Source organism: Anaeromyxobacter paludicola, from assembly GCF_023169965.1.
Lineage (GTDB): Bacteria > Myxococcota > Myxococcia > Myxococcales > Anaeromyxobacteraceae > Anaeromyxobacter_B > Anaeromyxobacter_B paludicola.
Genome location: NZ_AP025592.1, coordinates 1,740,602 through 2,655,205, shown reverse-complemented (window position 1 = coordinate 2,655,205; position 914,604 = coordinate 1,740,602). Strand labels below are relative to the sequence as shown.

Annotated in this window: 765 protein-coding genes, 7 tRNA genes, 1 other RNA gene, 1 pseudogene and 2 riboswitches (2 of these 776 only partly in view); of the genes and pseudogenes, 430 read left to right on the top strand and 344 right to left on the bottom strand. The window is 73.6% G+C overall.

Annotated features, from left to right (window positions below; translation table 11 throughout):
- From AMPC_RS12065 to AMPC_RS12055, 3 genes are all read left to right on the top strand, one after another.
- Positions 1-5, top strand: partial view of a hypothetical protein gene (locus AMPC_RS12065; RefSeq protein ID WP_248341000.1) — the 3' end only. 505 nt of this gene lie to the left of the window's left edge; 5 of the gene's 510 nt are visible here — the last part of the coding sequence; the start codon falls outside the window, past its left edge; it ends in the stop codon at positions 3-5.
- Positions 2-985: a matrixin family metalloprotease gene (locus AMPC_RS12060; protein WP_248340998.1), complete on the top strand. Its 984-nt coding sequence runs from the start codon at positions 2-4 to the stop codon at positions 983-985. The genes AMPC_RS12065 and AMPC_RS12060 overlap by 4 nt, the downstream gene beginning before the upstream one ends.
- A 109-nt stretch (positions 986-1,094) precedes the next feature.
- Complete coding sequence (locus AMPC_RS12055) at positions 1,095-2,477, top strand: hypothetical protein (RefSeq protein WP_248340997.1); 1,383 nt, start codon at positions 1,095-1,097, stop codon at positions 2,475-2,477.
- Between the two features lie 70 nt (positions 2,478-2,547).
- Here the strand turns inward: AMPC_RS12055 and AMPC_RS12050 are convergent, their stop codons facing one another.
- From AMPC_RS12050 to AMPC_RS12030, 6 genes are all read right to left on the bottom strand, one after another.
- Entirely contained in the window at positions 2,548-2,856 is a 309-nt protein-coding gene (locus AMPC_RS12050; RefSeq protein ID WP_248340995.1) for a hypothetical protein, read from the bottom strand.
- The gene (locus tag AMPC_RS20610) at positions 2,837-3,109 is read right to left on the bottom strand and encodes a BrnT family toxin (RefSeq protein WP_404800617.1); all 273 of its coding nucleotides are present in this window, start codon (positions 3,107-3,109) and stop codon (positions 2,837-2,839) included. The genes AMPC_RS12050 and AMPC_RS20610 overlap by 20 nt, the downstream gene beginning before the upstream one ends.
- Before the next feature lie 61 nt (positions 3,110-3,170).
- On the bottom strand, positions 3,171-4,064 hold the full coding sequence (locus AMPC_RS12045) for a transposase (protein WP_248340993.1): 894 nt from the start codon (positions 4,062-4,064) through the stop codon (positions 3,171-3,173).
- Between the two features lie 128 nt (positions 4,065-4,192).
- Entirely contained in the window at positions 4,193-6,133 is a 1,941-nt protein-coding gene (locus AMPC_RS12040) for an ATP-binding protein (protein ID WP_248340991.1), read from the bottom strand.
- Positions 6,134-7,069: 936 nt separating this feature from the next.
- Positions 7,070-10,087 (bottom strand): multiheme c-type cytochrome, encoded by a 3,018-nt coding sequence (locus tag AMPC_RS12035; RefSeq protein ID WP_248340990.1) that lies wholly within the window; start codon positions 10,085-10,087, stop codon positions 7,070-7,072.
- A gap of 528 nt (positions 10,088-10,615) precedes the next feature.
- Positions 10,616-13,414 (bottom strand): hypothetical protein, encoded by a 2,799-nt coding sequence (locus AMPC_RS12030; protein WP_248340989.1) that lies wholly within the window; start codon positions 13,412-13,414, stop codon positions 10,616-10,618.
- Between the two features lie 859 nt (positions 13,415-14,273).
- Here AMPC_RS12030 and AMPC_RS12025 point away from each other — a divergent pair.
- The 11 genes from AMPC_RS12025 to AMPC_RS11975 all read left to right on the top strand — a co-directional run bounded on the left by AMPC_RS12025 (position 14,274) and on the right by AMPC_RS11975 (position 29,351).
- Positions 14,274-15,692, top strand: coding sequence for a cytochrome C (locus AMPC_RS12025; protein WP_248340988.1), 1,419 nt, complete (start codon positions 14,274-14,276; stop codon positions 15,690-15,692).
- Between the two features lie 74 nt (positions 15,693-15,766).
- Entirely contained in the window at positions 15,767-17,173 is a 1,407-nt protein-coding gene (locus AMPC_RS12020) for a YncE family protein (protein WP_248340987.1), read from the top strand.
- Positions 17,174-17,211: 38 nt separating this feature from the next.
- Positions 17,212-19,350 carry a hypothetical protein gene (locus AMPC_RS12015; RefSeq protein WP_248340986.1) on the top strand — a complete coding sequence of 713 codons (2,139 nt, stop codon included), beginning with the start codon at positions 17,212-17,214 and terminating at the stop codon, positions 19,348-19,350.
- Positions 19,351-19,378: 28 nt separating this feature from the next.
- Positions 19,379-19,951, top strand: a complete 573-nt coding sequence (locus AMPC_RS12010) for a GNA1162 family protein (protein ID WP_248340985.1) — start codon at positions 19,379-19,381, stop codon at positions 19,949-19,951.
- Positions 19,923-21,113: a hypothetical protein gene (locus AMPC_RS12005; protein ID WP_248340984.1), complete on the top strand. Its 1,191-nt coding sequence runs from the start codon at positions 19,923-19,925 to the stop codon at positions 21,111-21,113. The genes AMPC_RS12010 and AMPC_RS12005 overlap by 29 nt, the downstream gene beginning before the upstream one ends.
- 94 nt (positions 21,114-21,207) lie before the next feature.
- On the top strand, positions 21,208-22,983 hold the full coding sequence (locus AMPC_RS12000; protein ID WP_248340982.1) for a peptidyl-prolyl cis-trans isomerase: 1,776 nt from the start codon (positions 21,208-21,210) through the stop codon (positions 22,981-22,983).
- 30 nt (positions 22,984-23,013) lie between these two features.
- On the top strand, positions 23,014-24,969 hold the full coding sequence (locus AMPC_RS11995; RefSeq protein WP_248340980.1) for a cytochrome c3 family protein: 1,956 nt from the start codon (positions 23,014-23,016) through the stop codon (positions 24,967-24,969).
- A 9-nt stretch (positions 24,970-24,978) separates the two neighbouring features.
- Entirely contained in the window at positions 24,979-26,307 is a 1,329-nt protein-coding gene (locus tag AMPC_RS11990) for a cytochrome c3 family protein (RefSeq protein WP_248340978.1), read from the top strand.
- Between the two features lie 4 nt (positions 26,308-26,311).
- Complete coding sequence (locus AMPC_RS11985) at positions 26,312-27,214, top strand: NHL repeat-containing protein (RefSeq protein ID WP_248340976.1); 903 nt, start codon at positions 26,312-26,314, stop codon at positions 27,212-27,214.
- Positions 27,215-27,228: 14 nt separating this feature from the next.
- The gene (locus tag AMPC_RS11980) at positions 27,229-28,206 is read left to right on the top strand and encodes an NHL repeat-containing protein (RefSeq protein ID WP_248340974.1); all 978 of its coding nucleotides are present in this window, start codon (positions 27,229-27,231) and stop codon (positions 28,204-28,206) included.
- Positions 28,207-28,211: 5 nt separating this feature from the next.
- Complete coding sequence (locus AMPC_RS11975) at positions 28,212-29,351, top strand: hypothetical protein (RefSeq protein ID WP_248340972.1); 1,140 nt, start codon at positions 28,212-28,214, stop codon at positions 29,349-29,351.
- 25 nt (positions 29,352-29,376) lie between these two features.
- Here the strand turns inward: AMPC_RS11975 and glmU are convergent, their stop codons facing one another.
- Positions 29,377-30,810, bottom strand: coding sequence for a bifunctional UDP-N-acetylglucosamine diphosphorylase/glucosamine-1-phosphate N-acetyltransferase GlmU (glmU, locus tag AMPC_RS11970; protein ID WP_248340970.1), 1,434 nt, complete (start codon positions 30,808-30,810; stop codon positions 29,377-29,379).
- A 359-nt stretch (positions 30,811-31,169) separates the two neighbouring features.
- Here glmU and AMPC_RS11965 point away from each other — a divergent pair, with 359 nt between their 5' ends.
- The 3 genes from AMPC_RS11965 to AMPC_RS11955 all read left to right on the top strand — a co-directional run bounded on the left by AMPC_RS11965 (position 31,170) and on the right by AMPC_RS11955 (position 33,666).
- Positions 31,170-31,568 carry a cytochrome c3 family protein gene (locus tag AMPC_RS11965; protein ID WP_248340968.1) on the top strand — a complete coding sequence of 133 codons (399 nt, stop codon included), beginning with the start codon at positions 31,170-31,172 and terminating at the stop codon, positions 31,566-31,568.
- Between the two features lie 452 nt (positions 31,569-32,020).
- Positions 32,021-32,836, top strand: coding sequence for a c(7)-type cytochrome triheme domain-containing protein (locus AMPC_RS11960; protein WP_248340967.1), 816 nt, complete (start codon positions 32,021-32,023; stop codon positions 32,834-32,836).
- A 14-nt stretch (positions 32,837-32,850) separates the two neighbouring features.
- Positions 32,851-33,666: a TatD family hydrolase gene (locus AMPC_RS11955; protein WP_248340965.1), complete on the top strand. Its 816-nt coding sequence runs from the start codon at positions 32,851-32,853 to the stop codon at positions 33,664-33,666.
- An 8-nt stretch (positions 33,667-33,674) separates the two neighbouring features.
- On the opposite strand, the gene AMPC_RS11950 is transcribed toward AMPC_RS11955, so the two are convergent.
- The 4 genes from AMPC_RS11950 to AMPC_RS11935 form a co-directional block, all read right to left on the bottom strand.
- Complete coding sequence (locus AMPC_RS11950) at positions 33,675-34,319, bottom strand: HNH endonuclease (protein ID WP_248340963.1); 645 nt, start codon at positions 34,317-34,319, stop codon at positions 33,675-33,677.
- Between the two features lie 481 nt (positions 34,320-34,800).
- A complete protein-coding gene (moaC, locus tag AMPC_RS11945) occupies positions 34,801-35,253 on the bottom strand; it encodes a cyclic pyranopterin monophosphate synthase MoaC (protein ID WP_248340961.1) in 453 nt (150 codons plus the stop codon).
- A gap of 59 nt (positions 35,254-35,312) precedes the next feature.
- Positions 35,313-36,257: a thioredoxin-disulfide reductase gene (trxB, locus tag AMPC_RS11940; RefSeq protein WP_248340959.1), complete on the bottom strand. Its 945-nt coding sequence runs from the start codon at positions 36,255-36,257 to the stop codon at positions 35,313-35,315.
- A 90-nt stretch (positions 36,258-36,347) separates the two neighbouring features.
- Complete coding sequence (locus AMPC_RS11935; RefSeq protein WP_248340957.1) at positions 36,348-37,298, bottom strand: HDOD domain-containing protein; 951 nt, start codon at positions 37,296-37,298, stop codon at positions 36,348-36,350.
- A gap of 249 nt (positions 37,299-37,547) precedes the next feature.
- Between AMPC_RS11935 and AMPC_RS11930 the strand changes: the two genes are divergently transcribed.
- From AMPC_RS11930 to urtE, 9 genes are all read left to right on the top strand, one after another.
- Positions 37,548-38,615 carry a thioredoxin domain-containing protein gene (locus tag AMPC_RS11930; protein WP_248340955.1) on the top strand — a complete coding sequence of 356 codons (1,068 nt, stop codon included), beginning with the start codon at positions 37,548-37,550 and terminating at the stop codon, positions 38,613-38,615.
- 74 nt (positions 38,616-38,689) lie between these two features.
- On the top strand, positions 38,690-39,799 hold the full coding sequence (ispG, locus tag AMPC_RS11925; RefSeq protein WP_248340952.1) for a flavodoxin-dependent (E)-4-hydroxy-3-methylbut-2-enyl-diphosphate synthase: 1,110 nt from the start codon (positions 38,690-38,692) through the stop codon (positions 39,797-39,799).
- Positions 39,800-40,055: 256 nt separating this feature from the next.
- Positions 40,056-40,256, top strand: a complete 201-nt coding sequence (locus tag AMPC_RS11920) for a hypothetical protein (RefSeq protein WP_248340950.1) — start codon at positions 40,056-40,058, stop codon at positions 40,254-40,256.
- Between the two features lie 9 nt (positions 40,257-40,265).
- On the top strand, positions 40,266-41,759 hold the full coding sequence (locus AMPC_RS11915) for a hypothetical protein (protein WP_248340948.1): 1,494 nt from the start codon (positions 40,266-40,268) through the stop codon (positions 41,757-41,759).
- A gap of 249 nt (positions 41,760-42,008) precedes the next feature.
- Positions 42,009-43,262, top strand: a complete 1,254-nt coding sequence (gene urtA, locus AMPC_RS11910) for an urea ABC transporter substrate-binding protein (protein WP_248340946.1) — start codon at positions 42,009-42,011, stop codon at positions 43,260-43,262.
- 116 nt (positions 43,263-43,378) lie between these two features.
- Complete coding sequence (urtB, locus tag AMPC_RS11905; protein WP_248340944.1) at positions 43,379-44,965, top strand: urea ABC transporter permease subunit UrtB; 1,587 nt, start codon at positions 43,379-43,381, stop codon at positions 44,963-44,965.
- 1 nt (position 44,966) lies between these two features.
- Positions 44,967-46,085 carry an urea ABC transporter permease subunit UrtC gene (gene urtC / locus AMPC_RS11900; RefSeq protein ID WP_248340942.1) on the top strand — a complete coding sequence of 373 codons (1,119 nt, stop codon included), beginning with the start codon at positions 44,967-44,969 and terminating at the stop codon, positions 46,083-46,085.
- Positions 46,085-46,921, top strand: a complete 837-nt coding sequence (gene urtD, locus AMPC_RS11895) for an urea ABC transporter ATP-binding protein UrtD (RefSeq protein WP_248340940.1) — start codon at positions 46,085-46,087, stop codon at positions 46,919-46,921. Before urtC ends, urtD begins: the two co-directional genes overlap by 1 nt.
- Position 46,922: 1 nt before the next feature.
- The gene (urtE, locus tag AMPC_RS11890) at positions 46,923-47,615 is read left to right on the top strand and encodes an urea ABC transporter ATP-binding subunit UrtE (RefSeq protein WP_248340938.1); all 693 of its coding nucleotides are present in this window, start codon (positions 46,923-46,925) and stop codon (positions 47,613-47,615) included.
- 519 nt (positions 47,616-48,134) lie between these two features.
- Here the strand turns inward: urtE and AMPC_RS11885 are convergent.
- The 3 genes from AMPC_RS11885 to AMPC_RS11875 form a co-directional block, all read right to left on the bottom strand.
- A complete protein-coding gene (locus AMPC_RS11885) occupies positions 48,135-49,217 on the bottom strand; it encodes a Shedu immune nuclease family protein (RefSeq protein WP_248340937.1) in 1,083 nt (360 codons plus the stop codon).
- 470 nt (positions 49,218-49,687) lie between these two features.
- On the bottom strand, positions 49,688-50,800 hold the full coding sequence (locus AMPC_RS11880) for a hypothetical protein (protein WP_248340935.1): 1,113 nt from the start codon (positions 50,798-50,800) through the stop codon (positions 49,688-49,690).
- Between the two features lie 2 nt (positions 50,801-50,802).
- A complete protein-coding gene (locus tag AMPC_RS11875) occupies positions 50,803-52,371 on the bottom strand; it encodes a cytochrome ubiquinol oxidase subunit I (protein ID WP_248340933.1) in 1,569 nt (522 codons plus the stop codon).
- A 135-nt stretch (positions 52,372-52,506) separates the two neighbouring features.
- On the opposite strand from AMPC_RS11875, the gene AMPC_RS11870 reads away from it, so the two are divergent.
- From AMPC_RS11870 to AMPC_RS11860, 3 genes are read left to right on the top strand one after another with little or no spacing between them, the layout of a single operon-like run.
- Positions 52,507-54,228 (top strand): proline--tRNA ligase, encoded by a 1,722-nt coding sequence (locus AMPC_RS11870; RefSeq protein ID WP_248340931.1) that lies wholly within the window; start codon positions 52,507-52,509, stop codon positions 54,226-54,228.
- A gap of 22 nt (positions 54,229-54,250) precedes the next feature.
- Positions 54,251-54,940, top strand: coding sequence for an orotidine-5'-phosphate decarboxylase (gene pyrF / locus AMPC_RS11865; RefSeq protein WP_248340929.1), 690 nt, complete (start codon positions 54,251-54,253; stop codon positions 54,938-54,940).
- Positions 54,937-56,853: a hypothetical protein gene (locus tag AMPC_RS11860; RefSeq protein ID WP_248340927.1), complete on the top strand. Its 1,917-nt coding sequence runs from the start codon at positions 54,937-54,939 to the stop codon at positions 56,851-56,853. The genes pyrF and AMPC_RS11860 overlap by 4 nt, the downstream gene beginning before the upstream one ends.
- Here AMPC_RS11860 and AMPC_RS11855 read toward each other — a convergent pair.
- Complete coding sequence (locus AMPC_RS11855; RefSeq protein ID WP_248340925.1) at positions 56,830-57,483, bottom strand: Smr/MutS family protein; 654 nt, start codon at positions 57,481-57,483, stop codon at positions 56,830-56,832. The two genes, AMPC_RS11860 and AMPC_RS11855, sit on opposite strands and share 24 nt — an antisense overlap.
- A 25-nt stretch (positions 57,484-57,508) precedes the next feature.
- On the opposite strand from AMPC_RS11855, the gene AMPC_RS11850 reads away from it, so the two are divergent.
- The 6 genes from AMPC_RS11850 to AMPC_RS11825 are packed head-to-tail and all read left to right on the top strand — an operon-like array spanning position 57,509 to position 64,061.
- Positions 57,509-57,691 carry a CPXCG motif-containing cysteine-rich protein gene (locus AMPC_RS11850; protein WP_248340923.1) on the top strand — a complete coding sequence of 61 codons (183 nt, stop codon included), beginning with the start codon at positions 57,509-57,511 and terminating at the stop codon, positions 57,689-57,691.
- 15 nt (positions 57,692-57,706) lie between these two features.
- Positions 57,707-58,432, top strand: a complete 726-nt coding sequence (locus AMPC_RS11845; RefSeq protein WP_248340921.1) for an ABC transporter ATP-binding protein — start codon at positions 57,707-57,709, stop codon at positions 58,430-58,432.
- Positions 58,429-60,585 carry an FtsX-like permease family protein gene (locus AMPC_RS11840; RefSeq protein ID WP_248340918.1) on the top strand — a complete coding sequence of 719 codons (2,157 nt, stop codon included), beginning with the start codon at positions 58,429-58,431 and terminating at the stop codon, positions 60,583-60,585. The genes AMPC_RS11845 and AMPC_RS11840 overlap by 4 nt, the downstream gene beginning before the upstream one ends.
- A 2-nt stretch (positions 60,586-60,587) precedes the next feature.
- Complete coding sequence (locus AMPC_RS11835; RefSeq protein WP_248340916.1) at positions 60,588-61,892, top strand: ABC transporter permease; 1,305 nt, start codon at positions 60,588-60,590, stop codon at positions 61,890-61,892.
- A 4-nt stretch (positions 61,893-61,896) separates the two neighbouring features.
- Complete coding sequence (locus AMPC_RS11830) at positions 61,897-62,661, top strand: outer membrane lipoprotein-sorting protein (protein WP_248340914.1); 765 nt, start codon at positions 61,897-61,899, stop codon at positions 62,659-62,661.
- The gene (locus AMPC_RS11825) at positions 62,658-64,061 is read left to right on the top strand and encodes a hypothetical protein (protein WP_248340912.1); all 1,404 of its coding nucleotides are present in this window, start codon (positions 62,658-62,660) and stop codon (positions 64,059-64,061) included. Before AMPC_RS11830 ends, AMPC_RS11825 begins: the two co-directional genes overlap by 4 nt.
- Here the strand turns inward: AMPC_RS11825 and AMPC_RS11820 are convergent.
- On the bottom strand, positions 64,058-64,483 hold the full coding sequence (locus tag AMPC_RS11820) for a DUF6496 domain-containing protein (RefSeq protein WP_248340910.1): 426 nt from the start codon (positions 64,481-64,483) through the stop codon (positions 64,058-64,060). The two genes, AMPC_RS11825 and AMPC_RS11820, sit on opposite strands and share 4 nt — an antisense overlap.
- 119 nt (positions 64,484-64,602) lie before the next feature.
- Between AMPC_RS11820 and AMPC_RS11815 the strand changes: the two genes are divergently transcribed.
- Positions 64,603-64,992, top strand: a complete 390-nt coding sequence (locus AMPC_RS11815; RefSeq protein ID WP_248340908.1) for a DUF302 domain-containing protein — start codon at positions 64,603-64,605, stop codon at positions 64,990-64,992.
- A 13-nt stretch (positions 64,993-65,005) separates the two neighbouring features.
- On the opposite strand, the gene AMPC_RS20635 is transcribed toward AMPC_RS11815, so the two are convergent.
- From AMPC_RS20635 to AMPC_RS11795, 4 genes are all read right to left on the bottom strand, one after another.
- A complete protein-coding gene (locus tag AMPC_RS20635) occupies positions 65,006-67,306 on the bottom strand; it encodes an NADP-dependent malic enzyme (protein WP_248340906.1) in 2,301 nt (766 codons plus the stop codon).
- A gap of 509 nt (positions 67,307-67,815) precedes the next feature.
- Positions 67,816-68,502: a hypothetical protein gene (locus AMPC_RS11805; RefSeq protein WP_248340904.1), complete on the bottom strand. Its 687-nt coding sequence runs from the start codon at positions 68,500-68,502 to the stop codon at positions 67,816-67,818.
- A 181-nt stretch (positions 68,503-68,683) separates the two neighbouring features.
- Positions 68,684-69,844, bottom strand: a complete 1,161-nt coding sequence (locus AMPC_RS11800; RefSeq protein WP_248340902.1) for a hypothetical protein — start codon at positions 69,842-69,844, stop codon at positions 68,684-68,686.
- Between the two features lie 557 nt (positions 69,845-70,401).
- Positions 70,402-70,875 (bottom strand): C-GCAxxG-C-C family (seleno)protein, encoded by a 474-nt coding sequence (locus AMPC_RS11795; protein WP_248340900.1) that lies wholly within the window; start codon positions 70,873-70,875, stop codon positions 70,402-70,404.
- A gap of 60 nt (positions 70,876-70,935) precedes the next feature.
- Here AMPC_RS11795 and AMPC_RS11790 point away from each other — a divergent pair, with 60 nt between their 5' ends.
- Genes AMPC_RS11790 through AMPC_RS11780 form a run of 3 tightly spaced genes read left to right on the top strand, consistent with a single transcriptional unit; the run spans position 70,936 to position 73,390 of the window.
- A complete protein-coding gene (locus tag AMPC_RS11790; protein WP_248340898.1) occupies positions 70,936-71,181 on the top strand; it encodes a hypothetical protein in 246 nt (81 codons plus the stop codon).
- Positions 71,178-72,605: an amidase gene (locus AMPC_RS11785; RefSeq protein ID WP_248340896.1), complete on the top strand. Its 1,428-nt coding sequence runs from the start codon at positions 71,178-71,180 to the stop codon at positions 72,603-72,605. Before AMPC_RS11790 ends, AMPC_RS11785 begins: the two co-directional genes overlap by 4 nt.
- 14 nt (positions 72,606-72,619) lie before the next feature.
- Positions 72,620-73,390 carry a lysophospholipid acyltransferase family protein gene (locus AMPC_RS11780; RefSeq protein ID WP_248340894.1) on the top strand — a complete coding sequence of 257 codons (771 nt, stop codon included), beginning with the start codon at positions 72,620-72,622 and terminating at the stop codon, positions 73,388-73,390.
- Here AMPC_RS11780 and AMPC_RS11775 read toward each other — a convergent pair whose 3' ends face one another.
- Positions 73,391-74,713 (bottom strand): NAD(P)/FAD-dependent oxidoreductase, encoded by a 1,323-nt coding sequence (locus AMPC_RS11775; protein ID WP_248340892.1) that lies wholly within the window; start codon positions 74,711-74,713, stop codon positions 73,391-73,393. It lies immediately after the preceding gene.
- A gap of 62 nt (positions 74,714-74,775) precedes the next feature.
- Between AMPC_RS11775 and AMPC_RS11770 the strand changes: the two genes are divergently transcribed.
- Together AMPC_RS11770 and AMPC_RS11765 are read left to right on the top strand one after the other, a co-directional pair.
- Positions 74,776-75,948: a lactate racemase domain-containing protein gene (locus AMPC_RS11770; RefSeq protein WP_248340890.1), complete on the top strand. Its 1,173-nt coding sequence runs from the start codon at positions 74,776-74,778 to the stop codon at positions 75,946-75,948.
- A gap of 35 nt (positions 75,949-75,983) precedes the next feature.
- Positions 75,984-77,246, top strand: coding sequence for a pyridoxal phosphate-dependent aminotransferase (locus AMPC_RS11765; protein ID WP_248340888.1), 1,263 nt, complete (start codon positions 75,984-75,986; stop codon positions 77,244-77,246).
- Between the two features lie 46 nt (positions 77,247-77,292).
- On the opposite strand, the gene AMPC_RS11760 is transcribed toward AMPC_RS11765, so the two are convergent.
- The 14 genes from AMPC_RS11760 to AMPC_RS11690 form a co-directional block, all read right to left on the bottom strand.
- Complete coding sequence (locus AMPC_RS11760; protein ID WP_248340886.1) at positions 77,293-78,672, bottom strand: cytochrome C; 1,380 nt, start codon at positions 78,670-78,672, stop codon at positions 77,293-77,295.
- A 25-nt stretch (positions 78,673-78,697) separates the two neighbouring features.
- Positions 78,698-79,024 carry a hypothetical protein gene (locus tag AMPC_RS11755; protein WP_248340884.1) on the bottom strand — a complete coding sequence of 109 codons (327 nt, stop codon included), beginning with the start codon at positions 79,022-79,024 and terminating at the stop codon, positions 78,698-78,700.
- An 81-nt stretch (positions 79,025-79,105) separates the two neighbouring features.
- Positions 79,106-80,578, bottom strand: a complete 1,473-nt coding sequence (locus tag AMPC_RS11750) for a DUF3373 domain-containing protein (protein ID WP_248340883.1) — start codon at positions 80,576-80,578, stop codon at positions 79,106-79,108.
- Between the two features lie 786 nt (positions 80,579-81,364).
- Entirely contained in the window at positions 81,365-82,270 is a 906-nt protein-coding gene (gene hypB, locus AMPC_RS11740) for a hydrogenase nickel incorporation protein HypB (RefSeq protein WP_263009620.1), read from the bottom strand.
- Complete coding sequence (locus tag AMPC_RS11735) at positions 82,271-82,615, bottom strand: hydrogenase maturation nickel metallochaperone HypA/HybF (RefSeq protein ID WP_248340881.1); 345 nt, start codon at positions 82,613-82,615, stop codon at positions 82,271-82,273.
- Complete coding sequence (gene hypE, locus AMPC_RS11730; RefSeq protein WP_248340879.1) at positions 82,615-83,637, bottom strand: hydrogenase expression/formation protein HypE; 1,023 nt, start codon at positions 83,635-83,637, stop codon at positions 82,615-82,617. Before hypE ends, AMPC_RS11735 begins: the two co-directional genes overlap by 1 nt.
- Positions 83,638-84,780: a hydrogenase formation protein HypD gene (gene hypD / locus AMPC_RS11725; protein ID WP_248340877.1), complete on the bottom strand. Its 1,143-nt coding sequence runs from the start codon at positions 84,778-84,780 to the stop codon at positions 83,638-83,640. It abuts the gene before it with no gap.
- Positions 84,780-85,064, bottom strand: coding sequence for a HypC/HybG/HupF family hydrogenase formation chaperone (locus tag AMPC_RS11720; protein ID WP_248340875.1), 285 nt, complete (start codon positions 85,062-85,064; stop codon positions 84,780-84,782). The genes hypD and AMPC_RS11720 overlap by 1 nt, the downstream gene beginning before the upstream one ends.
- Positions 85,065-87,374 (bottom strand): carbamoyltransferase HypF, encoded by a 2,310-nt coding sequence (gene hypF, locus AMPC_RS11715; RefSeq protein WP_248340872.1) that lies wholly within the window; start codon positions 87,372-87,374, stop codon positions 85,065-85,067. It abuts the gene before it with no gap.
- A gap of 204 nt (positions 87,375-87,578) precedes the next feature.
- Positions 87,579-88,109: a HyaD/HybD family hydrogenase maturation endopeptidase gene (locus AMPC_RS11710; protein WP_248340870.1), complete on the bottom strand. Its 531-nt coding sequence runs from the start codon at positions 88,107-88,109 to the stop codon at positions 87,579-87,581.
- A 400-nt stretch (positions 88,110-88,509) separates the two neighbouring features.
- On the bottom strand, positions 88,510-90,213 hold the full coding sequence (locus tag AMPC_RS11705) for a nickel-dependent hydrogenase large subunit (protein ID WP_248340868.1): 1,704 nt from the start codon (positions 90,211-90,213) through the stop codon (positions 88,510-88,512).
- A gap of 10 nt (positions 90,214-90,223) precedes the next feature.
- On the bottom strand, positions 90,224-91,447 hold the full coding sequence (locus AMPC_RS11700; RefSeq protein WP_248340866.1) for a polysulfide reductase NrfD family protein: 1,224 nt from the start codon (positions 91,445-91,447) through the stop codon (positions 90,224-90,226).
- Positions 91,448-92,419 (bottom strand): hydrogenase 2 operon protein HybA, encoded by a 972-nt coding sequence (hybA, locus tag AMPC_RS11695; protein ID WP_248340864.1) that lies wholly within the window; start codon positions 92,417-92,419, stop codon positions 91,448-91,450.
- A gap of 4 nt (positions 92,420-92,423) precedes the next feature.
- On the bottom strand, positions 92,424-93,548 hold the full coding sequence (locus AMPC_RS11690; protein WP_248340862.1) for a hydrogenase small subunit: 1,125 nt from the start codon (positions 93,546-93,548) through the stop codon (positions 92,424-92,426).
- Between the two features lie 344 nt (positions 93,549-93,892).
- On the opposite strand from AMPC_RS11690, the gene AMPC_RS11685 reads away from it, so the two are divergent.
- A complete protein-coding gene (locus tag AMPC_RS11685) occupies positions 93,893-94,687 on the top strand; it encodes a C1 family peptidase (RefSeq protein ID WP_248340860.1) in 795 nt (264 codons plus the stop codon).
- A gap of 248 nt (positions 94,688-94,935) precedes the next feature.
- Here the strand turns inward: AMPC_RS11685 and AMPC_RS11680 are convergent, their stop codons facing one another.
- The 7 genes from AMPC_RS11680 to AMPC_RS11650 form a co-directional block, all read right to left on the bottom strand.
- Positions 94,936-95,670 carry an ABC transporter ATP-binding protein gene (locus AMPC_RS11680; protein ID WP_248340858.1) on the bottom strand — a complete coding sequence of 245 codons (735 nt, stop codon included), beginning with the start codon at positions 95,668-95,670 and terminating at the stop codon, positions 94,936-94,938.
- The gene (locus AMPC_RS11675; RefSeq protein WP_248340856.1) at positions 95,667-97,529 is read right to left on the bottom strand and encodes a branched-chain amino acid ABC transporter ATP-binding protein/permease; all 1,863 of its coding nucleotides are present in this window, start codon (positions 97,527-97,529) and stop codon (positions 95,667-95,669) included. The genes AMPC_RS11680 and AMPC_RS11675 overlap by 4 nt, the downstream gene beginning before the upstream one ends.
- Before the next feature lie 7 nt (positions 97,530-97,536).
- The gene (locus tag AMPC_RS11670) at positions 97,537-98,445 is read right to left on the bottom strand and encodes a branched-chain amino acid ABC transporter permease (protein WP_248340854.1); all 909 of its coding nucleotides are present in this window, start codon (positions 98,443-98,445) and stop codon (positions 97,537-97,539) included.
- A 9-nt stretch (positions 98,446-98,454) separates the two neighbouring features.
- Positions 98,455-99,600 (bottom strand): ABC transporter substrate-binding protein, encoded by a 1,146-nt coding sequence (locus AMPC_RS11665; RefSeq protein ID WP_248340852.1) that lies wholly within the window; start codon positions 99,598-99,600, stop codon positions 98,455-98,457.
- A 147-nt stretch (positions 99,601-99,747) separates the two neighbouring features.
- Complete coding sequence (locus tag AMPC_RS11660; protein WP_248340850.1) at positions 99,748-100,821, bottom strand: NAD(P)H-dependent flavin oxidoreductase; 1,074 nt, start codon at positions 100,819-100,821, stop codon at positions 99,748-99,750.
- A gap of 4 nt (positions 100,822-100,825) precedes the next feature.
- Positions 100,826-101,107 carry a hypothetical protein gene (locus AMPC_RS11655; protein ID WP_248340848.1) on the bottom strand — a complete coding sequence of 94 codons (282 nt, stop codon included), beginning with the start codon at positions 101,105-101,107 and terminating at the stop codon, positions 100,826-100,828.
- Between the two features lie 138 nt (positions 101,108-101,245).
- Positions 101,246-102,004 (bottom strand): sulfite exporter TauE/SafE family protein, encoded by a 759-nt coding sequence (locus AMPC_RS11650; protein ID WP_248340846.1) that lies wholly within the window; start codon positions 102,002-102,004, stop codon positions 101,246-101,248.
- Positions 102,005-102,242: 238 nt separating this feature from the next.
- On the opposite strand from AMPC_RS11650, the gene AMPC_RS11645 reads away from it, so the two are divergent.
- Positions 102,243-102,758: a hypothetical protein gene (locus AMPC_RS11645; protein ID WP_248340844.1), complete on the top strand. Its 516-nt coding sequence runs from the start codon at positions 102,243-102,245 to the stop codon at positions 102,756-102,758.
- 78 nt (positions 102,759-102,836) lie between these two features.
- Positions 102,837-104,135, top strand: coding sequence for a DUF190 domain-containing protein (locus tag AMPC_RS11640; RefSeq protein ID WP_248340842.1), 1,299 nt, complete (start codon positions 102,837-102,839; stop codon positions 104,133-104,135).
- A 63-nt stretch (positions 104,136-104,198) separates the two neighbouring features.
- Here AMPC_RS11640 and AMPC_RS11635 read toward each other — a convergent pair whose 3' ends face one another.
- Positions 104,199-105,173 (bottom strand): GGDEF domain-containing response regulator, encoded by a 975-nt coding sequence (locus tag AMPC_RS11635; protein WP_248340840.1) that lies wholly within the window; start codon positions 105,171-105,173, stop codon positions 104,199-104,201.
- 284 nt (positions 105,174-105,457) lie between these two features.
- Here AMPC_RS11635 and AMPC_RS11630 point away from each other — a divergent pair, with 284 nt between their 5' ends.
- Positions 105,458-105,751 carry a hypothetical protein gene (locus tag AMPC_RS11630; protein WP_248340838.1) on the top strand — a complete coding sequence of 98 codons (294 nt, stop codon included), beginning with the start codon at positions 105,458-105,460 and terminating at the stop codon, positions 105,749-105,751.
- Here the strand turns inward: AMPC_RS11630 and AMPC_RS11625 are convergent.
- The 3 genes from AMPC_RS11625 to AMPC_RS11615 form a co-directional block, all read right to left on the bottom strand.
- Positions 105,707-107,056, bottom strand: a complete 1,350-nt coding sequence (locus tag AMPC_RS11625) for a L,D-transpeptidase scaffold domain-containing protein (RefSeq protein WP_248340836.1) — start codon at positions 107,054-107,056, stop codon at positions 105,707-105,709. The two genes, AMPC_RS11630 and AMPC_RS11625, sit on opposite strands and share 45 nt — an antisense overlap.
- 78 nt (positions 107,057-107,134) lie before the next feature.
- Positions 107,135-107,692, bottom strand: coding sequence for a YcbK family protein (locus AMPC_RS11620; RefSeq protein WP_248340834.1), 558 nt, complete (start codon positions 107,690-107,692; stop codon positions 107,135-107,137).
- A gap of 92 nt (positions 107,693-107,784) precedes the next feature.
- Positions 107,785-109,161: a sigma-54 interaction domain-containing protein gene (locus AMPC_RS11615; RefSeq protein WP_248340832.1), complete on the bottom strand. Its 1,377-nt coding sequence runs from the start codon at positions 109,159-109,161 to the stop codon at positions 107,785-107,787.
- Positions 109,162-109,374: 213 nt separating this feature from the next.
- Between AMPC_RS11615 and AMPC_RS11610 the strand changes: the two genes are divergently transcribed.
- The 4 genes from AMPC_RS11610 to AMPC_RS11595 all read left to right on the top strand — a co-directional run bounded on the left by AMPC_RS11610 (position 109,375) and on the right by AMPC_RS11595 (position 114,216).
- On the top strand, positions 109,375-111,609 hold the full coding sequence (locus AMPC_RS11610) for a molybdopterin-containing oxidoreductase family protein (protein ID WP_248340830.1): 2,235 nt from the start codon (positions 109,375-109,377) through the stop codon (positions 111,607-111,609).
- 43 nt (positions 111,610-111,652) lie between these two features.
- On the top strand, positions 111,653-112,192 hold the full coding sequence (locus tag AMPC_RS11605) for a 4Fe-4S dicluster domain-containing protein (protein ID WP_248340828.1): 540 nt from the start codon (positions 111,653-111,655) through the stop codon (positions 112,190-112,192).
- Positions 112,193-112,231: 39 nt separating this feature from the next.
- On the top strand, positions 112,232-113,134 hold the full coding sequence (gene nrfD / locus AMPC_RS11600) for an NrfD/PsrC family molybdoenzyme membrane anchor subunit (RefSeq protein WP_248340826.1): 903 nt from the start codon (positions 112,232-112,234) through the stop codon (positions 113,132-113,134).
- Positions 113,135-113,241: 107 nt separating this feature from the next.
- On the top strand, positions 113,242-114,216 hold the full coding sequence (locus AMPC_RS11595) for a YeiH family protein (RefSeq protein WP_248340824.1): 975 nt from the start codon (positions 113,242-113,244) through the stop codon (positions 114,214-114,216).
- Between the two features lie 122 nt (positions 114,217-114,338).
- Here the strand turns inward: AMPC_RS11595 and AMPC_RS11590 are convergent, their stop codons facing one another.
- Positions 114,339-114,689 carry a rhodanese-like domain-containing protein gene (locus AMPC_RS11590; RefSeq protein WP_248340822.1) on the bottom strand — a complete coding sequence of 117 codons (351 nt, stop codon included), beginning with the start codon at positions 114,687-114,689 and terminating at the stop codon, positions 114,339-114,341.
- Positions 114,690-114,789: 100 nt separating this feature from the next.
- Positions 114,790-114,999 (bottom strand): DUF1059 domain-containing protein, encoded by a 210-nt coding sequence (locus AMPC_RS11585; protein WP_248340820.1) that lies wholly within the window; start codon positions 114,997-114,999, stop codon positions 114,790-114,792.
- A 166-nt stretch (positions 115,000-115,165) separates the two neighbouring features.
- Between AMPC_RS11585 and AMPC_RS11580 the strand changes: the two genes are divergently transcribed.
- Entirely contained in the window at positions 115,166-116,563 is a 1,398-nt protein-coding gene (locus AMPC_RS11580; protein ID WP_248340819.1) for an L-serine ammonia-lyase, read from the top strand.
- On the opposite strand, the gene pdxR is transcribed toward AMPC_RS11580, so the two are convergent.
- The gene (gene pdxR, locus AMPC_RS11575) at positions 116,517-118,067 is read right to left on the bottom strand and encodes a MocR-like pyridoxine biosynthesis transcription factor PdxR (RefSeq protein ID WP_248340817.1); all 1,551 of its coding nucleotides are present in this window, start codon (positions 118,065-118,067) and stop codon (positions 116,517-116,519) included. The genes AMPC_RS11580 and pdxR overlap by 47 nt on opposite strands.
- A 64-nt stretch (positions 118,068-118,131) precedes the next feature.
- Between pdxR and AMPC_RS11570 the strand changes: the two genes are divergently transcribed.
- Positions 118,132-118,737: a pyridoxamine 5'-phosphate oxidase family protein gene (locus AMPC_RS11570; RefSeq protein ID WP_248340815.1), complete on the top strand. Its 606-nt coding sequence runs from the start codon at positions 118,132-118,134 to the stop codon at positions 118,735-118,737.
- 89 nt (positions 118,738-118,826) lie between these two features.
- Here the strand turns inward: AMPC_RS11570 and AMPC_RS11565 are convergent, their stop codons facing one another.
- Complete coding sequence (locus AMPC_RS11565; RefSeq protein WP_248340813.1) at positions 118,827-120,137, bottom strand: hypothetical protein; 1,311 nt, start codon at positions 120,135-120,137, stop codon at positions 118,827-118,829.
- A 195-nt stretch (positions 120,138-120,332) separates the two neighbouring features.
- Positions 120,333-120,875, bottom strand: coding sequence for a hypothetical protein (locus tag AMPC_RS11560; RefSeq protein ID WP_248340811.1), 543 nt, complete (start codon positions 120,873-120,875; stop codon positions 120,333-120,335).
- 302 nt (positions 120,876-121,177) lie between these two features.
- Between AMPC_RS11560 and AMPC_RS11555 the strand changes: the two genes are divergently transcribed.
- Positions 121,178-123,652: an Ig-like domain-containing protein gene (locus tag AMPC_RS11555; protein ID WP_248340809.1), complete on the top strand. Its 2,475-nt coding sequence runs from the start codon at positions 121,178-121,180 to the stop codon at positions 123,650-123,652.
- An 84-nt stretch (positions 123,653-123,736) separates the two neighbouring features.
- Here AMPC_RS11555 and AMPC_RS11550 read toward each other — a convergent pair whose 3' ends face one another.
- The 3 genes from AMPC_RS11550 to AMPC_RS11540 form a co-directional block, all read right to left on the bottom strand.
- A complete protein-coding gene (locus tag AMPC_RS11550) occupies positions 123,737-124,459 on the bottom strand; it encodes a YebC/PmpR family DNA-binding transcriptional regulator (protein ID WP_248340807.1) in 723 nt (240 codons plus the stop codon).
- A 125-nt stretch (positions 124,460-124,584) separates the two neighbouring features.
- On the bottom strand, positions 124,585-125,187 hold the full coding sequence (locus AMPC_RS11545; protein ID WP_248340805.1) for a YceI family protein: 603 nt from the start codon (positions 125,185-125,187) through the stop codon (positions 124,585-124,587).
- A gap of 130 nt (positions 125,188-125,317) precedes the next feature.
- Positions 125,318-126,544 (bottom strand): MFS transporter, encoded by a 1,227-nt coding sequence (locus tag AMPC_RS11540; RefSeq protein ID WP_248340803.1) that lies wholly within the window; start codon positions 126,542-126,544, stop codon positions 125,318-125,320.
- A 232-nt stretch (positions 126,545-126,776) separates the two neighbouring features.
- On the opposite strand from AMPC_RS11540, the gene AMPC_RS11535 reads away from it, so the two are divergent.
- Entirely contained in the window at positions 126,777-127,961 is a 1,185-nt protein-coding gene (locus AMPC_RS11535; protein ID WP_248340802.1) for a 6-phosphofructokinase, read from the top strand.
- A gap of 422 nt (positions 127,962-128,383) precedes the next feature.
- Positions 128,384-129,772, top strand: a complete 1,389-nt coding sequence (locus AMPC_RS11530) for a hypothetical protein (protein ID WP_248340800.1) — start codon at positions 128,384-128,386, stop codon at positions 129,770-129,772.
- Positions 129,773-130,006: 234 nt separating this feature from the next.
- On the opposite strand, the gene msrB is transcribed toward AMPC_RS11530, so the two are convergent.
- Entirely contained in the window at positions 130,007-130,414 is a 408-nt protein-coding gene (msrB, locus tag AMPC_RS11525) for a peptide-methionine (R)-S-oxide reductase MsrB (protein WP_248340797.1), read from the bottom strand.
- Positions 130,415-130,601: 187 nt separating this feature from the next.
- Between msrB and AMPC_RS11520 the strand changes: the two genes are divergently transcribed.
- The gene (locus AMPC_RS11520) at positions 130,602-131,147 is read left to right on the top strand and encodes a YceI family protein (protein ID WP_248340795.1); all 546 of its coding nucleotides are present in this window, start codon (positions 130,602-130,604) and stop codon (positions 131,145-131,147) included.
- 51 nt (positions 131,148-131,198) lie between these two features.
- On the opposite strand, the gene AMPC_RS11515 is transcribed toward AMPC_RS11520, so the two are convergent.
- The 7 genes from AMPC_RS11515 to AMPC_RS11485 form a co-directional block, all read right to left on the bottom strand.
- Complete coding sequence (locus AMPC_RS11515; protein WP_248340793.1) at positions 131,199-132,827, bottom strand: peptide chain release factor 3; 1,629 nt, start codon at positions 132,825-132,827, stop codon at positions 131,199-131,201.
- Between the two features lie 117 nt (positions 132,828-132,944).
- Positions 132,945-134,309: a sodium-dependent transporter gene (locus AMPC_RS11510; RefSeq protein WP_248340791.1), complete on the bottom strand. Its 1,365-nt coding sequence runs from the start codon at positions 134,307-134,309 to the stop codon at positions 132,945-132,947.
- A gap of 95 nt (positions 134,310-134,404) precedes the next feature.
- Positions 134,405-137,989 (bottom strand): efflux RND transporter permease subunit, encoded by a 3,585-nt coding sequence (locus AMPC_RS11505; RefSeq protein ID WP_248340789.1) that lies wholly within the window; start codon positions 137,987-137,989, stop codon positions 134,405-134,407.
- An 8-nt stretch (positions 137,990-137,997) separates the two neighbouring features.
- Positions 137,998-139,116: an efflux RND transporter periplasmic adaptor subunit gene (locus AMPC_RS11500; RefSeq protein WP_248340787.1), complete on the bottom strand. Its 1,119-nt coding sequence runs from the start codon at positions 139,114-139,116 to the stop codon at positions 137,998-138,000.
- Positions 139,106-140,461: a TolC family protein gene (locus tag AMPC_RS11495; protein WP_248340785.1), complete on the bottom strand. Its 1,356-nt coding sequence runs from the start codon at positions 140,459-140,461 to the stop codon at positions 139,106-139,108. The genes AMPC_RS11500 and AMPC_RS11495 overlap by 11 nt, the downstream gene beginning before the upstream one ends.
- Positions 140,458-141,096, bottom strand: a complete 639-nt coding sequence (locus tag AMPC_RS11490; RefSeq protein WP_248340783.1) for a TetR/AcrR family transcriptional regulator — start codon at positions 141,094-141,096, stop codon at positions 140,458-140,460. The genes AMPC_RS11495 and AMPC_RS11490 overlap by 4 nt, the downstream gene beginning before the upstream one ends.
- Before the next feature lie 97 nt (positions 141,097-141,193).
- On the bottom strand, positions 141,194-143,428 hold the full coding sequence (locus AMPC_RS11485; RefSeq protein WP_248340781.1) for a cation:proton antiporter domain-containing protein: 2,235 nt from the start codon (positions 143,426-143,428) through the stop codon (positions 141,194-141,196).
- A gap of 156 nt (positions 143,429-143,584) precedes the next feature.
- Here AMPC_RS11485 and AMPC_RS11480 point away from each other — a divergent pair, with 156 nt between their 5' ends.
- From AMPC_RS11480 to AMPC_RS11425, 12 genes are all read left to right on the top strand, one after another.
- Complete coding sequence (locus AMPC_RS11480; RefSeq protein WP_248340779.1) at positions 143,585-144,331, top strand: DUF72 domain-containing protein; 747 nt, start codon at positions 143,585-143,587, stop codon at positions 144,329-144,331.
- A 417-nt stretch (positions 144,332-144,748) separates the two neighbouring features.
- Positions 144,749-145,126, top strand: a complete 378-nt coding sequence (locus tag AMPC_RS11475; protein WP_248340777.1) for a response regulator — start codon at positions 144,749-144,751, stop codon at positions 145,124-145,126.
- Positions 145,123-147,423 (top strand): DUF4388 domain-containing protein, encoded by a 2,301-nt coding sequence (locus tag AMPC_RS11470; protein ID WP_248340775.1) that lies wholly within the window; start codon positions 145,123-145,125, stop codon positions 147,421-147,423. The genes AMPC_RS11475 and AMPC_RS11470 overlap by 4 nt, the downstream gene beginning before the upstream one ends.
- Positions 147,420-149,363: a HEAT repeat domain-containing protein gene (locus AMPC_RS11465; protein ID WP_248340773.1), complete on the top strand. Its 1,944-nt coding sequence runs from the start codon at positions 147,420-147,422 to the stop codon at positions 149,361-149,363. The genes AMPC_RS11470 and AMPC_RS11465 overlap by 4 nt, the downstream gene beginning before the upstream one ends.
- The gene (locus tag AMPC_RS11460; RefSeq protein WP_248340771.1) at positions 149,360-149,728 is read left to right on the top strand and encodes a response regulator; all 369 of its coding nucleotides are present in this window, start codon (positions 149,360-149,362) and stop codon (positions 149,726-149,728) included. The genes AMPC_RS11465 and AMPC_RS11460 overlap by 4 nt, the downstream gene beginning before the upstream one ends.
- Positions 149,729-149,731: 3 nt before the next feature.
- Positions 149,732-150,397 carry a GAF domain-containing protein gene (locus AMPC_RS11455; protein ID WP_248340769.1) on the top strand — a complete coding sequence of 222 codons (666 nt, stop codon included), beginning with the start codon at positions 149,732-149,734 and terminating at the stop codon, positions 150,395-150,397.
- The gene (locus AMPC_RS11450; RefSeq protein ID WP_318654296.1) at positions 150,394-150,900 is read left to right on the top strand and encodes a chemotaxis protein CheD; all 507 of its coding nucleotides are present in this window, start codon (positions 150,394-150,396) and stop codon (positions 150,898-150,900) included. The genes AMPC_RS11455 and AMPC_RS11450 overlap by 4 nt, the downstream gene beginning before the upstream one ends.
- A gap of 11 nt (positions 150,901-150,911) precedes the next feature.
- Complete coding sequence (locus AMPC_RS11445) at positions 150,912-152,627, top strand: chemotaxis protein CheA (protein WP_248340767.1); 1,716 nt, start codon at positions 150,912-150,914, stop codon at positions 152,625-152,627.
- A complete protein-coding gene (locus tag AMPC_RS11440) occupies positions 152,624-154,264 on the top strand; it encodes a methyl-accepting chemotaxis protein (RefSeq protein ID WP_248340765.1) in 1,641 nt (546 codons plus the stop codon). The genes AMPC_RS11445 and AMPC_RS11440 overlap by 4 nt, the downstream gene beginning before the upstream one ends.
- Entirely contained in the window at positions 154,245-155,150 is a 906-nt protein-coding gene (locus tag AMPC_RS11435; RefSeq protein ID WP_248340763.1) for a CheR family methyltransferase, read from the top strand. Before AMPC_RS11440 ends, AMPC_RS11435 begins: the two co-directional genes overlap by 20 nt.
- Entirely contained in the window at positions 155,147-156,211 is a 1,065-nt protein-coding gene (locus AMPC_RS11430; RefSeq protein WP_248340761.1) for a protein-glutamate methylesterase/protein-glutamine glutaminase, read from the top strand. Before AMPC_RS11435 ends, AMPC_RS11430 begins: the two co-directional genes overlap by 4 nt.
- A gap of 8 nt (positions 156,212-156,219) precedes the next feature.
- Entirely contained in the window at positions 156,220-156,732 is a 513-nt protein-coding gene (locus AMPC_RS11425; protein WP_248340759.1) for a chemotaxis protein CheW, read from the top strand.
- Here AMPC_RS11425 and can read toward each other — a convergent pair.
- The 3 genes from can to AMPC_RS11410 all read right to left on the bottom strand — a co-directional run bounded on the left by can (position 156,729) and on the right by AMPC_RS11410 (position 158,341).
- Positions 156,729-157,358 carry a carbonate dehydratase gene (gene can, locus AMPC_RS11420; RefSeq protein WP_248340757.1) on the bottom strand — a complete coding sequence of 210 codons (630 nt, stop codon included), beginning with the start codon at positions 157,356-157,358 and terminating at the stop codon, positions 156,729-156,731. The two genes, AMPC_RS11425 and can, sit on opposite strands and share 4 nt — an antisense overlap.
- A 93-nt stretch (positions 157,359-157,451) precedes the next feature.
- Positions 157,452-157,985, bottom strand: coding sequence for a PilZ domain-containing protein (locus AMPC_RS11415; RefSeq protein ID WP_248340755.1), 534 nt, complete (start codon positions 157,983-157,985; stop codon positions 157,452-157,454).
- Between the two features lie 119 nt (positions 157,986-158,104).
- On the bottom strand, positions 158,105-158,341 hold the full coding sequence (locus AMPC_RS11410; RefSeq protein WP_248340753.1) for a hypothetical protein: 237 nt from the start codon (positions 158,339-158,341) through the stop codon (positions 158,105-158,107).
- A gap of 300 nt (positions 158,342-158,641) precedes the next feature.
- On the opposite strand from AMPC_RS11410, the gene AMPC_RS11405 reads away from it, so the two are divergent.
- Entirely contained in the window at positions 158,642-159,064 is a 423-nt protein-coding gene (locus tag AMPC_RS11405) for a universal stress protein (protein WP_248340750.1), read from the top strand.
- Positions 159,065-159,144: 80 nt separating this feature from the next.
- Positions 159,145-159,639 (top strand): hypothetical protein, encoded by a 495-nt coding sequence (locus AMPC_RS11400; protein WP_248340748.1) that lies wholly within the window; start codon positions 159,145-159,147, stop codon positions 159,637-159,639.
- Here the strand turns inward: AMPC_RS11400 and AMPC_RS11395 are convergent, their stop codons facing one another.
- Both AMPC_RS11395 and AMPC_RS11390 read right to left on the bottom strand, forming a co-directional pair.
- Positions 159,640-160,323, bottom strand: coding sequence for an anaerobic ribonucleoside-triphosphate reductase activating protein (locus AMPC_RS11395; protein WP_248340746.1), 684 nt, complete (start codon positions 160,321-160,323; stop codon positions 159,640-159,642).
- A complete protein-coding gene (locus AMPC_RS11390) occupies positions 160,320-162,428 on the bottom strand; it encodes a ribonucleoside triphosphate reductase (protein WP_248340745.1) in 2,109 nt (702 codons plus the stop codon). Before AMPC_RS11390 ends, AMPC_RS11395 begins: the two co-directional genes overlap by 4 nt.
- Positions 162,429-162,550: 122 nt before the next feature.
- Positions 162,551-162,758, bottom strand: a riboswitch (cobalamin riboswitch).
- Between the two features lie 176 nt (positions 162,759-162,934).
- Here AMPC_RS11390 and AMPC_RS11385 point away from each other — a divergent pair.
- Together AMPC_RS11385 and AMPC_RS11380 are read left to right on the top strand one after the other, a co-directional pair.
- The gene (locus AMPC_RS11385) at positions 162,935-163,366 is read left to right on the top strand and encodes a hypothetical protein (protein ID WP_248340743.1); all 432 of its coding nucleotides are present in this window, start codon (positions 162,935-162,937) and stop codon (positions 163,364-163,366) included.
- Between the two features lie 276 nt (positions 163,367-163,642).
- Complete coding sequence (locus AMPC_RS11380; protein WP_248340741.1) at positions 163,643-164,977, top strand: hypothetical protein; 1,335 nt, start codon at positions 163,643-163,645, stop codon at positions 164,975-164,977.
- Positions 164,978-165,037: 60 nt separating this feature from the next.
- Here AMPC_RS11380 and AMPC_RS11375 read toward each other — a convergent pair whose 3' ends face one another.
- The 5 genes from AMPC_RS11375 to AMPC_RS11355 are packed head-to-tail and all read right to left on the bottom strand — an operon-like array spanning position 165,038 to position 172,877.
- Positions 165,038-169,936, bottom strand: coding sequence for a pilus assembly protein (locus AMPC_RS11375; RefSeq protein ID WP_248340739.1), 4,899 nt, complete (start codon positions 169,934-169,936; stop codon positions 165,038-165,040).
- 12 nt (positions 169,937-169,948) lie between these two features.
- Positions 169,949-170,452 carry a pilus assembly PilX N-terminal domain-containing protein gene (locus tag AMPC_RS11370; protein ID WP_248340737.1) on the bottom strand — a complete coding sequence of 168 codons (504 nt, stop codon included), beginning with the start codon at positions 170,450-170,452 and terminating at the stop codon, positions 169,949-169,951.
- A gap of 9 nt (positions 170,453-170,461) precedes the next feature.
- Positions 170,462-171,679, bottom strand: coding sequence for a PilW family protein (locus AMPC_RS11365; protein WP_248340735.1), 1,218 nt, complete (start codon positions 171,677-171,679; stop codon positions 170,462-170,464).
- Positions 171,679-172,191 carry a type IV pilus modification PilV family protein gene (locus tag AMPC_RS11360; protein WP_248340734.1) on the bottom strand — a complete coding sequence of 171 codons (513 nt, stop codon included), beginning with the start codon at positions 172,189-172,191 and terminating at the stop codon, positions 171,679-171,681. The genes AMPC_RS11365 and AMPC_RS11360 overlap by 1 nt, the downstream gene beginning before the upstream one ends.
- 8 nt (positions 172,192-172,199) lie before the next feature.
- Positions 172,200-172,877, bottom strand: coding sequence for a pilus assembly FimT family protein (locus AMPC_RS11355; protein WP_248340733.1), 678 nt, complete (start codon positions 172,875-172,877; stop codon positions 172,200-172,202).
- 819 nt (positions 172,878-173,696) lie between these two features.
- On the opposite strand from AMPC_RS11355, the gene AMPC_RS11350 reads away from it, so the two are divergent.
- Complete coding sequence (locus tag AMPC_RS11350) at positions 173,697-175,499, top strand: hypothetical protein (RefSeq protein WP_248340732.1); 1,803 nt, start codon at positions 173,697-173,699, stop codon at positions 175,497-175,499.
- Positions 175,500-175,564: 65 nt separating this feature from the next.
- On the opposite strand, the gene AMPC_RS11345 is transcribed toward AMPC_RS11350, so the two are convergent.
- Both AMPC_RS11345 and AMPC_RS11340 read right to left on the bottom strand, forming a co-directional pair.
- Positions 175,565-175,641 (bottom strand) — tRNA-Asp (locus AMPC_RS11345).
- Positions 175,642-175,655: 14 nt separating this feature from the next.
- Positions 175,656-175,727, bottom strand: a tRNA-Val gene (locus tag AMPC_RS11340).
- 233 nt (positions 175,728-175,960) lie between these two features.
- Here AMPC_RS11340 and AMPC_RS11335 point away from each other — a divergent pair.
- Positions 175,961-178,618: a helicase-related protein gene (locus tag AMPC_RS11335; protein WP_248340731.1), complete on the top strand. Its 2,658-nt coding sequence runs from the start codon at positions 175,961-175,963 to the stop codon at positions 178,616-178,618.
- On the opposite strand, the gene AMPC_RS11330 is transcribed toward AMPC_RS11335, so the two are convergent.
- On the bottom strand, positions 178,578-180,860 hold the full coding sequence (locus AMPC_RS11330; protein WP_248340730.1) for a gluzincin family metallopeptidase: 2,283 nt from the start codon (positions 180,858-180,860) through the stop codon (positions 178,578-178,580). The genes AMPC_RS11335 and AMPC_RS11330 overlap by 41 nt on opposite strands.
- 60 nt (positions 180,861-180,920) lie before the next feature.
- Here AMPC_RS11330 and argE point away from each other — a divergent pair, with 60 nt between their 5' ends.
- From argE to AMPC_RS11300, 6 genes are all read left to right on the top strand, one after another.
- Positions 180,921-182,033, top strand: coding sequence for an acetylornithine deacetylase (gene argE, locus AMPC_RS11325; protein WP_248340729.1), 1,113 nt, complete (start codon positions 180,921-180,923; stop codon positions 182,031-182,033).
- A 78-nt stretch (positions 182,034-182,111) separates the two neighbouring features.
- The gene (locus AMPC_RS11320) at positions 182,112-182,822 is read left to right on the top strand and encodes a hypothetical protein (RefSeq protein WP_248340728.1); all 711 of its coding nucleotides are present in this window, start codon (positions 182,112-182,114) and stop codon (positions 182,820-182,822) included.
- 100 nt (positions 182,823-182,922) lie between these two features.
- Positions 182,923-183,714, top strand: a complete 792-nt coding sequence (gene dapF / locus AMPC_RS11315) for a diaminopimelate epimerase (protein WP_248340726.1) — start codon at positions 182,923-182,925, stop codon at positions 183,712-183,714.
- A 101-nt stretch (positions 183,715-183,815) separates the two neighbouring features.
- Positions 183,816-184,649, top strand: coding sequence for a hypothetical protein (locus tag AMPC_RS11310; protein ID WP_248340724.1), 834 nt, complete (start codon positions 183,816-183,818; stop codon positions 184,647-184,649).
- Positions 184,650-184,660: 11 nt separating this feature from the next.
- Complete coding sequence (locus AMPC_RS11305; protein ID WP_248340722.1) at positions 184,661-185,995, top strand: DUF4388 domain-containing protein; 1,335 nt, start codon at positions 184,661-184,663, stop codon at positions 185,993-185,995.
- Positions 185,992-186,780 carry a PhzF family phenazine biosynthesis protein gene (locus AMPC_RS11300; protein WP_248340720.1) on the top strand — a complete coding sequence of 263 codons (789 nt, stop codon included), beginning with the start codon at positions 185,992-185,994 and terminating at the stop codon, positions 186,778-186,780. Before AMPC_RS11305 ends, AMPC_RS11300 begins: the two co-directional genes overlap by 4 nt.
- Here the strand turns inward: AMPC_RS11300 and AMPC_RS11295 are convergent.
- From AMPC_RS11295 to AMPC_RS11280, 4 genes are all read right to left on the bottom strand, one after another.
- Positions 186,777-187,094 carry a hypothetical protein gene (locus tag AMPC_RS11295; RefSeq protein ID WP_248340718.1) on the bottom strand — a complete coding sequence of 106 codons (318 nt, stop codon included), beginning with the start codon at positions 187,092-187,094 and terminating at the stop codon, positions 186,777-186,779. The genes AMPC_RS11300 and AMPC_RS11295 overlap by 4 nt on opposite strands.
- A 42-nt stretch (positions 187,095-187,136) precedes the next feature.
- Positions 187,137-187,538 (bottom strand): bacteriohemerythrin, encoded by a 402-nt coding sequence (locus AMPC_RS11290; protein ID WP_248340716.1) that lies wholly within the window; start codon positions 187,536-187,538, stop codon positions 187,137-187,139.
- 129 nt (positions 187,539-187,667) lie between these two features.
- Entirely contained in the window at positions 187,668-189,032 is a 1,365-nt protein-coding gene (locus tag AMPC_RS11285) for a M16 family metallopeptidase (protein ID WP_248340714.1), read from the bottom strand.
- Positions 189,029-190,585, bottom strand: a complete 1,557-nt coding sequence (locus tag AMPC_RS11280; RefSeq protein WP_248340712.1) for a sensor histidine kinase — start codon at positions 190,583-190,585, stop codon at positions 189,029-189,031. The genes AMPC_RS11285 and AMPC_RS11280 overlap by 4 nt, the downstream gene beginning before the upstream one ends.
- A gap of 148 nt (positions 190,586-190,733) precedes the next feature.
- Here AMPC_RS11280 and AMPC_RS11275 point away from each other — a divergent pair, with 148 nt between their 5' ends.
- Complete coding sequence (locus tag AMPC_RS11275) at positions 190,734-191,717, top strand: coiled-coil domain-containing protein (protein WP_248340710.1); 984 nt, start codon at positions 190,734-190,736, stop codon at positions 191,715-191,717.
- A gap of 21 nt (positions 191,718-191,738) precedes the next feature.
- On the opposite strand, the gene AMPC_RS11270 is transcribed toward AMPC_RS11275, so the two are convergent.
- Entirely contained in the window at positions 191,739-192,371 is a 633-nt protein-coding gene (locus AMPC_RS11270) for a DUF1054 family protein (protein WP_248340708.1), read from the bottom strand.
- Positions 192,372-192,451: 80 nt separating this feature from the next.
- Here AMPC_RS11270 and AMPC_RS11265 point away from each other — a divergent pair, with 80 nt between their 5' ends.
- The 3 genes from AMPC_RS11265 to AMPC_RS11255 all read left to right on the top strand — a co-directional run bounded on the left by AMPC_RS11265 (position 192,452) and on the right by AMPC_RS11255 (position 194,921).
- Positions 192,452-193,459 (top strand): helix-turn-helix transcriptional regulator, encoded by a 1,008-nt coding sequence (locus tag AMPC_RS11265; protein WP_248340706.1) that lies wholly within the window; start codon positions 192,452-192,454, stop codon positions 193,457-193,459.
- The gene (locus tag AMPC_RS11260) at positions 193,456-194,424 is read left to right on the top strand and encodes a helix-turn-helix transcriptional regulator (protein WP_248340704.1); all 969 of its coding nucleotides are present in this window, start codon (positions 193,456-193,458) and stop codon (positions 194,422-194,424) included. Before AMPC_RS11265 ends, AMPC_RS11260 begins: the two co-directional genes overlap by 4 nt.
- Before the next feature lie 110 nt (positions 194,425-194,534).
- Entirely contained in the window at positions 194,535-194,921 is a 387-nt protein-coding gene (locus tag AMPC_RS11255) for a response regulator (protein ID WP_248340702.1), read from the top strand.
- On the opposite strand, the gene AMPC_RS11250 is transcribed toward AMPC_RS11255, so the two are convergent.
- Entirely contained in the window at positions 194,911-195,798 is an 888-nt protein-coding gene (locus AMPC_RS11250; RefSeq protein WP_248340700.1) for an NAD(P)-dependent oxidoreductase, read from the bottom strand. The two genes, AMPC_RS11255 and AMPC_RS11250, sit on opposite strands and share 11 nt — an antisense overlap.
- A gap of 164 nt (positions 195,799-195,962) precedes the next feature.
- Here AMPC_RS11250 and AMPC_RS11245 point away from each other — a divergent pair, with 164 nt between their 5' ends.
- Positions 195,963-197,165, top strand: a complete 1,203-nt coding sequence (locus AMPC_RS11245) for a protoporphyrinogen/coproporphyrinogen oxidase (RefSeq protein WP_248340698.1) — start codon at positions 195,963-195,965, stop codon at positions 197,163-197,165.
- A 528-nt stretch (positions 197,166-197,693) separates the two neighbouring features.
- A complete protein-coding gene (locus tag AMPC_RS11240; RefSeq protein WP_248340696.1) occupies positions 197,694-198,401 on the top strand; it encodes a hypothetical protein in 708 nt (235 codons plus the stop codon).
- 42 nt (positions 198,402-198,443) lie between these two features.
- Here the strand turns inward: AMPC_RS11240 and AMPC_RS11235 are convergent, their stop codons facing one another.
- From AMPC_RS11235 to AMPC_RS11205, 7 genes are all read right to left on the bottom strand, one after another.
- Positions 198,444-199,046 (bottom strand): DJ-1/PfpI family protein, encoded by a 603-nt coding sequence (locus tag AMPC_RS11235; RefSeq protein ID WP_248340694.1) that lies wholly within the window; start codon positions 199,044-199,046, stop codon positions 198,444-198,446.
- 67 nt (positions 199,047-199,113) lie between these two features.
- Entirely contained in the window at positions 199,114-200,244 is a 1,131-nt protein-coding gene (locus AMPC_RS11230; protein WP_248340692.1) for an ABC transporter substrate-binding protein, read from the bottom strand.
- Entirely contained in the window at positions 200,241-203,135 is a 2,895-nt protein-coding gene (locus tag AMPC_RS11225; RefSeq protein WP_248340690.1) for a methyl-accepting chemotaxis protein, read from the bottom strand. The genes AMPC_RS11230 and AMPC_RS11225 overlap by 4 nt, the downstream gene beginning before the upstream one ends.
- A 124-nt stretch (positions 203,136-203,259) precedes the next feature.
- Complete coding sequence (locus AMPC_RS11220; RefSeq protein ID WP_248340688.1) at positions 203,260-203,724, bottom strand: arginine repressor; 465 nt, start codon at positions 203,722-203,724, stop codon at positions 203,260-203,262.
- 5 nt (positions 203,725-203,729) lie between these two features.
- Entirely contained in the window at positions 203,730-205,829 is a 2,100-nt protein-coding gene (argJ, locus tag AMPC_RS11215; RefSeq protein WP_248340686.1) for a bifunctional glutamate N-acetyltransferase/amino-acid acetyltransferase ArgJ, read from the bottom strand.
- 1 nt (position 205,830) lies between these two features.
- Complete coding sequence (argC, locus tag AMPC_RS11210; protein ID WP_248340684.1) at positions 205,831-206,865, bottom strand: N-acetyl-gamma-glutamyl-phosphate reductase; 1,035 nt, start codon at positions 206,863-206,865, stop codon at positions 205,831-205,833.
- A gap of 128 nt (positions 206,866-206,993) precedes the next feature.
- Positions 206,994-207,077, bottom strand: a tRNA-Leu gene (locus AMPC_RS11205).
- A 129-nt stretch (positions 207,078-207,206) separates the two neighbouring features.
- On the opposite strand from AMPC_RS11205, the gene AMPC_RS11200 reads away from it, so the two are divergent.
- Positions 207,207-208,433, top strand: coding sequence for an HDOD domain-containing protein (locus AMPC_RS11200; RefSeq protein ID WP_248340682.1), 1,227 nt, complete (start codon positions 207,207-207,209; stop codon positions 208,431-208,433).
- Here the strand turns inward: AMPC_RS11200 and AMPC_RS11195 are convergent.
- Positions 208,430-208,573, bottom strand: a complete 144-nt coding sequence (locus AMPC_RS11195; RefSeq protein ID WP_248340680.1) for a hypothetical protein — start codon at positions 208,571-208,573, stop codon at positions 208,430-208,432. The two genes, AMPC_RS11200 and AMPC_RS11195, sit on opposite strands and share 4 nt — an antisense overlap.
- A 233-nt stretch (positions 208,574-208,806) precedes the next feature.
- Positions 208,807-210,135 carry a protein-disulfide reductase DsbD family protein gene (locus AMPC_RS11190; RefSeq protein WP_248340678.1) on the bottom strand — a complete coding sequence of 443 codons (1,329 nt, stop codon included), beginning with the start codon at positions 210,133-210,135 and terminating at the stop codon, positions 208,807-208,809.
- A 245-nt stretch (positions 210,136-210,380) separates the two neighbouring features.
- Between AMPC_RS11190 and AMPC_RS11185 the strand changes: the two genes are divergently transcribed.
- The 22 genes from AMPC_RS11185 (at position 210,381) to AMPC_RS11080 (ending at position 234,328) form a co-directional block, all read left to right on the top strand.
- Positions 210,381-211,595: an IscS subfamily cysteine desulfurase gene (locus AMPC_RS11185; protein ID WP_248340676.1), complete on the top strand. Its 1,215-nt coding sequence runs from the start codon at positions 210,381-210,383 to the stop codon at positions 211,593-211,595.
- Between the two features lie 19 nt (positions 211,596-211,614).
- Entirely contained in the window at positions 211,615-212,076 is a 462-nt protein-coding gene (iscU, locus tag AMPC_RS11180) for a Fe-S cluster assembly scaffold IscU (protein ID WP_318654294.1), read from the top strand.
- 9 nt (positions 212,077-212,085) lie between these two features.
- A complete protein-coding gene (locus AMPC_RS11175) occupies positions 212,086-212,418 on the top strand; it encodes a HesB/IscA family protein (RefSeq protein ID WP_248340674.1) in 333 nt (110 codons plus the stop codon).
- A gap of 40 nt (positions 212,419-212,458) precedes the next feature.
- The gene (hscB, locus tag AMPC_RS11170) at positions 212,459-213,046 is read left to right on the top strand and encodes a Fe-S protein assembly co-chaperone HscB (protein ID WP_248340672.1); all 588 of its coding nucleotides are present in this window, start codon (positions 212,459-212,461) and stop codon (positions 213,044-213,046) included.
- A gap of 14 nt (positions 213,047-213,060) precedes the next feature.
- Positions 213,061-214,923: a Fe-S protein assembly chaperone HscA gene (hscA, locus tag AMPC_RS11165; protein WP_248340670.1), complete on the top strand. Its 1,863-nt coding sequence runs from the start codon at positions 213,061-213,063 to the stop codon at positions 214,921-214,923.
- Positions 214,924-215,229, top strand: a complete 306-nt coding sequence (locus AMPC_RS11160; protein ID WP_248340668.1) for a 2Fe-2S iron-sulfur cluster-binding protein — start codon at positions 214,924-214,926, stop codon at positions 215,227-215,229.
- A 14-nt stretch (positions 215,230-215,243) separates the two neighbouring features.
- Positions 215,244-215,441 carry a Fe-S cluster assembly protein IscX gene (iscX, locus tag AMPC_RS11155; RefSeq protein ID WP_248340666.1) on the top strand — a complete coding sequence of 66 codons (198 nt, stop codon included), beginning with the start codon at positions 215,244-215,246 and terminating at the stop codon, positions 215,439-215,441.
- Positions 215,442-215,553: 112 nt separating this feature from the next.
- Positions 215,554-216,150, top strand: a complete 597-nt coding sequence (locus AMPC_RS11150; RefSeq protein ID WP_248340664.1) for a hypothetical protein — start codon at positions 215,554-215,556, stop codon at positions 216,148-216,150.
- 71 nt (positions 216,151-216,221) lie between these two features.
- Positions 216,222-216,968 (top strand): YebC/PmpR family DNA-binding transcriptional regulator, encoded by a 747-nt coding sequence (locus tag AMPC_RS11145; RefSeq protein WP_248340662.1) that lies wholly within the window; start codon positions 216,222-216,224, stop codon positions 216,966-216,968.
- 21 nt (positions 216,969-216,989) lie between these two features.
- Positions 216,990-218,300, top strand: a complete 1,311-nt coding sequence (locus tag AMPC_RS11140; protein WP_248340660.1) for a thymidine phosphorylase — start codon at positions 216,990-216,992, stop codon at positions 218,298-218,300.
- Complete coding sequence (locus tag AMPC_RS11135) at positions 218,297-219,139, top strand: purine-nucleoside phosphorylase (protein WP_248340658.1); 843 nt, start codon at positions 218,297-218,299, stop codon at positions 219,137-219,139. Before AMPC_RS11140 ends, AMPC_RS11135 begins: the two co-directional genes overlap by 4 nt.
- A gap of 86 nt (positions 219,140-219,225) precedes the next feature.
- Positions 219,226-219,579 carry a cytidine deaminase gene (gene cdd, locus AMPC_RS11130; protein WP_248346304.1) on the top strand — a complete coding sequence of 118 codons (354 nt, stop codon included), beginning with the start codon at positions 219,226-219,228 and terminating at the stop codon, positions 219,577-219,579.
- Between the two features lie 9 nt (positions 219,580-219,588).
- On the top strand, positions 219,589-220,518 hold the full coding sequence (ribF, locus tag AMPC_RS11125; protein WP_248340656.1) for a riboflavin biosynthesis protein RibF: 930 nt from the start codon (positions 219,589-219,591) through the stop codon (positions 220,516-220,518).
- 129 nt (positions 220,519-220,647) lie between these two features.
- Positions 220,648-222,354, top strand: coding sequence for a type IV-A pilus assembly ATPase PilB (pilB, locus tag AMPC_RS11120; RefSeq protein WP_248340654.1), 1,707 nt, complete (start codon positions 220,648-220,650; stop codon positions 222,352-222,354).
- Between the two features lie 10 nt (positions 222,355-222,364).
- Entirely contained in the window at positions 222,365-223,459 is a 1,095-nt protein-coding gene (locus AMPC_RS11115; RefSeq protein WP_248340652.1) for a type IV pilus twitching motility protein PilT, read from the top strand.
- A 77-nt stretch (positions 223,460-223,536) separates the two neighbouring features.
- Positions 223,537-224,796 carry a type II secretion system F family protein gene (locus AMPC_RS11110; RefSeq protein WP_248340650.1) on the top strand — a complete coding sequence of 420 codons (1,260 nt, stop codon included), beginning with the start codon at positions 223,537-223,539 and terminating at the stop codon, positions 224,794-224,796.
- A gap of 3 nt (positions 224,797-224,799) precedes the next feature.
- Complete coding sequence (locus tag AMPC_RS11105) at positions 224,800-226,410, top strand: two-component system sensor histidine kinase NtrB (protein ID WP_248340648.1); 1,611 nt, start codon at positions 224,800-224,802, stop codon at positions 226,408-226,410.
- A gap of 9 nt (positions 226,411-226,419) precedes the next feature.
- Positions 226,420-227,793, top strand: coding sequence for a sigma-54-dependent transcriptional regulator (locus AMPC_RS11100; protein WP_248340646.1), 1,374 nt, complete (start codon positions 226,420-226,422; stop codon positions 227,791-227,793).
- Positions 227,794-227,954: 161 nt separating this feature from the next.
- A complete protein-coding gene (locus AMPC_RS11095; RefSeq protein WP_248340644.1) occupies positions 227,955-231,977 on the top strand; it encodes a pilus assembly protein in 4,023 nt (1,340 codons plus the stop codon).
- Entirely contained in the window at positions 231,974-232,522 is a 549-nt protein-coding gene (locus AMPC_RS11090) for a type IV pilus modification PilV family protein (RefSeq protein WP_248340642.1), read from the top strand. Before AMPC_RS11095 ends, AMPC_RS11090 begins: the two co-directional genes overlap by 4 nt.
- A gap of 7 nt (positions 232,523-232,529) precedes the next feature.
- The gene (locus AMPC_RS11085; RefSeq protein WP_248340641.1) at positions 232,530-233,657 is read left to right on the top strand and encodes a hypothetical protein; all 1,128 of its coding nucleotides are present in this window, start codon (positions 232,530-232,532) and stop codon (positions 233,655-233,657) included.
- Entirely contained in the window at positions 233,657-234,328 is a 672-nt protein-coding gene (locus AMPC_RS11080; protein WP_248340639.1) for a hypothetical protein, read from the top strand. The genes AMPC_RS11085 and AMPC_RS11080 overlap by 1 nt, the downstream gene beginning before the upstream one ends.
- Before the next feature lie 85 nt (positions 234,329-234,413).
- Here AMPC_RS11080 and AMPC_RS11075 read toward each other — a convergent pair whose 3' ends face one another.
- From AMPC_RS11075 to AMPC_RS20550, 6 genes are all read right to left on the bottom strand, one after another.
- Positions 234,414-236,738 (bottom strand): YfhO family protein, encoded by a 2,325-nt coding sequence (locus AMPC_RS11075; RefSeq protein ID WP_248340637.1) that lies wholly within the window; start codon positions 236,736-236,738, stop codon positions 234,414-234,416.
- A 77-nt stretch (positions 236,739-236,815) separates the two neighbouring features.
- Positions 236,816-238,399, bottom strand: coding sequence for a tetratricopeptide repeat protein (locus tag AMPC_RS11070; protein ID WP_248340635.1), 1,584 nt, complete (start codon positions 238,397-238,399; stop codon positions 236,816-236,818).
- Complete coding sequence (locus AMPC_RS11065) at positions 238,396-240,321, bottom strand: hypothetical protein (RefSeq protein ID WP_248340633.1); 1,926 nt, start codon at positions 240,319-240,321, stop codon at positions 238,396-238,398. Before AMPC_RS11065 ends, AMPC_RS11070 begins: the two co-directional genes overlap by 4 nt.
- A complete protein-coding gene (locus tag AMPC_RS11060; RefSeq protein WP_248340631.1) occupies positions 240,318-241,094 on the bottom strand; it encodes an ABC transporter permease in 777 nt (258 codons plus the stop codon). The genes AMPC_RS11065 and AMPC_RS11060 overlap by 4 nt, the downstream gene beginning before the upstream one ends.
- Positions 241,091-241,999, bottom strand: a complete 909-nt coding sequence (locus tag AMPC_RS11055; protein WP_248340629.1) for a tetratricopeptide repeat protein — start codon at positions 241,997-241,999, stop codon at positions 241,091-241,093. Before AMPC_RS11055 ends, AMPC_RS11060 begins: the two co-directional genes overlap by 4 nt.
- A 133-nt stretch (positions 242,000-242,132) precedes the next feature.
- On the bottom strand, positions 242,133-242,777 hold the full coding sequence (locus AMPC_RS20550) for a type IV pilin protein (protein ID WP_318654293.1): 645 nt from the start codon (positions 242,775-242,777) through the stop codon (positions 242,133-242,135).
- A gap of 254 nt (positions 242,778-243,031) precedes the next feature.
- Here AMPC_RS20550 and AMPC_RS11045 point away from each other — a divergent pair, with 254 nt between their 5' ends.
- The 18 genes from AMPC_RS11045 (at position 243,032) to AMPC_RS10960 (ending at position 268,018) form a co-directional block, all read left to right on the top strand.
- Positions 243,032-243,988 carry an ABC transporter ATP-binding protein gene (locus AMPC_RS11045; protein ID WP_248340627.1) on the top strand — a complete coding sequence of 319 codons (957 nt, stop codon included), beginning with the start codon at positions 243,032-243,034 and terminating at the stop codon, positions 243,986-243,988.
- 12 nt (positions 243,989-244,000) lie between these two features.
- Positions 244,001-245,095, top strand: a complete 1,095-nt coding sequence (locus tag AMPC_RS11040; RefSeq protein WP_248340625.1) for a prepilin peptidase — start codon at positions 244,001-244,003, stop codon at positions 245,093-245,095.
- A gap of 2 nt (positions 245,096-245,097) precedes the next feature.
- Complete coding sequence (locus tag AMPC_RS11035; RefSeq protein WP_248340623.1) at positions 245,098-246,201, top strand: sensor histidine kinase; 1,104 nt, start codon at positions 245,098-245,100, stop codon at positions 246,199-246,201.
- A 12-nt stretch (positions 246,202-246,213) separates the two neighbouring features.
- Positions 246,214-247,593 (top strand): sigma-54-dependent transcriptional regulator, encoded by a 1,380-nt coding sequence (locus tag AMPC_RS11030; protein WP_248340621.1) that lies wholly within the window; start codon positions 246,214-246,216, stop codon positions 247,591-247,593.
- A 458-nt stretch (positions 247,594-248,051) separates the two neighbouring features.
- Positions 248,052-249,110: a type IV pilus assembly protein PilM gene (gene pilM / locus AMPC_RS11025; RefSeq protein ID WP_248340619.1), complete on the top strand. Its 1,059-nt coding sequence runs from the start codon at positions 248,052-248,054 to the stop codon at positions 249,108-249,110.
- A 2-nt stretch (positions 249,111-249,112) separates the two neighbouring features.
- Positions 249,113-249,724: a PilN domain-containing protein gene (locus tag AMPC_RS11020; protein ID WP_248340617.1), complete on the top strand. Its 612-nt coding sequence runs from the start codon at positions 249,113-249,115 to the stop codon at positions 249,722-249,724.
- A gap of 6 nt (positions 249,725-249,730) precedes the next feature.
- Positions 249,731-250,366 (top strand): type IV pilus inner membrane component PilO, encoded by a 636-nt coding sequence (gene pilO, locus AMPC_RS11015; RefSeq protein WP_248340615.1) that lies wholly within the window; start codon positions 249,731-249,733, stop codon positions 250,364-250,366.
- Positions 250,363-250,902 carry a pilus assembly protein PilP gene (locus AMPC_RS11010; protein WP_248340613.1) on the top strand — a complete coding sequence of 180 codons (540 nt, stop codon included), beginning with the start codon at positions 250,363-250,365 and terminating at the stop codon, positions 250,900-250,902. The genes pilO and AMPC_RS11010 overlap by 4 nt, the downstream gene beginning before the upstream one ends.
- The gene (gene pilQ / locus AMPC_RS11005) at positions 250,899-253,196 is read left to right on the top strand and encodes a type IV pilus secretin PilQ (protein WP_248340611.1); all 2,298 of its coding nucleotides are present in this window, start codon (positions 250,899-250,901) and stop codon (positions 253,194-253,196) included. Before AMPC_RS11010 ends, pilQ begins: the two co-directional genes overlap by 4 nt.
- 13 nt (positions 253,197-253,209) lie before the next feature.
- Positions 253,210-253,872, top strand: coding sequence for a hypothetical protein (locus AMPC_RS11000; protein WP_248340610.1), 663 nt, complete (start codon positions 253,210-253,212; stop codon positions 253,870-253,872).
- 129 nt (positions 253,873-254,001) lie between these two features.
- Positions 254,002-254,364: a roadblock/LC7 domain-containing protein gene (locus tag AMPC_RS10995; protein WP_248340608.1), complete on the top strand. Its 363-nt coding sequence runs from the start codon at positions 254,002-254,004 to the stop codon at positions 254,362-254,364.
- A gap of 80 nt (positions 254,365-254,444) precedes the next feature.
- Positions 254,445-255,017 (top strand): elongation factor P, encoded by a 573-nt coding sequence (efp, locus tag AMPC_RS10990; RefSeq protein ID WP_248340606.1) that lies wholly within the window; start codon positions 254,445-254,447, stop codon positions 255,015-255,017.
- Positions 255,018-255,039: 22 nt separating this feature from the next.
- Positions 255,040-255,600 (top strand): acetyl-CoA carboxylase biotin carboxyl carrier protein, encoded by a 561-nt coding sequence (gene accB / locus AMPC_RS10985; RefSeq protein ID WP_248340604.1) that lies wholly within the window; start codon positions 255,040-255,042, stop codon positions 255,598-255,600.
- 22 nt (positions 255,601-255,622) lie between these two features.
- Positions 255,623-257,005 carry an acetyl-CoA carboxylase biotin carboxylase subunit gene (gene accC / locus AMPC_RS10980; protein ID WP_248340602.1) on the top strand — a complete coding sequence of 461 codons (1,383 nt, stop codon included), beginning with the start codon at positions 255,623-255,625 and terminating at the stop codon, positions 257,003-257,005.
- A 101-nt stretch (positions 257,006-257,106) separates the two neighbouring features.
- Positions 257,107-260,028: a tetratricopeptide repeat protein gene (locus AMPC_RS10975; protein ID WP_248340600.1), complete on the top strand. Its 2,922-nt coding sequence runs from the start codon at positions 257,107-257,109 to the stop codon at positions 260,026-260,028.
- Between the two features lie 25 nt (positions 260,029-260,053).
- Positions 260,054-260,965 (top strand): ExeA family protein, encoded by a 912-nt coding sequence (locus AMPC_RS10970; protein ID WP_248340598.1) that lies wholly within the window; start codon positions 260,054-260,056, stop codon positions 260,963-260,965.
- Between the two features lie 49 nt (positions 260,966-261,014).
- A complete protein-coding gene (locus AMPC_RS10965) occupies positions 261,015-264,962 on the top strand; it encodes a translocation/assembly module TamB domain-containing protein (protein ID WP_248340596.1) in 3,948 nt (1,315 codons plus the stop codon).
- A complete protein-coding gene (locus tag AMPC_RS10960) occupies positions 264,959-268,018 on the top strand; it encodes a POTRA domain-containing protein (protein ID WP_248340594.1) in 3,060 nt (1,019 codons plus the stop codon). The genes AMPC_RS10965 and AMPC_RS10960 overlap by 4 nt, the downstream gene beginning before the upstream one ends.
- Before the next feature lie 216 nt (positions 268,019-268,234).
- Here AMPC_RS10960 and AMPC_RS10955 read toward each other — a convergent pair whose 3' ends face one another.
- From AMPC_RS10955 to tolQ, 7 genes are all read right to left on the bottom strand, one after another.
- A complete protein-coding gene (locus AMPC_RS10955) occupies positions 268,235-268,912 on the bottom strand; it encodes an MtnX-like HAD-IB family phosphatase (protein WP_248340592.1) in 678 nt (225 codons plus the stop codon).
- 30 nt (positions 268,913-268,942) lie between these two features.
- On the bottom strand, positions 268,943-269,467 hold the full coding sequence (locus AMPC_RS10950; RefSeq protein WP_248346302.1) for a class I SAM-dependent methyltransferase: 525 nt from the start codon (positions 269,465-269,467) through the stop codon (positions 268,943-268,945).
- A 136-nt stretch (positions 269,468-269,603) separates the two neighbouring features.
- A complete protein-coding gene (locus tag AMPC_RS10945; RefSeq protein ID WP_248340590.1) occupies positions 269,604-270,551 on the bottom strand; it encodes a Ppx/GppA phosphatase family protein in 948 nt (315 codons plus the stop codon).
- On the bottom strand, positions 270,548-271,843 hold the full coding sequence (tolB, locus tag AMPC_RS10940) for a Tol-Pal system beta propeller repeat protein TolB (RefSeq protein WP_248340588.1): 1,296 nt from the start codon (positions 271,841-271,843) through the stop codon (positions 270,548-270,550). Before tolB ends, AMPC_RS10945 begins: the two co-directional genes overlap by 4 nt.
- A 27-nt stretch (positions 271,844-271,870) precedes the next feature.
- Entirely contained in the window at positions 271,871-272,710 is an 840-nt protein-coding gene (locus AMPC_RS10935) for an energy transducer TonB (RefSeq protein WP_248340586.1), read from the bottom strand.
- Positions 272,711-273,166: an ExbD/TolR family protein gene (locus AMPC_RS10930; protein WP_248340584.1), complete on the bottom strand. Its 456-nt coding sequence runs from the start codon at positions 273,164-273,166 to the stop codon at positions 272,711-272,713.
- A 30-nt stretch (positions 273,167-273,196) separates the two neighbouring features.
- The gene (gene tolQ, locus AMPC_RS10925; protein ID WP_248340582.1) at positions 273,197-273,943 is read right to left on the bottom strand and encodes a protein TolQ; all 747 of its coding nucleotides are present in this window, start codon (positions 273,941-273,943) and stop codon (positions 273,197-273,199) included.
- A gap of 246 nt (positions 273,944-274,189) precedes the next feature.
- Between tolQ and AMPC_RS10920 the strand changes: the two genes are divergently transcribed.
- From AMPC_RS10920 to AMPC_RS10885, 8 genes are all read left to right on the top strand, one after another.
- Positions 274,190-274,936 (top strand): hypothetical protein, encoded by a 747-nt coding sequence (locus tag AMPC_RS10920; RefSeq protein ID WP_248340580.1) that lies wholly within the window; start codon positions 274,190-274,192, stop codon positions 274,934-274,936.
- Positions 274,937-274,992: 56 nt separating this feature from the next.
- On the top strand, positions 274,993-275,775 hold the full coding sequence (gene murI, locus AMPC_RS10915; RefSeq protein WP_248340578.1) for a glutamate racemase: 783 nt from the start codon (positions 274,993-274,995) through the stop codon (positions 275,773-275,775).
- Between the two features lie 80 nt (positions 275,776-275,855).
- Positions 275,856-276,752, top strand: a complete 897-nt coding sequence (locus tag AMPC_RS10910; protein ID WP_248340576.1) for a hypothetical protein — start codon at positions 275,856-275,858, stop codon at positions 276,750-276,752.
- Positions 276,753-276,755: 3 nt separating this feature from the next.
- On the top strand, positions 276,756-277,442 hold the full coding sequence (ftsE, locus tag AMPC_RS10905) for a cell division ATP-binding protein FtsE (protein WP_248340574.1): 687 nt from the start codon (positions 276,756-276,758) through the stop codon (positions 277,440-277,442).
- The gene (locus AMPC_RS10900; protein ID WP_248340573.1) at positions 277,442-278,326 is read left to right on the top strand and encodes a cell division protein FtsX; all 885 of its coding nucleotides are present in this window, start codon (positions 277,442-277,444) and stop codon (positions 278,324-278,326) included. The genes ftsE and AMPC_RS10900 overlap by 1 nt, the downstream gene beginning before the upstream one ends.
- Complete coding sequence (locus AMPC_RS10895) at positions 278,323-279,426, top strand: murein hydrolase activator EnvC family protein (protein ID WP_248340571.1); 1,104 nt, start codon at positions 278,323-278,325, stop codon at positions 279,424-279,426. The genes AMPC_RS10900 and AMPC_RS10895 overlap by 4 nt, the downstream gene beginning before the upstream one ends.
- Before the next feature lie 9 nt (positions 279,427-279,435).
- Complete coding sequence (locus AMPC_RS10890; protein WP_248340569.1) at positions 279,436-280,746, top strand: S41 family peptidase; 1,311 nt, start codon at positions 279,436-279,438, stop codon at positions 280,744-280,746.
- A gap of 288 nt (positions 280,747-281,034) precedes the next feature.
- A complete protein-coding gene (locus tag AMPC_RS10885; RefSeq protein WP_248340567.1) occupies positions 281,035-282,546 on the top strand; it encodes a cellulose synthase family protein in 1,512 nt (503 codons plus the stop codon).
- A 13-nt stretch (positions 282,547-282,559) separates the two neighbouring features.
- On the opposite strand, the gene AMPC_RS10880 is transcribed toward AMPC_RS10885, so the two are convergent.
- The 4 genes from AMPC_RS10880 to ftsY form a co-directional block, all read right to left on the bottom strand.
- Positions 282,560-283,090, bottom strand: a complete 531-nt coding sequence (locus AMPC_RS10880; protein WP_248340565.1) for a GNAT family N-acetyltransferase — start codon at positions 283,088-283,090, stop codon at positions 282,560-282,562.
- A gap of 102 nt (positions 283,091-283,192) precedes the next feature.
- On the bottom strand, positions 283,193-283,903 hold the full coding sequence (locus AMPC_RS10875; protein ID WP_248340563.1) for an HAD family hydrolase: 711 nt from the start codon (positions 283,901-283,903) through the stop codon (positions 283,193-283,195).
- Positions 283,900-285,537, bottom strand: coding sequence for a Na/Pi cotransporter family protein (locus AMPC_RS10870; protein ID WP_248340561.1), 1,638 nt, complete (start codon positions 285,535-285,537; stop codon positions 283,900-283,902). Before AMPC_RS10870 ends, AMPC_RS10875 begins: the two co-directional genes overlap by 4 nt.
- Positions 285,538-285,586: 49 nt before the next feature.
- A complete protein-coding gene (gene ftsY / locus AMPC_RS10865; protein ID WP_404800649.1) occupies positions 285,587-286,969 on the bottom strand; it encodes a signal recognition particle-docking protein FtsY in 1,383 nt (460 codons plus the stop codon).
- 117 nt (positions 286,970-287,086) lie between these two features.
- Between ftsY and AMPC_RS10860 the strand changes: the two genes are divergently transcribed.
- Both AMPC_RS10860 and AMPC_RS10855 read left to right on the top strand, forming a co-directional pair.
- Entirely contained in the window at positions 287,087-287,437 is a 351-nt protein-coding gene (locus AMPC_RS10860) for a nitrous oxide-stimulated promoter family protein (RefSeq protein WP_248340558.1), read from the top strand.
- A gap of 220 nt (positions 287,438-287,657) precedes the next feature.
- Positions 287,658-288,041 carry a hypothetical protein gene (locus AMPC_RS10855; protein WP_248340557.1) on the top strand — a complete coding sequence of 128 codons (384 nt, stop codon included), beginning with the start codon at positions 287,658-287,660 and terminating at the stop codon, positions 288,039-288,041.
- Positions 288,042-288,125: 84 nt separating this feature from the next.
- Here the strand turns inward: AMPC_RS10855 and AMPC_RS10850 are convergent, their stop codons facing one another.
- Both AMPC_RS10850 and smc read right to left on the bottom strand, forming a co-directional pair.
- Complete coding sequence (locus AMPC_RS10850; protein WP_248340555.1) at positions 288,126-288,812, bottom strand: hypothetical protein; 687 nt, start codon at positions 288,810-288,812, stop codon at positions 288,126-288,128.
- Between the two features lie 743 nt (positions 288,813-289,555).
- The gene (gene smc, locus AMPC_RS10845; protein WP_248340553.1) at positions 289,556-293,164 is read right to left on the bottom strand and encodes a chromosome segregation protein SMC; all 3,609 of its coding nucleotides are present in this window, start codon (positions 293,162-293,164) and stop codon (positions 289,556-289,558) included.
- A gap of 231 nt (positions 293,165-293,395) precedes the next feature.
- On the opposite strand from smc, the gene AMPC_RS10840 reads away from it, so the two are divergent.
- Positions 293,396-295,879, top strand: a complete 2,484-nt coding sequence (locus tag AMPC_RS10840) for a methyl-accepting chemotaxis protein (RefSeq protein ID WP_248340551.1) — start codon at positions 293,396-293,398, stop codon at positions 295,877-295,879.
- A 44-nt stretch (positions 295,880-295,923) separates the two neighbouring features.
- On the top strand, positions 295,924-296,790 hold the full coding sequence (locus tag AMPC_RS10835) for an alpha/beta fold hydrolase (protein WP_248340549.1): 867 nt from the start codon (positions 295,924-295,926) through the stop codon (positions 296,788-296,790).
- Between the two features lie 27 nt (positions 296,791-296,817).
- Here AMPC_RS10835 and gspN read toward each other — a convergent pair whose 3' ends face one another.
- The 16 genes from gspN to rho form a co-directional block, all read right to left on the bottom strand.
- A complete protein-coding gene (gspN, locus tag AMPC_RS10830; protein ID WP_248340547.1) occupies positions 296,818-297,732 on the bottom strand; it encodes a type II secretion system protein GspN in 915 nt (304 codons plus the stop codon).
- 4 nt (positions 297,733-297,736) lie between these two features.
- Positions 297,737-298,300 carry a type II secretion system protein GspM gene (gene gspM, locus AMPC_RS10825; protein WP_248340545.1) on the bottom strand — a complete coding sequence of 188 codons (564 nt, stop codon included), beginning with the start codon at positions 298,298-298,300 and terminating at the stop codon, positions 297,737-297,739.
- A 2-nt stretch (positions 298,301-298,302) separates the two neighbouring features.
- Positions 298,303-299,865 carry a type II secretion system protein GspL gene (locus tag AMPC_RS10820; protein WP_248340543.1) on the bottom strand — a complete coding sequence of 521 codons (1,563 nt, stop codon included), beginning with the start codon at positions 299,863-299,865 and terminating at the stop codon, positions 298,303-298,305.
- 3 nt (positions 299,866-299,868) lie between these two features.
- Positions 299,869-301,164, bottom strand: coding sequence for a type II secretion system protein GspK (locus tag AMPC_RS10815; RefSeq protein WP_248340541.1), 1,296 nt, complete (start codon positions 301,162-301,164; stop codon positions 299,869-299,871).
- Entirely contained in the window at positions 301,164-301,820 is a 657-nt protein-coding gene (locus AMPC_RS10810; protein WP_248340539.1) for a type II secretion system protein GspJ, read from the bottom strand. The genes AMPC_RS10815 and AMPC_RS10810 overlap by 1 nt, the downstream gene beginning before the upstream one ends.
- Positions 301,817-302,575, bottom strand: coding sequence for a type IV pilus modification PilV family protein (locus AMPC_RS10805; protein WP_248340538.1), 759 nt, complete (start codon positions 302,573-302,575; stop codon positions 301,817-301,819). The genes AMPC_RS10810 and AMPC_RS10805 overlap by 4 nt, the downstream gene beginning before the upstream one ends.
- Positions 302,572-303,159 carry a pilus assembly FimT family protein gene (locus tag AMPC_RS20545; protein WP_404800648.1) on the bottom strand — a complete coding sequence of 196 codons (588 nt, stop codon included), beginning with the start codon at positions 303,157-303,159 and terminating at the stop codon, positions 302,572-302,574. Before AMPC_RS20545 ends, AMPC_RS10805 begins: the two co-directional genes overlap by 4 nt.
- Before the next feature lie 68 nt (positions 303,160-303,227).
- Positions 303,228-303,623: a type II secretion system major pseudopilin GspG gene (gspG, locus tag AMPC_RS10795; protein WP_248340536.1), complete on the bottom strand. Its 396-nt coding sequence runs from the start codon at positions 303,621-303,623 to the stop codon at positions 303,228-303,230.
- A gap of 5 nt (positions 303,624-303,628) precedes the next feature.
- Positions 303,629-304,858 (bottom strand): type II secretion system inner membrane protein GspF, encoded by a 1,230-nt coding sequence (gspF, locus tag AMPC_RS10790; RefSeq protein WP_248340535.1) that lies wholly within the window; start codon positions 304,856-304,858, stop codon positions 303,629-303,631.
- Between the two features lie 38 nt (positions 304,859-304,896).
- Positions 304,897-306,663: a type II secretion system ATPase GspE gene (gene gspE / locus AMPC_RS10785; RefSeq protein ID WP_248340534.1), complete on the bottom strand. Its 1,767-nt coding sequence runs from the start codon at positions 306,661-306,663 to the stop codon at positions 304,897-304,899.
- Between the two features lie 39 nt (positions 306,664-306,702).
- Positions 306,703-309,414: a type II secretion system secretin GspD gene (gene gspD / locus AMPC_RS10780; protein WP_248340533.1), complete on the bottom strand. Its 2,712-nt coding sequence runs from the start codon at positions 309,412-309,414 to the stop codon at positions 306,703-306,705.
- A gap of 19 nt (positions 309,415-309,433) precedes the next feature.
- A complete protein-coding gene (gene gspC / locus AMPC_RS10775) occupies positions 309,434-310,447 on the bottom strand; it encodes a type II secretion system protein GspC (protein WP_248340532.1) in 1,014 nt (337 codons plus the stop codon).
- A gap of 145 nt (positions 310,448-310,592) precedes the next feature.
- Positions 310,593-311,987 (bottom strand): sigma-54-dependent transcriptional regulator, encoded by a 1,395-nt coding sequence (locus tag AMPC_RS10770; protein ID WP_248340531.1) that lies wholly within the window; start codon positions 311,985-311,987, stop codon positions 310,593-310,595.
- A gap of 47 nt (positions 311,988-312,034) precedes the next feature.
- Positions 312,035-312,361, bottom strand: a complete 327-nt coding sequence (locus AMPC_RS10765; RefSeq protein ID WP_248340530.1) for a hypothetical protein — start codon at positions 312,359-312,361, stop codon at positions 312,035-312,037.
- A gap of 84 nt (positions 312,362-312,445) precedes the next feature.
- Positions 312,446-312,826: a 50S ribosomal protein L31 gene (gene rpmE / locus AMPC_RS10760; protein WP_248340529.1), complete on the bottom strand. Its 381-nt coding sequence runs from the start codon at positions 312,824-312,826 to the stop codon at positions 312,446-312,448.
- A gap of 121 nt (positions 312,827-312,947) precedes the next feature.
- Positions 312,948-314,261 carry a transcription termination factor Rho gene (gene rho / locus AMPC_RS10755; protein WP_248340528.1) on the bottom strand — a complete coding sequence of 438 codons (1,314 nt, stop codon included), beginning with the start codon at positions 314,259-314,261 and terminating at the stop codon, positions 312,948-312,950.
- A 624-nt stretch (positions 314,262-314,885) separates the two neighbouring features.
- Between rho and AMPC_RS10750 the strand changes: the two genes are divergently transcribed.
- The 4 genes from AMPC_RS10750 to AMPC_RS10735 all read left to right on the top strand — a co-directional run bounded on the left by AMPC_RS10750 (position 314,886) and on the right by AMPC_RS10735 (position 318,460).
- Entirely contained in the window at positions 314,886-315,467 is a 582-nt protein-coding gene (locus AMPC_RS10750; RefSeq protein WP_248340526.1) for a hypothetical protein, read from the top strand.
- A complete protein-coding gene (locus AMPC_RS10745; protein ID WP_248340524.1) occupies positions 315,464-316,021 on the top strand; it encodes a type II secretion system protein in 558 nt (185 codons plus the stop codon). The genes AMPC_RS10750 and AMPC_RS10745 overlap by 4 nt, the downstream gene beginning before the upstream one ends.
- A 72-nt stretch (positions 316,022-316,093) precedes the next feature.
- Entirely contained in the window at positions 316,094-318,178 is a 2,085-nt protein-coding gene (gene ligA, locus AMPC_RS10740; RefSeq protein ID WP_248340522.1) for an NAD-dependent DNA ligase LigA, read from the top strand.
- 3 nt (positions 318,179-318,181) lie between these two features.
- Positions 318,182-318,460 carry an acylphosphatase gene (locus AMPC_RS10735; RefSeq protein WP_248340520.1) on the top strand — a complete coding sequence of 93 codons (279 nt, stop codon included), beginning with the start codon at positions 318,182-318,184 and terminating at the stop codon, positions 318,458-318,460.
- Between the two features lie 84 nt (positions 318,461-318,544).
- Here the strand turns inward: AMPC_RS10735 and AMPC_RS10730 are convergent, their stop codons facing one another.
- On the bottom strand, positions 318,545-320,110 hold the full coding sequence (locus tag AMPC_RS10730) for a hybrid sensor histidine kinase/response regulator (RefSeq protein WP_248340518.1): 1,566 nt from the start codon (positions 320,108-320,110) through the stop codon (positions 318,545-318,547).
- Between the two features lie 216 nt (positions 320,111-320,326).
- Here AMPC_RS10730 and hpnA point away from each other — a divergent pair, with 216 nt between their 5' ends.
- The 8 genes from hpnA to AMPC_RS10690 are packed head-to-tail and all read left to right on the top strand — an operon-like array spanning position 320,327 to position 329,540.
- Positions 320,327-321,349 carry a hopanoid-associated sugar epimerase gene (hpnA, locus tag AMPC_RS10725; RefSeq protein WP_248340516.1) on the top strand — a complete coding sequence of 341 codons (1,023 nt, stop codon included), beginning with the start codon at positions 320,327-320,329 and terminating at the stop codon, positions 321,347-321,349.
- On the top strand, positions 321,334-322,344 hold the full coding sequence (hpnH, locus tag AMPC_RS10720) for an adenosyl-hopene transferase HpnH (protein ID WP_248340514.1): 1,011 nt from the start codon (positions 321,334-321,336) through the stop codon (positions 322,342-322,344). The genes hpnA and hpnH overlap by 16 nt, the downstream gene beginning before the upstream one ends.
- Positions 322,344-323,384, top strand: coding sequence for a type 2 isopentenyl-diphosphate Delta-isomerase (fni, locus tag AMPC_RS10715; RefSeq protein ID WP_248340512.1), 1,041 nt, complete (start codon positions 322,344-322,346; stop codon positions 323,382-323,384). The genes hpnH and fni overlap by 1 nt, the downstream gene beginning before the upstream one ends.
- 4 nt (positions 323,385-323,388) lie before the next feature.
- Positions 323,389-325,095: a phytoene desaturase family protein gene (locus AMPC_RS10710; protein WP_248340510.1), complete on the top strand. Its 1,707-nt coding sequence runs from the start codon at positions 323,389-323,391 to the stop codon at positions 325,093-325,095.
- On the top strand, positions 325,092-326,030 hold the full coding sequence (locus tag AMPC_RS10705; RefSeq protein ID WP_248340509.1) for a phytoene/squalene synthase family protein: 939 nt from the start codon (positions 325,092-325,094) through the stop codon (positions 326,028-326,030). The genes AMPC_RS10710 and AMPC_RS10705 overlap by 4 nt, the downstream gene beginning before the upstream one ends.
- Positions 326,027-328,000 (top strand): squalene--hopene cyclase, encoded by a 1,974-nt coding sequence (shc, locus tag AMPC_RS10700; protein WP_248340507.1) that lies wholly within the window; start codon positions 326,027-326,029, stop codon positions 327,998-328,000. The genes AMPC_RS10705 and shc overlap by 4 nt, the downstream gene beginning before the upstream one ends.
- A 5-nt stretch (positions 328,001-328,005) precedes the next feature.
- Positions 328,006-328,848 carry a carotenoid biosynthesis protein gene (locus tag AMPC_RS10695; RefSeq protein ID WP_248340505.1) on the top strand — a complete coding sequence of 281 codons (843 nt, stop codon included), beginning with the start codon at positions 328,006-328,008 and terminating at the stop codon, positions 328,846-328,848.
- Positions 328,845-329,540, top strand: coding sequence for a phosphorylase family protein (locus AMPC_RS10690; protein ID WP_248340503.1), 696 nt, complete (start codon positions 328,845-328,847; stop codon positions 329,538-329,540). Before AMPC_RS10695 ends, AMPC_RS10690 begins: the two co-directional genes overlap by 4 nt.
- Positions 329,541-329,659: 119 nt before the next feature.
- On the opposite strand, the gene AMPC_RS10685 is transcribed toward AMPC_RS10690, so the two are convergent.
- Both AMPC_RS10685 and AMPC_RS10680 read right to left on the bottom strand, forming a co-directional pair.
- Positions 329,660-331,924 (bottom strand): efflux RND transporter permease subunit, encoded by a 2,265-nt coding sequence (locus AMPC_RS10685; RefSeq protein ID WP_248340501.1) that lies wholly within the window; start codon positions 331,922-331,924, stop codon positions 329,660-329,662.
- Positions 331,921-332,796, bottom strand: a complete 876-nt coding sequence (locus tag AMPC_RS10680) for a phosphatase PAP2 family protein (protein WP_248340499.1) — start codon at positions 332,794-332,796, stop codon at positions 331,921-331,923. The genes AMPC_RS10685 and AMPC_RS10680 overlap by 4 nt, the downstream gene beginning before the upstream one ends.
- Positions 332,797-332,890: 94 nt before the next feature.
- On the opposite strand from AMPC_RS10680, the gene AMPC_RS10675 reads away from it, so the two are divergent.
- Entirely contained in the window at positions 332,891-334,162 is a 1,272-nt protein-coding gene (locus tag AMPC_RS10675; protein WP_248340497.1) for an outer membrane protein assembly factor, read from the top strand.
- A gap of 6 nt (positions 334,163-334,168) precedes the next feature.
- Here AMPC_RS10675 and AMPC_RS10670 read toward each other — a convergent pair whose 3' ends face one another.
- The gene (locus AMPC_RS10670) at positions 334,169-335,050 is read right to left on the bottom strand and encodes a polyprenyl synthetase family protein (RefSeq protein ID WP_248340495.1); all 882 of its coding nucleotides are present in this window, start codon (positions 335,048-335,050) and stop codon (positions 334,169-334,171) included.
- A 106-nt stretch (positions 335,051-335,156) separates the two neighbouring features.
- On the opposite strand from AMPC_RS10670, the gene AMPC_RS10665 reads away from it, so the two are divergent.
- The 6 genes from AMPC_RS10665 (at position 335,157) to AMPC_RS10640 (ending at position 344,116) form a co-directional block, all read left to right on the top strand.
- Positions 335,157-335,990 (top strand): phosphate/phosphite/phosphonate ABC transporter substrate-binding protein, encoded by an 834-nt coding sequence (locus AMPC_RS10665; RefSeq protein WP_248340493.1) that lies wholly within the window; start codon positions 335,157-335,159, stop codon positions 335,988-335,990.
- A complete protein-coding gene (locus AMPC_RS10660; RefSeq protein ID WP_248340491.1) occupies positions 335,987-336,787 on the top strand; it encodes a hypothetical protein in 801 nt (266 codons plus the stop codon). The genes AMPC_RS10665 and AMPC_RS10660 overlap by 4 nt, the downstream gene beginning before the upstream one ends.
- 149 nt (positions 336,788-336,936) lie before the next feature.
- A complete protein-coding gene (locus AMPC_RS10655; RefSeq protein WP_248340489.1) occupies positions 336,937-339,603 on the top strand; it encodes a TIGR03960 family B12-binding radical SAM protein in 2,667 nt (888 codons plus the stop codon).
- 193 nt (positions 339,604-339,796) lie between these two features.
- Positions 339,797-342,304 (top strand): Rne/Rng family ribonuclease, encoded by a 2,508-nt coding sequence (locus AMPC_RS10650; protein ID WP_248340487.1) that lies wholly within the window; start codon positions 339,797-339,799, stop codon positions 342,302-342,304.
- A 6-nt stretch (positions 342,305-342,310) separates the two neighbouring features.
- On the top strand, positions 342,311-343,582 hold the full coding sequence (locus tag AMPC_RS10645; RefSeq protein ID WP_248340485.1) for a YhjD/YihY/BrkB family envelope integrity protein: 1,272 nt from the start codon (positions 342,311-342,313) through the stop codon (positions 343,580-343,582).
- Between the two features lie 150 nt (positions 343,583-343,732).
- Positions 343,733-344,116, top strand: a complete 384-nt coding sequence (locus AMPC_RS10640; protein ID WP_248340483.1) for an HU family DNA-binding protein — start codon at positions 343,733-343,735, stop codon at positions 344,114-344,116.
- A gap of 51 nt (positions 344,117-344,167) precedes the next feature.
- Here the strand turns inward: AMPC_RS10640 and AMPC_RS10635 are convergent, their stop codons facing one another.
- The 11 genes from AMPC_RS10635 to AMPC_RS10585 are packed head-to-tail and all read right to left on the bottom strand — an operon-like array spanning position 344,168 to position 352,359.
- The gene (locus tag AMPC_RS10635) at positions 344,168-346,177 is read right to left on the bottom strand and encodes an FHIPEP family type III secretion protein (RefSeq protein WP_248340480.1); all 2,010 of its coding nucleotides are present in this window, start codon (positions 346,175-346,177) and stop codon (positions 344,168-344,170) included.
- A 1-nt stretch (position 346,178) separates the two neighbouring features.
- A complete protein-coding gene (locus tag AMPC_RS10630) occupies positions 346,179-347,228 on the bottom strand; it encodes an EscU/YscU/HrcU family type III secretion system export apparatus switch protein (protein ID WP_248340478.1) in 1,050 nt (349 codons plus the stop codon).
- The gene (locus tag AMPC_RS10625; RefSeq protein ID WP_248340476.1) at positions 347,225-348,058 is read right to left on the bottom strand and encodes a flagellar biosynthetic protein FliR; all 834 of its coding nucleotides are present in this window, start codon (positions 348,056-348,058) and stop codon (positions 347,225-347,227) included. Before AMPC_RS10625 ends, AMPC_RS10630 begins: the two co-directional genes overlap by 4 nt.
- A complete protein-coding gene (locus tag AMPC_RS10620; protein WP_248340474.1) occupies positions 348,055-348,321 on the bottom strand; it encodes a flagellar biosynthetic protein FliQ in 267 nt (88 codons plus the stop codon). The genes AMPC_RS10625 and AMPC_RS10620 overlap by 4 nt, the downstream gene beginning before the upstream one ends.
- Before the next feature lie 32 nt (positions 348,322-348,353).
- Positions 348,354-349,055 (bottom strand): flagellar type III secretion system pore protein FliP, encoded by a 702-nt coding sequence (locus AMPC_RS10615; protein WP_248340472.1) that lies wholly within the window; start codon positions 349,053-349,055, stop codon positions 348,354-348,356.
- Entirely contained in the window at positions 349,052-349,414 is a 363-nt protein-coding gene (locus tag AMPC_RS10610) for a flagellar biosynthetic protein FliO (protein WP_248340470.1), read from the bottom strand. The genes AMPC_RS10615 and AMPC_RS10610 overlap by 4 nt, the downstream gene beginning before the upstream one ends.
- Entirely contained in the window at positions 349,411-350,400 is a 990-nt protein-coding gene (locus tag AMPC_RS10605; RefSeq protein WP_248340468.1) for a FliM/FliN family flagellar motor switch protein, read from the bottom strand. Before AMPC_RS10605 ends, AMPC_RS10610 begins: the two co-directional genes overlap by 4 nt.
- Entirely contained in the window at positions 350,397-350,756 is a 360-nt protein-coding gene (locus AMPC_RS10600; RefSeq protein ID WP_248340466.1) for a hypothetical protein, read from the bottom strand. Before AMPC_RS10600 ends, AMPC_RS10605 begins: the two co-directional genes overlap by 4 nt.
- The gene (locus tag AMPC_RS10595; protein ID WP_248340464.1) at positions 350,741-351,493 is read right to left on the bottom strand and encodes a secretion protein; all 753 of its coding nucleotides are present in this window, start codon (positions 351,491-351,493) and stop codon (positions 350,741-350,743) included. The genes AMPC_RS10600 and AMPC_RS10595 overlap by 16 nt, the downstream gene beginning before the upstream one ends.
- A complete protein-coding gene (locus tag AMPC_RS10590) occupies positions 351,490-351,861 on the bottom strand; it encodes a hypothetical protein (protein ID WP_248340462.1) in 372 nt (123 codons plus the stop codon). Before AMPC_RS10590 ends, AMPC_RS10595 begins: the two co-directional genes overlap by 4 nt.
- Before the next feature lie 9 nt (positions 351,862-351,870).
- Complete coding sequence (locus tag AMPC_RS10585; protein WP_248340460.1) at positions 351,871-352,359, bottom strand: hypothetical protein; 489 nt, start codon at positions 352,357-352,359, stop codon at positions 351,871-351,873.
- Positions 352,360-352,528: 169 nt separating this feature from the next.
- On the opposite strand from AMPC_RS10585, the gene AMPC_RS10580 reads away from it, so the two are divergent.
- Positions 352,529-353,773, top strand: coding sequence for a flavohemoglobin expression-modulating QEGLA motif protein (locus AMPC_RS10580; protein ID WP_248340458.1), 1,245 nt, complete (start codon positions 352,529-352,531; stop codon positions 353,771-353,773).
- 145 nt (positions 353,774-353,918) lie between these two features.
- On the opposite strand, the gene AMPC_RS10575 is transcribed toward AMPC_RS10580, so the two are convergent.
- The gene (locus AMPC_RS10575; RefSeq protein ID WP_248340456.1) at positions 353,919-355,034 is read right to left on the bottom strand and encodes a VIT1/CCC1 transporter family protein; all 1,116 of its coding nucleotides are present in this window, start codon (positions 355,032-355,034) and stop codon (positions 353,919-353,921) included.
- A gap of 74 nt (positions 355,035-355,108) precedes the next feature.
- Between AMPC_RS10575 and AMPC_RS10570 the strand changes: the two genes are divergently transcribed.
- From AMPC_RS10570 to AMPC_RS10495, 16 genes are all read left to right on the top strand, one after another.
- The gene (locus AMPC_RS10570; RefSeq protein WP_248340455.1) at positions 355,109-355,591 is read left to right on the top strand and encodes a hypothetical protein; all 483 of its coding nucleotides are present in this window, start codon (positions 355,109-355,111) and stop codon (positions 355,589-355,591) included.
- Positions 355,592-355,685: 94 nt separating this feature from the next.
- Complete coding sequence (hisD, locus tag AMPC_RS10565) at positions 355,686-357,194, top strand: histidinol dehydrogenase (RefSeq protein WP_248340453.1); 1,509 nt, start codon at positions 355,686-355,688, stop codon at positions 357,192-357,194.
- On the top strand, positions 357,191-358,267 hold the full coding sequence (locus tag AMPC_RS10560; protein WP_248340451.1) for a pyridoxal phosphate-dependent aminotransferase: 1,077 nt from the start codon (positions 357,191-357,193) through the stop codon (positions 358,265-358,267). Before hisD ends, AMPC_RS10560 begins: the two co-directional genes overlap by 4 nt.
- Positions 358,234-358,857, top strand: a complete 624-nt coding sequence (gene hisB, locus AMPC_RS10555; RefSeq protein WP_248340449.1) for an imidazoleglycerol-phosphate dehydratase HisB — start codon at positions 358,234-358,236, stop codon at positions 358,855-358,857. Before AMPC_RS10560 ends, hisB begins: the two co-directional genes overlap by 34 nt.
- Positions 358,854-359,456 (top strand): imidazole glycerol phosphate synthase subunit HisH, encoded by a 603-nt coding sequence (gene hisH / locus AMPC_RS10550; RefSeq protein WP_248340447.1) that lies wholly within the window; start codon positions 358,854-358,856, stop codon positions 359,454-359,456. Before hisB ends, hisH begins: the two co-directional genes overlap by 4 nt.
- Before the next feature lie 6 nt (positions 359,457-359,462).
- The gene (hisA, locus tag AMPC_RS10545; protein ID WP_248346261.1) at positions 359,463-360,182 is read left to right on the top strand and encodes a 1-(5-phosphoribosyl)-5-[(5-phosphoribosylamino)methylideneamino]imidazole-4-carboxamide isomerase; all 720 of its coding nucleotides are present in this window, start codon (positions 359,463-359,465) and stop codon (positions 360,180-360,182) included.
- On the top strand, positions 360,183-360,944 hold the full coding sequence (gene hisF, locus AMPC_RS10540; RefSeq protein WP_248346260.1) for an imidazole glycerol phosphate synthase subunit HisF: 762 nt from the start codon (positions 360,183-360,185) through the stop codon (positions 360,942-360,944).
- Positions 360,938-361,258, top strand: a complete 321-nt coding sequence (gene hisI, locus AMPC_RS10535; protein ID WP_248346257.1) for a phosphoribosyl-AMP cyclohydrolase — start codon at positions 360,938-360,940, stop codon at positions 361,256-361,258. Before hisF ends, hisI begins: the two co-directional genes overlap by 7 nt.
- A gap of 16 nt (positions 361,259-361,274) precedes the next feature.
- Positions 361,275-361,625, top strand: coding sequence for a phosphoribosyl-ATP diphosphatase (hisE, locus tag AMPC_RS10530; protein WP_248346256.1), 351 nt, complete (start codon positions 361,275-361,277; stop codon positions 361,623-361,625).
- Positions 361,626-361,739: 114 nt separating this feature from the next.
- Positions 361,740-361,934, top strand: coding sequence for a 30S ribosomal protein S21 (gene rpsU / locus AMPC_RS10525; RefSeq protein WP_248346255.1), 195 nt, complete (start codon positions 361,740-361,742; stop codon positions 361,932-361,934).
- Between the two features lie 17 nt (positions 361,935-361,951).
- Positions 361,952-362,410, top strand: coding sequence for a GatB/YqeY domain-containing protein (locus AMPC_RS10520; protein WP_248346254.1), 459 nt, complete (start codon positions 361,952-361,954; stop codon positions 362,408-362,410).
- A gap of 22 nt (positions 362,411-362,432) precedes the next feature.
- Positions 362,433-364,319 (top strand): DNA primase, encoded by a 1,887-nt coding sequence (gene dnaG / locus AMPC_RS10515; protein WP_248346252.1) that lies wholly within the window; start codon positions 362,433-362,435, stop codon positions 364,317-364,319.
- 98 nt (positions 364,320-364,417) lie between these two features.
- Positions 364,418-366,850, top strand: a complete 2,433-nt coding sequence (rpoD, locus tag AMPC_RS10510; protein ID WP_449658161.1) for an RNA polymerase sigma factor RpoD — start codon at positions 364,418-364,420, stop codon at positions 366,848-366,850.
- A gap of 42 nt (positions 366,851-366,892) precedes the next feature.
- Positions 366,893-366,964 (top strand) — tRNA-Ile (locus tag AMPC_RS10505).
- A gap of 41 nt (positions 366,965-367,005) precedes the next feature.
- On the top strand, positions 367,006-367,740 hold the full coding sequence (locus AMPC_RS10500) for a zinc ribbon domain-containing protein (protein WP_248346249.1): 735 nt from the start codon (positions 367,006-367,008) through the stop codon (positions 367,738-367,740).
- 2 nt (positions 367,741-367,742) lie between these two features.
- Complete coding sequence (locus AMPC_RS10495) at positions 367,743-368,501, top strand: ribonuclease HI family protein (protein WP_248346247.1); 759 nt, start codon at positions 367,743-367,745, stop codon at positions 368,499-368,501.
- Between the two features lie 129 nt (positions 368,502-368,630).
- Here the strand turns inward: AMPC_RS10495 and AMPC_RS10490 are convergent, their stop codons facing one another.
- From AMPC_RS10490 to AMPC_RS10475, 4 genes are all read right to left on the bottom strand, one after another.
- Positions 368,631-370,352, bottom strand: a complete 1,722-nt coding sequence (locus AMPC_RS10490) for a DUF6311 domain-containing protein (RefSeq protein ID WP_248346245.1) — start codon at positions 370,350-370,352, stop codon at positions 368,631-368,633.
- Positions 370,353-370,419: 67 nt separating this feature from the next.
- Positions 370,420-371,241 carry a cytochrome c biogenesis protein gene (locus AMPC_RS10485; protein ID WP_248346300.1) on the bottom strand — a complete coding sequence of 274 codons (822 nt, stop codon included), beginning with the start codon at positions 371,239-371,241 and terminating at the stop codon, positions 370,420-370,422.
- A gap of 2 nt (positions 371,242-371,243) precedes the next feature.
- Positions 371,244-372,563 carry a cytochrome c biogenesis protein ResB gene (locus tag AMPC_RS10480; RefSeq protein ID WP_248346244.1) on the bottom strand — a complete coding sequence of 440 codons (1,320 nt, stop codon included), beginning with the start codon at positions 372,561-372,563 and terminating at the stop codon, positions 371,244-371,246.
- Positions 372,556-379,845, bottom strand: coding sequence for a DUF1349 domain-containing protein (locus AMPC_RS10475; protein WP_248346242.1), 7,290 nt, complete (start codon positions 379,843-379,845; stop codon positions 372,556-372,558). Before AMPC_RS10475 ends, AMPC_RS10480 begins: the two co-directional genes overlap by 8 nt.
- A gap of 482 nt (positions 379,846-380,327) precedes the next feature.
- On the opposite strand from AMPC_RS10475, the gene rnpB reads away from it, so the two are divergent.
- Positions 380,328-380,740: RNase P RNA component class A (gene rnpB / locus AMPC_RS10470), an RNA gene on the top strand.
- A gap of 135 nt (positions 380,741-380,875) precedes the next feature.
- On the opposite strand, the gene AMPC_RS10465 is transcribed toward rnpB, so the two are convergent.
- Together AMPC_RS10465 and AMPC_RS10460 are read right to left on the bottom strand one after the other, a co-directional pair.
- Positions 380,876-381,616 (bottom strand): L,D-transpeptidase family protein, encoded by a 741-nt coding sequence (locus tag AMPC_RS10465; RefSeq protein WP_248346240.1) that lies wholly within the window; start codon positions 381,614-381,616, stop codon positions 380,876-380,878.
- 46 nt (positions 381,617-381,662) lie between these two features.
- The gene (locus AMPC_RS10460) at positions 381,663-382,382 is read right to left on the bottom strand and encodes a DUF5131 family protein (RefSeq protein ID WP_248346238.1); all 720 of its coding nucleotides are present in this window, start codon (positions 382,380-382,382) and stop codon (positions 381,663-381,665) included.
- A 117-nt stretch (positions 382,383-382,499) separates the two neighbouring features.
- Between AMPC_RS10460 and AMPC_RS10455 the strand changes: the two genes are divergently transcribed.
- From AMPC_RS10455 to AMPC_RS10430, 6 genes are all read left to right on the top strand, one after another.
- Entirely contained in the window at positions 382,500-383,414 is a 915-nt protein-coding gene (locus AMPC_RS10455) for a three-Cys-motif partner protein TcmP (RefSeq protein ID WP_248346236.1), read from the top strand.
- A 288-nt stretch (positions 383,415-383,702) separates the two neighbouring features.
- Positions 383,703-385,388 carry a sensor histidine kinase gene (locus tag AMPC_RS10450; RefSeq protein WP_248346234.1) on the top strand — a complete coding sequence of 562 codons (1,686 nt, stop codon included), beginning with the start codon at positions 383,703-383,705 and terminating at the stop codon, positions 385,386-385,388.
- On the top strand, positions 385,385-386,851 hold the full coding sequence (locus AMPC_RS10445; RefSeq protein ID WP_248346232.1) for a sigma-54-dependent transcriptional regulator: 1,467 nt from the start codon (positions 385,385-385,387) through the stop codon (positions 386,849-386,851). The genes AMPC_RS10450 and AMPC_RS10445 overlap by 4 nt, the downstream gene beginning before the upstream one ends.
- A gap of 103 nt (positions 386,852-386,954) precedes the next feature.
- On the top strand, positions 386,955-388,259 hold the full coding sequence (locus tag AMPC_RS10440) for a TolC family protein (protein WP_248346230.1): 1,305 nt from the start codon (positions 386,955-386,957) through the stop codon (positions 388,257-388,259).
- Positions 388,256-389,377 (top strand): efflux RND transporter periplasmic adaptor subunit, encoded by a 1,122-nt coding sequence (locus AMPC_RS10435; RefSeq protein ID WP_248346228.1) that lies wholly within the window; start codon positions 388,256-388,258, stop codon positions 389,375-389,377. The genes AMPC_RS10440 and AMPC_RS10435 overlap by 4 nt, the downstream gene beginning before the upstream one ends.
- Positions 389,367-392,477 (top strand): efflux RND transporter permease subunit, encoded by a 3,111-nt coding sequence (locus tag AMPC_RS10430; RefSeq protein WP_248346226.1) that lies wholly within the window; start codon positions 389,367-389,369, stop codon positions 392,475-392,477. The genes AMPC_RS10435 and AMPC_RS10430 overlap by 11 nt, the downstream gene beginning before the upstream one ends.
- 47 nt (positions 392,478-392,524) lie before the next feature.
- On the opposite strand, the gene AMPC_RS10425 is transcribed toward AMPC_RS10430, so the two are convergent.
- A complete protein-coding gene (locus tag AMPC_RS10425) occupies positions 392,525-393,325 on the bottom strand; it encodes a glycosyltransferase (RefSeq protein ID WP_248346224.1) in 801 nt (266 codons plus the stop codon).
- A 107-nt stretch (positions 393,326-393,432) separates the two neighbouring features.
- On the opposite strand from AMPC_RS10425, the gene AMPC_RS10420 reads away from it, so the two are divergent.
- Positions 393,433-393,822 carry a hypothetical protein gene (locus AMPC_RS10420; RefSeq protein ID WP_248346222.1) on the top strand — a complete coding sequence of 130 codons (390 nt, stop codon included), beginning with the start codon at positions 393,433-393,435 and terminating at the stop codon, positions 393,820-393,822.
- A 77-nt stretch (positions 393,823-393,899) separates the two neighbouring features.
- On the opposite strand, the gene groL is transcribed toward AMPC_RS10420, so the two are convergent.
- Positions 393,900-395,537 (bottom strand): chaperonin GroEL, encoded by a 1,638-nt coding sequence (gene groL, locus AMPC_RS10415; RefSeq protein WP_248346220.1) that lies wholly within the window; start codon positions 395,535-395,537, stop codon positions 393,900-393,902.
- A gap of 36 nt (positions 395,538-395,573) precedes the next feature.
- Positions 395,574-395,864 (bottom strand): co-chaperone GroES, encoded by a 291-nt coding sequence (groES, locus tag AMPC_RS10410; RefSeq protein WP_248346218.1) that lies wholly within the window; start codon positions 395,862-395,864, stop codon positions 395,574-395,576.
- 353 nt (positions 395,865-396,217) lie between these two features.
- On the opposite strand from groES, the gene AMPC_RS10405 reads away from it, so the two are divergent.
- Positions 396,218-396,835: a hypothetical protein gene (locus tag AMPC_RS10405; RefSeq protein ID WP_248346217.1), complete on the top strand. Its 618-nt coding sequence runs from the start codon at positions 396,218-396,220 to the stop codon at positions 396,833-396,835.
- 9 nt (positions 396,836-396,844) lie between these two features.
- Complete coding sequence (locus AMPC_RS10400; protein WP_248346216.1) at positions 396,845-397,519, top strand: hypothetical protein; 675 nt, start codon at positions 396,845-396,847, stop codon at positions 397,517-397,519.
- A 2-nt stretch (positions 397,520-397,521) separates the two neighbouring features.
- Here the strand turns inward: AMPC_RS10400 and AMPC_RS10395 are convergent, their stop codons facing one another.
- From AMPC_RS10395 to AMPC_RS10370, 6 genes are all read right to left on the bottom strand, one after another.
- Positions 397,522-398,154: a hypothetical protein gene (locus AMPC_RS10395; protein ID WP_248346215.1), complete on the bottom strand. Its 633-nt coding sequence runs from the start codon at positions 398,152-398,154 to the stop codon at positions 397,522-397,524.
- 89 nt (positions 398,155-398,243) lie between these two features.
- Positions 398,244-398,510: a DNA-directed RNA polymerase subunit omega gene (gene rpoZ / locus AMPC_RS10390; protein ID WP_248346213.1), complete on the bottom strand. Its 267-nt coding sequence runs from the start codon at positions 398,508-398,510 to the stop codon at positions 398,244-398,246.
- Between the two features lie 66 nt (positions 398,511-398,576).
- Positions 398,577-399,161 carry a DUF4340 domain-containing protein gene (locus AMPC_RS10385; RefSeq protein WP_248346211.1) on the bottom strand — a complete coding sequence of 195 codons (585 nt, stop codon included), beginning with the start codon at positions 399,159-399,161 and terminating at the stop codon, positions 398,577-398,579.
- Positions 399,162-400,712: a GldG family protein gene (locus tag AMPC_RS10380; RefSeq protein WP_248346209.1), complete on the bottom strand. Its 1,551-nt coding sequence runs from the start codon at positions 400,710-400,712 to the stop codon at positions 399,162-399,164.
- 13 nt (positions 400,713-400,725) lie between these two features.
- Positions 400,726-401,520, bottom strand: a complete 795-nt coding sequence (locus AMPC_RS10375) for an ABC transporter permease (RefSeq protein ID WP_248346207.1) — start codon at positions 401,518-401,520, stop codon at positions 400,726-400,728.
- A complete protein-coding gene (locus AMPC_RS10370) occupies positions 401,517-402,290 on the bottom strand; it encodes an ABC transporter ATP-binding protein (RefSeq protein WP_248346206.1) in 774 nt (257 codons plus the stop codon). Before AMPC_RS10370 ends, AMPC_RS10375 begins: the two co-directional genes overlap by 4 nt.
- Before the next feature lie 141 nt (positions 402,291-402,431).
- On the opposite strand from AMPC_RS10370, the gene AMPC_RS10365 reads away from it, so the two are divergent.
- Positions 402,432-403,598 (top strand): aspartate kinase, encoded by a 1,167-nt coding sequence (locus AMPC_RS10365; protein WP_248346204.1) that lies wholly within the window; start codon positions 402,432-402,434, stop codon positions 403,596-403,598.
- A gap of 19 nt (positions 403,599-403,617) precedes the next feature.
- Here the strand turns inward: AMPC_RS10365 and AMPC_RS10360 are convergent, their stop codons facing one another.
- Complete coding sequence (locus AMPC_RS10360; RefSeq protein WP_248346202.1) at positions 403,618-404,175, bottom strand: O-acetyl-ADP-ribose deacetylase; 558 nt, start codon at positions 404,173-404,175, stop codon at positions 403,618-403,620.
- A gap of 9 nt (positions 404,176-404,184) precedes the next feature.
- Positions 404,185-405,021 carry an alpha/beta fold hydrolase gene (locus AMPC_RS10355; protein ID WP_248346200.1) on the bottom strand — a complete coding sequence of 279 codons (837 nt, stop codon included), beginning with the start codon at positions 405,019-405,021 and terminating at the stop codon, positions 404,185-404,187.
- Between the two features lie 103 nt (positions 405,022-405,124).
- On the opposite strand from AMPC_RS10355, the gene AMPC_RS10350 reads away from it, so the two are divergent.
- Positions 405,125-406,774, top strand: a complete 1,650-nt coding sequence (locus AMPC_RS10350) for an acyl--CoA ligase family protein (RefSeq protein ID WP_248346198.1) — start codon at positions 405,125-405,127, stop codon at positions 406,772-406,774.
- 39 nt (positions 406,775-406,813) lie between these two features.
- Here AMPC_RS10350 and AMPC_RS10345 read toward each other — a convergent pair whose 3' ends face one another.
- From AMPC_RS10345 to AMPC_RS10330, 4 genes are all read right to left on the bottom strand, one after another.
- On the bottom strand, positions 406,814-407,323 hold the full coding sequence (locus AMPC_RS10345) for a DUF4442 domain-containing protein (RefSeq protein WP_248346196.1): 510 nt from the start codon (positions 407,321-407,323) through the stop codon (positions 406,814-406,816).
- A 73-nt stretch (positions 407,324-407,396) separates the two neighbouring features.
- Positions 407,397-408,281: an ATP-binding protein gene (locus AMPC_RS10340; protein ID WP_248346194.1), complete on the bottom strand. Its 885-nt coding sequence runs from the start codon at positions 408,279-408,281 to the stop codon at positions 407,397-407,399.
- A gap of 16 nt (positions 408,282-408,297) precedes the next feature.
- On the bottom strand, positions 408,298-409,020 hold the full coding sequence (locus AMPC_RS10335; protein WP_248346192.1) for a hypothetical protein: 723 nt from the start codon (positions 409,018-409,020) through the stop codon (positions 408,298-408,300).
- A gap of 42 nt (positions 409,021-409,062) precedes the next feature.
- Positions 409,063-410,187 carry a serine/threonine-protein kinase gene (locus AMPC_RS10330; RefSeq protein ID WP_248346190.1) on the bottom strand — a complete coding sequence of 375 codons (1,125 nt, stop codon included), beginning with the start codon at positions 410,185-410,187 and terminating at the stop codon, positions 409,063-409,065.
- A gap of 82 nt (positions 410,188-410,269) precedes the next feature.
- On the opposite strand from AMPC_RS10330, the gene uppS reads away from it, so the two are divergent.
- From uppS to AMPC_RS10270, 12 genes are all read left to right on the top strand, one after another.
- Complete coding sequence (gene uppS / locus AMPC_RS10325) at positions 410,270-411,043, top strand: polyprenyl diphosphate synthase (protein ID WP_404800642.1); 774 nt, start codon at positions 410,270-410,272, stop codon at positions 411,041-411,043.
- Positions 411,040-411,879: a phosphatidate cytidylyltransferase gene (locus tag AMPC_RS10320; protein ID WP_248346188.1), complete on the top strand. Its 840-nt coding sequence runs from the start codon at positions 411,040-411,042 to the stop codon at positions 411,877-411,879. Before uppS ends, AMPC_RS10320 begins: the two co-directional genes overlap by 4 nt.
- Before the next feature lie 11 nt (positions 411,880-411,890).
- Positions 411,891-413,039, top strand: a complete 1,149-nt coding sequence (locus AMPC_RS10315) for a 1-deoxy-D-xylulose-5-phosphate reductoisomerase (protein WP_248346187.1) — start codon at positions 411,891-411,893, stop codon at positions 413,037-413,039.
- Between the two features lie 135 nt (positions 413,040-413,174).
- On the top strand, positions 413,175-414,848 hold the full coding sequence (gene rseP / locus AMPC_RS10310; protein WP_248346186.1) for an RIP metalloprotease RseP: 1,674 nt from the start codon (positions 413,175-413,177) through the stop codon (positions 414,846-414,848).
- A gap of 11 nt (positions 414,849-414,859) precedes the next feature.
- Complete coding sequence (gene tsaB, locus AMPC_RS10305; protein WP_248346185.1) at positions 414,860-415,639, top strand: tRNA (adenosine(37)-N6)-threonylcarbamoyltransferase complex dimerization subunit type 1 TsaB; 780 nt, start codon at positions 414,860-414,862, stop codon at positions 415,637-415,639.
- On the top strand, positions 415,636-417,276 hold the full coding sequence (locus tag AMPC_RS10300; RefSeq protein WP_248346184.1) for a site-2 protease family protein: 1,641 nt from the start codon (positions 415,636-415,638) through the stop codon (positions 417,274-417,276). The genes tsaB and AMPC_RS10300 overlap by 4 nt, the downstream gene beginning before the upstream one ends.
- A 12-nt stretch (positions 417,277-417,288) precedes the next feature.
- Positions 417,289-418,206, top strand: coding sequence for a TIGR01777 family oxidoreductase (locus AMPC_RS10295; protein ID WP_248346182.1), 918 nt, complete (start codon positions 417,289-417,291; stop codon positions 418,204-418,206).
- 113 nt (positions 418,207-418,319) lie between these two features.
- Positions 418,320-418,742, top strand: coding sequence for a thioesterase family protein (locus AMPC_RS10290; protein ID WP_248346180.1), 423 nt, complete (start codon positions 418,320-418,322; stop codon positions 418,740-418,742).
- A gap of 208 nt (positions 418,743-418,950) precedes the next feature.
- Entirely contained in the window at positions 418,951-420,036 is a 1,086-nt protein-coding gene (asd, locus tag AMPC_RS10285; RefSeq protein ID WP_248346178.1) for an aspartate-semialdehyde dehydrogenase, read from the top strand.
- A 95-nt stretch (positions 420,037-420,131) separates the two neighbouring features.
- Entirely contained in the window at positions 420,132-421,157 is a 1,026-nt protein-coding gene (locus AMPC_RS10280) for an aspartate-semialdehyde dehydrogenase (protein ID WP_248346176.1), read from the top strand.
- Positions 421,158-421,346: 189 nt separating this feature from the next.
- Entirely contained in the window at positions 421,347-422,213 is an 867-nt protein-coding gene (locus AMPC_RS10275) for a fibronectin type III domain-containing protein (protein WP_248346174.1), read from the top strand.
- Complete coding sequence (locus AMPC_RS10270) at positions 422,210-422,926, top strand: MXAN_2562 family outer membrane beta-barrel protein (protein ID WP_248346172.1); 717 nt, start codon at positions 422,210-422,212, stop codon at positions 422,924-422,926. Before AMPC_RS10275 ends, AMPC_RS10270 begins: the two co-directional genes overlap by 4 nt.
- 43 nt (positions 422,927-422,969) lie before the next feature.
- Here the strand turns inward: AMPC_RS10270 and AMPC_RS10265 are convergent, their stop codons facing one another.
- On the bottom strand, positions 422,970-423,329 hold the full coding sequence (locus AMPC_RS10265) for a hypothetical protein (protein WP_248346171.1): 360 nt from the start codon (positions 423,327-423,329) through the stop codon (positions 422,970-422,972).
- 345 nt (positions 423,330-423,674) lie between these two features.
- Here AMPC_RS10265 and kdpF point away from each other — a divergent pair, with 345 nt between their 5' ends.
- The 7 genes from kdpF to AMPC_RS10230 all read left to right on the top strand — a co-directional run bounded on the left by kdpF (position 423,675) and on the right by AMPC_RS10230 (position 432,581).
- Positions 423,675-423,764 (top strand): K(+)-transporting ATPase subunit F, encoded by a 90-nt coding sequence (gene kdpF / locus AMPC_RS10260; protein ID WP_248346169.1) that lies wholly within the window; start codon positions 423,675-423,677, stop codon positions 423,762-423,764.
- Between the two features lie 10 nt (positions 423,765-423,774).
- The gene (gene kdpA / locus AMPC_RS10255; RefSeq protein ID WP_248346167.1) at positions 423,775-425,496 is read left to right on the top strand and encodes a potassium-transporting ATPase subunit KdpA; all 1,722 of its coding nucleotides are present in this window, start codon (positions 423,775-423,777) and stop codon (positions 425,494-425,496) included.
- A gap of 2 nt (positions 425,497-425,498) precedes the next feature.
- A complete protein-coding gene (gene kdpB / locus AMPC_RS10250; protein WP_248346165.1) occupies positions 425,499-427,556 on the top strand; it encodes a potassium-transporting ATPase subunit KdpB in 2,058 nt (685 codons plus the stop codon).
- A gap of 9 nt (positions 427,557-427,565) precedes the next feature.
- Complete coding sequence (gene kdpC, locus AMPC_RS10245; RefSeq protein ID WP_248346163.1) at positions 427,566-428,297, top strand: potassium-transporting ATPase subunit KdpC; 732 nt, start codon at positions 427,566-427,568, stop codon at positions 428,295-428,297.
- A 2-nt stretch (positions 428,298-428,299) separates the two neighbouring features.
- Entirely contained in the window at positions 428,300-429,478 is a 1,179-nt protein-coding gene (locus AMPC_RS10240) for a pyridoxal phosphate-dependent aminotransferase (protein WP_248346161.1), read from the top strand.
- Between the two features lie 122 nt (positions 429,479-429,600).
- Positions 429,601-430,752, top strand: a complete 1,152-nt coding sequence (locus tag AMPC_RS10235) for a sensor protein KdpD (protein WP_248346160.1) — start codon at positions 429,601-429,603, stop codon at positions 430,750-430,752.
- The gene (locus AMPC_RS10230; RefSeq protein WP_248346158.1) at positions 430,749-432,581 is read left to right on the top strand and encodes a HAMP domain-containing sensor histidine kinase; all 1,833 of its coding nucleotides are present in this window, start codon (positions 430,749-430,751) and stop codon (positions 432,579-432,581) included. Before AMPC_RS10235 ends, AMPC_RS10230 begins: the two co-directional genes overlap by 4 nt.
- A 25-nt stretch (positions 432,582-432,606) precedes the next feature.
- Here the strand turns inward: AMPC_RS10230 and AMPC_RS10225 are convergent, their stop codons facing one another.
- Positions 432,607-433,965, bottom strand: a complete 1,359-nt coding sequence (locus tag AMPC_RS10225; protein ID WP_248346156.1) for a sigma-54-dependent transcriptional regulator — start codon at positions 433,963-433,965, stop codon at positions 432,607-432,609.
- A 162-nt stretch (positions 433,966-434,127) separates the two neighbouring features.
- Here AMPC_RS10225 and AMPC_RS10220 point away from each other — a divergent pair, with 162 nt between their 5' ends.
- Positions 434,128-436,152 (top strand): APC family permease, encoded by a 2,025-nt coding sequence (locus tag AMPC_RS10220; protein WP_248346155.1) that lies wholly within the window; start codon positions 434,128-434,130, stop codon positions 436,150-436,152.
- On the opposite strand, the gene AMPC_RS10215 is transcribed toward AMPC_RS10220, so the two are convergent.
- The gene (locus AMPC_RS10215; protein ID WP_248346153.1) at positions 436,088-436,897 is read right to left on the bottom strand and encodes a carbon-nitrogen hydrolase family protein; all 810 of its coding nucleotides are present in this window, start codon (positions 436,895-436,897) and stop codon (positions 436,088-436,090) included. The two genes, AMPC_RS10220 and AMPC_RS10215, sit on opposite strands and share 65 nt — an antisense overlap.
- A gap of 93 nt (positions 436,898-436,990) precedes the next feature.
- Between AMPC_RS10215 and AMPC_RS10210 the strand changes: the two genes are divergently transcribed.
- From AMPC_RS10210 to AMPC_RS10185, 6 genes are read left to right on the top strand one after another with little or no spacing between them, the layout of a single operon-like run.
- The gene (locus AMPC_RS10210) at positions 436,991-437,602 is read left to right on the top strand and encodes a MerR family transcriptional regulator (protein ID WP_248346151.1); all 612 of its coding nucleotides are present in this window, start codon (positions 436,991-436,993) and stop codon (positions 437,600-437,602) included.
- Positions 437,603-437,612: 10 nt separating this feature from the next.
- Positions 437,613-439,598 carry a tetratricopeptide repeat protein gene (locus AMPC_RS10205; protein ID WP_248346149.1) on the top strand — a complete coding sequence of 662 codons (1,986 nt, stop codon included), beginning with the start codon at positions 437,613-437,615 and terminating at the stop codon, positions 439,596-439,598.
- Between the two features lie 10 nt (positions 439,599-439,608).
- The gene (locus AMPC_RS10200) at positions 439,609-440,493 is read left to right on the top strand and encodes an alpha/beta hydrolase (RefSeq protein ID WP_248346147.1); all 885 of its coding nucleotides are present in this window, start codon (positions 439,609-439,611) and stop codon (positions 440,491-440,493) included.
- Positions 440,493-441,083, top strand: a complete 591-nt coding sequence (locus AMPC_RS10195) for a ParB N-terminal domain-containing protein (protein WP_248346145.1) — start codon at positions 440,493-440,495, stop codon at positions 441,081-441,083. The genes AMPC_RS10200 and AMPC_RS10195 overlap by 1 nt, the downstream gene beginning before the upstream one ends.
- Positions 441,080-441,718 carry an orotate phosphoribosyltransferase gene (locus AMPC_RS10190; protein WP_248346143.1) on the top strand — a complete coding sequence of 213 codons (639 nt, stop codon included), beginning with the start codon at positions 441,080-441,082 and terminating at the stop codon, positions 441,716-441,718. The genes AMPC_RS10195 and AMPC_RS10190 overlap by 4 nt, the downstream gene beginning before the upstream one ends.
- The gene (locus tag AMPC_RS10185) at positions 441,715-442,317 is read left to right on the top strand and encodes a hypothetical protein (RefSeq protein WP_248346142.1); all 603 of its coding nucleotides are present in this window, start codon (positions 441,715-441,717) and stop codon (positions 442,315-442,317) included. The genes AMPC_RS10190 and AMPC_RS10185 overlap by 4 nt, the downstream gene beginning before the upstream one ends.
- A 21-nt stretch (positions 442,318-442,338) precedes the next feature.
- Here the strand turns inward: AMPC_RS10185 and nadB are convergent, their stop codons facing one another.
- On the bottom strand, positions 442,339-443,937 hold the full coding sequence (gene nadB, locus AMPC_RS10180; protein WP_248346140.1) for an L-aspartate oxidase: 1,599 nt from the start codon (positions 443,935-443,937) through the stop codon (positions 442,339-442,341).
- 73 nt (positions 443,938-444,010) lie between these two features.
- On the opposite strand from nadB, the gene AMPC_RS10175 reads away from it, so the two are divergent.
- From AMPC_RS10175 to pgsA, 3 genes are all read left to right on the top strand, one after another.
- Positions 444,011-444,661: a lytic transglycosylase domain-containing protein gene (locus AMPC_RS10175; protein WP_248346138.1), complete on the top strand. Its 651-nt coding sequence runs from the start codon at positions 444,011-444,013 to the stop codon at positions 444,659-444,661.
- A 38-nt stretch (positions 444,662-444,699) separates the two neighbouring features.
- Entirely contained in the window at positions 444,700-446,022 is a 1,323-nt protein-coding gene (locus tag AMPC_RS10170; protein ID WP_248346136.1) for a tetratricopeptide repeat protein, read from the top strand.
- 80 nt (positions 446,023-446,102) lie between these two features.
- The gene (gene pgsA, locus AMPC_RS10165; RefSeq protein ID WP_404800647.1) at positions 446,103-446,660 is read left to right on the top strand and encodes a CDP-diacylglycerol--glycerol-3-phosphate 3-phosphatidyltransferase; all 558 of its coding nucleotides are present in this window, start codon (positions 446,103-446,105) and stop codon (positions 446,658-446,660) included.
- On the opposite strand, the gene AMPC_RS10160 is transcribed toward pgsA, so the two are convergent.
- Positions 446,611-447,780: a glycosyltransferase family 9 protein gene (locus AMPC_RS10160; protein WP_248346133.1), complete on the bottom strand. Its 1,170-nt coding sequence runs from the start codon at positions 447,778-447,780 to the stop codon at positions 446,611-446,613. The two genes, pgsA and AMPC_RS10160, sit on opposite strands and share 50 nt — an antisense overlap.
- 92 nt (positions 447,781-447,872) lie before the next feature.
- Here AMPC_RS10160 and AMPC_RS10155 point away from each other — a divergent pair.
- A tRNA-Gly gene (locus AMPC_RS10155) sits at positions 447,873-447,947 on the top strand.
- A 101-nt stretch (positions 447,948-448,048) separates the two neighbouring features.
- Here AMPC_RS10155 and AMPC_RS10150 read toward each other — a convergent pair.
- The 3 genes from AMPC_RS10150 to AMPC_RS10140 all read right to left on the bottom strand — a co-directional run bounded on the left by AMPC_RS10150 (position 448,049) and on the right by AMPC_RS10140 (position 450,720).
- A complete protein-coding gene (locus AMPC_RS10150) occupies positions 448,049-448,756 on the bottom strand; it encodes a RibD family protein (RefSeq protein WP_248346132.1) in 708 nt (235 codons plus the stop codon).
- Positions 448,757-448,846: 90 nt separating this feature from the next.
- The gene (locus AMPC_RS10145; RefSeq protein WP_248346131.1) at positions 448,847-449,593 is read right to left on the bottom strand and encodes a carboxymuconolactone decarboxylase family protein; all 747 of its coding nucleotides are present in this window, start codon (positions 449,591-449,593) and stop codon (positions 448,847-448,849) included.
- A gap of 326 nt (positions 449,594-449,919) precedes the next feature.
- Positions 449,920-450,720: a hypothetical protein gene (locus AMPC_RS10140; protein WP_248346130.1), complete on the bottom strand. Its 801-nt coding sequence runs from the start codon at positions 450,718-450,720 to the stop codon at positions 449,920-449,922.
- Between the two features lie 78 nt (positions 450,721-450,798).
- On the opposite strand from AMPC_RS10140, the gene AMPC_RS10135 reads away from it, so the two are divergent.
- From AMPC_RS10135 to AMPC_RS10095, 8 genes are all read left to right on the top strand, one after another.
- Positions 450,799-451,266: a hypothetical protein gene (locus AMPC_RS10135; RefSeq protein ID WP_248346129.1), complete on the top strand. Its 468-nt coding sequence runs from the start codon at positions 450,799-450,801 to the stop codon at positions 451,264-451,266.
- 50 nt (positions 451,267-451,316) lie between these two features.
- A complete protein-coding gene (locus tag AMPC_RS10130) occupies positions 451,317-451,997 on the top strand; it encodes an ArsR/SmtB family transcription factor (RefSeq protein WP_248346127.1) in 681 nt (226 codons plus the stop codon).
- 231 nt (positions 451,998-452,228) lie between these two features.
- Positions 452,229-455,306 carry an NHL repeat-containing protein gene (locus tag AMPC_RS10125; protein WP_248346125.1) on the top strand — a complete coding sequence of 1,026 codons (3,078 nt, stop codon included), beginning with the start codon at positions 452,229-452,231 and terminating at the stop codon, positions 455,304-455,306.
- On the top strand, positions 455,303-456,451 hold the full coding sequence (locus AMPC_RS10120; RefSeq protein ID WP_248346123.1) for a cytochrome c3 family protein: 1,149 nt from the start codon (positions 455,303-455,305) through the stop codon (positions 456,449-456,451). The genes AMPC_RS10125 and AMPC_RS10120 overlap by 4 nt, the downstream gene beginning before the upstream one ends.
- A complete protein-coding gene (locus AMPC_RS10115; protein ID WP_248346121.1) occupies positions 456,448-457,662 on the top strand; it encodes a cytochrome c biogenesis protein ResB in 1,215 nt (404 codons plus the stop codon). The genes AMPC_RS10120 and AMPC_RS10115 overlap by 4 nt, the downstream gene beginning before the upstream one ends.
- 13 nt (positions 457,663-457,675) lie before the next feature.
- Positions 457,676-458,488: a cytochrome c biogenesis protein gene (locus AMPC_RS10110; RefSeq protein WP_248346119.1), complete on the top strand. Its 813-nt coding sequence runs from the start codon at positions 457,676-457,678 to the stop codon at positions 458,486-458,488.
- Between the two features lie 87 nt (positions 458,489-458,575).
- On the top strand, positions 458,576-466,882 hold the full coding sequence (locus AMPC_RS20500; RefSeq protein ID WP_263009643.1) for a cytochrome c3 family protein: 8,307 nt from the start codon (positions 458,576-458,578) through the stop codon (positions 466,880-466,882).
- Between the two features lie 80 nt (positions 466,883-466,962).
- Positions 466,963-467,517 (top strand): hypothetical protein, encoded by a 555-nt coding sequence (locus AMPC_RS10095; RefSeq protein WP_248346117.1) that lies wholly within the window; start codon positions 466,963-466,965, stop codon positions 467,515-467,517.
- Positions 467,518-467,583: 66 nt separating this feature from the next.
- On the opposite strand, the gene AMPC_RS10090 is transcribed toward AMPC_RS10095, so the two are convergent.
- The gene (locus AMPC_RS10090; RefSeq protein ID WP_248346115.1) at positions 467,584-468,375 is read right to left on the bottom strand and encodes a cytochrome c biogenesis protein; all 792 of its coding nucleotides are present in this window, start codon (positions 468,373-468,375) and stop codon (positions 467,584-467,586) included.
- The gene (locus tag AMPC_RS10085) at positions 468,372-469,718 is read right to left on the bottom strand and encodes a cytochrome c biogenesis protein ResB (RefSeq protein WP_248346113.1); all 1,347 of its coding nucleotides are present in this window, start codon (positions 469,716-469,718) and stop codon (positions 468,372-468,374) included. Before AMPC_RS10085 ends, AMPC_RS10090 begins: the two co-directional genes overlap by 4 nt.
- Positions 469,719-469,951: 233 nt before the next feature.
- Here AMPC_RS10085 and AMPC_RS10080 point away from each other — a divergent pair, with 233 nt between their 5' ends.
- Positions 469,952-470,983, top strand: coding sequence for a DUF362 domain-containing protein (locus AMPC_RS10080; protein ID WP_248346111.1), 1,032 nt, complete (start codon positions 469,952-469,954; stop codon positions 470,981-470,983).
- 109 nt (positions 470,984-471,092) lie between these two features.
- Here AMPC_RS10080 and AMPC_RS10075 read toward each other — a convergent pair whose 3' ends face one another.
- Both AMPC_RS10075 and AMPC_RS10070 read right to left on the bottom strand, forming a co-directional pair.
- Positions 471,093-472,148: an NAD(P)-dependent alcohol dehydrogenase gene (locus AMPC_RS10075; RefSeq protein ID WP_248346109.1), complete on the bottom strand. Its 1,056-nt coding sequence runs from the start codon at positions 472,146-472,148 to the stop codon at positions 471,093-471,095.
- 78 nt (positions 472,149-472,226) lie between these two features.
- Positions 472,227-474,191 carry an Ig-like domain-containing protein gene (locus AMPC_RS10070; RefSeq protein WP_248346107.1) on the bottom strand — a complete coding sequence of 655 codons (1,965 nt, stop codon included), beginning with the start codon at positions 474,189-474,191 and terminating at the stop codon, positions 472,227-472,229.
- A gap of 262 nt (positions 474,192-474,453) precedes the next feature.
- Between AMPC_RS10070 and AMPC_RS10065 the strand changes: the two genes are divergently transcribed.
- Positions 474,454-476,859: a hybrid sensor histidine kinase/response regulator gene (locus AMPC_RS10065; protein WP_248346105.1), complete on the top strand. Its 2,406-nt coding sequence runs from the start codon at positions 474,454-474,456 to the stop codon at positions 476,857-476,859.
- A 17-nt stretch (positions 476,860-476,876) separates the two neighbouring features.
- Here AMPC_RS10065 and AMPC_RS10060 read toward each other — a convergent pair whose 3' ends face one another.
- On the bottom strand, positions 476,877-479,306 hold the full coding sequence (locus AMPC_RS10060; protein ID WP_248346103.1) for a PAS domain-containing protein: 2,430 nt from the start codon (positions 479,304-479,306) through the stop codon (positions 476,877-476,879).
- Between the two features lie 252 nt (positions 479,307-479,558).
- Positions 479,559-481,001, bottom strand: coding sequence for an MEDS domain-containing protein (locus tag AMPC_RS10055; RefSeq protein WP_248346101.1), 1,443 nt, complete (start codon positions 480,999-481,001; stop codon positions 479,559-479,561).
- A 222-nt stretch (positions 481,002-481,223) separates the two neighbouring features.
- Here AMPC_RS10055 and AMPC_RS10050 point away from each other — a divergent pair, with 222 nt between their 5' ends.
- Positions 481,224-482,468, top strand: a complete 1,245-nt coding sequence (locus tag AMPC_RS10050; RefSeq protein ID WP_248346099.1) for a LuxE/PaaK family acyltransferase — start codon at positions 481,224-481,226, stop codon at positions 482,466-482,468.
- A 107-nt stretch (positions 482,469-482,575) separates the two neighbouring features.
- Entirely contained in the window at positions 482,576-482,770 is a 195-nt protein-coding gene (locus AMPC_RS10045) for a hypothetical protein (RefSeq protein WP_248346098.1), read from the top strand.
- Between the two features lie 49 nt (positions 482,771-482,819).
- Here the strand turns inward: AMPC_RS10045 and AMPC_RS10040 are convergent, their stop codons facing one another.
- A complete protein-coding gene (locus AMPC_RS10040) occupies positions 482,820-483,173 on the bottom strand; it encodes a hypothetical protein (RefSeq protein ID WP_248346096.1) in 354 nt (117 codons plus the stop codon).
- A gap of 124 nt (positions 483,174-483,297) precedes the next feature.
- Between AMPC_RS10040 and AMPC_RS10035 the strand changes: the two genes are divergently transcribed.
- The gene (locus tag AMPC_RS10035) at positions 483,298-484,575 is read left to right on the top strand and encodes a 4Fe-4S dicluster domain-containing protein (protein ID WP_248346094.1); all 1,278 of its coding nucleotides are present in this window, start codon (positions 483,298-483,300) and stop codon (positions 484,573-484,575) included.
- A gap of 57 nt (positions 484,576-484,632) precedes the next feature.
- Here AMPC_RS10035 and AMPC_RS10030 read toward each other — a convergent pair whose 3' ends face one another.
- The 3 genes from AMPC_RS10030 to AMPC_RS10020 form a co-directional block, all read right to left on the bottom strand.
- Positions 484,633-484,953, bottom strand: a complete 321-nt coding sequence (locus AMPC_RS10030) for an STAS domain-containing protein (RefSeq protein WP_248346092.1) — start codon at positions 484,951-484,953, stop codon at positions 484,633-484,635.
- A 93-nt stretch (positions 484,954-485,046) separates the two neighbouring features.
- Complete coding sequence (locus AMPC_RS10025) at positions 485,047-486,042, bottom strand: cation diffusion facilitator family transporter (protein WP_248346090.1); 996 nt, start codon at positions 486,040-486,042, stop codon at positions 485,047-485,049.
- Between the two features lie 64 nt (positions 486,043-486,106).
- Positions 486,107-488,404: an aldolase/citrate lyase/malate synthase family protein gene (locus AMPC_RS10020; RefSeq protein ID WP_248346088.1), complete on the bottom strand. Its 2,298-nt coding sequence runs from the start codon at positions 488,402-488,404 to the stop codon at positions 486,107-486,109.
- 176 nt (positions 488,405-488,580) lie between these two features.
- Between AMPC_RS10020 and AMPC_RS10015 the strand changes: the two genes are divergently transcribed.
- Positions 488,581-489,939, top strand: a complete 1,359-nt coding sequence (locus AMPC_RS10015; protein ID WP_248346086.1) for a carbohydrate porin — start codon at positions 488,581-488,583, stop codon at positions 489,937-489,939.
- Positions 489,940-489,953: 14 nt separating this feature from the next.
- Here the strand turns inward: AMPC_RS10015 and AMPC_RS10010 are convergent, their stop codons facing one another.
- Genes AMPC_RS10010 through AMPC_RS09995 form a run of 4 tightly spaced genes read right to left on the bottom strand, consistent with a single transcriptional unit; the run spans position 489,954 to position 494,309 of the window.
- Positions 489,954-492,035, bottom strand: coding sequence for a hybrid sensor histidine kinase/response regulator (locus tag AMPC_RS10010; protein WP_248346084.1), 2,082 nt, complete (start codon positions 492,033-492,035; stop codon positions 489,954-489,956).
- A complete protein-coding gene (locus AMPC_RS10005) occupies positions 492,032-492,628 on the bottom strand; it encodes a DUF1638 domain-containing protein (protein ID WP_248346082.1) in 597 nt (198 codons plus the stop codon). The genes AMPC_RS10010 and AMPC_RS10005 overlap by 4 nt, the downstream gene beginning before the upstream one ends.
- The gene (locus tag AMPC_RS10000) at positions 492,625-493,647 is read right to left on the bottom strand and encodes a uroporphyrinogen decarboxylase family protein (RefSeq protein ID WP_248346080.1); all 1,023 of its coding nucleotides are present in this window, start codon (positions 493,645-493,647) and stop codon (positions 492,625-492,627) included. The genes AMPC_RS10005 and AMPC_RS10000 overlap by 4 nt, the downstream gene beginning before the upstream one ends.
- Positions 493,644-494,309, bottom strand: coding sequence for a cobalamin B12-binding domain-containing protein (locus tag AMPC_RS09995; RefSeq protein WP_248346078.1), 666 nt, complete (start codon positions 494,307-494,309; stop codon positions 493,644-493,646). The genes AMPC_RS10000 and AMPC_RS09995 overlap by 4 nt, the downstream gene beginning before the upstream one ends.
- 158 nt (positions 494,310-494,467) lie before the next feature.
- Here AMPC_RS09995 and AMPC_RS09990 point away from each other — a divergent pair, with 158 nt between their 5' ends.
- Complete coding sequence (locus tag AMPC_RS09990; RefSeq protein ID WP_248346076.1) at positions 494,468-495,049, top strand: DUF4337 family protein; 582 nt, start codon at positions 494,468-494,470, stop codon at positions 495,047-495,049.
- Positions 495,050-495,071: 22 nt separating this feature from the next.
- Here the strand turns inward: AMPC_RS09990 and AMPC_RS09985 are convergent, their stop codons facing one another.
- Together AMPC_RS09985 and AMPC_RS09980 are read right to left on the bottom strand one after the other, a co-directional pair.
- Positions 495,072-495,473, bottom strand: a complete 402-nt coding sequence (locus AMPC_RS09985; RefSeq protein WP_248346075.1) for a response regulator transcription factor — start codon at positions 495,471-495,473, stop codon at positions 495,072-495,074.
- A gap of 92 nt (positions 495,474-495,565) precedes the next feature.
- Positions 495,566-496,183, bottom strand: a complete 618-nt coding sequence (locus tag AMPC_RS09980) for a putative metalloprotease CJM1_0395 family protein (protein ID WP_248346073.1) — start codon at positions 496,181-496,183, stop codon at positions 495,566-495,568.
- A gap of 149 nt (positions 496,184-496,332) precedes the next feature.
- Here AMPC_RS09980 and AMPC_RS09975 point away from each other — a divergent pair, with 149 nt between their 5' ends.
- Positions 496,333-496,782, top strand: coding sequence for a PAS domain-containing protein (locus AMPC_RS09975; protein ID WP_248346072.1), 450 nt, complete (start codon positions 496,333-496,335; stop codon positions 496,780-496,782).
- Positions 496,783-496,833: 51 nt separating this feature from the next.
- On the opposite strand, the gene AMPC_RS09970 is transcribed toward AMPC_RS09975, so the two are convergent.
- A complete protein-coding gene (locus AMPC_RS09970) occupies positions 496,834-497,400 on the bottom strand; it encodes a DUF1643 domain-containing protein (protein WP_248346071.1) in 567 nt (188 codons plus the stop codon).
- Between the two features lie 112 nt (positions 497,401-497,512).
- Positions 497,513-498,058 carry a hypothetical protein gene (locus AMPC_RS09965; protein ID WP_248346070.1) on the bottom strand — a complete coding sequence of 182 codons (546 nt, stop codon included), beginning with the start codon at positions 498,056-498,058 and terminating at the stop codon, positions 497,513-497,515.
- A 201-nt stretch (positions 498,059-498,259) separates the two neighbouring features.
- Between AMPC_RS09965 and AMPC_RS09960 the strand changes: the two genes are divergently transcribed.
- The 20 genes from AMPC_RS09960 (at position 498,260) to AMPC_RS09865 (ending at position 522,963) form a co-directional block, all read left to right on the top strand.
- Positions 498,260-499,363 (top strand): Re/Si-specific NAD(P)(+) transhydrogenase subunit alpha, encoded by a 1,104-nt coding sequence (locus AMPC_RS09960; protein WP_248346069.1) that lies wholly within the window; start codon positions 498,260-498,262, stop codon positions 499,361-499,363.
- The gene (locus tag AMPC_RS09955; protein WP_248346068.1) at positions 499,360-499,659 is read left to right on the top strand and encodes an NAD(P) transhydrogenase subunit alpha; all 300 of its coding nucleotides are present in this window, start codon (positions 499,360-499,362) and stop codon (positions 499,657-499,659) included. Before AMPC_RS09960 ends, AMPC_RS09955 begins: the two co-directional genes overlap by 4 nt.
- Positions 499,656-501,047: an NAD(P)(+) transhydrogenase (Re/Si-specific) subunit beta gene (locus tag AMPC_RS09950; RefSeq protein ID WP_248346067.1), complete on the top strand. Its 1,392-nt coding sequence runs from the start codon at positions 499,656-499,658 to the stop codon at positions 501,045-501,047. The genes AMPC_RS09955 and AMPC_RS09950 overlap by 4 nt, the downstream gene beginning before the upstream one ends.
- 94 nt (positions 501,048-501,141) lie before the next feature.
- Positions 501,142-502,338 (top strand): sensor histidine kinase, encoded by a 1,197-nt coding sequence (locus AMPC_RS09945; RefSeq protein ID WP_248346066.1) that lies wholly within the window; start codon positions 501,142-501,144, stop codon positions 502,336-502,338.
- Positions 502,339-502,362: 24 nt separating this feature from the next.
- Positions 502,363-503,958, top strand: a complete 1,596-nt coding sequence (locus tag AMPC_RS09940; protein WP_248346065.1) for a PilZ domain-containing protein — start codon at positions 502,363-502,365, stop codon at positions 503,956-503,958.
- Entirely contained in the window at positions 503,958-506,564 is a 2,607-nt protein-coding gene (locus tag AMPC_RS09935; protein ID WP_248346063.1) for an ATP-binding protein, read from the top strand. The genes AMPC_RS09940 and AMPC_RS09935 overlap by 1 nt, the downstream gene beginning before the upstream one ends.
- Before the next feature lie 122 nt (positions 506,565-506,686).
- Positions 506,687-507,370, top strand: a complete 684-nt coding sequence (locus tag AMPC_RS09930) for a cytochrome c3 family protein (protein ID WP_248346061.1) — start codon at positions 506,687-506,689, stop codon at positions 507,368-507,370.
- Positions 507,371-507,512: 142 nt separating this feature from the next.
- Positions 507,513-508,619 carry a two-component system sensor histidine kinase NtrB gene (locus tag AMPC_RS09925; RefSeq protein WP_248346059.1) on the top strand — a complete coding sequence of 369 codons (1,107 nt, stop codon included), beginning with the start codon at positions 507,513-507,515 and terminating at the stop codon, positions 508,617-508,619.
- Positions 508,616-509,107, top strand: a complete 492-nt coding sequence (gene hoxE / locus AMPC_RS09920; RefSeq protein ID WP_248346057.1) for a bidirectional hydrogenase complex protein HoxE — start codon at positions 508,616-508,618, stop codon at positions 509,105-509,107. Before AMPC_RS09925 ends, hoxE begins: the two co-directional genes overlap by 4 nt.
- Positions 509,104-510,780, top strand: a complete 1,677-nt coding sequence (locus AMPC_RS09915) for a NuoF family protein (RefSeq protein WP_318654325.1) — start codon at positions 509,104-509,106, stop codon at positions 510,778-510,780. The genes hoxE and AMPC_RS09915 overlap by 4 nt, the downstream gene beginning before the upstream one ends.
- Positions 510,777-511,496, top strand: coding sequence for a bidirectional hydrogenase complex protein HoxU (gene hoxU / locus AMPC_RS09910; RefSeq protein WP_248346055.1), 720 nt, complete (start codon positions 510,777-510,779; stop codon positions 511,494-511,496). Before AMPC_RS09915 ends, hoxU begins: the two co-directional genes overlap by 4 nt.
- On the top strand, positions 511,493-512,035 hold the full coding sequence (locus AMPC_RS09905) for an NADH-quinone oxidoreductase subunit B family protein (RefSeq protein WP_248346053.1): 543 nt from the start codon (positions 511,493-511,495) through the stop codon (positions 512,033-512,035). The genes hoxU and AMPC_RS09905 overlap by 4 nt, the downstream gene beginning before the upstream one ends.
- A 4-nt stretch (positions 512,036-512,039) precedes the next feature.
- Positions 512,040-513,482 carry a Ni/Fe hydrogenase subunit alpha gene (locus AMPC_RS09900; protein WP_248346051.1) on the top strand — a complete coding sequence of 481 codons (1,443 nt, stop codon included), beginning with the start codon at positions 512,040-512,042 and terminating at the stop codon, positions 513,480-513,482.
- A 74-nt stretch (positions 513,483-513,556) separates the two neighbouring features.
- A complete protein-coding gene (locus AMPC_RS09895) occupies positions 513,557-514,009 on the top strand; it encodes a chemotaxis protein CheW (protein WP_248346049.1) in 453 nt (150 codons plus the stop codon).
- Complete coding sequence (locus AMPC_RS09890; RefSeq protein ID WP_248346047.1) at positions 514,006-515,547, top strand: CheR family methyltransferase; 1,542 nt, start codon at positions 514,006-514,008, stop codon at positions 515,545-515,547. The genes AMPC_RS09895 and AMPC_RS09890 overlap by 4 nt, the downstream gene beginning before the upstream one ends.
- Positions 515,544-516,038, top strand: a complete 495-nt coding sequence (locus tag AMPC_RS09885; RefSeq protein WP_248346045.1) for a chemotaxis protein CheW — start codon at positions 515,544-515,546, stop codon at positions 516,036-516,038. Before AMPC_RS09890 ends, AMPC_RS09885 begins: the two co-directional genes overlap by 4 nt.
- 12 nt (positions 516,039-516,050) lie before the next feature.
- The gene (locus tag AMPC_RS09880; protein WP_248346043.1) at positions 516,051-517,523 is read left to right on the top strand and encodes a HAMP domain-containing methyl-accepting chemotaxis protein; all 1,473 of its coding nucleotides are present in this window, start codon (positions 516,051-516,053) and stop codon (positions 517,521-517,523) included.
- 30 nt (positions 517,524-517,553) lie between these two features.
- Positions 517,554-519,692: a hybrid sensor histidine kinase/response regulator gene (locus AMPC_RS09875; protein ID WP_248346041.1), complete on the top strand. Its 2,139-nt coding sequence runs from the start codon at positions 517,554-517,556 to the stop codon at positions 519,690-519,692.
- Positions 519,689-520,759, top strand: a complete 1,071-nt coding sequence (cheB, locus tag AMPC_RS09870) for a chemotaxis-specific protein-glutamate methyltransferase CheB (protein WP_248346039.1) — start codon at positions 519,689-519,691, stop codon at positions 520,757-520,759. The genes AMPC_RS09875 and cheB overlap by 4 nt, the downstream gene beginning before the upstream one ends.
- Positions 520,756-522,963, top strand: coding sequence for a response regulator (locus tag AMPC_RS09865; RefSeq protein WP_248346037.1), 2,208 nt, complete (start codon positions 520,756-520,758; stop codon positions 522,961-522,963). Before cheB ends, AMPC_RS09865 begins: the two co-directional genes overlap by 4 nt.
- 32 nt (positions 522,964-522,995) lie before the next feature.
- Here the strand turns inward: AMPC_RS09865 and AMPC_RS09860 are convergent, their stop codons facing one another.
- Positions 522,996-524,162, bottom strand: coding sequence for a DUF3187 family protein (locus AMPC_RS09860; protein WP_248346035.1), 1,167 nt, complete (start codon positions 524,160-524,162; stop codon positions 522,996-522,998).
- 102 nt (positions 524,163-524,264) lie between these two features.
- Complete coding sequence (gene mobA / locus AMPC_RS09855) at positions 524,265-524,870, bottom strand: molybdenum cofactor guanylyltransferase (RefSeq protein WP_248346033.1); 606 nt, start codon at positions 524,868-524,870, stop codon at positions 524,265-524,267.
- Positions 524,871-524,963: 93 nt separating this feature from the next.
- On the opposite strand from mobA, the gene AMPC_RS09850 reads away from it, so the two are divergent.
- Both AMPC_RS09850 and AMPC_RS09845 read left to right on the top strand, forming a co-directional pair.
- Positions 524,964-525,293: a hypothetical protein gene (locus AMPC_RS09850; protein ID WP_248346031.1), complete on the top strand. Its 330-nt coding sequence runs from the start codon at positions 524,964-524,966 to the stop codon at positions 525,291-525,293.
- Between the two features lie 12 nt (positions 525,294-525,305).
- Positions 525,306-526,082, top strand: a complete 777-nt coding sequence (locus tag AMPC_RS09845) for an enoyl-ACP reductase FabI (RefSeq protein ID WP_318654324.1) — start codon at positions 525,306-525,308, stop codon at positions 526,080-526,082.
- 55 nt (positions 526,083-526,137) lie between these two features.
- On the opposite strand, the gene AMPC_RS09840 is transcribed toward AMPC_RS09845, so the two are convergent.
- The 6 genes from AMPC_RS09840 to AMPC_RS09815 form a co-directional block, all read right to left on the bottom strand.
- On the bottom strand, positions 526,138-527,601 hold the full coding sequence (locus tag AMPC_RS09840) for an aldehyde dehydrogenase family protein (protein WP_248346027.1): 1,464 nt from the start codon (positions 527,599-527,601) through the stop codon (positions 526,138-526,140).
- A 65-nt stretch (positions 527,602-527,666) separates the two neighbouring features.
- On the bottom strand, positions 527,667-528,311 hold the full coding sequence (locus tag AMPC_RS09835; protein WP_248346025.1) for an MBL fold metallo-hydrolase: 645 nt from the start codon (positions 528,309-528,311) through the stop codon (positions 527,667-527,669).
- Between the two features lie 136 nt (positions 528,312-528,447).
- Positions 528,448-528,837 carry an iron-sulfur cluster insertion protein ErpA gene (gene erpA, locus AMPC_RS09830; RefSeq protein ID WP_248346024.1) on the bottom strand — a complete coding sequence of 130 codons (390 nt, stop codon included), beginning with the start codon at positions 528,835-528,837 and terminating at the stop codon, positions 528,448-528,450.
- Positions 528,838-528,950: 113 nt separating this feature from the next.
- Positions 528,951-529,655, bottom strand: a complete 705-nt coding sequence (locus tag AMPC_RS09825; RefSeq protein WP_248346022.1) for an SDR family oxidoreductase — start codon at positions 529,653-529,655, stop codon at positions 528,951-528,953.
- A 44-nt stretch (positions 529,656-529,699) separates the two neighbouring features.
- The gene (locus tag AMPC_RS09820; RefSeq protein WP_248346020.1) at positions 529,700-531,310 is read right to left on the bottom strand and encodes a S8 family serine peptidase; all 1,611 of its coding nucleotides are present in this window, start codon (positions 531,308-531,310) and stop codon (positions 529,700-529,702) included.
- 186 nt (positions 531,311-531,496) lie between these two features.
- Positions 531,497-532,063 (bottom strand): cob(I)yrinic acid a,c-diamide adenosyltransferase, encoded by a 567-nt coding sequence (locus AMPC_RS09815; RefSeq protein ID WP_248346019.1) that lies wholly within the window; start codon positions 532,061-532,063, stop codon positions 531,497-531,499.
- Positions 532,064-532,116: 53 nt separating this feature from the next.
- On the opposite strand from AMPC_RS09815, the gene AMPC_RS09810 reads away from it, so the two are divergent.
- The 4 genes from AMPC_RS09810 to AMPC_RS09795 all read left to right on the top strand — a co-directional run bounded on the left by AMPC_RS09810 (position 532,117) and on the right by AMPC_RS09795 (position 537,637).
- On the top strand, positions 532,117-533,415 hold the full coding sequence (locus AMPC_RS09810) for a hypothetical protein (RefSeq protein WP_248346017.1): 1,299 nt from the start codon (positions 532,117-532,119) through the stop codon (positions 533,413-533,415).
- Between the two features lie 19 nt (positions 533,416-533,434).
- Positions 533,435-534,418: a diguanylate cyclase gene (locus AMPC_RS09805; protein WP_248346015.1), complete on the top strand. Its 984-nt coding sequence runs from the start codon at positions 533,435-533,437 to the stop codon at positions 534,416-534,418.
- 199 nt (positions 534,419-534,617) lie between these two features.
- On the top strand, positions 534,618-536,150 hold the full coding sequence (locus tag AMPC_RS09800; RefSeq protein WP_248346013.1) for an ATP-binding protein: 1,533 nt from the start codon (positions 534,618-534,620) through the stop codon (positions 536,148-536,150).
- A gap of 11 nt (positions 536,151-536,161) precedes the next feature.
- Complete coding sequence (locus tag AMPC_RS09795) at positions 536,162-537,637, top strand: sigma-54-dependent transcriptional regulator (RefSeq protein WP_248346012.1); 1,476 nt, start codon at positions 536,162-536,164, stop codon at positions 537,635-537,637.
- A 532-nt stretch (positions 537,638-538,169) separates the two neighbouring features.
- Here AMPC_RS09795 and AMPC_RS09790 read toward each other — a convergent pair.
- Positions 538,170-539,021 carry a hypothetical protein gene (locus AMPC_RS09790; protein WP_248346010.1) on the bottom strand — a complete coding sequence of 284 codons (852 nt, stop codon included), beginning with the start codon at positions 539,019-539,021 and terminating at the stop codon, positions 538,170-538,172.
- 124 nt (positions 539,022-539,145) lie between these two features.
- Here AMPC_RS09790 and AMPC_RS09785 point away from each other — a divergent pair, with 124 nt between their 5' ends.
- Positions 539,146-539,565 carry a cytochrome c3 family protein gene (locus tag AMPC_RS09785; protein WP_248346009.1) on the top strand — a complete coding sequence of 140 codons (420 nt, stop codon included), beginning with the start codon at positions 539,146-539,148 and terminating at the stop codon, positions 539,563-539,565.
- A gap of 201 nt (positions 539,566-539,766) precedes the next feature.
- On the opposite strand, the gene AMPC_RS09780 is transcribed toward AMPC_RS09785, so the two are convergent.
- Genes AMPC_RS09780 through AMPC_RS09770 form a run of 3 tightly spaced genes read right to left on the bottom strand, consistent with a single transcriptional unit; the run spans position 539,767 to position 542,790 of the window.
- Entirely contained in the window at positions 539,767-540,150 is a 384-nt protein-coding gene (locus AMPC_RS09780) for an SET domain-containing protein (RefSeq protein WP_248346007.1), read from the bottom strand.
- A gap of 44 nt (positions 540,151-540,194) precedes the next feature.
- Positions 540,195-541,427 carry a hypothetical protein gene (locus AMPC_RS09775; protein ID WP_248346005.1) on the bottom strand — a complete coding sequence of 411 codons (1,233 nt, stop codon included), beginning with the start codon at positions 541,425-541,427 and terminating at the stop codon, positions 540,195-540,197.
- A gap of 49 nt (positions 541,428-541,476) precedes the next feature.
- Positions 541,477-542,790, bottom strand: coding sequence for a replication-associated recombination protein A (locus tag AMPC_RS09770; RefSeq protein ID WP_248346003.1), 1,314 nt, complete (start codon positions 542,788-542,790; stop codon positions 541,477-541,479).
- 42 nt (positions 542,791-542,832) lie between these two features.
- On the opposite strand from AMPC_RS09770, the gene AMPC_RS09765 reads away from it, so the two are divergent.
- Positions 542,833-543,678: an NAD(+)/NADH kinase gene (locus AMPC_RS09765; protein WP_248346001.1), complete on the top strand. Its 846-nt coding sequence runs from the start codon at positions 542,833-542,835 to the stop codon at positions 543,676-543,678.
- A gap of 18 nt (positions 543,679-543,696) precedes the next feature.
- Here AMPC_RS09765 and AMPC_RS09760 read toward each other — a convergent pair whose 3' ends face one another.
- Together AMPC_RS09760 and AMPC_RS09755 are read right to left on the bottom strand one after the other, a co-directional pair.
- Positions 543,697-544,032, bottom strand: a complete 336-nt coding sequence (locus tag AMPC_RS09760; RefSeq protein ID WP_248345999.1) for a hypothetical protein — start codon at positions 544,030-544,032, stop codon at positions 543,697-543,699.
- Between the two features lie 115 nt (positions 544,033-544,147).
- On the bottom strand, positions 544,148-545,377 hold the full coding sequence (locus AMPC_RS09755; protein ID WP_248345997.1) for a hybrid sensor histidine kinase/response regulator: 1,230 nt from the start codon (positions 545,375-545,377) through the stop codon (positions 544,148-544,150).
- Between the two features lie 192 nt (positions 545,378-545,569).
- On the opposite strand from AMPC_RS09755, the gene recN reads away from it, so the two are divergent.
- From recN to AMPC_RS09720, 7 genes are all read left to right on the top strand, one after another.
- Entirely contained in the window at positions 545,570-547,414 is a 1,845-nt protein-coding gene (gene recN / locus AMPC_RS09750) for a DNA repair protein RecN (protein WP_248345995.1), read from the top strand.
- 56 nt (positions 547,415-547,470) lie between these two features.
- Positions 547,471-548,229, top strand: a complete 759-nt coding sequence (locus AMPC_RS09745) for a Stp1/IreP family PP2C-type Ser/Thr phosphatase (protein WP_248345994.1) — start codon at positions 547,471-547,473, stop codon at positions 548,227-548,229.
- Between the two features lie 99 nt (positions 548,230-548,328).
- Positions 548,329-549,291 carry a M23 family metallopeptidase gene (locus tag AMPC_RS09740; protein ID WP_248345992.1) on the top strand — a complete coding sequence of 321 codons (963 nt, stop codon included), beginning with the start codon at positions 548,329-548,331 and terminating at the stop codon, positions 549,289-549,291.
- A 158-nt stretch (positions 549,292-549,449) separates the two neighbouring features.
- The gene (secA, locus tag AMPC_RS09735) at positions 549,450-552,287 is read left to right on the top strand and encodes a preprotein translocase subunit SecA (RefSeq protein WP_248345990.1); all 2,838 of its coding nucleotides are present in this window, start codon (positions 549,450-549,452) and stop codon (positions 552,285-552,287) included.
- 182 nt (positions 552,288-552,469) lie between these two features.
- Positions 552,470-553,402, top strand: coding sequence for a DNA-3-methyladenine glycosylase family protein (locus AMPC_RS09730; RefSeq protein WP_248345989.1), 933 nt, complete (start codon positions 552,470-552,472; stop codon positions 553,400-553,402).
- A 148-nt stretch (positions 553,403-553,550) separates the two neighbouring features.
- Positions 553,551-555,365, top strand: a complete 1,815-nt coding sequence (locus AMPC_RS09725) for an acyl-CoA dehydrogenase family protein (protein ID WP_248345987.1) — start codon at positions 553,551-553,553, stop codon at positions 555,363-555,365.
- A gap of 186 nt (positions 555,366-555,551) precedes the next feature.
- Entirely contained in the window at positions 555,552-555,800 is a 249-nt protein-coding gene (locus AMPC_RS09720) for an Lrp/AsnC family transcriptional regulator (RefSeq protein WP_248345985.1), read from the top strand.
- Between the two features lie 22 nt (positions 555,801-555,822).
- Here AMPC_RS09720 and AMPC_RS09715 read toward each other — a convergent pair whose 3' ends face one another.
- The 6 genes from AMPC_RS09715 to surE form a co-directional block, all read right to left on the bottom strand.
- Complete coding sequence (locus AMPC_RS09715) at positions 555,823-556,866, bottom strand: AI-2E family transporter (protein WP_248345983.1); 1,044 nt, start codon at positions 556,864-556,866, stop codon at positions 555,823-555,825.
- Between the two features lie 59 nt (positions 556,867-556,925).
- Positions 556,926-557,633 (bottom strand): ferredoxin reductase domain-containing protein, encoded by a 708-nt coding sequence (locus AMPC_RS09710; protein ID WP_248345981.1) that lies wholly within the window; start codon positions 557,631-557,633, stop codon positions 556,926-556,928.
- A gap of 11 nt (positions 557,634-557,644) precedes the next feature.
- A complete protein-coding gene (locus tag AMPC_RS09705) occupies positions 557,645-558,448 on the bottom strand; it encodes an MBL fold metallo-hydrolase (protein ID WP_248345980.1) in 804 nt (267 codons plus the stop codon).
- A gap of 53 nt (positions 558,449-558,501) precedes the next feature.
- Positions 558,502-559,017 carry an adenine phosphoribosyltransferase gene (locus AMPC_RS09700; RefSeq protein ID WP_248345978.1) on the bottom strand — a complete coding sequence of 172 codons (516 nt, stop codon included), beginning with the start codon at positions 559,015-559,017 and terminating at the stop codon, positions 558,502-558,504.
- Positions 559,018-559,171: 154 nt separating this feature from the next.
- Positions 559,172-559,864 carry a M23 family metallopeptidase gene (locus AMPC_RS09695; protein WP_248345976.1) on the bottom strand — a complete coding sequence of 231 codons (693 nt, stop codon included), beginning with the start codon at positions 559,862-559,864 and terminating at the stop codon, positions 559,172-559,174.
- Positions 559,861-560,622 carry a 5'/3'-nucleotidase SurE gene (gene surE / locus AMPC_RS09690; RefSeq protein WP_248345974.1) on the bottom strand — a complete coding sequence of 254 codons (762 nt, stop codon included), beginning with the start codon at positions 560,620-560,622 and terminating at the stop codon, positions 559,861-559,863. The genes AMPC_RS09695 and surE overlap by 4 nt, the downstream gene beginning before the upstream one ends.
- 194 nt (positions 560,623-560,816) lie before the next feature.
- Between surE and AMPC_RS09685 the strand changes: the two genes are divergently transcribed.
- Positions 560,817-562,457 (top strand): sensor histidine kinase, encoded by a 1,641-nt coding sequence (locus tag AMPC_RS09685; RefSeq protein WP_248345972.1) that lies wholly within the window; start codon positions 560,817-560,819, stop codon positions 562,455-562,457.
- Between the two features lie 32 nt (positions 562,458-562,489).
- Here the strand turns inward: AMPC_RS09685 and AMPC_RS09680 are convergent, their stop codons facing one another.
- Positions 562,490-563,272, bottom strand: coding sequence for a YwiC-like family protein (locus tag AMPC_RS09680; RefSeq protein WP_248345969.1), 783 nt, complete (start codon positions 563,270-563,272; stop codon positions 562,490-562,492).
- Positions 563,273-563,382: 110 nt separating this feature from the next.
- Between AMPC_RS09680 and AMPC_RS09675 the strand changes: the two genes are divergently transcribed.
- From AMPC_RS09675 to AMPC_RS09660, 4 genes are all read left to right on the top strand, one after another.
- Positions 563,383-563,901, top strand: a complete 519-nt coding sequence (locus AMPC_RS09675) for a type 1 glutamine amidotransferase domain-containing protein (RefSeq protein WP_248345967.1) — start codon at positions 563,383-563,385, stop codon at positions 563,899-563,901.
- An 81-nt stretch (positions 563,902-563,982) separates the two neighbouring features.
- Complete coding sequence (locus AMPC_RS09670; RefSeq protein ID WP_248345965.1) at positions 563,983-564,459, top strand: YbhB/YbcL family Raf kinase inhibitor-like protein; 477 nt, start codon at positions 563,983-563,985, stop codon at positions 564,457-564,459.
- 89 nt (positions 564,460-564,548) lie between these two features.
- Positions 564,549-565,850 (top strand): MFS transporter, encoded by a 1,302-nt coding sequence (locus tag AMPC_RS09665; RefSeq protein WP_248345963.1) that lies wholly within the window; start codon positions 564,549-564,551, stop codon positions 565,848-565,850.
- A gap of 30 nt (positions 565,851-565,880) precedes the next feature.
- Entirely contained in the window at positions 565,881-567,128 is a 1,248-nt protein-coding gene (locus AMPC_RS09660; RefSeq protein ID WP_248345961.1) for a POTRA domain-containing protein, read from the top strand.
- A 63-nt stretch (positions 567,129-567,191) separates the two neighbouring features.
- Here AMPC_RS09660 and AMPC_RS09655 read toward each other — a convergent pair whose 3' ends face one another.
- The 4 genes from AMPC_RS09655 to aceK form a co-directional block, all read right to left on the bottom strand.
- Entirely contained in the window at positions 567,192-568,379 is a 1,188-nt protein-coding gene (locus AMPC_RS09655; protein WP_248345959.1) for a pyridoxal-phosphate-dependent aminotransferase family protein, read from the bottom strand.
- Between the two features lie 83 nt (positions 568,380-568,462).
- Positions 568,463-568,870, bottom strand: coding sequence for a response regulator (locus tag AMPC_RS09650; RefSeq protein ID WP_248345957.1), 408 nt, complete (start codon positions 568,868-568,870; stop codon positions 568,463-568,465).
- Positions 568,867-570,795, bottom strand: coding sequence for a PAS domain-containing sensor histidine kinase (locus tag AMPC_RS09645; RefSeq protein WP_248345956.1), 1,929 nt, complete (start codon positions 570,793-570,795; stop codon positions 568,867-568,869). The genes AMPC_RS09650 and AMPC_RS09645 overlap by 4 nt, the downstream gene beginning before the upstream one ends.
- A 131-nt stretch (positions 570,796-570,926) precedes the next feature.
- Positions 570,927-572,669: a bifunctional isocitrate dehydrogenase kinase/phosphatase gene (gene aceK / locus AMPC_RS09640; RefSeq protein WP_248345955.1), complete on the bottom strand. Its 1,743-nt coding sequence runs from the start codon at positions 572,667-572,669 to the stop codon at positions 570,927-570,929.
- 98 nt (positions 572,670-572,767) lie between these two features.
- On the opposite strand from aceK, the gene AMPC_RS09635 reads away from it, so the two are divergent.
- The 3 genes from AMPC_RS09635 to AMPC_RS09620 all read left to right on the top strand — a co-directional run bounded on the left by AMPC_RS09635 (position 572,768) and on the right by AMPC_RS09620 (position 578,396).
- Positions 572,768-574,117: an ArnT family glycosyltransferase gene (locus AMPC_RS09635; protein WP_248345954.1), complete on the top strand. Its 1,350-nt coding sequence runs from the start codon at positions 572,768-572,770 to the stop codon at positions 574,115-574,117.
- 161 nt (positions 574,118-574,278) lie between these two features.
- The gene (locus tag AMPC_RS09625) at positions 574,279-575,682 is read left to right on the top strand and encodes a 3-deoxy-7-phosphoheptulonate synthase (protein ID WP_318654323.1); all 1,404 of its coding nucleotides are present in this window, start codon (positions 574,279-574,281) and stop codon (positions 575,680-575,682) included.
- A gap of 92 nt (positions 575,683-575,774) precedes the next feature.
- On the top strand, positions 575,775-578,396 hold the full coding sequence (locus tag AMPC_RS09620) for a DUF748 domain-containing protein (protein WP_248345953.1): 2,622 nt from the start codon (positions 575,775-575,777) through the stop codon (positions 578,394-578,396).
- A 4-nt stretch (positions 578,397-578,400) separates the two neighbouring features.
- On the opposite strand, the gene AMPC_RS09615 is transcribed toward AMPC_RS09620, so the two are convergent.
- Positions 578,401-579,057, bottom strand: a complete 657-nt coding sequence (locus AMPC_RS09615) for a trimeric intracellular cation channel family protein (RefSeq protein ID WP_248345952.1) — start codon at positions 579,055-579,057, stop codon at positions 578,401-578,403.
- 53 nt (positions 579,058-579,110) lie between these two features.
- On the opposite strand from AMPC_RS09615, the gene AMPC_RS09610 reads away from it, so the two are divergent.
- On the top strand, positions 579,111-579,704 hold the full coding sequence (locus AMPC_RS09610; RefSeq protein ID WP_248345951.1) for a DUF4142 domain-containing protein: 594 nt from the start codon (positions 579,111-579,113) through the stop codon (positions 579,702-579,704).
- 40 nt (positions 579,705-579,744) lie between these two features.
- On the opposite strand, the gene lysS is transcribed toward AMPC_RS09610, so the two are convergent.
- Together lysS and AMPC_RS09600 are read right to left on the bottom strand one after the other, a co-directional pair.
- A complete protein-coding gene (gene lysS / locus AMPC_RS09605) occupies positions 579,745-580,872 on the bottom strand; it encodes a homocitrate synthase (protein ID WP_248345950.1) in 1,128 nt (375 codons plus the stop codon).
- A gap of 17 nt (positions 580,873-580,889) precedes the next feature.
- Positions 580,890-585,548: a GNAT family N-acetyltransferase gene (locus AMPC_RS09600; protein ID WP_248345949.1), complete on the bottom strand. Its 4,659-nt coding sequence runs from the start codon at positions 585,546-585,548 to the stop codon at positions 580,890-580,892.
- Between the two features lie 124 nt (positions 585,549-585,672).
- Between AMPC_RS09600 and AMPC_RS09595 the strand changes: the two genes are divergently transcribed.
- Both AMPC_RS09595 and AMPC_RS09590 read left to right on the top strand, forming a co-directional pair.
- Entirely contained in the window at positions 585,673-586,458 is a 786-nt protein-coding gene (locus tag AMPC_RS09595; protein WP_248345948.1) for a hypothetical protein, read from the top strand.
- 69 nt (positions 586,459-586,527) lie between these two features.
- Positions 586,528-587,184: an HAD family hydrolase gene (locus tag AMPC_RS09590; protein WP_248345947.1), complete on the top strand. Its 657-nt coding sequence runs from the start codon at positions 586,528-586,530 to the stop codon at positions 587,182-587,184.
- A 95-nt stretch (positions 587,185-587,279) separates the two neighbouring features.
- Here AMPC_RS09590 and AMPC_RS09585 read toward each other — a convergent pair whose 3' ends face one another.
- Positions 587,280-588,173: a hypothetical protein gene (locus AMPC_RS09585; protein ID WP_248345946.1), complete on the bottom strand. Its 894-nt coding sequence runs from the start codon at positions 588,171-588,173 to the stop codon at positions 587,280-587,282.
- 140 nt (positions 588,174-588,313) lie between these two features.
- Here AMPC_RS09585 and AMPC_RS09580 point away from each other — a divergent pair, with 140 nt between their 5' ends.
- On the top strand, positions 588,314-589,012 hold the full coding sequence (locus tag AMPC_RS09580) for an RNA methyltransferase (RefSeq protein WP_248346294.1): 699 nt from the start codon (positions 588,314-588,316) through the stop codon (positions 589,010-589,012).
- A 15-nt stretch (positions 589,013-589,027) separates the two neighbouring features.
- On the opposite strand, the gene AMPC_RS09575 is transcribed toward AMPC_RS09580, so the two are convergent.
- Genes AMPC_RS09575 through AMPC_RS09560 form a run of 4 tightly spaced genes read right to left on the bottom strand, consistent with a single transcriptional unit; the run spans position 589,028 to position 592,765 of the window.
- Complete coding sequence (locus tag AMPC_RS09575; protein WP_248345945.1) at positions 589,028-591,049, bottom strand: hypothetical protein; 2,022 nt, start codon at positions 591,047-591,049, stop codon at positions 589,028-589,030.
- A gap of 38 nt (positions 591,050-591,087) precedes the next feature.
- Positions 591,088-591,714 (bottom strand): hypothetical protein, encoded by a 627-nt coding sequence (locus tag AMPC_RS09570; protein ID WP_248345944.1) that lies wholly within the window; start codon positions 591,712-591,714, stop codon positions 591,088-591,090.
- Entirely contained in the window at positions 591,711-592,034 is a 324-nt protein-coding gene (locus tag AMPC_RS09565; protein WP_248345943.1) for a hypothetical protein, read from the bottom strand. The genes AMPC_RS09570 and AMPC_RS09565 overlap by 4 nt, the downstream gene beginning before the upstream one ends.
- The gene (locus tag AMPC_RS09560) at positions 592,031-592,765 is read right to left on the bottom strand and encodes an RNA polymerase sigma factor (RefSeq protein ID WP_248345942.1); all 735 of its coding nucleotides are present in this window, start codon (positions 592,763-592,765) and stop codon (positions 592,031-592,033) included. Before AMPC_RS09560 ends, AMPC_RS09565 begins: the two co-directional genes overlap by 4 nt.
- Positions 592,766-593,010: 245 nt before the next feature.
- Between AMPC_RS09560 and AMPC_RS09555 the strand changes: the two genes are divergently transcribed.
- The 4 genes from AMPC_RS09555 (at position 593,011) to AMPC_RS09540 (ending at position 595,627) form a co-directional block, all read left to right on the top strand.
- Positions 593,011-593,580, top strand: coding sequence for an OmpA family protein (locus AMPC_RS09555; RefSeq protein WP_248345941.1), 570 nt, complete (start codon positions 593,011-593,013; stop codon positions 593,578-593,580).
- A 309-nt stretch (positions 593,581-593,889) separates the two neighbouring features.
- Positions 593,890-594,303, top strand: coding sequence for a bacteriohemerythrin (locus AMPC_RS09550; RefSeq protein WP_248345940.1), 414 nt, complete (start codon positions 593,890-593,892; stop codon positions 594,301-594,303).
- Between the two features lie 56 nt (positions 594,304-594,359).
- On the top strand, positions 594,360-594,770 hold the full coding sequence (locus tag AMPC_RS09545) for a hypothetical protein (RefSeq protein ID WP_248345939.1): 411 nt from the start codon (positions 594,360-594,362) through the stop codon (positions 594,768-594,770).
- Positions 594,771-594,832: 62 nt separating this feature from the next.
- Positions 594,833-595,627, top strand: coding sequence for an SDR family NAD(P)-dependent oxidoreductase (locus AMPC_RS09540; RefSeq protein WP_248345938.1), 795 nt, complete (start codon positions 594,833-594,835; stop codon positions 595,625-595,627).
- Positions 595,628-595,641: 14 nt separating this feature from the next.
- Here the strand turns inward: AMPC_RS09540 and AMPC_RS09535 are convergent, their stop codons facing one another.
- Positions 595,642-596,466: an SDR family NAD(P)-dependent oxidoreductase gene (locus tag AMPC_RS09535; RefSeq protein WP_248345937.1), complete on the bottom strand. Its 825-nt coding sequence runs from the start codon at positions 596,464-596,466 to the stop codon at positions 595,642-595,644.
- A gap of 106 nt (positions 596,467-596,572) precedes the next feature.
- On the opposite strand from AMPC_RS09535, the gene AMPC_RS09530 reads away from it, so the two are divergent.
- On the top strand, positions 596,573-597,250 hold the full coding sequence (locus AMPC_RS09530) for a haloacid dehalogenase type II (RefSeq protein WP_248345936.1): 678 nt from the start codon (positions 596,573-596,575) through the stop codon (positions 597,248-597,250).
- 48 nt (positions 597,251-597,298) lie between these two features.
- Here the strand turns inward: AMPC_RS09530 and AMPC_RS09525 are convergent, their stop codons facing one another.
- The 6 genes from AMPC_RS09525 to AMPC_RS09500 form a co-directional block, all read right to left on the bottom strand.
- On the bottom strand, positions 597,299-597,688 hold the full coding sequence (locus tag AMPC_RS09525) for a hypothetical protein (RefSeq protein WP_248345935.1): 390 nt from the start codon (positions 597,686-597,688) through the stop codon (positions 597,299-597,301).
- A 66-nt stretch (positions 597,689-597,754) separates the two neighbouring features.
- A complete protein-coding gene (locus AMPC_RS09520) occupies positions 597,755-599,455 on the bottom strand; it encodes an L-lactate permease (RefSeq protein WP_248345934.1) in 1,701 nt (566 codons plus the stop codon).
- 105 nt (positions 599,456-599,560) lie between these two features.
- Positions 599,561-600,901, bottom strand: a complete 1,341-nt coding sequence (locus AMPC_RS09515) for a (Fe-S)-binding protein (protein ID WP_248345933.1) — start codon at positions 600,899-600,901, stop codon at positions 599,561-599,563.
- A 1-nt stretch (position 600,902) separates the two neighbouring features.
- On the bottom strand, positions 600,903-602,132 hold the full coding sequence (locus AMPC_RS09510) for an FAD-binding oxidoreductase (RefSeq protein ID WP_248345932.1): 1,230 nt from the start codon (positions 602,130-602,132) through the stop codon (positions 600,903-600,905).
- Positions 602,133-602,141: 9 nt separating this feature from the next.
- Positions 602,142-603,608, bottom strand: a complete 1,467-nt coding sequence (locus AMPC_RS09505) for an FAD-linked oxidase C-terminal domain-containing protein (RefSeq protein ID WP_248345931.1) — start codon at positions 603,606-603,608, stop codon at positions 602,142-602,144.
- A gap of 63 nt (positions 603,609-603,671) precedes the next feature.
- Positions 603,672-604,982 (bottom strand): WSD1 family O-acyltransferase, encoded by a 1,311-nt coding sequence (locus AMPC_RS09500; RefSeq protein ID WP_248345930.1) that lies wholly within the window; start codon positions 604,980-604,982, stop codon positions 603,672-603,674.
- Between the two features lie 103 nt (positions 604,983-605,085).
- On the opposite strand from AMPC_RS09500, the gene AMPC_RS09495 reads away from it, so the two are divergent.
- The gene (locus AMPC_RS09495; protein WP_248345929.1) at positions 605,086-605,283 is read left to right on the top strand and encodes a hypothetical protein; all 198 of its coding nucleotides are present in this window, start codon (positions 605,086-605,088) and stop codon (positions 605,281-605,283) included.
- 40 nt (positions 605,284-605,323) lie between these two features.
- Here AMPC_RS09495 and AMPC_RS09490 read toward each other — a convergent pair whose 3' ends face one another.
- The 6 genes from AMPC_RS09490 to AMPC_RS09465 form a co-directional block, all read right to left on the bottom strand.
- Positions 605,324-605,512 carry a hypothetical protein gene (locus tag AMPC_RS09490; RefSeq protein WP_248345928.1) on the bottom strand — a complete coding sequence of 63 codons (189 nt, stop codon included), beginning with the start codon at positions 605,510-605,512 and terminating at the stop codon, positions 605,324-605,326.
- Positions 605,513-605,628: 116 nt separating this feature from the next.
- Positions 605,629-606,915 carry a DEAD/DEAH box helicase gene (locus tag AMPC_RS09485; protein WP_248345927.1) on the bottom strand — a complete coding sequence of 429 codons (1,287 nt, stop codon included), beginning with the start codon at positions 606,913-606,915 and terminating at the stop codon, positions 605,629-605,631.
- 34 nt (positions 606,916-606,949) lie between these two features.
- On the bottom strand, positions 606,950-607,633 hold the full coding sequence (locus AMPC_RS09480; RefSeq protein ID WP_248345926.1) for a hypothetical protein: 684 nt from the start codon (positions 607,631-607,633) through the stop codon (positions 606,950-606,952).
- 32 nt (positions 607,634-607,665) lie between these two features.
- Complete coding sequence (locus AMPC_RS09475; protein WP_248345925.1) at positions 607,666-607,815, bottom strand: hypothetical protein; 150 nt, start codon at positions 607,813-607,815, stop codon at positions 607,666-607,668.
- A gap of 118 nt (positions 607,816-607,933) precedes the next feature.
- Positions 607,934-610,387, bottom strand: coding sequence for a DUF3536 domain-containing protein (locus AMPC_RS09470; RefSeq protein WP_248345924.1), 2,454 nt, complete (start codon positions 610,385-610,387; stop codon positions 607,934-607,936).
- Positions 610,388-610,465: 78 nt separating this feature from the next.
- Positions 610,466-611,584: an MXAN_6577-like cysteine-rich protein gene (locus AMPC_RS09465; protein ID WP_248345923.1), complete on the bottom strand. Its 1,119-nt coding sequence runs from the start codon at positions 611,582-611,584 to the stop codon at positions 610,466-610,468.
- Between the two features lie 106 nt (positions 611,585-611,690).
- Here AMPC_RS09465 and AMPC_RS09460 point away from each other — a divergent pair, with 106 nt between their 5' ends.
- Both AMPC_RS09460 and AMPC_RS09455 read left to right on the top strand, forming a co-directional pair.
- Complete coding sequence (locus AMPC_RS09460; RefSeq protein WP_248345922.1) at positions 611,691-612,503, top strand: PIG-L deacetylase family protein; 813 nt, start codon at positions 611,691-611,693, stop codon at positions 612,501-612,503.
- Complete coding sequence (locus AMPC_RS09455) at positions 612,494-614,731, top strand: GNAT family N-acetyltransferase (protein ID WP_248345921.1); 2,238 nt, start codon at positions 612,494-612,496, stop codon at positions 614,729-614,731. The genes AMPC_RS09460 and AMPC_RS09455 overlap by 10 nt, the downstream gene beginning before the upstream one ends.
- On the opposite strand, the gene AMPC_RS09450 is transcribed toward AMPC_RS09455, so the two are convergent.
- Complete coding sequence (locus tag AMPC_RS09450) at positions 614,728-617,697, bottom strand: methyl-accepting chemotaxis protein (RefSeq protein WP_248345920.1); 2,970 nt, start codon at positions 617,695-617,697, stop codon at positions 614,728-614,730. The genes AMPC_RS09455 and AMPC_RS09450 overlap by 4 nt on opposite strands.
- A gap of 381 nt (positions 617,698-618,078) precedes the next feature.
- On the opposite strand from AMPC_RS09450, the gene AMPC_RS09445 reads away from it, so the two are divergent.
- Positions 618,079-621,522, top strand: coding sequence for a pyruvate carboxylase (locus tag AMPC_RS09445; RefSeq protein ID WP_248345919.1), 3,444 nt, complete (start codon positions 618,079-618,081; stop codon positions 621,520-621,522).
- A 15-nt stretch (positions 621,523-621,537) separates the two neighbouring features.
- Here the strand turns inward: AMPC_RS09445 and AMPC_RS09440 are convergent, their stop codons facing one another.
- The gene (locus AMPC_RS09440) at positions 621,538-622,668 is read right to left on the bottom strand and encodes a 4Fe-4S binding protein (protein ID WP_248345918.1); all 1,131 of its coding nucleotides are present in this window, start codon (positions 622,666-622,668) and stop codon (positions 621,538-621,540) included.
- 94 nt (positions 622,669-622,762) lie between these two features.
- Between AMPC_RS09440 and AMPC_RS09435 the strand changes: the two genes are divergently transcribed.
- The 5 genes from AMPC_RS09435 to AMPC_RS09415 all read left to right on the top strand — a co-directional run bounded on the left by AMPC_RS09435 (position 622,763) and on the right by AMPC_RS09415 (position 627,145).
- Positions 622,763-622,954 carry a hypothetical protein gene (locus AMPC_RS09435; protein WP_248345917.1) on the top strand — a complete coding sequence of 64 codons (192 nt, stop codon included), beginning with the start codon at positions 622,763-622,765 and terminating at the stop codon, positions 622,952-622,954.
- Positions 622,951-623,361, top strand: coding sequence for a hypothetical protein (locus tag AMPC_RS09430; protein ID WP_248345916.1), 411 nt, complete (start codon positions 622,951-622,953; stop codon positions 623,359-623,361). Before AMPC_RS09435 ends, AMPC_RS09430 begins: the two co-directional genes overlap by 4 nt.
- 106 nt (positions 623,362-623,467) lie before the next feature.
- Complete coding sequence (locus tag AMPC_RS09425; RefSeq protein WP_248345915.1) at positions 623,468-625,108, top strand: AMP-binding protein; 1,641 nt, start codon at positions 623,468-623,470, stop codon at positions 625,106-625,108.
- Between the two features lie 10 nt (positions 625,109-625,118).
- The gene (locus tag AMPC_RS09420; protein WP_248345914.1) at positions 625,119-626,321 is read left to right on the top strand and encodes an MFS transporter; all 1,203 of its coding nucleotides are present in this window, start codon (positions 625,119-625,121) and stop codon (positions 626,319-626,321) included.
- A gap of 41 nt (positions 626,322-626,362) precedes the next feature.
- Positions 626,363-627,145: an ATP-binding protein gene (locus AMPC_RS09415; protein ID WP_248345913.1), complete on the top strand. Its 783-nt coding sequence runs from the start codon at positions 626,363-626,365 to the stop codon at positions 627,143-627,145.
- On the opposite strand, the gene AMPC_RS09410 is transcribed toward AMPC_RS09415, so the two are convergent.
- The 3 genes from AMPC_RS09410 to AMPC_RS09400 form a co-directional block, all read right to left on the bottom strand.
- The gene (locus AMPC_RS09410; protein ID WP_248345912.1) at positions 627,142-627,660 is read right to left on the bottom strand and encodes a hypothetical protein; all 519 of its coding nucleotides are present in this window, start codon (positions 627,658-627,660) and stop codon (positions 627,142-627,144) included. The genes AMPC_RS09415 and AMPC_RS09410 overlap by 4 nt on opposite strands.
- Before the next feature lie 228 nt (positions 627,661-627,888).
- Entirely contained in the window at positions 627,889-629,160 is a 1,272-nt protein-coding gene (locus AMPC_RS09405) for a histidine kinase N-terminal 7TM domain-containing protein (protein ID WP_248345910.1), read from the bottom strand.
- 64 nt (positions 629,161-629,224) lie between these two features.
- The gene (locus tag AMPC_RS09400; protein ID WP_248345908.1) at positions 629,225-630,019 is read right to left on the bottom strand and encodes a glycerophosphodiester phosphodiesterase; all 795 of its coding nucleotides are present in this window, start codon (positions 630,017-630,019) and stop codon (positions 629,225-629,227) included.
- A gap of 62 nt (positions 630,020-630,081) precedes the next feature.
- Here AMPC_RS09400 and AMPC_RS09395 point away from each other — a divergent pair, with 62 nt between their 5' ends.
- Positions 630,082-632,562, top strand: coding sequence for a cation-translocating P-type ATPase (locus AMPC_RS09395; RefSeq protein WP_248345906.1), 2,481 nt, complete (start codon positions 630,082-630,084; stop codon positions 632,560-632,562).
- Positions 632,563-632,610: 48 nt separating this feature from the next.
- Entirely contained in the window at positions 632,611-633,786 is a 1,176-nt protein-coding gene (locus tag AMPC_RS09390) for a GNAT family N-acetyltransferase (protein ID WP_248345904.1), read from the top strand.
- Between the two features lie 2 nt (positions 633,787-633,788).
- Here AMPC_RS09390 and AMPC_RS09385 read toward each other — a convergent pair whose 3' ends face one another.
- From AMPC_RS09385 to AMPC_RS09375, 3 genes are all read right to left on the bottom strand, one after another.
- Positions 633,789-634,130: an ArsR/SmtB family transcription factor gene (locus tag AMPC_RS09385; RefSeq protein WP_248345902.1), complete on the bottom strand. Its 342-nt coding sequence runs from the start codon at positions 634,128-634,130 to the stop codon at positions 633,789-633,791.
- Positions 634,117-634,569, bottom strand: coding sequence for an SRPBCC family protein (locus AMPC_RS09380; RefSeq protein ID WP_248345901.1), 453 nt, complete (start codon positions 634,567-634,569; stop codon positions 634,117-634,119). Before AMPC_RS09380 ends, AMPC_RS09385 begins: the two co-directional genes overlap by 14 nt.
- A 139-nt stretch (positions 634,570-634,708) precedes the next feature.
- The gene (locus tag AMPC_RS09375; RefSeq protein ID WP_248345899.1) at positions 634,709-637,417 is read right to left on the bottom strand and encodes a penicillin-binding protein 1A; all 2,709 of its coding nucleotides are present in this window, start codon (positions 637,415-637,417) and stop codon (positions 634,709-634,711) included.
- Between the two features lie 243 nt (positions 637,418-637,660).
- On the opposite strand from AMPC_RS09375, the gene pal reads away from it, so the two are divergent.
- The gene (gene pal, locus AMPC_RS09370; protein WP_248345897.1) at positions 637,661-638,416 is read left to right on the top strand and encodes a peptidoglycan-associated lipoprotein Pal; all 756 of its coding nucleotides are present in this window, start codon (positions 637,661-637,663) and stop codon (positions 638,414-638,416) included.
- Positions 638,413-639,264 carry a tol-pal system YbgF family protein gene (locus tag AMPC_RS09365; protein ID WP_248345895.1) on the top strand — a complete coding sequence of 284 codons (852 nt, stop codon included), beginning with the start codon at positions 638,413-638,415 and terminating at the stop codon, positions 639,262-639,264. The genes pal and AMPC_RS09365 overlap by 4 nt, the downstream gene beginning before the upstream one ends.
- An 8-nt stretch (positions 639,265-639,272) precedes the next feature.
- On the opposite strand, the gene AMPC_RS09360 is transcribed toward AMPC_RS09365, so the two are convergent.
- Both AMPC_RS09360 and AMPC_RS09355 read right to left on the bottom strand, forming a co-directional pair.
- Positions 639,273-640,931 carry a sigma 54-interacting transcriptional regulator gene (locus AMPC_RS09360; RefSeq protein ID WP_248345893.1) on the bottom strand — a complete coding sequence of 553 codons (1,659 nt, stop codon included), beginning with the start codon at positions 640,929-640,931 and terminating at the stop codon, positions 639,273-639,275.
- Between the two features lie 64 nt (positions 640,932-640,995).
- Positions 640,996-641,820: a tetratricopeptide repeat protein gene (locus tag AMPC_RS09355; protein ID WP_248345891.1), complete on the bottom strand. Its 825-nt coding sequence runs from the start codon at positions 641,818-641,820 to the stop codon at positions 640,996-640,998.
- A 176-nt stretch (positions 641,821-641,996) separates the two neighbouring features.
- Between AMPC_RS09355 and AMPC_RS09350 the strand changes: the two genes are divergently transcribed.
- Positions 641,997-642,962, top strand: a complete 966-nt coding sequence (locus tag AMPC_RS09350; protein ID WP_248345890.1) for a homoserine kinase — start codon at positions 641,997-641,999, stop codon at positions 642,960-642,962.
- 11 nt (positions 642,963-642,973) lie between these two features.
- On the opposite strand, the gene AMPC_RS09345 is transcribed toward AMPC_RS09350, so the two are convergent.
- Positions 642,974-643,447 (bottom strand): nuclear transport factor 2 family protein, encoded by a 474-nt coding sequence (locus AMPC_RS09345; RefSeq protein ID WP_248345889.1) that lies wholly within the window; start codon positions 643,445-643,447, stop codon positions 642,974-642,976.
- 143 nt (positions 643,448-643,590) lie between these two features.
- On the opposite strand from AMPC_RS09345, the gene AMPC_RS09340 reads away from it, so the two are divergent.
- Complete coding sequence (locus AMPC_RS09340) at positions 643,591-644,127, top strand: peptidoglycan-binding domain-containing protein (RefSeq protein WP_248345887.1); 537 nt, start codon at positions 643,591-643,593, stop codon at positions 644,125-644,127.
- A 68-nt stretch (positions 644,128-644,195) separates the two neighbouring features.
- On the opposite strand, the gene AMPC_RS09335 is transcribed toward AMPC_RS09340, so the two are convergent.
- Entirely contained in the window at positions 644,196-644,810 is a 615-nt protein-coding gene (locus tag AMPC_RS09335; protein WP_248345885.1) for a S1 family peptidase, read from the bottom strand.
- 163 nt (positions 644,811-644,973) lie between these two features.
- On the opposite strand from AMPC_RS09335, the gene AMPC_RS09330 reads away from it, so the two are divergent.
- Positions 644,974-645,429, top strand: coding sequence for an AAA family ATPase (locus tag AMPC_RS09330; protein WP_248345884.1), 456 nt, complete (start codon positions 644,974-644,976; stop codon positions 645,427-645,429).
- Between the two features lie 7 nt (positions 645,430-645,436).
- Here the strand turns inward: AMPC_RS09330 and AMPC_RS09325 are convergent, their stop codons facing one another.
- Positions 645,437-645,616, bottom strand: a complete 180-nt coding sequence (locus AMPC_RS09325; protein WP_248345882.1) for a hypothetical protein — start codon at positions 645,614-645,616, stop codon at positions 645,437-645,439.
- 5 nt (positions 645,617-645,621) lie between these two features.
- Positions 645,622-647,868: a type VI secretion system protein gene (locus AMPC_RS09320; protein ID WP_248345881.1), complete on the bottom strand. Its 2,247-nt coding sequence runs from the start codon at positions 647,866-647,868 to the stop codon at positions 645,622-645,624.
- Between the two features lie 49 nt (positions 647,869-647,917).
- Here AMPC_RS09320 and AMPC_RS09315 point away from each other — a divergent pair, with 49 nt between their 5' ends.
- Positions 647,918-648,295: a TIGR02266 family protein gene (locus AMPC_RS09315; protein WP_248345879.1), complete on the top strand. Its 378-nt coding sequence runs from the start codon at positions 647,918-647,920 to the stop codon at positions 648,293-648,295.
- A 16-nt stretch (positions 648,296-648,311) separates the two neighbouring features.
- Here the strand turns inward: AMPC_RS09315 and cglC are convergent, their stop codons facing one another.
- Complete coding sequence (cglC, locus tag AMPC_RS09310; RefSeq protein ID WP_248345877.1) at positions 648,312-648,677, bottom strand: adventurous gliding motility lipoprotein CglC; 366 nt, start codon at positions 648,675-648,677, stop codon at positions 648,312-648,314.
- Between the two features lie 180 nt (positions 648,678-648,857).
- Here cglC and AMPC_RS09305 point away from each other — a divergent pair, with 180 nt between their 5' ends.
- The 11 genes from AMPC_RS09305 (at position 648,858) to AMPC_RS09250 (ending at position 668,181) form a co-directional block, all read left to right on the top strand.
- A complete protein-coding gene (locus tag AMPC_RS09305; RefSeq protein ID WP_248345876.1) occupies positions 648,858-649,694 on the top strand; it encodes an outer membrane beta-barrel domain-containing protein in 837 nt (278 codons plus the stop codon).
- Positions 649,691-650,416 carry an outer membrane beta-barrel domain-containing protein gene (locus AMPC_RS09300; RefSeq protein WP_248345875.1) on the top strand — a complete coding sequence of 242 codons (726 nt, stop codon included), beginning with the start codon at positions 649,691-649,693 and terminating at the stop codon, positions 650,414-650,416. Before AMPC_RS09305 ends, AMPC_RS09300 begins: the two co-directional genes overlap by 4 nt.
- A gap of 13 nt (positions 650,417-650,429) precedes the next feature.
- Positions 650,430-652,223: an adventurous gliding motility protein GltC gene (gene gltC / locus AMPC_RS09290; RefSeq protein ID WP_263009642.1), complete on the top strand. Its 1,794-nt coding sequence runs from the start codon at positions 650,430-650,432 to the stop codon at positions 652,221-652,223.
- Entirely contained in the window at positions 652,220-656,329 is a 4,110-nt protein-coding gene (locus AMPC_RS09285) for a tol-pal system YbgF family protein (protein ID WP_248345873.1), read from the top strand. The genes gltC and AMPC_RS09285 overlap by 4 nt, the downstream gene beginning before the upstream one ends.
- A 66-nt stretch (positions 656,330-656,395) precedes the next feature.
- Positions 656,396-656,695, top strand: a complete 300-nt coding sequence (cglF, locus tag AMPC_RS09280; protein ID WP_248345872.1) for an adventurous gliding motility protein CglF — start codon at positions 656,396-656,398, stop codon at positions 656,693-656,695.
- A 22-nt stretch (positions 656,696-656,717) separates the two neighbouring features.
- Positions 656,718-658,553 carry an AgmX/PglI C-terminal domain-containing protein gene (locus AMPC_RS09275; protein WP_248345871.1) on the top strand — a complete coding sequence of 612 codons (1,836 nt, stop codon included), beginning with the start codon at positions 656,718-656,720 and terminating at the stop codon, positions 658,551-658,553.
- A gap of 1 nt (position 658,554) precedes the next feature.
- Positions 658,555-659,181, top strand: coding sequence for an adventurous gliding motility protein CglE (gene cglE / locus AMPC_RS09270; protein ID WP_248345870.1), 627 nt, complete (start codon positions 658,555-658,557; stop codon positions 659,179-659,181).
- Between the two features lie 37 nt (positions 659,182-659,218).
- Entirely contained in the window at positions 659,219-664,960 is a 5,742-nt protein-coding gene (locus tag AMPC_RS09265; protein ID WP_248345869.1) for a tetratricopeptide repeat protein, read from the top strand.
- Entirely contained in the window at positions 664,953-666,731 is a 1,779-nt protein-coding gene (locus AMPC_RS09260; RefSeq protein WP_248345868.1) for an AgmX/PglI C-terminal domain-containing protein, read from the top strand. Before AMPC_RS09265 ends, AMPC_RS09260 begins: the two co-directional genes overlap by 8 nt.
- A gap of 125 nt (positions 666,732-666,856) precedes the next feature.
- Entirely contained in the window at positions 666,857-667,972 is a 1,116-nt protein-coding gene (locus AMPC_RS09255; protein WP_248345867.1) for a TIGR04552 family protein, read from the top strand.
- A 17-nt stretch (positions 667,973-667,989) separates the two neighbouring features.
- Entirely contained in the window at positions 667,990-668,181 is a 192-nt protein-coding gene (locus AMPC_RS09250) for a hypothetical protein (RefSeq protein WP_248345866.1), read from the top strand.
- A gap of 88 nt (positions 668,182-668,269) precedes the next feature.
- On the opposite strand, the gene amrB is transcribed toward AMPC_RS09250, so the two are convergent.
- Together amrB and ffh are read right to left on the bottom strand one after the other, a co-directional pair.
- On the bottom strand, positions 668,270-669,583 hold the full coding sequence (amrB, locus tag AMPC_RS09245) for an AmmeMemoRadiSam system protein B (RefSeq protein ID WP_248345865.1): 1,314 nt from the start codon (positions 669,581-669,583) through the stop codon (positions 668,270-668,272).
- Positions 669,584-669,606: 23 nt separating this feature from the next.
- Positions 669,607-671,268: a signal recognition particle protein gene (gene ffh, locus AMPC_RS09240; RefSeq protein WP_248345864.1), complete on the bottom strand. Its 1,662-nt coding sequence runs from the start codon at positions 671,266-671,268 to the stop codon at positions 669,607-669,609.
- A 66-nt stretch (positions 671,269-671,334) separates the two neighbouring features.
- On the opposite strand from ffh, the gene AMPC_RS09235 reads away from it, so the two are divergent.
- Together AMPC_RS09235 and AMPC_RS09230 are read left to right on the top strand one after the other, a co-directional pair.
- The gene (locus tag AMPC_RS09235) at positions 671,335-671,778 is read left to right on the top strand and encodes a DUF2203 domain-containing protein (protein WP_248345863.1); all 444 of its coding nucleotides are present in this window, start codon (positions 671,335-671,337) and stop codon (positions 671,776-671,778) included.
- Positions 671,779-671,912: 134 nt separating this feature from the next.
- Positions 671,913-672,629, top strand: coding sequence for a YsnF/AvaK domain-containing protein (locus AMPC_RS09230; RefSeq protein WP_248345862.1), 717 nt, complete (start codon positions 671,913-671,915; stop codon positions 672,627-672,629).
- Positions 672,630-672,712: 83 nt separating this feature from the next.
- On the opposite strand, the gene AMPC_RS09225 is transcribed toward AMPC_RS09230, so the two are convergent.
- The 5 genes from AMPC_RS09225 to AMPC_RS09205 all read right to left on the bottom strand — a co-directional run bounded on the left by AMPC_RS09225 (position 672,713) and on the right by AMPC_RS09205 (position 677,823).
- Positions 672,713-672,798, bottom strand: a tRNA-Leu gene (locus AMPC_RS09225).
- A gap of 85 nt (positions 672,799-672,883) precedes the next feature.
- On the bottom strand, positions 672,884-673,093 hold the full coding sequence (locus AMPC_RS09220; protein ID WP_248345861.1) for a hypothetical protein: 210 nt from the start codon (positions 673,091-673,093) through the stop codon (positions 672,884-672,886).
- A gap of 118 nt (positions 673,094-673,211) precedes the next feature.
- Positions 673,212-673,667 (bottom strand): DUF2721 domain-containing protein, encoded by a 456-nt coding sequence (locus AMPC_RS09215; RefSeq protein WP_248345859.1) that lies wholly within the window; start codon positions 673,665-673,667, stop codon positions 673,212-673,214.
- 40 nt (positions 673,668-673,707) lie between these two features.
- Positions 673,708-674,730 (bottom strand): L-erythro-3,5-diaminohexanoate dehydrogenase, encoded by a 1,023-nt coding sequence (gene kdd / locus AMPC_RS09210; RefSeq protein WP_248345858.1) that lies wholly within the window; start codon positions 674,728-674,730, stop codon positions 673,708-673,710.
- Positions 674,731-674,739: 9 nt separating this feature from the next.
- Positions 674,740-677,823 carry an ATP-binding protein gene (locus AMPC_RS09205; protein ID WP_248345857.1) on the bottom strand — a complete coding sequence of 1,028 codons (3,084 nt, stop codon included), beginning with the start codon at positions 677,821-677,823 and terminating at the stop codon, positions 674,740-674,742.
- 80 nt (positions 677,824-677,903) lie between these two features.
- Here AMPC_RS09205 and AMPC_RS09200 point away from each other — a divergent pair, with 80 nt between their 5' ends.
- Together AMPC_RS09200 and AMPC_RS09195 are read left to right on the top strand one after the other, a co-directional pair.
- Positions 677,904-679,664, top strand: coding sequence for a M61 family metallopeptidase (locus tag AMPC_RS09200; protein WP_248345855.1), 1,761 nt, complete (start codon positions 677,904-677,906; stop codon positions 679,662-679,664).
- 65 nt (positions 679,665-679,729) lie between these two features.
- On the top strand, positions 679,730-681,076 hold the full coding sequence (locus tag AMPC_RS09195; protein ID WP_248345854.1) for an aminopeptidase P N-terminal domain-containing protein: 1,347 nt from the start codon (positions 679,730-679,732) through the stop codon (positions 681,074-681,076).
- A gap of 1 nt (position 681,077) precedes the next feature.
- Here the strand turns inward: AMPC_RS09195 and AMPC_RS09190 are convergent, their stop codons facing one another.
- Positions 681,078-681,953 (bottom strand): LysR family transcriptional regulator, encoded by an 876-nt coding sequence (locus tag AMPC_RS09190; protein ID WP_248345853.1) that lies wholly within the window; start codon positions 681,951-681,953, stop codon positions 681,078-681,080.
- A gap of 104 nt (positions 681,954-682,057) precedes the next feature.
- Between AMPC_RS09190 and AMPC_RS09185 the strand changes: the two genes are divergently transcribed.
- The 3 genes from AMPC_RS09185 (at position 682,058) to AMPC_RS09175 (ending at position 684,233) form a co-directional block, all read left to right on the top strand.
- Positions 682,058-683,356: an MFS transporter gene (locus tag AMPC_RS09185; RefSeq protein WP_248345852.1), complete on the top strand. Its 1,299-nt coding sequence runs from the start codon at positions 682,058-682,060 to the stop codon at positions 683,354-683,356.
- Positions 683,357-683,513: 157 nt separating this feature from the next.
- Positions 683,514-683,990: a DUF2383 domain-containing protein gene (locus tag AMPC_RS09180; RefSeq protein WP_248345851.1), complete on the top strand. Its 477-nt coding sequence runs from the start codon at positions 683,514-683,516 to the stop codon at positions 683,988-683,990.
- A 169-nt stretch (positions 683,991-684,159) separates the two neighbouring features.
- Positions 684,160-684,233 (top strand) — tRNA-Pro (locus AMPC_RS09175).
- Between the two features lie 21 nt (positions 684,234-684,254).
- Here the strand turns inward: AMPC_RS09175 and AMPC_RS09170 are convergent.
- A complete protein-coding gene (locus tag AMPC_RS09170) occupies positions 684,255-685,391 on the bottom strand; it encodes a tyrosine-type recombinase/integrase (protein WP_248345850.1) in 1,137 nt (378 codons plus the stop codon).
- A gap of 56 nt (positions 685,392-685,447) precedes the next feature.
- Entirely contained in the window at positions 685,448-685,612 is a 165-nt protein-coding gene (locus tag AMPC_RS09165) for a helix-turn-helix domain-containing protein (RefSeq protein ID WP_248346290.1), read from the bottom strand.
- Positions 685,613-686,151: 539 nt separating this feature from the next.
- Here AMPC_RS09165 and AMPC_RS09160 point away from each other — a divergent pair.
- Positions 686,152-686,814 carry a hypothetical protein gene (locus AMPC_RS09160; RefSeq protein ID WP_248345849.1) on the top strand — a complete coding sequence of 221 codons (663 nt, stop codon included), beginning with the start codon at positions 686,152-686,154 and terminating at the stop codon, positions 686,812-686,814.
- Positions 686,815-687,034: 220 nt separating this feature from the next.
- On the opposite strand, the gene AMPC_RS09155 is transcribed toward AMPC_RS09160, so the two are convergent.
- From AMPC_RS09155 to AMPC_RS09135, 5 genes are all read right to left on the bottom strand, one after another.
- On the bottom strand, positions 687,035-690,538 hold the full coding sequence (locus AMPC_RS09155) for a DEAD/DEAH box helicase (RefSeq protein ID WP_248345847.1): 3,504 nt from the start codon (positions 690,536-690,538) through the stop codon (positions 687,035-687,037).
- The gene (locus AMPC_RS09150) at positions 690,525-691,307 is read right to left on the bottom strand and encodes a HamA C-terminal domain-containing protein (protein ID WP_248345846.1); all 783 of its coding nucleotides are present in this window, start codon (positions 691,305-691,307) and stop codon (positions 690,525-690,527) included. The genes AMPC_RS09155 and AMPC_RS09150 overlap by 14 nt, the downstream gene beginning before the upstream one ends.
- A gap of 325 nt (positions 691,308-691,632) precedes the next feature.
- Positions 691,633-694,437 (bottom strand): MobF family relaxase, encoded by a 2,805-nt coding sequence (gene mobF, locus AMPC_RS09145; protein WP_248345845.1) that lies wholly within the window; start codon positions 694,435-694,437, stop codon positions 691,633-691,635.
- A complete protein-coding gene (locus AMPC_RS09140; protein ID WP_248345844.1) occupies positions 694,431-695,921 on the bottom strand; it encodes a type IV secretion system DNA-binding domain-containing protein in 1,491 nt (496 codons plus the stop codon). Before AMPC_RS09140 ends, mobF begins: the two co-directional genes overlap by 7 nt.
- A 41-nt stretch (positions 695,922-695,962) precedes the next feature.
- Complete coding sequence (locus AMPC_RS09135) at positions 695,963-696,304, bottom strand: hypothetical protein (RefSeq protein ID WP_248345843.1); 342 nt, start codon at positions 696,302-696,304, stop codon at positions 695,963-695,965.
- 588 nt (positions 696,305-696,892) lie between these two features.
- Here AMPC_RS09135 and AMPC_RS09130 point away from each other — a divergent pair.
- The 3 genes from AMPC_RS09130 to AMPC_RS09120 all read left to right on the top strand — a co-directional run bounded on the left by AMPC_RS09130 (position 696,893) and on the right by AMPC_RS09120 (position 699,097).
- Positions 696,893-698,080, top strand: coding sequence for a ParB/RepB/Spo0J family partition protein (locus AMPC_RS09130; RefSeq protein WP_248345842.1), 1,188 nt, complete (start codon positions 696,893-696,895; stop codon positions 698,078-698,080).
- 103 nt (positions 698,081-698,183) lie between these two features.
- Entirely contained in the window at positions 698,184-698,762 is a 579-nt protein-coding gene (locus AMPC_RS09125; RefSeq protein ID WP_248345841.1) for an HD domain-containing protein, read from the top strand.
- On the top strand, positions 698,750-699,097 hold the full coding sequence (locus AMPC_RS09120; protein ID WP_248345840.1) for a hypothetical protein: 348 nt from the start codon (positions 698,750-698,752) through the stop codon (positions 699,095-699,097). The genes AMPC_RS09125 and AMPC_RS09120 overlap by 13 nt, the downstream gene beginning before the upstream one ends.
- Before the next feature lie 342 nt (positions 699,098-699,439).
- Here AMPC_RS09120 and AMPC_RS09115 read toward each other — a convergent pair whose 3' ends face one another.
- The 7 genes from AMPC_RS09115 to AMPC_RS09085 form a co-directional block, all read right to left on the bottom strand.
- A complete protein-coding gene (locus AMPC_RS09115; RefSeq protein ID WP_248345838.1) occupies positions 699,440-699,940 on the bottom strand; it encodes a hypothetical protein in 501 nt (166 codons plus the stop codon).
- A 2-nt stretch (positions 699,941-699,942) separates the two neighbouring features.
- Positions 699,943-700,116 (bottom strand): hypothetical protein, encoded by a 174-nt coding sequence (locus AMPC_RS09110; RefSeq protein ID WP_248345837.1) that lies wholly within the window; start codon positions 700,114-700,116, stop codon positions 699,943-699,945.
- Positions 700,117-700,359: 243 nt separating this feature from the next.
- Positions 700,360-701,646: a VWA domain-containing protein gene (locus tag AMPC_RS09105; RefSeq protein ID WP_248345836.1), complete on the bottom strand. Its 1,287-nt coding sequence runs from the start codon at positions 701,644-701,646 to the stop codon at positions 700,360-700,362.
- Between the two features lie 14 nt (positions 701,647-701,660).
- Positions 701,661-702,806 carry an AAA family ATPase gene (locus AMPC_RS09100; RefSeq protein ID WP_248345835.1) on the bottom strand — a complete coding sequence of 382 codons (1,146 nt, stop codon included), beginning with the start codon at positions 702,804-702,806 and terminating at the stop codon, positions 701,661-701,663.
- A gap of 63 nt (positions 702,807-702,869) precedes the next feature.
- Positions 702,870-703,745: a DUF6744 family protein gene (locus tag AMPC_RS09095; RefSeq protein WP_248345834.1), complete on the bottom strand. Its 876-nt coding sequence runs from the start codon at positions 703,743-703,745 to the stop codon at positions 702,870-702,872.
- Positions 703,746-703,835: 90 nt separating this feature from the next.
- Positions 703,836-704,501 (bottom strand): RadC family protein, encoded by a 666-nt coding sequence (gene radC / locus AMPC_RS09090; protein ID WP_248345833.1) that lies wholly within the window; start codon positions 704,499-704,501, stop codon positions 703,836-703,838.
- 220 nt (positions 704,502-704,721) lie between these two features.
- Entirely contained in the window at positions 704,722-706,248 is a 1,527-nt protein-coding gene (locus AMPC_RS09085; RefSeq protein WP_449658160.1) for a ParB/RepB/Spo0J family partition protein, read from the bottom strand.
- Between AMPC_RS09085 and AMPC_RS09080 the strand changes: the two genes are divergently transcribed.
- Positions 706,238-706,519 (top strand): hypothetical protein, encoded by a 282-nt coding sequence (locus AMPC_RS09080; RefSeq protein ID WP_248346428.1) that lies wholly within the window; start codon positions 706,238-706,240, stop codon positions 706,517-706,519. The two genes, AMPC_RS09085 and AMPC_RS09080, sit on opposite strands and share 11 nt — an antisense overlap.
- Here AMPC_RS09080 and AMPC_RS09075 read toward each other — a convergent pair.
- The 3 genes from AMPC_RS09075 to AMPC_RS09065 all read right to left on the bottom strand — a co-directional run bounded on the left by AMPC_RS09075 (position 706,516) and on the right by AMPC_RS09065 (position 707,968).
- The gene (locus AMPC_RS09075) at positions 706,516-707,136 is read right to left on the bottom strand and encodes an RES family NAD+ phosphorylase (RefSeq protein WP_248345832.1); all 621 of its coding nucleotides are present in this window, start codon (positions 707,134-707,136) and stop codon (positions 706,516-706,518) included. The two genes, AMPC_RS09080 and AMPC_RS09075, sit on opposite strands and share 4 nt — an antisense overlap.
- Positions 707,137-707,242: 106 nt before the next feature.
- A complete protein-coding gene (locus tag AMPC_RS09070) occupies positions 707,243-707,617 on the bottom strand; it encodes an MbcA/ParS/Xre antitoxin family protein (RefSeq protein ID WP_248345831.1) in 375 nt (124 codons plus the stop codon).
- 159 nt (positions 707,618-707,776) lie between these two features.
- The gene (locus AMPC_RS09065; protein WP_248345830.1) at positions 707,777-707,968 is read right to left on the bottom strand and encodes a hypothetical protein; all 192 of its coding nucleotides are present in this window, start codon (positions 707,966-707,968) and stop codon (positions 707,777-707,779) included.
- A 453-nt stretch (positions 707,969-708,421) separates the two neighbouring features.
- Here AMPC_RS09065 and AMPC_RS09060 point away from each other — a divergent pair, with 453 nt between their 5' ends.
- The 3 genes from AMPC_RS09060 to AMPC_RS09050 are packed head-to-tail and all read left to right on the top strand — an operon-like array spanning position 708,422 to position 711,743.
- Positions 708,422-709,336: a hypothetical protein gene (locus tag AMPC_RS09060; RefSeq protein WP_248345829.1), complete on the top strand. Its 915-nt coding sequence runs from the start codon at positions 708,422-708,424 to the stop codon at positions 709,334-709,336.
- Positions 709,337-709,340: 4 nt separating this feature from the next.
- Positions 709,341-711,227 (top strand): serine/threonine-protein kinase, encoded by a 1,887-nt coding sequence (locus tag AMPC_RS09055; protein ID WP_248345828.1) that lies wholly within the window; start codon positions 709,341-709,343, stop codon positions 711,225-711,227.
- A gap of 18 nt (positions 711,228-711,245) precedes the next feature.
- Complete coding sequence (locus AMPC_RS09050; RefSeq protein ID WP_248345827.1) at positions 711,246-711,743, top strand: hypothetical protein; 498 nt, start codon at positions 711,246-711,248, stop codon at positions 711,741-711,743.
- Between the two features lie 55 nt (positions 711,744-711,798).
- Here AMPC_RS09050 and AMPC_RS09045 read toward each other — a convergent pair whose 3' ends face one another.
- Positions 711,799-712,161, bottom strand: a complete 363-nt coding sequence (locus tag AMPC_RS09045) for a hypothetical protein (RefSeq protein ID WP_248345826.1) — start codon at positions 712,159-712,161, stop codon at positions 711,799-711,801.
- A gap of 241 nt (positions 712,162-712,402) precedes the next feature.
- Between AMPC_RS09045 and AMPC_RS09040 the strand changes: the two genes are divergently transcribed.
- The 12 genes from AMPC_RS09040 (at position 712,403) to virB11 (ending at position 723,447) form a co-directional block, all read left to right on the top strand.
- The gene (locus AMPC_RS09040; RefSeq protein WP_248345824.1) at positions 712,403-712,705 is read left to right on the top strand and encodes a nuclear transport factor 2 family protein; all 303 of its coding nucleotides are present in this window, start codon (positions 712,403-712,405) and stop codon (positions 712,703-712,705) included.
- A 288-nt stretch (positions 712,706-712,993) separates the two neighbouring features.
- Positions 712,994-713,587, top strand: a complete 594-nt coding sequence (locus AMPC_RS09035) for a lytic transglycosylase domain-containing protein (RefSeq protein WP_248345823.1) — start codon at positions 712,994-712,996, stop codon at positions 713,585-713,587.
- A gap of 43 nt (positions 713,588-713,630) precedes the next feature.
- Complete coding sequence (locus AMPC_RS09030) at positions 713,631-713,894, top strand: TrbC/VirB2 family protein (protein ID WP_248345822.1); 264 nt, start codon at positions 713,631-713,633, stop codon at positions 713,892-713,894.
- A gap of 7 nt (positions 713,895-713,901) precedes the next feature.
- Complete coding sequence (locus AMPC_RS09025; protein WP_248345821.1) at positions 713,902-714,252, top strand: type IV secretion system protein VirB3; 351 nt, start codon at positions 713,902-713,904, stop codon at positions 714,250-714,252.
- Positions 714,240-716,687 (top strand): VirB4 family type IV secretion/conjugal transfer ATPase, encoded by a 2,448-nt coding sequence (locus AMPC_RS09020; RefSeq protein WP_248345820.1) that lies wholly within the window; start codon positions 714,240-714,242, stop codon positions 716,685-716,687. The genes AMPC_RS09025 and AMPC_RS09020 overlap by 13 nt, the downstream gene beginning before the upstream one ends.
- Positions 716,684-718,024, top strand: a complete 1,341-nt coding sequence (gene dnaG, locus AMPC_RS09015) for a DNA primase (RefSeq protein ID WP_248345819.1) — start codon at positions 716,684-716,686, stop codon at positions 718,022-718,024. Before AMPC_RS09020 ends, dnaG (AMPC_RS09015) begins: the two co-directional genes overlap by 4 nt.
- Entirely contained in the window at positions 718,021-718,716 is a 696-nt protein-coding gene (gene virB5 / locus AMPC_RS09010) for a P-type DNA transfer protein VirB5 (RefSeq protein ID WP_248345817.1), read from the top strand. Before dnaG (AMPC_RS09015) ends, virB5 begins: the two co-directional genes overlap by 4 nt.
- 3 nt (positions 718,717-718,719) lie before the next feature.
- Positions 718,720-719,595 carry a type IV secretion system protein gene (locus AMPC_RS09005; RefSeq protein ID WP_248345815.1) on the top strand — a complete coding sequence of 292 codons (876 nt, stop codon included), beginning with the start codon at positions 718,720-718,722 and terminating at the stop codon, positions 719,593-719,595.
- A gap of 175 nt (positions 719,596-719,770) precedes the next feature.
- Entirely contained in the window at positions 719,771-720,448 is a 678-nt protein-coding gene (locus tag AMPC_RS09000; RefSeq protein ID WP_248345814.1) for a virB8 family protein, read from the top strand.
- An 11-nt stretch (positions 720,449-720,459) separates the two neighbouring features.
- Positions 720,460-721,224, top strand: coding sequence for a TrbG/VirB9 family P-type conjugative transfer protein (locus tag AMPC_RS08995; protein WP_248345813.1), 765 nt, complete (start codon positions 720,460-720,462; stop codon positions 721,222-721,224).
- An 8-nt stretch (positions 721,225-721,232) separates the two neighbouring features.
- The gene (gene virB10, locus AMPC_RS08990) at positions 721,233-722,414 is read left to right on the top strand and encodes a type IV secretion system protein VirB10 (RefSeq protein ID WP_248345812.1); all 1,182 of its coding nucleotides are present in this window, start codon (positions 721,233-721,235) and stop codon (positions 722,412-722,414) included.
- Positions 722,415-722,484: 70 nt separating this feature from the next.
- Positions 722,485-723,447 (top strand): P-type DNA transfer ATPase VirB11, encoded by a 963-nt coding sequence (virB11, locus tag AMPC_RS08985; protein ID WP_248345811.1) that lies wholly within the window; start codon positions 722,485-722,487, stop codon positions 723,445-723,447.
- 4 nt (positions 723,448-723,451) lie between these two features.
- On the opposite strand, the gene AMPC_RS08980 is transcribed toward virB11, so the two are convergent.
- The 3 genes from AMPC_RS08980 to AMPC_RS08970 all read right to left on the bottom strand — a co-directional run bounded on the left by AMPC_RS08980 (position 723,452) and on the right by AMPC_RS08970 (position 728,899).
- The gene (locus AMPC_RS08980) at positions 723,452-724,084 is read right to left on the bottom strand and encodes a hypothetical protein (RefSeq protein WP_248345810.1); all 633 of its coding nucleotides are present in this window, start codon (positions 724,082-724,084) and stop codon (positions 723,452-723,454) included.
- A 31-nt stretch (positions 724,085-724,115) separates the two neighbouring features.
- Complete coding sequence (locus AMPC_RS08975) at positions 724,116-724,418, bottom strand: hypothetical protein (RefSeq protein WP_248346427.1); 303 nt, start codon at positions 724,416-724,418, stop codon at positions 724,116-724,118.
- 260 nt (positions 724,419-724,678) lie between these two features.
- On the bottom strand, positions 724,679-728,899 hold the full coding sequence (locus tag AMPC_RS08970) for an Ig-like domain-containing protein (RefSeq protein WP_248345808.1): 4,221 nt from the start codon (positions 728,897-728,899) through the stop codon (positions 724,679-724,681).
- A 439-nt stretch (positions 728,900-729,338) separates the two neighbouring features.
- Here AMPC_RS08970 and AMPC_RS08965 point away from each other — a divergent pair, with 439 nt between their 5' ends.
- The gene (locus tag AMPC_RS08965; protein ID WP_248345807.1) at positions 729,339-729,716 is read left to right on the top strand and encodes a PH domain-containing protein; all 378 of its coding nucleotides are present in this window, start codon (positions 729,339-729,341) and stop codon (positions 729,714-729,716) included.
- 242 nt (positions 729,717-729,958) lie between these two features.
- On the opposite strand, the gene AMPC_RS08960 is transcribed toward AMPC_RS08965, so the two are convergent.
- Positions 729,959-730,240, bottom strand: a complete 282-nt coding sequence (locus AMPC_RS08960; RefSeq protein WP_248345806.1) for a helix-turn-helix domain-containing protein — start codon at positions 730,238-730,240, stop codon at positions 729,959-729,961.
- 331 nt (positions 730,241-730,571) lie between these two features.
- Here AMPC_RS08960 and queC point away from each other — a divergent pair, with 331 nt between their 5' ends.
- From queC to dbpB (AMPC_RS08920), 8 genes are all read left to right on the top strand, one after another.
- Positions 730,572-731,282, top strand: coding sequence for a 7-cyano-7-deazaguanine synthase QueC (queC, locus tag AMPC_RS08955; RefSeq protein WP_248345805.1), 711 nt, complete (start codon positions 730,572-730,574; stop codon positions 731,280-731,282).
- 6 nt (positions 731,283-731,288) lie between these two features.
- Positions 731,289-731,930 (top strand): 7-carboxy-7-deazaguanine synthase, encoded by a 642-nt coding sequence (gene queE, locus AMPC_RS08950; RefSeq protein ID WP_248345804.1) that lies wholly within the window; start codon positions 731,289-731,291, stop codon positions 731,928-731,930.
- A 7-nt stretch (positions 731,931-731,937) separates the two neighbouring features.
- Complete coding sequence (gene queD, locus AMPC_RS08945; RefSeq protein WP_248345803.1) at positions 731,938-732,300, top strand: 6-carboxytetrahydropterin synthase QueD; 363 nt, start codon at positions 731,938-731,940, stop codon at positions 732,298-732,300.
- Entirely contained in the window at positions 732,300-733,103 is an 804-nt protein-coding gene (gene folE2 / locus AMPC_RS08940) for a GTP cyclohydrolase FolE2 (RefSeq protein ID WP_248345801.1), read from the top strand. The genes queD and folE2 overlap by 1 nt, the downstream gene beginning before the upstream one ends.
- 509 nt (positions 733,104-733,612) lie before the next feature.
- On the top strand, positions 733,613-734,059 hold the full coding sequence (locus AMPC_RS08935; RefSeq protein ID WP_248345800.1) for a hypothetical protein: 447 nt from the start codon (positions 733,613-733,615) through the stop codon (positions 734,057-734,059).
- Positions 734,049-735,185 (top strand): DGQHR domain-containing protein DpdB, encoded by a 1,137-nt coding sequence (gene dbpB / locus AMPC_RS08930; protein ID WP_248345799.1) that lies wholly within the window; start codon positions 734,049-734,051, stop codon positions 735,183-735,185. Before AMPC_RS08935 ends, dbpB (AMPC_RS08930) begins: the two co-directional genes overlap by 11 nt.
- Positions 735,182-736,468: a tRNA-guanine transglycosylase DpdA gene (gene dpdA, locus AMPC_RS08925; RefSeq protein ID WP_248345798.1), complete on the top strand. Its 1,287-nt coding sequence runs from the start codon at positions 735,182-735,184 to the stop codon at positions 736,466-736,468. The genes dbpB (AMPC_RS08930) and dpdA overlap by 4 nt, the downstream gene beginning before the upstream one ends.
- 89 nt (positions 736,469-736,557) lie before the next feature.
- Positions 736,558-737,601 carry a DGQHR domain-containing protein DpdB gene (dbpB, locus tag AMPC_RS08920; RefSeq protein ID WP_248345796.1) on the top strand — a complete coding sequence of 348 codons (1,044 nt, stop codon included), beginning with the start codon at positions 736,558-736,560 and terminating at the stop codon, positions 737,599-737,601.
- A gap of 53 nt (positions 737,602-737,654) precedes the next feature.
- Here the strand turns inward: dbpB (AMPC_RS08920) and AMPC_RS08915 are convergent, their stop codons facing one another.
- The 18 genes from AMPC_RS08915 to AMPC_RS08830 all read right to left on the bottom strand — a co-directional run bounded on the left by AMPC_RS08915 (position 737,655) and on the right by AMPC_RS08830 (position 763,921).
- Entirely contained in the window at positions 737,655-738,221 is a 567-nt protein-coding gene (locus tag AMPC_RS08915; RefSeq protein WP_248345795.1) for a hypothetical protein, read from the bottom strand.
- Positions 738,222-738,233: 12 nt separating this feature from the next.
- On the bottom strand, positions 738,234-743,744 hold the full coding sequence (locus AMPC_RS08910) for a DEAD/DEAH box helicase family protein (protein ID WP_248345794.1): 5,511 nt from the start codon (positions 743,742-743,744) through the stop codon (positions 738,234-738,236).
- A gap of 21 nt (positions 743,745-743,765) precedes the next feature.
- Entirely contained in the window at positions 743,766-744,515 is a 750-nt protein-coding gene (locus AMPC_RS08905) for a hypothetical protein (RefSeq protein ID WP_248345793.1), read from the bottom strand.
- Positions 744,515-747,571: a protein DpdH gene (gene dpdH, locus AMPC_RS08900; protein ID WP_248345792.1), complete on the bottom strand. Its 3,057-nt coding sequence runs from the start codon at positions 747,569-747,571 to the stop codon at positions 744,515-744,517. The genes AMPC_RS08905 and dpdH overlap by 1 nt, the downstream gene beginning before the upstream one ends.
- A complete protein-coding gene (locus tag AMPC_RS08895; protein ID WP_248345791.1) occupies positions 747,568-748,320 on the bottom strand; it encodes a hypothetical protein in 753 nt (250 codons plus the stop codon). The genes dpdH and AMPC_RS08895 overlap by 4 nt, the downstream gene beginning before the upstream one ends.
- Before the next feature lie 149 nt (positions 748,321-748,469).
- Positions 748,470-750,968, bottom strand: coding sequence for a protein DpdF (gene dpdF / locus AMPC_RS08890; protein WP_263009641.1), 2,499 nt, complete (start codon positions 750,966-750,968; stop codon positions 748,470-748,472).
- Positions 750,965-754,069 (bottom strand): protein DpdE, encoded by a 3,105-nt coding sequence (gene dpdE / locus AMPC_RS08885; protein ID WP_248345789.1) that lies wholly within the window; start codon positions 754,067-754,069, stop codon positions 750,965-750,967. Before dpdE ends, dpdF begins: the two co-directional genes overlap by 4 nt.
- A gap of 460 nt (positions 754,070-754,529) precedes the next feature.
- Positions 754,530-755,165: a hypothetical protein gene (locus AMPC_RS08880; protein ID WP_248345788.1), complete on the bottom strand. Its 636-nt coding sequence runs from the start codon at positions 755,163-755,165 to the stop codon at positions 754,530-754,532.
- Between the two features lie 115 nt (positions 755,166-755,280).
- Complete coding sequence (locus AMPC_RS08875) at positions 755,281-756,261, bottom strand: helix-turn-helix transcriptional regulator (protein ID WP_248345787.1); 981 nt, start codon at positions 756,259-756,261, stop codon at positions 755,281-755,283.
- Positions 756,258-757,202 carry a helix-turn-helix transcriptional regulator gene (locus AMPC_RS08870; RefSeq protein WP_248345786.1) on the bottom strand — a complete coding sequence of 315 codons (945 nt, stop codon included), beginning with the start codon at positions 757,200-757,202 and terminating at the stop codon, positions 756,258-756,260. Before AMPC_RS08870 ends, AMPC_RS08875 begins: the two co-directional genes overlap by 4 nt.
- A 120-nt stretch (positions 757,203-757,322) precedes the next feature.
- Positions 757,323-757,925, bottom strand: a complete 603-nt coding sequence (locus tag AMPC_RS08865; protein WP_248345785.1) for a helix-turn-helix transcriptional regulator — start codon at positions 757,923-757,925, stop codon at positions 757,323-757,325.
- 114 nt (positions 757,926-758,039) lie between these two features.
- Complete coding sequence (locus tag AMPC_RS08860; RefSeq protein ID WP_248345784.1) at positions 758,040-758,558, bottom strand: hypothetical protein; 519 nt, start codon at positions 758,556-758,558, stop codon at positions 758,040-758,042.
- Positions 758,559-758,568: 10 nt separating this feature from the next.
- Complete coding sequence (gene metK / locus AMPC_RS08855; RefSeq protein WP_248345783.1) at positions 758,569-759,720, bottom strand: methionine adenosyltransferase; 1,152 nt, start codon at positions 759,718-759,720, stop codon at positions 758,569-758,571.
- Positions 759,717-759,908 carry a hypothetical protein gene (locus AMPC_RS08850; protein ID WP_248345782.1) on the bottom strand — a complete coding sequence of 64 codons (192 nt, stop codon included), beginning with the start codon at positions 759,906-759,908 and terminating at the stop codon, positions 759,717-759,719. The genes metK and AMPC_RS08850 overlap by 4 nt, the downstream gene beginning before the upstream one ends.
- 127 nt (positions 759,909-760,035) lie before the next feature.
- Entirely contained in the window at positions 760,036-760,656 is a 621-nt protein-coding gene (locus tag AMPC_RS08845) for a hypothetical protein (protein WP_248345781.1), read from the bottom strand.
- Positions 760,657-760,752: 96 nt separating this feature from the next.
- Positions 760,753-761,421: a hypothetical protein gene (locus AMPC_RS08840; RefSeq protein ID WP_248345780.1), complete on the bottom strand. Its 669-nt coding sequence runs from the start codon at positions 761,419-761,421 to the stop codon at positions 760,753-760,755.
- Positions 761,422-761,575: 154 nt separating this feature from the next.
- Positions 761,576-762,247: a pepsin/retropepsin-like aspartic protease family protein gene (locus AMPC_RS08835; RefSeq protein WP_248345779.1), complete on the bottom strand. Its 672-nt coding sequence runs from the start codon at positions 762,245-762,247 to the stop codon at positions 761,576-761,578.
- A gap of 42 nt (positions 762,248-762,289) precedes the next feature.
- Positions 762,290-763,921 carry a nuclease-related domain-containing DEAD/DEAH box helicase gene (locus AMPC_RS08830; RefSeq protein ID WP_248345778.1) on the bottom strand — a complete coding sequence of 544 codons (1,632 nt, stop codon included), beginning with the start codon at positions 763,919-763,921 and terminating at the stop codon, positions 762,290-762,292.
- A gap of 95 nt (positions 763,922-764,016) precedes the next feature.
- On the opposite strand from AMPC_RS08830, the gene AMPC_RS08825 reads away from it, so the two are divergent.
- On the top strand, positions 764,017-766,149 hold the full coding sequence (locus AMPC_RS08825) for an AAA family ATPase (protein ID WP_248345777.1): 2,133 nt from the start codon (positions 764,017-764,019) through the stop codon (positions 766,147-766,149).
- A 21-nt stretch (positions 766,150-766,170) separates the two neighbouring features.
- Here the strand turns inward: AMPC_RS08825 and AMPC_RS08820 are convergent, their stop codons facing one another.
- A complete protein-coding gene (locus tag AMPC_RS08820; RefSeq protein WP_248345776.1) occupies positions 766,171-767,217 on the bottom strand; it encodes an ADP-ribosylglycohydrolase family protein in 1,047 nt (348 codons plus the stop codon).
- 136 nt (positions 767,218-767,353) lie between these two features.
- Between AMPC_RS08820 and AMPC_RS08815 the strand changes: the two genes are divergently transcribed.
- The 3 genes from AMPC_RS08815 (at position 767,354) to AMPC_RS08805 (ending at position 770,113) form a co-directional block, all read left to right on the top strand.
- Positions 767,354-767,695: a hypothetical protein gene (locus AMPC_RS08815; RefSeq protein ID WP_248345775.1), complete on the top strand. Its 342-nt coding sequence runs from the start codon at positions 767,354-767,356 to the stop codon at positions 767,693-767,695.
- A 31-nt stretch (positions 767,696-767,726) separates the two neighbouring features.
- Positions 767,727-768,560: a zincin-like metallopeptidase domain-containing protein gene (locus tag AMPC_RS08810; RefSeq protein ID WP_248345774.1), complete on the top strand. Its 834-nt coding sequence runs from the start codon at positions 767,727-767,729 to the stop codon at positions 768,558-768,560.
- A 113-nt stretch (positions 768,561-768,673) separates the two neighbouring features.
- A complete protein-coding gene (locus AMPC_RS08805; protein WP_248345773.1) occupies positions 768,674-770,113 on the top strand; it encodes a vWA domain-containing protein in 1,440 nt (479 codons plus the stop codon).
- A gap of 161 nt (positions 770,114-770,274) precedes the next feature.
- Here AMPC_RS08805 and AMPC_RS08800 read toward each other — a convergent pair whose 3' ends face one another.
- The 4 genes from AMPC_RS08800 to AMPC_RS08785 are packed head-to-tail and all read right to left on the bottom strand — an operon-like array spanning position 770,275 to position 778,134.
- The gene (locus AMPC_RS08800) at positions 770,275-770,757 is read right to left on the bottom strand and encodes a hypothetical protein (protein WP_248345772.1); all 483 of its coding nucleotides are present in this window, start codon (positions 770,755-770,757) and stop codon (positions 770,275-770,277) included.
- Positions 770,754-771,572, bottom strand: coding sequence for a hypothetical protein (locus tag AMPC_RS08795; RefSeq protein WP_248345771.1), 819 nt, complete (start codon positions 771,570-771,572; stop codon positions 770,754-770,756). Before AMPC_RS08795 ends, AMPC_RS08800 begins: the two co-directional genes overlap by 4 nt.
- Positions 771,563-774,934 carry a UvrD-helicase domain-containing protein gene (locus AMPC_RS08790; RefSeq protein WP_248345770.1) on the bottom strand — a complete coding sequence of 1,124 codons (3,372 nt, stop codon included), beginning with the start codon at positions 774,932-774,934 and terminating at the stop codon, positions 771,563-771,565. The genes AMPC_RS08795 and AMPC_RS08790 overlap by 10 nt, the downstream gene beginning before the upstream one ends.
- Entirely contained in the window at positions 774,931-778,134 is a 3,204-nt protein-coding gene (locus AMPC_RS08785; RefSeq protein WP_248345769.1) for a PD-(D/E)XK nuclease family protein, read from the bottom strand. The genes AMPC_RS08790 and AMPC_RS08785 overlap by 4 nt, the downstream gene beginning before the upstream one ends.
- A gap of 180 nt (positions 778,135-778,314) precedes the next feature.
- Here AMPC_RS08785 and AMPC_RS20430 point away from each other — a divergent pair, with 180 nt between their 5' ends.
- Entirely contained in the window at positions 778,315-778,446 is a 132-nt protein-coding gene (locus tag AMPC_RS20430) for a hypothetical protein (RefSeq protein WP_256466147.1), read from the top strand.
- A 173-nt stretch (positions 778,447-778,619) separates the two neighbouring features.
- Entirely contained in the window at positions 778,620-779,972 is a 1,353-nt protein-coding gene (dnaB, locus tag AMPC_RS08780) for a replicative DNA helicase (protein ID WP_248345768.1), read from the top strand.
- Positions 779,973-779,997: 25 nt separating this feature from the next.
- On the opposite strand, the gene AMPC_RS08775 is transcribed toward dnaB, so the two are convergent.
- Positions 779,998-780,621: a metallophosphoesterase family protein gene (locus tag AMPC_RS08775; protein WP_248345767.1), complete on the bottom strand. Its 624-nt coding sequence runs from the start codon at positions 780,619-780,621 to the stop codon at positions 779,998-780,000.
- A gap of 1 nt (position 780,622) precedes the next feature.
- Positions 780,623-780,841: an HTH domain-containing protein gene (locus tag AMPC_RS08770; protein WP_248345766.1), complete on the bottom strand. Its 219-nt coding sequence runs from the start codon at positions 780,839-780,841 to the stop codon at positions 780,623-780,625.
- Between the two features lie 163 nt (positions 780,842-781,004).
- Here AMPC_RS08770 and AMPC_RS08765 point away from each other — a divergent pair, with 163 nt between their 5' ends.
- From AMPC_RS08765 to AMPC_RS08740, 6 genes are all read left to right on the top strand, one after another.
- Positions 781,005-781,979, top strand: a complete 975-nt coding sequence (locus AMPC_RS08765; RefSeq protein WP_248345765.1) for a helix-turn-helix transcriptional regulator — start codon at positions 781,005-781,007, stop codon at positions 781,977-781,979.
- 768 nt (positions 781,980-782,747) lie between these two features.
- Positions 782,748-783,221 (top strand): hypothetical protein, encoded by a 474-nt coding sequence (locus AMPC_RS08760; protein WP_248345764.1) that lies wholly within the window; start codon positions 782,748-782,750, stop codon positions 783,219-783,221.
- Positions 783,221-784,459, top strand: a complete 1,239-nt coding sequence (locus tag AMPC_RS08755) for an MBL fold metallo-hydrolase (RefSeq protein ID WP_248345763.1) — start codon at positions 783,221-783,223, stop codon at positions 784,457-784,459. The genes AMPC_RS08760 and AMPC_RS08755 overlap by 1 nt, the downstream gene beginning before the upstream one ends.
- A gap of 12 nt (positions 784,460-784,471) precedes the next feature.
- On the top strand, positions 784,472-785,461 hold the full coding sequence (locus AMPC_RS08750) for a hypothetical protein (RefSeq protein ID WP_248345762.1): 990 nt from the start codon (positions 784,472-784,474) through the stop codon (positions 785,459-785,461).
- Positions 785,462-785,579: 118 nt separating this feature from the next.
- Positions 785,580-786,407 carry an EcsC family protein gene (locus AMPC_RS08745; RefSeq protein ID WP_248345761.1) on the top strand — a complete coding sequence of 276 codons (828 nt, stop codon included), beginning with the start codon at positions 785,580-785,582 and terminating at the stop codon, positions 786,405-786,407.
- An 18-nt stretch (positions 786,408-786,425) separates the two neighbouring features.
- The gene (locus tag AMPC_RS08740; RefSeq protein ID WP_248345760.1) at positions 786,426-786,620 is read left to right on the top strand and encodes a hypothetical protein; all 195 of its coding nucleotides are present in this window, start codon (positions 786,426-786,428) and stop codon (positions 786,618-786,620) included.
- A 329-nt stretch (positions 786,621-786,949) separates the two neighbouring features.
- Here AMPC_RS08740 and AMPC_RS08735 read toward each other — a convergent pair whose 3' ends face one another.
- Positions 786,950-787,207 (bottom strand): hypothetical protein, encoded by a 258-nt coding sequence (locus AMPC_RS08735; RefSeq protein WP_248345759.1) that lies wholly within the window; start codon positions 787,205-787,207, stop codon positions 786,950-786,952.
- A 539-nt stretch (positions 787,208-787,746) separates the two neighbouring features.
- On the opposite strand from AMPC_RS08735, the gene AMPC_RS08730 reads away from it, so the two are divergent.
- Both AMPC_RS08730 and AMPC_RS08725 read left to right on the top strand, forming a co-directional pair.
- Positions 787,747-788,715 carry a HamA C-terminal domain-containing protein gene (locus tag AMPC_RS08730; RefSeq protein WP_248345758.1) on the top strand — a complete coding sequence of 323 codons (969 nt, stop codon included), beginning with the start codon at positions 787,747-787,749 and terminating at the stop codon, positions 788,713-788,715.
- On the top strand, positions 788,712-791,333 hold the full coding sequence (locus AMPC_RS08725) for a DEAD/DEAH box helicase (protein ID WP_248345757.1): 2,622 nt from the start codon (positions 788,712-788,714) through the stop codon (positions 791,331-791,333). Before AMPC_RS08730 ends, AMPC_RS08725 begins: the two co-directional genes overlap by 4 nt.
- A gap of 181 nt (positions 791,334-791,514) precedes the next feature.
- Here the strand turns inward: AMPC_RS08725 and AMPC_RS20595 are convergent, their stop codons facing one another.
- Complete coding sequence (locus AMPC_RS20595) at positions 791,515-791,661, bottom strand: helix-turn-helix domain-containing protein (RefSeq protein ID WP_404800638.1); 147 nt, start codon at positions 791,659-791,661, stop codon at positions 791,515-791,517.
- 268 nt (positions 791,662-791,929) lie between these two features.
- Positions 791,930-792,358, bottom strand: a complete 429-nt coding sequence (locus AMPC_RS08720; RefSeq protein WP_248345756.1) for a hypothetical protein — start codon at positions 792,356-792,358, stop codon at positions 791,930-791,932.
- Positions 792,359-792,567: 209 nt separating this feature from the next.
- On the opposite strand from AMPC_RS08720, the gene AMPC_RS08715 reads away from it, so the two are divergent.
- Complete coding sequence (locus AMPC_RS08715) at positions 792,568-792,858, top strand: hypothetical protein (protein WP_248345755.1); 291 nt, start codon at positions 792,568-792,570, stop codon at positions 792,856-792,858.
- A 694-nt stretch (positions 792,859-793,552) separates the two neighbouring features.
- Here the strand turns inward: AMPC_RS08715 and AMPC_RS08710 are convergent.
- The 6 genes and pseudogenes from AMPC_RS08710 to AMPC_RS08690 all read right to left on the bottom strand — a co-directional run bounded on the left by AMPC_RS08710 (position 793,553) and on the right by AMPC_RS08690 (position 799,365).
- Positions 793,553-795,289 carry a DEAD/DEAH box helicase gene (locus tag AMPC_RS08710; protein WP_248345754.1) on the bottom strand — a complete coding sequence of 579 codons (1,737 nt, stop codon included), beginning with the start codon at positions 795,287-795,289 and terminating at the stop codon, positions 793,553-793,555.
- A gap of 82 nt (positions 795,290-795,371) precedes the next feature.
- Positions 795,372-796,016 (bottom strand): annotated as a pseudogene (locus tag AMPC_RS20590) (TOTE conflict system archaeo-eukaryotic primase domain-containing protein); the annotation flags it as partial.
- 37 nt (positions 796,017-796,053) lie between these two features.
- A complete protein-coding gene (locus AMPC_RS08705; RefSeq protein WP_248345753.1) occupies positions 796,054-796,815 on the bottom strand; it encodes a hypothetical protein in 762 nt (253 codons plus the stop codon).
- Between the two features lie 25 nt (positions 796,816-796,840).
- A complete protein-coding gene (locus AMPC_RS08700) occupies positions 796,841-797,608 on the bottom strand; it encodes a hypothetical protein (protein WP_248345752.1) in 768 nt (255 codons plus the stop codon).
- A 711-nt stretch (positions 797,609-798,319) separates the two neighbouring features.
- A complete protein-coding gene (locus AMPC_RS08695; RefSeq protein ID WP_248345751.1) occupies positions 798,320-798,967 on the bottom strand; it encodes a hypothetical protein in 648 nt (215 codons plus the stop codon).
- Between the two features lie 65 nt (positions 798,968-799,032).
- Positions 799,033-799,365, bottom strand: a complete 333-nt coding sequence (locus tag AMPC_RS08690; protein WP_248345750.1) for a PAS domain-containing protein — start codon at positions 799,363-799,365, stop codon at positions 799,033-799,035.
- A gap of 1,130 nt (positions 799,366-800,495) precedes the next feature.
- On the opposite strand from AMPC_RS08690, the gene AMPC_RS08685 reads away from it, so the two are divergent.
- The 5 genes from AMPC_RS08685 (at position 800,496) to AMPC_RS08665 (ending at position 808,140) form a co-directional block, all read left to right on the top strand.
- Positions 800,496-800,669: an AtpZ/AtpI family protein gene (locus tag AMPC_RS08685; RefSeq protein ID WP_248345749.1), complete on the top strand. Its 174-nt coding sequence runs from the start codon at positions 800,496-800,498 to the stop codon at positions 800,667-800,669.
- Between the two features lie 34 nt (positions 800,670-800,703).
- Positions 800,704-800,991, top strand: a complete 288-nt coding sequence (locus tag AMPC_RS08680) for a hypothetical protein (protein WP_248345748.1) — start codon at positions 800,704-800,706, stop codon at positions 800,989-800,991.
- 770 nt (positions 800,992-801,761) lie between these two features.
- A complete protein-coding gene (locus AMPC_RS08675; RefSeq protein WP_248345747.1) occupies positions 801,762-802,910 on the top strand; it encodes a fatty acid desaturase family protein in 1,149 nt (382 codons plus the stop codon).
- Between the two features lie 277 nt (positions 802,911-803,187).
- A complete protein-coding gene (locus AMPC_RS08670; RefSeq protein ID WP_248345746.1) occupies positions 803,188-804,270 on the top strand; it encodes a fatty acid desaturase family protein in 1,083 nt (360 codons plus the stop codon).
- A 168-nt stretch (positions 804,271-804,438) separates the two neighbouring features.
- On the top strand, positions 804,439-808,140 hold the full coding sequence (locus tag AMPC_RS08665; protein ID WP_248345745.1) for a chemotaxis protein CheB: 3,702 nt from the start codon (positions 804,439-804,441) through the stop codon (positions 808,138-808,140).
- A 32-nt stretch (positions 808,141-808,172) separates the two neighbouring features.
- Here the strand turns inward: AMPC_RS08665 and AMPC_RS08660 are convergent, their stop codons facing one another.
- Complete coding sequence (locus tag AMPC_RS08660) at positions 808,173-808,376, bottom strand: hypothetical protein (RefSeq protein WP_248345744.1); 204 nt, start codon at positions 808,374-808,376, stop codon at positions 808,173-808,175.
- A 475-nt stretch (positions 808,377-808,851) separates the two neighbouring features.
- On the opposite strand from AMPC_RS08660, the gene AMPC_RS08655 reads away from it, so the two are divergent.
- The 4 genes from AMPC_RS08655 (at position 808,852) to AMPC_RS08640 (ending at position 811,754) form a co-directional block, all read left to right on the top strand.
- Positions 808,852-809,673 carry a type IV toxin-antitoxin system AbiEi family antitoxin domain-containing protein gene (locus tag AMPC_RS08655; RefSeq protein WP_248345743.1) on the top strand — a complete coding sequence of 274 codons (822 nt, stop codon included), beginning with the start codon at positions 808,852-808,854 and terminating at the stop codon, positions 809,671-809,673.
- Positions 809,670-810,359 carry a nucleotidyl transferase AbiEii/AbiGii toxin family protein gene (locus tag AMPC_RS08650; RefSeq protein ID WP_248345742.1) on the top strand — a complete coding sequence of 230 codons (690 nt, stop codon included), beginning with the start codon at positions 809,670-809,672 and terminating at the stop codon, positions 810,357-810,359. Before AMPC_RS08655 ends, AMPC_RS08650 begins: the two co-directional genes overlap by 4 nt.
- 192 nt (positions 810,360-810,551) lie before the next feature.
- Positions 810,552-810,854, top strand: coding sequence for an addiction module antidote protein (locus AMPC_RS08645; RefSeq protein WP_248345741.1), 303 nt, complete (start codon positions 810,552-810,554; stop codon positions 810,852-810,854).
- 210 nt (positions 810,855-811,064) lie between these two features.
- Entirely contained in the window at positions 811,065-811,754 is a 690-nt protein-coding gene (locus tag AMPC_RS08640) for a hypothetical protein (RefSeq protein WP_248345740.1), read from the top strand.
- Here AMPC_RS08640 and AMPC_RS08635 read toward each other — a convergent pair.
- The 6 genes from AMPC_RS08635 to AMPC_RS08610 form a co-directional block, all read right to left on the bottom strand.
- Positions 811,686-813,494, bottom strand: a complete 1,809-nt coding sequence (locus AMPC_RS08635; RefSeq protein WP_248346286.1) for an InlB B-repeat-containing protein — start codon at positions 813,492-813,494, stop codon at positions 811,686-811,688. The two genes, AMPC_RS08640 and AMPC_RS08635, sit on opposite strands and share 69 nt — an antisense overlap.
- A 162-nt stretch (positions 813,495-813,656) precedes the next feature.
- Positions 813,657-813,896 carry a S41 family peptidase gene (locus tag AMPC_RS08630; RefSeq protein ID WP_248345739.1) on the bottom strand — a complete coding sequence of 80 codons (240 nt, stop codon included), beginning with the start codon at positions 813,894-813,896 and terminating at the stop codon, positions 813,657-813,659.
- 218 nt (positions 813,897-814,114) lie between these two features.
- A complete protein-coding gene (locus AMPC_RS08625; protein WP_318654322.1) occupies positions 814,115-814,699 on the bottom strand; it encodes a dihydrofolate reductase family protein in 585 nt (194 codons plus the stop codon).
- A gap of 223 nt (positions 814,700-814,922) precedes the next feature.
- The gene (arsN2, locus tag AMPC_RS08620; protein ID WP_248345737.1) at positions 814,923-815,819 is read right to left on the bottom strand and encodes an arsenic resistance N-acetyltransferase ArsN2; all 897 of its coding nucleotides are present in this window, start codon (positions 815,817-815,819) and stop codon (positions 814,923-814,925) included.
- Entirely contained in the window at positions 815,816-816,961 is a 1,146-nt protein-coding gene (gene arsB / locus AMPC_RS08615) for an ACR3 family arsenite efflux transporter (RefSeq protein WP_248345736.1), read from the bottom strand. The genes arsN2 and arsB overlap by 4 nt, the downstream gene beginning before the upstream one ends.
- 8 nt (positions 816,962-816,969) lie before the next feature.
- Entirely contained in the window at positions 816,970-817,320 is a 351-nt protein-coding gene (locus tag AMPC_RS08610; RefSeq protein WP_248345735.1) for an ArsR/SmtB family transcription factor, read from the bottom strand.
- A 284-nt stretch (positions 817,321-817,604) separates the two neighbouring features.
- Between AMPC_RS08610 and AMPC_RS08605 the strand changes: the two genes are divergently transcribed.
- Together AMPC_RS08605 and AMPC_RS08600 are read left to right on the top strand one after the other, a co-directional pair.
- Complete coding sequence (locus AMPC_RS08605; RefSeq protein WP_248345734.1) at positions 817,605-818,594, top strand: permease; 990 nt, start codon at positions 817,605-817,607, stop codon at positions 818,592-818,594.
- Positions 818,595-818,744: 150 nt separating this feature from the next.
- The gene (locus AMPC_RS08600; protein ID WP_248345733.1) at positions 818,745-819,242 is read left to right on the top strand and encodes a hypothetical protein; all 498 of its coding nucleotides are present in this window, start codon (positions 818,745-818,747) and stop codon (positions 819,240-819,242) included.
- A gap of 39 nt (positions 819,243-819,281) precedes the next feature.
- On the opposite strand, the gene AMPC_RS08595 is transcribed toward AMPC_RS08600, so the two are convergent.
- Together AMPC_RS08595 and AMPC_RS08590 are read right to left on the bottom strand one after the other, a co-directional pair.
- Positions 819,282-820,034 carry a CDP-alcohol phosphatidyltransferase family protein gene (locus AMPC_RS08595; protein WP_248345732.1) on the bottom strand — a complete coding sequence of 251 codons (753 nt, stop codon included), beginning with the start codon at positions 820,032-820,034 and terminating at the stop codon, positions 819,282-819,284.
- 236 nt (positions 820,035-820,270) lie between these two features.
- Complete coding sequence (locus AMPC_RS08590) at positions 820,271-820,771, bottom strand: cupin domain-containing protein (protein ID WP_248345731.1); 501 nt, start codon at positions 820,769-820,771, stop codon at positions 820,271-820,273.
- A 60-nt stretch (positions 820,772-820,831) separates the two neighbouring features.
- On the opposite strand from AMPC_RS08590, the gene AMPC_RS08585 reads away from it, so the two are divergent.
- The gene (locus AMPC_RS08585) at positions 820,832-821,767 is read left to right on the top strand and encodes a LysR family transcriptional regulator (protein WP_248345730.1); all 936 of its coding nucleotides are present in this window, start codon (positions 820,832-820,834) and stop codon (positions 821,765-821,767) included.
- Between the two features lie 88 nt (positions 821,768-821,855).
- Positions 821,856-823,235 (top strand): APC family permease, encoded by a 1,380-nt coding sequence (locus tag AMPC_RS08580; protein WP_248345729.1) that lies wholly within the window; start codon positions 821,856-821,858, stop codon positions 823,233-823,235.
- Between the two features lie 10 nt (positions 823,236-823,245).
- Here the strand turns inward: AMPC_RS08580 and AMPC_RS08575 are convergent, their stop codons facing one another.
- A complete protein-coding gene (locus AMPC_RS08575; protein WP_248345728.1) occupies positions 823,246-823,611 on the bottom strand; it encodes a GFA family protein in 366 nt (121 codons plus the stop codon).
- 331 nt (positions 823,612-823,942) lie between these two features.
- Between AMPC_RS08575 and AMPC_RS08570 the strand changes: the two genes are divergently transcribed.
- A complete protein-coding gene (locus AMPC_RS08570) occupies positions 823,943-824,824 on the top strand; it encodes an alpha/beta fold hydrolase (protein WP_248345727.1) in 882 nt (293 codons plus the stop codon).
- Positions 824,821-826,671 carry an ATP-binding response regulator gene (locus AMPC_RS08565; protein WP_248345726.1) on the top strand — a complete coding sequence of 617 codons (1,851 nt, stop codon included), beginning with the start codon at positions 824,821-824,823 and terminating at the stop codon, positions 826,669-826,671. Before AMPC_RS08570 ends, AMPC_RS08565 begins: the two co-directional genes overlap by 4 nt.
- Before the next feature lie 6 nt (positions 826,672-826,677).
- Here the strand turns inward: AMPC_RS08565 and AMPC_RS08560 are convergent, their stop codons facing one another.
- On the bottom strand, positions 826,678-827,451 hold the full coding sequence (locus tag AMPC_RS08560; RefSeq protein WP_248345725.1) for a VOC family protein: 774 nt from the start codon (positions 827,449-827,451) through the stop codon (positions 826,678-826,680).
- A gap of 146 nt (positions 827,452-827,597) precedes the next feature.
- On the opposite strand from AMPC_RS08560, the gene AMPC_RS08555 reads away from it, so the two are divergent.
- The 4 genes from AMPC_RS08555 (at position 827,598) to AMPC_RS08540 (ending at position 831,712) form a co-directional block, all read left to right on the top strand.
- Entirely contained in the window at positions 827,598-829,358 is a 1,761-nt protein-coding gene (locus AMPC_RS08555) for a mechanosensitive ion channel domain-containing protein (protein WP_248345724.1), read from the top strand.
- 139 nt (positions 829,359-829,497) lie between these two features.
- Entirely contained in the window at positions 829,498-830,286 is a 789-nt protein-coding gene (locus AMPC_RS08550) for an amino acid ABC transporter substrate-binding protein (protein ID WP_248345723.1), read from the top strand.
- Between the two features lie 18 nt (positions 830,287-830,304).
- Complete coding sequence (locus AMPC_RS08545; protein ID WP_248345722.1) at positions 830,305-830,940, top strand: amino acid ABC transporter permease; 636 nt, start codon at positions 830,305-830,307, stop codon at positions 830,938-830,940.
- A 13-nt stretch (positions 830,941-830,953) separates the two neighbouring features.
- Positions 830,954-831,712, top strand: coding sequence for an amino acid ABC transporter ATP-binding protein (locus tag AMPC_RS08540; protein ID WP_248345721.1), 759 nt, complete (start codon positions 830,954-830,956; stop codon positions 831,710-831,712).
- A 243-nt stretch (positions 831,713-831,955) separates the two neighbouring features.
- Here AMPC_RS08540 and AMPC_RS08535 read toward each other — a convergent pair whose 3' ends face one another.
- The 8 genes from AMPC_RS08535 to AMPC_RS08500 all read right to left on the bottom strand — a co-directional run bounded on the left by AMPC_RS08535 (position 831,956) and on the right by AMPC_RS08500 (position 842,054).
- On the bottom strand, positions 831,956-834,763 hold the full coding sequence (locus AMPC_RS08535; RefSeq protein ID WP_256466143.1) for a cation-translocating P-type ATPase: 2,808 nt from the start codon (positions 834,761-834,763) through the stop codon (positions 831,956-831,958).
- A 57-nt stretch (positions 834,764-834,820) separates the two neighbouring features.
- Positions 834,821-835,846: a cytochrome d ubiquinol oxidase subunit II gene (gene cydB, locus AMPC_RS08530; protein ID WP_248345720.1), complete on the bottom strand. Its 1,026-nt coding sequence runs from the start codon at positions 835,844-835,846 to the stop codon at positions 834,821-834,823.
- A gap of 2 nt (positions 835,847-835,848) precedes the next feature.
- On the bottom strand, positions 835,849-837,189 hold the full coding sequence (locus AMPC_RS08525) for a cytochrome ubiquinol oxidase subunit I (protein ID WP_248345719.1): 1,341 nt from the start codon (positions 837,187-837,189) through the stop codon (positions 835,849-835,851).
- 102 nt (positions 837,190-837,291) lie between these two features.
- Positions 837,292-837,762: a type II TA system antitoxin MqsA family protein gene (locus AMPC_RS08520; protein ID WP_248345718.1), complete on the bottom strand. Its 471-nt coding sequence runs from the start codon at positions 837,760-837,762 to the stop codon at positions 837,292-837,294.
- A 25-nt stretch (positions 837,763-837,787) separates the two neighbouring features.
- The gene (locus tag AMPC_RS08515) at positions 837,788-838,528 is read right to left on the bottom strand and encodes a sigma-70 family RNA polymerase sigma factor (protein WP_248345717.1); all 741 of its coding nucleotides are present in this window, start codon (positions 838,526-838,528) and stop codon (positions 837,788-837,790) included.
- Between the two features lie 30 nt (positions 838,529-838,558).
- On the bottom strand, positions 838,559-839,470 hold the full coding sequence (locus tag AMPC_RS08510; protein WP_248345716.1) for a DMT family transporter: 912 nt from the start codon (positions 839,468-839,470) through the stop codon (positions 838,559-838,561).
- Positions 839,471-839,547: 77 nt separating this feature from the next.
- Positions 839,548-840,870, bottom strand: a complete 1,323-nt coding sequence (locus AMPC_RS08505; protein ID WP_248345715.1) for a multiheme c-type cytochrome — start codon at positions 840,868-840,870, stop codon at positions 839,548-839,550.
- Positions 840,867-842,054 (bottom strand): hypothetical protein, encoded by a 1,188-nt coding sequence (locus tag AMPC_RS08500; RefSeq protein WP_248345714.1) that lies wholly within the window; start codon positions 842,052-842,054, stop codon positions 840,867-840,869. Before AMPC_RS08500 ends, AMPC_RS08505 begins: the two co-directional genes overlap by 4 nt.
- A 127-nt stretch (positions 842,055-842,181) precedes the next feature.
- Here AMPC_RS08500 and AMPC_RS08495 point away from each other — a divergent pair, with 127 nt between their 5' ends.
- A complete protein-coding gene (locus AMPC_RS08495; RefSeq protein ID WP_248345713.1) occupies positions 842,182-843,078 on the top strand; it encodes an NmrA/HSCARG family protein in 897 nt (298 codons plus the stop codon).
- A gap of 12 nt (positions 843,079-843,090) precedes the next feature.
- On the opposite strand, the gene AMPC_RS08490 is transcribed toward AMPC_RS08495, so the two are convergent.
- Together AMPC_RS08490 and AMPC_RS08485 are read right to left on the bottom strand one after the other, a co-directional pair.
- Positions 843,091-844,110, bottom strand: a complete 1,020-nt coding sequence (locus AMPC_RS08490) for an aldo/keto reductase (RefSeq protein WP_248345712.1) — start codon at positions 844,108-844,110, stop codon at positions 843,091-843,093.
- Positions 844,111-844,222: 112 nt separating this feature from the next.
- A complete protein-coding gene (locus AMPC_RS08485; RefSeq protein WP_248345711.1) occupies positions 844,223-845,275 on the bottom strand; it encodes a hypothetical protein in 1,053 nt (350 codons plus the stop codon).
- Between the two features lie 74 nt (positions 845,276-845,349).
- On the opposite strand from AMPC_RS08485, the gene AMPC_RS08480 reads away from it, so the two are divergent.
- Positions 845,350-847,119 (top strand): hypothetical protein, encoded by a 1,770-nt coding sequence (locus AMPC_RS08480; protein ID WP_248345710.1) that lies wholly within the window; start codon positions 845,350-845,352, stop codon positions 847,117-847,119.
- A 10-nt stretch (positions 847,120-847,129) separates the two neighbouring features.
- On the opposite strand, the gene AMPC_RS08475 is transcribed toward AMPC_RS08480, so the two are convergent.
- Entirely contained in the window at positions 847,130-847,324 is a 195-nt protein-coding gene (locus AMPC_RS08475; protein WP_248345709.1) for a hypothetical protein, read from the bottom strand.
- A gap of 238 nt (positions 847,325-847,562) precedes the next feature.
- On the opposite strand from AMPC_RS08475, the gene AMPC_RS08470 reads away from it, so the two are divergent.
- From AMPC_RS08470 to AMPC_RS08445, 6 genes are all read left to right on the top strand, one after another.
- Positions 847,563-848,285 (top strand): sugar transferase, encoded by a 723-nt coding sequence (locus AMPC_RS08470; protein WP_318654321.1) that lies wholly within the window; start codon positions 847,563-847,565, stop codon positions 848,283-848,285.
- Positions 848,282-849,016 carry a hypothetical protein gene (locus tag AMPC_RS08465; protein WP_248345708.1) on the top strand — a complete coding sequence of 245 codons (735 nt, stop codon included), beginning with the start codon at positions 848,282-848,284 and terminating at the stop codon, positions 849,014-849,016. The genes AMPC_RS08470 and AMPC_RS08465 overlap by 4 nt, the downstream gene beginning before the upstream one ends.
- Positions 849,013-849,786: a GNAT family N-acetyltransferase gene (locus AMPC_RS08460; RefSeq protein ID WP_248345707.1), complete on the top strand. Its 774-nt coding sequence runs from the start codon at positions 849,013-849,015 to the stop codon at positions 849,784-849,786. Before AMPC_RS08465 ends, AMPC_RS08460 begins: the two co-directional genes overlap by 4 nt.
- A gap of 36 nt (positions 849,787-849,822) precedes the next feature.
- On the top strand, positions 849,823-850,887 hold the full coding sequence (locus AMPC_RS08455) for a GNAT family N-acetyltransferase (protein WP_248345706.1): 1,065 nt from the start codon (positions 849,823-849,825) through the stop codon (positions 850,885-850,887).
- A 72-nt stretch (positions 850,888-850,959) separates the two neighbouring features.
- Positions 850,960-851,916 carry an ATP-grasp domain-containing protein gene (locus AMPC_RS08450; protein WP_248345705.1) on the top strand — a complete coding sequence of 319 codons (957 nt, stop codon included), beginning with the start codon at positions 850,960-850,962 and terminating at the stop codon, positions 851,914-851,916.
- Positions 851,913-852,578 (top strand): HAD family hydrolase, encoded by a 666-nt coding sequence (locus AMPC_RS08445; protein ID WP_248345704.1) that lies wholly within the window; start codon positions 851,913-851,915, stop codon positions 852,576-852,578. The genes AMPC_RS08450 and AMPC_RS08445 overlap by 4 nt, the downstream gene beginning before the upstream one ends.
- A 4-nt stretch (positions 852,579-852,582) precedes the next feature.
- On the opposite strand, the gene AMPC_RS08440 is transcribed toward AMPC_RS08445, so the two are convergent.
- The 4 genes from AMPC_RS08440 to AMPC_RS08425 all read right to left on the bottom strand — a co-directional run bounded on the left by AMPC_RS08440 (position 852,583) and on the right by AMPC_RS08425 (position 859,573).
- Positions 852,583-854,865: a polysaccharide biosynthesis tyrosine autokinase gene (locus tag AMPC_RS08440; RefSeq protein WP_248345703.1), complete on the bottom strand. Its 2,283-nt coding sequence runs from the start codon at positions 854,863-854,865 to the stop codon at positions 852,583-852,585.
- A 10-nt stretch (positions 854,866-854,875) separates the two neighbouring features.
- Positions 854,876-856,915: a polysaccharide biosynthesis protein gene (locus AMPC_RS08435; RefSeq protein WP_248345702.1), complete on the bottom strand. Its 2,040-nt coding sequence runs from the start codon at positions 856,913-856,915 to the stop codon at positions 854,876-854,878.
- 178 nt (positions 856,916-857,093) lie between these two features.
- Positions 857,094-858,230, bottom strand: coding sequence for a DegT/DnrJ/EryC1/StrS family aminotransferase (locus AMPC_RS08430; protein WP_248345701.1), 1,137 nt, complete (start codon positions 858,228-858,230; stop codon positions 857,094-857,096).
- Positions 858,231-858,250: 20 nt separating this feature from the next.
- Positions 858,251-859,573 (bottom strand): nucleotide sugar dehydrogenase, encoded by a 1,323-nt coding sequence (locus tag AMPC_RS08425; protein WP_248345700.1) that lies wholly within the window; start codon positions 859,571-859,573, stop codon positions 858,251-858,253.
- A gap of 248 nt (positions 859,574-859,821) precedes the next feature.
- Here AMPC_RS08425 and AMPC_RS08420 point away from each other — a divergent pair, with 248 nt between their 5' ends.
- The 7 genes from AMPC_RS08420 to AMPC_RS08390 are packed head-to-tail and all read left to right on the top strand — an operon-like array spanning position 859,822 to position 868,618.
- Positions 859,822-861,102 carry a glycosyltransferase family 4 protein gene (locus AMPC_RS08420; RefSeq protein ID WP_248345699.1) on the top strand — a complete coding sequence of 427 codons (1,281 nt, stop codon included), beginning with the start codon at positions 859,822-859,824 and terminating at the stop codon, positions 861,100-861,102.
- A 5-nt stretch (positions 861,103-861,107) separates the two neighbouring features.
- On the top strand, positions 861,108-863,045 hold the full coding sequence (gene asnB, locus AMPC_RS08415) for an asparagine synthase (glutamine-hydrolyzing) (RefSeq protein ID WP_248345698.1): 1,938 nt from the start codon (positions 861,108-861,110) through the stop codon (positions 863,043-863,045).
- Positions 863,046-863,054: 9 nt separating this feature from the next.
- Positions 863,055-864,131 carry an SDR family oxidoreductase gene (locus tag AMPC_RS08410; RefSeq protein ID WP_248345697.1) on the top strand — a complete coding sequence of 359 codons (1,077 nt, stop codon included), beginning with the start codon at positions 863,055-863,057 and terminating at the stop codon, positions 864,129-864,131.
- Positions 864,131-865,474, top strand: a complete 1,344-nt coding sequence (gene wzy, locus AMPC_RS08405; protein WP_248345696.1) for an O-antigen polysaccharide polymerase Wzy — start codon at positions 864,131-864,133, stop codon at positions 865,472-865,474. The genes AMPC_RS08410 and wzy overlap by 1 nt, the downstream gene beginning before the upstream one ends.
- Positions 865,471-866,277, top strand: coding sequence for a polysaccharide deacetylase family protein (locus AMPC_RS08400; RefSeq protein WP_248345695.1), 807 nt, complete (start codon positions 865,471-865,473; stop codon positions 866,275-866,277). Before wzy ends, AMPC_RS08400 begins: the two co-directional genes overlap by 4 nt.
- The gene (locus AMPC_RS08395) at positions 866,274-867,314 is read left to right on the top strand and encodes a lipid II:glycine glycyltransferase FemX (RefSeq protein WP_248345694.1); all 1,041 of its coding nucleotides are present in this window, start codon (positions 866,274-866,276) and stop codon (positions 867,312-867,314) included. Before AMPC_RS08400 ends, AMPC_RS08395 begins: the two co-directional genes overlap by 4 nt.
- The gene (locus AMPC_RS08390) at positions 867,287-868,618 is read left to right on the top strand and encodes a lipopolysaccharide biosynthesis protein (RefSeq protein WP_248345693.1); all 1,332 of its coding nucleotides are present in this window, start codon (positions 867,287-867,289) and stop codon (positions 868,616-868,618) included. Before AMPC_RS08395 ends, AMPC_RS08390 begins: the two co-directional genes overlap by 28 nt.
- 1 nt (position 868,619) lies before the next feature.
- On the opposite strand, the gene AMPC_RS08385 is transcribed toward AMPC_RS08390, so the two are convergent.
- Positions 868,620-869,804 carry a glycosyltransferase gene (locus AMPC_RS08385; RefSeq protein WP_248345692.1) on the bottom strand — a complete coding sequence of 395 codons (1,185 nt, stop codon included), beginning with the start codon at positions 869,802-869,804 and terminating at the stop codon, positions 868,620-868,622.
- A 147-nt stretch (positions 869,805-869,951) separates the two neighbouring features.
- On the opposite strand from AMPC_RS08385, the gene AMPC_RS20495 reads away from it, so the two are divergent.
- Both AMPC_RS20495 and AMPC_RS08370 read left to right on the top strand, forming a co-directional pair.
- Positions 869,952-871,070 (top strand): glycosyltransferase, encoded by a 1,119-nt coding sequence (locus AMPC_RS20495; protein ID WP_263009640.1) that lies wholly within the window; start codon positions 869,952-869,954, stop codon positions 871,068-871,070.
- Positions 871,067-872,614, top strand: a complete 1,548-nt coding sequence (locus tag AMPC_RS08370; RefSeq protein WP_248345691.1) for a glycosyl hydrolase family 28-related protein — start codon at positions 871,067-871,069, stop codon at positions 872,612-872,614. Before AMPC_RS20495 ends, AMPC_RS08370 begins: the two co-directional genes overlap by 4 nt.
- A 66-nt stretch (positions 872,615-872,680) precedes the next feature.
- Here the strand turns inward: AMPC_RS08370 and AMPC_RS08365 are convergent, their stop codons facing one another.
- Complete coding sequence (locus AMPC_RS08365) at positions 872,681-875,161, bottom strand: discoidin domain-containing protein (RefSeq protein ID WP_248345690.1); 2,481 nt, start codon at positions 875,159-875,161, stop codon at positions 872,681-872,683.
- Between the two features lie 528 nt (positions 875,162-875,689).
- Between AMPC_RS08365 and AMPC_RS08360 the strand changes: the two genes are divergently transcribed.
- The 10 genes from AMPC_RS08360 (at position 875,690) to AMPC_RS08310 (ending at position 890,384) form a co-directional block, all read left to right on the top strand.
- A complete protein-coding gene (locus tag AMPC_RS08360; RefSeq protein WP_248345689.1) occupies positions 875,690-876,799 on the top strand; it encodes a polysaccharide biosynthesis/export family protein in 1,110 nt (369 codons plus the stop codon).
- A gap of 67 nt (positions 876,800-876,866) precedes the next feature.
- The gene (locus AMPC_RS08355; RefSeq protein WP_248345688.1) at positions 876,867-877,739 is read left to right on the top strand and encodes a J domain-containing protein; all 873 of its coding nucleotides are present in this window, start codon (positions 876,867-876,869) and stop codon (positions 877,737-877,739) included.
- Between the two features lie 95 nt (positions 877,740-877,834).
- Positions 877,835-877,983, top strand: a riboswitch (molybdenum cofactor riboswitch).
- Positions 877,972-878,955 carry a GTP 3',8-cyclase MoaA gene (gene moaA / locus AMPC_RS08350; protein ID WP_248345687.1) on the top strand — a complete coding sequence of 328 codons (984 nt, stop codon included), beginning with the start codon at positions 877,972-877,974 and terminating at the stop codon, positions 878,953-878,955. (Overlaps the previous riboswitch by 12 nt.)
- 258 nt (positions 878,956-879,213) lie before the next feature.
- Positions 879,214-882,234, top strand: coding sequence for a formate dehydrogenase-N subunit alpha (gene fdnG, locus AMPC_RS08340; RefSeq protein WP_256466138.1), 3,021 nt, complete (start codon positions 879,214-879,216; stop codon positions 882,232-882,234).
- 24 nt (positions 882,235-882,258) lie between these two features.
- Entirely contained in the window at positions 882,259-884,442 is a 2,184-nt protein-coding gene (locus AMPC_RS08335; protein ID WP_248345684.1) for a 4Fe-4S dicluster domain-containing protein, read from the top strand.
- Between the two features lie 101 nt (positions 884,443-884,543).
- Positions 884,544-885,380, top strand: a complete 837-nt coding sequence (locus AMPC_RS08330; RefSeq protein WP_248345683.1) for a formate dehydrogenase accessory protein FdhE — start codon at positions 884,544-884,546, stop codon at positions 885,378-885,380.
- 248 nt (positions 885,381-885,628) lie between these two features.
- Positions 885,629-886,996 (top strand): alpha/beta family hydrolase, encoded by a 1,368-nt coding sequence (locus AMPC_RS08325; protein ID WP_248345682.1) that lies wholly within the window; start codon positions 885,629-885,631, stop codon positions 886,994-886,996.
- 43 nt (positions 886,997-887,039) lie between these two features.
- Positions 887,040-888,323 carry an MFS transporter gene (locus AMPC_RS08320; RefSeq protein ID WP_248345681.1) on the top strand — a complete coding sequence of 428 codons (1,284 nt, stop codon included), beginning with the start codon at positions 887,040-887,042 and terminating at the stop codon, positions 888,321-888,323.
- Positions 888,324-888,375: 52 nt separating this feature from the next.
- Positions 888,376-889,611, top strand: coding sequence for an MFS transporter (locus tag AMPC_RS08315; protein WP_248345680.1), 1,236 nt, complete (start codon positions 888,376-888,378; stop codon positions 889,609-889,611).
- Positions 889,608-890,384: a TatD family hydrolase gene (locus AMPC_RS08310; RefSeq protein ID WP_248345679.1), complete on the top strand. Its 777-nt coding sequence runs from the start codon at positions 889,608-889,610 to the stop codon at positions 890,382-890,384. Before AMPC_RS08315 ends, AMPC_RS08310 begins: the two co-directional genes overlap by 4 nt.
- 35 nt (positions 890,385-890,419) lie before the next feature.
- On the opposite strand, the gene AMPC_RS08305 is transcribed toward AMPC_RS08310, so the two are convergent.
- Positions 890,420-891,946 (bottom strand): hypothetical protein, encoded by a 1,527-nt coding sequence (locus tag AMPC_RS08305; protein ID WP_248345678.1) that lies wholly within the window; start codon positions 891,944-891,946, stop codon positions 890,420-890,422.
- A gap of 95 nt (positions 891,947-892,041) precedes the next feature.
- Between AMPC_RS08305 and AMPC_RS08300 the strand changes: the two genes are divergently transcribed.
- The 18 genes from AMPC_RS08300 to AMPC_RS08215 all read left to right on the top strand — a co-directional run bounded on the left by AMPC_RS08300 (position 892,042) and on the right by AMPC_RS08215 (position 910,775).
- The gene (locus tag AMPC_RS08300) at positions 892,042-892,902 is read left to right on the top strand and encodes a tRNA threonylcarbamoyladenosine dehydratase (RefSeq protein WP_248345677.1); all 861 of its coding nucleotides are present in this window, start codon (positions 892,042-892,044) and stop codon (positions 892,900-892,902) included.
- Positions 892,903-892,984: 82 nt separating this feature from the next.
- On the top strand, positions 892,985-896,350 hold the full coding sequence (locus AMPC_RS08295; protein ID WP_248345676.1) for an efflux RND transporter permease subunit: 3,366 nt from the start codon (positions 892,985-892,987) through the stop codon (positions 896,348-896,350).
- Positions 896,351-896,353: 3 nt separating this feature from the next.
- Complete coding sequence (locus AMPC_RS08290; RefSeq protein WP_248345675.1) at positions 896,354-897,553, top strand: efflux RND transporter periplasmic adaptor subunit; 1,200 nt, start codon at positions 896,354-896,356, stop codon at positions 897,551-897,553.
- A 266-nt stretch (positions 897,554-897,819) separates the two neighbouring features.
- Positions 897,820-899,319 carry a hypothetical protein gene (locus AMPC_RS08285; protein ID WP_248345674.1) on the top strand — a complete coding sequence of 500 codons (1,500 nt, stop codon included), beginning with the start codon at positions 897,820-897,822 and terminating at the stop codon, positions 899,317-899,319.
- Between the two features lie 10 nt (positions 899,320-899,329).
- Positions 899,330-899,518, top strand: a complete 189-nt coding sequence (locus tag AMPC_RS08280; protein WP_248345673.1) for a Flp family type IVb pilin — start codon at positions 899,330-899,332, stop codon at positions 899,516-899,518.
- Between the two features lie 275 nt (positions 899,519-899,793).
- Positions 899,794-899,958: a Flp family type IVb pilin gene (locus tag AMPC_RS08275; RefSeq protein WP_248345672.1), complete on the top strand. Its 165-nt coding sequence runs from the start codon at positions 899,794-899,796 to the stop codon at positions 899,956-899,958.
- Positions 899,959-900,071: 113 nt separating this feature from the next.
- Positions 900,072-900,533, top strand: coding sequence for an A24 family peptidase (locus AMPC_RS08270; protein ID WP_248345671.1), 462 nt, complete (start codon positions 900,072-900,074; stop codon positions 900,531-900,533).
- A gap of 52 nt (positions 900,534-900,585) precedes the next feature.
- On the top strand, positions 900,586-900,948 hold the full coding sequence (locus tag AMPC_RS08265) for a TadE/TadG family type IV pilus assembly protein (protein ID WP_248345670.1): 363 nt from the start codon (positions 900,586-900,588) through the stop codon (positions 900,946-900,948).
- A 22-nt stretch (positions 900,949-900,970) separates the two neighbouring features.
- Positions 900,971-901,918: a Flp pilus assembly protein CpaB gene (gene cpaB / locus AMPC_RS08260; RefSeq protein WP_248345669.1), complete on the top strand. Its 948-nt coding sequence runs from the start codon at positions 900,971-900,973 to the stop codon at positions 901,916-901,918.
- The gene (locus AMPC_RS08255) at positions 901,915-903,390 is read left to right on the top strand and encodes a type II and III secretion system protein family protein (RefSeq protein WP_248345668.1); all 1,476 of its coding nucleotides are present in this window, start codon (positions 901,915-901,917) and stop codon (positions 903,388-903,390) included. The genes cpaB and AMPC_RS08255 overlap by 4 nt, the downstream gene beginning before the upstream one ends.
- Positions 903,391-903,399: 9 nt before the next feature.
- Positions 903,400-904,557, top strand: coding sequence for an AAA family ATPase (locus tag AMPC_RS08250; RefSeq protein ID WP_248345667.1), 1,158 nt, complete (start codon positions 903,400-903,402; stop codon positions 904,555-904,557).
- On the top strand, positions 904,544-905,875 hold the full coding sequence (locus tag AMPC_RS08245; protein WP_248345666.1) for a CpaF family protein: 1,332 nt from the start codon (positions 904,544-904,546) through the stop codon (positions 905,873-905,875). The genes AMPC_RS08250 and AMPC_RS08245 overlap by 14 nt, the downstream gene beginning before the upstream one ends.
- Positions 905,876-906,838, top strand: a complete 963-nt coding sequence (locus tag AMPC_RS08240; RefSeq protein ID WP_248345665.1) for a type II secretion system F family protein — start codon at positions 905,876-905,878, stop codon at positions 906,836-906,838.
- A gap of 7 nt (positions 906,839-906,845) precedes the next feature.
- Positions 906,846-907,781, top strand: a complete 936-nt coding sequence (locus tag AMPC_RS08235; protein WP_248345664.1) for a type II secretion system F family protein — start codon at positions 906,846-906,848, stop codon at positions 907,779-907,781.
- Positions 907,782-907,787: 6 nt separating this feature from the next.
- Entirely contained in the window at positions 907,788-908,540 is a 753-nt protein-coding gene (locus AMPC_RS08230; RefSeq protein ID WP_248345663.1) for a tetratricopeptide repeat protein, read from the top strand.
- A 7-nt stretch (positions 908,541-908,547) separates the two neighbouring features.
- The gene (locus AMPC_RS08225) at positions 908,548-908,874 is read left to right on the top strand and encodes a hypothetical protein (protein ID WP_248345662.1); all 327 of its coding nucleotides are present in this window, start codon (positions 908,548-908,550) and stop codon (positions 908,872-908,874) included.
- Between the two features lie 73 nt (positions 908,875-908,947).
- Positions 908,948-909,922 carry a pilus assembly protein TadG-related protein gene (locus AMPC_RS08220; protein ID WP_248345661.1) on the top strand — a complete coding sequence of 325 codons (975 nt, stop codon included), beginning with the start codon at positions 908,948-908,950 and terminating at the stop codon, positions 909,920-909,922.
- A gap of 178 nt (positions 909,923-910,100) precedes the next feature.
- Positions 910,101-910,775: a hypothetical protein gene (locus AMPC_RS08215; RefSeq protein WP_248345660.1), complete on the top strand. Its 675-nt coding sequence runs from the start codon at positions 910,101-910,103 to the stop codon at positions 910,773-910,775.
- 4 nt (positions 910,776-910,779) lie between these two features.
- Here AMPC_RS08215 and AMPC_RS08210 read toward each other — a convergent pair whose 3' ends face one another.
- The gene (locus AMPC_RS08210) at positions 910,780-912,300 is read right to left on the bottom strand and encodes a hypothetical protein (protein WP_248345659.1); all 1,521 of its coding nucleotides are present in this window, start codon (positions 912,298-912,300) and stop codon (positions 910,780-910,782) included.
- 156 nt (positions 912,301-912,456) lie between these two features.
- Positions 912,457-913,203, bottom strand: coding sequence for a response regulator (locus tag AMPC_RS08205; protein ID WP_248345658.1), 747 nt, complete (start codon positions 913,201-913,203; stop codon positions 912,457-912,459).
- Positions 913,204-913,393: 190 nt separating this feature from the next.
- On the opposite strand from AMPC_RS08205, the gene AMPC_RS08200 reads away from it, so the two are divergent.
- The 3 genes from AMPC_RS08200 to AMPC_RS08190 all read left to right on the top strand — a co-directional run.
- Positions 913,394-913,672, top strand: coding sequence for a hypothetical protein (locus tag AMPC_RS08200; protein WP_248345657.1), 279 nt, complete (start codon positions 913,394-913,396; stop codon positions 913,670-913,672).
- 9 nt (positions 913,673-913,681) lie between these two features.
- Positions 913,682-914,167, top strand: a complete 486-nt coding sequence (locus AMPC_RS08195; protein ID WP_248345656.1) for a GNAT family N-acetyltransferase — start codon at positions 913,682-913,684, stop codon at positions 914,165-914,167.
- A gap of 65 nt (positions 914,168-914,232) precedes the next feature.
- Positions 914,233-914,604 carry the 5' portion of an LPP20 family lipoprotein gene (locus AMPC_RS08190; protein ID WP_248345655.1) on the top strand. 222 nt of this gene lie beyond the right edge of the window, so 372 of the gene's 594 nt are visible here — the first part of the coding sequence; its start codon is at positions 914,233-914,235; the stop codon falls past the right edge of the window.

Below are 914,604 nucleotides of genomic sequence, written 5' to 3'. Positions count from 1 at the left end.
CATGAACCCGTTGCGCCTCGCCGCCGTCGCCGCGCTGCTCGCCGCCTCGACCCAGGCCCACGCCTACGTGCGGTCCACCACCGACGTGGGCAACCCGGGCGCGGGCACCTGCCTCTGGTGGGGACAGCGGACCGTCTCCTTCGCCGTGAACGCGACCAGCGCCGCCAACCCGCCGAACCGGGCGGCCTGCCCCGACTGCGCGCCCTGCCAGGACGCCAGCGCCGCGGCGTCGCTGGTCGCGGCCACGCTGCCGACCTGGAGCGGCGCCACGCGGGCCGGCGAGTCGCAGGCCTGCACCGACTTCGCGTTCCAGAGCGCCGGCACCACGGACAAGGTCGCCGTCGGCAACGACGGGGTGAACCTCATCGTCTTCCGCAGCGGGCAGTGCCAGGACACCTCGGTGGTGCCGCAGAACGACGCGTGCCGCAACACCGTGGGCGCCTGCGCGGCCAAGTACAATTGCTGGGAGCACGACGTCACGGGGACCATCGGGCTCACCACCGTCAGCTTCAACGGCAAGACCGGCCAGATCAGCGACGCCGACATCGAGCTGCACGGCTGGAACGGCCACAACCCGCCCAACGGCTCGTACTTCACCTGCGCGGAGTCGCCGTCGTGCGGCAGCGCCCCCTACGCCTCCTCGCCGCTGCCGACCGCGTGCGCCTACGTGGACGTGGCGAGCATCGCGCTGCACGAGGCCGGCCACGTGCTCGGGCTCGATCACACCTGCGAGTACGCCGCGCCGTACGACTCCTGCACCGCCGGGTCGGTGATGCAGCCCACCATCCCGACCGGGCAGACGCGGCGGGCGCTCGACGCGGACGACGTGGAGGGCGTGTGCACCATCTATCCCAGGGGCGCCGCCACGCTCACCTGCGCGCCGGTCGCGGGAAAGTCGAGCGGCGGCTGCGCGACGGGCGGCGGGGGAGGGCTCCTGGCGATCGCGGCGGCGCTCCTGGCGCGGCTGCGGCGGCGGCGGTCCTGATCGCCTGGCTTTGCGCAGTTTGACGGGCCAGGGCGGTCCGGTCCGGCGGGCGGGGAACTTGTGGAGGGCCCAATTCGGAGCTATTGCGCTCTGAACGGGGGGCCTCTCCTTGGCCGACAAACGCCAGGTCGCAAAACGGGTGCTGGTCTGGGCCATCCTGGTGGCCCTGCCGCTGACCTGGTGGGCGACGCACCTCGAGATCTCGTGGTGGCACCGGCAGAAGGTCGAGAAGGTCGAGCAGGCGCCGGCGGCGGGGCAGGGTGCGGCGTCGGCGGCGCCGGCTCCCGTGGTGCCCGCGGCGCCGGCTTCCGCGCAGCCCGCGGCTCCTGTGAAGGAACTGCCGAAGGCGAAGGCGGCGGCGAAGGTGTTGCCGAAGAAGCCGGTCGCGGTCGCGAAGGGGAGCAAGAAGGCGTTCACGAAGCAGGCTTCCGGCGCCAGGCACAAGGTGGAGAAGAAGGCCGCGAAGGCCGGCCAGAAGCCCCGGGTGGCCGCGGGGGCCAAGGCGGCACCGGCTGTCGCGTCCTCCAAGTACTCTCGGAAAGCCGAAAAGAAGACCGACAAGAAGAAGGCCGGGAAGGCCAGCCAGAAGTCCCGGGTCGCCCTGGCGGCAAAGCCGGCACCTGCTGCCGCAAAGTACTCTCGGAAGGCCGAGAAGAAGCCCGCCCCGAAGCCCCAGGTCGCCCTGACACCCAAGCCCGCAGCTCCCGCCGCCCCCGTCATCGTTCCGAGCGCGCCGGCCGTGGTCGTGCCGATCGTCCCTGTGCCCGCGCCAGCTCCAGTTACCCCGGAGCCCGCCCGGCCGGAGCCCGCGGTGGCTGCCGCACCGCCCGTACCGCACCCGGCGCCCGTTACCTCGAGCCCCAGCCCCGCGGTGCCGCCGATCCCGGCGCCGTCAGGTCCTGCCGCATCGGTGGCTCAGCCCGAGAAGGGACCCGCGACTTACGAGTACGCGAAGCGCCTGCCCCGGCCCCCGGAGGAGGCGCCGTCCAGCGCTACCGGCCTGCCGCAGCCGCCGCCGCCTCCCGAGCCCGAGCCGGCCGCGAGCCCCGAGCCGCCGCCCCAGGAGGTGAACGGGGGCTTCACTCGGGCGGCTTCTCTCGGTTCGTCGATGCTCTTCTCCCAGGGGAGGGAGACCGCCTTCGGGCCGATGTTCACCTTCAGCCTGCGCAAGGACTGGATGCTCATCTCGGAGAGCATCGAGTTCACCGACGGCCGTACCGTCGCGCTCGGCGGGTTCGGCACCTCGATGTCGGTGGCGCCGCGCACCCAGCTCTACTGGCTCGCCGTGGGCGGCTTCGACGTGCTGAGCAAGCCGGCCCGCTTCTCGCCGGCGCTGGGCCTGCGAGCCGGGATCGAGTGGTTCGTCTGGCGGCTCCGGCTCGGCCTGCTCGGAACGGGCTTCACCGACCTCGCCGGCGCGAAGGACGCGCTCGGGCAGGAGGTGGGGAAGTACTCCCTCTCGGTGGGGGCCACGGCGGGGCTGGCGTTCTAGCGGAGCTCCGCCACCAAGCGGCCGCCGCTGTTGGCGGCTCGGCTATCCGAGCTGCCCGAACCCGAGCGCTTCACGGTGTGCGCTTGGCCCATTGGAGGATGGCGTTGCGCAGCGCCGAGTGCAGGGTGAGCCCCTCGGCCTTCGCCTTCTCTTCGAGCAACGTCCAGAGCTTCGCGGGGAATCGTACGGAGCGCGGGACGGTGGGGCCGGTCTCCGTGCCCTTCTTCGGCCTCCCTCGTCCGAGGTGGACAACGCCTTCTGAGGCAACGCGGGCGGCGTACGGGTTTCGACGAACCCGTGCGTGATCGAAGTCGACGGGTGGAATGTCCCGGAGCGAGGCCGCCGAGGGCTCCTTGGGCTTACGGACCTTCTTCTTCATATCGCCTCCGCTCGTGCGAGGTGGCGCGCCGGGCACTGATGATCCGCACTGTCGACTCGTCCAATGCCGCGTGAACGACGAGGAGTAGCCGACCTCGGGTGGACAACCCAAGCAGGAGCGTCCGTTGGGGATCGACGAGGTCTTCGATATGGAGCGCAAGCACGTCAGCGAACACGGTCGCTGCCTCCTCGAAGGAAACGCCGTGCTTCCTCCGGTTCGAGACGGCCTTGCGAGCGTCCCAAGCGAAGTTCACCTGACCTCCATTATTGTATTACTGTTGGCTGCCGGTCCGCAACCAAATGCCCCCGCGTCCGTCACCCCGGCGCCGCGCAGGGTGCGCGGTGCTCGAGGCGGAGCTGGTAGGTGCCGGGAGGGAAGAGCACATTGCGCACGCCGGACCGCCAGGACGCCAGAGCCCGACGATAGCCATCGAGGAACGTGCGCCAGCGGCTGATGGCCTCGACCCGTTTCACCGGGTCGGCGGCGGCGAAGCGGGGGCTGAGCTTCCGCCGCGGCTCGCCGGTACCGGGCCGGCCGAAGGGGCTCTGGGCGAGCACTGCGGCCCGGCCCAGGAACCCGCGCACCTTTCCTTCGGTGCGCCGTCGCTCCGGGAGCTCGGTCATCGCTGACTCCACCCGGGCCCGCAGCTCCTCGGGGCAGGAGAAGCCGGGCGGAAGCGTGAGCTGCAGGGAGACCGACTCCGGCAGGGCGCCGCAGGGGTGAAAGAACACCTTTGGCCGGGCGGCCGTCAGGGTAGCGGTGCCGAGCTGCTCGGGGGACGACCAGAGGCCGGGCCAGTCGCGGCCGCTGCGCACCAGGCCGGCGGAGACGGGGTTGGCGAGGACGTAGGCGATCTTCCGGACGACGTCGTCGGAGTCGGCCTGGGAGACCGCGTTGTAGGACGCTTCCGCTGACCAGAAGCCCTCCCAGCGGCCGAGCGCGGCGTTGACCGCGCGGGCCACCAGGCCGTCCAGGTACTGCATGAAGGCGGGGAGGCGGGCGTGGGGGTCGGTGAGGACGAGGTGGTAGTGGTTCGAGAGGACGCAGAAGGCGTGGAGCCGGACGCCGTACAGCCTGGCCGCGACGGCGAGGACGTAGAGGAAGATGGCGTTGGTGAGCGGGGAAGGGCGCAGGAAGAAGCGGCGCTCGGAACAGCGGCGGGTGACGAGGTAGGTGGTGCCGGGGAGCACCTGGCGTGGCGCGGTCATGCGCGCCGGCAGGGCAGGAGTCGTGCCGCGGCGGACCGCAGTGCAGAGCGTGGTAGCGCGGCGGAAGGGGTCCGCAATCCGGTCGGGAGGTCCGCCAATCGGTTCTCTCGGTCGGGGCCGCCGGCGTTCTAGCGGCCCATGAGCATGGAGGCGATGAGCGCCCGCAGCTCCGACGGCACCACCGGCTTGTACATCCGCCTCCGGTCGCCCGCCAGGAACGCCTGGGCCCGCTCCGTGAACGCGCCGCCCGTGATGAAGACGATCCTGGGGACGAGGGCCGGGCACGAGGTGGCGAGCGCCGCCTCGAAGTCCACCCCATCCATCTGCGGCATCATCAGGTCACACAGGATCACGTCCCACGATTCGCCGGAGTGGATCCGCTTCAGCGCGTCGGCCGCGGAGCCCGCGACGGCGACCTCGTGGTCCTTGGCGAGGAGGCGGGCCATGCCGCGCGCCACCAGGGGCTCGTCGTCGATGATCAGGACCCGTCCCCGGGCGGAGGTCGGCGCCTCGACGGGGGCGGCCAGCTCCTGACCCTGGGCGGGCGCGACCGGCAGGCACACGCGAAACGTGCTGCCGTGACCGAGCTCCGTGGTGACCTCGATCGTGCCGCCCAGGGAGGTCACGATCCCGTGGCAGACCGAGAGCCCGAGGCCGGTCCCCGAACCGACCGGCTTGGTCGTGAAGAACGGGTCGAAGATCCGGGAGAGGTCGGCGTCCGGGATGCCGGTCCCGGTATCCCTCACCGTGAAGCAGACCCGCTCGCCGGCGACCGTGGCGCTCAACGACACCGTGCTCGAGCCGGCGTGACCCTCGGGGATGGCTTGCCCCGCGTTCATCAGCAAGTTGACGAGCACCTGCGAGATCTCGTGCTCCCCGGCCACGATCCTCGGGAGCTCCTCGGGGACGTCCACCCGGAGCTCGGCGCGCGCGGTCACCTCGTGGCGCGCCAGCGCGATCGCGGCGTCGACCTCGAGCCGCGGATCGACGAGGTGCCGCTCGGGAGAGCGGGGGGCTCTCACGAAGTGCCGAAGGCCCTTGACGATCTGCTTGACCCGCTCGGCGCCCGCCGCGGCTTCCCCGATGACCACGCGCAGCTCGCTCGCCGGGACCGCCGGGCCCTCGCCGGCCTCCGCTCGCGCGAGGGCGTCATCGACGAAGTCGAGGTTGGCCATCACGTAGGTGAGGGGGTTGTTGACCTCGTGGGCGACGCCCGCCGCGAGCGTTCCCACGCTCGCGAGTCGATCGGCGTGCCGCAGCTGGCTCTCGAGCTGCTTCGACTCCGTGATGTCGGTGATGGTGCCTGCGAGCATCACCGCGCCACCCGGCTCGTCCCTGAGGGCGCGCCCACACGTCAGCAACCAGCGCCAGGAGCCGTCCCTGGCCCGAGCACGATACTCCGCGCGGTACGAGGGACTCCGGCCCTCCAGGTGGGCCAGCTTGAGGGCCTTGCGTCGCTCCTCGTCGCCGGGGTAGCCGAGGGCCAGCCACGCGCGGCTGGTCGGCTCGATCTCGCCTGGCGCATAGCCGAGGAGCGTCCACGGCTGCCCCGCGACGAAGCGCCCCGAGGCGATGTCTTCCTCCCAGTAGTAGTGACCGGCGCATTCCAGGGCCACGTTGAGCCGCCTCTCGCGCCGGCGCAGCTCCAGGCCGGCCTCTCGCTCCGCGCTGATGTCGTCGAGCAAGACGACGGCCGCGTACGGCGCCGCCCCGGGCTCGGCCAGGGGAACGGCGTTGACGCGAACCCACCGGACGGCTGCCCCAGGCTGCGTGAAGCCCATGACGGCGTCGCGAGCGGGACGCCCGGTCCGGATGGCCTCGAACACCGGCCAGTCTTCGACGCGGTACGGGGTCCCATCCTCACGGATGGCGCCGATCCTGGGGTCGGCCGCCAGCTGGCCCGTCCCCGGGTCGCGGGTGATCCCCAGGATGCTCTCCGCGGCGGGGTTGCACTCCAGGATCGCGCCGGTCCGGTCCTTGAAGACGATGCCCGCGGTGACCGCGCTCACGACGGTGCGGAGCCGCCTCTCGCTCTCGACGAGAGCACTGCCATCGGACTCGAGCTTCACCGAGACGCCTCCAGCCAGACACGGATCGCGAGTGCCTTCGTCGGGACGTCCGGAGAGAGCAGCGAGGAGCCCTCGGGAGGTCGCCGGTGAATGGCGAGGCCTTGCACGCGGCGGACCACTCCCGTTACCTGGATTCACCAGCAATTCTGGCGAGGTCCACGCAACCCCTGGGCGATAGCGCGCACGGGTGCGGATGGTGCCCCATCCTGGGGAGGCGAACGCCGAGACTCGAGGCGCCGGCCTTGCCTCCTGCGGCGGTCAGCTCGCGCCAGGCGCAAGGGGAGGAGTCCGAAGTCCGGTCGAGAGGTCCGCGGATCGGTTCTCTCGGTCGGGGCGCGCCAGACTCGAGGCGCCGGCCTTGCCTCCCGCGGCGGTCAGCTCGCGCCAGGCGCGAGGGGAGGAGTCCGAAGTCCGGTCGAGAGGTCCGCGGATCGGTTCTCTCGGTCGGGGCGCCCCGCGCCAGCCGCGAGGGGAGGAGTCCGAAGTCCGGTCGAGAGGTCCGCGGATCGGTTCTCTCGGTCGGGGCGCCGCGGATCGGTTCTCTCGGTCGGGGCCGCCAAGTCCGGTCGAGAGGTCCGCGGATCGGTTCTCTCGGTCGGGGCGCCCCAACGCCGAGACTCGAGGCGCCGGCCTTGCCTCCTGCGGCGGTCAGCTCGCGCCAGGCGCGAGGGGAGGAGTCCGAAGTCCGGTCGAGAGGTCCGCGGATCGGTTCTCTCGGTCGGGGCGCCGGTTCCCTCGGTCGGGGCGTCCGAGAGGTCCGCGGATCGGTTCTCTCGGTCGGGACGCCCGAGAGGTCCGCGGATCGGTTCTCTCGGTCGGGACGCCCGCCCAGACCCGCCGAAACGCGGGGGCCCCGCGAGCAGCATCGCTCGCGGGGCCCCCGGTCACTGCTCCGAGCGAGGCAGGACGGAGCCCGCCGTCGCTCGGCTCAAACCACTACGGGAGCACCTTCATGACGATGTCGTTCCACTTGTCGGTGATGGTCTTCGGCGCCGCATCGGAGACCTGGCGGTAACCGAACGACGCGCCAGCGTGATCGTCGAACGCGTTGAGCGCGCCGGCCGCGTCCTCCTTGATGAGCTCGGCGCGGTGGCAGCCGCCGCAGGCCCTGGAGGCAGGGCCGGTGACGACGCTCGGCACGCCGTTGATCGCCCGGGTCTTGCCGGTGATCGAGGCGGAGGCCGACTGGATGCCGGGCATCGACTTCTTCTGGTCGGGCACGCCGTAGGAACCCGCGGTGTGGCACGACTCGCAGTTCAGCGTCGTGAACATCGGGTACGTGGCCGTGATGTGATCCTCATACTCGAGCGCCGCGACGGGATCCGCGAAGTTGACGTTCGCGATGTCGAACGCCTGGAACGAGTGGATCGAGTGGACGTACGAGTCGATCGAGCGCGACTGCATCTCGAGGTGCGACCCACCGGTGCCAACGAAGTGGCAGAGGCGGCAGCCGACCACGCCCGCAGAGCCGTAGCTCGGGCTGTGGAAGGTGGTGCCGAGCGCGTCGTGGCAGTTGTTGCACTTGGCCGCGTCGACGATGGCGTTGGCGCCCTTGCCGACGGTGTCCTGGACGACCGCGCCGGCGCCGAGGTCGTAGGTCACGGCCAGGCCGGAGATCGCGATCGAGGTCGAGACGGTGTTCGGAGCAACGCCAGTCACTAGCGTGGCGTCCGGCAGGAAGCCGACCTCGATACGCTTGACCGAGCCGTCCGAGAGCTTGGTAGCCCACGTCGACAGGTCGATGGTGACCGTCCAGTTGGAGTTGCCGGCCGCGGCGAGCGGGGTGACGTTGAGGCGCGCCGTGTTCGACGGCTTGCAGGGCACGCCGGTGGTCCCGCCGGTGCCGCGGAGGCAGGCGCCCTCGCTGAACTCGAGGTTCGGCGTCTTGTCCGAGAACTGGCTGCTGTGGCCGCTGACGACGAAGTCCTTCGTGTCGTAGCCGTAGAGGCTGGCCGTGACAGTCGGCTTGATCGTCACGTTGGACGGGACGTTGCTGACGCTGAACGCGAGCGTGAGCTTGTTGGACGCGAACGAGGTCGTGCCAACGGTCGTCTGCATGCTGGCCGAGTAGCGGCTCCCGTCGGCAGCGTAGATGGCCTTGTTCAGACCGGAGTGGATGTCCTTGAACAGCGGGACGTACGATCCGTACATGAACGGGCCCTTACCGTCGATCGCGCCGCTGGTTTGATCCACGGTGCAGTTGTAGTTGGCGTCACAGTTGACGTCCTTAGCGGAATCGCTGTGGCAGGCGGTGCAGGCCAGTTCGGTCTGATTCGGGGCGGTACCCTCGAGGACCGTGCCGTTCTGCCAGTTGAAGTTGTGGTACGCGAGCTTCTGACCCAGCTTGGCGCCGTCGGTCACGTTCGCGAAGCTCGGCGCCGCGGCATCGACCGGCGAGGTCGTCGGGTGGCAGCTCTTGCACACCTTCCCGTTGAAGTTCTGGTCCGCGGTAATGGTGGCGAGGTTACCCTCGTGGCAGACCACGCAGTTCGACATCTCCTGCGGGTACTTGATCTCGCCGGAGTGCGCCATGTGCGTGTCGTTCATCACGCTCGCGTTGTAGGCGTACTGCGCCTCGATCGCAGGGGTGTAGTTCTCCCCGTTGGCGGCGATCCAAGGGAAGTTGTCGTAGGTGAGCTGGAAGATGAAGTCCTCGCCCACGCGGGTGTCGGCGTGGCAGGCCTTGCAGGCCATGAAGTCGGGCAGGCCGGCCACGACGGCGGCGCGGTAACCGTGCTTCATGTACGGCGTCGGGTGGCACTTCTGGCAGCCCGCGACGTTGGCGGTGGAGGTGTAGGTCCACGGATCCGTCTGGCCGGTGGCCTTGAAGGTCATCGCGGCGCTCGTGACGTTCCCGTAGATCTTGTAGTTCTTGAGGTTCGGCCAGAGGGTCGGGTTCTCGGCGAAGTACGCGTAGACGAACGCGTCCGAAGCCTCGGGCGCGAAAGTCGCCAGGACCGGCGTGACGGGCGGGGTCGCCGGCGCCGGCGTCGCATTGTTCTTGGCCGTGAACGTGCCGGGCGTCGCGGTGGGCGCGAGCTTCGACAGCGAGAAGTACTCGACGACCTTGCCGGTGGCGCGGTCAAACCGGGCCGCGTACACGGTCTTCTGGCCGAGCTTGGTCACATCGCCCGTGTAAGGCTGACCGTTCTTGGTCAGGGTGAAGGTCACGGTCGCGACCTGCGACGTCGTGTTGGTGCTGACGCTGACGATGGACGCGTTCAGGGTGGCGTTCGTCGGGTGCGCGAACTTGTTGTAGAGCGCCTGGTGGTCCGCGCCGTTGTTGATGCCGGTGGTACCGGCAGCCGCGTGGCACTTGGCGCAGGACTCGAGACCGGCAGTCACGTTCGCGGCGTTGGCAGCCTGGTGGCACGGGCTGCAGGCCGGCGCGATGCCGGCGCCGAGCAGCGTCGGGCCGTGGCAGTTGGTGCACTTCGGGGCGGTCGCGTCGCCCTGGAGGAACTTCCCGAACGCGACACCGTGCTCCGCGGACGAGAAGACGGCCGCGTGGCCCGCCGAGCCTGCCTTCGCGAAGATCGCGATCGGGGCCGCGTCGGCCTTGCCGGTGAGCGTGCAGGTGGCGGCCGAGCCGGCGCAGTCACCCGCCCAGGTGATGAAGGTGAAGCCCGTGTCGGCGGTCGCGGTGAACGTCACGCTGGTGCCGTAGGGGTAGGTCGTCTGCTTCGGGCAGACGGCGTGGCCGGTGATGTATGTCGGGGTCGAGTGGAGGACGCCGTCAGCGTCCGCAACCGGGGTGCCCAGATCGGAGGCGCCGCAGTTGATCCGGCTGTCTGCCGAGGTGATCCAGCCGCCGACCGGCGCCTGGTAGATGTTGATGTTGAACGTATCGGTGTTCGCGCCCTTCTGGCCGGACGAGGCGGAGGAACCGCTCCTCCCGCATCCGGAAACGGCCACGGCACCGATGAGCGCCAGTGCCAACGAGATACGACGCATGTGCTGTCTCCCCAGTGGCACGCGCGACGAGGCGCGTGCCCTTACGTTCGCTGCGGTTTGCTGCCGAACCCCGGGTGCCCACCCGGTGTTCGCCTGTATCCCGTGGCCGTGCTGGTGAGTCGGGGAGCGGCTTAGCAACGAACGTGCCCCGCGCGGTGACGGCGCAAACGCGCGGGTTGCCACCGGAAACTCCGGAAGGGGGTGGCGTCGTGTCTTGGGGGATTTGCCGCATGGGCTGGGGCGCGCGGAGGGCGGTGGCTCGACAGTGACTCCGGGTGAACTTCGCAAGAACGGTCGGGAGTGGCTGGGGCGCAAACGCCACGATTCGGGCTCGGCACAGGGCGTTCCTGCCTGTCCCGTTCACTTCGGAACGAACCGAGCTCGGCTCGCGGGCCCGCGGGAGGCGTCGCGGACGAGGACTAGTCCATCGGAGGGACCGACCCTCGCGCGAAGGGGTCATTCACTCAGAATGAAAAGGCCCCCGCGGACGGATCCGCGGGGGCCGGACTACAGGTATGAGCTACGAGCTCACGGGCGGGTGATGAGCGTGCTCCCGCCGACCCCGCTGATGCAGAGCGAGTCGTGCGCGTCGCACGGCAGCACCGCGGCCGCATCGAGGTCCATGATGGAGTCGATCAGCGCCTGCGCGACGTAGTCGTAGTTGTGCGCGTAGGCGCCCGGCTCCTTCTGCGACCACTGGTAGTTGAAGACGGCCTTGGCGGTCTTGGCGTCCCACTTCGACCCGTAGCCGGTGGTCTCCGTCGCGTCGCACTGGCCGCCGGGGTGCACCGTGCCCACGTACCAGTACGGATAGGCGCCGCCGGCGTAGCAGACCGCGTTCTGGCCGCCGGCCACCTGGTAGGCGTTGATCTTCACGAGCAGCTCGGCGGCCAGGGCGGCCACGTTCGCCTTCACCGGCTCGAGGCGGTGGTCACCGTGCGAGCCGTTGGTGTGGCAGCCGTCGCACGCCAGCGTGTTGGGCACGCCGTAGTACGTCCCGCCGGGAACCGTCGTGGCGAGATCGATGCCGAAGCCGTGCTGCGTGCCCTGGGGGTTGTGGCAGCCGGTGCAGCCGCCGCCGTGCGGCGAGCCGTACGGGCCGGGAGCGGCGCCCGTCGTGCCGTAGAACACCGGCGTGGTGGCGTAGGTCTGGCCCGGGTACTCGTACAGCATGTGGGTCGTCGAGCCGAACATCACGCCGGCGGCGCCGAGGTAGTGGGGGTTCTTGAAGGAGACCGAGAACGTCCCAGGCGTCTTGGTGCCGATGGCGAGGTCGATGGTGGTCTTGTTCTCGCGGCCGGTGTGGCAGGAGGCGCAGACCCGGTCCTTCGCGTTCGGGAAGACCGTCGCGGCCAGCGTCGTCTGCTGGGTCGGGTCGGTCTTGGCCGGCGGGAAGTAGAGGGTCGTCACGTCGGTGCGCATGCCCTTGAAGTTCGCCGCGCTCGCGTTCACCGCCACGTGGCAGGTGGTGCACTGGAAGCCGGTGATCGACGGGGTGGTCAGCGCGGTGTTCTGGTTGGCGATGAAGTTGGTGAGGCCGGCCTGGGCGCCGTGGCACTGGGAGCAGGCCGCCGGGATGGTGCCGGTCGAGTTCCAGTCGGTGAACGCGTCGGAGCCCGCCGCCTTGACCTCGGAGCCGCCGAAGTGGCCCTGGAAGCTGCGGACGCCGTTGAACGGCACGGCGTTCACGCCGAGGGCGGCGTTGAGATCGGTGATGGCGTCGTAGAGGATCTCGATCGCATAGCGGGGGTTGTGCGCCCAGGCGCCGAACTCGGTCGAGGCGAACTTCAGGTTGTAGGCGGCGCGCATCAGGCGCGGCGTGAAGGCCTTGTACGCCGCGGCCGCGGTGAGCTCGGCGGAGGAGCAGGCGCCGGAAGCGCCGGTGTGCTTGAGGAAGTACGGGTAGGTGGCGTCGTCGAAGCAGATGCCCGGCTGGGCGGCCACGTTCACCGCGTAGGCCTGGATGGCGGCGAGGAGGGTCGCCTTGAGGCCGTTGATCTCGACGTCGAGACCCTCGACCTTGCCGTTGCCGTCGATGTCGCCCTCGAAGCCGTACTGCCGGTTGGCCTCGAGCTCGGCGAAGTTCGCGACCGGCGTCCCGTCGGCCTTGAAGTGGCACTTGCCGCAGGTGTTCGCGCTCACGACGCCGGCGACCTCGCCGGTGTGCACGTCGTGGCAGGTGTTGCAGCTGGCCACCCCGCCGTGGAGGTTCTGGCCGGTGTAGATCTTGCCGGCGTACTGCGCCCAGCCCTGGGCCACCGACCCGTAGATGGTGGCGGCGGCGCCGCGGTAGTGCGGGTTCTTGAAGCTGGTGCCAGCCGCGTTGATCTGCGCGTCCGCCGCCGTCGTCCCGACGAGGGTGTTCATGCTGACCGTGGACTCACGCGCCTCGTGGCACTGGCCGCAGAGGGCGGTGACCTTGTCGGTCGTGACCTGCACGCCGGAGGGGAAGGTGAGCTTCGTCACGCCGGCCGAGAGCGGGTCGGTGACGCTGTTGTGGCAGGTCTGGCACTGCAGCGAGCCGGTGGCGTAGGAGTTCGCGACGCCGGTGCCGGCCACGAGGGTGTTGGTGGAGAGGAACGTGGTGCCGAGGTAGTCGGCCGACGGGCTCGACTCGGTGGGCGCCGCGAGCGCGCCCATGTAGTCCTGGAAGCCCTGGCTGGTGTGGCAGCGCTGGCAGGCCTGGCTCCAGCCGGAGGGAGCGTGAATGCCCCACGCCGCCGCGGTCGTGTCGCCGTGGTTGCCGAACGGATTCGCCGTGGCGCTCTTCACGTCGTGGCAGGTGAAGCACGAGGGCGCGATGCCCATGCCGGTGAGCGCGGCGCCGTGGCAGTTGACGCACTGCGGAGCCGTCTTGTCGCCGGCGGCGAACGCGGCGTAGGCCGCCGAGTGGGTGGCAGGGTCGAGGAAGTTCGTGTGACCCTGCTGCCCGGCGACGGCGAAGATCGCGACGACCGACTTGTCGCTGCCCGCCGTGAGCGTGCAGGTGCCGTTGCCGGTGCAGTCGCCGCCCCAGCCCACGAACGCCTTGCCGGCGAGCGGCGTGGCGGTCAGCACCACCGTGGTCGCGGTGGTGTTGGTGGAGTCGGTGTACCAGCTGTAGCGGGTCTGCCCGTTGGTGCCGCAGGCGGTCTGCCCGCCGCCGCAGTTGATCTTGCCGTCGGCCGAGGTGATGGTGCCGGCCGTCGGCGCGGTGAAGATGTTGACGTAGAAGTACGCCCCTCCAACTCCCTTTGCCGTCCCGGCGCTCGAGGAGGACTTGCTCCCTCCGCAGCCAGTCACGGCGATGGCGCTCATGAGCGCCAGTGCCAGCGAGATACGACGCATTTGCCTTCTCCCCATGGTCACGCGCGACGTGCGCGTGCCGTGCGTTCACTGCTCGTGCTTTGGAGCGCCGGGGGCCCAACCCCAGCGCTCGCGGTATCCCGTGGCCGTGCTGGTGAGTCACGGGGTCGCCAAGCAGCTTTCGTGCCCCGTTGGAACTAGTCCTATTTTCGCGGGAATCAAAAGTTGAGCACTAAGCCGGGTGGGGTAGGGCTGGGGCGGGAGACGCAGCCTGTCCCAGGGGGGTGGGGGTTTTCGCGCAATTGGCGCAATGACCCACCGTCATTGCCTGGAAGCGTGCCTGGCCAGGGCCGTCGGCGTGCATCCGGAGCTGGCGGAGGGGTGGCCGGAACGCGCGGGGTTCACGGAGCGGAACGCCTCGGGGAGCGTGCGAAGCGTGGCGATCTGGAGAGCCGTCCACCGCGCGCAGGTCGGCACCCGCCCACCGGCGGATTGGAAATTGCGCTGGGATGGCGTCCGGATAATTGCGGCGCGACTCACGGGCGAGCCGACCGGCGGCGGGAACGGAATGGTCCCGGCGCGCCGACATTCAGGCGGGATCGAGGCGTGTGGGCGCGTGAGCGCGCAGGTGGGAGTTCTCGGACGGTCAATGGCGCGGTTTCCCCTGTGTCAATTCCCCAATCCTGCGTGAACTGACCCATTTCTGACGCGTCACTTTTGGTGTTTCGCCCGGAATTTCGCACCTTACCGCCCGGCACGGTCGTTGCTGAGCTGCCTGGCAACCGTGCCCTGCTGTTGAGCCGAATCCGCAGTTCGTTTGGGGAAGAAGCTCAGCGAAGTTCCTGCAATCACCCGACACCGATCGCTGGGGCGATCGGTGGCGTTGCTTGGGGAGTATCAAATGAGAATCAGGATGCAGTGGGCGGCGGCCATCATCGCCGCCTTCGCGTTCGGAGCGAATGCTCAGACCGCGGTCACGGGCAAGGACGTCACGGCAACGGGCTGGTTCAACGGAGTCGCCACCTCGAAGACGGGCACTTTCCACGCCGGCGGCGTCGCCGCCTGCGACGGCTGCCACGTGATGCACAACGCCTCCAACGGCGTGGCGCGCTCGACCAAGGTGAACCCCTGGAACGACGCGGTCCCGGCGTTCCTGCTGCAGGGGGCGGATCAGTCCTCCACCTGCCTCATCTGCCACGGCGATACGACGGCGGGCGGCAGCACCAGGCCCTATGTGATCGTCAACACCGGTCCGGCCACCGATTTCGCCAACATGAACTACTCGCCGGGCGGCGACTTCGGCTGGCTCCTGCGCGGCGGCAACGCCTCGGACGTCCAGAACCGTCACGGGCACAACATCGTCGCCGCGGACTTCGTGATCCCGGCCGACACGCTGCTGACCGCCCCGGGCGGCACGCTGTCGTTCGACGCCACCGGGCAGAAGGTCTTCTCCTGCTCGAGCTGCCACGATCCGCACGGCCGCACGCGCATGCAGACCGATGCGACCGGCACCACCTGGAACTGGGCCGGCCCGACCGCTCCGGGCAGCGACAACACCGCCATCACGGCCCCGATCTACTCCTCGGGCTCGTACGGCAACCTGCCGGCCGCTGGCCAGGCTATCGGCGCCTACCGCCTCCTCGGCGGCAAGGGCTACGCTCCGGCCTCCAACCCGGCCTCGCCCTTCACCTACAACCCGCCGGTGGCCGTCGCGCCGACGGACTACAACAAGGCCGAAACGGGCGCTGGTCTCGATCGGTCGAAGGAAGTGCGCGTCGCCTACGGCAACGGCATGGCGGAGTGGTGCCGCAACTGCCACACCAACATCCACATGGACAACTACCTGTCCGGCGCGCTCGGCGGCACCGGCCTGAAGCACCCGGCCGGCAACAACGCCTCCCTCAAGCCCGGCCAGTTCAACGTGTACAACACCTACGTCTCGAGCGGCGTCTTCACCGGGACGGGTGACCAGTACACCTCGCTGGTGCCCTTCGAGAGCGCGAAGATCATCTCGGTCACCGGCAACAGCGGCGCCGTGTCCGATCTGGGCAAGCTGGCGAACCCGGCGGCGAACAACATCTTCACCGCCACCGACAAGTCGAACGTGACCTGCCTCTCCTGCCACCGCGCCCACGCGTCTGGCTTCAGCAGCATGGTCCGCTGGAACAACGACGACACGTTCATCACGAACGCGAACGCGCTCGTCGACACGCAGGCCCGCGGCGCGACGGCGCTCCAGGCCGCGTACTACGGCCGCACGGCGACCGACTTCGGCGCCTTCCAGCGCTCGCTGTGCAACAAGTGCCACGGCAAGGACTAACCTCCTGCTGAGGGTCGTATGATGGGGGGAGCCGCGCGAGCGGCTCCCCCTTTTTACGCTGAGAGGACGGGACCATGCGCTGGAGCCTCCTCGCCTGCACGCTCGCGCTCGCCGGCTGCGCCCTGGCGGGAAGGCCGCCCGTGAGCGCGCCGCCGCTGGACGGCGAGGGTCAGCTCTACGTCTACCTCCTGCCGCTGGCCCACGAGGCGGGCCGGCTCTCCTTCCAGATCGACGGCGCCGCGGCGCTGCTCGAGAGCGGCGAGGCGATCCCGCTGACGGTCCTCGGCCCCGAGGTCGGCGGCGCCGAGCAGCCCGCGCCCGAGCGGCTCCTCGCGCAGGGACGGCTGCCCCGAGGCAAGTACGTGGGGCTCGCGCTCACGCTCTCCCGGCCGCGGCTCCAGTCTCCGGAGGGCCGCACCGACCTGCTCCTCGAGGCCAACCCGTCCCGCGCCGACGTGGGCTTCGAGCTTCGCTCCGGCCAGGCCCTCGCGCTCGAGGTCTCGCTCGACGTGGCGACCTCGCTGGAGGCGGGCTTCCGCTTCGATCCGCGCTTCCACGCCGCCGTCCCCGCGCTCACCCCGGTGGCGCTCGTCGGCGCCTGCGTCAACACGCGCAGCAACGACCTCACCCTGTTCGACCTCCGCACCAAGCGCATCGGCGGCTACGTCGCGCTCGGTCAATCGCCCTACGGGCTCGCGCTCGACGCCGCGTCGAGCCGGGCCTACGTGGCGCTCGGCGGGGAGGACCGGCTCGAGGTCCTCGACCTCACCCGGGCCGACCGGGTCGCGCAGATCGCGCTCCGCGCCGGGGACGAGCCGCGGGAGCTGGTGCTCCTCCCGGACCGGCGGACGCTGCTCGTCGTCAACTTCCGCTCGCGGACGGCGAGCTTCGTGGACGGCTTCTCGACCATGGAGCTGGGCCGGGCCGACGTGGGCGAGGCGCCCTGGTCGGTGCTCCTGCTGCGCTCGGGCAACCGCGCGGTGGTGGTGAACCGCCGCTCCAACTCGCTCAGCGTCATCGACCTCGCTAGCCGGACGGTGGTGGCCACCATCCCGACCGACCCGGAGCCGCTCTTCGCCCAGACCAGCCGCGACGGCACGCGCCTGTACGTCATTCACGCCGGCTCGCCGTACATGATCGAGTACGCGCTCCCCACCTTCGCCCTCACGCGCCGGATCCTGGTGGGGCTGGGCGCGACGGGCGTCGAGGTGGACTCCCGGACCGACCTCGTCTACGTGGCGCGGGGCGGGGACCCGCGGATCCAGGTGTTCGACCCCTTCTCGATGCTCCCGGTGGACACCTTCGAGTTGCCGGGCTGGGTGTCGCGCATGGCCATCGACGCCGTCCAGGATCAGCTCTTCGCGCTGATGCCGGGGAAGCGCGCGGTGGCGGTCCTCGACCTCACCAGCCGCCGGCTGCTCTCCACCATCGACGTCGCGGACGATCCTTACGAGGTGAAGCTCGCGACGGAGCGATACTAGGCGCCATGAGCTGGGGGGCTCGAGCCGCTTGCCGGTGGTTGCTGGCGCTCGCCTTGGCGGCGGGCGCCTTCGCGGCGCGCGCCGACATCCTCAGCCTGTACCTCGAGCCGACCTACAGCGTGACCAGCACCGACACGACCGACCAGGCCGGCCGGACCACGCACCTCGACTCGCGCTCCCTCCTGCAGAACTACCGGCTCACCCTCGACGAGCGGCTGAGCCCGGCGCTCTCGCTCACCGCGGGCGGGCTCTTCCGGGACCAGCGGACCTGGAGCGACGGGCCCACCGGCTCGAGCCTCGACGACGACCGGGCGCGAGGCGTCTACGGCCGCCTGACGCTCACGCTCCCGTACCTCACGAGCGGCCTCAGCTACGACCTGCGCGACGAGGCGACCTACGGCTCTCCCCGGGTGGTGAACGAGACCTGGTCCGGCGTGGTCGGGTGGCGCCCGCTGGAGCTGCCGCAGGTGACGCTCCAGGTGACCCGCGGGCACGTCTACGACGTGGAACGCGCGCGGATCGACACCACCACCACGGCGGCGCTCCTGTCCGCGCTCTACACGCCGGCGCCGTGGGACTTCAAGTACGTGCTGAGCTGGAACCGCCCCGACGACGCCATCGGCGGCACGGTCTCGAACTCGATCGACCAGACGGCGCAGGCCACCTACAGCGAGCGGCTCCTCGAGGACCGGACCACCGTCTACGCCTCGCTCACCCTCCACAACCAGAACGTCTCCACGAGCTACGTGGGCACCGGGACGATCACCCAGCAGCAGCGTCCGCTCTCCGGGCTGTCGCTCGTCGACGTCTTCCCGGCGGAGCCCGGGACGGACACCCTCTCGCCCAACCCGGCGCTGGTGGACGGGAGCCTCACCACCGGCGCCTCCCTCGACATCGGCTACGGCCCGTCGCTCGCCGGCGACCGCAACCTGCGCGAGATGGGCGTCCAGTTCGCGGACGCGGTGACCCCGGTCAACACCGTCCGGGTCTGGGTGGATCGCAAGGTCCGCGCGGAGGTGGTCGGGAGCTACACCTGGTCGGTCTACCGGAGCGACGACAACCTGAAGTGGACCGCGGTGCCGATCACCGGGCCGGTCACCTTCGACTCCTTCGAGAACCGCTTCGAGCTCCCGATCCAGAGCACGCAGGCGCGGTACCTCAAGGCGGTCACCGCCCCGCTCGTCGCCGGGAGCACCCTCGACACCACCCTCGCGAGCGTCCTCGTCACCGAGGTGCAGACCTTCCTCGTGCTGCCGGCGAGCGCCGTCCCGCGCGAGCGGACCACCTCGAGCGCCGCGCTCAACGCCAGCGCCACCACCCTGCTCTGGCGGCGCGCGAACCTCACCCACGACGTGACCGTCTTCCTCGCCCGCCAGGTCTCGCCGGACGTCACCACCTACGGCGTGTCGAACGGCCTCGGGGCGTCGCAGCGGCTCTCGGCCACGCTCCAGGCCACCGAGCGCGTCGTCCGGCTGGACTCCGACGCCGGCACCGGACACACCGGCCAGACCCAGTGGAACGCGGGGCTCATCTGGACCCCGCTCCCCACGCTCACGAGCTCACTCATCTACAGCGGCCAGTACGTCGAGTCGGCCGGCGCGCTCACCGACACGATCAGCGCCTTCGCGCGGGCCGACCTGTGGGAGGGGCTGAGCGCCCAGGCCAACGCGGCCGGCAGCGTGGTCAACGACGCCACCAAGGACACCTGGACCGGCACCTTCAACCTGACCGCCTCGGCCGTGCCGAACCGGTTCGTCTCCTTCACGCTCGGCTGGCTCTCCTCGGTGAGCCGGGTCTACTCGTCGGAGTCGGAGGAGCCGATCGACTCCGAGTCGGCCCGGGTGGACGCCAGCGTCGCCTTCCACCCGACCGACGCCCTTTCCGGGAGCGCGACGGTGTCCAGGACGCTGGTCGTGCCGAGCGGCAGCCCGAGCACGCTCGCGACGGTGCAGCTCAACTACTCGCCGTTCCGCGGCGATCTCCAGCTCTCGGCCGGTTACGCGAGGACGCTCGACACCGCGTCGGACACCACGACCGAGATCTTCACTCCCGCATTGCGCTGGATCATTCGACGCAATGTCACCTCCACGGCCAGCTACACCATCCTGCACACCACCTCACCCGTGCAGGAGACGCGATCGCGCACCCTGTCCGTGGGACTCAGCATCCTATGGTGATCAAATGGTGTATTCTCCACGCATCGTCATGTCGGTCGTGAGATCCAGGCTCGCGGTGCCATGGCTCCTGCTCGCGCTCCTCGCCGGCTGCGCGAAGCACCGCCCGTATCACGATCCGAACATGGACTTCTCCGGCGTGAAGACCGTCGCCGTGATGCCGTTCTGGAACCTGACCCAGAACCAGCAGTCGGCGGACCGCGTCCGCGAGGTCTTCTCCAACGCGCTCCTCTCCACGCGCGCCGTGTACGTGATGCCGAACGGCGAGGTCGCGCGCGCCATCTCGCGCGTCGGGCTCACCTCGTCCTCGTCCCCGACCGCGGAGGAGATGGCGAAGCTCTGCCCGATGCTCAAGGCCGACGCGGTGATCACCGGGGTGGTGAAGGAGTACGGCGAGGTCCGCGCCACCTCGGCCGTCTCCAACGTGGTCTCGGTCGGCGTCCAGATGCAGGAGTGCGCGACCGGCAAGGTGGTCTGGGCGGCCACCTCCACCAAGGGCGGCGTGACCTGGGCCGCGCGGCTCCTCGGAACCGGCGGCGGCGAGCCGCTCAACGACGTGACCGAGGACGCGGTCGATGACCTCCTCCGGAAGCTCTTCCAGTAAGGCCCTCGCGCTCGGGCTCTTCGCGGCGGCGGTGCTGGGAGGGTGTCGGGGGGCCAGGCCGGCCGCCGTCACCGCGCCCGCGCCGCTCCTCGTGCTCTACCCGGTGCTGAACCTCAACGGTGGCCCGGCGCCGTCGAAGGAGCTCACGGCGGCGCTGCGCGCGACCCTGGAGAAGCAGGGGCTCCCGCTCGTCCCCGACATCGCGGTGATGAAGGCGCTGGCGAGCCGGAGGCTGCGTTACACCGGCGCGGTCGATCGCGAGGCGGCGACGGTGCTGCGCGAGCAGACCGGCGCGACCGGGATCATCGTGCCGACGCTCGAGCTCTACTCGGCGCTGCCGCCGTACCGGTTCGCGCTGACGATGCGGCTCGTCACCACCGACCCCGAGCCGGAGATCCGCTGGCTCGACGCCTACGCCGGGACCGGGAAGGACCACCCCGGGCTCCTCGGCGCCGGGATCCTGGGCAGCATGGAGCGGGTGCGCGACCGCGCCTTCGAGCAGCTCGCGGCCTCGCTCGCGGCCTCGCTCCGGGCCCCCGTGCCCCGCGCGCCGTGCGGGGACGGCGGCGCCATCCGGCCGAGCCGCTCCTACAGCGCGCCGTTCCTCTCCGACGCGGCGCGCCGCACGGTCGCGGTGCTGCCCTTCGTGAACGACACGCAGCGGCGCGACGCCGGCGAGATCGCCGCGCTCCGCTTCCTCGGGCCGCTCATCGCCTCGGGGACCGTCCGCGTCCTCGAGCCCGGCGTGGTCCGGCAGGAGCTGCTCACCTACCGCTTCGGCGCCACCGGCGGCATCGGGCTCGACGACGCCCGGGCGCTCCTGGAGCTCCTGAGCGCCGACCTGGTCCTCTCGGGCACGGTCCGCACCTTCGCCGACGCGTCCGGCACGACCGGCGCGCCGAGCGTCGCGCTCGGCGTGTACGTCCTCGACCGGCAGACGGCGGAGCTCGCCTGGTCCTCCACCTCGAACGCCACCGGCGAGGACGGCGTCTACTTCTTCGGCGTCGGCCGGGTCAGCACCGCCAGCGCGCTCACCTGCCGGATGGCGCGCGGAGTGGTGGACGCGATGCTCGGTGACCGGCCCAAGCTCCCCGATTCAGGGCCTCTTCCCGCAAAGCCTGCACGGGGGACGATGGCCCGCGCGGCCAACGAGATTCCTTGATCGCCGCCAGGGAAGAAAGAGCAGGATTCAAGGTAGGTTGAGCAGCACGCGGGGTGTAGTTCCACCGGTATTTCACGGCTGGTCACCTGGGGGCATGATGCGTCTCACCTCGATCTTCAACGGCCTGCTGCTCGGGGCCCTCCCGCTGTTCGCCGCCGCGTCGCCCGGCACCGGTAAGGCGCCCGGCGCCGCCGCCATCCTCCAGACCGCCCCGTCCGGCGCGGCGGATTGCCAGGTCACGCCGGGTGAAGGGGGCGAGCTGCGCGCCCCGCTCTTCTCGCCGAAGACGGCCGGCTGTCCCATCGCGCGCGTCGCCGGCGAGGACGACCCGGTGCTGCTGGGGGAGCTCGCCGACGCGCTCGGCCAGGCCCACATGGCGGGCAAGTCCGGCGCGCGCCACGGCGCCAGGCCGAAGGACATGGACTACAAGCCGACCCTCGACCGGCTCGTGGACGTGCGGCTCCTCGCGCTCGAGGCGAAGACGATGGGGCTCATCGACCAGCCCGACGCCCGGTCGGCGCTGGAGGCGTTCAAGGCCACCACGCTGCGCGGCATGCTGCAGGGGCAGGTGACGGCCAAGGTGAAGCCGGATCCGGCCGAGGTGGACAAGAGCTTCAAGGCGGCCGTGAAGCAGTGGAAGATCCGCTCGGTGATGTTCAAGCAGGAGGCCGAGGCGAAGCGCTTCCGCGAGGACCTCGCCAAGGGCAAGGGCTTCCCCGAGCTCGCCAGGGCCGCGGTGGCGGCGAAGAAGGCCGAGGGCGGCGAGCCGGGCTACGTGTCGGGCAAGAAGCTCCTGCCCGAGCTGGCCCACGCGACCGCCAGGCTGAAGCAGGGCGAGGTGAGCGAGCCCGTGAAGACCACCGGCGGCTGGGTGGTCCTCCGGATCGAGGGCGAGCGCTACCCCAAGGACGCGAAGGCGCTCGCCGAGGCCCGCGCGGCGTCGCTCTCGTCCCAGCAGTTCAAGGCGATCCGGCGCTTCTACCAGGAGCTCGTGAAGAAGTACGCCACGGTGGACGAGCCGCTCCTCAAGCAGCTCGACTTCGAGGCCAGGGGCGAGGCCGGGTTCCAGGCGCTCGCGAAGGATCCGCGCCCGCTGGCCCTCATCCGCGGCGAGCGGCCGCTGACCATCGCCGACCTGACCGACGACCTCTCCAAGAAGTTCTTCCACGGCCTCGACGGGCCCATCAAGGAGCACCGGGTCAACCCGCTCAAGGTGGACACCTTCGAGACCCTGCTCGGCGCGCGGCTCTTCGCCCGCGAGGCGGCGGAGCGGAAGCTGGACCAGACCGCGGTGTTCCGCGCCAAGGTGCGGCAGTACGAGCGGGTGCTCGCGCTCAACGTCTTCGTCGAGAAGGTCATCGTGCCCGGCGTGAAGGTGACCGAGAACGAGGCCAAGGCGCGCTACGAGAAGCAGAAGGGCGAGCTCACCGTGCCGGCCATGTACCGGCTCGACGGGCTCGGGTTCAAGGACCGGCGGACCGCCGAGGGGGCCGTCCAGAAGCTCAAGGGCGGCACCGACCTCAACTGGATGCGCGCCAGCGCCGACGGCCAGCTCGACGCCGAGAAGCAGCAGCTCCGCTTCGACGGCAAGGTGGTGAGCGCCAACGGGCTGCCGGCCGGCCTCGCCAAGGTCCTCTCGGGCGCCAAGAACGGCGAGTACCGGCTCTTCTCGAGCGCCGACGGCGCCGAGCACTACGCGGTGCGCGTGGTGGAGCAGGTGCCGCCGAGCGTCCAGCCGTACGCCGACGCGCGCGAGAAGCTGGCCCGCGAGCTGGAGAGCGAGAAGATCGCGGCGGGGCTGCGGGACTACGCGGCCAGGCTGCGCAAGGTGCAGAAGGTGGACGTGCTCATCACCCGCATCGCGGGGTGAGCCGCTGCAACGGGAGTGGAGATGCACGTCATGCGTAAGCCCATGTCCTGGGGCGCCGGGCTGGCCGTGGCCCTCGCGGCCGCGGCGCTCTCGGGCGCGCCCGGCCGCGCCGCGGCGGAGCAGTTCAAGCAGAAGCAGTGCCTCGACTGCCACACCAAGGTCGCGGACAGGTACGCGAAGTACAAGTACGCGCACGCGGCGGTGAAGGAGAAGAAGTGCGAGGAGTGCCACCTGCGGCACGGCCTCGTGCCGAAGCTCCTGCTCAAGGAGAGCGGCAACGACTTCTGCTACCGCTGCCACAAGCGCGACGCCATCGGGATGGACAGGCCGAACGTCCACCCGGTGCTCAAGAACGGCTCCTGCCTCTCGTGCCACGACGCGCACGGCTCCGACTCCCCGCACATGCTCAAGGCGGCGGGGAGCGCGGCCTGCTTCGGCTGCCACGACAAGAAGCCCTTCCAGCGGAAGGTCGTCCACGCGGTGGTGGCCAGGGAGGGCTGCGGCGCCTGCCATCTCTCGCACGCGTCGGCGCAGCGCCGGCTGCTGAAGGCCGAGGAGGGGGCGCTCTGCGCCGGGTGCCACAAGCCCGACGCCGCGCCCTTCAAGAAGGCCCACGGCGGCTACCCGGCGCGCGCCTGCAGCCGCTGCCACGATCCGCACTCGGCGGAGGACAGGAAGCTGCTCAAGGCCTCGGTCCACTCGGTGGTGGCGAGCGGCTCCTGCGCCTCCTGCCACCTGGCGCCGACCACCCCCAAGCCGTTCCTGGTGCAGGGCGAGCTGAGCAAGCTCTGCGCCAGGTGCCACGAGCCCGCGAAGCTCGACAAGGGCGGGCCGGTGCAGCACGCGCCGGTGAAGCGGGGCGAGTGCCTCTCCTGCCACGACCCGCACGCCTCGGAGAACCCCAGGCTGGTGAGCGCGGCGGGCAACCAGGTCTGTCTCAACTGCCACCCGCAGCAGGGCCAGAGGTTCGCGGTGGCCCACAAGGTGGTGCAGGACGGCCGCGGCTGCCTCAACTGCCACGCGCCGCACGCGAGCAAGGAGAAGAAGCTCCTCACCGCCGCGCCGGCCGCGCAGTGCGCGAGCTGCCACTCCAAGTTCGAGAAGCGGATGCGCGGGCTCAAGGTGGTCCACGCCGCGCTCGACCGGGGCGACTGCACCCGATGCCACGATCCGCACGGCTCGAGCGTCACCGGCATGATGAACGCCCGGCAGGACAAGGTCTGCCTGGGCTGCCACGCCGACCTGGAGCAGAAGTTCGCCCGGACCTTCACCCACCGGCCGGTGGCCGAGGGGAAGTGCAGCGCCTGCCACGACGGGCACGCCTCCGACAACCGCAAGCTCCTCAAGGAGGAGGGGGCGCGGCTCTGCCTGCAGTGCCACGCCGCGCTGATGAAGGACGTGGGCGCGAACAACCACAAGCCGTACATCGAGGGGCGCTGCCTCGACTGCCACGAGGCGCACGCCTCCAGCCACCGCGGGCTGCTCAAGCAGGACCAGAAGGCGCTTTGCTTCAGGTGCCACGCCAGGCAGGCGCGCGAGGACAAGGAGTCGAAGACGGTCCACGCCGCCTTCGGCAAGGGCGACTGCACCAAGTGCCACAACCCGCACAAGGCCGGGCTGAAGAAGCTCCTCCTGGCGCAGACGCCCGACCTCTGCTTCGGCTGCCACAAGGACATGGCGGCCGGGCTGAAGGAGAAGACCAAGCACGCGCCGTTCTACGGCTGCGGCAACTGCCACCAGCCGCACGCGGCGGGCCAGCCGAAGCTGCTCAACCAGCCGGTCCACCAGCTCTGCGACGGCTGCCACGACACGAAGGACGACCACTTCAGGTCGGCGCACCTGTCGATCGAGCCGGCCCGGATGGCGTGCACGAGCTGCCACACCGCGCACGCCTCCAAGGACACCAAGATGTTCAAGTCGAACGTGCACCCGCCGTTCGCCGCGCGTCAGTGCGACGGCTGCCACGTCACCGAGAAGAGGAAGTAGGGGCGCACGATGCTCGTCCAAACCATCGTCCTCGTCGCGACCATCACCCTCGGGGCCGCGCCCGCGCCGGCAGCGAAGCGCGCGGTGGCGGCGGCCGGGAAGGCCAAGAAGGCCCGCTCCTCGGGCGTCCCGGCTTCGCCGGGCGGCGCCGGCTTCAAGCTCAAGCCGGGCGGCAGCGGCAAGGTCTGCCTCGAGTGCCACGCCGACTTCGAGCCCCGGCTCAAGAAGGCCTCGGTCCACACGCCGGTGAAGAACGGCGACTGCACCGGCTGCCACAACCCGCACGCCTCCGAGCACGCCAAGCTCCTCGACGGCACGCCGCAGGGCATCTGCCTCAACTGCCACGCGGGGGTCCTGCGCGCCGCGCCGAGGAGCACCCACAAGCCGGTGGCCGAGGGGAAGTGCACCGGCTGCCACGACCCGCACGCCTCCGCCTTCAAGGGCAACCTGGTGAAGGACGGCAACGAGCTCTGCGCCTCCTGCCACAAGGCGATCGCCGAGGCGGCCGCGACCGCGAAGCACAAGCACCACCCGGTCGAGAAGGGCTGCTCGGTCTGCCACGACCCGCACGGCTCGCAGGCGGCGCCCGCGCTGCTGCGCACCGACGTGCCGGGGCTCTGCCTCAACTGCCACAAGATCGAGTCGCCCGCGCTCGCGAAGAAGCACCTCAACTACCCGGTGAAGACCACCCGCTGCACGAGCTGCCACGATCCGCACGGCTCGAACGCCGAGGGCATGTTCCTCGCCAACGCGCACCCGCCGGTCGCCCGCGGGCAGTGCGCCATGTGCCACGAGCCGGCCACCTCCAGGACCCCCTTCAAGACGCGGCAGGCGGGGGCCGAGCTCTGCCGCGGCTGCCACGCGCAGAAGATGACGGCCATGCTCGAGCACAGCCGGGTCCACCAGCCGGTGGCCGAGGGCGCCTGCCTCTCCTGCCACGGGCCGCACGCCTCCAAGGACAAGGGGCTGCTCAAGGCCAACGCGGTCGCGGTCTGCGGCGCCTGCCACGCCGACACCATCCGGCGCCAGGAGGGCTCCAAGACCAAGCACCGGCCCATCGCCGCGGGCGACTGCTACAAGTGCCACGATCCGCACGCGGGCGAGCTGCCGCTGCTGTTCAAGAACGCGAACGGCATCGAGCTGTGCGGGAGCTGCCACGACTGGCAGAAGCACTCGTCGCACCCGATCGGCCCGAAGGTGAAGGACCCGCGCAACGCCAACCTGACGCTGGCGTGCCAGAGCTGCCACCGGGCCCACGGCTCCGAGTACAAGAACATGGTGCCCTTCGCGAACGCGACGGCCCTCTGCACCAACTGTCACGAGAACTTCAAGAGGTAGCACCGTGACGACGACCCGACTCCCGCTCCTGCTGCTCCTCTCGGCCGCGCTCCTCGCCCCCGCCGCCTCGCGGGCCGCCTCCCTCAAGCACGTCGGGTCGATCTACGCCGACGACAAGGAAGGCCCGCTCAAGTGGCCGGAGGGGGTGGCCTGCGACGACAAGGGGGCGCTGGTGGTGGCCGACACCGGCAACGCCCGCCTGCTCACCTACGCGTACCGCGACGGCAAGCTGACCGGCGGCGCGCCGGTGCAGCTCGCGCAGCTCACCTATCCCGTGCGCGTGCAGATCGACGGCAAGGGCAACGTCCTCGCCCTCGACCGGAAGACGAAGAAGATCGTGCGCGTGGACGGCTCGGGCGGGTTCGGCGGCGCCGTCGAGGTGAAGGGGGCCTCGGGCGGCGCGCCGGTGGTCCCGCTCTCCTTCAAGGTGGACCCGGCCGGACGGCTCTACGTGCTCGACGTGGCCTCGCGGCGGGTGCTGGTGCTCGAGCCCGACGGGAAGGTCGCGCGCGAGGTGGCCCTGCCGCGCGGCACGGAGGAGTTCACCGACGTCGCGGTCGATGCCTCCGGGAAGCTCTTCGCGCTCGACACCACGGCGGCGCGGCTCTGGGTGGCCGAGCCCTCGGCGGCGGCGTTCCAGGCGGTGGGCGAGAGCCTCAAGGACAAGATCAGCTTCCCGTCCTATCTCACCCCGGACGGGCACGGCCGGCTCTACGTGGTGGATCAGCACGGGAACTCGATCGTCGTGCTCGGGACGGACGGCAGCTACCAGTCCCGCGAGCTGGCGATGGGCTGGAAGGAAGCGGCGCTGTACTATCCGGTCCAGCTCTGCGTGAATGGGGAGGGGCTCGCGGTGGTGGCGGACCGGAACAACAACCGCGTGCAGGTGTTCTCGCTGGCGAAGTAGGGGGCTTCGCGAGGATGGCTCGACGGCTGGCAGGCCTGCTCGGCGCGCTCGCGCTCGCCGCGGCTTCGTCCGCGCGCGCGGCGCCGCGCGCTCCGCCGGCGGCGACGCCGCCCAGCTACGTCTTCGACCTCGCCACCGCGGGCGGGCTCAGCGAGTCCACCTGGGCCACCATCGCCTACGACCGCGGCCACGACGAGCTCTTCGCGACCTACGGCGGCCAGGTACACCTCTTCAACCGCGCCGGGATGGAGTACTACGCCTTCGGCGGCGACGGGGACGTCGGGTCGGTCGAGCGGGTGGCGCCGCTGGAGAGCGGGGACGTCCTGCTCCTCAGCCGGATGATGGACCAGCGGGTGCTGCTTCGCTGCGACTTCCGCGGCGAGAAGCTCGGGCCCTTCGAGCTGAAGAAGCTGCCCCCGGCCTTCTCCGGCTTCGCGCCGGACCTCGTCCAGGCGCTGGCCGGGAAGGTGTTCCTGGTCGAGACCACCGCCATGCGGGTGGTGGTCGCCGACGAGCAGGGCGAGGTGCTGCGGACCCTCGAGCTCGCGCCGCTGGTGACGAAGTACGACTCGGCCCTCAAGCTCGGGATGGGCGGCTTCTGGGCCGACGCGCAGGGGCGCTTCTTCTTCACGCTGCCGCTCTCCTTCACCGCCTTCGAGCTGTCGCCCGGCGGGGAGCTGCGGCAGTTCGGCGCCCGCGGGAGCTCGCCCGGCAAGTTCAACATCGTGGGCGCGATCGCCACCGACGAGCGCGGCACCGTCTTCGTGCTCGACCGGCTCCGCTCCGTGGTGCTGGTCTTCGACCGGAACCTCACCTTCCTGCTCGAGTTCGGGTACCGCGGCGACGGGCCGGAGAACCTCATCGCGCCGTACGGGCTGGCGGTGGGCAACGGCAAGCTCTTCGTCTCGCAGGCCCGCGAGCGCGGCGTGAAGGTGTTCCAGTACCCCTTGCCCCCGGCCCCGCCGCCCCCGGTCTCGGCGGTGACGATGTGAGCGCCATGCCCGTCCGCCCCTCGCTCCGCGCCTGCGCGCCCCTGCTGCTCCTGGCCGTCGCGGGCTGCACCCTCGGCTCCTCCACCGGCACGAGCTCCCAGCCGCGCGGGACCCCCGTGCCGACCGCCACCGCCGTCGGCACGCCGCTCGGGCTCGCCACGGCGATCCAGATCGGGCCGGAGGGGGGCGCGCTCGCCGCGGACGACGGGGCCTGGACGCTCACCGTGCCGGCGGGCGCGGTGGCCGCCGCGACTACCTTCTCGGCGACGCCGCTCACCAGCCACGCCCCCGGCGCGCTCACGCAGACCGTCCGGCTCGAGGCCGACCAGCCGCTGGCCGGCCCGGTGAAGGTCACCTTCAAGGGGCTCGGCAGCAGCTACCCTTCGGGCGTGGCGCTGAAGTCGCTCGCCATCCGCTACCAGGACGCGCGCGGCTTCTGGGTGGCGCCCGACGGCCTCTCCTACGACGCCGCCGCCGACACCGTGACCGCGACCACGCCGCACCTGAGCGACTGGGCGCTCGTGCTCGGGCAGACGCCGGACCTGCAGGGGACCTTCACGCTCACGCAGACCGTCGGCGTCCCGTTCACGGCCAGCGGGACCGGCGCGCTCTACGCCTGGACCAGCGCGACCGAGCCGACCTACTGGATGACCGGCACCGTCACGCTCGACGCGGACACGCTCACCGCGGGCAGCGCCACCTGCACGCCCGACGCGCGCGCGCACGACCTCGAGCTCTCGGTGGCCGAGGTGCACGGCGCCGACTTCCGCTGGGGGATGAACGCCCGCTGGGCGCTCACCTGCACCGACCCGAGCCTGTCGCAGGACCTCGCCACGCTCTTCGACACCCTGCAGATCAACCTCACGAGCTGCGGCGGGAGCTACGTGGGGACGCAGGTGAACGGCGACAGCTTCATCCAGGGCCAGTACACCAAGACCTGCGGCACGGGCGGCGTGGTCTCGGCCACCTGGGACTTCCGCGCCTGCTGGGACGGGCTCTCCTGCCAGCCCTCGGATCCCTGCCGCACCGGCACGACCACCTGCAACGGCGGGATCGGCACCTGCAACCCGACCGGGAACGCCGCCGACGGGACGCCCTGCGGCACCTCGGGCGCCTGCGTCGCCGGCGCGTGCGTCGGCGGGTGAGCCTCGCCGCCGGCGGAGCGAAGGGTCAGGCCCGCTTCCTGGTCCGCGCCTTCCGGGCGGCCTGGAGCCGCTCCACCCAGCCCTCCTTGTTCACCTGCCGCGCCCGCCCCAGCGCGAGCGCGCCGGCGGGGACGCTCTCGGTGAGCGTGGACCCGGCGGCCACGTAGGCCCCCTCGCCGATCTCGATGGGCGCCACCAGGATCGAGTCGCTCCCGACGAAGACCCCGTCGCCGATCACCGTCGGGTGCTTCTGCTCGCCGTCGTAGTTGCAGGTGACCGTGCCGCAGCCGACGTTGACGCCGTCGCCGATGGTGGCGTCGCCGAGGTAGGTGAGGTGGTTGGCCTTGGAGCCCTTGCCGAGCCGCGTCTTCTTGAGCTCGACGAAGTTGCCCACGTGCGCCCCCTCGCCCACGTCGGCGCCGGGCCGGAGCCGCGCGAAGGGGCCGACGATCGCGGCGGGCCGCACCTCGGCCTGCTCCATCACGCAGTAGGGCCTCACCGTGACGCCGTCGGCGAGCACGGTGTCGGTGAGGATCGAGCCCTGCCCGAGCGCGCAGCCCCGGCCCACGCGGGTGGCGCCGCGCAGCCGCACGCCGGTCTCGATCACGGTGTCCGGCCCGACCTCCACCCCCTCGTCGCAGAGGAAGCGCTCCGGGTCCTCCAGCGTGACGCCGCCCCGCATCAGCCGCTGGGCGATGCGGCGCGTGAGCGCGCGCCCGGCGAGCGAGAGCTCCTCCTGGTCGTTCACGCCGGCCGCCTCCACCGGCGACACGCGCGCCGAGACCGCGCCCGGCCCCTTCGCCGCCAGCGCCACCACGTCGGTCAGGTAGAACTCGCCCTGGGCGTTCTCCTTGCCCACCTTGGAGAGGGTCTTCCAGAGGAAGGCGGCGTCGGCGCAGTAGAGCCCGGCGTTCACCTCCTGGATCTTCCGCTCCTCGGGCGTGGCGTCCTTCTCCTCCACGATGAGGGCGAGCTTGCCGTCCTCGCTGTGGACGACGCGGCCGTAGCCGGTCGGGTTCTCGAGCGTCATGGTGGCGAAGGCGAGCCCCGCCTTGGCCTTGTCGCGCGCGTCCACCACCGAGGCGAGCGTCTCCTCGGTGAGGAGCGGCGTGTCACCGGAGCAGATGAGCACCGAGCCCTCGAAGCCGCGCAGCGCCTTCTTCGCCGAGAGGACGGCGTGGGCGGTGCCGAGCTGCTGCTCCTGCAGGGCGAAGCGCAGGGGCGCGTCGGGGAGGACCGCCCGGAGCGCCGCCTCCACCTGCGCGGCCTGGTGCCCGACGACCACCACCACCGGCGAGGCCCCGAGGTCGAGGGCGCGCTTCACGGGGTAGTACGCCAGCGGCCGGCCGCAGATCGGGTGCAGCACCTTGGCGCGCGACGACTTCATCCGTGTGCCCTTGCCGGCGGCGAGGACGATGGCGGCGAGCGGGGTGGTGCGCTTCCGAGCGGAGGGGGTCATGGGCGAGAGGCTAGGGTGACCAGGGGAGGGGATCAAGCGCCGCGGCGCGGGCCGGACGGGCCCCCTCGGGCAAAAAAAAGGCCGCGAGGCAGCCTCGAAGGCGCCTCACGGCCGGGCTCGCGGCAGCCCCCCCAGGCGATGACGCTTTGCCGCGGGCAACGAAGGGCGAAGTTGCATCGTCCGGGCCACGCCCAGGCATCGCAAAGGGCAGGAAAATCGGGACGCACGGCCCGGAGGGGTGCGTAAAACCACACATGAAGTGGGGCTGTTGACGCAGGTCGGGGGGGGGGACGCCCCACCGGAAAATTACCCTCGGTCAGCCCCTGATGCGACAATCACCGGACGGGGGGGAACGGCTCGTGAGCGCACGCGCGGTCGTGATCTGCTTCGCGCTCTCGGCGCCCTGGCTGGCGTTCGCCAAGAGCGCGCCGCCGGCGCCGCTCGATTGGGGCGCGAACGCCGCCTCCAAGCACGCGCCGTACGCCGCGGGCGACTGCGCGGCCTGCCACGAGAAGAAGGGCCCGCACCCCGGCGCGCCCGCGGGCTCGGTCGAGCAGCTCTGCCTGGCGGTCTGCCACAGCGACCTTCGCGCCGCCGATCATCGGGGCCACGCCTTCCGCCACTGCACCCGGTGCCACAACGCGCACGACTCGAAGCAGCTCCACCTGCTGCGGGCCGAGCCGGGCGCCTGCCCGGAGTGCCACCAGATGAACGCCGGCGCGGGGATCCGCCGGGCGCGGCTCGGTCGGGCGGGCTGAGCGCCCGGGCCGAGGCGCGCCGGCCTGGCCTCGAGGTGCGCGGGGCCGACCCGGGGGTCGGCCCCGACCCCGTCTCTTGGCGGGGCCCGAAACGAGAAAACGTCCGTCATTCCAGGAACCTTCGTCCCGGGAATGGACGCCCCTCTCCTTGCATTGAGTGGTTCAGGTGATTGCGGCGGCGGATCCCCAAGCCCGCTCGCCGGAACCGGCCCCCCCAAGCCGGTCAATCGCTTTGGCGCCCTGGGCGTCGGGAATCCCCCCTCCCGATGACTCGTGAGCCAGGCGGCCGTCGAGGTCTCCCCATCTCGGCGGCCGCCACTTTCCATTCACCGAAAGTCGCTCGGCCGCGCGTCCACCCGGCGCTCGCCGCGCAAAGGGCACGACCCCGAATGACGCGCGCCCGCTCGCGCGCCGAGGAGTGTCATGGGCCAGGGCCGAGGGGGGCTCCCGCCATGCGACGTCGCCGAATCGGGCTCCTGCCCGCGCTCCTCATCTTCTCCGCCTGCGCCTCCGCCGAGCTCGCCGCGCCGCCGCCGCCCGCCCGCCCGGCGCTCCGCCGGCTCGAGCCGGGCACCTTCCTCCTCGCCCGGACCGGCGACGGCTCCGCGCCGGCGGTGCTCTTCGAGCACTGGCGCCACCGCTCGCGCTACACGTGCCGGCTCTGCCACGTGGACATCGGCTTCGCCCTCGCGCGCGGCGCCACCGGCGTGAGCGCCGAGACCATCGCGAGCGGCCACCACTGCGGCGCCTGCCACAACGGCCGGCCGCGCGCCCGGGACCGGGTGGCCTTCGCCGCCTGCGACGAGGGGCCGGTCGAGGGGGACTGCCTGCGCTGCCACGCCGGCGAGGGGCTCGGGAGCGGCGACGGGCTCGAGCGGCACGCGCGCGACTACGACGCCTTCGCGCGCGGCCTCCCGCGCACGCCGAGCGGCCAGCCCGACTGGGCGCGCGCGGAGGCGGAGCGCCGGCTCTCGCTGCTCGACTTCGCCGAGGGCGCCGCGCCGGTGGGCGCCCGGCTGAAGATGGAGCGCGACGTCGCCTTCGAGCTCGACCGCGCCGGGGGCATCGTCTTCTCGCACGCGCGCCACGCGCGCTGGAGCGGGTGCGAGCTCTGCCACCCGCAGATCTTCACGACCCGCGCCAAGGCCACCCTCGGCTTCCGGATGCGGCGCATCATGGCCGGCGACCAGTGCGGCGCCTGTCACGGGAAGGTGGCCTTCGACCTCGGCGAGTGCGGTCTCTGCCACACGGAGCCGCGGGACGGCTAGATTCCCCAGGGTCCGTGCTCTTCGATCCCTACCTCCACCTCCGCGGCCTCTCGGCCCGCGACCTCGACGACCTCGCCTTCTTCGGCGTGACCGGCGCGCTCGGCCCGTGCGACGACGGCGTGGTCCCGGCCACCGCCGCCGCCCTGCGCCGCGACCTCGACGCGCAGGTGGGCCCTCGGCTGGCGGCGCTGCGCCGCGCCGGGCTGCGCGGCTTCGCGGCGGTGGGGCTCCACCCGCGCCGCATCCCGGCGCGCGGGCTCGAGGCGCTCCTGCACGACCTCCCCGACTGGCTCGGCCGGCGCAACGTCGCCGCCATCGGCGAGGTGGGGCTCGACGAGGTCACGCCGCGGGAGGAGCTGCTGCTGTCGCGCCAGCTCGAGCTCGCGGCGTCGCTGCGGCTCCCGGTGCTCCTCACCGCCTCCTGGCGCGCCCGGCTCAAGATCACGCGCCGGCTCATCGCCATGGTGCGCGAGGCGGAGCTGCCGCCGGAGCGGGTGCTCATCGCGCGCGCCGATCCGGGGGCGGTGCGGATGATCCGCGCCTGCGGCCACTGCGCGGCGCTCTCGCTCTCGGCGCGCGACGGCGCGGTGGACGAGGCGGTGCGGCTCGTGCGCGCGCTCGGGCCCGAGGGGATCGCGCTCGCCTCCGACGCGGGGGAGGGGGGCGGCGACCTGCTCGCGCTGCCGCGCGCGGCCGACCGGCTGCGGAAGGCGGGGCTCTCGCTCGCGGTGGTGAAGCGGGTCTGCCGCGAGAACGCGCTCGACTGGCTCGGCGTGGGCTCCGGGGCGGTCGCGAGCGCCGGCGCGAGGGGGCGCCGCCCGGCGGGCTAGCCGATCGCTCAGTGCTGCGACTCGTCGTCGGGCAGGTCGGTCCCGGGCTGCTCGCCGTCGACGGCCTCCTCGACGGCGGCCTCCTCGACGGCGGCTTCCCGCGCCTGCGGCGCGGACTCGTGCAGGATGGCCTGCACGGTCGAGAGGGCGATGCCGAGGGTGCGCGCGGCCTGGCGCTGGCTGCAGAGCCCCATGGTCACGGCCCAGCGCAGGTGCGCCCGGTCGTCCTTCGAGAGCCGGTGCGCGCGCCGCCGCTCGCCGGGCGCGAGGCGCAGCCCGTGCTCGTCGGCCCAGGCCTCCTGCTGCGTGCCCCACTGGAGGTTCTCGGCCCGGTTGTTGTCGAGGTCGCCGTCGAGGTGGCGCACCCGGCTCGCCTCGCTGGGCGGCGGGCCGTGGAAGGCGGTGCAGATGATGCGGGCGAGCGACAGGGAGATCTTCCGCCCGCCGTGGTCGATCACCACGGTGCGGTTGCGCTCGCGGCGGCCCGGGCCGACGGGGTGCCAGTCCACGTACTTCCAGCGGCCGAACCCCTTGTGGCGCAGGCGCGAGTAGATGCGACCGTCGGCGCCGGCCATGTAGTCGGGGCTGGGGCTCATGGGGATGGCCCGCAGCTCCACCCCCGCCGCCGTCCGGATGTCCACCTTCTCCGTCACCGCGCCCCACCCCGCTGGTCCGCCAAAATCGGCCGGAGCAATATGCCGGACCTGCAAATCGATTTCTACTTTCGGGACGGACTCGATCATCGCCAATTGAGCCTGTAGGTGGCGGACGCAGATCCGACGACGTCGTCCCACGGTGTCGGACCGGAGCCCCCCGCTCCGGGACCGCCCCGGGCCACCGCGCTCCCCGAAGAGCGCGGTCCCCCTCTCCGCCCGGGCGAAACGGGCATTTGCTAATGCAGTGCCAGCGCGGGGGATCGGTCGCGCCGGTCGGACCGGCGCGCATCCCGCGGCACGGAATGCCGCGTGCTGATTGTGCAATCGCGCGACGTCACGCGAGGCAGGGCGTTCGGTTTGCCTACCTTCGCGGACAAGGTCGCATTAGCCAATTGCCCCAGGACACCCGTTACTTGGCGCACCCCACCCGCGCCGGGCGGGACCGCCGGCTCGCTCGGGTAAGGTTCCTGCCGGGGCGCTAGCGCTTCCGGGCGGGCTTCCCGCGCGTCCAGTGGCCCGTGCGCCCGCCCTTCTTCTCGAGCAGCTCGACCGCCTCGATGCGCATCCCGCGCTCGTACCGCTTGAGCATGTCGTACACGGTGAGACAACCGGCGGAGACGGCGGCGAGCGCCTCCATCTCCACGCCGGTCCGGTCGCGGGTCCGGACGGTGGCCTCGATCTCCACCCCGCCGTCCCTCACCTCGGCGAGCACGTCCACGCCGGTGAGGGCGATGGGGTGGCAGAGCGGGACGAGGTCGGGCGTGCGCTTCGCGGCCATGATGCCGGCGAGCCGCGCGGCCGCGAGCACGTCCCCCTTCTCGGACTCGCCGCGGCGCACGATCCCCGCGGTGGCGTCGCTCATCGACACCTTGCCGCGGGCCACGGCCACGCGCTCCGTCTTCTTCTTCTCGCCGACGTCGATCATCTTCATGCGTGGGCTCCGGTGCGGAAGGATGGCGGGCGGGCGCTCGGGGTCGCCCTCAATCCCCATCAGTCCCAGATCTCGGTGGCGTGCTCGCCGAGCCAGCGCTCGGCGTCGATGGCCGCGACGCACCCGGAGCCGGCCGCGGAGATGGCCTGCCGGTAGCTCGGGTCGGCGACGTCGCCTGCGGCGAACACGCCGGCCACGCTGGTGTGGCTCGAGGGCGCCTGCACCTCGAGGTAGCCGACCTCGTTCATCTCGAGCTGCCCCCGGAAGATGGCGGTGTTCGGCTCGTGCCCGATGCCCATGAAGAGCCCGCCCACCGCGAGCTCGCGGGTGGAGCCGTCCACCGTGCTCTTGAGCCGCAGGCCGGTGACCCCCCGGCCGTCGCCGAGCACCTCGTCGACCACCGTGTTCCACTCGAACGCGATCTTGGGGTTGGCGCGGGCGCGGTCGGCCATGATCTTCGAGGCGCGCAGCGCGTCGCGCCGGTGGATGATGGTCACCTTGCTCGCGTACTTGGTGAGGAAGGTGGCCTCCTCCACGGCGGTGTCGCCGCCGCCGACCACGGCGATCTCCACGCCCTTGAAGAAGAAGCCGTCGCAGGTGGCGCAGGCCGAGACGCCCTTGCCCTGGTACTGCTTCTCCGACGGGATGCCGAGCCACTTGGCCGACGCGCCGGTGGCGACGATCACCGCCTCGGCCTCGTAGAGCTGGTCGTCCTGCCACACCTTGAACGGGCGGGCGCTGAGGTCCACCCGCGTCACCTCGCCGAGCACGAAGCGGGTGCCGAAGCGCTCCGCCTGGCCCTTCATCTTCTCCATCAGCTCGGGCCCGAGGATGCCCTCGGGGAAGCCGGGGTAGTTCTCGACGTCGCTCGTGATGGTGAGCTGGCCGCCGGGCTGGAGCCCCTCGAACAGGAGCGGCTTGAGGTTGGCGCGGGCGGCGTAGAGCGCGGCGGTGTAGCCGGCGGGGCCGCTGCCGATGATGACGAGCCTCTCGTGCTGTGCCATGGGGTGCTCCGGTGCGGAAAAGGGGTCGGTCCGAAGCCCGATCCTTTAGCGCGGGAGCGCGCCGGTGTCAGCGGGATTCCGGCCCGCGACCTAGCGCGCGACCGCGAGCCCCGGCGCGCCGCGCGGCGCGGGCAGCGGGACGCCGAGCTGCTCGAACAGCCCCACCGCCTCGCCGCAGACGGCGTTGAGGGCGGCGTCGTCGAGCCGGAGCAGCTCCTGCGCCTCGGCCACCACGTCGGGATCGCTCACGTCGAGCTGCACCGGGAGCGGCGCGGACGGCGGCGGGCCGAGCACGCGCGGCGGGCAGGGCACCACGCCGAGGCCGAGCTCGTAGGCGAGGTTCCCGGCCACCAGCACCGCGGCGACGACCGGGTGTGGCTTCCCGTCCACGCGCGGCCGGTGGTGGTTGGACACCACCTTCTGGATCTCGGCCGGGAGGTTCCAGAGCCGGGTCACGAGCCCGGAGGCCTCCTCGTGCACGCCGTGCAGCACCGGGGCGGCGACGTCGAAGGGGACGCGGGGGTTGTCGCGGTCCTCGGCGAGGGCGAGCAGCGCGGCGGCGATGCCGACGTCGTGCAGCAGGCCGCAGAGGAAGGCGTACTCGGCGGGGATGGCGGTGCGGCTGCAGATGGCGCGCGCCAGGTAGGCGGTGGCGGTGCTGTGGTGGGCGAGCCGCTGCATCGGCGCCTCGAACCCCGGCACCCGGAAGACGCGCATGTTGAGCGCGGCCTCGAGGACGAGATCGCGCAGGGTGCCCATCCCGAGCCGGACGACCGCCTGCTTGAGCGAGGTGATCGGGCTGCGGGAGGTGTAGAGCGCCGACTGCGAGATGGAGAGGACGCGGGCGGCGAGGAGCGGATCGCGCTCCAGGATCGCGACCACCTGGTCGAAGTTCACGCCAGGGGTCTGCGACAGCTGCATGATCTCGATCGCCACGCCCGGCAGCATGGGTGGGCGGTAGACGGGCGAGGTGAGCAGCCGCATGAGCCGCACCGTGAGCTGCACCGGGTCGAAGCCGGGCTCCCGCGCCGTGTCGTTCATCGCTCCTCTGGCCCCTCTGGAAAGGTTCGAGCCGCCCGGTTGCGTCGTCCGTGCCACGAGGGCGCCGCGGGCGCCGCCCTGTTTCCAGGTGGCTAGGCGACCCGGGGGGCGGGGCCGCCCGGCCCCCGGGTCGCGCACCAGGGTGGCGAGAAACCCCTGCTTCCGGGGAAGTCCTTTATGTCAACGGCTGTTTCTGGAAGAATCCCCCGCCCTGCCTACACGTCCCGAACCTCGGGAGAAACGAGACACATGCGCGCCCTCTTCGCAGTCCTCGCCCTCTCGGCGGCTTGCCAGTCACCTGCCAAGACGCCGGCGGCGACCGCCCCCGCCAAGACCGTCCAGAGCACCGGCCAGCCGGAGCTCGATCCGAAGGCGCCCGTGGCCAAGTGGAACGGCACCACCGTCACCGCCGGAGACCTCCAGGAGCTGGTGAAGCCGGAGGAGCGCCGGATGGAGGCCGAGCACCAGGAGCAGCTCTACAAGCTGCGCAAGGCCGGCCTCGACTCGATCGTGAACAAGAAGCTGGTCGAGGAGAAGGCCAAGGCGGCCGGGATGGCGCCCGAGGAGTTCCTGCGCAAGGAGCTCTCCTCGCAGCTCACGCCGCCCACCGAGGCCGAGCTCAAGAAGGTCTACGACCAGGCCAAGGCGGCCGGGCAGGCGCTGCCCGAGTTCGCGCAGGTCAAGCCGCAGATCGAGCAGTACCTCATGCAGCAGAAGCAGCAGGAGGTCCTGAAGCGCTACTACGACAAGCTCCGCGCCGACGCCAAGGTGGAGGTGCTGCTCCCGCCGTACAAGCCGGCGCGGGTGGAGGTGGCGGCGGTCGGCCCGAGCAAGGGCCCGCAGGGCGCGCCGATCACCATCGTCGAGTTCAGCGACTACCAGTGCCCCTACTGCAGCAAGGCCGAGGGCACGGTGAAGCAGGTGCTCGCCGAGTACGGCGACAAGGTGCGGCTCGTGTACCGCGACTACCCGCTGCCCTTCCACGACAAGGCCCAGAAGGCCGCCGAGGCCGCCAACTGCGCCGCCGACCAGGGCAAGTACTGGGAGATGCACGACAAGCTCTTCGGGCAGCAGGAGTCGCTCGACGTCGCCGCGCTCAAGAAGGCCGCGGGCGAGCTCAAGCTCGACCAGGGCAAGTTCGACAAGTGCCTCGACTCCGGCGAGAAGGCCAAGGAGGTCGCCGAGAGCAAGAAGGCGGGCGAGCAGGCCGGCGTGAGCGGCACCCCGGCGTTCTTCGTGAACGGCATGCTCCTCTCGGGGGCGCTCCCCTACGAGAGCTTCAAGACGATCATCGACTCGGAGCTGAAGGCGAAGTAGCCGTCCGGCTGGCGAGGAGGGGGACCGCGCGTTAGCTACGGGCGGTCCCCTCCCACAACAATCGAGGAATCCTCGTGGGCGCCTACGATCACCAGCAGCTTCCCGCCATCTCGCAGCGCCGCCAGACCCGCCAGGTGCGGGTCGGCTCGGTCCCGATCGGCGGCGGCGCGCCGGTGGCGGTGCAGTCGATGACCACCACCGAGACGGCCGACCCGGTCGCGACGCTGGCGCAGGTCCGCGCCCTCGCCGAGGCGGGCGCGGACGTGGTGCGGCTCGCGGTGCCCAACCAGGAGGCGGCGGCGGCGCTCGCGACGATCGTGAAGGGCTCGCCCATCCCGCTCGTGGCCGACATCCACTTCGACTACCGGCTCGCGCTCAAGGCGCTCGACGCCGGCATGCACTGCATCCGCCTCAACCCGGGCAACATCGGCTCGGCCGAGCGCGTGCGCGAGGTGGTGAAGGTGGCGGCGGAGCGGCAGGTCCCCATCCGCATCGGCGTGAACGCGGGCTCGCTCGAGGAGGACATCGTCGAGAAGCACGGCTGGCCCACCGCCGAGGGCATGGTGGAGAGCGCCGAGCGCCACATCCGCATCCTCGAGGACCTGGGCTACCGCGAGATCAAGGTCTCCCTGAAGGCGCACGACATCGCCATGACGGTGCAGGCGAACCGGCTCTTCGCCTCGCGCTTCGACTACCCCTTGCACCTCGGCATCACCGAGGCGGGCACGCTCATCGCCGGCACCGTGAAGAGCGCCGCCGGCATCGGCATCCTCCTCGCCGACGGCATCGGCGACACCATCCGCGTGTCGCTCGCGGCCGACCCGGTGGAGGAGGTGAAGGTCGCCCGCATCCTGCTCAAGGCCATGGGGCTCAAGTTCGGCGGCGCCACGCTCACCGCCTGCCCCACCTGCGGCCGCTGCTCGGTCGGGATGATCCCGATCGCCGAGCGCGTCGAGACCCGGCTCAGCCACCTCAAGGGCGAGGTGAACGTGGCCGTGATGGGGTGCGAGGTGAACGGCCCCGGCGAGGCGCGCGCCGCCGACGTGGGCATCGCCTTCGGCCACGGCGGCGTCGGCCTGCTGTTCAAGGGCGGCGCGGTGGTGAAGCGCATGAAGGCCGAGGAGCTCGAGGACGCGCTCGTGACCGAGGCCGAGGCGATCGCGGCGGCGCGGGAGAACAAGTAGGCCGGGCCCCCCTCCCTGTCCCTCCCCCGCTTCGCGGGAGAGGGGAAGAGGGGCGCAGGGGGAGCAGCCTCCGCGAGCGCCTCGCGGCACCCTCCCCCGCCTCGCGGGAGAGGGAAGAGGGGCGCGGGGGGGCAGTCCCCGCGAGCGCCTCATGGCACTCCCTCCCCACCGCGGTGGGGAGGGCAGGGGAGGGGCGGCCAGGCGCCCCATGCGGCCGCGCCCTGCGGCCCCGCGCTTCACCGATTATGAGCGGACCATGACGGACGGAACCGGAGAGGTCCGCAGCGAGCTCCTGCCGCGCGGCCAGGCGATGCGGAGCATGCTCCTCTGGCTGAGCGAGCGGCGCCGGGAGGACCCCGCGGCGCCGCGCCTCAAGCTGATCGGCGAGGCCTCGCTCCGGTTCGACCTCACCCCGGCCGAGACCGAGTTCCTCCTGCGCGCCTGGGACCCGGGGTAGGGAGCGGCCGTGCGCCGCCGCGCCGGCCGCGCGCTCCTCGCCTGCGCCGCCGCGCTCCAGGTGGCGGCCGCGGAGGCGCCCACCACCGCCGCCCTCGAGCATCATGGGGATCCCTCGCGCGCCGGCGTCTACGTGGATCCCGCGCTGACCCGCGCCGCCGCGAAGGGCTACCACCTCGATCCCGCGTTCGACGCCCGGCTCCCCGGGGCCGTCTACGCCCAGCCGCTCTACGCGCCGGGCGTGCGCGGCGGTCCGGACCTCGTCGTCGCCGCGAGCGAGCGGAACGAGGTGGCCGCCTTCGACGCGCGCAGCGGGGCGGCGATCTGGCGGCGCACGCTCGGGGCCCCGGTGGCGCGCGCCAGGCTCCCGTGCGGCAACATCGACCCGCTCGGCGTCACCGGCACGCCCGTCATCGACCCCGCGAGCCGCACCCTCTACCTCGACGCGCTGACGATGCCGGACGGCGGCGCGACCAAGGTGCACCAGGTGTTCGCGCTCGGCCTCGACGACGGCGCCGTCCGCCCGGGCTGGCCGCTCGACGTGGCCGGGTTGGCGCGCCGCCGCGGGCTCTCCTTCGACGCCGCGGTCCAGAACCAGCGCGGCGCGCTCGCGCTCGCGGCGGGGACGCTCTACGTCCCCTTCGGCGGACACTTCGGCGACTGCGGGGACTACCACGGCTTCGTCTTCGCCATCCCGCTGCGGGACCCCGCCGCCGCGACGGCGTACCGGACGCCGGCGCGCGGGGCCGGGATCTGGGCGCCGGGCGGCCTCTCGGCGGCCGACGGCCAGCTCTTCGCCGCGACCGGCAACAGCTTCGGCGCGACGACCTGGGGGGGCGGCGACGCGGTGCTGCGCTTCCAGGCCGGCGCGCCGCTCGCCGGGGCCGCGCCCGACCACTTCGCCCCGGCCAACTGGAAGGAGCTCGACGAGGGCGACGTGGACCTGGGCGGCACCGCGCCCCTGCCGGTGGATCTCCCCGGCGCCACGCCGTCGAAGCTGGTGGTGGCGCTCGGCAAGGACGGCAAGGCGTACCTGCTCGACCGCGCGCGGCTCGGCGGCGTCGGCGGCCAGCTCGCGGCGGTGCCGGTGGCCGACGACCTCATCATCAACGCGGCCGCCGCCTACGCCACCGCGAAGGGGACCTACGTCGCGTTCCGGGGCCAGGGGAAGGGCTGCCCCGAGGAGGCCGACCTCACCGCCATCCGGCTCGTGCCGGGCGCGCCGCCCACGGCGCGGGTGGCCTGGTGCGCGCGCCAGGGCGGCAAGGGCTCGCCCATGGTCACCACCACCGGCGGCGGCGGCGAGGCGATCGTCTGGAGCGTGGGCGCCGAGGGGGACGAGCGGCTGCACGGCTTCGACGGCGACACCGGCGCGGTGGTGTACGCGGGCGGCGGGCCGGGCGACGCGCTCGGGAAGGTGCGCCGGTTCCAGAGCCCCATCCTGGCGAAGGGGCGCATCTACGTCGGCGTGGACGGCGGCGTGAAGGCCTTCCGGCGCGACTGAGCCAGCGCCGTCTCCGCGAAGTGCCCGCTTCCCGCGCAGCGCGTTGCTGCGCCGCGAGGCAGCGCCGGAGCCCCGCGCGGAGCGGACCGCGGCGCGGGGGCTGCTCGAAAAACGCGCGCAGGGCGGGCCCGGAGGCGGTGCAGCCCGCGCGGGCCGCGTCGCGCGCGCCCTGGCACGCTTCTCGCTCTCCGTCCCGCCTGCGCCTTCGCGCACGCGAGTTCACTCACCGAACACATGGAGGAGATCGAGATGTCCCGAAGAAGTCTCGTCACGACGCTGGCCGGTTCCCTGCTCGTCCTCGCCGCCGCGGCCCTTCCGGGCGGCGCCCGCGCGGAGGAGACCATCAAGGTCGGCGTGCTCCATTCCCTCTCGGGCACGATGGCGATCTCCGAGACGGCGCTGAAGGACGTGGCGCTCATGACCATCGAGGAGATCAACGCCTCGGGCGGCGTCCTGGGCAAGAAGCTCGAGCCGGTGGTGGTGGACCCCGCGTCCAACTGGCCGCTCTTCGCCGAGAAGGCGCGCCAGCTGGTGGGCAACGACAAAGTCGCGGCGGTGTTCGGCTGCTGGACCTCGGTGTCGCGCAAGTCGGTGCTCCCGGTGTTCAAGGAGCTGAACGGGCTGCTCTTCTACCCGGTGCAGTACGAGGGCGAGGAACTCGAGAAGAACGTCTTTTACACCGGCGCGGCGCCGAACCAGCAGGCCATCCCGGCGGTCGAGTACCTCATGAGCAAGGAGGGCGGCGGCGCCAAGCGCTTCTTCCTGCTCGGCACCGACTACGTCTACCCGCGCACCACCAACAAGATCCTGCGCGCCTTCCTGCACGCGAAGGGCGTGGCCGACAAGGACATCGCCGAGGTCTACACGCCGTTCGGCCACGGCGACTACCAGACCATCGTCGCCGACATCAAGAAGTTCGCCCTGGGCGGCAAGACCGCGGTGATCTCGACCATCAACGGCGACTCCAACGTGCCCTTCTACAAGGAGCTCGGGAACGCCGGCCTCAAGGCGACCGACGTGCCGGTGGTGGCGTTCTCGGTGGGCGAGGAGGAGCTGCGCGGCATCGACACCAAGCCGCTCGTCGGCCACCTCGCCTCCTGGAACTACTTCATGTCGCTCAAGAACCCGACCAACGCCGCGTTCGTGAAGAAGTACCGCGCCTACGCGAAGAAGAAGGGGCTCCCGAACGCCGACAAGGTGGTGACCAACGACCCGATGGAGGCCACCTACGTCGGCATCCACATGTGGAAGCAGGCGGTGGAGAAGGCCCACAGCACCGACGTGAACAAGGTGATCGCGGCCATGAGCGGGCAGACCTTCAAGGCGCCCTCCGGCTTCACGCTCACCATGGACCCGACCAACCACCACCTGCACAAGCCGGTCCTCATCGGCGAGGTCCGGCCGGACGGGCAGTTCAACGTGGTCTGGAAGACCAAGGCGCCCATCCGCGCGCAGCCGTGGAGCCCGTACATCGCGGGGAACGAGTCGAAGCAGAACATGTGAAGCGAGCGGGGCGGGCGTCCCCTACCCGCCCACCCCGTCCCCCTCCTCTCCCCTCTCCCGCGACGCGGGGGAGGGGGAGGGGGGAACCCCCCGCGCCGCACCCGAAGCCACCCGCCATGCGCCCCCTCACCGCAGCCCTCTTCCTCTTGCTCCTCGCCCCCGCCGCCGCGCGCGCCGCGCTCGATCCGCAGGCCGTCGCGAAGCTCGGCGCGGAGGACTCGGAGGAGAAGCTCGCCGGCGTGGACGAGCTCGCCCGGTCGGCCGACCCGGCGGCCGCGCGCGTCCTCCAGGCCCTCGCCGAGGACAACCTGCAGGTCGCGAACGGCCGCGTGCTCCTGCTCGACGGCGAGCGCACCCTCGACGCGACCACGCTCGCCGAGGTGGACCCGGCGCCGGAGGGGGCCGAGCCCATCACCATCAACAACCGCATCCGGCGCCACGTCGGCACCGCCCTCGCGGCCCTGCGGCTCTCCGACCCCGACCGCCGGGCGCGCCTGGCCGCCGCGCAGGAGCTGGCCGACGGCGCCTCGCTCGAGCTCGCCCCGGCCCTGAAGGCGGCGCTCGACCGCGAGCAGGACCGCGAGGTGAAGCCGCTCCTCGCCCTCGCCTACGCCCAGGCCACGCTGCAGAGCCCCGAGCCCGCGGCGCGGCTCTCCGCGGTGAAGGCGCTGCGCGACAGCGGCAACCCGCGCGTGGAGCGGCTCCTGGGCGGACTGCTCGCCGACGGCGCCGAGACCGACCCCGACGTCCGCCGCGAGGCGCTCGCCTCGCTCGAGGCGGTGCGCCACCGGCTGGCGATGGGCGAGCTCGTGGGGCGCGTCTTCTCCGGCCTCTCGCTCGGCAGCATCCTCCTCCTCGCCGCGCTCGGGCTCGCCATCACCTACGGCCTCATGGGCGTCATCAACATGGCCCACGGCGAGCTGCTCATGATCGGCGCCTACGCCACCTACGCCATGCAGGGCGTCTTCGCCCGCCACTTCCCGCGCCACCACGACTGGTACGTGGTGGCCGCGGTCCCCGTCGCCTTCCTGGCGGCGGGGCTGGTGGGCGCGGTGCTGGAGCGGACCGTGATCCGGTTCCTCTACGGCCGCCCGCTCGAGACCCTCCTCGCCACCTGGGGCGCGAGCCTGGTGCTGAGCCAGGCGGCGCGCTCCACCTTCGGCGCGCAGAACGTGAGCGTCGCCAACCCCTCCTGGATGTCGGGCGGCGTGCCGCTCGTCGCGAACGCCGTGCTCCCCTGGAACCGGATCGTCATCGTCGCCTTCTCGCTCGCGGTGCTCGGCCTGGTCTGGCTCGCCATGAACCGGACCCGCTTCGGCCTGTTCCTGCGCGCGGTGACGCAGAACCGGGCGATGGCGGGCTGCGTGGGCGTGCCCACCGGCCGCCTCGACACGCTCGCCTTCGCCGCCGGCGCGGGCATCGCCGGCCTGGGCGGCGTGGCGCTCTCGCAGATCGCCAACGTCGGGCCGGACATGGGGCAGGCCTACATCGTGGACTCCTTCATGGTGGTGGTGCTGGGCGGGGTCGGGCAGCTCGCCGGCGCGGTCTGGGCGGCGCTCGGGCTCGGCGTCCTCTCCAAGTTCCTCGAGGGCTGGTCCGGCGCGGTGATCGCCAAGATCGCGGTGCTCGCCTTCATCATCGTCTTCATCCAGAAGCGCCCGCAGGGCCTCTTCGCCCTCAAGGGCCGGTTCGCGGAGGACTGACGTGGACGCCGTCGCCCGCCCGCCGCTCTCGCGCTGGACCGTCCCCATGCCGCCCGCCGGCTGGGCGGCGCTCGGCGCCTTCCTCGCGGGAGCGCTGCTGCTCGTCCCGGCGCTCCACCTCCTCACGCCCGCCGGGAGCGCGCTCCACGTCTCCGACTACGCCGTGACGCTCGGCGGGAAGGTGATGTGCTACGCCATCGTGGCCGTGGCCCTCGATCTGGTCTGGGGCTACGGCGGCATCCTCTCGCTCGGCCACGGGCTCTTCTTCGCGCTCGGCGGGTACGGCTTCGGCATGTACCTCATGCGCGCCATCGGCCGCGAGGGCGTCTACCAGTCCGACCTGCCCGACTTCATGGTCTTCCTCGACTGGAAGGCGCTGCCCTGGTACTGGCGCGGCACCGAGCACGCCGCCTGGGCGCTGGCGCTCGCGGTGCTCGTGCCGGGGCTGGTAGCCCTGGTCTTCGGCTTCTTCGCCTTCCGCTCGCGCATCAAGGGCGTCTACTTCTCGATCATCACGCAGGCGCTGACGCTCGCGGCGATGCTGCTCTTCTTCCGCAACGAGACCGGCTTCGGCGGGAACAACGGCTTCACCGACTTCAAGCGCGTGCTCGGCCACCCCATCGCCGCGCCCGCCACCCGCGTGGCCCTCTTCATGCTCACGGCGGCGGCGCTCGCGGGCACGCTCCTCCTCTGCCGCTGGCTGGTGGCCTCGAGGTACGGCCGGGTGCTCACCGCCATCCGCGACGGCGAGTCGCGGGCGCGGTTCCTCGGCTACCAGCCGCACCACTACAAGCTCTTCGCCTGGACGCTCTCGGCGGTGCTCTGCGGCGTGGCGGGCGCGCTCTACGTCCCGCAGGTCGGGATCATCAACCCCTCGGAGATGTCGCCCGCCAACTCGATCGAGATCGCCATCTGGGTGGCGGTGGGCGGGCGCGGCACGCTGGTGGGCGCGGTGGTCGGCGCGGCCCTGGTGAACCTGGCGAAGAGCTGGTTCACGGTGGCCTTCCCCGAGTTCTGGAACGTGTTCCTGGGGCTCCTCTTCATCGGCGTGACGCTCTTCCTGCCCGACGGGCTGGTGGGGCTGTTCCGGCGCCTCGCGGCGCGGAAGGCGAGGGCCTGATGGACCTGCGAACGGACCCGCAGCGCCCGCCGCTCCCCCCCGGCTTCGCGCCCTCCGCCTCGGTGCACCCGGTGCTCCCGGGCGTGCTCGACGCCTCGCACCGGGTGATCCTCTACCTCGAGGGCATCACCGTCACGTTCGACGGCTTCCGGGCGCTGAACGCGCTCACGCTCTACATCGACGCCGGCGAGCTCCGCTGCGTCATCGGCCCGAACGGCGCCGGAAAGACCACGCTCATGGACGTGATCACCGGGAAGACGCGCCCGGACACCGGCACCGCGTTCTTCGGCCAGAGCCTGGACCTCACCCGGATGTCGGAGCCGGAGATCGCCGACGCCGGCATCGGCCGCAAGTTCCAGAAGCCGACGGTGTTCGAGCGCCACACGGTGCTCGAGAACCTCGAGCTGGCCATGAAGGCCGACAAGCGGGTGCGCGGGACGCTGCGCGCCCGGCTCGACGGCGAGGCGCGCGACCGGATCGCGGAGACGCTCGCGGTGGTGCGGCTCGGGCAGGTGGCGCACCGGCCGGCGGGGACGCTCTCGCACGGCCAGAAGCAGTGGCTCGAGATCGGGATGCTCCTCATGCAGCAGCCGAAGCTCCTGCTCCTCGACGAGCCGGTGGCCGGCATGACCGACGAGGAGCGCGAGCGGACGGCGGAGCTCATCGTGGCGCTCTCCTCGGAGCGGTCGCTCATGGTGGTGGAGCACGACATGGACTTCGTCGCCCGCCTGGGCGGCAAGGTGACGGTGCTGCACGAGGGCGCGGTCCTGGCGGAGGGGCCGCTCGAGCAGGTGCAGCAGGATCCGCGCGTGATCGAGGTCTACCTGGGACGGTGAGATGCTCGCGGTCGAGAACCTGAACCAGTACTACGGCGGCAGCCACATCCTGCGCGGCGTCTCCTTCGAGGCGGCGCCGGGGCAGGTGACGGTGCTGCTCGGCCGCAACGGCGTGGGCAAGACCACGCTCCTGCGCTCGCTCATGGGGCTCGTCCCGGTCGCCTCGGGCCGCGTCGCCTTCGAGGGCAAGGACCTCACCCGCGCCCCCTCGCACGGCCGGGTGCGCGCGGGGATCGGCTACGTGCCGCAGGGCCGGGAGATCTTCCCGCGGCTCACGGTGCAGGAGAACCTCGAGATGGGGCTGGCCTCGCTGCCGCGGGGCGCGCGGGTGCCGGAGCGGGTGTTCGAGCTCTTCCCGGTGCTCCGGACGATGCTGGGGCGCCGCGGCGGCGACCTCTCGGGTGGGCAGCAGCAGCAGCTCGCCATCGGCCGAGCGCTGGCGATGCGCCCCCGGCTCCTCGTGCTCGACGAGCCGACGGAGGGGATCCAGCCCTCCATCATCAAGGACATCGAGCGCGTCATCCGCGCCCTCGCGGCCGAGGGCAGCATGGCCATCCTGCTGGTGGAGCAGTACTACGAGTTCGCCCGGGGCCTCGCGGACCGGTACCTCGTGATGCAGCGGGGGGAGATCGTGAAGCGGGGGAGCGGGGAGGGGATGGAGGCGGACGGGGTCAGGGGGCTGCTGGCGCTGTGAGCCGCTGGCCGCTGGGCGTCGCTTCGGGTAGGCCGCTGGTTCCTGTCCTGAGATCGATCGTCGCAGAGGGCCGGCGGGGGACGCCCGCTGCGCGCCTCGCTCCGGCGGCTCCGCGGGCCTGCGATGCCGGTGCGGTTCCGCGGGCGCTGACGCGCTCGGGCCCGCTGCGGTGCCGATCGTGCGACGGCGCTCGGCTCCGGCGACGGCGAGGGACGGGGGACCGGCGTCCTCATCGTGTCACGCGGTCCGATCCCGGTGCGCGGCCCGCCTGCGCTGCGGTGCTCGGGACATCCCCCGCCGGCTGGGGGCGACGGAGCCGAGAGGGCGGGCGGAGAGCGTCAACTGAGCGCCTGCGGTGTAGACGCGAAGGAGCCGAGGCAAGCAAAAGTGGATGCGGCGCCGGGAAAGGTGGGCCGTGAGCGGGCATACGGCCTGACCCGCTTCGCGCCGGCAGGGCCGGTCGCTTCCGAAGCCGGCGGTAACTCCGCAGGTCGCGCTGAAAACGCTCTGCCTCAAGAACTACGGTGTCGTTTGCCGAGTCGGGTCTGGCGGACTCTGCCTTCTTTTCAGGCCGAACAGGTTCGCCAGCACCTCAAGTTTCCTGAACAACTCGTCGTACGTGACGATTTCCACGTCCTTGCTGCAATTCGATCGGAACAACTCGAAAGATCGGCGCTTCGCGTCCGTGTCCAACTCTGCTGTTCCGGTGCCGGCCACCACGACGCACTTCGGTGCGAAGGCGGTTACCTTGGGGCCGCGATCTCCGAGAACAAACGTCAGCTCGCGCATGAGGTGGTTTCGATACGTCAGCGCCTGGACTACCGCTCCTGCGAGATCGGCGGAAGGCGGATGGACGCCGGTGCGGTACTCGGCTGCGAGAAGCCTCGTCATCGGCGTCTTGAGTTCGACAAGCACCGCCTCCCGGGAGAACTCTGCCGAGAACAGGTAATCGAGCAACTTCGCGTTCTTGCGATCAATGCTCATCCCGCCCACGTATGCGTTGTCTTGGATGAACACCAGCGGGACCGCGAACACCTGCGATAGTGCGTAGGTCTGCTCCTTGAACGTTGCTTGCCAGAACAACTCGTCTGCGTTCTGACGATTCACATCCCACGTGCTCAGCAGCTGGATGATGCGGGCGGCGGAATGCCCCATCCAGACCACTTCCTCGAGGTGCTCTTTGAAAATCACCATCGACCGGCACCTCTCTACACACGCCGTCGCCCAGGCTGCCTGCTCCGCGTCTCCCGCTCCGATGGCGTCACGGACTATCGACGCGAAGGTTCCAGAAAGAAAGTGCCACCACTCTGCTGAGTCGCGGTGAGCGGACAGAACATCGATGGCCTCTTTCGCATTCTCGTCCTTCGAGAGGTCGATGCCCTTCAGAAGTGCGGAAGCGTTTAGCGCCTGGTTACTGGCAGCCTCGATGTCGTCGAGAGAAGCGGACATCTTTTCCTTCCCGCCGATCAAATCGGTGACGAAGAGCTGTTCTGCAAACCAGCCGAGACCGTGTCGAAAAAAATGCCCCGTGCTCTTGAGCGGGTGGAACGCGAACCGAATCCAACCCTGTGGAATGACAAGTTGCGCACCCTCGGGCACCATGATCCCGATTCCGTGCGGACCCGGCGACGGGACGCGAAGTTCGCGGCCGCATCCTTCACAAGTGCGTACGACGTGAGGGACGTTAGGCGTCTCGACGATCGCTTCGCATTTTGCGCAGGGCATGGTTGCTAGGATCCCACAACGCGGCTCGGAAGCTCGGACCGATTCGCGCGACCCTGCGGAGCGAAGCGCCGGGGTGGGCGGAGGGCGCCTTGCGGAGCGCCGCCATGAGTACCTCGTGTGCCGGGCCGCGCCCGTCGTGCCTCGTGAGCGCGCCGAGGACTGCCCGACGACGACCGGCGCAGCCGGGCGGCGGAGTTCCGCAGGCGCGCACGTGATCAACCCCGACCGCGCGGGCCGGCCGTGTCGCACCGAGCCGGCGCGGAGCTCAGCGCCCGGAGCACACCCCGGCGCGGGAGCGCAGCCGGTCTCTGAACAGCAACCTGCTGAGCGCGCGCCTCAGCGGCCCGCTACCGCGCCCCCTCCGGCGCCGCCCGCCGCACCTGAAGCAGCATCCAGGCCACCGTGCCGAGCCCGGCCACCAGCAGCACGAGGAAGATCCCGATCACCCCCCACTGCGGCTCCGCCCTCATGGAAGAGAGCTCGAGCACGCCGCGCAGCGCCTCGGCGCGGATGGCGCCGCGCATGGCGATCATGAGCACGATCACGGCGAGCACGTGGCCGGCGGCGGAGATCACGGCGCGGAGCGGCTGCGCCTTGCCGGGCGCCCGGAAGGCGATGAGCACCACCGAGAAGGTGAGGAGCAGGCTGGCGACGAGGTAGCCCGTCGCGCGCCCGCTGCCGCCCATGAAGAGGACCTTCTGGTCCCGCGGCAAGGCCGCCAGGAACCAGAACCCGCTCACCACCTCGGCCAGCGTCGCGAGCGCGAACCCGCGCGCGCCGAAGGCGAGCACCTTGCGACCCGCGTCCTCCTCGCCGCGCTTCACCGCGAGCGCGCCGAGCGCGGCCACCCAGAGCCCGCCGATGGCGACGGCGCCGAGCACCATGTGGAGCCAGCGCGCGCCGAGCGTCGGGTCGGCGAGGTTGAGCCAGGTCCCGCCCGCGTCCGCGAGGTACATGCGGTAGTGGCGGGCCGGCGCGATCATGAGCGTCATCACGTTCGAGTAGAGGAACGAGACGGCGAGGAAGGCGGCGAACGCCACCGCGCCCACCGCGAACGCCGCCCGCGGGCTCTGCTCGTCGCGGTACGCGCGGAAGTAGTAGCCGTAGTAGCCGACGAGCACGAGCGCGACGACCGAGAGCCACGGCCACGCCATGAGCACGCTCGCCGCGTAGAACGCCGGGCCATAGAGCACCTGCAGGAAGAGCAGCGCGGCCACGCCGGTGGTGACCGCGGCGGCGGTCCAGTACGGCAGCCACTTGCCCATCCGGTGGGCGAGCGCGGCGAACGCGGGGTCGGCCCCCTTGGCGCGAGCGGCGAGCGCCCAGAAGCCGCCGCCCAGCGTCACGGTCATCGGCACGACGTGGAGCGTGAAGCAGAGGGTGAGGAAGACCTGGAGCAGCCAGACCGGCGCGGGCAGCGGGATCGCGTCCACGGCCGGGAAGACGAGCGGCTCGTTCATCTCTAGTTCTCCGTGGCCAGGGTGGCGAGGTAGCCGGCGAGCGTCTTGCGCTCGGCCTCGTCGGTGACGTCCATGCCCATCATCCCGGCGTTGAGCTGAGAGAGCTTGCCGAGCTTCTCGTAGGCCACCGCGGCGCTCCAACCCTTCACCTTGGGCCGGAGCGGGTTCGAGCCCTTGCCGTCGAGGTCGTGGCAGGCGAGGCACTTGTCCTGGAGCAGCGCCTTGGCGTCGGCCACCTTGGCGCCGCCGGGGGCCGGCTCCTGCGGCTCGAGCTCGCCGTCCAGGCCGCCGAGGTAGAGGGCGAGGTCGTGGGCCTCGTCGGCGGCGCCGGGGAAGGGCGGCATCCGGCCGCGCAGCTTGTCGAGCCGGCCGACCATCGTGGCGATGGCGGCGACCGGCTTGCCGTCCACGTACTTGCGGATGGGCCGGTAGCCCGCGAGCGAGTGGCAGCCGCGGCAGGCGACCCGGAACACCTCGGCCCCGCGCTCGGCGCCGGCGAGCGGCGCGCCGTCCTTGCCCTTCACCCAGCGGGCCTCGGCGAGGAGCCCGGACGCTTGCGCGCGGGCGGTGTCGGCCGGCGTGAGGCCGTTCACGTAGAGGTAGCCGGCCTGCGGGTTGCCGATGACGTAGGGCTTGCGGATCGACTCGCGCACGAACTCGGCGCCGGCGATCGAGCCGTATCCGAGGACGAGGAGCGCGACGCCGGTGGGGAGCGACACGATCCCGGGCCGGCGCCTCGCGAGGAGCGCCACCGCGGCGAGCAGGAGGCCGTAGAGCACGGCGCACCCGATCACCATCCGGAACGAGTGGGTCGCGCCGGGGATCGCCGTGCCGAACACCAGGTCCTTCGCCCCGGGGGCGGCCTGGAGGTAGAGCACCGCCGCGAGCGGGCCGGCGAGGGTGGCGGGGAGCGCCCAGAGGGCGGCGTAGCGGGCGAGCTTGGGGCGCTCGGCGAGCGGCGCGCGCCAGGCGGTGGCGAAGACGTAGAGGCCGGCGAAGGCCACCGCCGCGAGCGTGCGGACGAGGAGCTGCGGGAAGTAGGTGGGGTTGAAGAAGCCGGTCCAGAAGGAGCGCGTCGCCGGGTCGAGCCAGGCCCCCGGCGTGAACATGAACGCCAGGATGCCGTTGATGACCACGAGGCTCATGAAGGCGGCGACGAAGTAGATCCAGCCGACCGCGAGGTGGGTGCGCCGGTCGAGCCGGTCCCAGGTCGAGGCGTAGATCACCGCCGCCGCGATCTCGACGAAGAAGAAGACCCACTCGATGGCCCAGCCCCACACGAAGACGTGGATGAGCGCCGAGGTGGCGGCGGGGTGGACGAGGCCGATGGTGAACCAGATCCCGACGCCGGAGACCGCCCCGAACACGAGCGTGAGGAGGGCGAAGAACCGGGCGTGGCGCCGGAGCCAGTCGAGGAGCCCGGCGTCCTGGGTGCGGTAGGCCCGCCGCTCCGCCATCACCAGGAAGAGCCCGCCGCCCACGGCGAAGTGCGAGACGAAGACGTGGGTGACGGCGACGAGCGCGATGAGCAGCCCGCCTCCCATCTCGAGCTGCCAGACCGGGTAGTTCAAGGGGCCTCCAGCGGCCGGGGGCGACGGCCCCCGCGGACGTGTGCCGTGGGCCCGTTTGTACCCCGGAGCGGGGGGTCGGGGAAGCGCCGGACAGTGATGACCGGGGGCTTCCGGCTGGGCTATAACCCGGCTCCCATGCCCATCTCCCGCTACAGCCAGCTCTTCATCCCCACGCTCAAGGAGGCCCCGGCGGACGCCCAGGTCGCCTCCCACAAGCTGCTCGTCCGCGCCGGCTTCATCCGGCAGCTCGGCGCCGGGATCTACGACGTCCTGCCGCTGGCCAAGCGCACGCTCACCCGGATCGAGGCCATCATCCGCGAGGAGATGGCGGCCATCGGCGCGCAGGAGTTCTACCTGCCCGCCCTCCACCCGGCCGAGATCTGGAAGGAGAGCGGCCGCTGGGACGTCATGGGCGACAACATGTTCCGCCTGAAGGACCGCAAGGGCGGCGACTACTGCCTCGGCATGACGCACGAGGAGATCTTCACCGCCATCGCCCGCGACGAGCTGCGCAGCTACCGGCAGCTGCCGCAGGTCTGGTACCAGCTCCAGACCAAGTTCCGCGACGAGCCCCGGCCGAAGTCGGGCCTCCTGCGGGTGCGCCAGTTCACCATGAAGGACGCCTACTCCTTCGACGTCGACTACGCCGGCCTCGACCAGCGCTACGACGACGAGAAGGGGGCCTACGAGAAGATCTTCAGCCGCTGCGGCCTCGACTTCGTGGCGGTGCAGGCCCACTCGGGCGCGATGGGCGGCTCGGGCTCGCAGGAGTTCATGGTCAAGACCGACGCCGGCGAGGACCTCGTCGCCGCCTGCCCGAGGTGCCGCTACGCCGCCAACACCGAGACCGCCACCTCGCGCCTCCCGGCCGAGCAGGACCTGCCCTCGCTGCCGGTCCCGGAGAAGTTCGCCACGCCGGGCGTGGTGACCATCGAGGCCCTGCAGCGCCAGCCCTACGGCGTGGGCGCGAAGCGGCAGCTCAAGACCCTGGTCTACATGGCCGACGACCAGCCGGTGGTGGCGGTGGTCCGCGGCGACCACGACCTCAACGAGGCGAAGCTCCAGACCGCCACCGGCGCGAGCAACGTCCGCCCGGCGCACCCCGAGGAGATCCCGGGGCTCATGGGCGCGCACGCGGGCTCGCTCGGTGCGGTGAGCTTCACGAAGTGCCGCGTCTTCGTGGACCTGGCGCTCGAGGGGCGCACCGGCATGACCACCGGCGCCAACGAGGACGGCTTCCACCTGCGCGGCGTGGACGTGAAGCGCGATCTGCTCGCCCACGGCAGGCTCGCCGACCTGCGCACGGTGCAGGCCGGGGAGGGGTGCCCGAAGTGCGACGGCACGCTCGACGTCTTCAAGGCGCTCGAGGTGGGCCACATCTTCAAGCTCGGCACCAAGTACTCCGACTCGATGAAGGCGACCGTGCTCACCGCCGAGGGCAAGGAGGTCCCCATCGTGATGGGGAGCTACGGCATCGGCGTGGAGCGGATCATGGCCGCCGCCATCGAGCTGCACCACGACGAGGCGGGCATCGTCTGGCCGCTCTCGATCGCGCCGTTCCACGCCACCGTGCTCACGCTCGGCGCCGAGCCGGAGCTGGCGAAGGCGGCGCAGGAGGTCTGCGCCGCGCTCGAGCAGGCGGGGATGGACGTGCTCTACGACGACCGCGACGAGCGCGCCGGCGTGAAGTTCAAGGACGCCGACCTGCTCGGCATCCCGCTGCGGATCGCCGTCGGCAGGAAGGGGCTCGCCCAGGGCGCCGTCGAGTGGAAGCTCCGCTCGGGCAAGGACGTGGCGATGGTGCCGGTGGGCGAGGTGAAGGCCAAGGCCTCGGAGCTGCTGGCGACGGTGAAGTAGGGCGCTGCCCGGAGGAGAGACGATGACGGGTAGTGACCGAATCTGCGCCGCCCTGGACTTCCCGACCTGGTCCGCCGCCGAGCCGTTCGCGCGGGCGGTGGCGCCGGGGGTGGGGATGCTCAAGGTGGGGCTCGAGCTCTTCGTGGCGGAGGGGCCGCCGGCGGTCCGGGCCGCCGCGGCGCTCGGGCGCCCCGTGTTCCTCGACCTGAAGCTGCACGACATCCCGAACACGGTGGAGGGCGCGGCCCGCAGCGCGGCCCGGAGCGGCGCCGCGCTGCTCACCGTCCACGCCTCGGGCGGCAGCGACATGGTGGCCGCCGCGGTGCGCGGCGCCGGGCCGGAGGTGAAGGTGCTCGCCGTCACCGCCCTCACCAGCCTCGACGACGCCGACCTCGACGAGATCGGCCTCGCCGGGCCGGCCGAGTCGGCGGTGGTGCGGCTCGCCCGGCTCGCGGTGCGCGCCGGCGCGCGGGGCATCGTCTGCTCGCCGCAGGAGGTCCACGCCGTGCGCGCGGCGGTGGGCCCGGGCGTGCTCCTCGTCGTCCCCGGCGTCCGGCCGGCCGGCGCGGCGAAGGGAGATCAGTCGCGCATCGCCACGCCGTCGCAGGCCGTCCGGGCCGGCGCCGACGTCCTCGTCATCGGGCGCCCGCTGCGGGAGGGGAACGACCCCGCCGCCGCCGCGCGCGCCATCGCGGAGAGCATCCAGGAATGAGCACCCACCCGAACCGCAGCCTCGCGACGCTCGCCGCCGCCGTCGCGCTCCTCTCCGCCGCCCCGGCCCTCGCCGCCCCCGCCGCGGCCGCCCCCGCCACCGCGCAGGAGCGCTTCCCGGCGCTGGTCAAGGCGGCCGAGGACCTCCGCGGCCTCAAGTTCACCCACCCGGTGAAGGTGCGCGTCGAGAAGGCCGAGCAGATCAAGGCGATGGTGGACCGGAAGGTCCGCGAGGTCCCGAAGGCCCGCTGGGACCGCGAGCTCGCCGCCCTGAAGGCGCTCGAGCTCCTCCCGGCCGACGTCACCGACCTCGCCGCGACCACCGCCGCCATGCTCTCGGGCCAGGTGGTGGCCTACTACGACGAGGAGCAGGACGTCCTCGTGCTCGGCGAGGAGCCGCCGGTCCCGCCGCCGCCGGCGGGCGCGCCCAAGCCGGACGCCGCCGCCGAGGCCCGCGAGAAGTCCGACCGCGACGCGGCGCGGAACCTGGTGGTGGTCCACGAGCTGGTCCACGCGCTCCAGGCGCAGCACCTCGGCCTCGCGAAGCTGCTCGCCGCCTCGCGGGAGGAGCCCGCCCAGGGCGACGCCGACGAGGCCGTGCCGCTCCTCCTCGAGGGCGACGCCTCGCTCTCGATGCTCCGCGCCAACGCGCCGCAGCTCGATCTCGACGCCGTCCCGGCCCTGGTCCAGGCCATGCGCGCGGGCCGGCAGGCCGGCCTCGAGGACGTGCCGCCCTACCTCTCGGAGTCGCTCCTCGCCGCCTACGCCGACGGCATGCTGCTCTGCGCGGCGCTGCTCCGGAGCGGCGGCCCCGAGCTGCTCGACCGCGCCTTCTCGGCGCCGCCGGCCTCGACCGAGCAGGCCCTCCACCCGGAGAAGTACTTCGCCGGCGAGCTGCCGGCGCACGTGAAGCTCCCCGCGGACGACTCCGTCCTGCGCTCCCGCCACTTCGAGAAGAAGGCGGAGCGGAGCCTGGGCGAGCTCGGGATCCGGATCTGGGCGGGGCTCTGGGCGAGCCGCGAGACCGGCGCCGAGGCCGCCGCCGGCTGGAACGGGGACCGGTACGCGCTCTACGAGAAGGCCGGCGAGGCGCCGGCGCTCCTCTGGCTCACGTCGTGGGACACCGACGCCGACGCGGCCGAGTTCGAGAGCTCCGCCGCCGCCGTGCAGGCGCACCGCGGGCCGCAGCTGCGCTCCTCCGGCTGCCGCGTCTACCAGCGCGGGGCCCGCTCCGACGCGCTCTGCCGCAACGGCCGGCAGGTGGCGCTGGTGCGCGACGCGCCGGGCGACCTCGCCGCCTTCCTCTCCGAGCAGCTCGCCGCGGTGATCCCCGCCGCCGTGCCCCCGCGGCCGCCGCTCCCGGGCGCGGTCTACACGCCGGCCGCCCACGGCCAGGTCGAGACCAGCCGCGGCCGCGAGGAGGGGCGCCACTACGTCCACGAGCGGCTCGCCTTCGCGCTCACCCGCCCCGAGTCGCCCGCCCTCCGGTTCGAGGACGGCCCCACCTCCACCGGGCTCCAGTTCACGCCGGTGATCCTGGCGAGCCCGCGCGGCGACCTGCAGCTCCGGGTGACCGTGCTCCCTCAGCCGCTCCTGGTGAAGGACGTGGCCGAGCGGCTCGCCGGCGGCCTGGCCTCGAAGCTGCCGGCCGGCAAGGTCAGCAAGAGCAACGCCGAGAAGCGCGGCGACGGGCGGGAGGCCTGGGCGGTGCGCTACGCCGGCAAGGGCAGCGCCGGAAGGGTGCTCGCGGTGGCCGGGGAGGGGCGCACCTACGTGCTCTCCGCCGGCTGGAGCGACAAGGCGCCGGGGCAGGGCATCCAGGCCTTGATCCAGTCGCAGGACGGGCTCGACGTGCTCGGGGCGAAGACGGAGAAGGCGGCGGCGCCCGCCTCAGCGGCCGGCGCGGCGAAGTAGCACGTACACCGCCCCCGTCCCGCCGTCGGAGGGCCGCGCGCTCGCGAACGCGAGCACGTGGCGGGCGAAGCGGCCCTGCGCGAGCCAGGTCTTGAGGGCCTCCTTGAGGACCGGGACCTGGTCGTCGGAGTGGAGCCCGCGCCCGTGCACCACGAGGACGCAGCGCTTCCCGGCCGTCCGCGCGGCGCGCAGGAAGGCCTCCACCTCCGCCCGCGCCTCGGCCCGGGTGAGGCCGTGCAGGTCCACGTGCCCCTGCACCGCGAACTCGCCCTTGCGCAGGCGCCGCACGATCTGCGGGTCGAGCCCGTTCACCCGCCCCTCGATGAACTCGTCGGTGTCGGCGACGTCGAACGAGCCCGCGCCCGACACCAGCGCCTTGAGCTCGTCGAGCGCCTCGAGGTCCGGGTGGTAGAAGGCCGGCGCCCGCCCGTGCGGCAGGGACGGCTCGACCCGCTCCGGGCCGCGCGTCACCGGGTGGGCCCCCGCGGTCGCCTCCGCCCAGAGCTCCTCCTCGGTGGGCTCCCGCGCCGGCGGGGCGAGCGGCTCGGGCGCCGGGGGCGGCGGCTCCGGCGGCTCCGGCGGCGGGAGCTTCACCCGGGTGAAGGGGTTGTTGAAGGGCTTTTTCGCCACGAAGGAACTATAAGCCGGGCCGGCCATGGACCAAGAGATCCAGTGCCCCTACTGCGGGGAGTGGGTGACGATCTTCATCGACCCCGGTGGCGGGGACGTGCAGACTTACGAGGAGGACTGTCCGGTCTGCTGCCGCCCCTGGGTGATCCACGCCGTCGAGGAGGAGCCCGGGGGCTTCGCGGTCGGGATCGCGCGGCAGGACGACTGACGCACGGGGGTGCGCATGGGCGAGAGCATCGTCTCGGTCCGGAACGTGAGCAAGGTCTACCAGCTCGGCAAGACCGAGGTGCGGGCCCTGCAGGACGTCTCGCTCGAGGTGGCCGAGGGCGAGTTCCTCTCCATCGCCGGGCCGTCCGGCTCGGGCAAGACCACGCTCCTCAACCTCATCGGCTGCGTGGACACGCCCTCGTCCGGCACCGTCGCGCTCGCCGGCCTGGACACCGGCACGCTCTCGGAGCGGAGGCTCACCGACCTGCGGCTGCACCGGATCGGCTTCATCTTCCAGAGCTTCAACCTCGTCCCGGTGCTGTCGGTGGAGCAGAACGTGGAGTTCCCGCTGCTGCTCCAGGGCGGGCTCGCCGCCCGCGAGCGGCGGGCGCGGGTGGGGGAGCTGCTCGAGCGCGTCGGGCTCGCGAGCCACGCCCGCCACCGGCCGAGCGAGCTCTCCGGCGGGCAGCGGCAGCGCGTCGCGGTGGCCCGCGCCCTCGTCACCCGGCCGGCGCTGGTGCTCGCCGACGAGCCGACCGCCAACCTCGACTCCGCCACCGGCGGCGCGGTGGTGGACCTCATGAAGGAGATGAACCGGCGGGGCGGCACCACCTTCATCTTCTCCACCCATGACGCGCGGGTGATGAGCCACGCCTCGGCGGTGGTGCGGATCGCCGACGGCCGGATCGTCGCCGCGCGCGAGGCCCCTCCCCGGGAGGCGGCCGGCGGAGGCGCCCCGTGAGCGGCCGGATGGCGGCGCTGCGGATCCTCCTGCAGATCGCCTTCCGCGACCTCTTCGCGAGCCGCGCCAAGACCCTCATCGTCGGCGGCATCATCCTGTTCGGCGCGGTGCTGGTGGTGGTGGGGAGCTCGCTCGTGGACACGGTGGACGCGGGCATGCGCGCCTCGATCCAGGGGAGCCTCGCCGGCCACGTGCAGGTCTACGACGCCCGCTCGAAGGACCCGCTCGCGCTCTACGGCAGCATGATGGGCGACCCGGAGCTGACGCCGTTCGAGGACTTCGCCCGGGTGAAGTCGGCGATCTCGGCCGTCCCCGGCGTGAAGCAGGTGGTGCCGATGGGGCTCGGCACCGCGATGGTGTCGCCCGGGAACCTCTTCGACCAGGCGGTGGCGAAGCTCCGCGCCGACGTCCGGGCGCGGCTCGCCGGGCAGGGCGGTCCGGAGCTCGAGGCCCGCACCGAAGCGCACGCGGCCCACCTGCGCCGGATGGCCACGCTCCTGCGCGACGACCTCCGGCAGGCGACCGAGATCATCGAGATCGGCGGGAAGGAGGCGGCCGAGCGGGCGCGCAACGCCGAGGACCTCGCCCGCGCCACCTCCCCGGAGTTCTGGGACGAGGAGCTCCCGCGCGATCCGCTCGCCGCGCTCGAGTTCCTGGAGAACCGGATCGCGCCGCTCGCGCTCGAGGGGACGCTCATCTACATCCGCTACGTCGGCACCGACCTCGAGCAGTTCCGGCGCGCCTTCGACCGGCTCGAGATCGTGGAGGGCAGCCTGCCGCCGCCCGGCCAGCGCGGGCTCCTCATCGGGAAGCTCTACGCCGAGGACTACCTCAAGCTCCGTGCGGCGCGGCGGCTCGATCAGCTCCAGGAGGCGATCACGCTGCACCACCGGAAGATCGCCGGCGACGAGGAGCTCACCCGGTGGGTCAAGGAGGCGGGCGGGCAGACGCGCGAGATCCTGATGCAGCTCGACCCCATGCAGGCGGCCGAGGCGGCGCGGCGGCTCCGGACGGCGCTCGGCTCGGGCGAGCAGGACCTCGGGAAGCTCCTCGGGCAGCTCCTCGCCGTGGACGACCGGAACTTCGCCGAGCGCTACCGGATCTTCTACGGCGAGCTCGCGCCGATGCTGCAGCTCTACCCGTTCAAGGTGGGCGACGCGGTCACGGTCCAGGGCGCGGCGCGCTCCGGCTACACCAAGTCGGTGAACCTGAAGGTGTGGGGGCTCGTGCAGTTCAAGGGGCTCGAGAAGTCGGGGTTCGCCGGCGTGATGAGCGTGATGGACATCGACTCCTTCCGCGAGCTCTTCGGGTGGCTGACGCCGGAGGCCCGCGCCGAGATCCGCGGGCTCAAGGCGGCGGCGGGGGTGAAGGACCTCTCGCGCGAGGAGGCCGAGGCGTCGCTGTTCGGCTCCGCGCCGGCGGCGCCGCCGGTGGTGACGGGGCCGGTCGCGGCGGCGCCGCCGGGGCCGGCGGCACCGGAGCAGCCTCATCCCCTCTCCCGCGAAGCGGGGGAGGGCCAGGGAGGGGGCGCTGCCACGTCCCCGAGCGACCCGGACCAGGGCGTCGCCCTCAACGCCGCCGTCATCCTCGACGACCCGCGCCACATCCCCCAGGCCATGCGCGACATCGTCGCCGCCGGCGACCGGGCGGGGCTCCACCTCAAGGCGGTCACCTGGCAGGAGGCGGCCGGGATGGTGGGGCAGTTCGTCACCCTGGCGCGCCTCGTCCTCTACGTGGCCGTCCTCATCATCTTCGCGGTCGCCCTGGTCATCATCAACAACGCCATGGTGATGGCGACCCTGCAGCGGGTCACCGAGATCGGCACCCTGCGCGCCATCGGCGCCCAGCGCCGCTTCGTCTGGGCGATGGTCCTCGTCGAGTCGGTCTCGGTCGGCGTCGCCTTCGGGCTCGTCGGGAGCGCCATCGGCGCCGGCGTGGTCTGGCTCATCCGCGCCGCCGGCGGGATCCCGGCCACGAGCGACCGGATGTACTTCTTCTTCTCCGGGCCGAGCCTGCTGCCCCGGCTCGGCGCCGGCTCGCTCGCGGTCTCGCTCACCATCGTGCTCCTCGTGAGCGTGGTCTCGGGGCTCTACCCGGCCCTCATCGCCACCCGGGTCACGCCGCTCGAGGCGATGCAGTCGGGGGAGGACTAGCCATGCTGGCGACCGACCTCCTCATCTCCGGCCGCAACCTCGCCCGGCACACCCGCCGGAACCTGTTCCTCGGGAGCGCCATCGCCGCGGTGACCGCGCTGCTGGTGCTCCTCGGCGGGCTCACCGCCGGCATCCGCGAGGCGATGCTCGACTCGGCCACCACCATCATGACCGGCCACGTCAACGTGGGCGGCTTCTACAAGATCACGAGCGGCATGGCGGGCGCGCTCGTGACGCGGTACCCCGACATCCTCGCGAGCGTGCGCCGCCACGTGCCGGAGCTCGAGTACGCGGTGGTGCGCGGCCGCGGCTACGGGAAGGCGGTCTCCGAGCAGGGCTCGATGAACCTGGTGCTCGCCGGGATCGACGTGGTCACCGAGCCGCGCTTCCGCGAGGTGGTGCAGCTCCAGGCCGGCGACCTCGACGGGCTGAAGGAGCCCGGGACGGTGCTCCTCTTCGAGGACCAGGCGAAGCGGCTCGGGGTGGGCGTGGGCGACGCCTTCACGATCTCCGCCCCCACCGCCCGCGGCATGAACAACACCGCCGACCTGCGGGTGGTGGCGGTGGCGAAGAGCGTCGGGCTGCTCTCCTCCTTCCACGCCTTCGTCCCCATCGGCGAGATCCGCAAGCTCTACCAGCTCAAGGCCGACAACGCCGGCGCCATCCACCTCTTCCTCGCGGACCCGAAGCAGGCGGGGCGGGTGGCGGCGCGGCTCCGGGACGATCTCGCCCGCGACGGCTGGAAGGTGATGGACGCCGATCCGCAGCCCTACTGGCAGAAGTTCCAGCGCGTGAACTCGGAGGACTGGACCGGCCAGAAGCTCGACGTGACCACCTGGGAGGACGAGCTCTCGTTCCTCACCTGGATCCTCTCGGCGCTGCAGGGGCTCACCGGCATCCTCGCCACCGTGCTGATGGTGATCGTGGTGGTCGGGATCATGAACACCCTCTGGATCGCCATCCGGGAGCGGACGCGCGAGATCGGGACGCTCCGGGCCATCGGGATGCAGCGGCGAAAGGTGCTCTGGCTCTTCCTGCTCGAGGCGGCGCTCCTCGCCGTGCTGGGCACCGCCGCCGGCGCGCTCCTCGGCTGGGGGCTCGCCGCGGCCGTGAACCGGGCCCACGTGGCGGTCCCGACGGCGGTGCAGTTCTTCCTCATGCAGCGCAACCTCACGCTCTCGGTCCACGGCGCGACGGTGCTGCGCGACGCCGCCGGCATCGCCCTCGTCACCACCCTCGCCGCCCTCTACCCCGCCCGGCGCGCCGCCCGGCTCGAGCCGGTCACCGCCATGCACCACATCGGATGAGCCCATGACGCGGATCCTGCTCGCCCTCTTCCTCCTCGCCCCGCTCCCCGCGCGCGCCCTCACCCCCGACGAGGTGAAGCGGGTGGTCCAGACCGTGGACGAGCGCCAGCGCAACGCCGGCGACTGGCGCTCGCTCTGCTACATGGAGGCGAAGGAGAAGGACAAGACCGACGTGGTCTACGAGCTGACGGTCTTCCGCCGCTCCGCCGACCAGAAGTTCATGATCCTGTTCGACAAGCCCCGCTCCGAGCAGGGGAAGGGCTACCTCCGCATCGAGAAGAACCTCTGGTTCTACGACCCGGCGGTGGGACGCTGGGAGCGGCGGACCGAGCGCGAGCGGATCGGCGGGACCGACACCCGCCGCGGCGACCTCGACGAGTCGCGCCTCGCCGAGGAGTACGACGCGAAGTGGGAGGGCGACGCCAGGCTCGGCGCCTATCAGGTCCACCGGCTGCTCCTCACGGTGAAGCCGGGCGTGGACGTGGCCTTCCCGCAGATCCGGCTCTGGGTGGACGAGGCGACGCACAACGTGCTGAAGCGGCAGGAGCTGGCGCTCTCCGGCAAGCTCATGCGCACGAGCCTCTACCCGCGCTGGAAGAAGCTCCACTCGGAGTCGAAGAAGGGCGACGTCTGGTTCCCGGAGGAGATGCGCTTCTACGACGAGATCGAGAAGGCCAACCAGACGCTCATCCTCATCAAGTCGGTGGACCTGCGGCCGCTCGACCCGAACCTGTTCACGAAGGCCTGGCTCGAGGCGAAGAGCCGATGAGGGCCCTCGCGCTCGCGGCCGCGCTCGCCGCCGCCGCACCGCTCGCCGCCGCCCCGCAGGAGCGCCCCTCCGACGAGGAGATCTTCGGCGCGCCCGCGGCGCCGGAGCGGCCCGGCCCCGAGGCCACGCCCACGCCGGGCGCGCAGGGGCGCCCGCCGCCGCCCCAGACCCCCCAGGGCGCCGAGGCCGAGCAGCCGCCCGCGCCGGCCCGCCCCGATCCGCTCGCCATCGGCGGCCAGCTCTACCTGCGGTCCGTCCTCCTCGCGCAGGAGGGCGTGCCGCTCTCGGAGTGGGCGCTCTCCTCGCCGTCGATCATCGACGGCTACCTCGACGCGCGCCCCAACGACCGGGTGCGCGGCTTCGTCCTGGCCCGGACCTTCTTCGACCCGACCATCGACCCGAGCCAGCCCGGCCCCTTCGGCACCCCGGCGCGCGCGCAGACGCAGGTGGTGCTCGACCAGCTCTGGGTCAACTTCGACGTGAGCCACCGCGCCTTCGTGACCGCTGGGCGGCAGCACGTGAAGTGGGGGGTGGCCCGGTTCTGGAACCCGACCGACTACCTGCACGCCGTCCGCCGCGACCCGCTCGCGCTCTTCGACGCCCGCACCGGGACCAGCATGGTGAAGGTGCACGTCCCGTGGGAGGAGCGGGGCTGGAACTTCTACGGCGTGGCGCTGCTCGAGGGGGACGAGGCGGCCAACCAGGCCGGCAAGCTCGGCGCCGGCGGGCGGGCCGAGATCGTGCTCGGCAACGCCGAGCTCGGGCTCGACGCCCTCGTGCGCAAGGGCATGGACCCGCGCTTCGGGCTCGACCTGTCGGCCGGGGTGGGCGAGGTGGACGTGTACGGCGAGGCGGCGCTGCGCTGGGGCAGCGTGCGCCCGCTCTACCGGCTCGCGGTGCCGGGCGAGCTCACGAGCTACCAGGCCTGGCAGCCCGGCGGCTTCCGCCCCGCGGTGACGGCCGGCGCGAGCTGGTCCTACAAGTACTCCGACGAGGACACCTTCACGGTGGGCGGCGAGTACGCCTTCGACGACAACGGCTACGCCGGCCCCGACCTCTACCCGGTCCTCTTCGTCACCGGCGCGTTCACGCCCTTCTACCTGGGGCGCCACTACGCCGGCGCCTGGTTCCTGCTGCCCAAGCCGGGGCGCTGGAACGACACCACCATCACGCTCTCCACGCTCGCGAACCTCTCCGATCGCTCGTTCATCACGCGGCTCGACTGGCAGGTGCTCGTCCTGACGTACCTGCGCGTCGAGGCCTACGCGGCGGCGCACTACGGCGACAAGCGCGGCGAGTTCCGGCTCGGGGTGGACATCCCGGCGCAGGGGGCGGTGCCGCACGTCTCGGTCGCGGCGCAGGTCTTCGACGCCGGGCTGGCGCTGCGGGTGGCGCTCTAGCGCCGCCGCGCCGCCTTGCGGGGCGACGCCTTGCGCGACGCCGCCGCCCCCCGCGCGCCCGCCCTGCGCGCCGGCGCCTTGCGCGTCGCGCTCCTCGACGGGCGCCGCGCGGTCGAGGACTTCCGCGCCCCGCCGCCCGCCGACGACTTGCGCGCGCCGCCGCGCGCCGCGGTCTTCCGGGCCGCGCCCTTCCCCGCCGCGCCGCGGCCGCCGGCCCCTCTCTTCTTGCGCGGCACCTTCACTCCCGCGCGCCGCGCCTTCGAGAGCCCGATGGCGATGGCCTGCTTGCGCCCCTTCACCGGGTGCTTGCCCTCCTTGGCGTGCTCCATCTCCTCGCGCACGAACTCCCCCGCCTGCGTGGTGGCGGCCTTCCCCTCGCGCCTGTCGCGCCGCGCGCGGGCCAGCGTCCTCTTCTCCGGCATGCGGACCTCCTCACCGGCGAGATAGGGATCCCCCGCCCGAAGCGGAAGCCCCTCGGGGTCGTTGCCGCACCGCGCGCCCCCGGTATCGGCTCCCACGGCGAGACGGGGAGGGAGCTCACATGGCGACGTTCTCGATGAAGAAGACGGTGGGCCTCGGCTACGAGGAGGCGCTGGCGAAGCTGCCGGACCTCCTGAAGGCGGAGGGCTTCGGCGTGCTCACCCAGATCGACGTGAAGGACACCTTGAAGCAGAAGCTGGGGGTGGACTTCCGCCGTTACCGGATCCTGGGCGCCTGCAACCCGGCGCTGGCGCACCGGGCGCTCGCGAGCGAGCCGTCGGTCGGGGTGATGCTGCCCTGCAACGTGGTGGTGTTCGAGCGCGACGACGGGCGGACCGAGGTGGACGCCGTGGATCCCTCGGCCACGATGGCGGCGGCGCTCCCCTCGCTCGCGCCCATCGCGGCCGAGGTGCGGGAGCGGCTCGCGCGCGTGCTCGCCGGCCTGGAGTGAGCGGCCGGACCCGCTAGAACACGAACTCGCCGCCCACCGCCCGGGCCGCCGTGACCGCGGCCAGGTTGACGATCTGCTGCACGCCGGAGCCCATCTGCAGGATGTTGACCGGCTTGGCCATGTGCAGCAGCACCGGCCCGATCACCTCGGCCCCGCCGAGCCGCTCCAGGAGCTGGTAGGCGATGTTGGCCGAGTCGAGGTTCGGGAACACGAAGACGTTCGGCTCGTCCTGGAGCGTGCTGAAGGGGAACTCGGCGGCGCGCAGCTCCGGCGAGCAGGCGAGGTCCACCTGGATCTCGCCGTCCACCTGGATGTTGCCGGCGCGGGCGATCTCGGTCGCGCGGCGCACCTTGGCCGGGCTCGCGCCGCGGGCGCTGCCGAAGCTCGAGTAGGAGAGCATCGCCACCCGCGGCTCGACGCCGAAGAAGCGGGCCAGGCTCGCGGTGCTGATGGCGATCTCGGCCAGCTCCTCGGCGGTCGGGTCCACGTTCACCGTGCAGTCGGCGAAGAAGCGGACGTCGTTCTTCTGGACCAGGATGTTCACGCCGCCGGCGCGCCGGCCGCCGTGGGTGCGGATGATCTCGAGCGGCACCCGGATGGCCTCCGGGTAGGGCGTGGCGAGGCCGGTCACGAGGCCGTCGGCCTCGCCGAGGTGCACCATCATCGAGCCGAAGTAGGCGCGCTGGCGGAGCCGCTTGCGGGCGCTGTCGAGGGTCACGCCGTGGCGCTGCCGCTGCGTGTAGTAGGCGTTCACGTAGCGCTGGAACTCGGAGCTCTCGATGGGGTCGATGATGGTGACGCCGGCGAGGTCCTCGAGCCGCTGCTCCTCGATGGTCTTCTGGAGGAGCTTCGGCGGGCCGAGCAGGATGGGCTCGCAGATCCCCTCGTCGCGGAGGATGGCGGCGGCCTGCTGGATCTTGGGGAGGTGCCCCTCCGGGAAGACGATGCGCGCCCGCTTCGGGCCGCGGGTCTTCGCGAAGACCGAGCCCATCACCTGGTGGCTGCGGCTCTGGAGCTTCTTGAGCCGCTCCACGTACTCGGGCATCGAGAGCTGCACCCGGGCCACGCCGCTGTCGATGGCCGCCTTCGCCACCGCCGGGGCCACCCAGAGGAGCGCGCGGGGGTCGAGCGGCTTCGGGATGATGTAGTTGCGGCCGAAGGAGAACTTGTCCCCGCCGTAGGCGCGGGAGACCGACTCCGGCACCTCCTCGCGGGCCATGGCGGCGAGCGCCCGGGCCGCCGCCATCTTCATCTCCTCGTTGATCGCCTTGGCGCGCACGTCGAGGGCGCCGCGGAAGATGAACGGGAAGCCGAGGACGTTGTTCACCTGGTTCGGGTAGTCGCTCCGCCCGGTGGCCATGATGACGTCCTCGCGGGCGGCCACCGCGTCGGGGTAGCTGATCTCGGGATCGGGGTTGGCGAGGGCGAAGACGATCGGGTCCTTCGCCATCGACCGGACCATGTCCTGCGTGACGAGCCCCTTCACCGAGCAGCCGAGGAAGACGTCGGCCCCCTCCATGGCGTCGGCGAGCGTGCGGCAGCGGGTGTCGGCGGCGAACTCCGCCTTCCACTGGTTCATTCCCTCGGTGCGGCCCTTGTAGACCACGCCCTTGGTGTCCACGAGGAGCACGTTCTCGCGCCGCACGCCGAGCGACAGGTAGAACTTGGTGCAGGCGATGGCGGACGCGCCGGCGCCGGAGACCACCACCCGGACCTTGCCGATCTCCTTGCCGGTGATGGCGAGCGCGTTGAGGAGCGCCGCGCCGCTGATGATGGCCGTGCCGTGCTGGTCGTCGTGGAAGACGGGGATGTTCATCTCCCGCTTGAGCCGCTCCTCGATCATGAAGCACTCGGGGGCCTTGATGTCCTCGAGGTTGATGCCCCCGAAGGTCGGCTCGAGCGCCCGCACCACCTGGCAGACCTCGTCCACGGTCTTGGCGGAGATGTTGATGTCGAAGACGTCCACGTCCGCGAACTTCTTGAAGAGGACCCCCTTGCCCTCCATGACCGGCTTGCCTGCGGCCGGGCCGATGTCCCCCAGGCCGAGCACGGCGGTGCCGTTCGAGACCACCGCCACGAGGTTGCCGCGGGCGGTGTACTGGTACGAGAGCTCCTCGTCCTTCGCGATCTCGAGGCAGGGCTCGGCGACGCCGGGGCTGTAGGCGAGCGCGAGGTCGCGCGCCGTGGAGCAGGGCTTCGTCGGGACGACCTCGATCTTCCCCTTGCGGCCGCTCGAGTGGTAGGCGAGCGCGTCCTCGCGGCGCACCTTCTTGTTGCCGCCGTCGGGCTTCTTCTGGGTGAAGTCGGTGGCCATGGCTTTTCCTGACGCGAAGTAGTGGAGGGGGGAACAGTCAGACTCCAACCCCCGAACCTTGTCAAGACGCCACTTTTGCTGCGCGTGCGTGTGTTTCTACGCACCCGGAACGGGGCGTGCGATGGCGCGCCGCGCCAACGGGGCCCGCTGATCCGAGGGGCTCATGGCGGCGCTCCGCAAGGCGCCCTCCGCCCACCCAGGCGCTCCGCTCCGCAGCCGTGGCGGCGAACGGGGCTCTCGGCCGCGGGATGGAGGGTCCGCCGATTCAAGAGCGGGTGCCGGTTCGTGGAGAGGACGGTGCGCGCACGTCGATGGTCGCGACGGCGTCAGGGCGGTGACCGGTTGGAGCGGCGCCGGTAACGCGAGGCCTGTCCTGCCACTCGCCCTACACCGGCGCGCCGTCCGGGAGGGCGGTGACGGGGAGCGACGGCGGCCCCATCGCGCCGCGCAGGTCGGCAGCGCCAGCCCTTTCGATCTGGCGCTCTCCTGGGCCGGGCCGATGAGTCGCTTCAGGCCGCCGTTCGCAGCAACCACGTCCGCGGCGGCGCCACCAGCCGCTCGAGTCCGCCGAACCAGCGCGGTGGGCCCCAGGCCACTCGCGCCGCGTCCGCCTCGCCACGGCGCCGGAACGCCGCCGACGAGAACGGGTCCACCAACCCGCGCGGCAGTGGCTCGCCCCGGCGCCGCGCGTGCGAGGCGAAGTTGCCGAGGACGTAGGCGAGGGCGCGCTTCACCTCCGACGGCGTCCGGAGCACGTGGGCGTGGTAGCGGTCGTCGAAGACCTGGCCGCGGGTGCCCATGAGCCGGTTCAGGCCCATGGCGAGCCGGACCGCGAGCGAGCGCGCGCCCTCGGTGAGCGCCGACTTGCCCTGGACCTCCGCGAGGAGGTGCAGGTGATTTCCCTGGACCGAGAAGTGGACCACCCGGAAGTCGCGCCGTGCCGAGGCGAGCCCGAGCAGCGCGCGACCGATGACGCGGAAGGCCCGGCGGCTGCGCAGGTTCCAGACGCCGGCTCTCGGCCGGAGCGTCAGGTGGACGGGGTGGCGCGGGGAGAGCTCGGCGCGCACGGCGTGGGAGGCACCCGCCTTCACCCTGTTCTTCGGCTTGCGCCCGGCGCCGCGCCGCGCGCCGCCGTGGGAGCGAAAGGCGAGATCGGCCTGGCGGGAACGGCGGGTGCGGTGCGAGCGCGAGGGCATGAGTGCATCATGCCACGAGAACGGAACAGGCGTTCAGGTCCGCTTGGGTCGGTCCGTCGAACTTGCTCTTGAATTGGCGGACCCTTGTGCATCAGGCCGAAGGCATGCTCGCCGGAGGGTCGGGGCAACCGGAGCTGCCAGCTATCCCGCTAGAACGAGGCGTGCGGCGCACGCGTAGCTCTCAGGGCACGATGTCCAGGACGAAGACGTCGCTGTCGTTGGAAGTCGTGAGGCCACGTCCAAAGTCGAAGCTCCCGGTCCAGTTGCCCCCGACGAGCACGTCGTGATCGCGGATGGCGATGCCGTAGACCGTCGCGGGCACCGCTCTGGACCAATGAAAGGCGCCGGCGAGATCGTAGTACCTCACGCTCGAATCGTCGGAGATCACGGACCTGCCGTCGGAGAGCACCCGGAGCTTGCCGCTCAGGACCGCGGCGCGCCCAGGAGGATCGACCGCCAGGAGCCCTGCGGGAAGCTCGAGCTGCCTCGCCCATCGCTCCTGCCCGCCCTGTTCGTAGGTCACGAGGAAGCCGGCGTAGTCGCCCGTTCCAGCTACGCCATGGTCGAGACGGTCCGCTCCGAACTGCCCCGAGCCCCGGAAGAAGCCCGACGCGACGACCGTGCCGAGGGCGCTGGCACCGATCCCGGCGACGGAGCCGGTGACCGGCAGTCGCTGCTTCCAGATCACGCTTCCCGAAGGGTCCAGTTTGACCACGACGGGTTGCGCCACCGCTCCGTCCGCGGCGCGCCCCGACTGCCCGAGGGGAACGAATTTCCCGTTTGCCGTCGCGCCGCCGCAGACGATGTTCCCCTGGGGGTCGAAGGCGGCCGCCCAGCAGCCGGAGTCATAGAGCGGGGTGCTGGGATTCTTCGTGGAAAAGAGCGCCAATATGGTTCCGTCTGCCCGGACCAGATCGATGTCTGTCCCCCCTCCTCCAGACCAATCGAGCAGCTGTAGGATCGTATCGCCGTCAGCGCTCGCCGCGAGCAGGTACGCTGAGCATCCGTTGTCGGATTGCGTGCACGTGTCGAGTACGCTCCCAAAGCTTCCGTCCGCATTGAGGCGCACGACCACCGCCGAGACGGTATTGCCAGGGTTGCTTCCCAGCAGGAGCCCGGCCGAGCTGAACTCCGAAAGGTAGAGCCTGTCGTCCGCGCCGACGATGAGGTGGCCGCCAACCAGACTCCCGCTCAGCTGCCAGGATTGCGCGGTCGTCGTCCCGGAGTCCGCGACGCGAGACAGCGTCAGCGCAGTCCTGTCGCCTCCGTACCAGAGCGCAAATGCCTGGCCTTCTTTCGTGGCCCCAATCCCGAACAGCAGATCGTCGCCCGGCCTCGACAAGATCTGTACCCACCTCGCGTCCCCGGGATTCGGCACGGCACCGGAAGTTGGAGTGGGCGAAGGGGAGGGGGAGGGCGCCGGAGCGGGCGTGGGTGACGGAGCGGGAGCGGAAGTGGGCGCGGGGGTCGGCGTCGGAGCGGGCGTCAGCGTCGGAACCGGGGACGGCGTCTGGCTAGGCACCGGTGTCGGCGCAGGGGCGGAGGTCGGCTCGGGCCCGGGCGTTGGCGTCGTGGTAGGCGCCGCCGTCGGTGTAGCGGTCGGCGTCGGGGTCGCGCTCGTGCCGGTGACGCCGCCTCCTCCTCCACAAGCCAGGCCGAGCCACAGGAGCGCGCAGAGCGAGAACCGAAGGGCAGGAGACATTGGGATTCCTCCCGATTAGCCGCCGCCAGTACGCGCCCCCTCCGCCATTGATCGCAATAGGCGAGAGCTCCCTCGATACACACACGAGCAGCAGTCCTGACCCTGATTCTCGTATTCACTCTGCGGGCGTGCCGGACACGGTGCCAGCCGCGTCGCCGGAGCAGCGCGGGACGAGAGCGGCGCCCGGCTGCAGTTCGCTACGTCAGCGCCGCCGGCGGCGCGGGGAGCCGCCCGGCGCGCGCCAGCGCCTCGGCCAGCACCTCCGCCACCACGGTCACGAGCTCGGTGCAGAAGGCGTGGCGCGGCTCCGACTGGAACACCGGGAACCGTCCGGTCAGGTCGTTGCAGACGAGGGTGGCGGCCCCGCCCCGGTCGAGCCGCCGCTCCACCTCGGCGGCGTACCAGGCGACCGCCTCGCGGAGCGCCGGCGTCACCGGTCCGGCCGGCTCGGGGTCGCCGAGCAGCTCGCCGAGGACGAGGAGCCCGGCCTGCACGGCGCCGCAGCGCCCCTCGCCGGTGAGGCCGCCGCGCCGCAGGGCGCCGTAGGGGCGGGTCGGCACGCCGAAGGTCTCGGCGATCGCGATCCCGCAGCTCCGGTGCGGCACCGCCTTGCCCTCGTAGACCAGCCGCGCGCGCTCGCGCAGCGCCTCCACCAGCTCCCGATCGTTCATGGCCGGATCGTACCACGTGGGAAATGGCCTTCGCAGCCGGGCGGGAGTATGAGCCGGGGCATGGACGGCGCTCCGAAGCGGCTCTCCCGCCGGCTGGTGCTCGAGCTCCTCGCGGCGGCGCCGGTCGCCGCCGGCTGCGCCCTCGCCGGCCGGCAGCCGCCGGGCGAGGCGGAGCCGCGGCCGGGCCGCGCCGCGCCCGCCGCGCCGGCGCAGGACCCGCTCCGCGCCATCCGCGACCAGCCGCTCCCGGCCGACGCCGAGCCGGCCTTCGTCTTCCGGGCGGTGGCGCCCGCCGAGAGCCCATGAGCGACCCGGGGGAGGAGCTGCTCTACGCCGGCGTCGCCGAGCTCTCGCGCCGGCTGCGCTCGCGCGCGCTGTCGCCGGTGGAGCTGTGCGAGGCGGCGCTCGCGCGCGTCGAGGCCTACGCCCCGAAGCTCCGCTGCTTCGTGACGGTCACCGCCGAGCGGGCCCGCGAGGACGCGCGCCGCGCCGAGGCGGAGCTCGCGGCGGGGCGCTGGCGCGGGCCGCTCCACGGCGTCCCCTGCGGCGTGAAGGACCTCCTCGACACCGCCGGCATCCGCACCACCTGCGGCGCCCGGCCCTACGCCGACCGCGTGCCGCGCCGCGACGCCACGCTCGTCTCGCGGCTGCGTGAGGCCGGGGCGGTGCTCGTGGGCAAGCTCTCGCTCATCGAGCTCGCCGGCGGGCTCGGCTACCACCAGGCCGACGCCGCCCTGAACGGCGCCTGCCGCACGCCGTGGGACCCGGCGCGCTGGGCGGGCGGCTCGTCCTCCGGCTCCGCCGCGGCGGTCGCGGCCGGGCTCGTCCCCTTCGCGCTCGGCTCGGAGACCTGGGGCTCCATCACCTGCCCGGCGGCCTTCTGCGGCGTCACCGGGCTGCGCCCCACCTACGGCGTCCTCTCGCGCAAGGGGGCGATGGCGCTCTCGTACACGCTCGACAAGCTCGGCCCGCTGGCGCGCTCCGCCGAGGACTGCGCGCTCGTGCTCGGCGCGCTCGCGGGGGCGGACCCGGCCGATCCGACCAGCATCGCCGCGCCGCCCGGGCTCGCGGCGGTGCGGCCGGCGGCCGGCCGGGGGCTGCGCGCGGCGGTGGTGGAGCTCCCGGAGAAGCCGGTGGTGGCGCCGGCCACCGCCGCGGCCTGGGAGAAGGCGCTCCTCGCGCTCGAGCGCGCCGGCCTGAAGCTCGAGCCGGTCCGCTTCCCCGACTTCCCCTGGGAGGACCTGGCCACCCTCTTCATCGAGGCCGAGGCGGCGAGCGCCTTCGAGGACCTCATCCGCAGCGGCCGCACCCGGCAGCTCGCCGACCGCACCCACCAGGAGAAGAAGCCCGAGGACTACCAGCCGCTCGCGAACGCGGCCGACTACGTGCGGGCGATGCGGCTGCGCGGCGAGGGGCAGCGGATCCTGGCCCGCTTCCTCGAGGGGCGGGACCTCGTCCTCGCGCCCAACATGCCCTGGGTCGCGCCGCTCGTCTCGGAGAGCCTCGACCTGCTCTTCGAGGGGGTCCCGGATCCGGTCGGCGCGGCCGGGAACCTCTGCGGGCTGCCCGCGGCGGCGCTGCCGATGGGCTTCGCCGGGCCGGGGAAGCTGCCGGTCAGCCTGCAGCTCGTCGGCCGCCCGCTGGAGGAGGCGAAGGTGCTCTCGGCGGCGGCGCTCTTCCAATCGGTCACCGACCACCACCGGCAGCGGCCACCGCTCGCGCTCCTGTGATAGAGGGCTCTCCCATGCTGGTCCACGCCACGGCGCTCCTCGCCTACGTCCTCTCCATCCTGGCCATCGTCCTCTGGATGCCGGCGCTCCTCCTCGTGCTCGCGGTGACGCTGCCCTTCGACCGCAACCGGCGCGTGGCGGGCCGCTTCCTGCGCTTCCTGGCGGTGTTCATCGCCCACACCTTCCCGTACTGGAAGGTGCGCGTGGAGGGGCGGTGGCCGGCGGGGAAGGGGGCCTACGTGGTGGTCTCGAACCACCAGTCGATGCTCGACATCTTCCTCATCTCGCACCTGCCGCGCGAGATGAAGTGGATCGGCAAGGAGTCGCTCTTCAAGATCCCGTGGGCCGGCTGGATGCTGCGGCTCTCCGGCGACATCCCGGTGAAGCGCGGCGACGCCGCGAGCGGCAAGGAGGTCATGGCGAAGGCGCGCCGCTACCTCGACCGCGGCATGCACGTCATGATCTTCCCCGAGGGGACGCGCACCCGGACCGGCAAGCTCCTGCCGTTCAAGTCGGGCGCCTTCCGGCTCGCCATCGAGGCGGGGGTGCCGGTGCTGCCCATCGCGGTCTCCGGCACGGCGGAGGGGATGCCGGCCGACGGCCCCTGGGTGCGGCCGGCGAGCCCGACCGCGCGGATCCTCGCGCCGATCCCGACCGCGGGGATGGGGCCGGGCGACGTGGCCCGGCTGCGCGACCTCGCGCGCGCCCGCATCGCCGAGGCGCTCGGGGAGACGGTGACGGCGCAGGGGCCGGAGGGCGCGGGCGACTCCTCCCGGGCCGGGTAGCTAACCCTCGGTCCGCCGCCGCCGCGCGATGGCGGCCGCCTCCGCCTCCTCGGCCTCGAGCGCCTGCAGGCGGGCGTGGCTGGCGGTGTCGGTGATGAGCCGCGAGCCCCGCTCGAAGGTCACGTAGCTCCAGGCCCAGTGGGCGAGCACCGCGAAGCGGTTGCGGAAGCCGATGAGGAAGTAGATGTGGACGAGGAGCCAGGCGAGCCACGCCAGGATCCCGGAGAGCCGGATCCCGGCGAACTCGGCCACGGCGGCGGCGCGGCCGATGGTCGCGAGCGATCCCTTGTCCCAGTAGCGGAAGGGCTGGCGCGGCTTCCCCTCCAGGCCGGCGAGGACGTTCCGCGCCACGTGCCGGCCCATCTGGATCGCGGCGGGCGCCACGCCCGGCACCGGCCGCCCGTCGGGGCGCGAGATGGCGGCGAGATCGCCGGCCACGTAGAGCTCGGGGTAGCCCGGGACGGTGAGGTCGGGCATGACGCGCACCCGGCCGGCCCGGTCGAGCGCCACGCCGAGCGAGCGGGCGACCGGCGAGGCGGCCACGCCGGCGCCCCAGAGCACGGTCCGCGCCGCGAGGTGCTCCTCGCCGAGCGTGACGCCGCTCGCGTCGATGCGCGAGACCGGCGTGCCGGTGCGCACCTCCACGCCGATCTTCTCGAGCTGCCGGCGCGCCTTCTCCGAGAGCGGCTCCGGGAACGGCGGGAGCACCCGCGGCGCCCCCTCCACCAGCACCACCCGCGCGGCGCCCGGGTCGATGCGCCGGAAGTCGCCGCCCATGGAGAAGCGGGCGATCTCGGTGAGCGCCCCGGCGAGCTCGACGCCGGTCGGGCCGGCGCCCACCACCACGAAGGTGAGCCAGGCCCGCTGCCGCGCCGGATCGGGCTCCCGCTCCGCCATCTCGAAGGCGGTGAGGATGCGCCGGCGGATCTCGATGGCGTCCTCGAGCGTCTTGAGGCCCGGGGCGTAGCGGGCCCACTCCGGGTGGCCGAAGTAGGAGTGGGTGGTCCCGGCGGCGAGCAGGCAGTGGTCGTAGGCGAGGCTGCGGTCCCCGAGCAGCACCCGGCGCGCCACCGGGTCGATCGACTTCACGTCCCCGAGGAGCACCTCGACGTTCTTCTGCTTGCGGAAGACGTGGCGCACCGGCGCGGCGATGTCGCCGACCGAGAGCGTGGCGGTCGCGACCTGGTACAGGAGCGGCTGGAAGAGGTGGTGGTTCTGGCGGTCGAGGAGCGTGATGCGGACCGGGGCGCGCGAGAGGGCGCGGGCGCAGTAGAGGCCGGCGAAGCCGGCGCCGACGATCACCAGGTGCGGGCGCTCTGCCATGGGAGGGCCGGTTATAGCGCCGCGGGCCGGCCGGGGGCGGGTGGATTTGCTAGCATGGGGGCATGGCCATCGCGCTCGGCTACGGACGCGCGCCGCTCGTGCTCCCGGAGGGCTTCGGCTCGGAGGTGCTGGCGCTGCCGCCGCCGCCCGCCGTGGACGTGGAGCGGGCGCTCGAGGAGGCCCTCTCGCGGCCCGTGCGGAGCCCGCCGCTGCGGGAGCTCGCGGCGCAGGCGAGGCGCGCCCTCGTCATCGTCTCCGACGCCACCCGCGACGAGCCGCGGGCGGCCCTCTACGCCGCCGCGCGGCGGGAGCTCGCGGCGCTGCCCGACGAGCGGATCGCGCTCGCGATCGCGACCGGCACCCACGGGCCGGCGCCGCTCGAGGCGCTGGGGCTCGAGGAGGCGCTGCGGCGGCACCCGGTGGTGAACCACGACGGCCGCGACGCGGCGGCGGTGGTGGACGTCGGGCGCACCGCGCGCGGCACCCGCGTCCGCGTGAGCCGCGCCGCCCTCGAGGCCGACCTGGTCGTCGTCACCGGCCGCGTGAAGCCGCACTACTTCGCCGGCTGGGGCGGCGGGGCGAAGGGGCTCTTCCCCGGCCTGGGCTACGTGGACGACATCCGGCAGAACCACCTGCTCAAGGCCGACCCGGCCTCGTCGCTCGGCCGCGCCGACGGCAACCCCTGCCGCGAGGACGTGGAGGAGGCGGCGCGCCTCGTGAAGCGGCCCGCCTTCCTGCTCGACGTGGTGGAGCTCTCGGGCGCGGTGATGGGCGCGGTCTCGGGAGAGCTCGTGGCCGCGCACCGCGAGGCGGTGCGGCTCGCGCGCCCGTTCTGCGAGGCGCGGGCGAGGAAGGCCGACGTGGTGGTGATCTCGGCGCCGCTCCCGGTGACCGCGAGCCTCTACCAGGCCTCGAAGCTCCTCCCCCCGGCCGGCGCCTTCCTCGAGGACGGCGGGGTGGTGGTGCTCTGCGCCGAGTGCCCGGAGGGGATCGGGCCGGGCGGCCCGGAGGTGGTGAACCGGGCCATCTTCGAGCTGGGGGTGCGGCGCTACCTGCCGCCCCGCTGCGCCGTGCTGCTCGTCTCGGGGATGGCCCCGGAGGTGGTGGCGACGAGCTACGCCCACTACGCGCCCGGCCTCGAGGCGGCGCTCAGCGAGGCGCTCCACATCCGCGGCCGCGACGCCCGGGTGCTCGTCATCCCCGACGGGAGCGACCTCGTCCCGGCGGTGGGCTGACGCCGCCCGGTCGTGGTGGTACGCTCCCCGGTCCCGTGACCCAGAACGAGACCCACGCCTTCCGCTCCGTGCCGCGCACCGGTGTCATCTACGTGACCACCGAGGCGACCAAGCGCGGCTTCTCCTCCGCCAACCCCGACTGGTGCAACCTCGGGCAGGGCCAGCCAGAGACGGGCGACCTGCCGGGCGCTCCCCCGCGCGTCCACACGGTGAGCATCGACCTCGACGACCAGGAGTACGCCCCGGTCGCCGGCATCTGGGAGCTGCGCGAGGCCATCGCCGGGCTCTACAACCGGCTCTACCGGCGCGGGCTGCCGTCGCAGTACTCGGCCGAGAACGTGAGCGTCTCCGGCGGCGGGCGCGCCGCGCTCACGCGGGCCGCGGCGAGCCTCGGGCACGTGAACCTCGGGCACTTCCTCCCCGACTACACGGCCTACGAGGAGCTGCTCGACATCTTCAAGGCCTTCACCGCCATCCCCATCCTGCTCGAGGGGGACCGCGGCTACGCCTTCACGGCCGACGACCTGCGGCGCGAGGTCGAGGGGCGCGGCCTCTCCGCCATCCTCGCCTCCAACCCCTGCAACCCCACCGGCAAGCTGGTGCAGGGGGAGGAGCTGCGGCGCTGGGTGGAGGTGGCGCGCGAGCTCGACTGCTCCATCCTGCTCGACGAGTTCTACTCGCACTACGTCTGGACCGGCGAGCCGGGCCAGCTGCCGGTCGAGAGCGCCGCCCGGTTCGTGGAGGACGTGAACCAGGACCCGGTGATCCTCTTCGACGGGCTCACCAAGAACTGGCGCTACCCGGGCTGGCGCTGCACCTGGACCATCGGCCCGAGGAAGGTGATCGACGCCGTCGCGAGCGCCGGCTCCTTCCTCGACGGCGGCGGCTCGAAGCCGCTGCAGCGGGCCGCCATCCCGCTCCTCGCCGACGACCACGTGGCCGCCGAGACCCGCGCCATCCACCAGGCCTTCGGCGCCAAGCGGCTGCGGCTCCTCGCCGGGCTCGAGAAGCTCGGCGTGCGCATCGACCGCGCGCCGGACGGCACCTTCTACGTCTGGGGCAACGTGGAGGCGCTCCCGCCGCCGCTCAACGACGGCATGGGCTTCTTCCGGGCCGCGCTCGAGCACAAGGTCATCTGCGTGCCCGGCGAGTTCTTCGACGTGAACCCGGGCAAGCGGCGCGGCAAGCACAGCGCCCGCTACAAGAGCTACGTGCGCTTCTCGTTCGGGCCCGGGATGGCCACGCTCGAGCTGGCGCTCGGGCGGCTCGAGAAGATGATCCGCGCGGCGGGCGGGTAGGGGCCAGCACTCCCCCCTGCCCCGCACGCCGCGCGGGCGCTTCGCCTCACCACTCCGACTTCTGGGCCTCGATGAGCTGCTCGAACCAGAAGTCCGGGTTGGTGAGCTTCGTCACCTCGGCGTCGGAGTAGCCGAGGCTGCGGAAGTCGAGCACGCCGTTCGGGCCGTGGCAGTTGGAGCAGTTGAGCGCCTTGCCGCGGGTCACGAGGTGGTTGCTGCCGAAGTAGACGGTCTGCCAGCCCGGCACCGCCTCCTTGGCGACCCGCTCCGGCTCCTTCATCCCGAGGGTCCGGGCGGCCGACGCCACGCCGGCGCGGGTGTCGCCGGTGGCCATGGGCGGCGCGAAGTCCATCGAGAGCAGCTGGCCGGTGCCGCGGTCGTAGTAGGCCTTCCCCATGTAGATCTTGAACGGGTAGATCTTGCTCTTCCCGTCCTTGCGGCTGCCGTGGGGCCCGATGAACCGAGGCTCGTTGCGGACCGTCTTGTCGTACCAGGCGTAGACCGGGGTGGTCTCGTTGGCCTCACGCTTGAGCGTGGTCGGCTCGTAGAACTGGTCCGAGCCGCGCGTCCACTCGGTGAAGTCCTTGGCCACCGCCCCGCCGGTGCGGGGAATGTGGCAGGTCTGGCAGGCGATCCGGGCGACGTGCCGGTTGTAGTCGGCGCTCTTGTGCGGCTTCTCGCCGTGGCAGTCGGTGCAGGCCACCCGCACGCCGTCGTTGGCCCAGTTGTTCGGGTCGAAGCCGGTGGGGATGCGGTGGTCCTTCGACCCGTGGCAGTCCACGCAGACCATGCCCCTGGCGGCGTGGACGTCGTTCTCCTTGTTGAAGGCGAACCCGCGCTTCACCAGGACGCCGCCGCCGGCCGACTCGTGGCAGAACATGCAGTTCTTGACGGTGGGCTTGCCGACCGCGAGCGCCGCCTGCGTGCTCCGGTCCTGGCCCATCAGCACCCGGCCCTGCGGGTCCTTGTACGGCTTGCGCTGCCGCAGGTCGTAGGCGCTGGAGTGGCAGATGAGGCAGTCCACGGCCGCCTCGGCCGCGGGCCCGGTGCTGCCGACGCCCTCGAGGTGGTTGCCGGGGTGGCAGGTGTTGCAGCCGGTGAGCTTGGTCTTGCCGGCGGCGTTCTTCGGGATCTCCTTCAGATCGTTCACCACGTCGTTGCCGTTGCACATGGTGTAGATGCGATCCTTCATCCCGTGCTCGACCTTCGGGTCGAGGTGCTCCACGTTGTCCACCTTGGAGGCGTGCTTCCAGTGGACCGTGCCGAGGATCTCCTTGGCCTTGCCGGGGTGACAGGCCTCGCAGGTGGAAGGACCGCGGTAGCCGTCCTTCTCGATCTGCGCCCGGCCGGGGTGCTCTCCGGCCCGGGCGCCGCCTGCCCAGATCAGCGCGGCGAGCGCCGCGCCGAGTCGTGCCAGGTTGTTCATTGGTGCGTGCTCGTTCCCGGGACCGTCAGCAGCCGGCCGTCTTGCGGAAGTAGGTGCTGACGTTCTTGCCCTTCTTCACCTCGTACCGGCAGCGGATCTCGTCGCCCTCGTTGATGCGGTGATCCTTGAACTTGTCGAGGGTGAGGTCGTCGTGGACGGTGATCTCCACCGTCTTGTCGGTCTTGACGTCCCGAAGCGTGGCGGTGGCGACCTTGGCGTCCTGCCCGGCGATGTCGATCTTGGTGATGACGCCCACCATCTTGGTCTCGTCGGCGCGGGCGACGCCGCCCAGGGCGAGGACGACCAGCATGACGCGGACTGCGGCGAGGACGACTGCGGCTGCTCTCTTCATGACGTTGCTCCTCCTGACTGCGTGATGCGGAGACGGGAAGGGCGGGGAGGGGGCTCGCGCCCCCTCCCCGCCCGGGGACGACTAGAGCTTCACCTCGAACGTCGCGTAGATGTCGTGCGCCGACTTGAGGGGCGCGAACATCTGGGCGTTCATCGGGCTCGCCGCGAGGTCGGAGATCTTCACCGGCGCGCCGACCCAGTTGTTGCTGCCGGTGTAGGTGAAGTCGTAGTACTGGTAGCCGAGCCGCACGAAGGTCTTGGCGTTGAACGAGGAGATCGGCTGGAGCGGGAGCTCCTGGATCAGGTACGCCTCGTAGACGTTGCCGCGCGTGCCGAGCTTGCTCGTCCACATGTCGTCGGCGGCCGGGTCGAACGGCATCCAGAACTCGGAGCCGTGGTTGTACTCGGCGCCGATCTTGGTGCCGGTGGGCAGGTCGTAGCGGAGGCCGGCGTAGACCGACCAGCCGGTGTGGCCGCTGGTGTCGGGGCCGTTCACGAGGAGGCCGGCGCCGGAGTCGGGCGAGCCCGCGCCGGCGAGGAGCGCGTGGTTCCCGTTCGGGTGGGTCATGCTGAGGCCGCCGCTCGCGAACGAGGTCAGGTTGCCGGGGCCCACCTTCTTGAGCGTGCTGAGGAGGCCGACGCCGATCCAGTCCATGTCGCCGAGCTGGTTGCCGACGGCGTTCGGGTTGTCGAAGATGTTGAAGCCGCGGTTGTACTGGAAGTCGATGCGGAGCGGGTCGGTGTCCACGGGCACGAGCTGGAAGCCGAGCATCTCGGTGTCGTTGAGCGAGTTGCTCCCGCTGCCGTAGCCGGCCTCGAAGCCGCGGCCGTAGCAGATCTTGCCGAAGGCGCCGGGGAGGGCGTCGATCTCGGGGGCGACCCCGAGCGTCATGCCGTCGAAGGCGTAGTCCACGAGCAGGCCGGGCACGCCGCCGTTACCCGGGCGGTCGCCGTTCTGGCGGACGTGGGTGGGCGAGCCGCCGGTGGAGGGGCGACGACCGACCGAGAACCAGATCGGCTGGCCGCCGATGTTGTTCCAGGTCGCGTACACCTGGTCCACGCGCAGGGTGTTGTCGATCGGCACGTGACCGATGGTGCCGTCGAGCGTCTGCATCCGGTCGGCGAAGAAGCCGGCGTTCACGGGCGCCGACGTCTCCATGCCGAAGACCTTGTACATGAGCAGGCGGGCCGAGATGCTCACGTCCTGCGTCGCCTTGGCCTTGAGGTTCAGGCCGAAGCGGTTGGTCATCAGCGTGTCGTTCTTCGGGTCGAACCCGGGCGCGGCGACCGGCATCGAGGTCGGGCCGGTGTACTGGTAGTAGTTCGGCACCGAGCCGCCCAGCGAGTCGATCCGGAAGCGGTAGTCGCCGCCGATCGTCAGCCAGTGGCTGAGGGACTTGTCCTCGTCCTTCTTGACGCGCTGCTCGAGGGCTTCGACCTTCTTCGTGAGGTCGTCGATCTTCTGCTGCTGCGCGTCCTCGGCGCGAGCCAGCGGCGCGCCCGCGAGGCTCGTCAGCGCCGTCAGCGCGAGCAGTGCTGCGATCGGTCTAGGCATTCTCTTTCTCCCTGGGATCACTCGTTGAAGGGACCGCATGGGGCGTGAGGGTGCACGGGCTGTGCCCCGGGGAAAACGGCCTGATTCCAGGGGGATCGCGCCGGCGCGCCGGCAGGGACGCGACGAGAGGTTTCAGCGAGACGCGACGCGACGTTTCACGGCGCGACGCGACGTCCCAGGAAGGGCGCTTCTCGGGAGGAGCCACCGAGGCACTCCCTCCCCGCTCGGGCGGGGAGGGCGGGGGAGGGGCGGCCACGGTGCAGGGCGCCGGGCCGCCTGGGTCGCCGATGCTCGACCGGTGCCGCGGGGGCCGCCGGGAGCCCACCGCTGCGGTGCTCGCTGCGGCGGCTCCGCCGGGTCGCTGCCAGGCGAGCGGCGCCGCGGGCGCAGGGCGCTCGAGCCCGCTGCGGCTCCGATCTGGCTAGGGCGTGAGGCTCCGGCTACGGCGTGGCACGGGGGAGCGGCGCTGCCATCGTGTCACGCGGTCCGATGCCGGCGGGCGCCCGCCTGCGCTGCGCGCCTCGGGAGGGCTCCCGTCGGCCTGGGTTGCGGCGCTGACTGCGATGGGCGCGCCGGCCGGGTGCTCCGCCTCGCCCCCTCCCTGTCCCTCTCCCGCTCCGCGGGAGAGGGGAAGATGGGCTCGGGGTGGGCAGCTCGCGCGAGGGGCTCCGGCGCACTCCTTCCCCGCCGGGCGGGACCCCGAGGGACTGGCGCACTCCCTCCCCGCCGGGCGGGACCCGAGGGGCTCCGGCGCACTCCGGCGGCCAGGACGACCGCGCGGCGGGATCAGTGCCGGTGCTCGTGCTTCTCCGCCGGGTCGTGGGCGTGCCCGGCCTCGCGCTCGTGCTGGTGCTCCTCGGCCTTCGCCTCGCCGTGCTCGTGCGGGTGCTCGTGCACGTGCGCGTGCGGGTGGCTGTGCACCGTCCCGTCCGCGTGCGTGTGCTCGTGCGAGTGGGTGTGCTCGTGGGAATGGGCGTGCCCGTGCATGTGCGCTCCCTTCCCCTGGACGATAGGCCGGCGCTGCTCCTCGAGCCACGCGAACCACTCGGCCAGCCCCTCCCCGGTGCGGGCCGAGACGCGCAGCACCTTGGGGTTCGGCATGACGCGGGAGATGGCGTCGTCGATCCGGGCGAGGTCGATGTCGAGGTGCGGCACGAGGTCGCACTTGGTGACCAGCACGAGATCGGCCTTCTGGAACATCACCGGGTACTTGATGGGCTTGTCCTCGCCCTCGGTCACCGAGAGCGCCACCACGTTGGCCGCCTGGCCGAGGTCGTAGATGGCCGGGCAGACGAGGTTGCCCACGTTCTCGATGAAGAAGACGTCGGAGCGGTCCCAGGGGAAGCCGTCGAGGGCGTGGTGCACCATCGCCGCGTCGAGGTGGCAGGCCTGGAAGGTGGTGATGGCCTTCGACGGGATGCCGGCCTTCTCGAGGCGGCGGGCGTCGTTGTCGGTGGCGAGGTCGGCCGACACCGCCGAGAGCTTCAGCCGCCCCTCGGCGAAGCGGCTCGTGGCCTCCAGCACCGCCGTCTTGCCGGCGCCCGGCGAGCCCATGAGGTTCAGCGCCAGCACGCCGTGGCCGAGGAAGTGCTCCCGGTTGTGCGCCGCCTGCCGGTCGTTGCCGGCCAGGATCTTGTCGTGGAGCTCCACCGGGACGAGCTCGGTGTCACCGCAGCCGCAGGTCGTGCACATCTAGGGCACCTCCAGCTCGACTCGGTCGAGCGTCAATCCGTCGGAACCTTCGCCCATCTTCGCGGGCAGATCGCAGGCGGGGCAGCGCAGCACCGCCCCCTTCTCGATGGCCTTGCCGCAGGCCGGGCAGCTCCAGGTGGCCGGGACCACGCGCACCGTGAGCGCCGCCTTCTCGCAGACCGTCCCCTGGCGGAAGGTCTCGAAGGCGGTCCGGAAGAGCTCCGGGTCGACGCCGCCGAGCTCGCCCACGGAGACCGTGAGCGCGTGCACGGCGAGGGCCCGCTGCTTCTGGACCTCCTCCTCGATCCGCTCCACCACCGCCTGGACCAGCGAGTACTCGTGCATCAGCAGATCCGGGGGAGCGGCTCGCCCTCGATCTCGGCGAGGAGGCGCCGGCCGAAGCCGGTGTCCACGATCACCTGGCCGGGCCGCTCGGCGACCGCGGCGCCGATGATCGCCGCCTCGCGGCCGAGCGGGTGGGCGCGGAGCGCGGCCAGCACCTTCTCGGCCGAGCCGGCGCGGACGCCGATGACCGCCTTGCCCTCGTTGGCGACCACGAGCGGGTCGATGCCGAGCATCTCGCCGGCGGCCCGCACCTCGGCGTGCACCGGCAGGCTCTGCTCGTCCACCACCACGCCCACCTTGCCCTTCTCGGCGAACTCGTGGAGCACCGAGGCGACGCCGCCGCGGGTCGGGTCCTTCATCGCCACCACGTCGTCGCCGCCGGCGTCGAGCGCGGCCCGGACGAGCCGGTTGATGGGGGCGACGTCGCTCCGGAGGTCGCCCTCGATGTCGAGGCCGTGCCGGCGCGTCATCACCGCCATGCCGTGGTCGCCGATGGCGCCGGTGACGATGAGCTTGTCGCCGGCGCGCAGGCCGGCGTCGGTCACCACCCGGCGGGTCACCGCGAAGCCGGCGGTGTTGAGGACGATGCCGTCCACCTCGCCCTTGCCCATCACCTTGGTGTCGCCGGTGACGATGTTGGCGCCCGACTCCCGGCAGGCCTGCTGCATCGAGTCGCGGATCCGCTCCAGCTCCTCGCGCGGGAAGCCCTCCTCGATGATCACGGCGCAGGTGAGGCCGAGCGGCTCGGTCGCGCCCATCATGGCGAGGTCGTTGACGCAGCCCGAGATGCTGAGCCGGCCGATGTCGCCGCCGGGGAAGAAGCGGGGGTGGACCACGTGGCTGTCGGTGGTCATCACCACCCACTGGTCGCCGACGCGGATGGCCGCGCCGTCGTCCATGGCGGCGAGCCCGACCCCGTCCTCCACCGGTCCGCCGAGCCCGAGGAACACCTCCTCGATGAGCCGGCGCATCGCCCGCCCGCCCGCGCCGTGGCGCAGGCCCACCCGATCCGCTGCCGACATCTACCCCACCTCCTTCAGGTCCGGGACGCCGCCGTACTGGTGCCAGATCTTGCAGGTGCCCTCGGAGGAGACCATGCAGGCGCCCACCGGCGACTCGGGCAGGCACTCCTTGCCGAAGAGGGCGCAGTCCTTGGGCGACTTGAAGCCAGCCATGATCTCGCCGCAGATGCAGCGCTCGGCGAGCTTGGGCGGCGCGTAGTCCCAGAGCGACCTCACGTCGATGTCGAAGCGGCGGCGCGCGTCCACCGCGGCGAACTCGGCCTTGAGCCGCAGGTTGCCGTCGGGGATGACGGCGATGCCGCGCCACTGGCCGCCCACCGGCTCGAACACCTGCCACAGCATCTTCTGGGCCGGCAGGTTGCCCGGCCCGGTGACGCAGCGCGGGTAGCAGTTGGCGACGTCGTGCTCGCCGTGGCGGATCATCTCGACCGTCTTGAGGATGGCCGCGAGCACGTCGAGCGGCTCGAAGCCGGTGACCACGATCGGCATCCGGTACTTCTGCGCCATGGGGCGGAAGCAGTCGCACCCGGTGATGATGGCGGCGTGCCCGGCGGCGAGGAAGGCCTCGACCTTGGAGCCCGGCATGCCGGCCACGATCTCCATCGCCGGCGGCACGTACTTGTGGGCCGAGAGCACCGAGAGGTTCTTCGGCAGGCCGCGCAGGATGGCGGCGGCGGTGGCCACCGCGGTGGTCTCGAAGCCGGAGGAGAAGAAGACCACCTCCTCGTCGGGGTGGGCCCGCGCGATCTCGAGCGCCTGCTCGACGCCGTAGACGATGTCCACCTTGCCGCCGTCGGCCTGGGCGTCGCCGAGCGACTTCACCGTGCCCGGCACCTTGAGCATGTCGCCGTAGGTGAGGACGCGGCAGCCCTGCTTCGCGAGGGCCACGCCCTCGTCGATCTCCGGGGCGTCGGTGACGCAGACCGGGCAGCCCGGGCCCATGATGAGCGAGATCTGGCGCGGCAGGACGGCGCGGATGCCGAAGCGGGCGATCGACTGCTCGTGGCTGCCGCACACGTGCATGATGGTGATCTCGTCGCGGCCGATGGCGTCCACCTCGCGCTGCAGCGCGGCGGCGAGGGCGCGGGCCTTCTCGGGATCCCGGAACTTGAGCTGCTGCGCCAGCTCGGCGGGGGAGGCCATCAGGCCTTCTCCTTGCCGGCGGCCATCTCGCCGATCACGTCGGCGGCCATGAGGTCGTCCTGGGCCACGTCCTTCAGGATCTGGTCGAACATGGCGAGGGTCTCGCCCACCTCGTCGGGCGGGATGCGCCGGATGGCGAAGCCGACGTGGTTGAGCACGTAGTCGCCCACCGACACCGGCTCGTCCACCACGTCGAGCCGGAGCTCCTTCTTGACCCCGAAGAAGTCCACCGTGGCGTTCATGCCGTCGATGGCGAGGACCTTACCGGGAACGCCGAGACACATTCACGACCTCCTGCCGCCGGGGCGCTGCCCGGGGTCCTGCGTGGAAACGGCCTGCGCGACCACCGCCTGCCCGAGCGCGATCCCGCCGTCGCCCGGCGGGATGTGCCCGTGCAGGTATACCCGAAAATCGGGCGCGAGATTCCCCAGCAACCGCTCCGCGAGCCGGGCGTTCTGGAAGCAGCCGCCCGAGGCCACGACCGGCAGGCCGCCCCGCTCCCGCGCGGCCCGGCGCACCAGGGCGGCGGCGGCGGCGGCGAGGGTCTCGTGGAAGCGCGCGGCCACCGCGGGCGCGGGCGCGCCGGCGAGGAGGTCCTCCACCAGCGCGCGGACGGCGGGGCGCAGGTCGAGCTCCCAGGGCGCGCGCCCGTCGTCGATCCGGAACGGGTAGGCGCCGCGCTCGGCCGGGTCGGCGGCCCCCTCCAGCGCCATCGCCACCTGCCCCTCGTGGCGGGCGCGGGCGCGCCCGAGCACGAGCGCGCCCGCGGCGTCGAACCACCTCCCGGCGCCGTGGGCGAGGGGGCTGTTGAAGCCGCCGCGGATCATCCGCCGCACCAGCTCCACCTCGGCCGGCGGCAGCCCGCGGAAGAGCGGGAGCGCCTCCAGCGGCGGCGCGCCGTCGAAGGCGTCGTCGAGGGCCGCCAGGGCCACGCGCCAGGGCTGGCGCACGGCGGTGTCGGCGCCGGCGAGGGGCAGGGGGCGCAGGGTCGCGAGCCGCTCGTAGCCGGCGTAGCCCGCGAGGAGCAGCTCGCCGCCCCAGCTCGAGCCGTCGGGCCCGAAGCCGGTCCCGTCCCAGGCGAGGCCGAGGACCGGGCCCTCGAGCCCGTGCTCCGCCATGCCGGCGGCGACGTGGGCGTGGTGGTGCTGCACGCCGACGGCCGGGATCCCGAGCTCGGCCGCGCGCCGCAGCGCGTAGGCCGTGGAGAGGTACTGCGGGTGGAGGTCGTGGGCGAGGAGCGCGGGCCGGGTCTCGAGGAAGCGCTCCAGCCGCGCCACGGCCGACTCGAAGCTCTCGGTGGTCTCGAGGTTCTCGAGGTCGCCGATGTGCGGGCCGAGCCAGGCGGCGTCGCCGAGGCCGATGCAGAAGGTGTTCTTGAGGTGGGCGCCGCAGGCGAGCACCGGGCGCTCGAAGCGCGCCGGCGCCGGGACCGCCCGGGGCACGTAGCCGCGGGAGCGGCGCATCACCAGCGGCCGGCCGGCCACGACGCGGGCCACCGAGTCGTCGCAGCGGGTCTCGATCTCGCGGTCGTGGACCAGGAAGAGGTCGCAGATCCCGCCGAGCCGCTCGAGCGCCTCGGCGTTGCGGTAGGCGATCGGCTCCTCGGAGAGGTTCGCCGAGGTCATCACCAGCGGACGGCCCGCCTCGGCGAGCAGGAGGTGGTGGAGCGGCGCGTACGGCAAGAGCAGCCCGACGAGCGGGGTGGCGGGGGCGATGCCGGCGGCGAGCGGGGAGGGCTCGCGGCGCCGGGCGAGGACGATGGGGCGCTCCACCGAGGCGAGGAGCTCCCGGTCGGCGTCGGTGAGGTGCGCGAGCGCCTCGGCGGCGTCGAGGTCGGGGACCATCACCGCGAGCGGCTTCTCCTCGCGGTGCTTGCGGGCGCGCAGGGTCGCGACCGCCTCCGCGCTCGTGGCGTCGCAGGCGAGGTGGAACCCGCCCAGCCCCTTCACGGCCAGGATCTTGCCGTCCGCGAGGGCGCGGCCGGCCTGGCGGAGGGCGGCGTCGCGGTCCGCGAGCGGCGCGCCGCCGGGCGCGAGCAGGGTGAGGTGCGGGCCGCACACCGGGCAGGCGTTGGGCTCGGCGTGGAAGCGGCGGTCGGTGGGGGTCTCGTACTCGCGCCGGCAGTCGGGGCAGAGCGGGAACGCCGCCATGGTGGTGAGCGGCCGGTCGTAGGGGACGCCGCGGGCGATGGTGAAGCGCGGGCCGCAGTTGGTGCAGTTGGTGAACGGGTAGCGGTGGCGCTTGTTCGCCGGGTCGGCGAGCTCGCGCAGGCAGTCCGGGCAGGTGGCGAGGTCGGCGGGGATGGAGACGCGGAGCTCGGCCGAGGCGCCGGTGCCCTCGCTCTCCACGATGCGGAAGTCGGGCGCCGGCTCCGCCGGGATGGGGGCGACCTCGACCGCGTCGAAGCGGGCCGCGGGCGGCTTGTCGGCCTCGAGCCGGGCCAGGAAGGCGTCGAGGTCGGCCGGAGCGCCGAAGGCCTCGATGGTCACCCCGCGGGCGTCGTTGCGGACGCGGCCCCGGATCCGGCAGGCGCCGGCCACGCGGAAGACGAAGGGGCGCATGCCGACGCCCTGCACCGTCCCGCGGATCGCCACGCGCCGCCCCTCGACGGCGGGGGACGGCGGAGGTGGGGCGAGGGTGGAGGGCATCGGGGCGGTCGAGCGATGATCTAACCGCCCGTCGCTGCTAGGACTTCCGAGAGTACCAGCCGGGAGGGGAGCCTTCAACCCGGAAGGGGCCGCTCGCGGCGGTGAGGCCCCCCCGAGGCGCCCCGGCAGGCTGGACGCCAGGGCGCGGCGTCACATCCCGCGCGGCGTCTCCCACCAGAGGTCGGGCTTGGCCGGCGGATCGCGCGGCGTCGGGGCGGCGCCGTGGGCGGTGAGGTCGGCCACCACCTCGTCGATCACGCGGGGCAGCGCGGCGCGGACCGGCTCGGAGAGGCGGACGCCGAGGTCCACCACGTCGGGGATGACGCCGATGAGCTTCACCTCGGAAGGCGCCACGCCCATGAAGTCGGCGGTGAGGAGCGCCTCGCGCAGGCCCGGCTCGTGGGGGCTCATCGCCACCATGGGCGCCTTCTCCATGAGCTTCGCCCGGTCGTAGTAGCGGAACTCGCCCGGCTGGCCCTTGGCGCGCACCACGTCCACGACGAGCAGCGTCTCGTGCCCGGCCATGTAGGCGGTGAGGTCCACGCCGGGCGTGCCGGCGTCGATGAGGGTCACTTCCTCCGGGAAGGTGAAGCGGGCCTCCAGCTCCTTGATGACGTGCGAGCCGAGGGCGTCGTCGCCCATGAGGACGTTGCCGATGCCGAGAACCAGGATGCGGGCCATGGAGGTACCTCGTAGCAAGCCGGGGAGGGAGAGCACAAGCGCCGGCGCCACCCGGCGCCGTTCTTCGCGCGGGAGGGGCCCCCGCGCAGCGGGGGAGGGCAGCGCCCTCCAGGGCGGGCGAGCTTCGCCGGAGGCGAAGCGCAAGGGACCCGCCGAGCGGAGGGTGGGGCCCCGACGGCTTCGCCGGCGGGGCGGGACAGCATGTCCCGTGTAAATGTCCGAGCTTCGCCGGAGGCGAAGCGCAAGGGACCCGCCGAGCGGAGGGTGGGGCCCCGACGGCTCCGCCGGCGGGGCGGGACAGCATGTCCCGTGTGAAAGCCGGACAGCATGTCCCGTGAAACTGAAAAGGGCCGGAGCGACGTCGCTCCGGCCCCAGGTTCAGTCGAGCGCGGTCAGGTGCCTACAGCACCTTCACCGTGACCTCGTTGCCGTCCTCGTCCACCGTGTGGATCGCGCAGGCGAGGCACGGGTCGAACGAGTGGATCGTGCGGAGCGCCTCGAGCGGCTTCTTCGGGTCGGCGATGGGGTTGCCGACGAGGGAGGCCTCGTAGGGACCCATCACGCCCTTCTCGTCGCGGGGACCGGCGTTCCAGGTCGAGGGCACCACCGCCTGGTAGTTGGCGATCTTGCCGTCGGTGATGACGCACCAGTGCGAGAGGAGGCCGCGCGGCGCCTCGTGGAAGCCGACGCCCTCGATCGTGCCCTTCGGGAAGTGGGGCTCGTTGTAGGTGGCGGTGTCGCCCTTGCCGATGTTCTCGACGAGGAGCTTCCACTGGGCCTGGGCCTGCTCGGCCATGACCGCGGCGCGGATGCAGCGGGCGGCGTGGCGGCCGAGGGTGGACTCGAGGACCGCGGGGGTGAGCTTGGCGCCGGCGAGCTTGCCGGCCACCTCGAGGCACTTCACCGCCCAGCGGGTCATCGGCTCGTTGCCGGAGGCGACGGCGACCAGCACCGCGGCGGTCGGGCCGACCTGCATCGGCTTGCCGTCGAAGCGGGGCGCCTTCACCCAGCTGTACTTGCCCTCGGGATCCCACTTGCCGTTGAACGCCGGCTTGGTCTCGCCCTTCCACGGGTGGAGGGCGTTGGCCGAGTTGGCGTAGTAGGCGCGGGCGGTGTCCTCGACCACGTTCTTCTTGAAGTAGTCGTCACCGAACTTGGTGATGGGCTTGAGCGACTTGAGGTCGCTCGCCATGAGGGTGCCGCCGGGGAGCGCGAACTTGGTGCCCTTGCCGTCGAGCGGGATCTCGGGGGCGGCGAGGTAGTTGTTGACGCCCTTGCCGTAGCCGAGCCAGTCGGGGTAGTGCGCCGCGACCGCGCAGACGTCGGGGAAGTACACCTGCTGCACGAAGGTGGTGACCTCGTCGAGGAGGTCCTTCACCTGGTACAGCTTCTCCATGTTCAGCGTCGCCGGGTTGTCCAGGTTGATGGCGTTGGCGACGCCGCCGACGGCCAGGTTCTGGATGTTCGGCGTCTTGCCGCCCAGGATCGCGACGATCTGGTTGGCCTTCCGCTGGACGTCGAGCGCCTGGAGGTAGTGCGCCACGGCGAGGAGGTTGATCTCCGGCGGGAGCTTCATCGCCGGGTGGCCCCAGTAGCCGTTGGTGAAGATGCCGAGCTGGCCGGCCTTCACGAACGACTCGAGCTTGGCCTTGACGGCCGTGAGCTCCTGGACGCTGTTCAGGTGCCAGTCGCTGATGCTCTGGCCGATCTGAGCAGCCTTGGCCGGATCGGCCTTCAGCGCGCTGACCACGTCCACCCAGTCGAGCGCCGACAGGTGGTAGAAGTGCACGATGTGGTCGTGGAGCGAGTGCGCGCTCACGATCAGGTTGCGGATGTACTGGGCGTTGATCGGGATCTCGAGGTTGAGAGCGTTCTCGACCGAGCGCACGGAAGCCATCGCGTGCACGGTGGTGCACACGCCGCAGATGCGCTGGACGAAGACCCACGCCTCGCGCGGGTCGCGCCCCTTCACGATCTCCTCGATGCCGCGCCACATGGTCCCGGTGGACCACGCCTTCGCGACCTTGCCCCCCTCCACCTCGACGTCGATGCGGAGGTGCCCCTCGATTCGGGTGACTGGATCGATGGTGATTCGCTGGCTCATTTAAGCACCTCTACCGGCTGGCAGCCGACCGGACCTGGTCGGCGCCGACGTTGGAGTGACGGTGGGCGTCATCGACGACCACGACAGGGAACAACCTGGAGACGAAGATGAACACCGCGATGCCGATGGCCGCCATGCCGATGGTGACGATCGTCTCGCCCATCGACGGGAAGTACTCCCAACCCTCGCCCGCGTTGTAGCAGGTCAGGTAGGCGTCCACGCGCCAGAGCGCGCCGGCGGCGATGGCCATGAGGGCGGCCGCGAAGAGCCGGCCCCGGTTCTGCTGGACCTTCGGCGAGAAGAACATGAAGGCCGGGACCAGGAACAGCGCCATCTCCAGCACGAAGAAGAACAGGTGGTGGTCGAGGCGGCCGAGGTAGTGCAGCTTGCCCTGCACCACGATGTCGCCCAGGCGGATCGCGCTGAAGAGGAACAGCAGGCCGCCGTTCACCTTCGACATGTCCGCGAAGAGCGCCTGGTCGTACTTGGCCTTCCAGGTCATCCCCAGGATGTTGGTCAGCACCACCACGGTGCCGTAGCCCATCGAGAGGCAGGAGATGAGGGCGAGCAGCGGCAGCGCCCAGGTGTGCCACAGCGGGTCCACCTTGGTGGTCGCGATGAGCATCAGGCCGCCGAGGGAGCTCTGGTGCATGGTCGGCAGCACCACCGCGAGGGCGATGACGAACGGCATCGCCTTCGAGAGCCGCTGGCCCCACTTCGCGCCGAAGCGCGACCAGCCCGGCGACTTGCTCGACGCCGCGCCGTCCAGGACCGCCGGGAGCACCTCGACCCAGAGCACGAGCACGTACGAGATCACGCAGACGGCGACCTCGAGGAGCACCGAGTTCAGGTTCCAGATCGGCACCGCCGGGAGCCAGTACGCGTTCCAGTACCGGCCGAGGGCGATGACGATCGAGGAGCCGCCGAGCGAGTAGGCGATGGCGCCGACGAGCACGGCCGGGCGGACGTAGGGGTGGTACTTGCCCTTGTTGAGCAGGTAGCAGAGGAGGCCGACCGAGTAGGCGCCCGCACCGATGCCGGTGAAGACGACGACGTTGATCGGCTCCCAGATGCCCCAGGCGTAGCCGTCGGTCATGTTGCTGACCGGGCCGATGCCGGTGAAGAAGCGGTACACCATGACCACCGCGGCGATGCCGAAGAGGCCGAGGAGGATCTTCATCGTGGGATCGAGCAGCTTCCCGCCGATGGCCTTGGGATGTGCGTGGGCGCTCATCTACTTCCCCTCCTCGTGGTGCTCCGCCTCTTCTTCCTTCTTCTTGTTCCGGTGGATCAAGAAGGCGGCGGTGGCGTACAGCGCGATGGGCGTGACGCCGTGCAGGTACGGCGTGTGGGAGACGTGCTCCGAGAACGAGGCGGCCGAGTGCTCGGGCAGCTCGGGGAGGCCGAGCTCCTGGAAGCTCACGCTCGCCGGGGCGAGGTAGAGCACCTGCGTGCCGCCGCCTTCCTTCTCACCGTAGACCTTGGCGTTGTAGCGCTTGGGGTCGGCGGCGATGCGCTTCTTGGCGATGGCCAGCAGCTCCTCGCGCTTGCCGTAGATGACGGCCTCGCGGGGGCAGACCTCGCAGCACGCCGGGTTGGCGACGGCGAGGGGGCCGGTCTTGTTCTTGTCCGCGCGGTGCTTGCAGAGCTCGCACTTGACGATGCGCGGGAGCGGATCGAACCACTCGAACTTGGGCACGTTGAACGAGCAGGCGATCTGGCAGTAGCGGCAGCCGACGCAGGTGTACTTGTCGTACACCACGATGCCGGTGCCCTTGTTCTCGCCCTCGAACGAGCGGGTGCCCTCGCCCTCCTTGTGTAGCGCGCCCATCATGCAGACGGACACGCAGGAGGGCTCGACGCAGTGCATGCACTGCTGCTTCATGAAGGCGAAGCGCTCGCCGTCCTTGAACACCTTGATGATGTTCTTGGTCTGGCCGTTCAGGTCGCTCGGCGCGTCGTAGACGGCCTTCTCGGTGCCCTGCATGGCGGACTGGTCCACCGGAAGCTGGTTGGCTTCCTTGCACTTCGTCACGCAGGCGCGGCAGCCGACGCAGAGGGTCGAGTCGTAGAGCATGCCCACCGCGTCCGGGCGATGCTTGGACTCGTGCTCCGACGCCTCCGCCTTTCCAGCGAGGGCCGTGACGGCGCCGGCTGCCCCGGCTGCCGCGGCCCCCTTGAGGAGGGATCGACGGGAGATGCGCATGGGCCTACTCCCTTTCCTCGTGCTTCTCCGACTCGGCGGTGAGCTTCTTGCTCGCCACGACGCCCGCGCCGACGATGGCGCCGACGGCGAGGCCGCCGAGGCCGACCGCGGCCGGGCCCACGACGCTGTGGTCGGGGTGGATGGCCGGGTAGGTGCCGGGAGCCGTGGGGCGCTCCACGTCGATGGTGGTGTGGATCGGCACGCGGAAGGCGACCTGCTGCTCCGTGCAGCCGACGCACGGGTGGCCGATGCCGACCGGCCAGGCGCCCGGGACCTCACAGAAGGGCAGCAGCGAGCAGTTGGCGTGGGTCGCCGGGCCCTTGCAGCCGAGCTTGTAGAGGCAGTACCCGGCGCGGTGACCGTCGTCGCCGAACTTCTGGGCGAAGCGGCCGGCGTCGAAGTGCGGACGGCGCGGGCAGTCCTCGTGGATGGTGCGGGCGTACGCGAACTCGGGGCGGCCGAGCTTGTCGAGCTTCGGCAGCGTCTTGAACGTGGCGTACTGCAGGACCACGCCGAGCAGGTTGTACGGGTTGGCCGGGCAGCCCGGCAGGGTGACGACCGTCTTGCCCTTGAGGATCATCGGGGCGCCGGTGGCGTCGGTGGGGTTCGGCTCGGCCGCGGCCACGCCGCCGAAGCTGGCGCAGGAGCCGAGGGCGATGATGGCGCCGGCGTCGGCCGCCACGCGGTTCAGCGTGTCGATGGCGTTCTTGCCGCCGACCTGGCAGTAGATGCCGCCGTCCTTGCGGGGGATGGCGCCTTCGACCACGAGGACGTACTTGCCCTTGTTGGCCGCGATCGCCTGCTCCATCGCCTCCTCGATCTGGTGCCCGGCCGCCGCGAAGAGCGTCTCGTGGTAGTCGAGCGAGATGAGGTCGAGGATCACCTCGGCGACGCCGGGGTGAGAAGTGCGCAGGAGCGACTCCGTGCAGCCGGTGCACTCCTGGAAGTGCAGCCAGATGACGGACGGCTTGGCTCCCCCTGCCGCCTTCTCCGCCATCTGCTCGCCGGCCCAGGCCGGGAGGCCGACCGCGCCAGCGGCGATCGTGCAGACCTTCAGAAAGTCTCTACGAGAAACACCCTTCGCTTCCAGCCGGGCGAGAAGATTGTCCCCGGAGCTCGAATTGTCCATTAGCCCTACCTCCGTGGGCCGGCAGATTAGTCGGTGCAACATAAAAAGCAACCGCCGAGCCCCGACTCTGCGTGATCTCCATCAACGGTCCCGGATGGAGCCCACGAAAGCGAGAACGCCCCGTAAATCGAGGTGTTTCTTGATGTGCGCCCGAGTGGAGAAACGTCGGCGAATTGACGGAGAGCAAGAAAAAAAGAGGCCGACCGATTCTCGAGTCGACCGCCTTCGGATAATCGACTCGTCCGGGCAGGCATCGTGGACCAGCGCACACCATATTGCGCAGCCCCGCCCGTCGGCGTTTCCCGTTGACACTGTGGGTCACACCGTCGAGAAGCGGAAGGACCATGACCACCCCGCGTACTCGCAAGGTGCAGCGCTACGGCTGGATCCCCGATCTCCCCGACCACCGCGACCTCGCCTGGAGCGCGCCGCCCGAGGCGGTGGCGGCGCTGCCCGCGGCGGTGGACCTGCGGCCCGGGTTCGCGCCGCCGTACGACCAGGGAGACCTCGGCAGCTGCACCGCCAACGCGGTCGCCGCGGCGTTCCAGTTCGCGCGCCGCAAGGAGGGGCTCACCGACTTCATGCCGTCGCGGCTCTTCGTCTACTTCAACGAGCGCGTCATCGAGGGGACGGTGAGCGAGGACTCCGGCGCGATGCTGCGCGACGGGCTCAAGTGCGTGGTGCAGCAGGGCGTCTGCCCCGAGCGCAGCCGGCCGCCCCGGGACTGCGATTGGCCGTACGATCCGGCGCACTTCGCGACCCGGCCGCCGCAGCGCTGCTACGAGGTCGCGCTCGACTTCCAGGTGCTCCGCTACAAGCGCGTGGCGCGCTCCGTCCCGCAGCTCAAGGCCTGCCTCGCCGCCGGCTTCCCCTTCGTGTTCGGGTTCGCGGTGTACGAGAGCTTCGAGACCGCCGAGGTGGCCCGCACCGGCGTGGCGAGCCTGCCCGGCCCGAAGGAGCGGATGCTGGGGGGACACGCGGTGGTGGCGGTGGGGTACGACGACGCCGCGAGGCGGTTCCTGGTGCGGAACTCGTGGGGCGAGCGCTGGGGGCAGGCCGGGTACTTCACGCTGCCGTACGCGTACCTCGAGAGCGAGGGGCTCTCGGCCGACTTCTGGACCATCCGCCAGACCGAGTAGGCCGCGCCGGAGGCGGTGCGGGGCGATTGCGCTCAGAGTGATTGTCACGCGGAGTGCAAAAGACCTTTTGCCCTCCGGCATCGCAATCCGGACGATTGCGCCGCGCAATTCCGGCGGTCCTGCGGCCGAACCTCCCCGGCTCCGGGGATGCACTCGGAGTTCACCCGTACGGGTGGCGAACGGGTCCGAGTCGTGACCCGTACGGGGAGTGAGCCGGGTCGCGGCGGCGCGGCGGGTCGCGTCGCGGCTCAGGCGGCGGTGGAGCCGAGGTAGGCGCGCCGGACACCCTCGTCGCGGAGGAGGTCGCGGGCCGGCCCCGAGAGCCGGATCCGGCCCTGCTCGATCACGTAGCCGCGGTCGGCCACCTCGAGGGCGCGGTAGGCGAGCTGCTCCACGAGCAGGATCGTCACCTGGCGCGCCTGCTTCAGCCGCTCGACGAGCCGCATCACCTCGTCGATGACGACCGGCGCGAGCCCCATCGACGGCTCGTCGAGGAGCAGGAGCTTCGGCTCGGAGACGAGCGCGCGGGCGATGGCGAGCATCTGCTGCTCGCCGCCGGAGAGCGTCCCCGCGAGCTGATCCCGCCGCTCGGCGAGCCGCGGGAAGGTCTCGTACATCGACGCGATCGACGCGGCCACCGCCCGCTTCTCGCCGCGCCGCAGGCGCAGGTAGGCGCCGAGCTGGAGGTTGTCGGCGACGGTCTGCGTGGCGAACACCTTGCGACCCTCCGGGACGTGCGCGATGCCGAGCGCCGCGATGGCGTGCGGCGCCACGCCGGCGAGGCTGCGCCCCTCGAAGCGGACCTCGCCCGCCGCCGGGCGCAGGAGCCCGGAGATGGTCTTGAGCGTGGTGGTCTTGCCGGCGCCGTTCGACCCGATGACCGCCACCAGCTCGCCCGGGGCCACCTCGAGGTCGAGCCCCTTCAGCGCCAGGATCCGGCCGTAGGCGACCTCGAGCCCCGAGACCTGCAGGAGCGCCGTCATGCCCGCACCGTCCCCGCCTCGTCCGTGGGCGGCTCGAAGCGCCCGATGGCCGAGGCGTGCTTGCCGAGGTAGGCCTCCTGCACGGCCGGATCGTCCTGCACCGCGCGGGGCGCGCCCTCGGCGATCTTCTTCCCGAAGTCGAGCACCGTCACCTCGTCGGAGACGGCCATCACCATGTCCATGTGGTGCTCGATGAGGAGCACCGCGATGCCGGCGGCCTTGATGCGCCCCACCAGCGCGCTCATGGCCTCGATCTCGCCGCCGGTCAGCCCGGCCGCCGGCTCGTCGAGGAGGAGCAGCCGGGGCGCGAGGGCGAGGGCGCGCGCGATCTCGAGGAGCCGCGCCTGGCCGTAGGGGAGGTTCCGCGCCAGCTCGAACGCGCTCCGCTCGAGCCCCACGAACCGGAGCAGCGCGTACGCCCGCGCCCGGAGCGCCCGCTCCTCGCGCCGGGCCGCCGGGGTGCGGAGCGCCACCTGCCAGAGCTTGCAGTGGAAGGAGGCGTGCAGCCCGACGAGCACGTTCTCGAGCGCGGTGAGGTCGCCGAAGAGCTGCAGGTTCTGGAAGGTCCGGGCCATCCCGGCGCGGGCCCGCTCGTGCGGCGGGAGCCTGCCGAGGGCGCGGCCGCGGAAGGAGATCCCGCCCGAGGTGGGGACGTAGAGCCCGGTGAGGAGGTTCACGGTGGTGCTCTTGCCGGAGCCGTTCGGCCCGATGAGCCCGCGCACCTTCCCGGGCGCGACCTCGAAGCTGAGGCCGTTCACGGCGGTGAGGCCGCCGAAGCGCATGGTGACGCCGTCGAGCGCGAGCGAGGGGGCGGCGGCCGCGCCCGGCGGCGGCGGCTCGGGGAGCACCGCCAGGCCCCGCGACGCGTCCTCGAGCGCCGCCCGCTCCGCCTCGAGGTCCTTGCGCGTGAACGGGGCGAGGGCGCGCCGCACCAGGCCGGCGATGCCGGCGGGCAGGAAGAAGAGCACCACCAGCAGCAGCGCGCCGTAGACCATGAGCCGGTAGTCGGCGAAGGCGCTGAAGACGTCGGGCAGCACCACGAAGACCGACACGCCCACCAGGTTGCCCAGGATGGAGCGCACGCCGCCGAAGATGAGGGCGATGAGGAACTCCACCGAGAGGTTGTAGGAGAAGGTGTTGGGCGCGATGTACGCGTCGAGCTGGGCGAAGAGGCCGCCGGCGAGCCCGGCCACGGCCGCCGAGATCACGAACGCCCAGATCTTGTAGTAGGGGCGCGAGATGCCGCAGCAGCTCGCCGCCACGCTCGAGTGCTTGATGGCCTCGAAGGCGCGCCCCCAGAAGCTCCGCCCCAGGTTGTGGAGGCCATAGAGCACCAGCGCCAGGAACGGGTAGACCACCCAGACGAAGTGGTTCCCGGACAGGTCCACGCCGAAGGCGCGGAGCGGGAGCAGGGTCACGCCCTTCGTGCCGTTGGTGAACCGCTCCTGCTCGTTGATGAAGGTGTAGACGATGAGCCCGTAGGCGATGGTGATGACGGCGAGGTAGGGGCCCGACGATCGCAGGGCGGGGAAGGCGAGCACGAAGCCGGCGAGCGCGGCGAGGAGCACGCCGGCCGCGAGGGCGACCAGGAACGGCAGCTGCGGGAAGAAGGCCACCGAGCTGTCGGGGTTCACCTCGGGGGTGGCGGTGAGCATCGCCACCGTGTAGGCGCCGATGGCGAAGAAGCCGGCGTGGCCGATCGAGACGTCGCCGATGTAGCCGACCACCAGGTCGAGCGAGGCCACGAGCAGCGTGTAGATCATGATGCGGCAGGCAAGCCCGTGGACGTAGTAGGGGCTCTCCACCAGCACCGGCAGGAGGAGCGGCAGCGGGAGGAGCAGGGGCCAGAGCCGGCGCATCGCGGGGTCAGACCTTCCGGATCGCGGCCTTGCCGAACAGGCCGGACGGCTTGAAGAGGAGCAGGAGGATGAGGAAGGCGAAGCCCGGGATGTCCTTGTAGCCGGTGGAGACGAAGCGGGCGGTGAGCGCCTCGGAGAGGCCGATGACCAGGCCGCCCACCACCGCGCCGAGCCCCGACTCGAGGCCGCCGATGATCGAGGCCGAGTAGGCCTTCACGCCGAGCACCGTGCCCATGGTGGCGGAGACGAGCGTGATGGGCGCGACCAGGAGGCCGCCCACGGCGGCGATGGCCGCCGAGAGCGCGAACGAGCCCAGGATCACCTTCTTCTGGTCCACCCCCATGAGGCTCGCGGTCTCCTTGTCCTCCGAGACCGCCACCACCGCCTTGCCGAGGAGGGTGCGCCGCTTCAGGAACTCCACCCCGGCGACGATGGCGAGCGACACGGCGATGATGAGGATCTCCTGGGGGTAGATCCCGAGGCCGCCCTGGACCGAGCCGTCGGCGGCCCGGTGGCCGAGGAGCCGGAGCGGCGCGTCGCCGAGCGGGGAGCGCATCTTGAAGTCGTCGGTGGACCAGAAGACCTCGGCCGCGTTCTTGAGGATGATGCCGAACGCCAGCGTCGCCAGGATCCAGGCGTGCTGCGAGCGGGTCCGGAGCGAGGGCTCCACCGCCACCTTGTGCAGCACGAGGCCGGTGACCGCGCCCACCGCGATGACGCCCGCCACCGGGTAGAGGAACGGGTGGCCCTGCGTCATGTAGAGGACGTACCCCACCACGCCCCCCACCATGAGGATGTTGCCGAGCGAGAAGTTGAGCGTCCGCGAGGTGGAGAAGGTGATGTTGTAGCCGAAGGCCACCAGCGCGTAGATCATCCCCTGCGCCACGCCGCTCCAGAGGAGCTGCAGGGTCTGCACGGGGGCCCCCTACTTCTTCGCCGTGGCGCCGGGCGGCACCACCTTGCCGCCCTTGACCACGCCCATCACCACGTTGGCCTCCTTCACCGCCTCGTGGTCCTGCGGCGTGAAGGGCGGGGCGTAGTGGCCGGTGACGCCGTCGTAGGGCGCCTTGAGGTTCTCGAGGGCGGCCTTCACCTTCGGGCCGTCGGTCGAGCCGGCCTGCTCCATGGCGAGCTTCAGCAGGTAGAGCGAGTCGTAGCCCTGGGCGGCGGCCACGGCGACCGAGATCGGGCTCTCGTTGAACTTCTTGTGGTAGGCGTCCACGAACTGCTTCGCCTTGCCGCTGGTGGCCCCGGCCTCGATGAAGGTCTGGGGCATGGTCGCGCCGTTGCCGTTCTGGCCGGCGTTGTTGATGAAGGCCGCCATCGAGAGCGTCCAGCTGCCGATGAGGTCGGTCTTCCAGCCGATGCGCTCCATGGAGTTGGCGACCGCGGCGAGCTCGGGGCCGATGCCGTAGGCCAGGATCACGTCGGCCCCGGCGGCGCGCGCCTCCTGGAGCTGCGGCGTCATGTCGGTGTCCTTGATCTTGAACTTGCCGACGTACACCGGCTTCACCCCGCGCTTCTCGAGCGCCTTCTCCATCTTGGCGCGCCCGTTCTGGCCGTAGTTGGTGTCGTCGCAGAGGAGCGCCGGCTTCTTGAAGTGACGGGCGTCGAGCGCCTCCTTCACGATCATGTCCGACTGGACCACGTCGCCGGCGGCGAGGCGGAAGACGTAGTTGTCGGGGTACTGCGGGAAGAGCTCGTTCACCCGCGTGCCGGCCGACACGTTCACGATCATGGGGATCTTCGCCTGCTCGGCGTAGCGGGTGGAGGCGTCGCCCACGCCGGTGTTGGTGGGGCCGAGGATGGCGGCCACGTGCTCGCGGTTGATGAGCTCCTGCAGGATCTGGCCGCCCTTCTCGTTCTTGGCCTCGTCGTCGCGCTCCACCAGCACGACCTTCTTGCCGAGGATCCCGCCCTTGGCGTTGATCTCGTCGGCGGCGAGCCGGACGCCGTTGCGCATCGAGAGCCCCATCCCGGCGGAGCCGCCGGTGAAGGGGGAGAAGACGCCGATCTTGACCTCGCCGCCGGCCGCGGCGAGCAGGGCGAGGGTGAGTGCGAGCGGGTGCATGCGTGTCACCTTTTGGAGAAAAGGGAGGTTTGCGATTCGTTAACCGGCCGCGCGGCGGCTCGCAGGCTCGCAGCGCGCGGATCCCCCACTGAGACGCGGCGCGAGGCCGCCGGCGCGGCAGCGGGAATCAGCGAGGGCGGGCGCGCCTCAGCCCAGCCGGCGCAGCGCCGCCTCGGCCTCCTCGGCGAGCGCCGCGAGGAGCCGGCCCGCCGGCCCGCCGCGCGCGAGCGGCGCCCCCTGGCCCGCCCAGAAGCTCATGAGGTCGGACCGGCCCTGCCTGGCCGCTTCGCGGCGCAGCCCGGCGGTGAGCTGGTTCTGTGCCGGATAGGGGAGGACGTCGGCGCTCGCGGCCTGCTCGCGCATGAACCGGTTCACGAGCCCCCGCGCCGGCTTCCCCGAGAAGGCGCGCGTGAGCCCGGTCGCGTCATCGCCGGGGGCGGCGCGCAGGGCCGCCTTGTGCGCGGCGGCTGCCCCGCTCTCGTCGCAGGCCAGGAACGCCGTCCCGAGCGAGACGGCGCTCGCGCCGAGCGCGAGGCAGGCGGCGATGCCGCGCCCGTCCATGATCCCGCCCGCCGCCACCACCGGGACCTTCACCGCGTCGGCCACCCGCGGCACGAGAGCCATCGTCCCGATGAAGGAGCGCTCGCCCGGTGCGAGGAAGTTCGCGCGGTGTCCGCCCGCCTCCGCCCCCTGCGTCACGACCGCGTCCACGCCCGAGGCCTCGAGCACCTCTGCCTCGGCAGGCGTGGTCGCCGTCGCCATCACGAGGATCCCGGCGTCGTGCAGCGTCTTCACGCGGGCGGGCGGGAGGGCGCCAGAGGTGATCGACAGCGCCCGCGGCCGCAGCTCCAGCACCAGCTCGAGCTGCGCATCGAAGTCGGGTGGCGGCGGCAGGTCGCCCACCGGCCCGAGCCCGAGCTCGTCGCGGTAGGCCTGCAGCCGCGACGCCGCGCGGGCGAGCGGCTCGGCGGGCGGCGGCCAGTCGTGGGGCTCCGGGGCGAAGAGGTTCACCGCGAACGGCGCCTGCGTGCGCCGCCGCACCTCCTCCACCTCGGCCCGGATCTGCTCGGGCGCGGAGTATCCGCACCCGAGCGCGCCGAGCCCGCCTGCCTCCGAGACGGCCGCCGCGAGCGCCGGCGTGGAGGGGCCGCCGGCCATCGGCGCCAGGAAGATCGGGAGCCGGACGCCGAGCCGGTCGGCGAGGTCGCGTGGCCAGGTCATGGCGCTACTTCTTGGCCTTGGCCTTGCCAGCCTTGTCGCCCTTCACCTCGACCGTGGCGGCGGTCATGCGGTACTCGACCGTGACCTTGGCGCCGACCTTGAGGTCGCCCGTGACCTTGGTGTCGGCGGTGCGGGCGATCTCCCACTTCTCCTTCCCCTTCTGCACGACGACCATGTCGTCCGAGACCTCCAGCACCGGCCCCGTCACCTGGTAGGTGTTGGGCTGGCGCGCGGCGGCCGGCAGGGCGAGCGAGGCGAGGACGGCGGCGAGGGCGAGGCGCTTCATGGCGGCTCCTTGGGTGACCGTTGACGGAAGGTGACGTCGGACGGCTTGACTAACCGGCCCGCCTCGCCACGCACCGGCTCGGACGGGGCGCGCCCGCGCAGACCGGAGGGGGCGGGAGGCGAGGCCCGAGGAAGGCCGCTACGAGAGGAGGTCCCTCCCCAGCTTCACCACCAGCGCGAGCACCACCGCCAGCACCACCTTGCGCACGAACGCGTCCCCGCGCCGGACCGCGAGGTGCGCCCCCACCCAGCTGCCGCTCATCTGCGCCACGGCCATCGGGAGCGCCACCGGCCAGAGGACCGTGCCCCGCCAGGCGAAGAGGGCGAAGGCCGCCAGGTTGGAGGCGAGGTTGACCACCTTGGCCCCCGCCGACGCCTGCGCCAGCCCGTCGCCCAGGAGCGCCACGAAGGCCACGATGAGGAAGGTGCCGGTCCCGGGCCCGAAGAAGCCGTCGTAGCAGCCGATGACGAGGGCGATGGCCGCCGCCGTGGGCCCGGGCGGGAGCGGCCGCGCGCGCGGCTTCGGCGGGCCGGGGCGCCGGAAGGCGAGGAAGGCCGCCACCGCCACCAGGAGCCCCAGCACCACCGGCTTGAGCGCGGCGGGGGAGAGGAGGAGCACGAGCCCCGCGCCCAGGAGCGAGCCCGCGAACCCCGCCGGGAAGGCCACCTTGGCGCGGGCGGCGTCGATCATCCCGGCGCGGCGGAAGCGGAGGTAGGAGGCGAGCACCCCGAACACGGCCTGGCCCTTGTTGGTGCCGAGCGCGAGGTGCGGCGGCAGGCCCGCCGCGATGAGGGCCGGCACCGTGATGAGGCCGCCGCCGCCGGCGACGGCGTCCACGGCGCCCGCCGCGAAGGCCGAGAGGGCGAGCAGGGCGATGGTTCCCGGGGTCACCGGCACAGCCTAGTCGAGAACGGCCCGCCGCGCGGGTGCGGCCGCTCGTCCGCGCGAGCGGGAGCGGCGCCGCGCGCGCCCTGCCTCCGGTGAGGCACCCCCGAACGAAGAGCGGCGCGCCGAGCGCGGCTCGCGCCGGATGGGAGTAGACTCGCCGCCCATGCCCGTTTCCCTGGCGTTCCACTCTTCCCGCTTCGGCTGAGGTCCCGTCCCGGGGCTCGCCTGAGGGACCCTGATCGCGCCCGTGCTGGCGCGACTGGAAGCGATCGAAGGCGTCGCCGCCGCCGCCATGGAGGGCTCGGGGCGGTTCGCGCTCGTGGAGCTCGCGGTGGGCGCCGACGTGGAGCGCTGCTGCCACGCGGCGCTCGACCTGCTCGGGCACGGCGCGCGGCTCCTGAGCGTGGAGGAGGCGGAGGTGCAGCGCGCCGCCCGGCGCCGCGGCGAGCGCTGGTACCGCGCGGACGACGCGCTGGAGCTCTCCCTGCTCGAGGGGCGCATCATGTCGGCGCGGATCTCGGCCGCCGTCGCGTCCCCGCTGGGGCTCGACCGCGCCGACGCGGAGCGGCTCGCCGACGAGATCCGGGCGGTCGTCTGGGACTTCCTCGAGGCGGTGCACCGCGGCGAGCTGCCGGCGGGCAGGTTCTTCGAGGCCTGGCCGGGGCTCGCCGAGGTGGTGGCCCGGCGCTGCGCCGCGTTCGCGCCGGGCCGGCACGAGCCCCTCCGGGCGGCGTTGGTGGCGCAGTTCGCCAGGCGGAGCTGACGGGGCCACCGGGCGTGTGACCCCCTCACCGGGACGGCCCGCCCCTCGCCGGCGCGGTAGGATCGTCAGGGGGCTCCCATGGACGCCGTCACCGCGAAGCGGGTCCGCATCTACCTCGGCGAGGACGACCGGGTCGGGCGGGAGCCGGCCCACCTCGCGCTCGTCGAGTGGCTGCAGCGCGAGGGCGCCCGGGGGGCGAGCGCGTTCCGCGCCGTCGAGGGGTTCGGCGGCGGGGGCGAGCTGCACGTGAGCCACCTCGTGGACGTGGCGCGGCGGCTCCCGATCCTGGTGGAGTGGGTGGACGACCCGCGGGTGGTCGACCGGCTCCTCACCCGCGCCTGCGCCCTGGTGCCGCGGGCGCTCGTGACGGTGGAGACGGTGGAGGTGGCGCAGGGGCCGCTGCGGCTGCGGCCCCTGCCGCACCGGCTCACCGCCGCCGACGTCATGACGCGCGAGGTGGCGTCGGTGCCGCCCGGGGCGCCGCTCCGGGAGGTGGTGGAGCTCGCGCTCCGCGCGCCGTGGCGCGGCGTCCCGGTGGTGGAGGAGGGGCGGCCGGTCGGCATGATCACGGGCGGCGACCTGGTCACCCGCGGCGGGCTCCCGGTCCGGCTCGACCTCCTGCCCGCGCTCGACACGCCCGAGCTGTCGCGCCTGCTCGAGCGGCTCGGCGGGGAGGGGCGCACCGCCGCCGACGTGATGAGCCGGCCCGCGGTGGCGGTCGGCGCCGACATGCCGCTGCCCTGGGTGGCGGAGGTCATGGCGCACCGCAAGCTGAAGCGGGTGCCGGTGGTGGATCGCGAGGGGCGGCTGGCCGGCGTCGTGACCCGGCTCGACCTGCTCCGGAGCGTGGCCGGCGGCTTCTCGGCGGGCGAGGTCCCGGCCCGCGAGGCCTGGGTGGAGGCGGGCGCGCCGATCCGGGCGCTGGTGCGGCACGACGTGCCGGTGCTGCCCCCCGACGCGCCGCTGCCGGAGGTGCTCCGGGCGGTGCTCTCGACGCCGGTCGGCCGCGCCATCGTGGCCGGCGCCGGCGGGCGGGCGCTCGGGGTCGTGAGCGACGCCGCGCTGCTCGACCGCGTGACGCCCTCGTTCCGCGCGCTGGCGCTCCAGTCGCTCACCCGCCGGGCGCCGCCGGCGAGCCTCGAGCCCGCCGAGCTCGCGGGCGAGCAGCACGCGCTCGCCCGCACCGCGTCCGAGCTGATGGGAGACGCGGCGCAGGTGCGGGAGGACGGGACGCTCGCCGAGGCGGTGTCGCTGTCGCTCGAGGGCGGCCACGACCTCCTCTGCGTGACCGACGGGGAGGGGCGGCTGGTCGGCGCCCTCGACCGGGCCGATCTCCTGCGCGGGCTGGTCGGCGCGGGCCCGCGCGAGGGCCGGTGAGCCGCTCCGGTCCCACGCCCCCGCGGTGAGCCGGCGCGGCGCGCGCCCGGCGCGGTCGGGGGCTCAGGCCGCGCTGGCCGCGGCGGCGGGCCGGGCCAGCGCCGGGGCGAGGCAGGTGGCGTCGCGCCCCTGCTGCTTGGCGCGGTAGAGCGCGGCGTCGGCGGCGCGCACCAGCTCGTCGGCGCCCACCTGCGCCCCGCTCGCCATGAACGCCGCGCCGAGCGAGGCGGTCATCCGGACCTCCACCGGGCCGGCGGACGGCTCGCGCAGCGCCGGCGCGGTGAGCAGCGGCGCCGCGGCGATGCGCCGGCGGAGCCGCTCGGCCACGGTGAGCGCGCCGGACCAGTCGGTCGCCGGCATGAGCACCGCGAACTCCTCGCCGCCGAAGCGGGCGCAGACGTCGAGCGTCCGCAGGGTGGTGCGGAGGATCCCGGCGACCGCGCGGAGCGCCGCGTCGCCGGCCTGGTGCCCGTAGCCGTCGTTCACCCGCTTGAAGTGGTCGAGGTCCACGAGCAGGAGCGAGAGCGGACCGCCGTAACGCCGGGCGCGCGAGAGCTCCTGCGCGAGCCGCTCCTGGAGGTGGCGGCGGTTGTGGAGCCCGGTGAGCGGGTCGGTCGCCGAGAGCGCGGCGAGCGCGGTCGTCGCCTGGTGCAGCCGATCCTGCGACGCCTGGATGCGGAGCATGGCGGCGACCCGGGCCACCACCTCGAGCGCGTGGACGGGGCGCGAGAGGAAGTCGTCCGCGCCGGCGCGAAGGGCCGCCACGCGCTGGGCCACCTCCTCGTCGCGCGAGACCACCAGGACGGGCACGAAGCGGGGCAGCGTCCTCGCCTTGAGGGCCCGCAGCAGCTCGATCGCCTCCGCGTCGGCGCGCGCCACGTCGAGCAGCACGAGGTCGGGCGGGGCGTCGCTGAACGCCTGCCGGAGCGCCCCCGCCGCGCCCGTCGCGCGCTTCACCTCGCACGAGGAGCCGGAGAGCATGCTGGCGAGGTCGTCCGCCGGGGAGGAGAGCTGGGCGAGGAGGATGCGCGAGGACATGGCGGGGAGTGGCTTTGCACGGCGCGGACCAGCCGAGGAGGTCCGCGAGATCCTGGCGGATTCGGGCCGCGGGTCCCTCGATCGTGGCGTGTCAGGAAATTGGATCCGACGGGTAGGTCAAGGTCGGCACGCCAACCACCTGACGCGGCGCCCCGGGTCAGGCCCTCGGGTCAGACCCGCCGGCGCGGGTCGGCGCAGCCGCAGCCCGCCGAGGTCAAGTGGCCGGATTCACGGGCGGGGCCGGCTGGCCTGTCCCCTGCAATCCCGACGCTGCAGGAGGGCGCGTGGACCAGTGGGTCAACATCGACGGAAAGTGGACCGCCGCCCTGGCCGACGCCTTCGGCGAGCAGCGCCGGCCGCTCATCGAGGTGCGCGAGTTCGCGCCCGGGCGCTGGTCGCTCTCGGTGACGCTCTCGGACAGCAAGGTCGTGATGCGCTGCGCCGCCTACCAGGACCAGACCGCGGCGCAGCTCGCGGCGGTCGAGCTCGCGATGAAGTCGCTGCGCGACCAGCACCGGACCGAGCTGGAGCGCCTATGGCGGCGCACCCTGCGCGACCGCTCCCTGCGGACCGCCTGATCCGGCGGGGCGCCGGCCCCACCCCCGCCCCGCGGCCAGGGCCCGGTCCAGCGCCGCGTCGTGCCCGTAGACGTCTTCGAAGAAGCGCGCCGTCCCGTCCTCGCCCACCACCGCCGTCCCGTACACCAGGAGCACCGGGATGGCGCGCGTCAGCCGCACGCGCCGGGGCTCCGGCCCGGCCATCGCCGCGGCGATCCGCGCCCGCGGCCAGTCGGGCAGCCCGCGCAGCACCCACTCGGCGAGCGCCAGCGGATCCTCGACCCGGACGCAGCCGTGGCTCAGGTCGCGCCGCCCGCGGGCGAAGAGCGCCACGGCCGGGGTGCCGTGCAGGTAGATCCCGTGGGGGTTCGGGAAGACGAACTTCACCGCGCCGAGGGCGTTCTTCGGCCCGGGCCGCTGCCGCAGCCGGAGGGTGCCGGCGCGGAGCGCCTGGAGCCCGGCCGGATCGAGCGCGCGAGCCGCCACCCGGCCCTGCCGGTCCACGAGCTCGTAGCCCTCGCGCTCGAGGAGGCCCGGGTCGCGCGCGAGCCTCGGGACGAGCTCCTTGCGCTGGATGCTCGCCGGCACGTTCCAGGCCGGGCGGAAGACCACCTCGGTCAGCGACGCGGCGAGCGCCGGGGTCTGGAGCCCGTAGGCCTTGCCCACCACGACCTTCATCGCCACCCGCCGGCCGCTCCCCGGATCGCGGGCCGTGAGCTCGAAGGCCGGGATGTTGACGACCATCGGCGGGGCCTCGAAGCGGCGCGGCAGCCAGCGCCAGCGCTCGAGGGTGAGCTCGAGCTTGTGGACCTCGGCGACGCGGGCCGGATCGCCGCCGGCCGCGAGCCGCCGCCGCTCGGCGAGCGCGGCCAGGGTCCGCCGGTAGGCCGCGAAGGGCGGCTCGAGCTCCGCGAGCGCCGCCGCCGGGTCCGGCCCGGCCGCGAGCCGGTCGCGGACGAAGGCCAGCAGGTCGAGCGCCGGGGCGCCGGGGAAGGCGGCGCGGAGGTCGGGCCGGCCGGGCACCGGACGGCCGCGGGCGAGGTCGGACGCGTAGCGCAGCGCGGCCGCGGTGAGCGCCTCGTCGAAGCGCGCGCGGGGCTCCGGCGCCGCGGGGGACCGCGCCAGCTCGGAGAGCCGCTCCGCCCAGCGGGGGCCGTCGTAGTCGTCCGGGACGAGCCCCTTCTCCCCGGCCCGGCGGAGCGCGTCCACGACGGCCAGGGCCTGCGGCGTGGGGCCCGCGGGCGAGAGCCAGAGCTCCTCCGGCGACGCGAGCCCGGGCGCCGCGCCGAGCGCCAGGAGCAGCCAGCCCGCGCCGAGCCCTCGCATGCGCTCCCCCGGGCGCGATCGTACGCGAGCCGGCCGGCGCGGCGCGCCGGAGCGCTTGGGTCTGCTCCCGGCGGGGCCTCACCAGCGGCGGACGCGCCCGGTGTCCACGTGGACGAAGTCGGCGGCGGGGTAGTACCCGACGCCGCCGCGCCGGAGCCCGAGCGCGAGGGCGCGCAGGTCGCTCGTGGGGACGCCCGGCAGCCGGAGGTCGATCGCCTTGCCCTCGAGGTGCAGGCTGTGGACGGCGACCCCGGCGCTCCGCTCGTGGAGCATGGCGTTGGTCCAGGGCGAGCGGTAGCCGGAGACGATCTCGAACGTCCCGAGGGGGCGCCCCGCCGCGCGCGCCAGGGCCCAGAGCACGTCGAGCACCCTTGGGTCCATGGCGTGCACCTCGCCGGTCCGGAAGTCGCGCAGGAACCGATCGACCTCGGCGAGCGCCTTCGGCAGCACCTCGCCGCCCTCGGCGTAGGTGACGTCGAGCCGCTCCCCGGTGTGCGCGTGGAGCATGCGCAGCCGGCGCGCGGCCGGCACGAGCGCCAGCGCCGGGCGCGCGGCGAGGGCGAGCGCCGCGCCGACGCCGGCGCGGAGCAGGGCGCGCCGGCCCAGGGCGGCGCGGGCCGAGGGATCGTCGTTCATGGGATGGGATCCAGAGCCGGTGAGGATGCGGCGCGCGCCGCCGGGGTGCAATCGCCCCGACGGACGCCGCACCGTCGGGGGAACCCGCGGCGTCACTCGAGGCCGAGCGCCCGCATCCGCCGCCAGAGGGTGCTCCGGCTCATGCCCAGCGCCTGCGCGGTCTCGGCCCGGCTCCAGCGGTGGGCCGCCAGGGCGGCCTGGAGCGCGGCCCGCTCGTCCACCGCCCCCTCGCCGGCGGCCGGCGCGAGCGGGAACCTCGGCTCGGCCCGCGGCGGCTCGGGGTGGGGCGCGATCCCGAGCACCTCCGGCGGCAGGTCCTCCGGCTGGAGCGTCTGGCCGCGGCAGACGGTGGCGGCGTACTCGAGCGCGTTCTCCAGCTCGCGCACGTTGCCCGGCCAGTCGTGGGAGAGGAGCGCGCGGAGCGCGTCCGGCGAGAAGCGCAGCTCGCGCCCGGTGCGCGAGCCGGTGCGGGAGAGGAGCACGCGCGCGATGGGCTCGATGTCCTCGCGGCGGGCCCGCAGGGGCGGCAGCTCCACCGGGAAGACCCGGAGCCGGTAGTAGAGGTCCTCGCGGAAGGTCCCCGCCGCCACCGCTCGCCGGAGGTCGCGGTGGGTGGCGGCGATGATGCGCGCGTTGGTGCGGCGCGGCTCGTCGTCGCCGACCCGCTCGTAGGTGTGCTCCTGCAGGACGCGCAGCAGCTTCACCTGGAGGTGGAGCGGGACGTCGCCGACCTCGTCGAGGAAGAGCGTCCCGTCCTGCGCCGACTCGAAGCGGCCGGCCCGGTCGCGCACCGCCCCGGTGAAGGCGCCGCGGGCGTGGCCGAAGAGCTCGCTCTCGAGCAGCTCGTCCGGCAGCGCCGCCGCGTTCACCGCCACGAAGGGCCCGTTGCGCCTGGGCGAGTGGGAGTGGATCATCCGGGCCAGCACCTCCTTGCCGGTGCCGCTCTCGCCGCTGATGAGGACGGTCGCGTCGCCGTGCTGGAGCGTCTGCACGAGCCGGAACACGCGCGCCATGGCCTCCGAGCGGTAGGCGACGCCCGCCCCGGCGAGCGGCCCGACCGACTGCAGGGGGTCCTCCTCCGACGGGCGCAGCACCACGAGGTAGACCGCGTCGCCGTCGCAGACGCCGTGGGGATCGTGCTGCAGCGGGACCGCGGTCACCGAGAGCAGCCGGGACTCCTTGGAGGTGCGGAGGAGGGCGCGCCAGCCCTCGCGCCGCTCACCGGCGAGGAGCGCCTGCCGGAGCGGGCCGCCCTCGCCGAACAGGTCGGGGCCGAGCACCGATTCGATCGGCTCGCCGCGGAGGCGCGTCGCCGCCCCCGCCCCGAGGAGCGCGTCGAGCCGGTCGGAGGCGTGGCGGACCCGGAACTGCCGGTCGAGGGCGAGGCAGACCCGGCCCAGCGAGCCGAAGGCGGCGTTCACGGCGGCGAAGGCGATTTCGTGCGGGTCGGTGGGGCAGCTCGGGGCCATGCGGGTTCCCTCCGCTGCGTGGGAGCCAGCGTGCGACGAAGCGGTTCACGCCGAGACACGATGTTGCAAGCGGACTGAAACGGGGCGTCGCGACCGCGGCGGCGCCGCGGGCGCAAGTGGCCGCCGTTCCTCGGGGACCGGGCCCGGCACGCCGCGCGCAAAGGGAGCCGCCGTGGTCCCCCCGCGCATGCACTCCAGAGGAAGGAGCGTCCAGTGGCCCTGACGCGCCGGCAGTTCATCCAGATCGGCGGCGCCGCCGTGGGCGGAGGCGTCGTCGCCTCCGGCCTGGCGAGCCGCTGGTGGGGCCTCGACCGGAACCGGGTCGAGGATCCCGGCACCGACGGCGACCGCGTGGTCGCCTCGTACTGCGAGCTCTGCTTCTGGGGCTGCGGGGTGCTGGCGCACGTGAAGGACGGGCGCGTCACCAAGGTCACCGGCAACCCCGACCACCCGCTCTCGAAGGGCCGGCTCTGCCCGCGCGGCGCCGGCGCGACCGGGCTGCTCTACGATCCCGACCGCCTCAAGCGGCCGCTCGTCCGCACCCAGAAGCGCGGCGCGGACGTCTTCGAGGAGGTGAGCTGGGACGCCGCCCTCAACAAGGTGGGCGAGGGGCTGCTCGAGCTCAAGCGGCGCCACGGCCCGGAGGCGCTGGCGCTCTTCAGCCACGGCTCCGGCGGCACCTGGTTCAAGCACTTCATGAAGGCCTGGGGCTCGCCGAACGTCGGCGCGCCCTCCTACGCGCAGTGCCGCGGGCCGCGGGAGGCGGGCTACCTCCTCACCTACGGCACCCCGCTCGGCTCGCCGGAGCCGATCGACCTCGCCCACGCCCGGGTCATCACGCTCATCGGGAGCCACCTGGGCGAGAACATGCACAACACCCAGGTGCAGGACCTCGCCGACGCGATCGGCAGCGGCGCGCAGCTCGTGGTGGTGGACCCGCGCTTCTCGGTCGCCGCCTCCAAGGCCCGCTACTGGCTGCCCATCCGGCCGGGCACCGACATCGCGCTCCTCCTCGCCTGGATGAACGTGCTTGTGGAAGAGAAGCGCTGCGACGCCGAGTACCTGGCCCAGCACGCCAACGGCCTCGAGGAGCTGAAGGCGCACGTGGCCGGGAAGACGCCGGAGTGGGCCGCCGCCATCACCGGCGTGAAGGCCGAGCTCATCCGCGACTCGGCGAGGTTCATCGCCGCGGCGCGGCCGGCCTCCCTCATCCACCCCGGCCGCCACACCACCTGGTACGGCGACGACACCCAGCGGGCCCGCGCCATGGCCATCCTGGCGGCGCTGCTCGGGAGCTGGGGCCGGCGCGGCGGCTACCTCACCTTCAACAAGATGGGGCTCCCGCCGTACAAGGTCGGGAAGGAGATGCCCCACGGCGGCAAGGGGGCGGCCGACAAGCCCCGGAACGGCGGCTACCCGGTGGCCGGCGAGGTGATCGCCTCCGGCCTCTGCGACGCGGCCACCCCCGGCCACGCGCTCTACGATCTCAAGGGCTGGATGGTCTACGGCTGCAACCTCATCCAGGCCCTCCCGAGCCGCAAGCAGACCATCGAGGCCATCCAGAACCTCGACCTGCTGGTCTCGATCGACGTGCTGCCGGCCGAGATCTGCGGCTGGAGCGACGTGGTGCTGCCGGAGTGCAGCTACCTCGAGCGGGAGGACGACGTGCTCGCGCCGCCCTGGCGGGAGCCGTTCCTGGCGCTGCGCCAGGAGGCGGTGCCCCCGCTCCACGAGTCGAAGCCGGGCTGGTGGATCGCGAAGGAGCTGGCCGGCCGCGTCGGACTCGGCGACTACTTCCCGTGGAAGGACGCCCGCGAGTACGTGGACGCGCGGCTCACCCTCGGGCGGCACGACGTGGCCGAGGCCCGGCGCCGCGGCGTGGTGCTCGGCAAGGTGGGGCCGGTCTGCGAGGAGGAGGGGCTCGCCATCGAGCTCGGGACCGACTCGAAGAAGATCGAGCTCCACAGCGAGGAGCTGAAGCGGCTCGGCTTCGACCCCATCCCCAACTACGTCCCGCAGGAGGAGGGGCCCGCGGGCCACTTCCGCCTGCTCATGGGGCGCGCGCCGACCCACACCTTCGGCCGCACCGTCAACAACCGGCTGCTCGCCGAGCCCTACCCGGAGAACGAGGTCTGGGTGAACGCCGAGGCGGCGAAGGCGCTGCCCGGCTTCCCGGGCCCGCTGCGGAACGGCGAGCGGGTCTGGCTCGTGAACCAGGACGGCGCCCGCTCCGGGCCGGTGCGCGCCAAGGTCACGCAGCGCATCCGGGACGACTGCGTGTTCCTCGTCCACGGCTGGGGGCAGGGGGCGAAGCGGCTCCGCTACGCCCACGGGAAGGGCGCCTCCGACGCCGAGCTCGTCACCCGCTACAAGGTGGACCCGATCATGGGCGGCACCGGGATGAGCGTCAATTTCGTCCGGCTCGAGCCGGTGGGGAGGACCGCGTGAGCGAACGGGAACTCGAGCGACCGGCGCCGGAAGGGAGCATCGCGTGACCACCCGCTTCGCCATGGCGGTCGACACCGTGCGGTGCGTCGGCTGCAACGCCTGCGTCATCGCCTGCAAGACCGAGAACGCGGTCCCGGAGGGCGGCTTCCGCGACTGGATCGCGCAGGAGGTCCACGGGGCCTTCCCGGACCTCTCGATGCAGATCCGCTCCGAGCGGTGCAACCACTGCGCGGCCCCGTCCTGCGTGGACGCCTGCCCCACCGGCGCCTCGCACGTGGCCCAGGGCGGCGTCGTCGCGGTGGCCCGCAACAAGTGCACCGGCTGCAAGGCCTGCATCGCCGCCTGTCCCTACGGCGCGCGCTACGTCCACCCCGAGGGCTACGTGGACAAGTGCACCTTCTGCCTGCACCGGGTGACGCAGGGCAGGGCGCCCGCGTGCGTCGAGACCTGCCCCACCCGCTCGCTCACCTTCGGCGATCTCGCCGACCCGGACAGCCCGGTGTCGCGCCTCCTGCGGAGCCGCCGGTTCACGGTGCTGCGCGAGGAGAGCGGGAACCGGCCCCAGGTCTTCTTCCTGGCCTGAGCCGGGCAACGGAACGCGAACAGCGCCCACGGTGATCCCATGAACGAGCTCGACGTCGCCCGGTACAGCCACCTCATCGATCCCAAGCTCCACGTCTGGGGCTGGGAGATCCCGGTCTACCTCTTCCTCGGCGGCGTGGCCGCCGGCGCGATGGTGCTCTCCTCCTGGCTCGCGCTCGGCGGCGCGAAGCCCTCCAAGGTGGCGCGGCGGCTCGCCTTCGCCCCGGCGGTGCTGGTGGGGCTGGGGATGGGGGCGCTCTTCCTCGACCTCGCCTACAAGCTCCACGCCTGGCGCTTCTACCTCGCGTTCCGCTGGACCTCGCCCATGAGCTGGGGCGCCTGGATCCTGGTGGTGATGATGCCGGTCTCGCTCCTCGTCGCGCTCGGCGGCCTGGACGAGGCCGAGCTGCCGTGGCCGGCCCTCGCGCCGGCGCGCGCCCTCGCCCTGCGCCACCGGCCGGCGCTCTTGCGGGCCAACCTGGTGGTCGGCGCCGGCCTCGGCCTCTACACCGGGGTGCTGCTCTCCACCCTCGGCGCGCGCGCCCTCTGGAGCTCGGCCCTGCTCGGGCCGCTGTTCCTCGTCTCCGGGCTCTCCACCGGCGCCGCCTTCCTGCTCCTCTTCGGGCTCTCGGAGGAGGAGCGGCACCGGCTCCACCGCTTCGACCAGCTCGCCATCGTGGTCGAGGGGCTGGTGCTGTTCCTGTTCCTCGCCGGCCTCGCCACCTCCGGGGCCGCGGGGAAGGAGGCCGCGGCGATGCTGCTCGGCGGCGCCTGGGCCGCGCCGTTCTGGGTCCTCGTGGTGTTCGGCGGGCTCGCGCTGCCGCTCCTGCTCGAGGCGCTCGAGACCGGGTATCGCCTGCGCCCCACCGCCCTCGCGCCGGTGCTGGTCCTCGCGGGCGGCTTCCTCCTCCGCGTCATCTTCGTCGCCGCCGGGCAGGCCTGACAGGCGCCGCCCCGGCGAAGAAAGGGCGAGGCGGCGGCCGCCGGCGGGGAACCGGTGGCCGCCGCCGCGTCCGCTCCGCGCAGCGCCACGAAGTACAATCGGAACGCATGACCGAGTCCTCCGCGCGTCCCCACCCCGCCGCCCGCCGCCTCCTGCCGGCCTGCGCCGCCGCCGCCCTGCTGGTCCCGCAGGTCTCCTCGGGCGCGGCCCTCCTCGGCGGCGCGGCCCTCGCGCTCACGCTCGGGAACCCCTGGCCGGCCTCGACCCGGCGCGCGGTGAAGCGGCTGCTCCCGCTGGCGGTGGTGGGCCTCGGGGGCGGCATGGACCTGCGGGCGGTCCTGGCCACCGGCGCGCGCGGCTTCGGCTACACGCTCGTGAGCATCGCCGCGTGCCTCGCCGTGGGCCGGCTCCTCGCCCGGGCGCTGCGGGTGGAGAACAACACCGGGCTGCTCATCACCGTCGGCACCGCGATCTGCGGCGGCAGCGCCATCGCCGCCGCCGCGCCGGTGGTGCGGGCGGAGGAGCACGAGACCTCGGTGGCGCTCGCCACGGTCTTCGTGCTGAACGGGCTCGCGCTCCTGATCTTTCCGGCGATCGGCCACCGCGCCGGCCTCGAGCAGGGGCAGTTCGGCGTCTGGGCGGCGCTCGCCATCCACGACACGAGCTCGGTGGTGGGGGCGAGCCTGCAGTACGGGCAGCGGGCGCTGCAGGTGGCCACCTCGATCAAGCTGGCCCGGGCCCTCTGGATCGTGCCGGTCACGCTGGCGCTCGGCGTCGCGGTGGGCCGGCGGCGCCAGGACGGCGCGGCCGCCGCGCCCGGCGCGAGGCCCTGGTTCATCCTCGGCTTCGTCGTCCTCGCGGCGCTCGTGACCTTCGCCCCCGCGCTCCGTCCGGCGGGCCACCTCGCCTCGGAGGCCGCGAAGCGGGTGATGGTGCTCGTGCTCTTCCTCATCGGCGCGGGGCTGTCGCGGGACGCGCTCCGCGCGCTCGGGCTCCGCCCGGTCGCGCACGGCGTCCTCCTCTGGGTGGCGGTGGGGGTGGCCAGCCTGGGCGCCATCCAGGCCGGCCTCCTCTCGCCCTGACCGCCGCGACTACCTGCCGGCGCGGGGCGCGGAACGGTTCCGGACCCTTCGACGAGGGGACACCGGGGGCGGGCGAAGGTTGAGCGCGCCGAGGGCGCGACGCGAGGGGCGCCCCGAGGGCGTCAGCCGCGCGTCTCGGGGAGGCCGGCCGCGCGCCAGGCGATCATGCCGCCGGCGAGGTGGGACGCGTCGAAGCCGCGCTGGCGGAGGAGGCGCACGGCGGGGGCGCTGCGGTGGGCGGAGAGGCAGATGGCCACCACCGGGCGGGACGGATCGAGCCCCAGCTCGGGCAGGCGGGCGGCGAGGGTGCTCACCGGGACGTTGGCCGCGCCGGCGACGCGACCGCCGGCGAACTCGGCCGGGGTGCGCACGTCGAGGAGCTGCGGGCCCGGCGCGCGCTCGAGGGCCCGGGCGAGGTCATGGGGGGAGGTCTCGGGAACGGCTCCGAAGGGGAGCCACCAGGGCAGGGGCATGGGGCGTGAGTGCCGCGAGCCGGCGAAAGGGTGCGCGGCCGGGTGGGATCGCGAGGCCCGCCCCGCCTTCGCGGAGGGGCGGGCCCCCGATCGCGCCGGCCTACTTCCGCGACATCGAGCTGCGGTGCGCTTCGCTCGACTCGTCGTGGATCAGCCCCTCGACCCGGTGGGCCAGGTCGGGAGAGAGCTGCTGCATGCCGTGCTCCCGCTGGGCGTGCTGGCGGGCCTGCTCCATGATCTCCTGGTTCGAGTTGCCGCGCGCCACGAAGTCGCAGTCCATCCCGGCGTCCCGGCAGTGGAAGTCCTTCATCGTCTCGCCTCCTCTCTGGCACTGAGATGGGCGCGCCGGCCGCCGCGCGCCGCGGGGCATGCGGGGAGGCGTGGCGGCGGGCAGACCCCTGGCCGCCCCCGTCCTCGTCCCGGCCGCTCCGCGCCGCGTGCCCTCGCCCGGGTGGTGCGCTATGACCTTCCCGCTCATGCGCGTCGGCGTCTTCGACCTCTTCAAGATCGGGATCGGTCCCTCCTCCTCCCACACGGTCGGGCCCATGCGCGCGGCGAGGCTCTTCGCAGCCGGGCTGCGCGATGCCGGCCTCTTTCCGCGGGTGGCGGCGGTGCAGGTCACGCTCCACGGCTCCCTCGGCGCCACCGGGCGCGGGCACGGGACCGACCGCGCGGTCGTGCTCGGGCTGCTCGGCGAGTCGCCGGAGGAGGTGGACGTCGCGGCCGTCCCCGCCCGGCTCGCGGAGGTGGCGGAGCGCCGCTCGCTGTCGCTCCTCGGCGAGCGCCCGATCCCGTTCCGGGCCGCGGAGGATCTCGCCTTCGATCGCCGGCCGCTCCCGTTTCACCCGAACGCGATGCGCTTCACCGCGCTCGACGCCGCCGGCGCGGTGCTGCAGTCGCGGGTCTGGTACTCGGTCGGCGGCGGCTTCGTGGTGGGGGAGGGCGACGCCGAGGCCGGGCAGGGCGCGGGCCCGGCGGTGCCGTACCCGTTCCACTCCGGCGAGGAGCTGGTGCGGCGCTGCGTGGAGCAGCGCCTGCCGGTCTCCGGGCTGATGCGCGCGAACGAGCGGGCGCTCCGGCCCGACGGCGAGATCGAGGCGGGCCTGCAGCGGCTCTGGGCGGTGATGCAGGCCTGCGTCCGCCGCGGCTTCGAGGCGGACGGCGTCCTGCCGGGCGGCCTGCGGGTGCCGCGGCGGGCGCCGCTCCTCTACCGCAAGCTGCGCGACCGGCCCGAGCAGGCCGAGCAGGATCCGCTGGCGGCGCTCGACTGGGTGACCCTCTGGGCGCTGGCGGTGAACGAGGAGAACGCCGCCGGCGGCCGCGTGGTCACCGCCCCGACCAACGGCGCGGCCGGCATCGTGCCCGCGGTGATGCACTACTACCGGCACTTCGTCCGGGGCGCGACCGACGCCGACCTCTCCCGCTTCCTCCTCACCGCCGCCGCCATCGGCGCGCTCTACAAGGAGAACGCCTCGATCAGCGGCGCGGAGGTGGGCTGCCAGGGCGAGGTGGGCAGCGCCTGCTCCATGGCGGCCGGCGCGCTCTGCGAGCTGCTCGGCGGCACGCCGGCGCAGGTGGAGAACGCGGCCGAGATCGCGATGGAGCACCACCTCGGGCTCACCTGCGATCCGATCGGCGGGCTGGTGCAGATCCCGTGCATCGAGCGGAACGCGGCGGCGGCGGTGCAGGCCATCCACGCCGCCCGGCTGGCGCTGCAGGGCGACGGCCACCACTTCGTCTCGCTCGACCAGGTGATCCGGACGATGCGCGACACCGGGGCCGACATGAAGGCGAAGTACAAGGAGACCTCGCGCGGCGGGCTCGCGGTCACCGTGGAGGCGCCGGAGCTGTCGGTCGGCATCCCGGAGTGCTGACCGCTCGCGAGCGCCGCCCGGCGCGGGGGCGCTCGCCCGGCGCGCCGACCTGGCGGAGGGCGCGCGCGAGCCGCCGCACCGCCTCGGCGAGCTCCCGCTCGTCGTGGCGGCCGAAGCCGAGGCGCACGCAGGGGCGCGGGCGGCCGTCCAGCGCGAACTGGCGGCCGGGCTGGATGGCGACGCCGCGCGCGAGCGCCGCCCTCGCCCAGGCCTCCGGATCGACGCCACCCGCCACCTCGCACCAGAGGGCCATCCCCCCGGGCGGCCTCCGGAACCGCAGCCGCTCGCCGAACGCGGCCCCGAGCCGGTCCGCCAGCGCGTCGCGGCGCCCGAGCAGGATCCGCCGCGTCCGCCAGAGGTGCCGCTGCAGCTCGCCGTCCTCGAAGAGCTCCGCCACCGCCGCCTCCACCGCGTGATCGCCCTGGCGATCGAGGTAGGCGCGGTGGCGCGCGAGCCGCTCGATGGCGTCGGGCGGCGCCGCGACCCAGCCGACGCGGAGCCCGGGCGCGAGCACCTTCGAGAGCGTGCCGACGTACGCGACCACGCCGGCCGGGTCGGCGCTCGCGAGCGGCAGCACCGGCCGGCCCTCGTAGTGGAACTCGGCGTCGTAGTCGTCCTCGATCACCAGGAGGCGCTCGCGGCGCGCCAGGTCGAGCAGCGCCAGCCGGCGGCCCGGCGCGAGCGTGACCGTGGTCGGGTAGTGGTGGTGCGGGGTGAGGTAGACGGCGCGGACCCCCTCCGCGCGCGCCCGCGCCGAGAGCGCGCCCACGTCGAGCCCCTCGGCGTCCACCGGCACCGGCACGAGGCGCAGCCCCGCGAGCCGGAAGGTCTCCCAGGCCATGTGGTAGCCGAGCGCCTCGACCGCCACCGCGTCGCCCGGCCGCAGCAGCGCGCGGGCCACGAGCGCGAGCGCGCCCTGCGAGCCGCGCGTGACCACGAGCCCGTCGGCCCCCGCGGCGATCCCCCGCGTGGACGCGAGCATCGACGCGAGCGCCGCCCGGAGCCGCGGGTGGCCGCGGGGATCGCCGTAGGACAGGCCGTCGCGCCGGCGCAGGGCGCGGCGGTAGGCGCGCGCCAGCGCGGCCGACGGGACGAGCCGCGGGTCCGGGGTGCCCCCGAGGAGCAGGTAGCTGGCGCGGGAGACGGCCTCGTCCGCCGGGAGCGGGGCCGGGGCGGGGGGGAGCGGGAACCCCGCCGCGCGCGCCGGCCCGGCCGGCGGCGGCGCGAACCGGGCCGGCGGCCGCGCCGGGAGCGCGTCGGTCACGAAGGTGCCCCGCGCGGCGCGCGTCCGGAGCCAGCCCTCGGCGGCCAGCTCGGCGTACGCGGCCAGGACCGTGTTCCGGTGGACGCGGAGGGTCGCGGCGAGCGCGCGCGACGACGGCAGCGGCGCGCCCCCGGGCAGCGCGCCGGAGCGGATCCGGGCCGCGATGGCGCGGGCGATCTGCAGGAACACCGGGGTCGGGTCGTCCCGGTCGAGCGCGAGGGCGGTCTCGAAGCGGCGCACTGGTCCAACCAGTTTAGCGGAACTGGCACTTTTCGGCAGGCCAGCGCGGCGGCAAGCTCGGGGCATGCGACGAGAGATCTTCCGGATGCCGCTCGACCGCGCGCTGGCGCTGCTGCGCCGCGCGCCCCTGGTGCACCTCGCCTCGACCACGGCGGACGGCGCGCCGGTGCTCCGGGCGCTCGACGCCGCCGTGCTCGACGACGCCATCGCGTTCCACGGCTCGCCCGCCGGGGAGAAGACCGGCTGCGTCGGCCGCCCCGCGGTCGTCTCGGCGGAGGAGCTCGTCGCCCACCTCCCGAGCTACTTCAGCGATCCGGAGCGCGCCTGCCCCGCCACGACGCTCTACCGGAGCGTGCAGGTCCACGGGACGCTCCGGGCGGTCGAGGACCCGGCGCGGAAGGCCGCCGCCCTCGAGGCGCTCATGCGCCGCTGGCAGCCCGAGGGCGGCTACCGCCCCATCGACCCGACCACGCCGATGTACCGCCAGGCGGTCGCGGGGGTGCTGGTCCTCGAGGTGCGGTTCGAGGCGGTGGACGGGAAGGAGAAGCTCCTCCAGAACCGGCGACCCGAGGAGCTCCGGGCGATCGTGGCCCGGCTGCGGGAGCGCCAGGCGCCGGGCGACGCCGCCGCCGTCGCGGCCATCGTCGAGGCGAACCCGGCCGCGTTCTGAAGGGGCGGCGCGAGGGCGCCGCGAGCTGCGAGCTCCCGGAGCGTGGCGCCGCCCGGCGGACCGGGCGGCGCCACGAGAGGCCCCGGCAGTCAGTCCCCGCTCTTGCCGCGGGCGAAGCACGCCGGCCAGCCGCCCGCCCGGAGCTCACGCCGGTCGCACCAGATCGCCATGGGGTAGTAGTCGCCCATCACCGCGAGCGAGCACTGCCCGGCGGGCGTGATCTCCTCCTGCGTGAGCGGGGTCGGGAAGTTGAAGACGAGCCCGCAGCCCTTCTCCACGGCGTCCTGCGCGGCGTGACCGAAGCCGGGCGAGGCCAGCAGGTTGCGGAGGAAGATCAGCTTCGGGACCATCCCCTCGTCTCCCCAGGGGATCCAGGCGACCTGGGGCGGGAGCCAGTCGGGCCGGAGCACGTCGTTCGAGATCACCACGGTGTAGAAGCCGGAGGCGTCGAGCGGCGTGGTGGCGTCCACGGCGCAGCCCTCGATCGGGAGCGGCGACACCAGGCTGCCGAGGCACATCGACCAGTACCGGAGCTGGATGTCGTGGAACCCCGCCGCGGGCTTCCAGACCGGCCCGCCGTCGAAGGTGTCGGGGAAGGCCGGCATCTTGCCCCGGATGACGAGCACGCGGGCCGGGTCGTAGTCGGACATGAAGAACGAGACCAGGTACTTGTTGTCCGGGTTGGGCAGGAGGCGCGCCGGGGGCACCGAGATGGGCGCGAACCAGACGTGGTCCGGGACGGGCGGGGTGCGCGGCGGGTCCTCGAGCAACGCCGGGACGAACTGCGGCTGCAGGGTCGCGAGCTCCGACTGCCGGTTCACCCTGGCGCAGGCCGGCAGCGTGGTCGTCTGGCCGCTCGCGTCGGTGACGGCGATGCCGGGCAGCGGCACGCCGCCCGTCGTGCCCTCGCCGGCGTCCGACAGGTAGAGGCGGTAGAGCAGCCAGCCGGTGTCGGCGTGCAGCCGCAGCGCGTTGGGCGCCGTGCCTTCCGTGCGCGCCACCGTCATCGTGTACTGCTGCGGATGGTGGTTCGCGCGCCCGTGCGAGCGAGCGCCGTCGAACGGGTTGACGCTGCCCGGGTCCGGCGCGATCTGCGCGTCGAACAGGTGGTCGGCCAGCCCCGTGGACACCGGCGCCTCGTCGTAGACGGCGATGGAGAAGAAGCGCGCCCGGGGGTACGTGCCGGTGAGGGTCACGCTCCGCCATTGCGCGTCGATGGGCATGTACCACCAGCGGTTGCCGGTGTCGGCGAGGAGCCAGTTGCCAGGGCCGGACGGGGTCCACGAGAACTGCCAGGCGCAGGTCGGGGTGGGGAGTGATTGGGCGGCGGAGAGGGACGGAGGGACAGCCAAGGCCAGCAGGAGCACCGCGCGCGACAGGACCAGGTGCACGCTTCGCATCGCTCACCTCTTTCGGCAGCATCGGCGACGTGGGGAGCAGCCCGGGAATTGTCCCGCCGGTGCCCGGGCAGCCTCCGCGGACGATGGGGCGGTACGATCGGCGCACGGCCGACGCAGGATCCCGGCCGGCCGGAGGGCCACGATCCGACGCGGCCCCCTCGCCGGAGGCGGCCACCTCCGCTCCGGCTCAGGAAGTCAGGGCGCCGGCGCTTCCCGCGCCTTCCACCAGATCCGCCAGACCGAGAGCGCCTCGTCGCAGGCGGTCGCGCCGGGCGCCTCCTGCGCCTGGACGGCCCCGAGGAGATCCACCCAGAACGCCGGGCTCGACCAGCGCGGGTCGCGGTGATCCGGATCGTCCGGGATGGCCACGTGCCCCACCTCGTGGAGCAGCGCGGTGCCCTCGACGCACGGCGACGCGGCGTCCACCGCGAGCTCGATGGTGCGCTGGTCGTGCCGCGTGCAGCCGGAGGCCTGCCCGGCCTCGGCGGCGCCGCAGGCGTCGATCCGGCTCACGAAGCGGACCGTCCAGTCCCGCAGGTCGGCGCCGCCCCAGCGCTGCGCGGCGACCGACGCCGCCGAGAGGGTCCGCTCCGGGAGGTCGGGCTGCCGGAGCCAGTCCGGCCCGACGGCGGAGTCCACCTCCACCGTGAGTGGCTGCGACGCCCCAGAAGAGATCGCGGGCGCGGGCGCGCCGCCGCAGGCGGCGAGGAGCAGCAGGGCGGTCGGCCACGCGCGCATGACGAGGCGGGCGCTTGCACGCTCCGGACCCGCCACAGGAGGGCCGTGGCGCGACGAGATCGCCTGCAATCACGGCGAGATGCGGAAGCCCGCGCCGGGCCGGCCGGAGGGTCGCGCCTGCCGCCGGGTCCGCGCCGCCCCGCCGACCGCCGCCGACGCCCGCGTCCCGGGCGGCATCCCCCTAATGTGGTGGTAGGTAGGCGTCTCATCCCACGAACACACGGCTGCCCCGCTCTCCCCACGTGCTGTACCTGTGGACCTACACCGTCGGTAGGCACCGGCCCGAGCGAAGAGGTCTCTCCATGACAGTCGCGCGACGCCTCACCCTGGCAACCGTCTCCTCGTGGCTCGTCGCGCTGACGGCGCTCACCCTGGCAGGGTGCGGCAGCAAGTCGAGCCCCGGCCAGGCCTGCACCGGCGCCGGCTGCAGCGCCCCCACCGTCGCCTCGATCACGCTCTCGCCCGCGAGCGCCACGCAGCCGGCCGGCGTGGCGCAGGCCTACACCGCGCTCGCCCGCTTCAGCGACGGCAGCACCGCCGACGTCTCGAGCACCGCCACCTGGAGCTCCTCGGACGAGGGCGTCGCGTCCATCGTCACCGCCGGCAGCGCGCGCGGCATCAAGGCCGGCGCGGTGCGGGTGATCGCCACGCTGCAGGGCGTCTCCGGCCAGGCGCAGCTCGTGGTCGCCGAGCCGGTCGTGACCCAGCTCGCCGTCTCCTGCGCCCCGGCGCGCCTCGCCGCCGGGACCAGCTCGAGCTGCGGCGCGCTCGCCACCCTCAGCAACGGCTCCCGGGTGAACGTGACCAGCCTCTCGAGCTGGATCTCGAACGTGCCCAGCGTGGCCACGATCTCGGGCGGCACCCTCCGGGCGGTCGCGGCCGGCACCACCACCGTGCAGGCGAGCTATCGCGGCCGGACCAGCACCACCAACGTCACCGTGACCGACGCCGCGCTGACCGGGCTCTCGATCGCCCCGGTCGGCCCGCTCTCGATGCCGACGGGCTTCCAGCAGCCGCTGGTGCTGTCCGGCGCCTTCTCCGACGGCAGCGTCCAGGACGTCACCGGCGTCGCCGGGTGGAGCTCCACCGCGCCGGCGGTGGTGGGCGTGGACCAGGGCCTCCTCACCGCCGTCGCGCCGGGCGCGGCCACCGTCACCGCCGCCGTGGCCGGGAAGACCGCCGCCGTGGACGTGACCGTCACCGCCGCGGCCGCCACCCAGCTCTCGCTCTCCTGCCCGACGCAGCCCATCGCCAAGGGGACCACCGGCGCCTGCGCCGCCGTGCTCCTCTTCACCGACGGCTCGAAGCTCGACGTGACCACCTCGGCCGGCTGGAGCTCCTCCGATCCGGCGGTGGCGGCCGTCGCCGCCGGCGCGGTCACCGGCAAGTCGGTGGGCGCGGCCACCATCCACGTCGCCGCCGCCGGGCTCGAGGCCAGCGCGCCCGTGACCGTCAGCGAGGCGATCCTGGTGGCGGTCTCGGTCGAGCCGGAGCTGCAGACCGTCCCGGCCGGCGTGGACGTGGCCTACACGGCCACGGGCGTCTTCTCCGACCAGAGCAAGCAGGACCTCACCGCGCAGGCCACCTGGACCACCGGCGATCCCGACGTCGCCTCGATCTCGCCGGCGGGCCTCCTGACCGCCGTCGCCGCGGGCAGCACCAGCGTCACCGCCTCGGTCGGGACCGTCTCCGGGGCCACCTCCCTCACCGTGATCGCCGCCACGCTGCAGAGCCTCGACGTGTTCGCGAGCGAGGTCACCCTCGCGAAGGGCACGACGGTGACGCTGCAGGCCCAGGGCACCTTCTCCGACGGGAGCACGCAGGACGTGACGGCGCAGGTGGCCTGGTCCTCCGGCCCGGCGGTGACGGTGGCGGTGGTGAACGGCGTGGCCGTGGCGACCGGGGCGGCGGTGGGCAGCGCCGACGTGACCGCGTCGCTCGGCGGGGCGTCGGACTTCGTCACCCTCACGGTGACCTCGGCCTCCCTGGTCTCCATCGCGGTGACGCCGAGCCCGATCTCGATCCCGGTCGGCATCCAGCAGCCGCTCGTCGCGACCGGCACCTTCACCGACGGGAGCACGCAGGACCTCACGCAGCAGGCCGCCTGGAGCAGCTCCGACGCGGCGCTCGCCGCGGTGTCGAACGCGGCCGGCTCCGAGGGCGTGGTCACCGGCCTGGCGCAGGGGAGCGCCACCGTCACCGCGACGGCGCTGGGCCTCTCCGGCTCGGTCGCGGTCACCGTCTCCCCGGCGGTGATCCGGTCGCTCGCGATCTCGCCGGCCGCGGTGAGCGTGGCGGCGGGCTACCAGCTGCAGCTGCGCGCCACCGCCGGGTTCAGCGACGGCTCGACCCGCGACGTCACCACGCAGGCGGCCTGGTCGAGCTCCAACACGGCGGTGGCGGTGGTCGCCACCTCCGGCGCCTCGGCCGGGCTCCTCAGCGGCGTGGCCCCCGGGACCGCCACCGTGACCGCGTCGTACGGCGGCAAGGCCGCCACCGCCCCGGTGACCGTCGGCAGCGCCCGGCTGGTGAGCTACGCCGTGACCCCGAACCCGTTCTCGGTGGCGGTGAGGGGGAAGCTGCAGCTCCGGGCCGTCGGCACCTTCTCCGACGGGAGCACGGGCGACATCACGCGCCAGTGCGTCTGGTCGAGCTCGGCCAAGTCGATCGCCTGGGTCTCGAAGAGCGGCGTGGTGACCGGCGTGAAGGCGGGCAACGTGACCGTCACCGCCAAGAAGAGCGGCGCCCGCCAGCAGGCGTCCGGGACCGTCCGGTAGGGCTCCCGGGAACGCGAAGGCCCGCGCTCCCCCGGGGGCGCGGGCCTCGTCGTCTCCACGCCGCGCCGTCGGCGCCGCGCGGCGTCAGGCGAGGTTGTGGGAGACCTTCTGGACGTCCTCGTCCTGCTCGAGGGCGTCCACGAGCTCCAGCACCTCGGCCGCCTGATCGTCCGGGAGCTGCACCGGCGTCTGCGGCACGTACTCGGACTCCGCCGAGACGACCGGGAGCTTCCGCTCCTCGAGCGCCGCCTGGAGCTGGCCGAAGCTGGTGAAGGCGCAGCGGATGACGAGCTGCTTCTCGCCCTTCTCGCCGGTCCCCTCGCCCATCTCCTCGAGCCCGTGGTCGATGAGCTCGAGCTCGAGCGCCTCCTGGTCGATGCCCTCCGGCGCGAGCCGGAACACGCCCATGCGCTGGAACTGGAAGGCGACGCTGCCCGAGTTGCCGAGGTTGCCGCCGTGGTTCTTGAAGTGCATGCGGACGTTGGCGACGGTGCGGACCACGTTGTCGGTCGCGGTCTCGACCACCAGCGCGGCGCCGTGCGGGCCGTAGCCCTCGTAGAGCACCTGCTCGTACGCCTTCTGGTCCTGGCCGCTGGCGCGCTTGATGGCGCCCTCGACCTTGTCCTTCGGCATGTTGGCGCCGCGCGCGTTCTGGAGCGCGCGCCGCAGCGCCGGGTTGTTGTCCGGGTTGGGACCGCCCGCCTTCACGGCGATGGCGATCTCCTTGCTGATCCGGGTGAACGCCTTCGCCATCTTGTTCCACCTGGCGAACATGGTGGCCTTGCGTGTCTCGAAGATGCGTCCCATCGCCTGAGGTCCTCGAAGGAAAGTGGCGAGGAGTTATCGCATCCGTCGGCCCCCGCGCGCCAGCACCGCCTGCGGAGCGCGGAGGCTCCGGGCGGTCGGCCGGCTGGCGCGGGGCGGGGCGGGGGCTACCGGGCGGCCGTCTTGGGGACGTCCTTCACCGCCTCGACGTCGATGGAGATGTCCACCTGGTCGCCGATCACCGGGCCGGCCTCGATGGCCTTGTTCCAGGTGAGGCCGAAGTCCTTGCGCTCGATCCGGGCGGTGGCGGTATAGGCGCGGCGGGTCTCGCCGTACATCCCCTTCACCTCGGGGCTCGCGGTCACGTCGAGGGTCACCGGCCGGGTGACGCCGTGGAGGGTGAGCTCGCCGGTCACCGCCAGGTGGTCCTTCCCCTTCGCGGCGACCTTGGTGGACCGGAAGGTGATGCTCGGGTACTTCGCCACGTCGAGGAAGTCGGCCGACTTGAGGTGCTCGTCGCGCTTGGGCTCGCGGGTGTTCACGGTGGTGGCGTCGATGGTCGCCTCCACCTTGGAGCGGGCCGGGTCGGCCGGGTCGAGCGCGATGGTCCCGCTGGTCTTGCCGAACTCGCCGCGGACGCGGGAGACGACGAGGTGCTTCACGCTGAAGGAGGTGGTGCTGTGGGAGGCGTCGATGCTCCACGGCTCCGGGGCGGCGAGGGCGAGGAGGGGGGCGGCGAGGAGGGCCGCGGCGGCGAGGGTCTTCTTCATGGGAGGCTTTCCTTTCCTGCGAGCGGCGGGGCGCCGGCTCGTCGATGGCGGGAATGTAGCCGCCCGGCGGCGCCGGGCAAGCGGCGCAGGGGAACAACATCGTTTCCAGTGGAGAACGACGGCCCGCGGGCTACGGGGGGGCGATCCGGGTGAGCCGCCGCAGCGCCGGGGCGCGCCAGGCCACCGCCCCCACCGTCACGAGCGTCATCGCCCCGCCGAAGAGCACCGAGGGCACGGTGCCGAGCAGCTTCGCGGCGAGGCCGCTCTCGAAGGCGCCGAGCTCGTTCGACGAGCCGATGAAGAAGCTGTTCACGGCCGAGACGCGGCCCATCTTCTCCTGCGGCGTGAAGGTCTGGACGAGCGTGCTGCGGAGCACCACCGAGACGTTGTCGAGCGCGCCGGCGAGGGCGAGGAGGGCCAGCGAGAGCGCGTAGGAGCGGGAGGCCGCGAAGGCCATCCAGCAGAGGCCGAAGCAGGCCACGCTCCAGAGCAGGGTGCGGCCGGCGCGCCGGAGCTCGCCGAAGCGCACCAGCGCGAAGGACATCACCACCGAGCCCACGGCGGGGGCGGCGCGGAGCACGCCGAAGCCGACCTCGCCCACGCCGAGCACGTCGCGCGCGAACACCGGCAGCAGCGCCGCGGCGCCGCCGAAGAGCACGGCGAAGAGGTCGAGGCTCATCGCCCCGAGCAGGAGGGGCTGGTCGAAGACGAAGCGGACGCCGTCGGCGAGCTCGTCCGCGATCCGGCCCGGCGCCTCCGCCGGCGCCGGGCGCGGGCGCGGCGACACGAGCAGCAGCGTGCCGAGCCCGACGAGCGTGAGGACGCAGACCACGGCGTAGGCGACGCGCGGCCCGCCGAAGGCGATGAGCCCGCCGCCGGCGGCCGGGCCGAGCACCATGGCGACGTGGAACACCGAGGAGCGCCAGCTCGAGGCGTTGTGGTAGTGCTCGCGCGGCACGAGCTCGGTCCCGAGCGCGGCCGAGGCGGGGCGGAAGAAGGCGCGGCCGAGCCCCGCCAGCGCCTGGGCGCCGTAGAAGGGGAGGGCGGACCGGGGCGCGCCGAGCGAGAGCGCGAAGAGCCAGGCGCCGCTCCCGCCCACGGCGGCGAGGCTCGCGAGCGAGAGCGCGCGGCGATCGAAGCGATCCGCCGCCCAGCCGCCGACCAGCGTGAGGAGCAGGAACGGGAGCGCCTCGGCGAGCCCGACGAGCCCGAGCGCGAGCGGGTCGCCGGTGATCGCGTACACCTGCCAGCCCAGGACGGCGCTCTGGACCTGGGTGGCGACGAACACCGTCGCCATGGAGGCGAGGAAGGCGCGGTACTCGGGGAAGCGGAGCGAGGCGTAGGGATCGTGGGCCACGGGCGCGGGCATGCTCGGGCAGGGGGGCGCCGCGGTCAAGGGCACGGCGGAGGCGGGCGCCGCGGCGACCGGACCGCGTGGAACCGACCGTGAACGGCGGTGCCCATCCCCGCGAACCGGCAGCCTCGGCCGGGCGAGGTGAAAAAACGGCCGGGCGAGCGCGATCCACCGGGGCGGCGGAGCCCCTCGCACAAAACTGCACGGCGTCCGCGGGAGCGGTTAAGAAGGTGCCATGGCGAAAAAGCGCATCGGAATCCTGACGGGCGGCGGCGACGTTCCCGGCCTCAACTCCATCATCAAGAGCGTGGTCTACCGGGCCTGCGAGCACGACTGCGAGGTGACCGGCATCCGCCGGGGATGGGAGGGGCTCACCCACCTCGACCTCTCCGACCCGGCGAGCAAGGCCCGCTACGTCCTCCCGCTCAGCCGGGAGAACACCCGGACCATCGACCGGACCGGCGGCACCTTCCTCCACTCGAGCCGCACCAACCCCTCCAAGATGAAGCGGCTGCCGAAGCACCTCGAGGGGGAGGCGTTCCCGACCACCCAGGTGACCAAGGGCGGCGAGACCAACACCGTGCACGACGTCAGCCGCGCGGTGCTCTCGAACCTCGAGAAGCTCGGCATCGATCAGCTCATCGCCATCGGCGGCGACGACACCCTGAGCTACGCGGCGCGGCTGCACCAGCTCGGCGCCAAGGTGATCGCGATCCCGAAGACGATGGACAACGACGTCCGCAACACCGAGTACTGCATCGGCTTCTCGACCGCGATGACGCGCGCCATGGCGGCCATCGAGCGGCAGCGGACCACCATCGGCTCGCACGAGCGGATCGGCGTGTTCCGCGTCTTCGGCCGGGACGCCGGCTTCACGGCGCTCTACGCGGCCTGGGTGAGCTCGATCCGCTGCGTCATCCCGGAGCACAAGGTGAAGCTCGAGCACCTCATCGAGCTCCTGCAGGAGGACAAGCGCCGCAACCCGAGCAACTACGCCCTGGTGGTCCTGAGCGAGGGGGCGCAGTGGGAGGGCTACCACGTGCAGGAGTACGGCGAGCCCGACGCCTACGGCCACCGCAAGAAGGCGAGCGTGGCCGAGTCGCTCAGCGACGAGATCAAGAAGCGCACCGGCGAGGAGACCATCGTCTCCGACCTCACCTATGACCTGCGCTCCGGCGACCCCGACTTCATCGACAAGCTCATCGCCTCCATCTACGGCACGATGGCGCTCGACGCGGTGCTGGCGGGGCAGAGCGGGCTCATGTCGGCGCTCGTCGAGGGCAGGTACGACCTCGTGCCCATCCCCGACCCCAAGCTCGGGCCTCGCAAGGTGGACGTGGCGAGCATGTACGACGTGAACCGGCTGCGGCCGAACTACGCCAACAAGCGCGGGCTGCCGGTCTTCTTGAACCGCCTGTAGGGCCCCGGCTGCCGCATCCCTCCTTGGGGTCGCGCACCTTGTCGCACCTGAGTCATCCCAAACCTGGGTCGGAACCTCCCCTGTCCGACTCAGGTTTTTTTCTTGCCTACATGTCGTAGTGGGGAACTTTCGGTAGCTTGGGTGGCTGCTCTTGCGACCGAGCAAGCAGGCACCTGACGTCTTGTCTGTCGTGTTGTCCCTTGTTCCTGTGACACGCATTCACGGTACAGGCGGCCCGGGCAGCCGTTCGCTCGATGGGTCGCCTGTTCCACCCGAACAAGGGAGAACGAATGAAGCTCACTGCCCACACCCGCTCGATCACGAGGAGTCGCTCCGCCGCAGGCCTGGCGCTCGGCGCCCTGACCGCAGCGCTGGCGCTTGCCGGCTGCGGCTCCGATTCCCCTTCCGGTACCGCCTCCACCGTGAGCGGCGTCGCGTCGGCGCAGACCGCGCTCGCCTCCACCATCACCCTCAAGGACGCCGCAGCCCACCAGCGGACCGGCACCCTCGGCCAGGACGGGTCCTTCTCGATCGACGTGGCCGGCCTGACGCCGCCGTACCTGCTCCAGGCCCAGGCCACCGACGCGGCCGGCGGCACGACCAGCCTCTACGCCATCGCGCCCGACGCCGGCCACACCGCCGTGAACGAGCTCACCACCCTCGCGGCCACCACCGCGGAGAGCGACGACGGGCTCGAGCGCGAGCCGACCGCCTCACGCTCCACGGCGAACGGCTACCTGGCGTTCATCGCCAAGGTCCGGACGGTGCTCGCGCCCCTGTTCGACCTGTACCAGGTGCCCACCGATCCGCTCAGCGACGGCGGCGTCGCGCTCCGCAAGCTGCTCCGCGACGTGAGCTTCACCACCACCGGCGGCAAGCTCGTCGTGACGAATCGGGCCACCGGCGCGGTCATCTTCTCGGGTGCGCTCAACGATCTCGCCGACGGCACCTTCACCGCCGCCAACATGCCGGCCGGCCCCGGGGCGACGCCGACGCCCATCCCGACGCCGACGCCGACCCCCACGCCGACGCCCACCCCGACGCCGACGCCGACGCCGACGCCCACCCCGACGCCGACGCCGACTCCGACGCCCACCCCGACGCCGACTCCGACGCCCACCCCGACTCCCACGCCGACGCCGACTCCGACGCCCACCCCGACTCCCACGCCGACGCCCACTCCGGTGGCCTGTCAGTACACCTACTCGACCTGGTCGGCCTGCAGCTCGAGCAACACGCAGACCCGGACCGTGCTCGCCTCCTCGCCGACGGGCTGCACCGGTACGCCGGTGCTCTCGCAGGCCTGCACGTACGTGCCGCCGGCCTGCACGTACACCTACTCGGCCTGGGGCACCTGCCAGTCGAACAACACCCAGACCCGCACCGTGACCGCCTCCTCGCCGACCGGCTGCGCGGGCACGCCGGTGCTCACGCAGGCCTGCACCTACGTGCCGCCGGCCTGCACGTACACCTACTCGGCCTGGGGCGCCTGCCAGTCGAACAACACCCAGACCCGCACCGTGACCGCCTCCACGCCGACCGGCTGCGCGGGCACGCCGGTGCTCTCGCAGGCCTGCACCTACACGCCGCCGGCCGTCACCGTCACCGCGGCCATGGTGACCGCGTCCTGCACCAGCTGCCACGGGCTCACCTCGAACAACACCGTGTTCAAGTCGGGCGGCTACACCGTCAGCGGCCGCAGCGCGGCCAACTGGCTCACCACCGTCAACAACATGGTGAACATGGGCGCCTCCCTGGCGGCGGGCACCACCGCGCAGGACTACGCCAACTACCTCGCGAACGCGCCGTAGCCCTCCCTCCGGCTCCGTGTGTTCCCCCGGGCACCCCGTCCTCCGCGGCGGGGTGCCCGCTGCATTTGAACGGGGCATGCTGCCCCGCCCCGCCGGCGGAGCCGGCGGGGCCCCACCCTCCGCTCGGCGGGGCCCTTGCGCTTCGCCATTCGGCGAAGCTCTCCCGCCGCGGAGGGCTCCGCCCTCCCCAGCTTCGCTGGGACCCCTCCCGCCGCGGAGCGCGACCAGCGGCGCCTACTCCGGCACGTGCCGGAGCGCCGCGGAGTTCATGCAGTAGCGCTGGCCGGTGGGGGGCGGCCCGTCGGGGAAGACGTGGCCGAGGTGCCCGTCGCAGCGGGCGCAGAGCACCTCGGTGCGGATCATGCCGTGCGAGCGGTCCACCCGCTCCCGCACCGCGCCCTCCGCGACCGGCCGCGTGAACGACGGCCAGCCGGTGCCCGACTCGAACTTCTCGCCGGAGCGGAAGAGCGGGTTGGCGCAGCCGGCGCAGACGTAGGTCCCCGGCTCGTGCGTGCCGACGAAGCAGCCCGTGAAGGCCCGCTCGGTGCCGTGGCCACGCAGCACGGCGTACGCCTCCGGCGTGAGGCGGGCGCGCCACTCCTCGTCGCTCAGGACCAGCTTCTCGGTGGGCTCGGGGGTCATGCCCCGAGACCTAAGCCGCGGGGAGGGGCCGCGCCAGCGGCCCGGGCGCGGGGCGCGCAGTCGTGTCCCAAGGGAAACGAAGTTGTGCGCTTCCGTGGATTGCGGGCCCGCGCGTCCGGGCGCATCTTCTCGCCATCGAAGCGCGGCGCCGGAACGCAGCGCCGGCTCAACGAAAAGGAGACGCACCATGGCGAACGCTACCTGGGACATCGACGTCAGCCACTCGGCCATCCACTTCTGGGTCCGGCACATGATCATCTCGAAGGTGCACGGCCGGTTCGCGAAGTGGTCCGGCGCCGTGAGCCTCGACCCGCAGGACCCGACGAAGGGCTCGGTCGAGGTCCACATCGACGCCGCCTCCATCGACACGCAGGTGGCCGACCGCGACGCGCACCTGCGCTCGGCCGACTTCCTCGACGCGGCGAGCTTCCCGGAGCTCACCTTCCGCTCGAAGGCGGTCGCGCGGGACGGCGAGGCGCTCCGGATCGTGGGCGACCTCACCATCCGCGGCGTGACCCGCGAGGTGACCCTCCAGGCCGAGTTCGCCGGCACCGGCAAGGATCCCTGGGGCAACGAGCGGGCCGGCTTCTCCGCCAAGGCCTCGCTCGACCGGCGAGACTACGGCCTCACCTGGAACGCGGCGCTCGAGGCCGGCGGCGTGCTCGTCGGCGAGAAGGTGGAGATCAGCATCGAGCTCGAGGCGATCCGCAAGGCGGGCACGGTCGCGGCGTAGCGCTCCCCTCCTCGAAGCGGAAGGGGAGGGCGGGGGCGCGGGCCGGGCCGCTCAGGCGGCCCGCACCACCACACCGGTCGCCGTCTCGGCGAACCGGTACTCGGGGTGGAGCCGGTTGGCGGTCTGCAGCGCCCACTCGCGATCGAACAGCACCACCACCCGCCCGCGCACGTCGAGGACCACCATGCCCTCGACCGCGTCGTGGAGCCGGTCGAGGTCCACCGGGGCGCCGTCCTCGCGCGAGACCCAGCGGGCGAGCTGCCAGGGCGCCCCGCCGAGCCGCACCTGGACCCCGTACTCCGCCTCGAGGCGGAACTTCACCACCTCGAACTGGAGCCGGCCCAGGGCGCCGAGCACGAGGTCCCCGGCGCGCCCCTCGGGCGGCCGGTAGAGCTGGACGGTGCCCTCCTGGGCGAGCTGCTCCAGCCCGCGGGCGAACTGCTTGCGCTTCAGCGGATCGACCATCTCCAGCCGGGCGAAGTGCTCCGGCGCGAAGCTGGGGATGCCCTGGAACTCGAAGGTGGAGCCGCCGGTGAGGGTGTCGCCGATCTCGAACAGGCCGGGATCGTTCACGCCCACCACGTCGCCGGCGAAGGACTCCTCCACCAGGCTCCGCTCGCCGGCCAGGAACTGGGTCGGGTTGGCGAGCCGCAGGTCGCGGCCGGAGCGGACGTGGCGCACCTTCATCCCGCGCACCATCCGGCCCGAGCAGAGCCGGACGAAGGCGATCCGGTCGCGGTGGGCCTTGTCCATGTTCGCCTGGATCTTGAAGACGAACCCCGAGAACTCCTCCTGCGACGGGCTCACCGGGCCCTGGTCGGTGGCGCGCGGCCCCGGCGGCGGCATGAGCTCGCAGAAGGACTCGAGGAACGGCTCGAGCCCGAAGTTGTTCACCGCGCTGCCGAAGAACATCGGCGAGAGCTCGCCGGCGAGGAAGCGCTCCTTGTCGAAGCCGTCGCCGGCGAGCTCGAGCAGCTCCGTCTCCTGCTTGAGCCGGGCGTAGCCGCGCTCGCCGAGCGCCTCGGCCAGCGCCGGGTCCTCGAGCCCGGTCACCTCCACGGGCGGCCGCTCCGCGCCCACGCCCTTCCCCGCGTCGGGGTCGAGCGCCTCGAACAGGTACACGCGCCCGGCGAGCCGGTGGTAGACGCCGGCGAAGGTGCCGTCGCGGAACACCGGCCAGGTGATCGGGTAGACGCCGATCCCGAGCACGCTCTCCACCTCGCCGATGAGGTCGAAGGGGTCGCGCCCGGGCCGGTCGAGCTTGTTCACGAAGGTGAAGATCGGGATCGCCCGGTGCTTGCAGACCCGGAAGAGCTTGCGGGTCTGCGCCTCGACGCCCTTGGCGGAGTCGAGGAGCATGATCGCGCCGTCCACCGCGTGGAGCGTGCGGTAGGTGTCCTCGCTGAAGTCGGCGTGGCCCGGGGTGTCGAGCAGGTTGAGCTGCAGCCCGCGGTACGGGAACTGGAGCACGCTCGTGGTGATGGAGATGCCGCGCTCGCGCTCCATCTCCATCCAGTCGGAGACGGCGCTGCTCCGGCCGCGCTTGGCCTTCACCGCCCCGGCGAGCTGGATGACGCCGCCGTAGAGCAGGAGCTTCTCGGTGAGGGTGGTCTTGCCGGCGTCCGGGTGCGAGATGATGGCGAACGTCCGCCGCCGGCCGACCTCGTGCTGTGCGTTCATGTGCTCCCGGGGGTGTCGCCGCGGCGGGGGGCGCCGCGCGGGGGGTATGAAACACCCCGCGCGCGGGCCGTCAAGTCGGCCCGCGGCGGGGGAGCGAGGGAGCGGCCGGCCGCCCGCCTAGGCGAGCCGGATCACCCCGAGGCTGTTGAGGAGGATGAGCAGGATGAGGCCGGGCGCCAGGTAGCGGATGGAGGCGTAGATGGCGCGGTCGTACCAGGGCTCGGCGGCGTAGCCCTTGTCGAGCTCGCCGAGGAACTCGGCGCGCTTCATCAGCCAGCCGCCGACCACGGCGATGGCGAGGCCGCCGACCGGCAGGAGCACGTTCGAGGAGAGGAAGTCGAACAGGTCGAAGAAGCTCTTGCCAAACGGCTTCACGCCCTCGAGCACCGGGCTCTGCGAGAGGGTGGCGAGCGTGCCGAGGGCGAACATCGCGAGCCCGGTCGCCACCGCCGCCGCCGGGCGGGAGAGGTGGCCGCGCTCCACCAGGAAGGCCACCGGCACCTCGATGAGGCTCACCATGGCGCCGATGGTGGCGATGGCGGCGAGCACGAAGAAGACCACGGTGAAGAGGCTGCCGCCCGGCATCTTCGAGAAGACGAGCGGGATGGTGTTGAAGAGGAGGCCCGGGCCGCCGGCGGGCTGGCCCCCGAAGGCGAAGACGGCCGGGAAGATGGCGAGGCCGGCCAGGATCGAGACCAGCGTGTCGGCGAGCGCGACGCGGATGGCGTTGGGCGCGAGCTTCGTCTCGTCGGGGATGTACGAGCCGTAGGTGGTCATCGTCCCCATGCCGAGCGAGAGCTTGAAGAACGCGAGCCCGAGGGCCGACAGGAGCACCGTGCCCGTGATCTTGGTGAGGTCGGGCCGGAACAGGTAGGAGACGCCGGCCGAGGCGCCGGGCAGCGTGAGCGCGCGGACGTCGCAGACGAGGAGGAGCGCGAAGAGCAGGGGCATGAGGGTCTTCGTGACCTTCTCGATGCCCTTCGAGACGCCGGCGGCGATGATCCCGGTGGTCACCACCAGCACCACCACCTGCCAGAAGAGCGGCTCGAAGGTGCCGCTCGCGAGCCGCCCGAAGGTGTCGGGGGTGAGCGGGCTCCCGCCGGCCGCGGCCAGCGCGGACTTGAGGACGTAGGCGAACACCCAGCCGGCCACGTCGGTGTAGAAGGCCATGATGAGCACGGCCGCCAGGAGGCCGCCCCAGCCGATGAGCGACCAGAACGGCTGTCGCGGGACCACGCGCGCGTAGGCCTGCACCGCGTTGAGCCGCATGCGGCGCCCGATGGCGTGCTCCACCGCCATGACCGGCACTCCCACGAGCGCCACCGCGAGCAGGTAGGTGAGGACGAAGGCGGCGCCGCCGTTGGAGCCGGTGAGGAACGGGAACTTCCAGATGTTGCCGAGGCCGACGGCGGAGCCGACGGTGGCGGCGAAGGCGCCGAGGGTGGAGGCGAAGGCGTCGCGAGAGCTGGGCTGCTGGGGCATCCGGCGACGATACCCCATCCAGGGCGTCCGGCCGAACTCTCGCGCCCGCGGCACGCGGCCGCCGCGCCGTGGCCGGGGGATCCCCGGGGCCGCGCTCAGTCCCGCGGGGCGGCCGGCTCCGCCGGGGCCGGACCGGCGCGCGGCGCCTCCCACCGGATGAGCCTCAGGTCGCGCACGAACACCGAGTACAGGACCGGCACCAGGATCAGCGTCACCGCGGTCGCCACGGTGAGGCCGCCGATCTGCGCGTAGCAGAGCGGCTCCCAGAGCGGCCCGCCGTGCAGCGCCAGCGGCAGCAGGCCGAGCACCGTCGCCCCCACGGTGATGAGCACCGGCCGGAGCCGGACGATGCCCGCCTCGACGAGCGCGTCCTCCAGCGAGCGGCCGTGCTCGCGCGCCTCCTCGATGAAGTCGAAGAGCACGATGACGTGGCTCACGATGACGCCCACCAGGCTGGCCACCCCGAGGAAGGCCATGAACCCGAACGGCTGGCCCATGAGCGCCAGCATGCCGACCGCCCCCGCCATGCCGTAGGGGATGGCCGCGAACACCACGAGCGGCTTCACGGCGCTCTGGAACTGGAACACCAGGGCGAAGTAGATGAGCGCCACCGACGCCGCCATCACCAGGGCGAGCTCGAGGAAGCCCTTCTGCTGCTCCTCGTGCTCCCCCGCGATCTCGAGGCGGTAGCCCGGCGGCAGCCCCTTCGCGACCCGGTCGAGGCCGGGCCGGGCGGCGGCGAGCACCTCCGACGGGAGCACGCCCGGGACCGAGAAGCAGGAGACGGTGATGGTCCGGAACTGGTTGCGGCGGACGATCTTGGGCGGCTCGAGCTGGCGCGAGACGGTCGAGACCTGCCGCAGCGGCACCTTCCGGTCCGAGGCGGCCGAGAACACGTAGAGGTCGTCGAGCGCGCCGAGCTGGGCCCGATCCTCGAGCCGGAGCCGCGCCAGGATGGGGATGAGCTTGTCCCGCTCCCGCCAGGCGCCGACCGGGAGGCCGGAGAGCGCGGCGGCGGAGGAGGCGGCCACGTCGGAGCGGGTCACGCCGGCGAGGCCGGCCCGGTCGTCGTCCACCTCGAGCCGGACGAGGAGCGCCGGCGGCCCCCAGTCGTCGCGGACGCGGGCCGCGCCGGGGACGCCGCGGAGGACGCCCGCCACCTCCCCCGCGACGCGCCGCAGCGTAAGCAGGTCCTCGCCCGAGACGCGGATCGACACCGGCACGCCGACCGGCTTCCCGGTCTCGAGCTGGCGGACGTCGGCCCGGGCGCCCGGGACCCGCGCCAGCGCCGCCTGGAGCGGCGCCACGAGCTCGCGGGTGAAGCGCTTGTCGGTGACCTCGACGAGGAGCTGGGCGTAGTTGAGCTGCTGCTGCTCGGGCTGCACCGAGAACCAGAAGCGCGGGCCGCCGCCGCCGACGAAGGTGGTCAGGGTCCGGAGCACCCGCGGGACCCCGTGGGCGCGCCCGAAGGCCTCGGCCTGCTCCCGCACGACCCGCTCCGCCTCGGCCGCCGCGGCGTCGGTGGCCCCGAGCGGCGCGTCCTCCGGCAGCCGCACGTCCACGTACGAGAGGTAGGAGAGGTCGGTCGGGAAGAACTGGGTCTTGAGGCGCGAGAGCACGAGCCCGCCCGCCACCACCAGCACGAGCGAGGCGGCGAGCACGCGGTACCGGTGGCGGAGCGACGCCTCGGCCAGGCGGGCGTAGAAGCGCGCGAACCCCTTCCGGCGCCGCGCCTCCGTCGAGGGCGCGGGCCGGTCGGGCGGCTTCACGAGCCCGAGGGCCACGAGCGGGATGAAGGTCATCGAGACGACCAGCGCCGCGAAGAGCGTCACCGTCATCACCACCGGAAGGCTGTGCAGGAAGCGGCCGACGTCCCCGCTCAGGAGCAGGAAGGGCAGGTAGGCGACCACGTTGGTGAGGGTGGCGAAGAAGATGGCCTTGGCGAGCCGGGTGGGCCCGAGCCAGGCGGCCACCTCGCGCGGGGTCCCCGCGCCGAGCTCCCGCTCGATGGCGTCGCCCGCCACCACCGGCATGTCCACCAGCAGCCCGAGGGCGATGATGAGGGTGGCGATCGAGACCTGCTGGACGTCCACCCCGAGCGTCTTCATGGCGCCGAAGGTCATGGCCAGCGTGAGCGGGATGGAGGTGGCCATGAGGAGCGCCGAGCGCCAGCTCCAGAAGCCCACCAGCGCCACCAGGACCACGAGGGCGATGGCCTCGTAGAGGCTGCGCATGAAGAGCGAGACGTTCTCCTCCACCTGGCGGGGCTGGTCGCTCGTGCGGGCCACCACGAGATCCGGCGGCAGCCGCCGGCGCACGTCCTCGAGCGCGCGGGCGACCGCCTCGCCGAAGGCCCCGATCTGCTCGCCGGAGCGCATCTGCACGGCGAGGGTGACGGCGCGCCCGCGCTCGAACGCGCCGCCCTCGCCGCGGTGCACGAGGTAGTTGAGGAACCGCGGCGGGCTCTCGTAGCCGCGCGAGAGGGTGACGAGGTCGCGGAGGCGGGCCGGGGTCCCGGCGCTCGAGGCGCCCACGAAGAGCTCGCCGAGGTCGGTGAAGCGCCGGTCGTCCGCGGCCGGGTCCACCACGAGGTGCCGGTCGCCGGCGTCGAGCACGCCGCCGGGCAGCGCGGTGTTGCGCGCGGCGAGGAGCTGGGCGAGGCGCGCCGGCTGGAGCCCCGCCGCGGCCAGCCGCTCCTGGGCGTACTCGAGGTTGATCCGCTCGCCGAGCACGCCGCTGCGGGTCACCTTCGAGACCATCGGCAGGGCCTGGAGGGTGCGCTGGATCTCGTCGGTGAAGTCGTCGAGCTGCCGGTAGGTGTACCGGTCGCCGGCCACCTCGGCGAGCCGGTCCGCCGCCTCGGCGGGCGCGCGCACGAGCACCGGCCCCCAGGCGTCCGGGTGGACCTGGGCGGCGCCGAGCCGGTCGCGGACGAAGCCGGCGGCGTAGGCGCGCAGCTCCGCGTCGGTCCGGCCGGTGGCGAGGTCCACCCCGGCGCAGCCCGCCGCCGAGAGCGGCTGGACGTCCCGGGCCACCCCGTCCCGCTCCGCCTGCGCGGCGAAGAGGGCGAAGGGGCGCTCCACGAGCGCGAGCGGGACGTCCGGCGGGACGCAGTAGAAGGCGCTCACCCGCGGGCCGTCCCGACGCCCGGCCCGGGCCGCCGCGACGGCCCGCGCCAGGGCGCCGCCGCGGAGGTCGAGCTCGGCGCGGCCCACCTTGGGGCTCGCCACCGTGAGCATGAGCGCGGCGGTGTCGCCGAAGTCGCTCACCCAGGTGACCGGACCGGCCCCGGGCGGCAGGTCGGGGATGCGCGTGACGCGCTGGCCGATGTCGGCGAACTGCTCCACCGTGTCGTCCACGCTCTGCTGCAGGTAGACGAGCAGGACGGCCACCCCGTCGCGGGTGGTGGACTCGAGCTTGTCGATCTTGGCGTTCCCGGCGGCCGCCTGCTCGAGCTTGCGGGTGACGAGCTGCTCCACCCGCTCGGCCTTGATGCCCGGCCAGGGGCAGTAGGCGAGCGCCACCCGGACCGGGATCTCCGGATCCTTGCGCTTGGGCATGCGCAGGTAGCCCATGACGCCCCAGACCAGCGCGGCCACGAGGAGCGCCCACGCGACCTGCCGGTGGGTGACGAAGTAGTGGGCCAGGTTGCCCCGGCCGGAGGGGCGGGCGGTGTCCATGCGGGCTCCTACGGCACCACCTCGACGCGCTGCCCGTCCGCGAGGAGCGGGGCACCGGTCACCACCACCCGCTCGCCGGCGGCGAGCCCGGAGACCACCGCCACCTGGTTGCCGGTCACCTCGCCGAGCGTCACCGGGCGCAGCCGGGCGGTGGCCGCGGCGCCGTCCCCCTCGACCACCACCACGGCGAAGCGGCCCCGCTCGCCGGCCGCCTCGGTGAACGCGCTGAACGGGAGGAGCGGCGCCACCCGGGCCGGGGCGGCGGGGCCGGCGAGCTCGACCGCGGCCACCATGCCCGGCTTCCAGAGCCGGTCGGGGTTGGGGATCTCGACCTCGATCTCGAAGTTTCGCGTCACCGGGTCGGCCGCGGAGGGCACCCGGCTCACGCGCGCGTCGAGGCGGCGGCCCGGGAGCGCGTCGGAGGTGACCGTCACCGGCTGGCCGGGCGCGATGGTCCGGAGCACCACGTCGGGCACCCCGACCACCACCTTCACGGTGGACACCTGCGCCACCGCGAAGGCGAGCGTGCCGGGGCCGACGAGGGCGCCCGGCTCGACCGCCTTCCTGACCACGTCGCCGTCCAGGGGCGCGGCGAGCGCGGTGTCGCGCAGGGCGAGGCGGGCCTCCGAGAGCGCCCCCTCGGCGGCGTCCCGCTGGGCGCGGGTGGCGTCGCGCTGGGCCCGCGCCGCCTCGAGCTCGGGCCGGGTGACGCTGTGGGTGGCGCCGAGCCGCGTGGCGCGCTCGAAGTCGAGCCGCGCCTTCTCGGCCGCCGCGGCCGCCGCCGCGGCCTGGCCGGCCGCCTGGGCCACCTTGTCCCGGAACTCGGCGTCGCGCAGCCGGGCCAGCACCTCGCCCTTGCGGACCCGGTCCCCCTCGGCCACCGCGCGCCCGCGGCCTCCGGCGCGGACCTGGAGCAGCTCCGCCACGTAGCCCGGGACGCGGAAGGAGAGCGGCACGAGGCTCGAGGGCTGCACCACCCCCGACCAGCGGCCGCCCGCCCCGCCGCCGGTGGCCGGCGCGACCACCTGGACGCGGACCGCGGGCGGGGGCGCCGGGGGCGGGGCGTGCCGGCCGCAGCCGGCGAGGAGCAGCGCCACGAGCCCGATGGAAGTCGTCCTAGTCGTCATCGCCGAGGGCCCTCTCGAGGTCGGCGGCGGCGGCCCAGCGCCCGGCGATCGCGTCCACCTCGTCGTGGCGCGCGCCGGAGAGCCGGGCCTCCGCCTCGAGGACGTCGCGCAGCACCTTGGCGTCCTCGCGGTAGCGGTTCATCGTGGTGGCGAGGCTCTCGCGGGCGGCGGCCACCGAGAGCCGGGTGGCCTCGAGCAGCCCGGTCGCGTCGCGGAGGGCCCGCCAGCGGGCGCCGACCTCCAGGCCGACCTGCGACTCGGCCTCGGCGAGCGCGGCCTCGGCCTGGGCCTCGGCGCGGCCGGCCGCGGAGGCCTCCTTGCCGCGGCGGCCCCAGTCGAAGGGCTCCCAGGAGAGGAGCAGCCCGACGTCGGCCACGTGGTCGGGCAGGAAGTGGAAGTCCACCAGCCGGGCGTAGTGGGCGCTCAGGGTGACGTCGGGGATCCAGTCGGCGCGGGAGAGGCGCAGGCCGGTCTCGGCCTGGGCCCGCTGGAGCGCGGCGCGGCGCAGCTCCGGCCGGCGGGCCCGGGCCCGCGCGCGGGCCTCCTCGAGCCCGAGCTCGGCCGCGGGCGAGCGGAGCGCCGACGGATCCTCCACCCGGAAGCGCGCGCCCAGGTCGCGCCCGAGGAGCTGGTCGAGCCGCTCGCGCTGGGTGGCGAGGCCGCTCTCGGCCGAGGAGAGCCGCCAGCGCTCGCGCGCCAGCCGCGCCTTCACCTCGAGCGCGTCGCCCCGGAGCACCACCTCCTCGGCGAGGTAGCGCCCGGTCTGCTGGTCGAGCTCCTCGAGCGCGCGGACCAGGTCGGAGAGCGCCGCCACCGCCGCCTGCGTCGCGGAGAGCCGGTAGTAGGTGGCGCGCACCTCGGCCCGGATCCGCTGCCGCTCGCCGCGGAGCTGCTCGCGGGCGAGGTCGCGGCCGAGCTCGAGCGCGCGCAGGCCGAGGCCGATCCGGTACTGCTGCGTGAGCGGCTGGCTCGCGGTGACCAGCGCCACCGTGGTGAGCTGCGGCTCGGTCCGGACGCGCGACTCGAGCGGCGGGAAGGGCCCCACGCCCGGGAAGGTGCCGAAGGTGCCCGCGGGGAAGGTGAAGTCGAGCGGCTCGAGGAGGCGCGAGGCGAGGAGGTCGAGGCGGAGGGCGGGGAGCCGGCGGGTGCGGAGCGCGTCGGCCCGGTCCTCCTGCTTCTCGACCTCGAGCGCCGCGCCGGCGAGGAGGTGGTTGCGCGCGAGCGCCGCCGCCACGGCCTCGTCGAGGCCGAGGAGCGGCGGCTCGGGCGCGGCGGCGCGCGGCGCGCCGGGGAGGCCGGCCGCGAGGAGCGCGGCCGCGAGGAGCGCGGCGCGCCGAGGGCTCACCGGCGGCCTCCCGGCGCGGCGATGCCGTCGAAGAGGAGCCGGCAGGCGTGGTCCAGGAACCGGGCCGGATTCCAGGCCCGATCCTGCACCCGCCCGCGCGCCACCCCGCGCTGGAGGAAGTAGCCGATGGTCACCGAGGTCACCGCCGCCCGGAGCAGCTCGGGGTCGAGGTCCCGCCGGAAGGCGCCCGCGTCGATGCCGCGGCGCACCAGCCCCGCGAAGACGTCGAGCGCGGGGGTGGCGCTCTCGATGAGGATGTCGTGGCCGCGGGCGCCGCCCGACAGCATCTCCCAGGCGAGCAGGCGCGCGAAGGGAGGATCCCGCGCCAGCACCTCGAAGTACCAGCGCACGAGCGCCTCGAGCGCGGCGCGCGGCCCGCGCCCGGCGGCCACGCCGCGCGACACCTCGGCGGCGCCCCGGAAGCGGGAGGCGAGGACCTCCCGGTAGAGCCCCGCCTTGTCGCGGAAGTAGGCGTAGATCATCCGCTTGTTCACGCCGGCCCGCTCGGCGATGGCGTCCACCCGCGCCCCGGCGAAGCCCGCCTCGGCGAAGGTCTCGGTGGCGGCGCGCAGGAGGGCGGCGCGCGTCGCCTCGGCGTCGCGCGGGCGGGGGCCGGTCCGGGGGCGGGTGGGCATGGTCGGTAACTCACCAGTTAGTTACTTACGCCGGCAGGCTAGGAGCCCGGCGCGCTCCTGTCAACGCCTCGGGCGAGGCTCTTCGCGCGAGCCCCTCTCAGTGCAGCGTCGCCTGCCCCTCGCCGCCCGGCGCGGGGGCGGCCCCCGACCGCTCCCCCGGCCGCTCGGCCGGCTCGGGCCCGCCGGTGGTGGCCCGGAGCGCCTCCGGCCGCACCCCGCCGGCGTAGATGGCGACCGCGCACGGCGCGTGGGCGAGCAGCAGATCGGTGGTCGGCCCGAAGAACGCCCGCACCCCCACGTACCGCGGCGTGGCGCCGACCAGCACGAGGTCGGCGCGCTCCTCGGACGCGGCGTCGAGGATCGCCCGCGCCGGGTAGCGGGAGGACACGAGCCGCCCCCGGACCCGGACGTCCTCGCGCCGCCCGCGCTCCAGGAGCTCCTCGAGCATGCGGCCGCCCACCAGCCGGAGCTCGGCGAGGGCGCGCCGGTCCGGGGCGGAGGCCGGCTCGATCACGTGCAGGAGGTGGAGCTCGGCCCCCGTCTCCCGGGCGTAGAGGAACCCGAGCTCCGCCGCGGCGCGAGACGGGGCCGAGCCGGTGACGGGGAGCAGGACGCGCCGGAACCACCCGTCGGAGCGGCCCGTCCGCACCACCACCACGTCGGAGTGGCCGGACGCGAGCAGCGCCCGGAGGAGCCGGTGCGAGAGCGCGCGGGGCTGGTCGAGCCCGAGCACCACGAGGTCGTAGCCGCGCGCCACCTCCGCGGTGACCGCGGCGTCCACCGAGTCGGCCCGCACCACCGAGGGGTGGAAGTCGGGCAGGTCGAGCTCGCGCGCCACCGCCTCGGAGCTCGCCACCACCTCCTCCTCGGTCCGGCCGCCCCGCCCGACCCGTCGCCGCCCGCCGCTCGGCGGGGTGACCACCGAGAGCCCCACCAGCGTCGCGCCGGGGAGCCGGGCCAGCGGCGCGGCCAGCCGGAGCGCCTGGACCGCGTGCGGCTCGCCCGAGGTGGGCACCAGGATCTTGGTGCCCCGCCGCGGGATGATGGCGCGCTCCTCGGCCGCCTCCTCGGCGAGCCGCCGCGCCTCCTGCCCGCCCACCGGGAGCCCGCGCAGGCTGAGCCGCAGGAGCACCGGGGTGAGCAGGCTCGTGACCAGCGGCACGAGGATGATGAGCGCGTACATGGGCGCGGCGAGGACCCCGAGGTCCATGCCGATGCGGGCCACCACGAGCTCGGTCGAGCCGCGCGCCGAGAGGCCGATGCCGACCGCGAGCGCCTCCCGGGCGGCGAGCCCGCCGAGCCGCGCCCCGACGCCCGCGCCCACCACCTTGCCCACCACCGCGCCCCCCAGCACGAGGAGCGTGATGGGCCAGGCGGGCAGCGCCAGCGCCTCCACCTTCAGGCCCGAGTAGGCGAAGAAGACCGGCGCGAACACGCCCATCACCATGCTGTCGATCGACTCGAGCGTGGCCTCCTTGATGCGCGGGAGCTCGCCCACGAGGAGCCCGGCCACGAAGGCGCCGAAGATGGCGTGGATGCCGAGCGCCTGGGTGAGCGAGCCGCAGGCGAGCGTGAGCACCACCACCGCGCTCGTGGTGCCGTGCTCGAGCCGCCCCTCGCGCTCGAGCCAGCGGATGGCGCGGCTCGCCACCGGCCGCACGAGGAGCATGGCCGCGAGCGCGAAGCCGGCCGTGGCGGCGAGGGTGGTCGCCACGCTCTCGAGGCCGAAGCGGCCGGTGCGCGCCACCCGGATCACGATGGCCAGGATCACCCAGCCGATGGTGTCGTCGAGGATCGAGGCGCCCAGGATGACGAACCCGACGTCCCGGCGCATGAGGTTCAGGTCGAGCAGGATCTTGGCGATCACCTTGACCGCCGAGATCGACATCGCGGTGGCCATGAAGACCGCGAAGAGCGTCCGCCCGCCGCGCCCGACCAGCTCGGCCGGGGCGAGCGCGCCCATGGCGAGGCCGCTCGCGAAGGGCAGGGCGATGCCGCAGAGGCTGGCGAGGAGGGCCGGACCCTTGAGCGTGCGCCAGCGGGCCACGTCGGTGTCGATCCCGGTCCGCATCATGAGCAGGACCATCCCGATCCAGCTCAGGAGCTCGAGGAGCCCTCCTTGCCGCGCGTCCCGGGGGAAGACGAAGGCCTGGACCCCGGGGAGCAGGTGGCCGAGCACGGTGGGGCCGAGGAGCACCCCGGCGAGGACCTCGCCCATGACGCTCGGCTGTCCGAGCCGCCGGGCGAGCCCGCCGAGCAGCCGCGCCGCCCCGAGGAGCAGCGTGAACTGCAGCAGGAAGACGAGGAGCTCGTGCTCGCCGAGGCCGCGCATGCCGGGTCGCGCGGACCGGCCGCGCTCGGGGAGAAAGCTGGCCATCGGCCCGGCGGCGAGGACGGCCGGCCGGAGCGGGGGGGCGTGGCCGGGCGGCGGCCCCGCGCGCGGGCGAGCGAGCGCGGCGGGGCGTGGCCGGCGGCGCGCGCCGGCCGCATGCCTAGCCGCGTGCGCGTCCGCTGCGGCACGAGCGGCTTCTCCTATCTCGCCTGGCGCGGGAGCTTCTACCCGCCGAAGGCCCGACCCGCGGAGCTCCTCCCCCTCTACGCCGCCCGGCTCCCGGCGGTGGAGATCAACGCCACCTTCTACCGCTCGCCCAGCGCGCGCGTGCTCGCCGGCTGGCGGGCGCAGGTCCCGCCGGGCTTCGCCTTCGCGCTCAAGGGGCCGCAGCGGATCACGCACGCGAAGCGGCTCGCCGGCGTGGAGGAGGAGGCCTCGCGCTTCCACGCCGCCGCCGCCGCGCTCGGACCCGCGCTCGGCCCCGTGCTCTGGCAGCTCCCGCCGAGCTTCCGCAAGGACCTGGCGCGGCTCGAGGCGTTCCTGGCGCTGCTCCCCCCGGGCGCGCCCGCGGCCTTCGAGCTCCGTCACCCGAGCTGGCGCTCCGACGACGTCCTCGCGGCGCTGGCGCGCCACGGCGCGGCGCTCGCGACCTCCGACGACGGCGAGCGCGAGGCGCCGGTGCTCCCGACCGCGCCGTGGGGCTACCTGCGCCTGCGCGCGCCCGACTACGATGCGGCGGGGCTGCGGGCCTGGGCGACGCGCATCCTCTCGCAGCCCTGGGGCGAGGCCTGGGTGTTCTTCAAGCACGAGGACGCGGGGCGGGGGCCGGCGCTCGCGCTGGCGCTCGCGGCGGTGCTGGGGGAGGGGGCCGGGGCGGAGCGGACCCCCTGGACCGGACCCTGACGATCCCCGTGCGTCGCGGTCCGGGGTGCCGAAAGGTGCGACGAGGCGCCGACCGTCGTCGCCGCCGCTCCCGGGTGCGCCCGTGTCGCACTCCCTCCGGACGATCGAGCGCCCGGCGGCTCCCCGGGGCAGATCCTCGCCGCGAGCCCGCGCCGCGCCCGAGGCCGCCCCTCGGCGCCTTCTCCCAGCGATCTCGCGCCGATGAGCCGCCCCCGGGGGCGCGCGAGGGCGCGTCAGGACGTCCGCGCAGCCGCCAAGGAATTGACCCCTCGCCCGATCGGGTTCAGTCTCACTCTGCGTCCGGGACGATTCGAACTGGAGGGGGAACACCGGCGCTGCATCGGGACACGCCGTCTCGCGCGCGGAGGGCTCGAGCCTCGGACTGCGCCGCCCGGTCTTCCAGCGCCGTCCGCGCCTATGAGCCAGAAGAAAGTGCTGGTGGTGGACGACTCCAACCTGCTGCACCGCATGTTCGACATGATGCTGCGCCGCTACACGCTGGTGCACGCGTTCGACGGGCGGCAGGGGCTGGAGCGGCTGGCGGAGCACCGCGACGTCGATCTCGTCCTGCTCGACATCAACATGCCCCGGATGAACGGGCTCGAGTTCCTGGCCGCGGCGAAGGCCGACGCGGCGCTCGCGCGCATCCCGGTCGTCATCATCACCACCGAGGGGACCGAGGACGACACGCGCCGCGGCCTCGAGGCGGGAGCGGTCGCCTACGTGAAGAAGCCGTTCCGGAACGAGGAGGTGCTGGCGGTGGTCCAGCGGCTCACGGCGGGCGCGGCGGCATGACCTCGGCGTCGCTCGAGCTCCCGCGGCCGCCCGCGCGCCCCGGCGCGACGGAGCCGCTCCCGGCGCTGCTCGAGCGCGCCCGGGAGCTGGCGGCGCGGCTCGAGGAGCGCGCCGCCCGCGCGGAGGAGCTCGAGGCGCGGCTCGCGGATCTCGAGTCCGACCGGACGGAGCTCTCGGCGCAGCTCTCCGAGCACGAGCAGCAGGTCGGGCGGCTGATGAACCTGTACGTCGCGACCTACCAGCTCCACTCCACGCTCGATCCCGACGAGGTGCGGGCGACCGTCGCCGAGATCGCCATCAACCTCATCGGCGCGGAGCGCTTCGTCCTCCTCTTCTGGAGGCAGGACCGGGCCGAGGGCTGCGAGATCGCGCTCGGGCACGGCCTGGAGGAGGACCGGAGCGGCCGGTACGACCGCGGGGCCTACGCCGGCGGCGATCCGGCGGTGGACGCGACCCTCTCCGACGGGAACCTCCGCATCGCCCCGCTCGAGGGCTCCGACGCGGTGGCCTGCGTGCCGCTCAGCGTGCAGGGGACCACCGTGGGCGCGCTGGTCATCCTGAAGCTCTTCGACCACAAGCCCATGCTGCAGCCGGAGGACCGCGACCTGCTGGACCTCATCGCGGCCCACGTCGCCTCGGCGGTCTTCGCGGCCCGGGTCTACTCGAGCACCAGCCGCAAGCTCCGGACCATGGAGAGCCTGGTGAGCGAGGCGGTCGGCCTGGGGCGCCGCTCGCGCGCCGAGGCGACCAGCCTCTCGGGCAACCTCGAGGACGTGCCGGTCGCCGACGCGCTGCAGTTCATCCACCTCGGCGGCCGCACCGGCACCCTCACCGTCAGCTCCGGCGAGGCCGAGGCGGAGATCAGCCTGCACAAGGGCCGGATCGTGAACGCCTGGGGGCCGGGCTCGAAGAAGCTGGGCGAGCTCCTGCGCGACGCCGGGCTCGTGGACGAGGAGACCCTCGAGGCCGCCCTGTTCACGCAGGGCGCCGAGCAGCCGCGCCGCTCGCTGGGGCAGATCCTGATCGGGATGGAGGCCGTCGCGCCCGAGGACATGTACCGGGCGGTGGAGCGGCAGATCGAGCAGACGGTCCACCAGCTCGTGACCTGGACGCGCGGCACCTTCCGCTTCGACGTGAACGAGGTGAAGCCGATCGACGAGATCGCGATCGTGCCCGGCGCGATCGTCGGACACCTGAGCCTCGACACGCAGATGGTGCTGCTCGACGCGCTCCGGGTGTTCGACGAGCGCAACCGCGCGCCGGCCGCCGCGGCGGCGGAGCCGGCCTCGGAGGCCCCCGCCGCGCCCGGGCCGGAGCAGCCCCTGCCGGCCCCGGCCCCGCCGGACGCGCCGCCCGAGCCCGCGCCCCTGCCCGAGGCCGCGCCGGCGAGCGACGTCCCGCGCCTGCAGGTGGTCTCCCCCGACCGGCGGCTGGCCGAGGTGCTCGGGGAGAGGCTGCCGGAGGCCCGGGTCGCGCCGGTGAACCTGCGCGACGCCGGCACGGCGCCGCCGGGGGAGCTGCCTCCGCTCGTGGTGCTCGACCTGCGCCGGGGGGGCGTGACCGTCGAGGCGGTCACGGCGCTGCGCCGCGCCCGGCCCCGCGCCACCGTGCTCGCGGTGGTGGACGGCGGGGAGGGGGTGGGGCGCGCCTACCGGGCCGGCGCCATGGCGGCGGTCCCGGCCGATCCCGGGCTGCTGGCCGACGCGGCGCGCGCCCTGGCGCAGAACCGCCGCGACCTCCTCACCGGCGGCGCGCGGGCCGACCAGGCCGCGGCCACCTTCTCCAAGCTCCGCCGCATCGTGGGCGACCTGCGCGGCGGCCTCATCTCCACCACCATCTCCCTCAGCCTCATGAGCATCATCAGCGAGTCGGTGGAGCGGGCGGTGTTCTTCCTCGTCCGCCACGACGGGCTGGTGGCGCTCGGCGCCTTCGGGAGCAGCGCCAGCGGGGCGCCGCTCGCGCAGGTCACCCGGGGCGTGAAGCTGGCGGTCCCGGCGGAGAGCGCGCTCGGCGAGTGCCTCGCCGACGGCCGCGTCCGCGCCGTGGGCTTCGACTCGGTGCGGTTCCCGGAGAGCTTCGCGGCGCTCCTGGGCCGGCCGCGCACCCGCCAGTGCGCCGTCTTCCCCGTCATCGGCGGCCAGCGCGTCATCGCGCTCATCTACGCCGACAACGGCCGATCCAACCACGCCATCGACGAGCTCGAGGTGCTCGAGCTCGCGGCGGCCCAGGCCGGCCTGGCGTTCGAGAACGAGATGCTCCGCCGGCAGACCGCCCAGCCCATCAGGGGGAACCCGTGACCACCCCGGAGCTCGAGCGCGCCTTCTCCGCCGGCGACGACGCCCCCGAGGTCCTGGCCGCGCTCCAGGACCCGCGCCCCGAGGCGCGGGAGCAGGCGATCGCCCTCGCGGCCCGCCACCTCTCGCCGGAGCTCCTGGGCCGGCTCGTGGGCGACGACGAGAACGCCGTCCTGCGCAACGCCGCGCTCGCGGCGCTGGAGCGCCAGGGCCCCTACGCCGTGCCCCACCTCATGGCGCTCTCGCGCGGCGCCAACCTCGAGGTGGCGATGTTCGCGGTCCAGATCCTCTCCCGGATCCGGGACCCGGGCACGGTCGACGCGCTCCTGCCGCTGCTCGAGCACCCGGATCCGAACATCGCCCAGGCCGCGGTCGAGGCGCTCGGCGGGCTGCGCGCGCCGGAGGCGGTCCCGGGCATCGTCCGGCTGCTGGGGCGGGAGCTGTGGCTCCAGTTCGCCGCGGTGACGGCGCTCGGCGACATCGGCGATCCCCGGGCGGCGGCCCCGCTGCTCGAGCTGGTCGAGGACGAGCTGCTGGCGGAGCCGGCGGTGGAGGCGCTCGGGAAGCTCCGGGCGCCGGAGGCGCTGCCGCGCCTGCTCTCGCTGCTGGCCCGCCACGAGCGGCTGCCGCTCCGGGATCAGCTCCTCCTCGCGGTGGCCGAGATCCTGGAGGCGCGGCCGGCGCCGGCCCCGGCGGTCACCCGCTTCCGCCGCGAGCTCGACGAGGGGCAGCTCGAGGGCGGGCTCCGCGCCTACCTCGGCCCCCTCCTCGGCTCCGAGGAGGCGCCGCTGTCGCGCGCCGCGGCGTCGCTCGCGCTGGCGGCGCGGCTCGACCGGCTCTTCCCCGCCGTGGTGCGGCGGGCCCTGGCCGGCGACGCCGAGGAGGGGCGCTGGACCGCCGCCCTCTGCCGGCGCCACGAGCAGGTCCTCGGCGACCACCTGCCGGAGCTCCTGCGGGACCCGGATCCCGCGGTGCGGCAGGGCGCCCTGCGCTGCGCGCCGGCGAGCGCCGACGCCGTCCCGCTCGCGCTGGAGCGGATGTCGGATCCCGATCCCGCCGTCCGCGCGGCCGCCTGCCAGGCGCTGGGGCGCTGCCGCGACGTCGCCGCCATCCCCGTGCTGGTGGGGCTCTTCGACCGGGGCACGCCGCCGGAGGCGGGCGCCGCGGCCGAGGCGCTCGGGCGCATGCCGGGGCAGAGCCTGGTGGCGCTCGGACCGCTCCTGGAGCGCGCCGACAAGGTCCTCCCGGCCCTCGAGATCCTCGAGGCCGCGCACAGTCCGCTGTTCCAGGACCGCGTGGTCGAGCTGCTCGACGCCGAGCCGGCCCACGTGCGCCGGGCGGCGCTGCGGCTCCTCGTCCATCACGACCTCGACTTCGAGGCCCACCTCGTCCGCAAGCTCCGGGATCCCGACGAGTCGGTGCGCGCCGAGGCGGTGGAGCTCATCGTCCGCAACGGCTCGACCCGCGCGGTGCCGGCGCTGGTGGGGCTGCTGCCCGTCGCGGGCGAGCTCCGCTACCAGGCCATCCGCGCCCTGGGGCGGCTGCGGGCCGCGGCGGCGGCGCCGGAGCTGGAGCGGCTCTTCCCGGCCGCCGACGGCCACGAGCGGCTCGAGATCGTCTCCGCCCTGGTGCGCATCGGCGCGCCCGGGCTGCTGCCGTTCCTCCGGGCGCGGCTCGGCGACGGGGCGCCGGAGCTGCGCCGCGTCGCCGCCGACGGCGTGGCGCGCACCGCCACCGAGGCGGAGCTCGACCTCCTGGCCGAGCTGGCGCGGGACCGCGACTGGAGCGTCCGGAACGACGCCGGGTGGGGGCTCGGCCGGCTCGGGCTGGCCCGCTCCCGCGCCTTGCTGCTCGAGCTGGTCCGCGATCCGGAGCCGCTGGTGGCGCGCACGGCGCGGGCGGCGCTGGCGAAGCTCCCGAGCCGGGGCGAGGAGGCCGCGTGAGCCGCAAGACGGTGCTGGCGGTGGACGACTCGAGCACGGTCCTGCTCTCGGAGCAGCTCTTCCTCTCGCGGGCGTTCCAGGTGGTCTCGGCGCGCGACGGGCTCGAGGGGCTCGAGAAGGCCCGGGCGCTGCGGCCCGACCTCATCCTCCTCGACGTGGTGATGCCGCGCCTGGACGGGCTCGAGGCCTGCCGCCGGCTCCGGGAGGACGAGGCGACGAGCGGGATCCCGATCATCCTCGTGACCACCCGCGGCGAGCTCGACAGCCTCGAGGCCGGGTACGAGGCCGGCTGCAGCGACTACGTGACGAAGCCCTTCAACGGTCCGGAGCTGCTCGCCAAGGTGCGCAGCCTCCTGGGGGAGTAGCCGATGGGTCAGCCAGGGCCAGCCGCGACCGGGCTCGAGCCCGCCCTGCTCCGCGCGGAGCTGGCGCGGGCGCGCGAGGAGCTGCTCGCGCGGGAGGCGGAGGTGGAGCGGCTCCGGGAGGAGCTCGCGGCGGTGGAGGAGGAGCGGCGCCGCATCTGCGACGAGTACGTCGCCTCGCTCGACCGCGCCACCGAGGTCGGCAACCTCTACGTGACCCTGCGCCGGCTGCACGGGAGCCTGGACCGCGGCGAGGTCCTCGACGTGCTCGGCGAGGTGCTCGCGAACCTGGTCGGCACCGAGGAGTTCGCCGTGCTGGAGCGGCGGGGGGAGGGCGTGCGCGTCGTCCGGTCGATGGGGCTCGCCCCGGACCGGCTCGGGGCCCTGGTCACCCTCCAGGGCGCGCTCGGGCGGGTGGCCGCGGCGGGGCGGATCGCGATCGGGCCCGCCCTCGAGCCGGGGCCCGGCGGGCCCGAGGAGCTGACCGCGTGGATCCCGCTCAGGGCCGGCGAGCGCGAGGTGGGGGCGATCGCCGTGTTCCGGCTGCTCGGGCAGAAGCCGGGGCTCGGGGCCGGGGACCTCGAGCTGTTCGAGGTGCTCTCCGCCCACGCCGGCCTGGCGCTCCGGAGCGCGGAGCTCTCGGCGCGCCGCGCGGAGGAGCTCCCGGCGTGACGGCGACGACCCTCGCGCCCCCGCGCCCCCGCGCCGCCGCGCCGGATCCGGGCGGCCGCAGGCCGGTCTACCTCCAGGCGGGCCAGGTGGTGGCCTCGGGCGAGCCCGCGGCCATCAGCACCATCGTCGGCTCGTGCGTGGCGGTCTGCCTCTTCGATCCGGTCGCCGGGGTGGGCGGCATGAACCACTACCTCCTGCCGCTGCCGGTGCAGCGGGAGCGCTCGGCCCGCTTCGGGAACGTGGCCATCCCCGAGCTCGTCGCGGCGGTGATGGGGCGCGGCGCCCGCCGGGACCGGCTCGCCGCGAAGGTGTTCGGCGGGGCCTGCGTCATCGACGTGTTCCGCGGGAGCGGGCGGCACCTGGGGCAGGACAACGTGGAGCTCGCCCTGCGCACGCTCGAGGCCGAGGGCATCCCGGTCCTGGAGCGCGACGTCGGCGGGAGCCGCGGGCGCAAGGTGATCTTCCACTCGGACGACGGCGCGGCCTGGGTCCGGAGCCTCTGAAGGGGAGCGGGATGGAAGAGGAGGAGCAGATCGACTGGCGGGTGCTCGTGGACACCTTCCTCGAGGAGTCGGCGGAGATCCTCGCCGGGATGGAGACCACCCTCGTCGGGCTCGAGGCCGCTCCCGGCGACGAGGAGCTGGTCCACGCGCTCTTCCGCGCCGCCCACACCATCAAGGGCTCGGCCTCGCTGGTCTCGTTCGAGCAGGCGCGCGCCGTGGCGCACCAGGTCGAGTCGGTGCTGCAGCGGGTGCGGGCGCGGACCCTCGCGGCGAGCCCGGAGGTGATCTCGCTCCTGCTCGCGTCGGTGGACGTGCTCAAGGCGGCGGTCCGCCGCGACCAGCAGGGCGAGCAGGGGCCGTTCGACGCGGCGCGCAGGCTCGAGGCCCGGATCGCCGAGGCGCTCGCCGGCGCGCCCCCGCCGGCGCAGGCGGCCCCGCCCGGCGCGGCCCCGCCCGGCGCGGCCCCGCCCGATTTCGCCCCGGAGGCGGCCGGCCCCGCCCCCGCCGCGGCGCCCGCGCCCGAGGCGCCCCGCGCCCAGACCCTGCGCGTGGACGTCGCCAAGCTCGACCGCCTCCTCGACCTGGCGGGCGAGATCTCGGTCTCCCGCGGCCGCTTCGCGAGCCTGCTCGAGGCCGTGCCGCCCGCCTCCCCCGAGGAGCTGATCGAGGCCTACCACGAGACCGACCGGCTCTACCTCGACCTGCAGGAGCACATCATCTCGGCGCGCATGGTCCCGGTCGGCCCCGCCTTCCAGCAGCAGCGCCGGACCGTGCGCGACCTCGCCCGGGCCGAGGGCAAGCAGGTGGAGCTGGTGCTCGAGGGGGAGGAGACCGAGGTGGACACCGCGGTCGTGGAGCACATCCGCGACCCGCTCATGCACATGGTGCGCAACGCGCTCGACCACGGCATCGAGCGGCCCGAGGCGCGCCGCGAGCGGGGCAAGGCCCCCTGCGGCCGGCTCACCCTGCGGGCCTTCCACGAGGCGAGCAGCATCGTGGTGGAGGTGGCCGACGACGGCGGCGGCCTGCCCCGGCGCAAGATCGCCCAGCGGGCCCACCAGCTCGGCCTGGCGCCGGACCCCGAGTCGGTGACCGAGGCCGACGTGCGGCGCCTCATCTTCGAGCCCGGCTTCAGCACCACCGCCGAGGCGACCGAGGTCTCCGGGCGCGGCGTCGGCATGGACGTGGTGCGGCGGAACGTGGAGTCCCTGCGCGGCGCGGTGGACGTCCGGAGCGTGGAGGGGGAGGGGACCACCTTCTCGCTGCGCTTCCCGCTCACGCTCGCCGTGATCCGCGGCTTCCGGATGGCGGTGGGGCCGAGCACCTACATCGCCCCGCTCGACGCGGTGCTGGAGTGCGTGGACCTGCCGGCCGGGCAGGACCCGCGGGCGAGGACCGGGGTGCTCGAGCTCCGCGGCAAGCCCTTGCCCTACCTGCGGCTGCGCACCCTCTTCGGCCTGGGCGGCGCGCCCGCCGAGCGCGAGAGCGTGCTCGTGGTGCGCCACGGCGCCTCCCGGGCGGGCCTCGCCGTGGACGCGCTCCTGGGCGAGAGCCAGACGGTGATCAAGCCCCTCGGCGCCATCTTCCGCGGGCTGCCCGGCATCTGCGGCTCGGCCATCCTCGGCAACGGCCGGGTGGCCCTCATCCTCGACGTGCCCGCCCTGCTGCGCGCCGCGCTGGGACGGGGTGACGAAGGCTTCGGAACGGACAACGGGAGCAGAACATGACGATGGGTATCCGGGAGCGGCACTTCGCGTCGTTCGCGCTGATGGTCCTGCTGGTGTGCGGGCTGGGCTGGTCGGGCTGGCGCAGCAGCCGGGCCTTCTCGGCCGAGGCGAGCGACCTCTACGAGAACCAGCTCCGCGGCTCGGCCTACCTCTCCGACGCCGGGCAGGCGCTGTGGGAGCTGCGCATCGCGCTCCCGGTCTACCTCGCCGAGAACGCGGAGGGGCGGGGGCGCATCGCCGGCAGCACCGACCGCTGGCTGAAGCAGGTGGACGAGAGCCTCGCCGCCTTCCGGGGGCTGGCGCTCGGCCCGGAGGAGCGGGACCTGCTGCGCGAGTTCGACCAGTCCTACGCCGCCTACCTGGCGGCGCGCCCGCGCTTCTTCGCCCTGGTGGACGCGGGCGCGATCGAGGACGCGAAGGGGTGGCGCGCGCGGGAGACCAACCCCGCGGCCGGCCGGGCCGCCGCCGCCCTGGCCCGCCTGGTCCAGGTGCAGCAGCGGATCGGCGGGCAGAAGCAGGCCGCGCTGGCCGCCGAGGTGTCCTCCTCGACCCGCCTGCTCGGCGCGGTCACCGCGCTCGCCCTCGCCGTGAGCGCCCTCCTCAGCTGGCTCATCAGCCGGAGCGTGATCCGCCGCATCGGCTGCGAGCCGGAGGAGGCGGTCGAGATCACGCGGCGGGTCGCCGCCGGCGACCTCACCGTCGCCATCGCCACCCACCGGGGCGACGACGACAGCGTCCTCGCCGGGCTCCGGTCGATGGTCGATCGGCTGCAGCACGTGATCTCCGAGGTCCGCGGCGGCGCCGACGCCCTCGCCGAGGCGGCGGGCCAGGTCTCGGCGACCTCCCAGACCCTGTCGCAGGGCACCGGGGAGCAGGCCGCCTCGGTGGAGGAGACCACCTCCACGCTCGAGGAGATGAGCGCGTCGATCACGCAGAACGCGGACAACTCCCGCCAGACGGAGCGGATGGCGGTGCAGGGCGCCCGGAACGCGCAGGAGAGCGGGGGCGCCGGCAAGGAGACGGTCGAGGCGATGCGCTCGATCGCGGAGAAGACCGCCATCGTCGAGGAGATCGCGTACCAGACCAACCTGCTCGCGCTCAACGCCGCCATCGAGGCGGCGCGGGCGGGCGAGCACGGCAAGGGGTTCGCGGTGGTGGCGGGCGAGGTCCGCAAGCTGGCCGAGCGGAGCCAGAAGGCCGCCAAGGAGATCGCCGGCGTCGCCGCCGCCAGCGTGCAGGTGGCGGAGCGCTCCGGGCACCTCCTCGCCGAGCTGGTCCCCTCGATCCAGAAGACGGCCGAGCTGGTGCAGGAGGTGGCGGCCGCCTCGCGGGAGCAGTCGGCCGGCGTCGCCCAGATCAACACGGCCATGGCGCACGTGGACCAGGTGACGCAGCGCAACGCCTCCGCCGCCGAGGAGCTCGCCTCCACCGCCGAGGAGATGGCCTCCCAGGCCGAGTCGCTGCAGCACCTCATGGGCTTCTTCCACGTCCCCTCGGGCCCGGCCGACGGCGCCTTCCGGCCGGCGGCCCCGGCGCGGCCCCCGGCCCTGCCGCGCCCCGCGCTGAAGCGGCTCGACGACGAGGGCTCCGCCGCCAACCGCAACGCCGTCGCCGATCATGAGTACAAGAGCTTCTGAGCGCCCCGCGGCCGGCGCCGCCCGGCCGGCGGTGAGCGACGCCGTCTTCGCGCGCTACCAGGCCCTCGTCCACGGGGAGTCGGGCATCTGGCTCGCGCCGGGGAAGAAGGCGCTGCTCGAGGGCCGGCTCGCGAGCCGGCTGCGCGAGCTCGGCGTGGGCTCCTACGCCGAGTACCTCGACCGGGCGCGCGCCGACCCGGACGAGCTCGCGCGGCTGCTCGACCGGATCACCACCCACGAGACCCGCTTCTTCCGGGAGCCGCGCCACTTCGAGCTCCTCGAGCGGCAGCTCCTCCCGCGCTGGCGCGAGGCGGCGCGGGCGGGGAGCCGGCCGCCGCGGGTCCGCGTCTGGAGCGCCGGGTGCTCGAGCGGCGAGGAGCCGTACAGCCTCGCCATGTCGCTGCTCGCGGGGCTGCGCGAGCCGGGCTGGTCGCTGGAGGTGGTCGCGACCGACCTGTCCACGCCGGTCCTCGAGCGCGCCCGCGCCGGCGTCTACCGGATCGAGCAGGCGGCCGAGATCCCCCGCCCCCTGCTCCAGGCCTACATGCTGCAGGGCACCGGGAGCCAGGAGGGCCGGATGAAGGCCGGCCCGGAGCTCCGGCGGGTGGTGCGCTTCGCGCGGCTCAACCTGGCCGCGGAGGCGTGGCCCGGGCTCGGCACCTTCGACCTCGTCTTCTGCCGCAACGTGCTCATCTACTTCGACCCGCCGGGCAAGGAGCGGGTGGTGAGCCGGCTGCTGCGCCACCTCGCGCCGGAGGGGTACCTCTTCCTCGGCCACGCCGAGAGCCTCTCCGGGACGTCGCACCCGCTCCGGAGCGTCATCCCGACCGTGTACGCCCGCGAGGTCGCGGGCCCGCCCGCGCCCGGGCTCCGGAGCGCCTCGTGAGCGGGGCCCCGCCGCGCCGGGTGCTGGTGGTGGACGACTCGGCCGTGGTGCGCGAGGTGCTCTCCGCCGTGCTCCGCCGCGGCGGGCACCTCGTCGCGACCGCTCCCGACCCGGTCATCGCCCTCGAGAAGATCCGGCGAGACCCGCCCGACGCCATCCTGCTCGACGTGGAGCTGCCGCGGATGGACGGGCTGAGCTTCCTGCGGCTGCTCATGGCCGAGCGCCCCCTGCCGGTGGTGATCTGCTCCGGCCTGGCGGGGCCCGGGACCGAGGTGGCGCTCGACGCGCTCGAGGCGGGCGCGGTGGCGGTGATCGAGAAGCCGAGCCTCGGGCTGCGGGACTTCCTCGAGCGGTCGGCCGATCGCGTCCTCTCGGCGGTCTCCGAGGCGCTCGAGGCCCGGGTGCGCGCCCGGCCCCCGCCGGCGGCCGGTGCGCCCGAGCCCCGGGGCGCCCCGCTCCTGCGCGGGACGACGCAGAAGGTGGTCGCGGTGGCCGCCTCGACCGGCGGCACCGAGGCGGTGGCGGCGCTGCTCGAGGCGCTGCCGCCCGACGCGCCCGGCCTGGCGGTGGTCCAGCACATGCCCCCGGCGTTCACGGCGGCGTTCGCCCGCCGCCTGGCGGAGCGCTGCCGCGTCGAGGTGAAGGAGGCCGAGCCCGGCGACGCGCTCTCCCCGGGGAGGGCCCTCATCGCGCCGGGGAACCGGCACCTGCTCGTGCGCCGCGGCGGGGCGCGCTACTTCGTCGCGCTGTCGGACGGGGCGCCGGTGTCGCGCCACCGGCCCAGCGCGGACGTCCTCTTCCGGTCCACGGCCGAGGCGGCCGGCGCGAACGCCGTGGGCGTGATCCTCACCGGCATGGGCGACGACGGCGCCGAGGGGCTCCTGGCGCTCCGGGGCGCCGGCGCCCACACCATCGCGCAGGACGAGGCGACCTGCGTGGTCTTCGGGATGCCGCGCGCGGCCATCCGGCGGGGCGCGGCGGCGGAGATCCTGCCGCTCGGGCTGATCGCGCGGCACGTGCTCGCCCACGCCCGGGCCCCGGGCGCGGAGCAGCGGAGCTAGGAGGGAACATGGACGAGAACACGTCGGCGCGGCAGCAGTACCTGGCGTTCGGCCTCGCCGAGGCCCGGTACGGGGTCGAGCTCCTGAAGCTCCGCGAGATCCTGCAGCTCGAGCCGATCACCAAGGTGCCCGGCACCCCGCCCTCGGTGCGCGGCGTCATCAACCTGCGCGGCGCCGTGGTGCCGGTCGTGGACCTCGCGCTCAAGTTCGGGCTGCCGGAGACCGTGCCCACCCGCCGCACCTGCGTGCTCGTGGTCGAGTCGGCGCTCGGCGGCGAGCGCGCGGTGGTGGGGCTCCTGGCCGACAGCGTGGACGAGGTGGTGGAGCTCGGGCCCGGCGAGGTGGAGCCCGCGCCCGCCTTCGGGACCCGGGTCAGGCTCGAGCACCTCCGCGGCATGGGGAAGCTCGCCGCCGGGTTCCTGCTGCTCCTCGACATCGACCGGATCCTGTCGGACGAGGAGCGCGACGTGGCGGCGGCGGCCGAGGCGGGCCGGCTGGAGGCGCGCCCGCCGGCCTCCTAGCCCATCCGGTACGCGCTCGGGATCCGCTCCGCCGACTCGACCACCAGGCCGAGGTCGCGCACCAGCCCGTCGGCGAGGTCGTAGATCCAGCCGTGCACGGTGAGGGGCTGCCCGCGGCGCCAGGCGTCCTGCACGATGGTGGTGTGGCAGACGTTCGCCACCTGGGCGGCGACGTTGAGCTCGCAGAGCCGGTCGAGGCGCGGCTTCCCCTCGGGCAGCGCCTCGAGCTCGGCGCGGTGGGCCATGTACACGTCGCGCACGTGCCGCAGCCAGTTGTCGATGAGCCCGAGCGGCTCCGGGCTCGCCGCGGCGCCGACGCCCCCGCAGCCGTAGTGGCCGCAGACGATGACGTGCTTCACCTTCAGTACCTCGATGCCGTACTGCAGGACCGAGAGGCAGTTGAGGTCGGTGTGCACCACCACGTTCCCGACGTTGCGGTGGACGAAGATCTCGCCCGGGAGCCGGCCCACGATCTGATCGGGCGGGAGCCGGCTGTCGGCGCACCCGATCCAGAGCAGCTCCGGCGCCTGCGCGTGCAGGAGCCGCTCGAAGAAGGCCGGGTCGCGCTCGCGCATGCGGGCCGACCAGGCGCGGTTGGCGTCGAGGACCTGCTTGAGCGTGCTCACGGCGAACCTCCGAAGGTCCGCCCGGGGGCGGGCGGGCCGGCGATGTTACGACGTTCCCGGGCCGGCGGGGCGGCCGGCGCGCCCGCCCACCCCTCACTCCTCGAGCGAGAGGTGCTCGAGCACCTCCCGCGAGCTCGACAGCTCGGCCAGGACGGTGTCGAGCAGGAACCGCTCGAGGAGCTCGCGCCCGGGCCCCGCCAGGCCGTCGAAGGCGAAGGAGACGCGGGCGGCGGCTCGCCCCCGCTTCCGCACCGCCGTGACCCGCGCCTTGCCGTGGATGGACCGCGCCGGCCCGAGCGTGAGGGCGACGCTCGCCACAGTCCCGACCGGCGGGGGGAGGCCGACCAGGGTGGCGAACCCGCCGGCGCCGAGGTCGAAGGTGAGCGCCTGGGCCTTGCAGCCCGGCGCGTCGATCCGGACCGGGACCGCCCGCTGGACGCGCGGCTGCCGGCGCAGGCGCCGCTCGGGCTCCAGGGCGTCGTTCTGGGCGGCCAGCACGGCCGACAGCACCTGCGCGCGCATGCCGGAGTACCGGGCGTGCTCGGGGGAGGAGAGCGCCTCGTGCACCGCCCGCTCGTGCAGCCGGACGAGCTCCCCCAGCCAGTGGCGCTTCTGCAGGTGCGGCATGGCCCAGAGTTAATCCCGCCCGCCGCGTCGCGTCGGAGGCCACCCACTCGGAGGACCGCCCCGAGGAGCACGTGCGCGCCGCCGGCGGGCGCCGGCGCAGGGAAGGGGAGCGAACCGGCTCATGGGTGCAGCTGGTCGCGGAGCTCGAGGAGGAGCTGCTCGCCACGCCTCTCCCCGACGAGCGTGCGGAGCATGGGGCGGAACGCCTCGACCAGCAGGGCGGCCTCCTCGGGCGTGACCTCCTCCGGCGACTTCCGCAGCGCGCGGCGGGCGAAGACGCGCACCGCGTTCCTGGCCGTGTTCGGGCCGAGGTAGGGGGCGAGGCAGGCTTCGAGCTGCTCCGAGACCGAGGACATCCGCTGCTCCCGCCGCAGGCCGGCGCTCCGGCGCGGGCCACGGCATGAGGCCAATCTGGCCCTCGGAGGGCGGCCGGGCAAGTGCGCCCCCGGTTAAACGGTGGGTCCGGCCAAAGGGAGCCTGCGACGGCTGGTCACCTGCCCGCACGCCGGCGCACGATGTAGGCCGAAGAGGTCCGCCCCGAATGCGCCGGCCCCGCGCGCCCCCCGGCGGGCGCAGGATCGGGTCCGGAGCCGCCCTCGCGCGATCCGGCGCCCGGAGCGCGGCGCCGGGCGCCGGCGCGGCGGCGGGAGGTCCCCATGGAACGCATCCTCATCGGCGTGGACGGCTCGGAGCCTTCGCTGTCGGCGGCCCGGCTCGGGGCCGAGATCGCCGCCCGCTTCGGCGCGCGGCTCACCCTCGCGACCGTGATCACCGCGGCCTCGGAGCCCGTGTACCTCTACGGCGATACGCGCTCGGAGGTGGAGCGGGCGCAGGAGGAGCGGGCCAAGCAGGTGCTCTCGGCGGCGATCGAGAAGGTGAGCCGGCCCGGGCTCGAGGTCGAGACCCTCGTCCTGCACGGCGGCGCGGCCGAGGCGCTGGCCGACGCCGCGGCGGGGCGCGACGTCGGGCTGGTGGTGGTGGGCAGCCGCGGCATCGGCGCGGTGGCCCGCGTGCTCCTCGGCAGCGTCTCCGGGCGGCTCGTGCACGTCAGCCCGAAGCCGGTCCTGGTGGTCCCCTGAGTGAAAAGAGGGCCGGGCGCTCCTCGGGGCCTTCCGCCCGCCCGCGGAAGGCTTCGGGGCCAGGGGCTGTTCGGTCGGGCATGACGTCTCTTCCCGCGCTGCGACCCCACGCCCCCACGAGGGCTCGCCGTCGTCCGTCGGCCCGGCTGGCGCTGGCGCGGTGGGCCGCCCGCACGGTGGGCGTGCTGGCGCTCGTGGCCTGCCTCGTTATCTGCCGCGCCTCGCGGGCGCAGGTGACGACGTCGCAGCGGCTCGACTTCCGGGTGCGGCGCGATCCGCTGCGCCACCTGCTCTCCTACGGGCTCGTCGGCGGCCTGACCGGCGCCGCCATCGGCGGCGGGGTCCTCGGCCTCCTGGGCACCGCCGGCCCGGCGCAGCCGGACGTCCTCTCGGTGATCGCCACCAGCGCCGGGATCGGCTTCGCCGTCGGCATGATCTGGAGCATCGTCGAGTCCGAGCCGCACGCCCCCGCGCTCGCCCTGCGCCCCCCGCGCGACGGGCTCTCGTTCTCGGACCTGCACCCCGGCGAGCGGAGCGGCACGGTGCTGCTGCCGATCTTCGGGCAGCGCTTCTAGCTAGCGGACTCGCAGCGCGAGCCCGTGGGCCGCCGCCGCCTCGCGGGCCGCGGCGAGGAGGGCGTCGCCGGGCGGCGCGAGCCCGCTCCGGGGGTCGAGGTGGCCGCCGGGCCGGAAGCGCTGGATCGCCCAGAGCTGGGCGCCGCGGGCCCACCCGGCGAGCTCGTCGAGCGCCTCGGGCCGGTGGACCGGGGAGGCGAGCGTGGTCCGGACCTCGTGCGCCACGCCCCGCGCCAGGGCGAGCTCGAGGCAGCGGCGGGCGCCGCGCGGCTGCGCCTCCGAGCCGGTGAGCCACGTCGCGTCGTCCGGGGTCGCCTTCAGGTCCACGGCGAGGTGATCGACGAGCCCCGCCGCGAGCAGCGCCTCCACCACCTCGGGCCGGGTGCCGTTGGTGTCGAGCTTCACCGCGAAGCCGCGCTCCTTCACCCGCGCGAGGAAGCGCGGCAGCGCCGGCTGGAGCGTGGGCTCCCCGCCCGTCACCACCAGGCCGTCGAGCCGCCCGCGGCGGGCCTCGAGGAGCGAGAGCACCTCCTCCTCGGAGACCCGGCCGCCTCCCCGGAGCGGCACGAGGCCGGGGTTGTGGCAGTACCGGCAGGCGAGGTTGCAGCCCTGCGTGAACGCCACCGCCGCGATCCGGCCCGGCCAGTCCACGAACGAGCAGGGCCGGAGCGCGGCGAGGTTCACGGGGACACCGCCGGCGCGTCGGACGGGCGGAGCGAGCGGCGGCGCCCGAACTCGGCCTGCTTGCCCGGGTTCCACTGCTGCACCGGCCGCAGGTAGCCGACGATCCGCGAGTAGACCTCCGCCTGCGCCCCGCAGCGCGGGCAGGTGGGGTGCTCGCCGGCGACGTAGCCGTGCTCGCCGCAGACCGAGAAGGTCGGGGTGACGGTGAAGTACGGCAGCCGGTAGCGCTGGCAGACCGTCCGGACGAACCGCTTCACCGTCGCGGGGTCGTCGATCGCCTCCCCCACGAAGACGTGCTGGACGGTGCCGCCGGTGTAGCGCGCCTGGAACTCGTCCTGGTGATCGAGGACCGCGAAGACGTCGTCGCTCGCGTCCACCGGGAGCTGCGACGAGTTGGTGTAGTACGGGGCCGCGCCGGCGGCGGCCGCGTCCTCGTTGGCGCAGCGAATGGCGGGGTGGCGCGCCTTGTCGAGCCGCGCCAGCCGGTAGCTCGTGCCCTCCGCCGGCGTCGCCTCGAGGTTGAACGGGGTGCCGGTCTCGGCCTGGTACGCCTCGAGCCGGGCGCGCATGTGGTCGAGGACCCTGAGGCCGAAGGCGCGGCCCGGCGCGCTCGCGAAGCGCTCGCCGAGGAGGTTCTCGACCGCCTCCGCCAGCCCGACCAGCCCGATGGTGGAGAAGTGGTTCCGCCAGTAGCAGCCGCTGCGCTCGCGGATGTGGCGCAGGTAGTGGCGGACGTAGGGGTAGAGCCCCTGCTCCGTGTACCGCTCCAGCACCTTGCGCTTCAGCACCAGGCTGTCGCGGGCGAGGTCCATCACCCGGTCGAGCCGGGCGAGGAAGTCGGCCTCGTCGCGCGCCAGGTGGCCGAGGCGCGGCAGGTTGACCGTGACCACGCCGATGGAGCCGGTGAGCGGGCTCGCGCCGAAGAGCCCGCCGCCGCGCCGCTCCAGGCCGCGGGTGTCGAGGCGCAGCCGGCAGCACATGCTCCGCGCGTCCTCCGGCGAGAGGTCGGAGTTCACGAAGTTGGCGAAGTAGGGGAGGCCGTAGCGGGCGGTGACCTCCCAGAGCCGGTCGAGCCGGGGGTCGTCGTAGTCGAAGCCGGGCGTGATGTTGTAGGTCGGGATGGGGAAGGTGAAGACGCGCCCCTTGGCGTCGCCGCCCGCCATCACGTCGAGGAAGGCGCGGTTGAAGAGGTCCATCTCCGGCTGGAAGTCGCCGTAGGTCGCCTCCTGCCGCTCCCCGCCGATGATCACCGCCTCGTCCCGGAGCCGCGCCGGGCACTCGAGGTCGAGGGTGACGTTGGTGAACGGCGTCTGGAAGCCGACCCGCGTCGGCACGTTGAGGTTGAAGACGAACTCCTGCAGCGCCTGGCGCACCTCCTCCTCGCCGAGCCCGTCGCGCCGGATGAAGGGCGCGAGGTAGGTGTCGAGGCTCGAGAAGGCCTGGGCCCCCGCCGCCTCGCCCTGCAGCGTGTAGAAGAAGTTGGCGATCTGCCCGAGGGCGGTGCGGAAGTGGCGCGCCGGGGCGCTCTCCGCCTTGCCGGCCGCGCCGCGGAACCCCTCGGTGAGCAGGTCGCCGAGGTCCCAGCCCACGCAGTAGACGGCGAGCAGGTTGAGGTCGTGGAGGTGCAGGTCGCCCGAGCGGTGGGCGTCCCGCACCTCCGGCGGGTAGAGTCGCTCGAGCCAGTAGGTGGAGCTGACGTGGCTCGCCACGTAGTTGTTGAGCCCCTGGAGGCTGAAGGCCATGTTGGCGTTCTCGGCCACCTGCCAGTCGGCGCGGTCGAGGTAGGCGTCCACCAGGGCCACGCTGGCCGCGTCCGACACCTCGCGCAGCGCGCGGTGCTGCTCGCGGTAGACGGTGTAGGCGCGAGCGGTGCGCCGGTGAGGGCTCGCGAGGAGGACGTCCTCCACGAGGTCCTGGATCCGCTCCACGGTGGGGCGGCCGTCGAGGGTCGCGTCGGCGATGGCGAGGACGCGCTGGCAGAGCCGCCGCGCTTCATCGGGCCCGAGCTCGCCGGTGGCGGCGCCCGCCTGGGTGATGGCCTTCAGGATGCGGCTCGCGTCGAACGGGACGATCCGTCCGTCGCGCTTCTCGATGGTGTCGAACACGGTGCCTCCTCGCGGCGGCCTCGAGGGAGGCGCGGAGGGCCCCGGGCGCACGTGACCCCTGGGGCCGCCGCGCGAGGGACCTCCGCCCTCCCACGGGGCAGGTGGTCGTTCCGCCGCCGGAGCTCCGGCGGCGGGCGCTGGCAGGTCTTCGGGCTCGCGAGCGCTCCGGGACGTCCCGGACCCTACTGTCCGCCGCTTCCCAGCCGAACCGGCCAGTGCGTGTGGCGGAGGTCGTTCTCGCTTACCGCTGCGGGGCAGCCCCGGAGTCGAACCGGGTTCCCTATTCGCTCGAGGGTGGAACCCCCGAGCACCAGCGCGAAGCGCAACATATTGTGGTCTGCGCGAGAGGTCAATCGATATGTAGTGGCGTCGAGCTCGCTGCCAGCCAGGCGGGAGGAGCGAAAGCGAGCCCCCGGGGGCTTGCCGCTTGCGAGGGCCCCCGGCAATCTGTGGCTCGTCACCGAGGCGCCCGGGGGTGCGAATCGGAAACTCGTCGGGAGGTCGGCATGCGTCGGAAGCTCGGAGTCGCGGCGGCGGGGTTGCTCCTCTTTGGGATGGCGGGATGCGGCTCCGAGTCGAACCCGCCGGCGCCGTCCTCGACCGCGACGCCGACGCCGACGCCGACGCCGACGCCGACACCGACGCCGACGCCGACGCCGACTCCGACGCCCACGCCGACACCCACGCCCACTCCGACCGGCTGCACCCTCGCCACGGCGGTCCCCACCTGCTCCTCCTGCCACGGCAACCCGCCGCCCGGGCCGCACCAGCAGACCAACTTCGCGTGCGCCAACTGCCACGGGCCGGTGAACAACGGGACCGGGACGCCCTCCGTCGGGATGACGGCCACGCTCTCCGGTTCCACTTGCGTGCTCGGGTATCCGCTCAGCAGCGCCACCCACAACAACGGCACGGTCAACTACGGCGCGGCGCAGTGACGCGCCGGCGCCGGGCCCTGCTCGACGCGCTCACCGTCCGCACCCTGCGGCTCCACCGCGGCGAGGCTCGCCCGTACCGCCTCCGGGCGCCTGGAGGCGTGAGGCTCACGCGGCGCTTGACTTCCCGGCCCGGGTGGAAGGGAGTGTAGGGCGCTGTATCACATAAAGTGAACAGGGGGGTTCATGCGAGTCGGTTCGAGGTGGGTCGGGTGCGTCCGGCGGCTTCCGCTGGCCGCGATCGCGGGGGTCGCCGCGGCGGCGCTGGGGTGCTCGGGGATGGACGGCGTCGCGCCGTCGGTGCAGGTGCAGGACGAGGCGATCGGCGCGAACTGCGCGCAGGGAGGCCAGCGCCTCACCGTGACCGCGGGCGCGAGCGCTCCCACGGTGACGTACGTGTGCAACGGGGCGGCCGGCAGCTCCGGCGCGTCGGCCCAGGTGTCGGTGGCCACCGAGGCCGCCGGCGCGCACTGCGCCAGCGGCGGCACGGCCATCACCACCCGGGTCGGGACCGGCTCGGAGGTCACCTCCTACGTCTGCAACGGACAGTCGGGCGCCGACGGGCAGGGCGTCGTCACCACCGCCGAGCCGGCGGGCGCGAACTGCGCGGCGGGCGGCGTCCGGATCCAGGCCGGCACGCAGGCGCCCAGCTTCGTGTGCCACGGCGAGGCCGGAGAGAGCCCCGCCGTCACGGCCGAGCCCGCCGGGGCGCACTGCGCGGCGGGCGGCGTGGCGCTGCAGATCGGCGCCGGGGCTCCGCTGTACGTGTGCAACGGGGCGCAGGGCGGCGACGGCACGGCGGGCCAGGGCGTCACGATGACGACCGAGCCTCCGGGGGCGAACTGCGCCTACGGCGGGCAGAAGCTCCAGGTCGGCGCCGGCGAGCCGGCGTACGTCTGCGACGGCGCGCCGGGCGCGCAGGGCGCGACCGGGGCCACGGGCGACACGGGGCCGGCGGGAGCGACGGGCGCCACTGGCGCCACTGGCGCGACCGGGGCCACCGGCGCGGCGGGCGCGACCGGGGCGCCGGGCGAGAGCGTCACGATCACCACCGAGAGCCCCGGCGCCAACTGCTTCTTCGGCGGCGCGAAGCTGCAGGTGGGCGGCGCCGCGCCGACCTACGTGTGCAGCATCCCCGGGCCGGCCGGGCCGGCCGGGCAGGACGGAGGCATCCGCGCCGTCGACGCGAACGGCCAGACGCTCGGCCACGTGATGAGCCTCTCCGGGAACGGCGTCCAGGTGCTCACGCCGGCCGGTTACCAGGTGACGATCTCCTGGTCCGGCGGGTTCGTGAACTCGCAGATGTACTGGACCGGGGCGAGCTGCACCGGGACGGCCTTCGCGAACGCCGGCAGCGCCACGGTGAGGCCGGCGTGGGGGAGGCAGGTCTACTACGGCGCGCTGGCCGGCGTGCTGATGGTGCCGAAGACCGTGGACGCGAACGGGGTCTCCTGGAGCGCCGCCATGGGCACCGTGACCGCCATCGAGAACTCGGGCCCCACCTGCACCCCCTCCAGCTCGACCAACTTCGGGTGGGAGCTGAAGCCGGTGACGCCCCAGGACATCGGCCTGCCGGCGGTCATCACGCCGCCGCTGCAGATCACCGGGGCCTGAGCCGACGCCGTTCCCGCGCGGCGGGGGGCCAACCCCCCGCCCGCGCGGCGCCCGCCCCGCTCACTCGCACTGCGAGGCGTCGGCGTGCCGGCAGGCGTGCAGCTCGCGGGGGACCTCCAGCCAGTAGATGGTCTGACCGAGCTCGCTCGTCGTGCCGACCTGCTGCGACTGCGGCGGGCTCCCCGGCTCGATCTGCGCCGTCGAGTAGGTCACCTGCCGGTTGGCCCCCAGGGCCACCATCTGCGTCGGGTCGAGCGGCGGGGCGATGGTGGGGCGCGTGCTGGCGCGGGTGATGGCGCTCGCGCCCACCTGGCCGCAGGTGGTCGACGGGGCGCCGGTGAGGTAGTCGGAGAGGTAGGTGTAGTTCCGCGGGGTCCCGGCGTTGGTCTGGCACGGCGAGGTGCTGCTGATGGCCGAGCCCATCGGCCGGAAGGAGTTCCAGTTCACGCAGCCGGCGAGCACGGTCGCGCCGGAGCCGGTCTTCTCGTCGAGCCAGTCCTTGGTGTCGGCGCACCCGCCCTGGAGCTGGCAGGCCGCGACGCGCCCGTACTCGTACATCCAGCCGGCGTCGTACGAGCCGGCCGTGCAGCTGGCCGGGCCGGCGGCGCCGCACGTGACGGCGCCCGCGCTCGAGACCGAGGCGTAGGTGGCGTCCACGAGGCTGCACGTGCCCCCGGCGGTGCCGAGGCAGGTCCCCCCGTAGGCGACGTCGGTGAGCCGGTTGCGGTCGAAGGTGACGGCGCTGGTCCAGGCCGCCGTCGCGCCGGTCCCGCCGTCGAAGGAGCGGGCGCCCCCGTAGGACCAGATCCCGTAGAAGCGGCTGTGGGTGGTGCTGGCGGCGAGCTTCTTGGTCGGGACGTCGTTCCCCTTGCGCACCTTCACCACCGAGCCGCAGGCGCCGTGGGCGTCGCAGCTCATCGAGGCGCCCACGCCGCCACCCGAGGGCTTCCAGCCGTTGCACACGGTCTGCAGCTTCACCTTCACCGAGAGCTGGTCGCAGGAGACCGGCCCGGAGGTGGGGCAGGTGGACGATGAGCGGTCCTGCTTGATGACGCCGTTGTTGGAGTGGGCCTTCACCGAGACGGTGCAGGAGCCGTAGTCGTAGTCGGTGGACACGTCGGTGTTGCAGCCGCCCTGGAAGCAGCCGAACACGTCGTCCGGGCCGCAGCCGGCGCCCACCTGGAGCATGCGCTCCCGGTTCCCGGACCCGAGGTAGCTGTGGAGGAAGCCGGTGGCCGGGTCCACGGTGTTGGCGGGCATGTAGTAGAACTCGCTCCGCCCGGCGACGTTCTGGGCGTCGTTGCCCTGGCGCTGCTCCTCGAAGGCGCGCGCCGCGGTCCAGTTCCCGACGACCCCGTTCGAGAGGACGCCCGGGCTCTGGAAGCGGGCCACGTAGAGCTGCCCGCCCACGTCGCCCCAGGTGGCGGTGTCGAAGAAGCCGTCCGAGTCCACCCGGGCCTGGCTGGCGGCGCCGATGTCGAGGAGCGCCACGCCGCCCGGCACCGGCCACATCCCGCCGCTCGAGTTGACGTTGGCCTGCAGCTCGTCGTTGGTGAACTTCCAGACGAGCTGCCCGGTCCAGGCGTCGATCATCCAGACGCCGCGCCCCTTGGTGAGCGAGGGGTCGTAGCCGCCGTTCAGCATCACGATCCAGCGCTCCTCGAACCCGCGGCCGGTCGGGTCCTGCGGCCCCTTCTTCGCCACCGCCAGCTTCACCGGGCCGATGGGCGGCGGCCGGGGCGCGAAGCCCGACCACGACTGTCCCATCATGCTCACGTCGATGGTGCAGGGCTGGGGGTACATCCAGAGGAACCTCGGGCTGCGCGGGCTGGTGACGTCGAGGGCCACGTACTCGCTCCCGCCGGCGCGCTCCGAGAGCACCGCCAGCGTGTGGAACTCGCCCGGCTGCTTCCTGCCGTCCTTCGCGCCGCCGGAGGTCCCGTCCACCCAGACGTCGCGCACCATGGTGTTCCCGTCCACGAAGTAGTCGTGGGAGAGGAGCGCGTTCTTGAGCTTGGGGAGCAGGTCCGGCGGGACGAACGCCCAGAGCTCGGCCCCGCTGCCGTCGGTGTACGGGTAGTTGCCGAGCCAGTCCGGCGCCCGGCTCAGGTCGGGCGAGCCGCCGTCGAAGGCGTGGAGCATGCCGTCGTTCGCGCCCACCAGCACGAGCCGGACCCGCCGCGAGTTGTCACGCCGGTACTGCTCGAAGGCGTCCTCCCCCGGGTCGATCCTCCCGTTGCCGTTCACGTCCCAGTCGGCGGGGGTCTGGACCTCGGTCGTGAGCGACTTGGGGCTGTGGAGGGTCGCGAGGCACTGGTTGTCGAGCCCGAGGTCGCAGAGGAGCTCTGACGCGGGCGGGTTCACCACGGCCGGCGAGGAGTGGAACACGTCCCCCAGCTTCCAGAACTGCGGCGTGCTCCGGGCGTCGGCGGTCCGGTCGCGCTCGGCCCCGAGCTTGTGGCCGGCGTAGGCGCCGGTGCCCGGGGCGCTGGTGCTCGGGCAGGAGGTGTCGTTGCCGGGGAAGCCGGGGCCGCCGCAGTTGTCGCCGTCCTCGTCGAGGACGTCCCAGCCGCGGACGAAGTTGACGACCTGCTTCGCGCACTGGGTGAGGTCGGTCGCGCTCCAGCCCGGGAGCCCCAGGACCCCCATGCGCTTGTAGAGCGTGGTGCAGTAGCCCGCGTCGAGCGCCAGGAGCGGCAGGAGCGTCGCGACGTGATCCTCGTCGAGCTCGATCAGCTGATCGGCGGCGGTGAGGAGGCCGTCGCCGTCCGAGTCGGTCACGGTGTAGATCCGCCGCCGGTCGGCGCTGGACGCGCCCCAGCGCGCCGAGCGGTAGGGGGTGCCGCCGTCCGGATCCCTCGGCGCCGCGGCCGCGGCGACCGGGTCGGAGAGCATCCGCCCCGCGTCCCAGACCGGCCGGGCGGGGGTGGTCCCGGCGACGAGCTGGCTCCCCAGGAAGCTCGACTTCATGAACTCCCCGCTCGCGTCCTCGAGCACCGGATCGCAGTCGCCGTCGAGGATGAACACCGCGCCGCAGATCGCCTTGCCCCCGGCCTCGTCGCCGTTCAGGTTGGGGTTGAGCAGCTTCGTGCCCCCGCCGGCGGTGACGCAGGCGGCCGGGGTCTGCGCGGCGGTGGACTTGCCGGCGTCGCAGCCCTCGGCCACCTCGTTCCAGAGCCGGAACCGGTACAGGTGCCCCTCCCAGTCGGCGGCGGTGCTCGGGCGGAACCGCGCCAGGAAGAGCTGCGCGTTCTGGCTCGTCTGCAGCGGGGTGGTGTTCGAGACCGAGAAGCTCGTGGCCCGCGCGACGATGTCGCCGGCCGCGTCGGCCAGCGCCTGCTCCAGCTCCGCGTCGTTGGAGGTGTTCGAGAAGAAGCCGTGGCCGTGGGTGGCGTCGGCGGCGCTGGTCAGCAGGTCGATGGCCGGGCTGGTCGCCGGGGTGCCCGAGATGCCGAAGCTGATGGTGTAGGTGTCCACGTTCTGCTGCCCGGTCTGCGCGCCCACGGAGACGCCGTTCAGCGTCATGGCCTCGGCGTCCGACCGCAGATCGGTCTGGTACAGGAAGGCCGCCACCTTGTGCAGCAGGTTGGGCGCGCCGTTCGAGAGGTCGGTGCCGCAGTCGTGGTCGCAGCGGAGCGCCGTGTAGTCCCACTTGCGGAAGTCGCCCTTGCCGTTCACCGAGAAGGCGGAGTGGGCGCTCGAGGCCGAGCTCGAGGGCAGGTTGTCGTCGCCCATCGGCTCGCCGTCGGTGATGATCACCACCGAGCTCTGCTGGCACGACCAGCAGATCGAGTGCTGGTTCGTCCGCGAGCCGGTCCAGGTCGCGGCCGAGGCGCCGACGGTCCCGGAGGCGCTCTCGTCGAAGCTCGGGTTGACCCAGCTCGAGCCGAAGAGCGTCTGGTAGGGGCCGGTCGCGCCGGAGGTGCTGAAGTACTGGCCGACGTTGAAGAGCGCCTCGGCGAGCGGCGTCCCGATCCCGTTCGTGCCGGCGTTGTAGAACATGACCTTGGTCGGGTCGTTGATGGCGTTGATGAGGACCTGCCGCGGCGCCTGCATGTCGGCGTACTGCGCCGGGTAGGCGTCGCAGCTCGGCCCGAGCGGCACCACGAGCTGGCCGCCGTCGTAGCTGCCGAGGCTCGTGCCCACGGTCTTCGAGAGCGCGTTGTTCGGGTTGAAGATCGTGAGCCCGATCCGCAGCGTGTCGAGCTGGCTCGGGTTGTTGTCGTCGAACATCGCCAGGTTCTTCACCACCTTGCGCGCGATGACGAACTTGGGAGGGTAGGCGTTGACGAAGTCGCCGCGGAAGGCGGCGTCGTTCGAGCCGTAGGCGGCGTTCCAGTAGAGGTAGTAGCCGGCGCCGTCGAGGCAGGCGGCGCACTCGCCGGGGCTCTGGGCGTGGGCGCAGGCGGTGGACGCCTTCTTGTACTCGGTGGCCGTGCTCGTGTTCCACGCCTGCGCCGGGGTCCCGATGCCGTCCGAGCCGGAGAGGTAGCGGTAGTAGCTCGCGCCGTTGAAGAGGCAGGTGCCGGTCCCGCCGTCGGTCGAGGCCGCCTTGCAGTTGGCGAGCGACCAGGGCGGGTTGTCGGCGAGCGGGTAGTTGCCCGAGCCGTTCGTGGCGCCGTTGTCGTAGGGGGTCTGCGTGCGCAGCCCCGTGTACGCGTCGAGGGCGGTGCCGCTGCACACGCCCCTGGTCGAGGTGGGCCAGCTCGACGGGAACGGGAGCGGGTTCGGGAAGTCGAGCATCGACGAGGAGTTGTCGAGCAGGATCATCAGGTTCGCCGAGCCGCCCGGGACCGAGAAGAAGTCCTCGTCGCCGTTGCCGCCCTGGAAAATCGAGGTCCCGAAGCTGGCGGCCAGGTTGCAGCAGGCCACGTCGTTCACGGCGTCGCTCGCGAAGGGCGCGAGGCAGCAGGCGAGCAGGAAGGCGAGGTTGCGGAGTGGGCGGGACGAGATGCGCATGGCGGGTCCTCGCTACAGGCCGAACTTGACGCCGAACTCGATCTCGAGCTGGCGGCCGCTGGCCGGGTCGGCGGGATCGCCCCGGTCCTGGCAGTGCACCACGATCCGGTAGGGCGTCCCGCCGAGCGCGCCGGCGCCCGGGATGATGTTGGAGAGGTCGCGCACCGAGTTGGCGGAGGTGCCGAAGCTCCCGCCCGGCAGCACCTGCACCTGCTGCACCTGGACGTTGGCCCCGACGTGGCCGCCCAGCACCCGCGTCTGGCCGGCGGCGTCGAGCGCGACGTTCAGCGCCTGGAGCGAGGTGGGCGCGATGCCCACGGCCCGGAACTGGCTGAGGAGGAGCTGCCGCCCCGCCTCGGCGCACGCCACGAGGGCGTCGTTCTGCCGCCCGGCGGTGGCGCCGGCGAGCTCGCGCGAGGTGAAGCGGATGAGCGCCACGCCCACGGCGGTGAGGGCGAGCACGACGATCATGGCGAAGACGAGCGCGCTGCCGCGCGGGGGGGCGGGGTTCTTCATGGCGGGGGCCTAGCCGCCGCCGACGTTGAGGCCGTCGGCGCCGGCGTTGGTGGAGTAGCTGGGGTAGAAGGGCCCGCGCGAGTCGAGGTTGCGCACGCCCTCGGTGGTCTCGACGAGGAGCCGGCGGTAGCCGCCGTCCGCCCCGCTCGCGGGCCGGTTGGCGGCCGCCGGCAGGGTGGCCCCGCCGGCGCCCGCGAGCTGCGGGTCCCAGGTGGCGGTGCGGACCACGAGCGAGATCCGCACCGCGCGGACATTGGCGGGGTGGTTGGTGGCGCGGCTCGGCGCGTTGCTGAGATCGGCGTAGGTCGGCGGCGCCGCCGAGAGGTCCACCGCGGCGTCCGGGCTCGCGGCCGCGGTCGCGTTCACGAGCCGGTGGCCCGGGGCGTAGCCCACCCGCTGCACCGCGGAGCCCGGGAACAGGTACGAGACCTGGAGGTCCTCCACGTCCGGCGCGACCGGCTCGACGAGCGGGGCCCCGCCGTCCCAGAGGCCGCGGTCGAGCAGCAGGTAGGGCCGGTCGGCGCCGCTCCCGTCGGAGTAGCGCGCCACGTAGTAGTGGAAGCGCTCCACCTTGAGCACGAGCACGTCGCGCCAGCCCGCGCCGAAGCAGCCGGAGGCGAGCTGGTCCTGCTGGTAGGGGAACGGGCCCGAGCTGGCGGTGCCGAGCGCGACGGCGGTGTCGCCCGGGCCGGCCTTGGCGCCCACCGTGACGTAGGCCCACCGCGAGGCGCCGCCGCACATCACCTGCAGCACCTGCCCCTGGTAGAGCGGGTTCACGAGCGGGGTCGCGAGGGTCAGCCGGGTCGAGGTGGGGGCCGCCGCCAGCGCCCGGCTGAAGGCGGGATCGCGGGCGTAGAAGACGAGCTCGTCGGGGCCGGTGACGCTGTCGCGGCAGGAGACTGCGTCGGCGCCGGTGCAGGCGCTGGCGCTGGGCGGGAACGCCGAGGGGGCGCCGCTCGGGTAGGACTGGTTGGCGAACGCGCCGTTGGCCGGGCCGAAGTCGAGGGCCAGCCAGGGCTCCACGCCGTAGCCGGCGCGCCGCAGGCTCATCCCCAGCTCGCCGAGGGCGGTGCGCGCCGTCTCCTGCAGCCCGCGATCTCCGGCGCTGGCGGTGAAGGCGCGCTGCTGGGCGACGACCAGGCCGAGCGCCCCGGCGGCGATCACGGCCGAGGCCACCATCGCGACCAGGAGCTCGGTGAGGCTGAAGCCGCGGACGGGACCGCGCATCACCGCACCTCGGCAGGGTCGAGCTTGGTGGTGAACGCCACCACGCGGCGCCAGCCCGCGCCGTGCGGCCAGCGGACGATGACCGCGACCCGGACGGCGTCCGGCCGGCCGTTGCCGTCGGCGTCGTCGGGGTAGGCCACGTTCCAGTAGCGCTCCATGCCCGGGGGCAGCGCGCTCGCCGGGATGCCGTTCCAGCCCGTCCCGAGCGCGAGGTCGGCCTCGCCGTGGTCGGACGGCGGGCTGGCCTGCTCGAAGGCCTGGCGGGCGTCGCCCAGGTCGGCGTCGTTGGAGGGGTTGGCGTTGGCGAGCCGCGGGTCGGAGTAGCTCCAGAGCGCGATGTTCTCGACGAGGTCCCGGGCCACGGCGCTCGCCTCGGTGGCGCGGCGCGCGTCGGCGTTGAGGCGGAGCTGCACGACGTGCAGGCGGTAGGTGCCGAGCGCGCCCACGACCACCACCGACATCGCGACCATCGCCTCGAGGAGCGTCGTGCCGCGTGCGCGCCGCCGTGCCATGCCGGGCCTCATCCGTTGTTCAGCGCGCGGACGCTGCCCGTCGCGCCGGTGATGACGAGCAGCCGGTAGCCGCTCGCGTCCTGGAGGGTGGCGGCGCTGCCCGGGCCGGAGAGGGCGATGGTGCCCCCCTGGACCGCGAGCGGCGCGCCGTCGGCGGAGTGGAAGCCGGCCCGGCCCCGGGCGTCGAAGACCACCGCGCCCCGGCCGTCGTTCCCGCTGGCGCAGAAGGAGCACGCGGCGGCCAGGATGCCGGAGTAGGGCGGGGCGAGCGTGGGCGGGGCGGCGCCGCCGAGCCCGACGACGATCCCCGCCGGCAGGTCGAGGGAGCCGAGGAAGGTCCGCCCGGCCTCCGCCGGCGCGGCCGGGTCGAAGCCGTCGAAGTGCGGGGTGGCCGCGGCGCTGAAGAAGGAGAAGCTCGGGTCCTCGTACACCACCACGCGCCCGATGCCGCCGAGCGGGTTGGCGTACTGGGGGAAGACCATCACCGCGGTGGGCCGGCCGCTCGCCACCGCGTTCACGCGGGCGTTGCGGAGGAGCGCCTGCAGCTCGATGGCGCTGCCGGCGAGGTTGCCGCGCGCGCGCTGCCGGGCCAGGCTCGACCAGGCCACCGCCGCCAGGATGGCCGCGATCGAGATCGTCACCGCGAGCTCGACGAGGGTGAAGCCTCTGGACCGTGGTGGGCGCATGCGCTGTTCCGTTCGAGAGACGGGCCGCGGCCGGGCGGCGGTGGGGGCGCGGAGGCGGCCCCGCGCTCCCGGCGAGGCCAATCATCGCCGAGAGCGGGTCAATTGGCGAGCGCGCGTGTCGCGGAATCGCACGTGAAGAATTGCGCCCGTGTGTGCATTTTCACGCAATCGGTCGCCGGGGCGCCCCGTGCGCGCGAAAAGCCCTGGGACACAGGGACGTGGGAACGTGGGACAGACGCGGCACGCGCCGGGGGTCGCGCCGCCGGGTCCGGCGGGACCGGGATCGTGCGAATATCAGCGCAATTGCGTCAATGAACCCGTCTTCAAACACGAATGGTGAATCCGGAGGAGGCGCGCGGGCGTGCGTGGCACGCCGGATGAAGTGGCGTCCCGAGCCGACCTCCCGGAGCGGCGCGCGCCGCCGGCCGCGTGCCGTGAACCGGGGAGGCCGGCGGGGCCGCGAAGAGCCTCCTTCGAGAGCGGTGCCCAGGGGCTCACGCCGGCCGCGGCGACGGCCTGGCGTCACCCCGGTGCCCGCGGCGGGCGTACCAGGGCGTCGTGGCGTGGCTGGGATCGGCCTGCGAGGGCATCTGCCGATCCCGCAGCTCGCCGGTGAAGGCCCTCGCCGATGCGGCTATCCGATCCGTGAAATCGGGTGCCGACGGCAGCAGTGGCCTCTGGTAGCCTCGGTGAATCGCAGTCCGTGCCCCGGGGGGCCTCATGAACGAAGTCGCTCGCGCCGCGTGTGCCACCGCACTCCTCCTCGCCGCCTGCGGGCAGTCGCCGGCCTCCTCGACGTCGACCCCGCATGCCACCGGGGTGGCCGGCGCGTCCCTGGTGGCCTCGTGCACGGGCCAGCCTGCCGGCACCGCTTGCGCGGACGACGCCAACCCTTGCACCGCCGACGTCTGCGACGGTTCGGGGAACTGCACTCACCTGGTCGTCCCCAACGGCACCACCTGTGACGACGGCAACGCTTGCACCCAGGTCGACGTCTGCCAGAACGCCGTCTGTACGGGCACCAACCCCGTCACCTGCGCCGCTCTCGACCAGTGCCACCAGGCCGGCACCTGCGACCCCTCCACCGGCGCCTGCTCCAACCCTGCCAGGTCCGACGGCACCACCTGCGACGACGGCAACGCCTGCACCCAGACCGACGTCTGCCAGAGCGGCGTCTGCACGGGCACCAACCCCGTCACCTGTGCCGTGCCCGACCAGTGCCACCAGGCCGGTGTGTGCAACCCCGCCACTGGGGCCTGCTCCAACCCGGCCAAGCCCAACGGCGCCGCCTGCGACGACGGCGATGCCTGCACCCAGACCGACACCTGCCAGAACGGCGCCTGTACCGGCGGCAACCCCGTCACCTGCGCCGCGTCCGACCAGTGCCACCAGGCTGGCGTGTGCAACCCCGTCACCGGCACCTGCTCCAACCCGGCCAAGGCCGACGGCACCGCCTGCAACGACGGCAACGCCTGCACCCAGAACGACGCTTGCCTGGGCGGCGCCTGCACGGGCACCAACCCCGTGACCTGCGCTGCCCTCGATCAGTGTCACACCGCCGGCACCTGCAACCCCGCCACCGGCGCCTGCTCCAACCCTGCCAAGGCCAACGGTACCGCCTGCAACGACGGCAACGCCTGCACGCAGACCGACACTTGCCAGGCCGGCGCCTGCACGGGCACCAGCCCCGTCACCTGCGCCGTGCCCGACCAGTGCCACCAGGCCGGCACCTGCGACCCCAGGACCGGCACCTGCTCCAATCCGACCAAGCCCGACGGCACGGCCTGCAACGACGGCAACGCCTGCACCCAGGCCGATGCCTGCCTGGGCGGCGCCTGCATCGGCGGCGGCACCGTGGCCTGCGGCGCCCCGCCCCCGTGCCACGGCCCCGCCAACGCGTGCGATCCGGTGGCCGGCTGCGTCTACCCGGTGCTCTCCGACGGCTCCGCTTGCGACGATGGCGACCGGTGCACCCGGACCGACACCTGCCAGGCCGGCGCTTGCGTGGGGTCGAACCCGGTGACCTGCGCTGCCCTCGATCAGTGTCACACCGCCGGCACCTGCGACCCTGCCACCGGCGCCTGCTCGAGCCCGCTCGCCTCGGAGGGCACGCCCTGCGACGACGGGCGGAGCTGCACGAGCGGCGACGCCTGCCGGTCGGGGGCGTGCGTCCCTGCGACCAGCACCTGCGCCTGCGGTTCCGACGCCGATTGCCCGGCGCTCGACCCGTGCCACCGCACCCGTACCTGCGACCTCGTCACCGGCACCTGCACGGCCTCTCTGCCGGTGAATGACGGCACCGCCTGCGACGACGGCGACGCCTGCACGAGCGGCGAGACCTGCCAGGCTGGCGTGTGCGGCAGCCCCACCGGCCGTGTTGCCTGCGCCGCGGCCGACGCCTGCCATGTGGCCGGGACCTGCGACCCCGCCAAGGGCACCTGCAGCCGGCCCCTGGCGGCCGACGGCACGCCCTGCGTCGGAGGGGCCTGCGCGTCTGGGACCTGCGTGGCTTCGCCGCCGGCCCAGCATGGTGGCGGCTGCAGCAGTGGCCCGGCGGGCGCGGAGGCGCTGGGGGTGGTGGCGCTGCTCCTGGCAGCGCGCGTCGGGCGGCGGCGGGGGTGAGCCGGACTCGAAAAAGAGAGAGGCCGGAACCCTTCCCGATTCGGGAACGATTCCGGCCTCTTGTATGGCGGGGAGTACGGGACTCGAACCCGTGGCCTCCGGCGTGACAGGCCGGCGTTATGACCGACTTAACTAACTCCCCAAGTACAAAGGTCTTGGGCGGAGCAGGTCTCGAACCTGCGACCCTCGCCTTGTAAGGGCGACGCTCTACCGCTGAGCTATCCGCCCCCGAGGGCGACGGCAGGCGGGCGTTCTAGCGTGGCGGCCGGGGGCTGTCAACGTCCGCGCGCACGAATCGGATCGAGGGTCCCGCGACCCGGCGAGGAGGCTCCTCCGGCCCGTCCGGAGGACCCTCGCCGCCCCCGGCGCCGCCGCCGAGAAGGCCGGAGAGCGGGCCCGGTCCCCGGCAGCCCCAGCGGGTATTGCTGGATCACCCGCCGAACCGGATGCTAGAGGGCCGCATGAACTGGGAACCGGGCATGAAGGTCGTGCACCGCGCGCAGCGCGGCTGGGGCGTGGGCGTCGTCATCCAGGTGGCCGACGAGGGCCGCCGGCTGGCGGTCCGCTTCGCCGGCCGCGACGGTGTCACGGTGGTCTCGGGGCGCGACCCGATGCTCGCCGAGGTCCCGCAGGAGACGCCCATCGAGCAGCCGCGCGGCGGCGCCCTCGAGGCGCTCGCCTCCGGCCAGCCGGGCTCCTCCGCCGCCTTCAAGCTGCGCGGCCGCGTCCTCCGCTTCGAGGCGATGCGCCGCGCCGACAGCCTGGGCGCGCTCCTCTCGAGCCGCGTCCACGTGCTCCCGCACCAGGTGGGCGCCGCCGGCCGGATCCTCGCCGACCGCGCCCCCCGCTTCGTCCTCGCCGACGAGGTCGGCCTCGGCAAGACCATCGAGGCGGGCCTGGTCTTCGCCGGCATGCGCCAGCTCGGCATCGCCGAGCGCGTGCTCGTCATCGTCCCCGAGCACCTCGCCTTCCAGTGGCTCGCCGAGCTCTTCCACAAGTTCAACGCGCTCTTCTCGCTCCTCACCCCGGACCGCATCCAGGCCATGGGCGGCGCGGAGTCGGCGCTCGTCCGCTCGCCGCACGCCATCGTCTCGCTCGAGGCGCTGGCCGCCGACCCCGACCTCGCCGACGCGGCCGCCGACCTGCCGCTCGACCTCGTCATCGTGGACGAGGCCCACCACCTCGCCGAGGACGCGCTCTACGCCCCGGTCGCGCCCATCGCCCGGGCCTCCTTCGGGCTCCTCCTCCTCACCGCCACGCCGGTGCGGCTCGACCCGCGCGAGTACTTCCGCCTCCTCTCCCTCGTGGAGCCTGTCCCGACCACCACCCTCGAGTCCTTCCTCGACCGGCTCGCGAAGCACGAGGCGTACGCCGAGGTGGCCCGCCACCTCGTCGCCAGCGGCTCGGCGACGGAGGCCCGCGCCCGGCTGGTCGCCCTCTCGCCGGAGGACCCGGTGTTCCAGGACGAGGAGTCGGACCGCGACGCGCTCCTCGCCCACCTCGCCGATCGCTACAGCCTCTCGGCGCGGCTGGTCCGCAACCGCCGCGTCAAGGTGGGCGCGTTCACCCAGCGCCTGCTGCGCCGCCACGACGTCGAGGAGGGCAGGAAGCCGGCGGCGCTGGTCGAGCTCTGCGCCGGCCTCGCCCGCGCCGGCGAGAAGGTGCTCGCCTTCGGCGCGTCGGTCGAGCCCCTGCGCGAGCTGCAGGCCGGCCTCGCCCACGCCGGGCTCGAGGCGCTCCTCTACGACGACGCCGACACCATCGAGGCCCGCGACCGGCTGGTGGCCCGCTTCCGCGATCCGGAGGGGCCGATGGTCCTCCTCTCCGGCGAGGCGGGCGGCGAGGGGCGCAACTTCCAGTTCGCGCACCACCTCGTCTGCGTGGACCTGCCCGACTCCCCCCTCGCGCTCGAGCAGCGCATCGGCCGGCTCGACCGGCTCGGGCAGACCCGCCCGGTCGAGATCCACGTCATCGCCGAGCCGGGGGAGGAGGCCTTCCTCGCCGACCTCTACCAGCGCGAGATCGGCATCTTCGAGGAGCCGGTCGGCGGCCTCGACGCGGTGCTCGCCTCGCTCCCGCAGGAGCTCGCGACGCTGCGCGAGAAGCCGCTCCGCGCGCGCGCCGCGTTCCGCGAGAAGCTCGCGGCGCGGGTGGCCGACGCGCGCCGGGCCCAGCACGAGGGCGACCCGCTCCTCGACCTGCGCTCCGCCTCGCTCCCGGAGCTGCGGCGGCTCGTGAAGAACGGCTTCGACCGCCTCGGCGAGGAGCCGCCGAAGGGCGACGTGGAGCAGTCGCTCCTCACGCTGTCACGCTGGCTCGAGGAGGAGCTCGAGGACCTCTCCGTCGGCGTGGGCCGCCGGGTGGGGCTCGAGGTGGACACCGACCAGAACGTCCACCCGTTCGAGGTCGCCTTCACGCTCGGCTCGCAGCTCCGGATCGAGGCGCTCCCGGGCATGGAGATTCCCGACGAGCCGGTCACGCACCTCGGCAGCTTCTGGCGCGAGACGGCGGTGGCGCGCGACGAGCTCGAGTGGTTCGCCACCGGCCACCGGCTGGTCGAGGCGCTGGTGGGCCTGGTCCGCGACGGCGAGGTGGGGCGCGCGGCGGCCATGAAGGCGGAGTGGGCGCCGCGGCGGGGGGCGCTCTACGCGCGCTTCACCCTCGCCTGGCCGGCGCCGGCCGACCTCGAGCCGGGCGCGCGCGTCCCGGCGCGGCAGGCCTCGCGCTACGTCGAGGGCGCGCCCATCTCGGTCATGGTCGAGCTCGCCGAGGGGAACAAGCTCGTCCCCGGCGGCGCGCTCCGGCTCGAGCAGGAGGACGAGATCGAGGACGCGCGCGTCGGCGCCCCGCCGCCGGCGGTGCTGGAGGCGGCGCGGCTCGCGGCCGAGCGCGACGCCAAGCTGCAGCTCGAGCGCCGGCTGGAGGCGGCCCTCGAGGCGCTCGCCGATCACGTGGACGTGGAGGAGCTCCGGCTGGTCGAGTCGGCCTTCGAGGGCGGCGCGCCGCGCGAGGCGGTCGAGGACGCGCTGGCGCGCCTGCGGGCGCACCGGGCCGCGGTCCAGGGCGCGCTCGAGCAGGTCACGCTCGAGCTCGACGCCGCGGCGATCGTGGTCCCCTGACGGCGAGCCGCTTCCGGAGCGCCCAGAGCGCCACCGGGAGGAGCGACAGCGCCCCGGCCGGCCCGCTCTGGCAGCCGCCGCCCGACGACGCCGCGGGGGGCGGGCAGGTCCGGGGGACCGTCGCCTTCGGCCGGGCGGCGAGGCCGGACGCGGCGGTGAGCACGAAGACCTGCCCCTGGTCGGCCGCCGAGCCGGTCGCGGTGCCGCCCGTGCCGGCCACGAGCGCGTACCAGGTGCCCGCCGCGGGGAGGGTCACCGCGTCGGCGCCCCGGGCGCAGTCGGAGGCGATCGGCGCCGACAGGTCGAAGGTGGCCACCTTCGCGGTGGCGCTCGGGTCGCCCGGGTTCCCGGCGTCCACCTGCACCGGCGCGCCCTTTCGCAGGTAGACGGTCCCGGCCGCGCCCTGGCTGCCGCAGGCGTGCACGAGCGCCTCGCCCTGCGCGGCGAAGGTGGCCTGGAACGCCGCCAGCGCGGGCTCGCCCTGCACCGAGGGCTCGAGGTACGCCACCTTCTCCTCGCCCTGGTAGAGCGGCACGGTCCGAGCGTCGCAGGGGCTGGTGCGCGCGGCGCCGGGCGCGCCGGCCGGGTCGAGCAGCTGGTGCCGCTCGGCCACGCACTCGACGTAGGCGCCGACGTCCTTGCGCGACGGGAAGAGCTGCTGCGCGGCCGCCACCAGGCTCGCGGCGTACGAGCCGAAGGTGACCCCGTTCCGCGCGCCGGCGGAGAGCTCGAGCGCCTTGTACTGGAGCTGGGCCGCGGCGTTGCACTTCCCGCCGCAGGCCGGGACGCCGCCGAGCCCCTGGTAGAGCTCCCAGAAGTAGTCGCTCCAGATCTGCCCGTCGGCGTGGACCTCGCCCGAGAGCCCGTCCACGCCCAGCCCGAGGTCCGAGGGGCCGCCGTCGCCCTGGCAGGTGCGCAGCCCGCCCAGCTTGCGCAGGTAGGGCGCGCCGAAGGCGCCGGCGAGGTAGCGCGAGATCTCGGGGCTGCCGGTCTCGGCGGCCGCCATGGCGTCGGCGGTGGCCTCGTTGACCGAGCCCGGATCGGCGAGCACCCCGAGCGCGTCGTAGAACTCGTCGAGCCCGCCGAAGGCGTCCACCGCGCCGTGGGTGAGCTCGTGGTAGACGACCTCGGCGTCGTAGGTGGTGTCGCGGATCCCCTGGCCGAACACCATGCCGCCGAGGGTCGGGTCGAAGTAGGCGTTGTCGTACGGCTGCCCCCCGAGCGTCACGTTCACGAACGACGGCAGGAAGGAGAGCGCGTTCGGCGCCGCCGGGTCGAGCGCCTTCAGGAACGCGACGTGCCGGTCCACGTGCCAGTAGGCCATCACCTCGGCGAAGCGGTCGGTGTACGAGCCGTGCACCGGCTCCGTGCCGGTGGGCGCGTCGTCGGGAGCGAAGACGAAGCCGGTCTTCGGGTCGGCCGGGAGCTGCTGGCAGGCGGCGGTGCCGCCCCTCTGCGCCGGCGCGTCGCCGCCCAGGCAGTTCCAGACCGCGGTGTGGCTCCCCGAGAGCAGCGTCTCGCCCGCGAGGTTCGGCAGGTCCACCTGCGTGGGCTGCTGGCACTCGGCGTACACGCCGCTCGCGAGGGGGCAGTCCTTCGCGCCGCTCGCCACCGGGGAGTCGGCGAAGACGGCGCCCTTCACCCGCCGCCGACGGTCGAGCCCGTGGAGCGCGCGCCCGCTGGCGGCGTCCACGTAGACGCGGAAGCTCGCGGCCGGCGCGACGGGCAGGTCCACCCGCCAGGCGGCGCGCAGCGCGCCGAAGAAGGGGAGCCAGCCCCGCTCCGCGACGGCCGGGGCGCGCAGCCGGGCCGCCGGCCCGAGCGCCGCGAGCGCCGCCTCGACGGCCGCCGCCTCGCCGAGCGCGAAGGCGCCGGCCTGCGCCGGGGGCAGCGGCGCCGCGTTGACGAGGAAGACGCCGCCCTCCGGCGAGACCCCGACCGAGACGCCCCCGCCGAAGACCGGGAGCCCCTCGACGCTGCGCGTGAAGCGCACCGCCGCCACGCTCCCCGCCGCCCCGGCGCGGTCGAGCCGGAGCGCCTGCTCGCCGCCGATCCCGAGCGCCTCGCCGTGCCGGGAGAGGAAGGCGCGCGCCGCCGCCTCGGGGCCGCCCGCCACCGGCGCGGCGACGAAGCCGCTCGCGTGGATCACCTGGCCGCCGGGCGCGCGGACCACCCGCGCCGCCGGGGGCAGCTCGCCGGCCGGGGCCGCCGACAGGGCGGCGAGGAGGATGGCGGGGATCATGCGCACGCTTCCTAACTCGGGTCTGGCGGGAGCGCCGGCCGTCGGGTGATAAAGGTGGGCATGGATCTCGTCCCCCTGCTGCGCGCCCTCGTGGGCATCGACTCCACCTCCGCGCGGAGCAACCTGCCGGTGCTCGACCTGCTCGAGGGAGAGGTGCGCCGGCTCGGCTTCGAGACCCGGCGCGCCACCTGGAGGGACGCGGCCGGCGTGGAGAAGGGGAACCTCGTCTGCCGGCGCGGTCCGGACGGGGAGGGCGGGCTCGCCCTGGTGGGCCACACCGACTGCGTCCCCTTCGACCCCGAGTGGGCCGACGCGCTCGCCTGCGCCGAGCGGGACGGCGTGCTCTACGGGCGCGGCACCGCCGACACCAAGGGCTTCGTCGCCGCCGCCGTGGCGGCGAGCGCGCGCGCGTCGGCGCGGGCCCGGCCGCTCACGCTCCTCTTCACCGCCGACGAGGAGGTGGGCTGCCTCGGCGCGAAGCAGCTCCTCGCCGAGGGGCGGGTCCGCCCGGCCCAGGCCATCGTGGGCGAGCCGACCCGGCTCGTGCCGATGCGCGCGCACAAGGGCTACTGCGCGGTCGAGGTGCGGGTGAGCGGGCAGGAGGGGCACAGCGCCTACCCCGACGTCGGCGCCTCGGCCATCCACGCCGCGGGACGGCTCCTCGCCGAGGTGGAGGCGATCGGCGACGAGCTCGCGCGCGAGCGCGACCCGGCCTTCGCGCCCCCCTTCACCACCTGGAACGTGGGCGTGATCCGGGGCGGCAAGGCGCGCAACATCATCGCCGGCGACTGCGCCTTCACCTACGAGTGGCGGCCCTTGCCGGGCCAGGACCCGCGCCGCGCGCTCGCGCTGCTCGAGGCGGCGGCGCGCCGGGTCGAGGCGGAGCGGGCCGGGATCGCCATCGCCATCGAGCCGCTCCGGACCGACGCCGCCGCGGTCACCGCGCCCGACGCCGGGATCGTCCGCTTCCTCGAGGCCGAGAGCGGGCGGACGTCGGAGACCATCCCCTTCGGCACCGAGCTGCCGGAGCTCGCGGCCCTGGGCGCGGAGGGCTGCGTCTTCGGCCCCGGCGACATCCGGGTCGCGCACCGGACCGGCGAGTGCGTGGCGCGCGCGGAGCTGGAGCGGGCCGCGGCCATCCTCGAGCGGGCCATCGAGCGGTTCTGCGGCTGAGGGATCCCGCGCCGGCGCTCGACGCTTGACTGTGGGCTCATGTAGGGAGATGTTGGCGCGAGGGGGATTTCTCGCGTGTTGAACCGGTTCTCGGCCGCCTGGCCGCTCGTCTTCATTGGGGTCTTGGCCTGCGCTTCCGCCTTCGCGCGCCCGGACCGCCGGCCCGAGGAGGCGCTGGCGGCGATGAAGGCGGCCGGGCGGCAGGGCGCCGACGTCGCCCACGTGCGCTGGTCGAAGGTCCGCTCGCAGAAGCGGCACACGAGCTTCTTCTTCGCCGACTACGACCCCGGGCGCGGGCTGGGACAGCTCTGGGCCTTCGACGAGGCGAGCGGCAAGGCCTGGCTCGTCGCCGAGCGGGTCTCCTTCCACCTCACGCTCGCGAACGACGCGCGCCTGTTCTTCGTGGCGGCGGTGTCCGCCGACGGCGCGGGCGTGCTGTCCGTGGCGCAGCTGCCGCAGGGGCCGGCCCGCCCCGTGGACGCCGGCGTCCCCCGGTTCGGCCTCGAGCTCGACGAGGACGGCCGGACCGGCTTCTACCTCGCCCGCCTCTCGGACGGCGCGGGCGAGCTCCGCGCGCTGCCGCTCGACTCCCTGCAGCCGCGCACGGTGGCCCGCGGGGTGAGCGACTTCCGCCTCGATCCGCACGCCGACCGGCTGATCTTCGTGGAGGCGGTCCCGGGGCGCGGCAACGTCCTCCGCTCGGCGGCGCTGCCCCTCACGGCGGACGTGATCGACCTCGGGCCGGTGAAGGGCGCCCGCGTGCCGAGCCGCGCCCTGGCGTCGCGCTGAGCGCCGGGTCGGTCCCGAGGGTCCCTCGCCACCGTGAGCCGCCGCCGCCCGCCGGCGCGAGCGTGAGCGCCCCGGGCCCCGGTGCTATATTGCCGGGCCGATGGCGCTCTCCTTCCAGAAGTACCAGGGGCTCGGCAACGACTTCGTGGTGATCGAGGCGAAGAGCCTCATGGACCCCGACCGGGCGCGGCGGCTCTGCGATCGCCGCCGCGGCATCGGCGCCGACGGCGTGCTCACGCTCCTGCCGCCCAAGGCCCCGGGCGCGGTCGCCTTCATGCACGTCTACAACTCGGACGGCTCGGTCGCCGCGATGTGCGGCAACGGCGTGCGCTGCGTGGCCCGCCACCTCGCCGACGCGCGGGGGCTCGACGGCGAGATCGACGTCGAGACCGCGGCCGGCCTGCGCCGCTGCACCATCCACCGGGGGCGGCGCGGGGCCGTCGAGTCGATCTCGGTCGCCATGGGGCCGGCGCGCGACGAGGGCGAGCAGGCGTTCGCGGTCGGCAGCGAGCTCCTGCGCGCCCGCCGCATCTCGATGGGCAACCCGCACGCGGTCATCTTCGGCGACGCGAGCGTCGAGCGGGCCACCGCCATCGGCCCCACCATCGAGGCCGGGGTGCCGGGCGGGGTCAACGTGGGCTTCGCCGCCACCGGGCTCGACGGGCTCGACCTCGTCGTCTGGGAGCGCGGCGCGGGGCTCACCGAGGCGTGCGGCACCGGCGCCTGCGCCGCCGCCGCGGCCGCGGTGAAGCTCGGCCTGGTGGACCCGGTCCGCGAGGTGGAGGTCCGGCTCCCCGGCGGGCCGCTCCGCATCACCGTGGCGCGCGACCTCTCCTCGGTGCTCATGCGCGGTCCGGCCGAGCGGGTGTTCACCGGCGAGACCGAGCTCTGACCGCGCCTCGCGGCACACCCTCGCCGGCCGGCGCCCTGCGCGACCCGGAGACCGGCGCCTACCGCGCGGAGGTCTTCGACGACGCCGCCGCGCGCGAGCTGGTGCGCGCGCACCGCCACGGGCGGCCGCTCTCGGTCGCCGCCTTCGACGCCGCCCCCGGCCTCGCCCGTCCCCTCGCCGCCGCGCTCGCGCGCGCCGCGCGCGAGGACGACGTGGTGTCGCGCGCCGGCCCGGGCCGCTTTCGCGTGCTCCTCGCCGAGACCGACGCCTTCGGCGCGCTGGCGTTCCTGCGCCGCGCCGAGCGGGAGGCGCTGGCCGAGCCGGCGCTGCGCGCCTCCCCGGACGGCCCCGCGGCGGCCGCCGTCACCTTCCCCGCGGATGGGCCCGCGCTCTCCTCGCTGCTGGCCCGCTGCGAGGCGCGGCTCGTCGCCTGGCGCGCCTCCGCGGCCCGGGCGCTCCCTCCCGCGGCCGAGGGCTTCTGGCCGGCGCTCGACGCGCTGGTCGCGGCCGGCGCCTTCCTGCCGTGCCGGGTCGAGCCCGACGAGGTCGAGGCGGAGGTGGCGCGCGGCCTCGCGCGCGACCCGGCGGCGCGGGCGCTCCTCTACGCCGGGGGCGGGGCGCCGGGCCGGTTCGCGCCGCTCCTCGCCGGGCTGCCCGCCGCGGGCGGCCGCGCCGGCGACCGCGGCCCGCGGCTCGTCCTGCTCGGTCCGCGCGGCGCCGACGGCGAGGGCGCGCCGCGCCACCCGCTGGCCCGCCGCTGCTACGTCGAGGGCGATCGCCGGCTCTCGCGGGAGCGCTTCCTCCTCGCCCTCTTTGGCCGGGCCGCCTACGCGCTCGTCGAGCGGGACGGCCGCGCGCTGCACCTGGCCGACGCCCCGGCCGTCCAGGCGCTCGCCACCCGCCTCGCGGCGAGCTACGAGCTCGCGCCCGCCTAGGGAGAGACGACATGCCCGCCGCCTCCCGCGTCCTCCTCGCCTGGCCCGATCCCGAGCGGGCCCGCGCCCACGCCGCGGCGCTGCGCCGGCTCGGCTGCGAGGTGGAGCACGCCGGCGACGGGCAGCGCGCGCTGGAGCTCGCCGTGCTGCGCCCGCCCGACCTCGTGGTGGCCTCGCGCGAGCTGCCGCTCGTCGCCTCCGGCGACCTCGCCCGCATCCTCTCCGCCAACCCGCGCACCCGCGCCGTGCCGTTCCTGGCCATCCCGGGCCTGCCGGCCGAGGAGCTCGCCGCCGCGGCCGCGCGGCTCCTCCCCTCCGCGGCCCCGGCGAGCGGCGGCGACCTCGCCGGCAGCCTCGACGAGCTGCCGCTCCACGACCTCTTGCAGGGGCTCGCCCAGAACCGGCGCACCGGCCGGCTCACCCTCTCGGCTCGCGCCCCTGCCGGCGACCTCCTGCTCGCCCAGGGTCAGCTCGTCTCGGCCCAGTGCGGCGCCGCCCGGGGAGAGAAGGCGCTGCACCGGCTCCTCGCCGGCCGCGGCGGCCGGTTCGCCTTCCGGCCGGAGCCGGTGGCGTCCGCCGAGCCCCTCGGCCCCCTCGAGCTCCTCCTCCTCGAGGCGGCCCGGCGCGCCGACGAGGGCGCGCGCCTGCTCGCCGCGCTCGGCGGCCCCGGCGCCTGCCTCGCTCGCGGCGCGCCGGAGCTCCGCCCCGAGGCCGGCCCCGCGGCGCAGCTCTGGGCGGCCCTGGCGCGCCCGCGCCCGGTCCCGGCGCTCCTCGACGCCGCCGACGCGCCCGACCTCGAGCTCCTCGAGTCGCTCGTGGCCCTGCTCCGCTCCGGCGCGGTCGCCCCCGCCCCGAGCCCGTCCCCCGCCGCCGCCCCCGCGGCGCTCGCCCCGGCCGCGGCCCAGGCGCTCGCGCGGCGCGTCCGGCGCGAGAGCGCGAGCGGCCCGCGCGCGGTGGGCACGGTGGCGGTCCTGGCGCGCGATCCCGGCCGGGCGCGCGCGGCGCTCGCCGAGCTGCGCGCGCTGCCCGGCTTCGCCGCCGAGCCGGGCGCGCCCGGGCGCCTCGGCCTGCTCGGCCGGCTCGCGGTCCCGGGAGGTCCGCGGCTCGACCTCTGCCTCGTGCCCTGCGGCGACGAGGATCGGCCGCTCTGGCGGCTCCTCGGCGCCGGCGCCGTGGGCGCGCTCGCGCTCGAGCCCGGGCTCGCGGCCCCCTTCGCCGCGGAGCTCGACGCCCCGAACCTGCCGGTTGCGGAGAGCCTCGCGACAGGGCAGGAAGAGGGACCGCGCGGCGCGGCGGAGGCGCTCCTCCGGGTGCTCGCCGCGGCCGCCAGGGAGGAGTCGCCGTGAGGATCCCCATCTACCAGGTCGACGCGTTCACGAGCCGCCCGTTCGGCGGGAACCCCGCCGCGGTCTGTCTCCTGGAGCGCTGGCCCGCCGACGCGCTCCTGCGCGACGTCGCCGCGGAGAACAACCTCTCGGAGACGGCCTTCCTCGTGCCGGAGGGCGACGGGTACCACCTGCGCTGGTTCACGCCCACGGTCGAGGTGGACCTGTGCGGCCACGCCACCCTGGCGTCGGCGCACGTGGTGCTCACCCGGCTGCGGCCGGAGGCGGAGGCGGTCCGCTTCCGCACCGCCTCCGGCGTGCTCACGGTGAAGCGCGCCGGCGGCCGGCTCTCGATGACGTTGCCCCGCCGCGCGCCGGAGCGGATCGAGCCGCCGCCGGGGCTCGCCCGCGCCCTCGGCGTGGAGCCGCTCGAGGTCTGGCGCTCCCGCGACCTCATGGCGGTGCTGGCGAACGAGGAGCTGGTGCGCGAGCTCGCCCCCGACCTCGCCGCCGTGGCCGCGCTCGACGCCCCCGGGCTCATCGTCACCGCCCAGGGGCGGGCGGTGGACTTCGTGTCGCGCTACTTCGGGCCGCGGGTCGGCATCCCCGAGGACCCCGTCACCGGCTCCGCCCACTGCACGCTCGTGCCCTACTGGGCGGAGCGGCTCGGCAAGTCGCGCCTCCACGCCTTCCAGGTGAGCGCGCGCGGCGGCGAGCTCTTCTGCCAGAGCGGCGAGGACCTGGTGGTGGTGGCCGGCCACGCGGCCGACTACCTCGAGGGCGTGCTCCAGCTCCCCGAGGGCTAGACCGGGCCGGGGCCCGCGCCGAGCGCGGCCCGCACCGCCGGGCTCTCGCAGAGCAGCCGGAACTCGCTCCCGGAGAGCCAGGCGACGCGGCGCGCCCCCTTGGCCTCGAGCGTGAGCCGCACCCGCCGATCCACCTCGTCCACCCGCACCCGGAACCCGCGCGCGAGGTCGCGCTCGATCGAGCGCAGGTGGCGGTGGATGCGCAGGGCGCGCCGGCCCTCCGGGGAGGAGAGGGCGAGGAAGTGGCGGTTGCGGCTGAACGCGGCGTCCTGCCGCAGCCGCTGCACCACGCGCTCGACGAAGTCAGCCGCCATGCGAGCCCGGAGTTCTAGCGCCGCCGGGCGGCGGGCGCAGCCTCAACCGGCCTTCTGGATGAGGAACCGCCCGAGGAGCGTGTCGGTCCCGGCGATGTGGGTCTTGAGCCAGTCGCCCAGCCACTTGTTCACCTTGAGCGTCACGAGCGAGGTCGCGCCCTTGGTGTCGAACTCGGCCTTCATGGCGGTGTACTCGGCCACGAAGCGGTCGTGCGCCACCTTGTGCACGGCGTACTCGGGGTAGCCGTGGGCCTTCATGAGCCGCTCCTCCTCGCCGAAGTGCTCGATGGCGTAGCTCGCGAGGAACCCGAGCAGCCGGCCCACCTCGGCCCGGTCGCCCTTGGCCATCGCGGCGAGGAGGGCGTCGAGGCGCCGGAAGAGCTCCTGGTGCTGCTCGTCGATGATCTTCACGCCCACGGCGAGGGCGGGGGTCCACTGGGGCATGGCGTTCCTCTCGTTCAGGTCTTGTCGAGGGGGGGAGGAGAGCAGAACCAAGCCCCCATTTCCAGTCCCTCGGGAGGGGGATGCCCCGCCACCCGGAAACCTGGGGTCGAACCGGTGAAGCGCCCGGGATCAGAGCAGCGCCGAGCGCGCCACGCAGCGCTCGAGCTCGCGCCTTCGCCGCACGCCGCCCGGCCCGACCACCACCGCGAGCACCCGGTCCTTGCGGAAGGTCTCGCGCGCGGCCCGCTGCACGTCCGCCGGCGTGACGCGCTCCACGCGCCGGCAGCGCTCCTCGAACCCCTCCGGCGCCGAGAGCACCTCGCCCGAGCCGTACCAGCCGGCGAGCTCCGCGGCCGAGTCGAGCGAGAACGCGAGCGTCATCCGGTGGCGGCGCTGCACGCGCGCGAGCTCCTCCTCCGGCACCGGCTCCTCGGCGAGGCGGGTGAGCACCCGCGCCACCTCCTCGATCACCCGGCCCACCTTGGCCGGCGCGCAGGCGCCGTCCACCACCAGCATGCCCGCGTCGACGAAGGTGTCGATGCCGGCGTGGAGCGCATAGGCGAGGCCGCGCCGCTCGACCACCTCGAACGGCAGGCGGGACGAGAGCCCGTCGTCGAGGATGCGCCGCAGGCAGAGGTGGATGGGGTAGTCGGGGTCCTGCTCGGGCGGGCAGGGGAAGGCGAGGCTGAACTCGGCCTGCGCGTCGTCGTGCGAGACGTGCTCCACCACCGGCCCGCGCGGCCAGGCCGGCGGCGGGAGGTCGCGCGAGCGGCGGCCGCGGGGCAGCGCGCCGAAGTGCGACTCGGCGAGCCGCAGCACCTCGGGCTCGCGCACCGGGCCGGCCACGCAGAGCACCAGGTTCTCGCCGGTGTAGAAGCGGGCGTGGTGGCGGCGCACCGCCGCGAGGTCGATGGCGCGCACCGTCTCGCGCGTCCCCGCGATCTTGAAGCCGAGCGGGTGGTCGCCGAAGGCGAGCCGCTTCAGCAGGTTGTCCGAGTCGATGTCCTTCCCGGCGGCGTCCACCTCGTCGAGGATCTCCTCCAGGATCACCTCCCGCTCCACGTCCATCTCGCGGAAGAGCGGGCGGCGGATCATGTCGCCCAGCACCGCGAGCCCGGTGGCGAGCTCCTCGGGGTGGATGGGCGTGTAGTAGCAGCCGTGGTCGCGGGCGGTGATGCCGTTCAGGTTGCCGCCGGCGCTCTCCACGGCGGCGTTCATGGCCACCGTGTCGGGCCAGCCGGCCGAGCCGCGGAAGAAGAGGTGCTCGAGGAAGTGCGAGACGCCGTTGGCCGGCGCGGCCTCGTGGCGCGAGCCGGCGCGCACGTAGAGCGCGATCATGGCCGAGTGGAGGCCGGGCGCCGGGATGGTGAGCACCCGCAGCCCGTTCTCCAGCACCGCCTTCGAGGCCGAGCCCCAGTCGTCGAAGCGACGCGCCGCCGCGCCCGCCCGCACCCCCGCGCCTCGCACCGCCGCTCCCGTCCGTCCCCGCTTCATGCGCTGGCCGCCTCCGCCCGCCGTCGTTCCTGGCCGTCTTCCGCCGCGGCCGCGGGCAGCGTCACCCGGAAGGTGGCGCCGCGCCCGGGCGCGCTCTCGCACGCGATGGCGCCCCCGTGCTCCCGCACCACCTGGTGCGTGAAGGCGAGCCCGAGCCCGGTGCCCTTCTCCTTGGTGCTCCAGAACGGCTCGAAGAGGTGCGGCAGCGCCTCGGGGGCGAGGCCGGGGCCCGAGTCGGCCACCTCGGCCTCCACCCCGCCGCCGGGCAGCGCGCGGGTGCGGACCGAGACCGCGCCGCCGGCGGGCATCGCCTCGCGGCTGTTGCGCAGCAGGTTCAGGAACGCGGCGCGGAGCTGCCCCTCGTCGGCGCGCACCGGCGGCAGCCCGGGCGCGAGCTCGCGCCGCACCTCGACCCCGGCCGCCGCCATCTCCGGGCCGAGGAAGTCGAGGAGCCCGCCCAGGATCTCGTTCACGTCCTCGCGGGCCAGCGAGGGGCGGGGCAGCCGGGCGAAGCGGAGGTACTCCTCGGCCACGCCCTCCAGCCGGTCCACCTCGCGCGCGATGGCGCCCACGAGCTGGCGCGCCTCGGCCCCCTCCGGCAGGGCGGCGAGCTCCTCCGCGAGCAGCTCGGTGTTGAGGCCGATCGAGTTGAGCGGGTTGCGGATCTCGTGGGTGATCTGGGCCGAGATGCGCCCGACCGCGGCGAGCCGCTCGGCCGCCCGCAGCTCGGCGCGCTGGCGCGAGAGCGAGGCGGCCATGGCGTTGAACTCGTGCGCCAGGACCGCGAGCTCGTCGCCGCCGCGCACCTCCACCTCGCGCGAGAGGTCGCCCGCCGCGACCGCCTTCACCCCGGCGGTGAGGGTGCGGATGGGCGCGAGCAGGCGGTGCGCCAGCACGGTCGCCGCGCCCGCCACCGCGGCGGCGAGCAGGGCGTAGATCACCACCAGCGCCACCGACTTCGACTCCTCGCGCTCGGTGCCGTGGACCCGATCGGAGACGCGGGTCTCGAGCCGCACCGAGAGGAGCTTCACGTCCTGCGAGAGCCCGCGCTCGAGGGTCCGCAGCTCGGCGGCGCGCCGGTCCAGCTCCTCCGGCCCGGGCCCGCGCCCGGCCGGCGCCTCCAGCGCGTCGAAGAGCCGCCGCGCGGCCGCGTCGTAGGCGGCCCAGCGCCCCGAGAGGGCGGCCAGCCGCGCGTCCACGTCGGCGAGGAAGACCGCGTCGTCCGGGCCGGCGAGGGCCCGCGCCCGCGCCACCACCTCGCGCCCCTCGGCGAGCTTCTCCCGGACCACCGCCGGGAAGCGGGCGCGCGCCACCGGCAGCCAGGCCCGCCGGGCCGCCTCGTCGGCGCCCTTCGCCTCGATGGCCCGGGCGGTGGCCCAGTCCTTCACGTCGAGCTGGGCGACGATGCGGGTGAGCGGCAGGTACCCCTCGTTCAGCAGCCGCAGGTCGCGCCCGAGCAGGTGCAGGCCCCGCACCGCCACCGCGGCGACGAGCCCGAAGGCGAGGAGGGCCACCGCGAAGGTGGCGAAGATCCGGGTGGCGAGGCTGCGCATCGGGGGAGGCCGTGGATCTTAACGCAATTCCCGGCCGCGGCCCGCCCCTTCGCCCGGGCGCCTGCGGCGCTTGTCGGGACCCGCCCCCGTGGGCTATGCAGGATCGCTCTCCCACCTCCACCCCGCTCCCCACCCACCGGAGTCCGCCATGATCGGCCTCGCCCTCTTCGTCGCCTTGGTCGCGCTGCTCGCGGCCGTCGGGTTCTTCCTGTCCGCCCGCCAGAACAAGCAGGCGGCCCTGCAGAGCGCGCAGCAGGTCGCGGACGCCCGCTCCGAGGCCGAGCGGGCCCGGGCCGAGCTCGAGAAGCGGCAGGCCGAGGCGAAGGAGCGGCGCGAGGAGGCGGCCGGGCTGCGCGAGCAGCTCGCGCAGGCGAAGCGGAAGGCGCACGAGCAGGCCGAGGCCGCGAAGAAGGAGCGGACCCAGGGCGGGCTCAAGGACGAGGTCGAGAAGCTCCAGGCGCGCCTCGCCGAGGCCCGCGCCGAGGCGAGCCACCAGTCGGAGCGCGCGAAGGCGCTCGAGGCGCAGCTCCAGCGCGACGCCGCCGCCGCCGAGAAGGAGCGCAAGCGGCTCGCCGACGCGGCCGCCGCCGCCGCGGAGCGGGCCGCGCGCCCGGCCGCGCCGGCCCCGGTCCCCGCGCCGGTCGCCGCCGTGCCCGCGCCCGCCGCCGAGGGCGTCCCGCCGGCCCAGCTCGAGGCCGAGAAGCTGCGCGCCGACAAGGCCGAGCAGCGGCTCGCCGAGGCCAGGAAGAAGCTCGCCGAGGCCGAGAAGGAGGCCAAGGCGGCGCGCGGCCGGCTCGAGACCGAGAAGCGGGTCTACATGGTGCAGAAGGGCGAGCTCGACCTCGCCGGCGATCGCTACGCCGAGCTGCGCCGCCGCTACGACGCCCTCCGCAAGGAGCACGACGAGCTCATCGACGCGGTCCGGCAGGCGGCCAAGGCCGACCGCGAGGCCAAGGAGCGGCGGCGCCAGAAGCAGGAGCGCGGCGGCGCGGCGTCCGAGCCCGCGAGCGCGGCTCCGGCGGCGGGCGAGGCTCCGGCGGCCGCTCCGGCCCCGGCCGCTGGCGAGGCGCGGCCCGAGGGCGGCGAGGCCCCCGCGGGCGACGCCAAGCCGGCCGAGCCGACGGCCTCCTAGCCGCGCGGGAGCCGGGCGGCGTCAGGCCGCGTGGGCGAGGAGCTTGTACAGGGGCGCGAGGTCGCGGAAGGCGCCGAGCACGTCGCCCACGGAGAGGCTGCGCGCCTCCTCGACCGGCCAGACCACGCCCACGTCGATCCCGCCGTTCTGCGCGGCCGGCGCGAGCTCGTCGGCGAGCTCCTGCCAGAAGGCGGCGGAGTGGGCCGGCGCGAGCTCCGGGAGCTCCTCGTAGTCCCACCCCATGAACGGGCGGAGCTGCCGGAAGGGCTTTCCCTTCCGGGCGAGGTTGCCGGCCTCGCGGGTGAGCGCCTCGCGCATGGCGCCGCTCCGATCGGCGCCGGTCTTCACCACCACGCGGGCGTGCAGGAGCCCGCGGGTCACCAGCAGCGCGAGGTAGGGGTCGGTCCGGTAGCCCTTGTCGCTCCGGCAGAAGGCGACGAACGCCTCCTCGGGCGGGGCGCCGCGCCGGCGGACGGTCTTGCCGAGGTGGGCGAAGAGGTCGGCCCCGGCGACGCGCGACAGGCCGGACGCGAGGTGGGCGCCGATCAGCTGGAGCTTGGGGTGGAGCACGCGCTCGACGGCTTCCGCCCGCTCCTCGGGATCGTCGATCTCGAAGAGCGCGAAGTCGTCTGGACCGATGCCGAGCCCTGCCATGAAGGCCCTCCGCCAGCGTGTCGCCGGATGATACCACGCCGATTGACTCGCCCCAATCGGCGTGCCAAGGTCGCCGGCCCATGCAGAAGGCGCAGCGACTCCTCGACCTCGCCGCCCTGCTCCTGCGCGCCGCCGAGCCGGTGTCCTGGCGCGACATCCAGGAACAATTCCAGGAGGATTACGGCGGGTCCGAGGACGCGGCCATCCGCAAGTTCGAGCGGGACAAGGCCGACCTGCTCGAGCTCGGGATCCCGGTGCGGTGGCTGGCGGCCGACGAGGACCTGCCGGCCGGCTACCTCATCGACAAGGACGACTTCTACCTCCCCGATCTGAAGCTGCCCCCGGAGGATCTGGCCCTGCTCTACCTCTCGGGCTCGGCGGCGCTTGCCGGCGGCGAGTTCCCCTACGCCCGCGACCTCGCGCACGCCCTCGAGAAGCTCTCCTTCGCCGCCCGCAGCCCGGGCGCCTCCGAGGCCGCCGCGATGGCGGCCCGCAGCCTCTCGTCGGGCGAGGGGCAGGGGCGGGGGCAGGTGCCGGCGCTGCTCGAGGAGCTCTCCCGCGCCATCGCCGCGCAGAAGCGGGTGCACCTCACCTACGCCGGCGCCGAGCGGACCGAGACCACCGCCCGCGACGTGGACCCGTACGGCCTCTACCAGAGCGGCGGCTCCTGGTTCCTGGCCGGCCACTGCCACCTGCGGGGCGCGCTGCGCACCTTCCACCTCGCCCGCATCCAGGCCCTCGAGGTGAACCGGGCGCAGCCGCGCAGCCGGGACTTCCAGGTGCCGCGGGACTTCTCGCTCGCCGAGCTCGCCACCCGCGAGGCGTGGGAGTACGCGGTGCACGCGGCGGAGAAGGCGCGGGTGCGGCTCGACGGGCCGGTCTCTGCCGAGGACCGCGCCTCGTTCGGCCCGCGGGCCCGCTTCCTCGACGAGGCGGGCGGGGTGGTGGTGGAGCTCGAGGTCACGAACGCGGAGGCGCTCCTGCGCCACACGCTCGCGCTCGGCGAGCGGGCCGAGGTGCTCGCGCCGGCGCGGCTGCGGCGGCGCGCCCGGGCGGTGCTCCAGGGGCTCGCGCGGAGGCGGGCGTGAAGGCCGAGGCGGCGCGCAAGGACGATCCCCGCGAGCGGCTCCGCCGCGTGCTCTTCCTCGTGCCCTACGCGGTGCGCCACCCGGGCATCACCGTGCGCGAGCTGGCGGAGCGCTGCGGGACCAGCGAGGCGCAGCTCCTGGAGGACCTCGACTTCCTGCTCACCGTGGGCTGCCCGCCCTTCGCGCCCGACGACTTCCTCGACCTCTACGTGGAGCGCGACCGGGTCTACGTGGCGCTGCACCAGAGCTTCACGCGCCCCCCGCGCTTCACCGAGAGCGAGGCGGCGGCGCTCGCCGCGGCGGTGAAGGCGCTCGCCGGCGAGGGCAAGGAGCGGGTGCTCGAGGCGCTCCGCCAGGCGGTGCCGCGCGAGCGGCGCAAGGGCTACGACGAGCTCGCGAAGCGGATCTACGCCGGCTCGCCGCCGGCCCGGGAGTCGGTGATGGGGCGGCTCACCCGCGCCATCGCCGAGCGGCGCGCGGTGCGGATCGTCCACGTGACCGCCGGGCGGACGGAGGAGAAGGAGCGGGTGGTCCGCCCCTACACCCTGGCCCGCCGCTTCGGCCACTGGTACCTCTTCGGCCACGACCGCGACCGCGGGCGCGAGCTGCCGTTCCGCCTCGACCGGATCAAGGACTGCGCGGTCCTCGAGGAGACCTTCGAGCCGCCGCCCCCGGCGGCCCTGGCCCGCGCGCGCCTCTTCTCCGAGGCCCGCGGCGAGCCCATCCGGCTCCGGCTGTCGCGGGTCGCGGCCGCCTGGGCGCTCGCCCGGCCCGCGCGGCTGCGGGTGGTGGAGAGCGGGCCGAAGGGCGAGGTGGTGGTCGAGGTCGAGGGGGCCGACGCCGAGTGGGCCACCCGCTTTGTCCTCTCGTTCGGCGGCGAGGCGGAGGTGCTCTCGCCGCCGGAGGCCCGCCGCCACTTCGACGAGGCGGTCGATCGGGCCCTCGCGCGCTACCTGGGCGGATAGGGTCCCTGGGACGAGGCGACGCGGCCCCAGGGTACGCGGGACCCGAGGAAAAAGGCCGGAAATTCACCAGCTTCGGTCCGGCACGGTCCGCGCAAGAGCGTCTCCGGCGAATGGCCCGGATCCTCATCGTGGACGACACCGAGATCGTGCGAAAGGCCCTCGAGCTCGCCGTGCGACGCATGGGGCACGAGGCCGACAGCACCTCCTCTGCGCTCGACGCGCTGGAGCTGGCGCGGCGCAACCCGCCCGACCTGGCGCTCCTCGACTACCGGATGCCGCTCATGGACGGCGTCACCCTGTTCGAGGAGCTGCAGTTCGCCCTCGGTGACCGCTGTCCCCGGGTGCTGTTCGTGTCGGGGAGCCCGCCCGAGGAGGTGCGCGCCTGCGCCGAGCGGCCGGGGCTCCGCCCGGTGGGCTACGTGAAGAAGCCCTTCCACCTCGACGAGCTGATGAAGACCGTCGAGGCGGCGCTCTCCCCCGCGGTCGTCAGCGCTTGAGGCCGGAGCGCTCGAAGACCAGGTCGGCGACCGCGGCGAGGTCGAGCTCGCCCCGCCCGCCGGCGATGGCGTCGGCCATGAGCTGGCGCACCGTCTGGTTCACGGAGAGCTTCGCCCCCTGCTCGGCCGCCGCCTCCTGCGCCAGCCGCTGGTCCTTCTCGGCGAGCGCGAGCGCGAAGCGCGGCGCGAAGTCGCGCTGGGCGATCTGGTCGCCCTTCATGAGGTAGAGCGGCGAGTGGAAGCTCGAGGCCTGGATGGTCTCGATCACCTTCGACGTCTCGAGCCCGCCGGAGACGCCGAGCGCGAGCGCCTCGGCGAAGCCGGCCATCATGGCGCCGCCGAGCGAGTTGACGACCAGCTTCATGAGCGCGGCCTGCGCCGGCTCGTCGAGCTCGATGATCCGGGAGGAGACGGCGTGGAGGGCCGGCCGGGCGCGGTCGCGCGCGGCCACGGGCCCGCCGCAGACGACCACGAGCTGCGCCTGCTCGGCGGCGCCCTTCGAGCCGAGCAGGGGGGCGGCGAGGAAGCTCGCCCCGCGGCTGCGCACCCGCTCCTCGACCGAGCGCGCCGCGCGGGTGCCCGCGGTGGAGGTGTCGACGAAGACGTCCCCGTCCTTCAGCCCGGCCAGGATCCCGTCGGCGCCCTCCAGCACCGCCTCGAGCGCCTTCTCGTCCGCGACGCAGGTGAACACCAGCTCCTGGCCCGAGGCCGCGGCCCGGGGCGTGGGCGCGAGCCGCGCGCCCTTGCGGACCAGGGGTTCGGCCTTCTCGGCCGTGCGATTCCAGACGGTGATGGCGTGACCCGCGCGGCGGAGGTTGTTCGCGAGCGGGAGACCCATCGTGCCGAGGCCGACGAAGCCGATCTTCATGGGGGTCATGCGGCTGTTCTAGCGCCTCGGGATGGAACCGGGAAGCGCCTTCCCGGGAGGGCCGCGGGGCGGGGGGGCGGGGCGCGAAAACGGCTGGCGCGGGCGCGGCGGGCGTGCCACGCTGTCCGTCCCCGGCCGCGTCGAGGTCGCCCGGCCGGTGAACGGGAGGCGCGATGGAACGGTACGACGCGGTGGTGGTGGGGGGCGGGGTGAGCGGCGCGGCGTTCGCGTGGCAGTGCGCCCGCGCCGGCAAGAAGGTGCTCCTCCTCGAGCGGGAGCCGCGGCTCGGCGGCTGCCTCCACTCCCAGAGAACCTCGGCCGGGTACTGGTACGAGCTCGGCGCCCACACCTGCTACAACTCCTACGCCGGGTTCATCGAGCTCCTCGAGGGGGCCGGGCTGAAGGGCCGCCTGCTCCCCCGCGCCAAGGTCCCGTTCGCGCTGCTCAAGGACGGCCAGCTCCACCCGCTCACGCCGGGCGGGGTGCTGAAGCTGCTCGATCTCTGGGAGCTCGCCCGCTCGCTGCCCGCCGCCTTCACGGCCAAGAAGGACGGGCAGACGATGTACGGCTACTACTCGCGCCTCTTCGGGCGGCGGAACTACGATCGGGTCATGGGCCCGCTCTTCTCGGCGGTCCCGTCGCAGAGCGCCGACCCGATCCCGGCCGACATGCTCTTCAAGAAGCGCTCGCGCCGGAAGGACGTGCTCCGGAGCTTCACGCTCGACGGCGGCCTCCAGACGGTGGTGGACGCGGCGGCGCGGACGGCCGGCGTCGAGGTGGCGACGGGCGCGCCGGCGCGCACGGTGGAGAAGACCCCGGCGGGCTGGGCGGTGGTGACCGAGGACGGCCGCCGGTTCGAGGCCCCGGTCCTGGCGCTCGCGACGCCGCCCTCGGCCGCCGCGGCGCTGCTCCAGGCGGCGCAGCCGGAGCTGGCCGGGAAGCTCGCCTCCATCAAGATGTCGGGGATCGAGACGGTGGGGGTGGTGGTCGAGGCCGCCAGGCTGAAGGTCCCGCCGGTCGCGGGCATCGTGCCCATCGACGACGCCTTCTTCTCCGCCGTGTCGCGCGACACGGTGCCGGACCCGCGGCTGCGCGGGTTCGCCTTCCACTTCCGGCCGCAGGGGCTGCCCCTCGAGCAGAAGCTGGAGCGGATCGCGCGCGTCCTCGGGGTCGCCCGGGCGGACCTCTCCGAGGTGGTGGAGAAGCGGGGGCTCATGCCGTCCCCGGTGCTCGGTCACGAGCAGGTGGTCGCGGACATCGACCGGCTGCTCGCGGGCGGGACGCTCGCCATCACCGGCAACTACTTCGGCGGGCTCGCGATCGAGGACTGCGTGCAGCGGTCGAAGGAGGAGTTCGGGAGGGTGGGGAAGGCGTAGCCCCGGGGGCCAGGCAGCGCGGCCCTGCTCCCTCCCGGCCAGGCTGCCATTCTCCCTCCGCGCCAGGCGGCCCTTTTCCCTCCCCGCTCGGGCGGGGAGGGCCGGGGAGGGGCGGCCAGGAGTGCCCGCTGCCGTCATACGCCTTCCGCTTTCCGCTTTCCGACGCGACCGGCGCCGCGGGGCCGCCGGGAGCCCACCGCTGCGGTGCTCGCTCCGGCGGCTCCGCCCGGTGGCTGGTTATCGAGCGGCGCCGTGGGCGCAGAGCGCTCGACCCCGCTGCGGTGCCGATCTGGCTGAGGCGTGCGGCTCCGGCTGCGGAGCTGCACGGGGGAGCGGCGCTTCCATCGTGTCACGCGGTCCGACGCCGGCGGGCGGCCCGCCTGCGCTGCGCGCCTCGGGAGGGCTCCCGGCGGCTGGAGGGGAGCGGCGGGGTGCCGCGGCGGAGGTCCCCCGGGGATTGCCCGGCGCGCCAGCAACGTTCCCCTCTTCGTGAGATGATCCCAGCGCTCGAGCCAGGGGGGCAGCGAGATGCATTCTCGGCGACGGTGTTTCATCGGAGCGCTCGCGGTCTTCTTCCTGGCGTGCGGCGAGTCCGCTCCTGGCGCTCCGTCGAGGCCGCCTCTCCACCCGCGGTGGACCGCGGACGACTTCGCCGACGGGGCGCACGATTGGGTCGCCGGCTCGGCGGAGTACCCGGTCGCCCGGGAGGCGGAGATCCGGTTCGTGTCGGGCCCGGCGACGGTCCCCGCGCCGCTCGCGGGCACGGCCTTCAGGTTGTCGGGGGAGAACCTCAGCGACGACCTCTTCATGTTCCTGAAGAAGCGCGTCACCGGGCTCGCGCCGGGCGCGAGCTACCGGCTCTGGTTCCAGCTCAGCTTCGCGACCGCTGACACCGGCATCGGCGCGGGGGGATTCGTCACGGCGGGCGGATCGACGTGGGAGCCCGACCGGCTCGTCGTCGTGTCGCCGGGCCTGGGTTCGGAGCCCTACTACGTGATGAACGTGGACAAGGGGGGCGCCGTGCAGGGCGGGGCGAACGCGGCCGTGCTCGGCCCGAGCACCAAGCCCCACCCCGACGTGTTCGGGTGGGAGTGGCAGTCGCTGGAGGGGCCCTCGGTCGCGGTCACCGCCGACGGGACCGGCGCGCTCTGGCTCTTCGCCGGCGAGGACTCGACCTTCGAGTCGATCACCTCGATCTACTTCGCCTCCATCGCCTACGACCTCGAGCGGCTCTGAGCCGGGGCCGATCGCTGCCCACGACCGCTCCGCGAGCTCCCGCTACCCCTCCCGCTCCCACCGGTACTCCATGCGCTTGGCGGCGGCCTCGGCGGCGGTGGAGCCGATGAGGCGGGCGACGAGGTGCAGCGCCATGTCGGTCCCGGCGGACACGCCGGCGCTCGTGACCACCGGGCCCTGATCGACCCAGCGGGCGGTCCGGTTCCAGCGGATGTCGCCGGGGCAGGTGGAGACCACCCAGTCGAAGGCGCGGCGGTTGGTGGTCGCCTCGCGCTCGGAGAGCAGGCCGGCCACGCCGAGCAGGGCCGCGCCGGTGCAGATCGAGGCGACCACCTGCGCCTGGCGCGCCTGCCGCCGGATGAACTCGACGAGCGCGGCGTTCTTCACCTCGCGCCGCGTGCCGGGGCCGCCCGGGACGAGGAGGACGTCGAGCGCGGGCGCGGAGGCGAGGTCGTGATCGGGGACCACCCGCGGGCCCCCGCGCATGGCGACGGGCGCGATCGCCTCGGCGACGGTGAGGACGCGGAACGGCGGCGGGGCCCCCTCGCCGGCGTCGGGGATCTCGGCGATGGCGAAGGCCTCGACCGGGCCGAAGGCGTCGAGGGGCTCGAAGCCGGGGAAGAGGAGGACGCCGACGGTGCGCATGCGAGGAGTCTCTCGCAGGCGCCGCCCGCCGGCCACCTCCGGCGCGCGCCCCCGGAGGGGCCCGTGGCTACTGGGCCGGCACCACGTCGCCGCCCCGCACCACGCCCCAGCGCACGCTGGCCTTCTTGATGCCCTCGTGGTCGGTCGGGCTCCAGGGCTTCTCGTAGTGGCCGGTCGCCCCGTCGTACGGCGTCTTCAGGTTCTCGAGCGCGGTCTTGAAGCGCGGCCCCTCGGTGGTGCCCGCCTGCTGGATGGCGAGCGCGACGAGGTGGACCGCGTCGTAGGCCTGCGCGACGGCCGGCGCGATCGGCAGGTGCGGCACGTTGAAGGTCTTGCGGTAGCCGTCGAGGAACTTGCGCTGGGCCGGGGTGGTGGCGCTTCCCTCGGTGAAGGTCTGGATCATGAGCGCCCCCTCGCCGTAGGGGCCGGCCCCGTCGAGGAAGAGGCGGGCCCCGAGCTGCCACGAGCCGATGATGGGCACGCGCCAGCCCACCTTCTCGAGCGAGCGGGCCACCGCGGTCAGCTCCGGCGCGAGGGCGTAGAGGAGGAGCACGTCGGCCCCGGCGGCGCGCGCCTCCTGGCACTGGCGCGTCATGTCGGTCTCCTTCGGCTTGAAGGCCCCCACGTAGACCGGCTTGACGCCGCGCCGCTCCAGCGTCGCCTCGACGCGGGCCCGGCCGCCCTGTCCGTAGCCGGTGTCGTCGGCCAGCACCGCCACGCGCTTGTAGCCGCGCGCCAGCGCCTGCTGCGCCAGCAGCGGCGCCTGCATCTGGTCGCTGGCCGAGAGGCGGAAGAGGTAGTTCTCCGGGTAGGTCACGAACAGCTCGTTCACCTTGTTGCCGGTGGCGACGTCCACGATCTGCGGCACCTGGCGCTCGTTGGCGAGCTGGAGCGCGGCGTTGGCCACCGGCGTGTTGGCCGGGCCGATCAGCGCCACCACCTTCTCCTCGTCGAGCAGCTCCTTCGCCGCCCGCGCCCCCACCTCGGGGCTCGACTGGTCGTCGCGATCGACGAGCTCGAGCTTGCGGCCGAGCACCCCGCCCTGGGCGTTGATCTCGTCGGCCGCGAGCCGCGCGCCGTCGCGCTCCGAGGCGCCGAGGCTGGCGTTGTTGCCGGAGCGGGGGCCGAGCAGGCCGATCTTGATGGGCGGCGGGGCGGCCGCGAGCGCCGCGGCGAGGACGAGGGGGAGGGCGGTCACGAGCGGTTCTCCTGCAGGAGCGCGGCGCGGCGCGCGGCGGGGCGCGCGCCCTCGCCCGTGCCGAGCCGGAAGGTGGCCACCATGGCCGTGAGCTCCTCGGACTGGCTCGAGAGCTCGGCCGCGGCGGAGGAGGACTCCTCGGCGCTGGCGGCGTTCTGCTGGGTGACGCGGTCCATCTCGCCGACCGCCTTGTTCACCTGCTCGACGCCGGCGGCCTGCTCGCGGGAGCCGGCCGTGATCTCCTCCACGATCTCGGAGACCCGCACCACCGCGCCGACGATCCCGCCGAGCCGCTGCGAGACCCGCTGGGCGGTGGCCTCGCCCCCGGCCGCCTGCTCCACCGAGTCGTGGATCAGCGCCTCGGTCTTCTGCGCCGCCTCCTTGCTGCGCAGCGCGAGCGAGCGGACCTCCTCGGCGACCACCGCGAAGCCGCGCCCGGCCTCCCCGGCGCGGGCTGCCTCCACCGCCGCGTTGAGGGCGAGCAGGTTGGTCTGGAAGGCGATCTCGTTGATGTCGCGGATGATCTGGCTCGTGCCCTCGGCGGCGGCCCGGATCTTCCGCATGGCGTCCTGCATCTGCTCCACCGCGGCGGCGCCCTCCTCGGCGGCGCCGCGGGCCCCCTTGGCGAGCCCGCTCGCCTCGCGCCCGCTGTCGGCGGCGTGGCGGGCCATGGAGGCCACCGTCTCCAGGGAGGCGGCGGTCTCCTCGATGGCGCTCGCCTGCTCGGAGGCGCCGCTCGCCACCGACTGGCTGGAGCTCGCGATCTGGCTGGCGGCGGAGGAGACCTGCGAGACGGCCGAGGCCACCTGGGAGAGGGCCGACTCGAGGGCCTGCGCGGTGGCGTTGAGCGCGGTCTGCACGCGGGCGTGGTCGCCGCCGTACTGGCCGCTCATGCGGGCGGTGAGGTCGCGGCGGGCGAGCCGCTCCAGCACCGCGGTGGCCTCGCCGATGGGGGCGAGCACCGCGTCGAGGGTGGCGTTCACGCCCTCGAGCGCCTCGCGGAAGGCGCCCTCGTGCCGGGAGAGGTCGGCGCGCTCGGCGAGCCGGCCCTCCACGGCGGCGCGCGAGAGCGCCTTGCTGTCGTTCACGAGCCCGCTCACCGCGGTGATGCAGCGGTTCAGGCTCTGCTGCATGGCCACGATCTCGCCGTTCACCTGGCCGGTGCGGAGCGGCGGGATCTCGCCGTGCGAGATCCGCTCGCAGTAGTCGGCCATGGCGCGGAACGGGGTGACGAGCCCGTCGAGGGTCTCGTTGAGCCCCTGCACCAGCGCCGCCCAGTCGCCGCGGTAGCGGCTCGCGTCGGCGCGGTGCGAGAGCTCGCCGGCGAGCGCCGCCTTCGAGAGCGCCTGGAGCTCGCCGGAGAAGCGGGTGAGGTTGTCGCGCAGCAGCCCGAGCCGCTCGTTCACGACCGCCTGCTTGCCGGGCAGCGGCCGGAGCGTGGGCCGGAAGTCGCCCTGGGCGTAGGCCGAGAGCACCTCGAGGATCTCGAGCAGGGTGCGCACCAGCATGCCGACGTTGGCGTTCACGCCCTCGGCGAGCTCGCGGTAGACGCCCTGGAACCTGCCGGCCTCGATGGCCGCGTCGAGGTCGCCCTCGAGCTGGGCCCGGCTCATGGCGGTCATGCCCTGGGCCACGCCGCGCAGGCTCCCGAGGCAGGTGTTGAGGTTCCGCTTCAGGACGTCGAAGTCGCCGCGCCACTCCTCGGCGATGGGCTCGGGCAGGTCGCCGCGGGCGATCCGGTCCACGTAGTCGGCCGAGAGCCGCAGCGGCGCCACCAGGGCGTCGAGCATGCGGTTCACGCCCTCCATGAGCGCGCCGTTCTCCCCCTGGTACCGCGACAGGTCGGCGCGGGCGTCGAGCCGCCCTTCGAGCGCCGCGGCGATGAGGGCGCGCAGGTCGCGGTCGCGCTGCTCCACCACGGCGATGAGCGCGTTCAGGTTCTGCTTGGTCCGGTCGAAGTCGCCGCGGTACTCGGCGGTGATGGGCGGCGGCACGCGCCCCTGCGCGATCTCGTCCACGCAGTCGGAGGTGGCCTGGATGGGCGCCACGAACGCCTCCACGGTGGCGTTGAGCCCCTCGAGCACCGGGCGGAACTCGGCGCCGACGGCGGTCGGGTCGGCGCGCTGCGAGAGCCGCCCCGCGAGCACCGCCTCGCAGAGCCGGCGCGACTCGCCCACCATGCCCGCGATCTGGCGCGAGACGTCGCGCGCCGTGAACCAGCCGGTCAGGGCGAGCACCAGGGCGGCCAGCACCAGCGACAGCCCCGAGATCCAGCTCGCGAGCCGCGCGGTGCGCTCGGCCGACGCCCGGTCCTGCTCCATGCGCCCGCCGTTCGCGTCCACCTTCTCCTGGAGCGCCAGCGAGAGCTTGCGCTGCGACTCGCGCGCCGCCGTCACCGCCGTCCGCGTCTCCCGGTCGATCTCGGAGACGCGGGGGGACTGCCCGAGGCCGTCGGCGACGAGCGAGTCGCGCTCCCGCTGCATGCCGACGATCACCATGATGTCCCGCTTCCAGCCCTTCCAGAGCGGGTCCATCGCCTTCCACTCCTCGAGCCCCTTCTTCGTGTGCGGGAGCGCCTCCCAGGCCTCGCGGGCCTCGGCGATGAGCCGCGCCCCGTCGTCGAGGTCGGCGTAGTAGGCGGCCCGCTCCGACTCGCCGGCGTTCGGGTTGACGAGCCCGTTGAGCGCGCCCTGGATGGCGACCGTGCCGGCCTGGTAGCGGAGCAGGGCGATGCTGCTCGGCAGCCGCGCCGTCATGACGACGTCGGTGGTGGCGGCGAGGTCGCGCAGCCCGAGCCAGCCGGAGAGGCCGACCGCCAGGGTGAGGACGAGCGCGATCCCGGACGACAGGGCGAGCTTGGTGCCGATGCGGGCGTTGGCGAGGAGGGTCACGCGGCCCGTCCCAGCAACGATCGCGCCGGCACCGACCCACCGTGAAATCGCCGGCCTGCGGCCCGGCGGGGCGCGGTCGCGTCGCACCCGGGGGTCGCGAAGGCCCCGGCGGCCGGCGCGTCGATTACCCGGTCAACGCGGACGGCTCGACCGCGAACATCCCGGCGATCTGCTTCGCCAGCGCCCGGCACTGCTTCTCGCGGGCCGGGGCGACGAAGATGGTGTCGTCGCCGGCGATGGTCCCGAGGACCTCGGGCAGCCGGGCGAGGTCGATGGCCCGCGCGATGGCGGGCGCGCTGCCGGGGTGGGTGCGCACCACCACCAGGGCGCCGTTCGAGCTGACGCGGGCCACCAGCCCGCGGAGCGCCACCACCTCGGAGGGCGGCTCGTCGGGCACCTCGTAGTGGGCGCCGCCGTCGGGCGTCGAGACCCGGCGGGCGCCGAGGCGCGCGAGGTCGCGGGAGAGGGTGGCCTGGGTGGCCTGGATGCCGCTCCGCGCCAGCGCCAGGAGCAGCTCCTCCTGCGTGGAGATGCGCCCGGCCCGGATCAGGCGGGCCACGGCGTCGCGTCGGCGGGCGGGGGAGGGCATGGGGATCATCCGGCGGTGACGAGGGTGCCGACGCCGCGGTCCGTGAAGAGCTCGGCGATGACGGTGTGGGGCTGCCGGCCGTCGAGCACGTGCACCCGCTCGACCCCGCCGCGGAGGGCGGCGAGGATGGCCTGGACCTTGATCTTCATCCCGCCGGTGACCGAGCCGGCCTCGATGCGGCGGAGCAGGTCGGCCACCGTGGTCTGGCGCACCAGCGCGCCGTCGTCGGGCGAGTCGAGCACGCCCGGCTTGTCGGTGAGGTAGATGAGCTTCTTCGCGCCGAGCGCCGACGCCACCCGCGAGGCCACCTCGTCGGCGTTGATCGAGAGGCTGGCGCCGTCCTCGCCGAGGCCGATGGGGCTGATGACCGGCACGTAGCTCGAGGCGAGCAGGAGCTGCAGGAAGTCCTTGTTGACCTCGGTGACCTCGCCCACCTGGCCGAGGTCGCGCCCGCTCGCGTGGACCGTCTTGCGCCCGCGGATGAGCTGGCCGTCCTTGCCCGAGACCCCCACCGCCCCGGCGTCGCGGGCGTTGAGCAGCGCCACCAGCTCCTGGTTCACCTTGCCGGTGAGGACCATCTCCACCACCGGCAGGCTGGCGGCGTCGGTGACGCGGAAGCCGTCCACGAACTCGCTCCGCTCCCCCATCTGCTCGAGGGTGCGGTTGATCTCGAGCGCGCCGCCGTGGACCACCACCACCTTGAGCCCCACCCGCTTCAGCAGGGCGACGTCCTCGGCGAAGGCGACCTTGAGGCTCTCCTTCACCATCGCCGCCCCGCCGTACTTGATGACGGCGATCTGCCCCGCGAAGGCGGCGATGTACTTGAGCGCCTCCACGAGCAGGGTGCGCTTCAGCGCCGGCGTGTAGTTCGCGACGTGGTCGTCGCGGGCGAGGCCGCCGTCGGGCCGCTGCACGATGGTGGCGGCGTAGTCGGCGTTGATCTTCACGTAGTCGTAGGAGAGGTCGCAGCCCCAGGCGGTGGCGCGGGCCGCGCCCTCGGAGAGCCGCACCAGCACGTCCACCCGCGGCTCGCGCATGCGCACGCGGAGCGCCTCGGCGTCCACCTCGGCCGGGCCGGCCGGGCCGTACACCTCGACGCCCTGGATGGCCACCCGGGCGCGGTACGGATCGACGGCCCAGCCCTGCGAGCCGGCGCGGGCGCCGACGGTGGCGAGCACGCGCCCCCAGTTCGGATCGGCGCCGAAGAGGGCCGCCTTCACCAGCGGCGAGGCGGCGACGGCGCGGGCGGCGTCGCGCGCCACCTCGTCCGAGGGGGCGCCGTCCACCACCACCTCGAGGAAGCGGGTGGCCCCCTCGCCGTCGGCGGCGACCGCCCGGGCGAGCTCGCCGCAGAGGTCGTCGAGCGCCGCCTGGAGCACGTCGAGGTCGGGGCCGGGCCCCTCGATCCGCGGGTTCTCGGCGAGCCCGTTGGCGAGCGCGTAGACGCAGTCGTTGGTGGACATGTCGCCGTCCACCGTCAGCATGTGGAAGCTCCGGTCCACGGCGCGCGCCAGCGCCCGCTGCAGCACCTCCGGCGCCACCGCGGCGTCGGTGGCGACGAAGCAGAGGACCGTCGCGAGCTGCGGCGCCACCATCCCCGACCCCTTGCAGAGGCCGGTGAGGGTGGCGGGGCGGCCCCCGAGCACCACCTCGCGGCTCGAGAGCTTCGGCCGCGTGTCGGTGGTCATGATCGCCTCGGCGGCGTGCGCGGCGTGGTCGCCGAGCCCGGCCACCAGCGCCGGCATCGCCGCCTCCACCTTCGGCACCGGGAGCCGCTGGCCGATGACGCCCGTCGAGGCGGTGAGCACCGCCCGCTCCTCCACCCCGAGGGCGCGGGCGGCCGCGGTCCGGAGGGCGGCCACGTCCTCCAGGCCGGCCGGGCCGGTGAGGGCGTTGGCGTTGCCGGAGTTGGCGAGGATGGCCCGGAGGCCGGCGGCCGGGACGCGGCCGCGGCCGTCCTGCACCGGCGCCGCCGCCGCCCGGTTCACGGTGAAGAGCCCCGCGGCCGACGCCGGGACGTCCGACACCACGAGCGCCAGATCGCGCCGCTGCGGCTTGAGGCCGCAGGGGACGCCGGAGAAGCGGAAGCCCTTGGGGATCTTCACCTCACCCTCCCAGGAGGTCGAGCCCGAGCGCCTCGTCGAAGCCCATGGCCGCGTTGAACGCCTGGACCGCCTGGCCCGCCGCGCCCTTCACGAGGTTGTCGATGGCCGAGACCGCCACCGCGAGCCCGGCGCGCACGTCGGCGGTGGCGCCGAGGTGGCAGCGGTTGGTGCGGGCCACGTCGGCCACCTTCACCCTGTCGGCGGGGACCACCCGGACGAACGGCTCGCCGGCGTAGGCGCCCTCGAGGGCCCGGGCGAGCTCGCCGGGCGAGGCGCCGGGGGCGAGGCGGAGCGTGCAGGTGGCGAGGATGCCGCGGCGGATGGGGGCGAGCACCGGGGTGAAGGAGAGGGGGCCGCAGCGGCCGGCGTGGCGGGCCACCGTGCGCTCGATCTCGGGCACGTGCTGGTGCCGGCCGATCCGGTAGGCGCGCAGGTCCTCGCCCACCTCGCAGAAGCTGTAGTCCTCGGAGGCCTTGCGGCCCGCGCCGGAGACGCCGCTCATGGCGGTGACCGCGATGCCGTCGGGCAGGCAGAGCCCCGACTTGACGAGCGGCGCCACCGCGAGGGCGATGGCGGTGGCGTAGCAGCCCGGGTTCGAGACCAGCCTCGCGCCGGCGAGCTCGGCCCGGCAGAGCTCGGGCAGGCCGTAGGGCGCGGCGGCGAGGAGCTCGGGCTGGTCGTGCGCGAACCCGTACCACTGCGGGTAGAGGGCGGGGTCGCCGAGCCGGAAGGCGCCGGAGAGGTCCACCACCCGCACCCCGCGGGCGAGGAGCCGGGGCGCGAGCTCGAGCGACACCTCGGCCGGCGTGGCCAGGAAGGCCACCTCGGCCTCGACGTCGGCCGAGCCGGCCAGCGGGCGGTAGCGCAGCGCCGCCGCCGGGCCCTGCAGCGGCAGCCGCGCGCCGGCCTCGTCGTCGCTCCAGCGATCGGAGAAGAGGGCGGCGAGGCGCACCCGCGGGTGGCGCGAGAGGATCCGGGTCAGCTCCAGCCCGGCGTAGCCGGAGGCGCCGACCACCGCGGCGGTGCAGGTATGCATCCGACATGCATAAACATGCATCGGGCCCCCGCGTCAACGGGCCGGGCGGCGGGGGCCGCCCGGGGCCCCCCTCCCGCCCCCGGAAACGAAGAAGGCCGGCTCCGCGTTGGAGCCGGCCTTCTTTAGAGTGCCCAGGAGAGGACTCGAACCTCCACGGCCTTGCGACCGCCAGACCCTGAATCTGGTGCGTCTACCAATTCCGCCACCTGGGCGTGCGGGGCCTCCTAACTAGTCGGGGCCTCCGGGAGTGTCAAGGACGCGCTGTCGCGCCGGAGGCGGCTACCGGTGCGGCGCCGGCTTCCGGTACACTCGGACCCGCGGGGGGGAGGGAAGGTCGTCGCGTGCCGGAGGCGTCGAGCAGGATCGCGAGGGTCGGGCTGGAGCAACTGGACCTCGACGCGCGCATCGTGGACCTCATCTCCCGCGACGGGGTGCCGGTCCCGGCCTACCCGGCGGTCGCCTTCCAGGTGGAGCAGCTGGTCCGGTCGGGGGAGTTCGGCCTCGACGACCTCTCGCGCCTCGTCTCCGCCGACGCCGCGCTGGCCGCCGACACGCTCCGCTACGCCAACACCGCCTACTACTCGCGCGGCAACGGGATCACCTCGCTCCAGCAGGCGGTCCTCCGGATCGGGGCGGTGGAGCTGGCGCGGCTCGCCATCGCCTCCGGCCTCGCCGAGGGCACGCGCGCCCAGGGGCCGCTCCTCGCCCTGCGGCGCCGCGCCTGGGTGGACGCCCTCGGGGCCGCGCTCCTCGCCCACGAGCTGGCCGCGCGCCGCGGGCTGCGGCGCGACGAGGCCTTCATCTGCGGGCTCCTGCACGACTTCGGCAAGGTGATCGCCATCTCCGCCGTGGAGCACGTGGTCTCGCGCGAGAAGGCCGAGGCCATGCCGGCGACCTTCTGGTGGACCCTCGCCGAGCGCTACCACCTCGAGCTCGGGCTGGTCCTCGCGGCGCGCTGGAAGCTCCCCGAGCTGATCGCCCAGGCGATCGCGCGCCACCACGACGAGGACCTCTCGACCTCGCTCGACCCGGAGCTGTTGCGGGTGGTCGCCGTGGCCGACCAGGTGCTCGCGCTCATGTCCGGGAGCGGCCGGGTCGCGGCCCGGGCCATCGCCCGGATCCCCGGCGTGACCGAGGCGGAGGCGGGGGCGCTCTCGCGGGTGGTGGAGGCGGTCCCGGAGTTCGTCGCCTCGTTCGAGGGCAAGGGCGGGACGCCGCTCCCGGTGCTCGACTCGCTCGTCGCCGCGCCCGAGCCGCCCGGCGCCGCGCCGGCAGAGACGCCCTCCTGGCCGGTGCGCGCGCTGCTCGGGCCGGACGTGGTGACGCTCGCGTGCGGCGAGCTCGACGGCGACGTGCTCACGGTGCGCGGGCCGCGCGGGCTGCCGGAGGGCGCGCTCGTGGAGCTCGAGGTGGACGCCCCGCCGCGGACCTTCGAGGTCTGGGTGACGGTGAACTGCTGCTGGCAGGCGCCGGGCGGCGGGTGGACCGCGCTCGTGCAGCCGCTCGCGATGACCGCCGAGGCCGAGGCGCGGTGGCGGGCCCTCGGCGGGCCCGGACAGGCCGCCTAGCGGGCGCGGCGGCGCGGCCGGGCGGCGCGGGCGGGGACCGGCACCGGCGCGAGCCGGCCGGGCGACGCCGCCGCGGCGAGGGCGGCCGCCGCGGCGCGGAGCGCGTCGGCGAGGCGGCGGAGGAGCGCGGAGGGCGTCATCTCGGGGTCCTTGTCAGGCGAGCAGCGCCAGGACGACGGCGGCGGTGCCCACCAGGGCGGTCAGGAAGTGGGTCGGCCGGCGGCCGAGGCGGTCGGGGATTCTCAGGGGGCGCATGGCGCGGTCTCTCGAGAGCAACAGCGGTGCCTGCCCGCTCAATCCCCGAACGGTCGGAAATGCGCCGGCATCTCGCCGCCGGGCGCCGGGGTGGGGAGCGACCCCGAGTCCGCCGCGCTCACCAGCGCGCGACGCAGGCCAGGGGGCCAGCCGCCCGCCCGCACGCCTGGTCCACGCCGCGCAGCTTCGAGAGCATCTGCTCGGCGCCGATCGCGGCGGTGACCCGGTCGGGGAGCTCGCGCCCCTTCCCGTCGATGAGGACCACGGTCGGCATCCCCACCACCGCGTACTTCTTGTACGCCGCCTCGAACGCCGGATCGTCGGTGGAGCCGTCCACCTTCAGCGTGACGAACCGCTTCGCCTCCTCGCGCACCCGCGGATCGGCCCAGGCGAGGTGGTCGAGCTCCTGGCAGGCGGCGCACCAGTCGGCCCAGAAGTCGATGATCACCGGCCGCCCCTCGGCGCGGGCGCGGGCGAGCGCGGCCGGCTCGTCGTGCTCCCACGGGAACGGGGCCCGGGCCTCCGCCGCCGCCCGGCGCGCGTTGCCCGCCCCGGCGGCGTAGACCACGCCGAGGACCACGAGCGCGACGCCGAGCGCCTTCGTGAGCCGCTCGGCGGGGGGCGCGTGGAAGCTGCCCGACAGCGCGCCGAGCAGGACGCCCAGCCCGGCCGCCGCCGCGGCCGCGAGCGCCGCGCCGCGGGTGGCGAGGAAGAGCGGCTTCAGCGCCGGGAAGGCGTCCTTGAGGAAGATCCCGGCGGCGGCGAGGAGGGCCACGCCGAACGCGCTCTTCACCGCGTCCATCCAGGCGCCGCTCTTCGGGAGCGAGATGCTGGAGACGCCGAGGACGAAGAAGAGCAGGCCCACGCCGAGGGCGTAGGTGAACATGATGCCGAACCCGTAGAGCGCGGAGCCGCGGGTGGCGACGTAGGTGAGGGCCGCGGCGAGCACCGGGCCGGTGCAGGGGGCGGCGATCACGCCGGCCACGAGCCCCATGGCGAAGGCGCCCGCGTAGCCGGCGCCGCCCACCTGGGAGAGCCGGGCCTGCCAGGCGCCCGGGAGCTGGAGCTCGAAGGCGCCGAACATCGAGGCGGCCATGGCCGCGAAGACGAGCGCCACCGCCCCGAGCACCCACGGGCTCTGGGTGGCCGAGCCGAACGCCTTGCCGGTGAGCGCCGCGCCGACGCCGAGGGCCGAGTACATGGCGGCGATGCCGAGCACGTAGAGCGCCGAGAGCGCCACCGCCTGCCGGCGCCCCGCCGCCTTGCGCGCCCCGAACACCGAGACCGTGATCGGGATGAGCGGGTAGACGCAGGGGGTCAGGCTGGTGAGGACGCCGCCCGCGAAGGCGATGGCGAAGGCGAGCACCGACCCCTGCGCCAGGAGCCGCGCCAGCCCGAGGTCCGAGGAGGCGCCGGTGGCGCCCGAGCTCCCCAGCAGATCGGGCAACCACGCGACCGCCGCGAAGACCAGGGCCGCAACCAGGATTCGGGTGAAAGTTCGCATACCTGAGCGCAGAGTGTCAGAAGCCGGACAGGAGTATAGGGCAAGAACCTGACAAAAGCCGTGTGCCTTCGCTTGCTTGTCTCGGGAGGGCGCCGCTTGACCGAGTACCTGTCTGGGATATACTCGACCTCGGCTGTCCACGTATCATGGACTCCTGCTCTCCAGGAAGGTGAGAGGCGCGAGAGGCGATGAAGATTCCCATCTACATGGACTATCACGCGACCACGCCCGTGGACCCGCGCGTCCTCGATGCGATGCTCCCGTACTTCAAGGGGGAATTCGGCAACGCCGCCTCCAAGAGCCACGCCTTCGGGTGGCACGCCGAGGAGGCGGTCGAGGCGGCCCGCGAGCAGGTGGCGAAGCTCATCGGGGCGTCTCCCAAGGAGATCGTCTGGACGAGCGGCGCCACCGAGTCCGACAACCTGGCGATCAAGGGCGCGGCCCACTTCTACAAGGACAAGGGCAAGCACCTCGTCACCGCGAAGAACGAGCACAAGGCGGTCCTCGACTCCATGCACGCGCTCGAGCGCGAGGGGTTCGAGGTCACCTTCCTCGACGTCGAGCGGGACGGGCGGGTCGATCCGGCCAAGGTGAAGGCGGCGCTCCGCCCCGACACCATCCTCGTCTCGCTCATGCACGCCAACAACGAGGTGGGCGTGCTGAACCCGGTCGAGGAGATCGGCGCCATCACCCGCGCCGCCGGCGTGCTGTTCCACTGCGACGCGGTGCAGGCCATCGGCAAGGTCCCCTTCGACGTGGAGAAGGTGAACGCCGACCTCGTCTCCGTCTCGGCGCACAAGATGTACGGCCCGAAGGGCGTGGGCGCGCTCTACGTCCGCCGCAAGCCGCGCGTGCGGCTCATCGCCATCATCGACGGCGGCGGCCACGAGCGCGGCCACCGCTCCGGCACCCTCAACGTCCCGGGCATCGTCGGCATGGGGAAGGCCTGCGAGCTCGCCCGCCTGGAGATGGCCGAGGAGGCGGAGCGGGTCACGCGGCTGCGCGAGAAGCTGCGGGCCGGCCTCGAGCGGCACCTCGACCTCCTGACCGTCAACGGCTCGCTCGAGCACCGGCTGCCCGGCAACCTCAACGTGAGCTTCGCCTACGTCGAGGGCGAGGCGCTGATGATGGCCATCAAGGACGTGGCCGTCTCCTCGGGCTCGGCCTGCACCTCGGCGTCGCTCGAGCCCTCCTACGTGCTCAAGGCGATGGGCGTCACCGACGACCTCGCCCACAGCTCCATCCGCTTCGGGCTGGGCCGGTTCACCACCGAGGAGGAGGTCGACTACGTCGTCGATCTCGTCACCCGCAAGGTCCAGAAGCTCCGCGAGATGTCGCCGCTCTACGAGATGGTCAAGGCGGGCGTGGACATCCACCAGATCGAGTGGGCGAACCCCCACTAGCGAGTCCAGGGAGACCGTCATGGCGTACTCCGAGAAGGTCATCGACCACTACGAGAACCCGCGCAACGTCGGCTCGCTCGACGTGAAGGACGACTCGGTCGGCACCGGCCTCGTCGGCGCGCCCGCCTGCGGCGACGTGATGAAGCTGCAGATCAAGGTGAGCGCCGAGGGCGTCATCGAGGACGCCAAGTTCAAGACCTTCGGCTGCGGCTCGGCCATCGCCTCCTCCTCGCTCGTCACCGAGTGGGTGAAGGGGAAGACGGTGGACGAGGCGCTCGCCATCAAGAACACCGACGTGGCGCAGGAGCTCAACCTGCCGCCGGTGAAGATCCACTGCTCGGTGCTGGCGGAGGACGCCATCAAGGCGGCCATCGCCGACTACCAGAAGAAGCGGGGCCTCACCCCGACGGTGAAGGCGGACACGGTGAAGGGCGACCGCGACCAGCTCATCGCGCGCGGCGCCATCAAGGCCGGCATCTAGGGGGACGACATGGCGAGCACCATCGAGATCAGCGACAAGGCGGCGGCGCGCATCGCGAAGCTCTCCGCCGAGAAGGCGAAGCCCGAGGGCGGGCTCCGGCTCGGCGTGAAGGGGGGCGGCTGCTCCGGCCTCTCCTACTTCATCGACTGGGCGGACGGGCCGGCCCGGCTCGACCAGGTCTACGAGAAGGGCGGCGCGCGGGTCTTCGTCGATCCCAAGAGCGCCATCTTCCTCCAGGGCACGGTGCTCGACTGGCAGCAGACCCTCATGCAGAGCGGCTTCGTGTTCCGGAACCCGAACGTCAAGAGCGCCTGCGGCTGCGGCGAGTCGTTCAGCGTATGAGCCGGTGGGGGGCGCACGCGAGCGACGTCGAAGGGCGAGTGTGACCTGCTGGGCCTGCAAGTCCGACGTCCCCCCCGACGAGCCGAGCTGTCCCGCCTGCGGCAAGCTGCAGCCGGCGACGGGCCCGCTCGACCCGTTCGCCGCGCTGGGGCTCGAGCGCCGCTTCGACCTCGCGCCGGCCGACCTGGAGGCGCGCTTCCGCGAGCGGAGCCGCCGCTTCCACCCGGACCGCTTCGCCCGGGCCGACCCGCGCGAGCGGCGCATCGCCCTCGAGCGCTCGACGCGGCTCAACGACGCCTACCGCGCGCTGCGCGAGCCGAGGAAGCGGGCCGAGGCGCTGCTCCGGCTCGCCGGGCACGACCCGCTCGCCGAGGCCCGCACCCTGCACGACCCCGAGTTCCTCGAGGAGCAGCTCGAGCTGCGCGAGCGGCTGGCGCTGGCGCGGGCCGGGGGCGACGCCGCGGAGGTGGCCGCGATCGGCGCCGGCGCCCGCGAGCGGCTGGCCGGGCTCGAGGGCGAGCTCGCGGCGCTCTTCGCCGCCGGCGGCCCGCACGAGGAGGTCTCGCGCCGCCTCGCCCGCGCCCGCTACTACGACAGCATCCTCGCCGACGCCGCACCCCACCCCTGAGAGACGGAACCTCCATGGCCCGCGCCATCGGCATCGACCTCGGCACCACCAACTCGCTCGTCGCGGCGGTGGACGCGCGCAACCGCCCGCACGTCCTGCCCGCCGACGAGGGGCGCCCGCTCCTCCCGAGCGCGGTCCACTACGCCATGGACGGGGCCATCGAGGTGGGGCTCTCCGCCAAGCGGCGCGCGCCGGAGCGCCCGGTGGACACCATCCTCTCGGTGAAGCGCTTCATGGGGCGGGGCCCCGGCGACGTCCGGCCCGAGGACCGCGGCATCTACCACTTCGACGAGACCGGCTCGGTGGTGAAGCTGGCCGTGAACCACGGCAAGCGCGCCGTCTCGCCGGTCGAGGTGTCGGCGGAGATCCTGCGCGTGCTGAAGCGGCGCGCCGCCGAGGCGCTCGGGGGCGCGCCCGGCCCGTGCGTCATCACCGTGCCGGCGTACTTCGACGACGCCCAGCGCCAGGCGACCAAGGACGCCGGCCGGCTCGCCGGGCTCGACGTGGCGCGGCTCGTCAACGAGCCCACCGCGGCGGCGCTCGCCTACGGCCTCGACCAGCGGCGCGAGGGCGTGTTCGCCGTCTTCGACCTCGGCGGCGGGACCTTCGACGTCTCCGTCCTCAAGCTCGAGGGGGGCGTCTTCGAGGTGCTCTCCACCGGCGGCGACACCCACCTCGGCGGCGACGACTTCGATCGGGCGGTGGCGGCGACGCTGCTCGAGCGCGGGCTCACCCCGCCCGTGGAGCGGCTCACCCCGGCCCTGCTGCGCGGCGCGAGCGCGGCGGCGCAGAAGATCCGCGAGGCCCTCTCCACGGAGGAGCAGGTGGAGGCCGAGGTGGAGCTGCCGGGCGGCCACGTGCTCTCGGCCCGGCTCACCCGCGCGGAGCTCGAGGCGCTCATCCAGCCGGTCCTGGAGCGGACCACCGGCCCCTGCCGGCGCGCCCTCGAGGACGCCCGGCTCGGCGGCCGCCCGGTGGACGGGGTGGTGCTCGTCGGCGGCGCCACGCGCACGCCCCTGGTGCGCCGGCACGTGAAGGCGCTCTTCGGCCAGGAGCCGCTCACCGACCTCGACCCCGACACGGTGGTGGCGCTCGGCGCCGCGGTGCAGGCCGACGCGCTCGACAAGGGCGGGCGCGACGACGTGCTCCTCCTCGACGTCATCCCGCTCTCGCTCGGCGTCGAGATGATGGGCGGGGTGGTCGAGAAGATCGTGCTCCGCAACTCCACCATCCCCGCCTCCGCCACGCAGCAGTTCACCACCTACGCCGACGGGCAGACCGGCATGGTGGTGCACGTGCTGCAGGGCGAGCGCGAGCTGGCGCGCGACTGCCGCTCGCTGGCGCGCTTCACGCTGAAGGGCATCCCGCCGCTCCCGGCCGGCATCGCCCGCGTCGAGATCACCTACGCGGTGGACGCCGACGGCATCCTCTCGGTCTCGGCCCGCGAGCTCGAGACCGGCGTCGAGCAGCACGTGCAGGTGAAGGCCACCTACGGCCTCTCCGAGGAGGAGGTCGAGGCGATGCTGGTGGAGAGCATCGAGCACGCCGAGGAGGACGTGACCGAGCGCTTCCTGGTCGAGTGGCGGGTGGAGGGCGAGCGGATCATCTCCGCCCTCGAGACCGCCTTCCAGGTGGACGGCGAGCTGCTCACGCCCGAGGAGCGGGCCCCCATCGACGAGCGGATCGACGGGCTCCGCCGCGCCATGGAGGGCAAGGACTACCTCGCCGTCAAGGCCTGGATCGAGAGCCTCGACGGCGCGTCCAAGGAGTTCGCGGAGCGGCGCATGAACAAGCACATCGGCAAGGCCATGGCCGGCCACCGCATCGAGGAGTTCGCGGGCGCCGCCGCGCCGCTCAAGAAGGGCGGGGAGCTCTAGATGCCCAAGGTGACCTTCCTCCCCGCCGGCGTGACCGTGCAGGTGATGCGCGGCTCCTCCCTCCTGGAGGCGGCCGACGAGGCGCACGTGGACCTCCCGCACAACTGCGGCGGCGTCTGCGCCTGCACCACCTGCCACGTCTGGGTGGAGCAGGGGCTCGCCTCGCTCTCCGAGATCGAGGAGAACGAGGACGACCGGCTCGACGAGGCGATGGGGCTCCAGCCCAACTCGCGCCTCGGCTGCCAGGCCTGCGTCGGCGACGAGGACGTGGTGGTGCGCATCCCGGGGAACCGGATCGCTTCCTAGAGGAGAGGCCGCCCATGAAGTGGAGGGACACCCGCGACATCGCCATCGCGCTCGCGGAGAAGCTGCCCGGGCAGGATCCGTTGAAGGTCCGCTTCACCGACCTGCACCGGTGGGTGACGGAGCTGCCCGGCTTCGACGACGATCCGGAGGGCTCGAGCGAGAAGGTGCTCGAGGCGATCCAGATGACGTGGCTCGACGAGGTGGAGGACTAGCCGAGCGTCCGGTCCGCGGCCCCGCCGTCCGCCCCGCGCCCGGGCCGCGCTCGCGCGATCGCCGCCGGCCGCGCGCCCCGCGCTGGCCCGGCCGGTGCTACCCGCCGGCGGGATGACCCTCCTCCCGCTCCTCCTCGCCGCCGCGATGCCGGCGCGCCAGCCGCTCCCGCCGCCGCCCCCCGACCCCGACGCCCAGGCGGCCCAGGTCTCCGCCTGGCTGTTCGCCGGCGAGCCGCCCATCGACGTCTGCCAGCGGGCCGCGGCGCGCGGCCTCCCGGGCGACCCGGAGCTCGCCGAGTCCTGGCGCGTCCGCGCCCGCGCCGCCGCGCTCGTGCCGCAGCTCTCCGCCGAGTACCGGCACGACGAGCGCGGGCGCTGGTACGGCGTCGGCTCGGACGACCTCCTCCGCAGCGCCCCGGCCGACACCTTCTCGGTGCGCGCGACCTGGACCCTCGCCCACCTCGTCTTCACCCCGGAGGAGCCGCGCGCCGTCACCGCCGCGGCGGAGCTCTCCCGCCGCCGCCAGGAGCGGGTCGAGCGGGTCACCCGGCTCTACTTCCACCGGCGGAGGCTGCGCCTGTCGCTCGCCCTCTCCCCGCCCGACGAGCCCCGGGCGAGGGCCGAGCTGGCGGTGGAGATCGACGAGGTGACCGCCGAGCTCGACGCCCTCACCGGCGGCCTCTTCTCCGGGCGGGGCGAGGGATCTTGAACCTTTACGGTGCGCGTTCGGCCGTGCTACGTCCCCGTCATCCTTGTATCTTTGGGTGACGGGAGCGCCTCATGTCCGGCCACAATCGGTGGAGCAAGATCAAGCGGAAGAAGGAAGCGGCCGGCTCGGCGAAGGGCAAGCTCTTCTCCAAGGTGATCAAGGAGATCACCGTCGCCGCGCGCATGGGCGGCGGCGACCCCGCCGGCAACGCCCGCCTCCGGGCCGCGATGGACGCGGCCAAGGAGGCCAACATGCCGGCCGACAACATCACCCGCGCCGTCAAGAAGGGCACCGGCGAGCTCGAGGGCGTGAGCTACGAGGAGGCCATGTACGAGGGCTACGGCCCGGGCGGCGTGGCGCTGATGGTCGAGTGCCTCACCGACAACCGGAACCGCACCGCCGGCGACGTGCGCTCCAGCTTCGCCAAGGGCGGCGGCAACCTCGCCGCCGAGGGCGCCGTCGCCTGGATGTTCGAGAAGCGCGGCGTCATCGAGGTGAAGCCCGGCCCCAGCGAGGACCAGGTGATGGAGGCGGCCATCGAGGCCGGCGCCGAGGACGTGGTGAACCAGGGGGCGGAGGGGTTCGAGGTCCGCACCCAGCCCAACGACCTGCACCCGGTCGCCGCCGCGCTCGAGAAGGGCTTCAAGCTCGGCGCCCGCCGCGTGGCCTGGATCCCGAAGGATCCGGTCGCGGTGCAGGACCCCGACAAGGCGAGGGGCATCCTCAAGCTCATGGACATGCTCGAGGAGCTCGACGACGTGCAGAACGTCCACGCCAACTTCGAGATCGACGACAAGCTGCTCGAGCAGCTCGCCTGAGCGGCGCGAGGGGGGACACCGATGCGCGCGCAGGACCTCATCCAGCAGAAGCGTGACGGCGAGGAGCTCGAGCCGGAGCAGCTCGCCGCCCTGGTGGACGGCTACACGTGCGGCGAGGTGCCCGACTACCAGATGGCCGCCTTCTGCATGGCGGTCTTCTTCCGCGGCATGAGCGACGCCGAGACGGCGGCGCTCACCCGGGCCATGCTCTACTCGGGCGAGGTCCTCGACCTCTCGGACATCCCCGGCGTGAAGGTGGACAAGCACTCCACCGGCGGGGTGGGCGACAAGGTCTCCCTGGCGCTCGCGCCCATCGCCGCCGCCTGCGGCGTGAAGGTCCCGATGATCTCGGGCCGCGGGCTCGGCCACACCGGCGGCACGCTCGACAAGCTCGAGGCCATCCCCGGCTTCCAGGTGCGGCTGCCGGTGGAGCGCTTCCGGGAGATCCTGGCCTCGGTGGGCGCCTGCCTCATCGGCCAGACCGAGCGGATCGACCCGGCGGACCGCAAGCTCTACGCCCTGCGCGACGTCACCGCGACCGTGGAGTCGATCCCGCTCATCGCCGGCTCGATCATGTCGAAGAAGCTGGCGGAGGGGATCGACGCGCTGGTGCTCGACGTGAAGGTGGGCAAGGGCGCCTTCATGCGGAAGACCGAGGACGCCCGGAAGCTCGCGCACACGCTCGCCGGCATCGGCCGCGCCACCGGCAAGAAGGTGGTGGCGCTCCTCACCGCCATGGACGAGCCGCTCGGCCGGACCATCGGCAACGCCCTCGAGGTGGCCGAGGCGGTGGAGGTGCTGCGCGGCGGGGGGCCGGACGACCTGCGCGAGCTCACCGTGGCGCTGACGGCCGAGATGGTGCTCGCGGCCGGGCTCGCCGGCGGCCACCCCGAGGCGCGGCGCATGGTCCTCGGCGCCATCGCCGACGGGAGCGCGCTCGCCAAGCTCGAGGAGATCGTGGCCGCCCAGGGCGGCGATCCGGCCGCCATCCGCGACCCGGAGCGGCTGCCGCGCGCCGCCTCCACCCGCGTCGTGGCCGCCCCGCGCCCGGGGCTCGTGCAGGCGGTGGACGCGCGCGCGCTCGGGATCGCCGCGATGACGCTCGGCGCGGGGCGCAGCCGGGTCGAGGACCCGGTGGACCCGTCGGTCGGGATCGTGCTCCAGAAGAAGACCGGCGACTACGTCGAGGAGGGCGAGCCGCTCTGCGTGCTCCACTGCGGCAGCGCCGGCGCCGCCTCTCCCGACGAGGTGGCGGGCCGGGTCCGCGACGCCTTCCGGATCGGCACCGTGCCCGCCGAGCCGCGCCGCCTGGTGCTGGAGCGGATCGCGTGAAGGCCGACCTCTCGACGAAGCTCGCCTACGCCCTCGCCTGGACGCGCGGGAAGCTCGACGTGACGCCCGCCGTGGGGGTGGTGCTCGGCTCGGGGCTCGGCGCGCTCGCCGACCGGCTCGAGCGGCAGGTGGCGATCCCCTACGAGGAGATCCCCGGCATGCCGGTGTCGCGGGTGGCCGGCCACGCCGGGCGCCTCGTCGTCGGCGAGCTGCCCGGCCCCGCGGGCCCGGTGCCGGTCGCGGCCATGCAGGGCCGGGTCCACGCCTACGAGGGCTGGTCGCCGGGCGAGGTGGTCTTCGGCGTCCGCGTGCTCTGCGGGCTCGGCGCCCGCGCCCTGGTGCTCACCAACGCCGCCGGGGCGGTCGACCCGGCGCTCGCGCCCGGCGATCTCGTGCGGATCACCGACCACCTGAACCTCTCCGGCCACAACCCGCTCGTGGGGCCCAACGACGAGCGGATCGGCCCCCGCTTCCCCGACCTCTCGCAGGCCTACGATCCCGCGCTCGCGGCGAAGCTCGACGCCTGCGCCGCCCGCCTCGGCGCGGGGCTGAAGCAGGGCGTCTACGCCTGCCTCCTCGGCCCGAGCTACGAGACCCCCGCCGAGATCCGGATGCTGCGGACGCTCGGCGCCGACGTGGTGGGGATGTCCACCGTCCCCGAGGTGATCGCCGCGCGGCACATGGGCGTGCCGGTCTGCGCCGTGTCGCTCGTCTCGAACCTCGCCGCCGGCCTCGGCGCGCGCCCGCTCTCCCACGGCGAGGTGCAGGCGATCGCGAGCCGCGAGTCGGCCCGCTTCGTCGAGCTCCTCGCCGCCTTCCTCCCCGAGGCGGCGGCGTGAGGCCGGCGCGCGCTCCCCGCGCCGCGGCGCCCCCCGCCGGCCGCGAGGCCCCGGAGCGGGCCGCGCTCGAGCGGGCGGCCCGCGACGTGCGCCGGCGCGCCTATGCCCCCTACTCGCGCTTCCGCGTCGGGGCCGCGCTCCTCGCCGGGGGAGAGGTCTTCGCCGGCGCCAACGTCGAGAACGCGAGCTACGGCCTCACCGTCTGCGCCGAGCGCTCGGCGGTGGCGGCGATGGTGGCCGCGGGCGCGCGGCGGCTCGAGGCGGTGGTGGTGGCGAGCGGCACCGCGCCGCCCACCCCTCCCTGCGGCATGTGCCTGCAGACGCTGGCCGAGTTCGGGGGGCCGGCGCTGCCGGTGGTGCTCCTGGGCGCGCGGGGGACCCGGGTCGAGACCACGCTCGGCGCCCTCCTGCCCATGGCCTTCGGCAGGCGCTTCCTCTAGGATCCCGGCGTGGAGGTCTTCCGGTCCCTCGAGGAGGCGGGCGCGCTCGCCGGGTGCGCCGCCGCCATCGGCAACTTCGACGGCGTGCACGTCGGCCACGTCCGGCTGTTCGAGCTCGCCCGGGCGAGGGCGCGGGCCCGCGGCGCGCGCGCGGTCGCGCTCACCTTCGAGCCGCACCCGGCGCGCGTGCTGCGCCCCCAGCTCGCGCCGCCCCTGCTCACCCCGCTGCCCCGCAAGCTCGAGCTCCTCGCCCAGGCCGGGCTCGACGCGGCGGTGGTCCAGCCCTTCGACCTCGGCTACGCCCGCACCTCCTCCCGCGACTTCGCGGCCCGCGACCTCGCCGGCCGGCTGGGCGCCCGCGACGTGGTGGTCGGCTACGACTTCACCGCCGGCCACGACCGGGCCCGGGTGGAGGCGCTCGGGCCGCTCCTCGCCTCGCTCGGCGTGTCGCTCGAGGTGGTCGCCCCGGTGCAGAGCGACGGGCTCACGGTGAGCTCCACCAAGATCCGCGAGTTCCTGCTGGAGGGGAACGTGGAGGCGGCCGGCCTCCTGCTCGGGCGCGACCACGACGTGGACGGGGTGGTCGAGCGGGGCGCGGGGCGGGGGCGCGGGTTCGGCTTCGCGACGGCGAACCTCCGGCCGCAGGGCATGCTGCCCGCCCACGGCGTGTACGCCGTCCGGGTGCGGCTGGGCGCGGAGGCGCGCTGGTGGGACGGGGTGTGCAACGTGGGCGTGAAGCCCACCGTGCAGGACCAGGGCCCGCTCGCCGCCGAGACCCACCTCTTCGACTTCCCGGGCCAGGATCTCTACGGGGTTCCGCTCCGGCTGGCCTTCGTCGCCCGGCTGCGCGAGGAGCGCCGCTTCCCCTCGGTGGAGGCGCTCCGGGCGAGGATCGCCGAGGACGTGCGCACCGCGCGCGCGCTGCTCGCGGCGCGCTGAGTCACCCACATTGTCCCGCTTTACGCAGTATTTACGGTAGGATGCGTTCGCCCGCTTCCTTGACCCCCCCTCGAAGCCCCTGTAGAGTCCCTGCTCCGAGGTACTTCGACCCGGTCGGAAGGGCGTGTGATGAGCGGACGGCTCGGCGAGCTGCTGGTGCGGGAGAACCTCATCTCCTTGCAGCAGCTCCAGAAGGCGCAGGAAGAGTCGAAGAAGACCGGCACCCGCCTGGGCGCGCTGCTCGTGAAGAACGGCTCGATCGCCGAGCGCGACCTCACGAACTTCCTGTCGAAGCAGTACAAGGTCCCGGCGATCAGCCTCCGGGACTTCGACATCGACGAGGAGGTGATCAAGCTCATCCCGCGCGCCACCGCGGAGAAGCACCTCGTCATCCCGGTGAACCGCGCCGGCTCGTCGCTCATCATCGCGATGAGCGACCCGTCGAACATCTACGCCATCGACGACATCAAGTTCCTCACCGGCTACAACATCGAGGTCGTCGTCGCCTCCGACCAGGCGATCAAGGAGGCCATCGAGAAGTACTACGCGGAGAAGGGGCCGAGCTACGACGAGCTGATGCAGGGCTTCGACGACGAGGGGGTGACCGTCGTCGAGGACGCCCACGGCGACGAGGGGGCGGTCGACCTCGAGAAGAGCGCCGGCGAGGCGCCGGTCGTCAAGCTCGTGAACCTGATCCTGCTCGACGCCATCAAGAAGGGCGCGAGCGACATCCACATCGAGCCCTACGAGAAGGACTTCCGCGTCCGCTTCCGCATCGACGGCGTGCTGTACGAGGTGATGAAGCCGCCGATGAAGCTGAAGAACGCCATCATCTCCCGCCTCAAGATCATGAGCTCGCTCGACATCTCCGAGCGGCGCCTGCCGCAGGACGGCCGCATCAAGCTCAAGCTCGGCAAGGGCAAGGAGATGGACTTCCGCGTCTCGGTCTGCCCGACCCTCTTCGGCGAGAAGGTGGTGATGCGCCTCCTCGACAAGTCCAACCTGCAGCTCGACATGACGAAGCTCGGCTTCGACGAGGCGCAGCTCAAGGACTTCATGGAGGCCATCGACCGGCCCTACGGCATGGTGCTCGTCACCGGCCCCACCGGCTCGGGCAAGACCACCACGCTCTACTCGGCGCTCTCCAAGCTGAACGAGGTCTCCTGGAACATCAGCACCGCCGAGGACCCGGTCGAGTTCAACTTCTTCGGCATCAACCAGGTGCAGATGCACGAGGACATCGGCCTCAACTTCGCGGCCGCCCTCCGCAGCTTCCTGCGCCAGGACCCCGACATCATCATGGTCGGCGAGATCCGCGACTTCGAGACCGCCGAGATCGGCGTCAAGGCGGCCTTGACCGGCCACCTCGTGCTCTCCACGCTCCACACCAACGACGCCCCGGGCACCGTCTCCCGCCTCCTCAACATGGGCATCGAGCCGTTCCTCGTGACCGCCTCGCTCAACGCCATCGTGGCGCAGCGGCTCTGCCGCCGGCTCTGCCAGGAGTGCAAGAAGCCGGCGAAGGTGGACGACGCGGCGCTGCTCTCGGCCGGCTTCGCGCCGGAGGAGCTCGGCACCGTCCAGCCCTACGAGCCGGGCGGCTGCAAGGTCTGCAACGACCGCGGCTACAAGGGCCGCGTCGCCGTCTACGAGGTGATGCCGCTCTGGGACGGGCTGAAGGAGCTCGTCATCAACGGCGCCTCCGCCGCGGAGCTCAAGCAGGAGGCGATCCGGCTCGGCTTCCGCACCCTGCGCATGAGCGCGCTCAACAAGGTGAAGCTCGGCGTGACCACGCTCGCCGAGGCCGAGGGCAACACCGCCCCGGACAAGTTCTAGAGGACCCCCGATGGCGAACCTGCACCAGCTCCTCAAGGCCATGGTGGAGAAGGGGGCCTCCGACCTCCACATCACCACCGGCTCGCCGCCGCAGCTCCGCATCGACGGCAAGCTCGTCCCGCTCAAGACCCCGCCGCTCACCCCGGTGGAGACGAAGCAGCTCTGCTACTCGATCCTCACCGACTCGCAGAAGCACAAGTTCGAGGAGGAGAACGAGCTCGACCTCTCCTTCGGCGTGAAGGGGCTCTCGCGCTTCCGCGCCAACGTCTTCATGCAGCGCGGCGCGGTGTCCGGCGCCTTCCGCACCATCCCCTTCAAGATCCTCACCTTCCAGGAGCTGGGGCTGCCGCCCATCGCGGCCGAGCTGGCCCGGAAGCCGCGCGGGCTCGTGCTCGTGACCGGCCCCACCGGCTCCGGCAAGTCGACCACGCTCGCGTCGATCATCGACAAGATCAACACCGACCGGCACGAGCACATCATCACCATCGAGGATCCGATCGAGTACCTCCACCCGCACAAGAACTGCGTGGTGAACCAGCGCGAGGTCGGGGCCGACACCCAGAGCTTCAAGAAGGCGCTCAAGTACATCCTGCGCCAGGATCCGGACGTGGTGCTCATCGGCGAGATGCGCGACCTCGAGACCATCGAGGCGGCGCTCGTCATCTCCGAGACCGGCCACCTCGCCTTCGCCACCCTGCACACCAACAGCGCGGTGCAGACCATCAACCGCATCCTCGACGTCTTCCCGCCCTACCAGCAGCCGCAGGTCCGCGCGCAGCTCTCCTTCGTGCTCGAAGGGATCCTGACGCAGAACCTGCTCCCGCGCGCCACCGGCGCCGGGCGGGTGCTGGCGGCCGAGGTGCTGGTGCCGAACCCGGCCATCCGCAACCTCATCCGCGAGGACAAGGTGCACCAGGTCTACTCGCAGATGCAGGTGGGCCAGTCCAAGTTCGGGATGCAGACCTTCAACCAGGCGCTGGCGGCGCTCTACCTCAAGCGGCTCGTGACCGCCGAGGAGGCCCTGGCGCGCTCCTCCGATCCCGAGGAGCTCCGGAGCATGCTGGCGACCGGGAGCGGTGCGCGGATGGCCCCGCCGGTGCGATGATCGGCGCCGAGGTGCGCGGGCGCCGATTCGACCGCCCGGCCCGGTTCCACTAGACTCGCCCTTCGAGAGAGGTCCCCATGGCCCAGGCCGCAGCCCAGACACAGAAGCAGGCCACCACCCAGGCCCCGCGCCTCCCGGTCTGGACCTGGACCGCCACCACCAAGGCGGGCGAGGACCGCTCCGGGGAGATGGAGGCCTCGGACGAGCAGGGCGTACGCCAGCGGCTCGCGGCGATGGGGCTCGAGGTCGGCAAGGTCAAGCGCAAGCCGCGCGAGATCAACATCACCATCCCGGGGATGGGCGGCGTCGAGACCAAGGACATCCTCATCTTCACCCGGCAGTTCTCGGTGATGATCGACGCCGGCCTCCCGCTGGTGCAGGCCCTCGACATCATCGGCACCCAGGCCGACAACCCGGCCTTCCGCAAGGTGCTCATGGAGATCAAGGGCCGGGTCGAGGCCGGGTCCACCTTCGCCGACGCCCTCGCCGAGCACCCCAAGGTCTTCGACGAGCTCTTCGTGCAGCTGGTGCGCGCCGGCGAGATCGGCGGCATCCTCGACACCATCCTGCAGCGCCTCGGCGCCTACATCGAGAAGAACGAGAAGCTGAAGCGGCGCGTGAAGGGCGCCATGGTCTACCCCTCGGTGGTCCTCAGCGTCGCGGTCGGCGTCACGGTGGTGCTGCTCGCCTTCGTGACCCCGACGTTCGAGAAGATGTTCAAGGACTTCGGCGGCACCATGCCGGCGCCGACCCAGTTCATGATCGACCTCTCGCACGGGCTCCGGAACAACTGGTACCTCTTCGCCGGCATCCCCACCGCCATCTGGTTCGCCTTCAAGTTCTGGAAGCGCACCGAGGGCGGCCGCAAGGTCTGGGACGCCTTCGTCCTCAAGACCCCGCTCTTCGGCCCGCTGGTCCGCAAGGTGGCGGTGGCGCGCTTCACCCGCACCCTCGGCACGATGCTCTCCTCCGGCGTGCCCATCCTCGACGGCCTCGAGATCGTGGCCAAGTCGGCCGGCAACCGGAGCATCGAGGCCGGCATCATGTACGTCCGCGCCAAGATCTCGGAGGGCAAGAACATCGCCGGCCCGCTCGCCGAGACCGGCGTGTTCCCGCCCATGGTGGTGCAGATGATCGGCGTCGGCGAGGCCACCGGCGCCATGGACACCATGCTCAACAAGATCGCCGACTTCTACGACGACGAGGTGGACGTCGCGGTCGGCGCCCTCACGAGCGCCATCGAGCCGGTGATGATGGTCTTCCTCGGCGGCATGGTCGGCGGCTTCATGGTCGCCATGTACCTCCCGATCTTCAGCATCGCCGGGAACATCAAGTAGGCCGTGGGCGAGCCGGGGCGGACCTTCGACGACGGGCTCTTCCGGAAGCTCGCCTGGCTCACCCTCTTCCGGCTGGTGATCATCACCGTGCTCCTCGGGGGCACGGCGATCGTCACCTGGCGCACCGGGGACCAGGCCAACACCGGGCCGCTCTACTCGCTGGTCCTCTTCACCTACCTGGTCTCGCTGGGGCTCGCGACGGCGCTCCGGCTCCGCCGCCGCCTGACGCAGCTGGCGTACGTCCACATCGCCCTCGACGTGGCGCTCGCCACGACGGTGGTGGGGATCACCGGCTGGGCCGAGAGCGTCTTCGTCTTCCTCTACTCGCTCGGGATCGTGAACGGCAGCATCCTGCTCTACCGGCGGGGCGCCGTCGCCTCCGCGGTCCTCTCGGCCGCGGTCTACCTCGCGCTCGTGCTCGGCTTCGCGCCCTCGTCGCTCCAGCCCGGGCCGCTCACGCTCTTCGCGCACGTCTCCGCCTTCCTCGCCACCGCCGCCCTGTCCGGCTACCTCGCCGAGCAGCTCCGCGACACCGGGGCGCGGCTCGAGGCCCGCGAGGAGGACCTCGCCGCCATCACCGCGCTGCACGAGTCGATCGTGCAGTCGGTGGCGAGCGGGCTGCTCACCGTGGACGGGCAGGGGCGGGTCACCTTCCTGAACCGCGCCGGCGAGCAGATCACCGGGCTCGGGCTGGCCGAGGTGCGCGGGCGCCCGGCCGAGCGCTGGTTCGGCGCCTTCCAGGAGGCGCACGGGCGCGACGAGACCGACTTCGTGGCCGCCTCCGGCGAGGTGCTGCGGCTCGGCTACAGCATCTTCCCGCTCAAGGGGCGGGGCGACGAGGTGATCGGGCGCGCCGTCATCTTCCAGGACCTGACCCGGCTGCGCGCCATGGAGGCGCGGGTGCAGCGGAGCGAGCGGCTCGCCGACCTGGGAAAGGTGGCGGCCGGCCTCGCGCACGAGCTGCGCAACCCGCTCGCCTCGATGATGGGCTCCATCGAGCTGCTCGGCGCCTCCGCCGCCCCGGACAGCCAGGACGCCCGGCTGCTCTCGATCGTGCTGCGGGAGGCGGCCCGGCTCGACCAGCTCGTCTCGCGGTTCCTCGCCTTCAGCCGCCCGGCCCCGCCCCGCCGCGAGGAGTCGGACGTGGCGCGGATCGTGGACGAGGCGCTCGACGTCTTCGCCAACGACCCGGCGGCGGCGCGGGTGGAGCTCCGCCGCGACCTCGCCCCGGTCGCGGTCTCCTGCGATCCGGACCAGGTCCGGCAGGTGGTCTGGAACCTGCTGCTCAACGCGGCGCAGGCGGTGGCCGGGCAGGACGGGGCGCCGGCGGAGGGGCCGGCGGGCCGGGTGGAGGTCCGCTGCGCCGCCGACGCCGAGGGCGCCCGCCTGACGGTGGCCGACGACGGGCCCGGCATCCCGCCCGAGAACCTGGCGCGCCTCTTCACGCCCTTCTTCACCACCAAGCCGGCGGGGACCGGCCTGGGGCTCGCGACGGTGCACCGGATCGTGGACGCGCACGGCGGGGCCGTGAGCATCGAGCCCAGGCCCGGGGGCGGCACCGTCTTCACCGTCCGCCTGCCGCGCCGCGGGCCGGAGCCGCTCCTGCCGGGGTAGAGTAGGGTCATGGCCGCCATCCTGGTCGTGGACGACGAGCGCTCGATGCGCGAGTTCCTCGAGATCCTCCTGCAGAAGGAGGGGCACGAGGTCGCCACCGCCGCCGATCTCCCGACGGCGCGCGCGCGCGCCGGGCAGGGCGACCTCGACCTCGTCATCACCGACCTGCGGCTGGGGCGGGAGTCGGGGCTCGACGTGCTCCAGGCGGTGAAGTCGGCCTCGCCGGCCACCGAGGTGCTGGTGGTCACCGCCTTCGCCACCACCGACACCGCCGTCCAGGCGATGAAGCTCGGCGCCTACGACTACCTGCAGAAGCCGTTCAAGGTGGACGAGCTCAAGCTGGTGATCGGCAAGGCGCTCGAGCACCGCGCGCTCCTGGCCGAGAACCGGGTGCTGCGCCACCGGGTCGGCCAGCGGGGCGGGGACCCGGAGATCCTCGGCACCTCGGCCGCCATCACCGAGGTGCGCGAGCTGGTGGAGAAGGTGGCGCCCACCCGCACCACCGTGCTCGTCACCGGCGAGAGCGGCACCGGCAAGGAGGTGGTGGCGCGCGCCATCCACGCCCAGGGGCTCCGGGCGAGCGAGCCGTTCGTCGCCATCAACTGCGGCGCCATCCCCGAGGGGCTCATCGAGAGCGAGCTCTTCGGCCACCAGAAGGGCAGCTTCACCGGCGCGACCGAGCAGAAGCAGGGGCTCTTCGAGGTCGCCGGCTCGGGCACGCTCTTCCTCGACGAGGTGGGCGAGCTGCCGCCCGCCGTGCAGGTGAAGCTCCTGCGGGCGCTGCAGGAGCGGAAGGCCCGGCGCGTCGGCGGCGCCGCCGACTACGCCTTCGGGGCCCGGATCGTGGCCGCCACCAACCGCGAGCTCGAGGCCGAGGTGAGGGCCGGCCGGTTCCGCGAGGACCTCTTCTACCGGCTCAACGTCATCCAGCTGCGCATGCCGCCCCTGCGTGAGCGGCGCGAGGACGTGCCGATCTTCGTGGCGCACTTCCTCGCCCGCTTCGCCGCCGAGGTGGGCCGGCCGCGGGCGCGGCTCGCCCCGGAGGCGGAGCGGCTGCTGCTCGCCTACGCCTACCCGGGCAACGTCCGCGAGCTCGCCAACGTGATGGAGCGGATCGTGACCCTGGCCGACGGCGAGGTGATCGAGGCCGCGCTGCTCCCGCCCGCGGTCCGCGGCGCGCAGCCGCTCCCGCAGGCCGCCACCGCCGCGGCGGCCCTCCCCGAGGTGGGCATCGACCTCCAGGCCCACCTCGACGCGATCGAGCGGCGCATCCTGGAGCAGGCGCTGGAGCGGACGGGCGGCGTGAAGACCGAGGCGGCGCGGCTGCTCAGCCTCACCTTCCGCTCGCTGCGCTACCGGCTGGCGAAGTTCGGGATCGGGTAGGGCGTCCTCCCACCTGTGAAATGTTTGCAGGGGGCGCAACCCGGTGCACACCGGGCTCGCCCTCCGCGCGCGCGCCGGGCCAGAAACGTCCGTGATTCCGGGCCCGAGCCCCGGCTTCGCCGCGGTATGGGGCTTGCTCCACCCGCCGGCGAGGGACTCCCATGAACGATCGCCCGTGCCTCGACCCCCGCCCGCGCTCCCGCACCGTCGTCGCGCTCGCCGTGGCGGCCGCGCTCGCCCTGCCCACGGCGGCCTCGGCGACGCTGAAGCAGTTCAACTCGGGCTCGCTCATCATCCCGGACTCGATCGAGTACCAGAGCAACGACGGCATCGTCGGCAGCTACGGCCTGGTCTACCTGGTGCTCTACAAGAACGCGGCCCGGGTGGCGGCCGGCCAGAAGCCCATCACCATCTACTGGGTGGTCGAGCCGAACAAGCTGTCGCAGTACCGCTGCAACACGATGACCAACGACCTGCCGCAGTACACCCCCACGTACAACGACAACGACGGCTGCGACTTCGCCGTCCAGCGCGCGGCCAGCGCCGGCGGGCAGCCGGTGAAGCTCATCGCCCCGGACGGCACCGAGACCGCGCCGTTCAACGTGAGCAACGTGGGCTACACCTCCTCGACGGGCCCGTACCGCTGCGGCAACTCGTCGGTGGGCGCCGGCAACTCCAAGACCTGCAGCGCCGGCGGCCTGCACACGATCGGGAGCTCCACCACGGTGGTGAAGTACCTCGGCGGCGCCTGGGTGGTGGACTCCACCGACCGCGCGGCCTTCCTCGGCATGCTCGCGACCGTCCCCGAGCTCGCGCAGTACCACGCGAGCGGCAACAGCTCGAGCAACTACGTGAACATCCACAGCGCCCAGTCCACCTTCCAGGCGCCGGTGGTGAGCGTGCTCACCCAGAAGCCGCCCACCATCGCGCTCATCGGCTCGAGCCAGACCGCGTTCCTGGGCGACGTGCTCGTCAACGCCGGGCTCTGCTCCGGCAGCGGCCTCAGCAACTGCAAGGGCGTCTTCCAGAACGGCGCCTTCACGCAGGGGCCCGGCGTGGTCTACGACTACTACCCGACCACCGGCGACCTGCTCGACGCCTCGAGCACCTTCCCGAACGGGCGGCTCAACGCGGCCGTCCCCGGGCAGACCTACGGGTACGGCCTCTTCTGGGCCGGCGACGGCGCCAGCCCCACCTCGCCCGAGCTGACGCAGGTCGGCACCTTCCTCGACGCCGGCAACAACGGCTTCGTGGAGTACGACTCGATCGGCAACGTGGAGGCGGGGCTGTACCAGACGACGGCCGGGGTGAGCCGCTACACCTCCAACGTGTCCGTGTCGGAGGACTGCAACGACGACGCGCTCGCCACCGGCAGCTTCTTCAAGGGCGACGGCACGAGCGACGGCTGCCTGATCTACGCCGGCGCGAACCAGCCCTACGCCCAGACCGGCAACTTCCTCTTCGACGGCGGGCAGGGCAACTACAAGGCCTTCAGCCTGAACTCGGGCAGCACCTTCCGCTCCGGCGTGACCCAGGTGCTCCAGGTGAGCGGCGGCCCGACGGTGGCCTCGGCGCGCAAGAAGGACAACAACACGACGAAGGGGCTCATGCTCTACGTCGCCGGCCACAAGTTCGACAACACCAACAGCAACGGCCAGGGCTTCTGGGGCGAGCGCCTCATCATGAACAGCATCTTCGGGAAGCTCTACCCGCTGACGCCCCCCGAGCTCGCGCGCTCCGAGCCGGTCGGCTACAAGAGCCCGGTCGCGAACGCCACCGCCAAGGCGTACCAGGGCACCTACGTGCAGGAGTACCTGCCCGACTCGAATGACGTGATGACCTACAACCCGGCCCAGCCGCAGATCTGGCAGTACCCGTTCACGCCGGGCCACCTGTACCAGTACGACGTCTCGGGCCTCTCCACGGCCTCGCAGTCCTTCTCGGCCAACAAGGACTGGGACGCCGCGACGAGGATGCCGCTGCCCGGCAGCCGGAGCGTCTTCACCGTGGTGGGCGGCTCGGCCAACCTGGGCTGGAAGAAGATCTCCTTCGACTACACCCAGACCGCCGGCTCGACCTGCCTCAAGGATCCGGCCACCAACCTCTGCTACCTCTCCGAGCTGCTCGCCGCCACCAACTCGGCCGGCTACACCTCGGCGAACCTGACGGCGGAGGGCGCGAGCGCCAGCGGCCCCATCTCGCGGACCTTCGGCATGCTGGTGCAGCAGGCGCGCGGCTTCTGCGCCGCGCACGACGCCTACGGGGCGCCCAAGTACACGCCGGGCGACTCCGACTGCGACTGCGCCCAGGCGAACGCCACCTGCGGCACCCCCCAGACCAACCGGGCGGTGCTGGGCGGCATCGACCACGGCAGCCCGGCCGTGGTCGGGCCGAGCAAGTACGTCACCGACTCGCCCTGGAGCACGCGGCCGGTGGTGGCCTATGCGGCGGGGCACGACGGCATGCTCCACGCCTTCTACGTGGGCACGGGCGGGGCGACGAGCTGGAGCGCCGAGGGGCAGTCGCTCCCCTCCGGCGTGCAGGCCGGCCAGGAGCTCTGGGCCTTCCTGCCCCCGGGCCAGGTCGGCAACATCGCCACCAACTTCGCCCTGGTGGACGGCTCGATCAACGTGATCGACGCCTTCGGCGACTTCCCCTACGACCGGAACGACGACGGCGTCATCGACTGGAGCGCCTGCACCGACCTCAACGCCACGAGCTGCGAGCGCCCCAACCACGTCCGGCGCTGGCGCACGGTGCTCATCGCCTCGGCGGGCCCGGGCGGCGCCGAGCTCTTCGCGCTCGACGTCACGAACCCGCTCAAGCCGGTCCTGCTCTGGGACCTCCGCGGCGCCACCGACGACACCGGCAAGTTCGACCTGAACGGCGACGGCGCCTTCGGGACCAACGAGGTGTTCGACCAGACCGTGCAGTCGAGCTGGGCCCTCCGGTGGTTCGACTGGAACGACGGCGACTCGGGCACCACCTGGATCCCGAGCGACTACAACACCACCGACGCGACCGTCATCAGCCACCTCAAGACCGGCCGCTACGACTACCGGAACCTCGGCTACACCTACAGCACCTCGGTGGCCAAGGTCTGGGTGGGCGACGCCTACCAGTACCTGGCGTTCACCGCCACCGCCGCCGCCGACTGGACCAGCGGGACGCCGCTCGGGTACCGCGGCGTCGAGGTCTTCGCGGTGGACGTGATCACCGGCCAGAAGCTCTGGCAGTGGGAGCACCTCTACGCGAGCACCGACGCGAGCGGCATCGACAACAGCATCCCGCCCGGCGTGGCGCTCGGGGACATCGACGCCAACGGCTCCACCGACCGCATCTACGTCGGCGACATGGAGGGGCACCTCTGGGAGCTGTCGGCCCGGGACGGGCGAAACCTGAACTACCTGCCCGACACCGCCGGCGTGTATCACTCGTTCCCGCTCTTCGGGACGCCGGTCATGACCGGCCTCGGCCCGCCGGCCGCCGACGCGGCGACGAAGGCCCTCTACACCGTGTCGGGCGGCGGGCTGGCGCAGCAGCCGCTCACCACGCCGATCGGCGAGGGGCGCTTCACGCTGGTGCCGACCGGGACCTCCACCTTCAACCAGAGCATGCTCACGAACCGGCTCGCGCTGGTGGTGGGCACCATGGGCGTGGACTGGTCGATCGCCCCCTCCGAGCGCGGCCACCTCTACGTCCTGCCGTCCTACCCGGACATGGGGACCCGGCTCACCGCGCCCATCGATCTCGCCGCCGCGCGCAACCCGCTCCTCTACGGAGTGCTCCTCCCGCAGGCCGTCTGGGACATCCAGCTCGGCATCGGCGAGCGGGTCTACGGCATGCCGCGCGTCGCCAACAACAACGTGGTCTTCAACACCGCCTTCGGCTCCTTCACCGGCGACATCAGCTCCTCGCTGACCGACCCCGGCAACCTCTGGATCGTGAAGGGCAACGACCAGACGGTGGCGAGCAACGGCTCCAAGTCCTTCGGCGGCGCGCTCATGGTCGGCGACACGCTGGTGGTGACCACCGACACCAGCATCAAGAAGGTGGCCGAGGCCACGGGCACCCTCACCGGCGGCGGCGCCGCCCAGGCCACCTTCAACCGGCTCACCCCGGCCATCGTGAAGACCTGGGAACCGAGCCAGCAGGTGCCCACCGTCGCCCGGAGCACGCCGTGAGCCGCCCCCGTCGCGCCCGCGCCGCCCGCGGGTTCACCCTGCTCGAGGTGATGGTCGCGGGCGCGGTGCTCCTCATCGCCGTCCTGGGCTTCGTGGGGGTGGTCCGCTACGCGGCGACGGCCAACGCGGTGGCCAACCGGCGCACCAGCCTCACCTACTTCCGCGCCGCGCTGATGGACCGGCTCGCGGTGACCCCGCGCCTGTCGCTCACCGGCGGCGGCGTGCCCGCGAGCACCTGGGTGGTGGACAGCTGCTGGGACCAGAACGGCCAGCTCGTGGGCAGCAACCTGCCGAGCAGCAGCGGCTACTCGAGCTCGTACACCTGCCCCGGCACGGCCCTCTACCAGAGCTGGCTCTACGTGACCCCGGTGAGCGCGTCGAGCGTGAACGCCGGCAGCAACTGCGCGACCGCCGGGAGCTGCGTGCAGGTGAAGCTCTACGTCGAGCGGACCGACATGAGCTGCACCGACACCAGCGACGCCACCCGCGCCAAGCGGTACAGCTCGACCGGCTGCGTGGCGGCCGACCTGCTCTTCACCGACTGAGGACGCCATGAACCGCCCCGCAGCCCGCTCCGCCCGCGGCTTCACGGTCACCGAGGTCCTCGTGGCCGGGGCCATCGCCGCCATCATCGTGGCGCTCTCCACCCGGGCGATCGTCAAGACCGACCATGACCAGTTCCTGCGCAAGACGGTGACCGACGTGCAGGGGAGCACCCGCGTCGCGCTCGAGGTGGTCGCGCAGGACCTCCGGGCCGCCTCGCTCGGCGCCGGCACCGGCGTCGTCTGGACGGCCTCGGGGTCGAACCCGGCCGGCCGGCCGGCGGTGCAGATCTTCACCGCCGTCCCGGGCGGCGGGAAGCTCGACGTGAAGCCCGGCACCGATGCGCTGCTGGTGGTGGCCGCCCAGCCCGGCCCCACGGCCGCCCGCACCGCCACCGTGAACACGCTCACCGACTCCACGCAGGCGATCACGGTGACCGACTCCTCGGCGTTCTCGGCCGGGACGCCGGTCCTCCTGGGCGACTACGGCGACGCGAGCTGGGGCGTGGTCGCGACCGCCTCGCCGGGAGGGAGCACCCTGCAGCAGCTCACGCTCGCGAACAGCTCGGTCAACGTGTTTCCCTCGCAGCAGATGCGGCAGATGGGGCAGGGGGCCTCGGTGCGCGCGGCCCGGGCCCACCTCTACTACGTGGACGCGAACGACGAGCTGGTCCAGCTCACGCTGTCCGTGCCGCGGGCGCCGGCCGACTACAGCGAGGCCACCGCCCGCGTGGTGCTGGCGCGCGGCGTCGAGAACATGCAGCTCGACTGCCAGCTCGACAACGGCATGGGGGCCTTCCAGGGCTGCCCCGCGCCGCTGACCGCCGACCCGAGCCCGTTCGATCCGCTGCTGACCGAGTCCACCGCCGCCTTCGGGAGCTTCGGCTCCGGGCAGGGGCCGCGGATCACCACCGCCGTGACCTCGACGTCCCGCGTCGGCCTGCTCCGGAACGTGATCGTGAACGTCGCCGCCCGGAGCACGCACCCCGTCGATCCGGGCCAGGGGGATCCCAAGATCGCCCTCGGGAGCGGCCAGGTGGTCCTGCCGGTGGGCGGCGCCAGCGACTCGGCCGCCTACGTCCGGCGCGCGTACCAGCTCGTCGCCTCGCCCCGCAACACCGCCCTCGGAGCCTTCTGATGACGCGCTCGCCCCGCCTCCGCCGCCCGGCCGCCCGCCGCGCCACCGGCGCCGCCATCCTCTTCGTGATGGCGCTCGTGCTCGCGATCACCTTCCTCGGCATCGCCCTCGTGAAGATCGCCGGGAGCGACCGGATCGCCGCCGCGCAGATGGGCTTCAAGGACCGCGGCCTCGCCTGCGCCGAGGCCGGCATCCAGTACGGCCGGCGCTTCTACGGCTCCACCTACGAGGTGTCCCACAGCTGGAACGACTACCTCGTGGCGCCCACCACGAGCCAGCCCGGCTATCGCTACGACGATCCAAAGCCGAACATGAAGGACACCTGCAACCCGATGACCGTCTCCTGCCTCGTGCCCAAGCAGACGCTCGGGTACAGCGACGGCACGCACCTCGATCCCGGCTCGGACCTCGACGGTGACGGCGTGCCCGACTTCTGGGTCAGCGTCCACGACGACGACGACGAGCGGCCGCTCGGCATCTCCGACAACCCGGCCCGCGACAACAACGAGACCATCATTCTCCGCTCGGAGTGCATCAACCCGCGCTTCCAGGTGAACGGGCAGAACGTGGTGATCGAGAGCGTGCTCACCCACGTGCAGGGCAGCTCCGGGTACGGCGCCGCCACGCGCGCCAGCAACGCCTCCGACCTCGTGGGCGGGGCGGCGCAGTAGAGAGGGCGTCGCAGCAGGGAAGGAGAAGTGCTCCCTCCCCGCTCGCGCGGGGAGGGCCGGGGAGAGGCCGCCAGGAGGTCCCGAGCTACCCCGGCCGGCGCCGCGGGAACCCGAGCGCCACGGCGCCCAGGAGCAGCGCCGCGACGCCCACGACCGTGAGCGCCAGCCCGAGCCGCACGCTGCGCGGCCGGTACGAGAAGGCGACCCGGTGCGCGCCGGGGCCCACCGGCACCGCCCGGTGCGCCAGGTTGACCCGATAGATCGGCGCCGCCGCGCCGTCCACCGTCGCCTCCCAGCCCGGGTAGAAGGTGTCCGCGAGCAGCAGCAGGCCGCCCGTCGCGTCCGAGGTCTCGACGGCCACCTCCGTGGCGCGGTCCACGACGATCCGGGCGGCGCCGGGGGCCGCCGCGCCCGCGGGTGGATCCCGGGGCAGCGCGGCCAACGCGCGCGGCGCGTCCGGGCCGGTGAGGACCGCCTCGATCCTGGGATCGAGCTGCCCCGCGGCCGTCAGCCGGCGCAGCTCCTCCATCGACCCGACCACCCGCCCGCGGTGCACCACGCGGGCCCGGGGCAGGGCGCCCGGCAGCCGGTAGAGCTCGGCGGGCGGCGCGCTCGCCACGTGCTCGAGCCGGGGGTGGGCGCCCCGCCGCGGCAGGATGAGCCAGCGGACCGAGAGCGCCTCCAGCCAGTCGAAGAAGCCGGGCAGCACCCGGAAGTGCGCCCCGGTGAACTCGGTGAGCTCGTCCACCAGCCCGAGCCGGTTGTGGTCGCCGATGAGGTCCACCGTCCAGCGCGGGGAGAGGCCGAAGTAGCCGCCCAGGGCCGGGATCCCGTGGAGCAGGTTGGAGTCGGGCTGCAGGAGCTCGCGGTGGGCGTAGTACGGCTCGAGGTCGCCGCTCCAGCCCCGCGCGGCCGCGAAGGCGGCCCGGTGGAGCGCGATGGTGGCGGGGGTGTAGACCCGGCCCTCCTGGCCGCTCTCGCGGATCGCCTGGGCGGTGCGCGGCGGGGCGAGCCACCGGGCGGCGTCGGCGAACGGGTTCTGGCGCCGGTTCTGGTGGACGAGCTCGGCCGCGGTGAGGAGCGCGAGCCCGCCGGCGAGGGCCGCCTCGAGCCGGCGGCGCCGGGGGGCCGGCGCCCCGCGGGCGACCCGCTCCGAGAGCCAGGTCAGCCCGAGGCCGCCCAGCAGGCAGAGGCCGAGCTCCACCACGAAGAGGAACCGGGTGGGGAAGCGGAACCGGTCGAGCCCGGGCACGATCGCGAAGGCGAGCCGGTAGAGCGGCGTGGCGCGCCCGAGCACCAGCAGGTAGGCGATCATCGTCGCGACCGCCCAGAAGGCGGGCGCGAAGCGCCGCCGCCCCGACCAGGCCGCGCCGAGCGCGAGGAGCACGGTGGCGAGGCCGACGTAGCCGTAGTCCTCCCAGAAGATCCCCTTGCCCCGGTAGGTGACGTTCGAGATGTCGCCGTTCACGTAGGGGAAGAAGAAGGTGAGGACGTTGCTCGGCCAGTAGGCGAAGGCGGTGGCCCACTCGTACCCGGCCGCCCCGGCGCGATCCGAGACCCCGCCGAGCGCTCCGAGCGGCAGGAGGGAGACCATGCCCACCAGCGCGCCGAGAAGCACCGCGCCGGCCGCGCCGCCGGCGAGCGAGAGCGCCGGCGCGAGCCGCCGCGAGGCCGCGCCGGGGGGGGCGCCGCGCGCCAGCCAGACCGCGCGGGCCGCGACCAGCGCGCCGTAGAACAGCGCGCAGAAGTACGCGGTCTGGGGAAAGGACTGCAGGAGCTGCAGGCCGAAGGTCGCCGCGAACCCGAGCAGCCAGCCGGCGGCGCGCCGCGGAGCCGCGGCCGCGCCGGGCTCCGCGCCTCGCAGCGCGGCCGCCGCGCGCTCCAGGCAGTAGACCGCGAGCGGGAAGAGCGCCACCGTGCCGAGCTCGTTCAGGTGGCGAAGCTGGCTCACGAAGAAGCCCGACCAGGCGAAGGCGAACCCCGCGAGGAAGGCGCCGGCGCGCCCGGCGCCGAGGTGCCGCGCCAGCGCGTACGTGCCCAGCGCCGCGGTCACGAGGTAGCAGGCGACGAGCCAGCCGAGCGCCATCGCCGCCGGAAGCGCCGTGAAGAGCAGCAGCGCGGCCGGGTCGAAGGTCCAGAGCGGCGCGCCGGTGTAGACGCGGGGCGTCCAGATGGGCGGCTCGCCGGCCCGGAGGAGCCTCCCCGCCTCGACCCGCACCGCGAGCTCGCCGTCGGCGAGGTCGGAGACGAAGATGTCGTCGGGCACGGGCAGCTCCGCGCCGGTGAGCAGGCGCGGGTAGGGGGAGAGGACGGCGAGCGCGAGCAGGACCGCTGCAGCCGGCCCGGCCCACCGCGAGGCCGGCCCCAGTCCCGCCGCTCCCTGCCGCTCCGCGTTCCCGGGTCGATCCATGTGCCGAGACTAGACGACCGATCGCGCTTCGGGAACAGCCGAGAGCCGCGCCCCGGTGCGAGCCTGGCCCGGAGCAGCTACCGGGTCGTCTCCATCGCCGCGAGCGCGCGCCGCGCGGGGGCGTAGCCGGGGTGCTGCCGCGCCACCTCCTCGAGCTCGGCGCGGGCGCGCGCCGGGTCGCCGCTGGCGGCGAGGAGGAGGGCGCGGTTGAACCGCGGGCGCGGGTCGTCGGGGGCGGCGGCCACGGCGCGGTCGCAGTCCTCCCGGGCCCGCTCGAGCTGGCCCGCCTCGCGCCGCAGCGCGCAGAGGTTGGAGAAGAGGCCGGCCCGGCGACCGTGCAGCGCCTCGGCCCGCTCGAAGGCGGCGAGCGCTCCGGCGCGGTCGCCGGCCTGGTAGAGCGCCGCGCCGAGCAGGTGCTGGGCGTCGGGGTTCGCCGGATCGGCCGCGGCGGCCCCGCCGAAGAGCGCGATGGGGCTCGCCCAGTCGCGGGCGCGCGCGGCGTCGGCGGGCAGGCTCGCGAGCGCGAGGAGGCCCATCACGCCGGCGAGGAGCGGGGCGGGGTCGCGCCCTCGGCCGGCGAGCCTCCGCGCCAGCGCCTCTAGCCCCGCCCCGGCGGCGAGGCACGACGCGGCGAGCGGCAGGTAGAGGTAGCGCTCCGAGAGGTCGGCGTCGTAGAGCGCCACGAGCGGGAGCGGCCCGAGCGCGAGACAGGCGAGGGCGGCCGGGAGCCCCCGGCCGCGCCGGAGCGGGAGGAGCGCCGCCGCGCCGGCGAGGAGGAGCGCGCCGGCGGCGGGGAGGCCGGCCCGGCCGAGCGCGGGGAGCCGGCGGCAGGCGTCGAGCGGCAGCGGGAAGAGCAGCCCGGAGACGAGGCCGGCGGCGGCGCCGCCCAGCCGGCCGAGGAGCGGGCCGAGCCCGGCGAGCGACAGGGCGCCGGCGAGCGGCGCCTGGGGCACCCCCGCGGCGTGGCGCAGCCAGAGGTACGCGCCCGCCCCGCCGAGCGCGGCGAGGGTGGCGGGCCCGGCGCGGCGGCGGCCGGGCCGGGTCCAGACGACGGCGAGGACCGCGGGGATCGCCAGGAGCCCCGGCTCCTTGCCGAACGGGGCCGCGGCGGCGAGGACCGCGCCGAGCAGGGGGCGGCCGGCGAGGGCGGCCCAGAGCGCGCCCAGCGCGAGCGCCGCGGCGAGGAGGTCGGGCTGGGCCGAGATCCAGTCGGCCGGCTCCGCCGCGAGCGGGTGGAGCGCGAAGAGGAGCGCGGCCGCGAGCGCGAGCGAGCGCCGGACCCCGAGCGCCCGCAGGACCGCGCGCACCCCGAAGGCCGCCGCCGCGTGCAGGGCGAGGCTCACGGCGTGGTAGCCGGCCGGGCGCAGGCCGAACAGCTGGTGCTCGAGGAAGAGCGAGAGGGTGGCGAGGGGGCGCCACACGCCGCGCGCGTGCAGGCCGTAGCCCTGCCAGTCGTCCATCCCGAGGGCGCGCCAGAGGGCGCCCGGCCCGGCGAAGGCCGGGTTGCCCTGGACCGTGTGGACGTCGTCCCAGACGAAGCCGGCCGCGAGCGAGAGCCCGTGCGCAGCGAGCACGGCGAGGCAGAGCACGCCGAGGTCGAGGAGCGCCTCCCGCTGGCCGGTCGCGGGGGGCGCGCCGCCCGCGGCGGCGGCCTCCGTCATCGCGCCTCTCCGGCGCTCCCGTACTGCCCGCTTTCGCGGGCGGCGAGCGCGGCGTCGAGCCGGGCCAGGGCCTTGGGCGGAGCGCCCGCCGCCTGGAGGCGGGCCACGGCGCGCCGGGCGTCCTCGACGCTCCCCTGATCCACGAGGAAGGCGGCGGCGCGGAGGAGATCCTGGGGCTCGGCGTCCGGCGCCGCCGCGACCTCGGTGAAGTAGGGCCCGGCCCGGCGCGGCATCCCGAGCCGCATCCAGAGGGCGGCGCGCCTGGCGCGCACCGCGGTGGGCTCCCCGGGCCGCTCCGGAGGGAGCGCGTCCGCGAGCGCCCGCGCCTCGGCGACGTAGCGGCGGCCGCGGAGGGCGTCCTCGTAGCCCGGCAGGAGCTCGAGGGCGCGGCGGAGCTCGAGGTCGGCCTCGTCGAACCGGAGCCGCCGGGCCTCGAACAGGCTCAAGTTGTAGTGGTCGATGGGGCGCGGCGGAGCGATCGCCATGGCCTGACGCTGCTGGGCGCAGGCCTCGTCGAGCCGGCCCAGGTCCGCGAGGGCGCTCGCGTAGTTGCCGAGCGCCTCCCGCTGGAAGCGGCCGCTGGCGCGGGCGGCGGCGGCGCGATACGCCTCGGCGGCCTCCTCGATCCGGCCCCGCTGGTACAGCGCGTTGCCGAGCGAGACGTAGGGGAAGGGCAGGCCGGGATCCGCCGTCGCGACCGCGGTGCGCCAGAGCCGCAGCTCGTCGGTCCAGTCCTCCACCCGGATCAGCGTGCCACCGGCGAAGGCCAGCCCGGCGCAGGCCGCCGCGGCCAGCACCGGGCGCCTCAGCGAGGCGCGGAGGTCGGCGGCGGCGATCCCGGCGGCCAGCGCCAGGCCGGCCACCGGGAGATAGAGATAGCGATCGGCGGCGACGTTCGCGGTCGCGAGCGGCACCACCTGGAGGACGGCGGCGATGCTGGCCACGGCGAACGCCAGCGCTCCGGCGAGCTCGGGGCGGGGCGGCCGCCGCCAGGCCCTGATCGCCAGGGCGGCGCCGGCGGCGAGGGCCAGGGCGCCGAGCGCCGCGTATCCGGGCGCCGTGCGCCCGACCGCGCCGATCTGGAGCCTCGGGCGGAGCGGGTCGGCCAGCATGGCGACGTAGCGCCCGGTCGCCTGCAGCGCGAGCTCCAGGCGGTTGATGCCGGCCGGTTGCTCGACCGGGACCGCTCCCGCGGTCGCGACGAGCCGCAGCAGCACGTAGGCCGCGACGGCCACCGCGCCCGGGACGAGGTCGAGGAGGGCCCGCCGGCCGGCCAGCTCCTGCCGGCGCCACCTCGCCCACCCCTGCGCGGCGACGGCGACGAGGCCGGCCAGCGCCACCTCCTTGAACAGCAGCCCGGAGAAGAGGGCCGCCGCCGAGAGCCAGCGGGCGCGTCCCCTCTCCGGCCCCGGCCGGTGGAGCGCCAGCGCGGCGAGCGCGAAGAAGCCCGCGAACACGTCGGTGCGCCCGCTCACCCAGGCGACGCACTCGGTCAGCCGGGGATGGAGGCCGAACAGGGCGGCGGCGAGGGCTGCCGGGACGGGCCCCGACCGCCGGCGGACCAGCTCGAAGAGCAGCGCGGTGGTGGCGAGGTGCGCCGTGAGGTTGACGAGGTGGAAGAGCCACGGGCGGCCGCGGGAGAGCCACCACTCGAGGGAGAACGTGGCGATGACGCCGGGCCGGTAGTAGGCGGTCTCGGTGAGCTGCGCCCCCTTGTTCCAGAAGGGCTCGAGCAGCCACTGCGCCGGCCGGATCGCGTGGATCCGCGGATCGCTCTCGATGAGCAGGTGATCGTCCCAGACGAAGGGAGCCCGCACCACGCCCGAGTACGAGGTGAAGACGAGCGCGAGCACCGCGAAGAGCAGCAGCCCCGGCCGCGGTGGCCGGCGCCCTTCCGGCTGCGCTGGCGAGCCCGCCGTCATCGCAGGTCGCGCCGGGCGAACACCGCCGCGGAGAACGCCAGCACCGCCGCGGCGTAGAGCACGCCGTAGCCGAGCCCCATCACCGCCGCGTGCCCGGGGACGGCCTCGCGGTAGACGACGGCGTCCTTGAAGTCGAGGACGTCGAGGTTGGGGACGAGCACGTAGGTGAGGCGTCCGAGCCAGCGTCCCGCCTCGCCCTGCTTGCCCCAGTAGCGGACCAGGTCGGTGGCGAGGTGCCCGCCCGCGGTCACGCTCAGGCTGAAGATGGCCGCGAGGGTGGTGGTGGTGAAGCAGGAGAAGAAGGTGGCGACGGCGCCGATCATGGCGAACTGGACCGCCAGCGAGGCGATCACCGTGACGAGGGGCGCGTCGCGCAGGAAGTGGAACCCGCGGGTGTAGAGGGCGAGCACGCCCAGGAAGACCGCGGCCATCACGAGCAGGTTGAGCGTGGTGGTGGCGACGAGGCCCAGGTAGCGCCCGGCCACGTAGGCGCCGCGCGAGACCGGCTTCGCGATGATGGGGTAGAGCGTGCGCCGCTCGACGTCCCGCGAGACGAGCCCTGCCCCCAGGAACACCGCGATGAGGGTGCCGAAGATCTCCATCGAGGAGAGGGCGAGGTTGACGATGATCCGGTACTGCTCGCCGAAGGTGATGGTGGAGATGCCGATCGAGGCCGCCACCAGCGCGACGGCGAAGATGAGCAGGTTCACCGCCAGCTTCTGGCGCAGCGCCTCACGGAGCGTGACCTGGGCGATGGCAGCGATCTTCTTCAACGGTCGATCCTTTCCGCCGCCTTGTCGCTCGGGCGGTACTGGAAGCTCGGGGCCTGCGTCGGGGGCCGGACCTCGAACCGGAACGGGTTGGCGCTCGAGCGGACCTTGTGGTGGGTGAACACCCAGACGTACTCGCCGCCGAAGGGATCGGGCGGGATGGCCGGGACGAGCCCGGCCTGGACCAGCTCCTCCAGCCGTCGGAGGGGCTTCCCCTGCTCGCGCTCGTAGCGCTCGGCCGCCTTCTCCAGCCGCTGCGCGTCGCGCTCCAGGATGGCGAGCTTGAGCTGCTCGTCGAGCCGCTCCTGGGACACCTCGTCCTGCGCCCCGCGCCGCAGCTCCTCGATGACGGCGATGGCGTCCTCGGGAGAGCCGCTCTTCGCGGCGAGCGCGACCGCGAGGTGGCTCACGTTGCGGGAGGCGCCGGGCCGTTTCGCCGCGATCTCCGCCCAGTGGGCCGCGGCGGGGTAGTCCCCGCGGTAGAACCAGGCGTTGAAGGCGAGGTAGTAGGGGTAGGTCCACCAGAACGGCCCCTTCTCGATCCCCTTCCGCAGGATCTGGTCGCTCTCGTCGAGCCGCCCGGCCGCCGAGAGCACGAGCCCGGCGGTCTGGTAGACGTAGCCGTGCCGCGGATCGAGGTCGGTGACGAGCTCGGCCAGCGGAAGGAGCTGGCTCCAGCCGCGCTCCTGGGCCCTCGGCTCGCCCACGTACTGCACGAGCATCAGCCAGTAGAGGTCGGCGACGAGGCCGCGCTGGCCGAGTGATGCCGTTCGGGCCACCGCGCCGCGCGGCACGTGGGCCACGTCGTACGGCCGGTTCTGCGTCGTGGTCGCGAGCCGGAAGTCGAGGGCGGCCGAGGCGGCGAGGAGCAGGCAGCCGAGGAGGATGGTGCGGAGGGCGCCGGTCATGGGCGGAGGCGGGCGGAAGGATAGCGCGGATCCCGGCCGGGTAGAAGCCGGGCCGCGCGGTCACCAGCAGAAACGCAAAGGGCCGCCCGAGCTTCCTCGGGCGGCCCTCGACGTCACTTGAGACGAGCTGATCCTAGAAGACGTTGTCAGCGGAGCAGTTGGTGACCTGGCCGTTGCCGACCGTGCCGGGCTGCAGCTGACCGCTGCAGTTGTCGGTGTTGGAGCCCGAGGGGTACGGGGCCTTGGGGGCGGCGGTCGCCACGCTGCCGCTCGCGTTGAGCAGCGGCTGGAAGGCGGCCACGGCCGAGGTCACGCTGTCGCCGTCGATGTCCGACCAGGCGCCGATCGACATCGCGCCGCCGAGGTTGCCGAGCGAGCCGCTGCACTTGTTCTGCAGGCTGCCGGCGACGGCGGGCTGGGCGTCGGTAGCGACCTGGTAGGCGCCGTAGGTCGCGCCCTGGACCACCCAGTCGATCGAGTTGGCGGCCGCGATGTCGGTCGCCGCCCAGACCATCTTGGTCGGGCCGGGCGTGCCGCTCGGCACCTGGGTGAGGGCCACGTAGTAGCCGCTCATGGCGCTCGGGCAGGCCTGCCGCTCGGACTGACGCAGCGACTCCTCCGACTGGTAGATGGCCTGCACGTTGGACTTGAGCTCGCCGAACTTGGAGCGGAGCTGGTAGCGCAGGAAGTTGGGGATGGCGATGGCGGCGAGGATGCCGATGATGGCCACGACGATCATGAGCTCGATCAGCGTGAAGCCCTTGGCCTTCTTGAACATGTGAAACCTCCGGTAGTGGGGCCGCTCGGGCAGCTTCCTGCCGCGGCGACGTTCGGGGTCCGCGACGCGATCCCGGCGTCGGTGAGCGGTAAAGCACGTGCGATGCCAGCCAGGGCGAGAGGGTAAGCGGGCGAAAGGACGGCGTGAAGTTTTTGGGCGCACATGACGGTTCGCGGCAGCCGGGCGGTTCGCGTGACGTTATTTGTCACCAGTCCTCGTTTGACAGCCCGGAGCGCCCCGCCGATCATCCGGCCGTGATCTTGAAGACCGAGGGGCTGAGCAAGACGTTCGAGGTCGGCTTCTGGCGCCGCCGCGTCGAGGCCGTGAAGGACGTCACCTTCCAGGTGGAGGAGGGTGAGATCTTCGGCTTCGTCGGCCCGAACGGCGCCGGCAAGACCACCACCATCAAGATGCTGATGGGGCTCATCCACCCGACGCGCGGGCGCGCCTTCATCTTCGACGCGCCCATCCCCAGCCACTCCGCCAAGGCGCGCATCGGCTACCTGCCCGAGCACCCCACCTATTACGAGTTCCTCACCGGCGGCGAGGCCTTGCGGCTCTTCGCCACCCTGGCCGAGGTGCCGCGCGCGGAGCAGGGGCGGCGCTGCGAGGAGCTGCTCGAGCTCGTCGGGCTCACGCAGGCCGCCGACCGGCAGATCCGGAAGTACTCGAAGGGCATGCAGCAGCGGCTCGGCATCGCGCAGGCCCTGGTGGCCGATCCGGCCTTCGTGGTGCTCGACGAGCCCATGAGCGGGCTCGACCCGAACGGCCGCAAGGAGATGCGCGACGTCATCCTGGAGCTGAAGCGGCGCGGCAAGACGGTCTTCTTCTCGACCCACATCCTGCCCGACGTCGAGTCGCTCTGCGACCGCGTCGGGGTGATCGTGGGCGGCGTGCTGCGCGACGTGGGCCGCCTCGGGGAGCTGCTCTCGCCGCGCGTCGGCAGCGTGGAGCTCACCGCCGAAGCCACCGGCGCGGCGCGCGCGGCGCTCTCCCGAGCGCGCGTGCTGTCGGAGGAGGGGAGCCGGGTGACGGTGCGCTTCGAGGGCGAGTCCGCCTCGAAGGAGGCCGACGACGCCGTCCGCGCGCTCGGCGCGGCCGGCGGGCGGCTCGTCTCGCTCACCCCGCACCGCGAGACGCTCGAGGACTTCTTCATGCGCCGCATCGCCGAGAACGGGGCGGGCGCGGCGCCGATGCGGCGCGCCGGCTAGCCCCGCCCGCCCGTGCCCATCGAAGAAGGACAGATCGCCGAGCTCCTCGCCGCGCTGTGGGTCGTCGCCCTCGGCGCCGTGGTGGGCAGCTTCCTCAACGTGGTGATCGCCCGCGTGCCGGCCGGCGAGTCGATCGTCCGCCCCCGCTCCCGCTGCCCGCGCTGCGGCGCCGGCATCGCCTGGTACGACAACGTGCCGGTGCTGTCGTGGCTCCTCCTGCGGGCCCGCTGCCGCCGCTGCCGCGCGCCGATCTCGATCCGCTACCCGGTCGTGGAGGCGCTCGGGGCCGGCCTCGCCTGGCTCGCCTTCTACCGCCACGGGCTCTCGGCCGAGGCCGCCGCCGAGTTCGCCTACGCCGCGGTGCTCCTCTCGCTCGCCTTCATCGACCTCGACACCTGGCTCCTGCCGAACGCGCTCACCTGGCCGCTCATCCTCCTCGGGCTCGCCGCGGCGGGCCTGGGGCTCTCGGCGGCGCCGTCGTTCCGCTCGGCGGCGATGGGCGCGGCCGCCGGCTTCGTCGCCTTCGGGGCGGTGTCGGTGATCGGGGAGAAGGTGTTCCACAAGGAGGCGATGGGCTTCGGCGACGTCTGGCTGCTCGCGGGGCTCGGCGCGTGGCACGGGCTCGCCGCGCTCCTGCCCGTCGTGCTGCTCGCGTCGCTGCAGGGCTCGGTGGTCGGGCTCGCGCTCATCGCGCTCGGCAAGGGGCAGCCGGGGCCGAAGCCGCGCGAGGCGGCGGGCGGCGAGGGCGCGCTGGCGGCCCCTCCCCAGCCCTCCCCGCCCGGCGGGGAGGGGGAGCTTCACGGCCCGCCTGCCGGCGACGCCGTCGCGGCGTCCCCGCCCGGCTGTGAGAGGGAAGCTCCACTGACCAGCGAGGCTCCGCTGCCCGGCGGGGATGAGCCGCTCTTCCCCCCTCCCGCGGAGCGGGGGAGGGTCGGGGACGGGGCCGAGCCCGACGCCGAGCCCGACGCGGTCGACCCCGACGCCGACTGGGTGCCTCCCAAGAACGCGGTCCCCTTCGGCCCGTTCTTGGTGCTCGCCGCGTTCGAGTGGCTCTACCTCTCCCAGCCCCTGTCGCGGCTCGTCCCGGCGCTCGGCCTCTTCCGCTGACCATGCCGACCCGCGGCGCGCGCCCCCTGCTCGCCCTGCAGCTCGTGGCCCTCGCCGCGGTCGGGCCCACGGTGCTCCTCGCGGCCGGGCTCCCGCTCCTCTCGACCCGGGCGCTCGGTCCGGCCGCCTTCACCGCGCTCGCGCTCGGCGCCGGGATCGCCACGCTCGCCGCGGGCTCGCTCCTGCTCTCGCGCGCCGTGGCCCGCCCGGTGGACCGGCTCCTCGCCGCCGCCGAGCGGCTCGGCGATCTCCCCGGCGCCCCGGGGCTGCCGCTCCTGGGCGAGCCGGGCGGCCACGGCCTCTCGCGCGCCGCGGTGGCCTTCGAGCGGCTCGCCGCCGCGCTCGCCGAGGAGCGGGCGCAGCTCGCCGCCAAGGTGGCGGAGCTGACCGCCGCCAACCGCTCGCTCGAGGAGGCGCGCGAGTCGCTCCTCCGCTCGGAGCGGCTCGCCACCGTCGGCCGGCTCGCCGCCGGGCTGGCCCACGAGGTCGGGAACCCGCTCGGCGCGGTCACCGGCTACGTCGAGCTCGCCCGCACGCGGCTGCCGCCCGGCGCCGACCCGGAGCTCGCGGGCGCCCTCGACCGGATCGCCGCGGCGGCGGAGCGGATCGACCGGACCGTCCGCGAGCTCCTCGACTTCGCCCGGCCCTCGGCGCCGCTGCTCGTCCCGGTGCCGCTCGCGCCGGCGGTGGACTCGGCCCTGCGGCTCGCCCGCGTGCAGTCCCGCTTCAAGGAGGTCGAGGTGACCGTCGATCTCCCGCCCGGCCTGCCGCCGGTCCGCGCCGATCCGCACCAGCTCTCGCAGGTGCTCCTCAACCTCCTCCTCAACGCCGGCGACGCGATGCAGGGGCGCGGCGCGCTCCGGATCGAGGGGCGCCTCGGGCCGGACGGCACGGTCGCGCTCGCCCTCGCCGACGCCGGGCCGGGCATCCCGCCGCAGGACCTGGAGCGGATCTTCGACCCCTTCTTCACCACCAAGGAGCCGGGGCGGGGGACCGGGCTGGGGCTCGCCATCAGCCACCGCATCATGGAGGGCTTCGGCGGCGCCATCTCGGCCGGCAACGGGCCGGGCGGCGGGGCGCGCTTCGTGCTCCGCTTCGCGTGCTAGAGTCGGGCTCTCGTGGCCCTGCGCGACGTCCTCATCGCCGACGACGAAGAGTCGATGCGGCACCTCCTCTCGGTCTTCCTCACCGACCAGGGCTACCAGGTGCGCGCCGTGGCCAACGGCGAGGAGGCGCTGAAGGAGCTCGCCGCCCGCGACTACGACGTGGTCCTCTCCGACGTCCGCATGCCGCGCATGGACGGGCTGGCGCTGCTCGGGGAGGTGCAGCGGCTCCACCCGGAGCTGACGTTCATCGTCATGAGCGCCTACGGCTCGCACGACGCCGCCATCCAGGCCATGAAGGCCGGCGCCTACGACTACGTCTCGAAGCCCTTCCGGCCGGACGAGGTGCTGCTGGTCCTCAAGAAGGCCGAGGAGCGCGAGCGGCTCTGGCGCGAGAACCGGCGGCTCCGGAGCGAGCTCGCCCAGGGCTACCGGCTCGACCGGATCGTGGGCGGCTCGGAGGCCATGGCCGAGGTGCTGCGCCAGGTGCGCAAGGTGGCGCCGCTCAAGACGACGGTGCTCCTCACCGGCGAGTCGGGCACCGGCAAGGAGCTGGTGGCCCGGGCGCTCCACGAGCTCTCGCCGCGGGCGAGCCTGCCCTTCGTGGCGGTGAACTGCGGCGCCATCCCCGCCGAGCTGGTCGAGTCGGAGCTCTTCGGCCACGTGAAGGGCGCCTTCACCGACGCCTCCCGCAACAAGAAGGGGCTGGTGGCGGAGGCCGACGGCGGCACGCTCTTCCTCGACGAGATCGGCGAGCTGCCGCAGGGGCTCCAGGTGAAGCTCCTCCGGTTCCTCCAGGAGGGCGAGGTCCGGCGCGTCGGCGACGTCCGCTCCGAGCCGGTGGACGTCCGCGTGGTGGCGGCCACGGCGCGCGACCTCGGCCGCGCGGTGGAGCAGGGGCAGTTCCGCGAGGACCTCTTCTACCGGCTCAACGTGATCGGCGTGCGGCTGCCGCCGCTGCGCGAGCGCCCCGGGGACATCGACGAGCTGGCGCGCCACTTCCTCGCCCGCTACGCGCGGCTGCGCCCCGAGGCGCCGGTGGCCGGCTTCGCCCCCGAGGCCCTGGAGGCGATCCGCGCCTGGCGCTGGCCCGGCAACGTCCGCGAGCTCGAGCACGCCGTCGAGCGCGCGGTCGTGCTCTGCGAGGGCGGCCTGATCCGCGAGGAGGACCTGCCGGAGCGGCTGCGCGAGGCGCCCCGCTCCCCGGCCGCGCTCCCGCCGGCCGACGGGGCCGAGGAGCTCTCGGTCAAGAAGGCCACGCTCGCGCTCGAGGAGCGGCTGATCCGGCGGGCGCTCGAGCGCACCGGCGGCAACCGCACCCGCGCCGCCGAGCTGCTCGACCTCTCGTACCGGGCGCTCCTCTACAAGATCAAGGAGTACGGGATCGACGCCTGACGCCGCGCCGGGCGCTCGCGCCGCGGCCGCTCGCCGGCCTCGCCGGCGGGGTGGGGCGCGATATCGGATCGGGCGGGTTTCTTGCGCCCCGGCACCCACAGGGTAGCGTCAACGGCGGATGCTCGAACCGGGGGGAGCACGGCCGAGGGGACTGCGCCAGCGGGGCGATCCGCGGCAGCCGTCGCGCCGCGCGGCCCGTGTCGAGGGGGGGAGCCGGGCCCCTGCAGCAGGTAACCCCGCCGTACCTCGAATGTGGGACGTTTCGTGCGGGCCGGTGGCCCTGCGATTGCAGCCCCGGCGAGGGCTCGTCCGGCGATCGGCCGGGCGGAAGGTGGCGGAAGTGGCGGACTTTGTGGCGCGGGGTTGCTCGGCTATAGTGGGCCCCGCCGGGTTGCACGGGAAGTATTCGACGCAGTCGGGGTGCCTCTCGTGCCCCCGCACGCACTGAAGGGAGCGCGATGGGGAAGACCAAGCTGGCCGTGGGTCTCGACATCGGCTCCAGCAGCGTCAAGCTGGTGCAGCTGAAGCCGCGGAAGGGCGGGTACACGCTGACCGCCTTCGGCTCCGCGCCGCTGCCGCCCGAGGCCATCGTCGACGGCGCGCTGATGAACTCCTCGGCGATCGTCGAGGCCATCCAGCAGGTGATGAACGAGCAGCACGTCCGCGCCAAGAACGTCGCCATCGGCGTCCGCGGCCACTCGGTCATCATCAAGAAGATCTCCCTCCCGCGCATGTCGCAGGAGGAGGTGGACGAGTCCATCCAGTGGGAGGCGGAGCAGTACATCCCCTTCGACGTGAAGGACGTGAACATCGACACCCAGATCCTCTCGGATCAGGGCGACGCCGCCGGGCAGATGGACGTCCTCCTCGTCGCCGCCAAGAAGGACATGATCAACGACTACACCGCCGTCTGCGCCGAGGCCGGCCTCACGGTGTCGGTCGTGGACGTGGACGCCTTCGCGGTGCAGAACGCCTTCGAGGCCAACTACGAGCTGCCGCCGAAGGACACGGTGGTGCTCATCAACGTCGGCGCCTCGGTCACCAACATCAACATCCTCTCCGGCGGGACCACCACCTTCACCCGCGACGTCACCATGGGCGGCAACGCCTTCACGGAGGAGATCCAGAAGCAGCTCAACATCTCCTACGAGGAGGCCGAGGCGCTGAAGGTGGGCGGCCAGGGGGAGATGGACGCCGTGGTCCCGCAGGAGGTCGAGCGGGTCATCCAGGGCGTGGCCGACCAGCTCGGCAGCGAGATCCAGCGCTCCCTCGACTTCTTCGCCTCCACCGCGCCCGACAGCCGCATCGCCCGCGTCTACCTGTCCGGCGGGGCGGCCCGCATCGCCGCCCTCTTCAAGACCATCGAGCAGCGCGCCGCAGTGCCCGTCGAGATCCTGAACCCCTTCAAGAACATCGACATCGACAACCGCCAGTTCGACCCCAACGTGATGATGGGCGTCGCGCCGAGCGCTGCGGTGGCGGTGGGCCTGGCCCTGCGCGGCCCCGGGGACAAGTAGCCATGGTCCGGATCAACCTGCTCGCGGTTCGGGTCTCGAAGAAGAAGGAGGCCGGCAAGCAGCAGCTGGCCCTCGCGGCCGCGGTGCTGGTGGTGGCCCTCGCCGGCAACTACGCCTGGGACCACGCCCGCTCCGCCGATCTCGCCGCCCGCCAGTCGAAGCTCGCCCACACCAAGGCCGAGATCGCGCAGCTCGAGAAGATCATCGGCGAGGTGAAGAACATCAAGGCCGAGCAGGCGGCGCTCAAGGAGAAGCTCGACGTCCTCGACAAGCTGAAGCAGGGGCGCACCGGCCCGGTGAAGCTGCTCGACGAGCTCGCCACCCTCACGCCGAAGCGGCTCTGGTTCAAGAAGATCGAGGAGAAGGGCGGGGCGATGGTGTTCGACGGCAGCGCCGCCACCATCGACGACGTCTCGGCGCTCATGAGCGCCCTCAAGCAGTCCCGCTTCTTCACCAAGGTGGAGCTGAAGAAGACCACGGCCCGCACCGAGGGGCGCTACAAGCTCGTGGACTTCACGCTCGACACGGCCTGCACCTACACGCCCGCGGCGGCGCCCGGGGTCCCCGCCGCCTCCTCCGGTGCCGCGGCCGCCGCGGCCCCCGTCGCCCGGTAACCCGCCATGGCCATCGACACCAAGTTCCTGGAGCGCGTCGTCAAGGCCCCCCTGGCGGCCAAGCTGGGCGTGGCGGCCGGCGTGGCGGTGCTGCTCACCGCCGCCAACTACTTCGCCATCGGCGTGCCGGCCTTCGGCGACAGCATCACCGAGACCGAGGCCAAGATCCGGAAGGTGGAGGGCGAGCAGAAGAAGCTCGACGCCGACCTGATCGAGAAGACGGCGATCGCCAACAACCTGAACCAGTTCCGGCGCGAGAAGGAGCTGCTCGAGCAGAAGCTGGCCGAGGCGCTCGCCGAGCTCCCCGACCAGAAGAACCTCGACGAGCTCCTGCAGCTCTTCCAGGACCGCGCGGTCAAGGCCGGCCTCGAGATCGGCACCATCGAGCCGCAGGCCGAGCAGTCGAGCGGCTTCTACGCGCGCATCCCGGTGCCGATGACCGCCAGCGGCAACTACCACGAGATCGCCACCTTCTTCGACGCCCTGGGCCGGCTGCGCCGGATCGTGAACATCAGCGACATCGTGCTCGCCGATCCCAAGGTCGTGAACGGCAAGGTGACGGTCAACGCCAGGTTCCTGGTGACCACCTTCATGTTCACCGAGAAGAAGAGCGGCCCGGCGGTGGCGAGGAGCGGGAAATGAGGCCCCAGGCTCGGATGGCGCTCCTCTGCGCCGTGGCGCTCGTCGCCGGGTGCAAGGAGCAGAAGAAGGCCCCGGCGGCGAAGCCGGCCGCCCCGGCGCAGGCCGCCCCGGCGGCCGCGGCGGCGCAGGCCCCCGCCGCCGCGCAGCCCGCGGCGGCCCAGTGGTCCTACTCCGGCGCCGGCAAGCGCGACCCCTTCCGCAGCTTCCTCTCGGAGCTCGAGACCACGCACGCCGCCGGCTCGGCCCGCTGCACCACGCCGCTCGGCCGCTACGAGCTCGAGCAGCTCAAGCTCGTCGCGGTGGTCACCGGCCTCGCCGACCCCGTCGCCATGCTCGAGACCCCCGGCGGCGTCGGCTACAGCGTCCGGCCGGGCATGTGCATCGGCAAGAACGGCGGCACGGTGGCCGCGGTGCGCTCGGGCGAGCTGGTGGTCTCGGAGTGGACCGTCCGCGCCGACGGCACCCGCGACAAGTCCCAGACCGTCCTGCGGCTGCCCAAGGAAGCTTCGCTGAACCTCGAGGAGCAGGTGCCATGAAGACCACGACCATCCGCCTCGCGGGCCTGACGTTCCTGGCGCTCGCCGCGGGCAGCGCCCGCGCCGCAAGCGCCCCGAATGCCATCCGCGCGATCGACGTGGCCGAGCGGGGCGGCGCGGTGGAGATCGACATCCGCGGCACGCGGGCGCCGAGCTACACCGTGTTCAAGCTGCAGGACCCGCCGCGGCTCGTGCTCGACCTCGCCGGCGCCGACGTGTCGCAGCTCGCCTCGCCCATCCAGGTGGGCAAGGACGGCGTCCTCGCCATCAGCACCGCCCAGTACAAGGACGACAAGAGCAGCGTGGGCCGGGTGGTGGTCGCGCTCGAGCCGGGCGCCCGCTACGAGGTCGGCCCGCGGGGCGACGCGGTCGCGGTCAAGGTGACCCGCGGCGCCGCCCAGGCCGCCGCCCCGGCCCCCGCGCCCGCTCCGGTGGCGGTCGCCACCGCCCCGGCCGCGCCGGCCGACAACGTCGTCTCCCGCCGCGCCGACGAGGCGCCGGTCTCGCGCGCCGCCACCGCCGTCACCGGCGTGCGGGTGAGCCCCGACCGCGTCTCCCTCGCCGTGGACGGCGACGTGGGCCGGATCGAGGTGATCGAGCTCGCCAACCCGCCGCGCCTCGCGCTCGACCTCTTCGGCGTGAGCCGCGCCCCGCGCGCCGCCGTCCCGGGCGCCGGCCCGTTCCGCCAGGTCCGCTTCGGCCGCGACCAGGGCAAGGTGCGGGTGGTGCTCGACGCCGCCGCCGGCCTGCCGAGCTTCCAGCTGAAGCGGGTCCCGGGCGCGGTCGTCGTCGCGCTCGGCGAGGCCGCCCCGGCCGTGGCCCAGCCCGCCGCGCCCGCCCGCGCCGCTGCGCCGGCGCTGGTGGCCCGCGCCGCGCCCGAGCCGGCCGCGGCCCCCGCGCCGTCCGCCGCCGCGCCGGTCGCCCCGGTCTCGATGCGCGTCCACGCCGAGGCCGCCGCCGCGGCCGCCGAGCCGTCCGCCGCGCCGCACCGCAAGGACGACTACGCCGGCCGCCGCATCACCCTCGACTTCCACGACATCGACATCCGCAACCTGCTGCGGCTCATCGCCGACGTCTCGAAGAAGAACATCGTGGTGGCCGACGACGTGACCGGCAAGGTCACCGTCTCGCTGCGCAACGTGCCCTGGGACCAGGCCCTCGACCTCGTGCTCCGCACCAAGGGGCTCGACAAGGAGGAGCTCGGCAACGTCATCCGCGTCGCCAAGTACGAGCAGATCGCGAAGGAGCGCCAGGCGCGGCTCGACGCCATCAAGTCGCAGGCGCCGCTGCTCCCGCTCAAGGTCCGGCTCATCCCGGTCAACTTCACCCGCGCCAACGAGGTCTCGGCGCGCGTGAAGGACCTGCTCTCCGAGCGCGGCACCGTCTCCACCGACGACCGCACCAACGTCCTCATCGTGAAGGACGTGGCGGAGAACCTCGAGAAGGCCGAGAAGCTGGTGCGGAACCTCGACACCGAGATCCCGCAGGTGCTCATCGAGAGCCGCATCGTCGAGGCCTCCTCCAACTTCAGCCGCGCGGTGGGCGTGCAGTGGGGCGGCAACGCCAGCTTCAGCCCGGCCACCGGCAACTCCACCGGCCTCTCCTTCCCGAACACCGTCGGCGCGACCGGCGCCTCGGGCGGCGGCCCCACCACCGGTACCGCGAGCGCGCCGAACTACGCGGTGAACCTGCCGGCGGCCATCGGCCAGGGCTCGGGCGGCGGCATCGGCCTCGTGTTCGGCTCGGCCAGCGGCGCCTTCAACCTGAACCTCCGCCTCTCGGCCCTCGAGAGCACGGGCGTCGTGAAGACCATCTCGGCGCCGAAGATCGCCACCATCGACAACAAGGAGGCGACCATCGGGCAGGGGCTCAGCATCCCCTTCTCGCAGACCTCCGCGGCCGGCGTGAACACCACCTTCATCGAGGCCAAGCTCGAGCTGAAGGTCACGCCGCACGTCTCCGCCGACGGCTCGATCCTCCTCAAGATCAAGGCCACCAACAACTCGCCCAACTCGTCGCTGACCGGCGCCAACGGCCAGCCGTCGATCTCCAAGCGCGAGGCCGAGACCGAGGTGCTCGTCAAGGACGGCGACACCACCGTCATCGGCGGCATCTACACCCGGTCCACGGCCCGGCACGAGTCGGACGTGCCCTGGCTCAGCAAGATCCCGGTGCTCGGCTTCTTCTTCCGCGGCCGGTCCGAGTCGGACGATCACACCGAGCTCCTCATCTTCATCACGCCGCGCATCCTGAACCGGCAGCCGCTGGCGCAGAACGCCGTCGCCGGCGGGTAACCGGAGGCCTCCCATGAACGCCAAGCGGATCCTCGCGCTCCTCTGCCTCGCCGCCGCCGGCTGCGGCGCCAACGACGGCTCCTCCATCCAGGTGGTCGGGCGCGTCGCCACCCCGACCGCCAGCGCCAACACCGCGTGCACGTTCGCCACGGGCACCTACACGAGCGGCGGCATCCTCGACCTGCAGGGTGCGCTCACCTACCTGCTCCCGGTCGAGGTGGACAACAACATGGCGGACCCGGGGACCAACGGCACCGGCAGCCCCGCCGCGCTCACCTGGACCGCCGAGAAGGTGCGCACCCGCATCGTCTCCACCGGCTTCACGCCGCAGCTCCTCACGGTGCCGGCGGAGAGCATCATGCCGGCCGACACCACGAGCGTGAAGGAGGGCACGAAGCAGGTGCTCTTCGTCCCGCTCGTCCAGCCGGCCTTGGGCGCCCAGATCAAGGCCGCCGCCGGCTCGTTCTCGGGCTTCAAGACGGTGGAGATCGGGTACCAGCTCCTCGGCCGGACCGCCGACGACGGCACGCACGACACGGCCGAGAAGTTCTATTCGATCGAGATCTGCGACGGCTGCCTCCTCGCCCAGCCCACCTGCGCCACCGGCAAGACGCTCACGCGCGCGCCGAGCTGCTTCGACCCGGGCCAGGATCAGTCGCTCTACGTCTGCCAGTAGCGCGCCGCGTCAGGCCGGCGCGGTCGGGGCCGCGTCGGCTCCGTGCTTGACCCGCGGCTCCGGAGCGGGCTAATAGCGTCCATCCCCCGAGGCCCCGCCGCACGGCCGGAGGGCGGGGGAGGGACCACCATGAGCTTCCGCGAGCACCTGCAGGGCCTCTGCAAGAACGTCGACGGCGCGGTCGGTTGCGCCCTCATGGCCACCGACGGCATCGAGGTGGAGACCCACCTCGAGGAGGAGGGCGGGCAGCCCGACCTCCGCTCGCTGCTCATCGAGTACGCCACGCTGTTCCGGGGCGCCGCCGAGGCGTCGCGGACGCACGGGGCGGGCGAGGTCTCGGAGCTGTCCATCGCCACCGACCAGATGCTCACGGTGGCTCGGATGGTCTCCCCCGAGTACTTCATGGTCGTTGCCCTCCGCCCGGACGGGAACTTCGGCAAGGCGCGCTACCTGTTGAGGCTGCTCGCCCCCAAGCTGAGAACCGAGCTGTAGGGGGTCGCGGCCGGCGCGGCGGAGAGCCGCCTGGCAGCCGCGTCCCCATCGAAACCCTTTATTCACGAGGAGTGACACAGATGGCCGATACCCTGGACACCTCGGCGTTCCGCCGCGGGCTCAAGATCGAGATCGACGGCGAGCCCTGGGAGATCGTGGAGTTCCAGCACGTCAAGCCGGGCAAGGGCTCGGCCTTCGTGCGCACCCGCATCAAGAACCTGCTGACCGGCCGCACCATCGACAAGACGTTCAAGTCCGGCGACGTGGTGGGCAAGCCCGACGTGGAGGAGAAGGAGATGCAGTTCCTCTACAAGGAGGGCGACCACTACAACTTCATGGACAACAAGACGTTCGAGCAGACGTTCCTGTCCGTGGAGCAGATGGGCGACGCGGCCAAGTTCATCAAGGACAACACCACCACCCACATCATGTTCTTCAACGGGAAGGCCATCGGGGTGACGCTGCCCAACTCGATGGACCTCAAGGTGGTGAAGTGCGATCCGGGCGTCCGGGGCGACACCGTCTCCGGCGCCACCAAGCCCGCCACCCTCGAGACCGGCTACGTCGTCAACGTGCCGCTCTTCATCAACGAGGGCGAGATCCTGCGCATCGACACGCGCACCGGCGAGTACCTCACCCGCGTGGCCGGCTAGCCGCGCCCTCCAGGAGAGCCCCATGGCGAGACGAGTCGAGCGGGTGCAGCAGGCGGAGCAGGAGAAGCCGGTCGTGGAGGCGGGGCCGTTCACGCTCTCCGACGTGAAGCAGCTCGTCGAGGCCCTCGAGGGCACCGACGTGACGAGCTTCGTGTGGAGCCGGAGCGGCGACAAGGTGGTCATCCGCCGCGGCGAGAAGCCCGCGACCGTCGCCGTGGCCTACCCGTCGCCCGCGGCCGCCGTGGCGCCGCTCGCGCCGCTGCCGCCCGTGTCCGCGCCGGCGGCCGCGGCCGCCGCGCCGGCCGCCGCCCCCGCCCCGGCCCCCAAGGCCGAGAGCAAGCCGGGCGTCATCGTGACCTCGCCGTTCGTCGGGACCTTCTACCGGGCGCCCTCGCCCGAGTCGCCGCCGTTCGTGGACGTGGGCGCCGTGGTCAAGAAGGGCCAGGTGCTCTGCATCGTCGAGGCGATGAAGCTCATGAACGAGATCGAGGCCGAGGTCCCGGGCAAGATCGCCGAGATCCTGGTCGAGAACGCCACCCCGGTGGAGTTCGGCGAGCCGCTCTTCCGCATCGAGCCGGCGTAGCGCCAAAGCCTCAGGCGGCCACATGTTCAAGAAAGTCCTCATCGCCAACCGGGGCGAGATCGCCCTGCGCGTCATCCGTGCCTGCCGCGAGCTCGGCATGGAGACGGTGGCCGTCCACTCCACCGCCGACGCCGACTCGCTCCACGTGCGCTTCGCCGACGAGGCCGTCTGCATCGGCCCGCCGGCGTCGAAGGACAGCTACCTCAACGTCCGCGCGCTGCTCTCCGCCGCCGAGATGACCGGCGCGGACGCCATCCACCCCGGCTACGGCTTCCTCTCCGAGAACGCCGAGTTCGCCGAGATGTGCGAGAAGGTCGGCCTCAAGTTCATCGGGCCCCGGCCGGAGATGCTGCGGCTCATGGGCAACAAGGTGGCCGCCCGCGCGGCCATGGAGAAGGCCGGCCTGCCCCTGCTCCCCGGCGCCCGGGGCGTGCTCCAGGACTCCACCGAGGCCGAGAAGATCGCGAAGGAGATCGGCTACCCGGTGATCCTCAAGGCGGCCGCCGGCGGCGGCGGCCGCGGGATGAAGATCGTCCGCGAGGGCCAGGACGTCCGCAAGGCGTTCGAGACCGCCTCCAACGAGGCGCTGGCCGCCTTCGGCAACGGCGACATGTACCTCGAGCGGTACGTCGAGGAGCCCCGCCACATCGAGCTGCAGATCGTCGCCGACGAGCACGGCAACGTGATCCACCTCGGCGAGCGCGAGTGCTCGGTCCAGCGCCGGCACCAGAAGATCATCGAGGAGGCGCCGAGCCCCGCGGTGACGCCCGCGCTGCGCAAGGAGATGGGCGAGGTGGCGATCGCCGCCATGAAGAAGGTGGCCTACAACAACGTGGGGACCATCGAGTTCCTCATGGACGAGAAGGGCCGCTACTACTTCATGGAGATGAACACCCGCATCCAGGTGGAGCACCCGGTCACCGAGCAGGTGTACGGCCTCGACCTGCTGCGGCTGCAGCTCCGGCTCGCGGCGGGCGAGAAGCTCGACCGGACGCAGGACGAGGTGGTGCCGCGGTTCCACGCCATCGAGTGCCGCGTCAACGCCGAGGACCCGGTGAGCTTCGCCCCGTCCCCGGGGCTCATCACCGGCTACCACCAGCCGGGCGGCTACGGCGTCCGCGTGGACACCATGGCGTTCGAGCACTACAAGGTGCAGCCCTTCTACGACTCGCTCGTGGCCAAGCTCATCTGCTGGGGCGATTCGCGCGAGGTGGCCCTGTCGCGCATGCAGCGCGCGCTCGACGAGTACGTGGTCGAGGGCATCAAGACCAACATCCCCTTCCACAAGCGGATCCTGCAGCACGGCAGCTTCCGCGCCGGCAAGTACGACACCCGGCTGGTGGAGCAGGTCCTCGCCACCGCGCACGCCGAGAAGGCGCCTGCTCCCAAGGCAGGTCAGGGCTGACTCGACCGGGGGGCCGAAAGCGGAAATTCCTGCGTAGGTTCGCGGGATTCCGCCGGCCGTCCGCTTGACCCTGTCCTGGGGTTCCACTACGCTCGACAGGCTTGGCCCTCGACAAGAACAAGATCGTCGCAGAGGCGAGCAAGTACGCCCAGAAGGGGCAGTACGACAAGGCGATCAAGCTCTACGAGAAGATCCTCTCCGAGGATCCGAAGGACGTCCGCGTCCGGCTGAAGATCGGCGAGACCCAGCAGAAGAAGAACGACCTCTCCGGCGCCGCCGAGACTTTCCACCTCTGCGCGCAGGCGTACGGCGAGCAGGGCTTCGCGCTCAAGGCGGTCGCGGTCTACAAGCAGATCGCCCGGCTCACCCCCGACGACCCGCGCGTCCCGGAGAAGCTCGCCGCGCTCTACCAGCAGCTCGGCCTCCTCTCCGACGCGATGGGGCAGATGCACGCGCTGGCGCAGTCCTGGGAGCGGGCGGGGGACGAGGCCAAGGTGATGGACGCGCTCCGCCGCATGGCGGAGCTCGATCCCGACAACGTCGCCACCGCCGTGAAGCTCGGCGAGCTCTACGTGCGCGGCGGCCAGCCGGGGCCGGCCCTGGAGCAGTTCCGGCGCGCCGCCGCCGCGCTCAAGAAGACGGCGCGGGTGGACGAGTACCTCAAGGTCGCCGAGCGGGTCGCCTCGCTCGCGCCGCAGGACCTCCAGCTCACCCGCGAGCTCGCCAACGTCTACCTCGCGCGCGGCGACACCAAGCGCGCCCTCGCGAAGCTGCAGCTCTGCTTCAAGGCCGACCCGAAGGACGTGGAGACGCTCACGCTGCTGGCGCAGGCGTTCCGCGATCTCGGGCAGCTCTCGAAGACGCTCTCGGTCTACAAGGAGCTCGCCCACGTCTACGCGGAGCGGGGCCGCGCCGAGGACGCCCGCGCCACCTTCCGCAAGGTGCTCGAGCTCGCGCCCGACGACGCCGAGGCGCAGGAGGGGGCCGGCGTGCGCCGCGCGCCCGAGCCGGCCCGGGCCCCGGCCTGGCCGCCGGCGAGCGCGACCCCGGCGCCGGCCCCGGCCGCCGCCCCGCCGAGCGCCGCCCCCGCTCCGGCCTCGGCGGCGCAGCCCGGCCCCGCGGCGCCGGGCGTGGACGCCATCCCGCGGCTGCTCACCGAGCTCGACGTCTACCTGAAGTACGGCCTCACCGCCCGGGCGCTCGAGCACGTCAACAAGGTGCTCGCGCTCGACCCGGGCCACGCCGAGGCCCACGAGCGGGCGCGGGAGATCCACGTCCGCGCCGGCGACCCGGCCTCGGCGGCGCGCGAGGGGGCGCTCGCGGTGCGCGGTCACCTCGCGAAGGGCCGCCCGCTCGAGGCCGAGGCCGCCCTGGCGCGCCTGCGCGAGCTCGCGCCCGGGCACCCCGAGCTCCCGGAGCTCGAGGCCGCCTGCGGCCCGGCGACCCCGCCCGCAACGCCCGCGGGAGGCGAGGAGGTCGTCGCCTTCGAGGGTGGCGGCGAGGAGGTGGTCGCGTTCGAGGGCGGCGGCGAGACCGTCGCGTTCGAGGGCGGGGGCGAGGAGCGCGTCGCGTTCGACGACGGCGAGGCGCTGGTGGTCGGCGAGGAGGACATCGAGCCGGTGGACGAGGACGCCCTCGCGCTCTCGATGGCCGCCGAGGAGGGGCAGGAGGTCGTCCCGGACGACGAGCCGCCTTACGGCGCGGCGACGGCCGGGGCCGCGCCGGCGCGCGCCGGCGCGAGCGCCCCGTCCCGCGAGCCGGCCGCCGACGTGGCCGAGGTCACGGTGGACGTGCTCGCCGTCGCGGCCCCCGCGGCCGGGCCGGCCCCCTCCCCGACCCTCCCCCGCGGAGCGGGGGAGGGAGACGGCGCCGCCGCCGCTGCGCCCGGCCCCCGGGCGGGCGGCCCTGCCGCGCCCGGCCTCGCTGCGCCCATCTCCTCCGCGGCCGGCCCCGCTGCGCCCATCTCCTCCGCGCCCGGCCGCCTCGAAGCCGCTCCCTCCCCGCCGGGCGGGGAGGGCAGGGGAGGGGCCGCCACGAGCGCCCCGCTGGATGGCCAGGCCCCGGGAGCCTTCGCCGCCCCCGACCCCGAGGCCCTCGGCGAGCTCGACTTCTTCATCCAGCAAGGGCTCCTCGAGGAGGCCCGCGAGCTCCTCGAGCAGCTCGCGAGCGCGCACCCCGGCGACCCGGAGGTCGCCGCGCGGCTCGCCGCCCTCGCCGCGGCCGGCGCCGAGCAGCCGGAAGCGCCGGCCGCCCCGGAGGCGCCGCCCGCCGCCGCCCCGCCCTCCGAGCTCGCCCCGCACGCCGTCGCCCCGCTGGCGGTCTCGGGCGACGACACCTTCGACCTCGGCAAGGAGCTCGCCTCCGAGCTCGCCGAGGACCCTCCGGCACCGCCGTCCCCGGGCGACTTCCAGTACTCGGTGGACGACGTCTTCTCCCAGTTCAAGAAGGGCGTCGAGCAGACGGTCCGCCCCGAGGACGGCGCGACCCACTACGACCTCGGCATCGCCTACAAGGAGATGGGGCTCCTCGACGACGCCGTCCAGGAGTTCGAGGTCGCCCTCGCCGCCGGGGGCCACCCCGAGCTCGACTGCCTCAACATGATCGGCCTCTGCCGCATGGCGCAGGGCGCGCCCCTGCAGGCGGCGGACGCCTTCCGGCGCGCGCTCGGCTCCGACGGCGTCGGGGTGGAGCAGGCCAAGGCGCTCCACTACGAGCTCGGCCTCGCCTACGAGGGGGCCGGCGACCCGCAGGCGGCCCTCTTCTACCTGCAGAAGATCGTCCGGATCGACCCGCGCTATCGCGAGGTGGCGGGGGTGGTCGCCCGCCTCGGCGGCGGCCCCGGCCGCCCCCCGGCTCCGCTCGTCGGCGGCCCCGCCGCGCCGAGCGCCCCCCCGGCCCCCGCCGCGACCCGGCCCGCCCCCGCGGCGCCGCCTCCGCCGGAGCCGCCCGCCGAGCCGGAGCCCACCCCGGTGGCCGCGGCCGCCGGCCGGCCCGGACCTCGCAAGAAAATCGGATACGTGTAGGATTCGGCTCCAGAGGGCCCATCCCGTGAACTACCTCGAATTCTACGAGCTCGAGCAGGAGCCCTTCTCGAACGCTCCGGTCTCGCGCTTCTACTACGACTCCGAGCAGCACGCGCAGGCCCTGGCCCGGCTCGAGCACGCCGTGTCCAACATGAAGGGGCTCGCGCTGCTCGTCGGCGACATCGGCGCGGGCAAGACCACCCTGGCGCGCCGGCTCCTCGACTCGCTGCCCGAGGATCAGTACGAGGCGGCCCTCCTCGTCATCATCCACTCCGGCATCACCGCCGGCTGGCTCCTCAAGCGCATCGCCCTGCAGCTCGGCGTGGAGCAGCCGGCCGAGGACAAGCTCGCGCTCCTGTCGCAGCTCTACCAGCAGCTCGTGAAGATCTACGAGGAGGGGCGCAAGGCCGTCGTGCTCATCGACGAGGCCCAGATGCTCACCTCGCGCGAGATCATGGAGGAGTTCCGCGGGCTCCTGAACCTCGAGGTCCCGGAGCGGAAGCTCATCTCCTTCGTCTTCTTCGGCCTGCCGGAGCTCGAGGAGAACCTGCGGCTCGACCCGCCGCTCGCGCAGCGGGTGGCGATGCGCTACCGGCTGCAGCCGCTCTCGGAGGCCTCCACCGACGCCTACCTGCGCCACCGGCTCAAGCTGGCCGGCGCGCCGCGGGTGCCCTTCACCCCCGAGGCCGTCGCCCTCGTGCACGAGTTCAGCGGCGGCACGCCGCGGCTCGTGAACACGCTCTGCGACAACGCGCTGTTCGAGGGCTTCCTGGCCCGGGCCCGCGAGATCGACGCCGCCATCGTGGAGCGGACCGCGCACGACCTGGGGCTCGACGCCGAGCCGCCGCCGCCTCCTCCGGCCCTGCCGCGCCCCGCCGCCGGGGCCGGCGTGGACTTCGAGGCGATCGACCGCTACCTGGACGCGCTCGGCAAGTGAGCCGCGGTGGAGGTGCGGCCCCGCGCCGCGCCGGACGCCAGGGAGCCGCGTGAAGCGCAAGCTCGCCATCGCCTTCCTGACCGGGGTCCTCGGCGTGGCCGCGGCCGCCCTGCTCGCGCTCCGCTCGCCGCTCGTCGGCCGGCGGGTCTGCGCGCTCGCCGAGGCGCGCGCCGGCGCCGCGCTGGGCCTGCCCCTCGCGATCGACTCCTGCCAGCTCGACCCGCTCCGCCTGGAGGCGCGCCTCGACGGCGTGCGGCTCGGCGCGCCGGAGGCGCCGGTCTTCACCGCCGAGCGGCTCAGGATCCGGCTGGCCGCGCTCCAGCCCATCGGCGGCCGGCTGCACCTCGCCGAGGTGGAGGTGCTCGCGCCGCGGCTGCGCGCCACGGTGCCCGCGAGCTCCGGCGGCGGCGCCCCCGCGGCCTGCCCGCCGCCGGCCCTGTCCAAGGTGGACGTCCGGGCGCTCCGCATCGAGCGGGGCGCGCTGGAGCTGTCGCTCCCCGGCGGCGCCCGGATCTCGGCCGGCCGGATCGACCTCGCCACCGGCCGGGAGCGGCTCGCCGACGAGCTCCGCACGCTCGCCGGCCGCACGCCGCGCGCCCGGGTGCAGCTCGACGCCCGCGCGCTCGCCTACGAGGACGGGCCGCGGCAGGTCCGGCTCGACGCGGTGCGCGTCGCCTCGGAGCTGGCGCTCGATCTCTCCTCGGCGAGGATCCTCGACGCCCGCGCCGAGGGCCCGGGGCTCTCCGGGAGCGTCACCGGCTCGATCGAGGACCTCTGCCGCCCCCGCCTCGACCTCCAGGCGCAGCTCTCCGGCTCCCTGCCCACCCTGCTCGGCGCGGCCGGCGCGAGCCCGCCCGGCGCGGCCGGCCGGCTCGACCTCTCGGCCCGGGCGCGCGGCCCGCTCGCGCGGCTGGAGGCCCGGGGCGAGGTCGCGCTCGCCGGGGCGAGGCTCGACGGCTGGGAGCCGGGGGACGCCCGCGCCAGCTTCCGGCTCGCCGGCCGCGAGGTGAAGGTGGAGCGGCTCGAGATCCCGCTCGCCACCGGCGGGCGCGTGTCGGCGAGCGGCAAGGTGACGCTCGGGGCGCAGGTGGGGCTCGAGGCCGAGGCGGACCTCGACCGGGTGGAGCTCGCCGAGGTGCTGCAGCGGCTGCAGGTGCCCGGCGCCTGGGTGATGGCCCGCGTGGGCGGGAAGCTCCGGGTGCGCGGCACCGCGAGCCCGCTCGCCCTCACCGGCGACGGCGGGCTCGACGTGAGCGAGTTCCGGGTGCTCGACCACTCTTGGAGCCGCTACCGCCCGGGCGAGCCGACCGTGCTCGACCTCTCCCGCGCCCGCGTGGACGCGCCGCTCCGGATCGACCGCGACGGCGTCCACATCGACGGCGGGCGGCTCCGCTCGGGCCAGGCCGCGCTGGACGTGAGCGCGGTGCTCCACTTCGAGGACGCGCGGGGCTTCCGGATCGGGGTGGCCGGGCCGATCGACCTCGGCCTGCTGCGCCACGTGGCCTCGGTCCCGCTCGACGGCCACGGGCCGATCCAGGCCACGCTCGCCGCCGCCCCCTACGGCAACCCGCGGGTGAGCGGGCGGGCGCACCTCTCCCGCTTCCGGATCCTCGACCTCGCGCTCGGGGAGGTGGACGGGCGCGTCGAGTACCAGGGCTTCGTGCTCCGCGCCGAGGAGGTGTCGGGGCGCGTCGGCGAGACCCGCTACGGCGGCGGCCTGGCGCTCGACCTCGGCGCCACGCCGGTCGCCATCCGCGACGCCCGCTTCGCGGCCCACGGCCGCGTGCGCGACCTCCTCGAGGCCGCCGAGGGCTGGCAGCCCGGGGCGCGGCGGCTGGGCGAGCTGCTCGACGCCGAGCTGGAGGGGGAGGGGAGCTTCTCCGGCCCCGCCGCCGCGCTCGACGCCACCTTCTCCGCCCGCCTCGGGCGCGGCGCGCTCGCGGGCCGGCCCTTCGAGGGCGGCCTCCTCGCCGGGCGCGTGGAGCGGGCCGAGCGCGTGGTGCTCCAGCGGGCCGAGCTGCGGCAGGCCGGCGGCGGCGCCGTGCGCGGCGAGGCGACGCTCGGGCTCCTCGCCCCGTACCCGGTGGAGGTGGCGCTCTCCGCCGCCGGGCTCCGCCTCGACGACCTCGGCCTGCCGGACGCCTTCGCCGGCACCGTGCGCGGGGAGGGGACGCTGCGGGGACCGCGAGACGCCCTCCGCGGCCGGTTCGCGCTCGCGGGCGAGAGGGTCGCCATCGGCCCGGTGGCGGTCGGCGCGACGCAGCTCGAGGGCACGGTGGCGGGGCGCGACGTCGCCTTCTCGGCCAGCGCCGAGGGGGCCCGGCTCGCCGGGACCGCCCGCCTCGAGGGCGGCCTCCCCTACCAGGCTCGCGGCACGCTCGACCTGCCCGACGCGGCCCGCCGGGTGCCGGCGCTCGCGCAGAAGGGCGTGAAGGTGCGGCTCCAGGCCGAGGCCGAGGCGCGCGGCGAGCTCTCGGACCTCCCGGCGAGCCGGGCTTCGGTGCGCTTCGGCACGGTGGCGGTCTCGCTCGGCGAGCTGCGGCTCGAGAACGACGCGCCGGCCACCCTCACGCTCGAGCGCGGCGGGCTGGCGGTGGACGCGCTCTCGCTCAAGGGCCAGAGCACCCGGCTCGCGCTCTCCGGCTCGCTGGCGGCCTCCGGCGCCCTCTCGCTCGAGGGGCAGCTCGCGCTCGACCTGCGGCTGCTCGCCGGCGCCATCCCGGGCGTGGTGTCGCCGCGCGGCCAGCTCAGCGCCGAGGCGCGGGTGGGCGGCACCCTCGCCGAGCCGTCGCTGGTCGGCGCGGGCTCGCTGCGCGACGGCGGCTTCCAGCTCGAGCGGGTGCCCGTCGGGTTCGCCGGCCTGGCCGGCGAGCTCGCCTTCTCGCAGAACCGGATCCTGCTGCCCGCGGTGACCGGCACGGTGAACGGCGGCAAGGCCGCGCTCTCCGCGGAGGTCGAGCTGGCGCGGCTCTGGCCGTCGCGCCTGCGGGTCCACGGCGCGCTCGAGGACGTGCCGGTCCGGATCCCGGACTGGATCCCGTCGCAGGTCTCGGGCGACCTCGACCTGGAGGGGAGCTTCGAGGCGGTCACGCTCTCGGGCCGGCTGCACGTGCTGCGCGCCCGCTACACCGAGAACGTGGACCTCGAGAAGCGGGTGCTGGCGCTGCGCCGGCGCGCCGCCGAGGCCCCCCGCCCGTTCGACCGCTCCGGCGAGTGGCTCCACTTCGACGTGGGCCTCCTGCTCGACGGCGACGCGCGGGTCGAGAACGACCTCCTGCGCGGGCCGGTCACCGGGGCGCTCACGCTCACCGGCACCCCCTCCGCCTTCGGCCTCGTCGGCTCGCTGTCGATGGCCGAGGGCAGCCGCGCCACCTTCCGCGGCAACGAGTTCATCCTCTCCCACGCGGTGATGGACTTCTCCGACCGGAGCCGGCTCCGGGCCGGCCTCGACGCGCAGGGCGAGGCGCAGGTGAAGGAGTACCGGGTGTTCATGAGCGTGACCGGCCCCTACGAGTCGCCGCGCCTCCAGCTCACCAGCACGCCGGCGCTGACGCAGGAGGACCTCATCACCCTCCTGTCGCTCGGCTACACCGCGCGCGACGCGGCCGCCGCCGGCGGGGTGGGCGGCGTGGCGACCGCGGCCGCGGCGCAGGCCCTCATCAGCGCCTCGGGGCTCGACGCGCAGGTGCGGCGCTTCCTGCCGCGCGGCCGGGTGCTGTCCGACTTCGGCATGCGCGTCACCAGCGCCTACTCCGAGGCCACCGGCCAGGTGGAGCCGCGGGCGGAGCTCGAGTCGCGCGCGCTCGAGGACCGGCTCTGGCTGCGCTACCAGGCGCCGATGTCGGGCGGCCGCGGGCAGCGCGCCCAGGCCGAGGTCCGGCTGGGCGATCACACCTCGCTCCAGTACCAGTGGGACAACGAGACGCCCGACGTGGTGACCGAGTACGGCGGCGACCACGGCCTCGACCTCAAGTTGCGCTGGGAGTGGCAGGAGTGACGCGGGCCTCCCTGGCCGCCGGCGCGGCCCTGCTGCTCGCCCTCGCCGGACCGGCGGGCGCCCGCCCGGCGCCGCCGCAGGCCCGGGCCGCCGACGCGGTCGGTCCGGCGACGGCGCCGGCGCGGCCGCGGGTGTCGCGGGTGGACCTGATCGTCCCGCCCGGCGAGGACCCAGCGGCGCTCCGGCCGCTCCTGGCCGTAGCGGCGGGGGAGCCGCTCTCGCCGCGCGCGCTCCGCCGCACCGTCCAGGCGCTCTACGGCGTGGGCCGCTTCGGGAACGTGGTGGTCACGAGCGCGCCCGACCCGGCCGCGCCCGGCAGCGTGGCGCTCACCGTGCGCTGCCTGCCGCGCCGCGTGGTGGCGGCGGTGCGGTTCAGCGGCCAGGCCCCGCCGGGCTTCCCCGAGTCGCGCCTGCTCCGCGCCACCGATCTCGCCCCCGGCGCCGAGTTCGACCCGGCGCGGCTCGACCGCGGGCTGCGCCGGCTCGAGGCCGCCCTGGGCCGCGCCGGGTGGCGGCAGGCCCGCGCCCGCGCGCAGGTCGAGGGCGACGCCCGGGTGACGGTCTCGGTGGAGGTGCTCGCGCGCGCCCCCACCCTGGTGGCCGGCCTCGCGCTCGCCGGCGTGCCGCCCGAGGCGCAGCGCCCGCTCCTCGCCGGCCTGCGCACGCACCCCGGCGCGCCGCTCGACCTCGACGCGCTCGAGGAGGACGGTCGCGCGGTGCTCGCCCGGCTCCGGGCCGAGGGGCGGCTGCGCGCGCGGGTGGGCGCGGCCCGGCTCCACCTCACCGCCGACGAGGACGGGCCCCGCGCCGACGTGGAGCTCCCGGTCGAGCCCGGCCCGCGGCTCGCGTTCCGCTTCCCCGGCGCCGCGGCCTTCGGGCCGTCCGAGCTGCGCGAGCGGCTCGGGCTCGATCCCGACGAGCCGCTCGACGGGCCCGCCGCCGACGCCGCGGCGGCGCGGCTGCAGGCCTTCTACGTCTCGCAGGGCCACCTCTTCGCGCGGGTCACGGCGCGCGAGGAGGCCGAGGGCGCCGGGCGGGCGCTGGTCTTCCACGTGGACGAGGGGCGGCGCTACCGGGTCGGGCGGGTCCGCTTCCTGGGCGCCGCGCACCACGCCGAGCCCTGGCTCCGGGAGAGGCTGCGGGAGTGGCTCGACGAGCAGGCTCCGGAGGATCAGGACCCGGTCGCGGTGTCTCGCGAGCGGCTGGAGCGGGCCGCGGGGACGCCGGTGTCGCGGCCGGCCCGGGCCCCGGCCGCGCCGAGCGAGGTCTACGACGAGCCCTCGTGGGACCGCGCGCTCTCGCAACTCCTGGACCTCTACCACGGCGAGGGCTTCCTCGACGCCGCCGTCGAGGGCGCGCGGCTCGACGCCGACGCCCGCCAGGGCGTGGTGGACGTGGAGATCCGGCTCCTCGAGGGCGCCCGCACCGTGGTGGAGTCGATCGCCTTCGAGGGGAACCGCGCGGTGGGGCTCACCGAACTCGCCCGCACGGCCCGGCTCGCCCCCGGCGCCCCGCTCTCGGGCGAGGAGGTGGCGCAGACCCGCGACGCCATCCTCGGGCTCTACGCGCGGCAGGGCTACGTCTACGCGAAGGTGGAGTCGCAGGAGGAGCTGTCGGCCGACCGGCGCACCGCCCTGGTGCGGTTCCGGGTCAGCGAGGGGCCGCAGGTCCGGATCGCCAACGTGGTCGTCTCGGGCAACCGGCGCACGCGCGAGGACGTGGTGAAGGGCGCGCTCGCCCTCAAGCCGGGCGACGTCTACGACCCGGAGGCGGTGGCGCGGAGCCAGACCAGCCTCTTGCGGATGGGGGCGTTCCGCTCGGTGGGGCTGCGGCTCGGCGATCCGGACGTCCCGGAGGAGCACAAGGACCTCGCGGTGGAGCTCTCGGAGCGGCCCTGGGCCACGCTCGCGCCCGGCGTCGGCTTCTCGCTCGCCGACGGGCCGCGCGCCTTCCTCGAGTGGAACCAGCCCAACCTGCTCGGCCGCGCGCTCGACTTCACCGCCCGCGGCAAGGTGAACTACCCGCTCCCCGAGTTCCGCAAGAACCTCTCGAGCGACCCGGCGGAGCGGATCGAGGGGCGCGGCGACGTCGGGCTGCACTACCCCCGCGTGCACTTCCTGCCCTTCGCCGCCGCCGCCCGCTTCGACGCCATCGTGGAGCGGCTGCACCGGAGCGCCTACGACCTCGCCCGCGGCTCCTTCGTGCCGGGCCTCGACGTGCCGCTCTCCGACCGGATCACCCTCGCGCTCTCGTACGAGCTCGAGCTCGACCACATGGTGACCCGCAGCACCACCGAGACGCTCACCCGCGCCGACCTCGAGCGGCTGCGGCTGCCGGAGGGCATCACCACCCTGCAGTCCTTCCGGCCCACGCTCACCTTCGACTTCCGCGACAACGCCGTCCACCCGCGCCACGGCTTCCTGGCGACCGGCACCGCCGACCTCGCCCACTCGATCTCGACCGCGCTCCTCTTCGGCGCGGTGCCCGCCTCCGACGCCGCCAACTTCACGAGCATGCTGAAGCTCTCGGGAAGCCTGACCGGCTACCTGCCGGTCGGCGCCCAGAGCGTGTTCGCGCTGTCGGTGCGCGGCGGCCGGATCCTGTCGCTCGAGGCCAACTCGCGCACCATCGGCCCGAAGCGCTTCTTCCTCGGCGGCGCGGCCTCCATGCGCGGCTACGGCGAGGACGAGATGCTCCCCTCCGACTACCGCTCCCTCGTTGCCTCGCAGGTGGCGGCCTGCCGCGCCGGCGGGGGCACGAGCTGCGTGCCCGCCACGCCCACCTCGGAAGGCGGACAGGCCTTCGCGCTCGTGAAGGCGGAGCTGCGCGTGCCGCTCTCCCGGTCCACCGAGCTGGGCCTCTTCAGCGACCTCGGGAACCTCTGGCTCGACCCGGTCAACGCCGACTACCTCGACCTGCGGGTGAACGTCGGCGCCGGGCTCCGGTTCCTCACGCCCATCGGCCCGGCGGCGCTCGACGTCGGCTTCAACCTCTCGCCGGACCCGCTCGTGGGAGAGCGCGTGGTGGCGCCACACTTCTCGATCGGGTTGTTCTGATCTGACGGGACATGCTGTCCCGCCCCGCCGGCGGAGCCGTCGGGGCCCCACCCTCCGCTCGCCGGGTCCCTTGCGTTTCGCTTCGCGAAGCTCGCCCGGCCCGAGGGGCTGCGCCCCTCCCCCGCTTCGCGGGGCCCCCTCCTGCGATCACCGCGCCTGCTGCTGCGCTGCGCTCCCTCCCCGCTCGGGCGGGGAGGGCTGGGGAGGGGCGACCAGTCAGCCCGGCGGGAACCGCGCCAGCACCTCGTCGAACGTCTCGAAGGGGATGCAGGGGATCCTCTCCGCGCCGCAGTACCGCACCAGCTTCCCGCGCGCGAACACGAGGTCGGCGGCGGCCGCGGCGCAGCGATCGGCGGTGCCGTCGCCGCAGAGCACCACCCGGTAGCCCTCCGCCTGGAGCGCCCGCGCCACCGCGCCCTTGCAGAAGCCGCAGCGCCCGCACCCCTCGAAGCCGGCGTGGAAGGAGATCTTCATCCCCTCCGGCGAGCAGGTGGCGTGGTTGGAGCGGAGCTTCAGGTACTCCCGCAGCTCGGGGGCGAGCCGCTCCAGCACCGGGCCGATGTAGACGTCGAGCCCGGCCGAGCAGACGATGAAGGGCCGCCCGGCGTCGCGCGCCGCGGCGACGAAGCGCTCGAAGCCGGGCCGCAGCACGGCCACCTGGCGGGCGAAGGCGGCGATCTCCTCGGCGCTCGCGGTGATGGGCTCGAAGATCCGGCCGAGGAGCGCGGAGAAGCTGAACGCGCCGGCCAGGTAGGCGTCGCACTCGCGGCGCCAGAGGTCGTGGCCGGCGAAGCGGATGGCCACCCGGTCGCCGATGTCCTCCATGACGGCGGTGCCGTCGAAGTCGCAGAGGATGGCCCACCGGTCGGGGCGCGCGGGGGTGGGCTCGGTCATGCCCGTTTGTACGGGGCGCGTCCGGGCGGGTCAACCCGCGGGCGGCGCGGCGCCGGTCGCCACCACGCCGAAGCCGCGCAGCACCGGCCGCGCCGAGACCTCGACGAACCCGGCCTCGGCGAGCAGCCGCTCGAGCGCCGCCTCGGCGTAGCGCCCGTGGAGGCCGGACATGACGCGCCAGAGCGCCATCGACGCGCCGAACCGCAGCCCGTCGCGGCCGGCCGCGAGGAGGTCGCCGCGCGTCGCGCGCGGCTCGAGCAGCGCCAGCCGCCCGCCCGGGCGCAGCACCCGGCGCAGCTCGGCGAGCGCCCGCGCCGCGTCGGGGAGGAGGTAGAGCACGCTGTGGCCGGCGGCGCCGTCGAAGCTCGCCGCGCGGAAGGGGAGGGCGAGGGCGTCGGCGCGCAGGAGCGGCAGGACCACCCCGGCCCGCGCGGCGCGGCGCCGGGCGCGGGGGAGCATCTCGAAGGCCCGGTCGAGGCCGACGAAGCGCCGGCCGGGCGCGGCCCGGGCCATCTCCACCGCGGAGGTGCCGGGGCCGACGCCGAGGTCGAGGATCCGGCCCGGCGGCAGGAGCGCCGCCAGGGCGCGGCAGTCGGCGCGCCAGGGGGCGCTGTCGGTGAGGCGCTCGTAGATCGGCGCCGCCGGCCCGAAGGCGACGCGGCGGGCCAGGGCCCGCGCCGCGCCGAGCGCGCTAGCCGCGATCCGCCCGGTCGTAGAGCAGCCCCCAGCGCACGCCGCGATCCGAGACGGTGAGCCGGTCGAAGCCGAGCGCCCGCATCGACTCGGCCACCACCGCGCACCCGCCCACGATCACGTCGGCCCGCTTCGGCTCCATGCCCGGGAGCCGCGCCCGCTCGGCCACGGTGAGGCCGGCGAGGAGCGCGTAGAGCCGCTCCACCTCGGCGAGCGAGAGGGCCGCGCCGTGCACGCGCCCGGCGTCGTACTGGGCGATCCCCTGCGAGACCGCCGACAGCGTGGTGACCGTGCCGGCGACGCCGACGAGCCGCGCGCCGGGCGCCGCGCCCACGCCGCGCCAGGGCGCGAGCGGCCGCATCGCCTCCGCCGCGGCCTCCCGGAGCGCCCGAGCCTCCGCCGGCGGGAGCGGGTCGGCGCGCACGTGCCGCTCGGTGAGCCGGACCGCGCCCACCTGCAGGCTCTGGCGCCCGCGCGGGAGCGGGCCGTCGCCGAAGGTGACCTCGGTGGAGCCGCCGCCCACGTCCACCACCGCGAGCGGGCCGGGCGCGGCGCCCGGGAGGATCCCGAAGTCGCGCCAGGCGCTCGCGTAGACGAGCCGCGCCTCCTCGTCGCCGCTGATCACCTCCGGCACGAGGCCGGCCTGGTCGCGGGCGGCGTCGAAGAACTCGGCGCTGTTGGCGGCGTCGCGGGCCGCGCTGGTGGCCACGCAGGCGATGCGCGCGGCCCCGAGCGCGCGCGCCTCGGCGGCGTAGGCCGCGACCACCGTCACGGTGTCGCGGATGGCGGCCGGGTCGAGCCGGCCGGTCCGGTCCACGCCGCGCCCGAGCCGCGTGATCTCGGCCCGCTCCACCAGCGGCGCGAAGGTGCCGTCCTCCCGCCGCTCGGCGACGAGGAGCAGGACGGTGTTGGTCCCGACGTCGATGGCGGCGGCGCGGTCGCTCACGGCAGCGGGCCCCAGGCCGGCGTCTGCAGCTCGCCCGGATCGGCCGTGACCACCTTCTGGTGGTTCCCGTCGGCGGTGGAGATCACCAGCTGCGGCCGGCCGTTCCGGTCGCTGGTGAACGCGAGCATCCGCCCGCTGGGCGCCCAGGTCGGCTCCTCGTTGGTGAAGCCCTGGTCCTGGGTGACGCGGCGGATGTCGTTGCCGTCGTCGGGGTTCACCAGGAACACGTCGAAGACCTTGCGCTCGTCGCGGCCGGTGAAGGCGATGAGGTCGCCGCGCGGGCTCCAGCGCGGGGTCTGGTTGTAGGTGCCCTTGAAGGTGAGGCGGCGCTGGCCGGAGCCGTCGGCGTTCATCACGTACAGGTGCGGGTTTCCGGCGCGGGTGGAGACGAAGGCGATGCGGCGGCCGTCGGGCGACCAGGTGGGCGAGGTGTCGGTGGCGGGGTCGTGGGTGAGCCGGCGCGGGTTCGAGCCGTCGGCGTTCGCCACCCAGATGTCGGAGTTGCCGGCCTCGGACGCGGCGAAGGCGAGGAGGCGGCCGTCGGGGGAGAAGGCGCCCCCGGTGGCGAGCTCGCCCACCGAGGCGACGCGCTTCACCGCGCGGGTGGAGACGTCCACCGTCCAGAGCTCGGGCTTGCCGCCCCGGTAGCTCGTGAAGAGGAGGGCGCGCCCGTCGGGGCGCCAGGCGGGGAGCATCGCCAGCGAGGGATCGCGCAGCAGCACCTGCGGGTCCTTGCCGTCCACGTCGAAGAGGACCAGCTCCCGGGCGCCCTTCACCTTGCGGATGGCGGCGATGCGGGTGCCGAACACGCCCGGCTCGCCGGTGTAGTACCGCACGATCTCGTCGGCGAGCAGGTGGGCCAGGGCGCGCGGGCCCGGCGCGGTGCGCGTGACCGACAGCCCCTCGCGGCCGCCCCGGACCTCGAAGAGGTGGAGCTCGCCCGAGACCTGGCCGCCCGCGGCGCGCACGGCGCCCTTCACGAGGCCGTCGGCGCCGACGTCGATCCAGCGCTGGAACCGGATGCTCGGGGCGGTGAGCCCCTCCGACGGATCGGCGAGGAAGCTCCTCGGGTCGAGGAGCTCGAAGAGCCCGGTCAGGCCGAGGTCGCCGCGCAGCGTGGCGTTCACCTCGGTCGCGGCGGCGAGGGCGTCGGTGTCGGCCTTGAAGGGCGCCACCGCGAGCGGCAGCGGCTTGAAGTCGGGCCGGTCGATCTCGATGTGCGGCCGCTGCTGCGGGGGCTGCGCGAGGGCGACGGCGGGGAGGAGCGCCAGGAGGAGCGACAGTCGGGTCATGCGGGCTCTTTCGCGTGGGCGCGCGGGTCAGTGCGCGCGGAAGGTGACGGCGAGGCCGACGGTCTGGTACTCGCGCCGCTGCTCGACCGGCGGCGCGGGGAGGCGGGCGTTGCCGATGGCGCGCTGGAGCGCGTCGTCGAAGCTCGAGTTGCCGCTGCGCTGCTCGAAGGCGTAGCGCAGGATCCGCCCGTCGGGCTGGATGTAGAGGACCACGGTGGCGAAGAGGTGGAGCCGGTCGCGCTCCGAGATGGTGCTCGGCAGGTGGTAGACCTCCCGGAGCCGCTGCTCCACCAGCCCGGCGTAGAGGTCGCCCTCCTGGCCGGTGTCGGAGGTGCCCTCGTCGCTGCCGTTGGGGTTGCCCCAGGCCGGCTCGTCCCGCCGCTCGGCGATGAGGCCGCGCCGCATCCGGTCCATCACCCCGCCGATCCCGGCGGCGCCACCGCCGGCCGCCGGCGCGGTGCGCCCGGGCGCGGGGCGCGAGGGTTGGGCCTGCGCCACGCGCGGCGGCGGCTTCTGGCCGGGGACCGGCCGGGCCGGGGGCGGCGGCGCGGGGGCGGGCGGCGCCGGCTTGGCGTGGGCCTGCGCCGGCGGCGCGGCCGGGGCGGGCGCCGGGCTCGGCGGGGCGGGGGCGGGGGCGGGCGCGGCGGCCCGCGACTCGGTCGGCTTCGAGGGCAGCCAGTTCTTGGGGCGCTCCGGACCGCGGCGCACGAGCTTGGCGGCGATGACCTGCCGGCGCACGTCGAGCACCGGCGCGGGCCGGTGGTAGAGGGCCCAGGTGATGAGCCCGGCGTGCACGGCGAGCGAAAGGAGCAGGACGCCCCCGAGCTTCTCGCGCCGGACCAGCAGCGGTGTGGCCGCGTGCTCCATCTACGGCGCCGCCCCCGAGCCCCCGGCCTCCTCGCCCGGCGCGGGGCTCGTGATCATGCCGAGGTTCTGCACGCCGGCGCGCTGCACCGCCGCCATCACCTCGACCACGAAGCCGTACGGGAGCCCGCGATCGGCCATGAGGTAGAGCTCCTTCTCGCGCGCCACGCGGGAGTTGGCGGAGAGCTTCTCCTCGAGCGTGGGGAGCGTGAGCTGCACGGCGTCCTTCCCCTCGCCGAGCCAGATGCTCTTGTCGGACCGCACCGAGAGCACCAGCGCCGCCTCGTCGGCCTTGACCGGCGGGGCCTTCGCCTGCGGCAGCTTCACCTCGACGCCCTGCTGGATGAGCGGCGCGGTGACCATGAAGATGATGAGGAGCACCAGCATCACGTCCACGAGCGGCGTGACGTTGATCTCCGTGAGCGTCTGTCGGCCGGAGCCGCTGGTTCCGAGGGCCATGGCTGTTCGTGAAGGAGGGAGGCCCGGGCGCTACGCAAAGAAGGTGCGGCGAACGATGTTCAGGAAGTCGTTCGAGAAGTTGGTCATCTCGCTGTCGAGCACCCGGATCCGCGAGACGAAGTAGTTGTAGAAGACCACCGCCGGGATGGCCGCGAAGAGGCCGAAGGCGGTGGCGATGAGCGCCTCGGAGATCGGCTTCGCCACGGTGGCGAGGTTGGCGTTGCCCATCTGGTAGATGTCGTTGAAGGCCCGCATGATCCCCCAGACCGTGCCGAAGAGCCCGATGAACGGGGCGGCCGACGCGGTGGTGCCGAGGAAGGGGATGGTGGCCTCGAGCGCGGTCACCTCGGACATCGCCGCCCGCTTGAGCGCGCGCTCGACGTTCTCGATGCCGCCCATCTGATCGACGAGCGGGCTCTCGCCCTCGCCGCCCTTCTTGGCGGTCACCTTGGAGAGCTCGACGTAGCCGGCCCGGAAGACCTGGCTCACCGGGCTCGCCGAGAGGTTCTCGGCCTTCTGGTAGATCGAGTCGAGCCGCCGCGACTGCCAGAAGGCGTCCAGGAACTCGAGCGACTGCACCTGCGCCTGCCGCAGCCGGAGCCACTTCTTGAAGATGATGGCCCAGGAGACGACGGAGGCGGCCAGCAGGACGAGGAGCACGGCCATGACCACCGGCCCGGAGTTGCGGATGATCTCGACGTAGTCGAGGTCGCCCGCGCGGGCGGCGGCACCGAAGACAGGACGCAGTGCGGCGAAGGGGGGTCCGAAAGGGCTCATGTCACGCAAGGGGTTGAAGAAGTTGATTTTTTAGCACGCGACCCAGGGGGCGTCCATTTTGGTGCAGGCGGGCGAGCCCCCCACTCCTATTCGTCCGGCGAGGGCTTTTCTCTCGGATCGTGGGGCCGTGCGCGGGAGCCACGGCGTGGCGGGCGAGCGACATCCGGGCGCTCGCCGGGTTGAACAAATGCGAGGGCCGGCCGTCTTCCCCGCGTGGCACGGCCGTTGCTCACCAGTGAGGACGACATGAAGACCACCGCCCTGCTCGCCGCCTCCCTCGTCGTCCTCGCCGGGTGCTCCAGCAGCGCCAGTTACGGGGACGTCACCTTCTACTGGAACTTCCGCGACGCCTCCGGCACGCAGCACGGCGACTTCGGCCGGACCAACACCGGCTGCTCCGACGCGGTCGTGGACGAGGTGGACGTCACCTTCGCGGGTCACGTGTTCCAGGTGCAGGACGCGAGCGGGAACCCCTCCTGCGAGGCCGGGTCGCAGCGGGTGCCGGGCATCACGGTCTCGAACTTCCGCGCGGGGACCTACGACTTCACCATCCGCGGCTACCGGAGCGGCGCGCTGGTGTACGAGCAGACCGGGACCATCGGCGTCCACGGCGGGCCCGACAACTCGCGCGACGTGACCCTCGACGCGCTCTCGCCGCAGAGCATCCCGATCTACTACACGCTCGACGGCGTGCAGCGCTGCGTCGCCGCCGACGGCACCCCGATCACCGGCATCAACTACGCCATCTACGACGCCAACAACGTGCAGGTCGACGCGACGGCCGCGACCGGCGTCGCCTGCGACCCGAACAGCTTCGGCCTGCTCACGCGCGACCTGCCGCTCGGCAACTACACCCTCGGGCACCTGCAGGCGGTGACGCTCGTGGGCGGGGCGCCGCAGTCGGTCTATGAGGTCTGCGAGCAGCCGCTCTCGCACCTCGGGGTGGCCCTGGACTTCAACTTGCTGCCGTCGGCGAGCGGCTGCGTGCGCTGAGCCCGAACGGACGGCCGCACCGGTCCGTAGCCCTTGGAGTAGGATGCGCGACTCCCATGGCACGCATCGGCATCTTCGACTCCGGCGTGGGCGGCCTCACGGTCCACCGCGCCATCCTCGAGCGGCTCCCCGGGCTCGACACCGTCTACCTCGGCGACACGGCCCGGCTGCCGTACGGCACCAAGTCGGGCGACGTGGTGACGCACTACTCGCTCCGGAACGCCCGGTTCCTCGCGTCGCGCGGCATCGACCTGCTCGTGGTCGCCTGCAACACCGCCTCGGCGCTGGCGCTGCCGGCGCTGCGCGAGTCGCTGCACCTCCCCGTGCTCGGGGTGGTCGAGCCGGGCGCGCGGGCGGCGGCGCGGGCCACCCGCGGCGGCCGCATCGGCGTCATCGGGACGCAGAGCACCATCGCGAGCGGCGCCTACCAGCAGGCCATCGCCCAGGCGAGCCCCGGCTCGACCGTGACCGCGCGCGCCTGCCCGCTCTTCGTGCCGCTCGCCGAGGAGGGCTGGACCGACCCGGAGGACGAGGTGGTGCGGCTCGTGGCCCGTCGCTACCTCGCGCCGCTCGCGGAGGCCGGCGTGGACACGCTCGTGCTCGGCTGCACCCACTACCCGCTGCTCCGGGGAGCCATCGCCCGGGAGCTGCCCGGGGTGGCGCTCGTGGACAGCGCCGAGGCGATCGCCGCCGAGGTGGGGGCGCTCGTCGGCGCCACCGACCCGGCCCGCCCGGCCGACCACCAGTTCTTCGTCACCGACACCCCGGAGCGCTTCCTCGGGGTCGCCGGGCGCTTCCTCGGCCGGACGGTCAGCCGGGCCGAACACGTGGACGTCTAGGCGCTTTTCCGGCCGGCCGGCGTCTGGACGGCACCCCGGGCGGCCCGTTACTCTTCCCGTCTCGAGCGGGGCGAGGGCGGATGGTCACCGGCTTCAATCACACGGTGCAGCACCAGGGCAGGGCGTTCCACGTCCAGACGGAGGACTGTGGCGCGTCCAACCCGGTCGTGGTGACCCACCTGTTCCTCGGCGGCAACGTGGTCGCCAGCAAGCGGACCGGCTACGCCGACCTCGCGCCGGGCGACGACCTGGAGCAGCGGGTGCGCGCGCTCATGGAGGCGCAGCACAAGGAGCTCCTCCGCGGCCTCGTGAAGGGCGCCTACGACGCGCTGGTCGAGCGGATGACCCGGCAGGCCGTCGTGTTCCAGCCCGGCGAGCTCCATCCCGAGGCGGCTGACACCGCGCCGGCCGCCGAGCCGACCCCGGAAGCTCCAGCCCTGGCGGCGGCCGCCCGGCCAGCCCCGGAAGCCGCCCCTGCCGAGCCGGTCCACGAGGCGCCGCCCGCGCCGAAGCTCCCCGCCGCGAGCCCGGCCGCGTTCCCGACCGCCGCCGCGGCCGCGGCCGCCGTCGCGAGCGCCAGGCACCCCGCGGCGCCGCCCCGGGCGGCGGCCCCGCCTCCTCCCGCTGCGCGCCCCGCGCCCCCCGCTGCGCGCGCGCCGCCCCTCGCGCCCCGCGCCGCGCCGCCCACCCCGCCGGGCGGGCAGCCCCGGAACGTCGCGCGCCCCCCGCCGCGTCCCGCTCCCCCGGGCCGCCCCGCCCGCGCCGCCGCGCCGCCGCCGGTCGCGCCCCGCGTCGCCCCGCCGCCTCGACCCGCCCCGCGCCCGGCGCCGCCGCCCCCTCCGCGCGCGCCGGCCGCTCCGCCACCCCCCTCGCCGCCGCGCAGCACGAGCCTCTTCGGCGAGGACCTCATCAGCGAGAAGAGCCTCGACGAGGTGATCCTCTCGTACCTGGCCGAGGACCTGAAGAAGGCCCCCTGACCGATGATCCAGCTCTTCCACGTCTACAAGCAGTACGCCGGCGAGGCGCCGGCGCTGGCCGACGTGAGCCTCGACATCGACAAGGGCGAGTTCGTCTTCCTCACCGGCCCCTCCGGCGCGGGCAAGTCCACGCTCCTCAAGCTCGTGCTCTGCGCCGAGCAGATCACGAGCGGGCAGCTCCTCATCTTCGGCCGGAACGTGGCGCGCATCCGCGACACCTCCGTCCCGGTGATCCGGCGGAACATGGGGTTCGTGTTCCAGGACTTCAAGCTGCTCCCGCAGCGGACGGTGCTCGAGAACGTCGGGTTCCCGCTGGAGGTGCGCGCCTTCTCGCCGCGGGAGGTGCGGCGCCGCTCGCTCGCGGTGCTGGAGCAGGTGGGGCTCGCCGGGAAGGCCGACAAGTTCCCGCTCTCGCTCTCCGGCGGCGAGCAGCAGCGGGTCGCGGTGGCCCGCGCGCTCGTCGCCGATCCGCCCATGCTCCTCGCCGACGAGCCGACCGGCAACCTCGACCCCGACATGACGCTCGAGGTGATGGACCTGCTCTCGGGCGCCAACCGGCGCGGCACGACCGTGCTCGTCGCCACCCACGACCGGAGCCTGCTCGAGCGCTACCGGCACCGGGTGGTGGCCCTCGAGGCGGGCCGGGTGGCCTTCGACGGCGAGCTCGCGCCGAAGGCGGCGGCCCGCTGATGTACCCGCTCCTCTACTTCTTCCGGCGCGCGCTCGACGCCATGCGGCGGACGCCCTTCGTCACGCTGGTGGCCACCGCGACCATCTTCGTGGCCGTGTTCCTGACCGGCCTGTTCGCGGGCGCCCTGCAGAGCGCGGAGCGGCTCCTCACCGCCTGGGGCGGCGACGTGCAGGTGAGCGTGTACCTGCAGCCGGGGGCCGACCTCGACCAGGCGGCGGCCGCCGCCGGGCGGCTCGCGCCGGGCGCCCAGATCGAGGCGGTCACCTCGCGCGAGGCGCTGGAGCGGCTCGCGGGCTCGCTCGGCGACGAGCGCAAGCTCCTCGACGGCGTGGGCGAGGCGACGCTCCCGGCGTCCATCGAGGTGCGCGCGCCGGGCGCGAGCGTGGACCAGGCCGAGCAGCTCGCGGCGCGGCTCAAGGCGGTGCCCGGCGCGACCGACGTGGACTTCGGGAACGCCTGGCTCGACCGGCTCGAGAAGCTGCTCCGGCGGCTGCGCCAGGTGGGCGCGGTGCTCTTCGGCGTGCTCTCGGTGGCGGCGGCGGTGCTCGTCGCCAACACGCTGCGGCTCGGCGTGTACGCCCGGCGCGACGAGATCGAGATCATGAAGCTCGTGGGCGCCACCAACGCCTTCGTGGAGCTGCCCTTCCTCATCGAGGGGCTCTTGCAGGGGCTCATCGGCGCCGGGCTCGCCACGCTCTCGCTCCTCGCGCTCTACGCCGCGCTCGCGCCCCGGCTGCACGGCGCGGTCGCGCTCGCGGCGCACCTGCGCCGCGCCGACGTGCTGCCGCTGTCGCTGCTCGCCGGGCTCTGGCTCGGCGGCGCGCTCCTCGGGCTCGTGGCCAGCGCCGTGGCGGTGAGCCGCTTCCTCCGGCGGATGGAATGATCGCCGCGCTCCTCGCCCTCGCGCTCGCCGCCGGGCAGGGCGGCCCGAGCGACCTCGACGCCGCCCGCGCCCGCAAGGCGGCCGAGGAGGCCGCGGCGCGCCGGCTGCGGGGGGAGGAGCGGAGCGCGCGCGCCTCGCTCGCCGCCGCCGACGCGGCGCTGGAGCGGGCCGAGGCCGAGGCGGCCCGGCTGGAGGCGGCCCGCGCGGCGGCCGAGCCGGCGCTGGCGCGCGCCCGCGCCGAGCAGGCCGGGGCCGAGCGCGCCCTCTCCGCCCAGGTGGAGGGGCTCCGCCCCCGGCTCGCGGCCCGGGCGCGGATGGGCCGGATGGGCGAGCTGCGCGTGCTCGCCGCCGCCCCGTCGCTCGCGGAGCTGGTGAAGCGCCGCTACCTGTTCGAGCGGATCCTGGCCGGCGACCTCGCCCTGCTGCGCGCCTCGCACGACGCCGTGGCCGCGGCCGAGGCCTCGCGGCGGCGCAGCGAGGCGGAGTCCTCGCGGCTCGGGGCGCTCTCCGCGGAGGTGGCGGCCCGGCGCGCCGAGGCGGAGCGGCTCCGCGCCGAGCGGCAGACGCTGCTCGCCAGCCTCTCGCAGGAGCGCGCCCGGCACGAGCAGGCCGCCCGGGAGGCCGCCGAGCAGGAGGCCCGGCTGGCCCGCTTCATCGGCGCCCTGCCGGCGCGGGCCGGCGCCGGGGCCCGCGGGTTCCGCGCCCTCCGGGGGCGGCTCCCTCCGCCGGTGGACGGGACCCTGGCCCTCGGTTACGGCAAGGTGGTGGAGCCCACCTTCAACACCGTGACGCTGCACAAGGGCGTGGACCTGCGCGCGCCCGCCGGGGCTCCGGTGCGGGCGGTCGCCGCCGGCCGGGTGGCCTGGGCCGGCTGGTTCAAGGGCTACGGCAACCTCGTCATCGTCGATCACGGCGAGGGGTACCACACGCTCGTGGCCCACCTCGCCTCCATGAGCACCGCCACCGGCGAGGAGGTCGCCCAGGGGGCGCTCCTCGGCACGGTCGGCGACACCGAGTCCAACCAGGGCCCCTTCCTGTACTTCGAGGTCCGCGAGCGCGGCCGGCCGGTCGACCCGCGCGCCTGGATCTCCCTCCCGTAGAGAGCGCGCATGCACCGCACGACCGTCCGCACCCTCCTCACCGCCGCGCTGCTCGCGGTCGCCTTCGTCGCCGGGCTCGGCTTCGACCACGCCGCCCGCGCGGCTCGGAAGGACGGCTACCGGCCGCTCGACGTCTTCTCCGAGGCGCTCGCCTACATCGAGAACAACTACGTGGAGCCGGTGCCGGAGAAGGAGCTCGCCTACGCCGCCATCGACGGGATGATGGGGCGGCTCGATCCGCACTCGCAGTTCATGCGGCCCGAGGTGGTGAAGCTCATGAAGGACGAGACCACCGGCGAGTTCGACGGGCTCGGGATCGAGCTCACCATCCAGGGCGAGCAGCTCACCGTGATCGCCCCCATGTCCGACTCCCCCGGCGAGCGCGCCGGCATCAAGCCGGGCGACCGGATCGTCAAGATCGACGGCGCCCCCACCCGCGACCTGCAGCTGATGGAGGCGATCCGCCGCCTCAAGGGGCCGGCCGGCAGCAAGGTGACCCTCGACATCATGCGGGACGGCTTCCAGGCGCCCCAGAGCCTCACGCTCCTGCGCGACCACGTGCGCACCCAGAGCGTGGAGTGGAAGGTGATCGACGCGGCGCGCGGCGTGGTGCACGTGCGGGTGAAGCAGTTCCAGGACCGGACCGACCGCGCGCTCAAGAAGGCGCTCGACGACGCCCGGGCCGAGCTGAAGGGCGAGATCCGCGGCCTGGTGCTCGACCTGCGCAACGACCCGGGCGGCCTGCTCGACCAGGCGGTGAAGGTGGCCGACCGGTTCCTCGCCTCCGGCGTCATCGTGAGCACCGAGGGGCGCGACAAGCGCAGCGCCGAGGTGGAGCGGGCCCACGAGAAGGGGACCGAGCCGCCCTACCCGATGATCGTCCTCGTCAACAAGGGCTCGGCGAGCGCGAGCGAGGTGGTGGCCGGGGCGCTGCAGGACCACGGCCGGGCGGTCATCATGGGCACCCAGACCTTCGGGAAGGGCTCGGTGCAGACCATCATCGACCTCGAGGACGGCTCGGGCATCAAGCTCACCATCGCCCGCTACTTCACGCCCAAGCACCGCTCGATCCAGGAGCTCGGCATCACCCCCGACGTGGTGGTCCCGGAGACCGCCCCGGCGGCGCGCGCCGAGGAGCTCCCGGGCGAGCGCGACCTCAAGGGCCACTTCAAGAACGACGCCGCCGTGACGCCGCCGCCCGGGGCGGGCTCGCCCGAGCAGGACAACCAGCTGCGCACCGCGCTCGACTACCTGCGCGCGGTGGAGATCTTCAAGGCCGCGGCCCCGGCCCGGCAGCGCCCCGTCGCGGCGCGTCAGTAGCGGGCCGCGCGGGCCCGCCGCGCGATATCACCGACCGTCCCGACCCAGTTCACTCGAACTGGTCAGGTCGCGTCGATTGAGCCTTTTCTTCAATGATTCCGGCCTCCCAGGAGGGCTGTTTCCTCTCGCAGTGGGGGCGTTTTGCTTTGACTTCAACGTCGGAATGGCTATAGTCCGCCCGGCTCTTGGCCGGGGAGGGGGGTGAGCCCCCGGCCGTACGGGAGACGCGGAAAATTGGTGTCGGTGAGCGCCCATACGCGCTCCCGTCAGCCGGCGGACAACCCCACGATGGACCCACTCGAGATTGCTGTCGTCGTCGCCTATGTCGCGGTGCTGCTCGTGCTCTCACTGTACGGCTCGCACCGGTACGTCATGGCGTACCTGTACTACCGGCACAAGTACAAGCTGCCGACGCCCCAGGGACGGTTCCAGGCCCTTCCCCGGGTGACCATCCAGCTCCCCATCTTCAACGAGATGTACGTGGTGGAGCGGCTGGTCGAGGCGGTCTGCAAGATCGCCTATCCCCGCGACCTCCTCGAGATCCAGGTCCTCGACGACTCCATCGACGAGACCCGCGAGATCGCCCGCCGCTGCGTCGAGCGCTGGCGCGAGCAGGGCATCGACATCGCCTACATCCACCGGACCAACCGGCAGGGGTTCAAGGCGGGCGCCCTCGAGAACGGGCTGAAGCTCGCCAAGGGCGAGTTCGTGGCGGTCTTCGACGCCGACTTCGTGCCCGAGCCCGACTTCCTCGAGAAGACGGTCCACTTCTTCACCGACCCCGGCATCGGGATGGTGCAGGTCCGCTGGGAGCACCTGAACCGCTCCTACTCGGCCCTGACCCAGGCCCAGAGCATCTTCCTCGACGGCCACTTCGTCATCGAGCACACGGCGCGCAACCGCTCCGGCTGCTTCTTCAACTTCAACGGCACCGCCGGCGTCTGGCGGCGCGAGACCATCGCGAGCGCGGGCGGCTGGCAGCACGACACGCTCACCGAGGACCTCGACCTCTCCTACCGGGCGCAGCTCGCCGGCTGGCGCTTCGTGTTCCTGCCGCAGGTGGTGGCGCCGGCCGAGATCCCGGTCGAGATGAACGCCTTCAAGAGCCAGCAGCACCGCTGGGCCAAGGGCTCCATCCAGACCGCGCTCAAGCTCCTGCCGCGCATCTTCGCGAGCGACCTGCCGTTCCAGGTGAAGAAGGAGGCCTTCTTCCACCTGACCGCCAACTTCGCCTACCTGCTCATGATCCCCCTCGCGGTGCTGATGCCCATCTCGGTCATCGTCCGCGTGTCGCACGGCTGGTTCGAGGTGCTGCTCCTCGACATCCCGTTCTTCGCCGCCGCCACCCTGTCGGTCTGCTCGTTCTACGTGGCGAGCCAGCGCGAGATCGGCGCCTCCCGGTGGCAGCAGCTCAAGTACCTGCCGTTCCTCATGGCGCTCGGCATCGGCCTCTCGGTCAACAACGCCCGCGCCGTCGTGGAGGCGCTCCTCGGCCACCAGACCGGCTTCACCCGCACGCCCAAGCTCGGCGTGAGGAAGGCCGGCGAGCCGGTCGCGAAGAAGCGCTACAAGGCCGCCATCACCTGGCAGCCGGTGGTCGAGCTCTCGCTCGCCATCTACATGACCTACGGCATCCTGTTCGTGATCGACCGGGGCGTGTACTACTCGCTGCCCTTCCTGTTCCTGTTCCAGGCCGGGTACGGCTACGTCGGCCTGAAGAGCCTGCTCGAGGGCACCCGCGACCTCTGGGCGCGGCTCGGCCTCATGCAGGCGCAGCCGGACGTCGAGCCGGGGGCGTGAGCCGGAGCGGCTCCTAGTCGGCCTGGAGCCGCTTCTCGTAGACCGTCACGCCGCGGTCGAGGCGGCCCGCCTCGCCGAACCCGAGCCGCTCCCAGAACGCCTTCGCCTCCACGTTCTCGTCCACCACCGAGAGCCGGAGCGCGTCGAAGCCGGCCTCGGCCAGGGCCTGCTCCGCGGCGGCGACGGTCTCCTTGCCGTAGCCGAGCCCCTGGCAGGACTCGCGGAAGAGGAGCAGCCCGACGTGGGCCGTGCCGGGCTCGGGGTAGTGCAGGTGCAGGTCGAGCACGCCCACCGCCGGCCCGCCGACGCGCGGCACGAGCAGGTAGACGCGCCGGTTCGCGTCGGCCTCGGCGTCCTCGAGCAGGTGCTCCGCCGCGCCGCCGCCCGGGGGCTGGCCCTCGGTGAGCGAGAAGTAGTCGGGCGCGCCCTCGAAGCAGGCCTGGATCTGGCTCGCGTGCGATCGCCCGGCCGGCACGGCGTGCAGCCGGGGGCACTCGAGGGGCAGTCCGCCTTCCACCTGCTCCGCGCCTTCGCTCAGGTTCATGGTTTCTCCATTATGCCGCAGGAGCGCCGCGGGTTCAGCCCTCTGGCCGGGTCTGGCCGGGTCTGGCGGGGTCGGGCGGGGTCGGGCCGGGGCGCCGGGCCCTCAGTCGCAGAGCAGGATCCGGAGCGCCTCGGGCGCGTCGAGGCTCGCCACCGCGTGCGCCGCCCCCGCCTCGAGCAGCTCCGCCGCGGTGAACCGCCCGGTGGCCACCGCCAGCGTGGCGACGCCGCAGGCGCGCGCGGCGGTGACGTCGCGGGGCGTGTCGCCCACCACCAGCGCCTCCTCCGGGCGCACCGTCCGGCCGAGCCGCGCCGAGGCCCGCCGGAGCGCCGCCGCGACGATCTCCTCGCGCGCCTCGGCGTCCTCGGCGAACCCGTAGACGCCGGGCGGCTCGAAGCCGAAGTGGTGGTCGAGCGCGCCGCGGGCGAGCTTCACGCGCGCTCCCTCGGCCAGGTTCCCGGTGCAGAGCCCGACGAGCGCGCCGGCCGCCGCGAGCCGCGGCAGGAGCGCCGCGACGCCCGGGAGGACGCGGTAGCCGGGGCCCTGGATCTCCTCGCGCAGGTGGGCCACGTAGCCCGCGAGCACCCGGGCGCAGAGCGCCGCGTCGTACGCGAGCCCGAGCGCCAGGAGCGCCTCCCGGACGATGAGCCGGTCGGTCATGCCGTCGAGCCGCATCCCCGCGAGCCAGGTCTCGCCGGGCGCGAGCGCCCGCGCCGCCCCGAGGTGATCCCCGAGCGAGCGCTCCAGCGCGCGGCGGCCGGCGCCGGTCGAGACGAGCGTCCCGTCGATGTCGAAGAGCAGCACCCGCTTCACGGCGTCCCCTCCGCCGGCTGCTGCCGCCGCTCCACCACCGCCTGGGCCAGGTTCCCCACGAGCCCGTTGATGCGCCGCAGGAAGGAGAGCAGGTCGAGGTGCATGCTCGAGGTCTCGATGGACTCCCGGAGCCCCTGGGCGAGCCGGCCGATGTGCTGCTCCTTGAGCTGGGCCTCGATCTCCACGATCGCCAGCCGGTGGCGGAGGACCTTGCGCGCGAGCTCCTCGTCCCCGGCGGAGAAGGCCACCGTGGCGAGGTCGTAGTTCTCGCAGACCTTCTCGTGGAAGCCGCGGATCTCCGCCCAGCCGGGCTGGCTGAAGGCGAGCCCGTGGGCCGCCTTCCTGCGGGCCAGCGCGAGGATGTTCCGGTTCACCACGTCCCCCACGTTCTCGAGGTCGCTCGAGAGGCTGATGAGCTCGAGCTGGCGCTGCGTCTGCTCGGGGGTCATCGCCTCCTCGGCGCCGAGCTTCGCGAGGTAGAAGCGGATCTCGCGATCGAGGATGTCCACCTGGTCGTCGCGCGCCTCGATCTCGGCCGCGAGGTCGAGGTCGTTCTGCTCGAACGGCCGCAGGCAGTCCTTCACCATGTCGCCGACGAGGTCCGCCATGCGCAGGAACTCGCGCTGCGCGTTGCCGAAGGCGAGCGCCGGGCTCTCGAGGGCGCGCGGGTCGAGGTAGCGCGGCCGGAACGGCGCCCGCTCCTCCTCCGGGCGGTAGTAGCGGGTGATGAGCGCCGCGCCGGCCCCGACGAAGGGGAGGAAGAGCAGCGCGTTCACCACGTTGAAGAGCGTGTGGGCGTTCGCGATCTGGCGCGCCTCGGGGCCGCCCAGGAGCGCCACCAGCCGCTGCAGGGGCCCGAGGAAGGGGAGCCAGAGCGCCACGCCGACCACCTTGAACACGCCGTGCGCGAAGGCGACGCGCTTCCCCTCGGCGGGCGCGCCGGCGGCGGCGACGATGGGGGTGAGGGTGGTGCCGACGTTGGCCCCGAGCACCATCGGCAGGGCCGCGGTCACGTGCATGCTGCCCGCGCCGGCCATGGCGATGAGGAGCCCGATGGTGGGGGCGGAGCCCTGCATCATCACCGTGACCACCGCCGCCGCGGCGAGGCCGGCGAAGGGGCGCCCGGCGAGGTACTGGAGCGCCTCGGCGAAGGCGGGGGAGGCGCGCAGGGGCAGCGTGGCGTCGCCCATGAGCTTCATGCCGTAGAAGAGGAGCCCGAGCCCGAGCAGCGCCTGCCCCATGTAGCGGTTCCGCCGCTTCCGGGAGGTGAAGCGGATCCCGAAGCCGGCCGCCACGAGCGCGAGCGACCAGGTGGCGACGCGGAAGCTGAGGAGCTGCACGGTGAGGGTGGTGCCGACGTCGGCGCCGAGCACCACCGCCATCGCCTGGGGGAGGGTGAGGAGCGCGCTGCCGGCGAACCCCACCAGCATCGCGGTGGTCGCCGTGGACGACTGCACCACGGTGGTGACCATGGCGCCGGAGACGAGGCCGAGGAGCCGGTTGCGCGTGAGCGCGAAGAGCACCGTCCGCAGCTTCTCGCCGGCCATGATCTGCAGCCCCTCGCGGGTGAGCGCGAGGCCGTGGAGGAAGACGGCGAGGCCGCCCAGCAGGACGCTGACGTCGAGGAGGCTCACGCGCCTCCCTTCCGGGCCGGTCCGCCCGCGGCGGGCGGGGGGCGGGCCGTCACGCGAACAGCGCCTCCACGAACTCGCGGGGCGAGAACGGCCGCAGGTCGGCGACCTTCTCGCCGACGCCGACGTACCGGACCGGCAGCCCCAGCTCGTCGCAGATCCCGATCACCACGCCGCCCTTGGCGGTGCCGTCGAGCTTGGTGAGGACGATGCCGGTCACGCCGAGCGCCTCGTGGAACTGGCGGGCCTGGGCGATGGCGTTCTGCCCGTTGGTGGCGTCGAGCACGAGGAGCACCTCGTGCGGCGCGCCGGGCACCGCCTTGTCGATCACCCGCTTCACCTTCTTCAGCTCCTCCATGAGCGGCGCCTTGGTGTGGAGCCGGCCGGCGGTGTCGCAGATGACCACGTCCACGCCGCCCTCGGCCCCCTTCTTCGCCGCCTCGAAGCAGACGCTGGCCGGATCGGAGCCCTCCTTGCCGCGCACCACCGGGGCGCCCACGCGCTCGGCCCAGATCTCGAGCTGCTCGCCGGCCGCGGCGCGGAAGGTGTCGCCGGCCCCGAGCAGCACGGAGTGGCCGCGCGCCTGGACCTTGGCGGCGAGCTTGCCGATGGTGGTGGTCTTGCCGGCGCCGTTGACGCCGACCACCATCACCACGAACGGCCGCTGCGCCCCGATGGCGAGCTCCTCGCCCGCGTCGAGCCGGCCGTCGAGCGAGACGATGCGGGCGATCTCCTCGCGCAGGGCGGCCTTGAGCTTCGCCGGGTCGGAGAGCTCCTTCTTGCGCACCCGCTCGCGCGCCGTCTCGAGGAGCCGGGTGGCGGTCTTCACGCCGATGTCGGCGGTGAAGAGCACCTCCTCGAGGTCGGCGAGCACGCCGTCGTCCACCGGCCGCTCGCCGCCGAAGAGGGCGTTGAGGCGGGACATGAAGCCGCCGCGGGTCTTCTCGAGCCCGGCGGCGAGGGTCTTGCCGGCCTCGGCCTCGACGCGGCGCCGCTCCTCCTCGGCGGCGCGGGCCTTCGCCTCCTCCGCCTCGCGCAGGAGCCGCTGCCGCTCCTCCTCGGCGCGCCGGGCCTCCTCCTCGCGGGCGAGCCGCCGCCGCTCCTTCTCGGCCCGCTCCTCCTCCTTGCGCCGCCGGTACTCCTCCTTGCGCCGCGCCTCCTCGGCGGCGCGCTCCTCCGGCGAGAGCCGCTTGAGCTCGGGCCGGGCCTTCTCGGCCGGCCGGACCTTCTCGGCGGGGCGGGGAGGCGCGGGGACGGGCGGGGTGGTCCGGGGCGGCAGCTCGCCGCCGCGGGCGGCCGGCGGCGCCGCCTCGCGCTTCTTGCGCGCCAGCCGGATCGCGGCGAGGACGATGAGGGCGACCAGCGCGACGAGGACGGCGATGCCGGCCGCGTCGGCGGTGGTGAGGGCGAGGACGGGATGTGCGCGCAGGGGGATCACCCGGGAGAACCTCCGGAAAACGGCAGGATATAGGGTTTGGCGCGGGGAGGTGTCAACGAAGGAGGGCGCCGTCCCTTGCGCGGCGGGGGGCGTTTTGCGACCCTGCGCGGCCGCATGAAGAACTCCCTCGCCTCGCCCCGCCTCTCGCGCGAGCTCCGGACCATCGAGAAGATGTTCGAGCTCTGGTGCGCCGCGCACCACGCCCCCGGCGCCGGAGGGCCGTGCGGCGCGTGCCGCGAGCTCCTCGACTACGCCGCGGCCCGGCTCGGCAACTGCCCCTACGGCGACGAGAAGCCCGCCTGCGCCAAGTGCCCCATCCACTGCTACAAGCCCGAGACCCGCGAGAAGGTCCGCGAGGTGATGCGCTGGGCGGGGCCGCGGATGCTCACGCGCCACCCCTGGCTCGCGGTGCGTCACCTCCTCGACGGCCGCCGCGAGGCACCGGAGCGGAAGAAGAAGGGGTAGCCGCTCGCGGGCCCCGCGTCTCACCGCCTCCTCCGCTCCGAGGGAGAGGGGAACCCCGAGTCACCCGCTGCACTCCCTCCCCGCTCGGGCGGGGAGGGCGGGGGAGGGGCGGCCAGGAGCTCCCCGCGGCCTCCCGACTCTCCCGCTGGCGCTGCGGCCGCGCGCCGCACATGAGCAGGGGCGGGCGGCGACGCATGCCGCCGCGAGGGAGGGGGGCGCGATGCGCGGGCGAGCTCTGGGAACCCTGTTGCTGCTGGCCGCCTGCGGCCATGCCGGTGGCCCCGCGCCCGGGTCGGGTGACCAGCCCCCCTCGGCCGCGGTGCTGCCGCGGCCGATCGGCGGCTCGCCCGATCAGCCGCCGGTCGCTCCCGTGATCCCCGGCTCGACCTGGCGCGGCGAGCGGGCGCGTTGCCTCGACCTCGAGCTGGCGCGGCGCGGCCTCAACGAGTTCGGGGACCCGGTGGGCACGCCGTACGCCGGCGGCTCGCCCCTGTACGACGGGGTCACCGGGACCACGGCCGAGCGGTACGACTACGTGGCCCGGCGCCACCCCGACATCGGCACCCGCTGCAGCATGGCGCCGCTCGAGGGGCCGGTGCGGTGAGGCGGGCGGGGGGAGGCCGAACGTCGGCGGCGTTTCTCGAGAACGCTCGGCGGCGCTCTCATGGCGGCCGGGCCGCGGAGTGCCTCACGCCTGAGTTCGCAGCAACCACGTCCGCGGCGGCGCCACCAGCCGCTCGAGGCCGCCGAACCAGCGCGGTGGGCCCCAGGCCGCTCCCGCCGCGTCCTCCTCGCCACAGCACCGGAACGCCGCCGACGAGAACGGGTCCACGAACCCGGGCGGCAGCGGCTCGCCCCGGCGCCGCGCGTGCGAGGCGAAGTTGCCGAGGACGTAGGCGAGGGCGCGCTTCACCTCCGCCGGCGTCCGGAGCACGTGGGCGTGGTAGCGGTCGTCGAAGACCTGGCCGCGGGTGCCCATGAGCCGGTTCAGGCCCATGGCGAGCCGGACCGCGAGCGAGCGCGCGCCCTCGGTGAGCGCCGACTTGCCCTGGACCTCCGCGAGGAGGTGCAGGTGATTTCCCTGGACCGAGAAGTGGACCACCCGGAAGTCGCGCCGTGCCGAGGCGAGCCCGAGCAGCGCGCGACCGATGACGCGGAAGGCCCGGCGGCTGCGCAGGTTCCAGACGCCGGCTCTCGGCCGGAGCGTCAGGTGGACGGGGTGGCGCGGGGAGAGCTCGGCGCGCACGGCGTGGGAGGCACCCGCCTTCACCCCGTTCTTCGGCTTGCGCCCGGCGCCGCGCCGCGCGCCGCCGTGGGAGCGAAAGGCGAGCTCGGCCTGGCGGGAACGGCGGGTGCGGTGCGAGCGCGAGGGCATGAGTGCATCATGCCACAAACACGGAACAGACGTTCAGGTTCACTTGGGGCGGTCCGTCGAATCTTGCTCTTGAATTGGCGGACCCTCGCGCTGGAGGCGGCCAGCGGTTCCTGGTGCGGAACTCGTGGGGCGAGCGGGGGTCCTCGCGCGCACGGCTTCCTCCTACGAACGATCCAGGACCGCGTTCCCCCCGACTTGAAACGGCGGACCCTCACCTTTGGACTCTGCCGGTCCTCTCCTCGCGCGGATGGCCGCCCACGCTAGAACGTCGCCGGGACCGGCGGCCTCCGGGCCTTTGTCCGACCCGCGCCGCGCGCTCCACCGCCCTGGCCCGCAATCGACACCGGCGCTGCGGAACGCCCCCGTCGCCGCCCGCCGCCGCGGTCGAGCCCCGCCCGCCATCACGGCTGCGGAGCGAAGCGCCGGGGTGGGCGGAGGGCGCCTTGCGGAGCGCCGCCATGAGTCCCTCGTGTGCCGGGCCGCGCCAGTCGTGCCTCGTGAGCGCGCCGAGGACTGCCCGACGACGACCGGCGCAAGGCGCCGGGCGGCGGAGTTCCGCAGGCGCGCCCTCGCTCGACCCCAGCCTGCGCGGACCGGCCGTGTCGAGCCCAGCCGGCGCGGAGCCCAGCGCCCGGAGCACACCCCGGCGCGGGAGCGCAGCCGGTCGATGGTCAGCGACTCGCCGGCGGCGAGCGCAGCCGATCGTGCCACGCAGCCCCTCGGCGCCCGCGCCCGCCCCCCCGCTACGCCGCCGCGACCTCCTTCGCCTTCTGCGACAGCTTCACCGAGACGAGCTTCGACACGCCCGGCTCCTGCATGGTCACGCCGTAGAGCGTGTCCACCATCTCCATCGTCCGCTTGTTGTGGGTGATGAGGATGAACTGGGACGTCTTGCTCATCTCCTTCACCATCTCGTTGTAGCGGCCGACGTTGGCCTCGTCGAGCGGCGCGTCCACCTCGTCGAGGAGGCAGAACGGCGTCGGCTTGATGAGGAAGATGGCGAAGATCAGCGAGACGGCGGTGAGCGCCTTCTCGCCGCCGGAGAGCAGGTTCACGCTCTGCAGCTTCTTGCCGGGGGGCTGCGCGAAGATCTCGACGCCGGCGTCGAGCTCGCTGCCCGACTCGGGCTGGGTGAGGACCAGGCCGGCCCGGCCGCCGTTGAAGAGGCGCGGGAAGACCGCCTGGAACTTCTCGTTCACCCGGTCGAAGGTCTCGCGGAACCGCTCGCGGCTGGCCCGGTTGATCTTCACGATGGCGCTCTTGAGGTCGGCGAGCGACGCCTCGAGGTCGGCCTTCTGGGCGGCCATGAACTCGTGCCGCTTGGAGAGGTCGTCGTACTCCTCGATGGCGGTGAGGTTGATGGCGCCCATGCGCTCGGCCTGGGCCTTGAGCTCGTCGAGCCGCTCGCGGTCCGCGTCGGTCGGCGGCTTCTCGAGGTGGAAGCGGGCCACCTCCCACTTGAGCTCCGCCTGGCACCGCTCGCGGGTCTGCTCCTCGAGGTGGGTGAGGGCGAGCGCGTTCTCGCGGGCGGTCAGGGCCGACTCGTTGGCGTGCTGCGAGATGAGCTCGGCGCGCCGGCGCAGGTCGCGCACCTCCTGGTCGCGCGTGCGCACCTGCTCGGACGAGGCGTCGTGGGCCCCGCGGGCGCGGGCCAGCTCGTCGCGGACCTCCGCCAGCTCGGCGGTGACCCGGCCCATGTCCACCGTGGTCCCCTCGATGCGCCCCTTGAGCTCGGTGGCCCGGGCGTTCCCCTCGGAGAGGGCGGCGAAGAGCCGGCCGCGCCGCTCCTCCACCTCGCGGCGGGCCTCCTCGATCCGCTTCAGCGAGGCGCCGATCGACTCGCGCCGCTCGCCGTCGGCCGCCACCTTCACCTTCAGGTTCATGAGCTGCGCGGTGAGCGCGTCCGACTGCTGGCGGAGCTGCTCCAGCCGCTGCTGCGCCTCGCGGGCCCGCTCCTCGGCGCGGCTCTGCTCGGCCTCGGCGGTGGCGCCCGCCACCCGGTGCTCCTCCTCCTCCGACTCGAGGGCGCGCAGGGCGTCGTCGAGCTGCCCCTTCTCGGCCTCGAGCTGGCCGAGGCGGCCGGCGATCCGCTCCAGCTCCTCGCCGACGCGGACGAGGTCCTTCTCCTGCTCGAGGAGCGCCAGCTCCTTCTCGCGGCCGTCCTTGTCGAGGTTCTTGAGGGCCGCCTCGAGCTGCAGCAGGCGGGCCTGCAGCATGCGGTGGCGCTCCTGCGCCATCGAGAACTCGGCCTCGAACTGGCGGACCGTCTCCTCGAGCTCCGCCACCTCGCGCCGCCGCTGCAGGGCGCCGTGCCCCTCGCCCTCGAGGGGGCCGCCGGTGACGACGCCGTAGGGGTCGAGCACCTCGCCGTCGAGGGTGACGAGGGTCTTCTTCACCGCCGAGGACTGCCAGAGGTCGAGCGCGGCCGGGAGGTCGCGCACCACCACCGCGTCGCCGAGGAGGAAGCGGACCACCTTCTCGTACGAGGGCTCGTACTTGACCACGTCGAGGCAGGAGGCCACGAAGCCGGGGTGGCTCCGCTCGGCCTCGGCGCCGCCCGCGTCGTGCTCGCGCAGGCGGGCCACCGGGATGAGCGAGGCGCGCCCCTCGGCGGCGGTCTTGAGGTAGTCGATGGCCTCGACGCCCTGGCTGTGGCTCTCGACGATGACGTACTGCAGCCGCTCGCCGAGCACCGCCTCGACCGCGTTCTCGTACTCCGGCGGGGCGGAGACCACGTCGGCCACGAGGCCGAAGATGCCCTTGTCGCGGGCCGGCTGCTCGCCCTGGCCGGCGCGGGTCATGAGGCTGCGGACGCCCCGGCCGTACCCCTCGTAGTTCCGCAGCACCTCGGTGAGCGAGTTGAGGCGGGCGCGCTTGTCGCCGAGCTCCTCGCGCAGGGTGATGAGCTTGGCCTCGTTCTGGATGAACTCGGCCCGCGTGCGCTCGAGCAGCTCCTCCTGCGCCCCGCGCTGCTCCTCAAGGCGGAGCTTCATCTGCCGCGTCTTGCCGAGCTTCTCGGTGTGCGCCGAGCGGGAGCCGTCGAGCTCGGCCGCCTTCTTCGCGAGCTGCTCGTTCTCGCCGCGGTTGCGCGAGAGCCGCTCCTTGAGGTCGGCGCGGCGGCGCTCCACCTGGGCGAGCTCGCTCTTGTGGCCCGAGGCGCGCCCCAGGGCGGCCCCGGCCTCGCCGCGGGACACCTCGAGGGCCTGCGCCGCGCGCCCCTGCTCGATGCCGAGCTCGCGCAGCGTGACCTCGGCCTCGGAGAGCCGCTGCTCGTCGGTGCCGGTGAGGGTGGAGAGCTGGGAGCGCTGCTCCTCGAGCTGCTCGCGCTCGGCGGCGAGCGCCTCGGCCTGCGCCTTGAGCGCCTCGACCTCGGCCGCCTGGGCGCGGGTGCGCTCGGCGATCTGCTCCAGCTCGCGGGCGGCGGCCTCGGTGGAGACCTGCGACACCCGCTCCTGGCTCGCGAGCTCGTGCTCGCGCTCGGCGAGCCCCTGGAGCTGCTTCTCGCCCTCGGCGAGGCGGGCCCGGTCGGCCTCGATCGACTGCTCGAGCTCGGCGAGGCGGGCCGCCACCTCGGCCTCCTCGGCCTTCACCTCGAGGTGCCGCTGCTCGGCGGCGCGGCGGGTGGCGGTGAGCTCGAGGTAGCGGGCGGCGGCCTGCGCCAGCTCGAGCTCGCGGACCTGCGCCTTCACGGCCTTGTACTTCTCGGCCTTGCGCGCCTGGCGGTTGAGGCTCTCGAGCTGCTTTCCGAGCTCCTGCACGATGTCGGCGACGCGGAGCAGGTTCTGCTCGGTGGCCTCCATCTTCCGCTCGGCCGCCTCGCGCCGCTTCTTGTACTTGGTGATGCCGGCGGCCTCCTCGATGATGGAGCGCCGGTCCTCCGGGCGGGCGGAGACGATCTGGCCGATGCGGCCCTGCTCGATGATCGAGTAGGCGGTGCGCCCGACGCCCGACCCCATGAAGAGGTCGTTCACGTCCATGAGCCGCGCCTGGGCCTTGTTGATGTAGTACTCGGACTCGCCGGTCCGGAACAGGCGGCGCCCGACCGTGATCTCCGAGAAGCCCTGGAACTGCGCGGGCACCTCCGCCGGCCGGTCGTTCTCGAAGGTGATCATCACCTCCGCCATCGAGAGCGGCGCCTTCGACTCGGAGCCGTTGAAGATGATGTCCTCCATCGAGCGGCCGCGGAGCTGGCGGGCGGACTGCTCGCCGAGCACCCAGCGGATGGAGTCGGCCACGTTCGACTTGCCGCAGCCGTTGGGCCCGACCACGCCGGTGACGCCCTCGTCGAAGGCGACCACGGTGCGGTCCATGAAGGACTTGAAGCCGGTGATGTCGAGGCGCTTGATGCGCATGCGGTCTGGTAGCACACTCCCATGGGTCGTTTCAAGGCAAGTCCCGATAAGTCTTGACCTTTCCAGCCGTCGGGGCGAGGCCGTCCGGCCAGCCGGGCGGTCGGAAAGCGCCCGGAAATTGGCGCCTTACGTGGCGAGTCATGTATGGTCACCGTCACGGGTGGAGAAGGCCTCCCGCCTAGGCGGGAGGCAAACTGCCCCTCGCGCCCCTCCCGGGATAGACTGCCCCGGATGGCCTTCGCGCGCCGCCTCCTGCTCCAGCTCACCGTCCTGCTCGCCATCCCCGGGCTCGTCGCCTGGTACGTCCTCGCGAGCTTCTTCCCGCTGACGCCGGGCCAGCTCGACCTGCTGCGCGTGGCCGTCCCGCTCGCCCTGGCGGTCGCCGAGGGGCTCACCTTCTTCACGGTCTGGAGCTACCTCGCGCCGCTGCGGACGGCGGTGGCCGCCCGGCTCGGCGGCGGTGAGCTCGCCGCCCGCGACGCGCAGGGCGGGGCGCTCTGCGGCCACCGGCTCCCCGGCCGCGCGGCGGCGGTGATCGTGGTGCTGACGGGCGTGAGCGCGGCCGCGCTGCTCCTCGCCGCGAGCGGGCAGGGCTTCGCGCTCGACCTCGCGCTCAGCGCGGTCGCCGTCACCTCCTCCGCCGGCATCATGGCCGCCATGCTCGCCTACTCGGTCTGCGCGATCGAGGTGGCGCCGGCCCTCGAGGTCCTGGGCGCGGTCGAGCTGCGCGAGAAGGGGACCCTCCGCGGCAAGATCCTGTTCGTCTGCTACGGCCTGCTCAGCATCGTGACCCTGCTCGTCACCGCCACGAGCTACGTGCGCTTCCGGGTGGACGCCGACGAGAGCTACGTGGCGGCGGCGCGCCGGGCGCAGGAGAAGGCCGCCGGCTGGGCCGAGCTGCGCGGCCCGCAGGGCGCGGCCGAGGCGGTCTGGCTCACCGTGGGCGCGCCCACGGCGGTGCTCGGCGCGGGCGGCGAGGTGCTCGCCCGCTACGGCAACGCCGACGCGCCGCTGCTCTCCGGGCTGCCCGAGGGGGCCGGCGTGGAGAAGATCGCCGCGGGCTGGCGGGTGCACCGGCCCATCGCCGGCGGGGCGCGGCTCGTGACGCTCCTCCCCGAGGCGGAGCTCACCGAGCGGCGCGAGGGCTTCTGGAGCTCGGCGCTGCTGCTCGGGGTGGTGGTCTACGCCGCGGTGGCGCTGCTCGTCTGGATCGCCTCCCGCACCCTCACCGTGCCCATCAACGCCCTCGAGACCGCCGCGGTCCAGCTCGCCGCCGGCGACCTCACGGTGGCGCCGCCCAGCCTGTCGCGCGACGAGATGGGGCAGCTCGCCGCCACCTTCCGCCGCACCATCGGCGGCCTCACCAGCCTCGTCGGCGACGTCGCCGCCGCGAGCCGCAGCGTGGGCGAGGGCACGCACGAGATCGGCGAGATCGGCGAGCGCGTGAAGAGCGGCGCCCTCCAGGAGCACGAGCGGGTGGTCGCCGTGCAGGCCGCCGTGGAGGCCATGCACGGCTCGGTCACGCAGGTGGGCCGGGGCGTGGAGGGGCTCTCGGACTACGTCGCCTCGACCAGCGCCGCGGTGGGCGAGATGGCGGCGGCGCTCGAGGAGGTGCGGCGCCAGGGCGCGGAGATGGAGCGCGCCATGGAGACCGCCATGCACGACGTGGACGGCCTCTCCGACGCCGGCCGCCGGGCCCAGCAGGCCATCTCCACCCTCGACGCCCTCGCCGGGCAGGCCGCGACCAGCCTCGCCGGCGTGAACGCCTCGCTGTCCGGGCTCGAGGTCTCCGCCGAGGAGAGCCAGGTCACCGCGGTGCAGGTGGCCGAGATGGCCGAGCGCTCCGGCGGCGTGGTGGAGGAGGCGGTGCAGGGGATCGAGCGGCTGCGCGAGGCGGTGGGCGACGCCCAGCGCAAGGTGACCGCGCTGGGCCGCCGCTCCGACGACATCGACCAGATCGTCGACTTCATCGCCGAGGTGGCCGGCCGGACCAACCTCCTCTCGCTCAACGCCTCGATCATCGCCGCGCAGGCGGGCGAGCACGGCAAGGCCTTCGCCGTGGTCGCCGACCAGATCCGCGATCTCGCCTCGCAGATCGCCAGCTCCACCAAGTCGATCGGCGCCATCATCGGCGCCGTGCGCGACGACGTGCAGGGCACCGCCGCCCTGATCGAGCGCGGCGACCGGCTCGCTGGCGACGGCGTCGGGCTCGCGCGCAAGTCCCTCGACGCCCTCGAGGAGATCCGGGTCGCCACCGCCCGCGGCCGGGAGGTGGCCGAGACCATCGGGCAGGCGGTGAAGAGCCACGTGCAGTCGAGCCGCGACGTCTCGGCGCTGGTCGGCTCGGTCGCCGACGGCTCGAAGACCCTCTCCGAGGCCGTGCAGCTGGTGGGCCGCAGCGTGAGCGCGGTCGGCACCGTCAGCCGCGGCGTGGGCGACATGGCCGACCGGATCAGCCGGGCCCTCGAGGAGCAGACCGGCCTCGGCCGCCAGCAGCTCGAGAGCCTGGAGCGGATCAACGGCATGATCGGCGACATCACCCTGGCGGTGGAGAACCACGACCAGGCCACCCGCCGGGTGCGCGACTCGCTGCGGCACCTCACCCGGACCGCCGAGCTGCACGAGCAGGCGGTCGGTGAGCTCTCCGGGGTCGCCGAGCGGCTCGACGGGCGCTCCCGGGCCCTGGCGGAACGGGTCGGGAGGTTCAAGGTTTAGCCCAGCGAGGCGGGGCGCGGTCGGGTCCCCGCCTCGGTGGGACCATGCTCGAACTGCTCCAGAAGCTCCTCGCGCTCGGCTGGCGCCGCGACGGCGCGACCTTCCGCGAGCTCGACCTCGAGGGCGCGCGCGTCGGCTGGGCCGAGTTCGCGCCGCTCGACGAGGGAGCGGACCGCCCGACGCTCGTGCTCCTGCACGGCCTGGGCGCCTCCGGCCTGAGCTTCTATCCCCTCGCGCCGCTCCTGCGCCGCGGGTACCGGGTGGTGGTGCCCGATCTGCCCGGCTGCGGGGTCTCCACCTTGCCCGCCGGCCGGGAGTACCTGACGTTCGCCGAGCAGGTGCGGGCCGCCGAGTCCTTCGTGGACGCGGTGGCGCCGCGCGGGGCGTACGTCGCCGGCAACTCGATGGGCGGGTGGATGGCCGCCAAGCTCGCGGTCCGCCGGCCCGACCTGGTGCGGGGGCTCGCCCTCCTCAACCCGGGCGGCCCCGCCCTGCGCGCCGAGGACTGGGCCAGCTTCGTGGCCCTGGTCGCCGGCGAGCCGTCCGCGATGCGGCAGTACTTCTCGCGCGTGTTCCACCGGCCCCCGCTCGGCGCGCAGCTCCTCACCCGCGACTTCCGCCGCATCCTCACCGCTCCGCCCGTGGCGCAGATGCTGGCCCACCTCGAGGCCGAGGACTTCCTCAGCGCCGAGGAGGTGCAGCGGGTCCGCTGCCCGGTGGCGCTCATCTGGGGAGAGGCGGACGGCCTCATCCCGGAGGGCTGCCGCGCCTGGTTCCTGGAGCAGCTCCCGGGCGTGCGCTACGAGCCCGTGCCCGACTGCGGGCACTGCCCGCAGCTCGAGTGTCCGGGGCGCACCGCCGAGCTCCTGCTCGAGATGGCGGGCAGCGAGGGGCCGGCGCAGGCGGCGTAGCGGCGGCGGCCGCCGGGGCGGCGGCGCCTACTGCGCGCCCGGCCGCAGCTGCGGGTGGCCGACGGTCCCGTAGATCTGGAAGCCGTAAGCCCCGTCCTTGCGCTTCGCCTGCGCGAGCGCCAGCTCGAGCACGCTCTTGAAGCCCGACGAGCCGGGGCGCGAGAAGAAGGCGTCGCTCAGCTTCACGCGCGCCGTGCCGTAGAGCGGCGCGTACTCGAGGCGCGGCTGGACCACGAAGTAGAGGTTCTCGCTGGCGGCGTCGAGGTCCTCGCCCTTCACCTCCATCCGCTCGAAGACCCCCTTGCCGTCCTTGACGGTCATGCGGGCCGCGACCGTCCCCAGGCCGACGCGGGGCAGGGTGAGGCCACCGCCCATGCTCGGGAGCTGCAGCGTGCCGCCGTTCAGGACCGCCCGCTGCACGTCGAGGTCGGCGTGGCCGTTGCTCCGGGCGGCGTCCTTGGAGTCGATGGTGACGTCCACGTCGGCCGAGAGGGTGCCCGCGAGGTCGAGCCCCGAGACCTTCTTCACCGCCGCCGCCCGGGCGAGGTCGATGCCCGAGGCGGTGAGGGCGAGCCGGCTCGCGGTGCGCCCCTCCTCGGAGAGCCCCTTCACCCGGCCGTCGTACAGCTTCGCCTCGAAGGAGACCCCGCGCCGGCCGAGCAGGAGCGGCCAGAGCCGCAGCGTGGCGTCGAGCTCGTCCACGGGGATGCGCGTCCCCTCCGCCGACTCGAGCGTGACCCCCGTGGCGCGCACGCCGGGGAAGCCGCGCGGGCGGATGTCGTCCATCGAGAGCTGCCAGCCCTGCGCCGCCGCCGCCAGCACCAGCCGCTCCTTGACCGCGTCGGACGGGAAGGTGCGCTGGAGCGCGAAGAGGAAGGCGAGAACGGTGAAGGCGCCGTAGGCGAGCCGGCGCTGCCAGGGCTTGAGGGCGGGCAGTTCCACGGGGTTACCCCTTGAGCTGGTAGGTGGCGACGAGCAGGGTCACGTCCACCAGGTTGGGATCGTCGCTGCGGGTCGAGATGCGGAGCCGGCGGACCTTGACCACCCCGGGCCCCGCCTCCAGCGCGCGCAGGAGCTGCACCAGGCGCGGCGGGTCGATGCGGGCCAGGTTCACCTCGACGCTGTCCTCGAGCACCTGGTCGCTGCCGGTCCCGCTGGTGCTCTGCCCCGGGCGCAGGTCGTTGACCTCGATCCCGAGCCGCGAGCCCGCCTGCGAGACGTAGCTCATGAGCTGGATGGGCGGCCCCTTGAGCCGCGACTCCATCGCCTGGCGCTCGGCCTGCGCCGACCGGTAGCCCTGGGCCAGACGGCCGATCTCCGACAGGACCCGGGTCTTGTCGTCGATGCGCGACTCGCGGGCGCGGATCGAGCGCGAGACGGAGGTGGAGACCATGAGGAGGACGAAGAGCACCACCGCGGCGGCGGCGGCGGCCACCATCACCCGCTCGCGCGGGGAGAGGCGGGAGAGGGCGTTCTCGAGATCGCTGCGCAGCTTCCGGAGGTATTCCACGGCTAGCCCTTCCCGCCCTGGGCGGCGGCGGTGACGTCGCAGGTGAGGTCCGAGTCCACGCTGAACTCGAACTTGCCGTCGCTGGCGCGCTTGCGGGCGCCGCCCGAGCGCGCGTCGCCGAAGCAGCGCGAGCCGCGCAGGCTGGTCACGATCCGGTCCACGTTCTCGGCCGCCTCGGTGGTGCCCTGGAGGTGCAGCTTCTCGCGGGTGATCTCGATCCGCTCGAGCTTCATCGGGACGTCCGGGGCGCGCTGCTCGAGCTCGGCCAGCACGTCCACCGACGAGATCCGGGGGATGGCCGCCGACGGCGTGCCGCGCCCCTTGAGCACCGCCTCGGCGGTCTCGAAGTTGTCGAGGCAGCGCCCGACGACCTTCTTGGTGGTCTCGCAGAGCGCCCCGTCGAGGAGCGACTCCTGGTGCGAGAGCGCCACCACCCGCACCACCGCGCTCGTGAGGGCGAGCGCCAGCACCAGGGCCGCGTAGACGGCGAGCCGCGCCACCTTGCCGCGCAGGTGCTCGAAGTCGCGGGTGAAGGCGAGGTCGCGGCGCCGCAGGTTGAGCCGGCCGGCGCGGGCGCCCTGCTGGCCCCGGAGCGCCAGCGCCAGGGCGAGCGCGTAGTCCGGGCCGGCCCCGTCCGGCAGCCGCGACGCCGCCCAGGGCGCGAGCGCGAGCGGCGCGACCGGCCCCTCGAGCTCCGGCGCCAGCGCCTCCGGCAGCCCCGGGAGCCGGGCCGCCTCGCCCGCGAGGTGGAGCCGCGCCACCGGGTGGTGCCCCGGGCCGAGCCGGGCGCGCCAGGCGCGCAGCGTGGCGCGCAGCTCGCGGGAGAGCGCGCGGACCGGATCGCCGGCGCCGAGCCCGAAGGTGCGGCCCGCCTGCAGCTCGGTGCCGCGCACGAGCGCGAGGCTGGCCCGACCGGCGCGCAGATCGAGCACCCCCTCCACCGGCGCGCACGGCGCCGGAGCGGCCGGGGGCGAGGCCGGCTCGCCCGCGCCGGCTTCGGGAGCGGCGGCGTCGCTCGCGGCCGGCGCCGGGGCCGGGGCAGAGGTCGCCACCGCGCCCGCGAAGAGCGAGGCGTAGGCCACCGCCGGGGGCACCACCGCTCGCGGGTCGAGCCCCGCCCCGGCGAGCGCCGCCAGGAGCGCCGCGAGCTCCTCCTTGCGGGTGACCGCGACGAGCAGGTCGGTCCGGCCCTCGCGCTGCCCGAGCGGCTGCCAGTCCCAGGCCGCCTGGTCGAGGTCGAACGGGATCTGCCCCTCCACCTCGAAGCCGACGGTCTGCTCGATCCGGCGCAGGTCGGTGAAGGGGAGGGTGACCGCGAGGGCGGCCGCCGAGGCGCCCGGCAGCGCCACGATGGCCACGTCCCACGCCCACCCCTGGCCCGCGAGCAGCGCCTGCGCCGCCGCCGCCTGGCGCGAGAGCAGGTCCGGCGCCTCCTCGCCCTCGGCCGGCGGGGCGACCGGGGCGGAGGCCGCCGCCGTCACCTGCTGCCCGCGAAAGCTCCCCTCGAGGAGCACGCCCCTCACCTCGTCCGCGCCGAGGTCCAGCCCCAGGATCTGCTGCGCCATGCGCTACTCCTCGCTCCAGTGGAGGACGCGCCCGAGGTCCTGCGCCAGCGCGCCGGCCCGGGTGTCGAGCGTCACCACCGCGTCGATCGTCTTCTGCACGCCGCCGGCCCGGCCGGTGGCGTGGATGTGGAAGGTGCTCGAGTGGTCGGAGAAGACCGCCCGGTTGTCGCTGTTCTGCGCCTGGAGGTAGACCGCCTGGATCTTGACCCCGAGCGCCTGGGCCACGGTCGCGAACTGCTGCGGGCTCACCGAGAGGAACGGCAGGGGCTTGAGCTGCGCCAGCGCGGCCTGGAAGCGCTGCGGGAAGCCGGGGTCGAGCAGCGGCCCCTGCAGCACGCCCGGCGGGTCGGACATCACGAGCAGGTTGGTGAGGATCTGCATCGGGTCGTCGGTGTTCACGTTCACCTGCCCGTTCACGTCGGGGTAGACCGTGAGCCGGTCGGCGAAGGCGGCCATGAAGGCGTCGGAGATGCCGGCCACGAGGAACAGCTCCTCGAGCGAGTCGAAGCGCGCGTTCTTGGCCTTGTAGCGGTCGGGGAGCCGGTCGTACACGGCGTTCTCGTCGGAGAAGCCCTGCTCGAAGGGGGTGAGCGGGTTGCCGGTCACCGCCGACGAGACCTCGTCCTCGTCCACCCAGTCCTTGATGGCCGCGGCGGTGTCGTTCCGGTTGACCCGGATCCCGTTGGCGTCGTCCTGGTCGAAGAGGAAGTCGTACTTCGGATCCTTCACGAGCTGGAGGAAGCGCTGCAGCTGCGCCGCCGGGAGGGCCCCGAGGCCGTTGAACTGCGGCAGGTTGATCTTCCGGTCCTCGTCCTCGATCCGGGCGTGGAAGGAGCCCTCGAAGTCGCCGAAGCCGCGGGCCGTGCCGGCCGCCGCGGCCGCGCCCTCGCGCGGCGGGGCGGCGGCGCTCCGGGCGCCGCGAGAGAGGAAGAGCGAGGTCATCGAGGAGTCCACCGGCACGAGCTCCCAGAGCCGGATGGAGAGCGTGCCGCCTCCCGCGCCGCCCCCGAGGGTCCCCTGGAGCTGCTGCGCGAGCTGCGCCGGGAGCCCGCTGGCCTGCGCCACCTGCCCGAGCTGCCCGACCGCGGCCGACGCCTGCCCGAGCTGCTGCTGGAAGTGGAGCACGAGGCGCGAGAACCCGACCGCGCTCTTCGCGAGGTAGGTGGCGCGCAGCTCGTCGCGCGCGCCCGCCGCCGCCTCGATCGAGACCCGGGACTCGTAGGCGAGGTCCACCGAGATCGCCGTCAGGATGGCGATGGCGGTGATGACCAGCAGGAGGGCGGCGCCGCGCGATCTCATCAGAAGTCCAAGGGCCGGATGATCGCCACCCGGGCCTGCGTCTCGAAGTTCTCTTCCTTGCCGTCGGGCATCTCGAGGGTGAGCCGGACCTTCACGCGGGTGGGCAGGGTCCCCTGCCGCTCCACCGACGAGGAGACCCAGTCGTTCACCCACTCCTGCTTCTTCCAGTCCCAGAACTGCGCGTCGAAGCCGGCGACGTTCTGCAGGACCAGCTGCTTGTCGCCCCCGCGGTCCGGATCCTCGTCGAGGTGGACCTTCTCGCGCCGGAACAGCGCCAGCTTCCCCGGCCGCTCGGGATCGGAGTCCACGGTGTACTCGAGCAGCGCCTGGTCCGACTCCTTCGCGTCGCGGACCAGCCGCTGGTGCGAGAAGCTCGTGAAGAGCAGGGCGTCGCGCCGGCCGCCGTCCTTGCCGCGGAAGAGGGTGGGGCGCTCGCGGAAGCGCTTGTGGTCGTAGTGCTCCGACAGGTAGGCCATGGAGAGCTCGCGGGCCATGCGGGTGAGCGTGCGCCGCGCGCCGCCGAACCGCTCCTCCTGGGCCTGCGTGAGCTCGCGCGCGGCGTGGGCGCGCTGGAACGAGCCGAGCGCCATCACGCCGATCACGGCCGAGATGCCGATGGCGATCATCACCTCGATGAGCGTGAACCCGCGCCTCATCGGACCACCGTCGCGCCGGTGCGGGTGCCGCTCGTGCCGGTGCCGGTCGTCGTGCCGGTCCCGGTGGTCGCGCCGGTGCCCTGCCCCGTGGCGCCGGGGAGGCCGGCGGCGGGGGCGACGTTGGGCGGGACGTCCGGGCTGTCGCCGCGGGCGCCGCCGGGGGCGCGGGGGTTCAGCACCACGAGGTGGGAGGTGACCGTGAACTGGCGGTCCTTCTTGCCCTCCTTCCACGCCACGGTGAAGCGGAGCTCCCGCAGCGACTTCTTGAGCTGCTCGCCGAAGGTCTGCAGCTGGGTCTGCAGCATGCCGCCCATGGCCGCGCCCATCGGGCTCGCGCCCTGGGTGGGCCCGCTGCCCTGCTGGGACTGCTGGCCCTGCTTCCCCCCGAAGAGCTGGTCCATGAGCCCCTGCGTGGCGCCCGCCTCGCCGCCCATGCCGGTGAGGAGCCCCATGAGCTGGTCCGGCCCGAGGTCGCCGTCCGGCTTCACCACCTCGGCGCGCCAGCGGATCTCCGGGTGGCCCTGCCCGTCGAAGGTGCCCTCCTCGCGCTCGTCGAAGTCCTTGAAGCCGTCGTCGTCGTACTTCTCCTCGAGCTCGGCGAGCTTGCCGCGGGCGAGGAGCGTGGCGGTCGAGAGCTGGCGCGCGTAGAGGTGGTTCTCGAGCGCGCTGCCGCCGAGGTCGGCCATGGCCATGAGCGCGGTGGCGAGGATGGCGAGCGCCACCATCACCTCGAGCAGCGTGAACCCGCGCCTCACGACCGCGGCACCTCCGGCTTGCCCGTGACCACGCGGGCGCGGCCGGTGAAGGGCTGCAGCACCACCGAGTAAACGTTGGAGCCGTCGGCCACCGGGATCCGCGCCGCCTCGGTCCGGCCGCCCGGGTAGAAGTAGACGTAGCTCATGCCGCGCGACCAGGGCTCGCGCTGGTGCTCGGTCCAGACCTCGGTGAACGCGGCGGCGCCGGGCAGCGCGCGCTTGGCCGCGAGCCGGTCCTTGAACTCGCCGAACCGGGCGCGGGCGAGGAGCTTGCGCCGCTCCGCGTCGCGCTCGTCCGGGATCCGCTCGGCGAGCTGGTCGTCGTCCTCCTCGCGCGCCTGGTCCTGCTGGCTCCGCGCCTCGCGGGAGGCGAGGTAGCGACCCTCGGTGCACTCGGCCCACCAGCGCTGGTGGTCGAGGTCGAGCGCGAGCCGGCAGGTCTGGTGGCGCAGCATGGCGAGGTCGTAGAGGTAGCGGGCCGCCGCCGAGAGCTCCCCGGCGGCGCCGCGCGCGTTCGCGCCGGTCACCGAGTCGAGCGCCGGGATGGCGGCCGCCGACACCATCGCCACGATGGCGATGACGATCAGGAGCTCGATGAGGGTGAAGCCCTGCTCGGCTCGGGCTCGTGTGCCTTGCGCGAGAATAAGCTTCCTCAGCGGTTCACGATGTCGGCGTTCTCGCCTTCTCCGCCCGGCGCGCCGTCGGCGCCGTAGCTCTTGAGGTCGAAGCCGTCGGGGTGGACCTGGCCCGGGTAGAGGTAGACGTAGTCGTGGCTCCACGGGTCCTTGAGCTGGTTCTTGCACTTGCCGGCGGCCACCACCGCCTGCAGCCCCTCCTCCGTCGTCGGGTACCGGCCCTTGTCGATCTTGTAGAGGTCGAGGCAGTTCTCGAGGGTGTGGAGGTCGGCCTTGGCCTGCTTGATGCGGGCGTCGGAGAGGTTGCTCACCACGTTCACCGCCACCGCGGCGGCGATGAGGCCGAGGATGGTGATCACCACCATGATCTCGATGAGGGTCATGCCGCGCTCGCGGCGTCGCTGGGTCTGCATGGGGGCTAGGCTCCTCCGGCCAGGTTGTTGATCTGCAGGATCGGCATCAGGATCGAGAAGACGATCAGCGCCACCACCACGCCCATGCCGACGATCATCACCGGCTCGAGCAGCGAGGTGAGCGCGCCGATCTTGGTCTCCACCTGCGAGTCGTAGGCGTCGGCGACGTTCTTGAGCATCTCCTCGAGCTGCCCGGAGCGCTCGCCGATGGCGACCATGTGGTAGACGAGCGGCGGGAACTCGCCGGACCGCTTCAGCGGCGCGGCGATGCTCTCGCCCTCGCGGATGGCGGCCGCCGACTCCTCGATCACCGACTGGAGCCGGACGTTGCCGACGATGTTCTTCACGATGTCCATGGCGGTGAGGAGCGGGACGCCGCTCTTCAGCAGGGTGGACAGCGTGCGCGAGAAGCGGGCGATGGCGATCTGCCGGATGAGCCCGCCGAAGATGGGCACGGTGAGGGCGCGGCGGTCCCAGGCGGCGCGGCCGGACGGGGTCTCCTTCCAGCGCGCGACGAGCACGCCGGCCACGATGGTGAGGAGCCCGCCCGCCCACCACCAGTCGTGGACGAAGGTGGAGAAGCCGATGAGGGCGCGGGTGGTGAGCGGCAGCGTCACCCGCGTCTCGTCGAAGATGCGGGTGATCTTGGGGATCACCACCGTGAACAGGATGGCCATGATCACCGTGCCGATGACGAGCATCGCCGCCGGGTAGGTGAGGGTGCCCACGATCTTGGAGCGCAGGCGGGCCTGGTTCTCGGTGAAGTCGGCGAGCCGGACGAGCACGATCTCGAGCGCGCCCGAGGACTCGCCGGCGCGGATCATGTTCACGTAGAGGTTGGTGAAGACGCGCGGGTGCGAGGCCAGGGCGTCGGCGAGCGAGCTGCCCTCGTTCACGCGCTGGCGCACGTCGGAGACGATCCGCTTGAGCCGCTCGTGCTCCACCTGGTCCACGAGCGCGGTGAGCGCCTCCACGAGCGGGACGCCCGCCCCCACCAGCACCGCGAGCTGGCGGGTCATGATGGCGAGGTCGTCGGCCTTGATCCGGCCGGTGAGCCAGCGCTTGCGGACGTCGCGCGCGGCCGCCTCGGCGGCCTGCTTCTGCCCCACCACCTCGGTGAGGAAGAGGCCGTCGCGGCGCAGCACGGTGCGGAGCGTGCGCGGCGAGTCGGCCTCCTTGAGGCCACCGACCGCCTTGCCGCCGGCGTCGAGCGCCTTGTACTCGAAGACGGGCATGGGCTACGCCTCCCCCCCGCCGCTGGCGGGCCGGGCGGTCAATGCAGGTCCTCCGCCGTCACCGACAGCACCTCGGCGGCGGTGGTGATCCCCATCGCGACCTTGTAGGCGCCGTGCTCGAGCAGCGAGAGCATCCCGTGCTCGGCCGCCTTGCGCTTGATGGTGGAGGAGTCCACGTTCCGCAGGATGAGCTGCCGCAGATCGTCGTCCACGAGCATGAGCTCGTAGATGCCGGTCCGGCCCTGGTACCCGGTCTGCTGGCAGGCCGGGCAGCCCACCGCCTTGTAGAGGTGGCTGGGGTTGCCGGCGCTGGCCAGGATCTTGGGGGTGATGCTGGCCTGGGCGAGCTCCTCCGCCGTCGGCACGTAGGCCCGCTTGCACTCGGGGCAGAGCACGCGCACGAGCCGCTGCGCCAGCACGCCCACCAGCGACGAGGCCACGAGGAACGGCTGCACGCCCATGTCGGCGAGGCGGGTGATCGCGCCGGCGGCGTCGTTGGTGTGGATGGTCGAGAACACCAGGTGGCCGGTGAGGGAGGCCTGGATGGCGATCTCGGCGGTCTCGAGGTCGCGGATCTCGCCCACCATCACCACGTCGGGGTCCTGGCGGAGGAAGGCGCGCAGGCCGGAGGCGAAGGTGAGGTCGATCTTCGGGTTCACCTGCACCTGGCCGACGCCCTTGAGCGGGATCTCGACCGGGTCCTCGATGGTGAGGATGTTGAGGTCGGGCGAGTTGATCTTCGAGAGGGCGGCGTAGAGCGTGGTGGTCTTGCCGGAGCCGGTGGGGCCGGTCACGAGCACGATGCCGTGGGACCGCGTGATGAGCTGGTCCATGATCCGGAGCTGCCAGTCCTCGAAGCCGATCTCGCCCAGGTCGAGCAGCACGTTCGACTTGTCGAGGAGGCGCATCACGATGCGCTCGCCGTAGGCGGTGGGCACCGTCGAGAGGCGGATGTCCACGTCCTTGCCGGCGATCTTGATGCGGATGCGGCCGTCCTGCGGGAGCCGCTTCTCGGCGATGTTGAGGCCGCCCATGATCTTGATGCGGCTCGCCATGGAGGCCTGGATCCGCTTCGGAGGGCGGATCACCTCGCGCAGCACGCCGTCGATGCGGTACCGCACCGAGAGGTCGCGCTCCTCGGGGTTGATGTGGATGTCGCTCGCCCGCTCCTTCACGGCGCGGAAGAGGAGCGAGTTCACGAGCCGGATGATCGGGGCCTCGTCGTCGGCCTCGAGCAGGTCGGTCGGCTCCTCGAGCTCGTGCGCCACGCTCTCGAGGTCCTCGGTCTCGAGGTCCTCCATGAGCCGGGCGTTCTCGTCGGCGGCGCGGTCGTAGACCTGGTTGATGGCGTCCACGATGACCTGCGGCGGGACCACCTCCGGCAGCACCGGCAGGCCGAGCAGGAGCGCGACGCTCTCCTGGCTGGCGGTGTCGAGCGGGTCGGCCACCGCGAGCCGGACGGCGCCGTCGAGCCGGCCGAGCGGCACCACCCGGGCCTGCTTCGCGAAGTTGATGGGCACCTTCGCCACCAGCTCGGGCGGCACCGACTCCGGGTCGATGCGCTCCGCGAACGGGAGGTCGAGCTGGATCGAGAGCGCGCGCAGCACCTCGTCCTCGCTCACCGCCTTCATGCGGAGCAGCACCTCTCCCAGGCGGCTGCCCGCCTCCGGGCCGCGCTGGGCGGCGAGGGCCTCCTCGAGCTTCTCGGGGGAGAGACCGGCGGTGGCGACGAGGATCTCCCCGATCAGGCGACCGGAGAGGGAGGCCTGCGGGGCGGCGGGGGCGGGGCTGACGAGATCGGGCATGGTCGAACCATCGAGAACACGCGGCGAGGGCGTTCTCTTTCAGCGCCCGGGAGCCGGAGCCTGCGGGCCGGGCGACGGCGCCGCCTGCCCTGCGGGCGGGCTCGCCGGCGCCGGAGCGGGCGCCGGGGCCTGGGGCTGAGCGGGCGCCGGCGCCTGGGTCGGAGCGGGTGCCGGCGCCTGGGTCGCGGGCGGGGTCGCGGGGGCCGGCCGCGCGGGCGCGCCAGCGCCGCCCGGGGCGGGCGCGCCCGCGCCAGGGGTCGCGGACGGCGGCAGGTTCCGCTCGTCGAGCTCCTGGTCCTGCGCCGGCGGCCGGACGGTGCGCTCGCCGGGCGAGCCGGGTCCGCCGTTCTCGAGCTTGAGGAGCTCGACGTCCATGTCCTTGTGGATGCGGGTGTAGGCGCCCGCCTTCCGGGCGTAGTCCACCGGGACGTCGTAGCGGGCGGTCTTGCCGTAGAACTGCTCGGTGAACTCCTGCTGCTCCCGCCGCTTCCGCTCGAGGATGCGCTTGTAGTCCGACTCGTCGCGGATGATGTACGGCGTGAGGAACAGCAGCAGGTTGGTCTTGGTCTTGGTGGTGACCTGGTCGCGGAAGAGCCAGCCCAGGATCGGGATGTCGCCGAGGACCGGGATCTTGTGGACGCCCTGGACCGTACGCTCCTGGATGAGGCCGCCGATCACGATGGTGTTCTGATCCTTGGCGACGATCTTGGTCTTCACGCTCCGCTTGGCGGTGGTGGGGCCGAGGGTCGGATCCTTGGAGGCGATCTCCTCGGTCTGCTCCTCGAGGTCGAGCCGCACGTTGTCGCCCTCGTTGATCTGCGGCTTGATGCGGAGCTTCAGCTCCACGTTCTGCCGCTGGATCGGGGCGTAGAGGCTGTTGAGGCCGCCCGAGAGCAGGCCGAGGGTGCCGAGGGTGGAGCCGGCGGCGGTGGTCCCGGTGGTGCTCGAGAGGCCGCTCAGCGCCGAGTAGCCGGCCTGGAACGGGACGTTCTGGCCGACGGTGATCTCCGACTCCTCGTTGTCCGAGGCGAGCAGGTGCGGCGTCGAGAGCACGTTCACGTCGGAGGAGGTCTGCAGGGCCTGCACGAGCAGCGACACGCTCGGGACGCCCGGCAGCACGTCCTTGAGCTGGGCCGAGGTCGGGCCGGCGAGGCCGGTGAGGAAGCCGCCGAGGGAGATGAGGCTCGAGACGTTGAACGAGTTCACGCGGCCCGTCTCGGAGCCGAGCGGGATGTAGCCCGTGCCGTCCGAGGTCTTGTACGGGATGACCCCGTGCATCGAGACGCCGAACTGGTTCTCGTTGTTGAGGTTGACCTCCATGATGACCGCCTCGACGAACACCTGGCGGCGCGGCCGGTCGAGCTTGTCGATGAGCCGCGTCATCACGGCGAAGTCGGTGGCGCTCGCCATCACCACGAGGGCGTTCTGGGTCTTGTCGGCGGTGACCTTCACCTCGCCGCTGAAGAGGTCGGCGCTGGTGGCCGGGCCGTGGCCGCCGGCGAGGGCGGCCTGCGCGGCCTGCTGGCCGGGAGCCGCGGCCGGCGTGACCGGGAGGCCCGCCGGCGCCCCGGTGGCGCCCTGCTGCTTGCGGGCGGAGGCCTGGCCCTGCGCCAGCGCCTGCAGCGTCTGCGCGAGGTCCTCGGCGTTGGCGTTCTTGAGGAACACCACGTGGATGGTCCCCTCGCCGCTCGTGGGCAGGTCGAGCTGCTTCACGAGGTCGAGGATGCGCTGGAAGCTCTTGTCGTCGGCGATGACGATGAGCTTGTTGGTCCGCTCGTCGGCGAGGACCTTGGAGATGGAGATCTCGGACGGCTCGGTCCCGCCGGCGGCGGGGGCGGCGGCGGGCGCGCCGGGCGTCGAGGGGGCCACGCCGCCGATGAGCGTGCGCCGGCCGGCGCCGGGGCGGCCGGGGGTGGCGGGCGACTGCTGGAAGACCTGGTTGACCTTCTCGGCGAGGTCGCGGGCCGAGGCGTACTGCACCTGCACCACGCGGATGAGGTCGCCGCCGCCCGGCCGGTCCACCGCCTCGATGAGCTTCTCGACGCGCCGGACGTTGAGGCCGATGTCGGTGACGATGAGGAGGTCCGGCGCCACCACCTGGATGTCGGCGCCCTGCGGGGAGGTGAAGTTGCCGAGGATGCCGCGCAGCTGGTCGGGATCCGAGTAGCGCAGCCGGATGATCTTGGTGACCGGCTGCTCCGTGGCCGGCGCCTCGGCGCCGTCGGTGAGCGTGGGGATGGGCGTCTTCTTGGCGTCGGCGATGCGGATGAGCTTGTGGTACTTGCCCGACGGGTAGACGGCGATGTTGTTGGCGGAGAGGGCGGCCAGGAACGCCGCGTAGGCCTCCTCCGCCGAGACCGGCGTCTTCGAGACGAGGGTGATCTTCCCGCGCGCGATCTCGTCGGTGTAGGCGAAATTGCGGCAGGTCCAGCGGCTGGCCTGCTCGAGCACGTCCACGATCTCGGCCTTGTTGAAGGCGAGGAGGAAGTGCCCCTCCATCGGCTGGCACTTGCCCTCGGAGCGCGAGATCACGGCGTCGCCGCCGGCCCCGCCCGCGGCCGGGGCGGGCGCGCCGGACGGCGGCACCCCGGCGGCGCCGGGCGGCAGCGGCTGGCGCGGGGGCGCCGGCTGCGGCGTCCCGGCGGGCTCCTGCGGGAGGTAGCGCGGGGGCCGGCCGGCGCGCTGCGGCGGCAGCGACTGCGAGGTGGCGAGGACCGGGAGGAGGAGCGTGAGGAGGAGGAGCTTGCGCATGGCGGTGCCGTCGGGGGCGCTACGGGCCGGTGACGTTGTACTCCTTGCGGATCGGCTGGCCGTTGCGCTCGAGCTCGAGGCTGATGTGGCTCGCCTCCTTGAGCTTCTGGTAGACCTCGAGCGCCTTGTCGGGCGAGTTGATCTCGTAGCCGTTGATCTTGGTGACCACGTCGCCGTTCTCGATGCCGACCGACGCGTAGAGCGAGTTGGGCTGGATCGAGAACAGCTTGAAGCCGTTGGCCACGCCGTTCTTGAAGTTGGGGACCATCCTCGCCTGCGTGGCGAGGCTCGACATGTTGGAGAGGCTCTGGTCGAGGACCGACCGCTTCACGTCGTAGCGGTTCTCGGCCACCGTCTTCACCCCGTCCGGCGGCAGGGCGGCCGCGGCGGCGCCCGGGGTCGGGGCGGTGGCGGCCTGGAAGGCGGGCGCGGCGGCCTCGCCGGGCTCGAAGTCGATGAACTCCTTGCGGCCGTCGTGGCAGACGACCGCGACCATCTTGTAGCCCTGGCCGGTGATGTCGTGCGGCTCCTTCATCCGCCCGATGGCCAGGATCTTCGCGCCCTGGAAGGAGTCGCCGACGCCGTAGATGCGGGTCTCGCGGCTCGCGAGGTCGGTGATGGAGGCGATCGACCACTGCGGCTTCTCGGCGATCACGCCGGCCACGAGCTGGGCGCGGAGCGTGGCCTTCACCGGCGCGGCCTTCGCGTCGTCGCAGGTCCGGGGCGGCGGGGGCGCGGCCTCGGCGGACTCGGCCGGCGCGGGCGCGGGTGGCTTCTGGCCGATGAGCGCGTAGATCTTGTCCGGCTCGACCTGCGCGGGAGCGACCGGGCGCGCGGGCGTCGGGGGGGCCGCCCGCAGGTCGATCTGCGGCGTGGGCCGGATGGCCGCGCCGACCACCGTGTTCACCGTCTTCGCGGAGAGCCACGCCGCGGCGAACAGCAGCAGGGCGTTCACCACCCAGACGTACTTGCGGAAGAAGAGGTCGAGCATCGAGAGGGAACCCAGCGGCCGGAGGAGCAAGGGCCGTGCCACGCCAAGGCCCTTGAGTAGCACATAACGACCTGGATTTCGGACCAATTTCTGACCCGAGCCCGTCCGATACCTTTCCGTCCGATCCGGGGCTGCCAATTTGGCAAAACCGGCCGGGCCGAGGACGGCTCGCCGCCAATTTGGCAGGCTACTCCGCGCCCCCCTCCGAGCCCTCGTCCACCAGCTTCCCGGACGCGTCGCGGTCGAGCTTCCGGTAGATGGTCCGGGGCGCGATGCCGAGGAGCTGCGCGGCGAGGGTCTTGTCGCCGCGGGTGTGGCGCAGGGTCTCGCGGATGGCGAGCCGCTCGATCTCCTCCATCGGCGTGCCCACCGGGATGACGAGCGCGTCGGCCGCGGCGCCCCCGCTCGCGCCGGCTCGCAGCGGCTCGGGCAGGTCGGAGACCTCGATCTCCTCGCCGGCGCAGAGCACCACCGCCCGCTCGACGGCGTGCTCGAGCTCGCGCACGTTGCCCGGCCAGTCCCAGGCCTCGAGCGCCCGCAGCGCCGAGGGGGAGAAGGCGAGGACCCGCTTGCCGTGCTTCTCGGCCGCCCGCCGCAGGAAGGCCCCGGCGAGCAGCGGCACGTCCTCGCGCCGCTCCCGCAGCGGGGGCAGCCGCACCGCCACCACGTTGAGCCGGTAGAAGAGGTCCTCCCGGAAGCGGCCGGCCTTCACCTCGGCCGCGAGGTCCTTGTTGGTGGCGGCCACGAGCCGCAGGTCGATGCGGGAGGGCTGGGTGCCGCCGAGCCGCTCCACCACGCCGTCCTGCAGCACGCGCAGGAGCTTCACCTGCAGCCCCGGCGACATCTCCCCGACCTCGTCGAGGAACAGGGTGCCGCCGTGGGCGCGCTCGAGCCGGCCCTCCTTGCGCCCGGCGGCCCCGGTGAAGGCCCCCCGCTCGTAGCCGAAGAGCTCCGACTCGAGGATGGTCTCCGGGATGGCGGCGCAGTTGATGGGCACGAAGGGGCCGGCGGCGCGGGGGGAGCGCTCGTGGACGAGCCGGGCCGCGAGCTCCTTGCCGGTGCCGCTCTCGCCGGTGAGGAGCACGGTGGCGCTCGTCGGGGCGGCCTGCCGCAGCACCTCGAGGGCGGCGCGGAAGCGGGGCGCATCGCCGAGCAGCTCGCTCCCCTGCGTGAGGTCGGCGAGCCGGGCCTTGAGGGCGCGGTTCTCGGCGACCAGCGAGGCCCGCTCGAGCGCCTGGCGCACGGTCTTCACGATGGCGTGGCGCTTCACGGGCTTGGTGAGGAAGTCGTAGGCCCCCTCCTTCATGGCCGAGACCGCCGCCTCGACGGTGCCGTAGGCGGTCATGAGGACCACCTCCGACTCGGGCGCGACGGTGCGGGCGGCGCGCAGGAGCGACTCGCCGCTCATGCCCGGCATCATGAGATCGGTGACGACGACGCTCGGGCGCTCGCGGCGGAGGGCGTCGAGGGCCTCGGGGCCGGACGAGGCGGTGAGCACCCGCCAGCCCTCGCGCTCGAAGATCCGCTGCAGGGACTCGAGGTTCGAGCGCTCGTCGTCCACGATGAGGATGAGCGGGGGCACGCGGGCATCCTAGCGCGGCGGGGCGCGCGCGTCGCAACCCGGCGCCGCTACCGCGCGGCCGCGGGGGCCACGGCGCCGACCCCGGCGCCGCCGTCGAGCGGCGCGACCGGGCCGGGCGCGGCGGGCGGCGCGGTCACGCCGCCGTCGAGGGCGCGCACACGGGGCGGGCGCAGGGCCGGCAGCGGCAGGGAGGGGGCCGCGTAGGCCGACGGGACGCCGGCGTCCGGGGCCGGGACGTAGCCGGCGTCGGGGGAGGGGATGAGCACCGCCGCCGGGCGCGGGATCGAGCTGGGAGTGACGCCCGCCCGCTGCTCCGGGCAGCCGGCGACGAGGACGCAGAGCGCGGTGAGGGCGGCGGCGGCGAGGAGGCGCATGGCGGAGGGCGGACCCCTGAAAAGGAAGGAGCGGCGCAAGCCTGGGGCTCGGGCCGCTCCGGAGAGACGCGCTGCTCGGGACGGCTAGGCCGTCTCGCCCTCGGGCTTCGCCTCGGCGGCGGGAGCCTCGGCCTGGGGCGCCGGCTTCGGCTTGCCGGCGTTGGCCTTGGCGCGCTTGGCGGCCCGGTTCTCCTTGGGCGCGGCGGCCTTCTTCGGGGCCTCGGCGGGCGCGGCGGCCTTGGGGGCGGCCTTCTCGGCCTTCTCCGGGGTCGCGGCGTAGCGGGTCTTGAACTTCTCGATGCGGCCGGCGGTGTCCATCAGCTTCTGCTTGCCCGTGAAGAACGGGTGGCAGGCGTTGCAGATGTCCACGTGGAAGTCGCCGCGCGTGCTGCGGGTCTCGATGACGTTCCCGCAGGCGCAGAGGACCTTCGCGGCCTTGTAGTCGGGGTGGATGGCTTCCTTCACTTGACGCTCCTAACGGCCGCTTGCACCGCCGCCCGCGCTGCGCGGAGATGGTCCGGGCCTCCGATGAAGGGGGCGTTTCTAATCTCTTCGCTCCGGCCGGTCAAGGCGGCTGATCTTCCGCCTACTTCCCGCCCCCGACCATCATCTTGAAGAACTCCTGGTGCGTCGGCACCTGGCGGAACTTGTCGAGGATGAACTTCATCGCCTCGACGTTGTCGAGCCCGTTCAGGATGGTCTGGCGCAGGATGTAGATCTTCGACAGCCAGTCGGCCGGGAGGAGCAGCTCCTCCTTGCGGGTGCCGCTCTTGGCGATGTCCATGCAGGGGAAGATGCGCTTCTCCATCAGCTTGCGGTCGAGCACGATCTCCGAGTTGCCGGTCCCCTTGAACTCCTCGAAGATCACCTCGTCCATGCGGCTGCCGGTGTCCACCAGCGCCGTGCCGATGATGGTGAGCGAGCCGCCCTCCTCGATGTTGCGCGCCGCCCCGAAGAAGCGCTTCGGCTTGTGCAGGGCGTTCGCGTCCACGCCGCCCGAGAGGATCTTGCCCGAGGGCGGGACGGTCGAGTTGTAGGCGCGGGCGAGGCGGGTGATCGAGTCGAGCAGGATCACCACGTCCTTCTTGTGCTCGGCGAGCCGCCGGGCCTTCTCGATCACCATCTCCGCCACCTGGACGTGGCGGGAGGCCGGCTCGTCGAAGGTCGAGGAGACCACCTCGCCCTTCACCGTCCGCTCCATGTCGGTCACCTCCTCCGGCCGCTCGTCGATGAGCAGCACGATGAGGGTGACCTCGGGGTGGTTCTCGGTGATGGCGTGGGCGATGTTCTGGAGCAGCACCGTCTTGCCGGCGCGCGGCGGGGAGACGATGAGGCAGCGCTGGCCCTTGCCGACCGGGGCGAAGAGGTCCACCACGCGGGTGGTCATCTCCTCCGGGTCGTGCTCCAGGCTGAGCCGCTCGGTCGGGTAGAGCGGCGTGAGGTCGTCGAAGAGGACCTTGGCCTGGTTCTCCTCGGGCGAGGCGCCGTTGATGGTCTCGACCTCGAGCAGGGCGAAGTAGCGCTCGCCCTCGTTGGGCTGGCGCACGGTGCCGCGGACGGTGTCGCCGGTGCGGAGGTTGTAGCGGCGGATCTGCGAGGGCGAGACGTAGATGTCGTCCGGGCCGGGCAGGTAGCTGAAGTCGGGGCTGCGCAGGAAGCCGAAGCCGTCGGGGAGCACCTCCAGCGTCCCCTCTCCCGACACCTCCACCTCCTCCTGCTGCGCCTCGGCCGCCTTGGCCTGGGCCTGGAGGATCGCGAAGATGAGGTCCTGCTTCTTGAGCGAGCCGACTCCTTCGACCTGGAGCTCCTCGGCCATCTTGGCGAGCTCGGCGACCTTCTTCTGCTTGAGCTCGGTGAGGCTGCTGGCGGCAGGATGGGGCTCGGGCGCTGCGGCGGGCATGGAGGTCCTGGGGAGAGGGGCGCCGCGAGGGGGCGCGAGAGGCGTGAGGCCGTGCCGGGGACCCGGCGAGAGGCTCCTTTCCTAACTTCGGCGCACCGGGGCTGTCAACGGGTGGAGGTGCCGTGGCGGCGGCATCGCACAAGTGCCCACGTACTCTCGGTTTTCTTGGGCGCTGTGCCATGAATCAGGGGTGGCGCCCGATCGGGACTTCGCTCCACAATGCATCAGGGAGATTGCATGTCGAACGAGCAGACCTCGCGTTCGCCCGGCTCCGCTGTCGACGGAGCGGTCGAGCCGCACCTCGCGAGCCCCGCGCCGGGCGCCTCCGCCGCGCCAGTGCTGCAGCGCGCGCGGCCCGCGTCGGCCGCTCCTCCCGTGCTCTCTCGCGCGCCGGCCGGCCCGGCGCATCCGCCGGTGGTCGCGCCCGCGCCGGTCGCCCCGCATCCGGCTGCGGCGGCGCCCGCGCCCGTCGCGCCGCGTCCGCCGGTCGCTCCGCATCCCCCCGCGGCGGCGGCGCCCGCGCCCTCGGCCCTGCCCGAGCTTTCCCAGGCGGCCTCCCTGCGCGAGCGGCTCTCGGCCTGCGCGGAGGCCCTCGCCGCGGGGGGCGCCCATGATCAGCCGGCGGTGGACGCGCTGCTGGCCGAGGCGGACGGCTGCCTCGGGGCGCTCACCGCCCTCGCCGCGCGGCTGCCGCCCGAGGCCCGCGCCGAGGCGGCCGAGGCCCGCGCCGCGCTCCTCGACCAGGCCTTCGCGGTGACCAGCGCGGCCCAGCGGCTCGTCGCGCCGGAGGCGGCGCCCGTCGCGCCGGCGCCCAGGCCCGCCCCGGCGGCGCCGGCCGCCGGCAAGGTGATCGAGTACCAGCCGCACGCCGCGCCGGAGCGGCGCAAGGGGCGCGGGACCGCCGTCGCGTTCGCGCTCGCGCTGCTCGCCGCCGGCGGCTACCACGGCTACGGCTACTGGAGCGCGCGCCAGCGCCCGCCGATGGGCGCCGACCTGCCGGAGGGGTACCGCGCCTCGGCGCCGCCCGACAGCGACCTGCGCACCATCACCGCCGGCCCGGGCGCCGACCGGGCCCGCTTCGAGAAGTTCCGCGCCGACCAGGTGGCCCGCGGCAAGACGGTCCGGGAGATCGGCCCGGGCGTGTGGATGGTGATGTCGCCTTCCAACGGGCGCCGGGCCACGCCTCCCGGCGGAGGTGGGCCATGAGCGGTCGAATCCGCAGCGCACGCGGCTTCACGCTGGTCGAGTTGATGCTGGTGGTCGGGATCATCGGCCTCATGTCGTCGGTGGCGCTCCCGAGCTTCAACCGCTCGCTCCTGCGCACGCGCACGGCGGAGCGGCAGATGATCATGGAGAGCATCACCCGGTCGCTCTACGACTACGGCGCGCAGCACGGGTTCGGCCAGCCCGACTCGACCGGCGTCCCCGACCCGACCCAGGACGGGACCTGGACCAGCCCGCAGAACCCGCCGGGCGATCCCTCGCCGACCAAGCGGGTCTGGACGCAGGGGATGAGCGGCTTCAAGGAGCTGCCGCTGGTCGTGAACGGCGCCTGCTACTTCTCCTACTACTTCAGCGCGACGAAGAGCGGCACCACCTCCGACTTCTGGGTGGTGGCGAACGGCGATCTCGACGGCGACGGCGTCCAGACCGAGAAGCACATCCGGTACGTGAGCACCGGCGGCGCCTTCCAGAAGGATCGGGCCTCGGAGTACCCGCAGCCGGGCGCCGAGGACGACGTCACCTTCCACAGCTTCTAGCCGCGACGCGCCGGCGCCCGCGGGCTCCTCTCGGCGCTTGCCCCGCGGCCCCGGCCGCGCCATCCTCCCGCCGTGCCGACCCCTGGGAGCGCCGAGTCCCGCCGCGCCGCCGAGCTGAAGGAGCGCCTCCGCGCCGCGGACCACGCCTACTACGTCCTCGACCAGCCGGTCCTCTCGGACGCCGAGTACGATCGGCTCATGCGCGAGCTCGCCGCGCTCGAGGCGGAGCACCCGGAGCTGCGCGACCCCGACTCGCCCACGCAGCGCGTCTCCGGCGCGCCGTCCGCGAGGTTCGACCGGGTGGTGCACCGCGAGCCGATGCTCTCGCTCGGGAACGTGCAGACCGACGAGGAGCTCGACGAGCTCGACGCCCGCGTGCACCGGCTGCTCGAGCTGCCCGAGGGGGTGAAGGTCGCCTACGTCTGCGAGCCGAAGCTCGACGGGCTCTCGGCGGAGCTGGTCTACGAGGACGGGGTCTTCGTCTCCGGCTCCACCCGCGGCGACGGCGTGAACGGCGAGGACGTCACCCGCAACCTGCGCACCATCGGCGGCCTCGGCGCGAACCGGGGCGTGCCGCAGCGGCTCGAGGGGAGCCCGCCGCGCCGGCTCGAGGTGCGCGGCGAGGTGCTCCTCCAGAAGAAGCACTTCGAGGCGATGAACCAGCTCATCCTGCGGCAGGGGGGCGAGCCGTTCGCGAACCCGCGCAACGCCGCCGCGGGCTCGCTCCGGCAGCTCGACTGGCGCGTCACCGCCACCCGGCCGCTCTCCTTCATCGCCTACGAGGCGCTCACGCCGGAGACGGAGCCGGGCGGCTCCGCCGATCGGCGGGCGGAGGCGAAGCCGGAGCAGAAGATCGCGCCGTGGAGGACGCACTGGGACAAGCTCGCCGACCTGGCGCGCTTCGGCTTCGACACCAACCCCGAGAACGCGCGCTGCTCCGGGATCGAGGAGGTGAAGCGGTTCCGCGATCTCATGGAGCGGCGCCGCTTCGAGCTCCCCTACGACACCGACGGCGTGGTGGTGAAGGTGGACGACCTCGACTGGCGCCGGCGGCTCGGCGCGGCGAGCAAGTTCCCGCGCTGGGCGGCGGCCTTCAAGTACCCGCCGCAGGAGGAGGCCACGCGCGTCCGCACCATCTGGGCCTCGGTGGGGCGCACCGGCATCCTCACGCCGGTGGTGGAGGTGGACCCGGTGCAGCTCTCGGGCGCGACCGTCTCGCGCGCCACCCTCCACAACGAGGACGAGATGCGCCGCAAGGACATCCGCCAGGGCGACTGGGTGCTCATCCGGCGCGCCGGCGAGGTGATCCCGGAGGTGGTGAAGCCGCTCCCCGAGCGGCGCACCGGCGAGGAGACCTTCTTCGAGTTCCCGTCCCGCTGCCCGGTCTGCGGCGCGGCGGTGGTGCGCGAGGAGGGGGAGAAGGTGTACCGCTGCACCGGCGCCGCGTGCCCGGCGCAGCTCGTGGGCCGGCTGCGCCACTTCGCGCAGCGGCGCGCCATGGACGTGGACGGCCTCGGCGACAAGCTCTGCGCGCAGCTCGTGCAGTCGGGGCTGGTGAAGGACTTCGCCGACCTCTACGCCGTCACCCGCGAGCAGTGGCAGGGGCTCGAGCGGATGGCGGAGAAGAGCGCCCAGAACATCGTGGACGCGCTCGAGCGCTCGAAGCAGACCACGCTGCGCCGGCTGGTCTTCGGGCTCGGCATCCCGCAGGTCGGCGAGGCGACCGCGGCCACCCTGGCGCGCCACTTCGGCAGCCTCGAGCGGTTCCTGGCCGCCTCGGAGGAGGAGCTGCTCGGGGTCCGCGACATCGGCCCCGAGAGCGCGCGCGAGATCCGGGCCTGGACCGCCGAGCCCCAGAACGTGCGCGTCGTCGAGCGGCTCCTCGCCGCCGGCGTGGCGCCCGCGCCGGAGCAGGTGGACGCGCGCGGCCCGTTCGCCGGCAAGACGGTGGTGCTCACCGGCGGGCTCGCGAGCCTCTCGCGCGACGACGCCAAGGCGGAGATCGAGCGGCGCGGCGGCAAGGTGTCCGGCTCGGTCTCGAAGAAGACCCACCTGGTGGTGGCCGGCGAGGACGCGGGCTCGAAGCTCGAGAAGGCCCGTGGCCTCGGCGTGAAGGTGATCGGCGAGGAGGAGTTCCTCGCGCTCTTGAAGGAGTGACGGATGGCCCGCGCCCGCGTCCGCATGCTCGTCCGAGGCCTCGTGCAGGGGGTCTACTTCCGGCAGTCCACCGCCGACGAGGGGGAGCGGCTCGGACTGTCCGGCACCGCGCGCAACCTGCCCGGCGGCGAGGTCGAGGTGCAGGCCGAGGGAGAGCGCGAGGCGGTGGAGGCGCTGGTGCGCTGGTGCCACCGCGGCCCCCCGGCGGCCCGCGTCGAGGCGGTGGAGGTGGCCTGGGAGCCGCCCACCGGCGAGTCGGGCGGGTTCCGGGTGGCGCGGTAGGTTGCCGGACGCGGCTCCCGGGCAGGCTTCGGCAGGTCGTCGATTGTCAGCGACTCGCCCGAGACCGGGTGCGCAGCCGTTCACCTAGGTCCCGCCCGCCCCCGGCGGCGCCCCGAGCGCCTCGCTGATGGCGTCGGGCGGCGCCGGCTTGCCGAGGTGGGCGTCGAAGCCGGCCTCGAGCGCGCGCTCCCGATCCTCCGGCTGCGCGTAGCCGCTCAGCGCCACGAGCCGCATGCCGCGCAGGGCCGGATCGGCGCGCAGGGCGCGGGCGAGCTCGTAGCCGTCGAGGTCGGGCAGGCCGATGTCGCAGAGCACCACGTCCGGCCGCCAGGCCCGCGCCAGCGCGAGGCCGGCGCGGCCGTCGTGGGCCACCCGGACCGCGTGGCCGAGGAGCTCGAGGATCTGGAGCAGCGTCTCGGCCGAGTCCGGGTTGTCCTCCACGATGAGGACCTGGAGCGGGCGGGCCTCGACCGCCGCCGGCTCCGGCGGCCGCGCCGCCTCGGGCGGCCCCTCCGCGAGCGGCAAGGTCACCGTGAACTCCGCGCCCTGGCCCGGCCCCGGGCTCGCCGCCCGCACCGCGCCGCCGTGCTGCTCCGCGAGCCCCTTCACGAGCGCCAGGCCGAGGCCGAGCCCGCCCAGGGTCCGCGCCAGCCCGGTCTCGGCCTGCACGAAGGGCTCGAAGACGCGGGGGAGGAGATCGGGGGACAGCCCGACGCCGTCGTCCCGCACCCGGATCTCCGCCTCGCGGCGGCCGGCCGAGAGCGCCACCGCGATCCAGACGTGGCCGCGCTCGCCGGTGAACTTGGCCGCGTTCTGGAGCAGGTTCCCGACGATCTGCGCCAGGCGCGTCGCGTCGGCGTCCACCCAGACCGGCGCGGGCGGCAGCGACAGCTGGACCTCGATGCCGCGCTGCTCGAAGGCGGTCCGGTGATCCTCGCAGGTGCGCCGGACGAGGTCGCCGAGCTCCAGCCGCGCGCGGCGCAGCGCGATCTTCCCGCGCGAGATCCGGTTCACGTCGAGGAGGTCGTCCACGAGCCGGGTGAGGTGCTGTGTCTGGCGCTCGATGACCTCACGGGCGCGCACCGCCTGGTCGCTGCCCGGCGCGGCGTGCTGCAGGAGCCAGAGCGCGTTGCGGACGGGGGCGAGCGGGTTGCGCAGCTCGTGCGAGAGCGTGGCGAGGAACTCGCTCTTGCGCTGGTCGGACTCGCGCAGCGCCTCCTCGGCCCGCATCCGCTCGGTCACGTCCATCACGAAGCCGTGCCAGAGGATGCTCCCGTCCGGCTCGCGCCGCGGGACCGACCAGCCCTCGATCCAGCGCAGCCCCTTCTGCGGGTGCAGGTAGCGAAAGCAGTCGTGCCAGCGCGCGAAGTCCCGGGCCGCCTGGGCGAGGCGGTCGCCCACGCGCCCGGCATCGTCGGGGTGGATGCACGCGAGCACCACGCTGAAGTCGCGCGCCAGCTCCTCCCGCGAGAAGCCGTACAGCTCCTCGCCCGACCGGGCGGTGTAGGGCATCGTGACCCGCCCGTCCGCGTGGAGCTGGTACGAGCAGATGGTGCCCGGCACGCTCTCGGTGATCTTGGCGAGCTGATCCTGCAGGTCGAGGGGATCGCCGCCGGGCGGGTCGCTCGCGAAGTGCGCTGGGACGGTCATGGTGCCGTTCTCGATGGGGCCCGGTGGGCAGCGGTCGTCCGGCGCGTCCCCCCGGTTGCGCCGAAGGTGAAAGTGTCGCACGGATCGGGGACCGGGGCACGACCGGGATGTCACCCGCTCGGGTCCCCCCGCGGACGGCCTCCACCCGGCGTGCGGGTTCCCCTCCGGCCGGTCTCTCGGGTGGAGCGCGGCCGATCGTGTTACGTTTCCCGGCCCATGCACGTGCTCGTCACGGGAGCGACCGGCTTCATCGGGGCGAACGTCGCGCGGCTGCTGCTCGAGCGCGGCGACGACGTCCGGGTGCTGGCACGGCCCACCTCCGACCGGAGGAACCTGAAGGGCCTGCCGGTCGAGGTGGTCACGGGCGACCTGCGCGACGCCGGCTCGGTCCGCCGCGCGGTCCAGGGCTGCCGGCGCGTCTTCCACGTCGCGGCCGACTACCGGTTCTGGGCGCGCGACCCCGGCGAGCTCTACCGGAGCAACGTGGACGGCACGGTGAACGTGATGGAGGCCTGCCTGGCCGAGGGGGTGGAGCGGGTGGTCCACACCTCCACCGTCGGCACCATCGGCCTCTCGGCGCTCCCCGCGCCGTGCGACGAGCGCACGCCGCTCCTCGAGGGGCAGCTCACGAGCCACTACAAGCGCTCCAAGCTCGAGGCCGAGCGGGCGGCGCTCGCCTTCGTGGCGCGCGGGCTGCCGCTCGTGGTGGTGAACCCGAGCGCGCCCGTCGGCCCCTGGGACGCGAAGCCCACGCCCACCGGGCAGATCGTCGTGGACTTCGTCCGCCGCCGCCTGCCGGCGGTGGTGGACACCGGGCTCAACGTGGTGCACGTGCGGGACGTCGCCGAGGGGCACCTCGCCGCGGCGGAGCGCGGGCGGATCGGCGAGCGCTACATCCTCGGCCACCGCGACATGACGCTCGTCGAGATCCTGGGGGAGCTCTCGGCCCTCACCGGCATCCCGGCGCCGCGCCTGCGGCTCCCGTACGCGGTGGCCTGGGCCGCCGGCGCGGTGAGCACCGCGCTCTCCGACCTCGTCACCCACCGGCCCCCGGCCGTGGCGCTCGAGGCGGTGCGCATGGCGCGCCGGCGGATGTTCTTCGACCCGGGCAAGGCGATCCGCGAGCTCGGGCTGCCCCAAACGCCGGTGCGCGCCGCCTTCGAGGACGCCATCATCTGGTTCGAGCAGCACGGGTACATCCCGACGTCGAGGAGGAACGCCGCTTGGGCATCCCAATGAAGCAGGTCGTCGCGGTCGGCAGGTACATCGCCGGCCAGAAGCTCCGGCGCGTGAAGCGCTACCCGCTCGTGCTGATGCTCGAGCCGCTCTTCCGCTGCAACCTCGAGTGCATGGGGTGCGGCAAGATCCAGCACCCGGAGAGCGTGCTCGACCAGGCGCTCACGCCCGAGCAGTGCTGGGCCGCCGCGGAGGAGTGCGGCGCGCCCATGGTGAGCGTCTGCGGCGGGGAGCCGCTCATCCACAAGTCGATCGACCGCATCGTCGCGGGGCTGGTGGAGCGCGGGAAGTTCGTCTACCTGTGCACCAACGCCATCCTGCTCGAGCGCAAGCTCGACCTCTTCCGGCCCGACGACCACTTCAGCTTCAACATCCACCTCGACGGCGTCGCGGAGCGGCACGACGCCTCGGTCCAGCGCGAGGGCGTCTACCGCACCGCGGTGGCCGCCATCCGCGAGGCCAAGAAGCGCGGCTTCCGCGTCACCACCAACTCCACCATCTTCCTCGGCCACGACCCGGCCGACCTGCACCGCTTCTTCGACGAGATGACCGCGCTCGGCGTGGACGGGATGACCATCTCGCCCGGCTACGGCTACGAGAAGGCGCCGGTGCAGGACCAGTTCCTGCACAAGGAGCAGACGCGGGCCCTCTTCCGCGCCGTGCTCGGGCCGGCCGCCGGGCGGCCCTGGCACTTCAACCACTCGCCGCTCTACCTCGACTTCCTCAAGGGCGAGCGCGACTACCAGTGCACGCCCTGGGGGAGCCCGAACTTCAGCGTCCTCGGCTGGCAGCGCCCCTGCTACCTCTTCAGCGAGGGCGGCTACGCCCGGACCTTCCGCGAGCTGATGGAGACCACCGACTGGGACCGCTACGGGGCGGGCCGCCACCCCAAGTGCGAGGACTGCATGGTCCACAGCGGCTACGAGCCCTCGGCGGTGGAGGACTCGATGGCCAGCCTCGGCAACGTCGTCCGCTCCCTCCGGTCCACCTTCCGCTGATGGCCGAGCTCGATCGCAAGGACAGCCACCTCGCGCTGTGCCTCGAGGAGGAGGTCGAGTTCCCCGGGGCGAGCGGGTTCGCCGGGCTGCGCTTCGACCACGACGCGCTGCCGGAGCTCGATCGCGACGAGGTGGATACCGGGGTGGAGCTCTTCGGGAAGCGGCTCGCCGCCCCCATCGTCATCGCCTCGATGACCGGCGGGACGCCGCGGGCCGGCGAGCTGAACCGGCGCCTGGCGCTCGCGGCCGAGGCGTGCGGCGTGGGGATGGCCCTCGGCTCGCAGCGGAAGATGCTCGAGGATCCCTCCACCCGCGCCACCTTCGCGGTCCGCGACGCCGCCCCCGGGATCCCGCTCCTGTTCGGCAACGTGGGGGCGGTGCAGCTCAACTACGGGGTGGGCGCGCGCGAGGTGCGCGCGCTCGTGGAGGGGGCCGGCTGCGACGCCTTCTACTTCCACCTGAACCCGCTCCAGGAGGCGATCCAGCCGGGGGGCGACACGCGCTTCTCCGGGCTGCTGCCCAAGCTGCGCGAGGTGGTCCCGCAGGCCGGCGTGCCGGTGCTCCTGAAGGAGGTCGGCTCGGGGATCTCGCGCACCACCGCCGCCCGGATCCGCGACCTGCCGGTGGCCGGGGTCGAGACCTCGGGCGTGGGCGGCACCTCCTGGTCGAAGGTGGAGAGCCTGCGCACCGCCGACCCCGTGCAGCGCGGCACCGGCGAGCTCTTCGCGCGCTGGGGCGTCCCCACCGCGGAGAGCGTCGCCATCTGCCGCGAGGCGCTGCCGGACCGGGTGGTCATCGCCTCGGGCGGGATCCGCAACGGCATCGAGGCGGCGAAGGCCCTCGCGCTCGGCGCCGACGCGGTCTCCGTCGCGCTGCCGCTCCTGCGCGCCGCGGACCGCTCCGCGGAGGACGCGCTGCTCGCGCTCCGGCAGCTCGTGGAGGAGCTGCGCACGGCCATGTTCGTGACCGGGTGCCGGACGGTGGCGGAGCTCCGCCTCCGACCCCTCGCTCGCGCCCGCGACTACACGGCGGAGGGCTAGGGCGGTGGCGGGGATCGGGGGCCCGCCGGAGCCGCACCGGTACGACGCCGTCGTGGTCGGCGCCGGGATCGCGGGGCTCGTCGCCGCCACCGACCTCGAGCGGCGCGGCCACCGCGTCCTCGTCCTCGAGCACAACCACCAGGCCGGCGGGCTCCTCTCCGGCATCCGCCGGCAGGGGCTCTACTTCGACGCGGGCTGCCAGTCCTTCGAGGACATGGGCATCGTCTTCCCGCTCCTCGAGCAGTACGGGCTCGCCGACCTGGCGAGCTTCCGGCGGGCGCGCTACCGGCTGGTGATGCCGGGGCTCGACGCGGTGGTCGAGTCGCTCCCGCAGATCCGGCGCGCCTTCCAGGAGGCCTACCCGGAGCAGGCGGCGGGGCTGGGGCGCGTCTTCGACCAGCACGAGCGGACCTCGGCGCTCATCCGGCGGCTCTTCACGCCCGACCGCATCCCCTACGTGCGCGGCGAGCGCGCGCTCGCGCTGCCGCGCTGGGTGGCGCAGGCGCTCGCGGGGGCGGCGCTCGAATCGCCGCTCGGGCTCCCCCGGCTCATCGCCGAGCTCCGGCGGCTGCTGCTCGACGACTTCACCGCCTGGTACGAGCGCGAGCTCCCCGCCTCGGGCGTCCGCGACCTCCTCTCGCGCTGCGGCTACAGCCGGATGAACGTCTTCGTGGCCTCCGCGTTCTGGCACCTCTGGGCGCACGACTACTGGTACCCGGAGGGCGGGCTGCAGCCCTGGATCGACCGCTGGGTGGAGCGGCTGCGCGAGCGCGGGGTGCGCTTCCTCTTCAAGCGCACCGTCACCGCCCTCGACGCGGAGGGCGGCCGGGTGGCGGGCGTGGTCACCCACCGGGGCGAGCGGTTCGAGGCGCGCGAGGTGGTCTACTGCGGCGACTACCGGCAGCTCGTGCACCGGCTCGCCGGCCCGGCGCGCTACGGTCCCCGCGAGCTCTCGCGGCTCGACGCCGCGCGTCACTCCGACGCGCTCGTCTCGGCGTACGTCGGCCTCGACGTCCCGCCCGAGGAGCTCGGCCGCCAGCTCCGGGCCTCCCACGTCTTCTTCTTCCCCAGCCCCGGCTGCACCACCGACCTCGACCCGCGCGACCCCGGCGCGCACCGGCGCGCCTTCCTCGAGGTGACGGCGCACGGCGGCGAGGAGCCGGCGCTCCGGGGCGCCCCCCGCGCCGCGGTGGTGCTGCAGGCCTTCACGCGCCACGACTGGCTCGACGGCTGGGGGACGGGGCTCACCGGCGACACCGCCCGCGAGGGGCGCCCGCCGCCCCGCCCGCGGGCGTACCGGGAGCGGAAGCGCGCCGTGGGGGAGGAGCTCCTCGCCACCTTCGAGAAGCTCGCCCCGGGCGCGGCGTCGCTCGTCTCCTTCCTCGACGTGGGCGCGCCGCCCTCCACGGTCCGCTTCACCCGCAACGCCTTCGGCGGCAGCTGCGGGTTCGAGCTCAACTGGCGCAACTTCCCCTTCCTGAACCCGCTCGCGCACGTCGAGACGCCGCTCGCCAACCTCCACGCGGCGGGCCACTTCACCGTCTGGCCGGGCGCGGTCCCGACCGCGGCGCTGTCGGGCAAGATCGCGGCGCTGCGGGCCCACGAGGGGCTGCGGGCCCGGCGGCGCGCGCCGGCCGCCCCGGGATCTGGCAACATGAGGAGCGCTGCTGGCGCGGTGTCCGTCGCGCCGGGGAGGAGATGGCTCCGATGATCCTCGATCCCACGATGGGGCCGGCCGGGCGCCTGTCGAACGCCGAGGTGCTGCGCGGCTGGGCCGAGTGCTGGGACGTCCTGCGCGAGAACGGCAAGACGTTCCACCTCATGGCCCGCGCCCTCGGCCCCGAGCGCGGCAACGCCATCGCCGCCCTGTACCGCTTCGCCCGCGTCGCCGACGACCTGGTGGACGAGCCCGCCCCCGGCGACACGCCCGAGTCGATCCGCGCCAGGCTGCGCGAGATGCAGGCCGAGCTGCGCCGGGCCGTCGCCGGCGAGAGCCGCGATCCCCGCTTCGCCATCCTGGGCGAGACGGTGCTCCGCTACGACATCCCGCTCCAGCCCTTCGACGACCTCGTCGAGGGCGTGCTCATGGACCTCGAGCCGGTCCGCTACGAGACCTTCGCCGACCTCGAGCTCTACTGCTACCGGGTGGCCGGCACGGTGGGGCTCATGATCACGCCGGTGGCGGGGTACCGCGCCGGGAGCCGGGCCCTCGAGCACGCCAAGACGCTCGGGACGGCCATGCAGCTCACCAACATCCTGCGCGACGTCGGCGAGGACCTGGCGCGGGGGCGCCTCTACCTGCCCAAGGAGGACCTCGCCGCCTTCGGGCTCGTCGAGGCCGACCTGCTCGAGCACCGCGTGGACGCCCGCTTCCGCGCCCTGATGGAGTTCGAGATCGCCCGCGCCGAGCGGCTCTACGCCCAGGGGCTGGCGCTCATCCCGCTCCTCACCAGCAGCCGGGGACGGACCGCCTTCGAGTTCGCGGCGGAGGCCTACTCCGGGATCCTCGGGAAGATCCGCGACGCCGGCTACGACGTCTTCTCGCGCCGGGCCTACCTGTCGCTCCCGGAGAAGGTGGCGCTCCTGCCGTCGTCGCTCTGGCACGCCTGGACGGCGGCGCTCCTGCACGGAGGCGACCGCGAATGAGCCGCGCCGAGGTGCGGCCCCTCGAGGACGCGCTCCCCGCCCGCGCCCGCGCCGCCGCCGGCGCCGCCGGGGACTTCCTCTTCCGCGTCCAGCGCGGCGACCACTGGTGCGCCGAGCTCGAGTCGAACGCCACCATCACCGCGGAGTACGTGCTGCTCTGCCAGGCGCTCGGGATCGACCTCGGCGAGAGGCGGGGGGAGATCGCGCGCTGGCTCTCCTCGCGCCAGAAGCCGGACGGGAGCTGGGGGATCGCCTGGAACCTGCCGGGCGACGTCTCCACCACGGTCGAGACCTACCTCGCGCTCCTGCTGGTGGGCGTGCCGCGCGGGGACGCGCGGCTCTCGCGCGCGGAGCGGTTCATCCGGTCGGCGGGCGGGGTGGCGAAGGTGCGCGTCTTCACGCGCATCAACCTCGCCCTGTTCGGCCTCTTCCCGTGGGACGCGGTGCCGTGCGTGCCGCCGGAGGTGATCCTCCTCCCCGACGCGAGCCCCATCAACGTCTACCGGCTGTCGAGCTGGGCGCGCGGCACCATGGTCCCGCTCTTCATCGTGATGCACCACCGGCCGGTCTTCGCCCTCCCGGGCGCGGCGGCGGGCGAGAGCGGGCTGCTCGACCACCTCTGGCTCGACCCGGCCCGCAAGCACCTGCCGTACCGCGACTCGATCGTGGACACGCTGCGCGGCGACGGGCTCGGCTGGAAGAGCTTCTTCAACGCGAGCGACGCCCTCCTGCGCGCCTACGAGGGGGTGCGCGGCGCGCCGGTGGTCTCGCGGGTGCGCGAGCACGCGCTGCGCCGCTGCGAGCGCTGGGTGCTCGAGCACCAGGAGGAGAGCGGCGACTGGGCGGGCATCTTCCCGCCGATGCTCAACGGCGTGCTGGCGCTCCGCCTCGCCGGACACCCCCTCGACTCCGGCCCGGTGCGGCGCGGGCTCGAGGCGATCGAGCGGTTCGGCATCCAGGACGAGGAGGGCTTCCGGGTGGAGGCCTGCCAGTCGCCGGTCTGGGACTCGGCGCTCGCGCTCATCGGCCTCGCCGACGCCGGCCAGGACGGCGCCGATCCCCGCCTCGCGACGGTCCGGCGCTGGCTCGCGGGGAAGCAGATCCTCGACGACCACGGCGACTGGATGGTCTTCAACCGGCGCGGGCGGCCGGGCGGCTGGTCCTTCGAGCACGTCAACACCTGGTACCCCGACGTGGACGACACCGCCGCGGTGATCCTGGCCCTCCTCAAGACCGATCCCGCCTCGCGCGGCGGCGAGGTGGTGCGCCGGGGAGCGGCGTGGATGGTCTCGATGCAGAACCGGGACGGCGGCTGGGCCGCCTTCGACGTCGAGAACGACCGCGAGTTCCTGAACCGGATCCCGTTCTCCGACATGGACTCGCTCTGCGATCCCTCCACGCCGGACGTGGCGGGGCGCGTGCTCGAGGCGCTCGGCGCGCTCGGCGATCCGCGCCACCGGGCGGCGGCCGAGCGCGGGGTGGCGTACCTGCGCGGCTCGCAGGAGGAGGAGGGGAGCTGGTTCGGCCGCTGGGGCGTGAACTACGTCTACGGCACCTCCAACGTCCTGAACGGGCTGGCGCGCCAGGGCGTGACCGCTTCGGATCCCATGGTGGCCCGGGCGCTCCGCTGGCTCCTCTCGGTGCAGAACCCGGACGGCGGCTTCGGGGAGGGGCTCGAGTCCTACGCCGACCGGAGCGCGATGGGGCGCGGCCCGTCCACGGCGTCGCAGACGGCCTGGGGCGTGATGGGGCTGCTCGCGTACCTGCCGCCCTCCGACGAGGCGGTGCGGCGCGGCGTGGCCTGGCTCGTCGAGCGCCAGCTCGGGGAGGGCCGGGCGGTGGGCTCCTGGGCGGAGGAGGCGTTCACGGGGACCGGCTTCCCGCGCCACTTCTACCTGCGCTACCACCTCTACCGGCACTACTTCCCGCTCATGGCGCTGGGCCGGTACTGCGCCGCGGCCGGGGCCTGAGGCGGATGGCGCCGGGACTCCTCGCGGGGCTGGGCGCGCCACTCGCGGGCGCGCCGTCGCCGGCGGCCGGGCCGGGCTTCCTCGCGCTCCTCTGGGGCACGGTGGTCCACCGGCCCTACGTCTACGCCTTCTTCGCCTGCTTCCTCGCCTTCGCGGTGTACCAGCTCGGCGCCCGGCGCACCGCCACCTTCGCCGTCTCCACCTGGCTCGTCGCCTTCGCCGCCGAGTACAGCTCCACCCGGAACGGCTTCCCCTTCGGCCCCTACAGCTACTTCGACGAGACGCGGACCCGCGAGCTCTGGATCTCGAACGTGCCGTTCTGGGACTCGCTCTCCTTCGTCTTCCTCTCCTACTTCAGCCTGGTGCTGGCGGCGGCGCTGCTCTCCCCGCGCGAGGACCTCGCGCGCGGCCGCTGGCCGGGCCTGCGCCACCCGGCGGCGCCGCTCGTGGGCGGCGCGGTGATGATGCTGCTCGACGTGGTCATCGACCCGGTGGCGCTCCAGGGCGACAAGTGGTTCCTGGGGCGGATCTACGAGTACCCGTACCGCGGCTTCTGGTTCGGGGTCACCGCGGCCAACTTCCTGGGCTGGTTCGCGGTGGGGGCGGCGAGCCAGTGGCTGTTCCAGCTCGCGCTGCGGGTCCTGCCCTGGTGCCGGGGCGCGTGGCGCCCGGTGCACCCGCGGTTCGCCTGGGCGGTGTACGGGGTCTACGCGGGGGTGTTCGGCTTCAACCTGGCGATGACGCTCTTCATCCGGGACTGGGCGCTCGCGGCCGCGAGCGGCGCCGTGGTGGCGGTGACGCTCTCGTGGCTCGCCTGGCGGCTCCGGGCGCCGGGGCGGCTCGCGTGATCCTGGTCTGCGCGGCCACCGGCGCCGAGGCGGCGGCCTGCCGGGAGGGGCTCCTCGGCGCGGCCGGGTTCGAGGTCCTCGCGACGGGCGTCGGGCCGGCGCGCGCCGCGGCGGCGCTCCGGCGGCGGCTCCGGGAGGGCGCGCGGCCGGTCCGGGTGGTCTCCTCCGGCTTCTGCGGCGCCCTCTCGGCGGACCTGGCGCCGCTCGCGTGGGCGACGGCCACCTCGCTCCACCGGCTCGAGGCGGGGCGCGCGCGGCCGGTGGCGCTCCGGCCCGGCACGCTGGGCGCGCTCGACGGCGCCGTGCCCTGCGCCTTCCTCACGGCGGAGGCCGTGGTCGGCGGCGGGGACTTCGGGCTCCCGGCGCCCGCGGCGGTGGACATGGAGTCGGCGGCGCTGGCGGAGGCCGCCGAGGCGGCCGGGCTGCCCTTCGCCGTGCTGCGGCTCGTGACCGACGCGCCGGGGCGGCCCTTGCCGAGGCTGGCGGGGCTGCTCGGGGGCGCGCTCTCCGCCCGGGGCCTGGGCGAGCGCGCCGCCTTCGCCGCGCGGGCCGCCGTCGAGGCCGCGCGCGCGCCGGCGCGGGCCGCCGCCTTCCTGCGCGAGACCTCGGCCTGGCGGGAGCGGCTCCGGGAGGGCTGGCGGGAGCGGGCGGCGACCTGCTGTTCTCCCTCCCCGCTCGGGCGGGGAGGGTAGGGGAGGGGCGGTCGCGAGAGCCTCGCGTCTCACCCCCTCCCTTTCGCTCCCCCGCTCCGCGGGAGAGGGGAAGAGGAACTCGTGGTCGCATCACCGCGAGACCCCGCCCGCCCCGCCCGCTATTCCTTCGCTCCCCCCGGCCGCTCCCCCGAGGCGATCCAGAGCGCCGCCGGCAGCGCGGTGAAGTCGGCGACGAGCGCGAGCAGGAAGGCGGCGGAGGTCATGAGGCCGAACTGGCGCAGCGGCGGGAAGCTCGACACGGCGAGCCCCAGGAACCCGGCGGCGTTGATGAGCGTGGCGAAGACGATGGCGCCGCCGGAGACGCGCAGCGCGTGGCGCAGCCGCTCCTCCAGCGGCGCGCCGGCCCGCTCGTGCATGTGGTGGAAGAAGTGGATCTGGTCGTTCTCGGTCGTGCCGAGCACGGTGGTGGCGATGATGATCGTCGCGACGTTGAGCGAGCCGCCCAGGAGCCGCATCCCGAGGAAGGTGGCGAGGAGCGCGAAGAGCGACGGGATCATCGCCAGCAGCCGCTCGACGCCGCTGCGGAACAGGAAGAGGAAGACCGTGAAGATGAGGGCCACGGTGAGCAGGAAGCTCTCGGCCAGGGTGGGGACGAGGCTCGCGCCCACCTTGACCTGGAGGAGCGACTCGCCGACCACCCGCATCCGGGCCCCCTCGAGCGCGGGCGCGCCGGCGCGGGCGGCGTCCCAGGCCGCCTGCACGCGGCGGGAGAGGGCGGCGTAGCCCTGGGCGTCGCCGTTCCTGAAGAGCACGGTGAGCTGCAGGTCGGCGAGCCCCTTCACGTCGATGAAGCCGCGCAGGTCGGGCTCGGTGAGGAGGAGCTGCTCCACGTCGGCGGCGGCGCGGGCGAAGCCCTCCGGGTCGGTGGGCAGCCGCTCCCCCCTCCCGGCCAGGTAGCCGCGGATGCGCAGCGGCGTGGTGGGGCCGGTGACGCCGGTCACGTCGGTCGAGCCCTCGAGCGCGGTCTCGAACCGGTCCACGCCGCGCAGCACCTCGGGGTCGGCGGCGGCGGGCGCGGGCAGGTGGATCCAGATCCGCGCCACGTTGAGATCCATCACGTTCTCGCGGAACCAGCGCAGGTCGCGGTGGAGCGCGGTCGAGGGGTCGAGGTAGGCGAGCGTGTCCACGCCGACCGACATCCCCTTCGCGATCCCGGGCGCGCCGAAGAGCCCCACCAGCCCGGCGGCGCAGGCGGCGAGCGCCGCGCCCACGAGGGCGAAGCGGTGCCGGAAGGTGAACCCCGGGAGCACGCCGGCGAGCGCGTCGTAGAGCCCGCTCCGCACGCGGCGGCTGCGGCCGGTCGGGGTGCGGAGCACGGCCTGGAGGGCGGGGAAGAGCGTGTAGGCGACCACCCAGGCGATGACGAGGCCGGCGGCGGTCCAGATCCCCATCTCGCGGATGGGCCGGATGCGCGAGACCGCCAGCGCGGCGAACCCCATGGCGGCGGCGAGGGTGGAGGCGGTGACGGGGAGGAACTTGTTCCGCAGGGCGGCGAGGTGGTGCTCGGCGAGGGGCACGCCCTCGGGCTGGTCCACGAAGCGCGAGTGCAGGTAGACGAGCGTGGCGAGCGTGGTCACGAGGATCGTGAGCGGCACGAGCACCGAGACGATGGTGAAGGCGAAGCCGAGGAGCGCGCCGGCGGCCACCCCGAGCGCCACCGCGGCGCCGAGCGCGAGGACGAGGGCGAGGAGCGCCCGGAAGGAGCGGTAGAGGAAGAGGGCGATGCCGACGAGGAGCACCGCGAAGATGGGGAAGGAGCGGGCCGAGGCCTGCGAGGACTGGCGCTCCAGCCAGGAGCTGACGTAGGGCGCGCCCACGCGGCGCACCGGCCCCACCCCCGCCGCGTCGAGCGCGGCGTCCACGCCGGCGAGGGCGGCGTCGCGCTCCGCGGGGGTGCGGACGTCGAGGCTCGCCACCACGGCCAGGAAGCGATCGCCCACGAGGCCCTGGCCCCGGAAGAACGGCGTGCCGAGCGCGAGCCGGCGCAGCGCCTCGGGCGAGGCGCCCGGGCGGGCGCGGCGGAGCGCGTCGAGGAGCGAGAACGCGCCGGCGTGCGGCACGGCGCGCACCGCCGCCTCGGCGCGCGCCACCCGGTCGAGCGCCGCGGGCGACCAGGGATCGTCCGCCTCCACGAGGAGGAGCACCGTCTGCGCCTCGGGGAAGACGCGCTGGAAGGCGCGGGTGGTGACGTAGTCGGGGTCGCTCGGGACGATGAGCCGGTCGATCGCGCCCTCGTTCGGGATGCGGGCGGCGACGAGCGCCGCCCAGGGCACGAGGAGCGCGTAGGCGGCGAGGATGGGCCAGCGCAGGCGCAATACCGCCGCGAGCGCCCGCGCGATCCGGTCGCGGCCCGGCGCGCTCACGCCGCCGGCGCCGGCGCCGCGCGGCGCCGCTCCCAGGCGGTGACGGCCGCGAGCGCGAGCACCGCGTAGACCGCGCCCAGCACCGCGTCGATCACGTAGTGGTGCTGCAGGTAGACGGCGCTGAAGCACATGAGCGCGAAGAAGAGCACGGTAGGGATCCGGGCCCAGCGCAGCTCGGCGAGCCGGAAGGCGAGCAGGACCGCGATGAGCGGGTAGGCCACGTGCAGCGAGGGCAGGGCCCCGAACACGTCCACGCCGCGCGAGTACATCGAGTCGAAGAAGTGGGTCCCGAGGAGCGCGTCGAACCGGTGGGCCGCCGCGGCGGTGGGGTGCACGTCCATGCGGGCCGGGCCGAGCCCGTACTCCGAGACGTACCAGGGCGGCGCGGCCGGGTAGACGAAGTAGGTCACGTACCCCATCACGTTCACGAGCAGGAAGGCGCGCGCGAAGGTGCCGGCCCGGGCGAGCCGGCCGCGGAAGAAGAGGAAGAACGCGAGCGCCAGGTACTCGCCGACGTAGGCGAGGTAGGCGAAGCCGCACGCCAGGTCGGCGAGCGCCCAGTGGCGCTCCGCGAAGACCTCGTTGAGCGTGCGCCCGCCGACGCCGAACCAGGCCCGCTCGACGAGGTACGGCTCGGCCACGTGGACCCGGCCCGCGATGCCCTGCCAGTAGAAGTAGCGCATCGAGTCGAAGACCACGCCGGTGAGGATGAAGGGGAAGAACACCTTCAGGAACAGGCGCGACTTCTCGTTGTAGACGTCGAGGAACCCGAGGAGCCCGATGACGAGGTGGTCGCTCCGCAGCCCTCCGAGGAGCCCCACGGCCGCGATGTAGAGGAGCCCCACCGCCGGCGGCCAGAGCCGCCGGGTCATGGTGCGCGAGGGCAGGAGCCACTCGCGCGCGAGCCCGCGCGAAAACCCGAGCGCCCCCGCGACCGGCCCGGGTACACTTGGCTCAGAACTCGGCATGGTGCGCAGCAAGTTACGGCGATGGCTCCGCGAGTCAAGCGCTTCCGGGACGTCCGCACGCAGGCCCCGCCGCGGTCCTGCGCGGACCGCCGCGTGGATCCTCGGCGCGCTCGCGCTCGCCCTGGCCCGGCCGGCCCTGGCCGACTGCGCGCAGCCCCTCCGCACCGAGATCATCCCGCTCCCGGTCTGGGCCACCCTCCCGAACGAGGGCGACACCTGGGGCGCCATGCCCGTGTTCCTGCGGGTCTGCCCCGACGGCCAGCGGACCGAGTCGATCATCGCGCCGAGCGTCACCTGGAACTCGGTGATCCACTACACCGGCACCTTCCGCTGGTACTGGTACCCGACCGACGACGAGAGCCTCACCGTCATCGCCTCGGGCAGCACGCGCATCAACTACAACAACCTCGTGGTCTGGCAGCGGCTGCCCCAGGAGACGGGGCGCAGCACCGACGAGCTGACGCTCCGGCTGCAGCGCAGCGCCTTCTTCCGCTTCTTCGGGCTCGGCCCCGACACGCCGGCCTCCGCCGAGACGAGCTACACCGGCTTCCGCGCCCTGGCGCTGGCCCGCCGCGGCCTGAACCTCGCCCGGCACCTCAACGCCGGGCTCTCGCTCGGGATCGAGCGCGACGGGGTCGAGGACCAGGGCGTGCCCGGGCTGCCCCTCAGCCCCGAGGTGTTCCCGCGCGCCCCGGGCATGGGCGGCGCCACGCTCCTCTCGCAGGGCGCGAGCCTGCGGTACGACGATCGGCGCGGCGGCGACTACGCCGAGCGCGGCGTGCGCGCCGAGCTCGCGGGGGCGGTGGTGGAGGGGCTGGCCGGCTCGCCGACCTTCCTCCGCGGCAGCTTCCAGGCGAGCGCGGTCGTGCCCGAGCTCGAGTGGCTCTCCGGGGCGGCGCGCGCGGCCTGGACCGGCGTGAGCGCGGGCGGCGTGCCCTTCTACCAGCAGAGCCGGCTCGGCGGCGCCTTCCTCATGCGCGGCTTCACCGAGGACCGGTTCGTGGACCGGCAGGCGTGGGAGGTGGAGCTCGAGCAGCGCCTCCGCGTCTTCCAGACCCGGATCTTCGGCGTGGTCGCCGACTGGCGCGTGGACCCGTTCGTCGCCGCGGGGCAGGTGTTCGGGTCGTTCGACCAGGCGCTGTCGCGCCCGCAGCTCGCCGGCGGCCTCGGCCTGCGGGCCTTCGTCCACCCGAACGTGCTCGGGCGCATCGACCTCGCCACCGGCGGCGAGGGGCTCAAGGTGTACGTCGAGCTCGGCTACCCGTACTGACGGGCGTTACTTCTTGCGCGCCAGCACGAAGCGGGCGAGCGCGCGCAGCGGCTCGGCCGGCGCGCCGAGCGGCGCGAGCAGCGCCACCGCCTCGTCGCAGGCGGCCTGGGCGCGGCGCCGGGCCTCCTCGATGCCGACGATCGAGGGCAGGGTGGCCTTGCCCGCCGCCTGGTCCTTCCCCGCGCGCTTGCCGAGGGTGGCGGCGTCGCTCGTGAGGTCGAGCAGGTCGTCGGCGATCTGGAAGGCGAGCCCGAGCTTCTGCCCGACCCGGTCGAGCCCGCTCGGCGCGCCGGTCGCCGCGATGGCGCCGCCCGCGCAGGCGGCAGTGAGGAGCGCGCCGGTCTTCGCGGCCATGAGGGCCAGCACCTCGGCCTCGCCGAGCGCGCGGCCCTCCGCGCCGATGTCGAGCGCCTGGCCCTCCACCATCCGCCAGGCGCTCTCCGCGAGCAGCGCGGCGAGGGGCGCGGCGCGGGCGTCGCCGGTCGAGAGCAGGTGCCGGAAGGCGAGCGACTGCAGGCCGTCGCCGACCAGCATCGCCGTGGCCTCGTCGTAGGCCTTGTGGACCGTGGGCCGGCCGCGGCGCAGGTCGTCGTCGTCCATGCACGGCAGGTCGTCGTGCACGAGCGAGTAGGTGTGCACCATCTCGAGCGCGAGGGCGAACCGGAGCGCGAGCCCGTCGTCGCCCACGTCCCCGCCGAGGGCCTCGCAGGAGGCGAGCACGAGCGCGGGGCGGAGCCGCTTGCCCCCCGCGAGCAGCGCGTACTCGACCGCCTCGGTGAGGGGCTTGGGGCCGGTGCGCTTCCACTCGGCGGCGAGCAGCCGGAGCTGGTCGTTGACGCGCTCGGAGACGCCTCGGAGGTACTCCTCGATGTGGATGGGCGAGGGCACGACCGGGTCTTAGCACACTCGCCAACCGCGGGGGGTGACTCGACTGGGCGTCACCCTCCCTCGCCGCGGCCCCGCGACGCGAGGCGAACGCGCTAGATTTCCGGGGATGAAGCCCGCGCTCGCCGCCCTCCTCCTCGCCGCCGCGCCCGCCGCGCTCGCGGCGCCCCCCGCGAAGCACCTCCTGGTGGTCTGCTCGCCGGGCTCTCCGGGGACCACCGCCGAGGCGCAGCCGACCATGGACGCCTTCGCCGCCGCGCTGTCGGCCAGGGCCGGCGTCCCGGTCGCCGCGGTCTACGACGAGACCGAGGAGGCGGGCGTGTCCCGGCTGCGGGCGAAGGACGCCGACCTCGCCCTGGTGTCGCTGCCGTTCTTCCTGAAGCACGAGCGCGACCTCGCCCTTCACGCGCGGCTCCAGGCCGTCCAGAAGGGGCGTCCGGAGCTCGAGCGCTGGACCCTGGTCGCCAAGAAGGGGCGGGTGACCGGGCCGGCCGCGCTCGACGGCTACACGATCCCCTCCAACGCGGGATTCGCGCCCGCCTTCGTGCGCGGGCCGGCGCTGGGCGGCTTCGGGCCGCTCCCGGCGACGGCGCGCGTGACGTCCTCCACCGCGGTGCTCTCTTCCCTGCGGCGCGCGGCGGCGGGCGAGAAGGTGGCGGTGCTGCTCGACGGCGCCCAGGAGGCGGCGCTGCCGACCCTGCCGTTCGCGGCCGAGCTCGAGGCGGTGGCGCGGTCGGCGCCGCTCCCATCCGGCCTCGTGGTCACCGTCGGGAATCGGCTGCCGGCGAGGTCCTGGAGCGCGCTCGAGGGCGCCCTGCGCGGCCTGCCGTCCGATCCGTCCGGCGCGGCCGCGCTGGACGCCATCCAGACCACCCGCTTCGCCCCGCTCGACGAGAAGGCGCTCGCGGCGGCGCGCCGCGCCTTCGCGGAGGCGGCCCGGTGAGGCGGCGCTCCGCGCTCCTCGCGCTCGCGCTCCTCGGGGGCTGCGCCTCGGCGCTCCACGAGCCGCCGCCGGTCTCGGCGCTGGCGCCCGGCGCGGCGGGCGGGAGGAGCGCCGCGGAGCTCCTGCGCGAGGCCGACGCCGCCTGGGCGCGCCGCGCCGACCCCCGGGAGGCGACCGCGGCGCAGGCGCTCTACCTCGACGCGGCCGCCGCCGACGAGCGGAGCGCGGCCGGGCTGCTCGGGGCGATGCGCGCCATCACCTTCCGGCTCGAGCGGGAGCCGGACGCCGGCGCGCGCGGCCGGCTCGCCGCGGAGGGGGTCCAGCTCGGGCAGTGGTGCCAGCGGCGCGCGCCGCGGGAGGCGGCCTGCGACTACCGGCTCGCCATCGCGCTCGGCCAGCAGGCCCGGGAGCGGCCGTCCACCGGCAAGGACGCGCTCGGGATGATGGTGGAGCTGCTGAAGAAGACGATCGCCGCCGCCCCGTCGCTCGACGAGGGCGGCCCGCACCGCGTGCTCGCCATCGTCTACCTGCGCGCGCCGGGCTGGCCGCTCGGGCCGGGCGACCCGGAGGCCGCGCTGGAGGAGGCCCGGGCGGCCGCGGGGCTCTTCCCCGACGCCGCCGGGAACCAGGTGGCGCTCGGCGAGGCGCTCGGGAAGAACGGCGCCGCGGCCGAGTCGCGGGCCGCCTACGAGCGGGCGCTCGCCCTGGCGACCGCCGCGCAGTCCCGGGGCGACCCCGACGCGGGCCGCGCCCGCGAGGAGGCCGAGAAGGCGCTCGGCGAGTCGCCGGGCCGGTGAGCCCCGCGCGCGGCGGCAGGCCCGCCGCCCGGCTTGTGGCCCCGGCCCGGCTCTGTTAAATCCCTCGCCTTTTCCGGCGCCTCGCGCGCCCCCACGCCACTCGACATAGGACGGGCCACCGGCGGTTCGAACCCGCCGCCCGCATCCGCATGAACGCTCCCGAGACCCTGGACGAGCTCATCCTCCGGGCGCAGAAGCCCTCCCGCTACGTCGGCGAGGAGTTCGGCGCGGTGAAGAAGGACCTGTCCGCCGTCCGGCTCCGGTTCGGCCTCGCGTTCCCCGACACCTACGAGGTCGGGATGTCGAACCTCGGGTTCCGGCTCCTGTACCACACGCTCAACGACCGGCCGGAGATCGCCTGCGAGCGGCTCTTCCTGCCCTGGCCCGACCTCGAGGCGGCGCTCCGCGAGCGTGGCGAGCCGCTCTTCTCGCTCGAGTCCCGCCTCCCGGCGCGCGACTTCGACGTCCTCGGCATCACCCTGCAGTTCGAGCTCTGCTACACGAGCTGCCTCGCGCTGCTCGACCTCGCCGGCGTGCCGCTCCTCGCGAAGGACCGCGGCCCGGGCGACCCGCTCGTCGTCGGCGGCGGTCCGTGCGCCTACAACCCCGAGCCGGTGGCCGACTTCTTCGACTGCTTCGTGGTCGGCGAGGGCGAGGAGGCGGTGCACGAGCTCTCCCGGGCGGTGATGGACTGGAAGGGCTCCGGCGCCTCGCGCGGGGCGCTCCTCGAGGCGCTGGCGCGCATCCCGGGCGTCTACGTCCCGTCCTTCTTCCGGCCGCACTACCACCCGGAGACGAAGGTGCTCACCGGCCTGGAGCCGCTCCTGCCCGGGTACGAGAAGGTGGAGCGGCGGGTGATGCCCGACCTCGACGCGCTCTCCACCAGCGCCTACGAGCGGCCGGTGGTGCCGTTCATGCAGACCGTGCACGACCGGCTCCCCATCGAGCTGCAGCGCGGCTGCACCCGCGGCTGCCGCTTCTGCCAGGTCGGCATGATCACGCGCCCCACGCGCCAGCGCAGCCCGGGGGAGATCCTCCGGCTCGCGGAGCAGGGGCTCAAGGCCTCCGGCTACGAGGAGGTGGGGCTCCTCTCGCTCAGCTCCGGCGACTACGACTGCCTGAACCCGCTCCTCGACGACTTCCTGGCGCGCTGGGAGGGCGAGCGGATCTCGATGTCGCTCCCCTCGCTCCGCACCGAGACCATGAGCGAGTCGCTGGCGCAGAAGATCGGGCGGGTGCGCAAGACCGGCTTCACGCTCGCGCCCGAGGCGGCGACGGAGCGGATGCGGGCGGTCATCAACAAGGGCAACCGCGAGGAGGACCTGCTCCGCGCGGTGGAGTCGATCTTCAAGAACGGCTGGTCGCTCCTCAAGCTCTACTTCATGATCGGCCTCCCGGAGGAGCGGGACGAGGACGTGGTGGCGATCGCGCAGCTCGCGAAGAAGTGCCTCGCCGCCGCCCGCCGCGTGCTGCCGAAGGGGCAGGGCTCGGCCGCCATCAACCTCGGCGCCAGCACCTTCGTGCCGAAGCCGTTCACCCCCTTCCAGTGGGAGCCGATGATCCCGCCGGAGGAGACCCGCCGCCGCCAGGCGCTCGTCTCCGCCGAGCTGGGCGGCCGCCACGGCGCCATCTCCTTCAAGCCGCACGAGTCGCGCCAGTCGTCCATCGAGGGGGCGCTCGCGCTCGGCGACCGGCGCGCCGGCACCGCCGTGCTCCACGCCTTCAGGAAGGGGCAGCGGCTCGACGGCTGGACCGAGTGGTTCCGCGAGGACGCCTGGCTCGAGGCGTTCGCCGAGTGCGAGCGGGTGCACGGGGTGGGGATCGCCTTCTTCGCGCACCGGCGCCGCCGCTTCGACGAGGTCCTGCCCTGGGACCGGATCGACTGCGGCGTCACCAAGGCCTACCTCCAGAAGCAGCTCGCCGCGGCGCGGAACCTGGCCGAGGTGCCCGACTGCGTGCTCGCCCCGTGCACCGTCTGCGGGGCCTGCGACTACGAGGTGGTCAAGAACCGGGTCTACGAGGCGAAGGACTACGTGCCGGCCCCGCTGCCGCCCCCGCGCGCGCCGCTGCCCGAGGCGCGGAGCTTCGTGCGCGTCCGCTACGGCAAGCTCGGGCGGCTCGTGGCCCTCTCGCACCTCGAGATCATGCACGCCATCCTGCGCGCGGTCCGCCGGGCGGGGCTGCCGGTGGCCTGGTCACAGGGCTTCCACCCGAAGCCGCGGGTCTCCTTCGGCCCGGCCCTGCCGGTCGGGGTGGAGAGCCGCTGCGAGTACCTCGACCTCGAGCTGCACGGGGTCCACGAGCCCGCCGAGGTGGCGGGGAAGCTCGCACCCCAGCTCCCGCCGGGGCTGCCCCTCTACGAGGCCCGGGCCATCGACCCCCGCGAGCGCTCGATCAGCGACGCCCAGCTCGCCGTCCACTACCTGGCGTCGTTCCCGGAATCCTGGGACGTTACGGACCTTTCCGAGCGCGTCGCGACCTTCCAGGGCCAGGAGCGCTCGGTGGTGCACCGCGCCCCTCCGCCCCGGCCCCGCGGGAAAAGGAACGAGAAGATTGCGCGCGGGAAGCAAAGGGAGATAGACCTGAAGTGCATCGTGACCCACCTCTCCGTCGAAGTGGGAGGCCAGGTCACATTCAGCTTGAAGGCGGACCCGACCGGAAGCGCCAAGCCAGCGGAAGTGCTGGCGGCCATCTTCGGCGACGGCGCGCCGCCAAGGGGAGTGAAGGTCTTGAAGGAAGGCGTCAGCTTCGCGAGGGCAGAGGTCCCTCGGTCGCAGCCGGGGCAGCCCCGAACCCCGCGCTACTCCGACGCCTGAACCATTACGAACGTGCCCGGCATCGGGCCGCCTGCGCGGCGGCCGCCCGGCGCGGAGGATCGCGAATCTTGAGCGAAAGCTCGACATACGGCCCCGACGGTTGCGCTCCACCTGGAGCGCGGCCGCCGTGGCCGTGGCCCGAGGTGGGCCTCGCTGCCTCCGCATCCGGAGCGACGGGCGAGCGAGGTCCCAAATGGCAGGAAACAGCATCCTCGTGATCAACGCGGCCGGCGCCGAGACGCGCGTGGCCCTGGTCGAGAGCGGCACCATCCACGAGTTCTATCTCGAGCGGAAGCGCGAGAAGGGCATCGTCGGCAACATCTACAAGGGCCGGGTGGTCCGGGTCCTCCCGGGCATGCAGGCCGCCTTCGTGGACATCGGCCTCGAGAAGGCCGCCTTCCTCTACGTCGGCGACGTCTACGGCGACCCGGACTTCTCCGAGGAGTTCGAGCTCACCGAGGGCGAGCACGGCGCCGTGCTCGACCAGGTCCCGTCGGAGGAGGAGGCCGAGCAGCAGGAGGCGAAGGTCCGCGCCGACGCCGAGCGCGGGGCGGAGGAGCCCACCCCGGCGCCCGCCGCCGAGCCCGCGCCGGCCGAGGCCGAGGCCCAGGCCGAGGCGGCCCCGGCGCCGGAGGCCGTCCGCCGCGAGGCCGCGCAGCAGGAGTTCCCGGGCATCGCGAGCGCGCCGCCGGTCGCCGAGGGCGCGGCCGCCGAGCCGCAGCCGGCCGCCGAGGCGGCGCCGGTCGCGGCGGAGCCGGAGGCGCGGCCCGAGCCGGCCGCGGCGCCGGAGGCCGCGGCGGAGCAGCCCGCCCCCATCCCGCTCACGAACCCGGTCGAGGTGCCGCCCGCCGCGGAGGCCCCCGCGGCCGGCGCGCCCGAGCAGGCCACCGCGCCCGCGCCCGCCGAGGGCGCGCAGGCCGTCGCGGCCGAGCCGGCCGGCGCGCAGCACCTCCTGCCGGCCCAGACCGACACCACCCCCAAGGCCGGGCAGATCGCGGCCCGTCCGCAGGAGTCGGCGCGCGAGGCGCGCGAGGGGCGCGACCGCAACCGGCGCGACGAGCGCGGGCGGCGGGACGGCCGCGAGGGGCGCGACGGCCGCGACCGCGACCGCGGGCACGACCGGGGCCGCAACGGCGGGCGCCGCGACGAGGAGCGCCGGCCCAAGGAGTCGAAGAACATCCAGGACCTGCTCAAGGAAGGGCAGGAGGTGATCGTCCAGGTCGCCAAGGATCCGATCGGCACGAAGGGCGCCCGCATCACCAGCCACATCTCGCTCCCCGGCCGGCACCTCGTCTTCATGCCGACGGTGGATCACATCGGCATCAGCCGCCGCATCGAGAAGGAGGGCGAGCGGCGCCGCCTGCGCGAGATCGTGGACCGGATGCGCCCGGAGGGCACCGGCTTCATCGTCCGCACCGTGGCCGAGAACGTCGAGGCCGCCAAGCTCGAGGCCGACATCCGCTTCCTCATCCAGGTGTGGAACGAGATCATCCGCACCAAGGACAAGGTGGGCGCGCCGGCGCTGCTCCACCCCGACCTCGACCTCATCCTGCGCGCCACCCGCGACCTCTTCACCGCGGACGTGCAGAAGCTCGTCATCGACGACCGCGAGGAGTACGAGCGCATCCTCCGCTTCGTGCACGAGCAGGCGCCGCACCTCGAGAGCCAGATCGAGCTCTACCAGGGCGACGAGCCCATCTTCGACGCCTACGGCATCGAGCAGGAGCTGAAGCGGGCCAGCCAGCGCAAGGTCTGGCTGAAGAGCGGCGGCTACCTCATCATCGACCAGGCCGAGGCGCTCACCGCGGTGGACGTCAACTCGGGCCGCTACGTCGGCAAGAAGAACCTCGAGGAGACGATCACCAAGATCAACACCGAGGCGGCCAAGGAGATCGTCTACCAGCTCCGGCTCCGCAACATCGGCGGCATCATCATCATCGACTTCATCGACATGGACAAATCCCAGAACCGCGAGAAGGTCTTCAAGGCCTTGCAGGACGCGCTGGGACGGGACAAGGCCAAGACCAACGTCCTCAAGATCTCGGAGCTCGGCCTCGTCGAGATGACGCGCAAGCGGGTGCGTGAGTCGGTGACGCGGATGATGAACGAGCCCTGCGGCTACTGCGAGGGCAAGGGCCACCTGAAGTCGAAGATCACCGTGGCCTACGAGATCTTCCGCGAGATCCGGCGCGACGCGCCGAGCTTCCCCGAGCCGGTGATGGTGGTGAACTGCCACCCCGAGGTGGCCCGGGTGCTCCAGGGGCCGGAGCGGGACGAGCTCCGCTACCTCATGGATCGGTTCAACAAGACCATCCAGGTGAAGGTGCAGCAGAACTACCACCAGGAGCAGTTCGACATCTACGGCCGCCAGGAGCGCGATCGCGAGGAGGGCGGGCGCCCGGAGCAGGCCCGGCCGCGCGAGGAGCCCCGGCAGGAGGGGCGGCGCGAGGACGGCCGGCGCGACGAGGGCCGCGGCGGGCGCGACCGCGATCGGCGGGGCGGGCGCGGCGGGCGCGGCGGCCAGCAGGGCGACCGCGACCGGCAGCGGAACCAGCAGCAGGGCGAGCGCGGGCAGCAGGATCGCCAGGGCGAGCGCGAGCGCCAGGAGCGCCAGGGCGAGCGCGGCCAGCAGGGCGAGCGCGGCGGCGAGAAGGGCGGGGCGGAGCGGGCCCCGGCCGGCGCCGGCCCGGAGAAGCCTTAGCGCGGGATGCGCCCCGAGCTCATCAAGCTGCTCGCGGTCGCCGGCGCGCTGCGCGACCGCGAGCTGCGCGTGCGCGCCATGGCGCTCACGTACACCTCGCTCTTCGCGCTCGTCCCGGCGCTGGTGGTGGCCTTCTCGGTCGTCCAGGCCTTCACCGGGATGGAGCGGCTCTGGGTCCGGGTCCACGAGTTCCTGCTCGAGAACCTCGCCGTGGGCGCGCGCACGGCGGTGGCGCCTCACCTCGACGAGTTCGTGAGGAACGCCCACGCGACCAGCGCCGGGATCGTCGGCGGCGCGCTCCTCGTCTGGTCGGCGGTGAGCCTCTTCAGCCAGGTGGAGCGGGCGGTCAACGACCTCTGGGCGGTGCACAAGCGCCGGCCCCTGGTCTCGACCCTCCTCACCTACTGGGCGGGGCTGACGCTCGGGCCGCTGCTCCTCGCCGGCTCGCTGGCGCTCGGCCACGCGTTCCAGGCCCGCCTGGGCGCGTCGCCCGCCGGGCAGCTCGGCGCCGGGATCGCGTCGCTGGCGCTCACCTGCACCTTCTTCAGCGTCTTCTACCTCATCATCCCGGCCACCAAGGTCCGGCCCCGGCCCGCGGCCATCGGCGGGCTGACCGCCGGGCTCGCCTGGGAGATCGCCAAGGCGATCTACGCCTTCGCCGTGGCGCGGTTCTTCCACTACCACGCCGTCTACGGCTCGCTGGCGGCGGTCCCGATCTTCCTGCTCTGGATCTTCGTGAGCTGGACCATCTTCCTCTTCGGCGCGCGGGTGGCGTTCGTCGCGCAGCACGCGCGGGCGCTCGTCCACGCGCACCCGTCGGACCAGACCGCCGCCGGGCGGGAGCTGCTGGCCGCGAGGACCCTGCGGGAGATCGCGCTCGCCTACCGGGCCGGCGCGCCGCCGCCCGAGCCGGCCGAGCTCGCCGACCGGCTCTCCGCGCTGGCCGAGCCGGTCCGCGAGGCCCTCGGGGCGCTCCGGCAGGCGGGGCTGCTCGTGGAGGCGGCCGGCGGCGGCTTCGTGCCCGGCCGGCCGCTCGACCGGATCACCCTCGCGGAGGTCCGCCGGGCGATCTCCGGGCCGGCGCCGCAGGCCGATCCCGGATCGGTCCGGCTCGGCCAGGCCCTCCTCGAGTCGGAGCGCGCCTCGGCCGCGGCGCTCGGCGCGGTGACGATCGCGGAGCTCTGCGACGAGGCGGCGCCGCCCCTCGAGCCGGCGCCCGCGGATCAGAAGCCCCAGCAGGGCGGGCAGGCGCTCGCCGGCTCCTCGCGCGGCGCCTGACGTCCCCCTGTTCGGAGGGCCCTGGCCCTCGAAATCGAGGGGTGGTGGGCCATTCCCGTGGAACCCTTGCCGATTTTCCTGGGCTGGGCTAGGCTCTGCGCCATTCCCGTGGCCTTCCGAGGGTGGGGGCCCCCAGTGCCGGAGCGCTGCATGCTCAAGTCGGATCTCATCAACATTCTCGTCGTCAAGCGGGGAGTCACCCAGAAGCAGGCCGAGTCGACCATCGAGAACATCTTCGAGTCGATGAAGACGGCCCTCTGCCGTGGTGAGAACATCGAGATCCGCGGGCTTGGCGCCTTCCACGTGAAGAACTACGACGGCTACCAGGGCCGGAACCCCAAGACCGGCGAGGTCATCCCCGTGAAGCCCAAGCGGGGAATCCTGTTCCGCACCGGGAAGGAACTGCGCGACCGCGTGAACCGCGACGAGGCGCAGCCGGCCAAGTCCGGGGCCGCCGAGATCGCGGCGAAGACGCCGGGCGAGAACGACGGCGGCACCGGCACGCCGCCCGTCGCCGCCAACGGCTCCATCTGACGGGATCCTCCTCCCGCCGATCCGGGCCTGTGAGGGGATCCTCGGGATCCCTCAGGCCGGGAGCGACAGCTTGCCGACCGGGCGCACGACCAGCCCGGGCGGTAGCTCCTCGTAGCTGAGCACCGCGAGCCTCGGGTGGCGCAGCGCCACCACCTGTCGCAGCCCCCGCCGGACCTCGGGGCAGGCGAGGAGCACCTTGCGCCCGGGCTCCCGGGCCAGCTCCGCGTCGAGCGCGTCGAGCAGCCGCTCGAGCTCGGCGGCGCTCAGGGCGGGCGCGTCGCCCGCGAGCCCGTCCTTGAGGGAGAGCTCCGCCCCCGGATCGAGCAGGATCGCGGGCAGGGGGCGCCCCTCCGCCTGTTGCCAGGCGATCTGCCGCCGGAGCGCGCGCCGGCAGCGCTCGGCGAGGGCGTCGGGCCCCCGGGTCGGTCCGGCGTCGAGCAGCGCCTCCAGGATGGCGGGCAGCGGCCGGATCGAGACCTCCTCCTCCAGCAGCCGGCGCAGCACCTCGACGAGCAGGGACGGCGGGACCTGCCGCGAGGCCTCGCGGACCAGCGCCGGGTGCCCCGGCTCGAGCGCGTCGAGGAGCGCCTGGGCCTCCTGCAGGGAGAGGAGCTGCGGGGCGGCGCGGCGGAGCGCGGCGGCGAGCTCGAGCCCGAGCCAGGCGAGCGGGTCGAGCACCTGCGCGACCGCCGCGGCCCGGGCCGCGTCCGCCGCGGCGATGGCGGCCGCCGCGGCGCCGGTGAGCGGGTGCCGGCGCGCCGCGCACCCGATGCCCACGAGGGCGAGCTCGCCCGGCTCGGCCAGCGCGACCGCGCCGGCCGGGGCGGCGCCGGCGGCGCAGGGGACGTCGTCGGCGAGGAGCCGCCACCGCCCGGGCGGGAGCGGCGCGGTCCGGAGGAGCAGCGGCGGCAGCCGCACGCCCAGCGCCCGCCAGAGGTCCTCGCGCAGGGAGGGGAGCAGCTCGCGCGAGAACCGGCCGTCGCAGCCGCCGGCGAGCGCGGCGAGGTCCGGCGAGAGCTCGAGCGTGAGCGGGGGCGCGGGCGCCCACGGCCCCGGCGGGGCCGGCGCCGGGTGGTCGTCCGGCGCCGGAGCGGGGCGCCGCCAGGGGCGCGCGGAGACGGCGAGCGCCGCCGCCGCGAGCAGCGCGAAGGGCAGCGCCGGGAGGCCGGGGGCGAGCGCGAGGCCGCCGCACAGCGCCGCCACCGGCGCGAGGGCCCGCGGGTCCGAGAAGAGCTGCCGCGCGATCTCTCCGCCGAGGTCGCCGCCCTCCTCCTCCGCGGCCACGCGGGTCACCGCGACCCCCGCGGCGACGGCGAGGAGGAGCGCCGGCACCTGCGCCGCGAGGCCGTCGCCGATGGCGAGGAGCGCGTACCGCCGCGCCGCCTGGGCCGGGTCGAGGCCGCGCAGGAGCCCGGCGCAGAGCCCGCCGCCGAGGTTGACGAGCACGATCGCGACCGCCGCGATGGCGTCCCCCTTCACGAACTTGAGCGCGCCGTCCATGGCGCCGTAGAGCTGGCTCTCGCGCTCCAGCGCGCGCCGGCGGCTGCGCGCCTCGGCCTGGTCGATGGCGCCGGCGCGCAGGTCGGCGTCGATGGCCATCTGCTTCCCGGGGAGGGCGTCGAGGCTGAAGCGGGCCGCCACCTCCGCCACCCGCTCGGCCCCCTTCGCGACCACGAGCAGCTGGACCAGGGTGAGGATGGCGAAGACCACCACGCCCACCACGACGTCGCCCTGCACCACCACCGCCCCGAGCGCGTGGATGAGCCGCCCCGCGTCGCCGCGCGAGAGCACGAGGCGGGTGGAGGAGACCTCGAGCGCCAGCCGGAACAGGGTGGTGAAGAGGAGCAGGGTGGGGAAGCTCGCGAAGCGGAGCGCCTCCCGGGCGAGCAGCGTGACCACGAGCACCGTCGCCGAGAGGGCGAGGTTCAGGGCGAGCAGCCCGTCGAGGAGCGCCGGGGAGAGCGGCGCGAAGAGGAGCGCGACCACCGAGAGGGCGACGAGCGGGAGCGCCACGTCCCCCGCGCCCCGCACCGCCGCCGCCGCGCGCCAGCCGAGCGCCACCTCAGGCCTCCCCTTCGACCGCGCGGCCGGCGCCGGCGTAGAGGTGCGCCAGCACCGCGGCGGCGGCCTCGAACAGCTCCTCGGGGATCTCCTCGCCCACCTCGCAGAGCCGGTGGAGCGCCCGCGCCAGCGGGACGTCCTCCACGACCGGCACCCCGGCGCGCCGGGCCGCGCCCCGCAGCCGCGCCGCCGCCTCGCCGGCCCCCTTCGCGAGCACCCGCGGCGCCTCGTCCGAGCCCCGCTCGTGCCGGAGCGCGACCGCGAAGTGGACCGGGTTCACGACGAGGCAGGTGGCGCGCGACAGCGGGGGCGCGTCGGCGAGGGCGCGGTGCAGCCGCCGCCGCTCCGCCCGCCGCTGCGGGTCGCCCTCCTCCTCGCGCTGGTCCCGCCGGACCTCCTCGCGCGTCATCCGGAGCGCGGCCCGGTGGCGGCGGAGCGCGAGCCCGAGGTCGGCCGCCGCGAAGAGGGCGAGCGCCGGCAGGAGCGCCGCGACGGCGCGCGCCCCGAGCAGCCCCTCGCCGGCGAGCAGCGCCCGGGGCTCGAGCCTCGGGAGGCGGGAGAGGGCCGGGGCGGCCGCGCGGAGCGCGAGCCCGCCGGAGGCGACGAGGACGGCGGCCCGGAGGGCCTCGAGCGGCGCGCGGCCGAGCCGGGCGCCGGAGCAGAGCCGGGAGAGCCCGCGACGCGGCCCGAGCCGGTCGAGGCGGAAGGCGCAGGCCTCGAACGAGAAGACCGGCCCCGCGACGAGCCGGCCGGCGAGCCCCGCCGCCAGCGCCGCCCCCGCGAGCACCGGGGCCGCGGCGCGCGCGAAGGCGCCGAGCGCCGCCAGGAGCGCCGCCGCCGGGTCGGGCGCGAGGTCGAGGGAGCGCTCGAGGCCGGACCGGAGCAGGCGCGAGAGGGCCGAGAGGAGCCCCCGCCCGGTGGCGCAGATCGCGGCGAGCCCGCCGGCGAGCGCGGCGAGCGCGAGGAGCTCCGGGCTGCGCGCCACCTCGCCCCGGCGGCGGGCCTCGCGCTGCCGGCGCGGGGTGGGGCGCTCGGTCCGGGCGCCGCTCACGGCCGGGCCCCGCGGGCGAGCGGTGCGGCGGTCCCGGGGCCAGCGGCGATCGCGGCGGGCCGCGCCGCCGCGCGCGCGGCGCCGGCCGAGAAGGCGACCTCGGTCACCAGCCGGCCCGCGAGCGCGCCCGCCGAGAGGGCCACCGCGGCCATCCCGAGCGCCGCCCGGGCCGGCGCCGCGGCGGCCCCCGGCGCGAGCTGCGGCACCGCCCGGGCCGCGAGCGCGAGCGCGAGGTCGGCGGCGAGGACGGCGGCGAACGCGGGGGCGGCGAGGCAGGCCGCGCAGCCGACGAGCTCGCCGGCCACGAGGAGGCCGGAGTCGAGGAGCGCGCCCGCTGAGGCAGGCCCTCCCGCGGGGAGGGCCTCGAAGCTGCCGAGCAGCGCCGCCACCACGAGCCGCCCGCCGCCGGTCGCGCCGGCGAGGGCCACCGTCCACTGCGCGAGCAGGTCGCCGAGCGCCGACTCGCGCTGGCGGAGCGGGGCCACGTGCAGCTCGGCCAGCGTCGCCCCGCGGGCGGTGTCGGCGAGCCGCCCGCCGGCCCGGGCCGCCTCGACGGGGAGGGCCGCCGCGAGGCCGAGCGCCACGCCGACGGCGAGCTCGCGGGCGGCGGCGGCGAGGAGGTCGAGCCCGGCCGGGGGCGGCGGCCCTCCGCGCGCCGACCAGGCCACCGCGCCGAGCCCGAAGGCGAGCGAGAGCCGGGCCAGGGGTGGCGCCGCCGGGCCGCCCAGGAGCGGGGAGAGGAGCGCCGCCGGGAGGAGGCGCAGCCCGTGGAGCCCGGCGCCGGCGAGCCAGGGCGCGAGGGCGCGGGCGACGTCGAGGAGCGCCGTCATGTCCCGGTCCGGTGCGCGAGCTCGAGGCAGGCCACGGCGAAGCGGACCAGCCGGGCGCCGATCCAGGGGCCGGCGGCGGCGAGCGCGCCGAACGACGCGGCGAGCCGGGGCAGCGCCGAGAGCGACGGCTCCTGGATCTGGGTGGCCGCCTGGAGGACCCCGGCGGCGAGCCCGGCCAGGAGCGCCGCGACGAGCGGCGGCGCCGAGACGAGCAGGGCGAGGAGCAGGGCTTCGCGGGCGGCGGCGAGGAGGGCGAGGTCCACGGGCGGGCTCCGGCGCGTGAGGTGGGGGGACGTCAGGGCAGGTAGCCGGCGACGAGGCCGCGGGCGAGGACCCGCCAGCCGTCGGCGGCGACGAAGAGGAGGAGCTTGAAGGGGAGCGCGACGCTGGTCGGCGAGAGCTGGGTGAGCCCCAGCGAGAGCAGCACGCTCGCCACGAAGAGATCGACCACCAGGAACGGCAGGAAGACGAGGAAGCCCATGGTGAAGGCGCGGCGCAGCTCCGAGACCACGAACGCCGGGGCGAGCACGGCGAAGTCGTCCTCCGACGGCGGCCCGGGCGGCGCGAGCTCCGGCGCGGCTCCCGCCGGCCGGGCCCGGGCCGAGAGCTCCAGGAAGGCGCGCCGGTCGTCGGGCCGGGCGAACCGGCGCAGGAAGGCCCGGAGCGGCTCGGCGGCGCGGCCGGCCGAGACCAGCACCCCCTCCACCCCGGGCGGCGCAGGCTCCCGCGCCGCCCGCCAGCTCGCCTCGGCCACCGGCGCCATGGCGGTGAAGGTGAGCAGGAGCGCGAGGCCGGTCACCGCCGTCCCCGGCGGCACCTGCGGCGCGCCCAGCGCCGAGCGGGCCACGCCCAGGACCACGCTCATCTTCAGGAACGAGGTCAAGGTCACGAAGGCGGCCGGGAGGAGCGCCATCGCCCCGAGCAGCAGGAGCGCCTGCGCCGGGTGGTCGCCGGCCGGTCCCGCCCCCAGCAGCGGCGCCGGATCCACGCCGGTCACGGGGCGCCCTCCTCCGCGGCGGGCGGCAGCTCGGTGAGGAGCCGGACCCCGCCCGCGCCGTGTCCGACGAGCCAGCGCCGGCCGGCGCAGGAGACGAGGGCCACCCCGGCGTCCCGCCCCAGGCTGCGGGTCTCGAGCACCGCCAGGGCGGCCGGCGCGGCGCGGCGCGGCGGCCTCCCGAGGAGGAGCGCGGCGCAGCCGAGCGCGCCGACCACCGCCGACGCCCGCAGCCCGGCGCCGGCGAGGCCACCGGCCACGGAGCCGGCGGCGAGCGCCGCCGCCGAGAGGGCCGCGACGGCGCCGCCCAGTCCGCGGCGGCCTCCGAGGAGGACGAGCGACGGTGCCCGGGGCGCGGTCACGGCAGCTCCCCGTCGCCGAGCGAGAGCACGCGCACCCCGAGCGCGCCGTCCACCTCGCAGAGCTCTCCGCGCGCGACGGCCCGCTCGCCCGCGCGCAGCGTCACGAGCCCGCGGCGCCCGAGCGGCAGCTCGAGGGTGGCGCCGGGCTCGAGCCGGGCGAGCTCGCCCAGCGTCACGGGCACGCGCCCGAGCTCCACGGCGAGGGTGATGGGAAAGGCGGCGGTCCGTTCGTTCACTGCGAGCTCCTCCACGTGAAAGGCCTGCTCCTCCAGCCGGCCGCGCAGCTCCAGGCCGCCGGGGAAGGCGAGCACGGCGGCCGCCTCGGGCTCGGCGAGCACGACGTCTCCCGGCGCGAGCGCCTCGAGCTCCTCCGCCGTGAGCGGGGCGGTCGCCCGGCAGAGCCGCCCGTCGAGCGCGAGCCGCGCCGCGGGCGCCGACAGCTCGACCGCCGCCGAGAGGGCCCGCACCGCCGCCGGCGGGAGCAGGAGCCGCCCCCGGCCGTGCTCGGGACCGGCCTCGAGCGTCAGGGCCACCACGAGCGGACCTTCGGGCGTCCCGGCCTCGCGGGAGAGCCGCGGCGCGAGCAGCCGCTCCGGGAGCGAGTCCGGGCCGAGCGCCTCGAGCGCCACGAGCGCGAGGAGCTCGAGCGCGCTCGTCTCCACCGGCGTGAGCGCCAGGGCGGGCGGGAGCGTCCCGTCCCCTCCGGCAAAGCGGTCCACCACGCGGGAGACGAAGGCCGCCTCGAGCTCGAGGACCGCCTGGCCGGGGAGGGCCGGCAGGTCGAGGCCGAGCCGCACGGCGCCCGCGAGCGGCCGCGCCGGCCCGGGCAGCGCGCGGCCCTCGATCCGGACGGGGGCGCGCAGGAAGGCGCCGAGCCCGGCCGCCACGCGCTCGGCGGCGGCGATTCCGGCGGCGCGCGCGCCCGGCCCGAGGGCGCAGTGGGCGCGGGAGACGCTCGGCAGGTCGAAGGGGAGGGCGGCGCTCACGGGAGGCTCCGGTCGGAGGAGAGGTGGTCGCGGCAGAGCCGCGCGAGCGGGTGCGCCGCCGCGCCGGGCGCCGAGTGCGCGGCGCGCCCGAGCAGGGCCGCGAGCCCGCCGCGCTCGCGCCCGGCGGCCGCCTCGACGGTGGCCGCCGCGGGCGGCGCGGGCGGCGCGAAGGCGCGGCGGAGCGCGAGCAGCGTGTGGCCGCGGCCGGCCGAGGCGAGCCGCTCCGCCTCCTCGCGCACGGGCGAGGCGGCGGCCGGCGTGAGGCGGGACAGGGCGGCGCGGGGCGCCGGCAGGAACGCCGCCGCCAGCGCGGCGAGCCGGCGGTCGGGGTGAGGTCGGGTCAGCGCTTGAGCCATGGCCAGGACGGGACGGGCGGGAGGGAGAGGGCCCCGCGCAGCGCGAGGCCGGTGAGCGCCAGGGCGGCGAGGAGCGCCGCCGCCGCGGCGGCGATGGCCCAGCGCGGGCGGCCGCGCGCGGGCGACGGCGCCCGGGGCGACGCCATCGCCTCGGCGACCACCACCGACACCGCCGCCGGCTCGAGCCCGGCGACCGCTCCGGCCACGAGGGCCTGGATGCCGCCGGAGAGCGCGGCGAGCCGCTCCCGCGCCCCCGGGGACGACTTCACCAGGACCGCGGCGCGCGGCGGCGGCCCGGGCTCCGGCCGCAGCGGGCCGGGCTCCGGGAGCGCGAGGTGCACGCGCGCCTCGAGGACGCCGTCGATGGCCTCCACGCTGCGCGACAGCTCGCCGGCGAGCGCGTGCAGGTAGAGGGCGCGCTCCTCCGTCGCCGACGGGACGAGGCTGCCCTTCCCGAAGACCTCGCCGAAGCCGGGCGCGCGCGGCCGCGGCAGCTCCCGCTGGGCCAGCAGCTGCTGGGCGCGCCCGCCCGCGCCGGAGGGGACGAGCACCGTCCAGCCGCCGTCGGCGCCGTCGGGCCGGTCCTTGCGGCCGTGGATGCCGCCCTCCTCGAGGGCGACCAGCACCTGGTTGGCCTGCGGCTCGTCGAGCCCGTGGAGCACCTCCTCGCCGCCGCCGCAGCCGGTGGCGAGGAGCGCCGCCGCGAGCGCGCCGGCGGAGCGCCCTGCCGCCCTCACACCTGCGTCCCCACGGCCTGCTTCACCGTCTGGGCGCCCTGCTCCACCACCTTGGCGGCGAGCTCGACCCGCTGGGCGTAGCCGTACGCCTCGCGCTGCACGGCGAGGAGCTCGCGGGCGGTGCAGGTGCGCCCCGCCCGGCCGCCGTCGAGGAGCCGGTCGAGCCGCTCCCGGGCGCGCTCGAGGGAGGCGAGGGCGTCGCGGGCCGCGGCGAGCGCGCCGCCAGGGATGGAGCTCCCGGCCGGCGCGCCCGCCGCCGGCAGCCGCATGCTGCGGGCCTCGAGCACCGCGCCGAAGCCGCTGCCCGGGGCGGGGGTGGAGGGGGCGGCCGGGCCGGAAGCGGCCGCCGCGAGCGAGGTCGGGGTCATCGGGAGGGATCAGTGGATGTTGTTGATGGCCGCCTTGGCGGTGTCGTGCTTCACCTTCATCACGTTGCTGAGCGCCGTGTACTCCCGGCTCTCGGCCTGCATGCTCTCCTGGAGCTGCAGGTACTGGAGGTTCATGCTCTGCGACTCGATCTGCAGCGCGCGGGTCGCCTCGAGGACGTCGCCGCCGGTCGAGAGCCCGCCGGTGCCGGAGCCGCTCCCGGAGCCGGTCGAGCCGGAGCCGGGATCGCGCGGCGGCGCGGGCGCGCCCTTCCTGGCGCTGGAGCTCTTGACGGAGAGCGGCTCGCCCGGGCCGATGGCGCCGCGGACGGCGGCCGAGAGGACCGGGCCTCCGGGCAGGAACGGCGCCGCCACGTCGGCGGTGGCGAGGGCGCCGCGCGCCAGCTGCGCCTTCGCGCTCTCGACGGCGTTCTCGAAGCGGCTCCGGGCGGCGGTCCGCTCGGTGGTGGGGGCGACGTGGACGGATCCGATGGGGTCCATGGACGTTCTCCTTTCGTGGGCGGCCGAAGAGCAACGGGCGTGCCGCGGGCCCATCCCCGCCAGATCGGCGCGGGGCGACGCCGCGGGCGCGGCCGTCCGTCCGCGCGGCGGTCCCGGGGTGCGCCGCGCGGCCAGGGTGCGCCCGCACCGGCCGTGCTATCGTCGCCTCGTGAGCGCCGTCCCCGGCCCCGAGTACCTGCGCCGCCTCTCCGACGAGCTCGTCGCGGCCCAGCGTCCGGTCCGGATCCTGAAGGCCATCAACTGGGATCCCGCGGTCCACGAGCGCTTCTTCCGGCACGACGCGACCGAGCTGCCGCGCCCGGAGTACGCGCCGCTCGGCTACGACGCGGCCGCCAAGGTCCGCGAGCTGCAGCGGCTCCGGCGGCGCATCCGCGGCAAGAACCCGGTGGAGCACCTCCTGCGCGAGAAGTGCGACGAGTTCGCGCGCGTCGTCGAGATGCTCGCCGCCCGGGGCACGCGCCGCTTCTACGAGCTCTCGCGCCGCATCTTCGGCGACCCGCGCGACCGCTTCCCGGACAACAACGCCGACAACCTCGCCATCGCGCGGCTCTGGGCCGCCCGGCCGCGCGCCGCCGGCGAGGAGCAGACCGTGGGCAGCGCCGAGGCGGTGGAGCGGGTGCGCCGGCTCTGCGCGCCGGTGCTGGGCGACCGGGTGACGGTGCAGGAGCGGGTCCGGCTCACCGCCAACGCGGCTGCCGGCGCGACGCGGATCGCGGTGCGCAAGGGCGCCGTCTTCTCGGCCCGCCAGGTCCGGGCGCTGGCCCACCACGAGGGGCTCTGGCACGTCCTCACCTCGCTCAACGGCGCCGCCCAGCCGGTCCTCACGGTGCTCCGCGTGGGCCTGCCGCGCCACACCGAGTCGCAGGAGGGCGGCGGCATCGTCTCCGAGTACCTCTCCGGCAACATCACCGACGAGCGCTACATCGAGCTCGGCGAGCGGACCATCGCCATCGACATGGCGGCCCGCGGCGCCGACTACCTCGAGGTGTTCCGCTACCTCGCCAACCGGTTCCCGCCGCACCGCGCGGCGCTCATGAGCGAACGGGTCTTCCGCGGCGGCGTGGTCGAGGGGGGCGCGCCCTTCACCAAGGACGCCGCCTACCAGCGCGGCTACTGCCGCACCTTCAACTTCCTGCGGGCCGTGCTGGAGCAGCGCGACCTCGACCTCGCGCGGGCGTTCCTCGCCGGCAAGATGAGCGTGGACGACGCGGAGCTGGTCCGCGAGCTCATCGAGGAGGGGCTCTGCGCCGGCCCGGTGCACCTGCCGGAGTGGTTCACCGACCTCGACCGGTTGAACGCGCTCGTCACCCACTCGGTGACCATGAACCGGTTCAGCCTGCCGAAGGTGTCGCGCTACTACGCCGCGCGCCGCATGAAGCGCCGCGGGGGGTGAGCGCGGGCCGCGCGCCTGCCGCCGCCCCCTCCCCGGCCCTCCCCCGCTGCGCGGGAGAGGGTGGGAGCCGCCAGCTCGCTCCAGTCGAGCCGGGCCGAAGCGGCGAGCTCGCTCCAGTCGAGCCGGGCCGAGGCCGCCAGATCGCTCAGTCGAGCCGCGCGCCCACGAGCCGCCCCACCCCGTAGGTGACCGCGCCGGCGAGCGCCGCGAGCCCCACCGTGCGCGCCACCGAGCGGACCATGCTCGTGCCGGAGAGGAAGCCGACCAGGGCGCCGACGCTGGCGAGGACCAGGAAGGAGAGGCCGGCGCTGGCGAGCACCGCCGTGAGCCCCCGCGTGAAGAGGAAGGGGAGCACCGGCACGATGGCGCCGATGGCGAACATGGCGAAGCTCGAGACCGCCGCCTCCATGGGCGAGCCGAGGTCGTCGGGGTCGAGCCCCAGCTCCTCGCGCACCAGCGTGTCGAGCGCGTGGTCCGGGCTCTTGAAGATCTCGGCGGCGGTCCGGCTCGCCTGCTCGGTGGAGACCCCCTTCCCCTTGAGGATCAGGGCGAGCTCCGCCGCCTCCTCCTCCGGCGCCTCGGCGATCTCGCGCCGCTCGATCTCCACCTGCCGCATCAGGAGGTCGCGCTGGCTCGCCACCGAGGTGTACTCGCCGACCGCCATCGAGCAGGCGCCGGCGAGGAGCCCGGCGAACCCGGTGACGAGGAGCTGGCGCGGCTCCGCCCCGGCGCCCGCGACCCCGAGCACGAGGGACAGGTTCGACATGAGCCCGTCGTTCATGCCGAAGATGGCGGCCCGGATGGCGCCGGCGCGCCCGCCGCGGTGCCAGCGCTCGCGGGTGGCGATGAGGCCGCGCGGCTCGGACGGCTCGCCGCGGTTCATCCCGACGAGCACCTTCCGGTGCTCCTTCTCCTCCTCGGCGATGGCCAGCTCCGCCTCGCCGCCCTGCCGCTCGTACTTGTCGGCGTCGCCGCTCTCGTTCTCCACCACCATGGGCAGGACCGCCGCCGTGCCGAGCCGGCGCGCCAGCCAGATGAGGACGCGGATGCGGGAGGAGGGGAGCTCCGGCGGCAGCGGATGGCCGGCCCGCTCGAGCTTGCGCCGCCAGACCTCGCAGTGGCGCCGCTCTCCCTCGGCCAGCTCGCGGAAGCTCTTCGCCCGCTCGGGGTCGCGCTCCACCTTGGCGAGCCCCTCGTAGAGGGCGGCGCCGTCGCGCTCGTCGACGTAGTTCTGGAGCCACAGGTCGGTGCGGTCGGCCATGGATGCCCGAAGCTTAACGCGGAAAGGTGGTTCCGCACCCGGCCGATCGCTGCTACGGTCCCCGGCGCCTCTCGATGCTCCCCCTCCTCGCCATCGCCCACCTCCTGGCCGCCGCGCCCCACTCCGCGGGCGTGGAGATGAAGCGGCCCGAGCCGGTGCGCCGCGCCGCCCTCCGCTTCGCCGGCGCGGTGCGGCGGCGGGACGTCGCGGGGCTGCTCGACATGGCGAGCCCCGCCGGGATCACCTGCGGCGAGGAGCAGTACGCGCCCCGCGACCTGCCGGAGTACCTGGGCGAGCCCGGGAGCTGGCTCCACGCCTCGCTCTTCAGCACCCGGGAGATGGAGCAGCAGGCGAAGCGCCGGCCCGCGCCGTACTCCTTCGCCGAGTTCCTGAAGCGCGCCGGCAAGGGCGTCCGGATCGAGGTCCGCCAGCCGGACGAGCGGAACGACGGGTTCGCCTGCACCTACTTCCACGCGGCGGGCCTCGAGTACGTGCCGGAGGTCTGCTTCCAGAAGTCGGGCGGGCGCTGGCGCTGGTCGTTCGGCCCGGGCTGCTAGCGCCGCGGCCCGGCGGGTCCCGGCCGGGCGCGCCCACCTCCCCACACCCGCGGCTTTGGACTATAAGGATGGGCTCTTTTCGAGGAGCCCTCCGTTGCAGATCTTCCGCACCCGCGACCCCGACTTCCAGGAACGCTGGACCCGCCTCTGCGCCCGCGGCTCGGACGAGGACGAGGCCCCCGTCCGCGAGGCCGCCGCCCGCATCGTGGACGACGTCCGCAAGCGCGGCGACGCGGCCCTGCTCGAGTACACGGCCCGCTACGACGGCTTCGCGCCCTCGTCGGCCGCCGACCTCGCCCTCGGCCCCGCCGACTTCGCCCGCGCCTTCCACGGCCTCCCCGCCGCGGCCCGCAAGGCGCTGAAGCTCGCGGCCGACCGGGTGGCGGCCTTCCACCGCCGCGAGAGCGACGCCCTCGTGCCCTCCCGCCGCGACGCCATCGGCGCCACGCTCGGCCAGGAGTCGCGCCCGCTGGCGCGCGTCGGCCTCTACGTGCCGGGCGGCACCGCCCGCTACCCGTCCACCGTGCTCCACACCGCCGTGCCGGCCAAGGTCGCCGGCGTGGCCGAGGTCGTCGCCTGCTCGCCCGCCGCCAAGCCCGGCCCGGACGGCCAGGGCGGGCAGGTGGACGCCTGGACGCTCGCCGCCTGCCACGTCGCCGGCGTCTCGCGCCTCTTCCGGATGGGCGGCGCCCAGGCGGTCGCGGCGCTCGCCTACGGCACCGCCACCGTCCCCGCGGTGGACAAGATCTGCGGCCCGGGCAACGCCTACGTCGCGGCGGCGAAGCGGCTGGTCTACGGCAAGGTGGACATCGACATGATCGCCGGGCCGAGCGAGATCCTGGTGGTCGCCGACGGCGCGGCCGCGCCGCAGGAGGTCGCGGCCGACCTCCTCGCCCAGGCCGAGCACGACGTGCGCGCCGTGTCGGTGCTCGTCACCTCCTCCGAGCGGCTGGCCCGGCAGGCCCTGGCCGAGGTGGACCGGCAGCTCGCCGTGCTGCCGCGGCAGGAGATCGCGAGCCGCTCGATCCACGAACGCGGCGCGGTGGTGGTGGCGAGGAACGTCGCCGAGGCGGTCCGGCTCGCCGACGAGTTCGCCCCCGAGCACCTGGCGCTCCTCCTGCGCGACGCGCCGCGCTGGGTGAAGCGGCTCTCGCGCGCCGGCGCCGTCTTCTGCGGCACGAGCACCCCGGAGGCGGTGGGCGACTACCTCGCCGGACCCTCGCACGTGCTCCCCACCGCCGGCACCGCCCGCTTCGCGTCGCCGCTCTCGGTGGCCACCTTCCGCCGCCGCATGAGCGTGCTCGCCTTCACCCCGAAGGCCCTCGCCGAGGTGGCGCCCTCGCTCGACGCCCTCGCCATGGCCGAGGGGCTCGAGGGGCACGCCCGGGCGGTGCGGGTCCGCCTCGCCCTCGCGGCGGAGCGGGCCGGGGCGCCCCGGCCGCGGAAGACGCTCGCCCGCGAGGTGGCCGCCGCCGGCGCCGCGCCGCGCCGGGCGAGCCCCAAGGTCGCGGCGAAGGCGCCCGCGCGCCAGGCGACCTCCAGGGTCGCGGCGAAGGCCCCCGCGCGCAAGCCGGCCCGCAAGGCCGCCGGGAGCCGCCGATGAGCTGGCGCGACCACCTGCGCGAGGCCGTCTTCGGGCTCGAGCTCTACCGGCCCTTCGAGTACACCCCCGGCCTCGTCCGGCTCGACGCCAACGAGTGCTCCTTCCCGCTCGAGCGCGAGGACCGGGAGCTCATGGCGGCGGCGCTCGGCGACGTGCTGGTGCACCGCTACCCCGAGGTGAGCGGGCGGCCCCTGCGCGAGGCGCTGGCGTCCCGCTGGGGCGTCTCGCCCGACCAGATCATCCTCGGCAACGGCTCGGACGAGATCATCTCGATCCTCTACACCGCCTTCGGCGCCGGCCGGGACGGGCGGCCGGCGAAGGCGCTCTTCCCGACCCCCACCTTCGGCACCTTCGAGGCGGCGGCGCTGGCGCGCGGCATGGCCTGCGTGAAGGTCCCGCTCGACGGGCGGTTCCAGCTCGACGAGCCGGCCCTCGCCGAGGCGATGCGGCGCGAGGCGCCGGCCCTGGCGCTCTTCGCGACCCCGAACAACCCCACCGGCAACCGCTTCGATTCGGCCGTCCTGGGGCGGCTCGCCGAGGGCTTCGGCGGCGTGCTCGTGGCCGACGAGGCCTACGCCGACTTCTCCGGCCGGACCGAGCTCCCGCGGGTGCGCGAGGGCGCGAGCTTCTGCGTGATGAAGTCGCTCTCCAAGATCGGCTTCGCGGCGCTCCGGCTCGGCGCGCTCGTCGGCCCGCGCGACCTCATCGCGCAGCTCGACAAGGTGCGGCTGCCCTACAACGTGAACGCGGTCTCGATCGCGCTCGCGCGGGCGCTGCTCGCCAGCCCGGCGCGGCTCGACGCCCGCATCGCGCGGGTGAGGGCGGCGCGCGAGGACCTCGCCGCGAAGCTCGAAGCGGTCGGCGGGCTGGTGGTCTACCCGAGCGACGCCAACTTCGTCCTCGTCCGCACGCCGGTGGACGCCCGCGGGGTGTACGAGCGGATGCTCGCGAAGGGCGTGCTGGTGCGCAACCTGTCGCGGCCCGGGCCGCTCGAGAACTGCCTGCGGATCACCGCCGGCACCGAAGAGGAGAACGACCAGTGCCTCGAAGCGCTGCGCGCCGCGGTCCAGTGAAGCCCGCCGCCCGGAAGGGCGCGGTGAGCCGCCGCACCAAGGAGACCGCCGTCGAGGTGGCCCTCGCGCTCGCCCCCGGCGAGGCGTCGATCGCCACCGGCGTGCCGTTCTTCGACCACATGCTCGACCAGATCGCCCGCCACGGCGGCCTCACCCTGCGCGTCCGGGCCGAGGGCGACCTCGCCGTGGACGCCCACCACACCGTGGAGGACGTGGGCATCGCCCTCGGGGAGGCGCTCCGGGAGGCGACCGCCGACAAGACCGGGCTCGCCCGCTACGGCCACGCCGTCGTCCCGCTCGACGAGGCGCTGGTGGAGGCGGTGGTGGACCTCTCCGGCCGCCCGCACCTCACCTGGAACGCCGACCTGCCCGCCGGCAAGAAGTTCATCGGCAACTTCGACGTGGACCTCTCGCGCGACTTCTTCCAGGCGCTCGTGAACCACGCCCGGATCTGCGTGCACGTGAACGTCCGCTACGGCCGCAACCTGCACCACATCGTCGAGGCGATCTTCAAGGCGACGGCCCGGGCGCTCCGCGCCGCCACCGCGCCGCAGGCCGGCGGGCTCCCGTCCACCAAGGGGACGCTGTGAGCCCGATCGCCCTCGTCGACTACGGCGCCGGGAACCTGCGCTCGGTCGAGAACGCGCTGCGGGCGGTCGGGGCCGAGGTGGTGGTCACCCGCGACCCCGAGGTGGTGGGGAGCGCCGATCGCATCGTGGTGCCGGGCCAGGGCGCCATGCCGGCCTGCGCCGAGGCGATGCGGAACAGCGGCGTCGCCGGGGCGCTCCTCGCCTCGGTGGAGCGCGGGGCGAAGCTCCTCGGCATCTGCGTCGGGCTCCAGATCCTGTTCGAGCGCGGCGTCGAGGCCGGGGGCGCGAGCGGCCTCGGGCTCATCCCGGGCACCATCGACCGGCTCCCCGACACGGTGAAGCTGCCGCACATCGGCTGGAGCCCGGTGCGGGCCACGGCGGCCTGCCACCCGCTCTTCCGCCCGCTCGACGGGCAGTACGTCTACTTCGCCCACTCCTACGCGGCGCCCGCCGGGGCGGAGGGCACCGCGCTCCTCGCCACCCACGGCCGCGACTACTGCGCCGCCCTGGCGCGGGGCAACGTCTTCGCCGTCCAGTTCCACCCCGAGAAGAGCCAGAAGGTCGGGCTCGCGCTCCTCGAGCGCTTCGTGCGCCTGTAGGGATCCATGATCGTGCTCCCCGCCATCGACCTGATGGGCGGCCGCGTGGTGCGGCTCCAGAAGGGCGACTTCGACACCCAGACCGTCTACTCCGCCGATCCGGCCGAGGTGGCCGAAGGCTTCCGCAAGGCCGGCGCCCGGCGCATCCACGTGGTGGACCTCGACGGCGCCCGGGCCGGGCGGCCGGTCAACACCGCCGCCGTGAAGGCCATCGCCGCCGTGGAGGTCGAGGTGGAGGTGGGCGGCGGGCTGCGCAGCCTCGAGGCCATCGAGGCGGTGCTCGCCGCCGGGGCCCGGGCGGCCGTCGTCGGCACCGCGGCGGTGTCGCGGCTCGAGCTGGTGCAGCAGGCCTGCCGGGCCTTCCCGGGCCGCGTCTACGCCGCCATCGACGCCAAGGGGGGCGAGGTGGCGGTGCAGGGCTGGGAGTCGGGGAGCGGGCTCCAGGCGGTGGAGGTCGCGAAGCGGGTGCGCGACGCCGGGGTGTCGCTCGTCGAGTACACCGACGTCGCCCGCGACGGCATGTTCACCGGGGTGGACGCCGCCGGCGCGGCGGCGCTGCAGCGCGACGCCGGGGTGCCGGTGGTGGCGTCGGGCGGCGTGGCGAGCCTCGACGACGTGCGCGCCTGCGTGGAGGCCGGCCTCGCCGGCGTGATAATCGGGAAGGCGCTGTACGAGCGGCGGCTCGAGCTCGCCGACGCGCTGCGCCTCTCCGGGGAGACGACCTAGATGCCGGCCCGGCGGATCATCCCCTGCCTCGACGTGAAGGACGGGCGCGTGGTGAAGGGGATCCACTTCGAGAACCTGCGCGACGCCGGCGACCCGGTGGAGCAGGCCTCGCGCTACGACGCCCAGGGCGCCGACGAGATCTGCTACCTCGACATCGCCGCCACCCGCGAGGCTCGCGGCACGCTCATCGACCTCGTCGAGCGCACCGCGAAGTGCGTCTTCGCCCCGCTCACCGTGGGCGGCGGCGTGCGCAGCGAGGCCGACATGGTGGCGCTGCTCCGCGCCGGGGCCGACAAGGTGTCGGTCAACTCGGCGGCGGTGGCCGATCCCGGCCTCGTGGACCGGCTCTCGGCCGTGGCCGGGGCCCAGGCGCTGGTGGTGGCCATCGACGTGAAGCGCCGGCCGGGCCCCGCGCCCGAGTGGGAGGTCTACGTGGCCGGGGGCACGAAGCCGACCGGCCTCGAGGGCGTGGCCTGGGCGCGCGAGGTGGCGCGGCGCGGGGCCGGCGAGATCCTGCTCACCAGCATGGACCGCGACGGCACGCGCAAGGGCTACGACCTCGAGCTCCTGCGGGCGGTCACCGGCGCGGTGAGCATCCCGGTCATCGCCTCGGGCGGGGCCGGGTCGCTCGAGGACGTCGCGGCCGGGCTGGAGATCGCCGACGCCGCGCTCGCCGCCAGCATCTTCCACGACGGCGAGCGGACCGTGGGCGAGGTGAAGGCCTTCCTCGCCGCCCGCGGCATCGAGGTGCGGCCGTGCTGACGCTCGCCCCCGGCGTTCTCGACGGCCTCAAGTACGACGAGCGCGGCCTCGTCCCGGTGATCGCCCAGGAGGAGGACGGCACCGTCCTCATGCTCGCCTGGGCCAGCCGCGAGGCGCTCGACGCCACCGTCGCCACCGGTTATGCGCACTACTGGTCGCGCAGCCGCCGCGAGCTGTGGAAGAAGGGGGCCACGAGCGGCCACCTGCAGGAGGTCGTCGCGGTGAAGGTGGACTGCGACGCCGACGCCGTCCTCTACCTCGTGCGGCAGACCGGACCGGCCTGCCACACCGGCAGCCGCAGCTGCTTTTCCTGAACGGAGAGACCCCGACATGGCAGACGAACGATTCCTGGCGAAGCTCTGGGCCACCATCGAGTCGCGCAAGGCCGACGATGGCGCGGGGACGAGCTACACCCGGCAGCTGCTCGCCAACCCCGCCAAGATCCGGCGGAAGATCGCGGAGGAGGCCTACGAGGTCAACGAGGCCCACCAGGGGCTCGTCGACGGGAAGGACTCCAAGGACCACCTCGCCCACGAGGCCGCCGACCTGCTCTACCACCTGTTCGTGCTCCTCGCGTCGGCCGACGTGACGCCGTCCGAGGTCTACGCGATCCTGGAGCGGCGCCACGCCCCCGCCTCTCCGGGTGCGAGCGGCCCCTCTGCCGGGGGGAAGAACCCTTGACAGGGCGGGCCCTTGTCCGTTAAACGGGCGCGTCTGTCCACCCAACGAGAGCCGGGCGCTTCCCGCCCGGCTCCTTGCCTTTTGCAGCCCATCACCGCCGAGCGAGGAAACTGAATGACCGGAGTGCGAGTCAAGGATGGCGAGTCCTTCGAGAACGCCATGAAGCGTTTCAAGAAGCAGTGCGAGAAGGCCGGCATCCTCTCGGAGATCCGCAAGCGCGAGCACTACGAGAAGCCCAGCGTGAAGCGCAAGAAGAAGGCGCTCGCGGCGAAGAAGCGGGCGATGAAGAAGGCGCGCAAGTCCTACTAGCCGGAAGAGAGGGCGCCGTGGCGCTCAAGCAGCAGCTGGACGCGGATCTCAAGACGGCCATGCAGGCGAAGGACGAGCTCCGCAAGAGCGTCCTGCGCATGCTGAAGAGCGCCATCAAGTACCGCGAGATCGAGGTGGGCGGCGCCGGCGCGTCGCTCGACGACGCCGGCGTGCTGCAGGTGATCGCCTCCGAGATCAAGCGGCGCCGCGACTCGGTGGAGCAGTACCGGGCCGGCAACCGCGCCGACCTCGCCGACAAGGAGGACGCCGAGATCGTGATCCTCCAGGCCTACCTCCCCCAGCAGCTCACGCCGGAGGAGCTGGCCCAGAAGGTCGATGCCGCCATCGCCGCGACCGGCGCCAAGGGCCCGAAGGACATGGGCGCGGTCATGAAGGCGCTCCTCCCCGAGGTGCAGGGCCGGGCCGAGGGGAAGGCGGTGAGCGACCTCGTGAAGCAGAAGCTCGCCGGGAAGTAGCGGAGGTCACGCCCGAGCCCGGATGATCCCGGACGCCGTCATCGAGGAGATCCGCGCACGCGTGGACGCGGTGGCGGTGATCGGCCGCTCGGTCGAGCTGAAGAGGTCGGGAAGGACGTGGAAGGGGTGCTGTCCCTTCCACGGGGAGCGGACGCCGAGCTTCAACGTCTACCCGGAGGACAAGCACTTCAAGTGCTACGGGTGCGGGGAGGCGGGCGACGTCTTCAAGTTCCTGCAGAAGCTGCAGGGCAAGGAGTTCCCGGAGGTGGTGCGACAGCTCGCGGCGGAGGTGGGAGTCGAGATCCCCGACCGCGAGGAGGACGGGGCGGAGCAGCGGGAGCGGCGGCGGGAGCGCAAGGAGGCGCTGCTCGCCTGCGACGCGTCGGCGCGCTACTTCGCCGCCAGGCTCGCGAGCGAGCACGGCGCGGCGGCGCGGCGGTACCTCGAGGCGCGCGGCACGTCCGAGGAGATGGTCCGGGCCTTCCGGCTCGGCGTCGCCGCGGGCGGCTGGAACGATCTCACGCCGCGGATGGTTTCGAAGGGAGTGGGCGAGGGGGCGCTGAAGCTCGCCGGCCTGGTGGCCGAGCGGGACGGGGGGAGGACGTACGACCGGTTCCGGGGACGGCTCATGTTCCCCATCGCCGGCCTGGACGGAGAGGTGATCGGGTTCGGCGGCCGGGTGCTGCCGGGCCAGGACGGCGACCGGCTGGCGAAGTACATCAACTCGCCCGAGTCGCCGGTCTACAAGAAGAGCAGGGTCCTCTACGGGATCGACCTCGCGCGCGAGGCCATCCGCAAGACCCGGAGCGCCGTACTCGTGGAGGGCTACTTCGACGTGATCGGGCTGCACCAGGTGGGCGTCAAGAACGCCGTCGCCGTGTGCGGCACCGCGCTCACGCCCGAGCACCTCGAGCTGCTCGCCCGCTGCGACTGCCGCGAGGTGGTGGCGCTCTTCGACGGCGACGCCGCGGGCGCCGCCGCGCCGGCCAAGGCGGCCCAGGCCATCCTGCCCTCGGGCCTGTCGGGGAAGGTGGCCGTGCTCCCCGCCGAGCGCGGGAAGGTCGACCCCGACGAGTTCGCCCGCGCCAACGGCCGCCAGGGCGTGGAGGCGCTGCTGGCGCAGGCGACGCCCCTCACCGACTTCCTCATCGACCGCGCCGTGGCCGCCCACTGCGGCGGGGCCGGCGCCGACGCCGCGGTGGAGCAGAAGCTCGCCGCGGTCCGCGAGCTCCGCCCGTTCTTCGCCGCCATGCCGGCCGGCCTGGGGCGCTCGGTGTTCGAGGAGCGGGCCGCGAAGCGGCTCGCCATCGACCCCGGCCTCCTCGCCGCCGAGGTGGAGCGACCGGCCCAGTCCGGCCGCGGGCGGCCCGCCCCGGCCGCCGCCGCCGCCCCCGCGCCCCACGCGACGAGCGAGGCGCCGTCGCGCCCGGTCCTCCCTCCTCCGGAGCCGCCGCGCCGCCCCGGCGCCCGGGTGCTCACCACGCCGGCGGTGGACGCCCTCGGCCTCCTCGCCTCGTTCCCCGACCTCGCCGGCGTCGCCGACGAGGAGGCGCTCGCCGATCTGCTGCCGCCCGGGCCGGCCGAGGTGGTCCGGGCGCTCGTCCGCGGCGACCTGCGGGGCGAGCAGGCGCCGGCGCGGCTCGAGGGGCTGCTCTCGCCCTCCCAGCTCAACCGGGTGCGCCAGCTGCTCGGCCCGGCCCGCCCCGAGGCGGCGGCGGCCGAGCGCGAGCTCCGCCGGGCGGTGGTGAAGTCCAAGGTGGCGCAGCTCGAGCGACGCCTGCTCGAGGCCCAGGCCCAGGTGGCCCGCGCCGGCTCCCCCTCGCCGGCGGAGCTGGTCTCGGAAGGGCTCGAGCTCGCCGCCCGGCTCAAGGACATGAAGAAGCGCCTGTCCGCCCTGGAGCGAGGATGAAAGGCGCGTTCCGAAGCATTCTTGGGAAGTTGGGCGGGCTCACCCGCCGCGACCCCGTTACTACTGCCGTTCGCGAGAAGGCGGAGGACCCCAGCCACATGACGACGTCGAAGCCCCACGCCGCCAAGAAGAGCGCCACGAAGAAGGCGCCGGAGAAGCACGTCACGAAGGCCAAGGCCAAGCCCGAGAAGGTCGTCGCCCGGGGGCCCGCCATCCGCGCCCGCGGCGAGGGACAGCCGGGCAAGCACAAGGCCCACGACGGTCACAAGGCGGCCGACAAGGCGCACGCCCACAAGCCCGCCGCCCGGGCGCACGAGGCCAAGGGCCACGAGGCGAAGGCGCACGAGGCGAAGGCGCACGAGGCGAAGGGCCACGAGGCGAAGGCCAAGGCGCCCGCGAAGGCCAAGGCCGAGCCGAAGCACGTCGAGGCGAAGGCCGAGAAGCACGCCGCCGAGCCGAAGGCCCACGCCAAGGAGAAGGAGGCCGCCCGCCACCTCGACGGCGAGGAGAAGCGCCCCGCCGCGGCCCACGCCAAGTCGGCCGAGCCGAAGCTCCGCAAGGCCCCGGCGACCGCCGAGGTCGCCGACGAGGACGACGAGGACGAGTCGCTCGACGTCGTCGTGGACGACGACGAGGTGGAGGACGGCGGCGAGCTCTCCGAGCGGGCCGAGTTCAAGGCCCTCATGGACCGGGGCCGCGAGAAGGGCTTCATCACCTACGACGAGGTGAACGACGCGCTGCCCGACGTCGTCAGCTCCGAGCAGATCGACGACGTCATGTCGATGTTCGGCGAGCACGACATCGAGGTGGTGGACGACGCCAAGAAGATGAAGCTCCCGGACAAGCCGCCCGAGCCGGAGGCGAAGACCGAGGAGGAGGAGGAGGAGAAGAAGGAGGAGGAGGACCCCGGCTACGGGAAGTCCAACGACCCGGTGCGCATGTACCTGCGCAAGATGGGGTCGGTCTCCCTCCTGACCCGCGAGGGCGAGGTCGAGATCGCCAAGCGCATCGAGGAGGGCGAGAAGGAGGTCCTCGCCGCGGTGCTCGGCAGCTCCATCGCCATCCGCGAGATCCTCGACCTGGGCGAGCGGCTCCGGAAGGGCAAGATCCGCGTCCGCGAGATCATCAAGGACGCCGGCGACGAGAACGCCGCGGAGCAGGAGGAGGAGGCCGAGGTCGAGGAGGAGCTCGCGGAGGGCGAGCCCGCCGAGGGCGAGGCGCCGGCCGAGCCGGGGGCGGAGGCCGCCCCGCGCATCCCCCGCGAGGAGGAGCGGAAGGTCGAGCACGTCCTCAAGCACATCGACCGGATCAAGAAGCTCCGGGCCGACATCGAGAAGATCGAGGAGACCCTCCGCGGCCCGAAGAAGCTCTCCGACCCGAAGCGCAAGGAGCTGCGCGGCGACGTCAACGCCATCAAGGCGCAGATGTTCGAGCACCTCGAGGCGATCCAGCTCTCGAAGAAGCAGATCGACCGGATCGTCCTCAAGCTGAAGGCGCTCATCAAGCGCGTCGAGGAGAGCGAGCGCGAGCTGCTCGACAGCGAGCGGCGCAGCGGCATCCCGCTCAAGGAGCTCAAGAAGGCGCTGCGCGAGGCGCGCAACGACGACGCCGCCCGCCGCAAGCTCGCGAAGAAGCTCGGGCTCAAGCCGGAGGAGATGGAGGACATCGACCGGACCGTCCGCACCGCCCTGCGCAAGATCCTGCGCGTGGAGGAGGAGGCCCAGGTGCCCGGCTCGACCGCCACCGTGAAGGTGGAGGACCTGCGCCGCAGCTACATGGCCATCAGCGGCGGCGAGCAGAAGGCCGAGCGGGCCAAGACCGAGCTCGTGGAGGCCAACCTGCGCCTCGTGGTCTCGATCGCGAAGAAGTACACCAACCGCGGCCTGCAGTTCCTCGACCTGATCCAGGAGGGCAACATCGGCCTCATGAAGGCCGTGGACAAGTTCGAGTACAAGCGCGGCTACAAGTTCTCGACCTACGCCACCTGGTGGATCCGGCAGGCCATCACCCGCGCCATCGCCGACCAGGCCCGCACCATCCGCATCCCGGTGCACATGATCGAGACCATCAACAAGCTCATCCGCACCAGCCGCTACCTGGTGCAGGAGCTGGGCCGCGAGCCGACCCCGGAGGAGATCGCGGAGAAGATGGAGCTCCCGCTCGACAAGGTCCGCAAGGTCCTCAAGATCGCGAAGGAGCCGATCTCGCTCGAGACCCCCATCGGCGAGGAGGAGGACAGCCACCTCGGCGACTTCATCGAGGACAAGGCGATCGTCTCGCCCTCCGACGCGGTCATCAACATGAACCTGGCCGAGCAGACCAGGAAGGTGCTCGCCACCCTGACGCCGCGCGAGGAGAAGGTCCTCCGCATGCGCTTCGGCATCGGCGAGAAGTCCGACCACACCCTCGAGGAGGTCGGGCAGGACTTCGAGGTGACGCGCGAGCGCATCCGGCAGATCGAGGCCAAGGCGCTGCGCAAGCTGCGTCACCCGAGCCGCTCGAAGCGGCTCAAGAGCTTCGTGGAGAGCTAGCCGGCGGCCGGCCGTGTATGATGCGGGCTCTCCCGCCGAGGCGGGCCCATAGCTCAACGGCAGAGCCGTCGGCTCATAACCGATCCGATCCAGGTTCGAATCCTGGTGGGCCTACATTTCGTGGCGGGGATACCTAGGAGGAAGTCGCTTTGTCGTTGCGTGAGAAGCTGAAAGCGCTGGAAGAGCTGCAGCAGATCGATCTCGAGATGAACGCCGTCCGCGCCGAGGCGGAGGGCCTGCCGGCCCGCCGCGCCGAGCTGGAGGCCAAGGTGTCGGAGGCGCAGCGCGCCTACGAGGCCGAGAAGGGGCGCCTGGAGGACAACGAGCGGGAGCGCCGCCAGGTCGAGTCGCTGCTCGCCATGGAGCGCGACAAGGTGAAGAAGTGGGAGGGCCGGCTCGGCGAGATCAAGACGCCGCGCGAGTACGCCGCCCTCTCGCGCGAGATCGACATCGCCAAGAAGACCAACGAGACCCAGTCGGAGCAGCTGAAGACGCTCGCGGCGGCCGCGGGCACCCTCCGCGCCGCGGTGGACCAGCGCGCCGAGGAGCTCTCCGAGCGCGAGATGGCGACCCAGAGCGACCGGCAGGGGCTCGAGCAGGCGGAGGCCGAGATGACCCGCCGCCTGGGCGAGCTCGACGCCCGCCGCGCCGAGGCGGTGACCCGCGTGGACGCCTCGCTCCTCTCCCGCTACGAGAACATCCGGCGCCGCCGCGCCGGGATCGCGGTCTCGCCGGTGGTGGGCGCGACGTGCACCGGGTGCAACCGGAACATCCCGCCGCAGCTCTCCATCGTGCTGCAGCGGGCCGACTCGGTCGAGACCTGCCCGAGCTGCAACCGCATCATCTACTCGGCCGCCGCGGTCAACCCGCCGGCGCCCGACCCGGCCTAGCCGTGGCGAAGCAGGTCCTCGCCGAGCTGCTCCGGTTCATCGCGGCCAACGAGGAGCTCCCGCGCACCCTCGCCCGCTACAAGGGCTGGGACCGGGACACCCTCGGCAAGTTCCTCGCCGCCGCCGCCGACCGCATCGAGGAGGCCGAGGCCGCCCAGGCCCCGGCCTCCGGCGGGAAGTCCGGCGCGATGAAGGTCCGCAAGGCGAGCGAGGTCGAGAAGGCCGCGCGCGCCTCCGCCGAGGAGCTCGAGGCGGCGATGAACGAGTCGAAGGCGGAGCGCGAGCAGAAGAAGAAGGCCCGCGCCGCCGCCGCCGCCGAGGAGCGGGAGCGGGCCGCCACCGAGGCGGCCGCCCCGCCGCCGTGCACGCGCCTCTTCACCGACGGCGCGGCCCGCGGCAACCCCGGCCCTGCCGGCGCGGGCGCGGTCATCGTCAACCCGGCCGGCCACATCGTCGCCAAGGTGGGCAAGTTCCTCGGCGAGAGCACCAACAACGTCGCCGAGTACATGGGGCTCATCCTCGGGCTCAAGCGCGCCCGGGCCATGGGCATCAAGGAGCTCGAGGTCCTCGCCGACTCGGAGCTCCTCGTCCGCCAGCTCGACGGCACCTACGCCGTCAAGGCCGAGCACCTCGCCCCGCTCCACGCCGAGGCCAAGGCGCTCCTCGCCGCGTTCCCGCAGGTGAGCGTCCGCCACATCCCGCGCGAGCAGAACGCGGCGGCGGACGAGATGTCCAACCGCGCCATCGACGAGCGCCTCTAGGCGCGCGATCGCCGGCTGCGAACGGCGGACTCGTCGCTTTCGCTGCTCGGCGTACCAAGAAGTACGCCTGCGCTGCGCGCTCCTCGTGCGCCGTTCTCGCTCGGCGCTGGCGCGCCCTGTTGAGCCGCACTACCTCCCGTCCAGGCGCGACGGATCCGGGAAGGGCGTCCAGGCCGCCGCGAGCGTCGCCAGGGGGCCGGCGGTCCCCGGCGCCACGCAGACCGTGTGGCCCTCCACCTCGCCGCACCGGGCGCTGCCGGGCGGCAGGTGGCGGCGCATGCGCGGGTGGAGCACGTAGAGGGTGTCGGGGCGGAGCGCGCCGGCGAGCGCCTCGGCCAGGAGCGCGCGGCAGGCCGCCTCCGAGGCCCCGGCGTCGAGCCGCGCCGTCCAGCCGCTGTTGAAGGTGGCGCCGAGCCGGTAGGCGAGCTCGGAGAGCGGCACGTAGTCGTCCCAGGCGTAGTCGCCGTTGCAGGACGGCCCGCCGTTCTTGATCTCCGGCGGCAGCATCGCCACGTGGCGGACGCCGCGCGCCGCCTCCCACGCCGGCGACGCGAGCCGCCAGGCCCGCGCCGGGAAGAGGTCGCGGGCGGGGAGGGCCGAGAGGTCCGCCGCCTGGAGCGCCACCGCGCCCGCGAGCGCGGCGGTGGCGAGGCGGGGCCGATCCCGGAGCGCGGCGAGCAGCGCCGCGAGGGCGCCGGCGGTGAGGAGGAGCGACAGCGGCCAGACGAACCGGCCCGAGGCGCGGAAGGCGCCGGTGAGCGGCCCGAGCCGCGCGTAGATCGCGTCGAGGGAGAGGAGCGGCCGGCCGGCGAGCGTGATCGGGGTGGCGAGCGCGAAGGCGGCGCAGGCGAGGCTGACCCCGAGCAGCGGCGAGAGCGCCCGCAGCCGCCCGGGGGCGGGCCGGAGCCGGCGCTGGGCGGCGAGGAGCGCGAGCCCGGCCGCGCCCGCCGCGAGCGCGCCGAGGCCGGGGGCGCCCATCCCCTCGTACTGACCCGGCCCGGCGGGCAGGGCCGGGAGCAGGCGGGAGGCGCCGAAGCCGTTCAGGGGCCAGAGCAGGTCGGCCGAGAACTCGCCGAACCCGGCGGCGCCGGAGGGGGTGCCGCCGGCGTACCCGAGGAGCGCCAGGAGCGCCGCGGCGAGCGCGGCGACGGCCGCGCTCCAGGCGGCGGCGCGGGTCCAGGAGAGGGCGCCCTCGAGCGCGCTCCGGGCGAGCAGCGCCAGCGCGAGGCCGAGCGCCAGGGCGCAGAGCGTCGGGTGGATCGCGGCGGCGAGGAGCACGAGCCCGAGCGCGCCGAGGGCCCGCCGCGCCGGACCCGGCGCGGCGGCGGCCGGCGCGAGGGCGAGCGCGAGGAGCCCCACCAGGAGCCAGGTGGCGCAGAGGCTGGGGTGCCGGAAGAGCACCGCGCGGGCCGCGAGCGGCGGCGCGAGGGCGAAGAGGGCGCCGCCCAGGGCCCGGTGCAGCGGGCGATCCGAGAGGACGGCGGTGAGCCGGGCGCCGGCCCAGCCCTGCAGGGCGAAGCAGAGGGCGAGCCAGGCGCCGAAGTACTGGAAGGTGCCGGGCAGGAGCGGCGAGGCGAGCTTGAGCGGGATCGCCAGGAGCGGGATCGAGTCGGTGAAGCCGACGGTGGTGCCGACCGGGTAGAGCTCGCCGTCGATGCGCCCGAGCGGCAGCGCCCAGGCGGCGTTGCGGAAGTGGAGCCAGCCGAGGAGGTGCGAGGCCCAGTCGCCCGCGCCCATCCACGCCACGTTCCCGGGCCGGATCACCGCCCCGCCACCGAGGCAGAGGAAGAGGGCGAGTCCGGCGGCGGCCGCGGCGAGCTCCGGGGCGCGACGACCCCAGCGGGGAGGCATGTCTCCTTCTTCCGCGGCCCGCGCCGGGAAGTCAACCGCGGGCGCGGTCAGTCAACCGCGGGCGCGGTCACTGCAGGTAGGCCGAGTGGAGCGACGGCACGACGAAGGTGAGCACCAGGAAGGTGAGGATGAAGAGGGCGAAGCAGGCGATGGCGAGCCACGCCGCGGCTGCGCGCGCCATCCGGAAGAAGAGCCGCGCGTGGAGGTAGGCCGCGTAGACGAGCCAGCTCACGAGCGACCAGGTCTCGATGGGATCCCAGCCCCAGTACCGGCCCCAGGACTGGTTGGCCCAGATGGCCCCGGCGGCGATGGTGACGCTCCAGAACACGAACCCGAAGCCGACGAACCGGACCGTGTAGGCGTCGAGCGCGTCGGCCGGGGGGATGCGCGGGCTCGGCCGGCGCTCCTGGCGCAGCAGGCAGATCGCGGTGGCGAGGGAGAGGATGAAGGCCCCCGCCGACAGCTTCGCGAAGATGACGTGGAAGACGAGCCAGGCCGAGCGCAGCGTCGGCGGGAGGTCCCGCGCGGCGGGGTGGGCGAAGAGGCCGAGCCCGAGCAGCAGGATCGCGACCGGCATCACCACCACCGCGAGCGCGCTCCAGTCCGGCCGGCGCCACAGGAAGACGAGCAGCAGGGCGACGGCGGTGAAGGAGATCGAGGTGAGCACCTCGTACTTCATCATGTAGGGGCCGTGCCCCACCTCGAGCCAGCGCAGCGCGATCGCGACGCCGTGCGGCGCGAGCCCCAGCGCCGCGCACCACCGCGCCCAGCGCGCCCGCGCCGGGCGGGCGAAGAGCGCCGCGCTCGTGAAGAGGGCCGCGGCCGCGACGTCGCAGGCTACCGCGCCCCACTGCAGCACCACCTGCGTCCGGAACCCGTCCCACGCCATCGTCACCCCTCGCCCCCTCGCCCCGCCGCCTCGACCAGCCGCTCGAACCGCTCCCGCTGCAGGGGCGCGAAGCGCCGCGCCCGGAGCAGCACCGTCACCCGCTCCACCTCGGGCCGATCTCCCGGCTCCGGGACCACCGCCCACTCCACCTCGACGAGGAAGAAGAGCAGCGCCGCGCCGGCGACCACGAGCACGAACCCCAGGTAGGCGAGCGCGGTGAACGGGTCGCGCGCGCCGGCGAACCGGATCCAGCGGCGCACCTCGAGCAGCCGCACCTGCTCGCCCCCCGGCAGGTCGAGGGCCTCCCCGGGCGCGAGCGCCGCCGCGCCGGCCGGCGCCCCGCCCCGGAGCGCGGTGACCCACAGCGCCCGGCGGGCCCCAGCTCCGGTGCCGGCCGCGGCCGGGAGGGTCTCGACCCGCAGCGTCGTCCCGCCGGGGAAGCCGTGCTCCGAGAGGAGGCGCCTGCCGCCCGGACGCTCCTCGCGGAGGAACATCGCCGCCCGGACCGGCGCCGCGCCGGGCCGGGACAGGACCAGGAACGCCGCCGGCCCCATCGTCTGCGTGACGTAGAGCCGGTCGAAGCCCAGCTCCAGCGGGGCGTTGATGGCGACGCGCGCCGGCCGCTGCTCGGCGCCGAGCCGCACGTCCACGGAGAGCGCGCTGAGCGCGCCGCTCGGGTACCGCTCCAGGTGGAAGCGCTCGATCCGGAGCCGCTCCGGCAGTGCGAAGGGGCTCGCCAGGAGCCCACCGCGCTGCAGCCCGTAGGCCGACGGCGCGGGGTCGAGCGGCTGCCCCTCCACGAGGTCCACCAGGGCCTCGCGCGCCAGGGTGGCGCGGAGCAGGCCCGCCAGCACCACCAGCAAGAGCCCGAGGTGCAGCAGCGGCGAGCCGGCGAGCCCGAGCCGGTGCTCGCGGCGCACGACGGGCGGCGGCGGCCCGCCGGGCGTGGCGGGGCGCTCGAGCTCGCGGCGGTAGTGGGCTCCGCGCAGCCGGTAGAGGGACGGCGGCGCGCGCCAGGTGCGCAGGAGCTGCCGCCACTGATCCCAGACGATGACGAGGAGCGACGCCGCGGTGGCGAGGACGAGCCCCGCGAACCAGGGCGTGCGCAGCACCCGGTCGGCGCCGAGCAGCCGGAGCGGCGTCCCGAGCGGCCCCGCCTCGAGCTCCCCGCCCGCGCCGGCCTGGGGCACGGTCGCGAGCAGAGCGCCGGCGGCCGCGAGCCCGAGCACCTCCGCGAGGATGATGGCGGGCGTGCGCAGCGCGCGCTTCAGTCGGCCGAGCCGGCTCCGCCGGCCGACCGGTCCGGGCTCGCCGTCACTCACTGTGGCTTGGCCCGCCGCAGCCGCAGTTGCCCTGCTGCCAGGTGTTCCCCGCTCCCGGGTAGCCGGCGATGTACAGCCACTGGCTGGCGGCGTACGTCGGCGAGCCGTCGTAGTCGCCGGCCCACGTCGCCGCGCCGCTGCCCGCCCCCGCCACCAGCAGCCCGACCTGGGGCCCGCCGTGCGGCACCGCGGCGTGGCAGGTCTGGCAGGGCATCCCGCCGTGGTACTCGAAGCCGGTGTCGGTGTGCATCGGGTTGCGGGTGTAGGCGAAGCTCGGGTCGTGGCAGTTGAAGCAGAAGATGCCCTGGCTGCCGGTCTTGCCGTAGTTGCCCGCCCAGTTCACGCTGGCGTCCCAGGCGGTGTTGGGACCCTTGAGCAGGAAGCGCGAGCCGGCGCCGTGCGGGCCGGCGGGGTCGCTCGTCGAGTCGGAGGCGTGGCAGTCGGTGCAGGTCATCCGGTTGACGTTGGCCGTCTTGTTCCAGCTCCCGAGGAGGTTCCGCGGGTCGATGCGGCCGATGTTCTTCGAGCAGTCGGAGAGCACCGGGTGGAACGAGAGGTTGTTCGGGTTGAACTCGCGCGCCTGGTCGGTCGCCGCGGCGCCGAGGTCGGGCGAGGTGGGCGGCGTGCCGCTGCCCCAGTACCAGGCCGAGTGGCACTTGAAGCAGAGCGCCGCCTCGAGGTCGACGCCCGCCTGGAGGCGGCCGGCGGTCCAGTAGGACGGGCTCGCCGGCGGGTTCCAGCCCGGCGGGTAGGTGGACAGCGTCGCGCCGTAGGCGCCCTGCAGCGTGGGGCCGGCGAGGGGGCTGCCGGTGGTGTGCGCGCCCGACCGGGCCTGGTGGGCGTCGTGGCAGTCGGCGCAGCCGGCGTGGCGGGGAGCGCCCCCGAGCCGCGTCCCGTACGTCGCGGCCGACTCCACGGCGGTCGAGTGCTGCGAGACCGCGTCCACCGGGTGGCGCGCGCCGGCGGCCCCGCGGGCCACCGCCTGGGCCACGTTCTTGCCCGAGAAGTCCTTGCCGGCGCCGGTCCCGCCGCCGTGGCAGTTGTAGCAGACGTTCCGCGTCGGATCGCCCGCGGGCGCGAGGGCCCCCGCGAGCAGGGCCGGATTGTCGGACCAGTGCGGCCCCTGGACCGGCCCGTTGCCCTGCACGCTCCAGCTCGGCGTCTGCCCCTCGCTCTGGCGGCCGGCGTGGCACTTGGTGCAGTTGCGCTGCAGCCGCGAGCTCACGCTCGGCGTCGCCCCGGGGGCGTCGTCGTGCATCACGTACTCCCACGCCGTCCCGCCCGCCGAGGTGGTGTTGTGGGCCGAGAGATCGTAGCGGGTCGCGTCGATGTAGGGCCGGCTCGCGTCCACCGGGTTCTGGTGGCAGGCCATGCAGCCCTGGACCTGACCCGGCACGTGGTCGGCGCGCAGCACGCCGGCGCCGCTCGCCGCGGTGGCCTGCCCGTAGGTGGCGCTCGACGGAGTGGTGTCGCGGGTGAGCGCGCGCGAGGCCGCCGTCAGGGGCGACCGGTGGAGATTGCTCGCGTGGACGGCCGCCGGCCAGGCCGAGGGATCGTTGTGGACGTGGTCCGGGTGGCACATGTCCACGCAGGAGCGCGCGGCCGGCGCGTTGGCCGCGAGGGGATTACCCCAGGCGGTGGCGTTGTCCTGCGGCGCGTCGCTCGCGCCCGCCGCGCCGAGGGCGTGGGCCGAGGCGCGCGCCCCGGCCTGCATCCCCGCGAGCTTGGCGCCGTGGCACTTCGCGCAGGACTCGCCGCCCTGGGCCTCGCGCCCGCGGAAGCCGTTCTGGTGGGAGTGACAGCCGGTGCAGGCGGTGGTGTCGGTCCCGGCGTAGTGGGCCGGGTCCTGGTTGCCCGCACCGCGCCAGCGCGCCACGCCGGCCGGGCTCGCGGTGCGCGTGTGGCAGGCCTGGCACGGCCCGGTGGTCCGGGCCGCGACGAGGCTCGCGTTGCTCGTCACGAAGGAGACCGCGGTGGAGGTGGCGCCCGAGTCGCCGGTGATCCGGTCCTGGAACACCACGGTCTTGGCGGGCACGTAGCCGCCGTACGAGGGCGGCACGATGCTCTCGCGCAGGAGCTGGGCGTTGTGGGTGTTGTGCGGGGTGTGGCAGTCGCGGCAGGTGGTGGACCAGGAGCCGTACTTGGAGAGGCCGGTCGCCGGGTCGGCGGTGCTCTGGCTCGAGTGGGTCTTGACGTTGTGGCAATCCACGCAGAGCTGGCTCGAGTTGGCGCGGGCGAGGAGGTTGCCGTCCCCGGTCCGCTTCGCGTTCACCGTGATCACCGCCGGGGACGAGTAGCCGGTGTTGCCGCTCGCGCTCACCGCCTGGGCCTGCAGCACGTACGCGCCCGGCGTGAACGCGAGGTCCGCCTGGTACACGCCCGCCTTCGCGCCGGCCACCGACGCGTAGGCCGCGTTGGGGGCGAGCGTGTCGGTGAAGGTGCCGCTCGCGCCGGCGGCGCGCGAGAGCTTCACGCTCGAGACCCCGCTGCCGCTCGGGTCGTAGACCTGCACCTGCACCCGGATCCGGCTGCTCGCGTCCGTGCTCACGGTGGCGGCGTGCCCGGGGTTCAGGATCGAGACCATCGGGACGAGGCTCTGCGGGGTGGGGTCGCCCACCGCCGCGCCGGCGAGCGCCCCGGCGATCGTGACCGTGCCGCCGGTCACCGTCGCGGTGTTGAGGATGCGGGCGCCGGAGATGACGCTCACGTCCGCGGTGCCGAATGACGGCCGGAACTGCTCGCCGGCGGTGGGGTCGGCGCCGAGGGTCACCGCCACCGTGAGGACGTAGTCGTGGTTCCCCGCGGTCACGGCGAAGCCGGGCAGGACCCAGGCCATCCGGCCGGGGTCGTAGACGGCGGTGGCGACCTTGGCGTCGCCCGCGTCCCAGGCCCCCGGCGTCGTGCCCAGGTCCTCGTAGAGGCTCACCGACTGGAGCTCGCCCGGCGGGGCCGCCTTGGCGGCGGTGTTGGCGAGGGTGATGCCGGTCACCTGCACCGAGCCGTTGGCCACGTTCAGGCGGAACTTGCCGGCGGTGACGTTGACCGAGCCGGGCGGGGCCGCCGCCACGTCGGGGGTCGCCCCGAGGGGGATCACCGTGAGCGCGCCCGTGCCGTCGGCGCAGGCCGAGACGACGACCGGTCCGGTGAGGGCGGTGCTCTGGCCGTTCACGCCGTCGCCGTCGGTGAAGGTGACCTGGTAGTACCAGAGCCCTCCGGTGGTCGGGCTGTCGTCCACGCACGACCAGGTGGTGAGCCCACGCGACGGGGCCGAGGCGCAGGAGGCCGGGGTGAACGGCCCGAAGGGCGAGCTGCCGCGGGCGAAAGTGGCCGCGTTGTCGAGGTCGCCGTCGCCGCTGAAGGCGGCCGACAGGCTCACCTGGGAGCAGAAGCCGGGCGTGGCCGTGAGCGCCCCCACCGTCGTCGCGTAGGGCGGGACCACCGGCGTGGCCGGGCCGGCCGGCACGCCGGCGGAGTAGTTGCCGCAGGCGTCGCCGAAGAAGGCGAGGTAGCGGTAGGCGAGCCCGCCCTGCGCCTGGTCCGAGTAGGCCTGCGCCGCGCCGACGTAGGCGGCCGTGTCGGTGCCGAGCGTGCCGCCCATCACGTAGCTCGTCCCGTCGGTGAGGCGGGTGGTCTGCACGCTCGCGCCCCCGGCGCTGCGCAGGATCACCGCCCGGGTGAAGTCGGTCGCGGGGTTCTGCCAGGAGAGCGCGATCTGGTTCGGGGTGGCGGTCGCGGCGGCGCTCCACGACGCGGGGGGCGTCGGCGGCGCGCGGTCCACCGTCACCGTGGCGCCGCTGGCGTCGGCGCCGGCGACGTCGTTGTTCGACGTGAGCGTCGTCACCCGGGCGGTGAGCGGGTAGCTCTGCCCCGAGGCCAGGGCGGCGTAGGCGGCCGGCAGGATCTTGAGCCGGAACTGGCGCGGCGTGGTGGTCACCGGGATCGGCGTCGCGAGCGCCACGGTCGGCGTGAGGCTCGACGGGGTCACCTGGCCGTAGACGGTCGCGCCGTCGTCGCTCGTGACCAGGATGGACTGGGCGGCCGAGGGGGTGCCGGTGAGCGCCAGCGTGAGCGCGGTGACGCTGTCGGTGAAGACGGAGGTCGAGAGGGTGAAGGCGTCGGCGTCGTAGGTGGCGCCGCTGGCGCCGGGCGCGGGGCAGGCCTGCGGGACGTCGGGCGGCTCCGAGGCGAGGTGATCGCCGAGCGTGGTGGTCCCGACCGAGAAGTGGAACGCGCCCATCACCGGCGGGAGGGGGTTCCCGCAGTTGGTCGTGCCCTGGGCGAGGAGCCAGTAGGTGCCGCGCGGCCAGGCCGCCGTCGCGTAGGTGCCGGTGGACCAGTCGCTCGGGACGTAGGGCTGGGTCAGGAGGAAGCGCGAGAAGGAGGCGGTGTACGGGTAGACGAAGGACCCGGCGCCGACCGCCACGCCGACGTAGAAGGTGCCGGTGAGCGAGACGGCCTGCGAGCCGGCCTGGGTCCACGACACGCCGTCGCTCGAGTAGTAGCCGGTGAGCGTGCCGCCGGCGCGGCTGAGCCGGATCCACGCGGCCGGCGTGACCCCCGCGACGGTGGTCGAAGCGGTGGCGCCGCCGGTCGTGCTCCGGGCCTGGAACACCGCCCCTGCGCCCGGCGCCACGAACAGGGCCGCGTTGACGGCCGTCGCCGAGAGGTCCTGCCGGACCATGAGGCCGGCGCGCGGGCTGCTGGCCGAGCCGTCGATCTCGTCCACCCGGACGTCCACCGTGAAGTCGCCGCTCAGGGCGACGGGCTGCGAGACGAACCGGAAGTAGTCGGTGGTCCCGAAGGCGCCGGTGCCGTTCGGGCTCTGCACGCGCAGCTGCCCGCCGCTCGCGGTGAGCGCGGCGCCGGCCGTGACGCCCGAGCCGATGTTGGTGCTGGTCCACTTCGGATCGAGGGCGGCGAACCCGTCGCTCGGCGCGAGCCCCACCCGGAAGCGGAGCCCGCTCACCCCGGTCGCGGTGACGAGCGCGGCCGGATCGAGCGACACGCCGCCGGCGCCCTGGCCGGCCGGCATGGCGAGCGCGCTCGAGGGCGTGCAGGTCACGGCGTCGGAGATCGCGACGCCGCTCGACATCGCGGGGCTGCCGTAGACGAGCCCGTTGGAGCTGCAGTAGCTGTCGGCGGTGGAGGCCGAGTAGTTGAGCTGGAGGACGAGCCGGTGGCCCGGCGCGATGGTGTAGGGCGCGTTGGCGAAGGCGACCGGGACGAGCGCGGCGGTGCCGCCGGGGCTCGTGACGGTCCCCGAGCCGATGAGCGTCCCGTTCCCGGCCGGGCCGTCCGGATCGTGGTCGAGCAGGTCGGCCCGGAAGCTGTCGGCGGGGAAGGGGCCCCCGCACTCCGGGTCGGCAGGGGAGGGGTTCGAGCTGGTGAGCCAGAGCGACGCGGTGGCGTTGGCGGCGACGAGCCGCTGATCCGCGTAGGTGGGGCCGTAGAAGCGCGCCACCGGCACGAAGGGGCCGGCGGTGGCGGTCCACCCGCTCCACGCCCCCGCGCTCGTCGGCGCCGCCGCCTGGAGGAAGGTGGTGACGGTGCCGTCCACGCCCTCGTTCACCGCCGCCCCGCCGGCGAGGAAGTGGCTCGGCACCGTGGCCGTGATCGGGCCCGCGAGGACCGGCGCCGAGTACTTGGTGCCGGTCCCGGAGCAGGGGTTCACGCTGAAGACCGCGTACTGGTACGTGAGCCCGCCCGTCACCACGTCGTCGAGCGCGGTTCCCGTGCCGGTGTAGACGACGGTGTCGGCGCCGACCTGCGAGCCTGCGGCGTAGGTCGCGCCGTCGGCGAGCGCGGTGGTCTGGATCGCGGCGCCCGGCTGGCTCCGGAGCACCACCACCCCGCCGAAGTTGGGCGGGGGCAGGGTGCCCGAGGGGTTGGTCCAGGCGAGGTGGATCATCCTCGGGGCCGAGGCGGCGCCGGTCAGGCCGGACACCGCCGTCGGGGTGCTCCAGTCCACCGTGATCACGGCGCTCGGGTTGGAGTCGTTGACGAGGATCGGGATCGAGGTGGTGACGCCGATGACCTTGGCCGTGACCGGATACGCCTGGCCGCTCGTGAGCGAGGCGTAGGGCGCGGGCGCGATCTGCACGTTGTAGATGCCGAAGGTGCTGTTGGCCTGGATCGGCGGGCTCAGGGGGATGACGGCCGTGCTCCCCGGGTTGGCGAGCTGGCCGAGCACCGTGCCGCTCATGACGATGCGGACGCTCTGCACCGCCTGCGGGTTGGTGAGGGCGACCGTCACGGCGGTCACCGCGTAGCCGTTGGCGGTGTAGTTCGTGGCCCCCATCGTGAACATGTCGGCGCTGAGGGCCGCCGCGCCGGGGCAGACCCGGTTGTTGCCCGGCTCGAGGTTGTAGAACTCGCCGACGGTGACGTAGGCGGGAGTCAGGAGGGTCGCGTACTTGTAGTTGTTGCAGCGATCGGCGGTCGCGATGCCGTAGGTGTACTGTGCGTTGAGGGTGTCGGTGAAGGAGGTGAGCGTCCCGACGTAGAGGACGGTGTCGGTGCCGACCTGGGTCCCGGCGGTGTAGGTGGTGCCGCTCGTGAGCTGGTAGTTCTGGACGCTCTTCCCGGCCCCACTGCGGAGCACCACCACGTGGTCGAAGTCGGTGGTGGGGTTGGTCCAGGAGAAGCTCGCCTGCTGCCCAGAGGTCGTGAGCTGGGCCCCGGAGACGTAGTCGGGCGGCGCGCCGTCCACGACCACCGTGCCGCTGCCCGCGTCGGTGCCGCTGACCGCGTTGGTGGCGACGAGGCTGCTCACGCGGGCGGTGACGCTGTAGCTCGCGGTGATGCCGTAGCCCTTGGGCAGCACCTTCACCCGGTACTGGGTCGGCGTGATGGTGACCGGGATGGGCGTGGTGAGCGAGACCGTGGCCGAGGTCCCCGGCGACGCGAGCTGGCCGTAGGTGGTCAGGCCGTCGTCGCTGGTGACGTCCACGCGCTGGATCCCGCCCGTCCCGGTGAGCGTGAGCGTGACCGAGGTGACCGAGTCGGTCCCCAGCGAGGTCGCGAGGCTGAAGTGGTCCACGTCGGCGAGCGGGCTGGCCGGGCAGGCCTGGGCAACGCTGGTCGCCTCGGAGCCGAGGTAGTCGCCGAGGAGCGTGGTGTTCGCGGCGCGCCCGGCGACCGGAGCGGTGGCCAGCAGGAGCGCGAGCAGGACGCGCGGGGCCCGGCCCGCAGCGCCGCGGCGGGCGCGGCCCGGCCCCGGCGAGCGCCGCGCCTGCCGACCGTTCCGCTCCGATTCGCCTCGAGTCCGCTCGACCGTTTGCAATGCGTTCCCCCCAGGGGGAGGATGCCAAAGCAAGGTTCGTTCCGAGTGACTATTGGTCGAAATTGCGCGGGGCGCGGAGAGGGCGATTCAAGTCCCTGATTTTGCGTTGTGTCCGGGCATCCCACATGCGGCGCCGTTTGCCTACCGCAATCCGGCTAATGGGGTAGATGGCCCATCTTGGGCCATTTCCAGCACCTACATGGCCCCGCGTCCGCGAGCGATCGTCACGCGCTCCGGGGACGCGCCACTCGCGTTGCTGGCCGTGACGAGCGAGACGGGATCGAGCGAGACGCGGGAGGCGCTCTGGCCGCTCGCGACGGTGAGGCTGCTCGACGGCGTGCAGGGTGACGGTCTCGCCCGCGAGCCGAGCGTCACCCGGGTACGGGACGGCGGCGCGGCGGAGGGCGCCCCGCCGGGCCCGCTCGCCGGGTCGGGGCGGCCCATTGCGGCAGGCCGGCCCCCGTGCTATCTCGCACCACGCTGGAGCCGTCCGGGCGAACGCGTCGGCTGGCAGGGTTGCAGTCGCCGAGGAAAGTCCGGGCACCACAGGGCAGGGTGCCGGCCAACGGCCGGTCGGGGTGACCCGCAGGAAAGTGCAACAGAGAACAGACCGCCGAACGGCCCTCGCGAGAGGGCGCGTGGCAAGGGTGAAACGGTGCGGCAAGAGCGCACCGCGCTCCGGGTGACCGGAGCGGCACGGCAAACCCCACCTGGTGCAAGAGCAAATAGGGAGGCGTCACCGGGGCCGCGAGGTCCCGCGTGGAAAGGGCGGCCCGCCCGAAGCCTCCGGGTACGGCTCGCTGGAGGCGCGCGGCAACGCGCGTCCGAGAGGAATGTTCGCCGCCGCGTCCGAGAGGGCGCGGGACAGAACCCGGCTTACAGGACGGCTCCGGCATTTCATCTTCTGCATCAGCTACTTGCACCCAGGATGAAGCGGGCCTGCCCAAACCCTGCCTAAGCGGGGGGCCGGCGTTTCCACGGAAGGCGCGAACCCTAGCACCGGACTTGGCGGCTCCCCGATGCGCTCCCCTCAAGGCATCGGGAACTGAGTGAGCTCGGCCTTGAGCCTGCCGTACAACTCGGGCGCCCACGCAACGGCCACCCTCGGTGCCGGCTTGACCCGAAGATCCGTGGGCACGATCACCACCTGGAACGCGTCGCGGCCCACGGTTCCAGCGAGCCAGAACAGCTCTTCGATGGCGGGGTCCCCGATGGCCAGGCAGCCGATGCTCACGTCCTTGCCGTGAATGAAGATGTCGCCGCCCAGGCGAGTCCTACCGTCACGCGCGGCCCAGGATTTGTCGCTGGCGTTCGGGTAGCCCACCTTGAGTGAGAGGTGGTACGCGCTGTTCGGGTTGAGTCCTTCGATCTGGTAGATGCCCTCGGGTACTTGGCGGTCGCCCTCACGCAACTTCGGACCCTCGCCGCCGCTCTCTGCGAGCACGTGCCAGGTGGTCACGCGCACACGCTCGCCCGACGACTTCTCGGCCCATAACTCCAGGCGCCGTTCGTCCTTCACCGCGAGCAGCCATAACCGTTCGGGGCGGGGCGGGACGCCCGCCCGCGAGAGTGCCTCCCGCACGCGGACGCCCGCTGTTTCGTCGAGCGCGCGGACCACGCCCTCGACGGAGTGGGTTCCGGTGAACGGCCGCAGCCTTGCAACCCACACGCTCCGGCCGTGCTTGTAGAAGAGCCACCCGCCGGCAATCAGGACGGCCAGAGCGACCGGGACGAATAGTAGCCGCCCGGGCGGTCGCGAGTGATGGTTCAAATCTCCCCCCACTCCAAGAATGCGGCCGTTGCGGCACGCGGCCCAGCTACCCAGCCGCGGCGCGGGGCATCTCGTTCCACGTGCGCCCGTCGAGCTCGCGACCGTTCTTTTTCTTCTGGAACCCGCCCCACTGCTTGAAGAAGAACGGGACCCGACGGGACCGACAGCGATCACGTATCTCCCGCACCCACGCCGCGTTCATGGGGCGGCACTTGCCGCCGCTCTCTCCGCCTACGATCACCCAGTCGATCCCCCGGACGTCCAGATCGGGGATCGGCCCGAGCAGCGGCTCGATGGACAGGAAGCGGACGCGAGCCTGCGCGCGACGAAGGTGGTCTATCCGCCAAGTGTAGTCTGCGTTCTCGACGCTCACGCCAAGCCAGACGTTCGGTGACGGGGCGTGGCGCTGCGTGAACGATTCGAGTCGCTCCGCGCGTTTCGTCAGGACCTGGAACCGATGCTGCGCGGCCTGCCGCATCACCGCGAACACCTGTTCGATGTACGAGTCGGGCACCTTCTCGTGGAAGAGGTCGCTCATGGAGTTGACGAAAATGAGGCGGCTCTTCTTCCAGCGGAGCGGAAGATCGAGAGCCTCCGGCACGAGGCGGAGTTCGAAGCCCTGTTCGAACGGGTGACCCGGCACGCCACGGAACCGCTCGGCGAACGTCTCGGCATAGCAGTGGGCGCAGCCCGGCGAGATCTTGGTACAGCCGCGCATGGGGTTCCACGTCGCGTCCGTCCACTCGATGGTGCTGTGGTCGCTCATTCCCGGCTCCTGCCCGCCCAAGATCCTGAACGTCAGTATAGCGTCGTACACTGTTCCCCAGCACGTAAGCGAAACTTTCGCGACCCGTGCGAAGCGGACGAAGGGGGACATCCAGACATGACTCAGGACCTGCCCGAGGTTGGGCCGTGGGCGCGTGAGAAGCTGAACGGGCTCCGGGCGTACCTGTCCGCGTACATGACTATCCTGAGCAAGCACGCCCCGCTCAAGACCGTGTACGTCGATGCCTTTGCCGCAGCCGGTCGTGCGGTCGTCCGGAAGAAGGAGCACGACGACCCCACGATTCATCTCGACCTCGGTGACGAGGCGCGCGACGAGGACTCGCGCGAGGTCATCGACGGCTCGCCGCGCGTCGCGCTCGAGATCGACCCGCCGTTCGAGCACTACGTGTTCATCGAGACCGACGAACGCCGTCTCGCGGAGCTCAAGGAGCTAGAGGCGCAGTACGGGGCCACGCGGAAGATCGCCGTTCGCTCAGGGGACTGCAATACGTATCTCACGACGAAGCTTCTGACGGTCCTCGGGTCGGATTCGCGGTGGCGCGGGGTCGTGTTCCTCGACCCGTTCGGCATGCAGGTGCCGTGGACTACCATCAAGCGACTGGCCGACACGAAGCAGGTGGAGGTATTCATCAACTTCCCAGTCGGGATGGCGATCCAGCGGCTGCTGCCGCGGAGCGCGCAGTTCACCAAGAATGCCCGAGCGAAGCTCGATCTCTACTTCGGGGATCCGAGCTGGTACGACGAGGTCTACGTGTCGGAACCTGGGCTGTTCGAGCCTGGGGTCCGGAAACGAACCGACGCCGGGGACCGGCTGCTGAACTGGTATCGCGGGCGGCTCAAGACAGCTTTCGGGCACGTCTCAACGGCGCGCCTCATCACGAACTCGAAGGGCGGGCACCTCTATTATCTCGTGTTCGCGGGCCCGAACCCGACCGGAGCGAAGATCGCGAGCTACGTCCTCGGGCCGGCGCGGCCCAGGGCGAGTAGTGAAACGGGGCACGATCGGCGCTGACCGGGTGCCCCGCTCCGGAATGGTGGGCGCTTGGCCCCGGGTCCCCCGCGCAGCACCCCGCGAGGTCCTTCCTCCGGGCCCCGGGCGTCCACATGGTGACTGAGGGTGGATGTCTCCTTGGTCGCGAGGGCGCTTCCGGTCTGGTCACCGGGGGCGCCTTCGTCTTTCCGGCCCGCCCCGCCGGCTGCGCGCCGGGCACCCTGAGCGCCGGCGCGGGAGCCGGGGCGCCTTCGGGCGTATATTCACCCCACCTCGCGCACGCCCCCCCGCCGGGCGCGGGGCCACGCCATGACCGTCCCCCGCCCGCGCGCCGGCCTCGTCATCCTCGCCGTGACCCTCTTCGCGGCCGTGGCCGTCGGCGCCACCGGCGGGGTGCTCATCTCGCGCGCCCGCCGGGCCGCGCTCGACGCCTCGGCCGACCGCTCCGCGCTCCTCCTCGGCCAGCGGGCCCGCCTCCTCTCCGACGAGCTCTTCCGGCTCGGCGGCGAGATGACCCGGCTCTCCCAGCTCGCCGAGGTGGACCTCGCCGACGGCAACATGGAGCCGGAGAAGCGGGTGCTCCGGATCGCCCGGCGCGACTCGCTCCTCTTCGCGGTCTCGATCACCATCGTGGACGCGCGCGGCGTGCCGGTCTGGTCGGAGCCGCAGGGGGCGAGCGCCCGGGCGGTCGGCCAGCCGGAGGTGGAGGTGGCCCAGGGGCGGCGGCGGCCGGTGCTGGTCGCCATCCCGGGCGAGGTGGACCTCGTCGCGCCGGTGGCCGGGAGCGGGGCCATCGTGGGCACGGTGAGCGCCGAGCGCGGGCACGACCTCTTTGGCGAGGGGCTGCGGCGCGCCGTGCAGGGCGGGGGCGAGGTCGCCCTGCTGCAGCGGACGGAGAACCCGCCCGGCGCGGGCGCGGTCCCCGGCCCCGCCGAGCTCCCGCTCTTCAGCCGCGGCGAGGCGGTCGCGGGGCTGCGGCTCGGGAGCGACGGGCAGGGCTGGCGGTCCGACCCGGGGGGCCGGCGCTTCCTCGTGACCGAGGCCGGCGTGGACGGGACGCCCTTCACGCTGCGGCTCGTGCAGTCGGCGGGGGTGCTGGAGGCCGAGGCGCGCCGGCCGGTGCGGACGCTCGAGACCATCGTCGGCGGCGCGCTCGTGCTCGCGCTCGCCGGCGGCGCGCTCCTCGCCTACGCGGTGCGCCGCCTCGAGCGGGCGGAGCTCGAGGTGCAGCGCTCGCGCGAGCTCTCGGCCATGGGCAAGACCGCGGCCGCCATCGCCCACGAGGTGAAGAACTCGCTCAACGGGCTCTCGGTGGCGCTCGACCTGCTCGCCTCCGGCCGCGCCCCGGCTCCGGCGGCGCGGACGGTCCACGCCCAGGCCCGCAGCGAGATCGACCGGCTGCGCTCGGTGGCCGAGGATCTGACCCTCTTCGCCGCGCCGCCCAGGCTCGAGCCCGCGCCGGTGGACGTGGACGCGCTCTGCCGGCTCGCGGCGGCGAACGTCGCCGAGCTCGCCCGCGAGTGCCAGGTGGAGGTGGCGCTCCGGCTCGAGGCCGCCGTCGAGGTGCCGGGCGACGGCCACAAGCTCATGGCGGTGCTCTCCAACCTGCTCCGGAACGGGATCGAGGCCATGGGCCCGGGCGCCTGGGGCGAGCCGCTCGGCACCCGCCCGGCGCCGCGGCAGCGGACCCTCACGCTCGCCACCGCCCGCGCCGGGGACGAGGTGCGGATCGTCGTGGACGACACCGGCGCCGGGATCCCGGCGGAGGTCCGGGGGCGGGTCTTCGAGCCGTTCGTCACCACCAAGCGGACCGGCACCGGGCTCGGGCTCGCCATCTCGCGCCGCGTGGTCGAGGCGCACGGCGGCACGATCGAGGCGCAGGATCGCGCTGGCGGCGGCACGCGCATCGCGGTACGGCTCCCCGGGGCCGCGCCGCTGCGGGCCGCCTCGGCGCGGCCCGCCGGCGGCGACGGCTCCGCCTCGGAGGCTCCATGAACGGCAAGGTGCTGATCATCGACGACGAGCGGACGTTCCGGGTCGTCGCCGAGGCGGCGCTGGGCGGGGAGGGGTACGAGGCCCGCTCGGCGGCCTCGGCCGGCGAGGGGCTCGAGCTCGCGCGCAGCTTCCAGCCCGAGGTGGTGGTGCTCGACCGCAACCTCCCCGACGCCGACGGGCTCTCGGTCCTCGAGGCGCTCCGCGCCGAGGGGGGCGACGCGGCGCCGCTCGTGGTGATGGCGACCGCCTACGGCGAGGTGGAGAACGCGGTCACCGCCCTCAAGTCGGGCGCCTTCGACTACCTCACCAAGCCCATCCAGCTCGCCGAGCTCGTGAACACGGTGGGCAAGGCGGTGGAGGCGCGCCGCCTGCGGCGCCGCAACGCCGGCTTCTCCGACGCCGGCCGACGCAAGCTCGAGCAGGACCTGTGCGTCGGCGAGTCGGCGGCGATGCGGCGCGCGCTCGAGCTCGCCGAGAAGGTGGGCACCTCGCCCGACACCACCGTCCTCATCCAGGGGGAGAGCGGCACCGGCAAGGAGATCCTGGCGCACCTCGTCCACGTGCGCACGCCGGGGCGGAGCGAGGCGCCGTTCGTGGAGCTCAACTGCGCCGCCATCCCCGAGACGCTGCTCGAGAGCGAGCTCTTCGGGTACGAGAAGGGCGCCTTCACCGACGCCAAGCGCACCAAGCCCGGGCTGCTGGAGCAGGCCGAGGGCGGGACCCTCTTCCTCGACGAGATCGGCGACATGCCGCTCGCCACGCAGGCGAAGCTCCTGAAGGTGCTCGAGACCCAGACCTTCCGCCGCCTGGGCGGGACGCGCGACCTGCGCGCCGACGTCCGCTTCATCGCCGCCACCCACCGCGATCTCTCGGCGGCGGTGGCTTCGGGAGCCTTCCGCCTCGACCTGTACCACCGGCTCGACGTCTTCCACCTGCAGGTGCCGCCGCTCCGCGAGCGGCCCGACGACATCCTCCCGCTGGCGCGCTTCTTCCTGGCCCGGTACGCCGCGCGCGCGGGGCGCGCCCTCACCGGCTTCTCGCGGGCGGCCGAGGAGCGGCTGCTCGCCTACCCGTTCCCCGGGAACGTCCGCGAGCTCCGGAACGTGGTCGAGCGGGCGGTCATCCTGGCGAGCGGCCCCGTGCTGGGGCCGGGCGAGGTGATGCTCCACGCCGCGCCCGTCGCCAGCGCGCCGCCCGCGCCGGCGCCGCACCCGCCGGCGCCCGCCGCGGCGTCGCCGGGGATCGCCGGCCCGGCCGAGCCGCAGGGCGCCTGGCGGCCGCCCGGCCAGGAGGGGGCGGCGCCGCCCACGCTCGAGCAGGTGGAGCGCGCCTACCTCCTCGACCTGCTCGAGCGGGCCGGCGGCAACCGCAGCCAGGTCGCCCGCTGGATGGGGGTCTCGTATCCGACGGTGATGAAGAAGATCACCGACTACGGGATCGACCTGGGTCGCTGGAAGAGCTGAAAGGATCTTTCAGTCGGTTCGGGAGTGGGGGCGCGCGACCCCCGCGCTCGCCCGGAATTCGGCAGGTTCCGGTCGCGGCACGCGCGTTGCTACGCGCAGCTCCATGTCGCTCCGGATCCTCGCCCTGCTCGCGCTCCTCGCGACCGCTCCCCTCCCTGGTGGCCTAGCACGGGGCGACGAGCAGGGCGTTCCGGTCTGGGGTCTGGAGGACGCCCGCGCCGCCTTCCTCTCGTCGAGCCCCGAGTTGCGCGAGGCCGAAGAGCGGGAGGAGGCGGCGCGGGCGGATGTGCTCCAGGCCGGCCTGCGCCCCAACCCCGAGCTGAGCCTCTCGCTCGGCAACATTCCGCTCCGCGCCAACACCACCCCGGCCGGCAACGGCTCCGGGCTCGGCCGGAACGCCGTCTACGGGGCGGGCCTCTCGCAGACCTTCGAGCTCGGCGGGAAGCGCGGGAAGCGCGTGGACGCCGCCGAGGGCGCGCTCGCCGAGTCCCGCTCGGCCCGCTCGGACGCGCTGCGCCTGGCCCGCTTCGAGCTCGAGAAGGCCTTCTGGGCCGCCGTGTCGGCGGCCGAGCACCGCAAGCTCGCCGAGGAGGTCCGCGCCCGGCACGCCGAGACCATCCGCATCTCCCGCGCGCGCTTCGAGGCGGACGACATCGCGGCGAGCGACCTCGATCGCGTGGTGCTGGAGGGGGCGCGGCAGGAGAACGATCTCGCCGACGCGCGCGCCGCCGAGCACGCGGCGGTGGCCGAGCTGCTCCGGCTCGTCGGCGCGGGCGCGCCGGCCTGGGTGACGGTGAAGGGGACGCTCCCGGCGCCCCGGCTCGCGGTGGACGCGGCGGCGCTCGTGGCGCGCGCCGGGCGCGAGCGGCCCGACCTCGCCGAGGCGCGGGCCCGGGTGGAGTCGGCCCGGGCCGGCGTGGCGCTCGCGGAGGCGCAGGCCGTCCCCGACCTCACCGCCGGGCTGAGCTACGCCCACTCGCAGGCGGTCGCGGCCGGGGACAACCCCGACACGCTCGCCGCCACGCTGTCGCTCCCCCTCCCGCTCTTCCACCGCAACCAGGGGGAGGTGGCGAAGGCGCGCGTGGCGCTCGCCGGCGCGGAGCGCGCGCTCGCCGCGCTCAGCGCCCGCGCCGGGCGCGAGGTGCAGCAGGCGGTGGCGCGCCACGAGGCGGCGGTGGAGAAGGTGACCCGCTACGAGGGCGGCGCCCTGGAGCGGGCCGAGCGGTCCCTGCGCGCCGCCGAGAAGTCCTGGCGCGAGGGCGCCACCAGCCTCCTCACCTTCCTCGAGGCCGAGCGCACCTTCATCGCCGTGCGCGCCGACTACCTCGACACCCTGTACGAGCTGCGCGTGGCGCGGCTCGAGCTGGCGCGCGCGACCGGCGCCGCCGCCCTGGAGACCTCGTCATGACCCGCCAGAGCCTGCTCGCGCTCGCCGCGACCCTCTCCGCCTGCTCCCGTGCCGCCTCGGCGCCCGCGGGAGCGCCGCCGCCGCCGGGCCCCGGCGTGCTCGAGCTGCGCGCCGTGCCCGCCTACGTCCGCGTCGCGCCGGTGGAGGTCTCCCGCGACGGCGGCCTCGCCACCGCCACCGGCCGCGTCGGCTTCGACGAGGACCACACGAGCCGCGTCGGCTCGCCGCTGTCGGGCCGGGTGGTGGAGCTGCAGGCGCGCCCGGGCGACCGGGTGCGCCGCGGCCAGCCGCTCCTCGCCATCGCCTCGCCCGACGCCGAGAGCGCGGTGGCCGACCTCGTCGCCGCCGAGGCCGACCTGACCGCGGCCCGCAAGAACCTGGAGCGCAGCCGCCGCCTCTTCGCCGACCAGGCCGTGCCGTACAAGGACGTGCTCCAGGCCGAGACCGACGCCACCAAGGCGGAGGCGGCGCGGAGCCGCGCCCGCAGCCGGCTCGAGGTGCTCGGGATCGACCCGGCCGTGGGGGCGCACCGCTCGCGCTTCGTGCTCCGCGCGCCGCTCGACGGCGTGGTGGTGGAGCGGGCGGCGATGCCGGGGATGGAGGTGCGGGCCGACTCGGGCGCGCCGCTCGTCACCGTGGCCGACCTGCGCCGGCTCTGGGTGCAGGCCGACGTCTACGAGCGCGATCTCGGGCTCGCCTCGGTGGGGCAGCGCGCCGCGGTGACGGTGCCCGCCTTCCCGGGCGAGACCTTCGCCGGGACGGTGACCCACATCGGCGATCTGGTGGACCCGCAGACCCGGACCGTGAAGGTGCGGGTGGAGGTGGAGAACCCGAGCCAGCGGCTCAAGCCGGAGATGTTCGCGCGGGTGACCCTCATCGGCCGGCCCGGCGCGCCGGCGGGGCTCACCGTCCCGGCCGACGCCATCCTGTCGGACGGGCAGGCGAGCGCGGTGATCGTGGCCGTGTCCCCCGGGCGGTTCCAGAAGCGCCCGGTCGCGCTCGGGCCGGAGCAGGACGGCCGGATCCGCGTCCTCTCCGGGCTCTCGCCCGGCGACCAGGTGGTGGTGGACGGCGGCCTGTACCTCAAGGCGGAGCTGGAGGCCGGCGGTGCTCGGTAGGCTGGTGGACTGGTCGCTCGAGCACCGCGGCGCGGTGCTCCTGCTCACCCTCACCGCCGCGCTGGCGGGCTTCTGGGCGTTCCGGCAGCTCCCCATCGAGGCCTTCCCGGACGTCACCGACACGCAGGTGCAGGTGATCACGCTCTTCCCCGGTCACGCGCCGGAGGAGGTGGAGCGGCAGGTCACCCTGCCGGTCGAGAAGGAGCTGAACGGCGTCCCGCAGCTCTCGCGGATGCGCTCGGTCTCGATCTACGGCCTCTCGGTGGTGACGCTCACCTTCGAGGACGGGGTGGACAACTACTTCGCCCGCGCCCAGGTGAGCGAGCGGCTGCGGCAGGTGGAGGTGCCCGACGGCGTGACGCCCGCGCTCGGGCCGCTCTACACGCCCATCGGCGAGATCTACCGGTACGTCCTCGAGAGCGATCCCCGCAAGGGCGAGCCCCGGAGCCCGATGGCGCTCCGCGAGCTGCAGGACTGGGTCCTCGAGCGGCAGTTCCGGCAGGTGCCGGGCGTGGCCGACGTGGTCTCGTTCGGCGGCTCGCAGAAGCAGTTCCAGGTGGAGGTCGATCCGGCGCGGCTCAAGTCCTACGGCGTCACCCTGCGCCAGGTGTTCGAGGCGCTGCAGCGGTCGAACGCCAACGCCGGCGGCAACTACCTGCGGCGCGGGCCGGAGGAGCTGGTCATCCGCGGCCTCGGCACGCTCGCCTCGGCCGAGGACGTGAAGAACGTGGCGGTGGCGAGCAAGAGCGGGACGCCGCTCACCGTCGGGGACCTGGCCCGCGTCTCGGTGGGCGAGGTGCCCCGGCGCGGCGCGGTCTCGAAGGACCGGCAGGACGAGGTGGTGCAGGGGATCGTGCTCCTGCGCAAGGGCGAGAACCCGGCCCAGGTGCTCTCCGCCATCCACGAGAAGGTGGCGCAGCTGAACGGCGGGATCCTGCCCCCGGGCGTGCGGCTCGTGCCGTACTACGACCGGACCACGCTCGTGGACCGGACCCTCGCCACGGTGCTCCACAACCTCGCCGAGGGCGCGCTCCTCGTCACCGCCATCGTCTTCCTGTTCCTGCTCTCCTGGCGCGGGGCGCTGGTGGTGGCGAGCGTGATCCCGCTCTCGCTCCTCGGGAGCTTCCTCTACCTCAAGGCCCGCCACCTCTCGGCCAACCTGCTCAGCCTCGGCGCGGTGGACTTCGGCATCATCGTGGACGGCGCGGTGGTGATGGTGGAGAACGTCTTCCGGCACCGGCACGCCGCGCCCGGCGAGCGGCTCAAGGACGTGGTGCGCCGCGCCGTGCACGAGGTGGCGCGCCCCACGCTCTTCTCGCTCGGCATCATCATCGTCGCCTACGTGCCCATCTTCACGCTGGAGCGGGTGGAGGGGCGGATCTTCGCGCCCATGGCCAACACGGTGGCGAGCGCGCTCGTGGGCGCGCTCCTCGCCTCGCTCACGCTGGTGCCGGTGCTCTGCGCCCTCTCGCTGCGCAAGGAGAAGGAGCGCACCTCGCCCGTCGTGCGCTGGGCGGAGCGGCTCTACCGGCCCACGCTCCACCTCGCCCTCCGCCGCCGCTGGACGGTGCTCGGGCTCGGCGCGGCGTCGCTCGCGGTCGCGCTCGCCGTGCTCGGCACGGTCGGCTCGGAGTTCCTGCCCGAGCTGAACGAGGGCTCGCTCTGGGTGACCGCCACGCTGCCGGCGTCGATCTCGCTCGAGGAGGCGCAGCGGATGGCGCCGCGGATCCGGGGCGCGCTGCTCGAGTTCCCGGAGGTGAAGACGGTGGTGGCGCAGCTCGGCCGCCCGGAGGACGGCACCGACCCGGCGCCGGTGAACAACCTGCAGCTCTTCGTCGATCTGAAGCCGCGCGCCGAGTGGACCACCGCCCGCGACCCCGAGGCGCTGGTGGAACGGATGGAGGCGCGGCTCCGGCAGTACCCGGGCATCGACTACAACTTCTCGCAGCCCATCAAGGACAACGTCGAGGAGGGCATCAGCGGGCTCAAGGGGCAGGTGGCGCTGAAGCTCTTCGGCGACGATCTCGACGAGCTCGACAAGCTCGCGGCGTCGGCGCAGCAGGCGCTCGCCTCGGTGCCGGGCGTGGCCGACCTGGCGGTGATCCAGGCGGGGACGCTGCCGCAGGTGCAGATCGCCATCGACCGGGCGCGCATCGCGCGCTACGGGGTGGCGGTCGCCGACGTGGACGAGGCCATCGAGACCGCCCTCGGCGGCAAGGTCGCGACCGACCTCTGGCAGGGCGAGCGCCGCTTCGGCGTGGTGGTCCGGCTCCCGAGCGCCTACCGGCGCGAGCTCTCCGCCATCCGCGACGTGACCGTGCCCACGCCCGAGGGCGCCCGCATCCCGCTCTCGATGCTCGCCGACGTGCGGGTGGGGGAGGGGCGCGCGGCCGTGAACCGCGAGGCCAACCAGCGCTTCATCGGCATCAAGATGAACGTGCGCGGCCGCGACCTCGGCGGCTTCGTGCGGGACGCGCAGGCGGCGGTCGGGAAGGCGGTGCAGCTCCCGCCGGGCTACGTCGCCACCTGGGGCGGCGAGTTCGAGAACCAGCAGCGGGCCATGCGGCGGCTCGCCATCGTGATCCCGCTCTCCATCTTCCTCATCTTCCTGCTCCTGCTCGAGGCCTTCGGCCGGCTCCGCTCGGCGCTCCTCATCCTCGCCAACATCCCCTTCGCGCTCGTGGGCGGCGTCCTCGCGCTCAAGCTCACCGGGGTGAACCTCTCGGTCTCGGCCGCGGTCGGCTTCATCGCCCTCATCGGCCAGGCGGTGCTGAACGGGGTGCTCCTGCTCTCCGACGTGGACGCCCGGCGCGAGGCGGGGGCGAGCGTCGGCGAGGCGGTGGAGGGCGGGGCGGTGGCGCGGCTGCGCGCGGTGCTCATGACCGCGCTCCTCGCCGCGCTCGGCCTCATGCCGGCCGCGCTGTCGAAGGAGATCGGCGCCGAGACCCAGCGGCCGCTCGCCATCGTGGTGATCGGCGGGCTGGTGTCGGCGACCGTGCTCACGCTCTACGTGCTGCCGGTGCTCTACGATCTCGTGGAGCGCCGGGCCGAGCGGCGGAGAGGGGAGCGCGAGGCGGCGCGCGAGGCCGAGGCGGCCTGAGCGAGGTCGAGGGGAGGCCGGGCGAGCGGACGGCCGGAGCGCGCGGGCTACTCGCCCGAGCCGGTGCGGCGCACCTCGGCCGGGGGGAGCGGCGGCAGCCGCTCGAGGCGGCGCGCCAGCCGGCCCAGGCCGCGGAACATCCGCAGCGCGTCGAGCCCGAAGACCACCTTCGACTCGCCCTGGTCGGCCCAGTCGATGGGCACCTCGAGGCAGCGGGCGCCGTCGCGCTGGAGCACGGCGATGAGCTCCACGTCGAGCAGCCAGCGCTCCTCTCGCAGCTCGTCGAGCCGCGGGCGCAGCAGGTCGGCGCGAGCGAACTTCACGCCGCACTGGGTGTCGTAGAAGCCGAGCCCGAGCGCCCGCTCGGTGAGCGTCGCGAAGACCCGCCCCTGCAGGTGCCGGAACAGGCTCCGCTCGATGTGGCGGCCGGCCATGAGGACGCGGGCCCCGGCGAGCAGGTCGTGCTCGGCCTGCTCCAGCATCCCGGCCATGCGCCAGAGCTCCGAGGCGCCGACCGCCCCGTCGGCGTCCACGAACCCGAGCCAGGCCGAGCCCGCGTGGGCCTCGCGCCAGCCCAGCCGGATGGCGGCGCCCTTCCCCTGGTTGCGCGGCGCGGCGAGGTAGCGCAGCCGGTGCCGGCCCCCGTGCGCCAGCCGGGCGGCCGCCTGCTCGGCCGCGGCGCGCTGCAGCGCGGCGTGCTCGGGGGCGCTCCCGTCGTCCACCACCAGGAGCTCGGTCGGCGGCCGGCCTGGCAGCGCGGCGAACGCGGCGAGCTGCTCGAGGAACTGCGGCAGCCGCCGCCCCTCGTTGAAGGCCGGGATCACCAGGGTGAGGTAGGGAGGGGTCAAGTGGCCGCTTTCTACGCGCCTTCGGGGCCACGGGTCAACTCCGACCTCCTCCGACACCGGGGCTGCGGTACCATCCGCCCGTGTGGACGCTCGCGGACAGGGGCGCGTTGGCGCGGGGCCTCGCCTGGGCGGCCTACCTCGGCGCGGTGGCGCTCTTCGTGCTCCTCCAGGAGGTCGGCCTCCGGCTCCGCCGCGACGAGCAGCGGGCGTGGTGGGCTGGCACCGGGCGAGACGTGCTGAACGCCGCCGGGTTCGCGGCGCTCGCCGGGGCGCTCCGGCTCTACGGGTTCCCCTGGCCGGCGGCCGTCCTCGCCGGGGGCTCGCTCACCCTGCTGCTCTTCGGGGCCTACGTCTTCATGGCCACCCAGACGGACAGCCGGCGGCCGCGCGCCTGGGCGCTCGCCGCGGGGCTCTGCGCGGCCCTGCCGGTGCTCTGCTTCCCGGGCGCGCTGGTGGCCGCGCTGGGAGAGCTGGTCGGCGCGCTCTTCGCCCGCTGAAAAGAAGAGGGGCCGCCGGTCTCCCGGCGGCCCCAGGTGCTGCCAATCGCCCCTCGCGGTCGCGTGGGGGCGAAGGACTACATGCCCATGCCGCCCATGCCGCCCATGCCGCCGCCGGCCGGCATCGGGGCCTCTTCCTTCGGCTTCTCGGCGATCATCGCCATGGTGGTGAGCATGAGCGAGGCCACCGAGGCCGCGTTCTGGAGCGCGGTGCGGGAGACCTTGGTCGGGTCGATGACGCCGGCCTTCACGAGGTCCTCGTAGTCGCCGGAGGCGGCGTTGAAGCCGAAGTTCGGCTCCTTCGACTCCTTCACCTTGTTGACGACGATCGAGCCCTCGACGCCGCCGTTCTCCGAGATCTGGCGGAGCGGCTCCTCGAGCGCGCGGCGGACCATGTCGAGGCCGAACTTCTCGCCCTCCTCGACCTGGACCTTGTCGAGCGCCTTGAGGCAGCGCAGGTAGGCGACGCCGCCGCCGGGGACGATGCCCTCCTCCACGGCCGCGCGGGTCGCGTGCAGGGCGTCCTCGACGCGGGCCTTCTTCTCCTTCATCTCGGTCTCGGTCGCGGCGCCCACGTTGATGACGGCCACGCCGCCCACCAGCTTGGCGAGCCGCTCCTGGAGCTTCTCGCGGTCGTAGTCGCTGGTGGTCTCCTCGATCTGGGCCCGGATGACCTTCACGCGGGCCTCGATGTCGGCCTTCTTGCCGGCGCCGTCCACGATGGTGGTGTTGTCCTTGTCCACCGTGATGCGCTTGGCGCGGCCGAGCTCCTTCAGCGTCACCTGCTCGAGCTTGATGCCGAGCTCCTCGGCGATCATCTTGCCGCCGGTCAGGGTGGCGATGTCCTCGAGCATGGCCTTGCGGCGGTCGCCGAAGCCGGGGGCCTTCACGGCGCAGACGTGCAGCGTGCCGCGGAGCTTGTTGACGACCAGCGTCGCCAGCGCCTCACCCTCGACCTCCTCGGCCACGATGAGGAGCGGCTTCCCGGCGCGGGCCACCTGCTCGAGCACCGGCAGGAGGTCCTTCATGTTCGAGATCTTCTTCTCGTGGATGAGGATGTAGCCGTCCTCGAGGATGGCCTCCATCCGCTCCGGGTCGGTGACCATGTACGGCGAGAGGTAGCCGCGGTCGAACTGCATGCCCTCGACGACGTCGAGGGTGGTCTCGAGGCCCTTGGCCTCCTCGACCGTGATCACGCCCTCCTTGCCGACCTTCTCCATCGCCTCGGCGATGATGTTGCCGATGGTGGTGTCGCCGTTGGCCGAGATGATGCCGACCTGGGCGATCTCCTTGTGGTCCTTGGTGGGCTTGGAGAGGTTCTTGAGCTGGGCGACGACGGCCTCGACGGCCTTGTCGATGCCCCGCTTGATCTCCATCGGGTTGTGGCCGGCCGCGACGAGCTTCGAGCCCTCGCGGTAGATGGCCTGGGCGAGCACGGTGGCGGTGGTGGTGCCGTCGCCGGCGACGTCGGAGGTCTTGGAGGCGACCTCCTTCACCATCTGGGCGCCCATGTTCTCGAACTTGTTCTCGAGCTCGATCTCCTTGGCGACGGTGACGCCGTCCTTGGTGATCGTGGGGGAGCCGAAGCTCTTCTCGATGACGACGTTGCGGCCCTTGGGCCCGAGGGTGACCTTCACCGCGTCGGCGAGGGTGTTCACGCCCTTGAGGATCGCCTCCCGGGCGCGCTGATCGAAGATGATTTCCTTGGCAGCCATTTCTTCTCCGTGGTTCGGGGAAAGTGGGGGAGAGGGTTACTTCTCGATGACGCCGAGGATGTCCTCCTCGCGCATCATGAGGTGCTCCTCGCCGTCGATCTTGATCTCGGTGCCGGCGTACTTGGAGAAGAGGACGCGGTCGCCGGCCTTGATGTCGAGCGGGCGGACCTTGCCGTCCTCGAGCACCTTGCCGTTGCCGACGGCGATCACCTTGCCCTCGATCGGCTTCTCCTTGGCCGAGTCGGGGATGATGATCCCGCCCTTGGTCTTCTCCTCCTCCTCGACCCGCTTCACGATGACGCGGTCCTGCAGCGGCCGGATCTTCATACGGTTGCTCCTTGCGTTGGGTGCGCCCGCCGACGGTGGGGGCGCGGGGTTCAAGAACGCGGACGTCCCTGGCAGTCGCAGTGTAGGACTGCCAAGGACGCGCGGTATCGTAACCACCGACTCCACCCTGTCAAGCGAGCCTGTCGATTTTCTAGGGTCGCGAAATCAGGGCTGTTCTGGCTCGATACTGGCAGTGTGCCCGTTCGAGTGCTCGCCCGGGGCGCGGGCCCTCGGCTCTGCCCGAAAGCAGAGGCCGGGCGGCCGGTTGCTTCGCTTGATCTGGATCAGTACCTTGTGGGGGAGAGGCCGGGCCGCCCCGCGGGAGGAGGGGGCGGCGGCTCCGGAGGTCGCGCGTGAGCGGCTCGATCGTGGTGGGCAAGAGCGCCGAGGAGTACTTCCGCGAGCTGGTGGGCGACGCCCTCGCGAGCCGGCGGCTCAAGGTGCAGGAGGAGACCGAGTTCTACCTCGTGAACCTCCTCGCCCGGTTCCTGGAGCGGGAGCAGCTCTTCGTCGAGGCGCCGGGGGGCGGGGCCGAGGCCGAGCCGCTCGCGCTCATCCTCATGCGCGCCCTCGCCGCCGACCGCGCCCGCCGCTACCAGGGGCTGAAGCGGCTCGGCGACACCTCGCTCTTCGTCTCCGGCTTCTTCGGCGACTCGCTGGCCCGCGCGGCGGTGGACGTGAGCTACTACATCGCCATGGGCGGCCGGGCCTACGGCGCGCTCGGCGACGCGGCGATCGCGCCGGCCGGCATGACGGCGCTCTACGCCGAGCTCTCGGCGCGGTTCGAGCAGTTCGTGGACCTCTACGCCGAGATCGCCGAGCTCTCCGACCTCTCCTCGAACCGCGGCCTGGTCCGGCTCTACGAGCGCTTCCTCGTGACCGGCTCGCGCCGGGTGGCGCGCCGGCTCGAGGAGCGGGGCGTGGCCCTGTTCGCCGGGCCGCCGCGGCCGCGCCGCGGGGACGTGCACTAGGGGGCGAGGGTGCGCGCCGCCGCCCCGGCCGCCCTGGCCTGGTTCCAGGAGGAGCTCGAGGAGATCTACGGCGTCGCCGCGCCGCCGGTGGGCGACTACCTCGTGGATCGGGACGCGGCGCTGGCGGCCGTTGGCCGGCTCGACGCCCCGGAGCTGCTCCTGGTGCGCGAGGAGGAGGGCGGGGCCGCGCTGGGGCTCTTCCTCGACGAGCCGCTCCTCGCGGCGGCGCTGCGGGCGCGGCCGCACCTGCGGCGCTCGCGGCTCACGGCGCGCCGGCAGCTCGGGCAGCTCGCCTGCGTGGCCGAGGGCGTGAGCCACTTCGTCTACCTCTCGAGCCGCGCGCTCGCGGGCCGGCAGGTCTCGCTGCTCGAGCTCGAGGTGCAGGCGGAGGTGGACAAGTTCGCGCTCCTCGTCCTCCACCTCTGGCGCCGGGGGCGGCGCCGCGCCAGCCGGGCCCTGCGGCACCGGCTCTACGAGCGCGTCCGCTACCGGCCGCACCTCGACGGCCCGGAGCTCGAGCGGTACCGCACCGCCAACCGGCTGGCGGCCGGGTACGCGGGCTGGCTCGAGGCCCGGTTCGTGCGGCGCGGCGACGCCGAGGGGCTGCTGCGCGAGCTGCGCGCGAGCTACCGGCTCTCGGGGCCGGCCAAGCTGCGCCACCTGGCGGCGCGCGCGGCCGGGTAGCGCTACTCCGCGGCGGCGTCGCTCGCGCCCTGCGCCACCGGCCGGCAGACGCCGTCCTCGTGGTCGGTGCAGGCGAAGAGGGGCGGGCAGGGGCTCTCGTCGCTGCAGCCGCGGTAGCACCGGCGCTGGGCGCAGACGCGCCCCTCGGCGCACTGGTCGTCCTTCTCGCAGAGGTCGCCGTCGGCGCCGCGGCTGCCCGCGGTCTTCTCGCCGAGGATCTCCTTCAGCAGGAGCTCCTGGTCGCGCTCGAGCGACGCCATGCCGGCGACGTCGGTCTCGGCGGGCGGCGCGAACTGGCGGGTGACGCTGCTCCAGAGCTTGCGGGCGATGGAGACGCTCGCCTTGCCGTCGGGCCGGATCCGCATCTGGATCGACTGCCGCGCGAGGCAGGACTGCTCGCCGCGGCAGGGCACCTGCAGCTCCACCTCCTGCGTGCCGAGGATCCCGCGCGAGCGGTCCGAGATCTGGATGCTGTAGCCGCGGGCCTCGAGGGCGTCCAGGGCCCGCTGCCAGTTCTCCTCGTACGAGGCCTTGGGGAAGCCGCCCTCGGCGGGCCGGTAGGCGAGCCGCTTCGGGCCGCAGGCGAGGGCGAGGACGGCGACGAGGGGCAGGATGAGCGCGCGGGAGGTGGGCATGCCGCCGCCATCATCGCACGGCGTGGGCTCCGGAAAAGGAAAGGGGCGCCACCCGGGCGCCCCTCGATCCGGTGACGCGGCGCTCGCGGCTACTTCAGCGTGCGGGTCTGGCCGGCCCCGATGCTCACCTTCTCCTCGTCGAACTTGCCGGAGAGGGCGTCGCGGACGGAGCGGTCGAAGCGGACCTTGCCGGTCGCGATCTCGCGCAGCGAGAGGACCGAGGGCTTGTTCTTGGTCTGCGGCAGGAGGGGGCGCGCGCCGGCCATGAGCTGGCGGGTCCGCTTGGTGGCGAGCAGGACGAGCGCGAAGCGGTTGTCCACCAGCGGGAGGCAGTCTTCGACGGTGACGCGGGCCATGGCGATTCCTTCTCCTGGAGAGCGAGGGCGGGAAGATAGCGGCGGGGGGCGGGGAGATCAACCCCTCTATTGGTGGGAGGGGGGCGTCGGGGCCGGGACCGGCCGCTTCGCGGCCAGCTCCTCGGGGCTCCGGTCGAGGAGGTGCCGGTCGGAGGGCGCGATGAGCACCACCGGCCCCTTCGCGACGCGGGCGAAGTGGCTGCCGTCGAAGCCGTTCTCGCGGCCCACGGCCAGCGTCTCGGTGCGCCCGCCGCGCAGCCGGGCGGTGACGGTGAGGAAGGGGTGGTCCAGGCCGAAGCGGGCGGGGGCCGCGTCGGCCTCGGCGCCGGGCGCCACCTCGGCCTTGCGGCGGAGGGTGGCGAGCCGCTCCACCAGCAGGTCCACCGCGCCGTCGTCGGCGGGGCCGGGGACGGGTCGCAGCACCCTCCAGCCCTGGCCGGCGCGGGCCACCGCCACCTCGCCGCGCTCCGAGGCGAGCGCCACCTCCTCCACCTCCGCCGGCGCGAACGGGAAGAGCCGCTCGGCGGCGTCCTTGCGGGCCTGCTCGGCGCGGTCCTCCCGGCCGACGATCAGCACGGCGGCGGCGATCAGGGCCGCGGCGACCGCGGCGAGCGCCAGGGTGAGCGCGGCGGAGCGGGCGCGGGCCTTCATCTACTTCCCCCGGCGGACGAGCCAGACGGCGAGGCCGAGGCCGAGCAGGGAGACCGGCAGGACGTCGATGGTGAGGAACTTCAGCATCGTGACCTGCGCCTCGGTGAGGAAGAGGGTGGTCGCCTCGCGCCCCTTGGGCCGGATGGTGATCCGGTCCTCGCGCTCTGCGAGCCAGCTCGCGGCGTTGAGGAAGAAGTCGAGGTTGCCGAGGAGCTGCTGGTACTGGTTCGCGAAGAAGGCGGAGCTGCCGGCGACCACGAGGCGCGCCTCGGCGGAGCGCCGGCCGTCCTGCGCCTCGGGCGGCCTCGCGGCGGCCATGGCGACGGGGAGCGGCCCGCGCTTCTCCCCCTCGTCCTGCTCGGCGCCGGTGGAGAAGAGCCCCTTGAGATCGGTCTCGCCCCAGGACTCGCGGCCGGAGAGCGCGAGCGGCGTGGGCGCGGACCTCGCGCCGGTGAGCGCGACGAGCGACCGGGTGGTGGGGAAGGCGAGCGCGGTCTGGGCGATGTCGCGGGTGATGGGGTGGCGCTGCGTGGGCTGCACCATCGGCGTGAGGGCGGTGCCGCCGAAGAGCTGCGCCACCGGCGAGGGGTCGAGCACGATGTCGTCGTCGGCCTCCACGCCGAAGGAGGCGAGGAGCGGGCCGAGCCCGGCGTCCACGGCCGGCTCGAGGAAGACGCCCAGGTGGCCGCCCCGCGCCGCGTAGTCCTGGAGCGCCTTCAGCTCCGGGGCGAGCAGCGGCTTCTTCGCCCCGGCGACGATCACGGCGGCGGCGTCGGCGGGGACCTGCGCCCGCTCGAGGAGCACCAGGGTCCCGACCTCGATCCCCTCGCTCTCGAGGGAGCGGGTGGCGACGCCGTACCCCTTCTGCCCCTCGTCGCGCGGGTCGGGCTCGCCGTGCCCCTGCACGAAGTAGAGCTTCTTCTCGCCCCCGCGGGTGAGCTTCACCACGGCGTTGGTCAGCTCCTGCTCGGTGGGCTGGCGCACCCGCGCGTCGCCCTTGGCCCCCTGGGCGGTCACGACGAGGCGCGGGCCGGTGTCGGTGATGCCGTACTGCTTCACGAGCTCGGGGCTGCGGTACGGGTCGACGAGCCGCCAGGTGAAGCGCGGCGACAGGGCGGCGTACCGGCGCAGCAGGTCCTGGGCGGCGGGGTAGTCGGGCTCGTCCTGCCGGTAGAAGGCGAGCGCCGAGACCTCCACCGGCAGCCCGCGCAGGGTGCGGACGGTGTCCTCGGAGAGCGTGAAGAGCTGGTTCTTCGTGAGGTCCCAGGTGTGCGGGCGCCTGTAGGCGAGCCAGTTGGCGGTGCCGAGGAGGGCCACCACGCACAGCGCCGAGACGCCGGTGAAGAAGCCGAAGTGCGCCGCCCGGCCGGTGAAGAACCGGCGCGCGCCGCCCGACTCCGAGAGCGCCAGGCCGGCGGCGATGCCGGCGAGCCCGAGCAGCGCCTTCGCCGCCACGAGCTGGGTGTTGCCGAAGAGGAAGGTGACGAAGGTGCTGAGGAGCAGCATGAGCCCCAGCGCCGACAGCACCCGCGACCAGACGTTCTTCTTCACGGGAGCGCCTCCGCTAGGCCCAGCGCTGCGCCTCGACGGCGCGGTCGGTGAGGTAGAGCCCGAGCGCCACGAAGGACAGGTAGTAGGTGAGATCCTTGAGCTCGATCCGCCCCTGCAGGAAGGGCGTGAGGTGCTCGGAGGCGGAGAGGGCGAGGGTGAGCTCGCGGACCGGCCCCTCGGCGCCGACGCCGAAGAGGGTCACCACCCAGAGCGCCAGGAGCAGGAGGAGCGAGACCAGCGCCGCCACCACCACCGACTCGGTGAGCGACGAGACGAACATCCCGACGGCGAGGGCCATCGCCCCGAGCAGGAAGAGCCCGAGGAAGCCGGTGGCGACGGTGGCCCACTCGATCCCGGACCCGCCCTGGGCGCCCCGCGCGAAGAGCGCCAGCAGGCCGGGGAAGACGGCCACGATGGCGAGCGCGGCGGTGAGGACGCCGAGCGCGGCGAGGTACTTGCCGAGCACGATGGCGAAGGGGCGGACCGGCGCGGTGAGGAGCAGCTCGAAGGTGCGGGCCCGCTTCTCCTCGGCGATGAGCCGCATCGAGAGGAACGGGGCGGCCACCACCACGAAGACGCCGGTGGAGCCGAGCACGCGGGCGACGACCAGGTCGGTGACGTTCATCCGCTCGAGGACGCCCGGCTCCTGCGCCTCCATCGCCCGGAGCGAGAGGTAGCGCCAGGCGTCGAGCGAGCCGACGAAGAACTGGGCGGCGAAGAACGCCACCACCATGAACACCACCCAGGCGAGCGGGGTGGAGAAGTAGACGGCGAGCTCCTTCCTCGCCACCGCGAGCGCCCCCTTCACGGCCGCACCTCCCCGGCGGCGCCCGCCGGCGGGGCCTCCACCAGCTTCCCGTAGATCTCCTCGAGGAAGGCGATGTCGTCGAGCGTCACCTTCCGGCCGGGGAGGTGCTTCTCGATGAGGCCGCCGAGGGTGTCGTAGTCCACGAGCCGCCCCCGGTTCACCACCAGCACCTTCTCGCAGGTCATCGCCACCTCCGGGAGGATGTGCGTGGAGAGGATCACGGTGTGCTTCCCGGCCAGCGAGCGGATGAGGGTCCGCACCTCCCGGATCTGCAGGGGGTCGAGCCCCACGGTCGGCTCGTCGAGCACCAGCACCTCCGGGTCGCCCAGCAGCGCCTGCGCCAGCCCCACGCGCTGGCGGTAGCCCTTGGAGAGGTTGCCGATCACCCGGTCCATCACCCCGTCCACGCCGGTGCGGGCGGCCACCCGGTCCACCTCGCCCGGCACCCTCGCGCGCGGGAGCTGCTTCAGCTCGGCGCAGAAGCGCAGGTAGGCGCGGACGGTGAGGTCCACGTACACGGGCGGGCTCTCCGGCAGGTAGCCGATCCGCCGCTTCACCTCGAGCGGCTCCTCGAAGACGTCGAAGCCGGCGACGCGGGCGGTGCCGCTCGTGGCCGGCAGGAAGCCGGTGAGGATCCGCATGGTGGTGGACTTCCCGGCGCCGTTGGGGCCGAGGAAGCCGACCACCTCGCCCTTGCCGACGGTGAACGAGAGGCCGTCGACCGCGGTGAGGTCGCGGTAGCGCTTCGTCAGGTTCGAGACTTCGATCATGGGGATCCGGCTTCGCGGCGATGGGGACGGGACCGCGCGAAGATAAGCCGGGGCGCCGGGCAGTCAAGCGGGGCGGCGCCGCCGTCCGGCTTCCGGTGCGGCGCCGTTTGCGGCATCCTCCGGCCACTCGGGAGGTGCGGCATGCCCACGGTGGTGCAGAAGTACGGCGGCTCGTCGGTGGCGGACGTCGAGAAGATCCGGAAGGTGGCGGAGCGGGTGGCGGCGCGGGCGGCCGACGGGACGCGGGTCTGCGTGGTGGTCTCCGCCATGGGCGACACCACCGACGAGCTCCTCTCGCTGGCGAAGCAGGTGTCGGGCGCGCCGCCGCGGCGCGAGCTCGACATGCTCCTCACCGCCGGCGAGCGGATCTCGATGGCGCTCCTCTCCATGGCGCTCCAGGAGCGCGGGGTGCCGGCCATCAGCTTCACCGGGAGCCAGTCCGGGATCCTCACCACCGCCGACCACGCCAGCGCCCGGGTGCTCGAGGTGCGGCCGTTCCGGGTGGAGCAGGCGCTCGCGCAGGGCAAGGTGGTCATCGTGGCCGGCTTCCAGGGCGTGTCGCGCGAGACCAAGGAGGTGACCACCCTCGGGCGCGGCGGCTCGGACACCACCGCGGTGGCGCTCGCGGCGGCGCTCTCGGCCGACTGCGAGATCTACTCCGACGTGGCCGGCGTCTACTCGGCCGACCCGCGGGTGGTGCCCGAGGCGCGGCGGCTCGAGCGGCTCGGCTACGAGGAGATGCAGGAGCTCGCCGCGGCCGGCGCGAAGGTGCTGAACGCGCAGGCGGTGGAGTTCGCCAAGGAGAAGGGGATCGCCATCCACGCCCGCTCCACCTTCGGCGGGCCGGAGGAGACGGTGGTCGGCCCGGGCGCCTCGGCCGAGCGGATCGCCGGCGTCGCCTCCCAGGCCGACCTCGCCCTCGTGAGCCTCCCGCCGGCGCGGATGCCGCAGGCGCTGGCGCTGCTGGAGCGGCACGGCGCCGTCGCCGCCGAGGTGCACCTCCAGCGGGACCGGGCCCTCCTGGCGCTCTCGAAGGAGAACGTGCACGGGTTCCAGGCGCTCGCCGACGAGCTCGCGCGCGAGCTGCCCGAGGCGCGGCTCGACGCCGAGGGGCTCGGCGCGGTGTCGGTGGTCGGCACCGGGCTCGGCGGGAGCCACCGGGTGCTGCGGGAGGTGGCGAACGCGCTCGCCGAGCTCAAGGCCGCCCCCCGCGCGCTCGTCGCCACGCCCCTGCGCGTGACCGCCTGGTGCGACGCCGCGGCGCTGCCGGTGCTCGTGCGCGGGCTGCACGTGCGGCTCATCGGCTAGCGGCCGGGCGCGGGCGCGCTCACCGGAGGGCCAGCAGCGCCGCCGCCTCGCGCTCCTGCAGCGCCTGGTCGGCCTCGGAGAAGCAGCAGAGGATCACCCGGCGCAGGGGCTCGAGGCGCGAGAGCCCCTCCCGCACCTGGGCGAGCGCGATCCGGGCGGCGCGCGCCTTCGGGAACCCGTAGACGCCGGTCGAGATGGCGGGAAACGCGAGGCTCGCGAGCTCGCGCTCGGCCGCGAGCCGCAGGCTCTCGCCGTAGCAGCGGGCGAGGATCCGATCCTCCGGCGCCTCCTCGCCCGGCGCGGGCTCCTCCTCCCGCCGCCAGACCGGGCCGACGGCGTGGAAGACGAAGCGGGCCGGGAGCCGGTAGCCGCCCGTCACCTTCACCTCGCCCGGGCGCGCCCCGCCGAGCGTGCGGCACTCGGCCAGCAGCTCCGGGCCGGCGGCCCGGTGGATGGCGCCGTCCACGCCGCCGCCGCCGAGCAGCGTCGGGTTGGCGGCGTTCACGATGGCGTCCACCTCGAGGCGGGTGATGTCGGCGTGCAGGATCTCGAGGCGGCCGTCGAGGAAGCTGGGCATGGTCGCAATCTAGCGCGGGTCGGGAGCGGGGCTCCGTCCGGCCCCTCCGGAGGCCCTCGCGAGGAAGCCCGAGAGCGCGGCGATCGCCTCCACGCTCCCCCTGCGGCTGCAGTGCGGCGCGTGGCCCACGCCGGCGAGGAGCTTCACCTCGGCGGCGGGGAGGGCCGCCTGCGCCCGCGCGAGCTCGCCCGGCTCGGTGCGCGGGTCGGCGTCGCCGTGGAGGAGGAGCGCCGGCGCCCCCACCTCCGGGAGGCGCCCGCCGAAGAGGTCGGCGTCCCCGGCCCGGCCGCGCTCCAGGATCCGCAGCCAGGCCTCGGCCCCCGCGCGGACCACCTTGCGCCAGCGCGCCTCGCCGTGGTCGCGGGCCAGCGCGGCCTGCAAGGACTCCGGCAGCCCCTCCGGCTCGAGGCCGGCGCGGAAGAACTCGAGCGAGCCCGGCTTGTGGCCGGTGAAGTGGCCGGCCTCGAGGACCACCGCGCGCACCCGCTCCGGGCGGTCGATGGCGAGCCAGGCCGCGATCACCGCGCCGTCGCTGTGGCCCCAGACCGCCACCTCCGGCAGCTCCAGCGCGTCGAGCAGGAGCGCGGTCTCCCCGGCGGCGGCGCGGTGGAAGCCGTCCACCAGCCCCGGCGTGGGCGTCGAGCCGCCGAAGCCGGTCCGGTCGGGGACGATCACCCGGAACGACGGCGCGAGCGCCTCGAGGGCGCCGTCGAGCGGGTAGGCGCCGGCGCCCCAGCCCCCGTGCAGGAACAGCACCGGCGGCCCCTCGCCGACGCTCCGGTAGGCGATCCGCGCGGGCCGCGCCGCGGGCGCGTGGGGCGAGGCGGGCAGGGTGGCGATGGGCACCGCTCGTTCCTAGCCGGACCCGCGCCGCCATGCCGCGGCGCGGCACGGCTCCCGGAGGGGCACGGGCCTCGGGCGGCGCCCGAACCCTGCTAGAAGGGGGCGCATGGAACTGCCCCTCTTCCAGAAGCTCTGGGCCCGGCCGGAGCCGGCGGCCCAGCCCGTCCACCGCGCCCTCCTGACCCCGCTCTCCTTCCTCGAGCACAGCCTGCACGTCTTCCCGGACAAGCTCGCGGTGGTGGACGGCGCGCGCCGGTTCACCTACCGCGAGCTGGGCGAGCGCGTGTACCGGCTCGCCACCGCGCTGCAGCGGGCCGGCGTGCGCAAGGGCGATCGCGTGGCGGTGCTCTCGCCCAACGCGACCGAGGTGCTCGAGGCCCACTACGGCGTCCCGCAGCTCGGGGCGGTGCTCGTGGCCATCAACGTGCGGCTCTCGCCGTCCGAGGTGGTGGCGATCCTGCGCCACAGCGGCGCGCGCGTGCTCCTCGCCGACCCCGCGCTCGAGGAGCAGGTGGCGGCGGCGCGGCGCGAGGCCGACCTGTCGCTCCTGGTCTGGACCGGCGAGGGCGGCGCGCGCGACCCGGCGTGGGGCGAGATCGGCTACGAGCGGCTCCTCGCCACCGGCTCGCCCGAGCCGTTCACCCCGGCGGTGGACGACGAGGACCAGACGATCTCCATCAACTACACGAGCGGCACCACCGGGCAGCCGAAGGGCGTGATGTACACGCACCGCGGCGCCTACCTGAACGCGCTCGGCGAGATCGTCGAGGCCGGGCTCGAGCCGGAGAGCGTCTACCTCTGGACGCTGCCCATGTTCCACTGCAACGGCTGGTGCTTCACCTGGGCGGTCACCGCGGCCGGCGCGCGCCACGTGGTCGTCCCCAAGGTCGAGCCGGCGCGCGTGTTCGAGCTCGTGGCCGGAGAGGGCGTGACGCACCTCTGCGGCGCGCCGACCGTGCTCGTCATGATCCAGGCCGAGGCGCCGTCGCCCGACTACCGGTTCCCGCGCCCGCTCCGGGCGGTCACCGCCGGCGCCCCGCCGCCGCCGTCGGTGATCGCGCGCATGGAGTCGCTCGGGGCGGTGATCACCCACGTCTACGGCCTCACCGAGACCTACGGCCCCCACGCCGTCTGCAAGTGGAAGGCGGAGTGGAACGCCGAGGGGCTGGAGCAGCGGGCCGCGCTGAAGGCGCGCCAGGGCGTGGGCTACCTCACCTCGCCCGAGCTGCGGGTGGTGGACGAGGAGCTGCGCGACGTCCCCGCGGACGGCGAGACCCTGGGCGAGATCGTGATGCGCGGCAACAACGTGACCAAGGGCTACTTCCGCGATCCCGAGGGGACCGCCGTCGCCTTCCGCGGCGGCTGGTTCCACTCCGGCGACCTCGGGGTCATGCACCCCGACGGCTACGTCGAGCTGCGCGACCGGAAGAAGGACGTCATCATCAGCGGTGGCGAGAACATCTCCACGGTCGAGGTGGAGAAGGTCCTCTACTTCCACCCGGCGGTGCTCGAGGCGGCGGTGATCGGCATCCCCGACGAGAAGTGGGGCGAGGTGCCGAAGGCCTTCGTGACCCTGCGCTCCGGCCGCGAGGCGAGCGAGAAGGAGCTCATCGGCTACTGCCGCGAGCACCTCGCCCACTTCAAGTGCCCCAAGCGCGTGGAGTTCGGGCCGCTGCCCAAGACCTCCACCGGCAAGGTGCAGAAGTTCAAGCTCCGCGAGAAGGAGTGGGCGGGGCACCGGAAGCGGATCCACTGAGCCGGCTGTCGGTTCCCCGAGGCGTCCCCCTCTCCCGCGTCAGCGGGGGAGGGCGGGGGAGGGGGCGTCCGCCGTCGCCGCCGCCCGATCCCTGAGCCGCACGTAGAGCGTCTTCTCCACCCGGGCCACCGGCTGCCCCTCGAGGTCGCGCACCACCACCGTGAAGCGGGGCAGCACCTTGCGCCCCTCGTCGGCGCCGCGCCGGATCTCCTCCACCCGCTGCGCGGGGAGCTCGAAGACCGCGCGCACCGTGCCGCGCCCGGGCCGGACGAACTCCACCTCGGCCGCCTTGTCCCAGACCACGTAGCGCGGGCCGATGCGGCTCATCAGCATGATCATGAAGAACGGGTCGCACATCGAGTAGAGCGAGCCGCCGAAGTGGGTGCCGACGAAGTTCCGGTTCCAGCGGGTGAGCCGCATCTCCACCTCCACCCGCGAGAGGTCGGCCTCGGCCTGCAGCACGCGCACGCCGGCGCCGAGGTAGGGCGGGTAGAGGGAGAGGAGCTTCAGGAACCGCGGCGGGCCGAGGAGGTCGGCGAGCTTCTGCATCGGGGCCATCCTGCTCGGATAGCCGCCGCGCCGGGGCGGCGCCGCACCGGGCCGGGGCCGTCCCCGCGCCCGCTCACCAGAACTTCTTGTCGCCCGAGCCGCTGCCGAACCGGTCCTTGCGGAAGTCGGTGCCGGGGTCGAGCTTCACGAACGCGCACATCTCGTTGAGGCGCGAGTAGATGCGGTCGCCGACGCGCTCGGAGAGGGTGAGGCTCTCCTGCTCGCGCAGGAACTCGGGCGAGCGGGGGTCCACGCGCGTGCCCGGCGCGGGCTTCTGCGCCTTGCGCTCGATGAAGTAGTTGGTGGCGAAGAGGGTGGAGAGGCCGGAGTTGAAGCGGCGGCTGATGAGCTCGTCGAGCATCGACCGCTCCCAGTCGGTGCCGCGCTCCTTGCCGAGCTCGTCGATGACCAGCACCGGGACGCGGATGAGCGGCCCGAGGATCTCCATGTGGCTCCGGTTGGCCGAGAAGCCGGCCTTCATGTCGGAGAGGAGCAGCATGAACTCGACGTAGCGGCTCGCGATCCCCTTCTCGAGCGCGAGGTAGCGCAGGGTGGCGGCGAGGAGGTGGGTCTTGCCGGCGCCGGGGCGGCCGTAGAGGAGGAAGCCCTTGGTGGGCCGGTCCTGCCGGAACTTGCGGGCGAAGTCCTCGGCGACGGCGCGCGCGGCGGCGTGGTCCTGCGACCAGTTGCGGAAGCTCTCGAAGGAGGCGGTGGCGACCGCGGCCGGGATCCCGATCTGGTTGAAGATCGCGAGCCGGGCGTCGGTGTGGCGGCAGGCGCACTCCTGCGCGAGCGCGGTCTCGCCGGACGGGACGAGCGTGTAGCCGGTCCCCTTGCAGCGGGGGCAGACGCTCTGGCAGGTGCAGCGGCGGGCGCGGGCGGTCGAGCCCAGCACCTGGTCCACCACGTAGCCGGCGCCGTCGCAGAGGGGGCAGGAGCTCTTCGGCTGGTCGGGCATGGCGAGGGCGCGCAGTCTACACCGACCCGCGGAGCGGGACGAGGCCGGCCGCCCGGAGCTGGTCGGCGAGGTGGCTCGCGAGCGTGTCGCGCCAGGCGCGGCGCCGGACCGCGGGCGGCCGCGCCCCGGCCACGAGCGCGCAGCGGCGGCCCAGGGCGGCGCGCTCGGCGCGGGGGAGGGCGCGCAGGTAGGCGGACTGGAGCGCCGCGTCGGCCCGGGCGATGAGCGCCTCGGTGTCCGCGAGCCGGTCACCGGTGGCCGCGGGCTCCGTGAGGCATTCCCCCTCTCCCGCGCAGCGGGGGAGGGCCAGGGAGGGGGCGGCGAGCGCCGCGAGCGCCGCGGCGTACGCCTGGGCGAGGTGCGGCGCGGCGGCGCGGGTCCGCTCGGCGAGGAGCTCCCGGGCGGCCGCGAGCCGGCCCTGGGCGGCGGGCGCCTCCTCGCCGGGAGCCGGGGCGTCGCCGACCCGGGCCTCGCGGAAGGCCCGCCACTCGTCCTCCACCGCCTGCCGGCAGGCCCGGATCGAGCGGAGCGGTCCGGCGTGGCGGCGCCGCTCGAGCGAGGTCTCCGCGGCGCGCCGCAGCCCGCGGCAGACCACCGGCACCGGGACGCCGCGCGCCTCCCACTCGGCCACGAGCGAGAGGTCGAGCGGCGACACGAGGAGCCCCGTCCCGCGCAGCGCGAGGAAGAACTCGGTCACCACGGTGGCGTAGCCGAGGGCGCTGTCCGGGAGGTCCGACACCGCGCGCAGTCTACCGGAAGGGACCGACGCCCGGCGCCGCGGCTAGTGGTGCGTGTCCGGCCACGCCTCGCGCAGCGCCGCGAGGAGCGCGTCGGCCGACGGGAACCGCAGCGCCGGGTCCTTCTCGAGGAGCCGCTCGGCGATGGCCGCGAGCCGCGGATCGGCGCCGGGGTTGACCGCCAGCACCGGCGTCGGGCGCCGGGCCAGGATGTCGTGCCAGAGCTCGCCGGGGCGCTGGGCGGAGAAGGGCGGCCGGCCGCAGATCAGCTCGTAGAGGATGACGCCCAGGCTGTAGAGGTCGCTCCGCGCGTCCACCACGCCGCCGCGCGCCTGCTCCGGCGACATGTAGCGGTAGGTCCCCGCCACCTTGCCGCCGAGGTGGGCGGAGCCGCGCTCGTCCACCAGCGCCACGAGCCCGAAGTCCATGAGCCGGGCCCGGCGCTGGTCGTCCACCATGATGTTGCCCGGCTTGAGGTCCCGGTGGACGAGCCCGTGGGCGTGCACGTAGGAGAGCGCCGCGCAGACCTGCTCCATCGCCTCGCGGAGCCGGCGCACGCGCGTGGGCCGGTTGAGGGCGGCGGCGCCGCGGGCGTCGAGCGGCCGCGGCTCGGTCCGCGGCGCCTCGGGCCAGGGCGGGTCGCCGGTCGAGAAGGAGGGCAGGCCGCTGCGGGTGACGGTCTCGGTCTCCGGCTCGCCGATCACCGCGGCGAAGGCCCGGATGGCGTCCGGGCCGCGCTCGTAGCCGCCGGGCGGCTCGAGGCTCTCGGTGTCGGGCTCGCCCAGCAGGGAGCGGACGTCGAAGCCCTCCTCGGCGCATCCCGGGGTCGCGCCCGCGGCCGCCTTCTCCCCGGCGGGCTCGTCGATGGAGGTCGAGAGGTAGCTGCGGAGATCGAGCCCCTCCACCAGCTCCATGGCGACGAACGAGTAGCCCTCGGCCACGCCGGCGTCGAGCACGTGGACCACGTTCGGGTGGTCGAGGGTGAGGAGCACCTCGTACTCCCGCGCCAGCCGGCGGGCCGCCAGGGCGTCCACCGCGGGGGAGGGGCCGAGCAGCTTCACCGCCACCGCCTGCCCGGTGTCGTGCTTGCGGCCCAGGTAGACGGTGCCGATCCCCCCCCGGCCGATGACCGAGAAGATCTGGTAGGGGCCGACGCTGCGGGGGGGCACCCCGAGAGCATAAGAGTCGCGCGCTCCCGCGGTCAAACGACTCGGCGGGGACCGGTCGCTTCGACCGTGCTATAAGCCGCCCGTGTCGGAAAAGGCCCTCATCGACGAGCTCCGGGACAGGGTCCGCAGGAGCCCCCTCCCGCGGCACGTCGCGATCATCATGGACGGCAACGGCCGCTGGGCCGAGCTGCGCGGACTGCCCCGGCTGGAGGGCCACCGCGCCGGCTCGGAGGCGGTCCGCGCCGTTACCCGCGAGGCGCGCAGCCTGGGCGTCGAGGCGCTCACCCTCTACGCCTTCAGCGCCCAGAACTGGGCTCGCCCGGACGAGGAGGTGGGCGGGCTCATGCAGCTCCTCGCCGAGTACCTCGACTCCGAGCGGGCCGAGATCATGGACAACGCCATCCGGCTCGAGGCGGTTGGCGACCTCGACCGGCTCCCCTCCTTCGTGCGCGAGCGGCTCGAACGGCTCCGCGCCGACTCGCGGGGCAACGGCGGCATGGCCCTCACCCTCGCGCTCTCGTACGGCGGCCGCGAGGAGATCGTGCAGGCCGCCCAGCGGCTCGCGCGGCGCGGCGGCGGCCCCGAGGGCATCACCGAGGAGGCGCTCGAGCGCGAGCTCTGGACGAGCGACGCCCGGCTCCCCCCGCTCGACCTCCTCGTGCGCACCAGCGGCGAGCGGCGCATCTCGAACTTCCTGCTCTGGCAGTGCGCCTACGCCGAGCTCTCCTTCAGCGACATCCTCTGGCCGGACTTCCGCGAGCTGGCGCTCCTGCAGGCCGTGGGCGACTTCCAGACCCGCGAGCGCCGCTTCGGCCTCACCGGCGCGCAGCTCGCCGAGGGCGCGCGAGGGCCATGAACGAGAAGAACCGGAACCTCGCCCTGCGCGTCGTCTCGGCGCTCCTCCTGTTCCCGAGCGCGGTGGCGCTCACCGTGGTGGGCGGGCTCCCCTTCGCGCTCCTGGCCGCGGGGGCGGCCGGGCTCGCCGCCTGGGAGCTCGTCGGCATGCTCGCGCCGAGGGTGGGCGCCGCCGAGGCGTTCGGCGTGGCCGTCGCCGGCGCCATCCCCCTCGCCGCCTGGCGCGCCTGCGAGGCGGCGCAGGGCGGGCCGATGCTCTTCCCGGCCGGCGCCGGCATCGGGCTCGCCTTCGCCCTCGTGCTGGTGATGGCGCTCAACACCTTCCGGGACCGGCCGCTGGAGGAGGCGCCGCGCGCCATCTCGGCGGTGACGCTCGCCTGGCTCTACTGCGGCCTGCTCCTCGCCACGCTGGTGGCGCTCCGGCTCCGCTTCGGCTGGCCCTGGGTCATCCTCGCCTTCGTGGTGACCTGGGGGAACGACACCTTCGCCTACTTCGCCGGGCGCGCCTTCGGGAAGCACCCCATGTACCCGCGGGTGAGCCCCAAGAAGACCTGGGAGGGCTACGCCGGGGGCGTGGTGGGCAGCGTGCTCACGGCCTTCCTGGCGAAGCTCCCGTTCCTCGCGCCGGAGATCACGCCGCTCGGCTGCGTCGTGCTCGGGCTCGGCGGCGCCCTGCTGGGGCCGGCGGGGGATCTCGCCGAGTCGCTCCTCAAGCGGGCGGCCGGCATCAAGGACTCGGGGAAGCTCATCCCGGGCCACGGCGGGCTCCTCGATCGCATCGACGCCCTCCTGTTCGTGGCGCCCTGGATCTACGCCTTCGCCGCCTGGTTGCGGTAGGCTCCCGCGCCATGAAGCGCGTCTCCATCTGCGGCTCTACCGGCTCGATCGGCGTCCAGGCGCTGGACGTCGTCTCCCGCTTCCCGGAGCAGTTCGAGGTGGTGGGGCTCGCGGCCGGGCGGAACGTCGCCGTCCTCGCCGAGCAGGTGCGCCGGTTCCGTCCGCGGGTCGTGTCGGTGGCGAGCGACGAGGCGGCCCGGGGGCTGGCGGCCCTCGTCGGCGGCGCGGTCGAGATCCTGGTGGGCGACGCCGGCTCGGAGGCGGTGGCCTCGCTCCCCGAGGCCGACTTCGTGCTCGCGGCCATCTCCGGCGGCGCCGGGCTCCACTCCACCGCCGCGGCGGTGCGGGCGAGGAAGCCGGTCGGGCTCGCGAACAAGGAGTCGATGGTCCTCGCGGGCGAGCTGCTCATGGGCGAGGCGGCCCGCCACGGCGTGCCCATCCTGCCGGTGGACTCCGAGCACAGCGCCATCTTCCAGTCGCTCGCCGGCCACAACCGGCCGGAGGTGCGTCGGCTCATCCTCACCGCCTCCGGCGGGCCGCTCCGCGCGGTGCCGCAGGCCGAGCTGCCGGAGGTCACCCCGGCCCGCGCGCTCAAGCACCCCAACTGGTCGATGGGCGCCAAGATCACCGTGGACTCCGCCACGCTCATGAACAAGGGGCTCGAGGTGATCGAGGCCCGCTGGCTCTTCGACGTGGACCCGCGGCGCATCGACATCCTCGTCCATCCGCAGTCGATCGTGCACTCGATGGTCGAGTACATCGACGGCTCGGTGGTGGCGCAGCTCGGCGTCTCGGACATGCGCGGCCCGATCAGCTACGCGCTCGCCTGGCCCGACCGGCTCCCGCTCGACCTGCCCCCGCTCGATCTCACGCGGCTCGGCCAGCTCCAGTTCGAGACGCCCGACGCGGCCCGCTTCCCCGCCTTCACGCTCGCCTACCGCGCCCTCGAGCTCGGCGGCACCGCCCCGGCGGCGCTCTCCGGCGCCGACGAGGGAGCGGTGGCTGCCTTCCTCGCCGGCAAGTGCCGCTTCACCGACATCGCCGACCTCTGCGCCGACGTCCTCGACGCGCACGTTCCGGAGAAGGTGACCTCCATCGCCCAGGCCCTCGCGGCGAGCGACGCGGGCCGTCGCGCGGTCGAGCGCCGGGTCGGGCTCTAGCGTCGCTCCCGCCACCTCAGACCCGTTCGGGTCTATCGGCCCGCCGCCGAACCGGGCAGGCTGGCTGCGCGTCCGACGGGGCGGCGGTATAAGACCGAGCGCTCTGGTCCAGATTTTGCCCCGTACGAGGTACTGATGGCCTCCGACCTCCTCCTGAAGATCGGCTCGATCGTGCTCCTGCTCGGCGGGCTCATCTTCGTCCACGAGCTGGGACACTTCCTGGCGGCGAAGCTCCTCGGGGTGAAGGTCCTCCGCTTCTCCGTCGGCTTCGGGCCGAAGCTCTTCGGGCTCGTGCGCGGCGAGACCGAGTACCAGCTCGCGCTCCTGCCGCTCGGCGGGTACGTGAAGATGGCCGGCGACGATCCGCACGAGGAGGTCGCGCCGGAGGACGTGGGCCGCGGGTTCCTCGAGCAGAAGCCCTGGCGCCGCTTCATCATCGCCGCCGCCGGCCCGGGCATGAACCTGGTGTTCCCGTTCTTCCTCTACCTGGCCATGTCCCTCGGCCAGAACGGCAAGCTCGCGCCGGGCCCGATGGTGGGCACGGTCACGCCGGGCCTGCCGGCCCAGGCGGCGGGCCTCCGGCCCGGCGATCGCATCCTCAGCGTCACCGCCACCGGGCCCGAGGGGCCGCAGCCGGTCCGCTACTTCGCCGACCTGCGCGACCTCGTCTCCCCGCACGGCGGCGAGCCGCTCCGCTTCGAGGTGCAGCGCGGCGACCGCCGCTTCGACCTCACCATCACGCCCGACCGCGAGCAGGAGCAGAACCCGATCGAGGTGACCACGCGCGGCGTGATCGGCGTCTCGCCGGCCTACCCTCCGGCCGTGGTGGCGCCGGTGGTCCCCGGCGCCGCCGACGGCCTGCGCCCCTTCGACCTCGTCACCCGCGTGAACGGCGCCCCGGTGGCGCACGCCGGCGATCTCGAGGCCGCGCTCGCGTCGGCCGCCTGCCGCCCGGTGGACCTCCTCGTGCGCCGCGCGCCCGCGGACGATCCCGGCGCGCCGCTCGCGCGCCACGCCACGCTGCAGCTGGCCCAGGTGCCGAGCTGCGCCGGCGGCAAGCCGTCCTTCACCCTGGCGGACCCGTCGGTGGCGGCCTTCGTGGGCGGCGTGGCGGCGGGCGGCCCGGCCGCGCGGGCGGGGCTGCGCCGCGGCGACGCCATCGTGGCGGTGAACGGGAAGCCCATCCACTCCTACCGCGACCTCAACGCCCTCGCCGGCGAGTTCAAGGCGGGCGTTGCGGTGAAGGTGGACCTGGCCGGGGGCCGCAGCGTCACCCTCGAGCCCCAGGAGCAGAGCTACGTGGACGAGCTCACCCGCGAGCGGCAGAAGCGGGTCGTGCTCGGGTTCCAGCCGGAGCAGCTCCAGCTCCCCGACCCGAACGCGCTGCTGGCCGAGCAGGTCCGCATCCGGATCGGCCCGGGCGAGGCGGCCGGCAACGCCGCCTCGCACCTCGGCGAGGTGGTGCGGGTGACCGTGCTCGGGATCGCCCGCATCGTGCAAGGCCAGATCAGCTTCAAGACCGTGGGCGGGCCCATCATGCTCTTCTCCATCGCCGCGCAGGCGGCGCAGGAGGGGATCGAGAGCTTCCTCTTCAAGATGGCGCTCATCAGCGTGAACCTCGGGCTCATGAACCTCCTGCCGATCCCGGTGCTCGACGGCGGGCACATCATGACCTGCCTCGTGGAGGCGGTGACGCGCCGCCGGATCAGCGTGCGGGCCCGCGAGATCGCCAACCTGGTCGGGATCGTCCTGCTGGCCATGCTCATGATCGCCGTGTTCAAGAACGACATCATGCGGCTGATGGGGTAAGCACCGGGGCCATGCTGGTCGCCGCCGTAGACACCGCCACCCTCAACCTCTCGGTCGCCCTCGGGCTCGTGGAGCCGGACGGCGTCCGCGTGCTCGCGGAGCACGACGAGCGCGCCGCCCCCCGCTCCGGCGCCGGCGCCCCGGCGGGCGGCCACGGGGCGCGGCTCCCGGCGGCGCTGCTCGAGCTCCTGGCCCGCGCCGGGCGGAGGCTCGCCGAGGTGGAGGGGTACGCCGTCGGCATCGGCCCGGGCTCGTTCACCGGGCTGCGGATCGGGCTCGCCACGTGGAAGGGGCTCGCCTACGCGGCGCGCCGCCCCATCGCCGGCGCCTCCAGCCTCGCCGCGCTCGCGCTCGACGCCGCGCCGTTCGCGCCGCCGGGCGCGCTCCTCGTGCCGCTCTTCGACGCGAAGAAGGGCGAGGTGTACGCCGGGTTCTACCGGGCGACGGGGCCGGATCGGGTGGAGCCGATCGCGCCCGAGGCGGCGCTCCCGCCCGCCGCGCTCTGCGGCCGGGTGGCCGAGCTCGCGCCGTCGGGGGAGGCCTGCGGGGTGGGGGAGGGCTACGCCACCTACGACGCCGTCTTCTCGGCCGCCTTCCCGGCCCTGTCGCGCGTCCGGGCGGCGCCGTCGGCCCTGTCGGTGCTGCGGCTCGCGGCGGAGCGGCTCGCCGCGCGCCCCTTCGACCCGCAGGCGCTCTTCGCCCTCGAGCCGCACTACGTCCGGGCGAGCGAGGCCGAGGTGAAGTTCCCGCACGGGCTCGGCCCGGGCGCGGTGCCGCCGGGGGCGCGATGAGCCGCCAGGAGCCGGCGACGTTCCGCCCGCCCCTGACCGGCGTGGGACTTCCGCTCCTGCTCGGCGCGCTCGGCGGGGCGGCGGTGGGGCTCCTCGCGGGCGTCCCGGTCCTCGTCGCGGCGCTCTTCGGCGCGGCCGCCTCGGCCATCGCGGTCTCGCTGCGGCAGCTGTCGGGGCTGAAGGTCGTGGCCGGGGAGGAGGGGCTGGAGGTCTCGCGCCCGGAGGCGCCCTTCCGCGCCCCCTGGAGCGAGCTGCGGCTCGGCTTCGGGCTGGCCCAGCGGGAGGACGGGTCGGTGCAGCGGTACGCCGTGGTCGCCGACGCGCGGGGCCGCAGCTTCGCTTTCGCCGAGCCGGTGAGCGCCGCGCCGTGCCAGCAGGTGAGCGGCGCCGACGGGCGGCCGGTGCCGGTGGTGGAGCTGCGCGAGGCGGCGCTGCTCCTCGCGCTCCTGGTGCAGCGCGCCGGGCGCTGGGAGGTGCTCCCCGAGCCGCTGCGGGTGGCGCCGCTGGACCTCGCGGCCGGCTTCGCGGAGGCCGCCGCCCCCTCCCCGGCCCTCCCCCGCGTCGCGGGAGAGGGGGGAGCCGCGACGGGTCCCGCGAGTGATGCTGCACTTCCAGGCGATCCGCCGGTGAGCCCCGAAGCCTCTCCCTCCCCGCTCGTGCGGGGAGGGCAGGGGAGGGGCGGCCAGGAGCATTCCGGCCGCCGCCAGCGCTTCGGGCTCGTCGCCCTCCTCGCCAAGCTCGGCACCAAGCTCACCGCGTCGCTCGGGAAGGTGGGCGCCACCGCGCTCAAGGCGGCCAAGACCGCCAACGTCGGCTGGGCCGCCGCGTCGGTGGCCACCTGGTCGGTGCTCTTCAGCTGGAAGTTCGCGGTCGCGATCATGATCCAGCTCTTCGTGCACGAGTACGGCCACGTCCACGCCATGCGCCGCGCGGGCATGAAGGTGCGCGGCCTCTACTTCGTGCCGCTCCTCGGCGCCATGGCGGTCACCGAGGACGCCTTCCCCTCCCGCCGCGCCCAGGCCTACGTGGCCTTGAACGGCCCGCTCTGGGGCTCGCTCCTCGCGCTCGTCCCGGCCGGCCTGTACGCCTGGACGCACCAGCCCATCTTCGCCGCCGTCGCGTCCTGGTGGGCGCTGCTCAACCTCTTCAACCTGCTCCCCATCGCCCCGCTCGACGGCGGCCGGGTGATGCAGGCCTTCGCCTACTCCTACTCCTCGAGCCTCGGCCTCGCCGTCTCGGCGCTCGGGCTCGCCGGCGCGGTCGCCCTCGGCGCCTCGCTCGGCTTCTCGCTCATCTACCTCGTGGCGCTCCTCGGCCTGATGGAGCTCGTGGCCGAGTCGCAGGCGCGCGCCGGGGCCCGGGCGCTGCGGCTCCTGCCCGAGCCGGCCCGCTTCGGCCCGCGCCACTACCTCTACCTGCGCGCGGTGGCCGGCCCGGCGCCGGGCGGCTCCTCGGAGCCGCTCTTCCTCAAGGCGCTCGAGCGGCAGCAGCAGGCCGCGCGCGCCGCGCCGCTGCGCCCGCTCGAGCTGCTCGCCTGGGGGCTCGCCTACGCCGGGCTCGCCGCGGCGCTGATCCTGCTCGTCTACCTGCTGCGGAGCGCGCCCGGCGCCGAGGCCGCGTCGCGCCTCCTCGAGTAGAGGGAGGTCCCGATGCGCATCTTCGTCGCGGGCGCCACCGGGCTCATCGGCCGGCCGCTCTGCGCCGCGCTCCTCTCGGCCGGGCACGAGGTCGTGGCGCTCTCGCGCGCGCCTTCACCGCGCGGCCTGCCGGCCGGGGCGAGGGCGCTCCGGGGCGATCCGGCGGAGCGGGGCCCCTGGCAGGAGGAGCTGGCCCGCTGCGACGCCTGCGTGAACCTGGCCGGCGAGCCGGTCGCGGCGGGGCGCTGGACGCCCGAGCGCAAGGCGCGCATCCGCGACAGCCGCGTGCTCGCGACGCGGAACGTCGCCGAGGTGGTCGCGCGGGGCGGCCCCGCGGTGCTGGTGAACGGGAGCGCCGTCGGGTTCTACGGCCCGCGCGGCGACGAGCCGCTCGACGAGGGCGCGGCCGGCGGGACCGGGTTCCTCGCCGGCGTGGTGCACGACTGGGAGGAGGCGGCGAAGCCGGCCGCGGCCCGGGCCCGGGTGGTGCTCCTGCGCACCGGCATCGTGCTCGCGCCGCGCGGCGGGGCGCTCGAGCAGCTCATGCTGCCGTTCCGGTTCTTCGTGGGCGGGCCGGTCGGGGACGGGGCCTTCTGGCAGCCCTGGATCCACCTCGACGACGAGGTCGGGCTGGTCCGCTTCGCGCTCGAGGACGGCGCCGCCGAGGGACCGCTCAACGCGACCGCGCCGGCGCCGGTGACGAACCGCGACTTCGCCCGGACGCTCGGGCGGGTGATGCGGCGGCCGAGCGCGCTCCCCACCCCGGCCGGCGCGGTGAAGCTCGCGCTCGGAGAGATGGCGGAGATCGCGGTCACCGGCCAGCGGGTGGTGCCGGCGAAGGCGCTGGCGCTCGGGTACCGGTTCCGCTTCCCCGAGCTTGAGCCGGCGTTGCGCGACCTGCTGGCGGCGCGGGAGCGGCCGGCGGGTTAGGGAACCCCTGGCCGCCCCTCCCCAGCCCTCTGCGCCCGGCGGGGGAGGGAGCGCCCCTGGGCACGGCCCACGACGCCCAGCGGCATCCGACCCCCGGTCCCAGGAGATCCGACGTGAAAGACACGCTCCGCCCCGGCCTGCGCCACACCTTCAGCTACGTCGTGCCGCCCTCGAAGACGGTGCCGCACGTCTACCCGGAGAGCCCCGACTTCCTCGAGATGCCCGAGGTGTTCGCGACCGCCTTCCTGGTCGGGCTCATCGAGTGGACCTGCATGCAGGCGCTCGCGCCGCACCTCGAGCCGGGCGAGCAGTCGCTCGGCGTCCACGTGGACTTCAGCCACGACGCCGCGACCCCGCCGGGGCTGTCCGTCACCGTCAGCGTGGAGGTGGCGGCGGTCGAGGGGCGGCGGGTCACCTTCCGGACGGAGGCGCACGACGGCGTGGACACCATCAGCCGGGGGACGCACGTCCGGTTCGTGATCGACGGCGCCCGCTTCCGCAAGAAGGTGGCGGAGAAGGCGGCCGCGAAGGGGTAGGGGCGGGCACCCTGGCGGCCCCTCCCCAGCCCTCCCCGCCCGAGCGGGGAGGGAGTGCACCTCTTCCCCTCTCCCGCGGAGCAGGGGAGGGTCAGGGAGGGGGTGCGACATGGGGCGATCGAGCGGCGCCTGCCCGGGGCGGCGGGATGATTCCCGCCCCTCCTGTGTTAGCATTCCGTCCCTTTTCCCCCGCCCCTGGAGGAAGCCCGTGAAGAGAAAGCTGAAGGTCGGCGTGCTCGGCGGCACCGGCATGGTCGGCCAGCGCTTCGTCGCGCTGCTCGAGAACCACCCCTGGTACGAGGTCACGCTGGTGGCCGCGAGCGCCGGCTCGGCGGGCAAGCGCTACGCCGACGCCGTCCAGGGCCGCTGGGCGATGAAGACCCCCGTCCCCGCCGCCGTGGCCGGGCTCACCGTCCAGAACGCCTCCAGCGTCCCGCAGATCGCGGAGCAGGTGGACTTCGTCTTCTGCGCCGTGGACATGCCGAAGGACGACACCCGCAAGCTGGAGGACGACTACGCGCGCCGTGAGACGCCGGTGGTCTCCAACAACTCCGCCCACCGCGGCACGCCCGACGTGCCGATGATGATGCCGGAGGTGAACCCGGAGCACGCCGCCGCCATCGACGCGCAGAAGCGGCGGCTCGGCACGAAGCGCGGCTTCATCGCGGTGAAGCCCAACTGCTCCATCCAGAGCTACGTCCCGGCCATCCACCCGCTCCTCGACTTCGGCCCGGAGCGGATCTCGGTCTGCACCTACCAGGCGATCTCCGGCGCGGGGAAGACGTTCGAGACCTGGCCGGAGATGGTGGACAACCTCATCCCCTTCATCAAGGGCGAGGAGGAGAAGAGCGAGCAGGAGCCGCTCAAGATCTGGGGCAAGGTGGAGGACGGGCGCATCGTCCCCGCGACCTCTCCCGTGATCAGCGCCCAGTGCCTCCGGGTGCCGGTGAGCGACGGCCACATGGCGGCGCTCTCGGTCTCCTTCGCCAGGAAGCCCTCGAAGGACGAGATCCTGGCCCGCTGGCGCGCCTACGAGGGGCGCCCGCAGCAGCTCAAGCTCCCCTCGGCGCCCACGCCGTTCCTCACCTACTTCGAGGACGACGCCCGGCCCCAGACGCGCATCGACCGCGACGCCGGCAACGGCATGGGCGTCACCATCGGCCGCCTGCGGCCGGACAGCCTCTTCGACTGGCGCTTCGTCTGCCTCTCGCACAACACCGTGCGCGGCGCGGCCGGCGGCGCCGTGCTGACGGCGGAGCTCCTCACCGCCGACGGCCACATCCAGGCCAAGTAGCTTCGCGACGCGCGGCCGCTCCGGTCCGACCGGGCGCGCCGCGCGTCGCTTTTTTTCGCCCTCACCTCGTCCTCACGCCAGGAGCTCCGCACCCGATGGCCTCCCGTCCCCTCTCCCTCGCCATCCTCGGCGCCACCGGCGCCGTCGGCCGCACCGTCCTCCAGGTCCTCGAGGACCGCGACACGCCCGTGAAGAGCCTGAAGCTCCTCGCGAGCGAGCGCTCCCAGGGCACCGTCCTCGAGTTCAAGGGGGAGGAGCTCCCGGTCGAGCCCTTGAAGCCGGGCGTCTTCCAGGGCTGCGACGTCGCCATCTTCTCGGCCGGCTCGGCCGTGTCGCGCGAGTGGGCGCCGAAGGCCTGGGCCGAGGGCTGCGCGGTGGTGGACAACTCCTCCGCCTTCCGCGCCGACCCCGAGGTGCCGCTCGTGGTACCGGAGGTGAACCCGGAGGCGCTCGCCGGCTTCCGCGCCAAGGGCCTGGTCGCGAACCCGAACTGCGCGGTGACGCCGCTCCTCGTGGCGCTCCAGCCGCTGCACCGGGCCGCCGGCATCGAGCGGCTCGTGGTCTCCACCTACCAGTCGGTCTCGGGCGCCGGGCAGAAGGCGGTCGAGCAGCTCGAGGGCGAGGCGCACGCGCTCATGAACGGCGCCGAGCCCGACGCGCCGCACCAGATCCCGTACCGGATCGCCTTCAACCTCGTGCCGCAGATCGGCGCCTTCGTCGAGGGCGGCGAGACCGAGGAGGAGCGCTCCATCGCAGCCGAGAGCCGCCGGATCCTGGGCGCCCCCGGGCTCCGCGTGAGCGCCACCGCCGTGCGGGTGCCGATCTTCTACGGCCACTCCTGGAGCGTGAACCTGGCCACCGGCCGCAAGCTCTCCGCCGGGGAGGCGCGGGAGCTGCTGAAGCAGGCGCCCGGCGTGAAGCTGGTGGACGACCTGAAGGAGCGGATCTACCCGATGCCGCTCCTCGCGGTGAACGACGACGCGGTGCTGGTCGGACGGGTCCGCGAGGACGCCTCGCAGGAGCACGGGCTCGCCCTGTTCGTGGTCGCCGACAACCTGCGCAAGGGCGCGGCGACCAACGCGGTGCAGCTCGCGGAGCTGCTGGGCGAGAAGTACCTCTAGCGCGCCGCGCGTCGCGCCCCGCCAGGGCGCCCGCTGCCATTTTGGCACCGCGCCGCGCCCCTCCCGCCCCGCCTTGCCAATTTGGCGAGGCGGGGGCGGCGCCGGTCGCGCGCGGCCGTACAATCCGGAATAGTCCCGGGCCCTTCCTTGCTTGCATCCCTGGCGTCGGGCTTGCAGAATCGCGGCCGCATGGTCCCGCGCCTCGCCGCTCTGCTGCTCCTCCTCCCCTCCGTCGCGCTCGGCGCGGTGACGATCTCGGTCTCCGAGTCGGCCGACAGCGACGGGTACGTCAACATCGCCGAGTGCCAGGGGAGCACCGACAACCTCACCGCCGCCTGGTCGGGCGTCACCTCCACCTCGACCAACCTGAGCCTGTACGTCTCGGACACCTCGGGCTGCATCGACACCGGGAGCTCGTCCACCACGGTGCGTGGCACGGCCATCGACGCCTCGGCGAGCGCGAGCGGGCCCTCGACGAACCCGGTCACCACCGCCAGCAACGCCGCCAGCCTGGCCGGCCTCGGCGGCTGCAACACCTACCAGCCCATCTACTTCTGCCTCTTCGACGGCGCGCCCAGCAGCACGACGCTGGTCGCCCAGGGCAGCATCCAGCTCGACGGCCTCCGGCCGGCCGCCCCCGACATCCAGTCGGTGACGCCGGGGAACGCCGCGCTCACCGTCTACTGGACCGCCGGGACCGGCTCCGACGGCGGGACCACCGGCGCGGCCAAGAGCTACGAGGCCCACGCGGTGAACGCCTCGAACACGAGCGAAGATCACTCGCAGACGGTGACGAGCGGCACCTCGGTCCGCATCGGCGGCCTCCAGAACGACGTGACCTACAACGTCTACGTCTACGCGCTCAGCGCCGGCGGCAACTACAGCGCGGCCTCCGCGGCGGTCCAGGGCTCCCCCATCCCGGTGGACGACTTCTGGACCTCCTACAAGAACGCCGGCGGCCGCGACAGCGGCGGCTGCAGCAGCGGGGCCGCGGGCGCGGTCGCGCTCCTGCTCTCGCCGCTCCTCCTCCTCGCCCGCAAGCGGAGGCGCTCGTGAAGAGGCTCCTCGCCGCCGTCGCCGTCCTGGCGCTCGCCACCGCCGCCCGGGCCGAGGACTCCTCGCCCGAGGCGCCCTCCCTCGAGTCGCCTCGCTGGGGCAGCTTCGAGATCCGCCTCTCCGGCTACCACCCCAAGATCGACAGCGAGTTCGCCGGCTCGTTCACCCCGTACCAGAACTCGTTCGGCGACAAGCGCGGCTGGATGGGCAAGCTCGGCGTCTCGAAGGAGCTCTACCACGGCATCGGCACCCTCGAGGCGGGCGCCGCGGCGGGCTACTGGGAGATGTACGGGCACGGTCACCTCACGAAGGACCCGACCGTCGCCGCCGACAGCACCGCCCTCAAGGTGATCCCGCTCAGCCTGATGCTCACCTACCGCTTCGACTGGGTGGCGGAGCAGATCGGCGTGCCGCTCGCGCCGTACGGCCGCGTCTCGCTCGACCGGATGCAGTGGTGGGTCACCGACGGCTCCGGCGGCAGCTCCAAGTCGGGGGCGACGAACGGCTACAGCCTCACCGGCGGCGTCGCGCTCATGCTCGACTTCTTCGATCGCTCGCTGGCGCGCGAGATGGACCGCGACACCGGCATCAACCACACCTACGCGTTCGTGGACTTCACGAAGAGCTTCATCGACGACTTCGGCTCGAAGTCGAGCTGGGACATGTCCGACTCGGCCACGACGCTGACCGCCGGGCTGCTGTTCGTGTTCTAGGGCGGCCGCGCCGACGGCCGCCGGCCGAGGCCCGGGCCGGGCGTCACCGCGTCGGCCGGGGCGCGAGCTCGCGGCGCACCAGCTCCGCGCACGGGCCGCCGCACTCGTCGAAGCGCGAGGCGAAGGTCGCGAGCTCCCGGCAGTGATCCGCGAGGGCCTGGGGCCGGCCGTCGGCGCACGAGCGCCGGAGCTCGTCCACCGTGCGCGACAGCAGCGCCGCGCGCTCGCCCGCCGGGATGGCGCGCAGGGCTCCCGGCGGCGAGGCGGACGCCCAGAGGAGCGCGCCCAGGGCCACCCCGGCCAGCAGCCAGGCCGCGGGCCGGCGGTGGCGCGTGGCCCGGCCGGGCCCAGGCGCGGGCGTGGCGTCGGCGCGCACGAGGCGGAGGTTCGCGAACGGGCTCACGCCCCTTCCCTGGAGCATCCTGCGTGCCACTCGCGCTCGCGCGCAGCGCGCGAGGGATTCCGCGGCCTCGCCTTGCCGGGTGCCCGCTCGACCCTCGCCGGGCCTTGCATCGCGCAAGGTGGCCCGGGCCGCTCACCGGAGGCCTGACCGCGGAACCGCCGGGACGTGGCCGGCTCGCGGGGCCGGCACCCCCGATGCACTGGCTGCAGGGCGTCGCCGTCCCGCGCTCCGTGCGTGGAAGGAGTCGCCCTGTGCCGGATCTCGCCTTCGCCGCCGCTTCGATCGCCTTCTTCGGGCTGTCGTACGCCTACGTCCTGGCCTGCGACGTCCTGTGAGGGGGCCGCCATGAGCTTCGAGTACGCGGTCGGAATGATCCTCTCCGCCCTCCTCGGCGGCTACCTCCTGTACGCGCTGCTCCGCCCGGAGCGGTTCTAGGCGCCTCGCCGTGACCGCCAACGGCTGGCTGCAGATCGCCCTGTTCGCGCTCGTGATCCTGGCGCTCACGAAGCCGCTCGGGCTCTACCTGTTCCGGGTCTTCGAGGCCGAGGAGAAGCCGGCGCCGCGCCTCTTCGGCCCGCTCGAGCGCGGCCTGTTCCGGCTCTGCGGCGTCGATCCCCGGCGGGAGCAGGGCTGGGTGGGCTACGCGGCGTCGATGGTGCTGTTCAGCCTGCTCGGCGTGCTGGTCACCTACGTCATCCTGCGCGCGCAGCACCTCCTGCCGCTCAACCCGCAGCACCTCCCGGCGGTGCCGGCCGACCTGGCGTTCAACACGGCCGTGAGCTTCGCGACCAACACCGACTGGCAGTCCTACGCGGGCGAGACGACCGTGTCGTACCTCACCCAGATGGCCGGGCTCGCCTGGCACAACTTCACCTCCGCCGCGGTGGGCATCGGGGTGGCGCTCGCGGTCGCGCGCGGCCTCACCCGCCAGCCGGGGCCCGAAGGCGCGAAGACCCTCGGCAACTTCTGGGTCGATCTCGTCCGGGCCATCCTCTACGTCCTCCTGCCCATCAGCGCGGCGGTGGCGCTCTTCCTCGTCGCGACGGGCGTGCCACAGACGCTCGCCGCGTACCGCGAGGTCACCACGCTGGAGGGCGGGAAGCAGCTCGTCGCGCTCGGGCCGGTCGCCTCGCAGGAGGCGATCAAGATGCTCGGCACCAACGGCGGCGGCTTCTTCAACGCCAACGGCGCCCACCCCTTCGAGAACCCGACGCCGCTCTCGAACTTCGTGGAGATGGTGCTCATCTTCGCCATCTCCGCCGGGCTGACCTGGACCTACGGCCGCATGGCCCGGAGCCAGCGGCAGGGCTGGGCGCTGTTCGGCGCCATGGCCTTCCTCTTCGCGGTGGGGGTCGCGGTCCTCTACCGGGCCGAGTCCGGCCCGAACCCGGCGCTGCGCGGGCTGGCGGTGACGCAGACCGCCGGCAACCTGGAGGGCAAGGAGACCCGCTTCGGCATCGCCGACACCGCCCTCTTCGCCACCGCCACCACCGACGCCTCCTGCGGCGCGGTGAACGCCATGCACGACAGCTTCACCCCGCTCGGCGGCCTGGTGCCGCTCGTGAACATCCAGCTCGGCGAGGTGATCTTCGGCGGCGTCGGCGCCGGGCTCTACGGGATGCTGGTGATGGTGCTGCTCACGGTGTTCATCGCCGGCCTGATGGTCGGGCGGACGCCGGAGTACCTCGGGAAGAAGGTCGAGGCGCGGGAGATGAAGCTCGCCATGCTCTACGTCCTCGTCTTCCCCCTCGTCGTGCTCACCCTGACCGGCTGGTCGGTGGTGACGCCCCTCGGCACGGGCTCCTTCGCCAACGCGGGCCCCCACGGGCTCTCCGAGGCGCTCTACGCCTTCACCAGCGGCGCCGGGAACAACGGCTCCGCCTTCGCGGGCCTGAACGCCAACACCCGCTTCTGGAACGTCGCCCTCGGCGCCGACATGCTCGTCGGCCGCTTCCTGATGATGATCCCGGCGCTCGCCATCGCCGGCTCCATGGTGGGGAAGAAGGCGGTGCCGGCCAGCCTCGGCACCTTCCCCACCGACGGGTGGCTCTTCAGCGCGCTCCTGGTCTCGGTCATCGTCGTCGTCGGCGCGCTGACGTTCTTCCCGGCCCTCTCGCTCGGCCCGGTCCTGGAGCACTTCCTCGCGGCCGGCGGAAAGGTGCTCTAGCCATGGCCTCCCCCGACGCCCGCCGCCTGGCGCTGCTCGACCCGCACCTCCTGGGCGCCGCCGCCCTCGCCAGCCTGCGCAAGCTCTCGCCCCGCCACGTGGCCGCGAACCCGGTGATGTTCGTGGTGGAGGTGGGCAGCGTGCTCACCACGCTGCTCTGGCTGCGCGACCGGGTGCTGCACCCGGCCGGCGCCGCCCCGGGCTGGTTCACGCTCTCGGTCTCGCTCTGGCTCTGGTTCACCGTGATCTTCGCCAACTTCGCCGAGGCGGTGGCGGAGGGGCGGGGAAAGGCGCAGGCCGACACGCTCCGCAAGATGCGGCGCGAGACCGTGGCCCGCCGGCTGCCCAGGAGCGGCGGGGCCGAGGAGCGGGTGGACGCCTCGGCGCTGCGCAAGGGCGACCGGGTGGTGGCCGAGGCCGGCGACGTCATCCCCGGCGACGGCGAGATCGTGGAGGGCATCGCCTCGGTGGACGAGTCGGCCATCACCGGCGAGTCGGCCCCGGTGATCCGCGAGTCGGGCGGCGATCGCTCGGCCGTCACCGGCGGCACGCGGGTGCTCTCCGACCGGATCGTGGTCCGCATCACCGCCGATCCGGGCCAGTCCTTCCTCGACCGGATGATCGCCCTCGTCGAGGGCGCCAGCCGGCAGAAGACCCCCAACGAGATCGCGCTCGACATCCTGCTCGCCGGCCTCACCCTGGTGTTCCTCTTCGCCTGCGTCACCCTGGTGCCGCTGGGGCTCTACTCGCGCATCCAGCTCTCGACGACGGCCGTGGTGGCGCTGCTGGTCTGCCTCATCCCGACCACCATCGGCGGGCTCCTCTCCGCCATCGGCATCGCCGGGATGGACCGGCTGCTGCGCAAGAACGTGCTCGCCATGAGCGGCCGGGCGGTGGAGGCGGCGGGCGACGTGGACACGCTGCTCCTCGACAAGACCGGCACCATCACCCTCGGCAACCGCATGGCGACGGCGCTGCTCCCCATGCCCGGCGTGCGGGTGGAGGACCTGGCCGACGCCGCGCAGCTGGCGAGCCTGGCCGACGAGACGCCCGAGGGGCGCTCCATCGTGGTGCTGGCGAAGGAGCGGTACGGGCTCCGCGGCCGCCCGGTCCACGAGGCCGAGCACCAGTTCATCCCCTTCAGCGCGCAGACCCGGATGAGCGGCTGCGACCTGGGCGCCCGCGTGGTGCGCAAGGGGGCGGTGGACGCGGTCGCCCGCCACGTCGAGGCGCTGGGCGGGAGGGTCCCGGCCGAGCTGCGGGAGGCCGCCGACCGGATCGGCGACTCGGGCGGCACCCCCCTCGCCGTCTCCGACGGCGGCAAGGTGCTCGGGATCGTCCACCTGAAGGACGTGGTGAAGGGCGGGATCAAGGAGCGGTTCGACCGGTTCCGCGCCATGGGGATCCGCACGGTGATGATCACCGGCGACAACCCGCGCACCGCGGCCGCCATCGCCGCCGAGGCCGGCGTGGACGACTTCCTCGCCGAGGCCACCCCCGAGGCCAAGATGAAGCTCATCAAGGCCGAGCAGGCGAGGGGGAAGCTGGTGGCCATGACCGGCGACGGCACCAACGACGCGCCGGCGCTGGCCCAGGCCGACGTCGGGGTCGCCATGAACACCGGCACCCAGGCGGCCAAGGAGGCGGGGAACATGGTGGACCTCGACTCCAACCCCACGAAGCTCCTCGAGGTGGTCGAGGTGGGCAAGCAGCTCCTCATGACCCGCGGCACCCTCACCACCTTCTCGATCGCCAACGACGTGGCCAAGTACTTCGCCATCCTGCCGGCGCTCTTCGTGGCCACCTACCCGGAGCTGCGCGCGCTCGACGTCATGCACCTCGCCTCGCCGTTCAGCGCCATCCTCTCGGCGGTCATCTTCAACGCCATCATCATCGTGCTGCTCATCCCCCTGGCGCTGAAGGGAGTCCGCTACCGGCCGCTGGGGGCGGCCGCGGTGCTGCGGCGCTCGCTCCTGGTCTACGGCCTGGGCGGCGTGGTCGCGCCGTTCGCCGGCATCAAGCTCATCGACCTGGCGCTCGCGGCCGCGGGCGCCGTCTAGGAGGCCGCCATGGCGATCACCCGGGATGCGAGCGGGATGGGCCGCCTGGCCGGGCGCGCGCTGCGCGGCGAGGGCGGCGGCGCGGCCGGGGCGGGGGACGCGCCGGCCCCCGTGGCGACCGGTCCCGGCCCGCGGCGCTCCGCGCTCCGCGACGCGCTCGCGCCGGCCGTGCGCGCGACGATCGTCACCCTGGTGCTCACGGGGCTGGCCTACCCGCTGGCCGTGACCGTGATCGCGCGGGGGCTCTTCCCGGCCCGGTCCGCCGGCAGCTTCGCCGCCGACGCCAGCGGGAAGGTGGTCGGGTCGGAGCTCCTGGCGCAGCCGTTCGCGCAGCCCGGGTACTTCCACCCGCGCCCGTCGGCCGCCGGCGACCGGGGCTACGACGCCGCCAGCTCCGGCGGCTCGAACCTGGGCCCCACCTCGAAGAAGCTGCGGGAGCAGGCCGCGCAGCGGGCCGAGGCGCTCACGAAGGAGAACCCGGAGGCCGCCGGGCCGGTGCCGGTCGAGCTCGTCACCGCGTCCGGGAGCGGCCTCGATCCCCACCTCTCGCCCGAGGCGGCGCTCTGGCAGGCGCCCCGGGTGGCGGCGGCCCGGCGCGTCTCGGTGGAGCGGATCCGGGCGCTGGTGGCCGACCTGACCGAGGGGCGGGCGCTGGGCGTGCTCGGGGAGCCGCGCGTGAACGTGCTCCTCCTGAACCTGGAATTGGATCGGCGCCTGGGGCCCGGCGCCGCAGGGAGGTAGCCATGGCGCAGCACATCGAGGGAGACCTGGGCCACGGAGGGCCGCTCGCCGGCGCGCGCGATCCGCGTCGGGAGGAGCTCGACCGGGCGCTGGCGCGGGCCCGCGGGGGCGCTCGCCCGCTGCTGGACCTCGCCGACGACGATCCCGCCCGGTGCGGGCTCCGCTGGGACCCGGAGGAGCTGCGCGAGGTGCTCGACGCCGCCCGCGCCGAGCCGCGCTGGGAGGGGCTCCGCGAGGCCCAGGAGGCGGTCGCCGGCTACCTGGCGGGCCGCGGCGCCGCGGTGTCTCCGGACCGGGTGCGCTTCGCCGCCTCTCCGGCGGCGGCGCTGGCGCTCGCGGTCACCGCCGCCCGCCCCGATCCGGCGCGGGAGGAGGTGCTCTGCCCGGTGCCCGCCTTCGCGCTCGAGCTCCCGGAGCACGTCCGCCCCCGCCCGTACCCGCTCCGCTACGACGGCGCCTGGCGCATCGACCGGCGCGCGCTGGCGCGGGGGATCACCGGGCGCACCGGGGCGGTCGTGCTGGGCAGCCCGGCCGAGCCCACCGGCGCCGTGCCGGACCGGGAGGACCTGGCGCTGCTCGAGGACCTGTGCCGGCGCGCCGAGGCCGCGCTGGTCGCCGACGAGCGCCGCGCCGACGAGGCGCTCGCGCCGGGCCCGAGCGTCGCCGGGCTGCGGGGGTGCCTCGCGTTCCACCTCGGCTCGCTCGCCGGCGCGTGCGGGAACCCGGGCACGGACATCGCCTGGATCGCGGCGGCCGGACCGGAGGCGCTCGCGGAGGCGGCGCTGGCGCGCGCCGCCGCGGTCCCCGGTCCGGCCCCCGATCCGGTGGCGCGACGGGCCGTCCCCGCGCTCCTCGGCCGGCGGGAGCGCTTCGCGCTCGCGCTCCGGGAACGGCTCTCGCGCAACCGCGCCGCGCTCGCGACCGCCGCCTTGCGGGAGGCCCCGTGGACCCTGCTGCAGGGCGGGGGCGGCCGCTGGGCGGTGCTGCAGATCGGCGCCGCGCAGGACGAGCACGCCCTGTGCCTGGAGCTGCTCGACCGCGGGGTGAGGGTCCTGCCGGGGTACCTCTTCGGCTTCGCCGGCAACGGGTTCCTGGCGGTGTCGCTGCTGCTCGACCCGCAGCGGTTCCGCGCCGGCCTGGAGGTGCTGGAGGAGCAGCTCCGGGACGGGCTCCTGGGGTGAGCGCCCGCGAAGATCCCGGCGCCGACGCCCCCCGCGCGAGCGCTCCGGGCCGAGCGCCCGCTTGCCCGCTCGCGGGTCGGGGCGCAGACTGACGGGAGCGGCCGGGGCGCCCCGGCCACGCCATGAACCCGCCCCGCCGCAAGAGCCCGCAGGACTTCCTCGAGCTGGTCGAGCGCGGCCGGCGCGGGCGGCTGAAGCTGTACCTCGGCTTCGCCGCCGGCGTGGGCAAGACGTGGCGGATGCTGGAGGAGGCCCACGCGCTGCGCCGGAGGGGCGTGGACGTGGTGGGCGCCCTCGTCGAGACCCACGGCCGCGCCGAGACCGCCGAGCTCATCGGCGACCTCGAGGTGGTCCCCCGCCGCAAGCTCGAGTACCGCGGCGTGACCGTGGAGGAGCTCGATCTGGCGGCGGTGCTCGCCCGCCGGCCCCAGGTGGCGCTGGTGGACGAGATCCCGCACACCAACGCGCCGGGCGCCAAGAACCGCAAGCGCTGGCAGGACGTGCTCGACCTCCTCGAGGCGGGGATCAACGTGATCGGCGCGCTCAACGTCCAGCACCTCGACAGCCTGAACGACCTCATCGCGCGCAACACCGGCGTCACCGTGCGCGAGACGGTGCCGGACGCCTTCCTCGAGCAGGCGGACCAGGTGGTGAACCTCGACCTCGCGGTGGAGGACCTCCTCGAGCGGCTCAAGGCCGGCAAGATCTACCCGGCCGAGAAGGTGAGCTGGGCGCTCGAGCACTTCTTCCGCGAGGGGAACCTCGCCACCCTGCGGGAGCTCTCGCTGCGCGAGGTGGCCGAGAGCCTCGACCGGACCGCCGCCGCCTCGCGGGAGGCGCGCCAGCAGCCGCAGCGCCGCGCCGGCAAGGTGATGGTCTGCATGTCGAGCGACCCGCCGCGGGCGGCCACGCTGCTCCGGCGCGGCTCGCGCATGGCGGGGCGGCTCGCCACCGACTGGTACGTGGTCTACGTGGAGACGCCGCGCGAGGGGCCCACGCGCATCGACGCCGAGGTGCAGCGCCACCTGCTCGCCAACGTCGAGAAGGCGCGCGAGCTCGGGGCCGAGGTGGTGCGGCTCAAGGCGTCGGACCCGGTGACGGCGCTGCTCGACTTCGCCCGGGCGCACGGGGTCTCGGACCTCATCGCCGGCCGCTCGAGCGAGGCGCGCTGGCGCCAGCTCCTCGGGATCTCGGTGCTGGGCCGGCTGCTGGCCGGCTCGGCCGGGCTCGACCTGCACGTCATCTCCTTCGAGGACGAGGAGCCGCGGCCGTGACCCTGCGCTCCAAGCTCCTCCTGGCGCAGGCGCCGCTCGTGGTGGTGCTGCTCGCGCTCGGGCTCACGACGCTGCGGACGACGGCGCTGCTGGGCCAGAGCTCGCAGGGGATCCTCAAGGACAACTACCGCTCGGTGCTGGCCGCCGAGGAGATGGCGGCGGCCTCGACCGAGCTCGACCGGACGGCCCTCTCGACCGCCCTCGGCGGCGCGGGCGAGCCGACGGAGCGGCGGGCCGAGGCGGCGCGCCGCTGCGAGGCCGCGCTCCTCGTGCAGGAGGGGAACGTCACCGAGCCCGGCGAGGCCGAGGCGACGCGGGCGCTCCGCCGGCACTGGACGGAGCTGCGCGACGCCGAGGCCGCGCTGCGCGCCGCCCCGGCCCCGGAGCGGCCGGGGCTGTACCTGGCGCGGCTGCAGCCCGCCGCCACCGCCTTCGGCCGCGACGTCGCCGAGGTGCTCGCGATCAACCAGGAGGGCATGCTGCGCAAGAGCGAGCGCGCCCGCCGCGAGGCCGACCGGAACAACCAGCTCGTCCTCGGCGCCACCGTGGGGGCGCTGCTCCTCGGGATCTTCGCCACCGCCACCCTGACCGCCCGGCTGCTGCGCCCGCTCTCGCTGCTCACCCACTCGGTCCGGCGCATCGGCGAGGGGGACCTGCAGGTGCGGGCGCGGGTCGAGGGGAACGACGAGATCGCGCAGCTGGCGCGCGAGTTCAACACCATGGCCGACCGGCTCGGGCAGTACCGCTCGAGCTCGCTCGGCGAGCTCCTCCAGGCGCAGCAGGCCGCCCAGGCCGCCATCGACAGCCTGCCCGACCCGGTGCTGGTGCTCGGGACCGACGGCGCCCTGGTGAACCTCAACGAGGCGGCCTCGACGGTGCTGCGCCTCGCGCCGGCCGCGCCCGCGGGCAGCCCCCTCGCCGGGCTCCCCCCGCCGCTGCGGGCGGTGGTGGACGCGGTGCGCGCGCACGTCGCCGGCGGCAAGGGGCCCTACGTGCCGAGGGGCTACGAGGAGGCGGTGCGGGTGGAGTCGCCGGAGGGCGACCGCCTGCTCCTGCCGCGCGCCACGCCGCTCTACTCCGAGGAGGGCGCGGTGGCCGGCGCCACGCTGGTGCTCCAGGACGTCACCCGGCTGATGCGCTTCGACGAGCTCAAGAACGACCTCGTCGCCACCGTGGCCCACGAGTTCCGCACGCCCATCACCTCGCTCCGCATGGCGATCCACCTCTGCGTCGAGGAGGTGGTCGGCCCGCTCACCGAGAAGCAGGCCGACCTGCTCCACGCGGCCCGCGAGGACTGCGAGCGGCTGCAGACCATCGTGGACGACCTGCTGGACCTCTCCCGGATCCAGGCCGGCCGGGTGGAGCTGCACCGGCGCCCGGTGGGCGCGGCCGCCCTGCTCGACGAGGCCGCGCGCGCCATGCGCCAGGCGGCGCAGGCGGCCGGGCTCGGGCTGACGGTGGAGGCCCCCGAGCCGCCGCTGACGCTCTCCGCCGACCCCGAGCGCGTCCAGCTCATCCTCGGCAACCTGGTCTCGAACGCCATCCGCTACACGCCGCCGGGCGGGACCATCGCGCTCTCGGTCGCCCCCGAGGACGGGCTGGCGCGGCTCCAGGTCAAGGACACCGGCGCGGGCATCCCGCGGGAGCACCAGGAGCGCATCTTCGAGAAGTTCTTCCGCGTGCCGGGCGACCGCTCCGGCGGCGTGGGGCTCGGCCTCTACATCGCCCGCGAGATCGTGCAGGCCCACGGCGGCGAGATGGGCGTGGAGAGCGAGCCCGGCCAGGGCTCCGCCTTCTGGTTCACCCTGCCGCTCGCTCGAGAGGGTTGACCAGGCCCCCCGCCCCGTCGCCGGGCTACCGCCCCCACTTCTTCCGCTTGCGCCAGAGCGTGGAGGCGTCGAGCCCCAGGATGCGGGCCGCCTCCTCCTGCGACGGCGCGCGGGCCAGCACGCGCAGGACGTGCTCCCGCTCGACCTCCTCGGCGGTGAAGTCGCCGCCCAGCGCGGGCGCCGGCGCGGCGTGCCCGGCGATCCGCTCCGGGAAGCTCTCCGGCTCGAGCACCTGCCCCGGCGAGACGATGAGGGCGCGCTCGATGGCGTTGCGCAGCTCGCGCACGTTCCCGGGCCAGGCGTAGGCGGAGAGGGCCTTCTCGGCCGCCGGCGAGAGCTCGGGCGTGGGCCGCCCCTCGGCCCGCGCGAAGAAGGCCACGAAGCGGCGCGCCAGCGGCAGGAGGTCCTCCGGGCGCTCGCGCAGCGGCGGCACCACGAGCTCCACCACGTCGAGCCGGTAGAGCAGGTCCTCCCGGAAGCGGCCGGCCTTCACCTCGGCCTGGAGGTCTCGGTTGGTGGCGGCCACGATGCGGACGTCGGCCGCCCGGGTCCGGTTCTCGCCCACCCGCTCGAACCGCTTCTCCTGCAGGAACCGGAGCAGCTTCGCCTGGAGCGTGGGCGGGATCTCGGAGATCTCGTCGAGGAACACGGTGCCGCCCTCGGCCGCCTCCACGCGGCCGGGCTGGTCGCGCACCGCGCCGGTGAAGGCGCCGCGGGCGTGGCCGAAGAGCTCGCTCGCGAGCAGCTCCTCGGAGAGGGTGGGGCAGTTCACGGTGACGAAGGGCCGCTCCCGCCGCGGGGAGAGGGCGTGCAGCGCCCGGGCCAGGACGCCCTTCCCGGTGCCGTTCTCGCCGCGCAGCAGCACCGCCGCCTCCGAGGCCGCGGCGCGCGAGAGCAGGTCGAGCGCGGCGCGCATCTTCGGCGAGGCGGTCTCGAGGGTGGCCTCAGGGGCCGCCTCCGCGAGCCGCGCCTCGAGGTCGAGCAGGCGGCGCTCGAGCGCCCGCCGGTGCGAGACGCGCTGCACCACCTCGCGGATCTGCGCCGGGGTGAACGGCTTCGGCAGGTAGTCGCGGGCGCCGCGGCGCACCGCCTCGACCGCGGTGTCGAAGGTGGCGTAGGCGGTGATGATCACCACGTCGAGCCCGGGGCGCTCGGCGAGCAGCCGGGGCAGGAGGTCGAGGCCGCTCTCGGCGCCGAGCCGGAGGTCGAGGAAGGCGAGGTCGATCGGCTCCTGCCGCAGCGCCTCCAGGGCGGCGTCGCCGCTCGCGGCCTGGCGCACGGCGCAGCCGAGCCCCTCGAGGCAGATGGCGAGGGTGGCGCGGATGTTCCGCTCGTCGTCGGCCACGAGCACCCGGAGGGAGGTGGCCTGCTGGGGCTCGGTCATCGGTGCTCCATCGCTGCCGCATGCAGTACCGCGCCGGGGTGGATCCTGCAAAACGCAAGGTGGGGCGCTGCTCATGGCGTCTCCCTGGGCCCGAAACGAGGCCGCGGGCTCCTGCGGCACGCACCCTGCACCGGACGGGCCGCTCCCCGCTCCCGAGGCCGCATGCCCCCTCGCCTGAAGCACCTCCTGTTCGGCGCCCCCCGCGACGTCTCCGACCCGAAGACCTACCACCACATCTCGCTGGTGGCGTTCCTGGCCTGGGTGGGGCTGGGCGCCGACGGGCTGTCCTCCTCGTCGTACGGCCCCGACGAGTCGTTCCGCGCGCTCGGGCAGCACCACTACCTCGCGGTCGGGCTGGCGCTCGCCACCGCGTTCACCGTCTTCATCATCTCCTACGCCTACTCGCGCATCGTCGAGCACTTCCCGTTCGGCGGCGGCGGGTACGTGGTGGCGTCGAAGCTGCTCGGCCCGCGCTTCGGCGTGGTCTCGGGCTCGGCGCTGCTCGTGGACTACGTCCTCACCATCAGCACCTCGATCGCGGCCGCGGCCGACGCCACCTTCAGCTTCCTGCCGCCGCAGTGGCACTGGGCCAAGCTCCCCATCGAGTTCGGCGCCATCGCCCTCCTCATGCTGCTCAACCTGCGGGGCATCAAGGAGTCGGTCACCGCGCTCGCGCCGATCTTCGTGGTCTTCCTCGTGACCCACGTGCTGCTCATCGGCGGCGCGCTGTTCCTCCGCGCCGGTGAGCTGCCCGCCGTGGCCGGCGAGGTGCGCCACGGCTTCTCGAGCGGGCTCGCCACCCTGGGCCTCGGCGGGATGGCCGCCCTCTTCCTGCGCGCCTACTCCATGGGCGCCGGGACCTACACCGGCATCGAGGCGGTCTCGAACGGCCTCCAGATCATGCGCGAGCCGAAGGTGCAGACCGCGCAGCGGACCATGGTGCTCATGGCGCTCTCCCTGGCGCTCACCGCCGGCGGCATCACCCTGGGCTACCTCCTCGTCCACGCCTCCCCGGTGGAGGGCAAGACCATGAACGCCGTGCTGGTGGAGCGGCTGACCGGCGGGTGGGGCACGCCGGGCCAGGCGTTCGTGTGGCTCACGCTGGCGGCGGAGACGGCGCTCCTCTTCGTGGCGGCGCAGGCCGGCTTCATCGACGGCCCGCGCGTGATGGCCAACATGGCCAACGACCGCTGGCTGCCCCGGCGCTTCGCGCTCCTCTCCGACCGGCTCTCGATGCAGGACGGCATCGTCCTCATCTCGGCCTGCTCGGCCCTGACCCTGCTCTACACGCGCGGCGACACCTCGACGCTCGTGCTCATGTACTCCATCAACGTGTTCCTCACCTTCTCGCTCTCCGAGCTCGGGATGGTGCGCTACTGGATCCGCGAGCGGGCGCGGTACCCGGACTGGAAGCGGCACATCCTCATCCACCTCATCGGCCTGGTGCTCTGCCTCTCGATCCTGGTGGTGAGCATCCTCGAGAAGTTCGCGGTGGGCGGCTCGATCACGCTCGTGGTCACGAGCCTGCTCATCGGCCTCTGCCTGCTCATCCGGCGCCACTACGAGTCGGTGCAGCACAACCTGCGGCGGCTCGACGAGGTGATGGAGGCGCTGCCGGCCTTCCCCGCCCGCGAGGAGCAGCCGCTCGACCCGAGGCAGCCCACCGCGGTGCTGCTGGTGGGGGGCTACGGCGGCCTCGGCATCCACCAGCTCCTCTCGGTGCAGCGCGTCTTCCCGAACCAGTACCGGCAGGTGCTCTTCGTGTCGGTGGGCGTCATCGACTCCGCCAGCATGAAGGGGGTGGAGGAGGTCGAGGAGGTGCGCCGCCGCACCGAGGAGAGCCTGCAGCGCTACGCCGGGCTGGCCCGCCGGCTCGGGATGACCGCCGGCTGGCGGATGTCGGTGGGCGTCGAGGCGGTCGGCGAGGCGGAGTCGCTCTGCGTCGCCATCGCCGGCGAGTTCCACCGCGCCGTCTTCTTCGCCGGGAAGCTCATCTTCGAGCGCGAGCGCTGGTACCAGCGCCTCCTGCACAACGACACCGCCTACGAGCTGCAGCGGCGGCTGCAGTTCGCCGGGCTCAACGCGGTGGTGCTGCCGGTCCGGATCCTCCAGCAGGAGCCGGTCACAGCCGCCGGTGCTGGAGCGAGGGCAGCTCCGCCCGAACCCGCAGGAGCCGCTCGCGGCTGACCCGGGCGACGCACACCCCCTCGCCGTCGGGGCAGCGCGCCAGCACCACGCCCCACGGATCCACGATCATGGCGTTGCCGTAGGTGACGCGCGTGGGGGAGTGGCGCCCCACCTGCGCCGGCGCGAGCACGTAGGCGAGGTTCTCGATGGCCCGGGCGCGGAGCAGGGGCTCCCAGTGGTCCTTGCCGGTGAAGAGCGTGAACGCGGCCGGCACCGTGAGCACCTCGGCCCCCATCGCCGAGAGCGCCCGGTAGAGCTCGGGGAAGCGCAGGTCGTAGCAGACCGTGAGCCCGATCCGCCCCAGCGCGGTCTCGGCGAGCACCGGCCGGTCGCCCGGCACCACGGTCTCCGATTCCGCGTAGCGGGCGCCGTCGGGGATGTTCACGTCGAAGAGGTGGATCTTGCGGTAGACCGCCGCGACGGCGCCGTCGTCGGCGACGAGCACGCTGGTGTTGGCGGTCTTGCCGGGGGCGTCCACCCGCTCGGCGATCGAGCCCGCGAGCACGAAGACGCGGCGTCGCCGCGCCAGCTCCTGGAGCGCGGCGACGGTGGGGCCGTCCACCGGCTCGGCCCCGGCGATCCGCTCCTGCTCGGGACCCATGAAGGCGAAGTTCTCGGGCAGCGCCACGAGCCGCGCGCCGAGGTCGGCCGCCTCCCCCGCGAGCCGGAGCGCGGTGTCGAGGTTCCGGCGGCGGTCGGGGCCGGAGGTCATCTGGACGGCGGCGGCGAGCCAGGAGGAGGACATGCCCCGAATCTCACCTCAGTGGCGCGCGCCGTGCAACGTGCCGTGGACGACCCCCTCGGCGGGATCGGCCCCCGCGGAAGGACCGGTGCTAGGATGGAAGCCCTCCGGATGAACCAGTTCTACACGACACACGAGGCGGCCCGGGTCCTCGGAGTCTCGCTCCCGACCGTGGTCAACTGGATCAAGGCCCGGCGGCTCAAGGCCCACCGGACGCCCGGCGGCCACCGCCGGATCGCGCGCGAGGATCTGGCCGGCTTCATGCTCCGGCAGGGGATCCCGCTCCCTCCCGAGCTCTCGGGCGCCGTGGCCGATCGGCGCAAGGCGCTGGTCATCGGCGAGCTCGGGCCGGTCCGCGAGGGGCTCGCCCGGCAGCTCGCCGCGGCCGGCTGGGATGTCGAGCAGGCCTCGCCCGGTTTCGCGGCAGGCGCCGCCGCGGCCCGCTACCAGCCCGACGCCGTGGTGGTGAGCGCCGGGGAGGACGGCGCCGCCGACGTGGTGGCCGACGTGCGCGCCGACCGGGAGCTCGCCGAGGCCAGGCTCGTCGCCATCTGTCACGCCGGCCTGGCCGAGCAGCTCGCCACCGCCGGCTGCGACGCGGTGCTGGCGCGCCCCCTCGCGAGCGGCGCCCTCGCCGAGCGGCTGGCCGCCCTCTTTGGCCCGGCCCCGGCGAGCCCCGCGGCTGCGCGGCGGGCCCGGCGCCAGTAGGATCCGAGCCGTGCCGACCCACCTCGCCCTCGCGGCGGCGCTGCTGGTCGCCGCGTCCGCCGGACCCGCCCGGGCCGACGCCGCCGCGCCCCGCGACGAGTCGCCGGCCGCGGCGCCGCGCCCCGCGCCCCGGCTCCCCCTCGCCTCGGCCAAGGCGGTCTCGCACTACCTCGCGGCGAGGAAGGCGGAGCTGGCGGGCGATCGGCAGGCGGCGCGCCGGGAGCTCGAGCTCGCCGCCGCCTACGACCCGCAGGACGCCCACCTCCGCGCCGCGCTCGCCGAGGCGCTGGCGCGCATCGACCGGCTCGACCTCGCGGAGGGCGAGGCCCGGCGCGCGCTCGAGCTCGACCCCGGCGGACCGGGCGCCGCCGAGGGGCACCTCGTGCTCGGCAAGCTCGCCATGCTCCGCGAGCAGAAGGACCGCGCGCTCTCCGAGCTGCGGGCCGCGGTCCGGATCGAGGCCGCCCTCGCCGAGGCGGCGCGGGCCGAGGTGGAGGGCACCGGGGAGGCGCCGGAGCCGCCGCGGCCGGAGGCGTTCCGGCTGCTCGCGCAGGTGGAGCTCGCGGCGGGCGAGGAGGCCGCGGCCGCGGCCACCCTCGATCGGCTCGGCGTGCTCGACCCGTCGCAGCCGAGCGGCCCCGCCGAGCTCGGGCGCGCGCTGTTCGAGCGGAAGGACTTCGCCGGCGCCGAGCGCTGGCTCTCGCGGGCGGTGGCGGCCTGGCCGCGCGACGTGGACTCCTGGCGCCGGCTCGCGGCGGCGCAGGAGTCGCGCCGGGAGGACCGCCAGGCGCGGACCTCGTGGGAGAAGGTGCTCGGCCTCGAGCCCGACGACCTCTCCGCGCTCTCGGCGCTGGGTCGGCTCTCGCTCGCCGCCGGGGACGCCGCCGGGGCCCGGGCCTACCACCGCCAGCTCCTCGGGCTCGCCCCCGACGACCCGGCGGCGCGGGTGGAGATCGCCTTCTCCTGGGCCGAGGCCCACCGGCCCGCCGACGGGCTCGCGCTCCTCGACGAGGCGGGGGAGCCGCCGCGGTCCGACGACGGCCGGGTGCCGTTCGCGCGCGCCACGCTCCTGCAGGGCCTGCGGCGCTGGGCCGACGCCGCCGCCGAGTACGGCCGGATCGGCGAGAAGGACGAGCTCTTCCCCGCGGCGCGGGCCTCGCAGGCGCTCTGCCTCTCCCGCGCCGGTCGCGCCCGCGACGCGCTCGCGACGCTCGCCCCCGCCCTCGCCGCCCGCCCCCGCGACGTCCGGCTCGAGACCATGCGCGCCTACGTCCTCACCCGCGCCGGGCGCGGCCTGGAGGCGGCCGCGGAGCTGGAGCGGTCCATCGCCGGCCGGCGGCGCGACGGGAGCGGGGAGGGGCTGGCCGACCTCTACGAGGCGCTCGGCTCGAGCCTGTCGAAGGCCGGCCGCACCCAGGACGCCCTCGCCGCGGTGCGCCGGGGGCTCGCCGTGACGCCGAAGGACGAGACCCTGCTCTACGCGCTCGGCGCCCTCACCGAGGACGCGGGCGACCCCGAGGGCGCGGTGGCCCTCATGCGCCAGCTCCTCGAGGTGAGCCCCGAGCACGCCGACGCGCTCAACTTCATCGCCTACAGCGAGGCCGAGCGGGGCGTGAAGCTCGACGAGGCGGCGCGGCTGGTCCGCCGCGCGCTCGAGCTGCGGCCCGAGAGCGGCGCCTTCCTCGACACGCTCGGCCTGGTCGAGCTGAAGCAGGGCGACCTCGCCCGGGCGGTGCCGACGCTCGAGCGGGCCGAGGCCCTCGCCGGGCCCGACGCCACCATCCTCGACCACCTCGGCGACGCCTACCGCGAGGCGGGGCGCCCGGTGGAGGCGGCCGCGGCCTGGCGCCGCTCGCTCGCGAGCTTCGACGGCGACGAGCACGACGAGGTGAAGCGCCGGGCCGCGGTGCAGCACAAGCTCTCGGAGCTCCGGGGCGCCGCGGGGCGCCCCTCGGCGGGCGCGCAATCCGTTGCCTTGCCGCCCGGGAACCGTTAGCGTCCGCCGCATGGCCGTCCCCACCTTCCCCGAGCCGTCCGTCGCCCGGCACGAGGAGGGGTTCCTCAAGTCGCGCGACCACCTCCGGCTCTTCTGGCAGCGCTTCACGCCCCCCGCCCCGCGGGCGACGGTGGCGCTGCTGCACGGGTACTGCGACCACTCCGGTCGCTACGCGGGGATGACCCGCGCCCTCTGCGCGGCCGGGCTCGAGGTGGCGCTGGTGGACTTCCGGGGCCACGGCCAGTCCGACGGCCGGCGGTCCCACGTGGACGCCTTCGGGGACTACCTCGACGACCTCGACGCCTTCCTCGCCCACGTCCGGGCCGCCGCCGGGGGCCGCCGGCTCTTCCTCGCCGGCCACAGCCAGGGGGCGCTCGTGGCGGCGCTCTGGGCGGTGGTGCGCGGCCGCGGGGGGGAGGGGCTCGGCGGGCTCGTCCTCTCGTCGCCCTACTTCCGGCTCGCCCTGACGCCGCCCTGGTACAAGGTCGCGGCGGCGCGGCTCCTCGACCACGCCCTGCCGTGGCTCCCGATGCAGACCGGGCTGCGCTTCCAGGACCTGACGAGCGACCCCGAGATGCAGGCCTGGACCCAGGCCGACCGGCTCTACGGCCGGGTGGCGACGCCGCGCTGGTTCGGCGAGTTCCAGAAGGCGCAGGCCGAGGTGCTGCGCCGCGCCGGCGAGCTCCGGGCGCCGCTCCTCGTGCTCGCCGCCGGCGCCGACGCCATCGCCGACCCCCGCGTGGCCGAGGAGTTCGTGGCCCGGGCCGGCTCGGCCGACAAGCGCTTCGAGCGGCTCGAGGGGATGCAGCACGAGATCTGGAACGAGCGGGAGCGGGCCCGCCCCATCGCCGAGGCGGTGGCCTGGGTCCGCGCCCGGGCGGAGGCGGAGGGCTGATGGAGCACGTCCCCCTCGACGCCATCGATCCCGAGGAGCCGTTCCGGCTGCGGGAGCCGGGGGACGTCACCGCCCTCGCCACCTCCATCGGCCGGCTCGGCCAGCTCTCGCCGGTGGAGCTGCGCCGCCACCCCCGGGCCGCCCGGGGCGAGGCCCGCTACCAGCTCGTCGCCGGCCACCGCCGGCTCGCGGCGGTGCGGCTGCTCCAGCGCGACCGCGTGCTGGCGCGCGTCCACCCGGACCTGACCGACCCGGAGGCCTGGGGGCTCGTCTGCGCCGGGGCGCTGCTGCAGGAGCCGCTCGGCGCCGCCGAGCTGGCGCTGCTGCGCGAGAAGGTCGCCCGCGTCCAGGTGGACTGGGCGCGGCCGCTCGTCGAGGCGGCCCTGGCCCGGCTCGCCCGCGGGCCCGACGAGCGGGCCGTGGCGGGGGACGCCGCCCGCATGGCCCAGCAGCTCTACGAAGTGAACCGCGCGCTCCACGCCGGGCTCGCCGGCTGGCGGGAGCTCCCGCCCGACGCCCGCGCGCAGGTGCTCGCACAGCTCCGCTTCTCGGCGGAGCTCCTGCCGTTCCTCGAGGAGAAGAAGGCATGAGCCTGGAAGTGGATCGCGCGCGGCTGCTCGAGCTGCTGCGCACCCTGTCGTTCGAGCGGCGCAAGGTGGTGCTCGCCTCCGGCAAGGAGAGCGACTTCTACATCGACTGCAAGCGCACCGCCCTCACCGCCGAGGGGCACGTGCTCGTGGGCCGGCTGCTGCTCGACCGGGTGCGGCGCCTCTCGCCCACGGTCCGCGGCGTCGGCGGGCTCACGCTCGGCGCCGACCCCATCGCCTCGGCGATCGCGTACACCTCGTTCCTCGAGCTCGAGCAGTGGCGAGCGCAGGGGCAGCCGGATGAGGCTGCCCCGGAGCGAGCGGGGGGTGCGGGGGGGCTTCATCCCCCCGCTCCGATCGACAGTTTCATCGTGCGCAAGGAGCCGAAGGGGCACGGGACCGGGCAGTGGATCGAGGGGCGCAAGACCATCCCCGACGGCAGCCGCGTGGCGGTGCTCGAGGACGTGGTGACGAGCGGCGGCTCGGCCAGGAAGGCCATCGAGCGCTGCCGCGAGGAGGGGCTCGAGGTGGTGGGCTGCTTCGCGCTCGTGGACCGGATGGAGGGCGGGCGCGAGGCCATCGAGGCGCTCGGCGTGACGCTCGACGCCCTCTTCACGCGCCGGGACTTCCTGCCGTGAGGGCCCTCGCCGCCGCCGCGCTGGCCCTGGTCCTCGCCGGCTGCCACTGGCACATCCCCAACATCGAGCGGAAGAAGGACGAGGGGCCGTGGGGCGCCGTCCGCGACCGCTGGTCGCGCCACGACGAGCTCTACGACCGGTTCGACACCCGCGCCTTCGCCGACGCCCTCTTCCTCGCGCCCGAGGTGCGGAGCGCGCGGGCCGATCGGGTGGCGGCCTGGAAGTCGATGACCCAGGCCGAGCGGAGCGCGCTCGCGTCCGACGAGCACGTCGAGGCGGAGGCCTACGACGACTTCGTCGTCGCGCTCTTCACGCCCGACAAGGGCGAGAACGACCTCGGGGACAAGAGGAGCCCCTGGCGCATCGCGCTCGTGCTGCCCGACGGCGAGGTGCTGCCCGATCGCGTGGACGAGCTCGACCCGGGCGCCTCGCCGCGGGCGCTCTACCCCTTCCTCGGCGACTTCCAGGTCCTCTACCGGGTCCGGTTCGTGCGCTTCACCGGCCGCGCCGCCCTCGAGACCATGCCGTTCAGCCTCCGGATCGCCGGCCCGAGCGGCAAGCTCGAGTTCCGCTGGGGGCCGCACGGCGCGACGCTGTGACCCCCGGGCCGGCCCCGGGCCTCAGTCGAGCTCGCCGGGGCGGACGACCGTGTCGTGCAGCTCGCGGTCGTCCGGCTTCGGGTGGTCGAGCAGGAAGTGCAGCCCGCGCGACTCCTTGCGGCGGCGGGCGCAGGCGACGATGAGCGCCGCCACGTCGGCGAGGTTGCGCAGCTCCACGAGGTCGGGCGTCAGCTTGTACTGCCAGTAGTAGTCGCGGATCTCGCCGCGGAGCAGCTCGAGCCGCGTGTGGGCGCGGGCGAGCCGCTTCTCGGTGCGGACGATCCCGACGTAGTTCCACATGAGCCGCCGCACCTCGTCCCAGTTCTGCGTGACCACCACGCCCTCGTCGGGATCGAGCGCGTCGCCCGGGTTCCAGGCCGGGACCCGCGCGGCGTCGGCGCCCCGGTCCTCCGGCCGCGCCGAGAGCGCGGCCCGGTGGCCGAACACCAGCCCCTCGAGCAGCGAGTTGGAGGCGAGCCGGTTGGCGCCGTGGAGCCCGGTGCAGGAGACCTCGCCGATGGCGAGCAGGCCCGGCAGCGAGGTCTGCCCCGCGAGGTCGGTGACCACGCCGCCGCAGAGGTAGTGGGCGGCCGGGACCACCGGGATGGGCTGCACCGCCATGTCGATCCCGAACTCGCGGCAGGTCGCGTAGATGTTCGGGAAGTGCTCGAGCAGGAAGTGCTTCGGCAGGTGCGTCATGTCGAGGAAGGCGCTCTCGTCGCCGCGCCGCTTCATCTCGGCGTCGATGCTGCGGGCGACGATGTCGCGCGGCGCGAGCTCCTTGCGCGGGTCGTAGCGCGCCATGAACGCCTCGCCCGCGCCGTTGCGCAGGATGCCGCCCTCGCCGCGCAGCGCCTCGGAGATGAGGAAGCTCTTGGCGAGCGGGTGGTAGAGGCAGGTCGGGTGGAACTGGAAGAACTCCATGTTCGCGACGTCGGCGCCGGCGCGCCACGCCATCGCCACCCCGTCGCCGGTCGCGACGTCGGGGTTGGAGGTGTAGAGGTAGACCTTGCCGGCGCCGCCGGTGGCGAGCACCGTCTGCCCCGCGATCACCGTCGAGACCTCGCCCGAGGCGCGGTCGAGCACGTAGGCCCCGAGCACGCGGTTCGCGCCGGGCAGGCCCAGCTTGGCGCTCGAGACGAGGTCCACCGCCACCTGGTCCTCGACGATCCGCACCCCGCGGGCGTCGCAGGCGGCGAGCAGGGCCCGCTCCACCTCCCGCCCGGTGGTGTCCTTGGCGTGCGCCACGCGGCGGCGGGAGTGGCCGCCCTCGCGCGTGAGGTGGAGGGCGCCCCCCTCCCGGTCGAGCTCGACGCCGAGCGAGAGCAGCCAGCGGATCCGCTCCGGGCCCTCGCGCACCGTCACCTCGACCGCGTCGCGGTGGCAGAGCCCCGCGCCGGCCACGAGCGTGTCGTCCACGTGCTTCTGGAAGTCGTCGTCCGGGCCGAGCACCGAGGCGATGCCGCCCTGCGCGTACTGGGTGGAGCCCTCGCTGCGGTGCCGCTTCGTGAGGACCAGCACCGAGCCGCGCCCCGCCGCCTCGAGGGCGAACGAGAGGCCGGCCACGCCTCCGCCGAGGACGAGGAAGTCGATCGTTTCTCGCGGCGCGAGTGGGGGCATGTAGGCATCCTCCGGCTCCCGCCCGGGGAGCGCGATGTTGAGTGGCGGTCCGGCCCTTGATAGCTTCAATCGGATGGGTCGGATCCGCCCACTTCTGGCCCTCTTGGGGCTGCTCGGCGCGGCGCGCGCGCGGGCGGCGCAGCCGTACGACGGAGTCTACTCGTACAAGGACTCGGACGGCGTCTACCATTTCAGCAACGCGCCCTCCGAGACCCAGTACCGGCCGGTGATCCGCGAGTACCGGCGCAACGGCGTGACCTACGTGACCATCGGGCCCAGGTCGCGCGGCGGGGTCGAGAAGGCGCGGCTCGTGTTCTCGAGCGCCGCCGCGAAGATCTACGAGCCCCTCATCGCCGCGGCCGCCGACAAGTACCGGCTCGCCCCGGCGCTCATCAAGGCGGTGATGTCGGTGGAGTCGGCCGGCAACCGCTACGCGCAGTCGGACAAGGGCGCCATGGGGCTCATGCAGCTCATGCCCGGCACCGCGCGCGACATGGCGGTGCGCGACGCCTGGGACCCGGGGCAGAACATCGAGGGCGGGGCGCGCTACCTGCGGCAGATGCTCGATCTGCACGGACAGGACCTCGAGAAGGCGCTCGCGGCGTACAATGCCGGCCCGCAGGCGGTGCGCCGGTCCGGCGGGGCGGTGCCGGCCATCCGCGAGACGCAGGAGTACGTCCGGCGCGTCCGGGAGCACTACGACCACTTCATCGCCGAGAGGTAGCTCGCACCGTGGATCCGACACCGAGCAGGGGGGGAGAGGTGGACGGGCTCGACTCCGAGTTCCTGAATCACCTGCAGCAGGGCTCGACGCTGCTCGCGCGCGGTGAGCTCGACGCCGCCCACGCCGCGCTGGAGTGCGCCGCCGAGCTCCGGCCCGACGATCCGCAGGTGCTCGGCCTCCTCGGCCAGACCTGCTACCGCCAGGCCCGCTTCGACGAGGCGGCGGCGGCCTACGCCCGGCTGGTCGCGGTGACGCCGCGCGAGGTGGCGCCCCGGGTGAACCTCGGGCTCGCCAGCCTCAAGGCCAAGGCCTGGCGCGACGCCGTGCGCCACCTGCGGGCCGCGGTGGAGCTCGCGCCGGGGCACCAGCGGGCCATGGGCTACCTCGGGCTCGCGCACCTCGAGCTGGGAGAGGTGGAGGAGGCGCGCGGGTGGTTCGCGCGCGCCGGGAGCGAGCTCATGGTGGCGCGCTGCGACGCGCTCCTCGCCCCCGACGTCCCGGAGCGGGCCGAGCCGCCGCCCCCGAACGGCGCGCCGCCGGCCGAAGAGGCGGAGGCGGCGCCCGACCTCGCCTCGGCCTTCCAGCAGGCGCGGGCCGAGGCGCCCGCCGAGGCGCCCGCCGAGGCGCCCGACGCCGCGGCCGCCGCCGCCGACGCCGACGCCGACTTCGAGGTCTCGATCGAGGACGCCGGCCCGGAGCTCGCCCCCGCGCGGGCGCCGCAGGCCGACTGCGCCGCCGTGGCCCGCTTCGCCGCGGAGCGGCTGGTGACCGTCCCGGCCGGCGAGCCGTTCGGGCTCTCCGCCGAGGCGGTCGCGGTGCACGTGCGCGGCGAGGTGCTGGCCCGGGCCGACGGGCTCGCGGCCGTGCTCGGCGAGGTGACGCTCACCCCGGAGGTGAAGCGGTTCCGCGGCAAGCTCACCGATCGCTCCTTCGGCGAGGGCGGCCGCCGGGTCTTCCGCGCCAGGGGCGACGGCGCGATCCTGTTCCGCCCCGGGGCCCGGACCTTCACCGCGCTCGAGCTGGCCGGGGAGGGCGGCTACTTCCACGAGGAGGCGGTGTTCGCCTTCGAGGCGCAGGTGCTCTTCGAGAACGGCCGGCTCCAGTCGCGCTACGAGCCGGCGCTCCACCTCGTGCACCTGCGCGGCGAGGGGCGGTTCCTGCTCGCCACCGACGGCGCGCCGGCGGGGGTGGAGGTGACGCCGCGCGCGCCGCTGCGGGTCGCGCCCTCCGCGCTGGTGGGCTGGATCGGGAGCCTCACGCCGCGGGTGCTCCCGCTCGGCGGCGAGGGCGACGGCGAGCCGCTCGTCATCGAGCTCTCCGGCGAGGGGCGCGTGCTCCTCGCGGCCGGCGGCCGGGCGTGAGCCCGGGGGAGGGGAGGCCCGTGGCCCGCTCGCTCAAGGCGGAGTTCCTCAACGCGCCCAACGCCATCACCTTCGTGCGGATGGCTGCCATCCCGGTGATCCTCTGGTTCACCTGGTACGAGTCGCGCCTCAACTCGTTCATCGCGGCGCTGCTCTACGCGGTGGTGAGCGCGACCGACTTCCTCGACGGCTGGCTCGCCCGGCGGAAGAACCTCGTCACCGTCATCGGCAAGTTCCTCGACCCGCTCGCGGACAAGCTGGTGGTGATGGCGGCGCTCATCATGCTGGTCCACCTCGGGCGCGTCGCCGCCTGGGTGGTCATCGTCATCATGGCGCGCGAGTTCATCATCAACGGGCTGCGGACCATCGCGATGAGCGAGGGGATCGTGATCGCCGCCGGGCAGGAGGGGAAGTACAAGACCGCCATCCAGCTCGTCGGGATCGTGTTCCTGCTCCTGCACTACAAGTACCCGGTGGACTTCGTGGTGGCGACGGTGGACGTGGACGCCAACGCCGTCGGCACGGACCTCCTCTACCTGTCGCTGTTCTTCTCGGTCTGGTCGGCGTGGAAGTACTTCGCCGACTTCGTCAAGGCCGTGTACCGGCAGGACGGGGCGGCGCAGCCCCCGCCGCGCTGAGGAGCCGGTCGCAGGCCGCGAGCACCGCCGCCGCGCCGTTCCCCGGCAAAGGCTCCGCCGCCGCGAACGCCGGCAGCTCGTGACCCCAGCGCGCCGCGTCGCCGGAGAGGAAGACGCCCACCGTCGGCGTCCCCACCGCCACCGCGAGGTGCATCGGGCCGCTGTTGTTGGAGACGCAGAGGGCCGCCTCGCGCAGGAGGCCGGCGAGGAGCGTGAGGTCGGTCGCCGGGGCGAGCGCCGCGCCGGAGCCCTCCGCCACCCCGCGGGCGAGCGGCTCCTCGCCGGGGCCCCAGACCACCAGCACCGCGAGGCCACGGGCGAGGAGCCCGCGCGCCACCTCCGCGTGCGCCTCCGGCGGCCAGCGCCGGTCCGCCATCCGCGCGCCCGGGTTGAGCACCGCGAGCGGGCGGCCCGCGAGCCCCAGCCGCGCGAGCAGCGCCCGGGCCGGGGCGGCGTCGCGCCCGAGCTCCGTCTCAGGCTCGAGGCCGCGCGGCGTGAGACCGAAGGGGCGCAGCAGCTCCAGCTTGGCGCGGACCTCGCTCGCGTTGGCCGGGTCGTGGGCCACCGGGTGGGAGAGGAAGCGGGCCGATGCGCCGCGGTCGTGCCCCACCACCGGGCCGCCCGCCGAGGCGACGCGAGCGAGGAGCGACGCGGTCAGCGAGAACCCCGACCAGTGCGCCGCCTCGACCACCACGTCGTAGCGGGCGCGGCGGAGCGAGCGGAGGAGCGCGAGGAAGCGCCAGGGGCGGCGGAAGAGCGCCCGCTTCTCGAAGGGGATGACGCGGTCCACGTGACGCGTCGCGACCACCTGCGCCTGGCGCGCCGCCGCGAGGAGGTGGACCTCGGCGGCCGGGAGCCCGAGCTTGAGGGCCCGCAGGAGCGGGGTGGTGAGGAGCTGGTTCCCCACCCGCTCGTCGGCGCGGATGACGAGCACCCGGCGGACGTCGGCGAGGGGCGGGAGCGCCGCCTGCGGGGTCGGGAAGAGGAGGGTGGCGAGCCGGAGCACGAAGGCGCGCCCGAGCCCCCGGAGCCGCTCGCGCGCCGCGCCGCGGGGGCGCTGTCCCCCTACGGCGCGCGCGTGTTCCCGCGCCGCCGAGCCCGGTCCGGAGCCGTTTCGCACGCGCGGAAGATACCATCTTCAAACCCCTTGACACCCCTCCGCGCTCTCCCCTATAACCGCCCGCGTTCGCAAGGGAACTTGCGAGAGAGCTCGCGGGAATAGCTCAGTGGTAGAGCATCGCCTTGCCAAGGCGAGGGTCGAGGGTTCAAATCCCTTTTCCCGCTCCATCTAGCCCCGGTAACCGCCCAGGTTACCGGGGCTTTTCATTTGTCGTGAGCCGCTCCGCGAGCCGCGCCTTGCGGCACGCCGAGGGCGCCGCGCGAGCGCTTCACCGCCGTCGCCGCACGACCCGGTACCGCACCCACAGCAGGCCGCCGCGCCGCGGCTCCGCCGAGACCAGCTGCAGCCGCGTCGGAGCCCCGCCGGCCGTGTCGAAGAGGGCAGGGGCCCCCAGGGTGCCGTCGGCGACCGGCGCCACGAGGAGGCTCAGCTCGTCGATGCAGCCCGCGGCGAGGAAGGAGCCGTTGATCTTGCCGCCGCCCTCGAGGAGCAGCCGCCGGATGCCGAGGCGCTGGCGCAGCTTCCGCAAGACCGCCGGAACGTCGATCCGGTCCTTGCCGCCGAACAGGTAGGAGACGCCGCGGTCGCGGAGGAACGCGAGGTAGCGGTCGGGGACTCGCTCCGTCAACACGGTGACCGCGTGGTCGTCGTCGATGGAGCCCGACTCCCACCGGAGCTTGCCGCTCGGGTCGATGGCGATCGCGTAGGAGGGGGCCCCGGTCCGCGCGACGAAGTCGGTGCGCGGGATGCGCGCGCCGGAGCCGCGGGGCAGCGCCGCGCGCCCGGCGTACGGCTCCATCGAGATCCGACCGATGATCCAGCCGTCGGCGTCGAGCGTCGCGGCGGTGCGCTCGTACTCGGAATGGAGGCTTCCCGGGGCCGGCCACTCGCCGGTCACGATGCGGCCGTCCACCGACGGGACCATGTGGCAGATGACGTGGGGACGGCCGGCGGCGGTTCGGGATCGGGAGGGCATGTGGGTCGGACTCCTCGAGCGGCGTTCACGTCGATGATGACAGGGTGAGGCCCAGGCGTCTGCGCGACCTCCGTCCAGGCCGCGAGACCTTCACGTCCCTTCGTCGACGACGCGGAGCGCGTTCAGCGTCCGCGGGTAGCCGATGAACGGCAGGAGCTGCGTGAGGGTGGCGATCAGCACGCCGCGGTGGTTGCCCAGCGCGAGGTTCGCGGCGACGTGCGCCGCGAGCTGCGGCTCGCACCCGCCGAGCGCCGCCAGCATCGAGAGGGTCAGGAGCTCGCGGGTGTCCAGATCCAGCCCGCCCCGCGCGACGTGGTCGCCGAAGCAGTTCGCCGTCAGGAGCTCCTGGAGGTGGAGCTGGTCCTTCGCGGACTGCGCGTAGAGCTGATCGATCTTGTCCCCGAACATGCGCCGCTGGATCTCGAGCCCCTTCTCGCGGCGGGTCTCGCGCGTGGTCGTCGATTGCGGCGGCAGCGGCAGCGCGACCCCCTTCTCCCGGAGCGCGTCGTTCGTGGCGTGCAGGAAGTCGAGCACCTTCCCCATCCCGACGTACGGGACCGCCTGGTACACGATCTCCTTCACCTCGACCGGCGTGACGCCGAGGTCCAGGGCCGCCCCGAGCATCACGCGGAACTCCCCGAGCCCCTGGGCGGCGATGAGCGCGGCGAGCTGGACCATGAGGCGCGTCCGCGCGTCGAGCGCCCCGGCGCGCAGCACCTCGTCGAAGGCCCAATCGTCGAAGACCTCGACGAGCTCCGGATCGGTCGCGCGCAGCGTCGAGGCGTGATCGGGGAACGGGGCGTCGTGGTGGCGCTGCGCTTCCTTGCTGATGGGCATGGCCTCTCGCCTTCCTTCTGCTCCCGGGTGGTCACGACCAGGCCGGCCACGCGCTTCCTCGACACGGTGGCGTCGGCGTCCTCGAGCTCCTCGGGCGCTCCAACGGGCTCGGCGTCGTTCTTCGCGGCGAAGGTACTTGCGCGACGGCCCGCGCGAAACGGACAGAAAGCGCATGGGCCGTTCAGCGAATCTTCACGTTCGCAGAGGGTGCGAGCACAGCCCCCGCCCCCGGCCGCGACGGCGCGTCGGGACGTGCCGGGAAGTTGGACGAGCCGCGACCGGGTCCGCCGGGCAGGACGACGCCGACCAGCCACCTCGCCGCAGCCTCACCCACCACTGGCCGGAAACGCCGCCTGGAGCGCGGCGACCATCCCGGGGCTGAGCGGCTTGAACAGCTCCGGGTTGTAGGACGCGCAGTACGGCACGTCGGGCACCACCCCGTACCGGATGGACGGGTCGGGCGTGAGCCGCGCGTCGTAGGACACCAGCGAGGCGGCGCCCGAGGGCGCGATGGAGAGCGCGTAGACGACGTCGGGCCCGCGGTAGGCGGTCGGGAGCTGCAGGCCGTAGCCCTCCAGGCGATCGACGTTGGCCAGCAGCGCGCTGACGGTCTCCCAGGGTGCGGAGAGCACGTAATGGCCGGGAGCGCTCGCCGTCAGGATGCCCGTGACCAGCGCCTCGTTGTCGCCGCCGCGGTCGGCGAAGTCCAGCCCTCCGCAGGTGGGGCAGTACTGGGCGGGAACGGCCACTCCGCTCGGCACCGCCCCCGGAGCGTAGGAGGCGTCGATGGGGCTGTTCTGGCCCGCATAGGGATGTCCGCCGGCGAGGTCGCTCGACAGCGTGATGTGGTTGAGGACGGCGAACTGCTGGATGGTCTCGAGCGGCGCCAGGTCGGGGTACTGCTGCGCCGTCTGCAGGTGCGTCGTCGGTGCGAGCGCGTAGATGCGGCTCACGTCGGCTCCCCCCAGCACCTGCTCCCGCAGGAACGTGCCCAGGGAGAGGGACCGCTGGAGCCCTCGCGCGGTGAGGTTCGAGGTGGTGGGGTCGATGTCCGACCCGGGATACCTCCAGACCCCGCGGGCCGGGTACGCCCGGCTCGCTCCCGGCACCGCTGCGGCAGGGCCCACCAGCCCGTCATCGAGGCGTCGCGGTCCGCCACGAAAGAGGGGCTCTCCGGAGGGCCGGATGTTGCACACTGCGGGGTCATGTCCCCTCGCCTTCGCCCGGCGGTCGCGCCGGTCCTCTGCGCGCTCGCGCTCGCCTGCCAGCGCCCCAAGGAGAGCCCCGACGGCTACGCCGCGCGCGTCGCGGTCGAGCGGTACAACCAGCGGCTCCTGGAGGCGTTCCGCGTCCAGCGGGCCGACGTGCTCGAGGACGTCGCCGGTGCGGGGGAGGTGTCGCGGGTGGCGGCCATCCTCTCCGGCCTGGCGGCGCAGGGGCGCCACATGGACGCCCGGCAGCTCGAGCTCACGCCCGTCTCGGTGAGCTTCGCCGCCCGCGAGGGCGGCGGGCGCACCGCCACGGTCCGCACCCGCGAGCGCTGGGCCTACCGGCACCTCGGCGCCGGAGGCGAGTCGCTCAAGGACGGGGAGGCGCTCTACCGGATGACCTACACCGTCGTCGAGGACGAGAGCCGGTGGACCGTGGAGCGGGCGGCGGTCGATCCGGAGTGAGCCCTTTTCGACGGCGCGGCGCTCAAGTATCTTCTAGAGCAGGAACTCGCATGCTCAGCCCCGCTCGTCGCTTCAGGAACACCATCTACGCCCAGTTCGCTCGCGTCCCCAAGGCGCTCGCGAGCGCTCCCCGCCTCGAGATCCTCCAGGTGCTGTCGCAGGCGCCGCGCACGGTCGAGGCGCTCGCCCGGCTGGTCGAGATGAGCCTCGCCAACACCTCGCAGCACCTCCAGGTGCTGCGGAACGCCGGCCTGGTGGAGGCGGAGAAGCAGGGGCTCTTCGTCACCTATCGGGTCGTCGATCCGGCCGTGACCGGGCTGTTGCTCTTGATGCGGAACGTGGCCGAGGCTCGGCTGGGCGACGTCGCCAAGGTCACCCGCGAGTTCCTGTCCGAGAGCGGCCAGGACGAGCCGGTCGACGAGGTCGAGCTGCTCCGCAAGATAAAGGAGGGGGCGGTGACCCTGATCGACGTGCGCCCGCCGGAGGAGTTTGCGGCGGGACACCTGCCGGGGTCGATCTCCGTACCGCTTCCGGAGCTCGCGGCGCGGCTCGCCAGCCTCCCCAGGCGCCGCATGATCGTGGCCGTGTGCCGGGGGCGTTACTGCGTGCTCGGAATCGAGGCCGTGCGGCTGCTTCGCGCGGCGGGTCTCAAGGCGGTCCGCTTGCCAAAGGCCATCTCCGAGCTGGCGGCGGAGGGGCTGGCGATGGCGCAGGGCGGGGTCGCGCCCTAACGGGCGATGGCCGGGCGTCCTCCCGGCGCGCCCGGTCCCCGAGCTCGCCGGCGCCGCGCGTCCAGCCGCCGTCGCGAGGCGTGAGCGCACCGGCGCGCCGCGCCCTCGGCATTCTCTCGTCCACTATCGGAGCGATTCGTTCGTCCCCAGAACAAGGGACTGGCTGATGACCTCGTTGGTCTAGTACTCAAGTCATCGCTTGTGTACTAGAGCGAACGGGGAGGGATGCTCATGCGCCGCGACAGCCGCGCCGGCCTGGTCCTGGCGCTCTTCGGCCTCGCCGCCCCGGCGAGCGCCGCGGCCTGGGGCTGCTCCACCACCCAGCCGCCGGCGGTCACCGTGTCGGCCGACGCCTCGAGCGCCATCGCCGGGAGCACGGTCGTCGTCTCCACGTCCGCCACGAGCCAGACCGCGCTGAAGTGGTTCGCCGCGGTGGTGCCGGCCGGGCAGGGGACGCTGCTCGGCGGCGCCCCCGTCGGCGACGGGAGCATCGAGGTGGCGTTCGCGACAGGGGCCACCAGCGCCGCCGGGACGGCGAGCTGGGTGCTCCCCGCGACTCCCGGGACCTACGCGATCAAGATCACCGCCGTGAACTGCGCCGGCGCGGCGACGGCGAGCGCCCAGGTGAGCGCGGTGTCCGAGCAGACGGTCCTCCCGGTCATCGACGCGGTGGAGGCCGGCGCGAAGACCGTCCTCGCCGGCAAGTCGGTCGCGCTCACCGCCACGGCGCACGATCCGGCCGGCGGCGCCGTGACCTACGCCTGGTCCGCGAGCGCCGGAGCCTTCTCCTCCGACACGGCGAGCAGCACCACCTGGACGGCTCCGGGCGCCGGCGGCCGGAGCACCCTCACGCTGACCGTCTCGAACGGCCAGGCCACGGCGACCTCGTCGCTGTCCATCGCCGTGGAGCTGGGCGAGTTCCAGGGCAGCTTCGGCTCCGCCGGTCGCGCGCCGCGGCGCGTCGCCGTGAGCCCCTCGGGCGGCTTTCACGTCGTGGATGCCAAGACCGGCGACATCGTGTCGATGACCCCGAGCGGGAGCCCCGTCGGTTCCCTCAACGTCCCGCGGCGGATGCTGGCGATCACCTCGGGCGGCGCCCACCTCTATGCGACCTCGATCGACGGCGGCCTCTACGCCATCGATCCGCAGGGCGGTCCGCCGCGCGCCATCCCTCTCCGCGACGGCGCCCTCCGGATGCCCTCCGGCATCGCCTTCGACGCCGGCCGCGGCATCCTCTGGATCGCCGAAGGGGGCGCCGCCCAGCTCCGGGGAGTCCGGCTCGACGGCTCCACCGCCGCGACGATCGCGAGCGCCGGGGGGAGCGCGCTCGCGGGGCTGGACGACGTGGCCGTGGACGCCGCGGGGGGCGTGCTCTGGGCTTCCGTGAGCTCCAACCAGCTCGGGAACAACGTCTTCGCCTTCGATCTCTCCAGCGGCGCCTACCTCTACTCGGCCGTGCCGTTCGGCAGCGGAGACGGCCAGGTGACGCGGACGGGAGGGATCGCCGTCGACGGCTCGGGTCGCCTCTTCGTCTCCGACCTGTTCCAGGGGCGCGTCGCGGTCTATCGGCGCGACGGCGCCGCGCTCGGCACCCTCGGGCAGTTCGGGGCGGGTCCCCGCCGGCTCCAGCTGCCGGCCGGCCTGGCGGTGGCCCAGGACGGCGGGGTGCTGGTGGCGAGCATGGACCAGGGGCGAGTGAAGCGCTTCGGCACCGGGAACCCCGTTCCCGCCCCGACGTGCACCGTGAGCGGCTCGCTCGACTCGGACTGCGACGGGATGCCGGACTGGTGGGAGGTGAAGTACGGCCTCAACCCGCACTGGGCGGGCGATGCCCTGCTGGACGCCGACGGCGACGGCCTCACCAACCTGCAGGAGTTCGCGAACGGGACCGATCCGCGCGTCCCCGCTCGCTCGCCCGGCTCGACGCCGGTCGATCCGGCGCCGGCGTGGACGGTGTCGCCCTCGAAGCTCAGCGACCCGGGGCTGGTGCGGTTCAGCGCCAGCCTGGCTTCTCCGGTCCCCTGCGCGGTGAGCTGGAAGCAGCGCCTCGGGCCTCAGGTGCTCCTGCGCGGCGGCGACACCCTCACGCCCTCGTTCGTCGGCCGGATCGCCGGCCGGTATCAGTTCCAGGGCATCGCCACCTGCGGCGCCGCGAGCGCGGCCGCGGTCGTCGAGGCCGTGGTACGCAACGTGGCTCCGCGCGCCGACGCCGGCCGCCTGCTGGTGGTCCGTCCCGGCGCCGCGATCGTGCTCGACGGGCGGTTCACGAGCGACGGCAACGGCGACGCGCTCGAGCTCGCCTGGGACCAGACGATCGGCGAGCCGCTCACCGGACCCGCCCCTGGCCCGACGCTCGCGCTCCGCTTCCGCACCCCCGGATACTTCGCCTTCGGACTCGGCGCGACCGATGCCTCCCGCGCGAACGACACGGCTGAGGCGCCGGTGATGGTGGTGGGCGGCTCGGAGGAGACCCCGACGGTCGTCGTGACCAGCCCCCTGGCCGGGTCGGTCGGCTCGCCGGTGGTGCTCGACGCCGGGGCCAGCCTGGAGCCGGCCGGCACCGCGACGTACTCCTGGTCGCAGCTGGACGGGAGCCCGGTGTCGCTGACCGGCGCGAACGGTCCCACCGCGAGCTTCACTCCGGCGCTGGCGGGTCGATACGTCTTCCAGGTGACGCTCGCCTCGCAGTCCCGGCGCTCGCCACCGGCCCGCGTCGAGGTGTACGTCGGCCCGCGGGGAGCGCTTCCCGTCGCGGTGGCGAGCGGCGCCGCCGCCTCCTCCGTCGGCGAGCCGTTGCGGCTCGACGGCAGCGGGAGCGTCGCCGCGGGCGGGGGCGAGCTCCTGTACGCGTGGCGGCAGGTGTCCGGGCCGGCGGCGGGGCTCACCGACGCCGATCGAGCGCAGGCGACGGTGGTGCCGTTCGCGCCAGGCGCCTACGTGTTCGAGCTCGCGGTGAAGGAGAGCGGCGTCCCCGGGGTGCCGGCCAGGCTGGCGTTCGTCGCCACGTCGGCGGCGCCCGGGCAGGGGCTGCCGGTCGCGACCGCCACCGGGCCGGGGGCCGCCGTCACCGGGCGACCGCTCACGCTCGACGGCACCGCGAGCCGCGATCCGGACGGGCACGCGTTGCGCCACCGATGGACCCAGGTGGCCGGCCCGTGGGTCGCGCTCGACGACCCCTTCTCGGCCGCGCCTTCCTTCAGTCCCCGCCGGCCGGGCCGCTACGTCTTCGAGCTGGAGGTCGATGACGGGCGGATCCGGAGCGCGCCGGCCAGCGTCACCGTGATGGTTCTCCCGGGGGAGGCTCGATGAGCCGCCACGTCGTCGTCGCCTGTCTGGCCGCGCTGCTGGCCGCCCGCGCTGCCCGGGCCATGGATCCGCCGCACGACGGGGAGCCGGTCGCGGGGCTCGCCACCGCGGTGCAGTGCACGAGCTGCCACGTGATGCACAACGCGCTCGGGAGCTCCCTGACGTCGGACGAGTTCCAGGCGAACCTCTGCAACGGCTGTCACGCCACCGTGAAGACCGGCAGCTTCGGGTTCCCCTGGACCAGCAACTCGCAGGCGGTCCCGGGGGCGGGTGGTGACCACCACCGATGGGACGCCCCTGCGACGAGCCTCGATCACGGCGCGGTCCCTCCGGATCCGGTCGCCTATCCGGAGATGGCGAAGCGCGTCGATGCGAACGGGGGCAGGATCTCCTGCTCGGTCTGCCACGATCAGCACGACGGCGTCGTGACGAGCAGCTCGGGCCCCGACGGACAGGCGGGGGCCGGCACGCCGCACCTCTCCGCCGTGACGCTCGCCGGGGCCGGCGCGGGCGTGGTGACCCCCTCGCTCGTCGCCGCTGGCGGCGCGCCGCCCCAGCGGTCGTATTCCATCCGGATCGCGGCGGGGGGCGCGGCCGGGACCGCCACCTTCCAGGTTTCCTACGACAGGGGCCTCAGCTACCTGCCCGCCAGCGCGCCGTTCCCGGCGACGGCGGCGACGGCCCGGGCGCTGCCCGGAGATCCCAACGTCCAGGTGACGTTCAGCGGGCCCTTCAGCGCCGGGGCCGTCTACTCCTTCTACCTGTCGTACCCGATGCTCCGGTATCCCGGCCAGATCGCCGGGAACGGCAGCCAGCTCTGCCTGGCTTGCCACCCGGCCCGCTTCCAGAGCGCGACGCGGGCCCGCGGCGAGGACCCGTCGTACCTGCCGGATGGAGCCCGCTACTTCAGCCACCCGGTCGGCGAGCAGTTCGGCAACAACGTCTACCGGAGCGACGACCGCGGGGCGGGCTGCTCCGGGTCCGCCGCCTGCCAGGGAGCCATCCTCGATCCGGGCGGGGCCTCGCAGGGACCCGGAACGCCCGCGAGCCAGCTCATCGCCCTCGACGCCAACGGCAACGTCCACTGCATGAGCTGCCACCGTCCGCACAACTCGGAGTCCAGCTCGCTCTCGGTGAGCGCCCGGTGAGCGTGGCCGGCGCGCTGCGGTCGCCGCCCTTCGCGAGGGCGACGATCGTCTTCCTCGCCATCTACACCGGCCTCGGCGCGTGGTTGCCCTGGAGCCACCCTGGCGGCCCCGCGGCGCCGGGTTGGGCCCGCGCCGCTGGCCTCGACGCGCCGTTCTCCTCCCCGCTCTTCCTCGCCGGCTGCGCCGCGCTCTTCGCGAGCACCCTCGCCTGCACGTGGCGCATGGCCGGCCGGATCCGGAAGCTCCGGCGGGGGGAGGAGATGCCGGGCGCCGTCGCGCTCGCGCCGCGACCCGGGGTGAGCCTGGAGGCGTTCCTCGCCGCTCGGGGCTTCCGAGGGAGCAGCCCGCTCCGGACCCGTCTCCCCGCCGCCCTCTGGGGAGGCTTCGTGCTGCACGTCGGGATCCTCTCGCTGATGGCGGGGGTGCTGGTGCAGCGCGCCTGCTTCGACGGTGGCCAGTTCGAGGTGACCGCGGGCGGCGCGCTGCGCCTGGACGCGCCCGGAGCCTTGCGCGGCCGGCAGCGGGGCGTGCTCGCCCCGCCGGCGCCGCCGCCGATCGACGTCGCCCTGGAGCTCTTCGACCCCTCGCTGCACGAGGTCGGGTACGCGCCCGACCGGCGGAGCCGGGTCACCGCCCGGCTGCCGGGGACGCCCGACGTCACCGGGGTCCTCGATCGCGCCCGAGGGCTGGAGGTGGGCGGGTACCGCCTCTACCAGGCCACGCCCACCGGGCTCGCGCTCGGCCTGGCGATGCCCGGGGGAGAGCTGCGCTCGGTCCACCTCTCGGGCAGCGGGCGCGAGCAGGGGGCCACCTTCGTGGCGCCCGGCGGCGTCGAGGTGCGCTTCGCCGCGACCTCGGAGCGTCCTCCGGGCGACCCCGCGGGCACCGGCGCCGTCCAGCTGCGCGTCACCAGCGCCGCCGAATCGCGGGAGCTGCGCCCGGGCGACTCGTTCCGCGTGGGCGAGGGGAGGGCGCGGCTCGCGGAGCTGACGTGGTGGGCGGGGTTCACCTACGCCCGCTCGCCTGGCACGCCGGCGGTCCTGGCCGGCTTCGCGCTGCTCTTCCTGGGGAGCGCGCTGCTGGTCCTGCCCGCGGGCGTGGCGCGGCTGGGCGCGGACGGCGAGCCGAGCCTGGTCTTCGTCGCCCAGGGCGGCGCGGACGCGCTCCGCTCGGACTGGGACCGCTGGCCGGATCGCCCGGCGAGAGGCTGAGGGGGCGCGCGCCGTGGAGAGCTTCCTGTTCGGAGTGGCCCTCGCCCTCGACGCGGCCTCGGCGCTGCTCCAGGCCGCGGGCCTCCTGCCGGGGAGGAGCGGCGCGAGGCGCGCCGGGCGGGTCCTGATGGCCTCCGCGCTGCTGCCCCACGGCGCCGCCATCGCCCTGCGCTGGGCCGAGGTGGGCCACGGTCCCTGGAACACGCGCTACGAGGTGCTCTCGGGCCGCGCCTTCGTGCTGGTGGCGCTCTGGCTGGCGGCGTCGGCCGTCGCGCCGGGGCTTCGCGCGCTCGGCGCGCTGGTGGCCGCCGCGGCCTCCCTGCTCCTCGCCTGGGCCGCCACCGCCTTCCAGCTCCGGGTGGAGGCGCCCATCATCTTCAAGTCGGGCTGGTTCCCCTTCCACGTCCTCTTCACGAAGCTCTTCGCCGCCTCGGTGGTGCTGGCCGCGACCTGCGCGGCGGCCTACCTGTGGAAGGCGCGGCGCCCGGCGGCGCTCCCGGCGCTGCCCGACCCGGAGCGGCTCGACCTCTACGCCCACCGCTTCCTGCTGCTGTCGTTCTTCAGCCTCGGCGCGATGGTGATGGCGGGGGCCCTCTGGGCCAACGACTCCTGGGGCCGCTACTGGGCCTGGGATCCGATCGAGACCGCCTCGCTCTCCACCTGGCTCGCCTTCGGGGCCATCCTGCACTTCCGGGTCCTCCACCGCTGGACCGGGAGGGCCATGGCCTGGCTCACGCTGCTCGCGTTCGCCCTCGCGCTCGCGCTGTTCTACGCGGTGGCCCTGATGCTGCCCTCCGTTCACAACGCGTCCATGCTGAGCGGATGACCGTCACGGCCGTTCGGTTCCCCGCAAGGACCATTAGTCAAGTACTATAGGAACAAATTGATAGTAGCTCTGTCGGGAAGGGGAAACATGGTCCGCCGCCCGCCCATCCGGCCCGCCACCGGCCGCCGCGACGAACGCGCTCCGCTCACGCGCACCGCCCTCGCGGCGGCGCTCGCGCTGGCGCTGCTCCCCTCCCTCGCCCTGGGGGCCGCCTCGAACGGCACGATCGTCTACGGCCCCGGCAGCGCCGCCTCGGCGCCAGCGGCCAGGCCGTACACCGTCTCGAACAACCTCCTCGGCGCGGCGGTCACGCTCCCGTCCGGCGCCGCCGGGCAGACCTTCTTCGTGGAGAAGGCCTCGCCGATGAACATCGGAGAGCTCCTGGCCGGCTACGTGACCACCGCCGGGGAGCTCTACGTCCTGCGTTACGACGGCACGACCTGGACCAGCCAGTGGAGCGCCATCGTGGGCGGCGACGGCGTGAACGGCCGCCGCTTCGACATCGCCTACGAGCGGAGCAGCGGCCGGGGCCTGGTGGTCTACTCCGGGAACGCCTCGAACGCGGCCTTGCGGTACAGGGTGTGGGACCCGGCGGCGAAGACCTGGAGCGCGGAGCAGACCTTCTCCTCCGCCCGGCTCGCCGGCCAGGCCAACTGGGTCAAGCTCGCCTCCGGCCCCTCGAACCAGATCGCGGTGGGGGTGGTGGACGCCAGCTCGTACCCGACCGCGTTCGTCTGGAGCGGCTCGGGCTGGGGGAACGAGCCCGGTTACGCGCTCTCGTCGAACCCCGTCTACTACAAGACCACCATCGGCGACTGCGACGCCTTCGACCTCGCCTGGTCCACCAACTCCGGCGACCTGATGGTCGCCTGGGGCGCCGCCAACGTCCTGCGGTACAACCGGTTCTCGTCCGGGAGCTGGCTCGGGAGCACCGCCAGCATCACGCCCGCATCCGGCTTTGGGACGTACCTGGAAGGCCACCAGGTGGTCCTGGCCGCCGATCCGCGGAGCGACCGGCTCGGCCTCACCTACACCGGGGTCGGGCTGGCCGCGAACCTGGGAGCGCTGATCTGGAGCGGGACCGCCTGGTCGTCGCACGTGTTCTTCGGAAACTACAACACCTTCGCGAGCGACGGTCCGCACCTCCGCGAGTTCTCCCCGGTCTGGCTCACCTCCACCACCGGTTATCCCGCCCTCGTCGTGCCGTTCGCCGACGCGACGGCCACGACCGGCTCCATCTCGTACGGCGTCGCCTACCCGAACTCCACCGGGACCGACTGGACGAGCGCCTACGGCGCGGTCACCGTCACCTGGCCCTGGGCCACCGGCACCGCGCAGAAGGTCTGGTTCCAGGCCGTCCCCGACCTCGGCTACCCTTCGCAGGGCCTGGTGGCCTTCGCCGACAGCAAGGGCTCGCTCTGGGCGAAGAAGGTGAACGTCGCCGGCGGCGGCGCGGGCGCCAGGCCGACCGTGGACTTCAACAGCGCGGAAGGGGGCAGCGCGCTCACGACCACGCTCGCCAGCACCACCACCCAGAGCTTCGCCTTCGACTACGTCACGCCCCGGACCATCCTCGGGGACAACTCCGGCAGCGAGGCGACGACCAACGCCAGCGGCTGCCCGGGCAAGCCGGCCACGATCGACCTCTTCACCCTCTCCACCACCGGCGGGACCGACCAGGTGACCGGCATGTACGTCACCCTGACCTCGGGCCGGGAGGCGGTGCAGTCCTTGTCGGTGGGAGATTCCTACGGTGACTCCTGCGGGAGCGCGGTCGAGACGCCGGCGGGCTCGGGCGTCTACTACCTGACCTGTACGAACGCCTACCTCTACAGCTACTTCACCGTCACCAGCACGCCCACGCTGTTCGGCCTGTCGGTCACGCCCAAGAGCTCCGCGCAGCTGCCCGCCGGGCCCACGTCCTTCACCATTGCCGGGCGCGTCAGCAGGGTCGTCGCCGGCAACCCGATCGCCGGCGCCGACTCGGGCAACGGGAGCGTGGTCGTGCTGCACGCGACGCCGCCGGCGCCGGTCTGGGTCGGTACCTCCGCGCAACCGGGACAGGCGCTCCTCAACTGGAGCAACTCCGGCTCCGGCTACGCCAACACCGTCATCCTGCGGAGCACCTCGGCCTCCCCCATCACCACCGGCTCCCTCACCGACGGGACCGCCTACGCGGTGGGGTCCACCCTGGGCACCCCCGCCGACACGATCGTCTACAGCGGCAACGGGACCAGCTTCACCGACAACAGCGGGAACGCCGGCGGCACCTATTATTACCGGGCCTTCAACGCCGACGCCTGCAACGACTACTCGCCGGGCGCGACCACCGCCGCCGCCCTCTTGGTCCCGCAGGTCCCGAACCCGACCACGCCGGTGAGCCTCGTGGCGACCGCCAACTCCTGCCGCAGCGTGACCGTGACGGCCAGCTTCACCGGCGACGGCAACGGCAACGGCACCGCCAGCTTCTATCGCGACGGCAACCCCACGGCCGTCACCTGCCTGCCGGCCACGCGCACCCCGCCGGTCGGCAGCACCGTGGGCGGGAACAACGGCACCTGGACCTGCGTGGACGCGGTGCCCTCGGCCAGCGCGAGCTACGTCTACACGGCCAAGCTGCAGGACGCGGACAACGGCGCGGGCTGGACCGGCGGCCTCACCGCCGCTCCGGTCGTCGAGACCCCCTGCTCCGGCTCCTCGAACGGCCTCGTCGCCTTCAGCCCGGGAGCGACCAGCACCACCCCCAGCGGCGCACGCTACGCGGGCCAGGGCACGAGCAACGCCTTCGGCGCCCCCGCGCCGCTCCCCGCCGGCGCGGCGAACCAGACCTTCGTGGTCGTGAAGGCCTCGCCCACCAGCGGCGAGTACCTCGCCGGCTACGTGACCACCGCCGGGGTGCTCTACGTGCTCCGCTACGACGGCACCCGCTGGACGAGCGAGTGGAGCGCCGCGGTGGGAGGCGACGGGGTGAACGGCCGCCGCTTCGACATCGCCTACGAGAAGCTGAGCGGCCGCGCGGTGGTCGTCTACTCCGGCAACAGCGCTTCCTCGTACGCGCTGCGCTACCGGCTCTGGAACCCCACCACCGGCCACTGGGGCACCGAGCAGGCCTTCGGGACCGCGCAGCTCTACGGGACCATCCTGTGGGTCAAGGCCGCGTCCCGGGGCCAGAGCAACCAGGTCGCGGTGGGGGTCTCCGACACCAACGGCATGCTGACGGCGCTGCTCTGGGACGGCACCTCCTGGGGCAACGAGCCGAGCTACCTGCTCAACTACGCGGCGAAGGAGAACCGGACCCCGCCGCTGCTGTCCTCCGTGGTGACGGGCGACCTCGACGCCTTCGACCTCACCTTCACGGGACTCTCGGGCGATCTGATCCTCGCCTGGACGGGCACCGACCTGGCCGGCTACGGCAACCTCTACTCCAACCGGTTCCAGGCCGCCTCCCAGAGCTGGCTCCCGGGCACCGAGGACTGGTACGGAATGCGCTCCGGATACAACACTTCCTCCGGCGCCCTCTGGCAGGTGGTCGTTGCCGCCGATCCCACCAGCGACCGCGCCGCCGTGGCCGTGCACCGGCACGCGGGCACCGGCTGGAGCGGCTCCACGCTGGAGCTGCGCGTCTGGACCGGCAGCACCTGGCTCCCGTACTACCTGCAGAACGGCAACCCCATCCAGTGCACCTGGGCGCTCACCAGCAGCCTCGGCACCGTCTCCCCGCACCAGCGGCCGTTCACCGCCTTCTGGCTGAACGCCACCGGCGACTCCGAGGTGGTGGTGCCGTACTCGGCCTCGAGCGCGGTGGGGCAGGTCAACTACGCCCGCCTCCCTTACTCGGCGGTGACCTCGTTCACGCCCACGACGGCCTGCCCCACCGCCCCGGCGGTCTCTGCCGCCAGCGTGACCTGGCCGCAGGGCAGCTCCGACAGCAAGGTCTGGTTCCAGGGCGTGGTCGATCCCGGCAGCCCCGACCGCGCCCTGGTGCTCTTCAGCGACACCCAGAACGACCTGTGGGCGAAGCGGGTGGTCCTCTCTCCCGGCGTCACCCCGAGCTTCACCTGGTCCGACGCCGAGGGCACTCCCCCGCTCACCCGATCGCTGGCGAGCATCACCAGCCAGAACTTCGCCTTCGACTACGACCACCCGCCGGTGACGGTGCTGGGAGACAACAACGGGCTGGAGGCGGTCACCGGCGCGCCGGCCTGCGCCGGCACGGCGACCGGCTCGGCGCTCTACGACCTCGACCACTTCACCCTCGCCACCTCCGCGAACTCCTGGCCGAGCGGCACCGACAAGGTGACGAAGGTGACGGCCCGGGTCTCGACCGGCAACGCGGCCGTGGGGACGCTCTACGTGACGAGCGACACCGGCGCGGTGCTCGGCAGCCTCGGGTACCAGGCCTCGGGCGCCTACGCGATCCCGGTGAGCATCCCGGTCACTACCACGCCCGCCCAGTACCGGCTGCAGGTGAAGCCGGCGCTCGCGGCGGCGTTGCCGGCGGGCGCGACCTACCCCATCGCCGCGAGCGTGGTGAACATCGCCGCCGGCAACCCGTCGGGCGGGGCCGACCCGAGCAGCGGCAGCGTCCTCGTGGACCGCGTCCCGCCGGCGCCGCCGGCCTGGGGCACGGGCACCGCCTCCCCGGGCCAGGTCGCCCTGGCCTGGACCAACCCCACCACCGACTTCGCCAGCGCCGTGGTCCTCCGGAGCGCCTCCGGACGGCCGCTCGCCACGAGCGCCCTCGTCGACGGGAGCGGGTACGCCGCGGGCCAGGCGGTGGGGACGGACGCCGTGGCGTACGCGGGCAGCGGCACCGGCGCCACCGACCTCAGCGGCGCCGGGACCTTCCTCTATCGCGCCTTCGCCGCCGACGCCTGCAACAACTACTCGGCGGGCGCCACCCTCGCAGCGCCGGCGAGCCCGCCCGCCATCCCCGGCCCGACCGCGGTGGCGGGCCTCGTCGCCAGCGCCTCCTCGTGCACCGCGGTGACGCTGACGGCGAGCTTCACCGGCGACGGCGACGGGGACAACACGGCCAGCTTCACCCGGGACGGCGTCCCCGTCGCCTGCGCCTCGCTCACGCGCAAGGCGGTGGGCGCGAGCGGCACCTGGACCTGCACCGACTCGGTCCCGTCGGCCGACGCCACCTACGCCTACGCGGTCCAGCTCAGCGACCCCGACGGCTTCTCGGGCACCAACCCGGCCACCGCCACCCTGGTGCAGGCCGCCTGTCCGGCGAGCGGCGGGACCCTGGCGCTCGGGCTCCACCCGCAGGGCGCGTCGCCCGAGGTCATCGCCAACCCCGGCCAGACCAACGTGCTCGCCGGGCGCTTCTCGCTCACGGCCAGCGCGGCCGGCGCGGGCGGGTCGGTGTCGCTGGCGCAGCTCGCCATCGCCAGCGCCGGGACGGCGCTGCCGTCCGACGTGGCGGCGCTCGGCGTCTACGCCGACGTGGGCAGCACCGCCGGCGCCTGGGACGCGGGGGACCAGCTCGTCGGCACCGCCACGTTCAGCCGCTCGAGCAACACCTGGATCTGCTCGGGCTTCGACGTCCCCCTCGGCACCACGAGCTACCTCGTCACCGTCACTCCGGCGTACGGCGCCACCCCCGGGCACATCCTGGCGCTCTCGCTCTCCAGCGCCAGCCTCGTCGCGGCGCCCGGGATCTCGGTGGTCGGGAGTCAGGCCGTCACCGGCGGCACGGTGACCCTCGCCGGCGTGCCGGTGGGCCGGCGGCCCGGGGACGCCACCCCGGGCAGCCAGAAGCCGATGGTGCTCATCCTCAACCCGTCCAGCGGCGCCACGGTCAGCCTCGACGCCGGCACGCCGAGCCGGGGCGTGCGCTTCCAGGTCCAGGTCCACGACCCGAGCCGCACCGCCATCGGGAGCGTGCTCCTGTCGCACGATGGCGGGAGCACCTTCCCGGACGCGCTCGCGCTCAACCCCAGCTACGACGTGGTGACCAACCCGAGCGGCCCTCCGTATTACGCCCACGTCTACCAGGCCGATCTCACCACCATTCCCCCGGGCACCTGGACGCTTCAGGCGATGGCCACGACGACCGGCGGGGGGGCCGGGTACTCGGCGCCGGTCACCGTGACCATCGGTCCGAAGGGGACCGGTGACGGCAACCTCCTCGTCCGCAACGACTCGAGCCAGCTCTGCATCGACTGCCACGCCCTGCAGGGACACACGAGCCAGAGCGTCTCCGCGGCGTCCGGGGTGTCGAAGTACGGCTCCTGGGCCACGAGCTGCCGCGACTGCCACGCCCCGCACCAGACCCGGAACGCCCAGCTGCTGTCGGAGTCGGTGGTGCCGCCGGCGTACAGCACCTACCAGACCTCCCGGCCGGTCCGCTTCTGGGACCGCGCCACCGGCGACTCCGGGAGCGCGAACGCCATGTCGTTCGTCTCCAGCGCGCCGCCGGCGGGCGGGGCGCTCGGCCCGTGCCAGGCCTGCCACACCCGCACCGGCGGGGCCGTCGCCCGCTGGCGGAACAGCGGGAACGCGGACGCCCACTTCACCGGGGCGAGCACGCAGCCCTGCACGAGCTGCCACTCGCACGCGACCGGCTTCGGCGGGCTGGAGAGCCGGGGCGGCCAGGGGTGCGCCACCTGCCACACCTCGAAGTTCTGGAACATGCAGGCTCAGGGCGCGCCGGATCCCGCGACGCCGCACCTGACCCGGCACACCCTCGGCTCGATCGCGGGCACCAACGACAGCCCGGCCAACCCGAGCCTCGCCTGGACCAGCCCGCTCTCGGCCAACCCGCCGGCGAGCCGGAGCTGCGTGGGGATGTGTCACGGGGATCACGTGCACAACGACCCCGGCGCCTGGCCCGCCAGCTCGCACGCCGGGAACCTCTACGCGGACGGCACCACGCAGGCCTCGCGCGCCCTCACCCGCGACGGCTCGCTCGGCTCGACGACCTACGGCTTCGCGACCAGCGGGGCGGTGACCTCCACCGACTTCACCAGCGGCCAGTACGGGAAGGGCTGCCTCGCCTGCCACTCGAGCCCGGTGGACGGCGGGCACCCGGCGGTGAGCGGCGCGGCCTACGACGCCTCGGCGCACAACGTCACGGTCACCCCCGCCGGGCTCCCGTGGGAGTACGCGCTGCACGACGGGGCCCGGTTCACGCGCAACTGCACCAAGTGCCACGCCGGCACCCAGGCCGAGGGCCAGGTGACGAGCTACCGGGGCGCGGTGCAGGGGGTGCACTACTCCGACAACCCCTCGCTCCTCGCCGGCGCGGTCCGCCCGGCCGGGAACGCGGCCAGCAACGTCTGCTACAACTGCCACGGCAACGGCGTCGTCGGCGTGAACAACAGCAACCGGGACATCGCCTCGGAGCTCGCCAAGACCGGCTCCTCGCACCCGGTCAACGCCGATGCGGTGCACGACACGGCCGCCGAGGCGGCGCTCACCTGGGGGAACGCGCTGGGGTGGAACAGCGCCGCCTCGCGCCACGCCGGCTGCCTCGACTGCCACGACCCTCACGCGGCGAAGCAGACCCTGTCCGACACGCGGACCCTCGCCAGCCCGACGAACGGGAACGTCGCCGGCCCGGCCCTGGCCGGCGCCACCGGCGCCAGGCTGACGTACACGCAGTCCTGGACCGCGCCCACCGCCGCCAGCTTCGTCGCCGTGAGCAGCCTCACCCCGGGGGTGGACCTGGAGGCGACGCTCTGCTTCAAGTGCCACTCGTCCTTCTACTGGGGCAACGACCCCTCGAAGATCCCGGTCTCCCCCTCGGGCGGCTTCCCGGAGACCGACGTGGCCAAGGAGTTCAGCCCGGCCAACGCCTCCTTCCACCCGGTGCTGGCCAAGGCGCCCGATCCCACCAACAACATCCTCAAGCCCTGGACGACCACCAGCCTCATGCGCTGCACCGACTGCCACAACTCGGAGACCTCGACCGATCCGGACGGGCCGCACGGCTCGGGCGCCCGGTTCCTGCTCAAGGGACCGAACACCGACTGGAACTCGAACATCCTGATGGACGACGCGAGGAGCAACACCGGCAGGTACAAGATCTTCTGCGCCAACTGCCACGACGTGGTCACGTTCATCAACAGCAAGAGCTGGGCGCACGTGCAGGACCGGTGGGGCCACCAGAACGTGAAGTGCTTCACCTGCCACGCCGCGATCCCCCACGGCGGTTACCGCCCCGGCCTGCTGGTCGCCGCCGGCGGAAGCTCGAGCGGACCGGCCACCTCGTTCGACGCCGCTCCCTACTTCCAGGGCGGTGGCCTGTCGTGGACGCCGGCGGGGTCGGTGACCGGGCTCTACATCCAGTCCGTTCCTTCGGCCGGCTCGCCCTGGACCGACTGCAACTGCGAGTGCTACACGAGCGGGCAGTCCCTCTACATCCATCCCGTCACGTGTCCCTAGACGAACGCCGTGAGGGTGCGCGCCCCGCAGCTCCGGGCCGGGATCGCGGCTGGCCGGGGCGCGCTCCCGGGGGCCAGCCGGTGAGTCGCGGGCGCGCCGCCGCCGCGCTGGCGCTCTCGGCCGCGCTGCTCGCAGGCTGCGACCGGGAGCGGGCCCTCGCCGAGCGCCAGGTGCGGGCCTACGACGCCGCGCTGGTGGCGGCCTACGCGAGCGACGACTTCCACGGATTGGCCGAAGCCGCGGGCGAGGTCGAGCAGGGAAGGGTGCGCGCGCTGGTCGACCGTAAACGCCGCGCCGGGTACCGCCTCGAGGCGCGCCTCGAGGCGCTCGAGGTGGAGCAGGTGGCGCGCCCCGGCCCAGGCGCCCTGCAGGTGACGGCCCGCGAACGCTGGAGGTACCACGAGCGGCCGACGCGGCCGAACCTCGCGCCCAAGCCGGAGATCAAGGCCGTGATCGCCCTCGCCTACGAGCTCCGGCAGGAGGACGGCCGTTGGCGGGTGGAGGGGGGTCGAGCCACCTCGACCGTCTACGACGGCCAGCGGCCCACGCCGGCGCGCCTGGAGGACCACGCCGCGGGGATGTCCGAGGCGCCGACGCCGCCAGAGCGGGCGCCGTCTCCGGCTCCGAGGGAGTGAGCCCCACGGAGGCCGCTCGCGCCGGCCCCTCGCGGCAGCTCCCGCCGGCCAGCGCCGGCCCGCGCGTCACAGGGTCTGCACGTGCAGCCCGCCGCCCGCGCCGATCCCGTAGAACGTCGCGAGCAGCGCCAGCACCGAGAGCACGGCGGCCCAGGCCGAGCGCCGGCCGGCCCAGCCCAGCGTGTAGCGCAGGTGCAGGTAGACCCCGTAGACGAGCCAGCTCACGAGGGACCAGGTCTCGAGCGGATCCCAGCCCCAGTAGCGGCCCCAGAGGTCGTGGGCCCAGAGCGCGCCGGAGAGGAGCATCCCGGCGTGGCTCAGGAAGCCGAAGGCGACGAGCTTCCCCGAGAGCTCCTCGAGCACCAGCGCCGAGCCGGCGGCGCGCCGGGAGAGCCAGAGGTAGCAGGCCGCGAGCGCGGTGGCGACGAGGTAGGCGCCGAAGGCGACGCGGGCGAAGAGGACGTGGAACACGAGCCAGCTCGACCGGAACGGCGGGGCCAGCGGCCCCAGGTCCGGCGGCTCCCCGCGGACGGCGAGCACGGCGAGCGTGGCGCCGAGCACGAGGGGCAGGGCGCGCGCCGCCTCGCGGTGCCGCCAGATCGCGAGCCCCGCCAGGAGCGGCAGGAACCAGGCCGCCGTCAGCCCGCCCTCGAAGTGCCCCGTCACCGGCGCGTGGCCGCTCGCGATCCAGTGCGCCACCGTGGAGGCGCCGTGGGCGATCCAGGCGAGCAGCGCCGCCGCGAGCCCGGCCCGGCGCAGCCGCTCGCCGCCGCGGCAGCGCGCCAGCAGCAGGGCGGCGAGGCCGAGGGCGTACCCGGCCATCGCCGCGCGGAGCGCCTGGGTGGCGAGCGCGCTCACGCGCCCCTCCCGTCGAGCGCGGCGCGCTTGAGCCGCTCCAGCCTGGCCTGGAGCAGCGCCGGGTCGTGGCGGGCCGAGAGCGCCACCTCGACGCGGCTGCTGCCCGCCGCCGCGGGCTCGACGCGCACCCTCCAGGCCTGCGGGGGCCAGGCGAAGCGCAGCAGCAGGCCGGCGAGGCAGAGGACGCCGCCCGCGGCGAAGGCGTCGAGCCCGGGGTCGCGGACGAGCGACAGCCCCAGCCAGTAGCGCAGGTCGCGGAAGGCCACCCGCCGCCCGTTCACCACCGTGGCCCCGCCGCGCGGCACGAGCCCCGCGGCCACCTCGCGCCCGCCCTCGAGCCAGCGGAAGCCCAGCACCGGCCGCAGCGGGACGCGGGAGCGCGAGCCCGGGGCGCCCGCCCGCTCGACGTAGTCGGGGTACATGCGGAGCTGGAGCTCGCCGCTTCCGTCGAGCGCGACCTGGCTCTCGGCGCCCGGCGGCCGGGCCGGCACGCTGGCGACGCCGTCCAGCCGCTGCCGGCCGAGCTCGTCCCAGGCCTCCACCTCGGGCGCGAAGCCGTAGCGCTCGACCATGAGCTGGCAGCCGCCGACCCGGACCGGGACGTTCACGCTGAGGAACTCGCGGCGCCCTGGGGCGCCCGCCGGGAGGATCTCGAGCACGGCCGAGACGTCGGTGAGCCGCTGCAGCTCGGCGTAGCTCGCGGAGACGTCGCTCACCGCCAGCCGCACGCCGTCGAGCCCGCAGGCCGTCTCCGGTCGCGAGGCGGCGGCGAGGGCCGCAGGCCGGACCTCCACCGGGATCCGCTCGGCCAGCACCAGCTCGCCCCGGAAGCGCCCCAGGGCGCTGGCGCAGGTGCCGGCGAGGGCCACCAGGAGCCCGAGGTGGAAGAGCGTGGATCCCCAGAACCCGAGCCCGGCCCGGCTCCCCGAGGCCTCCGGCGCGCGGAGGGGGCGCAGCGCCACCCCGGCCATCCGCAGCCCGCGGCCGATCCGCCGGACGGCCTCGTCGGCGGGGACGGGGAGCTCCTCCGACCACCGCGCCACGTGCCGCTCGAGCGGCGGCGGACCGGCCCTGCGCCGGCGCAGGTGCGCCGCGAGCCGGGTCCAGAGCGAGGCGAGGAGCGAGAGCGCGAGCAGCGCGGGGAGCGCCAGGAACGCGGGGCTCGCCACGAGCCGGGGCGCCTCGAGCCGCGCCAGCGGTCCCTGCGCGGCGCCGGGAGCGAGCGTCACGAGGCGCTCCCAGCCGCCTCCCGCCGACGCGGCCGCGAGCGCGAGGAGCGCGGTCAGGATCGCCATCAGCGAGACGACGAGCCGCCGTGACAGCAGGAGCCGGACGAGGCGCACGGCGCCATCCTAGCAGGACCCTCGCGGGGCGCGGCCGCGAGCGCCGGTCCGCCAACGTACGCGCCCGGCAGGCGTGCGCGAAGGGCCCGGAAGGCGGATGGGCCATGTAGGAAACCTTCACCACGAGAAGCGCCGCCGACCGCGAGCCCGGGTGTACGCTCCCGCGCGTCAGTGGGCCCGGGCGCGGGAGGCTCCAGGCCGGAGGGGGACGCGCTCCCCCGGAGAGGGACACGATGAGCAACGAGCAGGGACGAGGATCACGCCGCGGCGGGCTCAGCCGTCGCGGCTTCATCACGGGGAGCGCCGCCGCGTTCGGCGGGGTCGTCCTCGGCGGCTGCGCGGGCGCGAGCGCGTCGCTCGCGTCGGCGGGGTCCTCGGGCGCCAGGGCCGAGCCCGGCCCGCCGGAGGTCTTCTTCACGCAGGAGCTCAGCCCCCAGGCGCTCGTCGCGATCTACTCCCGCGTCGGCCGGGCCATCGACGGCAGGGTCGCCATCAAGGTGCACACCGGCGAGCCGAACGGCCCCAACATCCTCCCGCGCGACATGGTCCAGGCGCTGCAACGGCGGATCCCGGGGAGCTGCCTCGTCGAGACCAACACCCTCTACAAGGGCAAGCGCGCGACGACCGCGGAGCACCGCGAGACGCTCGCGATCAACGGCTGGAACTTCTGCCGGGTGGACATCCTGGACGAGGACGGCGCCACGACGCTGCCCGTGAAGGGCGGCCGGCGGTTCACGCAGACGTCGGTCGGCAAGCACCTGCTCGACTACGACGCGCTGGTGGTGCTCACGCACTTCAAGGGGCACGCCATGGGCGGCTACGGCGGCTCCTTGAAGAACATCGCCATCGGGTGCGCCGACGGGCCGATCGGCAAGAAGGCGATCCACGCCGCCCCGGACGACGTGAACTACGCCGCCTGGCTCAAGGGTGAGCCGTTCCAGGAGAACATGGTCGAGGCGGCCAAGGCGGTGGTCGATCACTTCGCGCCGCGGATCGTGTTCGTGAACGTGCTCCGGAACATGTCGGTGGACTGCGACTGCGCCGGCACGTCGGCGGCGCCAGTGAAGGCGCGGAACCTGGGCATCCTGGCCTCGACCGACCTCCTCGCGGTGGAGCAGGCCTCCATCGACCTGGTCTACCGGCTCCCCGAGGCCGAGCTCCACGACCTGCGCGAGCGGATCGAGACGCGGCAGGGCCTGCACCAGCTGACGTACATGAAGGCCCTGGGGATGGGCAGCGGCCAGTACCGGCTGGTCACGCTCTGAGCGGCCGGGGCGGCTCCCGAGCCCGGCGGCGGACGCGACGGAGCCGGCCCCTCGCGAGGCCGGCTCCGGAAGATCCACCTGGGGTCGAGGCCGCGCCCGCCGAACGGCGCTACTCGTCCTTGAGGGAGGCCATGTCGATCGAGAAGCGGTACTTCACGTCCGACCTGAGCAGACGCTCGTAGGCCTCGTTCACCTTCTGGATCGGGATCACCTCGACGTCCGAGGTGATGCCGTGCTCGCCGCAGAAGTCGAGCATCTCCTGTGTCTGGCGGATCCCGCCGATGAGCGAGCCGGAGAGGCTCTTGTTCCCGAAGATGAGCCCGAACGCCGAGACCGCGTGCGGCTGGTCGGGGGCGCCGACGACCGTGAGGTTCCCCTCGCGCTTGAGCGCGTGCAGGTACGGGTGGAGGTCGTGCACCGCCGAGACGGTGTCGAGGATCATGTCGAACGTGCCGGCCTGCTTCGCCATCGCGTCCGCGTCCCTGGAGACGACCACCTCGTGCGCGCCGAGCCGGAGCGCGTCCTCGGTCTTGCCGGGGCTCGTGGTGAAGACGGCCACGTGCGCGCCGAGGGCGCGGGCGAGCTTCACGCCCATGTGGCCGAGGCCGCCCAGCCCGACGATGCCGACCTTCTTGCCCTTGGTGACGCCCTGGCGCCGCAGCGGCGACCAGGTGGTGATGCCCGCGCACAGGAGCGGCGCGGCGCCGGCGAGGTCGAGGTTCGCGGGGACGCGCAGCACGAACCGCTCGTCCACGACGACGCTGTCCGAGTAGCCGCCGTAGGTCACCTTCCCGGTGTGCCGGTCCGGCGAGTTGTAGGTGTAGACGGCGCTCGGGCAGAACTGCTCGTGCTGCTCCCGGCAGGACGGGCAGGTGCCGTCCGAGTCCACGAGGCAGCCCACGCCGACCACGTCGCCGGCGCGGAACCTCGTGACGGCCGCGCCGACCTTCGTGACGCGGCCGACGATCTCGTGGCCGGGCACGCACGGGTAGACGGTCGGCATCGCGCTCCACTCGTTGCGCGCCTGGTGGAGGTCGGAGTGGCAGATCCCGCAGAACAGGATCTCGATCTGGACGTCGGTCGGGGTCGGGTCCCGGCGCGGGATGGTGGTGCGGGTGAACGGCGAGGTCGGGCTGGCGACGGCGTAGGCCTTGGCGTTGGGCATGCGGCGGAACCTACGCGCCCCGCCAAGCGTCGGAAACGTCCGGTTCGTGCATGGGCCGTGAAGGAAAGCTGAACGACCTCACGGAGCCGACAGGATCACCCCGCTGGTGCCGCTGTTCCCGCCGACCGCGACGAACTGCGCGCCCTTGGCCGCCACCGCGTTCAGATCGAGGGACGTGCCGGAGGTGGCGCTCTCCCAGGCCAGGCCGTCGGCCGAGTAGACGATCACGCCGTTCATCCCGACCGCGACGCACTCGGCCGACGCGCAGGAGATCCCGTGGAACCAGGTGAAGGTGCCGGAGCTCCCGGTGGTCCAGCTCGTCCCGTCGGTCGAGGTCAGGACGGTCGCCGCGCCGCCCACCGCGATGAACCGCGAGCCGCTCCAGGCGACGCCGAAGAGCGGGATCGAGGTGCCGGAGCTGCGCGTGGTCCAGGTGGAGAGGTCGGACGAGGTCAGGATGCTCCCGCCGTCGCCGACCACCACCGTCGTCGTGGGGCTGGCGCCGAAGCCGGTGGGGACCCCCGCGGGCGACACGGCGTGGGAGGTCCAGGCGCTCCCGTCGGTCGAGGTGAGGAGCACGTCGCCGAGCGTCTGCGTGGGGGTGGCGGCGGAGTAGAGGTAGCCGCCGGCGACGAACTGGCTGCCGCTCCAGGCGATCCCGTTGAGCTGCATGGTGGGGGTCAGCGTCGCCGCGGTCCAGCTCACCCCGTCGGTCGAGCGGAGGGCCGTCGGGTTGCCGCTGCCGTCCTTGCCGACCGCGACGAACCGGCCGCCGCCGAAGGCGACCCCGAAGAGCGTGTAGGCGGCCCCCGCCGGCTGGCTCGTCCAGGTCACGCCGTCGCCCGAGGTCTCGATGACGCCGTCGCCGACGGCCACGTACTGCGAGGAGGAGGCGGCCACGCCGTAGAGCGGCTTCAGCCCCGCGCCCGAGGCGCGGACCGTCCAGGCCACCTGTGGCGGGGCGACCGCCAGCGTCGTGCCGCCGGAGACGGCGCCCATCGTGGCGGTGACGGTCGTGGTCCCCACCGCGACCGCGGTCGCGAGGCCGCCGGCCGCCACGCTGGCGACGCCGGCCGGGGACGACGTCCAGGTCACGAAGGCGCTGACGTCGCCGCTGGTGCCGTCGGAGTAGATGGCGGTGGCGGTGAGCTGCAGGGTCTGCCCCACCGGCAGGATCGGGTTGACCGGGCCGACCGTGATCGAGCGGAGCGTCTGGACCGAGACCGCGGCGCTCCCCGACAGCGCGCCCAGCGTCGCGGTGGCGGTCGCGCGCCCTACCGCGACCCCGGTCAGGAGCCCGCCCGCGCCGACGGTGCCGACGCCCGTGGCGCTCGAGGACCAGGTCACCGAGGCCGTGAGATCCTGCGTCGAGCCGTCGGAGTACTGCCCCGTCGCCGTGAGCTGCAGCCGGGCGCCGACCGGGAGCTTCGCGCTCGCCGGGGTGACGACGATCGCGCTCAGGGCGGCCGCGGTCACCGTCAGCGTGGCGCTGCCGGAGATCGTCCCGATGGTCGCGGTGACCGTCGTCGTGCCCACCGCGTCGCCGATGGCCTGGGCCCCCATCATGTGCGCCACCGCGCTCGAGGTGGACCAGGTGGCCGACCCGGTCACGTCCCCGGTGCTGCCGTCGGTGTACGTCCCGGTGGCGGTGAAGGACGTCGAGGCGCCCTTCGGGACGGAGGTCGTCGCCGGCGAGATCGCGATCGAGCGGAGGGTGCGCGGGGTGGCGCCTCCCGAGGGCGACTGGTCGCAGGACTGGGCCGCCGGAGGGATGTTCCAGAAGTGCTGGCCGAAGGTCATGAGCTCGTTGCAGCCGATCTGACCGCCGGAGATCGGGCCCGACGTGCCCGAGGCCTGGCCGGTCGGGTTGGTGGACAGGCACTCCGAGTCGCCGTTGCAGCTCCAGTGGTAGTACCAGTCGCTGCCGCCGCCGCTCCCGCCGCCGCCGCCGCCTCCGCCGCCGCAGGCCGGGAGGAGGAGCGCGACCGCGACGAACGCCGCGACGGCCGCTCCGAAGCGACGGGCATGGACGGCAGGGGTCATGAGGCTTCCTCTCGGGGGGCTGGAGCGGACGGTGACCGTCCCAGCACGCAGCGTGACATGCGCGACATGGGTGCGCAAGGTGCGCCCGGGTGCGCGAATGCAGGCGGATGCGCACATCGCGGCGGAACCTCCCGCGCCCGGCGGCTGCCCCGCGCCCGCGCCGCGCTCCGAGCCGACGCGGACGGCTGGCGGGAGCCTCGCTGGCCCGGCGGCCCCTATGATTCGAAGCTAGAATGGCTGGGAGCCACCGCGAGGCCCATCCTTGAACGTCACCACCGAGCCCGGCACCACCTCCTTCCTCGCGCTCCTGCTCGGCGAGCCCGGCGTCGCGCGCTGCGTCGTCGGGCCGGACGGCGCCGCCCGCGACGCGAACGCCGCCTGGCTGGCGTACGGCGAGACCGCGCCGGTCGAGCCGCCTCGCGCGGTGACCGGCCGCTTCCCCGGATTGCCCGAGGTCGAGGCGGCCTGGGCGCGGGCGCAGGCGGGCCGCCGGGCGGCGATCCCGCGCCATCCGCGCCGGGCCGGCGGTCACGAGAGCTGGTGGGAGGGGGCCGTCGATCCCATCCCGCTGCCGGACGGGACCGGCTGGCTCGTCACGCTCCGGGAGGTGGGCGGGCCCGCGCCTTCGAGCAGCGACCTCCGCGAGCGAGAGCTCTTCCTGGAGCAGCTCCGGGTCTCCGCCGCCCGCGACGGCTTCCGCCTGCTGCTCGCCGACACCCTGCGGCCGCTCGCCGATCCGGACGAGATCCAGGGGGAGGCGGCGCGGGTCCTCGGGCAGCACCTCGGCGCCACGCGCGTGCACTACGGCGAGGTGACGCCCGACGGCGCGTACGGGATCGTCCGCTCCGAGTACCGGGTGCCCGGCGCCGCGAGCACCGTCGGCCGCTACCACCTCGACAGCTACGGCCCGCTCGTCATGGGGGAGTTCCGCGCCGGCCGCACGCTCGTCATCCACGACGTCGGGAGCGACGCGCGGCTGCGCCCGGACGAGCGGGCGGCCACGGCGGCGCTCGGCATCGGCGCCTACGCCCTCCTGTCGCTGTTCAAGGAAGGCCGGCCCGTCGCGCTCCTCGTCGTCCACCAGGACGTGCCGCGCCGCTGGACGGCCGAGGACCTCGCCCTCCTCGAGGAGACCGCGGAGCGGACCTGGTCCTCGGTGGCGCGGGCCCGGGCGGAGCAGGCCCTCCGGGAGTCGGAGGCCAAGTACCGCTCCCTCTTCGACTCGATCGACGAGGGGTTCTGCATCATCGAGGTGCTCTTCGAGGGCGAGCGGCCCGCGGACTACCGCTTCCTCGAGGTGAACCGCTCCTTCGAGCGGCACACCGGCCTCTCCGGCGCGACCGGCCGCTGCATCCGCGAGCTGGTGCCGGCGCACGAGGAGCACTGGTTCCGGATCTACGGGGACGTCGCCCGCACCGGCGAGGCGGCCCGCTTCGAGCTCCCGGCGCAGGCGCTCGGCCGCTACTACGAGGTCTCGGCCTTCCGCATCGGCAGCCCCGAGCAGCGCCGGGTGGCGGTGCTGTTCGACGACATCACCGCGCGCAAGCGGGCGGAGGAGGAGCTCCGGGAGGCGGACCGGGTCAAGACCGGCTTCCTGGCGATGCTGTCGCACGAGCTGCGCAACCCCCTCGCGCCCATCCGGAACAGCATCTACCTCCTGGAGCGGGCCGCGGCCGGCTCGGAGCAGGCGGCGCGCGCCCAGGAGGTCATCCGGCGCCAGACCGAGCACCTCTCCCGGCTGGTGGACGACCTGCTCGACGTGACGCGGATCGCGCACGGCAAGGTGGCCCTCCAGCGCGCCCGGGTGGACCTCCGCGACGTGGTGCGGCGAACCGCCGACGACCTGCGGTCGATGTTCGAGCAGGGCGGCGTCGGGCTCTCGGTCGAGGAGGAGACGAACGGCCCGGCCTGGGTGGACGCCGACGCCACCCGGATCGGCCAGGTCCTCGGGAACCTCCTGCAGAACGCGCTCAAGTTCACCCCCGGCGGCGGCCGGGTGGTGGTCGCGCTCCGCGCCGACGGCCGGGAGGTGGAGCTGCGCGTCCGCGACACCGGCGTGGGGATGTCGCCCGCCACGCTGGCGCGCCTCTTCGAGCCGTTCGCCCAGGCCGAGCAGCCGCTGGCGCGGACCGCGGGCGGCCTCGGCCTCGGGCTCGCCCTGGTGAAGGGGCTGGTGGAGCTGCACGGCGGCTCGGTCGCGGCGCGCAGCGAGGGGCTCGGGCTCGGCTCGGAGCTCGCGTTCCGCCTGCCGCTCGCGCCCGCCGCGCCCGCCGCCGCGGCCGCCCCGGGCCCGGCCGTCGCGCCCCGGTCCCGCGACATCCTCCTCGTCGAGGACAACGTGGACGCCGGCCAGAGCCTCGCCGAGATCCTGGCGCTCGAGGGGCACCGGGTGCGCGTGGCGCGGGACGGCCGCTCCGCGCTCGAGCTCGCCCGCGCGCTGCGCCCGGACGTGGTGCTGTGCGACATCGGGCTGCCGGACATGGACGGCTACGAGGTCGCGCGCGCCCTCCGCGCCGACGAGGCGCTCGGGAGCGCGCGCCTCATCGCGCTGAGCGGCTACGCGCAACCCGAGGATCGCGCGCGGGCGCGCGAGGCCGGGTTCGAGGCGCACCTCCCCAAGCCGCCCGACATCGAGCTCCTGCTGGCGGCGCTCGACCGCGCGCGCTGAGCGGGCCACCCTTCGTCTCAGGCGGCCCGCGCCGCCTCCGCCCGCGTCACGATCCGGTCGATGAGCGCCAGCAGGGCCGGCGGGTCGATCGGCTTCGGCGCCACGGTGACCGCGTGCTCCCGGAGGAACCGGGTGGCGCGCTCGCCGAAGGCGCCGCCGCTCACGAACACCAGCCGCTCGAGCAGCGCGGCGTGCTCCCGCGACAGCGCCTCGTGGAAGCCGATCCCGTCGAGGCCGCTCATCATGAAGTCGCACAGGATGACGTCCGGGCGCTCCCCGGCCACGATCCGGGCGAGCGCCTCCTCGGCGGAGCCGAGCGACACCACGTCGTGGTGACGGCGCAGGATCCGCTCCAGCGAGCGGCGCACCATCGGCTCGTCGTCGATGAGCAGCACGCGCCGGCGCGCCCCGGCCGAGGCGGGGGCGGGGGGCGGGGCCGCCCCGGACGCGGCGGCCGGGGCGCCGGCGGCGGGCAGGCGGACGCGGAAGGTGGCGCCGCGGCCGGGCTCCGAGTCCACCTCGATGGCGCCGCCCGCCGAGACCACGATGCTGCGGGCGATCGAGAGCCCCAGCCCGGTCCCGACGCCGACGGGCTTGGTGGTGAAGAACGCCTCGAACATCCGCTCGCGGACCTCCGGCGGGATGCCGGGCCCGGTGTCCGACACCTCGACGACGATCCCGTCCCCGCTCCGGCGCGCCTCCACGGTCACGCGGTTCCGGTCGGCCTGCCCCTCCGGCAGCGCCTGCGCCGCGTTCACGAGCAGGTTGAGGAAGACGCGCCCGAGCTCGTTGGTCTTGGCGCTGGCCTTCGGCAGGTCGGGCGCGATCGACACCTCGAGCGCGGCGCGCTGGACGACCTGGTTGCGCGCCATCTGGAGGGCCGCCTGCAGCTCCGCCCCGACGTCGATCGCGCAGGCCTGCCCGGCCCGCTCCGGGCCGCCCAGGGCGCGCATGGCGGCGACCACCGAGGCGATCCGGCTCGCCCCCTGGCGCGCCTCCTCGGCCCGCTCGCGCAGCTCGCCGCGGCGCTCCTCCAGCGGCGCCGCCGCCGAGAGCTCGTCGAGGAGCACCGCCAGGTTGGCCGAGACGTAGGTGAGGGGGTTGTTGATCTCGTGGGCCACGCCCGCCGCCAGGGTGCCCACCGAGGCGAGCCGGGTGGCCGCGAGCAGCCGGCCCTGCAGCTCGTCCAGCTCCGTGACGTCGGTGCTGGTCCCGGTGACGCGGAGCGCGCGCCCGGCCTCGTCCCGCTTCACGGCGTGCCCGCGCGAGCGGATGGAGCGCCAGGCGCCGTCCCGGCCGCGCACGCGGTAGCTCGCCTCGTAGACCTCGGCCTTGCCGTCGATGCAGGCCTGCAGGGCGGCGCAGGCCGCGCCGCGGTCGTCCGGGTGCAGCACGCTCTTCCAGCCCGCCAGCGTCTCGTCGTGCGCCTCCGGGGGCGCTCCCAGGATCTCCCACCAGCGCGGCCCCCGGGTGATCCGCCCCTGCGCCGGGTCGAGGTCCCACTCGGCGTGATCGCCGGCCGCGAGCGCGAGGCGCAGCCGCTCCTCGCTCGCCTGGAGCGCCTCGGCGAGGCGGGCGTTGGCGAGCGAGGCGTCGCGCAGCCGCTCCTCCGCCTCGCAGCGCCAGGTCACGTCGGCGTTGGTCCCGGCGGCCCGGACCGCGATCCCCGTCCCCTTCCGCTCGACGACCCGCCCCCTGGAGTGGATCCAGCGCCAGCCGCCGTCGCGCGCCCGCATCCGGTACTGGAGATCGAACTCGGAGGTCAGCCCCTTGAGGTGCGCGACCACGTCCCGCCGGACCCGCTCGGCGTCCTCGGGGTGGACGAGCGCCCCCCACGCCTGGATCGTCGGCGCGATCTCGGCGCCGGTGTAGCCGAGGAGCCGGGGCCAGAGGTGCCCGTAGGCGACCTGGCCCGAGGGGATGTCCCACTGCCACGACCCGAGCCGCGACCCCTCCAGCGCCAGCGCGAGCTGCTCCTGGCTCTGCCGGAGCTCCCGCTCGCGCTGCTCCAGCGCGGCGGTGCGCTCCCTCACCCGTTGCTCCAGGGTCTGCTGCGCCGCCCGGAGCTGCGCCAGCGTCCCGTTGAAGGCCCGGGTGACGGTCTCGACCTCGTCCTGGTAGTCGGGATCGCACGGCAGCGCGCCCGCCGTCCCGTCGGCGATCCGGCGCGCCCCCTCGCTCAGGCGCGTGAGCCGGGCGGTGACGCGCAGCGCGGCGAACCGCGCCGCGACCGCGACCACGGCGAGCAGCAGCAGGCCCATGAGCGCGTGCGCCAGGCCGAGCCACCGCAGGCCGGCGAGCGCCGGCCGCTCCTGCCCGACCGCCGCCAGCCGCAGCCGGATGAGCTGGCGCACCGCGAAGTAGCTCACCGCCCCGAGCCCGAAGACCAGCGCGGCGGCGAGCCCCAGGGCGGCGAGGGTCACCCGGTTGGCGAGGCTGCGCGCCATCCAGCCCCGGAGCCCGGCCGCGGGGGGGCCGGGCGGCGCGCTCGCCACGTCGTCGGCCAGCGGGGCCGATCCAGGTCGATGAAGCAGGGGGTGGGGATGGTTCATGGTGCGAGGTGAGGCGCTGCGCCGCCCGCGGGCTCCTTCCGCGCGAGGCCGCTCCTTGGCTGGGAGGAGCACGAGAGCAACGGGCGTGCCGCGCGGCTTCGGCGCGCCGGCAGCGGGATCCGGGCAGTGCTCGGGCCGGGTGGGGCGCTACCCCGGGTCCTCGCCGGCCTCCGGCGCCGGCAGCCGGATCCGGAAGGTGCTCCCGCGCCCGGGCGCGCTCTCCACGGCGATGGTGCCGCCGGCCGCCTGGACGATCCGGTGGCAGATGGCGAGCCCGAGCCCCGCGCCGACGCCGGACCTCCGCGTGGTGAAGAACGGGTCGAAGATGCGCGGCAGGTCCTCGGGCGAGATCCCGTCGCCGGTGTCCTGGACCTCGAGCGCGAGGCCGCCCGCCTCGCGGCGCGCCTGGATCCGGACCTCGTGCGCCCCGGGGCTGCCGCCCCGGATCGCCTGCGCCGCGTTCGCCACCAGGTTCACGACCAGCTGGGCGAGCTCCGGAGGGGGCACCGGCACGACGGGGAGGTCCGGCGCGAGGTCGAGCGCGAGCCGCGCGCGCGACTCCACCTGGCGCCGGACGATGCCGAGCGCGGCCCGGATCTCGGCGGCGACGTCGCCCGTGGCGCGGGGACCGCCGGCCCGGGGCTCGGCGAGGCGGCGCAGGCCGAGCACGATGTCGCGCACGCGCACCGCCCCCTCGAGCGCCTCGGCGAGGGCGGCGCGGAGCTCGGACCGCGGGGTGCTCCCGTCTCGCTCGAGGCGCTCCAGCGCCCAGCGCAGGTTCGCGTCCACGTAGGTGAGCGGGTTGTTGATCTCGTGGGCCACGCCGGCCGCCAGGGTCCCCATGCTGGCGAGCCGGCTGGACAGCTCGGCGCGCCGCTCGCTCGCGCGCAGCGCCTCCTCGGACTGCTCGCGCTCGAGGACGTTCTCGAGCAGCCGGTCCACGTCGCGCGCCAGCCGGTCCGGCCCGATCAGCTCGCCCGGCGGCACGTAGTAGAAGTTGCGGCAGAGCCGGCCCTGCACCAGCGCGAGCGGGTGCGTCCGGATCACGTCGCGCAGGACCGCGGGGGGGAAGCGGCGGCGGTCGTACTGGCAGAGCGCGAGGCACGGGACGTCCGGCAGGAGCGCGTTCACGCGCGCCTCGTAGTCGAGGACCCGTTCCGTCTCGAGCGCGTCGCCGAGCGCCCAGGTGACCTCGCCCGCCACCCGGAGGGCGCGGAAGCCCGACCGCGTCGCCTGCTCGGAGAGGCGGGCGAGGGCGGCGCACATCGCCTCCGGATCGAACTCCCCCCCGGCGAGGTAGGTGGTCCGCTCGGTCGCGAGCTCGAGGGCCGCCCGGGACGCCGCGCCCTCCACGTCCACGCCGCCGCGCCGGAGCGCCGCCGCGAGGCCGGCCGCGTCGCCGCCGCCGCCGGCGACGCAGAGGCAGCGATCGCCGGCGGCGAGCCCGTGCCGGACGAAGGCGGCGTGCGTCCGGTGCTGCTCCTCCTCGGAGTCGAAGATGAGGCAGACGTGATCGTGCGGCCCGATCTCGGAGAGGCTCCGATCGAGCCGCAGCGCAGGATCCGGGGAATCATCGAGGGAGAGGCGCATGCGCGGTCCCAGGGGGCCCCCTCCGCGTGAATCTAGGTGTGGCGGGGCGGCGCGGCTCGACGCTGGGTACGGGCGACCCGCCCGGGCGCTCCGGGCCGTCCGCGTCCAGTCCGCGCCCGAGCGCCGTCGCGCCCCGCCCAGGCGCGAGGGGCTCCACGCGCGCCCCGTCCGGAACCTCTTCGGCTATGATCGCCGCGAGCCGAGAGCCTGGGGAGGACAGGGATGGCGCGAGCGGAGGAAAGCGCGGGGGCGGCCGAGTCGCGGCGGGCCGGCCTGGCTCAGGAGATACGAGCGGTCCTCCAGGCGGGGTGCGAGGGGGACCCGGCGCCGTTCGAGCGGCTCGCGCTGGCCGAGTTCGCCTACCAGTTCGAGCAGAACGGGCCCTACCGCCGCTTCTGCGAGGCGAAGGGCGCCACCCCGGATCGGGTCCGCGCCTGGGGCGAGATCCCGGCCTTCCCGACGGCCGCCTTCAAGTCGGAGATCGTCGCCTCCTTCCCGATGGAGCGCGCGGTGTTCGAGCTCCTGACGAGCGGCACCACCTCGCCGGAGGTGCGCGGCAAGGTCTTCCGCGACGAGCTCGGCCGCGAGCTGGTCTTCCGGGCCAACCGGATGGTCACGGCGGCGTGGCTCTTCCCGGACTTCGATCCAGGCCGCCGCTGCCGCCTCCTGCTCATGACCCCGAGCCCGAAGATGGCGCCGTCGATGGGCATGGCGGTGGCCATGGAGCGGACCCGCGTCGAGTTCGGCACCGAGGACAGCTGCTTCCTCATCGGCCCCACCGGGCTCGACGTGCGCGCCCTGGCGCGGGCGCTCACCGGGTCGGAGCGGAGCGGCGTGCCGGTGGCGCTCGTCGGCGCCACCTCCGCCTTCGTCTTCTTCTTCGAGGCCTGCCGCGGGAAGGGGGTCCGGTTCCGGCTCCCGCCGGGCAGCCGCGTCTGCGACGGCGGCGGGTACCGCGGCCGCTTCGGCGAGCTCACGCGGGAAGGCTACCTCTCGCGCTGCGAGGAGATCCTCGGCGTGCCGTCCACCCACTGCGTGAACGTGCTCGGCATGAGCGAGACCGGCACCAACTACGCGGACAACGTGCTGGGCGATCTCGTCGCCGGGCGGCCGCCCCGGCCGCGCCGCAAGGTGCCGCCGCCGTGGACGCGCGTGCAGGCGATGAGCCTCGAGGACCTCTCGCCCCTGCCGCCGGGAGAGGTCGGGCTCCTGCGCCACTACGACCTCGTGAACCTGCCCATGGTGCTCGGCGTGCAGACCGACAACCTCGGCTGGGTGGACGGGGAGGGCGGGTTCGAGATCGTCGGGCGGGCGGCGGTGCGGGACGGGAAGGTGACGCCGCTCCCGAGCGAGCGCGCGGTCGGGCCGATGGGGGACCGGCGCATCTTCCGGTTCCTCGAGGGCTACGTGAACTTCTCGATCCAGTTCAAGATGGGCCGCTTCCGGAGGAGGCCGGCCGGGCGCTGATCGCCGCTCCGTGACGGCGGGATCGGCGCGCGGCGAGGGCCGGAGCCGGCGCGGCGTCGCGGCCCTCGCGCGGCGTGGTAGGATCCGGCCCCGCAGGAGGGGAACCAATGTCGCAGGCCGACGAGAAGACCGGGATCTGCTCCACCGTCGTGGACGAGCTCCTCGCCGCGCAGGCGGCCGCGCGCGGCGGCTCGGTCTGCTCCACCGTGGTGGACGAGCTGCTCGCGGCGCAGGCCGAGGGGGCGGGGAGCGAGGACGTGGGCGAGGCGCTCGCGCGGGCGGTCGCCGAGTCCCGGCGCTGAAGCCCGGGCCGCGTCCGCGGCCTGCGGGAGCGCCGAGCGGGGCAGGGGCTCAGGTCCGCAGCAGCAGCACCTGGTAGAGGGTCCCGGCGAGGAAGGTCGCGCCGAGGAGCGCGTGCTTCAGCTTCAGCATGCGGATCCGGTCCCTCGCCACGTCCCCCGTCCAGCCGTAGGCCCGGAAGGTGAGGGCGCGCACGAGGCCGGTCGCCACCACCACCGCGAGGCTCGTCCAGGTGATCGCCATGAACTGGGCCTCGAGCTGGCGGACCAGCTCGCGCGGGACCCCCGCCCAGGGCGCGCCGCGCGTCTCCGCGTGGGCGAGCCGCATGAACAGCAGCGAGGAGATCCAGGTCCCCGTGGCCACGTCGTGGACGAAGCTGTTCAGGATCGTGAGCCGCTCGCGCATGGGCGGACGCCAGGGTAGCACGCGGCGCGCCGCCGCCGGCGGCGCGTGAGCCCCGGCCGGGCGCCCCCTGGCCCGCGCCGCGTCGAAGCGGTACGGTTCGCGCGACCTCGACCGGGAGCTCGCCATGGCCCACCACGCGTCCGTCCCAGCGTACCAGCGGCTCACCGAGCGGCTGAACCGCGCCGCCCAGGGCGCGCCGCCCTCGGAGAGCCTCCACGCGATCCTGGCGCTCCTGTTCAGCGAGCGCGAGGCCGGCCTCGTCTCGGTCCTCCCGCTCAAGCCCTTCTCGGCGGCCAAGGCGGCCGGGATCTGGAAGACGAGCGAGGCGGAGGCCCGCAAGACCCTCGACGCGCTCGCCTCGCGGGCGCTGCTCGTGGACCTCGAGACGCGGGAGGGCACCCGGTGGGTGCTGCCGCCGCCGATGGCCGGCTTCTTCGAGTTCTCGATGATGCGGGTGCGCTCCGACCTCGACCAGAAGGCGCTCGCCGAGCTCTTCCACCAGTACCTCAACGTGGAGGAGGACTTCGTCCGGGCGCTCTTCACGGGCGGGGAGACGCAGCTCGGCCGGACCTTCGTGCACGAGCCGGCCCTCTCGGACGAGAACGCGCTCCACGTCCTCGACTTCGAGCGCGCGAGCGAGGTGATCCGGACGGCGCGCCACCGCGGCGTGAGCCGCTGCTACTGCCGCCACAAGATGGAGCACCTGGGGCGCGCCTGCGACGCGCCGCAGGAGATCTGCATGACCTTCTCCGCGACCGCCGCCTCGCTGGTCCGGCACGGGCACGCCCGGGCCATCGACGCGGTGGAGGGGCTCGAGCTCCTCCACCAGGCGCACGAGCGCGGGCTGGTGCAGTTCGGCGAGAACGTGCGGGAGGGCGTGAACTTCATCTGCAACTGCTGCGGCTGCTGCTGCGAGGCGATGATCGCCTCCCGCCGCTTCGCCGCCGCCCACCCGGTCCACACCACCGCGTTCCTGCCGGCGGTGGACGCGGCGGCCTGCACGGGCTGCGAGCGCTGCGTCCGGGCCTGCCCGGTGGAGGCGATGAGCGCGGTGTCGGCCAACGACGCGCGCCGGCCCAAGCGGACGGTGGCGCGCGTGGACGAGGAGCGCTGCCTCGGCTGCGGCGTCTGCGTCCGGGCCTGCCGCGAGGCGGCGCTCTCGCTGCGCGAGCGGGGCGCGCGCCGGCTCACGCCGGTGAACGGGGCGCACCGGGCGGTGCTGATGGCGCTCGAGCGGGGCAAGCTGCAGGACCTCGTCTTCGACAACCGGCTGCTCTTCAGCCACCGGGCGCTGGCGGCGTTCCTCGGCGCCGTCCTGAAGCTCCCGCCCGCGCGCCGCCTGCTCGCCACCGAGCAGGTCCGGTCGCGCTACCTCGAGGCGCTGCTCCGCCGCGTCCCCTGACGGCCCGGCGCCGGAAGGCGGCGAGTCACCGGCCCGCTGCCCGGATGGCGGGCTGCGTCATGCCTGCGGCCCGCCCAGGCCGGCGGCGGCGCCGGGCGCCGGCTCGAGCCGTGAGGCCTCCACGCCGAAGTAGCGCAGCATCCGGACCTGGTGCTGGCGCAGCCCGACCACCGTCACCTCCGCCCGGCAGCGGGAGAGGGCCTGCGCGAGCACGGCGAGGCCGAAGTCGTGGAACTCCCGGACCTTCGAGAGGTCGATGCGCACCTGCGTCGCCGGCTGGAGCGCGGCGAGCCACGCCTCCAGGCGGCGCGCGGCGACGCCGTCGAAGAGATCGCTCAGCCGGAGGATGTGGAGGGGGGCCGGGGCGTCGTGGGGCATGGGGCGTTCTCCTGGAGCGAGCGGTCGTACTTGACCGTCGTCAATGGAAGAACCGTGCCGCGCCCCGCTCCCGTCCAGGTGCCCCGGGGTTCGCTACCGGCGATGACCGGCCGGTCCGGAAGGCGCGGAAGCGGCAGCACCCGTGACCGCCGCCTCGGGCTCGGCGTGCACCACCACGTCCACGCCCGGCACCCGGGCGCGGACGGCGGCCTCGACGGCGTGCGCCAGGGCATGGGCCTCGGCGAGGCTCAGCCCCGGCGACACCTGCACCGTGACGTCGGCGAAGGCGTAGGGGCCGGACTGGCGCACCCGCGCCTGCAGCACCGACCGCACGCCGTCCACGGCGGCGGCGTGGGCCACCCGCTCGAGGAGGCCGGTGGGCGCGGCGTCGAGGAGGTCGTCCACCGACTTCTTGCCGAGGCGGAGGCTCACCACGAGCGCCACCCCGGCCACGCCGACGGCGGCGACCGCGTCGGCGCGGGCGAGCCAGGCCACCCCGAAGCGCTGCCCGGCCCAGACCAGCGCCAGGCCGCCGATGACCACGCACGAGGACCAGACGTCGGTGGAGAAGTGGAGCGCGTCGGCCTCGAGGGCCTGGCTCCGGTGCTTCCGGGCCGCCCGCGCCAGGGCCCGCGAGCGGGAGACGTCCACGACGATCGAGATCCCCATCACGGCGAACGCCCACGGCGTCGCGGCCACGTGGGCCTCCTCGAAGAGGAGCCGCTTCGCCGCCTCGTAGACGATCCAGGCGCAGGTGGCGAGGAGCAGCCCGGTCTCGAAGAGCGCCGAGAAGTTCTCGATCTTCCCGTGTCCGTAGGGGTGGCGCCGATCGGCCGGCGCCGAGGAGGCGCGCACCGCCCAGAGCGTCACGGCGGCCGCGACGAGGTCGAGGCCGGAGTGGGCCGCCTCGGAGAGGATGCCGATCGAGCCGGTGGCGATCCCGACGGCGATCTTCATGCCGGTGAGCAGGACCGCCGCCGCGACCGAGCTCGAGGCGACCCGCCGCTTCTCCTGCTCGGCGAGGGCCTCCTGGTCCACGGCGGAGCCCCGCCCGGCCTCCGCGAGCTCCTCGCGCCCCAGCTCTCCCATGTGCGCTGCTCCCCTGTCCCTCCCCGACGGGGAGGGGCGGGCGGAGTCTAGCCGAATCGCCGCGCTACAGGCAGACGTCGTACACGTAGTCGCGCAGCTTCAGCAGCCGCTCCGTCCGCTCCCCCGCGCGGACCTTCGCGAGCAGCTCCTCGCGCCCGAGGTCGAACACCGCCTCGAGGATCGGCTCCCGCTCCGCCGCAGGCGCCTCGCCCACCACGAAGAGCACGCGGGCGCTGTGCTGGATGTAGCGCGGCGAGAGGAGCTGCCGCTTGAGGAGCTCCATGATCACCGGCGCCTTGGAGCGGTCGAACCGGCCGGCCGCGCCCTTGCGATCCTGCTCGGCGAAGAAGGCCGCCGTCCACTCGTCGTGGTAGGCGAAGACCTTGTCGAAGAGCGCCCGGGTGAAGCGGCTCCCGGCCTTCACCTCCTCGGCGGGCGCGGCCAGCACCACGCCGTCCTCGGTGAGCGCCTGCCGCAGCAGGTGGCCGTCCCTGGTGATCCGCGCCTCGTGCCGCACCAGCGTCCAGAGCCAGGACACGTTGATGCGGTAGGTGGCGAGGTCGTTCATGAAGCGGAGCTTGAGCTCGTAGTCGTCGATGGCCGCCGCGAAGTTGCCGTTCAGGATCTGGAAGCCGTAGTTGGCCGCCATGTAGAAGGCGTGCTGCACGTGGGCGATGGTCACGTCCCCCTTCGGCACCCGGTAGATGGCGCTCCAGAGCTCCGGCGTGAGGAACGCCTCGGGCGAGGCGAGCGCCTCGGGGCGGATCACCGCCGGGGTGATCCGGCCCTCCGCGTCGAGGAGCCCGCGCGACTGGAGCAGGCTGCGCTCCGCGTCGGAGAGCCCGCTCGCCACCGTGGGCACCGGCTTCCCCGCCACCTCCACCGTCTGGCGCGGGGCGTCGAGGAGCGCCTGCAGCTCGCCGATGGGCGCGCGCAGGGGCGCGTTGCCGGCCGCCACGTACTCCGGCTCCGGGCTCGCCACCCAGCTCTGGCGGTAGGCGTCGTGGAGCGTCCCCTTCGCCTCCCCGGCGAGGATCCCGGCGAGCGTGGGGGCGGCGCCGGGGAGCGGTCCCTCCGGCACGAGCTGCAGCCCGAGGATCCGCTCGCGCAGCTTGTCGATGGCCATGGCCCGGAGCGCGAGCGGGTTGTAGCGCGAGCGGCCGTAGGGATCGGACGGCTGGTAGATCATGACCGCGGCCATGCCGCCGATGGGCGCGCCGTTCGAGAGGGCGCCGTCCTTCATGCCGGCCATCAGCATGAGCTGCGCGTTGTAGCGCTGGTAGGCGATCATGTTGGGCGTCGCCATGCCGATCGACTGCGGATCGGGGAAGACGCCCTCGGGGTCGTCCTTCCACATCTCGATGAGGCTGCCGAGGTAGTCCCAGCGGCCCACGTTGGTGCCGAGCAGGCGCCGCCGCAGCGTCCAGACGATGGCCGGCAGGACGCGCCCGGCGTTCCCCTCCTCGTAGAGCATCTTCGCCTTGAGCGTGCCCGCGGGGACGCCGAGGGTCTCCTCGAGCCGCGAGAGGAGCCGCTCGACCACCAGCGCCTCGCGCGGGGACTGGAGCTTGGGGATGTAGAAGTAGACCCCGCTGCCGCTCCTCCGCAGGGCGTCGAAGTTGCCGAGCGCCCAGAGCGTCGCGACCACCACCAGGCCCGGCGCCGGCGCCCCGTCCACCTGCACGTGCTCGTACAGCACGTGGAGGCTCGGCGGGCGCGCCAGCCGCGTCGGCCACCGCGCGGGCGGCTTCGAGATCCGGTACTGGCGGGTCTTCCCCTTCTTCTCCACCTCGTAGGGCCGGTCGTTCCACTTGCCCTCGAAGATCTCCCGCGCGTTCCGGAGCGCGGCGAAGACGCCCACCGGCTCGCCGGCGGCGGCGCCCTCGGGCGTGAAGTGCGAGGGCGAGGCGTCCTCGAAGTCCGGCATGTTCATCGGCGCCGGGCTGTTGAGCGCGTTGAAGGCCATGTCGAGCGGGTGCCACGGGCCGGTCAGCTCGAGCCCGGGGTTGCGCGAGGGGTGGACGTGCTCCGGGATCGGCACCTCGTCGTTGAGCCGCCAGCGCCACGGGCTCTCGCGGCCGGCGGCGTTGTCGAGCATGCCCTGCACGATCTGGCGGAAGGTCCACGGCTTCCCGCCGGCGGGATCCTCGAACGTCTCGTCCCACCCGGCCCAGGCGTACTTGCGCGTCACCGGCACGTTCTCGGCGAGCAGCTCGCGGCGGGCGTTGAGCGCCTCGGCGATGGCCGGGCGCAGCTCGCGGGTGAGGGCGGCGATCGTCTCCTCGACGTTCACCTGCCGTCCGTTCACCTGCCGGGTCCCGAAGAGCTCGGGGAACTGCTGGAGGATGTCCGCTCGGACCATGGGTGTCTCCTGTGAGACGCCCATCATTTCCCGGAAGCGGCGCGTCAACGCGCACCGTTTGGGTGCGGGCGGGCCCGGACCCTCGGGGTCCCTCCGCGGCGGAGGGGACCCGGGAGACCTGGGGGCACCGCCCGGCTTGACCGGGCGCCTGGGAGCGGGTAGGCGTCCCGCCTCCCGTGCGCCGCCTCGTCCCCGTCCTCCCGGTCACCCTCGCGCTGGCGCTCGCCGCCGCGCCCGCGCGCGCCGCCTCGGAGGGGGACGACGCGCCGTGGCTCGTGGGCGGCCAGGCCACCCTCGTCGGGCTGCTCGTCCCGGGGCTCCGCTCGCCCTACGGCGACCCGGCGCTCAGCTTCGGCGGCGCGACGGGGCACGCGGGCTGGTCCTCCGTCGTGACCCTCTTCGGCGGCCTGCGGCTCTGGGAGGGCGCCACGGCGGTGGTCGAGCCCGAGTACGCCAACGGCAGCGGCGTCCCGAACGTGAGCGGGATCTCCGGCTACCCGGACGCCAACATGATCCGGGTGGTGAGGGTCGGCGCCTCGCCCTACGTGGCCCGCGCCTTCCTCCACCAGGACCTCGCGCTCGGGCCGCGCGAGGAGGGTCCGGCGCCGGCCGCCGACGCGCCCGAGTCGCGCTTCGCGCCCACCGGCCCGCTGGCGCTCCGCCGGGCGCGCCCCGCCTCGCGCGTCGAGGTCACGGTGGGCAAGTTCGCCCTGAACGACTTCTTCGACGCGGCGAGCGCCTCCGGCGATCCGCGCCACCGCTTCATGAACTGGGCGCTCATGACGAACGGCGCCTGGGACTTCGCCGCCGACACCCGCGGCTACACCTGGGGGGCGGCGGTCGGGCTCGAGCAGCCGCGGTTCGCGGTCCGCGCCGCCGTGGCGCTCATGCCGACCGTGCCGAACGGCCCCGAGCTCGACGGCGACCTCGCCCACGCGAGGAGCGAGGTGGTGGAGCTCGAGTGGCGCCACGACCTCCTCGGCCGGCCGGGGGCGGTGAAGCTGCTCGGGTTCCTGAACCACGCCCGGATGGGCAGCTACGCCGCCGCGCTCGCGGCCGGCGCCGGGGGCGTGCCCTCGCTCGACGGGACCCGCCGCCGGGGCGCGACCAAGTACGGGCTCGGGCTCCTCGTGGATCAGCAGGCCGGGCCGGCCTCCGTCTTCCTGCGGGCGAGCTTCGACGACGGCGCGAACGAGACCTTCGCCTTCACCGAGATCGACCGCGCCGTGAGCGGCGGGGCGGAGCTGCCGGGCGCGCTCTGGGGGCGCGCCGGCGACCGCGTCGGCCTGGCCGTCGCCGCGAGCGGCCTCTCGGCCGACCACGCCGCCTACCTCGCCCGCGGCGGCAAGGGCTTCCAGCTCGGCGACGGGCGGCTCTCCTACGCCTGGGAGGTGGTGGCCGAGGGCTACTACGCGCTCCGCGTCACGGAGCAGGCGGAGCTCTCGGCCGACGTGCAGGGCATCTGGAACCCCGGCATGAACGCCGACCGCGGCCCGGCCCTCGCCCTGGCCGGCCGCCTCCACCTGCACTTCTGAGGAGAGCGCGGCGGCTACCCGGAGCGCGCGCCGCCCTTCCGGATCACCTCAGCCACCGCCGCCCGGATCGCCTCGGCGTCGAACGGCTTCTCGAGGCAGCGGTTGCCCACGCTCGCGAGGAAGTCGCGGGCGGTGGCGGTGAAGGCGCCGCCGGTGATGAAGACCAGCCGCTCGCGGAGCTCCGGCGCGCACCGGCCGAGCCGCTCGTAGAGCTCCATCCCGCTCACGTCGGGCATCATGAGGTCGCAGAGCACCACGTCGAACCGCTCGCCACCCTCGACGCGCGCCAGCGCCTGCGTCCCGGAGTGGGCCACCGTCACCTCGTGGGCCGGCGAGAGCAGCCGGCTCGCCACCCGGGCCACGAGCGGCTCGTCGTCCACCACCAGCACGCGGGCGCGGGACGGCGGCGGGGGGGCCGGCTCGCGGGGCTCGGCGCCGGCGGCCGGCGGCGCCGGCGGGAGCACGACGTGGAAGGTGGAGCCCACGCCGACCGCGCTCTGCACCTCGATGGTGCCGCCCGCCGCCTGCACGATGCCGTGGCAGATGGCGAGCCCGAGGCCGGTGCCGACGCCCTGCGGCTTGGTGGTGAAGAACGGCTGGAAGATGCGGGGGAGGAGCGCCGCCGGGATCCCGACGCCGGTGTCGCGGATGGTCACCCGCGCCCGGCCGAGCGCGTCGGTCCCGGCCGACACCCGGATCTCGTTCTCGCCGGCGCGACCCTCCGGCATCGCCTGCGCGGCGTTCACGAGCAGGTTGAGGAAGGCCTGCCCGAGCTCGTGCTGGCCGCACTCCACCGGCGGCATGGGGCCGAGCTCGACGGTGAGCCGGGCCCGGTGCTTGATCTCGTTGCGGGCGAGCCGCAGGGCCGCCTGGAGCTCGCCCGCCACGTCCACCGGGGCGCGCCGCCCGGTCGCCGGGGCCGAGAAGGCCTTCAGGCTCCGCACCACCTCGCGGACGCGCGAGGACCCCTCGCGCGCCTCGTCGATCGCCGCGAGCACGTCGCTCGTCACGGCGGCGCCGGCGCGCAGCCGTCCGGCCACGAACTCGAGGTTGCCGGTGACGTAGGCGAGCGGGTTGTTGATCTCGTGCGCCACCCCGGCCGCGAGCGTGCCCAGGCTGGCCATGCGCTCGGTCCGCTCGAGCTGGGCCTGCTGCTCGCGCCGACGCGTGACGTCGGTGAAGACGCCGGTGGCCCGGAGCGCGCGCCCGTCCGGCGCCCGCCGGCTGGTCCGCCCGCGCACCAGGATCCAGCGCAGCTCGCCGTCGGGGAAGGTGCTGCGGAACTCGGCCTCCAGCTCCGGCACCTCACCCCGGGCGAGCGGCTCGATCCGGGCCAGGGTGTCGGGGAGGTCGTCCGGGTGCACGATCGCGGAGAGCAGCACCCGGGGCGCGCCGGCGAAGGCGTGCTCGGTCCCGCCGCGCGCCCGCACCCACTCCTCGGAGATGGTGAGCCGCCTGGCCTCGAGGTCCCAGTCCCAGACGAAGTGCGTCCCGGAGAGCGCCAGCTCGAAGCGGTCGCGGTGCTCGCGCAGGGCCTGGTTGGCCTCGGTGAGCGCCCGCGTCCGCTCGGCGATGACCTGCTCCTGGCGCTCGTAGAGGAAGCCGCTCCGGAGCACCAGGGCCACCACGGTGGAGAGCGTGCCCAGCAGCTCGAGCACCTGCTCCGCGTGCGCCTCGTCGGGGTCCCCGAGGACGAGGAGCGCGCCGACGCGGAACGGCCCCACCTGCAGCGGGACCACGAGCGACAGCGCGAAGCCGCTCCCGGCGAGGAGCCGCTCGGGCTCGCCGCCGGCCTCGGCCCGCCAGAGGCAGGGGCGCCGCACCTCGTGCGCGAGGCCGTAGATCCGGTGCGCCGCCGCCGACTCCGCCCACGCCCGCCGCCGCGCCGGGTTCACGTCGAGCAGCCGGTGCGGGGCGGCCTCGCCCGGCGCCGGGCACTGCAGGAGGATCACGCACTGCGCCCCGGTCAGCTCCCGGATCTCCTCCGCGAGGTAGCGCGACAGCTCGCCCGGGTTGTCCGCGCGGCCGAGGACGTTGCCGACCATGTCGAACGCCATCGCCGAGAAGGCCGGGTCGGGGCGCGGTCCGGCGCTCATGCCGCCTCCCCGGCGCCGAGCCGGCGCAGCGCGTCGTCGATCCGCCCGGCCAGGTGGTCGAGAGGGGTGGGGCGCACCTCGCACGGCAGGCCGGCGAAGGCGGCGCACGCGGCGAGGACCGCCTCCGGGACCGGCGCCAGCCCGGTGTCGAGGTAGACGAGCTTCCGGTGGAGGTCGGTCATGAGCTCGCGCGCCTGCGCGAGGTCGAGCCCGAGCTCCTGCTGGAAGACCTCGGGCCAGCGCTCGGCCCACTCGTGCAGGAGGAAGAAGGCCCCCTCGCGCGAGAGCTGGCGGTAGGCGTCCGCGCCGAGCAGGAGCTCGCAGCAGTTGAGGGCCCGCGTGCGCGCCACCCCGGGGCGGCCCTCGAGCGAGGCCATCGCGGGGCAGCAGTCGCCGTAGACGAGCACCACCCGGCTCCCGGCGCGCGCGTCGTCGAGGGCCGCCGCGAGGTGGCGCTCGAGCTTCTGCGGCCGCATGTGGAGCATCGAGCTCACGCGCCGGTGGACGGCCCAGGGCCAGCGGACCTGCCGGAGGGCCTCGACCTCGCGCTCGTAGACCGAGCAGGTGACGAGCATCGTCGCGGGCGCGCTCACGGGACGCCTCCGGACCGCGCCACCTCGGCCGACATGGCCGCGATCGCCGCCGGCTCGACGTCCCAGGGCACGTCGGCGCCGGTGGTGCAGGGCAGGAAGCGGGGATCGCCGCGGCGCGAGGCGAGCAGCGCCCGCACCTCGGCCGCGGCCTGCGCCGGCGCGAGGCCCGGGAGGCGGGTGGAGGCGGGACCGGTGAGGAGCACCGGGTCCGGGCCGATCGCCGCCCGGGCCCGCTCCGGCGAGTCGCGCTCGTCGATGGCGTACCCGGCCACCGCCGGCAGCCCGGTGAGGAGGTCGAGGTGGCCGAGCAGCGGCGCGCCGACGTGGTGCAGGATGGCCGGGCCGCGCAGGAGCGCCAGCGCCCGCGCCAGCGCCGGCCGCGAGAAGCCCTCGACGATCTCCCGCGTCACCACGTTCTGCGCGGTGAAGCCGCCCGGGAGCACGAGCAGGGCGGCGCCGTCGGCGAAGAGGGCGTTCGCGAGGCGGGCCAGGAACGGGATCACGTCCTCGAGGATCGCCTCGGCCCGCGGGCGGTCGAACAGCACCGCGTCCATCCAGGCCTCGAGCCCCATCGCGAGCGCCGGCAGGTCCGCGGGCGGCGGCAGCGCCACCGCAACCGGCACCTCGCGCCCGTGCTCGGCCGCCATGCGGCGCACCGCCTCGCGCAGGAAGAGGAGGGAGGGGTGGGCGTCGGGGTCGGGCAGCGCCCGCGGGTCCCAGGAATGGGCGTCGCGGAGCGCCGGGCGGCGCACGTTGGGGGGCTGCGCGTCGAAGAAGCGCAGCTCGCTCCCGAGCGCCTCGGCGAGCCCCGCGAACGAGAACGGGGCGAAGAGGACGTCGGGATCGAAGGCCTCCCGCACCGCCGCCTGCCCCCGGGCGTAGGCCGCCGCGTCGCGGTAGTGGACGGGGAGGGGCGTCCCCGCGAGCCGGGCGCCGTACAGGCTCAGCACCGGCGCGAAGGCGTGCCGGTCGCGCGGCTGGCCGGCGAGCGTGGCGAGGACCCGCTCGAGCCCCGTCACGCGCCCTCCGCCGCGAGCGACCGGGCCCAGAGCCGCTCGAACAGCTCCGCGGCGCCGAGCGCGTTGGAGGCGGTGCCGTCGCCGCCCACCTCCTCGACGAGGCCGGGCCGGACCAGGAACACCGCGCCGCCCACCGCGAGCTGCAGCCGGCCCCGGAGCCCCCGCCGGTCGATCTCCTCGCGGACGCGGGCGATGTTGCGCGCGGTGGTGAGCATCATGGCGGACACGCCGATCACCCGGGCCCCCGCCGCCAGCGCCTCGTCCACGAAGGTGCCGGCCGGGACGTCGTTCCCGAGGTCGCGCACCGACCAGCCCTCGGTGGAGAGGAACGTCCCGAGGAGGCGCCGGCCGAGCGAGTGGAAGTCCTCCTCGACGTTCCCGATGATCACCGCGCCCCGGGACGCCGGTGCGGCGCTGCGCGGCGCGCGCTCGGCGATCCGCTGCAGGGCGTCGCCGGCCACCTTGGCGGCCACGTAGACCTGCGCGACGGTGAAGGTGTCGGCGGTGCTCCACTCCTCGCCGATGGCGCGGAGCGTCGGCTCGAGCACCTCGCCCAGGAGCCGCGCGTGCCCGTGCTCCCGCTCCCACTCCTCGAGGAGCGCGTTGGCGCCAGCGCGGTCGGCGCGCCGGACGGCGTCCACGAGGGCCTGGCGGATGTCCATGGAGCGGCTCCTGTGCCTGCGAGGATACCACTCCACGCCGGTCGCACGGCCGGTGGGGAAAGGTGGGAGCGAGCGTGGGACGGCCGTCGGGGAGGGCGCGTCCGCGGGCCGCCGCGGCGCTTGCCCGGCCCCCGCCGGAGCGGCTACGGTCGCGCCCCATGCCGGACGAGCCCGAGATCGACACCGACGCCCTCCGCGAGAGGATCGACGAGGAGCTGGAGCGGGAGGGCGGCGGGCTCTTGCGCCGCATCGCCCTCACCACGGCGATCCTGGCGGCGCTCGCCGCCATCACCTCGCTGCGCGCCGGCGCCACGGTCAACGAGGCGCTCCGGCTGGAGACCGAGGCCACGCGGCTGCAGGCCGAGGCCTCCGACGGCTGGGCCCACTTCCAGGCCAAGGGCGTGAAGGGGGCGGTGCAGGACGCCGTCGCGGCCGCCTGGCTCGCCGCCGGCAAGACCCCGCCCCCCGCCGCCGCCGACGCCCGGATGCGCTACGCCGACGAGCAGGAGGAGCTGGCCGCGAAGGCCCGGGAGAAGGAGCGGGCCCGCGACGAGCGGACCGCCGAGGCGGGCCACCTCATGCACCTCCACCACCGGTTCGCCCTCGGGGTGGCGCTGTTCCAGGTCGCCATCGCGCTCGGCGCGGTGGCGGCGCTGGCGCGCAGCCGGCTGGTCTGGCGCGTCTCGCTGGCGCTCGGCCTGGGCGGGCTCGCCGCGGCGCTCGCGGGGCTCGCGGGCTAGCGAGGGGCGCGGCGTCCGGACGTCAGGCGGGCAGGGCGGGGAGGCCGAGCGACGCGTCGCGCCGCGGGGCGGCGAGGACCGCCCGGAGCGTCGCGAGCAGCGTGGCGAGCTCGTAGGGCTTCTCGAGCACCGGCGCCGTGGCGCGCGCGCCGGCGGGCACCGGGAAGGCGGTGGTGAGGAGCAGCGGCGCCTCGTGGACCCACTCGGTCTCGCGCAGCAGGCGCAGCGTGCCGAGCGCCCCGTCGAGCGGGAAGGCGACGTCGAGGATCACCGCCACCGGCGAGCAGCCGGCCTCGACCATCCTGCGGGCCTCCCCGTAGTCGGCGGCGGGGCAGACCGGGTACCCCTCGGCTTCGAGGCACTCGCGCAGCACCTCGCGGATCGCCGCGTCCGACTCGACGACCAGCACCCTGGGGCACCCCATGCCCGCAGCTTAGGCTCGGGCCGGCCGTGGTCCTAGAGCGGAGCGCCAGAGCTGCCCGCCGGGGGAGGCGGGCCCTGCGGCCCGCCCGCCCGTCAGGCAGCCGTGGCCACGCGCGCGTAGGCGTCGGTGGCGGCGCGGGCCTTGCCGCTCGCCCCCTGCGCGGCGTCGCTCCGCTCCTGCGCCTCGGCCTCCTGCTCCAGCTGGGACGCCGCCGAGGCGATCGAGAGGTCGGCGCCGGAGGGGTCGCTGGGGGCCAGCGCGGCGGCCCGGACCCGGCGCGCGTTGGCGATGGTCTCGCTCGGCGTGCGCCCGGCGGCGAGCCGGATGGGGACCTCGCCGCCGACGGCGTAGCTCCGGCCGTCCGGGCCGGTCTGGTAGCTGAAGGAGGCGCCGCCCGTCAGCCCGGCGCCCGCGGCCTGGTGCGCCGCCTCGTGCTGCCGCACGTGCGCGTCGCGCGCCGAGAGCTTGAGCACCTCCGCCTGCTGCTCCGGCGTGAGCGACCGCCCGTCGCCCTTCCCGAGGTCGCCGCCGCGCTGCGGGTTGGGGTCCTTCCGCGCCGCGGCCGCGCGGGCCTCGTCGGAGAGGGTGACGCGATCGGTGGGCGCGGCGAGCGTGGCCACGTCCGCCGCGGGCGCGGCGAGGCGCGGGTCGTCGCGCGTGGCGATCCCGTAGGCGGCCTGGAGGGCCGAGGTGGAGATGGCGCTCTCCAAGAGGTGTCCTCGAAGCCGAAGCTAGCACCATCCGGCGCCGCGCGCGCCGGGTCGCCCGGGAGGGTGCGGGCTGCCCCTTCGGCTTGCGGACGGGCTCCCGCCCGGCGAAGGAAGGGGTGCCGCCGACCCCCGGCGCGGAGGAGGCCGACATGGACCTCGATCGGATCTGTCGCGAGATCGTGGAGGGCTCTCCCGACGCGATCATCCTGGGCGACGCCCAGGGCGTCATCCGGCTCTGGAACGCCGGCGCCGAGGCGATCTTCGGCTACACCGCCGCCGAGGCGGTGGGCCAGTCGATGGACCTCATCATCCCGGAGCGGCTGCGGGCCCGGCACTGGGACGGCTACGACCGGGTGATGGCGACGGGCCAGTCGCGCTACGGCAAGGGCGAGCTCCTGGCGGTGCCGGCCCTCGCCAAGGACGGCCGGACCCTCTCCATCGAGTTCACCATCCAGATGCTGCGCGACGAGGCCGGCGCCATCCTCGGGCCGGCGGCGGTCATCCGCGACGTCACCCGGCGCTTCCAGCGCGAGAAGGAGCTCGGGAAGCGGCTCAAGGAGCTCGAGGCGCGCGCCGCCGGGCGCGAGCCAGCGGCCTAGCCGCGCGCCGGCGCCGGGGGAGCGGCCGCCGCGCGAGGTGGCCGGCCGGGGTCACTCGCCCGTGCCGCCGAGCCAGAGCTGGGGGGTGGCCGAGGCGGGCAGGTAGAGCGGGTGGCCCGGGCTGCCGTCGGCGGTGAAGCGGACCACGTGCACCGGCCCGGCCCGCGCCAGGAGCCGCGCCACCTCCTCGCCGCGGCCGGCGAGCCGGCCGTGCGCGCCCCAGGCGGCGACCACCAGGTCGGCCTCGCGAGCGAGCGCGAGCAGCGTGCGGTCGTTGCGCCCCTCCTCGCCGGGCGCGTCCACCGGCGGCTCCCGGTAGAGCGCGGCCGGGTCGCTCGAGCGCAGCGCGAAGAGGTTCGCCACCTCGAGCCCGCCGCAGCCCCACGACGCCGAGAAGGCGAAGCAGCGCCGGGTGGTGGGATCGAGCCGCTCGGCGTCGGCGGCGCTCGGGTTGAGCATCACCCAGAGGCAGCGCGGGCGCGCCCGGTCCCAGACCCGCGTGAGCCGGTAGCGGTAGCGGCCGCAGGGCGAGAGCTCCGCATCCTGCGCCAGCCAGCGCGGCTCGGGCGGGTCCTCGGCCTCTCTCAGGGCCACCAGCGGGTGGGCTCGCGCGTTCACGCGTCCGGCTCCGGGCGGACGCGATACCGTCCGCCATCGCCTGCAGGATAGCCGGGGACGCGCGAATGTCAGGTTTCTGGCGTCGCGCCGGCGACGCCGGGTCCCGGCCGGGTCAGCGACAGCGGATCGCGCAGGCGGCCGCCTCCAGCCCCAGCCCCTCGCACCGGGGGGCGTGAGGGCCGGCGGCGGCCCAGCAGCGGTCGCGGGGGGCGAGGCAGGCCGCGGCGCAGGCGACGGCCGGGGTTCCGGCGGCCTCGGCCCACGCGCCGGCGGCGCTGCGCCGGTCGAGGTCGGCGAGCGAGCGGTGGAGCAGGGCGAACTGCCGCTCCAGCTCGGGCCGGGCGGGAGGCTCCACGAGCGGCAGGAGCGCCGAGGTGGCGTGCGCGAGCGCCTGCCCCGCCGCGAGCGCCCGGATGGGCGCGCGGGGATCGCCGCCGGCGGCCGCCTCGACGGCGCGCCCCGCGCCCTCGGCCGCGCGGGCCAGCGCCTCGCGGCGCCCCTCGAGCGCGCGCCGGAGCGCGGCGCGGGCCTCGGGCGAGCGGTAGGCGCGGCCGGCGAAGAGCCGGCTCGGGTGGCGCGCCAGCACCGCGCCCACCACGCTCGCGCCGCCGCCGAGCGCGAGCACCAGGACGGCGAGGATGGCGCGCCGGAAGGTCACGGCGCCTCCGCCGCGTCCTCGCGCTGGTTCCGCGTGGGCCACATCTGGCGCGGGATCTAACCGGGTCGCGGACGCGGTGCCCGCCGGCCGGTCTTCACCGTGCGTCAATGCTGGCACCCATTTCGGACCCCCTCCGGGCCCGTCCCGGCATAACATCCCTGGGACGGCGCCCGCGAAGGGGCGCGGGAGGAGCGTCGGCCGATGCGCATCGCGGTGGTCCGGGAGACGGCGCCGGGGGAACGGCGTGTGGCGGTGGTGCCGGAGGTGGTGACCCGCCTCGCCCGGCTGAAGCTCGAGGTCGCGGTGGAGCGCGGGGCGGGGCTCTCCGCCGGCTTCCCCGACGAGGCCTACGCGGCGGCGGGGGCGATGCTGGCCGCCGGCCCGGCCGAGGCGCTCGCCGGCGCCGCGCTCTGGCTCAAGGTCCAGCCGCCCCGGCCGGAGGAGGCCGAGCCGCTCGCCGAGGGCGCCACGCTCGTCTCGTTCCTGCCCGCGGCGGCGCGGCCGGGGCTGCTGCCCGTCCTCTCGCGCCGTCGGGCCAGCGCCCTCGCCATGGAGCTCGTCCCCCGGATCACGCGGGCCCAGTCGATGGACGCGCTCTCCTCCCAGGCCACGCTCGCGGGCTACAAGGCGGTGCTCCTCGGCGCCTCCGCCATGGGCAAGATCCTGCCCATGCTCACCACCGCGGCCGGGACGCTCGCGCCGGCGAAGGCGTTCATCCTCGGCGCCGGGGTGGCCGGGCTCCAGGCCATCGCCACGGCGCGGCGGCTCGGCGCGGTGGTCTCGGCCTTCGACGTGCGCCCGGCGGTGAAGGAGCAGGTCCAGTCGCTCGGGGCCACCTTCGTCGCGGCGGCGCAGGTCCAGGCGGAGGGGCAGGGCGGCTACGCCAGGGAGCTCGCCGAGGAGCAGCAGCGGCTGGTGCTCGAGGCGGTGGGCAAGCACGTCGTCGACCAGGACCTCGTCATCACCACCGCCCAGGTCCCGGGCCGGCCGGCGCCGCGCCTCCTCACCCGCGACATGGTCCGGGCGATGCGGCCCGGCGCGGTGATCGTGGATCTCGCCGCGGAGAGCGGCGGCAACTGCGAGCTCACCCGGGCGGGCGAGACGGTGCAGGAGGCGGGGGTGACGGTGCTCGGGCCGCTCAACCTGCCCGCGACGCTGCCGCTCCACGCGAGCCAGATGTACGCCCGCAACCTGCTCGCGCTCGCGCAGCACCTCGTGAGGGACGGCGCGCTGGCCCTCGACGTCGCCGACGAGATCACCGGGGCCATGGCGGTGGTGCACCAGGGGGAGGTGAGGAAGCCGTGACCATTCTCTCGCTCTACGTCTTCGTGCTGGCCGGGTTCGTCGGCTACCAGGTCATCACCCGGGTGCCGACGCTGCTCCACACCCCGCTCATGAGCGCCACCAACGCCATCAGCGGCATCTCGCTCGTCGGCTCCATCGTCGCCGCCGGCGCGCGCGAGAGCACGGTCGCCACGGTCCTCGGCACCGTCGCCGTCACCTGCGCCACCATCAACGTGGTGGGCGGGTTCCTCATCACCGACCGCATGCTCAAGATGTTCCACACCCGCGAGAAGCCGAAGGCGGAGGAGCGGAAGTGACCACCCGCGAGCTCCTCATCCAGGCGACCTACCTCGTCGCCTCGGTCCTGTTCATCCTCGGCCTGCGCTCGCTCACCGCGCCCGCCACCGCCCGCCGCGGCATGCAGCAGGCGGCGGTGGGCATGCTGCTCGCCATCGTCGGCACGCTGCTCCACGAGCAGATCGTGGACTTCCGGTTCATCCTGCTCGGGCTCGCGCTCGGCTCGGCCATCGGCTACCCGCTCGGCATGTTCGTGCCGATGACCGCCATGCCGCAGCGGATCGCCATCAGCCACATGTTCGGCGCGCTCGCGGCGACGCTGGTCGGCATCTCGGAGTTCTACAACGCCGGGAACGGCGGCGCGGTCGGCCACGCCCGCATGGCCGCGCTCGGGTTCGAGGTGCTCTTCGGCGCGCTCACCGTGACCGGCAGCTTCATCGCCTTCGGCAAGCTGCAGGAGCTCCTCCCGGGCCGCCCGCTCACCTTCAAGGGCCAGAACGCGGCCAACGGGGTGCTGTTCCTCGTCACCGTGGCGCTCTTCGTCTGGCTGGTGGTCGAGCCGGCCACCCCGTGGGCCTTCTACCTCATGGCGGCGCTCGCCTTCGCGGTCGGCGTGTCGCTCGTCGTGCCCATCGGCGGCGCCGACATGCCGGTGGTGCTGTCGCTCCTCAACAGCTACGCCGGCCTCGCCTCGAGCGCGACCGGCTTCGCCATCGGCAACAACGTCCTCATCATCGCCGGCGCGCTCGACGGCGCCTCCGGCTTCATCCTCTCCATCGCCATGTCGAAGGCGATGAACCGCTCCTTCGGGAACGTGCTCTTCGGCGCCTTCGGCGCGCCGGTCGAGTCCGCGAAGAAGCTGGCCGAGGGGCTCACGGTGCACGCGGTCACCGCGGAGGACGCCGCCATCCAGCTCGCCTACGCCCGCAAGGTCATCGTCGTGCCGGGGTACGGGATGGCGGTGGCGCAGGCGCAGCACCAGGTCCGCGAGCTGGCCGACCTCGTCGAGAAGAACGGGGGCGAGGTGCTCTACGCCATCCACCCGGTGGCCGGCCGCATGCCGGGCCACATGAACGTGCTCCTCGCCGAGGCCGACGTCCCCTACGACAAGCTCAAGGACATGGAGGAGGTCAACCACGAGTTCCAGAACGCCGACGTGGCCCTGGTCATCGGCGCCAACGACGTGGTGAACCCGGCCGCCAAGCACGACAAGGGGAGCCCCATCTACGGGATGCCCATCCTCGCGGTGCAGGACGCGAAGAGCATCATCGTGATGAAGCGCTCGATGAGCCCGGGGTTCGCCGGCATCGAGAACGAGCTGTTCTACGACCCGAAGACCTCGATGCTCTTCGGCGACGCGAAGGCCTCGCTCGCCCGGCTCGTGACCGAGATCAAGCAGCAAGCCTGACCCTGGGTCGAAATTGACGCTTTCGGACCGGGTTTTTTACACCCGGGAGAGCGTTGCCTATACTCGACCACTCCCCCGGCGGAGGTGTGGGCGTGTGGACGAACGGAGCGTCGCGGTCCTCGTAGAGCGGTTCGGTGTGGGGACCTCGCGCTCCCGCGGGGTCCTGGTCGTGGACGACGAGCCGTTCAACGTCCAAGTCCTGAGGGTCCTGCTCGAGGACCGCTGGGTCGTGCACGCCGCCGCGTCCGGCGAGGAGGCGCTGCGGATCTCGGAGCGGGTCCCGCTCGACGTCGTGGTCACCGACCAGCGGATGCCCGGCATGACCGGGGTGGAGCTCCTCGAGCGGCTCCGCGAGCGCGGCCACGACGCCGCCGGCGTGGTCATCACCGGCTTCGCCGACATGCAGGCCCTCGAGCGCGCCATCAACCGCGCCCGGGCCTTCCGGTTCCTGCGCAAGCCCTGGGAGCCGGCCGACGTGCTCCAGGCGGTGGAGCAGGCCGCCGACCAGGTGGCGCAGCGGCGGACCATCTCCAAGCTGGTGGAGCTGCTGGCGCGGCGCAGCGACGAGCTGCAGGCCTCGCTCGACCGGCTCGGCGAGCAGCAGCGGATGCTGCTCGACCTGGAGCGGCTCGGCACCATCGGCCAGCTCACCGCCGGCGTCACCCACGACCTCAAGAACGTCATCGTGGGGCTGCGGGCGGCGGAGTGGGAGATGTCCCAGACCACCGTCTCCCCCGAGCTGCGCGAGACGCTCACCGCCTGCCTGGCCGGAGTGGACGACCTGTCGCGCACCCTCTCGTCGCTCCACGGCTACGCCCGCGGCGGGCTCGGCGTGCAGCTCGCCCCGCTCGACCCCGGCCAGGTGGTGAGCGACGCGCTCGCCATCGCCCGCATGGACCGGCTCTACCGGCTGCGCGACGTCGTGTCCGAGGTGGCGCCGGGGCTCCCGCCGGTGCGGGCCGACCGGCAGAAGCTGACGCAGGTGCTCGTGAACCTCGTCCGCAACGCCCTGCAGGCCACCCAGGGCCGGGCCCAGGTCCGCGTGCTCGCCCAGCGCCGCGACGGCGGGGTCGAGCTCGCGGTCGAGGACCAGGGGCCGGGGGTCGCGCCCGAGCTGCGGGAGCGGCTCTTCCAGCCCTTCGCCTCCAGCAAGGGGCAGGAGGGGCTCGGGCTCGGCCTCTACATGGCGCGGCTCATCGTCGAGTCGCACCAGGGCCGCATCGGCGTGTCCGAGCGGCCGGGCGGCGGGGCGCGCTTCGAGGTGTCGTTGCCGGTGGTGACCGAGGCCTGAGGGCCGAAGGGAGAGGGGACGATCATGGATCTCCAGGAGCGGAGCGAAGGCGTGGAGGGGCTGCCGCTCGGCGGCGGCCCGGAGGCGGAGGCGGCGCCGCTCGGCCCGGCCGCGAACGACTCGCCCTCGGCGGCGCCGCGGATCCGCACCTACGAGGAGCTCGACGGCGCCGAGGGGCGCGGCGTCTTCTTCCGCCCGCAGCGCTTCACCGCCGCCGACCTCGCCCCGCTGCGCGGGACGGTGACGCTCGCGCTCGGCGGCCGCCAGCGGGTCTGCCCCGTCCGCGACGTGTCGCAGAGCGGCGTGGCCTTCCCCTGGCCCGAGGGGGAGCCGGTCCACCCCGGCCAGCGGGTGCGGCTCTCGCTCCGCTTCGACGCGCACGAGGCCTTCCGCGGCGAGGGGCAGGTGGGCTCGGTCCGCGAGCAGGACGGCGCGCAGGTGGCCGGGGTCTCCTTCCAGAACTTCCTCCTCGACGTGGACGAGCTCCTCGAGCTGCGGGTGGTGCGGAGCTGGTCCGGCCGCGCCGCCGGCGGCCCCACGCCCGGGGCGCCGGCCTGGCGGCTCGCGGGCGGCGAGCGGTTCAAGTCGCTCGTCTCCGAGCTGCGCCTCCACCTCGAGGACGCCGAGGAGGAGCTCGGGCGGCTCGAGCGCGAGCTCCCCTGGCACGTGCTGCACGGCCCCGAGCACCCGGCCCGCGTGGCGCTGGTGTCGCGGCTGCGCGCCGGCTTCGCCGCCGAGGTGGTCCGGATGACCGAGGAGATCGACGCCGCGCTGCGCGAGCTGCCGGAGGGGCACGCCAGCCTGGCCGCCAAGGAGTGGTCGCTGCGGCAGGTGCACGGGTTCCTCATGCAGGCGCCCTGCTGCCACCGCGCCCGCCACAAGCCCTTCGGCTACCCGGGCGACTACGAGGTGATGAACTTCATCTACGAGAAGAACTTCGAGGGGGCGACGCTCTTCGCGCGCGCCGTCGGCCTCGCCTTCACGAGCAGCCGGGCCGCCCAGGCGGTGCGCTTCCGCAAGGACCTCGTGAAGCGGCAGCTCGCGGCGCTGCTCGCCAACCGCGGCCGGGCCTCCCCGCCGGTGCGCGTCCTCTCCATCGCCGCCGGGCCGGCGCAGGAGCTCTTCGAGCTCCTCGAGGAGACCCCGGAGCTGCCGGTGCCGCTCGAGGTGGTGCTCTTCGAGCAGGACAAGAACGCGCTCGCCCACGCCTGGCGCCGGCTGCAGGCGCGGGTGGAGGCCCGCGCGCCGGGCGAGGTGCGGCTCACCTTCCTGCACGACTCGATCAAGCGGCTCCTGCGCGACGGCGCGCTGTTCGAGCCGTTCGGGAAGTTCGACCTCGTCTACTCCTGCGGGCTCTACGACTACCTCGCCCCGCGCACCGCGGTGGTGCTGACGCGGCGCCTCGCCGAGTGCACCGCCGAGGGCGGGCAGCTCCTCGTCGCCAACATGGTGGACCACCCGACCCGCTGGCTCATGGAGCACCACCTCGACTGGCCGCTCATCTACCGCACCCGCGAGGAGCTGCTCGCGCTCGGGCGGCGCGCGGTGCCGGGGGCGCGAGTCCGGCTGCTCGAGGAGGAGAGCGGGGCCAACCCGTTCTTCGAGGTGGTGCGGGCCTAGTGTCGGCCCCGGGCACGGAGGGCGAGCGCCGCTGGGCGCGCTGGCTGGCGGCGCGGAACCGGCGCGGGCTCCGCATCGGGCTGCTCATCACCATCACCCTGTACCCGGCCTTCGGGCTGCTCGACGTGATGCTGGCGCCGCGGCCGGCGCTCCCGGCGCTCCTCGCCACCCGCGGGGTCATCGCCGCGCTCACGCTGGCGCTCTTCCGGCTCCTGCGCACCTCCTGGTTCGACCGGCACTGGCAGCTCGTCACCGCGGCGTTCGCCTGCCTCGTCGCCGCGGGGATCAGCATGATGACCCCGTACATGGGCGGGCTCGCCTCGCCCTACTACGCCGGGCTCACCCTCACCATCGTCGCGGCGGGGCTGCTCTTCGTCTGGCCGCCGGCGGTGGTGGTCGCCACGCACGCGGGGATCGCCGGCTCGTTCCTGGGCGCCAACGCGCTCGCCGGGACGCTCGGGCGCGGGACCGCGGCCCTCTCCAACCTGGCCTTCCTCTCGGCCACGGCGCTCGCCGCGGCGGTCGGCCAGATCCTCGCCTTCCGCACCCAGCGGGAGCAGCTCCTGCAGCGCGTCCAGCTCGAGCAGGCCACCGCCCGGCTCGAGCGCGCCCACGCCGAGCTGAAGAAGCTCGACCAGTTCAAGTCGCGGTTCTCGGCCAACATGACCCACGAGCTGCGCACCCCGCTCGCCATGGTGCTCGCGCCGCTCGAGCTCATGCTGCAGGGGGAGGTGGGCGAGTTCACCGAGGCGCAGCGCGGCGCCTTCCAGGCGATGTTCAGGAGCGCGCTCAAGCTCCTCAAGATCGTGAACGACCTGCTCGACCTGTCGCGCCTCGAGGAGAGCCGGCTCCGGCTCGAGGCGGCCGAGCACGACCTCGTCGAGCAGCTGCGGACCCTCACCGAGCAGTCGCAGGTGCTGGCGCGGCGCAAGTCGATCGCGCTCGCCCTGGCGCCCGGCCCGGCCGCGGCGCCGGTGGTCTACGACCTCGAGCGGATGGAGCGGGTCTTCGTGAACCTGCTCTCGAACGCCATCAAGTTCACCCCGCCGGGCGGGCACGTCACCGTGGCGGTGCGCGACCTCGAGGGCGCGGTGGAGGTGGAGGTGGCGGACGACGGGCCGGGCTTCCCGCCCGACCAGGCGACCCGGATCTTCGAGCGCTTCTACCAGGTGGACATGGCCGGCACCCGCCAGTTCGGCGGCGCCGGCATCGGGCTGGCGCTGGCCCGCGAGCTGGTGGCGCTGCACGGCGGCGCCATCCGGGCCGAGAGCGACGGCCGCAGCGGGGCGCGCTTCACCGTGACGCTGCGGAAGGGGCGCGATCACCTGCGGGCGGACGCGCTCGCGCCCGCGGCGGCGGGCGACGCCGGCCTCGACTGGGCGGTGCAGCTCTCCTCGCGCCGCGAGTTCCGGCTCCTCGACATCGAGGAGGCCTCGGAGCGCCGGGTGGTGGACCGCGACCTCGACGAGGGGGACCGGCCCTACAGCGCGGTGGTGGTGGAGGACAGCCCGCAGATCGTCCGCCTGGTGCACATGGCGCTGCGGCGGCAGTTCAAGGTGCTGGCGGCGCCGGACGGCCTCAAGGGGCTGGAGATGATCCGCCGCGAGCGGCCGAGCCTGGTGGTCACCGACCTCATGATGCCCGGCATCGACGGCCTCGAGCTCACGCGGCGGCTGCGCGAGGACCCGGCCACGCGCCAGATCCCGGTGCTCATGCTCACCGCCCGCGGCGAGGTGGACGACCGCGTCCGGGGGCTCGAGACCGGCGTGAGCGCCTACCTCACGAAGCCCTTCTCGCCGAAGGAGCTCGTCACCTGCGCCCGGCAGCTGGTGCAGGCGGAGGAGGAGACCGCCGACCTCGTGCTCAGCCAGCGCATGGAGTCGCTCGAGATCGTGGCCGCCGGCCTGGCGCACGAGATGAACAACCCGCTCAACTACGCCCGCAACGCCCTGGGCCGCGTGCGGCTCGACCTGGAGCAGGCGCTGGCGCTCGCCCGCGGCGGCGCGCTCGGGGAGGAGGCGCAGGGGCGGCTCGAGGCGCTCGCCGGCCGGCTCGGCGAGATGCTCGGCGTCGCCGAGTCGGGGCTGCGCCGCATCGGCGGCACCGTCGAGCTGATGGGCCGCTACGGCCGGGGCGGCTTCCGGCGCGAGGTGGTCCCGCTCGACGCCTGGGAGGCGGTGCGGACGGTGGTGGACGTGGTGCTGCCCGCCACCGGCCGCCGCGCCGAGGTCCGCTGCGACCTCCGCGGCGACGGCGTCGTCGAGTGCGTGGCCGAGGAGTTCAACCAGGTGCTCACCAACCTCGTGCAGAACGCCATCGAGGCGGCGCCGGAGGCGGGGGGGCGGGTGGTGGTCCGCGGCGACGGGGACCCGGCCTCGCTCAGGCTCTCGGTGAAGGACAACGGCCCCGGCGTCTCCGCGGAGGCGCGCGCGCGCCTGTTCACGCCGTTCTTCACCACCAAGGGCCCGGGGCGCGGGACCGGCCTCGGCCTCACCATCGCGCGCCGCGTGGTGCAGAGCCTGGGCGGCTCCCTCCAGCTCGTGAGCCCGCCGGGCGAGGGGGCCGAGTTCGTCGTCACGGTGCCGCGGCAGCGGCGCGCGGGGTGACCGCCGTCAAGGGAGGTGCGAACGCCGCGCACCGTGTCGTTGACGGTGCGGCGGGGTGCGTGCCATCGTCCGCTCGCCCGCCTTCCGGCCGGGCGACCAACTCGCTCCAGGGGAACTCGACCATGCGACTCGTCCGTCTCGCCGCCGTCCTCGCGGCCTGCACCGCTCCGCTCGCCGCCCTCGCCGCCGGCGGCCACGACGCCCTGAGCTGCTCGGGCTGCCACTCGATCCACGCCGCCAAGGGCGAGCTCATCTTCGCCGTCGAGGCGAACAAGTCGGCCACCACCCGCGCCAACCAGCCGGTGAGCGGCTCGTCGGCGCTCTGCCTCGCCTGCCACAAGGACGGCGGGATGGCGACCTCGATCTCGTCGCACATGAGCCACCCGTACGGCCTCGACCACGTGAACGCCAAGGTCGCGAAGGTGCCGGGCGAGCTGATGCGGGACGGGCGCTTCGAGTGCCTCGGCTGCCACGACCCGCACCCCTCGAACCCGTACCACAAGTACCTGCGCGTCGACACCGCCAAGGGCCAGAAGATGGAGCAGTTCTGCGCCGTCTGCCACCCGAACAAGGCGGACGACGCCACCGCCAGCGCCAAGGTCGCGCTCTTCACCTCCATGGACGAGACCGGCAACCGCGTGCTCGGCCCGGCGGACGGCGCCGCGCCGGCCCGCAAGGCGGTGAAGGCGCCCGCCAAGGCGTCGAAGCTGCCGGCCAAGAAGGCGAAGAAGGCCGCCAAGGCGGCGAAGGCCCCGGCGGCCGCCGCCGAGCCGGCCGCCGCCCCCGCCGCGCAGCCGGCCCAGTAGCCTCGGGTCCCTCGCCCGCTCCTCGAGAGGGCCCCCGGGAGGCCGGGGGCCCTCTCCGTTCGCGGCCACCTTTTCGGCCCGGCCCCGCGCCCGGCTGCGGCTACACTCCCCGGAGCCGCCGGGGGCGGCGGGGGAGCGAACGATGTCGGAAGGCGCAGCACCGCGCGCGGTCCGCGCACCCGAGAAGATCTTCCAGGCGCTCGTCGAGCAGAGCGGCGACGCGCTGCTCCTGCTCGGGGCGGGCGGAGAGATCCTCTACGCGAGCCCGTCGGTGGAGCGCGTGACCGGGTACCGGCCGGAGCTGCTGCTGGGCCGGGAGCTGCGCGCGCTGGCGCACCCCGAGGACGAGAAGGTGCTCGCCGGCGCCTGGCGCCGCTGCCTGGAGCGCCCCGGCGAGCCGGTGCCGGCGAGCTTCCGGTACCGCCACTACGACGGGAGCTGGCGCCACGCCGAGACGGTCTCGGTGGACCACCTCGCCGACCCGGAGCTCGCGGCCGTGGTGACCAGCGTCCGCGACGTGACCGAGCGCCGGCTGATGGAGTCGCGCCTCGCCTTCACCGATCGGATCGCCTCGGTCGGCTCGCTCGCGGCCGGGGTGGCCCACGAGATCAACAACCCGCTCTCCTACGTGATCTCGAACCTCTCCTACCTGGCGGAGGCGCTCGCGGGGCAGCCCGGCCTGCCCGACGAGGTCCACTCGGCCCTGCGCGAGGCGGCGGAGGGGGCGGAGCGGGTCCGGCGCATCGTGCGCGACATCCGCGCCTTCTCGCGCCCGGACGACGAGCGGCACGGCCCGGTGGACCTGAAGCGCGTGGTCGAGGGGGCGATCAGCCTCGCCTCCAACGAGCTCCGGCACCGCGCGAAGCTGGTCCGCGACCTCGGCGAGGGCGTCCTCGCCTGGGGCAACGAGGCGCGCGTCGGCCAGGTGGCGCTCAACCTGCTCGTGAACGCCGCGCAGGCCATCGCCCGCGGCAGCGCCGCCGAGAACGAGATCCGGGTCTCCACGCGCCGCGTGCCGGAGGGCGTGGAGCTCACCGTGCGCGACACCGGGAGCGGCATGCCGCCCGAGGTGCAGGCCCGCATCTTCGACCCGTTCTTCACCACCAAGCCGGTGGGGGTGGGCACCGGGCTCGGCCTCTTCATCTGCCAGCGGATCGTGGCTGAGCTGCGCGGCAGCATCTCGGTGGAGAGCGAGCCCGGCCGCGGCACCACCTTCCGCGTCGTCTTCCCCGAGGCCCCCGCCCCATGATGCCCGTCGCGTCCCCCCCGCACCCGAGCGGCGACAAGCGCTTCAAGATGCTCGACGCCGCCATGAAGCGGCACCGCTTCCAGCCCGACGCGCTGCTCGAGATCCTGCACCAGGCGCAGGAGCTCTTCGGCTTCCTCGCCGACGACGTGCTCCTCTACGTGGCGCGCTGCCTCAAGCTCCCGCCGAGCCGGGTCTACGGGGTCGCCACCTTCTACAACTTCTTCAGCCTCGAGCCGAAGGGCGAGCACACCTGCACCGTCTGCACCGGCACCGCCTGCTACGTGAAGGGGGCCGGCGGCATCCTCGCCGCGGTCGAGCGCGAGGCGGGGGTGAAGGCCGGCGACACCACCGCCGACGGGAAGCTCTCGGTGGTGGAGGCGCGCTGCGTGGGCGCCTGCGGCATCGCGCCCGCGGTGGTCTTCGACGGCGAGGTGGCGGGCGGCCAGACGGCGGTCACGGTGCTGGAGCGCGTGCGGAGGTGGCGATGAACCGGGAAGAGCTCGAGGCGCTGGCGGCGCGCCGCCGCGCGGCGGACGGGGAGCGCTGGCACCGCGTGAGCGTCTGCTGCGGCTCCGGGTGCCACTCCATGGGCGCCGAGCAGGTGCTCGCGACCCTGAAGGGCGAGGTGGGCGCCGCCGGGCTCACCCGCGAGGTGCAGGTGCACGCCAGCGGCTGCCGCGGGCTCTGCGCGGCCGGGACGCTGGTGGAGGTCGAGTCGGGGCCGGCCGACGGCGCCGAGCGCCACCTCTACGTGGGCGTGGATCCGGAGGTGGCGGTCCGCATCGCGCGCGAGCACCTCGTGGACGGGCGGCCCCTCTCGGAGCACCACGCCGACCCGTCCGACCCGTTCTTCGCGCGGCAGCAGCGGATCGTGCTCGAGAGCGCCGGCCGGATCGACCCGGAGGACCTCGAGAGCTGCCTCGCCGCCGGCGCCTACGCCGCGCTCGAGAAGGCGGTCTCCGAGATGACGCCGGCCGAGGTGCTCGCCGAGGTGACGGCGAGCGGGCTGCGCGGCCGCGGCGGCGCCGGCTACCCGACCGGCCTCAAGTGGAGCACCGTCGCCAAGGCCGCCGGCGACCGCAAGTACGTCATCTGCAACGGCGACGAGGGCGACCCCGGCGCCTTCATGGACCGCAGCGTGCTCGACGGCGACCCGCACCGGGTGCTCGAGGGGATGGCGCTCGCGGGGTACGCGGTCGGCGCCGAGCAGGGGTACGTCTACGTGCGCGCCGAGTACCCGCTCGCGGTCAAGCGGCTCAAGATCGCCATCAAGCAGGCGGAGCGGCTGCAGCTCCTCGGCAACCGGATCTTCGACTCCGGCTTCAACTTCCGGGTGGACATCCGCATCGGCGCCGGCGCCTTCGTCTGCGGCGAGGAGACCGCGCTGATGGCCTCGGTGGAGGGCAAGCGGGGCTCGCCGCGCCCGCGGCCGCCCTGGCCCGCGCAGCGCGGCCTCTTCGGCCAGCCCACCCTCATCAACAACGTGGAGACCCTCGCGAACGTGCCGGCCATCGTCCGCCGTGGCGGGGCCTGGTTCGCCGGCATCGGGACCGCGAAGAGCAAGGGGACGAAGGTCTTCGCGCTCGCCGGCAAGGTGCGGCACACCGGGCTCATCGAGGTGCCGATGGGCACCACGCTGCGCGAGATCATCTTCGAGGTCGGCGGGGGGATCCCCGGCGGCCGGGCCTTCAAGGCCGCCCAGACCGGCGGCCCGTCCGGCGGCTGCATCCCGGCGTCCCACCTCGACCTGCCGGTGGACTACGAGTCGCTCGCCGCGGTCGGCTCGATCATGGGCTCGGGCGGCCTCATCGTGATGGACGAGACCTCCTGCATGGTGGACGTGGCCCGGTACTTCATGGGCTTCTGCCGCGAGGAGTCCTGCGGCAAGTGCATCCCGTGCCGCGCCGGCACCGTGCAGATGCACGAGCTGCTCGGGAAGATCGCGGCCGGGCGGGGCGAGCTCGACGACCTCGGCCGGCTCGAGGAGCTCGCCGACCTGCTCGGCGCGGCCAGCCTCTGCGGCCTGGGCCAGACCGCCCCCAACCCGGTGCTCTCGACCCTGCGCCACTTCAAGGACGAGTACCTGGCCCACATCGAGGAGCGGCGCTGCCCCGCCGGCGTCTGCGGCGCCGGGGCGCGGGCGGAGGAGGTCCGGGCATGAGCGTCGTCACCCTCACCCTCGACGGCCGGCCCGTGAGCGCGCGCGAGGGCGCCACCCTGCTCGAGGTCTGCCAGGAGAGCGGCGTGGCGCTCCCGACGCTCTGCCACCTCGACGGCCTCTCCGACGTCGGCGCCTGCCGCCTCTGCCTGGTGGAGGTGGCCGGGCAGCGGAAGCTCGCCGCCGCCTGCGTGACCCAGGCGCAGGAGGGGATGGAGATCACCACCGGCTCCGAGCGGCTCGTGCGCTACCGGCGGCAGATCGTGGAGCTGCTCTTCGCCGAGCGGAACCACGTCTGCGCGGTCTGCGTCGCCAACGGCCACTGCGACCTGCAGCGGCTCGCGGCCTCGCTCGGGATCGACCACGTCCGCTACGCCTACCAGCACCCGGCGCTGCGGCTCGACGCCTCCCACCCCCGCTTCGTGGCGGACCACGACCGGTGCGTGCTCTGCACCCGCTGCGTCCGGGTCTGCGACGAGATCGAGGGGGCGCACACCTGGGACGTGGCCGGCCGCGCCGCCGGGTGCCAGGTGGTGACCGACCTCGCCGCGCCCTGGGGCGAGTCGGCCTCGTGCACCGGCTGCGGCAAGTGCGTGCAGGTCTGCCCCACCGGCGCGCTCTTCGAGAAGGAGCAGGCGGCGGGCGGCATGCTCTCGAAGCACCGCGACTTCCTCACCTACCTCAAGAACGCGCGCGAGAAGAAGGAGTGGCTGCGATGAGCCGCAAGCGGTTCGCGACGGTCTGGCTCGGGGGCTGCTCGGGCTGCCACATGTCGTTCCTCGACCAGGACGAGCGGCTGCTCGAGCTCGTGGCCGCGGCCGACCTCGTCCACTCGCCGGTGATGGACGTGAAGCGCTACCCGGAGGGCGTGGACGTGTGCCTGGTGGAGGGCGCGGTGGCGAACGAGGAGCACCTCGAGACGCTGCGCGCCGTCCGCGCCCGGACGCGGATCCTCGTGGCCTTCGGCGACTGCGCGGTGACCGGCAACGTCACCGCCCTGCGCAACTGCCTCGGCGGCGCCCGGGAGGTGCTCGACCGGGCCTACCTCGAGCTCGCCGACGTCACCCCGCGCATCCCCTGCGAGCCCGGGCTCGTGCCGCCGCTCCTCGACCGCGTGGCGCCGCTCCACGCGCACGTGCCGGTCGATCGCTTCCTGCCCGGCTGCCCGCCCTCGGCCGACGCCATCCACGCCGTCCTCCTCGAGCTCCTCGAGCTCCCCGCCGGAACGCCGCCGGCCGCCGCCCCTCGCTTCGGATGAGCCCATGAGCCAGCGCATCGTCATCGACCCCGTGACCCGCATCGAGGGGCACGCCAAGATCTCGATCCACCTCGACGACGCGGGGAGGGTGGAGGACGCCCGGCTCCACATCGCCGAGTTCCGCGGCTTCGAGCGCTTCTGCGAGGGCCGGAGCTTCCGCGAGCTGCCGGTGATCACCTCGCGCATCTGCGGCATCTGCCCGGTGTCGCACATGCTCGCCTCGGTGAAGGCCGGCGACGCGCTCCTCGCCGTCGAGGTGCCGGCCACCGCCAAGGACCTCCGGCGCATCGTCAACCTGGGGCAGCTCGTGCAGTCGCACGCGCTCTCCTTCTTCCACCTCTCCGCGCCCGACTGGATCGTGGGCTACGACGCGCCGCCGGAGGAGCGGAGCGTGGTGGGGCTCTTCCGGCGCGAGCCCGAGCTCGCGCGCGACGGCATCCGGCTGCGCGCCTTCGGCCAGCAGGTGATCGCGGCCGTCACCGGCAAGCGGATCCACCCGGCCTGGGCGGTGCCGGGCGGCGTGGCGGCCCCGCTCGCCCCCGAGGCGCGCGAGGCGCTCCTCGCCGCGCTGCCCGAGGCCCTCGCCATCGCCGAGCGGACGCTGGCGCGCTTCAAGCGGGCGCTGCCGGAGCGGGCCGAGGAGGCCGCCACCTTCGGCGACTTCGAGACCCTGCACATGGGCATGGTCGATCCGGACGGCACGCTCGAGCACTACGACGGCCGGCTCCGGCTCGTCTCGGCGAGCGGCGAGGTGCTCGCGGACCAGGTGGACCCGGCGCGCTTCGAGGAGCTCATCGGCGAGGCGGTCGAGCCCTGGAGCTACCTCAAGTTCCCGTACTACCGGCCCTGGGGCTACCCGGCCGGCATCTACCGCGTCGGCCCCCTCTCGCGCCTCAACGCCGCCGCGCGCTGCGGCACGCCGCGGGCGGACCAGGAGCTGCTCTTCTTCCGCGACCTGGCGCGGGGCCCGGTCCACGCCTCGTTCCACTACCACCTGGCCCGCCTCGTCGAGATCCTGCACGCGCTCGAGAAGGTCCAGCGGCTCCTCGACGACCCCGCCATCCTCTCCCGCGACGTGCTGGCGGTGGCGCGGCGGAACCGGCTCGAGGGGGTCGGCGCCTGCGAGGCGCCGCGGGGCACGCTCTTCCACCACTACCGCGTGCTCAAGGGCGGCATCGTGACCGAGGTGAACCTGGTGATCGCCACCGGGCAGAACAACCTCGCCATGAACCGCACCATCACCCAGATCGCCCGGCACTTCCTCGACGGGCGGAAGATCACCGACGGGCTCCTCAACCGGGTCGAGGCCGGCGTGCGCGCCTACGACCCGTGCCTGAGCTGCTCCACGCACGCCGTCGGGCAGCTGCCGCTGCGGGTGGAGCTGCGGGGGCCGGGCGGCGAGCTGATCGACGCCGCGGTGCGCGGGGAAGGCCCCACCGGGGGATGAACCCGCAGTCAACGGGATCCTTGCGCGGACCCGGCCTCCTCCCCTATGGGAGGGAGTCGTCGCAGGAGGGATCGGTGACGGAGGAGCGCCAGGTGCTGCTGGTCCGGGCGGGAGGGCGCGTCTGCGCGCTCCCGGTCGGCGACGTGGTCGAGACGTCGCGCCCCGCCGCCGTCTCGCCGCTCGCCGGCACGCCGGACTGCGTGGCCGGGACGGCGCTGCTCCGCGGCGCGGCCGCGCCGGTGATCTCCCTCGGCCACCTCCTCACGGGCGAGCCGCCCCCGCCGCCGGCGCGCTGGGTCTCGCTCCGCTGCGGAGGGGCCCTGGCCGCGCTCGCCGTGGAGGAGGTGCTGGGGGTCGCCGCCCTGCCGGCCGACGCGCTGGCGCGGCCGGCCCTCGAGCAGGCGGCGGGCGGCGCGCTCGAGGGTACCGGCCAGGTGGGCCGGGAGCTGGTCTTCTCTCTGCGGGCGGCCCGGCTCGTGCCGGAGGAGGTCTGGCGCGCGCTCTCCGGGGCCGGGAGGGCACGGTGACCCCGCTCCGCGAGCGGCTCCGCGAGGCCGCCCGGCAGACCCTCGGGCTCCAGCTCGACGCCTCCCGGCTCGCCGACCTGGAGGACCTCGCCGAGGAGCGCCGCACCGCGCTCGGGCTCGCCGACGTCGAGGCGTGGCTGGCGCGGCTCGAGGCGGGCGAGCCCGAGGAGGAGGGGGCGGTGGCGCGCCGGCTCACGGTCGGCGAGACCTACTTCTTCCGCAACGAGAACGACCTCAAGGCCTTCGTGGGCGAGGTGGTCCCGGAGCGGGTGCGCGCGCGCGGCGCCGACCGCCGGCTCCGCTTCCTCTCGGCCGGCTGCGCCAGCGGCGAGGAGCCCTACACGCTCGCCATGCTGCTGCGCGGCATGCCCTTCCTCGGCGGGTGGGAGCTCTCGGTCCGGGGGGTGGACGTGAACCCGGCGGCGGTGGCGCGGGGGCGCTCGGCGCGGTACGGGGAGTGGTCGCTGCGCCAGACCCCGGCCGACCTGCGGGCGCGGTTCTTCCGCCAGGAGGGGCGCGAGTACCGGGTGAACGACGACGTGCGCGCGCTCGTCGCGCTCGACGTGCGCAACCTCTCGCGCGACGACGGCGAGCTCTTCGCGCCGGGGTCCTGGGACGCCGTCTTCTGCCGCAACGTGCTCATGTACCTGGCGCCGGAGGTGACGCGCCGGATCGTGGACCGGCTCGCCACCGCGCTCGCCCCCGGCGGCTTCCTCTTCCTCGGCCACGCCGAGAACCTGCGCGGCGTCTCGAGCCGGTTCCACCTGCGGCAGGCCCGCGGGACCTTCTTCTACCAGCGGCGCGAGGACGACGGGCCCGGGGACGAGGCGGCGCCCGCCGCGGCGGCCCCGCCGCGCCCGCCGCGCCCGCCGCGCCCGGCGCCGGTCCCCGCGCCGGAGGCGGGCGGGGACCTCGAGCCCGCGCCCGTCGAGGGGAGCTGGGTGGACGCCATCGCCCAGGCGAGCGCGCGGGTCGCGGCGCTCACCGGCAAGCCGCTCGCGCCCCCGGCGCGCCCCCGCGGGGCCGCGCCCGACGCGGCCCAGGTGACGCGCGCCTTCGACTTCCTGCGCCGGGAGCGGTTCGCCGACGCGCTCTCCGAGCTCGGGAGCCCGCCGCTCGAGTCGGAGCGCGACCCCGACGTGCTCCTGCTCCGGGCCGTGCTCCTCGCGAGCGGCGGCCGGCACGCCGAGGCGGAGGCGGTCTGCGCGCGGCTGCTCGCCGTGGACGAGCTCTCCGCCGAGGCCCACTACGTGAAGGCGCTCTGCCGGGAGCACGCCGGCGATCCCGGCGGCGCCGCCGACGAGGATCGCTACGCCGCCTACCTCGACCCGACCTTCGCCATGCCGCGGCTCCACCTCGGCCTCATGCACCGCCGGGCCGGGGAGCTCGACCCGGCCCGGCGCGAGCTGGCGCGCGCCCGGGTGCTGCTCGCCGCCGAGGAGGCGTCGCGCGTCCTGCTGCTGGGCGGCGGCTTCAGCCGCGAGGCGCTCTCCGAGCTCTGCCGGGCCGAGCTGCGCGCCGCCGGAGGTGAGCCGTGAGCGTCCCCGCGCCGGAACAGGAGGCCGCCGCGCGGCTCCGGGCCGAGTTCGACGCCTCCTTCGCCGTCCCGCCGCCCGAGCCCTCGCGGGATCTGGTCCCGCTGCTCCTGCTGCGCGCCGGCGGGCAGCGGCTCGCCGCCCGGCTCCAGGCCGTGCGCGGGCTGGTGCGGCTCGGCGCGGTCACGCCCGTCCCGAGCCGCCGCCCCGAGTTCCTCGGCATCGCCGGGCTGCGCGGCGAGATCCTGCCGGTCTTCCAGCTGGGCCGCCTGCTCGGGCTCGCCGCCGGCGGCGCGCCCCGCTGGATGGTGCTGGCCGGCGCCGAGCGGGTGGGGCTCGCCTTCGACGACTTCGACGGCTACGTCCAGGTCGCCCCATCCGACCTCCAGCCGGCGGCCGGCGGCGGCCCGCTGCCCGAGGTCGCCCGCCTCCCGGACCGGCCCGCCCCGGTGCTCGACCTCGCCCACCTCCTCCAGGCCCTCGGGGGCCGCTGAATCGGAGCGCACATGGCTCGAAGCCTCACGTTCTCGCAGAAGCTCGCCGGAGGGTTCGGCCTCCTCGCCGCCATCTCGGTGCTGGTGGCGGCGGTGGCCTGGCTGGCGCTCCGGGACGTCGTCGCCCTGAAGGACCAGGTGCTCGACGTCGCCGCCCAGCGGCTCGTGGACACCGAGCGGCTGCACGTGGCGAGCGCCCAGAAGGCGGCCGACGCCCGGGCCTACCTCATGACCGGCGAGCCGCGGTACCTCGAGGCCCTGCGCGCCAGCCGCGAGCAGTTCCACACCTCCCTCGAGCTCGTCGGCAAGGAGGTGCAGACCGCCGAGGGGTCGGAGCTCGTCCGGGAGGTGAGGCAGCTCGAGGAGGAGCACAACCGGGTCATGGACGGCATCCTGGCGCAGCGCACGCCCGGCGCGTCCTTCGAGGCGCTCGCCAACCGCGTCGAGCGCGAGGTGCGCCCCATCCGCGTGAAGCTCGACGGCACGGTGGACGCGCTGGTGGCCCGGGAGGACCGGCTGCTCCAGGAGGGCCGGCGCGCCTCCACCGAGGTGGCGAACCGGGCCGCGCGGCAGGTGGCCGGGCTCGCCGGGCTCGCCGTGGCGCTGGCCGCGGCGGTGTCGGTGCTCCTCGGGCGCGCGCTGTCGCGCCAGGTGTCGAGCGCGGTCCGCCACGTCCAGAGCTCGTCGGCCGAGCTGCAGGCGGCCGCGGGGCAGCAGGCCACCGGCGCCAAGCAGCAGGCGACCGCCATGGCCGAGATCACCACCACCATCACCGAGCTGCTCGCCACCTCCCGCCAGATCGCCGAGAGCGCCCAGCGGGTGGCGGCCATCGCCGCCGAGACCGCGGGGGCGGCCCGCGCCGGCGACCAGACCGTGCAGCGCAGCCAGGAGTCGGTGGGCGCCATCCGCCGGCAGGTGGAGCTGATCGTCGGCCACATGCTCGACCTCGGCCGCAAGTCGCAGCAGATCGGGAGCATCCTCGAGATCATCAACGAGCTGGCCGAGCAGACCAACATCCTCGCCATCAACGCCAGCATCGAGGCGGCCGGCGCGGGCGAGTCGGGGCGGCGCTTCGCCGTGGTCGCGGAGGAGATCCGCAAGCTCGCCGACCGGGTGGGCGGCTCCACCAAGGACATCCGGGTCCTCATCGACGAGGTGCGGGCCGCGGTGAACACCACGGTGATGGCGACCGAGAGCGGCTCGAAGGCGGTGGAGACCGGGGCGCGCCAGTTCTCCGAGGTGGCGTCGGCCTTCGGGCAGATCGCCCGGCTGGTGGGCACCACCACCGACGCGGCGCGCGAGATCGAGCTCTCCACCAAGCAGCAGACCACCGCCGTGGAGCAGGTGAACCTCGCCATCGCCAACGTGGCCCAGGCCACCCGCGAGGCGGAGGCGAGCTCCGGCCAGACGCTCCAGACCGCCTCCCAGCTCGCCGGCATGTCCACGGCGCTCGCGCGGCTGGTGCAGAGCCGCGAGGCGGCCTGACCCGCGGCGCCACCGACCGGCCGGCATTCCATGTCCCGCGACCCCTACCGCTACTTCCGGATCGAGGCCCGCGAGCTCGTCGAGGGGCTCTCGCGCGGGCTCCTCGCGCTCGAGCGCGCCCCGGCGGACCGGGCGCTGGTCTCGACCCTCCTGCGGCAGGCCCACACGCTCAAGGGCGCGGCCCGGGTGGTGAAGCAGCAGGAGCTGGGGGAGCTCGCGCACGGCCTCGAGGAGGCGCTCGCGCCCCACCGCGAGGAGGGGGCGCCGCCGGTGCCGCGCGAGCGGGTGGACGCGGCGCTGGCGCTCCTCGACCGGATCTCGTCCGGCGTGGCGGCGCTCGCGCCGGCGCCGCCCGCCCCCGCCGCCGTTCCCGCGGCGCCGTCGGCCTCGCCCTCGCCGCCGCCCTCCCCGGCGCCCGGCGCGGGGGAGGAGGCCGCCGCGCCCGCCGCCGAGGCCGGGGCCCCCGCGGCCGAGCCGGTCCGGCCCGACGAGGCGTTCCAGAGCCTGCGCGTGGACGTCCAGGAGCTCGACGCGCTCCTCGCCTCGGTGCTCGAGGCCGGCGTCCAGGCCACCGGCCTGCGGCGGCAGCTCGGCCGGCTCGACCACGCCGGCGAGGTCGCGCGCGCCCTGCAGGATCAGCTCTCCGGGCCGCGCGGGGAGGGCCCGGTGGCCGCCCGCCGGCTGGCGCCGCTCGTGGACGAGCTCCGGCGCGCCCTCGGCGAGGCGCAGCGCGCGCTGACCGCCCGCGCCGAGCAGGTGGAGCGCGAGGTGCGCACCGTCCGCGTCGCCGCCGACCGGCTGCGGCTGCTCCCGGCGCGGGCGCTCTTCGGACCGCTCACGCGCGCGGCGCGGGACGCCGCCCGCACCCTCGGGCGCGAGGTGGACCTCGAGGCGAGCGGGGGCGAGGTCCGGGTGGACGCGAACGTGCTCGCGGCGGCGCGCGACGCGCTCCTGCACGTGGTCCGCAACGCCGTTGCCCACGGGATCGAGCCCGGGCCCGCGCGCCTGGCCGCCGGGAAGCCCTCGCGCGGGCGGATCACGCTCGAGGTGGAGCGCCGGGGCGGGCGGGTCCTCTTCCGCTGCCGCGACGACGGGCGCGGGCTCGACCTCCCCGGCGTGCGCGCCGCCGCCGAGGCGAAGGGGCTCCTCGGCCCGGGCGCGCCCCCGCTCGACGAGCCCGCCGCGGTGGAGCTGCTGCTCCGGGGCGGCCTCTCCACCAGCCCCGGCGTGAACGCGGTGGCCGGGCGCGGGCTGGGGCTCGACGTGGTGCGCGACGTGGCGGCCCGGCTCAAGGCCGAGCTCGGGGTGCGGAGCGCGCCGGGGGCGGGGCTGACGGTCGAGCTGCTGGTGCCGGTCTCGATCACCGCCATGGTGGCGCTGCGGCTCCAGGCCGGCGGCGCCGACGCGTCGCTCCCCCTCGACGCGGTCGAGGAGACCCTCTGGCTCCCCGCGGACCGGGTGGTGCGTCGCGGCGAGGGGCGCGGCATCTCGCACCGCGGCCAGGTGATCCCGTTCCTGCCCCTCGCCGACGTGCTCCGCCGGCCCGAGCCCGCCTCGCGCCGGCGCGCCTGGTCGGCGGTCGTGGTCCGGGTGGGCGGGGCCCGGCTCGCGCTCGGCGCCGAGCGACTCGCCGGGACGGCGGAGGTGGTGGTGCGCCCCCTGCCGGCCTGCGTCGGCGCCGAGCCGGCCGTGGCGGGAGCCGCGCTCGACGCGGAGGGCACGCCCGTCCTGGCGCTCGACCCCGCCGGGCTCCTGGTGGCGGCCGGGGAGCGGCCGGCCGCGGAGCCGGCCCCGGCGCCGGCCCCGCTGCCCATCCTCGTGGTGGACGACTCGCTCACCACCCGCATGCTGGAGCAGAGCATCCTCGAGTCGGCCGGCTACGAGGTGGAGCTGGCGGTCTCGGCCGAGGAGGGGCTCGAGAAGGCGCGGGCGCGCCGCTACGGGCTGTTCCTCGTGGACGTGGAGATGCCGGGCATGGACGGGTTCGAGTTCGTCCGGGTCACGCGCGCCGATCCGCGCACCGCGGCCACCCCGGCCATCCTCGTGACCTCGCGGTCGGCGCCGGAGGACCGCCGGCGCGGGATGGACGCCGGCGCCGCCGGGTACGTGGTGAAGGGCGACTTCGACCAGGGCCGGCTGCTCGCCGCGATCCAGGAGCTGGTGGGGTGAACGTGCCGATTCGCGTGCTCGTCGTCGAGGACTCCCTCACCATCCGCAAGCGCCTCGTCGAGGTGCTGGGCGAGGACCCCGAGCTGCAGGTGGTCGGCGAGGCGGAGGACGGGCAGCGCGGCGTGGACCTGTGCCGGGCGCTGCGCCCCGACGTGGTCACGCTCGACATGATGATGCCGGTGATGACCGGGGTGGAGGCGGCCGAGCAGATCATGGCCTACTGCCCGACCCCGATCCTGGTGGTCTCGGCCTCCACCAACCGCGGCGAGCTCTTCCGGACCTACGACGCGCTCGCCGCGGGCGCGCTCGACGTGCTCGAGAAGCCGGGCGGGCACGAGCTCGCCGACGGGTGGGAGGGGCGGCTCCGCGCGGCGGTGAAGCTGGTCTCCCGGATCAAGGTCATCACCCACCTGCGCGGCCGGCTGGCGGTCGCCCGGCCCTCCGCGCCGCTCGAGGTCGCGCCGGTCCCGCCGCCGGCGCCCGCGCGCGCCGGCCGCCTGCGGGCCGTGGCCGTCGGCGGCTCCACCGGATCGCCCGGCGCGGTGCTCGAGATCCTGCAGGCCCTGCCGCGCCGGTTCGCCGCCCCGGTGCTCCTCGTCGTCCACATCAACGAGCCCTTCGGCCGCGCCTTCGCCGACTGGCTCGACACCCAGTCGCCGCTGCGGGTGCGCTACGCCCGCGACCGCGAGCCGCTCGAGGCCGCCTCGGGGGTGCTGATGGCGCCGCCGGGGCAGCACCTGTTCCTGGAGCGGGGGCTGCTGCGGCTCGACCTGGGGCCGGAGCGGCACAGCTGCCGGCCGTCGGTGGACGTGCTCTTCGAGTCGGTGGCGCGGGAGCTCGGGCCCGACGGCCTCGCCTGCCTGCTCACGGGCATGGGCCGGGACGGCGCCGCCGGGATGCTCGCGGTGCGGCGCGCCGGGGGGCGCACCATCGCGCAGGACGAGGCCACCTCGGTGGTCTTCGGGATGCCGCGCGAGGCGATCCTCCTCGGCGCGGCGGAGCGGGTGCTGCCGCTCGGGGAGATCGGCGACGCCCTCGCCGCCGCCGAGGCCGGAGGGCTGCCGTGATCCGGGTCCTCGTGGTGGACGACAGCCTCACGGTCCGGATGGACCTGCAGGAGGCGCTCGAGGGGGCCGGGTTCGGCACCGAGCTCTGCGCCGACCTCGCGTGCGCGCGCGAGGCGCTGCGGCGCGGGCCGACGGACCTCGTCGTGCTCGACGTGCTCCTGCCCGACGGCGACGGGGTCGACCTGCTCGCCGAGCTGCGGCGCTCGCCCGAGCACGCCGCCACGCCGGTGATGCTCCTCTCCTCCGAGGCGGCGGTGGCGCAGCGCGTCCGCGGGCTGCGCACCGGCGCCGACGAGTACGTCGGGAAGCCCTACGCCGTCGAGCAGCTGGTGGCGCGGGCGCGCGAGCTGGTCCGCCGGGCCCGGCCGGACGAGGCGCCCGAGGGCGCCGCGCCGGTGCTGGTGGTCGACGACAGCCTGACCGCGCGGGAGCAGCTCCGCGAGCTCATCGAGGGGGCCGGGCTCGACGTGGTCACCGCCGGCTCCGGCGAGGAGGGGCTCCGGGTGGCGGCGGGGCGCCGCCCCCGCGCCGTGGTGGTGGACGGCGTGATGCCGGGCATGGACGGCGCCTCCTTCGTGCGGCAGCTCCGGGCCGATCCGGCCCTGCGCGCCACGCCCTGCATCCTCCTCACCGCCTCCGGCGCCATCGGGGAGCTGGGGGCGCTCGACGCCGGCGCCGACGCCTACGTGCGCAAGGACGAGGAGGGGAGGGCGGTGGTGCTGGCCCGCCTCCTCGCGCTCCTCCGCGGCGGGGCGACCGGCGCGGCGCGCGGGCCGGCCTTCCTCTCGCCGCGGCGCGTCCTCCTGGTCGGGCCGGGGCGGGCGCCCCCCGAGCCGGTGGCGGAGCTGCTGCGCCAGGAGGGGCACGACGTGGCCGCCGCCTCCTCCGCGGCGGAGGCCCTCGCGCTCCTGGCCGTGGACCGGGTGGACGCGGTCCTGGTGGACGGGACCGGCGGGCTCGGGCGGGCCATGGAGGCCTGCCGCGCCCTCCGCGACGGCCCCGAGCGGCGGCAGGTGCCGCTGCTGGTGTTCGGGGAGGCGCCCGAGGGCGAGCGGCTGGCCGCGGCGGTGGACGCCGGCGCCGACGACTACGTCTCGACCGCCGCCGGGCTCGAGCTCCTGCGCGCCCGGGTGCGCGCCCAGCTCCGCCGCAAGCAGCTCGAGGACGAGGACCGCAGCCGGGAGGCGTTCGCCCGGAACGCCGCGGTGCTCGAGAGCATCACCGACGCCTTCTTCGCCGTGGACCGCGCCTGGCGCTTCGTCTACGTGAACCACGCGCTCGAGGAGCTGCTCGGGGCGCGGCGCGCCGACCTGCTCGGCCAGGAGCTCTGGTCGGCGCTCCCGTGGCTCGCGGCCGACGAGGCGGCGGCGGAGCTGCGGCGGGTCGCCGCCGGCCGGGAGCCGGCCACCTTCGAGCTGCGCTGGCCGGACGAGCGCTGGTTCGAGGTGCGGGCCTTCTCGCACGAGGGCGGCCTCACGGCCCACCTGCGCGACGTCACCGACCGGCGGCGCGCGCAGGAGGTGCAGGCGCACCTCATCGGCATCGTGGGCCACGACCTGCGCACCCCGCTCACCGTGGTGGCCGCCTCGGCCGGCCTCCTCCTGCGCGACCCGGCGCTCTCCGGCGACCACCGCCGGGTGCTGGAGCGGATCTCGAGCGCGGGGGCCCGCATGCGAAGGCTCATCACCGACCTGCTCGACTACTCGCAGGCGCGGCTCGGCCAGGGCATCCCGGTCTTCCCCTCCACCGCCGATCTCGACGACCTCTGCCGCGAGGTGATCCAGGAGATCAAGGCGGCGCACCCGGGCCGGGAGATCCGCTTCGTCCCGGTGGGCGACGGCCGCGGCGAGTGGGACGCCGGCCGGATCCAGCAGGTGCTCGCCAACCTGCTCGGGAACGCGCTGCGCTACAGCCCGGAGGGCACCCCGGCGACGGTGACGCGGGCCGGCGACGCGGAGCGCGTCACCCTCTCGGTGCACAACGAGGGGCCGCCGATCGAGCCCTGGCTGAAGGAGCAGATCTTCGCCCCCTTCCGGCGCGGCGACGCGCAGGGGAACCCGCGCGGCGGGGTGGGGCTCGGGCTCTACATCGTCCGCGAGATCGTCCGCGGCCACGGGGGCGAGGTCTCGCTCGAGTCGGAGGAGGGGCGGGGGACCACCTTCACCGTCGCGCTCCCGCGGCGCGAGGGCGCCGGCCGGCCCTGACGAGCGCGCGGCGCGGCGCCGTCGCGTGCGGGCTACAGCGGCTGCGAGTAGCCGAGCCCGATCTCCACGTCGGGCGCGTTCGAGTCGTAGAACCACTTGTAGACGCCGGTGGGGTTCGAGCCGGGCGTCCAGTCCTCGGCGAACCAGACGGTGAACCGGCCCCAGCGCAGCCCGCCGGTGATGCCGTTCTGGGCGCGGAAGGTGGCGGCCCAGGCCGACGCGGCGAGGCTCGGCGGGGACTGGCCCGGCGCGAGCGGCAGCGGGTTCACCCGCGTCCAGCCGCCGTCGTCGAACATGGCGGAGACCACGCGGTCCTCGACCACCAGCGCCACCGGTCCGAGGAGGAGCGCCAGCGAGACCTCGGCGGTCCAGTGGAAGTTCAGCGGCTGCAGGGGCTGCTCGCCGGCGAAGCCCGACCACCACTGGCCGCTCGCCATGGCGTGGGCCACCAGGAACGAGGTGAGCTCGTAGGTGCCGAGGAGGCCCACCCCGGCGTCGAAGCCGCCCGAGCCGCCCAGGTTCGAGAGCCGGCCCACCGGCGCCTTCAGGTCGAGCCGCGCCGAGAGGCCCCAGCGCGTCGCGTCCGGCCCCTGCCCCGGCACGAGCGGCGCGCCGCCGTCGGCGAGCAGGTACTGCGTGCGGACGGCGAGGTCGCCGAAGGAGACCTGCGCCGAGCGCAGGTCGAGGGTCTGCTTGCCTCCGACCTCGCCCAGGGTGACGTGCACCGCGTTCCGCGGGTACTGGTTCCGCTCGAAGTTGTAGAAGCCGGCGAACCCGTGCCACCACTCGATGGTCCCGTCGCTCCAGCCGCCCCAGTGCTGGGTGACGCGCCAGTCGAGCGTGGTGGAGAGCCGGTCGAAGAGCGGCCGGCCCGAGACCACCGGACCGGGCCCGAGCAGGCGGGACCAGGGCGCCCGGAGCGACAAGGTGAGCGAGTCCGACTGCTCGTCGGTCTGGATCTCGACGAGCTTCGCGCCGGAGGCCGCGTAGGTGGGCGCGCTCCAGTCGTTGGCCATCGACCAGCGCACGTCGAGCCCGGCGCGGGGCGCCCGGGCGTCGGCGATGGGCATGTCGAGGAAGAGCTCGCGGATGGTGCCGTCGGTGCCGAGGCCGAGGGGGGCCGCGAGGTCGCGCCGGTCGCCGGCCGCGGCGGGGAGGGCCAGCGCGAGGAGGAGCAGGAGGGCGAGGAGGCGGGGCATGGAGGGTCGCATCATCGCCTGGAATCGCCCGGCCCTGAAGCCCCGCCGCGCCGGCGCCGTCCCGCGCGCCGCGGGGCCGGTGGGCGAAACCCGCGCCTCCGCTCAGGGGCGCTCGAGCCCGAGCCGGACGAGGTCGTCCGGGGTGTTGGCGTTCTCGAAGGCGCGGCCGAGCGGATCCACCGCCCGCCACGCCTCCTCCTCCACGACGGCCGCCCCGCAGGCGACGGCGAGCCGCTGCAGCCCGGGCACCTCGTCGCGCGCGAGCTCCGCCTCGAGCACGGGGAGGCAGGCCTTCGACCAGAAGGCGTGGAGCGGCTCGAGCCGCCCGCCGAACCGGACCACCACCGCCGGGGCGCCGGCCCGGCGCGCGGCCAGGAGCCGGATGCCGGCCTCCGAGACGAAGGGCATGTCGCAGGCGGCGACGAACACCCACTCCGCGCTCGCGGCGCGCAGCGCGGCGTGGACGCCGCCCGGCGCGCCCTTCCCGGCGACGACGTCCGGGATCACCGGCGCGCCGAAGGGCAGGTAGGGGGCGGGGTCGTTGGCGACGACCAGCGCCTCGTCGAAGAGCCGGCGCAGCAGCGCCAGGCTGCGGGCCACGATGGGCTGGCCGTCGATCCGGAGCAGTCCCTTGGCCGCGCCGCCCAGCCGGGTGCCGCGCCCGCCGGCGACGAGCGCGCCGCTCGCGCCCTCGATGAGCCCCGTCATGCGCCCCGGTCTACCACGCCGCGGCGCGTCTCGCCCGGGCGGGAGCGGCGCTCGGCGCTTTGACGGCGCGCCGCGATGTATTAGAAGACGCGGGTGACTCCCGAGCAGCGCCTCGCCCAGCTCCAGAGGTTCCTGGAGCAGAAGCCCGACGACCCGTTCGCGCGCTACGCGTTCGCGATGGGCCTGCGGTCCCTGGGCCGGGCGGACGACGCCGCGCGGGAGCTCGAGGAGCTGGTGCGCCGCGCGCCCGAGTACGTCCCGAGCTACCTCATGCTCGGCCAGGTGCTCGAGTCGCTCTCGCGGCGCGAGGAAGCCGCGCGGACGTACGAGGCGGGAGTCGCCGCCGCCGCCCGCGCTCACGACGAACACGCGCGCAGCGAGCTGTCCCAGGCGCTCGACGCGCTGCGAACGGAAGGGAAGTAGCCGATGGGTCTCATGAGCGGTAAGCGCGCCCTCGTCACGGGGGTCGCCAACGATCGCAGCATCGCCTGGGCCATCGCCCAGGCCTTCCAGGCGGAGGGGGCGGAGCTCGCCTTCACCTACCCGGGCGAGGGAATGGAGAAGCGGGTGCGCCCGCTCGCCGAGGGCATCGGCGCGGCCGCCATCCTCGACTGCGACGTCTCCAAGGACGAGGACATCGACCGCACCTTCGCCCAGCTGAAGCAGGTCTGGCCGGAGGGCTTCGACGTCCTCGTGCACTCGATCGGCTTCGCGCCGCGCGAGGCGCTCGAGGGGCGGTTCACCGAGGTGACGAGCCGCGACGTGTTCCGCATCGCGCTCGACGTCTCGGCCTACTCGCTCATCGGGCTCACCCGGGCGGCCCGGCCCATGCTGCGCGAGGGCGCCAACGTCCTCACGCTCTCGTACTACGGCGCCGAGAAGGTGGTCTCGAACTACAACGTCATGGGCGTCGCCAAGGCCGCGCTCGAGGCGTCGGTCCGCTACCTCGCCTTCGACCTCGGGCAGGACGGCATCCGCGTGAACGCCATCAGCGCCGGCCCGCTCAAGACGCTGGCCGCCGCCGGCATCAAGGGGATGCGCACCATGCTGGCCGAGAACGCCAGCCGCACCCCGCTCCGCCGCAACATCGACCAGTCGGACTGCGGCAAGGCGGCGCTCTACCTCTGCTCGGACCTCGCCTCGAGCGTGACCGGCGAGGTGCTCCACGTGGACGCCGGGCAGAACATCGTGGGCGTCGTCGCGATGGAGTAGCGCCTCTCGGCGCGCGATCCCGGCCGATCTCGGGCGGGCTCCTGCGCCTTGTCCTTTACCCGAGGTCCACCCAGACGCTCTTCGTCTCGGTGTAGGCCTCGAGCCCCGCCTCCCCGAGCTCCCGGCCGAAGCCGGACTGCTTCACGCCGCCGAAGGGGAGGGCGGGGTCGTAGAGGTTGTAGGTGTTCACCCAGACGGTGCCGGCGCGCAGGGCCCTCGCGACGCGGTGGGCCCGCTTCACGTCGGCGGTCCAGACGCCCGCGGCGAGGCCGTACGCGGTCTCGTTCGCGAGCCGGATCGCGTCCGCCTCGTCGTCGAACGGGACGACGGCCAGCACCGGGCCGAACACCTCCTCGCGCGCGAGGCGGGAGTCGTTCCGCACGGGCCCGAGCACGGTGGGCTGCACGTAGAACCCCTTGCCCTCCACGCTCGCCGCCCCGCCGCCGCAGAGGATGGGGGCGCCCTCCTCGTGCCCCGCCTTCACGTACGAGAGCACCTTCTCGCGCTGCGCCGCCGAGACGAGCGGCCCGAGCCGGGTCTCCTTCCTCCGCGGATCGCCGAGGACGAGCTTCTTCGCCCCCTCGACCACCAGCCCCGCCACCTCGTCGAAGGCGGAGCGCTCCACGAGGAGCCGGGACCCGGCCGCGCAGACCTCTCCCTTGTTGTAGAAGATGCCGCCCAGCGCCCCCTTGGCCGCCGCGCGCAGGTGGGCGTCGGCGAAGACGAGGTTGGGGCTCTTCCCGCCGAGCTCCAGCGTGACCCGCTTCACGCCGCCCGCGGCGGCGCGCATCACCTCCTGCCCCACCTCCGTCGAGCCGGTGAAGGCGATCTTGTCCACGCCCGGGTGGCGCACCAGCGCCAGGCCGGCCGCGCCGCCGGGCCCCGGCACCACGTTCAGCACCCCCGGCGGCAGCCCCGCCTCCTCGGCCACGCGCGCGAGGAGCAGCGCCGTGAGCGGCGTCTGGGACGAGGGCTTCAGCACCACCGTGCAGCCGGCCGCGAGCGCGGGGGCGAGCTTCCAGCAGGCGAGCAGGAGCGGGAAGTTCCACGGCACCACGAGCCCCGCCACGCCCACCGGCTGGCGCAGCGTGTAGGCGAAGGCGTTCCCGCGGACCGGGATGGTGGCCCCCTCGAGCTTGGTGGCCCAGCCCGCGTAGTACTGGAGGATGTCGCCGGCGAGCGGGATCTCGACCCGCCCCGAGTCGAAGAGGGTCTTGCCGGTGTCGGCCGTCTCCGCCTCGGAGAGCGGCTCGAGCCAGCGCCCCTTCACGAGCTCGCCCATGCGCCAGAGGAGCTCGCCCCGCTCCTTGCCGCCCAGCTTCGGCCAGTCGCCCGACTCGAAGGCGGCGCGGGCCGCCCGGACCGCCTCGTCCACGTCGTCCGCCCCGCCCTCGGCGATCTCGGCCACCACCTCCTCGGTGGCGGGGTTCACGGTGGCGAACCGCCGGCCCGACCGCGCCGCGCGGAACTCGCCACCGACGAAGAGCTGCGTCTCGAGCTGGAGCTTCAGTGCCGGCATGGCGCTCCTCCCGCGAGAGGGGGTAAGGAGGCCGGCGGGGCGCGGCAAGGCCCGGGAGAGCGCCGCTACAGCTGTCGCCCCTGGCCGACGAAGGGGTTGTTGCGCCGCTCGTCGCCGAGCAGCCCGGCCGCGCCGTGCCCCGGGTAGAAGCGGACGTCGTCGCCGAGCGGGAAGACCTTCTCGCGCAGCGACCGCGCCAGCACCCGGAAGTCGCCGCCGGGCAGGTCGGTCCGGCCGACCGAGCCCACGAAGAGCGCGTCCCCGGTGAAGAGCACGCGCGCCGCCTCGAAGAAGAGCGAGCAGCCGCCCCGGGTGTGCCCCGGCGTGTGGATCACCCGGAGCTGCTCGTCGCCCACCTGGAGCCGGTCGCCGCCGGCGAGGTGGCGGGCGATGGGGGGCGCCCGCACCCCGGTGAAGCCGAACATCTCGCCGTGGTCCTCGATGGCGTCGAACCAGTCGAGGTCGGCCGGGTGGATCTCGACCGGCGCGCCGGTGGCCTCGGCCGCCTCGGCGGCGCCCGCCACGTGGTCGATGTGGCCGTGCGTGAGCAGGATGCGCTTCACCGAGAAGCCGCCCGGCTCGCGGAGCGCGAGCACCCGCGGCAGCTCCCCGCCCGGGTCGATCAGGATCGCCTCGCCCGTGCGGTCGCACCCGGCGAGGAAGGTGTTCTCGGCGAACGGGCCGACGGCGACGGAGCGGACCACGAGCATGGCGCGATGATACGGGCCCGCTTCCGCTCGGGGTGAAGAAAAGCAGGTCCGAAAAAGAGCGAGCCGGAGGCGGTGCTCGCCCCCGGCTCCCTGCGGCGTCTCGCGGCCCTGCCCCCGTGCGGTGAGGGGGCGTCTCTCAGTACGAGAACGACTGGCCGCAGCCGCAGGTGTTGCGGGCGTTGGGGTTGTTGAACTTGAACCCAGCGCCCTGCAGCCCCGTCACGTAGTCCACGGTCACGCCCTGCAGGTACATCGCGCTCATCGGGTCGACGAAGACCGTGATCCCGTCCTGCGTGAGCGCCACGTCGCCGTCCTTCTGCTCCTTCTCGAAGTCCATCGAGTACTGGAAGCCCGAGCAGCCGCCGCCGACGACGCCGACGCGGATGCCGTAGCCGTCGAGGCTCTCCTGGGCCATGGCGGCCTTCACCATCTCGACGGCCTTGTCGGTGAGGACGATGAAGTTGGCCTCGGCGGGCGGCGCCACGGGCGGGGTGGTGGTCTGGGGGGTGGTGGTGGTCGCGTCCATCGGGTCTCCGTCTCCTGGTTCGCGGGTCGGTAAGTTGATCTCGGCCAAGGAGTGTAACAGCGGGCCCGGGCGCCTTCAATCCGTCGTGCACCGGGGCCCTGGCGGGCGCCCCGTCAGCCGCGGCCGAAGAGGCGGCGCCCGCCGTCCACGGGCAGGATCGCCCCGGTGACGTACGGCGCCTCGGCCAGGTAGCGGACGGCCTGGGCCACGTCCTCCGGCCGGCCGGCCCGGCGCAGGGGGATGCGGCGGGTGAGCTCGCGCCGCAGGGACGCCGGGTACTCCTCCGGCCAGAGCACGGTGCCGGGGGCGACCCCGTTCACCCGGATCCGGGGCGCCAGCTCGAGCGCCAGGCACTCGGTCGCGCGCGCCAGGGCCGCCTTCGAGCTCACGTAGGCGGCGAAGCCCTTCCAGGGGACGAAGGCGCCGCCCACGTCGAGCACGTTCACGATCGAGCCGCGGGCCCGCCCGAGGAGGGGGAGGAGCGCCCGGGCGAGGAGGAGCGGCGCGCGGGCGTTCAGGTCCATCTGCGCGTCGAACCCCTCGGCGTCGAGCCGGGCGAGGGGCGCCGGCTCGAACCCGGCGGCGCTGTTGACGAGGAGGTCGAGGCGGGAGAAGCGGGCGCGGAAGGCGCGGGCCAGCGCCGCCGGCCCCTCCGGCGTGGAGAGGTCGGCGGCGAAGGCCGCGAGCCCGCGCGGCGGGCGGTGGCGGTGGTAGTGGGCCGCCACCGTGTACCCGGCGCGCGAGAGCTCCTGCGCGATGACGCGCCCGACGCGGACCCCGGCCCCGGTGACGAGCGCGACGCGCTCTCTCTTCGGCATGGCGCCGAGGTTACGGGGGCGGGGCCCGCGAGGGAAGCGGCTCGTCAGGGCGCGGTGGCCGCCGCGAGGCAATCGACGAGGCCGAAGCCGAACTCGGGGTCGCGGCCCGGCTTGCCGAGATCCTGCGCCGTGGCGCGGAGGAGGTCGCGGAGGTCGCTGTTGGCGTACCCGGGGTGGGCCGCCCAGGCCACCGCGGCGCAGCCGGCGACGTGGGGCGTGGCCATCGAGGTGCCCTGGAGGAAGCCGTAATCGGCGGTGGTGATGGCGACGGTGCCCTCCGCCGGGAGGAGCGCCTTCGCAGCGACGCCGGAGTTGTGGGAGATGGACGCGACCGGCGGCCAGGTCGCGCTCGCGGCGCCGAGCGTGAAGCTGCCCGCGGAGTCGGGCGGGTCGCGCAGGCTGTTGGCGATGATCACCGCCGTGGCGCCGGCCGCCTGGGCGTTCTGCACCTTCTCGGCGAAGGTGATGGTCCCGCGGTCGCACAGGGCGACGAACGGGGCCGCCTGGGCGCCGCAGGCGGTGCTCGCGTCGCAGATGCCGCAGGGCACCACCGGCCCGGTGACCGAGCCGACGGCGGTGAAGGTCACCGGCTCGGCCGCGAAGGTCGAGGCGCCCACCGTCACCGCGGCGAGCCGGCCGACACCGCGCGGCAGCGCCGAGAGCACGTCCACGCCCGGTCCGGCGAGCTCCACCTGCCGGTTGTACTGGGAGAACGAGGCGCGCTGCAGGTTCGCGTCCACCGCCGCGACCGAGACGACGTTCGGATAGGAGGCCGGGTAGTGGAGCGCCGAGGTGCCGGCGTTGCCGGCGGCGGCGAAGGTGAGCACCCCCTTCGCCCAGGCGTACTGGAAGGCCTTCTGCTCCACCTGCGACGGCTCGTCGGAGCCGAGCGAGAGGTTCGCCACCCGGCGCGCGAACGGCAGGTCGGCGCAGGAGAGGATGCCGTTGATGACCGCCTCGGTGGTGCCGTAGCCGTCGAGCCCGAGCACCCGGTACTCGTGGACCACCACCCCCGGCGCCACGCCGGCCATGTTGAGCCGCGCCGGGCTCGCGGCGCTCGCGGCGCCGAGCTGGGCCGCGATGGTGCCGGTCACGTGCGTGCCGTGCCCCTCGCCCCAGGCGCAGGCGCCCGCGACGTTGCAGCCGGCGTCGATCGGGAAGGCGTCCGCGTCCACGAAGTCGTAGCCGGCGCCGAACACGGTGCCGGCGCCGCGGGCGAACTCGGGGTGGCCGTCGTCGATGCCGGTGTCGATGACGCAGACGTGGACCGCGTCGCCGGTGAAGCCCTGCGCCCGCGCCTGCACCGCGCGCACGGCGAGGTTGCCCCAGGGGTCCTCGCCCGCGCCCTGGATGGCCGCGTCGGCCGAGACGGCCCGGTCGCTCTCGACGAAGGCCACCGAGGGATCGGCCGCGAGCTTCGCCACCGCGCTCGAGGGCACCTCGGCGCTCACCGCGTCGAGGGCGTCCCAGCGGCTGCGGATGCTGCCGCCGCGCTGCAGCACCGCCGCCGTGTTCATGCCCGACTTGAAGCCGACGAGCACGCGCCGGGTCGCGGTGGAGGAGGAGACCGCCTGGGTGGTGGTGCCGGTGCCGTTCGAGCCAGTGCCGCCGCAGGCCACCAAGCCCGCCGCCGCCAGGAGAAGCAATCGCCGCATGGAGACCCTCCGGAGTGGGCGGGCGAAGGTGTGCCCGCAGGAGGGTGGATGTGGGCACGTCACGCACCAGCAGGCAATCGCCTGCCAGGGTGCCCCCCTTCATAGGGTTGCCCTGGAAGCCCGGGGCCGAGCCAGGCGAGCGAGGCCACGCGCACCGTTGGCCGGCGAACGGGACGGGTGTCCTGGTCAACCCTCCCCGGCGGGCGGCTTCCAGGGCACGTCCGGCGTCCCGGCGCGGTGGTTGGCGGCCCGGGCGGCGACGAAGAGCCAATCGGAGAGCCGGTTCAGGTAGGCGAGGACGGCGGGGGCCACCTCCACCTCGCCCGCCACGGTCACCGCCCGGCGCTCCGCCCGGCGGCAGACGCAGCGCGCCAGGTGGAGGGCGGCCGCGAGCGGCGCCCCGCCGGGGAGGACGAACTGCCGGAGCGGGGGCAGCTCCAGCTCGAGCGCGTCGATCGAGGCCTCCAGCTCGGCGGCCCAGGACGGGGACACCGGCGGGAGGGCGCCGTGCGCCCGGCTCTCGCGCGGGGTGGCGAGCTCCGCCCCGAGGCTGAAGAGCCGGTGCTGCGCCCCCTCGAGGAGGGCGTCGAGCTCCGGCCAGGCGCCCGCCGCGGCGGCGCGGGCGACCCCCAGCGCGGCGTTGAGCTCGTCCACCGCGCCGTACGCCTCGACCCGCGGATCGTCCTTCTTGACCCGCGGCCCGCCGAAGAGTCCAGTGTCGCCGGCGTCGCCCGTCTTCGTGTAGATCTTCATCCCTCCGGATTGCTTTCATGAGCGAGCCCTTCCCGCAAGAGGAACTCTCCCGCGTGGCCCTCGAGGCCGCGCGCGCCGCCTGGGCCGGGGGCATGACCGTGCGCCGGCCCGACGGCAGCACCGTGCCCATCCCGCTGGTCGCCGAGCCCGAGGTCGTGCCCGACGCCGTGCTCCAGGCCGCCGCGCGCGAGGCGCGCCTCGTCCTCTCCGGCGCCGTGAAGCTCGCGCGGGCGCTCCTCGCCGAGGGCGACGCCCGCGATCGCGAGGCGCTGCTCGGGCCCTTCGAGGGGCTCGAGCGGGAGGCGATGCAGGAGCTCTTCGCGGCGCCGTGCCCGGCCGTCTTCGCCCGGGTGGACTGGCTCCTGCCGGCCGGCGGCGGCCCGCCGCGCGCGCTCGAGCTCAACGCCACCATCCCCGCCATGCCGGGCTACGCCGACCTCGCCGCGCACGCCTGGCTGCGCGCCGCCGCCCGCGCCCGCGGCCGCTCGCCGCGGGAGGCGGCCGCGCTCGTCGCGGCCTGCGGCAGCCACATGGAGAACCTGCGCCGCGCCCTCGTCGGCTTCTACCGGACGCGGGGCGGCGCCGCCGCGCGCCCGTCGATCGCCCTCGTGGCCCGCCCCGGCGACGCGCAGGTGGGGGAGCTGCAGCGGCTCGCCGAGCACTTCCGGCAGATGGGCCACCGCGCCGACGTGCTCACGCCGGCCGAGTGCGTGCCCGAGGCCTGGGAGGTGCTCTACCGGCACGTCTGGGCCCACAACACCGACCCCGCCGCCCCCTTCGCCCGCGCGCTCCGCGAGCCGGGGCGCCACGTGCTCGCGAACCCGGTGAACGGGCTGCTCGAGGCGAAGGCGCTCTTCGCGCGGCTCTCCGAGTGCGCCGAGGAGCCCCGCCTCGCGCGCGCCGCCGGGCTGGACGCCGAGGAGCGGGCCGCGGCGGGCCGGCTCCCGTTCACCCGGCGGCTCGACGCCCGGCTCGCGGCCCAGGTGATCGCCGAGCGCGAGCGGTGGGTCCTGAAGCGGAGCTGGGACTACGGCGGCAAGAGCGTCCACCTCGGCGCCGAGACCGCCCCCGCGGCCTGGGGCGAGGTGGTCCGCGCGGCGGCCGAGGACCAGCGCGGCGGCGGCTTCGTGGCCCAGGAGCGGATCTTCGCCGCCCGGCGCCCCGCCACCCGGATCGCGCCCGGGGTGGTGGCGCGGGGGGAGCTCTACCGCGACCTCTCGACCTACACCGGCCTCCTCGAGGACGCGCCGGGGGGCAGCGTCGTGCGGGCGGCCGCCTCCCCGGTGGTCAACATCCTGGGAGGCGGCGGCCTCGCGCCGCTCATCCCCGAATCCGTGTACCACCGGCTCTGATCTGCTAATCTCGCGGTCGGTGGCGCGCCCCCGGATACTGGTGGTCGAGGACTCGAAGACCCAGCAAGACTGGCTGGTCCAGGTCCTCGCGCGCGAGGACTACCAGATCGACACCGCGAGCGACGGCCGCGAGGCGATCCGCAAGGCCCGCACCACCACGCCCGACCTCGTGCTGCTCGACATGGTCCTCCCCGACATGGAGGGGCTCGAGGTGCTGCGCATGATCAAGGCGCGGCCCGACGAGCACTTCGTGCCGGTGATCCTGCTCTCGGTGAAGAGCGACCTCGACTCGCGCGTCACCGGGCTCCGCATCGGCGCCGACGACTTCCTCGCGAAGCCCTTCGCCGACTCCGAGCTGCTCGCCCGCACCAACGCCATGCTGCGCATCAAGGCGCTGCAGGACACGGTGCGCGCGCAGAAGGCGGAGCTCGAGCGGCTCAGCGTCACCGACGGTCTCACCGGGCTCTTCAACCGGCGCTTCTTCCAGGAGCGGCTCGACGAGGAGTTCCGGCGCGCCCAGCGCTACTCGGACCCGGTGTCGCTCATCATGATCGACATCGACCACTTCAAGCGGGTCAACGACCAGTACGGTCACCAGACCGGCGACGTGGTGCTGCGGGGCACCGCCGACCTCCTGCGCGAGACCATCCGCGACCCGGACATCAGCGCCCGGTTCGGCGGCGAGGAGTTCGCGGTCATCCTGCCGAAGACCCACCTCTCCGGCGCGCTCACGGTGGCCGAGCGCATCTGGCGCGGGATGGGGCAGAAGGTCTACTCGGTGTCCGGCACCATCCACGGGCAGCCGGGAGAGGGGGCCGGCGAGCTGCGCGTCACCGCCTCGCTCGGCATCTCCTTCTACCCGTCGAAGGACGTCACCAGCTCGGAGCTCCTCGTGCGCTACGCCGACGAGGCGCTCTACAAGGCCAAGCACGAGGGGCGGAACACCATCTGCCTCTACCAGGCGCAGGCCTACCGCTACGAGGTCGACAAGAAGGTCCCGTAGCCTCTCCGGGCTCGCGCCGGTTTCGTCAGTCCGCGCGGCCGGATCCCCCGCTCAGGGCGGTTTCCCAAACACCCGCTGGGGTGTCTTACGACCCCTGGGTATGATAAGACCCTTGGGGTTGGGTGCTAACCACTTGATTAGAGGAGACCCGTGGGGGGTTTCCGGTGGACCGGCACGTGCAAAGGACCCGAGCAGCCCCATGCCGGACCCCGAGCTCAACCGCCCGCGCCCCTCCCTCGCCGACGCCGGCATCCTGATCGTCGACGACGACGAGCACGTGCGGCGCGCGCTCCGGCGCGTGCTCAAGCGGGCCACGACGCGCCTCCTGGAGGCCGCCGACGCCGCCGCCGGCATCGCCGTGCTCGAGCGCGAGCCGGTCCAGGTGGTGGTCTCCGACTTCCGCATGCCGGGCATGTCCGGCGTCGAGTTCCTGCGGGTGGTGAAGGAGCGCTGGCCGCTCGTGCAGCGCGTGCTCCTCACCGGCCAGGCCGACACCACCGCGATCGAGGAGGCGGTCAACCGCTCCGAGATCTTCCGCTTCATCTGGAAGCCCTGGGACGACAACCACCTCCTCCTCACCGTCCAGAGCGCGGTGGACCAGCACCGGCTCGTGGAGGAGAACGGGCGGCTCCAGGCGCTGCTCGAGCGGCGCAACGCCGAGCTCGAGCGGATGAACCGCGAGCTCGACGAGAAGCTCGCCGCCCGCTCGGCCGCGCTGGTGCGGGCCGCCGACGAGTGGCGCACCTGCTTCGACGCCATCGGCGACCCGCTCGCCATCCTGCGGGACGGCTGCGAGGTGGTCCGGGCCAACCAGGCCTTCGCGCGCCACGCCGGCGTCTCGGTGTCGGCGCTGCCGGGGCTCCGCTGCGTCGCCCACGCCTTCGGCGACCTGCCGTGCCCGGGCGCGAGCCACCCCTCGGGCGAGGCGGGCGAGAGCGAGGCCCGGCTCGGCGAGCGCAACTGGCTGCTGCGCTCCTTCCCCTTCGACGACGCCACGCGGGTGGTGGTCTTCAAGGACGTGACCCACGAGCGCGAGGTGACGCGCCGGCTCATCCAGGCCGAGAAGATGGGCGCGGTGGGCCAGCTCGCGGGCGGCGTGGCGCACGAGATCAACAACCCGCTCGGCGGCATCCTCGCCTTCGCGCAGCTCATGAGCCGCGAGGAGCGCCCGGCGAGCGACCTCGAGAGCCTGAACCTCATCGCCGACGCCGCCATGCGCGCCAAGCGCATCGTGGAGTCGCTGCTCCGCTTCTCCCGGCGCCCGCGCGAGGACGAGCGGGGCGACGTGGACCTCGCGAAGGTGCTCGAGGACTCCCTCTTCCTGCTCCAGTCGAAGATGAAGGGCGGCAAGGTCGAGGTGGTCCGGCAGCTCCAGCCCGCCGTCTGCGTGGGGAACGCCAACCTGCTCTCGCAGGTGGCGGTGAACCTCGTCGTGAACGCGCTGCAGGCCATGGGCGACCGGGGCCGGCTCACCGTGCGCTGCGGGCCGGGCGAGCCCGGCCGGGTCGAGCTGGCCGTCGCCGACACCGGCCCGGGCGTGCCGCCCGAGCTCGCGAACCGGATCTTCGAGCCGTTCTTCACCACCAAGCCCGAGGGCCAGGGGACCGGCCTCGGGCTCTCCATCTGCTACCAGATCGCCGAAGAGCTCGGCGGGTCGATCCACCTCGACCCGCCGACGGAGGGCGGCGCCTGCTTCGTCGTCGAGCTGCCGGCGGCGAGCGCGGCCGCCTGAGAGGGAACACCATGGAAAGCCCCGAGAAGAAGCCCACGAGAGTCCTGGTCGTCGACGACGAGCCCGCGCTGCTCCGCGCCCTCGAGGCGCTCCTGCGCCGGAAGGAGTACGACGTCATCGCCGTGGACTCCCCCATCGTCGCCACGCAGAAGCTGGCGCAGGAGGACTTCGACGTCGCCCTCCTCGACGTGAAGATGCCGGACCTCTCCGGGCTCGAGCTCCTCACCGCGGTGAAGCACCGCCGGCCGGAGGTGGAGGTCATCATGATGACCGGCCACGCCACGGTGGAGACCGCGCTCGCGGCGGTGAAGGCCGGCGCCTACGACTACCTCACGAAGCCGTTCGAGGACGTGGAGCTCGTCGCCCGGGCGGTCGCGAAGGCCGCCGAGCGCAAGCAGCTCTTCGACCGCAACAAGCAGCTCGAGACGCAGCTCAAGGAGAAGGAGGGCACCTCCGGCGACGGGCTCGTCGGCACCTCCGGCCCCATGCGCGAGGTGGTGCGCATGATCGACGCGGTGGCCTACAGCGCCGCCACCGTGCTCGTGAACGGCGAGAGCGGCACCGGCAAGGAGCTCGTGGCCCGCTCGCTCCACGCCAAGAGCCCGCGCCGCGGCCACCCCTTCGTGGCCCTCAACTGCGGCGCGCTCACCGAGACCCTCCTCGAGAGCGAGCTCTTCGGCCACGTGAAGGGGGCCTTCACCGGCGCGCAGCGCGATCAGCGCGGCCTGTTCGACACCGCCGACGGCGGCACCATCTTCCTCGACGAGATCGGCGACATCCCGCCGGCCACCCAGGTCCGCCTGCTCCGCGTGCTGCAGGAGGGCGAGATCAAGCGGGTGGGCTCGGCCGAGTCGATCCACGTGGACGTGCGGGTCATCGCCGCCACCCACCGCGATCTCCCCAAGCTGGTGAAGGCGGGCAAGTTCCGCGAGGACCTCTTCTACCGGCTCAACGTCATCGCCATCCCGCTGCCGCCGCTGCGCGATCGCATCGAGGACGTGCCGCTGCTCGCGCACCACTTCCTGCGCCGCTACGCCGAGCGGCTCGGGAAGAAGGTCCGCACCGTCGCGCCGGAGGCCGTCGAGCTGCTCTGCAGCTACCGCTGGCCCGGCAACGTCCGCGAGCTCGAGAACGCCATCGAGCGCGCCCTCGTGCTCTGCCGCGGCGAGTCGATCACCCCGGCCGACCTGCCGCCGGCGGTCTCCGGCCGGACCGCGCCGCTCATCCGCGAGCTGCCGGCCTCGGGCGAGGACCAGGCCTGGCTCACCCAGAGCTACGCCGCCGCCAAGGAGCACGCGCTCCGCCGGTTCGAGAAGAGCTACGTCGAGGCGCTGATGCGCGCCTGCGACAACAACATCTCGGCGGCGGCCCGCAAGGCCGGGATGGACCGGTCCAACTTCAAGCGCGTGCTGCGCAAGTACCGCGGCGACCTCGAGACCGAGGGCGGCGACGAGGGGGCCGAGGGGCCTCAGAGCGCGAGCGCGTAGCGGGGGAGAGGGCGGAGCTCGAGGTGGGCTTCGGGGTTTCTCTCCCGCGCGGCGGGGGAGGGCCGGGGAGGGGGCGCTGCGGGGGCCCTGCGCTGGCGAGTCGCTGATCCTGCGCCGGCTGCGCTCCTGCGCCGGGGCGCAACGCCGGCGCCGATGCCCGGCCTGGGCGCCGAGCGCTCGGCGCGGTCGGACGAGGCAGCCCGGAGGTCGCCGGTCCCGGCGACGTTCGGACGAGGGCGGGCCGGTCGGGAGGAGAACGCCGGCCAGGGCCCGCCCCCTGACGCCGTCGCGACCATCGACGTGCCCGCACCGTCCTCTCCACGAACCGGCACCCGCTCTTGAATCGGCGGACCTCCATCCCGCGGCCGAGAGCCCCGTTCGCCGCCACGGATGCGGAGCGGAACGCCGGGGTGGGCGGAGGGCGCCTTGCGGAGCGGTCGTGATCTGGAACGATCGTGAAGCGTACGTCCGCGTGATCGGCGCGACAGCGGAGCCGCCCGTCGATCGGAACCCCGAGGACGCGCAAGCCCCGCTACCGCGCCTCCCGGAGTCGCGAGAGCGACGTCGCGGCGGATCGGGCCGGTCGGGCGATGCGCTCGCCGGCGGGCAGGGGCGCGGCGAGCGGCTTCACCGAGAGGCCGGCGAAGTGCGCCCCGGCGCCCGCCGCGGCGGCCCGTCCGTCGGCGAGCCGGCAGCCGGCGGCAGCGAGCGCCTTGCCCGCGGGGCCCGAGGCCGGCACGTATCGGAGCACGGGCGGGAGCGCCGGCGCGAGCCGGAGCCGCTCCGGGTGCGGCGTGCGCAGCCCCTGCGGCCACGTCTCGCCTTGCGCCACCTGGTACCAGGTCTCGGGGGCGCCGCCGAGGCAGAGCAGCACGGGATCGCCGGCCCGCGGCGCGAAGAGGTCCACGTCGAGCGCCGGCGCGCTCCCCGCGGCGCCGCCGCGCAGCAGCGATCGCGGGAGCAGCCCGAGCTCGTCCGCGAGCGCCCGGATCGCGCCCGCGTCGGCCGGGGCCCACCAGGCCCACTCCACGGGGGCGTCGCAGAGCTCGCGCAAGGTGGCGCCTCTCCCGCCGAGCTCCTCGAGCGATCGCGCGACGTGCCCCTCGAGCGCCGCCGCCTCCGCCTCGCTGGCCCCGCTGGCCCGGGCCAGCGCGGCGAGCGCCGCAGGGGCGCGGCCGCGCGGCACCTCGGCGAGGAGCCGCAGCGCCGCGGCGGCCGGGCCGGCGGGCTCCCCCGCGGCGAGCGCTCGCGGGTCGGCGCCGAGCGCGGCGGCGAGGTCGACCTGCGAGAGGTCGAGGATCGCCCGCAGCCGCGCGGCGAGCGCGAGGATCCCGCCGCGCGCGCGGAGCTCCTCGTCGCTGGGGGGCTGTCCGCCGTGCGTCACCCGCGAAGCCTACCGCAAGCCCGCCGGGCGGACGAAAAAGCGGCGCGGCGGGCGCGGGCCGCGCCGGCGGGCGGACGGGCGCCCACCTCCGCGCGCGCCGCCGCGGGTGCGCAGCTTTCCAGCGATGCGGAGGGCGCGGGCGGCGGCGGGGGCGGGCTTTGCGGCGGCGTGGCTGCTCGTGGGCTGGGCCGCGCCGGCGGCCTCGCCGCGCGGCGCCGGGACCTGCACGCTCTCGTGGTCGTCGCGCGCCGCCGGCTCGCGGACCTGCCTCTCCTGCCACGACGGCTCGCTCGCCCACGCCGCCCTGCCGGCGCGGGCCGCGGCGGGCGAGCCGCTCTCGAACCACCCGGTCGCGATCGACTACGAGGCGGCCCGGGAGCGCGACCCGCGGCTCCGGCCCGCGGCGCAGCTCCCGCCGGAGATCCGGCTCGTCGAGGGGCGGCTCGAGTGCACCACCTGCCACGATCCGCGCTCGACGCTGCCCGCGAGCACGGCGCTCCCGATGCGGGGCAGCCAGCTCTGCTTCGCCTGCCACGACCTGTGAAGCGCGCGCCGACGCGTCGACGGCGACGGCGAGGAGAGAGCGAGACGCGAGGAGCCGCTGGCCGCCCCTCCCCGTCCCTCCCCCGCCCGAGCGGCGAGGGGGTGCGGCGGGAGGACTCGCGGGAGCGTCGGAGGCGCGGCATCGAACACCGCACGCCCCCGGGGATCCCCTCTCCCGCGCCAGCGGGGGAGGGTGCGCGGCTCACCGGCGGTACGGCACGTGCTCCGCGTCGAAGGCGGCGTAGTCGCTCGTGAGCTCCTCGCCCTCGCGGATGTCTCGCGCCGCCACCGTCGAGCCGCCGTCCTCGTCGGGATAGTCGAGGCAGTTGGGCGCGTCCGAGTGGTTGAAGAAGCGCGCGTCGTCGCCGCAGAGGATGTACTCGCCGAGCACGAGGTCCTTGTAGCTGTACTTGCGGATCTGCTCGGCGCCGGGCCCCTCGAGCGACTCGAGCTGCGCGCGGGTGAGCCGGAGGTCCACCGCGGGATCGAGCCGCCAGACCACCGTCCCCTCCGGGACGTCCTCTGCCGCGAACAGCCCCGTGCCGTGGATGCTGCTCGGGCCGAGGCGCGTCTTCACTCGGAGCATGGCGCTCTAGCTTGCCGGGAACCGGCGCCGCGCGCAGCAGGAGTTCATCGCCCCTCGTCGCCCGCCTCGGCGGGCTCCGGCCGCTCGCTCGCCGCGGCCGGGGCGGCGCTCGGCGGCGGCCCGCGCCGCCACAGCACGCGGGACCTCGCCGGGTCCTCCGGCTGCTCCTGCCAGGCCGCGACGAGGTTGCCGTCGCCGGTCACGCCGAGCGCCGGGCTCACCCCGCCCTCCACGTCGAGCCGCGCCTCCGGCGCGCCCCAGCCGTCGCCGCCCCAGCGGGCGAGGAGCAGCGCCGGGGACGGCCCGCCGCGGGGGACGACCACCGCCGGGATGCCCCAGCGGTCGATCCCGATCGCCGGGCGGGTGACGGCCGGGGACGTCCGGCCCGCCGGGAGCGGCTCTCCGACGTCGCCCCAGCCCCGCCCGTCCCAGCGCAGCACCGGCACGGTGCGCTCGTCGCCCCGCTCCAGCACGAAGGCGGCGAGCACGTGGCCGGCCGGGTCGAGGGCCAGGGTGGGCGCGCGGCCGGTCGCGCCGCGCTCGTGGAGCGGCCCGAGGTCCCGCCACTCGTCGCCGTCGTGGCGGGCCACGCGCACCGCGAGCTCGCCCGCCTCCTGCCACGCCACCACCGGCCGCCCGCGCGGCTCGATCACGATCGCCGGGGCGCCGCTGCCGGCCGGGCTGGGCGAGCCGTTGACGGCGTGGCCCACCTGCCGCCACGCGGTCCCGTCGTGGCGGGCCACCAGCACCAGCACCGCGTCGCCCCGCGACTCCTGCCAGGCGGCCCAGAGCGCGCCGTCGGGGCCGAGGGCCAGCGCCGGCGCCTCCGCCCGCTCCTGCGGCTCCTGGTTCAGCTCGGCGCCGAGCGGCTGCCAGGCGCGGCCGTCCCAGCGCAGCACGCGGACCCGGGCGCCGCCCGCGGCGTCCTGCTCCTCGACGGCCACCACCGGCGCGCCGGACTGATCGAGCCGGAGCGCGGCGCCGGCGCAGCTCCCGGCGCCCGAAAGCGGCGCGCCGAGGGGCGCGAGGGCGCTCCCGTCCCAGAGCCGGACGGCGAGGTCGCGCCGGGGAGCGCCGGCGCAGAGCGCGAGGTACGCCTTCGGCCCGCGGCGCTCGACCGCGAGGGCCGGGGCGCCGGCCGGGGCAGCCCCGACCTCGGCGGCGGGCGAGAGCGACGGGCCGCCGAGCGGGGCGCGCGAGGCGCCGGCGGTGGCGCAGCCGGCGAGGGCGGCGGCGCAGGCGAGGACGGTGCGTCGGAACGGCCGGTGCGCGTGCATGGAAGGGACCTCCCCGCGCCGCCCCTGCGGCGCCGGAAACGCCCCGAGCTTAGCCCTTTCCCCCCCGGCGTGTGGACTCCCATCTTTCGCCGAGCGCCTTCTCCAGGCCGCTATCGCTCAATTTCACGATGGGCTGACCCCGGAGGGCGTCGGGCAGGTACTCCTCGGCCACGTAATGCCCCTCGAAGTTGTGGGGGTAGCGATATCCACCCCCGTAACCGAGGGACTCCATGAGCTTGGTGGGGGCGTTGCGCAGCTTGAGCGGGACCGGCACCGGGCCGCGCTCCTTCACCAGCCGGCGCGCCGCGCCGTAGGCGGCGATGGCGGTGTTCGACTTGGGGGCGAGCGCGAGGTAGATGGCCGCCTGCGTCATGGGGAGGACGCCCTCCGGGAGCCCCACCAGCTCCACCGCCTGCAGCGCGCTCACCGCCACCTGGAGCGCCTGGGGGTCGGCGTTGCCCACGTCCTCGCTCGCGAAGATGACCATGCGCCGGAGGACGAAGCGCGGGTCCTCGCCCGCCTCGAGCATCCGGACCATGTAGTAGACCGCGGCGTCCGGGTCGGAGCCGCGCATCGACTTGATGAACGCGGAGACCACGTTGTAGTGCTCCTCGCCCGCCTTGTCGTAGAGGAGCGCCTTGTGCTGCATCGCCTCCTCGACGTCGGCGGGGGCGACCACGGTCCGGCCGGCGAGCCGCACCGCCGCGGCCGCCACCTCGAGCGCGTTGAGGGCGCGGCGCGCGTCGCCGTAGGCGAACCGCCCGAGCAGCTCGCGCGCCTCGGGGGCCACCGCCACCGCGCCGGCGAGCCCCTCCTTCGCGGCGACGGCCCGGTCCACGAGCGACCCCACCTCCTCCTCGGTGAGCGCGCGCAGGGTCACCACCCGGCAGCGCGACAGGAGCGCGGCGTTGATCTCGAACGACGGGTTCTCGGTGGTGGCGCCGACGAGCGTGAGGACGCCCGCCTCCACGTGCGGCAGGAACGCGTCCTGCTGCGCGCGCGTGAACCGGTGGATCTCGTCCACGAAGAGGATGGTGCGCTGCCGGTGCATGCGGCGCCGGTCCTTCGCCTGCTGGACGATCTCGCGGATCTCCTTCACCCCACCCAGGACCGCGCTGAAGGGGACGAAGGTGGAGCCGGTCCGCTCGGCGATGATCCGGGCGAGGGTGGTCTTGCCGGTGCCGGGCGGCCCCCAGAGCAGGAGCGACGGGATCTGGTCGGCCTCGATGGCGCGGCGCAGCGCCGAGCCCGGGCCGAGCACGTGCTCCTGCCCGACGTAGTCCTCGAGCCGCCGCGGCCGCAGGCGCTCCGCGAGGGGCTTGTCGGCCGGGTCCTTCTCGGCGGCGTGGTCGAACAGGTCCATGAAAGCGTTATAGCGCCCCGCGGCCCGGTCTATATTGGCCGGATGGACGGCTTCCCCTGCCCGATCCCGCAGCGGATCGGCATCGTTCACAAGGTGAGTTCGGCCGAGGCCGCCGAGACCGCGGTCTACGTGGCCCAGTTCCTGCGCGCCAAGGGCGTGGAGGTGATCACCGACGAGGCCGAGACCGCCCGCTCCGCGGACCTGGTGGTGGTGCTCGGCGGGGACGGCACCCTCATCCACGCCGCCTCGCTGGTGAACGGGCGGCAGGTCCCGATCCTCGGGATCAACATGGGGAGCCTCGGGTTCATGACCGAGGTCCCGCAGAGCGAGATGTACCCCATGCTCGACGCGGTCCTCGCCGGGCAGGCGCAGGTCTCCGAGCGGATGAAGCTGCGCGTCCACCTGCACCGCGGCGGCGCGGGCAACGCCCGCGAGCTCGACACCGAGGTGATGAACGACGTGGTCATCGCCAAGGGGGCGCTCGCCCGGATGGTGGAGTTCGACACCTCCTACGGCGCCCACTACGTCACCACCTACAAGGCCGACGGGATCATCGTCGCCACCCCGACCGGCTCCACCGCCTACGCGCTCGCCGCGAACGGCCCGCTCGTCTACCCGTCGATGCAGGGGGTGGTGATCGCGCCGATCTGCCCGCACACCCTGACGCAGCGGCCGCTGGTGGTGCCCGACGACGAGAGCATCAACATCGTGCTCGTGAGCGACTCGGGCGAGGTCTACCTCACGCTCGACGGCCAGCGGGGCGTGCCGCTCGAGCGCGGCGATCGGGTGCAGGTGAAGTCGTCGAGCCACCGGGTGCGGCTCGTGCGGAACCCGAACATCGACTACTTCGGCATCCTCCGCGCCAAGCTGCGCTGGGGGGAGCGCTAGCGGGTCGGGTGCGCCGGGTCAGTCCCCCAGCAGCTTCGCCGCCACCTCGGGGGAGAGCTGGTGCAGCCCCGAGATCGCCTGCGGCTCCGCGGCGAGCAGCGCCTTCACCCGCTCCGCCTGCGGCGCCGCCTGGTCGCCTCCCCAGAGGACCCGCACCGCCTGCTGCGCCGCGGGCTCGTCGCGCCGGAGGATCGGGAGCTGCGCCACGGTGTCCACCGGCGCGTCGCCCGGCGCGGGCCGCCGCTTGCGGCCTTCGCCCTGGATGAGCGTCATCTGCGCGCGTCGCGCCTCGGCGGAGGCGGACGACGTCTCCCCGTTCACTCCCGGCATGGGCGGGCGGATGGTGTAGCCCATCGCATGGCTCCCTCGGCCGCGGCGGCGCGCGTCCGCGCCGTCGAGGTTGATGCGATGCTACCGCGAACCGCGCCCCGGAGGACTCCCGCGTTCACGCGGCGTCAGCGCCGCGGCGTCAGGCCTCCGGCGCCCGCGCGATCACCTCGCGCAGCTGCGACAGCTCGGGCGGCTTCGCGAGGTGCAGGTCGAAGCCGGCGTCCCGGGCGCGGTCGCGGTCCTCGGGGCTGGCGTAGCCGGTGAGGGCCACGAGGTAGAGCTGCTTCAGCGCCGCGTCGTGCCGCAGCCGCGCCGCCACCGCGTAGCCGTCGAGGTCGCCCGGCATGCCGATGTCGCAGAAGGTGACGTCGGGGTGGAACCGGTGCGCCGCCTCGAGCCCGGCCTGCCCGTCGTAGGCCACCTCCACCTCGTGCCCCTCGAGCCGGAGGAGCTCGGCCAGCGTCTCGACGCCGTCCACGTTGTCGTCCACGAGCAGCACGCGCCGCTGCCGCGGCACGGCCGCGACCGCCGGGCCGGCCTGGCGCGGGAGCCGCTCGGCGCGCGCCCGGCAGGGGAGGGTGACGCGCACGGCGGTCCCGAGCCCCGGCCCGTCGGAGCGGGCCTTCACGGTGCCGCCGTGCAGCTCGACGAGCCCCTTCACGAGCGCGAGCCCGAGGCCGAGCCCGCCGCGGCTCCGGGCGAGGCTCACGTCGGCCTGCGCGAAGGGCTCGAACATCCGCTCCTCGGTGCCGGGCTCCATGCCGATGCCGCTGTCGGAGACCGAGAGCACCGCCTGCCCCCCGGAGGCGGTGAGCGAGAGCTGCACGTAGCCGCCCGCGTCGGTGAACTTGACCGCGTTCTCGACGAGGCTCCCCACCACCTGCGCCAGCCGCGCGCCGTCGGCGTCGGCGAGCACGGGGCCGTCGGGCAGCTCGAGCCGCAGCGAGAGCCCCGCCTCGTGCACCAGCGCCCGGTGGTCCTCGGCGGCCCCGCGCACCACGCCGCAGAGGTCGAGCCGCTCCCGCCGGAGCGCGATCTTGCCGCGCGTGATCCGCGAGGCGTCGAGGAGGTCGTCCACGAGCTGCGTGAGGTGCCCGAGCTGCCGCTCCATGATGGCGGTGGCGCGCCCGAGCTTCTCGGGATCGTGGTGGGCCCGCAGGAGCAGCTGCACGCAGTTGCGGAGCGGCGCGAGCGGGTTGCGCAGCTCGTGGCCGAGCAGCGCCATCCACTCGGCCCGCTGCCGCCGGGCGTCGCGCAGCCCGGCCTCCGCCTGGGACAGCGCCTCCTGGGTCGCGACCAGCGCCTCCCGGAGGGCGGCGGGGGACTCCGAGAGGAGGCCCCCCTCGTGCTCGCCCTGCCGCCATCGCATCCGGTCGCCCAGTTTCGCCCCCGCACCCAAGCCTCGCAGCAGGTCACCGACGTTTACGCCCACCGCGATATCGCTCGCCAGCTACCGGCCGGGTCCAGCCCCTGACTGGTCGCCTAGTAGGAGGGGGACCGGGCCCGGCGCCAGACTACTGAAAATTTGCGCAGTGTCAGGGCCGGGTGGCAGACTCCCCGCATGCTCACGACGCTCCGAATCTCCGGCCTCGCCGTGGTGGACGCCGCCGAGGTGCGCTTCGGCCCGGGACTGAACGTGCTCACCGGCGAGACCGGCGCCGGCAAGTCGATCCTCGTGAACGCCCTCCACCTCGTGCTCGGGGGGCGCATGGGCGCCGACGTGCTGCGCGACGGCGCCGACGAGGCGGTGGTCGAGGCCCTCTTCGAGCTCCCGCCCGACCACCCCGTCCTCGCGCGCCTGGCCGCGGCGGGGATCCCGGCGCCCGAGCCGGCGGAGGGGGGCGGCGCGGAGCTCCTCGTGCGGCGCGTGGCCAGCCGCGGCGGCCGGGGGCGGGCCTTCGTGAACGGCGCGCTCTGCACCGTCGGCATGCTCGAGTCGGCGCTCCGCGGGGCGCTCGACATCTGCGGCCAGCACGAGCACGTGGCGCTGCTCCGCGCCGAGTCGCACACCGGCCTGCTCGACGCCTTCGCCGGGGCGCAGGGGGCGCTCGCGCGCTACCGCGAGCGGTTCGACGCGCTCGCCGCGGCGGTCCGGGAGCGCGAGGCGCTGGCGCGCGGGGAGAGCGAGCGGGCCGCCCGCGCCGACTACCTCGCCTTCCAGCTCCGCGAGATCGACGCGCTCGCGCCCGAGGCCGGCGAGGACCAGCGGCTCGAGCAGGAGCGGGTGGTCCTCGCCCAGGCCGCCCGGCTGCGCGACGCGGCCGCTCGCGCCGAGGCCTGCGCCTACGGCGAGGAGGGGAGCGCGGCCGAGCGGCTGGGGCTCGCGCTCCGGGCGCTCGAGCCGGCGGCCCACGTCGATCCGCGGCTCGAGCCGGTCGTCGCGCTCCTGCGCTCCGCCGCCGCCGAGGTGGACGAGGCGGGGCGGGCGCTGGCGCGCTACGGCGCCGCCCTCGGCGGAGACCCCGAGCGGCTCTCGGAGCTCGACGAGCGGCTCGGTGCGCTGCGCGCCCTCGCCCGCAAGCACGGCGGGAGCCTCGCGCGCGCGCTCGAGCGGGCCGGGGAGATGCGGGCGGAGCTGGCCGCCGCCGCGGGCGGGGCCGGGCGGCTCGAGGAGCTCGCCGCCGCCGAGCCGGCGCTCGCGGCCCGGGCCGCGGCCGGCGCCGCCGAGCTCACGCGCGCCCGGGCCTCGGCGGCGCGCGCCTTCTGCGCGGAGGTGCAGGCGGAGCTCGGCGCCCTGGCCATGGGGCGCTGCCGGATCGAGGTGGCCTTCCGGCCGCCGGAGGGGGGCGTGGAGGTGGCCGGCCGGCGGCTCGCGCCGGGCGGCGCCGAGGAGGCGGAGCTGCTCATCGCCCCGAACCCCGGGGAGGCGCCGCGCCCGCTCGCCCGCATCGCCTCGGGCGGCGAGCTCTCCCGCGTGCTGCTCGCGGTGAAGCGCGCCCTCTCGCGCACCGACCCGATGCGCACCTACGTCTTCGACGAGGTGGACTCCGGGATCGGCGGCGCCGTCGCCGAGGCGGTGGGGCGCCGGCTGCTCGAGGTCTCCCGGGGCCGGCAGGTGATCTGCGTCACCCACCTGCCGCAGGTGGCGGCCTTCGCCGACCGGCACCACCGGGTGGAGAAGCGGGTGTCCGGCGGCCGGACGTTCACGGCGGTCCGGCTCCTCGAGGGCGACGCGGCGCGGCGCGAGGAGGTGGCGAGGATGCTCGCCGGCGCCACCCTCGGGCCGTCCGCGCTCGAGCACGCGGCGGCGCTGCTCGAGGCGGCGCGGGCGGGGGCAGCGGAGGGGGCGGGCGGCGGGGCCGCGGCCGAGCCTGCGCCGCGACAAGGCCGGCGCGCCGCTCCGGTGCGGACGGCGGCGCGGGTCGCGGCGAAGAAGAGGAGCGCCGGCGCGGGCGGATCGCGTTGACCCCCGCGGCGCGGCAGGGGTACGATCCCGCTCCGCGCTCACGGGCGCGCCCCGCCATGACCATCGCCGCCCGCGGCCTCTCCGACGTCGGCCAGAGACGTGACCACAACGAGGACTCGTTCCTCGTGGACGAGCCGCTCGGGCTCTTCGTGGTGGCGGACGGGATGGGCGGCCACGCGGGCGGGGGGACGGCCTCGCGGATGGCGGTCGAGACCATCCAGGGCCGCGTCCGGCGCGCCCGCGAGGCCGCTCCGGCGCTGTTCGAGAGCTCGCGCCCGCTCGGCGAGCACCCGCTGCGCAACGTCCTCCGGGAGGCGGTCGAGGACGCCTGCGCCGCCATCTACCGCGCCGCCCAGGGCGACCCGGCGCTCGCCGGCATGGGCACCACCGTCACGGCGCTGCTGGTGCTCCGCGGCGTGGGCGCGTTCGTGGCCCACGTCGGCGACAGCCGCTGTTACCTGGTGCGCGGCGGGAGCATCTACCAGGTCTCCGAGGACCACTCGCTCGTGAACGAGCAGCTCAAGGCCGGCGCGATCACCGCCGAGGAGGCCCGCACCAGCCGCTTCAAGAACATCATCACCCGCTCGGTGGGGTTCGAGGAGCAGGTGCTCGTGGACCTCATCGGGCTCGAGGTGGAGCCCGGCGACCGGCTGCTCGTCTGCTCCGACGGCCTCACCAACATGGTGGGCGACGAGCGGCTCCTCGAGGTGGTCGCCGGCGCGCCGGTCGAGGAGGCGCCGCGGCGCCTCGTGGACCTCGCCAACGCCGCCGGTGGCGACGACAACGTCACCGTGGTGGTGGTCCGCATCGACTGATCCCCGGCGGTCGCTCGCGCCCCCGCCGAGACGGCCGCCCCTCGTGCCCCGGCGCGGCGAGCTTCCCGGCCAGCCGGGCCGCCCCTAGGTTTGGCCGCGATGAGACCCCGGGGAAGAGGTCCGGGCGACCCGGTCACCGTGCTGGTGGTCGGCACCCACGGAGAGGCGGTCCGGCGCTACCAGGTGAAGCGCGGGCTGCCGCGGCGGCTCGCCTTCGCCGCCGCGCTGGCGCTCGCCGCGCTCGGCGGCACCGGCGTCCACTACGCGTCGCTCCTGGGCGTGGCCGCGGCCAACCGCGCGCTCCGGGACGAGAACGCCGCGCTGAGGCTCCGCCTCTCCGACGTGGAGCAGCAGGTGGCCCACGTCTCCGCCACGCTCGACGACGTGGAGCGGCTCGACGCCAGCCTCCGGGCCTCGAGCGGCCGGCTCGAGCCGGCCCGCGCCGCCCCGCGCCCCCGCCCGCAGGACGAGGCGGCGCCGGCGTCCGCGCCCGACGGCCGCAGCGGCCCGGCGCCCGCGCCGCCCCTGGCCCCCCCCGCCGCCGCGCCGGAGGGGCGCCCCGCCTCCCGGGCCGGCGCCGCCCTCGGCGAGCTGAGGGACCGCGCCGAGCGCGGGGCGGGAGAGCTCCGCGGCGCCCTCGCCTACTTCGACGCGCAGCGCTCGCTCCTCGACCGGATCCCGGCGGTCTGGCCGGCCCGCGGCTACGTGACGAGCGACTACGGCACCCGGCTCGACCCCTACACGGCCGAGCGGGCGATCCACCGCGGGCTCGACATCGCCGCCCGCCCCGGCGACCCGGTCCTGGCGCCCTCCGACGCGGTGGTGGAGTTCGCCGGCGTGGAGCACGGGTACGGGAACGTGGTGGTCCTCGATCACGGCGGCGGGCTGAAGACCCGCTTCGGGCATCTCTCGCGCATCCTGGTGCGCCGGGGAGAGCGGGTGACGAAGGGCACGCAGGTGGGCGCCGTGGGGTCCACCGGCAAGTCCACCGGCCCCCACCTGCACTACGAGGTGCGGGTGGACGGAACAGCCGAGAACCCCCGGAAGTTCCTCATGGAATGACCGGCCCCAGGGCTCGCCTCCACCGCGGGCCGGCCCCATTTGATTTCGGCTGGCGCGGTGTTACCTAAGCAGGTAGTTTCGCAGCGCTTGCCGCCGCGCGACGGACCCACCCGGCGTGGCCGCAGGCGCTTTTGCTTTCTGGGAGCACAGAGGACTCGATGTTCGACTACGCCCTGAAGAAGATCCTCGGCACGAAGAACGAGCGCGAGCTCAAGAAGCTCCGGCCGCTCGTGGCCCGGGTCAACGAGCTCGAGCCGCGCATGAAGGCGCTCAAGGACGAGGACTTCCCCCGGCTCACCGCCGAGTGGAAGCAGCAGGTCCAGGAGAAGGGCCGGTCGCTCGACGAGCTCCTCCCCGAGGTCTTCGCCGCCGTCCGCGAGGCGGGCGTGCGCGCCCTCGGGATGCGTCACTTCGACGTGCAGCTCATCGGCGGGATGGTGCTGCACCACGGCAAGATCGCCGAGATGAAGACCGGCGAGGGCAAGACCCTCGTCGCCACCCTGCCGTGCGCCCTCAACGCGCTCGCCGGCCGGGGCGTGCACGTCGTCACCGTGAACGACTACCTCGCCCGCCGCGACGCCGAGTGGATGGGCCGGCTGCACCGGTTCCTCGGCCTCTCGACCGGCGTGGTGCTCCACGGGCTCTCCGACCGCGAGCGGCAGGAGAACTACGGCTGCGACATCACCTACGGCCAGAACAACGAGTTCGGCTTCGACTACCTGCGCGACAACATGAAGTTCCGGCTGCAGGACTACGTGCAGCGGGAGCTCCACTACGCCATCGTGGACGAGGTGGACTCGATCCTCATCGACGAGGCCCGCACGCCGCTCATCATCAGCGGTCCCTCCGACGAGACCACCGACAAGTACTACACGGTGAACCAGGTCATCCCCTCGATGATCCGGGACGTGGACTTCACCGTGGACGAGAAGACCCGCACGGTGGTGATGAGCGACGCCGGCGTCGAGAAGATGGAGAAGAAGCTCAACGTCGGGAACCTCTACGATCCCGACGAGATCGAGACCCTCCACCACGTCGAGCAGGCGCTCCGGGCGCACCACCTCTACCGGAACGAGGTGGACTACGTCGTGAAGGAGGGCGAGGTCGTCATCGTCGACGAGTTCACCGGCCGCCTCATGCCGGGCCGCCGCTGGTCCGACGGCCTGCACCAGGCCGTGGAGGCGAAGGAGGGGGTCAAGATCGAGAACGAGAACCAGACCCTCGCCACCATCTCGTTCCAGAACTACTTCCGCATGTACTCGAAGCTGTCCGGCATGACCGGCACGGCCGACACCGAGGCGGAGGAGTTCGCCAAGATCTACAACCTCGACGTGATGGTCATCCCGACCAACCGGAAGAACATCCGGAAGGACTCGGAGGACGTCGTCTACAAGACGGAGCGGGAGAAGTTCACCGCCCTCTGCGACGAGATCGAGCAGCGCCACCAGAAGGGGCAGCCGGTGCTGGTGGGCACCGTCTCGGTCGCGAAGAGCGAGGTGGTCTCGTCGCTGCTGAAGAAGCGCGGCGTGCCGCACAACGTGCTCAACGCCAAGAACCACGGGCGCGAGGCCGAGATCGTGGCGCAGGCCGGCCGCAAGGGCTCGGTCACCATCTCCACCAACATGGCCGGCCGCGGCACCGACATCCTCCTCGGCGGCAACCCGGAGATGATGGCGAAGCACGAGGTGGGGCCGGAGCCCGACGCGCCGATGGAGGGCGAGGAGGTCGAGGCGTTCGAGGCCCGCCGCGTCGAGTGGCAGAAGCGGCTCGAGGCCGCCGTCGGCCGGCTCAAGGACCAGACCGCGGCGGAGCACGAGGAGGTGGTGGCCCTCGGCGGTCTCCACATCCTCGGCACCGAGCGCCACGAGTCGCGCCGCATCGACAACCAGCTGCGCGGCCGCGGCGGCCGCCAGGGCGATCCCGGCTCGTCGATCTTCTACCTGTCGCTCGAAGACGAGCTGATGCGGATCTTCGGCTCCGAGCGCATCTCCGGGATGATGGAGCGCCTGGGGATGAAGGAGGGCGAGCAGATCGAGCACCGCTGGCTCTCCAAGGCCATCGAGAACGCCCAGCGCAAGGTCGAGGCCCACAACTTCGACATCCGCAAGAACCTGCTCGAGTACGACGACGTGATGAACCAGCAGCGCAAGTCGGTCTACCGGCTGCGCCGCATGGTCCTCGGCTTCGGGGCCGGCATCCCGGTGGTCGAGTTCGACGAGGACCCGAAGACCCGGGTCAAGACGCGCCGCGAGAAGACCTACGGCTGGCAGGACGCCCGCGAGCACTTCCTCGACGTGGTCGAGGACCTCGTCATCGACATGGTGGCGAACGCCTGCCCCGAGCGGCAGAGCCCGGCCAACTGGGACTTCGACGCCCTGCGCGCGCTGGTGCGCGACCAGTTCGGCGTGGACATCCAGTTCGGCGCCCCGCCCTCCGGCAAGGAGGCCCGCGCCGCCGTCGAGGAGCAGGTCTTCAACGTCGTCGAGAAGGTCTGGACGGCGAAGGAGCAGGAGATGGGCGTGGACGCCGAGGGCGTCCCGGTGCTCCGCCGCTGGGAGCAGTACCTGTACCTGCAGTCGATCGACCAGCTCTGGAAGGATCACCTGCTGGCGATGGACCACCTGCGCCAGGGCATCGGGCTCCGCGGCTACGGCCAGAAGGACCCGAAGCAGGAGTACAAGAAGGAAGGCTACGAGATGTTCGTCCAGATGACCTGGCGCGTGAAGAGCGCGGTCATCGGGAACGTGCTGCGCCTCCAGGTGGTCCGGCAGGAGACGGCCGAGGAGATCGAGCGCAAGCGCCTGGCGCTCGCGCGCAAGCAGCGGGTGATCGAGAGCCACGGCGCCGAGGCCGGCGGCGACGGCGAGGCGGCGGCGGCGCCGAAGCAGGAGACGGTGGTCCGCACCCAGCCCAAGGTCGGCCGCAACGACCCGTGCCCCTGCGGCAGCGGCAAGAAGTACAAGAAGTGCCACGGGGCGACTGAAGCGCTGGCGTGACCCGCGGGGAGGGACGCCGGCGGGGAGGGGCCCCAGCGCAGCTGGGGAGGGGCGCAGCCCCTCCCAGCCGGGCGAGCCTCCGCGACCCGCGAAGGCGGGCGCGGGGGCGCAAGGGCCCCGGCGAGCAGGGGTGGGGCCCCGACGGCTCTGCCGGCGGGGCGGGGACGCAGTCCCCGTGAGATATGAACACCCCCGTCCCCTTCGACCTCGACCTCACCGTCCGGTCCCACGGCTTCTACGACCTCGCGCCCTGGACCTGGGACGCCGAGCGGCGCGTGCTGGCGCGCCCGCTGCTCCTGCGCCCCGGCCGCGCGGTGCACGCCGAGGTGGCGGAGCGGGGCGGGCCGGGCGGCGGCCTCGCGGTGCGGCTCACCGCCGAGGGCCGGCTCTCCGCCGCCGAGGCGGCCGAGGCGCGCCGCCAGCTCTCGGCCGCGCTCGCGCTCGACGAGGACCTCGAGCCCTTCTACGCGCTGGTGCGGAGCTTCGCGGCGCAGCAGGCACCACGGCGCCCCGCGCTGCCCGACCTCCGCTGGGCCGCCGAGCGCGGCGCGGGCCGCATGCTCCGCTCCCCCACCGTGTTCGAGGACGCGGTGAAGACCCTCTGCACCACCAACTGCTCCTGGGCGCTCACCCGGGCCATGACCGCCAAGCTCGTCACCGAGATGGGCGAGCCCGCGCCCCGGGGCGGCCGGACCTTCCCGACCCCGGCGGCGATGGCGTCGAAGGGGGAGCGGTTCTACCGGGAGGTGGTCCGGGCCGGCTACCGGGCCCCGTTCCTCCACACCCTCGCCCGCGACGTCGCGAGCGGCGCGCTCGACGTGGAGGCCTGGCGCGACTCGCCGCTCGACACGGCGGCGCTGGGGGCGCAGATCGCGAAGCTCGCCGGCTTCGGCCCGTACGCCACCGAGCACCTGCTCCGGCTCCTCGGCCGCCACGACCACCTGGCGCTCGACTCGTGGACGCGCGCCAAGGTGGCCCGGCTCCGCCGGCGGAAGACGCAGCCGACCGACCGGGCGATCCGACGGATGTACGCCCCGTTCGGACGCTGGGCCGGCCTCGCCATGTGGCTCGAGGTCACGGCCGACTGGCACGGCGCCGAGCCCTCCTGGCCGTGAGCGCCGGCCGGCCGGCCGCACGGCCGATCCCCTCGACCGAGATCGCCACCTCGCCGCACCCAAAGGCCCTCGGCAGGCCGGGTTGACGCGACACGTCACGGACAACATGTTCTGGGCGTTGACCCGAGAATCAGCCCAGGAGCACCGCATGGCGACCCGTCCCGAGCTCGTGACCGACCCCCCGCTGCCCCCCGGCGGCGGCTTCCTCCTCGTCCCGGCCGGCTCCGAGCGGATCCGCACCCCCGAGGACCTGACCGAGGAGCAGCGCGAGTTCTACAAGGTCGCCGACAAGTTCTCCCGCGAGCGGGTCATCGCCAGCGCCGACCGGATCGAGCACAAGGACTACGAGCTGCTCCGGGCGCTGCTCCGCGAGGCGGGCGACCTCGGCCTGCTCTCGCTCGACGTGCCGGAGGCCTACGGCGGCCTCGCCCAGGACGAGACCACGAGCATGCTCGTCACCGAGGCGATGGCGCGCAACGGCTCCTGGTCCGTCACCTTCGGCGCGCAGGTCGGCATCGGCACCCTGCCCATCGTCTACTTCGGCACCGAGGCGCAGAAGCGGCGCTACCTCCCGCGGCTCGCCACCGGCGAGCTCGTCAGCGCCTACGCGCTCTCGGAGCCGTCGAGCGCCTCCGACGCGCTCGGGGCGCGCACGCGCGCGGTGCGCTCGCCGGACGGCAAGAAGTGGATCCTGAACGGCGCCAAGCAGTGGATCACCAACGCCGGCTTCGCCGACGTCTTCATCGTCTTCGCCAAGGTGGACGGCGAGCAGTTCAGCGCCTTCATCGTCGAGCGGGGCTCCCCGGGGTTCACCGTCGGCCCCGAGGAGCACAAGATGGGCATCCGCGGCAGCTCGACCTGCCCGCTCGTCTTCGAGGACGCCGAGATCCCGTACGAGAACCTGCTCGGCGAGGTCGGCAAGGGGCACAAGATCGCCTTCAACATCCTCAACATCGGCCGGCTCAAGCTGGGGGTCGGCTCGGTGGCCGGCGCGCGCAACCTCATCGCGCTCGCGGCGCAGTACGCGAAGGAGCGGCGCGCCTTCGGCAAGACCATCGCCGAGTTCGGGCTCATCCGCGAGAAGCTCGCCCGCATGGTGGCGCTGGTCTACGCCGGCGAGGCGATGACCTACCGGACCACCGGGCTCATCGACGCCCGCATCGCCGCCTCCCCGGCCGCGAAGGGCACGCCCGCCTTCGACCGCGACCTCATCGCCGCGGTCGAGGAGTACAACGTCGAGGCCTCGATCCTGAAGGTCTGGGGCAGCGAGGCGCTCGGCTACGCCGCCGACGAGGCGGTGCAGATCCACGGCGGCTACGGCTTCGTCGAGGAGTACGCGGTGGAGCGCGTCTACCGCGACAACCGGGTGAACCGGATCTTCGAGGGCACCAACGAGATCAACCGGCTGCTCATCCCGGGCACCATGCTGAAGCGGGCCATGAAGGGCGGGCTGCCGCTGCTCGACCTCGCCGGCACGGTGGACGCGTCGCTGCGGAGCGGCGAGCTCCCGGCCCTGAGCAAGGGGCCGCTGGCGCGGGAGCGGCGGCTGGCCGAGCTCGACAAGTGGCTCATGATCCACGCCACCCGCGTGGCGGTCGAGTCCTTCGGGCCGGAGCTCTCGGAGCACCAGGAGGTGCTCGGGGCGCTGGCCGACGTGGCCATGGAGACCTACGCCGCCGACAGCGCGGTGACGCGGGCGCTCCAGTCGGCCCAGGGCGGCCGGGTCGATCCGGTGGTGGAGGCGGCGGTCCGGCTCCACGCGGTCGAGGCCCACGAGCGGGCCTGCGACCGGGCGAGGCGCGCCATCCGCTGCGCCGTCCCGGAGCCGGCGGCGGCCGCCGAGCAGCTCGCGCTGCTCCGGAAGCTCTACTCGGAGGAGCCGGTGGACCTCGTCGGCCTGCGAGAGGTGGTGGTCTCGGCGACGCTCGAGGCCGGGCGCTACCCGCTGGGCTGGGCCTTCTAGCCGCCCAAGCGAAGGGCGGCCGCCGTGTCCGGCGACCGCCCTCGACCCCTCCCTTGTCGTCCACCGACCCCACCCACCACTCTGCACGATGGGGAGTGAGCGCCCGCGCCGCAAGGGACGGGACGGCGGGCGGGTCCTGAGGTAGCGTGCGAGCGGGCCCGAGCGGCCCCCACCCGGGAGGAAACGATGAAGGCCGCCTTCGTGCTCATTCGCTGCGAGCTGGGCCGGATCGACGAGGTCGCGAACAAGGTGATGGAGATCGACGGGGTCTCGGAGGTCCACTCGATCACCGGCCCGTTCGACCTGCTCGTGAAGCTGTACGCCCCGACGACCGAGGCCTTCGGCGACCTCATCCCCGGCCGGCTGCAGCGGGTCCCCGGGATCCGCGAGACCGAGACGCTGCTCGCGTTCCGCGCCTTCAAGCCGGAGGGCTAGCGGGCGCGGCCGCGCGGTCGCGCTAGTTCTCGCCGAAGTCGCGCCCGAACATGCGCACCGCGGCGATGAAGAAGGCCACGATGAGCGGCCCGGCCGCGAGCCCGACCGGCCCGAACACCGCGAGGCCGCCGAGCAGCGCGAAGAAGATCACCGCGCCGTGGATGGCGAGCCGGCCGCGCATCAGCAGCGGCTTCACCACGTTGTCGATCATCCCGACCACGAGCAGGCCGTAGAGCGCGAGCGCCACGCCGGCGACGTGGTGGCCGGTCACGAACTGCAGGAGCGCCATGGCGAGGACCACCACGGTCGCGCCGACCGCCGGGACGAGCCCGAGGACGAAGGTGACGAAGGCGAAGAAGAGCGCGTTGGGCACCCCGGCCACGACGTAGCCGATCACCGCGAGCACCGTCTGCACGCCGGCGGTGGCGATGGTGGAGAGGAGCACCGAGACGGTCACGTTGCGGAAGTCGCCGAGGAGCTCGGCGAGCTGCCCGCGCTTGAGCGGCAGCACCGCGCTCCCCCACGCCACGAGCCTCGGCCCGTCCACGAGGAAGAAGAAGAAGGCGATGAGGAACATCGCCGTCTTGAAGAGGAAGCTCCCGGCGGTCCCGAGGATCCCGCCCAGGGCGACCGCCGCCCGCCCGCCCTCCCTGGCCGCCAGCGACTGCAGCTCCTCGAGGCCGTGCGGCAGGCCGTCCAGGGCGCGCTGCACCAGCGGCCGCGCCCAGCCGGGCAGCTCGGAGACGAGCCCCGCGGTCCCCTCGCTCTGGAGCGCCTCGCGCAGCCAGCCCACCGCGCCGATCACCTGCCGCACCAGCTCGGTGCCGAGCCAGCCGAGCGGGACGAGCACCACCACGACCAGCGCGAGCAGCAGCACCGTCCCGGCGAGCTGGCGGCGCCCGCCGAGGCGGCGGGAGAGCGACTCCATCCAGGGGTGGACCGCGCCGGCCAGCACCGCGGCGATGAAGAACGGGCTCGCGAACGGCGACAGCAGGACCCCGAGGAGCCCCGCCGCCAGGACCACGAGCAGGATGAGCGCGACGCGGGCGGTGGTGGCGGTCGCCATGGGGGCGAGTGTAGCGGACGCCGCCCCGCGCGCGGCGCCGAAACTGCGAGGCGCCGGCGTCAGAAGTTGAGGTGCACCCGGCCCGGCGGGACGCCCGCCTCGGCCAGGGTGGCGCGCACGTCGTCCACCATCGAGGTCATCCCCGAGACGAACGCCACCGACTCGCCGGGCGCGCTGCCGCCGAAGGCGAGCGTGCGCGCCACCTCCTGCACCCGGCCGCGCAGCCCGGGCCAGGCGTCGTCCTCGCCGGAGGGGCAGAGCACCACCCGCACCCCGGCGCGCTCCCAGTCGAGGTGCTCCCGGACGTAGGCGAACTCCGAGCCGTGGCGCTGGCCGTAGAAGAGCGTCACGCGCCGCACCTCGGCGCGCCGCGAGACGAGGTGCTGCACCACCGCGCGGATCGGCGCGATGCCCGACCCGGCGGCGAAGAGGAGCACGTCGCGGCCGCGCGCCTCCTCGACCGGGAAGCCCTTGCCGATGGGCGGGCTCACGTCCAGGAGCGCGCCCGGCGCGGCCGCCGCCACCACGGCGTCGGCGACCCGCCCGCCGCGCTTCACGAGGAGGTCGACCCGCCCGTCGGCGCGCGGCGCGCTGGCGAGCGCGAAGTAGCTCTCCCCCGACGGCGCGCGCAGCTTCACCACCTGTCCGGGGCGCTCGTGGGACCGCGCCAGCGCCGGCGGCAGCTGGAGCGAGACGGCCCGGAGGGCGGCGGTCTCGTCGTGCGCCGCGACGACGGCGGCCGGCGCGAAGGGGATCTCGACGTGCATCCGGCGGGGTCCTAACCCGGCGCGCCCGGCGCGTCGAGCGCCTCCGGGGTGAGCGGCAGGATCATCCCGTCCTCCGCCGCCACGACCGGCACGCCGGTCCGCTCCGAGATGGCGAGGGCGAACCGCGCCGGCGGGCCGGCCAGGAGCTGCTTGCCGAAGTGGGTCAGGACGGCGAGCCGGGGCCGCACCGCCGCCACCAGCCGCTCGGCGTCGTCGGCGCCGAGGTGCAGGATGCGCCGGTCGCGGCCGGAGCGGCGGGTGGTGTTGACGACGAGGAGGTCGGCCCCGGCGTACGCCTCCGGCAGCGCGTCCATCCAGAAGGTGTCCACCACGTGGCAGGCGGTGAGCCCGCCGAACGCGAGCCGGTAGCCGTAGGTCTCGACGCCGTGGTCGTGGGCGAGCGGCGTCTCCAGGGTGAGCCCCGGCGCGAGCCGGTAGGAGCCGCCGGCCCGGAGCCGCACCACCGCCCGCGGGAAGCGCTGCGCGTACCGGAAGACCACCGGCTCCTCGTCGAGCGCGTCGGCCGGCGCGTAGAGCGCGCCGCGGGCGTGGAAGCCGCCGCCGGTCATCGCCTCGACGGCGGCGGTGGCGTCGCCGGCGTGGTCGAGGTGGCGGTGGGTGAGGACGAGCGCGGTGACCGCCGCCGGGTCGAGGGGCGGCGCGGCCGAGAGGGCGCGGACGAGCGCGCCCGGCCCGGGGTCGACCCAGACCGTGGCGCCGGCCACCCGCCAGACCAGCCCGCCCGAGTGGCGGGACTGGGCGGCGACGACGTGCCGGGCGCCGGCGGTGCCGAGGAACTGGAGCGAGGCCTCCACGAGGGGAAGATAGCCGGCGCGGCGAAGGGCGACCCGGCGCGCGCCCGCGCGGCTCAGAACGTGACGAGGCTGCTGACCTGCTCGGAGCCGAGCCGCCGCCGCCCGTTCAGGAAGGCGAGCTCGACCACGAAGGAGTACCCGCAGAGCTGCGCCCCCTGGCGCGCCACCAGCCGGCCCACCGCCTCGGCGGTGCCGCCGGTCGCGAGCAGGTCGTCCACCACCACCACCCGGTCGCCCGGGCCGATGGCGTCGATGTGCAGCTCGAGCGCGTCCTGGCCGTACTCGAGGGCGTACGCCTCCGAGATCCGCTCCCACGGGAGCTTGCCCGGCTTGCGGACGATGGTCAGCCCCGCGCCGAGCGCGTAGGCGAGGGGGGCCGCGAAGATGAAGCCGCGCGACTCGATCCCCACCACCTTCGCGATCCGCTCGCCGCGCCAGCGGTCCGCGAGCGCGTCCACCGTCAGCTTGAACGTCGCGGCGTCCTGCAGGACCGGGGTGATGTCCTTGAAGACGATCCCCTTCTTCGGGAAGTCGGGAACGTCGCGGATGCGGGCTCGAATGGCGTCCATGGCGGGCATCTTAGCGGAGCCGGCGAGAGGGCAAAAAAAGACCGCCTGGCCGATGGGGGGGGTATCGGCCGAGGCGGTCCGAAAGACCTCGAGGGTCTCTCTGGGCAATCTTGTCTCACAAGCCGGGATCGGGCTCCACGGACGGAGCGTAGAATCACTGCAGGTACAGCATGGGGTTCCGGGGCCGCGCACCTTCTCGCACCTCGAAGTGCAGGTGGGGGCCGGTGGTCCGGCCCGACTGCCCCACCTTCGCGATGGGCGCGCCGGCGTCCACCTCCTCGCCCTCCCGGACGAGGAGCGCGCTGGCGTGCGCGTAGAGGGTCACGAGGCCGCTGGCGTGCTTGAGGATCACGATCGAGCCGTAGCCCGACTGCTCGCCCGCGTAGACCACCTTGCCGGGCGCGGCGGCCCCGATGACGGTGCCCTCCGGCGCCGCGATGTCGATGCCGTCGTGGCGCTGCCCCTGGCGCTGGCCGTAGCGGCTGTAGAGCAGCCCGCGGATCGGCCAGCGGAGCGCGTGCTCCCCGGCGGGCTCGTCGGCCTCCGCCTCCGGCCGGCCCGCGGCGAGCGCCGGGACCTCCACCTCGCGCGAGGCCCCGGGGACGAAGAGCGAGGTGCCGGGCTCGAGCTTGCGCGGATCGCTGAGCCCGTTCGCCTCCATCAGCTCCGAGAGCGGCAGGCCGTAGGCGCGCGCGATCCGGTAGAGCGTCTCGCCCCGCTTCACCTCGTGCAGCACGCCGGCGAGGTCGGGCTCGGGGTGGAGCGAGGGGGCGATCGCCTCGCCGCGGTGCAGCCCGCAGCCGGCGGCGAGGAGGAGGAAGGCGCAGGCGAGCGCGCGGCGGCTCACCGGGCCGGCTCCTTGCGGAACCCCTCGAGCGTCCAGCTGCGCAGCTCGGACAGGAGCGCGTCGTGCGTCACGTCGAGGTGGATGGGCGTGACCGAGACGAGCCCCTCGTCGAGCACCGCGTTGCAGTCCGAGCCGGGGAGGTCCTCGTGCGGCGCCGCCTCGCCGCCGATCCAGTAGTACTTGCGGTTGCGCGGATCGACGCTCTCCACCACGGCGTTGCCGTAGTTCCGGCGGCCGAGGCGCGCGAAGCGGAAGCCCTTCACCGGCCCGGGCGGCACGTTGACGTTGAGGAGCACCGGCGCCGGCGGCCGCGCCGCCACCACCCGCCGGGCGAGCGCCACCGCGAACCGGGCCGCGTCGGAGAACTCGTGAGGCGGCGGGGAGGCGAGCGAGACCGCGATGGCGTGGCAGCCGAGCAGCGCCCCCTCCATCGCGGCGGCGACCGTCCCCGAGTAGAGGACGTCGTTGCCCAGGTTGGGACCGTGGTTCACGCCCGAGACCACCACATCGGGGCGCAGGCCCTGCAGGATGTGGTTCATCGCCAGGTAGACGGCGTCGGTCGGCGTGCCGTCCACGGCGTAGCGGCGGGGCCCGACCTCGGAGATCCGGAGCGGCCGGTGGAGCGAGATGGCGTGGCTCTGCGCCGACTGCTCCCGGTCCGGGGCCACCACCCAGACCTCGTCTCCCTCGAAGGCGGTGGCGAGGGCGTCGAGGCCGGCGGCCTGGACGCCGTCATCGTTGGAGAGCAGGACTCGCACGAGGGAGGAATTGTACCAACGTCCTACCCCCGCGGCCAGAATACGGCTTGGATTCGCGGAGTTGGCGAGGGGCTCCCGACAGGGGATTGACCCGGTTTTCGACGGCGAGCGAAGATGCTCCCCGCGCGGGGGCGCTTCTGACAGAACGGACGACCACACTGCCTCGCAGGCTGCTGCCACCGGCCGTCTCGCCGTTGGGCGGGGCCGCGGACGCGGCGGCCTTCCTGGCGGAGGCGGCCCGCTCGCTCGGCGGCTGCGCCTCGGAGCAGGAGCTCGCGACGGCGCTGGCGGCGCTGGCCGTCCCGGCGCTCGCCGATTCGGCCGGCGTGGAGCTCTTCGACGAGGGCGAGGGGAGCCGCACGGCGCACCGCGCCACCGTCGGCCTCTCCGGCGCGCCGGTGCACGTTCCGGCGGACCTCCCCATCACCGCCGCGAGCGCGCTCCTCGGCCGGCTCGACCTCCGCTGGGCCGATCCCGGCGAATCCGGTCGGGCGGTGCACGTGGCCGTGGCCGAGTCCCTCTGCCGGATGGCGGGCTTGGCGCTCCTCGCCACGAGGGAGCGCGACCGGGCCGCCCGGGCCGCGCGGCGCGCCGACCGGGAGGAGGGGCGGGCGGCCGAGGCCTGGCGCCGGCTCGAGCTCCTCGACCGCGTCGCGGCGCTGGTGGGCAGCTCGCTCGAGCAGGACGAGCTGCTCGAGGGGCTCGGACGGGTGGTGGTCCCGGCGCTGGGCGACTGGATCGGCTTCTGGCTCGCCGGGGCGAGCGGCGGCTGGCGGTCCGCCCAGGGCAGCACCGAGGCGCTGCACCAGCAGCTCCGCGCGCTCTTCGGGTTCGAGCCGATGGCGCGGGTGCGCCACGTCGTGGACACCGGCGAGCCGGCCCTCTGCCAGGCGCCGCCCCGGGCCGAGGGCGACTGCGGGCTGCGGGCCGAGTCGGCGCTGGTGGTCCGGCTCGCCGCGCGCGGGCGGGTGTCGGGCGCGATGGTGCTGCTCTCGTACGACGGGGCCCGCCGCTACGGCGCGCCCGAGCTCGCGGCCGCCGAGGATCTGGCCGGGCGCGTGGCCCTGGCGCTCGACAACGCGCGGCTCTACCGCGACTCGCAGGACGCCGTCCGCATCCGGGACGAGTTCCTCTCGGTGGCGTCGCACGAGCTCAAGACCCCGCTCTCCGCGCTGCGGCTCAACGTGCAGAGCCTGGCGCGCGGGGTCGCGCGCGGCGTCGTGGACCGGACCGTCCTGCTCGATCGGGTGAAGAGCGCGGAGCGGCAGACCGACCGGCTGGCGCGGCTCATCGAGAAGCTGCTCGACATCTCCCGCATCACCGCCGGCAAGCTGGTGCTCCAACTCGAGGAGCTCGACCTCGCCGCGGTGACCGGCGAGGTGGTGGCGCGGGCGCTCGAGGAGACCCGCGGCGAGGTCCCCATCCACTGCGCGCTCGAGGGGGATCTCGTCGCCACCTGCGACCGGCTGCGGCTCGACCAGGTGGTCACGAACCTCGTCTCCAACGCGCTCAAGTACGGCGGCGGCAAGCCGGTGGACGTGCGGCTCCGCCGCGAGGGCGAGCGGGCCCGGCTCACCGTCCGCGACCACGGGATCGGCATCGCGCCCTCCGACCAGGAGCGGATCTTCGGCCGGTTCGAGCGGGCCGTGACCGGCCACCACTACGGCGGGCTCGGGCTGGGGCTCTGGATCGTGCGGCAGATCGTGGACGCGCTCGACGGGAAGATCGCCGTCGAGAGCACGCCCGGCGGCGGATCCACCTTCACGGTGCTCCTGCCGCTCGCGCCGCGGGTCGGATGCGCCGAGCGCCCCGAGCCCGGCGCCCCCGCGCCCTGAGAGCCGGTGCCGGGTTCCCCTTCGAGGATCCCCTAGCGGAACCCGGCGAGCAACACCGCCAGGGTCACGAGCGACGTCCCGACCATCGCCCACCCGAGCTCCTTGAGCCGCTTGGGCGGCACCCGGGCCAGGCAGACCACGATCGACGCGAGCGCCATGGGGGCGAGCGCCGCCGGCACCACCCAGGGCAGCGCGCCCCCCGCGGCGAGCGCGGCGGCGGCCCCGGCGAGCGCGGCGGCGAGCGCGGCGTGGAGCGGGCCGGGATCGCGCCCGCCCTTCGTCCGCGCGCGCACCAGGATGACCTGCACGGCCAGCGTCGCCGCCGCGAACCCGAGGATCCAGGTGATCCAGCAGGCGAGCGCGACGCGGACCGTCGCTCCGCCGGCGAGCGCCACCGGGAGCCCGCAGGACGAGAGCGCCGCCGCCACCACCACCTCGCCCGCGAGCGTCTTCTCCCGCCGCGAGGCGACGAGCAGCACCACGCCGCCGCCGAGCACGACCGGGGCGGCGAGCGCGACCCGGGCCTCGGGGGGCGCGAGCGCCACGCCCGCGAGCCCGAGCGCGGCGGTCAGGCCGGCGAGGCGGGCGAGGAGCACCCGCGCCCGGGGCCGGTCCTCCTCGGCGGGGCGGCGGCCGCGCAGGCCGGCGAGCACGAGCAGCGGCTCGTGGGCCCCGAAGGCGGTGAGCGCCGCGAGCGCGAGGAGCGCCGCCGCGACGGTGGGCCGCCCCACCGCGAGGCCGGCGACGAGCGGGAGCAGCACCTGTCCATAGGCGCCGTGCTCCCGGGGGAAGAGCGAGCGGGGACGGTCCGGCATGCGCGCCATTCCTAAGCGGCGCGCGCCGGCGCCGCACGCTGGCCCGCGCCGGCGCGCGTGCCCACGTTTCCGCATGTCGAGCGGCGGGACCGCCGCGGAGAGGAGCGACGATGGCGCAGCGGGCGAGGGTGGCGTGCGTGCTGGGCGACGGCTTCGAGGACTCGGAGTTCCGCGTCCCGTACGATCGGATGCGGGCGCAGGGGTACGAGGTCCAGGTGATCGGCGAGCACGCCGGCCAGGAGATCGCGGGCAAGCAGGGCAAGGAGCGGGTGAAGGCGGACAAGGGGATCGCCGACGCGCGCCCGGGCGACTACCAGGCGCTCTTCATCCCGGGCGGCTACTCCCCCGACCACCTGCGGATCGACCGCAGGTTCGTGGAGTTCGTGAAGGCCTTCGACCGCGACGACAAGCTCATCGCCGCGGTCTGTCACGGGCCGCAGCTCCTCATGACGGCGGGGCTGGTGAAGGGGCGGACGCTCACGGCCTGGGCGACGGTGCAGGACGACCTGCGGCAGGTGGGCGCGCAGGTGAAGGACGACCCGGTGGTGCGCGATCGGAACTGGATCACGAGCCGCAAGCCGGACGACCTGGGGAAGTTCAGCGACGCGATCGTCGAGGCGCTGCACTGAGCGCCCCCGCGGCCCCGGATCGGCGGCGCGCCCCCGGATGACCGCCGCCGGCCCGGCGGGCGCGGGGTACAGTCCACGGCCATGCCGCTCACGCTCAGCTCACCTGCCTTCGCCGCCGGCGCGGAGATCCCGGCGGTGCACACCTGCGAGGGGAAGCACCACTCGCCGCCGCTCGCCTGGAGCGGCGCGCCCAGGGGGACGCAGAGCTTCGCCCTGGTCGCCGACGACCCCGACGCCCCCGATCCGGCGGCGCCTCAGCGCGTGTTCGTCCACTGGGTGCTCTACAACCTGCCGGCGACCGCGTCGGCGCTGGCCGAGGGCGCGCCGCAGCCGCCGCTGCCCGAGGGCGCGCGCCAGGGGAAGAACGACGCGCTGCGGCCGGGCTACACCGGCCCGTGCCCGCCCATCGGCCGGCACCGCTACTTCTTCAAGCTCTACGCGCTCGACGCGGTCCTGCCCGACCTCGGCGCGCCGACCAAGGCGGAGCTGCTCGCCGCCCTGGCCGGCCACGTGCTCGCGCAGGCCGAGCTGATGGGCACCTACCGCAAGCACCGGTAGCCGTTCGCCCGCTCGCCCGGCCGTCCTTGAGGCCCCGGTGGGGCCGTGGGACAGTGCCGCCGCGCCGTCGTCCCGGCGCGCGAGCCGCCGTGCCCACGATCGAGCGCCGAACCGACCACGCCCTCCGCCGCGCGCTGTCGCTCTCCACCGCCGAGGGGATGGCGGCCGAGGTGGTGGGCGCCTGCTCGGTCGGCAGCGGCTTCGCCGCCGGCGCGGTGCTCGCCGGGTGGGCGCTGCACCTCGGCTGCGGACCGCTCTGGCTCGGGCTGCTCGGCGCGCTCCCGTTCTTCGCCCACCTGGCGCAGCTCCCGGCGGCGCTGGTGACGAGCGCCTTCGGCCGGCGCCGGGTGGCGATCGCCGCCGTCGCGGCGTCGCGGCAGGTCTTCTGGCCGCTCGTCGTCCTGCCCTGGCTCCCGCTCTCGCAGGGCGGGGCCCGCGCGCTCCTGCTCGCCGTCGCCGCCGCCTCGAGCCTCCTCGCGGTGGTCGGCAACAACGCCTGGACCGCCTGGATGGGCGACCTCGTGCCGGCCCGCGTCCGCGGCCGCTACTTCGGCGCGCGCACCTCCCTCTGCACGCTCGCGGGCACCGCGGCGGCGCTCGCCGCCGGCCTGGCGCTCGACGCGGCCGGGCCGGCCACCGGCCGCGTCCTCTCCGCGCTCGCGCTCGTCGCCTGCGTCGCCGGGGCGGCGACCACCTGGCTCATGGCGCTGCAGGCCCGCAGCACCGCGCGGCCGGCGGAGCCGCGGCTCGCGCTCGGCGCCGCGCTCCAGCCCCTGCGCGACCCGCGCGCCAGGCGCGTCCTCCTGTTCCTCGTGGCCTGGAACGGCGCGGTCGGGCTCTCCGGCAGCTTCTTCCAGGTGCACCTGCTCCAGAACCTCAGGCTCGGTTACGCCCGGGTGGCGCTCCACGCGACGGCCGCGGCGGTGGCGCGGATGGCCGCGGCGCCGCTCTTCGGCAGGGCGGTGGACCGGGCCGGCGCGCGACCCGTGCTCGCCGCCTGCTCCTTCGGGCTCGCCGCGACGCCGCTCCTCTGGATCGGCGCCAGCGCCGAGCTCCCCTGGCCCATCGCGCTCGACGCCCTCGTGTCGGGCGCGCTCCTCGGCGGCCACGCCCTCGCGAGCTTCGCCCTGCCGCTCGAGACGGCGCCGCGCGAGGGGCGGCCCTTCTACCTGGCGGCGTTCGCGACGGCCGGCGGCCTCGCCTACGCGCTCGCCTCGTCGGCGGGCGGCGCGCTCCTCCTCGCGCTGCCCCGCGCGCTGGAGCCGCTCTCGCGCCCGGGCGGGAACCTCCACCTGCTCTTCGGCCTGGGGGCGCTGGGCCGCCTCGGCGCGGCCGCGCTCGCGGTGAAGCTGCAGGAGGCGCCGGTCGGCGCCGTCCAACCGACCTCTTGAACGGCGCCGGCGCGCGGGGTAGGCAAGGGCGTGCCCCCGCCGCCCGCCCGCTTGCTGGCCCTCCTCGCGACGACGCTGGTCGCGGCCGGCGCCCCCGGCCCCGCCGCGGCGGCCGCCGAGCGGGTCCGGGCCGTCGAGGTGGACGGCAACGAGCGCACCAGCCGCCACGTCATCGAGCGCGCGCTGGGCGTGTCGCCGGGCGACGCGGTGGACCCCGACGACCTCTCGGCCCTCGAGCAGCAGGTCTACAACCTCCGCATCTTCCGCTCGGTCCGGGTCCGGGCCGAGCGCGAGCCGCAGGGCGGGGTGGTGCTCCGGGTCGCGGTGGAGGAGCGGCGCACCTTCCTCCTCCTCCCGCTCATGGGCGCCTCGCGCGGCGCCTTCCGCGTGGGCGGCGCGCTCATGGACACCAACCTGCTCGGCCTGCGCAAGGAGCTGGTCCTCATCGGCTCCTGGTCCACCCGCGGCAGCCAGGCCATCGCGCTCTACCGCGATCCGGGCGTGGCGCAGAGCCGGGTGGTGGTCGCCGCCGAGGCGGCGCTCGAGGACGTCGTCCGCGAGCGCACCGAGGGCGGCGAGGGCGCCTACTCCTTCCGCGACAAGCGGGCCGACGTCTCGGTGCGCGCGGGGTGGCTCCTCACGCCGCGGCTGGCGCTCCGGGCCGGCTGGTTCGGGGTGAGCGAGGTGAGCGAGCCGGAGCCGGGCTTCGCGGCGCCGCCGCGGGCGCGCCCGGCGCACGGGCCGTCGGCCGACCTCGAGTACCAGGGGCAGGACTACCGCGACTGGCTCAACGTCGGGCCGGCGCTGCGGGCGCGCTGGCGGGAGGGGGTCCCGGCGCTCGGGAGCGACCGCTTCCTCCGCGCCGCGCTCGTGCAGGGCACCTGGGCCTTCCGCGTCTTCGACGGGCACGCGGCGTCGCTCTCCACCGCGCTGCACCTCGGCCAGGGGGACGCGGTGCTCGACGCGGTCCGGCTCGGAGGACGGCCGGGGACCCGCGGCTTCGACGACGCGGGGCTCTGGGCGGAGCGGGCGGCCACCTTCACGGCGGACTATCAGATCCCGATCTGGCGCCCCGCCTTCGGGACGCTCACGGCCCTCGGCTTCGTGGACGCGGGGGTGCTCGGGTACGAGGGGCGGCGGGTCTCCTGGGCGTCCCCCGGCGTCGGGGTCCGCCTCTACCTGCGCAACGTCGCGCTGCCGGCCATCGGCCTGGACGTGGCGCAGAGCACGACGGGGCGGGGGCCGGCCGGGAGCTTCTTCCTCGGGTTCGGCGGGTAGGGCGGGCCGCTCCCCGGTCCCGCGACGCGGGAGGGGAGGGGGCGGCCCCGCGCGCCGGTCGCGTCAGCCCTCGTACACCCGCAGCGCGGCCTCGAGGGCGACGCCGGGGCGAGAGACCTTTCCCTGCCGGGCCAGGACCTGCTCGAGCGCCGACAGGACGGCCACCACGCTGCCCTGGCGGGCGCCGTCGCCCATCAGGCCGATGCGCCAGACCTTGCCGGCGAGCGGGCCGAGGCCGCCGCCGATCTCGATGTCGAACTCCTCGAGGACCGCCTTGCGCACCGGCGCCTCCGCCACGCCATCGGGGGCGAAGATGCAGTTCAGCGAGGGGAGCCGGCGCCCCTCCGCGGCCACCGGACGGCAGCCGAGGGCGGCGAGGCCGGCGAGGAGCGCGGCGCTGTGGCGGGCGTGGCGGGCGAACCGGGCGTCGAGCCCCTCCTCGAGCACGAGCCGCAGGGCCTCGCGGAGCGCGTAGACCATGTTGATGGGCGCGGTGTGGTGGTAGGCCCGCTTGCCCTCGGTCCAGTAGTCCGCGATCATGCTCATGTCGAGGTACCAGCTCTGCACCTTCTGCTTGCGCGACTTCAGCACCTCGACGGCGCGCGGGCTGAAGGTCAGGGGAGCCAGGCCCGGCGGGCAGGAGAGGCACTTCTGCGTCCCCGAGTAGCAGGCGTCCACGCCCCACGCGTCCACCTCCACCGGGAGGCCGCCGAGGGAGGTGACGGTGTCGAGGACGAGGAGCGCGCCGTGCCGGCGGCAGAGGTCGCCCATCCCCTCCATGGGCTGCCGGGCGCCGGTCGAGGTCTCGGCGTGGACGAGGGCGACCAGCTTCACGTTCCCCTCGCGCGCCAGCGCCTCCTCCACCTCGGCGGGCGTGAAGACCTCGCCCCAGGGGGCCTCGAGCTTCACGACCTTCGCGCCGCAGCGGCCGGCGATGTCGGCGAGCCGCGCCCCGAAGACGCCGTTCACGCCGACGACGGCGGTGTCGCCCGGCTCGAGCAGGTTCACGAGCGCGGCCTCCATGCCGGCCGAGCCGGTGCCGGAGACGGCGATGGTGAAGGGGTTCCGGGTGCGGAACACCTCGCGCAGGGCCGCCTGCAGCTCGTTCATGATGACGAGGAAGGCGGGGTCGAGGTGGCCGAGCGGCGGCGTCCCGAGCGCGCGCAGCACGCGGGGCGACACGGGGCTCGGGCCGGGGCCGAGCAGGAGGCGCGTGGGCGGGGCGAGCTCTGACAGGGACGCGGCGGTCATGTACTCCTCCAGTGCGCGGGGGGCGCGAGCATAACCCCTCCGCCCGGGCGGCGCTCGTCCTCCAACGGGGGCGGCGGTCCGGCTCAGCCGCTCGCGGCGGAGCGCTCCAGGATCCGCAGGAGCACCCGGCAGAGCTGGCCGAAGTCCACCGGCTTCTGCAGGAGGGCCTCGGCGGCGGGGCGGGTGGCGGGCGGCGTGCCGGTGACGACCACCACCGGGATCCCGGCGAGCCGCGAGGACGCGCGCATCCGCTCCAGCAGCTCGAGGCCGCCCATGCGCGGCATGACCAGGTCGAGGACCAGCGCGTGCGGGAGCGGATCGGCCTGGAGCCGCTCGAGCGCGTCGAGCCCGTCGCGCGCCGCGTCGGTCTCGAAGCCCTCCATCCCGAGGCACTCGGCGGTGATCTCGCGGAGGTCGTCGTCGTCCTCCACGAGCAGCACCCGGAGGCGCTCCGCCTGTGGCGCGCCGCCGCCGACCCCGGGGTCGCTCATGGCGCCGGCACCGCCGCCAGGGGGAGCACGAGCGTGAAGACGCTGCCCTGGCCCGGGCCGCCGCTCTCGGCGCGGATGGTCCCGCCGTGCGCCTCGGCGAGCGAGCGCGCCACGTAGAGCCCGAGCCCGATCCCCTCGGTCTCGCCGACGTCGCCGGCCCGGAAGAACCGGTCGAAGATCCGCGGCAGGTCCTCGGCGGAGATGCCGCGCCCCTGGTCCGCGACCGCGAGCTCGAGGTTCGGGCCGGTCGCCCGGGCGCCGACCCGCACCGGCCCCTCGGAGTACTTGAGCGCGTTCCCGAGCAGGTTCACCAGGATCCGCTCCAGCCGGCCGGGGTCGGCGGCGACGCGCGGCAGGCCCGGCGGCAGCTCCGCGGTGACGCGCTCCACGGGGAGCGTCCCCCGGAGCCGGTCGAGCAGCTCGGCGAGGAAGGCCTGGAGATCCACCGGCGCCTGCTGCGCCGCCGCGCGGCCGAGCTGGATCCGCGCCATCTCGACGAGGTCGTCGATCATCGCGGTGATGCGGCGCGTGCTGGTCGCGATCGACGCGAGCCGCCGCGGCAGCCCCTCCAGCGAGGGCTTCATCCGGAGCAGCTCCGCCTGGTTCACGATCACGTTGAGCGGGGTCCGCACGTCGTGCGAGAGGGTGCGGATGAGGTCCGCCCGCTGCTCCTGCAGCTCGCGGATGGCGGAGACGTCGGTGAGGCTCACCACCGCGCCCTGCACCTCGCCGGTGGGGCCGCGGATGGGCGCGGCGCTCACCGAGTGCCAGATGCGCTGCCCGTCGGGGCGGCGCATCCCGACCACCCGGCCCCGGCTCGTCTCGCCGCGCAGCGCGCGCCAGGCCGGCGTCTCCTCGATCGGGATCGGCCGCCCGGCGTCGTCCACCAGGTCGCCGGCGCGCAGGCGCGCCGCGAGCGGCCGCTCGAGCAGCTCGTCGCCGAACCCGGTGGTGTCGCGGCCGGCGGGGTTGATGTGGAGCACCTCGCCGGACGGGCCGTAGATGATGAGCCCGTCGGCGATGGCGGCGAGCACCGCCTCGAGCTGCGCCGCCTGCCGCTGCACCCGCTCGAAGAGCTGGCGGCGATCGCGCTCGGCCTGGTGCAGCGCGGTCACGTCGCGGATCGTGAGCACGTTCACGAAGGGGCGCCCGCCCTCGCCGGCGACCGGCCGGCCGCCGTACGAGAGGATGCGCCGCCAGCCCTGCTCCGGCCGCTCCAGCTCGAACTCGAGGTCGTCGAACGACTCCCCGCGGACGATCCGGCCGAGCGGCCAGTCCTCCGGCGCGAGCTCCCGCCCGGCGAGGTCGCGCACGCGGAACAGGGACGACAGCTCGCGCAGGCCGAGCTGGTAGTCCTCGCCGGTGCCGAAGCCGTGCAGGGCCGCGGCGGCGTAGTTGAGGACCAGCAGGTTGCCGGCCGGGTCGGCGATCATCACGCCGACCGAGAGCGCGTCCACCACCGCCTGCAGGTCGCGCAGGGCCTTGGCGCTGTGGGAGGCGCTCTCCTCGGCGACGCGGCGCGCGTGCACCGTGGCGGTGGTCTCGGTGGCGAGGATCAGGAGCCGGTCCGGCCCGCCGCGCGGGTCGGTGAGGCGGTCCACGCTGAAGTCGAACCAGGCGGTGCTCAGCCCGCGGCCGCGGCGGACCGGCAGCGGCTGGTCGTGGCCCCCGAACCGGCGTCCGGTCCGGAGCACCTCGCGCAGGGCGGGGCGGAGCCGATCGCCCATCTCCACCCAGGCGCTCCCGAACGGCCGCCCGACCAGCGACGCGCCGGCCACCATCGCCTGGTAGGCCGGGTTCACGTACTCGTAGACGAGCTCCTCGCCCCGCAGCAGCGCGACGCCGGCCGGCATCAGCTCGAAGATGGCCGTCGCCAGCGGTTCGCCCGGACCCGAGGCCGGCGGGATGTCGTCGTCTGCGACCAACGGAGCGCCCTCTCGGGCCCCGTTCTAGCCGACCTTCACCCGTCGAGACACGCATCCGGACGGGTCGGTCGGGGATCTACGGCCGCGGCCGGGGCACGCGCTCCGCCGGCCGGCCCGGGAGCAGGCTGGCGTCAGCCGGAGTGACCGAGCCGCTGGCTCTGCCGGTAGGGGAAGATGTCGATGACCTCGCCGGCGCGGAGCCGCTCCTGGCAGCGGCGCCAGAAGCCGGCGGTCAGGAGCTCGGCGTGGGCCGAGAGGAACGCCTCCCGCAGCGGGCCGGGCAGGCCGAGGAAGCGCAGGAACTCCTCCGGGAACACGTCCTCGTCGGCCACGTAGAACCAGGGCTCGGCGGCCGTCTCCTCGCCGTCGTCGCGCGGCGCCGGCAGGTCGCGGAAGCGGCACTCGGTCACCGGGCAGAGCTCGTCGTAGTCGTAGAAGATGACCCGGCCGTGCCGGGTGACCCCGAAGTTCTTGAGGAGCAGGTCGCCGGGGAAGGTGTTGGTGGCGGCGAGGTCGCGGATGCACTGCCCGTAGTCGAGCACCGCGTCGCGCGCGCCCGGCTCGTCGTGGTCCCGCACGTACAGGTCGAGGGGCACGAGCCGCCGCTCGGCGTAGAGGTGCCGGACCACCACCCGGTCGCCCTCGAGCCGGACCGACTCGCCGCAGTCGCGGAGCAGCGCCTCGAGCAGCGCCGGCTCGAAGCGGGCCCGCTCGAAGGCGAGGTGCTCGAACTCCTGCGCGTCCACGAGCCGCCCGGCGCGGTCGTGCCGGAACACCAGGGCGTACTTCCTCATCACCTCGGCGCGGGTGGTGCTCTTCGGCGCCGGGAAGCGGTCCTTGATGACCTTGAAGACGAGGTCGAGCGAGGGGAGGGTGAAGACCGCCATCACCATCCCGGGCACCCCCGCCGCGACCCGGAAGCGGTCGTGGCCGTGGGCGAGGTGCTCCTGCAGCTCGCGGTAGAGCTCGGTCTTGCCGTGCTTGTTGTAGCCGAGCCCGATGTAGATCTCGGACACCCGCTTGGTGGGCAGGAGCGACTTCACGAACCAGACGAGGTCGTGCGGCCGGTCGATCTCGACGTGGAAGTAGGAGCGGGTGAAGCTGAAGACGATGCTGGCGTCGCGCTCGGTGAGGAGCACCGCGTCGAGCGCGATCCCGCCCTCGCCGTTCAGGAGGGGCAGGAGCAGCGGGGAGAGCGCGTCGCCGCGCCGGAGCCGCCCCACGAGGTAGGCGCCCTTGTTGCGGAAGAAGACCGGCCGCGCGAGCTCGACCGCGTCGAGCGGGCGGCCGTCGAGGGTGGACGCGAGGAAGGCGTCGAGCTCCGCCGCCGCGAGCCGCGCGTCGCCGGCGAGGTCGCGCCACGGCACGCGGAAGGCGCGGTCCCCGAGCAGCCGCCGGAAGAGCGCCTCGGTGCCGCCCTCCGGCCGGTAGGTGGCGTAGACCGGCTCGGCGGAGGGCGCGGCGAGGAGCTCCCAGTCCGAGGCGACGAACTCCTGGTCCGGCTGCACCCCCACCGTCCCGAGCACGCGGCGCGTCGCCGAGTTGAAGAAGGTCTCCGCCAGCTCCACGTCGTGCCGCCCGGCCATCCGGGCGGCGTAGAGCCGCTTCATCCCGGCGAAGAGGGCGTGGCGCTCGGCCGCCCCGGCGCAGCGGGCCTCGAGGGCCTGCACCAGCTCCTGCACCGAGCGGGGGCGCAGGTCGAGCCGCTCCACCGCGTCCTGCTGGATGCCGCGCCAGTCGCGCGCCTCGAACCGGGCGCGGGCGCGGCCGGTGATCCGGTTGAACTCCTCGCGGAAGAGCTCGTACGACCGCAGGATGGCGTCGGCCCCCCACTCCGCCAGGTCGAGCTCGCTCTCGGGTCGGGCCGCGCGCATGCTGCGGGTGCTCATGCGGGCGCCGGCGCGGCGGCGCAACCCGTTCGCCGCGCCGGGGATGACCGGGGACCCCGTTCCGGGCTAGGGTCGCCCCCGCCTTGTCCCGCGACCGCCTCCCCCTCGCCGGCGCCCTGCTGCTGCTCGCCGGGCTCACCTTCTCGCTCCTCGTGGTGCACGTGGACGAGAACGACGGCGCCGTGTACGCGGTCATCGCCCGCCACCTCGCGCAGGACCGCACGCCGTTCCACCTGCGCTACCTCGCGGAGGCGCTGCCGGCCTTCCACGAGCACCCGCCGCTCTGGATCTGGGCGCAGGCCGGCGCGCTCGCGCTCCTGCCCGGGCTCCACCTCGGGCTCCTCGGCGCGCTCTGCGCGCTCGGCACCCTCGCCGCCACCTTCGCCATCGGACGCGACCTGCTCGGGCCGCGGGCGGCGTTCCTGGGCGCGCTCCTCCTCGCCACCAACGACTCCTTCTTCCGCTGGAGCCCGACCGCCAAGCTCGACCCGCCGCTCGTGCTCCTGTTCACGCTCTGCGTGGCGGTGCTGCTCCGGGCCGGGACGAGCGGGCGGCGGCTCTTCCTCGGCGGGCTCCTCGCCGGCCTGGGCGCGCTCGTGAAGGGCGCGCCGGCGCTCGGGGCGCCGGTGGCGGCGGCGCTGGTGCTCCTCTGCGCCGGGCGGCGCGAGGCGCTGCGCTCGGGGCGCGCCTGGGCCCTCGTGCTCGCGGGCGTCCTCCTGCCCATCGCCGCCTTCGCCGCCGCCGACCGCGTCGCGACCGGCGGCGCCTATCTCCAGGGCTACCTCCACGACCAGCTCCTCGCCTCGATCACCGGGCGCCGGACCGACGGGCGCGGCCACCTGCAGCTCCTCTCGGACCTCCTCGGCCGCGGCCTGCCGATCGTGGCCCTCGCGCCGCTGGCGCTCCTCCGCGAGCGGCGGGGCCGGCTCGGGCTGCTCCTCTGGGCGGCGCTCGTGCTCGGCGCCTTCAGCGCCGCGGCCCGCTCGTTCTGGTGGTACTTCCTGCCGGCCCTCCCGCCGCTGGCGCTGCTCGCCGGCGCGGCGCTCGACGACCTCCTCGTGAAGCTCGGCCGCGCGCCGCTGGCGGAGGCGCTCCTGCCCCGGCTGGCGGCGCTCGCCGGGATCGCGCTCCTGGCGGCGCTCCCGCTCCGGCTCGCCGCCCCCACGGTCCGCCCCTGCCGCTTCGGCGCCCTGGCGGCGCGGGCCGGCGCGCTCCCGCCCCCGGGCGCGAGCCTGGGGCTCGTGCCGGTCGATTACCCGAACCAGGCGCTCCTCGCCGAGCACACCGGGCGCGACGTGCGGCTCCGGCCGACGCTCGCGGCCCTCCCTCCCGAGATCGGCGTGGCCCTGACCATCGGGCTCGCGGCGCCGGAGCCGGGCTGGCGGGAGCGGGCGCGCGACGGGCGGGTGGCGCTCGTGGAGCGATCGCGCTGAGACGCTCCCGCCTTCGTCGAGCGCGCGCGAGCCCGGGTGACCGGGACGCGCCCGGCCCGGTCCCCGGCTCCTCGGGGCACCCCGCGTGAAGCGCGCGGCGCCGGCCGGGCCGGGCCCCCTGGTGCGCGCGCCCTGGGGGCCGTGGTAGCGTGATCGGTCCCATGGCCACGCCCCCCAAGGAAGCCGGCTCCGCCACGATCGCTCCCTGCCAGACCCTCCAGGAGGTCCGCGAGCGGATCGACGCCCTCGACCAGGACCTCGTCGCGCTGCTCGCCCGCCGCCGCGCCTACGCGCTCGCCGCCGGCCGGTTCAAGCGGACCGCCGACGGCGTGAAGGACCCGGCCCGCGAGGAGCAGGTCATCGCGCACGTGCGCGGCCTCGCCCAGCGAGAGGACATCGAGCCCGACCTCGTCGAGGCGCTCTACCGCGACATGATCGCGGGGTTCGTCCGGGTGGAGCTGGCCGCCGGCGGGCACCCGCTCGAGCGCACCGAGAACCTGAACGTGGGCAGCTTCGAGGCGATGCCGCCCCCGGACCAGCTGAAGCAGCGGCTCCCGGTCTCCGAGAAGGCGGCGGTCACCGTGGTCGAGGGGCGGCGGACGGTGGAGGCGATCCTCGACCGGAGCGACCCGCGCCTCCTCGTGGTGGTCGGCCCGTGCTCGATCCACGACCCGGTCGCCGGGCTCGAGTACGCGCGCCGCCTCCGCGCCCTCGCCGACGAGCTCGCCGACACGCTCTTCCTGGTGATGCGCGTCTACTACGAGAAGCCGCGCACCACCACCGGCTGGGAGGGGTTCACCAACGACCCCGACCTCGACGGCTCGTTCCACATCCGCCAGGGCATGGAGCGCGCCCGCAAGTTCCTGCTCGACGTGAACGAGCTCGGGCTCCCGGCCGGCACCGAGGCGCTCGACCCCATCGCGCCCCACTACCGCGGCGACCTCATCGCCTGGACCGCCATCGGCGCCCGCACCTCCGAGTCGCAGACCCACCGGAACCTCGCCTCCGGCCTCTCCACGCCGGTCGGGTTCAAGAACGGCACCGAGGGCGAGATCGACGGCGCGGTCAACGCCATCCTCTCGGCGGCCCGGCCGCACGCCTTCCTGGGCATCAACGACCAGGGGCGCTCGGCGGTGATCCGGACCCGCGGCAACCGCCACGGCCACCTCGTGCTGCGCGGCGGCGGCGGCCGGCCCAACTTCGACAGCGTCTCCATCGCCATGGCCGAGGAGGCGCTCGCCAAGGCCGGCCTGCCGGGGAACATCGTGGTGGACTGCTCGCACGCCAACTCCTGGAAGAAGCCGGAGCTCCAGCCCAAGGTGGTGAACGACGTGGTGGACCAGATCCGCCGCGGCAACCGCTCCGTGGTGGGGCTCATGATCGAGAGCTTCCTCGAGGCGGGGAACCAGCCCATCCCGGCGGACCTCTCGAAGCTCACCTTCGGCCGCTCGGTGACCGACCCCTGCCTCTCCTGGGACGACACCGCCGCGGTGCTCCGCGAGGCCCGCGAGGTGCTGAAGCCCGTGCTGGCGGGGCGGATCGAGGGCGAGCCGAAGGCCGGCTAGGGGCCTGCGAGGGCCCTGGGCGGCGGCCCCCCCGTGGACCGGCACCCGGGCCGTGCGCAGGTTACGAACAGGGCTCGAGAGGCCCCGTTCCCATGCCCACTCCCTCGAAGAAGCGGCGCTGGCCGCTCGTCCTCGGCGCCGTCGTCGCGGTGCTGGTCGCCGCTCTGGTCGCGGGCTCGCTGGTGCTCGACGGCGTCCTCACGCGGAAGGCCCAGGCGGCCGCCGCGGAGCTGTCGCAGAAGCTCGGCCGGCCGGTGGAGATCTCCAAGGTGTCCACCCGGATCCTCACCGGGCTCGGCGCCCGCGTCGAGGGCGTCCGGATCGGGCCCGGTCCCGGCGAGGACGCCCCGCTGCTCGAGCTCCCCTCCGCCTCGGTGCGGATCGCGGCGCTCCGGGCGCTCTTCTCGTTCGGCAAGGACGTGGAGGTGCGCTCGATCGAGGTCGAGGGGCTCCGCGCCAACGTGGTCCGGCTCCCGGACGGCACCACCAACGTCGAGCGGCTGCAGGCGAAGCTCGCGGAGGAGCAGCCCAAGGCGGAGCAGCCGGAGGCGCAGCAGCCTCCCGCCGATCGCTCCTGGCTCCGCGTCGGGCACGCGGCGGTGAAGGACGCCCGCGTCGCCCTCCTCGACCACGCCACCCCCGGCGCGAAGGAGCTGGCGGTGGAGCACCTCGACGTCACCGTGGACGGCCTCCGGGCCGGCCAGCCGCTCGAGGTGGTGGTGCGCGCGGCGGTGCTCGCCTCCCAGCAAAATCTCGAGCTGCGGCTCGGCGCCGCCCCGCTGCCCCCCTCGCTCGTGCCGACGCCGGAGCACGTGGTCCTGAAGGTCCAGCCCATCGACCTCGCGCCGCTCGGCCCGTTCACGCCGAGGAGCGTGGGGCTGCGCGGCGGGCGCTTCCAGGCCGATCTCGACGCCGCGCTGGGCGCGGCGGTGCCGGGCGGGAAGGGGCCGCTCCAGGTGAAGGGCACGCTGCGCGGCACGGGGCTGCGGTTCGCCGCGCAGGAGGGCGGGAAGGCGCTGGACGTGGCGCTCGACGCCGATCTCGACGGCGACGCCGACAAGGGCGATCTCCGCATCGGGACGCTGCGGCTCGACGCCGGGCCGGCCTCGCTGCGGGGCCAGGGGAAGGTGTCGGGGCTCAAGACCCCCTCGCCGCGGGTGGAGGGGCTCGAGATCGTGGCCCACGACCTCGACCTCTCGAAGCTGGCCGCGCTCTACCCGCCCATCCGGAAGCTGGGCGAGGAGCTGGTGGGCCCCATCGGCCTGACCGTGAAGGGCTCCGGCGGCCAGGCGGACCAGGCGGTGCAGCTCCTGGTGGACCTCACGCCGGTCCGGATGCGCCTCCCCGACCAGCTCGAGAAGGCGGCCGGGGCCAGGGCCACCCTGCAGGCCACGCTCCGCGGCGGCGAGCAGGGGCAGTCGAACGCCTTCCGCTTCGAGGTGGCGAGCGACCTCGCCGGCGTGGACCTCCGCCCGGGCCAGGCCCTCGACAAGCGCCCCGGCGACCGGCTCACGCTCGCCGCGGCCGGCACGGTGCGGAGCGCCGGGAGCGCGCGCGACGTGGACCTCACCCGCCTCGAGGTGGGGATCGAGGGGGACGCGATCACCGGGAGCGGCAAGGTGGCGATGCAGGGGCAGGGGAAGGGCGCCCAGACCCGCTTCGACCTGCAGGCGAGGAGCCAGCAGCTCGACCTCGACCGGATCCTCTACGCCGGCCCGAAGCGCGAGCAGCCCCCCTCGAAGCCGCTCGATCCGGCCACCTTCGCCGGCCTCTCCGGCAAGGCGACCGTCGACGTGGCCGCGCTCCGCTTCAAGAAGATGGACTTCCGCGACGCGGTGGTCCAGCTCACGATGCAGGGCGACGAGGTCACGCTCGACCAGGCGCGGCTCGTCGCCTTCGGCGGCAAGATCTCCGCGGCCGGCACCCGCGTCGCGCTCGCCCACCCCGCGCAGCCGTTCCACCTCGCCGCCGACCTCTCCGGCCTCGAGCTCGGCCAGGCCATCCGGCTCTTCGCCGATCACCCGGTGGCCACCGGCAAGCTCCAGGGCAAGCTCGCCCTCGACGGGGGCGGCCGCACCGGGAAGGAGATCGCGAAGTCGCTGGCCGGCGCGCTCGCGGGCAACCTGCAGGGCGGCGTGCTCCAGTCGAAGGACCTCGTGGGCGGGGTGGTGGGGCCGCTCGCGAAGGCGCTGCCGGCCGGCCTCGCGGCCAAGGTCCCGCAGGGCGGCGCCACGCCGCTCGGCAAGGACCTGCCGTTCTCGCTCCACTTCGACCGCGGCACGGCGAAGCTCGACAAGCCGCTCGCGGTGAAGCTGCCGCAGGGGGACCTGGACGTCACCGGCGCCTTCGGGCTCGACGGCAACCTCGACATGCCGGCCACCATCCAGCTCGCCCCCGCCACCGTGGCGAGCCTCACCGGGGGCAAGGTGACGCCGGCGGCCCCGCTGCCGGTCACCTTCCGGCTCGCCGGACCGGCCTGGAGCCCGAGCCTCGCCGATCTGCAGCTCCGGCCCGCCGTGGAGGCGATCGCGAAGCAGGCCGGCTCGGCGCTGGTGGGCCGCGTGCTGGGGCGCGCGCCGGGGCTCGGGGGCGCGAAGAGCGTGGACGAGGCGAAGCAGAAGGCGTCGCAGCAGGCCCAGCAGCAGGCGGACGAGGCGCGCAAGAAGCTCGAGGACCAGGCGAAGAGCCGGCTGCAGGGGCTCTTCGGCAAGTAGCCGATCAGGCGCGCGGGCGCTCGTCGGGCTCGACGTGCGGCGGCGCCTCGGTGCGCCAGCCGAGCCGGATCGAGAGCAGGCGGGCGGCGAAGGTGGCGGCGATGGACCAGACCGCCGCCTGCGCCGGCTCCATCCGCAGGGCGATGACGAGCGGGAGCAGCACCGCCTGCCCGATGATCGCGGCGAGCGCGTAGAACTCGCCCGGCTGGAACATGAGCGGCTCCTCGCGCGTCAGCAGATCGCGCAGCAGGCCGCCGCCCACGGCGTTCACCACCCCCACGAAACCGGCGCTCAGCGCGGGGAGCCCGGCGTCGAGCGACTTCTGGGCGCCGACCACCCCGTAGATCCCGAGCGCGAGCGCGTCGAGCACGAGGATGGGCAGCCGGAGCCGCTGCAGGTGCCGGCCGAACCAGGTCCCGACCGAGCCGCCCAGCAGCACCGCCACGAGGTAGCGGCCGTCGGTGAGGGAGGCGGGCGGGCCCCCCTGGAGGAAGATGCCGTCGCGGAGGAAGCCGCCGCCGAGCCCGGCGACGAGCGCGAGCGACAGGGTGCCGACGAGGTCGTACCGCTTGCGCACGCCCGCCAGCGCGCCGGTGGCGGCGAGGAGCGTCACCGCCGCCAGATCGAAGTGGATGGGGAGCTGGAACTCGCCGCGAAGCATGGGGCGCCGCATCCTTTCATGGCGGTGCACGAGTGCAAAGGGGGACGGACACGATGACGACGACGAGGATCCTGGGGGCGGCCGGACTGGCGCTGGCGCTCCTGGCAGGCGGAACCGCGCTGGCGACCGGCAACCAGGCCCAGACGGGAGACATGGACAACGCGCAACTGCGCGACTGGCTCGGCAAGCTGCACGCCGGCAACCAGCACGAGATCCAGGGGGCGCGGCTCGCGAGCCAGAAGTCCACGGACCCGCAGGTGAAGCAGCTCGCGCAGCACATGCTGTCCGAGCACACCCAGATGGACCAGCAGGTGCTGGCGCTCGCGAAGCAGCGGGGCATCGACCTCTCGTCGAAGCCCGCGGCGAGCTGGGCGGACGCGAAGCAGCAGGCGGCCATGGAGAAGCTGAAGGCGGAGTCGGGCGCCGACTTCGACCGCGGCTACGCCGAGATGATGGTGAGCGATCACCAGGACGACGTGAAGGACGTCACCCGGATGCGCGACCAGGCGCCGGACCGCGACCCGACGGTGAAGAAGCTGCTGGCGGACACCAAGGACCGGATGCAGCACCACCTCGACATGGCGTTCTCGACGCGGAGCGCGCTGAACGAGCAGCAGTCGCCCACGCGCCAGGGGCGCCGGCCGTAGGGCCCGGCCGGGCTGCGGGGCGTCGTCGCCGGGGGGGAGCTCAGGCGATGACCCAGCCCCGCAGCACCTGGTCGATCTGCTCCTCGGAGAGCTCGCCCTTGTCGGCGAGCTCCTTGATGCGGCGGGTGACCGCCTTGAGCTCGCCCTCGCCGAAGGTCATGCCCATCTCGCGGGCGCGGTAGGCGATGGCGTGCCGGCCGGTGAGGCGGCTCCCGATGATGAGCTTGCGGGTGAGCCCGAAGGCCTCCGGCGGGATGATCTCGTAGGAGCCGGGGTTCTCCATCATCGCCTTGAGGTGCATGCCGGCCTTGTGCGAGTAGGCGGTCTCGCCGGTGACCGGGGTGTTGAACGGGATCTCGACCCCGCAGACCCGCGCCACCAGCCGCTCCAGCTCGCGGAGCTGGCCGAGCCGGTAGCGCTCGGCGACCGCCTGCGGCTCGAGGCTGTACATGCGGGCGATGAAGGCGCCGAGCGGCGTGATGCCCACCCGCTCGCCCACGCCGAGGACCGAGACGTCCACGTGCGTGGCGCCCGCCGAGATCGCCTCGTAGGCGTTGCCCACCGCGCAGAAGGTGTCGTTGTGGCCGTGGAAGCCGATGTCGCAGGTGACCGTGCGCCGGATCTCGCGGACCAGCGCGTAGACCTGGCGCGGCGTGGCGATGCCGACCGTGTCGGCGAGGCCGACCCGGTGCACCCCGAGCCGCTGCGCGGCGGCGTACACGGCGAGGAGGTCCTGCTCGCCGGTGCGGAAGGTGTCCTCCGCCGAGAAGCGCACCTCGAGTCCGGCCCGGAGCGCGAGCTCGATGGGCGGCCCCATGGCGTCCACGATCTGCTGGATGCTCTTCCCGTGCGAGGACTCGCGCAGGATCCGGCTGGTGGCGAAGAGCAGGCCGATGCCGCGCACGCCGGAGTCGATGCCGGCCTGCACGTCGTCCACCACGCAGCGGGCGTGGGTGATGACCCGCGCGCCGAGCCCCAGCTTCGCGACCTGCGCGGCGTCGCGCTGGGACTGCGGCGACGCCGCCGGGGAGGTCACCTCGACGTAGTCGGCGCCGAAGGCGTCGAGCGCGCGGGCGATCTCCAGCTTGTCCTCGGTGCGGAAGGCCGCCTTGGCGAACTGCTCGCCCTCCCGCAACGTCGTGTCGATGATGCGCCAGGTGGGCTTCATGGGTTCTCCGCGGGCGCTCACCACTGGAAGGTGGCCTCCGCGTCCAGATCCGCCACGAGGCCGCCCGACCCGGGGTCGGTGCGGAAGCCGTAGCGCCGGAAGTACTTGGGCTGGAAGTAGCCGGTCTCGAGGTGGCGCACGCCGCGCCCCTTGAGCCGGCGCATGAACTCCCGCATCAGGCCGTCGGACACGCCCTTGCCCCGCTGCTTGCGCGAGACCACGAGCTTCTCCATGTGGACGCGGTCGGGAGAGACGGCCCGGTAGAAGAGCCCCCCGATGACCGTCTCCTTGGCGTCGAGCGCCAGCAGGAACTCGTGCTCGGCCGAGAAGGTGACGGCCAGGGTGGCCTCGTCGAAGAGGTGGATGAGCCGCGCCACCTCGCGCGGCGTGGCCGGCGCGCGCACCGAGAAGCGGCGCCCCTCGGCGTCGGTGAGCCCGACCACCACCTCGGTCACGAACCCGCCGCCCGACGGCAGCATGATGAGCGCCGCGTCGTCGGTGGGCTTGAGGTAGCGGTAGGTCATGCGGGCGAGGAAGTAGTCCTCCTCCGCCGTCGGCCGGACCGTGCCGCGGATGCTCGCCACCTGCTCCTCGAGGTCGAGGCCGCCCGCCGGCAGCTGCCGGGCCCGCGCCATGAGCCGATCGAGCGCCAGCCCCAGCTCCGGCCGGGCGCCGGCGAAGATGGTCTGGCGGAAGAAGCGCACCCGCGTGTCCGGCCAGGTCTCCTCGAGCTCGCCGAGCCGGTAGGTGCTCCAGAGCTCCACCAGGATGGCGCTCTGGGCCTCCAGGGTGGCGGCCGGGTTCACCGCGATCCAGCGCTCGTACCGGCGGGCCGCGAAGTGGACCCGCTTCGGCGTGTAGCCCTGCTCGGCCACGGTGGCGAGGAACGCCGCAGCCCCCTCGCCGCGCCGGCCGGAGCGCGCCTGCTCCACGAGCTCGCGCGCCCGGGGCAGCCCGAGCGCCTCGACCACCGCCGAGAAGAGGAGCCGGTCGTCCACCATGCCCCGGAGCGAGCCGTGGGCCGCCTCGATCCACTCGACGAAGTGCTGCACGAACCGCTCGAGCACCTCGTCGAAGCTCTCGCAGGGCGAGCGGTCGGAGATCGACACCAGCCGCGCGCCCATCTGGTAGTCGTGCGACGGGATGATGAACCCGCCCGGCGACGGCACCTTGAGCGCCAGCGTCCGCCCGGTCCGGTCCCAGAGGTCCACGTGGGCGGAGAGGGCGGTCCAGGCGAGGAAGGGCCAGAGCGACTCGAGCCGGCGGGTCTCGCCCTGCTTCTCGAGCCGCGCCACCGCCCGGCCGACGTCCTCGCCGGGGATGAACTCCTCGGTGAAGATGCCGTACTCGGGGTAGTAGCCGCCGAACGCCTCGACGAGCGGCGGCGGCGCGCCGGCCGCGAGCAGCCACGAGACCTCCTCGCGCAGCTCCGACGCGGGCATCGCCTCGGCCACGTTGATGGCGATGTCGAAGGTCTCGCGGGCGCGGGTGGCGAGCGAGAGCCGGTAGACGCTCTTGCCGTGCTGGGCGCCGAGGAAGGTGATGATGGCGCCGCCGGGCGGGACGTCGGCGAGGCTGATGAGCGCGCCGCGCCCGAAGAGGAACACCGAGGCGCGCATGAGGGTGGTGTCGGCGAGCGCGCGCAGGAGCAGGTCGCGGGCGGTGAAGCCGATCCCGGGCCCGAAGACCACCACCTCCTTCCAGCCGTACTCCTCGCCGGTGTCGGGGTCGAGGGCGCGGCGGAGGTTCGGGCCGATCCAGTTGGAGAAGCCGCGTCGCAGCCGGTCGTGCTCCTCGCTGGCGCGCGCCGCCACCTCCTCGGCCGGGTGATGGGAGAGGCGCGCCAGCGGCACGCGGAGGCGCTGGTACCAGGCCGGGTGGGTGATGGCGCAGGCGGTGAGGAGCCGCATGGCGGCGACGAGCAGCCGCCGGTCGGAGGGGGAGGGCTCGGGCGCGAGGGCCCGCTCCGAGGCGAGGAACCCGAGCAGCACCTCCACCTGCGGCTCGGAGAGCCCCTTCTCGCCCATGGAGACGAGGTCCTCGTCGCGGGAGGCGACGGGCGCCATCCGGTCGAGGAAGGTGCGGAGCGTCTCGATGGTGCGCTCCGGCTCCTCGTGCGGCACGAGGACCCGGAAGGCCCGGCGCCGCACCGCCTCGTCGGGCGCGTCGGCGGCGCGCCGCAGCAGCGAGCGGCAGAGCGTGGCGTGGTCGCGGCTGCCGTCCTTCAGCCCCTCGTGGAGGTGGACGATGGCGCGGGTCGCCTCGGGCCGCTCGGCGCGGAGCAGCTCGCCGGCGGCGTGGATGGTGTGGAAGCTCACCGCGCCCTTCTCCACGGTGGCGAGGAGCGCCTGCAGCCGGTGCGCCGGCGGGGGCTCCCAGGCGCGCGGGTCGAGCCGGAGCTCGGCGCCGGCCTTGCGGCGGCGGGCCACGAGCGAGACGAAGGCCTCCTCGCCCAGGAACGCGCGGAGCCCCTCGTTGCCGAGCCAGAGCGCCGGGCGCGCCAGCAGGCTGCCGAGGTCGACCGGCCGGCCGCCGGCGTCGTAGGCGAGGTCGCCCACCCGCATGGCGCCGGGGGCGCCCTCGAAGCGGCCCACCACCAGGCTGCGGCCGCCGGCCTGCACCTCGCCGGCGCGGAGCACCACCTCCTGCTGCAGCACGCCCATCTCGCGCAGCAGCCAGTTCGGGATGCGCAGCTCCATCCCCTCCACGCCGAGCGAGAGGTGCTTCTGCTCGTACATGGTCTCGACGAGCGTCTTCCAGCTCGCCTCGACCTGCTCGCGCTTGTAGGTGAGCTTCTTGGTGAGCTCGCCGTGCTCCTCGTCGAGCGCGCGCGGCAGCACGCGGAAGGCCACCACCCGCTCGAAGGGGGCGAGGAACCGGTTGGCGCTCGCCACGAGCGAGCTCAGGAGCTCGTGCAGCTCCTCCGGCGTCTTCTCGCGGAGCTGCGGCTGCCCCTCGAAGTTGGGCCAGATGAGCAGGGTGTTGTACTCGCGGTGGTCGCCCACCAGGAACGCCTGCGCCACCGCGTCGAAGTCGCGGAAGAGGTTCTCCACCCGCTGCGGCGCGATGGTCTGGCCGCTGCGGTTCTTGTAGATCTCCTTCTTGCGGCCGGTGATGCGGAAGTGGCCCTCGGGGTCGAGCGAGACGAGGTCGCCGGTGCCGAAGAAGCCCTCGGCGTTCCAGCTGTGGTCGTCCTCCTCCGGCTCGAAGTAGCCCGGGCTCACGTAGGGGCCGCGGATGAGGAGCTCGCCGTCGGGGGCCCGCACCGCCTCGACGCCGGGCAGGGGCCGGCCGATGGAGCCGTCCACGTACGCGCCGGGCTGCGTCATGGTGATGCCGCCCGTCGCCTCGGTCATGCCGTAGCCGGAGCAGAGCTCGATGCCGGCCCGCTGGAAGGCGCGGAAGAGGGCCGGGTCGAGGTAGCCGGCGGCGGAGAGGCCGTAGCGGAGCCGCCCGCCGGTGATCGCCCGCAGGTGCGGCGTGACCTCGTCCGGATCGTCCGAGGCGGCGGCGCGCACCGCCGCCTCGTGGACCTCCATCCACTTCTTCGGGACGCTGATGAAGACGGTCGGGCGCTGCGAGCGGAAGTCCTCGAGCAGGGACGCCTGCTGGGGCGAGCGCGCGAAGACGTAGGTGGCGCCCCACCAGATCGAGCCCATGAGCTCGAGCCAGCGTCCGAACGTGTGGTACAGCGGCAGGTAGCAGAGGAACACGTCGCCCTGGCCGACCGAGGGCAGCGCGAACCCGCGGCAGAGCCGCTTCGTGACCAGGTTCTGGTGCGTGAACTGGATCCCCTTGGGGCGGCCGGTGGTGCCCGAGGTGTACATCACCGTCGCGAGGTCGCGGCTCCTCACCCGGGCCGCCCGCGCCGCGCGCGCCTCGTCGTCGAAGGCGCCGCCCTGGCCCACCATCTGCTCGAGCGACAGGAGCCCGTGCCGCTCGGCGCAGGGGCGCGAGAACACCACGATGTCGCGCAGGTCGGGGAGCCGCCCCAGCGCCGGCAGCACCTTCCCCACCTGCTCCTCGTCGGAGCAGAGCAGGAGCTGCGCCTTCGAGTGGCGGAGCATGTAGACCACCTGCTCGGCCACCGCGTTCGCCGGGAGCGGGAAGTCCACGATGCCGTTCGTGAGGCAGGCGAGGTCGCAGAGCGCCGCCTCGAGGCCGTTCTCGGAGAGGATGGCCACCCGCGCGTTCGGGTCGTCGCGCAGCACCGCGAGCAGCCCGCGGGCGATGGTGCGGGTGCGGCGCGCGAGCTCCGAGACCGTCAGCTCGCCGCCGTCCGGCCCGAGCACCCGGAGCGCCACGGTGCGCGGGTCGGTCTCGGCGCGCGACCGGAGCAGCTCGCCCACGGTGTAGTCGGCCCGGTCCACCACCGGGAGCAGGAGGTCGAGCCAGGGCGCGATCCGCTCCGGCGTCATCGCCTCGGTGAAGAGGCGCCGCCGCACGGTGTCGAGCAGGGCGAAGAGCGCCTGGCGCGCGGGCTGCCGGTGCCCCGGCGCCTCGAGCCGGCCGAGGAGGAGCTCCACCAGCGGCCGGAGCTCCTCGAGCAGGTCGGGGCGCGCGCCCGTGAAGGCGTCCCGGGTGGCCTCCACCAGCTCGCGATCCGGGGGCTCGTCGGCGCGGCTCCAGCGGGCGGCGAGCTGGGCGTAGACCGGTTCGGGCTGGGCCTGGAGCATGAGGAGAGGAAAGCACGAAGGGCGGTGGGTGTCGATGCGTCAGCGCTCGCCCGGTCGCCCCAAGCGGGAAGGGTTCGCCGGGCCCCGCCGCGGTATCGGACCAGCGCCTTTCCGGGAGGATGAAATGGACCTGCGCCCCGCCGTCGCCGCCGCCCTGCTCCTCGCCGCGCCCGCCGCCCGCGCCGGCCTCGTCATCGGCACCCGGAACACCCAGGGCACGAACGCCGGGCAGGAAGGGACCGTGTACATCGAGGGGAACAAGCTCGCCTCCGACTCGGCCGGCGACCAGGCCCACTTCTTCATCTGGGACGGCGACGCCAACAAGGTGGTGCTCGGCGACCGCGCCCAGAAGACGTACCAGGAGATGACCCCGTCCGACGTGACCGGGATGAAGGCCCGGATGTCGAAGCAGCTGGAGGAGGCCAAGGCGAGGATGTCGCCCGAGCAGCGCAAGGCGCTCGAGGAGATGCTCGGCAAGCAGGGCGCCGCGGCGGCCCCCGCGGCGAAGCCGCCGGAGACCGAGTACGTGCCGGCGTCCGGGGGCGACCGGGTGCTCGGGCACGCCTGCAAGAACTACCGCGAGGTGCGCGAGGGCCGGACGGTGGCGGAGACCTGCTTCATCCCCTGGAGCGACGGGGTGGTGACCCGCGCCGACCTCGCGCCGCTCGAGAAGATGGAGCAGTTCTGGCGGCCGCTCAGCGAGCAGCAGCCGGGTGCGCGCCGGCGCCAGGCGATGAGCGAGGAGCTCGCCCGGGCGCCGGGCGTGCCGGCGATCCGCAAGACCCTCGGGGCGGACGGCAAGCCGGAGAGCGAGGAGCGGCTCACCAAGCTCGACCGCACCCGCGTCCCCGCCGAGCGGTTCCAGGTGCCCGCCGGCTACACGCGCTCGAAGCGGCAGCTGGGCGAGTAGGGCGGCGGGAGGGGCCCGGCGCCGGGGCTTCCGCCCCGGGCGCCCGTTGGGTACTCTTCCGCCCCCGCCATGCCCGCACGCCCCATCGCCGTCCTCTTCGACCTCGACGGCACGCTCGTCGACACCATCGGCTTCATCCTCGCCTCCGTCCGCCACACCTTCGAGGGCTACGGCGGGCGCGCCCCCACCGACGCCGAGTGGATCGCGGGGATCGGCACGCCGCTGCGGGCGCAGCTCGCGTCCTTCGCGGAGCGGCCGGACCACGTCGAGCCCCTGCTCGAGCGGTACCGGGCCCACCAGCGCCTCCACTTCGAGCGCATGACGCGGCCGTTCGAGGGGGCGGTGGAGGTGGTGCGGGAACTCGCGGCGCGCGGCCACCCGGTCGGCGTGGTGACGGCGAAGCTGCACGAGCCGGCCGAGCGCGCGGTGCGGCTCATCGGGCTCGAGGGCTGCGTGGAGGTGATCGTGAGCGCCGACTCCTGCCCGCGCTGCAAGCCGCACCCGGACCCGGTGCTGCTGGCGCTGCGGCAGGTCGGCCGCGAGCCGGCGGAGGCGCTCTTCGTGGGCGACTCGCCGCACGACATCGCGGCGGGCAACGCGGCGGGCGCGGTGAGCGCGGCGGCGCTCTGGGGCGCCTGCACGCGCGAGGTGCTCGAGGCGGCGGGCCCGGGGCACCTCCTCGCCGACGTGCGCGAGGTGCCGGCGCTCGTGGAGCGGCTCGGGTAGGCGCGGGCGCCGAGCGCCGCTCGGCCGATCCAGAAGAAGAGACCGGCGCCGGGTCTCCCCGGCGCCGGTCTGGCGCTGCGAAGCTGCGGCGAGGCCTAGAGGCGGACCTTCGCGAAGACGGTGCCGAGGCGGTCGTCGGTCGCGTCCACGCCCGCGGCGTGCTTGCCGAGGAGGTTGCCGAACTCGAACTTCGCGCCGAAATCGACGTTGTGGTTCACGGCGTACTCGAAGCCGGCGCCCACCGGGATGGTGATGAGATCGGAGAAGTTGCTGAAGTTCGACCCCATGGCGGCGCGCACGAAGACGGCGAGCTCCTTGGTGACGTTCAGGGTCGGCTCGGCGTCGACGAACAGCGTGTCGTCGGTCAGGCCGGGGGCGAGGTCGCGGTTGTTGAGGCCGATGTGCACGCCGAGCTTCACCGGGAGGGCGAAGTTGCCCATGGCCCACTTCTCGGACAGGCCGAAGCGCGCGCGGGCGATGGTCGGGTCGGCGATGGTCAGGAACTCGACGCCCGCGAAGGCGGCGAGCTGGTAGTCGTCCTTGCGGAGCAGGCTGACGACGCCCTCGCCGGCGATGGTGTTGAGCACCGGGGCGAGGAAGCCGCCCTTGCCGACGCCCTGGAACGGGTAGCAGCCCTTCGACTCGCCGGTGAGGCAGAGGCCGGCGAACATCGGGGTGGCCGGCTCGACCTCCGTGTAGAGGCCGACCATGATGTCGTCGGTGATGCCGAAGTACACGGACGGGTTGATGCGGACCGGCTTGAACGGACCGAACTCGGTCACGCCCGCGATCGTCTCGTCCTTGGACAGGTTGACGTTCACGGGGACGTAGATCTCGGCCATCCCGGCGGGGAGCGTCAGCGGACGCTTGGCGAGCTCCTCGGGATACTTGTCCTTCGAGTAGACCGTCCCGGGGCCCTCTTCGGCGCGCGAGGCGATCGGCGCGAGCACGAGAAGCGCGGCCAGGAGGCCGATGAGACGCTTGGACATTGGGTGCAACCCCCTTCGCGCGGAATTGCGCGGCCGAAGTGTGCCACAATCGGGGCCTCTGGCAAGAAGGATCGTTCACTCTTGGACAATCCCGAAGACCTTGATTTTCGGGCAGGAATTGATGCAGCGTGAGCCAGATCATGTCCGTCCGCCTCGTCTTCTTGCGCCCGCGCAACCCGGAGAACCTCGGCGCCGTCGCGCGGGCGATGAAGAACTTCGGCCTCTCCGATTGGGCCATCGTGGACCCGCGCACGCTCGACTTCGCCACGGCGCGCCGGGTAGCCGTCCACTCCGAGGAGCTGCTCGACCGGCCCCGGGTGGTGGCCACCCTCGACGAGGCGGTCGCCGACTGCGCCTGGGTGGTGGGGACGAGCTCCCGGAAGGTCCGCGGCAAGCGGCGGCTCCTCCCGGAGGAGGTGGCCCGGGAGGCGGCCGAGCGCGCCCCGGCGGGGCTCACCGCCATCGTCTTCGGCGACGAGCGGAGCGGGCTCACCAACGAGGAGATCGATCGCTGCCACGACCTGTCGGCGATCCCGTCGCTCGGCGAGCAGCCCTCGCTCAACCTGGCCCAGGCGGCGCTGGTCTACTGCTACGAGGTCCGGGCGCGCGCGACCTCGGGCCGGCCGCCGGCGCCGCTCCCGGTCGCCGCCACCGACGGGGAGCTCGAGCGGCTCACGGCGTCGCTCCGCGACCTCCTGCGCGACGGCGGCTTCCTCGCCGGCCCGGAGCGGCACGCGGTGAAGGACCTCGTGGCCCCGCTCCGGCGCGCCCGGCTGAGCGGCAAGGAGGCGCGGCTCTGGATCGCCGCGCTGAAGAAGGTGGGCCGAAGGCCGGCGTGAGGAGGAGCCGCCGCCCTACGGCGCCGCCGTGAGCGGCCCGGGCCCGGTGAAGCCGGCGGCGCGGGCGGCGCGGAGCGACTCCTCGGCGGAGCCGGGGCCGCCGAGCGTGCAGTAGGGCGCGGGGGCGAGCCCCATGGCGCCGCGCAGGAGCGGGTCCTGCCCGAAGAGCTCGTTGATGCGCGCGAGCTGGCTCGGGTGCTCGTCGTCCACCAGCGGGCCGATGAAGCCGGTCGCGAGGAAGGGGCCCTCGGCGTCGAGCAGCCGGCACTCGAGCGCGAGCGCCGCGTCCACCTGGCGCGCCCGCGCGGCGGGCGGGGCGGCGGCGACGCGGGCGGCGGCGAGCCGGCTCGCGATCCAGTCGGCCAGCACCTCGGCGGCGCGCTCGTCGGAGGCGATCGGGATCCGCTGCCGCTGGCACTCGAGGAGCGGCTCGAAGGCCGGCCCCAGGTCGGGGCCGGGCCCGCGCCCGGTGCGGGGCGCGAGCTGGTGGCCCACCTCGTGGGCGAGCACCGTCCGCAGCTCCTCCACCTCGTCGCCCCGGGCGAGGAGCAGGATCGGCTGCAGGTAGACGCCGGCCGGCTCGCCGTGGGCGGCGGGCCGGAAGTGCGCGTCGAGCGCGCGCAGGCCGGGGAGGGCGGCGTCGGCGAACGGGTCCTCCTCCGGGCGCGACTCCTGGCGCGACGCCCGGGTCCGGAGCGGCAGCGGGAAGCCGGGGTCGAGGGCGAAGTCGGACGCGAACAGCGGCCGGGCCCGCAGGAGCTGCAGCGAGGAGATGCCCTCGAGCACGCCGCGGGCCTCCTCGGGCGAGAGGCGGAGCCGGGGCAGGATCTCGCGCTCGGCGAGGGCGCGCACCGCCGCCTTCACCTCGCCGAACACCCGCTCCGCGCCGGCGTAGCGCTCCTCGCCGAGCGTCCGCTCCTCGACGTAGGTCACGAACGGCTCGGACGCGGCGAGCTTCGTCCCGAGCGCCTGCAGGCGGGCGGTCACGAGGGACCGCTCGGTCCGCTCCGCGCCGTCGCAGAGCCGGGCGAGGTGCTGGCGCCCGCGGCCGTCCCACTCCTGGAGCAGCTCGGTCCCGAGCCGCTGCACCTCCGAGACGTCGTCGCCCGCGCCGGGCCCGCTCGCGGCGGCCGGCAGGAGCAAGAGGAGCCGCCGCGCCTCGTCCGCGTCGAAGGCGGCGAGGGCGAGCGCGCGCGTCACGTCGCGGGCGCGGGCCTCCTGGAAGGCGTCGGCGCGGGCCGCCAGCGCGGGCGGGCGGCCGTCGAGCAGCGCGGCCTCGGCGGCGAGCCCCTTGAGGCCGTTCTTCTGGCAGAAGGGGACGGCGTCGAGGGCGGCGAGCCTCGCCCGCACCGACTGGAGCGCGGTGAGCTGGAGCGGCGCCGCGAGCGCGCCGCGGTCGTGCAGCGCCTCCCAGGCGGACTGGGCGGCGCGGGCGTCGCGGGCGGCCCGCTCGCGCCCCGCCCGGACCTCGTCGCAGACGCCGCGCAGCCGCGCCACGAGCTGGGCCGGCGACTCCTGGGCCAGGAGCTCGCGGAGCCGCTGCTCGGCGAGCGCCACCCGCGCCGCGGTGGCGGCGAGGCGGGCCGGGGCCTCCGCCGGCTCGGCCTCGGGCGCGGCGCAGCCGGGGAAGGCGTCGGGGCCGAACCGGACGAAGTCCTCGAGCGGCCCCTCGCGCCGGAGCCGGAACCAGCTCGCCGCGAGCGCGGTCTCGAACCGGCCGCGGTCGTCGGGCCGCACGAGGTCGCGGGCGAACGGGCCGAGCCAGTCGAAGGCGAGGTCGGTGAGGTCGTCGGCGGGCCAGGCGTCCACGGCCTCGTCGAGCCCGCGCCGGACGATCGACTCGGCGCGCACCCGGAGCTGGGTGAAGGTGCGGCCGGCCGAGTCGCGCCGGCACCAGTCCACCGGGTCGAGGAGCGACGGGGGGCCGGCCGGGTCCGTCGCGGCGCCCCTGCCATCCTCGACGCCCCCCTCGCCGGCGGCCCGCACGCTCCCTGCGCACACCGCGAGCGCCAGGGCGGCCAGCGCCGCCCGCCCCACCGCCCCGCCTCGCGCTCGCCCGTGCCTCGCCGCTCCGCTCACTGACGCGAGCGTATCACGCAGCGGCCGTCGGCCCCGAACGCGCCCGGCGGCCCGGAAGGACCGGCGGGGCAGGCGGTGCGGCTCGGCGCGCCGGCCGGCGACGGCCGCTCGAGCACGAGCCCCGGGCCGCCGGCCCCACCGCGGCCCGGCTCGCCGCCCGAGACGTCGCAGCGGACCCGGCCCCGGATCTCCTCGGCCTGGATCTCCACGCTGGCGCCCGGCTTCCCGGCGCCGCCCTGGCCGCCCTGGCCGCCGACGCCCGACTCCTGGCACTGCTGCAGCGCCGCGGCGAAGGCGCTGGCGCTCCGGACGCGCTGCACCGGGGCCTGGCAGCCCGGGCAGGGGGCGCCGGCCTTGCCAGGCTCGCCCGCCTCGCCCTTGCCGTCGATGTCGATGACCGCGCCGTCCTCCGCCGAGATGCGGTGGGCCTTGAGCGTGAGCCGGGCGCCGTTCGCGACCCGGATGCGGCCTCCGGGCCGGAAGACGATCTCCCCGGCCTCGAGCGTGGCGTCCTTCGCGAAGACCAGCTCGGAGCCGACCACGAGCGGTCCCTGGGCCCCGGCGTCGGGCCTGGCCTGCCCCGGGCCGGCGGCGAGGAGGGCGGCGAGGAGGAGCGCGCTCACGGCGACCTCCGCCGGACCTCGGCGTGCGGGACCGTGCGCCGCTCGAGCAGCCCGCGGTGCACCTGGATGGCCGGGGTGCGCCCCTGGTACTCGATCTCGACCTTCCCGGAGGAGACGATCTCGACGTAGGGCCGCTCGGTCCGGTCGCGGGTGGCGAGCAGGACGAGCGGCGCGCAGGCCAGGAGCGCGGCGGCCCCGGCGAGCCCGCGCTTGCGGCGGCGGCGCACCTCGCGCTGGTGCTCCAGCTCGGCGACGCGGGCGCGCACCAGCGCGACCCGCTCGGCGGCGCGCGCGCGCCGGTCCTCGGGCTTCGGGGTCATGCCAGCACCTCCTCCGGATGCGTCTCTTCCCAGTGCAGCCGGGCGCAGAGCTGCTTCAGCTCCTTGCGCGCCACGCCCAGCCGCGAGTTGGTGGCCTCGGGGGTCTCGTCGAGCAGGGCCGCCATCTGCCGGATCGGGAGCGGCAGCGTGAGCTCGTCGGCCCGCAGGTCGAGCTTCGCGAGCACCACCGCCGGCGGCAGCCGCATCACCTCGGCCACCCGCTCCAGCGTGGTCGCGTAGTACTTGAGCTCGATGACCTGCCGGTGGTGCGGCGCGAGCCGCCCCATGGCCATCTCGACCATCCGCCGGTGGTCCTCCTCGTCCATCCCCCGGTCCGGGTCGGGGTAGACGAGGGCGATCCGCTCGAGCGCCTCGAGCAGCTGGTGCCGCCGCAGCTCCTGCGAGATCCGGTTGAAGGTGCAGTGGCGCGCCACGCTGCGGAGCCAGGTGCGGAGGTTCGCCTTGCTTGGGTCGAAGCGCGACAGCTTGAGCTCGGGGCGCCCCTTCGCGACCGGCGCGGAGATCCGGGCGAGCACGTCCACGGTGGCGTCGCGCACCGGGTCGTCGTCCCGCCGGAGCCGCTGGCCGAGCACGCGGAAGCGCGTCCGGACCACCTCGCCGGCGATCACGTCCCAGCAGTCGTCGATGAGCAGCGCGAACGCCGCCTCGTCGCCGCGGGCCGCGGCGCGCACGAGGTCGAGGTCGTCGCTCGGCCGGAGGTCCTCCTGCATCTCAACCTCTATTCTCCCCGCCGGGCGCCATCTCTCGCGCGGGACGCGGAACTTTGCAAGTGGCTGAAACCATTGGGCGGGGTCCCGTCCGCCCCAGCCGCCTGACCGCGCTCCGCGAAAAAAAAGAGGAGGGCGAGAGAGAGATCTGCGGCCGACCGAGGAACAGAGGGAGTGGACCCCCCTCCTGCAGGGAGGGTCGTCACCCTGCGCCGACATTCCGCGGCGCCACTGGAGGCAGGACCATCATGAAGCGCGTTTCCCTGATGCTGCTCCTCACCGCCGTCTCTTCCGGCGCGCTCGCCGGCTGCGCCGGCGCGAACAAGTCCCAGCGCGAGCTGACCGAGAAGGACGCCAAGCCCGCCGCCACCGCGCCGGTCGGGAAGTCCGACGCCGCCGCCAAGGCCGAGGCCTCGGCGCCGGCCCCGGCGCCGGTCGCCAAGGTGGACGCCTGCACCCTCTCGAAGGTGAGCTTCTCCTACGACGACGCCACGCTGAACGACGACGCCCGCCACGCCCTCCAGGGCGTCGCCGACTGCATCCGCGCGCGCAAGCTGCCGGTGGTCGAGGTCGAGGGCCACTGCGACGAGCGCGGCACGCAGGAGTACAACCTCGCCCTCGGCGAGCGGCGCGCCCAGTCGGTGAAGCGCTACCTCACCGCCCTCGGCGTCCCCGCCGCGGTCCAGACCATCTCGTTCGGCGAGGAGTACCCGGCCGTCGACGGGCACGACGAGGCCGCCTGGAAGCAGAACCGCCGGGCCGAGCTGCGCGGCCCTGGCGAGAAGCTCGCCAACGGCACCCCCGTCGCGACCCGCTAGTCTCCTGAGGCAGCACCCGCCGGCCGCGGTCTCCCCGAGCGGGAGGCCGCGGCCGGTTCCTTTTCTGCCTGGCCCCGACGCCGCCAGACGCCGCCGCCCGGTGAGGCGAGACCCGGGGTCGGGTGAGCCCCGTTTCCGGAGGGTCGCGAGGGACGCGCGTGGACCGCCCGAGCGCGCATTTTCCTCCGAGATTCCGAGCCGGGTGGCACCCGGTCCCCATCGCCTGGCACCCGGTGTCACGCTTGCATGCCTGCCTGACCGAGACCCCTGCCGGACGACCCTGGCCGGGAACCTTGGGAAGGGACCCACATGCCGACCTGGAATCCGACGCTCGCCGTCGGGGTGAACGCGATCGACGCGCAGCACAAGGAGCTCTTCGGGCGCGCCGACGCGCTGCTCGAGGCCATGAAGCAGGGCCGCTCCGGCGACGAGGTGCTGAAGCTCCTCGCGTTCCTCGACGACTACTGCTCGCGTCACTTCGCCTGCGAGGAGAAGGTCATGCGGGAGCAGCGGTACGCGGGCTACGACGAGCACGTCGCGCAGCACGCGATCTTCGTGAAGCAGTTCCAGGACCTGGTGGCCCAGTTCCGGGCCCGCGGGCAGTCGCCGGTGCTCACCATCGGGCTGCAGAAGCTCATCTGCGGCTGGCTCGTCCAGCACATCGGCGCCGTGGACAAGAAGCTCGCCGGCGCGCTGGCCGGCAAGGAAGTGCGCTTCGTTTAGGTCCACCCCTGGCGCGGCCGCCGGGCGTGCGTAGCCTGAAGCCCCGGAGGTGCGACATGGCGAGGCGACGTGCGCTCGGCCGGCTGCTCGCGCTGGCCCTGGCGATCCCGGGGGCGGCCTGGGGCCAGACCGGCGGCTCGAGCGCGGGGAGCACGGGATCCTTCGGCTCCGGGGCCTGGGCCGGCGGCAGCGGCGCCGGGTCCCGGACCGGCAAGAGCGGCGCGACCGGGACCGAGTACGGGACGCCGCAGGGCGTTCCCATGGCCGCCGCGGAGCCGCGCGCGTCCGGCGATCCGGCCCTGGGCCCCGGCTACAACGGCGTGCCCTCGGCGTCGGTGGACGCCATCCACGCGGCGCGGACCGGCGACCAGGAGAACCCGGGCAAGCGCGAGCCGGCCGACGTGCAGGCGGAGCAGGCCGCCAGCGGCGGCGAGCGCTCCGACGCGCCGGCGGGCAGGAACCGCTGAGCGCGGGAGCGCCCCCGCTCCGCCGTCGCGCCGGCGACCTGCCGCGCTTACATTCGCCGCCCATGGACCTCGGACTGGGCGGCAAGCGGGCGGTGGTGACCGGATCGACGGCGGGCATCGGCCTCGCCATCGCGGAGGCGCTCCTGCGCGAGGGGGCGCGGGTGGTCGTGAACGGGCGGACCGCGGCGCGGGTGCGGGAGGCGGAGCGGGCGCTGCGCGCGCGGGTCCCGGGCGGCGAGGTCGCGGGGGTCGCGGCCGACCTCGGCACCGCCGAAGGCTGCGACGCGCTGATCGCGGCGGCGCCCGACTGCGACGTGCTCGTGAACAACGTCGGCATCTTCGCGGCCCGGCCCTTCGCCGAGATCGGGGACGGCGAGTGGGCCCGGATGCTCGAGGTGAACCTGCTCTCGGGCGTGCGGCTCTCGCGGCACCACCTCCCGCGGATGCTGTCGCGGAACGAGGGGCGGATCCTCTTCATCTCGAGCGAGAGCGCGCTGCAGATCCCGGCCGAGATGATCCACTACGGCGTGAGCAAGACGTCCCAGCTCGGGCTCTCGCGCGGGCTCGCCGAGCTGACCCGCGGCACCGCGGTGACGGTGAACGCCATCTTGGCCGGGCCGACCCGGAGCGAGGGGGTGGGCGACTTCGTGGAGGGGCTGGCGCGCCAGCAGGGCAAGCCGGCCGCCGAGGTGGAGCGCGACTTCTTCCGCGAGGCGCGCCCGAGCTCGCTCCTGCAGCGGTTCGCCACGCCGGAGGAGGTGGCGGCGCTCGTCGCCTTCGTGGCGAGCCCGCGGGCGGCGGCGGTGAACGGGGCGGCGCTGCGCGTGGACGGCGGGGTGGTGCGCGCCATCGTGTGAGCGGCGGCCGCCGGTCAGTGCGGCGCGCCCGCCTCGCCCGCGGTCGTCTCGGAGAGCCCCGTGAGCGCGTCGGCGACGTGCCAGAGCCGCTCGGCGAGGTGGTCGTCGCGCGCCTGCGGCGAGGGCCGGCGGTCGTCGGTGACGTCGAAGTAGCGGCCGGTGGTCTTGGAGAGCTGGGGCGCGGTGGCGAGCCGGAGCACCGCCTCGACCGCCACCTCGACCGGCGCGCCGCCCGCGCCGAACCCCCGGTGCAGGAGCTTGGTGGAGATGACGCCGGGGTGGAAGGCGTTCACCGTCACGCCGGTGCCGCGCAGCCGCCGCGCCAGCGCGCGGGCGAAGAGGATGAGCTCGAGCTTGCTCTCGGCGTAGGCCATGTAGGGATCCCAGCGGCGCTCCGAGTCGAGGTCGTCGAGGTGCAGCCGCGCCTGGCCGTGGGCGGTGGAGCTCGTGAGCAGGATCCGCGCGGGGGCGGAGCGCAGGAGGAGCGGCACGAGGAGCCGCGTCAGCAGGAACGGCGCGAGGAAGTTCACCTGGAAGGTGGTCTCGTGCCCGTCGGGCGTGACCGTGCGGGCGCTCGCGTACACGCCGGCGTTCGCGAGCAGCACGTGCAGCGCCGGCGCCCGCCGCGCCACCTCCGCCGCGAGCGCTCGCACCTCGTCGAGCCGGCAGAGGTCGGCGACGACCCCCTGCCCGCGCCCGCCCGCCGCCTCGACCTCCGCCACCGTCTCGCGCACCTTGCCCGGGTCGCGCCCGTGCACCAGCACCTCGAGCCCCTTGCGCGCGAGCGCGATCGCCGACGCCCGGCCGATGCCGTCCGTCGCCCCGGTGATGAGCGCCACCTTCCCCAAGGGCCACCTCCCTCGGCCAGAAGGATGCGCCGGGCCGGGCCGCCGCGCCACCCGTCCTGGCCAGGCGGCGGGGCGCCTCGCGGCGCAAATGGGTCGGATGCCCTCCCGGCCGGCCGCGGTCGCGTTCGACGTCGTCGAGACCCTCTTCCCGCTCGAGCCGCTCCGGCCGAGGCTCGTGGCCCTCGGCCTCCCGCCGCACGCGCTCGAGCTCTGGTTCACGCGCCTGCTGCGCGACGCCATGGCGCTCGACGCCGCCGGCCGGTTCGCCAGCTTCCGCGAGGTGGGCGCGGGCGCCCTCGAGGTGGTCTGCGGCCAGCACGGCGTCTCCTGCGGCGAGGCGGAGGCGGCCGCCGTGCTCGACGGGCTGGCGGAGCTGCCGGCGCACCCGGACGCGGCGCCGGCCTTCCGGCGCCTCGCCGAGGCCGGGGTCGCGGTGGCGACGGTGAGCAACGGCGGGGTCGGCCCCACGCGCGCCCTCCTGGAGCGGGCCGGGCTCCTGCCGCTCGTGGCCCGGGTGGCCGGGGTGGACGAGGTGCGCCGCTGGAAGCCGAACGCCGCGGTCTACCGGCACGTCTGCGACGCCCTGGCGCTCCCGCCCGAGCGCGTGGCGCTGGTCGCCGTGCACGCCTGGGACGTGCAGGGCGCGAGGGCGGCCGGGCTCCTCACCGGCTGGGCGAGCCGGCTCGAGCGGCGCTGGCAGCCGGCGATGCCGCCGCCCGACGTGCGCGGCGTGGATCTGGTGGAGGTGGCGGAGGCGCTGCTCGCCCTCGGGTGAGCGCGGCGGCGCCCCGCGGGAGCGCCGCGCCGGAGCGGCGGCGACGGGTCAGCGGGCCACGCCGATGACCAGCGTCCGGTCCCCCGGCTCCGGCTTGCCGTCGGGGCCGATGGCCGGGCGCCAGAGGCAGCCCTCCATGGCGCGCCGCAGCTCGACCCGCTGCGACGGCGTGAGGTCGGGGGCGAGGAACTGCACCAGGGTGACGCGGCCGGCGGCGTCCACCGCCACCTTGGCCGTGACCTGCTCCACGCCGGAGAGGCGCATGGGGCCCTGGACGCGGTTGCGGCAGGAGGGATCCGGCTCCGGGAGGGCGCGCTCGGCGGGCGCGACCGGGACCGGCCTGCCGCCCGCGCCGGGCGCTGCGCAGTCGAGCGCGGCGGCGCCGGCGAGGGCGGCCAGGGCGACGATGCGGTGCTTCCCCGTGCTCCCGTGCTTCACGGCGCGATGGTACCGCCGCGCGCCCGCCCCGGCGCGCGGCCGGGTGGGGCGCGGCGGCCCGCGCGGCTAATGCGGCACGATCCCGGGGAAGAAGAGCGACTGCACGAGGACGAGCACCCCGACCAGGCACGCCAGGACGAGGCTGTGCCAGAACACGTACCGGAGGATGGGCCCCTCGTGCCCCTGCTGGCCGGTGGCGACGCCGGCCACCACGATGCTCTGCGCGTCGATCATCTTGCCCATGACGCCGCCGGAGCTGTTGGCGGCGGCGGCGAGGATCGGGTTCATCCCGATCTGCTGCGCGCTCACCACCTGCAGGTTCCCGAAGAGCACGTTGGACGAGGTGTCCGACCCGGTGAGCGCGACGCCGAGCCAGCCGAGCATCGGCGAGAAGAACGGGAAGAGCGCGCCGGTGGAGGCGAAGGCGAGCCCCATGGTCGTGTCCGACCCCGAGTAGCGGGTGGTGAACCCGAGCGCGAGCATGGCCGCGATGGTGAGGAGCGAGAAGCGGACGCGCTTCAGCGCGTGCAGGTAGATGCGCGCCAGCCGGCCCGGCGAGACCTTCAGGAAGATGCCGGAGACGATGCCCGAGAGGAGCAGCGCGGTGCCGGTGGCCTGCAGGACGTTGAGGCTGTAGATGGCCCCCTCCGCGGTCGGCTTCTTCACCACCGGGGGCACGCGCATCACGAGGTTGTGCAGGCCGGGGATCTCGAAGGCCGGCTTGGGCGCGAGGTGGAGCTTGTACATCGAGGTGTGCAGGTTCCCGAGCCACGCCTTGACGTCGGGGAGGCCCCACACGAACACGCAGACCGAGAGGACGATCCAGGGCATCCAGGCGAGCCAGCCGTCCTTGGTCGAGACCGCCGGCTGCGCCGACGCGGCGCCCACCGAGCGCGGCACCGCCCCGGCGCCGAGCCGGGCGTCCTCCCGCTCGTCCGGGAAGCGCCAGATGCTGGGCGGCTGCCAGAACCGGAGCAGGACGTAGGTGGCGCCGATCGAGACCGCCGCCGCCACGATGTCCACGAGCGACGGGCCGAAGTGGTTCGAGACGAGGTACTGCGGGATGGCGAAGCTCACGCCGGCGACGAGGCAGGCCGGCCAGACCTCCTTCATCCCCTTGAACCCGGCCATGGCCCAGACCAGCCAGAACGGCACGATCACCGAGAAGAACGGGAGCTGCCGGCCGACCATGGCCGAGAGCAGGTTCACGTCGAGCCCGGTGACCTTGGCGAGCGTGATGACCGGCGTGCCGAGCGCGCCGTAGGCGACCGGCGCGGTGTTGCCGATGAGCGCCAGGCCGGCCGCCGGGAGCGGGCGGAAGCCGAGGCCGATGAGCATCGCGGCGGAGATGGCCACCGGCGTGCCGAAGCCGGCCGCGCCCTCGATGAAGGCGCCGAAGGCGAAGCCGATGAGCAGCACCTGGATGCGCCGGTCGCTCGCGAGCCCGGCGATGGTGTGCTTCGCCACCTCGAACTTCCCGGTCTCGACCGTGAGGTCGTAGACGAAGATGGCGTTGAGGATGATCCAGCCGATGGGCAAGAGCCCGAAGGCCGCGCCGTAGAGCGCGGTCACCCCGGCCATCTTCGCCGGCATGCCGTACACGCCGATGGCGATGGCGAGGGCGCAGAGCAGGCCCAGCAGCGCGGCGAGGTGGGCCTTCACGTGGAAGAAGGCGAGGGCCCCGAGCAGCACGACGACCGGGATCGCCGCCACGACGGCCGAGAGGTACAAATTTCCGAGCGGCGTGTAGACCTGCGACCAGTTCACGGGTGCCTCCCTGCGCGGCGCTCGGCCGCGGTGCGCTCGACTGCCCGAGCACAAGGCGTGCCCATGCTCGCGCCGAACGTCAAGGAAATCGCAGGGGGGCGGCGGTCAACGATCGTTCACGGAGCGTGTCTGGCCCGGCGCCGGGGCCGGCGGCGGCGTCCGGCGCGCGCCCCGGATGGAGACGTCGAGCAGCTCGATCGGGTGCAGCGCCGGGAGCGCCGCGCCGCGCCCGCGAAGGTGCCCGCCGAGCTGCAGGAGGCAGCCCGGGTTGGCGCTCGCGAGGACATCCGGCCGGACCGCGAGGATCGCCTCGGCCTTGCGCGCGCCGATCTCGGCGGCGCTCGCCGGCTCGAGCAGGTTGTAGACCCCGGCCGACCCGCAGCACTGGTCGCCCACCTCCACCAGCTCCACCCCCGGGATGGCGCGCAGCAAGGCCTGCGGCTCCGAGCGGAGCCCCTGCGCGTGGAAGAGGTGGCAGGACGGCTGGTAGGCGACGCGAGCCTGGACGGGGTGACGGACGGCGCGGGCGGGCAGCGCGGTGAGCACCTCGCTCACGTCGCGCACCCGGGCCGAGAAGTCGCGGGCCCGCTCCGCCCACGCCGGGTCGCCGGCGAGGAGCCGGCCCAGGTCCTTGAGGTGCGAGCCGCAGCCGGCGGCGTTCACCGCGTAGACGTCGGCGCGGGTCGCCTCGAGCCGGGTCACGAGCGCCCGGGCGAGCGCGAGCGACTCGGCCTCGCGCCCGGCGTGCATCGAGAGCGCGCCGCAGCAGCCCTGCGGCGGCGCGAGCACGTCGCAGCCCTCGGCCGAGAGCACCCGGGCGGTCGCGCCGTTCACGCCGGGGAAGAAGACCTGCTGCACGCAGCCGGTGACGAGCGCCACCCGGAGCCGGCGCTCGCCGCGCGCCGCCGTGCGCGCCGGGAGCCGCCCGCGCAGCTCCCGCAGCCGGAGCCGCGGCAGGAGCCCCTCGAGCGCGCGGAGCCGCGCCGGCAGGAGCCGGACGAGGCCGGTCGCCCGCAATAGCCGCTGCAGCCCGCTCGCCTGGTAGGCCCAGAGCAGCGGGAGCAGGACCCGGAGCCGGGCGGGGTAGGGGAAGAGCGCGAAGAGGAGCCCGCGGAAGAGCCGGTCCGGGAGCGGCCGCGGCCGGGCCGCCTCGACCTGCGCCCGGGTCCGCTCGATGAGCTCGCCGTAGCGCACGCCGGAGGGGCAGGCGGTGACGCAGCCGAGGCAGCCGAGGCAGCGGTCGAAGTGGCTCGCCACCTCGCCGGTGAGCGCGAGGCGCCCGTCGCGCAGCCCGCGCATGAGCTCGATGCGCCCGCGCGGCGAGTCCATCTCCTCGCCCCAGGAGACGTAGGTCGGGCAGTGCGGCAGGCAGAAGCCGCAGTGGACGCAGTCGTCGAGGGGGTCCTTGCGGAGCGGCGGCGGCGCCGACAGGTGCGCGGCGGTCATCTCAGATGCCTCCCACGAAGCGGCCGGGGGCGAGCCGCCGGTCGGGGTCGAACCGCTCCTTCAGCCGGCGCATGACGCCGAGCGCCGCGGGCGGCGGGCCCCAGGGGTCCGCCGCCTCGCGCAGCGACGCCGGGCAGGCCTGGACGACGAGGCTGCCGCGCCAGCCGACGAGCTCCGCCCGGGCGCGGGCGACGGCGGCGGGCGCCTCGGCCGACGGTTCCCCGCCCGCGAAGCCGAGCCCGAGGAGCGGGTACCAGACGGCGGCGCCGCCCTCCATCGCCGCGAGGAGCCCGGCGAGCGGCCCTGCGGCGACCCGGGGCAGGTCGGAGGGGAGCGCGGCCAGCTTCGCCCGGAGGGCGCCGCGCCGGCGGAGCGCGTCGTGCCGCCGCCAGAACGCCGCCGCCTCGCCGGGGGCGAGGAGGGCGGCGCCGCGCCGGCCGGCGAGGGCGAGCGCGCGGCGGGCCTGCGCCGACACCGCCGCCTCGAACCCCTCGAAGCGGACGCCGAGGTCCCAAAGGCCTCCCTCGCAGAGGGCCGCCACCGCGGCCGGCTCGAGCTGCGCCTCGCGCAGCGCCCTGGCGAGCTCCCAGGCCGCGTCCGCGCCGAGGCCGGGGAGCGCCAGGGTGGCGGAGGTCTCCGGGAGCGGGTGGAGCCGGAAGCTCACCTCGGCGACGAGCCCGAGCGTGCCGCGCGCGCCGGAGAACAGGCGGGGCAGGTCGAAGCCGGCCACGTTCTTCACCACCTTGCCGCCGCCGCGCACGAGCGTCCCGCCGGCGGTCACCACCGCGATGCCGATGACGAGGTCGCGCGGCCCGCCGTAGCGGGTGCGCAGCGGCCCGAAGGCGTTGGCGGAGAGCAGGCCGCCCAGCGTGGCGCGCTCCGGGAGCGGCGGGTCGAGGGCGAGCCTTTGCCGCTCGCGCCCGAGCACCGCCTGCAGCGCGGCGAGGGTGAGCCCCGCCTCCGCCACCACCACCTGGTCCGAGGGGGCGTACTCGACGACGCGGGCGAGCCGGCCGGTCTCGAGGACGGCGCAGGCGCCCGGCTCGTCCGGGCCGAGGTCGGTGCCGCCTCCCTCGAAGAGGAGCGGCTCGCGCCGGGCCGCCCCCTGGCGCAGGAGCTCGGCGGCCTCGGCGACGGTGGCGGGCGCGTACCGCGCCGGGCCCTCCGGGGCGGCGGGGCGCGGCGCCGGCCGGGCCGCCGGGGCCGCGTCGGGGCTGGGGGTCGGGATCACGGCGCGCTCCTAGACCCGCTCCGCGAGCCCCGCGAGCTCGGCCGGGTGGGGGTGGTACGGCCCGGGCCGGTCGCCGCAGAGGCGCGGCGTGGGGAAGACCTTGCCGGGGTTGAAGCGGCAGAGCGGGTCGAAGGCGCAGCGGACCTGCGCCATGGCGGCGAGGTCCTCCTCCCGGAACTGGACCGCCATGTAGGCCGCCTTCTCGGCCCCGACGCCGTGCTCGCCGGTGATGGAGCCCCCGGCGCGCACGCAGAGCGCGAGGATCTCGCCGCCGAGCCGCTCGGCGCGCGCCAGCTCCCCGGGGACGCGGGCGTCGTAGAGCACGAGCGGGTGGAGGTTGCCGTCGCCGGCGTGGAACACGTTCGCGACCCGCAGCCCGTGCCCCGCCGCGAGGGCCGCGATCTCGCGGAGCACGCGGGCGATCTCGGAGCGCGGGATGACGCCGTCCTCGACCACGTAGTCGGGGCTGATGCGGCCGACCGCGGCGAAGGCGCTCTTGCGCCCCTTCCACATGAGCAGCCGCTCGGCGTCGTCGCGCGGCCGGCGGACCTCGAGGGCGCCGGCCGCCTCGGCGATGGCGACGGCGCGGGCGGCGGTGTGCTCCGCCTCCTCCGCCGGGCCGTCCACGTCCATGAGCAGCAGGGCGCCCTGGTCCGGCCAGTCGAGCCCGGTCGCCGCCTTGGCGGCGGCGATGGCGAGCCGGTCCATCATCTCGATGGCGGCCGGGAGGATGCCCGCGGCGATGATGCCCGAGACCGCCGCGCCCGCCTCGTCGGTGGAGGGGAAGATGGCGAGGAAGGTGCGCGTCGCCTCCGGCTTGCGCAGCAGGCGGAGCCAGACCTCGGTGACCACGCCGCACATCCCCTCGCTCCCCACCAGCGCCGAGAGGAGGTCGTAGCCCGGGGCGTCGAGCACCGGCCCGCCGAGGGTCACCACCTCGCCGCCGTCGAGCACCACCGTCGCCCCGAGCACGTGGTGGGTGGTGAACCCGTACTTGAGGCAGTGCGCGCCGCCCGAGTTCTCGGCCACGTTGCCGCCGATGGTGCACACGCTCTGGGACGAGGGATCGGGCGCGTAGTACCAGCCGGCGGCGCCGACCCGGCTCGAGACCTCGAGGTTGATGACGCCGGGCTGCACTCGCATCCGCCCGTTCTCGAGATCGACCTCGAGGATGCGGCGCATCCGGGAGAGCCCGAGGACGAGGCAGCCCGGCACGGGCCGGGCGCCCCCCGAGAGGCCGGTCCCGGAGCCGCGCGGCACGATCGGCACCCCCGCCGCGGAGGCGAGCCGGACCACCTCCGCCACCTCCTCGGTGGTGCCCGGGAGGGCCACCAGCGCCGGCGCGACGCGGGCGTTGGTGAGCCCGTCGCAGGCGTAGGTGGCGAGATCCGCCGGGTCGCGGATGCAGTTCCGCGCGCCCACCACGCGGGCCACGAGCTCGCCGAGGCCGGCCTGCGCGCGCGCCGGGGTTCCCATGCTCCTGCGATAAGCGCGCGCCGGGGCGGGCGCTCCGCCCTCGACGGAGCGGTGACGCGCCCCTCACGCCGAGGCGCGCGCCCCGCCGGCGAGGAAGCCCGCGAGCTCCTGCTCGACCGCCCGCACCAGCGCGAGCGGGTGCTCGAGCGCCGCCGCGTCGGCGCGGACGGCGAGCCGGACCTCTCCGGCGTAGCGCAGGAGGCTCACCCCGAGCCCGAGCGTGGCCGGGTGGGGCACGCAGAACATGGCGCCGTCGATCCGCCTCCCCGCGAGGTGGAGCCGCACCGGCGGCCCAGGCACGCTGCTCAGCACGAGCGAGGCGCGCCGGGCGAAGAAGTCGGCGGCGACGTGCTCGAGCGCCGGCGGGCAGCGGCCCAGGCCGGAGAGCACGCCCGCCGTGACCACCGGGTCGAGGCTCGCCTTGAGCTCCGCCATGCGCGCCTGGACCGCCCGGAGCCGCGCGAGCGGCGCCCGCTCCCCGACGGGCAGCTCGAGGAACACGAGCCCGAAGCGGTTCCCGAGCGGCGCCTCGCCGGCGGTGCCGGGGAAGTGGCGCCGGAGGTTCACCGGGACGAGGGCGCGCAGCGAGAGCCGGTCCACGCCGGCCACCTCGCGGGCGAGCACCCGGCGCAGCCCGCCGGCGACCGCGGCGACCAGCAGGTCGTTGAGCCCCGCGCCGGCGTGCCGGGCCGCGGCGCGCAGCGGCGCCACCGGCAGGCCGCGCGTCCAGGCCACCCGCCGCACCCCGGACGTCGGGCGGGTGAGGGGGGTCGCGGGGTCCGGCGCCAGCCCGGCGAGCCGCGCCAGCGCGGCGGCGGAGCGGGCCGCGAGCTCGGGCGGCGCGAGCCGAGCGGCGGCGGCCACCGCGGCGGGCGGCGCCGGGACCGCCGGGGACGGGCCCGCCGAGAGGGCCTCGTCGCAGAGCGAGAGGAGCACGCCCACGAGCGCGAAGCCGTCGCCCATCGCGTGCTGCAGCTTGAGCACCAGCGAGGAGCGCCCGCCGGTGGAGGCGAGGTGGACGACCCACGGAGAGCCGCCGTGCGGCAGCGGCTCGGAGGCGACGCTGCCCACCAGCTTGCGGAGCGCCGCGCCGCCGTCCGGGAGCCGGTGGAGGATCACGTGGCGCGAGAGGGCGAACGCCGGATCGTCCTCCCAGGCGCCGGGCCCGAGGAGCTCCGGGTGCACGCGCTGGCGGAAGCGGCGGTGCACGAGGAGCCGCTCCTCCAGGAGCCGCAGGAGGGCCGAGACGGTGAGGGGCCCCGACAGCGCGAGCAGCCCGACCACGTCGGCCGTGTTCCCGGGGCGATCCATGTGCAGCCAGGCTGCGTCGAGCGCGGTCAGCGGCTCGCGAGCGTGCGTCGCGGCGGCGGTCATGGGGGCCTCCCCGGCCGCGGCGGGAGGCGGCCGCGGCGGCGATCCCATGATGAAGCGGCCCGCCGGCGCGCCGGCGGGCCAAGCTGGGTGCTATCCTGCGGAGGTGATCTGGCACCTGCTCGTGGACGGAGCGCCCGCCTGCGCGGCGGACTGGCTTCCGGCGGAGGAGCGGCTCGAGTTCCCGCTCTGCGGGAGCCGCGACCGGCAGCGGCTGGAGGACTGGGCCGCCTTCCTGCGCGCCCGCCACGCGGGCCAATCCTTCGAGGTTCGGCCGGGCGGCTGCGACGTGCGGGGCGAGTGAGCGGCGCCGGGGCCGGGGAGACCTCGCGGCGCCGGGGACGTCAGTCCTCGAGCGGCGGCTGCGGGCCGGGCTTGATGCCGGCGAGGTCCGGATCCTCCCCGGGCGGGAGGTTCTTCCGGCGCTCCTCGGCCTCGCGGCGGCGCTGCTCCTTCCGCTCCGCCTTGTCCTTCTGGTGCTCGCGGCGCCCCGCTTCCTTGATGCGCTTCAGCTGTCCCGGATTCTGAGCCATTCCTTCTTCTCCTTGCCAGAAAGCAAAGCCCGGCCGCGAGGCCGGGCCGAGCAGTTCCTCGCCCGAGATGCCGCGCCGGGCCCCCGAGGGGGCGAGGACGAACGCGACACCTTAGTCTAGCGCCCCCGACCCGTCGAGTGCCCACTGCGAGCGCCGCGCGACCGCCCGCGGCCCGGCCGCGCGGCGGGGCGGCCGTGGTGCTGGCCTTGCGCGCCGGCCGCGGCGCGGCCCGCCGGGCCGGACGCGGCCCGGGCCGTCTGGGCGCGGGCGAGCTCGTCCCGGAAGGCGCTCGCCTCACGCGGGACGGCGGCCCGCCGCAGCTCCCGGCGGGTGAGCTTCTCGATCCCCCGCAGGAGCGGCAGCTCCTCCGGGGAGGCGAAGCTCGAGGCGCGGCCGCTCGCGGCGGCGCGCGCGGTCCGGCCGACGCGGTGGACGTAGTCCTCGGCCACGTGCGGCAGGTCGAAGTTCACGACGTGCCCGATCTCGGCGACGTCGATGCCGCGGGCGGCGATGTCGGTGGCCACGAGCACGCGGAAGGTGCCGTCCTTGAACCCGTCGAGCGCCGCGCGCCGCTGCCCCTGCGAGCGGTTGGCGTGGATGCGCGAGACCTTGTGCCCGGCCCGCTCGAGCAGGCGCGCCACCTTGTCGGCGCGGTGCTTCGTGCGGGTGAAGACGAGGGTGCTCTCGTCGTCCACCTCGAGCAGCGCGAGCAGGAGCGGCACCTTCTCGTCCTGGCTCGCGAGGTACACCTGCTGCTCGGCGCGCTCGGCGGTGGTCCCGCTCCGGGTCACCTCCACCCGCACCGGCTCGCGCAGGTGGCGCCGCGCGAACTCGGCCACCTCCCCGCCGGTGGTGGCCGAGAAGAGCAGCGTCTGCCGGTCCCGGGGCAGCTTCGCCAGGATCCGATCGAGCTGGGGCTTGAAGCCCATGTCGAGCATCCGGTCGGCCTCGTCGAGGACCAGCACCTCGACGTCCGCGAGCCGCGCGGTGCCCTGCGCCAGGTGGTCCACGAGGCGCCCCGGGGTGGCCACGATCACCTCGCGCCCCTCGCGGAACGCCGCGGCCTGGTTGCCCATGCCGACGCCGCCGATCACCACCGCCCCGCGCACGTGGCGGCCGTGGCCGAAGCGCTCCAGCTCCTCGCCGATCTGGATGGCGAGCTCGCGCGTGGGGGCGAGCACGAGGGCGCGGGTGGCGCGCGGCCCGGCGGAGAGCCGCTCGAGGATGGGGAGGAGGAAGGCGGCCGTCTTGCCGGTGCCGGTGGCGGCGGTGCCGATCACGTCGTGGCCGGCGAGCGCGGGCGGGATCGCCTGCGCCTGGATCGGGGTGGGGTGCTCGAAGCCGGCGCGGCGGAGGGCTTGCTGGGTCTTCTCGGAGAGGTTCAGCTCGGCGAATGACTTCAAATGGTCTCCTATGGGACCGCACCGTATAGCGCTTTCAGGGCCGGCGCGCCACGAGGGTCCCGGGAGCCTCGGGGGCGGGCGGGGAGGCGGGCGCCGAGGACGGGGCCGGGGACGCGCCCTCCGCCGGCCGGGGGTGGAAGCGCGGATCGACGCGGGGCCGGCCAGGGTCGCGCACGCACTGCGAGAGCTCGCGGGCCCGGATCTGCAGCTCGAAGTTCCACGCCAGCGCGCGCACCGGATCGACCGGCACGAGCCCCCACTCCGGGAAGCGGAGCGACGGCACGTCGCCCGCGTTCTCGCCGGTGAAGGCGGCCACCAGCGCGAGCGGATCCTCCACGTCCACGCCGGCGATCCGGAAGAGCTCCTTCAGGAAGGCGGCCCGCTCCGGCTCGCAGAGCCCCATGCCGCGCGGCCGGCGCGGCAGGGCGCTCGGGGCGGGCGGCGGCTGCGTCCGTCCCTCCGCCTCGCCCACGCCGGGCTGCGGGGCGGCGGGCGGTCGCGCCGGCTCGGCGGCCGGGACGATCGACAGGGTCCCGCCGGGCCCGGGCTCCTCCGGCTCCTCGACGCGGAGGAAGCCCTCCGGAGTCCGGATGGTGCGCCCGGTCGCCGGGCCGCTGGCCGAGCGCCCGGCCGGCGCCTCGGCGGGCGCTGGCCCGGCGAGCGCAAGGGACGGGAGGACGGCGACGGCGGCGGCGAGGCAGAGAGGAGGCGCGCGCATGCCGTGAAGGTGTGGCGCGCGCCTCCGCTCGACTACTTCCCGCCCTTGGGCTGGTTCGGCTCGGTGCGGGGCGCCTGGGGCTGCTCCTTGGGCTTCGCGGTCTGCTGCTTCTGGTCCTCCTCCTCGATCTGGTGGATGCGCTGCTCGAGCGCGTGGAACCCGCGTTTCTTCTGCTCGGCCATGTGTGCGTCTCCTTCCAGGCAAGCGTCGTGGCGCCGCAAGCTCACATCCTGCGCCTCGCGCCCGGCGGTGCGGAGCCCCGGAGGTGGCGCCCCTGGTTTCCGGGAATTCAGGGGCCGCTCAGGCGATCGCCTCGGGGGCGAGCGGCGCGTAACCGGCCCGCGCGAGGAGCGTCTCCTCGTCGAACCAGAGCTCGCGCCCCAGCGCGGCCAGGCTGTCCCGGTCGAGGGCCGCCCCGTTCGCGCCGGCCCAGTCCCAGAGCCGGTTCTGCGCCGCCCAGAGGTCGAGCGTGAGGCCGAGCCGGCTCGCGAGCGAGAGCACCTCGACGAGCTCGGCCGCCCGCGCCGCCGCGCCCCGGCCGGCGGCGACGTCGGCCATGCGCGCCTCGACCACCTCGAGCACCTGGCGGCGCACCGGGTCGAGGTGCAGCCCCACCCCGAGCCGGCGCGCGAGCTCGACGGTGCCGCGCAGCTCCGGCTCGCCGTCGCGGAGCGCCACCTCGCCCGCGCCGATCCGGCGGGTGAGGGACGAGAGGCGGCGGCTCAGCGAGACGTCGGCGGCGGCGCGCAGCGGCCCGGGCACGGGCGAGTCGAGCTCGCGCAGGAACTCCATGAGCCGCCGGTTGTCCTCGAAGATCCGGGTGAAGTCGTACTCGTAGCGCCGCATCGAGTCGGCGAGGAGGATCTCGGCGACGCGCCGCCGCTCGTCGAGGAAGAGATCGCGCAGCGTGTAGTCGCGGCCGCCGAAGGCGCGGTCCACCGCGCGCAGGAGCTCCGGGAGCGAGGCCGCCTCGCCGCGCGCGAAGAGCGCCTCCTCGACGGCGGCCTGCGCCGCCTCGCCGGGCCAGGGCTCCACGCCGCAGCGGAAGTCGGCGGCGCCGAAGTGCATCACGCAGACGAGCGCGTCGAGCCGCTCGCCGGTGGCGAGGCTCTCGAGCTCGAGGCGGCCGAGGGCCAGGGTGGCCGCCCCGGCGCGGCCGACCCGGCGCCCACGGACGCGGTAGCGGTAGCAGAAGAGCCGGCCGGAGTCGGGGAGCGGCTGCACCAGTCCGGCGATGGCGAGGTGCGCGGCGACCCGCTCGAGCGAGGCGACGCTGGGCCGGACCAGCTGCTCGTAGACGCGCCGCCCGTCGCGGAGCGCCGGCACGTTGGACGGCGCCCGCCCGAGCGCCTCGGCGAACTCCGGCTCGAGGTCCTCGCCGGCCGCCTCGCGGGCGAGCTGGATGGCGCGCGCCGCGTACTTGAGCACCTGCACGGTCTCGAGCCCCGAGAGCTCCGAGAAGAACCAGCCGCAGCTCGTGTACATGCGGAGCGCCTGGCGCTCCATCTCGAGGAGGCGCAGCGCGCGGACCCGCTCCTCGCGCGCGAGCGGCCGGGCCGCCTCGACCCGGAAGAAGCGCTCCACGTCGCGCCGCTCGGGGTCGAGCACGAGCTCGACGTAGCGGTCGCGGGCGCGCCAGGGGTCGGCGAGCAGCCCCGCGGAGGCCCGCTCGTACAGCGCGGCGCACCGGTCGCGCAGGCCGTCGAGGGCGCTCCGCAGGGGCGCGCGCCAGGCCTGGTTCCACGCGGGCTCGCCGCCGGCGTTGCAGCCGCAGTCGCTCCGCCAGCGCTCGAGCCCGTGCGCGCAGCTCCAGGAGGAGCCCTCGGCGATCTCGGCCTCCCAGCGCACCGGCACGAGCTCGAGCGCCTGGCCCAGGTTGACGATGCGCGGCTCGCCCTTCGCGGCGAGCCGCCGCAGGGCGGCCGCCAGCACCTCGTCGGCCCCCTTCTTGTGGTGGCCGAGGGTCTCCCCGTCGATGGCGACGGTCAGGATCTCGTCGTGGCCGCGGGTGTCGTCGTAGCCGTCCTCGAGCCGGGAGAGCAGGGCCTCGGGGGTGGAGAGGGCCTGTCCGAAGGCGAGGTCGCGCGCGATGTGGCCGTCGTAGAAGAAGACCGCCAGCTCGCGGTCGCCGGCGCGGACGCGGTACGGCCGGCTCGGATCGAAGCGGGCCTCGGTCGCGTCGCGCCAGTCGCCCTCGTCGAGCCGGATGCGCCGGACCTGGTAGGGCGAGAGCAGGGTGAAGCGGATCCCCTCGGCCGCGAGCGCCGCGAGCGTGGGCGAGTCGGCGGCGGTCTCGGGGAGCCAGAAGCCCTCGGGCGCGCGGTGGAAGCGCCGCTGGAAGTCGGCCAGCCCCCACCGGATCTCGGTGCGCCGGTCGCGGGGGGAGCAGAGGGGCAGGATGGCGTGGTGGTAGGCCTGGGCGAGCGCGTTGCCGTGCCCGGTCCGCTCCAGGCTCCAGGCGTCGGCCTCCAGCACGCGCCCGTAGACGTCGGGGCGGTGGCGCTCCAGCCAGGCGAGCAGCGTCGGGCCGAAGTTGAAGCTCAGGTGCCGGTAGCCGGAGACGATGTCCACGATGCGGCCGGCGCCGTCCTTGATGCGGGCCGCCGCGTTGGGGCCGTAGCACTCGGTCGCGATCCGCTCGTTCCAGTCGTGGAACGGGTCGGCGCTGTCCTGCACCTCGATCTCGTCGATCCAGGGGTTCTCGCGCGGGGGCTGGTAGAAGTGCCCGTGCAGGCAGAGGAGGCGCCGCGGCATCGCGGCCCTTCATGCCGCGCCGGGACGCCCTTGGCGAGGGCCGGTCTGGGGGGCTCCGGGCGGGGGCCCTCCCGCGCGTCAGTGCCAGGCGGACTGCGGTCCGTTGAAGCAGACGCAGGTGAAGTTGAAGCTCTGGAACACCGCGCCCGCGAGCGTCCCGCCGTAGCACCAGATCCCGCACGTCCCGTCGGAGCGCTGCCACCCGAAGCAGGTGGACCCGGCGCCGCCGCCGGAGCAGCCGGTCGTCACCTGCTCGCTCCCGCTCGCGCTCCAGGCCTTTGCGGCCTCCTTCGCGGTGGTGAGGGTGAAGGTGTCGGGCGGCGCGCAGTCCAGGAACTGCTGCCCGAGCCCGTTGTCGTGCGCCGGGCAGCTCGCGCAGGCGCCGCTCGAGCAGGCCGCGCCGGCGCCGCAGGCGTTGCCGCAGGCCCCGCAGTTCGCCGGGTCGGTCTTGAGGTTGGTGCAGGTCGAGGCGCCGCCGCTCGCGCAGACCGTGCTCCCCGACGGGCAGGCGCAGGCGCCGGCGCTGCAGAGCGTGCCGCTCGGGCAGACCCGGCCGCAGGCGCCGCAGTTGTTCAGGTCGGAGGTGGTGTCGAGGCAGCTCGCCCCGCAGACCTGCTTGCCGGGGCCGGAGCAGGTGCACGCGCCGGCGCCGCAGGAGAACCCGGTGCCGCAGGCGTGGCCGCAGGCGCCGCAGTTGAGCGGGTCGGTGGCGAGCACGCTGCACGCCGCCCCGCACTGCGTGGTGCTCGGGGGGCAGGCGCAGGCGCCCTGGAGGCAGGCGAAGGTCGCCGGGCAGGCCGTGCCGCACGCGCCGCAGTGGCCGGGGTCCCGCGTCAGGTCGGCGCAGACGCCCGCGTGTCCGCCGCAGTCGGTCGCGCCGGGGCTGCAGGCGCACGCGCCGACCTGGCAGGTGCCGAGGCCGCAGCTCGTGCCGCAGGTGCCGCAGTGCTGCGCGTCGGTCTGCAGGTCGGCGCAGAGGCTGCCGCAGGAGGTCTGGGTCCCCGGGCAGACGCACGCGCCGGCGGTGCAGGTGGCGGTGGCGGGACAGACGTTCCCGCACGCCCCGCACTGCAGGGGATCCGTGGAGAGGTCCACGCACTGTCCGCCGCAGCGGGCCTGGCCGGCGGGGCACTTCGGCGACGTGCCGCCGCAGGCGGCGAGCAGGGCGACGGCGAGGCACGCGAGCAGGGTGCGCATTCACTCATTGTAGGCTGGCGCTCGCCGGGCGGCGCGTGCTTCTCCCAGCCGGGTAGGCACGAGCACCCTGCCCGGTGCTACCGTTGGGAGGCGAATGCCCTTTCAGGTGAAGCAAGCGCGCCCCGGCCCGGCGCCGCTCGACCTCGACGCGCTGGCCGAGCAGGGCTGGGTGCTGGTCGCGGCCCATCCGGACGACGAGACCATCGGGGCCGGGGGGCTGCTCATCGAGCACCCCGGCGCGGGCGTGGTCCACCTGACCGATGGCGCGCCGGCCGACCCGGCGCTCTGGTCGCCGCGCGCCCCGGCTTCGCGGGAGGGTTACGCGGCGCTGCGGCGGCGCGAGGCGCTGGAGGCGCTCGCGGTGGCGGGCGTGCCGGCGTCCGCCGTCCGCTGCCTCGGCGTTCGCGACCAGGAGGCCACCCGGCAGCTCTCCCGGCTGGTGCGGGAGCTCGCGCGGCTGCTCGACGAGCGCCGGCCCGCCCTGGTGGTCACCCACGCCTTCGAGGGCGGCCACCCCGACCACGACGCCACGGCGCTCGCGGTCCGGGCGGCGGCGGCGCGCCTGCGGGGGGCGGCGCCGGTCCTCGTGGAGATGACCGCCTACCAGCGGGGAGCGGGGCCGCTCACGTTGCAGCGCTTCCACGGGGGAGGGGAGGAGCAGGTCCGCCCGCTCGGCCCGGAGGCGCGGCGCCGCAAGGAGGCGATGCTCGGCCTCTACGAGAGCCAGCGGGAGGTGCTCGCGCCCTTCGCCGCCGGCGAGGAGCGGTTCCGGCGCGCCGAGCCGGTGGACTTCTCGCGCCGGCCGCACCCGGGGCCGCTCCACTACGAGTGGCTCGGGTGGCGCACCTTCGACAGCTGGTGGCGCGAGGCGAGCCAGGGGCTGCGCGCGCTGTCCCTGCCCAACGCGCCATGGCCCTGACCGTCCTGCAGGTGGCCTGGCCCCTCGCGCCGGTGGGGCCGGGCGCCGCGGGCGGGGCGGAGCAGGTGCTCTGGCAGCTCGACCGCGCGCTCGCCGCGGCCGGGCACCGCTCCCTGGTGGTGGCGCAGGAGGGCTCACGGATCGCGGGGACGCTCCTCGCCGTCCCTGCGGCGCGCGGCCCGCTCGACGAGGGGGCGCTCGCGCGCGCCGAGGCGGCGGTGCGCGCGGTGGTCGCGCGGGCGCTCCGGGAGGAGCGGGTGGACGTGGTCCACCTGCACGGGCTCGACTTCGCGGCGTGCCTGCCGCCGCCCGGGCCGCCGGCCCTCGTCACCCTCCACCTGCCGCCCGCGCTCTACCCGCCGGGCGCGCTCGCCGCGAGCCGCCCCCGGACGGCGCTCGTCTGCGTCTCGGAGGCGCAGCGCGCGCGGCTCCCGGCCGGCGTCGCCGCCGCGGCCTGCGTGCCGAACGGCGTCCCCCTCGACCTGCTCCGGCCGCGGCGTGGCGGGGCGGCCGCGCCCGGCTTCGCGCTCTGCCTGGGCCGGATCTGCGCCGAGAAGGGCTACCACCTCGCGCTCGACGCGGCCCGCGCGGCCGGGCTCCCGCTGCTCGTCGCCGGCGAGGTCTTCCCGTACGCGGCCCACCAGCGCCACTTCGACGCGGAGCTCCGGCCGAGGCTCGACGCCGCGCGCCGCTACGTCGGGCCGGTGGGGCTCCGGCGCAAGCGCCGCCTCCTCGCCGCGGCGCGCTGCCTCGTGGTGCCGAGCCTGGTGGAGGAGACGAGCTCGCTGGCGGCGATGGAGGCGCTCGCCTGCGGGACGCCGGTGGTGGCGTTCCGCCGCGGCGCCTTGCCGGAGGTGGTCGAGGACGGCGTGACCGGGCTCCTCGTGGACGGGCCGGAGGACCTGCCGCGGGCCCTGCGCGAGGTGGCGTGGCTCGATCGCGCCGCGTGCCGGCGCGCGGCGGAGGCGCGGTTCGACGGGCGGGAGATGGCGGCGCGCTACGTGGCGCTGTACCGGGAGCTCGGCGGCGGCCTCGCTTCGCGGTCCCCCCCTCCCTCGCCCTCCCCCTTGCAGGGAGAGGGGAAGAGGGCCTCTGCGCCGGGACCCGCGAGGACACCCTCCCCGCCGGGCGGGGAGGGCCGGGGAGGGGCGGCCAGGAGGAGCCCCGCGGTCCTTCGCCCCGCGCTCCTGACCTCCTGGTCGGAACTGGAGGCGCTGCGGGACGCCTGGGCCGACCTCTTCCGGCGCGCACCGGCGGCCACGCCGTTCCAGTCGCCCGGGTGGCTCCTCGCCTGGGGTCGCCAGCTCGCGCCGCCGGCGCCGCCCCTCGCGGCGGCGCTCTTCCGCGGGCGCGAGCTCGCGGCCCTGCTGCCGTCGTTCGTCTACCGCCGCGGCGGCCGCCGGGTGCTCGGGCTCCTCGGCGGCGGCGTCTCCGACTACCAGGACCTGCTGCTCGATCCGTCGCTCGCCCCGGAGGGCGCGGCGACCCTCCTCGCGCGGCTCGCGGGCACGGGGGCCTTCGACGCGCTCGACCTCGAGGCGCTCCCGCCCGGCTCGCCGCTCCTCGCGCCGGGGGCGCTGCCGCCGTCGCTCGCGGGCGGCGCCGCGCCCCAGGCGGCCTGTCCCGGGCTCGACCTCCCCGGCGATCCCGCCGCGTGGCGCGCGCGGCTCTCGGCGAAGGCCCGCGACAACCTGCGGCAGGGGCGGCGCCGGCTGGAGCGGCTCGGGCCGGTGGAGGTGCGGCTGGCGGGTGCGGGGATCGAGGTGACCGCGGCGCTCGCCGAGTCCTTCCGCCTGCACCGCGCGCGCTGGGCGGGGCGGGGCGAGGCGGGCGTGCTCGGCGCCTCCTTGCTCTGGCGCTTCCACGCCGAGGCGGCGCGGGCCGCCGCGCGCGAGGGCACCCTGCGGCTGCGGCTGCTCCTCGCCGGCGGCCGGGTGGTGGCCTCGCTGCACGGGTTCCTCTGGCGAGGCCGCGGCTACGCCTACCTCTCCGGACTCGACCCCGCCGCCGCGCGCGCCAGCCCGGGGCTCCTGCTCCACGCCGAGGCGATCGAGGGCGCGATCCGCGAGGGCGCCCGCGGCTACGACCTGCTCCGCGGCCGCGAGCCCTACAAGTACGGCCTCGGCGCGGAGGATCGGTTCACGCTGCGGCTCCAGGCCGAGGTGCGCGCGGGGGGCGCCGCGACGGGGGCCCTGGAGCGGCTCCCCGGCGCGGCGCCGGCGCTCTAGGCCCTCGCGAAGTCCGGCGGGTCGAGCTCGGCCAGCCTCGGGTCCGCCGCGGCGCGGCCGGCCAGCGCGGGCCTCGGCTGGCGCGGGCCCCGCGCCGGCGCGGCGGGGGCGGCCGCCCGCCGCTCCAGCTTGAACGCGCCCACCATGGCCGCGAGCTCCTCCGACTGGCCGGAGAGCTCGGTGGCCGCCGAGGAGGACTCCTCGGAGCTGGCGGCATTCTGCTGCGTCACCTTGTTCATCTCGTCCACCGCCCGGTTGACCTGGGCGATGCCGCCCGCCTGCTCCTTCGAGGCGGCGGCGATCTCGGCCACGATCCCGGTCACCTTCTGCACCGACCCGGCGATCTCGGCCAGCCGCGTCGCCACCTCGCGCGAGGTGCTCTCGCCCGCGGCGGCCTGCTTCACCGACTCGCGGATGAGGGCCTCGGTCTTCTGCGCCGCGTCCTTGGAGCGGAGCGCCAGCGACCGGACCTCCTCGGCCACCACCGCGAACCCGCGCCCGGCCTCGCCGGCCCGGGCCGCCTCCACGGCGGCGTTGAGCGCGAGCAGGTTGGTCTGGAAGGCGATCTCGTTGATGTCCTTGATGATGGCGCTGGTGCCCTCGGCGGCCGCGCGGATCTTGACCATGGCCCCGGTCATCTGCGCCACCGCCGCCTCGCCCGACTCGGCGCTGCTCTTCGCGCCCTGGGCCAGCTGATCCGCCTCGCGGGCGTTGTCGGAGCTCTGCCGCGCCATGCCGGCCACCGTCTCCAGGCTGGCGCTGGTCTCCTCGATGGCGCTCGCCTGCTGCGAGGCGCCGCTCGCCACCGCCTGGCTGCTGGCGGCGATCTGGTTGGCCGCCGACGAGACCTGCGCCACCGCCTCCGCCACCTGGGCCAGCGCCTCGTGGAGCGACTCCGCGGTGCGGTTGACCGCGTCCTTCAGGCGGGCGTGATCGCCGGGGTAGCTGCCCGCCATGCGCGCCGTCAGGTCGCGCTCCGAGAGCCGCTCCAGCACCTGGCGGGCCTCCTCGCCCGGGGCGAGCAGCGCCGCCAGGGTGGCGTTGAGCCGCTCCGCCATCTCGCGGGCCTCGGCCTGGTAGCGGGAGGCGTCGGTGCGGGCCGAGAGGTGCCCCTCGGCCAGCTCGCCGAGCACCGCGGCGATCTCCTTCACCGGCGCGTTGACCCACTCGAGCGTCTGGTTGAAGCCCTCCACGATGCGGCGGTAGTCGCCGCCGTGCCGGGAGGCGTCGGCCCGGGCCGAGAGCCGGCCGGCGCGCGCCGCCTCCGCGAGGTGGTCGGCGTCGGCGATCACCGCCTTCAGGTTGGCGCGGACCTGCTCGACGGTCTCGTTGATGAAGGCCTTCTTGCCGGGGAACCGCTCCAGGGGCGCCTCGAAGTTGCCGCGGCCGAACTCGGCCACGCAGGCCATGGCCTTCTTCTTCACCGCGATGTGGCCGGCGACCATGGCGTTCACGCCCTCGGCCATCCGCCGGTAGTCGCCGTGGAACCGCTCGGCCGGGATCACCACGTCGATGTCGCCCCGGTCGTGCTCGGCGCTCATCCGGTTCATCTCGGCGATGAAGCCCTTCAGGTTGCCGCGGACCTCCTCGACGATGTCGTTGATGAAGGCCTTCTTGCCGGGGAACCGCTCCAGCGGGGCGTCGAAGTTGCCCTTCCCGAACTCGGCCACGCAGGCCATCGCCTTCTTCTTCACCGCGATGTGGCCGGCGACCATGGCGTTCACGCCCTCGGCCATCCGGCGCCAGCCGCCCTGGAACCGGTCCACCTCGATCCGGACGTCGATCTCGCCCTGGTCGTGCTGCTCGCTCATCCGCTGCATCTCGGCGAGGAAGGACATCAAGTTCCCGCGCACCTGCTCCACGGTCTCGTTGATGGAGGCCTTCTGGCCGGGGAACCGCTCCAGGGGGGCGCCGAAGTCGCCCTTCCCGAACTCGGCCACGCAGGCCATCGCCTTCCGGTTCACCGCGAGGTGGCCGGCCACCATGGCGTTCACGGCCTCCGCCACCTTGCGGTAGTCGCCCTGGAACCGGGCGGCGTCGAGGACCACGTCGAGCTCGCCCCGATCGTGCGCGGCGCTCATCCGCCCGAGCTCGGCCAGCAGCCCCTCCACCGTGCCGATCACGGTGTTGAGGCTGTCGCGGACCGCGTTGTAGTCGGCGCCGGCGGCGTCGCGGAGGCGCTCCGGGACGTCGCCGCGCGCGATCCGGTCGAGGGTGGCCCCGAGCTGCTCGAGCATCGTGCCTCCCCGCCGCGAGACCACCACTCCGAGGGCCAGGACGGCGGCGGCGCCGGCGAGCACCGCGAGCCAGGTGAGCGCGTTCCCGGTGACGACCGCCTGACGCCCGCGCACCGCCACCGCGCTCGCCGCCGCGGCGTGGTGCGCCTCCAGGGTCTCGAAGGCCTTGGCGAGCGGGCCGAAGCTGGCGCGCGGGGCGCGGCAGGTCTCCCAGACCGAGTCCTCCAGGGCCGCCGCCTCCGCGGCGCGGCCGCCCGAGAGCAGCCGCTCCCGCGCCTTGCCGGCGTCGAGGCAGGCCCGCGCGCCGCGCTGCCAGGTGCCGAGCGGCTCGAGGGTGGCCTGCCAGAGCCGCTCGGCGTCGGGGTCGTGGGGGAGCTTCTCGTAGGCCGCCCGGCCCTGCTCGAGCCGCGCCAGCGCCGCCTCGGCGTCGGCGATGAGCCGGGCCCGGTAGTCGCCGTCGGCCTTGGGGATGAGCACCGCCAGGTACCCGCGCGCCGCGGCCGACTTGGCCTCGTTCATGGTGGCGATGGCCGAGACGCTCGGGAGCTGCAGCTCGGCGGCGTCCTGCAGCTCCCGGCCGACGCGCGCCTCGCAGTACCAGGAGAGCGCGCCGACGAGGACGCTCACGCCGATGGCGATCCAGAACCCGGCCAGGATCCGGGCCCGCAGGGTCAAGTTGGCGAACCAGCCGGTGGCGGGCGCGGGGGTGCTCTCGGTTGGGCGATCCATGTCGTTCCTCGCTCGGGTGCGGTGACTCTCTCGGGGGAGGCGCGTCTTCATGGAGCGTGCCGGCCCGGCGGCAGCAACCGAATGGTTTCGCGGAGATGGCGGGGCAGCGCTATGTAAGTTGCCTCGATTCATCGACGAATCGTTCGTTGACGACGATCAGTTCCGTGCCGAGAGCCGGCCTGGACGGGACGGCGGCTTGTCCCTTGATCGGGGTCAGTTGGCCTGGAGGTGGGGCGACCCACTCCCGGGTTCGGACCCAGGCCCTGCCGGTGCCAGCGCTCGGAGTCCGATGACCCAGCAGGGCTCACCCGGACGGCTCGCCTTTCGGCCCTCGGGTGTGGTGTCTGGAAGGCTCGTCCCGCGCAGCCCCCCGGAGCCCGCATGACCGCCCGCTTCCGCAAGGTCCTCGCCGCCAACCGCGGCGAGATCGCCACCCGCATCTTCCGCGCCTGCACCGAGCTCGGCATCGGCACGGTGGCCATCTACTCCGAGGAGGACCGGCTCGCGCTGCACCGGTACAAGGCCGACGAGGCCTGGCTCGTGGGCAAGGGCAAGAAGCCCATCGACGCCTACCTGGGCATCGAGGAGATCGTCGCCCTCGCGAAGGAGAAGGAGGTGGACGCGATCCACCCCGGCTACGGCTTCCTCTCCGAGAACCCCGACTTCGCCGACGCCTGCGAGGTGGCCGGCATCGCTTTCATCGGCCCCACCGGCGAGATGCAGCGCCGGCTCGGCGACAAGGTGGCGGGGCGCAAGGCGGCGACCGCGGCCGGCGTGCCGGTGGTCCCGGGCACGCCCGAGCCGATCACCCGCGAGGAGGAGGCGCTCCGCTTCGCCGCCCAGCACGGCTACCCGATCATCGTGAAGGCGGCCGCCGGCGGCGGCGGGCGCGGCATGCGCGTGGCCCGGGACGCCCGCGAGCTCGCCGAGGGGCTCGAGGCCGCGCGGCGCGAGGCGGCGGCCGCGTTCGGCAACCCGGCGGTGTTCCTGGAGCGCTACCTCGACCGGCCCAAGCACATCGAGGTGCAGGTCCTGGGCGACCACCACGGCAACCTGGTCCACCTGTTCGAGCGCGACTGCTCGGTGCAGCGCCGGCACCAGAAGGTGGTGGAGTTCGCCCCCTCGCTGGCGCTCGACGAGCCGACGCGCCCCGCGCTCTGCGAGGCGGCGCTGCGCATCGCCCGCTCGGTGGGCTACCGCAGCGCCGGCACGGTCGAGTTCCTGCTCGACGGGCAGGGGCGCTGGTACTTCATCGAGATGAACCCGCGCATCCAGGTGGAGCACACGGTGACCGAGATGATCACCGGCCGGAACCTGGTGCAGGCGCAGATCCTGATCGCCGAGGGGAAGCGGCTCTCCGACCCGGAGATCGACATCCCGGACCAGGCGGCGGTGCAGCGGCGCGGCTACGCCATCCAGTGCCGCATCACCACCGAGGACCCGCAGAACGGCTTCGCGCCCGACCTCGGCACGCTCAAGGCCTACCGCAGCCCGGGCGGCTGCGGGGTGCGGCTCGACGCCGGCAGCGCCTATACCGGCGCGCAGATCACGCCGCACTACGACTCCCTGCTGGTGAAGCTCAGCACCTGGGGGCTCACCTTCCCGGCGGCGGCGGCGGTGATGCACCGCTCGCTCATCGAGTTCCGGGTGCGCGGGGTGAAGACCAACATCCCGTTCCTCGAGAACACCGTCACCCACCCGGACTTCCTGGCCGGGCGCTGCGACACCTCCTTCATCGACCAGCACCCGGAGCTCCTGACGGTGAAGGGGCGGCAGGACCGCGGCAGCAAGCTCCTCGCCTTCCTCGGCGACGTCACCGTGAACGGCTCGCCGGGCGTGGCCCGCAAGCTCGAGAGCGCGGCCCTGCGCGAGCCGCCGCTCCCGAAGGTGGACCTGACCCGGCCGCCGCCCCAGGGGACGCGCGACGTGCTGCGCGCCGAGGGGCCGGAGGGGCTGGCGCGATGGGTGAAGGCGCAGGGGCGCCTGCTCCTCACCGACACCACGATGCGCGACGCGCACCAGTCGCTGCTCGCCACGCGCATGCGCAGCTACGACCTGCTCCGCGCGGCGCCGGCCACCGCCCGCCTCGAGGCGGGGCTCTTCTCGCTCGAGCTCTGGGGCGGGGCCACCTTCGACGTGGCGATGCGCTTCCTGCGCGAGGACCCGTGGGACCGGCTGCGCCGGCTGCGGGCCGCCATCCCCCACGTGCTCTTCCAGATGCTGCTCCGCGGCTCGAACGCGGTGGGCTACACCAACTACCCCGACAACGTGGTGCGCCGGTTCGTGGAGCAGGCGGCGGCCTCGGGCGTGGACGTGTTCCGGGTCTTCGACTCGCTCAACTGGACCCGCGGCATGACGGTGGCCGCCGAGGCGGTGCGCCGGAGCGGGGCGGTGCTGGAGGCCGCCGTCTGCTACACCGGCGACCTCACCGACCCGAAGCGGGACAAGTACCCGCTCGGCTACTACGTGGGGCTGGCGAAGGAGCTGGAGCGGATGGGCGCCCACCTCCTCGCCATCAAGGACATGGCGGGGCTCCTCAAGCCGCTCGCGGCCCGCAAGCTCGTCCGCGCCCTGCGCGAGGAGGTGGGGCTCCCCATCCACCTCCACACCCACGACACCTCCGGGAACGGCGGGGCGACGCTGCTCGAGGCGGCGGCGGCCGGGGTGCACGTGGTGGACGCGGCGCTCTCGCCGCTCTCCGGCGTGACCTCGCAGCCCTCCCTGGAGGCGCTGGTCGCGGCGCTGGCCGGCAGCGAGCGCGACCCCGGCCTCGACCTGCGCGGGCTGGAGTCGCTCGCCGCCTACTGGGAGGCGGTCCGCGAGCACTACGCGCCCTTCGAGTCGGGGCTCAAGAGCGGCACCACCGAGGTCTACCGGCACGAGATCCCGGGCGGCCAGTACTCCAACTTCCGGCCGCAGGTGGCGGGGCTGGGGCTGCTCGACCGCTGGGAGGAGTGCAAGGAGATGTACCGGAAGGTGAACCTGCTCTTCGGCGACATCGTCAAGGTCACGCCCAGCTCCAAGGTGGTGGGCGACATGGCCATGTTCCTGGTGAAGAACGACCTCGACGTGAGCGACGTGGTGCCGCGGGCCGCCGAGCTCACCTTCCCCGAGTCGGTGGTGGGGATGATGAAGGGGATGCTGGGGCAGCCGCACGGCGGCTTCCCGCCCGAGGTGCAGCAGGCGATCCTCAAGGGGCAGGAGCCGATCACCTGCCGCCCCGGCGAGCTGCTTCCGCCGGCCGACCTGGAGGCGGCGCGGGCCGAGGGCGAGGCCAGGGTGGGGGAGAAGCTCGACGACGAGCAGCTCCTCTCGTACCTGCTCTACCCGCAGGTCCACCCCGAGCTGGTGCGGCACCGGCAGGCCTTCTCCGACACCTCGGTGGTCCCGACGCCGATCTTCTTCTACGGGCTCGCGCCGGGGCAGGAGACCTCGATCGAGATCGAGCCGGGCAAGACGCTCATCGTGAAGCTCACCAACGTGGGCCCGCTCCAGAAGGACGGCACCCGCGAGCTCTACTTCGAGCTCAACGGCGAGCAGCGGGCGGTCACCGTCCCGGACGCCTCGGCGGCGGTGAAGGGCGAGGCCCGGGTGAAGGCGGCCAGGGGAGATCCGCGGCAGGTCGGCGCGCCCATGCCGGGCAAGGTGGTGAAGCTCGCGGTCAAGCCGGGCGACGCGGTGAAGGCCGGCGATCTGCTCCTCGTCACCGAGGCCATGAAGATGGAGACCAGCGTGAAGGCGCGGGCCGACGGCAAGGTGGCCGAGGTCCGGGTGAAGGAGGGCGGGCGGGTGGAGAAGGAGGACCTGCTCGTCACCTTCGCCTGAGCGGGCGGGGCGCGCCTACGGGTGCGCCGCCCCCGCGCTCGTCCGCACGAGATCCCACCAGGCCTCGGCCGGCAGCGCGCCGTCCCAGTGGCCGGTGAGCTTCGCGACGCCGACGAAGGCGAGGAAGAGGCCGGCCACGCCGGCCGCCACGACCCAGGCCGGCACGCGCCGGCGGACCGGGGCGGCGAGGTCGAGCGCGCCCTGCACCGGGCAGGCGCTGACGCACTCGAGGCAGCCGGTGCACTCGGGGCTCAGCACGTTCAGCTTCACGTCCACCGGCAGCCGCGACGGGCAGACCTTGGCGCACTTGCCGCAGTCGATGCACGGGTCGGGATCGCGCCGGATGCGGAGCGGCGAGAGCCAGCCGGCGAGCCCCATGAACGCGCCGTAGGGGCAGGCGTAGCGGCACCAGAAGTTGGGGACCAGCAGCGAGGCGACGGCGAGCGCGCCCACCACCGCCGCCGCGGTCCCGCCCATGTGCCGGAAGAAGTCGAGCATCCTCAGGTCGAGCGTGAGGCCGTAGGGGTTCTGGAAGAACGCCTGCACCGCGAAGAGCGGCATGTCCACGAAGACGGTCTTCAGGAAGAAGGCGAGCAGGAGGTACTTGAGGCCGCGCAGCGGCAGGTCGAGCCAGCGCGGCAGGAGGAAGCTGCGGCCGAGCAGGCGCCGGCCCGCCTTCCAGAGCGCCTCGGAGAGCGTGCCGACGGGGCAGAGCCAGCTGCAGAAGGCCTTCCGGAAGACGATCGAGATGGCGAGGAAGGCGAGGAAGAGCACCAGGCCGGCCGGGTAGAGCTCCGGCATGGAGCCGGTGAGCAGCAGGGCCTTCAGGTTCATGAGCCCGGCGATGGGCAGCCAGCCCTCCACGCCCGCCGGCCGCGTCGCCCAGGTGGACGCCCCGCCCGTCTCGAAGAAGCGGACGAACAGGTAGAACTGGACGCCGATCCAGACGTTGAGCGCCAGGAAGGCGAGCTGCACCGCGCGGCGCAACACCTGCGCTCGATCGCCCTTCCGGCGCACCGGCTTCTTCTTCGCGGGCGGCGGCGCGACGGCGGCGGAGGCGGTATCGGCCTGGGGATGGGCGCTGTCGGGCTCGGTGGCGGCGGCGGTCGGGTTGACGTCGGTCATGTCGGGCGGCGGAGTTTGCATCCAACGTGCCCCTCCGGGCAAGGGGGACGCCGGCCGCTCGCCCTGGCGCTGCCGGTGGCGTCGCGCGCCGCCATGGTTGGGGAGAGGAGGCCACATGGCGACGAGCCGGGACGCGAACGACCCGCGCGACCTCATGAAGGGCATGCGGCGCGAGGCCGAGCGCGAGTTCGAGGGCAGCGAGGCCGGCGACAGCGGTGGCGTGGAGCACCGCGGTCCCGAGGAGCAGGACGGGCGGCCGGGCGAGCGCCCGCCGCAGCCGCGGGTGCGGGAGGGGGAGGAGCCGTGAGCGCGCGCGCGGCGGACTGGGGGCTCCTGCCGATCGCGGTGGGCGGCGCGCTGGGGGCCGCGCTCGGGCGCGGGATCTTCCGGCTCGCCGGGCTCTGGGCGGCCGGCTGGGCGCTCTGGCGGCTCTGGCTGCGGGCGCCGGAGGTGGCGGGCGCGCGCCGCTCGGCGCGGCTCGATCAGGCGCAGGGGCGGGCGCTCCTCGCCGGGGAGCCGGGGACGGGCGCCGGGCCGGGGGCGGTCGAAGCCTCGCAGGCGATCGCGCCCGAGCCGGAGGACGCGGGCGCGGCTCGGGGCGCGCGCGATCCCCGGGAAGAGGAGTTCGAGGCGCAGCGCGAGGCGGCGCGCGAGGAGAACCGGGCGGTGGAGGTGCGGCAGCACGCGCCGCGCGGCCCGGAGGGAATCCCGTAGCAGCCCGGGGGTGTTCGGCCCGCCTCGCCGGGGGAAATGGACGCGACGAGCGAGCCTTCGCTAGGATGGCGCCTTTTTCGCTTTCCGCTTTCCCCTGGAGGCCCCCATGAGCGTCCCGTCCTACCTCAACGGCGCGAGCACCCTGCCGCTGCTCGGCGAGACCATCGGCGAGAACCTGCGCCGCACCGCCGAGCGGGTCCCCGAGGCCGAGGCGCTGGTGGTCCCCTTCCAGCAGCGCCGCTTCACCTACCGGCAGCTCTGGGAGGAGACCGGCCTCATCGCGCGGGCCCTCATGTACCGCGGCGTCAAGAAGGGCGACCGGGTCGGCATCTGGGCCCAGAACCGGTTCGAGTGGGTGGTGGTGCAGTACGCGAGCGCCCGCATCGGCGCCGTCCTCGTGAACGTGAACCCGGCCTACCGCGAGCACGAGCTCGAGTACGTGGTGAAGCAGTCGGAGCTCTCGACGCTCCTCTGCTCCCGCAGCTTCCGCAACGCCGACTACCTCGCCATGGTCCGCGCGGTGCGGCTCAAGGTGGACACCCTGCGCCAGGTGATCGTCATCGACGACGAGTGGGGCTCGCTGCGCGCCGACGCCCTCCGGCTCTCGGAGGAGGAGCTCGCCCGGCGCGAGAAGGAGCTCCAGTTCGACGACCCCATCAACATCCAGTACACGAGCGGCACCACCGGGTTCCCCAAGGGCGCCACGCTCTCGCACCACAACATCCTCAACAACGGCTTCTTCATCGGCGAGACGCTGCGCTACACCGAGCGGGACCGGGTCTGCATCCCGGTGCCCTTCTACCACTGCTTCGGCATGGTCCTCGCCAACATGGCCTGCACCACCCACGGGGCCGCGATGGTCCTGCCCGGTGAGAGCTTCGACCCGGCGACGGTCATGCGCACCGTGCAGCAGGAGCGCTGCACCGCGCTCTACGGCGTGCCGACCATGTTCATCGCGGAGCTCGACCACCCCGAGTTCCGGTCCTTCGACTTCTCCTCCCTCCGCACCGGCATCATGGCCGGCTCGCCCTGCCCGGTGGAGGTGATGAAGCGCGTCCAGAAGGACATGAACATGCGCGAGGTCACCATCTGCTACGGGATGACCGAGACCTCGCCGGTGTCCACCCAGAGCCGCCCCGACGACCCGCTCGAGAAGCGGGTCTCGACGGTGGGGACCATCCACCCGCACACGGAGATCAAGATCGTGGACCCGGCCACCGGCAAGATCGTGCCGCGCGGCGTCCCCGGCGAGCTCTGCACCCGCGGCTACTCGGTGATGCTCGGCTACTGGAACAACCCCGGCGCCACCCGCGAGGCGATCGACCAGGCCCGCTGGATGCACACCGGCGACCTCGCCACCATCGACGAGGACGGCTACGTGAAGATCGTCGGCCGCATCAAGGACATGGTGCTGCGCGGCGGCGAGAACATCTTCCCGCGCGAGGTGGAGGAGTTCCTCTACACGCTCCCAGCGGTCGCCGACGTGCAGGTGATCGGCGTCCCCGACGCGAAGTACGGTGAGGAGCTCATGGCGTGGGTGAAGCTCCGGCCCGGCTACCAGGCGACCGGCGAGGAGCTGCGCGCCTTCTGCAAGGGCAAGATCGCGACCTACAAGATCCCGAGGTACTGGAAGTTCTGTGACGGCTTCCCGATGACGGTCACCGGCAAGATCCAGAAGTACAAGATGCGGGAGCTGGCCATCGAGGAGCTCGGGCTGCAGCAGGCGGCGAGCATCGAGACCGCCTAGGCGACCGGCCGTGTACCAGGGACGGCCGAGCTCCGCGCCCCCGGGCGCCGCCCTCCGCGGGACCGAGGAGCGCCGGCGCTGGGTCTGGGCCCTCTACCTCGTCACGGTGGCGGTCTACTCGGACATGTACGTGACCCAGCCCGTGCTCCCGCTCCTCTCGACGGAGTACGGGCTCACCCCGGCGCAGGCCGGGGAGAGCGTGTCGGCGGTGGTGCTCGCCATCGCGCTCGGGTCGCTCGTCTACGGCCCGCTCTCGGACGCGCTCGGCCGTCGCCGGGTGATGGTCGGGACGGCGCTCCTCCTCGCCGTGCCCACCTTCGGCTGCGCCCTCACCCGCACCTTCCCGCAGCTCCTCGCGCTCCGGGCGGCGCAGGGGCTGCTCATCCCGGGGGTCACCGCCGTCTCGGTGGCGCTCTGCGGGGACGAGCTGCCGCCCGCCGAGCTCGCGCCGGTGGTGGGGGGCGTCATCGCCGCGAGCGTGGCCGGCGGCCTCCTCGGGCGGGTGGGCAGCGGGATGGTCGCGGCGGCGGCCGGCTGGCGCGCCGCCTTCGTGCTCTTCGGCGCGGTGACGCTGGCGGGCGCGCTCGGGCTCGCCCGCGAGCTGCCGAGGAAGGAGCACCGGGGTGGTCCGGGCTGGCTCGCCGCCCTCCGCGGGATGGCGCGCCACCTCGCCGACCCGCCGCTCCTGGGCGGCTTCCTGGTCGCGTTCGCGCTCTTCTTCGCCTTCATCGGCGTCTTCACCTACCTGCCGTACCGGCTCACCGCGGCGCCGTACCACCTCTCGACCGCGCTGGTCTCGAGCGTCTACGTGGTCTACCTGGCCGGCGTGCTGGTCTCGCCGGTGGCGGGGAGGCTCGCGGCCCGGGTCCCCTCGCGCGCCCTCATCGCCGCCGGGTTCGTGGTCGCCGGAGCCGGCGTGGCGCTGACGCTCGCCCGGCCGCTCGCCCTGGTGGTGCTCGGCCTCGTGGTGCTCTGCCTCGGCATGTTCACCGCGCAGGCGGTGGCGCCGGCCTTCGTGAACCGGACCGCGCGGGAGGCCAAGGGGGGCGCCAGCGCGCTCTACCTCACGTTCTACTACCTCGGCGGGACGCTCGGCTCGGTGCTGCCGGGCCACGCCTGGCAGCGGGCGGGCTGGCCCGGCGTGGCGGCGAGCTGCGGCGGCGCGCTCGGGGCGGGGCTCCTGGCGGACTTGCTCCTCTGCCGCAGAAAATGAGAAAAGGACGCCCCGCCGGGGGGGCCGGGCGAGGAGAGCCGATGATCCGGAAGATCGTGCAGATCGACGAAGCGAAGTGCGACGGCTGCGGGCAGTGCATCCCGTCCTGCGCCGAGGGCGCCATCCAGCTCGTGGACGGGAAGGCCCGCCTCTCCGCGGATCAGCTCTGCGACGGCCTCGGCGCCTGCCTCGGCGAGTGCCCGCAGGGCGCCATCACCGTCATCGAGCGCGAGGCGGAGGCGTTCGACGAGGAGGCCGTGGAGGCGCACCTCGCCGCCAAGGAGCCGCCCCCGGCGCCGGTCGCGAAGCCCCGCGCGTCGCTGCGGCTCGTGCCGACCGAGCCCGCCCCCGCGGGCGGCGGCTGCCCGGGCGCGCGCACCATGACCTTCGTCGCCCCGGCGAGCGCCGGCGGCAACGCGGCGATGCTGCCGCCGCCCCCCGGGCCGGGCGCCGCGCTGTCGCAGCTCGGCCAGTGGCCGGTGCAGCTCCACCTCGTGCCGACCAGGGCGCCGTACTTCGCCGGGGCCGACCTGCTGGTCGCCGCCGACTGCGTCCCCTTCGCCTACGCCCGCTTCCACGAGGACTTCCTCGCCGGGAAGCGGCTCGTGGTCGGCTGCCCCAAGCTCGACGACCTGCAGGCCTACGTCGCCAAGCTCACCCAGATCTTCGCCGGAAACTCGATCCGGAGCGTCACCGTGCTGCGGATGGAGGTGCCGTGCTGCGGCGGGATCAGCATGGCCGCGCGCCAGGCGCTCGCCCAGGCCGGCAAGGTGATCCCGTTCCAGGACGTCGTCATCGGCGTCCAGGGCGACGTGAAGAGCTAGGGGCTCGTCCCGCTGGCGCCGGTCTGGCCGGCGCCGAAGGTACCCGCGTCGCCGGTGCCGGTACCGAGGCCGGTCGAGCTCCCGGTGCCGCCGAGCGTGCCGGTGCCGGTCGAGGGCGAGCTGGGCGCGGTGCCGGTGCCGAAGTTGCCGGTGCCGGTGCCCGGAGCGGTGCTCCCGGTCCCGCTGCCCAGGGTGCCGCTCGCGCCGCTCGAGCCGGTGCCGTAGTTGCCCGGCGCGGTGCCGCTGGTGCCCGGGCTGCCCTGGACTCCCGTCCCGGTCCCGCCGCCGACGCCCGCGCCGGTGCCGAGCCCGGTCGAGCCGCTGGTCCCCAGGCCGGTCTCCGTCCCGCCGCCGACTCCCACTCCCGCGCCGGCGCCCGAACCCGGTCCCGTGCCCGCGGCGCCGGCGGTCCCCGCCGTCCCCGCGCCGCCGCCTGCCGCCTGGGCTTGGGCGCGCCCGCCGGCGAGCGCGCAGGCGGCGCAGAGCGCCAGGATCCTCGAGGTCCGCTTGGTCATGCCCGTGCCTCCCGTTCTCCACGAAGGGTAGGGCGCGCCGGCCGGGTGGGGCAGCGGGGGCAGCCGGCCGCAGGGAGCCCCTGGCCGCCCCTCCCCAGCCCTCCCCGCGCGGCGGGGAGGGAGTGCCTCGGGGCGCGACGCGAGATTGAGGTGCGTGCCGGTCGCGAGCCCTGAAGCCTCCCCTCTCCCGCGAAGCGGGGGAGGGCCAGGGAGGGGGCCGGCGGGCCCTCAGGCCTCGCCCGTATCCTCGGGCGGCGGCTTCACCCCGGGGTAGAGCCGCGCCAGGCAGGCCGGGCAGACGCCATGCGTGAACTGCACCGCCGTGCGCTGCTGGAAGTAGGCCTCGATCTTCCGCCAGTAGCCCTGGTCGTCGCGGACCTGGTGGCAGCAGGAGCAGATCGGGAGCAGCGCCTGGAGCCGGCGCACCTCGCCGACCGCGTCCTCGAGCTCGCGGATGAGCCGCTCGCGCTCCTCGCGCGCGCGGCGCCGCCCGGTCACGTCGCGCACGAGGTAGAGCCGCCCCGCCTCCTCGCCGAAGGCGGTCCGGACCGGGCTCGCCGCCACCTCCAGCCAGCGGCGCCCGTCGCCCTCGCCGAGGGCGAGCTCCTCCTGCCAGCGCTCGCCCGGCGCGCGCTCCCGCTCCCAGCTCCGGGCCAGCGCCGCGACCTCGCCGGAGGTCGCCTCCGGCCCGAGGCCCAGCGCGCCCTGGGCGGCCGGGTTCCGCAGGAGGAGCCGCCCGCCGCGGTCCACGAGCAGCACCCCGTCGCCGAGGCTCTCCACCACCGCCTCCTGCGCGATGGGCACGAGGTCGAGCAGCCCCTGCCGCAGCACCGCCCAGGCGAGCAGCGCGCCCATGGCGGCGACCCCGAGCGCCGTCCAGTCGATCCCGGGCCAGGGGCCGAGCTTGGCGATGTACACCGCGCTCCCGGCCCAGGGCAGGACCGCCGAGACCGCCACCACCGCGAGCGGACCGCGCAGGCCCGGCACGGCGCGGCCGGCGGCGCGCAGGAGGGCGGCCGTGCCGATCGCCATGTGCGCGTAGTTGCCGGCGATGAAGAGCCAGAACCAGGGCCCGTAGTAGTAGAGCGCGATCCCGCCGCCCGCCGGGGCGGGGACCACGCGCGCCCAGAGCAGGTGGTGGAGCGGGTTCGTGAACGCGACCGCGACCGTCAGGAGCGGGACGACCCAGCCGGCCGCCCGCAGCCGCGGCGCGAGCCAGCGCTCCTCGCGGGTGAGCTCGAGGGCGGTGCGCGAGAAGAGCGGGGCCGCCGGCGCGACGCCGAGGTAGAGGAGCTGAGCGCAGAGGAGGTTCAGCCGCGGGCCCGTCGCGAGCACGCCGAGCGCGTCGAAGAGCGCCCACCATCCAGCGGCGGCGAGGAGCAGCGCGAGGGAGCGGGCCCCGCGGGTCTCCCGGCGGCGCCAGGCCGCCATCCCGGCGCCGGCGCAGAGCGCCGCGGCGGAGAGGTAGAGCGCGGTGGCGGCGAGGGCGAAGCCTGGCATGCGCGGGATCCGGGTCCCGCGAGCAGAGCACGGCCCGGACCGGCTGTCGAACTCGCGGCCGGGGCTACCGGCCGAGGACCCGGGCCAGCAGGTCGGGCCGGTCGGTCATGACGCCGTCGGCCCCGGCCGCCAGCACCGCGCGCATGTCGGCCTCCTCGTCCACGGTCCAGACGAAGACCGCGAGCCCGCGCGCGTGGAACCAGGCGACGGTGGTCGCGTCGGCCACCTCGATCCCCGACTCGGTCCGCAGCGGGAGGTCGGCCACGTCCCAGCCGGCGGGGCAGCTCGCCGGGTCGGCGCCGCAGCGCGACGCGAGCACGTGCGCCGTGCCGGCCTGCTCCGGGATGAAGTGGCAGGCCTGGGGCAGGAGCGCCCGGATCCGCTCCCCCTGCGCGTCGTCGAAGGAGCCGAGGCAGACCCGCTCGACGGCGCCCGCCTCCCGCACCACGCGCACCAGCGCCTCGGCCGCCTCCGGCTCCACGTCCTTCACCTCCACGTTCACGCGGGTGGCGGGGTGCGCGTCGAGGACCTCGCGGAGGGTGGGCACGGCGACGCCGCGCCCCCGGAACGGGAAGGTGCGGCCACCGTCGGGCGTGAAGGCGAACCCGGCGTCGAGCGCCTTCAGCGCGGCGAGCGAGCGATCGCGCACCCGGCCCGGCGCGCCGGTCACGCGCCGGGTGTCCTCGTCGTGGAAGACCACCAGGGCTCCCTCGCGGGTGAGCCGGACGTCGAGCTCGAAGGCGTCGGCGCCGAGCCGGGCCGCGACGTCGAACGCGGCGAGCGTGTTCTCCGGCGCGAGGCGGGAGCCGCCCCGGTGGGCGACGAGCCAGGGGCCCGGCAGGTCGAGGTAGGGCTTCATGGGCCCCAAACCATAGCCGCCGGGCTCGCGCCGGAGGCGTAGCATCTCGGGTCGGGGGACCCATGGAGCCGGCACGGGTCGAGGAGGCGCAGCTGCGCGGGCTCTCGCCGGAGGAGGCGCGCGCCCGGCTCGCGGCGGTGGGTCCCAACCGGCTCGTCGCCGTCGAGCGCTGGGCGTGGCTCAAGGAGGTGCTCTCGGTCGTCGCCGACCCGATGGCGCTCATGCTCGCCTTCGCGTCCGTCGTCTACCTGCTGCTCGGGAAGACGAAGGACGCGGTGATCCTGGCGGCGGCGCTGGTGCCGGTGATGGGCGTGGACGTGCTGCTCGAGGCCCGCTCCCGGAGCGCCCTGCGCAAGCTCGCCGGCGCGGTGCGCCCGCGGGCGCGGGTGATCCGCGGCGGCGAGGAGCGCGAGGTGCCCACCGAGGAGCTCGTCCCCGGCGATCTCGTGGTCCTCGCCGAGGGGGACGTGCTCCACGCCGACGGGGCCGTGCGGCGGGCGCGGAACCTGACGGTGGACGAGTCGCAGCTCACGGGCGAGTCGGAGCCGCAGGCCAAGTCGGCGACCGCGGGAGAGCCGGGCGACGAGCCGGAGCGGTTCTACGCCGGATCCCTGGTGCTCGCCGGGTCCGGGCTGGGCGAGGTGACGCGCACCGGTCCGCGCACCCGCTTCGGCGCCATCGCCCGGCTGGTGGCCGAGTCGGCCCCGGATCCCACCCCCATGCAGCGCCGCACCGGCCGCCTGGTCCGGCAGCTCGGGGCGGTGGCGCTGGCGGTCGCGGCGGCCCTCTTCGCGCTCGAGCTCCGCCGCGGCGTCTCGCTGGGGCAGTCGCTCCTCGCCGCCGTCAGCCTCGCCATGGCGGCGATGCCCGAGGAGTTCCCTCTGGTCTTCACGCTGTTCCTCTCGCTCGGGGCCTGGCGGCTCTCGCGGCGCGGGGTGCTGGTGCGGAGGCTCGCCAGCATCGAGACCCTCGGCTCCACGACCGTCATCTGCACCGACAAGACCGGCACCGTCACCACCGGGCAGTTCACGCTCGCCGAGCAGGCGCCGCTCGGCGAGGGGGTCGGCGAGGACGCGCTGCTCGAGGCGGCGCTGCTCGCCTGCGAGCCGGAGCCGGTGGACCCGATGGAGCGGGCCATCGCGGCGCGGGCGGGGGAGCGGCGGCGGGAGGCGGTGGGCGCGCGCGGCGGCTGGCGGCTCGTGCGCGATCACGACTTCGATCCGGTCGGGAAGCACATGAGCCACGTCTGGCGCGTCCCCGGGGGCGCGCGCGAGCGGGTCGCGGCCAAGGGCGCGCTGGAGGGCATCCTGCAGCACTGCCGGCTCGGGCCCGGGGAGCGGGAGCGGGCCGAGGCCCGGAACGCCGAGCTGGCGAGGCGGGGGATGCGGGTGCTGGCGGTGGCGGGGCGCGAGGGCCCGCCCGGCGGCGGCGCGCGGGAGGAGGACGAGGCGGGGCTGCGGCTCCTCGGGCTGCTCGGCTTCCGCGATCCGCTCCGGCCGGAGGTGCCGGCCGCGGTCGCCGAGTGCGCCACCGCCGGCATCCAGGTGAAGCTCGTCACCGGCGACCACGCGCTCACCGCCCACGCCATCGCCGAGGCGGCCGGGATCCCGGGCGCCGGCGGGCCGGGGCTGACCGGCGAGGACCTCGACCGGCTGGCGCCGGGAGCGCTGGCGTCCGCGCTGCGCCGCGCGGCGGTGCTGGCCCGCATCCGGCCGGAGCAGAAGCACGCCATCGTGGAGGCGCTGGCGCGCGACGGCGAGGTGGTGGCCATGACCGGGGACGGCATCAACGACGCCCCGGCGCTGCGCCGCGCCGACATCGGCATCTCGCTCGGGCGGCGGGGCACCGAGGTGGCCCGGGCGGCGGCCGACCTCGTGCTCCTGGACGACGACTTCACCTCCCTCGTGGCCACCGTCCGCGAGGGCCGGGCCATCTACCAGAACATCCAGCGGGCGTTCCTCTACCTCATCGCCTTCCACATCCCGGTGATCGGCGTGGCGCTGGCGGCCCCGCTGCTCGGGCTGCCGCTCCTGTTCCAGCCGGTGCACATGGTCTGGCTGGAGCTCATCGTGCACCCGGTCTCGGCGCTGGTGTTCGAGGCCGAGCCGCCGCCGCCGGACCTCATGATCCGGCCCCCGCGCCGGCGGGGGGCGTCGCTGCTCGCCGGGGCCCTCACGCTCAAGTCGATCCTGTCGGGCGCGATCCTCACGGTGGGCGCGATCTGGATCTACCGGGACCACCTCGGGATGGGGGTGGCCTACGCGCGGAGCCTGGGGCTCACCGTGGTCATCGCGGGGTCGATGCTGCTCGTCTGGGCGGAGCGGGGCGTCGGCGGGTCGTGGCTGGGCGCGCTCCTCCCGCGCGGCTGGCGGTTCTGGCTGGTCTGGGGCCCGGTGGCGCTCACCCTGCCGGCCTTCATGTACTTCCGGCCGGCGGCGGAGGTGTTCGAGATCGTCCCGCTCACCGGGAGCGACTGGCTGCTGGCCCTGGCGCTCGCGGCCTCGGGCGTGTTCTGGCGGATCGGGGGCGGCCGGCGAGGGTAGAGGTCGGCGACCCTCGCGCCGTCCGTCCCCCGTGGTTATCTCCCCCCGGTGTCCTTCGACCTGCGCATCCTGGAGGCGATCTCCGACGTCCCGGCCGCTTCCTGGGACGCGCTCCTCGCGCACGAGCCGGACCGCGCGACGCCGTTCCTGCGCCACGCCTTCCTCTCCGCCTGCGAGCTGTCCGGCTGCGCGGCCGGGGCGGGCTTCGCGCCGCGCCACCTCACCCTCTGGCGCGGGCGGCGGCTCGTGGCGGCGGCGCCGGCGTACGTGAAGGACGGCTCGGAGGGCGACTTCTCGCGCGACTGGGAGTGGGCGGCGGCGGCGCGGCAGGCGCGGGTCCGCTTCTACCCGAAGCTCGTGCTGACCGTCCCCTTCACCCCGGCGACGGGGCGCCGCTTCCTGGTGGCGCGCGGGGTGGACCGGGCGGCGGCGGTGGCGGCGCTCGTCGCGGGGGCGCGGGCGCTCGCGGAGGAGGAGCGGCTCGGCGCCGTGCAGGTGCTCTTCCCGCTCGAGGAGGAGGCCGGCGCCCTGGCGCCGCTCGGCCTCGCCGCGCGGCTCGACTTCCAGTACCACTGGGCGAACCGGGGCTACCGCGCCTACGACGACTTCCTGGCCCGCTTCTCGTCCAAGCGGCGCAACCAGCTCCGGCGCGAGCGGGCCGCCCCGGGCCGGGAGGGGATCGAGATCGCCACGCTGCGCGGCCCGCGGCTCGCCGAGGACGCGGCGGCGCTGGCGCGCGACGTCGAGGACCTGCACCGCGCCACCGTGGACCAGATGGCCTGGGGGATGCGGTGGGTGGACCGCGACTTCTTCGAGCGGCTGCTCACCGGCATGCCGGACGCGATCGAGATCGTGGAGGCCCGGCGCGGCGGGCGGCGGATCGCGGCGGCCTTCAACGTCGCCTCGCGCACCCACCTCTACGGCCGCTACTGGGGCTGCCGGGAGGAGCACCCGTTCCTGCACTTCAACGTCTGCCTGTACCACTCGGTGGAGGAGTGCATCCGGCGGGGCGTGCAGGTGTTCGAGGGCGGCGCCGGGGGCGAGCACAAGCTCGCGCGCGGCTTCGAGCCGGCCGAGACCTGGTCCTCGCACCTGTACCTCGACGCGCGGCTCGACGGCGCCGTCCGCCGCCACCTGGAGCAGGAGGTGCCGGCGCGCCGCGAGGCGCTCCTGCGCTGGCAGGCGGACGCGCCGGTGCTGCGCCACGCGGGCGCGGCCGACTGACCTCACTCCTCGACGAGGGCCCTGAGCCGCAGGAGCGCCTCGTCCCACCGGCGCGAGAGCTCGTCCATCGTCCGGCGGGCCTCCGCGAGCCGGCCGGGCGCGAGCTCCCAGCGCCGCTCGCGCCCGCGCCGGACGTCGTGGACCAGCCCGGCGCCGGCCAGCACGTCGAGGTGCTTGGTGACCGCCTGCCGGCTGATGTCGGTGCCGCCGGTGAGCTGCGCGGTCGAGAGCGCGCCGCCCTCGCAGAGCCGGGAGAGCAGGGCGAGCCGCGTCTCGTCGCCGAGGGCGGCGAAGACGGGGGCGGAGCGGGCGAGCCCGGCCGGGCGCTGGCTAGCTCGCGACATGCCGCGCGATGTTCTCGAGCTGCGCCGCCCAGCCGCCCTCGTTCATGCGGAACGCCTCGTCGCGGCGGGCCGGCAGGACCTGGTCGAAGCCCGACTCGACGACCGAGAGCTCCGTGCCGCCCGGCGCCTCGCTGAGGCGGAGCTCGACGAGCGTCATCGGCTCGCCGGAGAGGTCGGCCCCCGGCTTCGGGTAGGGGTGCCAGCGGTAGGAGAAGAGGGTCTCCGGCTCCACGCGCTCGATCACGATCTGGAAGCGCCAGTGCTCGTAGCCGGGGTGGGTGATGCCCGCGTCGATCCGGGCCGCCGGCTGGAACACGGTCCCGGCGTCGAAGCGGGCCCCGAACCAGCGCCCGAACTCCTCCGGGACGGTGAGGGCCCGCCACACCCGCGCGCGCGGGGCGCGAAGGAAGATGCGCTTCTCGATCCGATCGCTGCTCATGAGCAACCTCCTGGTTGCACATGTGGCCACGCGGGAGCGAAAGCGCAACCGATCGGCTGCGCGTCCCGCAGGGGGCGGCGGCGGCACGGTCCCGGCTCCTCCCGCGGGGGCCGCGACCGCTCGCCGCGCCGCGGCCCGCCTACTCCATGAAGAAGTTCTGCGGCGCCGAGCCGGCCGGGGGCAGCTCGCCCGCGACCTGGGCCGGCACGGTGCCGGCCACGAACGGCACCACCGCGGTGGTCTCCGGGGCGGCCCCCTCGCGCGCGAGGAGCCCGCTCTTCTTGTCCACGCGGGCGAAGGTGACGCCGGTGGGCACCGGGAACTCCCCGGCCTTCACGGCTCCCTGGCGCATGAAGCCGAGCCACGCCGGGAGCGCGGCGCCGGCGCCGGTCTCCCTGGGGCCGAGCGGGTCGTGGGAGTCGAAGCCCACCCAGACGCCGGCCACGAGGTCGCTCGTGAAGCCGACGAACCAGGCGTCGCGGTGCTCCTGGGCGGTGCCGGTCTTGGCGGCCACCGGGCGGCCGAGGGCCTTGGCGGCGGCGCCGGTGCCGTACTCCACCACGTCGCGCATCATCGAGGCGAGCACGTAGGCCACCTGCGGCTCCATCCCCGACTCCGGGATCTGGGCCGGGGGCGCGGGCTGCGCGGCGACGGTCCCGCCGTCCGGGGTCCCGGCGTCGGCGCCGTCGGCGAAGGGGGCCGAGGGCGGCGCGCCCGGGGCGGCGACCGGCGCGTTCGGGACCGGCACCGCGGCGGCGGCGCCGGCCGGGGCCGAGACCACCTGCAGGCTGCCGGCCTCGCGCGCCGGCGGCGCGTTCGGCGCGTGCTCCTCGAGCACCTGCCCCTTGCGGTCGCGGACCTGCAGGACGAGGAGCGGCTCGGCGCGGTAGCCGCCGGTGGCGATGGTCGCGTAGGCGTTCACGAGCTCCATCGGCGTGACCTCGCCCGTGCCGAGCGCGAGCGTCAGGTTCTTCGGCAGGTCGGAGGAGACGCCGGCGCGCTTCGCGAAGGCGCTGACCGCGTCCACGCCGAGCTCGTCCACCAGCTTCGCCGCCACCGTGTTCTTGGAGTGGGCGAGGGCCGCCTTGAGCAGGAGCGGGCCGTCGTACTCGTCGCGCTCGAAGTTCTGCGGCTTCCACTCCTTGCCGGTCCACTTGTCGCGGTAGACGTCGGGGGTGTCGTAGACCAGGCTCGCCGGCGAGTACTTGCGGCTCTCGATGGCGGTGCCCCAGACGAAGGGCTTGAAGGCCGAGCCGGGCTGCCGCTTCGCCTGGATGGCGCGGTTGAACTGCGAGAGGGCGAAGTCGTAGCCGCCCACCAGCGCGCGCACGCCGCGGGTGGCGGGGTCGATGGCCACGAGCGCGCCCTGCACGCGCGGCGCCTGCTCGAGCGCGAGCGGGAGCGGCTTGCCCTGGCGGGCCAGGTCGGCCGGGGCCGGGCCCTTGCCGGCGAGCACGCGCACGAGGACGAGATCGCCCACCTTGAGGACGTCGCCCATCTTCTTCGGGGCGGCGGTGCCGGAGGCCGGGTTGTACTTGCGCGCCCAGCCCACGTCGGGGAGGGCGAGGGTGCCGGCGGCGTTGCCGAGGTCGATGGTGGCCTGCTTGTCGGTGACCGCCGAGACGAGGGCGGTGTAGAGGCCGTCCGGCTGGAGCGGGCGCACCCGCGCGGCGCGGCGCAGGTCGAGCTTCTTCACCTCCGCGCCCGGCTCGAGGTCGTCGGGCGAGGCCTTGGCGAGGTCCCAGACCAGCACCTCGCCCGGCCGCGGCACCACCGCCTTGAGCCGCTCGCGCCAGCCCTTCTCGGCCTGGGCGAGCTGCTTCGGGTCGAGGTGGATGGGCGCGCCGCGCCAGCCCTGGCGCTTGTCCACCGCGCGGAGCTGCGCCTCGAGGGCGTCCTCGGCCGCCTTCTGCATCCGCGGATCCATGGCGACCCGCACCTCGAGGCCGTCGGTCTCGACGCGCTCGGCGCCGTACTTCTGGTCGAGGTACTTGCGGACCGCGTCGGCGTACCAGGCGCCCGGCGGATCCTCGCCGTGCGAGACCACCTTGATCGGCTTCGCAGCCTCGGCGGCGGCGAGCTGCGCCGAGATGAAGCGCTCCTCCTCCATGCGGCGCAGGACGTACTTCTGGCGCTCCTTCGCGGCGGTGGGGTGCTTCACCGGGCTGAGCCGCTCCGGGGACTGCACGAGCCCGGCGATCATCGCCGCCTCGCCCACCGAGAGCTCGCCCACGCCCTTGCCGAAGTAGAAGCGGGCCGCCTCCTCGACGCCGTAGCGCCGGTGCCCGAAGTAGATCTGGTTCAGGTACAGGTAGAGGATCTCGTCCTTCTTGAGGTTCTGCTCGAGCCGCCGCGCGAGGACGATCTCCTTCACCTTGCGGGAGATGCGCCGCTCGGAGGAGAGGAGGAAGGTCTTCACCACCTGCTGCGTGATGGTGGAGCCGCCGCAGGCGCGCCCGCCGAGGGCGCCCTTGAGGGCGCAGCGGGCGATGGCCCAGTAGTTCACGCCCTGGTGCTCGTAGAAGTGGGCGTCCTCGCTCGCGAGCACCGCCTTCTTCATCACCTCGGGGATCTGGTCGAAGGGGAGGACGGTGCGCCGCTCGCGGGCGAACTCGAACACCTCGCTGCCGTCGCTGCCGTAGACGCGGGTGGCGACGAGCGGGTGGTAGTCCTTGAGCGTGTCGAAGGCGGGGAGGTCGTGGGTCCAGCCGAGGAAGAGCGCGCCGCCGCCGGCGCCGCCGAGGAGGGTGACGGCGAGGAGGGCGAGCACGACGCGGCCGGCGGTGCGCGCGCGGCCGCGGCGCCGCTGGGCGGGCGCGGAGTCTTCGGAGGAGGAACGCTTGGTCATTGGATGGTGAACCCGTGGGGCCGGGGGGAGGCCCGCAGAGGCGCGGGTCTAGCCCGAACCGCCAGCGCCGGCAAGGGGCCGGCAACCCCGCCGGGCCGGGCGCGGGCGCCGGGGCGAGGAGTCTCGGCTGGAACACCCGGCGAGGTTGCCCCTATTCCGGGCCCCATTTTCCTTTGACTCACCCCCGCAACGGAGCGAGATCATCCGCGTCCAAGCCCGCTCTGCCCGTCACTGGAGGTCACGATGCGCCGCGTCCTGATGCTCTTCGCCCTCGTCTCACTCGCCGCCCTCGCCGGCTGCCGCGCCAAGCCCACCGGCCGCTGCACCTCCAGCAAGGACTGCGCGGACCAGGAGGGGTTCGGGCGCGTGTGCGTGGACGGCACTTGCCAGGAGTGCGGCCAGGACGCGGACTGCAAGGAGGGCTTCCTCTGCGAGGCCAACAAGTGCGCCCCGGTCCAGTGCAAGCAGCCCGCCGACTGCGGCACCGGCAAGGACTGCCAGCGCGGCCGCTGCGTGACCCCGGCCGCCCCGCCGCCGGTCACCGAGGCCCCCAAGGCCGAGTGCGACGACCAGCACCCCTGCGCCGGCGGGCGCGAGTGCCAGGCGGGCAAGTGCGTCGAGTCCCCCGCCGCCGCGGCCTGCTTCGCGGGCGAGGCGGAGGGCGGCGGGCGGCGGCTCCAGCCGGTCCACTTCGACTTCAACGGCGCCACGCTCGACGCCGAGGACACCGCCACGCTGCAGAAGGACTTCCAGTGCATGCAGCAGCTCAAGGTGAAGAAGGTCACCATCGAGGGGCACTGCGACGAGCGCGGCACCACCGAGTACAACCTGCACCTGGGCGAGCGGCGGGCCGAGTCGGTGCGCCGCTACCTGTCGCAGCTCGGCGCCGACGCGCGGCAGCTCAAGGCCATCAGCTACGGCAAGGAGCGCCCGGCCGACCCGGGCCACGACGAGAGCGCCTGGAAGAAGAACCGCCGGGCGGAGCTGGTCGTCCAGTGAGCGCCCGCCGCCCCCTCGCGCTCCTGGGACTCGCCCTCACCGCCCTCGCGGGCTGCGCCACCAGCTCGCGGGTGGACCGGCTCGAGGCCCGGCTGCGGGACGTCGAGGACCAGGCCGACGCGCAGCAGAAGTCGCTCGAGCAGCAGCGGGCCGCCATCCAGGACGGCATCGGCAAACTCGACCAGAAGCTCGGCGAGCTCAACGCCGCCGCCCGCCGCACCGGCGCCGACCTCGCCGTCCGGCAGGATCGGCTCGAGGAGGGCTCCACCTCCCTCAAGGGGCAGCTCGAGGAGCAGCAGCAGCGGGTGGCGCAGCTCGAGGGCACGGTGAAGTCGCTGCAGGCCGACAACGCCACCGCCATCTCGGTGCTCAAGGGGACGGGGGCCTGGGAGACGTACCAGTCGAAGCGGCGGGCGGAGGAGCTCACCCGGCCCACCGAGCCCGCCCCGTTCCTCGCCCTGGCGCAGCGGGAGGAGGCCTCCGGCGACCGCGCCGTGGCCCGGCAGCTCTACGACGAGTTCCTCCGCAAGTGGCCCAAGGACCCGCGCGCGGCCGAGGCCCTCTACCGCACCGGCGACCTCCAGGCGGGCGACAAGCGGTACCGGGAGGCGGTCCTCTCCTTCGGGAAGGTGGTGCAGGAGTTCCCGAAGTCGGACCGCGCGCCCGACGCCCTCTACCGGATGGCCGAGACGCTCCAGCAGCTCGAGCTCAAGGACGACGCGCGCGCCGCGCTGCAGGACCTCGTGCAGAAGTACCCGTCGAGCGCGGCCGCGAAGAAGGCGAAGGCGAGGCTGGCCGAGCTCGCCCCGCCGAAGGCGCCGGTGAAGAAGCCGAAGAAGCGGCAGTAGCGCCTCCGCTACTCCTCGTCGTCCCCCTCGGCCACCACCCCGGCGCCGCGCCCCTCGGCGTGGAGCCCCCACTGGCCGATGCGCTTCATGACCGTGCTCTTGGCGATGGCGAGCTCCTTCGCCACCGCCATGCGCCGGCCGCGGTTGCGCCGCAGCGAGAGCCGGATGGCCTCGCGCTCGATCTCCTCCATCGTCAGCCCCTTCACCCGGAGCACCTCGTCGGCGCCGCCGCGCTCGGGCGAGCCCTCGCCGCGGGTGTCGTCGAAGGTGACGGCCGACGCCGGGATGACGCGCCCCTCGCCGCGGAAGAGCAGCGCCCGCTGGACGGTGTTCTTGAGCTGCCGGACGTTGCCCGGCCAGTCGTAGGCCTCGAGCTTCTCGAGCGCCTCCTCCGACCAGGCGAGGGAGAGGCCGCGCGGCGCGGCGCGGGCGAGGAACTCCTCCGCCAGCGGCCGCACGTCGCGGGGCCGGGCGCGCAGGGGCGGCACGTTCACCGGGACCACGCAGAGCCGGTAGTAGAGGTCCTCGCGGAAGCGGCCCGCCCGCACCTGCGCCCGCAGGTCGCGGTGGGTGGCGGCCACGATCCGCGCCCGCACCTGGATGGGCCGGGAGGCGCCGACGCGCTTCACCTCGCCGAGCTCGAGCGCGCGCAGGAGCTTGGGCTGCAGGTCGAGCGGGAGCTCGCCGATCTCGTCGAGGAAGATGGTCCCGCCGTCCGCCTCCTCGAAGGCGCCGCGCCGGAGCCGGTCGGCGCCGGAGAAGGCCCCCTTCTCGTGCCCGAAGAGCTCGCTCTCGATGAGGGTCTCGGCGATCGCCGAGCAGTTCACCGGGATGAAGGGGGCGTCGGCCCGCCCGGAGCGGGCGTGGAGCGCGCGGGCCACGAGCTCCTTGCCGGTGCCGGTCTCGCCGAAGATGGTCACCGCGGCCTCGGTCGGCGCGACCCGCTGCACGAGGTCGAAGACCTGCGCCATGGCGAGGTCGCGCGAGGACATGCCCTCGAACGCGGGCGCGAGCCGCTCCTCGCGGACCGGCTCGAGCCAGAGCTCGGCGTCGCCCGCTGCGACCACCGCCCCGGGGAGGAGCTCGGCCCGGCTCACCGCGATCCCGCCGAGCCGGGTGCCGTTGGTGGAGCCGAGGTCGCGGACCCACCAGCGCCCGCCCTCGGGCTCGATCCGCAGGTGGCGGCTCGAGGCGAAGGGGCAGGAGAGCACCACGTCGTTGTCGGCGTCCTTGCCGACGGCGGCCCCGCCGGGCGGCAGGGAGTGGCTGCGCTCGAGCCCCCCCTCGCGCACCTTGAGCCGCACCGGGGGCGCGCGGCCCCCGTCCGGCGCCGGCGGCCGCGCCACCGTCGCCTCGGCGAGCCGGGTGTCGTCGGCCTGCTCCTCCGGCCCGAGCCGGAAGAGCGCCCGCCACCCGCCCAGGTGGAGCTCGGCCCCGTCCTCCAGCGGCGACTCGGCGACGGCGCCGCGGCCGAGCCGCGTGCCCCGGCCGGACCGGTCCACGAGGTGGTACCCCTCCGCGCGCCGCTCCACGACCGCCTGCACCCGGGACAGGGCAGGGTCGGGCAGCGTCACGTCGCACTCGGGCGCGCGCCCGATGGCGATCCTCTCCCCCAGCGCCACGCGGAGGAGCTCCTCCCCGTGGCGAAAGAACGCCAGCTCAGCCATGCGCCGAGCTTACCCAAAAGTGAAATGCTGTGAAGGGGGATGTGCGACGGCGACGGCGAAAATCCTACCCGTGCGCCAGCTCGTCGTACTCGGCGTTGCCCTTGAGGGCGTCGAACATCGGATCGCTCGCGAGCCAGCCCTTCACCTTCGCCGCGTCGGTCGCGAGGGCGCGCTTGAGCGCCTCGAGCGCCTCGGCCGGCTTGCCCCAGAGCGCGTAGAGCGCCCCGAGGTTGTAGTTGAGGAGGAGGTCCTCGGGCTGGAGCGCCCGGGCCCGGTCGTAGGCCCGCTCCGCCTCGGCGTAGAAGCCCTTCTGCGCGTAGCTGATGCCGAGGTCGAGGTGGGCCTCGAAGTTCTCCGGCTCGAGCCGCACCACCTCCTTGAGGTGGGTGATGGCGGCCCGGTAGTCCCCCTCGTCCATCTGCAGGGCGGCCAGCTCGTGGCGCGGGAAGGGATCCTTCGGGTCGAGCGCGATGGCGGTCTCGAGCTCCTTCACCGCCTCCTCGGTCTTGCCCTGGTCGGCGAGGGTGAGGCCCAGGTTGAGGTGGGCGTCGGGGTACTCGGGGTCGAGCTGGATCGCCTCCTGGTACTCGGCGATGGCCATCTCCGGGCCGTGGGTGGCGAGGAAGCAGGCGAGGTTGTAGTGGGCCGTCGCGCTGTCGGGCTCGAGCTGGATGGCGGTGAGGTACTCGCCCATCGCCTCCCGGTAGAGCTTCTTCTCGGAGTAGACGGTGGCGAGGTTGTCGTGCGCGTGAGCCGAGGTGGGGTCGAGCTCGATGGCCTTCTTGAACTCTCGGATCGCCTCGTCGAGCCAGCCGCGGTCGGCCAGCTCGATGCCGCGGGAGTTGTGCTCGTCGGAGAGCGCGATGTGGTCCTTGTCCCGGCTGCTCACGTTCTTGTGCCCCGATTCCTTGTTCTTGGCGTGGAGGGGGCGCCCTTCTACCAGAAAAAGCGGGCGCCGGCGGGGAGCGGGCGCCCGCCCGGTCCCGCCCGGGGACCGGCAGGGCGGGTTACCGGTTGACCCCGCTGCGTCGAACCGTGCATTCTGACCGGCCAATTCAGGCGCGCATGGCCCTCTACACCCCACTCAGCCCCGAGCAGCTCTCCCAGGTCGCGGGTCGGTACGGACTCTCCCTCGACAGGTCGGTCCCCGAGCCCAAGGGGAGCATCAACACCAACTACCACCTGTGGGCGGGCGGCGAGCGCTACTTCCTGCGGCTGAACGAGGGGAAGACCGACGCCGAGGTGGCCTTCGAGGCGAGCGTGCTCCGCTACCTCGAGGAGGCGCGCTTCCCCGCCGTCCGGCTGGTGCGCTCGACCGAGGGCGCCTCGCACGTGGAGGTGGCGGGGCGCCAGGCGATGCTGTTCGCCTACGCGCCCGGCGAGGAGCTCCGGCGCGAGGACGTCGGCGAGGCCGAGTGCCGGCGGATGGGCGAGCAGTTCGGCCGCCTCCACGAGCTCGCGAGCGGGTTCGAGGCCGACCGCCCCAACCCCTACGCGCTCGCCCGGGTGGCGGGCTGGCTCGCCGAGCTCGGGACCGACGGCGACGGGGACCCGGAGGTGGCGGCCGCGCTGCCGATGCTGCGCGACGAGCTCTCCCGGGCCGCGGCCCTCCCGTCCGCGCCGCGCGGCCTCGTGCACGGCGACCTCTTCCTCGACAACGTGCACTGGATCGGCGGGCGCGTCTCCGCGGTGCTCGACTGGGAGATGAGCTGCGTGGACGCCTTCGCCTACGACCTCGGCGTGGCGGTCAACGCCTGGTGCTACGACGCGCGCTTCCGGCCGGAGCTCTGCCGGGCGCTGCTCCAGGGCTACCGGGCGAAGCGGCCGCTCGACGACGCCACGCGCGACGCGCTCTACCCCTTCGCGCGCTACGCGGCGCTCCGGTACACGGCCTCCCGCATCCACGCCTTCCACCGCGCCGGGCTCGGGGCGGACCGGCTCGCGTGGAAGGACTGGCGGCGCTACCGCGACCGGCTGGCCGCGCTCCGCGACATGGGCGAGGCGGGCTTCCGCGACTTCGCGGGGCTGTAGGCGGGCGGCGGCTAGAGGCCGCTCACGAACTTCCAGCCGCTCTTCTCGTGGTGGAAGCGCATCCGCTGCACGTCGGCCTCGGCCTTCGCCACCTCGCCGCGCGGGGTCACGATCCGGAACTTGCCGTCGTAGAACACCTCGGCGGTGGCCTTGTCGCCCTCCACGGTGACCTGCTTCACGCCGATCTCGAGGCGCACCGAGGCGAGCTTGTCGAAGTCCTGCGGGAGCGCGCGCTCGAGCTGCGCGTAGTCCATGTCGTCCCCGGGATCGGCGGTGCCGGCGTCGTCGTAGTAGAGCGGCGACACGAGCGCCATCACGGCGCGGGCGTCCTTCGCCTCGACCGCCTTCCGGTAGGTGTCGATCACCGCGACGATCTCGCGGGTGTCGGCGGTGTCGCGGATCTCGGTGCCGGGGATGCGCTTGGGCGAGCAGCCGCCGAGGGCCAGGAGGACGAGCAGGGAGGCGAGGGGTCGGCGGTCGAGCATGCCGCATTCAAACCGCGCCCGGCGGGCAGCGTCAACCCTGGCGAACGGGGCGCGGCGCCCGGGCGGCGCAGCCGGGGGCTCGCCCGACGACCCGGCGATGCCAAGGTTCCAAGCCTGAATCCCCCAACCGGAAGGAGATCCCGATGAAGAGAATGCTTCAGGTGCTCGCGCTCGCGGCCCCGCTGGTGGCCTGCAGCAGCCGCGAGAAGAGCTACTCCGACACGTCGATGCAGAGCGCCAGCGCCGCCGAGCCGAGGTCCGAGGTGGCGCGCCCGTCCGATCTCAGCGCCGAGCAGGTGCGGCTCGTCCAGCGCGCGCTCTCCGACAAGGGCTTCGCGACCGACCTCAACGGCTCCTGGGACGATCGCACCAAGAGCGCGCTCATGAGCTTCCAGCGCTCCGTGAACCTGGCGCCGACCGGGAACGTCAACGCCCAGACCGCCGAGGCGCTCGGCCTCGACCCGCAGCAGGTGATGCCGGTGCGCGGCCAGGGGACGCAGAGCGACGACACGGGCTCGATGCACGATCCGCAGAAGAACGACTCGAACACGCGCCCCGGCACCGAGGGCAGCGTGGGCGGGACGCCGCAGCCGCCCGGCTCGATGGCCCCGCCGTCCACGAGCCCCAGCACGCCCGACACGACGACGCCGGGCAGCAGCGGCGAGTACCACGAGAAGTAGGGGCGCGGAGGGGGAGGGAGGGGCCTCGCGCCCCTCCCGCTCCAGCTCCAGCCGCCGCGGCAGGCCCGTCAGCGGCCGGCGGCGAGCGCGACCGGCGCGCCGAAGCGGCGCTCCGCGAGGACGATGGGCACGGCCAGGGCCACGCCGCCCGGCGTGAGCAGGGCGAGGTCCACCACGCCGACCACCGCCCCGTCGCCGTCGAGCACGGGGCCGCCGCTCGCGCCCGGCTCCACCGCGGCGGCGATGCGCAGGTAGTCGCCCCCGGCGAAGCGCCAGCTCGGCGAGAGGACCGCGCCGAGCACCTCTCCCCCGCAGCGCTGGCGCGGGCAGCCGTGGAGGTGCACGAGGGTGCCCGCGGGCGGGGGGCCCTTGGCGCGCGGTGCCGCGGCGAGCGCCGCCGGCGAGCCCTCGAGCCGCACCAGGGCGAGGTCGAGCGCCGGCTCCCGATCGACCACCCGGGCGGCGAGCGTGCGGCCGTCGGCCAGCACCGCCTCCACCGCCGGCATGTCCTCGACCACGTGCAGCGCCGTCAGCACCAGGCCGGCCGGGCCGTCCCAGACCAGCCCGGCGCCGTAGTACCCTCCGCCGCGCAGCTCCACCGTGGTGGGAGCGGGCAGGCGCCCGGCGGGCGCGGGATCGCGAGGCGCGCCGAGCGAGAGCGCGAGGAGCAGGGAGACCAGCACGGGGAGGCAGGCTAGCAGCCTCGGCCGGGGGGTGGTCAACGCGCGGGCGGGGCGGGGCTCGCCCGGCAGGTCGCCGTCGCGCGCCGGCCCGCCTCGCGCCGAAGCGCGCGCTTGCCAGCCCGTCCGGCGGCTCCTACATTGCCGGGCCACGCGGAGGGTCGAGATGCCGGGAGAGAGCTTCGAGGCGCTGAAGAGGTTCTTCGAGACGCAGCCCGCGGCGCGCAAGGCGACGCAGCCGCTCCACGCCGGCGCGGAGGTGGGGCTCGCGCTCGACTCCGGCCCGGCCCACTTCACCCTGCGCGGCGGCGCGCCGACCGTGGAGGAGGGCCCGGCCGCCGCCCCGGACTTCACGCTCACCCTGCCCGACGGAGCGGTCCGGCGGATCACCTCGATGACGACCGACGACGTGGGCGAGTTCGGCATCGCCTTCTTCAAGCTGGTCCTCGAGAAGGACCCCGCGCTCAAGGCCCGCGTCCACATCGACGCGCCGACGACGCAGCTCATCCAGCACGGCTACCTGGGCGTGCTGGCGGTCGGCGGGATGAAGGTGGCCTTCTGGCTCCTCAAGAACGGGGTGAAGAACCCCAAGGCCGCCATCGACCGGCTCCGGGGGAAGTAGCGGGCGCTCACTCCCCGATCCGCGGCGCCGGGTCCTTCACCGGGGCCTGCGTCGCCGGCCCGCGCGGCGGCTCGCGGATCTCGGGCGCGCTCGACGGGCCGCGGGGCTCGGGCTCCCGGGCGGGCGCGCGCGGCGCGGGGGCGCGCTCGGGGGCCGGTGGTCCGCGCCGCTCCTTCTCGCTCGACATGCGGCTCACTTAACCGGGTCGGTCCGGGGCGGCCAGTCGCCGGGCGAGGGGGGCGGGACGCCGAACTCGGTCCGCTCGAAGTCGCAGCGGCGGGCCTCGTCCTCGGCCGACTCGCGCTCGGCCGGCCGGGCCGAGCCGCTCGCCAGCACGGCGTAGCCGGCGGCCGCGTCGTCGTAGCGCCCGAGCTCGCACCAGGCGCGGGCGAGGAGCCGGGCCGCCTCGCGGGCGAAGCCGGCGTCGCCCAGGCCGGGGCCGGCGCGGGAGAGCTCGGCGGCGGCGAGCGCCGGGGCGCCGCGGGCGAGGGCGGCGCGGCCGTAGAGGTAGCGCGCGAGCGGCGCGTCGGAGCCGGCGAGCCGCCCGAGCGCCAGGGCCGGCTCCCCCGTCCCGAGGAGCCACGGGGCCACGGCGCGCGCCAGGACGGGGTCCACGGTCGCCGAGAGCTTCGCCTCGAGCAGCCGCCGCTCGGCCGGCTCCGGGGCGAGGGCGAGCGCCGCCCGGTAGCGCGCGGCGGCGCCGGCCGCGTCGCCGGCCTCGAGCCGCAGATCGCCGAGCTCCGCCTCGAGGGCGCCGCGCAGGCCGGGCTCGGCGCCTTCGGCGAGCAGCCGGAGGGCGGCGGCGAACGCCGCCTCGGCGCGCGCGCTCGCCCCGGCGGCCGCGAACGCCTCGCCCTCGGCGCGCAGGTAGGCCGGGTCACCGCCGGAGAGGGCGGCGGCGCGCCGGTAGAGCGGGGCCGCGTCCTCCGGCCGCCGCGCCCGGGCGAGGTCGGCGGCGCGCGCCTCGAGCGAGGCCACCTCGCGCGCGCAGGTCCGGGTGAAGAGGCTGCCCCGCCGGAAGCGGAGCTGCGCCGCGGCCCGCAGCTCGGGCGGGACCGCCACCCCGTCGAGGAACCGGCCCCACTCCGCGGCGAGCGCCGGGAGCGGCGCCCCGAAGGCCCGCGCGAAGTCGCCGTGCGCGTAGAGGGCGCGGACCGGGGCCGCGCCGCGGGTGTCGAGCAGCCAGCGCAGGAAGCTCCCCGCGGCGGTGTAGGCCCGCGCCGGCGCCGCCCCGAGGAAGCCCGCCGGGCCCACCAGCGCCTCCACCGGCGGCATCACGCCGGCGTCGCGCATGGCCCGGGTCCACTCGTGGAGCGTGAACGGGCCGTGCGGCGCGTCGGCCGCCTCGGCGAGCCCCTCCACCAGGCCGGCGTAGACGAGCACCCCGGCGCGGGCCGGGACGCGCAGTGGGCCGGGCGCGATCGCGGAGGCGAGGGCGTGCACCAGCTCGTGACGCAGCACCGGGTGCGGGGTGGGGCCGTCGTTGAGGTGGATCTCGGCCAGCCAGGGCTTCGTGAAGTTGGTGCGCCCGGCGCCGGTGAGCCGCCCCTTCTCCGCCGCGTCCCGGTAGACGTAGACCCGCGCCCGCGGCGGAGCGAGGAGCCCGAGCCGCCGCGCCACCTCGGCCGCGTCGTACTCGCAGTCGCGCAGGAGCCGGTCGGCCTCGGCCGGCGGCTTCTCGCGCGGGAAGTGGAGCTCGCAGCGGGCGCCGTCGAGCCGGCCTCCGAGGACGCGGTCGAGCTCGGAGCGGCGGGTGAGGCCGCCCCCGGCGCGCGAGGCGACGAAGGCGCCGAGGAGCCCGGCCAGCGCGAGGGCGACCGCGGCCCGCCCGCGCGCCGGGCGCTCCTCCGCGCCGAGCCACCCGCCGCCCCGCGACCCCCGGGCGGCGGAGGCGAGGGCGCAGGCCGCGAGCCAGAGCCCGAGCGTCCCGGCGCGGAAGAGGACCAGGTGGCGGTCCACCGCGATCGCCTCGTCGTAGAGCGGCCCGGGCCAGACGCCGAGGAAGTGGTCCTGCGCGGTCGCCGTCGGCCCGCGCCAGGCCGCGACGGCGGTCCAGGCGAGGGAGCCGGCGACGACGGCGACGTAGAGGGGCAGGCCGACGCGGCGGCGGCCGCGGGCGACTAGCCCGCACAGCACCCCCACCGCGGGGGCGAGGAGGGCCGAGGGGAGCGCCAGGATGGGGAAGAGCGCCGCCGAGGCGAGCGGGGCGCAGGGGGTGGCGAGCCGGGCGTGGAGCGCGCTCGCGCCGAAGAGGAGCGCCTCGAGCGCGAGCAGGGGGAGGGTGGCCGAGGCGAGGGCTCCCCCGGGGGAGGGGGCGCCGCGCGCGAGCTGCCGGCGGGCCGCGGCGACGCCGAGCGGCCCGCCCGCGAGGGCGGCCAGGAGCGCGCCCGCGAGGCCGAGCTCGAAGCCGGGGACGCCGAGGAGCCGGAGGGGGTCCATTCCGCCAGGAACTATGCCCGAGGCGAGGCCGCAGGGTAACATCCGGTTGATGGCAGAGAATCGCGTGCACCCGCGGGCTCCGATCGAGCTCAAGGTCGAGTACAAGCGGCTCAACCGCTTCTTCGCGGACTACACGCGCAACATCTCGAAGGGCGGCACCTTCATCGCCACCGCCCACCCGCTCCCGCTCGGCACCCGCTTCGTGTTCCGGCTCGCCCTCCCGGCGCAGGCGGAGCCGCTCGAGCTGCTCGGGGAGGTGGTCCGGGCCAGCGTGGGCGAGGCGAGCGACCCGACCGGCATGGGCATCCGCTTCATCTTCGACGACGATCGGGCGCGGTCGGCCTTCGCCGCCAAGGTGGAGGGGATCATGGCCGCGAGCCTGGGCGAGGAGCTGGCGCGAAAGCTGGTGGCGCAGGAGCGGAACTGATCGCGGGCGCCCCCGCTCACTTCTGCGGGATGGCGCACCAGCTCGTGGTCTTGAGGTCGCCCAGGTACTTCTGCGGGATCGAGGCGATGAACGCCGGGTCGAGCACCACCTGGCGGCAGACGAGCCCGGTCGCCGAGGTGTCGCAGTCGGCGTCCGAGACGCAGGGCTTCGAGCAGTAGCCCGGGTTGCAGGTGATGCGCCGGTCGCCGTTGGCGGGCGAGACGATGCAGACCAGGTTCTCGCAGGCGGTGACGCCCGTCTCGAGGTAGTCGCCCTGGACGTTGGCGCAGCTCGTCGCCACGCCGTTCTGCGCCGGCAGGTGCACCGGGCAGGGCTGGCCCACGTCGGGGGGCTGGCACGCGAGGACGACCCCCGCGAGCACGATCCAGGCTGGCGGCCACGACCGAGCACCCATCGGCGCTGAAGGTCAGCACGCCGGCGAGCGGACGGTCGGGAAACGAGGGGCTCTCCCCTCAGGGAGCGCGCGGTCGCGGCGGGGCCGCTCCGTTGCCCGCCTCGCGAGCGGACCCTACCGTCCATCCGAAGCAGAACGGGGGTCGCGTTGCCTCGAGCGGGTCCAGCCACTCTCCTCCTCCTCGCGCTCCCGCTCCTCGCGCGCGCGCAGGAGGTCCCCGGCCTCGACCTCTCCGAGCCGGAGCCGGAGCGCCCGCCGGCGAGCGCCGCGCCCCCGCCCGAGGCCGGCGCCGACGAGCCGCCCGCCCCGGCGCGCGCGCCCGCCGCCGCGGACGCGGCCGAGGCCCGCTCGCCCATCGGCGACACCGGCGAGCGCGACGCGGCGCTCGAGGACCGCGTGAAGGCGGTGCAGCGCAAGGGCTTCCTCAAGCGCGGCCGCTTCGAGCTCGGGCTCGCCGCGCCGGGCTCGCTCAACGACGCCTTCTTCCAGAAGGTCGGGGTGGCGGGGCACCTCGGGTACAACCTGGCCGAGAGCTTCGCCCTCAAGCTCGACGGCGGGTACTTCTGGTCGGTGCGCACCGGCAACGTGCGCCAGGGGAAGCTCGCCTTCGAGAGCCAGCTCCTCGAGAGCCAGCTGCGGGCCAAGGCGATGCTCGACGGCGTCTGGTCGCCCATCTACGGCAAGGGGGCCTGGCTCGGCAGCCGCATCGTCCACTTCGACCTGTACCTCGCGGCCGGCGTGGGCGCGGTCTGGAGCGCCACCAGCGGCTCGCCCCGGAACGAGGGGCCGCACCCGGCCGGCGACCTGGGCGCCGGGTTCCGCTTCTACCCGAGCTCCTGGCTCTCGCTCGACCTCGGCGTGGACGCGACGCTCTACCCGGACCAGCCGTCCCTGACCGTGCCGAGCACCCTCCAGAAGCTCGTCACCGCGCAGCTCGGGGTCACCTTCTTCCTGCCCACCCGCTTCGACTACGGAACCCCGTGACCGCGCGCCTCCGCCCCATCGCCCTCCTCGCCGCCGCGCTGGCCCTCGCCCCGGCCGCCGCGCGCGCGAGCGCCGCCGACGCCTTCGAGAACCGGATCCCCCCGGTGGCGGGGCAGCTCTACGGCAAGGCCGGGCGGTTCGAGCTGTCGCCCATCGCGCAGGTCTCGCTCAACGACGCCTTCTTCTCGAAGTACCTCTTCGGCCTGCGGGGCGGGTACCACTTCTCCGAGCTGCTCGGGCTCTCGGCCAGCTTCGCCACCGGCCCCTCGGTCGCCACCGGCTCCACCAACGTCTGCCGCTCCAACGCCGGCTGCCGGAGCGCCACCGACGCCGAGCTGTTCCAGGTGCCCGGCCACGTGAACTGGCTCGCCGGGCTGGAGCTCGAGGTGAGCCCCATCTACGGGAAGCTCAACCTCTTCGCCGAGCAGGTGATCCACTTCGACTTCTCGCTCCTCGCCGGCGGCGACGTCGTCGCCTACCGGCGCGTGCTCGACGCCACCGCCGCCGGGACCGCGGCCGCCGCCGGGGCCACCCCGCCCACCGACTCGGCGATGGGCGGTCACCTCGGGCTCGGCGCCCGCGTCTTCCTCGGCCGCTCGGTGGCGCTCAGGCTCGAGCTCAAGGACTACCTGTACCGGATCCCGCTCGCGGGGCGCACCGACACGCAGTCGCAGCTCCTCACCGAGCTCGGGCTGTCCTTCTTCTTCGGCGGCGGGCGCTAGGGGAGGGCGCGAGATGACCCGCCCGAGGACCGCTCCGCTCGCCGTCGCGCTCGCCGCCGCGCTCGCGCCGGGCCTGGCCCTGCCGCAGGGGCTCGGTCTCGACCTCTCCGAGCCGGCCGCGCCGCCGCCCTCCGAGGCCCGCCCGCCGAAGGCCGCCCCCGCGAAGCCCGGGCCGCGCGCCGGAGCGCCCGACGCCCCCCCGCCGAAGGCGGTCCCGGTCCCGCCCGCGCGCGCCGCGGCGCCGCCGAGCCGGCTCGCGCCCCTCCCACCCTACGCCCCCGATCCGCGGCTCGCCGAGGCGCGGAAGCTCGTGGACCGGCGCCGGTACGAGGAGGGGGCGCAGGCCGCCTTCGCGGTGGCGCGCGACCCGGCCGGCGCCGGCGCGCGGCTCGAGGCGACGGTGGTGCTCGCGCAGGCGCTCGCCGGGCTCGGGCTCGACCAGGTCGCGGTGGCCGAGCTCGCGGCGGCCCTCGCCGATCCCGCCCCGGGCTCCGCCGCCGGGCTCGCGGTGCAGGAGCTGGTCGCGCTCGGCGAGCGCGACCACGCGAACGAGCACGGCGTGGCGCTGGCGCTCGCCGGGGCGGCGGCGGTCGAGCTCCCGCCCGCGGCGGAGGGGCGGCTCGAGGTGGCCCAGGCGCGCTGGGCCTACGAGCGGGGGCGCGCGCTCGAGGAGGCGGGGCGCGGGGCGGAGGCGAGGCAGAGCTACGCCGACGCGCTCCGGCTCGCCGGCCGGCCCGGAATGGCGCCGGTGGCGGCGGCCGAGGCCCGCTTCGTCGAGGGGCTCGTCCGCTACGCCGAGGACGATCAGCCGGCGGCGCTCGAGTCGTTCAAGGAGGTGGTGCGGATCACCAACCCGCGGCGCGGGGAGGCCTCCGACCCGCGGCTGCGCTCGCTCGCGTTCCTGCAGCTCGCGCGCATCCACTACGAGCACCGGCAGAACCGCTACGCGATCTTCTACTACGACCGGCTGCCGTGGGGCGGCGAGGAGTGGCTCGAGGCGCTCTGGGAGTCCTCCTACGCCCACTACCGGATCGGCGACTACGAGAAGGCGCTCGGGAACCTGCTCACGCTCCAGTCCTCGTACTTCAAGGACGAGTACTTCCCCGAGTCCTACGTGCTCAAGGCGATCATCTACTACGAGAACTGCCGGTTCCCGGAGGCGCGCCGGATCCTGGAGGACTTCGCGAAGGACTTCGGGCCGCTCCAGGCGGAGCTGGGGCGGCTCGCCGCCCGGAGCGGGCCGCCCGAGGCGCTCTTCGGCGCCTTCGCGCGGGCCGAGCGCGAGGGCGGGGCGGAGCTGTCGCCGCGGGTGGTGAAGGCGGCGCTCACCGACCGCAGCCTGCGCCGGCTCGACCTCGCCGCGCGCGCCGCCGACCGCCAGGCCGGCGAGGGGCTGGCGCGCCTCTCCCCGGGGTTCCGCGACTCGGAGCTGGGGCGCAAGGTGGCCGCCGCGCTCGCGGGCGTGCGCGCCGGGCTCGCCGCCGAGGGCGGCGCGCGGCTGCGCCAGCAGCTCGAGGCCGAGCGCGACGGGCTGCGGGACCTCCTGCAGCAGGCGCTCCGGATCCGGATCGAGGTGACCCGGCGCGAGCGCGAGGCGCTCGAGGCCTCGCTCACCACCGGCAAGCGGCCCGACGCGCTGCGCGCCTACCGCTACTCGACCGCGGTCTCGGACGAGCAGCTCTACTGGCCCTACGACGGCGAGTTCTGGCGCGACGAGCTCGGCACCTACACCTACACGCTCACGCGCGGCTGCCGCGCGCCGGTCGAGTCAGGGGGCGCCGCGCCGGAGCAGGGGAGCGGCCGTTGAGCGCCGCCCTCCTCGCGCTGCTCCTCGCCGCCGGGGACGCCGCGGCGCCCGCCGGCGGCGCGCCCGAGGCGGAGCCGGCCCGCGCGGCGGAGCCCGCGCCGGTCGCCGCCCCCGCGCCCGGAGGCGCCCGCCGCGGCGCCGACCCGGCGGCGAGCCCGCTCGAGCTGCTCGGCCGGAAGCGGAGCGCCGCCCCCGACCCGTCGCTCGCCGGCAGCATCGAGGCGAAGGGGCGCGCGCCGGGGGCGGGGCGTCCGGCCCTCGCCTTCGACGCCTTCCGCCACCAGGTCGAGGTGGAGGTGGCGGGCAAGCGGCGCGAGGAGATGGCCGGACTCGAGGAGCTCATCCGGCTGGGCGGCGCCGACGCCGAGCTCCCGGGCTGGCTCTTCCGGCTCGGCGAGCTGCACTGGGAGGAGGCGCAGCACCTCTTCTTCGAGGCCAACCGGAAGGACGACGAGGCGCTCCGCCCCGGGACCGGCGCCGACCGGGCGCGCGCGCTCGCCGCCGAGAAGCGCGCCCTCGAGGCCCGCTCCCGCGACGAGCAGGAGGCCGCGGTCGGCCGCTACCTCGAGATCGTTCGGCGCTACCCCGCCTGGCCGCGCATGGACGAGGTGCTCTTCTTCCTCGGCGAGAACCTCTCGCGCCAGCACCGGCCGAAGCAGGCCGCCGCCGCCTACAAGCGGCTCCTCACGCGCTTCCCGCGGTCGCGCTTCGTGCCCGACGCCTGGGTGGCCCTCGGCGAGCAGTGGTTCGACGAGGCGGAGAAGTCGGACCGGGAGCGCCGGCTGCTCGCGGCGCGCGAGGCCTACCGGCGCGCCGCCGCCGCCGAGAGCACGGTGCGGGGCTACGCGCTCTACAAGGAGGCCTGGGTGGACTACAACCTCGGCGAGCTCCGCGCCGCGCTCGAGCTGTTCGAGCGGGTGATCGCGCTCGGCGAGCAGCCCACCGCCGGCGTCCCGGCCGAGAAGCGGCTCGCCCTCGGCCGCGAGGCGCGCCGCGACTACGTCCGCACCTACGGCCACGTCGGCCAGCCGCAGACGGCCGAGCAGGAGTTCGTGCGGGTGGGCGGCGGCGACGGGCGCGAGATGCTGAAGCAGCTCGCGCAGCTCTACTTCGACGACGGCAAGGACCGCGAGTCGATCCTGGTGCACCACCGGCTGGTGCAGCGCTGGCCCGGCGCCCCGGACGCCGCGCTCTTCCAGTCGCGCATCGTGACCGCCGCCGGCCGGCTCGGGAAGAAGGAGCTCGCGGTGCAGCAGGCCGGGAAGTTCGTGGACCTGGTGCGCGCCGCGGAGCGGGGCGGGGCGGCCGGGGACGCGCGGCAGGCCGAGGTGCTCGCCGCGGCGCGGCGGGAGGCGGAGAACACGCTCCGCACGCTCGCGGTCCAGTACCACAACGAGTGGCGCAAGACCCGGGAGCCGGCCACCGCGCAGCTCGCCGCCGACCTCTACCGCGACCACCTCGCGCTCTTCCCCGAGGGGCCGCGCGCCTACGAGATGGGCTTCTTCCACGCCGAGCTGCTCTTCGCGCTGGGCCGGTTCCAGGAGGCGGGCGACGCCTACGCCCGGGTCGCGGCGCTCGACCCGTCGGCGCGCGGCGGCGCCCCCGGGCGCTGGCTCGGCGACGCGCTCGAGGGGGCCATCTTCTCCTACGACGCGGTGCTCCGGGCGACGCCGGGCGGCGCCGGACCCGCGCCGGGCCAGCCCGAGGCGCACGCCGCGCGCCCCTGGACGAAGGAGGAGCGGCAGCTCCTCGACGCCTGCCTGCGCTACACGGCGCGCCTCCCCAAAGGCGACAAGGCGGTGGAGGCGACCTACCAGGCGGCCCGCCTCCGCTACCGGCACGACGAGCCGAAGGAGGCCGCGGCGCTCTTCGCCGCCATCGCCCTCGAGCACCCGCGCCACCCGGTCGCGGGCTACGCGGCCAACCTCCTGCTCGACGCCGAGAACCTGCTCGGCGACGTGCGCGCCACCGGCGAGTGGGCGCGAAGGCTCTACGGCCGGCGCGAGCTGCTCGAGGCCCACCCCGAGCTCGCCGCCGACCTGGTGCGCGTGGTCGAGCAGAGCGCCTTCAAGCTCGTGGAGCAGGAGGAGAAGGCGGGGCGCTACGGCGAGGCCGCCAGGGCCTACCTCGCCTTCGCGACCGACTGGCCCGGCTCGGGGCTCGCCCCGACCGCCCTCTTCGACGCGGCGGTGGACTTCGGGAAGGCGGGCGACCTGCCCCGCGCCACGGCGGCGCGGCGGGCGCTCTGGGACCGGCACCCCGCGCACCCGCTCGCGGCGCGCGCGCTCCTCGCGAGCGGCGCCGACGCCGCGGCGCTCGCCGACTTCGCCGGCGCGGCCGACGCCTACGAGCGCTACTTCGCGGGCTGGAAGGCCGAGCGCGACCGGGCCGCCCGGCCGCGGCGCGGGGCGCGGCGGGGCGGGGACGCGCCCCCGGCGCCGCAGCCCCGGTTCGAGGCGAAGGCGGCGCAGGACGCCCTGCACGACGCCGGCGTCTACCGCGAGGGGCTGGGCCAGCTCGCGCGCGCCGAGGCGGACCGGCTCGCCTTCGTGGCCGCGTTCCCCGAGGCGAGCGAGACGCCGCAGGTGTTCCGCTCGCTCGCGGGCGTGTACGAGCGGCAGCAGGCCTACGGGCGCGCGGCGCGGCAGCTCGAGGCGTTCCAGCGGCGCTGGGCGCCCGCGGGCCGGCCCTGGTTCGAGGCGCAGCAGTGGATCGCCCGGCTGCGCGAGGAGGCCGGCGACGCGGCGGGGGCCCGGCGCGATCGCGCCGTCGCGCTGCGCCGCTGGCGGCAGGAGCGCGCCCAGGCCGGCGAGGCCGGGGTGGCGCTCGCCGCCGGCGCGCTGGTGGACGAGCTCGATCGGCCCTTCGCGGAGTACGAGCGGATCGGCCTCGCGGTGCCGGCCCGGCGGCTGGCGGCGCGCGTGGCCGAGAAGGGGCGGCGGCTCGTCGACCTGCAGCGTCGCTACACCGAGGTGGTGAAGCTCGAGGCGGCGGCGCCGGCGGTCTGCGCGCTGTACCGGATCGGCGCCGGCTACCAGCACTTCGCGGCCGCGCTGGTCCAGGCGCCGGTCCCGGCGGAGCTCCGGCGCGATCCGGAGCTCGCGAAGGAGTACCGGGCGCAGCTCGCGGCCCAGGCGGCGGCCCCGCGCAAGAAGGCGGTGGAGGGGCTCGCCCTCGCGGTCACGCAGGCCCGGGCGCACGGCGTGGCGAGCGGGTGCGCCCGGGGGGCCGCGGCGGCGCTCCGGGAGCTCGACCCGGACGCGGCGGCCCCGGCGCCGGAGCGGGTGCCCTGGCCCTCCTTTGACGCGCCGCCTTCGCCGGCCGAGCGGGTCCTGGCGGAAGCGCGGGCGGGGCAGGTGGTCGGCGACGCCCCGGCCGACCGCGTGCGGCGCGGGCTGGCGCGGCTCGTCGCCGGCGACGCGGCGGGCGCGGCGCAGCTCGGGCGGGAGGCGGTGGCGCGCGATCCGCGCGTGAAGGGGGCGCACGCGCTCCTGGCGCGCGCGGCCCTGGCCCAGGGCCAGCTCGACCTCGCCGGGCTCCTCGCGCTCGAGGCGGCCAAGGTCGATCCGGCCGATCCGTGGATCCCGCTCGTCCAGGGGCGGGTGCTGGAGCGCCGGGGGGACGCGAACGCCGCCGCCGCGACCTGGCGCCGCGCCGCGAGCGGCCCGGGCGCGCCCGTCCTGTCGCGCGAGCTGGTGCGGCTCTCGCTCGCGCGCGAGGCCTGGGGCGAGGTGGGCCGGGGCGCCGAGGCCCTCGCGGCGGACGACCCGCGCGACGCCCCGGCGCGGCTGGCGCTCGGGGTCGCGCGGCGACACCAGGGCAAGCCGGAGGAGGCGCTCGCGGCCTACGCGGAGGCCGGGCGGCTCGCCGGGGACGCGCTGCCGGAGGTCCACCTCGCCCGCGCCGTGCTGCTCGCCCAGGACCGCCACGCGTGCGAGCCCGCGCGCGCCGAGCTCGAGCGGTACGCCGCGCTGGCCGGTCCGGCGACGGCGGCCGACCGGCGCCGGCTCCTCGCGGGGTGCGAGGAGCGGCGCGTGGCGAGCAGCGGGCAGCCGGGCGGGCCCCGGCAGGACGAGCGCCCTGCCGCCGCCGGCAAGGCCCCTTGAGCGGCCGTGCCGGACAGGCCCGGCAGTGCGCTTACTTTCGGGCGGATCACGCGGAGCGGGGACGTCATGGCGAGGCTCGGGACGAGGGCGGCGGTGCTGGCGGCGGTGGTGGGGCTCGGCGTTCCGGCGGCGGCCGGCGCGGCGCCCGGGGCGGAGCCGCAGGCGGCGGGGACGGCGAGGCCGGCCCCCCGCGTCGAGTACGAGAAGAAGACCGTCATCAACTTCGACGACGACACCATCCAGGGCGACCTCACCCGGCCCGACGGCGAGTACGTGGAGTCCCGCAAGAAGGTGGACCACTCGAGCCTCATCCGGATCAGGGAGAGCTGGCGGGAGAAGGTGAAGCAGGCCGGGTCGGAGCTGTGACGTGGGCGCCCGGTGCGCAGCCATGGCGAGCCCCATCACGCTCGAGGTCTACCGCGGAGACGAGCTCGTCCGGACCGAGCGGTTCGACCGGCAGGTGATCAAGATCGGCCGGCTCGCCACCGCCCACCTCCGGCTCGAGGACGAGCGGGTGGCGCGGCTCCACTCGGTCATCGAGGTGGGCGGGGACGGCGCCCTGTCGATCGTGGACATGGGCAGCGCCGCCGGGACCATCGTGAACGGGCGCCGGGTGAGCCGCGGCCCGCTCCGGCCGGGCGACCAGATCACGCTCGGCGCGCTGCGGATCGTCCTCGCCGCCAACACCGCCATGAACCTCGCGGAGCCGGCGGAGACGCCGCGCCCGCCCATCCAGCCGGCCCCCGAGGACCCGCCGCGGCCGGCGCCGCCGCCCGAGCCGGAGCCGGTGGTGCCGGAGCAGGCCGCCCCCGCGCGCGCCGGGGACGCGGCGGCGGCCGCGGAGGGCGGGGCCGGGGTCGAGCTCCGGCTCTTCTGGGGCGACGCGCTCCTCGCCTGCGGGACCTTCGCCCGCCCCGCCCAGCCGGTGCGCATCGGCGACGGGCCCCGCTGCGCCATCGAGGTGCCGGCCGAGCTCCTCCCGGAGCCGGAGTTCCCGGTCCTGCGCTTCGAGGGGGGCGAGCACCGGCTCTCCTTCGGCGCGGCGATGACCGGCGCGCGGCTGGAGGACGGCCGGGCGCGCCCGCTCGCCGAGCTCTGCGAGCGCGGCGAGGCGCTGCCCGAGGCGGCCGAGGGCGTGCGCTCGGTGACGGTGCCGGCGCGCGGCTTCGTGCGCGTCGAGCTCGGGTCGGGGCTCACGCTCGAGGCCTGGCCGCGCACGCCGCCCCGGGCCGCGGTCTCGCCGCTCTGGAGGCAGCTCGAGCTCAAGTTCGCCCGGCTCTTCCTGCTGCTCCTCGCCGGCGAGGCGGCGCTGGTGGCGCTCGCGGTGAGCGACGCCAAGGGGGACGCGCGCGGCTACGAGCGCCCCGCGCCGCAGCGGCTGGCGCGCTGGGTCATGCCGGCCGAGCCGCCGCGGCGCGACCCGTACGTCGAGAAGCTGAAGCGCGCCGCGGAGCGCGCCGGCGATCCGGGCGAGCGGGCCGCCCGCCACCGCGGGGTCGAGGGGCAGATGGGGCGCAAGGACGCGCCGCGCACCGAGGGGCGGAGCGCCCCGCGCGCCGTGGACCCGCGCTCGCGCGAGCAGGTGCGCAACCTCGGCCTCCTCGCGGCGGTGCGCGGGCGCAACGGCCAGGCCGGCCTCTCGACCATCTTCGGGCAGGGCGGCCTCGGCGGCGACCTCCAGGGCGCCGTCGGGAACCTCTTCGGCCCGGTGGTGGCCGACAGCCGCGGGGCCGGCGGGCTCGGGCTCAAGGGCGCCGGCCCGGGCGGCGGCGGCGCGGGCGACACCATCGGCATCGGCGCGGTCGGCACGCGCGGCCGCGGCGGCGGGCTCGCCGGCTACGGCGACGGCGTGGGCGGGCTCGGCAAGAAGGGCGATCGCGCGGTGGCCATCGCCACCGACGACGCCCGCGTCCTCGGGGCGGTGGACGCGGAGCTGGTCCGCAAGGTGATCCGCGACCACGCCTCCCAGATCCGCTACTGCTACGAGCAGCAGCTCGCGGTGGACCCGCGCCTCGCCGGGAAGGTCTCGGTGCGCTGGCAGATCGGCCCCGACGGGCGCGCCAGCCGCCTCTCGGTGGAGGGGGCCGAGACCACGCTCAAGAACGGCGCGGTGCACGACTGCATGCTGTCGCGCATCGCCACCTGGGACTTCCCGAAGCCGAAGGGCGGGGGGATCGCGCTCATCAAGTACCCCTGGATCCTGCGCTCCTCCGGAGGAGGCTGACATGACCCCGACCCGCGCCGCGCTCGGGCTCGCCGTGCTGCTCGCCGCGGCCGCCGCCCGGGCCGCCGAGCCGGCCCCGCCGCTCGAGGAGGACCCGCGCGCGCCGCGCTTCCACGAGGTGGAGCACGGCGCCTTCACCACGCTCGAGACCGGCTGGTTCACGCTCTTCAAGACCCGGGTCGCCGACCGCGCGCGCTACCCCTACGCCGGCGCCGGGGGCGGCGCCGCCAGCGGCTGGCTCGCCGGGGCGCGGCTCGGGACCGAGCTCGGCGACCGCTTCGCGCTCGCGGGGGTGGTGCTGGTCGGCAACGCGAGCGCGAGCCCCTCGTACGGAGCCTTCGACCTCCTGATGATCGGGGGCGACCTGCGCGCCGCCGTCTGGCGCGGCGCCGACCGGCAGGGGGTGGACCGGCTCCTGCTGTACCTGCACGGGCGGGCCGGCTGGCTCGCCACCCGCCCCGACGGGCTGTTCGGGTCGAGCGACCTGCTCCTCGGGGGCGGTCCCGGGCTGGAGTACTACACGCACCTGCGCCACTTCTCGATCGGGCTGGCGCTGGACGGGATCTACGCCGTCTCGGCGGGGGCTCCGGGGCTCGCCGTCACGCCGACCGTGACCTACACCTTCTAGCGGAGCAGGCCCTTCCCCTGCCGCCCAGAAGGCATCCGTGAGCGTCCACCGCTCCCCACCGCCGCTCACCGTGCTGCGCCCCGTCGCCGGCGAGGCGGCGCCGGCCTCGCCGCGGGACCGGCTGCGGCGGCTCGAGGAGGAGCGCGGGCGCGCGGCGAGCGCGGAGGAGCGGGTCCGGATCGACCGGCAGCTGGCGCGGATCTGGGAGGAGGAGCTCCAGCAGGCCGCGCCGGCCTTCGTGGCCCTCGCCCGCGCCGTCCGCGCGGCGCCCCGGGACCCCGGGCTGCGGAGCGCCCTGCGCGCCGCCGCCGAGCGCTGCGGCGCGCGCCTCGCCTGGGCGCGGGTGGTGGCCGAGGCGGCGCTGGCGCTGCCCGCGGCGGACGCCCGGCCGCTCCGCGCCGAGCTGGCCGCCGCCGCCGAGGGCTCGCCGGACCTCGACGCGCTCGCCTGGCCCGCGCTCCTCGCCCACCACGGCGAGCGGCTCGCGGACGGCGCGGCCGCCGGCGAGGCGGCGGCGTCGCTCCAGGCCGTCGAGCGGCTGCTCTCGCTCGCGCCGGCGCGCGCGGGGGCCGCGCGGCTCCTCGAGGACGCGGCGCGGGAGAGCGGCGATCCGCGGCGGCTCGCGCAGGTGCTGACGATCCGGCTCGAGGCGGCCGATCCGGCCGAGGAGGGGCCGCTGCAGGCCGAGCTGGGCGCCCTCTGCGAGCGGCTCGGGGAGCTCGACGGCGCGGCCCGGGCGCTCTCGCGGGCCTGCGCGCTCGCGCACGGCGAGGGCCGGGCGACGCTGCTCCTGCGGGTGGGCCGGCTCCACGCCGCGCGCGGCGCGCTCGACCTGGCGGAGGCCTGGCTCGCCCGCGCCGCGGAGGGGGGCGCGCCGGAGCCGCTCGCCGAGCTGGCGCGGGTGCGGGCCCGGCGCGGCGACCGGGCCGGCGCGCTCGCGGCGCTGCAGGGGCAGGCGGCGCGCGAGCCCGACCCCGGCCGGCGGCGCGAGCTCTTGCTGGAGGTGGCGGACATGCGGGCCGAGCAGGGTGACGTGGCGGGCGCGGTGGACGCCTGCCGGCAGCTCCTCGCCGTTTCCCCCGACGACCCGCAGGCGGCCGCGCTGCTGGCGCGGCTGCTCGGCACCTCGGAGCGCTGGAGCGAGCTCGACGAGGCGCTCGGGCGCGAGGCGCGCGCGGCCGATCGCCGCGGGGATCCCGCGGCGGCCGCGGATCTCGAGGTGCGCCGGGCGGAGCTGCGGCGGGGCCGGCTCGACGACGAGCCCGGGGCGCTCGCGGCCCTCAGGGAGGCGCTCCGGCGCGCCCCGCGCCACCCCGGCGCGCTCGCCGCGGTGGAGGCGCTCGCGGCGGGCGGCGGCCCGGCGGCGGAGCCGGCCTGCGAGCTGCTCGACCCGATCTTCGCGGCGGAGCGGCGGCCGGACCGGCGCGCCGCGGCGCTGGGCTGGCGGCTCGCCCGCGCGACCGACCCCGCGCGGCGGGCGGCGCTCCTGCTCGAGCTCTCCCGGCTCCGGGCCGGGCCGCTCTCCGATGCTCCCGGCGCGCTCGAGGCCGCCGCGGCGGCGCTGCGCGAGGACCCCGACGCCGCGGGCGCGCTCGAGCAGGTGGAGGCGCTCGCGGCCGCCGCCGGCCAGCCGGCCTCGCTGCGGGCGCTCTTCGGGGAGTGCGCGGCCCGGGCGCGCGCGCCGGAGCGGCAGGTGGCGCTGCGGCGCGCGGCGGCGCGGCTCCTCGCGGCGGCGGCGCCGGAGGACGCGGCCGACGCCTGGCGACGGCTCCTGCGCGACCTGCCGCAGGACCTCGAGGCGTGGCGCTGGCTCGCCGCCTGGCACCGGGCGCGCGCGGAGGCGGAGCCGCTCGCCGAGGCGCTGCGGGCCCTCGAGGTGGCCGAGCCGGAGGAGGCCGCCCGGGCGGCGGCGCTCGACGAGCTGGCCGCCGTGCTCGAGGGACAGGGGGACGCCGCCGGCGCCGCCGCCTGCCTGCGGCGGCTCGCCGCCCTGCGGCCCGAGGACCGGGCCGCGCTCTCGCGCCTCGACGCCCTCTGCGCCGCCGCCGGCCGCGAGGCCGAGCTCGCCGAGGTGCTCGCGCGGGAGCTCGCGCTCGCCGATCGCGACGGCGACCGCGCCGCCGCCCGGGCGCTGCGGCTCAGGCTCGCGGCCCTGCGGGCGGGCCCCCTCCTCGACCGCGAGGGCGCGGTGGCGCTCGCGGCGCAGGTGCTCGACGAGGACCCGGGCGCGGCCGAGGCGCGGGCGCTGCTCGAGGCGGCGGCCGCCGCCGAGCCGGGCCACCCGGTGGCGACGGCGGCGCTCGAGCGGGCCTGCGAGCGGACCGGCGACCTCGCGGGGCTCGCCGCGGCGCGGGAGCGGCGAGCCGCGTCCGCCGCCGCGCCGTCCGAGCGCAAGGCGCTCCACCTCGCGGTGGCGGCGCTGCGCGAGCGGCTCGGCGACCCGGCCGGTCGCTTCGAGGCGCTGGCCGGCGCGTTTCGCGAGGACCCCGGCGACGGCGCGCTGCGCGAGCGGCTCGCCGCCCTGGCCGAGGAGACCGGCCGGCTCGGCGCGCTCGCCGACCTCTACGCCGCGGCGCTGGCGCTCCTCCCGCCATCCCCGCGGGCGGAGCTGGCGCTCGCCCTCGGCGCGCTGGCGGAGCGCCTGGACGATCCGGAGCGGGCCTGCGGCGCCTACGCCGAGGCGCGCGCGCTCGACGCGGGCGCGGCGGCCCGGGCGCTCCCGGCGCTGGAGCGGCTCCACGCGGCGGCGAGCCGCCACGAGCCGCTCGCCGAGGTGCTCGAGGCCCAGGCGCGCGGGACGTCGGGCGCGGCCCGGGCGGCGCTCTTGATGCGGCTCGCCCGCCTCCACGAGGAACGGCTCGGGCGGCCCGAGGACGCGCTGCGCGCCTGGGAGGCGGCGCGGGCGGCGGACCCGGACGCGCTCGAGGCGCTGCGGGCGCTGGCGCGGCTCGACGAGGCGGCCGGGCGGCGGGCCTCGCTCTGCGAGCGGCTCGCGGCGCTCCGGGCGCACGCGTCGGACCCGGCGGACCGGGCGGGGCTCGCGGCGCGCGAGGCGGAGCTGCTCGAGGCGCTGGGGGATCCGGCCGGCGCGGCGGAGCGGTGGCGCGCCGGGCTCGAGGAGCCCGCGAGCGGCTGGCCCGCCGCGACGCGGGCCGAGCGCTGGTCCCACCTCGGCGAGCTCGAGGCCGGGCTCGGCGAAGCGGCGAGGGCCGCCGCGGCCTGGCGGGAGGCGCTCCTCGCCGAGCCGCAGTACCTGCCGGCGCTCCGGGCGCTGCGGCAGGTGCACGCCGCGGCGGGCGAGCCCGGCGCGCTCCAGGGCGTGCTGCGGCGGCTCGCGGCCCTCGAGGACGGCGAGGCCGAGGGCGAGGCGCGGCTCGCGCTCGCCGAGGCGCTTCTCTCCTCGGGCGAGCGGCGCGAGGCGGCGGAGCAGGGGCGGCGGGCGCTGGCGGCGCTCTCCGGCGAGGCGGAGCTGGCCCGGCTGGCGCGCGTCTTCGACGAGGCCGGCTCGGCCGAGGGCGCGGCGCGGGTGGCCGAGGCCCGGGCCGAGCGGGCCGCGACCGCCGCGGCCTGGGCCGACGCGGCGGCGCGCTGGGCGGCGGCGGGCGGGGCGGGGGCCCGCGAGGCGGCGGCGCTCTCCCGGGCGCTCGAGCTCGACCCGGCGCACCGGCCGGCCTGGGAGCGGCTGCGGGCGCTCCGCGCGGCCGAGGGCGACTGGCGGGCGCGGGCGGCGCTCGACGAGGCCTTCCTGCCGTCGCTGCCGGCTGGCGAGCGGCGCGCGCTGCGGCGCGAGCTGGCGCGGGCGCAGGAGGAGCGGCTCCGGGAGCCGGCGCTCGCCTTCCTCGGCTGGTGCCGCGCGCTCCAGGAGTGGCCGGAGGACGCCGAGGCGCTGGCCGAGGCGCGGCGGCTCGGGACCGAGACCGGGCAGCTGGAGGAGCTCGCCGGCGTGGTCGAGGACCTGGCCGAGGCTGCGGCGGGGCCGCAGCGGGCGCGCCTCCTCCTCTCGCTCGGCGAGCTGCGGCGGTCGGGGCTCGGCGACGACGCGGGCGCGCTCGCGGCCTGGGAGGCGGCGGCCGAGGCCGCGCCGGGCGAGCCGGCGCCGCTCGAGGCGATCGCGGCGCTGCAGGAGGCGCGGGGCGACGCGGCCGGCCTGGTCGCGGCGCTGGAGCGGCAGGCCGAGGCGGCCGCCGAGCCGGCGCGGAAGGCGGCCCTCCTGCGGCGGGCGGCGGCGCTCCAGGAGGAGCGGCTCTCGGACGGCGCCGGCGCGGAGGGCTCGCTGCGGCGCGCCTGGGAGCTCGATCCGGGGGAGGGCGCCCTCGAGCCGCTCGCCGGGCTGCTGGCGCGCCAGCGCCGCTTCGGCGACCTCGCCGACCTGCTCGCGCGGGCCGCGCAGGCGGCGGCGCCGGGCGAGCCGCGGCGCGCGCTCCTGGCCCGGCTGGCCGAGCTGCGGCAGCGGGAGCTGCGCGACGACGCCGGCGCGGTGGCGGCCTGGCGCGACGCGGCGGCGGTCGATCCCGCCGATCCGGGCCCGTGGCGCGCCCTCTCCGCGCTCCACGCGGCGGCCGGGCGGCAGGCCGAGGCCTGCGAGGCGCTGGAGCGGCTCGCGGCGCTCTCGCCGGAGCCGGGGGAGCGCGCCGAGGCGCTCGGGCGCGCGGCGGCGCTCGCCGAGGAGGCGCTCCACGACGCGCCGCGGGCCGTCGCGGCGTCGGAGGCGCTGCTGCGGCTCCGGCCCGGCGAGCCGGCCGCGGTGGCCCGCCTCGGGCGGCTCTACCGGGCCCTGCGCCGCCTCGAGCCGCTCGACGCGCTCCTCGCGGCGCGGATCCGCGAGGCGGAGGGCGAGGAGGCGCTGGCGCTGCGGCTCGAGCGCGCCGCCCTCCTCGAGCGCGACCTCGGCGACCGCGCCGGCGCCGCCGCGGTGCTGCGCGAGGCGCTCGCCGAGGCGCCCCGCTCCGCGGAGGCGCTCCTCGCGCTCTGCGCGCTCGACGAGGCCGCCGGCCGCCTCGGCGAGGCGGCGGAGCTCCTGGCGCGCCTCGCGGCCCTCGCGCCGGACGGCGCCGCGCGGGCGGCGGCGCTCACCCGCCTCGGCGAGCTGCACGCGTCGAGGCGCGGGGACGCGGCGGCCGCGGAGGCGGTGCTCCGGCAGGCGCTGGAGGCGGATCCGGGCCACCTGCCGGCGCTGCGGGCCGCCCGCGCGCTCGCGGAGTCGGGCGGCGACCGGGAGCGGGCCGAGCAGCTCCTGGAGGCGGAGGCGCGCCACGCCGGGTCGCCCGCCGAGGCGGCGGCGCTCTACCTCGGGCTCGCGGCGCGCCGGCTCGACCGCGAGGACGGGGCCGCCGCGGCGCGGGCCTGCGCGGCGGCGCTGGAGCGGGCGCCGGGGGATCTCGACGCGCTCCGGCTCGCGGCCGAGCTGGCGCTCTCGCTCGGCGAGCTCAGCCGGGCGCACCTCCTGCTCGCGGCGCGGGTGCAGGGGCTCGGGGCGGCCGGCGAGGTCGCCGCGCCGGAGCTGCCGCCGGCCCTGGCCCGGCTCGGCTGGGTCTCCGAGCGGCTCGGGCGCGCCGAGGAGGCGCGGGGGGCGTTCCGGCGGGCGCTCGAGCTCGACCCGGGGCAGCGGCTCGCGCTGGCGGGGCTGGCGCGGCTCGCGGCCGCGGGCGGCAGCGCCGAGGAGGCCCTGCGGGCCGGCGAGGCCTGGCGCGCGGCGGATCCGGACGCCGCGCCGGAGGTGGAGGCCGTCTTCCGGGCCGCGGCGGCGCGGCTCGGCGGCGGGAGGGTGAGCCATGCGTGACGACAAGCTGCCCGAGGGGAAGCAGGGCGCCGCGCGGGCCCGCGGCGCCGGCCGGGTGCGCGCCGCGGCGCGCGGGACGAAGGGTGCCATGCAATTCAGCTGCGAGGCGTGCGAAGCGCGGTACCTCATCCCCGAGGAGCGGCTCGGCCGCGCCGGGGTGCGGGTGCGCTGCAAGAAGTGCGGGCACGTGGTCCGGGTGCGGCCGCCCAGCGCGGCGGAGCTCGAGCTGGTCGAGGGGGCCGCGGGCGAGCGGAACGTGGCGGTGCTCCCGCCGGCGCCGCCTCGCGCGCCGGGCGCCGGGGTCGAGTGGTTCGTGGCCGGGGAGGGGAGCGCGCGGGGACCGCTCGAGGTCGGCGCGGTCCGCCGCCAGCTCGCGGCGGGCGAGCTGCCGGCCGCGGCGCTCGTCTGGCGCGAGGGGCTCGTGGGCTGGACGCCGGCCTCGGCCATCCCGGAGCTGGCGGGGCCGGCCCCGGCCGTGGCCTCGGCGGTGCCGAGGGCGCCGCCTCCGCTGCCGGTCGCCGCGCCGCCGCCGCAGCTCGAGAGCGCCGCGGCGGCGGTGCTGGCCGAGCTCGCGCGGCGGGACGTCGGGGCGCCCCGCGGCCCGACCCCGCGCGGCACCCCGTCCCAGGGGGCCCGGCCCGCGGGGCCGCCCGCCGCCGGGCCGAGCCCGGAGCGGCGCGTGCTCTACGCCTCGCTCGCCCTGGCGGTCGTCGGGGCGGCGTCGCTCGGCGCCGGCGCCGCCTGGCTCGCCTCCCGCCCGTCTCCGGAGCGCGCTCCCGCCGCGCCGCGCGCCGCCGCCGGCCCGGGCGCCGAGCCCGGAGCGCTCGCCCGCGCTCCCTCGGCGCCGCCCCCGGCCAGCGCCGGGGCGCCGGTCGCCGCCGCGCCGCCCGGTCCGGCCGCGGCGCCGCGGCCGGAGCCTGCCCCGGCCGCGCACGGCGCGCCGGCGCCCGGAGAGCGCCCGGTGATCGCGAAGCGGGCGAGCCCCGCCGCCGAGCGAGCGCCGGCGGTGCGCGCGCGCTCGAAGCGGGCGGAGGCCGGCGCGCGGGCGCCGGAGCCGCGGACGGCGGCGCTGCCGCGGAAGTCCGCCGCGCCCGAGGTGGATGCGCGGCGGGCCGGCAGCGGGAAGGTCGAGCCGGCCGCGACCGCGAGCTCCGCGACGGCCGGGGCCTCGGCCGCCGCCGCGCCGCGCCCCGCGCTCCCGGCGCTCCCGCCCCCCTCGCGACCCCCGCGGAGCGAGGACGAGCTGCTCGCCGAGCTCGGCGCGAGCCCGAAGCCGGCGCCGAAGCCGGCCGCCGCCGCGCCGGCCCCGCAGCCCGCGCCCCGCGCCCGGCCGCCCGACCCGCTCCTCGACTCGGTGAGCGACGACGAGCTCACCCGCGAGCTCGGCAGCGCGCCACCGCCCGCCCAGAAGCGGAGCGTCTACGTCCCGCCGGCGGCGCCGAGGGCGACGGCGAGCGCCGCGCCCGCGGCCGCCGCGCCCGCGCTGCCGGAGCGGCTCACGCCCGAGCAGGTGAACCGGGCCGTGGCGGCGCGGACGAGCGACCTCAAGCGCTGCATCGCCGACCAGCGCGCCGCGGAGCCGGGGCTCAAGGGCACGCTCAAGGTCCGGCTCGTCATCGGCGGCGATGGCGCGGTGCGCGAGGCCGCGCCGGTGACCGAGGAGCTCGCGGGGAAGCCCATCGCGCGCTGCATCGCCGGCGTGGTGAAGGACACCCGCTTCCCGCCGTCGCGCGCGGGCGGGCAGGAGGTGATCTTCCCGTTCAAGTTCTAGGGAGCGGGCGCCGCCGACCCGCCCCCGATGGCCCCGCGCCGCGGCCGCCCGGCCCCCTTGACCCGGCCGGGCCCGGCTGGCATGAGTACGCCGCACTTCGGGCGGGAGCGGCCGTGGACGCGACGATGAAGCGACTGGACCCGGCGGAGTACCGGCCGGTCGATCGGATGAGCCTCGGTGACCTCGAGGCGCTGCGGCTCATCCTGCGCGGCGGCTCGGTCATCGACTGGCGGCGGCTCCACTTCGAGACGCCGGAGGAGGTGGACGGCTTTCTCGGCCAGAACCTCTTCTCGCTCGACGACCCGCGCGACGAGGCCCGGCTGCGGGCGATCCTCGGCCAGGCGGTCGAGTACCTGCGCGGCGCCTTCGGTTACCGGGTCGCGGCCCAGGTGGCCGACCCCGCCGACGTCCGGGACCTGTTCCTGTTCGCCTCCGGCGCGAAGGAGCCGCGCCACCGGCGCATCGCCTGCGTGGTGCTCAAGTGCATGCACGTGGTCCACCACCTCGAGGCGCGCGAGCTCCTCTTCCGCACCCCCATCCGCGAGGCCGACCTCTCCGAGATGGTGGATCGGCGGGTGATGGCCGAGGCGAAGCGGATGGCCCACCTCGGCTTCCCGGTGGTCGAGTTCAGCGGGAACGTGAAGACCCGGGCCTCGCTCATCACCAAGCTCATCTCGAAGCGCGAGAGCGTGGCGGCCCAGGTCTTCGACCGGGTCCGCTACCGGATCGTCACCCCCCGCCCCGACCAGGTGGCGCCGGTGGTGCGCCACCTCGCCTCCACGCTCTTCCCGTTCAACTACGTGGTGCCCGGGCAGACGCAGAACAGCCTGCTCAGGTTCCGCCAGATCGTGGGGCTCCACCCCAGGGCCGACGACCTCGTCCAGCAGCTCCAGGCGCCGCTCGAGCTGGAGGCGGGCGAGACGGCACCGTTCAACGAGTTCAGCGCCGAGGGCTACAAGGTCCTCAACTTCGTCGTGGATCTGCCGGTCCGGATCGACGCGTTCGTGAAGCCGCCCGCCTCCCCCGCCGAGGACCTCGGCCGGGTGGTCTTCTCGCTGGTGGAGTTCCAGGTGGTGGACGCCGCCACCGCGCGCGCCAACGAGGTGGGCGAGGCGAGCCACGAGCGTTACAAGAAGCGGCAGGTGATGAAGGTCCTGCGCCGGCTCTCCCGCGGCCTGGTGGTGCCCAAGAAGGCGCCGGGCGCGCGGAAGAAGAAGCGGCGGGGCCGGCCGCAGCGGTAGCCGCAGCAGGGGGAGCCATGCGCGAACCGACGAAGGACAGCCCGGCCGATCGCGGCGAGGTGATGCTGCGGGGTCAGTGCCAGGTGTGCGGCGCCGAGGGACCGATCGTCGCCGTGCCGTTGGCCGATCCGCCCAACCAGTTCTGCCCCCGCTGTGCCATCGAGTACGGCGAGTCGGCGGGCGGCATCGAGGAGGAGCTGAGGCCGTAGGCCGCCGGGCGTGGCGGGCCGCCCCTCCCTGGCCCTCCCCACCACGGTGGGGAGGGGAGCAGGGCTGCGCCCATGGCGGGGGAGTGGGTTACCCCGCCGCGGCGGCGAAGCTCACCGAGTCGGTCCCGTCGCTCCACTGGCCGTAGTGGATGAGCCGCGCCCCGGCGCCGGCCGCGCGCATGGCGGCGTAGATGGGCGCGACCCCGCAGAGCCGCCGGCGCGCGTCGTCGAGGGTGGCGTCGCGGTGGAAGCCGCCCGGGTCGCCGCGCTCCAGGAACGCGAGGGTGCGCCGGTCCTCGGCCGCGAGGCCGGCCAGCGCCTCGGGCGTCGGCGCCGCCTCGTCGCCGTACATCGGCCCGACGTGCGCCAGGTCGGCGCCCGCCACGTAGCAGACCCTGCGCCCCCGGACCGCCCGGGCGAGGGCGTCGAGGAAGGCGCGGGTCTCCCCGTCCGGATCGTCGAGGTGCGAGATGGAGGAGCAGAGCACCGGCAGCGCGCGGATGGGCCGGTCGGGGAAGAGGTGGCGCAGCCAGAGCAGCTGGAACTCGCAGGAGTGCTCCTGCCGGTGGCAGAGCTCGTCGGCGAAGAGCTCCTCCTCGCCGAGCTCCTCCGCGAGGGCGCCGGCCAGCTCGCGGTCGGTCGGGACCGGACCGAGCGGCGTGTCGTAGTCGAGCCGGGTGAGCGTGAAGAGGTGCGGCGGCGTGGCGTGCGCCGTGCCGAAGACCACGAACAGCTCGGCGTCGCTCGCGGCGAGGGCGCGGTAGGCGTGCCCGTAGGCGGCGCCGCCGCGGTGGAGGTCGATGTGGGGGGCGACGAGGAGGCGGACGTCGCCGTTCGCCGGCCCGCCCCCTCCCCGGCCCTCCCCCGCGTCGCGGGAGAGGGTGGACCGCGGGGCTCGCTGCGAGATCGATTCTGGCGGGGCCTCGGGGGCACTCCCTCCCCGCCGGGCGGGGAGGGCGGGGGAGGGGCGGCCGGGAGGGTCCGCGGCCTCCGAGAGGAACCCGTCGAGGAACGCGCGCAGCGCCTCCGGCTCTTCCGGATAGGCGCCGCCGGCGCAGCTCGCCGGCCGGGCGGGGAGGGCGCGGAAGGCCTCGAGGGCGCGCCGCCGCAGCGCCTCGTGCGCCGGGCCGTGGACGAGCCCGGACTCCTCGAGCCGCCGCACCAGCGTCACGATGTCCGGGAGCGGCACCGGCCGGCCCTGGAGCGCCAGCGCCCGCTCCACCTCGGGCAGCGTGCGCGTGCCGTCGAGGTGGGCCAGGACGAGGTAGGCGCCCGGGCTCACCAGCGCGGACTGCGTGAGGACGCCGGTGGGGTCGCGCAGGACGACGCCCTGCGTGCCGTCCTCGAGCTGGACGAGCCGGGGCTCGAGGGGGACGAGGCGGGGGCGCGGGTCGAGATCCATGCCGGATCCCTAGCGCGCCCGGCTCACTTGCGCTTGTTGCGCTTGCGCGCGTCCTTGCGCGCCTTGCGCTCCGCCTTGTGCTTCTTCTTGCGCTTCTCGCGGTCGGCCCGGGTCTCGCCGCCGGCGATCGGCTCGGGCGCGTAGCCCATGAGTCGGGCCCGGGCCATGGCGCCGGCCGGCATGCGCGGCTGGAAGCCCTTGGGCATCCCGGCCATCTGCCCGGCGAGGCGCGACGGGTCCACGCCCATGCCGCCGCCGAGGAGCTGGTCCACGCCGGCCGCGTCGCCGCCGAGCACGTCCTCCATGCCCTTGCCCTGCAGCTTGCGGAGCTGCGCGAGCTGCTTCACGCCGGGCAGCCGCGAGAGCAGCCCCGGCGCGTCGCCGATCTGCCGCATCACCGCCCGCATCGCGTTGTACTGCTTGAGCAGGTCGCGGACGTCCTTCTCGTCGCGCCCCGAGCCCTTCGCCACCCGGCGGATGCGGGCGTCGTTGAGGGTGTCGGGCCGCTGCCGCTCGGTGCGGGTCATCGAGTCGACGATCGCCACGATGCGGGTGAGCTGCTTGTCGTCGAACTGGAACCCCTCCGGCAGCTCGCCGAAGAGGGGGAACTTCTCCATCAGCTCGCCGAGCGGCCCCATCTTCCGGACCAGCCGGATCTGGTTCACGAAGTCGTCGAGCGAGAAGTCGCCGGAGAGGATCTTCTCGGCGTCCTTCTTCGCCTGATCCTCGTCGACGTGCTGCTCGAAGTCCTTCATCAGGCCGACGATGTCGCCGAACCCGAGGATGCGGCTCGCGAGCCCCTCCGGCCGGAACTCCTCGAGCCGGTCGAGCGACTCGCCCATGCCGAGGAACTTGATGGGCTTGCCGGTGATCTCCTTGATGGAGAGCGCCGCGCCGCCGCGGGCGTCGCCGTCGAGCTTCGTGAGGATGAAGCCGTCGATGGCGAGCCGCCGGTCGAACTCGGACGCGGTCTTCACCGCGTCCTGGCCGATCATGGCGTCGCAGACGAGCAGGATGTTGTCCGGCGCGACCGCCGCCTTGATCTGCTCGAGCTCCTCCATGAGCGGCTCGTCGATGGCGAGCCGGCCGGCGGTGTCGTAGAGGATGACGTTGGCCTTCTCGCGGAAGGCGACGTCCTGGGCCTTCTTGCAGAGCTCCGGCGGCTTCAGCCCCTCCTCGGAGTAGACCGGCACCCCGAGCTGGGCGCCGAGGACCTTGAGCTGCTCGACGGCGGCGGGGCGGTAGATGTCGGCGGCCACCAGGAGCGGCTTCTTGCCCTCCTTGAGGAAGCGGCTGGCGAGCTTGCCGGTGGTGGTGGTCTTGCCCGAGCCCTGGAGGCCGACCATCATCACGCCGGTCGGACGCTTGCTGTTGGTCTTGAGCGAGGTGTCCACCGGGCCCATGAGGGCCTCGAGCTCGTCGTGGCAGATCTTGATGAAGTGGTCCTGGGGGGTGACCTTGAGGGTCCCCTTCTCGGTCTTCACCTTGGTCTCGACCACCTCGCCCACGGCCTTCTCGCGGACGCGGGCCACGAAGCGCTTCACCACGTCGAAGGCGACGTCGGCCTCGAGGAGGGCCACGCGGATGTCGCGCAGCGCGTCGTCCACCGCGTCGGCGGTGATCTCGGTGCGGCCCTTCAGCTTGTTGCGGGCGGCCTTGAACCCTTTGGCAACCGTCTCGAGCATGCGTTCACCTGGTCCGCCGGCGGGCGGAGCCCGCGCTTATAACACGCCCATGCTACGGTGGCCGCCATGAGCGAAGCGCACCGCCTCTTCAGCGTCGAGGACGCGAACGAGCTCCTCCCCGTGCTGGAGCTGGAGCTCGGGCGCGTCGCCCGGCTCCGCTCCGACCTGGCCTCGGCGATCGCCTCGCTCGGGGGGGCCGACACGGCGCTAGGGATCCTGCACCAGGGCCAGGAGCCGCCCGCCGGCCTGGAGCGCGAGGCGGCGACCTTGAAGGAGATCGCCGGCCAGATCGCGGGCGCGGTGGAGCGCATCACGCGGCTCGGCTGCGTCATCAAGGACCTCGAGGCCGGGCTCATCGACTTCTACAGCCTGAGGGGGACCGAGCCGGTCTTCCTGTGCTGGCAGTTCGGCGAGCCGGCCGTCTCCCACTGGCACGCGCTCGACGGCGGCTTCGCCGGGCGGCAGGAGATCGAGGGCGTCGAGGTCGAGCCGCCGGAGTTCCCCAACTAGGCGGTCGGGGCTCGCCTCCCCTCGGTGTCCAGCGGGCCGCTGCGCCGGCCTCGCCTCCCCAGGCCGTCCCCGATGAGGGCGGCTCCTGAATGGGCCGGGCGCCCCCCAAGGTTCATGGAGGAGGAGCGCCCAAAATGCTGACCGACAGAAGCCAGATCAGAGAGGGGATGACCGTCTACAGCTCGGACGGCGAGAAGCTGGGGAAGGTGCTGGCCTGCAGCACCGCGACGTTCACCATCGAGAAGGGGTTCTTCTTCCCGAAGGACTACGTCGCGCGCTACGAGGAGATCGTGGACGCGAGCGGCGACGAGATCCGGCTCGCCCTGACCAAGGACGCGTTCGAGCGGCTGAGGGAGAGCGGCGACTACGGCGCCATCGCCTCCGGCGCCGCCGAGACCACCTCCAGCGGCATCGGGACCGCCTCCCGGACGACCGGAGAGGACGTCCGGGTACCCGTGGCGGAGGAGCAGGTGGACGTGCTGAAGCGCGAGCGCGACGCGGGCGAGGTCCGCCTGCGCAAGGACGTGGTCACCGAGACCAAGCACATCGACGTGCCGGTCACGCGCGAGGAGGTCCGCGTCGAGCGCGTCCCGGTCACCGAGCCGCGCGACGCCCGGCCCGGCGAGGCGACGTTCGAGAAGGAGAGCGTCTCGATGCCGGTCCGCGAGGAGGAGGTCGAGATCCGCAAGCGGCCAGTCGTGAAGGAGGAGGTCCGGCTGCGCAAGGAGCGGGTGACCGAGCAGCGCGCGGCCGAGGCGGACGTCCGCAAGGAGCGGGTGGACGTCGAGGACGAGAGCGGCCGCATCCGCGACCCGGGCACCGGCCTGCCGAGGCGGGACGAGGACATCTGACGGGCAGGCGAGGCGCGCCGGAGCCCTGGGCCACCTTCGCCCCGGTCCCCGCGCGCGCCGCGGCGCGCAGGCGGGCGCGGGAGTAGGGCCGCCCGGACTCGAACCGGGAGTTCCGCTCGCGCGGAGGAGGATTTTAAGTCCCCTGCGTCTACCGTTCCGCCACGGCCCCGCGCGGCATTCTGCCAGATCGGCAGGGGCGGCGGGCGCGGGTCCTGGCGCGCGCGAGCGGAGCGCCCGGGCAGCCCGGCGCCGGCTCAGCGGTGCAGGGTGAAGAGCAGCTTCCAGGCGATGAGGAGCATCCCCCCGGCGGAGAACGCGCGGGTGAGGAGCACCTTGCTCGCGTCGCAGCGGCGGGCCGCCTCGGCCTCCTCGGCGCGCACCACCGCCGGGCGGAGGCTCACGGACGCGAGCGGCTCGGCGACGGCCAGGGCGTCGCGCCGGCGGGTCTGGATTCGAGCGAGCACGGTGGTTCCTTCTCTCCCCATCGACCGACACCGATATCAGGCGAGCGCCACCCCGGCGAGTCCCCCGAGCCCGGGATGCGCGCTCGTCGTCCGAGGTGGGCGCAGGTGGGTGACGCGGCTACTCCTCGCGCGACGCGTCCGGCGCGATCTTCACGCTCGCCACCGCCAGCAGGATCTCGCGCAGGAACAGCAGGAGCGCGCCGACGAAGGCGATCATGGCGAGCACGAACAGCGCCGCCACGCCGCGGGTCCAGTCGGCCTGGGTCATCGAGCCCGCGAAGGCGAGCGCGATGAGCAGGCAGACGAACAGGGCGGTGGTGACGCCGCAGGTGATGGCGAGGTTGATGAGGTGGCGCCGGCGCACGAGCAGCCAGAGCTCGTCGCGGATGGCGGCCCGGCGCTCCGGCGGCGCGGCCTCGAGCCGGTCCACCAGCACCCGGGCCCGGTCCACGATCCGGCCGAGCCGGGTGGAGAGCACCGACAGGAACGCCGCCACCGAGGTGAGCAGGAACACCGGCGCGATCGAGAGCTGGATGGCGTGGGTGACGGCGGCGACGGGCGAGTCGGGCGACATGCGGGGCTCCCTCGGGCGGCGAGGGGCCATCCTAGCCGGACTACCGGGCGTAGCGGCGCTCGAAGAGCGCGCGGAGCCCGGGGTGGCGCCGGAGCAGGTCGAGCGTGAGGTCGGCGTGCCCGGGCACGTACCCGTTCCCGACCACCAGGGTGGCGTCCTTGCCGACCCCCTCGGCCCCCAGCGCCGCCGCCGTGAAGCTCGTCGCCATCGAGAAGAAGATCACCGTGCCGCCGTCGCGGACCGCGAGGATGGCGGCCATCTCGGTGCCGGGCACGCTGGCGCAGCTCACCACGAGGTCGAAGGGGCCGCCGGCCGCGCGCACCCGCGCGAGCGCGCCCACCGCGTCGCAGGCGTCGAGCGGGAGCGTCCGGTCGCAGACCCCGGCCTCGGTCACCGCCTCGAGCGCGGCGGCGCTCGGGTCGGCGGCCACCACCTCGCCGTCCCGGCCGAGCCGCTCGCGGGCCGCGGCGCAGACGAGCGCGCCCGACTTGCCGGCGCCGACGACGAGCACCCGCATCCCCGGCCGCGCGTGGCGCGCCACCAGCGCCGGCGCCCCGCAGACGTCGAGCGCCGCCAGGGCGAGCCGCTCCGGAAGGTCCGCCGGCAGGCGGGCCCAGAGGCCGGTCGCGAAGAGGACGGCGCGCCCCCGGCACTCGACGCGGTCGATCTCCGGCCGCACCGCGGTGATCTCCTCGAGCGAGAGGGGCGTGAGCGTGAGCGAGACCAGGGTGGCGATCCGGTCGCCGGGGCGGAGCGCGCCCGCCGCCGGGTGGCGCGGCCCGACCTCCGCGACCGCGCCGATGAGCATCCCGCCCGAGCCGGTGACCGGGTTGTGGAGCTTGCCGCGGGCGCGGACGATGCGCGCGATCTCGGCGGCGATCCGGGCGGGGTCGCGCCCCACCGCCCCCTCGATCTGCCGGAAGCTGGCGGCGTCCACGTTGAGCGCCTCGACCGCCACCGCCAGCTCGTCCTCCCCGAGCGGGAGCGCCGGGTCGAGCACCTCGGCCCGCTGCGGGAGCACGCCCTCCGGCGACACCACCCGGCGCAGGCCGTAGGGATCCATGGCGGAGTCCTAATCCTCGAGCCGCGGCACGCCCATGCCGGCGAGGGTGTCGTGCGCGGCCGCCTCGAGCCGCGCGGCCTCCTCGTCGGGGGTGCCGGCGGCGCGCGCGGCGCGGACGGCGAGCGCGGCGGCGCGGGCCGACTCGTACAGGGCGCCGACCGCCTTGTACCCGCTCGCCGCCGCGCCGAAGGCGTCGCGGGCCAGGGCGCCCTCGCCGCGGGCGAGGAGCACGCGCGCGCGGGCCGCGGCGGCGATGGGGCCGAGCACGCGGCCGCGGCGGCGCTCGGCGATGAAGGCGAGCTGGGCCGCCTCGTCCTCGGCCGCGCCGAGCTGGGCCCGGGCGATGGCGAGCCGCACCGCCTCCGGCCGGAGCACCGCGTCGCAGATGGAGCAGGCGCCGTGGCGGGCGGCGCACTCGGAGGCCTCCCGGAGGGCGTCCTCGGCGGCGTAGAAGGCGCCGGCCGCGATCCGGTTGCGCGCCAGCGAGGCGTGGAGCCGGGTCATGGCGTGGAGCCTGAGCGAGGAGCGCTCCGCCGCGAGCACGCCATCGGTGAGCACGCCCATGCCCTCCTCGATCCGGCCGCGCGCGGTGAGGAGCACGCCGAGCCGCTCGAGCGACCAGGCCTCGCCGAGCGAGGAGCCGGCGGCGTGGTGCAGGGCGACCGCGTCGCGCAGGGCCGGCTCGGCGAGGTCGAACCGGCCGCTCTCGAGCGCGAGCGCCCCCTCCATGGAGCGGGCCAGGGCGAGCGCGTCGTGCGCGTCGCGCCCCACCGCCGCGTCGTGCAGGCGCGCCACCGAGGCCTCGATCGCGTCGTGCGGCGCGCCGTCGAGCAGCTCCGCCTCCCAGCGGGCCAGGTACAGGTCCACCGGCAGGTCGGGGTCGAGGTCGAGCCGCTGGGCCGCGCCCCAGGCGTCGCCGGCGCAGGCGAGCGTGAGCGCCTCCCAGCGGCGCGCGCGGGCGGCGAGGTCGGCGGAGGGGACGCCCGGCCACGCGCCCACCTCGGCGAGGGTGCGGGAGAGGCCGGGGAGGTCGGCCATGGCCCGCTGCACCTCGCCCAGCTCGACGTTCACGAGGAGCCGCTGGGCCTCGGTGGCGCCCGCCGGCTGGAGGAGGTCGCGCGCGTCCGAGAGGCAGGCCAGCGCCTCGCGCAGCCCGGCGCGGGCGAAGGCCCGGCGCCCGGCGGCGACGAGGTGCGGCAGCGCCCGCTCCGGCTGGTCGCCGGCGCGGCGGTGGAAGGCGATGACCTCCGCCGCCTCCTCGAGGCCGCCCGGGACGGCCGCGGCGCGGGCCTCGACGGCGTCGGCGACGGCGCGGTGCAGCTCCACCCGCCGCGGGAGCGGCAGGGAGGCGTAGAGCGCCTCGCGCACCAGCGAGTGGTGGAAGTGGTAGCCCTCGCCGTCCTCCTGCAGGAGGCGCGCGTCGGCGCACGCGTCGAGCACGGCGATGGCGTCGTGCGCCGAGAGCTTCGCGACCGGGCGGAGCACCTCGAAGTCGAACCGCTGCCCCACCACCGCCGCGGCGGCGAGGAGCTGCTCCGCCCGCGCGCCGAGGCGGGCCACCCGGGCGCGGACGGCGGCGGCCGGGTCGGCGGGCGTGGAGAGCTGGCCCGACTCGCGGAAGGCGAGCGCCACCTCCTCGGCGTAGAACGGGCTCCCGTCGGTGATCCGGTAGATCTGCGAGGCGAGCCCCTCGGCCGGCGGCGCCCCGAGCACGTCGGCCACCAGCGCCGCGGTGGCGGCCCGGTCGAGCCGCTGCACCCGGATGCCGCGCGCCAGCCGCTCGCAGTCGAGGTGGGCGAGGAGCATCTGCACCGGCGCGCCGGAGTGGACCGCGTCCTCGCGGCAGGTGGCCACGATCATGAGGCGCGAGGTGCGCGCCACCCGGGCGAGGACGTGGAGCAGGTTGAGGCTCGACTCGTCGGCCTGGTGGACGTCCTCGAGCAGCAGGTAGACCGGGCGGCCGGCGCCGATGGTCGCGAGCGAGCGCTGCACCGACTCGATGAGCCGGAGCTTCTCGCGCTCGGGGCTGGCGTCGGGGGCGTGGCGCGCGAAGGGGCCGCCGCCGGGGAGCGGGGTGGCGCGGTGGTAGTCGGCCCAGGCGTCCGCGAAGGGGGCGAAGGGCTGCGCGCGGGCCGGGTCGCAGACGCCGGCCAGCACCACCGCCCCGCGCTCCTGCGCGATCCGGGCGCCCTCCACGGCGAGCCGGGTCTTGCCCACGCCGCGCTCGCCGAGGAGCACGAGCGTGCCCTGCCCCTGCTCCACGAGCGACTGGAAGAGGAGCAGCGTCGAGCTGCGGCCGCGCAGGGGCGGCGGCTCCGCCGCGCCGAGCAGCCGCCGCGCCGCGCGCCGGAAGCCGTCGTAGGGGAGGTGGCTGCGCCGCGGCCCCACCTCGCCCGACTGGATGCCCTGCCGGAGCGCCTGGATCTCCGGGCCGGGGCCGGCGCGGTGGGCCTCGCGCAGGGCCTGCTCGCAGGCCTCGTACTGCCGCAGCGCGTCGGCGCGCCGGCCGCTCTCGGCGTGGATGCGCATGAGCGCGAGGTGCGCCGCCTCGTCGTCGGGGGCCACCTCGAGCACGCGCCGCAGGAGCGGCACCGCGCCCGGCAGATCCCCGCGCTCGGCGAGGGCGCGCGCCAGCGGCAGCGCCGCCTCGGCGAAGCGGCGCCGCAGCCGCTCGCGGTAGGGCACGAGCCAGCCCGACTCCGGATCCTCGGGGGAGAGGTCGCCGCGGTAGAGGGAGACCGCCGACTCGAGCGTGCCGGGGGCGCCGCCGGCCGCCGACTCCTCGAAGGCGTCCACGTCCACCCAGGCCTGCGGGTCGAGCCGGATGACGCCGCGCTCGATGTCCACGTGGCGGCCGCCCAGGATCTGGCGGAGGTCGTAGAGCGCGCGGTGCAGGTTGTTGGCGCCCGAGGCCGGGTCCTTGTCCGGCCAGAGGAGCCGGACCGCCTCGCCGCGGGGCAGCGCCCGGTTGGGCGAGAGCGCGATGAGCTTGAGGAGGTCGGCCGGCCGGCGGCGGCGCCAGGCGTCGGAAGGGATGGGCGCGTCCCCGCGCAGCACCTCGAACCGCCCCAGCAGGAAAATCCGCAAGTCCATCCGTTGACGACCCCCGATGCGAGCGCTCGTACCCTAGCAGAAACGCTGCCGGTCCGGGGTGCGCGGGATAGAGTTCGCGCATGGATTACCGAGTCTCGATGGACGAGCCGCACCGGCACCTCTTCGACGTGGAGGCGCGGCTCGAGCGGCCCGGGGACGTGGCGGTGCTGGCCCTGCCGGTCTGGACGCCGGGCAGCTACCTCGTCCGGGAGTTCGCGAGGAACGTGGAGGGCGTGCGGGCCGAGGACGAGCGCGGCCGGCCTCTCCGGATCGAGCGGCTCGACAAGCAGCGGTTCCGGCTCGTCGCCGGCGGCGCCGCCCGCGCGGTGATCCGCTACCGCGTCTACGCCAACGACCTCACCGTCCGCACGAGCCACCTCGACGGGACGCACGGCTACTGGAACGGCGCCTCGCTCTTCCTCTACGCCGAGGGGCGCGAGGGCGAGCCCTGCGCGCTCGAGGTGGTCGCGCCGGAGGGGTGGCGGGTCTCGACCGCGCTCGGGGGCGGGCCCTCGCGCTTCACCGCCCCCGACTACCATGCGCTGGTGGACGCGCCGGTGGAGGTGGGGCGCCACCGGATCGCCCGCTTCACCGCCCTCGGCAAGGAGCACGAGCTCGCGGTCTGGGGCGAGGGGACGCTCGACCTCGAGCGCTTCGCCGCCGACGTGCGCCGGATCGTGGAGCACCTGGGCGGGCTCATGGGCGGGCTCCCCTACGAGCGCTACCTGTTCCTCGTCCACCTCTCGGAGAAGCGGAAGGGCGGGCTCGAGCACGGGTCGAGCACCACCCTGCACGTGGCCCGGACCGGCTTCCACCCGCCCGACGCCTACGCCGAGACGCTGTCGCTCGTGGCGCACGAGTTCTTCCACGCCTGGAACGTGAAGCGGCTCAAGCCGCGCGCGCTCCTGCCCTACGACTACGCCCGCGAGCAGTACACGCGCCTGCTCTGGTGGTTCGAGGGGGTCACGAGCTACTACGACCACCTCGCGCTCGCCCGCGCCGGGTTCATCGACGGCCAGAAGCTGCTGCAGCACCTGGGCGAGGAGCTGACCGCGCTCGCGCGCACGCCGGGGGCGCGCAAGATGAGCCCCGAGGAGGCGAGCTTCCTCGCCTGGGTGAAGCTCTACCGGCCCGACGAGAACAGCGTGAACAGCGGGGTCTCGTACTACCTCGCCGGCGAGTGCGTCGCCTTCGCGCTCGACCTCCTCCTGCGCCGGGCGGGGCGCTCGCTCGACGAGCTCCTGCTCCGGCTCTACCGCCGCTACGGAGCGGAGGGGGTGCCGGAGGACGGCGTCGAGCGCGAGGTGGCCGAGCTCCTCGGGGAAGACGCGGCGCGGGCCTTCTTCGACGCCCACGTGCGCGGGACGGTGCCGCCCACCGAGGCGCTGGCGCTCGAGCACCTCGGCCTCGCGCTGCACCGGCGCAAGGCGGAGGGGCCGGAGGACAAGGGCGGCACGCCGGCCAGGCCTGGCCAGAAGAACGGGCCCGGCGGGTGGCTCGGGGTGGACCTCGGCGGCAACGCGAAGCTCACCGTGAGCGCGGTGCGGGCCGGGAGCCCGGCGGAGCGGGCGGGGCTCTACGCCGAGGACGAGATCATCGCCGAGGGCGGGTTCAAGGTGGACAAGGCCCAGCTCCTCGAGCGGCTCAAGGAGCGGGGGCCGTCGGGGGAGCTGCGGCTGCACGTGTTCCGGCGCGAGGCGCTCCTGGAGGTGCGGGTGCCGCTCGCCGAGCCGCCGGAAGACACGCTCTGGCTCGCGCCCCGCGAGGGCGCGTCGGAGGGGGAGCGGGAGGCCTTCCAGCGCTGGTGCGGCGCGCCCTGGCCGGCGAAGCGGGAGGGCTGAGGGGCCAGGGCGGCGCGGGCGGGGGCGTCCTGGGAAAGCCCCGGAGCCGGTGATATGGAACCGGCATGGACCGCGACCTCGAGATCTTCCGCCGCCGCCGCGCCGCCATCCTCCACCGCATGCGCGCCCTCGGGGGCGGCGTGCTGCTCCTCCCGGCGGCCGACGAGAAGTCGCGCAACGCCGACGCGGAGTACCCGTTCCGGCAGGACAGCGACTTCCACTACGCCACCGGCTTCGACGAGCCGCAGGGCTGCGCGCTGCTCTTCGCCGGGCGGTGCGGTCCCGAGGCCGACGGCGAGCCCGACCGGCCCGAGCTGGTGATGTTCGTGCGGCCGCGCGACAAGGAGAAGGAGATCTGGAACGGCCGGCGCGCCGGCGTGGAGGGGGCCTGCGAGCTCTACGGCGCCGACCAGGCCTTCCCGGTGGCCGAGCTCGAGCTCCGGCTCCCGGCGCTCCTCGACAAGGCCGGGCCGCTCTGGTTCCGCCTCGGCAACGACGCGACCTGGGACGCGCGGGTGGCGCGGGCGCTCGCGGACCTGAGGTCGCGGGCGCGGGCCGGCGCCGAGGCGCCGCGCGAGGTGAAGGACGTGGGGCCGGTGATGCACGAGCTGCGGCTCGTGAAGTCGCCGGAGGAGGTGGCGCGGCTGCGCCGGGCCGCCGAGATCACCGCCGAGGCGCACATGGGGGCGATGCGCGACGGCATGCCCGGCCGGAAGGAGAGCCAGGTCCAGGCCGAGATCGAGTACGCCTTCCGGCGGCGCGGCGGGAGCGGCCCCGGCTACGGCACCATCGTCGCCACCGGCGAGAACGCCTGCGTGCTCCACTACCGCGCCGGCGAGACCGTGCTCAAGGACGGGGAGCTCTGCCTCGTGGACGCCGGCGGCGAGTACGAGCTCTACACCGCCGACGTGACCCGCACCTTCCCGGTGAGCGGTGCGTTCACGAAGCCGCAGCGGGCGCTCTACGAGGTGGTGCTCCAGGCGCAGCTCGAGGCCATGGCGGCTGTACGCCCCGGCGTCGCGCTCGAGAGCGTGCACGACCTCTGCGTCCGGCGCCTCACCGAGGGGATGATCCGGCTCGGGCTCCTGCAGGGCACGGTGGAGGAGCGGCTCGAGGACAAGGGGTACCGGCGCTACTACATGCACCGCACCAGCCACTGGCTCGGGCTCGACGTGCACGACGTCGGCGCCTACTTCGTGGACGGCAAGCCGCGCGTGCTCGCGCCCGGGATGGTGCTGACCATCGAGCCCGGGCTCTACGTCGCGCCCGACGACGCCGAGGCGCCGGCCGAGTACCGCGGCATGGGCATCCGCATCGAGGACGACGTGCTGGTGACGCCGGAGGGGATGGAGAACCTCACCGACGCGGTGCCGAAGACCGTGGAGGAGATCGAGGCGGTGTGCGTGAGGTAGTTCACCTCCACGGCCGCAGCAGCTCCGCCGCGAAGCGGGCCACCGCGCGCACCCGGGCCACGTCCTTGAGGGCGCGGTGGAACACCAGCCAGACCTCGCGGCGCATCACCGGCTCCGCCGTGAGCGGCACGAGCCCCGGGTCGTCGCCCAGGTAGTCCGGGAGGAGCCCGATCCCCGCGCCCGCGAGGAGCGCCGCCTTCATCGGCACCGAGCTGCGCACGCGCACCCGCACCCGCCCCGGCGCGCCGTGCCTGCGCAGCCAGACCGACTGCGGCGCCCCCGCCATCGCCTCCGGGAAGGCCACCAGGTCGTCGCCCGGCAGCACCGGCGGCCCGCCCCGCTCGCGCGGGCGGCTCGCGAGGTAGCGCGGCGAGGCGTAGGGCCGGAACGGGATGGAGCCCACCCGCCGCATCACCAGCTCGCGCTGCCGCGGGCGCACGAAGCGGAGCGCCAGGTCGGCCTCGCTCCGCGACAGGTTCACGATCTCCGCCTCGGCGTGCAGGAGGAGGTCGATGCCCGGGTGCTCGCGCCGGAAGTCGTCGAGGGCCGGGGCCACCAGCGCGAGGCCGAGCCCGTCGGGGACCGAGAGCCGGACCGAGCCGTGCGGCTGCGCGTCGAGCCGGTCCACCGCGCGCGAGACCGCCAGGACCTCGCGGTCGATCCGCTCGGCCCGGGCGAGGACGCTCGCCCCCGCGCCCGTGAGCACGTAGCGGCTCCCGTCGCGCCGGAGGAGGGCCGTGCCGAAGCGCTCCGCCAGGGCCGCGATGCGGCGCGACACCGTCGGCTGGCTCACGCCGAGGGTCGTCGCCGCCGCGCTGAGCGTGCCCGCCCGCGCCACCGCCAGGAAGAAGCGCAGGTGGTCCCAGTCGTCGGTCATTCAGGGATGAATAGCACGTATGCAGCGCTGGCGCGGGCGCCCGGCCGGAGCTCCGCCTAGGGTGAGGTCTTCCGGCGCCCGGGGCGGCGCCCCAGGAGCGACGGATGACGCGACGGATGACGAAGCGGGTTCATTACGGCTGGTGGGTGGTGGGGACGACGTTCGTGGTGCTGCTCGTGTCGGCGGCGATCCGGGCCACCCCCGGGGTGCTCATCGTCCCGCTGGAGCGCGAGCTCGGCTGGTCGCGCGCCACCATCTCCGGCGCCATCTCGGTGAACCTGCTGCTCTACGGCCTCATGGGGCCGTTCTGCGCCGCCATCGCGGAGCGGATCGGGATCCGCCGGACCATGGCGCTCGCGATGGGGCTCCTCTCCGCCGCGCTCCTCGCCGCCACCTGGATGCGGTCGCCGTGGCAGCTCGTGCTCCTGTGGGGGCTCTGCGTCGGCGTCGGGACCGGCATGGCCGCCATGGTGCTCGGCACCGCCGTCGTGACGCGGTGGTTCTCGGCGCGGCGCGGGGTCGTGCTCGGCGCGCTCACCGCCAGCACCGCCACCGGTCAGCTGCTCTTCCTGCCGCTGCTCGCGCGGGTGGCGGAGGGGGAGGGGTGGCGCGCCGCGCTCCGCATCGTGTCGCTCGGGGCGCTCGCCACCGTGCCGCTGGCGCTCCTCCTGGTGCGCGAGTCGCCCGCCGCCGTGGGGCTCCTGCCGTACGGGGCGAAGGAGGGCGACGCCGTCCACGCGCCCAGGCGCGGGAACCCCGCCGCGCTCGCCGTGCGGACCCTCGCGCGCGCGTCGCGGTCGCGGGACTTCTGGCTGCTCGCCGGGACGTTCTTCGTGTGCGGGATGAGCACCAACGGGCTCATCGGCACCCACCTCATCCCCGCGTGCATGGACCACGGCATGCCCGAGGTGCGGGCCGCCGGTTTGCTCGCGACCATGGGGATCTTCGACCTCTTCGGGACCACGCTCTCCGGCTGGCTCACCGACCGCTGGGACAGCCGGCGGCTGCTCTTCGCGTACTACTTCCTGCGCGGGCTCTCGCTCGTGTTCCTGCCCCACGCGCTCCTGGAGGCCGGGACCGGGCTGTCGATCTTCACCGTGTTCTACGGGCTCGACTGGATCGCGACCGTGCCGCCCACCGTGCGGCTCGCGACCGACGCGTTCGGGAAGGAGGACGCGCCCATCGTGTTCGGCTGGGTGTTCGCCGCGCACCAGGTCGGCGCCGCCGTGGCCGCGCTCGGGGCCGGCGTCATCCGGACCCGGCTCGGCGACTACCACCACGCCTTCGTGGCGGCGGGGACCATCTGCATGGTGGCCGGGTTCTTCTGTCTCATGGTCGGGCGCGGGACCCGGCGCGCGCTGGCGCCCGCCGGCGTGACGGCCGCCGCCACCGCCGAGCTCTAGCCCGACGGCTCTTCACGGAGGCCCTCGCCTCGCCGCCGCCTCGCCGCGCCCGCGCCCCCCTGCCTCCCGACACCCCGGGGGCGCTGCGTCCCGGGCGCGCGGTCCGCATTTTCGGCTCGAACCAGACGAGCGGCTTCGGCCGCCAAGGGGACGAGCCGTGATCGGTGACAAGATGACGAACGAGCAGATGTGCAAGGAGCTGAAGGACCTCATCCAGCTCGACATCGACGCGATCCGCGCGTACCAGCACGCGATCGACAACATCAAGGACTACAGCATCAAGTCGCGGTTGACCGAGTTCCAGCAGGACCACCGGCGGCACGTGACCGACCTGTCGCCCATCGTCACCCGGTACGGCGACCAGCCGCCGCGCGACCGGCCCGACGTGAAGGGGTTCCTCATCGAGGGGATGACCGCGCTGCGGTCGAACATGGGGACCGAGCAGGCGTTGAAGGCGATGCAGAGCAACGAGCGGCTCACCAACAAGAACTACGGCCAGGCCGTGTCGATGCCGTGGCCGCAGGACGTGGAGACCGTCATCCAGCGCTGCGCCGCCGACGAGCGGCGGCACCTCGAGTACATCGACCAGTGCCTGCAGACGCGGCCGTGGGAGAGCAGCGGGGCGCACGCGTAGGGTCGCTGCTGGGCCTCCCGGGCGGGGCCGCGCGGGGGCTCCGTCGAGCGCCTCGGATTCTCCGCGAGGCAGCGCTTGACACCCCCGCCGGTGTCCAGTACATACGCCGCCTTACGCGAGTCGCGGATCCCGAGCCGCGGCGGAAGTTCGCGTAGTAGCAGCGTTGCACCGGGGAGTGGCTCAGCCTGGTAGAGCACTTGGTTCGGGACCAAGGGGTCGCAGGTTCAAATCCTGTCTCCCCGACTCACTTCGCCCTGTGATTCCCTAGGAATCACGGGGCGTTGTCTTTTGGGCCCCTCCTTCCAACCCCGTCTGCTCCACGCCTGCTCCACGGCCAGCATCAAGATCGGCCGGGGCGGCGCCCTCCGCCTTCAGGTCCTCTCCCCGGTCGAGCAGCGCGATGGCCTCGGACTTCGCGGCCGGTGAGAGGTGCATGTACTGCTGGGTGGTGCTGATCTGCTGGTGCCCGGCGAGCTCCTGGATGGCCTTCGTGGACGCGCCGGCCATCGCCAGCCGCGAGCAGAAGGTGTGGCGGAGGATGTGGATGCCGCCGGTGACCTTGAGGCCGGCGCGCCGCTGGGCGCGGCTCATCCACTTCGCCAGGAGCACCTGCGTCACCTTCTCGTGCCCGTCGTCGCGCCAGAGGACCCGGTCGCCGCGGAGGTGGCGGTTCCTTGTGAGGGCGACCTTGAGGCGGGCGGTCAGCGTGACCTTCCGCTCCCGGCCGCTCTTCGGGACGGTCAGGTGGCCCTCCCACTCGGAGCGCCGGACCACCAGGTAGCCGCGTCGGAGCTCCACGTCGGATTGCTCGAGGGCGATGATCTCGCCGCAGCGCAGGCCAGCGTCGCCACCGAGCAGCACGAAGAGCTCGATGCGGGGATCGAGCTCACGCGCCACCTCGACGAGCCGCTCGTACTGGTGCGGCTCGTAGAACTTCGGCTCCAGGGTTCGGGGCACCTTGAGCAGCTTGATGGTGCACGGCATCCGGTCGATGACGTGCCACTCGACGGCGGACTTGAGCATCGTGTTGAGGCACACGAGGGCGTTGTTCGTCGTCTTCGGGCTCAGGTCCCGGAGGTCCGCCTTTAGCTTCTGGACGTCCGAGTCGGTGACCTGGTCGAGCTTCTTCGATCCCACCCGGTGCTTCAGGTAGTAGTCGATGATCAGCTTCTTCTGGATGATGGTGCTCGGCTTCTGCCGGTTCGCCTCGCAGTACTCCGTGATGTAGCGGGGGCCGAACTCGAGCACCGTCGGCACGACGCGGCGCTGCGGGCGCCCGTTCAGCGCGAGCTGGTGCTCGCGCGCCTCGGCCCAACGTCGGGCCGCGGTCTTGGAAGACACGGGGGCGTCGGTGCGCTCCCGCATCCTCTTCCCGTCTGGTGTGCGGACGAGGATGTCCACTTCCCAGCCCTTCCCGTTCCTGCTTCTTCGTACTCTCACGCTCATCGCCGATCTCCTTACGGCGAAGGCGCTCCACTCTTCTCCGACAGCCACTCTACCAGGGTCTCCCGACGGAACAGGAGCCGCCGCCCCAGGCGGACCACCCCGGGAAGTTGGGCGCGCTCGGCGAGCGTGTAGACGGCCTTGCGCGTGGTACGGAGGAGGACCGCGACCTCGTCCACGGTGAGGAGAGTCGGAGCGGGCGGGGCGAGGGCCCTGGCTGCTGCTTCGGAGGACCGGGCGCTCAAGAAAGAGCCCTCGCGTGCCACGAGGCCTCGGGGCAGTGGATGGCTGGGGTCAGGGGAAGAGGGTCAGCGCCGGACATCAGCCTCTCCTTGTCGTGCAGGGGACTTCCCGGGCGCCGGGCTCGGGCACGGCTAGCCAGGGTCTTCGAGCGCGAGCCGATCGGAATCGCAGTGCTGTGGGGCATGGTGAGCCATGCCTGCCTTCCGCGTCAAGGTCTCGGGAGTAGGACGCCACATCTGAGGGCCTATCTGCTCTGGCCCGAGCGGTCCAGGTCGAGCGCCGCCTGCTTCTCGAGCCCCCGCGTCACCGCTGCTGGGAGACGCGCGAGGTCTTCCGTGTAGATTCGCGCCTCCTCCGTCCCCCGCTGATCGCCACGTAATAGACCTCCTGCGACGTCGTCCTGCTTCTCGTCGGTCTTGGCGCGCTCCCCCTCCGGCCGGGGGTCAACACGGCCGTGTCCGGACGGATACCGACGATGATCAAGGCAATCAGCCCGTTCTTGTGGTCTAATGCGACTTCTAATTACGGGGGAACGCCCACAATGAATATTCGGCGGGGAGGCGTGCTGGTGCTGGTGCTGGTGCTGGGTGCGACGGTTGCGGCCTGCGGCGGGTCCGCGACGGCACCAGGTAATAGCCTCCCGCCGGACGCTGGCGTCACCCAAAGTCCTTCAACTGACAGCACTTGTCCAGCGGGGTCGGCGTGCGTCGTCGATGCGCAGCAGAGGGAGCTCGGGACACTCAGCTACTCTTACGGCAGCCCGATCCTGTACTCACTGCGCGCTGGGTGTTTCGTGACTCTGGCTGGTAGCGGTACTGTTACCGACCCTCTTGCATACACGCAAGGCGGAGTGGTTGTGCAGTACGGATCCGCCGACTGCTCGGGCACGCCATACCTCGTATTTCTCTCGGCTGCCTCGTCAGCATGGTCGATGCAGTGCTACCCTGTTGGCAACGCGCTCTACATGGCGACCAGCGGTGTCGGTGTTCAGCAGATGGTGGGGCACTCCCATTATGAGGGGTCCCAATGCATCTCCGGTTGGTATTCGACGAGCAACAACATCGTATGGCTATCGGGCAAGCAGGTTGTGGACCCGCTGTTCCCGTATGCGACGCCCCTTTCCATCGTTCAGAAATGACCTGCGGACATAGTCGAGCAGAGTAGCTGCCAGCGGATTCGGCAATTCCACCAGCCCGCTTTCGATTGCCGGCCTTGTGCCGCCTGTGGGGCGTGTTCTCGACCGGCATGACGGCGGTGAGCAAGCCGCCGCAGTCGCGCCAAGTCGTGCGCTCTCCCTTTTGCAATGGGCGCGCGCTTCTGGTCGCCGACCAGGAATAGAGCGTGGCTACCGCTTACCCTTACGCATCGGCCTGCGGCCAGCGCAGTTTCCCGCGGCCGACACGCAACGCCTCCACCAGCCGGGTGTTGCCGAGCAACCTACCCGAGAAGAGGCTGGGCTTAGGATCGACAGCCGGCTTCTTGAACGCGGCGACCCGCTGGTAGTCGGGCGTCGCCAGCCAGGTCCGCCCGTCCCCCTCGTCGGTGACGATCCGATAGAGGCCGGCAGGCGGGGCGCCCGCGATGTCGAGCAGGCGCTTATAGCGTTCGACCGACCACTTCTGGATGCCGCCGCTGAGGGCTTCGGTGCGGAAGCGAGCCCATAGGGCGGCGGTATTGGGTGTGGGCCAGTCGCCGGCGTCGGTGTAGGCCGTGATCTCGTCGGATAGTAGCCAAGCCCGCATCTCGGCGGGCGTGACGAAGACAGGCTTCGCATCCTCGATCGCCGCCATCGCCGCCCGCCGTGACGGAAGGCCCGCGCGGATCAGCATCGACATCATGAATTGCGGGACGCCGGTCTCGACCGCCGCTGCGGCGCCGCCCGCCACCGTCTGCGGCGACCAGCCGAGGGACATGCGGCGGGTGCGGACAGCTTCCAGCGCCCAGACCAGACGATAGGTGAAAGCCTCTTCGATAGCCCGCATGTTCTGCGGTCCGATCTTCGAAACCTCCTCGCCGGATACCCAGCTACGCAGGATAGCTTTCCAGTCTGCCGGCAGCGCATTCGCCTTGTCGGGGATAAAGGGCCGCATAAACAGCAGGCGCTCGCCGAGGCCGCCAAGCGCATCGACAAGTTCCTCTACATCGCCGCTCAGCGCCGCTTCGTCAGCCCGGTCGAGGAGTTTGGCCAGCTCGTCGGCCATGGCGTCGATGACGAGCCCAGCTTCAAGGCCGACGCCCATCGCGAAATGTCCGCGCCGCGCCTGCGCCGTGGTGCTCTTCCAAATGAGATCGGCGCGCACCTCGAACACCTTCTTGTGCAACGGGGCGACGTCCTCGTCCTCGCGGGCAATCTGGCGGGCCCAGAGCGATCCCTTAAGCGCTTCGTCTAGGAGCTTCGGCAGGTCGGCGCGGTCCGAATCGAGTGCTTCGATCAGGCCGAACACGGTCGCATCGAGGCGCTCGACGATTTGCGAAAGCGGCTCCTCATCGATGGCTTCTTCCTCGTCATCGCCGCCGCCTTCATCGTCGTCGCCATCGGCGTGGTCATCCACGCCGGCGGCCAGCCGCTCGGCGACTGCGGCTTCTTCCTCGGGCGATCTCCAGGCTTCGCGAGCATTGGCGAGATATTCCCACGCGTCATCGCGATCCAGAATACCCTCGCGCGACAGGCGCTCAAGGATCTCGGCGACGATCTGGATGAGGCCGCTTTTCAGCGTGCGCGCCTTGGCGGAGGCGACCAGGTTCCTCCATTCCTTCATTCGCCAGTCGACCTTGTCGAACATGACGTGGACAATCAGTCCCTCGACATCGACGAAGGCGCGCCCCGCACGGCCCGCAACATTCGCGAACTCCTCGCCTTTGATCTTCTCAGAGGCGCGATATAGGGCGGGCACCAAGAGCACGGCGGCGTTGAGGTTCAGGCCCTGCGAGAGCGTCGGCGATGCGACGATGACCTTCAGCACCCCATCGGACAAAAGGGCTTCCAGCTCACGCAAAAACGGGCTCGGCAGCCGGCCGTGGTGGATGGCGACTCCCTGCTTCAGGCAGGCGACAGCGGGATGGTCTTCGCCCAGCCACTCCTTGCCAACTTCCAAGGCCCGGGCGATCGACGCATCATCCTCCAGCAGCGAACCCAGATAGCCGCGCTCGCAGAGGTCCACGACCTGTTTGCCGTAGCTCTCGACCCAATTCGCCTGAGTGGAAAAGATCAGGGTCCGCTTGCCCTGCATGCCGAACTCCCACGCCGCGAACAGAGCGAGATGGGAGTTCGTGCGCGGATATGGCTTCTTCTCTTTCCCGAGCGCCGGCTTCTCCACGACGAATTTGTCGAGGAACGGACCGTCGTCGTCGAGGTCGAGCCGGAGCAATGCGTCCTTGCCCCGCCAGGTGAGCGCGCCGAACCTTTGCCGTGTCGGACGCCAGTCGGAACGCACCGGCTCACCCGGTTCGTCGGAGCGGATCCAGGCGGTGAGATCATCCAACTCGTCGCCGCTCGGCAGGATGGCGGAGAGACACACGATCCGGCGTTCTGCCGCATCCGCGCGCCGAAGCAGGCGCTGTACCAGTGTCTCGTAGCGGATTTCACGCTCGCTCGGGCCAATCATGTGACCCTCATCGAGGACAATCAGGCCGACATCGTCTATCAGTGACGGGTCACTTCTCAGCGCGAAGTCGAGTTTCTCGGGTGTCGCGATGATAATCTCGCGGGTGCGAAGGGCGTCTTCATCACCGGCCGAAAGGCCGCTAGCGCCGTAAAGCGAGGAGACGCTGAAGCCGAGGGGCGCGAAGGTCTTTCTGAAAGAGCGCTCCGTCTGGGCCGACAAGGCGCGCAATGGCGTGACGATCAGCACCCGGCGCGCCGACGATAAGGTCATCAGCGCGGCGATCTCGGCCACCCGCGTCTTGCCGGCGCTGGTCGGCAAGGCGACGACCAGGTCGTCGGTGACGTCCGTGGAACGCTGAGCCGCTTCGCGCTGCGAAGGCCACAGCTCCACCTCAGACGTCTTTCGGGCGTAGAGCGAGGAGATAAATAGCCGGCGCAGGTCCGGGTATATGCCCTCCGTCCCCTTAGGCGGCTCGGTCGGCAGGTTCTGGTGCAGCGAGTGCTGCCAGAGGTCGTCGATTAGGTGCCGACAGAGATGGGAGATCCACCATAGCGGAACATTCTCAGCATTGTCCGCCAGGCTGACCGCGGTGCCGAGCAGGGCCCGTGCGCTTTCGAGCGGCTCGGGCGCGCCCGTCTCGAGCGCGAAATCAAAATGCGCCAGGGCCCGACAGATCGTTGTGTTCAGGATAGTCGACAGCACCGCATCGACGTCGGGCTCTTCGCTTCTTAGCGCCGAGCCGATCTGCTCATCGCCGTGAGCCTCGTCATCCAACCACTCGCGGACGAAGCCGCGCAACTGCCCGAGATCGCGCAGGATCAAGTGTCGAACCGCCGTTTCGCCCGGCGAGGCATTGAGGTCGTCCGCCGTCTCGTTGAAGAGCGAATAGGCGACGGCCGAAAAGCCGGCCAGATGGTAGGCTGCGGCGGCGATGGTGCGGCGGAAGCCCCGTTCGGGCGCCTGCGGGTCGCCGTTGCGCACCAGAGCTTCGAAGGCGTTGGCGGCGCGCTCGAACGCCTTGTTGGTCAGGTCCGACGCACCGGCCCGAGCACGCAGGGCCATCGCTCCCCTAAGCAGGGCGAAGCCGTGTTCGGCAAGATCGGTTTCGATCGTCGCGCCGAGGGGCGGTGCATTCGCGGGCAACACGCCTTGCTCACGCATCAGCGACCAGGCGGCGCCACGATAGAGCAAGCGCCCAAGGATGCCGTCGACGGTCGCGGTCGTCAGGAACGCGGTCAGTTCGTCAATTGTCTCCAAGGTCTTCAGCCTCCTGGTACATGGCCGCGATGAAGTCCTGGTGATCTTCGACGTGGATGTTCACGACGTAGTGGTCCCGGTTGCCCCCTGCGGCGTCGAGATCTTCCTTCAGGGAGGCGTGGGGGCCGTTGCCCGACACGGTGAAGAGCATGTGGTCGATGCGATCGGCGCGAAGGGACTTTAGGCCCACCTCGTCACGGAGGCTGCGGCCCAGCGCGTTGTCGTCCGGGTCGTTGCTCTCCAGCAGGCGGTTGGCGACGAACAACAGGGAATCGGGCGTGCAACGGCCGTTGTCGCGGTTGAGCACCTTACGCGCGCTCGTGACCGTGGTCTTGCCGAGCACCTTGTTGCTCTTGGCTTCGCCTTTCAGGAGCCAGAGTTTCTCGCCAGCCCCATCGTAGCCGGCGCCGATGAAGTCGTCGCCGCGCATGGCCATGTTGCGGCCGTCCTTGTAGCGAAGGCGGCGCACAGGGACGCGCAGGCCGATTTCTTCCTCGACCAGCTCGGTCGCGAGAATCTCGCCGAGATCGCCGGAGCGGCCTTTGGGCGTCTGGGGCATCGCCTCGCGGAGGATCCTGGCGGCGACGTTGTATCCGAGCCGCTCCACGTCCTCGGCGATGCGTTCGAGCCGGTCGTAGTGCGAGCGGATCGTCTCGGCGAGATCATCGCGAATTGCGTCACGGCCGCCGTCCTTTTCGACATACGTCCAGTAGCGCTTCCGCTTGTCCTTCTCTTTCGTGCAGTCGCACCACTTCTTATAGAGTCCCACGTGGTGCTCCCGAGCCTACTATGTTCGTTGATCCTTCTCTATCCCAGACGCTCCTCGACAACGGCGCCGCCATCAGCCCATGGCCGAAGGGTACGGCGTCTGTACTGCATGCGTGATTGGTTAGCATGCCCATCCCGCTTCAAGTGATCCGGTGTAGGTCGAGAGGTCGGTCGCTCACGAGCCGACAGCGTGATCTTCTCGATCCCGAAGTTCAAAAAACGTGCCCCTGCAAGATGAAGGGATCGCTCAGCTCTTGGCTTGGTCGAGATCAATTACTGTTTCTGAGGTGCGGCCCAAGGGGGGCAGCATCACCGCGGCTGGATACTTAGTCGCGCCGTATCCTCGCGGACCTTTCATGCGCTCGTGGGCCTCTTAAGTCTAGCGCCGCGTGTTTCGCGTGCTCCCGCGCGACGGCAGCGGGGAGCCGGGCGAGGTCGTCGGTGTAGACGCGCGCCTCCTGCCGCGCCCTGCTGATCGCGACGTAGTACACCTCCTGCGACGTCGTCCTACTTCTCGTCGTCGCGTCGACGAGGACGCGCTCGGCGGTCGTCCCCTGGCTGGCGTGGACGGTGGTGGCGTAGGCGTGGTCGAGGTGGAGCGGCCGGTCTGCAGGGAGCACGACATGGCGCTGTCCGTCGGTGAGCGTGACCGCGGCCGGGGTCACGGCGGCGACGGTGAAGCGGTCCCCGTTGGCGAGGTCGCGCGCCGCGTCGTTCCGGGTGACTCGGACGCGATCACCGGCGGCGAGTTCCGAGCGCTCCGGCTCGTAGACGGACAGGCGTCGGCAGGTCATGGGGCTGAACTCGACCACCTCGCCCTTCTCGCCCCGCACGGTGAGGCGGTTTCCGGGGCCGTTCTCCATCACCTCGTACAGGGCTCCCCTCGCGAGCCCCGCCTTCGGGTAGTCGCGCTGGGGCTGGAGGATGTCGCCGACTGCGTAGTTCTTTGCGAAGGCGCGCTCGGCCTGGGTGGTGTCGCGGCGAACGAGGGTGGCGAACTCGCGCCCCCGGCCGGCGAGGCCCAGGTCCTCGCGGACGGCGCGGTTGATCTCGCGCCGGGCGTCGTTCGTGCCTGCGACGACGATGGTCTTGGCGCGCTCCGTCTCCGGCAGGTGCGCGTAGTCGGCTGCGATCGCCCGCCGGCGCTCGTGGTCGTCGCGAACTTCGCGGACGGCGGAAAGCCGCGCGAGCGACGACGCGCTCTCGCCCCGGGCGGCGAGGGATACGGCCTCGCGCAGCGCGGGGGCCTTCTGCCGCTCGATCTCGGCCATGACCGCGGTTCGCATGCCGGCCTCCTGGAGTTGCTGGAACGGGCGTCCGGCCTCGATGGCCTTGGTCTGCGCCGTATCGCCGAGGAGCACCACGCGCGCGCCGGCCTTCTCCGCGAGCTTGAGCGCCTGCTCCATCTGCCGCGTCGGCACGGTGCCAGCCTCGTCGATGACAAGGACGGTCTTCTCGTCGAGACCTTTCTCCCGAGCGGCCAGGAACGAGGCGAGCGTCTTCGACTCGACCCCCAGCTCGCGCAGGGCCCGGACGTGCGCCGCATAGGGGGCGACTGCGACCACGCGGTGGCCCCGCTCCTCGGCGATGCTCCGGGCCTCTTCGAGCATGTGGCTCTTCCCGGTGCCGGCGTACCCCTGCACCCCCACCACCCGGTCCGGGCTCGTGGCGATGAGTTCCACTGCGGCGCGCTGTCCGGCATTGAGGTCGCTCGAGGCAAGCCGGTGGCGCAGGCTCTCCGCCGCCCCGATCGGCTGCAGGGCGCCGCGTCCTTCCCGCTCGATCCGGAGGATGCGCTTCTCGCGTGCGAGCGCGGTCTGCGTGGTGAACCTTCGCTCCACCGGGATGAGCCGGCCGGTCGCGATGGCCGCCTCCACGGCCGAGCGAGCCTCCGACCGTTCCACGCCCCGCGCGACCTCCGTCAAGATCCAGGCGCCCTTCGCGAGGGCGGGCGCGTTCGCCGGTCCGTCCGCGGGCCGGTACAGGGGGGTCTCGGGGACGAGGTACCCCGTGGAGCAGAGCCGCGCGACCTCGCGCCGGATGTCGGGCAGGGTTGCCCGGCCCATCGCGTGTTTGAGCGAGACGTCGAGCAGCTCCCGCTCCTCGACGATGGCCTGGCGTTCGGTTAGGTGGGCGATTGCGAACCGGACGCTGCGCTTGGCGGCTTCGTCGGAGCTCCGGGCGCCCGCACCGGGGGCACGGGGGCCGGCGCCCGTGTCCCGTCGTGCCCCCGACTCCAGGGGCGTCGGCCGGGTCAGGTCCATCCCGAGGTCACGCGCGCGGGCTTGCCACTCGGCAAAGAGTGCCTGACGAGCGACAGGCACCTTCCTGGGCCGTGTCGCGAGCTTCACGCGCTGCTTCTGCTCGGCCGTGGCGTGCTCGGGCGTGAGCCCTTCCTGGGCCATCCTCCGCTCGATCTGCTCCGCCCTCCGGCTGAATCCTGCGAGCTGCGCCCGCTCCATCTGGGCGAGCTCGAACATTCCCTCCCGCCCGTGCCGGAGCGCGTAGCCCAGTTCCTGGAGTTCGGCCGCGAGCTCGGCTCGGTAGACGGCGCCGAGGTACTTCGTCGCCTTGACGATCTCGTCGTTGCGGAGCGCCCGCCATGCGCTGTCGGAGCGGCGGGTGAGGTTCAGCACGAGCGCGTGGGTGTGGAGCTGGGGGTCCTGCTCGCGGCTCGTCTCGTGCCGGAACTTCGCCACGACGAGGTTGCGGGTGTCCTCGACCCGGCTCTCGCCCTTCACCTTCTTGCGGGCCTGGGCGCGCTCCTCGGCGACCGCGAGGGCCCGCGCGACCGCCCGGTCGTGCGCCTCGACGATGCGCTCGTCCCCGCCGATCAGGGCCTGCAGCGACACGCTCTTCGGGGCCGAAAAGGTCAGGTCGATGCCGATCCGGTCCTTCGAGTCCGAGCGGGTGCCGGACCTCACGCTGGGCTCGCCCGGGACGACCTGCGCGGCGAGGAGCTCCCGGAACCGGGCGCCGCCGACGGGCCCCTCGAGCCCGAGCGCTTCGGCCCCCTTCCCCTGCCAGGCGGACGCCTCGCCCTCGCCGGCGTAGTAGTCGTCCGCGCCGTCCTCGTAGTAGCTTGCGGCGCGGCCCACGTCCTGCCGCGTCAGTACCTTGTGACTCAGCATGCGAGCCGCTCCTCGAAGGCAGGGACGCGGTTCCGGAAGTGGACCACGTCGAGCTTCACCTTCGCGATGGGATGGTCCCCGGCGAACGCCAGATAGCCGGTCACATCGGGGAGGCTCGCGATCTCGGAGGGAAGGACGACGCGCTCTCGCGCGCGCTGGATCTGGCTGCTCGTCGAGTCGCCTCTTAGGCCCGTCGTCCGGCTGTAGGTCTCGCGCTCGACCTCGTGCTCGCCCAGGCTCTGGCTCATGTCCTCGCAGGTCCGGGGATCGGTCTTGGCTCCGCCCAGGACGACCAGGGACCGAAAGCAGCTCCGCAGGGTCTGCGCCTCCTCGCGCCCGTAGATGCGCTCGAGCTGGGCGGTGGACTGGAGGCCGGCCACGATCCGCAGCCCAGCCTTGCGCCCCTTGGTGGCGGCGTCCTCGAGGCTCGGGAGCTTCTCCAGACTCGCGAGCTCGTCGAGGAACATCCAGATGCGCCGGTCCTTGTCTTCGCCGAGGGAGAGGATGGAGGTACAGAGGACGTCCACCCAGGCCGAGATGAGGGGCTTGAGGGCCTCGGCCATGTCCTCGCGCCAGGTGATGAAGAGGTTGCCGGCGGCCGGATCGGCGAGCCAGGACCGCAGCGAGAAATCGCCTGCGGGCATGGAGAGGTGTTCGGGGAGCTTCGCCGAAAGAACGAACCGGGCGCTCGCGAGGGCCTTGTCGGCGCCGACGAAGAGCGACTCGGCCGCGGTCTGGGAGAGGAAGGCCTGGAGGTCGGCCGGCTTGGCGATGGTGGTCCAGCGGAAGAGCTCCGCGACGGAGGGCTGGCCTACGAGAGTGAGCTTTCGGGCGGTCTCGCGGAGGAGGAGCCGCGCGTAGGCGCACCACTCCTCCTCTTCCTTTGTCTGCCCCCGCGGGACGAGCGACAGGGCGAAGCGCTTGAAGTCGTACTCGGCCCGTATCTCGTTGAAGAAGGTCCAGCCGAGGCCGCGCGAGTCGTAGGGGTTCAAGATGACATCGCCTGGCCGGTAGAACTTCGCGAGCATGTCGCCGTTCGGGTCGGCAACCACGATGCGATCGCCGCGGAGGAGGGCGGAGTAGGCCATCTCCCGGATGAGCACCGACTTGCCGGAGCCGGTGGAACCTCCGACGAGGAGGTGCAGGGTCTCGACCCACGTCGGCATGGGAACTCCGGCGACCGTGATCTGCCGCTGGCCTCGCTCGCGGGTGGACCAGGCGAGGCGCTTCGGGCTCACCACCTTCGTCCCGCGGAGGTGGACCCGGAAGGCGGCGCCACCGAAACCTGCCGCGGCCAGCTTGCGGGCGAGGACAAGGGCCCCCACCGCTGCGACGAGGCCGGCGGCGAAGGCGGTGAGGAGGAGAGGCCGAGCGCCCGTCGCGGTCAGCCGCGCGAGGTGGAGCAGGGCGGCGTGCCCGCGGTGGTCGAGCGCGCCGGTCGCTCTCGCGACCCAGAGCCAGCTCGCGAGCGGCACTCCCGCCACGAGAAGGGCGCCCGCCTTAGCGCGATCGTCGGGATGCATGGCTACCTCCAGGACGAGAGGCCGCGCCGCTCGACTTCCTTCTGGGCGACGGCGGACCGCTGCGGACCGGCGAGCTGGCGGAGCACCAGCAGCAACTCGGCAAGCGCGCCTTCCAGGAAAGGGGGAAGAGCGACCGCGGCCGGAACGTTCGGGGCGGATTGCTCGTGGGCCGCGGCGCTCTGCTCGGCCGCGGCATGGATCGCGAGTTCAGCTACGAGCCGGTCCTGCTCCTCGAGCCGCTGGCGCAGGTGCGTACCGAGGGCGATGCCGCGCGTCTGCGCCTCCGCCGAGTAACGGCGCCAGGCCTCGCTGCTCAATCTCACGTGCACGTTGGTGGAGCTCATGGGGCTCATCTCCGTGGATGGTTGACGAGTCAGGCGATAGTTGCGTAACGTGCCTGGCATGGTGAAGCATGCCGTAGAATGCAACGCCTCCGACGGGAAGATCAACTTCCAGCGGCGGTTCGACCCGATTGGCAGCGAACTCGGGCGTGTGGGGCGCGGCGACAGGCTGGCGACAGCCACGGTGAGTCAAAACAGGAGGTTCGCCGCCGTTTGTCACCCTGTTGGCGACAGGGGTCGACGGGTTCGTTCGGAAATGCGCCGTGATTGCGCGCGCCTAGCGGCACGCGGCGGGTGCGTATGGTCTGTGACCGTTAAGGACCCGAGAGGGCTCCCGAGCGAGCGGCGCCGCAGGCCGGCGGCGACCTCGAGAAGGGCGTCCAAAAGCCGAACGGGCGACAGCCCGTTCGTGACGCTTCGATGCCGAAAATTCCGGCCCGTTTCACGGGGGCCGCGAAGGCGCAGAGCGCCTGCCGCTCCAGTACGGCGGACCCGCCGCGCGGCGACCGGGTCGACGTGCAAACAGGAAAGCGCGAAGCGAAGCGTCAAGGAGCGACCAACGGCGAGAGCCGCCACGGACAGGAGGAAGTCATGACGGATCGGATGAACGGAAAGAAGAGCGACAACCCGGCAGCACACGAAGCGTTGAGGGTGGCTGCGCCGCCCTCAACGCGAGCCGGCTTGGCGACCGCCGCGGCCGAGGCGGTCGCCGTCCTGCGCGAGATCCCGCTCGACGCGATCGAGCCGGACCCGGCGCAGCCGCGCCGCGCGTTCGACGAGGAGTCGCTCCAGCGGCTCGCGGTAAGCATCACCAGGTACGGCCTCCTGCAGGAGCCGGGAGTGACGCCCGTTGACGGTGCTGGGGCGGGAGAGTCGAGCCGGTACAGGTTGCTCTGGGGCGAGCGGCGCTGGCGCGCCTCCCGCCTCGCCGGCCTCGCCACGATCCGCTGCAAGGTGCTCCCGCCGCTCCAGGGTGGGGTAACCGACGAGCTTCGCGCGAGGGAGAAGCAGTGGGCGGAGAACATGGAGCGCGAGGGGCTTTCGCCGATCGAGGAAGCGATCGCCCTCCAGGACGCGGCGGACCGCGAACGGCAGCTCTCGCCGGACAGGCCGATGGGCGAGCTTATCGAGAAGGTGGGAGCGGAGCGTGGCCTGAACGGCATCGTCGCGCGGAACCTGGTTGGCCTGCTGAAGGCGCCCCGTTGTCTACAGGCGGCTCTCCTGCGCCGGGCGGTCCGCCGCGAGATGGGGTTTGAGCTGGCGCGACACTGGAACAAGCTCCTAGCGGAGAACGAGCTGCGCGGCGCAGCGAAGCGCGAGATCCAGTACCGGAACCTCGTCGAGGCTTGGGCGCGAGCACGCGAGCTCGAGCTCGACGCCTCGGCGATGGCGCGTTACGCGGCCGAGACGTACCAGGACCCGAAGGTAGTGAGGGCAACCTGCCGGAAGGCGGAGGAGGCGCAGAAGGCCCTCATTGAGCATTTCGAGGAAGTGGTGACGCGGGCGGAGAAGGAGGGCTGGTCCGTCGCGAGAGCGAGGGCGGCGCTGGCGGACCGGCGCCGCAAGCACACGGACGGGAAGGGCGGGGGAGGGACCCCCTGTTTCGAGCGAACGGGGAGAGAGAAGACCCGGCTCGTCGTCCACCTCGACCGCGTGCGCGACCCGGCAGTGGCGACGCCGGAGGCCGTCGCCGAGTTGCTCACGGTGCTGCGCGGCGTGGTACGCGAGATCGAGGCAACACAACTGGGGGCCGCAGCCGCCCCGGAACGCGCCGGGTAGGCGTATCGCCGCGGCGGAGCGGAGCCGTTGGCATGTGCCCGTTCGCCAACGCATCATGTCTGCCTGGCGCGTAAGCTGAAGGCGTCAAGGGAGGAAAAAGCCAATGGCGCTCAGTCACAGATTCGAGGGCGCGGTCGCGCTTGCGCTCAGCCTCCACGCGGAGCAGAAGCGCAAGGGCACCGACATCCCGCACGCGACACACCTCCTCTCGACGGCGTCGCTCGTGCTGCAGTTCGGAGGCGACGAGGAGCAAGCGATCGCCGGCCTCCTTCACGACGCCGCCGAGGACGCGGGCGGCCGTTCCACGCTCGATCTCCTGAGGGAGCAATTTGGCGAGGGGGTGGCGCGCATCGTGGAGGGGTGCACCGACGCATTCGAGGTCCCGAAGCCGCCGTGGCGAGAGCGGAAGAAGCGTTATCTCGCGGGCCTCCCGCACAAGGATGCGCGCACGCTCCTCGTCTGTGCCTGCGACAAACTCGACAACGCCCGCGCCATCGTCGTCGACTTGCGCCGCGAAGGCCCTGCGACGCTCCAGCGCTTCGCCGGCGGTCTGGACACCCTCTGGTACTATGCAGAGATCACGAAAGCCCTCGGCCGCGCGGGGGAGCGATCGAACGTGGCGCACGTGGTCAGCGAACTCGAGGTGACCGTGCGCGAGATGGAGGCGCTATGTCGCTCGTGAACGAGGGCACCGGCATCGTGACACTGATGGACGTGCGCGAACCAGGAATCCACATCCACCTCGACGCTCGCCTGGCGGGGAACGGCGACCTCTGCCTCGAAGGTCAGGACCTCGGACCGAAGGTAAGGGAGCTCACCGGCGACGATGAATACGAGTACTTCCTGACCGTGAGGGCCGAGCACGTCGGAGCGGTCGCCGCCGCCTTGGCGTGCCAACGCGCGAACCTGCTTGCCGCGCTGCGGGACGCCTACGCGAACGAGACCTTCACCGGCACGGCGGATCTCAAGGCGCTCCTCGATCAGCACGGGATCCCGTGCGAAACACATGTGTGCTGAAGAGTGCTTCGGCTCCCCTGGGGCCGGACAGGGAGAACGGGCGCGGCCAATAAGGTTGGCCAGCATGAGCACGAGTCGCCCGGAAGCATCCGGGCGCGCTCATCGATAACCGCGCAGGCCCGCGCCGAGCTGTTCGACCTCCTCCGCGGTGTCGTCCAGCAGTTCGAGAGCGCCGAGCCCGAGGAGGCCATGCCCGGCGCGGAGGCATGACCCGGCACAGGCCGCGAACAGGCCTCCGCGCGCTGGCTTGGTTCCGGTTTCACTCAAGCAACGCAACGCCACACGTTACGTTGCACGAGTGATTCCGGATGCAGCAGCTCCTAGATGGAGGCGGGGCGCTGCTCAGTCCCGTCGCCTGCGAATCAGCGGCCCCAGAGCCGCCGGAGCCCGCAGCGCGGTCGGAAGGACGATGCCCGCCGGCACCCGTGGTGTCTCCTCGCCCGACCACCAGACCCGGAACCGCGGATCCCAGCGCCAGCCGCTGCTCTTGAGCTGGTTCCGGATGTCCAGGGGTGGCACGCGGTCGAACTCGATCGCGGTGCGCTTCCCGTGCACCCGGAGCTGGGCGGTGACCGGCTTCTGCTCGGGCTTCGGTCCGGAGCGGGTCGCGAGTAGCTCGTACAGCGCGCGGTCACAGTACTCGCAGACCTCCTCGCGTACCGCAGCGTCCCGCGCGTAGAGCGGGGCCACCGGGCGCCCGCAGGTGTCGGTCCGCCCGGGCGAGAGCCCGGCAGCCGTCCGGAGGCACTCGGGGCACCAGACTGCGTCCTCGGCGCTGTACCCGAGGACGGTGAAGGGCTTGCGGGAGAGGATGCGTCCGACAACTTCGTCGGTGCCGGCCATGGCTACGCCTCCTCCGGGTCGGCGGGGTCGTAGGGGGTGAACGGGGTGAGGTGGATGTCGGGCGGGTGATAGTCCCCGCAGAGTTCGCAGGCGATCATCTCGAGCTTCATGCCCTCGAACGTCTCCTCGATCGCGTCTTGCAGGTCGGTGTACCGCGCTGCCTTGTCGTAGAGCATCTGTCCGTCTCCCTGTTTGGGCGGTATCTCGCCGCTCTCGAACGAAGTGGAGCGGCGAGATGGCGCCCTCGAGCGCGCGGAGGCGGTGCCGATGCCGGGCCCCGCCGCAGTGAGGCGGCGACCGTGACAGCGAGGCCGTTGAGAGCTGGCGCGGTCGTCGCGCGGGGCACGGCGGTCTCTCGGCGCCGCCGGAGCGAGCGGACGGAGACGGACCGATGCTCGGCGGCAGCGCTCGGCGCGCCATCACGCGAACAGGGCGCTCGCGACTGCAGGCTCCAGGGTCGCGAGATCGGTGACGCCGTGCGCCTCGTCACACCAGGGCGAGAGCGCCGCGCCGGGCATCCCGATGGCGAGCCCGAAGATGCTCGCGCCCATAGCGGCCGCGCGCGCGCGAAGCTCCGACGCGGGGCCGGGATCGTCCTCTCCGTCGGAGACGAGGACGAGATCGGCACGCCTGAGCTCGCCGCGTGCCTCGGCGACGAGGTCGAGTCCCCGGGTGAGCGCTGCGGAGATGGACGTCCCTCCGCCGCAGCGGGTGAAGAGTGCCTCCTCGGGGAGTGCGTCGCCAGGGCGCACCACCTCGACGTGGAAGGGTGCCGCGTTGTAGGCGATGAGCGCGAAGGTCCGGCGCTCGGCGCGCGCCTGCTCGAAGAGCGCCAGCGCGAGCGCGGTCGCCCAGATGTCCCTGGCGCCGCCGTCGCTGTCCATGGACGAGCTCTTGTCGAGGAGGACGACGAGCGGACCGCGGCCGAGCGGTTCCTTCCCGGTGAGCTGGTACTCGAGCACCTGTCGTTCGAGGAGGCTCCGCAGGAAGTCGAGCCGGCGCCTCGGGTGTGTGAGGCGGGCGAGCTCGACCGGCAGCGCCCGGTCGAGCTCGCCGCCCTGAATCACGTCGCTCACCTCGTCGGCGCCGTGCCGGACCCGCCCGCGCCGCTTCGACGCGGCGATGCGCTTCATCCGGCCAGCGAGGAGCGCGATGCGCCGGAGGCGCTCGTCGCTCCGGAGCCTGGCCGCGAGGCTCCGGGCGGCCCGGCCGTCGCCGGGCCCGCCCCGCTCGGTGGAGGAGCCGGGAGCGACCCCGGCAAGCCCCTCGGTCGCCTCCCGCAGCTCCTCGGCGGCGCGCGAAGCCGCCGCGCAAGCGGCGACGAGCGGCCGGCGGAGAGGGTCCTTGGCCGAGCCCGCCGCCGTTCGCGGCGCGGGCGCCTCAGGCGGCGGGAGCTCGCCGAGGGCGTCGAGGAGGCTCTCGACCGCGGCGGCGGCAGCAGCCGCGTCGCCGCGGCACTCGTCGGCGAGCCGGCTGAACTGGGGCAGGGCCTCGCAGCTTGCGTGGACCCGCTCGGACCAGGCCCGCAGGGCCGGGACCGCGTCCGCCTCCGGGATCGGCTCACAAGCGCCGGCGTAGAGCCGTTCGAAGAGCTCGTCCTCGAGCCTGCGCCGGGGGGAGTCGTTGCCGGCGGGGAGCGGCAGCCCCCGCGCGTCGCGGTGCTGGATGAGGTGCCACTTGGGAACGTCGAAGGCGTTGCGTCGCATGGGCGTTCTCTCTTTCAGCGCGCGCCGGCGAGCCCGAGGCCGTGCGTGACGGACCTGGCGAGATCGGAGTGGAGCTGGGCGATCTCCTGGCCGGCGTCGGCGAGCGTGGCCTTGGCGCGCGGCCCGGCGCCGCGCGCCAAGTCGGCGAGGCGCGCCTGCTGCGCCTTGAAGTCGTCGAGCGCCTGCGCGGCGCTCGCGATGTAGGCCTTGCGGTCGGAGGAGCGGAGCCCGGCGACCTTGGCGGCCGTCTCGCGGGCCGCATCGAGGATCTCGGCCGCCTTCGCGCTCACAGGGTCGGCGAGCTCGCCGACGAGCCGCGCCACCTTGGCGCGCTCCTTGGGCTCGCGCCAGAGCGCGTCGACGAGGACGAGGAGGTCCTCGGGGGTGGTCGCGCTCTCTCCCGCCAGGAAGGCGTGGGCTTGGACCACGCGGAGGCTCTTCTTCCAGCGGCGGTCGGAGGCGACGATGCCCTCGGCGGTGCAGGCGTCTCGGATGGCGAGGAGGGCGTCTACGGTCGCGTCGGTGACTATGACGGCCGCAGCGGCGGCCTGGGCGTCCTGAAGCGCCTGGAACGGGAAGGCGAGGGAGGCGGTGGGCTCGGACCCGGTGACGACGGCGCGGAAGCTCGACGGCCGGCGCAAATACTGGACGTCGAAGCGGAGGAGGAAGCGATCGAAGAGCGCCTCGAGCTCCTTCCCGTCGGGCAGCTCGTTCGATGCCCCGAAGAGGCTCACGAGCGGCATCTGCACCGGCGCCCCATCGTTGTGGAAGAGCCGCTCGTTCATGGCGGTGAGGAGGCTGTTCAGGATGGCGGAGTTCGCCTTGAACACCTCGTCCACGAACGCGAACTGTGCCTCCGGCAGCTTCCCCGCGACGACGCGGGCGTAGCGGTCCTGCTCGAGGGCCTTGAGGCTCACCGGTCCGAAGAGCTCTTCGGGGGTCGAGAACCGGGTGAGGAGTCGCTCGAAGTAGCTGCCCTCGAACGCCTGCGCGATTGCCCGGACGAGCGCGCTCTTGGCGGTGCCGGGCGGGCCGAGCAAGAGGAGGTGCTCGCCGGCGAGGACGGCGCAGAGGGCGCCGTCGATGACCTCGCGCCTCTCGGGGAAGCGGGCGTTGAGATCCTGGGAAAGCTGCTGGATCGGTTGGAGTGCTGACGTCATCGGATGGCTCCCTGTGAGGAGCGGCAAGCGCGCCGCTCGTGAGAGCGGCGGCGCGCGCGTCGCTCAGGATGCCTTTGCCTGGAGGAGCCCCTCGACGTGGCGTGTGAGGTCGTCGAGCCGGGCGTCCAGGTCCGCAACCTGGACCTCGAGAACGGAGTGGTAGAGGTGGGCCTTCGCGCGCAGCTCGTCGAAGGTGGCGAGGCGGCGGGTGAGGGTGGAGGCGCGTTCCGGCGGCTCTTGCAGGAAGGTCTCGATCTCGGCGGTGAGGACGGCGAGGTCGTCTTCCAGCGCTGAGCGGGCGGCGGCGCCGAGCGCCTGCGAGGCCTCGGGGGAGGCGTGCACCGGGATGACGTCGAGCCGGCTCCCGCCGATCCCGGCCACGGCCACCTGGAGCCGCCGGAGCGTCTCCGCGAACGGCGCCGGCACCCAGTACACGCCGCCGTGATCGCGCAACGTGACCGCGGCGCAGGAGGCGAGCGTCTTCACGAGTGCGCGGCGGACGTCGTCGGCGGTGTGGGTGGTGAGGAGGGCCTCATAGCGCTGGCGCACCGCGCGGACGAGCTCGTGGTCGGGTGCGTCACTTCCGAGGAAGGGCGTGACGAGGCGGCGGAGGACGATCCGGGCCTCCTGCCGGTAGCTCACGTTGCCGGCGCCGTCGCGCTGCTCCTGCACGACGGCGAAGACGAGCTCGTCGTCGTCCTCCTTGCCGAGCCGGATGAGGTGGCCCTGCTGGCCGACCTGCGCCTCGCGGACAGCGGTGCGCAGGGCCTTCTCGGGCGTGGGCGGCTCCGGCAGGAGCGCCGCAGGGAGGCCGGCGGAGGTCCAGACCTCCTCGAGGCGGGCTCGGCCGATGCGTGCGTCCTCGAGCGTCCACCAGAGCATGTCTCCGACGTGCTGACCGGCGGTCTGCAGATGACTGCGGATGAGCGAGAGGCTCATTTGATGATCTCCCCGTGCGTGTGCCGCGGCACCGCGCCGCGCGCCTCGGAGAGGCGGCGCGGGGCCGCGCGCCCGCACGGGCGGGTGGGTTCACCTCCTCCAGCGCCCGGCCTCCACGAACGAGTAATAGCCACCGGTCGCCACGATGACGTGGTCGCGGGCCAGCACTCCGACGAGCTCGGACGCGGCGCGGAGCCGGTCGGTGAGGTCGGCGTCTTCGGCGCTCGGGGCCGGGTCGCCGCTGGGGTGATTGTGGACGAACACCACCCCGTGCGCGCCGATCCGGACCGGTTCGCGCAGGGCGTCGCGCGGCGAGACGGGGCACTGGGAGATCGAGCCCTCCGCGACCTTCACGCTCTTGAGGAGGCGTCCGCGGACGTCGAGCAGGATGACGTGGAACTCCTCCCGTTCGGCGTAGGCCAGCGGCCGCAAGAGTTCGTACACGCGGCTCGGATCGAGGATGCGCTCGCCGCGCTTCGGCGCGGACCAGGCGCCGCGCCGGCCAAGCTCAAAGGCCGCGACGAGCGCGGCCGCCCGAGCCGGGCCGATGCCCTGTACCTGCCGGAGCTCGTCGGCGGAGGCCCAGGCGATCTCGGAGAGGGGACGCTCGTCGAGGAGATGTAGCGCTGCGTCGCGTACGCTGTTGGAGCCGCTGAAAGGTCCGAGCAGGACCGCCACCAGCTCGGCGTCGGACAGCGCCCGCGCGCCCAGCTGATCGAGCCGCTCGTGCGCAGTGGTTGGAGCCTCGTTCTTCACGCGTCACCTCCCCATTCCGAGGCGGCGACGTGCCGCCTTCGACGCCGCAGGCGGCACGTCGCCGGCGGGAGGAGCGGGTGGGGCGAAACGAAGCGCCCCCGGGGCACGATGCCCCGGGGGCGTGCTCGGCGGGCCGTGACAGGGAGGACATGGCCAGCTCCGCGAACTGCGTCCGGCGGGGTGTGAGGCGCCGGAAGCTCAGCGAAAGAGGCTTCCGGCTCTACGCGTGCGTCGCGACGGTCTTGCCTGCGCGAGCCGCCCGCTTTGCGCCGAGCTCGTCTGCGACCGCCCTCTCGAGCCCTTCTGCGTCGATCGCATAGACCTCGAGCGCGCGGGCGAGGTCGCGCGGGTACTTGTCCCCGGAGAGGATGAAGTACGCTCCCCGAGAGAGGCAGAGCTCGAGCACGAGCGCGCGGAGCGCAGGGCCGGAGAGCCCCTCCGCGATCCGGGCGAGCGCGACCTCGGGCTGCTCGCCCTTCGGGACCTTGCCGGCGCGACGCTTCACGGTGTCCACGAGCGCGTTGTGGTAGCCGCCGTGCAGGATGGTCTCGTACACGAGGTTCGCGAAGCGGTCGTCGTCCGGAGCGGCGCCTTCCGCTGCGGCCACGACTGCTGCGAGGAGCCGCTGCCGGGTGGCGCGCGCGACCTCGGCGGTGAAGCGAGTCTCGGCCGCGTCGCTGGGCGGCGCTGGCCGGCTGGAGAACTCCGCGCTCGAGCCGCCGGCTTCGGTCGCGGGCTCGCCCGGAGGGCGGCGCGCGGAGAGGTCGATCCCGTTCTTCTGGAGAGCCCCCAGGGCCTCGGCGCGCCGGGCGAGCCGCATGGGCCGTCCCTGGGAAGTGAACGCCAGCGTCGGCGCCGGGCAGAGGTCGCCGAGCAGCTCGCGCCAGCGCAGGCGCTCGGGGTGCTCGTGACAGGGGCCGTCGAGGTCGATCCAGGGGCTGTTCCAGGGGAGCGCCGCGCCGCCGTTGAAGACGCGCCGCGACTCCTCCTCGAGGAGCACGGTCCCGCCCACCGCGAACACTTCGCGCCGCTCACGCTCAATGAACGCGGCCACCTTGCCGCGCCAGCAGGCGACGTCGGTGCAAACGTCCTCGCGGTCGGGCTCCGGGAAGAGCGCCGGCTGATTCACACTGCGCTTCGGGCAGGCGGCACAGGCTCCAGCGGCGGGGACGAGGCTCGCGTCCCCGACCGGGAACGGTGCCCCGTCGATCCGGCGGGCGTAATCGCGGTCGATGATGTCCTCGATGGCCGAGACGGTGAGGTGGCCTTCGTCGTCGAGCTCGTCCTCGAAGGCGTCGGCCTCGGCGTAGCGCTTCATCCGCGCCCAGGCCTCGGCCTGGAGCTCGGTCGGGATGCCGCGAGCGACGAGGAACGCGCCGGTCGCCGAGAGCTCGCCGGCGTAGAACGCCTTCCGCAGCTCGGGAGCGAGCGCGGTGAGCTTCAGGCGGTGGTAGACGTGGGCCGGCGAGCGCCCGGCGACCTCGGCGACCGACTCGACGGTGTGGACCGCCTTGCCCTTCCGGTCGCGCATGGCGAGGAGTCGCTCGTAGGCCTCGGCTTCCTCGAGCGCGTGAGGATCCTGGCGCTGGGTGTTCTCGAGGATGCGTCGCGCCTGGGCCTCCTCGTCGGAGAGGTCCTCGACCGTCGCCGGAATGGCGTCGAGCCCGGCCTCCTTGGCGGCGCGCCAGCGCCGCTCGCCGTAGATGATCTCGAACCGCTCTCCCTTGGGCCGGAGCTTGATCGGCATCTGGATTCCGAAGCGCCGGATCGACTCGATCAGCGGAACAAGGTCGCGTCCGGCGTCGCGATTCAGCGGCGACGGATCGATGAGGCCGATGTCGATGAGGGCGACCGGAATCGACTTCGGTGCCTGTCGGGACTTGGCTGGCTTCGCCCCTGTCTTCTTCGCTGTGGCTGGCATGACAGCTCCCTGGTTCGTGTCGGGCGGCACCGCGCCGCCGCGCTGGAACTGGGGCGGCGAGGTGCCGGCCTGGGCAGTCGAGCGTCAGGAATCCTAGAGTGCTGGAGCGGGCAGCGCGCCCCTCACCAGGAATCTCTTGCGTGGAAAGTCGACCTTCTGGACGCCCGCGACGGCCTCGTACCGGAACTCCACGTCGCGCGTGGGCGTCACCGTGCAGTACCAAGTCTGCGGCGCACCGACGGGCGTCTTCGCCGCGAAAGCCGGGGTGAACAGGGCGAGGTTGAGGCCCTGCCCCGGATGGCGCGCAGAGGGGTAGCGCACCACCTCGATCCCGTCCGCCCTCATCTCGGAGCCGAGCGCCTGGCTCTGGGCGTAGCTCGTCTTCGAGCAGAGGCTGGCGAGGTACGGCTTGAACACCGGGTCGGTGAGGTCGACCCCCGCGCTGGTTCTGATCCGCGCCTGGAAAGCGGAAACGGTGATCGTGTCCGGCGCGAGTTGCGCCGCCGTGCCCTCGAAGAAGAGGAGCCGGTAGTAGGCCACCTCCGCGAGGGCGGTGGCGAGCTCCTCCGCGCCGTACCAGAGCGCGCGCTCGTGCCTGCGGCCGAACCGGGAACCGTGGCGCAGGGGTGGGTAACGGAATGGCGTGTAGAGGAGGTAGTGGAGACCGGCGAACGCGGGCTCCGGCGGCAGGGCCGGCTTGCTCGCGTCGATCATCTCCTCGAGGAGGTCGTGTTCGGCGTCAGAGTCGACGAGGGATCGCGTCGAAATGATCCGCTGCCCCTCCACGACGCGCCAGGGAGCGCATCGCAGTTCGCGGGCGCTAGACCTTCCCCCGCATCGCGTCCAGATACTGGGTGGCATCGACGAGGCCCTCTACGCGTCGGACGAGCTCCGCCGGCACGCCGCCGAGGTGATGGTTCTGGGAGTGGAACCAGCTCCGGCACTTCGCCGGGTCCGCAAGGAGAGCGGCGAGGCTCCGGTACAGGCGAAGGAACGTGAGCGCGAGCTCGCCTTCCTTCGTCCCGGGGGCGATGGTGCGCGCAGACGAACGGAGCCTCGAAACGGACGCTGCGCTGACGCCGATGATCTTGGCGAGCTCTGCGTTCGAGACGTCGAGCGAAGAGGCCGCGCGAAGCGTCGCCTTCGTGAGGACGGCGCTCGGCTCGGGGGTGTTCGCAGGTGCGTGCGCTCGCATGATGCCCTCTGTTGCTCGTCGTTCAGAAGAAACAATATGTGGACAGTCTTTCACTTGCAAGCAGAAGCCCTGGCGGCCGCGCGTCCCGCGCGGGCCTCATCCGGGGCTGTGCTCAAGCCAGACCGGCGGGGGCGCTGCGGCCCCCGCCGCCCGGTCTGACTACTTGGCGGCGCCGTCGCCGCCCTGCTCGCGCGGCTCCTGGACGAAGACGGCGTACTCGCCGTCGAGGAAGTGGAGGAAGAGGACGCCGTTCTTGGCGCCCTCGCGGATGAGGAGCTTCCCCACCTCCTGGTAGAACGTCTTCTCGCCCTGCTTCTTCGCCTTCTTCACCGTGTAGGTCGTGTTGGCCATCTTCCGGCTCCCTGTGGTGGGCGCGGCTTCATGCCGCCCTCACCCCAGGCTGGGGCGGCTGAAGCAGCGACCATGAGCGCGGAGAGCCGGCCGATCGCGCGTCCGAGGCTTCTCGGCGCCGCGGCGGAGCCCTCCGGAGGAGCCGTGCCACCGAGGCTGCTTGCGAGGTGGCGCGGGCGGGCGCGGAGGACGCGCAGGCTTTCGGCTGGCTCGGAGCGCGGCCACTCGGGGAGCGGGAGCGGGTCGACGGGCCCTGCAGGACAGAGGGTGAACGGCGAGAGTTCGGCGCCTCTGGGAGGCCCACGCGCATAGAGGGCAGGTCGGCCCCTGGGCCTCCTCCTCCGGTGACCAGTTGGGGCGCTCCGCGCAGATCCCGCTGGACCCCCGGCGGGAAATGGCATGATTGGGCATGCCACCGCGCGCAGTCGGCGCGCGGCTGGGAGGGGTCCCGCCATGCTTACCGCTTCGACGCTCGCGATGACGACGGTCTCCCTCGCGCTCCTGGCGGCCGCCCCGCCCGGTGGAGTGAAGGATGCGGCCTCGGCCGCACCCGCGCCGGTGCAGGGAGTCCGGGAGGTCGTCCTGGACGAGAAGTCGGCCGGGAAGGCGATCGCGATCCGGACCAGTCGCAACCTCCTCACCACGGTCGAGTTTCCGGAGGACATGCTCGGCGCGCCCACGTGCGGCGACTGCACCGACCTGCGGAACCCCGACAGCGACGCGCTCTTCCGGGTCGAGACCGTGGCCCAGGGCAGGTTCCTCGCCATCACCCCCAACGGCGAGGCGGTGCGGCAGTCGAAGTCGGGGCAGGAGGCGGTTACCACCGTGCTCGTCCGGCTCGAGCACACGACGCTCATGCTCTACCTGGAACGCGTCGAGCGGAAGGCGGCGGACACGCGGGTGGTGCTCGTCTACCCGAACCGGGCCGGCGAGAGCGAGTACGTCCGGGTGGAGAAGGCGAAGCTCGAGGCAGAGAGCGCCGCGCGCATCGACGCAGAGGTGAGCGGCCGGTTCCTCCGCGCCTTCAGCGAGCCGCACCACTGCTCGAAGAAGGGCTCGCGCGCGCGGAACGATGACATGGTGCTCGAGGTGACCGAGCTCTGCTACTTCGGCCGGGAGGTGATCCTGACCTTCACGCTCGAGAACCGCGGTCGCATCCCGATCGAGGTCGGCTCGGTGGTGGTGAACAAGGGCGCGAACAAGCGCGAGTACCTGTCGGAGAGGACGATCGAGTTCCAGAGGGTGAGCAGCGGCGTGGTCTCGCTGCGCCTCCCCGAGGGTGACAGCGGCGGCGGACCCTTCGAGCTCACCGTCTACGAGGGGGCCGGGAAGCGGCGCGCCGTCACCCTCGGCGGCCTCGACTTCTGACCGGATGGCGACGAGGGGCGAGAACACGGCAGCGCCGACGTCGCGCTTCGATCTGGGGGATGCCGATCTAACCCAGCCCGAAGCGCCATTCGGCTGGGCGAGCCCGCTCCGGGCGGGCGAGAACCTCGTCCTCGGTGGCGAAGGAGCGCGTTACGAGGTCGTGCGCTCTCTCGGGCGGGGCGGAATGGCCGAGGTGTTCCTCGCCCGCCGCCTTGGGCCGGCGGGCTTCACCCGCGACGTCGCGCTGAAGTGCATGCTCGCGGGCCTCGACCTGGACGAGCGGACCCGGCGGGCGTTCGTGTACGAGGCCCGGCTCGCGGCCCGACTGCGCCATCCGAACATCGCTGAAGCGCACGACCTCGCCGTGCTGGATGGGCGGTACTACCTCGTCCTCGAGTACGTCGATGGCGTGACCGCGAAGGCGGCCTCGGAGGCCGCGCGCAGCGCCGGCCGGAGGCTCAGCGAGGCGCTCTGCTGCCACGTGGCGGCGAGCGTCGCCGAGGCGCTGCACCACGCCCACGCGCTCACCGGTGACGACGGGCACGCGCTCGGGATCGTCCACCGCGACGTCAAGGCTTCGAACGTGATGATCGCGCGCAGCGGGGCGGTAAAGCTGCTCGACTTCGGGGTTGCCTACGCTCGGCTCGAGGGGCGCGATCGGACGCGGACCGGGCAGCAGCGAGGGACGTACTCTTACTTCAGCCCCGAGCAAGCCTCGGAGGAGGTGCTCGACGGGCGCTCCGACCTCTTCAGCTTGGGAATCGTGCTCGTCGAGCTCCTCACCGGGAACCGCGTCTTCGACACAGGCAGCGAGGTCGGCACGCTGCAGAAGATCGCCGAGTGCGATCCCACGGACGTGGCGGCGGCGACGGAGGATCTCCCCAGCGGGCTCGCGGCGATCTGCGCCAGGGCGCTCGCGAAGGAGCGCGGCGAGCGGTTCCAGGACGGAACCGAGTTTTCGCGGGCGTTGCGGGACTACCTCGCGTCGCTGGGGAAGGCGTACTGGCCGAGCGACTGCGCGGCGGAGCTGCGCGAGTTCGGGCTCCTCGATGCCCCCGGGCGACCCGCGCCGCGAGGTTCCTCGGGAGACGGGAGCGAGGGGTGGACAGCGCGAGGCGCAGTCGCCGAGAACGAGGTCGCGGCGAGGTCGCCCCCGACCCGTTCTGCAGGAAGGCAAATTTCGGCACGGCGCTGGGCGACAGCGGCCCTTGCCGCAGGCACCCTGGCAGCCACGCTCTGGGGGGCGGCGAGGTTTGTCGAGGCCCGGCGACGCAGCACGCTGGCCGCGATGCCGGCGCCGTCTTCGGAGCCGGTCCAGACGAGAACGCCAGTGGACATACTGAAGGGTCCTGTGCCGCCGCCGTTGGCGCAGCCTCCTGCTTTGGAGGCCAAAGTCGACGCTTTGGTCGAGCCGGTCGTCCGACCGAAGCGCACCGCGAAAGCCGGCGGCCGAAGCGCCACGCAAGAGCGCGAGCCTCCTCCGCCTGAGCGCACGCCGCAGCGGTCTCGCCCGGCGGAGTTCGCCGACCGGCCCAGCGTCGGGAGCGCTAGAGCGACCCTGCCGCGAGGCACGCTGGTACCGGCGCGGCTCGTCTCTTCGCTCGACGCCACGCACCCCGGCCAGGCCTCCGCGGAGGTGGCGGAAGAGGTGGTCGCTGAAGGTATGCCGGCGGTGCCGAAGGGGAGTACGCTCGCATGCACTGCGCGGCTGCCGAGAGATGGCCGCGTCCCGCTGACGTGTGATCGGATCACGGCGGGCGACCGGGAGCTCACCTTCAGCGGCGTGGCGGTGGGGGAGGGCCAGCGCGTCGGCCTGCGCGCGGTGGACAACGAGGTCGCCGCCGGCACGTCGTTCGTCGTATACGTGAACGCGCCGGCTGCGGTGCGGTGAGCGGGGAGGAGGGCGAGGATGTCGAGAGGCGAGGCCATCGTGGAACGCGGCAAGTCCTTCCGGACCAAGACGCTGCGGATGCACGCGCTCGAGAACCTGATCTTCGACCAGGCGTGCGCGGCGCTGAACGGCATGGAGCGCACGCAGCTTATGCAGGAGGCGGTGATCAACGAGGCGGCGCGCCTCGGGGTCCGCTGGTCGGTCGAGCCGGTCGAGCCGCTCGCGACCTCCTGGCCCTATCTTCCGGAGCGCGGCGACGAGCCGACCGAGGTGCGGGTGTCGATCACCGTGAGCCTCTCGGTCGCCGAGCTCATCACGCGCGCGGCCGAGCACGTGCACGCGAGCGAGCCGATGTTCATCATCGGCGCCACGCTCGCCCACATCGGGCGGCTCAAGGCCTGCTTCAAGGTGATCCACGCGGAGACGCCCGAGGAGGCCCGCGCCATCCGTGCCGACCTCGAGAAGATCAAGCTGCCGCCGCAGTACCAGTATCCGCGGCGGGCGAAGCGGGGCTGAGCCGCTCCACTCGGTGGCACGCGAGGCACTGGCGCCCTCTGCGTCCGACGGCGAGCTACGCGGCCTTGGCCTTCGGGAGGGCCTTGCCCTTCTCGAAGGCCGCGTTGTCGCCGTACTTCGCCACGATGGCCTTCTTGGTCTTGCAGCCAGTGGCTTCGATCACGAAGTTCGGCACCCGGCGGGCGCGCTTGTCGGCCACCCACCTCGTGACCTCGACCCGGGGCCTCGCCCGAGAGCCGGCACGAACCGCGCGTCGTGCGGCCTTCGGAGTGGTGTCCAGGGCGAGGTTCTTCTCGAGCTCTTCGGCGGCGATTTGGGCGACCGCTTTGGCGATGGCTACGGAAGCGCTCGCGGCCACCTGCTGAACGGTGGCGCGGATCACCTCATCGAGCGTATGGACGGCGGGGGGACGGGCCATGGTCTTCCTCGGTGACTAAAGGGGCGTGAACTGAGGGCGGTTCTTACGGCAACGAGAGCGCGTTGGCCACGCGAATAGCACTCGCATGAGTTGTTCCGACCCTGATTGCGCCACACCTCGGGAGCCGAGGTTCAGCACCAAACCATGACCTTCACGCCGCGGCGAGCCGAGCTTGATCATGGGAGGTGCACGCGGGGCTCTCGGCGGCATAGACTGCAAGGCCAACAGGTCGGAGAGGGCGATGGTGGCGGACTCTAATCGCGAACTCGTCGAGCGCTTCTGGCGAGCGATGAACTCGAACGACTGGCAGGCGGCCGGGCGGCTCCTGCACGATGGCTACGTGCTGGAGTGGCCGCAGTCGGGCGAGCGCGTTCGCGGGCGCGAGAACTTCGCGGCGATCAACGCCAACTATCCCGCCGCCGCTGCTTGGCGGTTCACAGTGAACGGCCTCATGTGTATCGCGGCGGCCATGACAGCGCCCGCTGCGCTTGGGGGATCAAGGGGCGGCTGGCCATCAGCTCACGGCGATGCGGGCTCCACGTAAGCGGAGCGCCAGGCCGCGGCTGGGAAGGGATCTGGCCAGAACTCCGTCACGCGCCAGATCCGCTCGTCGCGCATCTCGAAGAAGCTCAGCGCTCGGGCGGTGATATTGCCGTCCGTGACGGTCACGTCGGAAGCCGCCCCGCGCTCATCGGCCGTCTTCGGTGGCGAGGGCTTCGAGTACCCTTGTAGGGCGGGCGTCTTGACGAAACGCGCGGGCACGTTGCACCATGCCAAACATGGTGAACGGAGCCGGCGAGACGGGGCCCTGTCGCGGGCAGGGTGAAGGCAAATGGCGAGCGTAGTCGCGCTCGCCATGTCCTGCGGCCTCGCCGCGGACCTCGACCTCCTCGCAGCGATAGTGCGGGTGGAGTCCGGCGGGGATCCCCTCGCGCTCGCGGTCAACGGCGGGGTGGAGTTGGTCCGGCAGCCGCGCGACCGCGGCGAGGCGTCCGCCATGGCGCGCTGGCTCGCGGAGCGCGGCTACAGCTTCGACGCCGGGCTCGGTCAGGTGAACAGCGCGAACTTCGCCCGGCTCGGGCTCGACGCGAAGAGTGTCTTCGAGCCCTGCACGAACCTGCGCGCCGCGAGCGCGGTGCTCGAGGAGTGTCGCGGGCGGGCCGAGCGCCGGTACGGCCCCGGCGAGCGCGCCAGGGCGGCGGCGCTCTCCTGCTACAACACCGGCCACTTCACACGCGGCCTCGCAAACGGCTACGTCGCGTCGGTGCGTGCTGCGCTGGCGCAGAAAGCGCTGCCACCGGCCGTGCGCAGCGCTCGGCGCGAGCGCGCGCGGCCGCTGCCCGCCGCCCCGAAGTCTGATCCATCCCACGACGCGTTCCAGTTCGCCCTCGCCGACGCCTTCGGCGAGGCGAAGCCCCGCCGCTGACGCCCCACCCGCAGTCACCAGGGAGAGACCGATGAAGCCAAGCGTGAAGCAGCTCTCGTTCGTAGTCGCGATGACGTCCCTCGCCGGCACGGTCCGGGCCGAGGGGCTCTCGCGTGCCCGCTCCACCCTGCAGAACTTCCAGGGCGAGCTGATGCTCTTCATCCCCATCGTCGCGGTGGTCTCGCTCATCATCCTCGCGGTCCTGTGGGGGCTCCGGGTGATCCACTTCCGGACGCTCGCGCAATGGGGCGGCGGCGTCCTCATGGTCGGCTGCGCGAGCCAACTCGTCAGCATGCTCCTCTCGTGAGGCGGCGATGACTGCGCGCTTTCCGCTCTTCAAGGGCGCCACCCGCGTGCCGACCGTCGCCGGGGTGCCGCTCGTCCCGGCGGTGATCCTGGTCGTCACGGTGGCGAGCGCCACCGTGCTCCTCGGGGTGGGCTGGCTCGCCCTGCTTATCCCCGGGTGGCTCCTCATGGCGCAGGTCACGCGCACCGACGACCGCGCCTTCCGGATCCTCTGGCTCTGTGCGCTCACGAAGCTCAGGAACCGGCTCCGCCTGCTTATGGGCGCCGGCCTCCGGGATCCGTGGGGTGCCTCCACCTACGCCCTGACCGAGGGCGGGCTGCGCAGCTGGCAGGGGAAGGAGAGTCGATGGGCGGGCTAGCCACTGACCGCGTGCGCGGGGCGGAGCGGCCGGTCTTCGACTTCCTGCCGTACTCGCACCACGTCACGCCGACCATCCTCGCGACGCGCGGCGGCGAGTACCTCTCCACCTGGGCGCTCGCGGGGCGGGCGCATGAAGCCGCCTCGGCCGAGGAGCGCGCCTCCTGGGTGGCGGATCTCAACAACGCCTGGCGCGGGCTCGCGGAGCCGGGCGTCGCCTTCTGGTCGCACCTCGTCCGCCGGCGGGCGGACGACTACGAGCCGAGCGCCTTCGACAACTCGTTCTGCCGGAACCTCGACCGGGCCTACGCGGCGAGCCTGCGCGGCTCGAAGTTCATGCTGAACGAGCTTTACCTCACGCCCGTGCTTCGGACCGTGGGGGACGAGGTGCTCGAAGCCCTCGGGCGGCGCGAGAAGGAGAGCGTCGAGGCGAAGCTCCGGCGCCAGCAGGACGGCATCGCCCGGCTCGACGACGTGAACCGCGCCCTCGGCGTCACCCTGCGCCGCTATGGCGCCGAGCTCCTCGGCACCTACGAGGGCGCGGAAGGAAAGGTCTTCTCGGCGCCGCTCGAGTTCCTCGCCCGGCTCGTGAACGGGGAGCGGCTCCCGATGCCGGTCTGCCGAGGGCGCTTCGGGGACTACATGGTCGTGAACCGGCCGCTCTTCGGCTGGCACGGGGAGGTGGGCGAGCTCCGGCTCCCAGACCGCGTACGCCGGTTCGGGATGCTGGAGGTGTTCGAGTACGACGGCCGGGGCACCCTCGCCGGTGACCTCGACTGCCTGCTCCGTGCCGACTTCGAGCTGGTGCTCTCCCAGAGCTTCACCGCGCTCTCGAAGCAGGCTGCGAAGGGATTCCTGGAGCGTCACAAGCAGCGACTCCTCGACGCGAAGGACGTCGCCAAGAGCCAGATCGCCGAGATCGACCGCGCCCTCGACCAGCTCATGTCGGGCGAGTTCGTCCTCGGCGAGCACCACGCCACGCTCCTCGCCTTCGGGGAGAGCGTGGAGGAGGTGCGCGGGCACCTCGCCTGGGCACGGTCCGAGTTCCTGGACCGGGGAATCGTGGCGAAGCCGCTGGACCTCGCGCTCGAGGCGGGCTTCTGGGCGCAGCTCCCGGGGAACTTCCGCTGGCGGCCCAGGCCGATGGCGGTGACCTCCGAGAACTTCCTCTGCTTCTCGCCCTTCCACAACTTCATGAGCGGGAAGGCGAAAGGGAACCCGTGGGGGCCGGCGGTCACGGTGCTCCGCACCGCGAGCGGGACGCCGCTCCATTTCAACTTCCACGCTTCGCCGCCGGGCGAGGACTCCGAGGGCAAGCGGCTCCTCGGGAACACGCTCATCCTCGGCCAGTCCAGTGCCGGGAAGACCGTGCTCCTCAGCTTCCTCCTCGCCCAGGTCCAGAAGTTCCGGCCCACGGTGGTCGCCTTCGACAAGGACCGGGGGCTCGAGATCGCGGTGCGCGCCATGGGCGGCCGCTACCTCCCGCTCCGGAGCGGCGAGCCGACAGGGTGGAATCCGTTCCAGCTCGAGCCCACGAGCGCGAACCTCCTCTTCCTGAAGGAGCTCGTGAAGGCGCTCGCGCGCGCGGGAGGAGCCGAGCTCACGCACCGGGACGAGGAGGAGATCGACAGCGCGGTCAACACCACCATGACGCTCATCGACCGGCGCGACCGCCGCCTCTCGGTCCTCCTGCAGTCGCTCCCGGACCCGGCCAGCGGAGAGGGGGCGCACCCGAGCGTCGCCTCGCGGCTCCGGCGCTGGTGTGCGGGTGGCGAGTACGGCTGGGTCTTCGACAACGAGGAGGACCTGCTCGACCTCTCCTCTCACCGGGTCTACGGCTTCGACATCACCGAGCTCCTCGACGCCGCCGACGCGCGCGGGCCGATGATGAAGTACCTCCTCTACCGCACCGAGGCGATGCTCGACGGGCGGCGCTTCATCTACGTCTTCGACGAGTGGTGGCGGGCGCTCTCGGCGGAGGACTTCGCCGAGCTCACGAAGAACAAGGGGAAGACCATCCGCAAGCAGGACGGCTTCCTCATCCTCTGCACCCAGGAGCCCGACGACGCGCTCCAGAGCCCGGTCGGCAAGTCGGTGCTCCAGCAGTGCGCGACCCTGCTCCTCCTTCGAAACCCGAGCGCGACGCGCGAGGACTACGTCGAGGGGCTAAAGCTCACGCCGGCCGAGTACGAGCTCGTGCGGACGCTTCCGGAGGCGAGCCGCCGGTTCCTGGTGAAGCAGGGCGAGAGCTCCGCCGTCGCCGAGCTCGATCTCTCGGGTATGGAGGGCGCGCTGGCGGTGCTCTCGGGCACGCCCGACCGGGCCCGGCTTGCGGCCGAGCTCACCCGGGAGGTTGGAGACGTGCCCGAGAAGTGGCTCCCCCGGTTCTGGGAGCGGGTCGGCGTCGCTGCCGAGCCGCTCGAGGAGGCTTCATGATCGCACCCGAGTTGATCGAAGAGGTCCGCAGGCGCGCCAACCCGGTCGAGCTCGTCGGAACCCGGGTGAGGCTCGAGCGCCGGGGAAGGTTCTACGCCGGCGCCTGCCCGTTCCACGAGGACCGGAACGCGAGCTTCCGGCTCTATCCCGCCGGTAAGCGCTACATCTGCTTCGGCTGCGGCGCGGGCGGGGACCTGTTCGAGTTCCTGCAGCGTGCGGATGGAAAGCCGTTCCCGGTTGTCGTGCGCGAGGTCGCGACCTCCCTCGGGATCGCCCTCCCGCGAGAGCCGCTCTCGGAGGACGAGGAGCGCGCCCGGGCGAAGCGGGTCGCGCTCCTCGCGGCCTGCGAGGCGGCGGCGACCCACTGGCAGCGCCAGCTCTGGGGGAAGGACGGCGAACGGGCGCGCGAGTACCTCGCCCGGCGTGGCATCTCCGAGGAGGCCGCGCGAGCGTTCCGGCTCGGCTATGCCCTCGACGCCTGGAACGGAGCGCAGGGGGCGCTTGAGGCGGCGGGGATCGCTCCGGCCGTGCAGCGCGAGGCCGGGGTCCTGGCGGCACGCGAGGGGGTGGGGGCCCGCTACCACGATCGGTTCCGGGACCGGATCGTTTTCCCGACGCTCGACCGATACGGCCGGGTGATCGGGTTCGCCGGGCGGGCGCTCCGGGATGACGCCGAGCCGACCTACCTCTCAAGCCCGGAGACGCCCCTCTACAAGAAGTCGCACACGATCTTCGGCCTCTTTCAGGCGCGAGAGGCCATCCGCCACGGCAGGAAGGCCATTCTCGTCGAGGGCTACTTCGACGTCCTCGCGCTCCACCAGGCGGGATTCGTCTCGACAGTGGGAACGGGAGGCCCGGCGCTCTCCTCGGAGCAACTGAACCTCCTCGCGGCGACCGGCTGCGAGGAGGTGGTGCTCCTCTTCGACGGCGACGAGGAGGGGGCGATGGCGACCCAGCGGGCGGCGCGGGTGCTCCTCGGCTCGACGCTCACCGCCTCGGTGGCGCGGCTCCCGCCCGCGCTCGAGGGGCAGAGCGACCCGGACGCGTTCCTCGGCCGCTTCGGGCGCCGCGGGATGGAGGCGATCGTCGATCAGAGCCGGCCGCTCACCGACTTCCTCATCGACGACGCCATCCGCAGGCGGGCGGGAGGGCTTGGGACGCAGGCGCCGGTCGAGCACAAGCTCGCGGTCCTCCGGGCGGTGGCCCCGCTCGTGCTCGCGGCGTCCGAGGGGCTGCCACGGGCGACCTTCGAGCGGGTGCTGGCGCGCCGCCTCGACCTCGACATAGGCCCCCTGCGCCAGGAGCTTCAGCGCGCGTCGAACCGAGGGCGGCCGTGAGCGCTCGCGGAAGCTGGGCCGTCGTCGCGCTGGCCGGCGCGCTCGCCGCTGGCCGGGCTGGCGCCGCGGGAATGCCGGTCTTCGACGCCTCGACCTTCGGGCAGATGACGTTGTCGGTGCAGACGCTGGGGGACCAGCTCAACCAGCTCCAGGCGGCCTACGCCGCCGTGAGCGGAACCCGGAACCTCGGCGAGATCCTCTACGACCCGGCGCTCCGGGAGGCGCTCCCTTCTGACTGGGCGCACGTCTACGACGGCGCGATGGCAGGCGGGTACGCGGGCATCTCGGGTTCGCTCCGGAGCATCCAGGCCGCGGAGCGGCTCCCGGACTCGACCACGGCGGCGCAGGCGGGCATCGCCGCACGCAGCCGGTCGGCGGCGGCGACGGACAAGGCGGTGGGGCTGCGCGCCTACGACGGCGCCCGGGCCCGGCTCTCCCAGATCGAGCAGCTCATGCGCCGCATCAACACGACGAAGGACCCGAAGGGCATTCAGGAGCTCCACGCGCGCCTCGCCGTCGAGCAGGCGGCGGTGCAGAACGAGGCGACGAAGCTGCAGCTCGTCGCCATGCTGCAGCGGGCCGAGGAGAAGCTCGTGGAGCAGCAGAAGAGCGACCTCGCGCAGCGGATCCTGGGCGCGTCGAACCGCGGCATGCCGGCCTGCTGCAGCGCCAGCCTGACACCAGGGAGGTGACCCGTGTTCCGCCTCTTCACGCCACTCTTCGCCGAGCTCGACCGCGTCAGCACCGCCTTCTCGAGGGACGTCTCCTCTCGCGTCATCGTCGCCATCACGCCGGTGCTCAGCGCCGGGCTCACCGTCTGGTTCATCCTCTGGGGCATCCTCGTCATGCGGGGGGCTGTCGCCCAGCCGGTGCAGGAGTTCCTCGGGAAGGTGGTCCGGACGGCGCTCATCGTCTCGATCGCGCTCGGGGCCGGCCTCTACCAGGGCGAGATCGCCGAAGTCATTCGGACGACGCCCGACGAGCTCGCCGCCGTGGTCGCGGGCGGCGAGGGGCGGCTCTCGTTCAGCGCCGACCCGCTCGACACCGGCGGCGGCCAGGCGGCGCTCATCGACCGGGCCGCGGGCCAGGGGCTCGCGAAGGCGGAGGACGCCTTCGAGAAGGGCGGACTCATGACGCAGCAAGGGATCGCCTTCTACACCTTCGGCGTGCTCCTCCTCCTCGCGACGGTGATCATGGTCGGGGTCGGCGGAGCGCTCATCCTCGTCGCCAAGGTGATGCTGGCGCTCCTCGTCGGGCTCGGACCCATCTTCATCGCGGCGCTCCTCTTCGAGGGGACGAAGCGCTTCTTCGAGCGCTGGGTGGCGATGATCGCGACCTACGGGCTCGTGGTGGTGACGTTCGCGGCGGTATTCACCTTCCTGCTCGCCATCTTCACGAACTACATGGGCGGGGTGGCGCTCGACGGAGACATGAACGTTTCCTACGGCATCGGCGGCGCGCTCCTCCTCACCATCGTCTCGGTCGCGATCCTGAAGGAGCTGCACCACCTCGCAGTCGGGCTGGGCGGCGGGTACGCGCACCGGATCCTGCTCATGGAGAGACCGCGATGAGGGGGCTCGCCCTGCTCTTCTTCGTCGCGACGGCCTGCGCCTCGGCGCCAGGCCCGAAGCCTCCCGACGAGTCGCGGCGGGTGCCGGTGAACCGGACGGCGCCGCCGGAGCTCGGGTCCGCAGGCAATCGGCCGCAGTCGAGGGAACGCCAGCGCGAAGGGGAGGTGGAGTGGCGATGAAGGCGACCGATCTCGAGAGGTACCTCGAGGAGAGCCGGGGGCTCGAGCGCGACTACCTCGACGAGCTGGTGCGCTCCAGGCGGGCGGCGTGGCGGGTCGCCGCTGGCGCCTCCGTCCTCGTGCTCGCGGCGGTCGGTGCTCTCGTGGCGCTTCTCCCCCTGAAGCGCGTCGAGGCCTTCGTCTTGCGGGTGGACAACGCCACCGGCGCAGTCGACCTGGTGACGACGCTCCGCGATGGGAAAGCGAGCTACGGAGAGGTGGTCGACCGCTACTTCCTCAACAAGTACGTTCTCGCCCGCGAGAGCTACGACTACCCGACGCTCCAGACCGCCTACGATACGACCGCACTCCTCTCGAATTCGGACGTTCAGCGCGAGTACGCGGCGCTCTTCGACGGCCCCAAGGCGCGCGACAAGGTGCTCTCGAACCGGGTCCGTATCTTCCCGCAGGTTCGCTCCATCACGCCGGGGACGACGACCGACACCGCCGTGGTGAGGTTCGTCGCGCGGACGACGCGGAGCGACGGCGCACCTCCTGCCGAGGAGAGCCTCGTCGCCACGGTCGGCTTCCGGTACGCGGCGGGGCCGATGCGCGAGCAGGACCGGCTCGTGAACCCCCTCGGCTTCCAGGTGACGAGCTACCGGGTCGATCCCGAGATCCCGGGCGGCGGGTAGAGGAGCTCTCGATGCGCTCGATGATCTGCGTGGCCGCCATCCTCGCCATTGGTGCCGGCCCTGCCGCCGACCGGCGCATCCGCTACGTCACCTATGCCCCCGACGAGGTGGTCCAGATCGACGCGGTCGCAGGGGTGGTGACCCATGTCGCGCTCGAGCCGGGCGAGAGCTACGTGACGCATGCCTTTGGCGACGGCAAGGCGTGGGACTTCGCCGTGAAGGGTAACCACTGCTTCCTGAAGGCCGTCGCGACCAACGCCGACTCGAACCTGACCGTCGTGACCGACCGGCGAAGCTACCACTTTGGCCTGAGGCTCCTCGCCGCGCCGGCGGCAGCTCCGACCTTCGAGGTGGTCTTCCGCTACCCGGACACGGCGGCCCGCAAGCGGCGCGAGAGCTTGAGGCAGAGCGCCGTCGAGGAGGGCTTCGCCCGGAACGGCGAGAAGCCGAACCTCGCCTACAGCATGAGCGGCGACCTCGACCTCGCCCCGGTGAACACCTGGGACGACCGGGAGTTCACCTACTTCAAGTTCCCGGGGCAGCGGGACCTCCCGGCCATCTACCTCGTGGACGAGAGCGGGGCCGAGTCGATCGTGAACCGGCACAGCACCGGATCGGCGGTCGACGTGGTGGTGGTCCACAAGGTCGCAGCCCGCTGGGTGCTCCGGCTTGGCTCCCGAGCGCTCGCGGTCTGGAACGACGCCTACGACCCCGACGGTCGTAGGAACGCGAGCAGGACGGCCTCGCCCGACGTGAACCGCGTGCTCTGGAGGTAGCGATGAACGTGACCGAGATCGACGCCGGCGCTGTCCTCGACGAGCGCGACCGCGAGCGGGAGGCCGTGGAGGCTAGGGAACAGGTCGAGGGCGCCCGTGGGAAGGCGCAACTCGGAGGAGCCCGGCGGCCCTGGCCGGTGGGCGCCCGGACGTTCCTCGTGCTCGGGAGCCTCGTCGCGCTCGCGTTCGCCTCGGCGCTCCTCCTCAAGGCGCGCTCGGCCCGCCGGGAGAGCGAGGCGCGCCGGGAGGACAAGGCGAGCGAGCGGGTCGAGAAGCGGGTGCCCGCGCTCAAGCTCGCCGCGCCCGCGGAGGCGCCTGCGCCCGTAGTCCCCACCGGAATCGTCGCGCCGCCGATCCCTCTCACCGGGGTCGAAACGGCGGGACCGGCCGCGCCCGCCGAGACGGACCCCCTGCAGCGGCGGCTCTCGCGTGGCTTCGGACCTACGGAGGGAGAAAGCTCCGCGCCCACACCTCCGCCGGGGCGGGGGCCTTTGCCACAGCTCGAGGCCCCCGCGGCCGGCGCCCATCGCGCGAACGGCCTGGAAGAGAAGCTCGAGCCGGTCGAGCTCAAGGGTGCTGCGGCGGGAAGGTTGCCCGACCGCGACTACCTGGTCACCCAGGGGGCGATGCTCGACTGCGTCCTCGAGACGAAGGTGGTCTCGACGGTGGCGGGGATGACCTCCTGCTATCTCACCCGAGACGTCTACTCGACGAACGGACGGGTCGTCCTCCTCGACCGTGGCTCCCGGGTGGTGGGGCGCTACCAGGGCGGAGTGCGGCAGGGCGAGGCGCGCATCTTCATCCTCTGGACGCGGGTGGAGACGCCGTCCGGTGTGGTGGTCGACCTGCAGTCGCCGGGGACGGGGGCGCTCGGCGAGGCCGGCGTGGGCGGGGCGGTCGACACCCACTTCTGGGACCGCTTCGGCGCGGCCATCCTCCTGAGCGTCATCGAGGACGGCGCCGATGCTGCCGCCGCGCGTGCCGGGGGGGCGCAGCAGGGCACGAACATCACGGTCGCGAACACCGCCAACGCCGGCAAGGAAGTGGTGGCGCGTTCGCTCGAGCCGACCGTGAACATCCCCCCGACCCTCTATGTGAACCAGGGCGAGCGGGTGGGGATCCTGGTCGCGCGGGACCTCGACTTCCGGGGTGTCTATGGGCTCGAACAAACCGAGAAGCGAGATCGATAGCCGGCCGGGGCGCGACACCGCGCTCCGGCAGCTCCTCCGCCCACTGGAGCCCTACCTCGCTCGCGGCGAGGTGACCGAGCTCGCGGTGAACCGCCCCGGGGAGCTCTGGCTCCGCACGTTCGCGGGCTGGGCGCGGGAGGAGGCGCCGGCGCTCACGGCCGCCCACCTCGACGCGCTCACGACCGGGATGGCGGTCTACAGCGGCCTCGCTCTGCGGAGCCTCGCCTCGGTCGTTCTGCCAGGCGGGGAGCGGGGCCAGATCGTTCGCGAGCCGGCCTGCGTGAGAGGCTTCACGCCGCTCACCATCCGCAAGCACCTCCAGGCGGTGCGTACTCTCGAGGAGCTCGAGGGGGAGGGAGCTTTCGAAGGGGCGCGGGACGTGAGCTTCCACCGGCCCTCGAAGGAGGAAGCACGCGCCGCGGCGGACCGCCAGGACGCCGGCCGGATCGAGCCCGTGGACGTGGAACTCCTCGCGCTCAAGCGGGAGGGGAAGCTTGCTGCGTTCCTCCAGCGCGCGGTGCTGGCGCGAAGGAACGTCGTCATCGCCGGCAAGACCGGCTCGGGCAAGACCACCCTCGCGCGCTCGCTCGTCGCCGAGGTGCCGGCCCACGAGCGGATCGTCACCATCGAGGACGTCCACGAGCTCGCGCTCCCATGCCATCCGAACCGCGTCCACCTCATGTACGGCGAGGGCCCGGGCCGCGTGACGGCCGAGGCGTGCCTCGCGGCCTGCATGCGCCTCTCGCCCGACCGGATCTTCCTCGCCGAGCTGCGCGGGAGCGAGGCCTGGGAGTACGTCCAGGGGCTCAACACCGGCCACCCGGGCTCGGTCACGACGACGCACGCGAACGGTGCCGTGCAGGCCTTCGATCGCATCGCGGGGCTGGTCAAGAGCAGCGAGGTCGGGCGAGGGCTCGAGGTCGCCGAGATCCGGCGCGTTCTCCACGCCACCCTCGACGTCGTACTCTTCATGTCCGAGCGGCGGGTGACCGAGGTCTACTTCGACCCGATCTTCGCCCGGCGCGAGGGGTGAAGGGCTACCAGATCATCCCGACCATGATCGGGAAGGTGCATTGCCAGGGCGCAGACTGTAGCCCGGTTCGCATGACCGCCACGCCGGCGATGGAGACCCAGCGGTTTGCGAAGCGCCACTCGACGAGCGCGGAGACGCGCGCGAAGGGAGCGGAATCGGTTCTGGACGAGAGAGGGATGCCGTAGCTCGTGCCCTGGGGAACAAGAGCGACGTCGTGGAGGCTCTGAGTGGTGTACCCGACCTCCCCGGCGAGGACGGGCGCGAGGTGGTAGCCGCTGTCGAACCGGTAAAGAGCCAGGGCCGAAGCGGAGAAGGCCTGGTCGGTCGCGACGAGGGTTCCGGGATAGGTGGGACCGCCGGGAAGGCCCGCAGCGGAGGGCGAGAAGGAGAGGCCGGAACTGGTGGCGTACCGGACGGCCGCGCCGACGTGGAGCGCGTTGGTGAGGCCGTAGTAGCCGACGAGCCCGAGTTCGCTGCGGAACTGGGTGGAGCTTGCCCTCCCCAACGAAGGGTCGCTGAAGCCGGCCACCCCGGGCTCGACCGAGAGGAGGGCGTAGGTCTCGCCCCTGTCGGCATGCGCCGGTACGGGGCGCAACATGGCGAGCACTGCGAGGAGGAAGAGCCGCGCTGGTCTCATGGCGAGTCTCCAGGCGCCGAGGTCCCTCGGCTCACGGGTGCTTGATGCAGCAGATGTGGGCCTGCGAGGTGGTCAAGGTGTTCACGGCGGTCCCGGTGTTGTCGGTCCAGATGCAGGTGATGGCTGCCGGGAAGATGGAGTTTCCCGGCCAGCCGTTGTTGGTGGGATCGGACGCGAGGTGGAGCAGTTGCGTCTCGTGCTCGGTGCAGAAGCCGGTGAGCGGGAGGTCGGCGGCGGCATCGCAAGACACGCCGGTGATGCCGCTCGTCGTCCCCACGGCCGAGTGCCGGCAGTAGATGTCGGCGCGCGAGGTGTAGAGCCCGCCGCCGGTCAAGCCCTGGGGGCCCGCAGGACCTTGAGATCCCGTGGGCCCCGTGGGCCCCGTGGGGCCCTGCGGCCCAGTAGGTCCCTGCGGCCCCGCCGGCCCCTGGGGGCCGATGGCCCCCTGAGCAGCTGCGGCTCCGGGGATTCCCTGGGGGCCCGCCGGCCCCTGCGGCCCCGCCGGTCCCTGCGGGCCGGTGGCGCCGTTACAGGCAAGGGAGCAAAGGACGAGGAGGGCGGCGAGGTGGCGGCGCGATGGCATGGTTGTTCCTGTCAGTGGGAGAGGGTGCGGGCGAAGGAGACGCCGCTCTTGAGGGTCTGGGGCTCACCGAACGGCTGCAGGTTCGGGAGGAGCCCCTGGCTCACGAGGCCTAACGACCCCGAGAGCTGCTCTACGGACTGCGCGAGGTAGTTCACGAAACGGTAGCTCTGCCAGTTGCGGTAGATGCTGCCGACGTTCGTGGACCAGGTGTACACGGCCGGGCTGGCGATGCCGGACCAGCCGGGCAGGTCGGGCATGTAGCAGACGCACGCGTATCCGCGAGCGTTCCACCAGCTGTCCTGGTTGAAGCGGCAGCCGCTGCCGCGCACGTCGGATGTCGGGACGACCGCGGAGGGGTCGGCGCCGAAGGCGAGACAGGCCGCCTGGCTCTGGTTGATGTCGGCGCTCTGCGTCACCACGTGCGTGCAGGCTCGGTCGACGCCGTCATTGAGCCAGGCGTCGTCCCTCCAGATCTCGAAGCGGGGCGGAGTCGAGCTGGTGGGGTTCACCTTGGTGAAGTTAAGCGGGAGCTGCGCCCGGCTGGTCGCGGCCGGGCGCGTGACGTAGATGGCGATCTCCCCGGGGACCGTGCCCTGCGCCGCCGGGACCACGTACTCGCCCGCGACCACCTGAGCAGCGCTTCCCTCGTGGTCAGACGCCACTACGTAGGCGAGCGTGCCCGGCGCAGCGGTCTCCGCCTGGTAGATGGTCGCGGCCGAGTTCGCTCGGTCCCAGGGCTGTCCGGAGTAGTTTTCGACCGAGTACTGCTGGCCCATCCCGCTGCTATGGGAGAGATAGGTCCAGGACTGTGGCGCGCTGCCGGCGGTCTCGCCGGGATACTGCGGGATGGCGTCGCATTGGTCGCCCCAGGAGACTGTTCCCTGGAAGAGGAAGCCGTCGGCGGCGTAGTTGCCGCTCATGGAAGCGTTGTCGGTTGACCAGGTCTCGTTGACGGCGACGGAACCGGATACCGGGGCGGTCACTGCCACCGGGGTCGAGGCGGGATTGCTCACCAGGTAGCGGACGAGCCGCACCTGCTGCTCCGGCAGGAACGCCGGGGAATAGGTGAAGAGCGAGGCGTAGGCGGCGGCGGTGACGGTGTAGCTCGTCGCTGCCTTGGGATCCCCCGCAGTCGGGTAGCTCGTGTCCTCGACGATCGCGACCACCGGGCCGATGACGTGGAAGGTGTAAGTGAACGGCCCAACGGAGGCGGTGTTGCCGGCAGCATCAGCGAGGGAGAGGGTCACCGATACCGTCGCTGCGCCGGCCACGCTCGCGAGCGGCGGGACGATGTCGCTCGAGAGTGGGAGGTCGAAGTAGAGGTTGCTCGGGTCGGTCCTGGTGCTCGGAAAGAGGGCGCCGCTGGCAGCGATTGGGGTGGAGCCGCCCGAGGAGACGAGCGCGGTGAAGTTCGCGTTCACGATGGCCGAGTCGGTCGCCGCCGAATACGGCACAACGAAGCGCAAGGTGGGGGTGTTGTTCGCGTTGGTGCTCTCGATCTCGGCGATGTTGGGGGTGCCGCCCGAGCCAAGTCGAGTCGCCGTCTTGTAGATGGAGCTTCCGGACGGGATCACCACCAGGGGGCCCTTGCTGTACTGCGCAGGGATCTGGGCGCGGCCCGAGCCGTCGACGAGGATCGTCATGCCCCGCTCGTCGTAGTAGGAGGCGAAGGCGCCGTCGGAGGTGGCGGTGGGCGGGGTGTTGTCGATGAGGATGTCGGCGGTGAGCTGGTAGGGGGCGAGAGCGTTCACTCCACTGTTCGCGACCGGGAGGGCAAGGTCGTCGGCCCAGACTGCGATGCTGTTGTGCTGGGAGGAGGCAAGCTGGACCGTGACCAACCACGAGCCGTCCGGCTGGAGCGTCCCGTCCACGGGGAAGCTGGTGCCGACGCGCGCGTGTACCGCCTTGACGCCCGCCCCTGGGCTGTCAAAGGCCTTCAAGAGCAGGGAGTAGTGCCCGAGGTTGTCGCTCGCGTGCTGGATGGCGGCCGGGGGCGTCACTGCCCAGGAGAGCGCGGGCGGAGTCCGGTCGAGATGGATGCTGATCTGGAGGTTCGTAGAGTTGCCGACCAGATCGGTCGCGGTGAAGGTCGTAGCGACGGAGGTCGCGCCGGCCGCGACCGCGCTCGTGTCCCAGGTCCCGACGAGGTGGGCCGGGTTCGAGTCGGCGGAGAGGAAGCCGGCGAGCCCGAGCTGCGTCAGCGACGCGACCCCGCTCGGAGCAGCCCCGGCGTCGGTCGCCGTGACATCGAGATCGATTGCCGTCGAATAGAAGGCGCTCGGGAGCGGCTTCGCGACCGAGATCGAGGGCGGGGTGTTGTCGGCGACAAGCGTAAAGGTCGTCGTGCCGGCGTTGCTCATCGTATCGATCGCAGTGACCACGAAGGAGACGGGGCCGTCGGCGGCCTTGGTCGTGTCCCAGGTGCCGACGAAGTGGCTCGCCGTCGAGCGCTGTAGGTCACGCGAGACGGCCGAGCCGCTCACGGTGACCGCGATGGAGGCGACGCCCGATACGTCGGCGGCGTCAACGGTGACGGTCACGATCCCGCCGACGAGGTTCTTGTTCGCACCCACCGGGGCGGCGTTCTGCGGGCCGTTCGCGACCGAGTAGGTGAAGGTCGCCACCACCGAGGGCGGAGTGGTGTCGAACCCGAGGCTAGGCGGGTCGCCGAAGAGGTCGGTCGCGTCCGCCGTGATGGCGTCGTAGACGCCGGCGTTGGTGAGGTCGGTACGCGAGATGCCGGACCTGTTGAGGCTCGAGCGGATCCACTCGTCGAGGGCGGTGGCGAGCGGGACTCGCAGGAACTGCGAGTCGAGCGTCACCGGGGTCGTCCCCAGCGTCCGGAGCAGCGTGCCCTGCGGCCCCTTGCCGTTGAACTGGGCGTCGGCGTCGAGGTCCTGCTCGAGGAGCTGCGCGAGGGAGATGGCGTTGATGGCCGAGGAGTCCGAGCCGTAGCCGGCCTTGAGGGCGGTGTCGCGGGCAAGCTGGTTCAGGGCCACGTCGAAGAGCCCGGCGTAGGACGCGTCGAGGAGGGTCTGCGACCCCGCGGTGAGCATGACCGGGACGGTCCAGCGCAGCGCGGCCGGTGACCAGGCGGTAGCGCTCGCGGTGATGTGCTTCACGAAGAGCTGGTCGCGGAGCGTGAGCGCGCTGCTGAGGCTGCTCTTGCCGGGATGGGCCGGGTGGAGCCCCTTCGCGTAGGCGAGCGCCTCGTGGTCGGCGAGCGTCGTCCAGAGGGAGAGGGGTGTCGTGACGCCGGTGCCGCTCGCGTAACTCGCGAGGTAGGACGTGAAGGTGAAGCCGGCCGGGATCTGGATGTTGGTCGGGGTGGCGGCGCTCGGATCCGAGTAGCTGAGGGCCGTGCCCGAGGCGATCACCTGGACCGGGCCCACGTAGTTCTCTGTGGTGAGGACGACGGTGGCCTTCCCGTTCGCGTCCGTCGGCCCTCCGACCCCGAGGAGCCCGCTCTGGCCGATGGCGGTGTTCACCGCGCCCGTCGAATCGTCGATGGCCATGACCGCCACGGTGGCGCCCTGGATCGGCGCGCCCGCCGAGACCCGGACATCGAAGCTGCCGGGCGGAACGTTGTCGACCACGACCGTGAGGGTCTTATCGGAGACCGTCCCGGCGTTGTCGGTCGCCCGGAAGTGCAGGCTCGCCGCGCCCTCGAGCGCCTTGGTGGTGTCCCAGGTCGCCGAGAAAGAGCCCGGGTCCGACGCCGCGTTCATGCCCATGCCCGGGGGAGCATCCACCATCACGAAGCTCACGACGTTGCCGCCGCTGTCGGGAGTAGCCTGCGCAGTCACCGAGACCGTCCCCTTCACCGTCGCCTGTTCGCTCGGGCTCGCGACGGTGATGCTGGCTCCCCGGGATTGGACCGTGACCTGGAGGTCTTGGGTGGTCCGGTGGCCGAGCTCGTCTTCGGCAGCAGCTGTGATCGTGACCGGCCCGTCCGCGAGCCCGCTGGCGTCGAGGACGGCCAGCAGCGTGGCGCTGGTCTTGTAGCTGTCAACGAAGCTCGGCTGGGCCGAGACGAGGCTCGCCGGCGCCGTGAACGCCACCGAGGACAGCGGGGCGACGCCCTTCACCTGGACCTGCACCGGGACCTTGCCGTGCACGGCTCCGTTCGGCGAAGGGGCGAGGAAGGTGATCTGCGGGGCCGGAGCCGAGTCGAGCGCCGGCTGGCCGGAGCAGCCGGGCAGACAGAGCAGGCTTCCGCCGAGCGAAAGCAAGAGGACGCTAGAGCAAGCGCGAGGCCAGTTCATGAGTTCCCCCTTGAGACTGCGCGAACCTGGTGGATTCGGGCGATCCCGAGAACAGGCTTCCCTCATGGCCGGCGTCACTGCCGGTCGAGAGGTCACTTGCTCACGAGCTGCGGTCATGCTGTGCCATGCCTGAACTGTGTGTCAATGGCCCGCCCCATCAAGGAAGCCGGAACGTGACCGAAATCAAGCGGGCTTCGCTTTGCGTTGACTGTTGGTGTTGCGTGGGGCCCGAACAGGTGCGGTGCATTGCCGGGCTTCGCGCGCGGAGGCGCGGGACAGACCCGAGCTTGCTATCCGCCTCGGGCGCCAGGGTCGAAGCTGCGGCTCCGCGTCACGCTGTGTCGGAGCGGCGTGGACAATCGCGAGAGCGGGCCTGCGGACGGCCCGGATGAAGCAAGGAGGACCGATGCGATACGTCGATTCGATCGTGGCGCCGGAGGAGGAGATCCTGCATCGCGGTCGCCTGCACTGGACGATCTTCCTCTACCCCTCTGCGTTCCTGACGCTGTTCCTCCTCCCGCTCGCGCGCTGGCTGACCTGCGAGGCGGTCGTGACGAGCCGACGCATCGTCATCGCGAGCGGGTTCCTGCGCCGGAGCACCTTCGAGCTTTCGCTGAGCCGCTTCGAGTCGATCCGCGTCGAGCAGAGCCTTCTCGCCAGGCTCTTGGGCTTCGGGTCAGTGCTCGTCGTAGGGGTGGGCGGCGGGCGACAGGCTTTCCTGCCCATGGCGCGTCCGATGGCCTTCCGGAAGGCGATGGTGGAGGCAGCTCGCGAAGTCGACTAGATGGTCAAATGCGGGACGTCTGGCGCAACATCGCCGCAAAGCTTGGCTAGGTCGAGGTTGTGGAAAGCAACCGCGCCAGCATCAGCACCGGGGGTTGCGTAACGCCAATTGGATCGAGCAGGCCATTGTAGCACAGGTGCAGGGTTTCGATCTTGGTCTAAGAGTCGGGGCGGGCGGCAGGCGTTTTCAGTCGTCACACTCCGAATCTAAGGCACGGGTCGAGGTTCCCTTGGCTGCACTCGTCAGGAGTGGGAGGATGCCTTGAGTTGACGAACTGTTTCCAGCAAGTTGCGGATCTGCTCCTCCCGCAAGCCAACGGTCTCCTTGAACAACTCCTCTCGAGGAGATTCTCCGGCCACCAGGTCCGCCATGGTGACCTCTAAGACGGCTGCGACCTTCGCAAGGACGGTCACGCTGGGGACAACGAACCCGCGTTCAAGCTCTGAGACGTAACCCCTTCCGACCTCGCACTCCTCGACAAACGCGTCGAAGTTGATGCCGCGCGTGGTGCGAAGCGACTTCACGCGGGCGCCGACGCGCTGCGCAAGCGCGTCCGGCACACGCCGGTGAAGGGTGCTCCTGCGTCCGGATTTCGGCACAGGTTGACGGTAGCCCGAGAGATGGCTATCGTGGGTTCGAAATTTCGAACTCTAGAACCGATGTAAAACTGGGGCCTCACGGCAACGGAGCAGGTTGGGGATCCCGTGCGGCCCTGACGTCAGGCCTGCATGGTAGATCTCGGCACCGGGCACCGTTCGAAATCTGTAGGAGTCGCCGATCTGAAGTGATACGAAACTGTGCGGTTCCAGGTCCGACCGACGGACGCAGTTTCCGTCATCCGCGCCGCAGGTGAATATGGTGAAGACGATGTCTGATCGATCGAAAGCCGTCGTGCTTCTGAGTGGTGGCCTGGACTCGACGACCGCTCTCGCCATCGCGAATTCAGAGGGCTACGAGTCGTACGCCCTCAGCTTCAGGTACGGACAAAGGCATGTTGCGGAACTCGCAGCAGCGCAGCGGGTCGCCTCCCGCTACGGCGTGAGGCAGCACGTCATTGCCGACATCAACCTGCGGGTGTTCGGCGGGTCGGCGCTGACGGCCGACATCGCGGTTCCGAAAGATAGGCCCCTGGACCACATGGGTGAGGGCATCCCGGTAACGTACGTCCCTGCACGCAATACCATCTTCTTGTCGTTCGCCCTCGCGTGGGCTGAGGTGCTCGAGGCAGGCGACATCTTCCTCGGCGTTAACGCACTCGACTACAGCGGCTACCCGGACTGCCGGCCCGAGTACATCGAAGCGTATGAGCGGATGGCGAATCTCGCCACGAAGGCGGGAGTCGAGGGGCGTCAGCGGTTGCGGATTCACACGCCGCTGCTTCGGCTCACCAAGGCAGGGATCATCCGCAAGGGACTCGACCTCGGTGTCGATTATTCCTTGACGAGTTCCTGCTATGACCCATCACCGAGTGGCGCAGCCTGTCGCCATTGCGACTCGTGCCTTCTAAGGAACAAGGGCTTTGAGGAGCTTGGGATGACCGACCCGGTATACGGACGAGCCCCGTAGAGCCCGATGGCATACGTCGTCAAAGAGATCTTCTACACGGTTCAGGGCGAGGGTGGCCACGCCGGGCGCCCCGCCGTGTTCTGTCGGTTTTCGGGTTGCAATTTGTGGTCTGGGCGGGAAGTCGACCGCGCTTCAGCCGTGTGTCGCTTCTGCGATACGGACTTCTCCGGGACCGACGGACCCGGCGGAGGGCGATTTGCCTCGCCGGATGATCTCGCCGATGCGGTTCGCAACGCGTGGCCTGGCTCGACTGCGCCGAACCGGCGGCCTTTCGTGGTTTGCACTGGCGGGGAGCCGGGTCTCCAACTCGACCCTTTACTCGTGAGAGCTCTGCATGTGAGGGGGTTTGAAATCGCCGTCGAAACGAACGGGACCGTTCCGCTGGTCAGCGGAATCGATTGGGTGTGTGTCAGCCCAAAAGCGGGAACGGAACTCGCTGTGCGCACGGGCAACGAGCTCAAGCTCATCTTCCCGCAGTTTGGTGCGGAGCCGAAGAGATACGCCTCGCTACCGTTCGCAGAGTTCTTCCTGCAGCCGATGGACGGGCCGCGCCGCGTTGAGAACACGCAGCGCGTCCTCGAGTACTGCCTCGCGAATCCACCATGGCGGGTAAGTCTCCAGGCACACAAGTGGCTCGGAATCCGGTGAGAGGACCGTGGAACTCTTCAAGCAGTTCACGTTCGAGGCGGCGCACCGGTTGCCTAACGTCCCGCCTGGGCACAAGTGCTCCAGGCTTCATGGCCATTCGTTCATGGTCGAGTTGCACGCCCGGGGTCCGGTGGGTTCGGAGTCCGGTTGGGTGATGGACTTCGGCGATATCAAGAAGGCGTTCCAGCCTCTGCTGGACAGGCTCGACCACTACTATCTCAACGAGGTTGACGGCCTCGAGAACCCCACGAGCGAGGTGCTGGCGCGCTGGATCTGGCGTCGTTTGAAGCCCGGACTTCCGCTTCTGTCCGAGATCGTCGTTCGTGAGACATGCACTTCGGGCTGCATCTACCGCGGGGAGGAGGAGTGATGATGGTCGACCTCCAGGGTTCGCCCGACGACCGGAAGATCGCGATCGATCAGGTCGGGGTGACCGACCTGAAATACCCGATCGTCATTCTCGACCGGTTGCACGAGAAGCAGCAGACAGTGGCTAGTCTGACGATGTCCGTGAACCTTCCGCATCATTTCAAGGGCACGCACATGAGCCGCTTCATCGAGGTGCTTTCCGAGCACCGCGGTGAGGTGACGATGCGGACGCTGCCGACGGTCCTCAAGCAACTCAAGGCGGTTCTCGAGGCGGAGAGTGCGCGCATCGAGGTCCGTTTTCCGTATTTCCTCGAGCGCGTTGCGCCGGTGAGTGGCGCCACCGCGCCGATGGACTATGACTGCTGGTTCATCGGAGAGGTCAACGGCGGCTCTGATGACTTCCTGCTGGGGGTTCGCGTTCCGGTCACCAGCCTGTGTCCATGCTCTAAGGCCATCAGCGACTACGGCGCGCACAACCAACGAGGCCTTGTCACCATCGAGGTTCGTGGGGAACGCGAGGCGGAAGGTCATCCCGCGCTCATCTGGATCGAAGAACTGGTTGCGGTGGCCGAGACCTCGGGCTCCGCTCCCGTGTACCCCCTGCTGAAGCGTGCGGACGAGCGGCATGTCACCATGCAGGCATACGACAACCCGGTGTTCGTCGAGGATATGGTCCGTAACGTCGCGTCCAAGCTTCAATCGGACGACCGCATTGCCTGGTTCAGAGTGGAAGCAGTGAACCAGGAGAGCATCCACAACCACAGCGCCTTCGCGCGAATCGAGTGGAAGCGTCCTTCCGTCTAGCGATGGCAACCCGTCTTCACATCGTCGCGAACTGCGCCGACCGAAAGCGCCTGGCAGTGCCGGGCGAGCGTCGGCTCGGGTCGCACCACGCGCACGGGTCGATGTCCCGCCTCTCGAGTTTCGTGAAAGCGCTGAGTTCAGCTCGCGGTAACTCCGTGGAAGCGAAGGACCTGTACGTTGGTCCTTACTGGGCGGTAGTTAGGGAGTTGCCACTCGTGGCCGAAGCTTCCCGGATCGCTGCATCGCTGTGGGTCGCGTCGGCCGGGTATGGCCTCGTGCCTTCCAACGCCAAGTTGCACGGGTACTCGGCCACGTTCAGGGTGGGCGAAGCGGACTCCGTTGCGTGCACTGCCGAGCCCTATTCGGTAGCTGAGCAGGTCTCCGCGTGGTGGGCCGAACTTGCTCGATGGAACGGACCGACCCGTCAGCCGCGACGGGTCACGGATCTCGCGTCGGCTGAACCGCACGCACACGTGATGGTGGTTGCGTCCCCGCGATACGTCCAGGCCATGGCCGACGATCTCCGGGGCGCAGCAGAGGTCCTCGGGAGTCGACTGATCGTCGTCACGTCGCAAGAATTCGGGGGAGGCGACCAGCTGAGCCGCAATGTCGTCGTGTCACAGGAGCGTCTCCTTGCCGAGGTGCAGGGAGCTCGCCCGGCTCTGCACGCGCGGATTGCGCGCCACATCCTCGCTGGCGCGCGAACCCATGGTCTCGATTCGGAAACGCTTCGCGCCCGTTACCAGCAACTCGCTGAGTCGGCTGACTTTCGCCCCGCCCCTGAGCGCCAGCCGATGACCGACCACGAAGTAAGGCGGTTCATCAAGCAAGAACTTCGCACTGCACCGGACCTCAGTTGCACGCGCGCGTTGCGGATGCTGCGCGATGCCGGCAGGGCATGTGAGCAGAAGCGCTTCAAGAACCTCTTCCGTGAGGTCGCCAGCCGTGTCCACTGAAACCGTGATACGCCGCCGCGCGCTGAGAATTGTTCAGGACCCGAAGCATCCTCTGTACTTGTTTACGCTCACTGCAGCGGAGTTGCTACAGGTAGCCGACGTTTCGCGTGTGTCGCGGACAGAGGTCGGCAAGTTGATCGGCTACCAGCGCCCCGAGGTAAAGAAGCACGTTCGTGGCATCATCGAATACCTCGATAGCGGTCCGGTGCTCTTCCCGAACTCCGTGATCTTGGCCCTTTCGTCTAGCGTGGTGTTCAAGGAGATGAGGGGGCCCAAGATCGACGAGGCGCTCGCGGACGCTGGGACGATCGAGATCGTTCTCTCCGCTGATGGTCAGCCGCGTCCCGCGTGGATCGTTGATGGTCAGCAGCGGGCCCTTGCGCTTTCGCGGTGCCAACGCCGGGACTTGCTCGTTCCGGTTAATGCGTTCATCGCCGATGACCTGGAGTCCCAGAAGGAGCAGTTTCTTCGGATCAACAACACCAAGCCGCTGCCTCGCGGTCTGGTGAACGAACTTCTTCCGGACGTGGATACCGTCCTTCCGACGCATCTCGCCGCTCGACACGCGCCAGCGAAGTTGACGGAGTTGCTCAACCGCGATCCCGAGTCACCTTTTTTGGGTCTCATTCATCGGACCTCGATGAAAGGCGCGGGCAAGGGCAAGGCGGTGGTGAGCGACACGGCCGTGCTCCAGATGATCCACGAAAGCCTGACTACCCCGTCCGGATGCCTGTTCCCTTACCGCAACATTGCTACCGGCGAGACGGACTTCGCGGGCGTCAGACTCGTCCTCCTGCTGTACTGGAACGGCGTGAAGTCGGTATTCCCCGAGGCCTGGGGACTCCCTCCCTCACGAAGCCGTCTCATGCACGGCGCCGGCATTCGCGCGATGGGGCGCCTAATGGACCGAGTCATGGGTGTCGTGCGACTCGGCGACAAGAGGGCAGAGAAACTCGTCAGGCGGGAACTCCTGCGCGTCAAGGACGAGTGCCACTGGACCGAGGGCGAGTGGACGGAACTCGGCGGCCTTCGATGGAACGAGGTTCAAAACGTTCCCACGCACGTTAAGGTCCTCTCCAATTTCCTGGTCCGTGCGTACCTGCAGCGCAGCCGGAGTGCGGCATGAAGTTCTTCTTTCCAGATAGTCAAGACCTCGTGGACCCTGGGTTTGACTTCGAGAAGGAGCGTTGGTCGGAGGCGCGCATCCGCCAGCGGGACGACCGGTACGCCCACGAGATCTTTCGCAAGCGCGCGTTCGATGGGCTCCTCGTTTCGAAGGGGATCGTCGACGGGTTCGGTGGTGTCGGGAGTCGGTACTCCCTCGGTCAGCGGAACCGACTCCTCCGAAACGGTGTCCGTGAGTTCTTCCGACTCGATAACGCACCGTACGATCTTCCGGTCATGGGGGACTGCGGAGCGTTCACTTATGTGAAGGAAAGGGTGCCGCCGTACACGGTTGACCAGGTTATCCAGTTCTACTCCGACTGTCAGTTTGACTTCGGGCTTTCGGTTGACCATGTCATCTTTGAGTTCAAGTCGACCTGGGATGCGGACGAAGCGGCCGTTCCGCCGGAGATCCGTGAACGTCAGGCGATCACGCTTCAGCTTGCACGGGAGTTTTTGGACCGTCATCGGAAGTCGAAGCCGATGTTCTCCGCTGTTGGAGTAGCGCAAGGGTGGAGTCCAAATTCGTATGCGAACGCAGTGAAGGCCCTGCAGTCCATGGGCTATCGCTACATCGCAATGGGCGGCATGGTGCCACTCAAGACTCCGGAGATCCTCGCGTCACTTGCTGCCGTTGCCGGCGTTCGAAAGCCTTCGACGAAGTTGCACTTGCTCGGCGTGACCCGCACAGAGGCGATCCCCCGCTTCGCTTCCTACGGCGTCGCGAGTTTCGACAGCACGTCGCCGCTGCGCCAGGCGTTCAAGGACGATCGCGACAACTACTACACACTCGACGGGGCGTTCACGGCCATCCGGATCCCGCAAGTGGAAGGGAACGCGACGTTGCAGAAGTTGGTGTTGTCCGGCGCGGTCGACCAGGCAATAGCGCGACGCCTTGAAAGAGCGTGCCTCGCCGTGATGCGCGACTACGAGGCAGGGAAGGCTGGGGTAAAGGACGTCGTCCGCGTTCTCATGGAGTACGAGCACCTCGCTCGGCCACATCGCTCGGACTCCCCTGTAAGCAAGCGCAGACGCTCGAGTACGGACAACGAGAGCGCGTATCGGGAAGTCCTCGAGGTCGCTCCATGGCGCAACTGCGCCTGCGAGGTGTGCCGTCAACTCGGTCACCACGTGATCCTGTTCCGTGGAGCCGAACGTAACCGGCGTCGCGGCTTCCATAATTTGTACGTCTTCTATCGGCGTCTCCAGCGCGAACTCGGCCGTTCGGCCGAAGCGGCCGCATGAGTAGCGGAGTTAACGAAATGTCTCGAACCAAGAATGAACTTCGCCTTCCGGCACTCGAAGTGCAGCAGGGGCCTCGGCGAAGGCTCTATGTGTTCGCCGTCGACGGTAAGGTTGTTCCCAAGTTCGCGGCGGTCTCGCGCATTCGACGCGCTGGTCATGACGTCGCCGGATACCAACGGCCGGAGGTGCTCGCGCACATCGATGAGATCAGGTCGTACGTCGAAAGCGACAACCCCATGATCCCTAACGCCGTGGTGCTCGCGTTCGACAAGCGTGTGAGGTTCGAGTCCGCGTTGGGTCCTACGGGGACATACACACGGCCTGGCGAGATCATCATCCCGATGGAGAATGGCTGGGAGGAGGAAGACAAGCCCGGGTTTATCGTCGATGGACAGCAGAGGCTAGCAGCCGTTCGCGAAGCAGAGGTGGAGGCTTTCCCGTTGTGCGTCACGGCGTTCATTACGGATGACCTGAAGCAGCAGACGGAGCAGTTCATCCTCGTGAACTCGACGAAGCCGCTTCCCAAGGGGCTCATCTACGAGTTGCTGCCGAACACCGTGGCGAGGCTTTCGTCGGCTCTGAACAAGCGGCGGTTCCCGGCTGAGTTGCTGACGCTTCTCAACCGCGATGAGAACTCCCCGATGAAGGGCCTTATCCAGACGCCGACTAACCCTCAGGGAGTCATTAAGGATAACTCCATCCTACGGATGCTTGAAGCGAGCCTCAGCGAGGGAGTTCTCTACCGGCACAAGACCAAGGAGGGGGCAGATGTAGAGGCGATGTTCTCGTTGCTCTGCGCTTACTGGGGTGCGGTTAGGATCGTATTCGAGGATGCCTGGGGAAAGCCCCCAAAGAAGTCCCGCCTTATGCATGGAGCGGGGATTCTTTCAATGGGTCACGTGATGGACTGGGTTGGAGACCGCCACCGGGGGAAGCGACTTCCAACCGTGGACATATTTGCACGCGATCTCGGACCTCTCCGCGATGTATGCCGTTGGACCGACGGCGTGTGGGACTTCGGGCCCGGGCAACAACGGAAGTGGAACGAATTGCAGAACACCTCGAAGGACATCCAGTTGCTCGCGAACCACCTGCTCGTCCAATACAAGACGAGGGTGGGAAGCGCTGCGTAGTCCCTCGTCAGGCTCGATATTATGGCGTGACCCACAGGGAAGCTCGCTGGAGTTCAGTCGAGGTTCGCGATCGCGGGAAAGCCCTGGTAACGCGCAAGCAGCTGGATCCGGTTCCCCTCGTAGTCAGGGTGGGCGCTAGAGAAGTAGTTCGCGTTTTGAGATTGGGCGAACATGCCGCTGCTGGTGATGTTCGTAGACCCGGTGATGATGCCGAGCGGGGTCACGACCCCCTTCGCGTGGAGGTCGGTTACGAGGTGGACCTGAGCGCCAAGGCGAATGAGCTTCCGAAGGAACCGCCGCTCAGACCCGTACTGATCGGGGTCCTTCGTGATTCCGCACGGGTTTGGTCCGTAGGCGAGAACCGCGACGTGAACCTCCCACTTGCGCGCGCAGAAGGTCGAGAGCACAACATGCAGTGTCGACATCCCGACCGCATCGCCTGTCGTGAGTTGCTGATGCCACGGTCCCGGCCGTAGGAAGATTTCAACGTCTGACAGCCAAGGGGAGATGACCGCGATTTGGCGGTTCCCGGGAAGCGACATCTCGTTCTCATCGGCCATCAGGTTGATACCGAGGATATCGACCAGGACCTGTGGTTCCTGCCAAGTGACGTTGGGCATCGCCTCTCCCGGCTAGAGCGGCATCCGCGGGCGAACTCGGTCAGTCGGAGCCGGCGCGGGATCCCAAGTCGGACGGAATACGCGCGCCCAGGGGCCGACGCTTGTCGCTCGGACTACTGTCAGGGGAACGGATTTCGATCCGACCTTCAGATCGATCGTGAACGGGGGGAACTGAGAGGGACTGCGCCCGAGGTTCTCCGCAACGCGAATCGCGAGTGAGTTGTGGAGTTCAGTGCGAGCGACCTGGGCTCCCGGGTAGAAGAGTTTGGTGAATTCATCTCCGCGCTCGCACACTTGGGTTCGATAGAGCGCATCGAGCAGGATCTTGCTGACCGAGTCCTTCGCGGAAAGCGGGCCGTGCAGGTTCTGTTCAGGCGCAACCACACAAGACACGCAGCCGTCCACGCAGAATCCCATCGCGGCTTCGAGCGACTGGAAATTGGGATAGAGCGGCGACGGGACCAAGGGAGCGCTGTGACAAGGATAGGCGCTCACGTGTGCGAGAAACTCCGGGCACGCCTGAAGCAGAAGAGTGTAATCGAAGGAGGGGGCTCCGAGGCCGTTGCAAATGAAGTCGAAGACAGGCCCGGCAATCTGCCGTTCGCCCTTCCGGGCCGACTCGAGCCCTTCAAGCGCCTTTGCGCTGGCGACAGTTCCGTGAAAGGCCAGGTGCGCGGCCTGGCTCGTGTCGCACTCCTGGAGCGCGTCCTCGAGCGCGTCCATGAAGTCGATTGTGGGAAGTGGATCCGCCTGCCCGCCAAGAGCGCGTAGTCTGGCGGTGAGAAGGCGCTCTACCGGCGACACATAGAAGTTCCGAGCGACAAGATCGATGGTGCCATTCCCGGTCTCGTCTGAATCGAAGAGGAAGATGGACGCATCCGTGTCGTTCGCGACCTTGTAGAAGTAGGAAAGATCGCGATCCTCTGCCCCCGTCACGCGTAGTGCAGTTGACTGAAGCGTGATCCCCAGTCCGTTCAAAAGGAGGTCGCGGGCGGTGCGCCGCAAGAGCGAGTGATCCAGACCGGCGCGATTCTCTACAGCGGACTGGAAGTTCTCACGGTAACCTAGCAAAGTGTCCAATCGATCGTCCGCCGCCGTGAGGTTCTGGATGCCCGCGACCCAACGGCAAACGCGTTCGAAACGTGCATCGTCGATGTAGCGAGAGTGACCAGGCGTAAAGCACCCGACGACATCGTCGAGCGAAAAGTTGGGCGGTGTCGTCGGACGGCTATTCGTGTTCGGTGCGGGGTGCCAATTCTCCAGGAGGTGGAACCAGATGATCGTCTTCAGAGTGCGCACGGTAAACGTAGAGGGCCGGCTTCTCTGGACCCACCATCCAGTGCCCTGCGTTGGCGCGTTCGTCGCAGACTCCGCCAGGAACTCGTGCAGTGCGTGAGCAAGAAGCGCTTGGAAGGCGGGTGAGGATTCGCGCGAAAGCACCTCATCGATGAACCCACCCAAACGGGAGCCGGAACCGAAGTCGATGTCGAACTTCATGCCGACGGTTTCGAAGTGGTGGCCGAGTGCGACCCGGCGAGAGTTCTGGGGGTCGGCGTCGCGGTAGATCAACCGTGCCGCTTCGACCTGACGGGTCATGAAGTGGCGATCGAGACCCCAGACAAACTCGGTAACCGCCATCTGGCGGTCGATCGTAATGGAGCGGAACAACTGACTCACAGGCGGCAGCGCGAGCGGCGGAAGCGCCGTTCCGCCGGGCGAACGGAAGCGCTCCGCAACTCGGCAGGCAATCGAGGAGGCGCCCGAATCGGAAGACGTGATCCGGTACCAGCGAAGCGCAAAACAGCGGGGCGGCGTCGGAAGCGAAAAGATGCCCTGGTCCCCGGTCGCAGCGCGCTCGTCGCCATCTGCGAGGAGGCCCTCAGACGTGATGAGCGGTTCGCTCGACGCAGGAGTGAGCCCGATCTGTCGCTGCCTTACGACCGGAACCGGCGTGCCTTCAGAGCCGAACTCGACCGGAAGATCAGCATCGGTCAGGTCGGGGCAGTTCGCAGGTTCGAAGAACTCTGCGTTGGTCGTGTCGAGACGCACGCCCGCAAGTTGCGGGACTTCTACGTTGACCCCCACGGCCCCACAGCGGTTCACCGGCACCTTCTGTGGCACTTCCTTGTATCGGTACGAGACCGTCCCGGGAGGAAGCAGAGACAGGGCCAACCCGTACGTCTCGTAGGCCAGATCCTTCTGCCAGTTCGGACCCTGATCGAAGATCCGGATGTACTCTTTTCCTACCGCCTCGAAGAAGTTCGGAGTCCAGAGGTACGGCTGATTTCCTGGCAGTCCCTTCGCGAGCGGGATCCCGCGCCGGAACAGCGGTTGCGTCAGCAATTGGAACAGATACGAGCGCTTCTGAAGAGGTTCGTCCTGCGGGAGTGCGCGCAAGAAGTCGCTGTGCCGCGGCAGGCCCGGCACATCCTTGAACGGCGGGCTGAATCTCGTTGCGCAGAGTTCAGCGAGGGTGACCGCCTTGCCCTTGAACGGTAGCGGCGTCAGCAAGAACTTGGGGCCGAACTCATGCCGAAGAACATCGAGGGCGCCCGCCTCGCGCGACAGAGGGGCGTCCGCGGGAGCGAGACTCGCGTCATGACCGGCACATTCGATGTCACCGGGCCTGGCACCGAGGAGTTCGAGGTAGCGACTTGCGCATGCGCGGTGGCCTGCCGAACTCGGATCAGCGCTGAACAGGAACCTGTACACTGCCTGGACCTTCCTGTCCCAACCGCTGAAGGAGTCCTTGTTCTTGTGATCGTTGATGAGGGCGATTCGGTCTCCGTCATCGGCAATACGATCGGCGGCGGGGTCCGCTCCCATAAGGACCAGGAAGTCGAAGAGGCCCATGAAGAAGTGATTCCGAGCAACGATCAGGTTGCCTTCATGGAGCGGGATCGGCTGGAGATAGTCGGGGTCCAGCGCGATGCGCGGATTCCGAGCGTAGAAATGATCGCGCGTGTTCTCGGTAACGACATGGACAAGAACGCTGTCTGACTGCCGTTCGCGGCCGACGCGTCCGACCTTCTGTTGGAGGCTTGCCGGGTCCCGCATTGCACGGAACGTGATGCCGTCGGAAACCCGCGCGAGGTCGACCCCGACCTCGATGCGCGGTGATCCGATAACGAACGAACAGTTCTCGCCCAGCGTGTCGGCGAACCCACGATCCCGGAAGAGACGGACCGGCGACGCCCGGAAGATGTCGTTGATCGAGTTGCCGGCCTCGAACTCCGACTTGGATGTGAACGCGCGAGTCCGAATGGCGTTTAGCGGCATGTACTTCCCGGCCGCATTCTGCTGAGGCTTCTTGAACCCGGAGACCGGTTGCGCGCCCGTTGCCGGTTCGGGGTGATTATTCCCGAGGTGGTCCCGCGACCACCACCAACACAGCCCCGTGCTGAAAAACCCGCAACGGTCAAGATTAGCGACCTGCGGGGTCTGGGCCATCGCGCGAATCGGCTCGAAAAGCGGGTTATCGAAACGCTCCGAAGCGATCCCGAGTCGATTGAGATAGCATTCCCCATTCTCGGGGTTGATGTCCCAAAGGCGCTGGATGGCGTCGCGCTGCGCCTGCGTAAGGCCGGCTGGAACTCTGGCCGTCTCGCGGCGGACGCCACGTTTACAGTCCCGGCACAGCGATCCGTACTCCGCGAAGAGCCGCTTCTGCCAAACGGGCGTCTTGTCACCAAAGGTCAGGTGGTGAACGGTGCGCCAGAGCGGCTCTTGAAAGCGAACAAAATACGGCAGTCCCGAAGTCGCAGGATTGGGACTGCTGTTCATCGCCATCGACTTCGAGCGTTCATTGTCAAGGACGAGGTCAGCCCATCGATTGACTCCGTCGAGCGAGTCGCTGAACCCAAGGGTCTTGTGAATCAGCGGGGTCGGACGAGCAACCACGCTACCGGGCTGAACCGGGTTGGGGAGGCGATCCAGAGACGCAAGGCCACCGTCGCCGTCGGCGTAGTACTCGTGATGCAGGCCGTCGCGTCGATTGTGAATGAGGCAACTCACCGCGTTCGTGGCCGCGGTCATGCTGCTCGCCTCGGGGCGCTGGCGCAGGAACAGATGGTGAACCCATCCGGTCTCTTCGGGGCTGTCTACGTCGACGTGGAGGAAGCGTGATGGTTCGCGAGAGGCGAGTCGAGCGAAATGCTGGCAGGGCTCAGCGATCGTCGCGCTGGCGCCAATCAGGTAAGCTGGAGTAACGGCATGTAAATGTCCAAGAAGCGCAGAGAATGGATCCGCTGGCCGTTTGCGGCGCTCAGTCCATGCCGCCCGGAGCAGTGCCAGGCGGCGCAAGAGCATGCGCGCGTGAGCTCCATACAGCCCGCTCAGAAGGTGGACCTCGTCGAACACGATCAGGTCCAGGTCTTTGCACAACCCCTCGGATGCCTCAGGATGAACGAGCCGATTTGCAAGGGTGTCTAGATTCGAGATCAGAATCTGGTTACTTCCCTGGTAGGCATCCTTGATCGCGTTGAACAACTTCCCCTTGACCGGGCCGGAGTCGCCACCGGTGAGTTCGGCCAGTTGCCCGCCAGCATCGAGAATGGGTTGACCGATCGGCGCACCGAGTCGTTGTTCGACGCGATGGAGAAGGAACTCGAGGTCCTGGAACTGGTTCGCCGCCAGAACGACGCGCGGGTACAGAAGCAGAACGCGAACCCGGCGCAGACCTCGTAGCGCATGATACGCCACGTGGATGAGGGCGCCGATCTGGAACGCAAAGGACTTACCGGAACCAACGCCCGCCGTGACGACCTGCCCGTCAAACTGCGTGCGGAACCCAGGCGAGTAGAGACCACAGAGGGTCGCGACGATCGACCGCTCCTGGAATGGGGCGAGGCATGGAGGTTGTCCGCGGGAAACAAACATCTCCGCGAGCGCAAGCAGGACAGCTTCCGTCGCCTTCGTGAGAAGTGGCCGATCGACGTTCGCGGCGAGTTTGTGCGCAGTATCATCGGGCTCAAGTGACAGAGTACCGGCCTTGATCTCCGCCGATAGCCGCTTGGCGAGTTCGCCGAGGTCTACGACGTACTCCGGGCGCTTCTGAGGCCGCCGCTCATACCGCAGCATTCCGGTGCTCGGAAGCATTTTGAAGCGCTGGTAGTTGCGCCCAAGGAGTCGCGCCACTTCGGCAACACGAGACCGGTACTGCGTGCCAACGGAAGTAGCGTATATAGCAACGCGCTCGAACGGGTGGGGGTCGTCGCCTCGGCAGTCATTCTGCTCAACCGGAAGGCGCGATTCGCCGGTTCCGAAAGAGTCGCGGTCTCGCAAGACCACGTCTTGGAGGGCGTAGTTCCCAGTCCCGATCGGAACCTGCAAAACTCTGCGATCCGTCCACAGCCGCTCAAGCACCGACCGCACCCAAGTTGCATCGAACCGGCGAGTATTGCCTTCCGGAAGGGCGTCAGCAATGGACTGGGGAGTCGACCAGACGTCGAACTGGCCCATTTCCAGGAAGGGTCGCTCGGCGTCGTAGAGTGCTTGGAGGACGGCCTGTTCGTCGGTAGTCATGGGGATGATGTCCGGGAATTCCTAGCGGCTGCGCACAACGAACTGGTTCGCGAGGTCGTTGTCCTGGATCCAAGAGAGGATCCGCTTGTTGGACAGCACCTTGTCGAGGGACACGCCAGTAAACGAGGAGCGAAGAAAGTCGAGCGTGTCGGTGTCGATGCCGCCTTCTTCGACATTAGCCATAGCTTCTGCCAGCTTCTTTCGCGCCGTCTCACAGGCCGCGATGCTCGCGGTGGAGCGCGGAAGGACTTCTGCCTCTTTGTTGAGCGCGGCGCGCGCGGCCGATACGGTCTTCGCCGCCCCGCGCAACTTCGGGAACTTCTCTAGGACTACCTCGACGCCAGACTGCTCTTCCGCACCGGCATACGCCAACCAAGCTGTTAGCAGCGCTGCCTCGATGTCCTCGAAGTCGCTGACCCGGAGACCTTCGAGCGCCTTGGCTTGAGTGATCGACGCCGTGTCCGCACGGCAACGCTGGACGAGCTTCTCGGCAGCCCGCCGATGCGGGGTGAGCCGCTGCACGGCGCTGGAAACCGCCGGTTTCAGGCTTTTTACGGTGCGCAAAGCCTGAATGGCGGCGGAAAGTCTAGCGAGCGCACTCTTATACTGCTGAAGAGCCTCGCGACGCTCAAGTAACTTCTTCGCGTCACCCTCGCGCTTCTTCCAGGTCTCGGCCTCGGAGGAGGCCTTCGTTAGACGGGCTGAGTACTCAAGGAGGGCCCCGGGAGAGGGAGCATCAGCTTCCGTCTTCTTTCGGCGCACTAAGGCCATTAGGATCCCTCCGCAAGCGACTCCAAGTCAGCCCCGATCGACTCGACGAGGGCCAACACCTCGGCCTCCAAGGTCTCTGGGTCCGTGCCCTGGCCGATCTCCTTCATCCGCCCCTCAGCGTACTGAAGGCTTGCCTTGCATACCGTGGTGGCCGTATCGAGAAAACGCGAAAGGTCTTCGAAGTACGGCCGGTCTAGTCGCGCGAGTGCGTACAACACGGAAGGCGGTGAGGAGCCGGACACGTTTTCAACTTCGCGGATCCGAGGCGCCCCGCTCTGCGCGGTCCAACGTTCGAGGTCCTCGTTCTTTACGTTCGGCGCGCCACCGCTACGGAGGATGTCAGCTGCGAGGGCAGCGTGAACTGCCTGCTGGACCTGGACCGCGACGGTCTTTACGTCCGAACTTCCGAGCGATGCGGACAACTCAGCACGAAGGCCTTCTGCGTAAGCGCGCTCCGATGCAACCGCACTCGCGAAAGTATTCGAAACAGAGGTGGCGAGTTCCCTGATGTCTTTCCAGTAGGACCAGGCCGAGGCCTCAGGAGGGGCAGAAAGCGGTACCCCCGTCTGAAACGCGGCCGCGATGGCGTCCTGGATCCGAGAAGAGTCGATGAAAGAGCCGGCCCTTCGCCCCTTCGTGCATGCGATCGCCTGTGTCACCAGTTCAAGAACCGCCTCGTGATGGTTCGAAAATGCATCCCACAAAGCCATCCATGCCGAGGATCGCTTGCTCGGTCGATCCTTTTCTTCGGGCCAGGGGGTCAGGGCAGCTGCAATGTGGTCTTCGGGTTTCGAGTCCGGGCGGACAAGTCCGCGAACGAGCGCCCCGAGAGCCAGTGTGTGCGCCGCCAGTTGGAGCGGGGACGGAGTTCCAGAGTGGGAGATCAACCGGCGTATCTGATCGGTGACCACTGTTGCCCAGGTTTCAACGGAGCGCCGCACCAACACCAACTGCTTCTCGGCCTTGGCAGGGTCACGATCGAGGCCATTGACAAGCGCTCTCAACGTGAGCGCAGTCTCCGGCGAACGCCCAATCTCAAGTGGGACGTCGGTCCGACCCCGTTGTGTGAACTGACCCTCGAAGTAGATCCCCACATTCTTAAATCGGGAGTACGCGTGCGCGATACCGTCTCCATCCCAATCGATCCAGCCACAGACCGCCGAATGGACAGCCGATCGCCACCGGTTGAGGTCGGCATCCGGCAGTGCTTCCCCCTGCCGCCACCGATCGAAGAGGTCGAGGGAAGGCGTAGCGGTCTGCTTCTCGGTCTCTCGTCCACGCGTTCCCTCTTGCGACCCCGACCCGGTCTTGCCGGAAGACGTCGGAGAGGGCCCTGAAGGTCCCTTGGGAGGCGCTGAAGCTTTCCAGGAGAGGACCGGAAGACCGAGGGCAGCGCTGATCCCGCTTGAAAAAAAGGGTTGAGGTGACGAGGGATCGGGCGAGTAGAGTTCGATCGCCCGCCTCAACCGCGAGGCCTCCTCGCCGAACGACTGGAGTTCGAGTTCAACGTCCGAACGGACGTTGTGAAGGCCGAAAGAGTCCAAGAGCGTGCCGCGAGGATAGGTGCCGGAGCGAAGCGACTGTTCTGCCTCCTCCATCACACCGTTCAAGACTCTGCCTACCAGAATGCGCGGATTGAACGCTCGATCCGCGCGGGAGCGCGATGACGCAACCTGGTCATACAGGCGGGACACCGAGGCGGCAGTGAACGGGAAAAGTCCCCTTCCGTCGACCTCGCCAAAGTTCTTGTGGCAGTGAATGCGAGCCGAGCATTCATCGCATGCGGAAGGGAGTTCGCCTCCGCTTGCGGAGGCGCTCCACGACTCGAGTTCTGCCTTCGCGTAACGCGAGGCATTGAGGTACCGCGAAGCGAATGCGTCCAAATCGCGGCGCGTAACGCCGCGGCCCTCGTTGCCCCCAACCGGCATATTGAAGAACACCGTGCGATGCGTGCGCCCCTCAGCGATGTTCTCCCGCATGCGCGCGTAGTCGTCGTTCGTGACTCCGACGATGCTTCGCAGGCGGCACAACGTGGTCCCGCTATCGATCGTGCGAATCTGCAATGCCTCAACGAGTTCGGCGTCGAGTCCCTCTGTGATGGAGAGATCCTCGATGAGGAGAACTAGTTCCTTCCCACGGACTAGAAGTTCCTGTCGAATCTCGGTCAGGGCCGCCTTCATGTCTCCCGACTTGAAGCGAAGGAGCTGTCGGAGAGCCTGAGGCTGGCTTCGGTTGACCAGAGTCGCGGCAATACCCCGGAGGCGCTCGTCGTCCCGGAGCAGATAACTGAGTTCGCGGGCGTCTCCCCCGGAGCGCTCAGCTTGCGCTGCGGTGAACAAGAAGTCGTCGGGCTTCCAGCGGAGTTCATCGTCATCGCCGGCCCGTTCGCGCTGCCCAAGAACGTGACGAGCGACGCGGGTCACGACGCCGTCGTCTCGAGAAATCAGGACCGCTCGGAGTGCCTGATCGCGTACGAGCGCGGGTAGGCCGGTTCGGACCAGGCTCTCCTCTTCGCTCTCGAGCCCGTCGCCGGGTCTAGGAGTCTCTGGAAGTTCCAGGACATAGGCGAGTTCGTCGATGACGCGGTTCTTGGCCTGTCCAAGATCGAGTTTGTGGTGCTTCTTCAGTTCCTCCGAAAGACGTGTGACTATCTCACCGTGGAATCCCGCAAGTACACGGGCCACAACGTCTGCCAAGTTGGAACTCGAGCGAGGGACGAGAACGAGCCAGTAGGGCGCCTGTTCGTCACGAATCCGCTTCTGTATTTCGAGGTAGAGCCACTTGATGAAGTGAGACTTCCCGGTCCCGTTGTCGCCAACCGCAATATCAAACACATGGTTGTGCTTGGCATCGAGGAAGTCGGAAAGGAACGTTGCTTCGCTCAGAGAGACAAAAGCTCCAGCACGCGCCCCCTGCTGCTGGATGAAACTCGGCGAATGGGTCGCTCGGAATACGGGGTCCGGAACATTCAACGCAATTGTATCCATCACCTCCGAACGACTTGAGGGGTCCCAGCAGATCGCCGAGGGGGTGACCGAGTCCTTGAGCGGGCTCACGGCGTGGCGCTCCCGCGTGAGACAAAGGAGATCTTCTCGTTTCCGGTCATGAGTAAGAACTTTCGCTGGTCGTCCGGGCACCCGTAGTCGAGCGCTCCCGCTTGCTTGAGAGTACGCAGGGCGAGACAGACCGATGGCGAAAGGCGCGTTTCGTGGTCGTCGCCGATCACTTGTCTCGAAGCCATCACCGAAGCGATGCGAGTACTGCTCGCCCCGCCATCCAGCGCGGAGCAGGCTTCTCCCAGGCGGGTTCGAAATTCATGTACCTGCAGGGTGGAGTTCGAAGCGAAGATGACGTTCGTCGCTTCGCGCAGGAAGGTTGTGGCGTCTGCTACAACTCCGGCGCACGCTTCGCGCGTTCTCTGCCACAAGAGTCCGGTGAATCTTCCCCAGTAGATCACGTTGTCCCAACGCTGATCGTTTCCGAGACCGTACGCGTCCAAATCGAGGCCACTCGCCGCCAGGCGCAGTTTGAAGGCAGCGTGGTCCTCAGGCATGGAACAGGCGGGGAGCCAGGACATCCAAGCCATCACATCGACGAACTGGTTCGGAAGACCCCCAACTGTCGGCCTCAACACGGCGCGCTTGATCGCTGCACGCGCGGCGGAGTCGAACCCGTCGTCGGGAACGGCGAGGAGTGAATCCGCCAGAACCAGACCGACGCGTCCACGCTTGTCCGCTCGTTCGTCGATGAGTGCATGACCGTCTGACGAGAGTTCCTTAAGGGCAGCCAACGTCTTCGTACTCATCGTGTCTGCGTCGTTGTCCCTTCGCAAAGGGAGCGGCTGAAGCAGACGCGTAATGGATTCGTCCGGGACTCCCTGAGTTCCCGCGGAGCGGAGAAGGCGAAGTACTCCGAGAACGCGGCTCGGGACGGCCTCGAAATGTGTGTAGATCTTCATACCAGGTACTGTTCCCTCCACTCCGCGATCGAGAGATGCGGAATCCGTAGAGCGGTCTCAACGAGAAGCCGCCTGGGATCAGTTGGATCGCGCGAGTCATGAGGCAGCGCGAAGATCGTCACGGAGTTGAGCGCAAGAGCGGCCGCCCACTCGCTCGACCACTCTCGATGAAAGGTCCCCGTTGCGAGGACGAGCGTTGCCTGTGCCTGCTCGACCCCTCGCGGAATAGTATCGGAAACGAAGAGCGGCCTTCTCCCGAGTGGACGTAGGACGGCGGTCCACGTTTCGCGGTACTCGTTGCGGACGATGATGTTCCGGATTCCTTGAGCGCAGGCCCACTCCACGACAGGCGCGAGAGTCGGCACGAGGTCGTGCGCGTCCCGCGGGTCAAAGAAGATGAACCCGGTGGATGACTTCGAGAGCCACCCCCTGAGCTCCGCACCGACCGGTGCGGACGGCCATGGCTTGGGGTCTTCCGTACGGGCGAACAGGTGACCGCAGTGCGGTGCCGTTCCCTGTGCCCGGCATTGCGGGCACCCTCCGCAGGCTTCCACGACGTTCACGTCGTACGCATCGACCGAATACGCTTGCTTGAACGATTTCGCGAAGCATGTCTTCGCTTCGAGTAGTTCCTGAAGGCCATCCCAGGCCTTGCGATTCGACTCCAGCAGGTCTGTGCGGAGCGGTTCGACCTTTGTTTCCCACTGTTTGGGTTCCAGAAGGCCTTCGGCCTCGATCCCAACGGTGACCCAGCGGCGGCTCTGGGTGATTCTCGTCCCGTGGACGTCGATCATTCCCGCCCGACTCATCAGCAGAAGCGTTCTCAGGTTCCAGCGTTCGTTCTCGTCGTTCTCCATGTCGATGTCAGGCGAGACATCAAGAGGGACATCGAAATGGAACCCGTCGAGAGCGGAGCGCTCCTTGGACGCGAACATGGCGTCCCACCGTTCTCGTCCTCGTTCGATGCCGATGAACGTCGGAATCGCGAGACTGCGAGCTGTCTTCACGTCTGCATCGGTCCAGACCATCAGCGAAATCGATGAATGTCCGTCCCGTCCGGTCCGCCCGACGTCTTGATAGAAGCGATCGATGTCCTCCGGGCATGTCGCGTGAATGACCGAGCGAACGTCTGGCTTGTCGACGCCAAGGCCGAAGGCCGAGGTGGCGACCATGATGTCGAGCGCGTCTGAGTCCCAGTCTCGAAGCAGGCGAGCGCGGGTATCGTCGTCAGTGTCACCGTGCATCATGCCGACCCGACGGTATCCGAGTTCGACCAGCCGGTCTCGCCAAGCGACGGCATGGGCTCTCCGCGTCACGTAGAGAATGAGAGGCCGAGGCAGATGGTGAACGGCTTCGCAAACGAAGCCTCGACGCTCATCCTCGTTGCGGGCCTTGCGAAGCCAATAAGCGGGCTCCGGTCGTAGCCGCACCGCGTGAACTTGTTTGACCGGTCCCGGGTGGCGGAACAGGTCGAAGAGCGCACGAAGGCTGTAGCCGGTGAGGGTGGCCGACATCAGGAGAGTAATGAAAGGGATCTTACTAGCGCGGAGTAGTTCGTTTCGGAGCGCGGCGATGTGCTGGAACGCCGGACGGAAATCGTCCCCCCAGGCAGTGATCATGTGGGCTTCATCGACCACGAAGTACTTGAGAAAACCCGACCGCGCGGCATCCATGAAAGGCAGCTGCAGTGCGCCCGTGAGGGACTCCGGTGCTACGAACACGGGCCCTTGGATACCTGCTCGAATGCGCGCGGCAATGTTGTCGGCTTCCGGAGAACCGGGCCGGTAGGCGGTTGCGTGTTCGACGCGGGAGCGGACCCGCTTCTCGAGGTCTAGTGCGAGCGCTACGGTCGGTACAACGATCGGAGTTACGCCCCTCAGCCCGCTTTCGTCGGGAAGGGGCATCAGGGACGGCAGAAGGAAACACAAGCTCTTCCCGCTCCCCGTCGGGAAGTTGACGATAACCGTGCTTCCCGGAGGAGCGGAGAGAACGGTGCGAACCGAACTCCGCTGAGCGCGTGAGTGGTAACTCCCCCAACCGAACGTCAGCAGCGGGGGATCAGGCGGCTCTCGGGGATCGTTGCGCCGCGCTTGCCCGTCGTACAGCCCTGCCTCGGGGCCGACCCCGTCACCCGAGATGAGCCATGGTGGTCTCCACTCCCGCGCCCCGACCCACGCGTAGGCCCCCTCGCGGCGGAGGACGGTCAGAGCGGCATCGTTCAGGAAGGCCGGATCGATGCTTTCTACGACGTCGATCGGCACGCGGGTTCCGTATCCCGGGCCGTTACGCGACTGTTCCCATAGTGCCACCGCTCGGACGAGCGAAGCCAGATCGCGTCCGTTCAGTGGCGAATCTCCCCGCCGGTGCTGCACGCGGGCCGCGATGAGACGACGATGTGGCGCGGGGCCCTGTTGAGAAGGCTCAGACTCAATCGCCCCCCCAGCATCGCGCCAAGCGCGGTCGAGCCAGTCCAACAATGAAGACGAATCGTTCATCGCTGACAGACCGGTTCTCGAGACAGGACGTACACTCCGATCGTGTCCACTTCATGTGACGGATGCTCGAGAACGCCGAACACGAGTTCACGGAGCGTCTGTTGGTTCTGGAGTTCTGGACCCGGTTCAGTTGTTCCGCTTCGGACGGCCCGCGCGCGAAGCCGGGAAAGAACCATCTCGAAATGCTCGGCGGCGAGGCGGCGCCCCTCCATCAGTTGCTGCTGGTAGCGTCCACTCTGGTGAACCGCATCACGAGCCAGTTGGGCCATTTCGCGGCAGAGCGTGCCCCACGCTGCTTCGCCGGTGAGTTTCGTGAGGGTGGGCGCGCGCTTCCCGCCCAGGTTGATGTCAGAGGTGTTCCGGTAGGGAAGCGAGCAGAGGTGAGCGACATCTTCAGTTGCGCCGGTTCCGTCCGAGTTCAAGAGCACCTCAGTCTCCTGAGTGGGAACCCAACTGAGCAGAAGGCGGTATAGGGACTCACGCGAGATCGGGTCCCAGTTCATCTTCTCTAGCCGCTCCTCAACCGCCTGAAGACGCACCTGCGAGCGGACGGTGACGCGAAAAACAAGTCGGGGTTCCTGGAAGGCAGGTGCTTTGCGCCACATCGCGAATGCCTGACCGCGTTCATCCCACTCCGCGATCTTCCGGACCTCATCTACGAGCACTTGGCCCGGGCGAAACAGTTCAAGATCGATACGCTTCGCTGCGAGCGAGCGATTCGCCGTCCCCGGTGTTGTAGCGGCCATCCCAAGGGCCGTCAGCATCTCCGCAGGAATCAGGGGATCCTGTTCGTTCTTGTGACGCTGGAACTGAATAGCGACACCGGCCCGTGCACCACCATCCTTCTTCCATGCCTTGAGACGCAGGCAGTCCTCACAGTAATCCACGAGCGCGTTGCCGAATTCGACCTCATCCTGGTCAGCCTCTTCGATCGATTCCCACACAGCAGACTTCCGAAGGTCACCTACGTAGAGACCATCAAGGATGTCCTGCTCGGCCGCCGCCTCTCGCTCCGCATCGAGTCGAGCGGCGATCGCAGCTGATTCTGCGACGAGTGCCTGAGGTCCTCCATCAAAAGCGAGGCGAGACAGTCGAGTGACTTCCTTCTCGACGAGGAACTGAAGGTCCGCAACCGACGCGCGGAAGACGCCCAGGCCCTTGCTAAGCACCTCGTACCAAGCTGCATCAAAGGCTACGGCCGAGTCCGTGGTCGACAAGAACGAGAAGCATCGGATCAGTTTCACTCGGTCGAGGCGGTCGAGGCGGCCGAGGCGCTGTTCGACGCGCATCGGCGCGAACGGTAGGTCCAACTGGAAGACGCCATCCGCTGACTGAAGATTGAGCCCTTCCTCGGCCGTATGATCCGCCAAGAGAAGAGCACGACTGGACGAGAGGAACGCATCGAGCGTTTCCGCGCACTCCTCCGGGTCGTGATCGGCCGTGAGTGTGAAGATCTTCCCTCCCCAAAGCTTCGCGAGTGACTGGGCGGTCTCTGCAACGGCTTTCGTGTCCGTGAGGAACCCCACCCAACGCCCTGTGTCGAGTTTACGCAGAACTTCGCTCAGAGAGCGCAGTCGGGTGTCCTTCGGGATCCGGCGCGCATGGACGGCCAATTGCTCAAGAGCGATCGCTTCTGCTGGGAACCTGGGCTGCCTACGCTTCACCGCATCGGGTAGCGCACCGGGGCGGGCTGCAACGAGCGCGGCGAGTTCCAGATACTCCCGGACGAGACGTTTGTGAGTTTCGGGACCCTTCTCGTGCGCGAACGCCGATGCCTGGCTGCGCCATTCGTCGAGTGCAAGCCACAGGTCACGAAACGCCGTTCCCGCGGAATCGGCGACCGGCGGTTGCTCGACGCGACGTTGCTGCAGGTCGCCTTCTTCGAGAAGCACAGCGCGACGCGTGCGCAACAGACGTCGATGAAGGCGATAGCTCTCTGTCAGGTGGATGCGAAGAGACGACGACAGAGATGAGACGCGATCTGTGTCCTTCGGTGCCGCTGCGCATTCAGCGGCGATTCGCGTGACAACAGGGTCATCAGGCAGAAGTTCGGCGCACCGGCGCACGTGCCGAAGAATGAATGCGGGCTGAGAGGTCCTCGAAAGGGCCAGGAGGGTGCGACCGAGGTCCTTCCTTCCTTCAAGTTGGCGGCAAAATGAGTCCAGGTCCTCCAGGCGGAACTGGTCGGGGTCGAGCAGTTCAAGCAGCGCGAGGAGTTGCTTCTCGTGGTGTAGGACCGGAGTTGCAGAAAGAAGGAGGAGGTGCTTTGTCTGCTTGGGATGGGTACGGGCGCGAACTGCTCGATAGAATTCGTCGTCGACGATCCGATGTGCTTCGTCGATAACGATGACCCCAGCCGAGGTCGCGGGCTGGATCTTCAGTTCTTCGTGCTCGTGAACTTCCGCTTCGAGGATGCCGAATCGGTCCTCGAGCTCTTTCGTCCACTGTTGGACTAGTGGGCGCGGCACAAACACTTCAATCTTCAGGTCGGGGGCGTCGAGACTCAGTTGCCGAAGAATCGCCCCTGCTTCGATGGTCTTTCCGAGTCCGACCTCGTCAGCCAGAAGAAAGCGGACCGTCGGATCGCTCAGAACGCGCCGAACGACCTCGACCTGATGCGGGAACAGTTCAATCTTCGATGATACGAGTCCGATGAGTCCTCGAGTGGCAGATTCCTGCTTGAAGTACTCCCGGAGCCACCTGTTTCGTCGGTCGAACAGGTACGGCGACTCGTGAGCAAGGGCAGCGAGCGTGTCGACAGGATCCGAACCGCTCAGGTGGGATCGGACGTGGAACTCCGTCTCCTTAAGAACGCGCTCGGTTCCGTTCGGGAAATGGACCGCGTAGGCTCTCTCCGCCGCGCCGTCCGCGACCCCAAGGACGCGACCGAGGTGAGTAGCACTCGAGTTCGCGAAGTAGCAGCGCGTCTGGGCCGGAATAAGTGCGGGGACAAGGACCTGCTTCGGGAATCGGCGGGAGACTTTGTTGACGGGGCCGACATAGAAGTCGACCTGTACGAACTGCTTTGCGTCGGGAGAAGACGCGATCTCTCCCAACCCCAGTTCCACTGCGCTGCGTGCAACAACCTTCCGACCGATCACGGAATCCCCCACGCCCGAGGGCCGAACGACACCTTAACGTCGCTTTCGATCATACCGTACGCGCCGGGCGGACAGGCGAATAAAGAGCCAACGGGGAGCGGGCAAGGGCGGGAGGGCGGGGTCGTGCTGCGAGTTTCCCCTGTCGTATGACACTGCGCGAGCAAACCCCTGGTGACAGGGGTCAAGCGGGCGGACGCGCAGTGGGAAAATGACGGTCGGTACGTTGTCGCTGACGTGGTCGTCGGTGCAACACCGGCGCGCTCGCGAGCCTCCGGTAGTGTGTATAGCGCCGATTAGGTTCCGAAGCCGAGCGCCTGTACCGCCCCGTTCGCGTGGTGCCGGGTCGGAAGAAGCACGAACTTCCCGTTCATCGTTCCGGCCTTCTCTATCCCTGCCGCTCCTTCTCTCTGCGATCCGCGACGCGGGTCGCGAAGCGTTGTCGCGAATTACGGGCGATGCTCTATAGGATTCCTCGAACCTGAAAAAAATAGAGGCTCGTCCATCTCACCCGCGGCACGCCTTCTGCGTCCCGACCAAGCGGGAACCCCACAGCCGCGTGGTGTGCCATCCTACGGTGCTTCATTTCGAAGCCGTTCAGTGCGTCTAGCCACGATCTTGGAAGGCGCTCGTCGATGGTTCCGTCGTGCGTCACAATCTGACATGCAATGGCGACCTCGTCATCGCTCCAGGCCTGCGTCTCCAGTTTCTCAAAGTCTGAAAGAAGGCCTTTGTTCGCAGGACCGAACGCTTTAGCAGGCCCCCCCCACCACGTCCCCCGTTCTTTCAACTCGACCCAAACGCGCGGGTACTCGTCGCGCCGTATCGAGCCTTCTTTCGAGTTCCATGGCGCGACGAGAATGTCGGCGGCCTGGTCCGTCCTCAGGCCAAAGTCCGAGAAGCGCGCCTCAGGCAGGACGCCAAATCCGGAGTCGTCGGCTCGCCAGCACCACGATTCAAGGGCCGTGGCGAATTCGACCTTCCACCAAGCCTCGTAGCCTCTCTGGTGAGCGACCGCCGTGGCCCATCGCTGGCGCTGGTGCACGAGCACCTGCGACATGATCGACTGAACCTCGGTTGCGAGCTTCGCGGCAGTCATGGGCATCGCGTCTCCGTTGGGGCCCGTCGAGGAATGCAATCCTGTCAACTGGAAGTGATCCGATGTCGCAGACAGCGTGACTGCGCGCTGCCCTGTCACGGCGCCGGTGCCGGCGTCAGCCAGCCTGACTCGTGGAGTAGACCCCCCGCAACTCCGCGACTCTCTTCGCAAGCGCCTCCCGCGGCGCCGCTGGGCCCATGACCTCCGCCTCCCCCCCGTAGCCCAGGACCCAGGACGCGATGTAGTTCAGCCCGGCGAGGTAGACGCGGACGCTGACCGAGCCGTCGTCGCTCTTCACTGCCGACTCGCCCCAGGTCTGGAGCGCCAACGGGGCGGCGCCGCCGGTGAAGCGCACCGCGACGTCCCGCTCTGCGCCGGAGGGGATGTAGAGGTGCTCGAGCCCGTCGTAGCGCTCGATGGGCGGTCCCTTGTGCTCGCCGAAGCAGCGCGTACCCACGCGCACGGCGCTCATGCGGTCGAGCCGGTACAGGTGCTCGGCGCTCTTCTCGGGGTTCCAGGCGGAGAGGTACCAGCGCCCCCCGTTCAGCAGCACCGCGTGCGGCTCGAGCCGCTTGTGCGCGGCCTCGCCCTCGGCGAGCGCGAAGTAGTCCACCTCGACCACGAGCCGCTTCTCGACGGCCTCCAGCAGCAGCTCGCGGAAGCCGGGGGGAGGGGGCACCTCGATGGCGGTGGTCCGGTGCAAGAGGCGAAGCTCGAGCTCGTCCTCTTGGAGCGCGGGCATCGCGGCCGAGAGCTTCTGCGCGGCCGACTCGACAGGGCCGATTCCGGCTCCGGCGAGCGGCTTCAGCGCCGCCAGCAGCGCGGCGCCCTCCACGGCGGTGAAGCGTGGGGGGTCGGTGAGCCCCTGGGGCAGGACGACCCGGATCCGGTCGTTCTCGACGTAGACCTCGACGAACTCGTCGGGGCTGCCGTCGGGGGTGCCGACGCCGCAGAGGAGCTCGATGTCCTCGTAGAGCTGCTCCGCGCTCTCGAGCTCCAGCGCGGCGAGGGCCTCGGCCACTGGGATGCCGGCCTCGCCGTGGCGGCGGGCCAGCGGGATGAGGAGCAGCAGGCGCCGCAGACGTTCGAGCTTCACGCGAGCCTCCCCTCACTGCCGAGCCGGGCCGCGAGGCCGTCGAGCATCTCTCTCGCGCGCTGCCGGCCCGCCTCCGGCGACACGAGCTCGGCGTCGGGCCCGAGCGACAGGACGTAACGCACGAGCGCCTCCAGGTTGCGGACCTTGAGCCGGGCCAGCGACTCGGACCCGGACGCTGTGACGGCGGCGCCGAGGAGGAGCTGGGCGGCGAGGGGCGCGAGCGGCCCCCGCAGCCGGACCTCCGCCTCGAGCGGCGCGTGCACGAGGTAGTCCCAGGTCTGCTGGCTCGAGTAGGTGGTGATGTCGAAGTCGCCCGGGATCTCGTAGTCGTGCTCCGCGGGCCGCTTCGCGTTCACGGTGAGCTCTCGCACGTGATCCACGTAGAACACGCGCCGCTCCTTGCGGAGGTGGCAGAAGCCGGCGAAGAGCCAGGTGCCGCGCCGCAGCGCGAAGCCGTAGAGGTCCACGTCGCGGCGGGTGACCTCGTTCCGGGCGGCGGTGAAGTAGTCCAGGGTGAGCCGCTTGCGGCCCTTGAGCGCCGCGCCGAGCCTGGCGAGCACCTGGCGCGACCGCTCGCGCGGCGTCGTGGCGTGCCGGATGGGCAGGCCGCTCGACGACGGCGGCAGCGCGCGGCAGGCGACGCGCAGCTTGTCGAGGGCGGTGGCCACCTGGTCGCGCCACGGGTTGCCGTCGATGAGGGCGGCCCGCCCGGCGGTCCAGAGCGTGGTCGCCTCGTCGGAGGTGAGCCGCAGATCGCGCAGCCGGAAGGCGTCGGGCCGGATGAGGTAGCCGTCCTTCAGCTCGCCGTCCCCCTTGATGCACTCGACCGGGATGCCGACCTCCCGGAGCGCGTCCTTGTCGCGGGACCACTTGCGCTCGGCCGCGTCGTCGCTCCCGCCGTACTCCTCGGAGAACTCCTCTCGGATGCGCTCCCAGCTCACCGGCTCCTCCTGTCTCAGCAGGAACGTCGCGATCGACAGCAGGCGTTGCTCGGGAGGAGGAGGCATGCGGACGGAGGGTATCACCGAGAAGGGCGCTGAGGCATGATCTGGCTCATCGCGTCACGCTTCGGGCACCTCGCGCTCGCGCTGGCGGGCCAGGGCGGCGGAGAAGCCCTCCACGATCGACCGGAGCTCGGGCGGTGAGGTGGCCTGGGCGAATCGTCCCAACGACAGGACGAGGCCGGCGATCCCTTCCAGCGAGGTGGTGCGCAGGTGGCATAGCTGCCCGCCATCGGCGAGCTGCTCCGCGAGTGCCGTGGGCAGGAGGGCGCCAGCGACCTGGGCGATGGGCAGCGTGAGCCGTATGGCGACGCGGCGGGTAGGGGCGTTGGGTGGCTCGACCAGCTCCGCACTGGCGAAGGCGCGGGCGTCGAAGTGGCCGGGAGTGGCGGGCGCCGGCCGCCGCGTCACCGTGGCCGACAGCACGCGGTCCGCGCGGAAGAGCCGGAAGCTCCCGCGTAGCTGGCAGAAGGCCGCGAAGAGCCAGCCGTCGTGCCGCCAGCCCAGCCCGAGCACCGCCACCTCCCGCTCGGTCACCTCGCCGTCGGCTGCTCGGTAGCGGATGCGGGCTAATCGACCACTCAGACAGGCGCGGGCCAGCGGTTGCAGCGAGGCCTGTTCGGCCCACCCGTCGGGCGGGTATCGCGTCCGCGACGTCCTCATGACGGTAGCCTACGGCAGGAGTACGACAGGGCTTGGCGCGGTATCGGGGCAGCGGTCGACCAATCGGCGCGGCTGCACGTTCCCTCGTTCGACGATCTCTGCATCGCGGGTGCGCTATGGGATCCGCTTGAACCCGTCCCGTCGCGCCGCCAACCTGCTGCGCAGCTCCTGTACCGTCTCACGCTCCGGCCCGCGGTAGGCGTCCATCTCGGCGATGAGCTCGTCGGCGCGCGAGAGGACGCTCGGGATCATCATGTAGGTCATGGGATACCAACGGGTACGGAGCAGCCAGGGCTCGATGTTCGCGAAGAGCTCGCCGAACTCGGTGGGGCCGCGCTCGCCGGGGATACCGACCGACACGCGGGACCACCTGAGCTCGCGGCGCCCCACCGCCACCTTTCGCTTCTCGTGGTCCTCGCGGTAGCCGCCGTCCGGCTGGCGGAGGGCGCGGCAGGTGAAGGCGGTCGGGTCGGCCAGGAAGCGGCCCTGCCCCGGCGCTTCCTCCACCACCGCGTCGCGCTGGAGCCAGATGGCGCGCCCCTCGAAGGCGACCCTGACTACTGTGGCCGGGTAGGAATGGCCGTTGTCGTGAATGGTCGCGCCGTCGCCGACCTCGGGGATCTCGTCCCGCATGCGTCACCTCCTAGGCGAGGTTCTGGAGAAGGGGGTCGATGAGGTCGATCTTCTCCCAGCTGAAGGTCCCCCAGAACACTGGACGCCGCCCGAAGTGGCCGTAGGCGGCGGTCGGCGCGTACCTGGGGAAGTCGAGGCCGAGTCGCTCGCGGATGGCGCGCGGGGTGAGGTCCACGCACCGCTCGATGGCGCGGGCGATGGTCCAGTCGGCCTCGGGTCCGCTCCCGAAGGTTTCCACCCGGACGGCGACCGGCTTGGCCACCCCGATGGCATAGGCGAGCTGGATGAGGCAGCGGTCGGCGAGGCCGGAGGCGACCACGTTCTTGGCGAGCCAGCGCGCGGCGTAGGCGGCCGATCGGTCCACCTTGCTCGGATCCTTGCCGGAGAAGGCGCCGCCGCCGTGGGGCGCCGCCCCGCCGTAGGTGTCCACGATGATCTTGCGCCCGGTAAGTCCCGTGTCGACCGCCGGCCCGCCCTGGACGAATGAGCCGGAGGGGTTCACGAGCAGGCGCGTGTTGGCGTCGAACCAACCCGGGGGCAGCACCATCCGGACCACCTCGCGCACCAGCGCCTCGAGCGGCGCCCCCTTGAAGTCGGGCGCGTGCTGGTGCGAGACCACGACCGTGTGGGCGCGCTGCGGAACGCCGTCCACGTATTCGACGGTGACCTGGCACTTCGCGTCCGGCTTGAGCCGCGGCTCACCTGCTTTGCGCAACGAAGCGAGCCGCTCGACGATGCGGTGGGCGAAGTGGATGGGCGCCGGCATCAGCTCCGGCGTCTCCTTGCAGGCGTAGCCGAACATGATGCCCTGGTCGCCCGCGCCCTCCTCGCCATCGGAGCCCGCGACCGCGGCGGCGATCTCCGGCGACTGCTCGTGGACCAAGGTCTCCACGAAGACCTCGTCGGCGGAGAAGTCGCCTTCCAGGTAGCCGATTTCCCGGATCGCGCCCCGGGCTAAGGCCGCGTAGTCGAGCGGTTTCGAGAGGCCGCCGACCTCGCCGGCCAGAACGACTCGTCCGCGCGTGACCAGCGCCTCCACCGCCACGCGCGCCTGCCGGTTGTCTCGGAGCGCGGCGTCGAGGATGGTATCGGAGATGAGGTCGGCCACCTTGTCCGGGTGGCCCTCGGAGACCGATTCGCTGGTGCGGAGGTCGTAGCTCATTCTTTCTCCCTCAGCGGCGTAGTCGGGGCGAGATCGCAGATGCGAGCTCCGCAGTACTGGATCATGGCGGCGACGAGGCAGGAGTGCGGGCTCACGCCGTCGAGGAGCTTCAGAGGCAGGGTGACCCGCCCGGCGAGCGTCTCCAGCGCGCCGAGGTAGCCGAGGTAGTACGAGAGGTCGAGTCGCACGCGCGGATCATCGACGAGATGGGCGATGGCTTTGCGGACGATGGGATCCTGAGCGTGCCAACTGTCACGCAGGCCACTCATGGACGGGTCGTACGCCGGGTTGGCGAGAAGAGCCGATGGAGCGTCGCTACCCACGCGCCACCCCCGGCACCGCGAACGGGACCGGGTCGCCCTCCAGCAGCGCCGCCTCGGCGGTGCAGCGGGCGGCAGTTTCGGCGTCGCCCCGGGCGCTCGCCAATTCGGCGGCGCAGATCCAGGCCTCCCGCGCCGCCGGGAATAGGAGGGTGACTGCCTGCACCAGCTCGGTGGCCTTCCCCGTGTCGCCGGTGGCGGCGTGGAAGCGCACCAGGGCGAGGTGGGTGGCGACGTCCGCCTCTCCGGCGCGGGTCAAGAGCTCGCAGAGCCGCGGCGTGGAGGCGTCGTCGGCGGGACGGGCGGGGTCGGCGAGCGCGGCGCGGAGCCGATTCGAGATCACCTCGAACGAGTTGCGGAAGGGGGGCGTGAGCGGGTCTGTTTCGACCGCTTGCACGACGTAGGTGAAGGCCATCTCTAGATCTCCCGAGTAGTCGGCCGCGACCGCGACGGACCAGAGCAGGTAGGCCGACTCGAGGGTCAGCCCCTGCGCCTGCTTGAGCACCTCGCGATAGAGCTTGAGCCCCTCCTCCGGCTGATGCTCCTGCGTGAGTTCGTAGGCTCGGCGCATGTCGGCGAGCATCCGCTCGATGCGCGGGTCGGACAGGCGATTCATTGGCTCTCCTCTCGTTGGGGACAGAGCCGTTATACGGAGCGGACGGACATGGGCGGGCCTGGAAGGCCGTGATGCACAACCCGCGTTACGAGTTGGTCACGGCCGACCGTCGAGCGCCGCCCGCACCAGCTCGCGACCCCTCCCGGCGCACCAGTCTGCGTGCGTCTTCCGCCACCCGCCCTTCTTCGTCCGCATCAGCACGCCCGGGTGAGCGCAGTGCACGACGGCCAGAGGCGCAGGTCCGAACGCAGTCGACGCGAACGGCTCCTGGTACAGCTGTTCCTGACCCCGCCTCGCAGCTCCATCGCCCCGGAAGCCGCGCGCGAACGCGGCCGCTTCCGCGCCCAGTGTGAGCATGAGCCTGGGCTGGCAGCGCGAGAACCAGTAGGCGAGCCGGGCTTCGTTCCCCTCGAGCTCCCGGCACCAGTCGATCATCTCGTCCGGTGCCGGCCGGCAGCGGAGGTCGAGGCAGCTCTTCTTCTCCTCCTGCCACGTCATCACGTTGTCCCACATGCTCCGGCCCCGCTCACCGGTCGCTGCCGCGTTGGCGAGGTAGTACGGGTAGAGGTCGATGAGGAAGGCGCGGTCTCCCGCGATTCCGAGCGGCGTGAAGTACTGCTCCTTGAGCTCCCTCGCCGACGCGGAGCCCTCGAAGCTCTGGCGCTCCACCTCCACCGGAAGCTTTCGCACGCCGTCGGCCCGCTCCCAGTTCGCCATGCGCGTGAGTGCGGGGTAAAGGCCGACGATGGCGATCGGCGCGGGCACGGGGCCGCGGGGATCGGTCCGGACGAGCCGGCCGCCCAGGGGGAGCGGGCCCTTGTCGGCGGGGAGGAGTGCCTCCCAGTTCTGAGTAGCGGCCTCAGGCATGCGGCTGACCCTAGCACGCGCCTCGGGGCGGTCGGGTCCGGCTCAGAGCGGCCTAGAAGATCTCCATCGTCAGCCTGGGCACGTGCGACATCAGGTCGTTCCCGACGAGCACCGACGCCCCCATCGTCCTGATGAGTTCGGCGAGGCGGGGCGGTGCCACCCCGAGGTCCAGCGTTTGCTCTTGTCCGAGGAAGACCGTTCGGGTCCGCACCAGCTCCGGCCGCAACACGCCCAGGATCGGATTGTAGTCCTCGAAGGCGCCGGTCCGGGGCACTTCCTCGGCCAGCTCTGGCACGAGGTACGAACGCCACGCGCCGGTATCGAGCGCAGCAGTGACGGTCTTGCCGTTCACCTCGATGGTGCCCATCGGCAGGTGGGGAACGGCGCTCCCGTTCGAGTGCTGGCTGGAGGCCGTCACCCGTAGCTCCTTGGCAGACCAGTTGAACTCCAACGTCGTCCCTCTGAGTACGTCGAGACCGACGAGGGCATCGAAGACGGCGCTCCTCGGTAGCGGGGTGTGACTCTGCAGCCCGCTTCGCAGCGAAGCGATCGTCGCTTGCCCGAGCAGGTCCGGCTGGATCGGGTGGTCCCGGCCGAGCAGCCGGAGCGAAGGTACGTCTCCGAAGCTGAACTGAGAACCGGTGTCGAGGAACGTGCGAACCCCGCCGAGGTTCAGCAGAACGTGCCCGCCCTCGAACTCGAGTGGAATCGTTTCAGTGGTCATGTGATGGCTCCTACATCCCGGACGGACACGCGCCTCGCGGCCTCAGGCTTCGAGGAAGCGGCGCAGCACCGGGTCGAGCGCCAGCCTCTCCCGCGGTGCCACCACCCGCACCGCCACCAGCGCCCGCGTCAGCGCCACGTAGGTGCGCACGCCGCGCTGTGCGAGCTCGCCGTCGGGGAGGTCGGCCACGATCACCGCCGGCCGCTCCAGCCCCTTCCAGCGCAGGAAGCTGTCGGCGACGAGCCGCTCGGCCGCGTCGGGCGCGTCGGCCCGGGCGACCGAATGCCGGCCCACCTGTCCCGACTCGTAGATGGTTCCTGCCGCGGTCTGCCCGCGCAGGGAGACGATGGCGATGTCGCTCGGGGCGAGCCCCGCCCCGAGCAGGCGATCGACCTCGTCCCCCACCTTGTCCTGCACCGACGAGGCGCTCGGCGCCTGGAGGAGCTTGAGCGTGCCCTCGGCCTGGGCCTTGCGGATGGCCCCCTCGTCGTAGGCGGCGCCGGCGTAGACATTGGCGAGATCCTGGATCCCGGGCGGGCAGCGCTGTCCGCGGGTGAGCAGGAAGGGGCGCCCGAAGAGCTCCGCCGGCGGCTTGCGGTTCTGCCAGAAGGTCTGCGCCGGGTCGTGGAACCCCCAGAGCCGCTTCCCGCGCGCCAGCCCCTCCACCAGGTACCAGGCCTCGTCTTGCAGATCCTGCGCCTCGTCGACCACCACCGTGTCCCAGCGCTGCTCGCAGACCTCGCTGGCGCGGAGCAGGGCGGCGTTCCAGCAATTCGAATCGAACGGGTCCTCGAACCGCACCGCGCCGTCGGCGGCGTCCACGAGCTGCTTCGCGAACCCGCTGACGGTGTGCACCTCCACGCCGGTCCCCTCGAGCCGGGCCGCGAGGAAGCGCTGGAGCGGCGCGGTGAAGCAGAGGAGCAGCACCTTCTCGCCGCGCTCCGCGGCCCGCCTGGCGGCCTCGGCGGCGAGGAGCGTCTTGCCCGAGCCGGCGCCGCCCTGCACGAGGAGCCGGTCGCTCGCGAGCAGGTTGTCGAGGGCCAGGAGCTGCAGCGGGTCGAGCTCGAAGCGCTGCTCGTTGACCGCGCTCACCCGTGTGCCGAGCGAGAGCGCCGAGACGGTCGACTCGCCCCAGTAGCGGTGGATCCGGTCGATCCAGGCGCCCACGGCCTGGCCCGGCGCGGGGAGCGCGCGCGCCGCCACCGGCGGCAGCGCCTCGGAGAACCACTGCAGCTCGCGACCGGTGATCACCACCCCGGCGAGGTCGTCCTGCGTCGGTGGGCGGTCGAAGTCGATGTCGGGGAAGCAGACCGCGGCGCCGAAGGCCGGGGCCTGGCAGCCGTCGTCGGAGAGCCGCTTCGTGAGCTTCCTCAGGAAGCCGTGCGCCTGGTCGAGCGGCGACTGCTCCATGAGCACGCCGTTCTGCCGCCAGACGCCGTCGCGCTGCTCGATGCGCCCGCCCTTCACCTCGAGGGCCAGGAGCCCGTGCTCCGGGTGCGCCAGCACGAAGTCGCCCTCGCCCAGGTAGCCGTCCTTGGTGCGGATGCGGAGCGAGTGCCAGGCGGTCCAGCCCGGCGGCAGCCCCCTCTTCATGGCGGCGTGGACCGCTCGCTCGGCCTGCGACAGGCTCGGGCGGAGCGTATCGGCGGGGTGGACGCGGACCGTGGGTGGCATGGGTCCACGGTACGGGAAAGCGGGAAGCCCGCCATGATCCGGCGCATTCAGCCCGCCGCTCCGGGCGTGTCCGTCGCAGGCTTAGTCTCGAGCGCATGGCGGGCCACAACCCCTTCGACATGATCCGGCGGCGCACTGGCCGCAACCGCAGGCGGGGCGGCGACGACCAGGAGCTCTTCGCCAGCGCGCTCGTCGCCTACGCCAGGAACCTGCTCCTGGCCGGCAACCTGCTCGCGCGGCTGGAGCGGAACTCCGGCCGCAGCCCCGAGGAGTACCCCTTGCTGGCGCAGGCGCTGAAGGGCGGCCGCGAGCGCACCGCCCCCCGGGACGCCAAGGAGTTCCGGGAGCGGCTCAAGGCGTTCCGGCGCCGTCGCGAGGGAGCGGAGATCCCACCGCCCGCCGAGCCGGCGGCCGCGAACCTGGCGCTCCTCGCCGACACCGTCGGGCTCACCGACCCGGAGCGGGCGGTGCTCCAGTTCGTGGCCGCGCAGCGGCTCTCGCCAGACCTGGAGGACGTCACCGACGCCTACCCGGCGCTGTCGCGCCTCGGCTGCATCGAGCTCGTCTCGGTGGCCACCGGCCTCACCCGTGCGGAGGTGGCGGAGTCGCTCTCGCCTGCCGGGCGGCTCCTCACCTCGGGGATCGTCAGGATCGACGACGAGTTCGGCCATCTCGAGCACAAGCTCGTCGTGGACGCACGGGTGCTCGAGCTGGTGGTCACTCCCGCGCTCGACCGGGACCGGCTCCTCGCTACCTTCCTGCCGCTGGCGCCGCCGCCCACGCTCGCGCCGGACGACTTCGCGCACCTCGGGGCCGAGGTGGAAGTGGCGCGCCGCCTCCTCAAGGCGGCCCTGGCGCAGCGCCGGCCGGGCGTGAACCTCCTCTTCCACGGCCCGACCGGTACCGGGAAGACCGAGCTGGCCCGACTCCTCGCCCGGGCGGTAGGCGCGCAGGTGCACGTGGCCGGGCTCCAGGACGGCGCCGGCCAGTCGCCGTCCTCCCAGGAGCGGCTCGCCTCGCTCCTGCTCGGCAACCGGGTCCTCGCCGCCACCGACGCCGTGCTCCTTTTCGACGAGCTGGAGGACCTTCTCGAGCCCGCGTCCTTCTTCAGCACCGAGCGGACGATGCGAGCCTCGAAGCAGTGGATGACTCGCCTGCTGGAGCAGAACCCGGTGCCGTGCATCTGGGCCACCAACGACGCCAGCTTCGATCCGGCCTTCCGGCGCCGCTTCACCTACGCCATCGAGTTCCGGCCGCTGGGCGCGCTCCAGCGGGAGCGGGTCTGGAGGCGCCACCTCGGCGCAGGCGCGCTGCCCGAGCCCGAGGTGAGCCGGCTCGCCGCCCGCTTCGCGGTGAGCCCGGCCGAGATCGGGAGCGCGGTGGCCGCCGCCCGGCTGGTGGCGGAAGGCGGAGCGCCGGAGCGCGCCATGATCGAGGCGGTGCTCTCGCCGATGGTGGGGCTGCTGGGCGGCCGCGGCGGGGAGGAGTGGGCCTTCGATCCGGCTGCGTACCGGGTTGAGGCGGCGTGCTCTTCGGTCGATCTCGCCGCGCTCGCCGACCGGCTGGCCGGGTGGCGCGCCGGAGGGGGGCCCGGGCTCTCGCTCTGCCTCTACGGCCCGTCGGGCACCGGCAAGTCGGAGTACGTGCACCATCTGGCGCATCGGATGGGCCAGCGGGTGGTGGCGCGGCGGGTGTCGGACATCGAGAGCAAGTGGCTGGGCGAGTCGGAGCAGAATTTGGCCCAGGCCTTCCGCGAGGCGGCGGCCAGCGACGCCGTGCTCCTCTTCGACGAGGCGGACTCCTTCCTGCGCGACCGGCGGGGGGCGGTGCGCCACTGGGAGACGACCCTGGTGAACGAGTTCCTGCAACAGCTGGAGCGGCACCCGGGCTTCGTGGCCTGCACCACCAACCTCTACCGCGACCTCGACGAGGCGGCGCTGCGCCGCTTCGCCTTCAAGGTGGAGTTCGGATGGCTCACCCCGGATAAGGCGCTGCTGCTCTTCCGCACGCGGCTCGCTCCGCTGCTGGCGCGGCCGCTCGCGCCGGAGGACCAGGTCCGCGTCGCGTACGAGCTGCGCCACTTCCCGAACCTGGCTCCCGGCGACTTTGCCGCCGTGGCGCGCCGGGTGCGGGTGCTGGGGGGGAGCTACGAGCCGGAGGCGCTCCTCGCCGAGCTCGCCGCGGAGGTGGCGGCGAAGCGGGCGTCTCCGCGTGCCATCGGGTTCTAGCGGGCGCCGCGCCCCGGCCGCTCAACCGTCTACCAGCTCCAGCAGTCGCCGCGGATGGTAGAGGTCGCGCAGCGGCCCCGGCCGATCCTCGAGGGCGCCCAGCACCCGCTCCGTCCAGCGGCGCGGGATGGCGGCCGCTCCGAAGAATGCGCCGAGGAGCGCGCCCGCGATGGCGCCGTTGGTGTCGGCGTCGCCGCCGCGGTTCACGACGTCCACGAGCCCCGAGCGGAAATCGGGCGCGTGCAGAAGCTCCCAGAAGGCGAGCCGGAAGGCGACGCGCACGAAGCCTTGGTGCGTGTGCAGGTGGAGGTCCGGTCCGTAGAGGAGCGGGTCGCTGCGCGAGGCGAGGTGCAGGTCGCCCGCCAGTGCCTCGGCGGCCTCGCGGACCTCCTGATCGGTGAGCCCGGGCGCGCCCCGCAGCGCCAGGAGTGCCGGCTCGAGCTCCTCGCGCGCCGCTGCCAAAACTTCCTCTCGGGTGCCTGCTGCCCCGGTGATCGCGGCCGCCAGCGCCGCGTCGAAGGCCGTGCAGGCGAGGAGGCAGCGCGGGTCGTAGTGGGTGAGCGCCGAGTCGCGCAGGGCGGCGTCGCGCCGCGCCGCCGGGTCCATGGCGAAGGCCACGCCGATCGGGGCGGTGCGCATGAGCGACCCGTTCCCTGCCGGGCGAGGGTGACGGCCCTGCCAGACCTCGCGGCCTGCGTCGGCGGGGCGGGTCCCGTTGGCGATGGCCGCGAGCGCCGCGCTGGTCTGGCTCCCGATGTCGAAGGCGTGATCCCTCCAGGCCAGGTAGCGGGACGCGACGTCGTCGGCGTCGAAGCCGCGCCGCTCTCGCAGCGAGAGGGCGAGGCAGCTGGCCATCTGGGTGTCGTCGGTGATCTGGCCCGCCTCGAGCGAGAAGGGGCCGCCGCCCGTCAGCTCGTCGTGAGGTCCCGAAATGAGTGCCCGAAAAGAGCACGGCGCCGGGGTGGTGAACTCGAGGGTGGTCCCGAGCGCGTCGCCCACCGCCAGGCCGAGCACGGCGCCACGGGCGCGCGACCTCGCGGGTCCCTCCGGCGGAATCGTTGTCGGCATGATGGCCTCCTTTCCACTGAGAAGAGGAGTGTACGCGGCGGGCGGACGCGCCGTTCTCCGAGTTGACGCCGCCCTCCCGGCGCATGTCCGTCGGCGGTCTAGGGTGGCCGCAGCTACAGGCCGGGGGGGCCCAACCATGAATCGAATCACCGTGCTCAGCGTGCTGCTCGTTGTGGCCACCGGCTGCGTCACCGCCCAGGAAGTGGCTGCGCCACTGCCGAAGAGGGCCGCCGCGTCGGAGCCCTGTCCGGCTCACCTGCGCTGCGAGGCCGCTCCTCCTCGCGCGCTGCCGACGGCGGCCCAAGTGCTGGAGCAGGAGCAGAGGGCTAGGGACGGCGCCAGGCACGCGCTGCCCTGCCCAGGCGACCTGCCCGTGATCGAGGGGAGCTGCTGGCACGAGTCGCCGGACGGCCGCTGGCGGATCGGCACGTGCGAGGCCGGCAAGCCGGCGGGCACCCTCTTCGTGGACGAGAAGTAGCGAGCGCCGGGGTCCCGGCGAGGAGGCGCGGATGGACGACCTGACTCGGCTCGACGGCAGGCGCCTCCGGCAGGCGCTGCGGGACAACCTGACCCGGCTCGCCGCCGAGGTGGATGCGGTCAAGCGCGACGCGGGCTTCCTCGCCGCGCTCGACGCGATGTCGCGCTTCTGGCGCTACTCGCCCTTCAACCAGTTCTGCATCCTCCTGCAGCGGCGCGACGCATCCCTCGTCGCGGGAAGGCGCATCTGGGAGTCGCTGGGCCGCCGCGTGCAGGACGGCGAGCGGCCCATCGGCGTGTTCGCGCCGGTTCGTCGGGGCGCTGCCTACACCCTCGTGTCTGTGTGGGACGTGCGTCAGACGCGCGGACGGAAAGTGCCACGCCTCAGCCTCGACCTTCGTGGGCCGAGCCGCCAGGCCCGCCGGATGGAGCGGGCCGCGGCCAGGCTCGGCATCGAGGTCGTCACCGTGCGCGGCGGCGGAGACAGCCTCGCCCGGTCCTGTGGCGGCCGGATCGAGATCGAGCCAGGCCTCTCGGGCCGCATGCGTCTGCGCGCCCTGGCACACGAGCTCGCGCACGAGATCCTGCACCAGGAGGAGCGGCGGCGAGCGCTGGCGGCCAAGCGGCCACCCCCGCGCAGGAGCCACGCCGAGCGCGAGACGGAGGCCGACGCGACCGCCTGGGTCGTCTGCGCCGTGCTGGGGGTGCGGGCTCCCTCGCCCACCTACATCGCCTGGCAAGGCGGTGACGGCGCCGGGGTGCTGCGCTCCATGGGCAGGGTCCAGCGCGCAGCGAAGACAATCCTTTGCGCCATGGACAAGGAGGGAGCTCCAAGCAATGCCGCGAGCCCGGATTCCAAACGATAGTCTGTGGGCGCTATCGGCCTTCTTGAGTCTCTTGGCCCTGATTGGATGGTTGCTGTGGCTGTCCTGGAAGTGAAGTGCCAGGGCGTGTCCGTCCGACGCGTAGACCAGAGCGCATGAAGACCACCGCCCGCTTCACCCACGAGAAGCTCCGCCACGACCAGCCCCAGGACCTCCACCTCGCCGTCACGCTGGAGGCGCCCGCCATCGACTGGCAGGCGCGCCGGCCCGCCGTCTGCGTCATTCCGGTGATCGATGTCTCCGGCTCGATGTCCGGGGAGAAGCTGCACTACGCCAAGCAGTCGGTGATGAAGCTCGTCGAGCACCTCGCGCCCGGCGACTTCTGCGGCGTGGTCACCTTCACCGACGAGGTGCGGGTGGTGGCGGCCCCGGCGGCGATGAGCCCCGACGCCAAGGCGCCGCTCCAGGCAGCCATCGGCCAGCTCGGGCCCCAGGGCTCGACCAACTTCGCGGGAGGCCTGTTCGAGGGGCTCCGGCTCGCGAACGAGCTCGCCCTGCCGCCTGGCATGGTGCGGCGGGTGATCATGTTCACCGACGGGCTCGCCAACGTCGGCGTGGCGACCAAGTCGACGGACCTGCTCCACCTGCTCGAAGGCAACCTCGGCCAGGCGACCGTGTCGGCCTTCGGGTACGGCGCGGACGCGGACCAGGAGCTCCTGCGCGACCTCTCCACCAAGGGGAAGGGCAACTACGCCTTCGTGAAGAGCCCGGAGGATGCCCTCACCGCCTTCGCGCGCGAGCTCGGCGGCCTCCTCTCGACTTACGCGCGTGATCTCGAGCTCGTGATCCGGCCAGCCGAGGGGACGCGGCTCACCAGCGTGGTCTCCGACGTGGAGTCGCACGAGGTGGATGGGGGAGCGGTCCAGATCAGCGTGCCCGACCTCCTCTCGGAGGAGGCGCGCCATCTCGTCCTCGGCCTCCAGCTCGGCCAGCGAGCGGCGCCGGGGCGGACCCCGGTGGCGCTCGTCGAGGGGAGCTACCGGGTGGTGGACGGCGACTCCGGCCGGACGCGGAGCGAGCGGTTCGAGATCGCCCTGGAGGTGGACAGGGTGGCGGCGGGGGAGGAGCAGCTCGCGGCCACGCCGACGGTGGACGAGTTGGTGGCGCTGGCGCAGCTCGTCCGGGCGCAGATCGAGGCCGAGGAGCGCGCGCAGCGCGGCGACTTCGCCGGCGCGCGGGAGGTGCTCGGGACGCTGCTCTGCTCGCTGCGGGGGCGCGGCCGCGACGCGGTGGCTCGCGCCTGCGGCATGATCATGGACAGGCTCGAGGACCAGGACGCCTACGCCGGGAGCACCGCCTTCCGCGCCAGCATGCGCAAGGGCATGAGCCGGAGCGTGGCGGGGATGTTCGACGAGGACGCCTGCACGGTCCTGCGTCAGTCGGGCCTCGAGACCACCACCTCCGCGCAGGAGGTGATGTCGGAGTCGTTCGGCGCGCCGAAGGCGAAGGCGGCGAGCGGCAAGACGGGGAGCGCGCCGGCCGCGGGCAAGCGGTCGCGCGGCTCGCTCACGCGGAAGAAGTCGAAGCGCTGGTAGGCGTTGGAGGGGGGAGGGCGCGCGGCCTTGCGGGGGCGCGCCGCCCTCGTTTCATGTGACCAGGGCCAGGCGGCTCAGACCCAGCGCATCCCGCCATCGGCGGTGAAGAGGAGCCCGCAGCGAACCGTGCGGCCTCGCGCGAGCCCGAGTGCTCCTGGAGCTCAAAGGTGCGACTTCTTCAAGACTTCCATGAGCTTCCCGACCTGGACACTCAGCATTGATCCCGGTTCCAGGTCGCTCGGCATCGGTGAAGTCAGGAACGTCTTGTCGAAGCAGGAGAAGCTGCGCACCGACGGTTCCGAGTTGTCATACTGGAACGCAAGGAGCTGCTCCGGCTCTTTGTGGAAGGCCGAGTAGATGAGCGCAGGGTAGGGCGCTCCCGGACCGTTCCACCAGTAGCCAACGTCGATGATCGCGGCATCTCGGCCCAGTTTCAAAGGCTGTGTCATGCAGATCCACCAGCCATTCTTCAGGTTGCCGCTGGCTTCGGACCGCTGACTTCCGGGTGTGAAAGGGCCCCAATTGTAAGTTGATAGAAATTGGCGGATTCGCTCCAGAAGCTCCATCTCGAAGGTCGCTGCCGCAAGTCTCGCCTCTGGATAGGCAGTGAGGCCTTCGCTGACGAAATCTCGGTTCGTAGTCACTTGCTAGCCTCCCTCAGCAGGTCAAGTTGCAACACAACTGCCGCGCGCCGCGCGAGGCCGTGCTGACTCCCTCGAAAGTCTGCCGGCTGACAGCCCAAGATTCTCTGCTCGACGGCGCCGCAGAAGGACTGGGCCCAAGCGCGCCAGGAGGTGGACTCCTTACTCTCTAGGAGCGCTCGCCGTGCGCCCACTGCAACGCCGCGCCAGGTCAACGTCCGTATCTGGCGCGGGTTTGCGACTTTCTCTGCGGCCTGATGCCAGCGGCCCTCGTCCTCGGGTGGAAGCAAGATGGCATCAGTCCATGTTCGGCCGCTTCCGTACTTTGCGCTGAGCAGGTCGGCCGTCTCGAAGGTCTTGTCGAAATCCTGATCGCCGGTCTTGACCTCGATGTGCAGGACTTCACCCGACTTCCATTCGATGACGAGATCGGCCCGCCGTTCGCCGTTCGCCGTACGAACCTCGCGCAGTACGTTGGGACGTCGGGTATCGGCAACCGCAAACTCGGTTCCCAAGAAACATCGTGCAAGCTCGCCGGTCGCCGATTGCTCCAGCAGGTGAGCGAGCCAGTCGCTCCAGGCTTCCTCGCGACCGAGGCGAAGAGGCCGGAAGTTGCGCCAGTCGATCGCGGACACTTCGTCCAGCGGAGCAAGCGCCTCGGCCCACCGTCGCTCGAGCTCGTCCAACTCTCGTTGAATGTCCTCGAGAGCGGCCGTCGCTGAAGTGATCCAGTGATGCAGGGATCGCCACGATGCCTCGGTCTCAACGCGGAACCGCCGCAGAAAGGCCCAGGTCGGGTTCCCTTTCGTCACGTCCATCTAAGCCCCCCGTCCGCCGTGAAGAGCAGGCCGCAGCGCACCGTCCGGCCCTGGGAGAGCCCGAGTTGGGCCAGGATCTCACCGTACCGCCGGACCTGGGCCACGTAGTCCGGGTGGCTATCCTGTACGTCGCCCTCGGGCGGCTGGTCGGTCTTGAAGTCGATCACCTCGAGCGCGCCGTCCGCGGCCGAGAGCAGGTCGACGTAACCCGCGAGGAGTTTCTTGCCGGCCGCGGCAGCGACCGGGTACTCGAGCCGGAGGTCGTTGCCGGGCGGGCGGCGCAGGCCAGCCGCGGTGAGCGCCGCGAGGGCGCGCTCCACGTCGTCGGCCGCTTCATCGAGGTGCTCTTCGAGACCGGTCTCGGTACGGGCACGCTCCACCGCCGCCCCGGGAGCGAGCGCCGGCTGACGGAGAGCCACGCCGATGGCCCGGTGCACCGTGTCGCCGAAGACGTTGCCGAAGCGGCCGGGGCGGTACTTCCGGGGAGGCGCGGGCTCGGCAGCGGGGTCAGCTTCCGCGGCGCTCGCCGGCTCCCACGCCGCGTGCGCCTCCGCGGACACTCCCGCCGGCGCGAGCCGGGGCTCCCCGGCGGCCGCGGCCGCCTTGCTCCACGCCTCCTCCACCTCGCGCGCCAGCTTCATCGCGGCGCGCTGCTTCTTCGGCGTGGGCGGCACCGCCGCCTTGGCCCAGGCTGGCTTCGCGTCGGGCCCGAAGGTCTCGAGCACCTCCGGCGGCCCCTCGCCCGCGGCGAGGCACGCCGTCACGCGCGTGGGCGGGCTCGCCGCCGGTACCGGCAGCAGGAGCCGGTCGCGCGCCCGGGTCGCGGCCACGTAGACGAGCCGCCTCCGCTCGGCGTCGAGGTACTTCTGCTCGCGCTCGAGCACGCCTGCGTCGGCCGGTTCCTCCCAGTCCAGGCCGTCGAGCCCGAGTGCCCAGCTCTCGCCCTCGCGGTCCACCGTCCAGGCCTGGGCGGTGCCCTTCTTCTTGGGCTGCAGCTCGTCGCGCCCGTCCCACAGGATCACCACCGGGAACTCGAGCCCCTTCGCCTGGTGGATGCTCATCACCTGCACCGCCTCGGTCGCCACCGGCCGCGGTGGATCGAAGCCCACCGGCTCCACCGCCCACTCGCGCAGCCGCAGGGTGGCCGCGTCGAAGTCGAGCCCCTCCTCGGCGGAGAGCCGCTCCAGCTCCAGGCAGAGCTCCCTCAGCCGCTCCAGCCGCTGCGCCCCGTTCGGCCCCAGCGCCGCCGTCCGGCCGAAGGCGGTCCGCTCCAGGAGGTCGCGCGCGGTGTCGCCGGCGGGGCGCGCGTGCCGCTCGCGCCGCAACGCCGACACGAACGCCTGCGCCGCGCGGGCCCGGGTCACCCGCTCGTCGCCGTCTGCTTCGGGCGCCGCCGCCCGCTGCGCCACCAGGTCGCCCAGGTCGAGGGCGAAGAATGGCGGCCGGAGCAGCGCCGCCACGGCCACGCCGTCGTCCCGGTCGGCGAGCGCGCGCAGCGCGAGCAGGAACTGCCGGTGGAGCGGGTCTTCCAGGAAGAGCGTGCCGCCGCGGGCGGAGTAGGGGACCCCGAGCTCGTCGAGCGGCGCGAAGAGGAGCCCCAGGTGCCAGGTGGAGCGCGCCAGCACCGCCACGTCACCGTAGCCTGCGGGGCGCCGGGCACCGGTGGAGGGATCGGTGATCTCCACCTCGCCCTCGCCGACCATCGACCGCAGCCACGCCGCCAGGGCGCGGCCTTCCTGCTCCCGGTCCGACTGCGTCTTGCCGTCCGCCGACTGGTAGGGGAGCACCGTCACCACGGGTCCCGGGTGCCCGTCGAGCCCGGCCAGGAGCCGCTCGTTCTTGACGGTTCCCGCGGCCGGATCGAAGACCGGCTCTCCGGCCTCAGCCTTCCCCAGTACCTCGTCGAAGCGGTCGTTGAAGAAGGAGATGAGTGCGGGCTCGCTGCGGAAGTTGGCGGAGAGCGCCTCCTCGAGGCACGGCCCGCGCTTCACCTGCTCGCGCACCGCGTCGTAAACCGCGATGTCGGCGCGCCGGAACCGGTAGATCGACTGCTTCGGGTCGCCGACCAGCGTGAGCTTGCCCGGCTTCACCGCCACCTCCTGCCAGGCAGCGGCGCGGGCGCCGTCCTCGCAGAGGTAGAGGACGATCTCCGCCTGCAAGGGGTCGGTGTCCTGGAACTCGTCCACGAAGAGGTGGTCGAAGAGCGCCTGGTACTCGGTGCGGACCGCCCGGTCGTCGCGCAGGAGGTCGCGCAGCCGGAGCAGGAGGTCGAGCTGGTCCACCGCCCGGTGGCGCGCCTTCACCTTCTCGTAGGCGGCGATCACCGCCGGGAAGGTGCGGACGAGGCGGGTGGCGAGCCACCGCTGCGCCGGGGCGGCGAGGTCGTCGCGCAGCGGCCGCTCACGCGCCGGGTGCTGGGTCGTGTCGCCGGCCCAGGCCTGCCAGGCTCGGTAGGCCGCCGGGTCGCCCTTGAACTCGACCGTCTTCCGCATCTTCTCGGGCTCGGAGCGCTCGATCGACTGCAGCTCGTGGAGGACCGTCGCCGGGCCAGCCCCCACGTCGAGCTTGTCGAGCCGCTTCGCGGTCCGGCGGAGCCACTTGCCGCCCGGCGTGCCATCGCCGACGCCGCGGGTCCATTCCTGGAACTCCTCCACCAGCGCGCGGATCCGGGCAGCCTGGAATTTCGCCGGCGGCGCTTCCGGCGGCGGGACGTCGCGCTGGGCGATGAAGCCCGCGAAGAGCGCCCACAGGCCGTTCTTGGTGGCGAACTCGTACTCCTTCGAGTCCACCGGCAGGCCGGCGTCGAGCGCCGCCCGGATCGACTCCTGGGCCTCCTCCGCGCGAGCGGCGTCGCAGAGCGCCTCGTGGCCCGCCAGTTCCTGCGCCAGCGTCCGCGCCTGCGCCGCGTGCAGCAGGACCCGGCAGGTCTCCTCGACCAGCGCGTCGCCGTCCTCCACCAACGAGTAGGAGGGCGAGAGGCGAGCCTCGACCGGCCGCAGCCGGAGCAGCCGATCGGCGAAGGAGTGGATGGTCCCCACCGCTGCGGTGTCGAACGCGGCGGCGGCGCGGGAGAGCCGTTCGCGGCGGGTGGCGGAGAGGTCCGCCGTCGCCAGCCGGGTGAGGATCTCCTCGCGCAGCCGGAGCCGCAGCTCCCCGGCCGCCTTGCGGGTGAAGGTGATGGCGGCGATCCGCTCCAGCGGCAGCGCCGGCCCGTCGTCCGCGGGCGCGACCATCCCGGCCAGCCGCTCCACGATGGTGGTGGTCTTGCCGGTGCCGGCGCCAGCGCCGACGAGCACGTTCCTGGCGCGCTCCTCGACGATGCGGCGGCGAGCCTCGTGGTCGGGGGGAAGCTTCCTGCTCATGGCTGATCCGTTCCGTTCTCGAGCGCGTAGAAGGCGGCCGCTGGCCCGTTGGCCTGGCCCAGGATACGGCCCGAGCGCTCCGGCGCCTCGCCGCCGCAGAGCGGTTTGAACCCGCAGAAGGTGCAGCCTTTGGAGTTGGTGGTGGCGGGGAAGGTGCGCGTGGCGAGCAGCTTGGCCGCGAGCGACAGCCACCCCTTGCCGGCGTCGGTGAGCGCCTTCACGTCCTCGCGGAAGGCGCGCTCCCGCTCGCCGCGGTCGGCTGCGTAGGCGTAGGCCGCCTGGACCTTCCCAGGCAGGCCCCACTTCCTCGCGAGCTGCTTCGTCACGAGCGCGTAGAGCGCCAGCTGGACGTCGCGCACCGCCGTGGGCCCGGCCTCGTCGCCGGTGCGCGGGTGCGGCTTGCCGGTCTTGAGGTCGCGGAGCAGGGTGACTCCATCCTGGACGTCGAGCCGGTCGATGCAGCCGCGGACGTAGAGCGTGCGCTCGCCGGCCGGGAGTGCCAGGGGCGCGTCGTAGCCGAAGGGGCGCTCCACGTCGACGAAGGCGCGGCCCTGGGCGCCCTCCCGGTCGTAGGCCAGGAACGAGCGCACGTCGTCCCGCAGCCGGTTCCGCTCCTTTTCGCGGATACCCTCGCCGGCGAGCGGCACCTCGGAGAGGAGCGCGTCGAGGTGCGCGTCGGCGAGCTCGCCCGCCACCTCCTGCCAGCGCTCCAGGCTCTTCCCTCTCGCCGCGAACGCCGCGCCGTGGGCGCAGAAGAAGGCCTCCATCACGCCGTGGAAGAGGGTGCCGTAGGTGAGCGCGTCGAGCTCGTTCATCGAGGGCGCGGCGGCAGGGTCGTCGAGGTGGAGGACGCGCCCGTAGAGGAAGCGCCGGGGGCAGCCGAGGAGCTGGCCGAGCGCCGAGGCCGAGATGGGCTTCTCCGGGGTGAGGCCCGGCATGACCGGCGCCGCGCCGCTCTCGCCCAGGAGCCCATCGGCCGGACCGGGCGGCGCTTCCAGGTCGGAGAGCGCGGCCACCCGCCCGAGGTCGAGGGCGGGCTCGTCCCGCCAGGAGGGGTGCAGCTCGCCCTCTGCCGCGGCGCGCTCGAGCCAGGCGCGGGCGACGACCGGATGGACCTCGCGGAAGCCGGCCGCGTCGGCGCGGGCGGGCCGGAAGGCGTCGCGGCGGAGGGCCTTCAGGCCCGGCACGAGCGCGCCGCGCGCTCCGGTGGCGGCGTTCGGGCGCGCCAGCGCCGCGCCCGCCTCGACGAAGATCGACGCCGGCTCGCGCTCGCCGCGGTCGAGCCCGGTGCGGGGAGCGGAGAGCGCGAGGGCGCTCCGCGTGCCGGCCACCACCCGGGCGAGCCCGTGCAGCTGCGCCAGGGCGCGGTCTTCGGCGAGCGGCAAGAGCGGCGCCGCGCCGTGGCGGAGCGCGTCCGGGAGCACCGGATCCTGGCGCACGGCGGAGGGGAGGGCGCCCTCGCAGAGGCCGACCACGCGCACCGCCGCGAACTCGAGGCCGGCCGCCTCGGCAACCGTGCCCACGAAGACCGCCGGCGCGCCGAAGCGCCCCTGGGCGAGGGAGAGTCCGCGGAGCCGGTCCTCGATGAGCCGGAGCGCGTCCGGGCCGCGGAGGGTCTTCGCGAGGAGGTCGCTGCGGGCGGCGTCGAACGAGTCCGCGAGGAGCTGCGAGACCTTGGGGCCGGTGCCCGGCTCGAGCAGGAAGTTGCCGGCGAAGGTCTCGAGGGCGTCGAGGAGCGCTCCGATCGGGGCGCCCTTGTAGACGAGCCGCGCCAGTCCTCCGAGCGCCTCGAGGGCAGGACGGGCCGCGCGGACGAGGGCGAGGAGCGCCTGGATCTCCCGCACCTCCCTGACCGCTGGTCCCCCGACGCGTTGCGCGTTCTCCTCCGCGGCCGCAAGCGCCGTCTCGAGCTCCGCCTCCCGCGCCGCGGCGCGCACCGGCCACTCGAGCGCGCCCTGCGGGTGGGCGGCGTTGCCTCCAGCGGTGCCGAGCGCGAAGGCGACCCGGATCGCCTCGGCGTGCGAGAGGTGATTGCTCCCATCCTGCTCGGCCCGGAGTGACGGCAGGACCGCCGCGACTGCCTCGGCCGGCAGCCAGCCTGCGAGCGCCTGCAGGAGCGCGAGGAGCCGCGCGCCGGCGGCAGTGGCCGTGGTCGAGATGCCGCCCGCGACGTACACCGGGAGCGGTCCGCCCGGGAAGGGCAACCGGGCGATGCGCGCGGCGAGGAGTGCCGTCACAGGTCCGGGCTGCGCCGTGAGGACGGCGACCTCCTGCAGTGCGGTGCCGTGCTCCAGCACCTGTCGCGCCACCCAGTCCACCGCCGCCTCCACCTCCGCCTCGACCCCGGCGTGTTCCTCGAGGTGCACCGTGCCGTCCGGCCCCGTACTGCGGGGGCGCGACGGGTCGGCGAGGTCCGCGGCGGAGCCGAAGAGGTGGCGCTGGAGGAGGTCGAGCTCGTGGGAGGGCGCGCCAGCCGGGGAAGGGGGTGAGAGCTCCAGCGCTCTCCGCGCCTGCTCGCCGTACAGCGCCTCCACCCGCTGCAGGAACCTGTCGGTCAGCGGCCGCACCGCCCAGATCCCCAGGGCCGCGCCCGGTAGCGCGCGCAGGAAGGCCCCGTGGACTGCCCGCTCGTGCCCCGTCACCACGGCGAGCGCGGGACCTTCCGGCGCTGCGCCACCACGCCGCAGGACCGCTGCGGCCTCGGCGAGGATGCGGGCCGCCGTGAAGCTCGTTCCCGCAGTCTCCTCGAGCCGCCTCCATATGGCCGCCACGTCCCGCCACTGGGGTCGGTCCACCGGCAAAGTGTCCGGCCGGAGCCCCGCGCCTTCTAGGTCCGAGAGCGTGCGCGCGAAGGCCTCGTCCCAACCCGGCCGGCTCCGCAGGAGCTCGGGGTCGAAGTACTCGAGCGGGGGCGGGTCGTCGAAGAGGGTGAGGAGCCGCGCGCCGCGCAGGCCATCCTCTCCCGGCTGGAAGCGGGTGCCCGCGCCGTGCAGCACCTCCTCCGCCAGCGCGACCGCCGAGGTGAAGCGGGTGCCGGCCAGCACCCCCTCGCGCCCCGACTCAACCAGCGCTCGCCGCAGGGCGTGGGCCTGGCGCTCCGAAGAGACCAGGACCGTGCGGACGGGCAGGGGGCCGGCGACGGGGAGCGCCGCAACGGCGTTGGCCAGATCGGCGAGGGAGCGAAGGACGAGCGCGGGCATGGAACGCCATGCTAGCAGGGGGGCGGACGTGGAGTACGGCAGCCAGAAATAGACGTGGTGGCGCTCACTTGGGACGGGTCGTGGCGGCGTGTCCTGCTCCGAGCGGTCCAGGTCCGTCCGGGCCCGATGCTGTGATGAGGGTCAGTCCCCGGCGCTCGGAGGCTGGCTGAGGAGGACGCCATGTCGAAGGTGAAGTGGATGTACGTCTGCGTTCGCACCACCTGCGGACACGTGGAGCTCACCAACTTCGCGCCCGCTGCGACGAAGCGCTGCCCCGAGTGCGGGGGGCTGATGAGGCGGGAAGAGGCGTGAGCCGTCAGCCGGTCCGCCCTTGCGCAACGAGTGGACCGCGCCGGGATCCGACGCGGTTCCGGCGTTGAATGGAGCCCTCCTCCTCTTCGGCGAGCCGCGTGCGCTCCATGCCCGACGAACAGTCCGCTCCTTCTCGATTCAAGACCCGGCGCCAGGCTCACGGCGACCGCGAGATGCCCCACAGCCTGGAGGCGGAGCAGGCCGTGCTGGGAGCGTTGCTCATCGACGAGACCGCCATCGATCTCGTTTCGCCGATGATCGGCGCGGACGACTTCCATCTCCTCGCGCACCAGCAGGTGTTTGCCACCTGCCTGGAGCTCTCCAAGGAAGCGCACACCCTCGATCCGGTGATCGTGAACCAGCGGCTCGAGGCGAAGGGACTGCTCGGGCGCACCGTTCCGCCCGACCTCGTCCCAAGTCTCTTCCGGGCGCTCGGCACTGCAGGCAACGTCACCCACTACGCCCGCGTGGTGCAGGACCTCTCGCGGCTCAGGAAGATGATGCTCACCGCCCAGCGGGTGGTGGAGAAGGGGTACTCCTCGGGGGCCGCGGTTCAACCGTTCCTGGAAGCGGCGCAGCAGGAGATCTTCGGCGCCGCCCAGGGCGCGAACCTCGACACGCTTAGCGAAATCAAGCACCCACTGGTCCGAGCGGTCGAGGAGCTCGACGCAGCGCAGCGGCGGGTGCTGGCCGGCGGGTCGACCATTACAGGCGTCCCGACTGGCCTCCCCACGCTCGACCGGAACACCCTCGGGCTCCAGCCTGGGGCCCTCGTCATCCTGGCGGCGCGGCCCTCGGTGGGAAAGACCGCGCTCGCGCTCACCATCGCCACCCATGCGGCGGTGCGCTGTGAGAAGCGGGTGGCCTTCTTCTCGCTCGAGATGCCGTCGGAGCAACTCGCGCTGCGCGTCCTCGCAGCCGAGGCGAAGCTCGATCTGCTCAAGGTGCGGCAGCAGATGCTCGGGAAGGACGACTGGGACAAGATCGGCCTGCACGCCGAGCGGATCGGGACCTCCCGCTTCTGGCTCGACGACAGCTTCCTCTTGAGCCCGGTCGAGCTCCGGGCCAAGTGCCGGAAGATCAAACGGGAGTCCGGGCTCGACCTCGTGGTCGTGGACTACCTCCAGCTCATGCACGCCCCGAGCGACCGCGCCACCCAGTCGCGCGAGCAGGAGATCGCCACCATCAGCCGCTCACTCAAAGGGCTCGCCAAGGAGCTCCAGGTGCCAGTGGTTGCCCTTTCTCAGCTCAACCGCGGAGTCGAGAAGCGCAAGGGAAAGAACGAGCAGCCGATGCTCTCCGATCTTCGCGAGTCGGGCGCCATCGAGCAGGACGCGGACATCGTGATGTTCCTGCACCGGCCGGGCGACGACGACAAGGAGGAGCGGCCGAGGGGCGACGTGGAGGAGCTCCAGCTCATCATCGCGAAGCAGCGCCAGGGGCCGCCCGGGACCATCGACCTTGTCTTCTTCCGGCCGCAGACCAAGTTCGTGGAGAATCAGCGCCAGAGCAAGGGAGGTCCATAGGGCAGGGCCTGCTCCCCGACGCCCCTCACGGCGCCTGGCAGGTGAGCGCGTGACCCCGCGGACCGCCGAGGACCACGACGGTCCCGCCGATCCTGTCCACCACCGGCTCCGGATGGTGGACGTGTCCGCAGACGAGCGCGGCCGGCTGGTGCCGGGCGACCCACTCAGCGAGCAGCGCGCTCCCTCGGTCGACGAAGCGGCGGTCCCGTGCGGCGAGCGTGCCCGCCGGCGGGAGGTGAGTCACGAGCACGAGCCGGTCCTTGGGCACGGCCTCGGCGCGGCGCAGGAGGGACAGCATGCGGTCCGCATCTGCCGGCTCCTCGCCCGTGCCGGGAGGCGAGCCCACCAGGCCGAATCCGGCGAACCACCACTGCCCCCGCTGAAGGAGTTGGTCGTGGAGGTCCGTCCAGCCGGCGGCCGCCAGCTCTGCGGGGTAACCTTCGCCGTCGTGGTTCCCCGGGACCGCAAGGATCTCGGTGCCGGCTCGAGAGAGGAGGGTGGTCAACCCCGGCTCGTGCGCGCCATCGACCGCGAGGTCGCCGGCGCAGAGGAGGAGGTCGAAGCCACCCACGAGCCCGGTTCGGGAGAGCGCCTGGGCGGCGCCGAGATCCCGGTGCAGGTCCGAGAAGCAGAGGAGTCGAAGCTTCATCTCAAGGGGTCTCGCGGAATGGTTCGCGGATGACATAGCGGATCGCCTGGCCGGCGCGCTTCTCCTGGACCGGTACGCCGGCGCGGGTCAGCGCGTCGAGATCGCGCTGGACCGTGTGCTTGGATACCCCAAGCCGCTCGGCGAGCGCGCGCACGAGCACCGGCTCCGGCGCGTGGGCCAGAATTCTCCAGAGGGCGATCCTGCGAGCGAATGCGTCCATGATCCGGGCGAGGCTTCGGCGACGACCACTCCGCCGACGCACCGCGAGGAGAGCCTAGGGGCAAGCCGTGACGTAATGGGTCACCGTTGTCCGAGGCCTGGATATGCTTGCGCCTATGAGGGGGAAGCCGATCGCCAGGGGCCGAAACGCCCAGCTCGAGCGGGTGCTCAACATCCTCCGCGACCTGTCCCGGCTCGACGGAGTGGAGCTCTATGAGCTCGCGGAGCGCTACGGCGCGACTGTGCGCACCATCCGCCGCGATCTCGGGGCGCTCGAGGCGGCGGGCCTGCCCCTCGCCCGTGAGCCGTCTCCCGACGGCAAGAGGATGCGCTGGCGCCTCGAGCCCGGTCGCGACCAACGCGGCGATCTCGCTGCCCTGCTCGACGCGAGCCACTACCTCGCGCTGCGCGTCGCAATGAACGACGCCGGCGCGCTCGCGCGCGAGACCGGGCTCTACGGAGCGCTCGAGGACCTGGCCGGGAAGATCGAGCGGGCCGTCGGACCGAGGGGCAGGGGACAGCTCGCCGCGATCGAGCGCTGCTTCATCTCCTGGGACAAGCACGCGTATCGGAGCGCCGGCAAGGAGCACCTCTGGCCGCTCGTGAAGGCCATCGAGGAGCGCCGGATCTGCCGGGTCCGGTACCACGCGGCGTCAGGGGGCGGCGAGGCGCGTAGCTATGAAGTGCTTCCCCTCCGGCTGTTCGTGCACGACCGGGCCGCGTACCTGCTCTGCCAGTTTCAGGGCCATCGGGAAGTCGGGACGCTGAACCTCCACCGGCTCGAGCACCTCGAGGTGACGGGGCGCGTGGGCAAGGTGCCGGCCGGCTTCGACCCGGCGAAGTGGGCCGAGCCGGCGTTCAGCATCTACCCGGGAGACGGGCCGACCACGTATGTGCTGCGCTTCGACCAGACCGTGGCTCCGTTCATCCGGGAACGAGTATGGCACCCCAGCCAGGAGCTGAGGGAGCTACGCGGCGGCGAAGTGGAACTGCGGTTCACCTGCGGCGAGTCGTACGAGGTGACGAGCTGGGTGGCCAACTGGCGGGAGGGGGTCGAAGTCCTGGCGCCGAAGAAGCTACGGCGAGAACTGGCGGCCCTCGGACGCGAGCTGGTTGCCCGGTACTCGGGAGGGGGCTGATTCGGCCGGCCCATACCTGTGAAGCCGCTGGTGGTATCCGCAGTGCTGGCGTATCTGCGCGAGCTCGCGAAAGCCGCGCCCGGATCGGCGTGGTCGTCGCGAGGGGGTTCACGCCCACCAAGCGGGGCCGCTGGCGCGCTGTATGCAGCGCCTCGTCGCGTGAAGGTCGAGCGAAAGCAAGACAAGTGATGGCGGAGGAAGCTCCCTGGATCGCTCGCTCCGTCCTGCGTCGGACGCACGCGTCGCTCGCGAGGAGGTCGGCGTTAGGACGCTGCTCGGGGAGCTCGTCCGCGGGCTCGATGCGAGGAGCCCAACCGACGCCGCGCTCGTCGCCCTCTGCCCGGGCGCGCGGGTGGCTGTCGCCACGTACTACGCGGGCGAAGGGCCTGCGCTCCGTGAGGTGCTCGGGTTCAACGACCTTCGGCTTCTCGACGCGTGGATCTCGAGCGAGGTCCGACGCTGGGCACGCCGGTGGCAGTCGCTCGATCCGGCGAGGGAGGAGTCGGCTCAATCGACCAGCGCCGCCATTGGGATGCTCGTCATTGAGCTAGAGGCGCGACAGGTGCCGGACGCGGTAAGTGACCTCCTCGCGCGGCTGATCGACCGAGCGTGTCCGACTCGACGGTAGTCTCTCAGTATGTCAGGACCGCCAAGGGATCTCGATTGGGGTGACGCCCGCGTCTACGATGAGAAGGGCGGCCCACTGTCTCCGGAGGCGCGGAAGGACAGGGGCTGGAGCCCCTGTCTCCGCCGGCGGGCAAGCGCTGGGTGGACGTGCTCGACGTCGAGCTCGACTACCTGGCCCTCGTGGATGCCTACCTCGCGCGGCATGAGTATAGCTACCTTCCGAATGCGGGAGCGTGGTGGGGCAAGCGCGTCGAGCTCTTGGAGAAACTGCTCAGCTTCTCCCTGAAGGATGCGGGAGCCTCGCTCCCAGACGGCGTCGCGTGGCAACTCCGGAGCGCTGCGCAGAGCGCCGTCGACAAGCACGCGCTTGTCGGGGCTCCGTTCGTTCTGCACATGGAGGGCCGACCGCACCCTCTGGTTGCCGACTTCGAGGGTCGCCACAGGCCAGTCTTCGAGAAGATTGACGAGGATCTAAGGCGAGCGTGCCGTGAGGTCGTGGCGGAGGTCGTGCGGACGCTTGCCCCCGCAATCGTCGGCTGCCATGCCCGCAAAACGGAGCTCTTCGACCTTGGGCTGGACTGGTGGAAGCCGGATGAGTTGCTGGAGGACTGGTAGTGAAGGTCCGCATCCACCGTGGCGCCGCCCAGGTCGGCGGTAGCTGCGTCGAACTCGAGTGCCACGGTTCTCGGATCCTCCTCGATCTCGGGATGCCTCTCGACGCAGAGGAGGGCGAAGTACCGCTCCCCGACGTTCCTGGGCTGCGGGGAGGTGATCCGAGCTTGCTCGGGGTAGTCATTTCGCACCTACATGGCGACCACTGCGGACTTGTCCCCTACACGAGTCCAGAAGTCCCGCTGGCGATGGGGCCTGTCGCGGCCGACATCCTGCGCCAGGCGGAGTTCTTCACCGGGCGCCCGTCTCTCCCGAAGCCGCGCTGGTCGCTGTTGGACCGGCAACCGTTCGACATCGGGCCGTTCCACATCACGCCCTACCAGGTCGAGCACAGTGCCTTTGATGCCTTCGCGCTGCTTGTGGAGGCGGATGGCCGACGCCTGTTCTACACGGGTGACTTCCGGGCCCACGGGAACGACAGGGAGCCGTTCGCGCGGCTCCTGCGCGATCCACCGAGGAGTGTCCACGCCCTGATGATGGAGGGGACGCAGATAGGCGATGGTCGAGAAGGGGAGGGGCCCGGCGAGGAACAGCTGCGCCAGAAGCTCGCAAGCCGCTTCCGAGAGTGGCCGGGCCTCGTCCTCGCGTCATGGTCGTCCCAGAACCTGGACCGGCTTCGAACCATGTACGAGGCTGCGCGGGAGGCAAGCCGCACGCTGGTGGTAGACCTCTACACGGCCACCCTCGCACGGGCTGCCGGGGCGCCGGGCATCCCGTTGCCTGGAACCGACGGGCTCGAGGTCTTCTGTCGCTTGAACGAGCTCGTTCACGTGAAGGAGGCGGCGGCGTTTCACCGCACGAACGGTGTCCGCCCTTGGCGCATCTTCCCGGAGGACCTGGCGCCACGAGCTCCAGGGCTCGTGCTCATGTTCCGGCCTTCGATGCTTCGGGAGCTCGACCGCGCCGGCGCGCTGGATGGCGCGCTGGCGATCTGGTCGATGTGGCGCGGCTACCTCGGGGAGTCATCGGAGCTGCGGATGAGGCAGGACCTAGATGCCCACGGGGTTCCGCTCGAGGTATTCCACGTCTCCGGGCACGCGTACGTCCGGGACTTGCAGCGGCTCGTCGAGGCGGTGGTCCCGGAGCGCGTGATTCCGATCCACACGGCGGAGCCAGCAAGGTACGCTTCGCTGTTCCCGCGCGTCGAGATGCGGCGGGATGGGGAGTGGTGGCACATTTGAAAGGGGGGAAACGTGAAGTATGACCGGCGGATCACCGAGCGGTTCGAGCGATTTATCCTTCAGAGTGAAGCGCTGCGCCGGTTCCTGGGCAGTCCCGGAGCCCTGGGGAGCGTCCCCACCCGACCGCCAGTGGTCCTCGACGCTCAGCTCCGCCTCGGTGACCTCGTAACTGTCTACGCCGGCGCGACGAAGGTCCTCGACATCCGCCAGACCTCTGCGGGGAAGCTTCGTGCGTCGGCCGCAGCGACCTATGTGAAGCAGGCCGGAGCCGGAGTCTTCGGAACCTTCTCCAACGACGATCTGCCCACACACCTTGACGCTTGGTATTCCTTCTTCGGCGCCGTCAATGTTGACGCGGCATGGGTGAAAGAAGGTACTTGGCAGGCGTGGCTTGCGCGACGCGGATTCCTGGGACTTCATGAGCCCTGGGCCGTCCTCGACCGGGAAGCGCAGCCGGAGGGGGTCGATAGGAAGATCCAGCAGTGGCTCGCCGCCAAGCGGGCGCCGTGGAAGGCTGCGATGGCTGAAGAGATGCCCCGCCAGCGCAACGCTGTTCAAGGCGTGGACCCCGGCGCTTCTCCCGACTTCCTTGCCGTCCTGCCGACGGGTGACTTAGGGATCATCGAAGTAAAGCACGGGTCAAACGGGGCGGGGATCTACTACGGCCCAGTTCAGGTCGGAGGCTACGTTGCCCTCTGGCAGGAGCTCCTGGCGCAGGACCGTGACACCGTCGGCAACCTGAACGCCATGATCGAGCAGAGGCAGCGAATCGGCCTTCTCTCCTCTCTGTTCCCGCGCGTGAGGACGAACCCGAAGTGCATCCCGCTACTCGTCGTCGGGGCGCCGAAGGCGGCGTCGCCGGTGTGGGGCGCCGCTGGCCTTCTCGACAAGGCCATTCGAGCAGCGAAGTCCGCCGGCGCGCCCTTACATGACCTTGAGGTGTGGGTCGCAACGGAGACGGACATGCGCCTCCGCAACGTGACTAAGACGCTTGCTCCCTGACGCTCACGGAGATTCGGTATGCTTGAGTTTATCGGGCATAGAGAACTGGCCTTCAGATCCGTCTAGTTTTCTGGGGGCGGGTCAAGACCACGACGAAAGCAACGGAGGGGGAGACAACATGAGCGGGCAGAGGTTGACGGATTACGAAGCGGAGCAGCTCGAGCGCATCGAGCAATGGGAGCGCGAAGAGCCAGGGGTCGTTTCTAAGGCGCTAGGTTTCGTGACCGCGCCACTCGCGTGGCTTGCCCAGAAGGCCATTCCTGAAGCAGCGATCCGCGGTGCGCTCGATTTCAGCAACTCGGCCGCCAAGTTCCTGGCCGACTCGGACGATCTTCTGCGCGACGCGCAGGTATCGAGTCTGGCTGAGCTGAAGCAGCTACCGCTGGAGCGCCTCGACGAGCTTGCGAACGAGGTCCACAATTGGGCCATTACTCTCGCCACGGGCGAGGGAGCGGGCACTGGCGCGACCGGCCTTCCCGGAATGGTTATCGATGTGCCGGTCGTGATCACTATCGCGCTGAGGACGATCCACAAGATCGGTCTCTGCTACGGCTACGAGTGCAAGGACGAGGGGGACGCGCAGTTTGTGTACGCGGTGCTCTCGGCCTCAGGCGCGAACTCCGTGAAGGAGAAGGTGGCGGCACTCGCGTTTCTTCGGGAGCTCCGCGTCATCTTGGTCCGCCAGACCTGGAAAGCGATGTCGGAGAAGGTCGCGGCGACTCAGGTCAGCAAGGAAGGCGCCCTGATCGCGCTTCGCAATCTCGCGAAGCAGCTCGGCGTGAACCTTACGAAGCGTAAGGCTCTCCAGGTCGTGCCCGCGGTCGGCGCGGTCGTGGGCGGGTCTGCAAACGGCTGGTGGCTGAAGGAGGTCGGTTGGGCGGCGCGGCGGTCATTTCAGAAGCGATGGCTCGAGGATCATGGGAAGCTCGCCGCTCGCGCGGCGTGAACAACGGGAGGATGCTCGATGGAACAGGTGCTCCGTGACAGAACCGGGCGAATGCTCGGGAAGGTAAAGCAGGTCGGGAACGGAAAGTTCGAGGGCCGCGACGCGAGCGGCAGGCTGCGCGGCACGTACGATCCGAAGGACGACAAGACCCGCGACCACACGGGCCGTATCGTCGGCTCGGGCAACCAACTCCCGACGCTGATCGTCTCCTAAGCGCATGCCCCTCACGCCCGAAGCGAGGGCGCTCCTCGCGCGAACGATCCGGGGCACCCCTGGCGGGTGGCGAAGGGAGCCAATGCGAGCAGCCCGGGCGGCCTAGGGGTGGTCCTCAATCGACGAGCCACATCCAGAGGCAGGCGACATGGACGGCGGCGAGGAAACTCTGGGCTTGATCAAGTCCAGTCGGGCGCACGGCGACGTAGCACGCGGCGTGCGAGCTCGAGGAGCGGCAGCGAGCGAAGCAGGGGGACGTGGTCGCCCCGGGGCTGGCGCGCGGCTGGCTTTGCGACCCTCGCTCACGTTCCCCACGCAGCCTCCCGCCCTCAGCGCTGACCAAGGCGCAGCATCCTGCCGGTCAGCTCGAAGGCGGCGAGGTCCGCACAATGCCGTACCGTGAGGGCCTCACCCGACGTAAACTCGACCCGGTGGCACCACGCGCCGTCCGCGGTCTGCCGGGCTGCGACGGCGAGGACCGCGGCGATCGCGCCCGTGCCGCAGGAGCGGGTCTCGCCCACACCGCGCTCGAACGTTCGCGCGGCGAGCCTGCCTGGCTCGACCTCTCGGACGAACGTCGCGTTCACCGCGAGCGCTCCCCGCGACCACAGCGAGCCCAGCGTCGCTGCAGCCGTAGTGGTGACAGCGAAGCGGTCGTCTTGCTGTCGCGCCGAGGACGTCGGTTGCTCCCGTTCCTCCCGGGCACCTAGGTACAGGGTGGCCCCGGTGCGTCGCGGCGCCAGCCCACTGGACCGAGTCGAGGTCGTTCGCCCGCGAGTGCGCGACCGCGAGGTGCCCGCGCGCCGCTGCCCCCCGGCCCTGGGGAGCGCACCTCGCCGTCCGCTGCACGGTAGGCATGAAACGCCGGCGGCGGGCGCGCTTCGTCTAGCGCGAGGGGACCGGCGACCCTAGGGCCGCGGCCCCCCCGGGCTTCAAGCGAACTGGGACTCCTGGGCGGTGCAGCTGCGAGCCCGTCGCCGGGTGTTCGCGAGCGGTGAGCCTTCATGTTCTGGCGTCCGCGCTTACAGAAGGTGCGAGTGTGCCGGTTTACGGTGGGTCGCTAGACTACGCTCGTTGGGGAGCAGCAATTTTGGACGGATCTGCTCCGATGGTGTATCCAGACGAGATGGCGGAGCTGGCGGAACAACTTCGCGCAGCTATCCACGGGAAATACGATGGACTTGGCGTGCGCTTTCGCCAGGTCGCGTACGAGTGGAAAGAACCACACATCAACGTCGCAGGGACCTTCTTCTATCCGGCTCTCGCGGCGGACGGAGCGTGGGCGTTGGAGGAGCTTGCAACGTTTCTCTACTACCATGCGATACCGTTCTGTGTGCCGCGCTCCGAGCGTGAGCGGCTGGAACAGCAGTATGACGCCACGCGCGATCATCGATATCTGGCCGAGTTGGTTGATCAAGCGCGCAATCTGTTCGTAAAGGCCAAGAAGAGTCGCAAGAGTACAGGCGAACCGGGCGAACTAATCCTGTTCGTCTTCCTCGAGGGGGTTGTCGGGGCACCCCAGATCGCGTGCAAGATGTACCTGAAGACCAGCACCTCGATGCATCTGCATGGCGCGGACAGCATTCACGCGACTGTCGGTTCTCGCGCTGCAACCCTTCGGATCCTCTGGGGTGAGTCAAAGCTGAAGAAGAACCTGAACGGTGCGCTGTCCAGCGTGTGCGACTCTCTTGCCAAGTTCGTCAAAGAAGAACAGGGACAGACGCAGCGCGGGCGCGAGATCGACATCATTCGAGCGCACCTGAACGTGACGGACGAAGCGCTCCGCAAAGCCTTGTTGCAGTACTTCGACCCATACGACGAATGCTCCAACCAGCGCGAAGAGACCTACGCTTGTCTGGTGTCGTACGATCATAAGCGCCTATTCGATGGTTTGGCGAAGGTCCCAGCAGATAAGCGTGATGCAGTGCTTGTCGCGCGATACAAAGAAGCAGCGGCCGAGGCGTGCAAGGCGTTCGCCGCGAAACTCAGTGCAGCGAAGCTAGATCATCTGTCAGTGCATCTCTTCTTGCTGCCGGTCCCGAGCGTGCTCGCTCTCCGGAAGGCGTTCCTGCGGCAGCTCGGGGTAATTCGGTGATCGAGGAGCTATGTCGGCAGGTATGGGGCCGCGCTCAGTTCCATGCGGAGTACCGCTCATTGGAGCGGGCCGCGATTGCCATCGAAGTGCGTGGCGCCGGCCAAGTGGCGGAAGGGCAACGCAACGGGGTTGATGAAGCAGCCCTGGGGCGTCTTCTTCAAAGCGCGGCGATTTTCGCCGCCTCGTCTGACATCGCGCTAAGAGAGTCCGCGTACCGAATTTGTATCGCTGCCTGGACCGTCCACTGTCGGAACGAAGCAGTATCGGGACCACTCCGAGATCTCGTTCACTTCGTCTTCGGACGGCTCGGAAACTTTCCCGCTGCTGACTTCCTTCTCAAAGGCGTGCCGGCCAAGGCGCGGGGAAAGAACATGCCGCTGCCTGCGTGGCTCGAGCTGGAGGGCCATGCACAAACCAACTCCGTTCAGGTCGCGGACGGTATGAAGCTGACATTGACGGATTTTCAGCGTGATCTGTGGCGGGTTCTTCGTGATGGCCAATCCGCTGCCGTCTCTGCCCCGACCTCCGCCGGGAAGTCATACGCGCTGGGTCGGTATCTCGTTACATCCCTGGCGCCGGGAAGTGGCAGATGGGGGGTCTATGTCGTTCCTACCCGGGCGCTAGTGAACGAGGTCTCTTCGGATCTGCTCGACACGGCCGCGGCGATACATGCTGCCGTTCTGCCCGTTGTCACCGTGCCTGTGGCGCCAGTGGAGCTAGGGATCGACGCAGGGATCTACGTTGTCACTCAGGAACGCCTTCAGATTTTGCTCGAAGCTGCGCCCAAGTTGCGCTTCGACTTGGCGGTCATCGACGAAGCTCACCTCATCTCGGAGCCATCTCGCGGAGTAATTCTTCAGACGGTGATCGAGGAGATGTTGGCGCGCGCACCGAATATGCAGCTCCTGTTCGGTTCTCCGCACACGAAGAATCCGGCCGTCTTCGGAAGAGTGTTCCAGCGAGCAGACGTAGTCGCGCTGGCACCGCCCGAGCGGCCTGTAGCGCAGCACCTGCTCTTCCTCGATACCGACGCGGTTCGCACTGATGAAGTTTCGGTTAGCACGGAGTTGCGTGGCGTCCGCGAGTCGTTGGGGATTAGAAAGCTGCCACTCCAATTGCTCGGGGAGGAACAGACGCTCGCTGCCATTACCTACTTCTTCGGGGGAGGGAACAAGAGCCTTGTGTACGCGAGCGGCAAGGCGGGGTGCGAGAAGCTCGCTGGCATGCTTCGGCAACTCACACAGACTTATGGAAAGCCTGCGACGTTGGAGCTTCAGAAGGCCCGAGATGAGTTTGCGGATTTCGTTCAAGCCCACGTTCATGCGCAGTATCCACTTGCTGACGCGGTCCGAGCCGGAGTCGGGTTCCACTATGGCAACATGCCAGCCATCATACGGCGAACGGTCGAAGACTACTTCGATGAGTCGAAGCTCGATGTCTTGGTGTGTACGAGCACGCTGCTTCACGGCGTGAATCTCCCCGCCAAGAATCTCTTCCTCTACAATCCCACGAAGGGAAGAGAGTGGGGATCCGCCGAAGATGAACCTGTTTCGGCGCTAGATTTTTGGAACCTAGCGGGCCGAGCCGGCCGGATGGGGCGAGAATTCGCCGGGCACGTCCATCTTATTGACTACGCAAGATGGAAGGGCAAACCCCTGAACGGAGACCGCGACGAGATCGTTACGCCCTCGTTCGAGAGCACGCTAAAGACGAAGACGGATCAGTTGCTGGAATTCATTCAAGACCGCGACCATCCATCAGGTAAGCACCAAGGCGCAGAAGGCGCATTCGTGAAGCTCGTCAACGCGGCCCGCCAAGGGGGGCTTGCCGCGGCGCTCGACCGTGTGTTCCCGGACTTGGAAGCGCAACCAGTGCGGAACCGAATCGCCAGTGCCGTGACGAAAGTTGCGGTAGCCATGACCGTCCCCGTCGAGATCACGCACAAGCACATCACGGTGTCTGTGTTCCGGCAGCAAGAGATGTTCGAGTACCTATTGGACGGCATCAGCACAAACGGCCCTGAGCGGTACATGCCTGTCCACCCACTGAGGCAGTGGGATGAGGCGCATCAGGGCCTGATCGCCATCATCAAGCGCATACATAATTATTTCGAGAAGAAACGGCGAGACGACAAGTCGCACACCTATTTCGCTCCTTTCGCTCTGCGGTGGATGCGGGGGACTCCGCTCCCGGAGATGATCGACGGCGCGATCAAGTTCCGAGAGAAGAAGGCAAAGCGCGGGTTTAATGTTCCAACAGTCATTCGGGACGTACTCGAAGACATCGAAAACGAGCTGCGCTTTCGGCTGGTGAAGTACACGGCCTGCTACACCGACCTTCTAGCCGCCGCATTCCAGCGGACGGGGCACGCCTCTCTTGTCGAGCGCATCCCGGCGCTCCCTCTGTTCTTGGAGCTCGGTGCAGCATCGAAGACGATGGTGAACCTTGTCGGCCTAGGCTTGTCGCGAACGACTGCGAGCGTTGTCGCCCAGCGCAGCGTCAACCAGGACATGACGCGGGTGGAAGCGAAGAAGTGGCTGGCTGCCGAACCTTGGGACCGAGTCGGTCTATCTCCCATCTTCGTACGAGAGATCGAGCGGGTGAAGGTGTCGGCGTAACGGGATCCGCGCCAGTGACCGGAACGCCTCGCTACAGAATGCGGGCGCTTCCAGCGCCACCGCGGTCAGAACCGCGCGCTCCGAGGCGCAACCTCGGCACGAACAGTGAGAGCGGCTCAGGAGCGGGGATCTGCGAGGGCAGTTGCGGACCCCCGATTCGAATTCGAACCTGCGACTCGAGTCACTTCCGACGCTCGAGGTAGGCCCTCAGAGCCCGAACCGGCACCCTGATGGCTCCCGACACCCTCACGTGCTGCAGATCGCCGCGATCGATCAGCTTGTGGACGGTCGCGCGGCAGACCTGGAGCAGCGCTGCGACCTGCGGCACAGTCGAAAACGAGGGTGACGTACTCGGGTTCCAGTGTGCCTGGATTGTGCCTAAGGCTGGCACAACGTATCCATTTTGGGCCGGCTGTATCGGATCCGGCGCCAGAGTCGATCTCAACAAAATCGGCTACTTCCGACGCCATCCGAGGCGGGCCGACCGTATCGGACGCCCTCATGCACTTTTCGGGACCAAGGGGCTGCAGGTTCTAAGTTGGTTACTATGGCCTCCGCGACGCCCTACGCAGCTGCCTTCCGCTCGACTCTCTCGTTCAGCTGCCGCGGGCTACGGCGCGAAGCGCCGCCTGTGCGGTTCTTAGCCAGTAGGTGATCCGCCTCGGGTCGATGTCTTCTCTACTGAATCCCTGGACGTAGAGGGCCGACATGGCCGTGTGGGCGTTCCACGCGGCGTCGCGTTCTCGTTTCGTGCGCGCAAGGTCCATCGCGTCCTCGACATCTTTGGGTCCGCCATCCGGTCTATCCCGGTTGCTCCGGCGAAGGATGACGACCTGACAGGCGCTCAGGAGTGCCAGCCAGATGAGAGCGGCCGCAGCCCTGAGCCGCATCTTGCCCGTATTCGAGGGCGCCTTGACGTGCGCCGCGAGAAGCTGGCGGGCGACGACGAGAGCGTCGCGGCCGGCCCGGGCCGCCTCTTCGGGCGTCACGGGCATTTCTGCGCGCTGGTCGTAGTCGTGGGCCAACTCGTATACCGACCTGTTCGATGCCCTGATGGCCCTGGCGTCCCTCTTAGACTTCACAGCTTCCTCCAGTTCGCGGCGGCTCCGCTTGGCTCCTTACGACCTTCGTCAGGTCGAGGATCGAGTCACCGGGGAAGTTTGAGCCACTTACGCGTCAGGGTAGTTCAGGACGCCTGATATTAGAATGCACCGGGAGGTTCGGCATGGACAGAATGGCGCAGGACCTCTGGCGAGCGGCCATCGAGGAAATCAGGGGCCTTCGGCGGGATGTCCAGGAGATTACCGCAGTCCTCAAGGACGCCGCTGCTCGTCCGGCCGAAACCGCCGAGTGGAATGCCGGCCCGCTCGCGCGTCAGGGCAGATCGTTCGCCCTGGACGCGAACCGACGTCGCAAGGTGGAGGCGGGCCTGGCTCTCGATCTGCCAGCCGTCCTGCGCGCCGATGCGCCCGCGTTCGACCTCGAGACCATGCTGTCCCGATTCGACCAGCTCTGGCGGAGGTAGGCGACCGGGGCGTCTAGGTTTGTCCGCCGCCGTCTCTGGCTGTTTCGTCCCGCGGAGCCTGCTCCATGCCTGCTCCACGCCGGAGGAGGATCCGAGGGGAATGCGGCGGAGGGTCGAGACGGGGAGGGGAGCGCTGAAATGACCGTGTCCACGGGCGAATCCGGAGAAAGTGAAGCGCCCTCGCCTGTTAAAGAACCGTGGTCACTGTCCGTTCAAATCCTGTCTCCCCGATTTCTAAGCGCCCGCGGCCGCTGGGGTTTTTGTTGAGAGCCCCAGCGGCCGCTCCACTTTCAGGGCAAGATCTACTTCGCCGGCTCAAGGAAATCGGCGGGTTCCGGCGGCGGCTCGCTCCGTGCGCGACCCTGGATCCTGTCTTCCTGGGCGAAGGAGGTACTCCCCAGCATCACCTCGCCGTTTGCACTGGCACCGACGTGCCGCTGGCCGGCCGGTTTCCTACCGTAGCGCCCGGAGTGCCAGGCGGACCTGCGGGTTCGTGCTGGAAATGCTTGCGCGTGAGCCGACCGTGGAGGTCGATACCGAGGCAGTTGTGCTGCAGTGCGAGCTAGCGGCCGACGCCGAGGTCGGCCGGCACGGGGGAGTGGGAGGAGATCCTCGAAGAGCCGCTGATTGAGGACGAGCTCCGACGTCGAGCGCCAATATCGCCGGCCCCGCTTCTGCCGATGACCCCGTTCGACTACTCGTCGTACTCGATGGTGTGCTCGCCGCGGGTCGGCGAGGGGACGGCGAAGTCAGCCTCATAGCCGATCGCCCGGTACGCCCGGAGTCTCTTGTCCAGCATCCTGACCAGCACTGGCACCGCGCCGTCGCGGTAGTCGTGAATGCGGACCTCGGTCTTCCCTGCGTGGGTACGGTGGAGCCGGCCAGCGTACTGGACGACGGTGCCGCGCCATGCCACCGGCAAGGCGAGCACCAGCGTGTCGAGGCGCGGGTCGTCGAAGCCCTCACCGACGTAACGTCCGGTGGCGATGACCAGTCGCTCGACCTCCGCCGGAATCGCCGCCAATCGGGCCAGCGCCTCGCGGCGCTGCTTCGCGGAGAGGCCGCCGTGGAGGGCGACGAGGTTCGGGGTGGAGGGGGTCAACTTCTCCACCAGATACTCGAGGTGGTCGCGGCGCTCGGTGAGCACGATCGGGGAGCGATCCTGCTCGAGCGCTGCAAGGACGTCGTCGATGATGAGGGCGTTCCTGGCTTCGTCCTTCGCCATCGAGGCGTAAAGATCCTGAACGGCGTCGCCTGGCTTCCACACGGACGAGAATCCGGTATCGCTGATGACGAGGCGGTGCGCCAAGCCCCGGGCCTGCGCCGCTGCCTTGGCGGTGACCGTGAACCGCACCGGGCCGAGTTGCATCTCGATGATGGGGTCGTGCCCGTCGCGGCGCCTCGGCGTGGCGGTGAGGCCGAGGACGTACCGCGCCTTGACCTCCGAGAGGACGCCTTCGAATGAGCTCGCCGAGACATGGTGGCACTCGTCCACAATCACGTGACCGTAGGAGGCCACGAGGTCGTCCACGACGCCCTTCTGGACCAGGCTCTGGATCATCGCGACGTCAAGGCGGCCCGTCGGGCGCCGCTTGCCGCCGCCAACGACTCCGATCTCCTTCCTGGCGATGTCGAGGAACTCCGATAGCTGGGCGACCCACTGCTCGAGCAGGGGCTTTCGATGCACGAGCACCAGCGTGCTCACGCCGCGCTTCGCCACGAGCGCTGCGCCCAGGACGGTCTTGCCGGTGCCCGGGGGCGCAACGACGATGCCGATATCGTGGGGGAGGACGGCCGCGGTGGCGCGAGCCTGGACGTCGGAGAGCTCGCCGCGGAACTCGACATCCAGAGGACTTCCGGAACTGCGCTGGTCCTCGACTGTGAGCCCGCCGCCCCACTCGCGGAGGAGTGACGCGACGTCTTGCTCGCATCCGCGCGGCAGGCTCAGGAACGGGCCGGGGTCCTCCGCGCAGGTGAGGACGCGCGGCGTTCCGTTGGTGGAGAGCCGCATCGCCTGCTTCTTGTAGAACTCCGGGTTCTGGAATGCGGCGAGGCGGCGGAGTTCGGTGAGTAGGCCAGCAGGCATCCCATGCTTCTCAACGAAGAGGCGCTCCCCGCGTACGAGGCGTACCGGTGCTGATAGTGGCGCGCCGATGCTCGTGGGGGGAGGGCGGCCGGATGGCGAGCGCGCCCAAGGAAAGTCATCTTCTTCGACGGCGGCGAAGCGGACTCCGAGCACGCGGCCCTGGTGGTGGGCCTCCCGGGCGACGAGTTCCACGGTCGTCCCAGGGATGCGAGGCAACGCCGCGAGGAATGCCCACTGGTTCGCGAACGGCTGGAGCGCCTCGTCCAGGAACTCGGTGTTGTGGTGCTTCCTCGCCTCTCGCTGAAGCGGGAGCGCGATCAGGTTGCCGAACCCGCCGCGCGGCATGGTGTCCTGGTTCGGGAAGAGCCCGGTCGTACGAATCCATCCCGATCTGGGGACGGCGGGACATGGTTTCCGTGAGCAGGTAACAGCCGAGCCGGCGCGCGAGGGCGGCCGGAACCGGCTCCTCGAAGAAGAACCATGCATGCGCACCGGCACCCGACCGGGAGCGCTCGACCGCGACTGAGATCCCTGTCGCCCGGCAGGTCTCCGCGAAGGCGCCGACGTCGTCGGCCCAAGAGCCCTTGTCGAAATCCACGGCGAGGAGGTGGCAGCTTTCGCCCCGGAGGAGGGGATAGATGCCGATCACGTGTCGCCCGAGGAGGTGATCCTGGATGACCTGCGAAGAGACCGGCTCGAAATCCTGGTGGAGGCACTCGCTGCACTTCGTCTTGGGCTTCTGGCAGAGGGGTCGGTCCCACTCGTTGAGGCACCGGGGGGAGTAGCCCTTGGTGCCCTTTCTTTCGTTCGACCAGAAGCGCGGATAGACATCTGCGCGCCCGCGGAAGAGGGAGGAGAAGAGAGTAACCTTCTCTGAGGCGGTCGCGGGAACCTTTGCCCCGGCGACCGTTGCCGTCGGGACGGCCGCGGCCACCACCGGCTCGGCAGCCGAGAGTGCGTCACGCAACCTCTGGATCTGCTCACGGAGAGCCGCGCCTTCGGCATCGACGGCGGCGAGCCGGGCCTCGAGCCGAGCCAGTTCCTTCGCAAGATCCTGGCGCACGGTCGTCATCACGCGATGTCGCATCGGGCGGAGGACGTGCAGGCTCTCATTGGGCGAGCGCTGTCAGCAGTTCCTCAGCGAGCGCCGCACAGGAGGCCCGGATCGTGTCCGGGTCGTCGAGCCCTGCGACCGCCCTCGCGGCCATGTTCGAGCCGGGCGACTCAGGCGTGCCGAACAGGCTCTTGAAGTGAGAAATCGCCTCGCTGGCCGTCTCGCCGGCCAGCGGGCTCTCGAGGAGCAGTCGGACCCGCCTGCCCAGGCGATCGGCCTCGACCGAGCGAAGGAGCCGGAGTACGTCGAGCGCGTCTTTGTCCTCCGTTCGGCTGGGAGCTCCGACTCGCTCGGCGATCTTGTGGAGCTTCGCCACGAGCAGGGCGCCGGGCCCGGCCACGAGGATGGTGAACCGCCGCAGATCCCCCTGCGCGAGAGCGGCCACCTCGTGGGCCTCTTTGTCCACCAGCGCACCCTCGAGTCCGCGGGCCTTGCGCGCTGCGCGGCATCCGTGAACGCCGAGGTCGGCCCCGCGTCGGCCGCCACCGGCGAGCGCGGCCGGAACCATCAGGTCAAAGGCGATGTCTTCCTTGATCCACGAGCCGGGGTTCGCTCCGGGGTGGAACCCTCCCCCGCGCATCGCCGCCTCGATGAGGGGGCTGGCGCCGAGTTGCGCCGGATCGATCGCCACGTCCGCATCCGTCGTGTAGGGCGCGACCGCGATGTCGGCGTCGCCGGTGTGCAGGTACACCGCCTGCGCGCCGACGAGGACGATCGCACTGCGCTGCTCCCCGAGCGCTTCGAGCGCGTCGAGCAAGATGCGGCGTGCCTGCTGGTAGACCTCAGGCTCCCCACTCATCACGGTGCTCCTGCATCCAGCGAAGCAGCTCCTCGCCCTCGGCGGGGCCACGGCCGGGACTGGTCAAGAGGTCGGCGGCGACCTGGCTCGCGCATGTGTATCGGACTCCTTCGACGACTGCTCCCCGCTCGAACACCACCGGGTCGAACGGGCGGACCAGCATGACGTTCGCTCCCCGTTCGCTCTGTTTCAAGCCGAGTTCGGAGGCGGCGACCTCGATGTCTTCCACGAACACCACGCCGAGGCGGGAGAGGGCGGTCGAGGTGCGGATGCCAGCGGCGAGCGAGCCGGTGACCGAGTAGCGTGAGGCGACCTTCTTGAGCTTGGCGAGGAGCCCCTCGAGCCCACGCGGCTCGAGGAAGCTGAGCGCCTCGTTGGAACCGGTCAGCGAATACTCCTGAGTCCAGCGACGGATGAGGCCGGACCAGTCGACGGAAAGGACGGGACCGCGCGGCTCGCGAGTCAGGAGGGCTTCCTTCTCTACGAACGCAACGGCGCGCGAGACCGAGCCGAGCGGCGTCTGCGAACGCTTGGCCAGTTCCCTCACGCCGAACGGCGGCCGGTAGTCGCACAGGGCCCGCACGACCCGTCCGGCAGCGGGTCCCTTGAGAGAGCCGATGGGGCGCACGGTGGCGGCCGGATCCTTCTGTGCGCCCTGCGTCTCGATGAAGACCGCGGGGCTGGACAGGGAGAGGCGCAGGTTTCCCGTCCGGTCGATGTAGCTTGCGTTCTCGGCCCGGAGGAGTTCCATGGCTCTCGCACTGAGGAAGGGAGCCGTCACGAGTAGTTCGGTTCCAGAGTAGCCGCTGGCGCGAGCGGCCTTCACGGCCGCGGCCACGTCCCGGGGCTCGAGACGGGCTCGCGCCATGACAGCCATCGTCGCCTGTTGCCCGTCGGGCCCACGCAGGACGATGTATTCCGTCCCGGCGCGGGCGGAAGCTCTTGGGGCGGAAGAGAGCGTCCAGGTCCGTGGCAAGCGCTCCTTGAGCCGACCTAACGGCCAGGGAGATGATGCATCTGTTCCGGGATGTATCGTGTTCCGCATGACGTGGAACAGCGTACTGGCTGGAACGGACGGACGCAAGGGATCCGTACAACAGGTCTGATCGCGCCAGGCTCTGGGCAACCAAGGTCTACGCCTCGGGCGGCTTGGCCGCCAGGGGGGGCCGACCGGGGTCCCGTCGCCCGAGCAGAAGCTTTCGGGAACTCGGATTCAACCCGGAGGCACTCGACGCCGCCTCTAAACGACCGATCGCGATCCGGAAACACCGGCCGCGAGTTTGAGCGAAGGTGCGGCAGCTCCTTGACGCAGAGACGCTCGCCGATGCCGAGCTTCAGGTCCTCTTCCGGCAGGTGGAGATCCGGCCGCAGGAGCCGGCCGGGCCCAACCTCGCGGCGTGATCGCGTGCCGCCTCGGGGCAGGTCGTTCGCCCCACTCCTTGGATCCACGCCTTCGGAGCCGTCACGGGGAGACGCCACGTCCGACCGGGGTTTGCGACGAGCGTACCTCGAGCGTCAACCCCGCGAAGAGGCCGTGCGAGGCGGGGCGGTCGCCGGCACCGTCCGGTACGACGAGCTGGCGGTAGCGCACGAACGGCCCCAGCCAGATCGTGCGCGCACGGTTCACGGGAAACGCCGCCCCCGCGCCTGCCGCAAGGCCGAGCCGGCCCGTCGCGCCCCCCTGGACACTGAGCGCCTCGACGTCGACCCACGGGGACGCGCCGAGGAACGAGCGTAGATCGCGAGGCCGCTTGAGCCGCACGCCCGCGCCCACCGTCGACGCCATGCCGGACATGGACGAGCTCGAGAGGGACAGGTCCGGTAGGCCGACGAAACCGACGCCGACGGACAGGTCGAGAAAGGGTGCTACCCCGAGAAGCGCCTTCAGAGATGCGGCGCTGGGAAGAGGCGACCCTCGCGGCCGCGCACGGCCCACCGCGACGCCTGGCTCCAGGCTGAGAGCGAGCCCCTGGGCCGAAGACGTCACCGGACACATGGCCAGCGCGACTGAGCACAGGCCCACCACGGCCGCCCAGAGGCACCGCGTCTGCAGTCGCCGGTCTTTGGTCCGCCACACGCTTGCTTTCCGCAGGCGGACCGGGTCGATCATGAATTGTTGGGCCGGAGCGACCGCTGATCAGAAGATAACCATTCGGGGACTGCGCCATCCGGTCATCAGGATTCTGTTGCGCGGGAATTCCGCCCCTGTCCGCGGGAGACCGCCGGCGTGAAGCGTGCGATCCGGGACTGGCGGTCCAGGAAGATGGTGGCGATCTGCGTGCTCTGGAACAGGTTCTGAGGTCGCCGTAGAGCAGCTCGATCTCGTCCATCTTCTTGCTCAACTCGGCGTTCAAGGTGTTCAGCTCCTCGTTCACCGACTGCAGCTCCTCGTTGGCGGAGTGCATCTCCTCGTTCATGGACTGGAGCTGCTCGTTGGACGTACTCCTCGAAGACGACTAGGAACAGCGCGTCTGGATCCTGGTCGGTGGGCGGGAGCGGTCGGACCACGAGGTCGCCCCGGCGCTAGATGCCCTCGGCCTCCATCACCGACCCTTGTAGGTGACCGGCTCGCCCTGGCGCGCATTGTGAGGGGCGGCGGAGAGCTCGACCCTGAGCTCCTGCCGGGCGAGATGCATCAGGTTGGTCGCGGGCGCGCCAACGCGGGCGGCAGGAAGACGGACAGCCTCGTTCCCCAGCTCGCCGGCTTGGAGGCGCTACTTCGAAGGGCAGCGCCCGCCGTGCCGGCGGCAGGATCGTGGACCGCCGGGCCACCGCGGCTGCTCTCGTGCTCCGGGAGGAGGTGCTGCACGACGACAATAGGAGAGGCCGCTGTCACGCGAGACCCGCTGAAGAAAGCGCTCGAGCGCCTCGAGACCGCCGGCCGAGGTGCCGATCTCCACGACGAGGAGGCGCTCGCCTTCGCTCGCCCGCCACTCGGCTTCTTGCAGGTAGCTCGCGACGGCACAGTGTGTTCCTCGACCGCCATGAATCGGTTCTCTCTCCTCGTGTCCTCACAACTCGACGACCGGCAGGGAGCACCCAGACATTTCCGTTCTCGCCTGCGCAGAGTCGCAGGCCGGGGCCCCGTCATACCGGCGAGTCCGTGGTGCGGAGGGGCTCCCTCAGGCTTATGCATTGCAAGTGGTCGGGCGAATGGACGCCCTGCTCGACCATCCGCCCACCCGCGCTGAGCTGCCGACTCCCCGCCCCTGGACCGCCTCGCTTCGAGCGGCGCCCCGTGGAGTGGGGTGGATCATGATCCATACCGATGGCCTGAGGCCGATCGTCGAACGAATGGACCGCGAGATGTCTCGCCTGCTCGCGCGACGGGATGTGGCCGGAGCGGACACGACCGCCCTGCTCTCCTCGTGGGCGCAGTTGGTCGAGTTCCTCTCGCTCGGGCCGCCGCCCGTGCAGCGCGCGTGTCCGTTCTGCGGGGGCATCGGGATGCGAGCCGCGACCCGTTCCGGCACCAGCTGGAGGAAGCTCGTGGCACCCACGCCACCCGCGAGCGCGTGATGCCTCCTCGCGGGGACGCGCGGGCCGGTCCCGGGGTCCCCGACTCCGAGCGCGGGCTCTCGGGCACCGCCGTCGCTTACCGGCGGGCGGAGCCATACCTGGCGGCGTCGAGCACGCTCATGGCCTCCGTGGGCGGGTTCACGGCGCTCGGCTACGGGCTCGACCGCTGGATGGGCCACACCGTGCAGTGGTTCCTGGTCACCGGCGCGGTGATCGGGGTCGCGGTCGGATTCGTCGGCTTCTTCAGACAACTGTTGCGCGCCGACGCTGCTGCGAAGCGTCTGCGCGCCTGAATGTTCCGCCGCGGAGCGCGTGAAGGGGAAGGCCATGATCGCCTACGACAGCAACAGCTTCTCAGCAGGGCAGGACACCGGGACGCGAGTCGCCGCGTGCGTCGCGCGCCTCGCTGCGCTCGAGCTGACCGACCACTCGCGCTGGTGGAACCGCTGGAAGCACCGGCAGATGGCCCGGGCGCTCGTCGCCTTCGCAGAGGAGCTGGAGCTGGAAGGGGACCAGGCTCACGGCAGCCATCTCGGTCGATTCGTCTCGTCGCGAGGCCTCTCGTACCAGCGCACTCCCGCGGCGGAGCTGGCCTCGAGCTCGGTGACGACCTGACCCAGAGGCTCCGGTGCGCGGTTCGGCTGGACGAGTGGAAGGCCACTGCCTGCTCCAGCATGCGAAACGCGATCGAGCTGAAGAACAGCATCGACACGACGCTGAGTGCGCGGGCGGATGCCTTGGTGTGGAGGAACGCCTGCGCCGCTTGCAGGACGGCATCGGCGTGCTGAGGGACGAGCGCCGTGAGTCCCGGCGCAAGGTGTCGAGGATGCATGCCTCGTCAAAGAGGATCGAGAGCCCAGTTGCCGCCAGCGTCAGGAAGGGCACGAGCGAGAGCAGCGCGTTGTAGCCGACGCCGCCGGCGAGCAGGACGCCGCAGTTGCGCGAGAACGCGCGCAGGGTGCGCCCGGCGAAGAGCAGCAACTGCGTGGCCCATCTCCAGGCATCCCGAAATGGGTCCATGGCCTCACCTCGTTGTCGTCTCCTCGCTCGAACCGGGTCGCTCACCATCTCGGGCGCGGTGGAGGCCGAGTTGGCCATGGAATCAGATCACGACGGTCGAGAGGGCGACCGTTCGCAGCGCGTTCGATCTCCTGGCGATCTTCATCACCGTGACCCCGTCGGCCAGCGAGCCCCCCGGAGCATCTCTCCACGCGAAGTTCGCGCCCCACGCAACGCTTGCGGCGCGGTCGACCCGGAAGCGTCGACCCGCGAGTCGAGGGGGCCCCTGATTCCTCCCTCAATTGCTTGGATGTGACGCGCACATGACATCGCGGCGACAGATTCTCCCTCCGCGATGTGCGACGCGATCTGCCGAGGAGGTGCCTGTGCATCCGTCAATCGAGCAGCCGAACGCCGCTACCCAGCATCCGAACACCCTACGCGTCGAGCTCGACGCGCTCCGCCAGGAGTACGCGTCGAAGGTCGGTCCCGCCGACGCGGAGTACATTCGCGGCGTGCGCGCCGTCGCACGGAGCGCGAAGGTCGCAGGACGGCTCCTCGTCCACTTCAGCCTGGAGCCGATCTCCTGGAGCGCGGGCGTCGCCGCGCTCACCGTCTACAAGGTGCTCGAGAACATGGAGATCGGCCACAACGTGCTGCACGGTCAGTACGACTTCATGCACGACCCGTTGCTCGGCTCGGCGACGTACGAGTGGGAGATGGTCGGCACTGCGAAGAGTTGGAAGCGAGCCCACAACGCGACGCACCACGTCTTCACCAACGTGATCGGGCGAGACCGCGACTTCGGGTACGACGCGTTCCGGTTCTCGGCCGACGTGCCGTGGAGGCCGTTCCACCTCGTCCAGCCACTGCTGAGCCCGCTCAGCGGGCTCTTCTTCGAGTACTCGATCGGCGCATATGACCTCGGCCTCCTCGACGTGCTCGGCCCGCGGTCAGCGCGAGGCGAAGGGCCGAGGCGGCGCCCGGCGCACGAGGTGGCGCGAGACCTGTGGGCGTTCGCCCGCAAGGTCGCGCGGAAGGGGGCTGTCGAGTACGTGCTCTACCCCGGGCTCGCGGGGCCTTTCGCGCCGAAGGTGCTCCTCGGCAACGCGCTCGCGGACGGGTTCCGGAACGTCTGGGCCTACGCCGTCATCTACTGCGGCCACCTCACGGAACGGACCGCAACCTTCTCCGAGGAGGAGCTCGCGACCGAGGACAGGACGGGGTGGTACGCGCGCCAGGTGACCGGCTCCTCGAACTTCGAGGCGAGCCGGATCGTACACGTCCTGAGCGGACACCTCGGGTTCCAGATCGAGCATCACCTCTTCCCGAACCTTCCGGCCTGGCGCTACCCGGAGATGGCGCCGCGCGTCCGGGACATCTGCGAGCGTCACGGCCTTCGGTACGCGACCGGGTCGCTCGCCTCGCAGTTCGCGAGTGCGATGCGACGGCTCGTCCGCTTCGCGCTGCCGGGGAGCGGGGAGCGCGTGATGGGCGTCTCGCCCGACGCCTCCGAGATCAAGGAGAAGAAGTAGCCATAGGAATGGCAGTCGGCACCAAGCGGCCGGTCACCGACATCAACGTCACGCCGCTCATCGACGTGGTGCTGGTGCTCCTGGACGGGAGCGGCACCTACCTGGCGATCGTTGGGGTTCGGATCGGCCGCTGCGATTGGGGGGGCTACTTCTCCGAGGCGCGGTGGTGGCGCTCGAGGCTGGCCGGAAACGTCAAAGGGGCCTCGCGCGAGTCACGCCCCGACCCGGGGCCGCCGCGCCGGCCGGCAGCCCAGCGGCGAGCTAGATTCTATGGACGGTGCCCCAAACGCTCGATGCCCGCCAGGCGGCGACTCCGCGATACGCCCGATGGGCCGTCCACTTACTTCATGACCCCCGCGACGGGGTCTTCGTCGCGCTGGCGATGCAGTGCGCCGCACTGTCGCTCGCGGGGGTGGGGCTCTTCTTCGCCGGGCGCTTCTTCTGGGCCGGAGCGCTGATCTACTGGCTCGTGCTCTGCCTCGGGCTCGTGGATCGATTCACGCTCATGCTCCACTGCACCTCGCACCGCCCCTTGTTCGCACGGCGTCACGCGAGGTTGAACCGGATCATCCCCTGGCTGCTCGCCCCGTTCTTCGGGCAGACACCCGAGACGTACTTCGCGCATCACGTCGGCATGCACCATCAGGAGGAGAACCTGGCCGGCGACCTCAGCACGACGATGCGGTACCGGCGCGACTCCCTTGGAGCCTGGCTCCGCTACTGGGGCCGGTTCATGACGCTCGGGATCGTAGATCTCTCAAGGTACCTGGCGCGCCGCCGGCGGCGAAAGCTGCTTCGGCGCGTGCTGGTTGGGGAGGGGCTCTACCTGCTTGCGGTGCTGGCGCTCTTGCTCTTCGACCCCGCCGCCACGCTGGTGGTGTTTCTCGCGCCGCTCGTTCTCATCCGAACCCTGATGATGATGGGGAACTGGGCCCAGCATGCGTTCGTCAGCCCCGATCGGCCCGAGGACCCGTATCGAGCGAGCCTCACCTGCATCAACACGCGCTACAACCGCCGCTGCTTCAACGACGGGTACCACGTGGTGCACCACCTCACACCGCGCTGCCACTGGACCGAGCATCCGGAGCGCTTCGAGCGCACCCTGCCGGAGTACGGCCGTCACGATGCGATCGTCCTCGAGGGGCTCGACTTCTTCCAGGTGTGGGTCCTGCTCGTGACGCACCGCTGGCGGCGGCTGGCGAGGGCCTTCGTGCAGTTGCCCGGCGCTCCGGCCCGGAGCGAGGCCGAGGTCATCGCGCTGCTGCGCGGGCGCGTGGGACCCATTCTCGGCCGCGAGGCAGCGCCGCGCGCCCGAGCCGGCGAACACCCGACGGTGGAGGCCGGCGAATCGCCGGCCTGAAGTGTGACCCGGGTCGCTCGTACAGCCCCTAGCACCGCGGAGTCTCCGCTGGCCCCGACGGGTGGGTCGGCGCCGGCGCGATCGAGTGCTCGCCTTTCGAGCGTCCGCCCGGCACCATGGGAAGTCGCTGCGACTACCCTCTAAGTTTACCTCGGGAGCAGACAACGCATGACCGAACCAGATCCCAAGGCGATGAGGGACGCACAAGAGACTTCGTGGCGCGCAGCCGAAGGCGAGCGGCTGCTCGTGGTCGGCATCGGCGCCTCCGCCGGCGGCCTAGAAGCGTTCGAGCGCTTCCTGCGTCGGGCTCCTCACTCGATCGGCCTCGCGTTCGTGTTCGTGCAGCACCTCGACCCCGAGCACGAGAGCATCCTCGCCGAGATCCTCGGACGCGAGACCGACATCCCGGTCGCGTTCGCAAAGGACGGCCAGGAGATCGAGCCCGACCACGTCCACGTCATTCCGCCGGACACGACCCTCCTCGTCGAGCGCGGGAGGCTTCGCCTCGTCGCCGCCGAGACCCGCGGCACCCGGCAACCGATCAACGCCTTCCTGACCTCGCTGGCCGAGGACCAGCGCGAGAACGCCGTGGGGATCGTGCTCTCCGGGACGGGCTCCGACGGCGCCCTCGGGATCGCGGCCGTGAAGCGACACGGGGGAGCGACCTTCGCCCAGCTCCCGAGCGACGCCCGCTACGACAGCATGCCGCAGGCCGCGATCGCGACCGGCCAGGTGGACCAAACGCTAACCGTCGAGGAGATCCCGGCGGCGCTCGCGGAGCTCGCCGCGAGGCGGCGGCAGCACCCCGGGGAGAGCGCGCGCGGCGAGTCCGAAGGGCTGCGGGAGCTGTTCGAGCTCCTCAGCCGTCAGACGGGGCACGACTTCAGCCGGTATAAGCGGAGCACCATCCTCCGGCGGCTGCACCGGCGGATGACGGCGACGAGCACGGCGACGATACGCGACTACGTCGCGCAGCTCTCGCGCGACGAGGGCGAGAGCCACCAGCTCACCGACGATCTGATGATCAACGTTACCGCGTTCTTCCGGGACGGCGAGCCGTTCCAGGCGCTCGAGAGCGTGGTGATCCCTGACGTGCTGGAGCGCCACTCCAGCGAGGGCGTCCGGATCTGGGTGCCCGCCTGCGCCTCCGGCGAGGAGGCCTATACGGTGGCGATGCTGGTGCGCGAGCGGCTGGACCGCATGAAGCGTCCGCCGAAGGCCCAGATCTTCGCGACGGACATCGACGCGTCGGCTCTCGCCGAGGCGCGCCGCGGCCGGTACGGGAGCGTCATCGAGAAGCAAGTGAGCCCGGAGCGGCTGGCGCGCTTCTTCGTGAAGCGTGGCGAATCCTACACGGTGACCAAGGACATTCGGGACCTCTGTATCTTCACGGCCCACGACGTCGCGAGGGACCCGCCGTTCTCGCGCATGGACGTCGTGTGCTGCCGCAACCTCCTCATCTACCTCGAGCCGGCCCTCCAGCGGCGCGTCCTCGAGACGCTTCATTACGCGCTCCGGCCCGGTGGGTACCTGCTCCTCGGCAAGGCCGAGATGATGGGCACCCGGGAGCTCGAGCTCTTCGAGGTGGTGGAGAAGGCCGATCGGCTGTTCCGCCGCCGCGACGGGGGGCGTCGCCCGGAGCTCCCGGCGATCGTCGAGCGCGAGGCGTCGGCGCTCCTTTCCGGCGTGGCGCCGCTGGCACGACGGAGCGGCCCGGACGTGCGCAGCGCCGCCGATCGTACCCGGAAGATCGTCCTCGAGGAGTACGCGCCGGCATCGGTGGTGGTCGATGGCCGGGGGGAGATCCGTTACCTCTGGGGTACGGACCTGGGCGTCTATCTGCCGCCTCAGCCCGGTCCGCCCGCGACCAACCTGATGCACCTCGTCCGACCGGAGCTGAAGGTGGGGCTCGGGGCCTCTTTCCACAGCGCCGCGAGGCAACCGAGCCCGGTCGTCCACAGGGACCTCACGGTGCTCGTGGACGGCGTCGAGCGGCGCCTCAACGTCGTCGTCCGCCGCGTTCCAGCGACGGAGCAGGATCCCGACGAGCTATTCCTCGTCGTCTTCCAGGAGCTTCGCGCGACCGCCATCGCTCGGGGCGAACCGCTCGATGCGCCCACGGTGGAGCGGTTCAGGCGGCTCGAGCTGGAGCTCGCGAATTCCCGGGAGCGCCTACAGTTCACGGTGGACGAGCTCGAGAACGCGAACGAGGCCCTCCGCGCCGCCAACGAGCAGCTCCAGTCCACGAACGAGGAACTGCACTCGTCCAACGAAGAGCTGCAGACGTCCCAGGAGGAGCTGCAGTCCGTGAACGAGGAGCTCAACACGGTCAACGCCGAGCTCTCCAAGAAGGTGGACGAGATGGAGGTCCTCCTCGGCGACCTCCAGAACCTCTTCCAGAGCACGCAGATCGCGACGGTGTTCCTCGACCGAAACCTCCGCATCTCGCGCTTCACGCCCGAGGCGATGGCCATGTTCGGCTTCGCCGAGGGGGACGTGGGACGGGCGCTCTCTGACTTCGCCGCGCGGTTCGACGCGGAGGGCGTGCCCCGCGAGGTCGAGCGGGTTCTGCAGACGCTCGAGCCGATCGATCGAACGGTCCGGACCGCCGAAGGTGGCCGCTTCTTCCTCATGCGGATAAATCCCTACCGTACGCCCTCGAACGTCATCGCCGGCGTCGTGATGTCCTTCACGGACGTGACGAAGCTGAAGGAGGTCGAGTCGGCCCTCCGTGAGGCGATGGCGGAGCGCGGGCGCGCCGAGCAGGCGCTGCGGGACGCCGACCGCCGCAAGGACGAGTTCCTCGCCGTGCTGTCGCACGAACTCCGAAACCCGCTCGCCCCGATCCTGAATGGTGTCCGCATCCTTGAGCTCACGCCGCCGGGCGGCGAAGAGGCGCGGCGCGCCCAGCGGATCATCGCGCGCCAGGCGGGACACCTCTCGCGGCTCGTGGACGACCTCCTCGACGCGACGCGCGTCTCCCACGGCAAGCTCCAGCTCCACCGCGAGCACCTCGATCTAGGAGATCTCGTTCTGCGCACGGCCGAGGATCACCGCGAGATCTTCACGGCGCGCGGGTTGAGCCTCGACGTCGATGCGGCGTCGGCCACCGCCTGGGTGGACGGCGACCGCACGCGCCTCTCGCAGGTGATCGGGAACCTCCTGCAGAACTCGGCGAAATTCACTCCTCGAGGAGGCTCGGCCCGGCTCGCCCTCGAGATCGCCCAAGGGCGCGCGGAGGTTCACCTGCGCGACAGCGGGGTCGGCATCGAGCGCGCGATGCTCCCCCACCTCTTCGAGCCGTTCCGTCAGGCCGACGCCACGCTCGATCGGAGTGCTGGCGGCCTGGGACTCGGACTCGCGCTCGTGAAGGGGCTCGTCGAGGCGCACGGCGGAGACGTCGAGGCAAAGAGCTTCGGCCGGGGCACGGGGACCGAGTTCGTGGTGCGGCTGCCGCTCGCGGCGGCGCCGCCCGACGCGCGTGAGCCCGAACCGGGCACACCGCCTCGTGCGCGCCGAGTCCTCGTCATCGACGACAACGACGACGGTGCCGACACCCTGCGCGCGGTGCTCGAGCTAGAGGGCCACACCGTCGAGGTCGCGCACGACGGTCCAGGGGGAATCGAGCGGAGTCGCGAGTTCCGTCCCGACGTCGTGGTGTGCGACGTCGGCCTTCCCGGTATGAGCGGGTACAAGGTGGCACAGGTGCTGCGGAGCGATCCGGCGCTTCGCGGAACGTTCCTGATAGCGCTAACGGGTTACGCGCTCCCCGACGACCAGCGTCGCGCCACGGACGCCGGCTTCGACGTTCACCTCGCGAAACCGCCCACGGTCGAGCAGCTCAGGAGCGCGATCGGGCGGGCCCCTTAGCCTCCAGGCGCAGTCGACTGGGTCGAGCGCAACTACTTCCGCCAGAGCCGGTCGAATCTGGACAACATGGCCTCGAGGTCGAACGCGGGCGCATCAGCTCGCAGGACGGCTGGCAGATCGTGAGCCAGGCCCGCCTCCACCTTGCGACGTCGGTTCGCGTCGAGGGCGAACGGCTTGTCCTGACACGCGAGCCGGTCGGCATTCAGCTCGGCGAGCCGGCGTAGACGCCCGTTCACGACGGTCTGGCGACCGCATGCCCCAGCTTTCGCCCGCTCGTTGTGCGGCGACGGCCGATGCCACGATCTGATCGCTGACTGGAGTTGATCCGTTTTGTGGAGTCCTTCCCGCTGTGGGTGGAGGATTAGTCCACGAAGCCGCGCAGGCTCCACGGAACCGGATCAACTCCACTTATGAGCCGCGACGCGGCCCACGCCGATCAAGGCCAGCGACCCCAGCTATCACCGCCGCCTGGATGGCCGCCGGCGACCTCGCTCAGGTAATGCCGAGTTGAGGGAGCTTGCTCGGCGCGAAGACGAGCATCGCGATCACGAACAAACCAGGCATTTCGCCCATTCCGAGGTGTATGGTCGGCACCATACCGGCAGCTCGGCGGTTAGACCCAAAGGGGCCTGCCCGCTAGTCTCCAGGGATGAGCGTAGCCCGCCGCATGGGCACACCGGATTCGGCGCGGGAGAGGTGTAGACTGACGTCATGAAACCCGCAGAGCCTGCGAACTACAGCGCACGCATCTACAGCGCCCCGCTGTCGCGGCGTGAGGTAAGCCTGCTGGCTGAATGGGAGCGGGAGCGGCGCGTCATCCTCACGATGGACGTCATCCGGCAGGCGGTGGGGGCCGATGCGGCGCAGGATGTGGCCTGGCGACTCGTCCAGAAGAGGGCCTTGGCGCGCATCGGCCGCGGCAAGTACCTGGTACGCCCTCTCCGCACGCTCAACCGGGCGACGACCCCCTCTGCGGCCGTCCTGGCGGCAGCGCTGTTACAGGGTGAGCCGTACTACCTTGGCGGCCGCTGGGCGCTGACCTTTCACCGCCTGACCGAGCAGCAGTACTCGTCCGCGCTGGACGCGTTCGCGGCTCGACGCCACCAGGGCCGCCGGCTCGGCGCTGCCCGTCTCGCGTTTCACCGGGTGCAGGCCGCGCAGTTCGATTACGGCATCGCGGCGGTAACGGTCGAGGGCGTGCCGGTGCAGCTCAGCGATCCCGAGCGCACCCTGCTCGACCTGCTGGACTTCCCGTCCGTCGCGGGCACCAGCGACGACGCGCTCCGGCTGGTCGAGCCCGTGCTCCCGAAGGTCTCGGCGCGCAAGCTCGTCGAGTACGCGGCGAGAGGTTCCCGGAGCAGCACGTGTCAGCGGCTCGGCGTCTTGCTCGAGCGAGCGGGCGTATCGGGCCGGGTAGTCGCCGCCCTTCACGAGAGAGTGCGGTCGACGAAGTCGGTGCTGTCGATGCGCCCTGGGGTTCCTCGGGTAGGGCGCCTGAACCCGAGCTGGCGTGTCGTGGAGAACGACGCGTGAGCGTGAGCCCGCCGCCGCTCCCGGAGCGCCCGCTTCTCGCGGACCTGTGCCGCGAGGCGGCCGCGCGGGAGCGCGTCGAGCCGCAGCTCATCGAGAAGGACTTCTACCTGACGAGGCTGCTCTGGGCGCTCGGCCAGCGGTTCGGGGACGCGCTCCTGCTGAAGGGCGGGACGCTCCTCAGCAAGGCCGACCTGGGCTTCTTCCGAATGTCGGAGGACGCGGATCTTGTGCTGCCCGGAACGCCGAGCCGGCGAGGGTTACAGAACGTCAACCGCATGCGCCACGTGCGCGACGCGATCAAGGACGTGGCCGGGGAAGTAGGCGTGTCGGCGCGGTTCCCAGCGGGGGAACTGCACAACAAGGCCGCGCATGGCGTCTGGCAGCTCGACTACGCCTCCGAGTTCGGCCCGCAAGGAATCATGCTCGAGGTTTCCATCCGTCCGGTGCTGCGTCCAGTGCGCGAAGGCCGGCTTCGACAGCTCCTCGCCGATCCGCTTGCGAGCGACATGACCGACGCGAGGTGCTTCGCGCTCGACGCCCTCGAAGCGCATGCGGAGAAGGTGCGGCTGCCTTCACGCGCGAGGCTATCCGCGATTTCTACGACCTCGATCGTTTGCTCGACGCCGGCGCCGATCTGTCTTCGCCAGCGTTCGTGGGTCTCGTCGATGCCAAGCTCGCCGAGTTGAATGCCGACCCTCTCTCGCGTCAGGGCAGGTCGTTCGCCCTGGACGCGAACCGACGTCGCAAGGTGGAGGCGGGCCTGGCTCACGATCTGCCAGCCGTCCTGCGAGCCGATGCGCCCGCGTTCGACCTCGAGGCCATGTTGTCCAGATTCGACCGGCTCTGGCGGAAGTAGTTGCGCTCGGCCCAGCGCATAGATGGCAGGCAAGTTCACGCTCAAGAAGTGGGACTCGGCAGCGCACCTCAAGACGGAGGCCGACATCAGTCGGTACTGGGAGGCCTGTCTCGAAGAGGGCCGCGACGATCCCAGCTTCATCACGACCGCCCTCGGGACCATCGCTCGTGCGCGTGGGATGTCGCAGCTCGCGCGCGAGACCGGGCTGACGCGGGAGGGCCTCTACAATGCGCTCTCGCCCGGCGGAAACCCGGAGCTCGGCACGGTGATGAAGGTCATCCGAGCGCTCGGGCTCGAGCTCAGGGGTGCGGCCGCGAAGGGGTGAGGGTTCTTCCCGCGGAGCCTGCTCCATACCTGCTCCACGCCGGAGGAGGATCCGAGGGGAATGCGGCGGAGGGTCGAGACGGGGAGGGGAACGCTGAAATGACTGTGTCCACGGGCGAATCTGGAGGAAGTGGAGCGCCTTCGCCTGGTTAGGAATCATGTTCACTGTCCGTTCAAATCCTGTCTCCCCGACTCATCGAAGCCCCTGAAGTTGCCGGCGAAAGCCTCCGTCCCGGAATCCGGAAGAGTGTGCCTGGGTTGTGCCTGGGGCGCCACGGGCCAGCTCTCCGGCAGGTTCGAAAACAACCAGGTTCGCGTCGATCGCTCTCCGGGCATCGCTCGTCTGCAGGTGCAGGTCGTGGGCCTCGGTCACCGGATGTCCGAGTGTCCGAGCACCTTCCGGATCGTGTGGATGGGGACCCATGCCTTGGCGAGCAAGGTGCCGGCCATGTGCCTCAGCTTGTGGATGGTGATGCCCCGCGGGATCGGGGTGACCCACAGCTTGAAGTTGCACTTTGGACAGCGCGTGACCGCGTTCCCCCCCCCCGTCGAAGTCGTTCGTCGAGATGGAGGGCGAAGCGATCCGCGACCGGATGGCTGGGCGTTCCGGGCGGAGTTCCCCCGGTCCGCTGTCGCGGCGGTCGAGGCTTACGATCGCCGTCCCGTCAGCCGCGGCGTCCACGGCCTCGCGGGCCGCTGGATCGTGAACGGTTCGGGGCGAGGCATCGTCACCATCGCGCTCGAGCCGAAGCAGCGCGCCTACGGGATGGGGTGCCCCGTGCGGCTGCGGGACCTGCTGGTCAGCGTGGACGATCCGGAGGGGCTGATGTCGTCACTCCTGAAGACAATAGACGCTCGCAAACCAGTCGCACTGGCCGGTGAAGCCCCCGCCGAAGAATGACATGGCCGGATACTCGTAGGCGGAGGCGGACGTGAAGTCGGGCGAACCATACGCCCCGTGCCAGGCGAGGGTGGCGTCGGTCCAGTCCGAGCACGTCGTGGCAATCGAGCCGATGGCTGCGGGTATTGCCGAACCGCTCCAGGCGCGGAAGGGCTGCCGGTAGCTTCCGTCCGCCCATAGATTCAGGGGGGCGAGCAGGTTGCCCGATGCCAGGTCGGACGGCGTGGCGGCGACTTGCACGCCGTCTGGTCGTACCCAGGGTGCACCAGTCAGGTCGAAACGAGAGATCGCCGAAGCCGTACTGGTCGCGACGAGAGCCTTGTAGCTGCCGGTAAGGCCGGCGGCGATCGCCTCCTCTTCGCAGAGCAGATCGAACTCGGGCAGGCCGCTGGCGTTTCCCTGAAGCTCGGAGTTCGAGACGAAGGCGATCCTGCCCTGGGGAGTGGAAGGCGGCAGGGTCGCGGTCACGTCGGTGCCGAAGCAATAGACGTGATACCTCAGGCCCGAGGAGCAGGCGGTGTACGCCTCCTGACTGAAGCTCCGCCCGCCGGTGGTCACCTTCCCCATGATGACGTTGTCGGTGGTGTTCGACCAATCCCCGCAGTTGTAGCCCGCTGCCAGAGTGCCATCCATGTTCGTCCCGGTGAGCACGTCCGGCCGGGCCAGCGGGCGCTGGTTCTCGTCGAAAAGGACTGGGTACTTCTGCTGCCCGGCGATGATGCTTGCGACCGAGTCAGCGAAGGGAAGGCCATCGAGCCGCACCCAGCCCTGGGACGAGCCGAGCCGGTCTCGCGCAGCCACGGTCGAGGTGGACATCCAAGCCACGTAGGTGCCGGGCAACCCGGCAGCGGTCGCGCGCGCGGCGCACTCGGCGTCGGCCCTGGTGAGCGAGACATCGTTCGGCAGGAAATCCGTGGAGGTGGCGAAGACGTAGTTCGCGCCGAGGAAGACCGCGCTCACCGTCGCATCGGCCGTCCCCGTGAACTGGCAGGTCCCGGTCCCGCTGCACGCGCCGCCCCAGCGCACGAAACGGGCGCTTCCCGGTGCGGCGCTGAGCTTGATGGTTCGCCCCAGCACGAACGAGCCGCTGCACGTGCCCGCATCGCACGAGATGCCAGGAGGATCGGAGACGACCCTCCCAGTCCCGCCACCGTCATGGCGGATCGACACCGAGAGGTTGTGGCGGAGCAGCCCGAAATTCGCAGTCACGGCCGTATCGCCGTCGAGCGTGAGGGAGCAGGAGCCGGTGCCGGAGCACACGCCGTCCCACCCCGAGAAGAACGATGCCACGTCAGTGGGATCGGGCACCGGGGTGACGGTGATCTGAGCGCCCTTTCGATAGGTCCCGCTGCAGGCGCCGACCGCGCAGGCGAGGCCGTCCGCCGTTACCCACCCGCTTCCCTCTCCGGCCAGCCCTACCGTGAGCGAGACGCCCGCATCGAAGTCCGCAACAACGGCGCGATCACGATCGAGGGTGAGGCGACAGGCCCCGGAACCCGCGCAGTCACCCGACCAGCCCATGAAGAACGCGCCAGTGGATGGCGTCGCTGTGAGGGTCACGGTGCTGCCCAGAGGGTATCTTCCTGAGCACACATCGTTCGAGCAGGTGAGGCCGTCGCCGACGACTACCCCGTTCGCGTTTCCATGGAGCGTGACTTCGAGGGAGGCCAGCTGGGCCGGGGTGGTCCCCCCGTCAGTCGGGCTCGGGCTCCGAGATCCCCCGCATGCCAAAACGAGCATTGCGACAGTGACGGTGAGTAGAAGGCGCATGTCTTACACTGACACGTTCGCCTTCCCCGAGGGGCCATGATCGGGCGCGCGCGAGCAAATCATCGCACGGACGCACCGTGCGCATCACGCCAATGGGGTACACGCGTCGCGCGCCGATCCGGACGCGCCGCCCTAACCTCGGCCGCCCTTGAGGAAGTCTGGCCCCACGCCGATCCCATCCAGCGCCCGGCCACCCGGTCGGACCAGCCGTGCCACCGGAATCTCCATCGGGACTTCCCAGCAGGTGAGGGTACTCGTGACCTTCCCGCGCCCGGCGGTGTTGGAGCCGAGCACCGTCGCGCGCTGGTGGTCCTGAAGTGCCGCCCCCACCGCTTCGGCAGCTCCGGTCGTGTCTTCGTTCACGAGCACCACGACCTTCGCCTGCTCGAGGGCGGTGCTGCGTCGGCTAATGAGGCTTGCGCCGCCGCCACGCATGGCGCTCGCGAACCAGGGCGGAAGCGGCGCACTCGTGGCTCGCTCGTGCAGTCGCGCTGCCGGCGCCCGTCGCGTCTTCTACTGGACCACCCCGACGCCACCGCGGGTGCGTCTCGCTGCCTGCGGCCCACCTCGGCCCGAACCGCTCCCCGCCGCTACTTCCTCAGCACCACATGCGTAGCCTGGCCCGTCCCGACGTGCTCCGTGCACTTGTAGCCGAGGCTCACCGTATCGATGCCCGCGAGGAGGTGCTCGCCACGGCCGAGGAGCACGGGGGAGATCGCGAGGTGCAGCTCGTCGACGAGCCCCGCGGCGAGGTACTGGCGAACGGTGGCGACCCCGCCGCCGAGCCGGACATCCTTCCCCTGAGCCGCCTCGGTCGCGCGCCTCAGCGCGGCATGGATCCCGTCGGTCACGAAGTGGAACGTCGTGCCGCCCTCCATCGTGATGGGCGCGCGCGCGTGGTGCGTGAGCACGAAGACGGGCACGTGGTAGGGCGGGTTCGTCCCCCACCAGCCCTTCCAGCTGTCGTCCGCCCAGGGCCCGCGCACCGGCCCGAACATGTTGCGGCCGAGGATCCAGGCGCCGACGTTCTCGAAGCCGCGCGCGGCGAAGTCGTCGTCGATGCCTGTGCTGCCGGCGTCATCGCCGATGAGCGACCCGGCGAAGTCGCGGTGGAGCTTCTGGAACGTCCGCGTGCCGAGGACCCACTGGTGCAGCGCCATGCCTCCGACGCCCATCGGGCTCTCGAGAGCCTGGTCGGGACCAGCGCCGTAACCGTCGATCGAGATCCCAAATGCGTTTACGCGAAGCCTCGACATGAGAGTGACTCCCGGAGCCAGGGCAGATCGACAGGGCGCCTTGGGGCGCCGACGACATTCCAGGTAGTCAGTCTAACGTCGGCGTCGCGCGGCGCCGGGTCAGCCGCGGCACGCGCGGGCGGCGGCTCCTACCCGGCCCGCCTCACCCCCCGATCACCAGCTCCATGCAGACCGCCGAGGCCGGGCAGAGCGCCCTGAACTCCTCGCTGCCCGCCACTACGGCCGGCGCGCTCGCCCGGTCGATGCGCCGGAACCCGGCCTCCTCGAACCAGGGCGCGGCGGTGGTCGTGAGCAGGTAGAGCGCGCGTGTCCCGGTGCGCCCAGCCTCGGCGAGCGCCTGCAGGTACAGCGCCTTCCCGAGCCCGGTGGACTGGAGACGCGGCGCCACGGCCAGCGACCGGAGCAGGGCGTCCTCCCCATGCCGCTCGAGCGCCACGGCGCCCACGAGCTCGTCGCCGCTCCGGGCCACGAAGAAGGTCTGGCCGGCGCCGCTCACGTCGGCCGCAGGCAGATGGAGCCGCTCGAGGAGCGCGCGGATCGCGGGCAGGTCTCCGGGCGACGCTACCTCGATGTGCACCAGCGACGCGTCGGGCTGCGGGAAGACCACCGCGAGCCGCCGCCGCAGCTCGTCCCGGACCTGCCGGAAGGCCTGGAGCCGCTCGGCGTCGGTGGCGCCGGCGGCCGCGGGATCGGGCAGGCCCCAGTGCAGGCGCGTCGCCTTTCCCAGCCAGGCGGGACAGACCTCCTCGGCGCAGAGGGTGATGACGGCGTCCACGTCGCCGGCCGGGATCTCGCTCACGCTCTTCGAGAACTGCCCCGAGCTGTCGATGCCCACTTCCGCAAGAGCCTTCACGGCGAAAGGGTTCAGGGTCCCCGGTTGCGAGCCGGCGGACGAGATCCTCACCCCGGCCGGCGCCCGCGCGCGGGCGATCCCCTCGGCCAGCTGGCTGCGCGCGGAGTTGGCCACGCAGAGGAAGAGCACGTGCCGCGGCGCGCTCGCCCGGAGCCGCTCGGCCTCCTCCCGCCAGGTCTCGGTCACGGCTCCCTCCCGGCCGCGGGGCCCTCCACCGCCACGGCGCAGTTCGCCACCTTGGCGAGCTCGCCGGTCTCGCCCGGGAACCAGCGGTCGCGGAGCTTCAGCGCCACGTTCACGAGCCCGATGAGCACCGGCACCTCCACCAGCGGGCCGATGACGGCGGCGAAGGCCGCCCCGTGGCCCATGCCGAACGTCGCGACGGCCACGGCGATGGCGAGCTCGAAGTTGTTCGAGGCCGCGGTGAAGGAGAGGGTGGCGGTCTGGCCGTACGTCGCCCCGACCTTCCGGCTCATGAAGAACGACGCGAAGAACATGAGCAGGAAGTAGACGAGGAGGGGGAGGGCGATCCGCACCACGTCGAGCGGGACCTGCACGATGGTCTCGCCCTTGAGCGAGAACATCACCACGATGGTGAAGAGCAGCGCGACGAGGGTGATGGGCGAGATCTTCGGGATGAAGACCTTCCGGTACCACTCCTCGCCCTTCAGCGCCCGCAGCCCGAAGCGGCTCGCCACCCCGGCGAGGAAGGGGACGCCCAGGTAGACGAAGACGCTCCGCGCGATCTCGCCGATGGTGATGTGGACCTCGGCGCCGCGCAGGCCGAGCCACCCGGGCAGCACGGTGATGAACAGCCAGGCGTAGACCGAGAAGAAGAGCACCTGGAAGATGGAGTTGAAGGCGACGAGGCCGGCGCAGTACTCGGTGTCGCCCTTCGCGAGGTCGTTCCAGACGATGACCATCGCGATGCAGCGGGCGAGGCCGATGAGGATGAGCCCGACCATGTACTCGGGCTTGTCGCGCAGGAACACGACGGCCAGCACGAACATCAGCACGGGGCCGACGACCCAGTTCTGCACGAGGGAGAGGCCGAGTACCTTCCCGTTGCGGAAGACGCGCGGCAGCTCCTCGTACCGGACCTTCGCGAGCGGCGGGTACATCATCAGGATCAGGCCGGCCGCGATGGGGAGGGACGTGGTCCCGACGCTCAGGGCGTTCAGCGCGGGGACCACGCCGGGCACGGCCCAGCCGAGCAGGATGCCCGCGCCCATGGCGAGGAAGATCCAGAGGGTGAGGTACCGGTCGAGGAAGGAGAGGCGGCGGGCGACGCTGGCCCGGGCCGGGGCGGCGGCGAGGGACTGGGACATGGCGGCTCCTAGAGGCTGCCGACGAGGGACTTGAGCCGGCGCAGCGCGCGGGGCTCGAGGCAGTAGCAGACGCGCGGCCCGTCGATCTCTCCCCGGACCAGCCCGGCCTCCTTCAGCACCTTGAGGTGCTGGGACACCGTGGACTGCGCGAGCGGCAGCTCGTCCACGATGTCGCCGCAGACGCAGGCGTCGCGCCGCGCCAGCAGTCGTAGGATCTGCACGCGGGCGGGGTGTCCGACGGCCTTGGCGAGGGTCGCCAGCTCCTCGTCGGCCTCGCTGCCCTCCACCGGGCGGAGATCGGGCTCCTCGCGCGAGTCGCCGGGGCCGCAGGCCGGTGCTTCCTTGAGTCGGGTCGCCATGAATCGTTCTTCTACGATGCCGGCGCGGGGCGCGCAACCCGCCTCGCATCGGCGCGCGACGGACGGGAGGCGGAGGTAAAAACGTGAACGATCGCGCGGCACAGTGGAATGCCGCTCGAATCCGGCTTGCGTGCGAGTTCGTTACATCGTAAAGCGACGATGAACGAAGCCACTGACCCCGGAGGAACGCCATGGCCGACCCCGCCGCAACGTGCTGCTCACCGCTTCCCGGATTCGCGGCAGCCTCGCCGGCCGCGCCGCCGGCCATCGCCCCGCGGCGGCCCGTGCTCGCCGTGCTGGCGTGGACCGCCGCCTTCCTGCTCGCGAGCCCGGTCGCGGACGGCCTGACGTACCGGCTGCTCGGCCTCCGCCCCGGAACGGCCCTCGGCGACGCGGTCCGCTTCTTCGCCTACGAGGTCCCCCACGTCCTCCTGCTCCTCGTCGCGGTGGTCTTCGTCATCGGCGTCGTGAACACCTGGTTCACGCCGGCGCGCGTCCGCACCCTGCTCGCCGGTCGGCGCGAGTCGGTCGGGAACGTGCTCGCGGCCTTGCTCGGCGTCCTGACCCCCTTCTGCTCCTGCTCCGCCGTCCCGCTCTTCATCGGCTTCGTCGAGGCCGGGGTCCCGCTCGGCGTGACCTTCTCCTTCCTCGTCTCCGCGCCGCTCGTGAACGAGGTGGCGCTGGTGCTGCTCCTGGGGCTGTTCGGCTGGAAGATCGCCTCCCTCTACTTCGTCACCGGCCTCGCGCTCGCGATGCTGGCGGGCCTGATCCTGGGCCGGCTCGGCCTCGAGCGGCACATCGAGCCGTGGGTGAGGGAGCGTCGCGCGCTGGGCACCTCCGCCGTGGAGCGCGAGCTCGCGCTCCCGGAGCGGCTGCTCGAGGGGGTGGCGGCGGTCCGCAAGGTGGTCGGCAAGACCTGGCCCTACGTGATCGTCGGGATCGGCGTCGGCGCGTTCATCCACGGCTGGGTCCCCGAGGGGCTCCTCGCGAGCTTCATGGGCCGCTCGGCCTGGTGGACCGTGCCGCTCGCGGTCGGCCTCGGCGTCCCGATGTACGCGAGCACGGCGACGCTCATCCCCATCGTCCAGGCGCTGCTCGCCAAGGGCGCGGCGCTGGGCACCGTGCTCGCGTTCATGATGGCGGTCGTCGCGCTGTCGCTCCCGGAGTTCCTGCTCCTGCGGCGCGTCCTCAAGCCCCGCTTGCTCGGGACCTTCATCGCCGTCGTCGCGACCGGGATCATGCTCGTGGGGTGGCTCTTCAACGCCGTGCTGTGAGCCGCGACGGGGGCGGCCTGGCGTAGGGGCTCGCGGCCAGGATGCGACACCTCCTGGCAGCCGCCCCAGCCAGGCCTTGCCCGCCCGCCCCGGCGCCGCCAAGCGTTCGTGCCGGTAGCCGGGGCGCGCCTGCCCCGTTGGGAGCCGCTCATGACGAAGCAGATCCGCAGCCTCTCGCTCCTCCTCGCGGCGGCCGCGTTCGCGGCGTGGGCCACGCCGGCCCAGGCGGTCCGCGAGTTCAAGCGCACCTTCGGCTATCCCGCCTCCATCACGGTCACGGATCTCTGCGCGTTCCCGGTGGACATCGACTCGACCGTCTCGCTCACGTGGATGCGGTTCGTCCGCCAGAACGGGACGGTGATGGCGACCTTCCAGGTGACGGAGCAGGACACCTTCAGCGCCAACCAGCAGACGCTTCAGGGGCTGCCCTACACCTACCTCGAGGTCGCGCAGGCCGACGCGAATGGCGAACTCACGGGCCTGGTGCAGCAGGGCGAGTTCGAGAAGGTGCCGCTCCCGGACGGAAGCCTCTTCCTCTCCGCCGGGCGCATCGACCTCCTCGCCCATCCGGACGCGCAGTTCATCGTGACGCCGGACGTGGGACAGTCCGGCGACGTGGCGGCGCTCTGCGCGGCGCTGGCCCCGTAGCCGCCCGGCGGCGGACGGAAATGCGTCATCCGGCCGCCCTCAGCGCCCCTCGTCGCCCGACAGGGCGGCGTAGATCGCGACGACCCGAGTGGCCGCGGTGACGCCGGTGGCGACCGCCACGAGGACCAGCGCGCCACCGGTCAGCACGTCACCGGCCCCGGCGCCGAGCAGGACGTCGCCGAGCGGGGAGAGCGCGCACGCGCCGCCCACGGCGGCGACCCGCTCCGGGCGCTGCATCCCACCGACCTTGCAGGCCGCCCCGGCGCCGAGGGCCTCGCCTCGCGCCCGGGCATAGCTGACGACGACGGACGCGCCCGCGACCGCGAGGACGGCGGCGAGCGCTGGACTCGCGCGATAGTGGATGGCGAGCGCGCCCAGCACGAGCAGCTCGCCCACCCGGTCGAGCGTCGAGTCGAGGAAGGCGCCGGCCCTGGTGCTCCGCGCGGAGGCGCGCGCCACCTGTCCGTCGAGGGCGTCGAGGCTCGCCCCCAGGAGGTAGAGCCAGCCTCCGACGCCGATCGCGCCGAAGCCGATCAGCGCCGCCGCGCTGGCGACCAGGACGGCGCTCGCGACGGTGACGGCGTCCGCGTGGATCCGCCTCCGCACGCAGAAGCGCGTGGCGGGAGCCCACAGGCGGATCCAGGCCTGCTCCGCGGCGCTGCGCCAGCCCGCGGGGTGGCCCGGCAGCGGAACCGGGATGGCGTCCCCGAAGGAGCTCGCCGGGCGCAGTCCGCGCGGATCGACCGGTGAAGAGATGGAACCGGCGACCTCGGGCGGTGAGCAAGAACGCATGAACGACCCTTCCCCGGGGAGCAGTTGACGCCGGCGCCGCCGGTGGACCTGAGACGCATCTCGAAGATCCGCGGCCCCCTTCTACACCGGGCGCTGCGCGAGCCCGATGGGATCGTGAGTGGGAGTGGGAGCCGCGGACCTTGCTGTGCAGTCGCTCAGGACCCCCCGCGCCGGCGCGAGTTAAGGCGGCGCGGCTTCCACGAGGTGAGGGTCGAATCCGAGCGCCGGCTCGAGGATCAGGGGAGGGGCCCCAGGATCTCGATCCCGTGCCGCTCCGCGGTCGCCACGAGCCGCGGCACGTCCGGCGCCGCCGCGGGAGGAAGCTCGGCCCGCGGCGCCGCGACGCCGAAGTCACGCACGAACTCGAGGAACCCGGCCGGATCGCAGAGGACGAGCATCCGCACCGGCGAGCGGGTCCGGAACCCGTGCGCCACCCCGTGCGGGATGTGCACGAACGCCCCGGGACCGGCCTCCACCGCGCGCCCGCCCTCCAGGAACAGCGTCATCCCACCTTCGAGCACGTAGAACGACTCGTCGTCCTCCCGGTGCCGGTGGAAGGGGGTCTCGGAGCCTGAGGGCAGCGAATTCTCGGCCAGCCCGAACCGCGCGCCGCATCGCGCGGAGGCCTTCACGGTGACGAGGTTGTCGAGGAACCAGATGGCCTCGCCCGCGCCGGGGGCGTGGACGATGACCTCGGGGGCTTCGGCGCAGGACCGACGCTCGGCGTTCGCGTGCATGTGGGCACCTCCTGGCCCTCGAAGCTAGCCGGTGCGCCGCCGCGCCGGTAGACTGCGTAGATGCGTTCCTATGGTCGAAAAACGGACCAGCCGCTCCCGGTCGCCTGGGACGACCTGCGCACCGCGCTCTTCCTGGCGCGGGCGGGGTCGGTCCGGGGCGCCGCGCGCGCGCTCGGCGTCAGCCACTCGACGGTGCTGCGCCGGCTCGCCGGCCTGGAAGCGGCCGCGGGCGTGCGGCTCTTCGACCGCACCGCGTCGGGCTACGAGCTCACGCCGGCCGGGCAGGACGTCTTCGACACGGCGGGCCAGGTGGAGGACGTGGTGCTCTCGCTCGAGCGCCGGGTCCAGGGGCGCGACCTCCGCCTGTCGGGGCCGGTGCGGGTGACGATGCCGGATCCGTTCCTGCCGCTGCTCCTCCCGGCGCTGCGCGAGCTCGGCCAGGCGTACCCGGACATTGCCCTCACGGTCTCGGGCACGGTCGGCTTCGCGGACCTGGCGCACCGGGAGGCCGACGTCGCGCTGCGCGTCGCGGCGGAGCCGCCGCCGGACCTCGTGGGCCGCCGGGTCGCCGTCGCGGGCGCGGCGGTCTACGGGGCGGAGCGCTACCTCGCGGGCCGCTCGACGAAGGACCTCGCGGCGCTCGACTGGATCGCCTGGGACGCGACCCCGCCGATGGCGCTCGACGCTTGGAGGAGGGCGAACGTGCCGGACGCGCGGGTGGCGCTCTCGGTGACGACCGTGGCGGGCCTGCGCGACGCCGTGGACGCGGGGCTCGGCGTGGCGGCCTTCCCGTGCGCGCTCGGCGGCGCGATGGCGGGCTGGCGGTGCCTCCGGCTCCTGCACGAGGCGGCGACGCCGCTCTGGGTGCTCACGCACCAGGACCTGCGGACGACGGCCCGGGTGCGCGTGGTCCGCGACTTCCTCGCGGGCGCCATCGCGGCCCGGCGCGCGCTCATCGAGGGCCGGGCGCCGCCGCCGCGAGCGCCCCAGCCCTGAACGGGGTTCCTCGCGCGAGCGTCGAAGCGCCTCGACGGGGGCGCCCCGCTTCGCAGCGCCGCCCCCCGCCCGCCGCTAGGCTGCCCGAGTGCTCCCCGAAGTGAACCGCCCCTCGCGCGACCCGCCGGCCCCGAACCGGCTCCGGGCCGTCCTGGGCTTCGGCTTCGGCCTCGCCATCGTGATCGGCACGGTGGTGCCGGTCAGCTTCGCGAACTCGTCGCTCACGGCGCGGCACCTCCCGTCGCTCCTCCCCTGGATCGCCGCCTGGGTGGTGGGCGGGCTCTACGCGCTGCTCGGGGCGAACGCGCAGGCGGAGCTCGCGACCATGCTGCCCCGCGCCGGCGGTCCCTACGTGTACGCGAAGGCGGCGTACGGCCCCTGGGGCGGGTTCCTCGTCGGCTGGGCGGACACCCTCATCAACACCTGCGGCCTCGCCGCGCCGCTGCTGCTCGTCGGCGGGTTCCTGGGCGAGCTCTGGCCGCCGGTCACGCGCTTCAGCACCGCGATCGCGGTCGCCGGGGTGGTGCTCGTGGCGGCGGTGAACCACGCCGGCATCGGCGCCGGAGATCGCGTGCAGAAGGTCAGCGCGGCCGGCTGGGGCGTCGTGCTGCTCGCGTTCGCCCTGCTGGCGATCGTCGCCCCGGCGCCCGCCAGCGCGCCGGCGCCCGCGGGGGCCGCCCCCGGCGCCGCCCCGGCCTGGCTGCCGGGCGCGGCGGCGTTCGCGGCGGCGCAGCGGCTCATCCTCTTCTCGTACTCCGGCTGGAACGCCCCGGTGTACCTCGCCGAGGAGCACGTGGACCCGGGGCGCCAGCTCCCTCGCGCCATGTTCGTCGGCATCGGCCTCACCGTCGTCATCTACGTCGTCGTGAACGCGGCGCTGGCCCACGTGCTGACGATGCAGGGGCTCGGCGCCGCGCCGTTGCCGCTGGTCGCCGCCCTGCGCGCGACGGGCGGCCCGCTCGCGGTCGGCGCGGTGGTGGTCCTCTCCGCCGTCTCGATGCTGGGCGGGCTGAACGCGGGCCTGCTCTTCACCTCGCGGACGCTCTACGCGCTGGCGCGCGACGGCTTCGTGACGCGCGGGGCCACGACCGTGAACGCGGGCGGGACGCCGGCCCTGGCGCTCTGGCTCGTCGCGCTCGCCGCCATCGGCTTCCTCGTCTCGGGAACCTACGACGAGCTGCTCGCCGTGTTCGCCGGCGTGGCGGTCGCGAACGACCTGCTCATGGCCGGCGCCGTGGTGGTGCTGCGCCGGCGCGCCCCGTCCCTCCCGCGGCCCTGGCGCGCGCGAGGCTACCCCTGGACCCTCCTCGTCCTCGGCGCCGCCGACGCGGTCCTCGCCGCGTCGCTCGCCCGGGAGAGCCCGGCCCAGACCGCCTGCGCGCTGGCGCTCCTCGTCGCGAGCGTCCCCGTCTACCTCGCCCTCCGGCGCCGGCGCGTGGGAGCGCGGCTCGGCCCGTCCGGGCGATGAGCGCGGGCGCTCAGTCGATCGGCGTGCTCCGCCCGTCGTGGCTCACCACCGGGATGGCGCCCAGGTCGACCCCGTCCACGCAGCGCAGGTTGAAGGCCACCATCTCGCCCCCGCCCGGCTTCTCGCCGCGCGCGAAGGAGCGGACCCCGCAGTGCCGGCAGAACGTGTGGTGGATGCGCTTCTTGCCCCACTGGTAGTCGGTGAGGGCGTCCGCGCCCCGGAGCAGCTCGAACCGCTCCGCCGGCGCGAAGGCGAGCAGGGCGCCGGTCTTGGAGCAGATCGAGCAGTTGCAGCTCACCGCCCGCTCGACCTCCGCCGTGACGCGGTAGCGCACCGCGCCGCAGTGACAGCCGCCCTCGTAGGTCTTCTCCGCCATGCGTGCTCCTCTCGCCGGAATGCCGGGGTCCGAGGTTCTTCTGGATCCTCCGGCCGCCCCGCGCAACGAGAACCTTCCTCGTCCCGGGACCCGGGGCGGGGCCTCCGTGAGCGCGGCGCCGCTCCTCCGATGAGGCTGCACGTTCCGGCGGGCGATCCTAAACCTCATCCGGAGTGGCCGAGGCTGCGTCGCCCGGGCGGCGAGCGTGCGGGCGCTCTCCTCGCTGACGAGGGCGGTGCCGTTCATGCGAATGCACCCACTCGACTGGCTGGTCTCCCTGGCCCTTCCGCGCGGCAGGTTCTTCTGCGATGGATGGGGCGATCGCGCGCTGATGGCAGGGATGTCGGAGGAGGAGCTGCTCGCGACGGCCGCGCCGCCCGAGGTGGGCTGGCGTCCGGCGCGCCGGGTCGGGGAGCTCACGGTCCAGGACGGGGTCTTCGAGAGCCCGGAGCGGCGGCTGCCTGCGCGGGTGCGCGAGGCCCGGGTGCGCCGGCTGGCGCGGGCCGGCGAGCCACCGCGGGCCGCGCTGGTGCTCCTCGCCTCGAGCGGCGATCAGGGCTACCTGGTGCGGACCGAGCTGGTTCGCCCGCTCCTGTCGCGAGGTGTCGCGGTCTTCCTGCTCGAGAACGCCTACTACGGCGGGCGGCGCCCTGCCGGCCAGGGCGGCTACGAGGCGCGGACGGTCTGCGATCTCTCGCTCATGGGGCTCGCCACCGTGAAGGAGGCGAAGGCGCTGCTCGCGCTGGCGCGGCGCGAGTGCGAGCGGACGTGCGTCGCGGGCTACAGCATGGGCGGCAACATGACGGCGGTGGTGGCCGCCACCGTGCCCTTCGCCGTGGCGGCGGTCCCGATGGCCCCCTCGGCCTCTCCGGCGCCGGTCTTCACCGAGGGGGCGCTGCGCGTCTGGCCGGACCTGCGGGCCCTGGCGGTCGAGCGCGACGACGAGGAGGCCGCGCGAGAGCGGCTGCGCGCCTGGCTGGCGCGCTTCGACGCGACGCTGCTGCCGATCCCTCGCGCACCGGGCGCGGCCATCGTGGTGGGGACGCGCCACGACGGCTTCGTGCCGCCGCGGGAGATGGAGCGGCTCGCCGCCCACTGGCGCTGCGAGCTGCGCTGGCTCGAGGCGGGCCACGCGTCCGGCTACCTGTTCTACCGGGACGAGCTGCGGCGAGCGATCCTCGACGCCCTCGGCCGCCTCGAGGAGCGCGTGTGAGCGGCGACGCCTCCTCCCCGGCGGCTCCGGCGCTCGAGCCGCGCGTGCTCGCCGAGCAGGTCCGGATCCTCTACGCGCGCGCCCCCGTCGCGCAGGTGACGGTGGTGGTGAACGCGGCGATCGTCTCCTGGGTCTTCCGGCGCCTGGTCCCGCCGGCGCTCTCGCTCGCCTGGATGGGCGCGCTCTGGGCGCTGGCGGCCCTGCGGCTCGGGCTCCTCCGCAGGTACCGCCGAGCCCCCGGAGGCCCCGCCGAGGCGCCGGTCTGGGCGCGGCGCTTCACGCTGGGGGCCCTCCTCACGGGAGCCGGCTGGGGCGCCGCCGCCCTCGTCTTCTACACGCCGAGCCTGCCGCTCCATCAGATGTTCCTCGCCTTCGTCCTCGGGGGCATGACCGCCGGCGCGGCCTCCAGCAACGCCAGCTACTCGCCGGCCTTCTTCGCGTTCGCCGGCCCCGCGCTCCTGCCGATGGCGCTCCGGCTGGCGGCGGCGGGCGAGCCGGTCCAGGCCTCCATGGCGTTCCTGGTGGCGCTGTTCGGGTTCGCCATCGCCGCGATCTCGCGCAGCGGAGGCTGCGCCATCCAGGACGCCATCCGGCTCCGGTTCCGCAACGAGGTCCTGCTCGAGTCCCTCACCCAGGCGCAGCGGCGCCTGCAGGACGCCAACGCCGACCTCGAGCAGCGCGTCCGCGAGCGCACCGGCGAGCTCGAGCGGCTGCTCGAGGTCAGCACCGAGGCGCGCGAGGCCTTGCGCGAGTCGGATCGGAGGAAGGACCACTTCCTCGCCGTCCTCTCGCACGAGCTCCGGAACCCGCTCGCGCCGATCGTCAACTCGCTCGCGCTGCTGGATCGCTACCCGAGCGGCAGCCGGCAAGCGGCGCTGGCGCGCGAGGTCCTCGGCCGGCAGACCGGCCACCTGGCCCGGCTCGTGGACGATCTCCTCGACCTGACCCGGATCTCGAAGGGCAAGATCGAGCTCCGGCGCGCGCGCCTCGAGCTGGGCGAGGTCGCCCGGCGCGCCTGCGAGGACCACCGGACCCTGCTCCAGGACCAGGGCATCGCGCTCCGCGTCGAGGGCTCCGGCGCGCTCTGGGTCGACGCCGACGCGACCCGCATCGCGCAGGTGATCGGCAACCTGCTCCAGAACGCGGCCAAGTTCGGCAGCCCGGGCGGTACCGTGGTGGTCCAGGTGGCCCAGGTCCAGGGCGAGGCGGTGATCCGGGTGCGGGACGACGGCGCCGGGATCTCGCCCGACCTGCTGCCGCGGCTCTTCGAGCCGTTCGTCCAGGCCGAGGTGAGCCTGGCGCGGAGCCGGGGAGGGCTCGGGCTGGGGCTCGCGCTGGCGAAGAGCCTGGTGGAGCTGCACGGCGGCCGGATCGAGGCCCATAGCGACGGGCTGGGGCGCGGCTCCGAGTTCGTGCTGAGCCTGCCGCTCGCCGCGGCGTGCCAGCCGTCCGCCCCCGGACCGGTCCGGGCGGAGGGCGGGCGCGCGCTGGAGGTGCTGGTCATCGAGGACAACCGGGACGAGGCCGCCTCCCTCGCGGCGCTCCTCGAGGCCGAGGGCCACCGCGTGCACGTCGCGGCCGACGGGCAGACCGGGATCGCGAAGGCTCACGAGCTGGAGCCGGCGGTCATCCTGTGCGACATCGGCCTGCCCGACGTGGACGGATACGAGGTGGCCCGGACGCTCCGGAGCGGCCACCACAACTGCGCGCGGCTCATCGCCCTCTCCGGCTACGCGCTGCCCGAGGATCGCCGGCGGGCCGAGGAGGCGGGCTTCGACGCCCACGTCGCCAAGCCGCCCGCGGTGGAGGCGCTCCTCGACCTGGTCCGGACCGGCGCCGGCCGCTGAGCGCCGCTACGGCGCCTGCTTCCTGGCCTCGTGCAGCGCGAAGGCCGCGCCCTGCGGATCGAGGAGCTGCGCGATGCGGCCGCCGGGCACGTCCATGGGGCCGTTCAGGAGCTTCCCGCCCTTGCCGGTCGCCCGCGCGACGGCGCCCGCGAGGTCGTCGGTCGAGGTGTAGTAGAGCCACCCCGGCGTCCTCGGAGCGCCCTGCGGGATCCGCATCATGCCCCCGAGCCGCCGCTCGCCGAGGCCGAAGATCCGGTAGGTCCCCATGGGCCCCATGTCCATCTCGTCGAGGAGCTTCCACCCGAAGAGCTTCGCGTAGAAGTCGAACCCGGCCACGTGGTCGGTCGTCATGAGCTCGCTCCAGCAGAACTCGCCGGGCCTGGCGGGATCGTGCGGCGCCATGTCCCCCTGATTGGGAGCGAAGGTGGAGAGCACGGCCCCCTGCGGATCGCCGAGGACCGCGAACCGGCCGACGGTCGGGATGTCCGTGGGCGGCTTGTGGACCTTCCCGCCCAGCTCCGCCGCCAGCCGCGCCGTCGCGTCCACGTCGGCGACCTGGACGTGCGCCATCCAGTGGGGCGGCACGCCCCGCTGCGCGAGCTCGTCGGTCAGCGCCATCACGCCCCCGAGCGGCCCCTGGCTCCCCACCCACATCACGTAGTCGGCGTTGAACGGCTGGGTCTTCCAGCCGACCACCTCGGAGTAGAACGCCACCGCGGCGGGGACGTCCCGGGTCAGGTGCTCGTACCAGACGAACGAGCCCACGTTCGCGCTTGCCATGGTTCAGGACCTCCTGGGCGGCGCCGGCGGGCGCCTCGGGTCCGGGACCCCATAGCGCGGCGCCAGGGCGCGATCCGGGGTCCGCTCGGGGCGCCTCGCGCGCGACGGGCTGGGACGAAAGTCCGTTCCGTGGTGTTCTAGGCCACATGAAAGCAAGCAGATGGCTCCTCCTCGCCGGGGCGCTCGCGCTCTCGGGAACCGTGGCCGGGCTCTGGTCCACCCGCGCCCCCGCGCCGGCCACGAGCAAGGACGCGGCGACCCGCCCGGCCAGCGGCGCCACCGGGCCGGCGCCAAACCGCCCGCGGGTGGTGGACATGAGCCCGCTCCTCACCGCCCGGCGCGTGGCCGCCCTGGCCACCACGCCCGAGGAGCAGGAGCTGGCGCGGCAGGCCGAGCGGCTGGCCGACCACTCGGTCGATCTCGCGTTCGTGGACGCCATGCGGCGCGCGGTGGACGAGCAGCCGCCCCCCACGCCGGAGGTCCGCGAGCTCGCGGCCCGCAAGTCGAAGGCCCGGGCGGCGGTGGAGGCCGGCGAGCAGCGGGTGGCGCAGCTCACCCGGGAGGCCGCCGCCGCCTCGCCGGAGGACAAGGAGCAGCGGCTCGACGAGGTGGAGGTGGCCCGGGCGCAGCTCGAGCTCGATCGCGACGAGCTCGGCGCGGCCTCGGATGCGCTCGAGCGCGCCGGCGGCGATCCCCAGGCCCGCATCAAGCGGCTCAAGGAGGCCTACGAGGCGGCGCAGAAGGAGCCGCGCGCGGCGGCGGCGGTCGCGTCCGGCGGTCCGCCAGCCAGCCTGGTCGGGAAGCTCCGGGCCTGGTCCGACCAGCGCGCCGCCATCGGCCAGCTCGCCCAGGCCCAGCGCGAGGCGCGCGAGAAGGCCCAGCTGCTCGGCGGCTGGAAGCAGCGGCTCGCGGCCCAGCTGCAGCCGGGGGCGCCCCCGCCGGCGGGAGGGGTCGCGCCTCCGGCCGCCGCCATCCATCGCCGGCTCGGGGTGATCGCCCAGCGCATCCAGAACCAGCAGGACCTCGCCGACGTCTACGCCGACTGGGCGTCGCTCGCCGAGGCGCGCGCCCGGAGCGTGCTGCACGCGCTCCTCGTCGGCGTGCTCCTCGCGCTCCTGGTGCTCGCCGCCACCTTCGGGGCGAGCCTCCTCCTCGACCGCGCGCTCCGGCGCAAGGAGGGGGACGAGTTCCGGCGGAGCACCCTGCGCACGGTCGCGAAGGCGGCGGTCCAGCTCGCGGGCGTCCTGGTGGTGCTCTTCATGCTCCTCGGCGTCCCGGCGCAGGCCACCACCATCCTCGGCCTCGCCGGCGCCGGCCTGACGGTCGCGATGAAGGACTTCATCGTCGCCTTCTTCGGCTGGTTCATCCTCATGGGCCGCAACGGCATCCGCGTGGGCGACTGGGTCGAGATCAACGGGGTGGGCGGGGAGGTGGCCGAGATCGGGCTGCTCCGCACGGTGCTCCTCGAGACCGGGAGCTGGAGCGACGCGGGCCACCCGACCGGCCGCCGCGTCTCCTTCGTGAACAGCTTCGCGATCGAGCGCCACTTCTTCAACTTCTCCACCTCGGGGCAGTGGATGTGGGACGAGCTGCGCGTGCTCATCCCGCTCGGCCAGGACCCGTACCCGATCATCGACGGGGTGCAGAAGCTGGCGCGGCAGGAGACGGCGGCGAACGCCAAGCTCGCCGAGCAGGAGTGGCTCAAGGCGACCACCAAGTACCGGGTGCGCACCTTCTCGGCCGAGCCCGGGATCAACGTCATCCCGACCAGCAGCGGGGTGGAGGTGGACGTCCGCTACATCACCCGCGCCTTCGAGCGGCACGACAGCCGTCGGCGCCTGTACGACGCCATCATCGCGCTGATGCACGGCAAGCGGACCAGCGGCGAGGTGGTCGGGGCGGCCTGACCCGGGCGGCGGCGCCGGCCGGGGGCGCGTCCCCGGCGCCGGCCCGCCGAGCCCTTGCGGGGGCTGCGGCCGCGTGCGAGAGTCCGCGCCCGAACCGGGCGTCAGGCACGCCCGCCGACCCCTCCAAGGAGCCCGCACCATGAAGAGGATCCTCCTCGCCGCGCTCTGCCTCGTCGCCCTCCAGTCCCGCGCCCTCGCCGCCGACGGCTCGCTCCAGGCCGTGAAGCAGAAGGGCAAGCTCGTCCTCGGCCTCGACGACTCCTTCCCGCCCATGGGCTTCCGGAACGAGTCGAACCAGATCGTCGGCTACGACATCGACCTCGCGAAGGAGGTCGCGAAGCGGCTCGGCGTGCAGCTCGTCCCCCAGCCGATCGACTGGAACGCGAAGGAGCAGGAGCTCAACACCCACAAGATCGACTGCATCTGGAACGGCTTCACCATCACCGACGAGCGGAAGCAGGCGATGGCCTTCACGAAGCCCTACCTGCGCAACGCCCAGGTGGTGGTGGTGAAGAAGGGCTCGCCGTTCACCACGCTCGCCAGCCTCAAGGGCAAGAAGGTGGGGCTCCAGGCCGGCTCCTCGGCCGCCAACGCCCTCGACGCGGCGCCGGCGTTCAAGAAGTCGCTGAAGGAGGTGGTCGAGTTCAAGGACAACCTCACCGCGCTCATGGACCTCGAGGCCCGCGGCGTGGACGCGGTGGTGATGGACCTCATCCTCGCCAACGACAACATCCAGCGCTCGAAGAAGGCCCTCGTGGTCCTCCCCGAGTCGCTCTCGCCCGAGGTCTTCGGCGTCGGCTTCCGCAAGAACGACCTCGCCCTCCGCGACGGCGTGCAGGGCGCGCTCGAGGCGATGCGCAAGGACGGCACGCTCGCGAAGATCACGACCCAGTGGTTCGGGTCGGACATCTCCGTCGTCGGCAAGTAGCGGGAAGGGCGTCCGCGCATGACGAAGATGCTGGGGGCGATGGCCGAGGGGTCCGTCGTCTCGCTCGAGGTCTTCTTCCTGACCCTCGCGCTGGCGCTGCCGCTGGCCCTGCCGATCGCGCTCGGACGGATGTCGTCCAGCCGGCTCGTGCGCGGCCCGGTGCACGCCTACATCCTCGTGATGCGCGGGACGCCGCTCATCCTGCAGCTCCTCTTCGTCTACTTCGCGCCGTACTACCTCTTCGAGTCCTCGTACGACCGCTTCACGGCGGCCATCGTGGCCTTCACGATCAACTATGCCGCCTACTTCGCCGAGATCTACCGCGGCGGCATCCAGTCGATCCCGAAGGGCCAGTACGAGGCGGCCAAGGTGCTCGGCTTCGGCCGGGCCGACACCTTCTTCCGGATCGTCCTGCCGCAGGTGGTGAAGCGGATCCTGCCGGCCACCGCCAACGAGGTGATCACGCTCGTGAAGGACACCGCGCTCGCCCAGACCATCGGCGTCGCCGAGCTCTTCCGGGTGGCGCAGAACGCCTCGGCCCGGCAGTTCTCCACCACGCCCATCTTCATCGCCGGGGCCTTCTACTTCGTCATGAACTGGGCGGTCTCCGAGCTCTTCCTCCGCCTCGAGCGGAAGCTCGCCTACTACCACTGAGCCGGATCGCCGCATGGACGTCGTCACCGTCGAGCACCTGTCGAAGTCCTACGGCGACCTCCGGGTGCTGTCGGACCTCTCCTTCTCGGTGCACCAGGGCGAGGTGCTCGCCATCATCGGCCCGTCGGGCTCGGGCAAGTCCACGCTCCTGCGCGCCATCACGCACCTCGAGACGGCGACGAGCGGCACCATCGCCATCGCCGGCACGCCCATCGTGAAGGACGGGGTCTACGCCGACGCGGCCACCTTGCGCGGGGCGCTCCTGAAGCTCGGCCTGGTGTTCCAGGACTTCAACCTGTTCCCGCACTTCTCGGTGCTCCGGAACGTCACCGAGGCGCAGGTGCGGGTGCTCGGGCGCAAGAAGGCCGAGGCGCGCGACCGCGCCCTCTCGCTGCTCGACAAGATGGGGCTCGCGGGCAAGGCCGACGCCTATCCCTGCGAGCTCTCCGGCGGCCAGAAGCAGCGCGTCTCCATCGCGCGCGCCCTGGCGCTCGACCCGCAGGTCCTCCTCTTCGACGAGCCGACGAGCGCCCTCGACCCGGAGCTGACCGGCGAGATCCTGAAGGTCATCCGGGCCCTCGCGGCCGAGAAGATGACGATGGTGGTGGTCACCCACGAGATGCACTTCGCCCGCGACGTCGCCGACCGCGCCATGCTCATCGACGGCGGCGTCGTCGTGGAGGAGGGGCCGGCGCGGGAGCTCATCGACAACCCCCGGAACGAGCGGACCCGGGCCTTCCTGCGGCGGTTCTCGCAGGGGGGACCGGGCTGAGCGCACCGCGGCGCTCGCCGGTGCGGCGAACGTCGCCCGAGGGACTTGCGAGCGGCGCAAAAGAGCGTACGATCCGATCGTAGTCCCACCAGCAAGGAGGCTGAGATAGCAGAGCCGTTGCGACATCCGACAGCTTGGCAGTCTCCACCGGCGTGAGCCGGACCAGCGCTCGCCCGAGAGCGCTCAGTGCTTGTCCGAAAAGAGGCCCCCCCCAGGGCCTCTTTTCTTGTCTGGGGGGCGCCGTCAGAGCGCGGGACCGGGCTGCGCGGGGCTGCCGCGCGGTCCCGGGCTCCGCCGCGGCCGCTGGCCCGCGCGGCGCGCGCCCATCCACTTCCAGGCCTCGTCCACGGCCAGCAGCGCCACGGGCCCCACCAGGGTCGCGGCCCAGACACCGGCCGGCAGGGGCGCCGTCCCGAAGACGTGCTGGAAGGAGGGCGCGTACACGATCGCGAGGAGGAGGGCCGCCTCGCTCGCGAGCCCCAGCCAGCGCAGCCGGTTCCGCGCGTGGGGCGCGAAGGCGCTGAGGCGCTCCGACCGGCAGGCGAACAGGTTCCCCGCCTGGCAGAGGACGATGGCCGCGAGGGCGCCGGTGGTGGCCGCCTGGTAGGCCCGCGTGGCGCCGGGATCGGCGGCGCGCGCGAGGAGGGCCGGCGCGAGCCGCTGCAGCTCCGCCAGCGTGAGGCCGGCGAGGGTGAGCATCCCCAGGAACACGGCCATGCTCGCCGCCGCCTGCACCAGCCCGAGCCGCAGGTAGGCGCGCGCCAGGAGCTCGCGGTCGAGGAGGCGGGCCCCGGCGGGCCGCGGCGGCCGGTCCATCAGCCCGGGCTCGGGCGGCTCGCCGCCGAGCGCGAGCGCCGGCACCATGTCGGTGCCGAGGTCGATCCCGAGGATCTGCAGGATGGTGAGCGCCGGCGGGATCCGGAGCGCCACCATCGCGAGGTACGGCACGATCTCTGGGACGTTCGAGGCGAGGATGTAGGCGAGGAACTTGCGGAGGTTCTGGAAGATGGCGCGCCCCTCCTCGACTGCCGTGACGATGCTCGCGAAGTCGTCGTCGAGGAGCACGAGGTCGGCGGCGGCGCGGGCGACGTCGGTCCCGCTCGCGCCCATGGCGATGCCGACGTGCGCGGCCTTGAGCGCCGGGGCGTCGTTCACGCCGTCCCCGGTGACCGCCACCACGTGCCCGAGGGCCTGGTAGGCCCGGACGAGCCGCAGCTTCTGGTCCGGCAGCACGCGCGCGAAGACCAGCTCGCCGCCGCCGCCCAGCAGCGCGCGCAGCCCGGCCTCGTCGAGCGCGGCCAGCTCGGCGCCGCTCACCACCCGGGCGCGCTCGCCCACCATGCCCACCTCGCGCGCCACGGCCGCCGCGGTCACGCCGTAGTCGCCGGTCACCATGGTGACCGCGATCCCGGCGCGCCGGCAGGTCTCGACCGCCCGCGAGACGCCGGGCCGGGGCGGGTCGGCGATGGCGAGCAGCCCGGCGAAGGTGAGCTCCCGCTCCACCTCCTCCGGCGCGGTCTCGGCCAACGAGGCGGGCCCCTCGCGGAAGGCGACCCCGAGCATCCGGTAGCCGCGGGCGGCGAGCCGGTCGTTCTCCGCCCGCAGCGCGGCGCGGGCTGCGGCGTCGAGCGGCGCCGCGCGCCCGCCCTCCAGGAGCCGGCCGCAGCGGTCGAGCAGCTCGAGCGGCGCCCCCTTGGTGAGGACCACCCCGGCGCCGGGCGCGAACGGCGCCGCGCCGGCCCAGCGCGCGAGGACGGTCATGCGGCGGCGGGCCGGGTCGAAGGGGAGCTCGCGCAGGCGCGTCGCGACGGCGTCGAGGGGGGCGGCGCCGGGCCCGGCCGCCTCGCGCCACGCCGCGAGCAGCGCCGCGTCCATGGCGTCGCGGACCCCGCCGTCGAGGCCGGCGCCGGGGAGGGCGCCCGCCTCCGTGCAGAGCGCGGCGGCGGTGAGGAGGAACCGGAGCGCGGGGCCCGGGTCCTCGCCGGGCGTCACGCGGCGCCAGCCCGCGCCGGGCAGGAAGGCCTCCCGCACCGCCATCCGGTTGAGCGTCAGGGTCCCGGTCTTGTCGGTGCAGATGACCGAGACCGCGCTCAGGGTCTCGATGGCCGGCAGGCGGCGGACCAGCACCCGGCGGCGCGCCATCCGCTGCACCGCCAGGGCCAGCGCGAGGGTGATGGTCGGCAGGAGCCCCTCCGGCACGTTGGCGACGACGATGCCGATCGCGAAGAGCAGCCCCTCCTGCGCCGGGACGTCGAGGAGCGTGCGCGAGAGGAGGAAGACGGCGAGCCCCATCGCCACGGCGAGCGCGGTGATCATCCGGACCACCGCCGCCACCTGCGCGGCGAGGGTGCTCGGGGCCGGCTTGACCCGGGCGGTGAGCCGGGCCACCTGCCCGAGCTCGGTCGCGGCCCCGGTGGCGTACACCACGCCGCGGGCGCGCCCCGAGACCACGCTCGAGCCGGCGAACGCGACCCCTGCCGCGTCCGACGCCCGCTCGCCGGGCTCGCCCGGGCTCGGCCGCCGCTCGACCGGCTCCGATTCACCGGTGAGGAGCGAGAGGTCGAGCCGGAGGGACTCGGCCGAGAGCAGGCGGGCGTCGGCGCACACCCGGTCGCCCTCGGCCAGCTCGACCACGTCCCCGGGGACGAGCTCGCGCGACGGCACCACCAGGAGCCGGCCGCTCCGCCAGGCGCGCGCGTCGAGCGGCAGCCGTTCCTGGAGCGCCTGCAGCGCCCGCTCCGCGCGGCGCTCCTGCCAGTAGCTGAACGCCCCGTTCACGCAGACCACCGCCCAGATGGCCCAGCCCAGGTCGGGCGTGCGCGCGGCGAAGGCGAGCCCGCCCGCGACCCAGAGCAGGAGGGCCATGAAGTGGGTCACCTGGTCGAGGAGCAGGAGCGCGGCGGGGCGCCCCCTGGGCTCCGGCAGGGCGTTGGGGCCGGCCCGTCCGAGCCGGCGCCGCGCCTCCTCGTCGGACAGGCCGGAGGGCGCGGTGCCGAGCTGCCGGAGCAGGGCGTCCACCGGGAGCGCCCAGGGCTGTGGCGGAGGCGCCACGCGCCCATTGTGCCATCCGGGGCGCGGGTGGAGCCGCCGCCCTTCGGGGCGTGGCGCTCAGGGCGCCACCCGCTCCGAGAAGCGCCGGTGCACGTAGGCGGTGTACGCGAGCGCGATCCCGATCGCGAGCGGCCACCAGACGAGCCCGAGCCGGAGCGCGCCGTCGGCGGCGCGGACCTCCTCCACGGTGAGCGAGAGCCGCGGGTCGAGGCTCGAGGGGAGGAGGACCGGGTAGAGCCCGGCGGCGACGCTCGCGAGGAGGAGCGCCAGGAAGGCGCTCCAGGCGGCGAACGCCGCGCCCTCCTGGCCGCGCCGGATCGCGAGGGGCGCCGCGAGGAGCGCCGCCACCCCCGCCGCGGGGAAGAGGAGCCGCCATGGCTCGCGCACGAGGCCGGCCGGGATGTGCGGCTGGACGAGGAAGGTGACCCCGCTCATCACCACCGTGAGCACCGCGGAGACGGCCCAGACCGGCGTGGCGAGCGCCAGCGCCCGCTCGCGGACCGCGCCGGCCGTGCGCCAGGCGATCCAGAGCGCGCCCTGCTCGGCGAGCACGAAGGTGGCGGTGGTCCCCACGAGCACGGTGTACCAGTCGAGGATCCCGGTCTCCTTCCCGAGCCGGAAGTCGGTCCAGAGCGGCTGCAGGAACCAGCGATCGGCGCCGACCGGCACGCCGCGCACCACGTTGCCGATGGCCACCCCGAGGAAGAAGGCGAGGAGCCCGCTCGACGCCGAGAAGCCCACGTCGAAGGCCTGGCGCCAGAGCGGCGAGAGGAGGTGGCTGCGGACCTCGATCGACACGCCGCGCACGATGAGCAGCCAGAGGACGATCATGAGCGGCAGGTAGAAGCCGCTGAAGCTCACGGCGTAGAGCTCCGGGAAGGCGAAGAAGAGCGTGCCGCCGGAGGCGACCAGGTAGACCTCGTTGCCGTCCCAGAGCGGGCCGATGGTGCGCAGGAGCTGCCGCCGCTCGGCGTCGTCGCGGGCGAGGCCGAGGTGGAGCATGCCGGTGCCGAGGTCGTAGCCGTCGAGCACCACGTAGGCGGCGAGGAGGAAGGCGAGGAAGCAGAAGAAGAGCGTGCCCATGGTCACCCTTCGTGCGCCGGCGCGCCCTCGACCGGGCCCCGGGCCAGCTCGCGCCCGACGAGGAACAGGAAGAGGATGGCGAGCAGGGCGTACGCGCCGGTGAAGCCGAGCAGGCTGAACAGGGCGTTGCCGCTCGACACGTGGTACGAGGCGCCCTGCGGCGTCCGGTAGAGGCCGTGGACGAGCCAGGGCTGACGGCCCGCCTCGGCGGCCACCCAGCCCGCGGTGTTGGCGACGTAGGGGAAGGGGATCGCGAGCAGGAGCACCCAGAGCATGGGCCGCGACGCGAAGAGCTTGCGCCGCCAGAGCAGGAAGGCGGCGCCGAGCTGGATGGCGATGAAGAAGGTCCCGAGCCCCACCATGACGTGGTACGCGTAGTAGACGAGCGGGACGTTGGTGGGCCAGTCCTCCACCGGGAAGGCGTCGAGCCCCTCCACCCGCGCCGTCCAGCGCCGCCAGGTCAGGAAGCTGAGCGCGTGTCCCAGCTCGATGGGGTTGTCGAGCCGGCGCCGCTGCATGTCGGGCTGCCCCACGAACGCGAGCGGCGCCCCCGGCGCGCTCCGGAAGAGCCCCTCCAGCGCGGCGAGCGTCGCCGGCTGGTGCTGCGCCACGAGCCGCCCCTGCGCGTCGCCGCTCGGGAAGATCTGCAGCACGCTCGCGAGCGCGCCGACGAGCACGCCGGTGCGGACGAAGGTGCGCGCCTGCGCCTCGAAGCGCCCCTGCAAGAGGTAGAGGGCGCCCACCCCCGCCATCGCGAACGCGCCGGTCTGCGTGGCGCCCGTCATCACGTGGGCGTACTCCCAGACCAGCCACGGGTTCGTGAGCACCTGCCAGAGGCTCACCATCGCGAGCTTGCCGCTGGCGTCCACGGCGTAGCCCACCGGGTGCTGCATGAAGGCGTTGGTCGCGGTGATGAAGTAGCCCGACAGCCACGACCCGACGAACACCAGCACCGCGGCGGCCCAGGTGCCCTTCCGGCCGATGCGCCCCTCGCCGTAGAGGAACAGCCCCAGGAACGTGGACTCGGCGAAGAACGCGAACACCCCCTCCAGCGCGAGGGTCTGCCCGATGACGCCGCCGGCGTAGCGCGAGAACGGCGCCCAGTTGGTGCCGAACTGGAACTCCATCGGGATCCCGGTCACCACCCCGATGACGAAGTTGATCCCGAACACGCGCGCCCAGAAGCGGGCCGCCTCGTGCAGCGCCTCGTCCTTCTTCCAGTACGAGAGCGACTCGAGGAGCGCGATGAGGAGCGCGAGCCCCATCGTGAGCTGCGGGAACAGGTAGTGGAAGACGAGGGTGAAGCCGAAGTGCAGCCGGTGGATGAGGAGGAGGTCTCCCATGCGTGGCTCCCGCGCCGCGCGGCGCCCCGACCTCTTGTGCGTGAGCGCGGGCGGCCGCAGCGGTCCATCGGGGGCCGGGGTCCCCGCGCCGGACCCTCCCGCTCAGCGGCCGCGGAGCACGACCGAGAGCGCGCCGGGGCGGGGCCGCTCGCGGGCGAGCGCCTGGAGCCGGTCGCGCGTGGTGGTCCGGCCGGCGAGCGCGTCCTCCAGCATGGCCGCGAGCGCCACGAAGGCGGCCCGCGACGGCCGCACCTTCCCGGTCTCCCAGTGCGACAGCGTCTCGGGCGTGAGGTCGAGGAGCCGCGCCAGGTCGGCGGCGCGCAGCCCGAGCGCGCGCCGCATGTGCCGGAAGGCGCCGCCGGTCTGCACGCCCTCGTCGGCGAGGGCGCAGCCCACGGAGAGGTGCGCCCGCGAGAGGACCGCCGGGTCCACGTGCGCCTCGCCGCAGGCGGCGCAGCGGCGCGCCGGGGCGGCCACCTCCGCCCGCACGTCGCAGCGCGGCAGCGCCACCGGGATGGTCTGCACCACCTCCCGCAGCTCGCCCTCGCAGCGGCGGCAGCGCCGGCCGCTCACCGCGACCCCCGGGCCCCTCCGCCGGTCACGCGGCCTCCTGCCGCTCGTCGTTGGCCGGCCGCAGGTAGTCGCGCAGGAACGCCTTGGTCCGCAGCTCCACCTGGCGCACCCGCTCGCGCGAGAGCCCCCACCGCTCGCCGATCTCGGTGAGGGTGTCCGGGGGATCCTGGCGGAGGCGCCGCTGCACGATGTCCCAGCCCAGCTCGCCGATCCGGCCGCGGACCTTCTCGAGCGCCAGGCGGACCCGCGCGTCCCCCTCGGCGGTGGCGTAGCGGGCGTCCGGGGAGGGCGCCTCGTCCGGCACGCGCTCGAGGTAGGTCACGTCGCCTTCCTCCTCGCCGACCGTGGCGTCGAGCGAGAGGTCGCTCCTCGCCGCGGTGCCGCTGCGCGGCCGCACCGACGAGCGGGCCTGCCGGAGGTGCTTCCAGACGTAGGCCCGGATCCACCAGAGCGCGTACGTGGAGAAGCGGGTGCCGGCGGAGGGGTCGAACTTCTCGACCGCCCGGAGCAGCCCCAGGTTGCCCTCCTGCACCAGCTCGTCGAGCCGCAGCTCCCCGCGCGACTGCTTGCGGGCGAAGGCGATCACGAGCGGCAGGTGGCGCCGCACGAGCTCGTCCCGGGCCGCCACCTCGCCGGCGCGGGCGCGCTCCGCGAGCGCCCGCTCCTCCTCCGGCCCGATCGGCCGAAGGGCGCGCGCCGCCTCGAGGTACGGCGCCACCGAGGCCAGCTCCTCGCGGGTAATCTTCCCTTTCGTCACTTTCGTCATGGTCGCCTACCAACGTCCGGCGCTTGAAGTTTATTCAAGCGATCTGCCGGCCGGCCTGCGGAGCGCCCGCAGGTGGTCGGGCGCCTGCACCAGGAGGACGCCCGCCAGCACGAGCGCTCCCCCGGCGAGCGAGCCAGCGCTCGCTCGCTCGCCCAGCAGGAGCACCGCCGCGCCGAGCGTGGTGAGCGGCTCGAGGTAGAGGAAGGCCGCCACCCGCGACGCCTCCACCCGCTCCAGGGCGGCGTACCAGAACAGGTAGGCGAGCCCGGAGGAGGCGAGGCCGAGGTAGGCCACCGCCGCCCAGCCCGCGGGCGAGAGGTGCGCGTACTCGGCCCAGCCGCCCCGGGCGACGAAGAGGGGCAGGAGCAGGAGCCACCCCATCCCCATCGCGCCCGCCGTCGCGCGCGTCGGGCCGAGCCCGCGGATCGTGGCGTGCCCGAGCACGGTGTAGGCGGCCCAGTTGAGCGTGCTCGCGAGGAGGAGCAGGTCGCCCCGGGTGGAGGGGAGGGCGAGCCGGCCCGGCGCCGGGACGCCGCCGGTCACGACCACGAGCGCCCCCTCGAACCCCACGAGCAGCCCCAGCACCTTCCAGGCCCCGAGCCGCTCCCGGCGCATCCCCCAGGCGAGCAGGGCGGACCAGAGCGGCGTGAGCCCCACGAGCCAGCCGGCGCTGACCGCGCTCGTGAGCGTGAGCGCCTGGGCCTGGAGGAGCTGGTGGAAGGCCACGCCGACGAAGCCCATGAGCGCGAGCGACGGCAGCGCCCGGCGGGGAGGGAGGACGGGCCGGCCGCGGGCCCGGAGCAGCCCGGCGAGGAGCAGCGTCCCGAGCCCGGCGCGGGTGAAGACCAGGGTCGCGGGGGAGAGCTCGCCGACCACCGCCTTGGTGGCGACGAAGGACACGCCCCAGAGGACGATGGCGGCGAAGGCGGCGAGGCGCGGCACGGGGCGGCGAGCCTACTCGAACCGGGGCGCCGGCGTCCCGGGTGGCCCTCGCGCCAGGGCGAGAGCGCGTGGCTGGCTCAGCGCGCCCCGCGCCTCAGCAGCTCGAGCTGCCGCCGCTCGAGCGTGGCGGCGTCGATCTCGCCGCGCAGCCGGAGCTCGCGCAGCGCGCGCAGGTCGCGCTCGAGGTCCTCAGGCTTGCCCCCGGCCGCGGCCGGCCCGGCGCCGAGCTCGAGCCGCTGCTCCAGGAGCCGGAGCCGCTCGAGCAGCGCCGCCTCGCTGCGGAGCTCCGACAGGCCGAGCTTGAGCGCGGCGTTGCCGTGCCAGTGGGCGTAGTCGGGGTTCTGGTGGAACACGCCCTTGTAGGCGGTGACGTAGGCGTACTTCTTCATCCGGAAGTAGATGGCCTCGGCGCGGGAGAGGTCCTCGTAGAGCATCTGCGGCCCGAGCTCGAGCCTCGCGCCGGAGAGCGGGTGGGGCGGGCGCGTGGCCGGGGCGGGCTCGAGCAGCCCCGCGCCGTCGAGCCGTCGCACGATGGCGGCGCCCTCGTCGAGGAGCGCCTTGCTCTCCTTCTGCACGGCGTCCCCGTCGGCGAGCTGCCGGGCCGCGAAGCCGCGGGCGTGGCACTTCGCGCAGACGTCGAGCATCCGCTGCCGCTCCCGGTCGCGCCGCTCCGGCGGGTAGGGCTGGCCGGCGAGCCCCATGGTGATCCCGGCGCTCACGTCGTGCGAGCGGCCGGGCATGTGGCAGGTGACGCAGTCGGGCCCGCGGGCGACGCCCTCGACGGCGTGGACCGCGCCGTGGCGCGAGCTGCGCCACATCTCGTACTGCGCGTGGTCCGGCCCCATGTGGCAGGTGGCGCAGGTGAGCGGGTCGCGCGCCACCGCCGCCGAGGTGCCGTGAGCGCCGTGGCAGGCGTCGCAGCGCTTCTCGAGGTCGTGGCAGGCGTTGCAGCCCTGGCGCTGCATGGCGGGGCTCTGCGTGAGGAAGCGGGCGCACTCGGCCGAGGTGCGCGGCGCGGCGCTCCCCGGCTCGTGGCAGAGCAGGCACTCGGGCCCGGTCGAGGCCTGGTTGCGGGTGCAGCCGCGGCCGGCGCGCATCGCCTTGCCGTGGTCGCTCCGGGCGTGGTCGGCCGCCGCCCGGGCGTGGCAGCGGGCGCAGGTGTCGATCGCCACCGCCGGGCGGGTGCGCGCGCCCGCGGCGGGGTGGTTCGCCGGGCCGTCGGCGCCGTGGCAGTCGGCGCAGCCCACCGGCTTCTTCGAGCGCGGGCCGTGCGCCGAGGCGCGCCAGGCCGCCACCGCGCCCGGGGTCTCCTTCTCGTGGCACGGCAGGCAGGTCGCCGCGCCGCTGCGGTCCCCGCCCGCGGCCGCCGCGAGCGCCAGGGTGAGCCAGATCGCCGTCATCGCTCCACCTCCGCCTGCTGCCGGAGCCTGTCCCGCTCCTGCGCGTAGGGCCGCCGCTCGAGGAGCCCCTGCCGGCGCAGCGCGCCGAGCCTCCAGATCGCCTCGCGGGCCGCCTCCCGGCGCTGCCGGACCGCGGGCGGCGGCGCCTGATCGAGCCCGCCGAACAGGAGCACCCGGCCGCCCTCCACCACCGCGAGCCGCGCGCCGTCGGGCGACCAGGCGCCGAGCGACTCCGGGGCGCCGGGCACGAGCTCGCGGATCACCTCGCCGCGGGCGGTCACGACGGCGCCGCCGAGGAAGAGCCGGTCGTCCACCGGGCTGAAGCTCGGGTGCCGCCCGCGCGCCGGCCCCGGGGCCGCCTCGACGGTGCGGTCGCGGCGGAGGAGCTGCAGCGCGCCGTCACCGCTCGCGAAGGCGAGCCGCGCGCCGTCGGGAGACCAGCTCGAGGTGGCGGTCCAGACCGCGGCCGGGATCCGGCCCACCTCGGCCGGCGCGGGATCGGCCGGGTCCACGCCGAAGAAGGCCAGGTGCGCCGCGAAGAGCGGCGGCTTGTGGAGCTCCGGCAGCGCGAGGCCGCCGTCGATCGGGTTCGGCGCCGCCGCCACCCAGCCGGCCGCGAGCTCGACGCCGGGCGCGCGGGTCGGGAGGTTGGCCGACCACTCCCGCACGAGCACGGCCTCCGCGCCGGCGACGCGGAGCAGCCGGAGCCGCGCGTCGGTGCCGTAGCTCACCACCTCGCGCTCCGCCTCCACGGCGAGGAAGTCGGGGCCGCCGTGGAGCCAGCGCGCCGAGGCGAGCGCCGGACCGCGGCGCAGCTCGCGCCGCTCCCCGCTCGCGGGGTCGAGCGACACCGCGCGTCGCGCCGCGCCCTCGCCCTCGACGAGGAGGAGCCGGTCCGACGGGCTCCAGTCCACCGTCCGCGCCGCCGGCCCGGGGAGGAGCCGCTGCGCCCCGGTCTCGGCCTCGAGCAGGAGCACGCCGTCCGGCCGCGCCACCGCGAGCCGACGCCCGTCCTTGGACCAGGCCACTTGCATCGGTCGGGCGACGGGGTCGCCGGTGCCCGGCGGCTCGGGCTTCGGCGCCGGGCGCGGCACGGCCCCGGCGGCGGCGCACCCGAGCGCGAGGGCGAGGAACGGCAGGGCGCGGCGCAGGGCCGGGCGGTTCGTTCGCGGAGGTCGGATCACGGGAGCAGCATAGCACTGCACCCATCGGGGGCGGCCCGGGGGTGGGCGGCGCGCCGCCGGATGGTCCCGCGGCGTCCTGCGGCGCGCGCCGGCGCCCGCTATGGCAGGAGCCATGTCGGAGGAGCCCATGCCCAGGTCGATTCGAGTCGTCGTCGCCGGCGCCACCGGCCAGCAGGGGGGCGCCGTCGCCCGGCTGCTGCTCGAGAAGGGGCACCGGGTGGTGGGCCTCACGCGAAGGCCCGGCTCGCCGGCCGCGGCGCGGCTGCGCGCGCTCGGGGCGGAGGTGGCCCAGGCCGACCTGGAGGAGGGAGCCTCGGTGCGGGCGGCGGTGCAGGGGGCCGACGCCTTCTTCCTGATGGCGACGCCGTTCGAGGGCGGCCCGGAGGCGGAGGTGCGGGAGGCCCTGCGCGCGGCCGAGGCGGCCCGCGCCGCCGGGGTGAAGCACCTCGTCTACTCGTCGGTGGCCGGCGCGAGCGAGCTCACCGGGATCCCCCACTTCGACAGCAAGCACGAGGTGGAGGGGCGCCTCGCCGGGCTCGGCGTCCCCCTCACCGTCGTCGCCCCGGCCTTCTTCATGGAGAACCTCTCCGGCCCGGCCTACCTCACCGGCTTGCGGGCCGGGGAGCTCGCCCTGGCGCTGCCCCCGGCGCGCCGCCTCCAGACCGTCGCGCTCGCCGACCTCGCCGGCGTGGTGCGGATCGTGCTCGAGCGGCCGACGCAGTTCGCGGGCGAGCGGATCGAGGTCGCCTCGGACGACCTCACCGGGCCGGAGATGGCCCGGGCCGTCTCGCGCGCCGCGCGCACCCAGATCGACTACGTCCCGGTGCCGGTCGAGGCGGTGCGCAGCCGCAGCGAGGATCTCGGCCGGATGTTCCAGTGGCTCGACGAGGTGGGCTACCGGGTGGACCTCGCCGCCCTGCGCCGCCGGTTCCCGGAGGTGGCCTGGCACGACTTCGCCGGCTGGGCCCGCGCGCAGGACTGGAGCGTGCTCGACGTGGCGAGCCCGGAGCAGCCGACCGCGTGACCGAGGCCGGCCCTACCCGAGCCACTCCGGGTGCTGGTGCGTCGAGTCGAAGTGGTGCGAGGTCTTGTAGAGCTCGTACTGGCCGTTGGCCGCGGCGGCCGCGGCCGCCTCGCGCAGCGCGGTCCGGCGGCGCACGTCGAGCGGCTCGAAGCCGCGCGCGATGGCGAGCGCCTGGGCCAGGATCTCCATCGAGTCGACGCCGGTGATGGTGACGCTCACCCCGGGGACGCTCATCGCGTACCGGAGCCCGTCCTCCGGGGCGACGGCGTGGCTCCGGAGGAGCTCCCCGTCGCCGAGCGGCTTCATCCCGAGCACGCCGATGCCGCGCCGGGTGAGCTCGGGCAGCACCCTCGCCTCGAAGCTCTCGTAGCTCGCGTCCATCACGTTGAGCGGCAGCTGCACGGTGTCGGGGTGGAACCCGTGCGCCTCGCAGGCCTTCAGCATGGCGAGGTGGAGGTCGGGCGACTTGTGGCCGGTGAAACCCAGGAAGCGCGCCTTGCCCGCCTTCCGCGCCGCGAGCGCGGCCTCGATGGCGCCGTGGGCCGCGAAGATCCGCTCGGGATCGGAGGGGCGGATGATCTCGTGGAACTGGAGGAGGTCCACGTGGTCGGTCTGGAGCCGCCGGAGCGACTCGTCGATCTGCCGCGCGGCGCTCTTCTGGTCCCGGCCGTCGAACTTGGTCATGAGGCAGACGCGCTCCCGGTAGCCGTCCTTCAGGGCGCGGCCCATGCGCCGCTCGCTCTCGCCGCCGTTGTAGTCCCAGGAGTTGTCGAGGAAGGTGATGCCGCCGTCCACGGCGCCCCGGATGATCCGGACGCTCTCGGCCGGGTCGGCCTGCCGCCCGATGTGCGAGCCGCCGAGGCCGAGGACGGTCACCGACTCGCCGGTCCTGCCGAGCGGGCGCCTGGGGATCGGGCCCTCCGCCGGCGGCGGGCCGCCCGCGGCCTGGGCCTCGCCGAACCCGAGCCACTGGCTCATCGCCTGCCCCACCGCCGCCGCCATGGTCCACCCGACGAACCCGCGCCGCGTCATGAGCGCCTCCCCGGGCCGAGCGGCCCTCCGGGGAGTCTTGGGGCGGGAGCCCACGCCGGCAACGGCTGGGCTTGGCAGCGCCCCGGGGCGGACCGTGGCGGCGCGGCCGCGCTCAGCCCAGCGCCGCGAGCACCTGCTCGGCCGCGCGCGCCGCCCCGCCCGTGTCGGCCGGAGGCGGCCTCGGGAGCGAGAGGGCGCGGCGCACCGGCTCCGAGAGCCGCCCGGCGAAGAGGTCGGCGTTCGACACGTGGACGCAGCCGAGCCAGCGGGGCATGTCGCGCACCAGCACCGGGTACTCGGGGAAGTCGCCGCGCTCGGTGTAGACGAGCCGGGCGCCGGCCGCGACGGCGTCGGACACGATGCCGTAGCCCGGCTTCGAGACCACCACGTCGGCCGCCGCCACGAGGTCGGGGTAGATGAGCCCGAGCGCGGTGAGGCGGGCGGTGGTGGCGTCCTCCGGGAGGAGCCACTGGAACTCGGCGTCGCGCGCGAGGACCTCGCGCGAGAGGCGCGGGACGCCCAGGCCGCCGAAGGAGACGAGCACCGCCGGCCGCCCGTCCAGGCCGGCGCGGCGCCGCACCTCCTCGCGCGGGACCCGCGGGTGGCGGGCCACGAGCCCCACCTCGACGCGGCGGGGGAACGCCGAGAGGTCGCCGGCGAAGGGGAGGGCGAGGAGCAGCCCCGCCTCCCGGTAGGCGGAAGCGGCGAGCGCGGCGGAGGCGGCGAACGCCGGCTCGCGGGCGGCGAGGTGGCGGTAGATCCAGTCCCAGGAGAAGTTCGCGAGCGCGAGGCTCGGCACGCCCGCCCGGGCCGCCGCGGCGAAGGGGAGCGGCGGGACGTCGGCGAGGACCGCCCGGGCCCCGACGGACCGGAGGAACCCGGTCTCCACGGCGCAGCGCGCCTCGAAGGTCGCGTCGAGCTCCCGGCAGCGGCGCAGGCTCGCCGCCTCGTCCACCTGGAGCGCGTCGCGCTGGACGAGCCCCGCGTCGCACGCGACCCGCCGGAGCGCGAGCGGACCCGGCACGAGGGTCCGGACCAGGGGCTCCGTGACGTCCCCGACGAGGGTCATCGGGAGCCCCGGCGCGCGGGCCCTCACCTCCCGCAGCACCTCCCCGAGCCGCACGAGGTGCCCGTATCCGTGCCCGGTGACGTAAGCGACCAGCATTCCCGTGGATTCTGCCATCGATTGCTCTAGAATGCGCGCCGTCTTCCGAAGCGCCCACCTCCCGGAGCCGAGCCATGACCGACATCGAGAAGCGGAACCTCGTCGCGCAGTGGGCCTTCGACACCCGGCCCGTGCTGCTGCGGTTCCACCTCTGGCTGGAGGACGTCGAGGTGGAGCGGCAGCAGCCCGAGCCGGTGTCGGCCTACACCTTCACGCCGCGCGGCATCGCCCGCTGCATCGCCATGACCTCGGCCGCCACCGCGCTCGGGACCCGGCTGTTCGGCGGCTACGGCGGGGGCGCCGGCAAGGACAAGTCGGCCTACAACCAGGTGAAGAAGGCGGCCGACGCCATCAGCGCCTACGTGATGAGCGAGGGGCTCTGGTCGCTCACCCGGACCATCCCCGAGAACCACGCCATCATGGTGTCGCTCGGCGAGGGGCTCATGCCGAAGGCGGGCGAGACGCCGGAGATGGGCGCGAACCCGCTCCTCGGCTTCGGCCGCGTCTACGGCCGGCCCGAGGTCGCGAAGGTGGTCGATCGCGCGGTGCACCGGCTCCTCAACGACCCGGCCCACTCCTACGAGCGCTTCTACGGCGAGCTGCAGGAGAAGGGGATCACGCTCTGGGGCGCCGCGGTCGACACGCTCGAGAACACCTCGCGCTTCGCCGAGGGGAAGCCGACCGGGCCGATGGCGGTCTTCCACCTCTTCGACTCGCCGCTCACGGTGGCGCGGCCGTACGAGTCGTACATGGGCTGCCTCACCGTGCCCCGGCGCGTCTCGCAGGCGGCGGAGGAGGCGGCGGTGCTGCTCGACTACCGCACGCCGCGCGAGAAGGTGATGCGGGCCATCGAGGCCGCGTACCCCGGCGTGCAGCGCGCCAACGTGCACGTCTGGACGCTGCGCGGCAAGAGCCGCGTCGGCCGGCTCGGCCAGCTCTGGGAGGAGTGGAAGCAGGTGGGCGCCCACCTCGTCGAGGACGGCTGGAAGGCGCCCTCCGGGATCGAGGTCTTCACCGACTCCGGCACCTACGCCCCCACCTTCCTGGTCGGGAGCTGGAAGGACCCTGCCGGCGCCACCCACGTGTTCCTCTGCGACGGCTACGCGGCCAGCGCCGAGGCGATGCAGGCGGCGAGCCTCTCCGAGGTCCTCGAGGTGGACTCCTCGATGGCCATCTTCTCGCCCACCTTCGACCAGCCCTGCGACGTGGAGCGGCGGCTCATGCAGCTCGACCGGCGCGCGCCCGACTTCGCGGCCCGGCTCGCCGAGGCGCTCGGGGTGAAGGAGCTCGAGGCCGGCAAGGTGAAGAGCTACGCCGACGCCATCGAGGACGCGGAGATGTCCAACATGCCGCTCGGCAAGCGCGTGCTGCGCGCCGACGACTTCCTCCCCGAGAAGAGCTGGAAGGTGCTCGCCTCCACCGGCTACATGTGCGACGACCCGTACACGGGCGCGCCCGGCGTGGAGCAGCTCTCCGAGACCACCTACAAGGTCACCACCCGGCTCGCGACCCGCAGCGCCTCGAGCCTCATCAGCTTCACCTTCCGGCTCATGGAGCCGCTCGCCGAGGCGCGCCACGTCTTCAGCCCGCTCCTGGTGCGCTTCCTCTCCGGCGTGGACCACACCCGGCGCGCGGTGAAGATCTCCGACTCGGGCCGCATCCGGAACGAGCTGCAGACCATGCTCTCGCAGGCGCTCGAGCACGACGGCGACCGCATCCGCGTCCACTTCGACCGGGTGGACGAGAAGGTGATGCCGAAGGACAAGCAGGCCGCCATCCGCAAGGTGCTCGAGTGGTACAAGGCGAACCACCCGGTCTGGTTCGAGTGGCTCGAGCTCGCCTGAGCGCGGTCCACTAGCGGCGGTCGGTCGGCGCGCCCGCGTCGCGCGGAGCCGGCGGGCGGCCGTCCGCCTGCCGCGCCCCGCGGCGCTTCCGATCGCCGAGCATCCACCAGCCCCAGCTCTCGCTCCAGAGCCCGGGGCCGGTGAGGAGCACCGCCAGCGCGGTGAGGGCGAGCACGCCGAGCACGGTCGTGAGATCGAGGTCCACGCGCCAGTCGTAACGGCTCGCGACGCGCGACGCTCGGGAGCGTGCGCTCCCCTGGCGCCCGGTCCTGCCGGGACGCCGTTACCATGGCCACGGGACGGGGCGGCCGACGCGCGCGGCTCGCGAGGGGCGAGGACGCGCTCGCGCTCGGCTTTTCGGGGAATCCCAGACGGTGGGTTGCCCGTCAGGGAGGACGAGGGGCGCCCGCCGAGCCGGTAGCTTGTCGAGCGGAGATTCCTCCATGACCACGGGGACCCAGCGCGGCGCCGTCCGGAGCCCGAGCCGGCGAGCGTCACACACGGTGAAGCGGGCGCTCGACGTGGTTGCCGCCGCGGCGGGGCTCCTGCTGGCGTCGCCGCTCCTCGCGGTCACCGCGATCGCGGTCCGCGCGACGATGGGGTCGCCGGTCCTCTTCCGCCAGGTCCGGCCGGGGCTGCACGGGCGGCCCTTCCGGATCATCAAGTTCCGCACCATGCGCGCGCCCAGGCCGGGCGAGGTCTGGCACCGGACCGACGCGGAGCGCGTCACGCGGCTCGGCCGCCTCCTCCGCGCCACCAGCCTCGACGAGCTGCCGGAGCTCTGGAACGTGCTGCGCGGCGAGATGAGCCTCGTCGGGCCGCGGCCGCTCTTGATGGAGTACCTCGCCGAGTACACGCCGGAGGAGTGGCGCCGGCACGACGTCCTCCCGGGCATCACCGGATGGGCGGCCGTGAACGGGCGCTGCAACCTCGAGCTGCGGGATCGGTTCAAGCTCGACGTCTGGTACGTGGACCACTGGAGCCTCTGGCTGGACCTGCGGATCCTCGCGCGCACGGCGATCCAGGTGGTGCGCCGGCAGGACGTCTTCCCGGAGCGCGAGCTGAAGGTGCTCGGGCTGGGAGACCAGGATCGGGACGTGGAGGGGACGAGCTGGATGAAGCAGAAGGCGCCTTCCGGCGCCAACACGGGGGAGAGAGGAACATGAACGCGAAGACGCTAGGCGTGGTGACGCTCGCGGCGCTGCTGACCGCGGCGTGCGGCAAGGACAGCGGATCGAGCAGCGCGGCGGCGGTGCACTTCATGGCGGTGGACGGCACGAACAGCGCCGCCTCGCTCGCCTTCCAGGCGCTCTCGGCGCAGGACGCGACGACGGTGCTGGCGAGCCAGAGGGTGACCACCTTCTCGCCGGCGGGCCTCGGCCGCGAGTTCATCGGCGACCTGGCGCTCGCGCCGGGCGACTACGTCTTCAAGGCGGTGGCGTACGACGCCCAGGGGGTCGCGCTCGGCGAGGGCGAGGCCGAGGACGCGAGGCCGATCACCACCACCCGCGGCGCGAAGACGAGCATCTCGATCACCATCGTCGCCTACCAGCACCCGGTCGATCCGGTCAACGACGGCCCGGTGATCACCTCGTTCGTCGTCACGCCCACCGGGGCCACCCTGCCGGTGAACACGCCGGTGAGCCTCGCCGCGACGGTGAGCTACGCCGGCTCGAACCCGCTCCAGTACCAGTGGGCCCAGGACTGCCACGGCGTCTTCTCGACGCCCACCGACGGCCTCACCGCCACCTGGAGCGACGCCAACGAGGAGCAGTGCAAGCTCTCCTTCACCGTGAGCGACACCGTCAGCGGCAAGTCGGACAACCGCTACGTGAGCCTGTCCTGCGCGTGCCTGGGCTCGAACCAGATCGGACAGCCGCTGGTGATCTGCGAGTGACGGGGCCGGCCCCCCTCGTCGAGGCCCCCGCGCCCTCGGACGCGGAGGCCATCGTGGCGCTCCTGCGGGAGGGGTTCGACCCGCCGGTGCTGGAGCTGGCGCTGTACGGCTGCCCCGGCGTGGAGCGCTTCGTGGCGGAGCACCTGCGGATGGGCGAGCTCTCGCCCTACCGGTACCGGGTGATCCGCGGTCGAGGGGGGCTGCTCGGAGTGGCCGAGTTCCGGCTGCGGGAGGCCACGCTCTTCCTGAACTACGTGGCGGTGTCGCCCGCGGCGCGGGGGGCCGGGGCCGGGAACGCGCTCCTGCGGTCGATGGTGGCCGAGGCGCGCGCGCTCGGGCTCGCGGAGCTCGCGCTCGACGTGTTCACGTTCAACGCCGGGCCGCTCGCCTGGTACGAGCGGCTCGGGCTGCGCGCGCAAGGCGAGCGGAGCTTCTTCGTCGGGGCCCCGCGGCCGGACGAGGCCGCGCCCCCGTTCCGCGTGCCGGACCTGCCGCAGGCCGACGCCGTCCACGCGCGGTTCGGGTTCTCCGAGCTGACCCTGGAGCGGCCGGGCCGGTCCCTGCGCGTCGGGCGGCTCGGCGCCGGCTTCTTCCGGCTGGCCGGGCTGCGCGACGCCACCGACGCCGCGCTGCACGCCTGCCTCCGGCGGCTCGATCCGGGGCGCCGCCTCGTGGCGGCCGTGGAAGGGGGGCCTCCGGCGCCGCCGGGCTGGGAGCCACGCGGGGTGTCCCGCCGGATGGGAGTCGCGCTCGAGGAGGTGCGGCTGTAGTCGTGGGGCAGGCCCATGCGGCTGGCGGGAGGGAAGATGAGGTTCCGGGTGCTCGACGCGGCGAGCGGAGCGGACACCGCGGCCTGGCTGGAGCTCTGGCGCGCGTGGCCGGGACGCGAGGTGATGGCGCACCCCGAGTACGCGCGGCTCTTCGCGAGGCCGGGCGACCGCGTGGTCTGCGCCACGGGGGAGGGGGAGGGGTGGACCATCCTCTTCCCGCTGCTGCTCCGGCCGCTCGCGGCGGAGCCCTGGGCGCGCCCGGGCGAGGACCGCTGGGACGCCGTCACCCCCTATGGCTACGGCGGGCCGTTCACTTGGGGCGGCGGCGCGCGCGACGACGCGGCCTGGTGGGCCGCGCACGCGGCCTGGTGCCGCGACGAGCGGCTGGTCTCCACCTTCGCGCGGCTCTCGCTCTTCCCGGAGCAGCTCGCGTCCGTCCCGCCGGTGGTCGAGCGCCGGCTGTCGAACGTGATCTGCCCGGTGGGAGAGGGGCTGCAGGCGGTGTGGGCGGGGTACAAGCACTCCGCGCGGAACAACGTGAAGCACGCCGAGAAGGCGGGCGTCGAGGTCGAGGTGGACGAGACCGGCGCCGGGCTCGACGCCTTCTTCGACATCTACCACCGCACCATGTCGCGGCGGGCCGCGAGCGCCTGGTACTTCCTGCCCCGGCGGTTCTTCCAGGACTTCTTCGAGCGCCTGCCGGGGCAGTGCGCCTTCTTCCACGCGCGGCTCGGCGGCCAGATCGTCTCCTCGGAGCTGGTGCTGGTCTCGGCCGAGAACGTCTACGCCTATCTCGGCGGGACGCTGGAGGAGAGCTTCAAGGCGCGCCCGAACGACCTGCTCCGGCACCGGGTGGTGGAGTGGGCGGTGGCGAAGGGCAAGCGGCACTACGTGCTCGGCGGTGGCTACGCCGAGGGGGACGGGATCTTCCGGCACAAGGAGGGCTTCGCGCCTCACGGGGTGGTGCCCTTCCAGGTCGCCTGCCTCGTGCACGACGAGCGCGCCTGCGAGGAGCTCTACCGGGACCGGCGCGCCTTCGCCGAGCGGAGCGGCGCGCCCTGGACCCCGGACGAGCGGTTCTTCCCCGCGTACCGCGGCTGACCCCGTACCTTCGTTCGGGATCGTCTCGGAGTGGCGAAAAGCGACCGGACCTGTCCTAGAATGAGGGGACAGATGAACGTCCTCCTCACGAGCGTGGGCCGGCGCGTCGCCCTGCTGCGGGCTTTCCGGCGCGAGCTGGCCGGCGGCGGCCGCGTGCTCGGGGCGGACGCCTCCCGGCTGAGCGCCGGCATGCAGGACGCCGACGCCGCGTACGTGGTCCCTCCTTGCGCCAGCCCCGAGTACGTCCCCGCCCTCCTCGAGATCGTGCGACGCGAGCGGGTGGACGTGGTCATCCCGCTCATCGATCCGGAGCTGGGCGTCCTCGCCCGGGACCGCGAGCTCTTCCAGCGGGAGGGCTGCCTCGCCCTGGTGAGCGATCCCGACGCGGTCACCCTGTCGCGGGACAAGCGGCGGAGCGTAAAGCGCTTCCGCGAGCTCGGGTTCGACGCGCCGGACGTGATCGCGCCGGACCTCCTGGCCCGCCCGGAGGCGCTGGACTATCCGCTCTTCCTCAAGCCGCTCGACGGGAGCAGCAGCATCGGGGCCACGCCGGTCGAGGGGCCGGACGACCTGCGCTTCCACCTCGCCCACGTCCCGCACTCGGTGGTGCAGAGCCTCATCCCCGGCGAGGAGTTCACGGTGGACGTCTTCGCCGACCTCGAGGGGCGGGCCCGCTGCGCCGTCCCGCGGCGCCGGCTGGAGGTGCGCGGGGGAGAGATCTCGAAGGGGCGCACGGTGAAGGACCCCGCCATCATGGCGCAGGCGAGCGGCCTCGTGGAGGCGCTCGGCGGCTGCCGCGGGTGCATCACCGTCCAGTGCTTTCGCACGCCCGACGGGCGGGTGGTCTTCTTCGAGGCCAACCTGCGCTTCGGCGGCGGCTTCCCGCTCTCGTACGCCGCCGGGGCCAACTACCCGGGCTGGATCCTGCGGCTGGCGCGGGGCGAGCCGGTGGCGCCGTTCGACGGCTGGCAGGACGGGCTCGTCATGCTGCGCTACGACGACGCGGTCTTCGCGCCGGGGCTGGTGTGAGCCGGCCGCGGGTCGTCTGCTTCGATCTCGACGACACGCTCGTCTCCGAGGCCGACTACGTCGAGTCGGGCCTGCGCGCGGCGGGCGCGCTGCTCGACCGGGAGCTGCCCGGCCCGGCGCCGGCCGGCGAGGCGCTGGTCCGCCGCTGGCGCGAGACCCGCGGCCGCGCGCTCTTCCAGGAGTGGCTCGAGGCCCGCGGCGCGGATCCCGCCGCCTGGCTCCCGCGGCTCGTGGCCGCCTACCGCGGGCACCTGCCGCGGCTCGCGCTCCGGCCCGGCGCCCTCGAGGCGCTCCAGGCCGTCGTGGCGCGCGGCGACCGGCTCGCCCTGCTCAGCGACGGCTGGCTCGAGTCGCAGCGGCAGAAGTGGCGGGCCCTGGCGCTGGCGCTGCCGTTCGCCCCGGTGGTCTTCACCGACGCGCGCGGCCGGGAGTTCTGGAAGCCGCACCCCTGGGGCTTCGAGCAGGTGATGGCGGCCCACCCGGACGCGGACGGCTTCTGCTACGTGGCCGACAACCCGGCGAAGGACTTCCAGGCGCCGCTCGCGCTCGGGTGGAGGGCGGTGCTCCTCCGCCACGCGGAGAACCTGCACCCGGCGGCCGCCGGCCCGGCCCCCGCCCTGGAGGCCGCGAGCTTCGCCGAGGTGCTCGCGCTGACCGCGTGACCGCTCAGTCGGGCCGCGACGCGTAGTCGTACCGGACGTAGCGGCCGTGCCGGCCGTAGCGGCCGTGGGTGGCCTGCACGTCGTTCAGCACCGCGCCGTGCAGCCGGGCCCCGGCCTGCGAGAACTGCTTCGCCGAGAGCGCGATCTCCCGCATCGTGTGGCGCCGCGAGCGCAGCACGAGGAGGTTCACGCCGGCGAGCCGCGCCACGAGCAGCGAGTCGGTGACGGCGAGGAGCGGCGGCGTGTCCACGATGACGAGGTCGAACCGCCGCGAGAGCTCGGCGAGCAGCGCCTCGAAGCGCGCGCTCGACAGGAGCTCGGCCGGGTTCGGCGGGATCCGGCCGGTGGGCAGGATCCAGAGCTGGCCGTCGTGGGTCGCGTGCAGCGCCTCGTCGAGCTTGGCGGCCCCGCTCACCACGTCGGACAGCCCGGGCAGCCGGTCGATCCCGAAGTAGCGGTGCAGGTGCCCGCGCCGGAGGTCCCCGTCGACGAGCAGCACGCGCCGGTCGGTGGAGGCGAGCACCCAGGCCAGGTTCACCGCCACGAAGGACTTGCCCACCCCGGGCGCCGGGCCGGTCAGGGCGACGACGTTGCTCGTCGCGTCGAGCAGGGCGAACTGCAGGCTGGTGCGCAGGCTGCGCAGCGTCTCCACCGCGGTGTCGCCCGGGTCCATCGCCGCCAGGAACGGCAGCGCCGGGCCGCGGCTGCGGAACGACCCGCGCGCGAGCCGGTCCTCCGCGTCGCTGTGCGGGATGCTCACGTAGACCGGCAGGCCGGTGGCGGTCTCGATCTCCTCGGCGTCCTCGGCGCGCTGGTCGAGGGCGCGGCGGAGCAGCACCAGCCCGACGCCGCCGCAGAGCCCGAGCAGCGCGGAGAGCGCCAGGACCGGCGGCGCGCGGGGGGCGAAGCGGTGCCGCGGCGGCTGCGCCCGGTCGATGATCCGCACGTCGCCGAGGGTGCCGGACTTCACCACCTTCAGCTCCTGGGCCCGGTTGAGCAGGCTGGTGTAGAGCTCCGAGGCCACCTTCACGTCGCGGTTGAACCGCGCCGAGTTCACCTCGGCGCCGGGCAGGGTCCGCATCCGCTGGTTCACCTGGGCCTGCTCGGCCCGGAGGAGCGCCAGCTTCTGCGCCACCGCGATGACGTTCGGGTGGTTGTCGGTGAAGGTCTGGCGCAGCTCCGACCGCTTCAGCTCCAGCTCCGAGATGTCCTTCTCGAGCGCGGCCGACCGGTCGAACATGCCCTTCGTCTCGGCGGACAGGTCCACGGTCCCGTTCTTGAGCCGGTAGCTGTTGAGGGCGGACTCGGCCGCGTCCACGTTCTGCTTGAGGCCGGGGAGCTGCGACTCGAGGAACTCGAGGGTCTTGGTCGCCTCGGCCGACTTCTGCTCGACGCTCTGCCGCAGGTGCAGCGCGGTCGCGGCGTTCAGGATGGCGGCGAGCCTCGCCGGGTCCGGGCCCTCCAGCTCGAGCACCAGGATCCCGGAGCGCTTGCCCCGCTCCTGGACCCGCAGCTCGCCCTGCAGCCGATCGACGACGTCCTCGCGCGGGTGGCGGACGACCACGAACTCCGTGCCCGGCCGGGCCTGCAGCTCGGACACGAAGATGGCGACGCGCCGGGGGCCGTCCCCGGCCGCCGCCGCCTTGCCCACCGCCCCCTCGAGCAGCGTCTCGCCGCGCTGCGAGAGCGCGAACCGGCCGCTCTCTCCCGCGGTCAGCAGCAGCTCCGCGTCGAGCAGCTCGCCGCCCACCTCCAGCCGCTGCACCCCGAGCCGCTCGCCGCCCCAGGCGAAGCGCGCGAGGCCGAAGCGCGGCTCGGCGGGAGAGCGCCCCTTGTACCTCCGCGCGAAGGCCTGCCCGACGACCGGGAGGTAGCGGGGCGAGACCTCGAGATCGAGCTGGAGCTGGTCCACCACCGACCCGAGGAGCATCCGCGAGCGGATGACCTCGATCTCGGCGTCGGCCGGCGGCTTCTCGCCCAGCGCGGCGGTGAGCTCCTCGAGCCCGGCGAGCATCTTCTGCCGCTGCTCGACCTGGATGAGGCTCCGCGCGACGAACGTCGGCGGAGTGACGAACAGGTAGAGGCCGCCCGCGGCGAGCGCCAGGAGCAGGACCAGGACGATGGTCCAGCGCCCCTCGGAGAGGGTCCAGGCGTACTCGGCGAGGGTGGGCTCCGCGCCGCGCAGGCCGTCCCGCGCCCGCAGCGGCTCGGGGGGAGGGGCTACCCGGCGCACCGTGGCCCCCCGCTCGCGCTCGTTGCCGTTCACGACGTTCTTCGGGATCTCCATGGTCCTCTGCCTATGCCGGCGGGGCCGGCGGCGCGGCGGCGGCGATCGGCGCGGGGCGGCGCCAGCTCACCACGGACGCCGGGCGCGGCAGCTCGCGCGGCGCCGGCTCGGCGAGCGATCCGGGCCGGTAGGTGGGCACGAGCTCCTGCAGCGCCTGGATCACGCCCTCGCGATCCCCGTCGTCGGCGAGCCGCCGCAGCCCCGCGAGCCGGACCGGGAGGTCGCGCGGCGGCGTGGCGCAGCAGGCGACCTTGATGCGGTTGCGGACCGTCTGCGTCCGCTCCTCCTGCTCCGTGAGCAGCTCCTCGTGCAGCTTCTCGCCCGGGCGCAGCCCGGTGTAGACGATGGGGATCTCCTGGTCGGGCACGTGCCCGGCCATGGTGATGAGGTTCCGCGCCAGCTCCGCGATCCGGATCGGCTCGCCCATGTCGAGGATGCAGAGCTGGCCGTAGCCGCCGAGCCCGGCGATGAGCACGAGCCCCACCGCCTCCGGGATGGTCATGAAGTAGCGCGTGCAGTCGGGGTGGGTGACCGTGACCGGCCCGCCCGCGGCGATCTGCTGCTTGAAGATGGGGATGACGCTGCCGGCCGAGCCGAGCACGTTCCCGAAGCGGACGGCGGTCATGCGGGTGCGCGACTTCTGCGCGAGCTCGAGCAGCACCTGCTCCGCCACCCGCTTCGTCACGCCCATCACCGAGCTCGGGTTGACCGCCTTGTCGGTCGAGATGAGGACGAAGCGCTCGGCGCCGCACGACTGCGCCATGCGCGCCACGTGGAGGGTGCCGAACACGTTGTTCTTCACCGCCTCGTCGGGCGAGCCCTCCATCAGCGGGACGTGCTTGTGGGCGGCCGCGTGGAACACGTCCTCCGGCCGGTAGCGATCGGCGATGCGCAGGAGCGGCTGCTGCTCGCGGACGTCGGCCACCTCCACCCGCACGTCGACGCCCGGGAACTGCTCGGCGAGCTTGCGGCTGTTGAGGTAGAGGGCGTTCTCGTTCATGTCGAGCATGACGAGCTGGCGGACGCCGTGGCGGGCCAGCTGACGGCAGAGCTCCGAGCCGATGGAGCCGCCGGCGCCGGTGACGAGCGCGCGGCGCCCGCGGACCAGCGCGCGGATCTCGGCGTCCTCGAAGGCGACGCTCTCGCGAGGGAGGAGGTCCTCCGGCGAGACGTCCTCCAGCATGGCCACCGAGAGCCGCTCCAGCTGCTGCCTGTTCGGGATGATCTTGAAGCGGACGCGGCTCTCGGCGCAGCGGTCGAGGGTCTCGCGGACGAGCGCGGCGGGGAGGCACGGGTCGGCGAAGAGGACCATCTGGGCGCCGAGGCGCCGGATGACCCGCGGCAGGTCCCGGAGGTGGCAGAGCACCGGCCGGCCGTCGATGCGGCAGCCGACCATGTTGCCGTCGGTGGTGGCGAACCCGAGCAGGAGGTACTTGCTGTCCGGGGTGCGCTGCAGGTCGCGCGCGAGGAGCTCCGCCTCGCTGCCCGAGCCGACGATGATGGCCCGCTCCGCGCCCGACCAGGTGCGCATCCGGTCTCCCATCCAGCTCGCGCCGAAGCGCGGCCCGAACCGGATGACCCCGAAGGCGGAGGTCGAGAGGAAGAGCTCGAGGGCGTACACGCTTCGTGGCAGCCCGCCGGGGATGGCGGCGTACGTCACCAGCATGAACAGCGCGCTGCCGGCGACCGCCGCCAGGGCGACCCGGACGGCGTCCGGCAGCCCCGAGAGGCGGAAGGACCAGCGGTGCAGCGAGGCAGCCCAGTTGCACGCGAGGCGGCAGGCGACGGCGGCCGCGAGGGCGACCGGGAGCTCGCGCAGGTACTGCGAGGGCACCTGACCCTCGAAGCGGAGCCAGACCGCGAGCTCCAGCGAGAGCACCGTCGCGAGGGCGTCGGAGGCGAGCAGCGTGAGCCGCCGGGGCGCGCTGAAGAAGGTCTGCGAGAGGGCCCTCCCGGAGTCGAGCAGGGCGGTCCAGCCCTCTCGCCAGTCGCGCGCGCCTTTCGCGAAGGGGACTCGCGCGAGGAGCTCGTTCGCCGCTTTGAAACGCATCGGTCCACCCCAGGGGGCCGCACGGTCGTTCGTGCGCAGCCTCGGCCAAGATGCCTCACCGCGTCACGCACGGCGGGGGCCAATGTGAGGCTCTCCCCTCGCGGGAACGACATGTCGCCTGTCGTGTCCCTCGATCTCCGGACGCAGGCTCCGGTGCCTGCACTGGCGGGCGCCGCGGCTACTGCCCGTTTGCGTGCCGGACCGCGCGCCGGACGAGGTCGATCACCCGGTCCTGCTCGGGCGACGAGAGGCTGCTCGAGCTCGGCAGGCAGATCCCCCGGCGGTAGAGATCCGCCGCGACCTCACCGCCCTGGCACGCGCACTCGCGGTAGAGGGGCTGCAGGTGCATCGGCTTCCAGACCGGCCGCGCCTCGACGTCCTCGGCGGCGAGCGCCGCGAGCAGCTGGTCGCGGGTGGCGCCGAGCCGCTCCTCGTCCACGAGGAAGCAGGAGAGCCAGTTGGTGTGCAGGCCGTAGGGCGCCTGCGGCATGAGCTCGAGGCCGGGCAGGTCGGCGAAGGCGTCGCGGTAGCGGAAGGCGACGGCCCGCCGCTGCCGGACGCGCTCGTCCAGCACCTGGAGCTGCCCGCGGCCGATCCCCGCGAGCACGTTCGACAGGCGGTAGTTGTAGCCCATGTCGGTGTGCGAGTACGCCACGCCCGGATCCCGCGCCTGCGTGGACCAGAAGCGCGCGCGATCCACCTGGTCCTGCCGCTCCGCCACCAGCATCCCGCCGCCGGTGGTGGTGATGATCTTGTTGCCGTTGAACGAGAAGGCCGACACCGCGCCGAAGGAGCCGGCCGGCCGGCCCTTGTACGTGGCCCCGAGCGCCTCGGCCGCGTCCTCGAGCACCGGCACGTCGTGGCGGCGGCAGGCGTCGAGGATCGGGTCGAGGTCGGCGCACTGCCCGTAGAGGTGGACCACCACCACCGCGCGAGGGAGCCGGCCGCGGCGCGCGCGGTCCTCGAGCGCCTCGGCGAGCAGCGCCGGGCTCATCATCCAGGTGGCGCGGTCGCTGTCGATGAAGGCGGGCTCCGCGCCGAGGTAGCGGATCGGGTTCACGCTCGCGACGAAGGTGAGGTCGGAGACCAGCACCTCGTCCCCCAGCCCGACGCCGAGGAGCCGCAGCCCGAGGTGCATCGCCGCGGTGCCGCTGCCGAGCGCCACCGCCGGCCGGCCGAGCCGCTCCGAGAAGGCGCGCTCGAAGGCGTCGAGGTTCGGCCCGACGGTGGAGAGCCAGTTGGAGGCGAAGGCGTCGGCCACGTAGCGCGCCTCGGACTCGCCCATGTGGGGAACGGACAGGTAGATGCGCGGCATGCGCGGCGCTCCGGACCTGCTCAGGCCTTCACGAGCCGCCGCGGCCCCGGCCCGGCCGGCAGGGACGCGATGAGGTTGCGCGTGTCCACCACCAGCGGCACGTCGCGATAGAGCGCGCGGTCCTTGAAGGTGTCGTGCGCGGTCGCGACGAGGATCGCGTCGTAGCCGGCGAAGGTCTCGGGCGTGCAGGGCACCGAGCGGAGCCCGAGGTCGTGCTTGCGCCCCTTGCGCGTGGCCGGGAAGTACGGGTCGCAGTAGTCGGCCCGCGCGCCGTGCTCCTGCAGGAGCTCCAGGATCTCGTAGGACGGCGACTCGCGATCGTCGTCGATGTTGGCCTTGTAGGCGAGGCCGAGGACGAGCACGCGCGACCCCAGGAGCGGCTTGCCGTCGAGGTTCAGCGCGTCGGCCAGCCGGTCCACCACGAAGCGCGGCATGCGGGTGTTGATCTCGCCGGCCAGCTCGATGAAGCGCGCCCACTCGCCGTGCTCGGCTGCCTTCCAGGACAGGTAGAAGGGATCGAGCGGGATGCAGTGCCCGCCCAGCCCCGGCCCCGGGTAGAAGGGCATGAAGCCGAACGGCTTCGTCTCCGCCGCCCGGATCACCTCCCAGAGGTCGATGCCCATGCGCCCGAAGAGCATCTTGAGCTCGTTCACCAGCGCGATGTTCACCGAGCGGAACACGTTCTCCAGCAGCTTCGCGCTCTCCGCCACGCGGGCGCTCGAGACCGGGACCACGCGCTCCAGCGCCGCGCCGTAGAGCGCCGCGGCCGCCTCGGTGGAGGCCGGGTTCACCCCGCCGACGACCTTGGGGATGGTGCGCGTGGTGAAGTCGCGGCGGCCCGGGTCCTCCCGCTCCGGCGAGAAGGCGAGCAGGAAGTCGCGCGGGCACTCGAGCCCGCTCTCCCGCAGGATGGGGAGCACCTCCTCGTCGGTGGTCCCGGGGTAGGTGGTGGACTCGAGCACCACGAGCTGCCCCTCGCGCAGCCGCTCCCGGATCTGGCGCGCCGTGGCGTGGATGGCGGAGTTGTCGGGCTCGCGGTGCGGGCCGAGCGGGGTCGGGACGCAGATCAGGATGGCGTCGCACTCGGCGAGCCGGCCGAAGTCGCTGGTGGGCTGGAAGCGGCCGCTGGCGATCGCCGCGGCGACCCGCTCCGTCCCGATGTGCTTGATGTACGACTCCCCGCGAGAGAGGGCCTCGATCTTGCGCGGATCGAGATCGAGCCCGATCACCGGAAAGCCGGCCTCGCGGAACACGAGCGCCAGGGGCAGCCCGACGTAGCCTTGCCCGACGACCCCGACGGTCGCGGTGCGAGAAGCGATCTTCGACGAGAGCTGTCCGAGCATTGTCTTCCCCCCATTGGCGCCAATACAGCGCTCAACTGTAGCAATGCGGCGTTGCGCCGGATTCGACCGGGAGGGTCGCGCGAACGGGCATCCCAGGAGCGAGCGACGCGGAGAGGGGCGTGCGCGGTCTCCCCCTTGGGTCGAGACCAAGCCTCCCGCCTCCTCCGGCGTCCGCGCCGACTACACTTGGCGCCGGGCGCGGGCGCGATCCCGTGCGAACCGTGCAGCCCGGGGGCTCCAGAATGTCGATGACGACCCGACACGCCGCCGCCGCCGGGGGACGTGGACCCATCGTGGTCCCTCCTCCTTCGCCCGAGCCGGGCGCCGCGCGCGCTGCCGACGCGCTGCCCCTGGCGGCGGTGCGGGTCGTGCACGTGACCACCGTCCCGATGTCGCTCTCGACGCATCTGGCGGGGCAGGTGAGCTACGTGAGGGGGCTGGGCGGGGAGGTGCACGTGATCGCCTCCCCGGGGCCCGAGCTCGAGGAGTTCGGGTCCCGCGAGCACGTCTCGGTCCACGGCGTCCCCATGATCCGCGCCATCACGCCGAGCCGGGACCTGGTCGCGCTCTGGCGGCTCTGGCGGACGCTCCGCCGGCTCCGGCCCGAGATCGTCCACTCGCACACGCCCAAGGGCGGCCTGCTGGGGATGCTGGCGGCGACGCTGGCCGGGACGCCCGTGCGCGTCTACCACATCCGCGGTCTCCCCTTCGTCACCTCGACCGGGCCCCGGCGCGCGCTCCTCCGCGCGACGGAGTGGATCTCGTGCCACCTCGCCCACCGGGTGCTGGCCGTGAGCGGGTCGATGCGCGGCCTCGCGATCGCGGAGGGCTTCTGCCCGCCAGAGAAGATCGCGGTCCCGGCCTGGGGCAGCGGCAACGGCGTGGACGCGGCGGGGCGCTTCCGGCCGCAGCCCGCGCTGGTGCGGGCGCAGGCGCGGGCGCGGTGCGGGCTCCCCCGGGACGCGCTGGTCGTCGGCTTCCTGGGACGCCTCTCCCGCGACAAGGGGATCGTGGAGCTCGCCGAGGCGTGGCGCCTCGTCCGGGAGCGCCATCCGGACGCGCGGCTGATCCTGGTCGGCTGGAACGAGATGGCGGGGGTGGGCCCCGAGGTGGAGCGGGCGCTGCGCGGCGATCCGAGCGTGCACTTCACCGGGCCGGTGAAGGACACCGTCCCCCTCTACGCCGCCATGGACCTCGTCGCGCTGCCGACCTACCGCGAGGGCTTCCCGAACGTCGCGCTGGAGGCGGCGGCCATGGGGCTGCCGATCATCGCCACCCGGGTGCCGGGGTGCGTGGACGCGGTGGAGGACGGCGTGACGGGCCTGCTGGTCGAGGCGCGCGACGCGCGGGGCCTGGCCGACGCGCTCGAGCGCTACCTCTCCGACCCCGCGCTGCGCGCGCGCCACGGCGAGGCGGCCCGCCGGCGCGCGCTCTCCCGGTTCAGCCCCGGGGTGATCTGGGAGGCGGTGGTGCACGAGTACCGGTCGCTGCTGGCCGGGCGGGAGGGGGCGCGCCCATGTGCGGGATAGCGGGCGTGCTCGGTCGCTCGGCGCTGCTGGAGCAGGCCGAGGTGGAGCCGGAGCTCGCCGGCGCCCTGGCGCACCGCGGGCCCGACAGCTTCGGGCAGTGGCGGGACGGGCGCCGGCTGATGCTGCTCCACTGGCGCCTGGCGGTGATCGACCTGAGCGAGGCGGGGCGCCAGCCGATGACCTCGCGGGATGGCCGCTGGGTCCTCTGCTACAACGGCGAGGTCTACAACTACGCCCTGCTGGCCCAGGACGTGGAGCGCGCGGCGGCGCGCGACCCGGCCGCGCCCCCGGGCGGCTTCTGGCGCGGCCACTCCGACAGCGAGGTGATCGTCGAGGGCTGCGCCCGCTTCGGCCCCGGCTTCCTCCAGCGGCTGGACGGCATGTACGCCCTGGCGCTCTTCGACACTCGCGAGCGGACGCTCTACCTCGCGCGGGACCCGGCCGGCATCAAGCCGCTCTACGTCCACCAGCGCCCCGACCTGCTCCTCTTCGCCTCCGAGGCGAAGGTCTTCTTCCACGTCCCCGAGTTCAGGGGCGAGCTCGACGCGACCGGCCTGAACGGCTACCTGCGATACGGGCACGCGTACGACGGCGCGCACGTGCTCGGGGGAGTGCGCCAGCTCGAGCCGGGGGAGCTGCTGACCTGCCGGCTGGAGGAGGGCGGCGCGGTGCGCGTCGAGTCCTCCCGGCTCCGCCCGAGGCCCACCTGGCGGCCGGTCGCGCGGAGCGATCGCGAGGCGGCCCGCGCGCTGCGGGACCTGCTCGGCAAGGTGGTGGAGCGCCAGCTCGTCGCCGACGTCCCCGTGGGCGTGCTGCTCAGCGGCGGCGTCGACTCCTCGATCCTGACCGCCCTGACCGCGCGGCTCCTGGGGCCCGGGCGCACCATGGCCTTCACCCTCGGCTATCCGGGGATGGGCCAGGACTTCGACGAGGTCGCGTACGCGAGGCGGGTGGCGCGGCACCTCGGGGTCCGGCACCACGTCTACGAGGCGAGGTCGGACGACCTGGTGCGGGACCTGGAGCAGCTGGTCTGGCACTACGACGAGCCGTTCGCCGACGCGGCGGGGCTGAACGTGTTCCTGCTGAGCCGCGACATCCGCCGGTACGTCACGGTCGCGCTGGCGGGGGAGGGGGCCGACGAGCTGTTCGGCGGCTACCGGCGCTACCAGCTCGAGCAGGCGTTCCGCGCGGCGGGGCCGCTCGGGGCGGTCGCGAGCTGGGTGGCGCGGACCCTCGAGCTCCCGCGGCTCCCGAAGCTGCCCCGCCGGGCCCAGGTCCTCCTCCGCGTGCTGGCCTGCCCGGACGCCGCCTCGCGGTACTCGGGGTACCTGCAGAGCGGCGTCTCGGCGGCCGCCCTGCTGCGGCCCGAGTGGCGGCGCGCGCTCGGCGTCCACCCCCGGATCGTGGAGGGCTGCCAGGACGGGCGCCGGGAGGGCGTGGTGAGCCGGCTGTGCCTCGTGGACCAGCAGTTCTGGCTGCCCACCACCTACCTCGAGAAGTCCGACAAGGCGGCCATGGCGCACAGCCTCGAGATCCGGGTGCCCTACCTGGACGACGAGGTGGTCGAGTTCGCCAACTCGCTCCCCGACCGGCAGCGGATCCGCGGCGTCGCGCGCAAGTGGCTCCTGCGCGAGGCGTTCGGCGACCTGCTGCCGGGCGAGGTCTTCCGGCGGTTCAAGCGCGGGTTCGGCGTCCCGGTCGCGCGCTGGCTCCGCGGCGAGCTGCGCGCGTACTACGCGGACCGGGTGCTGTCGCCGGCGGCGCGGGTGGCCCGCTACCTCGAGACGGGGCGGCTCGAGCAGCTCTACCGGGAGCACCTGCGGGGCGAGCAGGACCGCTCGTTCGTGCTCTGGCAGTGCCTCGTCCTCGAGCTCTGGCTCCGCCACTTCGAGCAGGGCTTCCAATCGGCGGCGCCCCCGCGGGCGAGGGCCGGCGTGGCCTGAGGAGCTCTCATGTCGAGTCGCTATCCCCAACTGCTCGAGCAGCTCCGGTCCCGCCCCTCCTGCTGGCTCGTGACCGGCGGCGCGGGGTTCATCGGCTCGCACCTGGTGGAGCGCCTCCTCGGGCTGGGGCAGCGGGTGCGCGTGCTCGACGATTTCTCGACCGGGCGCGAGCGGAACCTCGAGCTGGTGCGCCAGGCCGTGGGCGAGGAGGCCTCCGCCCGCCTCGAGGTCCTCCGCGGCGACATCCGCGACCCGCGCGCCTGCGACGCGGCCGCGGAGGGAGCCCAGGTCGTCCTGCACCAGGCGGCGCTCGGCTCGGTGCCCCGCTCCATCGCCCACCCCGAGGCGACCCACGAGGTGAACGTCTCGGGCTTCGTCCAGGTGCTGCAGGCCGCGCGGCGGGCGGGGATCCGCCGGCTCGTGTACGCGAGCTCGAGCTCGGTGTACGGCGACAGCCCGGCGCTCCCCAAGGTCGAGGAGGCCGTGGGGCGGCCGCTCTCGCCCTACGCGGCCTCCAAGGCGTGCGACGAGCTCTACGCGGCGGCGTTCGCGCGCTGCTACGGGCTCGAGCTCGTCGGGCTCCGCTACTTCAACGTCTTCGGGCCCAGGCAGGATCCCGCCGGCCCCTACGCGGCCGTCATCCCGAGGTGGTTCGAGGCGCTCCTCTCCGGGCGGGCGGTGGAGGTCTTCGGCGACGGCGAGACCAGCCGCGACTTCTGCTACGTGCAGAACGTGGTCCAGGCGAACCTGCTGGCCGCCTGCGTGGAGGCCCCCGAGTCCCTCGGCCGGGCGTACAACGTGGCCGTCGGGCGACGGACCACGCTCAACGAGCTCTTCGTGGCCATCCGGGACCACGTGGCGCGGCTCCGCCCGGAGCTCGCGGCGGTCCAGCCGGTCCACCGGGAGTTCCGGCCCGGGGACGTCCGCCATTCGCTCGCCGACGTCGGCGCGGCGCGGGCGCTGCTCGGGTACGAGCCCACGCACGACGTGGCGCAGGGGCTGCGCGAGGCGGCCGACTGGTACCTCTCGCCCGAGGGGCACGCCGCTCCGGCCGCGCCCGGGGCCGCCCGCGAGGGCGCCGCGTGATGCGAGGCGTCTACACGGCGCTGCTGGTCGCGCTGCTGGGGGTGACGCTGCTCCTGCCGGGCGCGGGAGGGGCGCTCGCGGCCGCCGGCATCTGGCTCGCCTGCGTGCTCGTGGTGGCGCGCTCGCACCCCAACGGCCTCATGTCGCTGGCCTGCCTGTACCTGGTGCTCCTGGGGCTGTTCCACCTCGGCCTCGTGGTGCCGGTGACGCTCCACCCCGGCCCCGGCGAGCTCCCGGAGTGGCTGGCGTCGCGCCACCTCCCGACGGCGCTCGGGCTGTTCTCCACCGCGGCGGTGGCGGTGGCGCTCGGGGCCACGCTCGTCCCCGTGCCGGCGCGAGAGGAGCCGGAGTCGCACCTCCCGGCGGAGCCGCAGCTGTTCCGCGTCGGTCGCGCGGTGGCCGCCCTGGGCGCGGTCCTCCTCTGGATCGGCGTCTGGCAGCTCGGGCTCCTGTCCTCGGGGTACGACGTCTACTTCGAGCGGGCCATGTCGGAGGACGTCCGCTTCTTCGGGTTCGGGCTGATGCTCTTCCCCATCGGCCTCCTGGTGGCGGCGGTGGGCGCGACGCCCCGGCAGATGGCCTGGCTCGCCGCCGGCTTCGGGCTGGTGATGGGCCCGCTCTTCCTGAGCGGCTTCCGGGGGCCGGTGCTGGTCCAGATGATCTCGCTCTCGGCGGTCTGGGCCCACAAGGACGCGCGGGTCGCCCGCCGGGTGTCGCTGATCGCCGCCGCGGCGGCGCTGGTGCTCATCCCGGTGATCCGCATGACGCGCAACGCCGGCGAGGAGGAGAAGCGCGATCTCCGGGTCGGGCCCATGGCGGTCTTCGAGGAGGCCGGCGGGTCGATCTACCCGCTGGTGGTCACGGCGGAGGGCGTGGAGAGCGGCACCGAGCCGCTCTGGCTGGGGCGGTCGTACCTGTTCGGCCTCAAGCGCATCGTGCCGAACGTCTCGACGCGGTGGCGGGCCCCGGGCGGGCGCGTGCTCACCCCGAGCGCCTGGGCCACCCTGCAGGCCGACCCCTGGACCTTCGAGCACGGCGGCGGGATCGGCTTCTCCGGCATCGCCGAGCCCTACCTCAACTTCGGCAAGGCGGGCGTGGTGCTCTTCTTCTTCGCCGTGGGCTTCGTCATCCGCCGCTTCGACGGCTGGCTGGAGCGGGATCCCTTCCGCGCCGCGGTGGGCGCCGCGAGCTTCGGCGCGGTCCTCTGGACCGTGCGCAACGACTCCATCGAGCTCTTCCGCGTGCTCGCCATCGCGAGCCTCACCGTGCTCGCGGCCTGGGCCGTGGCCCGGTTCGCGGCGCAGCGGGCGCGGGCGGCGGATCAGGACTGGAGGACCGAGTGATCGAGGACGTCCGCAGGCCGAGGGACACCGTGATCCTGGCCTATCACCGGGTGAACGAGGTCCGCCCGGACGCGCTGAGCGTCCGGACCTCCGAGCTGCGCCGGCAGCTCTCCTACCTGCTCGACGCGGGGTACCGGAACCTCTCGCTGGAGGAGCTGAGCCGGAGGCTCCGCCGCGAGCGGCCGCCGCGCGAGCGGTGCTTCGCCATCACCTTCGACGACGGCTACCGGGACGGCCTCACCGACGCGCTGCCCGTCCTGCGGGAGCTGGGCTGCACCGCCACCTTCTTCCTCACCGCCGACTACCTCGGCAGCGGCCGGCCCTTCCCCTGGGACGAGGGCAAGTTCCCGGCGCTCGGGCCGCTCGATCTCGCGCTCGACGACCGGGAGGTGGGCGCGCTGCTCGAGGCGGGGATGTCGATCGGATCCCACACCTGCAGCCACCCGCTGCTCGCGACCGTGCCGCTGGCGCGCGCCCGCGACGAGATCGAGCGCTCCAAGGCGGTGCTGGAGGCGCGGTTCGGGGTGCCGGTGCGGACCTTCTGCTACCCGGCGGGGAGCCTGAACGACGCGGTCGTCGAGTGCGTGGCGCAGGCCGGGTACGTGGCCGGGGTGGTCACGCCGCCGCGCCCCGGGATCCGCGAGACCCTGTTCACGCTCCGGCGGGTCGGCGTCTACCAGGGCTCGACCCTCGGACGCTTCCGGCTCAGGGTCCACCCGCTCTGGTCGCGCCTCCGGGACGCCGCCTGGGAGCTGCGGGGCGCGGCCGGCGGCGGCGGGCGCGCGGCGGAAGGTCGATCATGACGTGGGAGCTGAAGCGGCTCGAGCCGGCCACCTTCGACGCGGTCACCGCGGAGCTCGGCGGCGCGCACGTGTTCCAGTCGGCGGGCTGGGCGCGGGTGCGCGAGCGCTCCGGCTGGCGCCCGCACTTCCTCGGCGTGGCCGGCGACGACGGCTTCCACGCGGCGCTGCTCTGCCTCGAGAAGCGCCGGTACGGCCTCTCGGTGGTGCAGCTGCCGCGCGGCCCCGTGCTGCGGCCCGGGGCGGGGCGCCCCCAGGCGCTCGAGAGCGCGCTCCAGGGCATCCGGGCGCTGGCCCGCGAGCGGCTCGCCGCCTACGTGAAGATCACGCCGGACCTCGGCGCCGCGGAGTCGTGGGCCGGCCTCGTCCTCTCGTCCGCGGGGGCCCGGCCGTCGCCTTCTCCCTCGGTCCACGTGGCGACCCTGCGGATCGATCTGACCGCGCCCGAGGCCCAGCTGCTGGCCCGGATGGAGAGCCGCACCCGCTACGCCATCCGCAAGGCGCAGGAGGCCGGCGTGGAGGTCCTCCGCGGCCGGGAGGCCGGGCTGCTCGAGGAGTTCGAGGCGCTCTACCGGGAGACCTGCCGCCGGGTGGGGATCCCGGGGGTGCCGGCGCGCACGGTCGCCGACATGGTCTCGGAGGGCCTCGCCCGGATCTACCTGGCGCGCCACCAGGGCGTCGCCACGAGCGGCGCCCTGATCCTGTGCCACGGCCGCTGGGCCTGGTACCTGCTGGGCGGCTCGCGCCGGGGCGTGAAGCACACGGGGGCCGAGCTGCTCCACTGGACCGCGATGCGGGACCTCCGGGCCGAGGGCGCGCAGGTTTACGACCTCCAGGGCATCCCGCCGGCGCCGGACAAGGAGGACCCGGCCTACGGCGTCTACCTGTTCAAGCGGGGCTTCGGGGGGACGCGGTTCGACCTCCTGGGCGAGTTCGACCTGGGCTCGCCCCGGTTCGTGGCGGGGCTCGGGGCGCGGGCGATGTCCACCCTCTCGGCCGTGAGGGCCTCTTCGTGGCGACCCTGGACCCCGCGCAGCTAGCCCCGGCCCCGAGCCCGGCGGTGGACGACGCGCCGCCGGCGCGCCAGTCGCTGCGCGCGAACTTCAGCTGGACGCTGGCGGGGCACGCGGTCAACGCCGGCAGCCAGTGGGTCACGCTCGTCGCCATCGCGAAGCTCGCCGCGGCCGAGGCGGTCGGCCGCTACGCGCTCGGGACCGCCATCGCGGCCCCGCTGTTCCTGTTCGCCGGGCTGAACCTCAATGCCGCCCAGGTCACCGACACCGGGCGCCGCTTCGGCTTCCCGGACTACCTCCGGGTGAGGGCGACGGGGATGCTCGTCGCCCTCGCGGCGGCCGTCGCCATCGTCCTCGCCTCCTCCTACGATCGGCAGACGCGGCTCGTGGTCCTGGCGGTGTCGCTCGCCAAGCTGGTCGAGGGGCTCAGCGACATCCACTACGGCTGCTGGCAGCAACACGAGCGCATGCGGCCGATGGCCGCGTCCCTGATGCTGCGGGGCGTGCTGGGGCTCTCCGCGGTGAGCGCCGTCCTCTGGGCGGGGGCGGGGGTGCTCGCCGCCATCCTGGGGCTCTGCCTGGCGTGGCTCCTGGTCCTCCTCCTGCACGACTTCCCGGTCACGCGGGCGCTCCTCCCGCGCCGGGCGCGGCCGGCCTCGGGCGCGGACCGGGGCGCGCGCTGGCGGGTGGCCGGCCGGATCGCGCTCACCTCGCTCCCGCTCGGCCTGGTGATGATGCTGGTCTCGCTGCGGACCAACGCGCCGCGGTACTTCATCGAGCATCACGGCGGCGCCGCCGAGCTGGGCGTCTTCGCGGCGCTCTCCTCGCTCGTGGCCGCCGCCAACCTGGTGGTCGCCGCCCTGGGGCAGTCCGCGACGCCGCGGCTGGCCCGCCACCACTTCGAGGGCGACGGCGCCGCCTTCCGCCGCCTCCTGGCCTTCCTGCTCGGGGTGGCCGTGGCGCTCGGAGGCGCGGGGATCGGCGCCGCCGCGCTGCTGGGCCGCCCGGCCCTGCGCCTCCTCTTCGGGCCGGTCTACGCGGCGCGGGCGGACCTGCTGGTCTGGCTCATGGGCGCCGGGCTCGTCGCGTACGTCGCCTCGTTCCTCGGCTGCGCGCTGACCGCCATCCGGCGCTTCAACGTGCAGCTGCCGCTGTTCGCCTCGACCGCGGGCTCCTGCGCCGTCACCTCCGCCTGGCTCGTGCCGCGGTACGGGCTCACCGGGGCCGTCGGCGCGTGGGGGCTGGCGCTCCTGCTGGAGGTGATCCTCTCGGCCTGGGTCCTCTGGTCCGCCGTGCGCCGCCGGGCCCCGGCGCCGCTCGCGGCCGGGTGACTCAGGCGGCGCGGGCCGATCCCCCGGCGATCCCCGCCTTGAAGCGCCGGATGAGCCCGTCGCGGCGCGCCTCGAGCACCTCGGCGGCGTAGTCACCGGCGAGGGTCCAGTTGCGGCGCGCCTGCGCCTCGAGCGTGGCCGGGCTCCAGAGCAAAGCCTCGAGGCGCCGCGCCATCCCGGCGGCGTCGCCGGGCCGGTGGAGCGCGGGGCGCTCGAGCAGCTCCGGGATCCCGCCGGTCAGCGATCCCACGGCCGGGAGCGCGCGGCTCATGCCCTCGACGAGGCACCGGGGCAGCCCCTCCGTCAGGCTCGGGACCACCAGGGCGTCGAGCTCGTCCATCCACCGGAGCACCGGCTCGCCGTGGGGGCGGGCGTTGCCCAGCTCGACGTGCGCCGCGACGCCCAGCTCCGCCGCCCGGCGCAGCCAGCGCGACGGGTCGCCCACCCCGATGCAGCGGAGCAGGACGTCCTTGCCCCGGCGGCGCAGGCCCGCCAGGGCGCGCAGCGCGGTCTCGTGGCCCTTGTAGGCGACGTCGTAGGAGCCGACCAGCCCGATGGTCCTGGCCGCCGCCGGGGCGGTCGAGGCGATCCGCGCGAGGCGCCGGGCGAGCACCTCGGGGCGGGGCGCCTCGATGAGGACGTTGGAGGCGGCGACCCAGGCGCCCCCGGGCGGATAGCGCCGCTGGAGGGTGGTGGACACGAAGATGGCGGAGCTGGCCCTGCCGACGTAGTACCGGTTCAGGGCGTAGAGCGGGAGGGCCGCGGCCTTGCCGCGCCAGGAGCCGTGGTTCCAGAGCGCCTCGAAGACGTCGCCCACCACCTCAGCCATCCAGGGGACCCCGGCGACCGACGCCTCGCGGGCCGCGAGCACCCCCACCAGGCTGGGCAGGCGGATGACCGCGCAGTCCACGCGCGCCAGCACCTCGCGCGCGCGCCGGCGGACCGCGGCCAGGAAGCTCGGGAGCGCCAGATCGCCGGCCGGGATGCAGTCGAACTCGACGCCCGGGCCGCTCGCGACGGTGCACATCGGGGACTGCTGCGCGCCGCCCAGGCGGCCCACCATGATCACGCGGTCGAAGTGCTTCAGGTAGCGCTGGAAGCTCCGGTACGGGAGCGTTCCCGAGCTGTAGTAGGTGCCGGCGGGGTCGAGCGTGAAGCGCTCGTCGTGGAAGAAGGCGGCTCGCATGGCGGTGACCTCGTCAGGCTAGCGCCGCGCGCGGCCGGACCCGAGCGGTGGCCCCAAGAGGGCGGGGGAGTCTCTTGGGGGCCCGGCGCCCGCGCGGCCCAGGCGAGCCTTTGCCCCGCTCCGCCGGCTCGGACACAATCACCTGCCGTGACCATCCGCGTCCTGCACGTCGTCGGACAGATGAACCGCGGCGGCGTCGAGACCTGGTTGATGCAGGTGCTGCGGAACGCCGATCGGGGGGCGGTCCGCATGGACTTCCTGGTCAGCGCGCGCGAGCGGGGCCACTACGACGCCGAGATCGAGGCCCTCGGCTCGGCGGTGATCCGCGTCGCCTCTCCCCACCGGCCGCTCCGGTACGCCCGCGACTTCCTCTCCGTCCTGCGTCGGAGGGGACCGTACCAGGTCGTGGACAGCCACGTTCACCACTTCAGCGGCGTGACGCTGGCGCTGGCCCGCCTCGCGGGGGTCCCGGTCCGGATCGCCCACAGCCACTCGGACACGCGGGAGCTCGAGTCGGGGGGCGGGCTGGCGCGCCGGGCGTACCTGGCGGCGATGGAGCGGTCCATCCGGCGCTTCGCGACCGACGGCCTCGCCGTGAGCGGGGCGGCGGCCTGCGCGCTGTTCGGTCCCCGGTGGAAGGACGACGGCCGCTTCCGGGTGGCGCGGTGCGGCCTCGACTTCGCGCCCTACCGCGAGCCGGCCGCGCGGGCGGCGGTGCGCGAGGAGCTGGAGATCCCCCCCGGCGCGCTGGTGATCGGGCATGTCGGCCGCTTCGACGTCTGCAAGAACCAGCAGCTCCTCATCGGGACCCTGGCCGCGGTGCTCCGCCGGGAGCCGTCGGCCCACCTCGTCCTGGTCGGCACCGGCCCGCTGCAGGCGCGGGTGGAGGAGGAGGCGACCCGGCTCGCGGTGCGCGACCGGGTCCGCTTCGCCGGCCTCCGGCCGGACGTGCCGCGGCTGCTGAGCGCGTTCGACGTGTTCGTCCTGCCCTCGGTGCGGGAGGGGCTGCCGCTGGTCGGGCTGGAGGCGCAGGCGGCCGGGCTCCCGATCGTGATCTCCGACCGGGTGACGCGCGAGCTGGTGGTGGTCCCGGAGCTCTTCACCTGGCGATCCCCGCAGGACCCTTCGGACGCGTGGGCGGACGCCATCCTGGGCGCGGTCCCCGGGCGGATCGGGGCGGCAGCGCTGGCGCGGCTGGAGGAGAGCGACTTCGCGCTCTCGCGGACCCTGCCCCGGCTGCTCCAGACGTACGGGGTCGCCCGGTGAGGCCTGCCCGTCCCGCCGGGGCCGGCGCCGGGGCGGCGGCGCTGCGCCTGTGCGCGGCGCTCGCGGCCCTCGCGTGCGCGCCCGGCGCCCTCGCCGCGCCCGACGCGCCGCCGCACCGCTTCGACGTGCGCCGGTACGGCGCTCGCGGGGACGGGGTGAGCGACGACTCGGGGGCCCTCCGCGACGCGCTGGAGGCGGCGCGGCGCTGGGGGGGCGGCGAGGTCTTCTTCCCCGCGGGCACCTACCTCATCGCCCCGGCGCGGACCGCGCGGGCCGGGCCGCGCGACGGCTTCGGCCTGGCGAGCAACACGTGGCTGCGCGGGGAGGGCCCTCGCAGCGTCCTGCGGGTGAAGGCCGGGGTGGGGAGCTACCGCGCCCTCTTCTCGAACTACCCGGCGCCCGCGAGCGAGGTCCGGAACGTGGGCTTCGCGGACCTGCGCATCGACCAGAACTGCGGGGCGAGCGGCGGCACGGTCCGCGAGGGCGGCGACGGCCGGAACCTCTTCGCGGTCTACCTCGGCTGGGGCGGCAAGGGCATCACCGTGGAGCGGGTCCGGTTCGAGGACGTCTGCGGCGTGAACACCGTCGTGCTCAACGCGACGGCCGCGTCCGGGCTGGTGGTGCGGGACAGCTACTTCCGCTTCGCGAAGGGGCCGACCGACTCGCCGCGCGGCTTCTACGACAACTCGGCGGTCTACTTCCACGGCCGCGACGCGCTGGTCGCCGGCAACGTGTTCGAGTCCACCGCGGCGGACGGGGCGAGGGGCGCGATCGAGCTGCACGGCTCCCGCGCCCGGGCCGAGCGGAACGTGACGCGCTGGTACCACGCCTGCGTCCGCCTGGCGGGCACCAGCGGACCGGGGGAGGCGCCTCCCGCCGCGGGCAACGCGTTCGTCGTCTCCCGGAACGAGTGCTGGAACGCCAAGGACGCGATCAACGTCTGGTCGATCACGGGCCAGGGCGTGCGCGGGGTGACCATCGCCGACAACCGGATCACGCTCGCCGAGAACGACCACCTCGCCGCCACCGGCCACCTCGGCTACTTCTTCGGCATCTCCTTCGTCTGGGACGCGGTCTCGGGCGGGCTGGACGGGGACGTCCGCGACGTGGTCATCGAGCGGAACGAGATCCGGGCCCAGCCGGCCGACGGCACCTGGGGCTCGCACGCCGACACGAGCGGAGGGATCTCGCTGCGCTGCGGGGGCGACATCCGCGACGTGCAGGTGCGGGGGAACCTGATCCAGGACGTCCCGACCAAGGGCATCGACCTGCAGGCCATGGGGCGGGGCAGGAAGGCCTCGCGCGTGCGGATCGAGGACAACCGGCTCGTGAACCCCGGCAACGATCCGGCCGCCGGGCGCGACCGGGCCGGGATCCGGCTGGGCGGGGCGCTCGAGGACGTGGAGGTCTCGCGCAACACCATCACCGGCACCCTGCGGCCGTTCCGGGGGCTGTACGCCATCCGCCAGGAGCAGCCGGGGGTGCGGGTGCTGCTGCGCGAGAACACCTGGACGTCGGCGGATCCGCTGCGCTCCTACCGCTGAGACGAAGCTGGCCGGCGTGCGCCGCGGGGGGCGCACGCCGGCCAGCTCGCCGCGATCCGGCTCGGGCTACGGGTGCTCGAAGGCGCCGAGGTCCACGAGCCCGTTCACCACCCGCGCGTTGCCCTGGAAGTCGAGGGCCCCGGGGTAGGCGCTCCAGACGGTCGCGTCGCCGACCTTGAGCGCGGGGGAGGTGCTCGAGACCGAGAAGTCCCCCGCGCCGGCGTTGGTGAACTGCGGGTCGGAGGTGATCTTCACCGCGTCCGGACCGGCGCCGCCGCCGAAGTACAGGTTGTGGTTCATGGTCCCGACCGGCCAGGAGAGGCCGTTCGAGTACGAGGTGGAGTTGTTCGCGAGGACGTTGTTCTCCCAGGAGACGCTGGCGCTCGTGTACGGGCGGATGGCGAAGCCGGTGCCGCACCCGTAGATGGTGTTGTTGAGCACCTTGATGTTGTAGACGGTCGAGCCGTCGGTGCTGCTGTACCAGTTCCCGAGCATGATGCCGTTCACGTCCTGGCTGGCGACGTTGTTGCGGATGACCACGTCGTGCGAGCCGGGGTAGCCGGGCTCGCTCACCACCGAGATCGCCCAGCCGGAGTTCCGGATCGTGTTCCGCTCGATGGTGGCGGTGTTGCCGCCCGTCACGTAGATGGAGTTGGAGGCGTTCCCGTACCAGTACGTGCCGTCGTGCTTCTTGCTGATCCACTCCAGCAGGTTGCTGCGGACCACGTTGCTGGAGGAGTTCTGGCCCAGGTCGATGCCGATGGCGTCGGTGTCGTGCAGCCAGTTCTTCTCGATGGTCACGGCGCTGCCGGTCACGGACATCGTCTCGCCGTAGTTCGAGACGATGGAGCCGAACTCGTTCCCGTAGATGAGGACGTTGTTCGCCGGGGCGGTGACCCAGAAGTCGAGCAGGGCGTTGGAGCCGTCCCAGGCGCCGTTGTTCTGGATCTTGAGCACCTTGTTGTACTTGAACTCGACGTAGCTGGACGAGCCGGAGATGTTGACGCCGCGCTGCATCCCGCCGAGCACCTGGTAGTTCTGGAACGTGAGGCCCTGGATGCGGACGTAGCTGCGGCTCGGGACGGCGAGGTACGGCACGCCGTCCGTCACGGTGCCGAGGTACGAGAGGTCGATCACCACCTGCTCACCGCCGCAGGCGACGCCGGTGAAGCCGCCGCAGCCGCCGGCGGGGACGCTGAAGCCGTAGGGCTGGAAGGTGACGTAGTTGCCGCTCGTGCCCGAGACGTTGACCGAGAGCCGCTCGTTGTACGTGCCGCCGCGGATGTTCACGGTGGAGCCGGCGCTGGCGGAGCTCATGGCCTTCTGGATGGTCCGCCAGGGCGCCGACAGGGTGCCGGCGTTGGCGTCGTTGCCGGCGGTCGAGACGTAGAACTGCGGACCGGTGGCGGCCACGGGCGCGCTGACCGTGACCGTCGCGGCGCTGCTCTTGGTCGAGTCGGCCTGGCTCTTCGCCACGACGTGGTAGGTGCCCGCCGCGGAGGGGGCGGTGTAGAGGCCGGTCGAGCTCACCGCGCCGCCGGCGGCGCCTTCCTGCACGGTCCAGATCACGGAGGTGTTGGTCGTGCCGGTCACGCTCGCCGTGAACTGCGCCGAGCCGCCGGTGGTGACGCTGGCGGTGGCCGGGTTCACCGCGATGCCGACGACCGGGGTCGGAGTGGGCGTGGGCGTGGGGGTCGGGGTCGGGGTCGGGGTCGGAGTCGGAGTCGGAGTCGGAGTCGGGTTCGTGGTCACGACCACCGGCGCCGTGACGGTGACGGTCGAGGCGCTGGTCTTGGTGCCGTCCGCCGCGCTCGTGGCGACCACGTGGAAGGTGCCCGCGACGCCGGGAGCGGTGTAGAGGCCGGTCGAGCTCACCGTGCCGCCGGCCGCGCCCTCCTGGACGCTCCAGCTCACGGCGGTGTTGGTGGTGCCGCCCACGGAGGCGGAGAGCTGCACCGTCGCGCCCTCGACGAGCGACGCGGTCTGCGGCGTCACCGCGACGGACACCGGCAGCGGCGCCGGCGTGGACCCGGGGGTGAGCGTCACGGCCAGCTCGGTGACCGCGGCGAACTTGTTCTGGCTGTTGCCGTTGACCGTGAGCTGCACGTAGCGGGCGCTCGTCGCGGGGAAGGCGTACTGCTCGAACTGGAGGCTCGTCCCGGAGGACGTCCCGCTGAACACCTGCGTGTAGCTCGCGCCGTCGGCGCTCACGCCGATGGAGAAGGCGTACTGGCGGCTGTTGCCGCGGTACCAGGCGACCTGCAGCCCCTGCACCGACTGGACGGCGCCCAGGTCGGCGGCGATCCACTGGCCGGCGCCGACGGCGGACCAGCGGGTGGCGAAGTTGGCGTCGATGGCGGCCGACGCCGGGTAGCCGCTCTGGGACGAGCTGGCGGTCACGGAGACGATGCCGCCGTTGCTCGTGAGCGCGTACTGCTCGGTCGCGAAGGGGCCGGGGCCCTCGTCGTTGGCGACCGTGTCGCTGCTGCTCTCGCTCCCGCCACAGCCAAACTGGAACACCAGCGCGGATGCGATCAGCAGTGCCATTCCTCTTCTCAAGTCCGTTCCTCCTGGGCTCGGTCGCCCGGCTGCGTGGTACCCTCCCGGCCGGGGTTCGCTGCTCGGAGTACGACCGACTGCCTGCCTCTCCGCTCACCGAGCTCCGGCCTGGTGTCCCTCGACTACAGGACACCTTGGTGGGGAGTCAAACGACACCCCCTAGGGGTCAGAGGGGTAGGATTTGTCGTACCTACGGACGTTTAGGAGACGGCCAGGCGAGCGCTCGGGAGGGTAGTCGAGGAGCCCACCGGCGTCGGATCGGCAGGTTAGGGCGCTAGGAGATGTGGGGGACGCTCCGCGGGGGTGGGGCCGGCGCGACCCTCGCGTTACATCTCCCCGCCTGTCGGAGTTGCCTGTGGGTGAATCCGGCTTTCGGGCCCGATCTGCTCGCGGACGCGCAGGGCACGGACCGTCCGTCCGTCACCGGAGGCCCGCGAGCGCCCCGAATTCGGCCCGCGCGAGCCTCGTGAACGGCACAGCGCGCTCCGGCACCATCTGCTACAACGGATCCGCGCCATGACCCGCCGCGTCCTCCTCCTCGCCCTGGCCCCGCTCTGCGCGACGGGCTGCCTCCTGCCCGCGACGAGGCTCGACGCCGGCGCCCTGGAGAGCCGAGGGGAGGGGAAGAGCCCGCCCTCGCCGGCGGCCTTCCGCGTCCAGCCCATCGACCCGAAGCTCATCGAGGCGCAGGCGATCACGTCGAGCCAGGTCCGGCGCGCGGCGCTCCCCGACCCGAACGCCGCGCTGGCCGCGAGCTACGAGTACCGGATCGCGCCGCACGACGTGCTCACGGTCATCGTCTACGACCACCCGGAGCTCACCATCCCGGCCGGCCAGTACCGCGCCGCCGAGAACACCGGCTACCCGGTGAGCTCCGAGGGCTACGTCTCCTTCCCGTACGTGGGCCGGTTCAAGGTGGGCGGCCTGACGCTCGAGGAGGCCCGGCGCGCGCTCACGGACCGGCTGTCCACGGTGGTGCACTTCCCGCAGATCCAGGTCCTCGTCGCCTCCTACCGCGGCAAGCGCTTCCAGGTCTCCGGCGAGGTGCTCGGCGCCGGCACCTTCCCCATCACCGACGTGCCGGTCCGGGTGCAGGACGCCCTCGGGCTCGCGCGCGGTCCGGGGCCGGAGGCCGACCTGCGGCACGTGGTCCTCTCGCGCAACGGCCAGCGCTTCGTGCTCGACGTGCAGGCGCTGCAGGAGCTCGGGGACCAGAGCCCGAACTGGCTCCTGCAGGACGGCGACGTCCTCCACGTCCCGGACCGGAGCCGCAACCGCGTCTTCGTGGTGGGCGAGGTCCGGCTCCCGCAGACCCGGCAGATGGTGAAGGGCCGGATGACGCTCGCCGAGGCCCTCTCCGACGTCGGCTGGCTCGACCCGCTGGCCGCGAACCCGGCGCAGATCTTCGTGCTCCGGGGCACCTACGAGGCCCCGGAGGTCTACCGGCTCGACGCCAGCCGCGCCGACGCGATGCTGCTCGCCACCCGCTTCCGCCTCCGTCCGCGCGACGTGGTCTTCGTCGCCACCTCCGGCATCGCCCGCTGGAACCGCTCGCTCGCCCAGATCATGCCGACCGTGCAGACCATCTGGCAGAGCTACGACATCCTGTACCGCAGCACGCGGTAGCCGCCGGCGGACGGGAACTGGCCCCGCGCCCCGCCGGCGCGGTAGATATCGCTCGCGAGGAGCGGGCGTGACCGAGGCGCTGGAGCTGACGTTCGACGAGGTCCTGCAGGCCGGCCGGCTCCTGTTCGGCCCCGGCTTCACCCCGCACGCGCGCTGGCAGCTGGAGCTCCGCGCCGCCTTCCGCCGGCGCTCCTTCGAGACCCACCCCGACCGCGCCGTCGCCCTCGGCCGCGCCCCGGACGAGCTCGCGCGCGAGTTCACCGCGGTCTCCGACGCCTATCGCGCCCTCGCCGCGCTGCGCGTCATCCCGGCCGCGCCCCACCGGCCGCCGCCGCGCCCTCGCCCGGCGCCGGCGCCGCGCCGCGACCACCGGCCGCCGCCGCGCCCGGCCCCGCCGCGCCCGGCGCCGGACGCCGAGGCCCGTCGCGAGGGCTCGCCCGGCGCGGGCGCCTCGGCCCGGTCGCCGTTCCACCGGACCGGGCAGGGCGGTCGCGCCGGCGCCTCGCCGTTCGCCGCCGGGGGCCAGCGGGTCTGGAGCCCCGGCGAGGCCGGCCTCCCGCGCCGGCGGCTCAAGCTCGCCGAGTTCCTCTACTACAGCGGGAAGGTGCCCTGGTCCGCCATGGTCGAGGCGGTCGCCTGGCAGCGGCGTCAGCGGCCGGCGGTCGGCGCCATCGCGACCGGCTTCGGCTTCCTCACGCCGGCGGAGGTGGCGGAGCTGCTCGCGCGCCGGCTGGCCGAGGCGGCCTCGCAGGTGCCGTTCGGCGAGTACGCCCTCCGCGAGGGCTACCTCACGCCGTTCCAGCTCCTCGCCACCCTCGGCCGCCAGCTCCGGCTGCAGCGCCCCATCGGGCAGTTCTTCGTGGAGCGCGGGCTGCTCGACGACGACGATCTCGAGCTGCTCCGGCACCGCATGTTCTCGCACAACCTGCGCTGGCGCTGACCCTCCGCGCCTTCGCGAGGGGGCCCTGCGCTGGCGCCGAGGGGCTGCGGCCGCGCGCCACTTCCCCTCCTTCGCCGCACCGTGTAATCTGCGGCCCAGAGAGATGACTCCGAGCCCCGGCTCCTAAACCCTCTGGCGAGGGCAGGGAACCTGGGCCGTGGGCGGCCAGAGGCCGTCCACCGGGGCGAGAACGGAAACGCGCTCGCCTCCCCGGACCTTGGAAAGGGGCATCGTGCTGCGCCTTCAGGACGCCTTCGGGCGTCGCTTCACCTACCTCAGGCTCTCGGTCACGGAGGCGTGCAACTTCCGTTGCGCCTACTGCCTGCCCGACGGCTACCGGGCCACGCCCGGGCTCCCGGCGCCGCTCACGCCCGCCGAGGTCCGCCGCCTCGCCGCCGCCTTCGCCGGCCTGGGCGTCGAGAAGGTCCGGCTCACCGGCGGCGAGCCGACGGTCCGCAAGGATCTGGTCCAGCTCGTCGAGGCGGTGGCCGGGACGCCGGGCATCCGCAAGGTGGCGCTCACCACCAACGGCTACGACCTCGTCCGGCTGGCCCGCCCGCTCCGCGAGGCCGGGCTCACCGCCCTCAACGTGAGCGTGGACAGCCTCGACCCGCGGCGCTTCGAGGAGGTCACGCGGAGGCCGCTCCTCTCGCAGGTTCTCGCCGGGATCGAGGCGGCGCTCGCGGAGGGCTTCGCGCCGGTCAAGGTGAACGCGGTGCTGCTCCGTGGCCTGGGCGAGGCCGAGCTCGCGCGCTTCGTGGGCTGGACGCGGGACGTGCCGATCTCGGTCCGCTTCATCGAGCTCATGCGCACGGGCTGCGACCAGGGCTACTACGCGGCGAACCACCGCCCGGTGGCCTGGGTCGAGGAGGCGCTCGCCGCCCGCGGCTTCGCCGCCGCCCCTCGCGGCGCGACCGACGGCCCGGCCGTCGAGTACCGCCACCCGGCCCACGCCGGCACCGTCGGCGTGATCGCGCCCACCGCCGCCCACTTCTGCGAGGGCTGCAACCGGCTCCGGGTCTCGAGCCAGGGGGCGCTGCGGCTCTGCCTGTTCGGCGAGAAGGACGCGTCGCTGCGGCCGCTGCTGCAGTCCGACGGCCAGGGCCCGGCGCTGGCGGCCCGGCTCGCCGAGCTGGTCGGAGAGAAGCCGCGGGCGCACCGGCTCTCCGAGGGCCGGGCCGGTCTGGCCTGGAACCTGGCCGGTATCGGCGGCTGAATTTTCCGCCGAGTCACGGCGACTTGCCTGCTCCACGGGGCAGGTGGGATCGCGCGAGGACTCCTCCGCTCCACGATTTCTGCGGTAAGGGCGCCGGAAGGCGCCGGAATCGTGCTGGCTCGATTCCAGCATCTACCGCCCGCGCGCCCCGTCCGGAGGTCCTTGGCGGGGCAAAAGGTGCGCCCGCTTCAAAAAGCGGTCGGATCGGTTCGCAAATCGTGCGCCCACGGGCGCCCGGCCAAGAGAGGACAACCAGGGATGAGTCTCGGTAGAAGACAGTGGTTGAAGGTCACTGCCGGTGTGGGTACCGGCCTCGCCCTCGCGGAGCTCGGGCTCAGCGAGAAGCAGGTCCAGGCAGCCAACCGCGGACTGAAGCTCAAGGGGGCCAAGGAGTACACCACCGCCTGCAACTTCTGCTCGTGCGGCTGTGGCATGGTCGGTCACGTCCAGGACGGCAAGCTCGTCAGCCTCGAGGGCGATCCGGGCCACGCCATCAACCAGGGCGCGCTCTGCACCAAGGGCGCCGCCATGCGCGCGACCCATGAGTCGCCGCGCCGGGTCAAGGTGCCGATGTACCGGGCCCCGGGCTCGGACAAGTGGCAGGAGATCAGCTGGGAGCAGGCCTACGAGAAGATCGCGAAGAAGATCAAGGAGACCCGCGATCAGACCTGGATCGCCACGCAGAAGGACGGCGACGTCGAGTACCCGGTGAACCGGACCGACTCCCTCGCCTTCCTCGGCGGCGCCCAGAACACCAACGAGGAGTGCTACCTCATCAACAAGATGGGGCGCCTCTTCGGCACGAGCTTCATCGAGCACCAGGCACGACTTTGACACAGCCCCACGGTCCCCAGTCTGGGGGCCTCGTTCGGCCGTGGCGCGATGACGAACAACTGGGCGGATCTCCAGCACGCCAAGGTGTTCCTCATCGAGGGTAGCAACTGCGCCGAGAACCACGTGATGGCGCTCAAGTGGATGCGCAAGGCGCAGCAGAACGGCGCCAAGATCATCCACGTCGATCCGCGCTTCAACCGCACCTCGTCGATGGCGGACATCTACGCCCGCATCCGGCCCGGCGCGGACATCGCGTTCCTCTCGGCGGTCATCAACCACATCCTCGTCAACAAGCTCTACGACGAGGAGTACGTGAAGCTGCACACCAACGCGCTCTACACGGTGAGCGACGAGTTCGGCTTCGCCGACGGCCTCTTCACGGGCTTCCACGAGGACAAGCACAAGTACGACCAGGCCTCCTGGAGCTACGACCTCGACAAGAAGACCCACAAGCCGCAGAAGGCCGCGAGCCTCGACGACCCGCGCTGCGCCTTCTCGAAGCTGAAGCAGCACTTCAGCCGCTACACCCCCGAGGTGGGCGAGCAGATCTCCGGCGTCCCCGCCGCGCAGATCAAGCTCATCGCCGAGACCATGGCGGCGAACAAGCCGGGCACGATCATGTACGCGCTCGGCATGACGCAGCACACGGTCGCCATCCAGAACATCCGCTGCTACGGCATCCTGCAGATGCTGCTCGGCAACATCGGCAAGATGGGCGGCGGCGTGAACGCGCTGCGCGGCGAGCCGAACGTGCAGGGCGCCTGCGACATGTCGGTGCTGCACGGCTACATGTTCGGGTACCTCAACTACCCGGTGCACAACCAGCCGACGCTCGAGGCCTGGACCAAGGACAACGGCACCTTCCGCGCGAAGATGACGATCAACGGCCTCAAGGCCTGGTTCGGCGAGAACGCGCAGAAGGAGAACGACTTCGGCTTCGGCTTCCTGCCGAAGAAGGACGCGGCCAAGGACTACACGGTCTACGGCATCTTCGAGGCGGCCATCGCCGGCAAGATGAAGATGCTCTGGACCATCGGGCAGAACCCGATGGTCACCAACGCCAACCTCACCATGGTGCAGGAGGGCCTCGCCGCCCTCGACACGCTGGTGGTGCAGGAGCTCTGGGAGACCGAGACCGCCGCCTTCTGGCAGCGGCCCGGCGTGGACCCGAAGTCGATCAAGACCGAGGTCATCCTCCTCCCCGCCGCCTACTTCATGGAGAAGGAAGGCACCATCAGCGGCTCCGGCCGCCTGGTGCAGTGGCGCTACGCGGGCGTGCAGCCCCCGGGGCAGGCCAAGACCGACTACGAGATCGTCGACACCGTCTTCAAGAAGGTGCGTGACCTCTACAAGGGCTCCACCGATCCCAAGGATCAGCCCATCCTCAAGGCGGCGTGGGACTACGCCAGCTGCGAGGACGTGCTGAAGGAGATCAGCGGCAAGAACCTCAAGACCGGGGAGTTCATCAAGAAGATCCCCGACCTCGAGGCCGACGGCTCCACCTCCTCGGGCGTCTGGATCTACGCCGGCGTCTTCGGCGGCGGGAAGAACCTCTCGAAGCGGCGCGACATGAAGGATCCGACGGGGCTCGGGCTGTACCCCGGCTTCGCCTGGACCTGGCCCGGCAACATGAAGGTGCTCTACAACCGGGCCTCCTGCGACGCCAACGGCAAGCCCTGGCCCGGCACCAAGCCCCTCATCTGGTGGGACGAGGCCGAGAAGAAGTGGAAGGGCAACGACACGCCGGACGTCCCGGTGGCGACCGACGGCCCCGACACGCCGAACGGCCAGAAGGCGTTCCGCATGAACGCCGAGGGCGTGGGCCGGCTCTTCGCCGGCGTCTACAAGGACCCGGGCGCCAAGCCCGAGGACCTGCCGCGCGACTCGAGCTACGTGCCGAAGGACGGCCCGCTGCCGGAGATGTACGAGCCGGTGGAGAGCCCCACCGTCAACGTGCTCCACCCCAAGGTGTCCGTGAACCCCTGCGTGAAGTACCCGCGCGTCAAGGGGAAGCAGCCCATCGGCACCTCGGGTGAGTTCCCCTACGTGCTCATGACGTCGAGCATCGCCGAGCACTGGTGCGCCGGGTCCACGACCCGCAACGTGCCCTGGCTCAACGAGCTCTTCCCGGAGCCGGTGGTGGAGCTCCCGGAGAAGCTCGCGAAGCAGCTCGGGGTCCAGAGCAACGACAAGGTCAAGGTCTGGAGCGCCCGCGGCGAGGTGGTCGTGAAGGCGGTGGTCACGAAGCGCATGCAGCCGCTCATGATCAACGGCAAGGAGGTCACCACGGTCTGGATGCCCTACAACTGGGGCTTCAAGGGTCTGTCGACTGGTCCTTCGACCAACTACCTGACGATCGACGCCGTCGATCCGGGAGCCGGGACGCAAGAGACCAAGGCGTGCCTCGTCAACGTGAAGAAGGTGGAGGGGCAGCGGAACGCCTAAGGGCCTCCCGCCGAGGACACGACCATGAGCAAGAGCTACCTCATCGACACGACGAACTGCGTCGGCTGCCGGGCCTGCCAGACGGCCTGCAAGCAGTGGAAGGACATGCCGGGCGAGCAGACCGTGCTCAACCCGACGACGCGCAACTTCCAGAACCCGACCACCCTCTCGTCCAAGACGCTCACCGTGGTGCAGTTCCACGAGCTCGAGGACGACAAGGCGCCGGGCGGTCTCCGCACCGTCTTCGCCAAGCGCCAGTGCATGCACTGCGAGGAGCCGGCCTGCGCCTCCGCCTGCCCCGTCACCGCGATCCACAAGACCGGTGAGGGCGCGGTGGCCTACGACGCGAGCAAGTGCATCGGTTGCCGCTACTGCATGTGGGCCTGCCCCTGGGGCGTGCCCATGGCGGAGTGGGACTCGCTCGCGCCGAAGATCTCGAAGTGCGACATGTGCCACGAGCGCTTCCAGTTCGAGGCTCCCGCGGAGTTCAACGGCCAGGCCCTCTCGGCCGAGGACGCGAAGCAGCTCGCGGCCATGAACTCCCTCCCGGCCTGCGTGAAGACCTGCCCGGCCGGCGCGCTCAAGTTCGGCGAGCGCGAGGAGCTCCTGAAGGAGGCGAAGGAGCGCATCCGCCAGAGCCCCGGCAAGTACGTGGACCACGTCTACGGCGAGCACGAGGCGGGCGGCACCAACGTCCTCTACCTGGCGTCGGTGCCGTTCACGAAGCTGGGCTTCCCCGAGGTCGGGACCGAGCCGTACCCCAAGTACAGCAAGGTCGCCCTCGGCGCCGTGCCGCCGGCCGTCATCGGCGTCGGCGCGGTGCTCGGCGGCGCCTACGCCCTCCAGAAGCGGAAGGCGGAGGTCGCCAAGGAGGCCCTCGCGGCGAAGCCCGCCGCGGCGGCCGCCGAGGCCCACGACCACCACCCGCACTTCGAGCGGCTCGACAAGAAGCTCTGGACGCCCGCGAATCTGCTGCTCGCGGCGCTCATGGCCTTCGGCGGCGTCTCGTTCCTGGCCCGGTTCGCCCTCGGCCTCGGCGGGGCGACCCACCTCTCCGACACCTACGCCTGGGGTCTCTGGATCGTCTTCGACCTCGTCTGGATCGCGGTCGCCGCGGGCGCCTTCGCCACGGCCGGCCTCATCTACGTGGCCCAGCGCAAGGACCTCTACTCGATCGGGCGCTCGGCGGTCCTCATGGGCCTCCTGAGCTACTCGTTCGTCACCGTGACGCTGCTCGCCGACCTCGGCCTGCCGTGGCACTTCTACCAGCTCGGCCTGCAGGCTCCCGAGCACTCGGCGATGTTCGAGGTCTCCTGGTGCGTGGGCCTCTACGTCACCATCCTCCTCCTCGAGTTCCTCCCCGTGCCGTTCGAGCGGTGGGGCCTCGCGAAGGCGGCCGAGACCTGGCGTAAGTACGCGCCGGTGTACGTGGTGGGCGCGCTGTCGGTGTTCGTCTACCTCCTCTCGCGCAAGGTGATCTGGTCGGCGCTGGCGCTCGTGGTCTTCGGCTTCCTCGCCTGGACCTTCCGCCAGCCGAAGGGCAAGAAGCCCGAGCCCATCATGCTGGCCATCGCCGCGGTGACCTTCTCGACGATGCACCAGAGCTCGCTCGGCTCGCTCATGCTGCTCATGCCGGACAAGCTCAACCACCTCTGGTGGTCGCCCGTCATCCCGGTCCTGTTCTTCCTCTCCTCGATCGCGGCGGGCCTCGGCCTCGTCATCCTCGTGGAGATGTGGATCGCGAAGGCCTGGAACCGTACCCTCCGCGTCAAGCAGCTCGCCGCGATGGGCCAGGTCACCTTCTGGGCGCTGCTCGTCTACCTGGTGGCCCGCTTCGCCGACGTCGCCGTCCGCGGCGAGCTCGCCGGCGTGGGCGCGAACCCCAAGGGCGCGCTGTTCCTCGTCGAGGTGGTGGTCGGCGGCCTCCTGCCGCTCGCCCTCCTCTCGCAGAAGAGCCTCCGCGAGAAGCCGGGCGTGCTGGGCCTCGCCGCCTTCCTCACCACCGGCGGCATCGTGCTCAACCGCATGAGCGTGGTCCTCTTCGCGATGACGCTCAAGGGCCCCATGCCGCAGATCGCCGCGGCGAGCTACTCGCCCAGCGTCTTCGAGTGGGGCATCTCGGTGGGCCTCATCGCGGCCACCATCTTCCTCTTCGGCCTCGGCGCCCGGCTCATGCCGGTGCTCCCGGCGGAAGAGAAGTCGCACTAGGGCTGGTCCCGCTGCCCCGCAGCGGGTAGATGAATGCTCCCGGCAGGCTCCGGCCCGCCGGGAGCTTTTTTTTGGAGCCACTCCTCCCGGAGGTGAACGACATGGACGCAGCCCGCCAGCGCTGGATCGAAGCCCACCCGTACCTCGCGCCGGTGGCGCGCCTCGACGAGGCGGTCGCGGCGGCGCTCGACGCGGCCGGGCCGGCGCCCGCGGTGGCCGAGCCGGACCTCGCGGCCTACGTCGCCGACTACCACGAGGGCGTCCCGCTCCTGCACAGCGAGGCCGCGGCGCTGGACCTCGCGCCGGCCGTGTCCGGGCTGCTCGGCGAGCTCGTGGCGCGGCTCGCCGCCGACGAGCGGCTGCCGGAGAAGCTGCGCGAGGGCTGCCGCGCCGAGGCGGCCGCCTGGGCCGCCGATCCGGCCCGCCGGCTCGCCACCGCGCGCTGGGCGCTCTCCACCGGCGAGGAAGGGGCCCCGCCGGCGCAGCCCGGGCTCGTGCTCTTCCTCGCCTGGCGCGCCGCGGCCCGCGCCCTCGCGCCGGTGGTGGCCACCTTCGCCGGGCAGCGGGACGAGGCGCGCTGGGGCCACGGCTACTGCCCGACCTGCGGCGCGGTGCCGATGAACGCCTGGCTCGTCCCGGGCGAAGGCGTCCGCGAGAAGCAGCTCGCCTGCGGCTGCTGCGGCACCCGCTGGGCCTTCCAGCGCATCGGCTGCCCGCACTGCGGCGAGGGCGAGTCGAACAAGCTCTCGATCCTCGAGGTGGAGGGGGAGGGCGGGCTCCGGCTCGACGTGTGCGACGCGTGCAAGGGCTACGTGAAGACCTGGGCGGGGGAGGGCGATCCCTCCCTCCTGCTCGCCGACTGGACCACCCTGCACCTCGACGTCCTCGCGAAGGAGCGGGGCTACGAGCGCAAGGGCGTGTCGCTGTACGAGCTGTAGCGCCCCCCGGGGCTGACCCCGAGGTGCCCACCCCGAAGCGCCCGCCGGCGCGCCGCGGCGTCCGCGTATCCTGCAAGAAGATCGGCTCGCCGCCGCTCCCTCCCGCCCGGCGGGAGGACCGGACGCGCGCGACGGGCCGGAAGTCACTCCCTCCCCGCCGGGCGGGGAGGGTGGGACGCGCGATGGGCCCGGCGTCACTCCCTCCCCGCCGGGCGGGGAGGGCGGGGGAGGGGCGACCAGGGGGGACCATGCCGTTTCGCGACCGCCAGGACGGCGGCCGGCAGCTCGCGGCCGCCCTGGAGCGCTTCCGCCGGGAGCGCCCGCTCGTCCTGGCCGTGCCGCGCGGCGGCCTGTCCGTCGCCTGCGTGGTGGCGCGCGCCCTCGCCGCGCCGCTCGAGCCGCTCGCCGTCCTGAAGCTCGTGGCCCCGGGGCACCCGGAGCGCCCGGTGGGCGCGGTCGCGGAGGGCGGGGCGTCTTGGACCGACGTCCGGCTCGCGCGCGCGCTGCGGCTCTCCGAGGCGGACCTCGCCGAGCTCGCGGCCCGGGCCACCCCGGAGCTGCTCCGGCGCGGCCGGGCGTGGCGCGGCGGGCGGGCGCTGCCGGACCTCGCCGGGCGCACCGTGCTGCTCGTGGACGACGGCGTGGCGACCGGGGCCACCGCCCGCGCCGCCGCGCGCGCCGCCCGGGCCCACGGCGCCGCCTGGGTGGTGCTGGCGGCGCCGGTGGTCGCCGGCCGGCTCGTCCCGGAGCTCCGCGCCGACCTCGACGAGGTGGTCGCGGTCGAGCTCCCCTTCGAGCTCGGGCCCCTCGCGCGCTGGTACCGCGAGCTCCCGCCGGTCGAGGAGGGCGAGACGCTGGCGCTCCTGCGCGAGGCCCGGCGCGACGAGGGGCTCGCGGACGGCGCCGGGCCGGGCGCCGAGCCGGCGGACCCGGAGGAGCGCGAGACGGTGGTCCCCATGCGCGGGCTCGAGTGCGGCCGCACCGGGCTGGACGGGACCCTCGGCGTGCCGGCCGGCGCGCGCGGGCTCGTGGTCTTCGCGCACGGCGCGGGCTCGACCCACGCCGGGGCCCGCAACCGCCGCGTGGCCCAGGCGCTCCGCCGCGCCGGGCTCGCGACGCTCCTCTTCGACCTGCTCACGCCGGAGGAGCGGGCCGAGGACGAGGCCACCCTGCAGCTCCGCTTCGACGTGGACCTGCTCTCGGCCAGGGTGGTGCAGGCCCTCCGCTGGGCGCGGCGCCGGCCCGCGCTGGAGCAGCTGTCCGTCGGGCTCTTCGGCGCGAGCACCGGCGGCGCCGCCGCGCTGGCCGCCGCGAGCGCGCTCCCGGGGGAGGTCCGGGCGGTGGTGGCGCGCGGCGCGAGGCCGGACCTGCTCGCGCCCGAGGTGCTCGCGCGCATCGACGCGGCGGTGCTGCTCCTCGTCGGCGGCCGCGACGAGATGGTGCTCTCGCTCAACCGCTCCGCCCTGCCGCACCTGCGGCGCTGCGAGCTCGCGGTGCTGCCCGGGGCGAGCCACCTCTTCGAGGAGCCGGGGGCGCTCGCGGCGGTGGCCCGGCTCTCGGCGGACTGGTTCGGCCGGCACCTGCCGGCGCTCCCGGAGTCCCGGCCGGCCGGGTGAGGCGTGGCGCGCCGCGACCCGGCGTGGTTATCTGGCTCCCAGCGTGAACCGCCTCGAGCCCGCCCCGCCCTCCGCGCCCGCGCCGTCCGGCCCGCCGCCCGGCGTCCTCTCGGCGGCGGTGCTGGTCGCGTCGCTCGGCTACTTCGTGGACATCTACGACCTGCTCCTCTTCAGCATCGTGCGGGTGCCCTCGCTGCGCGCCCTCGGGATCTCCGGGCAGGCCCTCATCGACGACGGCGTCTTCCTCCTCAACACCCAGATGGCCGGCATGCTCCTCGGCGGCGTCTTCTGGGGCGTCCTCGGGGACAGGAAGGGCCGGCTCCACATCCTGTTCGGGTCGATCACGCTCTACTCGCTCGCGACCCTCGGGAACGGCCTCGTCCACGGCCTGCCCGCCTACGCCGCGCTGCGCTTCCTCGCCGGCGTGGGGCTCGCCGGCGAGCTCGGGGCCGGGGTGACCCTGGTCTCCGAGATCCTCCCGAAGGAGCTGCGGGGCTGGGGCACCATGCTCGTCGCCAGCGTCGGCGTCTCCGGGGCGGTACTCGCCAACGTGGTCGCCACCCGGTTCGACTGGCGCACCGCCTACCTCATCGGCGGCGGCCTCGGCCTCGCGCTGCTCCTGCTGCGGGTCGGCGTGGCCGAGTCGGCCGTGTTCCGGCGGCTCGAGCGGCAGGGGCGGGCGGTGGCGCGCGGCAACTTCCTCTCGCTCTTCACCAGCTGGGGCCGCTTCCGCCGCTACGCCAAGACCATCCTCATCGGCACGCCCACCTGGTTCGTGGTCGGGATCCTGGTCACCTTCTCCCCCGAGTTCGCCCGGGCGCTCGGCGTCACCGGCGCGGTCTCGGCCGGCAGCGCCGTCATGTACTGCTACCTCGGCCTCGTGATCGGCGACTTCGCCTCGGGCGCGCTCTCGCAGCTCCTCCGGAGCCGCAAGAAGGTGGTGGTGGGTTACCTGTGCCTCGTCGCCGCCACCGTGGCCGCCTGGTACGTCGTGCCGCGGGGCCAGGCGCCGGACCTGCTCTACGCCTGTTGCGCCGCCCTCGGCTTCGCGGCCGGCTACTGGGCCATCTTCGTCACCGTGGGCGCGGAGCAGTTCGGCACCAACCTGCGCGCCACGGTCGCGACCACCGTGCCGAACTTCGTGCGCGGCATGCTCGTGCTCATCACGAGCGCGTTCCAGGTCGCGCGCGCCCACCTGGGGCTGCTCGGCGGCTCGGCGCTGGTCGGCGCCGTCTGTGTGGGCGTGGCGCTCGTGGCCGCGGTGCGGCTCGAGGAGACCTTCGGCCGCGACCTCGACTACCTGGAGCTCGACGAGCCGCTCGCCTGAGCCCCGCCCGGTCCCGGCGCCCCACCAGGACGAGGCACTAGCTTGCAGGGGCGTGAGCCCGACCCGCCGGCGACTGCGAGAGTATGCCCTCACCGCCGGCGAGCTGGGCGCCGCCGCGGCGCAGACCGTGATGGTCGCGCTGCTGCCGGTGCTCATCGCGCCCTACGCCCCGTCGGCCATCTGGATCGGCTTCGCCATCGGCGGGGAGGGGATCTTCGCCCTGCTCCTGCCGTTCTGGGTCGGCGCGCTCTCGGACCGGCTGCCGCGGAGGCTCGCCCGCCGCTTCGGGCGGCGCACCTTCTTCCTCCTCCTCACGGCCCCGCTCATGGCGCTCGCGCTCGTCGCCTCGCCGTGGCTGCGCGGCTACTGGCCGCTCGCCGGCGCGGCGTTCGTCTGCTTCGCCGCCCTGCACGCGTACCTGACGCCGTTCTGGACGCTCCTCATCGACGCGGTGCCGGAGGAGCGGCGCGGGACGGTGCAGGGCGTGCGCGGCTTCTTCCGCGCCGGCGGCCTCGCCTACGGCCTGGTGGCGGCGGGCCTTCTCTTCGCCCTCTGGCGCCCGCTGCCCTTCCTGCTCGCGGCGGCCCTGCTGCTCGCCACCACCGGCGCGACCGCCTGGGCCGAGCGCCGGATCCGCGCGGCCGAGGAGCCGACCCGGCGCGAGGGGCTCCTCGACTCCTGGCGGCAGGTGGCGGCCCGGCCCGGGGCGGCGGCGCTGCTGGTGGCCGAGGCGTTCTGGAACGCCGCCATCGACGGCATCCGCCCCTACCTCTTCCTCTACGCGAAGCACGTGCTGGGGGCGACGGTGGCCGAGACCTCGGGTGGGCTGGGGCTGCTCGTGGTCGGGCTCGCCGGCGGCTCGGTGGTGGCGGGGCGGCTCTCCGACCGGTACGGGCGGGCGCGGATCCTGTCGGCCGGCTCGGCGCTGCTCGCCGCGGGGATGGCGGCCGGGTTCTTCGCCCGGTCCTTCCCGGTGGCGCTGGTCGTGCTCGCCTTCGCGGGAATCGGCGCCGCCGCCGAGCTGGCGCTGCCGTACCCGCTCTTCGCCGAGCTGATGGGCCAGGACGCCGGCGGCGAGCACACCGGCATCTACGTCATCTCCTTCAGCCTGGGGCGGATCCTGGCCCCGCTGGTGGTCGGCGGGGCGGTGGACCTCGGTGCGCGGGCCCAGCCGGGCACGCACGGCTACCCGTTCATGTGGCTCGTGGCCGGCGGCTTCGCGGTGTGCGGCTGGGGCGCCCTCCAGTGGTCGCGCCGGAGTACCATGCGGGCGGCGGCCCAGGCATGATCGACTCCCACTGCCACCTCGACGGCATCGCCTTCGACGCGGATCGCGAGTCGGTGCTGGCGCGGGCGCGCGCGGCCGGGGTGGAGGCGCTGGTGGTGCCGGGCGTGGCCCCCGGCGGATGGGCGCGGGCGGCCCGCTTCGCCCAGGAGCACCCGGGGGTGCACGTGGCCTTCGGGATCCACCCGCAGCTCCTGCCGGAGGTGCCGGCCCGCGAGGACGACCGGATGCTCGCGGACCTCGAGGCGGCGCTGGCGCGCGGCGGGGCGGTGGCGGTGGGGGAGTGCGGGCTCGACGGCGCCGACGCGGTGGGGGCGGCGCTCGAGCGGCAGGTGTCGGTGCTGCGCGGGCAGCTCGCGCTGGCCCGCCGCTTCCGGCTCCCGGTGATCCTCCACCTCCTCCGGGCGCACCACGCGCTCCTGGCGGTGCTGCGGGAGGAGCCGCCGCTGCCGGCCGGCGGCGTGCTCCACAGCTACAGCGCCGGGGCCGAGATGGTCCCGCCGTTCGCGGCGCTCGGGCTCCACTTCGGCTTCGGCGGGCCGCTCACCTACGAGGGGGCGCGCAAGCCGATCGCGGCGCTCCGGGCCGTCCCGCCGGGCCGGCTCCTCCTCGAGACCGACGCGCCCGACCAGACCCCGCGGCCGCACCGGGGCCGCGGTGAGCCCGCATTCCTCGCCGAGGTGCTCCGGGCCGCGGCGGCGGCGCTGGGGAGGACCGAGGCCGAGGTGGAGGCCGCGACGAGCGCGGCGGCGCGGGGGCTGTTCCGGCTCGGGTGAGACCTCCTCCCTCGCGCCGCGACCCGCGAGCGGAGCTAAGGCGCTCCGGCGAGGGCGGAGCCGCGCCGCCGGTACAGCCACCAGCGCCCCTGGTGCGCCTCGAGGGAGACCGGGGAGGTGGCCCTGGCGAAGAGCTCCGGCCCCGGGTCACGCGCCGCCCGGGCCAGGAAGTAGTCGAAGTGCCCGTCCACGTCCCAGTCGAAGCGGCGGGCGTCCGACTCCAGCCCGAAGGTCATCCGCGGATCGGCTCCCGGCCGGTAGCGGACCGGCTGCACGAACCCCTTCGCGAACGAGTAGCCGATGGTCCCGCCGGCGCTCGCCTGGTACCAGGCCGTGAAGTGCAGGAAGACGGGCAGCTCGGGGAAGGACGGGTGCGTGAGCTCGAAGGTGAGCGGCACGACGGAGCGGCGCGGCTCCATGGCCGACCGGACCGCGTCGAACTGGCGCGCGTCGGCATCGAAGGCCTGGAAGCGCTGCGCCAGCACGCCGAGCCACCCCACGGCGCACGCGAACACGAGCGCGTGCGCCAGCCGGCGCCGCCAGCCGCTCGCCGTGGTGGCCAGGGCGGAGAGCAGGCAGATCCCGACCATTACCGCAAAGCGGTGGTAGATGAGGCCAACCGAGCGGGCCATCTCGGGGAGGACCAGGTAGAGCGCGAAGGCGAGCGCCGCGGGCGCCCAGACGCGAGCGCTCCGGATGACCCGGGCTCCGGCGATCGCCAGCGCGAGCACGATCCCGCCGGTCAGGACCAGTGGCGCGTAGTCCGGGGGCAGCCGCGGATCGAAGGGGGCGGTGCGAAAGTCGAACAACAGGGCGAGCAGCTCGCCGAGCCGCCTCGGGCCGAGCTCCCAGAGGACGGGGTGGGCGGCGACCGGGCTGTGGGCGGACGCGGCGGCGCCCCAGGCGAGCGCCAGGGCCGCCGGGAGCGCGAGCGGGAGGCCGCGGCGCAGCGCCACCCGGAGGTCGCCGGCCGCGGCGCCGATGACCAGCGCCGCGGCCGCAGTCGCGAAGAGCAGGATGAGCGCGTGGCAGAGGTAGAGGCCCGCCGCGAACGCGAGGAGCCAGGCCAGCCGCGCGCGCGTGGGCTCGCGCGTGTACGCCTGCGCCTCGGCCAGGAACACCACGCAGATCGGCACGGCGAACAGGAAGTTCAGCAACCCCCAGTAGAAGGCGACCCCGAAGGCGAGGGGAAAGCCGAGCAGGCACCACCACTCGTCCGCGCCGGTGCGGCGCAGCAGCAGCCGCATGGAGAAGGGCACGCCGAGCACCGCGAGCAGGACCGTCACCTTCAGCGCGAGCGGCACCGCCAGGCGCTCCGCCAGGAGCCGCGCCACGGCATAGCCGAAGAGGTAGGGCGAGCCGAAGTCGAGATAGAACTGCTGCTGGAACGCGAAGCGCGGATCCTCGATGTGCTTCCAGATCGCGATCTGCGCGGCGTGCTGCGGCAGATCGACCATCGGCAGGTACCGGCACGAGGCGAAGAGGGCGACCGTGCCGGCGGCGCCGGCACAGAGCGCGGCGGTGAGCCAGCGGTCTCGCGAGCCTCTTCGGGGATCGGCCACGGCGGCGCGATGGTATCGCGTCCGATCCCGGGCCGGCGCCCGGTCCAGCGGTCCCGCTGGGGTCGCCCGCCGCTTCGCGCTACCATGCGCCCCCCATGACCGCGCCGCTCTCGCCCCGCCTCGATCGCACCGCGCGCCTCCTGGGCCTCGACCCGATGGAGCGGCTCGCCCGCGCCCACGTCGTCGTCATCGGCCTCGGCGGCGTCGGCTCGTTCGCCGCCGAGGCCCTGGCGCGCGCCGGGGTCGGCCGGCTCACGCTCTGCGACGGCGAGCGCATCGACGAGACCAACGTGAACCGCCAGCTCCACGCCCTCGAGGGCGAGGTGGGGCGCTACAAGGCCGAGGCGCTGGCGGACCGCTACCGCCGCGTGAACGCCGCCGCCCGGATCGAGGCGGTCTGCGAGCGCTACGGCGAGGAGACCGCGGCCCGCATCGTCCCCGCCGGCGTGGACTTCGTGGTGGACGCGGCCGACACGGTGGTCGCGAAGCTGCACCTCATCTCGCGCTGCCTCACGGAGCGGATCCCGCTCGTCACCTCGATGGGCGCCGCCCGCCGGATCGACCCGACCGCGGTCGAGGTGACCGACCTCTGCGAGACGCACACCGACCAGCTCGCGAAGGACGTGCGCAAGTACCTGCGCCGGCACCACGGCATCTCGGCGGTGTCGCCCACCGGCGTGCTCGCCGTCTGGTCGCGCGAGCCTCCGCGCGACACCCTCGCCCTGCCGTGGGACGAGGCGCTCGGCGTGCCGGGCGTCCGCGCCCGCCCGGAGGGCGAGCGGCGGCGCGAGCCCAAGGTGTTCGGCAGCGCCGCCTTCGTGACCGGCGTCTTCGGGCTGGCGGCCGCGGGGGCGGTCGTGCAACGGCTCACCGGGCTCGCGCCCGCCACGCCCCGCGAGCTGGGAGAGCGCGAGGCGAAGCGGCGCAAGAAGAAGGTCACCTCGCCGCGGCGCTGACCCCGGCAGGGCCGCCAGGGCACGAGCCGCTCCCCCTCGCCGTCGCCATCCTTTCCGGCGACCCGATCGCGAGGGGGTCCCCGTGTGGATCGTCCGCCTGGCCCTGCGCCGGCCCTACACCATCGCCGTGCTCTGCCTGGGGATCGTCCTCTTCGGCGGGCTGGCGATCGCCCGCTCCAAGGTGGACGTGCTGCCCTCGGTGGACATCCCGGTGGTGGTGGTGGTCTGGGCCTACCCCGGCCTGATCCCGGAGGAGATGGAGAAGCGGGTCATCTTCCTCACCGAGCGCGCCCTCTCCACCACCATCAGCGACATCGAGCGGCTCGACTCCCAGTCGATCAGCGGCATCGGGGTGGTGAAGATCTACTTCCACCCCGACGTCGAGATCGGCGGCGCCATCGCCCAGGTCACGAGCGTCTGCAACACCATCCTGCGGCTCATGCCGCCCGGGATGACGCCCCCCAACGTCCTCCAGTTCAACGCCAGCAACGTCCCGGTGGCGCAGCTCACGCTCTCGGGCGAGGGGCTCGGCGAGCAGGAGCTCTTCGACTACGGCCTGAACGTGCTGCGGCTGCGCCTCTTCACCATCCCCGGCCTCGCCACCCCGGCCCCGTACGGCGGGCGCCAGAAGCAGGTGATGGTGGACATCGACCCGGGCCGGCTCGCCGCGACCGGGCTCTCGCCGCAGGACGTGGTGAACGCGCTCACCGCCCAGAACGTGATCCTGCCCGCCGGCAGCGCCCGCCTCGGGAGCTCCGAGCTCGACGTGCAGCTCAACAACAGCCCGCTCCAGGTGGCCGAGTTCAACCAGCTCCCCGTCCGGGAGGTGAACGGCCGGCTCGTCCGCATGGGCGACGTGGCCAACGTCCACCAGGGCTACGCCGTGCAGCAGAACGTGGTCCACGTGGACGGGCGGCGCTCCACCTACCTCGCGCTGCTGCGCAAGGCCGGCTCGTCCACCCTGGCGGTGGTGGACTCGGTGAAGGACATGCTCCCCGCCCTTCAGCGCTCCGCGCCCCAGGGGCTGAAGCTCGAGCTCGACTTCGACCAGAGCCAGTTCGTGCGGGCGTCGGTCCACGAGGTCCTCCGCGAGGCGCTCCTCGCCGCCGCGCTCGTGTCGCTCATGATCCTCTTCTTCCTCGGGAGCTGGCGCGGGATGGTCATCGTCTGCAGCTCCATCCCCATCGCCATCCTGGTGTCCATCGTGGGGCTCTTCCTCGGCGGCCAGACGATGAACCTCATGACGCTCGGCGGCCTCGCGCTCGCCATCGGCATGCTGGTGGACGACGCCACGGTGGAGGTGGAGAACATCCACCGCAACAGCGCCATCCCCGGCGAGGACGGGCAGCCGCGGCACCTCACCCGCGTGGTGCTCGACAGCGCGCACCAGATCGCCGTGCCCGCCCTCGCCGCCACCCTCACCATCTGCATCGTCTTCTTCCCGGTGGTGCTCCTCACCGGCCCGGCCCGCTTCCTCTTCCGTCCGCTCGCGCTCGCGGTGGTGCTGGCGATGCTGGCGTCCTACCTGCTCTCGCGCACCCTCGTCCCCACGCTGGCGCGCATGCTGATGGAGCGGGAGCACGCGCACATCGCCGGGGGGCGGCAGGTGTCGGAGCACGCCGGGCCCGTGGCCCGCTTCGCGGCCCGGTTCAACGCCCGCCGCGACCGGCTCTTCGACCGCTTCCAGGCGGGCTACGGCGCGGTCCTGGCGGTGGTGCTGGCCCACCGGGTGCGGGTCGGGGTGGCCGCGCTGCTCCTGCTCCTGACCGGGCTCAGCCTGGCGCGGGTGGTCGGGCTCGACTTCTTCCCCCAGGTGGACACGGGGCAGATGCGGCTCCACTACCGCGCGCCCCGCGGGACGCGGGTCGAGCTGACCGAGCGGCAGGTGCTCGAGGTGGAGCGGGCGGTCCGCGAGCTCGCGCGCGGCGAGGTGGCGAGCGTCGTGGACAACATCGGGATCCCCATCTCGTACAACCTCGCCTTCGTCCAGACGAGCAACGCCGGCGGCGAGGACGCCGAGATCCGAATCTCGCTCCGCCCCGGCCACGAGCCGTCGGGGCGGCTCATGGACCGGATCCGGCGCGAGCTGCCGGCGCGCTTCCCGGGCGCGCAGCTCTGGTTCGAGCCGGCCGACGTGGTGAGCCAGGTGCTCTCGTTCGGGCTCCCCGCCCAGCTCGAGGCCGAGGTGGTGGGGCGCGACCCCGAGGCGGCGCTGCGCACCGCGCAGGAGGTCGCGGCGGCGGTCCGGCGGGTGCCCGGCGCGGTGGACGTGCACCTGGCGCAGGTGTTCGACCGGCCCGCGCTCGGGGTGGAGGTGGATCGCCAGCAGGCGGAGCAGCTCGGCCTCTCCGAGCGCGACGTCGCCTCGAGCCTGCTCACCTCGCTCAGCTCGAGCACGCTCTCCGCGCCCAGCTTCTGGGTCGATCCCCGGACCGGGGTCAACTACACGGTGGCGGTGCAGACGCCCATCGACCGGATCCGCGACACCGGCGATCTCCTCGGAACGCCGCTGTCCGCCGGCTCCGGGAGCGGCGGGAGCGGGTCCGCCGGCGCGCTGGGCGGCAGCTCCGGCGCCGGAGGGGGCGCGCCGGCCGACGCGACCCCGCCCGGCGGCGTGACCGCCCCCTACCTCGGCGCCATCTCGGCGCTGCGCGCGCGGACCAGCCGGACCGCCATCGCCCACGACACGGTCCAGCCGGTGGTGGAGGTGCAGCTCGCCGCCAGCGACCGCGACCTCGGGGCGGTGGCGAGCGAGATCCAGGCGAGCGTGGACCGGGTGAAGCTCCCGCCCGGCATCAGCGTGAAGCTGCGCGGCCAGAGCGAGAGCATGTTCCAGGCCTTCGGCCGGCTCGGGCTGGGGCTGGTCCTCGCGGTGGCGCTCGTCTACCTGCTGCTCGCCGTGCTGTTCCAGTCCTGGGCCGACCCGCTCATCATCGTCATGGCGGTACCGGGCGCGCTGGTCGGCATCCTCTGGATGCTCTCGCTCACCGGCACGACGCTCAACGTCGAGTCGTTCATGGGCGCCATCATGGCGGTCGGCATCGCGACCTCGAACAGCATCCTGCTCGTCTCCTTCGCCAACGACTACCGGGCCGCCGCGGAGAAGGATCCCGGCCCGCTCGAGGCGGTGCTCGAGGCCGGCCGGACGCGGCTGCGCCCCGTGCTCATGACCGCCCTGGCGATGATCCTCGGGATGCTGCCCATGGCCATCGGGATGGGGGAGGGCGGGGAGCAGAACGCGCCGCTCGGCCGCGCCGTGATCGGCGGGCTGCTGGCCGCCACCTTCAGCACCCTCTTCCTCGTGCCCGTCGCCTACACCTTCCTCCGGCGGAAGGCCCCGCGGAAGCACGAGCTCGACGTGACCTTCGCCGCCGAGGCCGGCGAGGCGCCGCCCCGGTCGTCCGTGCCCGGCGGGACGGGGCCCGCGCCGGCGCCGGCGGGGAGCTGACGCATGGACGACCGGACCCGACCGTCGCAGCCCTCGCCCCGCGCCGGCTCGGACCGCGAGCGGACCCGGCACGTCACCCTGGTCCTCGTCGTCGCGGTGCTCGTCTGCGTCGCCGGCGCCCTCGCGCTGGCGCTGGTGCGCCACCACCGCGAGGCCGGCCAGCGCGACCGGCTGGCCCGCGCCGCGGCCGAGGGGCCGCGCGTGCTCGTCGCCACCGCCACGCGCCCGAGCGACGTGCGGGAGGTGACGCTGCCCGGCGACGTGCGGGCCTTCTGGCAGACCACGCTCTACGCCAAGGTGAACGGGTACGTGCGCCGGATGGACGTGGACAAGGGCGATCGGGTGAAGCGCGGCCAGGTCCTCGCCGCGATCGCCTCGCCGGAGACCGACCGGCAGGTGGATCAGGCGCGCTCCACGCTCCAGGTGCGCCGGCGGCTCGCCCGCCGGGTGCGGGCGCTGGCGCCGCGCGGGATCGTGTCCCAGCAGGACCTCGACCAGGCCAACGCCGACCTCGCCATCGCCGAGGCGGAGCTCCGGCGCGTGCAGGCGCTGCAGGATTACGAGGTGCTGCGCGCCCCCTTCGACGGCGTGGTGACCGCCCGCTACGCCGACCCCGGCGCGCTCCTCTCCTCGACCGGGAGCGGCCAGCCCGTGCTCGAGGTCTCGGACCCGGCGCGGTCGCGCGTGCTCGTGTACGTCGGGCAGGACGTGGCGCCCTTCGTGCGGCTCGGCGACGAGGGCGTGCTGCGCGTCGAGCAGCTGCCCGGGCTCGAGGTGCGCGCCCGCGTGCGGCGGATGGCCGACGCGCTCGATCCCCGGAGCCGCTCCATGCTGGTGGAGCTCTGGCCCGACCCCGGCGGCGACCCGGCCTTCCGGCTCGTGCCAGGGCTCTTCGTGCACGTGGCGCTGAAGGTGAAGGTGCCGGCCATGCCCGCGGTGCCGGAGGAGGCGCTGGTGTCGCGGGGGGAGAAGCTGCAGGTGGCCCTCGTCCGCGACCAGAAGCTCCACTTCGTCGAGGTGGAGCCGGGGGCGACCGACGGGAAGACGCTGCAGATCCGGCGCGGCCTCTCGGGCGGGGAGACCGTGGCGCTGTCGCCGCCGTCGGACCTCGGGGAGGGGGCGGCGGTGCAGGCGGTGGAGCCGAAGAAGCGGCAGGCGGATGCGGGGGGGCAGCAGCGGAGAGGGAGGGCGGGGGAGCGCTGAGGCCCAGGTTCACGCGCGAGAAACCTGCGCGTCTCGCCCTCACGCGGGCAAACCGTCGCGCACGATACCGTCCACCCGGCGAGTGCAAGGCGGAGCCGCGCCGGCCCGAAACAGGAGACCATGGCCGACACACTCGACCGGGTTGCCTAGCAGGGGCGATGACAAAGGCGACCAAGGCGTCGCAATTCAGAGGGAGGGATCGACGCCGGAGGACTCCAATGGACGCAAGCTCTCGGAGGGGCAGCGAGTCCCTGGCGAGCGCCGGGGTGTTCGCGCTGTTCTGGTGCGTCCTGGGGGTCTTCGGAGGCAGTCGCCTGCTCAGGGATCCTGGCACCTTCTGGCATATCTTGACCGGTGAGCGGATCCTATCCGTCGGGTTCCCGCACTCCGACTGGCTGACCTTCACCTACCAGGGCCGCCCCTGGATCGCGCAGCAGTGGCTGGGTGAGCTGGTGATGGCCGTGACCTATCGGTGGGGCGGCTGGGACGGGCTCGTCGTCCTCACCTCGGGGGTGATGGCGGCCGTCGTCGCGTGGATCTTCCGGCGCCTGGCAGGGGCCGGCCTCGAGCTGCGCTGGGCCCTCCTCGCGGCGGCGCTGACGCTCCTGGGCGCGTCCCATCACCTCGTGGTGCGCCCCCATATCGCCTCGATTGCGTTCTTCGCGTGCGAGTTCGGGCTGCTCGTGGACTTCGAGGAAGGGCGAAGGCCAGCGTCGCACCTCGCGCTGCTCGTCCCGCTCTTCCTGGTCTGGGCGAACGTCCACGGAGCGGTGGTCGGCGGGCTCGCTACCTTCGGCCTCGCCACCGCGCTCTGGATCGGCCTTCACCTCGCGGGGAGCGGCGGACCTATCTCGGACCGGAGGGAGGCGCTCATCGCGGCCGCGCTGCTGGTCGCATCCCTGGGCAGCGTGCTCGTCAACCCGTACGGCCGGGAGCTGCCGCGCGCCTGGGCGAGCATCCTGCGATCTCCGGAGCTGCCGCGCTACATCGTGGAGCACGCCTCCGTCCTGAGGACCGGAACATGGCAGCTGCTCGCGCTCGGCGCCGGCTACCTCATCGTGCTTGCCGGGGCTCGTCGGTGGGCGAAGGCGTCATCCCTGCTGACGTGCATCTGGCTCGTGCTGGCCTGCCAGCGGGTGCGCCACGCGCCGTTCTTCGCCGTGTCGGCCGGCCTGTCGCTCGCGGTGATCGTGCCCGACTCCGGCGTGCGCCGCTGGCTGGCGGCCCACGGGATCGAGCTCATGGGCCAGCGGTCGGCGGCTGTCACCCGGACCAGCTGGCGGGCCTGGGCCGCGGCGATGGTCGCCGTGCTCGCGCTGGTGTGCGGCTGGCACCAGCTGACGGGCGGGCGACGGGCCTTCACCAAGATGGACGCGCGGTGGTGGCCGGTGAGGCTGATCCCCCCGCTCCGGCAGGCGGCGCAGGAAGAGGGGGTGGGCGCGCCGGTGCTCAACGACATGCGTCTGGGCGGATTCGTGGAGTTCTACGCGCCGAGCCTGCGCGTCTTCGTGGACGATCGCTGGGAGCTCTTCGGCGATCGGTTCATGGTGAACCACCTTCGGCCCGCTCCGTCCTGGGTCGACTCGCTCGAGCATGGCGACGCCATCCGGCTGGCGATCGCCGAGCGCGGCGGGGCGCTCGAGCGCCATTTGTCGTCAGACCCAACGTGGCGGCTGATCGCAACGTCGGAGGCGGGCACACTGTATCGGCGTACCCTCGCCGAGGAGCCCGCGGTCATCCAGGGGGGCGCTCGTCGCACGCCTTAGGGGGAGCGCCATGTCGAGATCTCGCAGCGCTTCATCGTGGCGGCCCAGGGCCCTCTGGCTGGACGAGCGCGGCGCCACGGCCGTCGAATACGCCCTGCTGGCCAGCTTCATCACGGGAGCGATCGCGGCGGCCGTCGGGACCTTCGGCGGCGCGGTCAAGGCCCTGTTCCTGAAGATCGTTACGGTCTGGCCCAATTAGTCAGCGCGCGCCCCTCATTGCAGCAGATGGGGGCGTGGTGGTCGCATGGCGGCCAAATGTGAGAACAAATTGGGCTGCGCCGGATCGGGCGCTCCGAACGGTATCGAGCCTGATGGCGGTGGCTTGGAAGTTCGCGCTTGAGCGCGATCATCTGCTCGAATGTCCCTTGTCCGTGCGAGACCCCGGCGGTCGGATTGATTCCTGAGGGCGAGCCCTCTACCGTCGCAATCGCTCGGCAATCACGCCGGCAGGTCGATGGACCGCGGGGAGTGGAAATGAGCAAGTACATGAAGCAGCTCTGGAACGACGAGGGAGGCGCGACGGCGGTGGAGTACGGGCTGATGGTGGCCCTCATCGCGGCAGTCATCGTCACGATCGTGACGACCCTCGGCGGCAAGGTCAACACCGCCTTCAAGACGGTGAGCGACGCGCTGCCGTAGCAGGTCGGTTCGTTCGTCACTGGGCCACCTTGCCCAGTCCACCACGAGAGCAGACCCAAGGGGCTTGGGCGGGGGAGGCATCGATGGGCCATTCGGCCCTTCACCTGGAATTGTTGGCGGCCCTCCTGGCGCTGGCAGGGGCGTGGGACGTCGCCGAGCGGCGCGTACCGAACGCCCTGCCAGCGTGCATCGCGGCCGCCGGGCTCGTCGCGCAGGGGCTTCGCGGCGGCGTCGCCGCCGTGGGCGCGGGTCTCGTCTGCGGCCTCGCGGTGGGCGCGCTGCTGGTCGTCCCCTGGAGACGCGGCCTCATGGGCGGGGGTGACCTCAAGGTGGCCGCCTCCGCCGCGCTCTGGCTCGGTCCGGCGGAGACCATCGTCTTTCTCCTCGCCTCGGCGCTGGCCGGAGGCGTGGTCTCGCTCGCGACCTGGTTCCTGGACCGGCGGGCTCTCGTCGCGCCCCCGGCGCTCGCCGCTGCGAGCTGGCGCTCGGCGGCGATGCGGGGCGGGGCCGGCCTCACGGTCCCCTACTCGGTCGCCATCGCAGCCGGAGCGCTCGCCGCGCTCTCGGTGAGGTGAGCTCATGAGTCGCCGAACCGCGCCTCCGAGCAGGTCTCACGGTGCAGCCGCCGTGGAGTTCGCGCTCGTCTTGCCGGTGCTCTTCCTCGTCCTGCTCGGAGCGATCGACTGGGGCTACTACTTCTTCGTCGAGGAGATCGTCACCAACGCGGCCCGCGAGGGCGCGAGGGCGGGCAGCATCGCCGTGAAGAAGGACGCCGCCAGCACCGCCTCGACGGTCAGCAAGACGTACCTCTCGAACAGCGGACTCAAGTCGGCTCCGACCGTCACCGCCCAGCTCGTCACCGCCAGCGGGGTGGACTCGGTCCGGGTCAGCATCGCCTATCCGATCGGCAAGACCGGATCCATCACGGGTTTCCTGAAACAACCGCTCATCCCTGCTGGCGCCAAGGCGCTCGCCGAGATGCGACGGTGAGCGCCACTGCCGGAGGAGCAACATGAACGACTCACCCGAGAACAATCCCCGGCGGAACGAGAAGGTGTCGAGGCGCTCCGCGGTCCGGGCGCTCCTGTTCCTCGTCGTGGCCCTGGTCGCGGCCAGCTCGGCGGCGTTCCTGTTGACGCGGTATCTCGACGCGCGCACCGCGGCCATGCGCGTTCCGACGGTCAAGGTGGTGGTGGCCGACGCCGACCTGCCGATCGCGACCATCGTCTCCGAGTCGTCGCTCAAGGTGGTGGACTGGCCCGCCGGGTCGGCGCCTCAGGGAATCGCCACCGATCCGAAGCAGCTGGACGGCCGGGTGGTCCACGAGCGCATCGCGAAGGGCGAGCCGGTCCTGCTCTCGAAGCTGGCGACGCCCGAGGCGGGCTACGGACTCGCGTCGCTCCTCGCGCCGGGCCAACGCGCCATGGCCGTGAAGGTGGACGAGGTCGTGGGCGTGGCCGGGTTCCTCCACCCGGGCGATCACGTGGACGTCATCGTGACGATGCGCCCCAGCGACAGTGGCAGCGCGCCCTTCGTCTCCAAGGCGGTCCTGCAGAACCTCAAGGTGCTGGCGGTCGGCAAGGAGCTGGAGCACCGCGGCCGGGAGCTCGAGAAGGCCACCCTCGTGACCGTGGCCACCCTCGAGGTGGACGAGGAGGAGGCAGAGCGGCTGGCGCTTGCGGCGGCCAAGGGGCACGTCGTGCTCGTGCTGCGACCCAGCAACGACGACGAGCTCGTCGAGACGCAGGGCGTCGTGCCGGGCGCGCTCCTCGGAGCGCCGCCGCCCTCCTCGGAGACGAGGGTGGTCGCGAAGTCCGAGCCCCGGCCGACCCGGCGCGCCGTCCGCCACGCAAGGCCCGCCACGGCGCCCGCGGCGGCCGAGCCGGGGCAGGTCGTCGAGATCCTCCGCGGCGATCTCTTCGAGAAACGCGACTTTGCCCGAAAGGAGGCGAAGCCATGAAGCTCGCCTTCATCATCCTGCTCGCGACGCTTGCCCCGCAACTCACCCTCGCCGCGCCGCCGCCCGCCGGCCCCGCCCCGCTCGCCGGAATCCCGCAGCTCCGGATCGATCGCGAGGTCGGCGCCGCCCGCGCCCTGGCGCTCGAGGCCGGGCAGAACCGGCTCCTGCTCATCTCCGAGCAGATCGCGCGGGTCTCGGTCGCCGATCCGACCATCGCCGATCTGAAGGTCGTCACGCCCTCCCAGGTCCTCCTGACCGCCAAGGGGATCGGCAACACCGATCTGACCCTCTGGAACCGCGACAACCAGCCGCTGGTCGTCGCGCTCCAGGTGACCCGCAACCTCGACGCGCTCCGGAGTCAGCTGAAGGAGCTCTTCCCTTCCGAGAAGGTGGAGGTCTCGGGCGCGGGCGAGCTGGTCGTGGTGTCGGGTGAGGTGAGCGACGTCCGGCTCCCCGAGCGCATCGCCGCGGTGGCGCGCCTCCACAGCCGCCAGGTGGCGAACCTGGTGCAGGTGACCGGGAACCAGCAGGTGCAACTCGAGGTGCGGTTCGCCGAGGTCTCCCGGTCCGGACTCCGGGAGATGGGGGTGAACTTCTTTCACAAGGCCGCGGACGGCACCCTGGTCGGCGGAATGACGGGCCACGGCGTGAACCCTGGCGACTTCCTCAACACCACGCAGAACCCGTCCATCCCGGGTACCGGGCCGCGCGGCCTTGCCGGCCACGGCAGTCCTCCCGACGTCCACGCCCCCCAGTTCAAGGACAGCTTCTCGCTGTTCCTCTCCAACTCGAAGGGCTTCCCCTTCAGCGCCATGCTGTCGCTGCTCGAGTCGAACGGCCTCGCGAAGACGCTCGCGGAGCCGACTCTCGTGACGCTCACCGGACAGGAGGCGCAGTTCCTCGCTGGCGGAGAGCTGCCCATCCCGCTCGCCTCCACCTTCGGCCAGGTCGCGGTCGAGTGGAAGAAGTTCGGTATCGTCCTCAACTTCACGCCCACGGTGATCGCCAGCAACACCATCCACCTCAAGCTGAAGGCGGAGGTGAGCGACATCGACAATTCGCTCGCGGTCAGCGTGGGGGGCACCACCATCCCGGGGCTCACCTCGCGCCAGAGCGAGACCACGGTCCGGCTCGGCGACGGCCAGAGCTTCGCCATCGCCGGGCTGCTGTCGGACCGGGTGCGGTCCACCATCGATCGCGTGCCCGTGCTGGGGCAGATCCCGATCCTGGGGGCGCTCTTCCGCTCGACGCAGTTCCGGCGAGACGAGACCGAGCTGTTGGTGCTCGTGACGGCGCGGCTTGCCGAGCCGGTGGCGCCGCACGAGGCGCCGCACCTGCCGACCGACTTCGAGCTCAACGATCCCAGCGACGCGCAGCTCTTCCTGCTCGGCCTCGACGGCAGCCCGGTGGACGTGACCGAGGCTCCGGGCGACAGCCGAGGCGCGGCGGGTCCGCGCGGCTTCACGCATTGAGGAGGCGCCGTGGAAAACGGGACCATCCTGCTCGTCGGGGTCGCGGCCGGAACCGAAGCGGGACTTCGCGCCGCCCTCCCCGAGGCGCCCTTCGAGTCCGCCGAGGAGTCCACCCGGGCTCGCCACCATCTCTCGGCCGGAGCGCCGTGCGCGGCGGTCGTGTCGCTCGAGCGCGACCCACAGGCCGGCTTCGAGCTGATCGCGACGCTCTCCGCGGCGGGCGCGAGGGTCATCGTCCTCGGCGGCAAGAAGGACGCCGACCTCATCCTCCACGCGATGCGGGCCGGGGCGCACGAGTTCCTCGTTGCCGGAGAGGAGGAGCGCCTCCAGCGCGCCCTCCGCGAGCAGGTGCGGCCGCCGGTGGCGAAGGGGCTCGGCCAGGTCACCGTGGTGCTGGCGGCGAAGGGAGGCGTGGGCGCCACCGCGCTTTCGGTCAACCTGGCCGGCGTGCTGCACGGTCCCGAAGCGCGGGTCTGCGTCCTCGACCTGGACGTCCACAAGGGGGACGTGCTCGGGTTCCTCGACGTGTCGGGCGGGTACTCCATCAGCGACGTGCTCGGGAACCTGGGGCGGCTCGATCGCGAGCTGCTGGGCTCGGCCATCCTGCGCCACCGCTCGGGGCTCGAGGTGCTCGCCCAGAGCGAGAAGCTCCAGGAGGCGGATCGCGTCGAGCCCCGCCATATCCCCGCCTTGTTGGGGTTCCTCCGACAGCACTACCGGCACGTGATCGTGGACGGGCTCCGCGGCTTCGACGACCTCTCGCTCGCCGCCCTCGACGCCGCCGACCGCATCCTGCTGGTGCTCACGCAGGAGGTGCCGGCGGTGCGTGACGCCCACCGCTACGTGGAGCTGCTCGGCCGGCTCGGCTACCCGCCAGGGAAGGTCCTGCTCGTGCTGAACCGCTTCCAGCGGAGCTCGGACATCACCCTCAGGGTCATCGCCGAGACGGTCGGCGCGCCCGTGGAGGCCACCATCGGGAACGACTATCCGGCCCTGGAGCGGGCCATCCGCGCCGGCGCCCTGCTGCTCGAGGCGGCGCCGCGGTCGGAGCTGGTCCGCGACGTCCGCGCGCTCGCGGAGCGGCTCGCGCCGCGTGCGGCCGCGGGCGCGCCCCGCCGCTCGATCTTCCACAAGCTGTTCGGGAGGATCGACCATGCAGCTCAGTGAGCGGCTCAAGCAGGGCAGCGCGCGGGTCGCCGGAGAAGCGGGCGAGCCCTCCGAGGCCTTCCACAAGCTGAAGGGGGAGCTGCATCGCCGCCTCATCGACAAGCTCGACCTCGAGACGCTCCAGAAGCTCACGCCCGAGCGCTTGCGGGAGGATCTCCGCGCCACGCTCGCCGTGGTCGTGGCAGACACCCGCCTTCCGCTCAACCAGCCCGAGCGCGAGCGGATGATCCAGGAGCTCCTGGACGAGGTGACCGGGCTGGGCCCGCTGGAGCCGCTGCTCGCGGATCCCGGCATCTCGGACATCCTCGTCAACACCTTCAGCACGGTCTACATCGAGCGCGGGGGCAAGCTCGAGCTGACGCGCGTCCGCTTCGACTCCGACGATCACCTGCTCCGCGTCATCGGCCGGATCGTCTCTCGCGTCGGGCGGCGCATCGACGAGACCTCGCCGATGGTGGACGCGCGCCTGCCGGACGGCTCCCGCGTCAACGCCATCATCCCGCCGCTCGCCATCGACGGGCCTATCCTCTCCATCCGGCGGTTCGGCGTCCGACCGCTGCGCGTCGCCGACCTCCTGGCGCTGGGCGCCCTGACGGAGGAGGCCATCGGCTTCCTGGCCGCGTGCGTCCACGCGAAGGTGAACATACTGGTGAGCGGCGGCACCGGCACCGGCAAGACCACGATGCTGAACGCGCTCTCCGCCTTCATTCCACCCACCGAGCGCATCGTCACCATCGAGGACTCGGCGGAGCTCCAGCTGCAGCAGCCGCACGTGGTCCGCTTGGAGACGCGGCCCCCCAACGTGGAGGGGAGGGGCGAGGTCATGGCCCGCGACCTGGTCCGGAACAGCCTCCGCATGCGGCCCGACCGGATCGTCATCGGCGAGGTCCGCGGCGCCGAGGTGCTCGACATGCTCCAGGCCATGAACACGGGCCACGAGGGCTCGATGACGACCATCCACGCCAACGGGCCGCGCGACGCGCTCACTCGCCTCGAGGCGATGATCGGCATGGCGGGGGTGCCGCTGTCCGAGCAGTCGACGCACCAGATGATCTCCCGCGCCATCCAGATCGTCGTCCAGCTCACGCGTGGCAGCGACGGGCGCCGACGGCTCACGAGCGTGACCGAGATCACCGGCAGCGAAGGCAACACCATCACGATGCAGGAGGTCTACCGCTTCGACCAGAAGGGCGTGGACGCGACGGGGAAGGTCCTGGGGCGGTTCGTCTCCTGCGGGATCCGCCCCCGCGTCATGGACCGAATCGAGCGCGCCGGGGTGGACCCGGCGAAGGAGCTCGCGAAGCACCTGGGGCGCTGAATGCAACAGCTCTTCATCCTCCTCCTCGCGCTGGCGCTGGTGGCGGTCGTGGAGGCCGCTCGCCAGGCCTGGCGCTACTGGGACGATCGGCGCAGCGGCGCCTTGCGCCGGCGGCTGCAGACGCTCGGCGAGGGGCTGCCAGGGGAGTCCGCCCTGCTTCGGGAGGCGCGCTTCGCCTCCAACCCCGGGCTCGACCAAATGCTCCGCCACACCACCTGGGCGCCGCGGCTGGCGCAGCTGCTCGAGCAGACCTACTCGCGGGTCACCGTCGCGCAGTTGCTCGGGTACGCCGCGCTGAGCGGGCTCGCCGCGCTGGTGGCAGGCGTGGCGCTCCGGCTGGGTCCGTTCCTCACGATCCTGTCCTGCGCCGGCGGGGTCTGCCTGCCCTTCCTGTTCCTGGACATCGCCCGGGACCGCCGCAGCCGCAAGATCTCGGAGCAGCTCCCGGAGGCGCTCGAGATGATGGCGCGCTCGCTCAGGGCGGGGCACGCCATCTCGGGTTCGTTCCGGATCGTCGCCACCGAGATGCCGGAGCCCGTCAGCGTGGAGTTCGGCCGCGCCTTCGAGGAGCAGAAGCTGGGGCTCAGCCTGGAGCAGGCCGTGCTCCAGATGGCGGGCAGGGCGCCGGGGAACGGCGACCTCAAGATCTTCGCCATCTCGACCATCATCCAGAAGGAGACCGGCGGCAACCTGGCCGAGATCTTGTCCAACATCGCCGAGACGATCCGGGCGCGTTACCGTTTCCAGGGCAAGCTCCGGGCGCTCACCGCCGAGGGGCGCGCGTCGGCCCTGGTCCTCGGGCTCCTTCCCCTCCTGATGGCCTTGCTGCTGCAGCTCATCAACCCCGGGTACCTGAAGCCGCTCGTGGCGGATCCCCTCGGCCAGCGGATCCTGGGGACCGCCTGCCTCCTCTGGGCCGCCGGGTTCCTCTGGATGAAGCAGATGATCCGCATCGACGTGTGAGACGACCGTGCGCCTCGAGCCCACCCTCTTCGCCGCTTCGCTGCTCGCCGCCGGGGCGCTGGCCGCCTTCTCCGCCAGCGTCGTGACCCTCTTCGCGCGCGGCGACGTGCTCAAACGGCGCCTCCGTAAGGACCTCGCGCCGGAGCCCGAGAGCGCCAGCGTGGAGCTGAAGAGCCTGCTGGCCCAGGGCCTGAGCCCGCTCGCACGCATCGCGCGGCCGGTGCAGGCCGAGGAGCTCTCGCGGCTGCGCCTCCGCCTCGCCCAGGGCGGGCTCCGCGGCGCCTATGCTTCGGAGATCTATCTGGGATGCCGGGTCTTCCTCGCCCTGTGCCTGACCCTCTCGGTATTCTGGCTGGAGGGGCGCCTGGGCTTGAGCCGGCCCCTCCTCCCGGCGGCCGCGGTCCTCGCCTTCGCCGCGGGGTTCTACGGCCCGGCGGTCTGGCTCACCAGCAGGATCGCCGGCCGGCAGGCGGCCATCGAGCGCGCCCTGCCGGACAGCCTCGACCTGCTCGTCACCTGTGTCGAGGCCGGGCTCGGGCTCGACGGCGCCCTGCAGCGCGTCACGCAGGAGATCAAGGGCGCCTATCCGCTGCTCGGCGCCGAGCTCGCGCTGACCGCGATGGAGGTGAACGCCGGGCTCCCGCGCGTCGAGGCCTTCCGCCGGCTCGCGGAGCGGACCGGGGTCGCGGAGCTCAAGTCGCTCGCCGCGACCCTCACGCAGACCGAGATGTTCGGAACCAGCGTCGGCCTCGCGCTCCGGATCCAGGGCGACGGAATCCGCACCCGGCGCATGCAGCGCGCCGAGGAGCGGGCCGCCTACGTCTCGGTCCGGATGACGGTTCCGCTCGTGCTCTTCATCCTACCCTCCCTCCTGGCCGTCGTGGTGGGCCCGGCAATGGTCAACGTCGCCCGTTCGCTCCTGCCCGCGCTCGGAGCAAGGTAGAAGCCCATGCGTTCGCCCCTCGTCCTCGCCGCTCTCCTCGCCCTCGGCTGCGCCCACGCCCCCCCGCAACAGGGCGGCTACGTCGCACGAAAGGCGATGGCCGCCGAGCTCGTCCGCCGCGGCGACTGGTCCCAGGCGTTTCCGCTGGTGCAGTCGCTTCACGCCGAGGACCCGGCCGACGCTGACGTCGTGGCGCTGCGAGGCATCGTGTACCGGGAGCAGGGGCTCCTGAAGGAGGCGCAGGCCGACCTGGAGGAGGCGGTCCGGAAGCTGCCGAGGTCGGCCGCGGCGCACGCGGCGCTGGGGCTCCTCTACGACCGGGTGGGGCGGACGGGCGAGTCGATCGCCGAGCACCGCAAGGCCGTCGAGCTCGTGCCCGGCAACGCCGGCTACCTCAACAACCTCGGCTTCTCGCTCTTCGCTCACGGCCGGGCCCGCGACGCGGTCCCCGTGCTGCAGGAGGCGCTCCGGGCGGATCCCACCCAGCCCCGGATCCGGAACAACCTCGGGTTTGCCCTGGCGCGCACGGGCGACTTCGCCGGGGCCGCTGAGCAGTTCCAGATGGGCGGCACGCCCGCGGAGGCGAAGAACAACCTCGGGTTCGCCTATGAGCGCCAGGGCAACCTCGCCCAAGCGTATCAGCTCTACCGCGAGGCGGTCCGCGCCGATCCGGCCCTCGAGCGTGCCCGGGCCAACCTCGACCACGCCGCCCGGAAGCTCGGAAAGCCCGCGGTGGCAGAGCCCGATTCCCGATCGTGAGGACGCCATGGACCAGCCTTCGATGAAGCTCGTGCTCCTCGTCGCCTTCGCCGCCCTGGCGGGCTGTGGCGCCCGGCAGCACATCACCCCCACGCAAGGGCGCGCCTACGGGGAGGCCCTCGCGTCGCAGCGCGCCAGGACGCCCGCGGCGGGTCAGGCCCAGGCGGTCCGTGGCCTCGACGCCCAGGAGGCGGACATCATCGCGCAGGGCTATCGCCAGAGCCTCGCGCCGAAGGACTCCAAGGTGAAGGACGAGCCGGTGCTCCTGATCGCACCGCAGCAGAACGTGGCGCGGCAGGCCAGCCTGCCGCCGCCTTCCGTGCCCAAGCAGTGAGGCGGCAGGCCCGAGGAGGAGCTCGATGAGCGCGCGCGGCAGCAGGGCGGAACGAGGCGTCACGGCGGTTCTGGTGGCCCTCATCATCGGCGGCCTCGCCGCCTTCCTCGCGCTGGCCATCAACGTGGGCCATCTCATGGAGGTGAGGGGCCAGCTCCAGAACGCGGCGGACGCGGCGGCGCTCGCGGGGGCGCGCGAGCTGACCGGAAACGAGACGGCGCCGGCGCGCGCCCGGCAGCTGGCGAAGGACTTCTCGAAGCGCCACACCAGCGATCGCCTCAACGTGCAGCTCGCGGACGCCGACATCACCCTCGGCACGATGGTCGAGACCGCGCCCGGCTCCGACCAGTGGGCGTTCAGTGCGTTGCCGGACTCCGAGTACAAGCAGATCAGCGCGGTCCGCGTGGTGGCGAGCCGCGGCGCCGCGGCCACCAACTCCTCCGTCGCGGTGTTCATGAACAAGCTGCTGGGCGCGGAGACCACCACCGGCGTCTCGGCGAATGCGATCGGGGTGGTGGGTGGCCCTTGCGGCCAGTGCTCGCTGCCGTTTGCGCTGCCCGACTGCCGCGTGAGGTCTCCCGATGGCGGCGTGAACTGCGGCACGGATCTCTACCTCAAGAACGACACCGCCGACACGTGGGGGCTCACCAGTCTGCTCTCCGGCATGCAGGCGAACGCCGAGGCGGCCACGAAGATCCTGAGCGTGATCAACGGCGATCCGAACGCCTGCTACCCCGTCCACACGGGCGACCCCATCCCCGTCCAGAACGGCGCCGACATCCCGAGCAAGCTCTGGGACGCGCTGCTCCCCTGGAACGGCAAGGAGATCACGCTGCCCCTCGTGCAGGCCGTCAACTGCGACATCAACGCCCCCAGGTTCGTCCAGGATCCCGTCGTCACCGGGTTCGCGCTCTTCACGCTGCACCTGGCGGCCAGCAACAAGGACGACCCGCCCGCCTGGATGAGCGTGGAGTGCAAGATCGTGGAGCCCGAGGAGAAGTGGTGCCCGAACTTCGGCGTCTCGGCGACGCCGCGGCTCATCGAGTAGGCTCACGGTGCTGCGTTCCTCCACGCCCGCCTGCCCCCTGCATCCACCCCCGGCGTGAGTACCTTCAGCCGGGGACGGCGTGCCGGCGCTCCGCGCCGGCGGCGGCTGCGCCGCGCGTCCAGCCCGCGTCCACGACGCCGCGGGCACACCGGCCGCAGCCCCCGCGAGGCGCCCCCGCATGATCCGCAAGCACCGCCAGGAAGTCCGCCGCGCCCTCGAGCAGATCGCCGACTGCGACACCCCGGAGCGCTGCGACGCGGAGGCCCGGCGGCTCTGGCAGGTGGACGGGGAGCACGCGGGAGACTGCCTGGTCTCGGTGCTCGACGAGCTCCTCGCCGACGCCCTCGCCCGCGAGGGCGGGGCCGGCGCGCTCCGCTCCGAGCTCGCGCTCCGGCTCAAGCTCATGGCGCACGCCTTCGGCGCGGCGTTCGTGGAGCCGGCGCTCGACCTGGCGAACCGGGTGCAAGAGGCCGGCGGGCAGCGGGCGACGCGCGAGGCCCTCGCGGCGAGGGTGCTGGAGGAGGGCGTGGCGCCGGCCCTGCGGGCCTTCGCCGAGCGGCTCGAGGGCGCCCCCGTCCTGAGCCTCGAGCGCGGCGCCAGGCTCGACCCGTTCCCGCGCGCGCCGTTCGGCGAAGGGCCGGCCTGGCGGGCGTGCCACGAGGACCCGCGCGTCGTGCTGCACGCCGGCAAGAAGGCCCTGCGGACCGCGCGGCGGCTCTCCTCGAACGGCGCGGGCCCGAGCCTCCGGCGCGCGGCCGACGCGCTGGAGCGGGTGGTGGTGGGGGAGGGGAGACAGGACCGCTCCGCCGCGCCGTCACGGGGTCGCGGCGCGGCGAAGCGGCGGCCGGGCTAGGCTCCTAGCCCGGTTTCGGACAGCCCGCGCCGCAGAACACCGGCGCCGGGCAGGAGGCGGGGTCGGGCTGGGCGTAGCCGCACCCGGCGTTGGCGAGGTCGAAGGCGTCCTTGAGCCGCTCCTGCCACGCCCGCGCCGCGGCGCCGCCGCGGGTGACGGGGTGCGCGGCGAGCTCGTCGCTCGCGAGCTGCAGCAGGGCCTCCATGGCCACCACGCCCTCGCCCTCCACGTAGACCGCGACCACGTCGAAGAGCCCCACGGCCCGGGCGTGCCGCAGGTTCAGCGCCGAGGCGGCCAGCTGGACGGAGAGCATGCACGCCATGTTCGACGCGTTCCCGCCGCGCAGCCACGCGGAGAGCTCCGCCTTCGTGCCCGGGTCGAAGTCGGTGCCGTCGAGGTTCTTGAGGTGGAGGCCGCGCAGGTAGGCGAGGTCGTCGTCGGTGACCAGCGCCTGGCCGTTCTTGTTGGCCCAGAAGCCGAGGGAGCGCCCGCCGCCGGGGCCGAGGCAGACGTTGCCGAAGTTGACGCCGGTGACCGCCTGGCCGCTGACGAGGTCGAGCTCGTAGGTCATGTCGCCCTTCAGCGCGCCCTCGATGCCGGTCTGGTTCACCTTGTTGCCGGTCTGCACCCAGGCCGGGAGCTCGCGGCCGCCGCAGCTCACGGTGTTGACCGCGACCCGCTCCGAGAACCGGTAGTGGTCGGGGGGCAGGGTGACGGTCGCCTTGCCGTCGCAGCCGGTGAGCACGGTCCCGGCCTGCGCGTCGGCGAAGTCGATGGGCCAGCCGGCGATGCCCCGCTCGCAGCCGCTCAGCGCGCCGTCGAGGCAGGGCATGTCGTAGTACTTCATCACCGTGACCTGCGGCGGCGGCTCGCAGCCGCAGGCGGTCTCGCCGGAGCAGGTCGCCGCCGGACAGGAGGCGGCGGGGGCGCCGCAGGGCGGAGGAGGCGGCGGCGGGCAGACGGCGCTCTCGGTCTTGAAGTTGTCGAACTTGCAGTCGCACGGGCCGGTGGCGCCCTCGCGGCAGACCGCGAGCGTGTAGACGCCGCCGGGGTTGGGCGTGTCGGCGAACGGCGCGACCGCGATGATGGTCCGCCCGTCGCGCGTGCTGGTCGCGTGGCCGCCGGCGTAGCCGAGGCTGCCGTCGGCGTCCACGGTGAACGTCCGGGCCGACGCGGGGTCGCTGCTCAGGAGCCCCTCGCCGGTGGTGAGGAAGGTGTGCTCCGAGCCGGGCGCGATGACGTCGAAGACGTACGTCCCGGCCCCGAGCGCGGCGGAGGCCGGGCCGCCGCTCACGTACACCGCCTCCTTCGACGCGTAGTGGTTGCAGTTCACGCCGGCGGGGCCGCCGGCCAGGCAGCCGCCGCTGCCCGGCACGAAGGTCGTGAAGACGGCGTGGGAGAGCCGGCAGGCCGCGAGCGAGTCGCCGTCGGCCGAGGTGCCGGCGGCCTGCTGCGAGAGGCCGCCCGAGCCGCCGCAGGCGGCGACGAGGAACGCGAGCGCGGACCACGTGAGCGCACGATGCATGACCTTCTCCTCCCCGGTGGTGATGACCGTGGTCGAATCGCACCACGGCCCACCTCCCACGGCTCGTGGACACGCGGGGCGTTCCCCAGGAGTGGTCGGCCATCGCCGGGGCGGCCCAGGTGACCTACCGTGAAGGAGCGAGCGCGTCGCCGGGGATCAGGCCTGCGGCAGCTGCAGCAGGCGCCCCACGGTCTCGGCGATGGTGGCGATGCGCACGGGCTTCTGCATCACCGTCTCCGCCCCGAGCTGGTGCGCCCTCTCGGCGGCCTCCGCGCCGCCGGCGGTGAGCACCACCACCGGCGTCGCCTTCAGGCCGGCCTCCGCGTGCATCCGCCGGAGCAGCTCGAACCCGTCCACGACCGGCATGTACAGGTCGGCCAGCACGAGGTCGATCATGGGGCGCTGCCGGAGCCGGTCGTAGGCGTCGCCGCCGTTCTCGACGAACTCGGTCAGCACCTCCACCGGGTGGGCCGCGGCGGCGACGCGCTCCATGGCCTGCGCGTAGAGCCGGCGCACGAGGGCGTTGTCCTCCACCACCAGCACCCGGCAGGTCCGGGTGGCGCGCACGCCCCCCTCGCGAACGCGCTCGACCAGCCGGAGGAGCCGCGCCCGGTCCGACTCCCGGTCGGGCGGGATCCAGACCATCACGCCGCGCCGCGCGCCGTCCTCGCCGGGGACGCGGCGCAGCACCTCGCCCTCGAGCTCCACCGGCTCGTGCGGCTCGGCGCGCAGCGTGAGGACCAGCCGGACGCGCTCGGCCTCCTCGAAGCTGCGGGCCGTCTCGAGGAGGTAGCCCTCGCCGCAGAGCCGCTCGACGGCGTCGGCGAGGCGCTGCGGCTCCGGCTCGCCGATCCGCACCATGAGGGGGACGCGCGTCGTCGGGCTGCGGCTGCCATCGTCCACCAGGCGTCTCCCCTCGGGCCGGGCCGAGTCTACCACGAGGCGCCGGCGGCGCGACCCGTGGCACGGACGCAGGGTAGAACCATGCCGCCGGGCGCGCAACTTCGTGGGGGCGACCCAGGCGGGGGTGCGCCGCGCGCGCGAGGGCGGCGGCGCGCCCGGTGTCAGACCGGCGCGCGAGGATGCTCGCGCCATGACGATCCTCGACTGCGCCCTCCTGCTCGCCCTCGCCGGCCTGGGCTTCATCCTCTGGGACCTCTGGCTCGAGCTCGAGGACGCGCGCCGCGACCGCGAGGAGCTCGCGGAGGCGCAGCGCGCGCTCCTGACGCGGCTGGCGTCGAGCCCCGCCGCGCCGCCCGCCCCGCTGCCCCGGCGCCCGCTCCGCGCCGCCGTCCGGCCCACGGCGGAGCGGCTGCGGGCCGCCATCCCGGCCGGCACGCAGCTCACGCTCCTCTCCCGCGTCCGCGGGTAGACTGGGCGGATGATCGAGATCCGCGAAGCGACCGCCGAGGACGTCCCGCTCCTCCTCCAGCTCATCCGCGAGCTCGCCGACTACGAGAAGCTGCTGCACGAGGTCGAGGCGACCGAGGCCGATCTGCTCCGCGACGGCTTCGGACCGGAGCGCCGCTTCCGGGCCCTGGTGGCCCTCTGCGACGGGGTCCCGGCCGGCTTCGCCCTCTGGTTCTTCAACTACTCCACCTTCCAGGGCAGGGCGGGGCTCTACCTCGAGGACCTGTTCGTGAAGCCGGCGTTCCGCGGCCGCGGCCTCGGCAAGGCGCTCTTCGCCCGCCTCGCCAGGCTCGCCGTCGAGCACCGCTGCGGCCGCTTCGTCTGGCAGGTGCTCGACTGGAACGCCCCCTCCATCGCCTTCTACGAGGGGCTCGGCGCGAGGCGTCATCCGGAGTGGCTCACCATGCGCCTGACGGGGGATCCGCTCGCTCGGCTGGCCGCCCAGGACACGGCCTAGCGACCCCTTGTGGAGCTGGCCCCCGTTTGGCACACTCCGAGGCCAACACGCCCTTGGAGGGTTCCATGAACCGTCGCTTCCAGCTCGCCCTGTCGGCCGGTCTCGCCGCCGTCCTCTCCGCCTGCGCCGGCGGCCAGAAGGAGGCGGTCCGCGAGGAGTTCCGCGAGTGCGAGGGCCCGCTCTGGACCTGCTTCAAGTCCGGCCCGTGCCCGGTCGCCGAGCTGAAGGGGAACCTCTGCGCCACCGGCATCGCGGAGAACATCGCCTCGCAGAGCCTGGGCATCGAGACCGCCTCCACCCGCGCCCGCGTCGAGATGGGCGCGGTCATCAAGAGCCAGGTGGACGGCTTCACCCGCGCCACCCAGGACAGCCTCTCGAAGCAGGGCGCCGGCGAGGACTCGGTCCAGAAGATCGGCAGCATGGCGCAGAACGTGGTG

What these genes read in the sequence shown, in the direction of transcription:
- AMPC_RS12060 (WP_248340998.1), top strand. Translation starts at nt 2, where the DNA reads ATGAACCCGTTGCGCCTCGCCGCCGTCGCCGCGCTGCTCGCCGCCTCG.
- AMPC_RS12050 (WP_248340995.1), bottom strand. Translation starts at nt 2,856, where the DNA reads ATGAAGAAGAAGGTCCGTAAGCCCAAGGAGCCCTCGGCGGCCTCGCTC.
- AMPC_RS12045 (WP_248340993.1), bottom strand. Translation starts at nt 4,064, where the DNA reads ATGACCGCGCCACGCCAGGTGCTCCCCGGCACCACCTACCTCGTCACC.
- AMPC_RS12035 (WP_248340990.1), bottom strand. Translation starts at nt 10,087, where the DNA reads ATGCGTCGTATCTCGTTGGCACTGGCGCTCATCGGTGCCGTGGCCGTT.
- AMPC_RS12030 (WP_248340989.1), bottom strand. Translation starts at nt 13,414, where the DNA reads ATGCGTCGTATCTCGCTGGCACTGGCGCTCATGAGCGCCATCGCCGTG.
- AMPC_RS12025 (WP_248340988.1), top strand. Translation starts at nt 14,274, where the DNA reads ATGAGAATCAGGATGCAGTGGGCGGCGGCCATCATCGCCGCCTTCGCG.
- AMPC_RS12020 (WP_248340987.1), top strand. Translation starts at nt 15,767, where the DNA reads ATGCGCTGGAGCCTCCTCGCCTGCACGCTCGCGCTCGCCGGCTGCGCC.
- AMPC_RS12010 (WP_248340985.1), top strand. Translation starts at nt 19,379, where the DNA reads ATGTCGGTCGTGAGATCCAGGCTCGCGGTGCCATGGCTCCTGCTCGCG.
- AMPC_RS12005 (WP_248340984.1), top strand. Translation starts at nt 19,923, where the DNA reads ATGACCTCCTCCGGAAGCTCTTCCAGTAAGGCCCTCGCGCTCGGGCTC.
- AMPC_RS12000 (WP_248340982.1), top strand. Translation starts at nt 21,208, where the DNA reads ATGATGCGTCTCACCTCGATCTTCAACGGCCTGCTGCTCGGGGCCCTC.
- AMPC_RS11995 (WP_248340980.1), top strand. Translation starts at nt 23,014, where the DNA reads ATGCGTAAGCCCATGTCCTGGGGCGCCGGGCTGGCCGTGGCCCTCGCG.
- AMPC_RS11990 (WP_248340978.1), top strand. Translation starts at nt 24,979, where the DNA reads ATGCTCGTCCAAACCATCGTCCTCGTCGCGACCATCACCCTCGGGGCC.
- AMPC_RS11980 (WP_248340974.1), top strand. Translation starts at nt 27,229, where the DNA reads ATGGCTCGACGGCTGGCAGGCCTGCTCGGCGCGCTCGCGCTCGCCGCG.
- AMPC_RS11975 (WP_248340972.1), top strand. Translation starts at nt 28,212, where the DNA reads ATGCCCGTCCGCCCCTCGCTCCGCGCCTGCGCGCCCCTGCTGCTCCTG.
- glmU (WP_248340970.1), bottom strand. Translation starts at nt 30,810, where the DNA reads ATGACCCCCTCCGCTCGGAAGCGCACCACCCCGCTCGCCGCCATCGTC.
- AMPC_RS11960 (WP_248340967.1), top strand. Translation starts at nt 32,021, where the DNA reads ATGCGACGTCGCCGAATCGGGCTCCTGCCCGCGCTCCTCATCTTCTCC.
- moaC (WP_248340961.1), bottom strand. Translation starts at nt 35,253, where the DNA reads ATGAAGATGATCGACGTCGGCGAGAAGAAGAAGACGGAGCGCGTGGCC.
- trxB (WP_248340959.1), bottom strand. Translation starts at nt 36,257, where the DNA reads ATGGCACAGCACGAGAGGCTCGTCATCATCGGCAGCGGCCCCGCCGGC.
- AMPC_RS11935 (WP_248340957.1), bottom strand. Translation starts at nt 37,298, where the DNA reads ATGAACGACACGGCGCGGGAGCCCGGCTTCGACCCGGTGCAGCTCACG.
- AMPC_RS11930 (WP_248340955.1), top strand. Translation starts at nt 37,548, where the DNA reads ATGCGCGCCCTCTTCGCAGTCCTCGCCCTCTCGGCGGCTTGCCAGTCA.
- AMPC_RS11920 (WP_248340950.1), top strand. Translation starts at nt 40,056, where the DNA reads ATGACGGACGGAACCGGAGAGGTCCGCAGCGAGCTCCTGCCGCGCGGC.
- urtA (WP_248340946.1), top strand. Translation starts at nt 42,009, where the DNA reads ATGTCCCGAAGAAGTCTCGTCACGACGCTGGCCGGTTCCCTGCTCGTC.
- urtB (WP_248340944.1), top strand. Translation starts at nt 43,379, where the DNA reads ATGCGCCCCCTCACCGCAGCCCTCTTCCTCTTGCTCCTCGCCCCCGCC.
- urtD (WP_248340940.1), top strand. Translation starts at nt 46,085, where the DNA reads ATGGACCTGCGAACGGACCCGCAGCGCCCGCCGCTCCCCCCCGGCTTC.
- urtE (WP_248340938.1), top strand. Translation starts at nt 46,923, where the DNA reads ATGCTCGCGGTCGAGAACCTGAACCAGTACTACGGCGGCAGCCACATC.
- AMPC_RS11885 (WP_248340937.1), bottom strand. Translation starts at nt 49,217, where the DNA reads ATGGTGCCCGAGGGTGCGCAACTTGTCATTCCACAGGGTTGGATTCGG.
- AMPC_RS11880 (WP_248340935.1), bottom strand. Translation starts at nt 50,800, where the DNA reads ATGAACGAGCCGCTCGTCTTCCCGGCCGTGGACGCGATCCCGCTGCCC.
- AMPC_RS11870 (WP_248340931.1), top strand. Translation starts at nt 52,507, where the DNA reads ATGCCCATCTCCCGCTACAGCCAGCTCTTCATCCCCACGCTCAAGGAG.
- pyrF (WP_248340929.1), top strand. Translation starts at nt 54,251, where the DNA reads ATGACGGGTAGTGACCGAATCTGCGCCGCCCTGGACTTCCCGACCTGG.
- AMPC_RS11860 (WP_248340927.1), top strand. Translation starts at nt 54,937, where the DNA reads ATGAGCACCCACCCGAACCGCAGCCTCGCGACGCTCGCCGCCGCCGTC.
- AMPC_RS11850 (WP_248340923.1), top strand. Translation starts at nt 57,509, where the DNA reads ATGGACCAAGAGATCCAGTGCCCCTACTGCGGGGAGTGGGTGACGATC.
- AMPC_RS11845 (WP_248340921.1), top strand. Translation starts at nt 57,707, where the DNA reads ATGGGCGAGAGCATCGTCTCGGTCCGGAACGTGAGCAAGGTCTACCAG.
- AMPC_RS11835 (WP_248340916.1), top strand. Translation starts at nt 60,588, where the DNA reads ATGCTGGCGACCGACCTCCTCATCTCCGGCCGCAACCTCGCCCGGCAC.
- AMPC_RS11830 (WP_248340914.1), top strand. Translation starts at nt 61,897, where the DNA reads ATGACGCGGATCCTGCTCGCCCTCTTCCTCCTCGCCCCGCTCCCCGCG.
- AMPC_RS11825 (WP_248340912.1), top strand. Translation starts at nt 62,658, where the DNA reads ATGAGGGCCCTCGCGCTCGCGGCCGCGCTCGCCGCCGCCGCACCGCTC.
- AMPC_RS11820 (WP_248340910.1), bottom strand. Translation starts at nt 64,483, where the DNA reads ATGCCGGAGAAGAGGACGCTGGCCCGCGCGCGGCGCGACAGGCGCGAG.
- AMPC_RS11815 (WP_248340908.1), top strand. Translation starts at nt 64,603, where the DNA reads ATGGCGACGTTCTCGATGAAGAAGACGGTGGGCCTCGGCTACGAGGAG.
- AMPC_RS20635 (WP_248340906.1), bottom strand. Translation starts at nt 67,306, where the DNA reads ATGGCCACCGACTTCACCCAGAAGAAGCCCGACGGCGGCAACAAGAAG.
- AMPC_RS11805 (WP_248340904.1), bottom strand. Translation starts at nt 68,502, where the DNA reads ATGCCCTCGCGCTCGCACCGCACCCGCCGTTCCCGCCAGGCCGATCTC.
- AMPC_RS11795 (WP_248340900.1), bottom strand. Translation starts at nt 70,875, where the DNA reads ATGAACGATCGGGAGCTGGTGGAGGCGCTGCGCGAGCGCGCGCGGCTG.
- AMPC_RS11790 (WP_248340898.1), top strand. Translation starts at nt 70,936, where the DNA reads ATGGACGGCGCTCCGAAGCGGCTCTCCCGCCGGCTGGTGCTCGAGCTC.
- AMPC_RS11785 (WP_248340896.1), top strand. Translation starts at nt 71,178, where the DNA reads ATGAGCGACCCGGGGGAGGAGCTGCTCTACGCCGGCGTCGCCGAGCTC.
- AMPC_RS11780 (WP_248340894.1), top strand. Translation starts at nt 72,620, where the DNA reads ATGCTGGTCCACGCCACGGCGCTCCTCGCCTACGTCCTCTCCATCCTG.
- AMPC_RS11775 (WP_248340892.1), bottom strand. Translation starts at nt 74,713, where the DNA reads ATGGCAGAGCGCCCGCACCTGGTGATCGTCGGCGCCGGCTTCGCCGGC.
- AMPC_RS11770 (WP_248340890.1), top strand. Translation starts at nt 74,776, where the DNA reads ATGGCCATCGCGCTCGGCTACGGACGCGCGCCGCTCGTGCTCCCGGAG.
- AMPC_RS11760 (WP_248340886.1), bottom strand. Translation starts at nt 78,672, where the DNA reads ATGAACAACCTGGCACGACTCGGCGCGGCGCTCGCCGCGCTGATCTGG.
- AMPC_RS11755 (WP_248340884.1), bottom strand. Translation starts at nt 79,024, where the DNA reads ATGAAGAGAGCAGCCGCAGTCGTCCTCGCCGCAGTCCGCGTCATGCTG.
- AMPC_RS11750 (WP_248340883.1), bottom strand. Translation starts at nt 80,578, where the DNA reads ATGCCTAGACCGATCGCAGCACTGCTCGCGCTGACGGCGCTGACGAGC.
- hypB (WP_263009620.1), bottom strand. Translation starts at nt 82,270, where the DNA reads ATGTGCACGACCTGCGGCTGCGGTGACACCGAGCTCGTCCCGGTGGAG.
- AMPC_RS11735 (WP_248340881.1), bottom strand. Translation starts at nt 82,615, where the DNA reads ATGCACGAGTACTCGCTGGTCCAGGCGGTGGTGGAGCGGATCGAGGAG.
- hypE (WP_248340879.1), bottom strand. Translation starts at nt 83,637, where the DNA reads ATGTCGGCAGCGGATCGGGTGGGCCTGCGCCACGGCGCGGGCGGGCGG.
- hypD (WP_248340877.1), bottom strand. Translation starts at nt 84,780, where the DNA reads ATGGCCTCCCCCGCCGAGCTGGCGCAGCAGCTCAAGTTCCGGGATCCC.
- AMPC_RS11720 (WP_248340875.1), bottom strand. Translation starts at nt 85,064, where the DNA reads ATGTGTCTCGGCGTTCCCGGTAAGGTCCTCGCCATCGACGGCATGAAC.
- AMPC_RS11710 (WP_248340870.1), bottom strand. Translation starts at nt 88,109, where the DNA reads ATGGCCCGCATCCTGGTTCTCGGCATCGGCAACGTCCTCATGGGCGAC.
- AMPC_RS11705 (WP_248340868.1), bottom strand. Translation starts at nt 90,213, where the DNA reads ATGAGCCAGCGAATCACCATCGATCCAGTCACCCGAATCGAGGGGCAC.
- AMPC_RS11700 (WP_248340866.1), bottom strand. Translation starts at nt 91,447, where the DNA reads ATGAGCGCCCACGCACATCCCAAGGCCATCGGCGGGAAGCTGCTCGAT.
- hybA (WP_248340864.1), bottom strand. Translation starts at nt 92,419, where the DNA reads ATGCGCATCTCCCGTCGATCCCTCCTCAAGGGGGCCGCGGCAGCCGGG.
- AMPC_RS11690 (WP_248340862.1), bottom strand. Translation starts at nt 93,548, where the DNA reads ATGGACAATTCGAGCTCCGGGGACAATCTTCTCGCCCGGCTGGAAGCG.
- AMPC_RS11685 (WP_248340860.1), top strand. Translation starts at nt 93,893, where the DNA reads ATGACCACCCCGCGTACTCGCAAGGTGCAGCGCTACGGCTGGATCCCC.
- AMPC_RS11680 (WP_248340858.1), bottom strand. Translation starts at nt 95,670, where the DNA reads ATGACGGCGCTCCTGCAGGTCTCGGGGCTCGAGGTCGCCTACGGCCGG.
- AMPC_RS11675 (WP_248340856.1), bottom strand. Translation starts at nt 97,529, where the DNA reads ATGCGCCGGCTCTGGCCCCTGCTCCTCCCGCTGCCGCTCCTCCTGCCG.
- AMPC_RS11665 (WP_248340852.1), bottom strand. Translation starts at nt 99,600, where the DNA reads ATGCACCCGCTCGCACTCACCCTCGCCCTGCTCGCCGCGGCCGGCGGC.
- AMPC_RS11660 (WP_248340850.1), bottom strand. Translation starts at nt 100,821, where the DNA reads ATGACCTGGCCACGCGACCTCGCCGACCGGCTCGGCGTCCGGCTCCCG.
- AMPC_RS11655 (WP_248340848.1), bottom strand. Translation starts at nt 101,107, where the DNA reads ATGAAGCGCCTCGCCCTCGCCGCCGTCCTCGCCTCGCTCGCCCTGCCG.
- AMPC_RS11640 (WP_248340842.1), top strand. Translation starts at nt 102,837, where the DNA reads ATGGACGCCGTCACCGCGAAGCGGGTCCGCATCTACCTCGGCGAGGAC.
- AMPC_RS11635 (WP_248340840.1), bottom strand. Translation starts at nt 105,173, where the DNA reads ATGTCCTCGCGCATCCTCCTCGCCCAGCTCTCCTCCCCGGCGGACGAC.
- AMPC_RS11625 (WP_248340836.1), bottom strand. Translation starts at nt 107,056, where the DNA reads ATGCGAGGGCTCGGCGCGGGCTGGCTGCTCCTGGCGCTCGGCGCGGCG.
- AMPC_RS11620 (WP_248340834.1), bottom strand. Translation starts at nt 107,692, where the DNA reads ATGAACGACGATCCCTCGGCCCGCGCCGCCCTGGGCCGGCGCGCCCTG.
- AMPC_RS11615 (WP_248340832.1), bottom strand. Translation starts at nt 109,161, where the DNA reads ATGGCCCCGAGCTGCCCCACCGACCCGCACGAAATCGCCTTCGCCGCC.
- nrfD (WP_248340826.1), top strand. Translation starts at nt 112,232, where the DNA reads ATGAACGAGCTCGACGTCGCCCGGTACAGCCACCTCATCGATCCCAAG.
- AMPC_RS11595 (WP_248340824.1), top strand. Translation starts at nt 113,242, where the DNA reads ATGACCGAGTCCTCCGCGCGTCCCCACCCCGCCGCCCGCCGCCTCCTG.
- AMPC_RS11590 (WP_248340822.1), bottom strand. Translation starts at nt 114,689, where the DNA reads ATGCCCCTGCCCTGGTGGCTCCCCTTCGGAGCCGTTCCCGAGACCTCC.
- AMPC_RS11585 (WP_248340820.1), bottom strand. Translation starts at nt 114,999, where the DNA reads ATGAAGGACTTCCACTGCCGGGACGCCGGGATGGACTGCGACTTCGTG.
- AMPC_RS11580 (WP_248340819.1), top strand. Translation starts at nt 115,166, where the DNA reads ATGCGCGTCGGCGTCTTCGACCTCTTCAAGATCGGGATCGGTCCCTCC.
- AMPC_RS11570 (WP_248340815.1), top strand. Translation starts at nt 118,132, where the DNA reads ATGCGACGAGAGATCTTCCGGATGCCGCTCGACCGCGCGCTGGCGCTG.
- AMPC_RS11565 (WP_248340813.1), bottom strand. Translation starts at nt 120,137, where the DNA reads ATGCGAAGCGTGCACCTGGTCCTGTCGCGCGCGGTGCTCCTGCTGGCC.
- AMPC_RS11560 (WP_248340811.1), bottom strand. Translation starts at nt 120,875, where the DNA reads ATGCGCGCGTGGCCGACCGCCCTGCTGCTCCTCGCCGCCTGCGGCGGC.
- AMPC_RS11555 (WP_248340809.1), top strand. Translation starts at nt 121,178, where the DNA reads ATGACAGTCGCGCGACGCCTCACCCTGGCAACCGTCTCCTCGTGGCTC.
- AMPC_RS11550 (WP_248340807.1), bottom strand. Translation starts at nt 124,459, where the DNA reads ATGGGACGCATCTTCGAGACACGCAAGGCCACCATGTTCGCCAGGTGG.
- AMPC_RS11545 (WP_248340805.1), bottom strand. Translation starts at nt 125,187, where the DNA reads ATGAAGAAGACCCTCGCCGCCGCGGCCCTCCTCGCCGCCCCCCTCCTC.
- AMPC_RS11535 (WP_248340802.1), top strand. Translation starts at nt 126,777, where the DNA reads ATGGCGAAAAAGCGCATCGGAATCCTGACGGGCGGCGGCGACGTTCCC.
- msrB (WP_248340797.1), bottom strand. Translation starts at nt 130,414, where the DNA reads ATGACCCCCGAGCCCACCGAGAAGCTGGTCCTGAGCGACGAGGAGTGG.
- AMPC_RS11520 (WP_248340795.1), top strand. Translation starts at nt 130,602, where the DNA reads ATGGCGAACGCTACCTGGGACATCGACGTCAGCCACTCGGCCATCCAC.
- AMPC_RS11515 (WP_248340793.1), bottom strand. Translation starts at nt 132,827, where the DNA reads ATGAACGCACAGCACGAGGTCGGCCGGCGGCGGACGTTCGCCATCATC.
- AMPC_RS11510 (WP_248340791.1), bottom strand. Translation starts at nt 134,309, where the DNA reads ATGCCCCAGCAGCCCAGCTCTCGCGACGCCTTCGCCTCCACCCTCGGC.
- AMPC_RS11505 (WP_248340789.1), bottom strand. Translation starts at nt 137,989, where the DNA reads ATGGACACCGCCCGCCCCTCCGGCCGGGGCAACCTGGCCCACTACTTC.
- AMPC_RS11500 (WP_248340787.1), bottom strand. Translation starts at nt 139,116, where the DNA reads ATGACGACTAGGACGACTTCCATCGGGCTCGTGGCGCTGCTCCTCGCC.
- AMPC_RS11490 (WP_248340783.1), bottom strand. Translation starts at nt 141,096, where the DNA reads ATGCCCACCCGCCCCCGGACCGGCCCCCGCCCGCGCGACGCCGAGGCG.
- AMPC_RS11485 (WP_248340781.1), bottom strand. Translation starts at nt 143,428, where the DNA reads ATGCGCGGCCTCGGCGAGCACGAGCTCCTCGTCTTCCTGCTGCAGTTC.
- AMPC_RS11480 (WP_248340779.1), top strand. Translation starts at nt 143,585, where the DNA reads ATGCCTAGCCGCGTGCGCGTCCGCTGCGGCACGAGCGGCTTCTCCTAT.
- AMPC_RS11475 (WP_248340777.1), top strand. Translation starts at nt 144,749, where the DNA reads ATGAGCCAGAAGAAAGTGCTGGTGGTGGACGACTCCAACCTGCTGCAC.
- AMPC_RS11470 (WP_248340775.1), top strand. Translation starts at nt 145,123, where the DNA reads ATGACCTCGGCGTCGCTCGAGCTCCCGCGGCCGCCCGCGCGCCCCGGC.
- AMPC_RS11455 (WP_248340769.1), top strand. Translation starts at nt 149,732, where the DNA reads ATGGGTCAGCCAGGGCCAGCCGCGACCGGGCTCGAGCCCGCCCTGCTC.
- AMPC_RS11445 (WP_248340767.1), top strand. Translation starts at nt 150,912, where the DNA reads ATGGAAGAGGAGGAGCAGATCGACTGGCGGGTGCTCGTGGACACCTTC.
- AMPC_RS11440 (WP_248340765.1), top strand. Translation starts at nt 152,624, where the DNA reads ATGACGATGGGTATCCGGGAGCGGCACTTCGCGTCGTTCGCGCTGATG.
- AMPC_RS11435 (WP_248340763.1), top strand. Translation starts at nt 154,245, where the DNA reads ATGAGTACAAGAGCTTCTGAGCGCCCCGCGGCCGGCGCCGCCCGGCCG.
- AMPC_RS11425 (WP_248340759.1), top strand. Translation starts at nt 156,220, where the DNA reads ATGGACGAGAACACGTCGGCGCGGCAGCAGTACCTGGCGTTCGGCCTC.
- AMPC_RS11415 (WP_248340755.1), bottom strand. Translation starts at nt 157,985, where the DNA reads ATGCCGCACCTGCAGAAGCGCCACTGGCTGGGGGAGCTCGTCCGGCTG.
- AMPC_RS11410 (WP_248340753.1), bottom strand. Translation starts at nt 158,341, where the DNA reads ATGTCCTCGGTCTCGGAGCAGCTCGAAGCCTGCCTCGCCCCCTACCTC.
- AMPC_RS11405 (WP_248340750.1), top strand. Translation starts at nt 158,642, where the DNA reads ATGGAACGCATCCTCATCGGCGTGGACGGCTCGGAGCCTTCGCTGTCG.
- AMPC_RS11400 (WP_248340748.1), top strand. Translation starts at nt 159,145, where the DNA reads ATGACGTCTCTTCCCGCGCTGCGACCCCACGCCCCCACGAGGGCTCGC.
- AMPC_RS11385 (WP_248340743.1), top strand. Translation starts at nt 162,935, where the DNA reads ATGCGTCGGAAGCTCGGAGTCGCGGCGGCGGGGTTGCTCCTCTTTGGG.
- AMPC_RS11380 (WP_248340741.1), top strand. Translation starts at nt 163,643, where the DNA reads ATGGACGGCGTCGCGCCGTCGGTGCAGGTGCAGGACGAGGCGATCGGC.
- AMPC_RS11375 (WP_248340739.1), bottom strand. Translation starts at nt 169,936, where the DNA reads ATGCGCATCTCGTCCCGCCCACTCCGCAACCTCGCCTTCCTGCTCGCC.
- AMPC_RS11370 (WP_248340737.1), bottom strand. Translation starts at nt 170,452, where the DNA reads ATGAAGAACCCCGCCCCCCCGCGCGGCAGCGCGCTCGTCTTCGCCATG.
- AMPC_RS11365 (WP_248340735.1), bottom strand. Translation starts at nt 171,679, where the DNA reads ATGCGCGGTCCCGTCCGCGGCTTCAGCCTCACCGAGCTCCTGGTCGCG.
- AMPC_RS11360 (WP_248340734.1), bottom strand. Translation starts at nt 172,191, where the DNA reads ATGGCACGGCGGCGCGCACGCGGCACGACGCTCCTCGAGGCGATGGTC.
- AMPC_RS11355 (WP_248340733.1), bottom strand. Translation starts at nt 172,877, where the DNA reads ATGCGCCCACCACGGTCCAGAGGCTTCACCCTCGTCGAGCTCGCGGTG.
- AMPC_RS11335 (WP_248340731.1), top strand. Translation starts at nt 175,961, where the DNA reads ATGAACTGGGAACCGGGCATGAAGGTCGTGCACCGCGCGCAGCGCGGC.
- AMPC_RS11330 (WP_248340730.1), bottom strand. Translation starts at nt 180,860, where the DNA reads ATGATCCCCGCCATCCTCCTCGCCGCCCTGTCGGCGGCCCCGGCCGGC.
- argE (WP_248340729.1), top strand. Translation starts at nt 180,921, where the DNA reads ATGGATCTCGTCCCCCTGCTGCGCGCCCTCGTGGGCATCGACTCCACC.
- dapF (WP_248340726.1), top strand. Translation starts at nt 182,923, where the DNA reads ATGGCGCTCTCCTTCCAGAAGTACCAGGGGCTCGGCAACGACTTCGTG.
- AMPC_RS11305 (WP_248340722.1), top strand. Translation starts at nt 184,661, where the DNA reads ATGCCCGCCGCCTCCCGCGTCCTCCTCGCCTGGCCCGATCCCGAGCGG.
- AMPC_RS11295 (WP_248340718.1), bottom strand. Translation starts at nt 187,094, where the DNA reads ATGGCGGCTGACTTCGTCGAGCGCGTGGTGCAGCGGCTGCGGCAGGAC.
- AMPC_RS11290 (WP_248340716.1), bottom strand. Translation starts at nt 187,538, where the DNA reads ATGCCCCAGTGGACCCCCGCCCTCGCCGTGGGCGTGAAGATCATCGAC.
- AMPC_RS11285 (WP_248340714.1), bottom strand. Translation starts at nt 189,032, where the DNA reads ATGAAGCGGGGACGGACGGGAGCGGCGGTGCGAGGCGCGGGGGTGCGG.
- AMPC_RS11280 (WP_248340712.1), bottom strand. Translation starts at nt 190,585, where the DNA reads ATGCGCAGCCTCGCCACCCGGATCTTCGCCACCTTCGCGGTGGCCCTC.
- AMPC_RS11275 (WP_248340710.1), top strand. Translation starts at nt 190,734, where the DNA reads ATGATCGGCCTCGCCCTCTTCGTCGCCTTGGTCGCGCTGCTCGCGGCC.
- AMPC_RS11270 (WP_248340708.1), bottom strand. Translation starts at nt 192,371, where the DNA reads ATGGCAGGGCTCGGCATCGGTCCAGACGACTTCGCGCTCTTCGAGATC.
- AMPC_RS11265 (WP_248340706.1), top strand. Translation starts at nt 192,452, where the DNA reads ATGCAGAAGGCGCAGCGACTCCTCGACCTCGCCGCCCTGCTCCTGCGC.
- AMPC_RS11255 (WP_248340702.1), top strand. Translation starts at nt 194,535, where the DNA reads ATGGCCCGGATCCTCATCGTGGACGACACCGAGATCGTGCGAAAGGCC.
- AMPC_RS11250 (WP_248340700.1), bottom strand. Translation starts at nt 195,798, where the DNA reads ATGACCCCCATGAAGATCGGCTTCGTCGGCCTCGGCACGATGGGTCTC.
- AMPC_RS11245 (WP_248340698.1), top strand. Translation starts at nt 195,963, where the DNA reads ATGGAACGGTACGACGCGGTGGTGGTGGGGGGCGGGGTGAGCGGCGCG.
- AMPC_RS11240 (WP_248340696.1), top strand. Translation starts at nt 197,694, where the DNA reads ATGCATTCTCGGCGACGGTGTTTCATCGGAGCGCTCGCGGTCTTCTTC.
- AMPC_RS11235 (WP_248340694.1), bottom strand. Translation starts at nt 199,046, where the DNA reads ATGCGCACCGTCGGCGTCCTCCTCTTCCCCGGCTTCGAGCCCCTCGAC.
- AMPC_RS11220 (WP_248340688.1), bottom strand. Translation starts at nt 203,724, where the DNA reads ATGCCCTCCCCCGCCCGCCGACGCGACGCCGTGGCCCGCCTGATCCGG.
- argC (WP_248340684.1), bottom strand. Translation starts at nt 206,865, where the DNA reads ATGCATACCTGCACCGCCGCGGTGGTCGGCGCCTCCGGCTACGCCGGG.
- AMPC_RS11195 (WP_248340680.1), bottom strand. Translation starts at nt 208,573, where the DNA reads ATGACGCCCTCCGCGCTCCTCCGCCGCCTCGCCGACGCGCTCCGCGCC.
- AMPC_RS11185 (WP_248340676.1), top strand. Translation starts at nt 210,381, where the DNA reads ATGAAGATTCCCATCTACATGGACTATCACGCGACCACGCCCGTGGAC.
- iscU (WP_318654294.1), top strand. Translation starts at nt 211,615, where the DNA reads ATGGCGTACTCCGAGAAGGTCATCGACCACTACGAGAACCCGCGCAAC.
- AMPC_RS11175 (WP_248340674.1), top strand. Translation starts at nt 212,086, where the DNA reads ATGGCGAGCACCATCGAGATCAGCGACAAGGCGGCGGCGCGCATCGCG.
- hscA (WP_248340670.1), top strand. Translation starts at nt 213,061, where the DNA reads ATGGCCCGCGCCATCGGCATCGACCTCGGCACCACCAACTCGCTCGTC.
- AMPC_RS11160 (WP_248340668.1), top strand. Translation starts at nt 214,924, where the DNA reads ATGCCCAAGGTGACCTTCCTCCCCGCCGGCGTGACCGTGCAGGTGATG.
- iscX (WP_248340666.1), top strand. Translation starts at nt 215,244, where the DNA reads ATGAAGTGGAGGGACACCCGCGACATCGCCATCGCGCTCGCGGAGAAG.
- AMPC_RS11150 (WP_248340664.1), top strand. Translation starts at nt 215,554, where the DNA reads ATGACCCTCCTCCCGCTCCTCCTCGCCGCCGCGATGCCGGCGCGCCAG.
- AMPC_RS11145 (WP_248340662.1), top strand. Translation starts at nt 216,222, where the DNA reads ATGTCCGGCCACAATCGGTGGAGCAAGATCAAGCGGAAGAAGGAAGCG.
- AMPC_RS11140 (WP_248340660.1), top strand. Translation starts at nt 216,990, where the DNA reads ATGCGCGCGCAGGACCTCATCCAGCAGAAGCGTGACGGCGAGGAGCTC.
- pilB (WP_248340654.1), top strand. Translation starts at nt 220,648, where the DNA reads ATGAGCGGACGGCTCGGCGAGCTGCTGGTGCGGGAGAACCTCATCTCC.
- AMPC_RS11115 (WP_248340652.1), top strand. Translation starts at nt 222,365, where the DNA reads ATGGCGAACCTGCACCAGCTCCTCAAGGCCATGGTGGAGAAGGGGGCC.
- AMPC_RS11110 (WP_248340650.1), top strand. Translation starts at nt 223,537, where the DNA reads ATGGCCCAGGCCGCAGCCCAGACACAGAAGCAGGCCACCACCCAGGCC.
- AMPC_RS11100 (WP_248340646.1), top strand. Translation starts at nt 226,420, where the DNA reads ATGGCCGCCATCCTGGTCGTGGACGACGAGCGCTCGATGCGCGAGTTC.
- AMPC_RS11095 (WP_248340644.1), top strand. Translation starts at nt 227,955, where the DNA reads ATGAACGATCGCCCGTGCCTCGACCCCCGCCCGCGCTCCCGCACCGTC.
- AMPC_RS11085 (WP_248340641.1), top strand. Translation starts at nt 232,530, where the DNA reads ATGAACCGCCCCGCAGCCCGCTCCGCCCGCGGCTTCACGGTCACCGAG.
- AMPC_RS11080 (WP_248340639.1), top strand. Translation starts at nt 233,657, where the DNA reads ATGACGCGCTCGCCCCGCCTCCGCCGCCCGGCCGCCCGCCGCGCCACC.
- AMPC_RS11075 (WP_248340637.1), bottom strand. Translation starts at nt 236,738, where the DNA reads ATGGATCGACCCGGGAACGCGGAGCGGCAGGGAGCGGCGGGACTGGGG.
- AMPC_RS11070 (WP_248340635.1), bottom strand. Translation starts at nt 238,399, where the DNA reads ATGACGGAGGCCGCCGCCGCGGGCGGCGCGCCCCCCGCGACCGGCCAG.
- AMPC_RS11065 (WP_248340633.1), bottom strand. Translation starts at nt 240,321, where the DNA reads ATGACGGCGGGCTCGCCAGCGCAGCCGGAAGGGCGCCGGCCACCGCGG.
- AMPC_RS11055 (WP_248340629.1), bottom strand. Translation starts at nt 241,999, where the DNA reads ATGACCGGCGCCCTCCGCACCATCCTCCTCGGCTGCCTGCTCCTCGCC.
- AMPC_RS20550 (WP_318654293.1), bottom strand. Translation starts at nt 242,777, where the DNA reads ATGTTCAAGAAGGCCAAGGGCTTCACGCTGATCGAGCTCATGATCGTC.
- AMPC_RS11035 (WP_248340623.1), top strand. Translation starts at nt 245,098, where the DNA reads ATGCCGACCCGCGGCGCGCGCCCCCTGCTCGCCCTGCAGCTCGTGGCC.
- pilM (WP_248340619.1), top strand. Translation starts at nt 248,052, where the DNA reads ATGGGGAAGACCAAGCTGGCCGTGGGTCTCGACATCGGCTCCAGCAGC.
- AMPC_RS11020 (WP_248340617.1), top strand. Translation starts at nt 249,113, where the DNA reads ATGGTCCGGATCAACCTGCTCGCGGTTCGGGTCTCGAAGAAGAAGGAG.
- pilO (WP_248340615.1), top strand. Translation starts at nt 249,731, where the DNA reads ATGGCCATCGACACCAAGTTCCTGGAGCGCGTCGTCAAGGCCCCCCTG.
- AMPC_RS11010 (WP_248340613.1), top strand. Translation starts at nt 250,363, where the DNA reads ATGAGGCCCCAGGCTCGGATGGCGCTCCTCTGCGCCGTGGCGCTCGTC.
- pilQ (WP_248340611.1), top strand. Translation starts at nt 250,899, where the DNA reads ATGAAGACCACGACCATCCGCCTCGCGGGCCTGACGTTCCTGGCGCTC.
- AMPC_RS11000 (WP_248340610.1), top strand. Translation starts at nt 253,210, where the DNA reads ATGAACGCCAAGCGGATCCTCGCGCTCCTCTGCCTCGCCGCCGCCGGC.
- AMPC_RS10995 (WP_248340608.1), top strand. Translation starts at nt 254,002, where the DNA reads ATGAGCTTCCGCGAGCACCTGCAGGGCCTCTGCAAGAACGTCGACGGC.
- efp (WP_248340606.1), top strand. Translation starts at nt 254,445, where the DNA reads ATGGCCGATACCCTGGACACCTCGGCGTTCCGCCGCGGGCTCAAGATC.
- accB (WP_248340604.1), top strand. Translation starts at nt 255,040, where the DNA reads ATGGCGAGACGAGTCGAGCGGGTGCAGCAGGCGGAGCAGGAGAAGCCG.
- accC (WP_248340602.1), top strand. Translation starts at nt 255,623, where the DNA reads ATGTTCAAGAAAGTCCTCATCGCCAACCGGGGCGAGATCGCCCTGCGC.
- AMPC_RS10955 (WP_248340592.1), bottom strand. Translation starts at nt 268,912, where the DNA reads ATGACCGAGCCCACCCCCGCGCGCCCCGACCGGTGGGCCATCCTCTGC.
- tolB (WP_248340588.1), bottom strand. Translation starts at nt 271,843, where the DNA reads ATGACCCGACTGTCGCTCCTCCTGGCGCTCCTCCCCGCCGTCGCCCTC.
- AMPC_RS10935 (WP_248340586.1), bottom strand. Translation starts at nt 272,710, where the DNA reads ATGGAGCACGCGGCCACACCGCTGCTGGTCCGGCGCGAGAAGCTCGGG.
- AMPC_RS10930 (WP_248340584.1), bottom strand. Translation starts at nt 273,166, where the DNA reads ATGGCCCTCGGAACCAGCGGCTCCGGCCGACAGACGCTCACGGAGATC.
- tolQ (WP_248340582.1), bottom strand. Translation starts at nt 273,943, where the DNA reads ATGAGCCCTTTCGGACCCCCCTTCGCCGCACTGCGTCCTGTCTTCGGT.
- AMPC_RS10920 (WP_248340580.1), top strand. Translation starts at nt 274,190, where the DNA reads ATGAAGACCACCGCCCTGCTCGCCGCCTCCCTCGTCGTCCTCGCCGGG.
- murI (WP_248340578.1), top strand. Translation starts at nt 274,993, where the DNA reads ATGGCACGCATCGGCATCTTCGACTCCGGCGTGGGCGGCCTCACGGTC.
- AMPC_RS10910 (WP_248340576.1), top strand. Translation starts at nt 275,856, where the DNA reads ATGGTCACCGGCTTCAATCACACGGTGCAGCACCAGGGCAGGGCGTTC.
- ftsE (WP_248340574.1), top strand. Translation starts at nt 276,756, where the DNA reads ATGATCCAGCTCTTCCACGTCTACAAGCAGTACGCCGGCGAGGCGCCG.
- AMPC_RS10900 (WP_248340573.1), top strand. Translation starts at nt 277,442, where the DNA reads ATGTACCCGCTCCTCTACTTCTTCCGGCGCGCGCTCGACGCCATGCGG.
- AMPC_RS10895 (WP_248340571.1), top strand. Translation starts at nt 278,323, where the DNA reads ATGATCGCCGCGCTCCTCGCCCTCGCGCTCGCCGCCGGGCAGGGCGGC.
- AMPC_RS10890 (WP_248340569.1), top strand. Translation starts at nt 279,436, where the DNA reads ATGCACCGCACGACCGTCCGCACCCTCCTCACCGCCGCGCTGCTCGCG.
- AMPC_RS10885 (WP_248340567.1), top strand. Translation starts at nt 281,035, where the DNA reads ATGGACCCACTCGAGATTGCTGTCGTCGTCGCCTATGTCGCGGTGCTG.
- AMPC_RS10880 (WP_248340565.1), bottom strand. Translation starts at nt 283,090, where the DNA reads ATGAACCTGAGCGAAGGCGCGGAGCAGGTGGAAGGCGGACTGCCCCTC.
- AMPC_RS10860 (WP_248340558.1), top strand. Translation starts at nt 287,087, where the DNA reads ATGAAGAACTCCCTCGCCTCGCCCCGCCTCTCGCGCGAGCTCCGGACC.
- AMPC_RS10855 (WP_248340557.1), top strand. Translation starts at nt 287,658, where the DNA reads ATGCGCGGGCGAGCTCTGGGAACCCTGTTGCTGCTGGCCGCCTGCGGC.
- AMPC_RS10850 (WP_248340555.1), bottom strand. Translation starts at nt 288,812, where the DNA reads ATGCCCTCGCGCTCGCACCGCACCCGCCGTTCCCGCCAGGCCGAGCTC.
- smc (WP_248340553.1), bottom strand. Translation starts at nt 293,164, where the DNA reads ATGCGCATCAAGCGCCTCGACATCACCGGCTTCAAGTCCTTCATGGAC.
- AMPC_RS10840 (WP_248340551.1), top strand. Translation starts at nt 293,396, where the DNA reads ATGGCCTTCGCGCGCCGCCTCCTGCTCCAGCTCACCGTCCTGCTCGCC.
- AMPC_RS10835 (WP_248340549.1), top strand. Translation starts at nt 295,924, where the DNA reads ATGCTCGAACTGCTCCAGAAGCTCCTCGCGCTCGGCTGGCGCCGCGAC.
- AMPC_RS10820 (WP_248340543.1), bottom strand. Translation starts at nt 299,865, where the DNA reads ATGGCGCAGCAGATCCTGGGGCTGGACCTCGGCGCGGACGAGGTGAGG.
- AMPC_RS10815 (WP_248340541.1), bottom strand. Translation starts at nt 301,164, where the DNA reads ATGAGATCGCGCGGCGCCGCCCTCCTGCTGGTCATCACCGCCATCGCC.
- AMPC_RS10810 (WP_248340539.1), bottom strand. Translation starts at nt 301,820, where the DNA reads ATGAGGCGCGGGTTCACGCTCATCGAGGTGATGATCGCCATCGGCATC.
- gspG (WP_248340536.1), bottom strand. Translation starts at nt 303,623, where the DNA reads ATGCAGACCCAGCGACGCCGCGAGCGCGGCATGACCCTCATCGAGATC.
- gspF (WP_248340535.1), bottom strand. Translation starts at nt 304,858, where the DNA reads ATGCCCGTCTTCGAGTACAAGGCGCTCGACGCCGGCGGCAAGGCGGTC.
- gspE (WP_248340534.1), bottom strand. Translation starts at nt 306,663, where the DNA reads ATGCCCGATCTCGTCAGCCCCGCCCCCGCCGCCCCGCAGGCCTCCCTC.
- gspD (WP_248340533.1), bottom strand. Translation starts at nt 309,414, where the DNA reads ATGCGCAAGCTCCTCCTCCTCACGCTCCTCCTCCCGGTCCTCGCCACC.
- AMPC_RS10765 (WP_248340530.1), bottom strand. Translation starts at nt 312,361, where the DNA reads ATGCGCCTCCTCGCCGCCGCCGCCCTCACCGCGCTCTGCGTCCTCGTC.
- rho (WP_248340528.1), bottom strand. Translation starts at nt 314,261, where the DNA reads ATGCCCGCCGCAGCGCCCGAGCCCCATCCTGCCGCCAGCAGCCTCACC.
- AMPC_RS10745 (WP_248340524.1), top strand. Translation starts at nt 315,464, where the DNA reads ATGAGCGGTCGAATCCGCAGCGCACGCGGCTTCACGCTGGTCGAGTTG.
- AMPC_RS10735 (WP_248340520.1), top strand. Translation starts at nt 318,182, where the DNA reads ATGGCCCGCGCCCGCGTCCGCATGCTCGTCCGAGGCCTCGTGCAGGGG.
- AMPC_RS10730 (WP_248340518.1), bottom strand. Translation starts at nt 320,110, where the DNA reads ATGACCGTCCCAGCGCACTTCGCGAGCGACCCGCCCGGCGGCGATCCC.
- hpnA (WP_248340516.1), top strand. Translation starts at nt 320,327, where the DNA reads ATGCACGTGCTCGTCACGGGAGCGACCGGCTTCATCGGGGCGAACGTC.
- fni (WP_248340512.1), top strand. Translation starts at nt 322,344, where the DNA reads ATGGCCGAGCTCGATCGCAAGGACAGCCACCTCGCGCTGTGCCTCGAG.
- AMPC_RS10705 (WP_248340509.1), top strand. Translation starts at nt 325,092, where the DNA reads ATGATCCTCGATCCCACGATGGGGCCGGCCGGGCGCCTGTCGAACGCC.
- shc (WP_248340507.1), top strand. Translation starts at nt 326,027, where the DNA reads ATGAGCCGCGCCGAGGTGCGGCCCCTCGAGGACGCGCTCCCCGCCCGC.
- AMPC_RS10695 (WP_248340505.1), top strand. Translation starts at nt 328,006, where the DNA reads ATGGCGCCGGGACTCCTCGCGGGGCTGGGCGCGCCACTCGCGGGCGCG.
- AMPC_RS10680 (WP_248340499.1), bottom strand. Translation starts at nt 332,796, where the DNA reads ATGACCCGGCGGCTCTGGCCGCCGGCGGTGGGGCTCCTCTACATCGCG.
- AMPC_RS10675 (WP_248340497.1), top strand. Translation starts at nt 332,891, where the DNA reads ATGGTGCGCAGCAAGTTACGGCGATGGCTCCGCGAGTCAAGCGCTTCC.
- AMPC_RS10665 (WP_248340493.1), top strand. Translation starts at nt 335,157, where the DNA reads ATGAAGCCCGCGCTCGCCGCCCTCCTCCTCGCCGCCGCGCCCGCCGCG.
- AMPC_RS10655 (WP_248340489.1), top strand. Translation starts at nt 336,937, where the DNA reads ATGAACGCTCCCGAGACCCTGGACGAGCTCATCCTCCGGGCGCAGAAG.
- AMPC_RS10650 (WP_248340487.1), top strand. Translation starts at nt 339,797, where the DNA reads ATGGCAGGAAACAGCATCCTCGTGATCAACGCGGCCGGCGCCGAGACG.
- AMPC_RS10645 (WP_248340485.1), top strand. Translation starts at nt 342,311, where the DNA reads ATGCGCCCCGAGCTCATCAAGCTGCTCGCGGTCGCCGGCGCGCTGCGC.
- AMPC_RS10640 (WP_248340483.1), top strand. Translation starts at nt 343,733, where the DNA reads ATGCTCAAGTCGGATCTCATCAACATTCTCGTCGTCAAGCGGGGAGTC.
- AMPC_RS10625 (WP_248340476.1), bottom strand. Translation starts at nt 348,058, where the DNA reads ATGACGGCGCTCCTCGACGTCGCCCGCGCCCTCGCGCCCTGGCTCGCC.
- AMPC_RS10600 (WP_248340466.1), bottom strand. Translation starts at nt 350,756, where the DNA reads ATGGCTCAAGCGCTGACCCGACCTCACCCCGACCGCCGGCTCGCCGCG.
- AMPC_RS10590 (WP_248340462.1), bottom strand. Translation starts at nt 351,861, where the DNA reads ATGACCCCGACCTCGCTCGCGGCGGCCGCTTCCGGCCCGGCCGCCCCC.
- AMPC_RS10585 (WP_248340460.1), bottom strand. Translation starts at nt 352,359, where the DNA reads ATGGACCCCATCGGATCCGTCCACGTCGCCCCCACCACCGAGCGGACC.
- AMPC_RS10575 (WP_248340456.1), bottom strand. Translation starts at nt 355,034, where the DNA reads ATGGCCGACCGCACCGACCTGTGGCTCCAGAACTACGTCGACGAGCGC.
- AMPC_RS10570 (WP_248340455.1), top strand. Translation starts at nt 355,109, where the DNA reads ATGCTCCCCCTCCTCGCCATCGCCCACCTCCTGGCCGCCGCGCCCCAC.
- AMPC_RS10560 (WP_248340451.1), top strand. Translation starts at nt 357,191, where the DNA reads ATGAGCTGGCGCGACCACCTGCGCGAGGCCGTCTTCGGGCTCGAGCTC.
- hisA (WP_248346261.1), top strand. Translation starts at nt 359,463, where the DNA reads ATGATCGTGCTCCCCGCCATCGACCTGATGGGCGGCCGCGTGGTGCGG.
- hisF (WP_248346260.1), top strand. Translation starts at nt 360,183, where the DNA reads ATGCCGGCCCGGCGGATCATCCCCTGCCTCGACGTGAAGGACGGGCGC.
- hisE (WP_248346256.1), top strand. Translation starts at nt 361,275, where the DNA reads ATGGCAGACGAACGATTCCTGGCGAAGCTCTGGGCCACCATCGAGTCG.
- rpsU (WP_248346255.1), top strand. Translation starts at nt 361,740, where the DNA reads ATGACCGGAGTGCGAGTCAAGGATGGCGAGTCCTTCGAGAACGCCATG.
- dnaG (WP_248346252.1), top strand. Translation starts at nt 362,433, where the DNA reads ATGATCCCGGACGCCGTCATCGAGGAGATCCGCGCACGCGTGGACGCG.
- rpoD (WP_449658161.1), top strand. Translation starts at nt 364,418, where the DNA reads ATGACGACGTCGAAGCCCCACGCCGCCAAGAAGAGCGCCACGAAGAAG.
- AMPC_RS10490 (WP_248346245.1), bottom strand. Translation starts at nt 370,352, where the DNA reads ATGCCTCCCCGCTGGGGTCGTCGCGCCCCGGAGCTCGCCGCGGCCGCC.
- AMPC_RS10485 (WP_248346300.1), bottom strand. Translation starts at nt 371,241, where the DNA reads ATGGCGTGGGACGGGTTCCGGACGCAGGTGGTGCTGCAGTGGGGCGCG.
- AMPC_RS10460 (WP_248346238.1), bottom strand. Translation starts at nt 382,382, where the DNA reads ATGAGCGACCACAGCACCATCGAGTGGACGGACGCGACGTGGAACCCC.
- AMPC_RS10455 (WP_248346236.1), top strand. Translation starts at nt 382,500, where the DNA reads ATGACTCAGGACCTGCCCGAGGTTGGGCCGTGGGCGCGTGAGAAGCTG.
- AMPC_RS10450 (WP_248346234.1), top strand. Translation starts at nt 383,703, where the DNA reads ATGACCGTCCCCCGCCCGCGCGCCGGCCTCGTCATCCTCGCCGTGACC.
- AMPC_RS10445 (WP_248346232.1), top strand. Translation starts at nt 385,385, where the DNA reads ATGAACGGCAAGGTGCTGATCATCGACGACGAGCGGACGTTCCGGGTC.
- AMPC_RS10440 (WP_248346230.1), top strand. Translation starts at nt 386,955, where the DNA reads ATGTCGCTCCGGATCCTCGCCCTGCTCGCGCTCCTCGCGACCGCTCCC.
- AMPC_RS10435 (WP_248346228.1), top strand. Translation starts at nt 388,256, where the DNA reads ATGACCCGCCAGAGCCTGCTCGCGCTCGCCGCGACCCTCTCCGCCTGC.
- groL (WP_248346220.1), bottom strand. Translation starts at nt 395,537, where the DNA reads ATGGCTGCCAAGGAAATCATCTTCGATCAGCGCGCCCGGGAGGCGATC.
- groES (WP_248346218.1), bottom strand. Translation starts at nt 395,864, where the DNA reads ATGAAGATCCGGCCGCTGCAGGACCGCGTCATCGTGAAGCGGGTCGAG.
- AMPC_RS10395 (WP_248346215.1), bottom strand. Translation starts at nt 398,154, where the DNA reads ATGCCCACCTCCCGCGCGCTCATCCTGCCCCTCGTCGCCGTCCTCGCC.
- rpoZ (WP_248346213.1), bottom strand. Translation starts at nt 398,510, where the DNA reads ATGGCCCGCGTCACCGTCGAAGACTGCCTCCCGCTGGTGGACAACCGC.
- AMPC_RS10385 (WP_248346211.1), bottom strand. Translation starts at nt 399,161, where the DNA reads ATGAAGGCCCGCGCCCGCTCCGCCGCGCTCACCCTGGCGCTCGCCGCG.
- AMPC_RS10370 (WP_248346206.1), bottom strand. Translation starts at nt 402,290, where the DNA reads ATGATCGAAGTCTCGAACCTGACGAAGCGCTACCGCGACCTCACCGCG.
- AMPC_RS10365 (WP_248346204.1), top strand. Translation starts at nt 402,432, where the DNA reads ATGCCCACGGTGGTGCAGAAGTACGGCGGCTCGTCGGTGGCGGACGTC.
- AMPC_RS10360 (WP_248346202.1), bottom strand. Translation starts at nt 404,175, where the DNA reads ATGCCCAGCTTCCTCGACGGCCGCCTCGAGATCCTGCACGCCGACATC.
- AMPC_RS10350 (WP_248346198.1), top strand. Translation starts at nt 405,125, where the DNA reads ATGGAACTGCCCCTCTTCCAGAAGCTCTGGGCCCGGCCGGAGCCGGCG.
- AMPC_RS10345 (WP_248346196.1), bottom strand. Translation starts at nt 407,323, where the DNA reads ATGCAGAAGCTCGCCGACCTCCTCGGCCCGCCGCGGTTCCTGAAGCTC.
- AMPC_RS10340 (WP_248346194.1), bottom strand. Translation starts at nt 408,281, where the DNA reads ATGCCCGACCAGCCGAAGAGCTCCTGCCCCCTCTGCGACGGCGCCGGC.
- AMPC_RS10320 (WP_248346188.1), top strand. Translation starts at nt 411,040, where the DNA reads ATGAACGAGAAGAACCGGAACCTCGCCCTGCGCGTCGTCTCGGCGCTC.
- AMPC_RS10315 (WP_248346187.1), top strand. Translation starts at nt 411,891, where the DNA reads ATGAAGCGCGTCTCCATCTGCGGCTCTACCGGCTCGATCGGCGTCCAG.
- rseP (WP_248346186.1), top strand. Translation starts at nt 413,175, where the DNA reads ATGGCCTCCGACCTCCTCCTGAAGATCGGCTCGATCGTGCTCCTGCTC.
- tsaB (WP_248346185.1), top strand. Translation starts at nt 414,860, where the DNA reads ATGCTGGTCGCCGCCGTAGACACCGCCACCCTCAACCTCTCGGTCGCC.
- AMPC_RS10300 (WP_248346184.1), top strand. Translation starts at nt 415,636, where the DNA reads ATGAGCCGCCAGGAGCCGGCGACGTTCCGCCCGCCCCTGACCGGCGTG.
- AMPC_RS10295 (WP_248346182.1), top strand. Translation starts at nt 417,289, where the DNA reads ATGCGCATCTTCGTCGCGGGCGCCACCGGGCTCATCGGCCGGCCGCTC.
- AMPC_RS10280 (WP_248346176.1), top strand. Translation starts at nt 420,132, where the DNA reads ATGGCCTCCCGTCCCCTCTCCCTCGCCATCCTCGGCGCCACCGGCGCC.
- AMPC_RS10275 (WP_248346174.1), top strand. Translation starts at nt 421,347, where the DNA reads ATGGTCCCGCGCCTCGCCGCTCTGCTGCTCCTCCTCCCCTCCGTCGCG.
- kdpF (WP_248346169.1), top strand. Translation starts at nt 423,675, where the DNA reads ATGAGCTTCGAGTACGCGGTCGGAATGATCCTCTCCGCCCTCCTCGGC.
- kdpB (WP_248346165.1), top strand. Translation starts at nt 425,499, where the DNA reads ATGGCCTCCCCCGACGCCCGCCGCCTGGCGCTGCTCGACCCGCACCTC.
- kdpC (WP_248346163.1), top strand. Translation starts at nt 427,566, where the DNA reads ATGGCGATCACCCGGGATGCGAGCGGGATGGGCCGCCTGGCCGGGCGC.
- AMPC_RS10240 (WP_248346161.1), top strand. Translation starts at nt 428,300, where the DNA reads ATGGCGCAGCACATCGAGGGAGACCTGGGCCACGGAGGGCCGCTCGCC.
- AMPC_RS10235 (WP_248346160.1), top strand. Translation starts at nt 429,601, where the DNA reads ATGAACCCGCCCCGCCGCAAGAGCCCGCAGGACTTCCTCGAGCTGGTC.
- AMPC_RS10225 (WP_248346156.1), bottom strand. Translation starts at nt 433,965, where the DNA reads ATGACCGAGCCCCAGCAGGCCACCTCCCTCCGGGTGCTCGTGGCCGAC.
- AMPC_RS10220 (WP_248346155.1), top strand. Translation starts at nt 434,128, where the DNA reads ATGCCCCCTCGCCTGAAGCACCTCCTGTTCGGCGCCCCCCGCGACGTC.
- AMPC_RS10215 (WP_248346153.1), bottom strand. Translation starts at nt 436,897, where the DNA reads ATGTCCTCCTCCTGGCTCGCCGCCGCCGTCCAGATGACCTCCGGCCCC.
- AMPC_RS10210 (WP_248346151.1), top strand. Translation starts at nt 436,991, where the DNA reads ATGGAAGCCCTCCGGATGAACCAGTTCTACACGACACACGAGGCGGCC.
- AMPC_RS10200 (WP_248346147.1), top strand. Translation starts at nt 439,609, where the DNA reads ATGGCCGTCCCCACCTTCCCCGAGCCGTCCGTCGCCCGGCACGAGGAG.
- AMPC_RS10195 (WP_248346145.1), top strand. Translation starts at nt 440,493, where the DNA reads ATGGAGCACGTCCCCCTCGACGCCATCGATCCCGAGGAGCCGTTCCGG.
- AMPC_RS10190 (WP_248346143.1), top strand. Translation starts at nt 441,080, where the DNA reads ATGAGCCTGGAAGTGGATCGCGCGCGGCTGCTCGAGCTGCTGCGCACC.
- nadB (WP_248346140.1), bottom strand. Translation starts at nt 443,937, where the DNA reads ATGCCCCCACTCGCGCCGCGAGAAACGATCGACTTCCTCGTCCTCGGC.
- AMPC_RS10175 (WP_248346138.1), top strand. Translation starts at nt 444,011, where the DNA reads ATGGGTCGGATCCGCCCACTTCTGGCCCTCTTGGGGCTGCTCGGCGCG.
- pgsA (WP_404800647.1), top strand. Translation starts at nt 446,103, where the DNA reads ATGGCTGCCATCCCGGTGATCCTCTGGTTCACCTGGTACGAGTCGCGC.
- AMPC_RS10150 (WP_248346132.1), bottom strand. Translation starts at nt 448,756, where the DNA reads ATGCCCTCCCGATCCCGAACCGCCGCCGGCCGTCCCCACGTCATCTGC.
- AMPC_RS10145 (WP_248346131.1), bottom strand. Translation starts at nt 449,593, where the DNA reads ATGCCCATCAGCAAGGAAGCGCAGCGCCACCACGACGCCCCGTTCCCC.
- AMPC_RS10135 (WP_248346129.1), top strand. Translation starts at nt 450,799, where the DNA reads ATGTCCCCTCGCCTTCGCCCGGCGGTCGCGCCGGTCCTCTGCGCGCTC.
- AMPC_RS10130 (WP_248346127.1), top strand. Translation starts at nt 451,317, where the DNA reads ATGCTCAGCCCCGCTCGTCGCTTCAGGAACACCATCTACGCCCAGTTC.
- AMPC_RS10125 (WP_248346125.1), top strand. Translation starts at nt 452,229, where the DNA reads ATGCGCCGCGACAGCCGCGCCGGCCTGGTCCTGGCGCTCTTCGGCCTC.
- AMPC_RS10120 (WP_248346123.1), top strand. Translation starts at nt 455,303, where the DNA reads ATGAGCCGCCACGTCGTCGTCGCCTGTCTGGCCGCGCTGCTGGCCGCC.
- AMPC_RS20500 (WP_263009643.1), top strand. Translation starts at nt 458,576, where the DNA reads ATGGTCCGCCGCCCGCCCATCCGGCCCGCCACCGGCCGCCGCGACGAA.
- AMPC_RS10080 (WP_248346111.1), top strand. Translation starts at nt 469,952, where the DNA reads ATGAGCAACGAGCAGGGACGAGGATCACGCCGCGGCGGGCTCAGCCGT.
- AMPC_RS10075 (WP_248346109.1), bottom strand. Translation starts at nt 472,148, where the DNA reads ATGCCCAACGCCAAGGCCTACGCCGTCGCCAGCCCGACCTCGCCGTTC.
- AMPC_RS10070 (WP_248346107.1), bottom strand. Translation starts at nt 474,191, where the DNA reads ATGACCCCTGCCGTCCATGCCCGTCGCTTCGGAGCGGCCGTCGCGGCG.
- AMPC_RS10060 (WP_248346103.1), bottom strand. Translation starts at nt 479,306, where the DNA reads ATGGCGCGCAGCCTCGCCAACCGGGTGACCCTCGCCGCCCTGGGGCTC.
- AMPC_RS10055 (WP_248346101.1), bottom strand. Translation starts at nt 481,001, where the DNA reads ATGCGCCTCTCCCTCGATGATTCCCCGGATCCTGCGCTGCGGCTCGAT.
- AMPC_RS10050 (WP_248346099.1), top strand. Translation starts at nt 481,224, where the DNA reads ATGGCGCGAGCGGAGGAAAGCGCGGGGGCGGCCGAGTCGCGGCGGGCC.
- AMPC_RS10045 (WP_248346098.1), top strand. Translation starts at nt 482,576, where the DNA reads ATGTCGCAGGCCGACGAGAAGACCGGGATCTGCTCCACCGTCGTGGAC.
- AMPC_RS10040 (WP_248346096.1), bottom strand. Translation starts at nt 483,173, where the DNA reads ATGCGCGAGCGGCTCACGATCCTGAACAGCTTCGTCCACGACGTGGCC.
- AMPC_RS10035 (WP_248346094.1), top strand. Translation starts at nt 483,298, where the DNA reads ATGGCCCACCACGCGTCCGTCCCAGCGTACCAGCGGCTCACCGAGCGG.
- AMPC_RS10030 (WP_248346092.1), bottom strand. Translation starts at nt 484,953, where the DNA reads ATGCCCCACGACGCCCCGGCCCCCCTCCACATCCTCCGGCTGAGCGAT.
- AMPC_RS10025 (WP_248346090.1), bottom strand. Translation starts at nt 486,042, where the DNA reads ATGGGAGAGCTGGGGCGCGAGGAGCTCGCGGAGGCCGGGCGGGGCTCC.
- AMPC_RS10020 (WP_248346088.1), bottom strand. Translation starts at nt 488,404, where the DNA reads ATGGTCCGAGCGGACATCCTCCAGCAGTTCCCCGAGCTCTTCGGGACC.
- AMPC_RS10010 (WP_248346084.1), bottom strand. Translation starts at nt 492,035, where the DNA reads ATGAGCGCCGGACCGCGCCCCGACCCGGCCTTCTCGGCGATGGCGTTC.
- AMPC_RS09995 (WP_248346078.1), bottom strand. Translation starts at nt 494,309, where the DNA reads ATGGACATCCGCCAGGCCCTCGTGGACGCCGTCCGGCGCGCCGACCGC.
- AMPC_RS09990 (WP_248346076.1), top strand. Translation starts at nt 494,468, where the DNA reads ATGCCGGACGAGCCCGAGATCGACACCGACGCCCTCCGCGAGAGGATC.
- AMPC_RS09985 (WP_248346075.1), bottom strand. Translation starts at nt 495,473, where the DNA reads ATGGGGTGCCCCAGGGTGCTGGTCGTCGAGTCGGACGCGGCGATCCGC.
- AMPC_RS09975 (WP_248346072.1), top strand. Translation starts at nt 496,333, where the DNA reads ATGGACCTCGATCGGATCTGTCGCGAGATCGTGGAGGGCTCTCCCGAC.
- AMPC_RS09960 (WP_248346069.1), top strand. Translation starts at nt 498,260, where the DNA reads ATGCGCATCGCGGTGGTCCGGGAGACGGCGCCGGGGGAACGGCGTGTG.
- AMPC_RS09940 (WP_248346065.1), top strand. Translation starts at nt 502,363, where the DNA reads ATGGATCTCCAGGAGCGGAGCGAAGGCGTGGAGGGGCTGCCGCTCGGC.
- AMPC_RS09930 (WP_248346061.1), top strand. Translation starts at nt 506,687, where the DNA reads ATGCGACTCGTCCGTCTCGCCGCCGTCCTCGCGGCCTGCACCGCTCCG.
- AMPC_RS09925 (WP_248346059.1), top strand. Translation starts at nt 507,513, where the DNA reads ATGTCGGAAGGCGCAGCACCGCGCGCGGTCCGCGCACCCGAGAAGATC.
- hoxE (WP_248346057.1), top strand. Translation starts at nt 508,616, where the DNA reads ATGATGCCCGTCGCGTCCCCCCCGCACCCGAGCGGCGACAAGCGCTTC.
- AMPC_RS09915 (WP_318654325.1), top strand. Translation starts at nt 509,104, where the DNA reads ATGAACCGGGAAGAGCTCGAGGCGCTGGCGGCGCGCCGCCGCGCGGCG.
- hoxU (WP_248346055.1), top strand. Translation starts at nt 510,777, where the DNA reads ATGAGCGTCGTCACCCTCACCCTCGACGGCCGGCCCGTGAGCGCGCGC.
- AMPC_RS09905 (WP_248346053.1), top strand. Translation starts at nt 511,493, where the DNA reads ATGAGCCGCAAGCGGTTCGCGACGGTCTGGCTCGGGGGCTGCTCGGGC.
- AMPC_RS09900 (WP_248346051.1), top strand. Translation starts at nt 512,040, where the DNA reads ATGAGCCAGCGCATCGTCATCGACCCCGTGACCCGCATCGAGGGGCAC.
- AMPC_RS09880 (WP_248346043.1), top strand. Translation starts at nt 516,051, where the DNA reads ATGGCTCGAAGCCTCACGTTCTCGCAGAAGCTCGCCGGAGGGTTCGGC.
- AMPC_RS09875 (WP_248346041.1), top strand. Translation starts at nt 517,554, where the DNA reads ATGTCCCGCGACCCCTACCGCTACTTCCGGATCGAGGCCCGCGAGCTC.
- AMPC_RS09860 (WP_248346035.1), bottom strand. Translation starts at nt 524,162, where the DNA reads ATGCCCCGCCTCCTCGCCCTCCTGCTCCTCCTCGCGCTGGCCCTCCCC.
- mobA (WP_248346033.1), bottom strand. Translation starts at nt 524,870, where the DNA reads ATGACGGGGCTCATCGAGGGCGCGAGCGGCGCGCTCGTCGCCGGCGGG.
- AMPC_RS09845 (WP_318654324.1), top strand. Translation starts at nt 525,306, where the DNA reads ATGAGCGGTAAGCGCGCCCTCGTCACGGGGGTCGCCAACGATCGCAGC.
- AMPC_RS09840 (WP_248346027.1), bottom strand. Translation starts at nt 527,601, where the DNA reads ATGCCGGCACTGAAGCTCCAGCTCGAGACGCAGCTCTTCGTCGGTGGC.
- AMPC_RS09835 (WP_248346025.1), bottom strand. Translation starts at nt 528,311, where the DNA reads ATGCTCGTGGTCCGCTCCGTCGCCGTCGGCCCGTTCGCCGAGAACACC.
- erpA (WP_248346024.1), bottom strand. Translation starts at nt 528,837, where the DNA reads ATGGACGCGACCACCACCACCCCCCAGACCACCACCCCGCCCGTGGCG.
- AMPC_RS09825 (WP_248346022.1), bottom strand. Translation starts at nt 529,655, where the DNA reads ATGCCGAAGAGAGAGCGCGTCGCGCTCGTCACCGGGGCCGGGGTCCGC.
- AMPC_RS09820 (WP_248346020.1), bottom strand. Translation starts at nt 531,310, where the DNA reads ATGCGGCGATTGCTTCTCCTGGCGGCGGCGGGCTTGGTGGCCTGCGGC.
- AMPC_RS09815 (WP_248346019.1), bottom strand. Translation starts at nt 532,063, where the DNA reads ATGAAGATCTACACGAAGACGGGCGACGCCGGCGACACTGGACTCTTC.
- AMPC_RS09800 (WP_248346013.1), top strand. Translation starts at nt 534,618, where the DNA reads ATGCCGGACCCCGAGCTCAACCGCCCGCGCCCCTCCCTCGCCGACGCC.
- AMPC_RS09795 (WP_248346012.1), top strand. Translation starts at nt 536,162, where the DNA reads ATGGAAAGCCCCGAGAAGAAGCCCACGAGAGTCCTGGTCGTCGACGAC.
- AMPC_RS09785 (WP_248346009.1), top strand. Translation starts at nt 539,146, where the DNA reads ATGCGGAGGGCGCGGGCGGCGGCGGGGGCGGGCTTTGCGGCGGCGTGG.
- AMPC_RS09780 (WP_248346007.1), bottom strand. Translation starts at nt 540,150, where the DNA reads ATGCTCCGAGTGAAGACGCGCCTCGGCCCGAGCAGCATCCACGGCACG.
- AMPC_RS09775 (WP_248346005.1), bottom strand. Translation starts at nt 541,427, where the DNA reads ATGCACGCGCACCGGCCGTTCCGACGCACCGTCCTCGCCTGCGCCGCC.
- AMPC_RS09770 (WP_248346003.1), bottom strand. Translation starts at nt 542,790, where the DNA reads ATGGACCTGTTCGACCACGCCGCCGAGAAGGACCCGGCCGACAAGCCC.
- AMPC_RS09765 (WP_248346001.1), top strand. Translation starts at nt 542,833, where the DNA reads ATGGACGGCTTCCCCTGCCCGATCCCGCAGCGGATCGGCATCGTTCAC.
- AMPC_RS09760 (WP_248345999.1), bottom strand. Translation starts at nt 544,032, where the DNA reads ATGGGCTACACCATCCGCCCGCCCATGCCGGGAGTGAACGGGGAGACG.
- AMPC_RS09755 (WP_248345997.1), bottom strand. Translation starts at nt 545,377, where the DNA reads ATGCGATGGCGGCAGGGCGAGCACGAGGGGGGCCTCCTCTCGGAGTCC.
- recN (WP_248345995.1), top strand. Translation starts at nt 545,570, where the DNA reads ATGCTCACGACGCTCCGAATCTCCGGCCTCGCCGTGGTGGACGCCGCC.
- AMPC_RS09745 (WP_248345994.1), top strand. Translation starts at nt 547,471, where the DNA reads ATGACCATCGCCGCCCGCGGCCTCTCCGACGTCGGCCAGAGACGTGAC.
- AMPC_RS09740 (WP_248345992.1), top strand. Translation starts at nt 548,329, where the DNA reads ATGAGACCCCGGGGAAGAGGTCCGGGCGACCCGGTCACCGTGCTGGTG.
- secA (WP_248345990.1), top strand. Translation starts at nt 549,450, where the DNA reads ATGTTCGACTACGCCCTGAAGAAGATCCTCGGCACGAAGAACGAGCGC.
- AMPC_RS09730 (WP_248345989.1), top strand. Translation starts at nt 552,470, where the DNA reads ATGAACACCCCCGTCCCCTTCGACCTCGACCTCACCGTCCGGTCCCAC.
- AMPC_RS09725 (WP_248345987.1), top strand. Translation starts at nt 553,551, where the DNA reads ATGGCGACCCGTCCCGAGCTCGTGACCGACCCCCCGCTGCCCCCCGGC.
- AMPC_RS09720 (WP_248345985.1), top strand. Translation starts at nt 555,552, where the DNA reads ATGAAGGCCGCCTTCGTGCTCATTCGCTGCGAGCTGGGCCGGATCGAC.
- AMPC_RS09715 (WP_248345983.1), bottom strand. Translation starts at nt 556,866, where the DNA reads ATGGCGACCGCCACCACCGCCCGCGTCGCGCTCATCCTGCTCGTGGTC.
- AMPC_RS09710 (WP_248345981.1), bottom strand. Translation starts at nt 557,633, where the DNA reads ATGCACGTCGAGATCCCCTTCGCGCCGGCCGCCGTCGTCGCGGCGCAC.
- AMPC_RS09700 (WP_248345978.1), bottom strand. Translation starts at nt 559,017, where the DNA reads ATGGACGCCATTCGAGCCCGCATCCGCGACGTTCCCGACTTCCCGAAG.
- AMPC_RS09680 (WP_248345969.1), bottom strand. Translation starts at nt 563,272, where the DNA reads ATGCCGGACCGTCCCCGCTCGCTCTTCCCCCGGGAGCACGGCGCCTAT.
- AMPC_RS09675 (WP_248345967.1), top strand. Translation starts at nt 563,383, where the DNA reads ATGGCGCAGCGGGCGAGGGTGGCGTGCGTGCTGGGCGACGGCTTCGAG.
- AMPC_RS09670 (WP_248345965.1), top strand. Translation starts at nt 563,983, where the DNA reads ATGCCGCTCACGCTCAGCTCACCTGCCTTCGCCGCCGGCGCGGAGATC.
- AMPC_RS09655 (WP_248345959.1), bottom strand. Translation starts at nt 568,379, where the DNA reads ATGACCGCCGCGTCCCTGTCAGAGCTCGCCCCGCCCACGCGCCTCCTG.
- AMPC_RS09650 (WP_248345957.1), bottom strand. Translation starts at nt 568,870, where the DNA reads ATGAGCGACCCCGGGGTCGGCGGCGGCGCGCCACAGGCGGAGCGCCTC.
- aceK (WP_248345955.1), bottom strand. Translation starts at nt 572,669, where the DNA reads ATGCGCGCGGCCCGACCCGAGAGCGAGCTCGACCTGGCGGAGTGGGGG.
- AMPC_RS09625 (WP_318654323.1), top strand. Translation starts at nt 574,279, where the DNA reads ATGGCCACGCCCCCCAAGGAAGCCGGCTCCGCCACGATCGCTCCCTGC.
- AMPC_RS09620 (WP_248345953.1), top strand. Translation starts at nt 575,775, where the DNA reads ATGCCCACTCCCTCGAAGAAGCGGCGCTGGCCGCTCGTCCTCGGCGCC.
- AMPC_RS09615 (WP_248345952.1), bottom strand. Translation starts at nt 579,057, where the DNA reads ATGCTTCGCGGCGAGTTCCAGCTCCCCATCCACTTCGATCTGGCGGCG.
- AMPC_RS09610 (WP_248345951.1), top strand. Translation starts at nt 579,111, where the DNA reads ATGACGACGACGAGGATCCTGGGGGCGGCCGGACTGGCGCTGGCGCTC.
- lysS (WP_248345950.1), bottom strand. Translation starts at nt 580,872, where the DNA reads ATGAAGCCCACCTGGCGCATCATCGACACGACGTTGCGGGAGGGCGAG.
- AMPC_RS09600 (WP_248345949.1), bottom strand. Translation starts at nt 585,548, where the DNA reads ATGCTCCAGGCCCAGCCCGAACCGGTCTACGCCCAGCTCGCCGCCCGC.
- AMPC_RS09595 (WP_248345948.1), top strand. Translation starts at nt 585,673, where the DNA reads ATGGACCTGCGCCCCGCCGTCGCCGCCGCCCTGCTCCTCGCCGCGCCC.
- AMPC_RS09590 (WP_248345947.1), top strand. Translation starts at nt 586,528, where the DNA reads ATGCCCGCACGCCCCATCGCCGTCCTCTTCGACCTCGACGGCACGCTC.
- AMPC_RS09585 (WP_248345946.1), bottom strand. Translation starts at nt 588,173, where the DNA reads ATGTCCAAGCGTCTCATCGGCCTCCTGGCCGCGCTTCTCGTGCTCGCG.
- AMPC_RS09580 (WP_248346294.1), top strand. Translation starts at nt 588,314, where the DNA reads ATGTCCGTCCGCCTCGTCTTCTTGCGCCCGCGCAACCCGGAGAACCTC.
- AMPC_RS09565 (WP_248345943.1), bottom strand. Translation starts at nt 592,034, where the DNA reads ATGACCCCGAAGCCCGAGGACCGGCGCGCGCGCGCCGCCGAGCGGGTC.
- AMPC_RS09560 (WP_248345942.1), bottom strand. Translation starts at nt 592,765, where the DNA reads ATGCAGGAGGACCTCCGGCCGAGCGACGACCTCGACCTCGTGCGCGCC.
- AMPC_RS09555 (WP_248345941.1), top strand. Translation starts at nt 593,011, where the DNA reads ATGAAGCGCGTTTCCCTGATGCTGCTCCTCACCGCCGTCTCTTCCGGC.
- AMPC_RS09550 (WP_248345940.1), top strand. Translation starts at nt 593,890, where the DNA reads ATGCCGACCTGGAATCCGACGCTCGCCGTCGGGGTGAACGCGATCGAC.
- AMPC_RS09545 (WP_248345939.1), top strand. Translation starts at nt 594,360, where the DNA reads ATGGCGAGGCGACGTGCGCTCGGCCGGCTGCTCGCGCTGGCCCTGGCG.
- AMPC_RS09540 (WP_248345938.1), top strand. Translation starts at nt 594,833, where the DNA reads ATGGACCTCGGACTGGGCGGCAAGCGGGCGGTGGTGACCGGATCGACG.
- AMPC_RS09530 (WP_248345936.1), top strand. Translation starts at nt 596,573, where the DNA reads ATGCCCTCCCGGCCGGCCGCGGTCGCGTTCGACGTCGTCGAGACCCTC.
- AMPC_RS09515 (WP_248345933.1), bottom strand. Translation starts at nt 600,901, where the DNA reads ATGACCGCCGCGCACCTGTCGGCGCCGCCGCCGCTCCGCAAGGACCCC.
- AMPC_RS09505 (WP_248345931.1), bottom strand. Translation starts at nt 603,608, where the DNA reads ATGGGAACCCCGGCGCGCGCGCAGGCCGGCCTCGGCGAGCTCGTGGCC.
- AMPC_RS09500 (WP_248345930.1), bottom strand. Translation starts at nt 604,982, where the DNA reads ATGACCGCCGCCGCGACGCACGCTCGCGAGCCGCTGACCGCGCTCGAC.
- AMPC_RS09490 (WP_248345928.1), bottom strand. Translation starts at nt 605,512, where the DNA reads ATGGCTCAGAATCCGGGACAGCTGAAGCGCATCAAGGAAGCGGGGCGC.
- AMPC_RS09480 (WP_248345926.1), bottom strand. Translation starts at nt 607,633, where the DNA reads ATGCGCGCGCCTCCTCTCTGCCTCGCCGCCGCCGTCGCCGTCCTCCCG.
- AMPC_RS09475 (WP_248345925.1), bottom strand. Translation starts at nt 607,815, where the DNA reads ATGGCCGAGCAGAAGAAACGCGGGTTCCACGCGCTCGAGCAGCGCATC.
- AMPC_RS09470 (WP_248345924.1), bottom strand. Translation starts at nt 610,387, where the DNA reads ATGCCGCGGCGCCTCCTCTGCCTGCACGGGCACTTCTACCAGCCCCCG.
- AMPC_RS09465 (WP_248345923.1), bottom strand. Translation starts at nt 611,584, where the DNA reads ATGCGCACCCTGCTCGCGTGCCTCGCCGTCGCCCTGCTCGCCGCCTGC.
- AMPC_RS09455 (WP_248345921.1), top strand. Translation starts at nt 612,494, where the DNA reads ATGGCCCTGACCGTCCTGCAGGTGGCCTGGCCCCTCGCGCCGGTGGGG.
- AMPC_RS09450 (WP_248345920.1), bottom strand. Translation starts at nt 617,697, where the DNA reads ATGGATCGCCCAACCGAGAGCACCCCCGCGCCCGCCACCGGCTGGTTC.
- AMPC_RS09445 (WP_248345919.1), top strand. Translation starts at nt 618,079, where the DNA reads ATGACCGCCCGCTTCCGCAAGGTCCTCGCCGCCAACCGCGGCGAGATC.
- AMPC_RS09440 (WP_248345918.1), bottom strand. Translation starts at nt 622,668, where the DNA reads ATGCAAACTCCGCCGCCCGACATGACCGACGTCAACCCGACCGCCGCC.
- AMPC_RS09435 (WP_248345917.1), top strand. Translation starts at nt 622,763, where the DNA reads ATGGCGACGAGCCGGGACGCGAACGACCCGCGCGACCTCATGAAGGGC.
- AMPC_RS09425 (WP_248345915.1), top strand. Translation starts at nt 623,468, where the DNA reads ATGAGCGTCCCGTCCTACCTCAACGGCGCGAGCACCCTGCCGCTGCTC.
- AMPC_RS09415 (WP_248345913.1), top strand. Translation starts at nt 626,363, where the DNA reads ATGATCCGGAAGATCGTGCAGATCGACGAAGCGAAGTGCGACGGCTGC.
- AMPC_RS09410 (WP_248345912.1), bottom strand. Translation starts at nt 627,660, where the DNA reads ATGACCAAGCGGACCTCGAGGATCCTGGCGCTCTGCGCCGCCTGCGCG.
- AMPC_RS09405 (WP_248345910.1), bottom strand. Translation starts at nt 629,160, where the DNA reads ATGCCAGGCTTCGCCCTCGCCGCCACCGCGCTCTACCTCTCCGCCGCG.
- AMPC_RS09400 (WP_248345908.1), bottom strand. Translation starts at nt 630,019, where the DNA reads ATGAAGCCCTACCTCGACCTGCCGGGCCCCTGGCTCGTCGCCCACCGG.
- AMPC_RS09395 (WP_248345906.1), top strand. Translation starts at nt 630,082, where the DNA reads ATGGAGCCGGCACGGGTCGAGGAGGCGCAGCTGCGCGGGCTCTCGCCG.
- AMPC_RS09385 (WP_248345902.1), bottom strand. Translation starts at nt 634,130, where the DNA reads ATGTCGCGAGCTAGCCAGCGCCCGGCCGGGCTCGCCCGCTCCGCCCCC.
- AMPC_RS09380 (WP_248345901.1), bottom strand. Translation starts at nt 634,569, where the DNA reads ATGAGCAGCGATCGGATCGAGAAGCGCATCTTCCTTCGCGCCCCGCGC.
- AMPC_RS09375 (WP_248345899.1), bottom strand. Translation starts at nt 637,417, where the DNA reads ATGACCAAGCGTTCCTCCTCCGAAGACTCCGCGCCCGCCCAGCGGCGC.
- pal (WP_248345897.1), top strand. Translation starts at nt 637,661, where the DNA reads ATGCGCCGCGTCCTGATGCTCTTCGCCCTCGTCTCACTCGCCGCCCTC.
- AMPC_RS09360 (WP_248345893.1), bottom strand. Translation starts at nt 640,931, where the DNA reads ATGGCTGAGCTGGCGTTCTTTCGCCACGGGGAGGAGCTCCTCCGCGTG.
- AMPC_RS09350 (WP_248345890.1), top strand. Translation starts at nt 641,997, where the DNA reads ATGGCCCTCTACACCCCACTCAGCCCCGAGCAGCTCTCCCAGGTCGCG.
- AMPC_RS09345 (WP_248345889.1), bottom strand. Translation starts at nt 643,447, where the DNA reads ATGCTCGACCGCCGACCCCTCGCCTCCCTGCTCGTCCTCCTGGCCCTC.
- AMPC_RS09340 (WP_248345887.1), top strand. Translation starts at nt 643,591, where the DNA reads ATGAAGAGAATGCTTCAGGTGCTCGCGCTCGCGGCCCCGCTGGTGGCC.
- AMPC_RS09330 (WP_248345884.1), top strand. Translation starts at nt 644,974, where the DNA reads ATGCCGGGAGAGAGCTTCGAGGCGCTGAAGAGGTTCTTCGAGACGCAG.
- AMPC_RS09325 (WP_248345882.1), bottom strand. Translation starts at nt 645,616, where the DNA reads ATGTCGAGCGAGAAGGAGCGGCGCGGACCACCGGCCCCCGAGCGCGCC.
- AMPC_RS09320 (WP_248345881.1), bottom strand. Translation starts at nt 647,868, where the DNA reads ATGGACCCCCTCCGGCTCCTCGGCGTCCCCGGCTTCGAGCTCGGCCTC.
- AMPC_RS09315 (WP_248345879.1), top strand. Translation starts at nt 647,918, where the DNA reads ATGGCAGAGAATCGCGTGCACCCGCGGGCTCCGATCGAGCTCAAGGTC.
- gltC (WP_263009642.1), top strand. Translation starts at nt 650,430, where the DNA reads ATGACCCGCCCGAGGACCGCTCCGCTCGCCGTCGCGCTCGCCGCCGCG.
- cglF (WP_248345872.1), top strand. Translation starts at nt 656,396, where the DNA reads ATGGCGAGGCTCGGGACGAGGGCGGCGGTGCTGGCGGCGGTGGTGGGG.
- AMPC_RS09275 (WP_248345871.1), top strand. Translation starts at nt 656,718, where the DNA reads ATGGCGAGCCCCATCACGCTCGAGGTCTACCGCGGAGACGAGCTCGTC.
- cglE (WP_248345870.1), top strand. Translation starts at nt 658,555, where the DNA reads ATGACCCCGACCCGCGCCGCGCTCGGGCTCGCCGTGCTGCTCGCCGCG.
- AMPC_RS09260 (WP_248345868.1), top strand. Translation starts at nt 664,953, where the DNA reads ATGCGTGACGACAAGCTGCCCGAGGGGAAGCAGGGCGCCGCGCGGGCC.
- AMPC_RS09255 (WP_248345867.1), top strand. Translation starts at nt 666,857, where the DNA reads ATGAAGCGACTGGACCCGGCGGAGTACCGGCCGGTCGATCGGATGAGC.
- AMPC_RS09250 (WP_248345866.1), top strand. Translation starts at nt 667,990, where the DNA reads ATGCGCGAACCGACGAAGGACAGCCCGGCCGATCGCGGCGAGGTGATG.
- amrB (WP_248345865.1), bottom strand. Translation starts at nt 669,583, where the DNA reads ATGGATCTCGACCCGCGCCCCCGCCTCGTCCCCCTCGAGCCCCGGCTC.
- ffh (WP_248345864.1), bottom strand. Translation starts at nt 671,268, where the DNA reads ATGCTCGAGACGGTTGCCAAAGGGTTCAAGGCCGCCCGCAACAAGCTG.
- AMPC_RS09235 (WP_248345863.1), top strand. Translation starts at nt 671,335, where the DNA reads ATGAGCGAAGCGCACCGCCTCTTCAGCGTCGAGGACGCGAACGAGCTC.
- AMPC_RS09230 (WP_248345862.1), top strand. Translation starts at nt 671,913, where the DNA reads ATGCTGACCGACAGAAGCCAGATCAGAGAGGGGATGACCGTCTACAGC.
- AMPC_RS09215 (WP_248345859.1), bottom strand. Translation starts at nt 673,667, where the DNA reads ATGTCGCCCGACTCGCCCGTCGCCGCCGTCACCCACGCCATCCAGCTC.
- kdd (WP_248345858.1), bottom strand. Translation starts at nt 674,730, where the DNA reads ATGGATCCCTACGGCCTGCGCCGGGTGGTGTCGCCGGAGGGCGTGCTC.
- AMPC_RS09205 (WP_248345857.1), bottom strand. Translation starts at nt 677,823, where the DNA reads ATGGACTTGCGGATTTTCCTGCTGGGGCGGTTCGAGGTGCTGCGCGGG.
- AMPC_RS09200 (WP_248345855.1), top strand. Translation starts at nt 677,904, where the DNA reads ATGGATTACCGAGTCTCGATGGACGAGCCGCACCGGCACCTCTTCGAC.
- AMPC_RS09195 (WP_248345854.1), top strand. Translation starts at nt 679,730, where the DNA reads ATGGACCGCGACCTCGAGATCTTCCGCCGCCGCCGCGCCGCCATCCTC.
- AMPC_RS09190 (WP_248345853.1), bottom strand. Translation starts at nt 681,953, where the DNA reads ATGACCGACGACTGGGACCACCTGCGCTTCTTCCTGGCGGTGGCGCGG.
- AMPC_RS09185 (WP_248345852.1), top strand. Translation starts at nt 682,058, where the DNA reads ATGACGCGACGGATGACGAAGCGGGTTCATTACGGCTGGTGGGTGGTG.
- AMPC_RS09160 (WP_248345849.1), top strand. Translation starts at nt 686,152, where the DNA reads ATGATCAAGGCAATCAGCCCGTTCTTGTGGTCTAATGCGACTTCTAAT.
- mobF (WP_248345845.1), bottom strand. Translation starts at nt 694,437, where the DNA reads ATGCTGAGTCACAAGGTACTGACGCGGCAGGACGTGGGCCGCGCCGCA.
- AMPC_RS09135 (WP_248345843.1), bottom strand. Translation starts at nt 696,304, where the DNA reads ATGAGCTCCACCAACGTGCACGTGAGATTGAGCAGCGAGGCCTGGCGC.
- AMPC_RS09130 (WP_248345842.1), top strand. Translation starts at nt 696,893, where the DNA reads ATGACGGATCGGATGAACGGAAAGAAGAGCGACAACCCGGCAGCACAC.
- AMPC_RS09125 (WP_248345841.1), top strand. Translation starts at nt 698,184, where the DNA reads ATGGCGCTCAGTCACAGATTCGAGGGCGCGGTCGCGCTTGCGCTCAGC.
- AMPC_RS09120 (WP_248345840.1), top strand. Translation starts at nt 698,750, where the DNA reads ATGTCGCTCGTGAACGAGGGCACCGGCATCGTGACACTGATGGACGTG.
- AMPC_RS09115 (WP_248345838.1), bottom strand. Translation starts at nt 699,940, where the DNA reads ATGGCCGGCACCGACGAAGTTGTCGGACGCATCCTCTCCCGCAAGCCC.
- AMPC_RS09110 (WP_248345837.1), bottom strand. Translation starts at nt 700,116, where the DNA reads ATGCTCTACGACAAGGCAGCGCGGTACACCGACCTGCAAGACGCGATC.
- AMPC_RS09105 (WP_248345836.1), bottom strand. Translation starts at nt 701,646, where the DNA reads ATGCGACGCAACGCCTTCGACGTTCCCAAGTGGCACCTCATCCAGCAC.
- AMPC_RS09100 (WP_248345835.1), bottom strand. Translation starts at nt 702,806, where the DNA reads ATGACGTCAGCACTCCAACCGATCCAGCAGCTTTCCCAGGATCTCAAC.
- AMPC_RS09095 (WP_248345834.1), bottom strand. Translation starts at nt 703,745, where the DNA reads ATGAGCCTCTCGCTCATCCGCAGTCATCTGCAGACCGCCGGTCAGCAC.
- AMPC_RS09085 (WP_449658160.1), bottom strand. Translation starts at nt 706,248, where the DNA reads ATGCCGATCAAGCTCCGGCCCAAGGGAGAGCGGTTCGAGATCATCTAC.
- AMPC_RS09075 (WP_248345832.1), bottom strand. Translation starts at nt 707,136, where the DNA reads ATGATCGACGCGAGCAAGCCGGCCCTGCCGCCGGAGCCCGCGTTCGCC.
- AMPC_RS09070 (WP_248345831.1), bottom strand. Translation starts at nt 707,617, where the DNA reads ATGCGAGCGCACGCACCTGCGAACACCCCCGAGCCGAGCGCCGTCCTC.
- AMPC_RS09065 (WP_248345830.1), bottom strand. Translation starts at nt 707,968, where the DNA reads ATGGCCAACACGACCTACACGGTGAAGAAGGCGAAGAAGCAGGGCGAG.
- AMPC_RS09060 (WP_248345829.1), top strand. Translation starts at nt 708,422, where the DNA reads ATGCTTACCGCTTCGACGCTCGCGATGACGACGGTCTCCCTCGCGCTC.
- AMPC_RS09055 (WP_248345828.1), top strand. Translation starts at nt 709,341, where the DNA reads ATGGCGACGAGGGGCGAGAACACGGCAGCGCCGACGTCGCGCTTCGAT.
- AMPC_RS09050 (WP_248345827.1), top strand. Translation starts at nt 711,246, where the DNA reads ATGTCGAGAGGCGAGGCCATCGTGGAACGCGGCAAGTCCTTCCGGACC.
- AMPC_RS09045 (WP_248345826.1), bottom strand. Translation starts at nt 712,161, where the DNA reads ATGGCCCGTCCCCCCGCCGTCCATACGCTCGATGAGGTGATCCGCGCC.
- AMPC_RS09040 (WP_248345824.1), top strand. Translation starts at nt 712,403, where the DNA reads ATGGTGGCGGACTCTAATCGCGAACTCGTCGAGCGCTTCTGGCGAGCG.
- AMPC_RS09035 (WP_248345823.1), top strand. Translation starts at nt 712,994, where the DNA reads ATGGCGAGCGTAGTCGCGCTCGCCATGTCCTGCGGCCTCGCCGCGGAC.
- AMPC_RS09025 (WP_248345821.1), top strand. Translation starts at nt 713,902, where the DNA reads ATGACTGCGCGCTTTCCGCTCTTCAAGGGCGCCACCCGCGTGCCGACC.
- AMPC_RS09020 (WP_248345820.1), top strand. Translation starts at nt 714,240, where the DNA reads ATGGGCGGGCTAGCCACTGACCGCGTGCGCGGGGCGGAGCGGCCGGTC.
- dnaG (WP_248345819.1), top strand. Translation starts at nt 716,684, where the DNA reads ATGATCGCACCCGAGTTGATCGAAGAGGTCCGCAGGCGCGCCAACCCG.
- AMPC_RS09000 (WP_248345814.1), top strand. Translation starts at nt 719,771, where the DNA reads ATGAAGGCGACCGATCTCGAGAGGTACCTCGAGGAGAGCCGGGGGCTC.
- AMPC_RS08995 (WP_248345813.1), top strand. Translation starts at nt 720,460, where the DNA reads ATGCGCTCGATGATCTGCGTGGCCGCCATCCTCGCCATTGGTGCCGGC.
- AMPC_RS08980 (WP_248345810.1), bottom strand. Translation starts at nt 724,084, where the DNA reads ATGAGACCAGCGCGGCTCTTCCTCCTCGCAGTGCTCGCCATGTTGCGC.
- AMPC_RS08965 (WP_248345807.1), top strand. Translation starts at nt 729,339, where the DNA reads ATGCGATACGTCGATTCGATCGTGGCGCCGGAGGAGGAGATCCTGCAT.
- queC (WP_248345805.1), top strand. Translation starts at nt 730,572, where the DNA reads ATGGTGAAGACGATGTCTGATCGATCGAAAGCCGTCGTGCTTCTGAGT.
- queE (WP_248345804.1), top strand. Translation starts at nt 731,289, where the DNA reads ATGGCATACGTCGTCAAAGAGATCTTCTACACGGTTCAGGGCGAGGGT.
- folE2 (WP_248345801.1), top strand. Translation starts at nt 732,300, where the DNA reads ATGATGGTCGACCTCCAGGGTTCGCCCGACGACCGGAAGATCGCGATC.
- AMPC_RS08935 (WP_248345800.1), top strand. Translation starts at nt 733,613, where the DNA reads ATGGCCGACGATCTCCGGGGCGCAGCAGAGGTCCTCGGGAGTCGACTG.
- dpdA (WP_248345798.1), top strand. Translation starts at nt 735,182, where the DNA reads ATGAAGTTCTTCTTTCCAGATAGTCAAGACCTCGTGGACCCTGGGTTT.
- AMPC_RS08915 (WP_248345795.1), bottom strand. Translation starts at nt 738,221, where the DNA reads ATGCCCAACGTCACTTGGCAGGAACCACAGGTCCTGGTCGATATCCTC.
- AMPC_RS08910 (WP_248345794.1), bottom strand. Translation starts at nt 743,744, where the DNA reads ATGACTACCGACGAACAGGCCGTCCTCCAAGCACTCTACGACGCCGAG.
- AMPC_RS08905 (WP_248345793.1), bottom strand. Translation starts at nt 744,515, where the DNA reads ATGGCCTTAGTGCGCCGAAAGAAGACGGAAGCTGATGCTCCCTCTCCC.
- AMPC_RS08895 (WP_248345791.1), bottom strand. Translation starts at nt 748,320, where the DNA reads ATGAGTACGAAGACGTTGGCTGCCCTTAAGGAACTCTCGTCAGACGGT.
- dpdF (WP_263009641.1), bottom strand. Translation starts at nt 750,968, where the DNA reads ATGAACGATTCGTCTTCATTGTTGGACTGGCTCGACCGCGCTTGGCGC.
- AMPC_RS08880 (WP_248345788.1), bottom strand. Translation starts at nt 755,165, where the DNA reads ATGACTGCCGCGAAGCTCGCAACCGAGGTTCAGTCGATCATGTCGCAG.
- AMPC_RS08865 (WP_248345785.1), bottom strand. Translation starts at nt 757,925, where the DNA reads ATGAGGACGTCGCGGACGCGATACCCGCCCGACGGGTGGGCCGAACAG.
- AMPC_RS08860 (WP_248345784.1), bottom strand. Translation starts at nt 758,558, where the DNA reads ATGCGGGACGAGATCCCCGAGGTCGGCGACGGCGCGACCATTCACGAC.
- metK (WP_248345783.1), bottom strand. Translation starts at nt 759,720, where the DNA reads ATGAGCTACGACCTCCGCACCAGCGAATCGGTCTCCGAGGGCCACCCG.
- AMPC_RS08845 (WP_248345781.1), bottom strand. Translation starts at nt 760,656, where the DNA reads ATGAATCGCCTGTCCGACCCGCGCATCGAGCGGATGCTCGCCGACATG.
- AMPC_RS08835 (WP_248345779.1), bottom strand. Translation starts at nt 762,247, where the DNA reads ATGACCACTGAAACGATTCCACTCGAGTTCGAGGGCGGGCACGTTCTG.
- AMPC_RS08830 (WP_248345778.1), bottom strand. Translation starts at nt 763,921, where the DNA reads ATGCCACCCACGGTCCGCGTCCACCCCGCCGATACGCTCCGCCCGAGC.
- AMPC_RS08825 (WP_248345777.1), top strand. Translation starts at nt 764,017, where the DNA reads ATGGCGGGCCACAACCCCTTCGACATGATCCGGCGGCGCACTGGCCGC.
- AMPC_RS08820 (WP_248345776.1), bottom strand. Translation starts at nt 767,217, where the DNA reads ATGCCGACAACGATTCCGCCGGAGGGACCCGCGAGGTCGCGCGCCCGT.
- AMPC_RS08815 (WP_248345775.1), top strand. Translation starts at nt 767,354, where the DNA reads ATGAATCGAATCACCGTGCTCAGCGTGCTGCTCGTTGTGGCCACCGGC.
- AMPC_RS08810 (WP_248345774.1), top strand. Translation starts at nt 767,727, where the DNA reads ATGGACGACCTGACTCGGCTCGACGGCAGGCGCCTCCGGCAGGCGCTG.
- AMPC_RS08805 (WP_248345773.1), top strand. Translation starts at nt 768,674, where the DNA reads ATGAAGACCACCGCCCGCTTCACCCACGAGAAGCTCCGCCACGACCAG.
- AMPC_RS08795 (WP_248345771.1), bottom strand. Translation starts at nt 771,572, where the DNA reads ATGGACGTGACGAAAGGGAACCCGACCTGGGCCTTTCTGCGGCGGTTC.
- AMPC_RS08790 (WP_248345770.1), bottom strand. Translation starts at nt 774,934, where the DNA reads ATGAGCAGGAAGCTTCCCCCCGACCACGAGGCTCGCCGCCGCATCGTC.
- AMPC_RS08785 (WP_248345769.1), bottom strand. Translation starts at nt 778,134, where the DNA reads ATGCCCGCGCTCGTCCTTCGCTCCCTCGCCGATCTGGCCAACGCCGTT.
- AMPC_RS20430 (WP_256466147.1), top strand. Translation starts at nt 778,315, where the DNA reads ATGTCGAAGGTGAAGTGGATGTACGTCTGCGTTCGCACCACCTGCGGA.
- dnaB (WP_248345768.1), top strand. Translation starts at nt 778,620, where the DNA reads ATGCCCCACAGCCTGGAGGCGGAGCAGGCCGTGCTGGGAGCGTTGCTC.
- AMPC_RS08775 (WP_248345767.1), bottom strand. Translation starts at nt 780,621, where the DNA reads ATGAAGCTTCGACTCCTCTGCTTCTCGGACCTGCACCGGGATCTCGGC.
- AMPC_RS08770 (WP_248345766.1), bottom strand. Translation starts at nt 780,841, where the DNA reads ATGGACGCATTCGCTCGCAGGATCGCCCTCTGGAGAATTCTGGCCCAC.
- AMPC_RS08745 (WP_248345761.1), top strand. Translation starts at nt 785,580, where the DNA reads ATGAGCGGGCAGAGGTTGACGGATTACGAAGCGGAGCAGCTCGAGCGC.
- AMPC_RS08740 (WP_248345760.1), top strand. Translation starts at nt 786,426, where the DNA reads ATGGAACAGGTGCTCCGTGACAGAACCGGGCGAATGCTCGGGAAGGTA.
- AMPC_RS08730 (WP_248345758.1), top strand. Translation starts at nt 787,747, where the DNA reads ATGGCGGAGCTGGCGGAACAACTTCGCGCAGCTATCCACGGGAAATAC.
- AMPC_RS08715 (WP_248345755.1), top strand. Translation starts at nt 792,568, where the DNA reads ATGGCGCAGGACCTCTGGCGAGCGGCCATCGAGGAAATCAGGGGCCTT.
- AMPC_RS08710 (WP_248345754.1), bottom strand. Translation starts at nt 795,289, where the DNA reads ATGCCGCGCGGCGGGTTCGGCAACCTGATCGCGCTCCCGCTTCAGCGA.
- AMPC_RS08700 (WP_248345752.1), bottom strand. Translation starts at nt 797,608, where the DNA reads ATGGAACTCCTCCGGGCCGAGAACGCAAGCTACATCGACCGGACGGGA.
- AMPC_RS08695 (WP_248345751.1), bottom strand. Translation starts at nt 798,967, where the DNA reads ATGATCGACCCGGTCCGCCTGCGGAAAGCAAGCGTGTGGCGGACCAAA.
- AMPC_RS08685 (WP_248345749.1), top strand. Translation starts at nt 800,496, where the DNA reads ATGGCCTCCGTGGGCGGGTTCACGGCGCTCGGCTACGGGCTCGACCGC.
- AMPC_RS08680 (WP_248345748.1), top strand. Translation starts at nt 800,704, where the DNA reads ATGATCGCCTACGACAGCAACAGCTTCTCAGCAGGGCAGGACACCGGG.
- AMPC_RS08665 (WP_248345745.1), top strand. Translation starts at nt 804,439, where the DNA reads ATGACCGAACCAGATCCCAAGGCGATGAGGGACGCACAAGAGACTTCG.
- AMPC_RS08655 (WP_248345743.1), top strand. Translation starts at nt 808,852, where the DNA reads ATGAAACCCGCAGAGCCTGCGAACTACAGCGCACGCATCTACAGCGCC.
- AMPC_RS08645 (WP_248345741.1), top strand. Translation starts at nt 810,552, where the DNA reads ATGGCAGGCAAGTTCACGCTCAAGAAGTGGGACTCGGCAGCGCACCTC.
- AMPC_RS08635 (WP_248346286.1), bottom strand. Translation starts at nt 813,494, where the DNA reads ATGCTCGTTTTGGCATGCGGGGGATCTCGGAGCCCGAGCCCGACTGAC.
- AMPC_RS08625 (WP_318654322.1), bottom strand. Translation starts at nt 814,699, where the DNA reads ATGGGCGTCGGAGGCATGGCGCTGCACCAGTGGGTCCTCGGCACGCGG.
- arsB (WP_248345736.1), bottom strand. Translation starts at nt 816,961, where the DNA reads ATGTCCCAGTCCCTCGCCGCCGCCCCGGCCCGGGCCAGCGTCGCCCGC.
- AMPC_RS08610 (WP_248345735.1), bottom strand. Translation starts at nt 817,320, where the DNA reads ATGGCGACCCGACTCAAGGAAGCACCGGCCTGCGGCCCCGGCGACTCG.
- AMPC_RS08600 (WP_248345733.1), top strand. Translation starts at nt 818,745, where the DNA reads ATGACGAAGCAGATCCGCAGCCTCTCGCTCCTCCTCGCGGCGGCCGCG.
- AMPC_RS08595 (WP_248345732.1), bottom strand. Translation starts at nt 820,034, where the DNA reads ATGCGTTCTTGCTCACCGCCCGAGGTCGCCGGTTCCATCTCTTCACCG.
- AMPC_RS08590 (WP_248345731.1), bottom strand. Translation starts at nt 820,771, where the DNA reads ATGCACGCGAACGCCGAGCGTCGGTCCTGCGCCGAAGCCCCCGAGGTC.
- AMPC_RS08585 (WP_248345730.1), top strand. Translation starts at nt 820,832, where the DNA reads ATGCGTTCCTATGGTCGAAAAACGGACCAGCCGCTCCCGGTCGCCTGG.
- AMPC_RS08575 (WP_248345728.1), bottom strand. Translation starts at nt 823,611, where the DNA reads ATGGCGGAGAAGACCTACGAGGGCGGCTGTCACTGCGGCGCGGTGCGC.
- AMPC_RS08570 (WP_248345727.1), top strand. Translation starts at nt 823,943, where the DNA reads ATGGCAGGGATGTCGGAGGAGGAGCTGCTCGCGACGGCCGCGCCGCCC.
- AMPC_RS08560 (WP_248345725.1), bottom strand. Translation starts at nt 827,451, where the DNA reads ATGGCAAGCGCGAACGTGGGCTCGTTCGTCTGGTACGAGCACCTGACC.
- AMPC_RS08555 (WP_248345724.1), top strand. Translation starts at nt 827,598, where the DNA reads ATGAAAGCAAGCAGATGGCTCCTCCTCGCCGGGGCGCTCGCGCTCTCG.
- AMPC_RS08550 (WP_248345723.1), top strand. Translation starts at nt 829,498, where the DNA reads ATGAAGAGGATCCTCCTCGCCGCGCTCTGCCTCGTCGCCCTCCAGTCC.
- AMPC_RS08545 (WP_248345722.1), top strand. Translation starts at nt 830,305, where the DNA reads ATGACGAAGATGCTGGGGGCGATGGCCGAGGGGTCCGTCGTCTCGCTC.
- AMPC_RS08540 (WP_248345721.1), top strand. Translation starts at nt 830,954, where the DNA reads ATGGACGTCGTCACCGTCGAGCACCTGTCGAAGTCCTACGGCGACCTC.
- cydB (WP_248345720.1), bottom strand. Translation starts at nt 835,846, where the DNA reads ATGGGCACGCTCTTCTTCTGCTTCCTCGCCTTCCTCCTCGCCGCCTAC.
- AMPC_RS08525 (WP_248345719.1), bottom strand. Translation starts at nt 837,189, where the DNA reads ATGGGAGACCTCCTCCTCATCCACCGGCTGCACTTCGGCTTCACCCTC.
- AMPC_RS08515 (WP_248345717.1), bottom strand. Translation starts at nt 838,528, where the DNA reads ATGACGAAAGTGACGAAAGGGAAGATTACCCGCGAGGAGCTGGCCTCG.
- AMPC_RS08505 (WP_248345715.1), bottom strand. Translation starts at nt 840,870, where the DNA reads ATGACGGCGATCTGGCTCACCCTGGCGCTCGCGGCGGCCGCGGGCGGG.
- AMPC_RS08495 (WP_248345713.1), top strand. Translation starts at nt 842,182, where the DNA reads ATGCCCAGGTCGATTCGAGTCGTCGTCGCCGGCGCCACCGGCCAGCAG.
- AMPC_RS08490 (WP_248345712.1), bottom strand. Translation starts at nt 844,110, where the DNA reads ATGACGCGGCGCGGGTTCGTCGGGTGGACCATGGCGGCGGCGGTGGGG.
- AMPC_RS08485 (WP_248345711.1), bottom strand. Translation starts at nt 845,275, where the DNA reads ATGCTGGTCGCTTACGTCACCGGGCACGGATACGGGCACCTCGTGCGG.
- AMPC_RS08480 (WP_248345710.1), top strand. Translation starts at nt 845,350, where the DNA reads ATGACCGACATCGAGAAGCGGAACCTCGTCGCGCAGTGGGCCTTCGAC.
- AMPC_RS08470 (WP_318654321.1), top strand. Translation starts at nt 847,563, where the DNA reads ATGACCACGGGGACCCAGCGCGGCGCCGTCCGGAGCCCGAGCCGGCGA.
- AMPC_RS08465 (WP_248345708.1), top strand. Translation starts at nt 848,282, where the DNA reads ATGAACGCGAAGACGCTAGGCGTGGTGACGCTCGCGGCGCTGCTGACC.
- AMPC_RS08455 (WP_248345706.1), top strand. Translation starts at nt 849,823, where the DNA reads ATGAGGTTCCGGGTGCTCGACGCGGCGAGCGGAGCGGACACCGCGGCC.
- AMPC_RS08450 (WP_248345705.1), top strand. Translation starts at nt 850,960, where the DNA reads ATGAACGTCCTCCTCACGAGCGTGGGCCGGCGCGTCGCCCTGCTGCGG.
- AMPC_RS08440 (WP_248345703.1), bottom strand. Translation starts at nt 854,865, where the DNA reads ATGGAGATCCCGAAGAACGTCGTGAACGGCAACGAGCGCGAGCGGGGG.
- AMPC_RS08435 (WP_248345702.1), bottom strand. Translation starts at nt 856,915, where the DNA reads ATGCGTTTCAAAGCGGCGAACGAGCTCCTCGCGCGAGTCCCCTTCGCG.
- AMPC_RS08430 (WP_248345701.1), bottom strand. Translation starts at nt 858,230, where the DNA reads ATGCCGCGCATCTACCTGTCCGTTCCCCACATGGGCGAGTCCGAGGCG.
- AMPC_RS08425 (WP_248345700.1), bottom strand. Translation starts at nt 859,573, where the DNA reads ATGCTCGGACAGCTCTCGTCGAAGATCGCTTCTCGCACCGCGACCGTC.
- AMPC_RS08420 (WP_248345699.1), top strand. Translation starts at nt 859,822, where the DNA reads ATGACGACCCGACACGCCGCCGCCGCCGGGGGACGTGGACCCATCGTG.
- AMPC_RS08410 (WP_248345697.1), top strand. Translation starts at nt 863,055, where the DNA reads ATGTCGAGTCGCTATCCCCAACTGCTCGAGCAGCTCCGGTCCCGCCCC.
- wzy (WP_248345696.1), top strand. Translation starts at nt 864,131, where the DNA reads ATGCGAGGCGTCTACACGGCGCTGCTGGTCGCGCTGCTGGGGGTGACG.
- AMPC_RS08395 (WP_248345694.1), top strand. Translation starts at nt 866,274, where the DNA reads ATGACGTGGGAGCTGAAGCGGCTCGAGCCGGCCACCTTCGACGCGGTC.
- AMPC_RS08385 (WP_248345692.1), bottom strand. Translation starts at nt 869,804, where the DNA reads ATGCGAGCCGCCTTCTTCCACGACGAGCGCTTCACGCTCGACCCCGCC.
- AMPC_RS08365 (WP_248345690.1), bottom strand. Translation starts at nt 875,161, where the DNA reads ATGGCACTGCTGATCGCATCCGCGCTGGTGTTCCAGTTTGGCTGTGGC.
- AMPC_RS08360 (WP_248345689.1), top strand. Translation starts at nt 875,690, where the DNA reads ATGACCCGCCGCGTCCTCCTCCTCGCCCTGGCCCCGCTCTGCGCGACG.
- AMPC_RS08335 (WP_248345684.1), top strand. Translation starts at nt 882,259, where the DNA reads ATGAGCAAGAGCTACCTCATCGACACGACGAACTGCGTCGGCTGCCGG.
- AMPC_RS08330 (WP_248345683.1), top strand. Translation starts at nt 884,544, where the DNA reads ATGGACGCAGCCCGCCAGCGCTGGATCGAAGCCCACCCGTACCTCGCG.
- AMPC_RS08325 (WP_248345682.1), top strand. Translation starts at nt 885,629, where the DNA reads ATGCCGTTTCGCGACCGCCAGGACGGCGGCCGGCAGCTCGCGGCCGCC.
- AMPC_RS08310 (WP_248345679.1), top strand. Translation starts at nt 889,608, where the DNA reads ATGATCGACTCCCACTGCCACCTCGACGGCATCGCCTTCGACGCGGAT.
- AMPC_RS08300 (WP_248345677.1), top strand. Translation starts at nt 892,042, where the DNA reads ATGACCGCGCCGCTCTCGCCCCGCCTCGATCGCACCGCGCGCCTCCTG.
- AMPC_RS08290 (WP_248345675.1), top strand. Translation starts at nt 896,354, where the DNA reads ATGGACGACCGGACCCGACCGTCGCAGCCCTCGCCCCGCGCCGGCTCG.
- AMPC_RS08280 (WP_248345673.1), top strand. Translation starts at nt 899,330, where the DNA reads ATGTCGAGATCTCGCAGCGCTTCATCGTGGCGGCCCAGGGCCCTCTGG.
- AMPC_RS08275 (WP_248345672.1), top strand. Translation starts at nt 899,794, where the DNA reads ATGAGCAAGTACATGAAGCAGCTCTGGAACGACGAGGGAGGCGCGACG.
- cpaB (WP_248345669.1), top strand. Translation starts at nt 900,971, where the DNA reads ATGAACGACTCACCCGAGAACAATCCCCGGCGGAACGAGAAGGTGTCG.
- AMPC_RS08255 (WP_248345668.1), top strand. Translation starts at nt 901,915, where the DNA reads ATGAAGCTCGCCTTCATCATCCTGCTCGCGACGCTTGCCCCGCAACTC.
- AMPC_RS08245 (WP_248345666.1), top strand. Translation starts at nt 904,544, where the DNA reads ATGCAGCTCAGTGAGCGGCTCAAGCAGGGCAGCGCGCGGGTCGCCGGA.
- AMPC_RS08240 (WP_248345665.1), top strand. Translation starts at nt 905,876, where the DNA reads ATGCAACAGCTCTTCATCCTCCTCCTCGCGCTGGCGCTGGTGGCGGTC.
- AMPC_RS08230 (WP_248345663.1), top strand. Translation starts at nt 907,788, where the DNA reads ATGCGTTCGCCCCTCGTCCTCGCCGCTCTCCTCGCCCTCGGCTGCGCC.
- AMPC_RS08225 (WP_248345662.1), top strand. Translation starts at nt 908,548, where the DNA reads ATGGACCAGCCTTCGATGAAGCTCGTGCTCCTCGTCGCCTTCGCCGCC.
- AMPC_RS08215 (WP_248345660.1), top strand. Translation starts at nt 910,101, where the DNA reads ATGATCCGCAAGCACCGCCAGGAAGTCCGCCGCGCCCTCGAGCAGATC.
- AMPC_RS08210 (WP_248345659.1), bottom strand. Translation starts at nt 912,300, where the DNA reads ATGCATCGTGCGCTCACGTGGTCCGCGCTCGCGTTCCTCGTCGCCGCC.
- AMPC_RS08200 (WP_248345657.1), top strand. Translation starts at nt 913,394, where the DNA reads ATGACGATCCTCGACTGCGCCCTCCTGCTCGCCCTCGCCGGCCTGGGC.
- AMPC_RS08195 (WP_248345656.1), top strand. Translation starts at nt 913,682, where the DNA reads ATGATCGAGATCCGCGAAGCGACCGCCGAGGACGTCCCGCTCCTCCTC.